This window comes from Bradyrhizobium sp. 521_C7_N1_3, from assembly GCF_052075975.1.
GTDB classification, from domain to species: domain Bacteria; phylum Pseudomonadota; class Alphaproteobacteria; order Rhizobiales; family Xanthobacteraceae; genus Bradyrhizobium; species Bradyrhizobium japonicum.
The window spans coordinates 1824135-2746880 of sequence record NZ_CP197232.1 but is presented as its reverse complement, the minus strand read 5'-3'; the positions used below and the strand labels follow the sequence as shown (position 1 = coordinate 2746880).

Sequence of the window (922746 nt, the reverse complement as noted above, 5' to 3'; positions counted from 1 at the left end):
GCGAGCACCGAGACGGTGGCGCCGCTGCACATCCTCGACGGCTTCGGCGCGTTCGGTCCGCCGCCGGCCACCGCAAAGCCGCTGCCCGCGGATTATCGCGACCGCGCTACGCCCGATCATCCGCCCGGCTTCTATGGTCCGGCAGAAGGACCGCTCGCCGTGAACACGCTCGCAGCTTCCGACCGCATCGCAGCGCTAAACACCACAGGCCTGCGCGCCCGGCACGCGACCTACACCAATGCCGAACCGCGCGACCTGCGCGGCTGGCTGCTGTCGACGGCACTCGCGCTGTTCCTGATCGACGCCATCATCGTCGCGGTGCTCGGCGGCGGGATCGCCGCGCTGCTGCGCCGGCGCGCCGCGACGGCCATGATCGTCGTCGGGCTGGCGCTTGCCGGCCTGGTGTCGCTTGCGCCGGCGCCGTCGCGCGCCGATAGCGCCTCCGACGAGTTCGCCATGAAGGCGGTGTCGCAAACCCGCCTCGCCTATGTCGTCACCGGCAATGCCGACGTCGATTCCATCGTCAAGGCCGGCATGTCCGGTCTGACGCAGTTCCTGGCGCAGCGCACCGCGCTGGAGGCCGGCGATCCCGTCGGCATCGATCCCGGCCGCGACGAGCTTGCCTTCTTCCCGCTGATCTACTGGCCGATCGTGCCGGGCGCGCCCAAGCCGCCGCAGGATGCCATCAACAAGATCGACGCCTACATGAAGCAGGGCGGCACCGTGCTGTTCGACACCCGCGACGCGATCGAAGCGCCGCCCGGCGAGAATGGCGCCGCGCAGACCCCGGGCATGCAGACGCTGCGCGAGATCCTGTCGTCGCTCGACGTGCCCGAGCTCGAGCCGGTGCCGCGCGAGCACGTGCTGACCAAGACTTTTTATCTGCTGCGCGACTTCCCGGGCCGTTTCAGCACCGGCCAGACCTGGGTCGAGGCCCTGCCGCGCGATGAGGATGACGACAGCGCGCAGCGGCCGGCCCGCGGCGGCGACGGCGTCTCGCCGATCATCATCACCTCGAACGATCTGGCCGGCGCCTGGGCGCAGCGGCTCGACGGTCAGTTCATGCTGCCGATGTCCGGCGGCGACGCCCGCCAGCGCGAGTTCGCCTACCGCGCCGGCGCCAACATCGTGATGTACACCCTGACCGGCAACTACAAGGCCGACCAGGTGCACGCACCGGCCCTGATCGAACGGTTGGGGCAATGATGCGGGTTTTGAAATTCGATACCCGTCAAACAGAAGCCGTCATGCCCGGCCTTGTGCCGGGCATCCACGTTGTTCGTGCCGCGTGGCGAGGCGTGGATGGCCGGGACAAGCCCGGCCACGACGATGCAGATAGGCTTGTGACATGAATTACGGCATTGCGTTCACGCCGCTTGTTCCCGCGATCGTCCTGTGGCTCGCGCTGGCCGCGATCGTGGTCGTTGCGCTCGTGCTGCTGGTGGCGCGCGCGCGCGGCGCAGCCGTGCGCGTCGCCGCGCTGGCGCTGTTCCTGCTGGCGCTCGCCAACCCCTCCTTCACCCGCGAGGACCGCGATCCGCTCACCTCGGTCGCTGCCGTCGTGGTCGACAAGAGCCCGAGCCAGAATTTCGGCAACCGCAATCGCGAGGCCGCGCAAGCGCAGGAAGCGCTGGTCGACAGCCTAAAGAAGATCAAGGGCCTCGAGGTCCGCGTCGTCGACGCCGGACAGGCCGATGGCGAGACCGACGGCACAAAACTGTTCGGGGCGCTGGCCACCGCGCTGTCGGACGTGCCGGTCGATCGCGTCGCCGGCGCGTTCCTGATCACCGACGGCCGGGTCCACGACATCCCGGCCAATACCGCCGGGCTCGGCTTCCAGGCGCCGGTGCACGCGCTGATCACCGGGCAGAAGGACGAGCGCGACCGCCGCATCGCGATCACGGCTGCCCCGCGCTTCGGCATCGTCGGACAGACCCAGACCATCACCTACCGCCTCGACGATCAGGGCGTCAGCGGCGAGCGCGCCAAGGTCACGATCCGCAGGGACGGCGAGGTCCTGGGCGAGCGCACGCTATCGAGCGGCCAGAGCGCAAGCGTCGACGTCGATATCAAGCATGCCGGGCCGAACATCGTCGAGATCGAGGCCTCGCCGCTCGAGAAAGAGCTGACGCCGGTGAACAACCGCGCCGTCGTCGCCATCGACGGCGTGCGCGACAAGCTGCGCGTGCTGCTGGTCTCGGGCGAGCCGCATTCCGGCGAGCGCACCTGGCGCAACCTGCTGAAGTCCGACGCCAGCGTCGACCTCGTGCACTTCACCATTCTGCGTCCGCCGGAGAAGCAGGACGGCACGCCGATCAACGAGCTGTCGCTGATCGCGTTTCCCACCCGCGAGCTGTTCCAGCAGAAGATCAACGAATTCCAGCTGATCATCTTCGACCGCTACGCCCGCCAGGGCGTGCTGCCGATCGCCTATTTCGACAACATCGCGCGCTATGTCCGCGCGGGCGGCGCGGTGCTGGTCTCGGCCGGCCCCGACTATGCCTCCAACACCAGTATCTGGCGTACGCCGCTGGATTCGGTGCTGCCGGCAGAACCCGTCGGCGTGACCGAAAAGCCGTTCTATGCGCATCTGTCGGAGATCGGCAAACGCCATCCGGTCACGCGCGGTCTCGAAGGCTCGGCCTCCGAACCGCCGCGCTGGAGCCGCTTCTTCCGCACCGTCGACACCCGCAATGCGGTCAACCCGCCGGTGATGACGGGCGTCGACGGCAAGCCGCTGTTGTTCCTGTCGCGCTTCGGCGAGGGCCGCGTCGCGCTCTTGCTCTCCGACCACATCTGGCTGTGGGCGCGCGGCTATGAAGGCGGCGGTCCGCATCTCGATCTCTTGCGGCGGATGTCGCACTGGCTGATGAAGCAGCCTGACCTCGATGAAGAGGCGCTGCGCCTCCAGGTGCAGGGCAAGGACCTCGTCGTGGTGCGCCAGACCATGTCGGACAGCGTCCAGCCGGTCAGCGTGACCTCGCCGTCCGGCGTATCGCAGGACCTGACGCTCGCGCCTGCCGATCCCGGCGAGTGGCGCGCCAGCCTGCCGGCCAGCGAACTCGGCCTGTGGCAGGCGACCGACGGCACGCTGAAGGCGCTGATCAATGTCGGCCCGACCAATCCGAAGGAGTTTTCGGAAGTCACCTCGACGACTGAAACCCTGAAGCCGCTGGCGCAGGCGACCGGCGGCAATGCCGTGCGCGTGGTCGACGGCACCAGCGTCGAGCTGCCGCGCATCGTGCCGGTGCGTTCGGCGAGCGTCTTCGCCGGCGATGGCTGGATGGGCGTGCGGATGCGCGACGCCAGCGTCGTGAAAGGCGTCGGCGTGCTGCCGATCTTCGCCGGCCTGATCGGCCTGCTGCTGCTGCTCGGTGCGTTCGCCGCCACCTGGGTCCGCGAAGGGCGCTAGTTGCCCGAACGACACATCGCGCGGCCGCCCGCGTGAGATCGTCTGACTTCCGTTGACATAAGCTGACCGTTCCTGCGATGTTACATTATAACATCGCAGGAAGCCGACGGGATCGGCGCCTCGCGATGTGGGGTGGCTTTTCCAGATGAAGTGGTTCCGGTCGAATATCAGGCACGGCTCCCGGCTCGCGTTGTTCGCGATGCTGGTGCAGTTCGCGCTGACGTTCGGCCACAGCCATTGGTTCGCCCAGGCCGCTCCCCTCGCCCAGTCCTTGCTCCAGCAGACCGACACCAGCGAGAGCATCGCTTCGATCGACCGCGCCGCGGTCCAGAAGCAATCGCCCGCCGGCCCCGACCGGGAGCAGCCGGGCGAGGATAATTGCGCGATCTGCGCCGTGGTCGCGATGGCGGGTACCATCGTATCCGCGACGCCGCCTGTGCTCCTGCTGCCGCAGGCGATCGAGCTGCTTCACCTCACCACCGATGCCGAATTCGTCCATCTGAAATCGGCCGGCGCGGCGTTCCAGCCCCGCGCTCCTCCCGCGTCCTGACTTCCAACAGCGCTTGATCACACCCGGCTCGCCGCTTTCAGGCGAACGCACGGGAGCAGTTGAAGTCGAATTCCGTCGCGCTGCGACGGCAGGCCGCCTCCGATCAGCACCAAATCTCGCGGACGGCGCCTGACTGGAATCAGGACCATGTCATTTGAATTGCGACGCGTGCAGCGTCTGGGCGGAGCCAGCCTGCTCCTGCTCGGCGCCGCCGCCACATCGGCGCTCGCCCAAGAGCCGGTACAAGCGCCGGTACAACAGCCTGCGCAGGATAAATCATCGACCGAGCTCCCCTCCGTCACCGTGACGGCGCCGAGCCCGATCGTGCGCAGGGTGGTGCCGACCCGCAGCCCAGTCCATGTCGCGCGCACCGGACGGTCGCGCAGCCAGCAACGCACGGCGGAAGCTGCGCCGGCGGCGCCCGCGACGGCCGCCGCACCCCAGCAGGGCGTGTTGCCGATCGTGACCAACCAGTTCGCCACCGTCACGGTGGTGCCGAACGAGGAGATCCGCCGCGAGGGCGGCGGCCAGCTCGGCGATCTGCTGTTCTCCAAGCCGGGCATCACCGGCTCGAGCTTTGCGCCCGGTGCCTCCAGCCGGCCGGTCATCCGGGGCCTCGACGTCAACCGCGTCGGCATCGTCGAGAACGGCACCAATTCGAACGGCGCATCCGACCTCGGCGAGGATCACTTCGTCCCGGTCGATACGCTCGCGACCAATCAGGTCGAGGTGGTGCGCGGGCCGGCTGCACTTCGCTACGGCTCGACCTCGATCGGCGGCATCGTCAGCGCCACCAATAACCGGATTCCGGATGCGCTGCCGAGCTGCGGCGCTCAGCCGTTCCAGACCTATGGCATGCCGGTGAAGGCGCCGCTCGCGAGCGCCGCGACGACGCCCTGCGTCACCGCCGAAACCCGTAGCGCGTTCAGCTCGGTCGACCGCGGTGTCGAGAGCGGCGTGCTGCTCGACACCGGCGCCGGCAATTTCGCGTTCCATGCCGACGTCTATGGCCGCAACACGACGGATTACGGCATCCCGAGCTACCCCTATTTGACCGACCAGACCCGGACCATCACAAACGGGCGCCAGCCCAATTCGGCGTCGCGCACGGACGGCGCCTCGATCGGCGGCTCGTACTTCTTCCAGGGCGGCTATATCGGCGCGTCGATCACGCAGAACGACTCGCTCTACCACATCCCCGGCATCGACGGCGCCGACCACAACACGCGGATCGACGGTCACCAGACCAAGATCAACGTCAAGGGCGAATACCATCCCGACTCCGCTGCGATCGACGCCATCCGCTTCTGGGCTGGCGCGACCGACTATCGGCACAACGAGATCGGCCTTGCCGATCCCGCCGATCCCAACACCGACGGTGTGCGGCAGACCTTCACCAACAAGGAGCAGGAGATCCGCACCGAGGTGCAGCTGATGCCGTTCAACGCACGCTTCGCCGAAGTGACGACGGCGCTGGGCTTCCAGGCCGGCCATCAGGAATTGACCGCGCCGAGCCCTGACAATCCCGGTACGCTGTTCAACGGCCTGTGGGACCCCAACAACAACACCCGCGTTGCCGCTTACGCCTTCAACGAGTTCAAGTTCACGGACGCGACGCGAGCCCAGATCGCCGGCCGCATCGAGCATGTCGAGCTGCACGGCACGACGCCGAACTTCCCGCCGGATTATCTACCCGACGGCACGCCGCAGGTGGGCATCGCACGCAATCCGTCCTTCACGCCGAAGAGCGGCAGCATCGGCCTGTTGCAGGACCTGCCGGGCGGCATGGTCGGCAGCATCACCGCACAATATGTCGAGCGCGCGCCGAAGCCGGCCGAACTGTTCTCGCGCGGTGCGCATGATGCGACCGCGACGTTCGACATCGGCAATCCGAACCTCACGATCGAGACCGCTGAGTCGGTCGAGGTTGGACTGCGCAAGGCGACGGGGCCGTTCCGGTTCGAGGCGACCGTCTACTACACGCATTTCGACAATTTCATTTTTCGCCGCCTCACCGGCGTGATGTGCGACGACAGTTTCGCGTCCTGCGGCACGCCGGGCGCCGAGTTGAATCAGGCCGTCTATTCGCAACGCAATGCCAATTTCCGCGGCGGCGAATTCCAGTCGCAGCTCGACGTCGGCGCGTTCCAGGGCGGCATCTGGGGCATCGAGAACCAGTTCGACGTGGTGCGCGCCACCTTCACCGACGGCACCAACGTGCCGCGCATTCCGCCCTTGCGGATGGGCGGCGGCGTGTTCTGGCGCGACGACAACTGGCTGATGCGCGTCAACCTGTTGCACGCTTTCGCGCAGAACAACGTCGCCGTGATCGCGGAGACGCCGACGCCGGGCTACAATTTGCTGAAGGCCGAGGTCAGCTACAAGACCAAGCTCGATCCGCGTCTGTTCGGTGCGCGCGAGATGACGGCCGGCGTCGTCGGCAACAATCTCCTCAACGAAAACATCCGCAACTCGGTGTCCTACACCAAGGACGAGGTTCTGATGCCCGGCATCGGCGTTAGGGCGTTCGCCAACTTCAAGTTCTAGCCTTGCGACAGCCGGGGCCCACGGGCCCCGGCACACGCGCGTTAAGTGAGCCGTAGCCCGGATGGAGCGGAGCGAAATCCGGGGTTTCTCACCTGACAGAAAGACCTTCCCGGATTGCGCTCCGCTCCATCCGGGCTACGGGCTGCGCGTCAGCTGCTTCTCGAAGCGCCATTGATCGACGGGGAACGGCCCGTTCGAGGTGTCCGTCATCATCACGAAGGTGCCGGCGTTGCGCCAACCGCTCTTCTCGTAGAACCGCGCAGCGCGCGCATTGCCGACGGCGCAGGCCAGCCACGCCAGCTCCACGCCGCGCGCGGCAAGGCGGGCTTCTGCGTCGGAGATCAGCGCCGCGGCCACGCCCGCGCCGTGCGCCTTCGGCGATACGAAGAGCTGATACAATTCGTCAGCCCTGACGGCGCAGAAGCCGAGCGGCGCGCCGGCCGGGCCGACGACGCGGATGCCGGGAAGCATGACCGCCAGCCGATCGCGAAAATTCGGGAGCGTGCGGAGGCGGACCAGTTCTGGCGGCGCAAGCGAGGCATGCGATCCATGCCAGGCATCGTGCCACAGCTCAGCGAGATGATCGACTTCACCGGCATCAACGGGCCGCACCTGCATCATGGATACTCCGCAAGAGCTATCGTAGCCAAGATGGAGCGCAGCACAATCCGCGAACGACCCTACCCCGCCCGCGCCTTGCTCCAGTCGGGCGTTACCTGCCCCGACACGCCCTCGAAAGCGCCGTCGACGAGCTCGAACACCAGCACGCGCGCGGCGTCGACCGGGCCCGGCATGGTGACGCGGCCCTTCGGCACCGGCTTGAAGCCGACGCGGCTGTAATAGGGCTCGTCGCCGACCAGCAGCACCAGGCGATGGCCTTTGTCCTTGGCGTCCTTCAGCGCGCGCTCCATCAGGAGACGGCCGATGCCGCGGTCGCGGAACGGCGGCTCGACGGTGAGCGGCCCGAGCAGCAGGGCCTGCGTCTCGCCGACCAGCACCGGCAATTGCCTGACCGAGCCGACCAGCAGCGTGCCGATGCGGGCGGTGAAGGACACGTTGAGCAGATGGTCGACGTGCTCGCGAATGCGGTAGGCGCTGAGCACGAAACGGCCGGGGCCGAAGGTGCGCTCGTGCAGCCGTTCGATCGCCTGGGCGTCGCCGGCGGCTTCCGGAAGGATGGTGAGCGAGAGATCGGTCATGTCGGCATGCGTCTTCGAGCGCAGTGGTTTCAGGTTCGCGTCAGGAAAACGCGTCAATGCGAGATGCGGGATAACATCTCAGACGGCCGCGGTCCATCGGCCTCGTGGGCGATAAAACCCTGTGCCGGGCTGCGGCTGAGGACGGCCGCGAACAGCAGCGTCCAGAGCGACAGCATCAGGATCGGGATGACGTAGTACTGCGTGAAGACCGGATGCGTGGCAAAGAACGCCAGATTCAGCGCGAGATTTCCGGCAACCAGCAACGCGAGTTTCCTGACGCCGCCATGGCCGGCGTAGCGCCACAACAGCGCGGTCCCGACGCAGGCGATCACGATCAACGGGAACTGGGTGTCGCGGAGATAGGCTAGCAGCACGGCCGGGTCGAGGCTCGGCGGGGCCGTATCCTGGCCGCCATAGGCCGAGACCAGCGGATGGCCTGAATTGACCAGGTTCGCCGCGAACACCGGCAACAGCCCGACCAGGAACGAAAGGCCGAGCGCAAGACCCGAGACGAACGTCTCGCGGCTACGCCAGATCAGGAACGACAATCCGAAGAACAGGAAATAGCCGGCCGACAGAACCACGTTCGCGATTCGAAAGCTCGCGGACAGGCCGAGCAGCACGCCGACGGCAGCGACCATCAGGAGGTGGCGCCGGCCTTCATCGACGAACAGTCTTGCGGTCAACAGACCCGCCAGCGCGCAGACGACCATGGTCGGCGCCATCGAATAGCTCGCCTTGGTCGGATTGATCATGAAGTAGATCGAGAGCGCGCCGAGCAATGCGGCTGATGTCAACGACAGCGGCTCCCGCGCACGCCACAGCCCGTACAGTGCAAAGCCGGCGATGATCAGATTCGCGACGACGTAGAGCGGCACGACCTGGAACCCTTCGGGGAACAGCCCCAGCACGAAGCCCGTTCCCGGCGGCGGCGTCATCACCCTTTTGCTACCGTCCGCAGTCTGCGTGTGACAGGGCGCCAGGGTCGGCTCGTTCCAGTTCGGATAACCGATACTGCGCAGCTTGGCCGCGAGATAGCCGTCGGTTTCTCGGGCGAGGCTGGTGTCGAGCCCTTGCCAGCCGAAGCGCTGGAACAGATGGGCCTGTCTGAGATAGCAGATGTCGTCATAGACGCCGCGGCTCTCGCTCCAATACGAGATCAGCCTGATGTTGCTGGCCAGAATTGCCAGAAACACAATTGAAAAAAGGACTTTGACAACTCTGATCGGCATTCGCCGGCGGCCCCGCACAGCTTGAAATGGCTTGCCGCCTGTACAGGAAAAGCATCGGCAAGTATAGCAAGGGTGGGCAGTCAGGAGGTGAGGCAGACGTGGCCGACATGGGCTTGGGTACGGGTATAAGTACGGGCTTGGCTTCGACCGACACGTGCTGGGACGGTGCCGCCGCACCGCAGCAAGGCACGTCGCGAGTCCTCATCATCATTCCCTGCTTCAACGAGGAGGCCTCGGTCGGCGGTTTGCTGAGCGAGATCGAGGCAACCGGATGCGGCTACCACACCCTGGTCGTCGACGACGGCTCGTCGGACGCGACGGCCGCGGTGGCAAGCTGCCGCTCGCCGGTCGCCCGCCTCGCGCAGAATCTCGGCATCGGCGGCGCCGTGCAGACCGGCATCAAATACGCGGCGCGTCAGGATTTTGATTTCTGCATCCAGATCGACGGCGACGGGCAGCATGATCCGCGCGCCATCGAGATGCTTCTGGACGCCCATCGCAAGGACCCGACCAACATCACCATCGGAAGCCGCTTCATCGACCATACCGGCTTCTGCTCTACGCGCATGCGGCGCGCCGGCATCAGGCTGATCGTGCTTGCGCTCAACGGTCTTTTCAGAGGCGGCGGCCGCATCACCGATCCGACCAGCGGCATGAGATTGCTCGACCGTTCCGCCATCGCCTTCTTCGCAAAAGCGTATCCGGCGGATTTTCCGGAGCCGATCTCGCTGGCCTGGGCCATGCGCGCAGGCCTCACCGTCAGCGAAGTTCCGGTCGAGATGCGGGCGCGGGAGACCGGCGTCAGCTCGATCGACGGATTGAAGTCGGCGAGCTACATGATCCGCGTCCTCGGTTACATCCTGCTCGCGCGCCTCGTGAGGGCGTCATGACGCCGCGCGTCCCCGTTCCGATTTGTGGTCTCATCATCTCGTCGAACATTCCGAGGAGGCAGCCGTGATAGCCCTTCCAAATCCGGAGACGGTCGTCGTCATCTCCGCCTTTGCGCTGATCTACATGCTGGTGCTGCTGCGCAAGACGCTGCAAGGCAGGTTCGATCTCTATGACTTCCTGATGCTATCCATGGTGGCGATCATCCCCGCGGGCTTCACGCTGTTTCCGACACTGGCCTATCTCGTCAGCCATCTGACCGGCGTCGTGTTTCCGTTCGTCGTGATGTTCGGCGCCCTGTTCCTGGTGGTGTTCGCGTTCATGCACAACATGACGGCGCGACTGCACAGGCTGGAGCGGCAGAACTGCGCGCTGATCCAGGAGCAGAGCCTGCTGGCGCTGGAGCTGCAGGCGAAGCAGAACGGGCAGTCGAGCGGTTGAGCGTTCAGCGCCACGTCGCGGTCAGCGGCTTACCGTCCAGCACTTCCGCGAGCCTTTGCCGCGTGCCGTGCGTGGTGCCCTCGGGCAGCGCATTGATCGCGAAGAATCCGCATTCGACGATCTCGTGGTTGGGCTCAGGGACGCGATCCTGCTTGAACTGCCTGACCACATAGACCGCGACGTGGTCGCGGCGGGAGACGTGGCTGTTGAGGAAGATGCCGTGCAACACCGCGTCGCCGGTGAGATCGATGTCCCCCTCCTCCTTGAGCTCGCGCCGCATCGCCTGCTCCATGGTCTCGCCGAGATCGACGCCGCCGCCGGGCAGATACCAGCCGGTGATGTAGCTGTGCCTGACCAGGAACACCCGGTTCTCGGAATCCAGCACCACGGCGCGGACGCCGAGCGTCATGCCGCGGACGAGCAGGAAATAGGCGTGGAAGATTCGCCGCAGCAGCGGTTCGAATGTCCGTCGGACGCTGTTCAGACGATCCCCCATCAGACTCCCAGGAAAACTCCCAAGAACACTCCCAAGAGGCCCCTGTCCGGGCCCCGCTTGCACAGTCCTCGCGACCTTGCCATTACAGCGGACGAATAGCGAGGCAATCGCGCGCCATGGCCCCCTTCACGCTCGCCCATCTGTCCGACCCGCATCTGCCGCCGTTGCCGAAGCCACGGCTGATCGAGCTCGCGGGCAAGCGCGCGCTCGGCTACGTCAACTGGACGCGCAACCGCCACAAGTACCAGCGCCGCGAGGTGCTCGATGCGCTCGTCGCCGACGTCCAGGCGCAGACGCCCGACCACATCGCGGTCACAGGCGATCTCGTCAATCTGGCGCTGGAGGCCGAGTTCGCGCCGGCGCGCGCCTGGCTCGACGGCGTCGGTCCCCCCGACCGCGTCACCACCATTCCCGGCAATCACGATGCCTATGTCCGCGCCACCTCTCACCGCTTCGGCGAGACCTTTGCACCCTATATTGCAGGCGACGACGGCAGCATCGGCTTTCCGGGCGTGCGCCGGCGCGGGCCGCTCGCGCTGATCAGCCTGTCCACGGCGGTGCCGACCTTGCCGCTGATGGCGACGGGCACGCTCGGCCGCGATCAGCTCGCGTCCCTCGAAGCGGTCCTCGACCGCCTCGCCGCCGAGGACGCCTTCCGCGTGCTGCTGGTGCATCATCCGCTGAAGTCGGGCACGCGCCAGAAACGGATGACAGATGCGGGTGCGCTGCTGGCACTGATCAAGCGCCACGGCGTCGAGCTGATCCTGCACGGGCACGACCACATTCATTCGACCATGTGGTTCGAGGGTCCGAACGGCAACATCCCCGCGGTCGGCGTGCCGTCGGCCTCCGCACTCGCCCACGGGCGCTACCCGGCGGCAGCGTATAATTTGTTCACGATCGAGAAAGACAATTCCGGCTGGCGCTGCGAGCAGACCGTGCGGGGCCTCGGATCCGGATTTCAGATCCGGCAGATCAAGCAGGCAAGGTTGGTCTAGTTCGCCGTCATTACGAGTGCAGCGAAGCTGCACTCGTAATGACGGCGGAGAGCGTCTCACCAGCTCCGCAGGGCCGCCAGCAAGGCGAGGCCGAACAAGGCGGCCGCGCCGAAAATGAATCCGAACACGAACGGCCAGACGCGCGAGCGGCGCGGCGGCTCGGCGGCCACAGGCTTCGGCTCTGATGGCACCACCATGGCGTGCTCGCGCTCGATCATGCGGCGGGCGACGTAGTCGGTCACGGCTTCGACGATCGCTGCGGTGTCGTGCGATTCGGCGAGCACGATGCGGCCGAAGCGGGTGTCCTGGACGAAGCGATACATCCGCTTGTCGCGCCCCATCATGATGTGTGCGACGACATCGATCCAGAGTCTGGGCGTATCGCCCTGGCTGATGCCGCGATCGAACAGGTCGATCTGGTCGGGCACCTGCGCGAACAGGGGGTCGAGCGCGTCGTTGAGGATCTCCAGCCGAGCCACCTCAGCATCGCGCAAATCGACGACCACACCGGTCCGGTCGGCGGCCTCGATCCGTGCACGCAGCAGCGCGTCGCGCAGCCGCACCGGGCGCGGCTGGCTGGGATGGGTCCCGCTGGTCTCAGGCTCTGACATTGTCGGCCTCGTCCTCGACTTTCCTCCGTTAACCTATCAGCAACCAAACCCTCCGCAAAGGGTCCACAATTCCAGATACTTACACCGCCCACAGCCGATTGACCTGTGCCAAAAACAGACGATCCCACCCGGCTTGCGCCGGATGGGACCCTCCGTCCTTGGACGTTTCTTGATCCGATCGTGATGCGATCACGCATCACGATCTAATTTTGTTTGAGCATGATCTTCTCGGAAAACCGGTTCCCACTTTTCCGGATCATGCTCTCAGGCAGCCGTCAGGCCGAGACCCGCGACGGCTCTTCCACGATCGAGAAGCGGACGCCGGCCTTGTGGCGGTTCTCTTCCGAGACCGAGCGCCAGGCATCCTCGGCTTCCTTGCGGGTCTTGAACGGACCTTGCACCTGGGCCGAGCCTTCCACGAGCTTGTGGAAGTTCATCGAACCGAACTCGCCGCCGATCACCCAGAAATTGCTGCCTTTGGTCATTGTCAGTCTCCTCTTGGATAGCGTGGTGCGTTAGCCGAACTGGTTCATCGTGTTGTGGGCGCCGCCCGCCTTCAGGGCAGCCTCGCCGGCGAAATATTCCTTGTGGTCGTCGCCGATGTCGGAGCCGGCCATGTTCTGATGCTTGGCGCAGGCGATGCCCTGGCGGATCTCGGCGCGCTGCACGTTCTTGACGTAGCCGAGCATGCCCTGGTCGCCGAAATATTCCTTCGCCAGGTTGTCGGTCGAGAGCGCCGCCGTGTGGTAGGTCGGCAACGTGATCAGGTGATGGAAGATGCCGGCACGCTTGGCTGAATCGGCCTGGAAGGTGCGGATGCGCTCGTCGGCTTCCTTCGCCAGCGGCGTATCGTCGTATTCCGGCTTCATCAGCTCGGCGCGGTTGTACTTGCTGACGTCCTGGCCGGCTTTGTTCATCGCGTCGTAAACCTGCCAACGGAAGTTGATGGTCCAGTTGAACGACGGCGAGTTGTTGTAGGCCAGCTTCGCGTTCGGAACCACCTTGCGGATCCGATCGACCATCTTGGCGATCTGCTCGATATGCGGCTTCTCGGTCTCGATCCAGAGCAGGTCCGCGCCGTTCTGCAGCGAGGTGATGCTGTCGAGCACGCAGCGGTCTTCGCCGGTACCCGGGCGGAACTGATAGAGATTGGACGGCAGCCGCTTCGGACGCATCATCTTGCCGTCGCGGTTGATGATGACATCACCGTTGCGGGCGTTCGCGGCCGTGACTTCCTCGCAATCCAGGAAGCTGTTGTACTGGTCGCCGAGGTCGCCGGGCTTGTGGCTGACGGCGATCTGCTGCGTGAGGCCGGCGCCGAGCGAGTCGGTGCGGGTCACGATGACGCCGTCTTCGACGCCGAGCTCGAGGAAGGCGTGGCGGCAGGCGCGGATCTTCGCGATGAACACCTCGTGCGGCACGGTGACCTTGCCGTCCTGGTGACCGCACTGCTTCTCGTCCGAGACCTGGTTCTCGATCTGCAGCGCGCAGGCGCCCGCTTCGATCATCTTCTTGGCGAGCAGATAGGTCGCCTCGGCGTTGCCGAAGCCGGCGTCGATGTCGGCGATAACAGGGACGACATGGGTCTGGAAGTTGTCGATCTTCTCGATCAGCTCCTTCTCCCTGGTCTTGTCGCCTTCCTTGCGCGCCTTGTCGAGGCTGCGGAAGATGTCGTTCAACTCGCGCGAGTCGGCCTGACGCAGGAAGGTATAGAGCTCCTCGATCAGGGCGGGCACCGAGGTCTTCTCGTGCATCGACTGGTCGGGCAGCGGGCCGAACTCGGAGCGCAGCGCCGCGATCATCCAGCCGGACAGGTACAGATAGGTGCGATCGGTCTTGCCGCCGAAGTGCTTCTTGACCGAGATCAGCTTCTGCTGGGCGATGAAGCCGTGCCAGCAGCCCAGCGACTGGGTGTACTTGGTCGGATCGTTGTCATAGGCCGCCATGTCGGCCCGCATCAAAGCCGCGGTGTAGCGGGCGATGTCCAGGCCGGTCTTGAAGCGGTTCTGCAGCCGCATGCGCGCGACGGCCTCGGCCGACACCCCGTTCCAGGTCGGCTGGGTCTTGAGGAGCGCCTGGGCCGCCTCAACCTCGCTCTGATACGAGGCCGGGCCCTGAAGGGTGCTGATGCCACGGGGCTGGTAATTCATCTGCTCGATCCTTTCGCTGATGACAACTCAATTTGTCATCGACATTTTTGACAGTGCATTGCGAAATGCGTGTCATGAGCTAAACGCCAGAAAGCGAAGTTCGTACAGAGGCCTTGTATTCGAATGGTGATGTCATGTAACATCAGAACATGTAATAGATGTTATTTTGTAAATCTTGTAAATAATATAGGTCAACAAGACTGTCGTTGATGCGCCTGTATTCCCTTGGGAGATCTGAAAATGCCCGCCGTCTCGGGGAAAAAGCTATTCGTCGGCCCACGCTTCCGGCGGATCCGGCAGCAATTGGGGCTGTCGCAGACCCAGATCGCCGAGGGGCTCGGGATCTCGCCGAGCTATGTCAACCTGATCGAGCGCAACCAGCGCCCGGTGACGGCGCAGATCCTGCTGCGGCTGGCCGAGACCTATGACCTCGACCTGCGCGACCTCGCGACCGCCGACGAGGACCGCTTCTTCGCCGAGCTGAACGAGATCTTCTCCGATCCGCTGTTCCGCCAGATCGACGTTCCCAAGCAGGAACTGCGCGACCTTGCCGAGCTCTGTCCCGGCGTCACCCATGCCCTGCAACGGCTCTATGCCGCCTATGCCGAGGCCCGCCAGGGCGAGACCTTGGCCGCGGCGCAGATGGCTGACCGCGACGTCGGCACGCGCTATGAGGCCAATCCCGTCGAGCGCGTGCGCGAGCTGATCGAGGCCAACCGCAACTATTTTCCGGAGCTGGAGCAGGCCGCGGAGACTCTTCGCGACGAACTGAACGTGCCGGCCGAAGGGCTCTATGCCGCGCTCGCCGCACGCCTGCGCGAAAAGCATTCGATCCAGACCCGCATCATGCCGGTCGACGTGATGCGCGAGACGCTCAGGCGTTTCGACCGCCATCGCCGCCAGCTCTTGATCTCCGAGCTGGTCGATCCGCCCGGCCGCGCGTTCCAGCTCGCCTTCCAGCTGGGCCTAGGCGAATGCGCGCAAGCCCTGGAGACCATCATCGGCCGCGCCGGCCCGCTCGACGACGCGCCACGCCGCCTGTTCCGCATCACGCTCGCCAACTATTTTGCGGCGGCCGTGATGATGCCCTACCCGGCCTTCCTCGCCGCGGCGGAGGCCTTGAACTACGACATCCACGTGCTGGCGCAGCGTTTCAATTCCGGCTTCGAGCAGGTCTGCCATCGCCTCACCACGCTGCAACGACCGAACGCGCGCGGCATTCCGTTCTTCCTGTTGCGCGTCGACAATGCCGGCAACGTGTCGAAACGCTTTTCCTCCGGCACGTTCCCGTTCTCGAAATTCGGCGGCACCTGTCCGTTGTGGAACGTGCACTCGACCTTCGACACGCCGGATCGCCTGTTGAAGCAGGTGATCGAGCTGTCCGACGGCACGCGCTATTTCTCGATCGCACAGATGGTGCGACGCCCCGTCGCGCCGCATCCGCTGCCGCAGCCGCGCTTCGCCATCGGCCTCGGCTGCGAGATCCGTCACGCCGCCCGCCTCGTCTACGCCTCCGGCCTGGATCTGGAGAAAACGGAGGGCACGCCGATCGGCGTCAACTGCCGCCTCTGCGAACGCGAAAACTGCGCCCAGCGCGCCGAGCCGCCGATCACGCGTACGCTGATTTTGGACGAGACGACAAGGCGGGTGTCGAGTTTCGCGTTCTCGAATGCACGGGAGTTGTGAGGGGCAAGCCGCGCTTTTGGTAGAAGGCACAAGCCACACTCACCGTTGTCATCGCCCGCGAAAGCGGGCGATCCAGTACTCCGCGGCGGCTGTGATTGAACCGAGACGCCGCGGCGTACTGGATGCCCCGGCTTCGCGGGGCATGACAGTGAAGAATGAGGCGTGACTGACCCGCCCAGCACCTCACGCCAGCGTATGCACGATCACAGGCCCAGCGGCGGCGCTCGCGTGCCCCGCGAGCAGCGGCCCAAGATCCTTCTCGATCCAGGCGATCGCGCGCCGGTTCGCCTCCTCCGCCTGCTCGAACTTGTCGAAGATGGAGATCGCGGTGACGGTGTCGTCGCCGGCATAGACGACGTAGTAGGCCCTGAAGCCGTCGACGTCGCTGATGATCGGAACGGCGCCGTCCTTGATGCGGCGCGCCAGCTCTTCGGCGCTCCCGCTTTTCGCCTTGGCCTGACGGATGGCGGCATACATGGCATCCTCCTCCGGCTATTGCTGTCGGGCATGTGCCCGGCTTCGATCCTACGCCGAAGCGCGCGACCAATCCACGCTTGGTTAACCCGGCACTAATCCGTCTCCGCGATCTGCAACCAACGGTTAAGCACGCCTCAACATCGGTGCCTTAGTCTCGCCCCACTCACTTTTCGCAAACGGCGACGGCCTATCCTGCCGGGTGAAGTGACATCAGGGGGTTCATCATGCGCGTAGCGCTGCTGCTGACCGCGACCGTTGTGGGCGCGCTCTTCGTCAATCCATCCCATGCCGGAACGCTCGACGCGTCGGCCGGGGCAGCGCAGGCGCTGCCGCCGGGCTTCCAGAGCTACCGCGGCTACATGTTCGACCTGACGGAGAATTCCGAGCGCAAGGACGTCGACAAGCTCACCGACAATCTGAAGCAGCAGATCGACGTCGTCGAAGCTTCCGGCCTGTCGCCGCGCGTGCTGCGCTTCTTCCACACCGTTCCGATCGTCGCGAGCGAGCTCGCCTGCCTCGACGAAGGCGCCGCGACCGCATGCTACGGCCGGGTCACGCCGGACATCCAGCGCACCGCACCCCGGACGCTGACGGTCTGGGACCCCGACAAGCAGCGCTGGACCAATCCGAATGCCGTCGACCTCGCGGTCGATTCGGGCCTCGGCGTGATCATGCTGCGGCCGGACATGATGCGCTACGAGAAGGAAGCCGTGCTGCTGCACGAACTGCTGCACGCCTATCACGCGCGGCTGCTGCCGGACGGCTACGCCAACAAGGGCGTGATCGGCTATTTCGCCCTTGCCAAGTCCAAGGACCTGTTGCCCAAGGAATCCTATGCGATGAAGAATCCCATGGAATTCTTTGCCGTGACCGCCAGCATCTTCCTGGCCGGCAAGAGCGAATTCCACGACCCGAAGTCGCGCGAGGCGCTCAAGGAGAAGATGCCGGACTATTACAAATATCTGGTCGGCGTGTTCGGCTTCGACCCCGATCCGGCACCGGCGAGCGGTCCGGTTGCCTCGCTGAAATAAGGCGTCTGCGCAAAGCCACCCCAGAAAGCCGCGCAAAAATGCGCGGCTTTTTTGGTTTGGGTACCGGAAGCTGCGGATGACGCACCGCCGGGAATTGCCAAGGCGGGGCCCGATCTGCATAGTCCCGCCCGCATCGATACCGTTTTAAGAGGATAGAACAACATGGCGGACGCCGACCTGGATGTCGTGATCCGGCAACTGGCCAGACAGCTGCATACGGGCCTTTTGACCCGCGCCAAGGAGCGCCGGGATCGCTTCAACGGCCTTGCGGCCAAGGCCAAGGGCAAGGAGACCGGCGACCGCTTCAAGATGATGGCCAAGGCCACGATGGAGCAGGCGACCGCCGCCGCCAAGCGCCTCCAGATGTCCGCCGACAACGTCGCCGACAGCTATGCCCGCTCGATGCGCCTCGCCGCCAGCACGCCGATCCCGGCGAAGGTGGAGAAGGCGAAGGAGAAGCCGGTGAAGAAGGCCAAGGCGAAGAAGGCGAAAGCCAAGAAAGCGAAGTAGCCGCTGCTCGTACGCTTCACCTCGCCCCGCTTGCGGGGAGAGGTCGGATTGCATCGCAGATGCAATCCGGGTGAGGGGGCACAGGTAGCGCGACGTTCGCGCATGCGGATAGAGCCCCTCACCCCAACCCTCTCCTCGTAAGAACGGGGAGAGGGAGAAAAGCTCCTCTCACCGCCTTGGCGCGGGGGCCTGGTTCGGCTCGGCGCTCGCGAGTTCGGCGAGCTTGGCGCGGGCCGCGTCGCGGGTGTGGCCGTCCTTGCCGGCCGGCAGCGCGAGAGCCGCTTCGAAATCGGCACGTGCGTCGTCGGCCTGGCCACGGGCGAGGAATGCAAGGCCACGGTCGAGGCGGGCCTGCGCATCCGACGGGTCGAGACGGACCGCCGTGTTGTAGCTCAGGATGGCGCGATCGAGATCGCCGGTGGCGGCGAGCGCGAGACCGCGCTGGTGATAGGGCGCCGCGTGCCTGGGATCATGCGCGATCGCCTCGTCGTAATCCTCGATGGCAAGCTCCAGGTCGCCATTCTGCCGGCGCGCCTGCGCCCGGTCGCGATACAGCGAGGCGCGGTTGGGATTGAGGTGGATGGCCTCGTCGAAATCCGCGATCGCCCGCCGCCAGTCGCCGTGGCGCAACGCGATCCGTCCGCGCCCTTCATAGGCGAACGCGATCAGCGATCCCCGCAGCGGCGAGAAGCCGATCACCGCCGAGCAGATGTCGGGCTCGTCCTCGTCCCCGCAATTGACGACCGTGTGCGTGGACAGGCCAATGAGCACGCCCAGGACGATCAACAATGGTACCGCAGCTTTGGTCATCTTCGACCGTGGCAGGCAGAGGACCGGCCACGCATCCCCTTTCGAAGGAACTGTCTCGCCATGGTGTTAACACCGGCCGGGACCATCCTCTGTGCGCCAGGTCACAAAAGCTGGTCACAAAGCCGGGCGCGATTCCGGCCGGTTCCGCATCAGCCCCAAGGGCCACGGGAAGGACCAGGTGAAGGGCCGCTTGAGGACGACTGCCCCCACGGGCTCCGCGGCGGATAGCTTTCGTTGGCACCGACCGATGGCGATGCCTGCGCGCCGAGCTCGACCGCGAGCTGCTGGAGCGCTGCGATGCGGTTCTGCGTCGAGGGATGGGTGGCGAACAGATTGTCCACGCCATGGCCCGACAGCGGATTGATGATGAACATGTGCGCGGTCGCGGGGTTCCTCTCGGCATCGTAGTTCGGGACCTGATGCGCGGCGCCCTCGATCTTCACCAGCGCCGACGCCAGCCACATCGGTTGACCCGCAATGCGCGCGCCGAGATTGTCCGCGGCATATTCGCGGGTGCGGCTGATCGCCATCTGCACCAGCATGGCGCCGATCGGGGCGAGGATCATCATCAGGATCGAGCCGACGATGCCGGGGCCGTTGTTGTCGCGATGGCCGCCGAAGAACATGCCGAACTGCGCCAGCATCGAGATCGCGCCGGCAATGGTCGCGGTAATCGTCATCAGCAGCGTGTCGTGATGCTTGATATGTGCGAGTTCGTGCGCGATCACGCCGGCAAGTTCCTCGCGGCTGAGCTGATGCACAAGGCCGGTGGTGACGGCGACCGCCGCATTCTGCGGGTTGCGCCCGGTCGCGAACGCGTTGGGCTGCGCCTCGTCCATTACGAACACACGCGGCATCGGCAGCGAGGCGCGGCCCGCAAGCTCGGCGACGAGCCCGACCAGCTCCGGCGCGCTGGCGCGGTCGACCTCACGGGCCCCGTACATGTTGAGCACCATGCGGTCGGAGTTCCAGTAGGTGAAGAGATTGGTCGCGGCGGCAATGACGAGCGCGATCATGGCGCCGGTGGCGCCGCCGATCAGATAGCCGACGCCCATGAACAGGGCGGTGAGGCCGGCGAGCAGCATTGCGGTACGCAGATAGTTCATGGCCGTCTCCCGAGGCGGCCGCAGGCGAGCCATCGGCCGGCGCTATTCAGGTGGGGACGACCCCGGCCCGGGTGCAAGGTTTCGAGGTGCGTCGCGGCGCCGCGGCTATGCCAAACATTGCCGTTCCGTCATGCCCGCACAAAGGCCCGAAAGGCGTGGATGGCCGGGACAAGCCCGGCCATGACGAAGGGATGGTTTGAGGCGCTCAATTCACTTAAGCTTTAGCAAGATTCCACACGCGCCCCTTCTCCCCCGCCGGAAACCTCATGCTCCAGACCCGATTTGCGATCGCGGCCGCCGCTCTGCTCGCCTTCGCCCTCCCCGCCTCCGCCCAGTTCGCGCCACCACCCGCCAAGCCCATCGCGCCCAAAGCCACAGCCCCGTCGCCGCGCGCGGCCTCGTGCCACAATGGCGCGAGCTTCGATCGGTTCCTGGCCGACGTGAAGAGCCAGGCGGTCGCCGCCGGCGTGTCGCAGCGGACGATATCGGAGGCCTCGCCCTATCTCGTCTACGACCAGGGCATCGTCAATCGCGACCGCGGCCAGCGCGTGTTCGGCCAGCTCTTCACCGAATTTGCCGGCCGCATGGCCGCGCCCTATCGCATGCAGAACGGCCAGCAGCACATCAAGCACCACGCGGCTGCGTTCGCGCGCGCCGAAAAGGAGTACGGCGTGCCGCCGGCGGTGATCGCCGCATTCTGGGGCCTCGAGAGCGATTTCGGCGTCAACATGGGCAATCTGCCGACGCTGAAATCACTGGTGTCGCTGGCCTATGACTGCCGGCGCTCGGAGATGTTCGTGAACGAGACCATCGCCGCGCTGAAGATCATCGACCGCGGCGATCTCACACCCGACGAGATGGTCGGCTCCTGGGCCGGCGAGCTCGGGCAGACGCAGTTCCTGCCCGTGCATTACGTCAACTACGCCGTCGACTATGACGGCGACGGGCGGCGCGATCTCTTGCGCAGCGAGGACGACGTGATCGGCTCGACCGCGAACTACATCGCCAACGGATTGAAGTGGCGGCGCGGCGAACCATGGCTCGAAGAGATCAAGGTGCCGCAGAACCTGCCCTGGGATCAGACCGACCTCACGGTGCAGCAGCCGCGCTCGAAATGGGCGCAGTTGGGGGTCACCTATCCCGACGGCCGCCCGCTACCGAACGACAATCTCGCGGCGTCCGTGCTGCTGCCGATGGGACGCAACGGACCCGCCTTCATGGCTTATGCGAATTTCGCGGCCTACACCGAGTGGAATAATTCGCTGATCTATTCGACCACCGCGGGTTATCTCGCCACCCGCATCGCCGGCGCGGCTCCGATGCGCAAGCCGGCCCAACCGGTCGCGCAACTGCCGTTCAATGAGCTCAAGCAATTGCAGCAGCTCCTGGTTCAGGCCGGCTTCAATGTCGGCAAGGTCGACGGCGTGCTGGGCCAGCAGAGCCGCGCCGCCGTGAAGGCGATGCAGATCAAATACGGCCTGCCCGCCGATTCCTGGCCGACCGCCGAGCTGCTCGCGCGGATGCGCGGCGGCACGGCCCAGGCGCAGCCGGCGGGGATGGTGCGGTAGGTATTCTTACTCGGGGTCATGCCCCATTCTCGGTCATGCCCCGCCTAGTACGCGATTGCGCACGGGGGGCGGGGCATCCAGTACTCCGCGGCGATAGTCGGTACGCGCAACTCCGGCCGCGGAGTACTGGATCGCCCGCCTTCGCGGGCGATGACACTGTAGTCGGGGGCGCTATAGAATTTTCGCACCGCACAAGCCGCTCTCGCGATTGTAATTTTCTGTGATGCTCCCATGTCAGTGGCTCAGGTTTCCCCTGAGATTTCCCATTCACAAGCGAGCATCACATGTCCTTTTACGACGCCGTCGTTCCTGCCTATCTGCAAATGCTGAACAGCCTCACCGGCCTGCTCACCAAAGCTGAGGCGCATTGCGCGGCCAAAAAGATCGACCCGAGCGTCCTGCTCGGCTCGCGCCTCTTCCCGGACATGCTGCCGCTGTCGAAGCAGATCCAGCTCGCCAGCGATTTCGCCGCCAAGGGCTGCGCCCGGCTGACCCACAGCGAGGTGCCTTCGATGCCCGACACGGAAAAGACGTTTGAGGAGCTGAAGCAGCGGCTCGCCAAGACGATCGACTACGTGAAATCGTACAAGCCGGAGCAGTTCGAAGGCGCCGACACCAAGGACGTGACCTTCCCGGCGGGCCCGGACCGGACCATGACGCTCAAGGGCCAGCAGTTCTTCAGCGGGGTCTCGCAGCCGAACTTCTATTTCCACGCCACCACCGCTCACGGCATCATGCGTCACAACGGCGTCGAGATCGGCAAGCGCGATTTCCTCGGCGCGAACTGAGGGATGGCGGGCCGTGGCAGCGCAAATCCGCTGTCGTGGCCGGGATTGCACATGAATCATGCTACGCGGGCCAGGCCGCGTAGCTCGCCTCCACTTTCCGTATGACTCCTCTCTTGCGCCTGATGTCGCGATGCACAAGTGTTCGTGATCTCTCACCGCCTGGAAGCATTCCCATGAGCCGCCCGACCAAATTGCTAGAGACCTACAAGCTCGGCCCGATCACGCTGGCCAACCGCCTCGTGATGGCGCCGCTGACGCGCAACCGCGCCGCGCCCGGCACGTTCGTGCCGAGCCCGCTTGCCGCCGATTATTACGGCCAGCGCGCCTCCGCAGGTCTCCTGGTCACCGAAGCGAGCCAGATCTCACAGCAGGGCCAGGGCTACCAGGACACGCCCGGCATCTATAGCAAGGACCAGGTCGCCGGCTGGCGCAAGGTCACCGACCGCGTGCATGAGCGCGGCGGCAAGATCTTCATCCAGCTCTGGCATGTCGGGCGCATCTCGCATGTCGATCTCCAGGCCAATGGCGCAGCCCCAGTGGCGCCGAGCGCGATCCGCGCCAAGGGCAAGACCTTCGTCAACGGCACTTTCGCCGACGTCTCCGAGCCCCGCGCGCTCGAGCTCTCCGAACTTCCCGGTATCATCGACGACTTCAAGCGCGCCACCAAGAATGCGCTCGAGGCCGGTTTCGACGGCGTCGAGATCCACGGCGCCAACGGCTATCTGCTCGACCAGTTCGCCAGGGACGGCGCCAACAAGCGCACCGATGCTTACGGCGGCTCCATCGAAAACCGCGCGCGGCTGATGCTGGAGGTCTCCAGTGCCGTTGCCGCCGAGGCCGGCGCCGACCGCACCGGCATCCGCATCTCGCCGGTGACGCCGGCCAACGATCTCTCCGATTCCAATCCGCAGGCCTTGTTCGATCACATCGTCGACGGCCTCAGCGCGCTCAAGCTGATCTATCTGCACGTGGTCGAAGGCGCCACCGGCGGCCCGCGCGACATCGCCCCGTTCGACTATGCGGGCCTGCGCAAGCGCTTCACCGGCGCCTACATCGCCAACAACGGCTACGACTTCGATCTCGCGACCAAGGTGCTGGACGCGAACGCCGCCGATCTCATCGCGTTCGGCAAGCCGTTCATCTCCAACCCCGACCTCGTCGAACGGCTGAAGTCGGGCGCGGCGCTGAACGACTGGGACAAGACCACGTTCTACGGCGGCGGCGCCAAGGGCTACACGGATTATCCGACGCTCGCGGCGGCGAAGTAGTTTTTCTCCTCACATGACGCAGTCATGCCCCGCGACCCGGCTACGCCAAGGCTTCGCCGGGGCTGCGGTCCAGGGCGCCGAAGCTTTAGCGTAGGCGGCAGGGGGGCATCCAGTACGCCGCGGCCTATCGATTCAATCACACCCGCCCCGGAGTACTGGATCGTCCGCCTTCGCGGACGATGACACTGAGAATGCGGGACCCGCGTGCCACAAGCTCGTCGTTGCAAGTGCAAAACAAAAAGGCCGGGATTGCTCCCGGCCTTTCGTCGTTATGAGGCGCCGCTTACTTCGCTTCCGCGCGCTTGGGCGGGGACGCCGGCCACGACTTGATCAGCGTGTCGTAGTCGACCGTCTCACCCTTCGGCTTCTCGTTGGCGAGCTTGCGCTGCGGCGCGATGGTGCCGTCCTTCTGGGCCTTGGCGTACCAGTATTCGGCGGTCTCCTTCTTGTGCAGCTTCGGACCGCAGGCGCCTTGCACGCCGGACTTCTCGAGGCGCTCCATGACGGAGTCCTGAGCGGCTGCGAGTGCATCCATCGCGGCTTGCGGCGTCTTCGCACCGGACGACGCATCGCCGATGTTCTGCCACCAGAGCTGCGCGAGCTTCGGATAGTCGGGCACGTTGTTGCCGGTCGGGGTCCACTGCACGCGCGCGGGCGAGCGGTAGAACTCGATCAGGCCGCCGAGCTTCGGTGCACGCTCGGTGAACGACTTGTCCCAGATGTCGGATTCACGGATGAAGGTGAGACCGACATGGCTCTTCTTCAGCGACACCGTCTTGGAGACAATGAACTGGAGATAGAGCCAGGCCGCCTTGCGGCGGTCTGCCGGGGTCGACTTCAACAGCGTGAGCGAGCCGGCGTCCTGGTAGCCGAGCTTCATGCCTTCCTTCCAGTACGAGCCGTGCGGCGACGGAGCCATACGCCATTTCGGCGTACCGTCCGCGTTCATCACGGCGATGCCGGGCTTCACCATGTCGGCGGTGAAGGCGGTGTACCAGAACATCTGCTGGGCGATGTTGCCCTGCGCCGGCACCGGACCGGACTCGGAGAAGGTCATGCCCTGGGCCTGCGGCGGGGCATACTTCTTCATCCACTCGAGGTACTTGGTGATCGAGTAAACCGCAGCCGGGCCGTTGGTGTCGCCACCACGCTCGACCGACGAGCCGACCGGACGGCAGCCTTCCATGCGGATGCCCCATTCGTCGACCGGCAGACCGTTCGGAATGCCCTTGTCGCCGTTGCCGGCCATCGACAGCCAGGCGTCGGTGAAACGCCAGCCGAGCGACGGGTCCTTCTTGCCATAGTCCATATGGCCGTAGACCTTGACGCCGTTGATCTCCTTGATGTCGTTGGTGAAGAACTCGGCGATGTCTTCGTAAGCCGACCAGTTCACGGGCACGCCGAGCTCGTAGCCATACTTGGCCTTGAACTTGGCCTTGTAGTCCGGGTTGGTGAACCAGTCATAGCGGAACCAATAGAGGTTCGCGAACTGCTGGTCGGGCAGCTGATAGAGCTTGCCGTCCGGCGCGGTGCCGAACGACTTGCCGATGAAGTCGTTGACGTCTAGCTGGGGATCGGTGACGTCCTTGCCCTCGCCGGTCATGTAATCCGACAGTGCGATGGTCTGGCCGTAGCGGAAGTGCGTGCCGATCAGATCGGAATCGTTGATCCAGCCGTCATAGACGTTCTTGCCGGACTGCATCTGGGTCTGCAGCTTCTCGACGACGTCACCTTCCTGGATGATGTCGTGCTTGAGCTTGATGCCGGTGAGCTCGGAGAACGCCTTCGCCAGCGTCTGCGACTCGTATTCGTGGGTCGCGATGGTCTCGGAGACGACGTTGATCTCCATGCCCTTGAAGGGCTCGGCGGCCTTGGCGAACCACTCCAGCTCCTTCTTCTGCTCGTCCTTCGACAGCGTCGAGGGCTGGAATTCCGCAATCCACTTCTGGATCGCGGCGTCGTCAGCGGCGCGGACCGGCGCCGAGACGGCGAACGACACCGCAACGATGGCGGCGGCGCTGGACATGGTCAGAAAGCTATTCTTGGTCAATGGACCTTTCCTTCTCCTAAACTGTCGCATGTTGTTCCTCCGTTGCAGCGACAAAATTTTATACAGGCCCGGGTTTGCCCCCGGATCTGGCCGTCCCTTCGCGAGCTTCAGACCGTGCGAAAAATGAGCACGGCCGTGGCCAGCGAAATCCCACTTGCGAGCCACAGGCTCGAAATCTCAAAACCTTCCTCGCCGACCGGCAGGGTGGCGAGTGTATCGGTGCCGGCGAAGGCGATCCACAGAAGGTGGATGACCGCCGCCGTGATCAGGGAGATGAACAGGCGATCGCCCCGCGTCGTCGGAATGCTGAGCACGCCGACGCGCTCGGCTTCGGGATAGACCGCGGCGAGGTACGTCATGACCGCGAGCGTGCAGGCGAGCGCCACGAAGAAGATCGCGGTCGGCAGCGTCCAGGCCATCCATGCAATAGATTCCATCGATGCCTCCCTAGACCCGACCGAGCGCGAAACCGCTCGCGATGTAATTGCGGACGAACCAGATCACGAGTGCGCCCGGGATGATGGTCAGCACGCCGGCCGCGGCCAGCAGGCCCCAGTCCATGCCCGCGGCCGACACCGTACGCGTCATGATCGCCGCGATCGGCTTTGCCTGCACCGAGGTCAGCGTCCGCGCGAGCAGGAGCTCGACCCAGGAGAACATGAAGCAGAAGAAGGCGGCAACGCCGATGCCGCTCGCGATCAGCGGCACCAGGATCCGAATGAAGAAGCGCGGAAACGAATAGCCGTCGAGGAAGGCGGTCTCGTCGATCTCGCGCGGCACGCCGGAGACGAAGCCTTCGAGGATCCACACCGCCAGCGGAACGTTGAAGATGCAATGCGCGAGCGCGACCGCCCAGGGCGTATCGAACAGGCCGATCGCCGAATAGAGGTTGAAGAACGGCAGCGCATAGACCGCCGCCGGGGCCATGCGGTTCGACAGCAGCCAGAAGAACAGATGCTTGTCGCCGAGGAAGCGGTAGCGCGAGAACGCGTAGGCCGCCGGCAGCGCCACCGAGATCGAGATGATCGTGTTGAGGACGACGTATTCCAGCGAATTGATGTAGCCGGAATACCAGCTCTCGTCGGTGAAGATGCGCCTGTAATGCTGCAGCGTCGGGGAATGCGGCCATAGCGTCATCGTCGAGACGATCTCGGCGTTGGTCTTGAAGCTCATGTTGACGAGCCAGTAGATCGGCAACAGCAGGAAGATCAGGAACAGCGCCATGATGACGCGACGGCCGGGAATCGAATGCATCAGGCCACTCCTTCCTTCGGCTTGAGCGCGGGCGCAGGCTGGAGCGCGCCAGCGAGCTTGGGCTCCGCCGCCGGCTCCTTCTCCGCCTGTGCCTTACGTTCGACGCCGGCATTGGTCATGACGGTGTAGAAGATCCAGCAGACGATCAGGATGATCAGATTGTAGACCAGCGACAGTGCTGCCGCCTTGCCGAGATCGAACTGGCCGAGCGCGATCTTGACGAGCTCGATCGACACGAAGGTGGTCGAGTTGCCGGGACCGCCGCCGGTGACGACGAACGGCTCGGTATAGATCATGAAACTGTCCATGAAGCGCAGCAGCACAGCGATCAGCAGCACGCGGTTCATCTTGGGCAGCTGGATCGCCTTGAACACGGCCCAGCGCGAGGCGCCGTCGATCTGCGCGGCCTGATAATAGGCCTCCGGGATCGACTTCAGGCCGGCATAGCAGAGTAGCGCAACGAGGCTGGTCCAGTGCCAGACGTCCATCACGATGACAGTGATCCAGGCGTCGACTGCGTTGGACACGTAGTTGTAGTCGAGGCCCATCGCATTGAGCGTATAGCCCATCAGACCGATGTCGGGCCGGCCAAAAATCTGCCAGATCGTGCCGACCACGTTCCACGGAATCAGCAGCGGCAGCGCGAGGATGACGAGGCAGGCCGCCACCGTCCAGCCCTGGCGTGGCATCGACAGCGCGACGACGATGCCGAGCGGCACCTCGATCGCGAGGATCACCATCGAGAAGAACAGATTGCGGCCGAGCGAGGCGAGGAAGCGGCCGCCGAGATCGGTCGAGGGATCGAGCAGTTCCTTGAACCAGCCGACGCCGTTCCAGAAGAACTGGTTGTTGCCGAAGGTGTCCTGCATCGAATAGTTCACGACCGTCATCAGCGGCAGCACCGCCGAGAAGGCCACGACCAGGAACACCGGCAGCACCAGGAACCAGGCTTTTTGGTTGACGGTCTTGTCCATCAGGCGGCTCCCTCCACCAGAAGGCTGTTGGCATAGACGTGGACATGCGCCGGATCGAATCTCAGCCCGGCGGTGCCGTCCGCGCTGGTGAATCCCGCCGGCGCGCGCGCCGCGATCTTGGCCTCGCCGATGCGGACGCGCGCGAAGCGGATGCGGCCGAGGTCGTCGATGCGGTCGATCTTCGCGGTGAGCAACCCGGGTGCGGGCGCGACGGCATCGACGAACTCCGGACGCACGCCGATCTCGATCTTGGCGCCGGCAGGCAGGTTGTTATAGCTGCGGTGGAGCGCGATGACATTCCCACCGATGCGCGCCTCGCGACCCTTCACCTCGGCCGGCAGGATGTTCATGCCGGGCGAGCCGATGAAATAGCCTACGAAGGTGTGCGCCGGCTTGTCGAACAGCTCGGCGGGCGTGCCGCTCTGCACCACGCGGCCGTCATGCATGACGACAACGGTGTCGGCGAAGGTCAGCGCCTCGGTCTGGTCGTGGGTGACGTAGATCATCGTGAGATCCAGCTCGCGATGCAGCGCCTTCAACTTGGAGCGGAGCTGCCATTTCAGCTCGGGATCAATCACGGTCAGCGGCTCGTCGAACAGCACCGCGGCGACGTCGGAGCGGACCAGGCCGCGGCCGAGCGAGATTTTTTGCTTGGCATCCGCCGTGAGGCGCGTCGCCTTGCGATTGAGATAGGGCTCAAGGTCGAGCAGGCGGCCGATCTCGGCAACGCGCTTGTCGATCTCGGCCTTCGGCACGCCGCGGTTCTTCAGCGGAAACGCCAGGTTCTGCCCCACCGTCATGGTGTCGTAGATCACCGGAAACTGGAACACCTGGGCGATGTTGCGCTTCTGGGTTGACAACGGTGTGATGTCCTGGCCGTCGAACAGGATTTTCCCCCGCGACGGCGTGATGATGCCGGAGATGACGTTGAGCAGCGTGGTCTTGCCGCAGCCGGACGGCCCGAGCAGCGCATAAGCACCGCCCTGCCGCCAGGTCATGGTCACCGGCTTCAGCGCAAAGCTTTCCTGCGGCGCATCATTGCCGCCGTAGGAGTGGGCGAGATCGACGAGGTCAATGCGGGCCATATCGCATCTCCCTCCTTACGAGCTCGGCGCGGCGACCAGGCGGTCGGCCGCGTCGAACACGAAAACGTCGTTGGGATCGAGCACGGCATCGATGGTCTGGCCGGGCTCGAACTCGTGCACGCCGTGCAGCACCGCCACCCAGTTCGATCCGTCGCGGGTCAAGTGCACGAAACTCTCCGAACCGGTGATCTCGGTCACCGTCACCGTGGCATGGAAGGCGTGGCGGTCGGCCTCGCCATTGGCGAGGGCCAGCTGATGGGCGCGGAAGCCGACGCGATAGGCGCCGTCGGCGAGCGATGAATAGAGACCGGAGGCCGGCGCGGCGATGCCGCCCGCATATTGCACAGAGCCGTTCTTCTTCTCGATGCCGACGAGGTTGAGCGGCGGATCGGAGAACACCTGGGCGACACGCAGCGTCTGCGGACGGCGGTAGACGTTCGGCGTCTCGCCGATCTGGAGCGCCTGCCCCTCCCACATGCAGACCGTGTTGCCGCCAAGCAGCAGCGCCTCGGTCGGCTCGGTCGTGGCATAGACGAAGATCGCGCCGGACGCCTCGAAGATGCGCGGCAGCTCGGTACGCAGCTCCTCGCGCAGCTTGTAGTCGAGATTGGCGAGCGGTTCGTCGAGCAGCACGAGGTCGGCGCCCTTCACCAGCGCGCGCGCCATCGCGGTGCGCTGCTGCTGGCCGCCGGAGAGCTGGAGCGGCGTGCGTTTCAGGAACGGCTCGAGCCGGAGCAGCTTTGCTGCTTCCGCCACGCGCTTCTCGATCTCCTCGCGCGGCTTGCCCTGCACGCGCAAGGGCGAGGCGATGTTCTCGTAGACCGAGAGCGAGGGGTAGTTGATGAACTGCTGATAGACCATCGCGACCGAACGCTGGCGCACGTCGACACCGGTGACGTCCTTGCCGTTGACCAGCACCTTGCCCGAGGTCGGCTTGTCGAGGCCGGCGAGCAGCCGCATGATCGAGGTCTTGCCTGACAGCGTCGGCCCGAGCAGCACGTTGAGCGTGCCGCTCTCGAGCGTCAGCGAGACGTCGCGGATGTGAGGTATCCCCTCGACGGTCCGGGTCACATGATCGAGCGTCACGGTCATGGGCGTCCTCCCGCTTCCAGCAGGGGACTTTGCGGCACAGTATGGGTTGCAATCCAGTCGTTCAATGCAGCGATCTCATCGGCAGATAGTCGCAGGCCAAGCTTGGAGCGGCGCCAGACGATATCTTCCGCCGTAACCGCCCATTCATTGGCCATGAGGTAGCGGACCTCGCGCTCGGTCAGTGTCGCGCCAAAGGCCTGGCCGAGATCGGCCGCCGACTTCGCATCGCCGAGCAGCTTGATGGCACGGGTGCCGTAAGCACGGGCGAGACGCCGGGCGTGCTCGAGGCTGAGGAAGGGATAGCCGCGCTGGAGCTCGGCGATCAGGCCGTCGACGTCGGACACGCCCATGTCGCCGCCGGGCAGCGGCCATTTGCCAGTCCAGCCTTCGCGCGCTTTCGCACTGCGAAGATAGGGCGCGAGCCGTTCCAGCGCCTCTTCGGCGAGCCGGCGGTAGGTCGTGATCTTGCCGCCATAGATCGAAAGCAGCGGCACGCCACCGGGTGTGTCGAGCTCGAACACGTAGTCGCGCGTCGCGGCCTTGGCTTCGCTGGCGCCGTCGTCATACAGCGGCCGCACGCCGGAATAGGTCCAGACCACGTCCGCTGAAGTCACCGGCTTGGCCAGATACTCGCTCGCGGCGGCGCAGAGGTACTCGATCTCTTCGGGCGTCGCCTTCACCTTGGCGGGATCGCCGTCGTAGTCGCGGTCGGTGGTGCCGATCAGCGTAAAGTCGTCCTGGTACGGGATCACGAAGATGATGCGGCCGTCCGCGTTCTGGAACATGTAGGCGCGGTCGTGGTCATAGAGTTTCTTGACCACGATGTGCGAGCCCTGCACCAGGCGCACCTTGGCTTTCGCGTTGACGCCGGCGCCGCGGCCGAGCACATCCTCGACCCAGGGGCCGCCGGCATTGACGAGCGCGCGGGCCTGGACCTGTGAACGCTCGCCGGTCAGCGTGTTGACCATGCCGACGGTCCAGATGCCGCCGGACTGCTTGATATCCGTCGCGCGGGTGCGGGTGCGGATCTCGGCGCCCTTGTCGGCGGCATCGCGCGCGTTGAGCACGACGAGACGGGCGTCGTCGACGAAGCAGTCGGAATATTCGAACGCGCGGCTGTAGCGGCTCGGGATCAGCGGACGGCCGACCTCGTCGCGCCTGAGATCTACCGAACGCGTCGCCGGCAACAGGTGCCGGCCGCCGATATGGTCATAGAGGAAGAGGCCGAGGCGCAGCAGCCAGGCCGGACGCAGGCCGGCGTGATGCGGCAAAACGAAACGCAGCGGACGGATGATATGGGGCGCGATGCCCCAGAGGATCTCGCGCTCGATCAGCGCCTCGCGGACCAGGCGAAACTCGTAATATTCGAGATAGCGCAGGCCGCCATGCACCAGCTTGGTCGACCAGGACGAGGTCCCGCTCGCCAAATCGTTCATTTCGCACAGGAAGACCGTGTTGCCACGGCCCACCGCGTCGCGCGCGATGCCGCAGCCGTTAACACCGCCTCCGATAATGGCGAGGTCGAAAATACGCTCCAACAGACGCATCCCCCGGCGACCGCTCGTTCCTTCGAGCGACTACTTTCGTTTTTGATTAGATCACACCGAAAAACGAAAGCAAGATGAAAGAGAGGCGAAAGGAAGTGAAAGAGGAACTTTTTTGGTGGGCAATCGGCTGTCGAAACGAGCAATCCAGACGGCAATTCGAGAAGCACTGTTGCTCTTGAATAGCCATCCGCAATCAATATAGTCATAATAGTCATATTGGTTATATTCGGCATGACAGACCGCAGCCCCGCTCCCGATTCGCCGCCGGCTGACACGTGGACGCTGGCCAATGCCAAGGCACGCCTGTCCGAGGTGGTCGATCGCGCCCAAACGGGTCCCCAGATCATCACCCGGCACGGCAGGCCCAATGCCGTGGTCGTTTCCGCGGATGAATGGGCGCGAAAGACGGCGCGCAAAGGCACGCTGGCCGAATTCCTGCTGGCTTCGCCGCTGCGCGGTGCCGACCTCGAACTTGAACGGGTGCAGGATGAACCGCGCGACGAGATGCCGTGAACCTGCTCCTCGACACCAACGCGCTGTCGGAGGTTCAGCGGCCGGCGCCTTCCCCGAGGGTCTTGGCATGGCTCGATACGGTCGATGAGGATCGCACGTTCATCAGCGTTGCCTCGATCGCCGAGCTTCGCCGCGGCATCGCCCTGCTTGATGATGGCCGTCGCCGCGCCGCACTGGCCGCTTGGCTCGCCCACGACCTGCCGGCTCGGTTCGCGCAGCGCATCCTGCCGATCGACCACGCGGTCGCCGAGCGCTGGGGCGATCTGATGGCGCAGAGCCGTCGCACTGGCGTTGCGTTGTCCGTGACGGACGGCTTCTTTGCAGCCACCGCGTTCGCCAATAATCTCACGCTCGTCACACGCAATGTGAAGGATTTCGCGGCCTTCGGCGTTCCGCTGCTCAACCCGTGGAGCGGCGCCTAAGCCGCTATCTCAGCCGCACCACCGGCGCGGCTTCCGGTGCCGCATCCTGAGCATCGGCGGTCGCATCATCGATATCCGCCCCCTTCGGCATCGCCGCCATCACCTCGATGCCCTTGCTGTGGCAGATGGTGGCGAGGCGCTCGGGCAGCTCCTGGTCGGTCACGAAGGTCTGGATCTGGGTGATATGGGCGATGCGCACCGGCGCGCTGCGGCGCAGCTTGGTGGAGTCGGCAACCAGCATGACGCTGCGGGCATTGGCGATGATGGCTTGCGCCACCTGCACCTCGCGATAGTCGAAGTCGAGCAGCGCGCCCTCCTCGTCGATCGCGGACGCCCCGATGATGGCGTAGTCGACCTTGAACTGGCCGATGAGCTGCGTCGCGGTCGAGCCGACCACGGCACCGTCGGCCCGCCGCACCGTGCCGCCGGCGACCACCACCTCGATGCGGGGATGGCGGTAGAGCAGCATCGCGACGTTGAGATTGTTGGTGATGACGAGGAGATCTTCGTGCGAGGTCAGCGCGCTCGCCACCTCCTCGGTCGTGGTGCCGATGTTGATGAAGAGCGAGCAGCCGTTCGGGATCAGCGAGGCGGCAGCAGCCCCGATCGCCTTCTTTTCGTCGGCGGCGACGAACCGCCTCGCCTCGTAGGCGAGGTTTTCGACGCCGGAGGCGATGATGGCGCCGCCGTGGATACGGGTCAGCGAGCGGCGCTCGCAGAGATCGTTGAGATCCTTGCGGATCGTCTGCGCCGAGACCTCGAACCGGCGCGCGAGCTCCTCGACCATGACGCGCCCCGAGGCGCGCGCGATGTTGAGGATTTCGGCTTGGCGATGGGTCAATCCGGTCACGGCGATGGCCTCAAATTAGGAAGGCGCATGGTGCGGCGGTTCGCACGTTCGGTCAATGCGCTCGGCGATCACGGTTAACGGACAAGGCCTCTCACCATGCCATCGCGGCGGCGAGACGCGCGAGCAGTTCCGGATCGTCGAACGCGCTGGAGGAGGCAACCGCGCCGGCGCCAACAAGGTCCGCATGGCCGAGGCTCGTCCGGATGCCGATGGTCGGAATGCCGGCGGCCGTCGCCGACTGCACGCCGGAGCGGGAATCCTCGAACGCGATCGAAGCCGTCGCGCGCCCACCGACGAAACGCAGCCCCTCCTGATAGGGCAGCGGGTGCGGCTTGCCGTGCGGCAGCTCGTCGCCGATCACGAGCGCCCTGAAGCGGTGCGTGATGCCGAGACCGGAGAGCAGCAGCTCGGCATTCAGACGCGGCGCGTTGGTCACGGCGACCATGGGAATGCCGGCGGCATCCGCGCGGTCGAGCAGCGCCATCAGACCCGGAAGCGGCTCGATCTGTCCGGCGACGAGTGTGCGGAAGACGACCTCCTTCTCTCCGAGGATCACGGCGCGCCGTTCCGCGGTTTCGTCGGGCAGAAAGCGCTCGCCGATCGACGCATTGGCGAAGCCTTGCAGCTCCCTGGAGAAGCGCGCGTGATCGAACACATGGCCGCGCGGCCCAAGCACCTGGTTGAACGCCTTGAGGTGCAGCGGGTCGGTGTTGGCCAGCGTGCCGTCGATGTCGAACAGCAGCGCCCTGCCCGTCGCTTGCCCCCGCGCCCGCCCTTTGGCCTCGATCATTTCCGTACTTTCCCGAATGCACGATGCATCAATGCGAAACACGTATCAATGCAGCCCCGATCGCGCAATGACGCATCGACATGACCGCCACGCGACACTCGACAAAGTCGCGCGCGGCTGCAACACTCGGCGCAAGATCAAAAAGGAGGAAACGATGACGATCAACCGACGCGATCTGGCTCTCTCGACTCTTGCTGTCTCAAGCCTTGCGGTCTCTGCGCTCGCTCTCACGCCGGCGCTGGCTGCTTCGGCGGACGAGGAAGCCGTGGCGAAGAAGGTCGAGGCCTTCCGCCTCGCCCAGATCGCGGCCGATCCCAAGGCGCTCGGCGCGCTCTGCGCCGACGAGGTGAGCTACAGCCATTCCAACGGCAAGGTCGAGGACAAGGCGACCTTCATCACCAACGCCACCGACGGCAAATCAAAATTCCTGTCGATCGAGTACAAGGACCCGACCATCAAGGTCGTCGGCCCGGCCGCGATCGTGCGCTTCCACTGGATGGGTGAACAGGAGATGGCGGCCGATGGGAAGAAAGTGTCGACCAATCTTCACATCCTGATGAACTGGCAGAAGCAGGGCGACGATTGGAAGCTGCTGTCGCGGGCTGCGACGAAGTTGTGATCGGTGCTCTTACCCTCTCCCCCTGCGGGAGAGGGTGGCATAGGCGGCCTTCGGCCACCGTTTCTGAGAACGCCGAAGCTTTGCTTCGGCGTTCTCTTAGCAACGGCCGCCGAAGGCGGCCTATGCACCTTCTCCCACATCCGCCTTCGCCAAGGCTTCGGCGGACATGATGGGAGAAGAAAGAAGGCCGCAGCATCAGGGGCTGCAAAATTCCGACCACGCTTTGCGCGTCAGAAATCGCGCCACCTCTCGCAATGCGAGCGCATTGCGACCTGACGCTCGACAAAATCAAGTGCGGCTGCAACAGTGGGCGCAAGATCAAGAACGGAGGACACGATGACACTGAATCGCGATCATGCCGCCATAACGGACCACGAGGCGGTGGCAAGAAACGTCGAGGCATTTCGTCTCGCCCAGATCGCGGCCGACCCGGAAGCGCTCAGCGCGCTATGCGCGGATGATCTGAGCTACAGCCACTCCAACGGCTTCCTCGAGGACAGGGCGGCCTTCGTCGCCAACGCCACCGACGGCAAGACGGAGTTCCTGTCGATTACGTACAAGGACCCGACCATCAAGATCGTCGGCCCCGTCGCGATCGTGCGCTTCCATTGGCTGGCCGAGATGATGACCGGCGGACAGAAAGTGGCAAACAGCCTTCATATCCTGATGAACTGGCTGAAGCAGGGCGACGATTGGAAGCTGTTGTCACGCTCCGCGACGAAGTTGTGATCGACGCTCTTACCCCTCCCCCCTGTGGGAGAGGGTGGCTCGCCGCGACAGCTGCGAGACGGATGAGGGGTTCCCCCGCGGGCGACCCTCTCACGATTGAATTCGCGGATAGAAACCCCTCATCCAGCGCTATAGCCGAAGCTTTGCTTCGGCGTTCTCTTAGCAACGGCCGCCGAAGGCGGCCTATGCACCTTCTCCCACATCCGCCTTCGCCAAGGCTTCGGCGGACATGAAGGGAGAAGGAAAAGGCAGCGGCATCAAGGGCTGCAAAAAATTCCGACCACGCTTTGCGCGTCAGAAATCACCAGCGGAAGGCGCCTACGCCGCTTCCTTCACGTCGCCGTTAACCAGCTTGCGCGCGGCGCGTTCTGCTTCGCGGGCGTTGCGGAAAAGCTGGCCTTCAAGGCGATTGAAGCGGTGCGACGAGGCGAAGAAACAATAGCCTCCCTGAGAACGAACGACGATACCTGCGGTTTGCGAGTCGACTTCGATAATGTAGCTGTCCGGCATGGTCCGTAGATTCCTCAGTGCGGGCAAATAACGGTAATCCTGCCCAAAGGTTCCTGAGCATTTGAGACCGTTTCCACCCCGAATCGACACGCAATTGAGTACGCCGGGACCTCATCCGTTTTATGACTTGTTCTTGGCGAAGCCGCGACGCGATGACTCAGTCGCGCCGCGTTTGGCGTGCCGCAAGTTTTCGTGAGCTGGGGCAGAGCGTCGCGCGCGATTACGTCGCGATCGGCGGATCGTTGCGCTGGATCGCTTGCGGACGGCCGTCATCATCGATCGAGACGTAGGTGAAATGCCCGTCGGTGACGAGGATCGGCTGGAGCTCCCTGCGCCGCAGCGCCCAGGCTTCGAGATGCACGGTCATCGAGGTGCGGCCCACGCGGACGAGATTGGCATAGACCGAAACGAGATCGCCGACATAGACCGCTTTGCGAAAATTCATCGCCTCGATCGCCACGGTGACCGTGCGCGACCTCGCGAGCTTCGATGCGAACACGCCGCCGCCGACATCCATCTGGCTGAGCAGCCAGCCGCCGAAGATGTCGCCGTTGGCGTTGGTGTCGGCAGGCATTGCCAGCGTGCGAATGCAGAGATCGCCGCTCGGCTCGGTGTCGGACGTTTCGGTCATGTCGGTCTCACTTGAAATTGTCCCAGCCCGGATCGGGCGCAAAGCGCCCGCCGAATCGCTCGGCCAGCGCGCGCAGGGTGGATACGACATTTTCCACGCCGCGCGTGCGCGCGTAGTTCAGCGGACCGCCGCGGAACGGTGCATATCCGGTGCCGAAGATCATGGCGCCGTCGACCATATCGGGATCATCAACAATCCCCTCGCGCAGCGCCGCGACGCAGACGTTGGACATCGGCAGCACCAGGCGGTCGATCATCTGGTCGGTGACGCGTGGGCCGGTCTCGGGCAACGGCGCCTTCTCCGCCTTGCCGTCCTTCCAGGTGTAGAATCCCTTGCCCGTCTTGCGGCCAAGCTCGCCCTTGGCGACCTTCTCGCGCAGCCAGGCCGGCGTCGGCGGGAGCAGATCGCCGAACTTGGTACGCAGCATGTCGCCGACGTCGAGGCAGATGTCGAGTCCGACCTGGTCGGCGAGCTCGATCGGCCCCATCGGCATGCCGAACTGCTCGGCCGCCGCGTCGATCAGGCGCTGGTCGATCTTCTCGTCCAACATCACCATCGCCTCCAGCATGTAGGGCGTCAGCGCACGGTTGACGAGGAAGCCGGGCGAGCTCTTCACGGCAAGCGGCAGACGGTCGATCGCGCCGACGAAGGCGAGCGCTTCCTTGAGCACCTGCGCGTCGTTGCCATCATGGCTGACGACCTCGACCAGTTGCAGCCGCGACACCGGGTTGAAGAAGTGCAGGCCGACGAGGCGCTCGGGCCGCGCCAGCGTGGTGCGCAAATCCTGGAGCGGAATGCTCGACGTGTTGGTCGCGAGGATCGCGCCCGGCTTCATCTTCGGCTCGAGGCCGGCATAGACCTTCTGCTTCAGCTCGAGCTTTTCCGGCACCGCTTCGATGATGAGATCGGCGTTGCGAACGCCCTCGCCGTCCATGTCGGGGATCAGACGATCCAGCGCATCGCGCACCTCGGTCGGCTTGCGGATGATCTTGCCGTAGAGATCGGCGGCGCGCTTCACCGCGCCGCCGATCGGCTCCGCCTTCATGTCCGCGAGCGAGACGCGCAGCCCCTGTCCCGCACACCAGGCCGCAATATCACCGCCCATGGCGCCGGCGCCGATGACGTGAACATGTTTGACCGCATTGCCGCCGCCGGCCGTCTTCTTCATCTGCTCCCGCAGGAAGAACACGCGGATCAAATTCTGCGCGGTCGGCGTCACCATCAGCCTGGCGAACGAGGCCTGCTCGGCCTTCAGCATCGCGGCCTTGCTGCCGCCATGGGTCTCCCAGAGATCGATCAGCGCGTAAGGGGCCGGATAGTGCTCGCGCGACGCGGCCTTCGCCGCCTCCGAGCGCATGCGCCTGGCCAGCAGCCCGCGCACGGGACCGAAATTGGCCGCGTGAGTCAGAAGGCCAGGACGCGCCCGCGTCAAGCGGCCGAACAGTGCATCCTTCACCGCGTTACGGACGTGCCGCTCCTGCGTCACGGTATCGACGAGGCCGAGCGATCTGGCGCGGCGCGCATCGATGGTGCGGCCGGTCAGCATCAGCGCCATCGACTGGGTCGGGTTCACCAGCGCGGTGAAGCGCGCGGTGCCACCGAGGCCGGGATGCAGGCCGAGCATCACCTCCGGGAAGCCGAAGCGCGCGCCGTCGATCGCGATCCGCGACTGGCAGGCCAGCGCGACCTCCAGCCCGCCGCCGAGACAGAAGCCGTGGATGACCGCGACCGTCGGCAGCTTCAGCGCCTCCAGATGATCAACCACCGCATGCGCCGCGCGGATGCGTGTCTCGACCATCTCGGGATCGCTGGCACCGCGGAATTCGTTGACGTCGGCGCCGGCAATGAAGCCGGACGGCTTTGCCGAGCGGATCACAAGGCCTGCAGGACGTTCGGTCTCGATCGCCGCGAGCACGGCATCGAACTCCTCCATCACGTCCGCGGACAGCGTATTGGCGCTAGCATCTGCGCGGTCGAACAGCAGCCAGGCGACGCCGTCGGCATCGCGCGTCAACTTGAAGTGCCTGTAGGGGCTATCAGTCGCGGGCCTGGGCCCAAGCTCCAGCACGCGGTCGCCGAGTGCGGTCATGATCCTGGAATCCATGGTCACACCGCCTCGATCAGCATGGCGCCGCCGAGCCCACCGCCGATGCATTCGGTCGCGACGCCGCGGCGCGTGCCGAGCCGCTTCATCGCGTTGACGAGATGCAGCACGATGCGGTTGCCGGAGGTGCCGACGGGATGGCCGAGCGAGATGGCGCCGCCATCGACGTTGAGCTTGTCACGGTCGATCTCGCCGGCCGCGCCGTCGAGGCCCAGGATCTCGCGACAGAATTTGTCGTCGTTCCAGGCGGCGAGACAGCCGAGCACCTGGGTCGCGAAGGCTTCGTTCAGCTCCCAGGTCTCGACGTCCTTGACGGTGAGGTCGTTGCGCTGGAGCAGCGGCGTCGCCGACATCACCGGACCCAGCCCCATGATGCTGGGATCAAGCGCGGCCCAGTGGCTGTCGACGATGACAGCCTTTGGCGTCAATTTGTGCTTTGCGACCGCCGCGTCGGAGGCGAGGATCACCCAGGACGCGCCGTCGGTAATCTGCGAGGAATTGCCGGCGGTGACCTGGCCCCAGGGGCGTTCGAACACCGGCCGGAGCTTTGCCAGCGTCTCGGCCGTCGAATCCGGCCGCACGCCGTCGTCATGATCGAAGAATTTTCCGTCGCGTGAGAACGCGGTCTCGACCTCGCCCTTGAGGAAGCCTTCGGCCTGCGCATGCGCGAGCCGGCGATGACTCTCGGCGGCATAAGCGTCGGACTGTGCCCGCGTGATGCCGAAGAGATGGCCGACGACCTCGGCGGTCTGGCCCATGTTCAGGTCGGTGATGGGATCGGTGAGGCCGCGCTCCAGGCCGATGATCGGCTTGAGATAGCGCGGCCGCAGCTTGAAGGCGGCAGCGAGCTTCGCGGCCACGCCCTTGGCGGTGGCAAGGCCGGCGAACCAGCGCACACCGGAGTTCGGCCAGACCAGCGGCGCGTGGCTCAGCGCCTCGGTGCCGCCGGCGAGGACCATGTCGGCATGGCCCTCGCGAATGTAGCGGTAGGCCGTGTCGATCGACTGCATGCCGGAGCCGCAATTGATCTGAACGGTGAAGGCGACCATGTCCTCGCCCATGCCGAGCCGGAGCGCGGCGACGCGGGCCGGGTTCATCTCGTCCGCGATCACGTTGACGCAGCCGAGGATGACCTGGTCGAAATCATCAGGTGAAAACGGCTGACGCGCCAGCAACGGCCGGCCGCATTGCACGGCGAGATCGACCGGCGTGAACGGTCCCGGCCCCGAACGCGCTTTGAGAAACGGCGTCCGGCTGCCGTCGACGATGAAAACCGGTCGTGCCATCAGCTCGCCGCCCTCTGTTCACCGAGTTCCTGGAAGAACTGATGCACATCTCCGGTTTTCTTGTAAATCGGCGACAGCGCTTCCGGCGCAAAATCGTCGACCTCGATCACTTTTGTGACGGCTTCGTGAGCGGCGGCAAGCTGCTCACCCTCGGCCTGCGTGATCACGCCCTTGGTGACGGCGTCCTTCCAGTCGCGGATGTGCGCGGCGCGCATGCGCTTGGCGATCGCATCGGTGCCCGCAACGAGCTTGAATGCGCGCTCCAGCCGGGCAAAGCCGCCGTCGTCGTCGACATGGGCGAGATCCGGCGTGAGACGCTCGCGCGCGGCCGACGGCTCCAGCACGAGACTTGCGCATTGGTGCACGACACGGTCGGAGGGGCCGAGCACCCGCGCGCCGAAGGGTTGCACGATGAGCTTGAGGATGACAGCGACAAAACGATTGGGCAGATTGGCGAGGATCTCGGCAAGCCGGTTCTCGATGGTCTTGAAGCCGGTCGCCATGCACCATTCGAGCGCAGCAAAATCCTCCTTCTGCCGGCCTTCGTCCTGCCAGCGCTTCAGCGCGGCCGAGAGCAGGTAGAGCTCGGAGAGGATATCGCCGAACCTCGCCGACAGCATCTCCTTGCGCTTGAGCGCGCCGCCGAGCGTGAGCAGTGCCATGTCGGCGCAGAGCGCAAAGGCCGCGGAGTAGCGCGCGAGCTGGCGGTAGAATGGCGTGGCATCGCCCGCATCCGGCGCAAGCGCGAAGGCGCCGAAGCTCCAGCTCCGGCCGAACGCACGCAACAGCGTCTGGAAACTATGGCTGACATGTTTCCAGAACGCCTTGTCGAACGCGGCGAGCCCGCGCTCACGGTCGGTGTCGGCCAACGCGTTCATCTCGTCGAGCAGATAAGGATGTGCGCGGATCGCCCCCTGCCCGAACACGATGAGGTTGCGGGTCAGGATGTTGGCGCCCTCGACCGTGATACCGACAGGCACGGCGCGGTGCAGATTGCCGAGATAGTTTTGCGGACCGTCGATCACGGCCTTGCCGCCATGGATGTCCATGGCGTCGTCGACTGCGGTGCGCATCCGCTCGGTCGCGTGCAGCTTCATGATGCCGGAGATGACGGCAGGGTGGACACCGGCGTTCAGCGCCGCGCAGGTCAGCCGGCGCGCCGCGTCGAGCTGGTAGGCGGTGGCGACGATGCGCGCGAGCGGCTCCTCGACGCCCTCGAATTTGGAGATGGAGATGCCGAACTGCTCGCGGATGCGGGCATAGGCGCCGGTGGTGCGGGCGGCATAGGCAGCGCCGGCCGCCGACAACGATGGAAGGGAAATGCCGCGACCGGCGGCAAGCGCCGTCATCAGCATCTTCCAGCCCTGCCCGAGTCTCTCCTTGCCGCCGATGACATAGTCGAGCGGGATGAAGACGTCGCGCCCCCAGTTCGGGCCGTTCTGGAACACCTGCATCGACGGCAGATGGCGATGGCCGATCTTGACGCCCGGCAGATTGGTCGGGATCAGCGCGACGGTGATGCCGAGCTCGTCCTGGCTGCCCACGAGATGATCAGGATCGTAGGCCTTGAAGGCGAGCCCGAGCAGCGTCGCGACCGGGCCGAGCGTGATGTAGCGCTTGTGCCAGTTGAGCCTGAGGCCAATGACCTCGCGGCCCTCGAAATCGCCCTTGCAGATGATGCCGGTGTCGACCATCGAGGCCGCGTCGGAGCCGGCTTCGGGGCTGGTCAGGCCGAAGCAGGGAATGTCGCGGCCGTCGGCAAGGCGCGGTAGCCAGCGCTCTTGCTGCTCTTTCGTGCCGAAGCGCATCAACAGCTCGCCCGGCCCGAGCGAGTTCGGCACCATCACGGTGACGGCCGCCGCAATCGAGCGGGTCGAGATCTTGCGCACCACTTCCGAATGGGCATAGGGCGAAAAGCCGAGGCCGCCAAACTCCTTCGGAATGATCATGCCGAAGAATTTTTCGCGCTTGACGAAATGCCAGACCTCCTGCGGCAGGTCGCGCCATTCCCAGAAGATCTTCCACTCGTCGAGCATGGCGCAGAGCGCGTCGACGGGGCCGCTGAGGAAGGCCTGTTCCTCGGGGGTTAGCGTCGCCTGAGGCACCTTCAGCAGCTTCGACCAGTCGGGGTTGCCGGTGAAGAGGTCAGCATCCCACCAGACGTCACCGGCCTCCAGCGCCTCGCGCTCGGTGTCGGACATCGCCGGCAGCACGCCGCGCGCCCAGGAGAAGATCGGCTTTGTGATTTTGTCGCGGCGGAAGCTCATGGCTGACCTCATGCATCGGCGCGGTTATCGGCATTTTAGCGGAAAGTGGCCGGGGTAAGTGAACACTTCACGAGCAAAAAGAAGCGAATTGACGCGGCCGGGCGGCCGCCCCGGGGGCCATAACGGCCGGGGCGTGGAGGCAGTTCCGGGGAGGAGCGTGGGTACTTCGATGCAGCAAAACCGAGGCACGCGAAGCGCGAGCCGGAATCCATATTTCCCGATGGTGGTTATGGATTGCGGACTCGCGCCTGACGGCGCGCCCCGGAATAACGGCGTGGAGAGGCCGGCCTAATCTGGCCGCACCATCTCGAACATGTTTTCCGGCTTGATCTCGAAGTAGTCGCCGCGACGGCCGGCGCGGACGATGGGGCGGGCGGCGGCGGTCTGGTAGACGCCGTCCTTGATCATGGCCTTATCGATATGGACGGCGACGACCTCGCCCAGCGTCAGCCAGGCGTCGGCCTCCTTGCCGTCGGCGCCCTTGAGGCGGACGATGTCGGAGACCTTGCACTCGAAGGCGACCGGGCTCTCAGCCACGCGCGGCACGTTGACGAGCTTGCCCGGCACGGCGGTCAGCCCTGCGAGCTTGAACTCGTCGACCTCGGGGCCGACATGCGCGGCGGTCGCGTTCATGTGCTTGGCGAGATCCATCGTGGTCAGATTCCAGACGAACTCGCCGGTCTGCTCCATGTTCGAGACCGTGTCCTTCCAGTTGGTGGAGGAGAACCCGATGATCGGCGGCACGTAGCAGAACGCGTTGAAGAAGCTGTAGGGCGCGAGGTTGACGTGACCCTTGGTGTCGCGGGAGGAGATCCAACCGATCGGCCGCGGCGCGATGATGGCGTTGAAGGGATCGTGCTTGAGGCCGTGGCCCTTGGAGGGCTCGTAGAAATAGAGGTCTTTGTCGGTCACGCGCTGCTTCTCCGTTTTCCGTCATTCCGGGGCGGTCCGCAGGACCGAACCCGGAATCTCGAGATTCCGGGTTCGATGCTTCGCATCGCCCCGGAATGACGGTCAACTCAAAACATTGGTCAGGGGCGCGGCGACAGACCCGCGATGACGAAATCGATCATCTGGTCGATGGTCGGACCCGGCTTGGTGGCGCACTGGGCGATCATCTGGGGGTGGAAGAAGCGGATCATCGCGGTGCAGGCGCACAGCGAGGCCAGTTGCAGGTCCGGCGCCTCAAACTCGCCGGAAACGACACCTTGCGCGATCATCTGGCCGATGACGCCGGCGATGCACTCCATATGGGCGACGCAGACGTCCCAGTCCTCCTCCATCGCGATCGCGACCATCTCGTGCAGCTTGTTATCGCCGACATAGCGCTCGGTGTTCATGCGGTGGATGGTGGTGAGCAGCTCACGGAAGCGTGGCAGCACCGGACCGGGCCGGGTCACGATCCGCTGCGCCTCCAGCTCGACCTCACCCATCAGGCCCCGCGCAACCGCCTGGTGGATCGCCTTCTTCGATTCGAAGAAGCGATAGACGTTGGCGGGGCTCATCCTGAGCTCCTTGGCGATGTCCCCGACCGTGGTCTTCTGGTAACCGATCTGGCGGAACAGCCGTTCGGCCACCTCGAGGATACGATCCCGGGTGTCGCCTTCGATATGTTCCGCAACCAGTGTCATGTGTCAGGACTCGTCCGTCAGCACTCTTCTCATTTATTCAGCCGCTTCAGCAAGCGGAATTGCGTGCTGGTCATCGCTCCCATGCTGCGGCGCGGCAGGCTGCTCGGGGGTGCCCGCCTCGTCCAGGCTCTTCCTGAACCACAGGGCGTAGAGGCCCGGCAGGTACAGCAGCGTCAGGAAGGTCGCGACGAACAGGCCTCCCATGATCGTGATCGCCATCGGGCCCCAGAAGGCCGAGCGCGACAGCGGGATCATGGCCAGGATGGCGGCGAGCGCCGTCAGCACCACCGGCCGGGCGCGGCGGACGGTTGCCTCCACGATCGCCTCGCGCCGGGTCAGGCCGTGGGAGACGTCGGTCTCGATCTGGTCGACCAGGATGACAGTGTTGCGCATGATCATGCCGGCGAGCGCGATCAGACCGAGCAGCGCCACGAAGCCGAACGGGGCATTGGCGACGTTGAGGCCGAACGAGGCACCGACGATGCCGAGCGGCGCGGTGAGGAACACCAGGATCAGGCGCGAGAAGCTCTGCAGCTGGAACATCAGCAGCGTCAGCATCACCATGACCATCAGCGGGAAGAGGATGAAGATCGAGGCGTTGCCCTTGGCGGATTCTTCGAACGCCCCGCCCGGCTCGATGCGGTAGGCCGGCTCGAGATTGTCCTTGATCGCCTTCAGCTTCGGCGTGATCTGGCTGGTGACGTCGGGCGCCTGCACGCCGTCGACGACGTCGGAGCGCACGGTGATCGCCATGTCGCGGTTACGCCGCCACATGATCGGCTCCTCGTGGGCATACTCGATCTTGGCGATCTGCTGGAGCGGCACGGCGACGCCGTTCTTCGAGGTGATGGTCAGATCGCCGACGCCGCCGAGATCGAGACGCTCGGACGGGATCGCACGAGCGACCACGGCCACCTTCTCGATGCCGTCGCGAATGGTCGTGACCTGCGCACCCGAGATCAGCATGGACAGCGCCTGCGAGACGTCCTGCGGCGTCAGGCCCATGGCGCGGGCACGATCCTGGTCTACGACGAGCTTGAGGTAGGGCGACTGCTCGTTCCAGTCGAGCTGGACGTCCTTGACACTCTTGTTCTGCCGCATGACGTCGCGGACCTGATAGGCGATCTCGCGCACCTTGTTGGCGTCGGGGCCGATCACGCGGAACTGGACGGGGAAGCCGACCGGCGGACCGAAATTGAAGCGGTCGACGCGCACGCGCGCCTCGGTCAGCATGCCCTCCGCAGCCGCGTTCTCGATCTTGGCCTTGATGCGCTCGCGCGCCTCGACGCCCTTGGCGACGATGACGATCTCGGCAAAGGCCTCGTTCGGAAGCTGCGGATTGAGGCCGAGCCAGAAGCGCGGCGAGCCCTGGCCGATATAAGACGTATAGGTCTCGATGTCCTTGTCGTCCTTGAGCAGCGTCTCGGCCTTCTTCACCGCCTTCTCGGTGACGTTGAAGGCGGTGCCCTCGGGCAGGCGGAGCTGGAGGAACAGCTCGGGCCGCTCCGACAGCGGGAAGAACTGCTGCTGGACATGGCCGAAGCCGACGATCGAGGCGATGAAGACGCCGACGGTCGCGGCCACCACGGTGATGCGGTGGTTGACGCACCATTGCACGATGGCGCGCAGGCCGCGGTACATGCGGGTCTCGTAGACCGCGTGCGGATCGTGATTGTGGTGCACCTTGATGTTGGGCAGCAACATGACGCCGATATAGGGCGTGAAGATCACCGCCACGAACCAGGAGGCGACCAGCGCGATCGCCACGATCCAGAAGATGCTGCCGGCATATTCGCCGACCGCGGAATTGGCAAAGCCGATGGGGAGGAAGCCAGCGGCCGTGACCAGCGTTCCCGTGAGCATCGGAAACGCAGTGGATTCCCAGGCAAAGGAGGCCGCGCGGAAACGGTCCCAGCCCTGTTCCATCTTCACCACCATCATCTCGACCGCGATGATGGCGTCATCCACCAGCAGGCCGAGCGCGATGATCAGCGCGCCGAGCGTGATGCGGTGCAGATCGAGCGACATCGTGTTCATGACCACGAAGACGATGCCGAGCACCAGCGGCACCGACAGCGCGACCACGATGCCGGTGCGCCAGCCGAGCGCCAGGAACGACACGAACAGCACGATGACGAGCGCTTCCATGAAGGAGTGCACGAACTCGCCGACGGCGTGCTCGACCACCTTGGGCTGGTCGGCGATGAGCTTGACGTCGATGCCCTGCGGCACCGCCTTCATGAACTCGGCGGTGGCCTTCTCGACCTCCTTGCCGAGATCGAGGATGTTGGCGCCCTTGGCGGTTACGACACCGATGCCGATCGCGGCCTTGCCTTCCTGGCGCACGACGAAGCTCGGCGGGTCGACATAGCCGTGGGTGACCGTGGCGATATCGCCCAAGCGGAACACGCGGCCGTTGCTTTCGACCGGCGTCTCGGCGACGGCCTTGGCGCCATCGAGCGCGCCGGTGACGCGCAGCGGCACACGCTGCGACGAGGTCTCGACCGTGCCGGCCGGGGTCACGTTGTTCTGCTTGGCGAGCGAATCGAACAGCGCCTGCGGCGTGATGCCGAGGGTGGCGAGCTTGGCGTGCGAGAATTCGACGAAGATGCGCTCGTCCTGGTTGCCGTAGACGTCGACCTTGGTCACGCCCGGCACCTTCAACAGGCGCTGGCGGAAGCCTTCCGAGACCTTCTTGAGCTGGGCATAGTCGGCGCCGTCGCCGGTCATCATGTAGAGGATGGAATCGACGTCGGAGAACTCGTCGTTGACGACGGGTCCCAGAATGCCCGAAGGCAACTGGCCCTGCACGTCGGCGAGCTTCTTGCGCAGCAGATAAAACAGATACGGCACGTCCTTCGGCGGCGTGGAATCGCGGAAGGTCACCTGGAGCGCGGTGAAGGCCGGCTTGGAATAGGTCTGCACCTTCTCGAAATAAGGCAGCTCCTGGATCTTCTTCTCGATGGGATCGGCGACCTGCGTCTGCATCTCCTGCGCGGTCGCGCCCGGCCAGATCACGGAGACGTTGACCACCTTCACCGTGAAGAACGGATCCTCGGCCCGCCCGAGCTTCTGATAGGAGAAGAAGCCGGCGACGCCGAGAATGATCATCAGGAACAGGACCAGCGTCGGATGGCTGACGGCCCAGGCCGAAAGGTTGAAGCGCTTCATCGCACTCTCCAAAGATGATCCAGTTGCAAAAAAACCACAGCCACTCTGTTCAAACCGTCGTCGCGAGGCAGCGAAGCAATCCAGGGGGCTGGGCAGATTCTGGATCGCTTCGCCGCTTCAGCCCCAGCATTTGCGCTTGGGCCGAAACTCACCTCACACGACGTGACTCTTATTCTTTGCGCATGATCTTCTCGGAAAACCGCTGCTCACTTTTCCGGATCATGCGCTAAACTCTAGAAGGACAGCGACGAGACGATCCGCACCCGCTGGCTCGGATCGAGCTTCTGCACGCCGAGGGCCACGATCTTTGCGCCCTCTTCGACACCGCTGGTGATGATGACGTCGTTGCTCTCGTAGGACTTCACCACGACCGGCTTGAGCGTGACGGCGCCATTGTCGTCGACGACGTAGAAGGAGGGCTTGCCGCCTTCGTTGAACAGCGCCGACAGCGGCAGCCGTGCGACGCGCTCGGTGGCGGCATCCGACAGCGTCAGCGTCGCGGTCATGCCGAGCGAAACCTTGTCGTCGGCCTCGGGCAGCGAGAACTTTGCAAGATATGTGCGCGTGGCCGGATCGGCCGCCGGCGCGATCTCGCGCAGCTTGGCCGCATACTTCTTGTCCGGCTCCGACCAAAGAGTGACGCTGGCGGCGCCCGACTTGGCACGTCCAACCAGCGTCTCAGGGATCGCGACGACCGCTTCCTTCTCGGCAAAGCGGGCGACGCGGATCGAAGCCTGGCCCGCGGCGACCACCTGGCCGGGCTCGATCAGCGTTGCGGTGACGACGCCACGGGCGTCGGCGTTGAGCGTCGCGTAGGAAAGGGAATTCTTGGTCAGCTCGACCGAGCGCTCGGCCCGGTTCAGGCGCGCGCGGGCCTCGTCGGCGGCGGCACGGCTCGAATCCATCTGGGCATCGGTGGTCCAGCCCTTCGCCTTCAGATCCTTGGCGCGCTGCTCGGCCGCGGCGGCCTGGGCCAGCACGCCGGTCGCGGCGGTCTGCTCGGCGACGGACTGCTCGGCCTGGAGCTTCAGATCGACCTCGTCGAGGGTCGCGAGCGGCTGCCCGACTTCGACGGTCTGGCCGACCTCGACCAGGCGCTTGGCAACCTTGCCGGCCACGCGGAAACCGAGATCGCTCTCGATCCGGGGCCTGACGGTGCCGACGAAGCTGCGCTCCGGCGTCTCGGCATCATAATGGGCGGTCGCGACCAGAACCGGCCGCGGCGGCTCAGCCTTTTCAGCGACGGTGTCATTGCACCCGGCCAGCGCGGCGGCCATCAGGGCCAGCGAGACACCCGCCAAGAGCTTGGAATAGCTGGACAAAACTGACCGAACGAACATCGGAGGACACTCCCGCGACTGCAATGAGAGGAATGTCAACTAATCACTGATAAAAGTCAATAATCGTCAGTCATCAGGAAAGCGTGATCGTTAAGGGGTGGTAAGGATTGGGATGCCGCCGCTGGGAGGTGCTATCGTAGGGTGGGCAAAGCGAAGCGTGCCCACCACGCATGCCGGCATTAGAAAAATGGTGAGCACGGCGCGAAACGCGCCTTTGCCGACCCTACGAGGCCTGTGCCCTGCAGGTTGTAGCTCGAGCAGTCCCGGATTTCGCTTCGCTCCATCCGGGCTGCGCAGCGGTGCGGGTGGCCTACCGCCCCTGCCCGGCGAACTCGTGCTTGCTCTCGTGGCCGCCGATGAAGACCAAAATGCCGGCGATCAAGGGCAGGACCGCCAGCACCAACAAGCCGGTCGAGGTCTGGCCGGTGGCTTCCTTGACCCAGCCGATCAAATACGGACCGCCGAAGCCGGCGAGGTTGCCGATCGAGTTGATCAGCGCGATGGCGCCGGCCGCGGCCGTGCCGGAGAGCCAGGCGGTCGGCAGGGTCCAGAACACGCCGAAGCAGCAGAACACGCCGATCGCCGCGACGGTGAGCACCACCATCGTCATGGTGGGATCGGTGAGATAGGAGGAGACGCCAAGCGCGACGGCGGTGAGCAGCAGCGGCGCGCCGACATGTATCACGCGCTCGCGCGTCGCATCGGAATGCCGCGCCCACAGGATCATGGCGATGGTGCCGAACAGATACGGGATCGCGGTGACGAAGCCGGTCTGGGCGTTGGTGAGGCCGAACGCCTTGACGATCTGCGGCAGCCAGAACTGCATGCCATAGAGCGCGCCGACGAAGCCGAAATAGACCAGGCTCAGCATGATCACCTTCGGCGACGATAGCGCCTCGCCGAGCGACAGATGCTTCACCGCCTGCTTGGCCGCGATTTCCGAATCGAGCCTGGACTTGAGCCAGGCCTTCTGATCGGCCGAGAGCCAGTCCGCCTTCTCCGGCTTGTCGGTGAGATAGAACCAGGTGACGATGCCTAGCAGCACCGAGGGGATGCCCTCGATGATGAACAGCCACTGCCAGCCCTTCAGCCCCATCGCGCCGTCGAGCCCGAGCAGCAGGCCCGAGATCGGCGCGCCGATCACGGTGGAGACCGGGACGGCGATGGCGAAGGCGGCGAGAAAGCGGGCGCGATACTCGGCCGGGTACCAGTAGGTGAGATAGAGGATGATGCCGGGAAAGAAGCCGGCCTCGGCGACGCCGAGCAGGAAGCGCAGCACGTAGAAGCTCGTCACGCCGCTGACCAGCGCCATCAGCGCCGAGATGATGCCCCAGGTCACCATGATGCGAGCGATCCAGCGGCTCGCGCCGAACTTTTCCAGCGCCAGATTGCTCGGCACCTCGAAGATGAAATAGCCGATGAAGAAGATGCCTGCGCCCCAGGAGAAGATCAGCGGCGTGAACTTCAGCTCCGCGTTCATGGTCAGCGCGGCGAAGCCGAGATTGACGCGGTCGAGATAGGAGAAGAAGTAGGCCAGCACCAGGAACGGAATCAGGCGCCAGGAGATGGCGCGGATCGTCGAGGTCTCGATTTCCGACTTGGCTGAGCCGGCGGAACCGGCATAGGTCGTGGTCTGGCTCATGGCTTTCCCCCCGGGGTTGTTGCTTTTATGGGCTGATGGCGGTTTTGAGCATCGCGGGCAAAGAGTCAATGGAGCGAGCAATGCACGGGGCGCAACCGGTCAACACCGTCGCGCTGCGACAGCGATCGCTGACCCGCGCCGCCCTCGCGCTGATCGTGATCGCCTGCGGGCTGTCCTTGCGCTGGTACGGCTTTCCGCTCGGGCTTCCCGCCTTCGTCGTGAAGTATGGCGGCTCGCTGCTGTGGGCGACGATGGTGCTTCTGCTGGTCGGGGTTTTGCTGCCAGGGATGTCGCGGAGGCGACTTGCAGCCATCGCTGCGGCGATCGCGATCGCCGTCGAGTTCTCCCGGCTGGTGCACGCGCCCTGGCTCGATGCGTTCCGGCTCACCACCGCGGGCGCGCTGCTGTTAGGACGGATCTTCTCGCTGTGGAATCTGGTGGCGTATGGGGTGGGGATTGCGTTCGGCGTTTGGATTGATGGTCTTGTAGGGTGGGCAAAGGCGCGTTAGCGCCGTGCCCACCATTCTCCTTCGCGGACCACGATGGTGGGCACGCTTCGCTTTGCCCACCCTACGAGACCGAGACCGTGGCGTGCAGCCTTCACTCCGCGAGCTGAAACCGCTCGAAGCGATCGAGCTCCTCCTCGATCACGCGCTTCAGCTCCTTGCGCCCCGCCGTCTTCTTCCCCTGCCCGACCCAGGTCCATTTCTGCATCAACAGCTTCTTGGCCTGCCGATCGGTCTTGAGGTCAAGCGCCGCGACGATCTCATCGCCCACCAGCACGGGCAACGCGAAATAGCCGAGCTTGCGCTTGGCCTTCGGCACATAGGCTTCGAACAGATGGTTGTAGCCGAAGAACAGATTGGTGCGCTTGCGCTGGATGATCAGGGGATCGAACGGCGAGAGGACGTGAACGAGATCGGGCGAGGCGCCCTCACCTGGCTCCAGCGCCGCAGGCGCAGCCCAATGCTCCTGCTTGCCCGCGCCCTCGATCGCAACGGGCACGAGCTCACCGCGGCGGACGCGTGAGGCGACCAGCTGAGCGATCGCCTTCTTGCTCGGCGCATCGAGGTGGCAGATCGAATCCAGACTGACCACGCCCTGCGACCGCAGCGCGCGGTCGAGCAGATAGGCCGTGATGTCTCTCGCCGACGCCGGCTTCGGCAGTTTGTCCCAGCCGAAGTGCCGCGTCATCAGCTCATAGGTCTTGAGCATGCCCTGGCGCGCGCTGACGGTCGCGACGCCGGTGTAGAAGGCGAGCTGCAAAGCCCGCTTCGAGGGTTTTCGGCTCTGCCAGAGATGCTCCTTCTCGGTGAGCACGTCGTCCTCGATGTCGCGGATCGTCAGCGGGCCGGCGCGCAGCAGCCGCATCACCTTGCGCGTATCGGCCGGCGTGACCGAAGCGTACCATTTGTGCCCCTCGCGCCGGTGCTCGCGCATCGCCGGCAGGAGGAAGCGAAAATCGTTCGCCGGCACGTAGGACAGCGCATGGGTCCAGTATTCGAACACGCTCCGGTCGACGCTCTGGGCCTGGCGCAAATCGGCACGCCGGTAGGACGGGATGCGGCTGAACAGGATGTGGTGGTGGCTGCGCTCGATGACGTTGATGGTGTCGATCTGCACATAACCGAGATGGGCGATCGCATCCGCCACCGCGCGCGCACCCTCCCCGAACGGCGCGCGCTCGTCCAGCCGCTGGGCATGCAGCCAGATCCGTCGGGCCTGTATCGTTGGGATCGGAAAGGGTTTGGGCGCGCGTGACATTGCAGGAGGCAATGTAGCCGGATTCGCGCCGGGAAAAAGAGAGGCTGAAGAGAAGAAAAAGCCGCGCTGCCATCTGCTGCCAGCGCGGCCCGGTCGCGCCAGATTGGCGCGAGGTTACTTCATCGCCATCGCCTTCTCGGCGCTCATGTAGTGCGTGCAGGCGCCGCGCATGTTGCCCTTGCTCATGTCGGAATTGGCCGAGGCCATCGACTTGCGCGCCGCGATCTTGCCCGGCGTGTCTTCACCGCCCAACCCGACAACGAGCTTGGCCATGTTCGCGCTGGTGCAAGACATCTTGGCGGCCGACGCGGGAGACAGGGCAAGTGCAGCGAACGCCGCCGCGAGCAACAGGGTCTTCATCAAGTTTCCTCCTCCGGAAAACGAAGCCGGCGTGATGCCGGCCTGCGCGGCATCTATTTTTCCGGCATAGCGCTTCACCGAGAAGGGAATTTCATCGTTCTAGCGTGCGGCTTTTGATCGCTCCCCGACGCTACCTGTGGCGATATCGGGCTCGCAGGACGCTTTTCCACGCCCCTCTGCCTGGCAGCGATAGACGCTGCCGGTGAGGCGGTCGACCAGCCACATGTTCTCGTCGTTCGGACCGTCGAGGCCGACGTAACGGCTGCTCAGCCCGGTGATCAGCGTAGACAGCAGGATCGCCACCGCGATCATCGCCGCACCGATATAAATGGGCATTGAGCTCAGAAAGACTGTCCGATCCGGCGGGCCGCCACGATAGAACTGGTAATCACTCGGCCTGGGCACTGGACTGAACTCGGCTCCCTTCCTCGGCGGTCATTGGACGCGGAGTCCTGCTAGGCGCCCAACTGGCCGAATTCTTGTTCGCACGCGGGCCATCGCGCGACGGCTTTGCGACGATCGGTGAGCAAGGGTTTCCGGAACAAATTGGCGGCCCGAACCGGGCCGCCTGTTGCTTGCCTGCCAGCTCAGCGGCGGCCGAACAACCCGCCCATCATACCGCCGAACAGACCGCCGGGGCCGCCTGGCGGACCGGCACCGCCACCGCCGTAATGGCGCCGGCCGCCACCGCCGGAGGACCGGCGACGCGCCGGCTCGTCGTCTGCCTGTTCGGAGGACGCCGCGCGGGTCGAGACAATCTCCGACAGCAGGGCCTTGTGCTGGAGCTTGTTGAGATAACCGGTCGCAGGATAGCCACGGGCAGCCTGCCACCGCCTCATCACGGAACGGGTCTCATCGTCGAACTTGCCCGACGCCTTGACGTCGAAGCCGAGCCCGGTGAGGCGGCGCTGCACGTCGCGGCGCTGGTTCTTGTCCAGACCGATCTGGTCTTCAGACACCTGGTTGGCTTCTTCCGTAAAGGTCGCGGGATCGATCCCGGCCGAGAGGTTGCGGGTGGTGATGGATGGACCATCCTGCAACGCCGCGATGCGGGCGAGCGCGATCGATTTGAACGTGCCGTTGGGATAGCTGGTGAGATAGGCGTTGAGCTCCTCGACCTTGTTGGAGTCCCTGATCGAGCGCCAGAATTCGAGCTCGACGTCGGAGCCTTGCTTGCTCGCGGCCGACACCGGTGCGTTCGACGGATCGGTCGCGGCCGCAGCCGGCACGCCGACCGGATTGAGATAGACGTTGCCCGTGAGGTTGGTGTGCCCCCAGGGCAATTGCCCCTTGCTGGTCTCGTCACTGACCTGGGCACGGACCTTGGTCATCGCCTGCTGGATCTCGATCCCGGGCTGGGCGATGTTGGCGACGAGCGCGCGGGTGAACGGGCTGTTGGTGCCGGCCTCGCCGTCGAGCGCGGTCTGGCCGGGGCCGGTGGCAAAGGCAATCAGCGTGCCCTCGCCCGACTTCATCTCGGCAAGACCGGTCTGGACGTTGACGGAGCGGGTGGCCTTGGCCGAGCGGATCTTCGCCGCGAACGGATTGTCGCGGCAGGCGTCCAGGAACACGAGCTTCACCTTCGCGTCCGACATGGTCTGATCGAGCGTGAGGTCGACATTGATCGCCGCGCCCAGCTTGACGTCCATCTCGGATTTCAGGTCGGCGTCGACCGGCAACAGGTAGTTGACGCCGTTCACGGCGATCCCGTGGCCGGCATAGAAGAACACCGCGACGTCGGCGCCTTCGCTCTTCTTGCCGAACTCCAGAAGCTTCGCGGTCATGGCATCGCGGGTGAGGTTGGCGCCCTCGACGACGTCGAAGCCGACATTGCGCAGCACCCTGGCCATCGCCTTGGAATCGATCGCGGGGTTGGGAAGCTGCGGGACGTTCTTGTAGGCGGCGTTGCCGACCACGAAGGCGACGCGCTTGTCCGCGAAGGCCGCGTTGCCGCTGACGAGAAATACTGCGATTGAAATTGCTGCGATCAAGAAGCGCATGATCATTCTCCCCTGATCCAAACTTCCTCGCTGCTCTCGGTTCGGCCTGAGCCGATCCGATGAGAGCAATCTGATCCAGTTCACAACGACGCACTGTGATCTGGATCACTCGGGGATTTCTGCTGCTCGAACCGAGCTGAGAGTCGCTGCGACGGTCGCTTTTCGGGCTGCTGACGCAGCGGGCAATACGGCTGGTGACGAACAATGGCCGAAAGATTGTACCTGCGCGGGTTGCGAGTCCAGCCGGTTCAGCAATCCGCTATCGATACCGAATGAGATAGCGCTTCTTCCCGGTGGCAGGGCACCGCCGCTGGCGCGACATGCCATGGATGCCGATCGGCGCCGGCGCCAGGATGCACGGGTCATTTCGGTCGTCTGGAATGTGACCCGCATCACATCGAGGCTGTTGAACCTTCCCTACGCTCGCAACATCAAATCGCCATCAGGCGTAACAGCGAGGATACGACAATGACCCGTTTTGATAAGTTTTTTGGACTGAAGGCGATGACCCTCACGGCCGCGCTGTCGATGACGGCGGGCCTGGCTTTCGCAGGCGATAACGTCTCCGCCAACCAGATCCTGGATGCGCTGAAGCCGAAGCCGGCGACCCGCGGCCTGTCCGTCGGTCCGCAGGCCGATCCGACCGCGCAGGCCAAGGAAGCGACGTTTCTGAACACGGTTCGCAACCGCTCGACCCGGTCGCTCTCGATGGGCGAGCGCGAGCAGATCGCCGAGCTCGCCGCGACCAAGCCGAAGATCGATCTGGAGATCCAGTTCGACTACAACTCGGCCGACATCGCCAAGACGTCGGTGCCGTCGGTGCAGGCGCTCGGCAAGGCGCTGTCCGATCCGTCGCTGAAGGGCTCGACCTTCGTGGTCGCCGGCCACACCGATGCGATCGGCGGCGAAGAGTACAATCAAGGGCTGTCTGAACGTCGCGCCGACACCATCAAGAAGTACCTGATACAGAATTATGGTCTCAACGGCACCGATCTCGTCACCGTCGGCTATGGCAAGTCCAAGCTGAAGGACACCGCCAACGGCGCCGACCCGATCAACCGCCGCGTCCAGGTCGTCAACATGGAAGCCAAGACGACGGCGTCCAAGTGAAACTCAAGTCATCGCCGCGTGAAACACGCCGCCTGCCACGATCGTGACAGGCGGCGATTTCATATCCAGCTCTGGAACAGCATCAACCGGTTGAACGTCTGCATGGACGTGCCGATGAAGGCCGCCGAGATCGGCAGCATCACCGCAAAGCCGATCGCCGCGACCCCGACATAGGCCCACAGCAGCCAGCGCGGCAGCCCCTGTCGTCGCAGCACATAGACCAGCGCAAGCGACGCCACGGTTGCGGCCGGCAGATAATAGTAGAGGAAGCCGAGCGTGCGCGGCAGCAGAGCCCAGGCGAGCCAGGAGCCGAAATAGAACGCCGCGATCAGCAACGCATCCCAACGGCGCGCGACGATGAAGTCGCGCAGTACGACGGCGAGCGCGAGCAGCGCCGGCCACGCGACCAGCGGATTGCCGAGGAAGACGATCGCGGAGACATTGTTCTCTGAGGTCTTGTCGAACAGGAACCACACCGGGCGCGCGAGCAGCGGCCAGGATGGCCACGCGCTCATATAGGTGTGGCCGGCGATCGCGGTCGTGGTGTTGTCGGCGAAAATCCGGCGCTGCGCCTCGATCAGATCCGGCAGCGACGCTCCGTAGAGCGGCACGAAAGCAGCAAGATATGTCAGCGCCGGCAGCACTGCGAAGCAGAGCGCGACATGCTGCACGCGAAGATCAGGCCAGAGATCGGGCCGATACCAGTCGCTCGGCTTCGCGTCGGCGAACAGCGTGTGCCAGCCCTGCAGCAGCCGGATCACCGCAACCATGACGATGCAGATGCCGAGCGGAAACAGGCCGCTCCATTTGCAAGCCGCGGCGAGCCCAAACAACGCGCCCGCGAGCGCGAACAGCGCATGCGGGCGCTCTCTTCGAAAGCCGTGCATGAAGGCGGCAATCGCGAGCAGGCCGAACCCGAGCGCGTAAATGTCGAGCATGGCGATGCGCGCCTGCACGTAAAGCATCTGGTTGAAGCCAGCGATCGCCGCGGCGGCGATCGCCGGTCCTTGCGCGGAGAACAGCGCGAGCCCGCACAGATAGATCGCGACGATCGCGAGCGCGCCGAACAAGGTCGACGGATAGCGCCAGCCCAGCGCATTGTCGCCGAAGGCTACGATCGATGCCGCGATCAGCTCCTTGGCCAGCGGCGGATGCATCGGGTTGAGCATCGGTTGCGATAGCGTGGGTGCCAGCATCTGCCGTGCCGCCGGCACGTAATGCACCTCGTCGAAGACGAACTTCTCCGGCGCCGTCAGGCCGATCAGCAGCGCGAGATGCGCGGCCAGGAAAATCGCGACAGCGATCACTGCGCTCTGCGACACCTTCGGAACCGCGGGCAATTCGAACGGCTGCTGTTGGGCTATTTTGCGTGGCAAATCTGCTTCACCGCGGAGAAAAACAAAGACGGCACTTTTCATTGAACGCATTCTGCCGCAACTGTCACTAAGCATAACGCACGTCCAGCGCCGCTTGTGATAATTTCGCCACATCGGAAGCGCGCGCGATCCGGTACGATCAGGGACATATCGATCGGTTGCGAAATGAATTTGCGTTTCTGGCTTTTCCCAACTCTGTTGTCGGCACTCGTCTGCGCGGCGCCTTGCGCGCAGGCGCAGACGCGCGTCGGCGAAGCCGTCGTGATCCAGAACGACGTGGTGCGCGTGGCGACGACCACGACGCCGATCAATGTCGGCGACAGCATGTTGCGCGACGAGACCGTGCGCACCGGTGCCGGCAGCGCCGCGCGCTTCGTCATGGCCGACAGCACCAACCTCTCGCTGGGCCCGAGCGCCACGCTGAAGCTCGACCGCACCGTCTTCAACGACGAGCACAGCTATCGCGACGTCGCGATCCGCATGACCACGGGCGCATTCCGATTCGTCACCGGACATTCGGAAAAGACCGCCTACAAGATCACGACACCGCTCGCGACCATCGGCGTGCGCGGCACCACGCTCGACATCCTCTCCCAGCGCGGCCGCTCCGTCGTCGTGCTCCAGGACGGCGCCGCCAGCGTCTGCACGACCAGCTCCCAGTGCGTGCAGCTCACCCAGCCCGGCGACACCGCAATCATCACCTCGGCCGGCGGCAAGGTCAGCATCACCAAGACCAACACGCCGCCCTGGACCTTTGCCGCCAACTGCGCCGCAAGCGCCGGGCTGTGCTCGGTCAACCAGTATGCGGACGCCTCGCCGACCATCACGCCTGCCGTCCACGACGACGGCATGCTGTGCGGGCGGTGATGATGGCGAAACTCGACGTCAGGCGTTTCGTTCTCGCCGCCGCGCTGACCGCAACCGCTGCGTTTGCGTTCTTCGCGTTCAATGCGCGACCGGCGGCAGCGCAGGCGGCTTGCGAGTCCGAATGCGGTGGGCCGACGCCCTCACCGTCACCGACCTATTCACCGTCGCCGTCGCCGACACCCACACCGACCCCCTCCCCTTCGCCAAGCCCCTATCCGTCGTCCTCGCCGAGCCCGTATCCACCGCCTCCACCTTCAGGCCCGACCGGCGCGGACTCCAGCGGCAATTCGATCGGCGGCCTCGCCAACCAGCGCTTCAACCAGATGATCACCAACCGGGTGCTCGGCACGGTGCTGCTCGGCGTCAACGAGCAGGTCAATTGCAGCGACTGCATCAGCGCATTCGGCTCCGCCGGCTCGTTCTCGGCCGGCATTCACGGCCGCAAGGAGCTGACCGACAACCTGTCGCTGCTCGCCGGCATCGCCTACACGCAATACAGCGAGGGCGGCTACAATATCACCAGCGCGCCGATCGGCGCCTTCGCTCTGCGCTATGATTTCACCGACTGGGGCTCGTCGCGCCCGTTCTTCGACGTCGGCACCATCCTGACGCCGTGGGAGAAGGCGCGCTACACCCGCAGCTACAACACCAGCCTCGGGCCGGTGAGTGTCACGGGCTCGACCAACGCGTCGAACTACGCCGTCTATGGCCGTGCCGGCTGGATGAGTCGCGTGTCCCCGCGCGACGAGGTCGCGGCCTCGATCGAAGTCTGGCAGCTCTGGCAGCGCGTCTCCGGCTATTCGGACAGCGCCGTGGCGTTCAATCCGTTCGACGCCTCCATTGCGACCGGCACCGACCGCACCAGCCTGGTCAAGATCGGCGGCCAGTGGACGCATCTCTTCGGCAACAACATCGAGACCAATATCAATGGCGGCTGGGTGCAGTCCTTCGCCAGTCACAGCGGCATCGTTGCCACCGTGACCGGCGACGGCCTAGTGGTGCCGACCATGGGCAACCAGGGCTGGTTCGAATATGGCGGCCGCCTCGGCTTCCGTGTGCAGAAGGGCTGGATCGTAGACCTGTTCGCCAACGGCACGCTGGGTCCGCAGCCGGTGGGGAACACCATCCATGGCGGCGTGGGGCTGAGGATTAATTACTAGCAGCGTGGTTCGCGCATGAGCAGCCTAAACCTCCGCTGTCATGCCCCGCGGAGGCGGGGCATCCAGTACGCTGCAGCTTCTCCGCATCACGTCACCGTCTCGGAGTACTGGATCGCCCGGTCGAGCCGAGCGATGACAGTGAGGATGTGGCGCGAGCACCTTACGCTGCCGACTTGCCCTCGAACGCGCGCCGCAAGACATCCGCATCAAGCTTCACCATCTTCATCATGGCCTGCATCGCGCGCGCAGCCGCGGCCTTGTCAGGGCTCGACAGGAATTCGAACATCACCTTCGGCACCACCTGCCAGGATACGCCCCAGCGATCGCTGATCCAGCCGCACTGCTGCTCCTTGCCGCCATGAGCAAGGAACGCGCTCCAGACGCTGTCGACCTGAGCCTGGTCGTCGCAATGGATCATCAGCGAGATTGCGTGGGTATATTCCACCTTCATGCCGCCATTGAGCGCGACCAGGGGCTGCCCGGCCACCGTGAACTCGACGACGAGCACGGAGCCTGTCTTGCCGGACGGACCGTCCGAAACGTTGCGCTGGACGTGCGTGATCTCCGAGTTCGGAACGAGCGACACGTAGAACTTCGCGGCTTCCTCGGCATCGCCGTTGAACCACATGCAGGGCACGAGCTTGGACATCGTGAATGCTCCTCTTCAGATGGTCGATGTTCGTTTGCTTCGATCAGGCGTTCGCCATGTCGGACTGCGCGGCGAAGGCTGCCATGTCCATCCAGTTCACGCCCCACATATGGCCATCCGGATCCTCGAAGCTGCGGCCGTACATGAAGCTGTACTCGTCCTTCGGGCTGGGATCGGCCACCCCGCCCGCGGCCTCGGCCTTGCCGACGACGTCATCGACCTCGTCGCGGCTGTCGGCCGACAGACAGAGCAGCACCTGGTTCGAGGTCTTGGCATCCGCGATCGGCTTCGGCGTGAACTGGCGGAATTTGTCGTGGGTCAGGAGCATCGCGAAGATGGTCTCGGAGAAGACCATGCAGCTCGCCGTCTCGTCGCTGAATTGCGGGTTCCTGACCGCGCCGACCGCCTCGTAAAAGGCCGTCGCGCGCTTGAGGTCGGTCACCGGCAGATTGACGAAGATCATTTTGGGCATCGGAGGCTCCTTGGGCGGGGTTCTGCCCAAGGACGGATGGCCCAGCGGCCATCCGACACGGCTTCCGGATATTTTTCGAAGGCTGTGCCTGCGTGGTTCTGTCGCACAGAACCAGCAGGCTTTCAGGCCCTTACTTCTTCTCGTTGGGATCCCGGTGCACGGGGTCGATCCACAGCACGGTCTCGGGCTTCTCGACCGGCTCGATGTCGAGGTTGATCGCGACCGCCTCGCCGTCGCTGCGCACCAGCACGCATTCCAGCACCTCGTCCGGGCTGGCGTTGATCTCCTGATGCGGCACGTAGGGCGGGACGAAAATGAAATCGCCGGGGCCGGCCTCCGCGGTGAATTGCAGGCTCTCGCCCCAGCGCATCCGCGCCTTGCCCTTCACCACGTAGATGACGCTTTCGAGATGGCCGTGGTGATGCGCACCGGTCTTGGCGTCCGGCTTGATGCTGACCGTGCCCGCCCACAATTTCTGCGCGCCGACACGTGCGAAATTGATCGCGGCCGCGCGGTCCATGCCGGCCGTCGACGGCACGTTGGTATCGAGCTGATTGCCGGGAATGACGCGCACGCCGTCATGTTTCCAGCGATCGTCATGATCGTGGTCATGGTGGGAATGCGTGTGGTCATGGCCGGTCATGGGACTTGCTTTCTGTTGGTTCCGTGCGCGGCAAGCTAACCAAAGCGGGCCTATCAGGCCATACCCAAAATCGGAACTCTCGTAGTCGGCAGGCGTTGTTTTCGCGAGCCAACTGGAAGGAGAGTTTCATGGGTAGCACGAGCGACAAGATCAAGGGCACCGCCAACGAGGCCATCGGCAAGGCCAAGCAGGGCATCGGTGAAGCCACCGGTTCCGATCGCCTGAAGGGCGAAGGCGTGGTCCAGGAAGTGAAGGGCAAGGGCCAACAGGCCATGGGCGACGCCAAGGACGCCGCGAAGGAAGCAATCGATCGCGCCGCAGCTGCGGCAAAGCGCGCGGCCGAGTGACGCGCGTCAATCTGAAAGCGAAAAGACCGGCCTCGCGGCCGGTCTTTTTGTTTGTCTTGTTCAGTCATCCCGGGGCGATGCGCAAGCATCGAACCCGGGATCTCGAGATTCCGGGTTCGGCTCTTCGAGCCGCCCCGGAATGACGGCTGCGCCGTCACTTCACCGCGAGCAATTCCACGTCGAACATCAATGTCGCGTTCGGCGGGATCACGCCGCCGGCGCCGCGGGCGCCGTAGCCGAGCTGCGGCGGGATGATCAGCGTGCGCTTGCCGCCGACCTTCATCGTGGCAACGCCCTCGTCCCAACCGGCGATGACACGGCCCTTGCCGATCGGAAACTCGAACGGCTCGTTGCGGTCGACCGACGAGTCGAATTTCTTGCCCTTCTGGCCGTTTTCGTAGAGCCAGCCGGTGTAGTGCATCACGCAGATCTGGCCGGGCTTTGGCGAAGCGCCGGTGCCGACGACGCTGTCGATGGTCTGCAAGCCTGAAGCTGTTGTCATGGGTTTTCCTGCGGTCTGGGCCGATGCCGTGGTGGAGACGAATGTCGACACGCTGCCGATCACGGTGATCGCGAGTGCCGACATGATGGCGAGGAGTGCGCGCTGGAAACGCTGCATAGGAGACCTTCCGTTTGAGGCGGAAGGTGTCTAGCGCAACGAAGCAATCGTTTCCAGCCCTCGGGCCCCGCTTAATAGCCCAGCGCGCAGCCGTCCTTGCGCGGATCGGAACCGCCGGTGAGCGTGCCCTTGTCCCAGTCGATCCAGATCGCCTGCGCGCCGCCGAGCGGGCCGACCACGCTGGTGGTCTTGTGGCCGAGCTTCTTCAGCCCTTCGACGATATCGGCAGGCACGCTGTCCTCGAGCTGGTACTGGCCCTCGTAGTGCAGACCGCGCGGCATGTCGATCGCCTCCTGCACGTCGCAGCCATAGTCGAGGATGTTGGTCACCACGTGAGTCTGGCCGACCGGCTGATATTGTCCGCCCATCACCGCGAACGGCATCACGGAGCGGCCGCCCTTGGTGAGCAGGCTCGGCATGATCGTGTGCAGCGGGCGCTTGCCCCCGGCGATGCAATTGGGATGGCCGGGCTGGATGCGGAAGCCGCCGGCGCGGTTCTGGAACAGCACGCCGGTCTTGTTCGAAACGATCGCCGAGCCGAAGGAATGCGCGATCGAATTGATGAACGAGCAGACGTTGCGATCCTTGTCCACGACCGTGATGTAGATGGTCGAGGGATTCATCGGCGGCGCGACGTTCGGCAGGTCGAGCATGCCGTCCATGCGGATCTTGCTGATGTATTCGTCGGCAAAGCCCTTCGCGAGCATTTCGGCGACGTCAATCTTCATATGCTCGGGATCGGCGACATGCATCTCGCGATTCATGTAGGCGATGCGCGCGGCCTCCGCCTCGAGATGGAAGCGCTCGATGCTGAGCGGCGCGTACTTGGTCAGGTCGAACCGCGACAGGATGTTGAGCATCAAGAGCGCGGTGACGCCCGGGCCGTTCGGCGGGCATTGCCAGACGTCGTAACCCTTGTAATTGGCGCCGATCGGCGTCGTCGTCTCGGTGGTGTGGGCGGCGAAATCGTCGAGCGTGTGCAGGCCGCCGATCCCCCTGAGGGTCTCGACCATGTCCTCCGCGATTGCGCCCTTGTAGAAGGCGTCGCGGCCGTCCTTGGCGATCGCGCGCAGCGTCTTGCCGAGCTCGGCCTGGCGGATGACGTCGCCGGCAACCGGCGGCTTGCCGCCCGGCAACAGGTAACGCACCGTGTTGGTGCCACCCTTCAGCTTCTCGAACTGGTTCTTCCAGTCGAAGGCGATGCGCGGGGCGACGACGTAGCCTTCTTCCGCGGCCTTGATCGCGGGCTGCAGCAGGCGGTCGAATCCGAACTTGCCGTGATCGCGCAGCACGGTCGCGAAGGCATCGATCACACCGGGGATCGAGACCGCATGCGCCGAGGTCAGCGGCACGGAATTGATCTTGCGCTCGAGATACCAGTCGGCGTTCGCCGCCTTCGGGGCCCGGCCCGAGCCGTTATAGGCGATGATCTTGCCCTCGCCGCGCGGCTGGATCAGCGCAAAGCAATCGCCGCCGATGCCGGTCGATTGCGGTTCGATCACGCCGAGCAGCGCCGAACCCGCCACCGCCGCGTCCACCGCCGTGCCGCCCTCGCGCAGCACCTCGATCGCGGCCAGGGAGGCCTGCGGATGCGAGGTCGCGACCATCGCGTTGGTGGCGTGGACAGTGGACCTGCCGGGGAAATGGAAGTTTCTCATCGAAGTTCTGCTCTCTCAGGGCTCTCTTGGGGGGCTCTCTCGGGCCGTCAGCGCGGAGGGCGCGCCGTCTCGGAAAAACCGGGCCTACATGACACATTCCGGCCCACCGGGGCAATGCTGGCATACCAGCGAAATAGCTGCCATCCGCTGGGCGTATAGACCTTTTGCCGTCCGGAGCCATGCGGGTTTTCTGGGCGGCGGCCGCCTGCTAAACGAGCCGCCATGATCCACAAGGTCGCCGCCTTTTACCAATTCGCCGCCCTGCCCGATTACCGCGCGCTGCGCGAGCCGTTGCGCGCGTTCTGCGCAAGCCTCGCGCTCAAGGGCAGCGTGCTGCTCGCCCAGGAAGGCATCAACGGCACGATTGCGGGTGCGCCCGAGGCGATCGACGCCTTCGTCCACGAGCTCGCGCACGGCACCCTGTTCGGCGGCCGGCTGAACAATCTCGAGCTGAAATTCTCGACCGCCGAGGCGATGCCATTCGCCCGGCTCAAGGTGCGGCTGAAGAAGGAGATCATCACGCTCGGCGACGAGGCCGCCGATCCGACACGGCAGGTCGGCACTTACGTCGAGGCCGCCGAATGGAACGCGCTGATCGCGGCACCCGACACGCTGGTGCTCGACACCCGCAACGCCTTCGAGGTCGCGATGGGCACGTTCGAGGGCGCGGTCGATCCTGGCATCAGGAGTTTCGGGCAGTTCAAGGATTTTACTGCAAAGCAACTCGATCCGGCAAAGCACCGCAGGATCGCGATGTTCTGCACCGGCGGCATCCGCTGCGAGAAAGCGAGCGCGCATCTGCTCGCGCGCGGCTTTGCCGAGGTCTATCACCTCAAGGGCGGTATCCTCAAATATCTCGAAGAGGTGCCGGAGGCGCAGAGCCGCTGGCGCGGCGAATGTTTTGTATTCGACGAGCGCGTCGCACTCGGTCATGGCTTGCGCGAACGGGGCCCACGCGAACAAGAATTGGGGCACGGCCGTGACGAGTGACATCAAGACGCTGGGCGAGCGCATCGACACGCTGGAGACGCGCATCGCCTATCAGGACGATACGATCGAGACGCTCAACCAGACGATCACCGCGCAGTGGAAGCAGATCGACGCGCTGACGCGGAAGATCGCGGAGCTCGGCGAGCGACTTCAGGAAGCCGAGACGAATGCGCCGGGCCCCGCCAACGAGCCCCCGCCGCATTATTGAGGATGATGGGCTACAGCCCTGACGCCTTCGGCAGCAGGCTCGCCACCTCGACCGACATCATCAGGCGGTCGCGCCCGCCCTGCTTCGCCGCATAGAGCGCCTGATCGGCAGCCTCGACGAGCGAGCCCACGCCGGCGGTGCGTTCCAGCGCGGGCCGGCAGGCCGCGCCGCCGAGCGAAGCGGTGACGCAGCCCGACGCGCGATTGGTGCTGTGGACGAGGCCCGCCTCGCGGATCGCGCGGCGGATCCGCTCGCCGATCCGCGCGCAGCCGGCGGCATCGGTGTTCGGCAGCAGCATGGCGAATTCCTCACCACCGTAGCGCGCAGCCAGATCTCCGGCGCGCTGCATCTCGGCCGCGATGACCTTCGCCACCACGCGCAGACAGGCATCGCCTGCGGGGTGGCCGTATTCGTCGTTGTAGGCCTTGAAGTGATCGACGTCGATCATCAGCAAAGCGAGGCTGGAGCGGTCGCGATAGGCGCGCGCCCATCCCTCCTTCAACCGTTCGTCGAAGCGGCGGCGGTTGGCGAGCCCGGTGAGGCTGTCCTCGATCGCGAGCGTCTCGAGCCTGGTCTCCAGCTTCTTCTGCTCGGTGATGTCGCGCGAGATCGCGACCACCCCGTCGACGTTGCCGTTTTCCTTGCGCGTCACCCGCATGGTCGATTCGAGCCAGACTTCCGAGTTTTGCCGGTGCGCGTTGCGATAGGTGACCCGCGCCTCGTCCTTTTCGCCACGCTTCATGGCATCGACGAGCGCCTGGACCTGCGGCCGATCATCCGCATGGATGCCGGCGAGCGCCGGCGTTCCGATCAGCTGATTGGACCGCCAGCCGACGACGCGAACCGACGAGGGCGAGACATAGCGCAGCCGCTCGTCGAGCCCGATGCGGGTCACCATGTCGCTGGAGCCTTCCGCGAGCAGGCGGAAATGCGCCTCTTTCTCGACCAGGGCCGCGGCCATGCGCTGGCCCCGCTGCAACTGCCGCACCAGCACCGCGCCGATGACCGCGATCAGCACGACCAGCGCGAGCACGTAGAGCATGCGGGAGATCGCCGCGGCGCGCCAGGGCGCCAGCAGCTCGGCCTTGTCGACCGTGGCAAGCAGGACGAGCGGATAACGGCCAGAGCGCTTGAAGAAGCTGACGCGCTCGGCGCCGTCCAGCGGCGACCTGAAATGGTATGCGCCGCCCGGCTGCTGCAGGCTCGCGTCGCGGAACAGCGGCATGTCGGCGACGTTGCGGCCGACGAACCTGTCGTTGCTGGGATTGCGCGCGATGATCATGCCGTCGCCGTGCACGAGTGCCACGGAGCTGTTGCGGCCGAGCTCGAACTGCTCGTAGAAATGCGCGAGATAGTTGGCGCTGATGGTCGCAAGCACGACGCCGCCAAAGCTGCCGTCCGGCTTGTTGAAGCGGCGCGACAGGGTGACGACCCATTCGCCATCGAGCTGGCTCCGCACCGGACGGCCGACATAAGGCTCCCGTTTCGGGGAGAGCTGGTGATGACGGAAGAAGGCGTCGTCGCTGAGCGTCGAGCCGATCGTGCCCGGCGAGGTCAGCCAATTGCCCTGGTCGTCGATGATGGCAAGGCTGTGCACGCGCTCCATCGCCTTCTTGCGCGCCTCCAGGAGGGTGCGCAGCTTGGCGATCGTGGCGGGTTCGGCGCCGTCCATCTCCAGCCGGCTGACGACGCCGACGACGCCGGAATCCAGCAGGTCGAGGCTGTCCTCCGCATGCTGCGTCAGCGAGCGCGCGACATTCGCCATCTCGGTCTCGGCGCCCTTGAGCACGGCATCGCGCGCGGCCCATTCACGCCAACCGCTGACGCCGAGGATGGTCGCGCAAGTGAGCACGACGAACGCCGCCGCGCGCAACGGCAGACGGCTCCATCCGGCTCTTTGTGAGGCGACGGTCATGCGGCAGAAAATCTCCGATCGCCGGAACTTCCACCGCTTCTGTTATTGAACCCTGAAACGCTTGCCGACATTCGCAGCGTTATGCGGGTTTTCCCGTACTCCTACGGACTGGAGCGTCGCTGGATCGCTAACAATGCGTTAGCGACGCTATCGGAAACCGGCGACGCCGGGCTCGCCGAACATCGGCCATAGCTGAAGATCGACTTAACCTTGTCCCACAGCGAGGGACTGTCGGCGTCCGCATCGGCCTTCGACGGTGTCGGCTGCGCAGCGCTGACCGGATCGGACGCAGGGAAACTGTCCTCCAGCCCGGCTTCAAGCTTGGTATGGCGATCAGCGGCCAGCGCCTTGCCAAGATCATCAGCGTGCTTGTCGTGCGGCGCGGGATTGAATGTCTCAGCCATGGAGTCCTCCTCGATTGGGAGGTCAACGCGGCGCATTTGCGCTGGTTCCGCTGTTCCGCTCCGGCTCCCGGCGGTGTATCAGGAACCTCAATCTTGATAGGACCGTCCGTGCCCCAGTCTGCGACAAAGCCCTTCATCGACGTGCTCTCCGGCCAGCGCCAGGCTACCCCGCCCATGTGGATGATGCGGCAGGCCGGGCGCTATCTGCCGGAATATCGCGAGGTGCGGGCCAAGGCCGGCGGCTTCCTCGATCTCTGCTTCAACCCGGAGCTCGCCGCCGAGGTGACGCTGCAACCGATCCGCAGGTTCGGCTTCGATGCGGCGATCATCTTTTCCGACATTCTGGTGATCCCCTACGCGCTCGGCCGTTCCGTGCGGTTCGAGGTTGGCGAGGGTCCGCGGCTGGAGCCGCTGGATGATCCCGCGAAGGTCGCGACACTCGCCGCGCACGCCGACTTCGGCAAGCTCAAGCCGGTGTTCGAAGCGCTCAGAATCGTACGCGGTGCGCTCGATCCCAGGACCGCGCTGATCGGCTTCTGCGGGGCGCCGTGGACGGTGGCGACCTACATGGTCGCCGGCCAGGGCACGCCCGACCAAGCGCCGGCGCGGATGATGGCCTACCGGCATCCGGAGGCGTTTGCGAAAATCATCGACGTACTCGTGGAGAACTCGATCGAATATCTGCTGTCGCAGCTCGCAGCCGGTGCCGATGCGTTGCAGATCTTCGACACCTGGGCCGGCGTGCTGCCGCCGGCGGAGTTCGCGCGCTGGTCGGTCGAGCCGACCCGGCGCATCGTCGAAGGCGTGCGCGCAAAAGTGCCCGACGCGAAGATCATCGGTTTTCCGCGCGGCGCCGGCGCGCAACTGCCCGGTTATGTCGAGGCAACCGGCGTGAATGCCGTCAGCATCGACTGGACCGCCGAGCCGGCCTTCATCCGCGAGCGCGTGCAGAGCCGTGTCGCGGTGCAGGGCAATCTCGATCCGCTAGTGCTGATCACGGGCGGCGCTGCGCTCGATCGCGCGGTGGACAACGTGCTGGCGAATTTTGCGCAAGGGCGCCTCATCTTCAATCTCGGCCACGGCATCCAGCCGGAAACGCCGATCGCCCATGTCGAGCAGATGTTGAAGCGCGTGCGCGGGTGATTTGTTGCGTCTCCGAGGGGAGCGGAAACCAAAACCGCGAAAACAACCCCATGCACAGTAGAACCTATCTCAAAATTGTCGAAACAGGATCAGCAGGCAAGCGAGCTGGACGAAGCCGAGGAAGTTTTGCGGATAGAACTCCCAGCGGACCAGCAGGCGCCGCCGCCACTGTATCCAGGCGAAGAAGCGTTCGACCAGCCAACGCCGAGTATAACGACGGAGCCTGCGGCCGTCCTGGGTGAGCGACCTCACTCGGTTTGAACGATGTGGCGCGATCATCTCGATGCCTTGTGAGCGCAGTTCATCGTCGAGCGAATCGCTGTCATAGGCGCGGTCGCCGATCAGGTTCTCTGGCTTGGCCTCGATCATGTAGAAGTCGAAGCAGAGCTGTACCAAGCGCACTTCGTGATGGTTCGCGGCATGCGTGCTCACTGAAAGCGGCAAACCGTGGCGATCCACAATCGCCATGATTTTTAAGCCTTTTCCGCGCCTCGTTGGGCCGATCTCTGCACCGCCGCCTTTGGCCATCGCAAAGGTCGCGTCGATGAAACACTCCTCTTCGTCGAGCAAGCCTTTCTCACGAAGTTCGTTGGCTATATCGGTCAGAACGCGCCGCAACACTTCATTGCGACACCAGTTCTGAAAGCGACGGTGTACGGTCTTATAGTTCGGATAGCACTGCGGCAGCATGTGCCACTGCGCGCCCGTGTTCAAAATCCAAAGAGCGGCTTCGAGAACCTGACGTGTCGCAATCGGCTTCCGGCCCGGCCGGCCGTCGGCAATGTGCTCTTCCGGAAAGTGTTTCCGGATGCGCTCCCATTGCTCGTCCGTCAGCCGAATCATCTTTCCTTTATAGCCGATCGACGCTGATCTTCAATTTTGAGATAGGTTCTAGGGAGACCACGCCCGGTCAATGACTTAGAGGGCACTGAAATCAGATGCGCGGTCATCGCACTGGATGGCGCCGACGTTTGACACGTCGGGCAACACAGGAGCAGGATGGCATCATCCCGCCGATTACGATTTCACAGGCCAGCTAGCGCGGCCGGCTGCGCTCGATGATCTCGGCGGCGCCCTTCGTCAGCAGATCCAGTCCCACCGCACGGCCGAGCTCGCGCGGGCGGTTCGCGGGGCCCGTATGCGAGGCTTCGATGATCGTGTTGCCGGAGAGGTCGAGCACGGACGCCATCAGCGACATCTGATCGCCTGCGATGGTCGAAAAACCCGCCACCGGCGAATTGCAATGGCCGTTGAGCACCCACAGCACCTCGCGCTCGGCATCGGCAGAAGCGTGCGCGGAGGGATCGTCGATCGATGCCAGGATCTGCCGCGTCTGCCAGTCCTGCGCGGCACATTCCACGGCGACGATGCCCTGCCCTGCCGCGGGCAGCATCTCCGCCGCAGAGAATTCATAGGCGATACGGTGAGAGAGGCCGACGCGGTCGAGGCCGGAACGCGCCATGATCAGCGCATCGGCGGGACCCACCGCGCCGCCATCCGGCAACTTCTGCTTCTCGCCATTGTCGAGTTTTCGCACGCGGGTGTCGGCGGCGCCGCGGAAATGGATCACTTCGACATCGGGAAACAGCCGCCGCGCATAGGCGGCGCGGCGCACGGCGTTAGTGCCGATCTTGAAACCCTTGCCGCGCGACTGCCGCAGCGCTTCCAGCGTCACGCCATCGCGCAGCACCAGTGCGTCACTCGGGGGATCGCGCGATAGCGTGGCACCGATGACGAGGCCGGGCGTATCCTCGTTGCCGGGCATGTCCTTCAGCGAATGCATCGCCGCCTGCAATTCGCCGGAGAGCACGGCAGCGCGGATCTGCGCCACGAACGCGCCGCCCTTGCCGCCATGCGGCAGCAGCTTGCTGGTCTGGTCGAGATCGCCCGTGGTGTCGAACTTGACGATCTCGACATCGAGATCGGGCATGGCGGCGGTCAGGCGGCGCGCAATCTCTTCCGTCTGGGCCAGCGCCATCGCGCTCTTGCGTGTGCCGATCTTCAGTCGCGTAGCCAAGTCGAATGTCCTTTCAGCGCAATGTTTATCGCGCGTCCTCCAATATCATGTCGGAGGCCTTTTCGGCGATCATGATGATCGGCGCGTTGGTATTCCCCGACACGAGGTCCGGCATGATCGAACCGTCGACGATGCGAAGGCCTTCGAGCCCCCTCACCTTCAGCCGCTGGTCCACCACCGCCAGCGCGTCATTGCCCATACGACAGGTCGTGGTCGGATGGTAGATGGTGCTGCCGCGCTCGCGGCAATAATCGAGCAGCTCGCCATCCGTGGATACCTTCGCCCCGGGATCGTACTCGCCGACCACGAACGGCTTCAGCGCCGGCGCATTCAATATCTTGCGCAGGATCTTCAGACCTTCGACGTTCGTGGTGCGATCGGTCTCGGTCGACATGTAGTTGATGCGTATCTCCGGAGGCACGGTCGGGTCCGCGCTTTTGATGCGCAGGGTGCCGCGGCTTTCGGGCCGGAGCTGGCACACCGACGCCGTGAAGCCGGAAAAATCATGCAGCTTCTCTCCCATCTTGTCGGTCGAGAACGGCAGGAAATGCACCTGGATATCGGGCGAAGCAAGCCGCGGATTGGTCTTGAAGAAGGCGCCGGCCGTGCCGGCCGCGATCGTCAGCCAACCCTTCCGGAACAGCGCATAGCGCGCACCGGCCAACGTGCGGCGGAACGGATTATTGACGGTGTCGTTGAGCGTGATCTTCTGCGAGCAACGCATCACGATGCGGACCTGCATGTGGTCCTGGAGATCGTGCCCGACGCCTTGCGCATCGAGAACCACGTCAATGCCGTGCTTGCGCAACAGATCGGCAGGGCCGACGCCGGAGAGCTGAAGAAGCTGCGGCGAGTTATAGGCACCGCTCGACAGCACGACCTCCTTGCGCGCACGGGCGCGGCGCACGGTTGCGCCGTGCCGGTATTCGACGCCGACCGCGCGGCGCCCCTCGAACAGCACGCGTTGTCCGAGCGCCTCGGTCTCGACCTTGAGATTGCTGCGTGCCTTCGCGGGACCGAGATAGGCCACTGCGGTCGAGGCGCGCCGGCCGTTGCGCGTGGTGGTCTGGAACAGGCCGACGCCTTCCTGCGTAGCACCGTTGAAATCCGCATTGTACGGCAGACCGGTCTCGACCGCGGCGTCGATGAAGGCTTTCGACAGCGGATCGGTCACGACCATGTTGGAGACCGGCAGCGGGCCGCCGCTGCCGTGATATTGATCGGCGCCGCGCGTCTGGTTCTCGGCCTTCTTGAAATAGGGCAGCACGTCGTCATAGCCCCAGCCGGCATTGCCGTGCTGGCGCCAGCGATCGTAATCCTCGTGCTGGCCGCGGACATAGAGCAGGCCGTTGATCGAGCTCGATCCGCCCAGCGTCTTGCCGCGCGGCTGGAACACCTGCCGCCCCTTCAGCTCGGGCTCCGGCTCGGTCTGGTACATCCAGTTGACGGTCTTCTCCTTGAACAGTTTTCCGTAGCCGAGCGGAACATGGATCCAGATGTTGGAATCCTTAGGTCCTGCCTCGAGCAGCAGCACGCTGTGCTTGCCGTTCGCCGACAGCCTGTTGGCGAGCACGCAGCCGGCGGAGCCGGCGCCGACGATGATGTAGTCGAACTCGGGATCTGATGGCGCGAGGGAGGAATTTGCGTTCATGCGCTACTGTTCTTCTTGTTGGCGTGGGCGTTTCCGCTGCGTGATTAGCACAATCATGCAGCGACGCGCAGCGCCTCGACCAGTGACTTGAACGCACGGGCATATTCCGCCCCTGCCCTTGCGATATCCGCGCGCCCGGCGCAGGCGACCGCCGCTTCCGTCACCGCGCCAAGCAGCAGCCGCGCCAGCGGCTCGACCGGTTGCTTTGCGATGAGGCCGGCCTCCATCGCCACCGACAGCGCGCGCGGCATCTTGCCGCCAAAATGCTGCGCGTCGATCTCGCGCCAGCGCTCCCAACCGAGCACGGCCGGGCCGTCGCGCAGGATGATCTGACCCGTCGGGCCCTTGGCGGTCGCCGCAAAGTAATGCTGGGTGCCGGCGACCATCGCGGCGAGCACGTCCTTCTCGGCGCGCGCGGTCCGGTCGATCTCGGCGACGAGATCACGCGAGACAGCATCGAACACCGCTTCGAACACCGTCTCCTTGGTCTTGAAGTGATGATAGACCGCGCCCTTGGCGACGCCCGCGGCCGCCGCGATGTCGTCCATGGTGGTCGCGGCAAAGCCCTGCGTCCCGAACAGGCGGCGCGCCGCCGTCAGGATCGCCACCGATGTCGCCGCACGTCGTTCCGCCTGCTTTGCCATGGCTTCCGTCTAGTCTAATTCGTCGCACCCGGCCAGTTGACTTTTCGACTATCGGTCGGTATTTACCGACTATCAGTCGGTTTTAATCGTGAGGTGGTCCATGCCGAGCCGTGATGTCGTCGAAGCCTTTGCCAAGCGGCTGGAGAACGGGGAGTTTGTCGAAGCGATCGAGCAGTACTACACGCCGGATGCCGCGACCTATGAGAACAACGCCGCCCCGACGGTCGGCCGCGACAAGCTCGTCGCCAAGGAGCGCGGCGTGCTGGCGGCATCCAGGGAGGTCAAGGCCGTCCGCATCGGGCCGAGCCTGATCGAGGGCGATCACGTCGCGACCCGCTGGAGCTTCAGCTTCACCAATGCCGAAGGCGTCGTCCGAACGCTGGACGAGATCGCCTGGCAGACCTGGCGGGGGGATCAGCTGATCGAGGAGCGGTTCTATTATGATCCGAAGCAACTCGGGCGGTGACCGCGCCAAACGCCGGTGTCATCGCCCGGCTCGCCGTCTTCGCTAAAGCTTCGCCGGCCGAGTCCCCTTGCGGGCCCGGCGAAGCCTTGGCAGAGCCGGGTCGCGGGGCATGACAGCGGAGTTAGTGGCGGACGCTCGGCTTCCGTTACAACCGTAACGCGGGGCGCCGCATTTGTATCGATTTGTTATCGATACTGCGTGAGGAACACGCAGAAGTGGTCGCCCCTACCGTGGCAGCCAGGGATAATTCATAGTTCGTCAAAGGTTTGCGGAGAATTCTCCCGATCGAGCCGGACAAACGGCCCATGCTGCTAGGCCCTGGAATGCGGACTCAAACGACCAGCTATTTCGCGCGGCTGTTCGCCGGCGATCTGTCGGCCTTTGGCGGTCCTGCAACCGACGAAGCCGTCGCCGGACATATCCGCGCCGATCAGATGTCACTGGTGCTCGGCTACTCCGTCGGCATCATGCTTGCCAATGCCTGCAACGCAGCCGTGCTCGCCATCGCGCTCTGGCATTCGCCGGACTGGAAGTTTGCACTGGCCTGGGCCGCGATCGTGGCCGGCGCTGCGATTGCATTCGGCCTGCAATCCCACGCCTCGCGCCGGATCACAAAACCGCAATTCGTTTCGCGCCGGGCGATGCATCGGCTGGTGCGCAACGCCTTCGTGCTCGGCATTGCCTGGGGCATCGTCCCGGTCGCCTTCTTCGCGAATGCCGCGACCGGCGGCCAGCTCGTCATCACCTGCCTTTGCTCGGGAATGCTGGCCGGCGGCGCGCTGGCCTTCGCCACGATCCCGATTGCGGCCATCGCCTTCACGAGCCCCATCTTCGTCGGCATCGCCATCTGCCTCGGCCGCGACGGCGATCCCGCCTATGTGCTGATGGCCATCCTGGTGGTGGTTTACGGCAGCGTGTTGCTGCGCGCGGTGTTCGTCAATTCATTCGCGTTCGCGCGGCGCGTGATCCGGCAGATCGAGGCCGAGCGCACGGTCCGGCAGGATCCGCTCACGCTGTTGCCCAACCGCTTCGCCTTCAACGAGACGCTCGAAGCCGCGCTGCGGCGGATGGCCCTGTCCGGCGAGGAGTTCGCGGTGCTCCTGCTCGACCTCGACCGTTTCAAGGAGGTCAACGACAAGTTCGGCCACCCCGCCGGCGACGAATTCCTGGTCCAGGTCGCAAGCCGGCTGCAACGCTGCACGCGCGCCGCCGAGCACGCCGCGCGAATTGGCGGCGACGAGTTCGCGCTGGTGATGGCCAATCTGGCGCGGCCGGAGGATGCGCTCGAGATCGCCGAACGCTTCGTCGCGGCCTTCGACGAACCGTTCCAGATCGAGGGCCGCCAGATCGTCGGCGCGACCAGCGTCGGCATCGTGCTGGCGCCGCGCGACGGCACCACGCAGCTCGACATCATGAAGAATGCCGACGCCGCGCTGTATCGCGCCAAGAAGGCAGGTCCCGGCACGGTCTGCTTCTTCGAGGAAGCCGATGACAGGGTGTCACGCGATCGCAAGGCGCTGCAAGCGGACCTCGAAGGCGCCGTCGCCAGGGACGAGCTGTTCCTGGTGTTCCAGCCGTTCCTCGATCTCGGCGAGAACCGCATCACCGGCTTCGAGGCGCTGCTGCGCTGGCAGCATCCCCGGCGCGGACTGGTGCCGCCGAGCGAATTCATCCCGATCGCCGAGGAGACCGGGCTGATCCACGAGATCGGCGAATGGGTGATCCGGCGTGCCTGCGCGACGCTTTCCGACTGGCCGGAGGACATCAGGGTCGCCGTGAACTTCTCTGCCGCGCAGTTTCACAGCACCGGCATCCTCCAGACCATCGTGCAGGCGCTCGCGGACGCGAAGGTCGCCCCGCACCGGCTCGAGATCGAGATCACGGAATCGATGCTGCTGTCGAAATACGGCTCCGCGGCGTCGATCCTGAACGCGTTGCTCGAGCTCGGCATCACGGTCGCGCTGGACGATTTCGGCACCGGCTTCTCCTCGCTGACCTATCTGCGCAAGCTGCCGTTCAGCCGTATCAAGATCGACCAGTCCTTCATCCGCGACATGCTGGTGCAGCCCGACTGCGCCGCAATCGTGAAGTCGGTGATCTCGCTGGCGCGCGACCTGCGCATCGGCGTGGTTGCCGAAGGCGTCGAAACCGTCGACCAGCTCGAATTTCTGCGCCAGTTCGGTTGCGACGAAGCACAGGGCTATCTGATCAGCCGGCCGGTGTCGGTCGATGGCGTTCTGGCACTGCTGAACACGAAGAAGCTGCGGGCGACCTACGCGGCGTAGGGCAATACTCGCAAATGTGAGGGGGTCCGCTTCCAGCGGTGAAGCAGACTCGCGCAGGGCAGAACTTCTTCAAGCCGCCCTTTGCAAATGATCGCCGCACGTCCTGCATCCAGGGCCAGTCTTCGCGGTCATAGGGTTGGTCTGCTTCACTGACCTAAAGCTGCCCGCTGTTCTGAGAGCGTTTTCCGAGTGTTTCGGCGCGCTACCACTCTCAAGACGGCTTGCCGTGTCGGCCCCATTAAGCAACACTTGCCGCATTTCAGAGTAGATATTTTCAAGGGGCATTATCATGCCTGAGATATTCGAAGTCGTATTGTGGTGTGCCGCGCTTGCGACATGGTTGATGCTTCTCTTCGCCCTCGTGAGCAAGACCCTGAAACAGCACTCGAAGAGCATCCGCCGCGCGATAGAGGAAGCTTTCAAGCCCGACTTGAAGTAATGTCGGCTACGATGCTCGATCGAAACTGAATTGGCCCGCCCCGGTGACGAAGATCAACATCGCGCCTCCCATGATCGAGACATTCTTCAAGAAGTGGTTGTATTGACCGATCTGCTGCGCACCCGCGGGATACTCCCAGTAGCGGTGCGCAATAGCCGTTGCCGCCAATACGAACATAAACGTCAGGATTGCGCAGTAGCGCGTACCGACGCCCAATATCAAACCAACGGATATCAATACTTCCAGCACGATGGTCGTCATCGTGAACAGCTCAGGTGCTGGAAGGTTCAGGGACCTGAAATAACCCACAGAGCCGCTGAAGTTGGATATTGCTCCATACGCACTTCCGACGAATACCCACGCGAGGAGAATGCGGCCGATCAAAATCAGCGCGTCAGCTCGCCCTGTGGCGAACGCATCGACTGCCAGCGAGACAGAATTGGATTTCATGGCAGAATCTCCACCCTTGCTGTCAAAGACCGGCTGAACACTTTTACTGCGAGAGCAATCCTATCATGATTGGTGGACCGCACGAAGCGCTCTTGCCGGCCCATTGACGCAGCAACGAAGCCCGCATGTCACCATCCGCTCCCGAGAGGAGAGCGGATGCGCATGCGCTCAGGCTGATCGCGTTTTTCCGAGTACGCCTTCCAGGCCCGGTCAGACCGCATCCGCCCGGAGCAGCGTGTCAACGGTGATGGTGCCGCGGGCGCGGGAGACGCAGGCGCAGATCTTCTGGTTGCTTTGCTTCTGGTGATCGCTGAAGAAGACGTCGCGATGGTCGATCTCGCCGTCGACCTCGACCACGTCGATGGCGCACAGGCCACATTCGCCGCGCTTGCAATCGTACATCACGTCATGCCCGCTGGCATTGAGCACATCAAGCATCGAGCGCTCGCGCGGGATTTCGAGCTCGACATCGGTCCCCTTCAGGCGCACGCGAAACGTCTCGGTCGGCAGCGTGCCGCTGGAGCCGAAGGTCTCGTAGCGGAGATCGGGAAGTGGATGGCCAGCGTCGATCCAGGCGTGGCGCGCGGCATCCAGCATCCGCATCGGGCCGCAGAACAGCGCCAGGGCACCTTGCGGCAACGATCCGAACAGCGCATCGAGGTCGAGCCGCCGGCCCTCGTCGCTCGCGTGAACGACCAGGCGCTCACCGAGCATTTTGGCGAGATCGTCGAGATAGGCGGCATCGGCGCGCGAGCGCACGGCATAATGCAGCGTGACATCAGCGCCGCGACGCGCCAGTGCCTGTGCGGCGCCAAGGATCGGCGTGATACCGATGCCGCCGGCGATCAGGCAATAGTTTTCGCGGGCCCAGTCGACCGCGAGCAGCGAAGCCGGCCGGGTGATGTCGAGCCGAGCGCCCGGCGCGAGCAGCCACATGTAGCGCGAGCCGCCGCGGGAATCCTCGGCGCGGCGCACCGCGATCCTGAAACCGCGCGAGGACGCCTCGCCGACCAGCGAATAGGATCGCGTCTCCGGCAGGCCGTCGATGGTCACGCTGATATTGATGTGGCTTCCGACCGGATAGGCTGTGCCGTCGAACTGATCCGGCAGGATCAGGAATTCGCGGATGCCCGGCGCAAGATCGCGTGTCGCCACGAGCGTTGCCGGAATCCAGGTTTCGATGAAGCGCATGGCAATTGCCCTAGTCGGTTGCGGTCTTGATCAGCGCGAGCGCCGGCAAGAGGTCGAGATGGGTGCGGTTGCGCAACGCAAGCCGCAAGTTTCGCACCGCGAGGCGCGCGTGCTCGCGCATCACGGCTTCGGCGCGGGCGCCTTCGCGGTTCTCGATGGCGTCGATCACGACGCGATGGTGCTCCTGCCCGATGATCAGAATCTGCTGCGCCTCGGGCAGCGCCGATTGCGCCATCACGAAGCCGCTTGGCGAGGCGAACGGCAGCGCCGAAGCGCGGTCGATCTGCCGGATCAGCGGCGGGCTGCGCGACAATTCGGTGAGCAGTGCGTGGAAGCGCGCGTTCAGCGTGACATAGGAGGAGAAGGCATCGACCGAGATCGGCACCTGGCGCAAGAGCTCGTCGATCGCAGCGAGACATTCCTTGAGCGGCTCGAGCTCGCGCGCGGAAACACCGCGCTCGGCGGCGAAGCGCGCGGCGAGCCCTTCGAGCGTGCCGCGCAGCTCAATGGAATCGGAGATGTCGCGTTCGGAAAACGCCTTCACCATGAAGCCACCGGAGGGAATCGCCTCCAGCAGGCCTTCCTCCTCCAGCCGCACCAGCGCCATGCGCACCGGGGTGCGCGAGGCGCCGGTCGTCTCCACCGCCTGGAGCTCGGAGATGCGCTCGCCGGGCCGCAAGCTCCCCGACAGGATCTGGTCGCGCAGCGCGAGCTGCGCCTTCACGGTCTGCGAGACGGAGCGGTCGACCTCTCGCTCGGGCGCTGCTTTCACCTGGCCTACTCCGCGGCCTGGAGCTGCTGCGGCGCGCTTTCCTTCGCCACCATCCTGTCGATCAGCTTGCGCGTCCACATCGCACCGGCATCGATGTTGAGGTTGTAGAAGATGCGGTCGGGGTTCTCGTCCATGGCGCGCTGCTGCGCCTCGAGGATCAGCTCGTCCTCGTGGAAGATGCCGGACACACCCTCGCGGATCTCGGTGGTGATGCGCTGCTCGCCGATCTGATAGTTGCGGACGAACGCCCAGAAATAGTGGCAGGTCTTCTCGGTCTCCGGCGTGATGGTGTTGAGCACGAAACCGTTGACGCCCTGCGAGCGGTCGCCTTCGGGCGCACCGGTGCCTGTCGGCGCCACGCCGACATCGATCGCGATCGTGCACGGGGCTTCGAAGCGGATGATCTGCCAGCGGTCGACGAGGCCGGGCTTGCCGAGCTGCTTGGCCCAGAACGGCGGCGCCTCGATGCCGCGCATCCAGCGCGTCACCGTCACCGTCTTCTCGCCATGGGTGACATCGAACGGCGCCTCGGCGACCGCATCGTTGCCGATCGAGGAGCCGTGCACGAAAGTCTCGTGGGTGAGGTCCATGAGATTGTCGAGCACGAGGCGGTAGTCGCAATTGACGTGGATGGTCTTGCCATCGCCGGCCCAGGCCGGATCGTGATTCCAGTGCATGTCGGGGACGAGCGCGGGATCGGCGAGCGCAGGGTCGCCCATCCAGAGCCAGACGTAGCGATGACGCTCGACCACGGGATAGGCGCGGACGCAGGCCGACGGATTGATGGTCTCCTGCGAGGGCATGAAGGTGCAGCGCCCCTGCGCATTGTATTTCAGACCGTGATAGCCGCAGACGACGGTGTCGCCCTCCAGCCGGCCCTTGGACAGCGGCACCAGGCGGTGCCAGCAGGCATCCTCCAGCGCGGCCACCGAGCCATCGGCCTTGCGGTACATCACGACGTGCTTGCCACAGATCGTCCGCGGCAACAGCGCCGGCTTGACGTCAGCGTCCCAGGCCGCGGCGTACCAGGCGTTCATCGGGAAGGGTTTTGTCACGGGTCGCTCTCCCAAGGCTTATGTATGCGTTATGTATACAATAGCGAAGGGATAGAATCGTTCAAGGGGCAAAAATGCCGTAATATATTACCTATATGAGATGATATGTATACAGACTAAAATCCGCGGTCATTCCCCGCGAAGGCGGGGAATCCAGTACGCCGCTGCAGTCATTGGTCCACGCAACTCGCGCCGCGGCGTACTGGATCACCCGCTTTCGCGGGTGATGACGGCGGAGAATGCGGAAAACACTCCTCGGAGCAGCGGCCGAAGAGTCGTACGGGGCTCGGTGCCCTACGCCCCGAACACCTTCTTCAACCCCGCCTGCGCCTCTTCCTGAATCCGCTTCAGGTGCTCGGTGCTGCGGAAGCTCTCCGCGTAGATCTTGTAGACGTCCTCGGTCCCTGACGGCCTTGCGGCGAACCAGCCGAAATCGGTTTCGACCTTGATGCCGCCGAACGGCTGGCCGTTGCCCGGCGCCTTGCTCAGGGTGGCACGGACAGGATCTCCGGCGAGATCCTTCAGGCCGAGCTGCTCGGGCGTGACGGACTTCAGGATATTCTTCTGCGGTGTGGTGGCAGCGACGTCGATGCGCGCATAGTGCGGCACGCCGAGCTCGGCGGTGAGGTCGTTGAAGAGCTGGCTGGGATCGCGGCCGGTCTTGGCCATGATCTCGGCGGCGAGCAGGCCGAGGATGATGCCGTCCTTGTCGGTGGTCCACACCCCGCCGTCGCGGCGCAGGAACGAGGCCCCTGCACTCTCCTCGCCGCCGAAGCCGAAGCTGCCCGTGACAAGGCCGTCGACGAACCATTTGAAGCCGACCGGCGTCTCGACCAGCCTGCGGCCGAGCTTCTTGGCGACACGATCGATGATCGAGCTCGACACCACGGTCTTGCCGATCGCGGCATCCTTGCCCCAGTTCGGACGGTGCGCGAACAGATAGGAGATCGCGGTTGCGAGGTAATGGTTCGGATTCATCAGGCCGCCGGTGCGCGTCACGATGCCGTGGCGATCGGCGTCGGTATCGTTGGCAAAGGCGACGTCGAAGCGGTCTCGCATCGCGATCAGGCTCGCCATCGCGTAGGGCGAGGAGCAATCCATGCGGATCTTGCCGTCCCAGTCGACGGTCATGAAGCGGAAGGTCGGATCGATCGCCTCGTTCACGACGGTGGCCTTCAGGCCGTAGCGCTCGATGATCGGATGCCAGTAATGCACGGCGGCGCCGCCGAGCGGATCGATCCCGATATTGATGCCGGCGGATTTGACGAGATCGAGATCGACGACATTGCCGAGATCGGCGACGTAGGGCGTGATGAAGTCGTAGGCGTGCACGTTCGCCGACTTTTTCGCCTTGGCGTAGTCCATCCGCGCGACGCCCTTGAGGCCGTCGGCGAGATAGGCGTTGGCGCGCTTCTCGATCACGGAGGTCGCGTCGGTGTCGGCCGGCCCGCCATGCGGCGGATTGTATTTGTAACCGCCGTCCTCGGGGGGATTGTGCGAGGGCGTGACGACGACGCCGTCGGCAAGGCCGCTAGTGCGGCCCTTGTTGTAGGTCAGGATCGCGTGCGAGATCACCGGCGTCGGCGTGTAGCCGCCGTCCTTGTCGATCATGACGTCGACGCCGTTGGCCGCGAACACCTCGACGGCGCTGACCAGCGCCGGCTCGGCCAGCGCATGGGTATCGATGCCGATGAAGAGCGGGCCGGTCAGGCCCTTTTCCCTTCTGTAGTCACAAATTGCCTGGGTGGTCGCGAGGATATGGCCTTCGTTGAAGCTGTTCTTGAACGACGTGCCGCGATGGCCGGAGGTTCCGAACGCCACCCGCTGCGCGGGATCGCCGACATCGGGCTTGCCGGCGAAATAGGCCGTGACCAGCCGCGGAACGTTGGTGAGCGCGTCCGGCGAGACCAGCTTGCCCGCCGCGGGATGAACATCAGCCACTGAAATATCCTCGTCCTGTCGTGCAGAGTTTGTGGAATACCATAGCATCGGCCGGCCCCCCGCCAAGGGCACAACACGCGCGGCGGGCTGGCCGTTCCTGAGATCATGCTATGGTCTTTGAGATCGGGGCTTTTTCGAGTCGGGGCATGACGTTGTTTCACAGGCTCTTGGTTGTACTGATGGCCTGGCTTGCGACGGCCGGCATCGTGCCCAATGCGATGGCCGCGGAGTTCTACACGGAAGACCTGCGCATCCCGATGACGGAGGCCGGGCCTCAGGGGCTGGAGGCCTTTCTGGTCCGGCCGGCCGGAACGAAGCGTTATCCGCTCGCGCTGCTCAGCCACGGCTCGCCGCGCAGTTTCGACGACCGCGCGACGATGTCGGCGCACAAATATTACGGGATCGCGCTCGAATATGCCCGGCGCGGCTTTGCCGCGCTGATCGTGATGCGGCGCGGCTACGGCACCTCGCCCGGCGGGCGCGTCGACAGCGTCCGCGGTTGCGCAAATGCCGCCTATCTGCCGGCGGCCGCGGTTGCGGTCGCGGATTTGCGCGCGGCGATCGATGCGATGGGGCGCAGGGCCGACGTCACGACATCGGGCATGATCGCGGCCGGCCATTCCGCCGGCGGGCTCGCCACCGTCGCGCTGACGGCGCAGGCGCCGTCCGGTCTCGTCGCCGCGATCAGCTTTGCCGGCGGCCGCGGCTCGCGCGATGACGACGACGTCTGCAACGAGGATGGGCTGGTGCAGGCCTTTGCCACGTTCGGCAAGACCTCGCGCGTGCCAATGCTGTGGGTCTATGCGGCCAATGATTCGTTCTTCGGTCCCGATCTCGCGCGTCGCCTCTATGACGGATTTCGCGGCAACGGCGGTCACGCGAAATTCATTGCGGCGCCGCCTTACGGCGATGACGGCCACTATCTCTATTCGGTGGTGGGCCGCCCGCAATGGACGCTCTATCTCGACGCCTTCCTGCGCGAGCGCGGGCTCGGCCATGACATCCTGAGCCTCCCCGATCCGCTGCCGCCGCCGGGCCAGCTCAACGAGGCCGCGCGCGCCGAATTCTCGCGCTATCTCGCCAGCACCATGCCGCACAAGGCTTTTGCGGTGTCGCCGAACGGCGGTTACGGCTGGCGTTCGGGCCGCACGACCGCCGACGACGCCCGGCGCGATTCGCTTAGCGCCTGCATGAAATGGTCGCCGACCTGCACGCTGTATGCGGTCGACGACCAGCTGGCCGGGGCGACTAGAGCCGCTCGCTGAGCGCGAGCTTGTAGCCGACGCCGGTGACGGTCGCGATCACCGGCGTGCCGCTGCCGACGAGCTTGCGGCGCAGCCGCGCCACCAGCGCATCGACCGTGCGGATATCGACCTCGGCCTGGCGGTTGCTGACGACCTCGATCAGATAGTCGCGGCTGAGCGGCCGGCCGTCGGCGCCGACCAGCGCCGCGAGCAAGTCGAACTCGGCGCGCGTCAACGCCACCGGCTTGCCGTCGCTGCCGAGCAGCTCGCGCCGGGTCAGGTCGATGATCCAGTCGCCGAAGGCGATCGAATTGTGGTTGCGCGCCGCCTTGCGGTCGATCGAGCGCCGCCGCAGCACGCTGCGCGCGCGCGCGAGCAGGTCGCGCAGATTGATCGGCTTGGTGACGTAATGGTCGCCGGCGATCTCGAGGCCGAGGATGCGATCGACGTCGGTGTCGCGGCGCGTCACGAAGATGATGCCGGCGTTGCTGGTCGCCTGGATCTCCTTGGCGAGCTCGAAGCCGTCGCCGTCAGGCAACTGCACGTCGAGGAAGACGAGATCGGTGCGCGAGCGCAGCGCCTGGCGGCATTCCGCGCAGGAGCCGGCGCCGACCACGTCGAAATTGTTCTCGTTGAAATAGCCGACCAGCATCGTCCGCGTCACGGGATCGTCTTCGACGACGATCAGCCGCTCGCGGCCGGCAGGCCTCAATTCCTGACGTCCGGAATCAACCACGTTGTTGGATGTCCTGTGTGCTTGTGGCGCGGCTTGAAAGTTCAAGTCGTCGCGCAGCGCACTGTCCTGTGAACGAACATTCACGACTTATTCGAGCCCCCGAAATTGCCTGCTGGAATACTAGGCGTGTTGTGCTGCCCGAACAATATTGGTCATGATCTTGGCGCATTAAGTATGAATTGCCCCACAATTCTCATCGCGCGCATCATCATGCCGGCGTGGCTCGTGCGAGCGCCGACCAGGGCTCTCGACACCACCGATCCCGTACATTCGGCACCGGACTCAACCGCTGATTAACGTAAAGAAGGGCTTCAGCTTCGAAACAGCCGGCCGCGCCTCTATGGTCTCCGCTTGCAGATGCGAAACCACGGAGCAGGCGTGATGCGGGGGCAGGCCCGGTTGGCCGCCGAACGAACCGAGCAAGGTGCAATGCCTTTCGGTCGTTCGCACACGCTCGACGTCCTGCGCGGCCTCGCCATCGTCGGCGTGATGGCGATCCACGTCTCACAATCTTTTCCTTCAAGGATCCACGCCGTCGACTTCGCCTTCATGTGCGGCTGGACCGGCGTCAACGTGTTCTACTTCGTCAGCGCCATGACGATGTGTCTGATGTGGACGCAGCGCACCGAAACTGACCCAACGCGCAAATTCTACATCCGGCGCTTCCTGCGCATCGCGCCGCTGTTCTGGCTCGCGATCCCGCTCTATCTGCTCATCAACGGCACGGGTCCCAGCTACAACGCGCCCAACGGCATCGGGCCGCTCCAGGTGATCCTGACCGCGACCTTCCTACACGGCTTCTGGCCGGACAGCGTCAACAGCGTCGTGCCGGGCGACTGGTCGATCGCCGCGGAGATGACGTTCTATCTCGTCTTCCCCTTCGTGATCACGGCGTTCGGATCGCGCCGCCATCTCTATCTAGCGCTCGCGATCGTGCTGCATCTCGTCAATGTCTGCCTGTTCAAGCCGTGGGCATTCGCACTGTTCTCGGCCTATTACGGGCCCGGCCACGAAGCCTTCGTCTGGAATGCGTTGCACATCAGCTTCCTGAACCAGTTGCCGGTCTTCCTCGTGGGCTGCGCGCTGTTCTTCTCGCTGCGCGACGGCTTTGCGAAGTCGGACGCCGCGATCTTCGCCGTCTTCATCGCGCTGTCCTTCATCGCCGACCGCGCGACCGGCTCGCATGAATTCAACTACCTGATGATCAACCTCGTGCTCGGCGCGCTGGTTGCAGGTTGCATCCGCCTCGCGATCCGCTGCCGGCCGATCGAGGCGCTCGGCCGCAACTCCTATTCGATGTACCTGTCGCACTTCGCGGTGATCTACGGCCTGCACCAGATCTGGCCGCTTGCGGACGGACTGGTGTCGCTGCTGATCGCCTATACCGTTACCGCCGCGCTCAGCTATCTCATCGCGCGCGCGACCTGGCATCTGGTCGAGCGGCGTGCGCAGGATTTTGCACATCGCCTGACGTCCGCGGGATCGGACCGCTCGCCGATCCGGCCGACCATCGCTGCCACTGCGGCCGGTCTGCACTGACGCGCGGCTTGTCTAGTTGACGCCTTCGAATCTAAAGTACGCCACGAGAGATATTCAGACACGCTGGGGCGGCGTGATCAGATCGACCGGCTTCACGCTGGAGTAGGCGCCATGGAAGTCATACTGCTCGGCACCGGCGGCCCACGCCCGGACACGCGCCGCATGGCGACGACCACGCTGATCAGGCTCGGCGAGGAGAATATCCTGTTCGACGCGGGCCGCGGCGTTATGGTGCAGCTCCACAAAGTGGGCGTGCCGCTCGGCGCCATCAACACGGTCTTTCTCACCCATCACCACTTCGACCACATCGGCGACCTCTACGATGTGATGTTGAATTCGTGGATGCATGGCCGCAAGGACGATCTGCGCATCTACGGTCCGCCCGATACCGAACGGCTCGTCAACACGCTGATCACACAGGTCTACGACAAGGACATCGCCTGGCGGGATCAGGGCGAGCCGACCTTTGGCGGCTGGAAGCCGGTCATCGCGACGGACATCATTCCCGGCCCCGTCCTCGACACCGGTCGCTGGAAGATCAGCGCCGAGCTTGTCTCACATGGCGACGGTCTCGACATGTCGCCGGCGTTTCTCGCGCGCTGGATGTGCCTCGGCTTCCGCTTCGAAGCCGAGGGCAAGGTCATAGCGATCTCCGGCGACACGGTCCCCTGCCCCGGTCTCGAGCGGCTGGCACAGGGAGCCGACCTGCTGGTCCAGTGCTGCTTTCTCGCGACGCCTGAGATCACCAACGACCACTTCCGCCGGCTCGCAAAATATACGCTCGCCTGCGGCGATACGGTCGGCAAGGTTGCCGCCAAGGCCGGCGTTAAGAAGCTCGCGCTGACCCATCACCGGCCGCGCACTGACGATTCCATGCTGAACGCACTTCTCGCGGACGTCCGCCGAGACTACGCAGGTCCCGTCGTGCTCGGCGAGGACCTCACGCGGATCGAGGTCTGAGAGCCACAGGCACGCGAAGGCCTGCCTCAGGAAGAGCCGACCTCGATCCGGTACGACAGTCCTTCGTTCGCGCCGGGCGCGATGTGCATCAGACCCGGCTTGTCGCTGAACTCGCCGTCGAAACCGACGGGACTGGCATAGCCGCGCCAGGGCTCGATGCACAAGAACGGCGCGCCTGTCGGTTTCGACCAGACGCCGAGCTCGCGAAAACCGCGCCATGACATTTTGAGCCAGGGCCCGGCGCCCTGCCCGGCCGCATAGCGGACCGCATGGCTGTTGACGGGATCGAGGATGACGGCGTCATTGGTAAACAGAGCTTCGGATAAGGGAAGCACGGTGCCTCTGACCGGGCTCGGATCCGTTGCCGCGAGCAGGAGTCCGCCCTCGACACGGCGAACCGGAGACGGCTCCTCGTTCGTGAACGTCAGCGTGTAGCTCTCTTTCGACATTCCAGGCTGAAGCGGCCAGTTGAAGGCGGGATGGCCGCCGAGCGACACCGGCAATGTCTCCTTGCCTGTGTTCACGACCGTGAGCGAGAGATCGAGACCGGCGGCGTCGATCACATAGGTGGCCGTCAGGCGAAATGCGAACGGATAGAGTGCGCGCGTTGTCTCGCTGTCTTCGAGCGCTAGCGTGCAACGGTTCTCGCCGCGCTCGACCCACGCGAACCGGCTGTCGCGCGCAAAACCGTGCTGGGTCATCCGGTAGGTCTTGCCCCGGTGCCGCATTTCGTCATTGGCGAGACGCCCGACGATCGGAAACAGCAGCGGCGCGTGGCGCGGCCAGGCCGGCCCCGCCTGCCAGACAAATTCGACACCGCTGCCGTCCTTCAACGAGCACAGCTCGGCGCCGTGTGCCTTGATGGCCGCGGTGAGTCCGCCACTGCGGATCGTATGCGTGTCGTCGGTCATGACAATCTCCATCGCGGCAACGAGGCCAAACGCGGCGACCTGATGCGACCTGATCATATCGCATCAGAAACAATTTCGCCCGCCCCAGGATGAGGCGGGCGAAGCCGAACTTCAAACGACTGGCTTAAGCCTGGGACGATCGCCCGATGCTCTCGTAGGTGAAGCCGGCGGCTTGCATCTCTTCGGGCGGGTAGATGTTGCGGAGATCGACCACGACGGGCTGGGTCATGGCCGCCTTCAGCCGGTGGAGATCGAGCGCGCGGAACTGCACCCATTCGGTGACGATGACGAGCGCATCGGCGCCTTGCGCGCAGGAATAGGCATCCTCGCAATAGGTGATGTGCGGCAGCTCGCCCTTGGCCTGCTCCATGCCGACGGGATCGAAGGCCTTGACCGTCGCGCCCATGTCGATCAGGCCGGTGACGAGCGGGATCGACGGCGCATCGCGCATGTCGTCGGTGTCGGGCTTGAAGGTGAGGCCGAGCACGGCGATGGTCTTGCCGCGCAAGCTGCCGCCGAGCGCCTGGCTCACTTTTCGCGCCATCGCGCGCTTGCGGTTCTCATTGACCGCCAGCACGGATTCGACGATGCGCAAGCTCACGTCATAGTCCTGCGCGATCTTGATCAGCGCCTTGGTGTCCTTCGGGAAGCAGGAGCCGCCGAAGCCGGGACCCGCGTGCAGGAACTTGGTGCCGATGCGGTTGTCGAGGCCGATGCCGCGCGCGACCTCCTGCACGTTGGCGCCGACCTTTTCCGAGAGGTCCGCGATCTCGTTGATGAAGGTGATCTTGGTCGCGAGGAACGCGTTCGCGGCGTATTTGATCATCTCGGCGGTCCGGCGCGCCGTGAACATCAGCGGCGCCTGGTTCAGCGACAGCGGGCGATAGATGTCGCCCATCACCTTGCGGCCGCGCTCGTCAGAGGTGCCGACGACGACGCGATCGGGGTACTTGAAGTCGCGGATCGCGGCGCCCTCGCGCAGGAATTCGGGGTTGGAGGCGACGACGACGTCGGCCGCGGGGTTGGTCTCGCGGATGATGCGCTCGACCTCGTCGCCGGTGCCGACCGGGACGGTGGACTTGGTCACGACGACGGTGAAGCCCGACAGCGACTGCGCGATCTCGCGCGCGGCGGCGTAGACATAGGACAGATCAGCGTGACCGTCGCCGCGGCGCGACGGCGTGCCGACCGCGATGAAGACGGCATCGGCATCCGCGACCGGCTTCGACAAATCGGTGGTGAAGTCGAGCCGCTTGGCCTTCACATTGGTCGCGACCAGCTCGTCGAGGCCGGGCTCGTAGATCGGAATCTCGCCGCGATGAAGCGCCGCGATCTTCTTCTCGTCCTTGTCGACGCAGGTGACGTCGTGACCGAAATCCGCAAAGCAGGCTCCGGACACCAGTCCCACATAGCCCGTTCCGATCATCGCGATTCGCATGAAAAACTCTTTCCGTTGAAGACGGATGCTCCACTGAACACCCTAGACCATTTCTGTATCCGGCCGCACGCCCAACATTAGGGCAGGTTGCTTCGCGAACCGAATAAACCTTAACCGCCGCGCGTGACAGGCGTTGCGGTCATCTCCTGAAATACGCGACATGCATTGGTTGCATTCTACGTATGCGACAGATACGCCTCGTAAGCGCGTCTCACGCCATCCTCGAGCGAGGTCGTGGCGCGCCAGCCGAGCTTGGCGAGACGACTGACGTCGAGCAATTTGCGCGGCGTGCCGTCGGGGCGCGAGGTGTCGAAACCGATCTCGCCGCCGTAGCCGACGATGGCGGCCACGACGCGCGCGAACTCGGCGATGGTGATGTCCTCGCCGGTGCCGATGTTGACCAGCTCCTCGCTCGAATAGGTCTTCATCAGGTGCACGCAGGCATCCGCCATGTCGTCGACATAGAGGAACTCGCGCCGCGGCGTGCCGGTGCCCCACACGATGACGCTCTTTGCTCCCGAAACCTTCGCCTCATGGAAGCGGCGGATCAGGGCGGCCACGACGTGGCTCAGCTCGGGGTGATAATTATCGCCGGGACCGTACAGATTGGTCGGCATCACGCTGATGAAGTCGCTGCCATACTGACTGCGATAGGCCTCCGCCATCTTGATGCCGGCGATCTTGGCGATCGCATAGGGCTCGTTGGTCGGCTCCAGCGGACCGGTGAGCATGGAATCCTCGCGCAAGGGCTGCGGCGCCAGCTTCGGATAGATGCAGGACGAGCCCAGAAACATCAGCTTCTCGGCGCCGTTCTGATGCGCGGCCTGGATCACGTTCGCCGCGATCGCGATGTTGTCGTAGATGAACTCGGCGCGCAGCGTGTCGTTGGCGACGATGCCGCCGACCTTGGCCGCGGCGAGGAAGATCACTTGCGGCCGCGTTTTCGCGAACCAGTCGAACACGGCGGCCTGGTTGCAGAGATCGACCTCGCGCCGGTCGACCGTGACGAGATGCACGTCCTCCCGCGCCAGCCGGCGCAGCAGCGCGGCGCCGACCATGCCGCGATGGCCGGCGACATAGACGCTCTTGCCCTTCAGCTCAAACGGTGCGTTTGCCACGGCCAGCATCCCGTTTTGCCTCGGCCAGATCGCTCGTCATCATCTCCTCGACGAGCTGGGCAAAGCTGCGCTTCGGCGTCCAGCCGAGCACCTCGCGCGCCTTGCTGGCGTCGCCGACGAGGAGATCGACCTCGGTCGGACGGAAATAGGTCGGATCGATCTTCACCACGATCTTGCCGCTCGTCTCATCGACGCCGGTCTCCTCGACGCCCTTGCCGCGCCATACGATGCGGCGGCCGACATGGGCAAAGGACAGCTCGACCATCTCGCGCACCGAGCGCATCTCGCCGGTGGCGAGCACGAAGTCGTCAGGCTTGTCGGCCTGCAGGATCCTGTGCATGCCCTCGACATAGTCGCGGGCATGGCCCCAGTCGCGCTTGGCTTCGAGATTGCCGAGATAGAGCGTCTGTTCCAGCCCGACCTCGATACGGGCGACGCCGCGGGTGATCTTGCGGGTCACAAAGGTCTCGCCGCGGATCGGGCTCTCATGGTTGAACAGGATGCCGTTCGACGCGAACATGCCGTAGGCTTCGCGGTAGTTCACCGTGATCCAGTAGCCGTAGAGTTTGGCAACGCCATAGGGCGAGCGCGGATAGAACGGCGTCGTCTCCTTCTGCGGGATCTCCTGCACGAGGCCATAGAGCTCGGAGGTCGAGGCCTGGTAGAACCGCGTCTCCTTCTCCATGCCGAGGATGCGGATCGCTTCCAGGAGGCGCAGCACGCCGATGGCGTCGGCGTTGGCGGTATATTCCGGGCTCTCGAAGCTGACGGCGACGTGGCTCTGGGCGGCGAGATTGTAGATCTCGGTCGGCCGGATCTGCTGCACCAGGCGGATCAGATTGGTCGAATCCGTCATGTCGCCATAGTGCATCAGGAACGGCACGTTGCCGACATGCGGGTCCTGGTAGAGGTGATCGACGCGCGCGGTGTTGAACGAGGACGAGCGCCGCTTGATGCCGTGCACGACATAGCCGAGCGACAGCAAATATTCGGCGAGATAGGCGCCGTCCTGACCGGTCACGCCGGTGATGAGAGCGATCCGCTCAGCCATGATCCGCTCAGCCATGGGCCCGCGCCTGGTTCGGGGTCAAAGAGGTTCAGAGGGACGGGATAACCACCGTTCGCGCCCGCTGACAAGGCCGCCGGGGGTCAAAAGCGCAAGAACCAGCTCAAGAACTGGCTTAAGAACGGCGTTCCCGGGCGACACGCAGGTGCCGCCCGCGGGATCAGACGCCGTGGTACTTCCGGTACCATTCGACGAAGCGGCCGAGGCCATCCGCGATCGACGTCGACGGCGAGAAGCCGACGTCGCGCTGGAGCGCGGAAATGTCGGCGCGCGTCTCCAGGACGTCGCCGGCCTGCATCGGCAACAGCTGGCGGATCGCCGGCTTGCCGATGATCTTCTCGAGCGTCTCGACGAACTCCATCAGGTTGACCGACCTGTTGTTGCCGATGTTGTAGACGCGATACGGCGCATAGCTCGACGAATTTTCCGGCCGCTCGGCATTCCATGCGGGATTCGGCGCCGCAGGCCGATCGAGGGTGCGGATCACCCCTTCGACGATGTCGTCGACATAGGTGAAGTCGCGCCACATGTCGCCTTTATTGAAAATCCTGATCGGCTCATTCGCGAAGATCGCGCGCGTGAACAGATAGGCGGCCATGTCGGGCCGGCCCCACGGGCCGTAGACGGTGAAGAAGCGAAGCCCGGTCACCGGCAGCTTGTGAACATGCGCAAACGTATGCGCCATCAGTTCGTTGGCTTTCTTGCTTGCGGCGTAAAGGCTGACCGGATGGTTCACCGAATGCTCGGTCGAATACGGCAAGGTGCGGTTGGCGCCATACACCGAACTCGACGAGGCGTAGACGAGATGCGCCAGACCATGGCGCCGGCCGGCTTCGAGCACGGTGACAAAGCCGTCACAATTGGCCCGGATGCTGGTGATGGGATCGTCGATCGACGCGCGCACGCCCGGCTGCGCCGCCAGATGCACGACGCGATCGGGCGAGACCTCGTCGAAGACGCGCGTCACGGCGGCGAAGTCTGCGAGATCGATCTTGTGGAATTTGAACCCTGGACGGTGTTCGAGCGTTGCGAGACGCGCACGCTTCAGCGCGGGATCGTAATACGGAGTGATTGCATCGATGCCGACGACTTGCTCGCCACGTGCCAACAGCCGTTCACAAACATGCATTCCGATAAAGCCGGCAGCGCCGGTAACGATCACTGGCCGCAAAGTTGTCATCTCGTTCATTCCGCGGAGCATTGCCAGACCAGGACATGAGAGGCAAGGTTTGGACAGTCACGACAATCATCAAATCAGTCGGCCCATGTAAGCGCATCGAAATGTGTAGGAAACATGATGGCGTCATGCACCATCGCATGCTATCCGCCTGCAAGGATGCTCGGACGATAGCGCCACATGTGCTAGACGTCATAGAACGTATATTCGGCGCCTGATGCTCAGTCTTCGGGCATTGTTCGCGCAAGAACCCGCAAAGAAAAAGATCGACTTTGAAACTCTCCATCAACGGCAGGTTCCTGTCACAATCGCTCACGGGCGTGCAGCGTTACGCCGCCGAGATCGTCAAGGCGATGGACCGCTTGCTCGCGAGCGGAGAGGCTCCACAGCAACTTCTGGATGCAGAGTGGCAAATCCTTGCGCCGCCGAATGCGCAGACGCTTCCAGGTCTTCGCCGCATCGCCATCAAGCAGATCGGATCATTGCAGGGGCACGCGTGGGACCAGATCGATCTGGCGCGCGCCGCAGCCGGCACCCGTCTCGTCAGCCTCGCTAATTCGGGCCCCGTACTCCACCGCGACCATCTCGTCGTGATTCACGACGCGCAGGTTTTCCGGCGGCCGGACTTCTTCAGCTGGCGCTACCTCGCCCTGCACCGGACACTCGGCCATCTGCTGGCGCGCACGGCAACGATCGCAACAGTTTCGGCGTTTTCACGCAACGAACTTGCCGAGGTGCTGTCGCTGGATCCGGCTTCGATCCCCGTCATTGCGAACAGCGCGGAACATTTCGCGACCGTCGCGCCCGACTTCTCGATCATCGACAAGCTGCGTCTTGCGCCCCATCAATTCTTCCTCTTCGTCGGCTCGATGACGAAGAACAAGAATGTCGATACGGCCATTCGCGCCGCCGAGCAGCTTGGCCGCGCCGACTTTCCGCTGGTGGTGGTCGGAGGCGATAACAGCAAAGTGTTCGGAGGCGCGGCCACGGAATCGAGGTCCGGCGTCATCATTGCCGGGCGCCTGAAGGACGAGGAGATTGCTGCACTGTTCTCCCAGGCCGCCGCATTCGTGTTTCCGAGCCTTTATGAGGGATTCGGCGTGCCTCCCCTGGAGGCGATGTTCTTCGCCTGTCCGGTGATCGCGAGTTCCGCCGACGCCGTGCGCGAGACCTGCAACGATGCTGCGGTCTATTTCGATCCGCTCAACGCGGACCAGCTGTCGGCACGGATGCGCGAAAGAATCGAACTCGGCAGGATCTCGCCGATGGAACAGGAGAAGCAGCGGCAGCGCCTTACGACATATTCCTGGGCCAAGTCTGCCGCAGCGATGCTCGAATTCCTCGCCAAACCGACACCCCAATCCACATCCGACCGTGCGAAACAATGACGCGGCCCGATTATTGCTGCTTAGCGAGGTTAGACGTGCGTCTGCAAGATCCGGCGTCTCCAGTATCTGGCGCCTTCAAGACAAGGAAGGAATGACCGTTGTCCAGCGGCCTGAAGATTCTGCATGTCGCCGAAACGGTCCGTGGCGGCATCGCGACCTACCTCAACGAGCTACATCCGCACCAGAGCGCGAGCTTCGGTCCCGGCAACGTCAACTATGTCGTTCCCTCCGACCATCGCAGCGACCTGGTGAACATCGAGGACGACGCGGTCACCACGTTTCCGCGCGACGGACGCAACGCGGTCGGCCTGTTTCGCATGCTGTTCGCGACCATGCGCGCGGTCCGGCAGCTTCGTCCTGACATCATCCACCTGCACTCGTCGTTCGCCGGGCTCGTGGTGCGCCCGGTGCTCTGGCTGACCTATCGGCGCTCGCGCATCGTCTATTGCCCGCACGGCTGGGCCTTCGGCCGCGAGACCGGCCGCCTCAGCCGCGAGGTGACGAAGTTCACCGAGCTGGTGCTGTCGAAATTCACCCATCGCATCGTCTGCATCTCGGAAAGCGAGCAGGCCGACGCCAAGCAGGTCGGAATCGCGGCGAATCGCCTGGTTCTTGTGCACAACGGGATTTCCAAGCAGCGTCCTGCGCTCGACAAGGGCGCGGCGCAATGGCGGTCGGAGAAGATCAAGGTCCTCTTCATCGGGCGCCTCGACCGTCAGAAGGGCTACGATCTCCTGATCGAGGCCGCGCGCGCACTCGGAGACAAGCTCGACGTGCGCCTGATCGGCGCCTCAGTCGTCAGCAAATTCCGCAGAAGCGATCTGCCGGCCAACGTCTCGTTTCTGGGCTGGATGAACCGCAACCAGATCGAGGCCGAGCTCGAACAGGCCGACATGGTCGCGATTCCCTCGCGCTGGGAGGCGTTTGGCCTGGTCGCCATCGAGGCGATGCGGGCGGCCAAGCCGATCATTGCCTTCCGCATCGGCGCCCTGCCGGAAATCGTTGAAGACAATGCGACGGGCGTGCTGTGCGACGAGGTCTCGGCCGAAAAACTGGTCGAAGGTTTTCAACGCGCAACCAGGCTCGACCTCGCTGCGGTCGGCCGTGCCGGATATGAGCGTTTCACCCGCCTCTACGACATCGAACAGACCCACCGCACGCTCAGTCAGGTTTATGCAGACGTCGTGCATGTGCGGATGAGCGAATCCGGGCAGCAAGCGAAGTTGCAGTCCGATTTGCCGAACAATCTGCGACCGTAGCAACAGGCCGATCAGGCCAGCCGGCGGACATCGCCCTGCGCGAACTCGCCATCATTCACGCGGTTATCGGAGAACGACCACGCAATGGCCGATGCGACGATCATCGCGCAGGTGAGAAAGCCGGCCGCGAACAGCAGTGATCCGGTGTGCAACATCGTCTTCGCCTTCCTTTTGTTTGGCCGACCACTAGCCGGATCAGGATTAGGAAGACCTTACGGACGCCAGCGTGACGCCAGCTTCCAAATCTAAGCGTTAACGGAGGTGGAATCCCGTTGCAGAAACATTGGTCCGATGCCCCCGGCGAGAACGTCCGCTCGGGCGCCATGCCCGCCGCAGGACGACAAAAACACAACGCAGGATCACTCAGGACGGGATCCAATACTTGAAGTTTATGGCGATGTCATCTCGCGACAATGCGGTCGCATTTGCAGTCTGTCGCCGCGCGCTGCTCATTAATTCGATCGCGATGCCAATCGTGACATCGATCTGACACGTGTATGTCTGGTTTACGAACTGCTTATTTAAGAGGATGTTCCGCACAAATTTTGGACAGAAATTTCGGCGTGTATCCACGTTCACAAGTGGCAATAAGGTCACAGCCACAAGTGCTTTACCATAAAGTCGAAGACGTAGCAGTGACTCCGCAGCACGGGATTTGTACGGTGATTCCGATTTTAGATGAGTGTGAGGGAATAGTGGTGGCTAAGACCGAACGTTTTGATTTTGATTTCGGTATTAGCCGAATCCTGGCTGTCGCTGCGATCAGCTTCTCCTTGTCGGGTTGCGGTAGCTTCATTCCATTAGACGCTCCTGATGCGGTCGCTACGCAAACAAATGCGGCGCTGATCACCGAGCCGAGCGCGCCGCTCGCCTATGCCCTGATGCCGGTCAATCCGGCGATCCTGCAGGCGACCAACGCGTTCACGGACTCCGCCGGAATGGTGTTCTCCCGCCTTCCCGGCGGCAACTACCGCGACGTCACCATCGGCATCGGCGACATCGTCACCGTGACCGTGTACGAAGCGCAGGCAGGCGGCCTGTTCATTCCACGCGAAGCAGGCGTGCGGCCGGGCAACTTCGTGGACATTCCGCGACAGCAGGTCGACCAGTCCGGCAACATCAACATCCCCTACGCCGGATCGATCAAGGTCGCAGGGCTGACGCCGCGCGCCGTTTCGAACATCATCCGCGAGCGCCTCAAGGACCGCGCCATCGACCCGCAGGCCGTCGTGAGCGTGGCCGAACAGCGCGGCAACCAGATCAGCGTGCTCGGCGAAGTCAACTCGCCGCTTCGCTTCCCGGTCGATCCGGGCGGGATTCGTCTGATGGGCGCGATCGCGCGCGCCGGCGGCCCGAAATATCCGTCCTACGAGAGCACGATCACGATCAAGCGCGAGGGCCGCACCTACAGCGAGACGATGTCCTCGGTCGTGCACAACCCCAACGAGGACGCGCTGCTCGCTCCGGGCGACGTCGTCTTCCTGACCCGCATTCCGCGCGTCTACATGGTGTTCGGTTCGACACCGTCGCCGGGATCGATCGGCGGCACCAACAACCGCCGCTTCTCGTTCGAGAACGACAACATGTCGCTGGCTGAAGCCATCGCGAAGGCAGGCGGTCTCGACGGCGCCCGTGCGGACTCCAAGTCGATCTACGTCTACCGTTTCGAGCCCAAGCCGCTGCTGGAGAAGATCGGCATCGCCGTATCCCAGTTCCCGACCAAGTCGGTCCCTGCCGTCTACAAGTTCGACATGAGCAAGCCGGACGGCTGGTTCCAGGCGGATACGTTCAGGATGCGCGATCACGACGTGATCTCGGTGGCGGAATCGCCGTCGATCGAATTTATCAAGCTCATGAACCCGCTGAACGCGGCAACCACCAACGCGGACAACATCAGCTCGGTGGTCGTGAACTCCAAATAGCCCAACTCAGCGCGCTCAATGACGAGCGCGCAGACAAGGCGGCCCCACCGCATTGGGGCCACAGAAGAGTATTAGCCTTGTCGGGTTGACGCGAGCAGGAGTGGACACGAGCGTGACCGAGCAAAACAGGAAACGCGCCCTGCGTCGTTTCCGGATGTTGATGTGCGGGCTCTGCGTCGCGGCCGGCCTCTCATATCCCGCAGACGCCCAGAATGCGCAGCCGCTCGATCAGCGCTTCCTGCTGGGCGTCGGCACGCACCAGGGCCTCGGCGGCGTCACCAGCGCCCGCGGCTATGTGCCCGCGACCGCCATCAAGCAGATGAAGGAGCTGGGGGTCACCTCGTTCCGCGACGACTTCCCCTGGTCGGATTTCGAGCTGCCCGGCAAGCGGCTCGGCTTCAATGCCCTGAACGGTCGTCTCGAGACCCAGATCAGATCCGGCGTCGGAATTCCGCTGCTCATTCTCGGGACCGGCCATCATCTCGTCCCGAATTCCGATCCGCCGACGACCGACGAAGCGCGCCAGAGATTCGTCACCTATGCCGCTGCAGCCGCGCAAGCGGTCGCATCGCGGCAGCCGATCTTCGAGTTGTGGAACGAGTACAATCTCAGAGCCCGCGCGGAGCCGCTGTTCACCGTCGAAAATTATGTGACGCTCGCCCGATTGGTGCAGCCCGCGGTCAAGCAGGCGGCGCCATCCGCGCCCTTCGTGGTCGGAGCGCTGGGCGACGATCCAGGCTGGAAATGGACCGACGCCCTGCTGAAGACCGACCTGCTTCGTATCGCGGACGGGATGTCCATTCACATCTACAACCATTGCCTGTCACCGGCCGGGCGGACCGCAGCCGAGGCGATCGAACGGCTGCAAAATCTTCATCAACGCGTCGCACAGGCGACCGGCAATCCCGACTATCCGATCTATCTGACCGAAACGGGCTGGCCGACACCAACCGCGAAATGCGGCGTGACCGAGCAGCTCGCCGCCGACAACATGGCGCAGATCATCCTGTGGGCCTCGACCGCCGGTCCCTGGCTCAAGGGGATATGGCTCTACGAGCTGAAGGACAGTGGGACGAAGCCTGGTGAACTGGAGGACAATTTCGGCATTTATCATTTCGACAATTCGCCGAAGCCTGCCGTGTGTTCCATTCGCGAAAGCTGGGCTTTCATCCGCACCAGCCTGAAGGCAACGCGAACCACGCCGGCGCCCGGCGTCGTGCAGATTCGCAGTGACAGTGGATCGGAAACGAAACTCGCGCTTTGGTCGGAGACTGCGTCGAAGCGCTTCGAAGTTCGATTAAAAAATGCGGACCCCAATGCCGAGATCAGATATGTATGTCAGCAAGCGCCGGCCCCTGCCGCCGGCGCCTGGACGGCGTTATCGACAACGCCGTTGCTTGTCAGCGTCAAGGGCACGGCCGTGCCGGATTTCGAGATCCGGCCATCGAACTGACGCTGCGGCGGGCTGCTAATCCGAGGCTATCCTTGAAAATACTGATCGTTAACACGCTCTATCCGCCCGAGATCATCGGGGGCGCCGAAGTGTCTGTGTCGCTGCTCGCGGAGGCGTTCGTCCAGCGCGGCCATCAGGTGTCGGTGGTCTGCCTTCAGAACAAGCAGGAACGTACGATCGACGAACTCAGGGGCGTGCGCGTATACCGCGTGCCGATGGACAACGATTACTGGCCGTTCGGCAACGACAGGAAGCCCTCCTCGGTCCAGCGCCTGAAGTGGCATCTCAAGGACACATGGAATCGCAAATCCGCGGCGCGGTTCGCCGAAATTCTCGACATCGAGAAGCCCGACGTCGTCCACACCAACAACCTCACGGGCTTCTCGGTTTCGCTGTGGTCGGAAGCCAGGCGGCGCAACATCAGGATCGTGCACACCCTGCGCGACTATTCCCTGCTCTGCAAACGCTCGACGCTGTTTCGGGGCGATGCGACATGCGCGCAGCGCTGCACCGTCTGCGCCGCCATGACGTCGCCTTATCTGATGGCCTCGCGTATGGTCGATGCGGTGGTCTCGAACAGCCAATTCGTGCTCGACCAGCACACCAGGCTGAAATATTTCCCCGGCACCGATGGCCGCGTCATCTTCAACATCGCCGATCCAAGCTCCGTGGTGCCGTCACCGGCTTCGAGCTCGAATGATCTGATATTCGGGTTCATCGGGCGGCTCGAGGCTGAAAAAGGTATCGAGGTAGTCCTCAAGGCGGCCGAGCAGCTTCCCGACGAGGGCTGGCAACTGAAAATTGCCGGAAAGGGGCTTGAGGATTACGTGCGGGGGCTAAAAAGCCGCAGCGGAAAGAAGATCGAATGGCTTGGCTTTGCCAAGGCAGCTGAATTCTATGCCAGCATCGACGTCTGCCTGGTGAGTTCGGTCTGGCCGGAGCCGCTGCCGCGCACACTGATCGAAAGCATCAACGCCGGCCGGGCGACGATTTGTTCGACGGCCGGCGGGATTCCCGAGATCGCGGGGTTTTCCAATATGGTTGGATCCTACGAGCCCAGCGATCATAAGCGACTGGGAGAATTGATGCTGAAGGCCGTCAACGAGAGGTCACACTGGAAAGTCTCACGGCCTCCGCAGCCAGGATTTGCCGAGAGGTTTTCGGCGGATTCAGTGACAGGACAATATTTGGACGTGTATTTGAACAACAATCAAACCAACCGGCAATAAGCCGAAACGGAGATTTCAGCAAAGCCATTTGGCAGGATAGCTGGACAGACCTTTTCGATGAAGATCCTTATCACGTCATCCCTCTATCCGACGCCGTTGGCACCGAAGGTGGTCGGGGGCGCGGAAACGTTCGTCCGCCGCCTCGCCGAGACCCTGGTCGGGCAGAACGACGGCGTGGAAGTGATACGAGCCGCGTCCGCATCGAACCAGCAGATGGAGACCTGCAACGGCATCGACGTGTATTCGGCGCCCGTACACAACATCTATTTCCCTTTCGCCAAACAGCATAGCTCACCGGTGCGCGGCATCTGGCACGCGATCGAGGACTGGCAGACAATGTCGGAGCTCGTTGCGGCGCGCATCAAGGCCTTCAAGCCCGACATCCTGCACTCGAACAATCTCTCCGGCCTGACGACCGCGGTGTGGCGGACCGCCGCCGAGCTCGGCATTCCGGTCCTGCACACGCTTCACGACTATTATCTCACCTGCCCGCGCTGCTCGCGCTTCTCGGACGGACATGCCTGCGAGTCGAGCTGCATGAGCTGTCAGATTCTGACCCTTCGCCGTCGCGGGGCGACGCGACATCTGGACGCCGTCGTCGGCGTCAGCCAGCGCATTCTCGACATCCATACCCAGCTCGGCCTGTTCACCCAGACACCGCGGAAGATCGTCATTCGAAACGCCTCGACCGCCGACGTCGGCAACGCAGACGCCGCGATGGTCGACGGCACCGTCACGTTCGGCTTCATCGGGCGCCTGACCGAAGAGAAGGGCATCTACAATCTCGTTCGCGCCATCGCGACGATTCCGCCTGACCGGTTTCGGCTCGTCATCGCAGGCCACACAACCGAGAGCCAGCAGAAGCAGCTCAAGGCGCTCGCTCCGAATGCACGGATCGAATTTCTCGGCTTCGTACAGCCGAAGCAGTTTTACGAACTGGTGAACGTCGTGGTCGTACCCTCGGTCTGGGAAGATCCCTGCCCGCTCGTCGTCGCCGACGCGCAGGCCGCCTGCAAACCCCTGCTCGGCACGCCGTTCGGCGGCATTCAGGAAGCGATCAAGCCCGGCGTGACCGGCTGGCTGACGTCGCCCGATCCCGCCTCGATCGCCAAGAGCATTTCGGCGATCATCGAAGCGCCGCAGCAGATCGTGGAGATGAGCGAGCGATTGAAGTCCGGCATCGACAAATGGGTTTTTGACGACGTCGTCGCCGGCTATCGCAACGTCTACGACGAGCTCACGCGCGGCCGCGGCACGCCTCGCACATAGCCTGGCTGACGCAGATGCCGCCAATGGCCCTCAACCATCCCGCCATGTTCTTTCTCACGCATTGCCAGACATGATCAGCCTGCTCGCATTCGGCAGCTATATCTACCAGAGTGCGTCCGCGATCATTCTGATCTTTGCCGTCAGCCATATCCTCTCGCCGGCCCAGTACACCTCGTTCTCGCTGGCTCTGGCGACGAGCCAGTTGTTCTGCGTCTTCGTGTTCGAATGGCTGCAGCTGGCCGGCGTTCGTTTCCTTGCCGCAGCTTCCGGAGAAGAAGCCGCGCGCCTGCGGTTCTCGCTGTTCAGCGCCGGGCTGCTGAGCGCGCTGGTGCTGCTGCTCGTCGGCGGCGTGGCGGGACTGCTGGGCACGCTCGAGACGAGCGTCGTCGCCCTCGCGCTGGCGATGGCCGTGCTGCAAGGCGCCACCGACCTCTATTTCATGATCGTCCGCGTGTCCGACCGGCTGGGGACCGCGTCCATCCTCCTGATTCTGCGTGCCAGCGTGCTTCTGGCCGGCGCCGTCGCGGGCGCGCTGCTCCACGGCACGGCTGCAGCGACGCTGTGCGGCATGGCCGCGAGCTACGGCGCGGTGCTTCTCCTGAGCCTGATCGTGCATCGCACTTCGCTACGGCGCGCGTCGCGACACGCCATGCTGACCGACTGGGGCAATTTCTGCCGCTACGGCATCATGGCTGCGGCCGCCTCCGTCATTCATCTCTCCGTACCAGTCACCTTGCGCCTGATCGTGATCGCCACGCTCGGCCGGGCGTCGACCGGAGCGGCCGGCTTCTCGATGGCGATCGACCTCCTGCAACGCCCGTTCTCGGTCCTGGTGGCCGCCATCCACACCGTCTGCTATCCCAATGTCGTGGTCCAGTTCGAGCGCGGCGTCGACGGCGAAGCGCGCAGGGCCACCGCCCGCATGCTCGAATTCATCCTCTGCGCGACGATCGTGATGCTGGGCGGGCTGATCGGCCTCCTGCCCGACGCGGCGCATCTGTTCGTGCCCGCCGATCTGCTGGTCGATTTCCTCAACGCGGCGCCGGTCGCGGCGATCTTCTACTTCCTCCACACCCACCTTCAAGCCACGCTCGCGATCGTGCCGCATCTGACCAAATCGGCGATGAGGCTGGTGGTCGTCGCGGCGTGCCAGCTGCTGCTGGTGTCGGCGGCGTCCTCGATCGGCGCGTTGCTTCACATATCGGTGGCGGGACAGATCGCGAGCGCGGCCTTGGCCACCGCGCTCATCATCCTCTTCGCCAGCGGTCCGCTGATCCGGTTCAGGGCGGCGCCAAAGGCGCTGCTGATCCTGGAAGCTACCGTCGCGGCTGCCGCGATCGCGATGCTCGCGGCAGCTCCGTCGGACTCCCTGACCTGGCTCGCGGGAAAGATCGTCTTTGCCGGCCTCGCCGTCGTTCTGGTGACGTGGCGAGGCGATCTGCTGGCCTCCGCACGCAGTTAAGATTTAGGCCTTCACCGCGTGAGCCAGCGCGTTGCCGCTGGTATCGCCGGTCAAACCGTAGATCCTCAGGGTCTCGTCGACCATCGGCCCGACACCGAAATATTGCTGGGCGCGCGCAAGAGCATTGCGCGACAGCGCGGCGCGCATCGCAGGGTCGGCCACCTTCTCGAGCGCACCGACGAGCGCGTCGACGTCCTCGAATGGCACGATGAAGCCGGTCTGGCCCTGGATGATCTGGTCAGTCGCGCCGCCCGCCGGAGTCCGGACCGGAACGAGGCCCGTCGCCATGGCCTCGGCAACGCCGAGCGGAAATCCCTCGAACCGGCTCGGCAGCGCAAACACGTCGGCGGCCCAGAGGATTTCGCGGACGTCGCCCATGAACCCGAGGAACTTGAAGGTGTCCTTGTCCTTCTCGCCGGCATAGGCGAACGACTTGATTTCCTTCTCGCGCTCGGCTCCGCCGCTGCCGACAAAGTAGCATTTGATGTCGATCGGCGAAGAACTGGCGCTGTCGCGGATCTTGCGCGCCGCCTTGATGAGGAGGTCGTGGCCCTTCACCCAGGCGAGACGGGCCGCCAGCAGGCACATGAACTCACCGTCGGCGACGCCGAATTTCGCGCGCGCATCGCGGCGCTCGGCTTCCGAGGGCGGGCGGAAGTGAACCGTGTCGACGCCACCATAGACCTTGGCGATCCGGTTCTTGCCGAACAGCACGTAGCGTCGCAGATGCCGGAGCGATTCCTCCGACATCAGGATGAGGGTGTGGGGAAAGAAGAGGTTGAAGAACAGGACCTGGACCGGCCTGAAGGTCGATTGCGGCGCATTCTGCACCTTCTCGATGTTCCCGAGCACCGAGGGATGATAGGTCGCAACGCAGCGCGCGCCGGTGAGCAGCGCCAGCAGCCTGCCCCACATCAGCATGCCCAGCCCGTGGACGTTGATCACGGTGATGTTGTTCTTCCGGATCAGCTTCAACAACTGCATGAAGATCGACAGCGAGGGCAACTTCCGAAGTCCCGGAATGACGTGCCATTCCTTGACGGCCGCCGCCAGCTTCTGACGCTTGTATTCGGACTTCTCGTCCGAGCGCACGGCACCGGAGACCAGGTGGATCTGCACGCCCCGGCCATGCAATCCCGTGGCCAGGGTCTCGCAATAGGATGCAATCCCGTCATTGCAATTCACGACCTCAACCAGAAACATGACATTCGGGGCGGGATCTTGCATGGGAATGGCCTTACTCCGTTCAATCGACGACATTTCGGTCAGTGCTTAGCGGCAAATTCCATGCCGTGCCAGCGGTTTGCCCGCAACAGCATTGCGCGCCTAACATATTGACGTTGCGGATCTGCGACACTCCGCCCCGGCACTGCAGACGACGTCCGAAGTCCGCTTCTCGGGTTCGCGCCTTCCGCCCGAAGTCGGCGTTCCCCCTCAAATTCTGCAAGCAACGCCCGGTTGAAACGTCCCCCGGCCCCTTGCCCGCCGAGTCCGCGACCGATTGTCCCGCCGTCAACGCACCGAACGCCGCACCTCGTGCACAAAGATTGGACCGCTCATCTGGTCGGTGTCGTTCGTTCGAGTGAACCTGCACCTCAACGAGGCGTTTCTTCATCGCTTAAAAACAGACTCGATATCCTTCTGCATGGACGTCGACACGAATGTCGCAGCGACCAGGAGAGAAAACAAAACTCCGGTAGCGAGTTCCGTAGATGTACTTTCTCGTTTCCCGACTGCACGCGGGAAAATTCGGAAGCGCGCTGCAAGCCTTCAACGCCCCAACAACTGTCACATTCGAAATTCGATCGATATTTTTTGCGGCCGTGACTCTCGGGCAACTCGATCCGCCCACGCCACAGGCTTAACGACGCTTAACACAATAGATTCGAAGCAAGAGATTCGAAGTAAGGCTGCTCGCGCGACAAGCAAATGCGTTTCGATTAGGCACCGGCACAACATCGATCGAACATCGTCGTTGCATCGCCATTCGAACGTCACGCTGCAAGCACATTGCCGTGGTCTTCATCGATCAATCTCAGTCCACGCAGATTCGTGCGCTGTGGGCGTCGCGCAGGAAGCGTCGGTGAGAAAATCTCCGGGTGCTTCCATTTTTACCGATCTCACCAACTCGAAAAACAGAGATTGGCCGATACGACAGACGCAGGCGGCACCGAACTCTCGCGTTTCAGAAAAGGCTCCGAAATACCGATGACCACCGCATCACCAGATCAGACGATCCTGTCGGCGAGCACCTTTGTCAGTTCCATCGGCGTCAATGTTCACGTTGGATATTCCTGGGGCGCCTACGACAACCTCGCCCTCGTCGAGGACAATCTCAAATATCTCGGGGTGACGAAACTGCGGGGCGGACTCGCCACGAGCCCGGAAGCGCAACCGATCGTCGAGGGACTTGCGAAGGACGGTTACAAGTTCGACCTCGTGGTTCCGTCGGGCGTTCCGGCCGGCGGCGCGGCCGCGCTCCAGTCTTATCTGGAATCCGTCAAGGAGTTCGCGGCCAGCCATCCCGGCAGCGTCATCGCGCTGGAAGGCCTCAACGAGGTCAACATCCAGGGCTTCAGCTATAATGGGAGCTCGAGCGTCTCGGCCGCAGCGCAGTTCCAGGCTGTCTATTACAACGCCATCAAGGCGGACGCCGCGCTCAAGGACATCCCCGTCTACAATTTGTCGATCGGCTACAATGACTCGGCCGACTACGCCAATCTCGGAAACATGTCGGGGTCGACCGACTACGCCAACTCTCACGCCTATGTCAGCACCGGCCTGACACCCGAAACTGCTCTCGAGCAATTGCTCGGTAACGCCACGTCGGTCACCGGCGGCAAACCGGTCGTGATCACCGAGACCGGCTATACGACCAAGAGCGATACCCCGTATGTCGGCGCCAGCGAGAACGTACAGGCGAAATCGATCCTGAACACGCTGGTCGATGCCTACAAGGACGGCGTCAGCACCACCTATCTCTATCAATTGCTCGACGCCTCGGCGAGCAACGACCCTACGGATCCCGAATCGCACTGGGGCCTGTTCAACGCCGACGGAACCCCGAAGCTCGCGGCGACTGCGGTCCACAATCTGACGACGATCCTGGCCGACGACGGCAAGGGCGGCCACACGCCGACGGCCTCGCTCAACTATACGCTCGACAACATGCCGGCGAGCGGGAACAGTATGGTTCTCGGCAAGAGCAACGGCGCCTATGAGCTCGTGGTCTGGGCGGAACCCAAGGTCTGGAACGACGCCACCGACACCGAGATCGCGAATCCGACGACATCGGTTACCGTCAACCTGGGCAGCGTCCACCACCTGATCAACGTCTATGACCCGCTGAAGGGCAGCTCGCCGATCGCGACCTACACCGATGTCAGCCAGATCGTGGTTCCGATCACGGACCATCCGCTCATCATCGAGATCGACGCTCCCGCAGGAGGCGGCTCTGCACCGCCCGCCGTGACCGACGTCAGCGGAACCGCCGCGGACATCGTGTCGCAGATGTCCGACCTGAACGCCTCGGATTCGCTCAAGACCATCACGCTCACCGACACCCACGTGCTCCCGGTCGCCTCCGATGCCACCATGGCGTACATGATCTCGCATTACGGGAAGGCGCTCGCGGCCATCCAGGGCGGCTACCAGTTCTCCATCACCAACTCGACCGACACCTGGAGCGTGACCAGGGTCTACGATTCCTCAGCAAAGCTTCTGTCGACCAGCACGTCCAACTTCACCGACGGCGTCATCACCAGCAAGGTGACGCTCAATACCGACGGCTCGTCGGAGAACATCGCCTATACCGGCGGCAAGATGGTGCGTGACGTCACCGTCTCGGCGATCGGCGACAAGGACACCAAGACCTACGATACGAGCGGCAATCTCATCGCGGACCTCGTCCAGAACAAGGACGGCTCGTCCTCAAACACGCTCTATTCGAACGGCGTCAAGACCAAGGTCTACGTCACCAATGCCGACCGCACCCACGACAACTACTATTACAACATCACCGGTCAGTCCTATACCACCGAGCACGACCAGCTCGACGCGGGCGGGAAGCTTCTATCAGTCGTCCGGATGCATGCCGACGGCTCCATGGCCTACAGCCAAGTCTACAACAGCGACGGCAGCAAGGTCACGACCCAGTACGACGCCACGGGCCACAAGACCTCCGTCGTCACCGTGACGTCGACGGCGACCAGCACCGATTTCTACACCACAGCCGGCCTGATCAAGCAGCAGGTCGTGCAGACGACCTCCGGCAACGTGACCACGACCAACTACAACGGCTCGCTGCTGGCGTCGGTCTACGTGGTCAACGCCGACGGGTCGAAGGAGTCGAAATTGTACGACGCCAAGGGCGTCATCGCGAGCGACCTGGTCGAGAATGCCGACGGCTCGTCGTCGAACACGGTCTATTCGGCAGGCGTCAAGACCAAGACCTACGTCACCAACGCCGACGGCAGCAGCGACAATTACTATTTCAACATCACCGGCCAGTCCTATACCGGTGAGCACGACCACCTCGATGCGAGCGGAAAGCTGGTGTCCGTCAGCCGCACGCATGCCGACGGCACCATGGCCTACAGCCAGGTCTTCAACAGCGACGGCAGCAAGGTTACGACCCAGTACGACTCGACCGGCCACAAGACCTCGGCCATCACCATAACGTCGACGGCCACCACGACCAATTTCTATACCACCGCGGGCGCGCTCAAGCAGCAGGTCGTGCAGACGACCTCCGGCAACACGACCACGACCAACTACAACGGCTCGCTGCTGGCGTCGGTCTATGTGGTCAACGCCGACGGCTCGAAGGACTCGAAACTCTACGACTCCAACGGCGTCATCGCGAGCGACCTCGCTCAGAACAAGGACGGCTCGTCCTCGAACACGCTGTACACGGCCGGCGTCAAGACCAAGGTTTATGGCACCAACGCCGACGGCAGCCACGACAACTACTACTACAACATCACCGGCCAGTCCTACACGACCGAGCACGACCACATCGATCCCAGCGGGAAGCTGCTGCTGGTCAGCCGCACCCATGCCGACGGCTCGATGGCCTACAGCCAGGTGCTGAACAGCGACGGCAGCAAGGTCACGACCCAGTACGATTCCACGGGCCACAAGATCTCGGTCATCACCGTCACGTCGTCGGGCACGACGACCGACATCTACGATGCATCGACCGGCGCATTGAAGCAGGAGATCTCCAAGACGAATTCCGGCGACACCACGACGACGAACTACAACGGCGCAAAGCTGGCGTCGGTCTACGTGGTCAACGCCGACGGGTCAAAGGACACCAAGCTGTACGATTCCAACGGGATCATCGCCAGCGACCTGATCCAGAACAAGGACGGTTCGTCCTCGAACACGGTCTACTCCGCCGGCGTCAAGACGAAGGTGTATGTCACCCATGCCGACGGCAGCCATGACAACACCTTCTACAACATCACGGGCCAGAGCTATACGACCGAGATCCAACACCTCACCGCCGCCGGCACGCTGACGGCCCTGACCCGCCTTCATGCCGACGACACGCTTGCCTACAAGCAGGTGATCAACAGCGACGGCAGCAAGGTCACCGACCTCTACGACAGCACCGGTCACAAGACGAGCGAGATCCACAACAACGCCGATGGATCGACCACGACGGACATGTACAACTCGTCGGGAGCCCTGACCCAGGACGTTCACAAGACGGCCGGCGGCGACGTGACCACGACGAATTACGTGAATGGTTTGAACTCGTCGATCTACGTCGTCAACGCCGACGGCACCAAGGAGACCAAGCTGTTCGACAGCAACGGCAGCCTCACCAGCGACTACGTGCTGAACAAGGACGGCTCCAACTCGACGACCGTGTATGCGTCTGGCGTCAAGTCCGCGATCTACGTCAACAACGCCGACGGCTCGCACGACAATACGAAGTACAACATCACCGGCCAGAGCTACGTCACGGAGCAGCAGCACATCGACGCGGCGGGCAAGATGACGGCGATCACCCGTTCGCACGCGGACGGCACGCTCGACTATACGCAGGTCGTCAAGTCGGACGGCAGCAAGGTCTCCGACGTCTACGACAGCACCGGGGTCAAGACGACCGAAACCATCAACAACGCCGATGGAACGTCCGACGTCTTCAAGTTCAAGGTCGCCGGCCTGCCGGGCGCCGTAGAGCACGACAGCTACAATACCAGCGGCTCGCTGCTCTCGATCGACGTCCTCAACACCGATGGGACCCACACGGTCACGGCGGTGACTGCGGGACTGACACTGGCGGGCGGGAGCGGCAACGACGTCTTCTCCGCGGCGCCGGGCACGACCACCGTCATGTTCGACGGCGGCAACGACCAGATCAAGAGCTTCCATGCCGGAACCGCGGCGAACCACGACACGATCGAAATCCTGAAATCACTGGTGGCCGACTACAGCCACCTGCAGATTTCGCAATCAGGGTCCGACACGCTGATCCAGCTCACCTCGGCCGATTCCATCCTGTTGAAGAATGTGAACTCGGCCAACCTGGATCACGGCAACTTCCTGTTCGTCTGATGCCGAAACCAGCTGGCAGGCCACCCCTGCCAGCTGATCAGGACGACGGGGGAAGCAAGGTCAGTGCGGCCGCGCGGGTGTGGCCGCACCGATGAAGATGATATCCTCGGCGAGCAGCGGCAGCTGCCGCAGCAGCATCGACTTCAGCTTTCCGGCGCGCATGAAGGTCGCCATTTTCACCTCGACCGGCGCATAGCCGGCATCGATTGCGACCTTGGCGATGGTGTAGGGCGTGAAGAAGAACCGGTGATCGCTGTTGATCGTCTCGACGTTCTTCAGGATTCCTTTGATGTTGCCGCCCCTGAAGGCGTTCGGAACGGTGATCACGATCTGGTCGACGACGTCGCCGTAATTCTCCCTGAAGCGCGACAGGAACGAGACCGGGTTCGGAATGTGCTCGACGACTTCGCCAAACACGGCGATGTCGAACTTCCGGCCGGATATTGCGTCAATCTTCTGGCCGGACGTCACGTCGCCCGCGACCATGTTGTCGAGCCCGGAAATCCGCGACGCCTCCCGCACCGCATCCGCATCGATGTCGACGCCGACGGTGTATTCGGAACACTCGGTGATCAGACCGTGCAGCCAGTCGCGGTTGTCGATCTTTCGTTTGATGAGCGGCAGATGGTCACAGCATCCGACATGCAGGACGCGCTTGCCCCGACAGATGTCCACGAGGACGTCGCATCTGTATCTGACGTCGCCGTCGCCCCGATATTGTACGACGATGGTGTCTTTGAACTTGGAGCCGTCGAGATAGGGATAGACTTGCGAAAAATCGGTAATGATCGACGACATGGGCTTGCTTCCTGTGTCTGAGACGTTTCCGGACACAACTATACATGGCAAGCAATCAGAATTGTGACCGGACTGCGCAAGCGGACGAAACGCGGATCGCGCATCGCCGGGAACCGGCGCCGTCGGTTCGCGGTCCGTCAGGCGCGCAGGCGACCTGGTGCTTCCGAGCGCACGATCCGCGCGGGTGCTCCCGCGGCGACGGAATGCGGCGGGACGTCACGCGTCACGACCGCGTTGGCGGCAACGTTTGCTCCCGCGCCAATCGAAGTCGGGCCAACGATCACCGCGCCGGTGTAGATGACGGCGCCGTCGCCGATGGTCGGGCAACCCGGTTCATCCCAGGCACGCCGGCCGAGCGTGACGTTGTGATAAAGCATCACGGAACGACCGATCCGCGCCCCCTCGCCGATCACGACGCCAGTCGGATGCGGCAAGATCAGCCCTGGACCGATCTCCGCGAGAACCGAGATGTAGCAGCCGCGCCGCATTAGCACCCGCACGAGCAGCCAGGTGATCTGATGTCCCCAGCGTGTCTGGAATCGCAGCATCTTGGCGATGCGCCAGGTCGTGATCACGGCAAAGCCCGGGCTCGTCAGCATGGCGACGAAAGCGGCACCCACACCGGACCTGCCGGTGTTTGCCATCAGGTCCTCGCGCCACGGAAATCCCGCTTGGGACTTGCCGCTCATTTCGTCAACTGATGACATCAAACGATCTCTACTAACCTGCCGAGGAAGCATTCGCCTGTATCGACGGAACCGATCCGCCGAGCAGCGACTGCATGCTGTTCCAGATACGACGCCTGAATATCACGTAGCTGCCAAGTACGATCAGCGCATAGACGCCCGTCGCCAACAGCCAATGTGACAGGCTTGCGACGTCTCCCTTCGTGGCGACGAGCGCACACAAGGCGCCGAGCGCGGTGGCGACGGTAGCCGGCATCAGGGCGCCCAACAAAGAAGCATAGGAGACCGCGCAGTTGCGGGCACCAATCATCAGCATCAGGACGCAAACGAGGATCGATACGATCAGGTACACGACCGCCACGGCCGTGAGCCCGAACGGCAACGCCACGACAAAGGCAAGGATCATGCTGGCACTGTTGGCGGTGCTCACCCAGAACTGGAGCCGGGCCTTGTTGTGAGCCAGCAGAATCGGCCCGGCATAGGCCGCAATCGACTGCGCCGCGCCTGCGGGCGCGAGGATGGCAATCAGCGGCAGGACCTCCTGCCAATGCGCCGAGAGGAACGTCGCAACGGGATATTTCAGCCCGAACGTCAGGTAGATCATTGCCGGGAATGTGATCATCGCGGTCATGCCGAGCACCGCGCAGATCGCCGCCCTGCGCCGTTCAAGTTCCCGCTCGCCGTTCATCCGGCTCAGGGTGGCCATCAGAACGCCGCCGCCCGGCCACGACAGGATCATCAGCGGAAGCGTCATGAACTGGAAGGCGAGACCGAACAGGCCGACCGCCGCCGCGCCCAGCTTGGCGCCGATCATGAGATTGCCGACGTTTCGCGCAGTGAAGTTGAGGACGTTCGAGGCCAGCACCCAGCCACCGAACGACAGCATCAGCGCGACGCCGCGCCATTTGAAGGACAGGTGGATGTGGCGCCTGGTGTTCACATAGAAGGCGACGGCGCGCACCGCCTGCATCAGGACATAGTATGCGATCAGCGCCCAGATCCCCCATCCGAGCAGGGCTCCGGCCACGCCCACCGTCGCGGAAGCCAGAGCCGCGCCGGCTTCGATCAAGGCGATGGTCTGATATTGCAGGGAGCGCTCCAGGACCGCGCGCGGCCCCATCGCGGAAATGGACAAGACGACCGAACCGGAGAGAGCAGCCAGCACGGACGGCAGCCCCTGCATGTCGACGGCAGCCCCCAGCGGTTTCGAGGCCGCGGCCAGCACCAGGGCACAACCAATCCCGATCGCGACCATCAGAGTCGTCGCCGCGCCGGCTTCCTCCCTGGTGAGCGACGTCCGCTGGATCATCGCGCTCGACAGACCAAGGTCGGTCAGCATGGAGATGAAGGCGATGAAGGGCAGCGAAAACGCCACGAGCCCGAATTCCGTGGGCGTTACGAAATAGGTGATCAGCAGCGTGATGAGGAACTGAACGGCCGACTTCACGACGTTCACGCTCGACATCGAGAGCAGATTCTTGATGATCATGACGTCTCTCGTACGTGATCCGGCTGAAACGATTGCGAAGGGATGCGCTCAGGCGACATAGCGAGCTTCACGGCGCACTCCGAACAACAGGCCCCGCAGCGCCGGATCGAGCAAGCGGCGGAGTCTCACTTCGATCAGCTCGTAACTGACCGTTCCCGCTATCAGTGCGGCAATCAGGCCGAGGCCCGCGAACCCGGCCCAGAGGAGCCAGAGATTGACGCCATGCGCGGCCAGCTTCACTCCGATGACCTGCAACGGAAATAGCGCAAAAGGATGGACCAAATAGAGGCTGTAGCTGATCTTTCCGAGGAACTGCAGGAATCTGCCGCTCAAAACGGCGGCAATGCCGGAGTCCGGAGCAAGGACCATTCCAAACAGCAGCGCGCCCGGCAGCAGCCCGACCAGCGGATGCGCATATTCGATCGACACGTACATCGCGATCCCGCAAAGGATGCCCGCCAGCAATCCGGGCCAGCCGACGACGCGGATCCGCAGATCGATCAGGCTGAACAACAGCCCGACCAGAAAGAACGCGGCGATCGGCCGAAAGGCGATGCCCGCGAGACCGAGCAGGATGAACGGCGCCGCCAGCAGCCAGTTCCTTCGCTGCACCAACATCACGAAGATCACCGCGAACAGAATGTAGAACGCCCATTCGTAGCTCAGTGTCCACGCATTCTGCTGGCCGATCGGCAATCCCAGCGCGTCCGGCAGGAACGCCAGATTGACGAAGAACAGCTTGAGATAGGTCGGCAGATCGATCCCCTTGAAGAACTTGTAGCCAACCAGGGGGCCTGCCGTGAACAGGATCAGGTGCAGGATCACGAACACGGGCAGGATTCGCAGGGCGCGATCGAGAAAGAACTTCCCGACGCTGCGGTGGCGCATCAGGCTCGCCGGAATCAGGAAGCCGCTGATCATGAAGAACAGCTCGACCCCGTGCCCGCCCATGTTGACCGTCGCTTCCAGCCACGGCCAGATCGGAGGCAGGAAACCCGCCAGAAGCGGCATGTCCTGAAGATGGACGATCAGCACGGTGAGCGCGGCGACGCCGCGCAGACCCTGGATCGCCTCCACGAAATTCTTGCTGTCTGCGCTCACCGCCGCGATCCGATATCAAGATGAAGGAAAGTTGCGGACCAGAGCCCGTGCTGCGCATCGCAGCTCATTGCATTCGGCAACATCGCGATCATGCCGGCCGCGAAACCAGATCGTCGACGTCAGGCGCGAGCGGCGTCGCGTCCGCGACGGTCTCGTCACGTCTCTCTCGGGCGAAGACTTCGCTGAAGGCGACGCCCAGCATGATCAGGCCGCTTGCCGGACCATAGGCCAGAACCGTGATGGTGAAGAGATTCATGGCCACCGCGAAAGACAGCTTGTAGATGTCCCTGGTCCTTGCGACCGCGAGGATGACCATGACCATGAACAACACGAAGATCGGCCCGAACATCAGGTAGGTGCCGAGGTAGAAATTATCCACCGGAACGTAATAGCTGAGCTTGTTCGAGAACAGCAACTGCGGATAGTTGAAGCAACCGAGGCCGCAGCCGACGAAGAAGCCGACCGGCATGAGATCGGCCATATAGACGAACGGCAACTGCCAGCTGTTGTTGACGCGGTCCTGCAGGCTGAACAGACCGCGCGACATGCTGACAAGCCCGTTGCCGGAGAACAGCGCGATCAGCACCGCAGGCACGAGGATCGACAGGAACGACAGCAGCGCCATGCGCCGGAGCATGGGAAACTTCTCACGCTCGGGAACGAGGCGAACGATGATCAGGCAAGCGATGTAGATCACCATCACGCCGAGCGACGTCTTGTTCGTGGTCAATTTGATGGCGTAGAGACCGATCGGGGCCCAGAACAGGCACCACAGCAGGCTCCGGCGCACCGAGCTGATCGTGAACGAAATGAACACGAAGAATGCGGCCATCGTGCTGTCGGCGGCCAGCCCCGCCAGGCGCGTCTCCGACGCCGACCACCACAGCCGCGTCGCCTGCCGCGTCGTGCCGAAAGTCTCGTAGGCATATCCCACCCAGGGCAACTGCATGCGTGACGACAATATGATCCCGACGATCGTCAGGTAGAAGATCGGGTGAAGCCACCGCAGCAGTCGATCGTAGTCGCCGAAATTGCGCCCGCAGAAGCAGAAGCCGACGAACACCGGCGCAATCATCTTGAACGACGACATCATGCCGCTGAAATAGCCCAGGAACACGTATCCGAGGTAAAGCGCAAAGCAGATGTAGAACAGCGTGAGGATCGCGACGAGGTTACGTCCCATCAGGATGTAGCGCTGTACGAAGGCAAAAATGCAGACCAGCGCGAAAATGTCGGGCAGGAACCACAGCGGGCTGATCTTGAGAACGGCCAGATAATAGCGCAGCGCGCCTGCGAGCGCGTCGCGGTAGAAATAAAGCAAGAGCGCGATTGCTTCGAGACTGAAGAATGCACTGCCCTCTTGCTGGTGATGCCGGGGCAAGGCCACCGGATCAACCATGCGCCAGTCCGACCTCGGTAGAGCCGAAGAGTTGCTGGACATGCCCGTTACTCCGCCGCGGCCACAGCGGGAACGGCGCGGCGATTGAAAAGCCGCAGCACGAACCGCGACCCCGGCATCTCGACCCAGAGGTAAGTGAGGTTGGAGAGCACGAGCACGGCGCCCACGAAGACGGCGAGCAGCAGTGAGGCTGCCAGTCCGGGAAGAATGTTGTCCACGATTTGCAGGCGCCCGGTGCCCACGCCACGCGCGAAGTACTGGATGAGGACAAGTATCAGCGCATGCGTCATGTAAATCGAATAGGAGCGCTTGCCCAGCCAGACCAGCGGACGAACGGACAGCAGCTTCGGCAGGAGCCGCTCCGGAAACGCCATCAGCGAGCCCAGCAGGGCGCCGAAAACGATCGGCGCCACGAAGCTGAGCCGTTCGTCGAAGCCGACGATCGAAACCAGCACGATGGCGACGACGGCCGCGCCGATCTGGCAGGCCGACTGAACGAAGGGGCTCACTGAACGACCTTTTCCCGAGACGAAACGAAGCGTGAGCACGCCGACGAAGAAGCCCAGGAAGCATCGGGTGAAGGCGTTGGTCTGGAAATCGAGCGTTTCATTCTTGAGCACGAAGATAATGAGAGCCGCGCCCGTCACGGCCAGCACGGCGCTGAAGGCATAGACGAGCTTGATGTAGCCAAGGCGCTGCGACAGGACGACGACGGCGCCAAACACGAGATAGGTGTAGAACTCCGCGCTGATGCTCCAGCTCGGGCCGTTCCAGCTCAGATAGTCGAGCACGCCCATAGCATGGAGCAAGAACACATTCGCGACAAACGAGTACACATTGTTAACCTGGAGATCCGCCGTCTCGTTGGTCGAGAAGTGCAGCAGATCCAGTTCGGTGAGCGTGAGCCGCATCAGCCGAAACGCCAGAAACGCGAACAGCATGACGATGTGCAGCGGATAGATGCGCGCGATACGGCGCAAGGTGAACGTTCGGAAGTCGAACTCGCTGAACTCCGACTGCACGTAGCTCATCGAGATCACGATGCCGCTCAACACGAAGAACAAGTCGACGAAGAGCCAGGAATTGTGAAAAAACGCGACGTCGATCCAGGCGCGATGAGGCAGCGCAGCGGCGAGCGGATCCGATCCGACGAAGTGATGGACGACCACGCAGAGGGCGGCGAGGCCACGCACGCTGTCCAGCGGAACGTAGTGCGCCTTTGTTTGATGAGCTAGCACTTGATGGAGGCTCTACGATTCGACCAAAGCGAAATGCTGCGGTGCAATATAATGCCTCCACCGGGTGGTTTATTCAACCGAAAAGAGCCGCGAAGTGCCGATCTCGATCAGGACAGTGCACGACAGATGCGACAGCAAGACGCCGGCCGACATCTTTGCTCCGACGACATGCTCATAAACTTCAATTCAGCTTTCGTGAGGCAACGGGCATTGCGTCTGGAACAGATCAGGGCTGCACGCGCGAGCCGCTGCGGTCTTGTTTGCGATGTTGCGAATGGCCATCAACGACCCAGCCTCGCATTAACTTGATCTCGCGCGAAGTTCTGGTAGCTCCATCGCGGCTGAGCTGAACGACAGAGGGGCCTTTGGGCGCGATATCGCGATTTTTCGCCACAGCCGTGTTTGTGCTGGCGCCACTTCCGCTCGGATCCCTCGACCTCGCGTGGATTTGCTTCTGGAATTTTCTGCTCGTCTGCAGCCTGCTGACCGCCGATCTTTCGGCCGTGAGCCGTCGCAATGCGATGCTGCTCATTCCATTGGCAGTGGCGATCGCAGCGGTGGGTGTCATCGTGACATTGCAAACGTGGAGCGATCCGTCCAGCGAATCGGCCGCGGTCTGGGAACTGCCGCGGCATTTTTTCGGCCTCGTACTGCCTGACCGTCTCTCGGTCACCGCGCGCGGAACGTGGCTGGCGTTCGGATCGGTGCTGCTGTTGTCGCTCGCCTTCACGCGCGCCGTCATTCTTGCAAGCGACGCGGGAGCCGCACGCTCGCTGCTACGGATACTGGCATGGGCGGGTTGCCTGTATGCATTGTACGGAATTCTGGCGGAACTGATCGCGCCGGACATGGTGCTGTTCAGGCAGAAAGAAGCCTATCTGGGCTTTGCCACGGGGACCTTCGTCAATCGAAACACGGCGGCGACGTTCTGGGGCAGTTGCGCCCTGCTGTTTCTGGTGCCGCTTCTGCGCACCATGCACCGCCAGGAAGGCGGGCCGCCGGAACAACCGGATTGGCGATCGCAGCTCGAGCAAATCCTCTCCGCGCCGGTGGCGCTCGGCGCGGGATTCGCGATCTGCACGATCGCGCTTGCCATGACCGGATCGCGGGCGGGTCTGCTGCTGTCGGTCGGCACGTTCGTGCTGGCCATCATCCTTTATCTCGTGCCGCTCGAGCTCGGCAGATCGCGGAAGTGGCTGGTCCTCGGCGGCTCAGCGGCAGCGGGGCTCGTGCTCCTGCAGCTCGTAGGCGGCCTCGTGGCGGGGCGAATCGTCGAACACGGGCTGATCGATCCGCAGCGGCTCGCGGCCTACCAGGCGTCATTGGGGATCATCGCCGATCATTGGCTGCTCGGCGTCGGGCTGGGCAATTTCGAAGCTGTTTTTCCCGCCATCAGACCCGCAACGCTCGGCAGTCTCGGCATATGGGACCGCGCTCACAGCACGCCGCTGGAAATTGCCGTTGAATTAGGCATTCCCGCCTTCGCCGTCATCGCGCTGGCTTGCCTCTGGTATCTTTACCATCTGTTTACCGGAAGCTTGCGCCGAAAGCGCGACCGCTACATACCCGTGATCGGCGCCAGCGTCGCTGTATTGGGAGTTGCACATAGCTGCATCGATTTCTCGTTGCAGATACCCGGTTACGGCGTGTTTTTCGTAGCCATCGTCGGGTGCGGCCTCGCGCAATCGCTACCATCACAGATGCGAAAAGAACGTGGCAAATCCGTGCAAGCCGAGCTAAAGTCAAATTAATTGAAGTTTAAAGTCAAATTGATTGAAGAAATGGGCAGGGCAATGAGCTGGAATTCTGGTAGGCGCTTCACCGTGATTGTCGGAGCGCTGGCACTTTTCGCCGGAATGCCGGCTGCATTCGGCGCAACGGGCGTGAGCTCGGGCTGCGTTGCCAACACCGGCGCTGTTTCAGCCGAGCGCGCCACCGACTTTCTGGCCAATCCGGGCGGGCTGCTCGACCAGTTCAAGGACGGACAAGGCGGCCTCGCCTCGGCTGTGCGCGACCTTCTGACTGCGCGTCCCGAGACGGTCGATGGCATTGCCTCGTTGGCGAAGGCCAGCAGCGCCGATCAAAGCCGCGCCATTGGCGCCGGCCTCGGCACCGCCGCTTCGGTCTGCGTCCTGTCGCAGCCCGGCGTTGCCCAGCTGATCCAGGAGGCCGTTCTCAAGACCGAGAATCCCGACCTGATCCAATCGTTCACCAGCATCACCGGCGATATCCCGACCGAAGCGACCAACGGTGCCGATCCGACGGGCGAGACCACAGCCGGCGGCGGACCTGGTTCGACCGCGGCGGAGGCACGCGGTGGCGCAGCAACCTCGACCCAACCCACGGTCGTGAATCAGAGCGGGCCCGGTCCGGCGTCACAGACGCTGTTTGCGGCGACATCGACCGCCGTTCTGACCTCGGTAAGCCCGTCGCGCTGACGGCTGGAACCGTTAACCACCCCTCCCAGGCCGGTCCCGTGACCGGCCTATTTAGCTACAATTGTAAATTTCCGCGGAACCAAAGTTCAAATCGTTTGTGAGATACCCGTAGCGTCAAAAAAGAAAACGCGAGACGGGGATGTCATGAGCTGGATTATCAAATCGCTGGTCGCGATCGGGATCGCGTCGACCGGCACCGCCGCCAAGGCCGAGATGTTGAACGACGGTTCGCTCAATCAGGCGAAGGGCGCGTTCATCCGCGAGTACGACAATGCGCTCGCGCCGCTGCAATTCGTCAAGTTCTGCATGAACAACGACGCCGAATGCGCGAGCGACGCCGCCGACCGGACGCTGCCTTCGGGCGACCGGGCGATGAGCATGCTGCGCGAGGTGAACAGCTCGGTGAACGCGTCGATCACACCGATGCAGAAATCGACCAATCCGATGGTGGCGCGCTGGAGCCTTTCGCCGTCTGCCGGCGATTGCAACGACTACGCGGTCACCAAGCGTCATCAGTTGATCGAGATGGGCTGGCCCAAGTCGGCACTGCGCCTCGCAGTGGTCCTGACCAATGGCGGCCAGGGCCATCTCGTGCTGGTCGCGCGGCTGGCCGACGGCGACTTCGTCCTGGACAACCTTTCCGCTTCGGTGCGCCCCTGGAACGCCGCGGATTACGAGTGGATCTCGATGCAGTCCGGCGGCAATCCGCGCTTCTGGGTCGCGATCGGCGAGCATGGCGAGCGCCTGCGGGCCACGCGTCTCGCGATGTTGCGGACCTCCGAATAGACCGCGCGAAGTTTCGCTCTACCGCCCTCAATCGCAGGTTGCGACAGGCGCGAGGCGATGGTCTGCCAGACCGTCCCTCGCGCCTTTGCCTTGGCATGGTGCTTTGCCTTGCATGGCGCTTGCCTAAAATTCGTGCTTATCGCATACGAGCGCGTGCAATCGTTCGCCGAATCCGCGCCTGATCGCAGCAAGAATTTCGTTCATGTGAAACGGAGATTGCGGAGCGGGCAAGGATGGCAATTTGGTCCGTACTGGTTTATATTTTGCGCCGCACAAGAATTTGACATAGTTTTGGGTCATCAAGGACCTAGGGCCTAAATCCATACGCCATCACTAGTTTGCAACGAGATATGAGCGCGATCCTAATCAAACTCGATAGCTTGTTGCGTGGCTCCCTGCCGGTCTTACGGATCGCGGCGGTGATCGCCGTTGCCGTGTCTGCGATGCTGTCCGCGCCGGCACAGGCTCAATGCGTCGATCGCGCCGAACGAGCGCCGTCGTCCGCCGTCAGCGCATTCGTCTCGGACCCCTCGGTTTTGTTGCGACAGTCGAAGAACGACAGGGACAAGCTTTCGGGCCGGCTCACCGGCTTGCTGGTGACCGACATAGCCGCGCTCGATCCGGTTCGGGACATGCTGCGCGAGGCGAGCCAGGCCGACCGTGTCGCGATCGGCGCCGGTCTTCACCGTGCCGAAGAGCGCTGCATCGCGACCAAGCCCGACGTCGCGCGCCGGATCAGCGAATTCGTTGCCAAGCTGCACGACGGCGCCGTCCTCAAAGGATATCTCACGGATCAGGACGCGGCGGCTGCGCCCGTTCCGGGAAGCCCGGCTCCCGCCACGGCGAGCAATGCACCGGCTGGGCCGGGTGCAAGCGCCGGTCTGTTGTCGGGTGAGTGGAAGACCGAACTCGCCGACCCGTTCAAACCCGTTCCCCTTCCCGAGTGACAACCTCAAGATTCCCAGCGATGTTTCAGCCACGAGATCAGTTTCCGCAACGCCCGAGATATGCCATCGAGGTCGGTGGCACGACGCTCAGCGCCGAGCGCGCTCTGGACATCGTACGCCGCCAATGGCCGCTGATCGTCGCCATCGTGGCAGGTACGCTCGCGATCGTTCTCGTCTACCTGATTGTGGCAACGCCGATGTACACGGCAAATGCGCGCATCCTGATGGACACGCGCCAAACCCAGGTGCTGGACAAGGACAGCGGAACCGCCAATGCACTGATCGACCCGGGCTTCGTCGACAGCCAGGTCGAGATTCTCCAGTCTGACGACCTGCTCCTGTCGATCGTCCGTCGCCTGAAGCTCACCGAGGATCCGGAGTTCAACGGCTCGGATCCCGGGTTGATTCCGCTGGTCATCGGCAAGGTCATCGCGATGTTCGGGTCGGACGGCCCTCCGAGCAAGGAGCGGGTCGAGCGCGGCGCGGTCGAACTCCTCCAGAAGAACCTGAAGGTCGAGCGCGTGCTGACGACCTATGTCCTCTCCATGAACTACCGTTCGATCGATCCGAACAAGGCTGCGCAGATCGCCAACGCGATTGCGGACGCCTACATCGTCGGCGCGCTGGAGGCGAAATATCAGTCGACCAAGCGCGCCGGCGAGTGGCTCCAGCAGCGCAGCGCCGAGTTGCGTGAACAGGCGACGGCGAGCGACCGCGCCGTGCAGACGTTCAAGGCGCAGAACAACATCGTGGGCACCAGCCGGGGTCTGATGAGCGAGCAACAGCTTGCGGACGTCAACTCTCAGCTGATTGCCGCTCATGCCGCGACCGCCGAGGCCAAGGCGCGCCTCGACCGAATCGAGGCGCTGCTCGACAAGGATCTCGTCCAGCCGACCGTGACGGACGCACTCAACAACACGGTGATCACACGCCTGCGCGCTCAATATCTCGACCTGGCGGCGCAATATGCCGACTGGTCAAGCCGTTACGGCAAGACCCACCAGGCGGCCGTGAATCTCGCCAACCGCATGGAAGAGCTGCGCAAGGCGATCGCGGACGAGGTCCGTCGTATCGCGGACGCATATCGCAGCGAGTACGAGATCGCCAAGAGTCGCGAGACGTCGCTCGAGGACAATCTCAAGAACCTCGTATCCCAGGCCGGCAGCACCAGCCAGGCGCAGGTCAAGCTGCGCGACCTCGAGAGCGCGGCGGATACTTATCGTAACCTCTACAACAACTTCCTCGAGAAGCTGCAGAACGCGACGCAGAACCAGAGCTTCCCGATCAGCGAGGCGCGCATCATCGGCACGGCGGTCAAACCCGACAAGAAGAGCTCGCCCAAGACGCTGCTGGCGCTGGCCGGCGGCCTGCTTGGCGGTCTCTGTTTCGGCTTCGGGGCGGCCTTCACGAAGGAACTGATGAGCGACGTGCTGCGCTCTCCGAGCGACGTCGAGGATCAGCTCGGGGTGAAATGCCTCGGCGTTCTTCCCGACATCCGCTCGGCGAGGGCTTCGGCGGATCATCCGGAAGGAAACATATCCAGCTACGTCGTCGAGCACCCGTTCTCGCGGTTCGCGGAGACGCTACGGAACATCAAGGTGTCGATCGACGTCGCCCGCCTCTCGCGCGAGGTCAAGGTCATTGGAATCCTGTCGTCCTTGCCGAAAGAGGGAAAAACGACGGTCGCCGCCAATTTCGGTCACCTGACCGCGTTGACCGGCCATCGCACGCTGCTGATCGACGGCGACCTCCATACCCGCTCGCTGACGAGGGCGCTGGCTCCGCATTCCAAGACCGGCCTGGTCGAAGCCCTTAAGGATCCGCGCTCGTTCGGCTATCATATCCAGCGCAGCAAGGAGAGCGGGCTCGACTTCCTGCCCTCCGTCGTCGCATCGCGCATGGTGAACTCGGCAGACGTCATCGCCTCCAAGGCGATGGCTGACCTGCTTGCGGTTGTGCGTGAGGAATACGAGTACATCGTCATCGATCTGGCGCCGGTGATGCCGGTCGCCGACGCCAAGGCGGTCAGCCATCTCGTCGATGCGATGGTTTACGTCATCGAGTGGGGCCGTACGACCCGCAACGCGCTCCAGGAGTCGATGGCGAGTTCCGAAGGCATTCAGAAGAAGCTTCTGGGCGCCGTGCTCAATCGTGCCAATCCGAAGATGCTCAAGAGGATCGAGGCGTATAAGGGCTCGCACTACAACAGCTACTATGTCGAGGGAGCCTAGCGCCACCGAGCCGGTGGCACAGGCAACGGGGATCGCCTATCGCTGGCTTCTGCGCGGCTCGACCATCGCGCTTGCCGCGGCCGCGCTGGTGTGGATCGCGGCTATCGCCCCGGATGTGACCAATCCCGCGGTTCCGCAGATTGCGGGACGTGTCGCGCGCGGCGAGCGATATGAAGTCGATCGTCTGAGACGAATCGTATCGGATAATTTGCCATCCGCCCGTCGCCTCTGCAGCGCCAAGACGCTGCGCGAGCTCCTGCTGCTGCAGCTCGCGATCGCCGACGAATCGACACGCGCAGGCGACCTGAGGCAGATCGACCTCGATGCGGACGCCGTCGCGTCGACGAGCCGTGCCCTGCTGGCGTGCGCGCCGACTGAAGGACTTGGCTGGTTCGGCAGCTACTGGGCCGAAATTCGCCAGGCCGGCTTTGGGCCGCGAACGGCGGAACTGCTGGGTCTTTCCTATCGCTTCGCGCCACACGAGGCTTGGCTCCAGCTCATCCGCGCGCCACTGGCGCTTCGCGCCTTCAATGCGGCCTCGCCCGAGCTCAGGGATTACGCCACCCAGGACTTTGCGGATATCTTCCAGGCCCGCCTGTTCCCAAGCGCAGCTACGTTCTATCAGGCGGCCGGCCCTGAGGCGCGCGTCGCGCTGCTCGAACGTACCTGCACCGCGCCCGAAGCCGATCGGGAATTGTTCTGGCATTTCGTCGCGGAGAAGGGCCTGCGAATTCGCCATCGCTGTTATCCAGCCGATGGCGATGGCTTTCGGATGAGCCGCTAGGCTATTTCAGCTCGGTTCGCGGCACGCCCTGCGAGGGATTTTCGGGCAGGTATTGCAGGAAGAATTTGGTCAGGCCGCGACGGCTGCGCAGGATCGGCGATTCGAAGTACTTCCAGGACACATGCGCGACAGCGTAGGAGATCACGAAACCGATGGCTGCGCCTGCGGTGATCTTCACGCTGTCGGGCACCGACATCCCGCCATAGAGCGTCAGCGCCTTGCCGAGCGGGTTCGGGATGAAGTTGTGGACGAGATAGAAGCCGTAGCTGATCTTCCCGAGATGCTCGAGCGGCTTCCACTCCAGCGCATGAACAAAGGCACTGTCCTGGTTGGCGCGTACCCACCAGACCAGCGCGACCAGGCAAAGCCCGATCGCAATGTCGATCGCGGGGGAAAGATACGAAGGGGCCTCGTAGATCACGCCGTTCGAGCACAGCGCGAACGCGACGATGAGGAGACAGGCAAATACGCCGTTGCCGTTCGGGGCCCATCCCTGCCTGCGAAGATGCAGGATCGTGATCGCGCCACCGAAGGCGATCAGGCTGAAATTCCAGGGCGACAAGGTGTGGATGGCGGTGTGATTGAAGCCCGATGAATACATCAGGAAATGGCCGATCAACCCGAGGGCGACGACGCTCATGCAGGTGACGAAATGGCGCTCCAGCGGAAGCAGGATGAACAGGAAGGGCGCGATCACGTAGAACTGCTGCTCGACCGAGAGCGTCCAGAGCACGCCGAACGGACCGGCGGTCCCGCCGATGACGCTGCCGATCCAGTAGTTGGACAGGTACACGACGTGATAGCGGAAGCCGAGATCGGGCCCCGCGTGCTGAAAATAGGACCGGGTCAGGAACAGGATGGCGAGAAGCGCATAATATGCGGGAAAGATGCGTGTCGCCCGCTTGACCCAGAAGGTGACGATTTCCGCCGCGGGCCGGGACGCGGCCGTCTCGGCCTTGCCTCGCTGCCTGTTGAGCTCGCCGATGATCAGGAAGCCGCTCAGGATGAAGAAGATCCAGACGCCGACGCTGCCCGAGTAGAACTGCAGTCCGCACTTGTGATTGAGATAGACCAGGACGACCGAGAGACCGCGCAGCCCGTTGAAGCCCAAGATGCTGCCCGACTTCTCGGTGTTGACGCGCTCAGATCCAGGTAAAGGCATTGCAGGTTCTTTTCTTCGCACGGAGACCGAAAGCTACAGTCCCCTGGTTCTCAACTCAGTCGATTCTTCAGCCGACAGGCGGCCGCCGGCAAATTCCGAAAGAAGGAAGAGCGCAACCTTGGGCCTGTCGATCTCGTACATCAGCCCGAACCTGTTCTCCGGCGGCTTCTTCTGCGGCTCGTCGAACAGCTCGTAGACCATCACGCTCTCGATCTCGACGTCCTTCTGGTTCTTCAGATATTGGAAGGTGTCCCGCAGCGACCGGAGGCATTGCTCCGTCAGGGGATCGCCGGGCCGATTTCCATAGGCCGGCTTGTAGATCTCGGCGCAATTGACCTCGTTGAACGTCACCGGGCGGTGATAGGACGCCAGCTTCTTGAAGAGGTCGAAGGGCGGATTGCGTCCATTCCAGTGCCGATGCGGGTTCTGCCCCGCCACCTCGTAATAGTGGTAGGAGATCACGTCGTATTTGACGCCGCGGGACTCCATGAAGTCGAGGAAGCCCAGCATCGTCGACGTCGTGTTGAGCACCTTGCGCAGATGACTTCCGGTCTCGCGGTTGATCTGGTCGATGGCATCGGACGCGCCGTGCAACACCTGGGCCCAGTCTTCCATCACCGGCATTTCGAAGTCTGCCGCGGTCATGCCGCGCCCGAACAGCTTCTTCCCGTCGGAATCGACCGCGAGCAGGTTGATCTCGTTCTCGAGCTCCCAGTCGGACACATCGTCCTTGAATTGCCGGACGAACGCGTAGGTGCGGTCGTAGCCCTGCCTGTAGAGCGCGTCCCGGTCTCCCTTGGGGTACCGCCCCTTGTCGGTGCGGTCACCGTAGCGGAAGGGGAAATTGATCAGCGGATGAAGCGTGATCGAATATTTTCTGGCGAGCGCAATCGTTTGCCGGAACATCGCGGCTTCGCCCGGCTCGGCATCTTGCGTCAGGTTGAGACCGGTTCTGTATTGCGTGAGCCCACGCTCCCTCATGAGCTGAAAGATCGGCGCGAGATCCCTGCGCTTTTGCGGCGGTCCGCCGACCCCCCACTCCAATGCGTTCGCATGAGAACAGGCGGCAGCGATCGCCCAGGTGACGAGCAACGGCAAGGCGACGAACTTGGCGAGGCGATGGCTCAATCTGCAAGGCTCGGCGTTTCGGGGGTGCAAATCGTCAAAGGGGCAGCAACGAATCACATGCTGCAAAATGCACGCCGTTTCCCCTCTGCACGGGCGGCGTGCGGGTCGGGCGCGGCAACGCGCGCCCGACGTCGGCCTGGCTCAGTAGGCTTCCTGATGGATCAGCGCCAGCGCGGTCTTCAGGATGATCCTGGTGTCGAGCCAGATGCTCCAATTGCTGACGTACCAGATGTCGTACTCGACCCGCTTTTCCATCAGATCGATGGTCGGCGTCTCGCCGCGGAAGCCGTTGACCTGGGCCCAACCGGTCAGGCCCGGCTTCATATGATGCCGGTACACGTAGTTGCTGATGATCGGGTCGTAGTAATTGTCGTGCGCGAGCGCATGCGGGCGCGGCCCGACCAGCGACATCTCGCCGCGCAGAACGTTCCAGAGCTGCGGCAGCTCGTCGATGCTGGTCCGCCGCAGCACGCGGCCGACACGGGTCACGCGCGCATCGCTCTTCGTCGCCTGCGTGACGACATGACCGTTCTCCGCCACCGTCATCGAGCGGAACTTCCAGATATCGAATTGCTTGCCGTTGAAGCCGCGCCGGGCCTGCTTGAAGATCACATTGCCCTTGGAATCGAGCTTGATCATGATCGCAGCCGTGATCAGCAGCGGCGCCAGCAACAGAAGCGCGAACGAGGCAAGGCCGATGTCGAGGCAGCGCTTCTGCGCCTGCTCGAACACGCTGAGCGGCGCACGCTGGATCTCGATCGCAACCGTGCCGCTGACGGGCTGGAACGGACGCGAGACCAGATCGGCGATCGGGAAATCCGGCAGAAGACGGATCGGCTGGGGAACAACGCGCAGGTGCTGGCTCAGCTTCTGGAGAAGCGGCATCTCGTCCCAGTCGATGACCAGGAGATATTCTTCCACATCCGCCGTGCGCGCCTGACGGGTGATGTCGCGAATCTCGCGATCCCAGCCCGCGCCCTCCTCCGACGAATCGAGCACGAAATGCCGTACGACATTGAAGCCGTGCTTGCGCAGATCCTTGAACCGGGTCGAGGTGAAATCGAGAGGCTTGAGGCTGAGCAGCACGACCTTGCGGTCCACCAGGCGACCCCTGGCGTAGCTCGAGGTCAGCGCCAGACGCCACAGCACGCGCAGACCGCCCAAGGCGACGCCGCCGGTGGCCGCGAACAGCAGCGTGGTTCCGCGCGACAGGTCCGCGGACGATTTGAGCAGGAACGCCTCGACGGCGAGAATGGTCAGCGAGATCAGCCAGACCGCCAGCGCCTTGCGCAGCTGCCAGACCGTGTTCATCAGACGATGGTGATCGTAGACGCCCTGGAAGTAAGCGATCGTCACGAACACCGCACCGACGACCAGACCTGCTCCGACGGATGAGTCCTGCTCGATCACGAGCACGCGATACAGGCCGCTTGCCGCGAAATAGCTGAGCAGAACGGCGACGAAGTCTCCGGCGATCAAAGCCACTTGCAGGGGTCTTTGGAGGGCACCGCGTCGGTTCGAGATAACCGAATAATAATTTTCCGAACCGTAAGTTGCTACAGCCATCCGAACCTCGCTGCCTCGTCACCACTCGCAATCAGAATTGCGAGCAAATCGATCTAATTTTGTCGACGTGCGCTGGAGTATATCTTAACTAAACAAAGCGACATTGCGGCACTGCACCGAAAAAATCAAATCGATTTTCATGCAATGCAGCGTCGCGCCAAAGCAATGCTCAAACTACTGTCACACGCGTGACAATTAAGCGGGCATCACGCCGCGTTTCGCACCAAATCGCGTCATTTCGCACAGCATTGTCGCGCGCATTTGAACGGCTGTTCAACCATGCCGCTTAAGCCGTTATTAGGCCGCGGCCATTAACACTCGTGACCAATTCGAGGAGTTGCGTCGTGAGTACGGTTGCCATTTTCAGTCTGCTGATCGGATCATTGCTGGGTGGCCGATTCCGGATCTTCATCCTGCCGCCCGCCATCGTTCTCGGCGCCACGATCCTCGGTGTGGGCTCCGCCTGGCAGGGACATGATTCAGCTCACATCGTTGTGACGATCCTCGTCTTCGCGTCGGTGCTCCAGCTTGGCTATTTCTGCGGCGCGGTTCTGGTCCGCGCGCGAGCGGCCGCCTATCGCGGCAAGGCCGCACCATCGTTCGACAGCGGCAACTCGGCGAGCTTCGCGCAAGCTTGGGGACGGGTGATTCGCAGCGCTGGTGAATGATCGGGCAGGCGCAGGCTTGCCGGCAGGGGTGGAAAAAAACCTGTTCGGGCGCCCAGATTCGCCGATAGCATATTGACATCCCGGGCGAAGCTCTCTGAAAGAGTTGCACCCCATGTCCATGATTGCGCCCCGAAATTCGCCCCGGCCGAAGCTACCGAACGGCGTGCGCATCTATGCGATCAGCGATATCCACGGCTGCGCGCATCTGCTCGAGCAGATGTTCGCCGTGATCGATGCGGACATGGCGAACAGCCGGCCGTATCGCGCGATCGAGGTCTTCCTCGGCGACTACATCGATCGCGGACCGGACTCGCGTCATACCCTCGATCTCCTGATCAACCGCAGCCGCCGCCGCAACACCGTCTTTCTCAAGGGCAATCACGAGGCCTACTTCACCTCGGTGCTGGAAGATCCCGCCCGCGCCGCCGAATGGTTTCAGTTCGGCGGGCTCCAGACCCTGATGTCGTACGGCGTGTCGGCCGCGCCCGGCCTTGGCAAGGACGAGTTGCCCGATCTGGTGCGCGAGCTCACATCCGTGATGCCGCCGGAGCACATCGCGTTCCTGCGCCAGTTGCGGCCAACTTTCACATGCGGCGACTTCTTCTTCGTCCATGCAGGGGTGCGTCCGGGAATTCCGCTCTCCGAGCAGCGCGAGCAGGACCTGTTGTGGATCAGGGACGAGTTCCTGCAAAGCAACAGGCGCTTCGGCAAATACGTCGTGCACGGCCATACGCCGGTGAAGCAGGCCGAGCTGCTCGAGAACCGGGCCAACATCGATACCGGGGCCTATGCCACTGGAAACCTGACGCTGCTGTCCATTCAGGGCAACAGCATGCTCGCGATCTAGCGGCCCCGCTCGCGCGCCGTACCAGGCGTCAGTTGGTGGGGCTCGCCGGAGGCCGGTAGTCCGGGAAACGGCTCAGCATCGCCGCCTTCAGGAACTTGAAATGGGCGATCGAGGCGCCGAGCTCCTTGAGCCGGCGCTGGCCGTTCAGGATTTCCTTGTCGAACAGGTCCTGGTGGTGATTGTCGAGCGCCTCGCGCTCGAGATATTCGTCGTCGCCGTTGCCGATCGTCACGGCGGCGCGCGCCAGCACGTCCTCGACCCGGCGGTTGAGACCCGATTGCTCACGCTCCGCCGCATGCAGGGCGTCATCGATCGCAATCATGATGGCTTCGATGCGGGTGCGATCGGTTTCGGCGTCGCGCTCGGGCGAGCGCGCACGGAACACCTGCTCACCGCCGAAACGGTCTTTCAGGAAGTTATGGGTGCGGGCCCGCAGGAAGAGCTGAAACATGCGTGCATTTTCCGGTTCGAGGCGCCAGACCAGAAAATGGGCCTGCGATGGTTAATAAAGGTTGAATCCTTCGCGCCGCTCGGTGCGGCTTTGCGCCATCCAGGCCCTCCAGGCCCCCTCGTGCTTCTCATAGAGCTCGAGCCTGCGCCGCTCGCCGGCATCGGGCGCGACCTGCGCCTGCTCGCTGTCGAGCCGCTCGAACTCGAACGTCTCCTCAGGCGTCAGGCCGATCAGGACGCGGCGACCTCCTCCATCGACGAAATACCGCCGTGGCGCGTTGTACGTCGGGCTCGTCATGGCGTCTCCCCGAAATCCCGTCATGATTCACTCCCCTCCGCCGCCATGCGAGCCGCAACGCGAGAACCGCACGCCGGTTGTAAATCCTCAGAATGCACGCCGCGCCCTCGCCAGTGAACTGTTCTGCCGGAACGCGGTGGGACTGTAGGGACGGTGGAACGGATGACGCTCCGCGCGCTCGCGAGGCCGCAGCGCGCGCGTCGCATAGCCTGCGCCAAAGCCAGCGAGGAGCGAGACCAGGATCGCGAGCAGCATCATTCGCAATTCGTTCCAGTGATATTGGCAGTCTCATCCTCGAGTTGTGTCGAGATCATGATGACCGCCGCTGATTTTCTCGTCATGCCAGGGATTTTTTGAGCAGCACCCTGCATGCGAAGTGATCGGGCTGGTGCGTCAGCCGAAGAACCAGAGGAACAATCGCACCAGCAGCAGCGTGATGAAATACACCCAGCCCGCCATCGCGATCAGCGCAACGCTGAAAAACGCGCCTTCAAACGCCCGTTCTCTGAGCTTGGTGAGAGGAAGTGCCGCTCGCGCCTTTTGAAGCATCTCGGTCTTCTTGATCTTGTTGATTTTGATTTGTTCGTGCGCGCGCACCATAGCCGAACGAATTCGACGATCTCGTGACGACTCAACCGAGAGAAGCGCAATACTGCTCGTCGGGATTGCTGCCGCATGCATCACGTTTGGATTTTTTCTCGTTCGAAGCTGTTGCGACCAACCGGCGCCGATTCAATTCAAGTTGATCGCTCGAATCTATGTCGTGATTTCAAAGCAAATCATGTCGCGATCCCAAAGCATTTGATTTCGAATCGCGCACAAGTGCTGACGCCGCAACGCCGTGCCATCCATTACCAAGGGAAGGTTGCCGGCCCGAGCTTGGAGGACATTGAGGGCGCAAGGAACAAGTTCCCTGTTCGCCTCCGTCGCCAGCATGGCGTCCAAGCAGCTCCTGCCTGTCTTCGGCAAGCCGATGATCCCGTGCCTGCGATCCATCCTGATGCTCGCAAGCATCAGAAACATCTTCATCGCCACCACGTCGAAGGACCGGTCGTTGTTTCGACGGCTGCGCGACGACGGCTCGGGGATCGGCACTTCTTCCATGCTCATCAGAACAGTCCGCGCGGATTGGCGGAGCTTCCGAGTCTTGCCGCAACGTCGAGACGCGGAGTCGGGCCTCGAATATCGGCTGGCGCCGGCGCCCGCGAGGATTAGAGCGCGGACTTGCGAAGACCGGGTGCCGGTTCTCCGACAACCGGACGTGGTTGCCAGTACATCCGCGATCCCACCATCACGGCGTGCAGATCGATCTTGGTTAGCGAAACTCCGTGGTTATACGGAGCGCAACGCACCGATTTCATCGCGGTAAGGTTGAGCAGTTAGCTTAATCCGCGTTGTTTGTTGCGAACCTTAGCGGATCGCATATCCATCTTCGCACCGGGCTCCCCCAGGCCCGGCCCCACCCAAGCAAAGCCGTCGAGCGAACGTGGGTCCGCTTGGCGGCTTTGTCTTTGTGTCGACGAGAGGATGATTTCGGTTATGGCGCGCAGGCCCTGGTCGTTCAAGGAAGACCGCCGGCTGATGGAATTGGCCAAGTCTTCGACTTCGCTGGAAGAGGCAGCAAAACTTCTCGGGCGCTCGCCCGATGCGATCAAGCGTATGGCCTTGCGCCTCGGCCTGTCGCTCAAATCCAAGGGCACCAAGAAGGGCTGACGTCGGCCGCGCGCGACACGTCATGGACGGGTGCGTCCGCCTCATCAATCGATCAATGGCAGCCGCCGATCGACATGGGCCGATCGCTTTCAGCGCTCTCGATCTCTCCGTGCCCGGATGTTAGACTATCCAGAGATGAAGATTGAACATCGTCCCTTTTCGGCGCAGAACGGTCGCCGGACCGGCTTCGGTCTCAGTTTGATAGATTGTTGGAGGAATGCACCATGTTGTCCCGCGCGCTCGCCGTAGCTCTGCTCCTGGCTCTGCCCTCAGTAGCGTCGGCGCAAGTCCCCGTGGGGTTCGGATTTCCAAACGGCGCGCCGTGGTGCGCCTTCGGTTTCGACTGCCGATTCCTGAATTACCGGGAATGCGCCGACTGGATTTTCGATCCCGCGCGCAACTGCCTCAAGAATCCGTACTTCGCAGCCCACTACCCGACCAACGTCGACAAGGGCTGGTCCTACAATCGGCGTTGAACGTCAGTCCCCGCGAACGGGCTTGGTCATGCGGTCAGGCATGTTGCTTTGTGCCTGAGCGGGGTGGCTTGGTTTTGTCGATGACGAGAATTTGGGCAGGTGCGATCGCCTGCCCGTTCCCCTGACGGCGGAACTCTCAGCCGCGCGCCGCATTGCTTTCGAAAGAAAGCGGGAGGCGGAGCCGTCATGGCAAGCTCTTTCCTTATCGTGATGTCGATCTGGCTCGGCATTAACATCCTGGTCTTGGCAGTCCGGCTTTGGGTCACCGGGCCGAAGAACTGGCAGATGAATGCCCGCCCTCGCCAACTCAGCGCCGTCCGCGTGACATCGCAACAGCACCGCCGCGTTTGACGTCAACTGAATGCATGCGGAATGGGCCGTAGCCACGGCTCCGCGGATCGCCCGTGAACCTTGGTTCATGCCCTCGAGGGTTTGTGAACCTTAACGATGTTCTCGGCTTTCGAAAGCGGCCAGCCGGTCGACCGGCTATGTTGGCGCAATGCGCCGCAATCATCTCATCGCAGCCGCGGTTATCTGTCTCGTGCTCATCGTCTATGCGACGCTGGCCAAGCTCGCGGGCCGGCCGGCACTCATTGGCCATGCGGAGGCCTACTGGGTCGTCGTGATTGAGCGCTTCAGCGCCTATGGTCTGCTGGGCTTCCTGCTGTCCTTCCTGCTACCGGGGCGAGTCAAGCTGGCTTGCGCGTTCGTGGTCGCCGTCGCAGTCGGGTTAGAGGTCTTGCAGGCGGTGACGCCGGATCGTGATCCACGATTCATCGACGTGCTGCAAAAGGCCGCCGGCGGCACCGTCGGCGTCCTTCTGGCCCAGACCATCCTGGCTTTCCTGCCGAGGCCGCCGTCCTGAGGCCGCCGCCGGCGCCGCGCGAACTTACGCCACTCCGCGCCGCACGCTCGGCTGATTGGGCGAAAGAACCCCGGACATCTGCCGATGGGCATCGCGCAGCGCCGTGATCGCGTCATCGAGGTCGAATTCGGCTTCGCGAACGGTCTCGAAGAACCGGGCCATCAAGGCGAGGTTCAGCTTGACGCGGGTGTTCCCGTCGCGGCTCTTGCGACGATCGAGCGACAGATGCATCGCCTGCATCCTGGCCTCGGCAGCGCTGCAGCCGCTGAGGGTCGCGAGTTCGTCATATGTCATCCAGATCTGAGGCATGTCCCTGTCCGCCTTTTGTTATGGGCCTCAACCTAGATTTCACCTCTAAAACTAGTGTTGCCGCAGTCCGGTCGCGCCGTGTTTTCGCGACAACAGCGTCAATGCAAAGCTAAAACCTCGCGCCCTACGACACGGGCCCCTTGGGCGGCGTGAACGGAGGACGCGGCCGGGAACGGCTGTCGAGGCCCTTGGGCAGCTTGTCGGCGTTGAGCTTTACGACCGCGCATTTGGCGTCGGCTGCCGGCGCATCTTCCTGGCTGTAGATCAGCGTCGCCTCGAACTTCACGTCGGGCGCCTCCTTGGCCGTTCCCGAACAGCTCGCCACCAGGCCGTTGCACACACCCGAGAGTTTGACCTCGACCTCATCAAGCCCAAACACACTCAGCGGACCGTCAGCATGCCGGTTCACGGTCAGGACGGCCGAGAAGTGCTGCTCATCGACCCGGTACGAACCACCATAAGTAAAGAAGCTGTCGCGGCCCGAGATCCGGCCCTCGGCCAGATCCACGATGCCGGTGCCCTGACCTCGTGAGGTCCTGAACCAGGCAGCGTATTTACCGTCTCTCAGCATGGGGAATTTTCCAAGGTGAAGATCGCCCTGTATTTGCGACCAACTCTGGGGCGCGACAATGACCTAACGGCCGGCCCTTCGGGCAAGGTTAACGCTCCGAAAACCCAATCCGTCGAATTGCCGCCGACGCGCGACGCCGGCGGCGAACGTCAGAACAACTCTATGCCGTCATCCGCGGTCTCGACCGCTTCGACGCGGCGCGTGGCGGCGATCGACGCAAGGCCAAGCGTTTGCAGGAACTCCCGGTGAACGTCCCGTTCGCGCTCCATCGTGTAGCGTGCGAAGAGATCGTCGAGCATCGCCTGATCCTGCGCCTCCGGCCGCGGCCGCTGCGCGCCCGCGCTCGCGGTCTCGAGGCGCGCGGCAACCGCAGGCAAGGCCGCGGAGCTCTCGCCCAGCGAGCTCATCAGACCTTGCGCCGAATTCATCAGGCCCTCGAATTCCGCGCCTTCATCGACGAGCCGGCTCATCAGCTTGCCGAGCCGTTCGTTGCCGACCTCGACCTCGCGCAGCGCCTGGAGGATCTGTGGCTCGAACTTGGCGAGCTGCGCGGGATCGCCCCGCACACGGAGCTCCTTCAGCTCGTTCGCGGAGCGCTCGATGCCGTCGAGCACGGGCCGCAAGCGCCCGGCGCCAGCCGAAACCTGGTCCGCGGTCGCCTTGAGTTCGTTGGCGATCACGACGAAAGCGCTGCCGCGGCTGCCCAGATGGCTTGCCTTCAGGCCGGCATTCATTCCGATCAGGGTGATGTCGACGGTCGCCTCGGCGAGCCCGGCGATGGCCTGGCGAAACTTTGCCAGCGTGTCCTCGACGATGGCGAGCGCCTCGTCGACCGAGCGGCCGGCGCTCTCGCAGGTGGCGATCAGGGTCGAGGCATGTGCCAGTGCCTGCTTGATGCGCGCGAGAAACGATGACGAGCCGCCATCCTCGCCGCCGAACAGCGTGCGGCCATGGCCGACGACACTGCCGGCATCGTGCAGGATGGCGCTGAGCGCGCGAACGATCTGGCCGATGTCGCCGCCGAATTCGCGCTGGGCGTCCCTGAGCAAGGCCGCCTGTAACTGGCAGATCGCGCGCGCGCCGTCCTCGCTCGCGCCCCGTTCGGGAACGAGGCCCGGCGCAGCTTCCGACGCCTGGCCGAGGCCATGACAGACATGTTCGAGGCGCTGGCGCGTGCTGTCGCCGGCCTGCAAGGAAATGATCGCGCCGCCGACCGCTTCGGCGATCTTTCTGGTGCTGGTGCTCGCGAGGTCGGCCAGCTGGCTGCTGTCGCGGCGCTGGCCGCGCAATCCGGAATAGGCTGCGCCGAGCTCGGCGCTCTCCGACACCAATTGATTCCGGTAACGGCTCTCGAATTCCCTCTGCCGACCTGACGCGGTCGCAACGGCGTCCGACAGGCGCTGCTGGTCCCGCGCGCAGCCCTCGATCGAACCTTGTACCGCCTTGCCGAGATTGTAGGCTTCCTGCGTGAAGGCGAGAAAGCCCTCGCGGTCGCCATCGAGCGAAGCCGCCTCGATCCGCGCGCTGCGCGCGATGATGGTGATCATCTGGATGTGCTTGAACAGCGGCTTGAGCAGCGAGGACGCCTCCGCCGTGCTGGTGCCGATGGTCGCAAGCAGGGCGCTCTCGGCCGGCAGCGCCTCTGCCAGCTCGCTGAGCCGCGCGGCGATCTCCTGTAGCGCGGTGGCGGCGCCCTCGATCTCGGCGCCGGAGAGTTCCTCCGAGAGCGTCGCAAGGCCCTGGTTCAGCTCCTTGAAGATGAGGTGACCGCGACCGAGCTCGTGACCGACGCGTGCGAAGACGTCCTCGATCCGCGACGAGACATCCTCGATCGCGGCGGTCGCTTCAGTGAGCGTGTTGGCCGGAATGGCGGACATCGCAATCAACCTGCCACCGCAACGTGTCCGGCCTGATACCAGAGCATGATCTCGCGCGGGATATGATGCAGCGAGACGACCTTCTCGACACCGCCATGCGCGATGGCTTCCTTGGGCATGCCGAACACCACGCAGCTCTCCTCGTCCTGCGCGCGCGTCGAGGCGCCGAGCTTGCGCATCTCCAGCATGCCGCGCGCGCCGTCGTCGCCCATGCCCGTCATGATCACGCCGAGCGCGTTGGCGCCGGCATGCTGGGCCGCGGAGCGAAACAGCACGTCGACCGAGGGGCGATGCCGCGACACCGGCGGGCCGTCCTTGATCGCGATCTGGTAGCGCAGGCCGATGCGTTGGAGCAGCATGTGGCGGGCGCCCGGCGCGATATAGGCGCAGCCCGGCAGCACCGGCTCGCCGTCCTCGGCTTCCTTGACGCGGACCTGGCAGACGCTGTCGAGACGCCTGGCGAAGGCCGCGGTGAACCCTGCCGGCATGTGCTGGACGATGACGATGGGAGGACAGTGCGACGGCAGCATCTCGAGGACGTCGTTGAGCGCTTCGGTGCCGCCGGTCGATGCGCCGATGCATACGATGCGCTCAGTGGTCGGCCGGACCTTGCCCTGCACCGGCGGCGGGATGATGGCGTCGGCGGTCAGCTTCCTCTCGATCGTACGGCGCTCCGCCCGCGGGCGCACCCGCGCGCGCGCTGCCGATTTCACTGCCTCGCGCAGCCGCGTCGAGCATTCGAGCAGCGCCTGCCGGGTGTCGATCTTCGGCTTCGGCACGATGTCGACCGCGCCCGCCTCGAACGCCTCGAACATCACGTTGGAACCTTCCTCGGTGAGCGAGGAGCAGATGATCACCGGGATCGGACACTGTGCCATGATCTTGCGCAGGAAGGTCATGCCGTCCATGCGCGGCATTTCCAGGTCGAGGATCATGACATCGGGGATTTCGTTCTGCAGGCGGCGCGCCGCCGCGAACGGATCGGAGGCCGCCCCCATCACCTCGATGTCAGGATCGTCGTTGAGGATCGTTTGCAGGATTTGGCGTACCGACGCCGAATCGTCCACGATCAGTACGCGAACTTTCTCCCTCGGCATCCTGGTTGCGCTCCGGCTAGACCTTGAAAATGGTTGGCTGAACTTGCTTCAGACCCGGCACTGCACTGTGAATCATCGATTCCGAATGACCGACCAGGAGATAGCCACCGGGCCGCAAATGGCTGCACAATTGCTCGATCACCTTGCGCTGGGTCTCACGCTCGAAATAGATCAGGACGTTGCGGCAGAAGATGATGTCGACGTCCCGGTCGACGGGATAGGACTTGTCCATGAGGTTCATCCTCATGAAATGCGTCATGCGCCGCAATTCCGGCACCACCCGCACCTCGCCGCGCGACTTGTCCCGCGACGACAAAAAATACCGTTTCACGAAGGGATCCGGCACCGGGGCGAGCACGTCGCGGGTGTAGATCGCGGCCTTGGCAAGGCGCAGCACCGCGGTCGAGATGTCGGTCCCGAGGATGCGGTACTGAAACCGCGAGCCGTTCCGCGTCATGTCGTCCAGCACCATGGCGGTCGTGTAGGCTTCCATGCCGGTGGAGCTCGCCGAGCTCCAGATCTTCAGGTTCGCGTTTTTCCGACCGTGCAACTTGAGCAGGGCCGGGATCGCGACGTCCCTCATGAAGGTGAAGTGCTGGGGCTCCCGGAAGAAGTCGGTCTTGTTGGTCGTCACCACATCGATGAGATGGGTCAGCTCGGTGTCGAAATGATCGGCCTCGAACAGGTTGTCGACATACTCGTTGAGGTCGGAGAAGTTCAGCGCGCGCACGCGCTTGTGCAGCCTCCCCTCCAGCATCAGCCGCTTGCCCTGCGGCAGCTTGATGCCGACCTGGCCCTCGATCAGTTCGGCGATGGTCCGGAAGTGGCGGTCGGACAGATGGACGACCGTATCCTGCACGGCGGGCGTCATGGCTGAATGCCCCGATCCGCGATGGCCGCCTGCACTGAATGTCGGGCCGAACGGGCCATCTTGAATCCCACGCGTTTACACGATCACTGACGGCCGATCGGCCCACCGGTGAAGGATGGGCCGACCTCTTGGCGGCTCTCAGCGCTGGAAATCGGCGTCCCGATCGTCCTCGCCGTCGTTCATGTCGAAGGCGAAGCCGCCGCCACCGGCAGCCTTCACCGCGCGCGCCGGCCTCGCCTGCGGCTTCTTGGCCGGACGCTCGACGGCCGCCATTGTCGCCGCCTTGGCGCGGAGCTGGGTAACCGCCCGGTCGATCGGCGCGGCGGCCTGGCTGCGTCCCTGCTCGATGCGGAAATAGGCAATCGTCGACTGAAGCTGCTCGGCCTGCGAGGCGAGCTCCTCCGAGGTCGAGGAGACCTGTTCGGACGCGCTGGCGTTCTGCTGACCGACCTTGTCGAGCTGCTGGATCGCCTGGTTGATCTGGGCCGAGCCGACGTCCTGCTCGCGGCAGGCGGCGGTGATTTCCTCGACGAGCTCCGCCGTCCTCTTGATGTCGGGGACGAGCTTGGAAAGCATATTGCCGGCTTCCTGCGCGACCTTGACGGTTTCAGTCGACAGCGTGCCGATCTCGGCCGCGGCCGCCTGGCTGCGTTCGGCAAGCTTGCGTACTTCGGAGGCGACCACCGCAAAGCCCTTGCCGTGCTCGCCGGCGCGCGCGGCCTCGACCGCGGCGTTGAGCGCGAGCAGATCGGTCTGGCGCGCGATCTCCTGCACGATCGTGATCTTCTCGGCGATGGTCTGCATCGCGTTGACGGCACGGCCGACCGCGGCACCGCTGGCCTCGGCGTCCTTGGCCGACTGCGCCGCGATCTTCTCGGTCTGGTTGGCGTTGTCGGCATTCTGCTTCACGTTCGAGGCCATCTCCTCCATCGAGGACGAGGCTTCCTCGGCGGATGAAGCCTGCTCGGTCGCGCCCTGCGAGAGCTGCTCGGCGCTGGCGGACAGTTCCTGGCTGCCGGCGGACACGTTCTGCGCCGCGGTCAGGGCTTCCGACACGATCTGGCGAAGCTTCTCCACCATGCGCTCGAGCGCGAGGCCGAGCGTATCCTTTTCCGACAGCGGTTTGGCCTCGACCATGAGATCGCCCTGTGCGATCTGGTTGGCGAGCGCCGCCGTCGCGTTGAGGTTGACCGTCATCGCGTTCAGCGACTTGATGAGATCTCCGATCTCATCATTGCTGGAGGACTCGATCTTGTGGCTGAGATCGCCAATCGCCACCGCATCCGCGAGGTCCACCGCCTGCGCCAGCGCACGGCTGATGTTCAGGGCAATCCAGGTCGCAGCGACCGCCGCGATCAGCAGCGAGGCGATGACCAGGCTCATCAGCAGCATCTCGGCGCGCGCACCGTCCTGCTTGGACTGCTCGGCCTGCTCAGCCATGTTCTTCTTGACGTTCTTGATGTAACCGTCGGCCGCTTCGATCGCGTCCGCAACGACCTTGCGGCCGTCATGCATGGAGCGATCCAGGGCTTTCGGCTTGTCGGTCTTCGCGAGCCTGACCGTCTCGTCCTGATAGGCGTTGAGCTTGGCGAAGGCGACGTTGAAATTCTCCATCAGCTTCTTGCCGCTTTCGCTGGCGGCCGCGTAGATCTCGTCCTTCGACTTGGTGATCGCATCGCGGTTCTTGATGAGGTCGGCCTGGAACTGCTCGTGCTCCGCATCGGACGCTGCGAGAATCGAGTTCTTCTCCGCGCGCACGAGGAACAGGACGCCTTCCTTCAGCTCCGCGGCCTTTTCCATCCGGCCCGCACGGCTGACCAGAAGCTCGGTGGTGCCGACCATGTCCGCCAGCTTCATATAGCCGACCGCGCCGGCGATCATGGACAGCAGGATGACGACGCCGAAGGCGCTGGCAAGCTTGGCTTTGACGGTGAATCTCATGTCAGTCTCGTTGGTTCGAATTGGGGTGCTTACGCTTGACCACGCTTCACGCTTGCAAATTCAGGCGGCGCGAGAGGTATCGCGCGGGATCTCGTCGTTCGCCATCAGCTTGGCGAGATCGAAGATGACGACGAATTTCTCGCCCTTGCGGCCGATGCCGGCGGCATAGTCGGACTGCCATTTGCCGCCGACCTCGGGGATGGGCTCGATCGCCTCCTCGTCGATATCGGTGACCTCGAACACGCAATCTGCAACGAAGCCGACGCCGACCAGGCGATCCTTCATCGGCACGTCGAGGATGATGATGCGGGTCGCTTCAGTCGCTTCCACGGCCGGCAGGCCGAGCTTGGTGCGGAGATCGACGATAGGATAGCCGCTGCCGCGCACGTCGATCATGCCGAGCAGGAAATTCGGCGCATGCGGCAGCCGTGAGATCGGCCGCATGTCGAGAATTTCCCGCACATTGCGGATCGAGATGCCGAACGTCTCGCCGGCGAGCCCGAGCGTCAGATATTGCGAGGTTGCGGCCATGGTACGGTCCAGAGTCAGATTGTTTTCAAGTTGCGGTCAGCGCTGAAACTCGGCGTCGCGGTCGTCTTCGCCGTCGTGCATGTCGAAGGCGAAGCCGCCGCCGTTGGCGACCTTCAGCGCGCGCGCCGGCTTGCGGGCGGGCACGGGCTTCTTGACGCCGCGGTCCGCTGCCGCCATGTGCGCGGCCTTGGCGCGGAGCTGGGTGACCGCACGGTCGATCGGCGCCGGCGCGGCGGCCTCGCCGCGGCCGGCATGCTCGATGCGGAAGAACGAGATCGTCGACTGAAGCTGCTCGGCCTGCGAGGCGAGCTCCTCCGAGGTCGAGGACACCTGTTCGGAGGCGCTGGCGTTCTGCTGGCCGACCTTGTCGAGCTGCTGGATCGCCTGGTTGATCTGGGCCGAGCCGACGTCCTGCTCGCGGCAGGCCGCCGTGATCTCCTGGACCAGCTCGGCGGTCTTCTTGATGTCGGGCACGAGCTTGGACAGCATGTCGCCGGCTTCCCGCGCGACCTTCACGGTTTCCGTCGACAGCGTGCCGATGTCGGCCGCGGCCGCCTGGCTGCGTTCGGCGAGCTTGCGGACTTCGGACGCGACCACCGCAAAGCCCTTGCCGTGCTCACCGGCGCGCGCGGCCTCGACCGCGGCGTTGAGGGCAAGCAGGTCGGTCTGGCGCGCGATCTCCTGCACGATCGTGATCTTCTCGGCGATGGTCTGCATCGCGTTGACGGCACGCCCAACGGCAACGCCGCTGGCTTCCGCGTCCTTGGCCGACTGCGCGGCGATCTTCTCGGTCTGGTTGGCGTTGTCGGCATTCTGCTTCACGTTCGAGGCCATCTCTTCCATCGAGGACGAGGCTTCCTCGGCCGATGAAGCCTGCTCGGTCGCACCCTGCGAGAGCTGCTCGGCGCTGGCGGAGAGCTCCTGGCTGCCGGCGGAGACGTTGTTTGCAGCGGTGAGAGCCTCCTCGACGACCTGCCGAAGCTTCTCGACCATCATGTTGAGCGATTTGACGAGATCGCCGATCTCGTCGTTGCTGGAGACGTCGATCGTCTGGCTGAGGTCACCACTCGCCACCGCGCCGGCAAGGTCGACGGCGCGGCTGAGGCCACGCGCAATGCTGAGGGAAATCCAGATCGCGGCGATCAGGCCGATCGCGAGCGATGCTAACACGGCCGAGATCAGCAGGAACTGAGCGCGGTTGCCGTCCTCGTGAGCCTGAGCCGCCTGAGCGGCCATGTTCTTCTTGACGTTGGTTACGTAGACGCTGGCGGCTTCCATCGCCTCGCCGACCGCCTTGCGAGCCTCAATCGACGAGAGCTCGACGGCCTTCGTCCTGTCGGTCCTGGCGGTCTTGAGGACGTCGTCCTGAATGGCATTCATCCGGACGTAGGCGGCACCGAAATTCTCGATCAGCTTCTTGCCCTCGGCAGAAGCCTGCCCATGGATCTCCTCTTTCAGCTTCAGCAGCGTCTCACGTTGCTTGGCGATCTCGGCGATGAAGCGATCGGCCTCGCTATCCGGCGCGAGAAGCAGGTTCTTCTCGGCCCGAACCTGGGACAGAATTCCCTTCTCGATTTCCGCCGCACGATCCATTCGGCCGGCGCGCGACACCAGACTGTCGGCGGTGTCGATCATCTCGCTCAGTTTCACATAAGCGAGGCCGCCCGCCGCCATCGACAGCAACAGGACCACACCGAATGCAATGGCAAGCTTTGCCTTGACGGTAAATCTCATTTCCAGCCCCTACCCCAGTCTCGCCCGAGACCCCATTTCAATTCAGGATGCGTTCCATGTTGGGAACGATGACAAACTCTTCTCGCCACTTGGCGATGAAACGGATGAATTCCGGCTTCCAGTGCATGCCGACGCGCGGCGTCTGCTGCACGTCGGTCTGCGATATCTCCGTGACCTCATAGACCTTGTCGGCGGTGACGCCGACCAGCACCGGCTCGCCGTCCAGCTCGATCTCGATGACGACGATACGGGTGTCGGCGGAGTCGTCGAGCTGCGGCATGCCGAAGCGAATGCGCAGGTCGGCGAGCGGAATGACGTTGCCGCGCACGTTGATGACGCTCGGAACGAAGGCCCGCGCGCCCGCCACCTTGGTCACCGGCACGGGATCGATGATCTCGCGCACGAGGCCGGCATCGAGCGCGAACTTCTCTTCGCCGAGGCCGATCATCACGACCTGCATCGCGTCGACCTGATGTTCGCCCGCCTCGTCCATCACGCCGCCTCGCTGATGTGCTGCTTCTCGACCTTTGACTGCGCCATCGCGACGAGCTGTGCGACATCGAGGATCAGCGCCGCGGTACCGTCGCCCAGAATGGTCGCGCCGGAGAAGATCGTGACGTCGGAGTGCAGTTTGGACAGCGACTTGATCACGGTCTGGTGGTTGCCGATGATCTGGTCGGCAACGAGGCCGACGCGGGTCTCGCCGGTCGAGATGATGATCGTCTTCTGGTGCCGGTCAGGTGCGCCCGATGCGGTCATGATCTCGCGCAAGCGCAGGAACGGCACGAGGTTGCCGCGCACGTTGAGGAAATTGCGGCCGCGGGAACGTTCGTCCTCGGCCGTCAGCTCGACGCATTCCTCCACCGCCGACAACGGAATGATGTAGCGGCCTTCGCCGACGCGGATCAAGAGACCCTCGATGATCGCAAGCGTCAGCGGCAGGCGCAGCGTCACCGTGGTGCCCTGGCCCGGCTTGGTCGACAAGTCGATCGTGCCGCGCATGTTCTCGATGGTGCGCTTGACCACGTCCATGCCGACGCCGCGGCCCGACAGCGCCGAGATGGTCTGCGCGGTCGAGAAGCCCGGGTGGAACAGGAACTGGTGGATTTCGTGATCGGTCAGCACGGTGCCGGAGGCGATCAGCCCCTGCTCTTCCGCTTTCGCGCGGATACGCGCGGTGTTGAGGCCGCCGCCATTGTCCTTCACGGTGACGAGCACCTGCGCACCGGAATGAACGGCGGCGAGCTCGATCCGGCCCTGCTCCGTCTTGCCGTTGGCGGAGCGGGTCGCGGTGTCTTCGATGCCATGGTCGATGGCGTTGCGGATCAGGTGAACCAGCGGATCGGCCAGGCACTCGATCATGGTCTTGTCGAGCTCGGTGTCCTCGCCCGTGGTGACGAATTCGACCGGCTTCGACAGGTCGCGCGACAAATCGTGCACCAGGCGGCGGAAGCGGCCGAACAGCGAGCCGATCGGTACCATGCGCGCGCCCATCGTGGTGTCGCGCAAGGAGGAGGCTAGGCGCTCGATTTCCTCGGCGATCATCTTGATCGAGAGATCCGAACCGGACGAGGCGAGCTGCGTCAGCCGCGCCTGGGCGATGACGAGCTCGCCGACCCGGTCCATCAGCTCGTCGAGACGCTCGGCCTGGACGCGGACGGTGGCGATGCCGCGATCGTCACGCTTGGCCTCGGGTTTCGGTTCGGACTTCGATTCAAGTTTGGCTTCCGGCTTCGGCTCTGCCTTGACGATGGGCTGCGCGGCGACGGGCGCAGCAGCGACCTCGGCCACCGGCGCGGCCATCTCGGCCACGGGAGCCGGCTCCTCATCGAGCAGCTGGAACAGCGGCAGCGGCGCGGGCGCTTCGGCCTGCTCAAGCGGCGAGAGCGTCAGCTTCATTTCGTCCTGGACGAACATGAAGACGTCGTCGATCGCGTCCTTGTCGCAGGCGGCGTGCAGCTTGACGTCCCACTTCAGATAGCAGTCTTCCGGCTCCATCTCGTCGAGGAACGGGATGCCGTCGGTCACGGGCACGACGAAGCAGGGGCCGAGCTTGCAAAGGTCTTCCAGCAGATCGAGCGGGTTCGAGCCGTTGCGCAGGATGTGGGATTCAAATTCCAGATACAGATGCCAGCCGGCCTGCTTGCCCTCGCCGGGGGCCAGCGGCGGCGCTTCGGCGATTTCGGCGACGGGAGCGGCTGGCTGGTCGGAAAACACGAAGCGCTTGAGGTCGTCGAGGATGGCCTCGCCGATGATGTCGTCGGTCGACTGCGGATCCTCGATCAGCGCGCGGATATAGTCCTTGGCCGCAAGCGCGACCGAGATCAGCTCCTGCGTCGGCTTGATCTCGCCCTTGCGGACGCGGTCGAACGCGGTCTCGAATTCGTGGGTGAAGGAGGCGACCTTGTCGAAGCCGAACATGGCACCCGAGCCCTTGATGGTATGCAGGGCGCGGAAGGCGGAATCGACCAGCTCCCGGTCGTCGGGACGCTGGCCGAGATCGAGCAGGGCCCCTTCCAGGACCTCGAACAGCTCGCTGGCTTCCTGGCGAAAGACCTCGGTCGGGTCCATCGCACTCATGCACGCACCAGCTTGCCGACGACGGCGAGCAATTGCTCGGGCTTGAACGGCTTGGTGATCCAGCCGGTGGCGCCAGCGCTCTTGGCTTCCTGCTTCACCGTGTCGTTGGATTCGGTGGTCAGGAACACGATGGGCATGCCGACCGCGCTCGGCAGCTTGCGCAGCGCCCGGATCAGCTCCAGCCCGTTCATGACGGGCATATTAAGGTCGGTGATGACGAGGTCGAGCTTGCCGGCCTGCGCCTTGGCGAGCCCTTGCGCGCCGTCGCCGGCCTCGATCACGTTGTGACCGGCCGGCTCGAGCACGACCTTGATCATCTGACGGATGCTGGGGGAATCGTCGACCGTGAGAATCGTGGCCATCAGGTGCCATCTTTCTTTTGCGGGAAGTGCTGATCGATCATCGCATCGCTGGCGAAGCCGGCGCGGCGAAGGGTGTTGCGCAGAGACTGGGAGAATGATGTGAGCACCACCGGGCGGCCCTGGGCCTCGCCCGTCCTGGCGGTCGACAGCAGAAGCTGGATCGAGGTGACGTCGGCCTTGTCGACGCTCGAACAATCGATCTCGAGCCGGTCCTGCCGGCCAAAAGCTTCGCGGATCAGATCATAGACACTGCGGATCGCAGCGATGCTGCAATCTGCAGGCAGCCGTAGGGACCACTTCGGCTCAGTGACATCAGACGGCATTCGTCCCCCAAGATTTCCTCGGGATTCGCTGCACGCATGACGCGAATCCCGCGCGACGACTATTCGCTTGGGGGAGTGTGCAAACCCCTAATGGGCATCACCGTACAACTACGGGTCACAAACCGAAGAACTTCGCGCATGCATGCAGACGTGCATGGTTCGCTCAATTCTCATGCGTTGTGCGCAGTCTTGAGTCAGTTCGCCGCAGCCCGGGCGTTTGCTCCGCGTTAAATCGCAAAGGCTATTCGTGGAGGTCACGCCTCGCATCCGAACGAGACCGGCCGCCGATGCTGACCCAAGCGCTTCTCGTTGATGACAGCCGCTCTGTCCTCAATTTCCTGAAACGTCATATCGAAGCCGAAGGCCTGGTCGAGGCCACGACGTTCCTCGATCCCGTCGAGGCGCTGGCTTGCGCACGCGAGCGCGTCTTCGACCTCGTGCTGGTCGACTACGAGATGCCGCATATGGACGGCATCAGCTTCATCCGCGCCTTCCGCGCCCTGCCCGGCTGCGCCGACATCCCGATCGCCATGATCACGTCGCGACAGACCGATGACGTCAAGATGGAAGCGCTGCAGGTTGGTGCAACCGATTTCTTACCGAAACAGCCACAGAGCGTCGAGATGACGGTGCGGCTGCGCAATTTGGTGCGCCTTGGTGCAGCCGTGCGCAAGCAGAACGACCGTGCCGCCGATCTGGCGAGCGCGGTCGCGGCCGCGACCCAGAAGCTAGGCGAGCGCGAGGAGGAGATCATCCTGCGGCTCGCGCTCGCGGTCGAATACCGCGACAACGACACCGGCGAGCACACGTTGCGGGTCGCCCGCTACAGCCGCATCATCGCCGAGCAGCTCGGCCTGCCGCCCCGGCTCTGCCGCGACATCTATCTGGCCGCGCCCCTGCACGACGTCGGCAAGGTCGCCATCCCCGACCATATCCTCCTCAAGCCCGGCAGGCTCACCGACGATGAGATGGCGGTGATCCGCACCCATGCGACGATCGGCGAAAAGATCCTGGCGGACTCCAGCTGCGAGCTGATCCAGCTCGGTGCGCAAATTGCCGCGGGCCATCACGAGCGCTGGGACGGCGCGGGCTATCCGAACGGCCTTCAGGCAGACGAGATTCCGGTCGCCGCGCGCGTCGTCGCGGTCGCCGACGTCTTCGACGCCCTGACGACGCGCCGGCCATATAAAGAGCCGATGCCGCTCGACGTGGCGCGCAACTATCTGATCGAGAACCGAGGCCGGCAGTTCGACCCGGCCTGCGTCGAGGCCTTCCTGTCGCGCTGGGACGAGGTCGTGGAAATCGCCGCCGGTCAGCAGGCGACGCCGTATCAGAAGACCGAAGCCCCTCTCGCTCCCATTATAGAGTGTGCGGCCGAGAGCCGTGCGGTCGAGGACCGGTTGCCTGAGCCCGTGCCGGCCGCCTGACATGATTCATCCGGCCAACCGCTTGCCGCGGCTTCGCTTTTCTCCGGTCGCCGGTTTGAACCAGTTGCTGCTAGAATGCACCAACAACCAAGAGTGATTCCGGGCACACTTACCTGGACGCGCCGGTGCTAAGCATCGAATCAGGACGGGGACCGGCGATTTATCGGTCGAATTGGATGAGAATTCCCATGAGAAGCCTGATCGGCGTTGGTGTCGGCGCTTTCTGTCTTGCGGCCCCCGCTTTGGCGGAGACCCCGGCCGCGATCGTCGAGGATGTGCAGGGCAAGGTCGACGGCATCGCGTTCATGGACTATGTGGCGCCCGGCAAGATCATCAAGCTCGGACCCAAGGCCAGCGTCACGCTCAGCTACCTCAAATCCTGCCAGCGCGAGACCATCAGCGAAGGCGTCGTCCTGGTCGGCGCCGAGCAGAGCACCGTGCAACTCGGCGAGGTCAAGCGCGAGAAGGTGCCCTGCGACACCAATGCGGCAAAATTGTCCGAGCGCGAGGCGAACCAGAGCGCCGCAACGACCTTCCGCACCATGCGATCGGACGCGAAGGGAGCGCCGCCGGCCAAGCTGCCGACGCTCTATGGCGTCGCCCCGCTGATACAGGCCAAGAGCGGCAGCACGCTGGTGATCGAACGCACCGACGGCAAGGAGCCCACGATCAGCGTGCCGCTCAAGAGCGAGATGATGGTCGGCGGCAAGTTCTACGACTTTGCCAAGGCCGGAAAGACACTGACCCCGGGCGGCAGCTATCTCGCCATCCTAGGCGCCAAGCGCTACGCCTTCCAGGTCGATGCCAGCGCCACGTCATCGCCGACGCCGATCGTCGGCCGGCTGCTGCGGCTCGAATAGGCGGTCTGCGACGGGGCGATGCGGCGGATCGGGGGACGGGACATCGTTGCGGCGATCCTGATTGCGCTCGTTGCGGGCGCAGTCTTCACGTCCCCGCCGCTTCAGACGCTGCAAGGTCTCTCGCTCGACATCCTCACGGCGTTGCGCGGCAAGATCGCCCCCGATCGCCGCGATCCCGCAACATCACCGGTCGTGGTCGTCGCGATCGATGGCGAGACCTACGACACCCCTCCCTTCAGGGGATCGCCGACGCAGACCTGGACACGCGAGATAGGCCGCGTGCTCACCGGCATCGCCGACGGCGGCGCCAAGGTGATCGGCTTCGACGTCATCTTTCCGAGCTCGATCGAGCAGTCGGAGATTTCCTTTGGTGAGACGCCGATCGGTGCCCGCATGAAGGGCTTTGACCGGGACTATCTCATCGCGCTGCGCAAGCTTTCCGACAGCGGCAAGCTGGTGCTCGGCGAGATCCTCAGCAATGACCATCCGGATGTGCCTTATCCCGCGCAGCGCCTTGCGGTGAGAAACAATGTCCGCGCCCTCAACGTTCACACCGATGCCGACGACGTGATCCGGCGGATGCCTCTGAGCTTTTCTGTCGGCGACAAACGGGTGCCTGCCATGGCCGTCGAGCTAGCTGCGCACGCACTCGGTGCAGCGCCGCAGACCACTCCGTCTGGCGCAACGATATTGTCTGGCTATGCGATCCCCGGTGCGGTGCCGAACACGCTGACGCTCAACTACCGTGGCATGGGCCGCGACGTCCCGACCTATTCTTTCGCCGACCTGCGGGCCTGCCTCGAAAAGGGCGACAGCGATTTCTTCCGTCGCGCTTTCGACGGCAAGGTCGTGCTGCTCGGCACCATTTTGAACTTCGAGGACCGCAAACTGACCTCAATGCGACTGTCCGGCGGATATGACGGAACGCCGGCCGCACGATGCGCCCTGCCCGCGCCGACCAGCACCGCACAGAAGGCGCGTAGCGACGTCGCAGGCGTGTTCGTGCATGCCACCGTCGTGCGAAACCTGATCGAGCATGACGCCGTGAGCGAACTCGGTTTTCCCCTGCGCACCATTCTCACGATCGTGTTTGCGGCCATCATCGCCTTCGCAGCCTGCATGCTCGCACCCGGCGGCGCGACGATCGCATGGTTGGGCCTCACGGCCGTTTACACAGGTGTCGCCGTCGCCGCGTTCACGCAGGCGCTGGCGCTGCCGCTCACGGAGCCCGCGCTCGCAAGCCTCGCCGCGCTCGCGATGATGATCGGCTATCGCTTCGTGGTGGCCGATCGCGACGAGCGCTTCCTGCGCAAGAGCTTTGCCTTCTATCTCGCGCCGGAAGTCATCAACACCATGGTGGCCTCCGGCAAGATGCCCGCGCTCGGCGGCGAGGCGCGCAACGTCACCATGTTCTTCTCCGACCTCAGCGGCTTCTCCTCCATTGCCGAGACGATGACGCCCGGCGAGCTGGTCACGCTGATGAACGAATATCTCTCGGCGATGACCGACATCATCGAGGGCCATGGCGGTTATGTCGACAAATATATCGGCGATTCCATCGTCGCCATGTTCGGTGCTCCGGCCGACGATCCCGCCCACGCGCGCAACGCGGTTCACGCCGCGCTGAAGTGCCACGAGAAGCTCGCGGAATTGAACGCCAGCAATCCCGCCTTCGCAGGCCACGGCCTATCGCACCGCATCGGGCTCAACAGCGGCGAAGCCGTGGTCGGCAATATCGGCTCGCGCCGCCGCTTCAACTACACCGTGATGAGCGACACCGTGAACGTCGCCTCGCGCCTCGAGGGCGCCAACAAATATTACGGCACCGCAATCATGGCCTCGGAAACGACGATGGCGCAGACCGGCGACACTTTCTCCTGGCGTGAGCTCGATGCGATCAGGGTGCTCGGCCGCGGCGAGGCAATCAAGGTGTTCGAGCCGCTGGCGGACAAGGGCGCGGAGAGCGCCGAGCAAACGAAGGTGGCCACAGCGTATGCGGAGGGGCTGGCGTGCTGGCGGGCAAGGGAGTTTGCCAAGGCCGCCGAGGCGTTCGACGGCGTCGCGAAGATCGACCCGGCGTCGGCGCTGTTCGCCAAGCGCGCGAAAGCCCTCACCGCAAATCCACCATCGCCAGAGTGGACGCCGGTCAATACGCTGGAAGGAAAGTAGCGGTTGTTTACTCTCCGTCAGAAGGCTCAAGGAATGACGTTCGCGGCACGCAACCTGCTGAAGAGATCGAAGAAACTGTCGTCCGTCGCCTGATATTCAAGGAAACCGAGCTTACGGCTCTTGCTCATATCGGTGACGACTTCGATAGGTCGGCCCAAGTCGGCATCGGTGTGCCACGCCGACGAAAGGACGGAGAGGTCACTTTCGGCGAGATCATACTTGAGCGCGATATCAGCCCATATACGACCTGAATCAGCAAGCTGACGCTCGAGCGGCGAAATTTCCGCTGGAAAGGGAGCAGGCTGCAGCCCGAACCAGCCGGCCAGTCGCGCCCACATCCAGTTCCATCGGAAGACATCGCCATTTACGACGTTGAATGCCTGGTTTCGCGCGGCCGTCGTCGTCGCGGCCCATTCCAGGTGCCGCGCCAGCAATCTGGCATCCGTCATATCCGTCAAGCCGGTCCATTGCATCGCCGATCCCGGAAAGAGAAATGGCCGCCCCGTTTCTCGACAGATCGTGGCGTAGACGGCAAGCGTCGTTCCCATGTTCATGGCGTTGCCTATCGCATAACCGATGATCGTGTGCGGGCGGTGAATGCTCCAGCTGAAACCACCGCGCCTGGCCGCATCGAACAGTTCGTCCTCCTGAGCGTAGTAGAAATTCCCGACATCGAGCCGCGGTTGCTCCTCGCGGAACGGCGTCGCGGGCAGCCTGCCTTTACCGTAGGACTCGAACGGTCCCAGGTAATGCTTTAGCCCGGTGACCAGCGCGACATGAGAAAGCGCATCTGCGCCGGAAAGTGCGCCCAACACGTTGCGCACCATCGCAGCATTAACGCGGATATTCTCCGCCTCGGTCGGCTGACGTAGCCATGTGGCGAGAAACACGTGAGTGGGACGAAGGCTCGCCAAGATGTCGCGAAGCGAGGCCGGATCCTGCAGATCGGCCGCGATGGGACGAACACCATCGAGGCCGCTTGGTGGGCGCCTTGCGAGCCCAAGCACCTGCCAGCCGCGATCGCTGAGATGGCGGGCGAGATTGCTGCCGACAATACCGCTGGCGCCGACCACAAGCGCTGTGTTCGTCATCGCCGCGCCCTCCTGTTCGGTTGAGGAGGTAGGAACTATCGCACAAGGCAACAGAGCATTTCGGCGTCAGTCACCACTTATTGAAAGGGAACCGGCCTGACGGAACTCGCCTCGTGCCGCGAGGAGAGCTCCCCTTTGGAGCGCGAACGTCAGCTGGGCGGTCGCAAACCGTCGCTAAAACGGCAGTCCCACGTAATTCTCCGCGAGCAGCCGCTGCGCCGTCTCGGACGAGAGCAGATACTCGAGCTCGGTCTGCTGAAGCCGGTCCTCGTATTCGGAACGGTCGGGAAAACGATGCAGCAGCATCGTCATCCACCACGAAAAGCGCTGCGCTTTCCATATCCGGGCAAGCGCCTTGGCGGAATAGCCCGCAAGGCCGGAATCATCACCGTGCTGATAATGCGCAAGCATGGCGTGGTAGAGATAGTAGATGTCGGACGCGGCGCTGTTGAGCCCGCGCGCGCCGGTCGGCGGCACGATGTGGGCGGCATCGCCGGCAAGGAACAGGCGGCCGTAGCTCATCGGCTCGGCGACGAAGCTGCGCAAGGGCGCGATGCTCTTCTCGATCGAGGGTCCGGTGATCAGGCGGCCGGCGACCTCGTCCGGCAGGCGACGCTTCAGCTCCGTCCAGAATGCATCGTCGCTCCAGTCCTCCACCTTGTCGGTCAACGGCACCTGGACGTAGTAGCGGCTCAGCACCTGTGAGCGTAGCGAGCAGAGCGCAAAGCCGCGTTCATGCTTCACATAGATCAGTTCGGGCGACACCGGTTTCGTGCGCGACAGCACCCCGAGCCAGCCGAACGGATAGACCTTCTCGTATTCGCGCAGCACGTCCTTCGGGATGGACCTGCGGCTGACGCCGTGAAAGCCGTCGGCGCCAACGACGTAATCGCAATCGATGCGGACGATCTCGTCGTTCGATCGATAGGTCACGTAGGGCCGGTCCGACGTCAGATCGTGTGGCGTCACGTCCTCGGCGTTGTGCACGACCTTGCCGCCGAGGCGATCGCGCGCCTCGTAGAGGTCGCGCGTCAGTTCGGTCTGGCCATAGACCAGCACCGAATTGCCGCCGGAATGCTTGTGCAGGTCGATGTGGGAGAGCACGCCGTCATGCGCGATCTCGAAACCGTTGTGGATCTCGCCCTCGCGGTCCATCCGCTCGCCGCACTGCGCCTCGCGCATCAACCCGGCGAAGCCGTGCTCGAGCACGCCGGCACGGATGCGGGCGAGCACGTGGTCGCGGCTGTATTTCTCCAGCACGACCGTTTCGATGCCCTTCAGGTGCAGAAGCTGGGACAACAGCAGCCCGGACGGCCCACCGCCGATGATGCAAACCTGAACTTTCATTTTTACGTCCTCCCGTCGCTGCGTTTTTTGCAGATGCGGCGCCGCAAACCGATGGAGGGTTTCGTCTTTGTCTTGTACTATTCGAACATGAAAACCGCAGCCTCAGCCCCGGCAATCCGGGTCTACAACCTCTTCGGCGAGTCGGGCGATCTGCCCGACGTCGTGCATTGCGAGACGATCGCGTCGCGCTCGGTGCTGCACGACTGGACGCTGGCCGTGCACCGCCATGCCCGGCTGCACCAGGTCCTGCTGATCGAGCGCGGCGGCGGCGAGGCGACGCTCGACGGACGCGTGGTGCCGCTCCGGCCAATGCAGGTCGTCAATGTGCCGGTCGGCCATGTCCACGGCTTCCGCTTCGAGCCCGATACCCAGGGCTGGGTGCTGACCATCGCTGCGGAAATTCTCGACGAGGCACTGCTTGCCTCCGAAGGACTGCGCGGCGCCCTGTCGCGATCGGCCGTGGTACGCGGCACGCCGCAGATCCGCACCACCATGAAGCAGATCTTCGCCGAGCACGCCGCGCGCGATTTCGGCCGCGCGCACGTGCTGCGTGCACTGTCGGCAGCCATGATCGGGCTGGTGGCCCGTGCGCTCACCAGCGAGAGCGGCGGCAACGGTACGGCGGAAAGCGGGCTGTTCCGCCGCTTCGAGGCGCTGCTGGAACAGCATCATCTGGAACGCTGGAGCGTTGCGGACTATGCAGGCGCGCTGTCGATCACGCCGACCCATCTCAACCGGCTGACGCGGGCGGCGACCGGCGACACCGCCTCGCACCTGATCCTCAACCGGCTGATCCGCGAGGCGCGTCGCAACCTCGTCTACACCAATTTGCCGGTCTCGACGATCGCCTACGCGCTCGGCTTCGAGGATCCCGCCTATTTCAGCCGTGTCTATGCCGCAGCCACGGGCCTGTCGCCGCGCGCCTTTCGCGACCGGCTCCATGGCGGCGAGGCTTGAGGCCATCCCACGTCGAAGAACCGGTCCCCGGGCGCGCACGACAATCCAGACATCGACGTGCTGCGCGCATTTGCGGCCGGCCGTATCCGTGATCGCGCCGGGCTGTCGAGATCCGAGCCGGCGCGCCACTTACCTTCGTATAGAGTATCCAACCCTTTGGATACGTGCCGTTTACCTCCGTACAATTGAGCGTGGCATGCGCACGCCTTAACGTGACTGCATTCGGGATCCTGACGCTGATAGCAGCAACCTCCCTTAACTGGCGCGGCACGGCCCCCCTCCGGCCGTCTGCGCCGCCTTTTTCCGCGGGCCATCGGCGACTTCGACGTTTTCCGGCCGGCACACAGGTCTGCCGGCCGTCATGCGGAACTGGGGATTAGTGCAGAATGTCTTCGCTTGAGAAGATTGCGGTCTTCATCGATGGCCCCAATCTCTATGCCAGCACCAAGGCGCTCGGTTTCGATATCGACTACAGGCGCCTGCTCGGCGAATTTCACGGCCGAGGTACGCTGCTGCGAGCCTTCTACTACACGACCGTGAGCGAGGATCAGGAATACTCGTCAATCCGCCCATTGATCGATTGGCTCGACTATAACGGGTACACCGTCGTCACCAAGCTCGCCAAGGAGTTCGTTGACGCCACGACCGGCCGCCGCAAGATGAGGGGCAGCATGGATGTGGAACTCGCCGTGAATGCCATGGAACTCGCCGATCACGTCAATCAGATCGTGCTGTTCTCGGGCGATGGGGATTTTCGTTCACTGGTGGAAGCCGTGCAACGCCGCGGCGTCCGCGTCACGGTCGTCTCCACGCTTGCGAGCCAGCCTCCCATGGTGGCCGACGAACTGCGCCGGCAGGCCGACGTCTTCATCGATTTGACGGAACTGAAGACAAGAGTGGGGCGCGCCCCCGCCGAGCGGCAAGGATCGCGCGAGATGCGCCAGCAACCACCGCAAGCCACCACGCGCGGATCGATCAATCGAGGCGACCAGGTGGAATGATCCCGCGGGACGACCGCCGGATCGTCAGACGTCGAGGAACACCGTCTCCTCCGCCCCCTGCAGATTGATCGTGAAGGAGTACACGACCTTGCCGGCGCGCTCACCGCGCGTGGCGATCAGCGTTGCGCGCCGCGTCGGCGGCTCGACCAGGTTGAGCACGGGGTCGGCGGCATTCGCGGCTTCTTCGTCGGAGAAATAGAGGCGCGTATTGAGGCCGATGTTGATGCCGCGCGCGACGATCCAGATATTGACGTGCGGCGCGCATTTACGGCCTGCCTTATCCGTGATCGCGCCCGGCTTGATGGTCTCGAAAGTGACGAGACCGCTGTCGAAATCCGAGCCGGCGCGGCCCCAGCCGCGAAACTCATCGTCCGGCGCGCCGGCGGAACGATCGGCCGGATGGTTGTAGCGGCCGGACGCATTGGCCTGCCAGATCTCCAGGAGCACATCGCGCAGCGGCGTGCCGCTGCCGTCGAACACCTTGCCCTCCAGCGTGATACGCTCGCCTTGCGTGCATGGCGTCACCAGCACGTTGGAAAAGTTCTTCTCGAAGATGTCGAAGCCGGCCATGGCCGGGATCAGGCCGATATGGACGTAGGGCCCGGCGGTCTGAGAGGCGGTTTCCTTGAGATAGTCGAGCGGCTGCGGCATTGGCTCAGTTCCCCGCGGTGCGATTTTCGAAATAGGTGGAACGCTGGCCGCGCAGCACGATGTCGAAGCGGTAGGCCAGCGAGTCGAACGGCGTCGAGGCGTTGAGGTCGAGCGGCGCCACCAGGCGGTCGAGCGCGTCCTTGTCCGGGATCGTCGTCAGGATCGGGCAGACCGGGATCAGGGGATCGCCCTCGAAATACATCTGGGTGATCAGCCGCTGCGCAAAGCCCGAGCCGAATACCGAGAAGTGGATGTGGGCGGGACGCCAGCTGTTGACGAAGTTGCGCCAGGGATAGGGGCCCGGCTTCACGGTGCGGAAATAATAATAGCCGGTGTCGTCGCTCAGCGCGCGGCCGCAGCCGCCGAAATTCGGATCGATCGGGGCCAGATAGGTGTCCTTCTTGTGCCGGTAGCGGCCGCCGGCATTGGCCTGCCAGAACTCGACCAGCGTGTTCGGCACGCCGCGGCCGGTCTCGTCCAGCACGCGGCCATGGACGATGATGCGCTCGCCGACGGGATCGCCATCATTGGCGTAGTTGCGGATCAAATCATTGTCGAGCGGGCCGAGATCGTTGTGGCCAAATACCGGACCCGTGATCTCCGAGACCGAGTTCTCGATCGACAGCAGCGGCTGGCGCGGCGAGCGCAGCACCGAGGATTTGTAGCCGGGCGCATGCGCCGGCGGATGGATCGAGCGGTCGCGCTGGAAGAAGCCGCCGTCGCGCGGGGTGAACGGCTCGGGTCGGTTGAGGCGGGGATCCTGCAAGGCTGGCGCCTGGACATTCATCGGCGTTGTCTCTCCCTGTGGCGCCCGGGTCCGGGGGCGCGGCTTATCGGGAGATCATGGGACGATCTATTCTCAAGATAAATAGATCGATTATAATGAATCATATGAAAGAAATCGATCATTTGGCGCTCGACGGCCACGCCCTCGAACTGTTCCTGGCCGTGCTGGAAGAAGGTTCGGTGACGGCGGCGGCCACGCGCCTCGGCCTCACGCAATCGGCGGTCAGTCACGGGCTGAACAAGCTGCGGCGGATCGCGGGCGATCCGCTGTTTGCCAAATCCGGCCGCGGCATCGTCGCCACCGCCCATGCCCAGGCCTTAGCTGCGAAAGCGCGCGCGTTGATCGACGAGATGCGTAGCTTTGCCGGCGGCGTCACCTTCGAGCCGGCGCGCGCGCAGCTTTCGCTGACGATCGCCGCCAACGACTTCCAGCGCGATCTGCTGTTGCCGCGGTTTTTCGATCATGTCGCGGGACAGGTCAGGAGCCTGAACCTGCGCGTGATCCCCTCGCAGTCACCGTCGCCCGCGATGCTGCGCGAAAACCGCTGCGATCTCATGGTCACGCCGCTGCCGCCATCCGGTGTCGACATCGTGCAGAAGCGGCTGCTCAGCGACCACTACGTCTGCTACTTCGATCCCAAGGCGCGCACCGCGCCGGCCGGCCGCAGCGCCTATCTCGCGGCACGCCACATCACAGTGGTCTACACCGACAACGAGCGGCTCGATTTCGACCGCCGGCTGGCAGCGAACGGCTTTCTTCGTGACATCGCCATCTCCGTGCCGAGCTTTTCCGGCGTACCGCCCTTCCTGCACGGCTCGCAGATGCTGGCGAGCATGCCGAGCCTGCTCGCCTCCGGTGTGATGCGCGGTTTCGCGCAAGCGCGGATTCCATTGGCGTCGCGCACGCGCACGCTGGCTGAGCTGCCGATGTTCATGGTCTGGCATCAGCGTTATCAGAAAGACCCGGCCCATCGCTGGATCCGCGGCCAGCTCGAAACCGTGGCCGCAACGGCGGCCGGAGACTGAGCCTCGGTCACGGTTTCAGGGAAGTCTGCCCTTCGCCAAACCCACTGGTTGCGCGAGGGCCGCCACGCTAGAATTCGGCCATGACAGTGACCGATATTGCGAGCCGGACCTACAATCATAGCTGGCGGCTGGACCCCATCATCCGCAGCCTGCTGGATACCGACTTCTACAAGTTATTGATGCTACAGATGATTCGGGAGGACTATCCGGATCAGCAGGTGACCTTCTCGGTCATCAATCGCTCGCGCCATGTGCGGCTGGCCGAGATCATCGACGAGGGCGAGCTGCGCGCCCAGCTCGACCACGCCCGCACCATCCGCTTCGCCAAGAAAGAGCTGATCTGGCTTGCCGGTAACACCTTCTACGGCAAGACCCACATGTTCTCGGCGGACTTCATCCGCTGGCTGGCCGAATTCCGGCTGCCCGAATACGAGCTGCGCAAGGTCGATGGCCAGTACGAACTGCATTTCCACGGGCCCTGGACCCACACCACGATGTGGGAAATTCCGGCGCTCGCCATCCTCAACGAGTTGCGGTCGCGCGCCGCGATGAAGGGCCGCGGCCGCTTCGAGCTCGACGTGCTCTATGCCCGCGCCAAGGCCAAGCTGTGGACCAAGGTCGAGCGGCTGCGCCAGCTCGAGAATTTGCGGCTCTCCGACTTCGGCACCCGCCGTCGCCACGGCTTCCTCTGGCAGCGCTGGTGCGTCGAGGCGGTGAAGGAAGGTCTCGGTCCGTCCTTCATCGGCACCTCCAACGTGCTGCTGGCGATGGACAATGATCTCGAAGCCATCGGCACCAATGCGCATGAGCTGCCGATGGTCGCGGCTGCGCTTGCCAAGGACGACGAGGAGTTGCGCTGGGCGCCCTATCGCATTCTCGACCAATGGCGCCAGACTTATGGCGGCAATCTCCTGATCGCGCTGCCCGACGCCTTCGGCACCAAATCCTTCCTGCGCGATGCACCGGAATGGGTCGCCGACTGGACCGGCTTCCGCCCCGACAGCGCGCCACCGATCCAGGCCGGCGAGGAGATCATCGCCTGGTGGGAAAAGAAGGGCCGCAACCCCAAGGACAAGCTGCTCGTCTTCTCCGATGCGATGGATGTCGGTTCGATCGAGGAGACCTATCACCACTTCTCCGGTCGCTCGCGGCTCTCTTTCGGCTGGGGCACCAACCTCACCAATGATTTCGTCGGCTGCCCGCCGGACGGCTCGTTCAATCTCGATCCCATCTCGCTGGTCTGCAAGGTGTCGTCGGTTGACGGCCACCCGGCCGTCAAGCTCTCGGACAATCCGGAGAAGGCGACCGGCATGCCCTCCGAGATCGAACGCTATTTGCGCGTGTTCGGCGACGCCGGCCGGGTGCGCAAGCCGGTGCTGGTCTAACGCCGGACCAAACTCTCTCGTTCAGGTAAACCGCGCAGGACGAATGCGAGGCATTGGTTCGCCACGATCGGATCGGTTCCGGTTCGGCGGCATTTACAACGATCTGCGGGCATCCGCTTCACGACGCTTTCACCCTGCAGTGCAGTCGCCTGCGTCTTTGGGGTCGAGTTAAGCAACTTTCCCCTCTACTTGACGTTGCAGGCGCGACGCTCCGGTGGGGTCGTCGATCGATTTGGGGAATGCAGGGTGTTTCGCAGAACAGCGACGTCGACGAAGGGGCGTAGTTTCCTTCACGTCATCAAACTTGTCTCGCCATTCGTGATGGTCGTCGTGCTCCAGGCAACGATCGCGGGATTCAGCCTCGAGGTGATGTCATCGGTCCGCGCCTATGTCGCGGGCGAAGCGATGTGGTCGCGGTCACAGAAGAACGCCGTCTATTTCCTCAATCTCTATCTGCATTCAGGCGAACCGAGCCAGTTCACCCACTACCAGGCGTCCCTCGCCGTTCCCATCGGCGATGAGTTCGCGCGGTGGGCACTCGAGCGCGATCCGGTCGACGTCGAGGCTGCCCGCGTCGGGTTTCTGCAAGGCGGCAACCATCCCGATGACGTTCCGGGATTGATCTGGCTGTTTCGCTATTTCAACCGCGTCAGCTTCCTCCAGGAAGCGATCCACGAGTGGGCGGCCACCGATCCCATGCTGCTGGAGCTCAGCGTGTTCGGCGAGGTGATCCGGTCCGAGCTGGCGCACGGACCCATTGAGGACCGCGACCGCCTGCGGCTGCTGTCGTCGCGGCTCTCGGAGCTCAACACGCAGTTCACGGTCCATGCAAAGCGGTTCTCGACCGTCCTCGGCGAAGGCTCCCGCGCCATCAAGGTAACGCTGACGTGCATCAACATCGTGGTGGCCGCGACGCTGATCCTGCTCCTGATCTGGCACACGCGGCGCTTGATGCTGCAACGACAGGCGTTCGAGGATGCGTTGCATGCCGAGAAGGAGCGCCTGGCATGGCAGGCATCTCACGACTGGTTGACCGGGCTGTCCAACCGCCGCGCCTTCGAGGCGCGCCTGCAAAGCGTGCTGGACACCACCGCGGCGGATTCGCTGGGCCTAATCCTGCTCGACCTCGACCAGTTCAAAAGTGTCAACGACACCTGCGGCCACCTCGCCGGCGACCGCCTGCTCTGCCAGGTCTCGCGCCTGCTGCAACAGGACCGGGGGCCGCATGATCTGGTGGCCCGACTCGGCGGCGACGAATTCGGCCTGATCCTGCCGCAATGCTCGCCCTCGACCACCGTCGATATCGCCGAACGCCTGCGCAGATCGCTCGAGCTGTTCACCTTCGCCTGGGACGATCGTTGCTTTGCGGTGACCGCCAGCATCGGCGTTGCCTGCATCGGCGACGGCCGAACGACGCTCGAGGACGCGATGCGACGCGCGGACGCAGCCTGCTATCGCGCCAAGGAGAAGGGACGCAACCGCGTCCAGGTCGACAGCGGACGGCCGGACGTCGTGGTGGTCGCGCCCCGGCCGCGCGAGGCCGTCGCTGCGCAAGGCTGATTGCCGCCCGGAGTTCGCCTCAGGCCCACCCGATGGCGCTTCGATCCACCCCGGCGCGCCGGACAATGCGGTGACACGGCGCAGTTGTGACGTCGTGGCCACATGGCCCTGAAAAAGCAGCCCTCTTCGCATTCGGACACATCATATTGCGCGCCGGTCCACGATGGCCGGGACCTCTCTCGCTAAGGATGGCATCGCCCCGATGCTGCGGCCGCGAATCCGACTGGAATCGCGCCCCGAGAGGAGTTTGGAAGTGCCCGGGAATGATTTGATGGCCCCGCGCAATATCGTTCGCGCAACGACGTCCCGGCGGCGCGCGCTTCTCTTGAGCACAGCGATCGGTGCCCTCGGCAGCTCGCTGCCATGGTTCATCATGCCGGCAGAAGCGGCATGTGTGATCAGCGGAGCCGGCTCGCAGATAGCACTCCAGTCCGGCGATTCAATTACCTGCACCGGGTTGAGCAATACGCTGGTCAGAACGGCGTCGGGGGTCAGCGGGGTCACCGTCAACGTCGGCGACGGCAGCCCGACATCCCTGAACGACCCCGTCTTTGCCGGCATTGTCTTTGACGCGGCTTCGAACAGCGCGATCAAGATTTTCGGCAATGCGTCGGTCGCGCCAGCCAACAGCGACGGCATCGACGTGTTAGGCGGCAGCAACAATACAATCACGGTGGATGCAGGTGCTGCAGTCGGATCGCCGACCGTCGGGACGACGGCGCTTGGCCTCATCGGTTCGAACAACAACATCGTCGTGATCGGGGGTACGGTTGGAAGCGGCGCGGCCGGAACCGCCGGCATCGGCATCTTCGGCGGTTCGGCAGGCAATCAGCTGAACATCCTGTCGAGCGGCCTTGTCCAAGGCAACGGCCCCGCAGCCATCGATTTCAACGGCGCGGCGGACGGCAACACCATCAACAATGCCGGCACCATATCGAACGCTTCGGGCACTGCAATCCTCGGCTCGAACAGTCAGGACATCATCATCAATTCGGGCACGATCACCAGCAGTGGCGTCAGCATCGCAGTCGATCTCAAGAATGGGAACGACGTCTTCGAGCTGCGCGCGGGATCGAACATCACAGGCTGGGTCATGGGCGCCAACGGACTGGACACGTTGCGCCTGGGCGGGACCGCCAACGCGGCGTTCGACCTCAGCACATTCGGCGCGGCCGGCCAGTTCAAGGACTTCGAAGTGCTGGAAAAGACCGGTAGTTCGACCTGGACGCTGACGGGCATCACGATGGACGCGGCCACCATGGCCATCCAGGCCGGCACCCTCATCGTCAACGGCACAATGGCCAACATCGCGACGGTCGTGACCGGCGGCACGCTCAGTGGCAGCGGCATGATCGGATCGCTCACAGTGGTGTCGGGCGGCACGGTCGCGCCCGGCAATCTCGGTCAACTCGTCGTCAACACCAATGCGGCCTTCCAGTCAGGGTCGACATACGCGATCTCGGTCAACGCGGCCGGACAATCAGACAAGATTGCCGCCATGAGCGCGACGCTGACCGGCGGCACCGTCGCCGTCACCACGCTTGCGGGCGCCTACAATCCGTCGACGCAATATACCATCCTGAGCACGACGACTGGCGTCACCGGCAGCTTCTCGGGCGTGACTGTCAGCGGATACAATCCGCAGCTCTTCGCTTCCTCCCTCAGCTATGACGGGTTCAGCGTCTTCCTGACGCTCAACTACAACAACGCCGCGTTCCTCTCCATCGCGCAGACGCAGAACCAGAAGGCCGTGGCCGGCGCCTTGAGTGCGTTCGGTCCCAACCTGCCTTTCCTCTCCTCCTTCGCAGGCCAGAGCGACGCCCAGCTCCGTTACAATCTGGACCAGCTTTCGGGTGAGGCCGCCACCGGCGCCCAGCAGGGCGCCTTCCAGTTCACAAGCCAGTTCCTCGGCTTGATGCTCGATCCGTTCGTGGGTGGACGCAGTGGCATGAGCACCGGCGACACGGCGCTCGGCTTCAGCGCGGAGCGCGCCGCGCTGCCGGCCGATATCGCCCTCGCCTACAACAGGGTGCTGGGGACGCCGGCCACGAAGGCGCCTGCCTTTGCAGAGCGCTGGACGGCCTGGGGCACGGCGTTCGGTGGTACCAACCGCACCAGCGGCGACCCCGTCGTGATCGGCAGTCACGACCTCGGCGCGCGAACCGGCGGCGTCGCAGCCGGCGCCGATTATCATTTCGGCCGCGATGCGCTGGTCGGCTTCGCGCTGTCGGGCGGCGGCACCAAATGGGACCTCGCGCAGGCGATCGGCGGCGGCAAGAGCGATGCAATCCAGGCCGGCGTCTACACCGCCGTGCGTGCGGGGCCGGCCTATTTCGCCGCCTCTCTCGCCGTGGCCAATCATTGGATGTCGACAGACCGGCTCGCACCGTTCGGCAACCAGCTCACCGCCAAATTCGACGCGCAAACCGTCGGAGGCCGCATCGAGGGCGGCTATCGCTTCGCCACGCCGATTGGCGGCCTCACGCCATACGTGGCGGCGCAGGCGCAGGCTTTTCGCACACCGACCTATACCGAGGCCGATCTGGCCGCCAGCGGCTTTGGCCTGACCTATCGGGGACGCACGGCCTCCGACACACGGAGCGAGCTCGGCGCGCGCTTCGATCGCGCGACGCTGGTCACGCCGAACTCGGTCCTCACGTTGCGCGGCCGCGCGGCCTGGGCCCATGATTGGGTGAGCGATCCGACGCTCGTCGCCGCATTCCAGGTGCTGCCCGGCGCGAGCTTCATCGTCAACGGCGCGACGCCGGCAAAGAACACCGCGCTCGCATCTGCCGGTGCCGAGCTGAAGTTCTCGAACGGCGTTGCCCTGTCGGCGAAGTTCGACGGCGAGTTCGCGGCGCGCAGCACCACTTATTCCGGCACCGCGAGCCTGCGATACGCGTGGTAGCCGCTTGATCTCCTCAAGGCGACCGCGCGCCGACCGGTACGATCCCAAGGCCGGCGAGATGCGTATCGACGAATTGCTCGACCTGCTGGCGCAGCATCTGGGGCGGCACCGCCACCATGCGCTCCTCGAGGCCGAGCGAGATGATTCCGTGCACCGCGGAAAACAGCGTGCGCGACAGCAGCGCGATCCTCACGTCGTCCGCATCCGGTAGCAGCCGCACCAGGGGTGGATGCATCAGCGCGAAAGCGTCCATCACCATCTGAAGGATGTCGTCGGGATAAGGACGGTCGTCCTCCATCCGATGCTCGAACAGCGAGCGCAGCAGGTTTGCGTGCTCGGCGAAGAATTCGAGATAGGTCGCGGCCAGCCCGTAGAGCTGACGAACGGGATCGTCCGCCGGGACCTCGCCGAGCCGCACCGTGAGCGCCTGAACCGTCTCCCGATTGACCGTCAGGATCACCCCGTCGAAGTCTCCGAACTCGTTATAGACGCTGCCGACCGAGCAATTGGCGGCCTCCGCAACGTCCCGAACCTTCAATGATCTCAGCCCCTTAGCTGAAATAATGCCGCGGGCGATCTCCAGGATCAGGAGCCTCCGCCGATTTTTTTTCTGGTCGCGCGGCGATTCTTCTTGAACATTGTTCATTTTCAAGCTACTCATGTGAACATTGTTCAAATTAACCCGGAGATCTGCAAAATGCAAACCCTCGCTGTTGATATCGCCTCCACCTTCGTCGACGACGCTGCGGCTCTCGTGGCCGGCCTTGGCCGGGCCGTCCTCAAGTTCGCGATGCGACCGATCGATCGCATCGCAAATGCCTGCGACATTGCCGGCGTGCTCACCGAGCGCCGCGCGACCTTCCGGATGTGGCGGGCGAGCCGCGCCCGTAGCCGTCACGCGGGCCGCCGGTTCAGCCTGCTCGGCCGCCTCTCGCCCTTTCGCCACCTCGCTCATCTCACCTGAGGCGGGCGCACCCGGGACGTTCTGGTCGGCTCGAATGCAAGACCCGGCTGCAAGGAAGGACTTACCATGTCCCGACATTCGCAGCCGATGCCGCGGCCTTTGGCGATGCGGTTCAACATTTCCTCATCGCTCCGCGCGGTATCCGGAAAAGCGCGGCCGGTCCGTCCGAACCACGGCTGTGACCAGATATTTGCGAACCTAACGAGATCATTTGGAGACCAACAGGATCGGAAGTGTCGAGGGGGCAGAGCAGGCCGGCGACCGTCGTCATCCAGCCATCGTTCGTTCCGTAAGCTTCCGGTCGTGACGCCTCACCGACAACGTAACCATCTCAGGCTGCCTTCCCAAAACAGGACTTGTCATGATCAGGGAATTGATGTCGTCACGCCGCTTCGCGCCGCTGTTCTGGGCGCAATTTTTCTCGGCGCTCAATGACAACGTGCTCAAGAACGCACTCGTCATCATCCTGCTTTACAGTGCCGCGACCGGTCACGGCGACGCGCTGGTGACGGTCGCAGGCGCCGTCTTCATCTTCCCCTATTTCATCCTGTCGGGGCTCGGCGGCCAGCTCGCCGACAAGTACGTCAAATCCGTCGTCGCGCGGCGGCTCAAATTCGTCGAGATCTTCGCCGCGGGCTTCGCGGCCGCCGGCTTCTTCCTGCACTCGGTGCCGCTGCTGTTTACGGCGCTCGCGCTGTTCGGCACCATCGCCGCCCTGTTCGGCCCGGTGAAATACGCCATGCTGCCGGACCAGCTCGAGCTCGGTGAGCTCGCAACCGGCAACGCGCTGGTCGAAGGCGCCACCTTCATGGCCATCCTGCTCGGCACCGTCGCCGGCGGCCAGTTCGTGGCCGGCTCCGCGCATATGGGCTGGGTTGCATCGGCCGTGGTCGTGCTGGCTCTGCTGTCCTGGGCCTTCGCCTCCCGCATTCCGCAGACCACGCCGTCGGCACCCGACCTGCCCGTCAACGCCAATCCCTGGACCTCGACGCTCGGCCTGTTGAAGACGCTCTACGCGGACAAGCGGCTGTGGGACGGCACCGTGATCGTCTCATGGTTCTGGCTGGTCGGCGCCATCGTGCTGTCGCTGCTGCCGGCGCTAGTCAAGGAGGTCGTCGGTGGCACCGAAGGCGTGGTGACGCTGTGTCTTGCGACTTTCGCGATCGGCATCGCCATCGGCTCGCTGTTCGCGGCCAGCCTGAGCCACGTCCGCCCGAACCTCGCGCTGGTGCCGATCGGCGCCATCATCATGGGGTTTGCCGGCCTCGATCTCGCCTGGGCCATCGGTGTGACCGCCAAGGGGCAGGACATCGCCGCGGTCGACTTCGCAACCTCGTTCGCCGGCCTGCGCATGCTGATCGACTTCGTCGCCTTCGCATTCGGCGGTGGCTTGTTCGTCGTTCCGTCCTTTGCTGCCGTCCAGGCCTGGTCGGCACCGACCGAGCGCGCCCGCATCATCGCCGCCGGCAACGTGCTGCAGGCCGCCTTCATGGTGGTCGGCTCGCTGTTCGTCGCGCTGTTGCAGGCGGGCGGATTGCACGTCGGCTGGATCTTCTTCGGCCTCGGCGTCGCCAGCTTCGGCGCGGTGTGGTTCGTGCTGACCAAGTGGGGCAAGGAAGGCGTGCGCGACTTCGGCGGGCTGCTGTTCCGCGCGCTGTTCCGCACCGAGATTCGCGGGCTCGAGAACCTGCCGCCTCCGGGCACGCGCATGCTGATCGCGCCCAACCATGTCAGCCTGATCGACGGCCCGCTGCTGCACGCCGTGCTGCCGATCGATGCGAGCTTCGCGGTCGATACCGGCATCTCCAAGGCCTGGTGGGCCAAGCCGTTCCTGCGTGTGGTCAAGCACTACACCATGGATCCGACCAAGCCGTTGGCCGCACGCGACCTGATCAAGCTCGTCGCCGCAGGCGAACCGGTCGTGATCTTCCCGGAAGGACGCATCACCGTCTCCGGCTCGCTGATGAAGGTCTATGACGGCACCGCGATGATCGCGGACAAGGCCGATGCGGTGGTCGTGCCTGTCCGTATCGAGGGCGCGCAGCGCTCGCATCTCAGCTACCTCAACGGCAGCCAGATCAAGCGCTCGTGGTTTCCGCGGGTGACGGTCACGATACTGCCGCCGGTCAAGCTTCCGGTCGATCCGGCGCTGAAGGGCAAGGCACGCCGCAATGCCGCCGGCGCCGCGCTCCAGGACGTGATGATCGACGCCATGGTGAAGAATGCCATGCTTGACCACACGCTGTTCGAAGCACTCGGACACGCCTATCGCGACCGCGACACCGGCAAGGTCATCATCGAGGACGCGCTCGGCACCAAGTTGACCTATCGCAAGCTGATCCTCGGCGCGCAGGTCTTGAGCCGCAAGCTCGAGACCGGCACGGTGGCCGGCGAAAATGTCGGCGTGCTGCTGCCGAATTCCGCGGGCGTCGCCGTCGTCTTCATGGCGCTGCAAAGCATCGGCCGGGTCCCGGCCATGCTCAACTTCTCGGCCGGCCCGGTCAACGTCCTCGCCGCCATGAAGGCCGCGCAGGTCAAGACCGTGCTGACCTCGAAGGCCTTTATCGAGAAGGGCAAGCTCGACAAGCTGATGGCCGCGATCTCTGCGGAAGCCCGCGTCGTCTATCTCGAGGATGTCCGCGATTCGATCGGTACGGCCGACAAGATCAAGGGGCTGCTCGCGGGCACTGCGCCGCGCGTCGCCCGCCAGGCCAACGATCCGGCCGTCGTGCTGTTCACCTCGGGCTCGGAAGGCACGCCCAAGGGCGTCGTGCTGTCCCACCGCAACATCCTTGCGAATGCCGCGCAGGCGCTGGCCCGGGTCGATGCCAACGCCAATGACAAGGTGTTCAACGTGCTGCCGGTGTTCCACTCCTTCGGGCTGACCGGCGGAATGATGATGCCGCTGCTCGCTGGCATTCCGATCTACATGTACCCCTCGCCGCTGCACTACCGGATCGTGCCCGAGCTGATCTACCAGACCGGCGCCACCATCCTGTTCGGTACCGACACCTTCCTCACCGGCTATGCCCGCTCGGCGCATGCCTACGATTTCCGCACGCTGCGCCTGGTGATCGCCGGCGCGGAGGCGGTCAAGGACCGCACGCGGCAGGTGTTCATGGAGCGCTACGGCATCCGCATCCTGGAAGGCTACGGCGTCACCGAGACCGCGCCGGTGCTGGCGATGAACACGCCGATGGCCAACCGTCCCGGCACCGTCGGCCGTCTGTCGCCGCTGATGGAAAGCCGCCTCGATCCGGTCCCCGGCATCGAGGAAGGCGGACGCCTGTCGGTGCGCGGGCCGAACGTGATGCTCGGTTACCTCAGGGCCGAAAATCCCGGCGTGCTCGAACCGCTCGCCGAGGGCTGGCACGACACCGGCGACATCGTGGCGATCGACCCGGCCGGCTTCATCACCATCAAGGGCCGCGCCAAGCGCTTCGCCAAGATCGCGGGAGAAATGGTCTCGCTGTCGGCGGTCGAGAGCATCGCGACGACGCTGTGGCCGCAGGCCGCCTCGGTCGCCGTGTCGATCCCCGACCAGCGCAAGGGCGAGCGCATCGTGCTGCTGACGACGGAGAAGACCGCCGAGCGCAGCGCGATGCAGGGCCAGGCCAAGGCGATCGGCGCGTCCGAGCTGACCGTGCCCGCGGCGATCATGGTGGTCGACAAGGTGCCGCTGCTCGGCACCGGCAAGACCGACTATGTCACGGCAACGACGATGGCCCGCGAGCAGGCCTCCTCGCCGGAGCGCGAGGTTGCGTGAGGTCCAGCCCACGTCCGTCGCACCGCCTAATGCGCGGTGCGACGGCGTGGTGCTGCTTCACGGCATTGGCGTCGGTGCCTGGACGCTGAAGAAGCTGGATCGAGCGTTGCAGCGTCACGGCTTCGCCACGCTCAATCTCGACTACCCCAGCCGCAAGAAGCCGCTCGAAGCGCTTGCGGAAGACATCCACGCGCCGGTCGCCGCGTTTGCAGAACAATGCGACGGCGCAATCCACTTCGTCGCCCATTCCATGGGCGGGCTGCTCACGAGGGTTTACATCGCCAGATATCGTCCGATGCGGCTCGGCCGTGTCGTGATGCTGGGCACACCCAACGGCGGCAGCGAAGTCGCCGATCTCCTGAAGGACCTCTCGCTCTATCGCGCTGTGTTCGGTCCTGCCGGCTCGCAGCTTTCGACAGCCCAGCCCCCTGTGCTCGCCGCCCTGCCGCCGCCAGATTATGCGATCGGCGTCATCGCGGGATGCCGCACCATCGCGCCAATCGCCTCGGCCTTTGTCCTGCCGCGGCCCAATGACGGACGGGTTTCAGTCGAAAGCGCGAAATTGGCCGACATGACCGACCACATCGTCGTCAAGGCATCGCACACCGGACTTCCACGAAATGCCGTCGCGATCGAGCAGACGATCGCGTTCCTGCACGACGGCCGCTTCAATCCGATCACTTGAGCAAGTGATAGCGAACCGGGTTGTCGTCGCACTGACCCGCGCCGCACTCCAGCACCGTGGACAAAAGATTGGCGGCAACCAACAATGCAAAGATCGCGAAGACCGCGTTCGATGCCGCACCGTTCAAAGGCGCGTCCCCGTCTCGCCTGCCGGTCAGATCCGTCAGGACGAAGACGAGCGCGACATAACACACGATCCCGATCGCCGCCATCAGCGCCCAGGTGTAGAAATGCAGCCCAAACAGCGCCGAGCCGTATCCGGGATCGCCGGGCGCAAGATGCAGCGACACCTGCCGCATCGAGATGAAGCCGGTGACGAGGCTGGAAACGAGAATCATCGCGTAGTGCGATGGACGCTCACCGAGGCGCAGGTTGAACAAAAAACCCATGCCGATCGCGATGAACCCCGCCCTTTGCAACAGGCAAAGCGGGCAAGGCAGCTCGCCGAGCGCAAGCTGATAGGCGAACGCGACCGTCAGGATCAACGAGATCCCGAGCAGCCCAAGCATGTTCAGGATCGCACCGACCGGCCGTTGCTCGCTCATCTCTGTGGTGCTCATCTCGACACCATCAGAACGAGAATTTCAGCGGATCGGTCGCGTGGTGGAAGAACCATGCGACGGTGACGACGATTGTTGCGCTCCAGAGCGCATAGCTCAGTCCCGCGCGCGAACGCCAGACACTCGCGCAGCCCGCGAGCGCCAGCAAAAATGGCAGAAACATATACACGAGCGCGGGCTCCCCAAGCGATTCGCGCTGTGCGCGAGCCGGGAAGACATACGTCAGCCCCGCACGCCCCTCAAGAGCCGGCCTCGCTGCGCCGCTCCTGCGCATAACGCACCAGCGCCACGAAGCGATAGATGCCGTGCACGAACTTGCCATAGGGCATGGTGATGAACAGCGCGAACACTGCGCCAAGATGCAGGGCCAGCAGCGGCCCCATGGCGGCGGTCTCGCGCAGGACCAGCAGCGCCATGCCGGTGAAGCCGGTCAGGAACAGCATGGCGATGAAGCCGACGTCCATGCCGTAGCGCTGCTCGTCGAGCAGTTCCGGTGCACGCCGCGTTTTCGCAACGAGCAGGCCGATCGGACCGACGATGAGACCGATGCCGCCGAGTGTCCCCAGCACCACGGGCAGATCCCACCATGGATACGGCGCCTCGCGGCCCCAGAGGTAGTGATAGAGCGTCGCCACCGACGTTGCGGCGAAGCACAGCAGAAAACCGTAGAACGTCAGGTGATGGAAAAGCTTGCGCCGGTCGGTCGGCTTGTCGTCCTCGTTGTAGCAGCCGACGCCGCCGCCGTGGAGATAGCGCAGCTCGCCGGCATCGCGGATCGCCTGGAAGATCGAGCCGCCGTCGGCGCGGCCGCCGATCGGTGTACCGATATCGCGCCAGAAGGCACGCACGCTCATGACCAGCGCGAGGATCGCGTAGAGGAAGGCGGCGCTGAACAATGCGGCCATCGCATTGTGCGGCATCAGCTTGTAGAAAGCGCCTGGGCCGGTGTGCACGCCGAACAATACGCTGCGGTCATTCAAAGCGGCGAAGCCGAGAATGAAAGCCGCCATGCTGAGCGCGGCAATGATGCTGATGACGAGCCCGTTGCGGGCGAAGGCACCGGACAGCGCCTGCGGCCAAGCATAGGCCGCGTAGGACTCGGCGCGCGCAACAGCAAGCGTCCTGGGAACGTTGACATTGAACTCGTGCGGCGGCGAGAACTGGCAATCGACGTAGCAGGCGCCGCAGGAATGGCAGAGGTTTGCGAGATAGTTGAGATCTCCGTCGGAGAAGGCGCGCCGCATCTCCATGGCGGGAAATACCGCGCAAAGACCCTCGCAGTAGCGGCAGGAATTGCAGACCGTCATCAGACGGTCGGCTTCGTCCAGAATTCTAGTTCCGTGCATGTTTCGCCGCTTCCCGTCCTGCGATCCGCCCGAACACGCTACCGATGGTCATGCCCATGCCGGCCGCATAGCCCTTGCCGAGCACGTTGCCGGCCATGATCTCGCCGGCCGCGAACATGTTGGCGGACGGCTTGCCGTCAGCCATCAGCATCCGCGCCTCCTTGGTCACGCGCGTGCCGAGATAGGTGAAGGTGATGCCGGGCCGCACCGGATAGGCGAGATAAGGCGGCGTCTCGATTTTGCGCGCCCAATGCGTCTTCGGCGGCGTGATGCCTTCAGTCACGCAGTCGTCCAGGATGGTGTGGTCGAACGTGCCGGGCCGCACGGCCGCGTTGAACTCGGTGATGGTCTTCTCCAGCGCAGCCGGATCGAGCTCGAGCTTGCCGGCCAGCTCGGCGACCGTCTGCCCGGCGATCGGCGGGAACAGCGTCGGCATGAAGCTGGTGACGACGGTCGAATCGAAGATGATGTAGGCGATCTGGTCGGGCTGCGCCGCGACCAGCCGGCCCCAGATCGCGTAGCGCTTCGGCCAGATGTCCTCGCCCTCGTCGTAGAATCGCTGGGCGTGCTTGTTGACGACGATGCCGAACACGACGGAGTCGTGGCGTGTGATGATGCCGCCGTCGAATTTCGGCGCACGGGCGTCGATCGCGACCGCATGGCACTGGGTGGGGTCGCCGACCTCCTGCACGCCCCTGTCGAGCAGCATCTTCAATATCGAACCGCGATTATAGGGCGTGCCGCGGATCAGGAAATTGTCCGCGGCCTCGCCCCAATATTGCTTCAGCCATTCGATGTTGGCCTCGAACCCGCCGGCAGCGGCGACCAGCGACGTCGCGCGGATCTCGGTCTCGCCCTTGATCGGTCGCTTGAGGCGCGCGGCGAGGAACATGCCGTCCTCGATCACGAGATCGGTGACCTCGGCGTCGTACTCGACATCGACGCCGAGCCGCTCGGCGGTGAGATAGAGCGCGTTCAACATCGCGCGGCCGCCGCCGAGAAAGAAGGAGTTGGTGCGGCCAAGGCTCAGCGTGCCGCCGAGCGAAGGCTGCCAGCGCACGCCCTGCTCCACGATCCAGTTCAGGATGTCCTTGGACTCCCGGATCATGTGCCGCGCGAGCACCTCGTCGGTCTGCCCGCCGGTGACGCGCAGCAGATCCTCCCAGAACTCCTCCTCGGTGTAGGGGCCGGTGAGGATTTCGGTGGCGGCGTCATGGGCGCAGCGCATGTTGCGGGTGTGGCGGGTGTTGCCGCCGCGATAGAATTTTGGCGCGCCCTCCAGCACGAGCACCGAGGCACCGCCGCGGCGCGCCGAGATCGCCGCGCACAGCGCCGCATTGCCGCCGCCAATCACCAAGACGTCGTATTTGCTGCTCATCCCGTCTGCCCGATGCGACGAAGTTAGAGACATTCTGCCGCCGAGGACCCCGATCGACCAAGGCAACCATTGCGTACTTTTGTATACAAAGATATACATCGGCACTGCAAGTGGCATCTCTGCATGGGCAGGATGCGCCGTGAGGGAACATGGCCAAGCGCGCGGCAAAGACAGGCGGATCGATCGCACGCGGCGGCGGCGTGGCACTGGGCGAAGCCGTGTTCCGCTCGCTGTGCGAGGCGCTTCAGGCCGGCAGTTACCGCGCCGGCGACCGGCTGCGCGAGGAAGAGGTCGCGCAGCGGCTCAAGGTCAGCCGCACGCCGGTCCGTGAGGCACTTGGCCGTCTCGCGGCCCGCGGTTTCGTCGAACCTGCCGCCGGGCGCGGGCTGATCGTGCGCGACCTCGACATTTCCGAGGTGCTCGAGCTCTACGCCATGCGCGAGATCATGGAAGGTGCTGCAGCGCGCCTGGCCGCCGAGCACGCCTCCACTCCCGAGGTCGACGCACTCCGAGACATTGAGCAGGCCTTTGTCGAGGCATCGGCGTCAGACGCTGCCGAGATGGCGCGGCTCAACCGCGCCTTCCACGAAGCCATCTGCCGCGCCGCGCGCAACCGCTATCTCGACAACGCCTCGCGCGAATTGCAGGACTGGATCGCGCTGCTGGGCCCGACCACCTTCACGGTGACGGGCCGTCCCTCGACCAGCCACGGCGAGCACCAGGCCATCATCGACGCCATCGCCGCGCGCGACGGCGACAAGGCCGAGCAGCTTGCGCGGGCGCATATCCGCGAGGCACTGCGCTGCCGGCTCAAGCTGCTGCAGAAGCAGTAGGACGTGTACTCGTCAACGTCAGCTTGCGGGTTAAGTGGAAGTCGCTCCGCTTGGTCGGCATCGACTGCTTATGACCCGAAGTGGACCTGGCTGTCCCAGCGCGTTTTCCGCAAGATCGAGAACGCGGTGATCAATCCAAATTCGTAACCTCGGCAGTCCCGGGTGGGTTCATCAGAATGGTATCGATGGTCGCTTCATATTTCGACCATTCCCTTCCCGAGTTCTCGATGCTGATCTTCGGGATATCCAGCTCTGCGTAAAGCCGGTCAGTGAGCCTGCGATAATTACGGTACAGCTCGATAAGCCCGTCAAGGCCAACCAGGCCGTGCCTGACGGCATAGGGCGATGCCAGTTTCCAGTCGACCTGATATGTCACCCATGCATCACCACGCTCGGCAGCAACCGTTCTGATCGCCCGGTCAACGTCATCTTGATTAAAGTAGATGAGCAAGGGACGTAATGGCTTGATGGCAGTCACCACCTCATGGAGGTAGCCACGAATCAGGGCTGTGTCGGCATCAAGCAGGAACAGTGACGTCAGATTGCCATGGAAGAGTTGTCCATCGACAACTGTGATGCGCTCTGACGTCGAGGCCGAATTGACGTATGCACGCCAGCGTGCGGCGGCTGATTTCGCCAGTTGCGTTGCCGGCATGTCCGCCCACGGCACCTCCCAATCGAAGCGGATCGGATGTGGACTGACGCCCTCGGTGATGCCGAGGGCGGCGATGCCGGATCTATTCAATCGATCGGCGATTCGCCGTACGTTCGTCGACTTGCCGGACCCCATGATCCCTTCGACGATCACAAGTCCAGAGCGGATGCTGCAAACGGGCCGGGTCATACCGATGCGATGATAGCCTGTCCCATGCGCCGCCACCAGCGAAGCTTCTTTTGCTCCTGGCCCTTAGCCGACCTTGGCACACTGCCCGCTGACCATCAGCATTTGCCCGGAGCCGACCTCCGCCGAAACACGAGCGACGGCGATACCGGTTCGCGCGAAACATGCTGCCATTGCGGAAACCCGGAGGGATCGATCAGCCTGGCGATTGCCGGAAATAAGGCCAAGCTCCGCACGCCGATCTCTCGCTTTGCCTCGAGGGCCATCACGCCAGCACGTCTGCCACGACCGCCTTCACGACATCCCGCACGTCCGTCGGCTTCAGCCGCACCTGCAGGCCGCGCTGGCCGCCATTGAGATAGACCAGCTCGTGCGCGAGCGCGCTCTGCTCGATCACGGTACGCACCGGTTTGCGCTGCCCGAACGGGCTGATGCCACCGACCTTGTAGCCGGTGACGCGCTCGGCCTCGGGCGGCTTCATCATCTGCGCCGACTTGCCGCTCGCGGCAGCGGCGAGCTTTTTCATGGAGACTTCCTGGTCGGACGGGACGACGACGCAGATCGGCTTGCCATCCACCAGCGCCATCAGCGTCTTCAGCACGCGCGCCGGATCTTCACCGAGGGCCGACGCCGCCTGGAGCCCGATGCTCTCGGCGTCAGGATCGTACTCGTAGGTGTGCACGGTGAAAGCAACGCCGGCGGCTGCAAGCGCGCGCGTGGCTGGGGTGACTTTGGACATGGGTCATGTTTAGCACCGTCATTGCTGGGAGCGAAGCGACGACGGTGTGGGCACGCATGCTCGCCACAGTCTCCGCCGTCGTCCCCGCGAAGGCGGGGACGACGGAAGAGTTCGGCGGCGCTATGCCGCCAAACTCGACAGGGAGGAGGCCCTATTCCGCCGCGTCCCGCATCTCCGCGCGCTCGGCCCTCACCGCGCAGAACTTGAATTCGGGGATCTTGCCGAAGGGATCAAGCGCCGGGTTGGTCAACAGGTTCGCCGCCGCCTCCGCGTAGCAGAACGGCATGAACACCATGTTCTCGGGCACGTCGCGATCGGAGCGGACCTTGACCTCGACCGCACCGCGGCGGGTCTCCAGCCGGATGAAATCGCCGGGCGCGAGCTTCTTCCGGTGCATGTCCTTCGGCGACATGAACGCGACCGCCTCCGGCTCGATCTGGTCGAGCACCTGCGCGCGGCGCGTCATCGAGCCGGTGTGCCAATGCTCGAGCACGCGGCCGGTCGAGAGCACCATCGGATATTCGGCGTCGGGCAGCTCATCCGGCGGGATGACCTTGGCCGGCACGATCTTGCCGCGGCCGCTCGCGGTCGGGAAGCCCGTGGTGAAGATGATCTCGTTGCCGGGCTTGTTCGGATCGTCGGCCGGATAGGTCACGGCACCTTCGCGCACCAGCCGCTCCCAGCTGATATTCTTGAGCGAGGGCATCAACTCCGCCATCTCGGTGTAGACGTCGCCGGGGCCGGAATAATTCCAGGGCAGGCCCATCCGCTTGCCGATCTCCTGGATGATCCAGAGATCCTGCCGCGCATCGCCCGGCGGCTTGATCACCTGGCGGGCGAGCTGCACGCGGCGATCGGTGTTGGTGAAGGAGCCGTCCTTCTCGGCAAAGGCCGAGGCCGGCAGGACGACGTCGGCGTGGAACGCGGTTTCGGTGACGAAGAGGTCCTGCACGACGAGATGATCGAGCATGGCCAGCGCCTGGCGCGCATGCTGGAGATCGGGATCGGACATCGCGGGATTCTCGCCCTCGATATACATGCCCGTGATCTCGCCGGCATGGATCGCGTTCATGATCTCGACCACGGTCAGGCCGCGAACGGGATCGAGATCCTGGTGCCACAGTTTTTCGAAATTGCCGCGCAGATCGTCGCGGCTGACCGGCTGATAGTCCGGCAGGAACATCGGGATCAGGCCGGCGTCGGAGGCGCCCTGCACGTTGTTCTGGCCGCGCAGCGGATGCAGACCTGTACCGGGGCGGCCGACCTGGCCGGTGATCAGCGCCAGCGCGATCAGGCAGCGCGCATTGTCGGTGCCGTGGACGTGCTGGCTGATGCCCATGCCCCAGAAGATGATCGACGATTTTGCCCGCGCATAGGTGCGCGCAACCTCGCGCAGCGTTTGCGCCGGGATGCCGCAGATCGCCTCCATCTTCTCCGGGGTGAATTCCTTGATCTTCTCCTTGAGGTCCTCAAAACCCTCGGTGTAGCCGGCGATATACTGGTCGTCGGTCAAGCCTTCGGTGATGATCGTGTTGATCATCGCGTTCAGCATGGCGACGTCGGAGCCCGGCTTGAATTGCAGATGCTTGGTCGCGTGGCGCGACAGCGACTGCCGACGCGGATCCATCACGAACAGCTTGGCGCCATTCTGCTTGACCGCATTCTTGATGAAGGTCGCGGCGACCGGATGGTTCACGGTCGGATTGGCGCCGATCACGATGATGACTTCGGCATCCATCGCAGCCGAGAACGGCGCCGACACCGCGCCCGAGCTCAGGCCTTCGAACAACGCCGCCACCGACGAGGCGTGGCAGAGCCGCGTGCAGTGGTCGACATTGTTCGAGCCGAAACCGGTGCGCACCAGCTTCTGGAACAGATAGGCCTCTTCGTTCGAGCCCTTGGCCGAGCCGAAGCCAGCCAGCGCCTTCACACCCTTCTCGTCGCGGATCTTGACGAGGCCCTTGGCCGCGATGTCGAGCGCTTCTTCCCAGCTCGCTTCGCGGAAATGCGTGAAGGGATTGGCCGGGTCGACCTGGTCGTTGGAATCCTTCTTCGCATTCGGCAGCCGCACCAGCGGCTTGGTCAGGCGGTGCGGATGGTGGATGTAGTCGAAGCCGAAGCGACCCTTGACGCAAAGACGGTTGTGATTGGCGGGGCCGTCGCGGCCTTCCGCGTAGATCACCTTCTCGTCCTTGACCTCGTAGGTCACCTGGCAGCCGACGCCGCAGAACGGGCAGAGCGAATCCACCTTCTTGTCGGCATAGACGACACGGGTCTGCTTCTCATCCAGCATGACGGCCGGCATCAGCGCGCCGGTCGGGCAGGCCTGCACGCACTCGCCGCAGGCGACGCAGGTGGACTCGCCCATGGGATCGTCGAAGTCGAACACGATCTTCGAACCATGGCTGCGATACGCCATGCCGATGACGTCGTTGACCTGGACCTCGCGGCAGGCGCGCACGCAGAGGCCGCACTGGATGCAGGCGTCGAGATTGACGCGCATCGCCGGATGGCTGGCATCGGTCGCCCAGCGCTCGGCGGCGGGGAAGCGGCTTTTGGTGACGCCTGTGGTCTCGGCCCAGTGCCAGAACTTCGAATCCGGATCGTGCGAGGTCTCGCGCGCCGGCTGGTCGGCGACGAGCAGCTCCATCACCATCTTCTGCGCGGACACCGCACGCGCGGATTCGGTCTTCACCTTCATGCCGACCGACGGTGTGCGCTTGCAGGACGCGGCGAGCACGCGCTCGCCCTCGATCTCGACCATGCAGGCGCGGCAATTGCCGTCGGGGCGGTAGTCCGGCGCCGGCGAATAGCACAGATGCGGAATCTCGCGGCCCTGGCGTTTTGCAACTTGCCAGATCGTCTCGCCGGGTTTGGCTTCGACCTGCTTGCCGTCGAGCTCGAACGTAATCTTGGTCATTCGGCCGCTTCCTTGAACTCGTCAGGGAAATATTTGATCACGGTGGACAACGGATTCGATGCCGCCTGTCCGAGCCCGCAGATCGATGCATCGCGCATCGCCTGGCTCAATTCTTCCAGAAGTGCGCGGTTCCAGACCGGCTTCTGCATCAGCTGCGCCGCCTTCTGGGTTCCGACACGGCACGGCGTGCACTGGCCACAGCTCTCGTCCTCGAAGAACTTCATCAGGTTCAGCGCGGCCGCGCGCACGCTGTCCTTTTGCGACAGGATCACGATCGCGGCCGAGCCGATGAAGCAGCCGTATTTCTCCAGCGTGCCGAAATCGAGCGGGATGTCGTCCATGGACGCCGGCAGGATGCCGCCCGATGCGCCGCCCGGCAGGTACGCATAGAACTGGTGCCCGTCGGCCATGCCGCCGCAATATTCGTCGATCAATTCGCGCACGGTGATGCCGGCGGGCGCCAGCTTCATGCCGGGGTTCTTGACGCGGCCCGAGACCGAGAAGCTGCGCAGGCCGTGACGCTCATGGCGGCCGTTGCCCTTCCACCAATCCGCGCCCTTCTCGACGATGTCGCGCACCCACCACAGCGTCTCGATGTTGTTGATCAGCGTCGGCAGGCCGAACAGGCCGACCTGGAACGGATAAGGCGGCTTGTGCCGGGGCAATCCGCGCTTGCCCTCGATGCTTTCGAGCAGCGAGGATTCCTCGCCGCAGATATAGGCGCCGGCGCCGCGGCGCATGTGCAGCGTCGGACCGCCCGGCGGAAGCTTTGCGATCTCGCGCTCGAGGATCTCGCGCGAAGCCGGATATTCGTCGCGCAGATAGATGTAGACGTCGGAGGCCTGCACGACATGCGCGCCGAGCAGCATGCCTTCGATGAAGCGATGCGGATCGCTTTCGAGATAGACGCGGTCCTTGAACGTGCCAGGCTCGCCCTCGTCGCCGTTGATCGCCATCAGCCGCGGGCCAGGTTCACCCAGCACCGCGCGCCATTTCCGGCCCGTGGGGAAGCCGGCGCCGCCGAGACCGCGCAGCGAGGCGTCATCGAGCGCCTTCAGCAGATCGTCCTTCGGCAATTCGCCCGAGCGCACGCGATTGAGCAGCTTGTAGCCGCCGCCGGCGATGTAAGCGTCGTAGTCAACGTACTTCGGCAGATGCGCGTGGGTATCGCCGGCCTTCGCGGCCGCCATCACATTGGCGACGGTCGCGTGATCGACGAAGTTGTGACCGACCTCAGCCGCCGGCGCGGTATCGCAACGGCCGACGCAGGGCGCGCGGACGACGCGGATGCCGGGACCCGATGTGCTCTGCAAATCGGCGAGCAGCTTCTCGCCGCCGAGCATCGCGCAGGTCAGTGAATCGCAGACGCGGATCGTCAGCGGCGCGACATCAGGCTCGCCTTCCTTCACCACGTCGAAATGCGCGTAGAAGGTCGCGGTCTCGAACACCTCGGCGAAGGCGAGCTTCATCTCGTCGGCAAGCGCGGCGAGATGCGCGGCCGAGATCTGGTGATATTTGTCCTGGATCAGGTGCAGATATTCGATCAGCAGATCGCGCCGCCGCGGCTTGTCGCCGAGCAGCTGCTCGATCTCGTGTGCGGCGGTGGGATCGACCTGCCGTCCCTTGGGCGTGGCCTTGGCTCGCTTGCGTCCCTCGCCCGGATGCTCGAATTCTCTGACCTTGTGAACGTCGTCGTTGCTGCTCATGGAAACGTCGCGTTCTCCTCAAAAGCGCGATGACCTCAGACGAGATCGCCGTCGCGATTCGCCTTTATTTCCAAGCCTGAACATCGGGAACCGCTTCGCTTGCGTCCCGCGGATCAAGCCTCATTCCAGGCAACTCTAGCGTCTGGTATACCAGACGCCAAGCAAATTTAGAACGCCTCTATAGTCATTTCGGAGGCGGGCAGCCGCCCTGCCACGCCCCCTTACGCAAACTGTTCGCGGAACCTCGCCTCAGGTCTTGCTCATGCACTCTTCGATGTAGAACCAGCGATCGTCGCCCGTGAGGCCCTTGGACTTCACGTCGGCGCGGCAGGCCTTGAGCTTCGGCTTGTTGGCCGCCCACTTGGCTTTCATGTCCTTCAGCTTCTGCATCGTGAGCTTGATCTTGCCCGGCTTGGCTTCGGTCGTTGCGGCAGGCGCCGCCGGCGGCGTCGTCTGCGCGGATGCGGCATGAAGGCCGGCGACAAGCAACACGGCCACAAGGCAAATTCGGGTGCGAAGCATTTCAATCCCCCTAAGTCCCACTCTTGATGATGTCTAAAAGGCGAACGCCGCGGGACGCCGATGATCAGCATCCCGCGGCAGTCTCGACGGCGATCAGAAGATCTTGACCGCGCTCTCCAGCGTCTTCCAGACACCCCAAAGCAGGGGAACGCCGACGAAGGCCCAGAACAGCGCCGCCTTGACGTCAAGCCCGCCAAATCCGATGCCGTAGGAGCCATGCGGCCCCGCGGCAGCGGCGCTGGCGCTCGCCGCTTGCAGCTTGGCGACGTCGGCGTCCTTCATGTGCCACTTCGAATCGACCGGCTTGATCAGGTAGTTGCAGATCAGGCCCGCGATCAGCATCGCGCACAGGATGTACATGGTCGTGTTGTAGAGCTGATCACGCGGCACGCCCGCCGCGAGCTGGAACTCGCGGATGTAGTTCACCACGACGGGACCGATGATGCCCGCGGTGGACCACGCCGTCAGCAGCCGGCCGTGGATGGCGCCGACGAACTGGGTGCCGAACATGTCGGCAAGGTAGGCCGGCACGGTGGCGAACCCGCCGCCATACATCGACAGGATGATGCCGAAGCCGAGCACGAACAGGAGCTTCGAGCCCATCGCCGCAAACGTCGGCGCCAGCGCGTAGAGCACGATGCCGAGGATGAAGAACGTATAATAGGTGTTCTTGCGTCCGATCTTGTCCGACAGCGATGCCCAGAAGAAACGGCCGCCGATGTTGAACAGCGACAGCAATCCGGCGAAGCCCGCGGCGATCGCCGCGATCTGCGCCTTCTGCCCGGCATCGAGTGCGTTGAAGCCCACGTCCGGCAGGCCGATCAGCTTGCCGGCGAAGATCTCCTGGAGCATCGGCGAGGCCATGCCGATCACGCCGATGCCGGCCGACACGTTCAGGCACAGCACCCACCAGATCAGCCAGAACTGCGGCGTCTTGTGCGCGTCGTTGAGATGGACGTTGCTCTTCGAGATCATCGCGTTGGCCTTGGACGGCGGGGTCCAGCCCTCGGGCTGCCAGCCGGGCGGCGGCAAGCGATAGCGGAACGCGCCGATCATCATGAACACGAAGTAGATGACGCCCATCGCGACGAAGGTCTCCCAGACGCCGACCGAGGTCGGGGTCTTGAAGTAGTTCATCAACAGGTTTGCCAGCGGCGCGCCGATCATGGCACCACCACCGAAGCCCATGATGGCCATGCCGGTCGCCATGCCGCGGCGGTCCGGGAACCACTTCACCAGCGTCGACACCGGCGAGATATAGCCAAGGCCGAGACCGACGCCGCCGATCACGCCCGAGCCCAGCCACAACAGCCAGAGCTGATGGGTGTAGACTCCGATCGCACCGAGGAAGAGACCGCCGCACCAGCATAGCGCCGAGACGAAGCCGGCCTTGCGCGGGCCGACGCGCTCCAGCCAGCCGCCCCAAACCGCGGCCGCGATACCGAGCAGCACAAAAAACAGCGTGTACATCCACCCCATGCTGGCGACCTTCCAGTCGCAGCTGGTCGTGAACAGCTCCTGAAACAGCGACATGTCTGGGCAGGCCTTCGGCGCGGTCACCCCGATCGCGCGCGACAGCGGCAGCCAGAACACCGAGAAGCCGTAGGCCATGCCGATGCAGAGATGGATGCACAGCGCAGCCGGCGGCACCAGCCAGCGATTGAAGCCGGCGGTCGCGATGGTTCGCTCGCGATCCAGAAAACCTGCGCCGGCACCCGAAAGTGTTCCAGCGCTCTCGATTGTTGCCATGTAGTCCTCCCCTGCAGTTGCCCTTCTGAGCAAGCCTGCCGCTGCAATCCTGGTCCTCAGCCCGTTACGGCGCAGCCAACGGTCCCTGCTGCTCCGCACAATTCTTCGACGCGCGCCAGGATCGTCACGCGCATCGGAGTCGTTAACCCCTCGAGCGGGGCTCTATGCCGATACACCGCGCAGGCTTCGTGAGTTTCGCCCCTTCATCCGCGCATCGCAGACAAGACTCAACCTCCGCGCCTGCACAGAGGTTGTCAATTGGGGCAGAAGCAACGATTGATGTCGATAGACAAAAGGTAGGTATCAGCAGAGTGACGTGCACTACGAACGCAGCGCACCATTGGCTTTCTCTATCGAACCATTGATCTTTTCTATCAAGAACACGATGCGCGCCTCGTTGCGCTCGGTGATCTCCACCGTGTCGCCCGTCTCGCGGATCAGGTTCGGAATGTCAATCACCGACAAGGGGTCGGTGCAGTGCACTTCGAGCTGATCGCCCGGCTGTAACGGCTTGAGCGCCTTGCGCGTCTTCAGGGCAGGTAGCGGGCATTTCAGCCCGGTGAGATCGAGCGTGGTTCTGGTCATGGGCGCAACATGGCGGGGTGAGGCGATGGCGTCAACGCGAGGGCTCAGAGCAAGTCCGCATAGGACAAGAAACCTACGCTCTGTCCCGGCTCGACACGCGTGATGTCGTCGCCGAGTTCGATGAGGCCATCGGTCTCGACCAGCGACGACAACAGGCCTGCGCCTTCGCGCGGAAACTTGACCGCTTCCAATGCGCCGTCCTCTCCGCGCCGCAACGAGCTGCGAACATATTCGCGGCGGCCGATCTTCTTCTTGTAGGTGAATGCAGCACGCACCGGGATCGGCAACAGCGGCTCCGGCAGACTGCCCGCAAGCGCCAGCACCGTCGGCCGCACCACGTGGACGAAGGTGACGAAACTCGCGACGGGATTGCCGGGCAAGCCGATCAGCGGGGTGCCGCCGATGATGCCCATCGCCACGGGACGGCCGGGCTTGATCGCCATCCGCCACAGCACCAGCGAGCCGATGCTCTCGACCGCCGCCTTGACGTGGTCCTCCTCGCCGGTCGAGACGCCCCCGGTGGTGAGGATCAGATCATGGCTGCCTGCAACCTGCTTCAATCCATCCGCGAGCGCATTGCGCTCGTCGCGCAAGATGCCGAGGTCGAAGACCTCGCAGCCGAGCCGGCGCAGCATCGCCATCAGCATGAAGCGGTTGGAATCGAACAGCTGTGAGGCCGCGCGCGGCTCGCCGGGCGAAGCCAGCTCGTCACCGGTCGAGAACACGGCGACGCGGATGCGCCTGACGACGTCGAGCCGTGTCAGGCCGAATGCTGCAGCAAGCGCGATATGCTGCGGCAGCAAGCGCTGGCCGGCCCGCAGCGCGACGTGCCCTTGCGGAATGTCCTCTCCCGCCGGGCGGACATTGGCGCCGGGCTTTAGCCCCGGCGGCAGCACAATTCTGCCGGCCTCATCGAGCCGGACGTCTTCCTGCATGAAGACGGTCTCGGCGTCAGGCGGCATCGGCGCGCCCGTGAAGATGCGCGCAGTGTGGCCGGCCTTGATCGGCGCCAGCGCAAGGCCGCCGGCCTGGATGCGGCCGTCGAGCGGGAAAGCCCGTTCCGCGCTTTCCGGAAGGTCGGCGTTGCGCACGGCGTAGCCGTCGACGGCGGAGTTCGTGAAGGGCGGCAGCGGCAGGGGCGCCGCGATATCGCGCGCGAGCACGCGCCCGTCGGCGTCAATGACTGCCACGGTCTCGATATCGGCGATCGCATCGACGCGCGTGGTGATCAGACCAACGGCCTCGTCGACCGACATCATCGGTCCGCCGAAGGCAAAGCAATCGTCCGACAGTTGCGCCATGGTGCCTCGTCAGCGTATCGCGGCGCTTTTTGCCACCGCTTCCTCGACCGGCATCGCCGCACGCAGCAGCAATGCCGCCGCAGCCTCGATATCATCGAGATGGACGGTCGGCAGGCGGGTTTCAATGGCGATGTCGGTCGCGATCCCGACAATCCCCGGATCATCGGGAAACAGCAGCGGCTTGTCGTTGGCGGCGCGATGCACCTCGATCTTGCGGTGCGGCTCGCGCTTGAAGCCCTCGACCACGACGAGATCGACGGCTGACAGCTTGCTCAGAAGCTCCGGCAGCCGCGGTTCCTCGGCGCCGCGCAACTCATGCATCAGGGCCCAGCGGTTCGACGACGCAACCAGCACCTCGGCCGCGCCGGCCTCGCGGTGGCGCCAAGAATCCTTGCCGGGCACGTCGACGTCGAACTGGTGATGGGCATGCTTGATGACGGAGACGCGCAGGCCTTGCGCATTGAAATGCGGGATCAGCCGCGTCAACAGCGTGGTCTTGCCCGCACCGCTCCAGCCCGCAAGGCCGATGACTTTCATCGCAACTCGATCTCCGCCAGCCGCATCATGCGGCCGGAACCGCCTTCTCCATCGTCGTGAGCATGCTTATATCGGCTTGACCCGAATGTCATGCTAACGTCGCGGCCATGATGAAGATCGACAAAGCCCCAGTCCCCCTGATCGTTCCGAACCCTGACGACCCGCGCCTGACGGAGCGCGTGACCGGCACCGACCAGACCGGCGCCCAGGTCGAGATCAAGGTGCCGATGGAACGGCCACTGACGCTCTACCTGAATTCGCAGGAGATCGTCACCATGATGACGATCGGCGACTACCCGGAATATCTGGCGCTGGGCTATCTGCTCAACCAGAACATGTTGAAATATAGTGACGAGGTCACCGAGGTCGAATACGACGACGACCTCCAGGTGGTGGTGGTGCGCACCTCACATCACACCAATTTCGAAGCCAAGCTGAAGAAGCGCACCCAGACCTCGGGCTGCGCGCAGGGCACCGCGTTCGGCGACCTGTTAGAGGCGGTCGAGAGCGTCGCGCTGCCGAAGGCGGAGCTGCGCACCTCCTGGCTCTACCAGATGACGCAAACCATCAACACCATGCCCTCGCTCTATCTGGAGGCCGGCGCGATCCATGGCTGCGTGCTGTGCAGGGAGGGCGAGCCGCTGTGCTACACCGAGGACGTCGGCCGTCACAACGCTGTCGACAAGATCGCGGGCTGGATGTACCGCCACGGCGTCGATGCCTCCGACAAGATTCTCTACACCACCGGACGGCTGACCTCGGAAATGGTGATCAAGACCGTGCGCATGGGCATTCCGATCCTGGTGTCGCGCTCCGGCTTCACCGCCTGGGGCGTCGATCTCGCCCGCCAGGTCGGACTGACGCTGGTCGGCCGCACGCGCGGTAAACGCTTCATCGCGCTCGCGGGCGAAGAGCGGATCGTCTACGACCAGAACCTTGCTTACGTCGAGGAGGAATCGGCGAAGCACAAGCGCAAGGGTGAAGGTGGTGACGACTGAATTTCCGGCAACGCAGGGCGTGCTGCTCGCAGGCGGCCTCGCGCGGCGCATGGGCGGCGGCGACAAGCCGATGCGGACCATCGGCGGCCGCACCATCCTTGAACGCGTGATCGCGCGATTGACGCCGCAATGTAGCGGACTGATCCTCAATGCGAACGGCGACCCCGCACGTTTCGCGGCGTTCGGCCTGCCCGTTGTCGCCGATGACGTCCCCGGCTTCCCCGGGCCGCTCGCCGGCATTCTCGCCGCGCTCGACTGGACGGCGACGAACCGGCCTGACATCGAATGGGTGCTGAGCGCCGCAGGCGACTGCCCGTTCTTGCCGCGCGATCTGGTCGCGCGCCTGCACGAGGCGCGGGAACGCGAGAACGCACAGCTCGCGGTCGCCGCATCAGGCGATCAGTCGCATCCGGTGATCGGTTTGTGGCGCGTCGCCTTGCGCGACGAGCTGCGTCACGCGCTGGTCGTCGAAGACCTCCGCAAGATCGACCGCTGGACCGCGCGCTATCCGCTCGCAACGGTGACATGGCCGGCCGAACCGCTCGATCCGTTCTTCAACGCCAACACGGTCGAGGACATCGCCGAAGCCGAACGGCTGGCCGCGCTGGATGCGGCCTCCTGACAAGAAGCGCCGGCGCAAGCGCGAGCCTGCCGCTCAAGCCGCCAGCGGCATCGACCAGGCGTCGTAACCGTAGACCCAGCTCGTATCGGTGCGCTCCTTCAGCCAGATGTTGGCGCGCGAGGTCTCCTGCACCCGCGTCGTGCGCACCTTGCGAGTCGCCTCGAAGCGGCGAAACGCATTCGCGACGCCGTCGCTGCCGACGCCGTCGAGGCAACGCGACAGCACGGCGGCGTCCTCGATTGCCATGGCTGCGCCCTGCGCCATGTAGGGCGTCATCGGATGGCAGGCATCGCCGAGCAGCGTCACCTTGCCGTCGGCCCAGCGTTCCAGCGCGTCGCGGTCCATGATCGCCCATTTGTGCACGTCGGGACAGGCGGCGAGCACCCGAGTGACTTGCGGGTGAAAGCCTTCGAATGATGCGCGCAGATCGCGCACGTCGCCCTTCGCCGACCAGGACTCGATGCGAAAGTCCGGCTCGGGCTGGCTGGTGACGAGATAGACCTCGCTGCGATCAGGCTTGACGTAATAGATCACGATGTGGCGGTCCTCGCCCCACCATTTGGTGCAGTCGTCGATCCCTGCGCCGCCGAGCAGCGCGGCGGGATAGGTGGTGCGATAGGCGATGCGGCCGGTGAATTTGGCCGGCGCGGTGTCGAACAGGAGATCGCGGACCGTCGAATGGACGCCGTCCGCGCCGACCACGGCATCGGCGATGGCACACGTGCCATCGGCAAAACTCAGCCGGACACCATCGCCGGTCTCGTCGAGGCCGACGAGCTTGTGATTGAGCCGCACAAATTCGTTCGGCACTACGCTCGCCAGCGCCGCATGGAGATCGCCGCGATGAGCGAGCAGATAGGGCGCGCCGAACTTCTCTTCCGCGCTCTCGCCAAAAATCATGTCGAACTTGATGTCGCCGCTCTTCCAGTCGCGGTTGTTCCAGGAGCGTGGATAGAACGAGTGCTCGCGCATCCGCGCCGCGAGCCCCAGCACGCGCAGCACCTTCATTGCGTTGCAGCCGATCTGGATGCCGGCGCCGATACGGGCGAACCGGGAGGCCTGCTCGTAGACCATCACATCGATACCGACGCGCCGAAGCGCCGCGGCCGTTGCAAGCCCGCCCATGCCGGCACCGACGATCGCAACCGAAAGCGGCCTCGCCATCGCGTCCCCCCTGCCGCGCGGCTTGAGCGCCGCGTCGTCGATCTATGCAGGCCGGAAGCCCGCCCGCTCCAGCGCGGTGCGCGCCTCATCCGAGCCGAGTGCGTCGAGAAAGGCCTGCACGGCCGGCCGCTGCTTGCGCGCCGTCACCAGCGCGAAATCATAATGCTCTTCCGCGAACGGAATGAAACCGAGGTCGACAACATGGGCGACCGGCGCAATGGTCATGCCCCAGTCGGCGCGGTGCTGCGCGACAGCCGCAGCCACGGCATTGTGCGAGCGCGGCTGGTTCCAGTAGCCTTCCGGGCGCGCACCGCCGAGCAGCCGATCGATCAGGATGCGCGTGCCGGCGCCCTGGTTGCGGTTGACCATGATGCAGGCGGGGTCCGCGAGCGCGGCGGCGACGGCTTCCTTCGCACCGAGCCCCTCAAAACGCTTGTCGCCCTTCCGGAACACGATGCCCTGCATCCGCCGCCAGCCCGGCACGAGCTCGAGCCCCTCAACGAGATAAGGCGTGTTGTAGGTCTCGCTCTTGTCGTCGAACAGATGGATCGGCGCGAGATCGCATTCGCCACGCTTCGCCGCCGCAAGTCCACCGAGACTGCCCACCGCGATCGAGCGCACGGTCAGCCCCGCATGCGCGAGCTGTGCGGTGACGAGATCGAGGCCGGTGCAATGGCTTCCGACGATGACGAGATCGGGCACCCGCACATGCGGCGTGAACAGCGTCACCTCGGCGTCGGTCCCTGCCGGCATCTGGTCGGCAAGCGCGTCGATGCGCAGAAAACCGTCGGCCTGCGCGAACGACGTGATCGCACCGGACCCCTTGCCGGAGGGATAGGCGATCAGGCCGTCCTTGCCGCCGACCAGCGAGACCATGACGAACTCGGTGCGACCGAGCTCGGAGGCGATGCGCACCGGCACGGTCGCGTTCACCTTGGCGTCGGAGCGCGCCGGCAGCCCGGCCATTTTGCGCAGCACCGGCACGATCATGTCGTGGAAGGTGAACATCGCCGAGGTCGGAAAGCCCGGCAGGATCACCACCGGCTTGCCGTCGCACGCCGCAAGGCACAGCGGCTTGCCGGGCTTGAGCGCAACGCCATGCGCGATGATGCCGGGCTGGCCGAGCCGGCCGATGATGCGATGGGACACGTCGCCCGCGCCCTTCGAGGTGCCGCCCGACAGCACCAGCATGTCGGCGTCCGCCAGCGCGCGGCGCATGGCGGCTTCGAGTTTTGCCTCATCGTCGGGAATGGCGCCGAGGAACACCGTCTCGCCGCCATTCTCGTCGATCGCGGCGGCGACGATGGCGCCGTTGGTGTCGTAGATCGCAGCCGGCGCGAGCGCCTCGCCGGGCTGAACCAATTCGTCGCCGGTGGAGATCACGGCAACACGCGGCTTGCGCGCGACAGTCACCTCGGCGATGCCGCAGGCCGCCAACATGCCGATCTCGCGCGAGCCGATGATCGTGCCGGCGCGCAGCAGCGCCTCGCCGCGCGCGATGTCGGAGCCTGCGTAGGACACGAACTGTCCCGGCGAGACGGCTCGCCGGACGTCGATCGCATCGGACCCGGCGGGCTGGGTATGCTCGACCATGACGACGGCGTCGGCGCCGCGTGGTAACGGCCCGCCGGTTGCGATCGGCGTTGCGGTTCCTGTCGCCACCTGCAGCTTCGGCGCGGTGCCGCAGTGAATGGTCTCGCCGTTCAGCGCAAGGCGAACGGGCGCGCCTTCGCCGGCCGCGGCGAGATCGGCCGAGCGCACGGCAAAGCCGTCAACATTGGAACGGTCGAACGGCGGGACATCGATCGGCGCCGTAATGTCTTCGGCCAGCGCCGCGCCGAGCGCATCGGCAAGCTTGCGCGCCTCGCTCGGGACCACGCGCGGGAACAACGCAGCGTCAAAGCGCGCCAGCGCGTCCTCGCGCGAGAGGATCTTGAGGAACTGCTCCTGTTCGAGCGCGCTGCGGTCTTGCGATTGCGGGATCATCGTCATGCCAAACCCATATCATTCCCGCATCAGATAGGCATCGACCGGCGTTCCTGCCGCAAATCCCTCGTGGCTGGCGGGAACGAGCAGCCATGCATCGGCCCGGGCAATGGCCTGGAGCGGCCAATCCCCCACCGCGAGCGGGAGCCACGCATGATGTTCCTCGGCCAGCAGGGCAATTTCGGCGATGCCGACACTGGATGCGATTTTGCGCGCAAGCGGCAAGGTCATGCATCGGCGTAACTGCCGCGCCGACAGCCGATCGACGAGCGGCAGCACGAGCGCGAGCCAGGCGGCAAGCGCATGATCGGGCGAGCCAGGCAAGGCGACGATTGGAACCGGTCCGAGCCGCCCGACCGCGGCGGTGCGTCCGGGCTGGAGCGCGAGGCCGTGGGCGAGCACGTCGCCATGCCGGGCCAGCGCGCTGACCGCGGCATCCCGGCGACCGGCGCCGCTGCCGCCGATCGTCACGACGAGATCGCAGGTGAGATCGCCGAGCGCTTCCGCGATCGATGCCGCATCTCGCGCGGCAGCTTCGCGCGTTTGCACCTGCAGCCCTGCTGCGCGCGCGATCTCGGCGATCATGTGTGCCGTCACGGCTGCACCCGGCACGTTGACGATGCGCAGCCGCGGCCGCCGTACGCTCAGCTTTTCAACCCCGGCGGCGCGCGCGAGCAGCAAGGCGGCAGAATGGATCAAATGCCCTTCTGCCACGGCAGGCGCCCGCCCGGCGATGTCGCTTCCGGCGCGCCTGACGCCCTGACCGGGCACGCCCTCCGCCAGCACCTGGGCGAGTGGACCCGACACCTCGACTGCATCGGCATCGAGTACACAATCACATCCCGGCGGCATCGCGTCGCCGGCATCGACCCAAACGGGCGCCGTCGTCAGAGGCAGCGGCGAATAGGCGGACGCGCCGACAATATCGTTGGCGCAGAGCGCCCAGCCATCCGCAGCGGCAATGTCGCGCGGCGGAGACGCCGCAAGCAGCGGCGTCCCTGCCGCGATGCAGCCGGCGGCCTCCGTCAGGGGCAACTCGATCGCCGCGATCGGATCAACGCCTCGCAGCAACGCGGCGAGCGCAGTGTCGAGCGGCGTCAGCGATGGCGGCAGGCGCTGGGTCATGCGCCATGATGGACCATGCATCGCCCGGTTTGGCAACCGCTGGCGATGCGAAGATCAGCCGCCGGACTTGGCCGCATTGGGGAAGAACAGCTGCTGTCCGTCGACCTTGTAGCCGGCGATCGCCGCCTGCCCCTCCGGCGAGATCAGCCAGTCGATGAAGGTCTGCCCCAGCTCCTTCTTCACGTTCGGAAACTTTTCCGGGTTCACCAGCATCGCGCCGTACTGATTGAGCAGCCGCTTGTCGCCTTCGACAACGATGTCGAGATCGCCGCGATCCTTGAAGGCGATCCAGCTGCCGCGATCGGACAGCACATAGGCATTCGCCGTGCGCGCCGCGTCGAGGGCTGCGTCCATCCCTTGCCTGACTTCGCGATACCATGCGCCCTTGGCAGCGGCGATATCGATGCCGGCGACGATCCAGAGCGCGAGCTCTGCGGCATGGGTGCCCGAGCGGTCGCCGCGCGTCACGAACGGCGCGCCCTTGGCCTCGATCGCCTTCAGCGCGGTGGCGATATCCTTGCCCTTCACGGCGGCGGGATCGCTCTTCGGCCCGATCAGCACATAGTCGTTGTACATCACGTCAAAACGCTTCACGCCAAAACCGTCGGCGACGAACTTCTCCTCCTGCGGTCGTGCGTGCATCAGCACGACGTCGACCTCGCCCCTGCGCGCGCCGTCGAGCACTTCATCGGCACGCCGCGCGATCACCGTCACCTCGATGCCGGTCTTCTCCCGGAAGATCGGCAGCAGATGATCGAGCAGGCCGGACTCCTGTGTCGCCGTGGTCGAGGCCAGCACGATCGCGCGGTCCTCCGCAAATGACGCCGCCACGCCCGCGGCGAGGCCGCAGAGAAGCGCGAGTGCAACGGACAGGCGGCGGACGACCATGATCGGGTTCCCATTGGCTATGACGCGATCATGATGATGATCGATTGCGCCACACTCGTGACGCGTTTGCTCGTTGCGCTCCCAACTCGGGACATTTCGGCAATGCGGCTCGCGCGGTGCGTCGATTGCAATTGCGAGCGCGACGGCCGCAAGGCCCGCGCCACGCGGGTGCATCAGGATCGTTCACCAAAGCAGAAATCGCGCGTGAGGATGTGTTGCAAAGCAGCGAGATGATCGGGCATGGTCCTGCCGGACGTAAATTGAAATGCAGAATTCCACCTGCGTCGAACGCCAAAAAGAAGCAAGAATTTGCATAGGAATGCAGGATGGAATTCCTGACGACCAGCGAAGCCGCCGACTACCTTCGGCTCGGCGAACGCAAGCTCTACGAACTCGTCACCACCGGCGCGATTCCCTGCACCAAGGTGACCGGGAAGTGGCTCTTCCCGCGGCACGAGCTCGACCTCTGGGTCCTGTCGGGACTGGCGCGTCCGGCCGGCATGCTGACTGCGGAGCCGCCGCCGGTCGTGGGCGGCAGCCAGGACGAGCTGTTGGACTGGAGCCTGCGTGAATCCGGGTCGGGCCTGGGATCGATGAGCGAGGGCAGCGCGCGCGGGCTCGAGCGCTTGCAACGCGACGAGGTGATGGCCGCGGCGGTGCACTTCCACAGCCTGGAGGCCGACGGTAATCTTGCCTCCGACGCCAGTGCAACGACGCTGCGTGACGCGCCTGACCTGCATGATGCGGTGCTGGTCGCATTCGTGCGCCGCGAGCAGGGTCTCGTGCTGCCGCCGGGCAATCCGAAACGGCTGCGCGGCCTCTCCGACGTGCTTGCGCTCGGTGTCAGGATGGCGATGCGACAACAGGGCACAGGCGCGCAGATGCTGCTCGACGTGCTGTTGAAGCGCACCGGCGCCTCGACGCGCGATCTGCGCCGGGTCGAGACGCCGGCCCTCACCGGGCCGGATCTCGCCGAGATCGTCCGCGCGGGACAGGCCGATTGCGGAATCGCGACGCGTGCGGCGGCGCGCTCGGCCGGGCTCGATTTCGTGCCGCTGGTCTGGGAGAATTTTGATCTCGCAATGCGGCAACGCAGCTATTTCCGCCCGCCGATGCAGGCCCTGATCCGGTTCCTCAACGAAAGGCGGCTGCGACAGCGCGCCGAGGAACTGACCGGCTACGATCCCTCGCCGGCGGGGCAGATCCGCTTCGCGGCCTGACGTTGACGCCCGCCCCCAAATAGTTGCAAAAGAAACCAATTCAGCCGGGCTATACCCGGGCAACACCGGCCAACGAGCCGGATCAGGGGAGGACAAACGTGAATCCAACGAGATTTGGACTGCCGGTCGCGGCCGGCTTTGCAGCGACGTGCTTGGCGGCGGCGCTGCTGCCGGGTACGGCGTCGGCGCAGGTTTCCGACAACATCGTCAAGATCGGCGTGCTCACCGACATGAACGGCCCCGCCTCCGCGCCGACCGGCCAGGGTTCGGTGACGGCGGCGCAGATGGCGATCGACGATTTCGGCGGCACCGTGCTCGGCAAGCCGATCAGCATCGTGATCGGCGACCACCAGCTCAAGGCCGATATCGGCGGCGCGATCGCGCGGCGCTGGTTCGATGTCGACCAGGTCGACCTGATCGTCGACGTGCCGGTCTCCGCGGTCGGGCTCGCGGTGCAGAACATCGCCAACGAGAAGAAGCGGCTGTTCATCACCCACTCGACCGGCACCGCGGACTTCCACGGCAAGTTCTGCTCGCCCTACGCGATCCAATGGGTGTTCGACACCCGCGCGCTCGCGGTCGGCACTGCGGATGCGGTGGTCAAGCGCGGCGGCGACAGCTGGTTCTTCATCACCGACGACTACGCCTTCGGCCATTCGTTGGAGCGCGACGCCTCCAGCGTCGTCACCGCCAATGGCGGCAAGGTGCTGGGCTCGGTGCGGCCACCCTTGGCAACGCCCGACCTCTCCTCCTTCGTGCTGCAGGCGCAAGCCTCCAAGGCCAAGATCATCGGCATTGCCGCAGGTCCCCCCAACAACATGAACGAGATCAAGACCGGCTCGGAGTTCGGCGTGTTCAAGGGCGGCCAGCAGATGGCGGCGCTGCTGGCGCTGATCACCGACATCCACGGCCTCGGCCTGCAGGCCGCCCAAGGGCTGTTGCTGACGACGTCGTTCTATTGGGACATGGACGACAAGACCCGCGAATGGTCGAAGCGCTATTTCGCCAAGATGAACAAGATGCCGTCGATGTGGCAGGCCGGCGTCTATTCGAGCGTGATGCACTATCTCAACGCCATCAAGGAGACCGGCACCGACGATCCGCTCAAGGTCGCGGCGAAGATGCGGGAAAAGCCGATCGAGGATTTCTTCGCCCGCAGCGGCAGACTGCGCGAGGACAATCTGATGGTGCACGATCTCTGGCTGGTGCAGGTAAAGACGCCGGAGGAGAGCAAATATCCGTGGGACTATTACAAGATCCTCACGACCATCTCGGGCGAGAAGGCGTTCGGCCCACCGGACCCGGCGTGTCCGCTGGTGAAGAAGTGACGGCGTAGCCGAGCCGCAGTGACGGTGCACCCTCTCCCCTTGCGGGAGAGGGTGGATTCGCAAGGCGAAGCCGGGTGAGGGGTTGTCTCCGCGAATACAGTTCGCACTGAGTTCGCGGAGAGAACCCCTCATCCGGCGCTTCGCGCCACCTTCTCCCACAAGGGGAGAAGGAAGGAAGCTCGTGCCTCGCGCCCTACTTCATCACCCCGATCTCGCGAAAATACTTCATCGCGCCCGGATGGATCAGCTCCGGCTTCGGCGCTGCCGCGACCGTGTTCGACGCTGTGGTCTCGCAGGCCTGCGCGAGCTGCTTGCAGAAGGTCGCCTCGACGCCGTGCAGCGTCTTCGCGAGGCGATAGGCGACGTCATCGGGCAGATCCTCGCGCGTGAGGACGAAGCTCCACGAGCCGAGCGAGGCGATCGGCTCGGCCTGCTTCGGATAGGAGCCGGCCGGCACGGTGAGCGGCTTCAGGAACGCATGCTTGGCGCGAATGCGCGTGATCTCTTCAGTGCTGGGCGCAATGAAGCGCGCGCCTGACGCACCCGATGCCACCGCGGCAAAACCGGGCCAGCCGATGCCGGCGCCCCACAACGCGGCGACGCGGCCGTCATCGACCATCGCGGGACCATCGCCGGCGCGGTCGAGATAGATCGCCTTGAAATCCTCGTCCTGCTTGAGGCCGAGACCATCGAGCACATAGCGCGCCAGGATCGGCAGGCCCGAGCCCTTGGCGCCGAACGCGACGGGCTGGCCGACCAGATCGCGAATGGTCTTGTACGGACTGTCCGCCCGCACCACGAACATGCCGGGGTTGGAATAGATCGCGGTGAGGATCTTCAACCGCACAGGCGCGCGGCCGATGCCGGCAAAGGCCTCATAGGCCGGCTCGCCCGCGACCAGCGCGAGATCGAGCTCGCCCTTCTCCAGCAGCGGAATGTTCTCGTTGCTGCCCTTGGTGTTGCGGGGCGCGATGGTGATTTGCGGATCGGCCGCGTTCATCACTTCCGCAAAGGCGTTGCCATAGAGCGGAAAGCCGCCGCCGGGCGTCGCGGTGCCCAGGCTGAGTGTCGTGGTCGGAATGGCCTTGCCTCCGGTTTGAGCCGCGGCGGGGCCTGCGAGTGGACTTGCGAGCAGCGCCGCGCCGAGAAGGATTGTGATTGCGAATCTCATGATGAGTCCCGGCCGCCCCGCGTCAACATCGACTTGCGGCGATGTAGGCAGCGGGCGGTTTTTGTGAAAGCATGCCGCCCAACGACAATAGAACAATGGGAGACGTCATGTTGCGAATTTTGCGTAACACTGTTTTTGGGCTGCTTTTTCTTTCAACTCTCCTCAACGCCTCCCCTCCCGCCTCCGCCGCCGGCTACCCCGACCGCCCCGTGCACTGGATGATCGGCTTCGCCGCCGGCGGCCCGGTCGACATCGTGGCGCGGATCATGGCGCAGGCGCTCTCGGATCGCCTCGGCCAGCAATTCATCGTCGAGAACCGCGCCGGCTCCGGCGGCAACATCGCGGCCGGCGCCGCGATCAACTCGCCCGCGGACGGCTACACGCTGCTGTTCGTCGCGCCCAACAACGCGATCTCGACCTCGCTCTACAAGAAGCTGCCGTTCGACTTTTTGCGCGACACCGTGCCGGTCGCCAGCATCATGCAGCTCACCAACATGCTGGTCGTCTCCAACGCGTTTCCCGCGAAGACGGTCCAGGAGTTCATCGACTACTGCAAGGCCAATCCCGGCAAGATCTCGTTTGCCTCGTCCGGCAACGGCACCTCGGTGCACATGTCGGCGGAGCTGTTCAAGGTGATGACCAAGTGCGACATGGTGCACGTGCCCTATCGCGGCTCCGCGATCGCCTTCCCCGACATCATCTCCAACAAGGTGCAGCTGATCTTCGACAACCTCCCCTCCGCGCTCGAGCAGTCGCGCGGCGGCAATGTCCGCGCACTCGGCGTGACCTCGCCGCAGCGCTGGCCGAGCGTGCCCGACGTGCCGGCGATCGCCGAGACCGTGCCGGGCTTCGAATCGGTCGGCTTCTACGGCATCTCCGCGCCGAAGGGCACGCCGCCCGAGGTGATCGAGATCCTCAACAAGGCCGTCGGCGAAGCCCTGAAGGACCCGAAGGTCATCGCGCGGCTGACCGAGAACGGCGGCATTCCCAAGCCGATGACATCAGCCGAGTTCGGCAAGCTGGTCGCCGACGAGACCGAGAAATGGAAGAAGGTGGTGGAGTTCGCCGGGGTTTCGGTGGACTAGGGGCGGCCCTTCGCGGCGTGCAGTAGCGCGCCGGCAAGGCATTCGGAGGGACCTGCAGGCCCCTCCGGAATCAAAATGTGCGAAAACAACCCCATGCACCGTAGAAAAGACGCGTGATCACAGTGGGTTACCGAAACGGGAAAACGGGCCTTCGCGAGCCGATTTGACTCGTCGGGCAAAACAGGAGCATAAGGGCATTGTCGCCAATTTCGGTTATTCGAAAATCATCTGCCATGCTGCGCCAGGGGTTTCCATCCACTGGTGCCAGCATTGCACCCCCGCCTCCATCCCTGTAAACGAACCGCGCACCGTTGCCGGCCGCACATCCGCGGCCGTCTCGCGGCGGGGCCTGTAGCTCAATGGTTAGAGCCGGCCGCTCATAACGGTCTGGTTGCAGGTTCGAGTCCTGCCGGGCCCACCAGCCTTCGCTCGCGTCGCGAGCTTCGGCTAGGCAAGCCAGAGCCACAAATGGCAAGCGAAGCGGGCGAAGGCTGCCGCGCCGGAGCCCGACGGGCGAAGGCGGGCTGCGAAATCAATGGTTTGGGCCTTGACCGATTTTTCCGGTGGACCGGCTGATTTTGTTGGAGCCAGACATGATCAAGATCGCGACACTCCCCGTTGCGACACGCGATGCCCGCGAGCGCATCCAGCGGCGGATGTGTGGCGCCGTTCCTGCCTCTCTCGTTCCTGCCTCTCTCATTCCGGGACTGAACATGCGCAAGCATCTCGCGATTTTGGTGATCTCGTGCTGGGCCACTTCGGCTTACGCACAAAAGGCCGACCTCATTGTCACGAACGCAAAGATCGTAACGCTGGATCCCGCATCGACGATCGCGCAGGCTCTCGCAGTCCGCGACGGCAAGATCGTTGCAGTTGGCGGCAACGATGCCATGCAGAGCCTGGTCGGGCCCGCGACGCGCCGCGTCGACGCGGGCGGACGCACCATCATTCCGGGATTGATCGATTCCCATATTCACGGCGTGCGCGCCGGGCTCACTTACGCGACCGAGGTCAACTGGATCGGCGCCAAGACCATCGGCGAGGCCATGGAGCGCCTGCGCCAGGCGGCAAAAGCGCGCCCGGCGTCCTGGATCATCGTGGCCGGCGGCTGGAGCGAATTGCAATTTGCGGAGAAACGGCGGCCGACGCTGGCCGAGGTGATGTCGGCCGTTCCCGACAATCCGGCTTACATCCAGCTGTTCTATTCGGCCGTGCTGATGACGCCGAAAGCGCAGCAGGCCCTCGGGATGTCGGCGGATCAGCCGCCGGCCGGTATCACGTCTGAGCGCGCCGCATCGGGCGAAACCACGGGCTGGTTCAACGGCTCCATCGTCAGTATCTCCGCGCTGTTCGATCGGCTGCCGAGACCGAATTTCGAAGAGAATGTCGCAGGCACCCGTCAGTTCTTCACGGAGCTCAATCGCCTTGGAATTACCGGGATCGTGGATCCCGGCGGCTTCAGCATTTATCCGAGCCACTACGCCGCCCTGCAAAAGCTCTGGCGCGAAAAATCATTGTCGGTGCGGGTCGCCTACAGCCTGTTCGCCCAGAATGTCGGCGCGGAATTCGAGGAGTACAAGACCCTCACGCCGTTCCTGCCGATGGGATTCGGCGACGACATGCTGCGATTCAACGGAATCGGCGAGCGGATCACCGGCGCCATGTACAACAACAACAACGCCCCCGACGCGGCCGCCAAGGACAAGTTCCTCGAGATCATTCGCTGGGCGGCCAAACAAGGATTGACGGTCACCATCCATTGGCAGGACGACAAATCCGTCCATCACCTCCTCGACCTCTATGAAGAGGTCAACAAGGAGACGCCGATCGCGCCGCTGCGCTGGTCCATCGCCCATCTCGACAACACCTCGCCCGAAACGCTGGCGCGGATGAAGGCCCTTGGTGTGGGCTGGACCATGCAGGACGCCATGTATCTCGGAGGCGACCGTATGGTGGCGCAGGCCGGCGAAGCTGCGCGCCAGATGCCGCCCATCGTCACGGCGTTGCGGACGGGCGTCCATGTCGGGGCCGGCACGGATGCGCATCGGGTCGCATCCTACAATCCGTTCGTGGCGCTGCAATGGATGCTCGACGGCAAGACCGTCGGCGGCCTATCGACGCGCGGCCCGGCCGAAACACCCAGCCGCGACGACGCGTTGCGGCTCTACACCGTGGGAAGCGCCTGGTTCTGCTTCGACGAGACGCGGCGCGGCACGCTCGAAAACGGCAAGCTCGCCGACTTCGCGATTCTCGATCGGGATTTCATGTCCGTGCCCGTCGAGCAGATTGGCGCCACGGCGTCTCTGCTGACGGTCGTGGGCGGCAAGACCGTCTACGCAGCGGATGTTTTCTCGAACGCGAAATAAGAGCTGGAGGGCCGCCGGCCGCTCATAACGGTCTGGTTGCAGGTTCGAGTCCTGCCGAACACACCAGTTTTTCAGGGGAGGCCCCACCCTTCCCGTTTCGCCCTTTCGTCAACCATCGAAACAACCAATCCTGCGTTCTTGCTCGATACCGAGTGCGTTCCAATGGCCCTCGCGGCGCCGCGCCGGCCTCGGGATGTTGATCAATCAAGTGAGGAATGATCGCGGCGACCTCGAACTTCTCGATATCGCGATCGACGGGCCGGAATCCGGCCATTCGTGCTTATCTTCAGATACTCACCGCGATCGGTACTGAAAGCTGTGGTGTTGAGCGACGCCAGGCATTGCCCCATAAGCCCTGTTGGGCCCGTACCAGGGAGCCGCGCCGCCGGGGAGCTCGAGGCCCATTCGGCCTGCCGGCGTCAACTCGCAGTCGTTCAATATGTCCCTGTTGGGATATTGCGCCTGAAACGAAGCTGGATTTTGAGTCGCCCATGTCGGGCACTGGGCACTTGCAGAGCTTATCGCGCCAATCGATATCATCGCTGCAATAATGGAAGTCCTGAATCCAATCATAATCGTACTCCGAACGGTTGTCGTTTTCGTGCGGAGCGTTCACGCTGGCTGGAATCGGCTGCTCTGTTGAAAGCGTTTCCTAAGAACTTTTTTGGATAGGGAATAAGTAGGTATGCGCTTGGGAAAAGACACGCCGTGGAAAATCACAGCTGCGCGAACGGGACATCGGCGCGCTCACCGTTGCGTGAGCCGCACCCAAATCCACGCAAGTCCGAAGTCGGGATTACGGTGACGGTGCACTCAATGAATCAAGCTGTTTTCCCGGGTTCGAAGGCTCATGAATCAAGTGCACTGTCATTGCGATCCTAGATCATGCGCCGAGGCTGTTGAGACGAGCCGCCGAAAACCTCTTCCTTTCGCGTCCGGTAGATGGTGACGACCTCCCGGCACGCTTTGACATTCAACCGGTGGAAATCGATCTTCAATTGATCCAGCTCGCCAGCGGTTATCCGGTAGTTGGGCGCGCCCAGGAACAGCAGCGCCATCGTGGTGGGCCAAGAGCAATCGAGAGACTTGGCCAGGATCAACACCGGCTCGCGATCCTTCTCGATCAATGCCCGTTCCGCGACATCGATTGGAAGTTGACAGAGCAACGACAGGGCGACGGTGGTCTCGTTGAATTTGAGAGAGTGCGCAAGCTCGAAGACCTTGTCTTCCGTCAATTCGCCTCTCTCGTGCAGTTTTGCCACCGTGCGCTTCGCCGTGAAGTAATCCTTCGACGCCGGGCCAAACCTGGCGTGAATGGCCCCGGTGACATCGACGACGACGCGATGGACCTGATGTTCGATATCCGGACGCTCCCTCTTCAGCTTTTGCCGCACCTCTTCGGAGGCCTTGGCGATCAACTGGTGGAAGAGATGTCGGGGAATATCCTTTCGAAGTCCCACCGACTCGGCGAGGATCGAATCCCCTTCCGACCGCCGCACCAGGTGCAGAAATCCGGATTTGGAGAGACTAGCCCCGGCATTTGATGCGACCGAGGTTGCGACCTCGGGAGATCCCCGCACCACCAGGACATCGGTGACCGCTTCCGGGACCGTTTGTCGCTTGGAGATTGCAAGCAAATGCTGCTGGCTCTTGTTCTTGGCACACGCAATCAATGTCTCGGTGTCGAGGCGCTCCGACTGACTGAGAACCGGCCATGCGACATCGATGCAGTCGTCGCTCGCCATCTGCCGGGTCAACGCATAGGGCGCGTTCGGGCTGCATGCGAGCTTTCCCGCGAGCTTCGCCCGCGCGCTCGCTTCAATCTCCTGCGCGAGACGACCGATGACCTCACCGAATGTCCAGATCTGCTCCTCGGAATAAGTGCCGGCGATCAGGATGTCTGCCGCATGCCAGAGGGCCCGCAGACAACTCTCGGGATTTCCTCTCGCTACTGCTTCGTCCAACTCGGCCAAGAATGACGTGATGGCAGCCATTGATGCGCTCGCAGTTTGAAAATAATCGAACGACAAAAGCGGATTTCAAAGGAATGGGCGATGACACCACTCCAGACCTGAACACGTGGTAAAATCACTCCCGCCGCCTTGGATCGGGCATAAGATCCGCCTAATCAGATCGATCGAATTTTAGGTATTGCCTGACTTGGAGGAAGGGGATGCCGCCAACTGCACCTGCGAGGTCGCGCGTTTTGACCGGCAGCAGCCTCTGTTCGCAAGCTGGTAGGGCTGGTGGTCGTCACCCTCACCACCGATCAATGGGTGACCCAACCAAGCTGGATGACACACAAGTTGGGTGGTTGATGCCTGTGCCTCGAGTCTACAACAACCATCACCGCAATGCGCCGGATGATGCGGTCTTCGTCGGCGGCGGCTGGCGCCCTACGGCAACCGGTTCGTTATGAAGGCGCACGGCGACCGCGACCAGGCTGCAAGCTGCCGCTCGATGGGCCGAGATGGCGCCAAACTCTGCGGCAAATTGCAATGATGATGGCCAAGCTACTCTGAGCTTCGCGCCGCGCGCCAATCCTTGCGAACGCCGGCGAGGTCGGATGCTCAGCATATCATGGGGTTATCCCCGCGGTCGCAAACTCCACCCGGTTGATCCGAGGGCACTGACGCAAATGCGTGGTAGGCCGGCACAGCGATCGATCGCTCGCCCTCGAAGCGAGAGCTCGCCCCCACGCCCTGTTCGGCGTGCCGATCGCCGGTGCGGTGCTCACGCGCCTGAAGCGGCGCGCTGAAGATTGCGGTGACGACCAGTCCGGTCAACAAGGCCTTGGACAGGACTGACGCGATGGGATTTTTGAATGGTGTCATGGTGGTGGTTCCTTTCGTTTGGGGGATCCCCCGCAAGGCAAGAGATCCGATCCACCACCCGTAGACGTGCGTTGCCACGCGCTTATTCCCAAGTCACAAAGTAGTTTCCGAGGCGCGTACAATTTTCTCGGACACGCGACAGAGCTCCACGCCAGATACGGTTTGCATCGAATGTGAATAAAAGTTTAGTTGGCCGAGAACCGAACGCGTCCACGCGGTGCGAGGCGAGCCTTGTCGAGGCTGCGACGGGAAACCATAACCGCAAAAGCGCATAGACCCGCAGCGCGTATCGGACCATATTTGTCAGGCATCACCTTGTTCGACAAGCAAGGGAGCCATCGAATGTACGCCAACATTCTCTTGGGCACGGACGGATCGGACGTCGCGCGAAAAGGCGTCGAGCATGGCATTGCCTTGGCGAAGGCGTTGAACGCCAGGCTGACGATCATCACGGTGACGGAAGCGCTGCCGGTCGACTATGGGAGCGGACACGCCTCGGGATGGATTCCGACGCAGGAGGAGATTGACGGCTATAACGCAGCCTGCAAAGGCCGTGCAGGCAAAGTGCTCGATGAAGCGCGCGCCATGTCGGAGCAGATCGGCATGCCCGCGGAACTCCTGCACGTTCCGAATGCGCATCCGGCGACTGCGATCATTGAAACAGCGGAGTCGAGAGGCTGCGACTTGATCGTCATGGCCTCTCATGGGCGTCGCGGCCTCAGGAAGCTGTTTTTGGGCAGCCAGACATCCGAGGTCCTGATGTACGGAAGCATTCCGGTGTTGGTCGTGCCGAAGCCGACATAGGGACTTACCCCACGCCGCATGGCTGCTTCGCTGAGCTACCGTACAAGAAACATTGGCCGCTCTCTGGCGATCCATCACAGAAAGGTCGTGAGCTCATAAGCCAGCACGGCTCCGCCAAGACAGCGCCGCCATGGGTTCACCCCGCGGAAAATCTCGTCGATGGCCCAGACGATGAGGCCGCCTTTGAACACGATGTCGAGGGCAATAGCGGCAGCGCCCGGCGGCTGCCAGACCCAGCGCAGGACACCGGCCACGATAACGACCCAGAGAACGAGGTTGGGGGCCTGAGCGATCGAGACGTCACCGGTTTCGCGATTCCGAAAGAACCATTGCAGGAACCTGGACATGATCACGCCTGCCTCTCCGATCGCGAAGATACTCGAATACTCCGGTCGCCGCGATTGCGGCCGTCCCGATGTCTGCGATCGAGGGCCGCATCAGGTCTTTCGCGATTTCGGGAGATGACGACGGCAGCGCCGGATGGCTTGCCGTCGACGGTCCGCCTATGCGTCCCGACGCATTGCGGCTTTCTCGGTGGAGCAGCCACGTCGAACAAGGGCGCCGTCGCCGGCGCCCTTCATCGCTTGCCGCTCAGTCCCGGCTGTGATGCAACACGTGCCGTTGCTGCTGCGGCGCGTAGGCCCGCATCGGGTTGATACCGCAGCTCTCGTTGGTGCCGCTCGCGGTGGCGAGGCACTGCTCATAGGTGGAAAACTCGCAATTGCCGGGGTAGCCCGATTGGCGGCCCTGCAGGCAGTAAGTGTCCTGCACCTCGGTAGCGGACGCCGCGGTAGAGGATGCCGCGACGGTCAGGGTGGAAACCGCCGCAAGGACGGCGATGGCGAGACGACGATGCATGAGGGAACTCCTGTGTAGCGCTCGCCGGATGCGAGAACTCTCGCAAGCTAACGTTTCAGATCTCGAATACTTCGCAGGCGGAGAGATTAAATCGCTGTTATGTGCCACGGGGGCGGCACGCCCGCACTCCGCACCATCGATAACGTAGGGCGCGTGACGAAAATCCCTGATGGTGGCGGGCTTGGCGCCGACCCGGCACGTACCGAATTTGGTCCGGCCGGCGGCGCGCGACCTTACAGCTCAGCTGGCCAGCCCGATCGCTCGGCTCGACGCAAAGACGACTTCACGATCAGGCGATGGAAGGGCGCGATTCCCGCGATATAGGCCCGCCCTCCCAAATGATTGAAGGTCACGACCGTTGTGGCGACAAGTCGACGGCACAAGGCAGACTCTTCAACCAAAACGGACAAACGGAAGTCGAGATGGCGATCGTCCTCGCCAAGAATAATCTCATGACGACGCCGATCGTAGACCCGAAAGAAATCGATCCTGTCGGTCGCAACGTCACCGCGCAATTCAGACGATGTCTTAAGACCAAACCCCGCAACCAAAGTGTCCCTTAGAGCCACCAGCCAGCCAACCCATCGCGGCTGCCCCATAAGCATATGGGTGGCGAGGCGCTCGGCGTCGCCCGTCGCATTGCTCGGCAGATCGATCGCGAATGCGTCAGCGAAGCCCGCCTTGGCGTAGAGCGGCTTGAGCACCGAACGTTGCGGCAAGTCCACTCGAGCAACGCGCGCCATAGATGTTCCGCCCGGACTGAATGGAAGCGAAAAGGTGGTGGAGACCAATAGCACCCGCGGGGCTCTCCAACAAGCGACGAGGCCAGCCGGCAGGTCGGCGACTTCCCGCTCAGCGGCAATTGAAACTGAAGCGCAGACGACGCTGCCGGCCACGCAGGTGCGGCGGATGGGTCGCTACGTACACTCACCCTCCATCCACCACGCACTCCGCGCCATCGATAACGTAGGCTGCGTGACGAAAATCCCTGATGGTGGCGAGCTTGTCGGCGGACCAGTTCAACAGCATGAAATATTTCGGCCGCCCGCTCGGCTCGTTCGGATCGAACACCAGGATCGCGGGACGTCCGTCGACCTGCCCCGTCACCAGGTGCCAGTCGCTGATCTTCGAATAATTGCCGAAATAGCGCGACACCTCGGCCTTGCCGTTCAGCCTGGTGCGGTTGACGAGCTCGAGCCTGACGTCATCGGCGATCATGGCGCGGATCGCGTCGAAGTCGCGGGCATTGAAATGGCCGACATAGGCGTTGAGCCGCGTACGATCGGCCTCCGACAGGCCCGGCTGCGGCGCGTCGTCCGGCTCCCCGGCGAACTCACGCAGCTGCGTGCGCCCACGATGCAGCGCGGCCTTCACCGCCGGCAGGCTGAAATCCATGATGTCGCAGACCTCGGCAAGCGAGCAGCCGAGCACGTCCATCAGGATCACGCTGGACCGCTGCGCCACCGGCAGCCGCATGAAGGTGCGCAGGCTGGTCGCAGCGATCTGGCGGCTTTCCACATCATCGAGCTGGTCGGCAATCATCTCCACCTCCTCAGCCGAATGCAGCGCCTCCTGCCGGTTGCGGCGACGCAGGAAATCCAGCGCGGTGTTGTGCGCGATGCGGAACAGCCAGCCCTCCGTATTGACGACGGGCGTGACCGATTGCAGCGCTCCCATCGCCTTGACCAGCGCATCCTGCAGCACGTCCTCACCGTCGATGACCGAGCCGACCATGCGCGCGCAGTAGCGATGCAGCTTCGGCCGCAACCGCGCCAGCAGCGCCTCGATATCGATGGTGGCCAGTGGCTCTGGCGCCATTGCTCCTCCGCCTCGCCTGGTCAGGACTCGTCCAGCATACGGTAGTTGCCGACGATCCTCACATCACGAACCAGCGGCGGCTCGGCGCAGCGGTCGCGGATGCCGTCCTGGAACGCCTGAAACGCCCTCAGTTTCGGGATCGGGCTCGAGCCGTCCTGGGCCGTGACCTCGACAAGATGGATGAAGGTGTCGTCCTCCAGCCGCAGCGTCAGATAGCGCACGCCGTCCGGCGCGGCCGCCTTCAATTCCGCAAATACGGCCGAAACCAGCTCGGCGTTCCTGTCGGCCAGCTCCGGCTTGGCCTTGTACCCGATCAACGTCCTTTTCATCGCGCGCTCCTTGCTTGTTCATGTCGCGACCTGGCTCGCTCATCGCGCGCCATCTTTCCATTTTGGCATCACCTTCCCGGACAAGCGGTGCCCCGCTCTTCCGGATCAAGCTCACGTCAATGGCCGCGTCATCCCCAAGGACGTTTGGCGGTCGGCGAAGGATGCGGCCCGGGAAAAATTATTTCCGGCCGCATCCTTTGCCCCTCCGGCCTCGTCTAGCCCGCAGAACGCGCCGCGACAGGGTGGCTCGACACATGGAGAGAGGGCGATGCAGACCCCGACGAATCGCGACGAGAAGAACTGGGTGCTTGGCGTCACCGCGCTGGCATCCTTCATGATGGCGCTGGACGCCATGATCATTACGACGGCATTCGCGACCATCCGCGCCGAATTCGGTAGCCCGGTCGAGACGCTGCAATGGACCGTCAACGCCTTCAACCTGACCTTTGCCGTGCTGCTCCTGACCGGCGCCGCGCTCGGCGACCGCTTCGGTCGCCGCCGCATGTTCGCGGCCGGGATCGCTCTGTTCGTCGTTGCGTCGGCGGCCTGTGCGCTTGCCGGCAATGCCACCGCGCTGATCGCCGCCCGCGTGCTGCAGGGCGCCGGCGCCGCGCTGGTGATGCCGCTGGCGATGGCGATCCTGAGCGCCACGTTCGGCCGCGAGGAGCGCGCCCGCGCGCTTGGCATTTTCAGCAGCATCACCGGCTGCGCGCTGATCATAGGCCCCGCCATCGGCGGCTTCATCACCGAACATTTCGGCTGGCGCTGGGTGTTCTGGATCAACCTGCCGATCGGCCTGATCGTGATCACCCTGGTGCTGGCACGCTTGCGCGAAAGCTTCGGACCGGCAGCCGCATTGGACATCCCGGGACTGGCGCTCGTCGCGCTGGCGGCGCTCGCACTGGTCTGGAGCCTGTTGCGCGGCAACGCCGTGGGGTGGGCGAGCGCCGAGGTCATGGGCACGCTGATGTCAGGCCTGGTGTTCACCGCCGGCTTCGTGCTCTGGGAATTGCGCGCGGCCGCGCCGATGGTGCCGATGCGGCTGTTTGCATCGCGCGCGCTGGCCTCCGGCATGTCCGCAAGCGTCCTGTTCTACGCCGCGATGTATGGCGTGGTGTTCCTGCTGCCGCAGTTCCTGCAGACCACGCTGGGCTTCGACGCCTTCGGCGCCGGACTTCGCCTGCTGCCCTGGACCGCGACGCTGTTCGTCACCGCCCCGATCGCAGGCGCCGTCGTCAACAGGTTCGGCGAGCGGCCGCTGGTGGTGACGGGATTGCTGATGCAGGCGATCGGCCTTGGCTGGATCGCGGAGATCGTGAGCCCCGCGATTGCCTACTCCGCTCTGGTCGCGCCGCTGGTGCTGGCCGGCGTCGGCGTCTCGATGGCGATGCCGGCGGCGCAGAACGCGATCCTGAGCTCGGTCGCGGTGGCCGAAATGGGCAAGGCGTCCGGCGTCTTCAACATGGGCCGCTTCCTCGGCGGCATGTTCGGCATCGCTGCGCTGGTGGCGAGCTTCTCGGCCAACGGCGGGGCCTACTCGGCCGCGCATTTCGAGAGCGGATTTGCGGCGGCGATGCGCCTCGCCGCAATGCTGTCGTTGGGCGGCGCGATTGCGGGGCTTTTCCTGCCGGCCCGGCGACGGACCGCCGGCGCAGCCGCGCCGCAAGATGCGTGACGCTGACACCGGCACAGGGCTGCGGTGACGGTGAGGCGATGACCTCCCTCATGCCAAGGCAAGGGCCGCCAAGCCGCCACTGGTGGATACCGCACCATTCACTGTTCGTTCCAACCGAACAGTGAAGCCAATTCTAGCGAGATTATCCGACCAAACTGCCCGCCTATTATCTCCCTCATCAAACAGGGAGATCCCACCATGACCACCCAGCACCCACGCACAGCCATCGTCACCGGCAGCTCGAAGGGCATCGGCGCGGCGGTCGCCGAGCGGCTGGCGCGGGACGGCCTCGCCGTCGTCGTCAACTATGCGACCGGCGCTGCGCCGGCCGAGGCGCTGGTGGCGAAGATCAAGGCCGCTGGCGGAGCGGCGATTGCCGTCAAGGCCGACATCAGCAAGCTGGCTGACGTCCGCGCGCTGTTCGACGCGGCCGAGACGGCGTTCGGCGGGGTCGACGTGCTCGTCAACAATGCCGGGATCATGAAGGTCGCCCCACTGGCCCAGACCACCGACGAGGTCTGGGACCAGACCATCGCGATCAACCTCACCGGCACCTTCTATGCGCTGCGTGAAGCGGCGAAGCGGCTGCGCGAGGGCGGCCGGATCGTCAATTTCTCGACCAGCGTGGTCGGGCTTTATCAGCCGACCTATGCGGCTTACGCGGCGACCAAGGCCGGCATCGAGGCGATCACCCACATCCTCTCGAAGGAGCTGGGCGTGAGGCGGATCACGGTCAACGCGATCGCGCCGGGACCCGTCAACACCGAATTGTTCCACAACGCCAACCAGCACGACATCTCGCCGATCATCGACCGCACGCCTCTGCATCGCCTCGGCGAACCCGACGACATCGCGCGCGCGATCTCGTTCCTGGTCGGGCCCGATGGTGGCTGGATCAACGGCCAGATCCTGCGCGCCAATGGCGGCATCATCTGAAGCCGCATCGTCTGGAGATCATGACCATGAGCGATGCGATCACGGGCGGGGCCCCACGGCGCAGCCCCGCGTCCCTGCTGTTGCCTGGCTTGCGAAATTTCTACGAGATCGCCAATCCCATTTCCTATGCGTTTCTGCGCGTTGCCTTCGGATTGATCCTGTTCACGCATGGCTGGCCGAAATTGCTCGGCGAGTCCCACGGCGCCATGGCCAATCCGTTCGCGAGCTCCATCAATTTCATTACCAATTCATTGCATTTTCCGGCCCCGGTGGCGTTCGGCTATTTCGTGATGCTGCTGGAAACCATCGGGGCCATCATGCTCGCCGCGGGGCTGTTCACCCGCCTCGTCGCGCCGATGGTCGCCGTGCAGATGGCGATGATCTGCCTGATCCATTACCCCAAATGGGCCTGGATCGATCGCGGCATGGAGTACCCGTTCCTGATGGGCCTCGTTGCCCTGCACATGTCGTTTCGGGGCGGCGGGCGATTTTCCGCGGACCGCTTGATAGGACGTGAGCTTTGAAGGCGCGCCGGGCGGCCCTGCCCGCTCCGGCCGCGCGAGGTCTTCACGCCACCGCCGTTCAATCCCCCCGCACACAACGCCACAGCAGATCGGCGATCTCAGCGCGGCGCTGCGCCCTCGCCTTTGACGAGGACATGTCGAAGGCGAATTGCGCCTCGAAGGTGTGACGGTTGGCGACCGCGAAGAAGCTCAGCGCGTTCAGCGTCATATGCAGCTCGACCGGATCGATGCCGGGCCGGATCGCGCCGCAGGCCGCGCCGCGCTCAAGTACCTTGGCAATCTGGCTGATGCTCGGCTGCGTCATCTCCTTCAGCCTGCGGCTGATGGCCATGTGTCGTCCGCGATGGATGTTCTCGATGCTGACGAGGCGAACGAATTGCGGATGGGCCTGGTGGAAGTCGAAGGTGAATTCGGCAAGCCGGCGGATCGCGGCCTCCGGCTCCAACGCCTCGAGATGAAGATCCTCCTCGGCGGCGCGCATCTCCGCATAGGCCATCTCCAGCACCGCGGTGAACAGTTCTTCCTTGGAGTTGAAGTAGTAGAAGATCAGCCGCTTGGTGATGTTGGCGCGGGCGGCGATGGCGTCGGTGTTGCCGCCGGACAAGCCGTTCTCGGCGAACTCCTCGAAGGCGATGTCGAGGATCTCCTGCCGCGTCCGCTCGCGGTCGCGCCGCTTGATCGGCACCGGCTTCGCCGCCCGGACGAGCTGCTTCTTCACACCTGGCATCTGGCCCTTCGGTCCTTCGCGGCGGCCGGTCGCGGCCTCGCCCTCCCTCCATAGCGCAATCGCGGGCACTTGACATCAATTATCCCATTGGGTAATTATCAATTAACCTATGGATTAATTATTAGGGAGGAGACACATGCGCCCTGATCGGCGACCGCCGCGCCAGCTCCCGACTACCGCGATTGCCTGTGCAGGGGAGCAGGCGTGATCGCGCTCGGCCTCGCCCATCTCACCGCGTTGGAGCTTGCGCCCACGGCGCTGGTTGCCGAGGCGGCGCGGGCCGGGTTTGCCGCCGTCGCGCTGCGCTTCATCCCGGCAACCAGCGACGGGCCGGCCTATCCGACGCAGATCGGCACCGAGGCCCACCGAGCGCTGAAGCGCGTGCTTGACGGCGAGGGTGTGCGGGTCAGCGACATCGAGCTGGTCCAGCTCGAGCCCGGCATCGACATCTCCTCGCTCGCAGGCTGTCTCGATGCCGGCGCCGATCTCGGCGCCACCGCGATCATCGCTTCGGGCGACGATCCGGATCGATCCCGGCTCACCGCGCGTTTCGCCGAGCTCTGCCAACTCGCCGCGTCGTTCGGCCTGCGCGTCGACCTCGAATTCATGCGCTGGCGCGCGATCGGCACCCTGGCGCAGGCCGCGGCGGTCATCCGCGACGCAGACCAGACCAACGGCTCCATCCTGGTCGACGCGTTGCACCTGGCGCGCTCCGGCGGCCGGGCCGCCGACCTGATCCCGCTTCCCGACCATTGGCTTCGCGCCGCGCAACTCTGTGATGCCGCCGCCGAAACGCCGGCAACGGACACGGCCATCATCGCCGAGGCGCGCGCGGGACGGCTACCGCCCGGCGACGGCGCTCTGCCGCTCGGCGCGCTGCTGGAGGCGCTGCCCGCCGACACCGCCCTCAGCGTCGAGATGCCGTTGCCGGCACTCGACGCGAGAGAGCGGATCGCCACGGCGTTCAACGCGACCAGGAACTTGCTCGAAGGCCACGCCCGCGGCGCCCGACGCCGCGACTGTCACGGCTGGGCCTAAACCAACGGATGCACGGGATGACAAAAATCAGGATTGGCGTGATCGGCGCGGGATTGATCGGGCGCAAGCATCTGCGCAAGCTGGCCGAGCATGGCGACTACGAGCTAGCCGGCATCGCCGACGTCAACGCCGAGCAGGTCGCAGCCGAGCAGCCCGGCGCACGCATCTTCGCGGATTACCGGAAGCTGCTCGACGAGGCGCGGCCCGAGGCCGTGATCATCGCATCGCCCAATCAGCTCCACGCCGAGAACGGCATCGCATGCGCGCGGGCCGGCATCCATATCCTGATCGAAAAGCCGGTCACCGATACGCTCGAGACCGCCGCCGGCCTGATCGCGGAGGTCCGCAAGGCCGGCATCCGCTCGCTGGTCGGGCATCACCGCCGCCATCATACGCAGGTGAAGGCGCTCAGGACGCTGCTTGGCCAGGGCCGTATCGGCGATGTCGTCGGCGTTTCGGCGATCTGGGCCACGCACAAGCCGGCCGACTATTTCAAGGCCGCGCCCTGGCGGTCGCAGGCCGGCGGCGGGCCGGTCCTGATCAATCTGATCCACGAGATCGACTTCCTGCGCTTTGCGGTCGGCGAGATCGTTGCCGTGGAGGCCATCGCTACGAACCGGCAGCGCGGCTTCGCGGTCGAGGATACTGCCGCCACGCTGCTCGAGTTCGAAAACGGTGCGCTCGGCACGTTCTTCCTCAGCGACTGCGCGGTGACGCCCTGGACGATGGAGCAAGGACTCGGCGAGGCGCCGGAGTTTCCGTTCAGCGGCCAGAGCAGCTACCGCCTGATGGGCCGCCGCGGCGCGATCGAATTCCCAAGTCTCGATCAATGGACGCAGGAAGGCGGCGCGCAGGACTGGAACAAGCCGATCCGGGCACAGGCCAATCATGCGGCGTCGATCGATCCTTACGTCGCGCAGCTCGATCATTTCCGCGACGTGGTCCGCGGCGTGACGCCATCGCTGCAACCGGTCGAGGACGGCGCGCGAAGCCTGCTGGTGACGCTCGCGATCGCAGAGGCCGCGACGGCGCGACGGCGCGTCGACCTGCGCGAGCGCTACGCGGCGCTCGGGCAAGGTGGGCAGGCAGCGACCTAGAGAACGGCTTTCACCACCGTCGGGCAGACGCGAACGGGCCAAGCCACACCAAGAGGGCGGCCCGGAGGGAGGAGCGAGGTGAACTACAAGTTCGATTTCGGACCTGTGATCGAAGGCCTGCCGGAGCTGCTCTGGGGCTGTGCCGGCACGCTCGGCCTGGCGCTGTCGGGCATGGTGCTGGCGCTGATCATCGGGATCGGCGGCGTGCTGCTGCGCGATTCCCGGCTCGCGCCGCTGCGCTGGCTCGTCATCGCGTTCGTCGAGGCGATCCGCAACACGCCATTCCTCGGCCAGATCTACTTCGTCTTCTTCGCGCTGCCGATGGTGGGCATCCGCCTCGATCCCACGCTGACCGCGATCATCGCGCTCGGCGTCAATGGCGGCGCCTATGCGATCGAGATCATCCGCGGCGGCGTGCAGTCGATCAACAAAGGCCAGGTCGAGGCCGGACTGGCGCTCGGCCTGAGTCGGACGCTGATCTTTCGCCTGATCGTGCTGAAGCCGGCGCTGCGCGCGATTTTCCCGTCGCTGACCAGCCAGTTCATCATGCTGGCGCTGACGACGAGCATCGCATCGGCGATCTCGGCCTATGAGCTGACCTCGGTCGGACAGGCGATCGAGACCAATACGTTCCGCAGCTTCGAGGTCTATGGCGTCGTCACGCTGCTCTATCTCGCGATGTCGTGGATGCTGATGCAGATGTTCGCGCGGATCAACGCGCGCTTCCTGCTCTATCCCGTGAAGTGAGGGCGGCGCATGGACCAGAACCAGTTCCTGTTCCTGCTCGGCGGCCTGAAATGGACGCTGGCGCTGTCGGGAATCGGCTTCGCGCTCGGCTCGGTCGCCGGCCTCGGCGTCGCGCTGGCACGCACGTCGGGCCAGCGCTGGCTCGAACGCGGCGCGGCCGCCTACATCGCACTGTTCCAGGGCACGCCGCTGCTGATGCAGCTGTTCGTCGTCTATTACGGCCTCGCGCTCGCCGGGCTGAAGCTCGATCCCTGGGTCTCCGTCTCGATCGGCTTCACCCTGCATGCCGGCGCCTTCCTCGGCGAGATCTGGCGCGGCTCGATCGAGGCCGTGCCGCGCGGCCAGGTCGAGGCCGCCAAGGCGCTCAGCCTCGGCTATCTCGATCGGATGAAGGATGTCGTGTTGCCGCAGGCGATCCGCATCTCGCTGCCGGCGACGATCGGGTTCCTGGTGCAGCTGATCAAGGGCACCTCGCTTGCCGCCATCATCGGCTTCACCGAGCTGATGCGCGCCGGGACCATCGTCTCCAACCAGAACTTCAAGCCGCTGCTCGTGCTCGGCCTGGTCTGCGCGCTCTATTTCGCGCTGTGCTGGCCGCTTTCGCTCTATGGCGCCTGGCTGGAGCGGCGGCTCGTCACCGCCGCACGATGAGGAATTCAACACCAAGGAGGAATTGATGACCAAGAGCATGACAACCCGGTTCAATCGCCGTCACATGCTGGCGCTCGGCGCCGGCGCGATCGCCTCGCCGTTCGTGCTGTCGCGCGCCGCCTACGCGGTGACGCCTTCGGAGATCAAGGCGCGCGGCAAGGTGCTGATTGGGATCCAGGGCGACAATCCGCCCTGGGGGTTTGTCAATTCCTCGGGCAAGCAGGAGGGCCTCGACGCGGACCTGTCCGAGCTGTTCGCAAAGGAGCTCGGCGTATCCGCCGAATTCACGCTGCTCGCCGTCGCCAATCGCATCCCGGCGCTGACGTCGGGGCGCGTCGACATCCTGTTTGCGACCATGGCGATGCTGCCGGAGCGCGCCAAGGCGGTGCAATTCTCAAAGCCCTATGGCGCCAACATCATCACCTTCATCGCGCCGAAGGAGATGGAGATCAAATCGCCGGTCGACATGGGCAAATACGTCATCGGCGTCGCGCGCGGCAGCGTACAGGACACCGACGTGACCAAGGCGGCGCCTCCCGGCACCACCATCCGCCGCTTCGACGGCGATGCGCCGACCATGCAGGCGCTGCTGTCCGGGCAGGTGCAGGCAGTGGGCGGCAACATCTTCTACGTTCCGCGCCTCAACGAATCCAAACCCGGCGCTTACGAGAACAAGCTCGAATTCACCAAGCTGTATAACGGCGCCTGCACGCGGCTCGGCGAGAAGGAGATCAACGCCTTCGTCAACGGCTTCATCGACAAGATCATCGCCAGCGGCGAATGGGCCAGGATCTATCCGAAGTGGATGAACAACCCGCTGCCGGCTTTCCCCGACAGCATTGCCGGCATCCCCTTCACCGTCAGCTAAGTGAGAATGCCATGTCGGTCGCAGCCACGGCGGACACGATGATCGCGATGCGCGGTGTCAACAAATGGTACGGCACATACCAGGTGCTGACCGACATCAACCTGGCGGTCCGTGCGAGCGAGAAGATCGTTCTGTGCGGGCCGTCCGGATCGGGCAAATCCACCCTGATCCGCTGCATCAACGCGCTGGAGAGCTACCAGAAGGGCGAGATCGTCGTCGACGGCATGCATCTGGGCAGCCAAGGCAGGGCCGTCGATGCAGTGCGCCGCGAGGTCGGCATGGTGTTCCAGCAATTCAACCTGTTTCCGCACATGACGGTGCTGGAGAACTGCACGCTGGCGCCGATCCGCTCTCGCGGCATTCCGCACCCGGCAGCCGAGGAGACCGCGCGGCGACTGCTCGACCGTGTGAAGATCCTCAACCAGGCGGACAAATACCCGGCACAATTGTCCGGCGGTCAGCAGCAGCGCGCGGCGATCGCGCGGGCGCTCTGCATGGAGCCCAAGGTGATGCTGTTCGACGAGCCGACCTCGGCGCTCGACCCGGAAATGGTCAAGGAGGTGCTCGACACCATGATCGGGCTTGCGACCGACGGCATGACCATGATCTGCGTCACCCATGAAATGGGCTTCGCCCGGCAGGTCGCCGACCGCGTGATCTTCATGGCGGAGGGACGGATCGTCGAGGAGGCGGAGCCGGAGATCTTCTTCAGGGCCCCGCAGCACGAGCGCACCAAAAAATTCCTCGGCGAAATTCTGCCGCATCATTGACGCCGCCACGACTTCCTCTCCGCGACCGCCCCGACCTGCCCCCGCGCCTTGATGAATGAAGGCACGGAACGCTCACGCCGCGCCAGCTTCGCACCAGCTTCGCACCAGAAACTGCCGCAACGGGACGCTAGGGTCGCGCTCGGTGGATCCCGCAGGCACGGCTGAACGCGAACTGACGGAACGAGAAGGCAAGTGCGATGGACGTCTCCTTCGCGTGACTGAGCATCAGTCAGCAATTTTGCGCTGTCTCCTGTTCCGTTTCTGGTCAGCTTATGAATCGTCAAGAGCGTCGGGCCGCGGCCAAGCAACAATCCAAGACGGTCGCACCTCGACTTTTGCCGCGGCATCTGGAGGCCGCGAAACAGGGCAAATCGCTGTTCGATCTCGGCCGGTATGCCGAAGCCCTGGAATGCTTCGACCTGTTCGCGAAGTTCAATCCTGACGTCGCGGCTCTGCATCAAACGCGCGGCCTTTGCCTGCAACGCCTGGGCCGGCTCGAGGAAGCGCAGGCCGCCTTCGAGAGGTCCATTGCGCTGAACCCCGGCGAGGCGGAGACGCACAAGAACCTCGGGACGCTTCATGCGAGATTTGGCCGGTTCGAGCGGGCCTTGGCGAGCATCGATCGCGCGCTCGAACTTCGTCCGAACTTTTCCGCAGCGCTCAACGAAAAGGCGCGGGCGTTGTGGAGCCTGCAATTGCGGGACGAGGCTCTCGCGGCCTTTCGCAAATCGCTGGCGGTCGACCCGGGCAATGCGGACACGATCTGGAATCTCGCGCTACTGCTGTTCGATCTCGGCCGGCACGCGGAAGCTCTCGAGGCCTTCAACGCCGCCGAGCCGCTGAAGCCGAATTCCGCTGCCCTGTATCAGAAGCGCGGCGCATGCCTCCGGGAGCTGAACCGGTTCGAGGAAGCGGAGGCCGACTACGCGAAGTCGATCGAGCTGGACTCCAGCCAGGAGGAAGCGCACAACAACCTCGGCTCACTTCACTGGAAGCATGGCCGCATCCTGCAGGCATTGGCGAGCTTCGATCGCGCGCTCGAACTTCGACCGGATTTTGCCGCGGCGCTTTCCAACAAGGCGCTGATGTTGCTGAATCTGCTGTCGCTGGATGAAGCCTTCGCGGCCTTTCACAAGTCCCTGGCGATCGATCCGAACCATGCGCCGGCGACCTTCAATCTGGCGACGCTTCAGCTTCTGACCGGAGACTTCGAGCGTGGGTGGCTCGGGCGCGAAGCGCGCTGGCGAATTCCCTCTTTCGGTTTGGTCGATCGCGGTCATCCCCAATCCCTTTGGCTCGGGGACCGGCCAATCGCGGGCAAGACCATCCTGCTATATTGCGACGAGGGCCTGGGCGACTCGATTCAGTTCGCGCGCTATGTGCCCATGGTGGCCGCGCTCGGGGCTCGGGTCATCCTGGGGGTCCAGCCTCCGATCCAGCGGCTCCTGACTGACGTGCCTGGCGTCGCGATGTGTATCGGCCAATCGTCTGCGACGTCGCTGTCATTCGACCTGCACTGTCCGCTTGGAAGCCTGCCGCTGGCGTTCGGGACCCGGCTCGATACGATCCCGTACGCGCAAGCCTACCTTCCCGCGCCTCCGGCGGCGTGCGTGAAGGCCTGGGAAGACCGGCTCGAAGCCCGGCTTGGCCCCCGCAAGCGCTTCCGCGTCGGTCTCGTCTGGTCGGGAAATCCGGACCACAACAACGATCGCAATCGATCGATGGCGCTGCGCACGCTTGCGCCTCTCCTGGATTGCGACGTCCAGTTCGTCAGCCTGCAAAAGGGCGCCCGCGAGCAGGACCGGGCCTTCCTCGGCGAACATCCCGACATCGTCGACCTGACGGATCAGATCACGGATTTCACCGACACGGCCGCATTGATTGGCTGCCTCGATCTGGTGATCTCGGTCGACACCAGCGTCGTTCACCTCGCCGGCGCGCTGGGCGCCCCGGTCTGGACGTTGTTGCCCTTCAACCCGGATTGGCGCTGGCTGCTCAACCGCGACGACAGCCCGTGGTATCAATCCATGAGGCTGTTCCGCCAACCGGAGATAGGCGACTGGGCCAGCGTCGTGGACCGCGTTCGCGTCGAGCTCGAGCGCCTGGTTTCCGCATGGCGGCCGGAAGCACGGTCACACCAGAGCAAAGCGTCGTCCCCCAGCACACAGGATGCGCTGCTCTCGAACCAGCTCGGCAATCAGCTCTGGCAACTCGGGCGCACGGACGAGGCTGTGCTGCATTTCCAGCGGGCGCTGGAGCTGAATCCGCAATATCTGGAGGCGGCGAACAACTGCGGCATGCTGCTGTTTGATCTCGGCCGGTACGCGGAAGCCCTGGAATGCTTCAACGTCGTCGAGAAACTGAATCCAAATTCCGCAGCTCTCTATCAAATGCGCGGCGTTTGCCTGCTGGAGGTTAAGCGGTTCGAGGAAGCGGAGGCCGACTTCGAGAAGTCCATTGCGCTGGACTCCAGCCTGGCGGAGACGCACAGCAACCTCGGCTTGCTTCATTCGAGATTGGGCCGAATGGAGCAGGCCTTTGCGAGCATCGATCGCGCGCTCGAACTTCGTCCGGAGTTTGCCGCAGCGCTCGCCAATAAGGCAGTGGTGTTGTTGAATCTGCAATTGCCGGATGAAGCTCTCGCGACCTTTCACAGATCCTTGGCGGTCGACCCGCACGATGCGCGGACGATCTGGAATCTTGCGCAGCTTCAGATGCTGACCGGAGACTTCGAGCGAGGCTGGCTCGGGCGCGAAGCGCGCTGGAGACTCTTTCCGGTCGATCGCGGTTTTTCCCAATCCCTCTGGCTTGGCGACCAACCGATCGAAGGCAAGACCATCTTGCTTTATTCCGACGAGGGATTGGGCGATACAATCCAGTTCGCGCGCTATGTGCCCATGGTGGCCGCGCTCGGGGCTCAAGTGATCCTGGAGGTCCAGCCTCCGGTCCAGCGGCTGCTGGCCGATGTGCCCGGCGTCGCAGAATGTATCGGCCGCCCGTCTGCGACGTCGCTGTCGTTCGACCTGCACTGTCCGCTTGGAAGCCTGCCGCTGGCGTTCGGGACGCGGCTCGATACGATCCCGTACGCGCAAGCCTACCTTCCTGCGCCTCCGGCCGCGCGCGTGAAGGCGTGGGAAGACCGGCTTGAAGACCAACCTGGCCCCCGCAATCGCCTCCGCGTCGGTCTTGCCTGGTCGGGGAACCCGGATCACACCAACGATCACAATCGATCGATGACACTGCGCACGCTTGCTCCCCTCCTGGAGTGCGACGTCCAGTTCGTCAGCCTGCAAAAAGGCGTTCGGGATCAGGACCGGGCCTTCCTCGGCGAACGCCCTGACATCGTCGACCTGACGGAACAGCTCACGGATTTCGGCGACACGGCGGCGCTGGTTTGCTGCCTCGATCTGGTGATCTCGGTCGACACCAGCGTCGCTCACCTCGCCGGCGCGATGGGCGCGCCGGTCTGGACGATGTTGCCTCTCAACCCGGACTGGCGCTGGCTGCTCAACCGCGACGACAGCCCGTGGTATCGCTCCATGAGACTGTTCCGGCAACCGAAGAGAGGCGACTGGGCCAGCGTCGTCGACCGCGTTCGCGTCGAGCTCGAGGGCCTGGTTTCCGCGCGGCGCAGCCGTGACGGTGCGAGCGACGAGCTTGCAACCGCACTTGCGGGCCCCCTCACGCCTCCACCCGATACAGCCTCCACCGCTCCGGCACGCCCTTGAGCTGGTGCATGCCGTGATCCCTGAAGCTGATCGTCGATTGTGCCTTCAGCAAATCCTTGACCGCGCTCGAGACCAAGACTTCGCCGGCCCGCGCTTTCGCGGCGACGCGGGTGCCGATGTGGAAGGCGAGACCGACCATTTCGCCACCGCTGATCGTGTACTCGCCCGCATGCAGGCCGACCCTGATCTCTAGCCCCAGCGTGCGCACCGCCTTCTGGATCGCGGTCGCGCAATTGATGCCGGCCGCCGGCGCCTTGAACGTCGCCAGCACGCCGTCGCCCGTCGTCACGACTTCCTTTCCGCGCGAGCTCTTCAGCTCCTTGCGGACGGCTGCGTAATAATGGCCCATCACCTTGGTCCAGCGCGCATCGCCGAGCTTCGCGGCCTTGGCGGTCGAGCCGACGATATCGACGATCAGGATGGTGGCGAGCGCCCGCTTGAGATCGGTGCCGCGCTCGGCAGGGCGGCGCCGGAGCGCGATAGCTCCGGCCAGCGGCTCATAGCGATGGCTGCGGCGCCGCGCGATCGCGGCCTTTGCGTAATCCTGGGCACGCTGCGCCGTGCCGCATCGAACTGTCTTCTCCTGCGGCGAGCGCGTCCAGTAGACCTTGCGCCCGGCACCGGTGCCTTGGACCTCCACGCCGCCCCACTTCAGGAAAACCGCCGAGCCGACGCGCCTGACACACCACGCCTTCGACGTGTATCCCGATACGTTCGACTGATGAACTCCGATGCGAAGGAATTTTGGCATGAACGCGCGGCCAGTCGACGGAACGTTTGGGCGGACCTGCGACCAACGTATTCGCACATTCCTGCATTGGCAACAGGGCTCCTCGTACCCTACGCTCCCCTGCGAGCCTCCTGCTTGCCGATCGAGCAGCGCCACGCCGCGAGACGTTCGGCTGGATGCTGCGCCATCCATTCGGCAAGCTGCGGCGCTCCCATCAGACAGGACTGCATCGTCACGTCAGCGAAATCCGAGGTCGTGACGATCTGCTCGCGGCAATCTGTCGGCGACGCGAGGCTGCAGAGCACGGCAATGATCTTGATCATGTCACAAGAGCTCCTTCGACGTGCTCGGGCTCTGCGTCGCCGCCCGAGTGGTCGACCGCGGCTCGACGGGCCGCTCGCCGTCAGGATCGCCCGGCGGAAACACGGCGTCATAGATGGCGCGTGCTTCGCGGATCAGCCGCTCGCGCTCGCGCTCGGCCCTTGTGATCAGTCGAACAACTTCGCCCATATCGGCTCCACGGGGTAGCAAGAGAGGGAAACTGACCAGACGCCCCTGGTTGGGCGACCGGCTCACCGCGCAACCCGCAATCACGGGTACGATTCGTATCGCGTGCCGGCCGAACGCGCCGATGACTTCGCCGCATCGACGCTTGATGCCTTTTCGGCGCGCCGCTGATAGTCATTGGCCAGCATCTCGAGACGGGCCGCGACCGCGATGTCCGTCATGGTCCGGGCCGCGCGCAGCAGGCTCTGCGCCGTCTCGAGATATTCCTTTCCTCGTCGTGACATCTGCATGGTCATAGGCGCCTCGCGCGGTTTTCTGAAAACATGTCGACAACGGACGGAAATCGACCGAACCAGTCGCGCTCACCCTGCCGGCGCGTCGCCAAACGTTCGACGCACTTTTTCGAGCAAAGGGGCTTTCGCCAAGAGTAGTAGCGGATCAGGCCAAACTTGCCGTCGCACGCGGCACAGCGAGCGGTTCGACTTCCAGAAACTTGGGAACAGTTTGGCATTGTCGTCTCCTCTTGTGGTCGCGTCCGATGTGTCGATCACCTTTTCTGTTGCATCGAGGCAGCCGCATCGACTGTCCTCGACCAAATCTTGCGGCACCAATCGCAACGCCGCCAGTGAAGCCAACCTAGGCGTCCTGCGCGAACATATCTTTCAACAACGCGTCCGATATTGCCCATAAGCACGACTTCCATCGCGCGCAGGGGACGCACCCCGACAACTGCGCGTTTGCGCGATCGCCCGATTCCGGAACTGGATCGACGTCACGGCGACGCAGGCATGCACCGTCAATCACGGCACATCGAGGCCATGACGGGCGGCGATGGCGACCGTCGTTCGGAGAAGTCGGGGTGTGCGGGACGATGGCCGATGAGGATCAGGACTTCTTCGCCATGCCGCGCAATCGGCGGCGCGCGGGTGATCGGCAATCTTGCGTCAGCGAGAATTCAACCGGACGGCTGCGGCGAGCAGGCCGCCTCAGCCGTGAAACGCAAACAGCTCGATCGGATCGCTGAAGCCGCGCACCTCGTATTTGCCGACATGCTCGAGCTCGAACTCCCGCTCGACCAGCTCGGCGAACGCGCGCGAGAGCAGCACCGGTCGTCCCAGCTGCTTGGTCAGGGCTTCGAGACGGGAGGCCATGTTGACGGCGGGACCGATGACGGTGAAGTCGAGCCGGCTGGACGATCCGATATTGCCGTACATGACGTCGCCGACGTGGACGCCGATGCCGTAGTTCAGCGGCGCGCGGCCGGTCCCGTTGTTCCGTTCGTTCAGCGCGGCCATCGCCTGCCGGGCTTCAGTCACGGCGCGAAGCAGGTTTGCGCAGGCGCTGGGCTCGCTGAGCGGGAAAATGGCGAGCAGGCCGTCGCCGATGAATTTCAGGATTTCGCCGCCGTGCCGCGCGATCGGCTCCGACATCGCGTCGAAATAGTCGTTGAGGAGATCGATGACGTCGTCGCGCGGCCAGTTGTCCGAGATCTTCGTGAAGTCACGGAGGTCGCAGATCATGATCGCGGCACGCACCGTCGTGCCGGTCCCGCGCCGCGTGGCGCCGGCCAGGATCAGCTCGCCGGCATGCGACCCGACATAGGTCTCCAGCAGCGTGCGCGCCAGGCGGTTCTTGATGCGGATCTCGCTGACCAGCGCCAGCACCGGCAGCAGGTTCTTGAGCGCAACGAGATGCGCGTCGTCGAAGCCGCCGGGGCGATCGGTCGCGAAGGTGACGAGATGGCGCTTGCCGAGTGTGTGATGGAGCGGCCAGGCGACGTAGTCGGTCAGACCTTTCGCGCGCATCTCGTCATAGACCGCGTGCCTGCGGCCGAGCGACGGATCGCCTTCGAGGTTCTCGCGGAGTTCGCTCGCACCGTCCAGCATTTCGCTGACAGGGCTGCCGATAAACTCGGATCGCTCGAGCACGTCGAAGTCGACCCGCGAAATCTTCGCCTCGCGCATGCCATCCAACCACATGAAGGCAGCGCCGAGCCATTGTGGATGCTGGATCCGGACGTGCATCGTCGACCGCTTGAGCGGAATGCCCGCCTGCTGGAGGCGGATGCACATCTCGGCAAAGATGTTGTCGATGAAGCGCTCGTCGCGCGTGCCGTTGGTCAGCCAGTCGACGACGCCGTCGGACAGCGTGGTGGGGCGATTTTGGTCTGGCGCGGTCATATCCTGCCCGTTCATATCGTGGCGTGCGCGGCGGTCCGCATGATCAGGGCAGATATCGTGCTCCGGCGCCGCGGCGTCAACCTAGCCAGGTGCATGGATTGTGCGCATCCGCCGGGCGGTTGCGATCTAGCCGACGATCTGAATCGAGCCCAGTACCGCCAGCCCCGAGACGAGTCCCAATCTGGACGCCTCGGTCAGCTCGACCTTCAGCGTGCTGCCGGCGGGGATGACGATATCCTCGTTATTGAGACGAATGCTGCATTCGCCGGAAACCGCGTAAACCAGATGGGTGCCGGCGGACAAAGGCCGCTCGCCGGGTTCCCTGAGTGTCAGCAACTCGATCTCCGCCGCACCGCGCCGGGCCATCAGGTTGACGACCTCGACGGGACCCGCCTCGAGCGCGGTCACGATCTCCATCTCGCCGGTGAAGCGCACCGTCGTAAAGGGTTCACGCTCGTCAAAATCCTGCGTGGGTGACTTCAGCACCAGCCCGTGCCCGCCGACGACCATTTGCAGGCGGTCGATGCCGGGCATGTAGGAGAAGGGACCGGGCGCCACGATCGGCGTGGAAGCAAAGCGCCAGAGCAGGCTGTCCCAATCCTTCGCCGGCGCGTCGGCGCGATGCGCGTCCGCGATATCGGTGAAGATGCCGCCGCCGTTCTTCCAGGGCGAGCGGGTGTAGTCTTCGGACTTCAGCAGCGTGGTTTTCATGTCTTCAATTTATCCGGGAAAGCATGTGGCCGAGATCGCCTGCGCATCATGCGCGGGTTGGGCCGGCTTTGCCAACCGGTTTCACCAGCGATGAACTGCCGTCACGCCTTGGCGTCGAGGTTCAGCCTGGTGCTCAACTCGTTGACGAGCGAATCCACGAACTGGTTCTGATAGGCCGAGATGCCGTTGAAATAGACCGGGCCGCCGGACTGCACCAGCAGGCCGCCGCCGGACACTTCGGCATCCTTGGCGCCGCTCTCGGATTTGGTATCGAGCTTGCCCATGGCGTCGTCGAGCTGCGCGGCGGTCTTGTCGTCCATCTCGCCATTGGCCTGGAGCGTGGCGAGCAGCGCCTGGTAGGCACTGCCGAGATCGGCTCCCGTCCCCGTCTCCGCCGTCGCCGAGAACGTGCCGTTGGTCTTGCCGCTGTAGCTTTTGTAGGTCAACGTCTCCGTGGTGGTGCCGTCGCTGTTGGTTCGATTGTCGAGCAGCAGCTCGAACGCGTTGCCATAGGCGCCCGTCGTCAGCATGTTCGGATCGTTCGGATTCTTGTTCTTGCTCGCGCCCGTCTTGTCGGAGCCTGCGGTCCAGTTCGGCGGGACGGTGTAGCTGACGTTGGTCACGGCTTCATTCCTGAGATCATTGCGCGGAAACATTCAGCAATTCTTGTGCCAGCGAAAGCGCAGTTGATTCCCATTGCGTTTCCTCGTCGAACCGACGCGGATTTCGCATGACACTGCAAAAATTGCCCGGCAGTTTGATCCCATCGCGGGATTGAGCGAGGCTTGCGCTCGTAGCCCGGATGGAGCGCAGCGCAATCCGGGACGATCTCACCACGAGGACAGAATCCCGGATTACGCTTCGCTCCATCCGGGCTACAAGTCAGGCGCGTGCCTCACTCCCCCTTGCCGCCCTTGAGCTTCGGCAAGGTCTCGACGATCTTCTGCTTGCCGTCGACGATCTCGGCGAGGAAGCTGGCGCGGTCGATGTCGCCGTTCTGGTCCCAGCTTGCCTCCATCAGCATACCAGGGGCCTTGTCGGGCGTCACGGTCAAGCCCTTCATCGCGGCACCAAAAGCCTTGCTGTCGAACTTGCCGATCTTTTCGGTGACGTATTTGACGAGATAGACCGCGGTGTATCCCTTGATGCCGTTGTGGTCGGGCCGGTACTTGTAGCGCGCGCCGAACTTCTTCGTGAAATCCTCGATCGCCGGCACCGGCGCATCGGCGGACAGGCCGACATGGCCGCGCACGCCATTTGCCGCGGGGCCGGCGAGCTCGACCACCTTCTGGCTGAGCAGCGTGGTCTCGCCGAACAGCGGCGTCGTCAGACCCTGCCGCTTCGCCTCGATCAGGAAGCGGGCGCTCTCCTCCTCGTTGGTGTAGACGAAGGCGGCATCCGCCTTGGCGCCCTTGAGCTTGATCACGTCGGAGCCGAAATCCACCTGGCCCTGCTCGGTGGAGATATCGGCCGCGATCTCGATGTTGCGCGCCTTCATCTCCTTCACAAAATTGTCGTGGCCGCCCTTGCCGAAATCGTTGTTGACCCACAGAACCGCGACCGTCTTCACCTTGAGCTTGTCGTGCAGATAGTTGGCGATCTTCGGCATCGAGAATTGCTGGCCGAAGGCGGTGCGGAACACCCAGGGGTTACCTTGCGTGGTGATGTCGGCCGCCTCGGCGCCGACGATCTGCGGGATCTCGGCGGCTTGCGTCAGCGCCATGTTGACCTTGACCGAGCCGGAATAGATCGGCCCGAGCACCACATACGGCTCCTTGTCCAGGACCTTCTGCACCTGCGCGCGCGAGATGCCGGGATTGCTCTGGGTGTCCAGATGCTCGGTCTGGATTTTTCGGCCGAGAATGCCGCCCGCATTGTTGATCTCATCGACCGCAAGCGCGACGCCGTCGCGCCAGTTCGTGCCCGACACCGCGCCGGGCCCGGACAGCTCGATGACATCGGGGATGTAGACCGTGCTCTGCGCGCTGGCTGCACCAGTCCACGACGATGCTGCGAATGCGATGCCGAGTGCCCCTGCAAGATGCCTCATGATGTCCTCCTCCCCTTCCTTGTTCTTATGATTGATCTGGCGTGCCGTCGAAGCCAAGCAGCCTTGCCGGCGTTCGCCAGAGCAGACGGTGCTGATCGCCGGGATCCGGAAACAGCTTTGTCAGCACCGCGAGCAGCGGCCCGTAATCGAGCCGTTCGGCCGCGCGCAGGAACGGATAGTCCGATCCCCAGACGCAGCGATCGAGCGTGAAGGCGTCGACCAGCGACGCGATGAACGGCCAGGTGTCCTCGTAAGGGTGCGGCTGCTGCGAGAATTTATAGTAGCCGGACAGCTTTACGTGCGCCTCGCGCTCGCGGCCGATCGCGAGCAGCGCCTGGAATGCTTTGCCCTTCAGCCCTTGGGCGACCGATGGCCGGCCGCAATGGTCGATCACGAGACGCACGCTCGACGTCTTGATCAGCGGCAGAAGGTCGAGCAATTGATCCTGCTCGACCTGGATCTGGAGGAACAGGCCGAGGCTCACCAGCTTCTCCAGCAGCGGCGCCGTATTGCGATAATAGCCGGCACCGTGGAACGGCACGTTGAAGGCCACGCCGATCACGCCGTCGGCCTTCAGGCGTTCCAGCTCCCCGATGTCGACGTCGTTCTCAACGACGGCGACGCCCCTGAAGCGGCCGCGGCCCTGCCTCAAGGTGTCGAGCAGGATGCGGCTGTCGCTGCCGTAGCCGGTGTTGGTGGCGACGACGAGCGCGTGCCTGACGTCGAACGCGTCGAACACGCGGATGAGCTGCGCCGCGGGTGCGATCTCCTGCCCGCTCGGCCGGTACGGCGTATCAGCCCCGTAGGGAAAGCGAACGGGATCGATGGCATGGATGTGGCAGTCGATCCTGGGGGAAACCGGCAAGGTCATGGCGCAAGGCTCCCCGGCGCTGGTATCAGAACGTCGCCTCGATGGCTTTGATCAGCTCGGGCGTCACGTCGGGCGTGATTCCGAACCAGGCCTTGAAGGCGAGCCGAGCCTGGTTGAGCAACAGGCCCAGCCCGTTCACGGTGGTGCAACCGCGCGCACGGGCTTCCGCCAGGAACGGCGTCTCCAGCGGCGTGTAAATGAGATCGGCGGTGAGCGTCTCGGGCCTCAGGCGCGACAGGTCGATCTCGAGCGCGCCCTTGCCGACCATGCCGCGGTCGGTGCAGTTGACGAGCAGCGCGACATCGCCCAGCGCCCCGCCGCGATCGTCCCACGGAACGGCGCTGACGGCGGAGCCGAAGTCCTTCGCAAGGGCCTGCGCCTTCTCGGCCGTGCGGTTGGCGATGCGGATCTCGCGCGCGCCGTTCTCCAGCAGTGCCACGACCACCGCGCGCGATGCGCCGCCGGCGCCCAGCAGCAGGATCGGCCCGGCATCGCCGCGCCAGTCCGCCCTGGCATCACGCAGGCTCTGCACAAAGCCGTTGCCGTCATTGTTGAAGCCGGTGAGCGTTCCGTCCTCTTCGACGACGATGGTGTTGACGGCGCCGATGCGCTTGGCGGTCTCGTTGACGCGGTCGAGAAGCGGCATCGCCGCCTGCTTGTGCGGCATGGTGACGTTGCAGCCGCGGAAACCGAGCGCGACGAGGCCGAGAAGCGCATCCTCCAGCCGCTCCGACCTCACCGCGAGCGGAACATAGGTGCCGCCGATGCCGTGCGCCTTCAGCCAATAATTATGAATGACGGGCGAGCGCGAATGCGCGACCGGAAGCCCGATCACGCCGGCCAATGCGAAGCCGTCTGCCTGCGACATGCTGCGATATCCATCCCCAACCTGGCTGCCGGCACGCACACGCGCGCGCATAGCGGCCGCTCCGCCGCGGTCGCGGCTTCAGCCGCGCGACCATCTTATTTGGTCAATTGTCCAAGACTATTAGACGGCATGGCCATCTCACGCAATCTGAATCTCGCCGATGGCGGGGACGGATGGACGCTGGCGCCGGCCAACCGAGCGGCCGATTCCCCGTGCCCCGCCGGCGGCAATTTAGGTCAGAAATCTACCCCTTTTGGGCACCTTGCGCGAAGCTTGGAGCGTCGCATAATCCAGACACTTAGCTAAAGGTAATTGGTTCGCGCTTCGGCCATGCAATTGCGTAACGCGCTCCTCTCAGTGGGAGAATTGCAATGCCCGTGTTGGACTTGCCGTACTGGTTGATCATTGCAGGCTCCGCGTTGGTACTGGGCGGACTCATTGGCCTAGGGGTCAGCCGCAACAAGCGGGTTGAGAGCGATCCCATTATGCTCCCGGGCGATTTGACGACATGGAAAGCCGAGGGATCAGAGACCTCGGACCTTGCGGCTGCCCGGGATTCGCACAGGTAGGAGCTGACGGCTTGCGCCGCGGCCAATTCTGCGGAGCAAACTCTGGAGGGAGACATGGCCCTGCACTTTATGCGCGTCGAGACGCCGGTGCATGAACTTGAAATCTGGATGGCGTGCAGCGGCGGATTTTCGTTTGTCATCAGCAACGAAAGCCGCACCGGTCCTGGCCTTCACGGAAAGCCGGGCCTGGTTGCCTCATGGCGCCCCGTCGAAGAAAACAAGTCAGCAATCAAGCTTGGCGGCTCCCCCTTCAGTACCTTCGCCGAAGCCGAGAAGGCCTGCGAAGCCCTCCTGGAGACGCTCGAGCAGATGAGCGCATCGCAAACGCCGACGGTTGCGGCCTCGCCGCAATAAAGAGAGGCCTCGGCTTCGTCGGGGCATCGAACTCCGCGGCGCCGGGTTGCGCCGGCGTCTCACATCCCGCTCAAGCCGCTATCGACCGCGAGCGTCTGTGCGGTGACGTAGACGCTTTCATCCGACAGGAAGAACAGCACGGCATAGGCGACCTCCCAGGCCGTGGCCTGGCGGCCGAAGGGGACGTGGCCCTTGCCGCGCGAGGGGCGGCCGGCGCCGGCTTCGCGGCCGTTCGGGGTGTCGACGAGGCCGGGATAGACGAGATTGGCACGGATGCCGCGGCGCGATCCGAGATGGGCGATGTTGCGCATCAGGCCGCCGAGCGCGGCTTTTGAAGAGTCATACACCGCCATCTGCGAACCGGCTTTCAGCGCGGCGATCGAGGAGATGAAGACGATGGCGCCGCCATCGTCGAATTTCGGCATCGCCGCGCGGCAACAGAGCATGGGACCGCGAACGTTGACGTCGTAGATCCTGTTCCACTCCTCGGGGCTGACCGCATCGAGCCCAGTCTTGCCGAAGGTGCCGATGTTCAACACCATGCCATCGAGGCCGCCCATCGCGCGATGCGCCTCTTCGATCATGCGCTGGACGTCAGCCTCCGACGTCACGTCGGCCGTGATGGCAAAGCCCTCACCGCCTTCATCGGTGATGTGCTTGACGGTCTGCCGTGCAGAGGTGTGGTTGAGATCGGCGACCGCAACTTTCGCGCCTTCGCGTGCGCAAAGGATGCTCATGGCGCGGCCGTTGCCGATCGGGTCGGTTTCGGCGTCGAACACGCGCTGGCCGCCGCCGACGATCAGGATGCGGCGCCCCTTCAGGCGTCCCCTGCCCGGGGCTTCGCCCAGCGATTCCGGGCTGGGGGGACGAACGTAGCGGTCCGGCTTGGTCTCGGAATTCTCAGCCATGCGCCCGCCTACCTCTTGCCGCCGTCATAGACCTTCATGCCGGCCGCGGGATCGAGATCGGTTTCGGTCGCCTCGGTGAGGCGCGCCATCATCATGTAGAAGCCGAGCGCGACGATGGCTTCGACGATCTCCTGATCGCTGAAATGCTTTCGCACGGCAGCAAAGGTTGCCTCGGGCACGCGGACGTTCTCGACGACCTCGCGGCCGAATTTGAGAAGCGCGCGCTCGGCCTCACTCAACGCAGCAGAGTCGTATTCGGTGCGCTCCACCGCATCGACCTGGCCTTGCGTGCAGCCGACGCCGAGCGCGATGGGCACGTGCTGACGCCATTCATAGGCGCCGCCTTCGAGCTGGGCCGCCTGCAGGATCAAAAGCTCGCGGTTGACGGCGCTGAGCTTCTGCTTGTGCAGGATCGAATTGCCGAGCCGCATTGCCGGGATCATGTTGGCCTCGGCATGGGCCATCATGCGAAAGATGTTGAGCTTGACCGGCATGCGGTCGAACGAGGCGCGGATGTCGCCGCTCGTGGTCTCCGGATCAATCAGGGGCAGCCTTGCCACGCGTCTCTCCCTTGGGCTTGCGTTTCTTGTTGTCGTTTGTCCCGCCATCCGCCGCGATCAGCGACAGGAAGAAGGCGAGATAGCGGTCGATCGCCTCGATTACCTCCGGCCGCGGCGAGGGTGCGGCGCCCATCACGTAATGTTCGAGGCGGATGTAGATGAGGCCGGCAGCGAACAGGCGCGCGGTCTCGCGCGGATCCGGCGTCGAGACGAGGCCCGCGAGCGCGAAGCCACGGAAGTAATCCGTCATCATGCTCTGCTCGCGCGCGTAAAAATGATCGGCGAATTTGGCGCGGATGCCGGGCACGCGGTTACGCTCGGCGGTGATGACCTTCTGGAACTGATGCTCGCGCGGGTCGGACCATTGCTCGACGAGATCAAGCGCGAACTGGCGGCAGAACGCAGCGGGCTGGCGCGCAAGCTGCTTGTAGCGCGGCTCTTCCAACCGGCTCGCCGAACTGGCGGGGCCGTGCTCGGCCACGATCGCTTCGAGGATCGCGGCCTTGCCGGAGAAGTGGTTGTAGAGGCTGCTCTCGCGGATGCCGACGCGCCGTGCAAGCTCGCGCATCGAGGCGCCGCCATAGCCGCTCTGGGCAAACAGATTGAGCGCTTCGGAGAGGATGCGCTCGCGGGTCGTGGGCGCAGCCGCTTCCGCCGCGCTGGAGGTGTGGACAGCCATGTGACTTGACTAACGAACGATCGTTCGCTAGTCAACCGTACGAACGATCGTTCGTTTCGCTAGTCTGGCGGCAACGGTCGCGGCCCGCAAGTCCGCTTCGGGCGCTGTTCTCGCGTTTCAACTCCGCTCCAATGAGAGGCGGAGAGCAATTTGGGGAGACGACCTCATGGCGCGCTTTGCCCGCCTTCGCCTTCGTGCGGCCTGCATCCTGTTGCCGCTGCTCGCAGCCGGCGCCGTTCAAGCCCAGAATGCAAAGTACGATCCCGGCGCCGACGACAAGACCATCAAGATCGGCACCACCGCGCCGCTGAGCGGCCCGGTCTCGGCCTTCGCGCAGATCGCGAAATCGGCGGAGGCCTATTTCCGCAAGGTGAACGACGAGGGCGGCGTCAACGGCCGACGCATCCAGATGATCATCGCGGACGACGCCTACAGCCCGCCGAAGACGGTGGAGCAGACCCGGCGACTGGTCGAAAGCGAGGAGGTGCTGTTGATCTTCGGCGGCGTCGGCACGCCGACCAACAGCGCCGTGCACAAATATCTCAACGACCGCAAGGTGCCGCAGCTCTTCCTGGGCTCGGGCGCCGCGAAGTGGGACGATCCCAAGAATTTTCCGTGGACTGTCGGCTGGCAGCCGACCTATCGCGACGAGGCGATCGCCTATGCCAAATACATCAAGGCGAACCACGCCAATGCGAAGATCGGCGTGCTCTACCAGAACGACGATCTCGGCAAGGACTATCTGAAGGCGCTGGAGGAAGGGCTCGGCAGCGGCGAAACCATCGTCGCGCGCGCGGCCTATGAGACCTCGGCGCCGACCGTCGACACCCAAATCCTGCAACTGAAGACCGCGGGCGCGGACGTCGTGCTGGTGGCGGCGACGCCGAAATTTGCAGCCCAGGCGATCCGCAAGATCGGCGAGATCGGCTGGAAGCCCGTGACCATCATCTCCAACGTCTCGGCCTCGATCAGCGGCGTGCTGGAGCCGGCCGGCAAGGACAATTCCACCGGCGTGATCTCCAGCCAGTACCTGAAGGACGCCACCGATCCGGCGTCGAAGGACGATGCCGGCTACAAGGAATGGCTGGCGTTCATGGACAAGTATCTGCCGGACGCCAACAAGAGCGATTGGCTCAATGTCTATGGCTACACCATCGCGCAGACGCTGGTGACGGTGCTGAAGGCCTCCGGCAACGACCTGACCCGCGCCAATGTGATGAAGCAGGCAACGACGCTCAAGGACGTCAAGCTGCCGATGCTGATCAACGGCACCGCGGTGAACAACTCGCCCGAACATTACACGCCGATGACGAGCCTTCAGCTCATCCGCTTCGACGGCACGCGCTGGGTGCCGTTCGGCGACCTCCTGAAGAACTAGAGCATGCGGCAGGTCAAAATCGGCAGCATGCGGGTCGATCTCGTCAGCGAGATCCCTTCGCTCGCGTTCGACAAGACCTGGCTGTTCGCCAACGTCACCGACGCGGTGATCGCGGAGAATCGGAGCTGGCTCGATCACCGCTATATCGAGCCGGAGACCGGCCGCTTCATTCTCAGCCACCACTCTTATCTCGTGCGCACGCCGCGATGGACCGCCATCGTCGATACATGCTGCGGCAACCACAAGAAGCGGCCGCGCGTGCCAGCGTGGCATGATCTCGACCAGCCCTACCTCGATAACATGCAGGCGCTCGGCGTTGCGCGCGAAGAGGTCGACTTCGTGATGTGCACGCATCTGCATGTCGACCACGTCGGCTGGAATACGCGCCTCGTGGACGGCCGCTGGGTGCCGACCTTCCCCAATGCGCGCTATTTGATGGGACGCGAGGAGTACCGCCATTTCGAGGCCGCGCACAACGCTGCGCCGAAAAACCCGGTAAACCATGGCTCGTTCGAGGACTCCGTACTGCCGGTGGTCGCGGCCGGCCTTGCCGAGTTCGTCGAGACCGATCATCGGCTGTTTGACGATCGTGATGCCGCCCTGCGCTTCGCGCCGGCGCCGGGCCATACCGCCGGCAACATGCAGATCCACCTCAATGGTGGTCACGATCATGCGGTGATGTCGGGCGATGTCATCCATCATCCGATCCAGTGCGCGGCGCCGTGGCTGTCGAATGCCGCCGATGTCGATCCGGCCGCGGCAGTGGCGACACGGATGGCGCTGCTCGAAGAGCTCGCGGACACGCCGAGCTACCTGCTCACTGGCCATTTTCCGGCGCCGACCGCCGGGCGCGTGATCCGGCATGGCGATGCCTACAGATTTCGTTTCGAGGATTAGGGGGAAACCATCATGAAGCTGCGCACCATCACCCTGTCATTGCTCGCATTGCTGTCGGCGGCGCTGCCGGTACGCGCCGAGGATCCTGCCGCCTACCCCACCCACAAGATCAAAATGCTTCTGCCCTATGCGGCCGGCGGCGGCGGCGATGTGATCGGCCGGCTGCTCGCCGACAAGATGGGCAAGACGCTGGGGCAGAGCGTCTATATCGAGAACCATACGGGTGCTGCCGGCACACTCGGCACGCAGATGGTCGCAACGTCTCCGAACGACGGCTACACCATCACCGTCGGCGGCATGACCACGCATGTGCTGGCGCCGGCGATCTATCCAAAGCTGCCCTACGATTCGATCAAGGATTTTACGACGATCGGACGCATCGGGACGTCCTCGATCATGCTGGTGGCGACCAAGGACTTCGCCGCCAATGACATCAAGGGCCTGATTGCGCTGGCCAAGAAGGGCGAACCGATCCAGTACGGTAGCTGGGGCGTCGGCTCGACCGGACAATTCTGCGCGGAGATCCTGATGCAGCAGACCGGCATCAAGAAGGATCACGTGCCGTTCAACGGCATCGCAAAACTCGCCGGCGACCTGCTCGGCGGCCACATCTCGCTCGCGACGCTCGACATGGCGACCGCGACGCCGCTGGTGAAGGACGGCTCGATCAAGGCGCTGGCCGCCTGCGGCGAGCGCTCGCCGAGCCTGCCTGACGTCGCGACCTACAAGGAGCAGGGCGTGCCGTTCGACCGCAACCTGTCCTGGGCGATGTATGCTCCGGCGGGTCTCGCGCCGCCGATCGCACAGAAATTGTCGGTGGCGTTGAAGGACGCGCTCGGCGATGCCGAGGTGAAGGAGAAGCTCTTGGGGCTCGGCATCACGCCGCAATTCGTGCCGGGCGACGAGCAGCGCGACATCAACGCGCGCGACATCGCGGCCTGGAAGCAGGTTGCCAAGGATGCGGGGATCGAAGTCAAGTGAGCAACACGACAACAGGAGCGCGGGCATGAGCCGCATCTTCGGCGCGGTGCGCCAGAACGGATATGTGGTGCGGGACATCCACGCCGCGATGAAGCACTGGATCGAAACCATGGGCGTCGGTCCCTGGTACTACATGGACCGCGTCAAGACCGACTGGTTCCGCCACCGCGGCCAAAACTCCGCGGTCGAGATGAGCATCGCGCTCGCCAATTCCGGCGATCTCCAGATCGAGCTGATCCAGCAGCGCAACGACGCGCCCTCGCTGTACAAGGAGTTTTTGGACGCCGGCCACGAAGGCCTGCAGCACATGTCCTACTGGAGCCACGACTACCAGGCGCTCTACGACAAGGCGATCGGGCTCGGCTACAAGGTCGGCCATGAGGGCCAGATCGGCGGCGACAGGGGGCGCTTTGCTTATTTCGACACGCAGGCCCACCCGGGCACGATTATCGAGATCTCCGACATCAGCGGCACCAAGGGGCCGTTCTTCGAGAAGGTCCGGCAGGCAGCCATGACCTGGGACGGGACGCGGGCGATCCGCGAGGTCGGCGGAGCGAAATCTTAGCATCCGATCGCCGGATTGCGACCGGAAGAGGCTGCTGGTGTAGTGAGACCACATCCATGGTAGCATGAAGCTCGTGTCCGAACCTTCAGCGAGGCAAGCATGTCCGACACTGACAAGGTTTTCGCCGGCTCGATTCCGAGAATCTACGACGAGTATCTCGTCCCGCTGATCTTTGCCCACTACGCCGCCGACATCGCGAAGCGTATCGCAGCTCTTTCCCCGTCGACGATACTGGAAACCGCGGCAGGTACCGGCGCCGTTACGCGGGCCGTGACCGCGGCGCTACCTCCCGGCATCCGTTACGTCGCAACCGATCTCAACGAGCCGATGCTCGCGATCGCGGCGCAGCGCCAGGGTGAGGACCCGCGCATGACATGGCGTCAGGCGGATGCCACCGCCCTGCCCTTTGGCGACGCCGAATTCGACGCGGTCTGCTGCCAGTTCGGCGTCATGTTCTTTCCCGACCGCATCAAAGGCTATGCCGAGGCAAAGCGGGTGTTGCGGCCGGAAGGCACGTTCGTATTCAACGTCTGGGACCGCATCGAGGAGAACGTGTTCGCCGATGACGCCACCGCCGCGCTCGGAAAAATGTTTCCCGATGATCCGCCCCGTTTCATGGTGCGGACGCCGCATGGCTATCATGACAAGGCCATCATCAGAGCCGACCTGGAACAAGCGGGCTTCCGCCACATCTCGATCGAAACGCTTGCGGCGGTGAGCCGCGCGCCCACGCCCGAATATGTGGCGTTCGCATACTGCCAGGGCACGCCGCTGCGGAGCGAGATCGAGGCACGGGATGCCAGCAAGCTTCAGGCTGCGACCGACCTCGTCGCCGAGGCGCTCCGGACGCGCCATGGGTCCGGAGCGGTCGAAGGCAAGATTCAGGCGATCGTGATCGAGGCGCGGCCGTAGGTGCGGTCCCTCAGCGCAGGTTTGCGCGAAGCTCGCGCACGCCGCGTCCGAGCCTTTCCCGCAAGAGCGTCCGGAGCGTCGCGCCGTCCTCATAGCCGACCTCGGCGGCGATCGCATCGACGTCGAGACCGCTGCCATGCAGCAGCGACTGCGCGCGTTCGACTCGCAGATCCTGAAAGTAGGAGAGCGGAGACTTACCGAGCACCGCCTCGCAGCGGCGCTGCAAAGTGCGTGCACTCGTCGCGAGCGCACTGGCGGCCTCCTGCAGCGAAAACCCTTGCTTGAGATGTTCGCGCGCCCAGCGCTCGAAACGCTGGATGAGCGGATCGGCCTGCGCGAGGTGATTGGGAATGATGAAGGGCGCCTGCAGGCTGCGCAGGTCGGCGAGCAGATAGCGCGACACGACGGCCGCGAGCTCGGGGCTCGCCTGGCGTATGAACCACAGCGCGAGATCGAGATGCCCCATCGCAGCGCCCGCCGTGACGACGCGGTCCGATGTCACCAGCATGCGTGTCTCATCGAGACGAACATTGGGGTAGCGTTGGCGAAACAAGGGTGACAGCCACCACGTGGTGGTCGCGCCCCGTCCATCGAGCAGCCCCGCCTCCGCCAGCACGAAGGTACCGATGCAGGACGCAGCGATGCGCGCGCCCTCGGCGTACCAGGACTGGAGCTGTTTCACCGCCTCTCTGACATCGCGCCGGTCGAGCGCCGGAATCAGCTGTTCCGGCCGGCTCGTATTCAACGCCGGCACGATGACCCAGTCCGGCTTCAGATCGGACGTTACCGATTTGACGGGGATCGCAAAGCCCTGCCCGGATCGGACCTTCTTCCGCACGCCGACAATTGAGACATCGAAATGGGGCGCTCCGCCCGTTTGAGCGGCTGCGAAATTGTTGGCGATCGTGAACGCGTCGAGCGTCACGGTCAGCCCGGTGTCCCAAAATCCCTCCAGGGCGAGCAATTGAATGCGCATGGCGGAAACGCTCTCAAAGTTGTCGTTTACGACAATACCGTTCGAACGGAAGCAAGCCTAGCTTGCGAGGCAACGGCAACCGGAACGAAGGCCTTCATCGCGATCGATAGATAAGAGCAATCATCTGAACCAACAACGCTATTCCAGATGCTCGCTCGAGAAATCGATGGCGTAAACGCCTCTAAAAATGGCGCCTCTGCCAACATTGCAGGAGGTCCTTGATCCGATGCCGTCCACTGACAAGCAGCAATCCAAAGGAGCCCACATGAAAGTCATCGCCATCGGTAACATCGGCAAGGCACCGACACCCGAGCAGCGGCAGCAGATCATGCCGAGGGAAGTGCCGGCCACGCTCAAGCTGTATCTCGACGGGAAGATCGAGCAGTTCTGGTTTCGCCAGGACAAGCCAGGCGTGGTCTTCCTGATGAACGTCGAATCCCTCGAACAGGCCAAGGCGACCGTCGAAGCACTGCCGCTCGTCACCGACGGCTTCGCCACCTACGAGCTGATGCAGGTGGGGCCGCTCGCGCCGCTGGGCATGCTCATCCAGGGCAAGTGACCGCGCGTCAGACCGACACGCGACGCTTCCACCAACCTTCCGAACCGGCCCGCATCGCCGCCGCTCCACGGCGGCGATGCAACGTGCGGCATCGCTGCCGGCGCAGCATGACTAAATGAAGCGCGTAAACCTCGTGACATGGAGGATTTCAAATGAAGCTTGCACGCGCTGCCGGTCTCCTGGCATTCGCCCTGTGCCTGACCTCCGCCGTCCCCGGACGCGCGCAGTCACCCACGCCACCGACACCGACCACCCGAATTCTCGCGATCGGCACGGTAGACCCCGGCGCCGATGTCGCCGCTGCGCGCGCCATCCTGCCGATGGAAGTGCGCGAGACGGTGAAGCTCTATCTCGATGGCAAGATCGACCAGTGGTACTCGCTGCAAAACCGTGTCGGCGTCGCGTTCATCCTGAACGTCACGGATATCGCGGCCGCTCATGACATGCTCGAAAAGCTGCCCCTGGGGCAGGCTCATCTCATGAGCTTCGAGCTGATCCCGCTTGGCCCGCTCAATCCGCTTCGGCAGTTGCAGGGCATGTCGACGGGTCCACAGTAGACAGCCGGAATGCCCGTCATCGGCGCCGCTGCGGTCGCCGACGACAGATATCTTCAGCTCAGGCGATGACGCGGCCCAGCGTGCCGCGTCCTACCAGAAACTCCGCTGCATCGGCTGCGCCGGCTGATAATACTGATACTGGCCGCGGCGGCGCGGATTGACGGGCTGCGGGTTCGGCTGCTGCTGGAAGAAGAAGCCGAAGCCGTTGCCGCCATTGCCCCAGCCGTTGCCGCCATTGCCCCAGCCGTCGTCGCTTGCCATTTCCATCGGCGGCGGCGCGGTCGGCTTGCGGGTGATGAAGCCGCCCTGCGGATGATTGCTCAGCACCGCGACGAACTCGGTGCGGTAGTTGGTCTCGGCGCTCAGCGGCTCGTCGGAGATGATGATCGACGAACGCGGCAATGCCGTCGGCCCGATGCGATTCCAGACGTCCTGCGGGATGGTGATGCGGTCGAGCGCGTCCTTGGCGTCGTCGCCGTTCTCGATCGTGACCACGCTCCAGCGCAGGCCGGTATCGGTCTTCGCCATCGCGGTGAAGATGTGCGTGCCGAGCGGCTGGTCGGGATTGCGGATCGTGACGGGCACCTCGATGCTGGTGTCGAACACTTCGCCGCCGCCATCCGGCGCCGGCTTGTGTGTGTTCCGCCGCACGTAGAGCTTCTGCGTCGCGCGGCTGATGTAAACGGACACCGGCTCGAGGGCGAGCTTGGCGTCGGTCGCGGCCGTCACGGCATCGGCCTTCCTGGTTGCCGCGACCTTTGCGGCCTCCTTGGTGGCGGCGACGGCGTCGCGCTTCGGCTGCGCGGCGGCCTTGGCGGCATCGAGCGCCGACGCAGCGTCGGCGGCCTTGGTCGCAACCTTCTGCTTCAGCTCCTCGGCCTGCGCCCGCGCCTGATCGGTCTTGGCGGCCGCGATCTTCTTGTCGGCGAAAGCGAGCTCGGCGTCGGCCTTGGACTTCTGCTGTTCCAGCTTGCGGAGCGATGCGGGAAGCGACGCGGCCTCCTTCGCGGCCGCAGCCGCAGCCTTCTTGGCCTCGGCGGCAGTCTGGATCGCCTCCTCGGCTTCAGCGGAGAGCTTGTCGGCCCGGTTCGGCACGGCCGCGATGGCCTCGCGCTTCGGCACGAACAGCGAGGGATGGGTGAAATCGATCGGGGCCGCGTCGTTCGGCGAGATGATCACGCGCATGCCGATGTTGGTCTTGTCGAACAGCCCCTCGGCAAAGCCGAAGGGCATCCGCACGCAGCCGTGCGAAGCGGCATAGCCCGGCAGCGGCCCGCCATGCAGCGCGATGCCGTTCCAGGTGATGCGCTGCATGTTGGGCATCCAGGCATCGTCATACATGGTCGAGCGGTGGTCCTTGTCCTTCTCGACGATGGCGAAGACGCCGGCCGGCGTCTCGCGCCCGGTGGTGCCGGTCGACACCGGTGCACGCAGGATCCAGCCGTCGGAATCGTAGAAAGTGACCTGCTGGCTCTTGATCGACACGATCGCCATGATCGGCTCGCCGGCCTCGCGCGGCGCGACCGCCTCGGCCGGCTGGCGGGCCTGCTTGGCCGCCTCGGCGCTTCCGCTCAGCGCCGTCAGGGCAACGGCCGTTGCAAGCGCAACAAGTCCGGGGGGCCGCCAACGCCGCATCGCCGTGGTGGATTGCGCCGTCGTCATCAGGTCTTTCATGCCATTCCCCGGTTCAGTACCAGTCCGCGCCTTACGTCGATCACGTCAGATTGCGATCTTTGGATTAAGAATTCGCAGCCACCTTGCGTTCCGTATCCGGCAATATTCAGACCTATCAGGCGGCAAATCTCTCATATACGAGGGCTCGCGCAGGCGGAAGGTGGCCTGGGGCCGGGGCTGGTCCGGGGCTGGTCACGAATCGCTGCGGCACAATGTCCGGCTAGTGGGTTCGGCGCCTGATCAGCCGTGTCATTGCAGCGCCGAACAGGCCGAACAGCGCAAGCACCATGAGCGGCAGAGCGCGGGCGGCAGCCTGCCCGACCGGTTCGTGCTCCACGATTAGCAGGACCGCGAACACGGTCAGGCTCAGGAGGATGCAGATGAGGGCGGCGGCAAGACCCAGCTTGCGCAGAACGAAGGCAAAGTCGGTGGCGGTCATGACCGATCCGGGGCGAAGATGAACAGACCTACGCTAGACCCGCCCGAGACAGCAGGATGTGACCGTCATCACAGAGATACGTGACGGTTCCCGAACGCCGGCCGGCTCAGGACGCGACCCCGACCGCCTTGCTGTCGACCGCGGCCTGGATTTCCGCATCGCTCAGGCCGGCCTCGCGCAACACCTCGCGCGAATGCTCGCCGAGGCGCGGCGCCATGCGATGGATGCCGGCCGGGCTTTCCGAGAATTTCGTCGCGGGCCGCGCCTGCCGGATCCGGCCTTCCGAGGGATGATCGATATCCGCAAACAGTGCGACGGCGGCGAGATGCGGCTGCTCGCCGATCTCGGTGAGCCGGGCGAAGGCGGTGTGCGGCACGTCCAGCCGCAGCAGCAATTCCTCCCACTCCGCAGTGGTGCGGGTCGGCCCAATCTCGCTCATGCGGTCATAGACCTTGTCGATGTTCTGGGAACGAAGCACGGGATCGCGCACCCCGAGCTCCTCGATCAGCTCGGGGCGGCCGACAGCCTCGAAGAAGGCGCACCAATTGTCTCCGGAGTAAGGCAGCATCGTCAGCCAGCCGTCCTTGGTCTGAACCGGGCGCCGGTTCTTCATCCGCTTGTATCCGGTCGGGCCGATCGGCGGATCGAACGCGTGCCCGCCCAGCATCTCGATGCTGTTGAAGCCGGCGATGGTTTCCAGCATCGGGACTTCGACCATCTGGCCCTGCCCGCCGCGCTCGCGCCGGAACAAGGCCGCGGACACCGCGCCGACCATCGCCATCGCGCAGATCTTGTCGCCGATCAGGCTCGGAACGAATTCCGGCTCCTCGTCCGATCCGATCGATGACGCAAGGCCTGAGGCCGCCTGGATGATCTCGTCGAAGGCGGGGCGCGCTGCCCACGGCCCGTCCTGGCCGAAGCCGGTCGCCGCGGCATAGATCAGACGCGGATTGAGCTTTGCACAGGCCTCGTAACCGAAGCCGAGCCGCGCCATCGCGGCGGGGCGCACATTGGTGACGAGCGCATCGACCGTCGGGATCAGTCGCGCCAGCGCCGCCTTGCCGTCCGGATGCTTCAGATCGAGCGCGAGGCTGCGCTTGTTGCGGTTGACGGCCATGAACTGGCCGCTCATGCCGCGGTTCCGGAACACGCCGGTGTAGCGCCAGGTATCGCCCGCGGGCGGCTCGACCTTGATGACATCGGCGCCCCAGTCGCCGAGCATCTGCGCGGCGTAGGGGCCGAACAGCACGCTCGTCAGATCGAGAACGCGGATACCGCTGAGGGGGCCGGTCGGTGTCATCGTCGTTTCACTGTCGTTGGAGGAAGCAACTGTGGGACAGGACAGGCGGGCCTGGCTGGTGCCAGCCCGCCCGTCACACTGCGTCGATCCTATTCGCCGATCACGTCGCCGAACAGCTCCCAGGACTTGCCGTTGAAGCGCGCCATCTGCAACTGCCGGATCGGCGTCACCTGCTCGGCCGAGGTGTTGAGCTTGATGCCCGGCAGCAGCATCGGCAGCTCGACGTCCTTGAACGACTGCGTCTGCTTCATCAGATTGGCGCGGGTGAGGTCGTTGCCGGCGCGCTGCAGCACCAGCTCCATGATCTGCGCCATGGTGTAGCCGGTGACGTTGAAGACGTCGGCCGGATCGGCGCCCGAATTGTACGTCTTCATCCACTCGCGCCAGGCCTTCATGCCGGAATCATTCTCCCAGCGCGGATCACCGGGATCCTTCTGGAAAGCACCGGTGACGATGCCGACGGAATTGTCGAGCCCGGCCGGCACCAGCACGGAGCCGACGGAGTTGGAAACGGCGGGAAGGATGATCTGCGGCTTCCAGCCGAGCTCGGCGATTTTCTTGATGGCCTGCGCCGCGAATTTCGGCGTGCACTCGTTGAAAACAACGTCTGCGCCGGCCGCCTTGAACTTGACGATCTGGGAGTCGACGGTCGGATCCGATGTCTCGTAGGTGGCCTCGGACACGATCTGGTTGACGTGCTCCCCTAACCCTTCCTTGAAGCCGGCGAGATAGTCGCGCCCGGGATCTTCGTTCGGCGTGATGACGGCGATTTTGGCGTTCGGCTTGTTCGCAAGAATCCACTTCGCATAGATGCGGCCTTCGGTCCGGTAGGTCGGCTGCGAACCGGTGGTCCAGGGAAAATGCTGCGGATCGTTCCAGCGGCTGGCGCCGCTCGACGGGAACAGCTGCGGGATCTTCTTGGCGTTGAGGTATTTCTGCGCGGCGATGTTGGGACCGGTGCCGAGCATCGAGAACATCGCCAGCACCTCGTCGCTCTCGGCGAGGCGGCGAACCTGCTCGACCGTCTTCGACGGCGAATAACCGTCGTCCATGCTGAGCAGCTCGACCTTGCGGCCGTTGATGCCGCCCTTGTCGTTGAGCATCTTGAAATAGGCAATCTCGGCGCGGCCAATCGCGGAATAGGCGGAGGCCGGTCCCGAGTAGGGCATGGTCTGCCCGAGCTTGATCGACGTGTCGGTCGCGCCGGTATCGTAGTTTCCGGCCGTCGCGGCCGAAGCGGCGCGAAGCGCCGCAAGCAGAGCAACGACTCCACGGACCAGTTGTCTTCCCGGCATGCTCGGCATCTCCTTCCCAGGCAAGACGCATCGACGCGCGAGCTCACAGGCTGCCGCCGGCGCCCTCCACTTTCTTCTTGGTTATCATCGGCCGCATCGATTGCGATGCCGGCGAGTGCGACGATACAAGGATTATGAAGCGGGAGATGTAGCGAAGAATTCAGATGCGTATGCGCAGCTTGCAGCCGTTCTATTTTACGCGCACGTCACACGACAATGTGAGCGTCAGACTTCAAGCCACGCGTCAAACTTCAAGCCATTCTTGGCGCACGGCGGCATTGGCCTTGAGCTCGTCCGGCGTGCCCTCGAACACGACGCGGCCGTGGCCCATGATGTAGACGCGCTTGGAGATGCGCATCGCGATGGACAATTTCTGCTCGACGAGCAGGATGGCGACACCGGCCTGCGCGATGCGCGCGATGAGATCGCCGACCTGCTGCACGATCAGCGGTGCCAGACCTTCGGTCGGCTCGTCGATCATGATCAAATCGGGATCGCCCATCAGCGTCCGGCAGGTGGTGAGCATCTGCTTCTCGCCGCCCGACAGCACGCCCGCGGCCGTATCGGCGCGCGCGGCGAGATTGGGGAACATGTCGAGCATGTCCTGAAGCCGCCATTTACCGGGGCGGCGCGTGTCCTTGACACCGAGCAGGAGGTTTTGGCGAACCGTCAGGCTCGGGAAGATATCGCGATGCTCAGGCACATAGCCGAGGCCGAGGCGCGCGATCTTGTAGCTCGGAAGGCCGGCGATGTCCTTGCCCTTGAAGCGGATCGTGCCCTGCGGCGCGACCTCGCCCATGATCGCCTTGACCGTGGTGGAGCGGCCGACACCGTTGCGGCCGAGCAGGCTCACGACCTCGCCCGCGGCGACATCGAGGTCGACCCCCTGGAGGATGTGGCTCTTGCCGTAATAGGCGTGGAGATCCCTGACCTCGAGCATCAGTGTGCTTCCTCGCCGAGATAGGCTTCCTTGACCTTCGGATCGCGCCGGATCTCTTCCGGCGTGCCCGATGCGATGATGTGGCCGTAGACCAGCACGGAGATGCGGTCGGCAAGGCCGAACACCACGCTCATGTCGTGCTCGACGATGACCAGGGTCTTGCCCTCGGTCAGCCGCCGGATCAGCGACACCGCGCGGTCGGTTTCGGCGTGGCTCATGCCGGCGGTCGGCTCGTCGAGCATGACGACCGTGGCCCCGCTCGCGATGGTGATGCCGATCTCGAGCTCACGCTGCTCGGCGTAGGTCAGAAGCCCCGCCGGAACATCGCGCCGGTGCGTGAGATGGATGTCGTCCAGGATCTGGGCCGTGCGCTCGCGCACTTCCGGCAGGCTGTCGACGTTCTTCCAGAAAGCGTAGCGGTGTCCCGTCGCCCACAGCACGGCACAGCGGACGTTCTCCCAAACCGACATGCGGGCGAACACGTTGGTGACCTGGAACGAGCGCGACAGGCCGCGCCGGTTGATCTCGAACGGCCGCAGGCCAGAGATCACATCGCCGTTCAGCTTCACCTCGCCCGAGGTCGGCTTGATGTGGCCGCTGATCAGATTGAACGTCGTGGATTTTCCGGCGCCGTTCGGACCGATGACGGCGTGACGCTCGCCTTTCGCGACGCTGAGGTTGAGGTCACGGATGATGCCGACATTGCCGAAGCGCTTTTCGACGGCGCGGACTTCGATGGCTGCTGCGCTCATGCCAGATACCCCCGGTCACGGGCGACCGTCGCAGCCCTGTCCCACGCGTCCGCGATCCTCCGCCAGGTCAGCCGCGCGACGAACGCGCCGCCGACCACGAGAACTGCCGCGGCAATCCACGTCACCGGGGATTTCGCGTTGAACGGAATGCCGAACAGGTTGATCGGCTCGCCGCCGGAATAGCGCGCGACCGTCTCGATGGTGAGGATGACGCCGCAGGCGAGCGCAAGGGTCGGCACAACAGCGACGAGATAGGACGGGATCACCGTCCACAGCGTTCCGGCGCGAACCAGCGGCCGGTGCATCATCAACAGGCCGGCGATGCCGCCCGGCGCGAACATCACGATGCCGATGAAGATGATGCCGAAATAGAGCTGCCACACGCTGGTGACGCTGGTCAGACCGAGCTGCAGATAGGTCACCAGGATCGCGCCGAGGATCGGCCCGAAGAAATAGGCCGTGCCGCCGATGAAGGTGGAGAACAGCACGAGGCCGGACTGGATCGCGCCGAGATAGGCGGAGTTCGCGATCTCGAAATTGATCGCAGCGAGCCCTCCGGCGACGCCGGCGAAGAACCCGGCGAAGCAGAAGGCGAGATAGCGGACGACGTGAGGATCGTAGCCGATGAACTGGACGCGCTCGGGATTGTCGCGGACCGCGTTGCTGATCCGCCCGAGCGGCGTCCGCGTCAGCGCGTACATCGCAATCGCCGACAGCACCAGCCAGAATGCGATGAGGTAGTAGACCTGAAGCTGCGGCCCGAACGACCAACCGAACATCTTGGGCAGCGCCGTGCGGTCGGTGGTGATGCCGGCTTCGCCGCCGAACACCGAACGCAGGATCAGCGAGGACGACGCCACCAATTCGCCGATGCCCAGCGAAATCATCGCGAACACGGTGCCGGCGCGCTTGGTCATGACCCAGCCGATGATGATCGCGAAGACGAGACCACCGATCCCGCCGAACAGCGGAATGAACGGCAGCGGGATCGGCCAGCCATGCGACACCACCGCATTCATCATGTGGCAGGCCGCGAAGCTGCCGAGGCCGTAATGCACGGCGTGACCGAACGACAGCAGGCCGGTCTGGCCGAGCAGGATGTTGTAGGAGAGCGCGAAGACGATCGCGATGCCGATCAGGCTGAAGGACGTCAACGAGCCGCCGGAGGAGAAGATCAGCGGCAGGACGATCAGCGCGGCGATGCCGATCAGCCAGACGCCGTAGAAGCGCAGGCCGTCGCCGGCGGGCTTCGATGTCGAAATCGGTTTGGCGGTCATGACTCGCGCGTCCCCATCAGGCCCATGGGGCGAACGATCAGAATGAGCACCAGCAGCATATAGGGAACGATCGGCGCGACCTGCGCGATCGTGACGTTCCAGATGTCGGTGAGGACCGACGGCCCCGTCGACGGATCGAGCGGTCCGAACGCACTCGCGAGCGAGCCGTTCAGCGCCACCGCAAAGGTCTGCACCAGTCCGATGACGAGCGAGGCGATGAAAGCGCCGGGCAAGGAGCCGAGGCCACCGAACACGATGACGACGAACAGGATGGGCCCGAGTGCTGCGGCCATGTCCGACTGCGTCACCAGGGCCGGACCGGCAATGACGCCGGCAATGCCGGCGAGCGCGCTGCCGACGCCGAACACCACCATGAACACGCGCCCGACATTGTGGCCGAGATGCCCGACCATGTGCGGATGCGTCAGCGCCGCCTGCACGATCAGGCCGACGCGGGTGCGCTTGAGCACGACCAGCAGCGCCACGAAGATCACGACCGACACGGCCAGCATGAAGATCTTGTAGGCGGGATAGTTGGTCGAGAAGATCGTGAAGGCCGGGAAGTCGAGCAGCGCCGGCACGCGATAGTCGACCGGGCTCTTGCCCCAGATCATCGACACGATCTCTTCGATCGCAAAAGCCAGACCGAACGTCAGCAGCAATTCCGCGACATGGCCGTGCTTGTGGGTGTTGCGCAGGCCGTAGCGCTCCACCGCCATGCCGATGGCGCCGACCAGCAGCGGCGCCAGCACCAGCGCCGGCCAGAAGCCGATCCACTTGGTGAGCTGGAAGCCGAAGAAGGCGCCGAGCATGTAGAAGCTGGCATGCGCGAAGTTGAGCACGCCCATCATGCTGAAGATGACGGTCAGCCCGCTCGACAGCAGGAAGAGCAGCATGCCGAACAGCACGCCGTTCAAGGTCGAAATGACAATGAGTTCAAGCACAGCGCACTCGTCTCTGTCCGGGGCCTGATGGCCCCGGTGAACATCGCCCAATCAAGAATAGTCCGGCCACCGCTTCCCGCGACCGATGCCGGCCGCGGGAAAACGACGGATGTCGTGATTACGGCCGCGCCATCTTGCAGGTCGTGGGGACCATGGCCTTCTCCGTGTCGACCTTGGAGACGAGGTGCCAGCCCCAGCCGGTGTTTTCCTCGTCGAACGGCTCATTCTCGGTCAGCTTGCCGAAGGACGAAATGTAGATCGGCTGAAGGAACTGGTGGTCGTCCTTGCGCATGATGCCGGTGCCGCCGTCCAGAACCTCGAACTTCAGGTCCTCGAGCGCCGCCGCCACCTTCACGGGATCGATCGAGTTGGCCTTCTCGGCAGCCGCCTTGAACATGCGCATCTCGTTGACCGCACGCGGGTACCAGAGCGACAGATTGACCTTGGCGCGGAACGCCTTCTCGTAATCCATCGCGGCCTTGTTGCCGGAATTGGCAAAGCCTTCGGTGATCTGGAAGACCTGATGATCGAGACCGGTCTGCTTGACGGCAGTGGGGCCGCCGGCGCCGCCAGCATAATAGGTGTACCAGTTGACCTTCAGGCCGGCGTCAGCGGCAGCCTTGAGCAGCAGCGCGAAGTCCTGGCCCCAATTGCCGGTGACGACGCTGTCGGCGCCGGACGCCTTGATCTTGGCGATATAGGGCGAGAAATCGGTGACCTTCAGCAGCGGATGCAGTTCGTCGCCGACGATCTGGATGTCGGGCCGCTTGGCGCCGAGCATCTTGCGCGCGTCGGAGCGGACGGACTGACCGAACGAATAGTCCTGGTTGATCAGGTACACCTTTTTGATCGAGGCGGTGTCCTTCATGTAGTTGGTGAGCGCCTCCATCTTGATGTCGGAGCTCGCATCCCAGCGGAAATGCCAGTAGCTGCACTTCTCGTTGGTCAGGCTGGGATCGACGGCGGCGTAGTTGAAGTACAGCACTTCCTTGCCGGGATTTCGCGTGTTGTTCTTGGTGACGAAATCCGACAGCGCCGCGCCGACGGACGAGCCGTTGCCTTGCGTGATGTAGTGGACCCCGGCGTCGATCGCCTTCTGGGCCTGCACCAGGCTCTCCTGCGGATTGGTCTTGTTGTCGAGCGGAACGATCTCGATCTTGTGGCCGAGAATGCCGCCCTTGGCGTTGAGTTCGTCGGCCAGATACTGGAATGTCTTCAGACCACCCTCGCCGACGCTGGCGCCACCGCCAGAGAGCGGATCGATGTAGCCGATCTTGAGGGTGTCCTCAGCCGACGCGGCATGACCGAGCATCGGGGCGATCACGGCAATGGCCAAAGTGAGCTTGCGCATTTTTTCGTTTCCTCGCTGGCTATCGACTTTAGTCGATGGGCTTTTTGCGCATGTTGCAGCGCAATTGCAGATCCCTAATGAGCAGAACGAACTTTGATTTTCAAGCTCGGCGAGACATGGCTCCGGCCATCGCTATGAAATGTGAAGGCGGCTCCCCGTCTCGCCGGCAGCTTTCCGCGACGAGGAATAGAACGCAAGGGGAAACTGGCCTCTGCGCGGCGCCCGACGACGCAGGTGTCGCAGCCGTCTACAGGCTGCGATAGTTCGCGATTCCCGACAGGTCGGGCGTGAATGCGAGCCCCGGTTCCTCGCCGAGGACGATCGTACCATCAGTGACATTGGCAACGGCACCGCAGAACCGGTCGCGCAGCGGATTGTCGTTGGCATCGACCTCGAGCCAGCCGTCGCCGCCGATGCCCGCCAGCAGATGCGCCGAGGCGAGCAGTCCGATGCCGCCGCCGAGATAATGCGGGCAGAATGTCTTGCCCGCCTTCAGAATGTCGCGCGCGACGCCGGCGCATGCGCTCAGCCCGCCCCATTTCGCGATGTCGGGCTGAACAACGCCGAGCACGTCTTCGGCCAGGACGTCCTTGAATCCCTCGACGCTCGAAATGTTCTCGCCCGCGGCAATCGGCATTTTCGCGGCTGCCCGCAGCCTGCGCCATTCCTCGCGCGGCCGGTCGGCGCGGATCGGCTCCTCCAGCCAGCGCAGGTCGAACGCGGCCAACCGCGGCAGCATCTCCAGCGCCTGATCGACCGACCAGCCCTGATTGGCGTCGACGGCGAGCATGCCCGCACCGACGATCGCGCGCAGCGCAGCCAGATTGGCGAGATCGGTCTCGGCACCGAAGCCGACCTTCAGCTTCAACGCGCGATGGCCACGCGCGAGCGCGGCTTCGGCCGTCTGCGCGGCGCCGCCCGGATTGATGCCGCTGGCATAGACCTTGATCCTGCGCGACTGCCCACCGAGAAGCCGCCACAGTGGCAAGCGCTGCCGACGCGCGGAGAGGTCCCACAGCGCGAGATCGATGCCCGAAATCGCCTGCGCGAACGGACCGGGCTCGCCGCATTGAAGCGCCAGCACTTCGGTCCCCTTCGACAGGACCTCGAAAGCCTGGACGGGACTGTCGAACCTGCGCCCGACAAGCCCCGGAGCCAGTACTTCATTGACAAGCCGGGCGCGGTGCTCGGCGCCCGGTGCAGGAAAGTTCGACCAGGCTTCGCCCCACCCCTCGACACCGTTCTCGTCGACTGCGCGAACGAAGACGGCCGGTCGGTTGAGCATCTTGCCGAACGACGTCACCACCGGCGTCGCCAGGGGATAGCGATAGCAGAACGCCTCGATCGAGCGGATGGTGAAGCTGTCAGTCGTCATATTGCAGGCCCTGCGACCGAGGTGAGACCACGCGGGACCGTTACCATCTCAGTAGGCGCGCGCGAAGTCACCTTCCTGCTTGATATCAGCGAACACCGGGAAGCGCGCTTTCCACGGCGTGCCCTTGGCCGTGGTCAGTTGATTGAGCCGTTCCAGCACCCCGAGGCCATCCTTGCGCAGGCTGGCCGACACCGCTGCGCGGTCCGGAAAGTTCTTCAGGACGGCATCCAGCCAGATGGTGCGGCCCGCCAGGAAACCGCTCGCGCCTGCGGCATAGGAGTAGTCGAGCACGCGCTCGAACTTTTCAGGCGCAGCGCCGCCCGACAGCAGCACCCAGGGGATGCTGCGTTCGCGACAGATATCGCCGATCGCATCGAACTCCTGCTGTGCGGCCTTTGCTTCCGCGCTGCCGTCACGCGCCGGCAGGCTGTTGGCTGCAAGCGGGCTCTCCAGCTTGAGAAGATCGACGCCGTATTCAGGCTTTGCGAATTCGCGCACGCTGTCGATGACGAGGCCCGGGAGCTTGCCGGGCGATTCGACGTAATCGGCGGTGTGATTGGCGCTGCCGAGGAACGGGTAGACCAGCAACTCGAGCACGTACGGGATATCGTGACGGGCGCAGTCCTCGCCGATTTCGCGCACAAAACGCTTCTGGTGCTCGTTCACCGCGGCATCGGCGTCGGGCCGGTACCAGGCCAGCACCTTGACGGCGTCGCCGCCCATGGCGCGGATCTTTTCCACGCTCCAATTGGTGATGGCGCGCGACTTGCGGCCGCCCGCGGTTTCCTCAACGCGGTGCTCTTCCAGCGTCATGATCAGGCCGCAGCGCGGCGGCAGCAGGTCGATCGCGGCAGGCACTGCGAAGTTCGGGTCGAACAGCATCGAGCTGCAATGCGGCGCGAGGTTCTCGACCAGGAGACGCTTGGCCGCCGTGACGTCGGAATATTCGACCTGGTCCCGCGTGATCCCCTTCGCCTTCGCAATGGCATCGAACAATGGCGGCCGCTGATCCAGCGCGATCATGCGAAAATGGCCATCCGCGTCAGCAAGCCGTGCCAGGCCGCGGTTCTTTCCAATCGTTCTCATGGCTTCGTCCTCATGAATACAAGACACTCGTTGATATCGGGGATTCCGTTACGGCCGCCGGCGTGGCGGCATTTCATGGCAGCCGTCGCCGCCGAGAACGCCATGGCGGCGCGCACGTCGAGACCGGCGCCGATCGCGAGCGCATAGGCGCCGTGGAAGACGTCGCCCGCGCCCGTGGTGTCGACGACGTCGACGGCGTAGGCGGCCTGCCGGTGCAGCTCGTCTCGGCGCTCCAGCGCAACAACGACCGCGCCAGCGCGCGCGTCGCCGGCTTTCGCCGCGCGCTGACCGAGAACGGGCTCGAATTGCCTTCGCAATGGCATGTCGAGGTGCCCTATACGCTGGACGACGCGCGCGAGGCGGCGCGCTATCTCCTGGGCCTCGAGGACCGCCCGACAGCCGTGGTGTGCGGCAACGACGTCATTGCCTACGGCGTGCTGCTCGAAGCCGAGCGCAGCGGCTTTTCGATGCCGCGTGACCTCTCGGTGGTCGGCTTCGACGACCTCGACTGGAGCCGGCATTTGCGGCCGAGCCTGACCACGATTCACGTTCCGACCGGAGAAACCTGGCAGCGCGCGGGAGAATATCTGGTGCGCAGCCTCGCCGGCGAGCAAACCATCATGCATCGCGAGATCGACTTCTCGCTGGTTGTCCGCGAGTCGACGGCTGCGCCTCCGAAATCCCTGAAGTGAGACACCCCCGATGAATCCGAACTTTTCCCTCGCCCCCGGCTTCCATGCCGTCGTGATCGGCGGCGCCGGCGACATTGGTGCCGCCATCAGCAATCAATTCTGCGATCTGGGTGCGACGGTGACTGCAACGGGCGCGAACGAGGCCGATCTTGCCCGCACCCTCCTCAAGCCGCGCGCGGGCCTCACGCTCGCGACGCTCGATGTCACCGATGACGCGGCCGTCAAATCCTTCGCCCGGAAACACAAGCGCGTCGACGCGCTGATCAACTGCGCCGGGATTCTCGCACGCGACAAGGAATTCGAGATCGAGACCTTCATGAAGGTGCTCGACGTCAACCTCACCGGCACGTTCCGGACCTGCATGGCCTTCCATCCCCTGCTCGCGGAGCAGACGGGATCGATCGTCAACATCGCCTCGATGAACGCGACGCTGGCGCTGCCACGGATTCCCGCCTATTGCGCCAGCAAGGGCGGTGTCGTGATGCTGACCAAGGCGCTGGCCTTGAAGTGGGCCGAAGAGGGCATCCGCGTCAACGCGGTCGCGCCCGGCTATATCGAAACCGCGATCAACGCCGCCGGCCGCAGCGACCTTGCGCATTATCAGCGCATCGCCGACCGCACCGCCTTCAAGCGCTGGGGACAGCCGGAGGACATTGCCGGCGCCGTTGCCTTCCTCTGCATGCCGGCGTCGCAATATGCGACCGGCACCGTCATTGCCGTGGATGGCGGCTTTCTGGCGGGGTAGCGCGCGGGTTCTATACGCCCAGCGCCTTGCGGTTGAACGTCCGCAGGAAGCGCAGCGACAACGTCCGTACGTTCGCGACGTTGAGCAGCCAGGCCGCAGCGGCGTAAGCAACGCCGCCCGCGGAGCTGACGACCATCAACGCCACGATACCGGTACCGCCGGCTTGCGTCCGCGCAATGAGGATAGCGCCCGCCATCGCCGCAGCCGAAGCCGCAACGCCGGCGAGGCGGTTGACGTCGAACGGCACGGGATGGGCGCGGTGCATCAGGGCGACGGCGACGACGAAGCCGAGCGCTTCGGTGGCGAGCGTGGCCAGCGCCGCGCCGTAAAGGCCGTAGCCGGCGACCAGCGCGAACATCAGTGCCACGCTCAGAACGAGTGTAAGGAACGACTGCGCCGCCAGCATGAACGGCCGCTCGGCGAGCTGGAAGCTGATCTGCACATAGAATTGGTTGGCGATGCCGAAGAAGCGCGCGAGTACCAGGGTCGGCAGCAGCGCCGATACGCCGGCGCGGAAATCGACGCCGACGAGCGTGCCAGCGACCTCGTCGGCCGCGAGCGCGAGCCAGACGGCGACGGGTGCGACGACGACGAGCAGCAACTCGAGGCTCTCGCTCAGCCGCTCCCGCGTCGTCTCGCTGTTTTTCTCCGACAGCGACCGGAACACCAGCGGCACGGTTGCCGCGGCGACGCTGGAGGCGATCATGACCATGAACTGGCGCGGCAGATCGGCGGCGACGCCGAAAATGCCGGCAGCGTCCTTGCCGAGCAGATAAGCGACGATGAGCCGGTCACAGGCCGAATAGACCGCAACGGACAATCCGGCCAGCGTCAGCGGCAGGCCGTAGCGCGCCAGCTGCATGAACTGGCTGCGCTGGAAGCGCGCGATCTTCGTGCGGTCGCCGACGAGATTGAGAATGATGCCGGTGAGCGAGCCCAGGCCGAACGCGGCGAGCAATCCCAAGCCACCCCAGCCGAGCCAGATGCCGAGCAGGCCAAAGCCGACGCTCGACACGCTACGGACGATCGAGATCGCCGCGAACCTGTAGGGGCGCAATTTGGCGCGTTCGAATTCCTGGCCGACATCGACGGCATTGGCCATGATCGCCACGAACATGCTGGCGAGCAGCAGCTCGACGCTGAGATCGCTGCGGAACAGAAAGACCAGCGGTGTGGTGGCGCAGAGCACCGCGGCCGTCAGCGCGAAGGCGACCATCGCCGTGCCGCGAAAGTCCACCTCCGCCGACATCGCCTGATAGCGGGACACCGACAGCTTGATCCAGGCGAAGAAGATCGCGCCCAATATGCCGGCAAGGCTGATGCCGACGACATAGACGCCGTACTCGGCCGGCGTCAGCAGCCGCGTGTAGGCTGTGACCGCGAAGAAGCCCACCGCTGCGGGTAGGATATAGGCGACGAGATAAATCGAGAAATGGCGGTTCAGCATGCGAGCACAGGACCGGCAACGGTGTTGCGATGGTGACGGCCGTTAATCAATGACCTTGGCGGGGCGAACGAACTGCGCCGCAGCATCTCTCAAGAGTGTCACATAAGTCTGCAGATCGGGCGGCGAATGAGGCTGGCAGGCCGCTTTCGCGCGTTAGCGTTAAATTTGCCCTTTCCCTGGGGCGGTTCGAGCGATCGCGACACGCAACCCTGATCCAGACTGGAACAGCGATGCAACGCCACGCGCTTTGCGCAGCGGACATCCGCAAGGGTTAACCCAACGACAGGAAACCCCGGCGTCGCAAGGCGCCGCTTGGTACGATGGTGCGTTGGTTCCAAAAGGAACGTCCCCCGTGACCAGGCTCGACAGACGCGAATTTCTCCTTGGCAGCGCCGCAGCACTCGCGGCGGGGGCATCGGCGTCCGCCGCGCCGGCATCAAAGCTCGCACAGCGCCGTCCGGGCTTTGGCGCTGCGGCGACGCTCTGGGACCTGCAAGCCGATCCCAGGCTCGGCGAAGCCATCAGCAGCTATTGCACCCAGGTGGTGCCGGTGCTCGAGCTGAAATGGCCGATGCTGCGGCCGAACGCGCACACGTTCAACTTCGAGCGCGCCGACGCGATCCTGGATTTCGCGCGGGAGAACGATCTGACGATGCGCGGCCACGCGCTCGCCTGGTATCACGACATTCCGGACTGGACCAAGCAGATCAAGGACACCAAGGGCGTCGAGCGCGCCTATGTCGACCACATCGGCACCGTCGTTTCCTATTACAAGGATAAGCTGACGTCGTGGGACGTCGTCAACGAGCCGATCCCGGACAATCCGAAGAAGATCACCGACCGGCGCGATACGTTCTGGACGCAGCATCTGGGCAACCGCTGGATTCCGCTGGCCTTCCGCACGGCGGCCGCAGCCGATCCCTTCGTCAAGCTCGCGATCAACGAATATGACATCGAGTCGGCGAAGGACTCGTTCATTGCCAAGCGCGCGGCGTACCGCAACCTCATCATGGACCTGCTCGACCAGGGCGTGCCGCTGCACGCCGTGGGCCTGCAATCGCATCTGCATGCCGAGCTCGAGATCGACACGCATGGGCTCGCCGAATTCGTCACCGAGCTGCGCTCCTGGGGCCTCGATGTGCTCGTCACCGAGCTCGACGTCGACGACCAGAAACTGACGGGCAACCCGGCAGAGCGCGACGCCATCGTCGCCAAGCGCGTCGACGACCTCCTGACCGCGATCTCGACCAGCGGACCGGTGCGCTCGATCCCGACCTGGGGCCTCTCGGATCGCTATAGCTGGATCAACGGCACCTTCGCCCGCGCGGACAAGCAGCCGAACCGCCCGTTGCCGCTCGACGGCGAGTTCAAGCCGAAGCCGTTCATGGACGTCATCAGCAAGTTCACGAGGGACGCCTGAGACGCGGCCTTAGCGCGTCTTCGCCGGGACTTCGAACTCGACCGCGTCACCCATATCTTCAGGAGACAGGCTCGGGCTGCGTCGGTCACGCGAGCTGAGGCGGAACACGTCGCGGATGTCGTCGACCGAGGTCGACGAATAGGACTGGATGCAGAGCGCGACCTGTTCGGGCGAGGCCGCGCGCATCATCGCTTCGATGGCCGGGCGGTCGAGGGGCGTGTCGTCCCAATGCGAGACCGCGATGCTGTCTTCGGTGACCCGATGCATGGCCAGATGCGCAGGCGAGTTCGCGACGAAGTGTCCGTACATCAGATACTCCGAGAACTTCTTCTTCCGGCACAACGCCAGAACCCAGTTCAACCCCGTCGCCGCCTTGATGGCAGCGGTCATCGCGCGCGCGGTGTCCCGGTCCCAGACCAGCGCGTTGCCGACATAGTCGTCGGCCGGGAACGAGCGCTCCTTGATACCGAGAAGCTGATCGACAGTGCGCAGCCACAACCCGTGCAACGGGTGGTCGGCGCCGATGTCCTTCGGGGTGACGAACAGCGGCGTCTTCTCAGCGCCGGCATATTGACCGACGTCGAATTCGCGAAAGAACAGATTGTCCGAGTCCAGGATGCAGACGCGCTGCTCCGGCGCGTTGAGGACGCCGGCGATCTTGAGGATCTGCTGGATGTGCCAACCATGCACCGGCGACGACAACAGCGACAGCCAGACCCGGCGCTTGCTGAGGAACTGAAGCGCCGGCGGCAGCGCCCAGAGCCATTTCGGCAGGTAACGCGAGGCCGGAACGATGACGCGCTTTTCGGATGCGAACCGCGCGAACAGCGGGACGTCCTCATCGTTAACGAGAACATAATGCCGCGTGTATCCCGACAGCCAGGTGTCGATGCTCTCGCTGAGCAACGAAAAGCGTTCGATATCCTTGGCGTAGCTGGCGGTCAGCAGGGCAACGGAATGCATGGAGCGCGCTCGAATGGCCATCAAGCCGCACTCATAGCCGCACCGCGAGATGCTGGAAACTCACAAACGGAATCAAGGTAAAACGAAACGAAGCATTAGCCATCCGACGGCAGCCCCTGCTCGATGCCGCGAAAACGCAGTGGCGCCAGCGCGGCGGCGCGTTGCCACCAGTCGGCGACGCGGTCGTCGAGTGCGGTCACGCCGCGACCCTGGCCCGGGAAGATCCGGATCTGCTGCACCGCCTCGGCCTCGAACCCCCTGCCCTTGCGCGTGATCTTGAGGGCGGCGCCCTCGCGGTCGCGCTGCGTCAGCGGCGCCAGGAGGCGGCCGCGCGGACGGAGCGACTGAAGCCAGAGCGGATGCGGGTGCGGGAAGCCGGCATGCACGATGATCACGTCGGCCCGCTCGCCGATCTCTTCGCATCCGTCGCCGTGCACGACCTCGACATTGCGATAGGGGCGAAGGTAGTTCGCGGCACGCGCCGCAAGCCGCCCGTCGCATTCCATTGCATGCACCCTGCCCCTGGGCCCCACGATCTTCGACAACACCGCCGAAAAATAGCCGAGACCGCAGCCGATCTGGACCACGCGGTCCTTCTCCCCGACGTCGAGCAGATCGATGAAGTGCGCCCACAGGCTCGGCAGCCCGGTGTCGAGCTTGCGGCGTGCATCGATCGCGACCAGCACATTGTCGTAGAGATGAACGGGATCTGCATCCGGCGTCAGCCGATAGCTGCGCGCCGCCTCGCTCTTGATGCGCCAGGGTCCCTTGGCCAGAAAATCCTCGCGCGGGATGGCGGCGAGCGCTTCGAGCAGGCGTGGCGAGGAGATCCGCTCTCGCTTGGCAATCAACTCGACGTAACGCGCGCGCGCGGCGGCAAGATCGCTCATCTCACCGCATCGGCCTGTTCACGGACGGGCACGTCTCCGCCGAGCTCGTTGAGGAGCTGCATCGCCTGCTTCAGGTCCGGGGTGTAGAAGCCCTCGCTGAACTTGCCGAGGATCGGCAAAAGCAGGAGGCTCGCGTGCTCGCGCTTGCCGGCTTCGAGCGACAGTCGCGCAAGGCTGACGGCGGTCCGAAGCTCCCATGACAGCGCGCCCTGCTTGCGCGCGGTCTCCAGCGATAAGGTGAACAGGTCCTCGGCCTCCTGCACCGATGCCGGATCACCGTCCGACATCGTGATCTCGCCCTGCAGGCGATAGACCTCGGCGAGATAGGAGTGATCGCCGGTCCGTCTGGCGGTCGCGAGCGCGCCGTCCAGCGCGCGCAAGGCGGCATCGCGCATCCCGACCTTGGCATAGGCTTCCGCGAGCAGGCAGCGGAACCAGCAGCCGGCGAGCCAGGAATCCATCGCCTCGTATTCGTCGAGGCCGAAGCGCATCTGGCTGAGACCTTCGTCGGCCTCGCCGAGCTGGGCGAGCGCCCAGCCGCGCAGGATCGCCGCCTGCTGCTTCCAGTGCAGGAAATTGTGCTCGGTGGCGATGATCATGGCGCGGTTGGCGTGGTCGCGCGTGCCCTCGACGTCGCGCAAATGCTGGCACAGATAGGCGCCGAACACGAGCGCGAAGGCGAGCGTGAAGGGATGGCGGATCTTCTCGGCATTCGCAATCGCCTGCTCGCTGTGCTGACGTGCCGCGTCGGGCCGGCCGAGGAACCAGAGGAGATAGCCGAGATAGGACAGCGAAACGACGCCGGGATCGGTGCCGTGCCGCTCCATCAGATCGGAGTGCAGATCGGGACTGTAGAGGTTGATGCAGCGGTGCAGATGGTGCTGGGAGGCGGCAAAGCGGCCGCGATAGAGCATCGTCATCGCGATCGAGCGGTGCGCCTCGATCAGATAGCCGGTCTGCTGCGCCGGCTGCGTGCGCTCGTTCAGCCGCTCGCGCTTGGCGAACTTCAACAGCTCGACGCTGAGATCGTGCGCGCGGCTGAGATCGGCACGGATGAAGTGGCAGACCCAGAGCCCGCGCGTGGCGGCGAAGGCCTTCTCGTCGTCGTCGAGCTGCTGACCGAGCTCGAGCGCGCGGATGTAGTTCTCCTCGACCTCCTGCACGGCGTAGCCCTTGGCGGCAATCAATGCGTTGCCGAGCGCGATGCGCAGCTCCAGCTCCATCTCGTCGGCGCCCTGCATGCGTGCATTGGCCTGCACGACGCTCAAGCCCCGGCGCAAATGCCCGATCGCCTCCAGATTGGCGCCGCTCTTGGCCGCCTGCTTGCCGGCCTTGAGCCAGAAGCTGGCGGCGCCCTCGCTCTGGCCGGATTCGGTGAGGTGATGGGCGAGCAGCTCCGGTTCGCGCTCGGTCTTCTCCGGATACATCTCGGCGAGCACCTGCGCGATCCGCGAATGCAGCTTGCGCCGCTCGCTGTGCAGCAGGCTGTCGTGCGCGGCGTTCTGGATCATCACGTGCTTGAAGGAGTAGAGCGCGCCGGGCGGATGGCCGCGGCGCACGATCAACCCGGCTTCCTCCAGATGATTGAGCGCGGCCTCGATCTGCTCCGCCGGAGTGTTGGCGACCGCGTGCAGGGTCTCGTAGGAGAACTCGCGGCCGATGGTGGCGCCGATCTGCGCGATGCGCTTGAACGGCCCCATCCGGTCCAGCCGCGCCATCAGCGAGTCGGTGAGGGTCGCCGGGATCGCGAGCTGCCGCCATGGGCCCGACAGCACGTAGCGCCCGTGCCGCTCGGTCAGGAGGTTGGATTCGAGAACGGTCTTGGTCAGCTCTTCCAGGAACAGCGGCACACCGTCGGTCTTGACGATGATCTCCTCGACCACCTCCTTGGGAAGCTCGCGGCCCGCGACGCGCTCGACCAGCGTCGTGCGCAGCTGCCGGCTCAGGCGGTTCAGCACCAGCGTCGTGATGTGCGAATGCGCGTTCCAGCTCGGCTGGAATTCGGAGCGCGCAGTGATGATGACAAGGACCGGCTGGTTCTGCACGCGGTCGACGAGGAGGTCGATCACCTCGCGGGAGGTCGGGTCGATCCAGTGCAGATCCTCAAGCGCGATCACCAGCGGCATGTCGCGCGCAAGGCCGAGGAAATGATTGACCAGCGCCGCGACGGTCGCATCCTTCTGCTGCTGCGGCGACAGGTCGAGCGGCGGATAGCGGTCTCCGGTCGGGATCGACAGCAGCGCGGCAAACAGCGGCGTGACCTGCTCGATGTCGCCATGGGCGGCCGCGATCGCGGTCTCCAGACCCGCCAGCGACGTCGCGGACGGATCCTCGCGGTCGAGGCCGAGCGAGAATTTGAGCTGCTCGGAGAACGGATAGAACGCCGTGGAGGTGTAATATGGCGAGCACTGGAACGAGACGTGTCCATGGCGGTCGCCCGCGATCCGGTCGAAGATCTCCTGGATGATGCGCGACTTGCCGATGCCGGGCTCGCCGAACTTGACCACGACCTGGCCGTCGCCGTCCTTGACCTGCTGCCAGCGTCCCATCAGCAGCGCGATCTCTTCCTCGCGGTTGACGAGCGGCGTCAACCGCCCGCCCATGGCAGCGGCGAAGCGGGTCTCCGCCCGCGAGGCGCGCACCACGTGCCAGGCCTGCGTCTTCTCCGAGATGCCTTTCAGCGCATGGACACCGAGATTGCGGTAGTCGAACTTGCCCTTCAGCAGCGACTGTGTCGAGGACGAGATCACGACGCCGTTGGGTGGCGCCAGACCTTGCAGGCGCGCGGCGAGATTGACGGTTTCTCCGACCGCGGAATCTCGCTCCTCGGTGCCCTGGCCAACGAGGTCGCCGACCACGACGAGACCGGTTGCGATCCCGATGCGGACCGCGGGGGCGTGGCTGAGCGCACCGCGCGGCTCGATCGCGCGCGCGGTCGACAGCACCCGCACGATCTCGAGCCCGGCCCGCACCGATCGCTCGGCATCGTCCTCATGCGCGGTCGGATAGCCGAAATAGACAAGGATACCGTCGCCGACGAAGCGCGCGGCAAACCCTTCGTAATGCTTCACCACACGGACACAGGTCTCGCGAAAGCTCGCGATCATGTCGCGCACGTCTTCCGGATCGAACTGCACCGACAGCGAGGTGGAATCCACCATGTCGCAGAACATGGTGGTGAGCTGACGCCGTTCGGCACCGACTTCCGTCCGGACCTGCGGGCGCGCCGCCGCATCGGGCTTCTCTGTGGTCTCAGCCTCGAATAGCGCCGACATCGCGCGCTGAAGCCGCTTGCGGTCGCCGAGCGGCAATCCGAGCTCGACCAGGTCGGATTCCGTCAGGTCCCCCATCACATCGAGATCGAGGCGGTGCTGCGCGAAGAGATCGGTGTAATGTCCAAGACCGACGCCTTCGAGCCAGCGCTTCAACCCGCCTTCCGTCCCCGTAACAGGCTCATTCTCCAGCATGGTGATTCTGCCCGACCTTCACTCCGTCGAAGGGCTTTAGGCCCCTCAACCACAGATTTTGGGGCCCGAACTTCACCTCAGACTGGACGCGTTCCTTAAGTCTTGGGAAGAATAGCTCAATCAGATCAAAAGGGAATGGCATTGTCCCACATTGCATCCGCAGCGGGAGAGGATTCGGACAGCGCAGGCGCCGAAACCAGGACCTTTGCCGATATCGGCGGCCTTCTCGACTTTTATGCGCGCAAGACGCCGGCGGCACCGGCTCTCCTCGCGCCCGGCCGGCCGGCCCTCACCTACGGCAAACTGGGTGAGTTGATCCAGCAACTGGTCCGCACCCTGCGGGGGCTTGGCATTGCCCCTGCCGACCGGATCGCCGTTGCGCTGCCGCGCGGCGCCGACAGCGCGCTGGCGCTGATCGCGGTCGCCTCGGCCGGCGCCTGCGTCCCCGTCAATCCCGATCTGACGGCCGACGAGCTGCAACGCTATTTCAGCGAATTGAAGCTGACCGCGCTCGTCACCCGGGCCGACATGAATTCACCAAGTCGTGACGTTGCCAAGGCGCTCGATATCGCGGTGATCGATTTCGTGCCGGGGCCGAACGACAATCTCGGCGGCTGCGCGTTCATCGGCCCGGCGGTCGGGCCGGCCAGCACGAGCGGCGCCTCGCGCGGCGACGATGACGCCTTCATCCTGTTGACGTCGGGCACGGCGGCGCGGCCGAAAATGGTGCCGCTGACGCAGCGCAATGTGTGCCTGTCCGCATACAATGCCGGCCGCGTGCTGTCGCTCGCTGCCCACGACCGCCTGCTCAATGCCCTGCCGCTGTTTCACGCCCATGGTCTGATCTCCGGCCTGCTGACGGCGCTGGCCGCGGGCTCCAGCGTGATCTGCACCAACGGTTTCGATGCATCGTCCTTCTTCGGCTGGATGCGGGAGCTGCACCCGACCTGGTACACGGCGGTGCCGACCATCCATCGCGCGCTGCTGACGGCGGCCGAGGCCGACCCGGACCGCGCCCGGTCGTCGTCGCTGCGCGTGATCCGTTCGGCCTCATCCTCGCTCGCGCCCGCGATCCTGAACGGGCTGGAGGCGATGTTCGGCGTTCCCGTGCTCGAGACCTACGGCATGACGGAAGCGGCCTCGCAGATCTCCGCCAATCCGTTCGAGCTGCGCAAGGTCGGATCGGTCGGCCGCGCTGCGGGCCCCGAGATCGCGATCATGGACGGGGCGGGCCGCACGCTTGCGAGCGGCGAGCATGGCGAGATCATGCTGCGCGGGCCGAACATGAGCCGCGGCTATTATAATGATGAGGCGGCGACACGGGCCGCCTTCCGCAACGGCTGGTTCTGCACCGGCGACCTCGGCTATCTCGACGCCGACGGCTATCTCTTCATCGTCGGCCGCATCAAGGACGTCATCAACCGCGGCGGGCAGAAGATCTCGCCCCTGGAGGTCGAAGAGGTCCTGCTGAGCCATCCGGCGGTGCTGGAGGCCGGCGTGTTCGCCGTCCCACACCAGAAGCTCGGCGAAAACGTCGCCGCCGTCGTGGTGCTGCGCCCGAATTCCGAAGCAACTCCGGACCAGCTTCGGCAGTTCGCGCGCAAACGTCTAGCGGCCTACAAGGTGCCGAGCCTGATCCGCGGCGTGGCCGCACTGCCGAAAGGCGCGAGCGGCAAGGTCAAGCGCAACGCGTTGGCCGAGTTGATCGCAACCGCGGAGCATGGCGTCGAAGCGCAATTGCCGCGCAACGCGCTGGAGACCCAGCTCGCGGGGATCTGGGCCGATCTGTTGGAGCTGCGGCAGGTCGGCATCGACCAGGATGTCTTTGCGCTCGGCGCGGACTCGCTCGCGGCGACGCAGATGCGCTCGCGTCTGCGCGAGCGCTTCAACGTCGACTTCTCCTTCGAGGACATCTTCGATTGCGCCACGGTCTCGGCGCTTGCGGCCCGGATCGAGACCGCCACGACCCATCGCGGGACGATCGTGCCCGCATGGCGCCAGGCGGCGGCGGCAGCCGACGCGCCGCTGTCGTTCCAGCAGCAGCGGATGTATGTGCTCTCGCGGCTCGATCCGACCCGCTACAATTACAACGTCGTCGAAGTCGCCGTTCTCAAGGGCCTGGTCGACGTCGTCGCACTTTCCGCGAGCCTCGCCTCGATCTGCGCGCGCCACGAGGCGCTGCGCTCGGTCTTCATCGAACGCCAGGGCGAGCCGGCGCAGCGGGTGCTGCAATCACCTCGGCGATTCGAGCGGATCAAGCTCAAGCCCTGCGCCGCGGACAAGCGGGCCGCAATCATCCGGCGCGAGGCGCTCGAGCTCGCGCAATATCCGTTCGACCTGGCGCGCGAGCCGCCGCTGAAGGTCACCCTGCTGTCGTTCGACAAATCCAGCCACGCGCTGGTGGTCAACGTCCATCACCTCGTCACCGACGGCTGGTCGCAACGGCTGTTCTGGGAGGAGCTTGCCGCCCATTATTCCGCCGCGCGCAAGACGAGTGCGGTGACGTTGCCCTCGCCCGCCTTCCAGTATCGCGACTTTGCGCTATGGCAGCAAAGCTGGGCTCAGACGCCGGCGGCGAAGGAGCAGCTCGATTACTGGCGGACCCAGCTCGACGGCGTCACCACGCTGCCGCTGCGGACCGACCGGCCACGGCCGGAGATCTGGAGCGGTCACGGCGCCCGTCACTATATCGAATTCTCCAAGGCACTGTCGGCCGATCTGCGCGCGCTCAGCCAGGACCAGGGCGTCACGCCTTTCATGACGCTGCTCGCGGCTTTCCAGTGCCTGTTGTTCCGCCACACCGGACACGAGGATGTCGCGACGGGATCGCTGATCGCGAACCGCAACCAGATCGAGAGCGAGCGACTGATCGGGCTGTTCGCCAACACCCTGATCCTGCGCAACGATTTCGGCGGCGATCCGGGTTTTGGCGAGATGTTGCGGCGGGTGCGGCAGGTCACGTTGGATGCCTACCGCAACCAGGACCTCCCGATCGAGGAAATGCTGCGCGCGCTGCAGATCGCGCGCCGGAGCGACGGCAATCCGCTGTTCCGGATCATGTTCATCCTCCAGAACGCGTCGATCGAGGCGGCACGTTTCCCCGGCCTGTCGGCGCGGCGGCTTGAGGTCGACCCGAAAGTCGCGCGTTTCGACATCACGCTCGAACTGGTCGAGGCCGACGGCCGCTTCACCGGCTTCTTCGAATACGCCACCGATCTGTTCGACGCGGCGACCATCGAAGCCATGGCCGCTCAGTTCAAGACGCTGCTCAAGGCCGTGATCGCCAATCCGGAGCAGCGCATCTCGCGCCTGCCGCTCCTGACGGAGGCCGAACGCCGGCAGTTGCTGGCGAAAGACCAGGGCGTGGTGGCCAACTTCACCACGCGCGGCAATCTGTGCGAACGCCTCGAGCGCCAGGCGAAGAAGACCCCGAACGCAATCGCGGTAACGGACGGACGCACCTCCCTGACCTATCGGGAGCTCGCCCGCCGCAGCCAGGCGGCGGCGCGCTGGCTCGCGCGCGAAGGTGTCGGCGCCGAGAGCGTTGTCGCCTTGCTTGCGGATCGCGGGCCCGACCTGCTCGCCGCGATGATCGCCGCGCAGCGCGTGGGCGCAGCCTTCCTCAATCTCGATCCCGACCAGCCGCCGGCGCGGCTTGCGACCATCCTCGGATCGAGCTGCGCCCGCATGCTGCTGACCGGGCGCGCTCAGTCGGCCATGGTCGAGGCGCTGCTCGAACCGCTGGTCGAGCGCATCCATGTCGCCGAGCTCGAGGACGCGATCGCACCCGGATCGACCAGGCCGGCCCGCGCCGCGCGGCGCGGCGCCGCGAGCCTCGCCTATCTCATCTATACATCCGGCTCCTCCGGCGCGCCGAAGGGCGTCATGATCGAGCAGCGCGGGCTGTCGAACCATCTGGCGTCGCTCATTTCCGAGCTCGGCCTTACGGCCGGGGACGTGATCGCCCAGACTGCGCCGCAGAGCTTTGTCATTTCGGTCTGGCAGTTCCTTGCCGGTCCCATGGTCGGCGCGCGCGTCCATGTCTGCGCCAACGCAATCGTGCAGGACCCGATCCTGCTCGCGCGGGAGATCGAGCGTGAAGGCATCAGCGTGCTCGAGATCGTCCCGTCGCTGCTGCGGGTGATCCTCGACCGCATGGACGACGCGCAGGTCCAGCGCGCCTTTGCGGGATTGCGGCTCCTGATCTCGACCGGCGAGCCGCTGCCCGTCGATCTCTGCCGCGCCTGGTTCGCCCGCTGCTCGAGGGTGCCGCTGATCAACGCCTATGGCGCGTCGGAATGTTCCGACGACGTCTCGCTACATCGCCTGACCAAAGCGCCGGCGGCGGCGACGAGCAACGTCCCGGTCGGCGCGCCGCTGCCCAACACCCAGCTCCATGTGCTCGATCAAAACCTCCAGCCGCTGCCGGTCGGCGTGACCGGCGAGCTCTGCATCGGCGGCGCCGGCGTCGGCCGCGGCTACATCAACGATCCCGCGCAGAGCCGTCAGCGTTTCCTGCCCGATCCGTTCTCGCGCCAGGAAGGCGCGCGGCTGTACCGGACCGGCGACCTCGCACGCCGCCGCGCCGACGGCACCATCGAATGCCTCGGCCGCGCCGACCATCAGGTCAAGGTCCGGGGCTACCGTATCGAGCTCAAGGAGATCGAGAACGCGCTTGCCGACCATCCTGCGGTGCGCGCCGGCATCGTCGAGCCGCGCCGCGAGGCGAGCGGCGATGTCAGGCTGATCGCCCATATCGTCGCAAGGGCCGGCAGCCAGAGCAGCGCCAGCGAGCTGCGCGATTTCCTGAAGAGCCGGCTGCCGGGCCATGCCATCCCGTCCGCATTCCTGTTCCTGGACCAGATGCCGCTCAATGCCCATGGCAAGATCGACCGGTCGGCGCTGCGGGCGCCCGCGCAGCAGGACGTCTCCGGACCGGACGCCGCCGTGCCGGCGCGGCACTTCACCGAAAAAGTGCTCTCGGACATCTGGGTCGACCTGCTGAAGGTCGAGAGCCTCGGCGTGACCGATAATTTCTTCGATCTCGGCGGCCATTCGCTGCTGGCGGGCCAGGCGATGGCGCGCGTCGCCCGTGCGCTCGGCGTGTCGCTGCCGATCAAGACCATCTTCGAGGCTCCCACGATCGAAGAACTCGCCCGGCGGGTTGACGAGGCCGTGGCAGCAAAGCCGCGCAAGCCGGCAACAGGCATGCTGCGGCCTGCTGAAAGCGGGCTCCCAATGCTCTCGATCGCACAGGACCAGATGATGCGGATCGAGCAGAACCTGCCGGGCCTGCCGCTGTTCAACCTGCCCTTTGCCTTCCGCCTCCAGGGCCCGCTCGATCCGACCACCCTCGCGCAGGCGTTCGGCGACATCGTGCGCCGCCACGAATCGCTGCGGACCGGATTCGGCCGCAGCGGCGAAGAGCCCGTCAGCCGCATCGCCACACCCGGCGAGCTCGGACCGGCCCTCACCATCGAGGTCATCGGCGACGGACGTCCCCACGACAACAAGCGGCGCAAAGCCCTCGAACTCAGGAAGATCGATCTCCTGATCGAGCAGGAGACCTACGCCCCGTTCGACACCGCGCGGCCGCCGCTATTGCGGGCGCGGCTGTTGCGGCTCCATGCCGACGATCATGTGCTGCTGCTGACGCTGCATCATGCCATTGCCGACGGCTGGTCGATCGGCGTGCTGTTCGAGGAGCTGTCCAACCGCTATGCGGCGCTGGCCGGGCGTCCGTCCGTGCCGCTGCCGAAACTGCCGCTCGCGTTTTCGGACGTCGCCCGCTGGCAGCGCTGGTGGTGCGGCACCGACGCCGCCCGCCGCCAGGCCGCCGACTGGACGGAGAATCTGCGCGGCGCAGTCCCCGTCTTCGACGGTGAAGCAAGCCCCGGCGCGTCCACCGGGCACCACCCCGTCAGCCTCGAGCGAGAGCTGATCGGCCGGCTCACGGCGTTCGCCGGCCGGCATAACAGCACGCTGTTCATGTGCCTTCTCACCGGCCTGAAAGCCCTGTTGCTGGCGCAGAGCGGCCGCAACGACATTTCGGTCGCCACCGCCATGGCCAATCGCACCCAGCCGGATACCGACCGGGTCGTCGGTCCGTTCGAGAACACGGTGATCGTCCGTACCCGAATCACGCCGGAGCTGTCGTTCGCGCAAGCCTTGGCCCGGGTGCGCCAGAGCGTGCTCGACGCGCATGCGCGCCAGGAGCTGCCGTTCAACATCCTGGCCGACCATCTGGAGCAGGAGGGGATCGATCCGGCCTCGCTGCTCCAGGTCTATTTCACCCTGCAGAATCCGCTGCGCCAGCCGCTCGATCTGGCCGACGTCACGATCGAATCGATCGGCAACGTCGCGCGCGAAGGCCAGCCGGTGCTGCCGATCGACCAGACCTGGCTGTCGCTGATGCTCAAGGAGCGCCCCACCGGAATCACCGGCTCATGCAATTACAAGGGCGAGCTGCTCGATGGCCGCAGGGTCGGTGAGTGGATGGAGAATCTCGTCGCGCTGCTGGATGCGGCCGTCGCCCACCCGAACACGCCGCTCGGCCGATTACTCGCTCGCAGGGCGGCATGACCGGCTGTACGGGACGGGAGAACACAGGTTCACTCGCCAAAGCTGTGAATGACCAAGTTGCAGCTTGATTATTTGGCGCCAGCGCGCAAGATTATTCTCTCGATTTGATTTGGACGATTATTTTCAACCGGGGGAGTTTGTTATGGGTTTCATCAAATTTACCAAGGGCACCTCGTTGAGCGACAAGGACCGCAAGGCCCTGCAAAAGCTGCTGGGCGCGGAGAAGAAGAAGCTCCAGTCCGCGCTCAAGGATGTCGACGCCAGCCTTTCGATGCTGGGCGGAGCGAAGAAAGCCAAGAAGAAGAAGAAGTAAGGACCGTCGGCCGGGACGCCGCACGAATCCTCAGGCTTCACTTTCGGGATATTGGGCCGCTCGCTCGTCGAGTTGGGGTCTCGCACAAGCTTGCGCCTGTAAACCGGCCTGCAAATCGACAAGAAATTGCCCGGGTGGACCGTTAGAAACGGTCCGCTCAGTTGATTCTTGCTCAGTTGATTCTTCCGTCAGGGCCGGAGACTTGGCCTCCGCCTGACGCCATGGGCCCTATTAATGGCAGACGACAGAATTGAACTGTTTGTCGGACTGATCGAGACCATTGACGCTCCGGGCGCAGTCGATGCGTGCCGACGCCTGCTCTCGGTCGACGAACGGATCCGCGCCGATCGCTTCATGTTCGAGCGGCATCGGCGGCAATATATCTTCGCGCACGCGATGCTGCGCCTCGCGCTGTCGCAGGCCGCACCGAACGTCGCACCCACCGATTGGTCCTTCGGGGCCGGCCGCTACGGGCGGCCGTTTGTCGCGGCGCCCGCGACCTCGACCGCGCTGCATTTCAGCCTGTCCCATGCCGATGGCTGCGTTGCCTGCGTCGTGTCCGGGCATGAGACCGTCGGCGTCGACGTCGAAACCGTGTCGCGGCGGGTCGCGCCACTGTCCACCGCGCTTCGCTTCTTTGCGCCGGAGGAGGTCGAAACGTTGCGCGGACTGCCGGAGCCCGCCGCGATCGAGCGCTTTTTCGACTATTGGACGCTCAAGGAGGCCTATCTGAAGGCAAGGGGGTTTGGGCTCAATCTGCCGCTCGACGCTTTCGCGATGCAGGTGTCCCGCGAAGCCATCGAGATCAGCTTCAAGCCCGATATCGCCGACGATCCGCATGCATGGCGCTTCTCGCTGTGCTCGCCGTCGCCCTCGCATCGCCTCGCGATCGCCGACGGCTCCCGTGCGCACGGCGGCCTTCCCATCACCCGCAATTCCTGGCCGTTCCAGGAAGCGGCTGAATGACGCCCCCGCGGCTGCGCGTCTTTCCCGCGATCTCGCGCAACCGCGATCCCAAGAAATATGTCGGCGAGCTGATGCGGGTGGCACAGTTCGCCGACCGCAACGGCTTCGAAGGCATCCTGCTGTTCGAAGGCAACGACGTGTTCGTCGAGCCCTGGGCGATGGCCCAGCACATCATGGGTGAGACCACGCGAAGCTCGCCGCTGATCGCGGTCAATCCGGTCTACATGCACCCGTTCACCGCGGCAAAATTCGTCTCGTCCTTTGCGCAGCTCCACGGCCGCAAGGTCTATCTCAACATGATCACGGGGACCGCGGTCAGCGATTTGCAGGGGCTGGGTGACGAGCAGTCGCATGCCGACCGCTATGTCCGGCTCGGTGAATTCGTGGCGCTGATGCGCCAATTGCTGGAAAGCCCCCGCCCGGTGAATTTCGAGGGCCGGTTCTACCGCGCGAGCAATCTGCAACTTCGCCCGCGCCTGCCGGCGGAGCTGATGCCGGAATTCCTGGTCGCGGGCCAGTCGGAGGCAGCGCAGCGCGTGGCGAAGGAGACCGGCTGCATCAAGATGCAGATGCTGCCGCCCGATCTCGATCGCGGTCTCGATGCGCCCGGAATGAACTTTGGCATCTTCGCCCGCGAGGGCCGTGAGGAAGCACGACAGGCCGCGAAGGCGCGCTTTCGCGACAATTCCGATGATCGCGAGCTGCTCGCGCTCACCGTGGAGAACAGCGATTCCGTGTGGAAGCGGCGGCTCTATGACGGCCAGAACGGAGAGCTCGCGGACAACGGCTACTGGCTGCTGCCGTTCCTAACCTTCCAGGCCGACTGCCCCTATCTGGTCGGCAGCTATACCGAGATCGGCGCAAAGCTTAAGGATTTTGCGGCGAAGGGCCTGACCACGATCATGCTCGACATGGTCGCCGACGAGGCCGAGATGCAGCACGTCCGCAAAGCGCTCGCGGCGAGCGGGATGTTTTAGGACGGCACGCCGAGCGGACTGAGCCGTGCCAGCGGCTCGCTGCCTTCCGGCCGTCGCAGAAGCTGCATGACATGCCGCTTCAGGCGCACGAACTCGGGTTCGGTCACGAGATCATGGCTGCGTGGCCGCGCGAAAGGCAGCACGACATCCTCGATCACCCGGCCGGGTCTTGCGCTCATTACGACGATGCGATCGGCGAGGAACAATGCCTCGTCGATGTCGTGGGTGACGAAGACCGTGGTGGTCGGGATCTTGCTCCAGATGTCGAGCAAGACCTCCTGCATCATGCCGCGCGTCTGCGCGTCGAGCGCGCTGAAGGGCTCGTCCATCAGCAGCACCCGCGGCTGGTTGATCAGGACCCTCGCAATTTCCACGCGCTGCTGCATACCGCCCGACAATTGCGCCGGATAAAACGCCTCGAAGCCGGAAAGGCCGACCAGCTTCAGGATCGCGTCGGCGGCGCGGTCGCGCTCCCTCCTCGCGAGTCCCCGCATCTTCGGGCCGAAGGCGACATTGTCACGCACCCGCTTCCAGGGAAACAGCGTGTGCTGCTGAAACACCATGCCCCGGTCCGGGCTCGGACTCTGGACCTGCTGGCCGTCGACCGTGAGACGGCCGGCCGTGATCGGCAAATGCCCGGCCAGCGCGCCGAGCAGCGTGGATTTGCCGCAGCCGGAGGGACCGAGGATGCAGACGAGCTCGCCCGGCGCAATCGCGACATCGAGACCGCTGACCGCTTCGAATGCGTCACCGCCCGATCCGAGCGAGATCGAGACATCGGCGAAGTCGATCCGACCGACGCTCTTCGTGCCGATATCCGCGACCCGGATGTTCATCGCGCCACCTTCGGGCTACGCCAGGGCATCAGAAGCCGCCCGGCCGTCGTCAGCAGCCAGCTCGAGCCCATGCCGAGCAGGCCGATGATCAGCATGCCGACGATGATGTCGGCGTAGTTCTGGAGCGTGTAGGCTTCCCAGGTGTAATAGCCGATGCCGAACTGGCCCGAGATCATCTCCGCGGTGACGAGGCAGAACCACGAGGTGCCCATGCCGATCGCAAGCCCGGTGACGATGCTGGGCGCGGCGTCCGGCAGCACGACTTCCCTCAGGATCGCCAACTCCCCCGCGCCGAGGCTGCGGGCGGAGGCAACCAGCCGGCGGTCGACATTCGCGACACCGTGGACGGTGTTCAGCACGATCGGAAACAAGGCACCGATGAAGGTGATGTAGATCATCGAGAGTTCGGACGACGGAAAGATCAGGATCGACAGCGGTATCCACGCCACCGCTGGAATCGGCCGCAGCAATTCCAGCGGCGGCAGCAAAAGGTCGCTCGCGGCGCGTGACCGGCCGATGGCAAAACCAAGGATCACGCCGATCACCACCGCCGCCCCGTAGCCGGCGAACACGCGCCAGAGGCTGCTGGTGACGTGTGCCGTCAGTTTCGGCGAACGAAACAGGGCGAGCGCGGATTGAACGACCTCGATCGGTGGCGGCACGTTGCGGAAGGTCACGATCCCCAGATTGAGATGCGTTGTCGAAGCGACCTGCCACAGGGTGATGCAGGCCAGGATCGAAAGGGCGCGGACCATCCAGCGGATGCCCGCAGGCCGCGCGTTGATAGCGGTGGCCATCGCCTCACCGGCTCGCGACGAGGGACTCGCGCGCGGCCGCGAAGTCGAGCACCGCGCCACCGTTCTTCTTCGACCAGCCCTCGGCCGCCTGCTTGAGCAGGAACGCGCTCAACTCGCCGTTGGACGACCGCACGAACCAGGCCTGGTTTGCGAACAGCTTGATGCCGCTCTCGCGATCCTGCGCATATACGACGCGGATGGTCTTGCCGTCTTTCTCGAGGCCGGCGAGCGCCTTCAGCGCGTTCTCGGGTGAGGCATAGTGGCGTACATGAGCCTCGTCCTTGACCCAGATCTGCGCGACGCGGCTGAAGTCGCTGATCTCGGCGCCCGTTGCGGCGTCCTTGGCGCGAAGCGGGAGCTGCGCATAGTTCTTCAGTTCGGAGTCGTAATCGCGCCCCGCCTGCGCTGCCGCGATACGGATGAACCTGTCGGTGACGAACTGGTTGATATCGAGATCGCTGTCTGCGCGCTTGAGCAGCTTCAGCGTCTTGATCGAGGTTGCGACCGCCTGGCGGTACTCCGGCTTCCAGGTCACATCGCGGGTCTGGAGACCGAGCGGCCCGTGAAAGAGGTAGTCGACCTCCGCCTCGATGCCGGTCACCTTCGCGATCAGCTCGCTGTACTTCTCCGGCTCTTCCGCGGTCCGGCGGTCCGCTTCCAGCGCTGCGCGCAGATAGGCGACGACGATCTCGGGATATTTCTCGGCATAATCGGCATCGACCAGCCCGCCGTGGAATGTCGGGGCATTGGTCTGCGCGCCGTCAAAGATCTTGCGCGCGAAGCCGCGCCACGGGAACAGTTCGGCGAACGGAACGAAGTCGGCATGTGCCTCGATCTTGCCGGCCTGCAAGGCCGGCCCCGCAACCTCCGGCGCCTGCGTGATGATGCTGACGTCGGTCTCGGGATTCCAGCCCTTGGCCTCGATCGCGCGGAGCAGCATGCCGTGCGAGGTCGAGGCGAAGGGAACCGAGATGGTCTTGCCTTTGAGCTCGTCGAGCGACTGCACCGGCGAGCTCGACGGCACCACGATGCCGTTGCCACTGCCCTTCGTGCTGCCGGACAGCACGCTAATGAAGAGGCTGCGGCGGCCAGCCTTCTGGAACGCCACGCCGTTCAGCGAGCCCGGAAAGTCAGCCATCGCGCCGAAATCGAGCTTGCCCGCGACCATCTCGTTGGTGAGCGGCGCCCCGCTCGTAAAATTCTTCCACTGGATGTCGTAGGTGACATCCTTGTACTTGCCGTCATGGGGCAAAAACTTCTCGAGCAGCTTGAGCTCGCGAATGAGCAGTCCGCCGGTCGCGCAATTGATCGTCGTGTCCTGCGTCCCGACTGCCACACGGATCGTCTCCGCCTGGGCCGGCGCGAACATCGCAACGGTGATGGCTACAATGGCCACACTGAGTCTCAAAGAGCCGAATTCGATCATCGAACTGTCCTCGGGAAGCCGGGCGCGCGCCGGCAACAACGTTGGCCGGCACTATCGAAGGCGCGGCGCAACGCTTGAAGCAATTACTTGCATCGCTGTCGCAGGACGTTCGCGTCATGATTCCGTCGCGCAACGACGCAAAGGATTTTCTCAAGCCGAAGCCATGGAGAGAGGAATCGTTTCGCCGCCGGTCGCCGCACACATCAAGCTTTGCTAAGTGATTTGGAACGATCGCAAAGAGATGGACATCGCACCATCGCCGCACTTACCTATTCGCAAGCCCCTGAAGAGCTGACGGATTGCGATGACCATACTCAAGGAAGCTGCCGCGACCGAGCCTGCCGCTTTCGCCGACCGGCCTCATGCAGGCGTTCCGTTCGACTGGACCGACCACAAGAAGACGCGGCGGATCCGCAGCACACGTGCAAGGCCCGCGAGCTCGGCGCTGTTCATGAGCGAGACGATCGACGGGCTGAATGCCGGCGCGCATTTCCTCGACCGCTTGTCCGCGTCGGAGCAGGCGCGCGTGCACGCGGCCGGCCGCATCATCTCGGTGCCGCAGGGCGAAATGGTATTCAGCCAGGGCGATGGCCACGACGGCATCTTCATCATCCGCCGCGGACAGGTGCGGGTCTATTACACCGCGCCGTCCGGGCGCGAAATCACGCTCGCCTATTGGACACCCGGACATTTCATCGGTGGTCCGGAGATTTCCGGCGGCGGCATTCACATGTGGTCGGGCATCGCCATCGAGGCCTGCGAGATCGCGGCGCTGTCCGGACCGGCGCTCGAGAAGCTCTTGACCGGCATGCCGAGCTTCGCGCTTGCGCTGATCGACGGCCTCATCGCCAAGGGCAAATGCTACTCCTCGATGGCACAGATCCTCGGCACGCGCTCGGTGATCGAGCGGCTGGCGCAGTTCCTGCTCACGCTGTCGGAGTTGCACGGCGCGGCCGACGGCGACACCATCGTCATCAACCGCAAGATCACCCATGACCAGATCGCCGCCATGGTCGGCTCGACCCGGCAATGGGTGACGATGATGCTGAAGCGTTTCCAGAACCGCCGCATCATCGCCATCGACGGCAGCAGCATCCGGATCAGGAGGATCGACCTGCTGGAGCAGATCTTGTTCAGGGATTGAGGTTCGCCTCTGTCCGCAGGGAGGCGTTGTCGCTCATGGCTTTAGCACTATGGGCGTTGAAGCTTCCACGGCGTCATGGCCGGGCTTGTCCCGGCCATCCACGTCTTACCCCGCGCGCAAAGATCGTGGATGCCCGGGACAAGCCCGGGCATGACGGCCTACGCGGGGAGAGGTGAAGATCACCGCGCCTCTTCAAACCCGGCCAGCACCGACGTCAAATTCGCGCCCAGAATTTCCGAGAGATAGCCGCCTTCCTGCACGAACACGGTCGGCAGGCCCATCTTCGCGATGGCCTGGCCGATGCGGCGGAAGCCCGGCGTGGTGACGGCGAGGCCCTTCAGCGGATCGTGCTCGGAGGCGTCGAGGCCGAGTGCGATGACGAGGGCGCCGGGGGCAAAGGATTCGATCGCCCTGCGCGCGACATCCATCGCCTGGATATAGCCGTCGTCGCCGGTGCCGATGGCCAGGGGGATGTTGAGGTTGGCGCCGAGGCCGGGTCCTTCGCCGCGCTCATGCGCGTAGCCCCACACATAAGGATAGTACGCGATGGGGTCGGCGTGGATCGACACCGTGTAGACGTCAGGGCGTACGTAGAAGATTCCTTGCGTGCCGTTGCCGTGATGGACGTCGACGTCGAGGATCACGACGCGCTCATACTTCAATCGCAGATGCGCGGCTGCGATCGCGCTGTTGTTGAGGAAACAGAAACCACCGGCCATGTCGCGGTAGGCGTGATGACCGGGCGGGCGGCAGAGCGCATAGGTCGCATCCTCGCCGTCCATCACCATCTGCGCGGCCGTGACCGCAACGTCGGTGGCGGCGCAGGCCGCGGCCCATGTGCCGGGACCGATCGGCGCCGCGGTATCGGCGGTGTGCCAGCCGAGTCGACCTACGATGTGAGTGGGATAGGTCGCGGCATGGCGCACGGGATGGATGTTGCCGATCATCTCCGGGCCGGAATCGCCAAGCGCGGTCCAGGCGTCCCAGGCTTCGCTGAGGAACGACAGATATTCCGGGCTGTGAATCCGCGCACGCGGCCCCTGCCCGAATGTCGTCGGTTCGACCAGTTGATGCTTGCCGTCCTTCAACCCCTTGAGCAGGCGATCGGCGCGCTCGGGCTGCTCCGTGGTGCGTTTGACGACACCGCGAACCAGGAAGAATTGCGGATCGTGGCTGCGATGCAGTTCGGTATGGACGGCTTTCACTCAAACACTCCGTGGTCGCGTTGACGGTGCCCACAGATGTCTAAATGCCTGCGGCGGACAGATGCAAGCAAGAAGAATGCCGCCGCTTCGGTGCTGCCCTGCGCCGGAGGCAGACCGCCCGTGATGCCCTAGCAGCGCCCGCGCTGGAGGCAGTGCTCGCGGCCCTGCTGGTCGGTGCGGAAGGACTCGATGAAGCCGCCCTGACGCTGGGTGACGAAGACGGTCTTGCCGTCGCTGCCGCCGAAGGCGAGATTGGTCGGCTCCTTGCCCTTCAGCGCGATCTCCCGCTCGACCGCACCATTGGGCTTCATCAGCGCGATGGTGCCCTTGAGGATGCGCGCGACATAGAGACGGCCGGCGACGTCGGTGCGCAGGCCGTCGACGGTGTCGGGCTGAAAGGCTTTGACGAGTTTTGCGCCGGTGAGTTCGTTGCCGCGGACGGTGTAGGACCAGATTTCGCCGCTGCTGGATTCCCCGACATAGAGCGTCTTGCCGTCAGGACTGAGGTCGATGCCGTTGGTGGTGCCCATCGCGCGCGGCGCCGACATCACCTGCCCCCGCACCGTGCCGTCCGCAGATTTGGCGATGCGCCAGATGTGGCCTTCCCTGCCTTTCCAGTTCGGATCGCTCGCATAGATCGTGCCGTCGCGCGCGACCGTGATGTCGTTGGGCTGGTTCATCTCGTCGGAATGAAACCAGACGACGGGCTCGCTCGCGCCCTTCCGGATCGCGAAGATGTTGTGCTTCTTGTAGTCGGCGATGAACATCGTGCCGTCGCGCGCGAAGCGGATGGCATTGCCGACGCTGCCCTCGGGCAATGCCGTGAACTGCTCCGAAGCGGCGCTGCCCACCGGCAGCTTGCCGATGGTGCCGGGCTTGCGAAAGTTGACCACGAAGAGATTGCCGTCGAGATCGGCCGCGGGTCCTTCGATGCCGAAGGTGTATTCGCCCGACGGCGTCACCTGCACGCTTTCGAACAGCTTTGTTTCCGCGTGGCCCGGCGATGCCGCGATGACGAGAAGAACGCTACTCCACAGGCACCAGAAATTCCTGCCGGATGTAATAGCCATCGTCGTCGCTGCACTCGCCATTCAGATAGGGGTCGGCAGGCCGGAAGAATCGGCTGAAGCCGGGTTTGTCTACAGCGCTCCTTTGTGTCACGACAACGACCTTGGCGGCCGGTATTTCGCCGCATTCCTTGTTGGTCTTGCCAAAGAACTTGCGCTGCGGCGGGCCGGACTTGATCCGCATCCGCGTGCCCGGAACCATTTTCGCAACCAGCAGGTCCGCGGTATCGAGCAGGCGCGCGTAGCCAAGTTCGGTCCTGGGCAGGCTTTCACCGCCCGGCGGCATCAGCTTCTCGGCGCCGATGCCGCGCAGCCGCGTGCGCAGCTTGCCGGAGCCTGGATCGCCCGGATAGATCCAGCCGTCCTGCGACAGCATGAAGCGTAGCACTGTCGCGTCCTTTTCCGCTTCCGATTGTCCTGCCTTCAGGCCGAAATCCGAATGGCAGCCGACGCAATGCTTCTCGACGAGGCCCTTGCGCAGCGTGGTGAGCCGGACACCGTTCTGCGCGTCCCTGGCGACGAAGGCCGCGAGCTGGTCGATCATCGCCTGGCTGCGCGCGTCACAAGGCAGTGGCACCGGCGCGTCACCCCCGGCGCGATCGATGCGGATCACGGTCTTGTTCTTGTCCTCGACCAGCCAGATTGCGCCGTCCTCCGCGACCGTCATGCCGACAGGCGCTCCTTGCGGCCGCGCGCCGTTGACGCGGTGCCAGCCTGCGATCAGCTCGTCGAATGGCGCGGCGGCGACGTTGCCGGCGTCGGTCTGAAAGCTGTGGGTCGGATCGGCCGCGCAACTGACGTGGTAGCGCACCGGCGCCGGGGCGGGCTTCGGGAAGCCATGGTCGTCGACGTCATAGACGAGGACGCGGCTGCCGGTCGGACGATAGCCATGCAGACCGACCAGCAGCTTGCCTTCCAGCTCCGGGAATTTCGCGCCGTGATAATACAGCATCGCGAGCGGCGCACCGTGCGGCGGCATCAGCGAGAACGGTGCCTTGTAGAGCGCATTGGCCGTGCAGAGCGACTTGTAGACCCCGGATTGCAGCACGAGCTTGAATTCGGGGCTCGGCGTCGACAAGTCGTAACAATAGGGCCAGCCATAATGCCTGCCCTGCTCGATCGCGTTGATCTCCTCGTTCGGCTCGAAGATGTCGGGCAGGTCGCGGCCGTTCTCGCCTTGCAGGAAGGCGTAGCCGGCATCGGGAAAATTCGGATGCAGCGCCAGCGCCATCGAATTGCGCAGGCCGCGGGCATAGACGGTGTGCGGCGGGTCCGGATCGCCCGGCCTCAGCGCCGGGAAGGCGCCGCCTGCGGGCGGTGTGAACAGCCAGATCGAAGCCATCGCGGATGCGCCCTCGGCCGCCGCGCATGGCCTTGTGATCGGCGCCGACGTGATGCAGTCGTCGCTGTGCGAGCCGACATTGACGAACAGCCGCCCGTTCCTGTCAAAGACGAACTGCTTGAGCGGATGCGCGCTCTCGTCGAGCCTGGTGCCGTCAGGCAATGTGATCCGGCGGCCGGGCATGTGCCGGATGATGGTCTCGACCGTGCTGCGGGGGTTGTCGGCGAGCGGATCGAACCGGAAGATCGTCTCCGCGGTCGAGGCGTACAACTTCTTGTCCGGGCCAATCACCAGGCCGAACGGATATTCGATTGCGGTCAGCAGCTCCTTGAACCGCTGCCCCTGCGGCGCATGCGGATCGAGCAGCAGCAGCCGTCCATCGGTGTGGCCCCAGCCGCCCATGTCGGCGACCACGAACAGGTCACGGCCCGGCACCTGGATGATCGCGCGCGGAAATTTCAGGCGATCCTCTTCGCTGGCGACGAGACCGGCGCAGAATCCCGCCTTCATGTCGATCTGGATTCTGGGAAAGGCGACATCGCCGCTGCCGCAGGTTTCCGCGCCGATCGCATAGCCGCTCTTCCTCACCGGCTCGGAGGAGGCTCCCGGGGCAAGACCGAACAGCACTCCGGCGACGATCGCCGCAAACAGGCTTCGGCGTTCATGCCAGAATGTGAGCTGGTTCACGGCGGTCCCCCGGACTTTCGGTCCAAAGTTGTTCCATGCCACGGGAACGCCGTCCAGTTGATCATCACCCCCCTGTGATCAAACCCGCTCGGGCCTTGGCAGCGACCAATCTCCGTAAATTCCCTTACCGGGCTCGCCCCGAATGTTTCGCGAAGGCCTCGGGTGGTATCGATTTGCCATCCCAATCGCTCCCGACAGGAGACGGATATGGTCCAGGTCTATTTTCACTGCTCCAACACCGAAGGCACGCTGATCGATCGCAGCGGCACCGCGGTGGCCAGCCTGACCGAGGCGCGTGACCGTGCGGCCCAGATCATGCACTCGATGATCTACACCCCGGGTGCCGAAGACTGGCGCGACTGGGTGATCCATGTCAGCGGCTCCGACGGCGAGGAGATCTTCGACCTTCCCTTCACCGCCATGCTCGGCAAGCCGCATTGAGGTGATGCCGTGCTGTTCGCTTCATTAACCCTGCTCTGCCAGCCCCTCAACTTCGTTGCCACCAAGTGGCAGAAGCTGGTGCGGATCGCAGGCAACCCCTACCGCCCCGAGCTTCACTACATGCGCGGGCCTGGCCCGAAATGGCACGCCAAATATCAGGCCAGCCGGCTGGACCGCAGGCTCTGAGCGCGGTTTCGTAAAGTTTCCACCGATCTTCGTCGTCATGGCCGGGCTTGTCCCGGCCATCCACGTCTTAGGACGCGGATGCCGAGACGTGGATGCCCGGGTCAAGCCCGGGCATGACGAGTGAGCGAAAGCGTGCCCCACCTTACCTCCCCGTAAACTTCGCCTTGCGCTTCTCGACGAAGGCGGTGCGGCCCTCGATGGCGTCGGCGCTCTTGCGGATCGTGGCCTGAACCTCGATCTCGCGGCGGAACTGCGCCTCGTAATCCGCATGCTCGCTCTCCTCGACAAGCGCGCGCGTTGCGACCAAAGCCCGCGTCGGCCCGTCCGCCAGACGGCGCGCCAGGGCCAGCGCCTCGTCCATCAGCTTCGCATCGTCGACGACCTGACGCACCAGGCCGATCTCCTGCGCGCGTTCGGCCGTCAGGGGCTCGTTCAGCAACATCAGCTCGAGGGAGCGCTGCCGGCCGACCAGCCGCGGCAGCAGCCAGGTCGAACCGAGATCGGGCACCAGGGCGATGCGGCTGAACACCTGGATGAAGCTCGCCGACCGCGCTGCAACAATCATGTCGCCGGCCATCGCAAGGCTGAAGCCGCCGCCGGCCGCGACGCCGTTGACGGCGACCACGACAGGCACGCGGCATTCGCGCAACGCCTTGAACGCCGGCCAGTAGAAGCGCATCACGCCGGCCGCGATGTCCTCGCCCAGCGCTTCCGACGCCTTCAAATTCTGTCCTGAGCAAAATCCGCGCCCCGCGCCGGTGAGGACCAGCGCGCGGACGTCCGCATCCCCGGTCATCTCGGCGACGGCGGCGGCGAGCGCGCCAAGCAGGTCCGGCGTCATCGCGTTCAGGCTTGCCGGCTCGTCGAGCGTCAAGATCCCAACCGCGCCATCCCGCGCCTGTTTCACACCTGCCATGTCGCGTCTCCCTTTGGATTTTCTCGTTGGCGGCAATGTGCCATCCTTCGCGCGCCCCGCCAATGCTGCAGCTTCCGCGTCAGCGCAACGAAGCCAGAACAACCGAATCCAGAGATCAAGACGACATCATGCCTCATCAGTTCAGCCTCGCCCAAGCCGTCCGCAAACCCGCCGTCACATCCAAGGGCGGCATCGTCGCCTCGCAATCGCGGCGCGCGGCCGAAGTGGGCGCGCAAGTGCTGGCTGCAGGGGGCGACTGCGTGGACGCGATCGTCGCGACCACCTTCGCGCTGAACGTGCTGGAGCCCTGGAACAGCGGCATCGGCGGCGGCGGCGCGATGGTGTTGTACCGTGCCAAGGAAAATCGCACCGAGGTGATCGACTACGGCATGTGCGCGCCGCAGAGCCTGCGCACCACCGACTATCCGCTCAGCGGCGAAGGTGCGGCCTCCGATCTGTTTCCGTGGCCGCGGGTGAAGGACGATCGCAACATCCACGGCCCCGGCTCGGTCGCCGTGCCCGGCGTCGTCGCCGGCATGGAGGAGGCGCATCGCCGCTACGCCAAGATGCCGTGGAAGGATCTGGTCGCGCCGGCCGCCGCGCTCGCCGGAGAAGGCCTGCTGGTCGATTGGTGGACCACGCTGACAATCGCGGCATCGGCAGCCGATCTCAGGCGCTATCCCGCGAGCGCCGCCACCTTCCTGAAGGATGGCCTGCCGCCGAGCGCGCCGTGGGGCATCAAGTCCGAGACGCGGCTGCCGTTGGCCACGTTGAAGGCAACGTTGTCACACCTCGCCGCCGCCGGTCCGCGCGATTTCTACCAGGGCGACCTCGCCAAAAGCATCGCATCCGATATCAAGGCCGACGGCGGCTCGCTGTCGGTGGAGGATCTCGCCGCATTTCGCGCCCATCTGCGCGAGCCGCTGGCGATCCCCTATCGCGACGGCAAGGTGTATGCGACGCCGGAGCTCACGGCCGGACCGACCATGGCGCATGCGCTGCGCCTGTTGCAGCAGAGTCTGAAGCCGGGAAGCGCACCCGACGCGACCACCTACAGCGAATATGCGCTCGCCTTGCAAGCGGCCTTCCGCGAGCGGCTCAAGGACATGGGCGATGCCGACGGCAAGCGCTCGCTCGGCGCCGAATATCTGGCGCCCGCCTGCACCACGCATTTCTCCGTGGTCGACCGCCACGGCAATATCGCGGCGGTCACGCAGACGCTGCTCTCGTCCATCGGCTCGAAATACGTGACGCCGCACACCGGCATCGCCATGAACAACGGCATCATGTGGTTCGATCCGACGCCGGGCACCACCAACTCGCTCGCACCAGGCAAGCGCTGCCTCTGCAACTACACGCCCGTCATAGCCGAAACGAAGGACGGCAAGCGTCTCGCGGTCGGCGCCTCCGGCGGCCGCCGCATCCTGCCGTCGGTGATGCAGCTCGTGTCCTTTGCGATGGATTTCGGCATGGACCTCGACACGGCCATCCACCAGCCGCGCATCGACGCCAGCGAAGGCGCGGTCGTGATCGGCGATATCAGACTGCCGGCGGACGTACGCAAGACACTTGCTGCACGCTTCGACTATGAAGAGACGCAGGTGCAGGCCGTGCCGCAGAAGTTCGCCTGCCCCAGCGTGGTGATGCGCGAGGGCGATACGAATTCCGGCGCGGTCGAGATCTTCCAGCCCTGGGCCGACGCTGTCGCCGAATCCTGAGCGTCACGACTCCTCCGCATTTGCGCGCGACACCGCGATCGATGTTCGTTCGTCGAACGGACAGATGCGTGCCTAACAGGAGAGATTTCGGATGAAGAAACTTGCGCTCGCCGCGACACTGATCATCGCGGCCGGCTTCACCATGCCAAACGCCGCATTCGCCAGGGGCGGCCACGGACATGGTCATGGTCACGGCTATCATTGCGGATACCACGGACATCGCCATGCCACTCCGCCCGGATGGCACCACGGGCGCAAGGTCGGCTGGCGCGGCAGGGGCTGCCCGCCCGGCCTGTGGAAACAGGGTCGCTGCTGACGCCCTATCCGCAAGTCATGCAAGGCGTCGCTCCTGACGGGGGCGGCGCCTTCTTCTTCAAACGCCCAGCCGGTCCCGCACCCGTCCCGCGATCACAGCAGTCGTAACCCCCAACGGCCAGAACGCGTGCATCGGGATCGGCTTGATGCCCGTAACGGGCATGTCGATCTCGGCCTTGGCACCGCCGATCAGCCGGCGCGCGAGCTGCGCGCCCATCGCGGTCGAGAGCGCGACGCCGCGGCCGTTGCAGCCGAGCGAGATCAGGATGTTTTCCGCCGGCTCGTGCACATGCGGATAATGATCCTTGGTGATGGCGAGCCGACTGTTCCAGCCATGCGTCCAGGCGGCGCCCTTGAGCTGCGGCCATAGCCGCTCGGCATAACGCATGAGATAGGCGACATCGTTGGGCGACTTGATCCAGCGCATCGGGCCGCGGCCGCCCATCAAGAGGCGATTGTGCTGATCGATGCGGTAATAGACCGTGATATGTCCGCTCTCGTAGAGCACCGGCCGTGTCGGCATGATCGAGCGGGCGACCGCGTCGGAGAGCGGCGCCGTGGCGGCAATCGAGGAGAACACCGGCACGATGGTGCGGCGGAGCGCCGGCCAGAGATCGTCGGTGAAGCCGTTGGTGGCGAGCAGGACCTTGTCGGCATGCACCACCGCGCGCGGCGTCTCGATGCGCCAGCGCGCGCCGTCGCGACGGAGCGACAGCGCAGGCGTTTCGCCATGGACCTTCGCGCCCGCGGAGATCGCGGCGCGCGCAAGGCCGCGGGCGTAGCTGAGCGGATGCAGATCGCCGCCGCGCGTGTCCAGCATCGCACCGATGTAGCGGTCCGTGCCGGTCATCTCGCGCAACTGCTCGCGATTCAAATATTGCACCGGCATGCCGCGGCGGATGCATTGCTGCGCCGTCTTCTCGATCGCGGCGGCGCTGGCCTCATTGTAGGCCGCGCGCAGCGTGCCATTCTGCCGCGCTTCGCAAGGGATCTGGTAGCGGCGGATCAGGTCGTGCGTGAAATTGGTCGTGCCGTAGGAGAATTCGATCATGCGGCGGCCGAGCTCTGCGCCGAAATCGGCCTCGATCTGATCGGGGTCATGCTTCAGGCCGGGATTGGTGTGGCCGCCATTGTTACCCGACGCGCCCCAGCCGGGTTCCTGCGCCTCCAGCACCAGTGCCTCGACGCCTTGCTCTGCCAGATGCAAAGCCGTGGACAGGCCGGTGTAGCCGCCACCGACGATCGCAACGGAGACGGTCTTGTCGACATCGAGCGGTGGCGTCGCAACCGGCGCGACGGCGGTGTCGGCATAGAGCGAGGGCGGCAGAGGCAGGCGCGTAGTCATGATGAGGACCGATCAGAGCGGATGCAGCACGCGGCGCAAAAAGTCCTGCGTGCGCGGGTGCTGGGGTTGATTGAGGACGGACTTCGCCGCCCCCTGCTCGACGATGACGCCGCCGTCGATGAACAGCACGCGGTCGGCGACGTCGCGGGCAAAGCCCATCTCGTGGGTGACGACGACCATGGTCATGCCGTCATCGGCGAGCTTGCGCATCACGCCGAGCACGTCACCGACCAGCTCGGGGTCGAGCGCCGAGGTCGGTTCGTCGAACAGGATCGCCTTTGGCTGCATCGCGAGTGCGCGCGCGATGGCGACGCGCTGCTGCTGGCCGCCGGAGAGCTGCGGCGGATGCGCATCCGCCTTTTCGGCGAGGCCCACCTGACCGAGCAGCGCGCGGCCGCGCTCGAGCACCTGCGCACGCGGCTCCTTCTTTACGAACAACGGGCCTTCGACGACGTTCTCCAGCACGGTGCGATGAGGGAACAGGTTGAAGCGCTGGAATACCATCGAGACCTGGGTGCGGACCTTCACGATGGAGGGCGCATCGCGGTCGACCTTCAGTCCCTCGACGTTGATCTCGCCGCGGTCGTAGCTTTCCAGCCCGTTGATACAGCGCAGGATCGTCGACTTGCCGGAGCCCGAGGGGCCAATGATGCAGACCACCTCGCCCTTCTGGACGGAGGCCGTGATGCCCTTGAGCACCTCGTTCTGGCCAAAGCTCTTGTGGACGTCGGTGAGCTCGATCATTTCTTGCCCGCCCGCTTCTCGAAGTGACGGACCAGCAGGATCAACGGGATGCTCATGGTGAGGTACATCAGCGCCACAAGCGTGAACACGTTGGTGTTCTTGAAGGTCGAGGACGCGATCAGCTTGCCCTGAAGGGCAAGCTCGGCGACCGTGATGGTGGAGGCTTGCGACGAATCCTTCAGCATCATGATCATGACGTTGCCGTAGGGCGGCAGCACGATGCGCACTGCCGGCGGCAGCACCACGCGGCGCATGGTCAGCCACCAGCCCATGCCGATCGACTGCGCCGCCTCGATCTGGCCTTTGTCGATCGCCTCGATGCCCGCGCGGAAATTCTCGGCCTGGTAGGCCGAATAAGCGATGCCGAGCCCGAGGATCGCGGCCTGCAAGGCCGACAGCGTGACGCCGAGATCGGGCATCACGAAATAAAGATAGAACAACAGCACGATGATCGGGATGCCGCGGATCACGTTGATCAGGCTGGCGCTGAGCATCGACAGCACCTTGATGCCCGAGACCCGCATCATCGCCCAGATCAGACCCAGCACCGTCGAGAGCAGCAGCGAGCCGATGGTGACGACGATCGTCAGCGCGACACCGCTCATCAGGATCGGGAAGAACTCGACGGCGTCGTGCCAGAAGCCTTTCATCGGACAGCCTTACCAGCCTCTGTCGATCAACCCTGCGCCTTCTGACCCCACTTTTCGAGAATCTTGTCGATGGTGCCGTTGGCTTTCAGCTTCGCCAGCGAAGCGTTGATCTTGCCGAGCAGCGCGGCCTCGCCCTTGCGGACGCCGATGCCGACCGAGCCGACGGTGACGGGTTTGTAGCCGTCGACCAGACGCACCTCGGGGAAACCGCCCTGCTTCAGATTGTAGGCGAGGATCGGATAGTCGGCGTAGCCGGCCTTGAGGCGACCGGTGTTCACGTCGCGCAGGATGTCCGGGATGGTGTCGTAGGCCTTGACGTCGGCGAACAGGCCGGACTTCTTCAGCGCATCGACGAAGGCGGTGCCGACCTGGGCGCCGACCGTCTCGCCCTTCAGATCATCCTGCGTGGTATAGGCCTTGGTGTCGCTCTTCGGGACCACCAGGCCTTCGCCGTAGGTGTAGATCGGATCGGAGAAGTCGACGACCTCCTTGCGCGGCGCGGTGATGAACATCGCCGCCGCAATGATGTCGATCTTGCCCGATGTCAGCGACGGGATCAGCGCGGAGAACGCCATCGGCTCGATCTGCACGCTGAGGCCGGCGTCCTTGCCGACCTCGGTGACGATGTCGACCATGATGCCCTGGATGGTGTTGGTCTTGGTGTCGAGGAAGGTGAAGGGAATGCCTGTCGGCGTCGAGCCGACCTTCAGCACCTGCTGCGCCGAAGCCGGCATCACCGCTGCAATCGCGAGCGCCGCGACCGCGGCCAGACCAAAACGCTTCATCGCATCCCCCTTTGGGCTTGGCCGATGTCGGCGCTCGCGCATGTCGTGATCAGACGTTGCGGGCCAAGCCGTTTCGGCCTATTTTCACCAATATGAAAATTTGGTCACACTTTCGCGGGCGATGCAAGCGGTTTTCATGCACATGAAGGAAGCGGTTTGACGTGAGCGGTGGCAAAAGAATGCGCAAACCGGCCGCCGCAAGGCCGGCGAGGACGGTGAAGGCCAGGAAGGTGCCGGTCAAGGCCAACCCGGCCGAGCCCGCGATGGATGTCGCGGTCGGCCGCCGCATCCGGGATCTCAGGCGTATCAGGCAATTCTCGCTGGAGACGGTGGCCGCGCGCACGGACCTGTCGATCGGCTTTCTGAGCCAGATCGAGCGCGGCCTGTCGTCGCCGTCACTGCGCGTGCTGGCCACACTCGCAGACGTGCTCGGCGTCGGCATCGCCGCGCTGTTCGGCGCAAGCCCGAGCGCCGACGGCGTCTCCGATCAGGTGGTGACGCGCCGGCCCCAGCGGCCCGAACTGAAACTCTGGCGCACCGGGGTGTCGAAGCAGTTGCTGAGTCCGGCGAGCAGCGACAACCGGCTCAATCTGTTCCTGGTGCATCTCGAGCCCGGCGGCTCCACCGGCGACGAACTCTACACCCACGACGGCGAAGAGGCTGGTCTGGTGCTCGAAGGCGAGATGATGCTGACGGTGGACAGCGAGACGTGGTCGCTGAAGACCGGCGACAGCTTTCGGTTCGCGAGCCGAAGGCCGCACCGGTTTTCCAATCCGGCCAATGATGCGAAGGCCGTGGTGCTGTGGGTGAATTGCGTGACGGGGGCGGGGTAGTTTTTTTGTGCCGTGAGCACGGCCTCAGTCCCGTCATCCTGAGGTGCTCGCGCAGCGAGCCTCGAAGGATGCACGGCCGCGATGCAGCCGGGCCGTCGCCCTTCGAGGGCCGCTGAAGAAGCGGCCACCTCAGGGTGACGGTGATGGATGGGATACGCGGAGCTTCAACATCGTCATTGCGAGCGAAGCGAAGCAATCCAGAGTCTTGCCGCGGAGACATTCTGGATTGCTTCGTCGCTGCGCTCCTCGCAATGACGAGCAGATAGAGCCTTAGCCGAACCGATACTTGTACCGGTCCACCGTCAGCGCACTCACATCGACCTCCGGCTTCCTGCCCGACAGCATGTCCGCCAGCACGCGGCCGGAGCCGCAGGACATGGTCCAGCCGAGCGTGCCATGGCCGGTGTTGAGGTGGAGGTTGCCGTACTGCGTCGGGCCAATCACCGGCGGGCCGTCCGGCGTCATCGGACGCAGGCCGCTCCAGAACGTCGCCTTGGAGAGATCGCCGCCGCGCGGGAACAGATCGGTCAGCGAATGATCGAGCGTGGCGCGGCGGGCGTCGTAGAGCTGGCTCGAATAGCCGGAGATCTCGGCGGTGCCGCCGACGCGGATGCGATTGCCGAGGCGGGTGATCGCGACCTTGTAGCTCTCGTCCATCACGGTCGATTCCGGCGCGCCGGAGGCGTCCTTGATCGGCACCGTGATCGAGTAGCCCTTCACCGGATAGACCGGCAATGAGATGCCGAGCGGTGCAACGAGCCGCGACGACCAGCTTCCGAGCGCGAGAACGTAGGCATCGGCCTGCAACGTGCCCGCACTGGTCACGACACCACTGACACGCGCGCCGTCCGTGACGATGCGATCGATGCCGGTGTTGAACATGAAGCGTACGCCGAGCGCTTCGGCATGCTTGGCCAGCGCCTGCGTGAACATGTGGCAGTCGCCGGTCTCGTCCTGCGGCAAGCGAAGCCCGCCGGCAAACTTCTCCTTCACGGCGGCGAGCGCCGGCTCGACCGCGATGCAGCCCTCCCGGCTCAACACCTCGAAAGGAACGCCATACTGCTTGAGCACGGCGATGTCCTCACCGGTGCCATCGAGCTGCGCCTGGTGGCGGAACAACTGCAAAGTGCCCTGCGAACGCTCGTCATATTGAATGCCGATGTCGCGGCGCAGATCGCGCAGGCAATCGCGGCTGTATTCCGCGATCGGGATCATCCGGCTCTTGTTGACCGCGTAACGCGCGCTGGTGCAGTTGCGCAGCATCTTGGAGAGCCAGACCCACATGACAGGATCGAGCTTCGGCCGGATCACCAGCGGGCCGTGCTTCATCAGCAGCCATTTGATCGCCTTCACCGGCACGCCGGGGCCGGCCCAGGGCGAGGAATAGCCGGGCGACACCTCGCCCGCGTTGGCGAAAGAAGTCTCCAGCGCCGGCTCGGGCTGACGGTCGACGACCGTCACCTCATGACCGGCACGCGCAAGGTAGTAGGCAGAGGTGACACCGATGACACCGCTGCCGAGGATCAGAACTTTCACGCTTCGTCAAACTCCCGCGGCATCACGCTCGCCGCTGCAAGAACAAACTCCGCAACGGCGAGAGCAATTATCAGGCCACCCGCTTGATAGCGTCGCCCAGGATCGACACCATGTCGTCGATATGGCTCTTCTCGACGATGAGCGGGGGCGACAGCGCAAAGGAGTCGCCGCTCATGCGGAAGTACAGACCGCGATTGAAGCAATCGACCATCACGTCGTAACCGCGCGCCCCGACCGCACCGTCACGCGACGACAGCTCGACAGCGCCCATCAGGCCGCAATTGCGGATATCGACGACGTTCGGCAGGCCCTTCAGCGAATGCAGCGCATCGCGCCAGTATTCGGCGATCGACGCACCGCGCGTGAGCAGGCCCTCGTCCTTGTAGATGTCGAGCGTCGCGATGCCGGCGGCACAGGCGGTCGGATGCGCCGAATAGGTGTAGCCGTGGAACAGCTCCATCTGGTTCTCCGGGCCGACCATAAGGCCGTCGTGAACCTTGCGGCTCGCGAACACCGCGCCGCAGGGAATGGTGCCGTTGGTGATGCCCTTGGCCGTCGTCATCAGGTCCGGCGTGACGCCGAAGAAGTCGGCGGCGAACGGCGTGCCGAGGCGGCCGAAGCCGGTGATGACCTCGTCGAAGATGAGGAGAATGCCGTGCTTGTCGCAGATCTCGCGCAGGCGCTTGAGATAGCCCTTCGGCGGCGGCAGCACCGCGGTCGAGCCCGGCACCGGCTCGACGATCACGGCCGCGATCGTCTCGGCGCCGTGCAGGCCGACCAGACGCTCGAGATCGTCGGCGAGTTCGGCGCCATGCTCAGGCTGGTCCTTGGCGAAGGCGTTGCGGGTGAGATCGTGGGTGTGGCGGATGTGGTCGACGCCCGGCAGGTGGGTCGCGAAGGCGCGGCGATTGGCGACCATGCCGCCGACCGACATGCCGCCGAAGCCGACGCCGTGATAGCCGCGCTCGCGGCCGATCAAACGGGTGCGGCTCGCCTGGCCGTTGGCGCGGTGATAGGCGAGCGCGATCTTCAGCGCCGTGTCGACTGACTCGGAGCCGGAATTGGTGAAGAAGACGCGGTCGAGACCCTTCGGCGCGATCTCGGCGAGACGCTCAGCGAAGTCGAATGCCAGCGGATGGCCCATCTGGAACGACGGCGCGAAGTCCAGCGTCATCAGCTGCCGCTCGACCGCGGCGGCGATCTGCTTGCGGCCGTGGCCGGCATTGACGCACCAGAGACCGGCGGAGCCGTCGATCACCTTGCGGCCGTCGACGGTGGTGTAGTGCATGCCCTCGGCCGAGGAGAACAGGCGCGGCGCCTTCTTGAACTGACGGTTGGCCGTGAACGGCATCCAGAACGAGTCGGTCTTGATAGTGTTCGGAATCTGATGAAGGGTCACGGGCCACGCTCCTTTGCTGACCGGATAGCAGAGGCACGGCTTCGGAAGCGCAACAAGTCCTTTTCTGGTCACCTGCAAGCCATTGATTTTACTGGGGCTGCCGGTCCATATTTGCGCGATCCGCAACACCTGCAACAGGGACCAGGGGCATGAGCGTCGACATCGGTGGACGGCTGCGATTCATTCGGGCACACCACAAGCTGTCGCAGCGCGAGCTCGCCAAGCGCGCCGGGGTCACCAATTCGACGATCTCGCTGATCGAATCCAACCAGATGAACCCGTCGGTCGGCGCGCTCAAGCGCATCCTCGACGGCATCCCGATGGGGCTTGCAGAGTTCTTCGCGCTGGAGCCGGAGTCGCGGCGCAAGATCTTCTACCGCGCCGAGGAGCTGACCGAGGTCGGCAAGAAGCCGATCTCGTATCGCCAGATCGGCGACAATCTGTTCGGCCGCAGCTTGCAGATTTTGAAAGAGCGATACGAGCCCGGCAGTGACACCGGACGCGTTCACCTCGTCCACGACGGCGAGGAAGGCGGCATCGTGATCTCCGGCAAGCTCGAAGTCACCGTCGAGGACGAGCGCCGCATCCTCAATCCCGGCGATGCCTATTACTTCGAGAGCCGTCGCCCGCATCGCTTCCGCTGCGTCGGCGGCAAGCCGTGCGAAGTGATCTCGGCCTGCACGCCGCCGACGTTTTGAAGCGCATCGGCTTTATCCGGGATCCTACGGAGTGCCCCGGTGTCTTACGGAGCTTGAGCCATCTCAATTTCTGCGCGCCAAACCCCTATATGTTGCGAAACGTAGCCGAGAGACATTCCGGCACCGCTCCACAACCGGGCTCGCAGATGAAGATCACGCTCGCCAATGCAGAGGCTGCGCTCGATGAAGTGCAGCGCGACACCGACAAGCTCCATTCGCAGGAGCTGCGCAAGGCTATTGCCGACTACATCGAGACACAGCGAGAAGCGCTGAAGGCGCTCCGCAAGAAACTGCACTAGCAGGAGGCGGCGGAACGAGAAGATCTCGTCCCGCCTTTTTGCCTCAACGCTGCGTCAACAACTCCTCGATCCTGATCGGAAAGCGACGGACGCGCACGCCGGTCGCATGCCACACCGCGTTGGCGACCGCGCCGGCGCTGCCGGTGATGCCGATCTCCCCGACGCCCTTGATGCCGAGCGCATTCACATGCGGATCGTGCTCGTCGACCGTGATCACGTCGAGCGGCGGCACGTCGGCATTCACGGGGATGTGGTACTCGCCGAGATTGGCATTCATGATCCGGCCGCTGCGGCGGTCGGTGATGGCTTCCTCATGCAGCGCGAAGGACATGCCCCAGATCATGCCGCCGAACAGCTGGCTCTTCACCAGATGCGGATTGACGATGCGCCCAGCCGCGAAGGCACCGACCATGCGGGTGACGCGGACCTGGCCGAGCTCGGGATCGACCTTCACCTCCGCAAACACCGCCCCGTGGGCATGCATCGCATATTCCTCCATCGCGGCCGGGTTCGGCGCGCCGATGCCGCGCGCCTCGACCTCGGCGACGCCGGCACGCGCGAGGATCTCGACGTAGCTCTCGCCGCGGCTCTCGTCGTCACGCCGGATCAATCGGCCATCGCGCGCGATCACGCCGGCATTGCCGGCGCCGAACAGCGGCGAGCGCTCGTCGCTGGTGGCGAGATCGGCGAGCTTTGCGACCACGGCCGCACCGGCACTGTGGATCGCAGCACCCGCGGTCGCGGTGTGCGCCGAACCACCGGCGATGCCGGCATCGGGTAGGTCGGATGAACCAGCCTTGAACTCGACGCGGTCGATGTCGAGCCCAAGTTCGTCGGCCGCGATCTGGGCGAGTGCCGTCCAGGCACCCTGCCCCATGTCATGCGCGCCGATTTCCATCGCGCCGCTACCGTCGCGGCGGAGCACTGCGCGCGCTTCGGCCTGGAACATCAGCGCCGGGAAGGTCGCCGTGCCCATACCCCAGCCGACCAAGAGCCCGGCATCATCACGCATCTGCCGCGGCTGGAGCAAACGCTTCGACCAGCCGAAGCGCGCCGCGCCCTGCTCGTAGCAGGCCCGCAGCGCCTTCGACGAGAACGGTTTCCCCGTGATCGGCTCGACCTCGGCGTAGTTGTTCAGGCGGAAAGCCAGCGGATCGATGCCGCAGGCCCAGGCCATTTCGTCGATCGCGCTTTCGAGCGCGATCGAGCCGGTAGCCTCGCCGGGCGCGCGCATGAACAGCGGCGTGCCGGTGTTAACGCGCACGGCGTCGTGCGAGGTGCGGATCGCCGGGCTGGCATAGAGCGTATGCGAGGCATCCGCGGCGGGCTCGTAGAAATCGTCAAACGTGCTCGACACGGTTCTGGCGTGATGATCGAGCGCAGTCAGACGCCCCTGGCCGTCCGTGCCGATGCGCAACCGCTGGCGCGTCGGTGCACGATGACCGACCGGGCCGTACATCTGCTCACGGCGCAGCACCAGCTTGACCGGCTTGCCGACCAGCTTTGCGGCCATGATGCCGAGGACCGGCGGACCAGCCATCAGCCCCTTCGAGCCAAAGCCACCGCCGAGGAACGGGCTGCGGATGTGGATCTTGTCATGCGCGATGCCGAACAACTCTGCCACGCGCGCAAGCGACAGCATGAGACCCTGGGTCGGCATGTCGATCTGCAGACTGTCGCCATTCCATGTGGCTACAATCGCATGCGGCTCCATCGCGTTGTGATATTGCGGCGGCGTTTCGTAAATCGCGTCGATCTGCTTCTCGGCCGCGGCAAGGCCCGCTTCGACATCGCCGAGGTGATTTTCGGTGGGATTGCCGACGCCGACCACCGGCGGCACGTAACTCTCGCCGGCATCGAGGCCGACCAGCGCGGGCAGCGTCTCGTAGCGCGGCGCCAGCAGCACCGCGCCTTCCGTCGCGGCCTCCAGCGTCTCGGCGATCACGACGGCGATGGGCTGGTTGGCGTAGCGGACCTCGTCGCTTTGCAGGACCTCCATCCGGAACACGAACGGATTGGTCTTGATCTCCGGATCGATCGCGAGCTGCGGCTTGTGGTCCGGTGTCATGACGTCTACGACGCCGGGATGGCGTTTGGCGGCAACGACATCGAGCGAGGTGACGCGGCCACGCGCGATGCTGGCGACGGCCATCACAGCAAACAGCATGCCGGGCGGATGATTATCGGCAGCGTAGGTCGCCTGCCCCTTGACCTTGAGGACGCCGTCGCGCCGGGTCAGGGGCTGACCGATGTTCGAGCCGTGGCGCAGATGGGCGGGAGAGCTGGATAGATTGAGCTCAGGCATGGATGGCTCCGGACGTCGAGGCAAAGGGAGAGGCCGGCAGCGCGGGAATGCGCGCGGGCGTACCGGCGGCGGCAAGGGTCAGCGCGCGCACGACGATGCGGCGTGCGAGCTCGATCTTGAAGACGTTGTCGCCGGACGGTTTTGCGTCGGCGAGCGCGCGCCAGGCCGCTTCCTGGAAGGCATCTGCCGTGGGCGTAACGCCCTTGAGCACGTCTTCCGCGGCACGAGCGCGCCAGGGCTTTGCGGCGACGCCGCCGAGCGCCAGCCGCGCCTCCGCAACCTTGCCGTTCTCGATCCGCAACGCAGCCGCGGCCGAGACCACGGCGAACGCGTAAGACGTTCGCTCGCGAACCTTGAGGTAGCGCGCATGCGCGGCGAAGCCGCGCGCCGCGGGCGGCAGTCGCACCGCGACGATGAGGTCGCCGGGTTCGAGCGCCGATTCATGCTCGGGCGTATGGCCCGGCAGGCGATGCAGCGCGTCGAGCGCGATCTCGCGGCAGCCGTTCCTGCCCTCGATCTCGACGACGGCGTCAAGCGCGACCAGAGGCACGCAGAAGTCCGACGGATGCGTGGCGATGCAGCTCTCGCTCCAGCCGAGCACGGCATGGGTGCGGTTCTCGCCCTCACGGGCGTCGCAACCGGAGCCAGCCTCGCGCTTGTTGCAGCGGCTGGCGGTGTCGTAGAAATACGCGCAGCGCGTCCGTTGCAGCAGATTGCCGCCGACGGTCGCGGCATTGCGCAGTTGCGCGGACGCACCGGACAGCAGCGCCTCGGCGACGGCCGGGTAGGACTTCGCGAAGTTTGCGTCATGCGCGAGATCGGCGTTGCTCATCAGCGAGCCGATGCGCAACGATCCGTCAGCGAGAGTTTCGATCTGATCGAGCCCGTCGAGATGCGTGACGTCGACCAGACGATCCGGACGGCTGACGCCGCCCTTCATCAGATCGAGCAGATTGGTGCCGGCGGCGAGATAGGCCGCGCCCGGCTGCGCGGCCGCCGCAACGGCCTCGGCCACCGTGGCCGGCCTGATATAATCGAACGGTTTCATGCGGAGCGCCTCTGATTGGATTCGTCCATGCCGGCCTGGGCTTCCAGCACGGCATCGACGATGCCGGCATAGGCGCCGCAGCGGCAGAGATTGCCGCTCATGCATTCGCGGATGCGCTCGGGATCGTTGCCGGCCTGAGCCTCTTGCATCATGCCGATCGCGCTCATGATCTGGCCGGGCGTGCAGAAGCCGCACTGGAATCCGTCATGGGCGATGAAGGCCGCCTGCACGGGATGAAGCTGGTCGCCGCGCGCCACGCCTTCGATGGTGAGGATGTCGGCGCCGTCATGGCTGATGGCGAGCGCGAGGCAGGAGTTGATGCGCTTGCCGTCGACGAGAATGGTGCAGGCGCCGCACTGGCCGCGGTCGCATCCCTTCTTGGTTCCGGTCAGATGGAGGCGCTCACGCAGGAGATCGAGCAGCGTGACGCGCGGATCGTCGAGGACGAAGTCGCGCCGCGCACCGTTCACGGTGAGGCTGATGGAGTGGTTCATACAAGGCTCCGATCAGATATGGACATGAGTCATCGGCCAGCGCGCCACCTCCGTGGCCGCCGTCGACATACGTTGGCCGGGCGGAACCCCGCCAACATGTCAAGGAAGATACGGAGGCACCCTCCGCTTAACAAGGGCCGCCGAAAAATATTTGGAATTCGTCAAAAGCCCATGCGCAGACAACGCGATGCAGGCCCGCGAGGGTTCAATCTAACCAATTCGTGATCTACATTACCGCCATGGACGACCAGACCGACCAGATTCGGAAGCCCCGCGCCGACGCCGTGCGCAATCGCGAGCGCGTGCTCGAGGCGGCGAAGGTCGTCTTCAATGCAGGCGGTCCTGAGGCAAGCCTGGAAGCCGTCGCCAAACGCGCCGGCGTCGGCATCGGCACGCTCTATCGGCATTTCCCGACTCGCGAGGATTTGTTCGAGGCGGTGTACCGGCGTGAGGTCGAGCAGCTCAGCGAGCTCGCCGAGCAGCTGAAAACCGCGAAGGACCCGGTCGATGCGCTACGGCGCTGGCTGCGGTCCAATGTCGAATTCGTGGCCACAAAAAAGGGCATGTCTGCCGCGCTGGCACTGACGTTCCAGAGTTCCTCAGAGCTGGCGGCGTTCTCGATGGACCGGCTGACCAAGGCGATCGGCTCGCTACTCGATCGCGCGGTCGCGGCCGGCCAGATGCGCGGCGATGTCAGCCCGGAGGACCTGCTGCGCACGCTCGTCGGGATGTGCTACATGCACGACCAGCCCGGCTGGCAGTCCTCGGTGCTGCGCATGCTCGACGTGTTCGTGGACGGGCTGCGGGTGCAGCCGGCCGGCAAGGCGAAGGCGCGTGCCGCCAAGCCTACGAAGCCGGCGGTGAAACGGAAGCGATAGCACGCCGTATTTCCCATGGGGCGTGCTAGTGTTGGCATCGCCGGGATTTCAACGCGGAGCCTGTCATGCGCATCGCCGCCTTGCTCGTCGCTATCTGCGTTATCTTCAGCTCCGTCTCGGCACGTGCCGACGACGTCGCGGCGGCGCAAGGCGTCATCCGCGCCCAGGAACAGGCTTTCGCGCGCGACGATGCGGTGGCGGCCTATTCCTACGCCGCGCCGGCGATTAAAGAAATCTTCCCCGCCCCCGATATCTTCATGTCCATGGTGCAGAACGGCTACGCGCCGGTCTACCGGCACAAGAGTTTTGAGTTTGGCGAGAGCAGGAGCCAAGGCAACTGGATCTCCCAGCACGTCCACATCATCGATGCCAATGGCGAAGCCTGGGAGGCGCTGTACACGCTCGAGCAGCAGAGCGACGGCAGCTACAAGATCACCGGTTGCTCGCTGCTCAAGCCGGGACGAGAAGTTTAGGTCGCAAAACCCGGTCCCGTCTTGACTGTATTCATTCGCGACCGGATCAGCAGCGTCAGCACGATGCCGACATTGAGGGCATTCCACGCCACCCCGTTCGCGAACGCCGCAGCGTAGGAGCCCGTCGCGTCGAAGATGACGCCCGACACCCAGCCGCCGAAGGACATGCCGAACACCGAGGCAAAGATCACGATGCCGACGCGGGTTGCGGCCTCGCTCGCCGGCATCGCCTCGCGCACGATGATGGCGTAGCTCGGCACGATGCCGCCCTGGAACAGGCCGAACATCGCGGAGATCAGATAAAGCGAGGTCAGGCTGTCGAAGAACAGATAGAAGACCAGCGCAAAGCCCTGCGCCAGCGATCCGACCAGCAGGGTGCGGATGCCGCCGATCTTGTCGGCAAGGTAGCCCGAGCCGATGCGGCTGACGATGCCGCAGGCCATCATCAGCGACAGCATTTCGGCGCCGCGCGCCACGCCATAACCGAGATCGCCGCAATAGGCGACGATGTGCACCTGCGGCATCGCCATGGCGACGCAGCAGGAGATGCTGGCGATCGAGAGCAGCACGGTCAGCGTATTGGTCGAAAGCTTGAGATCGACCCGCGGCGGCCGCGCATTGGCGTGATTGTGGACCTTGTCGTCACCCATCTGCGCGCGCAGGACCAGCACCAGGATCGTCATCAAGACCACGCAAACGAGGGCGATGCCGATATGCGTGTAGCGCCAGCCGATCGTCTGCATGCCCGAGCTGATGAGCGGCGGCCACATCGTACCCGCGACGTAATTGCCGCTCGCGACGATGGTCACGGCAAGTCCGCGATAGCGTTCGAACCAGTGCGAGGCCTCCGCCATCAGCGGCGCGAAGGTCGCCGAGGTGCCGAGCCCGATCAGGAAATAGGCCGCGACGAACTGCCAGAGCTGGGTCGAGAGCCCCGCCAGCACATTGGCAACGCCGATGAAAGCGATGCTGATCGCCATCGCCGGCACGATGCCGAACTTGTCGGTGATCTTGCCGGCGATCACGCCGCCGAGGCCGAAGCCGAACATCATCAGTGTGAAGGCCAACGACACCGCAGCACGCGTGGCGGCGAACTCGGTCTGCACGACGGGAATCACCACGACGACCGCCCACATGCCGACGCCACCGATCGAGCCGATCAGCAGCGCAAGCAACAGCCGCACCCAAGCCTGACGTGAATCAGGGGTGAATGAGGCCGGTTTCTGTCCTGGAAGATTCGGCGCGTGCACGGGCCGGACCATGTTCGCTGACCGCCTTTCGGTCAACCATCGTGCCGCGATATTGGGCATGCGCAGTGCACTGCGGTAAGAAGATGCTTGGCGAAGCCGCGCTTTGCCATTAGTTTGCAATCTGCGTGTGCAACATTGCCGCGTGAGGAGCCTGTTGGCGGAATGCTGTTGCGATTGACGCGATCGATGCGGATCAGGGTGGGGCGCCTCATTGCCCTCGCCTATCTGTTCTGCGTGCTCGCTCCGGCGGCGGCGCTTGCCTGGGGTAGCGGTCCGGCGCCGTGCCTCGACGACGCACTGCTCGCCGATCTCGCGCCGGCGCATCACCACATGCAGGCCAGTCATACGCATGGCGACGTGCCGCATGACCACGCAGGCACGCACGCGCATCATCAGGCTGCCGCACAGGACGCGCCCGCCCAACATCACCATGACGGCAAGGCTGGCCCGTGCTGCGCAATGATGTGCGTGAGCGCCCTGCCGGCCGACCTGCCCAGTGTCGCCAAGCCGCTTCAGCCGATCTCCGCCTGCGCGCCCGAGATCGTGGCCAGCCTGCACAGCGCGGCGCCGCCTCAGCACTACCGCCCTCCCATCGCCTGATCTGACGCGACGACGTCGGGCCGCACGCGCATCCGCGCGCGCGAACCTGTGGTCTTTACGACAGATCAGGGATGACTCATGCTTACCCTTTCCGGGGCGAAGTTCGCCGCCGCATCCGCGGCGCGTGGACGACACTATCGATTCAATTGGCCGCTGCTGGCCGCAACCGCATTGATCTTGTCCGGCTGCATGCCGGCAGCTGTGCCCGTGGCCGGCGCCGATCCCGCCGATCCGGCGGCGAAGGTCGCGCGCGTCGGCTATCGCTCGACGATTGCGCCCTACACCAGCCAGCGGCCTGCAGCGCCGGCACCGTGGCGCGAGCGCAACGACGCCGTCGCGCCGCAGCCGAAGCAAGACCGGTAGGAGCGCGCCATGGCACATCATTTTGCGCGGGGCCTGCTCGTACTCACAGCGCTCGGGCTCTCCGGCTGCATGGCATTCTCGCCGGACGGAGGCATGACGACGGTCTCGGACCTCACCAGCCAGACCATCAACAAGGACGTCGCCTTCGTGCGAACGGCCGAAGGCGCGGAGGCCGTCAACGCGGCCGTCCGCCGCTTGCTGGCACGCACGCTGACCACCGAGACGGCCGTGCAGATCGCGCTGCTCAACAACAAGGGACTGCAAGCGACCTATAACGAGCTGGCGCTGGCCGAGACCGAACTCGTCGAGCAGAGCCTGCCGCCCAATCCCGTGTTCTCGATCTCGCGCATCGCAGGGAATGGCGCGAGCGAGATAGAGCGTCAGGTGGTCGGCGACATCCTCGCGCTGGCCACGCTGCCGTTCCGCTCCGACATCGCCCGCGACCGTTTCCGTCAGGCGCAATTGCGCGCGGCGTTGGCGACGCTGCGGCTGGCCGCCGATGTCCGGCGCGCCTATTTCCGTGCGGTCGCCGGAAACGACATGGTGGCGCTGCTCACCGATGCGAAGGCGACGGCGGAATCGACGGCGCAGCTTGCGGTCAAACTCGGCGAGACCGGCTCGATCAACAAGCTCGATCAGGCCCGCGAGCAGGTGTTTTATGCCGAGACCACCGCCGACCTCGCTTCCGCGCGCCAGGCCGCGACGAGCGCCCGCGAAAGGCTCGCGCGCCTGATGGGGCTGTGGGACGGCGGCCTCGACTTCCGTCTGCCCGATCAACTGCCGCCGCTGCCGCGCCGGCCGCAGGCACTGCCCTCGATCGAGGCCGATGCGGTGGCCCATCGCATCGATCTTCAGATCGCGCGGCTGGAGCTGACGGCGCTGGCAAAGTCACTCAACCTCACCGAGGCGACGCGTTTCGTCACGCTGCTCGACCTCGCCGGCATCTCCCGCCGCACCCAGGACCCGGAGGGCCCGCCGTTCCGCGAACGCGGCTTCGACGTGCAGTTCCAGATCCCGATCTTCGACGGCGGCGAGGTGCGGATGCGGCAGGCGGCGGAGACCTACAATCTCGCCTTCAACCGCCTGACCGAGCGCGCTGTGAACGTCCGCTCCGAGGCGCGCGATGCCTATCGCGTCTATCGCTCCAGCTACGACATCGCCAGCCACTATCAGCGCGAGATCCTGCCGCTGCGCAAGATCATCACCGAGGAGATGCAGCTGCGCTTCTCCAGCATGCAGGTCGATATCTTCGCGCTGCTCACTGAAGCGCGGCAGCGCCTCGCATCGCTGCGCGGCGCGATCGATGCCAGGCAAAAATTCTTCCTCGCCCAGTCCGACCTCCAGACCGCCGTCAACGGCGGCGGCGTACCTGCGTCGGGCGGCGACACTTCAACCACCATCGCCGCGGCAGCACCTGCCGATGGCGGCCACTGAGATGGAGGCCAACATGTTTTCCCGTCGAGGATTTTTGGGCACCGCCGCGCTCGCCAGCGCGTCGGCCATCAGCAGCCGTGTGCAGGCCGCGTCCATTCCGGAAGCGCCTCACATGGACAAGGTGGTGATGCAGCCGCCGCTGCATCCGATCAGCGGCCCGGACTATCGCCCCGTGGTCACGCTGAACGGCTGGTCACTGCCGTTCCGCATGAACGGCGACTGGAAGGAATTCCACCTCGTTGCCGAACCCGTGGTGCGGGAATTCGCCGAAGGCATGAAGGTGAATCTGTGGGGCTATAACGGCCAGTCGCCGGGTCCGACCATCGAGGCGGTCGAGGGCGACAAGGTCCGCATCTTCGTCACCAACAGACTGCCCGAATACACCACCGTGCACTGGCACGGCATGATCATTCCCAGCGGCATGGACGGTGTCGGCGGACTGACGCAGCCGCACATCCAGCCGGGAAAAACATTCGTCTACGAATTCGAGATGAAGAAGAGCGGGACCTTCATGTACCACCCGCATTCCGACGAGATGGTGCAAATGGCGATGGGCATGATGGGCATGGTCGTCGTGCATCCGCGCGATCAAAGCTTCCGGCCCGTCGACCGCGACTTCGTCTTCGTGATGAGCACCTATCGCGTTGATCCCGGCACCTACCTGCCGCAGGTCAACGAGATGACCGACTTCAACATGTGGACCTGGAATTCGCGGGTGTTTCCCGGCATCGATCCCTTGCCGGTCAGGCTCGGCGACAAGGTGCGCGTGCGCATCGGCAATCTCAGCATGACCAACCATCCGATTCATCTGCACGGCCACAGCTTTGCGGTGACCTGCACCGATGGCGGCTGGATTCCGGAGAGCGCGCAATATCCGGAGACGACCACCGACGTGCCAGTCGGCGCGGTGCGCGTGTTCGACGTACTCGCCGACAATCCCGGCGACTGGGCGTTCCACTGCCACAAGTCGCACCACACCATGAACGCGATGGGCCACGAGGTGCGCAATCTGATCGGCGTGTCGCGCAAGGACCTCGCCAGGGCGGTCGGCAAGCTCGCACCTGACAGCATGGCGATGGGCTCGACCGGCATGGCGATGGGCAACATGGAGATGCCCGCGCCCGACAACACGCTGCCGATGATGACCGGCACCGGTCAGTTCGGGCCGATCGAGATGGGCGGCATGTTCACGGTGATGAAGATCCGCGAGGACCTCGCGCGCGACGATTATCGCGATCCCGGCCCCTACCAATTCCCGAAAGGCACCGTCGCCTACGAGGTCACGCCGCCGGCCGCGGAGCCGGCGCGGCAGCAAGGCGCGCCGATGAAGAACATGAAGATGTGAGCGTTTCGATGAACCACCACCAACTGGAGAACAAGATGAAGAAGACGATCAAACTCGGACTTGTGCTGGCTGCACTTTTGATCGCACCGGCCTTTGCCCACGACCAGCACGGGCACGGGACCTTTTCGGCCGGCGAGCCCGGCGATCCCAGGAAGCCCGCGCGCACGATCGAGATCCTGCTGAACGAGATGGACTACGCGCCCGCCAGGATCGAGGTCAAACGCGGCGAGCAGATTCGTTTCGTGCTGCGCAACGTCGGCAAGGAGGACCATGAATTCCTGCTCGCCACCACGAAGGAGAATCTCGCCCATGCCGTGGAGATGAAGAAGCATCCGCATATGGAGCACGACGATCCCAACGGCGTCAGGCTCGCGCCGAACAAGACGGCCGAGATCCTCTGGAAGTTCAGCAAGGCCGGCACGTTCGAATTCTCCTGCCTGATTCCCGACCACCGCGACTACGGCATGGTCGGCCACGTCACCGTCAAGTAACAAGGAAGACTCCCATGAACCGCACCATCCGTATCGCCGCAGCGCTGGCGCTGACCGTCAGTCTTGCCGCCGAAGCCTTCGCGGCCCAGGGCGCCGCGATCAGCGGCGAGGTCAAGAAGATCGACGAAGGCGCCGGCAAAATCACGCTCAAGCACGGACCGGCGAAAAGCCTCGGCATGGATGAGCCCATGACCATGGTCTATCGCGTCAAGGACCCCGCTTTGCTCAAGCAGGTGAAGGTCGGCGACAAGGTGACCTTCGAGGCCGAGGAGGCGGCTTCGGGGTATACGGTAACGACGATGCAGAAGGCGAAGTAGGGCTGCCCCCTCAACTGTCATTCCGGGGCGCGCCTCTTGGCGCGAGCCCGGAATCCATTTCCCCGCAACACCCGCAGCACGATGGATTCCGGACTCGCCCTTTGGGCGCCCCGGAATGACGGCCTGGGAGGCCCGAAACACCCCGGCCTGACCTCACGCCGCACCCTCCGTTAACCCTTTGCTAACCATACACCCGGCAAGAATTGCCGGGTAAAGTCGAGTGTCGTCAGCCGCGTAGAACGGGAGGTCCCCCGTGGACGCCAGTGCGGTGCCTCACTTTCGAAACGGCGGCCCTTCGGCCGCCGCGCAGACATTTGGGGCGCGCGGGCGGCAGTCGCGCGGGGGAGCAGCTACCATGGTCGACGTCACCGCGGGACAGGGCGTAGGCAGCACGAAAGCCAGCTTCCCGACCCTTACCGAGATCGGCAACATCCTCAAGCGCGGCGATATCGCGCTGGCGCTCGGCGTCCTCACCATCCTGGTGGTGCTGATCCTCCCCCTGCCCGCGATCGTGCTGGACCTGTTCCTGGCGATCTCGATCACGCTCTCGATCCTGATCCTGATGACGTCGCTGTTCATCCAGGCGCCGCTGGAATTCTCCGCCTTCCCGACCGTCCTCCTGATCTCGACCATGCTGCGGCTGTCGCTGAACATGGCCTCGACCCGACTGATCCTGTCGCACGGGCACGAGGGCACGGATGCCGCCGGTCACGTCATCGAAGCCTTCGGCAGCTTCGTGATGGGCGGCAATTTCGTCATCGGTATCATCGTCTTCGCCATCCTGATCATCGTCAATTTCGTCGTCATCACCAAGGGTTCGGGCCGTATCGCCGAAGTCGCCGCACGCTTCCACCTGGACGCGATGCCCGGCAAGCAGATGGCGATCGACGCCGATCTCTCCGCCGGCCTGATCGACGAAAAGGTCGCCAAGCACCGGCGCAAGGAGCTGGAGGACGAGAGCGGCTTCTTCGGCGCCATGGATGGCGCCTCGAAATTCGTCCGCGGCGACGCCATCGCGGGCCTTTTAATCGTCTTCATCAATATCGTTGGCGGCATGATCATCGGTGTCGCGCAGCAGGGCCTCTCCTTCGCCGACGCCGGGCGCAGCTACACGCTGCTGACCGTCGGCGACGGCCTCGTCACCCAGGTGCCGGCGCTGATCGTCTCGACCGCGGCCGGCCTGCTCGTCTCCAAGGCCGGCGTGTCCGGCGCCGCCGACAAGGCGCTGATGAAGCAGTTCTCCGGCTACCCGCAGGCGCTCGCGATGTCCGCGGCGGTCATGCTGGTGCTGGCGGCCCTGCCGGGCATTCCGACCATTCCCTTCCTGGCGCTCGGCGCCGGCGCCGGCGCGCTCGCCTGGCACGCCCGCAACCGCAACCGCGTGACGGCCAAGGCCGAGGAAGCCGCCAGGACCGCCCCCGCGCCGGGAACGCCAGGTGCGCCGGGCGCCGCTGCGGCCGAAGAGCCGATCTCGGCCGCGCTCAAGATCGACGACCTCAAGATCGAGCTCGGTTACGCGCTGCTGCCGCTGGTCAACGGCCCTGATGGCACCGACCGCCTCACCGAGCAGATCAAGGCGCTGCGCCGTTCGCTCGCCATCGAGATGGGCTTCGTGATGCCCGCCGTGCGCATCCTCGACAACGTCCAGCTCGAAGCCAACACCTACATCATCAAGATCAAGGAGGTCGACGCCGGCACCGGCAAGATCTGGCCGAACCAGTTCATGGTCATGGACCCCGGCGGCAGCCAGGTGCAGGTGCCCGGCATTCACACCACCGAGCCGACCTTCGGCCTGCCCGCGACCTGGGTCGATGCCAGCCTCAAGGAAGAAGCCTCGCTCAAGGGCTACACCGTCGTCGACGCCGCGACCGTGCTCTCGACCCACCTCACCGAGCTGCTCAAGGCCAACATGTCGGACCTGCTCTCCTATGGCGAGGTGCAGAAGCTGCTCAAGGAGCTGCCGAAGGAGCAGAGCGAGCTGGTCAAGGACATCGTGCCGGGCCAGGTCACGGTCTCCGGCATCCAGCGCGTACTGCAGCTGCTGCTCGCCGAGCGCATCTCGATCCGCGATCTCTCGACCATCCTGGAAGGCATCGCTGACTCGCTCGCCTTCTCGCGCAATCCCGCGACCATGGTCGAGCATGTCCGCGCCCGCCTCGCGCGGCAGATCTGCGCCCAGAACACCTCCTATAGCGGTTATCTGCCGCTGATCGCGCTGTCGGCGCGCTGGGAACAGGCCTTCGCCGAATCCATCATCGGCCAGGGCGAGGAACGCAGCCTCGCGATGCAGCCCTCGAAGCTGTCGGAATTCATGACCGGCGTGCGCGAGGCCTTCGAGCGCGCCGCGCGCGAAGGCGAGGCGCCGGTGCTGGTCACGTCTGCGGCAATTCGTCCCTTCGTACGCTCCCTCGTCGAGCGGTTCCGGGCCCAGACGACGGTGCTGTCGCAGGCTGAAATCCACCCCAGGGCGAGGTTGAAAACGGTCGGAAGCATCTGATTTGCCTTAAGAAGCCGTATGTTTTTCAGCCACAGGCAAATGGTTTTTGAGTTCCTGGCGCCTTGTCGACCAAATGCAAATTAGGCGCCTCGCAAGCACATTACACCTTTGAAATAATTATATAATCGCACGATTGAGGGGTCGCCTTTGATCGCGATCTTTCACGTCCTGTCACGCTCTTGTGATGGCCCCTTGGGAACGAATCCCCCCAATACTAGGTTGTTGGGGACCGGAAGCATGAACCTCCCCCAACAGGGTAGCGACTACTTCGGGTAGATGGCGGCAGGAGCCTTCCATGAACCACTCGATTTACAGCGCTGATCGCTCGACCCACTTGAAAATCGTGGTCGTAGCCCTCGTCGCCGGCATCGCGGTGGCAGGCTTCGGCATCACGGCGGCACGCACGGGTTCGGACGAAGGCCTGACCCAGACCGCCCGCGTCATCAAGGCCGGCAAGCCGGTTGTTATCACCAGCTCGAACGCGTCCCTCGTTCGATAAGGAGATTTGACGAGTTTTATGAATTCACGCGGCTCTTTACCAGCCCCCCAAAGTCGCCACGTGGATATGTAGACGACCCCAACCCCAAGTCGACTACGGAAAGCGCCCGCCCCCCACGGGCGCTTTCTCATTTGTGGGGTGCTGTTGCCGCCCCAGCACTGCTGTCATTCCCCGCGAAGGCGGGGAATCCAGTACGCCGCGGTTTCTCGGCTCAAGCAAGGGTCTCTGGAATACTGGATCGCCCGCCCCCGTGCGCAATTGCGCACAAGGCGGGCGATGACAGTGAGGTTGAGGCACGCGCGCAGCCCAGCAACTACCGCGCCCCATAAGTCGGCGGCGGCGCCTGGACCGTCGGCGCTGCGGCAGCGAAGAGCTCGTCCTTGCGGCCGGTGAGCGGCGGGTAGATGCGCTTGCAGTTGATGGTCTGCTTGGTCGCTTTTGCAGCCGCGCCAGTGGTGCGAACCTCGCGATCCCACCCTTCCGTATAGAGCGCGCCCCAGCCGCCGAGGTCGAGCACGGTCACATACCAGTCGATGCGCAGCGGCAACATCGGCAGGCCGGCCAGATCGGCCACGACATTGTGACCGGCGAAGCGGCCCATGGGACGGGCGAACTGGCAGGACATCACCGTCGGGTGCAGTCCATCGACCACGCTCGAGGCGACATCGCCGGCGGCGAACACGCCCGGCACATCGGCAACCCGCATGAAAGGATCGACCAGCAGGCGGCCGAGGCGATCGCGTGCGCCCGCGAAGCTCTCGGCCAGCCGGCTCGCGCGCATCCCGGCGCACCAGATCACCGTCTGCGCCGGGATGAACTCGCCCGAGCTCAGGTGCATCCCGGCGGCCTCGACGGACACGACGCGCACGCCAAGCCGCGTCTCGACGTCGAGCGAGGCCAAAGCCGTCTCGATGACGGGACGCGCATGCGCGCCGATGGTGGCGCCGACCGCAGGGTTGGGATCGACCAGGACGATGCGGCGGCTGCCGGTGATGCCGGCGCGCGCCAGCCTGTCGGGCATCTCGGCCGCGACCTCGATACCGGTGAATCCGGCGCCGACCACCACGACCGTCGAGCGCCCCGGCGATGGCGCGCGGTGTCCGAGCGAGACGAGATGATTTTCGAGGATGAGCGCAGCGGCATAGGTATCGACGTCGAAAGCATGCTCGGCAAGGCCGGGGATGGCGGGACGCATCACTTCGCTGCCGAGCGCCAGCACTAGGCGGTCGTAGCTCAGCGTCTCCTCGCCACTGTTCGTGACGAGAGAAATCTCGCGCCGTGCCGCGTCAATGGCTTCGACCTCGCCGATGCCATGAGTGACGCCGATCGGATCGAGCAGCTGCGGCAACGGCAGTGCGACCTCGCTGAGGTCGGCCTCGTAGTTGCGCACCCGGATGTTGTGATAGGGATTGCGATCGACGACTCGGATCTCGACGTCACGGCCGGCCGCGCCGATCTCGTCGCGCTTGCGCGCGGCGCCGATGGCCGCCCACAGACCCGCAAACCCGGCGCCGAGCACGACGATACGCGCCATGTCCGTTTACTGCCTTGTCCAAGAATTCCGGCGGCCTGCCCGCGCAGGCAGATATAGCTCATTCGACCGGATCGACCAACTGCGGCGGCGCCGCTCCGCCGCATAAAATCGCGGCTCAGGCTTCGCGCAGCTCCGATGGCGTCGCACCGAAACGCTTGCGGAAGGCGCGGTTGAAATAGGACAGGTCGGAGAAGCCCGAGGAATGCGCGATGTCGCTGATCTTGCGCGTTCTCGCGCGGGGATCGCCGAGCAGCTTCCGCGCCAGCACCAGGCGCTGCTCCAGCACGAATTCGGTGAAGGTCGTGCCGGCCTGCTCGAACAAGCGTTGCGCCTGGCGCGGGCTGAGCCCCGAGCGCGTCGCGATCTCGGACAGACAGAGATCGTTGCGGCCAAGCGCCGCCATCACGTCGGCGCGCATGAGATCGAGACGGGCCGCCGCATGTCCGCGACCGCGCGCAAGGCTTGCATGCTCCGCATCGGTGCCGAGCAGCAGGCCGACGAGATCGATCACGTGCTGCGCGGTCAGGCGCTGGCCGACGGCGTCGAGATGCGGCGCGTGGTTGGCGGCGAGTGCGTGGTAGCGGAAGATCGTCTCGGCCACCGCGCCGTCGGAGAGAACTTGCGACAGCTTGTCCTCGGCACGCGGATTGATGTCGAGCAGCGCGCGGCGCGGCATACGGATGCTGGTGAAGCGATCTTCCTGGGTGTGGCCGACGGTGCCGGTGACGCCCATGTCGACCAGCACCATCTGCGCCGGCGCAAGCTCGACGGTGTGGCCGTTCTGCCCGACGCGGACGAGACCCGCATGCGCGGCGATCAGGACGAGATCGTCGCTGCCGTCGGCAAGATGGCTTTGCGTGCGTGAATATTGCGCGGAGGCACCTTCGGGAATGGCCAATGCGATATTGTCGACCACGCTGACCTGGAGCCGGCAATCGATGCTGTCGCCATGGCTCGGCCCGACATCGAGGCCGCAGGGACCGAAGGCCCGCTCGCGCCAATGTTCGAAGGCCGGACCATGCGGAAGACCCGCATATTGGTGGACGAAGATGCCCGGCGTCTTAGCTGCATCCATCTGACTTCTAGCCCCTTCTCCGGCGCCATGATGTGCGGCGCCGACTGCAAATTCCGGGCATTTGACGCCGCGGATTGCGGGGAGGTTCAACGCGGGGGCGGATTCGGCGGGACTTGTCGGGTTGCGACGGCTGGACGGACCTTGGCGACGGTCGAGCGCCGTGTAGCCCGGATTGCGCTGCGCTCCATCCGGGCTACGGCGCCACGACACCTACTTCTTCGCGGGCGCCTGCGGTTGAGACGGCGGCACGGTCTCGATCAGCTTGCCGGAAAACACCGGAGCCGAGGTCGGCTGGCCGTTGGGCGAGCCGCCGGCCTGCTCGACGGTGACGGCGTAGGTCGCACCGTTGACGACCTCGGGATCGAAGGAGCCGAGCACCGGGCGCGCGGTGAAATCGCCCGCGCCGATCACGCCGAGCGAGCGCGGACGTGGCAGCTTGTCGGAGATCAGCCAGAGCTCGAAGCTCTTGCCGGCCTCCGGCGTCGCGCCGACCTTGCGCACGGTGAAATTCCGCGTCGCGCCGTCGACCGTGAGGATGAAGGCGGGACCGCCGCCCTGGCCCTGCAACAGCGCGACATATTGCGCAGCAGCCGCGAGCGGCGCCGGCGTCTTCACTTCCACAATCTGGATGCGCGGCGCCGGACGCAAGCCGCCCGGCAGCGCATCGGGCCGGAAGATCTGAAGCGACAGCGTCACCAGCAGCGCGGCAGCAAGCGCGCCCACGGCGGAGGCGATCGTGCGCCAACGCTTCACGCGGCTCTCGAGCCGGATGACGTTGCTGTTGTCGGCGACCGGCGCCGGCGGCGCGCGCACGACGTCAGGATCGGGCGCATGCACCTGCGGCATGAATATCGGCGCGATGTCGGGAAGCGCATCGGGTGCCGGCCGCGCCGTCCCGGGCTGCTCCGCTTCGGAAGGCTGCAGCTCCGGTTGCGGCGCGACGTCCGGTGCCGGCTCGGGCGGTGCAGCTTCGATCGAGGAGGACTCCGGCACAGGTGGCGGCGGCACAGGTGGCGGCAGCGGCGAAGCTTCCGGTTCAGGCGTCTCCTGCGCAAAGTCCGTCCGCGCAAGCTCGGACCGGATGTTCTCCCACACGATCGGACGCGGCTCGACCGAACCGACCATCTGGTTGAGGACGCCGAGCCGGTAAGCCCAGGCCTGCACGACATCGGCGAACGCCTCGTCCACGGCCATCATGGTCTCGACCTGCGCGCGCTCGTCGGCGTCGAGCGTGCCGAGCGCATATTCCGCGGCGAGCGCGATATGGTCCTCCGTGTAGGCCATCACTTGCAGTCCAGAACCACTCTCACAATGCAAGCCCTCATAGTCCGAGGCACTCGCGGATATCCAACATACTGCGCCGGAGCCACGTCTTCACCGTGTTGACGGGCGCGGCGAATTTTTCCGCCAATTGCTCGCGGCTCCAGCCGTTGTAATAGGCGAGAAGCACGAGCCGCTGACGATCCGGCTCGAGCCGGCCGATGCATTCCAGGAGCCGCTTCAACTCCTCGGTCATCTCCCTCCGCGCCAGCGGATCGGGGCTGTCGGCAGCGACTTCCATCGCCTGCGGCTCTTCCTCGATGGAGACTTCCGTCTTCTTGCGCACGATGTCGATGGCGCGGTTGCGCGCGATCGATGCCATCCATGTGATCGGCGACGACAAGGCCGGATTGAACTGGCCCGCGCCGTTCCAGATCTTGACGTAGGTCTCCTGAATGACCTCCTCTGCGAGATCCTGTCGACGCAAGATACGGAGCACGACGCCATAGAGTTTCGCGCGCGTGGCGACGTAGAGGCGCTCGAACGCGGCCTGATCGCCCCTGGCGACCTCTCCAATCAGCCCGGCCAGCTCTGCTGGCGTCAGCATTCGGCCCCCCACGCACGGCCTGTCGCGTTCCGCGCGGGCCCTGGCACTCCGCTACCATAGCGCGCGGCAAAGCCCATCACCAAGGGGCGGCGCGCCACGCTGTGGATAGCAAACGCAAAACCCGGACCTTGCGGGCCCGGGTTCGACGAATTCTCGGCTGTTGGACCGCTGGCTGCGTCGTCAGGCGACGGCGCCGATGCGGGCGCGCATCAGGCCGATGCTGTCGAGATCGGCCTGCTCGCGGGCGTTTTCCTCGGCGCGCTCGCGGGCCTGGTCACGCTCGTCGAGGAGCTCGACCTTCTTCAGTTCCTCGAAGGCTTCGGCCAGCGCGGCCTTGGCTTCGTCGAGCTGGCCCTTCAGCTCGTCGGCCGAGCGGGTCAGGTTCTCGCGGCGCTGAATCGCGGCCTTGGCATAGGTCGGATAAGCGAAGTGCGAGGGATCGTTGATCCCGGCACGCTCCTGCTCGGTCGTGATCTCGCGTTCAAGATCGGTCGACATCCGCTGGAAGTCGGCGATCATGGTCTCGATCTGGGTGACCCGGCGGCGCTTCTCGTCGACCTGAAATTTCTTCAGGCGGATGAGGGTATCACGTGACTTCATCGACTCATACTCCCCAGAAGTCCCCTGGCTGCACGTGGGACGTCACCGGTCTCCCCACAGGCCCGATTGGGGCCAAGACCGGCTCTGCTACTCTGTGAGAGCGGATGATGACCTGACAAAGTTAGCGTTCCGTTTCCAAATCACCGAGGATTTGCGCCAACTGGCGGTAGCCGTCCGCCAGTGATGCATTTTCGTCCTTGCGCTGGCGCAGGAACGCCTCCAGCGGCTCGTGCAGCCGGATCGCCTCGTCGACCTCGGGGCTGGAGCCGGCCCGGTAGGCCCCAAGCCGGATCAATTCCTCCATGTCGGCATAGGTCGCCATCACCTGGCGGGCCCGCTGGATGGTCGGCCAGAACTGCGGATCGGCCGATTTCGGCATGGTGCGGGAGACGGATTTGAGGATGTTGATGGCGGGGTAACGGCCGCGCTCGGCGATCGAGCGCTGCATCACGATATGGCCGTCGAGGATGCCGCGGACGGCATCCGCGATCGGCTCGTTATGGTCGTCGCCGTCGACCAGCACCGTGAAGATCGCGGTGATCGCGCCCTCGCCCAGGCCCGGCCCCGCGCGCTCCAGGAGCTTCGGCAGCTCGGTGAACACGGTCGGCGTATAGCCCTTGGCGGTCGGCGGCTCGCCGGCGGACAGGCCGATCTCGCGCTGGGCCATGGCAAAGCGCGTCACCGAGTCCATCAGGCAGAGCACGTCCTTGTCCTCGTCGCGGAAATATTCGGCCACCGCGAGCGTCAGATAGGCGGCCTGGCGCCGCATCAGCGCCGGCTCGTCCGAGGTTGCGACCACCACGACCGAGCGCGCCAGGCCCTCCTCGCCGAGGTCGTCCTGCAAAAATTCCTGGACCTCGCGGCCGCGTTCGCCGATCAGCCCGATGACGCTGACCGCGGCATCGACGTTGCGCGCGAGCATCGACAGCAGCACCGATTTGCCGACGCCGGACCCTGCGAAAATGCCCATGCGCTGGCCGCGGCAGCAGGTGAGGAACGTGTTCATCGCGCGCACGCCGAGATCGAGCGGGGCGCCGACGCGCTTGCGCGAATGCGCCGGCGGCGGCGAATTGCGGTATGGCATCGGCGCCGGGCCCTGCGGCAACGGCCCCTTGCCGTCGATCGGTTCGCCCAGCGCGTTGACGACGCGGCCCAGCCAGGCCGATGACGGACGCACTTGATTGGCGGCATTGGCGATGACGGCCTTGCAGCCGCGGCGCACCCCGTCCAGGCCGGCGAACGGCATCACGACAGCGTTGTTGCCGGAGAAGCCGATCACCTCGCAGGGAATGGAACGGTTCGCGCCGGTCTCGATCACGAGCCGCGCCCCGACCGACATCGCGTGAATGGGTCCGGCCACCTCGACCATCAGGCCGCGAACGCCGACCACGCGGCCATAGATGTTGACGCCGTCGATGTCGCCGATCTGTTCGGCAAGGGCCTTCATCAGCGGCGCGCCTTCAATAGGAGGACCTTCATAAGGTGATCGCCTTCGATCCCGGGCATCGTGGCGAAAGACTTAAGTTTCGCCATATTTCTGAACGGCGCTTAACTTCGTGTTTACCCGCATCGTTAATCATTGCGTCACTGTCTTTGTGACTGAGCGTGGCTCCCCTTCAGAAGAAGGCTGAGTCGCGGGAGTCGGTTAGGCCCGTCTCTTAAAGTGGAACTTGAACGGTACGGGGTGACGAAAGCTGCTTCGCGCGCAAGACCTTAGGGCGATTCGACAAAAATTGCACCGGGGGGACTTGCGTTCCAGAATCAGAGTTTGTTAACCATCTGTTGTCAGGATCCGAATCAGTTGTTCAAAGGCGTTTTGTTGAGTGCCGCGAATGCGGCCGACCTGACGCCCGGGAGCGGCGACTATGGGGAACTGGCATGCGCGTTTTGCTGATTGAAGATGACAGCGCCGTCGCGCAGTCGATCGAGCTGATGTTGAAGTCTGAGAGCTTCAACGTCTACACGACCGATTTGGGGGAAGAAGGCGTCGATCTCGGTAAGTTATACGATTACGACATTATTCTTCTCGACCTCAACCTGCCCGACATGTCCGGTTACGACGTGCTCAAGCAGCTTCGGGTCTCCAAGATCAAGACACCGATTCTGATCCTCTCCGGCCTCGCCGGCATCGAGGACAAGGTCAAGGGTCTCGGCGTCGGCGCCGACGACTACATGACCAAGCCCTTCCACAAGGACGAGCTGGTGGCCCGCATCCACGCGATCGTGCGCCGCTCCAAGGGTCACGCCCAGTCGGTCATCCAGACCGGCGACCTCGTCGTCAACCTCGACACCAAGACGGTGGAAGTCGGCGGCCAGCGTGTGCATCTGACCGGCAAGGAATACCAGATGCTGGAGCTCCTCTCGCTCCGCAAGGGTACGACCCTCACCAAGGAAATGTTCCTCAACCACCTCTATGGCGGCATGGACGAGCCCGAGCTGAAGATCATCGACGTCTTCATCTGCAAGCTCCGCAAGAAGCTCGCCAACGCTTCCGAGGGCCGCAACTTCATCGAGACCGTGTGGGGCCGCGGCTACGTGCTGCGCGAGCCGCACGAGCACGAAGAGCGCATTCCCGCCTGATCCTGGGCTTTACGTCGCGAGCCCCCCGGGGCTCGCTCCTCCCAGCCTGGACCCCGCCGCAAATGGCGGGGTTTTGTTTTTTGGGGACGCCAAGGCGGCCTCATCGTCCTTGCGCCATTGAACCGCTATCCTCCCGTCGCCGACGAATGGTCGCTGCACGATGGGGGAACGATGATCCTGCAATCACTCGCCGGCCTGCCCGCCTTCCTGGTTTATTTCTGCACTGGCCTGATCGCGATCGTGGCGTATCTGTTCGTCTACACCCGCATCACCCCGCACAATGAATTCCAGCTCATCCGCGACAACGAGCCGGCTGCCGCGATCGCGCTCGGTCTCAGCCTGCTCGGCTTCGTGGCGCCGCTGGTCAGCGCGATCGCGCATTCGGCAAATGTGCTGGACTGCCTGATCTGGGCGATCATCGCGCTGATCGTGCAGATCATCGTGCTCTTCCTGGTGAAGGTCCCGGTGCCGAACCTGTCGGCGCGGATTGCCGCAGGCGAGCTTGCGCCGGCGATCTGGCTCGGGCTGTCCTCCCTCGCGGCGGGCCTGTTGAACGCCGCCTGCATGATCTACTGACATGGCCAAACCCTCCAAAAAGGAGTTCGGCAAGCGCCGGCCGGCGCCCGTGGCGCCGCCATCGGGGCCGCCGGTGAAGCGCTCCGGCCATGTCGCGCTGCTGGTGATGGGCACGATTGCGGTCGGCACCACCGCCTACACGCTGATGCCGCGGCAGCACTGCGAGCCCACGCCAGGAGCCGTGCCGGGCCAGACGACCACGACGTGCAGCAGTAGCAGCAGTAGCAGCAGTTCATCGGGCGGCAGCGGCGGCAGCAATTCGCGCTGGTCGTCGCGATCGAGCTTCTTCAGCAGCGACTCCTCGAGCCATTCCTCATCGGGAACCTCTTCGGACTCAGGCTCCAGCAGCGTGAGCCGTGGCGGTTTCGGCTCGTTCGGCCATGGCTTCTCGGGGGGTGGTTGATCCATGCGACGCATCGTCTGCCCCGAACGCGACGACTGGCGGCAGACCGCCGAACAATGCGGCTTCGCCTTCCACACCATCGATGGCGAACGCTATTGGGACGAGAGCGCCTATTACGCCTTCACGCTCGACGAGATCGAGCGCGGCATCGAGACGCCGACAGCCGAGATCGACGCGATGTGCCTGGAGCTTGCCGGCCGCGTGATCGGTGACGACCGCCATCTGCGACGCCTCAAGATTCCGGAGGCATTCTGGAGCTTGATCGCCGAGAGCTGGGAGCGTGACGACCGCAGCCTCTATGGCCGGCTCGATCTGAAGTTCGACGGACAGTCGCCTGCAAAGCTGCTCGAATACAACGCGGACACGCCGACCTCGATCTTCGAGGCCGCGGTGTTTCAATGGACCTGGCTCGAACAGGCGATCGAACGCCGCATCATTCCGGCGCGCGCGGACCAGTTCAACTCCATCCACGAGCGGCTGATCGCGGCGTGGAAGGAGATTGCCGCAGGCCGCCATGTCCATCTCACCGGCACCACAGGCAACGAGGAAGACGCCGGCACGCTCGCTTATCTCGAGGACACCGCGCGCCAGGCGGGGCTCTCGACCAGGCTGCTCGACATCGAGGAGATCGGCTGGCGCCACGAGCCTGGCGGCTTCGTCGATCTCGACGACGGCGACATCGCGCTCGCCTTCAAGCTCTATCCCTGGGAATGGATGTTCCACGATGCCTTCGGCGCCAAGCTGATGAGCGCGCCCACGCGCTGGATCGAGCCGCCGTGGAAGGCGGTGCTCTCCAACAAGGGCATTTTGCCGCTGCTCTGGGAGATGTTTCCGAACCATCCCAATCTGCTGCCGGCCTTCTTCGAGGACGACACACGGGCAGCCGAGCTCGGCAGCTCCTACGTCCGCAAGCCGCTGCTGTCGCGCGAAGGCGCCAATGTCACGCTGGTGTCCGGCGGCACGCCGCTCGACGAGCAGGCAGGCCCTTACGGCGCAGAAGGCTTCGTGCGGCAGGCGCTGTCGCCGCTGCCGAATTTCTCGGGCTTCTATGTGGTGGTGGGAAGCTGGCTGGTGAACCACGAGCCGTGCGGCCTGTCGATCCGCGAGGACGAGAGCCCGATCACCGGCAACCGCTCGCGGTTTCTGCCGCATGCGATTTTGTAGAGGCTCGTCATTCCGGGGCGCTCGCGAAGCGAGCGAGCCCGGAATCCATAGCCACAGGCGGATGAAATGGCCCGCGTCTAACCGCCTGTCCTTTCGATGGCCTGTGGTTATGGATTCCGGGCTCGGCGCTGACGCGCCGCCTCGGAATGACAGAAACGGAGATCACCTCGCCGCGGCGACCTTCAGCGGCTGCGGCATCAATCCGCCCAGCGGACGGCCGGAGCGCGCGGGGTTGAGCTGATAGAGACCGCGGCGCTCGGTGATCGGGCGGAATGCGTCGGTGATTCCGACGACGGATTCGGCGGCGCCAAGCAGCAGCGTGCCGTCGGCTTCCAGTCCCTTCGCCATGCGCTCGAAAATCACGGCCTTGGTGTCCTGGTCGAAATAGATCAGCACGTTGCGGCAGAAGATCACGTCGAACGTGCCGAGATGGGAGAAGTCCTGCAACAGATTGAGCTGACGGAACTGCACCATCGCGCGAATGTCGGCATTGAGCTGCCAGAGCTCGCCGGCTTGCGTGAAGTATTTCATCAGGTGCTGGATCGGCAGACCGCGCTGCACCTCGAACTGGCTGTAGATGCCGGCCCTGGATTTCTCCAGCACCTCCTGCGACAGATCGGTGGCGACGATCTCGATGCGCCAGCCGGCGAAGGCCGCGCCCATCTCCTTCACGCACATCGCGATCGAATAGGGCTCCTGCCCGGTCGACGAGGCCGCCGACCAGATGCGGAGCGACCTGCGCGCCGCGCGCGCCTGGAGCAGGCCCGGCAGGATGGTTTCGCGCAAATGATCGAACGGGATCTTGTCGCGGTAGAAGAAGGTTTCGTTGGTGGTCATCGCCTCGACCACGTCGGTCGCAAGCCGGCCATCGCCGTTCCTGATCTTCAGCACGAGATCGGGAATACCTGGCAAGCTCGCCTTGCGGGCAAGCGGCAGCAGCCGGCTCTCGACGAGATACTGCTTGTCGGCGGAGAGATCGAGGCCGGAACGCTCTTTCAGGAACTTGCGCAGATACTCGTAGTCGACCGGCGTCACGAGCGGTCTCCCGCGAACAGGCGGTTGACCTTGGCGCCGATCTGATTGAGCGGCAGGATCGCCGCGCAGATGCCGGCATTGGCCGCCGCGCCCGGCATGCCCCAGACCACGCTGGAGGCTTCGTCTTGCGCGATCACGTTGCCGCCGGCGGCAACGATGTCCTTGCCGCCGCGCATGCCGTCCGAGCCCATGCCCGTCAGGATCACCGAGAGGATGTTGCCGTGCCATATGTCAATGGCGGAGGTGAACAGCGGATCGACCGCGGGCTTGCAGAAATTGACGGCGGGACCGTCGTCGAGCGCGATCGCCGCGTCCGCGCCGCTGCGCACGACACGCATGTGCTTGCCGCCGGGCGCGAGGTAGATCCGTCCCGGCTTCACTGGCTCGCCGTCGACCGCCTCGGCCGCCGGCTTGCGGCTCGCGCGCGCCAGGTGCTCGGCGAGAATGGTGGTGAAGGTCGGCGGCATGTGCTGGGTGATGAGCACCGGGAAGCGGTCGATCACTGGGCCGAGCTCGGTGACGAGCGCCATCAGTGCCTGCGGACCGCCGGTCGAGGAGCCGATCAGCAGCACCTTCGGTGCGTGGGCCGAGAACGGGCGCGTGGACAGCGCCCCCGACGACGGCGCATGCAGGGCCGGTGCGGGCGCGGCAGGCCGCACGACGGCCGGTGCGCGTGCAGCCGGTGCCGGGGTCGCGGGCGCCAGCGGCGGGCTCGCGACCGCGGGCCTGCGGCGCAGCCGCGCGCCGAGGTGACGGATCTTCTGGATCAGGTCGTGATGAAAGATGTCCGCGGCCGACGCTTCGCGCGTCGACTCCGGCTTCGGAATGTAGTCGGCCGCGCCGAGCGACAGCGCCTTGAAGCTGATCTCAGCGTTACGGCGGGTCAGCGTCGAGGCCATGATGATGACGAGATCGCGCTTCTTCGCCAGCAGTTGCGGCAGCGCCGAGATGCCGTCGAGCTCGGGCATTTCGATGTCGAGCACGGCAACGTCGGGATTGATGCGTTCGAGCTGGTTGACCGCCTCGAGCCCGGTGCGCAGCGAGGCCGCGACCTCCATGTCATGCTCGGCACCGATCCAGCGCGAGATCAGACCGCGGATGACGACGGAGTCGTCGACGACCATCACCCGCAGCGGCCCGGCGTCGCGCGACGGACCCGTGGTCGAATTACCTGCGAACGCAACACTCATTACTCACCAACTCAGACTGAAACGGTTCAGTTGAAACAATCGCCGAAGGATCCGTTCAGCCTCCGGATGTTCGCTCAGATAAGTCCGACTTCCTGGAATTTCGCCGTCACGATGTCCTTGTCGAAGGGCTTCATGATGTATTCGTTGGCGCCGGCGTGCAACGCACGGGCGATGTGCGCGACGTCGTTCTCGGTGGTGCAGAACACCACCTTGGGCTGGTCGCCGCCGGGCATCCGCCGGAGATGGCCAAGGAATTCGTAGCCGTCCATGACCGGCATGTTCCAGTCGAGCAGCACCGCATCGGGCAACCCGCGCTTGCAGGCCTCCAGTGCCTTTTCACCGTCCTCGGCTTCGAGAATCTGGAAGTCGAGGCCCTCCAGGATCCGGCGCGCAACCTTGCGGATGACGCTGGAATCATCAACGACGAGACAAGTGCGCATGTGAACCTCTGCTTCCTACCCCCCCTTGTGGGGGTACTTCCAATTGCGAGTCCGTCGGCGGCGATGCCGCTGTATCAGGCCGCCATCATCTCGGGCGCGAGTTCGAGGACGCGATCGACGTCGAGGACGACCATGAGCTGGCCGTCGAGGCGGTGGACGCCGCCGGCGAGCTTGGCCATGCGGGGATCGAGGTTGACCGGGTTCTCTTCCTTGCCGTCCTCGGCAAGCCGCAGCACCTCGCCGATCTGGTCGATCAGGAGGCCGTAGGATTCACCGCGCAGGTCGACGCCGACCGCCATCGGGGTCTTGCCGTCCTCGGGCTTGGGCAAGCCGAGCCGGGCGCGCATGTCGACCACGGTGACGATGCGGCCGCGCAGGTTCAGCACGCCCGCGATCTCGCGCGAGGACAAGGGAACGCGGGTGACGCGCTCGGGCATGAACACGTCCTGGACCCGGGAGATCGGCAGGCCGAACAGCTGGCCGCCGATCATCGCGGTGACGTATTCGACCATGGCGCCTTCGCTGGTCTGCATCTTGTTGCTCATCTGCGTATCTCCTGATCCATCCCGCTCTTAGGCCGCTGCCCGGCTCAGCTCGGAGGCGCCGGCGGCGCCTGCGGTCTGTTCCTTCAGCGCCGCGATCAGACCGGGACGGTCGAACTTGGCGACATAGTCGTGGAAGCCGGCCTGACGGCCGCGCTCGATCGCCGCCGGCGACACCAGCGCGGACAGGCCGATGATCGGCATCGCGCCCAGATTGGTGTCGGAGCGGATCACTTCGGCGAACTCGAACCCGTTCATGTCGGGCATCTCGATGTCGGTCAGGACCACGTCGAAGCTCTGCGCACGCAGCGCAGCCAGGCCCTCCTGCGCGGTCGGCGCGGTGCGGACGCGGTAGCCGGCCGCCTTCAGCACCGGGGCCAGCATGTTGCGGAAGAACGCCGAGTCGTCGACCAAGAGCACCGACTGCGAATGCATCGACGGCTTCATCTCCTTGCGGGTGAACCAGTCGGCGAACGCCATCGGCAGGAAGTGGCCGACGTCGATCACTTCGGTGGCCTGGCCCTTGATCACGGCCGAGCCGAGGATGCCGGAGGCGGAGCCGCCGACCTCGATGTTGAGCCGTTCCTCGACGATGTCGATGATCTCGTCGACGACGAGGCCCATGGAGCGGCCGTCATCGGCGAACACCAGGATCGGCTGGGCGCCCTGGCTCGCGATGGTGACGCTCTCCATGGCGACGAGCGGCATCAGCTGCTCGCGGTACTGCACCATGTAGCGGCCGTTGCTGAACTCGATCTTGTCGGCCGGAAGCTCTTCCAGGCGGGTGACGAGCCCGAGCGGGACCGCCTTGGGCTGGCTGGAGCCGGCGCGGAACACCAGCAGCGAGGTGGTCTGCTCGCCACTTCCGATGTGATGCGCGCCGTTCTCGTCGCCCATGTCATGGGCCGAGGAGCCGGCGGCGCCGAGCGCCTTGGCAATGCCGTTGGGGTCGATGATCATGATGACCGCGCCATCGCCCAGAATGGTGTTGCCGGAGAACATGTCGATGTGACGCAGCTTCGTCGACATCGGCTTGACCACGATTTCTTCGGTGTGGAAGACGCCGTCGACCACGATGCCGAACGTCTGGCTGCCGACTTGCGTAACCACGATGAAGCCGTTCTCGGGATCGCTGGCCGCGCCGTCGTCGATCTTCAAGAGCTTCTTGAGGTGGATCAGCGGCAAGAGCTTGTTGCGCAGCCTGAGGACCGCGGTGTCCTTGATGCGCTCGATGCGGTGCTCGCTGTTGGCGCGGGCACGGACGAGCTCGACCACCGAGAGCTGCGGGATCGCAAAGCGGTCGCCGGCGGCCTCGACGATCAGCGCCGAGACGATCGCCAAGGTCAGCGGGATCTTGATGGTGACGGAGGAGCCTTCGCCGGCGACGCTCTTGATGTCGATGGTGCCGCCGATCTGGTCGATATTGGTGCGCACCACGTCCATGCCGACGCCGCGGCCGGAGACCGAGGTGATCGCGGCTGCCGTGGAGAAGCCGGGCGCGAAGATGAACTTGTGGATCTGGGCTTCGCTCATCTTCTCGAGCTCGGCCTCGGTGACGAGACCGGAGGAGATCGCCTTGGCCTTGATCCTCTCGGTGTTGAGGCCTCTTCCGTTGTCGGCGATGCAGATGATGATGTGGCCGCCCTCGTGATAGGCGGACAGGCGGATGGTGCCCTGCTCGCCCTTGCCGGACGCGAGCCGCTCGGCGGGGGTCTCCAGGCCATGGTCGGCGGAGTTGCGCACCATGTGGGTGAGCGGGTCCTTGATCAGGTCGAGCACCTGGCGGTCGAGCTCGGTGTCGGCGCCGTGCATCTCCAGCTCGATCTGCTTGCCGAGTTCGCTCGAGAGATCGCGGACAATACGGGGCAGCTTCTGCCAGGCATTGCCGATCGGCTGCATGCGCGTCTTCATGACGCCTTCCTGCAGCTCGGCGGTGACGTTGGACAGGCGCTGCAGCGGCACCTTGAACTCGGTGTCCTCGTTGCGGCGGGAGATCTCCAGCAGCTGGTTGCGGGTCAAGACCAGCTCGGAGACCATGGTCATCAGATGCTCCAGCGTATCCACGTTGACGCGGATCGACTGGTTGGCGATGCGGTCGCCCTCGGCGGCGCCCTCGTCGGCCATCGACTTCTTCGGCGCGGCCTTCTCCTTGGCGGGCTTCGCAGCTTCCTTGGCAGCTTCCTTGGCGGCGGGCGCCGGAGCTTCAGCGGCCGGCTCGGCCTTGACGACGGGGGCCGGCGCTTCGATCGCGGTCTCGCGGAAGGCACGCTCGAGCTCGTCGAGCGAGACTTCGCCCGGACGCAGCGGACGCTCCAGGGTCTGGTCGATCAGCGAGCCCGTGGTCATCTCTTTGGCAGGCGCGGCTTTGGCTTCGGCGGGGGCTTCCGGCACCAGCGGCGGCGCCTCAGCGACAGAAGCGGTAGCACCGGCCGCCATTGCGGCCATGCCCTGCTCGACCATCGCTTCCAGCTTGTCGATGAGATCGCGGTCGGTGCCCTCGGGCTCGGCTTCGGTTGCCTCGAGGCCAGCGAGGATCTCCTTGATGCGGTCGATCGAGGACAGGATCACCGTCACGGCCTGCCCCGTCACCGGCATGCCGTCGCGGAATTTGCCCATCAGCGTCTCGCCGGCATGCGCCAGCGCTTCAAGCCGCGGCAGTCCGAGGAAGCCGCACGTGCCCTTGATGGTGTGGACCAGGCGGAAGATGTTATCCAGGATCTTGGCGTTGTTCGGCTCCTGCTCGAACTTCACCAGCTGATTGTCGACGGTGTCCAGGCTCTCGCTGGTCTCCGTCAAAAACTCCCGCAACAGATCATCCATGAAAACAGGCCTTCATACAGGGAGGGCGCGCACAACTTGTGATGCGCCATTTCGGAATGGGGCCAGCTTCACCGCAAAGCGTTTAATAATGGTTGAGTATGTGCAAAAGAACGGAACCAACAAAGAGATAAGGCGCTCCGGACAAGCCGAAGCGCCTCGTAAAGGATAGATTAACGTTTGAGGGCGGGGACGCGCCTACGACGCGGTAACGGTGATGGCTTCGCCCTCGTGCGCGAGCCTCACGGTGAGCCCGCAAGCCTCTGCCAACAGCCGCGTATAATAAGGCTGGATCGCGTGCGCATCCGCGGCCGGGCCGCGCTCCCCGCTCAGGAGCTCGGAGATGTTCTGCGGCAGGCGCGCATTATGACCGGTCGCAGTGACGCGAAAGCTCATGCTCTCGCCCTCGCCGATCGGGTCGATCGTCAGCATGCCGCCGCGCGGGATCGTGTGCTGGGAAACAACCAGCATATTGAGCAGCAGCTTGACGCGATTCTTCGGCAGCAGGAGCCGCGGCAGATTCCAGGTGATCGAGCACTTGCCGTCCTCGATATGGCCGCGCGCCATGGTCTGGGCATCGCCGAGGTCGATCTGCGCCCCGGACGAGCCGGCCGCGCCGAAGGCCAGGCGACAGAACTGGAGGCGGGCGGAGGCGGTTTTCGCGCTCTTACGGATCAAATCGAGCGCGAACTCGCGATCCTCCGGCTTGGGATCGTCGTCGAGCACTTCGAGCCCATTGACGATGGCGCCGACAGGGCTGATGAGATCGTGGCAAACCCGCGAGCACAGGAGCGCGGCGAGTTCGAGCGCATCTGGAGCGGTAGCGGTACCGGGTGACGAAGCGTCAGACATAAAGGGTTCCTGGAATTGCACGGCGCGGACGCGGCGAATCACGCATGCTTGACGATGCCGCAGGTTCTAACATTCGCAAGCCCGTGGCAGCTAGCTTGCGATCGGTTCGAAGCGGCCATAAAGCCGCGGCGAATCAGTCGAGTAGGGATGGAATTGCCGATGAATGAGGCATGCAGGTGAAGCGAATCATCGACGGCCCGGCCGCCTCCCACCTGATGGAGCCGCTCACCGCGCTGGTGGTGAAGGCGGGCGAAGCGATCCTCGCGGTCAACCGGGCAGCGATGCGGGTCGACGGCAAGCACGACGGCTCGCCGGTCACCGAGGCCGATCTCGCCGCCGACCGCATCATCGCTGACGGCCTGGCGCAGCTCGCGGCCGACGTGCCGACGCTGTCGGAAGAGCGGACCCACCTCGCCTCGCCGCCATTCCGCGACAGCTTCTTCCTGATCGACCCGCTCGACGGCACCAAGGAGTTCGTCGCCGGCCGCGACGAGTTCACGGTCAACCTCGCCCTCGTGACCGAAGGCGTGCCGTTGCTGGGCATCGTAGCCGCGCCCGCGCTCGGCCTGCTCTGGCGCGGCATCGTCGGCCGCGGCGCCGAGCGCGTCAGGTTCGACGGCGTGAACATCGGTGCTGCCGAACCGGTCCGCACCCGCACGCTGCCGACGCAGGGCGAGCCCTGGATCGCGGCGGTGAGCCGTTCCCATGGCGACCTCAGGAGTGAAGCGTTCATCGACGGCCGGCCCAATGCGGTCAGGAAGACGGTCGGCTCGGCGGTGAAGTTCGGCCGGATCGCGGAGGGCAGCGCCGACATCTATCCCCGCTTCGGACCCACTTGCGAATGGGATGTCGGGGCGGGCTGCGCGGTCGTGACGGCGGCCGGCGGCAAGGTCACCGACGGCAAGGGTGGCGAGCTCCGATTCGGCCAGCGCGGCGACACCGGCTTCATCATCCCGGAGTTCATCGCCTGGGGTGATCCGCGGGCGGCAGGCTGCTACTGACTGAGCAGTTATTGACTAAGCTGATCCTGGAGCGCCGGCCAGCGCTTGCGCACCTCATAGAGGAAGCGCTCCGGGTCGGCGGCGAAGGCATCGCGGTTGGCCTCCCGGCTGAACAGATAGAGCCGCTGCGCCGAAATCACGTAGAAGCGGGGATTGGCGGCGACGGCCACGCCGCGGGCAATGTCGGCCGGATCGTAGCCGCCAAACTGCGGTCCGTAGATCTCGGGATGGGCCAGGAACGACGCCCGGTTGCCCTCGTTGCGGAAACGCCAGACCGCGCCCCACAGGTTCGCCTCGAACTCGGCCGTCCCCTGCACGGCCGCGCCATCGACGAAATAGGCGACGGGGTCGAAACCCTCGATCGCGACGCCGCTGAAGCGGTTGACGACGATCCGCTCGGTGGTGGCAGCCTCGGCCGGCAAACCTGCGCCGGCGATCCAAACGCCAGCCAGCAGGCAGGCCAGAAAGCGGATCAAGGCGATTCCGGGGCGCAAAGGGCTATCTTCCTGCCGTTGTGCCGTCATAGTTGCTGCGGATAACATCCGAGTCGAGGGGACATCCGGCGCAACCTAGAGCCGTGCCTGTTGGCGTCAGGTTAAGGAAGCGGCGGGATTCGATACCAGGGGTTCTTTTATGACTTTCGCATCACGCCTTGCTGCGGTCGCGCTTGCCGCGCTGGTCGGCTGGATCGTCCCGGCCTCCGCCCAGCAGGCGCCGCCGCCCAATTTGCCGCCGCCGCAGCGGAACCCGTCGCCCTCCACCTATGGGCCGGACGAGCTCGTGACCGCCGGCCACCGTTTCTTCGGCAACGTCTCGCGCGGGCTCGCCTCGATCATCGAGAAGGCCGTCAGCCAATGGGGCCTGCCCAACGGCTATATCCTGGGTGAGGAAGGGTCCGGCGCCTTCGTTGCCGGCCTGCGCTACGGCGAAGGCACGCTCTACACCAAGAACGCCGGCGACCTGCGCGTCTATTGGCAGGGCCCCTCGCTCGGCTTCGACTGGGGTGGCGACGGCGCGCGCACCATGACGCTGGTCTATAACCTGCCCGCCACCAACGCGATCTACCAGCGCTTCGCCGGCATCGACGGCTCAGCCTATATCATCGGCGGCTTCGGCATGACGGCGCTCACCGCCAACAACATCGTGCTGGTGCCGATCCGCTCGGGCCTCGGCCTGCGGCTGGGAGCCAACATCGGCTACCTCAAGTTCACGCCGCGCGCGACCTGGAACCCCTTCTAGGGCTCCCTCCTCCGGTCCAATTCCGGATTCACGTTAACAACAGGGCGGGGCTGGCTTTTTGCCGGCCCGCCATGCATTGTCTTTGGTAAATTTTTCCTTGCTTTCGGAGTTCTGGCCCCATGGTCGAACCGATCATGTACCTGGCGATCGGCTTCCTGCTCTCGATGCTGTGCGGGCTTGCCATCGTGCCGCTGGTGCATAACCGCGCGGTCCGCCTGACCACGCGCCGGCTCGAGGCCGCCACGCCCCTGTCGATGGCCGAGATCCAGGCCGACAAGGACCAGCTCCGCGCCGAATTCGCCATGTCGGCGCGGCGGCTTGAGATGAGCGTCGACCAGCTCAAGAACAAGACCACGAGCCAGCTCGCCGAGCTCGGCAAGAAGACCGACGCCATCAACCGCATGAAGATCGAGCTCGGCGAGAAGAACGCCACGATCTTCGCGCTGGAGGCGCGCGAGAAGGCGGTGAAGGAGCAGCTCCGCGCCACCGAAGAGGAATTCAACGCCAAGACCGACGCCCTGCGCACCGCCGAGAACGCGCTGACCGACAAGCAGGGCGAGCTCGCAAAAATCAATTCCGAGCTGTCCGACCGCTCGATGATGGCGGAGAGCCGTCAGGTCGAATTGGTCGTGGTGCGTGCGCAGATCGAGGAACTGAAGAATCGCGTCGGCGACGCCGAGAAGGAATTTGCCGCCACGCAGGCGCGGCTGACGCAGGAACGGACCGAATCCGAGACCGCCTCACGCGAGCTCGGCGATGCGCGCGGCCGTGTCGAGAATCTGAGCCAGCGCGTCACCGAGCTCGATCGCCAGCTGATCGTGCAGGTCAAGGAGGCCGAGATGCTGTCGAGCCGCGTCGCCGATCTCGAAGGCCGCCTCGCCACGCAGGGCAAGCTGCTCGCCGAGCGCGACTACGAGAACAACCAACTACGTCAGGCCAACGAGGGCAATGATCGCATCATCAAGGAGCTGCGCGTCGAGATCGCGGGCTTAAGCGGCGGCAAGTCGTCGGCGGCGTTCGAATCGCTCCGCGCTGAAAAGACCACACTGGAGGAGCAGCTGCGCACCGCGCGCGACGAGCGCGCCAAGCTCCAGCGCGACATCAACGCGATCCAGCAGCAGGCGGAGAGTTCCTGGGCGACCGAGCGCATGGAGAATGCGCTGCTGCGCGAACGCATCAACGACATCGCCGCCGAGGTCGCGAAGCTCGCGATGCAGCTCGAAGGCCCGAACTCGCCGATCGAGGCCCTGCTGGCGGCCGAGGCCGGCCAGCCCCCGAAACCGGCGCCGCGCCCGGCCAACGACGCCGCCGGCAATGGCGCGGCCGCAATCACCCTGCCCGAGGGCGGCGGAACGCTCGCCGAGCGCATCCGCGCGCTCCAGGCCCACGCCTCCCGCGCCCGCCAGCAGGGCGCATAAGCGGCCCAAACCACGGTTTCGCCTGCGATTGCGTGATTGACGAAAGGTTTTCCGGCCTCGAGGCGCCTGGAAACTTGACACCTTTGGCCCGCACTTCTAAATCGCGGGCTCTGATGTGCCGGCCGGCCGAAAGTCCGGCCGTCGGCATGATGGTCCCGGGCGCATAGCTCAGCGGGAGAGCGTTCCCTTCACACGGGAGAGGTCCAAGGTTCGATCCCTTGTGCGCCCACCATTTCAAACCTGAATTCAATGATTTAGTCGCTGGCTTCCCCTGTAATGTGCCCCAAAAAAGCGGGGGCACAATAGGGGCACATCGGCTCCTACCTTGGTCAGTCGTTTCCGAGAAGCCAACCATCCAAGAGCAGACGGCAGGCGCGTTATTGCCGAGCATGTTTTCGTAAAGAGCATGCGATGCTGCTCTAGACTTGCGAGCAACAGCGACGACGCGCGTGAAGGCTTTGGTCTAGTCCGCAGCGCATGAAAGCGCCGCTCGCGATCATCGCGGATTCGATGGCAATTCCCGCCGAACATGGACTGCGGAGGTCTAGGTGGTTACAATTATGGGTTGACTCGTCTGGGGGCAGACGGGCGTACGAACAAGGGGGTAGGCCGTCTGTCGACCATCACCGCGACTGATCTCACGTCCGCGCGTGACAGGGAATCCGGAAGCACTCGACGTTCACCTCATGTTGGTGGAGCGCGACGTCCTCATCGAGGGTCATTCGGTCAAGATCCACTGTCATTGCCTCACAGTGGATGGAAACGGCCGCGTCCAGCCGCACCGGCTGGCGGAGTTCATGCGGAACGCCGTAGTCGACTATGCGATACCGCGCTCGAAGCTCGCTGCAGCGAAAGCGCGCGACGCCAAGTACAATAGCACCGAGGCGGTCGCCGAACTCGTCGAGCGCGCCAAGCGGTCGTTCACCGATTTGGCGAAGACCGGAGAGGGCGGCGAGATGCTGCTGTTCTTATTGGCCGAGCGCTTCCTCAAGCTGCCTCAGATTCTGTGCAAGATGGATCTCAAGACAGACACGCGCCTACACTACCATGGAGCCGATGGGGTGTACGCTGGCGTGATGCCGGAAGGCATCCCGAAGCTCTACTGGGGTGAATCCAAAATCTACAAGGACGCGGGAGCCGCGATCCGCGACTGCCTCGCCTCACTCGCTCCCTTCCTCATTGAACCAGAACACGAGGAAACCGACGGGGAACGCGATCTGGTGCTCCTGAGCGACAAGGCCGACCTCAGTGATGCGACGCTCACCGACGCGCTGAAGAAGTATTTTGACAAGTCGTCGGTGATGTCCAAGCGGGTCCAATACTGCGGCGTGGCCCTGGTGGGCTTCGACGCGCCGTTCTATCCGAAAGATGACGTAAAGGCGATCGCGGAGGAGATCGTTGAGGCCTCACGCGCGGAACTGACCGTTTGGAGCAAAAGGATCGGCGAGCGGCTCAAGTCGGAGAAGCTCGACCAGATGGAAATCGAGCTGTTTTGCATCCCGCTGCCGTCGGCCGACGGCTTCCGCGCCGCATTTCTCAGAGCGATGGGGATTAAGACGGAATGAGCCTAGTCGGTCTCCAGTCGTGGCTTCTTCAGGAAGGAATTCGCGACGATCTCGATGCGATCATTCGACTCACCGTGCGCACCGAACTTGACAACCTAGTGCCCGAACCCGCCGCCCCCTCTGCCGTGGCGATCGATTGGCCAAGGCTGCTGCTCGCCGGCAGCATATTGGCGCGGTCCGATCAACGGATCGACCAGGAGGCCGCGCTCCGGATCGCAACTGCGGCGATCTCTCTGACGGACGATCAAGCACTCAAGGACGCGGGCGCTGTCCTGTTGGGCAAGCTCTCCAATTACCGGGCCATCACGCTAGCCAACGATCGCCACCTACTGACGGCCGGTCTCGACCGGACGGCTAGGTGTGGCGCTGCGCCTTGAATCCCAGCGTCGCGAGATGGACCGTTCCATCCTGGTGGAATCGAGCGGCGCTTGGCTGCAGGTGAACGATTTTCAGCAACGCTTCTGGCCAATGCGGGCGGAGGAAGTTGGCTCTCGGCGTCCGCCCCCACTGCCTCCGGGAAGACGTTTCTCGTCCTTCAGTGGTTGATCGACCAACTAAGCGCGGGTGACACCCGGGTCGCAGTCTACCTCGCCCCTACCCGCGTGTTAGTTTCGGAGATCGAGACCACTCTCCAAGGTCTTCTCGGCAAGACCAAGCGCATCGAGGTGTCGTCCCTTCCCCTCCGTGACAAGTACGAAGCGGCGCGCGCTGGAGGCGCGCAAGTAATTCTAGTCTCCACGCAGGAGCGGCTGCACCTTCTCGCCAACGTGCTCGGCGACGCGTTCTCAATTGACCTGCTTATCGTGGACGAGGCGCACAAAATCGAGGACAGCCAACGCGGCGTGATCTTGCAGGACGCCGTAGAGCGGGCTAGCCGTGCGAACTCGAAGCTGAAGGTCGTATTCATCAGCCCCGCGACACAGAACCCGGAGGCATTGCTAACGGACGCGCCCGACGGTGTGCAGACTGTCGCCGTCGACAGCGACGCTCCCACCGTTCTCCAGAACCTGATCGTCGCGAACCAAACCCCACGCAAGCCGAAGCTCTGGAACCTGACCGTCCGACAGCAGGGTTCGACACTTCCAGTCGGAACGCTCCAGCTCGCAAGCACGCCAGCGGGACTTAGGAAGCGCCTCGCCTTCATCGCCGCAGCGGCGGGCCAGAGAGGCGGAACGCTCGTCTACACGAACGGCGCCGGAGAGTCGGAGGATGTCGCCGATCTGGTTAGCCAGCTCCTGCCTCAGCCTGGCTCAATCGATCCGGAGCTTGCACAGCTCGCCGACCTCGCCCGGAAGGGCGTACGCCCCAACTTCCGCCTTGCACCGCTCGTTGAACGCGGGGTCGCGTTCCACTTCGGCAATATGCCATCGACGCGGCATCGTGGCGCTTCGAGAGACTGGCCGCCGAAATGGACCCGAGCCGCATGAATGTGGTGAGCAGATAGGCGCCCGAGTCCTTGAGGTTGGCCGAGATGATCCGCGGGAACATCGAGTACCACCGGTAGGACCTACAGCCTTCCGGTGCAGATCCGCAACACGATGGAGCTGGTCGAGCAAGTCGCGCGATTCAAGGCGCCGAAGTATCTGTCCGCCTACATGGATGTCCTGCACATAATCTCCGCCAGATCAACCGTGAGGACCTGATTGATCACGGCTTGGACATCGGCACACAACTTGAGTTTGGTATTTCGTCGAGGACCCTCCTCTCACTCATGGAACTCGGTCTCTCCCGCATGAGCGCGGTTGCCTTGTACGAGAAGACCGATCTCAGTAAGGAGGAATGCGTGGCGTGGGTCACCGAACGCGAAGGTCAGCTCGAAGCCATGGATTTCCCGGTCATCATCGTCCGCGAGCTACGCGAGCGGCTTCTGCCGCTCGACGACGTGGACAGCAATTCTACCGCTTGATTGGAATGGAGGTTTCACATGCCCGCGAAGCCGATCGACCTCGGCCCACTGCACTTCGCCAAAAGAGGTGACGCCGTTGCTTATTTGAATGACATGCTTCACCGGTACGACGTGGGCGATCGGGTTGGCGCCAATGACACAGTGATTCTACGAGCGGCACTGGAGCACCATCCCGATGCCGAGGCCAAGAAGGGATGCGGAATTACCCACTTTAACGTCCGAACTGCTGACTTCGGTACGAAATGCTTCTGGTTGAACCGTACTGACGGAACGACCGAAAAGTTTTCTCATAGGGCCTGTATCTACGGTACCTAGCTAAGCAATTCTAAGTTATTGATCTTTCTTGGTGTGGTGATCGTCCTCGTCCCGTTTTGTTCACGGTCGTTTCACCCAATTCGTTGCGATTTCATTGCTGCCTTTCGCAACGAGAACGGCGCTCGCTGAAACATCGAGCGTGCGTGTGGCAACGCAACGAGTAGGTTGCCGGCCGCTATTTCGCAGAGGGTCGACTTCCCGCGAGATCTCCAGGAGCGCCAGCAAGTACACTGATAGGGCGTTGCCGCTGCTCGACGGCATGAAGGCGCCCGAGAAAATTGTCGAAACGCGCCGCGGGAGATACTCAAGCCAATTTCGCCTAAACCGGAGACACCGGCGCCAGATCCAGACGAAGACGATATTGAGGATGATCTCGACGAAATCGATGAGGCGTCGCGGCAGGATCCGAAGTTGCCGCACTTTATTCACAATTCACACGGGGATGCAGATCCGCGGCCGCTCAAGGCATGGCTAATCAAACGGCTGATGCCAGCGGTGGGGCATGGCTTGCTGTCGGGTCAGTGGGGCGCCGGCAAAACATGGTGCACCATCTTGGTGCACGGTGAGCGAAGCAGATCGGGTTGGCGGGACGTTGGCCCATGCGCCGTTCTTCGTGGCGAGCTCCTTAATCCAGTCGGCGTCGTAGCCACGTCAGAAAGCTGCATCGATCCGCGCTTCAGACAAGATAGTCGCTTTCTGGCAAGCCGATTCTCGTGAGCCTCGTCGGGCGTCAGCGCCAGCCGGACCGGCAGGCCGTTGGCATCCACGAGTGCATGAATCTCACTGCGAGGAGGTGGAGGCGGCCGGCTTCGTACTGGACGCGGAAAGCACAATGCTCGCGAACAAGGACGATCCGCACTCGATGAAGGTGTTCGATCCCTCGATCAAGGGCGAGACCGATCGCTTCGCCTATCAGTTCGTGAAGCCATGACAGGTCCGGGATGTAGGATGGACGGAACTTCCTCTAATCGAGCGGCACATCAAGTTGGATTGTTGTGCCCTTTGGCTCGTTTGATGAGACCGCGATGCGTCCATTGAGTTGGGCAAGCAGGCTCTTGATCACCTTGAAGCCCAGGCTCGCTCGCGGCTGGTCCATATCGAAATCCGCCGGCAGTCCCACGCCCTGATCCGCTACCACGACATGCAAATCGGCTCCGCGCCCCGCGCCCGCCACCTGGATTTCGCCGGACTTGTCGGAGTAGGCGTGCTTCGCCGCGTTCGTGACAAGCTCATTGATCAGGAGGCCAAGCGGAATTGCCTTGTCCGCCGGAATCATCAGGTGGTCGAACTTACAGTCAATCTTGTAGGCGAGCGTTTCTTGCAGCTTCCTGCAAAGCTCGCCCGCGAAGTCCGCAATATCGACAAACCCGATCCTGGTGCTGCGCCACAGGTGGTCGTGAACCTGGGCGATCGTCGTGATGCGGGAAGCGGCGTCCTTGAGCGCGTTTTGAACTTCCTCGGACTGTGCGCTGCGGGACTGGACGCGGAGCAGGCCTACCACCGACGCCAGGCTGTTCTTGACACGGTGGCTCATCTCTCGAGTCAACATGGCTTGGTGCTCGAGGGCTTTTTGGAGCTCGGCGTCGGCATGCTGCCGCTCAATGGCGATGCCGAGCAGGCCCGCAAAGCCGGCAAGGAAATCAGCATCCGCGAGATCGAACTGACCCGAGTCAGCGCTGTCGACTTCCAGAACACCAAACGGTAGATGACCTTCGCCGCCCCGCGCGATGAGAACGTTGATGGCGCGCTTGATGCCGTGCTCCGACAGTAGTTTCGGCGTTCGAAAGCGGGTTTCTTCCTGCAGGTGGTTGGAAATGACGATTTGGCCGGTATGGAACGCGTAGCCGGCGGGAGACTCCAGATCGACGCCCAGGGATATCTGGCCGATCGTCTCCGGCGCCCATCCGACGCCTGCGCTCACCAGCAACCGTTTTTCCTCCGGCATGTACTCCAGGACCTTGGCAAAAGGTGTTTCGAGACCCTGGGCACAGAGCTGCGTCGCTCGTTGGAGTATCTGGCCGATGTCGCGGGTCTGCAGCGCGGTTCGGCCGAACTCGCCCAGCAAGGACTGTTGCCTCAACCGGTACGGAAGTTCCTGTCTGGTTGCCCCGGTCGATGCGACGGGAGACGTCACGGATTCTGTCCCCGTGAGGGTTGGCATGAACTCGTCCCTTCGAACCCTGGCTGGCCCGCCTTCGGCTTGTAGCATGATAAGTTACGCGCCTAACCTCTTTCCTAGCGTCTAGTGCTTGGCGCGGCCTTGCTGGAAAATACCCTAGTAGGATCTCAATTATGGAACTTACTGTTCCACCACGTCTTACCCTGCCGCGCGACTGCGACGAGGCAGCCAGGGGGAGATTGGCTTTGACCGATGCGGTTAAGATTCTGGTCGTCGAGGACGACCAGCTTATTCGGGCTATGGTCGAAGAAGCTCTTTCAGACGGCGGCTTTGCGTCCACCCTGACGGCGTCTGGCGAGGAAGCCATTACTCTTTTGCAGGCAGGACGACGAATCCAAATTCCGGGCGGTCGTGACCGACATCAACCTGCTGGGAAAGCTCGATGGATGGAAGGTCGGTCGCTCTGCCCGGGAGATCGATCCGACGATGCCCATCATCTACATGACCGGCACTCACGGGGAGGAATGGGCGTCCGAGGGCGTCCCAAACAGCCTACTGCTTGCAAAGCCCTTTGCCCCTGCTCAGATCGTAACCGCGATATCGCAGCTTCTTAACGCGGCCCCGCCGATCCCGCCCGCAGACTAGCGAGCCGGTCTCATGGGCGAGAAAGCTGAAGAACCAATCAAGCCTCGCTGGGCTAGTTCGACTAGGCTATCGAGGCCGAGCGGGCCGCATTGGAGGGCGCTCGTAAGCAACGCCCGTTGGGAGAAGCAGAAGCACAAGCTGAACTTCGCCGCGCGCCGGGCCCCAAAAAACATAGTTCACGCCGCCGCCGTTGCGCATCGCCATCAATGGCGCGGCGCAGGCCAACGTGCACCAGATCGAGTCCAAGGCGGCCTGAGCGAACGCGTATAACGGCCCGGCGTTTCAGGCACTACCCCCACTCGTCATCGAATGGGGGACGCCCGGCGGAAGGCCGCAGCGCCGCTTTTCTACGGCGCGCGCACAAACCACCTGAAGGGACGGCTCGAAATCCGTCTACCCGGCAGGTGCACGCTGCCGCTGAGCGGCATTAGAAGCCATCCCTTCCATTCGGCAGGAGGTGCGCGATCTCCGTCGCAAGTTGAGCTTGCGTGTAAGGTTTCGCGAGACGTGCGACGTCTACCACTTCGCTTCCTTCCAGTTCAGCGAACCCCGTCGCAAGCAAGATCGGAAGTCGAGGATATTGGCGGCGCACTTCTCGGGCCAATTCGATTCCTGTCATTCCTGGCATCGCGTGGTCGGTTATTAAAAGATCAGCAGCTAAGCCACTTTCAAGAAGCCGCAACGCCTCAATGGCGGAATGCGCTTCAATCACCTGATGTCCCAGGTCTTCCAGCAGATCGACAGTACTGCCGGCGATCAGAAGATCGTCGTCTACAAAAAGAATCTTCGCTGGCGCCGAGGCTTGGGTAACGATGTTCGGCGCGCGTCCGGAAGGCGGCGACGTTTCACTGGCAACGGGAAGCCAAAGTCTGGCGGTTGTCCCGCTTGAGGGGGTGCTTTCGAGCCGCAGGGCACCTCCGGATTGTTGCGCCAGGCCGAACACCATGGACAAACCCAAACCCGTGCCCTTGCCGACTCCCTTCGTTGAGAAGAAAGGTTCTACGGCCCGGGCCAGCGTTTGTGCGTCCATTCCTTCTCCAGTATCTCGCACCGAGAGCACCACGTATCGGCCTGGTTGGACACCAAGCTGATCGTCGATGTCGACAATTTGCTCGGACAGCCCGATCGTGAGGACGCCGCCAGTAATCATAGCGTCCCGGGCATTCACGGCGAGATTGAGCAGAGCCATTTCGAGCTGGTTCGGGTCGACGTCGACGACCGGCATATTGTCTTCGGCGTGAAGCTCGATCCGAACCATCGGACCCACCGAACGATCTATGAGGCCTATCATGTCTTCCACAAGACTTCGGACGTCTGTAGCTTGCGCCTTCAGTTCCTGCTTGCGCGCAAAAGCGAGTAGCCTTTGTGTTAGAGTGGCGCCACGGCGGGCGCCCTCCATGGCGCCATCCAGGAGCCTGTGAAGTCGAGCATCTTCACCTAGTTTTTTCGAAAGCAGGTCGAGGTTGCCGATGACAGCCATAAGCAGGTTATTGAAATCGTGCGCGACCCCGCCGACAAGTTGGCCCAACGCCTCGATTTTCTGTGCCTGCAGCAACGCTGCCTGGGCCCGCTCGCGACCCGCAATTTCTTCCCGGAGTTGACTGTTCGCCCGCTCAAGGTCAGCCGTTCTCTCCGCAACCAAACGCTCCAGTTCGGCAGAGGCGCCGCGCTGCGCCTCAAGGTACGCACGAGTTTGATACTGTCGTCTTCGAGCGCGCTCTGCGGAAAGTACCGTGGCCTGAAGCGTGATGGCCTAAAGGGGCGCTCGAGAAAGCCCACGTTACGCAGGCGAATGACCAACTCCCGCCTGAACGCGGCAAACTTGCCACCTTCATTGCGGTTGGTCAGTACGACAAAGGGTTGATCGGACCACGGTGGCTGACGGCCCACCCAGTCCTCCAGAACGCGGGCATTATTGCCGTAGAGCGCCTCCTCCGCCACAACCACGACTTCGATGACCCACTCGAGATTCTCTATCACTTCCTGAAGCGTGTTGCAGACCACGGGACGTAAGCCTGCCCTTTCGATCAACTTGGCAACAGTTGCCGCGTCCCGTCCAATGGGCATCAGGACCAAAACCACGCCTTTTGGCGTTTCAGGCCGGACCATCGGTGTCCCGAGGCATCAAAGGTGCCTCCTCCCCCTTGTACACCGGCGTACCGCCGAAAATGCCACTGAAACCCTTTAGCGGGGGTCCGACGGTGATGCCTTGGTGGCTCAGTTTGAATTCTCGGATCGTATGTTCGTGATTGCCGCTTCGCTTTTTCACGACGGACAGTGCGCGCCGCACGCTGCCATCAAACTCGAAATAACGCAGCATCAGCACGCCATCGGCGAGATAACTAATGTCCAGCGGCGTATCCATCGGTCCGACGAGGCCATGCTGAGCCAGCACGAGGATGGTCAGGGCGCCGCGATGACTGAGATAGCTCAGCAGCTCGTGCATCTGAAGAATCAAAAAGCGCTCATCCGGCATCGCATTGAGATAGCCATTGAGGCTGTCGATTATCACTACCCGCGCGTCAGCACGTTCTACGCTGCTCCGCACCGCGTCGGCAAACTCGCCTGGCGCCATTTCAGCAGGGTCGATTTGCTGAAAATCGATCAAGCCTTTATCGAGCCCGTCTTGAAGTGGAAGTCCCAACGTCTTCGCTCGCGCACTCACAGTGCCGCGTCCTTCGTCGAAGGCAAAAATCACGGAGCGTTCGTTTCGGGCTGCGGCTGCGATCGCATAGGTAAGCGCCAGCGATGATTTTCCAACGCCCGCTGCACCGATGAGGAGCACATTCGTTCCGCGCTCAAGGCCACCGCCCAGAAGAGTGTCCAGTTCCGGATTGCCGCTCAAGACGACGTCGCTGTCGAATTCCTTATGATGTTCTGCTGCGACAAGTCGGGGGTAAACCATGAGACCACCATGCCGGATGGTGAAGTCGTGAAATCCCCCCTTGAATTCGATACCACGCATCTTCACGACACGAAGGCGTCGCCGCTGCGCGCCGTAATCGATTGCCAACTGTTCAAGAAGCACAACGCCATGGGCGATCGAATGCAATTGCAGATCGTTCTGCTGTGATGAAAGGTCATCAAGCAAAACCACAGTGGACTTGCGACCTGAAAAGAAGTGTTTCAACGCGAGGATCTGACGGCGGTATCTAAGGGGGCTTTGTGCCAGCAGGCGAAGCTCCGACAGGCTATCGAGTACAATTCGCGCCGGCGCCAGTGCCTCGACCCGGTCAAAGATCATCTGCGTGGTTTCGCTAAGCTCCATCTCGGCCGGATGCAGCACCGTGAGTTCCTGGCTCGGATCCAGCGTGGTCTCAGGCGGGATCAATTCAAAGATTGTAATGCCGTTGAGCGACCACCCATGACGCTTTGCGACCAGACGCAATTCTTGCTCAGTCTCCGATAGCGTGATGTAGAGGGTCGGTTCGCCGACGCGAACTCCTTCCAGCAAAAATTCCAGAGCGAGGGTTGTCTTGCCTGAACCGGGTTGGCCTTCAAACAGATACATTCTCTCGGGATCAAAGCCGCCTCCGAGAATGTCATCTAGACCAAAATTTCCGGTGGAAATCCTCGGGAGCTCACAGCCGTCGAGCAACCGCTTTTCCTCATCCATATCAACCCCCGTTTCGCCGCAGGCGGAGCCGCCTTTGATTTATGGAAACTTCTGCTCCCGGGCAGGGTTCCCCGGCCAAGCCGGAGCCTCGACGGCGATACTCACCACTTGCGATCCTGTGGTCTTAAGCATTGCTCGGCCGGCCACGGCGACAGGGGCACAATGCCACGGTGTACGGAACAATCCCGCATCCAAATACGTTGAACCTGTTTGGGAGCGCTCCACGCGTTGAAAACACTGCAAACAAAGCTCGACGGGGTCGCCGACGCGCGGCCGCTTCAACTGCTCATCGACTCCATCGTGGACTACGCCATCTACATGATCGATGTAGATGGCACCGTGCGCAGTTGGAACTCCGGTGCCGAGCGATTGAAGGGCTACTCAGCGGACGAGATCATCGGCAAGTCCTTCTCATTGTTTTATCCGCCCGAGGATCGCGCGAAAGAGCTTCCCCAAACAGCGTTGAAAATTGCGGCAGAGACCGGCCGGTTCAGTTCCGAAGGGTGGCGCGTCCGCAAAGACGGGACCCGCTTTTGGGCGTTAGTCGTCGTGGATGCGATCCGCGACGAGCAAGGTCAGGTGATCGGCTTTGCAAAGGTCACGCGCGACATCACAGAACGTCAGCAGGCCCACAACGATCTGCTGGAGAGCGAGCGACGATACCGTCGATTGATCGAGGCTGTTGTCGATTATGCGATTTTTCAGCTGGATCCTGCCGGCAATATAACCACCTGGAATCCGGGTGCACAGCGCATCAAAGGCTACGATCCGGATGAAATTATCGGTCAGCACTTCAGTCGCTTCTACACGCCTGAAGATATTCAAACTGGCGTACCGAAACGGGCGCTCGCCGAAGCGGCCAAATTGGGACGCTTCGAGGCTGAAGGTTGGCGAGTGCGAAAGGACAGCAGTCGCTTTTGGGCGTCAGTTGTCATCGATCGCATCACCGACGAGGCCGGCGAATTGGTTGGGTTTGCAAAAGTAACGCGTGACGTAACCGAGCGAAAGCAGGCCCAGGACGAACTCCAGCGCACTCAGCAGCAGTTAGCCGCCTCTCAGAAGCTCGAAGCGGTAGGCCAGCTCAGCGGCGGGATCGCGCACGACTTCAATAATCTCCTGATGATCGTGCTTGGCAACCTTGAGACCGCGGAGCGGAACAGCCGCGGCCTGACTAACAGCACGAATCTTCAGCGGGCACTCGCCAATGCCAAGCGGGGCGCGCAGCGTGCCGCAGCACTGACTAGCCGCCTGCTCGCATTCTCCCGTCGGCAAGCGCTGGATCCGCAGCCTATCAATCTGAATATTTTTCTGAATGGATTGCAGGAGTTTCTGCAACGTACCCTCGGTGAACGCATCGAAGTTCAAACCGTCGGAAGTGCGGGTCTCTGGTCGATCGAGGCTGATACCAACCACCTCGAGTCTGCCATTATCAATCTCGGTATCAACGCACGCGACGCGATGCCGGATGGCGGCAAACTCACGGTCGAGGCTATGAACGTATTAGCTGACGAGGACTATTGCCGAGTGAATCCTGAGCTCTCCCCGGGCCATTATGTCATCGTTTGCGTAACAGACACTGGGACCGGGATGACCGCGGACGTCCTCAATCATGCTTTCGAGCCTTTTTTTACCACGAAAGAGCTCGGGCAAGGGACAGGCCTCGGACTTAGCCAAGTCTATGGTTTCGTAAAGCAGTCGGGTGGGCACGTGAAGATCTACAGCGAAGTCGGCCAAGGTACCAGCATCAGAATGTATTTCCCCCGCTACCATGGAGATGCTCGACCCGCCGAGGGTAATGCAGACGAGTTTCGCCCGGAAGGTGAGAAACTGGAGACGATACTCGTCGTCGAAGATGATACGGACCTGCGTGCATATGTTTCTGAGCTTCTGCGAGATTTAAATTATCGCGTGGTTGTGGCATCCAGCGCCCAGGCTGCCTTGACCATCCTTCTGCAGGAAGAGCCGAAGGTTGATCTTGTGCTGACGGATGTCGTCATGCCGGGAATCAATGGACGGGAGATGGGCCGGCGCGCACAGCAGATCCGCCCAGGCATCAAGATCCTGTACATGACAGGTTACTCGCGAAATGCCGTGGTCCACCAAGGGCGCCTTGATGAGGGCGTCGAGCTATTAGAGAAGCCGATCTCTCAGGCAAAACTCGCTTTTCGTGTGCGCGAAATGTTAGACCGGCTTGACCAATACTGAATTGAATTCGCGCCAGCGCAGGCCGTGATCCGGTACACAGGTCAATTCTATTCGCTCTTCTTGTTGGCCAAAGTGCTCCGCGTCGAGAATCTGACGGCGAACTACATGCTTATCGGCGCCACTATCATCACCGTGCCTCTGTATGTCGTGTTCGTCAGTCTTTCGGACAAGATCGGCCGCCGCAAGGCGTATGTCGCTGTGGCCCGAGTATGCGTGGCCGCACCCCAACTTTTTCGGCGCCCGCGGTCGACCTCAGTCGAAATGCGGAGGCGTACAAAATCGCGCCAATGACGGAGAGAGTGTCAGTCAATCCCAAATGAAAGATAAAGCATTTTTAAGTTTCTTGGGCGCCAAAACCCGCCATTCGAGCTACGGCCGAACACAACTGTCTGCGGCATGCTCGAGCATTTCTCTAAGACAGAGGCCGTTAGAATGACCTATGAAAAGAACGAGGGCCGATGGCCCTCGCAGTCTGGGAGAACAGACAAAAGCAGTATCCGGCAGCCGTCATGACATGGTCGGCATGACGAATTCGGCACCGGCCCGTATTCCGGTTGGCCAGCGGCTTGTCACTGTCTTCATTCGCGTGTTGAAGCGGACGCCTTCCGGTCCATGCATGTGATGATCGCCGAAGATCGACGCTTTCCATCCACCGAAGGAGTGGAAGGCCATCGGCACCGGAATCGGAACGTTGATGCCGACCATGCCGACCTTGATCTGGTGAGCAAATTCACGAGCAGCATCGCCGTCACGTGTGAAGATCGATGTCCCGTTGCCGAACTCGTGCTCATTGATCAGCCGCGCGGCCGTCGCATAATCCGGTGCTCGCACGACCGAGAGCACTGGCCCGAAGATCTCCTCCTTGTAGATCTTCATGCTCGGCTTGACGTGATCGAACAAAGTCCCGCCCAGGAAGAAGCCGTCTTCGTAGCCCTGCATTTTGAATTTGCGTCCGTCGACGAGCAACTTCGCGCCGTCCGCAACGCCCGCATCGATGTAGCTTGGGACCTTGTCCAGATGCTGCTTCGTGACGATAGGACCCATCTCGGCCTCGGGATCGGTACCCGGCCCGACCTTCAGGCCTCGAACCTTCGGCTCCAAGGCTGAGATCAGCTTGTCCGCGGTCCCCTCGCCGACCGGTACGGCAACAGAAATCGCCATGCAGCGTTCGCCGGCGGAGCCGTAAGCGGCACCCATCAGTGCATCAACCGCCTGATCCATGTCGGCATCGGGCATCACGATCATGTGGTTCTTGGCGCCGCCGAGAGCCTGACAGCGTTTTCCGGTATTCGCGGCGGTCGAATAGATGTACTGCGCAATGGGCGTGGACCCTACGAAGCTGACCGCCGAGACGTTCGGATGATGCAGTAGCGCGTCGACGGCTTCCTTATCACCCTGCACCACGTTGAAGACGCCATCCGGCAGGCCGGCTTCCTTCAGCCATTCCGCCATGATTAGCGAAGCGGATGGATCACGTTCCGACGGCTTCAGGATGAAGGTGTTTCCGCAGGGGGCTCCGCTTGAACTGTTCGAGCAGCCTCGTACGGGCTTTGTGGCCGGCTTCCTCGGGTCTCCGTCGATCAACCTCGTCCCGGCGACCCTCAAGACAAGCGGCGGCTGCGCCGCAGTTGTGTTTCAGTCCGGCGGTGCGCTGACGCTTCCGAATGCAAGAGCCAAATTGCGGACAGGTGCGGATGGCCAAGAAGTTCTGGTGGGCATTCGACCCCAGCACTTCAGCCGGGCTGGCGGCGGACCTCCGCGCGACGGGGTGGTCTCCTATTCGGCCGTCGTCGACCTCATTCAGCCGACGGGGACCCGTACATTCACCACCATCAAGATCGGCGGCGTCGATGCGGTCGCGGAGTTGCAGGCTCATGACGTCAGCAGCCATGGCGAGCGGATCAACCTCGCCATCGACCTCAATCGCGTGGTGCTGATCGATCCGGCCAGCGGCCTGGTCATCTCGTAACGAGCGCCGGCAATCTGGAGAACGGGAGGAAAAAATGGCGTCGAGACTGTTTGCCACCGGAATTGGAGCTCCGGAGGGGCCGGTGTGCCTGCCCGATGGATCGATGTATGTGACCGAAATGTCCGCGTCGACCCTTTGCATCACACGGCTTGACTCTCGCGGCAATCGCAGGGTGATCCGGACGACTGGCGGGCGTCCGAACGGGTTGACGACTGATGGCCACGGCCGGATCTGGATCGCGGAAGCAGGCCTCCGGGCGCTGATCTGCATCGACGACGGCGGAAACGAGATCCGGCGCATGCAGGGCGAAGGTACGGACCGCTTTCTATTTCCGAACGATCTTTGCTTCGGCCCGAACGGACTGCTCTACCTGACCGACTCCGGCATGGCGGCCGAAGATTTCATCAACGGCCAGGCCTTCGTCGACGGCTATATGGACCTTGATTGGGACGGCCGTGTGTATGAGATCGATCCGGCGGCCATGAAGGTGCTACGCGTGCTCGATCGGAAGATCCGCTTCACCAACGGCATTGCTTTCGGCTCCGACAATCACCTCTATGCCAACGCGTCCTTCACCGGCGAGATCTACCGATATGACGTGCTCGGCGAAGCCTCGCCTAGACGCGAGGTCTTCGGCAACGTCCTGCAACCGAATGCCAATCCCGATTTCAAAGGTCCGGACGGGATGGCCTTCGGCACGGATGGCCGCCTCTATTGCACGGTCTACAACCAGAAGAACGTCAGGGTGCTGGACCGACGGGGTGAAGTCGTCGACCGGCTGATCCTGGATGGGCCGCAGCCGACGAATTGTGCCTTCACGCTCGAGGGCAAGAAGCTACGCGTGACTGAAGTCGGCAAGGGGCAAGTCGAAGAGATCGATATGCCCTGCGAGGGCCTGCCGCTGCATCTGCCGAAGTTCGCCTGACGAGGTGCCTCGCGGTTTTGTCCCGCAAGGCGTCCCGCAGATGCGTCAAAGGAAGCCGATCGATAGCCAGGGCACGGCCGCGACGATCAGCGTGCCGATCAAAAGCGCGATCATGTAGCCCACGATCGGCTTCATGCCCTCGTCCGGGTTGATGCGGCTGATGGCGCAAGCCGCGTAGTAGCCGACGCCGAACGGTGGCGCGAACAGGCCGATGCCCATCGCGAGAACGACCACCATCGCGTAGTGGACATCGTGCACCCCGACCTGCCGCGCGATCGGGAACAGGAGCGGGCCGAACAAGACGATGGCCGGGATCCCTTCCAGAACGCTGCCCAGGATCACGAAGGTCACGATCGTCACGGCAAGGAAGACAGGTACTCCGCCGGGAAGGCTGGTCATGAACTTTGCAAGAGAGGCAGAAAATCCCGACTGGGTCAGCGCCCAGGCCATGCCCGTCGCCGCGCCGATGATGAGCAGGATCGCCCCCGACAGCGAAGCCGTCTCGACCAGCATCGGATAGATGCGGCGCCAGTCGAACTGCCGATAGATGAAGAGTCCCGCACAGGCCGAGTACAGGATCCCGATGGTCGAGACCTCCGTTGCCGTCGCAACGCCTTCGACGACGGCGGTCCGGATCACGAATGGCAGCGCGATGGCCGGTATCGCGATCACAAAGGCGCGGCCAATCTGCCGCCCCGTCGCCCGTTTGACGTGAGACAGGTCCTCGCGGCGGTATCGCCACCACACCACGGCCGCGAGCATGATCGCGAGCACCACGCCCGGAAGCAACCCGCCGGTGAACAGCGCCGAGATCGACACACCGGTCACCGAGCCGATCGTGATCAGAACGAGTGACGGGGGAATCGTCTCGGTCTGCGCCCCCGTCGCGGCCAGGAGCGCAACGAGATCGCCGGGCTTGGCCCCACGCTGCCGCATCTCGGGAAACAGCACTGGAGCCACCGCAGCCATGTCCGCCGCCTTGGAGCCGGAGATGCCTGAGACCAGATACATCGCCCCGACCAGCACGTAGTGCAGTCCGCCACGCACGTGGCCCAAAAGGCTTGCCAGGAAGCTGACCATGGCGCGCGCCATGCCCGTCATCTCGATCAGAAGGCCGAGAAAGACGAAGAGAGGCACGGCAAGCAGGATCAAGTGGCTCATGCCCTCGTCCATTCGTCCGATCATCACGACGTCGGGCGTGCTGGTTGTCAGGGCGAGATAGCCGACCGTGGCGAGGCCAAATGCAAACGCGATCGGCACGGCCGCAAAGACCATCGCGCCGACCACGAAAACGAAGAAGATCAGAAGATTCAGATTGCCAAGTGCCTTCAAGACCGGCGCCAGCAGAATGAACGTTCCGATGATGCCTGCGACGATCGCCAGGGAGGCCAGCAAGCTGCGCAGGCTCGCGATGCGGATGAGCCGGAGGACGGCTGCGATCAGCATCAGCCCGATGCCGATCGGCAGCGCTGCCGCACGCCAGGTGTTGACGATCTCGAGCGCCGGAGTGGTGACGAAGGCCTCGTCGGCGGCGAATTCATAGGCCGGCCAAACGACGAGCACGAGAAATGCCAGCGACGCCGCGGCCGCTATGACATCCAGGAACGCGCGGAGCTCCGCACTGAGCACGCCGACGATGGCGGTCATCCGCATGTGCTCGCCGCGCTGGAACGCAATCACAGACCCGAGCATGGCGAGCCAGAGGAAGAGAATGCCGGCAAGCTCGTCGGACCAGACGATCGGCGAGCGGAATACGTATCTGCCCACGATGCCCGCGGACAGCACCACGATCTCCGCCAGCACGAGCAAGGCCGCCGGGACTGCGACAGCGTGGCCAAGCACCATGTTCGCTGTCACCACCCATCGGCGCGAATTCGCTTGAGATCTGCCGGCCGCGAGCCCGGTATCCACATGCGGCGTATGGCTCACGCTGGTCATGATAGCTGGCCCGCGGCTTTTTCAAGGTGAGACCATGCCTCCTCGCCAAACTTGCCCTTCCAGTCGGCGTAAAAGCTGGTCTTAGACAGCGCCTGGCGGAAAGCGGCACGATCGACGTCGATGAACTTGAGACCTTTGGTCGACAGATCGGCGCGCAGGGACTGGCTGAGCTTTGCGATGTCTGCCCGCTGATCGACCGCGGAGCGATCGAGCTCGCGCGTCACGATCTCCTGCACATCCTTGGGCAGGCGCTCGAAGGCGCGCTTGTTGCCCAGAATCCAGTAGCCATCCCAGACGTGCCCGGTGAGGCTACACGTGCTCTGCACTTCGTAAAGACGCGCGGTCGCGATGATCGGCAACGGATTCTCCTGGCCGTCGACGACCTTGGTCTGCAACGCGGAATAGACCTCGTTGAAGTTGATCGGCGTCGGCCCGGCGCCGAGCGCCTTGAAGAGCGAGGTGAGCAGCGGCGCGGGCGGAACGCGGATCTGGAAATTCTTCAGATCATCCGGCGTCCGGACCTCGCGGCCCGACGAGGTCACCTGACGAAAGCCGTTGTCCCAGGCCTTCGAAACCGCCATGATTGGCGTCTTGGCGATTTGCGCCCGGATGTAAGTGCCGAGGTCGCCGTCCATCGCCTTCCATACGCTGTCGTAGTCGGCGAATGCGAAGCCGGTGTTCACAATGCCTGCGCTAGGTACGAGGGTGGCAAGAATCGAGGACGATTGGTTGAAGAACTCGACGCCGCCGCTGCGAACTTGGGTCAAAAGCTCGGTGTCGGAGCCGAGCTGGTTGGCCGGAAATAGCCTGATCTCCAGCCGACCGCTCGTCGCTTCGCGGATACGGTCGATCGCCTCTTGCGCCCGGATATTCACCGGATGCGTTGGGTCCTGTCCGGTCGCGAACTTGTAGACGAACTCGGCGGCAGACGCCGGGCGGGTGAGAATCCCGCAGAGAGGAACGGTGGTGGCGGCCATCAACAGCGAACGGCGACTGATGCTTCCGGGCTTCGATGCAGTCATGTTTTCCTCCTGGTCCTTCATTGACGTTGCTGCCCGTTGCATCAGCGCAGGCTGACGTGCAGCTTTCCGGGTTCTTCGCTTGCCGGCTCTCGACCACCGGCATTTGGGCAGGAGCAATCACTCGCCGCCGCAACATGCGACGGGCGTAGCTCCTCACCTGGGCTTGGCTAAGTTGGCGCTTAGCGCCGGTACACTAAAGCCACCGCTTGATCTGCCGTGCGACCTCTGCGGTGGAAATCCCGTAGCGGTCGTGCAGGGTCGGAAGTGCGCCGGCGTCAAGAAACTCGTCCGGCAATGCGATCTGGCGGAAGGGCGGATGGACGCCGGAACGCATCAGAAGCGCGGCAGCCGCCTCGCCGAGACCGCCAATCGTTGTGTGGTTTTCGGCAACGACGACCAGGCGGCCCGACTTGCCGGCTTCACGCAAGATCGTCTCGGTATCGAGCGGCTTGATGGTTGGAACATGCAGCACCGCAATATCGATGCTGTCGTCTTTCAAGGTCTGTACGGCTTCGAGCGCGCGCATGGTCATGATGCCGGATGAGATGACCAGGGCGTCCTTCCCGTCGCGGATCAGCTTGGCCTTGCCGAGCTCGAATTTGTAGTCGTACTCGTCCAGAACGACCGGCACCTGGCCGCGCAGCAGGCGGGTGTAGACTGGCCCCTGATGCGCCGCGATGGCAGGCACCAACTGCTCGATCTCGTGGGCATCGCAGGGATCGATGACCGTCATATTTGGCATGGCACGAAATAGCGCGAGATCCTCTGCGGCCTGGTGACTCGGGCCGTAGCCCGAGGTCAGGCCGGGCAAAGCACAAACGATCTTCACGTTGCGGTCTTCCTCCGCAATCGTCTGGTGAATGAAATCGTAAGCCCGCCGAGACGCGAACACCGCGTAAGTGGTCGCGAAAGGCATGAAGCCTTCGGCAGCGAGGCCGGAGGCGGCGCCGAACAGAAGCTGCTCGGCCATGCCCATCTGGTAATAGCGGTCCGGGAACTCCTTTGCGAAGATGTACATGTCGGTGTATTTGCCGAGATCGGCCGTCATGCCGACCACCTCAGGGCGGTGGCGCGCGAGTTCGACGAGCGCGTGTCCGAACGGCCCCGGTCTGGTCTTCTGCCCCTCGGCTGCGATCGATGCGATCATCGCTGAGGTGGTCAGGCGCGGCTTGCCCGGCTGCGGTGCTGATCTGACGGTCTTCATGCCTGCCTCCCGGCTTCCAGCGCGGCAAGCGCGAGCTGCCATTCGTGCGGCTCGACGCGGATGAAATGGCTCTTCTCGCGCTGCTCGAGGAAGGGAACACCCTTCCCCATCAGCGTGTCGGCGACGATGATCCGCGGCTTGAGTTCGGGATGGGACTTGGCCGCGTCGAAGGCGGCGACCACGGCATTGAGATCGTTGCCGTTGACGCGCTGCACGAACCAGCCGAAGGCCTGAAGCTTCTCGACCAGCGGCTCGAACGCCATGACCTGCGTGGAAGGACCGTCCGCCTGCTGATTGTTGACGTCGACGATGCCGATCAGATTGTCGAGCTTGTAGTGGCCTGCCGACTGGATCGCCTCCCAGACCGAGCCTTCGTCAAGCTCGCCATCGGAAAATAAGGTGTATACCCGCGCTCCGGATTTCTTGCGTTTGAGTCCCAGGCCCATGCCGACGGCGATGCTGAGTCCGAGCCCGAGCGAGCCGCCCGACATTTCCATTCCCGGTGTGTAGGAGGCCATGCCCGACATCGGCAGGCGGCTCTCGTCGCTGCCATAGGTTTCGAGTTCTTCCTCGGGGACGATCCCCGCCTCGATCAAGGCCGCGTAGAGCGCGATGGCATAATGCCCGTTGGAGAGCAGAAAGCGGTCTCGCTCCTCCCAGGACGGATCTTCGGGTCTGTAGCGCATCGCATGGAAATAGGCGACGGCGAGAACGTCAGAGATGTCGAGCGCCTGTGCGATATAGCCTTGGCCCTGAACTTCGCCCATGCGCAGGGCATTGCGGCGAATATTGTGGGCGCGGTCCGTCAGCTTGGGCGTGTTCGTAAGCGCGTTGGTCGAGGTTTCCATCGATCTGACCCTTGTCTCGCTGGCTCAGTGGATGAGCATGCCGCCGTTCACGTCGATCACGGCGCCGGTTACGTAGGCGGAGAGATCCGAGGCCAGGAAGGTGTAGATACCGGCGACGTCTTCGGCCGTACCGAGACGATTGAGCGGAATGCCTTCCAGGATCTTCGCCCTCATCTCGTCGGTCAGCTTGCCCGCGGTGATATCGGTGCCGATCAGGCCGGGCGTGACGCAATTGACGCGAATGCCGTCCGGGCCGAACTCTCGGGCCATCGCCTTGGCGAGACCAAGTACGCCGGCCTTCGCGGCCGAATAGTGCGGGCCGCCAAAAATTCCACCACCGCGCTGGGCCGAGACCGACGACATGCATGCAATCGATCCGGCTTTCCGTCCGCGCATATGCGGGATCACCGCCTGGGAGAGAAACAGGATGCCCTTGAGATTGACGTCCTGAATGCGATCCCAATCGGCTGCCGAGATCTCCAGGAACTTCACCGGCTGGGTGATGCCGGCATTGTTGATCAAAACATCGGTGCCGCCAAAGGATTCGATCACGCGGGCGACCGCCTGTTCGCAGGACGATTTGTCGGCGACGTCGCACCCTAGTCCGATATGGGAATTTCCGAGCGATGCCGCAGCATCCGTCGCAGCGCCGGCGTCAATATCCAGAATGGCGACCCGAGCGCCCTCGGCGGCGAACCGCCGGGCGGTGGCAAGCCCGATCCCGCGCGGCGAGGCCGCGCCCGAAATGATGGCCGTCTTACCGCTGAGCAGCATCAGTTCCTCCCGCAAATTGTTCTTCCTTGGCGCTTAGGAATGACCCGCCGACCGCCAACGGACAAACGCGCAGTTGTCACGGATCGATGAATCTGGTTCACTTATGGGATGCTGTCGAATATCCCCATATCGGCAATTCGTGCCTTTGAAGCGGCTGCCCGCACCGGATCGTTTCGCGATGCGGCGAATGAGCTTCACCTGACACCGAGTGCCGTTAGTCATGCCATCCGCAAGCTGGAGGGCACCCTTCGGACCGCTTTGTTCGAGCGCAGCGCACGATCCGTGCGACTTACGCCGGCCGGCGAGAACCTGATGCGTCACACGGGAGCGGCATTCGATCAGCTCCGCCGTGGCCTAGAGGAAGTTGCCGCGCGCGGACCACAATTGGTGCGCGTCCATTCCGCGCCCAGCTTTGCTGCGCAATGGCTGGCACCACGGCTTGCACAGTTTCTCGCTGCTTACCCGAAGCTCGAGGTTCGGCTGGCTGCAAGCACGGACTATGCGCGCTTCAGCAACGATGATTTCGATATCGACATCGTCTACGGTCCGCCACGCGCGGAGGGCGTCGAAATTGTCCCTCTGCCGGAGGAGACGGTCACGCCGCTCTGCTCGCCCTCGCTCGCAAAATCGATCAGGAAGCCTGCCGATCTCCTCGATCAGACGCTCATCCGCTCCGACGTGAAGCGGGTGCAGTGGCATCAATGGTTCACCGCGAATGGGTTAGAAGCACCTGCGCTTCACGGCATGAGATTCGACCGAAGCTTTCTTGCGATCGCGACGGCTGCAGAGGGATTGGGCGTGGCCTTGGAATCAACGCTTCTGGCCGAACGCGAACTGGCGTGCGGGCGCTTGGTCGCTCCATTGGCCGGACGCGCCAACGATATCCGCTACGTCGGTCACCGCTTGATCTACCCGCGCGCAAGCCGACAAAGATCGTCGGTACGAGCTTTTGCGGATTGGGTGGTGGCCCAACTCGGCGGCGGAGATGTTCGCTCCTCGCAGTGAGACCTCATCGAGATATTCCTGAAGCTGATGCGGAAATCCACCGCGTTTTGAGGATCTGCCCTTCATAGGAACCCCTCCGACCGCGTGCACGTTGCCGTATCGCTTCAGGACCCCCTGCCTTGGAGCGCCCCAACAGCGGCCTCCGCGTTGCCCCCGCGGGGGTCGTTTTATCGCGAGGCACAATGGACGAGGGTTGGAGAGTAGTGTTCGCGATTAGCGCCACTGCCGTGGTCGCCGGGGGCGCCTTCTTTGCCATCCGGTTTATCATCGGTCTGCACCTTTAAGGTCGCCCCTTACCCGTATTTTTCCCTAGGTCCAAAGTCTCACATCCACACACCAGTGGAGAAAGTGTCATCGGTGCACTACGGCTTGCGCTCCCGCATCGGTTGCAGTTGGATAGAGGAGCGAATTTACAAGAGACGTTTTTGAGGGGGAACAATATGAGGGCAGCAACGCTCGTTGCCGGGCTTTTTTTGGCAATCGGAATAATTGGACCGGCCGATGCTCGCGGAGGAGGTCACGGGGGCCGTGTCAGCTATGGCGGCGGACACCACACCTCAAGCCACGGCGGCAGCTTTTCAGGCGGCTCGGGATCGTTGCACCGCGGCGGGACCTATGTGAATTCAAACACCGGGAACCGTTACGGCACCCACCAATAAGAGGAAGCGCGCAATGGCGAAGTCGACCCGGAATAGCGGCAAGCAGTCGACGTCAGGCGAAGTGAGCCAACTCAAACAACTTGTGAAGGGCAACACACCGACGCGAGTGATCGGCCTGAAGTTGGGCCGAACCGAAAACGCGATCTACAACAAAGCATCTGAGGAAGGAATCTCACTGGCTCCGACGAACCAAAGCCCCTACGGCACGAAGAAGTAGGTACGGAGATCATGCTGAGACATTGGCCTGCGGCGCTTTGCATGGCCCTCGTGGATTCGGCTTATGGTCAGGCGCCTGCTCCGGCCGCGCCCAAAGCCGCTCCTGAGCCGTCGGCCTATTGTCGATCTTCTGCGCAAATACTCTTTCAGGGTGGAGCTTCGGACGGCGACATCGCCGCCGTCGCGAAGATCTGCCGCCGTGGCGATGTCATCGCCATCAGCACCAGCGCACAAGGTTCAGTATTCTAGGTCGGTCGCCTATGTGACTTTACGAAGTCAGTAGTCGTGATGGGTCCACAGACGCTTTGCGTCCTAGGAGCCGAACGAAGCGTGAGGTGACCAATCCGTGATCGTGATCATGCCCTGCGCGGCGAAATCCAGCTACTGGTTGCTCGCTCGACTGTCACGTCACCGCGACATGTGACATCTACCGCAAAAGCTTCTTTAGCGCAGCGTCGCTCGCTAATCTTGAACTTAAGCGTCGAGCCGCTCCCTGTTGGTTCTCGCCAAGCGTATCTTTGATGATTTCCGTCGCTCGGGTCATCACCTCTTTTCGGACGGATGGGACGGCGCGGATCATCGCCGCAATTTCAGCCTCTGACATACTCTTATTGGGATCCAACTGACGGAGTTCGGCGAACCTTGATTCAACCGCTTTGATTTTTGAGTCATCGAACCACAGAGCAACGCTCTTCTGAGAGTCCGCAATTTTTTGTCGCTTTGTCAGCATCCATATCCTGCGTTCCGACGGGCGAATACATTTGGCCAACTAGCCAACCAAGTTTTGCCTGAAACGTGTCTGTCAATTGCAAGATCTTCGCCGCAACGCAGGTTGCTAGGTGGAGATCGGCCTTCACAGCGATGGAAAGTTTGAGAAACGCTATGCAGTCTACCTGAGATCTGTGCCCTCGGAATCCAGAAAGAAATAGCCAGGCTCGTTGTAATTCAAAAGCCGGCCCATAAACTCCGAGATCTTATTTCTCGCCCGAAGTCCAACGATAGGGAGATCGGATTTCACAGCAGGAGCCTGGAATTGACCGACCTGTCGTTCTACGACCAATTCGAGACTGCGCACCGGTGCAATGGCAATGTACGGTGCCTTGCATCCGCCCGCTGGCCCGCGAGGTACTAGGTCGCAACTTTGCGTTAGCACGATGAAGAATAAGTTCTTCGGATGGTGGAAAAAATGAGGATGAACTGCCTCCAGTAGAGCATCCAGCTCTAGCGTCCTTCGCAGAACGTCCCCTTGCATCAACTCCGTGCTCGAGAACGCCGTTGTCTCATATGCAAAGTGCATGGGCCAAGCATGAGCGCGGATCAGGATGCAGTTTTGGATGCGAACGTATCCGAAGGTGAGACTCGCCCCTCCAGTTCATCATTCAGCCGGCGGATCGCTTGTCGCGTCGACACATTGGCCGGCTCGATTGAGACGGTAATTTTTGTGAAGGCCCCAGACTTGCTAATCTGCGTTCGGTAACTACTGCGGCACTCGGTTCGGCATGAAACGATGTTGCATCTCTGCCCTTGGTGTTAACGACTGCGTCGACAGCACGCCATTCCTGTCTGGTCACCGATGTCGATGAAATTCTGATGTTTTTCGAACTCATTGCATTGCCCCGTAAATGTTTGTCAAAAGATTGCACGCCATCTCAAAACTGCTTTGCATTCGGTAACGTACAGAGTCTTTCGCACTTTCAGGATTGACGGCTTCCTCTAGAATGAAGGAGCTTTGAATGAACGATGGGAATGCCATGGGTCAGGTGATCCAAATTGATGAGGCCCGGATTCGAGATCACCTGGGCGAGATGGTCCGCGGGACGGTGGAAGAGACACTGAACGCCATGCTGGAGGCCGAAGCGGACCAGCTGTGCGGTGCTGGGCGTTATGAGCGCAGCCCGGCCCGGCAGGACACGCGGGCGGGCAGCTACGAGCGAACGCTGCAGACCAAGGCGGGCGACGTCAATCTGAAGGTTCCGAAGCTACGGCGGCAAACCTTCGAGACGGCGATTATCGAGCGCTACCGGAGGCGGGAGAGCTCGGTCGAGGAGGCGCTGATCGAGATGTATCTGGCCGGGATTTCGGTTCGGCGGGTCGAAGACATTACGGAGGCGCTGTGGGGCCCCCGGGTCAGCCCGAGCACAGTGTCGAACCTGAACAAGAAGATCTATACCAAGATCGAGGCGTGGCGGAATCGCAGGATCGAAGGCGAGCATCCGTATCTCTACCTCGACGGCATCGTGATGAAGCGCAGCTGGGCTGGTGAGGTTCGCAACGTCTCGCTGCTGGTGGCCTCGGCGGTCAATGCCGAGGGGTTCCGGGAGATCCTCGGCATCTGTGAGGGCGCCAAGGAGGACAAATCCGGCTGGTCCTCGTTTCTGCGGCATCTCGTCGATCGCGGTCTCAGGGGCGTGCAGTTGGTGGTTTCCGATGCGTGCCGAGGTCTTGTCGAAAGCGTTGCGGATTATCTGCCGGAGGCCCGCTATCAACGCTGCATGGTGCATTTTTATCGCAATGTCTTCAGCCACGTGCCGTCGACCCGGGTCCACGAGGTGAGCCACATGCTCAAGGCCATTCATGCCCAGGAGAGCCGCGCCGCGGCCGACGAGAAAGCCAGGACCGTCATCGCGGATCTGCGGGCAAGCCGTATGGCCAAAGCTGCTGATCTCGTCGAGCAGGCGGTTCACGAGACGCTCGCCTACTATGCCTTTCCTGACATCCATTGGCGGAAGATTCGAACGAACAATCCGCTCGAGCGCATCATGAAGGAGATCCGGCGACGAACCCGTGTCGTCGGCGCCTTCCCCGACGGTCAATCCTGTCTCAATTTGGCGGCGGCCCGGCTGCGGCACATTGCCGGAACGGCGTGGTCGACCAAATGCTACATGAACATGCGACCGCTCTATCAGCCACAACTCTCTGAAACCGGAGCCGTCGCCTGATCAAAAGTGCGAAAGATTCTGGACAGTACCGCCAAATCCCGAGACGAAGAAGAAAGATGTGGTTTGGTTCGCGCTCGAGGAGAGCCGGCCGCTGTTCTGCTTCGGCGGCATCTGGACCGAGTTCAGAGGCGACCGCGGCACCAAGTCGAAGCCGATCCCCGGCCCCACCTTGTCTACGGCTTCCTGACGACGTCACCCAATGCGGTCGTCGAGCCGATCCATCCGAAAGCAATGCCCGTGATCCTGACCACCGAGGAGGAGCGCGACATCTGGATGCACACTCCCTGGGATGAGGCAAAGGCGCTGCAGCGCCCGCTGCCCAACGACGCCCTGAGGATCGTCATGCGCGGCGCAGACAAGGAAGACAAGATCGCTGCGTAGGCTGCATTTGCACGGGCACCAGTTGAATGTACTTTTTGCCGGAGCGCTCGCGGGAATGCGACTGAGACGCTGACGTCCCGTCTAGGTCGCATGTGTGTCTGCTCGGGTACGCGGCCCAGAGCGTCCGCGATCTGAATGCGGCTCTTCTCTCCCCGAATCCTGAAACGCCTTCAAGATGGAGTTCATGTCGTATTGGCGGACGACCTGGATGCAATTCATCAGGTCGAGTTCAAGCTCGCCGTAATTCAGCAGGGTGCGGCCGATTATCGCCATCTCTTTCGGGAAGATATTGTGAATGGGAAACATGTGGTCTGCCTGAGTTAGCTCTTTCAATTACCCACATCTCATACCTAGCTAATTACCCTGAAGCTGGAAGGCCAGAGGGGGCGAAAGCGCTTCTGAGAGCAGAACAGGATAAGCACATCCGTGCATACCTGCGGCAGTGCCTGCATTAGCCTTTGAGGTGCTCAAATGATCTGTGACGCAAAGTGGCACGGATCGGTTCGTCGATATATCGCTTAACAAGAAAGCTAAAAGCGATTGCAACTAGAGTCATGCTTGGTACCGCTAGCGCTGCATGGATCTGCGCAACCCAACCTGCCGAAGTTCCGCCGAACAATAGCATGAGTGGAACGTAGTGGGTCATATAAAGCGGATATGAAAGATCTCCGATAAACTCGCTAAAACGGTTGATCGACGGACTCCCGATTGCATTAGCGCCCAGCCAAACAAGGAGCGGATATACGATTGTGACGATCAGGAAATCGTAGGGCTTCCAAAGGAAGGGCCAAAAAAAGGTCGCAAGCATGATAAGCGGAAGGTAATATGCTGCCCCTGGCAACAGCGGTTGCCTGCCAATACGGCAAGCAACAACGCCCGCGATAAATGAAAAACCTACCCGTACAAAGCCAATCCAGAAGGTTCTGCGGTCGAAACCGCCGTTTAGGCTTCCGAAATCGTAGCACGTGTATGCCGTTGCAACCGCGGCGAAGGCGAGCATCGCTAGCAACCATCGAAGCGATAGTTGGCGCAGACAAAGAGCAAACGTTAGGCTCGCCACATACTCGCAAAGCAATGACCAGGCGGGAGCGACAAAAGGAAAAATAGGAAAGCTGGGATCGTGGACAAATAAGTGCGGCAACAGAAGTACGCTGCAGGTGAGGAGAATAAAAAACTCCGTGACACTAAAATTGAATAACGCAGCAGCCATAGGCGCATAGAATCGTCCGATTACAACCACAACGAAGCCCAACAAGGAGCCAATTACGACGAGCGGATGCAGTCGTATCAGACGCCTTTTAATAAGTTCTGTGGGTGACAATTCTACGCGAGAAGGGTCGTAGGCAAATGCCATTACATACCCTGACAAGCAAAAGAAAAAATCTACAGCGAGATAACCGTGAGGAATCCGGTTCTGAGGACCGAACTGAAAGGGTTCATAAAAATGTAAAACGGCGACACAGATGGCAGCAATTCCCCGCATGCCGTCAAGAATGCTCAGTCGCGCGACCTCTTTGGCAGCCAGCGACCCGGGGTCTTCGGGAAAGGCGTTGGGGGGCGGTAAATTCGGGGTGGCGCAGCTGGATTTGAGCATCGCGTTCGACATGTAGGATTCTGCAATTCTATTAACGCATCTGTCGCATTTCTTTACATATACATGCATATACATGCATATACATGCATATACCGTGTGCCGCTACACGGTCTGAGCACCGTCAACTGCTAGCCCGGCCTATTCGTCAGAGGGCGGCTTTTGGGCCCGATTGATGCGGCCGCACATCTTGTCTGGCGAGGCGCACAGGATTGCCTTCGGCTTTTCACCGCCTGACGACCCGTACTTTGCAACGCGCTTGAGGGATGGGGTGGGTGAACGGGGGGCGGACGCCCCGCCGGTCAAGGACCGAGCGGCAGCAGCGCGCCTGGCAAACGGCGGATCAGGTCGGCTCGGGACATGCCGCGGCAAACGCAAGGCGAATGCGGCTCGTGGTCTCGACCACACGGGCAGCGATTTTCAAGAGACGAAGACGCAGCGTCGCGAACTCGGCAGCGGCCAATTCCCGGACTTTGGGAATCGCCTCGCGCACGGTCAGCATCAGCCAATAAGCGGCCGTATGGAGCGCGAGACGGACCTGGTTGGCGAGCGCCGAACGGCAGCTGGTGCGGTCGGAGGCGAGCTGCGTCATATGCAGCTTGATCAGATTCTCGGCTTGGCCGCGCGCGCATTGTAAGCGGCAAAGAGATCTTTCAATTACCCACATTTGACGTCGGATTTGAGCGGGGGGCCGCGGCCGAAATCTTGAATCAGTAGAATCTGTTGTGATTCGTTGTTGAGCACCTGATTCGGAAGTGCGGGGTGCTCGATGGGCTTGGTGAAGGAACGCGCGGTGGCGCGTGCTCAGCGATTGACGACCGGTATCGAGACGTGGGTTGATCGGGAAGTTGCGGGATGCGAGTTTAAGGATGAGCGGCTTGGTCGCCGGTTCTGCAAATTGCTCGCACAAATCGGGAGCGACATGGGTCAAAGCATCCCGTTGGTTTGTCAGGATTGGGCCAACACGAAGGCCGCCTATCGATTCTTCTCCAACGAGCGGGTCGACGAGGCGGATACCATCTCGATAGGCACCGCTTTCTGCAATACGGTCAGGACGTCATTGTATTTCCTTGGTCAGGTGCACGCCTCGCTCAGACAATGGTGCTGGCTTTACGTCGAGAGGGCGCAAAGGCTTCGATCGAAAACTTTGCCGTCTTTGTCGAAAAAACATCTGCGGCCGACCTTAAGGACCTCCTGGTCGCAATCAAGGAACAAGGCCTACCTGAAACGGACGAGCTGGCGCGCGAGGCACGCCAACTTCAATCTGACCGCTTCGATCGATATCTAATTCCCTACCATCAGCGCCTGGCATTTAGCCGGCGCTTTCTTGTACGAGAGGGCTTTGCCGAGCTGATCGATGACCTGCTTGCTGCGGATGCCGTAACGGTGGGCTAGCCTCAGAGTTTGTGAACGAGTGCTGCACCGGAGCTTGACCCAACTATCCGATCCACCCCCGCGAAAACTGAGGCGCACGTCTGCTGGGCGGATGATCTTCGCCCGAGTCGGGGCGACGCAACGGCGATCAGTTGTTAATCCACGGCATCACGAGGCAGATTTGATTAGAATCATATTGGTAGCGGCTCCGCTTGTGATCACCGCGCCTGCGAATGCCGTTTACTTCACTTACTTCCGATGGGAGTCGTTACCTGCGCAGATCCGCGCTGCCTACATGGCCGGTTTCTACGACGCGCTGATTAGCGTTGCCTCTGACGAGCAAGATGCCAAGGCAGGCACGCATTATCAATTGCATTTCGAAGAGCAAAATGACAAACGTCCAGCTCGCAGACAATGTTCGCGCATTTGCTTCGACCCGTCCTAACCTTCAGACCGCAGGAGTTGGGGGAGCTCTAATCAATTATCTGATTGAGTTCTGTGGAAAGCCCCAATAGATATGAAGGTGGACCGATTGATCGCGGCGTCGATTAGAAAGATTGACCTGGATCGCCTTATCGAGGGCTATCTTGAGCACGACGATGAAGCATAAAGGCGTCTCTGAAGTCGCGCTCGGGGCACTAGTGGCTACTGCCTTCTGGTTGATAGTAGGCCTACTGGTGGGCGAGCTTCGTTCGATCCGGCACTACTCCCGCCAGCAGGCAGAGCATCTGAAGGCGATGCGGGCGTACTACGAGCCGCATGGGGGTTAGTTAGTGCAATGCATCGCCCCCGCCGCATAGAATTCGTAGTCATTGCGCGCGGCTGCAGCTACTTCAGGGACAGATAAGGGATCATGTACGAATGACGGTTCGCCTTTTTCGTCACGCTCGTTCGCCTTTTTGGGGACTGCACCGGCAGAAAGCGCACCGACGTTCGCCTTCTGGTCATCCAAAGGCTCACCATTGTTCGCCTTCTGGTCAGAAGAAGGCGAACCCACATTCGCCTCTTCGAGAAGAAGGCGATAGGCATTGACGTAGGTCCCGCCTTCCTTGACCTCGAACTTGAGGTAGCCGAACTCGGCTAACCGTCCGAGGCTCAACTGCACGCCGCGGACGCCCTTCTTCCCAAGATCTTTAGCGATGGTGGCCTGCTTGCGGCGGGCTAGATCGGTCTCGTGATCGATCGCATCGGCGATATACCAAAGCACCCGGAAGTCTTGATCGGTAAGGCGTAGATCGCCATTTGCGCGCGTTAACAGATGGAGCTTTCGCCGGGTCCGGTCCTTGTCGAGAATTGCACTCACGGCCGCACCATCTTCCGCGCCAGGGCAGCGGCGAAGGCAGCTTGCATGGCGGTTCCGGATTGCGGCTCGGGAGACTGGGTGCTAAATTCCAGGCTACTGGACTTTTGATTGCGATCTGGGGCTGCCTTAGCCGAGGCGGCCCTTCGCATTTTTGGCCCACCATCCGGCGGCTTTTGATTGCCAGTGCGCGAAAAAGCGCTTGCGGATCAATCTTGCCCGAACGGGCGGTTTGCCAATCTAAGCCATTGATACCGGCTGATGTGCTTGTTCTGCTGGGATCACCAATTATTTCAATAACTTAGTCCGCATTTGTTCGTCGACATCGTGTTGCGCCTGTTGCGCAAAATTACCCGATAATTCCAGCGATTGCCAACAACTCCCGGCTGCTCGGCGCGACATGGCCCGCGACAGAAAGGGCTGTGAACAGGTCGTAGCACGCTCCCCCATTTCTCGCCGATTGTGTGCACAATTGGCGCGCGCCGAATCGGGCCGACGGGGAGGTCGAGCGCTACCGTCTTGCCGAATGGCTTCAAAAAAAGAGAGTTGACAATAATCCGCAATTAAAGGGCCGATTGACAGAAGAGTTTTAAGCGCAACAAGCGCGACCCGTTGATGAGGCCTCGATCCGCGATCTCCATCAGGGCGAGCGGCCATGCTATCGGTCGCAATGATAGGCCGTATACATGAACGCACCCGACCGATATCCAAATTGCTGCTGAAATCCCTTGCATCCGCGCGGCCGTCTATACATGAATCTCTCGATGAAGCCGTTCTGCATCGGCTTTCCCGGCGCGATGAAGTGCCAGTCGATGACCGTGTCCTTGCTCCAGGCCAGCATGGCGTTGCAGGTGAACTCGGTGCCATGGTCGGACGCGATCATTCCTGGCTTGCCGCGTCGCTCAACGATTTCCTTCAGTTCGCGGGCCACCCGCCGCCCCGGATTGACGTCTCCGGAATGGCGCCCAGGTATTCCTTAGTGACGTCGTCGACGATGTTGAGAATGCGGAAGCGCCGGCCGTTGGCGAACTGGTCGTGGACGTGCAGTCTCAGGGCGGTGTCGCTCATGCTCGCTCCATCGGGCGGCGGCGTTGCGTCGGATCGGGCCGACGGCAGCGCGCGCACGCCGCCGCCTCCTGCGCGTTCAGGCCGGCGCGCGCTGGCCTCCCCTCACAGCGTCGCTGCGGTAGCGGCTGGTCGAGGTCCGGTAGTACTGCACGCGGATGGCCGCCATGGCCTCGATCAATGGTCCCCACGGCGCGGGAAAGCGTTCTTCCGCCATCACCCGGTGCAGCATGCGCGTATGGCCGGCCAGCTCGTCGTTGAGGAACTCCACCACAGGCATAGCTGGATAGCGCTGCAGCAGCAAGAACACCGCGTTGTCGGCCTCGCCGGCCGACCTGTCCTTGTCGCATCCATGCAGATCGTTCTGCAGACGCCCTATCGCGGAGATGAGCCGCAGGACCTGGCGAAACGCCGGACGCGCGCGCAAGGTCGCCATATCCAGCCCCCACAGCAAGGACAGGCAACAGAACACGTTCGCGTAGGCGATCGAATCGATGCCGTTGTGCAGGTACTCAGCGTAGGACCAGCGTTCCGCCGCTACCGCCTGCGCGTGTCCGGCGCGCAGCGCCGCGGAGTAGCACCGGGTATCGTCGAGAAGCTGAGCATAATCGCGACGATCGTAGGCGAGCGTGGCCAGCGAAGCGCGCAGCACAGCGCAACCCTCGAATCCGGGGAGCGCGCACGGCACGCCCTGCCCCAGCGCTTGCTCCACCGCGGCGAGCTGTTCCGGCGAGATCAGGCCAAGGTCGTTGCAATCGTCGAGCCAGAACAGCAGCGCCAGTTCGCGATAGAACGTCACTATCAGCGTTTCGTCCTGCGGATCGCGACCGGTGCGGGCGCTGGTGCCGCGCAGGCTCGGGTGGATGCGCTGCAGGATGTACTGGCCGCCCCTGACCGCTTCCACGGCATGCTCGTCGGCGAATCCGGTCAGGGAACGTCCCCACTCCAGCACCTGCTGCACCGCGCGTTCAGTCTGGATCATGGCGCCGCTCCTGCCCCCTCGGCCAGGACGCGCCGCCCCCAACGAAGCGCCAGCCACAACCCGGCGAGTTCGGCCACGCGCACGACCCGAGTGGGGCAATACAGTTCCTTGCCGATCCACAGCGGCGTCTGCGGCAATCCATGCGCCGCATGGCGGGCGAGCATCCACTCCAGCGCACGCGCCACCACCTGCGCGATGCGCCGGCGCCCTGTCGCCTCTTCGCTCCCATCCATCACGTGCAACGCAAACAGCGCATAGGCGGTTTCCTCGAACGTGGACCCGCGACCCGCGCCCCAGCCACCGTCGTCGCGCTGCGCCTGCAGCAGCGCCGCCAGCGCGCGCTCATCTCGCCACTGGGGCTTGCCTTGCGCCAGCGCAGCGACCGCATGCGCGGTGGGATACAGCCACGAAACGTGCCATTTTTCGTTGTCCCATAGACCGTGCGGGTTGCGATTGGCCTCGACGTACGCGCTGGCGCCCGCGGCGGGCTTTCCCAACAGTCGCAACGCATGCAGGGCATGAATGTTGGTCGACACCGAGGCATTGCGTTCGCCGGGGAAGGTGACGAACAGCTCGCCGATTTCGAAATGGCGCAACGCATCGACCGCCGGGTCACGGCCTGCAAGGTGCAGGACGCACAACGCAACGGCGGTGTCGTCCGCATCAGCCGCGAAGTGCAAGGCCGGGCCCAGACCGTGCACGCCCAGACGGGCGTCGAGCTGCGCGACGATCACGCGAACCGCCTCCGCGAGCGCGGGATGCGCGAAAAGCCCGGCCAGATGCAGGGTGTACAGCGACCAGCATGGCTCGAACACATTGATCGGCCAGACGTTGGGAAAGACACCTTCGATGCCGCTGCGCGTCGCCCGCGATGCCATCTGCAGATACGCATCGGCGCGCCCGACCTGCGGCGTGCTCCCCCGTGTCACGGCCTGGGCACGCCACGCGGCGGTGGCCGCCGGACTGATGCCGATGCTGCCGTCGTCATCCGGGCATGCGGTGGTCGGCGACGTCCCCCAGGCTTCCCAGGAGTGTAGCAACGGATGGCCGCTCGGCAACATCGCCACCGCCCCCAGCTTGACCAGGCACGCTTGCCGCAATGGCAACAGCGCAGGATGGCGCGGAAACGCTACGCCACCCAGCAAGGATGCGGCCTCACCGCAAAACTGCGGCAGGATCAGCTCCGCGCCGATCGGCGCGTCTTCTGGCACCGCATGTGCGTAGGGATCGGGCTGGCGCTGGAGGAACCTCGTTGCAGTCTGGACTGCGTCCGCAGCTCCGGGAAGAGGATCGGCACGCTGCAATGCCAGTAACGCCGCCCACGTGGGCGCATGGCGGAACAGCGGGAAGTCCGCGCTTCCCCATCCGCCGTCGGCCTGTTGCTGCGCGATGAGCCACGCGTATGCGTCCTGCCGACCGGTGACGTTGCCGTGGAAGCGCAGCGCCTGCGCCGTGTCGTAGACGGACGGACCGACGCTGCCGCCATCGCTCATTTCGCTCAGCAGGCGGCGCAATTCGGAAAGGATATGTTCGGACAGCGCGTTCACGCGGGATGTTCCGTTTGCAGAAACGTGCGCCGCGGCGGGCAACCGCTGCGATCGGCGCCGCGGACTCGGACACAGTGCAGGATGCACTCTGCCGCCGGCCGATCGCAGCGGCACAGGGGCGACTCGATGCGGACGGGCGCGCTCATGCGCGTGGCGCGTGTTTGAACAGATACGCGTTGGCCCGCTGTATGAGTTGCGCCAACCGTTCCGCACGCGGCCCCAGCGGCGCGATGGCCTCGCCGGCATCGCGCAACAGATCCAGCGCGAACTGGCGTGCTTCCTGCAGTCCCATGATCGACGCGCAGGTCGGCTTCTGCGCCGCCGCGTCCTTGCCGGGGGTCTTGCCCAGCGCCGCGGTATCCGCTGTCACGTCGAGAATGTCGTCGATCACCTGTAACGCCAGGCCGAAACAGGCGCTGTAGTGATCCAGCGCACAGTAAAGTGCAGCGTGCGCGGCATTCACGCCGACAGCGCATAGCGCGCCCATGCGAACGGACGCGCGCACTAGCGCTCCGCTCTTCATCCGGTGCATCGCCACGATCCTGTCCAGCTCGACGTGCTTTCCAACCAGCGACAGATCTATGGCCTGCCCGCCTGCGGCCCCCTCGGCGGACACCGCCTGCGCCAGTTCGCGCACGAGCGCGATAGGGCTGTCGCCCGGCGCATTCAGGCTCGCCAGGGTCAGGAAGGCGTGCGCCTGCAGCGCATCGCCGACCAGGATCGCGGTGGCTTCGCCGAACTTGACGTGCACGGTCGGAAGGCCGCGGCGAAGCACGTCGTCGTCCATCGCGGGCAGATCGTCGTGGACCAACGTACAGGCGTGCATCATCTCGATGGCGGCACCGACGTCATCGAGCATGTGCGCCGGCGTGTCGGCCAGTGCGCCGGCAGCCAAACAGAGCAAGGCGCGGGTGCGCTTGCCGCCATGCAAGGTGGCGTAGCGCATCGCCGCCATCAGCTCGGTCTCACCGTCGTCTTCGGCGCAGAGAAGACGCGCCAGCGCCTCTTCGACCCGCTTTGCGCCGTCCTGCATCCAGATCTCGGGCAGCAGCCTGCCGGATGCGCCGCGCGCCTGCGCGCCCAATATGCCGTTCGCGGAAACGCCAGCTCGGTCGTCGTGTGGCGTGGAACCAGTCTGCATGTTGTTCATGTCCTTGTACCTGCCAGGAGACGGCCACGGCGAGCGGCGAGCCGCCGCGGTGTTGCCGGCCTCGCACCGAGCGCGCGCGCCGAGTGCAGCAATGCCGCGCGTCGCCGGCGCCGCTGCCTCACCACACGGGGCATGCGATGCCAGCTCATGAGAATCCGATGCGGATAGTCATGGACGGATGTGCGGTCGGGTAATATCGCCGGCCTTTTTCGACGCCGCTCAGCAACCGCGGCCGCACCCCGGCCTCGTGCATGGTCAGCGCCAAGGCGATACAGAACTGCACCAGTTCCAGCCATACCAGGTGGTAGCCCATGCAGAAGTGTGGGCCGGTACCGAACTGCAGCATGTCCACCGGCCGGATCGGCTCGGTGCGTTGAAGCCACCGCGCCAGCCGAAACTGATCAGGCGCCTCGTGCAGCAGCGCCGAGGTCGAGAAATGCAGCAGCGGGATGCACAGATCGGTGCCCGTAGGAATGCGCTGTTGGCCGATTCGCAATTCACGCAGTGCGCGACGCACTAGGAGCGGCGTCGCCGGATGCACGCGCAGCGTCTCGCGGAACAGCGCCTCAGCGACCGGACACTGCGCCAGGTCCGCGTGCCGAGTCGGCACCGCGCCTACGCGTTGCGCCTCCTCGACCAGGGCGTCCCACAGCCCAGGCTGCCGCGCTAGCTCGATCACCATCCAGGCCATCGTCGAGGCGGTGGTGTCGTGACCACCAAGCAGCAGCAAGCGAATATTGGCGACCAGGACGTCATCGGAAAGCGCATCGTCGCTGCGATCGAAGGCGCTCACCATGTCGTTGATCAACCCGGTGCGCGAGGCATGTTCGCGCGCGGCGCGGACGAACTCGCGCAACCGCGCATCGATCCAGTCGCGGGCCGCGCGGCCCCGCCGCAAGGGCAGTCCAGGCAGGTCGACCGGGGGCGCGACGATCAACTGCAGCAGTTGCCGGTACTTGCGATGCCATCCCGGCAGGTCCTGCGCGGGGATTCCCATGAGACTGAAGATGAGCTTGAGCATTAGATCGCCGGTTTCGCGCAGGATGGTGACGTCGCCCCGTTCCCGCCACCTCTGCACGCGCGCCCGGATGACGGGCGCGAACAGCTCGCCGATGCCGGCCAGGGTCAGCCCCTTGGGCAGAAGCGCCGCCTGGATCGCATCGCGCGCCTGCCGGTGCGCGATGCCGTCCTGGGCGACCAACGTTCCGCCAAACAATTCGGGCGCGATGTCTTCGATCAGCCCCGAGGACACGTCCTTGTGCCGGAGCAGTGCGAGAGCATCCGGATCCAGACTGGTCATCAGGTGTCCGGCAGGGCCGAAATCTAGCCAGAAGTGGCTGCCCAGCGTCCGTTCCGCACGCCGCAGCAGGCGCGGCAGGTCGCAGACGACGGCGGGAAGATGCCCGACCAAGGGAAAAGCGCCGGGCACGACCGGGATGTCGTGCCGCAGCCGATGCCGACGGTTCAGCGGGTTGAGCAGCATGTCCATCAGCAGCGCGGCGCCGCGTCCGCTTCTGCGGTCTCGCCGGCAGGCCGCGCGGCGCGGCTGTTGCCACCGTCGGCGTATGTCGGCACATGCGCCAGCATGCCGCCGTCGATGCACACGACCTGGCCAGTGATGAACGCAGCATCGTCGGAGAGCAGGAACGCCACCAGCGCGGCCACGTCCTCGGGGCGGCCGACGCGCGGCAGGAGCTGGTGACGGCGCAGATGGGTTTGCATGCACGCGTCCAGCTTGGCGAGGAGTCGCTCGGTCATGATGAGACCCGGCGCAACCGCATTGCAGCGGATCTGCGCATGACCGTACTGGGTGGCAAGTGAGGACGACAGCATGTTCATCGCCGCCTTCGACGCGGCGTAGGATGTCAGTGCGGTGTCACCACTGAGCCCCTGGCACGACGACATGTTGACGATCGCGCCACCGCCGCGGGCGATCATCCGGGGGATGGCCTGCCGGCAGCAGAGCAGCGTGCCACGCAGATTGGTCGCCATGGTCTGATCCCAGACCGCTAGCTCCAGCTCGAGGATCGCGCGGTCGCGCGGGGTCAGATGCATCGCGCTCGCGTTGTTCACCAGCAGGTCGACCCCGCCGAAGTGCCGCTCCGCCGTCTCGAACAGCGCTGCCACCGCCTGCGCATCGGCGATGTCGATCGCCAGGGCGAGCGCGTGGCCCGCTTCGGCCGCGATCTGCGCGGTGCAGGCGATAGCCGCCGAGCCATCAATGTCGGCCACCACCACTCTGCCGCCCTCGCGCGCGATGGCGAGGGCGCATGCCTTGCCGATGCCGGCGCCGGCGCCGGTCACCACGGCCACTTTGCCTTCAAACCGTCCCATCGTGTCATCCTAGATTGTGCTGGTCTTTCGCGGCATGCCGCTCGGCCTCCGCTGGAGAAGGCGCAGGGTCGGCGCTGGCGCGCTCGCCATCGCCAGCGTCGCTTTCGATGACCCGAATGGCGGCGACCGGGCACTGGCTGGCCGCGAGCCGCACGGCGGCGTGCAGCGCATGCGGGACCGTCGCCACGCACACTTCGGCCACGCCGTCCGGTTCGCGCTGGCGAAAGGTGCCCGGCAGCGTCAGCACGCACTGCCCGCTGGTTCCGCACAGATCCTGGTCGACCATGACGCGCATCTCAGCTCCCCTGCGCATGCAGCCGCACCGGCAGCGTGCGGAACGTCCGAAGGAATGCCGAGGGCTCCCGGGTCGGCTGCCCGGCAAATGCCAGCGTGGGGAAGCGGGCCTGGATCCGCGGCAGGCTCTCGGCCAACTGCACCCGGGCCAGTTGCGCACCGAGGCAGAAGTGAATGCCGTGGCCGAAGCTCAGCATGATCTTCCCGTCGGTCGACATGCCTGGACTGGTGCCGTAGAACCGCGCGGGATCGAAGCGATCGGGATCGGCGAAGGCCTCCGGGTCGCGATTGCCGGACGCGATCAGCACGCGCACGTCCGCGTTCTTCGGAATCACCACGCCGCCCAGTTCGATGTCGCGCTGGGCGATACGCGGGATGGAGCTGAACATGGCGGGCGCGTCGCAGCGCAGGACTTCTTCGACGAATGCCCTCACCCGCGCGGCGTCTGCCTGCAGCCAGTGCCGCTGTTCGGGATACGCCAGCATCGCCAGGACGGCATGGTCGATGCTCGCAGCAGTGGTGACGAAGCCGCCCAGCAGCATGCCCCACAGCATGCTGATCAACTCCGCATCCGACAGTGTGTCGGCATCGTCGTCATGTGCGCCGACCAGCATCGACACGATGTCGCGGCGGGGATCGGTGCGCTTGCGCTGTATGAGGTCGCCGAAGTAGGCCTGCACCCTGGCGCTGGCCGCGTCCGCCGCGGCGAGCTGGGAATCGCTGGCGTGCGGGCCCAGGCCTTCCAGAATGGTGCCGATGCCGGCAGCGAGCTCGAACATGTCGTCTTGGGGCATGCCGAACAGTTCGGCGAAAACCAGCATGGGCAAGGCCAGCGCGAATTCCCGATGCAGGTCCACCGCCTCCCCGCGCTCCAGCGCGGGCGTTATGCCGTCCAGGCGCGCTGCGACGATGCGCGCGATGCTCGGCCGCAGGTTGTCGATCTGGCCCATGGTGAAATCGCGCGAGATCAGCCGGCGCAGACGCGTATGCGTCGGTGGGTCCTTCATCGCTAGCGTGGACGCCAACAGATTGAGCGACGGGCTGGTCGCCGCACGCGAGAAATAGCGCGCCAGTTCGCCGGGCGCCGGACCCCGAAACGCATCGCCCGTGGCCTTGAACGCCCAGTAGATGTCGGCGTGGCGGCTCAACAAAAAGAGGCCCGACGCCGCGCGATGCACCGGATCGTGCTCGCGCAACCATCGCATGAACGGATACGGGTCGTGGATGCACGCTGGCGACGCCAGTTCGGCGAAGGCGTCCCGGCATGCTGCCGTGGTTTCTTGCACGTCCATCCTGGTTACCTGTTGGCGGGCTGATCTGACCGGCGCGCGACAGGCGCGCGGCAGATTCCGGAGAAGATCGAGATCGCCCGTGGCGTCCGCGACATCACCAGAGCACCGGGAACTGCTCGAACCCGCCCGTGATGATCTCCTTGCGCAACTTCAGTTGTTCCGGCGCCACGGCCAGGCGCAGCGCGGGAAGGCGCTGGAAGATCGAACCGAACACCACCTTGAGCTCCAGCCTGGCCAGCGCCACGCCGATGCACGCGTGCGGCCCGTAGGAAAAAGCCAGGTGCGGCTTTTCCTGGCGTTCGATATCGAAGATTTCCGGATCGTCGAAATGGTGCGGATCGAACGACGTTGCCGGGAGGCCGACCAGCACCTTGCTCTCCGCGGGAATATGCTCGCCCGCGATGGTCACGTCGGTCCTCGGATAGCGCATGATGCCATCCCAGCCCGCGCCCGGCGGGTACATGCGCAGGATTTCCTCTACCGCCTTGTCGACCAGGGACGGATCGCCGACCAGGCGTTCGCGCTGTTGCGGATGGCGGAACATGGCTAGCAGGCCGAATTCGATCTGCGCGACGGTGCTCTCGTGCCCCGCCACCAGCATGCCCGCCGCCAGGCCAACCGCCTCTTCCTCGCTCGCCTTGCCCTGGTCGACCGCAGCGAGCAGATCCGTCAGCAGGTTGTCGTCCGGATCCTGGCGCTTGTCGCGCATCTTGCCGCGAATGTAGGCGCGCAGTTCTTCCCAGGCCAGGCGGGACGCGCTGCGCGGGCCGCTTTCATGCTGGTGCGTCATCACCTCATCGGACAGCCCGGCGAAAAAGGCGTGATCCTCGTAGAGCACGCCCATCAGCGCGCTGATGACCATGGCCGGAAGCGGAAAGGAGAGGTGGCGCCGCAGGTCGGCGGGCTGGGGCTGGGCCGCCAGCGTCTCGAACAAGTGCGCGGCGATCGCTTCGACCTGCTGCACGAGCAGCTTCACCCTGCGGTCACTGAAGGCCGGCGCCACGATCGCGCGTAGCCGGGCATGCTCGCGCCCCTCGTGCGAGACCAGCCACCCCGGCGAACCGAGAATCACCGAATCCGGGGTGAATGCCGCCGGCGGCATTCCCGCGGGCCGGAACGCCGCGTCGGACAGCACCGCCTTGGCCTCGTCATAGCCTGTCACCCACCAGCCTTCGTGCCCGGAGGGGAAGCGCACGCGGTGGATCGGACCGTTGGCGCGTAGCGCCAACATCTCGGGCGAGGGCTCGATGTGATCGACGCGCCACATCGGCAGCGTCGGCAAGGGTTGTTGTTCGGACATGGTGGCACTTCACTCTCTAAGCGATGGAAGGGCGGAAGGTGACCGGCAGGCGCTGCGGGCAGCGAATGACGTAAGACGGCATGTAGACGACGTCCTCCGCGGCGATGGTCAGCGCCAGATGCTCCAGCCGCACGAACAGCGCGGGGAAGGCGCAGCCCAATTCCAGACGCGCCAGCGCTGCGCCCAGGCAGAAATGCGGCCCCTGGCCGAACGACAGGTGCGGGTTGTGCCGCCGGGTGACATCGAACCTGTCGGCATCGCCATAGATCGACCGTACGGATTGGTGAAGGAGGTTCGACCGTGCCCCCGATGTGTCCGCCATTATAGCCTCCGGACCGGTCCCACACCGTGAACAGAGCAAATCGCGTGCCGAAGTGAATTCGCAGGCTCAGCAGGCACTACATAGCTGCGCGTAGTGTCAGGTTTCTGGCATTCAGTCTCAATGCCGACAACGGGCGCAGTAAGTGCCCGACAAAGGCCTGCTCTCGCGCTGAATGTGCGGGGCAGCCCTTGCGCGAAATTTCAAGCGGATTGGCTGCAGCAGGTGTGGTTCGCCGGAAACCACTCCGATGACGCCGGCGTCATCGAACGCGATCGCGTCAGCCTGTCCGGAGGGCAAGACCTCGCCGCCTTCGTGGCTCTGGCTACCGAAGATGCGGAAGCTCGGGGACGGGGCGCGGTCGCAGCGTCACGATGCCGGGAGTGGACTGAGCGCGAGCTAGATAAGGCGATTCAAGCTATGCTTGAGGGGGTGCCGGCAGCGAAGTTGAAGGACAAGATAGGCACTCTGGAAGCACGCAAGCATGAGCATCTGCTCGAGGCCGTGCAGCAGCGCCTTGATGCAAACCCAGAGGCGATGCGCCAGCTCGCGAGACAGTCGAGCATCCGTTCGGCACGTGAAGGCTCGCATGGGAGCGACGCACTTCCTGAACAAACGCTTCCAAAAGTAGCTACGGAGATGCCTCTCGGTTCTGGCCTTTAGCGTAGGGCGCATTAGATTAGCGACCAGCGCCGGGGTGCATTCTGTGGCGCCGCCCGCAGCGGCGCAATCGCTGGAGTCGCGCCCCTCAGGTCCTGCAGGGGCACCCTGGCAATGTGGAAAACTCCGACGCTTTCACCGTTCGAAGATAAGGTGCCTTGTCAATCAAGACTTTGGCTTTTCAGGATGAAGCTGCTTGTAAGAGTCACAGCTGGACCAATATCAATGCGTCGGCTTAGCGTGCTTCAAACGAAAGCTGATGTCGTGGAAATTCATATTCTGCGCACAGTCGGTCTGGATCAAGCGCGTGATTCGATAGCGGACGGCATGGATTGTCGCCGCAGCAATTGTTTCTTGGCGACGTCAGTTGAGCAAACCGCAGGCGGCCATTGTGAAACAGAATTGCAATTTGTGCCGGCCGTCATGGATAGCGGGGTGCCGACACCCCCGCTTTCGATGTCGGCACACTCGCAAGCCGGCACGCAGCCGGCTATCCGCTGCAGATTTGCCCCCGCCGCGACCGAACGCAAGCGCCGGCCGACGCATCCGCGCCTTCACAGAAGGCGTCAATCACCGCGGCCTGAAGGCCCAACTCACTGCATCCTTTGCGTCGTGATTGTCGACAAATGCTGCCCGTTGGGATTCCTGTAACGATTGGCGAGGCTTTGTAACAATGAAGCCATCTGGTCAGGATCTGATCGAACAGTAAATTCTCCATAGTTAGGGTCGAAAAGCGTGGTCGTTCCATTCGAGGCCGACGTCGCCACTGTGTGGGCGCCGCCTTCAGCGAAATACAAGCTGAGTAAATGGTTCGATCCGTCTTCGTTGATTTCGTTCACCATGGACTTGACGTTCGAAGACTTGCCGAATGCGAATCTCTTCTCTTCTCCAGCCGGTTCCAAGCCTGCTTCCTCCAAAATGGTATTTTGTGCCTGAAGGTCGGCCTGAGAAGATCCTGCTCCCCTGCTTCGCAACTGATCCTTAAGACGTTGATATTGCTGCTGCCGTTCAGCCGCTGAGGCGTGCGTTTGCGATCCGGGTGTGAGCGCACTCATTCGGGTTGATGGGCTGTTGCTAAGATTGCGGAACCACTCCGCAGTCAGCCCGACGCAGATGCCGTCCACATTCGCATCACGCAGGTCGGCCGTTCTGTATTCGAACAAGGAGGTGGCCGGACTCTCTGGAGAGGATGTACTGGGTTCGGAGGCGCTAGAGGTTTGAACGTTTGCATCCAAGGTATCTGGCTTGCTGCAGCAGGCCCCCATCTTGTCAGGCAACTCCCCCGATCGTGAGCTCCACTGGGGCGCGAGATCTGCAAGTGTTTCTGTAAAGCTGCCGCTATCCACCGACTGGCTCGGTTCGTCAGTTTGGCTAGTGCGTGTAGATGAGCCACCGATTCGATCATACATGACGATTCACCTCTCTGTGCTACGCTAGTCTCTTCGCATCAATTCGGGCTGCTCAGGCCCTGCGGCGAGGATACCCGGACAAGCTGATGGCGAGCTGACGGACAGCAGTTGTACAGCTAAGAAAGCGTTCCTTTGTCGGACTTCTGACAACGTCGGATACGCCTCGGCGTAGTGCTGTGTCAGATCCTCAGATTCCGGAACGCCACCGACAGGCTATCGCTGCGATGCTCGCGCGGCATCGAGCGCCCACGAACCCGAAATCGAGAGCAATGACAGGATGCTCGCGGATTGTCTCGAGCGGTTCGGTGTTGCTGCGTAAGCGGTGTGTCTCCCACACCTTGTTTGGCGTGAGCTGATCGGCAACATGCGAGCCGTCATATACAGTAAGGTTCGCATATATGGTTGACCATATAGTTGACGCTGCAGAGCCACGGGGCCGGGTGGATATCCAGGTCGGAGCGGGGCGTCGGCGGCGGTGGAGCGCCGTGGTCAAGGGGCGGATCGTGGCGGAGTCATATGCGCCGGGCACAGTTGTGTCCGAGGTGGCGCGCCGGCACGACCTCTCACCGCAACACCTGTTTGCTTGGCGCAAGGCCGCGCGTGCCGGTCTGCTGAGCTTGCCGGCGGAGGATGCACCGCTCTTCGTTCCGGTGGTGTCGGAGCTTCGCCCCGCTGGGATGTGCGTGGAAGCGGCAACGCGGAACGGGATAACGATCAGCATCGAGATTGGCGATGCGGTAGTTCGCGCAGCGGCGGGGGTCGATCCGGCCTGGCTGCGCGATGTGCTGCGGGCCGTGAGGGCGACGACATGATCGCGGCTTCGGCGGGCGTGAAGATCATTGTCGCGACGCGGCCGGTCGACTTTCGTAATTATGCGGAGCCCACGATTATGCGGAGTGTGCGGCCGTTCAATCCGAGACCCGCTTCGTTATCAACAGTTTAGTTCCTGCTGCCCTCTTTCTCACTCAGCATAATCTGAGGCCTTTCTTCCTGCCTTGATGGCAACGAAAGGGAGACAAGGAATGGCCAAGTCGAGTGAGGATCACTGCCACGGGCTGCGCTGCATGGACGCAGGCGATCTCGACCCGCTGGTGACGGAGTTCACACGACACCTGACGGTGTTGGGGCATAAGAGCTTGACGGTGAGCGGCTATGACGCTGCAGCCCGTCACCTCGCGCAATGGCTGACGCTGGCCAAGATCGCAGTCGCTGATATCGATGATGGCGTCGCCGATCGGTTCGCTCGGCATCGCTGTCGATGCCCCGGCATCCGTCGCGAGAGGAGCGTGTCCGCGAAGTACGTGAGGCGGGTACGCCGGTTCATCGAGTTTCTCGGCGAGCGCGGAATCGTCCAGCGCAAGCCGAAGCCCGCATTACCGACGCCCCACCGCCGGGTGGTCGAGTTCCAGGACTGCGTCACAGAGCTGACAATAGATCGGCACGGTCGCATGGTCATGCGGCTGCTCCCGGCGCTTGGCATCAGGCCGCGAAGTTGGAATGCTCAGCTCATTCGCGACGTGATCATTGCAGAGACGAAGCGGGTCTCGCTGGCCTATGTGAAGACGATGACGATGGCGCTGAGAGGATATTTGCGGTTCCTCAGCGCACGGGGGTTGTGCCGAGCTGGACTCGATCAGGCTGTGCCAATCATTCCGCAGTGGCGACTGTCGTCGCTGCCGCGATACATCCGCTCGTCGGATGTCGAGACGTTGATTGCAACGTGCGATCAGACCACGGCGACTGGCGTGCGTGATCGGGCGATCCTGCTGCTGTTGGCACGACTGGGCTTGCGGGCCGGCGACATTCTCTCTCTTCGTCTCACCGATGTTGATTGGCAACAGGCGACACTGTCGGTTCGTGGCAAGGGGCGGCGGGAGACGAGATTACCATTGCCGCAAGACGCCGGGGATACCTTGCTCGCTTATCTGGATCAGGCCCGGCCGCACGTCGCCGATGTTCGAATCTTCTTCATGTCGAATGCACCAATCCGGCCGCTGACAGGTTCGAGCGCAGTCTCTGATGTTGTGCGTAGTGCAATACGAAAGGCCGGTATCCCCGTTCCGTCGAATGGGGCCAACCTGCTTCGGCATTCGGCCGCGACGGCCATGCTCCGGGGCGGCGCGACGCTCGACACGGTTGGCGCCGTACTGCGCCACCGCTCACCGGACATGACCGCACACTACGCCAAAGTCGACGTGACGATGCTGCTGCAGATCGCGCAGCCCTGGCCGGGAGATGCGTGATGCTGAGTCGATATCTTGCCAAATATGTGGACCAGCAGCAGTCGCTGGGGTTCAAGTTCCGTGTCCAGCAAATCCTGCTGAGGGGCTACGTCAGCTTCGCCGAGGAGTGCGGCGACCGGCACATCAGAAGTGCCCGGGTCCTGGCATGGGCCGCACGTGCGCCGTCACCGGAGCAGCGCCGCAACCGGTTGCTTACCGTGCGGCGGTTCGCGCTGGCGATGCACGCCGAGAATCCGCGCCATCAGGTTCCGGCGGCGGATGCACTCGGCCACGCTGTCGTCAAGAGGCGACCGCCGTATATCTATAGTGCGGACGAGATCGCACGATTGCTTCGTGCTGCGGCGGCACTCCGGCCAGCGGGCTCGATCAGACCGACCATGTATGCAACGCTCTTCGGCCTGCTCACCGCTACTGGCATGCGGATCGCAGAAGCATTGGCGCTGCAGATCGACGATGTAACTGCCGATGGGCTCGTCGTCCGACAGACCAAGTTCCAGAAGAGCCGGCTGTTGCCACTTCACGCAACAGCTCGGCTGGCGCTCGACAGATATCTGGTCACCCGGCGGTCGCTAGACTACTTCTTCCTGCCCCCCGCTTTGGTCCCAGCGATTTCTCGATAGAGCCAAAGCAAGCCATGGGGCACGACACGGCGGCAATAGGCTTCCGCCGGCTTCCCTCCGCTTCGACGCCTATCAAGGCGGAGAGGGCGTCGCGCATCTTGACGATTGAGATGTCGGGCCGGCCTTGCGCAATAGGCGGCATGCGCGGTATCGGCGAGCAACCCGATCGGCATGGCTCGCGGCGATGGTAACTTGTCAAGCTTTGCCGCCTCGACCTGAGCACGTTCGAACCACTGCTTCGCCGACGCCCAGTCGCCGAGCGTCGCAGCGTTTATGCCTGCCTCGCGGGCGATATGGCTTCGGTTGCGTCTTGTCCGCCGGCTTCCGCAGCGGCAGTCAGCAGCGGGAGCGCCGCTACATGATCGCGTCTGCGCCAGTGGATCTTGGCACGCGCGCGCGAAAGCGAATGTCGAAGCCGAATTTGTCTTCAGCTTGCATCAGACAGGCAAGTGCTTGCTCGGCGTCGTCGCCATTCTCGTTGATGCAAATCGCCTGCGCAATTGCACAGCGTGTCGCGAGCATAGGCGGCGCTGGATCGGTATATAGATACGTTCGTCTGGGGCGGGCTGAAACGTACCACATAGGAGGCTACGCCTATGGCCTCTACGGCACACCCGATTGGAAGCAGAACAGGGAAAGCAGCGATCCCAGCCCAAAGGGCCGCCTGCATATCTGGCGGGCTTATGACTATCCGCACATCTTCGCGATGTATTTGGCCATGCCCGCATACATTTCTTCGCAGCTTCGGGCGAGTGACGGGCAGGTCGGTTAGGGGCGCACCAAGGCGACCTTGCCGGCCGGCAACAAAGCAGGACAGCGACTTGTTGTGTCCTCGCGAGCTCGCCCCCTTCAGAAGTGTCGTCGCTAGGAGCTGGACGTGCGACGCCGTCCCAGATCGGAAAACTCTGCTGAAACACACCACGCGCGTCTAGAGGTTAGCATGCAAGTGACTTAAGCGCTCCAGCCCCTGCTCAATGAGAGATATTGGAAGATAGCTGAAACACAGGCGCATGTGACGGCCACTTCCTGGGCCATAGTTGCGACCATTTACAAGGTGCACGCCGTGCAAGCGGCTTGCAGCTTCAATAAACCTCTCCGGATCCGTACCCGGGGTAAGCCGCACCCAGAACGAGAAGCCCCCGCTTGGCACGCTATATCCCAGGTCGCAAATCCGGCTACGCTGCAATAAGCTATGTACGCTGTCTCGCTTCGCTCGGTAGTGCTCGCGCAAGCGTGTTATGTGCGAGTCAAGAGCGCTCGATTGCAACAACCCCAAAACGATGTTACTTAGGACCGGACTTACGCCGCCGTCGCGTTTGAGGTGCGCAAGCCTGTTGATGATGTCCGACTCCGCAAGCACCCAACCTAACCGTAGCCCCGGTCCGGCAACTTTTGAGATGCTATGGACATTGATCACGTTATTGCCTGGCGCCACCCAATGCGCTGGACCGTTGTAGGGTAACTCAGCATAGACAAGGTCCTGCACCAAGAGAGCGCCACTGCGGGCTAGCAGTGCCGCCAATTTGGCCACATAGTCGCGCGACATCTGGCGACCGGTTGGATTATGAAATGCTGGCATCGTGTAGAAAAGCTTCACCCGGGCATTGGTCTGCAGTATTGCCTCGACTTCGTTTAGATCGACTCCCTCTGCGGCTAGACCTAGCTGGACCACGGTTGCACCCGCGATCGAAAACGTACGCAGTGCACCCAAGTAGGAGGGGTCCTCCATCAGGACCACGTCACCGGGGTCAATCCAGCCATCGGCAAGCAGTTGTAAGGCCTGTGAAGCTCCACCCGTAAGCATAACTTGGTCATGCCGCACACCGTACCTCAGTGCGAGCTTTGTACGGAGTTCGGGCAAACCCGCCGCATCCGTATACTGCGGCAGATCGGCGAGAGCCACACCTGTACCTCCGTCAAACGCGACTGGCCACGGCAGTTCTGCAAACATGACCGGGTCAGCCAGGGCGTAGCCGAAATTGATACCATGCTTCGCACTTGAGGAGTTGAACGGCGCGAAACCTTGAGCGATAGCGCTGCGTTTTGAGATGCGGGAATTCATGGCTTCGTCATTCGGATCGTCATGATTGCGAAATCTGTTCTTTGCCAAAGCGCTTATTGTACTCCGCGGCAAAGTTCGCAGGTATCGGCGTGCTGAAACAGGGAAAGTCGACCGACGTCTTTGGCTGGGCTGCTACGGCCGAAGTCTCGAGGGACGGCCGCCACGCACCGCCAAAGTAATGCTGGCCGTAGCCCATCGCTAGCTCAGGTACTACGGGATAGAGGAGGCTCAGGAACAGCGAGATCTGCGCAGCATTCCATGTCCAATCGTCTGCATGTGCAAAGCCAGCTAGCTCGAAGCACCTGTCGATGATATCAAGCGCATCCCAGAAACGCAGTGCGGTGACCGCATCGGCGTAATCTTCAGCGAAGCGGCGGAAATTCGGGGAGAGTTCGGTGCTCTCTACTGTACGTGCGCTTTCTGCACACCGCCGTAACGCATCTTCCCAGACCCGAATGCGTGACGCTGCCGAGACGAGTCCGTCGAGACTAAAATCGTTTGCGTCGGTTCCAAAGGGCTTGGCCACTCGCGCCAGCGCATAACGGAGTACGTTTGGTCCCACGTCACCCGCCACTTCATCGCCCCAAAGAGCATGATCACGACTGGTGGAAAACTTTTCGCCTTTCAGCTTGTAGAAATCCTGGACTGAGTGATTTTTGGGAATTGGGTAGCCGCGCGCGAGCAGAGCGCCGGCCACACCTAGCGTGTAATAGAAACGATTATCCTGCCCCATGAAGAAAAGAATCTCGGTGTTCTGGTCGTGCAACGCCGCGTTTGCGTCCAGACCGGCGCGGGCGCATTGCTCGCGAATTCCGGTGTCGAAGCACCAGAGGCCCTCAAACCATGTAAGCAGCGTTTGGCCGATCAGAGAGTCAGGCTGTTTTACTTCCACGCCGTGCCTGAAATGGCGGGTCATCGGCAAGCCGCGCACCTCCCGGAGTAGCCAAGCGCGCGCCTTGGCCCGTATCGGCTCGGGCCATACGCTTTCTCCAATGGCTTCGTGCAGTGAGTGAGCGAGACGTGGCATGTCGAACACGGCCTGCGTGATGGGTCTTAGCACAAGATTGCAGCCGCAGGTGACGTGCCGGGCGTCACGGATTGTGTCGTGCTGAAGAGCCAGCCCGCAGTTCTCACACAGGTTGCTGTCGCAAGGCGATGAGCAAGCCGGGCAACGGCCAGTTGCGAGCGAGTCCGCAGCGAACTCATCGCAATGTTCGCAATACAGTTGGACGCCCTGCCGTACGTCGACGTAGCCGGCCGCCTGCAGCTCGCGGAATATCGCTAGAGCATTTCCCTTGTGAATCGCGCTGGACGTGCGCACGAACACATCGGGCGTAATTTGCACCGCGCGCAAACACTCTAAGATCTTGTGAACGTATCCTTCTGCGACCTCGCTAAAGGATCGGCCGAGCTTTCGTGCCGTTTCGAGCGTATATGTGCCGTGCTCGTCTGAGCCCGTGATGTAGTAGGCCCGATGGCCGGCCATGCGTTGAAAGCGGACGAAAATATCAGCGGGCAAATACACGCCGCCGATGTGACCCAGATGTAGCTTGCCGTTAGGGCAAGGCGGCGCGGGACAGATAAAATAAGTGCGCACGTCAATCCCACCAGATCGAGATAAACTTGAGAGCGCTATCTTGGCTGATATTGCGGATAGTATGCCTCTGATGTGGCGCCATGTAACACAAGCTCGTTTCGCTAACATTACGGACCTGACCGTCGACTTCGAATTCTCCACGACCAGAGATCAGCAGCCACAGTTCGTGCTCCTGATGATCGTGCGGGTCGACCGCATCGCCTGGAGCGAGCTCCGCGACTGATGCGCCAAATGCTGGGCTGAGACCCTCCGGGAGATGCTCCAAGAGGCGCCAGACCAGAGCGCCGTATTCGGTTCGCATCAGAGAATGATCGGGCCGCGTCGTGTACATGTTGGTCTTCCTCAGACGTGGCTATCAGTTGCGATAGAATATGCCATTGGGACGCTTTAGGTTCTCAAGATCTGCCACAGCTTCTTCTGGTGGGTTGTACGCACGCTTCATGCGGTTGTATTCGGTGCGTGTTGGCCCCTCAGTGGATGCGCGCTGGAACACCAAGTGAATCGCACGACGCGACCGATCGCTCTTGTTTGGCAAGGAGTAATGGGGCGCATAATCGTCAAAAATGAAAACATCCCCAGCTTGCAATCGCACCGGCTCCCATGCGAAGGCCTCGGCGATCTCCGGGTGAATCACGCCACCCGCATCCATCGGAAACATTCCTTCCTTATGGCGAGCTGGCGTGAAGAAGAGCCCACCGTTGCCCGGGCCGGAGTCGTCCACGGCGATGGATGCAATTGCGTGCACCATGCGTTCGGGTATCTTGTGCGGGACATGATAGATGTCCTGATGAGGGCGGTACCCGCCGCTGTCCGGATACTTGAAGATCAGAAGTTCCTTCAACATCCGTGTCTTCTCATTCAAGAGTGTCTCGACCGCTATACGAATGCGGCCATCGGCCAGGAGCGCGTCCCGTAGAGGGGCATGGTAGTCTAAGAAGTTCTCGGCCTTGGAAATAATTTTTCTGCTGTCACTCGTCTTCTCGAACCACAACATCCACTTGTCGGAGCTTACATCCCAACGTGCAACTTCCTCAACGTAACGAGAAATCTTGTCGCGCTTGGCTGGATCGAAGAACTTCTCCAATCGAAGGTATCCATCCTTATTCCATTTCGATTGTTGCGCCTCGGTCAGCATGTGTGAGCTCCTTCCTAAAATGAGACGGATCAGATGTGCTTTGGCCGAGGCGGGTTGCTAGCACCGCATTAAGAGCGGTCGCGCTCAATAGGCTAAGCAACATCACGTCAGGGCCGAATCCACGGACCAACTGCCCTCCGACCATAGGAAAGCCGAAGAGCCCGAGAAAGTATGCGAGGGTAAATATCTGCGATGTAGTGGGCACGGAGACGCCGTGCTCACCGGCGAGATTGACGGCTATCGTATTCAAGGTTGAATAACTTAACCCATAGCCGGCGGCAAAGAGGACAGAGGCCGCAATATAGAGTGATGTGCTGCCATCGTTGAAAAGGAACAGCACCAGAGACGCAGCGGTCAGTAGGATGAGCGTGAGTGCCAGTCGGCGTAACGGCAGGCTGCCCATGAGGTGAGCGACAGAGAAGCGTAGTATCACGCTCGTAGCAGTGAAAAAGAGAAAGAACAGATCGGAATTCAGGTGACGTGAGGCGGAATACGCGCTCTGATATGTGGACAGCCCCGCGAACACGCAGCCTGAAATCGCAATCATGGCGATGGGGAGTGCTGTGCACTTCTGAAGGAGTGTCGTAGTCGCGGCCAGAGTAATTGCGATATCTGGCATAGCCAGTGCCGATAGCCTCGACGTCGCGTGTCTTGTAAGGTCTACGCAGGCGGCGGCGATCACGCACGCAATCGCAAGCACCGCATAAATCGTGGCCAGCGAACCAGTGTATTTTGCGAGCAAGTGACCAAGTGGAGCTGCCAGGCCGAGCCCAGCCATTTGTGATCCGGATAAGACCGTCAAATACTGAATACGTGCTGAGGGCCGTAGATGGCGGATGATCTGCAGCGGTGCCAAAATGAAGAACACTGACCAGGCAGCGCCCACCAGCAAGCCTCCACCGTACGCAGCTCGCGTATCGAGGGCAGCGCCGGCAAAGGCAAGCATGGCTAACGCCATAAACAAGGATGCGACAGTCAACGTGGGCAATAGGCCTATCCGCTTTGCCAGCCACCCTGCCAAGCAACAGGAAACGAGAGTGGTAGCCATGCCGCTGGAAATGATAAGACCAGCGGCTTGACCATCCGTTTCGAGCGCATGCATGTAGTCCGGCAATAGAAAGCTAGTGCCGTAAGCTGCTGCAATGACAATGGAGGCAATCAAAAATGGTACAAAGGCGCGGTAGTCGAGCGTGCCTGAAAGCTGATCGGCGGGGTTGGCCGTTCCATCCGCAATCCGGCCCCGCAGCGGTGAGGTCGAGCCGCCGTTCATGTGCCACCCGATACCTGTCGGGTCGATCGCATCGCCACCACACCGGCGTCTCGTTCAGACGCGTCCGAAGTTGCGTAAACCTGAATCATCTGCCTACCGGATGTATTCAAATAGAACGGTCGGCCGAGGAGGCTATTGATAATTTGGCTGTTACGGTACGCGACCAAAGATAGATTGGCGCTCTGCAATCCGTGCTGCACGCGGCTTTGATTTTGTAGATATATTGGTCCTGGCACGGGCCGACCGAAGCGGACTGCATAGTCCGGGCCAAGTACTGGCAGGCCATCTTCCATACATGCTCCCTCGAGCAGGGCCTCCAAGAAGGGCGGCGTACGCGGCTGGAAACCAGTAGCAAGCACTATACGATCGACTAGAATGCAGCTATTTCGCTGCGTTGCGATCTCATCTAGATCTACTCGCCAACCCATTTTGTGGGAGGTGATGCCTTTCACGACTACGCTGGGCAACACACGAAAACGGTCGGACAGCGTGCCATCCACGCTGCGTTCGTACAGCATTTCATATAAGCGGTTGCACAAGTCGACGGAAATGCCATCGCTCGTAAGCATCTCGCCCTCGACTATATCGCGGCGTTGCTGAAGCGGTAGAGCGTGAAAGCGACGGCTATACGCGGGCGTATAAGCTTCATTCACGAAGCTGTTGTCGTCGATGGCAAAAAAGTTCGAACGCGACGTTGACCACGTGATCTGGGTGGATACAGAACGAGTAAGAATGTCCTCGGTAATCTCAGCGCCACTCTGACCGCCTCCCACAACGAGCACATGCTCGGCTGCTTGCGGTAGCGGCCGCTCGAGATAGTCAGCTGCATGGTAGAGAGTGCCACATAGCAAAGATCTGGCACAGGCGGGGATTTTGGGCTCTACGCCAACACCAACAACAACAGCGCGCGCTAAGTATGTGGTTGTATTCGTGCTGATGCGGTAGCCGTCCCTAAAGGGAATAACATCATTGACGACCTCGGAAAAGCGCAGCGTCTTGAGTCGCCCTGCGACCCACCGGTAGTACTCAATAAACTCCTGCCGCGATGTTGAAGCATTGCGCTTGTTGACAAAGCTGTAGAGCCGACCATGCAGCGCCAAATAGTTGAGGAATGAATATGGACTAGTAGGATCGACCAGGGTCACGCAATCCTTAAGCGGCGACACCTGTAGGCGGCTGTTCGGCAGCGCAAGGCCCGGATGCCAGACAAGTGCGTCTCGCTTCTCCAGGAAAAGTGCGCGGAGCGGAGTAGGTTCAATAAGCGCTGCAAGACTGAGGTTAAATGGGCCGATCCCAATTCCGATGACATCCAGCATTTCCACAGAAGCCTCCTTGAACTCGTGTAAGTTCTTGTCGTTGGCGCTCGCGTAAATTCTGTCCGGGTCTGGGTACGTCGATTGATTACTGAAGCACGTTTGTGTGACTTGGGATGGGGCAGCGGCTTGGCCTGTAGCCGCGGCAGTGGTCCGTCTGCTCAATAGCAACCGCCGTGCCACCCACAAAATCTCGACTGCGCCTTGTTGGACGAGAAGAACATGCCCACCTACGGCATTTCGTGCGGAATCGCCCCGGCAGCTCTTGTCGGATTTACGACATTGCGGCGGCAATCGGACATACACATGCGGAATTCGGAGCGCGCGGATCCATGGCTGAAAACCAACACCGTGAGTGCTCGTCTACGCCGACGTCGTCTTGATGAACCTTCAGTATGCACCTGCGTTGCTCCAAAAAGGCGAGACGCCGGCGGCCGCCCCGCAAGAGATGCTTCGCATTTTTGAGACCATTACCTCCGAGCATGATGTCGGGTTGTTCCGCCGTTTCGAAATTATGCGCTACCGGCATGTCAAGCGCGGTATCCCGATTCGGACGTGACAGTTGTCGAGGATCGAGTGTTGGGCCCATATGCCTTCTCGATCTGGTCCAGCGACTGAGCGATCAGGAAACTCTTGATGCCGTAGCCGGCCATGAACGCCAGCGCGGACTGGAAGAAATCGAGCCGCCGAGCGCCGGGAATTCGTCAAGCATCAGGAGAAAGCGGCGTCGGCCGGCCTTGGCCTGCAGATCTTCCGTCAAGCGGCGGCCGAGCTGATTGAGAATCAGACGGATGAGTGGCTTGGTGCGGTTGATGTCCGAGGGCGGCACGACAAGGTAAAGCGTGGTTGGCCGATCCCCGCCGACGATGTCGATAATCCGCCAGTCGCGGCGCCGTGTCACCTCCGTCACGACGGGGTCTCGGTGGAGGCCCAGGAACGACATCGCGATACTCAGGACGCCCAGCGTTCGTTACCGCATTTGTTCAGCAGCTGGCGGGCAGCGGAAGCGACGACGGGATGGACGCCGCCTTCGCTGAGATGCGCCGTTCGCATCATCGCGGCGAACGTCGTCTCGATCGGCCGCTTCGGATCGGACAGGAAGGCTGCGACGCCGGCGTGGGTTTTGTTTCCTCGGGATAGAGGACGTGGAGGATGGCACCAACCAGGAGGGCGTGGCTGGTCTTCTCCCAGTAGTTCGGCTCCTCCAGGCTACCCTCCTGGTCGACCAGGATGTCGGCGATGTTCTGGACGTCGCGCACCTCCCACTCGCCGCGGCGGACCTCGAGCAACGGGTTATAGGCCGACGATTTTGCATTGGTCGGATCGAAGAGAAGGACGCGACCGCGCTGGCTACGGAAGCCAGCGGTGAGCTGTCAGTTCTCGTCCTTGACGAACGATCGCCGAGCCCGGCCAGGTCGGGAGCGAAGGGATAACGAGGCCGACACCCTTGCCCGATCTCGTGGGAACGAAGAACAGGACATACTCCCGCCCATCATGGCGAAGATATCTAACGATGCACGCGATTGCGGATCCCCAGCGCGAGCTTTTCTACGTCAAATTTCTGCGATGAAGTAGGGCAGCATGATGGGCAGCGCTTCCGCGCGCCGGTAACGCCCTATGTTCGATCGGGATATCTCCTCCAGGTCGTGACGAGCTCTTCGTCGGGCGGCATCGGCGACGCCGGTGATGATATCGGCGAGCAGATCCGGATCTTGCGGAGCGAAGTGCGTGCCCCCTTCCGCGACAAGCAACGCGAGCCAGCCCCATTGCATCTTTAAGCAAGCCACGCAGGACAAGGTGCGCCCGGAAGGCGACGGCCTCGCGGACCCCGACGGCTTTACCTGCCTCTGCGCCAGTTTCTTCATCTGGGCGAGCGGCTTCACGCGGGATGGCGATGTCATCGGCGTGCACATGTTAACCTTTGCGAATGACGGCGCCTCGCGCATGTCGGCGCGCGAACTTCAAAGGCAGACAGACATGGACCTTCGCAAGTTCGACGGCTTCCTTGCCCGGATGGGCATGCCCTCGCCGATCCGTGCGCAGACCTGGGCGACGCCGCCCGAGGAGATGTTCGGCCTGACCCCCGCGGAGATCGCCACCATGACGCGGGAGACCGCCTTCGCTCGCATGCGGGAAGCGAATTGTCGATCCGGCGCGGCCCGTTGGCGCGCTGGGAGCCGCTCTCCCCTTCCAACGATGCCTCACGATCGCCATGCGATCAGCCAACGCTGATGACGATGATGCGCCTCGGCGCGGCGCGCTATCTTGGGAAACTCGACAGTTAGATCGGTTCCCTCGGCACATGACTGGTCGCCGTCGATGCGGCAGCAGCGGACTGAAGGACGGCTTACGCCCTACTGTCCGAGGGGTTTGGACGCTCACAATCAATATCGCGAGTAAGCTAGGTCACATTGTCCGCGTACGGAAAGAACACTACCGATCCGGCGACACTCTGTGAGTTGGGTCTTCATCGATATTTCTGCTCGGTCTCTCTTGGATAGCGCCGGATAACATTTTGGCGTTCCTGACTACGTCTGCGAAAAATCTTCGTAGATATCGAGTTCTTCATTGATTTTGCCCCGAGCTTGCGGCCGGCCTCGTCGAGGTAGAGCTGATTGATCAGGCCGCCGTTGTGGATCAGAAACTCACGCGAAGCCTTCATTTCAACGTCGGTCGCGACAAGATCGGGCTTGAGCTGGATCGAAAGCACTTCCGCCGTCTTCGCCAGATACTCGGATGGATTACCGAACATCAGATCCTGGCACCGCAGGGCGATATAGGCTTCTTCTCCAAATAGCGGTACAGCGCCAAGGCGTCTTCTTCGACGACGCCAATGTGGCCGCGGAGAAGCACTTGCTCGAAAACCATTTCCACAACCAGCTCAGGGCCAGGCTACTTGGCTGCGAGGCGATCACCCAGCTCGTGCGCAGACCGCCATTGCCCCGCGCGAATACCTCAACAGCAAGGGCGAGCTTTCCCGCAAGATGCAGGATGACGCACCGTCGCGTGGAATCTCACGACTGGTGTCTATTACAAAGCGGGCGAGAAGCCGTGGTCTCTTGCCGACATCCGGGATGGCGTCTGCTACACAGGCCTCGTCTTCAAGCGTACAAACAACCCGGTCGAAGCGAAGGAGGCGTGCTGTGGCGCGCAGATGTTCCCTCATACCGGCGAAGGCATCGAACGCCGCGGCTGCGAAGACCGCCCCCGTCAATGGCCCGAACCTCGGCCGGCGTTCTCCGGACGCTGCCGTTCTATCGACGTTTTGCGGCGAGGAACGGGCAGCTCTTAGGGGACCTCTTATCGCTTCGGTGTCAGTGACCGTGCATTCGAACAGATTCCTATTCATCGGGCAGCGGACGCAAGAGCAAACGCTCAGCGAAATACAACGCTTTCGCCGCGGTCAACTACCACTGCTAGCAATTGATCGAACTAGGGATTTGTTCAATATTCGATGAAGCGGATGCTGCGGTAACCTTTTCGAAGTCGCGTGAGTTCAACGGGAGCCACTCGCTACCCATAGATGATGACGGATCCAGCTAGCGGTCGCCGCTCGCGCTGGTCTGCCTGGTCGAGCGGATAGTGTGGCCTAGGGGCTACGCAAGATGGGACCATGACTGCAATGATCTTGTCGGACAATGTCATTCCTCGCGCCGATGTCATTAAACGCGCAGTGCGCATCGGCGCAGAAATCCGAAATGTCAAACTGTCAGGCGATTTACCGGAGCAGACGATTGCCTCGATCAATGGGCTGCTTTTGGAGCACAAGGTCATCTTCTTTCGCGGCCAGCTCCACCTCGATGATGCGGAGCAGGAGAGCTTTGCCATTCGTTTCGGAGAGTTGACACCTCATCCAACGCTCGGTGCGATCAAGGGAACAGCGTCGATCATCGAGCTTGATTCCACCCGTGCAGGTAGCCGGGCGGATCTCTGGCACACTGATGGAACCTTCGTCGATGCCTACCCTAAGATCGCCGTGCTGCGAGGCATTGTGATGCCACCTTTCGGTGGCGATACGGTCTGGTCAAACACCGCCTCGGCCTACCTCGACCTAGCGCCGCCGCTCCAAGGGCTTGCAGACAGGCTATGGGCCGTTCACAGTAATGCCTTTGACTACGCAATACTTGCCCGCGTCAGCGAGCTCGACAAGAAGCACTTGGACGAAGTCTTCACTAAAACAATCTATCGGACTGAGCATCCCGTTGTGCGCGTGCACCCGGAGACTGGCGAACGCACGCTCGTGCTCGGCGCTCTGGTGCAAAACTTCGTTGGCCTGCCGAAATACGATGGCCAGAAGCTGTTCGATTTGTTTCAGTCTCATATCACTGCGCTCGAAAACACTGTGCGTTGGAGTTGGAGGGATGGTGATGTAGCGATCTGGGACAATCGCGCTACACAACATTATGCAGTGAATGACTACGGCGACCAACATCGCCTCGTTCATCGCGCAACCGTCGCCGGTGAGGTGCCAGTCAGCATCGATGGTCGGAGTAGCGTAACGCGCATAACGGGCGACCACCAAGCTGTCTAGATAAGCGACAACATTGACTACGACACGCACAATGGAAACTCTGCGGTTGTGCGCTCAATCGCTCTCTGCAATATTCGGCAGCTAGGTTCCCGTCGCAGTCAAAATATGAACCCGATGCGGCGCCTCTCAACTTGAAAAGCAACAACTGTTCTTCACAGGCCGCAAGAGGTTCAGCAGCTGCTCGTAGCGGTACAATAATCATTAGAGCGGCCGGGGAGTGTTCTCGTCGGCAGATGCTGAGTCTCGATCGGCCACATGGCCGGGGGCCTTTCCAGGAATGCTCCGCTCGTACGTTTTTGAGCAATCCCATACGATCTGTCCTTTCTTGGGGTAATGGCCGCGACATTATAGCTGGTTAGCACCGCGCTTTATCGTGCCTTACAACGCTAAGGAAGTTGGGATGCAATATGGATCTGCCTGCACCAGCATGCGTGAGGGATCTACCGTCTCGCCATCCGCAACAGTTTACTCTTACACCGATCGGTTCCTCCTCATGAACGCGGCTGGCGCACTTTCCCGCGCATCCTCAAAGCCGCAGCCCAAGGTCTCAGCGCCCAGTGACCACCCATCGTCTCGGAAGAGTTCTGGCGCAGACGCGCCTGCTTCCCTCGGCTCGGTCGGAGGAACGTCTAGCTGGTTATTGCCCGTTACGACCGTATCTGAGAGAGGCGGCTCAATTTATCGAAGATGAGGTCATCCACCTCTACAAGCACCACAGTGGCCGCCTCGCGTCTTATGGCGGTCCGCAAATGGCGTGCAGTGTTAAGCGTGAATTGCGGTTCCTCGATCAATAAGACTGACTTGTTGACCACAACGTCGGACCCGGTAGTGCTCTTGTCGGGAGGTGCCTCCTCGCTCGCCTCGCCGGCGGTGGGCCGCCACGTCCGATAACCATGATAGCGCCGAAAATCATGGTAATAGCCGGGGTCGTAGCGATAGCCATATCCCCTGAACGCGCTCACATGTTTCTGTGGTGCTTTGTGGATATGCGGCTTCGCCGGCTGCGAAGCAGGACCCTGGTGGGCGCAACCGGCCGCAAGCGCGCAGAAGAGGACAACGAGTATCGCCTGAACCTGCCGGAAAGCGGGGCCGAGCCGATGCAGCCCGTTGGAAGCGCAGGCCGGTAAGGAAAGCATGACCATCGATCGGCACCTGCGTCGCAAGGATCTGGGAAACGTTGACAGTGGCGCCGAGCCATCCGCGGTATCTGTCGACGGCAGGTCCGCTCGTGAGCTTGTAGGTGAAGCGAGCCTGCGCGCCGGTATCGTTGACCGCACAAGCGATATTGCTGGCGCCGTTTCCGGTCTCGACGTGCCACGTGCACCCTGCAATGCGATAGCCGGGCTCTGCAGGGAACGTCTCGGCATAGTCTGCAGTATGCTCTGCAAAGACGACGGGGTGGTCGTCCTTGGTTTTATCCACCGTATAGGAGCGCTCGATCTGCTTCGGTTCGTCAAGCTGTGATACCGGCACGTTCACGATAAGGCGGCGGTCTTCGGGCAGTATCGTGTGGATCGCTCCGGCAAGAATTTCGGGGATCTTCACCCCAGCGTTGGCTTGGGTCTGCACATGCGTGGAGTTCAGCTTGCTCCAGTTCTCAAAGAAGATCGTCGTGTCAACCCATTTCGTCCAGCAGACAGAGGGTTGTGGTAGGGCTGCGATCATGCTGTAGAGCGGGCTTGCGGTGATCACGGTCGCTGGAATGATGAAGTTGACACCGGAAACCTGCGCCTCGTTCCACTTGACGATGCCGCCACGCCGAACTCGTTGAATGCAGGTCCGCCGCTGTTGCCGACATTCATGATTGTGTCGGTCTGCCGTCGGCCGTTCGGGCTCGTCTGGCTGCTGATCAGACCGCTCGAAATGCTCAGATCCAGATCGAGAGGATAACCTAGCAAATAGATCGGGGCCTGCTGGTTGTCGTTGATCACAGGCATCGGGCAACGAGAGGCGCCACGGCTATTGCCGGCGGACTGCGACAGCTCCAGAAGAGCCAGGTCCCTGGCATCGTCGCGATGAACCGCAGTGACCTTGATGGGATTCGCATTGCGCGACCCGAGGCGGGCATTGACGTCGAAGCTCTTGTAGTTCTCCTCGCGTCCGATCACATGGCTGTTGGTCAGCACGAGGCTGTCGCCGATGAGCAGCCCGGAGCCGCCGCCGACTTCCTGCTTGTCGTTGTACATCACGCCAACGTACTGGACGTGAACCGTCCTGACATTGTAGCGCGCAGCAATCTGCACCGCCGCGCGATCGGCCAGCGCGGGCGCGCCCATGGATAGTAAGAGACCGAGTGTCGGGAGGGATAGAATTTCCTGACGGCGGCGATATCGAGTGGGCTGAGTTGTCCTTTCCGTTCCATGCTGGATTACAATAGTTCATTATTGAATCGAGATCGTATTGGGTGACCTTATAATCGCCGACCGAGCCGGAAGCTTTTTCGTTACGGCACGCCTCCGGCGCATCGTCGCGGTTCTGTTCATGCGTAAAACCGAGGGCATGTCCGAATTCGTGGACAGCGACAACGCGAATGCAGAACTCGCGCCGATCTCGGAGCCTTTGCTCCAATGATTGAAGCTGAAATTGAGAGTCATGCCTGACGGCTTGCGGTCGAGATACTCCACCCTCCTGTATACTGGCACCAAAACCAACCTTTGGACCCCCAGTATGGGTTGCTGGCAGTGCGTGGACGCGGGCAGACCGGGATCAGACGCACAGCCGACAAGCTTCAGGCGGAATTGGTTGAGGCGGAGATCCCCCAAGCGCTTCCGTCAATGCTGGCCAGATCCTGGCTCAGGGATCAGCGGCGCGCCGCCAACGGAAATTGGCCCTTCTGGCTTAGAGGGCTGGACCGCTCTTTTCGCCAGCTTCGAAGCTGATTGGGCTGCAGGCGGAGAAGAGACTGGCGGCGCAGACGCAGCAGCGAGTGAACTCTGCAAGGATTCGATCTTCGCGGTCAACGCTTCGATTTGGTCCGTCATCCGCTTCAAATCGGCTTGCTGCGCACCGATATTGCGATTGAGTTCTGCGATTACATCGCTCGCCCGTTGTTGCTCGGATCGAACCTCCAGCAGAGCTTCCCTAACCTCAGGTGACAAGCCATGCATCGGCGCGGGCCCAAGCACTTGCGACCTCGCCAAAATTGTCTCCATGTTAGTCCAAACACAGGCTGCCGCGGCACACAAACCAAAGAAGACCAAGAGGACGAGAATCCAAGACGAGCGCCGGGAGGATTTGTGCAAAATGCGCGGTAACTCCGAGGCGTTCGCCTCAGCAACCACATCCATCATTCTCAGCTGCCATTCCCAAATTTTGACGCCTCTCGTTCACGCAATAATGGGCATCAGTCAAGAGCTGCGGGCGAGGTACGATACTGAGCGCAAGCTCGCCGGAAGTCCCGCTATCGCTGTCGGCAATCGCCTTTCGCGTTTTTAGATCGGACTTTCGACCGAGCAGCTTACCGACCGATCATGGCTCGGGTCCGGCTGCTTAGGCCGACAGGCTAGCGGATGCAGGGCCGTGAAGCTGAAGCGGCGTCGAGATCCAGCATGAACTCGCCCATATGCGCCGCAATCCTTTGCTAAACGGGGGATAAGAGCAGGCAACGTCACCTCAGATTGTACCAGGCTCGACATCCGAATTACGATTTTGGCGAACACCTTTGGGGCATCCATTCGCGTTCGTATGGACGCGGCGACACTAGATCGAACACTCGTCCTCGAAACCTGTCTCTTTGAGAGGCGCAAACTCCGTTTTGCCAAGCTTTGGGCTGTCCATGATCAGGCCGGTTCGACGCTTGACAGCCCGACAGCCTTGCAGGAACGAGCGAGGAATAGAATCAAAGGGCCTCCCCAGCTCGACAAGGACGGTCTACATTTGCGTCCCAATCTGCCGGATCCGCATCAGCATTTGTTTTGAGGTTCTTGTTTTAAAGTGGAGCGCGGGGTCCGGCAGGTGCCGCTAAGATTTGCGGCTTTGGTGCTACCGCGTTTGGTTGGAGAAAGTGAGTTTTCAGGTCTCGATACTTAGGATTCTCGCCGGCCAACCGGAGGGCCGGGCGAGCCTTGCCGTCCTCAAGGATTACCTGGCGGTGTTCTACACCAGCGGTCCGGAGTGGACGGATCGTACGAAGCGATTGGCGGCGCAGACGCCGGATCTCAATATTTTCGGACAAGGGCTGGTTACGCGGGAACCCGGACAATGGATCATAACGGACAAAGGGCGGGCCTTTCTTGCTCTTCTGGAACAGAAGAGCGTACCTGACTCTCAGGAGCGAACGCTCGAAGGCATGGTTGAGAAACCCCTTGCAAGTAGGCTTCCCGCGCTTGCGCCGGGCCGACAAGACCACAGTGCCAGTCGCCGGCACCTCCGCCGGAAGCCGCTGAGGGCGCGCGATGGGCGTTCCAGCTAGCCCCTCCCTAAGCTCACGCCCGGCGACGATGTTGCTCCATATCGTGCCGGAGCAACATTGCATACCCCGCGCACCGGCTTGATGCCCTTCGCAAACCATACTTAGATCGCTGTTGTTTGAGATGGAGACATTGTAGTGGCAACCGGTATTGTGAAGTGGTTCAGCGCGACAAAGGGTTATGGATTTATCAAGCCCGATGATGGCGAAGCCGACGTATTCGTGCACATCAGGTCAGTCGAGAAGGCCGGATACACCTCCCTTGCTGAGGGGGCCCGGATCAGCTTCGAGCGCAAGACCGGCAGCTCCGGCAAAGTGTCCGCAGACAATCTGCGTATAGGATAGCCTTCTTTCGCGACGAGGGGAGACATGGTTCTCTAAGGACCAAGCCACCACGATTCGAGACGGATGGTAATCGACGCAAGCAATTGAGATATCGTCACTAAATCAACGTAGAAATATTTCTGTGCTAGCATTTGTGCTAAATCAGCGACTTAGACCTGCCTGAATGTGATAGATGTCACACTTTGAGGCAGCATTCTTGACGAGGCCCCAGCCGGGACGGATGGTCTGCTATCGCCTCGCTACCGAGCTCATCTGCCGGAGCTATACCCTCTCCCATACCCTCAAAGGCAAATCCTAGCCCCGGAGAGCCTGCACTGCTTGCCATAGCTCGGTAACGGCCGGATCTTCTAAACCCACATCGTGCAGGCCTTCAAAATTCCTCCTCACATAATCCAGTGCACTGCCACTAGTGCCTCGGGCCTTGAGGATCATCTCTGCCTTCTTGGCAGTGCTTATCGTCGAACCGAGCGGGTTTACTCCCTCATAGATGTATACCTTGGCGTCTACCGAGCGCCCGTCGGCCAACAGCACCTGCAGATCTGTCGGATCACACGCTTCTCTTTTTCGCAGAGCACGTAAGAGGACCGGTATTTTGTCATTGTCCGGAAACTCAAAAGCGGCTCCCTCACAGCTGGCCCCATCAAACGGCTCCAGATTCAGCGTGATGCCAGGGTTCTCTTTGGTCCCCCAGTTAACCACTGACTTCTTATTGAAGGTTCGACGATAGCCACGAAGCGTTGCGCGCTGAGACCCCACGCAGCCGAACTCGGACTGCCATCCATCAAAGGTGAGAGACCCGAAGCCAAAGACCCAGACCACGATCACGCCTCCATCTGGGCCAAGGTTTGCTCGAACAGCATACTCACCAGTCTAGTCCCGATAGGGCGTGCAAAGGTCGGAGGCTAGCTGATCAGACACGCCTGTAACCCGCTTCTGGATAAACTCCGGAGTGAAATCCTGAAACCTATCGCTATTCGCTCGCAGCTTAATGATCGCCTCAGGGTCAATCTTCAGAAGTTCCTCCACATAGCCCAACACCTTCACATAAGAAGGGGCGTTCACGTGCCTTGGCCCAACCAGGTTTGCAAACAGGGTGGCAATTCCCTCCTCAATGTTAAGGGCGGCGCCACCCCCGTTCGGGGTAAGGAGGTGCACTATTTCCTGAGACAGTTCGAAACGCGCTTGCTCTTCATTCGACTGACAAGTGTCGCTCAGATGAATCACCACGCATCTGCTTTCCTGCGAGTACTGCGGAAACCAAACACCAGGGCGAGGGCCTCCCACCTCAATTCCAAGGATCGTCCAGCTCCGATCACGCGTGCCGAATTGCCTCTCTGCCTGATTCAACCAATCCCCCAGTAAAGTTGTGAGGGTGTATGTCCAGCGCTTAGACTCCTCCTGCCAAGTCCTAACGAATCCAACCGTCGGCGACGTAAGCATCTATTCAGCCTCCCTTTTAGGGAACCCTACGCTAAAGCTCCGCAGCGGCCAACAGAGATACCCCTCAATCTGCGCACGCACTTGGGACGAAAGGCCGGACTTTACCCACTCGCTCAAACCGAAGCCCCACTCGTAACTCCCGATGCCTTCCTCTTCGCTTTCGCCCTTAGGATGGGAACAGGCGACACGATGGTTATCGTTTTCGATGCCCTAGTCATTGCGACATAGAGATCATTTATTTCCAATCTTTCAGGCGCAACGATGACAGAGCTGGCCCCGCAAATTCGGACAGTAGCTTGAGTGGGTTTTCTGCCTGACAGCGGCGAGGATTCTTGCTGCGAATCAGGAGCGAAGATGACGAAGAAGAGCCGCCGGACGCATTCTCCGGCATTCAAGGCGAAGGTTGCTTTGGCTGCGGTCAAAGGAGACAAGACACTGGCGGAGCTGGCGCAACTGTTTGATGTTCATCCGAACCAGATCACGATCTGGAAAAACCAGCTCCTGGAAGGCGCCGCCGGCGTGTTTGGGCATGACAAGACATCGGCCGAGACGCCGGTCGATTTGAAGGCGTTACATGCCAAGATCGGCGAGCTGGCGTTGGAAAACGATTTTTTGTCCGGCGCGCTCACCAAGGCGGGCCTGCTGAGCGCAAAGCGATGATCGACCGCGGTCATGATCTTTCTATCGTGCGCCAGGCGAAGGTCCTGAAGCTGGCTCGCAGCACGGTCTACTATGAACCTCGGCCAGTTTCGGCCGAGGACCTTGCCTTGATGCGTCGGCTCGATGAGCTGCATCTCGATTATCCCTTCGCGGGAGCGCGTATGCTGCGATCGTTGCTGCGGCGGGAGGGGGTATACGCCGGTCGCCGCCACATCGCGACGCTGATGAAGCGCATGGGGATCGAGGCGGTCTATCGTCGCCCGAACACGAGCAAGCCGGCTCCGGGTCACAAGATCTACCCGTACCTGTTGCGCGGATTGAAGATCGAGCGGCCCGACCATGCGTGGGCAATGGACATCACCTACATTCCGATGCGGCGTGGCTTCGTCTATCTCGCGGCGGTCGTCGATGTGTTCAGCCGACGGGTCCTGGCCCATCGCGTCTCGATCACAATGGAGGCGGCCTTCTGCGTCGAAGCGGTCCAGGAGGCGTTGGCGAAGCACGGCAGGCCCGCGATTTTCAACACGGACCAGGGCAGCCAGTTCACCAGCCTCGAGTTCACCGATGTGCTGCTGGACGCGAAGATCGCCATCAGCATGGACGGCAAGGGCGCCTGGCGCGACAACGTGTTTGTCGAGCGGCTCTGGCGCACGGTCAAATACGAAGAAGTTTATCTCCGCGCCTACGACAGCGTGTCCGAGGCGCGAGCGTCAATTGCCAAGTATCTGGCCTTCTACAATCAGGGACGCCCTCACTCGAGCCTTGACGGGCGCACGCCCGACGAGGCTTACTTCGGCACGCAAGCTATGGTGATGGCCGCATGACCGTCGCCGACGATTTTGTCGTCGCTCTGGTCGGGCTACGCCCTCCCGACGCAACGACAAAATCGTAAAGCCCCGCGTTCAGCATAACCCGGCAGGAATCCACTTAAATCCAGCGGGGCGCTGTCCAAACAACCGGGGCCAGCTCTGACGCTATAGATCTTGCAATTGCTTCAAAGGCAAGATCACCATCTAAATACTCCCGACGTTCAGCTGAGAAGTTCGAAGTATCCCACCCTCGCGAATGCCGATTATTGATCGCCTCGTTCATGCAACGTGAGCCCCATCTGGAAAGCGAAGAAACAGATCAAGCTTATCTATGTCGTGCACACTGGCGACATGATGAAGGAACGTGACATTGGCTGCATGCGAAGCTGAGATGAGGTCCGACAAGAGTTTTGCGTTCTCCAGGCTCGTCCCGGCCAGAGCCTCTCGATCCGCAGCGACGTCCTCATGACCCGTGTTCGTAAAGTAGGTGTGCATCTTTCCTAAGACGCCCACAATAACGTCTGAGATCTGAAGCCCTAGCTCGGCTTTGGAATCCGCAAATCGGAAGTTCGCAACCGGTTTCCCCTGGCTGGTCAGAGGTGTTTCCAGCAGGCGGTCGTGGATGACCTTCTCCATGTCGAAGATGTGGGTCGAATTCTTGAAGATCGCGATACGTCCCTGGTAAAAGGTACTGAACTCATCGATGAGCAGGTTCGGGTAATAACCTTCAATGAACTCCAGACTCTCCAGCGCCCGTCCGGCCTGCAGTACACCTTTCAACATCATTGCATTGAAATGCCGGAGGACATCACTGTTACGTTCGAGAATCTCAATGAGCCTGTCGAGGAAGGGTCTCCGCCCCTCGGGTGATAACCCCGGATAGCCGAAATCGTGAAATAGCTGGATGGTTGCGGCCAGTTCGCAGCGCAGCACTGCGACGAGGTCGCTTTTCAGCAAGACGTGGTATTGCAAGAGCATCGGATTGCCAAGTTCAGGCACGATCGAATCGATGATATCTGCAACTGACCAGTAGAATGGATCCAGCTCGTGATAGTGGATCATCAACCCGTTATCGATAAGCCATCGAAGGAACGTGGTCAGCTTTCGGGAGCGAAGAACGTCAAGAAAGTTACCCTTGGCGACATGCTCCAGTTTGATTTCCGGAGCCGTCTTCTGGATACGCATCGCTTCTCGAAGCGATTGAATCTCAATCGGTCGCGGTGCTCCTTCATGCACAATGCCGCCGAGGACGAATACCTTCAGCTCAGCAACGTTCAAACGTCCATCGTCAATATACAACTTGCGGATATTGTTGGTCTCATCGTGATAAAACGTATAGACGCCGTCGGCCTTGGTCAAACCATGTAGCTGGATTTCAGCATCCCGAAGTTCGTCAATATCCATCCATTCCCACTCTTAGGCCGCAGCTCGCGAGGATGCGCGACGAACGGGCTTATGACGGATAACGACGTCCACACGATAATTAAGCCGATCTAGGCATCGAACAATCCTGTCGATCGAGAACTTCCCTACGCGGCCGGTCACTAGGGCAGATACATCAGGCTGTTTAAGGCCTAGCAGTTCGGCAGCCTTTGTCTGAGTCAACTTGCGACGTTTGATGATCGCACGAAGCTCACGAATAAGTTTGGCTTTGAGGAGTTCTTCCTCAGGATTGGCAAAGCCAAGGTCAGCGAAAATATTATCGCTGCCTGCGGTTGCTTTAATTGCCTTACTCATTTCTTGCCTCCTTTTCCGTAGTTCTCTTGGTAATGAGCCTCGGCTGCCTTCAACCGGGCCTGAATTACCAAGATGTCGTGCTTCGGAGTCTCAATCCCCTTCTTCGACTTCTTTTGGAAGGCATGAAGGACATAGATAACGCCAGCGAAGCGTACGGTGTAGACGGCACGGAACGTATCGCCATCTTCATCGTCGATGACCTCCAGTACACTCCGGCCACCAAAGCCCTTTAAGGCCTTGGCACGAGGATGCTCGTCGCCGTTTTGTGCATCATTGATCGCAAACCCCATGACGCGGCGAACCTCGTCCGGGAAAGCTCGTAGATCGTCCTTTGACGATCCGATCCAAACTACGGGCTTCTGTGTGGTCATTCGCCCTTCTCTTATAGCACTACTGCTATAATTTTGCAAGGGTTTCCTGACGGGCCTATAAATGGCGAATTTCCGCCACTGCCCGTCGACGACCTCTCCGATCCTGTCCATCAACGTCGCTAGGCGTACTTTTGATGGCCTCGATCTTGGGTTGAAGCTATGGTGATCGCCACTGGGGAGGGGGCAATATCCTCATAAATCGAACCGGAACGAATGGTCTAGCTGTGGCGACTGATTGATCGGGGCGCTTTGGGCGCGTCAAAGTGATCAGCGAGGACCGGTCCTCTTTGCTGAAGCCAGCCAGCCAGCAAGCAATATTTTGAGGCTGGAGCTCCTGAGATCAGATGCCACCCAAGCTGCCTGCATTGGCAACACGCTCCCGGAAGGCGCCGCGCGTCAGTCAGGATCTACTCCGGCGCTTTACATGGTAGATCAGATCAATCGACGTATGTCTTGCGATCTTCGGTCCTACCACGCGAATGCGCTTGGCATTACTGGTCCGCAAATGATGATCTTGATGGCTCTGACGGAGCTGGAAGAAGATGGTGTTCCCGTCAATGCTGTCGCGAAGCTGATGAGAGTCGAGTCGGGTTTCATCACCAAGCAATCGAGGGAGCTTGAGGTAAGCAGTTCGTGCGCCGGAAATCCGACATGAATGATGCCAGGTACGTCCTTTTGTCGCTCACGGGCATCGCTCGCAAGATCCTTACGAGCAGCAGAAAGAGGTTGAGCAGTTCGTCTTTGATTATGTCAGCATTCAGGAGTTCGCCAAACTGGCCGCCTGTTTGAATGGACTCAGGTCTCGGTTGGAGAAGGCTCGGCTGCACGCCGCGCTGAACTCTGAGACAGATTGAGACAGTACTGGGAAGAGCGCGGGCCTTCTGCTATCTTCCGAGAGATCTGAGCCAGAAGATCCGTTTCGAATAGTGTCGCCCCGCCCCAGGAGCGGATATCGCCGTCCAGATGCAAGGATGGCACCGGGCGCAGTCGAACGAACGGACCAATCAGCCGATTCAGCGGCTGGGGTCGAGCGAACCGCGACACGAGTCTGAACGGTCCGTCCATCATCCAACGCTGCTTGGCTGACCTGACGACGTTCGCCTCAGCGCAATTGCCTTCCCTGTCGCTCGAAGGCGTACATCGGATTGATACCGCAATAAGCGTAGGTGCCGGATGCGGTAGCCATGCACTGACTGTAGGTCGAGAACTGGCAGTTGCCCGGATATCCCCAGGCTCGGCCCTGCAGGCAATAAACGTCTTGGCGAGCCGGTGGGGTGTACGAATGAACCCGTGAAGCAGCGGTCAAATCTGATCCAAAGCTGACGAGGATAGGAAGTGCTAGGATTCCGGTAGCGAGAAGGTAAGGCATGAGATCTCTTGCCTCCTTAATTCGCTGAAGGATAGAGCATCCGTATTAGAGGTTTGATCTTAGTCAATTGCCGGTGTCGGGTCCAGTTGGACCATCGTCAGCGAGACAATCACCCGTGGCAGAGCCTCGACGGGGGCTCTTGAGCAGACGTTGGATATCAGGGTGGGCTTAAGAGGGCCGGAGCCGATTATCCGCACCCGTCCTTGGTCTTGGACACACTCGCTCGCGATCCGAAGCCGCCTTTCAAAGATACTCCGCAGTGAAACGCATCTTTTAAGCGCGACTTGTCGCCTTCGCGCAGCAGAACACTCGTATGGCACTCAATCCATGATCGCTTCGTTCGCTCCGACGCGCGTTGCGGGGCCCCCCTCGACCGGATGACAACACATTGCGTCACCTCAACTGCTGCGCGCGCACTGCGTCACAATGACACGACTTCTCCTCTTCATGGCCGCTTGTTACAATGACATCCATAGATTGCGCCGGATCAATTCGCGAGGCTCCCCTTCGTATATTCTGGTTCAGGAGTGTCGGACCATGTTCGTGAGCATCACCACAGACCATAGATCCCTAATCAATTCGCTCAGTGAGCTCGGCATATCGAGCGGCTCGAATCCGATCGTCAGCTTGAGTGAATTCACTTACAAGAAAGGTAAAACCATCTACATCGAGAGTGAGCCAGCCGAGTACGTCTACCAGGTCAGGAAAGGCGCGGTACGGACCTGCAAATTACTCTCCGATGGGCGGCGCCAGATTGGCGCATTTCATTTGCCGGGTGATATTTTTGGACTCGAGAACGGCGGAGTCCACCGATTTAGGGCGGAAGCGATCATCCAAACCGCTGTTCGCCTGATCAGGCGGCAACACCTTGAGACGGTCGCCGAGAATGACGCGGTTGTCTGGCGCACCTTGCTCAGCTTGACGACGAATAACTTGCAACACGCCGAAGACCATATGCTGCTGCTCGGACGTAAAACTGCTCTGGAGCGCGTTGCCGCGTTCTTGCACGAGATGGATGAACGACTCACGGCTGCTGACGTGATCTCGCTCCCAATGTCTCGGCGCGACATCGCCGATTACCTTGGTTTGACCGTCGAAACCGTTTCGCGTGCAGTGTCGCAATTGCACACTGATGGTGTCCTCGATTTCATCGGCAATACCCAACGCGAGATCGTGATTCTGGACCGGCAGCGGCTCGCGAGCCTTGACCTGCAAAGCTAACATGCGGACGGCGTGAAAAGCTTCGGTCGCGGTTAGGATCGCCCGCAGCAACTACCGCACTTTCAGGAAAATTGATCTCACCTCCGAGGCGCAACCAATCAGCTATCGAGTGCTATTCCCCGAACGCTGCGATGTACCTTCGGGCGGTGCCGGTAAACACCGCCGGATCATACAGGCCCTTGAGCCAACGCCGGTGACGACGGCAAACCATTGCAATAGACTCGACCGCCGTTTCGATCTCGAATGGAATGCATTCGGGTTTCACGCGCGCCGCAACGTCTCAAAGGCGAAATCACCCAGAAGGTCGGCACGCCTGTTCATTTGTACAGCATAAACGCCGGTACGTTTTCGTGCCCGAAGCTCATTCGAAACAACACGACGAACGTCTAAGCATGCGCTTTTGGCCGGACGGGCCGTGCCCAATTAATCCTCCATCAAGGCCACTTCCGGGAAAATACGGGGGCTTGCCTTCGATTTACAATTTGCAACTTGCCCGATCGCTCCGGCTTCGCTTGAATGTCCTCATGCGGGGCTGGACTGTGATCGTGCTTCTGGGCCTTACAGCCATAGGAGCTTATTCCGTCGGCCGTCAGGACGGGCGACCCTCTACTTCTGCGCCTGCAATGGTAGCGCAGCTAACCAGCCCCCCAGCAAGTCCGCTCGCGCTAACGGCGGTGCCGGGCAGCCCTTCGCAGCCGCAAGCTTCCAAGACTGCTCCGCCCGGCCCGCGTGGCGCCACCGCAATACCCAAGACACCGCAAGATCCCGCCCCACAGCAAACCGACACAAAACGCAAGATCGAAGTTGCGCTGACCGCCGCGGCCATCGCCGCGATCCTGATTAAGGCCAGCCGGGATCACAATATCACGCAACTGGCAGACCCTGCGCCTGCCCGGATGACACGATGCGCAATGGCCGGGCATGCGGCAGCAGAAGCGCCTATTCGCGGCCGGGCGGCGCGGCACCGCTGTGCTACTGGGTGATGTTACGACAGCAATGATAGACGAGTATCGAAAAAAGATAACTCGATAGTTGTTGTGGGGCGGGGCTGGTTCAGTTCAGCGATTTCTTCACTGGGGGGTTGCGCTCCTCGCCTTAGCCGTTGCGGCGACGACACTAGCAGGATGCATCACAACATCCATACAAAAGGTATGCAGGCCGGGACCTTCCCTCCGAACCGGTCAATCGGATAGCCGCTTACGTCGCGGGCCCCCGTTCTAGTTTCTAGCATTCAGTCGACTATCTCAGAGGAAGGAAGAAAGCCGGCGTCGTTGCTGAAGATGGGTTGGTGTTGTTTCCACCAATGCGGACGTACACCATGCAGAAATTCGTCTGGCTTGCGACCAACAACATTGATGGCGTGCTAGTCCTGAACGTCGGTGACACTGCGGTCCAGCAGCAGTATGCTGGACCGATCTTGAGTGGCCCGTATTCAGGTCCCTCCACCACGAACGGGACTATCAACACATTCGGGCACGTGTCGTCGTCAGCGTCGCTGAATGGAACATCGTCGGGTACGATTACCCGCAACATCTACTCCCGGTCTGTCTTGTGGGATGGATATTTGGGGCTAGTCTAGAAACGAAACTTCGAACCTGAGCCTTCGGAGAAATTCTTTGAGCCTATTCAAGAGTGCCGATTAGGGCCGTTGAAATAGCATGAGCGAGAACTTGGCGGTTTTCTGGGTTGCTCACCATTGTCGCGTGGTTGCCTGGAACAGGTACCGCATGAATGGCCCCCGCATCGACGACCAGGTCCCAGCCAAGCTTTGGCAGGTTTGCATCGCGACCAGATTGCTTGTCAGGCGGTACCCAACGACTAAGAGGCTCACTGGCATAAAACTGGTATATTTCAATTGGGAGCGACGGAATGCGATACGATTGTAGCGCCCGTTGAAATGCCGCGGCCCTTTGATACATCGAGACGTCACTGTGAAGATCGTGATCTGGAGCTAACGCTCCTGTTTGCTGCGCCTTTTCGAGCAACTCAGAGATGGAACATTGTTCCGTGTCGCGTTCTAAAACCTCGCGATATTCATCGCGCAAGGTTCCACAACGATCCAAAACAAACTCTCGCGCCAAATTCTTCAGTGATGCGTTCGAAGAAGCCCCAGGTAGACTGACATCGATGAAGGCCATGAACGACACAACTTCATCACTACTCAGTAATCGCTCGGCAATTGCATAAGCCAGGATTGCACCTGATGAGTATCCAGCAAAGCGGTATGGGCCACGTGGCTGGATCTGTTTAATCGCAACAATCACCTCCGCGGCCATCGCCTCAAAAGTCGGTGGACGAACGTCATCGAAAGGTGGCCATGGCAGAGCGTAGACTGAGCAGTCTGCATCCATTTCCACCGCCAAACCGAGGACATACGAACAATCTCCAAAGCCTGACGGGACAAAGAAGAGCGGTGGTTGCGATCCGTTCGGTCGAACGGAAATCACCGCCGAGTTACTGGGCTGCACTTGCAAACAAATCTGCGATGCGAGTTCCTTCAGAACAGGTGCGCGGAAGAGGTCGGTGGCGCTAAAACTCAACCCAAGATTTGATGCTCGACCGAGCATCTGCACGGCCAAGAGCGAGTAGCCGCCCAGTTCGAAGAAGTGGTCGTTGCGCCCGATGCGCTCGACACCAAGGAGCTCGGCCCAGATCTGCGCCAGCGCCGTCTCGACCTCACCTTGCGGTAACTGGTAGGCCGCCAGCGCATAGGCCTGATCGGACGGCGCCGGCAGTGCGTTCCGATCGAGCTTGCCGTTCACCGTCAGCGGAAGCGCGGCCAGCCGCACGAACGCACTCGGCACCATGTAGTCCGGCAGTCGCGCACTTAAGTGCGCGCGCAAGGCGCCCGCAAGCGCGCCTCCACCGCCCTCATCCGAGCCGGCCTCGGGCGCGCAGACCACATAGGCGATCAGATGCTTGTGGCCGCCGCCGTTCTGGCGCGCCAGCACCACCGCCTCGCGCACCCAGGCGTGCTCGCAAAGCCGCGCGACGATCTCACCCGGCTCGATGCGGTAGCCGCGAATCTTCACCTGATCGTCGTTGCGGCCCAGGAACTCAAGATTGCCGTCCGGCAGATAACGGGCAAGGTCGCCGGTCCGGTACAGCCGATCGCCCTCGACAAAGGGACTGGCGATGAACCGCTCGGCGGTCAGCTCAGGGCGGTTGAGGTAGCCCCGCGCCACCCCCGCCCCGCCAATGTAAAGCTCGCCCACCGCACCGAACGGCACGGGCGCGCCATGGCCATCCAGCAGGTACACCCGCGTGTTGGCAATTGGGCGCCCGATCGGGACCACCGACCCATTGAAATCAGCCGGGCAAGTCCAGATCGTCGCGCAGACTGTTGCCTCGGTCGGGCCATAAGCATTGACCATTGATGCTGGGGCCAGACTTCGGATGAGTTCAGGCTTAGGGTCTGTACCTAAATAGCGCCACGTGATTCTCTTGCCTACGTGTTGATTCGGGGGCGAGAGAATGCGCGCTGGTTTGTTTTGGCTGAACGACAGGCAATGGGCGCGTATCGAACCGCATCTGCCGAGGGGACTGACGGGGCCGGATCGGGACGACGACCGACGCATCGTCAGCGGCATCATTCACATGCTGCAATCGGGTGCACGATGGCGTGATTGTCCACGTGAATACGGCCCTTACACGACGATCTACAATCGCTTCAATCGCTGGGCCAAGCGAGGACGATGGTGCGCAATCTTCGAAGCGCTGGCCAAGCCTGGCGAAGACGGCGTCGTACTGTCGCTCGACTCGACCTCGATTAAAGCTCACCGGTGTGCCTCCGGCGGAAAAGGGGGGAGCACAATCAAGCAATCGGCCGCTCGCGCGGAGGCCGCACGACAAAAATCCATGCGCTGAGCGATCCGCTCTGCCGGCCGGTCGTCCTGCATCTGACTCCAGGCCAGGATGCCGATATCGCTGCGGCTCCCGATGTCCTGGCGCTCGCGCCACCCATGAGCGTGCTCCTCGCCGACAAAGGGTATGATGGCGACAAGCTTCGCGGCGCAATCATTCGTCGTGGCGCCAAGCCCGTAATCCCCAATAAATCTAACCGTGTCGTCATCCATCGCTTCAACAAACGCGCCTACAAAGGACGAAATGTCATCGAACGCTGCTTTTGCAGGCTCAAGGACTTCCGGCGCATCGCCACGCGATATGACAAGCTCGCCCGTAATTTTTTGGCCGCTGTTCATCTCGCCGCTCTCGTCGCATATTGGCTCAATTGAGTCTGGACCCTAGGCAGCTCTCCGGCAAGAATGAGAACTTGCGCAGCCAAACGTTCCGGATCCTTGCTCGTCTGAAGCAACGCTGGGGGTAGTGTCGCGTGGGTGATGGCTTCGCTTCGGAGATAATCCGATAGCTTGTTCCTCGCTTGACGGATCTCTTCCGCAGGCAAGTGCAAAGCCGCTCCGGAGCCAAACGCCATAAGAAGCTCCCAAGCGCTTGCATCAAAAGCGATGGAGGCGAACTGCACGACTCGGCTGTTGGAAGAAGCGCCAAAGAGGCCGACCTGAGCCGACAGCAGATTGACCAACCCCCGATGCTGGACCATGACCCCCTTTGGGGTTCCGGTTGAGCCTGAGGTGTAGATCACATAAGCGAGATGGCCGGATGTGAGGCCAAGCGTGTGCCGGTCTGGGTTCGAAGCCGGCCGTTCGGCCCAGGCGGGCGTGGCCGTCTCCAGATCAATGACCGTCACCTCGGTCAGCACTTCGGGGCCGAGTGCTGCGCGACCGACGACGTCGCATAGCAGCAGCCGCGGCGCGGCATCGTTGACAACCTGACGCAGCCGCTCGCTGGGATAGGCTGGGTCCAGCGGCAGATAGGCACCGCCCGCCTTCAGGATCGCCAAGATGCCAACCATCATCATCAGGCTGCGTTCGAGGCAGATTGCCACCGGCTGGTCCGGCTTGACCCCAAGCTCGATCAGAAGATGCGCCAGCCGGTTGGCCCGCGCGTTGAGCTCGCCATAGCTCAGCCGCTCGTTTTCGCAGACCAGCGCCACCGCCTCCGGCGCCTTTTGCACCTGCGCCTCGAACAGCTCATGGACGCACTGCTCTGTTGGATAGGCCTCTTCCGTCCGGTTCAGATCCTCCAGCAGATAGGTGCGCTCCTCAGCCGGCAAGATGTCGAGCTCGCGTACCGGCGTATCCGGGGCATGCTCCAGCGCCTCTGCCAGCTGCTCGAGCGACCGCTGCATGTAGCCGCAGATCCGATCCGCCGAGATTGGCTCCGCCACCTGCACAGTGAGGCCCAGCGCCTCGCCAAAATCCTCAACCGACAGGGTCAGCGGATAGTTAGTGCGTTCCTCCCCGCCCAGCCATTCCATACCCGACAAGACATCATCCGTCCCGGAGCCGGGCACAGCCGGCGCCTTGTTGTGACGATAGTTCAACAGCGTGCTGAACAGCGGCGCCGACGCCGCAATAGCGCTGCAGCGCTGCGCCAGCGCCAGCGAGGCATGCTCATGTGTCAGCAGCTCGGCCAGCCGGGCGTGCGTGGTCCGCACGCTCGCCTCGACGGCGGTCCCATCAAGATCAAGCCGCAGCGGCAGGGTGTTGATGAACAGTCCCATGGCGCGGTCGGCGCCGGCGCTGCCCTGCAGGCGGCCCAGCAGCACCGTGCCGAACACCACCTGCTCGCGGCCGCTGCTGCGCGCCACCACCTGCCCCCACGCCAGATGGCACAGGCTCGCCAGACTCACGCCCAGCCGCCGCGCCTGTTCCGCCAGCCGCGCATGGAGCGCTGGCGGCAGCATCCGATACGCCTCACGAACCCCGCCGCCGTCGCCGCGCACCTCGCTCAAGTTGAAGGGCGTGGTCGGCTCGTCGATGCCGGCCAGCAGCTCCCGGAAGAACGCTTCATCCGCCTTGGCATCACCGCGTAGATGCGCCTGCGCCACCAGATTGCGGAATGGCTGCGGCGCCGTCAGCTCATGCTCGCGCCCCTCCAGCTTGGCCCGGACTTCAGCATGCATCACGTCCCGGGTTGCGTGATCCCCGATCAGATGATGCTGCAGCTCCAGCAACAGCCAGCGCGCGCTGCCGGGCTCGCGCGCAATCACAAACCGCAGCAGTGGCGCCCGGCCGAGCTCGATGCGGTGCCGGCGCGGATCAAACCGGTTCCTGAGCTGCTCAGCGCCAGCGCCATCAGCGCCATCCAGCTGGACCTCGATCACCTCCAGTCGCGCCTTCCGCCACACCACCTGGACCGGCCGCGACAACCCCTCCCAGACAAACGAGGTACGCAGGATGTCATGCCGATCTACCACCCGCTGGATCGCGGCAAGATAGCGCGCGAGCAGCCCACGCTCGGCAAACGCCATCTGCGACATCAGGAGGTATGGATCGCCCTTTGCCGCTAGCAAATGATGGAACAGGATGCCGTCCTGCAGCGGCGACAGACCGTAAATGTCCTGGATGTTGCAAACCCCGCCGGGTACCGTGGCGATGATCCGGTCGATCTCGTCCTGCGCGAGCTCGATCAGCGGCAACATCTCCGGCGTTATCGCCACGCTCCGCTCGGTGATCAGGTTGGCCGGGACTGCCACCTCGTGATGGCGGCCCAGGCGTGCGGCCAGATCCGCGAGCACTGGCTTGACGAACAAGGTGCGCACCTCGATGCGCAGTGACCGCCGCCGCAGATGCTCCATCATCTGCACCGCCAAGAGCGAGTGCCCTCCCAGTTCGAAGAAGTTGTCGTGCCGTCCGACCCGCTCCAGCCCCAGCAGCTCGGCCCAGATCTGCGCCAGCACCGTCTCCATCTCGCCCTGAGGCGGCGCGTAGGTCCGCCGCGCATATGCCTCGTCGCCCGGGGCCGGTAGCGCTTTTCGATCGAGCTTGCCGTTCAGCGTCAGCGGAAGCGCCGCCAGCCGCACGAACGCACTCGGGACCATGTAGTCCGGCAGCCCCGCACTCACATGCGCCCGCAAACCGCCGGCAAGATCAGATTCCTCAGCTCCGGCGGCAACGACATACGCAACGAGCCGCTGCTCGCCGCCACCATCCTCGCGCGCCACCACCACCGCCTCGCGCACGGAGGCATGCTCGCAAAGCCGCGCCGCAATCTCGCCCGGTTCGATGCGGAAGCCGCGAATCTTTACCTGGTCGTCGTTGCGCCCTAAAAACTCCAGATTGCCGTCCGGCAGGTAGCGCGCCAGGTCGCCGGTCCGGTACAGCCGGTCGCCCTCGACAAAGGGACTGGGGATGAACCGCTCCGCGGTCAGCTCAGGGCGGTTCAGGTAGCCCCGCGCCACCCCCGCCCCGCCAATGCAGAGCTCGCCCACCGCACCGAACGGCACAGGCGCGCCATGACCATCCAGCAAGTAGACCCGCGTGTTGGCAATAGGGCGGCCAATCGGGACGATGGCCTCATCAAACTCAGCCGGGCAGCTCCAGGATGTCACGTCGATCGCGGCTTCAGTCGGACCGTAAAGATTGTGCAGGGCCGTCCAGGGCAATACGCGCCGAACCCTATACACACTGGCGGCAGGGAGCGCCTCGCCGCTGCATAAAACCTGCCGCAGCGATGTGCAGCGGTCAACACTCTTCGCATCCAAAAAGCTGACCAGCATGGATGGCACGAAGTGAACCGTCGTGATGCGCTGGCTGACGATCAAGTCGACCAACGTATCGGGATCTCTGTGCGCACCGGGCGGCGCCAGTACCAGCGTTGCCCCTTCAAGCAAAGTCCAAAAGAACTCCCAGGCCGAGACATCGAAGCTAAATGGCGTCTTCTGCAACACGACGTCTGTTGGTTTCAGACCATAGGCGTCCTGCATCCAGATCAGGCGATTAACGATAGCCCGATGCTCATTCTGTGCCCCTTTTGGCCTGCCGGTGGATCCCGAGGTGTAGATCACATAGGCGAGATTGCGGGAGGTCAGGCTGAGCGCGCGCCGATCAGGATCCGCTTCCGGCAGGCTGGCCCAGGCCGGCGCCGCAGCATCGAGCTCCACCACGCTCACCTTGGCCGGCACATCCGCGCCGAAGGCGGCACGGCCGGCCACATCGGCCAGCAGCAGCGGCGGCGCCGCATCGTCGAGCACCTGATGCAGCCGCGCCGACGGATAGGCCGGATCCAGCGGCATATACGACCCGCCGGCCTTGAGGATCGCCAAAAGCCCCACCACCATCATCGGACTGCGCTCGACGCAGATCGCAACCGGCTGGTCCGGCCTGACCCCGAGGGCGATCAAGTGATGCGCCAGGCGATTGGCCCGCGCATTGAGCTCGGCGTAGCTCAGCCGCTCATCTTCGCAGACCACCGCCACCGCATCCGGCGCCTTGTGCACCTGCACTTCAAACAGCTCGTGGATGCACCGCTCCGCAGGATACGGCGCCGCCGTCCGGTTCAGCTCCTCCAGCAGATACGTGCGCTCGGCAGTCGAGAGCAGCTCAATCCGGTGGACCTCTTGCTGCGCATCGGCTGCCATCGCCCGCAGCAGCGCCAGCAGATAACCACGCTGCCGCTCGATCGTCGCCTGATCAAACAGCGCCGTGGCATAACCCAGCGTTCCGGCGATCTCCTCGCCATGCTCGCCAAGGCTCAGCTCCAGATCGAACTTGGCCTGATCAATCTCCTCCCCGGCAGCTTCGACACTCAGCCCCGGCAGGTCCAATGGCCCAACCGCATTGTTCTCCCAGGCCAGCATCACCTGGAACAACGGTGTGTGATCAAGAGCCCGGGGCGGCTGCACGATCTCCACCACCTGCTCGAACGGCAGGTCCTGATGCTCCTGCGCAGCCAGCACCGTGCGCCGCGTCCGCTCCAGAAGCTCCGACACGCGCGGCTTGCCCGACAGGTCCAGCCGAAGCGCCAGAGTGTTGACGAAGAAGCCGATCAGCTCTTCGATCTCGCGGTGCCCCCGATTGGCGCTCGGCACGCCAATCACAAGATCGTCCTGCCCGGACAGACGCGACAGCACCGCCGCCCAGGCCGCCAGCACCGTCATGAACAACGTCGAGCCATGCTGCAGGCTCAGCCGCTTCAGCTCCCGCGTCAAATCCGCATCGACGGTGATCGGGACCGCGGCCGCGGCAAACGACTGCTGGGCAGGCCGCGCATGGTCCGTCGGCAAGACAAGACGGGCTGTGCCCGCCAGCGCGCTGCGCCAATACTGCGCCTGCTGCTGCAACCGTTCCCCCGACAGCCATTGGCGTTGCCAGGCGGCGTAATCCGGATATTGGATCGCAAGCGGCGGCAGAGGATCGTCCTGCCCGGCCTGGAATGCCCGGTAGAGCTGGCTAAGTTCACGCAGCAGCACGCCCATCGACCAACCGTCCGAGACGATGTGATGCTGGGTCAGCAGGAAGACGTGTTCCTCGTCGGCGGTGCGGATCAGCCGACCGCGGATCAGCGGACCGCGCGCAAGATCGAATGGCGTGCGCCCCTCTTCATGGCACAGATCCAAAAATGCCGCTTCCGCATCCGATCTCTCCCGCAGATCATGCTCAACTATTGGCAGACCCGCGTCCGGCGGCAAAACCTCAACCCGGGGCTTGCCCTGGGTCGCGACAAACACACTGCGCAGCGCCTCATGACGTGCAAACAGACGGTTAAGGCTGCGCTGCCAGGCGCTGCGGTCGAGCATCCCGCGCAATCGCAAGGCCAGCGGAATGTGATAGTTGGTGCTGCCTTCGTTCAGCTGAGCCAAAAACCATAGCCGCTGCTGCGCAAACGACAGCACAAGCGGCTCATGCCGCGACACGGCTGCAATCGACGGCAGCTCTTGCGGACCCGAGCAGCTCAACAGCTCGACGATGCTTGCCGCCAGGTCACTCAACACTGGCCTTGCGAACAGCGTCGACAGTGGCAGTTCGACCCCGACAGCCTGTGACAGCCGGCTCGACATCTGCACGGCCAAGAGCGAGTGGCCGCCCAGTTCGAAGAAGTGGTCGTTGCGCCCGATGCGCTCGACACCAAGGAGCTCGGCCCAGATCTGCGCCAGCGCCGTCTCGACCGCACCTTGCGGCGACTGGTAGGCCGCCAGCGCATAGGCCTGATCGGCCGGCGCCGGCAGCGCGTTCCGATCGAGCTTGCCGTTCACCGTCAGCGGAAGCGCGGCCAGCCGCACGAACGCACTCGGGACCATGTAGTCCGGCAGTCGCGCACTTAAGTGCGCGCGCAAGGCGCCCGCAAGCCCGCCTCCACCGCCCTCATCCGAGCCGGCTTCGGGCGCGCAGACCACATAGGCGATCAGATGCTTGTCACCGGCGTCGTTCTCGCGCGCCAGCACCACCGCCTCGCGCACCCAGGCGTGCTCGCAGAGCCGCGCGACGATCTCACCCGGCTCGATGCGGTAGCCGCGAATCTTCACCTGATCGTCGTTACGGCCCAGGAACTCAAGATTGCCGTCCGGCAGATAACGGGCAAGGTCGCCGGTCCGGTACAGCCGATCGCCCTCGACAAAGGGACTGGCGATGAACCGCTCCGCGGTCAGCTCAGGGCGGTTCAGGTAGCCCCGTGCCACCCCCGCCCCGCCAATGTAAAGCTCGCCGACCGCACCGAACGGCACGGGCGCGCCATGGCCATCCAGCAGGTACACCCGCGTGTTGACGATTGGACGCCCGACGTGAGGCATCTGGGGCCAACATGACGGATCAGCTGCAAGGTGGTGCTCGGAAATGACGCTGATTTCCGTGGACCCATATTGATTGATCAATCTCGCGTTCGGATGTGCTTCGAAGAACGTCCTAAGCAGTGGAGTGGCCTGCAATCGCTCGCCGGCTGTATAAAGCTCTCTTAAAGAGGGCAGCTGCACGCGCTGCGCGCTCCAGACTTCCGCAAAATGATTCAATGCCACGAACGGGAGGAAAAGCCGCTCTATCGCCTCCCGCTCTATAAATTCCAGCAGGTCGGAGAAGTGCCTCCGGGTCTCTTCCCGCACGAGCACAAGCACTCCGCCGTCCTTCCAACAGATGAACAATTCCTGACAGGACACATCGAAGTTCAGGGTCGCGAATTGAAGTGTGCGCAGTTTTGACGTGCCAATCCCCGCAAGCGAATTCACAAGCGCGCCATGGGACATTTCCACGCCCTTGGGGATTCCGGTTGAGCCGGAGGTATAGATGACATAGGCGAGATGGCGCGATGAAAGGCCAAGCGCGCCCGGGTCCGGGTTCGAAGGCGGCCGCTCGCCCCAAGTGGGGGTCGCCGTCTCCAGATCGACCACCGTCACATCGGCCACGGCTTCGGCGCCCAATGCGGTTCGACCGGCGACATCGCAAAGCAGCAGTTTCGGTTCTGCATCGCCAACAATCTGCCGCAGCCGCGCCGACGGATAAGCCGGATCTAGCGGCAGATACGCGCCGCCCGCTTTCAGGATCGCCAAGAGACCAACTACCATCGCCAGGCTGCGTTCGAGGCAGATCGCCACCGGCTGGTCCGGCTTGACCCCGAGCTCGATCAAATGATGCGCCAGCCGGTTGGCCCGCGCATTGAGCTCGCCATAGCTCAGTCTCTCCTTCTCATAGACCACCGCCACCGCTTCCGGTGCCTTTTGCACCTGCGCCTCGAACAGCTCATGGATACATAGCTCAAACGGATAAGGCGCCGCCGTCCGATTCAAATCCTCAAGTAGATACGTGCGTTCGTCGGCGGCCAGAATGTCTATTCGGCCGACAGGCTGCCCAGCATCGGCCATCACGCCGCGTAACAAAGTTTGCAAATGCTGCGTCATGCGGTCGATCTGCTTCGGTGCTAATCGAGCGGCATCAAAATGCCAGCGGAAGCTCCCATCCAGAGCGCAAACCTCAAAGGTCAGCAAATCGCCGCACAAGGCATGCCCAGCTTTGTGGTTCGTCGTCAGAGCATCAGCGGCGTGACAGCTCTCTGTCGTGATTGCAATGCCAATCGGCCAAGGCTGGCGCGCCCGTAGCGCCACCACTCCTCGCAATGTCGGGCAGCGCGCTATAAGATCTCGGGCAAAGCTAGCGTGCGCCCTCAGCTGAGCGACTTCGGCCGCTACGGTTTTGCGTACTTCTTCAAAATCATGAGCAAGCTCAATGCGAACATCCATCGGCACGACGGAGGCCATCACGAGTTTGGAGCCGGTTTGCAATCGGTCCCATGCAGGCTTCCATCCCAGTTGAAACTCTTGTTGCCCCGTGATCCGAGCGAGATAGATCAGCCAAGCTGCTACCAAATATTCCGAGCGATCTTGTGGGGAAATAGCCAAACCGCTTGGGCTAAACCATGAACTCGACTGCCATCGGGACGGCGCCGCAGCCACGGACGATGACACGAAAGGCGGATGCAATCTGCTAAACTGCTCGAGCCGCCGTCGCCAAAACTCCTCCCCACGCGCCCGCAGTTCATCCGCGGCAGATATGCTCTGCACCTGATCATCGCTCAAGATCGGACGGCGTCTTCCTTGATTCACGCAAATCGCTCACATCGGTTCGGATCTGTTTTCGGGCTTTGGCTGGCCTGCATTGATGTGACGAAACCCTTCGCCAAAGCGGATCACTCAATCTTCCGCCAACGTTCCGCACCACCAAATATGGTGGCGGCGGTATCGCAGCTGCTACTCAAGCGCGTCAGCGTTTCTGGTAAGCGTTCTCATCGAACGACTTCTCCTCTATGGCGCCCTTTAGACGATTACGCATGTATCGTGCCAAAGGTGAAATCGAGTGCAATCAATGCGATAGCCACAGCGGTGCTGTGTCAGCTGTCCAACAGCGTCGCCAGACATCGTACAACTAAGCGCGCTATCAATCGCACAAGACCCCGCCCGCCGGGTATTCCGGACAAGAAAAAAAGGGACCTGGAATGCCAAAGTAAATTTGTCAGCTCAACCTAACCGCATCGCGTGGGCATTTCGTAAAAAGTCCGCGCGTGCGGTACGAGCCAGTGCTGGATCGCTCGAGTAAATGTTTCTCGCAATTAGCGGCAGTTCATATTGGATTGGCGTTTCTTCGCATCGCTCAATATGTGGAGCCTGCCGGGTCGTCCAGCTTGTGGCGCTCGGTTCCGGTGAGGGGCGGGTTGAAGATGCTAACGAGGATCATGTCCTTGTCCGGTCCCCCGCGCAGGAGATGCTTGTCATGCTTGTCAAGCACATACATGTCGCCTCGGCGAATAGGAAAGACATTGCCGTCCATGTCCTCGACCTCGCCCTCTCCACCGATGCAGAAGCAGGCTTCGAGATGATTCCGGTATTGCAGAAGAGAAACGGTGTTAGCGCGCACGATGGTGTGGCAGATGCTAAAACCCATGCCGTCCTTATCCGTCAGAAGGCGGTGGCTCGTACTATTGCCCCAATCGACGAAGTGATCGGTTGCTTCAATGTCGTGCAGACTACGCACAATCATGGTGTTGCCCGATTCTGATTGATCCAAAAGCTGGAGGCCGTTGTTCTGCTCCGGAACGGCGCCTTCCCTGTCGCGCGGCCGACTGCGGTCTCCGTCGAAACAACCGACCGTCGGCCGCGGAGAACCTGGGCAGTAGTCCTACGGGATCGGCTACACGCAAAAGGCCTGCCATTTGCCCGACGGCGACTAGTAAAAATATCGGTACGAGGGTATTTCGCAGCCGATCGGCGCGTACCAACTTGATGTACCACGTCTCGGGCGGTACCGCCGCTTGCCTGTGTATTCACCAGAATGCTGCTGGAGATACTGCCGCCGACATAAACTGTCTCCACTCGCAGATTTGGCAAGTCGTTTCCTTCCTTGCTGTGCCTCTCGCCGCGAATACGGTTCCGCAGCGTTTCAGCCAGCAGAGCAAATCTCATGCCGTGGTCGCAGACCGATGAACGATGAAGTTGTGGCTGTCTCAGCTGGCTAGTGAGAACGATTTGGCTAGGCGTGTAGCCAATCTAACAAACTGCCGAGATATGGCCGAGTACAAACAAGTCCTGAGCGAGAACCGGTCGAACAGTGGTGCTTTTTAATCCGCTGGTGAAGAGGTCCCGGATTGAAGTCAGTGATGCTGCTCGAAAGTGTTTGGCGATCGGACTCGACAAAGCCCGCCGCGATCAGAACCCGCAAATTAGGTACAGCCCGCGGTACAGAGCGGTTTTTGAGGATGCGCAGCTGGGAGGGTCAGCCGTGGGGTCCCACCGCGCCTCGGATCAGGCCGCCCGGAACGCGCGCGTCGTTCGCGGCTCCGCGACTAGTTTGCCGGCATGTCCGCCCCTTCCGGAGGCTAAACGCGAGCGGGAAGGTCTCGGCTGAAAGGAACTCCAGCGCGGTCTGCTCTTCGGTGAGGCGTTTTTCGATGAACTGACGTTCGACATCCGACAGGTTCGACTTCAGCAGGCGACGATAGCGGTGGATGTTTGTGCGGTGAGCACGAATGCGGGCCAAATATTCATCGAGCATCCTGGACGCTCCTGAGGTCGTCGCAATCTCTACGAAGAGATATTCAGGCGAGCATGTCGTCGATCAACGCGCCACCCGCCATCGCATCTCGGAAGCCGTTCGGCGGGCAGATAAGGACAATGGCAGTTCGTGACAACACTCCTTCCGCTAGCGTAGCATTTCCATCGCCACGACCCGCAGCGTTCTTGGCTCACCATACGCCGTCTTTCTGCTCGGCTAGTCGCTCAAACAGAGCTGGGCGCTTGGAAGGCGCAAGGAATAGTCGGTCACGCTCCCGGCGCCGGACGCTTGTCGCTAACAAGCTCGCCCGTCAGTATTCTCTTCCGAGGAGCTGAACATCGTTTGCCGATGTGCTATACGCATCTTCGTTGAGAACAGCTTTGTTTGAGAGTTTCGATGTCTCTTTCGATTGGACTGATTGTCGACGGCTATGTGAAACTAAACAACCGCAGCGCGCTGGAGAACCTTCTGGCGCATCGGCGGGAGTTGCTGCAGCAGTTGAACTGCGTTACCGGCATTGATCCGAAGCCAGCGATCGCTCAGGTCAGTCAAGACATCACAGTGATCGAAAGGGCACTTGCGGCGCTCACACAGGAGTAAACAGCAACGGCGCACCGGCTCGCGTGAGTTGACGGCGCTCCGGCGCCGAACACTGACTTCGCCCCCGTTTCCGGACGAAGGTTATTGGAGCGTCGCCTCACCGGCATCGTGGCGCGCAAGGGTGCGCGCCAAGGCTTGGATGCGGCGTCTGCTGTGCGAGCTGCTCTCTCGTTTCAAGGATCGGCCGGGCACCGAGCAGCGCGCCAACCGATTCACATCAGATAACGCCGCGTCTTGGGTGACGTTAGGCCACCATCGATTTGCGACCACGATACACTCTGCGAGCTGGATCTTCAGCACTGTGACTTGGAAATTCACCTCAATGACAAGCCATGTCCTAGATCTATCGCCACATCGTTGGTGCTCTGGAAAGAGCTTCCTGACCGATCTGTTTAAGCAGATCGGGGCGCGTCTCACCTCTGGTGGCGGCCTCCAGGATTCTGGAGGCAACGTAGGCGCGGACGCCGGCGTCATACGGTGGGACGCTCACGCAAACCTCATCCAGGATCGTGCGCAGAAGCGTGATCGTGCCAACGTCCAGCATTGAGAGATCTCCCTCATACCATCGGGGAAGATAATGGGCATTTGCTGGACCGCAACTCAAGTACATCGGAGCGCATGAGCCTCCGCGACTGCCGGTCGGCCGATTTCCAGCGCGGTGCAATGTCCAGCACCTCTGCGATCGCTGATCCATTGCGGCAGCTCGCTTGATCGGCCTGCGTTTGTCTTCTCGTCGGCCGTCTGGGCCTAGCAGACAAGCTTGCTAGAGCTCAGAGGCCAATGTGAGCTCCCTGCGATCATGCTCTGCGATGATGTACAGCATGCTCGGCCATCTATTGCGCGCCGGACTGACTGGGCGGCTGCCGCAGGCCAATGCTCGCACGGTGCTAGCTCGTTGCCGAGCCTCATCAGGTTCAATTGCGGCCAGAGGATTTGCCGTTTATCGCGCCTGCTGCGCTTCGGCATACCTGCCCCGATGGAGTTGGTAGAAATAGCTTGCCACTGCTCCGATGTCGTTTCACAAGACGGCACCTATCGGCTCCAAACCCGAGCGCCTGGCATCCTACACTGTAGAGGGACATCGCGACCAATTCTTGCGGTGAAGCATATCTTTGCGTCAAAAACCAGCGCCCGCCCGACGTCTGGCGACGAAATCGGGCCAGGATCCGGCGCCCGCGCTTCACTGCCCCCTTGACTCGCCCCTGGCCGCTCTTAGGGAGCTTCGGCTTTTTGCAGCTTGACGAGGTCGTCTGCGCCATCGTGAAGTAATTTCATGGTCATGGGCGCGTGGTTGTTGATCCATAATCGCACGTATTGGCAGCACACGATTTTGAGCGTCCTTTGGCGATGCCCGCTTGCAGGCGGATGATCTCGGCAGCGTGGAGCGGCCCCGCCTCGCTCCACCCCGTCAGCGGCAGAGCCAATCTCCAACCGACATCATGAGCTCGAGCGTGGGGGAGTTGTTCAGCACGCAAAGGGCAGTTCCGGATCGTCTTCGAGAGTTCTTCCAGGATGTTGAGGATTTCAGGGCCAGCCCATCCGGTTCGACTGCTCCTGAGCGCAATCACTTGCGGATCTCGCTACGATGGCGACCAGGACAGGACTACATTGTCGATCAACCGCGTGGAGCCGACGTACGCTGCGACACAGAGCACCGCCGGATAGCGCAGAGGGCTGTCAGCAATCCTTAGAGTCCCAGGGTCGACAAGCTCAAGGTACTGTAGTCGATCGACCCTTTCCAAATGCCTTCTTGCAAGCGCAATCAGCGTTGCGGCGTCGCGTTCCCCTGAGGCAAACTCATGCGCTGCGGCGAACAAGCCACGGCTGATCGCCAAGCTCCGATCACGTTCTTCCGGGCAGAGATAACGGTTGCGACTGCTCATTGCCAGCCCATCTGGCTCCCGCACGGTTGGCACAGTGACAATCTCGATCGGAAGATTCAGATCAACCGTCATGCGGCGTATTACCGCGCATTGCTGAAAATCCTTCTGTCCAAAGTACGCGACGTCCGGCTGCACCATGTTGAATAGCTTGCAGACGACGGTCGCTACACCACGAAAATGTCCAGGCCTGAAAGCTCCGCAGAGCGGCTTTGCGAGTTCGCCCGGCTCGACAAAGCTCTCAAATTGAGCCGGATAGATCTCCTCTGCACTTGGCGCGAAGATGATGGAGACCCCGGCACTGCCGCATAACGCTTCATCGCGCGCGAAGTCGCGGGGGTACCTGCTGAGATCCTCATTTGGGCCGAACTGAGTGGGGTTGACGAAGATGCTAACGACAGTGACGTCGCAGTGTTCCCGGCTGGCCGAGATCAAGGCCAGGTGGCCGTCGTGCAAGTATCCCATCGTCGGAACGAATCCGATGCGCTTTTCGGCATTGCGAACGTCTGCAAGGGCGCGACGCAGCTCAGCCACCTTCGTAATTACTTTCATTTCTTACCTTGAGGTTGAACTGGAGGGCACCCAGTTGGCGACGGCATGCCGAAGCTGATCAGGAAGCCGATAGCACTCCTCTGAGCCCGGGAACGCCCCTTTGCGGATATCGGCAGCCCAGCGCGACAGCGCCTCCTGGAACAACTGGAATCCATTTGTATAGGCACGAACGAATTTGGGGCGATGGCCTTCGGTTAGCCCCAAGACATCATGAAACACGAGCACTTGGCCCGAGCAATCGGCTCCTGCTCCGATCCCGATGGTGGGTATCGTGAGAGATTCGGTCGCTCGCGCCGCGAGCTCGGCAGGAATGCCCTCCAGGACAAGCGCGAAGCAACCGGCTTCCTGCAGACGGTGCGCGTCATCGAGCAACCGCAAGGCGGTATCTGTTGTCCTTCCCTGCACTTTGAATCCACCCATGACGTTGACGCTCTGCGGGGTCAGACCGAGATGTCCCATCACAGGAATGTCGCAATCGACCAAGGCGCGTACCATCTCGATGCGTTTGGCACCACCCTCGAGTTTCACAGCATCGGCGCCACGCTGTAAAAAACCTCCTGCATTGCGAATCGTATCCTCAGAACCGACATGAAAGCTGAGAAAGGGCATGTCGGCCACAAGCAAGGCATGAGGCCTCGTGCGCGCAACAGCCTCCAGGTGATGATTCATCATGGCCACGCTGACGGGCAGCGTGTTGTCGAATCCCAGGCAGACGTTTCCAACGCTATCGCCGACCAGGATGATATCGACAATGGGATCCGCGATGCGCGCCGCAACCGCATCGTAGGCGGTGGTCATCACGACACGCCGTCCTTTATCCTTCCACTGCTGCAGTGCCGGAATCGTGACACGCTCTAGAGGCTGCTCTGAACTGTGGCTCATATTGAATCCGCTCCGCACACACCGTCGGCGCTTCCTAGAGAACGCGGGAGAAACCTGTCAATGGCATGGAGGATGGAGATCCCAGTTGTCTAGAACTGGGGAACAGCGCAAAAACAGTCCAATGGTCGCGCAACCATGAGACAAGACCTTCCTCATCCATTTCACCACCCGATGGCTCGTCTTCACGTGCAGTTTCAGCGGCTATGCCAGCCGCGCCCTCAATCGAGGAGCGGCGCTCGCGACGAGCCACCATCTGCACGCGTTTCTGGGCTGATTGCAGTCTCTCCAAACGGTGACGGCGACCGGACCGAGCGCAGATGCGCGCAGTGGGGACTTCGTCTTTAGGGCACATCTCCGTGTCTGCCCGCTAGGGGGACTCGTGAGACTCCTGCTTCGGCGCCTGCGCACCGAGCAAAGCAAACGGATGGCAGGCCAGGAACGTCCAAAGGTGACAGGCCGCCGTAAGCGCAGCGAGAGTCGCGGTCGAGTAGATGTCGTCGCGAACGCGCTCAGACCGCGCCAGCCTGCTGGCCCTGTAGGCCGTGAAGTCGATTATTTTTGCCGATGTTTCTGTCACTTGATTTCCACGTGCTCTAGAGGGCCACTCGAATTCTCTGACCAGGGCCGTACCGGCACAACTCAGTCCATTCCTAAGCCGCTCGAAGCCAACGAAGCCATTTCTGATCGGCCTCCCGCCGCGCCTTGAAGCGGTTGACGCATCTCTTCGAGCAAAGAGCCGTTCGCCAGCAGTAATGGCGGATCAGCCCAAACTTTCCGCCGCATATCGCGCAGCAAGTGGCTGAATGGTCGAGGGAATTACGGAAGCCAATGTGCATTCTCGCCTCCTGTCAGACATTTACCTAGGAAGCCCCGCTGCCCTCTGACCACAGCACCACGCGCGCACCGAAGGTGCGGCCCGCCCGGCGGTCCGTCTTCCTGGTTGTTGCAGCCATCAAGAGCCTTGACTCTGATGTGCGGCTGCCTCGCGAAGCAGTACTTTCCGCAGATAGCCTCGCCGAGAATTTGGTCAAGATAATTGATTTCTCTATCGTGATTTACGCAATTCGCTCGACATTTCGGTCAAATGCTGCGCCTTGCATGACTAGCCCGCAGAATTACTGCGGCAGTTGGATCGGGAGCGCTTAAGTTGGGGGCTGCATCCTCGTTGCACTATCAAAAGCAGCAATACGGGCACTTTCCCTTCCAAGATCCTGTCACTGCAGACGATCGCACAGTCTCGTGCATCTCACATCAGCAAGTCAGCAGCGTCGCGGATGGCAGTATAGATTTCATCAAGATCGGCCGCCGTAACGCAGTAAGGCGGCATCACGTAGATCGTGTTACCGAGTGGGCGTAACAGCAGATCCCGCGCTTGGAAGAAAGCCAAAAGCCTCGGACCGATGTCCGCCAGATAGCCAGCATCGCGCGTGTTGAGTTCAACCGCTGTGACTGTTCCTGTGCGCCGCACGTTTGCGAACCGTGAATCGAGGCGGAACGGCGCGAGTGCCTGTTCTTGCATCCTCGCCAAGGATGCCAGCCGCCAGCGATACTCCTGATCCTGCCATAGGTCCAGATTAGCCTTGGCGGCGGCACAGGCCACTGGATTGGCCGTATATGAGCTCGAATGAAAAAACGTACGCGTGCGATCTTCAGAATAATGCGCATCGAAAATATCGGCACGACACAGTGTGACGGCGAGCGGCAGCGCCCCAGCCGTGAGGCCTTTCGAATAGCAAGCAATATCGGGCGTGACATCGGCCTGCTCACACGCAAACAAGGTACCCGTCCGGCCCCAGCCTGTCATGACCTCGTCCGCAATGAACAGGACGTCAAAGGCTTCGCAAATCCGCTTCATCTCTCTTAGCACCGAGGGCGAATACATCAGCATTCCACCGGCACCCAATATCAGGGGCTCCACGATAAAGGCTGCGGGATGTTCGTTTCGACACGCGTTTTCAAGCGCATCGAGAGCTCTTTGCTCACAATCTCTTGCCGGGAACGGAATCGAGGTCACCTCGAACATCAGCGCCCCGTAGGCCGCATTGAAGATGCCTCGGCTACCTACCGACATCGCCCCGATCGTGTCGCCATGGTACGAGTGCTGCATCACCACAATTTTGGTTCGCTCTCTTCCGGTATTGCGCCAGTAGCCGAGCGCCATTTTCAGCGCGACTTCGACGCTGGTGGACCCGCTATCGGAGAAGAACACATGTTCGAGCGCTGGGGAGGTGACCTTCAATAGTTCCGTCGCAACCTGCTCAGCCGGGTCGTGAGTGTATCCGGCGAAGATGACCTGGTTGAGCTTGCCTGCCTGCTCTCGGATCGCGTTCACGATGCATGGATGGCAATGGCCGTGGGTCACGACCCACCAGGAGGAGATTGCATCGATAAGGCGTCGGCCATCTTCGGTGTAGAGATAGGCCCCTTCTCCCCGGACCACCTTCGTCATATCCCGCTGTAGAGCATGCTGCGTGAACGGATGCCAGATCGGCGACCTCTTAGCTGTCTTCATAGGTTCAGGAAATCGCTGCTAACAAAGGAGTCTTTGAAAGCGGCCTGCAGCCTATCGTTTGTGAGGGGAACAAGCCACGGGAGCCGTCCCAACCAACGCACTCTCCCGATCTCGCAAACCGCGCTTTCAGTTTCGGCGTTTCTTTCGCCAATGAACGCAATCCCAAGGATTCGAATCTGACGCTTCCGCAGAGCCTCTATGGAGAGCAGGGAGTGATTGATTGTGCCCAGTCCCGTCCTTGCGCAAAGCACGACGGGAAGCTGCCAGCGCTCGAAGATGTCGATGTAAAGCGTGCGCGCTGTCAGCGGCACCATGAGTCCGCCGGCGCCTTCGATCACGAGTCGCCGCTCGCCGCTGTCCGGCAGTCCAAGCGTCTCTGTATCTATGCGAACGCCGTCGATCTCCGCTGAGTGATGGGGCGACGCGGGCGTCCGAAGTCGATAGAGCTCCGGGACAATCCGATCGGACGAGAGGCCACCGAGGCGGCGGATGCACTCGGAGTCGATCTCTTGTTCGAGTCCAGCCTGGACCGGCTTCCAGTAATTCGCGCCGAGAAGCCCGGCGAGCCCTGCGGAGAATACCGTTTTGCCGACCCCGGTGTCCGTACCAGTCACGACGATCCGTTTATTCATCGAAACGAGCCCCTCGTCACCTCAACCAGCGCATCGAGCATCGCGCGCACGTCCGCTTCGCCAACATTGAGTGTCAACGAAATTCGCAAGCGGGCGGTGCCTGCAGGGACGGTTGGCGGCCGAATTCCGCGGATATCGAAGCCGCGCGCCTGCAGAGCAGAGGCAAGTCGCATTGCATGAGCATTGTCACCTACGATGTAGGGCACGATCTGAGAGGTCGATGGTGTGCGCAAACCAAGCGAGGTGATCTGCCGATGCGCGAACGCAACGAGTTTGGCCAGCCGTTGCTGCCGCTCCGGCTCTTTCTGCAGGGTGAGGAGTGCCTCTCGAACGGCAACGGCCATCAATGGTGATGGGGCGGTGGCAAAAATAAACGGACGGCAGCGGTTGACCATGAAATCGCGCAAGATGCCGGAGGCCGTAACAAGTGCACCCGCCGCACCGAGCGCTTTGCCGCAGGTATGAACGACGATGAGATTTTCGCGCTTGTCATAAGGGGCCGTGAGCCCTCGTCCTTGATGCCCGTAAGCGCCTGTGGCATGTGCCTCGTCCACGATCAGAAACGCGTCTTGGCGATCGGCGATTGCCACTAGCTCTTCGAGTGGAGCGAAGTCGCCATCCATACTGTAGAGACTTTCGGCCACAATCCACACGCGGCCCGCTCCACCTTTGTTTCGCCAGGCGCGAATTGCGTCTTCGACTGACTGGGGATCATTGTGCGCGTGAATTCGACACTCTGCGCGACCGGCCCGCGCCCCCTCGTGAATACTGGCGTGCACGAGCGAATCGAGAACGAGCAGATCGCCGCGCTGCGGGAGCGTTGTCAGGAGGGCAAAATTTGCGATGTAGCCGCCTCCAAAGAAAAGCGCTGCCTCCGCGCCAAAGAACTGAGCCGCTTCTGTTTCGAGCCGTTCATGCTCCTCGCAATTGCCGCGCAGAAGCCGCGACCCGCCGGCTCCAACCGGAGTGCCCGCCTCGAGCGCGGCGACCATCGCCTTTTTGATGCGCGAGGCGTTCCCGAGCGCCAGATAGTCGTTCGATGCGAAATCGATCCCCACGCGCGGCTTGAGGCAGCGCAGCCGTTTATCTTCGTTCAAGGCATTCAACGCTGCGACGTAGGGACTAAGTCTTGCTGTCTGGATCGACCGCATTCATCACTCCGAGGATCGCATCAAATCACGCAAAAGATGCGTTGGCCGTTTAAGAAGGAAGGATGGCCCGTTAGGTTCAACTTGCCAGGATGCGATTATCTCGGTCCACACGCACAACGTGTGGCTTGAACTTCTTTGCTTCGGCCTCATCGAATGAGGCATATGCAACGATAATGATCTTGTCTCCGGGCATCACCAGTCGGGCAGCCGCACCGTTCAGGCTCATCGTACCAGACATCGGCGGCGCCTCGATCACGTAGGTGGCAAAGCGCGTCCCTGTTTCTACATTGTAGATTTCGACGCGCTCGTTGATCACCATTCCTGCTGCCTCCAGGAGCGTACGATCTATCGAGATCGAGCCTTCATAGTGCAGATCAGCTTCGGTCACTGAGGCGCGATGGATTTTGCCCTTCATCAAAGTTATCTGCATTTCTCACCTAGGCTGGTGTAGGGGCAACATATTGGGCGCGCTGCTTCCGTCAGGCGAGCCCGGACGTGATGCCGAGCCGGGCCAGCAGATCCGCGTCGCGATCAACTTTCGGGTTATTGGTGGTCAAGAGCACGTCGCCGACGAAGATTGAATTTGCGCCGGCCAAGAAGCAAAGCGCCTGCAATTCATCGGTCATGTATTGCCGCCCGGCGGACGAGCGAACCACACTCCTCGGCATCATGACCCGCGCGGTCGCCAGCAGCCGGACCAGCGCGATCGGATCGGGAGGCTCCGCGGTGTCTTCCACCGGTACGCCCTCAATCTTGTTCCACAGGTTGATCGGCACGCTTTCGGGATAGTTGGGAAGATTGGCGAGCAACACGAGCATACCTAGGCGGTCCTCGACGCGCTCGCCCATGCCGATAATCCCGCCGCAGCAGATCTTGATGCCGGCATCGCGCACATGCGCCAGCGTATCGATGCGGTCCTGGAGGCTGCGGGTGGTGATGATCTTGCTGTAAAACTCGGGCGATGTGTCGACGTTGTGATTGTAGAAGTCAAGGCCGGCCTCGGCGAGGCGCGCGGCATGCTTCGGTGTCAGCGTGCCGAGCGTGACACACGTTTCCATGCCGAGACCTTTGACCGCGTTGACCATGTCGCAGACGGAATCAAGATCGCGATCTTTTGGCGTGCGCCAGGCCGCGGCCATGCAGAAGCGCGTAGCGCCGGCATCCTTCGCGCGCTGTGCGGTCGCAACCACATCGGCGCAACGCATCAGACGGGTCGCTTTCAGGCCGGTCGCGTAATGCGCGCTTTGCGAGCAGTAGCCGCAGTCCTCCGGACAGCCGCCGGTCTTGATGCTGAGCAGGCTCGCAGTTTCGACGTGGTTTGGATCGAAGTTCTTGCGATGAGCGCGCTGCGCCTGAAGCATCAGGTCGGCAAAAGGAAGGTCGTAGAGCGCCTTAGCCTCTTCGACGTTCCAATGATTACGAACCTGCGCCCCGTTGCTAGCTTTCTTTCGTTGGACTTGCACAGCAGCATCCATAACCCAATCTCGCTCAGTTGTAGATAATCGCGTGAATTATCTATAGTCATCGCCCTCGAAGAGATGCTAATCGAGCTGCCTCGCAAATGCACCGATTATTGCGGTAGATAATCTATGATCACTGCTGACAACATGACGATGGTCGCGCGCATCGCGGACTCAATCGCTGAGCGCATTATCAGCGGCGCCTTAGCGCCAGGCGCACCACTCCGTCAGGATCACGTTGCACGAGAATTCAATTCCAGCCACGTCCCCGTGCGCGAGGCCTTTCGGCACCTGCAGGCACAACATCTTGTTGTCGCTGTGCCGCGTCGCGGTGTTCGGGTTGCCCCGCTCGATACCCGTTCAGTGAAGGAGATCGCCGAAATGCGCGCCGCGCTCGAGGTGGTGGCATTGCGCCATTCGGGGCCAAGACTGACAACAGCTCATTTGGCTCAAATCGAGCTCGCCCTAATCGAAGGAGACAATGCAAAGACGATCGAGGAGTTTGAGATGGCCAACCGCGCCTTTCACCAAGCCTTGGTCGCGCCGTGCGGAATGCCGCGTCTGCTCGCGAGCCTCGATGGATTGCAGCTTGCCAATTCTCGATTGGTGTTCGCGATGGCGCGATCGGTGGGCTGGCGACCGCGCTCCAATCAAGATCACCGCCTGATTCTGCAAGCCCTGCGAACGCGCAACGTCGATCACGCCTGTAACCTGCTCACGCGGCACATTCAAACCATTGAGCGACTTGCCCTTCCGGCGTCCTGAGCAAATCTGGCAAGCTCCATTGCAGATCGCCGACGGTTGCAAGCGACGATCATGCGGCAAGCGACTAGCCTCATTGCAACCGAATCTATTCCCAGATAGTTATGGCACCCGCTAGCGACATCTCCACGGACGGCCATGATTCGTCACATCGTTTTCTTCAGCGCCAAGGACGAGGCGCATATCCACCAGATCATCGAAGGTCTTTCGCTTCTCAGCACGATACCGCATGCGCGCCGGCTTGAGGTTGCCCGTAACCGCAAGACCGATCAGCTCGGCAACGATATCGACATCGTGGTCTATGGTGAGTTCGACAGCGAGACAGAGCTCGCAGCGTACAAAGCGCACGATCTCTACCAGGAATCGATTAAACGGGTCCGACCGCTCCGCGAGCTGCGGTTCGCGGCCGACTACGATGTATCAACAGATACCCCTTTCGCCTCCACGGCAGGATGATCCTGGTGCTGTCGCAGCAAAAAGTCCGCCGCCGGCGTAACTTGGCAATGGGCCTCATGTTTCGGCCCAGCACAGATAAGAGTCATTCTCATCGGTGGGGCAACAGATGGAACGGCACTTTCACGACGTCAGCCGCCTGTGACCGATAACCCGATGTACGTTCGCGAGTTGCAGTGGGTTGAACCTGTCACAGCGATGCGACGTCTTGGGCATCGATCGCATCTCACGTTTCTCGATAGCGCAGCAAGGCACGAGCTGCTTGGGCGCTACTCATATCTAACGTGCGACCCCTTCAGCACCTACAGGGTCGCGAACGGCCAAGCCAGTTGGAACGGACTGACTCTCGAGGCCGATCCATGGAAGGTCCTTCGCACGCTACTCGCGAAGTACCCGCAAGAGCATCGTCCCGATCTCCCGCCATTCCAGGGAGGAGCGGCAGGCTACCTTGCCTACGACATGAACAGGACATTGGAGCGATTGTCTGCCCCGCCAATTGCCGGTCTGGGTTTGCCCCAATCCATCCTGCATTTCTATGACGTGGTCATCAGCTTCGACCACCGGGATAACAAATGCTGGATCGTCTCGACCGGATGGCCGGAGCAGGATCGCGTGCGACGGAGCGAACGAGCGCTTCGTCGAGCCGACGAGTTTGCAGCATTGCTTGCCGGTCCAAACGCGCCACAGAAGGGTTGTCCCAGCAAAGCGGGCGCGTGGCGCTCGAACTTCAGCCGCGACGGCTACATTGCGGCGGTACAACGCGTGATCGACTTGATTCTCGCGGGTGACGTGTTCCAGACAAATATTGCGCAGCGTTTCAGCACCCGCCTGTCGACCTCGTTTGATCCGCTCGCCTTCTATTGCCAGCTACGATCATTGAATCCGGCGCCTTTTGCGGCCCTGCTGCGATGGGGAAAGCTGACCATCGCATCAAGTTCGCCGGAACGATTCCTGAAACTTGAGGGGCGACAAGTCGAGACACGCCCCATCAAGGGCACGATAGCGCGTTCGCCTGATCCCAAGGAAGACCACCGCCGTGCGGCTGCTCTCCTCGCTTCCGAAAAGGATCAGGCCGAGAACACGATGATTGTCGACCTTTTGCGTAACGATCTGTCACGCGTTTGCACTGCGCATTCGGTCGGGGTTCCGGCCCTATGCAATCTCGAGTCCTATGCCTCGGTGCACCATCTCGTGTCGATCGTTACGGGGAAACTTGCCGGAGACGAAGACGCCGTTAGCCTGCTCCGCGCTTGCTTTCCCGGCGGCTCCATTACGGGAGCGCCAAAGCCGCGGTCGATGGAAATTATTACAGAAATCGAGCGCATAGCGCGAGAGGTCTATTGTGGGGCGATCGGCTTCATCGGCTTCAACGGGCACATGGACACCAGTATTGCGATCCGCACTGTCACGATCGACGGCGACCTGGCTGTGTTTCATGCGGGCAGCGGTATAACGGCCCTGTCGAAGCCCGAGGCCGAATACGAGGAAACGCTCACCAAGGCAGAGCGAATCTTTGATGCATTTGGTACTGAACCAGCTGGTGCATTTTGATTGTCATCGTCGATAATTACGATTCCTTCGTGTTCAATATTGCCCGCTATTTCCACAAGCTCAGTGAAGCAACGGAAGTGATCCGAAACGACGCTATCAGCATCAGCGAGCTCGTTGGTCTCAACCCGCGCGCGGTGGTCATATCGCCCGGCCCCTGCACCCCAACTGAGGCAGGAATATCGACAGCAGTGGTTCGCGAACTTTCAGGACGCGTACCAATTCTCGGCATCTGCCTTGGACATCAGTGTATTGCAAGCGTTTTCGGAGGACGGGTGGCGCGTGCGCGTCGGCCCATGCACGGTCGGCGCTCATACGTTGCGCATGACGGCCGAGGGTTATTCAAGGGACTGCCAACCCCGCTTGACGTCGGACGCTACCATTCTCTTATCGTCGCGCTTGATCAGTCATGTGCGCAGAACCTCGTAGTGACAGCGCGTTCGGAGGAAGGCGAGATCATGGCCCTCACGCACGGCTATTATCCCACCTATGGGGTCCAGTTCCATCCCGAGTCGATACTTACCTCACAGGGGCACGTCCTGCTTAAGAACTTCTTGCGACTCGCACAGGATTTCCGAAACCGCGCGGAGCAATGAGAGGCTCGGCCTGCCAATCAAGATGGTGGACCGTCGGTTTTCGACGTGGTTGGAAGGCGAAGCCTCATATGGCAGGCATTTTGTGGTAATCCGCGCTGTTCCGTGCTTGGCTCTGCAGTCAGCGGCCCGCCTCCGACGGAAACCAGCCCCTGCGGTTTCGAGGGCCGGACGTCTCTCTTGGCCGGCTTGGATGTGGTGCGCGCGGGGGGCAAAGAAGCAGCAGGAGCAGGAGAAGCAACAGGCGCCGGATTCTGCAGCCCCTCGATTCTTTGGGTCAGGGTTGCGATCTGATCCGAGATCCGCCTTAGCTCGGCTTGCTGCGCATCGACGTTGCGATTGAGCTCGGCAATTTCATCGGCTGTCTTCTGCTGCCCTGATTGGATCCATAAAAGGACGTCCCTATGCTCAGGTGACAAGCAAAGCGCGCGAGGCACGACTTCGTGCGCCGGCGGCGCCTCGCAAACGTTTCGATATTCGTCAAAAAATAGGCTCCTCCGGCGCCCGGTTCGCCGCGCTTGTTAGAATCTCTTGTATTTTCTCGGCAACATTTGTTCTTTCTGGAAAGGGAATCAAGTCCTTCACTCATTCACTAAACACATTACTTTGGTCCGCTATTTGACTACGCGTTCTTGTCATTTCGCGATAAACCTTCCTTCTCTTTTTGTATCTTTCAACAATATTGCTCTGCTCCGCCGTCTTTAGCCCTCACTGAAGTACGCGCGGTAGTCTCGATGCGCGGCGAATTCGCATGGTCCTGAGCGCAGAAGGGACAGATCTCAGTCTCTTCGCCCTCGATGCGATGCATACCATCGCCCACCCAGCGTTCGTCTGCCTCGCCGATCGCAGCGAAATGTCGTTGCACTTGTGCAACGGCGAGAGCTTCCAGGTCCGGAAGATTTCGGCCCAAGAGAGTGTTGATTTCGACGACATCGAAATGTCGGCAGGCCCATCTCGTGAAAGTCGTGGTGACGTCGCAAAGCATCAGACGATTGCGCGGCAGAGAGCGCGCGCTGCCTCCGCAACCGCATCGGCAATATTTGGTGATTTCCTTGAGGGCACAGAAGTCGTCGACGCTCAGCCTGCCTCGCGCTGGTGCCGGAATGGCGCCCTCGCGAGCGCGGAGCTCACGATTAATGTTCCTCATGTCCCAAGCTGGCCTACATCCAGTCCTTCCGACGCACTACAAATCACAAAATTTACTTGCTGACCCAACCAGTCGCCTTGACCGGCAAAATGTAACAACGACTGGTGTTGCGCTGCTCTCCGTTCAGGAGCCGTGATGGCGGCCATCGGCTCGACACTCTTGCGATCGCAAGGCATCATCAGACCGGCGGAGTAATCGCGAAGCGGTTTGGCTCGGCCTCCGTCCCCGATCACGCTCGTAAAACCCTCAACATACGCCGAAAACCTCGACGCGACGTCCCCCATTTTACCCGACCCATCTCAGCCTCTCCGCACGCCGAATAGATGAGTCTTCTCAAAAATAGGAATCTTCTCGGTAAAAGCCGCGACACTCTGATTAAGTAAGACTACGCAGTAGTGAGCAGGCAGTGGAAGCCGCGCAATGTCGAGGGGCGGCGCTCGGCCGAATGCCTCAGGCGCGCCGTGAACTTTGTCATCGACCGGGTCTTTGCCATTGGCAACTAGGCCCAAGAGCAGCTTGGCCTCCTTGCGAGCAAGCTCTGGTGTCCAAGGGCACCGTGAGGACCGATGGTGACGAAGCGGTGGCAACCGAACGCTGGGTACTTGAGAACGTATGTCGCTTTGTCGCGTTGACGTTTACGGCGGGAAACGGCACGCCTTGATCATCCGTATGGAGCGATCCCGGATACGGTTGATGACGAAGTCTAAAGCCATGTCTAAAGCCTGGACGTATACGCGTCGTACGATGCTGTTGGGCAGTAGCTTCTTGGGTAGCGCGTTTTTCGGGGGCGTTACGCTGCCTACACCCAATCGGCCGCAGCGCAAGGTTGCCATGGTGTTGAAGGCGGTCGACTCTCCCTTCGTCGTTGGGTGCACACAAGACGGCATTACCTCCTTGCGTTATCGTAACGATGCGTATGACACGGATTATGTTCTGCCTGGAGCCGTGCTGGGGACGGCTCACGCTAGAGTTCGGCGTGCCGGATCCGAGTGGCATACGCTTCGAACCGGCGTTGATGCAACGAAGCCGATGCATAGCGCGGCCCTTGAACTAGCAGCCCGCGATGCCGGCGTCCTTCTCACGACCCGCCTCGCAGTCGACGAGGCTGGATTGACGTGGGAGATCATGCTGCGGAACGACGGCATGGCGAGCGTGGAGGTTGGCGACCTCTATTTTCCCATGCCGATGAACACCGAATTTCCGGCAGGGCAACCGGCATCGGTGGCTGTTTTGAAGCACAGCTTCGTCTCGGGGCATGGATCGCACATCTTCTGGATTCGCGGCAACAGCACCGGCCCCTTCCTCATGCTCTTACCGGAAGCGGACACGTCACTGGAATATTGGGATGTCCACAAGGATTCGGCCGAAGCCAGTGGGACGTGGTGCGCCTACATCTTGGGCGGAGCGGCCGCCGGCGAGGCAGTGGCGGCGGGGACTCGCTGGCGACAGCCGACGCATTCCCTGTCCCTGTCGCCGGCCGAGCAACGGCGTTACCGTCTCCGCTTCCAATGGGTTGCCAATTACGAGGCGGCGCGCAGGGCTATCGCGGACGCCGGTCTGGTGGACGTGGAAGTGATGCCGGGCATGACGGTTCCCAATGACCTGCATGTCGACATCGCGCTCGCGTCCTCCATTCCGGTGGAGCGAATCGAAGCGGAATTTACCGGCGACACGGTGGTGCAACGGTTGCCGGATCGGGCTGGCAGGCGCCTGTGGCGGGTTCGCTTTTCGCGATTGGGCGAGAACCGGCTGACCCTGCACCAGCCGGGTGCGCGCCAGACATTTCTTGAATTCTCCGCTACCGAGCCCGTCGAGACGATGATGAAGAAGCGCGCAACCTTCATCGTGAAGCGGCAGCATCGTGACCCGTCCAAATGGTACGACGGTTTGTTTGGCGAGTGGAATATGGAGACGCAGGTCCTGCTTGGCCCGGACAATTACGACCGGATCAAGGGTTGGCGCATCTACGAGGTGACGTGTGATGATCCCGGGCTGAGCAAGCCCGCTTACCTCGCGACCAAGAATGCCGAGCATCCTGATGTGGCGGAAGTGGCGGCGCTGGATCGGTATATAGACACGTTCGTCTGGGGCGGGCTGCAACGTACCACACAGGAGGCATACGCCTACGGCCTCTACGGCATACCCGATTGGAAGCAGAACAGGGAAAGCAGCGATCCCGGCCCGAAGGGTCGCCTGCATATCTGGCGGCCTTATGACTATCCGCACATCTTCGCGATGTATTTGGCCATGCACCGCATCGCGCGTGACCATCCCGCGATACCCACCCGCCAGAGCGCACGAGATTATTTGGTACGCGCCTACGGTACGGCGCTGGCCATGTTCACGGTGCCGATGCGCGTGGTGATGTGGTCTGCCTACCGCACCGGCTTCTACAACGAATGTGTGATCCCCGAACTGGTTTCGGCGCTCACGACGGCGGGCTTGACGCGCGAGGCGGCGACGTTGGAGGCGCACTGGGCGCGTAAGGTGCGCGCCTTCGTCGATCCGAAGGCGGACCTGTTCAAGTCTGAATATCCGTTCGATTCCACAGCCTTCGAATCAACGCAGGCACTGGCGCGCTCGGCCCTTGACGACCCTGTCGCCATGGGGGTTTCGAAGGCGGCGGCGCGTGCCTTCTCGGAGCGTCAGATCGCTGCAAATCTGTTCTGCCGTGGCTGGCTGGAACCTGCTTATTACTATCTGGGCAGCGATTATCGCCACACTGCGGGCGACGCCTATACGCTGACTTACATGGCGCAGATGGGTGGCTGGGCGCTGCTTGATCATGCGCTGAACGATGCAGACGACCCGCATCCGCTCCTTCGTCTCGGCTATGCCTCACAACTCAGCGCGTGGGCTTTGCTGAACAGCGGCCCTGCGTCGGCGGGTCATGGCTATTGGTATCCGGGCGAGGAGAATGACGGCGCGGCCGGTGGCGGCTTCGAGCCGGCGCCGAGCGGCACCACATGGCTCGGTCAGCCGCATCACCGTGGAACGTGGTATTACTCGTGCGAGATCGACCTGGGATTTTGTGGGGCGGTCCGCGCTGCTGCGACGATCGTTGCCGACGATCCCATCTTTGGGCAGGTTTGTCACGGTGGCATCATGGAGACGTTCGCTCACACCCTGCGTATCTGGCCACGTGATGGCGTGCGGCGACGGCTCAACGTGCGGCTCCAGTCTCTTCGATTGGACTTGGTGCTGCTCGACGCGCGATTCCGGGCGGATCGACCGATCATTCTGAATTTGGGGGCGGGGTGGATCAGCCTTACGCCTGAGCCCTTTGCCCCATCTGGATCGGGAGTGTCGTTCGAATTGCGGTACGATGACGGGAGAAAGCGCAAGGAAGTCATCGACATCACGGACAGCCAGCTCGTCGTCCGCTTGCCTGCGGCGCGCTTACCGCGGGTTCAGGTTCGCTAGACTCTAGTGTTGCCGATTATGGGGTGCGATCGGCACTTATGGCCTGCTGTTCCACGCGGCTTCCGAGCCGATGACGATCATCCCGGCAAATCCCGAGCATCTCGGCGCACGTATCCGCATCACCGCCGTGCTGCATACCTCGGGTTCAGCGCCCGTGGACGCTTTTCTCGCCGGAGGAGGCGCCGGATCTCCACGACCTGACCGGCGCTGCGTTAGCCCAACTATACGCGCTCTACGAGACGACGGCCGCGCAAGGCGATCTCCGCGTCAGCAAACAGGTCCGCGCGGTTCACTGGAATCACAGAACTTAAACTGAAAGTCGCTGACGAAGGATACCTCGCCAATATCGGTCCCGGTCGGCTTACGCGTTCGCGTGCCGCTTCTGGCGTTCTTAAACGATCGAAATTTACTGCTGCGCCCGCTTGGGGAATACGATCTACGTCGTGCCCCCGTCTTGCGTCACAGCGGCAGACCTCGACGAAATCTACACCGCAATAAATGATACAGCCGATGAGCTGGTATAGAGGGGCCGCAATCTATCCCCGAAAACACGCCAGTGCCGATACTCTGTGGAGTGACGCAGAACGTGTAATCGCCGGAGAGACCTGTGAGAGCCTCGATCCCAACCCGCAGGAGCAAGGATATCGTCTGAAGACTAGAGCGGCGTCAAATGAAGAGTGCTCTCGATGAGAGCGCTCGGGAGCACAGATCGATCTCAAATATCTTCGAAGCGACGAGCCCGTTCCGCACTGTCTTTCCACCTGTTGAGGCAGCAAGGCTTCCGGTAGCCAAAGTGAGACCGGCGCATCGTGCGCTTCGGCCCATGACACCGCGCTAGCCAAGTATTGGTGGGGCAGTGGCCGCGCGGCTGTCGGTATTGAGACAAATGTCAGCAGCTTGACGATACACGCCGCGACGAAGTGCCCGCAAAGCCTGCGAATTCACTTCGGCACGCGACTTGCTCTCTTTGCGGCATCATCACCAATCGCAGCGCGATGGTCTTCGGGACGGACTCGGCGCGTGTCGCTGTTAGCGTCTGCTCCGCCCCGACGGTTTGCTGCGGCGATAGCTTATGGACGCTCGGTTATGGACCGAGAAACTGCAGGGGACGTGTTGAATGCGACCTGGAGTTCTTCTTTTGGGAGCCACGACAATTGCGCTCGTCGCAAATGGTGCGGCGAATGCGGCAGACCTTGAGCCGGAAGTGAAACTGCCCGCGGCGGTGTGGAACTGGTCCGGAGGCTATATTGGTGGACACGTCGGCGGCGGGTACGGCCGAACCTCCTTCAGCAATCCCTACGGTCCGTCAATCTATGGCGGCATAGTCGATACGCCGACGTTCCTCGCAGGTGGCCAGATCGGCTACAATTGGCAGAAGAACGGCTGGGTGTTTGGCGTCGAACTCGATGTCAGCGGTGCTGTCTCAGACGGCACAAATACCTGCCTCGCGTCGTCCGGCTTTGTCGTGAGTGCAAACTGCAAGGCAGGTCCGAACATCTTTGCCACAGCGACCGGTCGTGTCGGTTACACGTTTGGCGCGTCGGGTGGCACGCTGGCCTATCTCAAGGGAGGTGCAGCTTGGCAAAACAATCAGGGCGACGTCATCAATAACCATGAAGGCGGACTCGTGCCACAGGAGAAAACCCATTTCGACTACGGTCGCATCGGTGGCATCATCGGGCTGGGCGTCGAGCAGGCGCTTACGCCCGCATGGTCGGTCGCAGCTGAGTATGACTATCTGAATTTCGGTGGCCCGAGTGTCGCGACACCTCCGACGGTGCAGGGTCCGCCGTTCGCAATTGTTCCGGCGAACACAACGAGCCCGTCCAGCAACTATCACATCGGAAAGATTGGATTGAATTACCATTTTGGCGCCGACCCGTGGACGGCGCAATGGTCCTATGTGCCGCAGTACGCGAAGGCTCCAGTCGGCGCGCCGCCGATTGCTTATTCAGATGGTTGGTCGTTCGAAGGCGGATCGCGGCTCTGGCTCAGCCGCGGACGATTCCAATGGGACCACAGTGTAGCGCCCTACTTGCCTCTAGACCCCAGCGTCCTTGTATCGAGGCTCACCTATCATGGCCTTGACGGACTTTCGGGAGAGCTATTTGGCCGTGTCGACAGCCCATCGGGAGTGTTCCTGAAGGGCAACATTGGCCTCGGGCGCTTCGATAAAGGAAACATAAACAATGAAGATTGGCTCGCCGATCGGGAACTCTCCTATATCAACAACGCATCACGGCAACGAAACGGACGGTTCACCTATTTTACCGCAGACTTAGGTTACGATTTCCTGCGCGGCGCCAACTACAAGGTCGGCGGATTTATCGGCTGGACCTACTACGAACAGAGTTCCGACTCCATCGGTTGAACGCAGATTGCCCACCCCCGCTACACTTGTCCGGCGAACCCAGACACTATCATCGGCAGCCAGAATACTCAGGGGAATGCACCTCGTGTCGGCCTAAGCGCCGAAACCATGCTCTCTGAGCGCTGGCGCTTAAACACCGATGTCGCCTACCTGTCCTGGACCGATTTCAAAGGGCGTGACCACCATCTCTTGCGCGACGAGACCACCTTCGATGAACAGCGGGGCAACGGTGGCGGCGGCGTCCAGGTTGAAGGCGTGCTGTCCTACTTCTTCACCAAGAACTTCAGCGTCGGCGTCGGCGGGCGCTACTGGTCCATGTGGACCAAAAAGCGGGGCGACTCTTTGTGCAGCAGCAGCGGCTGCGTCGGTGATCCGGCCATATTCGCGAAGTACAGCATGGAGCGCTGGGGTACGTTCTTTCAGGCCTCCTATAAGTTTGATTGAAAAGATCACACCTCAAACCAAGCGCCGGGCGTCTTCAACGCTACGAGTAACGCACATTTTCTCTGCATGAACTCCAACATTAGCGGCACAGACCCCCGCAGTAGCCCTGCCGGCACCGGCCAGAAGAATGATCTCCAGAACTGTCGAAGAGCCCAAGCTAAATGATCTCAAAGTATCTCCGACGTTCAAAGTCGGTGACCCGATGTTGAACGGCTTGCCACTCCCAATGGCGCGAGCAAGAAAACGCTCCAACAAACCTTTCTCCAAAGACATCACTGGCCGCTGCAGACTCTGCAAACCGAGATGTTGCCTCTGATAGGCTTTGAGGCAGTCTCGCGGACGGACGACACATTTCCACGCTTGCATCACCGACGATCGAAGCCGGTAGTGCCGGACCTGTCTCGACGCCCAATATTCCCGAACCAATCGCACATGCTAGCGCGAGATATGGGTTCGCGTCTGCGCCAGGCAGCCTATACTCCAGGCGATGGGCAGATGGCTCTCCCGGAATGGCGCGAACCGCGCAGGAGCGGTTGTCGACTCCCCAGCTTGGACAGATTGGTGCCCAGGAGCCAGGTACCAATCTCTTGTAGCTGTTGAAGTTTGGCGCAGCGAGCACACAGAACTCATTCATGTATTCTAGTTGTCCGGCGATAAATTGCCTCATAAGATCGGAGACGTTGCCGAACGCATCACCGTCGTAAAACGCATTTTGACTATCCGAGGACATGGAGATGTGAATATGGCCGGACTGGCCAGGCCATTTCTCGGAAACCTTGGCCATGAATGTAGCCATCATGCCTCGCGTTTGCGCCCAGGCTTTTATCATCGACTTGAATATGGTTGCTCGATCGGCGGCTTCCAGCGCATCACAATGACGAAGTGACGCTTCGACCACGCCAGGTCCCGTTTCAAAGTGTAGTCCGCTGAGAGGTATTCTAGCCTTCTCACAAAGCGCCAAGATCTCACCGAACAGCTCATGTTGCGCGATAGAGCGCGCAATCGAGTAGCCGAACGGGCCGCGAGTTAAAGGAGCCCATTCACCGAACGGCTTTTCTTCAATCGTGTCTGCGTTCTCCTTAAATAGTATAAACTCAAACTCAAACCCGGCAGTGCAGTCGTATCCGTGGTCAGCAGCCCTTCGTAGGACCTTACGCAGAACGCCGCGCGGGCAGATGTTCTCATGCGCGCCCGTGAACTCCGCGAGGTAGAGATATTGAGAGCCGAGATGAGACACCGAACGGCCGGTGCCTGATAGAATACGCAGGTCAGCATCTCCGAACGCTGATAGCGGCTTTTGCGTGAAACTCGCCGGAATGACCCGGTCCGTACAATCCCACGCCAGCACCGCTTCAGAGAACTTGATAACTTTATCTCCATCCGAGAGATCTTCACCTAAGACGTGTTTGCCTCGCAGAACGCCATCGAAGTCGCTGACGCCGACCATCGCCGCGCGGGCTGGATTCGCTCCGGTGAACCTGGGATCAGTTGGCATTAGTCGCGATCCTGCATCACTAAATCGAACACCTGGTCCATCCGCATTGCTCGCAACTTGCGATAGTCATTCTCAAGCGTAGTCAAGTCGCTATTCACGAGATAAACGATGCCCGGTGTCGACGCCAAGTCGATCGTGGGAACAAGCTCTTGACCAATCGGAACGAATGCAATGGCGTCTGCGAAGCTCGGCAGCTTGCGGATTGCTTCGAGTCCCGGGTAACCGGCGACGACACCGCCCATATCTGAGATCAACGAGACGCAAAGTGCGTGAGCCTGCCGCTTGTAGGGCCCGCGCAGCCTCATATATTCACCAAAGCCCTTGGGATCTGCGTAGCACCAGGCCGTCAGGGTCATATGGTTGTGCCCCAACGCCATCGTTCGTGCTTTTGCCGACATGGTCCCTTGAAGCCTCGCTCCGAAGTCAACCAGAACTGGTCCCCGATGATCGACGATGATCTCAGCATGAGCCGGTCCCTCGGCGATCTGAAGCGCCTGCAACGCTCGTTCCAGGTAGTCGGACAGCTCCTGAACGATTGGTTCGCTGCCGTCCAACAATCTCTCGAGTGAACAGACCGATGATGCTCGCTCGATAGGAACGGTGTCATACGTCCAGGCCTCCGTAACGAAGGCATTCCCGTGGATCGAGATGGCGTTTACGGTGTATTGTTGACCGTTTATTTTTTCCTGCCCGAGGGCAAAACGATTCAACGCTCCGACACGGTTGGTCTTCCCGACAATCGCGCTTAGTGCCCGCTGAATGTCAGCATCTGTCGTGCAAAAGAATACATCCTCGGTTCCCGTACTGTTCAGAGGTTTGATCACGATCTCGTCGAAGTTCGCTTCGCGCTTCCAGCTTGCGATTTCTACAGCATTGTCAGACACGACTTGTCTGATCGATCGCACACCGGCATAGGTCAGCGCGCAAGACAATCGCGCTTTGTCACGCCGAGCAGCCGATAGAGCGGTGCCGTTTGAAGGTAAGCCCAGCCGCTCCGACAACGAATCGGCGAGTTCGACTCCAGACTCGCAGCCGGCGATAACGAACTCAAATTCTCTGCCATGGAGGGCCTGAAGATGATATTCAACGATGTCGTCATACCCCATGCGCTCGCTGGGGCGAATGACTTCATCATACAGGTTAGCATCAAAGTGCGCTTGGAATATGGGTGGAATCTGTGCGGCCGACATCACATGCACGGTTCCAATGCCATAGCGCTTGAACTGTTCCGGTAGATATCGGCCGGTAGAGTACGCGTCTACGATTACACAATTCCGTTCTTTCATGCGGATCTCCGATACTGCAAGTAGATGTTGCTGACGGCGACAGCCGTAATGAGAATGTTTCCAAGGAACGTATGTGACGAAGGCACGATGCGAGAATCGAAGTACTGGAACAGGAAGGTGATGATAGGGGCGGTGGACAGGACCATGTTGACGGTGAAGGGCTCGACGTAACGAATGCCCTGCTGGATCAAGAGCAAAGGAACGATCATCGTCGAAACGCCAACTGCTGCGATCGCAAACCAATGCTGCGAGATCTCAGGCACGATGGATGAATAGTCCACCAGTCCCAGCAGCAAGATAATCGTTCCATAGAACCGATGCGCCAGCACTTGCCGGCCGGAAAACCCACGGTCGAAAAGCAGTTTGACAAGTACATTTGTGAGGGCGAGCGATAGGCCGGCCACGATGGCCAAGACTATTCCAAAGGACGATCGAGCCCCCCACTCCACGCCTGCGTTGCCGCTGGCCGAGATCCAAATCATGTAACTCGCGATCATCGCGATCGAAGCGCTGACGACGATGTCGGATGCTGGCGGAACTCCCTGGCGCCTGATCACGGCGTTTAGCCACACAGTTGCGGTGGGCCCCAACGCCACCATGAACGCGACGACGATCGCAGGTTCAACGTATTTCAAGCCGATAAATAGGCCGATCCAGCTGATTGCTGTCACGACGTTGAGTACGGCGAAGACCAAAAGGGACCGATTCCCCACTCCTGCCTTGCTTGTGTCGTGGCGCGCCAAGAGATTGAACGTCAGACAAACCACGGTAAATGACAGCAGGAGCGCGACGAACGCATCTGCTCGCTGAAAATACGCTGCGGCATAAACCTCGCCTGCCGCACTCACGAGGACATAGAGGGCCACAAAGAGCACTCCCAGCGCGAACCTATTCGTCAATCGTCTACCCTTCCCGTGCCCGCGCGACGGGGCGCGGCCCTCGCAGGGACCGGGCCGCGCGCATCGATTTTGAGGCATTCAACTTTCGGCCTGTACTGACCACGTTTGGTTTGAAATCTCACGATCTGCCCTAGTGATTCTTCGTTCCGCGGTACACAACACAGGCCTCTCCGAATGCTTTGAAGAGTTGCTTGCCGAGGAGATCGGTTGAGACGTGCCATTCGGGGTGCCATTGCACCCCGATTTGCAGCGTCGGCGCGCCAATCACCGAAGCCGCCTCAACAAGACCGTCAGGCGCCCACGCCTCCCGCCTCAGCGCCGGGGCAAGCGCCTCGATGCCTTGATTGTGCAGCGAGTTGACTTGGGCTTCGATCGTCCGGGCGATTGGGAAGAGCGCGCCGTCGGAAGATATCCTGACGCTGTGCGCGGCATCGTACTGACGGTCCCTGGGACGGTCTGGCTTCTCGGCATGCATAGCACCGCTTTCGAGGCTCCACTCCGCAAGCGATGGGCGGAGTGTGCCGCCGAAATAGACGTTGAGCTCCTGAAGCCCACGGCAGATGCCCAAAATAGGCATTCCGAGCGCGATGGCGCTCTGTATGGCTACGGCAGAAAGCCGGTCCCTAGGACGGTCAAGGATCCCAGCCTCAACGTCCCGATCAGGATCAACTAAGGATGCAGGCGCTGACAGGACGGCGGGGTCGACGTTCGATTCATCACCTGTCAAGACCACACCGTCCAGCCGGCGCATGATGGCCGTGGCGAACGCCTCCCCAGCATCTTCCGCGTCGACGGTCGGCAATACGACGCAAGCAACTCCCCCATGACGATGGAGTGCCTGCACGTACTTACGGCGTAACCAGTCGCGATGCACACCGTCGACCAGAAGGCGGTTCGAAGTGACGCCGACAACGGCTCGCGCGCGCTCGGGCTGTTGCAGACTCACGCCACCTGGCCCCGCGTCCGGACGGCGGCAACGGACTGCTCATACAGCCGTCGATTTCGCTCTTTCAGCTGAGTTATGACGCTAGGCTGACCTTGAGGCCCCTTGACAAAGAGCCCGCCCCAAGTCGCGGCGACCTTCGCGTAGTTCGGATCCTGCATTCGGATTTTCTGAGCCTTGCGCAACAGCCAAAACGGGATACCGGGCGAAAGGTGGTGCTCAAGGTGGTACTCATCTAGATTCTGCCCAAGAATGGCTCGCTCGAGGAAGCTTCCCTTCCGATTTCTGGTGAGATAGACGTTCTGCGTCTCGTTTTCGCACATTGGCGAGTGCTCGGCGAGTTCGATGAACCAGCCGAGGACCTGAAATGTGGTGAGATAGGGCACGATCCAGAACAGGACGACAATATGGAGCAGCCCAAGAACATATGACCCGGCCAAGATGCTGATCCAGAAGAGATAGAAGCCATACCTGTCAATCAGTATGCCTGAGCGGCTCTGATCCTCGGTATCTTCGACCGAAAACCGGTTGGTCCAGAGATACTTCAGATAGGCCACTGTCGCGCCGCCGAAGATCGGCTTCCAGATGATGTTGAAAGCGTATCTCTCTGGACGCTGCACGTCATAAACGCCGCTGGCCAGGAAAAACTTCAGGTCGGGATCCTTGTCGGGGTCGCCGAGATAGGGATGATGCAAGTAGACATGTGAGATCCGATAGGCCCAGTGTCGCTGGAACAAGGGATAGGAGGCGAACAGAATGCCAAGAACATAATTCCAGGTGGTGTTCTTCGCGAGCGTGCGGTGAGCTGCATCGTGAGCGATGGTTGTCAATCCGCGCTGATAGGCACCAATCAGGAGAACGGCCAGCGGGTAGAGCCACCACGAAACAGACACGGTCGCAAGCGTGCACGCTGCGATAACAGCGTAATCTTTCGCAATGTAGGCGGCCCCTGTGATGTTGTCGGGCCTTAGCTCCGAAAGTTGCTTATTGATCTCCCGGCTGAATTGAACGGCCTCATAGCGTGATGACCTCAGTTTCCAAGCGTCTGCCTGATTCATGAGAACCTCTTCCTAATTGCCTTGCAGGTTGTCAGATTGCGGAAAGCGCCTTGTCCAGATCGCGCAAGATGTCATTGACATCTTCGATGCCGACACAAAGCCGGATTGAGCCGCCAAATATGCCGGCGGCTTCGCGCTTTTCCCGCGGGACGGTGGTGTGAGTCGTCGAGACAGGATGAGTCACGAGCGTGCGGGCGTCTCCCACATTGGAAACGTGATACATCAAGTCAATGTTCTGGATGAACTTTCGCCCGGCCAGTTCGTCTTCCACCTCGAACATGACCATCGCCCCGTGTCCATATGCGGTGTTGAGTGTCTGTTCGACGATTTCCCGATCGGCGCCTTCGAAGAGACCCGGGTAAAACACCCGACGCACTTTTGGATGCTCCTTTAGAACTCCAGCCACGATCCTGGCATTGGCGCAGTGCTGCTTCATGCGAAGCGGCAGCGTTTCAAGCCCTTGGATCAGTTGAAAGCTCGCAAACGGGGAGATGGCTGCACCGGTATCGCGTAACCAGGTCATGCGAGCCTTGAGGAGAAACTCGCTCTTTCCTAGGTCATCGACATCGCGCACGGCGTTGTGCCAGACAATTCCGCCATGCGCTTCGTCGGGACCATTGAACAAGGGGAAGCGAGAAGCTCCGCGATAGCTAAATTTACCGCTGTCAACGATTAGTCCGCCGAGGGTCGTGCCGTGGCCGGAGATATATTTTGTTGCAGAGTACGTTGTAACTGCAGCGCCCAGGTCTGACGGCCGGCATATCAGCGGCGTAGTCGTGTTGTCTACGACCAGAGGCACGCCGTACCTCCGGCCGATCTCCGCAAGCTGTTTAACGGGAAGCGGAATCAGACAGGGATTCGATATTACCTCTCCGAACAGGCAGATGGTGCGATCATCGATCGCTCGCTCGAACGTCTCGGGCCTTCGAGGATCTGCTGTCCTCACGCTGATTCCCAAACGCTTTAGGGTGTTGTGGAGCAGGTTCCAGGTATTGCCATATAGATATGGAGAGGCAACGACATTGTCCCCTACTTCGCCACTTGAAAGATTGACGATAGCAAGGAACGTCGCCGCTTGACCTGACGCAACGGCGAGCGAGTCGCTGCCCATATCGACAGCGGCGTAGCGCTTCTCGAGCGCGCGGGTCGTGGGATTGATAATCCTCGTGTAGGTGAACCCATCGGCCTTGACGTTGTAGACGTCCGCGATGTGGTTGAGATCGCCATCGAGTTCATAAGCTGTATTCTGGTAGATCGGCACTGCGACGGCTTTCGTCACCGGGTCGCGCCGATAACCCGCATGCAGAACAGCAGTCTCGGCGGAAAACGGCAGCTGCCGGTCTCCAACTGCCTGAGCCGGCATCTTTACGCGCGCGGCATATGCCTCTTGGTCCGGCGCCGGCCTTGCTGACCGGGCCTGACCGGACCGGAAATATGAACGAAAAGCGCATCCCAACCGCTCAATCCAGCTGGATTGGATTTCCCCAATGCAACCGACGCGAAAGCTTCGCGTCGCAAGGTGCAGCTTCGAGTAGACGTAAAGATTGTGGGCCGCCAAGTGGCGATACAGCCCATCGAATCCTTCCTGGTCTACTATGCCGGGCGGCGCACTGAACGCAACGCAGACCGGCGACTGCAACTCGGGGGACAGCAGCGGAGACACTGTCCCTTCGAGTTCCTTGATGAGGTCGTCTCTGACCTTCTCGTACCGGAAGCGTCTGGCATCAATGCTCTCCTCATGCAGAATCTTCAAAGCCATTGTCGTTGCCTGAACGATGTGGGTGGGAGGGGTCGACCGCCACTCACCCGTGCGCTCGAGCGAGCGCCATTGATCTCTCACATCGAGCACAAACGATCTCGGTTCTTGAGCCGCATTCTCCAGCAGCTCGCGCGACGCAATTACAAACGCTACTCCCGGCGGCCCTTCTATGCATTTGTTGCTCGATGTGACCAGTACGTCTGGTCCACGCTGGCTCAGATCGATATTGAGAGCGCCGAAGGAACTCATTCCATCAACGATGGTTTTTACGCCACAACGCCTCGCCTCTTCCACGATCTCTTGCAGAGGGTTGACGATTCCGGTTGTCGTCTCACAATGCACGAAACACAGGTGCGTAACGCCAGGATTTCGGCTCAGATACTCGCCGATTTCTTGCGGATCCAAAGGATCGGTTGCGCGCTTGACGAGCTTCAGCGCTTCGACCCCCCACAGCCGCAAAATTTGTAGAACACGCTCGCCATAGATGCCGTTTACGCAGACGAGCGGCCTGTCGGCTCGGGACACAAATGAAGAGAGGGCAGCCTCCATTGCAAAGGAGCCCCCTCCTTGAATGGGCACCACCGAATAGTCCTTAGCGTTTCCCAGCAAGTTGAGCATCAGCCGCCTCATGCAGGCGGTCACCTCCTTGAACTCGTCATCGCGAGATGCAAGATCAAGCTGCATCTGGCTCTTCACCGCCAACGATAGCGACAATGGACCAGGCGTCAGCAAAGAGCGCTGTCTTGTCAAACCATTCCTCCTACATTGTGTTCGTCGATGACCTGCCGTACGCGCGCCATCGCCCCGGAGGCGCGCGTATGCCTTCCTCATCGATAGCTTCGAATGAAGCGCCTTAAAACGCGGTCTCGTTTCGCGTCGACCGCTCCAAAAGGCCGCCGGATGACAACCTTCAATTTCTCATTGCGGATGGAGAGCAATCCTTCACAAAGCTCCCCGTTGATGCGTTTCAGACCTCCCAGATAGCCTTTTTGCGCTGAACGCTCGGGCGCAAGTGGGCGCCGACGCTCGCTCTCATCCAACTGTCACGCATGTGCAGGCTTGGGCGTGGTCGCCTCTGGCGCTATGAGGCGCCGGTCGGCCGGCGGTCTACCTGTAAGACTGCCCAGTCAGGCAAGCTTTGCCGCCAGAAAGGCGATGCAGCCTAGATCGTCGCGCCCGGACGATAGGCAGGCACACTCGATAGTCTTCGTTCGCAGCGGGTGTCCAATGCGTTTGCTTGGGACTTGATACATTTTCACTCCGTCGCTCGTGGAGGGATTGGGACGCACATGGCTGTCTGGGCGAGCTCGAAGATCGTACAACTTGACGTTACGGGCGTTTCAACCCTCTCCGGAATTTTTCTCGCGGGACTTTTCCTCACGTACTCCCGTTTGGCAACGACAAGTCGACGCAAGCAGCGGAGTACGAGGGATTCACAGCGAGGTTCAATAGTTTGAACGTTAGATCTGGATCGAGCGTGAGTATTCCGCGTGCGAGCGCGATTCTGCGGAGAAATGACGGGATCGTTCCGTTTACGTGCAATCCGGCCAAAAGAGCCATATGGAGGTACGAAGCTTCTCGGCAGCCCGGGCGAGATCCTACTGGATGCTGTGCATGACGGTTTAAACCTTCCGCCATAGCTGTTGTGTCACGTCATTGCGCTCGCAATGGAGCGGCGTTGGCAGCCCGCGGCGAGCCACACTTGATGGCGATCCAGCGATCTTGGATGCTTGCGCGAGCAGGAATCAGTTCGACACCTTTTGGCGAGCGGCCTTGTGACACAACATGTCGCCTCGATTTGCCGGGAGTACGTCGAGCCAAGTCCAATGAAGTTGCGCGCTTTATCTTGGAAGCGATTCCTGGGCTTTCAGCATCTCAGTTACTTAACGCCGCTTCGCCGCGGGACGTCTCACCGAGCGATATGGCGGCGGTGAGCGTGCGGTTTTACGGCGGTTCCAAGGCGTGGGCGGCGAGCAAAAGTTGCCGGCATCCCAGCGCTCGTTGCGCGCAACTACCTCGCCGATGAGGCACTCTGGTTGGACGACGGTCGCACTTCGTACTTGTCCTGCTCTCTCCTCTGCAGGCCGGCTCGTTGATGCGAGCTCGCGTCCGACGTGGTCTACGGGCGCGGTCGAGCACGCCAGCGGTTGACCAGAGCGGATCATCAAGTGATCATCTCTGTCGCTTGCCAAGGATGAGCTTCGCTTCCTTTTCGGCTGCGCCTATGGCGCCTTCATGGCGATCAACCAGGAAAGGCGGAACGGAGCATGACCCGAACACGCGGCGGGGCTTCGTAGCTCAGGATGGCGCATGTTCGTGACAGCATTGCCTCGCGATGCGAAGGTACAGGCCTACGCCGAAGGTATTCGCCGACGAGCGGCGGCCAAAAAGGGAAGAAAGCTTGCCAGACGTTACCATCGCCAGCGTCCTTAGGAGATGCTGAGGATCTGCTCAAGCCGCGGGACCTCCCCTCGCAACGTCTCGATAGCCACGTCTCGGTTCTCCGAAATGTTCAAAGCAGTGTGGACCGGCTCTCCAGCGTAAGATGAGCCGGGCAATCCTCCCGCATTGGTACTTCGCATATCCCACCAGGTGCGGAATATACGGCGATAGGGTTCAGTTACCTCCCGCCCCCTGTCTAGAACTCCGGATTTCTGGGCATGCAGCAGTTCCTGCTCATATCCGAGTTCCAGCAAAAGCTCGGCACCGACCAGATCGGTCACGGTTTGCATCTCCTCGACGCACAATTGAGATTGCCGTGATTTGACTGAGCTTCCGTGGATGGCGTTTCGTTCCACGTTTTTTCGATCCCCAAAGCTGCTGGCTTGAAGATAATCTGCTCGTCCTATGCTAGCCGATGCGACGCCATCTGGATCACAGCCGAGCCCTGTCAGTACACGTTGGATTTCCTCGTCCGGACGCGCCACGAGCAGTTCGTATTGCACCAAATGGGCCTGCGGGCGAGTACGTTGCTCGGCGAGCCTAGGAAGACCCAAAACCAAATCGGGGAGTGAAGATATTATGCCATCGGGCAGACGAAGCATGAGATCAGTGAGACTGGAAACGCTGACCGGCTGCGAGCTGTCTGCCCGCCATGGAATCCCAGGTCGATTTCAATGAAGCGGCGATGGCGTAGGGATTGCGCATCAGAAGGATGTGTGGCGCTTCTGGATAGACGGATTCAACAAAGTCAAGGACCGTCCATAGCGTGGTGTCTTATCTATGATGATGCGCTTACCCGCTTCTGCCAGATACTGATCGTATGCTGCTTCTGCAAAAGCGCGGCTAACGATCGCGCGGTCTATCCGTCCTAAGAATTCGGAGGTTGCGGCCTCAATCAGTGCGCTGCCCCCCGGATGGCGCCGATCCACCTTGCCAAACGCCTCGAGCGCCAACATTAACCAGGGTTCAGGCGGAGCCACAATGTCTGGATGGAGCTTCAGCAAATGAGCCAGGAGTGTGGTCCCAGATCGTGGAAGACCGAGAGAAAGCACACTCAGGTGAACGACCAAAACGTCCGCTTATCGTCAGGCGCTCGTGCTGGGCACGCGCCCCCCTGTCGGCGCTAGCTCGATTGGGCGAAGCAAAGCGAGCCGCCCGATCGCATGAGGACCAACAGCTTGCGTACAAAGCGACGAAACGACAGAATTTTGGCTGCTACTCATGACCTAAGACCCATTCACTTTGATCGGGCGGGATCACAGAAGGGTAACTGCAATCGCGCCTCCGATTGCTCGACCAATAGAACGAAATTAAGCAACTGCTCAATTGCAGCAAGATTGACTCGGATGTAGGAAGGTTGGAAAGAACTATACGGACGTTTGCCGAAGACCGCGCGAGCACATGGCAGGTTGCTACGTATGTAAATGCGACTGCACCTCGCTGATTCTCGGCATACTCCAAGACATTTCGGGATATGAGCGGAGTGCTGCAAAGAATCAGGTCATATCGCGGGGGTCACACTTGAGTGAGCGCCGCGGCTAGCCGGTCAACACATTGGATTATAGCTCCGGCCAACTTTCTTTCGACAAGCGCAATCGTCCAAGCCGCACGAAGTATTTGGGTTAGCGGATCCGCAACGTCGCTCTTCCCCTGACAGGGGCTAAGGAGGCTGAATGACGGACCTGATCCAACATGCCACGGGATAACGCGATCAGCAAGCGCGCTTGGCCGCGTCTCTACTCACGAAGACGAGATTTTTCCGCCGTTCATGTGGAACATCCTTGGTAGGGCTACGAGCAAGACAATGTCTTCAATGCCGATTATGAATCACGACCGGACATAACCTTTTAGACCAACACTTTCTAACAAAGTCCATCAATGAGGATGCTGGAGCCCCACCGCCACATTGAAACGCCATCCAAAAAACCCCTCAGCGCGAATCGGCAAACCCAATTTGCTAGAGAACCTTCTATGGGCACTGAGGGCGGCCTGCGAGCCGCCCTACCGTGCAAGTACCAGCGCGGCCCAAGCTACCGCTGATGTCCGAGTCCGATTCCAAGATTTAAGGCCTTCTGGCGGAGCGCACCGACACTGCGTTTGGTCATCTTTGCTATTTTTATCACCGGGGTCCTGGCCTTCGAGTGGACTTTGAGCTCCTTGATATCTGCCTTCGTCCATTCGCGCCGCTTAACGCTTTTCTTAGTTGCTTTCTTCACGATGAATGCTCCTTTTTAGCGGAGCGGCTTGTAACATAGTTTTCTCGGCGCGACGACGGTAAAAAAATAGACAATATTATAGGACATCGCGCCAAGTGTAAGCTTTGGCATGTCTTCCGAAGCGAGGTGTCTGCACTGTTGCAGCTGCGCAATTGTAAACTTCATACGCACGTCGCGTTCTGATAGCGTTCCAATCGACGCCTTTATATCCGGAGCTAAACAACCGACACGCTCTCGAATAAGCGAGAGCCAAATCGCGATAGAGATCAACAGGTCCAAATAAGGAGGTGCGCCCAGAGAACGGAAAGATGTTGTGTCTCCGCGATATTGCTTAGAGAGGTGGCTGACGAGAATGATTAAAGGCACACTCACCTTTGATCACGCGCTCTTTGTCAAGTTCGCTTTTGGTCGTATTCAACTCGCGCAAAGAGCGCCGCCGCTTGATGGATCATGCCCAATTTTCGGGATAAGAAATTTGCTGAAAATCCAGCACGACTGGCGTCCACCGCCGATCAGGACACCACAGGCGTAGACCGCTTAAAGACGAGCAGAGACCTTCGTCGGCTGCCTTCGCCAACCAATACATGGGGTTCTTGGTCCCCTTCTCGTATTTGACCCGGATGCCTTCCGGGAAATCAGTTTAGCCGACCGTCTCGATGACACTGATGTGCACGAAGAGGCCAAATCCTTCGTCCCTCAGGTCAATATCTTTGGTCGCGTTCAACGACTCCACAACACTGATTACAACGACACTGTTTCTAGATTGAACTTCGCAATCCAGTCGAACTGCATCACCACCAGCAAGGGTTCAAGCGGCTTTCCTCCACGTCGACATCGGTTTACGTCGGCTCAATCGCATGCCGTGGGACGCTTTCTGCCCGTGTTCGCTTCCAGCCGAGAAACCAAAGGGAGCGGCAGCTCAGCTTTCGGCTCTTGCGCGATCTCTCGCTCAACCTGCGCCTGCATAGTACCCCGATCTAAGTTTTCGAGCGCCTCAAGTACTCTCTTCCCTCTTCGGTGATAATCCAGCACCCGGCCTTCCGCTCGATCAGCTTTTGGCCGAAAACATCGAGTGGGGTCGCGCGGCTCGCAATCCGCTTCATACGGTCCGTCCACTCCGGGCCGCTGCTAAAATAGATAGCCAAATGCTGCTTAACGACTTCGATACTCGCCAGACCGTGCGGCTGCAGGCGAGTATCTTCAGTATCGACAACTGAAAACTCGCGCACGCCATCGACTTAAGGAAAAGCCCATATTACATATTTTGAGGTAAGCTCCAGAGCTGCGAGCCGCTTTTCAAAAGAGAGCTTCCTCCTAAAGCCGATTGCACGACACCCGCCTGCCGTCGCCGCGGTAAGCAACGCTTTTCGACTGCATCTTGCCAGGACTCTTCCGAAGAACGGTTCAGCATTAGATAGCTGCGTTGACTAGGAGCGTGAGGTGGTCTCGACTGCCGACTTCGACCGACTTGAGATCAAACGACGTCGGTAGTAGCCACGCCGTTGTACATCCTGACGAATGACGTCGCTCACGAAACGAACCGCCCGCTTCTTTCGTTTCCAATTCCCGCCCAATCCCGCGGGGATCGCAAAGCCTCTCGGCACGACCAAAAGATCGTTTCTTTGGTTCAAATAGATATCGAACATGTGGTGGCTCTTTTTCGCACAAGCGTAGATCGGCTGTTCACCGATCTGGTGACATCGAAGCAACAGTTTCCTTTAAGTCACTGGACGATCAAATGACATTCAAAAGCTCCCGTCCTGATAAGGGAAGACGGTCACGCGCACAATGGTGCCGCAAGATGTGAGCGTGTGCACGTCCCGACTTACGGCGCCCGGAGAGGCACCCGTCAATGTCGACCTCAAACGCGGCGGAGAGTCTATCTAGGTGGCTCAACTACGGCAATGCCAGCCTACGCTACGATTTTTCTCCCAACTAGCTGATGCAGCATAAGCTTCGCCAGGTATGAGGCTCCCAAAGCAGCGGCTTAGCAGATCGTTGCCCGGAAAGCAGACGATCGTCGGTACTAGCTGAAGTAATCCTCCGGCCCGCCTTCGCGAACCGTGTCGAGAGTAACGCAATGGAACCCACCGCCGAAGATCCGTCTATGGCGGCGCCGAACCGGGACAACCTGAAAGCTGAACTGTTCAAGGATCCGAGCCAGCTCGGGGCAGGCGTCGTTGACTAAGACGACGTCAGGAGCGACCGAGAGGACGTTGACATCAATGTAAAGACTGGACAACAGCAGATCGTCGTCGTTGTAAGCCGGAAAACTATTTTTGGTTGGCTCGGGCGCTACTATCATGTCCCAGTTGCGCATTGCTTCTGGCAAATAGTCCGCCACCTCGCGAGACCGCACGAGCAGCGGCCCCGGCGCAAGCGCTATGACCATACTATCAATATGGCTATCGCAGAGCTTGTAGGCACGGTGGATCCGAAATCGTCCTTGCAAATGGCGCTCAAGCCAATCACATGGCATCGCGTGATTCTTGGTAGCGATATTTACGACGAGGTCGCGTCCAACACGCAAACACTGCGCACCGTCCCACATCATCTCGAGGCCAACGTCATAGGGATGTGTTCCGGGATGGTGGATCGGTTCCGTTGGACCACCGGTCGTTGACAGGGCGTAGGAGCGGTCAAATGAACGGTTAGTCATCAACGGGCGCGGCATCACTGACCATCGCGCGCCTCGGTCGAAATAGGACGCGAAGATTGGCTTGAGAAATTGCGTCTCGAAGTATCGTGAGCGGAGCATAGGAGGGGTCTCGATCAATTCGTCTCCAACCACTAACGCTATGTCGCGGACATTGAGCGGCGGCACGACTGCGGCCAACCAAGCAAGGGTGCGAACCTCCACGGTGGACGCATCGAGTGTCATCGGTCGATGCACGGTCACGTTAAGCTTCCGCAACGTGTTCACAATTCCTTCGACGTCCTCATTCAGTTCGTCCAGGTAGCGGTCCTTGATCCGATGGCGGACCCGCGTGCCAGCTTGTGTGCCCGCTGCCGCAGAGGACAGACGCGGAGCAGCGCGATCGTCTGTTCTCTACCCACTGGGATGATCCCGCCTTGGCCGGCTGGTCAGATGCGCTCTACACCATTGCCGGATACGTGCTCTACACCACGAATTCAACCTATCTGACCTGGCAGGTTCGCCGGCGGATGACGTATTTGCCGTCCCTTCGGGATTCCATATACGGCTGCCGGCGTGGTTCAAATTGTATAATTGGAACGTTTGCCACAGTAAGGCTACCGCACGGAATGGCAGCGGGCGGAAGTAAGGCTGATGCGGAGCACCGCTGCCAAGGTTCGAAGTGGACGCCGGTCACTGTAAAAGGGCAAAGTCTCATCCGATTGAAACGCGGAGCCGGACACAATGTCGTAGGCATGCTCCACGAACACGTCGTCGCGCCGGATGCCATAGCCGAAGAATACCATGACTGGCGAGGACGCCGGTGAATGTCACGGGCGTGAACTGAGAGCATTGGCCGGAGTTGAAGACCTTAAACTTCCTTGGAAACCCGGAAAGTGCGACGCCCTTGCAACTCAGGAGAGCTCGTCCTCGCGGAATGCTCGAAGATGATGTGGACGGATTGGCTCATGCAGGCGGTGTTCGAAGCTCCAGTACATCGGCGAAGATTGTCCAATCGCGGACCCGCCTTTGCCGGCAGAAATCGGTCTCCGCCTGCTGAGCAGCAGCACTCAGCGAGGCGGCATCGACCTTGAATGCTGCCTGGCACGCACGATGCTCGCCGCCGGCATCGTCGCAAACGATCTTCATAAACCGGACGCTAAATGAAGGCATGCCCCCTCTCTTTGTGTGGTTTGCTTATCCACTATTCTGCCATTCGCGCGGGGAGTATTTGATTTGCCTCAAGGAGCATCCCAAGAGGTCTGTCTGATCCTCCGAAGATAGGCCAAGAAAGTCCGCCGTGAACTTTACGAGTTGTCCGCGATAGTCTTGTGAACGACTGCCGCAAGTGCAGGCTTATCGCGGGCTGATTTCTGCCATGCGCCGGCGGCTATGCGCGCAAGCGATCGCTGGGCACCAAGAACCCCGAACTTGCATCGGCGGTCCACCTGAAGACGCGATTGCAGAAGCCGCTCATCACGCTTGTCCTAGCCCACGTTTCGATAAGCCCGGTCCAGGACTTCAGCGCCGGAGCTTAAGGTCTATCAGCGCCCGGCAAGGCCACCGAGTGAAAGGCGAAGCATCAATTGACCGTCGGCGTGCACGGAGCAATGGCGAAAAGTTGTCCTAGCCATGGGCGTGGGTTGCACCTCAATTCAACGCGTTGGTCTGTTGCAGAGAACGCGAGGCGCTGGCTGAAGCGCGAGTTCGGAACATGTCGACGAGCGTCTGCGGCTGGTAGCGGTCACGAGCCTCCGATCCCGGACGCGCACAACTTTTTGACAAGCATCAATGCTGCAGCGGCTGCCTCTGATAGAAGTGGTCTTCTAGTAAGGTCAGACGCACGGCGGACCGAAATGCTTGACGCCCATGATGCTTTCTTGCCCGGGTACCCGCTGCCGTTCCTAGGACTGCTACCAGACGCAGCCGCAGCCGCGCGGCGGCCAATGACCGGCCACATGATAAATTGCGCCGACTTGCGACGGCATCTACTTTATCGGCCTGCGGGACGGCCCTGCTATGGGCTCAGAGCGATGCCGCCCATCTAACGGTGTTAAGAAAATGCGCGCGTGAGGGAGGCCCCCCACACACAACCAACACGATGACGCCGGAGGATAAGGAGATGTGTCTCACCAACAAGGGACGTGATATGACAGACGGCCGGACCATTTACCCTGCTCCGGGCCGGATTACTGGAGCTGGAGTCCAGTCTAACTTGTGCAGCACAGCTACAAATATCAACGGCCGAGGCCTTGAGCTGATCCAAATCAATTCGACCAAAGCTCAGATGTCGTTTCGTGGCGCAGATCTAAATATTTCAGTTCGCGAGCGGATCATGTTTCGTCACAACAGCGCATGGCCGATAGCCCTCCGCCGCGGCTGACGCGATCGAGAACGCGGGCCATCCGAACGTTATCGGCTTGGGCCCGTCCGCGCAGAACCCAAGCGATGTGCGCGGTGTTAACAAGGTTATCTGAATTTGTCACCCCGCAGCTATGAACACCGCCCAGCATCTAATGATCTGACATGGGAGCAGCTTGGAAAGGCGCCGCCCTTCGATCAGGATCTGGAGATTGCCGTGATCGAGGGTAATTCAATTCACCGGGTGGTCTTTCCTTGCCGCCGGATCTTCGGCGGATGGATCAACGCGAATACCGGAGAGCAAATCGCTGTGCGGCCAACGCATTGGCGTATCTGGCCCGGATAGCCGTTATTCCAAATGGATTGGCGTGAGTTGGGGTACGGAGTGCCTTTGACGTCCTCTCTTCGGAAACTATCTAGCGTGGATTGATTGAGGGAGCCTGACGGCATCTCCGAGCGGACCGAATCCGCGCCGGTGCCTTGCGGTGTCCGTCAAGCATTAGTTTTCTCATTGCTGTCGCGGCCGTTGCCAACGTGCCCATGAGCGACAAATCACAGCCTAGACGGCCGCGTACCATGGCATGATTGAGCTGCGGCACTTCTGCTTGAATGGGTCGCAGATTTTCGGCGAATGTCGTCGCCTTGATCGAGCAGCCGGCAATTCTCCCGCGGCCGACGAAACTAGCGTAACGCGTCACCATCTTTTCTCCGAGACCGTACCTTCCCCGGTCCACGAAGTGGACCGGGCATTTTGTCAGCGGCAAGGATAGCCTCGATAATGTGGAAAGCGTAAATCACCATAACCCAATTAGCTTTGTCGAGAACAGACCGGAGCTCGGGATCAACGGATTTGCGGATCGGATGCAGCGCGCAGTTCGCGCGCGGCAGCGACCATGTTGGCGAGCGCAGGCCGAACCTCCTCCCATTTGCGCGTTTTTAGGCCGCAGTCCGGATTGACCCAGAGCTGAGAATCCTGCAAGCGCGTCCGAGCTAGCACGATCAGCTCCTTCATTTCGTCCGTCTCGGGAACGCGCGGAGAGTGAATGTCGTACACGCCCGGTCCGATTTGATTTGGATATTCGTACCTCCTGAACGCATCCAGCAGCTCCATTTTCGATCGCGACGTCTCGATTGAAATGACATCCGCATCCATTGCAGCGATCGCACCGATGATGTCGTTAAACTCTGAGTAGCACATATGTGTATGGATTTGCGTTTGATCGGTAACGCCCGATGAGCAGATGCGGAAGCAATCTCCGGCCCAATCGAGATATGCCTTCCAGTCCGACCGGCGCAATGGCAATCCTTCGCGAAGTGCAGCTTCGTCGATCTGTATCATCGCCGCACCGGCATTCTCGAGATCGCGGACTTCATCGCGCATCGCGAGCGCAAGCTGACGGCAGACCTCGCTTCTAGGAATATCATCGCGAACAAACGACCAGTTCAGGATCGTCACCGGTCCGGTCAACATCGCCTTCATCGGCTTACTAGTTAGTGATTGCGCGTAGCGCCACCATTCCACGGTGATCGGCTTCGGCCGCACTACATCGCCAAACAGGATCGGGGGCCTAACGCAGCGCGAACCATAGGACTGAACCCATCCATTCCTTGTAAATGCGAAGCCGGCGAGTTGCTCGCTGAAGTACTGCACCATGTCATTACGCTCGAATTCGCCATGAACGAGGACGTCAAGACCGATGTCCTCCTGCCAACGTACGGCGCGGGCTATCTCCTCTTTGAGGAACCTGTCGTATTGCTCCTCGCTCATCGCACCTCGCGCATGCGCCGCGCGAGCATTTCGCACCGCTGTGGTCTGCGGAAACGATCCTATCGTCGTGGTGGGAAAAGCCGGTAGTCCAAAGCGTTCCCTTTGGATCTCGGAACGACGGGCAAACGGGGTGGCGCGCTGGCGCATCGTCTGATCGATCGCCCTCATTCGGACAGCGACGTTGGCATTATGGATCTTCGGCGAGGTCCGGCGGGCAGTCGCAGCGCATTCCGACTCGGCAAGAGCTAGCCCAACATTCTGGTCGCCTGCGAGTACCCGCGCCAGGATCGCAAGCTCACGCATCTTCTGAACCGAGAAAGCAAGCCAGCTCTTGACGTCGGACGCGAGCCCGGTCTCGAGTTCAACATCGACCGGCACGTGAAGCAGCGAGCAGGATGGAGCGAGCTGTACACGGTGCCTGCCAAGCTTCGCAATCGAGGGCTTCAGCCGCTGACGGAGCGACGGCAAGTTCGACCGCCACACATTCCGGCCGTCGATGACACCGAGCGACATGACGAGATCACTTCGGCCGTCAGCAACGATCTGATCCAATAGTTCTGGCGCTCGAACCAAATCGACGTGCAGACCGGAAATTGGCAGGCTCAGGGCAGTATCCAGATTGTCGCCTAGGGCGCCGAAATAGCTCGCAAGCATGATCTTGATAGCGGGTCCCTCCTTTGCGAACCGGTTATAGGCGTGCAGCAACGAATTTCGCGCCGCCTCATCCAGATCAAGGACCAGGCAGGGCTCGTCAAACTGAACCCAACTTGCCCCTCGTTTGGCTAATTCATGCAGAAGGTCGATATAGACGGGTATCAGATCATCGAGGAGAGAGAGGGGCTGGAACGCACTATCGGTACTCTTGCCGAGCTTTAAAAATGTGACCGGCCCGATCAGGACAGGGCGGGTCTGAAAGCCAAGAGCCCTCGCTTCCTCATACTCTTCGACGGGTTTGCGAGAGCACAGTCTGAACGCCTGTCCCCGGTAAAACTCAGGAACCATGTAGTGGTAGTTGGTATCGAACCACTTGGTCATTTCCTGCGCGGGCACGCCAGATCCCCGCGGGCTCTGGGCGCAACTCGCATCCTGCTCGCCGCATTGCGATCCGCGGGCCATGGCGAAGTACGTTTGGAGCGAAACGGATTCTCCGTTCGCGGCGTAGATCTCCGGGATTGCGCCAACCATGACGCTTGTATCGAGCACCTGATCATACAGCGAGAAGTCGTTTGACGGAATGATCGTGACGCCGAGCGATTTTTGACGAGCCCAGTTCGCTGCGCGTAGGCCGAATGCGTCTTCGTGCAACTGCTGTTCACTAATCTTTCCAGCCCAGTAGCTTTCTAGAGCGAGCTTGAGCTCACGCCTTGGGCCGATGCGTGGCGTTCCGAGCGTAGCAACTGGAAGAGAGAGAGGAGACATAGCGTTAACCCCTGTTGGGGACAAAGGCCATGGCGGACGCAGGCAGGAGAAGTCGCGCGTGCGACGGCTGCTTGGCGCACCACCGAGACACCCCGCCCGTGGACCAATATATTGTCGGGGCCGGTCTCCTGGCTTGCTGGTCATCGCTGCTGTCCGGCCTTCCCGAAGCCGTGCAGGCTTCAGCGACATCGTCGGACAGCGGCTCGCCGCTCACAGTTGCGGGGGCAGAGCCGGCATTTGCACCGGCTTCCCTCTTAGCTCCGGATCAATGGGAACCGGAGAACCTCGACGACTTGGATTATCGGCAGGAGAACTCTTCCGTCAACCTCTCAGATTATGTGCAAGCTAATCTGCGACATCCGCTAGCCGAATGACCGTGCATCTCTGTGACTTCACCATCTAGAAACATTCTCTCATCAGAGATGTCATAATCAGACATATCCTTCTCAGATGCCGGATAAGCATCGGAGCTGCCTTGAGGCGGAGCCGCACGCTAAATTGATGAAAGGGACAGAAGCAGCCTGCCGGCGGGAGTACCGACGTTATATCAGAGCGCTTTCAATGCGGCTTTGCGATTTCCAGAGGTTCGCCCAGCACCTCAGCTAGCCAGCTCTTCGCTCAACTAAAGGATCTGCGGCGAATAGGCCAAGGCACGTGGCGAAATTTAGCAACTGGCGAGGGGTTGATTTGCGTGCCACCCAGACTTCAGAGCTGGGATCAAGCCGGCTTGGTGCTTGGCAATCACGCAGCTCGAACGCGGGCGGCACGATAGCGAACCACACAGCTCAATGGCGGCAAACCCACTTCCGTCCACAGGCATCCGGCATCGAGGCGTTCAACTCTTCTGCTAAATATCCGGTGCGGGACATGGATGCACAAGCTGCGGCGGATACGCCAAACAGAAACATCGAAAACATGCAAAGGTCGGAAAGTCGACAAGAGTGACACAAACTCCGTGAAATTTTCCGCCTATTGCCTGGCACGAAGAATGCAGACCCTCGGAATGCCCAGTCTCCTCCTCTGGGCAGGTCCAGCTCAGCCAATTGACGCAGTCGCTGCCGGGGAAGTTAGCTGCGCATGACATAGAGGGGAGCGCCTGCTCGCGCGGGACAGCTAGCGGGTGCATCCCCGTAAACTTCTTGCGATGGCATAGCAGGTTCGAGGTTGCCTGCTTCACAAGATATTTGGATGAAACGCGATAGGCCGAGGGTTATGAAGAGAATGCCTGGAAGACCCGCGCTATGGCTTAGCGTGGTCGGATTTTTAATCTGCCTCGCCTGGCCGGCTGCCATGAGCAATAATATTCGGGCCAGCGACAGTCCCCTTGTCGAACGACTGAAGTCAACTTGGCGAGCGCAAGATGGTGAGACGATAGAACAAATTATCTCCAATGTCTCGAAGGTGGCACAGTTCGTGCCTCAAATGTGGGGCGTTGTTGAACTTGGCCAAAACGACTTTATTTTCGTTTCGTGGACCAGACACCGGGACAACAAATCGGACGAACAGTACGTTATCGCCTGGAAGATCGCCCTCGACGGCACGCTTGAACTTGCGTCGACTTATGCGAAGCCGATGGAATTGGGCTGGCGCGCCCTGGCGCTCTCCCTAATCGCCAGTGAAGTCGCAGATGGCGAAAGGGACGCAAATCTTCGCTTTCTGCATGATCCGGCCAACTTCAACTTTGTGACTACCCCGCAAGGCCGGCTCGGCGATCTTCTGCGGCAGGGCCGCTGCACTATCATTGAACCAGTTGGAGTGGACTACTTACCGAAGCGGAATGATAAACCGGCCGAGAAGGGTGGCGTGTGGCGCGTTCTGCTCTTGGTGAATTGTAGTATCCAAGGACCACGTTATTTTACACACAACGGGGTCATCACTTTCGAGAAGAGAGAAGGACAGGATTGGGAGCCACAATCCTCCTTTGCCAAACGCATCGCGAAATTTCCCCCTGGCTCCTGGTTCCAACGCACCGAGCCAAAAGAAGAGGAAGACTTAGGAGAGCCAAGGCCTGAGTAAACCGCCGCAGAGCAACATCTTGCCGCAGTGGCGGAGCGCCTCGAACCTATTGCAAGACATACGCGCTCTACACTTGCTTTGTTTTAGCATCCGCAACGGTCCGGGTGCCTTTCTCGCAGCAGTCCGTCCCGTCGCAAGAAGGTCGGGCCGCGCGATTCCGTTTGTTCCGCCTAGTGTCAGCGGCGCGCACGAGCTTGCGAGATGTGGTTTTCCCGCCTTCACTCCACCCGGTGTGAGGACATCAGTTTGCGTAGCAACGTCGAAGGCACCAGGAAATGAGTGCTGAGACGAAGCCGGCGAGGAAGTTACCGGAAACCGTTCACCGGTAGCAACCCAGCATACCGCTGGGCGCTTGCGCATTTCGGAGCGTGCAGACCGGGAAGCTCAGAGCCGTACGCAAGAACGTCGAGGACCAGACTGGCTCGGCCCTAGCTTATCTGGCACCCATTCGTCTGCACGTCATAGATCCGGATTTCGAAGCATGGAAAACACTTCTATAACTGTGCTCCACCTGCCCTGGTCGACATCAACGATCATCCTGCCGGGCGGAAAAGGCATCGGATTTGCGCGGTTTGCTCGCGCAAGGAGCTAAGTTATGCGCGGGCGTCTACGCTGAACTCCATTGCGTCTTCTTCTAAATCGGTCAGAGCGAGCCAGACAAGATTTTTCACATCTTTTCGTGTGAAATGCGAAATTTCATCGCAGAACCGTCGGCAGCGGCAAGATTGCCGCTGGGAGCCGTGGCCGACCAGAACAAGGTTGCTCCTCAACGCCTGACTCCACCGCGAGCGCCGGCGCTTCATAGTCGGTCTCCTTTTTTGCAAAACACAACATTCCGGGGTTCGGGTTTGTTCAGCATCGCCCGTTCGGCCCGCCCGCGAGGATTTCCCCCTCAGGTGGAGGGTACAGCGCGGTCCTAGTGAGAGAGCCGATGCTCGAAGAATACCGCCGCCCGCCCCGAAGAAATCACTTGATCCTTACGCAGCGTCAGGCCGTAGGTTCGCGTTCCGGCGAAGCGCTCATAGAGCGCTCGGAAATGCCGGCGGAATAACGCACATAATGCTGTCAAGCAGTCGAATGTATCGGCACCGTATCGTGCGTGAAACGTGGATCAGGAGCGAAAGGTTATTGTCGGTGAACCGCGGAATTATGTTCGCATTGCTCGCTCTCGTCACATCTCCGGTCTGCGCCGCGACGCTCAGCGGTGCTCCGCGCATCCTCGACGGCAATACGATCGAGATCGAGAAAACCAACGTTCGGCTCTCAGGCATCGAAGCTCCTGAGACGGACCAGATTTGTCTCGACACCAACGGTCGCAAATGGGCCTGCGGCGTAGCTGCTCGCGACGAGCTTATCAAGCATTCAAATGGGCGAACCTGGGATTGTCACACCCAGAGAGTCGATGAGTACAGACGAGCCCTCGGTAACTGCTTCATCGAAGGCGAGAATGTGAATGTCTGGATGGTACGCTCGGGCTGGGCACTATCGGCTGCTGCATCTCACGCTGTCTATGAGTTGTCGGCAAGCACAGCCCATGCCGGACTGTGGTCGGGAGCGTTCATCGCTCCGTGGGACTGGCCTCGCCGCAATAAGGGCACGATGATCATCGGCGCGTGGTCGGTTCCGATCGACGCGCAGGAAGTACTGCTCGGATCAGTCCTGCTGTCGGAACCACCGTCCCCCGAGTGCCTGATAAAAGGCACTGTCGAGCGCAGCGGCGAGCGGATTTATCACCTGCCAGGGCAAGCCAGCTACGAACTAATCGATATGACGAAGAAGCGCAGCGAACGCTGGCTTTGTAGCGAAGCGGAAGCCGAAGCCACCGGGTGGCGTAAGGCCGTGCGATGAGGCGACACATGCATGCAGCCAATTCTCCAAATATGAACCATTTAACCAGCACTGCGCGTTCGCGCCGTTCGCTGTTGTTGTTTGCTGCTTCGACAGTTTTCCTACGATTCGGCAATAAAATTGCCGATGCAAGGGAAGCAAAAGGCACGCCCAAGCCAGATAACCTGCTGTCGCCAGATGCTGCCCTGAAGCGGCTGCTGATGGGAAACGATCGTTATGTCCAGGGTACATCGCGAGCCGACGATTTCAGGCGCGAGCGTTCGGCTTTGGTCGAAGGCCAAAATCCATATGCGGCGGTTTTGAGCTGCGCCGACTCTCGCGTGGCGCCCGAACTTGTGTTCGACAGCGGGCTCGGTGATCTGTTTGTCTGCCGCGTCGCCGGCAACTTCGCTAATGATGATACGCTCGCCAGTATGGAATATGCGGTCGCAGTACTGAACACGCGGCTAATCCTCGTACTAGGCCACGATCATTGCGGCGCGATAGACGCTACGATCAAGTCGCTCCATCAAGATAAGCCGCCGCCAGGGCACATTTCATCCCTGGTGACCGCACTTGCTCCCGCGGTGAACGCATCTCTAGGGCAAGCCGGCGATATATCCGCCCACGCAACCCGAAAAAATGTGATCGACAATGTGAACAAACTCAGATCGACGGGCCCGATTCTGACGGCTGCAGTTGAGCAGAACCGGCTGAAAGTCGTCGGAGGCCTGTATCGGATCGGCACCGGTAAGGTCGATATTGTCAGCTGACGCTAGCACATTCACACCCGAGGCGAATCATCTGCCGTGTGATACGGCCCTTCCGTTCCGCTGTTTGGTCCACCGTCTGCGACAAATGCCCCGGATACCATCCGCTCCATAATAATGATCACTTCGGGAAGTCCTTCGGTATGCGTGGCGTCTTGATTCTCCTCATGTTCTACCTACTCATGTTAGCAACACGCGGCGAGCATCAAGAAACGCACCTAACGCGTCCGACAGCGTTCATGCCTCCATATTGAGTTGCAAACCCAATAGCGTGGTTCCGGTAGCAGATAGCGATGAAGCGCATTGCCTGGCTGTGAACTCCAGAGCCGGCGACGATCCTGAGATCTTCTAGCTCCGATCGAGCACGCCATGAATGGTGTTGCTTTATCACCAAGCTCAGCCAGGGCTGCAGATCACATAGAACAACCAGCAGGACTGCCATCATTCGTTATGATAGTCTCGTTCGCCGCCAAGGACCCGGCCCGCAATGATAAGGCCGTTGAAAGCATGGTTGTTTTCACCACGATCTCGCATGCGCTGCCTGATATTGCACACAGTCGCGCGACCCGCCCGCTTTGGACAATTTACTATCCGTCCTCCATAACGAGTTCGACACGAGACGAAACTGGCAGCTCGCAAATTGCATAGCGTGTACGCGAAACCCATCAGGTTGTTAGTCGCTGCGGACACAGTAAGTTGTGCCAGATTTGTCCGCCCAGGCGAATACCAGAACAATGATTCAAATGTTGCGCACCGCGTCTGCCAGCCAGAAATCATCTAACAACCGATAGATTTGGCAAGCAAGCTCTTCAACCACGGCGTCGCTCAGTAGGAAACAGAAGACTAGCTTCAGAACGTGGATCCCTCATCAGTCGTAACGCTCGTGGCGCAGGCATGCTGCGCGAATTTGGCAAGCTCGGCCAAAATCTCAGCATTGGAAAACCGCCGAAGAGGGAGGCGCCGGCGGCTGCAAAAGAGGTCGACAGGTCAGAATTCTGCCCGAATTTCTTGCGTCCTGTAGGACAGAAGGTAGACGGCTCGTGTGCTGCAACGAGCCTCCTAAGCTCCCCGGGGCCTCTTCGAAGCGCGCCTTGTCTTTGCTTGCATGAGCCGGGTACTCTTGCAGTGCCTCGAACAGATTTGATCGCGTAATTCAGCGTCTTGAGCTCCGTGCGTTTGCTGAACACCAGCTGTCTGGAGGTCCGCTTCTAACCAGGCGCTCCCCGCAGTCGCACGAACAGCTATTGGGCTGTTGGTAGCATCGGGAGATCGGAGCGGGTCTTAATTTTGGCACTAACGTTGAATCTGGCCGGTCGGCGATCGAGGTCCGCTTCTGTCGGTTTGCTTGCGGCTTGTTGAGTCAATGACATTGGCGGAAAGTATACACGAAGACACGAGCATGTGTGGCACGGCGCGGCGGAATGATCTCGCGAGATTCGGACAAGGCCGGCAGACATGCTTAATGGCACGCCGATTGCTGAGACGATGGAAAACTAAGTCGCAGGCTTGAGCGCCCTCCCGAGCATAGCTCAGGAACTCCAAACTTGGCTCGACCCGGCTTGTCCGACGTATGAGCACACGTCCATGGAGAAGACATGACATCGCATGCCCCCCCGACCAGCCGCCGGAGATCCAGCCCGGCAACCACGGGCCGATGTCGCGCCGCCGTCTACCGGCTGTTTTGCCGGCCAGCCTCCATGCAACGGCAACAGCTACATCTCAGTCTGGCTTCCCGGCCCTTAAATTGGGAAGCTACCGTGCGCAATCTCATGCAAGCGATATCAACTGCGACAGCTCTGAGAATGTCCTCCAGCCGGTATCGTATCACCCAGCTTCGCCCCGTGCGCAGTCAATGGCTGACGCACGACCATGGTCGGCACAAGACGCGGAGGACGATCTATGAACGCTTCACCCGAAAAGCAATGTCCTGTATCCCACACCGCGGCTGCGACCTGGGATAATCTGTCGCCGCTACTTGTCGAGATCCGTGCGCGTCGCAACGAGTTTGGCCCCGCGCAGGAAATTCCAAAAGAGATCATCGACGGCTTCAGGCGCATCGGTATCTATCGGGCTATGGTCGCGAAGCGATTCGGCGGCGAGGAGCGAACACCAGCCGAATTTTGCCGCCAGATCGAGCGCATCTCCGAGGCCGACGGATCCGCCGGTTGGGTCGCCAGCTTCGGGGATGGAGCTCGCTACCTCGCTGCTCTTCCGGACGACACGCTTCGAAAAGTGTACGCCAATGGACCTGACGTCGTATTGGCGGGTGCGCTCTTCCCGCTCCAGCCCGCCAGGCGATGCGCCGGCGGATTTGTCGTGAACGGCGTGTGGCCATTCGCTAGCGGCTCGCCCGGGGCGGATTTGATAGGAGTTGGTATAAAACTGGAAGACGATCCGGCCGGAGACCTCCCGCGTGTAGCGGTGATTCCGGCAGAGAAGGTGACAATCCGGCCCAATTGGGACGTCATCGGACTACGAGGCACCGGAAGCCACGACGTTGTCGTCAGCGACGTCATTGTGCCAGAGCAATGGACCTTGATCCGCGGCGGTCCGGCAACACTTGATGGGCCGATCTATCGTTATCCGTCCGTCGCTTTCGCTGCGCAGGCGCATGCGGTCGTCGGCATCGGGATTGCGCGAGCCGCAATAGACGAGGTGATCGCCATGGCCGGAAGCCGCGCCTCGATCACTGGAGCGCCCGTGATGGCTGAGCGCGGCTATGTCCAACTTGAAATCGCCAAAGCCGAATCTATGCTACGTTCCGCTCGTTCCTTCTTTTACGAGGCCACGGAAGAGCTGTGGAAGCAAGCGCTCACGGGCGGGGTAAATCTGAGCACCACGATGCAAGTGCGGCTCGCCGCGACGAACGCCGCGCGGCAGGGCGCTGAGGTCTGCAGGATCTCGAGCGGTCTTGCTGGAACTGAGGCGCTCTATACCAGCAGCAACCTAGCACGCGCCATGTGCGACAGCTTCGTGGTTGCCCAGCACGCAGCTTTAAACGAGGGAACGCTTCAGAGTGCTGGCCTCGCCCTGCTCGGAACTGCAATACAGCCCGGCTTTCCATGAAGTAAAGGGATCAGGCGCGGGCAAACCACAGGCCACGCGAATGGATTGCCGAGCGGGATCGACCTGAATTTCTGCGCAACGGCAACCCACGAACTTTCCAAATCACCGAGCGACGGGGCTCGACTCTCACGGGCTGTGCCGCCTGGGCGCACCGTGCAGCACTGCACGGCGCAATATCCTGGCACTCAACCTTGCGCTTATCGATGCGGCACGCCGACACTGGCAAGGGCAGTACGACATTGATGTGAAGCGTACCGTGCACCTCCATCGGAATGATGGATCAATCTGGCTCTTGGCCGCGGCTGGCGGATCGGCATCGACGGCGCGGAAGAGACGCTGCGGCCGCATGAGATCGCGCATCGCCTAACCGGCCATCTTCCGGCTGAAGAGACCCATGTCAGCCCTCCAATACAGCCAGCCCTCTGCCGTTGGGATGGAGTGACATTAGCAAGCTAGACCGGTTTGGGGCGCGCCGATGAGGCCGCGCGATGGTTTGGCGTGATCGGCAGTAGATCCTGGCGACTGCCGGTAGAGCGGAACCGACGAAGCGACGTCATGAATGTGCGAACGCCTTGCTGCTACATCGGCTGTTCGATCGCCACGGCACCACGGCCTTAGCTCCTCAGGATCGGATGGACCCGCTGACTACCATGGCGCTGGCCGCTCCCTATGGACCGGCTGGCGTTCACGCCGGCTCGAAACCGCACACCAATCGGGCTAACGATAGCCGCCCGCCTTGACGATCACCGTTGTGCAGCTACGGCCATCACAGAGTACGCTGATCAGGCGCTGCATGAATGAGACGCTAGATCTGAGTAGCTGCTAGACACGCGTATTCCTGAGCAATACATCACCTTCCACTGCGCGCGGATAGTGAGCCGCCACTTCAAATGATGGCAATGAGCTAAGAATGGCTTGCAGGCTCAACTGCCCTTCGTAGAGCTCGCGATCACTATATTCGGTGTAGATGAAGCGCGTGTTGCTCAAGGTCCGCATGCCGCCGGCGATAACGTCGGCTTCGGCTCCCTGAACGTCCATCCAGATGAAATCGACTCCGTCCAATTTGGCTTCGCTGCACCAGTCGTCCAGCCGCCGTGTTTCAACCGAGACAGGCCGATCAAACCGGACCCAATCATACTCGGTAAGATGGTTCTTTGGGCGGCGTATTGAGCCGGACAGGTCCCAATCTTTCGCATCCCCATCTGCATTACTCGGATGGAAGTCGATCGTCCCGTTTCGGTCGCTGATGGCGATTTCTAGCAGCTTCACCTTATTGAGGGATGGACCAAGCTTCTTCTTGAAGCGCGCGATCGCTCGGGGGTCGGGCTCAAAGCAGTAAAGCTCGGGTTGCGGGCACAGCTCGAGGAACTTTTGCGTATCAGTCCCATCATTGCAGCCAATATCCAGGATGACGGGATTCGGCTTCTGCAGAAGTGAGACGATGTGCTGATGTACTTCTACGGATGACACAGATGCTCTTCCATGGTGCGCGGAGATCGGATGAATTTCGACTTGGAAGCCGATCACACGCCGGAAGCAGCTGCACAACGTATATCAAGGTATATTGCTCTTATATCCGCCAATCCCTTCGATCCTCGACAGCTGTTTGGATGCCATCGACATCAAGTAGAGGGAATCTATCGAGCACCTCGCGATGCAATCTCGACCCTATCGCCGGAAAATGCGGCCTCAGTGAGTTAGATCGCCGTCCTGGCTTTTCGCCGGCCGAAAGAACGCTTTCGTTCAAGCGCCACCTGCCGGATATGATCTATGGCACGTGCCGAGCAGAGTGGCCCCTTATGCATAGCAACAGCCCCTCATCTCGATGACAATTGCGCAAAAATGTGCGCTGTCGGCTGATGGCCGCCATCTCAGATAGTAGCTCCCGTCAATCTCTTCCGCGGAATCGCCGGCGAGGAACGCGGCCGGTGAAAGCACCGCGGTGCGCGATGTCCGGCGCAATCAAGCTTTCGCGGCGCGCGCAAATTTCTTCAAGTGCTGCCGGCACGATGACCAGGGTGAAGTCAGTAGGGTTTGAGCACCGCCGCTGGACACCGTTTGTGGACCGCACGCTTTGCCCGCCACAGCTGCTAGATGGTGCCGTCAGGCAATCATGTGCAATGCCAGCACCGCCGCCAACACGCGAGGCCTTTCGACCTGTTCAACGACCACCGGAGCAACGTTGAAGTCTTCCCGGGATCAATGCAGTATTCGAAGAAACGCAATGTCATTTTCACGACAGCCGGGCGGGCTGGTGCACCTCTGCGCGTTTGCTTCTGGACAACACAATCGCAGCCGCTGAATGCTTCAGCAGTACTGGAAGGGCAGATCGCTTAGCGCATTTCTGGCCTGACTCTTGCTACGGGCTGCTTGTCACATTGTGCCTAACTTCAACTTGTTCACACGCTCAGGAGACCTCTATGAAATTCCGTCCGCTTCACGACCGCGTCGTGGTCAAGCGCATCGACGCAGAAGAGAAGACCGCCGGCGGCATCATCATCCCCGACACTGCCAAGGAAAAGCCATCGCAGGGCGAAGTCGTTGCAGTTGGCCCGGGAGGCCGCGATGATAGCGGCAAGCTAATTCCGATCGACATCGAAGTCGGTGATCGCGTGCTGTTTGGCAAGTGGTCCGGCACCGAGGTCAAGATCGATGGGCAAGACCTGTTGATTATGAAGGAGAGCGACGTGATGGGTGTTCTCACCGATGTCTTCTCCAAGAAGAAAGCCGCCTAATTCACAGCTCGCAGCTCACCCCTCCTGAGGAGAGCCCATCGGGCGCGCCAAAGGATGAATTAATAGGGACTGAAGGAATTTTGTATGTCAGCCAAAGAAGTGAAGTTCGGAGTAGACGCGCGGGACCGTATGCTGCGCGGTGTCGACATTCTCGCCAACGCCGTGCAGGTCACGCTCGGTCCAAAAGGCCGCAACGTCGTGCTCGACAAGTCGTTCGGCGCACCTCGAATTACCAAGGACGGCGTTGCAGTCGCCAAGGAGATCGAGCTCGACGACAAGTTCGAGAACATGGGTGCCCAGATGGTGCGTGAGGTCGCTTCGAAGGCTGCGGATGCTGCTGGCGACGGTACCACCACCGCGACCGTCCTGGCCGCTGCGATTGTGCGAGAAGGCGCCAAGTCGGTTGCCGCCGGCATGAACCCGATGGACCTCAAGCGCGGTATCGACCTTGCGGTCGAGGCTGTGGTTGCGGACCTTCAGAAGAACTCCAAGAAGGTCACCTCGAATGAGGAGATCGCCCAGGTCGGCGCAATTTCGGCTAACGGCGACCAGGAGATCGGCAAATTCCTCGCCGACGCGGTGAAGAAGGTCGGCAACGAGGGTGTCATCACCGTCGAGGAAGCCAAATCGCTCGAGACCGAGCTCGACGTCGTCGAGGGCATGCAGTTCGACCGCGGCTACATCTCGCCCTACTTCGTCACCAACGCCGACAAGATGCGCGTTGAGATGGACGACGCCTACATCCTCATCAACGAGAAGAAGCTCTCCTCGCTGAACGAGCTGCTGCCGCTGCTCGAGGCCGTGGTGCAGACCGGCAAGCCGCTGGTCATCGTCGCCGAGGACGTCGAAGGCGAAGCGCTCGCGACCCTGGTCGTGAACCGTCTCCGTGGCGGCTTGAAGGTCGCGGCCGTCAAGGCTCCGGGCTTCGGCGATCGCCGCAAGGCCATGCTGCAGGACATCGCGATCCTGACCGGCGGCCAGGCGATCTCGGAAGATCTCGGCATCAAGCTCGAGAACGTCACGCTCAACATGCTCGGTCGCGCCAAGAAGGTGATGATCGACAAGGAGAACACCACGATCGTCAACGGCGCCGGCAAGAAGGCCGACATCGAGGCGCGCGTGGCCCAGATCAAGGCGCAGATCGAGGAGACCACCTCGGACTACGACCGTGAGAAGCTCCAGGAGCGTCTCGCCAAGCTCGCAGGCGGCGTCGCGGTGATCCGCGTCGGCGGCGCGACCGAGGTCGAGGTGAAGGAGCGCAAGGATCGCGTCGATGACGCGATGCATGCGACCCGCGCGGCAGTCGAGGAAGGCATCGTCCCGGGTGGCGGCGTCGCCCTGCTCCGTGCCTCCGAGCAGCTCAAGGGTCTGCGCACCGAGAACGACGACCAGAAGACCGGCGTCGAGATTGTGCGTAAGGCGCTGTCCTGGCCGGCCCGCCAGATCGCAATCAACGCCGGCGAGGACGGTTCGATCGTAGTCGGCAAGGTCCTCGACAACGAGCAGTACTCTTTTGGTTTCGACGCCCAGACAGGCGAGTACAGCAACCTCGTTTCCAAGGGTATCATTGACCCGGCCAAGGTCGTGCGCATCGCGGTCCAGAACGCCTCTTCGGTGGCCGGGCTGCTGATCACGACGGAAGCGATGGTTGCCGAGCTGCCGAAGAAGGCTACGGCTGGTCCAGCAATGCCTGCGGCCCCCGGCATGGGCGGTATGGACTTCTGATCGGCCTCCTTAAATTCTCGATGGCATGCAAAACCCTGGCGATAATGTCAGGGTTTTTTGCAGCGAGCGGTCTGTAGCCTGCCAGTCGACGAAGAATACAGCCCATGGGCCTATCGGCCTATCCATGTGCGCGGCGGCAGGCCCCGGCTCAACTTGCTTGTGACCGTTCCTTGGCGGCGACAGGACCGCGTCCGGCACGACGCGCTGAGGGGATGGAATGTGTCTATGCTAACGATATTTTACGTTGGTCGTCCACTAGGCAGATGGCTGGGTGCTAGGCAGCAGGGCATGAACCCGCGCAGGCGCTCTCGCCGGATGCATGCCGTCGGGTTCGTCAGCTTTTGGACAGCTATTCGGTGTACAATGACTCTTGAAGTTAGCGGCGCGTGGTAGGGACAGCGCTCGCCCCGAGTATGCGTGGGGATTTCGGCGCCGAGTCACGCTCCTGCTAACTTCAACCAGTCGCGCATGCGCGGCAGAGACAGCGTCTGATCCATCCACCCGACCAGCGCCCCCGCTGCTTCCCGCGTAATCGGATCCACGCTACCGGGCGCCGGTCATCCGAATTAGCTAAATACCCCCCATGCGAGCGCTCCGCGCAGGAACTCCTCGTCCAAACTTCGCGATGTCACTCGCACTATTCGGCACTTTAATCCGTGAAAGAGTGCTCCAGCTCGGCGCACAATTCCATTGAGAAGCTTGGAACAACACAGCGCTGCAATATCACTGAGTCAGATCGCGGATGAGGTCCTCACCGAAGCCGTCAATCAAGTCCAGCGACGAGAGAAGGCGGATTGTCGCGGAGCTCGTGGCGAGCGATGACTGGCTTTGAGGCGCCGGTGCGACGGCAAGCCGATGCCCCCGGCAGCAGCTATTTGGTTGGTGAGCTCACTATAAAAGCGGCTGGCGGTGATTCCGAAGCAGATCGGCTCCAGCTAGTGCCGACTCTGTGGATGCTTGGTTGCCGACCGGCCCCCTGAGCGCGATTGGGCGTCGGGTAACGCAACCCTACGAGGAGGTTAGCCTAACGGGCCGCCGGTCCGGCCTGAGAGGAAGCGCAGGCGATTGCTCTGACACGCGATGGCGCGGGGCTCACAAACCTCAGTGACCGGCGAACCTATGTCGCTAAACATTCCCCTCTCTGCACTACTTCCAGAGAACTTCCATCGAGAGCATCGATTGAACATCCACAGAAACCGCGGCGGGTGAAACAAGGCGGGCGATGCGGCTGCCTCGTGTCTACCGATGAGGTTCCGCGCGCGGGAATAGGGCAAGGTCCGTTGCATTGGGATGCCCATACCTGATCCTTTGTGTGACGACCGCCGAAATATCACGTTTGTTCAGGGTGCTATAGCGCTCGGCAAGACTCTTAAACAACCCTCCGACCCGATCTGACGGAACAGTAAATTCGCCATAGTTAGGATCAGAGAGGATCGTCGTTCCATTCGACGTTGCCGTTGCAATCGTGTGGGTGCCGGCGCCAGGTTGGACGAATTTCAAGCTGACCAAATGGACGGATGGATCCTGCGCAAGCTCGTTTACGATCTTGTCGATGCACGAAGATGTACCAAACCTATATCGCGTCTCTTCAGCAGATGGTTCTAGGCCGGCGTCACGCAAGATTGTGCTTTTTGCCTGGAAATTGTGAGACCCTTCCGCCTTATCCTCTTTCAATTGAGTCTTAAGCTTTTCAGACTGTTCCTGCCGTCTTGCCGCCGAGCGGTGATTTTCCGTGCCCGGGAGCAGAACCCCCATTCGGGAGGAAGCGCTGCTTGGGAGATCAAGGAGCCACTCCGCGGCCAATCCAACACAGATTCCACTGACATTGGCTTGGGGCAATTCCGCCGTCCTGTAATCGAACAGAGGACGGACAGGGCTAGTGGCAACGGATAACTCGGAGCTGGAGGACAGAGAGGATGTGCTGAGGCCCGAGGTGTTTGAACTATCATCGATTGCATCTGAGGTATGCGGCTTGCTGAAGCAGAGCCCCATTCTATCGAACAATTCGCCGGGCGCCAGGCTCTCCAGCCGCGCGATTTCGGTGAGTGTTTGGGCACATTCGCTACCGTCTGCGGGCCAACTCGATTCCTCAGCTTGCTCAGTATGTGCGTATTCGCCATCGACTCGATTATACATGCTGGTTCACCGGCTTCTTCCGCGTGCGTCTCCTCAGAGGGCGCGCTGCTCACATCTTGCCTGCGACCGATATCGCGGCAAACTGACGAGGAGCTGGCCACCACACAAGCTTAGGGAAGCTATCGCCGTCATGGCAAATTGGCTGTGCGACAGTCCCAGCTTCCGGGCGCTGCTGCAGGTGTGAGGCGGTGGCCGACCAGCTAGTGACTCTTGCACAGTGAAAGAGGTCGCGCTCGTGTAATTTCAGCTTCAGTCAGGATGATGGCTGCGTCAGACGATGCCTTCACCAAACCAGGCTCGGTCGTGGGCTTGAGATCGATCTCACCCTCATCGTGCCGCGCCGCCCGGCGCCCAAAACTTCGCCTCCAAAGAGCGCGCAATTCGCGTCCCCAGTTCGCCCCGTGATCGGCTATCAGCGAGCGAGATGCTGTTGTTCGCTCTGAGGCTGCTCCTGTTTGACAGCGGCATTTCATCTCAGCCCGCCTTGCACGCCGCAACGGCCGAGCGAGCCTGACATACACCCGCTTGTGACATCTCATCGGGACGCCGAACCGGTGCTTGTGCACCCGCTCGGCCTCACCTTGTGCTCGGATATTGTAAACTCAGTCCGTCATGCTGTCGCGCTCATCCGCGCGAACAACGTTGCCGCATCTGAGGGACTCAATCCAACGACGCCTACGAAGCTCGGAGACGGCATCGGAATGTCTCGATAAATGGGTCTCCACAAATGAAGGCAATATCGGCTGTTATTCACATAACGCGAATGTGGCGGATGCAGTTGCATGACGCACTCTTCTTCATCCCAGAACATGTCTTTGACAAAGCACATCTCCTCCCAGTTTGGACAACGCCGCGGTGTCGAAACAGCGACATGCTCCCACCCAGGACGGACAAATGCACTTATCTTTAGTTCACACCCGCAAGGCCCCTGCACAAAGAAGAGACCGCAAGGGCCTGATCCCGGAGCAGTCGCGAACCGGCCATGCTGCACCCGGCCCGCCTCCAGCTTGTCTACCACCTGCGCTCGCACGCCCGCTCCTTTGCCTCTCGGATAGCCCTGAACTCTACGTAGAGGACGTTGTCGCGCAACAAGTCAACCTCCGCGATTCTCGGCCCAGCTTTCCTGAACCACTCTACAACGCACCATCCGCAAAAGCGGTAGATGTCTATCATCACTCACGCTCCTCTAGTTATGCCTCTGGTGCTCGAATTGCGCTCGGTGCCGCCGGTTGCCTGAGGACGGGCGGCGGCACGATCTGTACGTTGAGTTAGGCGACCCGCCGATCGAATCTTCCCGCTACTTATGTAAGTCCGCCATTGAGCCTCTCCGCGGCGAAGCAGTCTTGATCGGTGCCAGGCATTCACTGCTCATCGCCGGCAGAGCGCACATCACGCTTGAGCATGCGAAGTCGGCGGCTCTTGAGGCCTCATCTCGTCTTCAATGAATTGTCCCTCATCATGCCATGCTCTCCTATTGGCGGCGGAATCCAGACTTCATGATGCTCGCAGTTGCCGCACCAGATAGCTCCGGGCGACATTGCTGCTTCTGCGGGAGTGTACTTGATCCCTTGCGGCCTTCTCGCAAAGGCTGAACAGTCCTAATGCGTCAATTATGTGAAAACCATTCAGTTTTATGGCGTCCAAATCGGCTCGTACATAGCCGCAGACGTCTGGAATGCACTTCTTAGCTGGCACATCCAGCGGACCGCTGCGACCTCGATCGTCAGCTAACGGTCAGGAACAATGATTAACCGATCTCATTGGCTGCCACTGCAAATATCGCTCGATTTATAGGCCTCACTAAGATGCGGCCCTTAACGCGTTGGCTACGTGACCTTGCCCCCACATGTGGAACGGCCCGCGAGGCAAGAGCTTTTTCAGTCGATTTCACACATTGGAACGGTGCGGTCATATGTCCGGCCTTTGCGCGCGGCACAATATGGCCGCTGGCCTCGATGAGATCCGCGGAACGAGGAGCTAAATCAAGTTTACGCGCTTGAGCGCATTGGGGGCAGTAGCTTCACTCGTTTCGGGATTTCGTCCCATGGGTTCATCGCCTGTTGTTGCACCTCGCCCTCTGCCGGCCTGCGCCGGTCAGATCGTTTTGGCGGTCACTGCGTCACCGCGGCAATCGCCAATGGGTCGGGACGCCGATAAATTCCGCCCTTGTTCAGGAGCGCCCAGATGATCCGCGCCGTCTTATTGGCCTGCGCGACGGCGGCAACCTTGAAGGGGCGTCTGGCGAGAAGCGCCTTCAGCCACGGCCGCGCCCGAACGTCGTTTCGGACAAGCCGCAAGACGGCCGTTGCCCCGACAACGAGGATAGAGCGGAGTTCTGGATTTCCCATCTTCGATATTCGTCCCAACCGCTCTTTGCCTCCGCTTGAATGAGGCCGCGGCGTCAATCCCAGCCAGGCGGCAAAGTGGCGAGCCGACTTGAACCCGCCGGGATCCGGCACAAGCGCTTTGATGGTCGCCGCCGTAATGGCGCCGACGCCAGGGATCGTGGTCAACCGACGCATGTCCTCGTCGTGCTTGGCCTCCGCGACGATTGCGCGCTCGAGCCTCTCGATCTGGTCGGCTGAAGCTTCAATCTCGTCGGCAATAGCCATCAGCGCGAAGCGCGCTGCTGCGGGCAGGCGTGCATCTGTCTCATCCCGTATGATTGCGACCAGCGCCTCAACCTTTGCCAGGCCGGCGGTGGCGATGATCCCCAATTCTGCCAGATGCGCGCGCAACGCGTTGACCGATTGCGTTCGCTGCCGCACTAGAAGAGCGCGGGGTCTTCAGCACCATCGCGGCAGCCTGTTGCTCAGCCGTCTTAATCGGCACGAAGCGCATGGTCTTTCGGGTCACCGCTTCGCTGATGGCCTCAGCGTCCGCCGCATCCGTCTTGCCACGCTTGACGAAGGGTTTGACATAAGCCGGCGGAATGAGCCGGACCTCATGACCGAGAGCTGCGATCTCGCGCGCCCAATAGTGGGCGCTACCGCATGCTTCCATCCCCACCAGGCATGCTGGCAGCTTCTCAAAGAAACGCAGAACTTCGCTGCGCCGTAGCTTCCGGTTGAACACGGGTGAGCCCTCGGCATCCGCCCCGTGAACCTGGAAAACGTGCTTGGCCAGATCCAGCCCGATGGTGATAACCTGTTTCACGGAACGGTCCCTCCTTTGTGGCGTTCGAACAACGACCACGTTCTAGCACTTTGATGCTGTTGGAGCGGGCCGTTCCACCACATCAAGTTTTATCCGGTCCTGAGTTCGCCCCGGCTGTTGGATTTGCTCGGTTGGGCGGTGGCAGCGGCGGGAGCTGGCGCGGAGCCATCGGCATAGCGCAGCGCCAGATCCCGTCGCGGGTTGCAGGTGAAGGCAAACTCCGATGGTGTTTTCCATCCGAGTTGCGAGTGAGGTCGCGTATCGTTGTAGTCGGCCCGCCAATGTCCGAGTTCGACGCGGGCCTGGGCCAGCGACGTGAACAGCGTCTCGTTCAACAATTCGTCTCGGAGACAGCCATTGAAGCTTTCGATGAAGGCATTCTGCGTCGGCTTGCGGGGCGCGATGTAATGCCAGTCGACACGGCTCTGGTCGGCCCATGTCAGGATGGCGTTGCTGGTCAATTCGATGCCGTTGTCGCTGACCACCATTTTGGGCTTGCCGCGCTCAATCATCAGCCGGTCCAGCTCCCGCGCCACCCGGGAGCCCGACAGTGAGGTGTCGGCCACCAACGCCAGGCATTCGCGCGTGCACTCGTCGACCACGGTCAGGATGCGGAAGCGGCGGCCATCGGTGAGCTGGTCCGAGACGAAGTCGAGCGACCAGCGGTCATTCGGCGCTATCGGCACCACCATCGGCGCCCTGGTCCCGAGCGCCCGCTTGCGGCCACCACGGCGACGGACCGCGAGCCTCTCTTCCCGGTAGAGCCGGAACAGTTTCTTGTGGTTGACCAGATAGCCCTCCCGCCTGAGCAGAACATGCAGGCGCCGATAGCCGAAGCGACGGCGCACCTCGGCAATCGCTCTCATGCGTTGGCGTAGGGCCGCGTCGTCCGCCCGGGTCGTCCGATATCTGATGGTCATGCGGCAACAGCCGATGGCTTTACACGCCCGCCGTTCGCTCATCCCGTGGGCGTCCACGATCGGCCAAAAGCCGCTTCAGCCGCGTGTTCTCATCCTCCAGCGTCCTCAGCCGCTTGGCCTCCGAGACCTCCATCCCGCCAAACTTGGCTTTCCATTTGTAGATGCTGGCATCGCTGACGCCGTGCTTCCGGCACAGATCGGCAACCGACACGCCAGCTTCGTGCTCCTTCAAAATCCCGATGATCTGCTCTTCCGTAAAGCGGCTGCGCTTCATGCTCTGGTCCTCATATCGGCCAGAGCGAACTTCAATCTGGATTAAGTCCACGGGGCAAGGTCATACGGCATGACGCTCGCGAGGCGCTCACCTTTTGCTGTCGAGTAGGCCGAGGGAGTTTCACCCTCGGCCGCTCACAGATCCGGACGTGATACTCTCGCATCATCCGGCTCCTGTTATCCAACCGTAGCCCGTCCAAGCTTTTGCCAATGGACAAAGAGCTTTGGATTTTGCTTCGCCATCTCGTTGAGTTTCCGCAACGACCGTCCCCGATGGCCCTTCAGTTGCTTGTACTTGCACCGAAGCCACGCGCCGAGGCGCTCATCGAAGTACTCATAGAGCCTACGCAGTTCCGTCGGGTAGAATCGCCCGTAGTATTGATCCCAGCCCCGAAGGACGGGGCTGAGACTACGCGCGATGTCTTCAAGCGGAAGCGGCGAGTGCTGAGGCAAGCGCCATCCTCGAATGCGAGCCCTCATCTCCTTGAGAGAGTTCGGACTCACGCCCGGAAGGAAGCAGGTGAAGATCCTGCCCCACCGGTTCTTCGCCATACGGGGGCGGAAGCTAAAGCCCAGGAAGTCAAAATGGATCTGCGGGTAGGACCGCCGTCGATTGCTGTCAGCGCAGTAGACCACTTTAGTCTTCTCCGGATGCAGCAATAAATGGCAGTCAGCAAACCGTCGTTCCAGCGCCGATTTGAGTTCCTCCGCTTCCTGCCGCGTGCGGCAATGGCAGATGATGTCGTCGGCGTAGCGTTCGAACGGAATGTGGGGATAAGACCCCTTCATCCAAACATCGAACACGTAGTGCAGGAACAAGTTTGCCAGGATTGGACTGACCACACCCCCTTGAGACCTGCCTGTCGTCCTCGCCCGAACCGATCCATCGGGCATCTCGACCGGAGCCTTAAGCCACCGCTCAATGTAGAGCCGGATCCAGTCAGCTTTCGTGTGTCGATAGACCGCGCGCATCAAGAGTTCATGATCGATCGTGTCGAAAAAGCTCTTGATGTCGAGATCTACGACCCAGTCGTGCTGCCAGCACCGCTTACGCGCCTGCTCTATGGCCTGATGGGCCGATTTTCCGGGCCTGTAGCCGTAGGAGTCCGGATCAAATTCTCCATCCAACACCGGCTCCAGACACCGTTTGACCACCATCTGGGCGATACGGTCCGCGACCGTCGGTATGCCAAGAGGACGAATCCCACCGCCGGCCTTAGGAATCTCGACCCGCCGCACTGGTGGCGGGAAGTAACTTCCTGACACCAACCGATTCCACAGCCGGTAGCGGTGGTTCTCAAGATCGCCGGCAAAGTCTTCGAGACTCTGGCCATCGACGCCCGCCGCCTTTCCCTTCTTCACAAGCTTATAGGCTTCCCACACCATCCGCTTGGTGATGGGCAACGGTTTGCCGGAGTTCACCGTGCTCCTCCCGGTCTTCCCGGTTGGCGCAGTGACGCCGGCAGGATAACGCAACCCCTTTGCTCCACGGCCATTACAGCCGCTTCCTCACTATTACGGGTTGCTCCGCCCCTGACGCATTGCGTCAGGTTCCGACGTTCCGTGTTGAAGCCTGTGACGAGATCATGCCGCCTATGCACCGGCTGCCGCGTGGGCCGTAAACAGGCTCCGCCCACACTCCTCCGAGCGCTACTACCCCACGCCCGTCTTGACAGCATCTTGAACCCATTTCGATACGTCATCGGCGGTTCGCTTGCACTCATCTTCTTGTCACTTACCTGACGGTTTCATTCACCGCCTTTTTCCTCATCGCTCACCACCGCGCCTTTTGAACGCGGCAGCATGAGGTGGTTTGAAGCCTGCCCCTGAAGGCCGGCTCCGGGAGGCCAAACTCCCATCTTCAACACAGCATCACCGGCGTCGCCGCCGGTGTTCGTTGCACACGGTAATGCGGGTTTTGTTTCCGACAGGAATGTCGCGACTCCGACGTCGCGCAGCGGCTCCGTTTGACCAACCCATCAAATGAAAGGCGCTGCCGACAGTTCTACCTTCTGGCATGTAGCTTGCTGCGTGGGCCGAACGCGACCTTGCCGTTCCGAAGATACACGAGCAATCAATCGGCCGAGTGGTCGCGACGCAACGAACATCGTTCTCCTACCGCCCTATGAAGAGAGGACTGCTAGCTTATGAGTGATAGGAGGCATGCAAAGCTTGGCATATTTCTGTTGGCCGGCGCTCAGCGCAATGAGACGTACATTCGCGCGTAACAAAGCCCCCAATGATCAAGCATTTCGGCGCCGATCGTCCCTCCTTGCAACCGCAGAGAAGGTGGAACTGGGAGCTCCTCGTCGCACTTCTCATAAATGCGGTGCTTTGGGCTGGAATCTACTTGGTCATCACAGCCTTCTTCTGACAGCCTCCCGTGCATGGCGACCGCGCGAGGCTTCTAGGGCCTATCGCATGCTGCAGCCGCCACGGCTGCGAATAACCTGATGCCGGCGCGCAATTCGCGCTGCGACCTGGATTTAGAGTGCGCTGCTCCGGCGACCGCAACAGGAATTCCGACGCATAACCCAGATGTCTGAAATGAAAGACACTGATATGCCGTTGCGGCCGCGGCTAAGTGCCAAAAATGACCAGTAGCAGCTCGACGTACCGCGCAGGTGGCATCCGGGCTTCCTCGTTAGGCGCAACGGATTGACTGCAAGTGAGAACTGGTACTCCGCATTACCGTTATGTGAAAGCTAGCTTTCGAGAAGCTGACGAAGCAAAGAGACCTGAAGGAACGTTGGGCAAGCGGCCGGCTCCGCCCTCACGTCCTATGGCATAGGACGGCCCGGCCGCCTCGCTCCTCGCTCCCGCAACGCTCGGAGCAGGCGGGATTGACTTGCTTGTTGAGCGATATCAGCCTCGCCCTTGGGTTGGGTATAGTTCAAAAGGCTGAAGCCTTGATTGGCCGTAGCAGCGCTTACAGCTCTTGCTCAGGCCACGTATCGTCCTCATTTTTGCGCATCCGCCACACGAGGGCGCGCTGCGCTAACTTGTCGTATTCGAAGGCAATCTTAAGCAACCTGTCTTTTGCTTTCCCGTCAACGAGCGCTGCCGCCTTCTTTCGCGTTGCTTGCGCGCGGCCTCGCCAGTGATCGGGTTGGTAGAGTTTGCTTTTCGGATTCATGCCGAGAGCATGCAATTCGTAGATCAAACAATTGCGACACCTACGCTCCGTATCATCACGTAGGAGCGACGCTCGTGGCTCGGCTGCCGAAGCGGTCGATCCCTAGTCCACAGCCCCCGACAGCTTTAGACCATCGGTCTTATGAAGAGACTTTGAATCGCATGCATCGTTAGATTGTACGAGTTGGGACAAGTGGGGATCACCACTGAGAGCCAGGGGATTCCTGACATCACGACATTTGCGAATGCTTCAAATATGTACGCTAGCCCAGGACGACGAAATAGAGAGCCTAACACCATCCGGTGCAGGCCTACCCCCGATTCATCGAATGTCATTCCCGGCGGATGACGGGCTCCGTACAATGAGAACCGCAAAGTAGAATAACGAGCTTGCCGACAGCCAGCTAAGCAGATCCGCAGCTTTCCGGTTGGCAGATGATGCGCTCCGCACACAGCAAGAACAAAACGTCACCCCACCCGAATTGAAGGAATGTTATGATTCAGAAACAACGAACTAAGTTGGCTTCGGACCTCGGACTTCGCTACGGCGCCATCGCTCTTGGCCTGGCAATGACAACGGTCATGCTCGCGCCAGCCAACGCGCTTGATCAAGCGCCGACCGCAGAGGAGAAAGAGGCCTGTATGGAAGACGTGTTACGCCTTTGTAGTAGTCACATACCAGATCGCTTTGCTATCACTGTCTGCCTCAGATCCAAGCAAGATCGCCTCAGTCAGCAATGCCGATACGTGATCTCCGGGCGGGACATCGGCAATCAGAGCAGCAGATCGAAGTGAAGGTGCTACGACTTGTCCGCCCGGCTCCTTACCAGAAGTCGTCCCAGCTCACGTGCAGCACATCGCACGAAGGTTAACCGGCGGCCCCCGCCACGGCGGCGCCGGAAGCCAAAAGCCTTGTGACCCTCCTAATATCGCCGGCAAGCAGGCTCGAGACGACGCTATTGTTCTGGTATCAAGCGACTGCAGTCCTCTGACCAGCCGCCGGCGTCCTATCTAGGGCACCATCGAATGGAGAGGGCTTGACCCTCACGTAGCGTCAGGTTGTAGCGTCGCCACAGATGCTCACGTTTCATCTGTCGGCCGCCTGTTGGACAAGTGCGGCATAGCGAGTGCGAATAGACAGGCAGCTGCAACAAGGCACTCGGCTGCAAAGACGTCTGGCTGAACGGTCGCAGCTCAGATTGGACAAGGGACGTGCACAGTTCGATGGAACCGCTCAAGTCGATCATCGCGAAAGTTGCCACGGGCGCCATACTGACGCGCGAGGAGGCTGCGTCAGCGTTCGACAGCATGATGTCGGGTGACGCAACTCCCTCGCAGATCGGTGGCTTGTTGATTGGGATGAGAGTCCGCGGCGAAACAGTCGAAGAAGTCACCGGCGCCGCGTCCGCAATGCGGAATTTAATGCCCAAGGTGGAAATGCAATGCGACCCCATCGATATCACTGGTGCGAGCGACGGGGCGATGCGTCCGCTCAACGTATCGACGTGCGCTTCCTTCATCGTCGCCGGGGCCGGCGTTCCTGTCGCCAAGTATGTTAACCGCGCTGCGACTTTGCGTTCAAGCACCGCAGACGTGTTGGCGAGTCTAGGCGTAAAGGTCGATCTCAAGCCTGATGCGATCGCACGTTGTGTGCACGAAGCCGGCATTGGCTTCATGTTTGCGTCAGCCGGCTATCCTGCGATGCAGCGCATCAGCCAGATCCGAAGCGTGCTTGGAACCCACACAATGTTCAATCTAATCGAGGCTTTGTCTAATCCGGCCGGCGTCAAGCGGCAGATCCTTGGAGTTTTCGCTCGCAAATGGGTGCAGCCATTGGCGTACGTCTTGAAGAACCTGGGTGCCGATTCGGTATGGGTTGTTCATGGCTCGGACGGGCTCGATGAAATATCCCTCGCCGGGACAAGCTTTGTTGCTGCGGTCGAGGCCGGTACAGTCCGCACGTTCGAAGTGACGCCGGAAGAAGCCGGGCTCCCCCGCTACCGCGCCGATGCGCTGGAGAGCTGTGATTGCGAGTCTCATGCCATTGCGTTAGAGAAAGTGCTCGACGGCCTCCCAGGCCCTTTTCGTGATGCCGCACTTTTGAACGCGGCGGCGGCACTGGTGGTGGCCGGTCGTGCCTCGAACCTACAGCAAGGCGTGGCACTTGGCCAAGAATCACTTGATCACGGCGCTGCAGCCGCCCGGCTGACTCGCTTGATTGCGGTTTCAAACGCCTAAAGCTGAGCTGGCTGAGGCTCGACTAATGCGATCAAGAGTGCAGCTTACGTGCGCAAGAATATTGCAGCTGCAAATGCGCGCCACTTCTGCGGAATTTGAGTGAGCGCCGCTGACGAAACAACTCGCGCTGAGCAGGTGTCCGACAGCCACCCCTTTGCCGACTAGAGGCTGTTCTCGGCCCGGTTGCTGAGGTGAGGACCCGCGGCGCAACGTGCGTTACGCGCCAAAGGAGACAATGGATGATGCCCTGGCAGAGGATGGAAACACTGGGAACGATCGCAACAATAGAACACATCATCCGGAAGTTTCGGGAATTGATCGATACAGATAGCTCCATCCCGCCAGAGCTGCGGCGTGCGCTGCACGATACCCTGGATGAGCATCTTTTCGAGGCAAAACGACGTGTTCTGCTGAGAGCGCATTAGGTGCGCCGTTGCCGCCTACATGCCGAGAGACTGGCAGGCCAGCGTGGCGCTTTACGCAAACGCCAAAAACACTTGCCAAGCTTGGCTTCGATATCTCGCCTTCTCAGACTGACCGCCGATGGTGATTCCCGCATACGCCCCCTGAGCAACTCCAAATTTCGCCGGAAGCGAGCGGCGACGTGCGTTGGGTACGCCGCCGACGCGTTCGCTGGATCTCTCCTCAATGGCCCTCATTAACTGGGGCTCGCCCCCCTCACGGCGGCGCTACATGTTCGCGATAGCCCCTTGGGGGACTGCTTGGGCCAGCATTACCTTGGTCACGTTTTCATAGGCCGCAAAAAAGGGGCTTGAATCTGACGTAACGTTAAATCGTACGCTCTCGGGCGTGGCACCTATCGTGTGAGGGACTGCGAATGCCTCAGCTGGTCATATCCGCTGACCGATGGCCGGTCATGCTCCTCATTGTCTATAGTCCCTCGCTCGGGAGGGCTGTGCAGCGAGTTCCGATCGCGGCGCCAGAGCTCGCACGTAGCTCTAAATGGTTCGGCATTTCTGATCCTGACAATATGGCCGCCGGCGGCCACTTCGCCACGGGAGCCGATAAGGTCAGAATTGATCGACGTGGAAGTCTATCGGAAGCGCTTAGGTGGCGCCCGCTTCCTGAAGCTGCTCGTCTCGCGCAGCAACGCACAAAACTCAGTTCGCCGAACCCGCCACCTTCAAGCTCCTTTCCGCACCTGGCAAGGCGTTTCGACCGTGCAAGGTTTGGCAGATGGTGAGCCCGCGCGGGTTTCGACGAGTGGCCCGCGCGGGCGACTCCGCGTGACCAGCGCGGCATCGGAAGAAATTGTTTGGCAGGCTGGAGCAGCAAGTTGAAAGACCGCGATGGCCTTAAGAAGGTCCTGTTAGTTCATCATGTTGAAGGCCAGTGCCGTTGCATCATCGGTTTCAAAGATGGAGATATGAGAGCGGCCTATATGTGCGGCGAGCCTGTATATCAAAAACGCGGCAAGAAGACCTCTTCGTGGTGTGCCGATCATTACCGGAAGATGCACACCGCAGCTGAGCAGAGCGGAGTGATCGATCGATCGGCAGATTTCCCTCGAGCGATATCCATCGTTCGCACCCCATGACAGCCATTAAAAGAAGGCTTCCGCCAAGACCGTGTGAGCACAGCCTGTACAAGCGCCAGCCGAAGCATATGACCGGGGCCTCGTCAGGATTTGGGGGGCCGTTGCGGGTGGCGCAAACAGAATGCGCGGACCTGACACGCATGAATAGCAAGCTGAATTTTTCCACCCCGGCCGAGGGAAGCGCTACCTATACCTTTGACAAGACCGCGATTCATTTCGAACGGAAGCCGTCCAGCTATGTCATCCTCAATCGATACATTGAGCGGATCGCTCGCGCCTTGGAGAGCCAGTTTGGTGCCCTGAGAGGAGCCCGACTCGAGATCCCCAGCCTCGCCGGCGACAATGGACACTGCGAGGCCGATGGATCTATTCCGCTTCACCGCGGCAAAACAACTCTCGATTATTTCAAGCGAGAATATCTTTCCAGCAAGAATAGAGCGAGTGCTTACGGAACATCCAAATGTAGCCGAATGCTGGTCGGTCGAGCCGTTGCTCGATGGGAAGACGCACCCGCCGCTTATGTGACCAAGCGGCGGCGACTGCCGGATCGAGGCGCAAGCGCTGATCGCCCATGTTTGGTCAGAGCCCGTTTATCGGGCTCTGCGAGATCATTTCATACGCGGCCGAGCCATAAATTGAGATCGGCAGATTCGAGGCGGGCCGTTCTCTCCCGCTGCATCGCAGGTGACATCGAGATGGCGCAAATTCTCCCCTCTCCCAGAGCCTTGCCACGGCATGGCAACGACTTCGTGGTTGCCATGACGATCCCATCCTGATCACGACCAGATGTCCGGAGGTCGAGAATGCCGCGAATCCTGATTATGAATGCCGGTACGCCTCAGATGTCGGGCGCCCACCTAACAAAAGCTCAACTTTCGCTGGCCGCCAACTCGGCATTTCGTTCAGCGTGGTTTGCTCAGGAGGGCGACCTGATAGTCTCTCCGGTAGTGATCCCGGCCGATCTGTTATCCTTCATTGGCGGAACGCTCAATTTCCATTCATCGGCTCTTCGCCTGCTTGTACCTGCGAGCCGCCAATCGACAATCCTCGATGATTGTACGTTACTGTCCAAAACTGTTGTCGAGCGGCTCAAAAGACATATTCGCCAGAAATCAGACTGGCAATTGTATCCCTGCTACTCTACTGAAGGCGTCGCACGCTTGGCGGCCATTCTAGGCATACCGAAGACCGGTGACGACTTCGCTTTGCAGCGCGGGCCTGATCTGTTGAATCGCAAGAGCCACTTCCGTCAATTGGCAACAAGCGTTGCACTTCCGCTCCCCCATGGATCAGTCGCGACAGACCCAAATGGACTGTTCAAAGCCGTCACCTCCCTCAAATCCGAGACCGGCACGGTCATTGTAAAGTTGGATAATGGAGCTGGTGGAGTTGGAAACGTCATCCTGACCAGCAATAAGAGCGATCCGCTACCTGGAGCCAGAGATACTCGGTGGGTTTCGTGGCCGTCGTTTGATCCCGAAGCATTGTGGTCTGAGATGACAACAGCCTCGTGTAAGACGCTGGTCGTGGAATCGTACCACTTGGCCCGATCTTTATTCTATCTCGAGTATACAATCCAGGATGATGCATCAATCGCTTTTGTCAATAGTGGAAGCATACGTCTGCGTAAAAGCGCAGACCGATCCGAAAGAGCTCTGATCCGGACGGGACTTGAGCTTCCAAGCGACTTGGAGGAAGAGCAATTGTTAGCTGCCCAGGCCCATGCCTACCGTTTTGTGGCACTCGCGCGAGACCTGGGGTATCGCGGAATGATCAACATCGACGCCATTTTCGCACAAGACGGGCGGTTGCTGTTCAATGAAGCGAACGGCCGCTGGGGTGGCGGCTCGGTGTTACACAACATTGCCGTCCGGCTGCTAGGCGTCGACTATTTCGGCTGTAACGTTATTTTATCTGTGAGAAATGTGCGATCAGCATCCTTCCGGGCGGCGCATGATCGTCTCGTCAAGGATGGACTTATATTCGACCACACACGTAAGGAGGGCGTGATCCCGCTTGCTGCCGATGAAAAGGCTGGCACTGTGGAGTGCGTTGTGATTGCGCCGAACAGGCCCGCGGCCCACGATCAGCAACACCGACTATTGAAGTCGTAGCAAACATCGTCAGCCGCTCAATTCATCGCTTCGAAGCCTGGGATACACCATCGCGCACCGGGAACGCGCGCCTCCCTTCCTTCACGTGGCGACGAAGGTGCCCCAATCACCGAGCAAGCTTTGGTCGGACGATGAATGGTGGCCCTATGAGAGTGCTCTTGTTCGTCCCGGACGAGACCAGCGGTGCGCCGAAGCTTGTACAGCGACGAGCGTCATGGCGTAAGGCTGCCAGCGCAGTTGCCGACCCCAAAAGCTAATCGCATTGCACGTCCTGCTTGGCCGATTTGCGACGCCTACGTTGAAACTCGACAATACGATGGGCGATTGCACTCGCTGGCTTGGGTTTATGCGAGTTTCACTATGAAATAAGCGGCCCCAAAAGACCGCACTTTGCCGGCACGTAAATTGCTGCATAGGAGCAGGAGTTGCCGCAAAGAACGCGGCCGCAGCAGCTATCTTCGGAGCCCCAATGAGGCTGATCCGATTGATCTTGTTCGACTTGGCTTTGATTCTGCTTGCATCTGGAGTTGCAAAAGCCATGAATGTGGCCGCTGGCGCAAGTTCCGCATTTGTCAGGCAGACTGCTCTGCGCGAGGTGGCACCGAGCTCCAAGCATGGTGGTCCCTACTACAGCCAAACGCCGCTCGTTCCCGGGCAGCCGCCGGACAACCCCGGTCGGGACCAGCTGGCTGACAATTCCGCGGGGATGCAACCCAGCTTTGGATGTGTGGTCCGTGAGTCCCGACGCCCGACTAGCTATATCTTCGATAGCACTGAGAGGCTCAATCTCCCGCCCCGTGTGATGCCGTCGATCTGCAATCCTATCGCCTCGCCTCTCAGCCTCCTACCTGCGGGCAGCGGAATGGTCATCATGGCCTTTGCGACCACTCTCCTCGTGATTGTGGTGATTGTGGTGGAAATATTCGGCCCATTGTAACGGCGTGAGGCCCCAACCGCTCCCCTTTCGGCGCCCGCGATACAGCTCGGCATGAGCGGATCCGTGGAGGAGGAACGATGGCAAATACCATGCTCGAGCCAGTAGCAAGGTGATCGTCGCGTCGAGGTGATCACTGGGATCGTCGCCGACGATGGACGGGCGAGGAAAAGGCCCGGATCGGGGCGCAGAGCTTGGAGTAACAATGACACGACCAAAGCGATCACTTCATCGCCACAGCCAAGCCCTAGATCCACAGGCTTGTGCTGGCCTGCCTGCTGGATCATCTCGCCAAGCGCGTCCACGAACTCACGCCCGGAATTGGTAACCTCAGAACGTCGCTCATGCCCCATGAGCGAGGTCGGCCATCCGCTCAAGACGCCCAACTAGGGGCCGTCACCGGACGCGTACGATCAATGTAAGCCATCGCTTGCGACCAGACTCGTGTCGGACCTCACGAAGGACCCGCAAGATGGGAAAGCCATCAATTCCCCGGAGAGCTCGCTCAGCCCACGATTTGCAGAGACCCATACCAGGCGCGGCACGCTAGGGCCGAGCGTTAGAACCCTCGATGATCCGGCGGTTCACGCCGCTGCGTTTTGAACAGAAGTATACGAGGGATCGGCGCTCCCCGCTTGATACCGGCTTTACCTCATGCCGGACCTTACAGGTTGTGACAAGCACAGCGCCAAATGGCGGCCGGAATACGTGTTGTTCGTACCCGGTTGGATATACCACGAATTCACCGCCGTCGAAGTCTCTCGCTAGCTGCACAATCACCGAGTACTCGAAATCCGGATCACTCGCCGCATCCAAATGAATGCCGATAAAGGACCCCGGCGGCATACGATGCATCTGGCATCGGCGAACCACGTAATCTGCGGATGCTCCGAAGATCTTTCTTAGCGCGAAGCTGCGATCTCTACTTTCGAGCAGCTCCATGATCTGACCCGAAGCAGTACCACTCACGTTGCTAGGCGCGTGGCCGGGCGGGTCTACCCTCACGCGCTGGACAAAGACGCTGTGCAAGTCGCCCGCATCTCCCTCCCGCACTTCTTCTTCCGGAATCTCAGCCTGCAGCTGATCGATCCTGGCTATGTCGTCTTGAGTGAATAACATTTGCGGGGCGATTACGACGGACCCCTTTACTAGCAGCTCAATCCGGTACTTTGTCAGGACTTCTTCTGAAAGAAGACAGGATTTATCTTTCATTGCGCGCGCCATTCGAGCTCACTCCTTTGATCTTCGAAGCATGACTCCGGGTCCTGCTGCATTGACAGGAATGCTTGCTCCCAATGCGCGCCATCGAACTCAGATATTCTTAAGTGCTCGATGGTCTTTCTATCCAGACATCGGATATTTACGCTGTACCCGGAGGGATTCGACCTCGGCCTATAGAATGGCTTTACGCCACAAAGCCGGCAAAACGTGTGCCGCGCAATATTCTTGTTGAACTGGTATGTCGTGAGGAACTCTTCGCCGCACTCGATGCGCAGCTTATCGCCAGGTACGAGCAAGTGGACAAATCCAGACATTTGACAAATTGAGCAATTGCATCGAACTGCAGAGAGCTCTCGAGGTGCATTGACGTAGAATTTGATAGCGCCGCAATGACAACGGCCATGATGTTGCATCTCGGAGTGATCATCTCCCGTACGCGCCGCCGTTCCGAGCAGATCGCGACACCACTGGACGCTGAGCCGATAGGCTCGGCCGAATTCATTCAAAAAGCGATCATTAAGGCCAGGCTGCACAAGTTCACCAATCAGCCGGCCTGTCATTTCTCCGTGGTACTTCTCCGCGGGATCTTCTCCGCCGACATGGCCGCGAAAATACTCAAGATCGTCCGGCCGCGCCTTGAAGGTTTTGACCAGAGTGGTCCACAGCGACTGGATCATGTCTGCAGCATGGAGCTCAAAGGCGACCATGTAGGCGCAACGAACCAGGGGGTCTTTCGATGACAATCCGGCATAGAGAGAATGCAGGTACTGCTTCGTCCTGTCGCTATAGTTGGGCCTTATCGCTCTGCCGAGTAGTCGTGCAGCATCCTTTCTCAAGAGGTTGGAGTGAAAGTTTTCTGTCAAAAGAATATCGGGCAACGCCGCCTTGCCGCCCCGGAGAATCCCGCCATGGCCACCGGTCTCATCCCAGCAGATAAAATTCGCGACCACGCTGGTCAGTTCAATGTCCCTCCCAATGTCCCGATTTTGATGCATTGCATCGAATATGAGGTCCCTTTGCGACCCTGCCTGCAGGTACGGGAACGCCTGTGACATCGCTAGGTATTCAGGCAGCAGGCTGGCGACCTGGTCTCCGGACATCTGGGAGGCGAACGGATGCGGGCCGAACAAGGCTCGCACTCGCTCAGTCAAGTACTCGCAGGATAACTTCGGAGGCTGATCCGGTGCAAATCGAGACGCTTGAGATATCATTTGACTCCCTGCAGATGAGAAGCGAAACGGTCCTTGACGAAGCTACCTTCATGTCCGGGCCGACTATTGACCGCGCTGAGTTCATTGGCTTCAAAGGGCCTAATGTTGCGTTCACCTTTCACGCAAACTTTCGTCGTTCTCCTGGCCACGGCAGATTGCGGTCTTCTCTGTCCTGGTCATGCGCATCGAAGGGACTTCGTTCATTGAGGGAGCGGCGAGGATCCGGTTGGCTTCCAGTCCAGCAGCAATCCGATGCCGCAATGGCAGCCACGGCGAGCATGCGCGCGGAGAATCGTCTTGGATACTTCGCCGCGCATGCCATTCTGATGCTAATGCCGCATGCGCGAATGACACGCCTAGTCGCGCGGTGCAGCTTTGGCTGCCTGAGCAAATGAATGAAGCCCTCGCGGTTGCTGCTGCCGCCATTTCATCGAACCGCTGTCAACTTGGTACAGCATTGTAAAATCCAATTCGTGCCTACCGACCTCACAGGGCCTCAGGTCGTTCGTGGCATGCCGCTCGCCTGTTCTTCGCATTCGCGGTTACCCCCTCTTAATTTTTACTGGCTAACAGCAACCATCATGCCAACTCTTGAATTTGCTCCGTCAGATTCCGAAGAAGCTGGTATAACACTTGTGACCTATCCTCATAGCAGGTGCATAGCACTTGAGAGGCTGCGCACCGCCGTCAGGAACGAAACAGCGGCTGTTCACATACACACGGCTGCTGAATTGGCGGATTGCTTCAAAGGCGCCGCATAGGTTGGCTTTGCTCCTTAAAGCCAGCGACAGGGCTTTGGACGTGCAGACGGCAGCGCTAGCATGGTGACCCGGGTTGCTGACGTATTCCGTCTTTGCTCGCGACCGGTACGGAGGAAGCAATGGTCTTCCACGGTCGAACACGACAAAACGGAAGATCTGAAATATGCGCAGGCCTGTTTGGCCGTGCCCCGGCAATCCTGGGCGGCTCCGGACTCGATCGTAGCGATAACGTGCTCTACGGAACATGCGGCCTCAGCCGATGGCGAGATCGACGGATGGCATAGCAAACTCTTATGGTAGCTTACCGCGTTGCACAACGACATGTTGCGCTCTCATCGACTCGGGTGCGAGCGTTGATACATTTCTTGGAGCGCGTTGCTAACATTGCCCGGACAGTCCAGATCGGGCGTCACGAGCAAGTGTCGCCAGATCGGTTTCGAGCTTCGGTTGATTCAAGAAGATTGCGTCTATTAGCGCCTGCGCCGGCTGCTCGGCGGACTCAACCAGCGCCGCCCTCTCGGCCCGCGCAGGGGGAGCGAACACACGTTTGACGACAGTCGGCGAGCCCTTGAGCCCACATTTGGAGATGTCTTCGACACCTGCATCTTGCGCGCTCCATTTCACGATTTTGGCTCGCGCGGCACGCAAGGCATCCGCCATCGCGCCTCGCCGAATCTGATTCGTCGCCTCAAGCATGGTGATGAGGCAGGGCAACCTAGTGTGCAGAACCTGCACACCGCCTTCCGAGCGCCGCTCCGCTTCAATTGTTTCATTGGCGACGTCCACGGATCTGACCTTCGCAACGTAAGTTAGCTGCCCTACGCCCAGTCGCTTCGCGATGCCAGGACCAACCTGCGCTGTATCGCCGTCGATGGTCTGCTTTCCCGTGAAGATGAGGTTTGCCGGACCATATTCCTTGCCAATTTTCCGGATCGCTGTTGCAAGCGCATACGTAGTGGCCAGCGTATCCGAGCCCGCAAAGCAGCGATCAGTAAGTAGGACGGCGCGATCAGCACCATAAGTCAGCGCCTTTCGCAACGACTCCTCTGCCGATGGCGGCCCCATGGTAAGCACGGTAATTTCGCCACCGAACCGATCGCGCAGCCCCAGCGCGGCCTCGAGCGCGAATAGGTCATACGGGTTGATGATGGTCGGCACTCCCTGACGCATGATTGTATTGGTCACGGGGTGCACGCGGATCTGCGCCGAGTCCGGAACTTGCTTGATGCAGACAATATTATGCAAGGTGTTGCTCCTAAAGTTACGTCAGTTGGGAAGAGAACAGCAAGTCTTGTACCATCCCCGCCGCTTGGGACCGCTCGCTGTCACAAGGCTTAACACCGGGTAGTGCGCCCTCTCTACCCCGCGCTTCCTGAAAGGGATGCCGGCACAAAGCAGGCTCGGACAGCGCTGTTTCGCAGCACCACGCTGGCAAGTGGCGGCGGGACTGCTTGCGGATTGACTGCCGCTAATCCCCTGCAGGCCCGGACCGGTCGAGGGTCATTAAGCATTGCGTTCGCCAATCCGGCTTGATTGAGATAAGGATGATAGCTCTTTGCATTTCGAGCAACCGGCGGTTCGCGATTGTGCGACTCGCAAGTGAGGCTCTCCGCCCCATCTGTCGCTGAATAGTTGAGCCCTTCTCGGGGTCGTGGCAAGCCGACGCCCCCGGCGGTCCATTCCCCTCAGATTGCTAGATTAACTACGCGGACCGTCTTCACTTATCGATTTGGCGGAATCAGTCCAGGCCGATGCGGGGCGCTCAGAACCGCTTTATCTCGATTCCGTATTTCCTCAGCGCGTAGCCGACTTGGCGCGGGGTTAGCCCGAGTAGGCGCGCTGCCTTGGCCTGCACCCAGCCAGACTTTTCCATAGCCGCAACGACCCGCTCGCGATCAGCCATTCTCGCACCACTAACGAGAACTGTGCCGGAAGGTGCCAATGAGCCCGGTTCGCAGACAGCCTGCGGCGGAGGGGCCGTTTCAGCCAGCGGGATGATGGACTTTGCAGGCACCGGTTGCATCGGTGCCGCCGGGTCTGTCTTGCCATACGATGTGCTTTTCCAAAGCGTCGTGGAAAGGCATTGGCCTTGGCTGCATGCAAAGTCACTTCTTACAATCGATGTTCCGGCACTGAGTGTCGCGGTCCGCTCGATGCAGTTCTCGAGTTCGCGGACATTTCCCGGAAATTTACAGCTCATCAGTACATCGATCGCACTCGCCTCCAGAGTAAGAGAGCGGCCGTTCTCGCTGTTAAACTTTCTGAGGAACTCTCTTGCGAGCAGCGGAATATCACTGCGTCTTTCGCGAAGCGGCGGCAACAACAAGGGAACTACGCTAATACGATAGTAGAGGTCCGCGCGGAATTCGCTCCTTGCCACAGCCTCTTCAAGGTTCCTGTTGGTCGCAGCTATCACCCGAACATCGACTTTAATCGTGTGATTGCTGCCGACGCGCTCGAACTCCTGCTCTTGCAGAACTCGCAGCAACTTCGCCTGGAACGGAGGTGAGATCTCTCCGATCTCGTCAAGAAATAGCGTCCCTTTGTCAGCAAGCTCGAAGCGCCCCTTGCGGGCGCTGACAGCACCGGTAAAGGCACCTTTCTCATGGCCAAACAATTCCGATTCCAGGACCGTCTCGGGGAGCGCCGCGCAATTCAGCTTAACGAACGGCCGCTTAGCACGAACGGACGACTCGTGAATGGCCTTGGCTACCAGCTCCTTCCCGGTACCGGATTCGCCACGCAGCAGAACCGTGCTGTTTGATCTGGCTACAACGACAATCTTCTCAAGCAGTGCGCTCAGCGCCGGGCTGTCGCCAATGATCCCGTGTGCCTGAAGCTGCTTGCGCTCGCGAGCGGGCGGCCCACGATCAACTGTCTGTTTCTCTAGCCGGTCCTTGTCCACCAACGATTGTTCGCGATCGCCGGCGAACAAGCGATGTAACTTGATCGTTTGTCCTATCACGTTCGCGACCATGGCGAGCAGCCGCGCATCGTACTCGAGAAGACTTGAACTGCCTTCCGGGATACGGTCGATCGTCAGCGTACCAACGACCGTCGAATCAACGCGAATCGGGACCCCGATGAACGCTACCGGTATACTATCAGAGGCGCCGAGAACCTCCCGGTCGGCAGCGCTGAAGGCCGTCTCGGCGGCTACATTCTCGACCATAAGAGACCTGCCTGTCGCTACGATCTCGTGGATTGCTTTCTGCGGCACGCACGTCCGGTAACGTTCGTCAGTGCCTTCGCTCCAGCCGGCGCCAACTGTAAGTTCTGGAACGCCGTCATCGTTGAACAGCGAGACGAGGCCGTGTCGCATCTGCACAAACGATTGCAGAAGACCGAGAACGTTGGCCAAGGTGACTTCGAGCCGGCCGGGAGCATTTAGTATTTTCGATATTTCGTAGATGCCGGCCAGCGCGCTCTCATGCGACGGCTCCCCCGGGGGGGCACGCTCCGGTTCCGGCTGCGAGGCAGGTCTTTCGCTCGAGGAGGGGATATGCAGCATAAGCCTGTCTCCGTTTCCTTGATCATCCTCCCTGGACCCATGTCCGGATTGGCGAGGTTCGTTTTGCATGTCACTCTCGATCTAGCGCCAAGTGTTGACGAGATGACATCGAACCGTGACACTTTTTCATGGCACGACAGTAAACTTGCCGTGTGCCTTCGATTCATTTTCTGTTGATTGTATGCGCGTGGTCAGCGGAGAACGTGAGTCCGTTGGGAAGCTCAAGTCAGCTTCGCCGCCGGGCCGGCCGCTTCACAGATGCTGGCCACCGTTGATCGGCACCTCGGCACCCGTAACATAGCTCGCCGCATCCGAGCATAGGAAGAAGATGACCTTGGCCACTTCGTCCGGAGTACCCACTCTGCGCAGCGGGATACTTGCCACGACGCGCGCTTCCGCGTCGGGCGACAGCATGTCGGTCCTGATTTCGCCGGGCGCGATCGCATTGACGCGAATGCCATGCGGCGCATAGTCGTGGGCCAATTCGCGTGTGAGGCTCGCAAGCGCAGCTTTCGAGGTCGCATAGGCGCTACCGGCGAATGGGTGCACCCGCGAGCCCGCGATTGAAGTCACATTCACGATCGATCCTGACGCGGCTCTTAGCTCATCAAACAAACCCTGCGCCAGCAGGATCGGAGCCACCAGATTAAGATGAAAGACCCTCATCCAGGTATCGGTTGAGGTGGTCAACGATGTCATCCGATCGCCTGTGGGCGTTTTCGGCGACACACCCGCATTATTCACCAGCGCGTGCAAGGGCGCACCAGCCAAGCGTTTCTTAACCTCGGTGATTGCGCGCGGCAGCATTCGATGATCGCCGAGGTCGACCTGGAAATGATCGTCATTCCCAGCCTCCCAGGGGCATCGCTCGCCGTCGAACGGTTGGCGTGCGCAAGAAATGATGCGCCAGCCTGCCTCCGAGAATAGCTTGGCAGTGGCATGGCCAATTCCGCGCGATGCGCCGGTGAGTAACATCACCTTCGGTTCTCCACGATCAACGCGCGCATTAACAGCGTCAACGAGGCGATCCAAATGTGCTTCGGGCAGCGGACCTCGGATCAGATTGTCATTTGGCAGATCGAGACCCACGGCCGCCTCCTCTACTTTTGCGCCCGCGCACGCGTAGCAGGATTTGCGCCACTGCGATGTACGTAAATGCGCTTCCGTTTTGCGTCCTAATGTCGCGCACGCGGAATGTTTGGCGCATTCAAGACAGCGGAGGTGAGCTTTCTGACAGCGATGGTGACTCTGCTACGTAAGTTCGCGAGCACTCGCCCGCTTCATGAAAGGGCTACCCAGCCCGCGTTCGCTTTCACGATCGCACAACCGTACGAGCCTGCGGCTGGCCGGCGCCTCTCGTCGAAGTCGAAAAATGCCCGGGGATAACGGCCACGGCCATTAGCCGCCCCAACATAAAACTGATGTACCAAGCTTGCACGTTAGATTCGTCGGCGGCCACTTTTGATCTATCGCGCCATGCTCTGAGCGGCACTGGATTTCGCGGCGCTAGTTCCAAGCATGAGCTGGCGAGCTGAAATGTTCATCCGTGATTGAGCGTTGTTTAGCTTCCGTCTGCGGCCCGCCCGAAGCGAAGACGAAGGCGTGCTCCTTCTGTAAAACGCAGCGGCACTTTAGGGCCGTTGTTGTCGAAGCCGCGCCTTAGCCGAACGCATTCGGCCGCGGCTTCGTTCTCTTCGCCCCTGGAACGTTGCGGCAATGACAGCCCGCGGGCCAGAAAATCGTCGCCCGGAGAAGAACTTCCACGGCTATCGGACGTAAAGAGCGGCGGTGAGATCGATCACGCGGGTTTGCGACTTTCACGAAGCCATAAGCGCTTGCGAGTTGTCTTCAATCAGGATCAACCGGCCCGGATCGTTCAAATCGAATTCTATAACGCGTGGGGCGAAAAGACGCGCATAGCGCGTAAAAGCGCTCGTTGGCGGAAAACGGATCACCGTGTCGCAGCGGGCAAGGAGATACATCTCGGTGAGGGCAGAAAAGCCGCCTTCAGCTCCGAGGGCGGGATGGTGCAATGGGCCCGCTTGAGGCGCCTGGAACTGCTTTGGAATCGCGAAGACATCGGGAAATTTAACCGAAACCTGCTCGAGGACGAGCGCACTGTCCGTGCACAGGAACGCCCTCACAGGTTTTGCGTGGGATAAACTCCTGGCCTCATCAATGGCATTGTAGATCTGCCGCAAGGCGCGCTCCGTGTCCGCCCAGTAAGGGGCATGCCCCATAATATCTTCGCCATTGCCATGCCGGACATGAATGCCGATTACGCTGTACGGCTCAAAGTGCTCGCGGTAGATAGCATCAATCCGGGCCTGAATTTCAGGCCGCGGCTTAATACTCCGGAAGATTTCGCGTTCCGCTTCCTGATCGCAGCGCCACATCAGGCAGGCATCACACACAACCGTGTTAGCGTCACTATCTCTCTGACTTTGGAACAGTTGATCGAGTTGATCGCGTTCCCTGAAAATCTGCTCGTCCGGTCGATAGATGCAATCGAAAGATGGCTTGTTCCACCATGTTGGAAAGAATGGTCCTGGAAACGAACGCGTATTGATGTCGTCATCGCAAATTACTCGCACTCCGCCAATGTCTTCAACCGGTTCGAAGAAGACTGGAAAGGCATTGGTGAATGGTTCATCAAGATAACAAGATCCCCGCCAATCAATGGCTAGCGTCCGTCCTGTCTGCTTTGCAAATCGCCAGGCTGCCGCGAGTGACCACAGACAGTCGCCAAACCCCGTACGTCGCCGGGACACTACGAACCGATCATTGCTCGAACCGCTAACCATCTGCCTTGCCTTTTCGCGCGCTCCTGGTTGGACAAGAGACGTCAGTACAGACGTCTCGCGTATCTTCTCGCCCGGCGTCACGGCCTGAAATCGCGGTGCCGGCGAGCTGCATCGGTAGAACTTCATAGCAGGGCTATCCGTGACGGGCCGCGTTCTCTCAATACGATCGTCCTTTCTTCAACGGTGTTGCATCGACCTGCCCGAAGCCCGATGCCCGATGCCCCGCTCTGCATCGGATGGCCTGGTCCCCTCACATGCACGCATGGGCGTGGCCATGCGCATGAGTCATGGCTATGTTCCGCTTTGTACATTATCGTGACGGCAAGCCGCGTGCAGCGGATGCAGGCGAACGCCCCGAAGCTCCCATACGAGCCGCAATTCCTTCACAAGATCTTCACGCTTGGCCTGGTCCAGCAGGGCTGTGTCGAAAAGCGACCCGAGCGACGCCTCGCCCTCGATTCGCATCAAGATCTCGAAAAGCTCAGGTGAGATACGCATACTAGAGTGGGCGGAATGTCCCATGCGGATCTCGCAGACCGTTTCCTGCCGATCTGGCGCTATGTGGGAGCGAACACGATGAAGGGATGCGTACGGCGGCAATGACGCAGCCAGCGCACTCCAATCCTGCAGTGATGCTGGCCGCTTCCTGACGAGGAACGGCCCAACAACAAGTCCGTCCAGATCAGTCGTCAAAAACGTGGTGATCGCATCTGACACGGACTGCACGATCGGCTCGGCATTGTTGTTAAATGAGGTATTTAGAAGAATCGGAAGGCTCGTTCGCTTCTTGAACGCATTAATGACGTCCCAGTAGGCGGGGTTTGTCTTGCGCGATACGGTCTGCAGCCGAGCCGTCCCATCAACGTGCGTGATCGCACCGAGCACGTTACCCTTGGCTTCACGCACGCGAACTACGAAGTTCATGAAGGGGAGCTGCCGCGTGCCGTCGGGGAGCTCAAAGAACTCGCTCGCATCCTCCTCTAATGCAGATGGCGCAAAGGGGCGATAGCTCTCGCGCTTCTTGACCACCGCGTTGATGCGATCCTTGTTTTCCGCAGGCCGCGGGTCCGCTAGAATGCTGCGGTTACCAAGCGCACGTGGGCCGAACTCAGAGCGCCCCTGAACCCAGCCGATTACAGCGCCATTTGCCATCCAGTCCGCCGCACTGGATGCTATGTCATCACTTCGTTGAATGTCGAGGTGGCCTGACCATGCGTTGAGCTCAAGCTCTGTGGCTTGCTCGTTCCCAAGATCGGGCCCCCAATAAACGTCCGGCAGTCGCTCGCGCGGCGCTGGCCTGCCTAGCTCGCTTGATACCATTAATGCAGCGCCGAGTGCGCAACCGGCGTCGTGCGCCGCGGGTTGAACAAAGATGTCGTCAAATAGCCCGGAATAAAGCAGCTTACCGTTCAGCGTGCAATTATGGGCCACCCCGCCAGCTAGGCACAGGCGTGTCATGCCCGTCGCTTTACGATGGTGCCGCAGGGTGTGAAACACGATCCGCTCCAGCGCTTCCTGCAGCGACGCGCTGACATCTCGATGCTGTTGGGTGAATGGCATTCCCTTTCGCCGAACCTGGATGTTGCGCAAAAGGGCTGGTCCGATTCGATCCAGGTGAACGCGATAGCCACCGCTGTCCAACAACTCGTAGAACTGCGCGAAGAGCTCGCGATAGCGATCGGGATCACCATACGGTGCAAGCCCCATCACTTTGTATTCGTCGAACATCCCGCAGCCGAGATATCGGATCGTCTCGAGATAGAACAGCCCAAGAGAGTTGTGTTCCGGGAAACTTACAAGCTGCGCAATTACGGTCCCGGACCCTACCGCCATTAAGCCTGAGAGAAAATCGCCCCCGCCGTCGATCGCAAACACCAGACTTTGCTCGAACCCGGACATGGCAAACGCGCTCACGGCATGTACTTCGTGGTGATTCACGAAGGAAACCCGGACGGATCGATCTCGGCCCCGAATTCCCGTGCCAACAGCTGCCGCAGCAACAGTTTGGGGTCCAACGGAACGGGCTGAGAAACAGAAAGGCGCTCGAGCATGGCTTTGCAGTAAGCTTCAGTCGCGTAGAACGCGATACGGTCGATGTCGCCGAGCTCGACTCCTGCGGTAGAAAGGCAGTATCGGATCGAATTGCTGGGGAACTTGTTGGAGTGCTTGACGCGGTTGAGGCGCTCCTCTTCGACAGCAGCAATTACGCGGCCGTCCTGCACAAGTACCGCAGCGCCATCGTGAAGAAATGTATTCGGCAGCTCCGGAGAGCTTTCATAGATTCTGTCAAGGCCGCCACTCAGTCCTATGCTCAACATCCCGTTCTCCATGGAAGGCCATGCCGTCCCACCGATCTAATCTGTACAGTCACGCGCAGCCGGTGCGCGTGCCAGGCAGCACAACACGACTTTGCAAGGTCCGATCGGCCGAACAGGCGGCCGTAGAGCTGGCTCGATCGCGGCTTCTCAAGGCCGTTTCACAAGCTGCTCTGACAGACCAGGTCACTCGCGAGCTACCGCGGAACGCATCATGACACTGCATCGCTTTGACTTCTCCGTTTCGCTGAACTCACGTCAACGCAGCAGGCGGCGCCGAAATAACGCGATCGACGCGAAAAAGGGCAAGACCGCGTAAACGCAGAGCGCGCCTACGTGTAGGGCGGCATTGTCGGCGCCGCGCTCAAGCATCACTGGGCGAATAAGGTCGACCGAATGTGCCAGCGGCAACAAGCCGGCAAAGTGCTGAAATGAGTCGGGCATTTGGCTCGTCGGAAAGACCGCGCCACACAAGAACACCATGGGCGTAAGGACGAGCGACTGGTAAAACACGAAGTAATCGTAAGTTGGCGCAAGAGATATGACGACCATTGCCAGGCTGGCGAAGACAAGGCCCGTAAGGGCGATTGTCGGTATCGCACAAAGAACCGACGTCCAGGATGCATAACCCAGGGTGGCAGCGACAATCCCGATTGCTGTCCCGGCTAGAACGGACTTACTGGCCGCCCACACCAACTCACCTAGAACGATATCGCCAAGCGTGAGCTGTGTGAACAAAATTCCCTCCCAGGTGCGCTTGACATCCATCCGAGCAAAGGCTGCGTACAGAGTTTCAAAGGTCGCGGATGTCATAGCGCTAATCGCGACCATACCCGCCGCCAAAAACGCAATGTACGAAGTCCCCTCAACCCGTCCCACAATGAGTCCGAGCCCAAAGCCAAGGCCAAACAGATTGGTTATGGGATCTGCGAGGTTGCCGAGAAGCGATGCAAGCGCGACTTTCCTCCATGCCAAGTAATTTCGACGCCATACCGCGGTCCAATTGTACGCATTAGCCGGCATGACCGACGCATAACCATCATCCATCGCTCATTTCTCCATCTCGCGCCCGGTCAACCGCAAAAACACGTCTTCGAGATTCGGGGGGCGCTGCAGAACGCGAAGGTCCGTTCGCCCGCGCAGGTGCACGCTGATTTCGTCCGGACATCGCGCGTAACAAAAAAGCGTCTCTCCACTCACTTCGATATGCCGCGCATACGGCCTGATCAGCTCCCGGAGTTGATCTAGATCACCGCCATAGATCTCGATCACGTTGCAGCCGATATGCTCGTCGATCAAGGCGTCTGGCTTGCCTTCGGCGATTTTGCATCCACTCTCAAGCACGCATAGCCGATCGCAAAGGCGTTCGGCCTCTTCCATGAAGTGAGTGGTCAAGAGGATCGTCTTGCCGCGCGCAAGAAGAGCCCGCAGGCGTTCCCAGATCAGGTGGCGAGCATGCGGATCGAGCCCCGTCGTCGGCTCGTCCATCACGAGTAGATGTGGATCATTGATCAGAGCGCGCGCCAGCGTCAGCCGCCGCTTCATACCACCGGACAAAAGGGAGACGCGCACGTCCGCCTTGCTTTCAAGCCGCGCAAACTCAAGCAACGAGGGCACAACCGCTTCGATCGTGCGAGCGCTCATGCCGAAATAGCGGCCAAACACAAGCAGGTTCTCCCGCACGGTGAACTCGGGCTCAAGGTTATCGAACTGCGGCACCACGCCTACGCGCACGCGCGCCGCACGAGCGCGGGAAGGCACAGGCTCATCGAGGACCGTAATCTTGCCTCGATCGGGGGAAATCATGCCGAGGAGCATGCGTGCAATCGTACTTTTGCCAGCTCCATTTGGCCCAAGCAGCCCGAAGCACTCTCCGCGCGCAACCGAGAACGACAGGTCATTGACGATAACCTTGTCCCCGAATGACTTTCTCACGCCGACAAGGTCGATCGCCATATTGGACATGTTCATCTTAGGCTGACAGAAGTCGTTCCGTAGGCGATGACTTCTTGATGACCGTTTTGCTCCAGAGCATGCCCTCGCACCACACATGCTCGACGCGCCCCCATTGGCATGCCGCCGCAGCATCGGGAAAGAATCCCCGTCCATGGAGGTTGGCGCTCGTGGTGCAGAGCAGCGGAATGCCGGTGAGTTGCTCAAATTCGATGAGAAGCGCAGCAATTTTGTGAGGAGAGTTGCGGGAAATTGTCTGCAGCCGCGCCGAGCCGTCGAGATGTACCACTGCCGGGATCTTGTCGCGCCAATTCGCCCGGGTTTGGTGATCGAATAGCATGTAAGGATCTGGCGTACCCGGGCTGAAGATCTCCGGCGCACGATCTTCCAGACAGATCGGCACCACCGGCCGGAAGTGTTCGCGCCGTTTGATGTCGTTGAGATGATCCTTCATCTCCGGGGACGTTGGGGCCGCAAGAATGCTTCTACCGCCCAACGCCCGCGGCCCGAGCCCGGCACACCCGGAAAGAAAGATGACGGGCTTGTTGTCAGCAAGAATCGAGGCAAGTTCAGGCAGACTGCACGGCGCCGCCTCCCAGTCCGGCGGAACCTCGCTCTCCTGCAGGGCGGGGCCACTGTAAACTGACCATTCCAACGGCTCGAAGCCATCTTGCGCTGCCATAGCGCCGCACGCCGCGCCGATTGCCGAGCCACTGTCATTTGGAAACGGCGGCACCCAGACATCATCGAATAATCCGGTCGCGCGAAGCGCGCTGTTCCATTTGATGTTGAGACCGCAACCTCCGGCGATGCATAGATTTCGCGCTCCCGGAAGCGACGAGTGCCGTAGCAGAACCATCGCGATCTCCTTAACGAGAAGACGTTCCAGAAACACATGAAACGACGCGAGGACGTCCTCCGCGCGCTTGGCCTTCAGGCGCAATGCGCTTGACTCGAAGAAGTCGTGAATAACTGCGAGAGACGCTTCCGCATTGTTGATGTTTTCGCGGTAGCGACGAGCCTGCTCCGTGTCAGCCGCTGAGCGCGTTTCATAAAGCTCCTGGAACACTTCCACGATGCTTTCGTCCACGGAACCAAGCTCGATGTAGGCCATCAGCTTGCCAGCAATGCCCAAATCCCAACTGGAGCGGTTCGGCTGCCGGTATGGGCCGAAGTGAAGGCCCGCGGCGGCATAGGCATGGCCAATCATCGGAAACAGCGATCCGATGAGCCGCGCGCCCTGGGGCTCGACATAGTAAAGGCGTGGAAAGATACAGCCGTCCCATACCAGACACAACGCGGGTTTCCCCGCGCTGGCGAAAGGACTGGTGCTATATGCTGAGGCGACATGGCCCGTGACATGCGGGTAGCTCTTATATGGAAACTCCTCGCCTCCGAGGAGGAGGCCATAGCCGTCGACGGAATCAAGGAGGCCCTCAGCATGACGCTCGACATATGGCGCGCCTTTTAGCGCGACCGGCACCGCTCCGCTTAGGAGCTGGAACTGCGATTCATTCTCCCCGTCCCAGCCATCAATCACGAACTGATCGATGTCGCGCGGATTCAGGCCATGCTCCGCCAAGGCGAAGACGACTGCATCGAGATTGTCGACGGACTGATAGCGAGGACCATTGCCGCGCTTCTCTTGCTCGACGCAAAAAAGACGCCGACCGTCCTCGACGACAGCAATTGCTCCGTCATGTGTCAACTTTATTCCGCAGATGCGCATACGTCCTCCTGGCCTAATGACCGGCGTTTGATTGTGCCGACGCGCCGCCCGGCTTCAGAAACCGGACGATCAAGCAGTCTTCGCTCGCCGACCCGGTGCAGCAGTGCCGGCGCTCGATCTCTGATAGGCTCTCATTGAAGAGAGCGATCACCGTCTCAGCACCGGCAGCATGCCCCCAGCGTTGACATATTTCATCACGCGCAGACCCGAAAATGAGAGTCTCATCTGGCGCAAGCATACTCACCAGGTTGCGGATAGCCGCATGCATCTCGACGACGTCCCTGAGGTAGTAAAGAACCTCAGCCACGACAATCAAATCGAATTGCTCAGTGGTCGAGAACCGCTGAATGTCGCAGGTCACCCAACTAATATGTGACCATTTCCCGGTCCGCAGTCGCGTTCGCTCGATTGCCTGCGGCATGACATCCACGACCGTAAGTCGCTCGCATAGCGGCGCCAGCATCTCCGTGAATGCACCGGCTGCACATCCTACTTCGAGCGCAGACGCCGCATCTCCGTCGCGGCGCGACATCCGGAGCATTTGCGCGTATCGCTGCTGCTCGAACGCACTAGTGTCGAGGCGCCACGGGTCGTCGACAGCCAACTCTCGCTCTAATAACTGATGGTTTTCGTCCTGAGTCATCAGCCGACCACTTATTTGTAGACAGTCGAACGATCGCGACCGGAAACACTCTCCGTCGCCGCCAGGCTCGATGGAGGCTGCGATAACGCCGCCTTACGAATAGGAGCAGGCGCCCCCCTACACCAGCAGGACTTCGTCCGGCATTCGGGTGCAGGATGACAGGCTGTTTCCCCTCTTCCGTCGGCATATCGGTGACTTTCCGAGATAGCCAATCGCTATTGCTCAATGTACAAAGCGCATAGGCCTTCAAAGGCAGTAAGAGACAGATATTGATCGGCGTGTGGAGCGAGAAGCCGATAAACCGCAGCTCGCGGGCACGAAGCGCTGCCACACAGCACCGGACCGTAGTCATTGCAGCAATCGTCAATCCCGTCCACCAGGGTATAGAGCCATCGATCAGGAGCTGTGCGAGCGCAGCAAGTGATGAAATGGCGAGGAGCAATGGGCCGAGATTTTGCCCGATAACGTCTAGCGTCAAATAACCATCGAGCTCTGGCAGCAGGCGCCAAGCAAGAAACGTATCTCGAAAGGTACTTCGCGCCCAGCGGAGTTGCTGTCGTAGATATGGCCGAAGACTGTGCGGGACGACTGTGGCTGCTATGGCGTCCGGAACGTATTCGGTTCGAAACCCCGCCTTGAGCATGAGTATCGTTAGGTGGCGGTCCTCGCCGAAATCGCTCGGCTTCCCACGAAAGAATTGGGCTTCATATTGATCAAGAAGCAAGGCGAGCGCGGAACGCCGATACATGGCACATGGGCCGCAGCAACACATGACGGCACCGAAGCGCGCCTGTGCCGCGCGCTCTTCGTTGCACGCGAGCCAATATTCCATGTCGATCAGCCTGGTCAGCCAGGTCTGGTTGCGATTGCTCGCGATCAGCTGACCCATGGCCGCACCGATTCCCGGGTCATGCATCTTCAATACAAGCTTCGTGACGACGTCGGCAGCAAGTATCGTATCGGAATCGACGTTGAGAACCAGATCACCGGATGAGCTGCGTATCGCTGCGATCTGCGCCTTGCGCTTTCCCACATTGTTCGCCAACAAGATAAAACTGAATCTCGGATCGCTCGCATATATCCGGTGTACAGGCGCGACAACGTCGCGGTTTGCCGATCCGTCATCGACCACATATACCTGCATCTTTCCGGCGTAGTCTTGACTGGCAATCGACTCCAGACATTCGGCGAGTGTGTTCGGATTCTCGTTGAAGCACGGCACGATCACGTCCACAGCAGGAACGACCACCTCGGCTTGTCCAAGGTTGTCCAGCGATGAGTTGATCGCCGGCTGAGCATAAAGCGCTTGCACGCTCTTATAGATCGTCGATAGGAGCGCATAAGATGAAACGGCGGCAGCACTGGTCGTCGCGAGCAGGTCCATGGGGTGTCGTTTTTTCAGTGGAGTTGAGGGAGTGGACGGATTACAAACCCGCGCCGTTGTAGTGCTGGAATGAGATATGCCAGCGCCGTCCTGGTCTGATCGCGCAGCGTAGAGCCACTGGGCAATCCCTCCTCATCGGGAGGATATCCGTCGTGCAGGAGCACAATTGCACCCGGGCGTACGTTCGCCAGTACGGAATTCACAATTGCATCAACCCCGGGGCGGGACCAATCTCTAGGGTCGACCGACCAGTGCAGAGCCGTGAGACCAGCGCTCGCCGCCACTGCGAGCACATCTCGCGTCCATATGCCGTAAGGCGCTCGCATATGCCTGGGCGAGGCCAGCGGGCACGCCAGACGGATGGCTTCGCTCGCCGTCAGCACCTCGTCGTGTAGCTCCGTAGGTCCGCATCTGGATAGATCAGGATGGGTCATCGTATGGTTCGCAACCTCATGCCCTTCCGCAATCATTCGTCGGATGAGTTCAGGATGCTCCGTCGCGTACGTCCCGATGACGAAGAATGTCGCGGGGACCCGATGTTGCGCCAGGACATCGAGCACCTCTGGCGTACAAAATGGATTTGGCCCATCGTCAAAGGTCAAATGGACAGCTCGACTTCCGCCCGCGTCAGCGTAGTCGCAGCGGACAGTAGATAGGGTGGAACGCTCTGTCACAACTCAGGCCCGTTACGATCGATGACAGTCCCGGCCGGCCATTCGCTTATCGAGCGTCCGACCGGAAACACCACGACGATCACGTCTTCGATGCGCGTCGGCGATAAATTTGGATAGACATCCGGCAAGGTGGAGCGGACGCGAATGCCACGCATCAGGGTGGCGAGCCCCTGCCTTTCGACCAGTCGGGTCAAATGTTTTTCGAGGGCCGAGCGAACCGCGCCAAATCCGAATGGAACGCCGAGCTCCTGGAGTGCGGGATACATCACGCGCATTGCGTGGCCTATCCCGTGCCCCTCGAGATCGGGGCGCACCGCATACAACCCCAGTTCGGCCACAGGGAGATCGACTTCACCAACTTTGATGAAGCGGCGCAGTAGCCCGATGTGAGCCGCTACCCCGCGCGCGTCGTAACCAATTACGCGGAGCTCGGGTCTTGCTCCAGCCCAACTTCGGCTCCGCTCAAACGGCTGCGCATTGAACGCACCCGTCGGTCCGTAACTCTTGCGGAAGAACTCCGCGAGCTCGGCATGATCGGCGAGCTGCAGTTCACTTTCCCAACGAAGGCTCCACTGCACTTGAGCGCGCCCAGAAGATCCTTCCGCAGTCGGGGAGACGGCAATGTTCATGGCGAGCTTCCTTGCGCCGGTGGAATGAAGAGCGGGGATGGTCACGTCAATTCGCTATTCGCCGAACCGCCGATGAATGCTGAGATGCGCCGCCATGCTCTGTCGGAGCTCGGCACTGCTCGCCTACTCCGCGCCGCTGGCCTTTGCGCGACGGAGCGATCGCTTGATTGCACCCTCGTGCGGTTGATGCCGCGCTCACGATAACTCGGAAGCTGCCGACGAGGCGGTTGGGCTAGCCAGAACCTGTCTGCACCAGCGAGCTTTTGTGCCTGCAGTCGCATCGCCCTCCGGCGCTTTGACGTCTGAGGGCCGGCCATCGGCGCGCAAGCCTCATCGATGGCGCATCGGAGCGGCATCAGATCACACTGGCTTTTATACATCTTCGACACGCCCCACATGCACTGGACAGGCGAGCCATTTGGAACGGCGCCTGGAATTCTTGGCATCCGCAACCTGCGTCTGCCTCTATTCTTCGACACTAGAATGAGGCTGAACGCGCCCTCAATTGTACGCGGGTAAACCTGAAATATGGAAACGGATGATATCCGCATACCAACGTTTATCGGGACGCGCTTGGCGTTCGAACGGCCACGCTTAAGGAGAAACAACAACGCGCGCCCATGGTGCGCTCCCACGTCTGGGAGCTCTTCTCTTAGCTCACGTGAACGACCGGAAACCATCGTGGCGCGTCTAATTGCTTTTTCCAAACTTCAGTTTGCTATCCAACCTCCCCCAGTTTGGTAAAATCGATTGTTTCGATAGAACACATCCACACGATGGATAGACTCATCACATGCGGTTCAAGGGACTTGATCTAAATCTTCTCGTTGCGCTCGACGCCGTGATGACGGCGCGCAACCTCACAGCGGCGGCTCGCAAAATCAATCTGAGCCAGCCTGCTATGAGCGCTGCGATCGCACGGCTGCGCACCTATTTCCGCGATGAACTCTTTACTATGAGAGGTCGCGAACTCGTCCCGACACCTGGCGCGGAAGCGCTTGCAGGTCCGGTTCGCGAGGCCCTGCTGCACATCCAACTCTCAATCATATCGCGGGACGCGCTCGACCCTGCTCAATCGAGCCGACGCTTCAGGGTCATTCTCTCAGATTTCATGACGATCGTTTTTTTCCGCAGAATTGTGGACCGCATGGCGCAAGAAGCCCCCGCGGTGCGCTTCGAACTGCTGCCATTTTCTGATGAACCGGATGAGCTGCTGCGGCGGGGCGAGGTCGACTTTCTCATTCTGCCGGAACTTTTCATGTCGAGCGCGCACCCTAAGGCGACGCTGTTCGACGAGAGCCTCGTATGCGTCGGATGCCGCGCGAACAAGCAGCTATCCCGGCAGCTTACGTTCGAACAATACATCTCGATGGGGCACGTTACTGCCAAGTTCGGACGCGCACTGAGACCGAACCTCGAAGAATGGTTTTTGCTTGAGCACGGCCTGAGGAGACGAATTGAGGTCGTCGTGCAGGGCTTTAGCCTGATTCCGCCCCTGTTGCTAGACACGAGCCGTATCGGCACGATGCCCTTACGACTGGCCAGGCACTTCGAAAAGCGGATGCCGTTGCGGATCATCCAACCGCCCCTCCCCCTGCCCACATTCACAGAGGCCCTGCAGTGGCCCTCATTCCACAATACCGACCCCGCGAGCATCTGGATGCGTCGGATATTGCTCGAGGAAGCATCCAACATGGCATCTGGGGACCAGGAGCCTCCAACTCGCAGGCGCTGTTAGGCTTACCTTAAGCTGCGCTCTGAACATCCCCGGCACACTGTAGAACCTTCGACGTGCCCCGTTTTCTTTCGTCTCTCCAGGGTATGGAGGTGAGAAGGAGCCACAGACGCGCAATGCGACGATCGGTCGCGAAGCCTTTTCCAGTTGTGCGCGTGGTGACCTCGAAGGTGCGGTTTGATGCGCTCACGACGCATTCAGGCTACGTCCGGCAACCATCGCAGAAGAATATGCCTGCCGTGCAAATGTTTGGCTCTATCACTAAAATGTCTTGAACCGCACATTGCGTCAGGTTGTAGGTTGCTCTCGTGACAAGCGCTGCACGACCCAGCTGTCGACACCGCGCTTTGGCACGCTGACGAACACTGGGCTGATCTGCCATCAGCGGACTGAACGACCCTGCTGCGTGGCCGGCCGGAACCGGCAAGACCAATTAGCTTGGAGCTCCCGACGCTTTCCCGCCGCTGCCGATCGGCTTTCCGCCTGCTCTCCATTGTTGCGGTCATCTCGCAAGCTTCCTTTCCCGGGCGCAGGAATGAGCCGATGTCCATTGGGGCGGGCCAAGACGATTGCTCCAGGCGCTGGCGCCACCGCACGCTATTGCGCAGCAACGACGTTTGTGCCGGATAGGAAGAGATGCGTTTCAAAGGTCTGGATCTAAATCTTCTGGTCGCGCTGGATGCTCTAATAACTGAGCGCAACCTCTCGTCAGCCGCACGCAAGATCAATCTTAGTCAGCCGGCAATGAGCGCAGCCGTTGCCCGGCTGCGCAAGCATTTCCGTGATGAACTGTTTGGAATGAGGGGGCGCGAACTTGTCTTGAGCTCACGCGCGGAAGGGCTCGCGGCTCCTGTGCGCGAGGCTCTGATGCACATTGAACTCTCGATTATGGCCCGACATCCGTTCGACCCAGCTCGATTGAACCGCCGATTCAGGATCGTCCTTTCTGACTTCGTAACAGTTGTGCTCTTCCGAAATGTCGTAGCACGCGTCACGCGAGAAGCCCCCGCCGTCAGCTTCGAATTGGCTGCGCCGACCGATGAACACGAGCTGCTCCTCCGCCGCGGTGAAGTCGATTTTGTTATCCGGCCAGATTTTTTCATGTCCAGCACGCACCCCAGAGCGGCCCTATTCGAGGAGCGACTCGTCTGCGTAGGCTGCTGCACCAATAGGGAATTACAACCCCGGCTTACATTCGATCGATATATGTCGATGGGTCACGTTGCAGTTAAGCACGGAGGTGCGCCCCGGACGCCAGTTGAGCATTCCTTTTTGACTGATCTCGGACCCACGCGGCGCATCGACATCCTCGTGCAGAGCTTCAGCATGATCCCGCCTCTCATAGTTGGGACGAACCGCATAGGCACGATGCCATTAGGGCTCGTGAGGCATTTCCAAAGAACGATGCCCCTTCGGATCGTTGAGCTTCCGCATCCATTCCCCGCCTTCACCGAGGCGGTCCAATGGCCCTCACTTCACAACAGCGACCCGGGAAGTCTGTGGATGAGGGACATTTTGTTTCAGGAGGCCACCCGCATGGCAACTACACAAGAGCTCCGTGTGACCAGCAGCCCGGAAGACGCGGAGCCCCCGGGACATTTCGTGCGATCCGTCTCACCGTTGCCGTAAGCACATTCGCGAAGTCTACGAACCTCACATTCCAACACTTGTCTCAACACACAATTCCTGCTCGCCTGGCTTGCTCTTATTGCCGGGGGAAAGGATCCTTGCGGCAGGCAAGAGGCGCTTTCGCTCTTCGCACCTCCGCCTCGGGGGCGAGAAACGGCAGACTGCCGACTTGATGCTTTTAGGGACGGGAACGGAACGGGGCCGGCGAGCGACGGAGCAATGCCTTCGCACTGAAGCTAGGCGTTTACGTTGCAACGGCCGCGGCAGGGCGCAGCTCTCTCAAGAAGGTAGGCCAGGCACGGAGCTCTTGCCGTCAACTCCCTGGGTCGGTAGTTGCTCCCGATGAACGGAGATGATCAGCTTATTCGGATTCCTACCACCGTTCATTGTGAGCATAGAGATCGTCGGACTTGCCGTGCCGTCGAAGCTAGCATCGCGAACGCGTGTGGCCTGAACGCATCACACAGCAGCACATCACATCCTCATCGCTTTGCGCCGCAGGTATGACTTCTTTTGGCCCTACCGCAGCCAAACGTCTTGACGACGTGCGCTGCGCTTGACTCAATTTCAAACAAGGAGCTGAACGTTGAAGCTTTGCAGCGGGGTGTTCGATCCAGAAGAGCTATCTGCCCTCGGACGGCTTTATGACGGCGCCGTCGACGCGCTACCTCCGTCGATGCGGAGTCCAGAAAACTGCGCAGCAATCGCCAAACTTATCCTGGAGCGTACGGCGGCTGGCGAGGCTGAACTGGCACGCCTGGCGAACTTGTTGATCACCCTTTCTCCTGAGGGTTGATCAGCCGCCATTCTAAGGATAGTCACCACTCGCGCGCATGAATTAAAGGCGATTCAACTGGAGCTTAGAAATCCGCTTGAATCATACGTGACGTCAGGTTGTAGGCTTTGAAATTGAACAACATGAACAGAGCTACACCAAGACGGCGTCGATGGCGCATTGGCGAACTTGCAGAGGCGACCGGAGTAACGGTGCGCACGCTGCACCATTATGAGCACACTGGACTGCTAGCAGCGACAGAGCGCACTGAGGGCGGTCACCGGATGTATGACCGCGAAAGCGGGCAACGGGTTCATCAGATTCGCGCGCTGCGTGAGCTTGGCTTCTCGCTCGTGGAGATCCGTAAAGCTATGGAGGGGACGACCTCACTCACGGACTTGCTGCGCAAACATCTAGAGCGCATAGAAGTCCAAGTCGCGCGCACAACTCTGTTGCGCGACCGTTTGCGCAACATGACCATCGACAGCGAGGCGCAGGTAAGTGTGGATGAGCTGCCTGCCACCCTGAACGCCATGTCGCGCGCCGAGACGCGGAGTCAGACGTCCCGGTGCACCTGCAATTTAGCTGCGGAGCGAGAGGACCGCTGGCGGCGAATCCGTGATGATCTTCGCGACTGCATGGATGGGGGCGAGCACCCTTGCGGAGAGCGCGCAAAGGCTGTCGCGGTTGCAGCACGCTTGCTGATCAGCGAAATCGCCGGCGACGATTCACGTGTTTCGATGATCCTGAAGGTACTTGCACGATTAAGCGCGCCCCGCAGTCTGGCTGGTTGGGATCCCTGTCTAATGCAATATCTCGATCTTGCCCTTGGCGGATTGGAGGATCAGCCTTACTGACGCATTCATGGCGGGTTCCACACGCCGGTTAGGGCAAGCTAAGAAACGCTAGGTGAACCGGCCGCTCTCCGACGCGGCTTGGAGTTTTACGGAATCAAACGGAAGGATTGTCACCGCCGGTCGATCCGCGTCCCTGACGCCTCCATCGCTCTTCCCAAAAGGGCTTGATCCGCACGTAACGTCAAGTTGTAGATCTTACCGTAGTTGGCGGCTCGCCCGGCCAACGCAGGTTTGCCCAGCAAGCAACGCCTGTCTACAGGCGTGGTTGACTACAACCAGTTGCGGTTCACTTCAGGTGAGCATTGGAAGCTCTACAATGGTAAATAAGCGGCATGCCTCTCTTGCGCCTGCGGCGCTTCTCTTCTGCGCTCTCGTCGCTCCGTCTGCGCGCGGCTCTGAAATAAAGATCGCCGTGGCTGGCCCAATGACCGGAAGCAGCGCTGCATTCGGCGCGCAAATGCGCGATGGTGCGGCTGCGGCGGTCGAGGTCCTGAACGCCTCAGGCCAGCTTCCCGATAATGCCAAAACTATATTGAGCGTCGCTGACGACGCCTGCGACCCTAGGCAAGCTGTCGCAGTCGCGAATAAGCTCACGACAGAGCGGATCCTGTTGGTGGTTGGCCATTTTTGTTCCTCTTCGTCGATCCCGGCCTCCGACATCTACGCGAAGCTGGCATCGTCCAGGTGTTACCAGGCTCGTCAACTCCTCAACTAACAGAGCACGGCCTTGAGACTGTCTTTCGGATCTGCGGCCCGACGACCAACAGGGAGCCGTTGCCGCCGAGTACATTCACACGAATTATCGCCTCGAGAAAATCGCGGTGCTGGACGACAAGAGGACTGCTGGCAGGGGGATTGTCGACGTGGTTGAAGCCCGGCTTCATCGATTGGGACGGCAGGTGAGCCGGCAAAGCTATGTTGCCGGTGAAAGGGGCTTCAGAGCCTTGCTCTCAAGAATGGAGAAGGACCGGCTGCGCGTCGCCTATATCGGCGGCTACCACACCGAAGTCGGATTGTTGGTACGCCAGGCAGCAGAAGCAAAAGCAGACCTCACGGTCATGGCGAACGATCCGCTGATGACCTCCGAATTCTGGGCCATTACCGGCAGCGCTGGGAATGGCACATTGTTTACCTTCATGCCCAACCCCGCTGGGAACGCCAATGCTGCCAGTGCGGTCGCCGGACTCAAAGCTTCCGGGCTGCCCGGTGAAGGCTACACACTATACGCTTGTGCCGCTGTGCAAGCCTGGGCAGAGGCGGTGAACCGGAGCGGCTCCTTCAATGCTGACCGGGTCGCCAGCGCGCTTCGTTCCCGACCGATCGACCGGTTCGACAAAAGGAGGGACAACTCGGCTTCTGGATTTTTGGTTTATCGCTGGCGCGACGGTCATGTCGAGCGTGTCAAGAAGTACTGATTTTCATGCAACGCAGCATTCCCCACGCGAAGTATCTCGAATGATGAGACGCCCTCAGAACGTTGTCGCAGCAATGCTCGCTAGCGCTTTTATATTCGCTGCTTTTGCAGCGTTTTTCGCGCTCGCTGCGGCGCTCGCAGAGCTACCGAGCGCCGCCCTGCCGAAGGTGCTACGCCCGATGATAGACAAATAGCAGCCCCCTTGTCTGATCCCGTCTGCAGCACTGGCCTCGGAGGCGGCCATTTACCGTTCTGCTAGGTTTGAAGGCATGCCCCTTATGCAGCCAGTGATCGAAGGTTGAGGACTAGGAAAGCGAAGCTAACGATTCTTTATGGACAAGCACGGATTTTGTTGGAGGCGTTCGCCTTCTGTCAGATTCGTGCCCGACCAGCATCTACGCATTCTCTAGCCTGGATTATATCGCGCAATCTCAGATCCACGAATGGAAGAGACAGCGGGACGGCACGAAGCAATCAGGCCCACTACCTAGACTATAGCCGAGTATACGGGTAGCGAGAGCTGGTGGATAGCCGGCGCCGGGATGCATGCCTCTCTTGGCCGCGGGGGCACCAAGGTTTTGGCGTCCAAGTCAACGCTACTCGTTCCGCTACTTCGTGCGCTCTCAAGCATGGCGGGTCATCAGCGGCTCAGCCGCCTGCCCGGGCATTCCCTATGCTTCCTAGCCCGGATAGCAGGAGAACCAATCAACCGGCTCCGATGAAGGCGGTGAGATTGCTCGCCTGCGCTATCAACGAACTGGATGCATCCCATCAACACTTTCTATTTTACTAATTGAAGCCAAACACCGCATAAGTCGATCGCCGGCTTACGGAAGGCAGTGTTCACGAATGTCGCGTGATAATGGATCACTTGGTCGCAGAGCAAATCACGTGCTTCTTGGCTGCTTCGAGCAATGTTTGACGGCAAGACACGTGGGGGCACGAATGCAGTGCGGTGACCAGTCGCAGTTGGCGCGCAATCTACACGACGTTGCCTGCCCCTTTGGGCATGATACTTGATTGCTCTAAGAAGACAGCTATCACGCACACTCGGCGATGGTAAATGCCTCCGCAGCGTAGAACTCGGGCAGGTGAGTTGGCCTTCGCAGGGGTGCGGGCTGGACCTTTCGCTCTGACCAGGCGGGTCGCCTCAACAGTCCGGCGCTGTTGCCGCGGCTCCAAGCAGAGCAGTACAATCAGCTGTGTGGCCCCGAACAGAGTCACCGCTGTTGCCGAACGCACTGGGCGGCTCGAGAATCCATTCAAATCCCGCGCCATCGGCAACGCTTTTCGTTTTTCCCTAGACGCTCATTGCACTTTTGCAATCCTTTCGCGGCACATATGTGCCCCCTCTTCCAGGGGACCGGAAGCGCCTCCTGTGCAGCAGTCATTTGTCCAGCGAAGCGTCCGCCGTTTGGCGAACGGGAAACGATACCTCTACTCCGCCTGTCTTGCATTTCACCACTTTGGAGAAATACCGTGGAACTTGACCCTTCCAATTCACGCATACAAAACCTCGAGGATCGCGTCGACCTGCAACTCGACATCGTGGCTGGGCTCATGCGCGAAGAAGGCAACGAGCTGGAAGCGATCCGATTACTTAATGCCCTCATAGGCCAAATGATCACCGCGGAACTGGAGCTCGGCCAGCTTGGCGATACAAGAACCGGCCACGGACGAATGCGATTGTCGCAAGACCGTGGCGTTTACCACCCCGAGGACCTTCAGATTCTGGGACGCCTTTTTGATCAGACTGTGGCGGCATTACCGGCCGCGCTGCGGACTTCCGCCAATCGATTGACGATCGCCAAGCTCATTCTTTCACGTGCGGCAGCGGACTGAGATTTCATTTGCGCTTTTTGGAGATTGATGGCGTTGAGCGGACGTTTATGGCTGGGCTGACAGTTACACTTAGGCCGCACACACCAGGGATCGACATTTGCTGTTTATGGGCTCACCGTCCGTAAGCGCGCCGCTTCCGCTGGCCTTTCATATGGCAACAGTTCGCCACCACTTTCGAAATCAGGCTTGCTCTATCTCACGCCGCCGGCGACGCATTCGATCTAGCTGGGCCTTGCTGTCCCTCGACGCCTTTCACGAGCTGCAAGTATCCAAAGCTCGGAAGCGCGCCGCCGATCCCACGCTGCGCCGGCTTTCCTACGCAACTCCGTATTGAACCCACACCGACGGCGCCCGGCCCTTCTTTGCCAAACGACTAAGAATCCGCCGTGGGGAAAGTGCAATTGCCCTTGCATCTCGTTCCCTCTCTTAGGCGCCTGACCGGTAACAAACACCACGGCCGGAGCAGAAAGCCACGCGCAGGTGAATATCACACGGCAATAGGCGTCGAGACTTGTCGCAAAGCAGACAAGTCTCATCCGGAACAGGCTACATCACCCCAAATCCGACGTCACAAGCGCCATTGCGGTTTGAACGCTTCTTGAGAGTGGGAAAAGAGTAGGCGGCCTTTTTCATCATGCTGGGCTTTAACCGCAACCCGTGGGGGCCGATCTTCCGAATGAAGGAAAAGCCACAATTTGGTGACCGACCAAGAGGCCCACGACGGCAATGAAGGGCACGACAACTCGTACTCGCTTCACTCTTTTCAGAATTTCTTCGAATTGCGCGGGCATTACGGCGTTCGGTCATCGCAACTTCAACAAGCATCTATATCCTCTCCTGAAGTCCCGGGAGTAGCGTGGAAGAGGTTGAGGAGCAGATGTCTTTCGTGCTGAGACACGCAACACAATCCGGTTGCTTTTGAGAAGGTACTTCCTTGTATCAGGATGTCGAGGAGCGTTAGAGATGGATCAGATCTTTTCCGAGCAGGTGCAGGTGCCAGATGCCGTTGTGAGCGTCGCATTTGACAAGGCTTGGAGCTTTGTCGAGAAGGATCCGCTGCTGGCACATAATCTGAAGGCCGTCCTTCATAGCCGATTGCGCACTTACCTCGAGTGCTCGATAAGAAACGGCGAACGGAATGCTTTGAATCTGGCCAACGAGGCGATACGCAACTTGCGGGCTGAACTGGCACCGTCGACCGGGCAATGACTCGCTTGTGCCTATTGCGGCGAGAGCATCCGGCGCCGTTAAGGCATTTAGGGCGCCTCATACGGTGGAAAATTCGGGCCAGTGCGTGGTCGAGCAGACTTTTCTCTAATCATGTGCGGCCCCGCTGAAACGAGAGCGCTCGAGAAAGCTGTTGCCTCTACAGCTCCTCTGGCGGCCGAGACCAGGAAGCTGAACACCAGGCCCAGACGGCGGCGAGACGGGGCGGCCGCGCTGGTATTCGCTCGCGCCAGGAAACCGACCACGGTGACCTTGAGCTCGGCACGATCTTGCGCAACTTCAAGCAAGAGCACTGTCTAGCACGCAGTGGGCTTCCCGACCCATCAATCAAGGTCGAAGTTGACGGACCATCGAGCTAGACTTGTGGTCGTTCCAGAGCCAAAGCGATCGAGCCTGCAATCGATCGGCATCGCGTTGCTCGCGATTGCAAGCGATAGCACGTCCGTGTTGCCGGAAGAATGACCTTAAGCGCCTGAGGCGTGCCATCGATCCAGTACTGTAAGTGCGGCTGGGCGTTGCCGCAGCTTAGCGACGGAAGGAGCCGAACACCTTTTGGCTTTGCTCCGCGTCGCAGGTGATCATGAACGATCATTTTCAAAGAGGATGATCCGCGCGAGGCGACCACTGCCGAGCCACAGCGTCTCGGTAGAAGCAAAGCAGCGGAAACCGCGAGCTCCGCAATCTGACGCCGCGGGCGATTGGGCACGTTTCTTTCCAAGACATGTTGTGCGCCAGTTACAGCAATTCGCGTTCATGTTGTTAAACGGCACGGTGCCTGGGGCACCTAAAGGAAACAACACGCGAATGAAAAAGATTCTTATTCTGACTGCATGCATCGGCGCACTCTGTGCGGCCGCCCCCTCATTCGGCACGGATCTGGCCGGGCAGCCCGTCAAGGTCAAGGCGGCACCGCTGCCGGTCGCGGCCCCGATTATCGATTGGTCCGGCTACTATATGGGCGCAAACGGTGGCTGGGGAACGAGCCACAATTGCTGGGATTTCAATGGCATCACTTCCGAGGGCTGCCATAATTCGACTGGCGGTACCGTTGGCGGCCAGATCGGCTATCGTTGGCAAATCTTCAACATGGTGTACGGCCTCGAAGGCCAGGGCAACTGGGCCGACTTCCGCGGCTCCAATGTCAGCACCGCCTTCCCGACAGACACCGTTGGCACCACGACAGATGCATTCGGCCTACTCACGGGCCATATCGGATACGCGTTCAATGCTGTGCTCCTTTATGGCAAGGGCGGTGCTGCGGTGACCAGCAACACCTATTACGTCAACTCGGTGGCAACGGGCACCGAGCTTGGCAAAAACAATGATGTGCGTTGGGGTGGCGTGCTGGGCGCCGGTGCCGAAGTCAGCCTCACGCCGAACTGGTCAGCGGGCGTCGAGTATAACCACTTGTTCATGCAGCGCAGCAACATAAGCTTCCCAGCGGCCCTTGGCGCGGATCGCGCGCACCAGGACGTCGATCTCATCACGGCACGGCTCAACTACAAGTTTGGCTGGCCGTTCGCCAGATAAAGATCTCCACGCGTTTGGATGAATCGGGACCCCGGCCCGCGGTCGGGGTTCTTTCCTCAGCTGTTCCTCTCCCTAGACCCCTGTCCGACGTCCCGAGCAAGCGGTGCGGGCTCATCTGAGCAAAGAATCACCCGCTGGTGGAGAGAGCCATGCTCCGACCAGTGAGCATTAGATCGGCCGATTCCACATCTTACCGACCTTACGAAGCCCCAGAACCTCACCCAGCGCGAGATGCAGACTTGCCCAAAGGAGGGTTATATCTGCGAGTTCACCGAAAGCACCGTGCTCAACTTGCCAGAAGCTGGAAGCCAAAGATGTGACAGTTGGCGGTCGTTCCTCAATTGAATTCAAAGAACATCGAGGCGAATAGCTATCGCGACTGCTTGAATCCGGCTGGTCGCACCCAGCTTTCCCATCGTATTCTTGACATGAAAATTGACTGCATTCTCGCTGATTTCCAGGATCATCCCAATTTCCCATAACGATTTTCCTTCTCTGACGCCATTGGCCGCATTCGTTGCTCTGCCGGCGACTGCGCCAGGATGATCGCATCGTCAAACAACCGAATAGCGTCATCATCCTTGCTCCGAGGCGATCGACAAAGTGCTCGCTGATGGCGAGCTGGCGAACTCGGAGATCATCGCCTGTCGTCCGTGCGGATCGACTCCATGCGAACACAAGGATGCTCCATCTTACTCATGCCGGCAGTGATAGAAGGGCCGAGGGCCCCGGGACTGTGCTGGCGACAAGAACCGAGCGCACGCACGGCTAGATGCTTGGGTCGGTTTAGCTTGCATGGCGAGAAAACGCAGTCGCGTCCGAACGGTGCTTCGCTTTGTCTCTCGGGCGAGCACGAGGAGATCTTGGGCTCTGAACTACACGTAAGGTAGAGCACGCACCTTTCAGTGCGAGACTCGATCTGCGTCTTGTCAGTACCAATTCCCTGCTTTGAGATGAAGACAACAGAAGTGTCATCTTTTTTCCCAATCTTGCGAATCATCCATCGCTAACCTGTCGCTGATTCTCGGCGTGTGACAGCGTCGGTGACGCGATCGATGAGCTGAACGGAAGATCCGATGCAGACGCCATACTCCCCGCATCGTTGTCCGGCATTTCATCGGGCCCGTCCGGCAGGCCCGGTACAAACGAACCGAACGGACAGAAATGGGCCACGTCAAAAACGCAACAAGCGATAGGCGCAGTCGCGAAACCTGTTTGATGCGGAAGACACTTTGCATGCGCATTCCAGAAGGAGAGGCCCCCGGATCGGACTAGCAAGTGCCATACCAACTGTTGATTTCGCCAAAATCAATCGTCGCAAAAGGACTTCGAATGCGGACGGTTGGTTGCGAGGTAGGTGCCTCGAAGCATTCATGACATGGGGAGGGAAGGCGACAGTACCATTGCGAGCTGCGGCACGGGGTAAGCTACAGCAACAAATGCAGCTCACCTCGGCAGCTCACCTCGGCCGCCCCCTCGAGTGCCGTCCTCTCAGGGCCTCAAACGCCCCCTATTGGGGCCCAGTCAACTACCAACCTCGGCAATTGATGGGAGGGTCCACACATGGCACTCGCTAAGGAACTTGAACTGACTACACCTCCGGCCGCACGATTCCGGCGAACCGCTTAGATCCGCCCCGAGCGGAAATACAATTAGGCCGCACCAGATGCACGAATCATGATGGGCTTGCTAATAAAACGGGCGAAGATCGTCGCCAAGATATGTGAAGCATGACTTCCCTGCTCTTCGCGATCATCTCCCTGCTATATGCGAGCGTTGGCCAGGCTGGCGGGACTGCATTCCTCTCGCTAATGGCTTTTTTTGGTATGTCATCGACAGAGACGCGCCCCACGGCGCTTGGTCTCAACATTGTCGTCGCGGCTTATTCTACTTGGCTGTTCAACCGCAACAAGGTCGTTGACTGGACAATCCTGCGCCCTCTTCTCTTTTCGTCAATGCCAGCGTCGCTTGCCGGTGGCTTGATTGTGCTCGAGGAGCACATGTACAAAACACTAACCGGACTCGTTCTTCTTCTGGCGAGCGCAGTGATGATCATGCAGCGGGGACGAGCTGTCGATCGCGTCGGCGAAATTCCGCTCCGGGAAAGCGTGAGCATTGGCGCGGTCCTTGGCCTCGTTTCTGGCCTGACTGGGGTGGGCGGCGGTGTGTTCCTCGCCCCGACGCTCATCGCACTGAATTGGGCATCACCGAGGCAGACCGTCGCGCTATCACCCCCTTTTATCCTGGCCAATTCCACAGTCGGCTTCGTCGGAGCTCTTTTCACCGGGCAATTTCCCTCTCCGGATTTGGCTCTATACGCTATCTTCACGCTGGCGGGGGCGGTCGCTGGAGCAGTAATCGGCCTGAAATGGTTGAGCCAGACAGCCATCAGATTCATACTGGCGGCCGTTCTGCTCGTTGCCGGCATTCAATTGGTTCGCGCTTAAAGTGGAAACGCGCATCTTTCATGCGGGCGATCCCAGCGCGGTCAGATCGAAGTACAAGGTTTCTGCGAGCCGCGGCTCAAGCCTGGTCCGAGCGCCTTGCCCAACACTGAAAGCCGCCAACACGATCGCGAAAAGCCGTAGGGTCGAGCGAGGGTGAGGCGGATCCGAGCGCGCTCCGCATCGTCCTGAGGCGGACGGTCAGTACTAGATCGCATCCGATTCGCGCTTCCAATCGACCTGCAGGATCAACGTCGGGCAGGCCGGGCGAGCAAACGAGGCGTACGCCGATCTCGGCTATGGCCTGGCGCCACGCTTCAATCAAGCGTGCCGGACGAAGAGCACCTGATCGATGGCGATCCGGCAAGCTCTCACTACCCTGAGGACCGCGCCAGGGTGCGCATTCGACTTGGTTAGGAGCGATAGGGCGATGAACTCTCAATATAGTATTTCTGCAAGGCCGCGCAATCTCCTTTCTCGCGCGCGTGTGGGCTGCGTCCTCATGGAGAATATTACGAAGATGATGTCCACGCTCGATTGGTTTTCGAAACAGACACTTTATCGATCCAGTGTGAATGGACTGGAACGCCAGGATGCGAATCCCATTTTCTGTAATCATGAGGCACAACCTTACACCCCGGCTCCTGCATACATGGCCTCCAGCTCGCAGCGTAGGAATGTTTTGTGACGGGATGATCGACGCCTCACCAGGCGACTTATGTGGAACCGAATCTGGAGGTCCATCGCATTGATGCGACGCCAATGAAGACTCGCTGCATAGATATGCGATCTGGCCGATCAACAGCTGCAACGGCGTTATCAGAAACAAAACGCCTCAACCGATGAAGCAGAATAGAAAGTACAGCAAATCGTTCCGAGCTCGCGTTTGCCATCAGCACGACGTCCAACTCGTTGTGAGTTAGTGACATGTATTTGGATCTGAACGAGACGCCGGCGAACCAAGGCGTCCCGACGCACTTTGCCGGGGGCGTGAAGTGCGCCGGGGCCACCCCAACATCATCAGTACATCCGTGATGATGCTTGCGGCAATGAGACAAGCAGCGTGGCGGAATTGAGGCTCATTGATTTTATGCTGGAAACCAAAAAAGTTTTTCGTGAGCTGCTACAAAAGACTTGAATCGCACGCAGCGTCACGTGCTGCAATCGCACATCGCACATCGCACATCGCGCTCTGCTCTAGCAAGTCACTTATCTCCGTGACGCTCCGGCCTTGAACGGGAGGCATCCGTCGATTGCGGAGCAACCACGTCGGCCTTTCCTCGGAAGTCCAGCAACAAGCTCAGCTGCCCTGCTGAGGTTTTAAGATCCCTGTTTCCGTCGCAAAAAGGCAGCACGCCAGGGGGAATGCGGAAACGACGCTGCCCGATGAGCGATTGATACTGCGCACGGCTAGTCGCGGTACACCGCGCTAATTCGAGCGTCCTCGTAGAAATTCATATGCCACCATAAACGTCCGAATAATTGCGGACGAGCGGCGCTCACTTCCAGGCATGAACCCCAACGCTGCGTTTGGCCGTGACGTCGAGAGCAGGCCAGATCTCAGGAACCGTTAGACGCGTTTGACATAACGCAAAGACATAACAGTGGGCATCGGTCAGCTTTATGCCGCTCGACCATGAGAAAGTTAGGCTTTGCAGACGTATCTCCTGAACAAGTATTGCGACGCTCGCCTGCCTTGGTACACCATATACCCGACCGTGCCGGATTTCTCCGCGACCGTCGGTGCTAAGACTTGTGAGACATGGTTGAGGCGGCTGCCGCCCGACGATCCCGTGTCGCTATACATCCACGTTCCGTTCTGTCGTGCTATCTGTTGGTATTGCGGCTTCCCTACAAGCCTCACTCGCAGCGAGCGACCGATCCGCAAGTACTTGGCGACGCTGCATGCCGAGATACGTTTGGTCGCAGAGCAAGCGCCTCGCGCGCTGCCGGTAAGCGACGTGCATTTCGGCGGCGGGACGCCGACTACTATTGCACCGGCCGATTTTCTCGCCTTGATGGCACTCCTGCGACGCTGCTTCGCGTTCAGCAAATCAGCTACCATCGCCATAGAAATCGACCCACGTGCGTTCACAGCCGAGATGGTTGAAACATTACAAGTGGCCGGCGTCAATCGCGCGAGCATCGGCGTGCAAAGCTTCGACGGGGTGGTTCAGAGGTCGGTCAACCGCGTCCAGAGCGAGGTGCAGACGGCGTCTGTCGTCGAAAGCCTTCGCCAGCATGGGATAAGCCGCATCAATTTCGACCTCCTCTTCGGACTGCCGCATCAGACGGTGCGATCTTGCGTGGACTCTACACGGACGGCTCTGGCCATGCGGCCAGACCGGCTTGCAGTTTTCGGCTATGCTCACGTCCCCTCCTATATGAAACGTCAGCGCCAGATCGATGAGACGGCGCTGCCGGATAATCTCGCCCGCGCCGAGCAAGCCGCGGCTATCGCAGATACGCTGGTCTCGGCTGGCTACCGCCAGATCGGGCTCGACCATTTCGCCCTGCCCAACGACGAGCTCGCGCTGGCGCAGAAAGCCGGTCAGCTTCGCCGCAACTCCCTGGGCTATTCGGCTGATACCTGCAAAACCGTGATCGGCTTAGGTCCGTCAGCCATCGGCCGTCTGCGTGAGGGTTACGTTCAGAACGAGAGCGCAACCGCTTCCTATCACCAACACATTCAGGCTGGTCGTCCGGCAACCTCAAAAGGCTACTGCCTCTCCCCCGAAGATCGCCTCCGCGCCGCAATTATCGAGCGTCTGATGTGCGATTTGCAGGCCGACGTACCAGCGATCTGTGCTGCTCACGGATTTGATCCAATTCCTCTTCTCAATTCGGCCGACCGGCTGGGAATGCTCGCCGAAGACGGGATAGTGGACATTGAAGAGGGATTCATTCGGGTCAAGCAGGAACACCGGTTTCTCGTTCGTGCTGTTGCTGCCGCATTCGACACCTATCTCGACCGTATCCCTATTAACTAAGCCGCGCATGTGAGCAGATCTCAAACATTTAAGCTCTTCGCGACGGAATGATCTGAAGAGGCACCTCCGGCAGACAGGCCAGATTTCGAGGATGCAGCGGCGGTGTCATGACAACGATCTTTCAGATATGGCCTCAAACCGGGAGGGCTGACTAAAGGGAAGCTGATTTGAAGGAGAAGCGCAGCGGATTCCGCCGTTCAGGGCCACGGCTCGATCATGCCGAAAGGGCTCTGCCCCACCTCCCCTTGACTGCTCTTGATGATGGTGACGGCCTCAGCGACGTGCCGCTGGAGACGCCGGCGCCCGCACCAGCTTCGGGAAATTTACGGCTGGAGGCAGCTTTGCGAAGCTACGGTCCACCTCCTCGAGCACAGTTGGACACTCGACGACGCCTGCAGCGTCCCAGACTCAAGGCTCGGCTGTCTTCGGTCCGGCGATCACTGGCGCGCCTCCGACGGAAACAGGTCCCTGTGGTTTGGACCGCCCGAAGCGTTTCCTGGCGGCGCTCGAAACAGCCCGGGCTGGCGACAAAGGAGGCTCGGAAGCAGCAGAAGGGACAGGTGTTGAACTCTGCAGCGCATCGATCCGCGAAGTCAGTATGGTGATCTGATCCAGGACCCCTTTGAGGACATCCCGCTGGGCATCGATCCGGCGGTTGAGTTCTGCGATCTCATCACCATTTTTCTGCTGTGCCCACTTTATCTCGGACAAGGATGCCCTGTCCTCCGGTGGCAGGCTCATCGTTGAAGCGACTTCGCTGCTTTCCGGCGTCTCGACAGGCTCTTCAAGGTTAGCCCAAAGCCAGGCGCTAGCAGCACACGAGCCGACGAGGATAAGCGGGAGCACCAAAACCGGGAGAATCCGTCTTGACGGCCCGTGCAAGAGCGGCCGCAAGTCTGAAGCGGCCGCTTGATCAATCAAGTCCATTGTCCCTCGCTCAAGATCTCGTTCCAGCAGGCTTATTTTGTCGACGCGATAGCTCGCGATGCTCCCGCGTTCCAGGAGCTGCCAGCGTCGACAATAATCAATCTTGGTGAGCTTCCCGATCGGCTGCGCCTACTCCTATGAAACGCTCCTTCTTGAGCAACGCGACAATTTGCGCGCGTTCTCAATGATAGCGCCACCAGCGAGCAATGGTTCTCGTCGTAGTCGGCGATGGCGCAGCATTCTCTCATCATTCAGAAGAACCTTGCAGATTTTTTACCGTGCCCCGGCACGAATGCAAACCGTCCACTGATTCCTGCAAGTGTTCGATGGAGCCCCGCCTCACGCATTGCCCAGACCAGCAACCTCGTCTGGGACGCGCCACGTAAGCGCCACGGCTGATCGGCCGAGCCGCAATGGCGCGATTGGACCGGCAAACATTGCACCTGATCAACTACCAGTTCCGGCAGGTTGTTCGAGATGACGGGCACGTGGCAAGCGTAACCAACGAACGCCGCGCACATCAAGGTTTTGGATGCAAGACAGGTTTTGCCGCGCCGACGGCAGAAAGCAACTGCTCGCCGATATCCGCCAAAGCTGCTCGATGGCTGATTCCTCCGGTCCCCTGCGCTATCACGTTGGATGTTGTGGTGTGGTTGCCGCGCGCGCAAATCCAAAAGCTCTTCGGCCTTCAAGCCCGCCGATCGTCTCGTGTTTCGCTGACAACGATACCAATGAAACGCTTCGTGAAGCCAAGCCTCTTGCACGGCTAGCCTTGCTTTCGGGTGGCTGCCGTTTGGTCCAGAAAGCCGCCTTCGATGCAGATGCGCACCACCGCCAGACTCGCCTGACGCACAGTGAGCAAGGTGGACATTCGCAACGCTTTGGCGGCCAGGACAGAACGCTCCGCGCGCTCGTGAGCATTTGCCGAGCCAGCGCTCTCCGCTGGCTCTGGGCGCACCGGCGTCACGCACAACCAAAGTTTCGGACCAGATCATCCTCGCGCCGCGAGCTGAGAGATTCAGGAAGCCTGAGTGGCTCTGTTCGGATAGATCGAGTTCTGGCTCGTCCCCCTCCCCCACGGACGCGAAACGACAGCCGCGATGCCGCTTGCTCGTCATTGCGAGGAGCGCTGGCGACGAAGCGATCCAGACTGCCACTGCGGGGGGGTCTGGATTGCTTGGCTGCGCTTGCAATGACGATGTGGAAGCAGGCGCGTGCCACACGCCGCCGCGAGCTCACTTCGGGCCAATCAGGCCGCATATTCATGGCCGGCAGACATGGACCCGAACTACGCCATGCGTGATTGCCTTCTTGCGACGACCTCGCCCCGGACATACTCGGCTACGGCAGCACTTTCTTTCAATTTAAGACCAAGGGGCAAGCAATCTGGGCTTGCTATCGCACTTTCGCTAGCGGCTTGTCTGGTCGGCAATCCCGTACTGGCACAAACCGCGAGCGGACTTGATCCTAGTAACCACCCTGTGGATCAGGCCAGCAAAAGAGGAAAGACTTCCGACCGGGCCGCAAAGCTCCCGATCGACCTGATCTGTCAGGCAATCCGCCCTCCTGCCCCGGCGCGAGCAGCAGGTCCCGGAGTGCCTTTGGAGAAGCGCGGCAATGCGGACAGGGCTGCTCAGACGAGACCGCAAAAAACGATCGATCCCTTCCAAAGGTACGACAATCTGCGTGAAAAAGGGTTGTGGTTCCCCATCCCTGGTCCTGCAGATACGATTGATCAGGACAAGGGGGGCGTTAGATCTGCGCTGGCGGACGTCGGCATCGGCTATATCGGGTGGACACATAACTCCTTTGCAAGCAACCAGCTACCGCATGCAGCCAGAAGCACTATCGCAAACCAGCTCTATATGGGCCAGAATCCGACTTTCGCGTCGGCGAACTTCATGATCGTCACCTACGATCTGAGCCGGTTTGGCATTGCCGACGGACAGATTGTCGTAGGGGCCGAGCAGCAATACTGGACGTGGGATCGCCCAGGGCCAGATCGGGTGGGACTCAATACGCTCGCCTACTACCAGACTTTCTTCAACAGGACACTAGAACTCAAACTTGGCTACCTCAGAAACCAGAATGAATTCACCGGCACATTGTTCGGAGGAATCACAGGATCGAACATGTCTGCCTTGTTCCAGGCTGGGATGAGCACCAATGCCGCGCCCACGCCAGCGGCCAACTTGAAGTACAATTTTGACGCTCGCTTGTACAACAAGGTCTCCGTCCAGCGCTCAATCAGTCCAGATGGTGCCTATGCCCATATAACCGAGAATCCCACCGGCTTGAAATGGAGCACGGCCAATGCAGGCATCCTTCTTGTCGAAGAAGCCGGCTACAAGAGCAAGGCTGCTCCCGGCGTACCCGACACGTGGCTGCGGGCGGGCGTTGGTTTGAACAGGAGCCGCTACACGAATTTGGCGGATCCCAAGCAACAAAGGGAGAGCGGAAATAATTTTCACTACATCGCTGCGGACAGGCAGCTCTGGCAGAGTGACGCCCTTGGGTCGCCGTCTCGCGGCATCTACGGCGGCTTCTCCGTCATGGGAGCTCCACCTGAGCGCAACAGGATCAGCCGGTATTACGAGCTTCGTCTTTATGCAAAGGGACCTTTTGATAGCCGGCCCAGTGATCTGATTGCTCTCGTGGCGACCAACACGGCCTGGAGTAAGCTTGCAGTGGATGCTGCTCTGGCAAAAGGCCAGCTTGCGCACCGCGATAGCACAGCAGTCACGGGAACATACATCGCGCATCTCGCTCCGGGGATATATGCAAGCGTCGGACTGTCATACATTCATTACCCGACAATCATCACACACACGCCCCAAACGGAACACGCGCTCAATCTGTTGATATCTACGTTGATATTCTTCTGATCATCGCAAGCGCCGTTCTGCTCCGACGTTATCGTGACGCATGGGACCGAACCCTACCACGGCAAGTCGGCTAAGCGTGACAGAAACGAGAGCGCGACCTTCGACCGAGCAACGAGCACCACTTTATCGGCATGGGGAAGGACCTGGACGATCGTAAGCTCGGGGGAAACCAGCGAGCGGAAGGCATGGAGCAAGGGCGAATCGCGGGCATCGATTGCGATTCTGATCTTATGACCTTATTCGCGCCCGTGAATTCCGCAACCTTCACCAAAGAACCCAATTGCATGAGACGAGGCGGTCTCGCGGGCGCCGGCATCACCGCGTTGATGAGCCGCGAGGCCGTTTGCTACGACAATGCCCCGATGGAGAGCTTCCTCCATACACTGGTTCGTCATCGCAACCATAACCGCGCCGACGCCCAGCGCATTATCTTTGCTTTCATCGAGGGCTTCTACGAGCCGAACCCGGCTCCATTCCGCAATCGATATATCGCCCGATCGAGATGGAGCTAAAAGCCGCTTAAACCCCTCCACTCTTTCGGGGAAGATCAGACTGCTCTAAATTTAGAGCCGAGTCATCTGGATCGACGGATACTGGCGACGGTATGGATTGATCATCGAGCAATCGCCAAAGCTCCCCTGGAGAGAATTGCTCTAGATCGAAACTAAGCCCTTCTGGACCGGCGGAGAACGACGGGGCAGGGTGTTGGCGCAAGTCATCCTGCAAGTCCTTTTCTAGTCGCTGAAGCTCCTCTGAGGGGACGGAGACGGGGGACGGCATGGATTGATTATCAAGCAATCGCCGAAGCTCCCCTGGAGAGAATTGCTTTAGATCGAAACTAAACTCTTCTGGATCGGCGGAGAACGACGCGGCAGGGTGTCGGTGCAACTCGCCCTGTAAGTCCTTTTCCAGTCGCTGAAGCTTGTCCGAAGGGACGGAGGCTGGTGACGGAATGGGTTGATGATCAAGATGATCCAGCACTTGCAAAAGCTCCCACTGATGAAGCTGCTCGGGATTGATCGCGACGTGCCCTTGGACGAAAGCCGACGGGGCGGGTTGATCCTCCTGCCCGTCCCGAAGCTCCTCTCGCCGACTGCTAGCTTCGTACGAGGCCCTGTGCTGTGCAGCGGCGTCGCCGATGAGCGTCGGTTCCATCAGTGCCGCGCTTTCGGGATGGATGGGGGCCACGTTCGGGGGGCGGGCGCGACCGCTCCGTTGGCGTACGATGACTTCGCCCGTCGACCGAAAGGTGCGGAGATGGTCTAATGCTACAAGGAGGATTTTGGGATTTCCCTTTCCGACGAACTCGTATACGTCACCGCCATTGCTCAGCGACTTATTGTCCTGCCGAGCAACAATGCTCGGTCTGCGTTTTGCGAAGAGCCAACGGCTAAAGCTAAGAAGAGCGCCTGCATGTTGCTTCGCCCCACCGGCGACCATCCCGCCTTTGATGAGAGCCTCCTCAAGCCTCAAGATTTCGGGAGCATCCTCGGATAAACAGGCCGCTTGTCCAACTGATGCCCCCGTACCACAATCCCAGTTGATTGAGCCGGCTGCATCGCGGAGGCTGCTGACATTGCTCCACCACCGCCTGAATTGGCGAACTCGCTCAGCTGCTGCTCAATGGCAACGCCTTGCGGACTTTTTAGGGCCCTTGGCCTCTTCGCTGCTCTCAACTCAGCTGTGTTACGCTCATCGTTGATGAGGACCTCGCTTGGCAAGAGGTTGCTCCTGGCAAGTGCACTCATCGGCTCGGCCGGGGACTGCTGGTGTAGCTAGACACATTGGTAGAGGGCCTACCGCGTGGCCCACCGTCAGGGATCGCGTTATCGGCTTCGCGCACCTCGTTTAATTGCTGCTCAAAGTCGTCTTGCCCGGATCGGTCGGGTTGATGCTCTTGCGAGACCTGTACCGCGGCCCGGCAGTTACGTCAAAATTGTGCGGTTCCACATTAGCCTCTCGTCATGCAATCAATTGAGCTAGTCCTACTATGAACAAACTTTCGAGAATCTGACGAGCCGTCGCCCGCGGCTCTCAATCGTCGCGCAACTTCATGCCGAAATCCTCGACTTGCGCGCCACCGGTCTGTCGCCGCGCGGGATCGCGCCGCAGATCGCCATGAGCGTGAGGACTATCGAACGCTGGCTTGCTGCGGGCGGTGAGCCTGAGCGCCGGCGGCCGCCCGCACACTCTGTCCTCATTGATCCTTTTCGAGATTATTTGGGAAAAGCGCTGGGAGGAAGCTGACCTTAGCGATTTTTATCGCACCAAGCTCGCTTTCATCGGCTTCCCAGGTCCAGTGGGCACTTGCACTCTGCTCCCGAGCGGACCAGGTGTTTGCAACGCAGCGCGAGGGGCCTTTGCATAGCGCAATAACTGAACTGGGCATGAGGCCTTAAGCTATGCAGGTTGCGAAATACCGCGCCCGCCGAGGAATTTGGGCGGCCATCAGGAAAAGCGTTTGTCAGCAAACTTTCGTTTGGTGGCCAAGTTCTTGGCGCTTGGCCATCGCCTGCGCTCGGCGCCGGTGCTCCCTCGATCAGGAATGCGTTCGATCTGTGGTAGCTGCGGTTTTCAAGACAAGAATTGGCGGACTATGTGAAAGGATCAGGGATGCAGAAAGCATGTCCGGGCACGCACCAAATTGGTAGAATCGCTTGGCAGATTCTACAAAGAGGAGGCTGGACGGTTCAGGCCGTGCCCCTGCAACGGATCCATCGCCTGCCAACAGCCTCGCTATAGAACGCCTTACGCGAGCTGCCCCGCCGAAAGCTCGATTGCAGGCCCTGCTGCCTCTTCAGCCACGTTCAGGATAAATGCGTACGCGCTGGCGGCCTTCGCTCTCCACCAATTCACCCCTGTAAGGCACTCCGCGGATCTCGAAATAGGTTGGTTGGCCCGCCCGCGGCAAGATGCCTTGGCCTTCCAGGGCGCGGACGAGGTAGGGCGGAAGGAATCGATCTCGGTGCTCCCATCCCCGCGGATCAGATACCCAAGATCAACGGGCCCCTCACCGGATTGCACGGCTGGCACGATCGGCCGGGGACGATAGAGCGACTGAGACGGGCCTGGTTCATCCGGCTGGCTCACGCGGGGATGATGGATCAGGCGAACATCCCTGCGGCCTCCTGGTCCACCGTAGCCGAAAATAGCGCTCCCCATTGATCACAAACTGACTTGGCCCGAACTGGTTTGGCAGCAGATGCATATTTCCCAATACATCGATCAACACGACTGAAGCCGCCTGGGAGCCGTGGCGCCAGCCGGCGCCAACGATCGCTCCTATATCCCGCAGCTCCGGAGCCGCCCCCGGCGGTCCTGCGAACGACGAGGCGGCTGCAAATTCAGATGCTGGCGCAGAGCGCGCATCGTCACGCAAGTCGTGGGGTGTGGGGTGGATCCAGATCAACGAAGGAGTCGAGACCGCCGTAGATGTTTGACGATCGAGGCCTCACGCACGACGGCGATGCGGAGTCTTGCATCTGTTGCCCGAGCCAGGCCCAGGCTCCCTGGCTGGGGGTGGCCGGTGTAGCAGGAAGCTCGAGCGGCGGATGAGCTTGCGCGCCCCAGTGCGGCGCTGGCTCTGGTGAGGCGGGTCCTTGGATCTGCTCGCCAAGCCAGTTCCAGGCTCCGGCGCTCGGCGTCGCCGGGGTTGCGGGAAGCTGCTGCGACGAACCGGCCTGCCAATGGCTGGGCGGCGCTGGCATCGATATGTTGGGCCCGTGGATCTGCTCGCCAAGCCAATCCCAGGCGCCCGCGCTCGGGCTAGCTGGCGTTGCGGGAGGACCCTGCAGTGCATGCGGCTGTCGAGCAGCTTCCCAAGAAGGCTGGCCCGGATCCTCAGGAGGCCTCAATCCAAGCGCCCTGTTCGCCTCCAGGATTTGCTCGTATCCGCCAAGTTTGACCAGATCAGCATTGATCTTCTTGTCGTTGGTTTCGCGCCTGTACTCCTCGAGATCCCGGACAAACGCGGGGGTGGAAAGTCGGCCGGCCATCGGTGGCCTATCATGGGTCCGCAGCCACTCACTCAGCTTAGACATGCGGCGAGCTTGCCTGTCGATCGTCTTCGGCTCGATCCTGTGTGTTGCCTTTTCCGCCGCCGCCCACATGTGGATGAGGGTTGCGTCCGCGCCGTGAGGAGCCAGTCGGCGGAGATCAGGCGCCAGGGCGTTTCCGGCACCGACCTCACGGAGCTTCTTCAAGGCCGCCTTGATGCGCGTGCCGCGGCGGCCTGCGTACCTGTCGACCTCCTCATCGAGCTCAGCTTCCAGCTGGTGGTTTTCCACCTCCGGATTGTCCTGCTGCGCGTTTTCCAATTCCCGGCTATTCGATCCGCAATTGAGGGCCTGCCGTGCTCGCTCAGGAGCACGCTCAAATGGCGCAAATCGGTTGCCGCATTCTTGATCGTGCCGTCGGTGAGGTTACCCGCCGCCTTGTTTCGGAAATCTTTAATGAGCTCCTCATCGGCCGCAGGGACCCCGCGCGTCCGGCCCGGCTGCCTCGCATAATCAATTCGTAAATTCGTCGAAAAGACGTCAGATTGCCCAGCGTCGCGCGACGAATTTTCACTGCTGCTCCGGCCAAGCGCCTTGCCGATTCCCGACTTGAAGCGTGACCATAATCTGCGGCTTTTTCCGCTTTTGGCCGACGCGGCAGACTCTGCGTCCGGAAAGCTTTAGCGCGCGCTGCTGAACAGATCATCTCGCAAACTAGACTGCGGCACTTGCGTCGCAGCGGTAAGCTGAAAGCTGGGAATGTCTACGCTCCGGCGCGTGTCGCCTAGCGCACTCTCCCTAAAAGTGGAGTGCGGCGGCGCCCGCATCGAACCGCCGAAATCGTCCCGCCGGACTGCTCGACCACCTCCTGCGGGAGGCCGATCAGGTGAAGTTGACTTGCTTTGATCAGACGGATCGAGATGCAAATCCTCCATACGCTTCTCAAAGTCGCCTTGCTCGCTTGAGTCGCCCCGTCGCTGACCCGCCCGCCCCGGCAGCGCGGCGTACTCCCGCATCCAGGCTCCTGAATCGAAGAATGGGTCAACCGGATCCATCCTGCTCTCCTCATGTTTGTAGAGACCCTGCAGCAATCCGTACGGCCTGGATTACGGCGAGATTGCAGCTCTTCAGATTCTCGATTGTTGTAGCCGCAACCTTTCAAGAAGCTGACGAGATCAGGATATTGCTGCGCGCGAGACCGGCGTCGCATCGGCACCCGCCTGACGACGGACGGAGTTGCTCCAATTTTATCGCACCTCTTCGCCGGTTTCGTGTTCGAGCTGACGAAATTGGTCGACCGATCTAACAATGGATCGCCGGTCGATCGTGCGCCGAATTCAAGCATCACGGCGGGACTTACATAGCCGCTACCGTCTCCAATGGATCATACGTGACGTGCATCTTGTCGTCCTTATCAATTTTGGTAGTGAGCTTGTCCTATTGCAGGCGTTCATTGATGACGCACAACGTCTTTTCCTTGACGCAGACCGGAGGCGTTCTCGCGCGTTGGCACTTTTGCTTTGACTGCGGTTCTGAGGGACCAAATTGTCCACCGGGTCCGGAGCTGTTGCTCGAATGCCGTATGTGAGATCCACGTCGTACGAGAAACGGCGAATTGCGCCGTAAGCCTTCGAAAGGGACGTTCCGCTCGGAGACGAGATTCTCGCCCAGTGGCGACGAGCGCGTTCAGGCATCAAAACGACCCCAAACATTCTTTTTCGAGAAGATGTGCAGGGCGTCCTGAGTTCGCAGCAGTAACGGTGCCTGGCAAGCCAAGTTGGCAATGAAGATCCGGCAGACTTCGATTCGCTCACTTCAATCGGGCTCAGTCTTTGACTGAGGGACCGCAAGGCTTCTCTTGCAGTCTCGGGACCGCCCCGCTCGAGCGCGCACGACCTCACCTGCACGACGGCTTGGCCATCGTAAGCTGCCAACGCGGTGCATGCTTGAACTCCACAACTTGCTTGCCAAGATGGAGCTCGCGGAACGCCCCCGAAGTCAAATAAACCTGCCGAACAGTCTGCGGCCTCGTCAACCGAGTTGGTTGGCTGAGGCAGCGCCTCCGTAACCGATGATTTCGCCGCGGCGCGCCTTGGTCTCCTCAACAACTTTTCGACCGACTGAGCTCTCGTTCCGAAGCAACTTTCGACGGGGCGCAGATAGGCGCCCTCGCCTCGCGCACGGGAATTTTCGTCGCTCACCGACCGAACGAATATAGCCGCGAAGCATCAGCCCACTTCGCTCTCCGGAGATCTGCGCAAGGCGCTGAACAGGCAAATCAGCCGTTCCCGAGCGATGACGACGTGCTGACGTGACGGTCCGTAGAGCTTGCCGACACTGATCCGCCAAAACGGACAAGATGATCTGCGAGCTGAAGCGGGCGCATGTGGGTGGACGGCGAACAGATGAGATCGTCGCGCCGGCCCCCCTTTCCGTCGGTTTGGCTCCGGCGGCGGTTGGGTTGCTGTACAAGACTCTCCATCACAATCAGGCTCGCTCCCCTCATTCATCCGAGGATCGCCGTGGAACCCCTTCACCGTGAACATTGCTCTTTGTTCGAACCTGATGGTTCGTGGGCAGCCAATCTGTGACACCCGCGAAGAACACTCTCAGCGACCATCTCGCAGCTTCGCCATCTTTCAGTTGATGGGAATGAGGCTCGCGGCCTGATGGGTTAGCACCGATGCCGAAGGATCTATATTCGGCATAATAGCTCGTGCTCAACTTGTTGGTCTCGCCGGGAGCCCATTCGCGCCAGCCTTCCGCAATCACTCGTGCATCTATCTTTGTCGACAGGAAGACCACTGTGGCGTAGGAGCGCCAGGGGCGGCCAAGCGCGATATAGCGCGCAGCAGGGTCGGCACTTAGCCTGCAATGATCAAAAACATAGCCACTGTCCTCATCCGGCGTTGCCTTGCTCTGAGCGGTATAGATGACCGCTTGATTGGCGATGCCGTGCAATTCACATTGCCGGAACCAGACCTTGGCGTTGCCAAATATGAAATCGACATGCCCTTCGATGTAGCAGTTCGAGAAGTATTGTCGTGACATTCTACCGTTTGGTCCCTTGCCGGCAAACAGCGTGTCCTGGGCGCCGAGCAGGCGGACGCGCGTAATGACGTCCCTATCTCCGGTAACGGACAGCGCTACCGCCTGCGAAGGTGGATTGGCCGGATTGAGGGCATAGTCGTTCTGAATGGTCAGATTCTCGAGCCGGAAGTCATCGCTAGGGGCATCCAGCGTCGCCGAACGGGCCGTTCCTCCTACATTGACCGCGCCGTCGCCATACACAATGACCGTATCCTCCGGCTTGTTGCCAGTCCCTGCGAGATGAACACCGGATTTCGTGATTTTAACCTTCTCGCGATAGATGCCTGGCGCGATCCGGACGTTTCCGCCTTCCGCCGGCAATGCGTCGATGGCTTGCTGCACGGAGTGATAGTCTGCATTTCCGGCATGCGACACCAACAGTGGATGCGCGTACGCCACGGGGATGAAGAAACATCCCGCCAGAATTGCAGCGGAGGAAATGACAATTCGCATGTGATCTTACACTTCGTTTCTCAGCGGGATAGCCGTCGCGCATCGACACGAGATTTTCATCGCCAAATCAGAACCCACCTTGGCATTTCCGGCCCTGCAAAACCGTCGGCCAATAGCAACCAACTCGGGACATGAGCCCGACCTTCGTCAACACCAGTAATCTTGGCCCCAGATGCGGAACTCACCACCTGAGTTCGGCGCCGCGTGTAGTGCTTACCGATTGCCGTCGCGGAATGCCCTGGAACATACCTCCGATCCGCGCAGCGGCGGCTGTGTAGCTCGTCCGGGCAGCGGGGGCCATACGTCAGAGTGATTTGCGCTGACGTTCGCATGTTCAAGTTGCCAAGTCGCGGAATTGGCAAATCGAACATCTTCGAGTGTCACGTCCAGGGCATGCCGCCCGTCTACGCCGCGCATCAGCAGCACACCGGCGTCGCCATGCACATGACGGAGAACGATTTGCCGATAGACCGGAATCCTCGTGCCTTGAGCGCGCGGATCATATTTTGCATCGAAAGCCAGCGGCCACCGGTTGCCCCTCAGGCACACGTACTCATAAGTCACGTTCTCGACCAGACCGCCTCGACCAACATCGCTCTTGATGCGCAGGCCCGACGTCGTACCATCCAGTGTCAGATTACGCACCAATATGTCTCTGGCCCCGGAATTCACCTCGCTGCCGATCGACATGCCATGCCCCCAGCCGAAATAATTATCAATGACCGAGATATGGCTGCTTGAGCCATTGTCGCCGGCCTTGATTGCGACGTTGTCGTCACCCGTACGGATCCAGCTGTGGGTGATGGTCACATCCTGACTGGCGCCAAGATCGATGCCATCGGTGTTGCGGGCATCCGCCGGCGAATCGATCGTGAGGCCCCAAAACGTGGCACTTTCAACCCGGTTCATCGCGACATGAAAATTGGCAGCGTTGCGCAAGGTGACACCAGAGAACGTGATATCCTGCGCATGATCGACCTGGATCAAGCGTGGGGCGTTCTGATTGCCGCCCTGGGCTTGGGCGCGGCGGGCTAGCTGCCACCAGGTTTCCGCGCCGCCGCCGATCAGCGCGCCGCCCTGACCATCGATGATGCCCTCTCCGTAGATACCGCCGCCGCGCGTTTTAGAAAAGCTGATGAATGGCCGGCAACCGTCGCCCTTTTCCGCAATGCGACCACATTGTCCGAGGCCCTTGTCGTAAGCGGCAGGTTCGGGGATGGCGATCAGTGTCGCACCGCGTCCGACCCATAAGGTCACGCCCGATTTCATCTCGAGTGGACCTGAGTGAAACTCGCCGCGCCCGAGATAAACTGCAGCGCCATCGGGGCAATGTTCAATGGCCTCCTGTAGGCTAACTGTATCGTTCTTGCCGGAAGGCACAGGGCGATCGCAGACCGTATCAGGTGCAACAGGTTCGGCGATAGTCCGGCGGTCTTGCGCTTTTGCGGCGGGGCCGACAACCATGGAGGCGAGGATGGACAATAGGGCCCAGTTACGAAAACGCTTTGTCATTGACCTGCTCGTGCTTTTGTCACGCGCATCATTGTCGCGTGCCTTTTCTGGTATTGAGCGCTGGCTTGATCGAGTCGCCGCGCGCGCCACTGGCGCGCACAAGATGACATTTATCCGACGCAGCAGACGCCTGGACTTGAGATCGCGCTGTAGCACCTTGCCTGCTGCGCGAAAAAGATGAAGCGTTTTGCGTTAGTACGAAAATCCAACAACTTCGTAACGTCAGCCTGCTCACACTGATTGAGCTCCCAACCGGTCCCCGATTTCATTTGTGCAACTCCAATTGCGCGTGAGTCCACGCAGCCTCTCGTCCAGGATCGGTGGGCAGTGAGTATTCGGGAAAGCTTTCGAGAAGCTGACGAGGCCACGGCCGGCACCGGATCGCATTCGCACCGGATAGCCTCTTCCTGGTGTCTCACGAATATAGATGACTGCCGTTACCCGCCCTGTTCCGGAATGATCGCTTGCGGGACATAGTCAGCCAGTTCCGTCATCATCCATGCGATGCCGGAGGCATGGTCGGCTTCCGCGGTCAGCATCGCTCGGCACGTCGCCTGCCCCACGGCCATAGCGGACCATCATGGTCATTGAACGCGCCCGCTCGCGCCCCCTCCATGGACGCCTAATCGGAAATTTCAACGACTTAAAGGCGGACAAGACGACCGAACTGGCTGGAAGTGGTGAGCTCTTGACACTCGATTCAGGACATCTACGTGAGCAGCCCCGAAACAGGAGCTCTAGCCAAAGACGCGGCGATACGTCCCCTATCTGGTGCTGCTCTGCGCGCATCCCTGGCGGACGCACCGCGATCAGCCAAAAAGCCGAGCCTATCGGCAAGGCCGCACCTAATTGTCCAGTTCGCCCGCCGGGTTCGCAACACCATGCGTCTCGAGATCTTCGCCAGGTCCGTCCCAAAACCTGTCGCCGTTAACGTGCGCGGCGGCGGCTTTCAGCGGTCCCATCGAGGCGAAAACGCCACGGCAGCATCCGGGTTAACAGGATTATCGAGGCTTCGCGATTTAGGCGGCCGTGCGTTGCGTATTGAATTGTTTGCCGCAGAGTTGCGCTGGCGTTCATCGATCGAGACCGCTCGACACTCAAGCCTCCGCTCCAGATCCGCCAATCCTGCCTTACATTCTTCGACAACCGATTGGGCGCGAAGCAGCTTGACCTTGAGCTCGTCTTGTTGCCTGAGTATGTTCTCAAGATCCCAATCGTTCTGCATTAGCTCATTGACCATCTGCAAGCCCCGATGCAAGGCCGACACCTAGCTTCAAGAGCGCAGGCTCTGCATGTCGCAGATGCCCCACCCCGAACCATGGGCTAATCCGATGCCAAACGATCGTCCTGAGGACGCCTTTACGCTGGCGTTCTTGCTGAGAACCACCATTCGTTGCGAGCCCCCAAGACAATCGGCTTCTGCCCGGCAAACCGGAGCGCGATCCCAAGATGGCAGAGTTCGCGAGGCAGGCGCCCGGTTTGGAAAGCGCATCAGGGGACCTCTGCCCTCGATCAAGCGGGCAAATTTCATCTGAACACCTCAAAAGGATGCTGAACGAGCATCATAGTCACACATGGTTTCGTCCCATCTTCAAGCAACTGGCATGCCAATGCCGCTTGAGCGTTTTTATGAAGAAACGATGTCGGTTTTCCCGCAGCACGTAGTTGCGGGCGGTGCTGTTGTCGCGCTTGAAACACGACGTCCTGAGCGAGACAGCCAAAGCCGCAACCACGAGCGTCCGCGCGCATTTTCTAATGAAACTCTGGCAGGACTGGATCGAGTTCTTCCTGCTCGAGCGTCTTGGCTCCATCTTTCGTCAGGTACGCTGCCAGAGCTGCGATACCGGAGTCCGGTGGACATCGAGCGGGTGCGGATTTTTTGAACGGCACTTGTCCCAAACGCTCGGCAACTTCGACACTCATGAGGTGGGCACGGATCGGTCGGTCGACGGCGCGCTCGATGGTGTGGAAGATCCAGGTGCCGTCCGGATCGATGTCCGACCAATGAAAGATCGGCGTCTGTTCGGATACCAATCCTGCGATCGTCCGCAGCGCCTGCTGGGTGGCAAGCGAGGGGTACCCTCCGACATACATGGTCGTTCCTAATCGGCCGGGGTCCGCCTCGGCGATGTGCCGGTTGAAGCTTGCGAAATTTTCGATCGTTAGAACGTAGGCCGGCGGCTCCCGGAAGCGGACGCGATCTGCTTCCTTGGGAGTGATTCCGAGATACAGCGGAGAGATTCCGGAGAGGTCGGCTCCATCGAGGTCGATCTTGCCCGCGATCAGCAGCGGTGGCGCGAAGCGCTCAAGGCCGATTGCCCGGAGCGCCTCGCGTGGCCGCGCGCCGGGCGGAAACTCCAGGATGCCGCTCAGGAGCCGCACGACCGCGCCTTCGATCCGTTCGAGCGTTTTGCTGTGCCCCACCGTTCGTCTCGAGAAGGTCTTGTAGTCGACGCCAAGATGCTTGTCGGCCAGGATGGCCTGGGCGAGAACGAACGCGTCGCGCAGTGTCTCGACATCGGACGAAGCGAACCCGTGCCACGTTTTCCCCCGCCCCCATACCTCGGCGACTTGGGAAGAGCTGTTCTTCAGAGAGTCGTGCATCGCCGCCCCGGCGACAAGCCGCACGGCGGCATCCTCCGCGATGCGCGACGCGGGGGTACGGCGGAGATATCGGTATAAGATCTCCGCCGAGGCTAACCGCACGTGCGCCACTTGGTCTCGGTTGGCGCCGCGCCCCCAGCGAATGGAGACCGCGGCGGCACTTTCGGCTTCCCTGATCTGTTTCAGGAAGGCGTCCGCCGCGACTACTGATGGGAAAGCGGGGTAGTCCGGGTGGGCGATCGGGCTTGCGGCCCCGGACTCGAAGCGGTTGAGCAGGTCGTTCAGCAGGCCGATCGCATCCGTGAAACGCCGAGCCATGGCTACTCGGCGGCCAGACGGGTGGCGAGCTCATCTTCGGACATCAGGTCCGGATCGATGGCCATCAGCTCGCGCTTGGCCTTCTCTTTCAGTTCCACCACAGTGGCCCTGGACTGCTCGCCGATCCGGTCCACCTCCACGATGGTGTCCATGTGCTCGAGCACGGCGACGCGCTTCTCGAACGGCGCCGCGATCACGAACTGCAGGCCGAGGTTTTTGTAAAAGCTCATCATCTGCCGCTGGTTCTTGCCGTCCATCTTGGAGAAGGCCTCATCGAACATGGCGAGCGCGAAACCGGCGGGCTTGCCGGCACGACGCTCCGCGCTGCCGTAGACGGCGGCCAGCGAAGCGCCGATGGCAACGTAGATAGGCACCTGTTGTTCGGCGCCAGACCCGGTGCCGCGCCGCTGCTCCCAGCGGGTCGAGCGGCCGGTGGCAACATCCTCCATGTGGATCTCGAAGGTGTAGAAGTTGCGGTAGTCCTCGAACTGGGTGAAATCCTTGTCGGGGTCCTCGAGCAGCGCCTCGAGTGCGACGATCGTATCCTTGTGCGGGAAGTCATCGGGCACGTCGCCCCGGAACAGCATATCGAGCGCCTCCGGAGAGGTTTTGGCGATCTCGATGATCTTCAGGATGGGCTGGAATTCCACCATCTGGGTGCGATGGAATGAATATCGCTCGTTATGGAACGGATGTGCGTAGAGGCTACGGTTCAACGATTGCAGCTCCCGCTCCATCTTTCCGATCCGGGCCGTGAGCGCGTTGATGAACTCGCCGCGCAGCAGGGTAGAGGCCTTTTCCGCCGCATCCCGCGCCTGCCTTTCGTACTGGCGCAGCTCATTGGATTCGATATCCGAGATCAGCTGCTCCATCCATGGCTTCACCTCCCGCAGCGGCTCGCTTTCCGCACCGACCTGCGAACTCATCCCGAACTGGTCGAAGTAATCGTAAAGAAGCTCGCGGACCCGTCGCTCGATCCGGGCGCGCTCGTTGTCGGACACATTCGCATCCTTCAAGGCCTTCTCGGCGATGGCCCGGTGTTTCTCAGCGAAGCCCTTTTGGGCTGCGGCATCGAGGCGGTCGCGGTAGACGGCCCTGCCTTTCGCGGTGGAGTAGAGTGGGAAGAACTTGCGGTATATCGACCGGGCGACCCTGAGGTTGAGTTCGGAGCCGGGCACGTTCTCGCCCTCTCCGAGCCTCCTCTCCGCCGACCTGACCTCGCCGTCATGCTCGCCGAACGCCTTCTGCTGTGTCTTTCTCTCCTCCAGCCTCTTCTCCTTCAGCTTTTGCTGCGCCCTCTTTTTGTCGCGAAGCCCGCCGTCCCCCGCGCCGTCGAGGGCATCGAGCCTGGCCTGAGCTTCAGCGACCTCAGTCTGCGCGGCCGCGAAGGCGGCCGCGCAAGCCCCCAGATCATTACGTCCCTCGCAGATGTTCTTCAGAGCGGCAAAAGCCTGCTCCGCGGCATGGGCCTCCTTCCCCTTGTCGATCAGGATCCGACCCAGCTCCTCGGCCTGATCCTGCAGGGATCGCAGGGCGTTCGCCTGGGCTGCCTTTCCGATCTTATACTGCGAGGATTCGATCCAGCGATGGCTCCGGACGAGTCCGTCGTCGTAGAGGCCGTCCTTCATTATCGCCCGGCCGGGCCTGTTGAACTGGTCGAGCGTGTCGGCGAGACGGACGTTGCCGTAGCGGCGCATGATGAAGGCCATCGCGTCCGGATCCTGGCTCCGGAAGATCGAGGGGAAAGTGCCGCGCTCCGGCTTGGCCCTGAACTGCTCGAGCTTGTTTAGGCTCACGAGCGATGCATGGCGAAACTCGCGGCGACCTTCCTTGAAGATTGACGTGGCGGCGCTGATATCCGCTCTGTCCACGAACACGGCTTCCCGGTCGCGACCGAGGAGCGCCTCGGCGGCTCCTACCCACTCGGGTTCGGCGACTTCGATGATGTCGCAGAGTACGCGCGGGACCATTCCACCCTGCCGCAGCCTGCGGCAGAGGAGTTCAGTGTCGTCGCCGAGATAGGCGCGCGCCCCTCCGGCGGCGTGCTGTCGGATCCGTTCGAGCACCTCGTCGCGCCTGCCGCGGAGGCCGGAAAGCTCCGCGATGATCCTTTGACGCGCTTCGTCGATCTTCGGCAGCCATTTGGCGCCGCTTGCCGCGAAGGACTTCTCGGCCGCGGTGACCTCGTCGGAGACGCCCCCGATGTCGGCCCCGGCGGTGGCGGTCAGAAGACGCTCAAGCGCAGGAACGAAGTCCTCGAAACCGTCCGCGCACATCGCGCGTAGCGGCTCCAGGCGACGGATGTTCTCCATGCGAGCCTTGAAGTCCGCCGAGGCGCGGTGCGCCGCCTGCCCGGCCACATCGGCGGTCTGCTGCAGGGACTTTCTGCCGGTCTTGGCATCGTGCTCGGCGATCGCGGCCGTGAGGCGTTCGATCTCCTTATCGATGGCCTTGACGTCGTCGTCGATGAATTCGAGTTCTTTTGCTGCGGCGTCCCGGCGCGCCATCTCGGTACGCCGCTTGGTCTTGAAGTCCAGGTTTGTCGCGCGCGCCGCGAGCCAAGTCGCGCGTTTTGCGACCCATTCCTCCCTGAACTTGGTCTCGAGCGCCTCTTCAAGCGCGGCGAGGACGCCCCGAAGCGCCCTTAGGGCTTCGAGCCTGAGGCGCATTTTCCGGATGGTCTCGCTGATGTTGCGGTATGTCTGGATCGACTCGCGCAGCTCCTTGATGCCGATCGGACTGTCCTCGAGGATGTAGTTCCGCACGAACTGCGTCGCCGTCTGGTTGTGATCGAGCGTCATCGCGTTGACGATTGATTTCTGCAGGGCGCTGGCGTTCTGTTCGCCAAAGGACGAATGCGGCAGAAGATGGCGCATGTACTCGCGGACATAGTCGCTCGCCCGGTCGCGATGATTGACGAAGTTGCCTTCGCCGACCGCTGCGACGATCCGGGCGCGCACGTCCTCCCACTGCGCCGGGAATTGCGACTTTCCTCGCTGCTCGATGAAGTCCTTGGAGCTCAGAACGGTCCCGACGGCTACGAAGAGTGCCAGCACGGTCTCCCTGCTGTCGGACTTGCGCGCCTCGAGCGCCATGCCGATCGTGACCGGTGACCGGGCGCCTTCCGTGTCTTCGAAACCGAGCGCGATGTAGGTGCGCGCCTCGTCGCGCCGGCGCTGATCTTCGCCGAGCGTCCCAAGGCAGTAATCGACGACGCTGCGCTTCGAGCCGCTGCGCGATTTTCCGCTATCGCCGGCGACCGCGTTCAGGCGCAAGAACCGCCGGCTCCCGCCGGTGAGAACGACCTGTGCCATGTCGAGGATTGTGGATTTGCCGGACCGGTTCTCGCCCAGGACCCCGACGTGTCCCCTCACGTCGATGTCGGCGACGTCGAATAGGTGCCAGTTCACCATCGTCAGGTGGCGTAGCTCCATCATGCCTCGTCTCCTGCGGGCTGCGGAAACCGCGCCTCCTCGCTACGGACGTAGCGCTCGAGCCGTTGGAGGGCATCGCCGCCACTGATCAGCTTAATCATCGGACGGATCCTGATCTCGCAGTCCTGCTGCTCGTCGTCAAAATCACCGATCTCGACCAAACTGCGTTGGGCGACCTCGCGCAGGATGTCCCGGAACCGGGCGGCCGAGATCGCGCCACCGCCGCCGTGTTGCGCCATCTCGCGGTAGCGATCGAACAGGTCGTTCAAAGTGGCCACTACGACGGCCCGGTCCTCGACTGCTCCGACGTTCACCTCCTGCTGCCAGTATGCCGCCAGCACCAGCATGACGATGGTTTCGTCGAGCTTCATCCGGGGCAGCGGCACGTCCTCGTCCATGGCGACGATGCCGGCCCACTGCGCCTCCGGATCGCGGTGGACGCGGTATCCGCAACTATCGAAGAAGCCGTCGACCACGTCGCGGAAGCGGCCGTCCATGATCGTGTTGTAGACTGTCCCGGTCCGGGGGTCTCCCGCGAACACGAACTGCCGCCGTAGCAGGAAGTGCTGCGCTTTGCGGAGGTCGGCTGCCTTTTCCGCGCCGAAGGAGCGCTCGACGTTTTCGAACTCACTGAGCATGAGCCGCCCTCGCCTTCCGGAGTGCGCCCGATCGCTTGACCAGGAAGTTGGCGCAACGGAGCCATTCGCTGTCGTGTGGGGGCGTGTCGGGGCACGGTTCGAGTTCGAACCCGGCCGCGACCTGCGCCGGAACCTCGCCTGTCAGCGCATATCGGCGGGCGCAATCGAAGGCGAGAAAGTCGTCCACGGTATCGATTTCCATGAAGCGGGCTTCCCTGGTCGCGAATGGCGGCACCTGGCCCTCGAGGAATCGTCTGACATCCTCGGGGCGGGGCGCGATGCGAGCGATGTACTCGAGGCGGAGCTTCTTGCGCAGTTCATACAACGGATCCGACGGCGGCTCGGCGAGCTCCCTTGCTTCGACGGGACGGCGCGGCTGCCTGGCCGGCGCCTGATGGTGCTCCGACCAGGGCGACCGCAGCGGCTCGATGCTCCATTCGATTGTCGCCTTGTGGTGCCTGCCGTCGCGCAGTAAGGCATCCAGGCGCCGCACCAGGTCGCCGGCCCGGCCGACGAGTCCCTGCCCGCCCCGCTCGGCGTACTTAATGGTGTTGCGGACCCGGGCTTCGAGCTGCCTGCGGAAGGCCTCGATCCTGTCGAACATCTCCCCGATCTGATCGAAGATGCTTTCGATAGCCAGCAGGTCGTCGGCCGCGGCCATTCGACCGTCCTCGATGTCGGCTGCCATGCTGGAAGCTATGTACTCCTCGGCGAGGACCTGCATGGTTTCCGGGCTGTAGGAGATCCTCCGCGCGAGATCGACGATGGCGTCGCGGAAGCGGTATGGATGGTTGACGGTGAGGATGGACTCGAAATCCTTCAGCAGGAGCTGTTCGATGAACTCCTCGAAAAAGGCTTCGAGCCGGGTAGCGACTGTTTTCGACTCCATGACGGTCCGTCGGACGCGCTTCAGGTCGGCCAGAATGGCCCGCAGACTCTTAGTGAACTGGTCGGCCTGATTGCGCGCCTCGCGGACGGCGAGCGCGGCTTCGCGCTGCTTGCGGTCGGTGATCTCAGGCCTCAGTTTTTCGACGGCCTCCAGGTTGAGGCGGATTTGCACGATCAAGCCGCCGAATCGCTGCGAGAGATCCTTGTTGAGGCTCGCGAGCCGTTGCAGCACGAGCAGCGGTCCCATAGCCATGTCCACAGTGACGCGAAGCCCGTATTCCTCCTCTTCAAGCCATCCCCAGACGAGCAGCCGGGCGTATAGTTGTCGGGCAAGACCGAGCGCCTTGTCGCCCTTCTCGGAAGCGAGCGCGACGTCGGCCTTCCGGATCCGGCGGCGTCTCGCGGAGATCATTTCCGGCAGGCTGCCGAAATCATCGCCCTCGTTCCAGAGGACGGGGTTGGCGCGCATGACGTCGTAGATGGCGTGGACCACCTGCTGCGGCGTCGGGAACGACGGCGCGCCTGAAAAGAAGCGTTCGTGCAGATCCAGCAGACACGCTGCGTACAGGTGCTTGTGATCGCGCGAAAAAGCTAAAAAGGCGTCGTCATGCAAATGGCGGAACAAGGTCAATGACGCGGCTCCTGGGCCCGACCTCATCCTGAGTTGGCGGCACTAAATGCACGGCCTGCCGGGCAAAATGTTAGTGAGAGTGGGTCTTGAAAACACAACCGGAAGATCAGTTCTTAGTATGTTCTAATATAGCTTTCCAGCTCAATCGCTGTCGAGACTCCAAAGGTCCGATCGGAGCTAGTGTCCGGTCTCAGATCGGGAACAATCCGGCCTCAAGTCATTGAATTTGTTGTTGTTACTATTGCGGCAAAATGGATACAAGGAGTTGCTTGGCACGATAGTGATACGAACGTTCGACATGTCGAGGAGGCTCTCTCGCCCACCGGCAGATTCGAGCCCAGCTCTACATCGATCATCAGCTTTAGCTTTTTAGTAATTTCAATATGCCTAGTATACGCGAAAGCGTATGATCTGTAGATATTCGCGGTCGCGTATATTGACAAATTATACGCGTTTGCGTATCATGCCTTTATGGATACGATTGCCCGCACCCCCCAGCAAATCGGCGCCGGGATCAGGCGCTACCGGCGGCAGAAGAAGCTCACCCAGGGGGACCTCGGTGAGAAGATGCATGCGCGTCAAGCGACGGTCTCGAAGCTGGAGGCCGGTGAACCTGCAACGCAGCTGCGCATCTTGATGGATGCGCTGGCCGCGCTCGACCTCGAGCTGGTCATCCGGCCGCGCACCAAATTGACGGCTGAAGCGATTGAGGATCTGTTCTGATGGCGCGTCGCCCTGCCCGTGCGCCGCTCAACGTCTACCTCAACGCACGGCTGGTCGGGCGGCTGCGGCGCGAGAGCAGTGGCGCAATCGATTTCCAGTATGACAAGCAGTGGCTCGCGTGGGAAAATGCCATCCCCGTTTCCGTGTCGCTGCCATTGCGGGAGGATCGTTATATCGGCGATCCCGTCGTCGCTGTTTTTGACAATCTTCTGCCCGATAATGACGACATCCGCCGACGCGTCGCCGAACGCGCGCATGCTGATGGCGCCGATGCTTACAGCCTGCTCTCCGCCATCGGCCGCGATTGCATCGGGGCGCTGCAATTCCTTCCCGACAGTGCCGCACCCGGGGGCGCCGGCGCCATTGATGGCCGCGCCGCTAGCGATCAGGAGATCGCCGCCATTCTCGGCAACCTTGCCAGCAATCCGCTCGGCATCGGCCCCGACCAGGACTTCCGCATTTCTCTCGCGGGCGCGCAGGAAAAGACAGCGCTGCTTTACTGGAAAGACAAGTGGCACGTGCCTCATGGCACGACCGCAACTACGCACATTATCAAGCCGCAGATCGGGAAGTTGCCGAACGGAATCGACCTGACCGGCAGCGTTGAAAACGAGCATCTGTGCCTTGAGCTGGTTGCGGCACTCGGCTTGCCTGTCGCCAAATCAAGCATCATCGATTTCGCCGGGCGCCGCGTGCTCGCAGTTGAGCGGTTCGATCGCATCTGGACGCGCGACGGCCGCCTGTTGCGGCTGCCGCAGGAAGACTGCTGCCAGGCGCTGTCCGTTCCACCCGCGCGAAAGTATGAATCCGATGGCGGACCCGGCATCCGCAAAATCTCGGATTTCCTCAAGGGCAGCGATACGCCTGAGGACGACCAGGCCATTTTCTTCAAGGCGCAGATCGTGTTCTGGCTGCTTGCCGCCACCGATGGCCACGCGAAGAATTTTAGCATTCATTTGGCGCCGGGCGGTCGTTTTCATCTTGCACCGCTTTACGACATCATTTCGACCCAACCGAGCTTGGACGCTGGACAGATCAGCCAAAACCAAATGAAGCTGGCCATGGCGATCGGCAGCAACCGGCATTACATCGTCCACACGGTTCTCGGCCGACATTTCGTGCAGACTGCGAAAAGCTGCGGTCTACCCGACAAAACAGTCAAGGTTGTCATCCAGCAGCTCGGCGATACAGCCGCAAAGGCCATAGATCAGGTGCTGAATGCGCTTCCAAAAGGATTTCCGGAGAAGATGGCCATATCGATTGCTGATGGCGCAAAGCGCCGTGTGAATTCGCTGGCTGTGCTCAAGAGTAGTGAATGATCGCCGGTTTGCGCAAGCGTACGATGACCTCCGTGAACGGTGGCAGGAAGACCGGATCTACCAAACCAAACCTGGAAGCTGCCTACCAGAGGAGCAGCAGCGCGATCAGCAACAGGGAGCGTTGCCCGAAAGCAGCCAACCAGCGGCTCAAGAAACGGGCCCGGTTCAAGAACGGCGATTGCCGCTCTCCTTCGACGGCGAGCGGCCCGCGCCGTCCGTATGCAAGCTCCAACAGCGACTGCGTTTCCAAACTAGGTGTTTAGTCCCGGCATTTGCTGGAGCGGATTAAGTTTGAATCGTTCTGGCTGGGAAGTCCAGCATTTGCAGATGTATTCGTAGGGCGTGAGGCCCTTCAGGGTCTTCAGCCGGCGAGCGAAGTTGTAGGCGCGGACGAAGTCGGCGAGGTGGCTGCGCAACTCGTCATGCGTGTCGTAGTGGAAGCGCTTGACTGTGGCCTCCTTGATGGTGCGGTTCATCCGCTCGACCTGGCCGTTGGTCCAGGGATGCTTAGGCTTGGTCAGGCAACGATCGATATCATTGCGGGCGCAGGCCACCTCGAAGGCATGAGCCCAAAATGGTTGCTTTCGTTCGATCATGGCTTTGATATCGGCCACAGTCCAACTCCCACCGCTTGGGTCGGTGAGTGGGTGCCGTTGTCCGTCAGAACGGTGTGGATCTTGTAAGGGACTGCCTTGATCAAGTTCCGCAAGAAGTCGGCTGTGTCACTCGTGGCTTTTCGTGCAACTCGGTGAAGGCGCACTTCGAGGTTCGATCGATTGCGACGAAGAGATAAAGCCCTCCCATCGCGGTGCGAACCTCGGCGATGTCGATGTGGAAGTATCCGAGATAGCTTTTGAACTTGCGCCTTACGCCCTTGCCATCCTCCACGTCGGAAGCCGTGAGATGCCATGGCGCTGAAGACAGCGATAAAGCGATGAGCGTGTCAGATGCGGGATTGTCGCCTGGAGAGCATAAAGGCAGTCATAGTCATCCAGCGGCAGCAGCGCATGCTTGCAAAAGGCGACGATGATGGCCTCCTTCTCAAGCGACAAACTGGTGGATTTTGGCTCTCTCGGGCCGGTCGGAAGATCGGCCACCGAACCGCGCTTCTTCCATTTTGCGACGGTCTTCGGATTGATCCATAACGCTTGGACAGCGCCCCCAGGCTCTCTTGACTATTTTGTATTGTTCGACGGATTGCCTCCGTCGTTGTGGCGCAGCCGTGAAGAACCTGCTCCGTTTGGATACTGTCAACGAAAACCTCGTCCCGCGTAGCGGGCCGATTGTCAGTTCGGCAACAAAGTGTCACCAAGTGGACGATACGCAGGGTCAGAAAAACGAAAAATCAGCAATCTTCAATTCGGCACGCCTCTTGCCCTGTTAACGGCGTCGGCACCAATCGCTTGTGAGCCCGAGATGGATGATTTGGCGACTTTGAGCAAAGGCACGGAGACTGGCTGTGTCGCGAACTGACGTAGAGCGATTCGTCAACGATCTGGGGAACGACGGTGGTCTGCTTGAACGCGTAAAACCAATTGCTACCGGCCTTGCATCGATTGTCGCGATCGGAAAGAGCCTCGGCTACAGCTTCACACCTGATGAAGCTAAAAGTTGCATTCGAGCTCGACAGAAGTTGACGACTAAACCGCTCGCCGGTGGCACTTTTAATTCGAGTGATACGATCTCGACCGGCGCTGTTCAGGCCCTTGCAGAGGTGGCCACGAGCGGCGCGCAAGCCGCGGAAGCGGCCTCTGACCACGCCACAGCAGTTGAGCCCGTTGCAGTTGTTGTGGTTGTTATTGTAGCGGTCGTGGCCGAGGTCTGACATGCCTTCGCTCTGACCGCATCGGGTGGTTGCTCGAGGAGGCGATGAAGTGCGATGAAGTGCGATGAAAACATGAAGTAAGCTTCGTCAATGACACACGCTGCCGCCGAGCACTACCGACAGATTTTTGACCGGCGTACCCCGGAGCAACTGCGCACGCTATCGCATCTCAAACGCTTCATGGAGCGGTTAGTCGGTGACGAGGAGTTCCGCAGGGCGCTTGCGGAGGCAATCGCCACCCCTCGAGCGGTAACAGAGCGGTACGGCATCAATGTGGATCCAATGGAGGTGCTGCCGCTCTGGCGCGGTGGCTACCAACAATACCGCTTCAAGCCGGAGTCTGCGCCGTGGCCGCTGGCTGTGATGTGGGATGAGTATCTCCGCGAGATGATGCGTCATCGCGACCTCTTGCGCGACGAAGGCGAGATGTCGACGATCAATCCTCGCTTTCATGCTTGGCGCGAGCGGCAAATCCGGCGCTGCAATGACCAATTGGGCGTGTCGGCGGCGTCGCTCACGCACCCCATAATCGCTTTCGAGCTAAGCGAAGGCTGCAGCGTCGGTTGTTGGTTCTGTGGCCTCTCGGCCGATCGCTTTACAGGCTATTACGACATAGCAAAGAGCATGCAGCGCTTTGGCGGGGCGTGGTTGGTGTCGCGAGCGAAATGTTTGGTTCTGCAGTCCGCACGGGCTTCTGCTACTGGGCCACAGATCCTATGGACAACCCACACTACGATCGCTTTCTGTTCGACTACTATCAGATTACGGGCGCGTTACCGCAAACAACAACCGCAGCCCCACTCAAGGATCCGGCACTCACCAGGCACGTGCTCGGGCTCTTCAATCTATATCGCACGACGACGAATCGTTTCTCCGTGCTGAGCAGGGCCCATCTTAATCAGATTCACACGGCCTTTTCGCCTGAGGAGTTGCTAGGAGTCGAACTCATCCTGCAGGGCAAGGAGGCGCAGACAGCAAAGGCCATGGTCGGGCGCGCGCGCGAGCGGAAGGAGAAGCGCAGGGGCGCTAACAAGGACGGTGCAATCGCCTTTCTGGAACGCAATCACACGACGATCGCCTGCGTTTCCGGCTTCCTCGTAAATATGCGGCAGGGGCGTTTACGACTGGTGACGCCGGTGCCGGGTAGCGATCGCTGGCCTCTCGGGTACCCGCATTCTGGGTGAACGCTTCTTCAGCACGCCTGACGGTTTCCGGGGCGGGCTGCAGAGCATGATCGAACAGTATATGCTCGAGAGCCCAGCCCATGACCTGCCGATCCGCTTCCGCAGGGACCTGCAATATAAGGCAGGGAACCGGTGCTTTCATCTTCGCTCACGCAACATGGAACACCGCGTGCTCGACGACATCGCCCCGATTTCCGTTGGCCCTTTGATCGCGGACGGCAACTGCACAATGTCGGAGCTGGTTATTCGGGTCGCAGCTGACGGAACAACCCTCCTTGGGGTCGCCGACTTGCTCGATCAGTTGTACATGACCGGGCTGATCGAAGAAGACCTCGACGACTGCTTCATCTGGCAGACCGGTGACTGGACGACGAGGCGCATCGAAGGAGTCAAACACGCGTCCTCCCATACGGGTGCAGATTGTGCCGATTCGCATTGAGGCACTACTTAGCCTCAAGCGACAGCAGCATCCCACCATCCAGCAGTGCTGAGCGCGATGACATGCCGCTCCGCATCCACGGTCCCTGGCTTCGTGGCGTGCACAACCGGCGTGACAAAAGAAGACCAGCGGGGTTCCGCGCTTGCGGCTTCGAGCCAAGCCCTCATTTCGGGCATCAGCGGTGCACGACTGGGACGCACGCGGTTAAGTCGAGAATGGCTTGCCCCGCCCAGTGGTCAATCAAATGGTTCTGCCAGACGACGGTGCCGCTGGTTCCGGAGAGGTCGTGGCTTTTCGTGGCGCGCCACTGCAACTTGCACTGGCGGTGATCCCTGCTAGCGGACGACGACGCGCCTGAAACTTTGATAGGTCCATGTGAATGACACGTCAGTCCGTTCATCAATGATGAAAAACAGCGAGTCTCACTCGAGGGTGGCGCCGCTAAATACCAGAGCGGAGCCGCGTGCAGGCAATTATTCCCCGTTCGGCTCCAGCACTCTCTGCTTGCTCATGCCGTCCAGTCGCCGGGCAACGAACGTGACGCGGAAATCGTGGCTCGAAGCGGGCTGCCCACTAGCCGAATTAGCGACTTCATGTTCACGGCTCCGGTCAGGAGTCGCGCAGAATTCACTTTGCCGTCCGGCGCATGAGACTATGGCATGGCGAACGCACCTGTGCGCACATCATGAATAACGTGGAATGATTATGAGTATCGCTGTGCCAATCGTCCTAGTCAACATGCCTGTGTCGGCAGTCGAAAGGCCGTCACTGGCGCTTGGTCTGCTGAAATCAGCGCTGACCCAGGCTGGACTGCAATCCACCATAGCATATGCCAACATCTGGTTTCTAGAATACATAGGCATCGCCGACTATGGACCTCTTGAGAATTGCCCGCCAGAGGAGGCACTGGTTGATTGGCTGTTCGCGGGCATTGCTTTTCCCGGCTTCGAACCCGAACAAAACGCCTTCCTCGACCTCTATTTCGAGCGCAACCCGATACACGCAGGCAAAGGTATGGCCGAGCGTCGCGCGAATTTCCTTAGGCTGCGCTCGCTCATCGGCGGGTTTATCGACTGGACGGCTGACAAGATATTGGCGAAGCGGCCGGCTATGGTCGGGTGCAGCTCGACCTTCACCCAGCATGTCCCCTCGCTCGCGTTGCTGCGCCGGCTGAGCGAGCGCTCACTTGATCTTGTCACCCTCATGGGTGGAGCGAACTGCGAGTCGGTAATGGGGCGCAGCACTCACGCGCGTTTCCCATGGGTCGACTATGTCGTGTCGGGCGAGGCCGACGCACTGATCGGCCCGCTGTGTTGGGACATCCTAAATCGCGGCAGAGACATCCCGCCTGCTGACCTGCCATTTGGCGTTTTCGGCCCGACGCATCGCGAGGCCGGCTATCCCGCGGCGTCGACGCGCGACTTAGTGCCCCGCGCCGTGATCGAGAACATGCGTGACCTGCCGCTGCCGGATTTCTCGGACTATTTTGCGGAGGTTGAGGCGTCGCTCTACGCCGACCGCATCCATGCTGGGCTGCCGATGGAGTTCTCTCGCGGCTGCTGGTGGGGCGAGCGCAGTCATTGCCTGTTTTGCGGGCTGAACGGCGGATCGATGACCTACCGCCAGAAGCCCGCGGGGCAGGCCGCAGCGGAGATGATTGAGATGTCGGCGCGCTACGGCTCGTCGCGCATCGAAGCTGTAGACAATATTATGGCCATTGACTACCTTGAAAAGGCGCTCCCTCACCTCACCGCGCTACCCGAGAAGCTCGCGATCTTCTTTGAGGTCAAAGCCAACCTGAAGCGCCACGAAGTGGAAAAGCTGGCTGCCGCCGGCGTCCGCTGGATTCAACCGGGTATTGAGAGCCTGGATACTCGTGTTTTGAAGCTGATGCGCAAAGGAACGACCTCAGCGCACAATGTTCAGCTGTTGAAGTGGTGCCGTCAGTACGGCGTGCGGGTCAGTTGGAGTTTATTGTGGGGCTTTCCCGGCGAGTGTGATGCATGGTATGCGGAAATGGCCTCTTGGTTGCCGTTGCTGCATCATCTGCAGCCGGGACCTGCGGTACGCTTGCGATACCAGCGCTACAGCCCCTATCATTACACAGCTGAGAAACATGGACTGAAGCTGCTCCCGGCCGCCCCCTATCGCTACGTGTATCCGCTGTCGGAGCGCGATCTCTCGGAACAGGTATACTACTTCGAAGACAGCGAAGACCACGATGTCGGCGGCCATTTCACACCGCGCGACGAAAACCGCCCGGGGCTAAATGCCGTCGCCAAGGGCATCGATGCCTGGCTGAAAGCCTGGAGGGGGCCGACTTTCTCTATGCTGTCGATGCAGGACAACGGCGACGAAATCATAGTCGAGGACACGCGAGCCATAGCAATCGAGCGCGAACACCGCGTCAGAGGCCTCGAGCGAGAAATTCTTCTGGCCGCGGACGAAGGCTCGCCTGAAACTCGCCTGTGCGATCGGCCGGGCGCGGCGAATGTAATGCAGGGCGAGATTGATGAGGCGATAGCTAACATGATCGCCCGCAAACTGATCGTACGGCTTGACGCGCGGCTGGTTGGGCTCGCGTTATGGCATCCATATACGCCAATCCTTCCCCTGACTGCGTTCCCTGGTGGCTATCTCGACCGACGCTCCACGCCAGTGGCCCTCCCGCGCGAATAAGGAAAACTGCGGTGTGCACTTCGCAGGGCCACACCCCTCGCCTGTCTCCTTTGCTTGGCGCTCGCGCCAGCCTTGTCATTTTTTTCGCCCGCGTCGTTGAGCACAATCAACGGCGTCGAGCCCAAAGCTCCAACATATATGGTTTGAGATATTTGGCCGAAGCGGCGGCGATAATCGCGCCAACCCTAGTGGAGCCGATGAAGTTTATGCGGCGTTCGTTCCGCATTAGATAGCTTAAATATGCGCTACGAACTGCATCGCTCGATTTTCGTAGACTACTTCATCGGGCGAAAAGGAGAAACCGCATCGAACTTCAACTGTTTGACACAGGTTGCAGCTGCCAAAGCGTCGTGTAGTTTATCGGTTCGATCATCGGCTGTAATCGATCCAACTGCTTCGCCGCGTCCAGATCGACACATAGACTTACATTCGTGAGCGACGATGTCGTCACGACTGCACCATCATAAAATGCAGGCAACCCGCGCATCGTTTCGATGCCGGGGCGAATCCCCTTATCGTCCTCGATCATCATTTGCCGCATTTCCAAATTTATCCGGCGGACATCGAAGAATAGAGCCCCTCACGATTCACTGCATCTCCCTTAAGCTGTAAAACGATATGATGAACCGGTCCACGATTGCTATGCCGACGCGTAGGGTCAGGGCCTCGCTCGGCCGCGAAGCTTCTCGTCGGGCTGGTCAACGCTGGATTTGGAGTGCCTGTCAGGTTCCATGGCTCGATTGTTCTGATCCTCACCAGTTGTCCGTGAACAAGCCTCCAAGCACTTGATTGAGAGTCTGTTTTCCGGTTGCGGCGGCATTTGAGATTGCAGGGGATTGGGGCTTCACAGCAAAAACCTGCAATTTCGATTTTGGATTTCCCTGCCGCTGCGAACCGTGATTCTGTGCTGCATCGGAGGGACCGATGCGACCAAAGAAGCACAGGACGACAGGCTCGAACGATCTGTTCCGGTCCCGGCTGGACCAGATCATCAACATGCGACACGAGCTGGTTCTGCTCGCCGGCAGGGTCGATTGGGACTGGATCGACGGCGAGATCGCGCCGCTCTACAGCGACAACGGCAGGCCGGGTATCGCGACCCGCTTCATGATCGGATTGCTGCTGCTCAAGCACATCTACGGCCTGTCCGATGAGGGGGTGTGCGAGCGCTGGGTCCACGATCCGTACTTCCAGTTCTTCACCGGCGAAGAGTTTTTCCAGCACGTTTTCCCGCATGAGCGCTCAGACCTGAGCCACTGGCGCAAGCGGCTCGGCGACAAGCTGGAGCGGTTGTTGGCCGAGAGCCTTCGCGTGGCGCACGCGAGCGGTGCGTTGCGCAGCCAGGACCTCAAGCGGGTCACGGTCGACACGACCGTCCAACCGAAGGCCATCAGCTTCCCGACCGACGCCAAGCTGCTGCATGCAGCGATCCGCGGGTTGAACCGCCTGGCGAGGAAGCACGGGGTCAGGCTCCGGCAATCCTATGTTCGCGTGGCCAAAAGCGCGGCGATGATGGCGGGCCGCTACGCTCATGCCAAACAATTCAACCGGCATCAGCGACAGCTGCGCACCCTGCGCAGCCGGCTGGGCCGGATCATCCGCGACATTCGCCGCAAGACCGAGGGCCAGGCCGCACTGGAGGAGGCATTCGCCCTGCCGCTGAGCCGAGCCACCCAGATCGGCTCGCAGCAGCAGCGCCAGCGCGGCTGGAAGTTGTATTCCTTCCATGCTCCGGAGGTCGAGTGCATCGGCAAGGGCAAGGCCGCCGCGCCCTATGAGTTCGGCGTGAAGGCCTCCATCGTCACCAACAACCAAAGAGCTCCGGGCGGCTTGTTCGTGCTCCACGCCTGCTCGCTGCCGGACAACCCCTACGACGGTCACACCCTTCGCAACGTCATCGAGCGCACCGAGAGCCTCACCGGCTGCCCGATCGAACGGGCCTATGTCGACAAGGGATATCGCGGCCACGACACACAAAATCCCCGCCGCGTCTTCATCTCGGGCCAGAAGCGCGGCGTCTTCGGCGTCATCAAGCGCGAGCTACGCCGCCGTTCCGCCATCGGGCCCATCATCGGACACATGAAGAACGAAGGTCACCTTGGCCGCTGCTATCTCAAAGGCCGCGCCGGAGATGCCGCTAACGTTCTCCTCTCGGCCGTTGGCCACAACCTCCGCCGTGTCCTGGCTTGGCTCAGAGACCTTTTGTCCCTCTTCCTGCTCTCACTCTGGCCAACGCTCAACTGTCCAGTTCAGCCCAATTCGGCTTATTAACGATCGACTCACCACGCTCATTGGAGAACGTAGAGGTTTCTCAACCTCCGAGCTAAGCTCGGATCCTCCGCGCGAGCTACGGAGGGTTCAGTTCGAGAAGCTGATTGACGCGCTCGAAAACAACAGCCCGGCGAAATCGACACTCACCTTTGCAATTTACCGGCCGAGCCAAGAGCCGCTTCGAAGGCATTGCGTTGGTCAAGTGTCCAGAGATCTCAGAATGGGGCGCTAGCTTCCGAGAAGCTGACGAGCCTCGGCCCAATGCTTGGTTCGATGTTGAGAACGCCGTCGAGTTTTAACCGGCAGGGGTGCTAGCGGCAGCAACAGCTGAACGGTGAATGTCCCGTATGATCTTCCCCCAAAAAATTAGACGGGTTTAGGCGACGTTTAGCTCCATCTCGATCGGGGCGATATATCCCACGGCGGAATGGAGCCTTGTTCGGTTATAGAAGCCCTCGATGAAGGCGAAGATATCACGCTGGGCGTCGGCGCGGGTCTTGTAGTTGCGATGATGAACGAGTTCGGTCTTCAAGGTATGGAAGAAGCTATTGCGCCTCCAATAAGCTGACGGCCGCTGCCCTCCCGGCCGCAGAGAATAGCACAAGGCTGTTTCTAACCCGCGCAGCGTGCAACGGCTCTGGACAGTTTTTTAAAATGTCGCGCTCGTTCGGTCTCCTGGCGCAGCCGGGCGATCTCCGAAGCCTGGTCCGCCGACATCGGCGTCACCTGCGTGGTGGGGCGCCACCTCGCCGATGCCGGCTCCTGCCGGAGCTTGTCGACCCAGCGCCGCAGCACCGAGTCGCGCAGACCGAGCTCCTTGGCCACCGACGTGACCGTGCGACGGCTGGACACCACCAACTCGACGGCCTGGCGCTTGTACTCCTCGGTAAATGACCGACGTTGACGTTCCATTCGACACCTCCGGGCTCAATGAGCCTACTACAGGTGTCCACTCATTCGGAGGAGGTTCAGCGCCTGTCCCAAAACTCCCAAAGAGTCATAGATGACTGTGCTTTTGCTTACTAATGCTGAGAGACAAGCGAAATCGGAGGGCGCTCGTTCGAGTCGCCACGGCGTTGGACCTAAATGATGATAGCTCTTCGCGCAATCATGGCCCTTAATTGGGTTTCAGCAGCTCAATCGGTAGGGCGTTCCAGTTAGGTGGTATCTGCCCAAGAATATTGCGAACGAAGAAGTCCAGAAGCTTGAGCTCGCTATAATTGCCGGGCGCTCCGTGATCTGCACTGGGTACCACAAGCATGTCGAAGTATTTTCCTGCCTTGATGAGCCGATCAGCCATCTGGAAGGTAGAGGACGGATCGACATTGCGGTCCATTTCGCCGACAACGAGCATCAACTTACCCTGTAGTCTGTGGGCGTTGTCGATGGCGGAGGACAGCGAATATTCGATACCAACCGGCCAACCCATCCACTGTTCATTCCACCATATCTTGTCCATCCGGTTGTCGTAACAGCCGCTGTTAGCCACCGCCACCTTGTAAAAATCAGAATGGAAGAGCAGCGCGCTCACCGCGTTCTGCCCGCCGGCGGACCCGCCAAAAATGCCGACGTTCGAAATATCGTACCATGAATACTTCGCGCTCGCCGCCTTATGCCATAGAATCCGATCGGGAAAGCCGGCGTCCTTTAAATTCTTCCAGGCAATGTCGTGGAACGCGCGCGAGCGATTGTTCGTACCCATTCCATCGATCTGAACGACGATAAACCCCATTTGGGTGAGCGGCTCAACCAAGGCCGAGAACGACTTCGGAACGAAAGAACCCGTAGGGCCGGCATAGATGTTTTCCACCACCGGGTATCTCTTGTTTCGATCGAAGTTGAGGGGCTTGTGAATAACCCCCCATATATCGGTCTCGCCGTCCCGGCCCTTGGCATGGAAGCTGAGGGGCGGCTGCCAGCCGGAGGCGATGAGTTCCGAGATATCGGCGCTCTCAACCTGCATCAGCTCGGCATTATCACTGGCGCGATACAGCGCCAAGCGCGGCGGGACATCGATGCGTGACCACAGGTCGACATAGTAGCGGCCGTTAGGCGAAAACTCAATGTGATGGTTGGCCGGTTCAGGAGTGAGCGCGGTCAGTCCGTTCCCATCGAAGTCGACACGGTAAGCATGGACAAAATAGGGATCTTCCCCTTTGTCCCTCCCGCTCGCACCAAACCAAATCTGGCGCTTGACCGGATCGACGTAGTAGACCGCGCGAACCACCCAATCTCCTCTAGTGATCTGGTTTTTGAGCTCGCCGGTTCGGCCATCGAAGAGGTACAGATGCTCGTATCCATCGCGCTCGGACGCCCAGATGATCTCCTTTCCGTCCTCAACGTCGTAGCGGAAGAACTTTCCAGTGTTCTGCTGGTCCATCACCAGAGGCTGGTAATCGATGAAGGTAATGCTGCGCTCATCAATCAGAGAGCGCACCTTACCCGCAGCAGCTTCCACCTCGACAAGTCGATAGAGTTGGTGCCCGCGCTGATTATACTCGAAGGTGAACCCGCGACCATCCTTCCACCACTTGATCGGCGAAAGGTGGTAGGGATTTGGAAAGGAAGCATTGTCGATTTCAATCTTGCTCTGCATGATGATGTCAAACAGCACCGGCTGGAGCAGCGGCAAGGCATCACCCGGCTTCGGATACGTCATCGTCGAATATCTAGGTTGAAGCTCGTCCGTCGGGGACGATTCGATGTAGTGGATCTGACGTTTGTGGCCTGGACGGATGCGGTAAGCCGCGAGGTGACGCGAATCTGGAGACCATCTTAGCGTCGAGAAAGCATAGTAGTTGCCTTCCGATCCGTCCCAGGTCAAAGGGATGTCCTGCAAGCCGTCCTCGCTGCGCAGGAAGATATTGTATTTTGTAGTATAGGCCAACCATTTGCCGTCAGGGGATATGCTTGTGTTCTCCGGATCGTTCTCCGCGGGCGGAGTGGGGTCATAGCCCATCTGTTGATGGACGTCCGGGTGCATGGCATTGGCTGTGCAGCCATAGCTTACGAGGTCGCATGTCCACCGGGTGTTGTCGATGTTGAAGGTGATCATGCGAGCATCGTCGGCCAGCTCGAAACGGTCGAACGGCAGATTGTCGGCCTTATAGTTCTCGAGGCTTGCCCTGGCCAGCGCCGCCGCGAGGCGGGTATGATCAAAAGCCGGCTGCTTTCCGCCAGTGGCAGCATCGACCTGCATGAACTGGTGCTTGCCTTGAGTCGTCCGTCGGTAGACGAACGCTTCGCCCTCTGCGAGCCAGAACGGAACGTCGGGCATATTGACAGTGAGCTGGTTATATTGAGCGCCGATCGTTAGCGCTCGCTCGTAATCGGACGGCACCAGCAGCGGCTTTGCAATGTTGTCGGCCGGAGCCTGCGCGGCTGCCAATCCCTGCTGACCCAGCAGCGCAAGCATGAAAGCGCCGAGCTTGTACATGATCGTTCACTCGTCCTCGTTGTGTGGGGATAACGGAGGCTGGGGTTGACCTCACGAAATTGGCGCAGCTGCGTTCAGTGTCTCCTCCAAAGCCCAGCACTGACCCTTGCGCACAAAGCGTCCTAAACGTTGCACGCAAGTCTTGGGCCAGAATCAGGCTCCGATCTCCCAGACACCTGAGTGGGCGACTGGGCGGCACGGTCTAAAGCTGTGATCACCGCTCTGGCCCCCGGCCAGGGATGCAGGGGTATGGACGACGTCGCCATAGATAGATGGGCCTAGGGGTCACTGAAGATGTCCGGCATAGCCGCCACCGCCGTGCACGCCAATATAATTCCCGGTCCAGCTCCACAGTGTCGGATGAAACCTTCACCGCTGGATCGAGATCCGCCGAATTCGCGCCACCGCAAGCGGCAAGCGTAACTGCTGCCGCGCCCCGTATAAGAACTCCAGGTCGCATATCACCTCACGAACAACACATGTGCGCGCCATCCGCAACGACGTTCGATGTCGTGGCGTCGCTTCTACGCCCCTGGTGGTGAGCAGACTCCATGCCAGCGAAGCGATGCGCATTCCCGACGGCTTCCGATAGCTATGTCGCTTACGCGACAAGGCTAGCGATTGTTGAGGCAAGCCGTATGTCTGACCTCGAACACACCAGAACGTCCTGCCGTAGCGGCCGATCAGCTTTGCGGGCTGCATCTCGGTCTTCGTCGGCCATGATGCAAGAAGGCCAAGGAAGAACGTGTGGGCGACGCATGGATGGCATCGTCAACTTAATCGACCGCCGAGACGAAGGAGGCGATTTTCAAAGGTCCGAGATTCGGCGATAGCGCTTGTCGCGGAGATTTCGCGCCAAGTCGCAAAGGCTCGTTCGCGCGAAGCACGACGGAGGTCGGCGGCGACAGCTCCGAGATAGGGGATGCGGAAACGTTCGCGACCTGATCGTGAACTGACTAAAACCGTTGAGCCTGATGGGGCGCTTTGAAACGCTTCATGATCCGCTCGCGTCGCCGCGTCTGCCGATGAGAATTCTCGGCGCGATTGTTGAGAGTTTTGTGCGGGCGATGTCCGACGTGAAAGCCCATGCTCGCCCTCGCAGCGCCGTACGAACGGAGCTTGTCCGTGATCATCACGCGCAGCGGCGTGCCGGCGGATTCAAGCGCTTCTTCATGAGCCGCAGCGCAGCGCGCGAGTCTCTTCGGGGCTGGATCAAGACGTCGAGAACGAAGCCATTCTGGTCGACAGCGCGCCAGAGCCAATGTTGTTCGCCCGCGATCGAAATAACGACCTCGTCCAGATGCCATTTGTAACCGCGAGCGGAAGCGCGCTGGCGGATGCGATCGGAGAATGCCTTTGCCATGGTCGGTGTTGTAAATCTCCGGCGTGCCGTACGTCGCCGCGCCTCGTCCAGAGCCGCCACGCAGAACGAGACGTCCATCGTATTCGACAGCCGCCACGCCAGAACCGCACGGCTCGCTCAGTCGATGATGGCGACGAGATAGAGAAAGCCGCGGCCGATGGGCAGATACGTGATGTCGGCCGCCCACACCTGGTTCGGCCGGTCGATCGTTCATGTTGCGCAGCAGATCGGGACAGAGATCTTGTGGCCCGGCGCCGGCTTTGTCGTGTTCGGCTTCGGTCCCAGCGCGGCGATGCCCATCTTGCGCATCAACTGTTGCACGCGCTTGCGATTGACCGCAAGCCCCTCAGCCTCAGCATCGCGGTCATTCGCCGCGAGCCCAGGAATGGCCAGGCGGTGATCAGCTCGTCGATCCGCTGCATCAGGGCAAGGTCGTTGAATTGGCCGGCTGTAGCGGCCGGTAGACGCTAGAACGGGCGATGCCGAGCAACATGCATTGCCGACGGATCGACAGCGCCTGGTCGACGCGCTCGAGCATTCCTCGACGGTCCGGCGTGCTCATCTTCCGGACCTCCGCGCTAAAAACTCGCGCTCGACCGTCAGTTTGTCCGATCTTGGCGTGCAGCTTCTCGATCTCGCGTTCGCGCGTTTCCTTCGCTCTCGCGCCCGACACCCACGTCAAAAGCCGGGCCGCCTGGTCCAGCAGCTGCTTCTTCCAAGCATAGATCTGGTTCGGTGAACCTCATAGCGCTGGGCCAGATCGGCAGCCGTCGCCTGCTCCCGCACCGCTTCCAGTGCGATCTTTGCCTTCAACACCGCGTCGATCTTCCGTCGCGTCTTCTTCGTCATCATGCCCTCCGTCGATCAAACGGAGCGGCCCTTTTCCAACCTGGCCTCTCGTCCCAAAACCGGGGTCCATTTCAGGGCACCATTCGCCGGGTCACGCGCAACGTCAAACGCCGGCGGGATGCCGGTATGACCTTGCGATGGGTCGCGGCCGGCATGATCGAGGCCAACAAGGGTTTCCGATGATTGAAGGCGCATAAGAAATCGTCGGTTCTGCGTGCGGCCCTTCAAGCTCACCACGATCGCATGACGATCAAGCCCGTTGCCCACGTCACGAGCGCGGCGCTCAACAGCGATCGGGACATCTCCCGCTACCTTCGCTCACGAAAGGTCGCGCTGCGGGCATTGATCGTTCTCACCCAACTCGGCGAGGTGCGGAATGGCCCGTTTCAAGAACAGTGCCGAAAGTTCGGTGGTGATGCGAAAATCCAAAATTGCGTATTTCGCTCGCTATTTCTTTGAGCTTGTGAAAAACGGGCGCACTGCAAGGTAGGAGCAGCGGCACAGCTTTCGTCCGTTAGAATTGCTGGTCGTCCCACGACATGTTTCTCTCCTCGGGGGATTGCGAACGAAGATCGAGGGCGACTAGGCGAAGAGTCCACTTCTCGACGTCGCCCCCGCAACAAACCACCCAGCCCCCGACGGGCTGCCCACGCAGCGTGAGCATTGTGCGAATCGATTTTCGTCCGGTGCGATCAGCTCCACATGTTTGCTAGGGAGCTGTCGCATTGCCTGGCCGAAAATGTTCCTGAACTGAGTTGTTGCCTCACGTAATTTTCTCTCCACCGCTGGTAGCGCCAGATCCGTCACCTTTGATTGTTCTCGCAGCGGCTCCAAGGCGATCTTTGCCTTCAGCGCTGCTTCGATTTTCCGTCTCGTTCTTCTTCATGGTCTCCGTTTATCAAAACAAAACGGCATCCGCACCATCTGAGCCGCCGGTCCAGAATCCGAGGCCACTTCACCTCACCGACCGTGGGTACTCACCTCGATGTCAGGGTCCAATTATTGAAGTTGAAGTTCATCCCACCTGGAGAGGAGGTGATCTCAACGCCGTATTGGACGTTGCCGACGTTTATCTCCCCAAAGTACCCTTTAGACTTGATCCACTGCAGGACACTCTTGATATCCACCGTCCCACTGTTGGTCTTCGAAGTGCGCAGGAATGAGATGACCTTATGGTGATTTTCTCCTTGAAACACGTTCCAAGTCGCTCCGCCTACATCGACATTTGTGTAGATCGGTATCGCCGCCCCGGAAGAAGCGTACTTGTAAGAAATGGGCTTGACGTTGCCGCCACCATCGGGATTGCCGGTGTAATTCGTCCAGAGCATTATCTCATACTGATTTGAGCTATCCCAGATATCGTAGGCGACGTCCCAGGCGCCGCTAGTCGGAACTTCCTGATTGAAGTTCGAGATCAGAGTGTTGATCGAACTGAGCGGTTTGCCGACATTGAAACCCTCGTGGGGATAGCTCTTGATGCCACCAGTATCAGGCTGGTTCGACCACACCCCCCACTGGTTGACAGCACTCACCGAGATAGTCTGGGGTCCTGCGCCCCTGCCCCATACGTCGTTGTTCCAACTGTAGCCATCGATTGAAAAGCTCCCGTATTGAGCGCTCGAACTCCATATCGGAGCTTTTGCCGATATTGGCACAAGCGCAACACTGGCCGCACTCAGGGCCGCAAACACCTTTAGCTTTGACACGCTCGCCATTCTCAATCTCCAACCTGACCTTTGCCCGCTCGCCCCTCGCAAGAGTTGGGCCATTATGCGCAGAGCCAGACGTGCTATTTTTCTCGCGCTCCGGGTTGCGTTCCCGACAGGCTGGCGGATTTCAGACAGGGTCCCGCCGCAGGATTGGTTGGAATTGAAAGCGGCGTAGTCTCTGAGGTGATCAACCTCGAATCATCCGCCGTTTGGAGCGCCGGATCGGAGACCATGCCATGACCAGCAATGTCACAAAGATGCATTTCCCCGCCGTGTGAAAGAGAGACGGCTCCGCAGCTTTTCGAAATTGGTTCGATCCGGTTGAAACGGCGGTGCGGAAACCAACGCGGGAACTCATTAGAGGAATTGCTCCGCAGCGAGCTCGATGCGGCCCTTGCGCGGCCGCGCTACGGACGCGGCATGAAGGCCGGCCATGAGGGAACGCCCCGTTACGGGCATCGACACGGCAGCCAGCCGCGGTCGCTGACCGGTAGCTTCGGGTCGATTAAAATCGCGGTCCCGCGTGCGCGGCTTGACACCCGCGATGGGGGACGACCGAATGGAAGAGCCAATTGCTGCGGGCTTGCAAGGATCGCCTCAGCCCTGCCGAAGTAGACATCGACAGGAGTGAGGTTGTCGATGCTCTCATGATAGCGGACGTGATTGCAGTGTTCGACGAACCGGGACGAAGCGCATGGTATTGCGCGCGACAGCTTCGCTGATCGCCTCTGCGTCGGCAGCATCAGTCTTCCCGCGCTTGAGTAGAGTCGAGGAGAGGCGCGGTGATGCGCTTGTTGCGCGTTCCGTTTCCTCTCCCCGCTCATCAAACCGGACGTGCGGTTTTCCCGCATCCGGCTTTCCGACAGGTTTCGTCACAAGGCGCACGTCGGCGACACTTTGCGCACGCGGTTCAGCACAAGTACGCCAGGGTTCCCATAGATCTGATCAGAGAACCGTCTGACGCCACGTCCTGGCGTCTTATGTCGTCTGCGCAGAAAGGCGAGCACGCGGTCAAAGACGTGTCGATCAACGGCCTGATGAGCCGTAGCAAGCGAGCCATAGCTGAAGTAAGCGGACCAGCCGCGCAGAAGGCGGTTCAGTCGTGCTTGTACTTCGGGCCAAGCGCCCTTGTTGCCCGGCGTCAGCAGTTCGCTGACCTTCCTCTTGATCCGCAGCACGCTTTTCTTCGACGGAGCCGCGCCAAGATACCACCGCCCCCCATTGCGGAAGTGGCGGGGTCCGAGCGTGTACCCAAGGAAGTCAAAGCTTTCCAATCGGGCATTCTTCACCGAGGTTTTAGTCTCGTTGAGTGTCAGCCCAAGCTTGGTCATCACCGCTTTCGTCCACGTCAATGCGTCTTCCGCGTGGCCGCGGCTGAGAATGACGAAGTCGTCGGCATAGGAGATAATCTGGCCATGGAATGCTTCACACCGACCGCTGAGACGCCAATGCTTCAGGAACCGGTTCATGTAGATGACGGAGAGCAGCGGACTGATGACACCCCCCTGTGGCGTGCCACACTTGTTGCTCTTACCGCCGCTCATGCGCCGTTTCCCGTTGCTATCCCGCTCCTCGACCGGTACTCGCAGCCATAACTTAATCAGCCGCAGCACATTCCGGTCGACGATGCGTCGGGCCACCGATTTGAGGAGGTCCGAGTGCGGTATCGTGTCGAAGTATTTCGACAAATCGGCGTCAACAACATCTGTGTAGCCCCGGCACATAAGCCGGTGCACTTCCTTGACGGCATCGACCGCGTTGCGGCGCGGGCGATATCCATAAGCTCCGTCCTCAAAATCCGCCTCGAAGATCGGTTCCAGCACGATCTTTGCAGCAGCTTGGACGACCCGGTCCCGGATTGTTGGGATACCGAGCGGACGTTCGCCGCCGCCGGGCTTCGGGATCATCACCCGCCGCACCGGATCGGGCCGATAGGTCTTCGTGACGAGTTCATCGCGCAGGCCAGCCAACCATGCTTCGAGTCCCGACGCGTCGATCTGTTCGAAAGTTATTCCGTCCACTCCCGGCGCACCCGCGTTGGCGCGGGCCAGCTTGTAGGCATGGCTCAGAATGTCCTCGCGGCAGATCTTGTCGTACAGCACGTAGAAGCGGAAGGCAGGCTCCGCCTTCGCCTTACAATAAAGCTTTCTTTCTCTGAAGGCTCCTGATCTTATCGGGCGTTTCAAGGCTCATCGCCAATCTACCCTTTCCCTCGCCATCTTCAAAAGCGCACCTGAAGTCAGGGTCCTTTCCTCCGCCGGAATTACCCGGTTTCATCGGTACCTTTGACCCTGTCCGACTCCCGTCCGGTCCATCGACTACTCAATGCTGAAGGCGCGACCTTCGACCAAGACGGGTCTCCCCCGATTACCCGTACTACCTTTCCAACGTGCCGTGCCCATTACCCCGGTGAACCAGACAGGTGCGTGCGTCGATTGCTTCCCTGTCCGCACGGCCTTCCCCGCCATACGATCGGGTCGGCATTCACATCGTAACTTTCGAGGCGTGCTCAGGCTTCACTCACGTTACGGCCCGCTGGATTGCTCGGCCGCCTAAAGCGACCTTTGTCACGAGGCTTCGATCCGTCCGATTGCTCGTCCAAACCGCTCGTCAGCTACCAGATCAATCGACAACTCTCTGGGTGGATCCTTCCTCCACTGGTAATACGCGCCGTCGGGGCGCACCGAATGGCTTCACATATTGAGGTAGCAGCAGTTTGACGTCATGACCCAAAGCCGCGATCTCGCGCGCCCAAAACCGACATGGCTGAAGTGGAACAGTTCTGCGCGTTCGTCGAACTCGAGCTTTCCCAGCACAGCCGTGACCGCCTGCCCGCTATTGCGCGCCTCGGTCGTGGTGGTGACGTCCCCCGACGTGACCCGCATGCGCCGCTATCCGTGCCTCAGAAGCCGATTGCGATCGTCCCGAATGTTCGTAGACCTATACTTAGCATGTAGGTCTCATTCAAGACGGGGGGCACGCCGCCTACCGTATAATTGTAGGATTTCAGATAGTTCAATCCCAGCACCAAGCAATCGTCGACATAGCCGGCACCGACCACATACTGGTTGATCTCGTTGGCCTCGAGGTCCCAGCGCGCCGAGCCCGTGACCACCCAGTTGGTCGCGACCTTCAGCGAGCCGGTGGTGAGGATGCCTTCGCGGCGGGTCAGATAGCCGAGCTCCGGCTGTGCCGCGTAGTTGCCGTACATCACGCTGATCGACCAGCGATCGAAGTTGGCGCGGCCTTCGGCCTCGAAACGCTGGACGTTCCAGGTCTGCTCGTCCATGCGGGAGCGGACGCTGAAGGTGTAGGTGCGGTTGGGCGAGTAGTCGATACTCGCCACGTAGTCGGAGCGGGGCTTGTCGAGACCGGAATCGAGGCCCGTGTTGATGGAGTCCCGGACCGCGTAGGAGTTCATGCCGAACAGCTGGTAGGACTGGCCGAACAGCACCTTGGCCGCGCCGCCCTTGTCGAACTGCGTGGTGGCCTGCACGCCGACATTGGCGCGGCCGCCGCCCTCGACGCGGTCGTAACCGGAGAACTTGTCGACGCTGAACAGGTTCGACGTTTCGAATACAAAACTCTGCGCATCCTCGTTGGGAAACTTGCCGGCATAAGTCTCGTTCGGGCGGATGATGATCTGCGCGATCGGCTCGACGGTGGTCGAGCCCCAGGGCTGAACGTTGATGAAGGGATAGCGGTATTCGAGGCCGACCGTCGGCATCAGGCGGAATGCCTGGGTGTCGCCGACCGGTAGGTAGTTCGACACGCCCGGCTGGTTCGAGACCGAGGAGTTGATTGCATCGGCGCGCAGGCCGGCGAACGGCGTCCAGATCTGGCCGAGCGGGTCGGTGAAGGATTTGCGCCACTGCGCTTCCGCCGACAGGCGGGTATAGGTGCCGGGGAAGCCGCGCAGCAGGCACTGCGATGGCGTGCGCGCGAGCGGATCGGCCGACGCCGTCGTGCACAGGCTGTTGGTGTTGGCGAGCGTGGTGATCGGATCGAACACGGCGCTGTCACGCGACAGGTTGACGGAGTTGGTCTTGTAGCTGAACTCGCCGCCGAACACCGGATAGTTGAGCACGTTCGAGTAGTCGATCACGGGGTAGACGATCGGGACCTTGTCCTGGTTGCCCGAGAAGCTCCGCCAGTACATCGTGCGTGCGTCGAAGAAGCTGCGATTGCCGGCGCCGGTCAGATAGAGCTGCGAGACCGCGTCGGTCGGCAGGTTCAGGAACGAACCGAGCGGGTCACGGTACTGCGACAGGCGGTAGTCCGAGAAGAAATAGTAGTCGGACATCACGACGCCGTCCCAACCCCAGACCCATTTGTCGTTCAGCGCGAACTGACCCTTGGTCTCGACGGCGCCGCGCCACTGGCGGTCGCCGGGCTGCCCGGCGAAGGCGCCGCGATCGAGCTGGTCGATGCCGTAAGCACGGATCTGGTAGGCGCCGCCCATCAGGCGCTGGCGGAACTCCGCCTGGAACAGCACGCCCTGCCTGGAGGTGATGCGCGGGTTGAAGGTCACGTCCATATCGGGCGCGATCGCCCAGTAGAACGGGACCTCCACGCCGTAGCCGTAGCCCGTGTTCGAGGTGAAGCCCGGCATCAGGAAGCCGGACTTGCGCTTCACGGTCGGGTCGGGCGTCGAGAAGTAGGGCATGTAAGCGAGCGGCACGCCGAAGAACTCGAGCTGCGCCGTCTCGAAGTACAGCATCTTCTCCTGCTGGTCGTGGATGATGCGGGCACCCTTGACCTGCCAGAGCGGTGGCTTCTTCGGATCGTCCTTGCACGGAGCGCAGGCCGTGTAGACGCCGTTCTCGAACACGGTGTAGTTGCCGCTGGAACGGTCGGCGCGCGTTGCGGCCATCCGTGTCCGGTCGGCGGTATCGACCCGGAGCGAACCGACGAATCCGTCGCGATAGTCGTCGGACAGATCGATCGTCTCGGCATAGGTGATCTTGCCCTCGGCATCCGTCATGCGGATGTTGCCTTCGGCATGGAGCCGCTTGGTCTTCTGGTCGTAGGCGACCTTGTTAGCCTCGACGCTGGTGCCGTTGTAGAACAGCTGGACGTTACCGACCGCCGAGATCCGCGAATTATTGTAGTCGTAGACGACCTCGGTCGCCTGAACCAGCATCTGGTTGTCGTTGGCGGCCTTCGGCGGCTTCGGACGCGGCGGCTGCGTATTGTAGGAGACGTTCTGCGCCGATGCCTTTACGACGGGGCCGAAACCAGTCGCGATGACAACGGCTATGGCAAGCAAGCAGTCGCAGACTAGCGACGTGAAGAGCCACGGATCGTGCCCTGGCGCAACCGCAGTCAGTTTGTGACGATGCGCAGCCACAGCCACTAACCTTTCCGTCGGGTCAGCAAGGCCAACAATCTGATGAAGCGGCCAACGCAGACTGGCGGCCAGACCGAAGTCTCCAGTTGCATGAACTCACACTTACTTGACGTCCTGATACAACTAGCCACAACAGCGAGCAGGAAAATGGTGAACACGTTACCTTAAATTCTCGGCATCGAGCCGTAGCACTGGCTCCAGCCCTCTTGCGGTTGCGCAGAAACCCTCGGCAATCGACGCGAACCGCTACGCTGAAATCTCTTCAAGTCGGCCTCGCTTCGGCCCAGGGAATTCGTGCTGAAGGCGTCGCGCTGGAAGGTTTGCGGAAGCATGTGATGGCTGATCTGACGGGTTATCAGGTTCATCCGAACCGAACTATGCCTGGAAGCACAGCTACTGGAGCAAGCTGCGAGAGCCCAGGAGCAGCAGCAGCGCTATGGGCGGAGCGCGAAATGCCGATCGCGGAGAAACTCCGCGTCTCCGATAGGCGATCTTGGGCGGCAGCTTTTTCAGCAAAGGGATCAGGAACACGAGCAGTCCGCGCTCATTGGCCAAAGCTTTGACGAACTGTCGGTCCGCCGACCATGCCACTTGGTTCGCGTGGGTCGTTCCGATATCTGTCAGCTGCGACCTACTCCGAAGGATGCTGATCTGTTGTTGTTGCGGCGAATATGCCAGCTGCTTGCTAATCGGCCGTTTCACGCCCCCCGGCGCATGACGGCCATTATGCGGGCCGGGAGCCATGCGGTGAAGCGCGAGCGGGTGAAACCGTTGATGTGCAGAATGGGAAGGCTCAGGCCGAAGCCGCGAATAACGCAACCGTCGGGGCCAGAGGCCAATGTTGTGTTCTGCTCCGCCGTTTGCGGATTGGTGCCAGAGGATCAGACACAGCTTCACTGCTGGCCCAAAGTCGGCCGGGCCGGCCTGCCGCGGGCTAGAAGCGCAATGGTTGTGGCTTCCCAAAGACGAACTCCAGATCGCATCATGCACTCCGCTGCCCCTTCCTGTCCAATAACGAGCGCCTGCGCAAACGAAGCAAGCTGCGTGCCGCTCGAAGATGGAGATCCTCAAGCGGGTTTGTTCATGGTACATGCGTCCGGTTGTGGACATTGGTCCGAACCAGACAATCGAGTCCTTGGCAGTGATATCGGTAGTTGGTGGAACGCACGATTGCACTAGGGTCCAGACTCAATTGAGCCAATATGCGACGAGAGCGGCGAGATGAACAGCGGCCAAAAAATTACGGGCGAGCTTGTCATATCGCGTGGCGATGCGCCGGAAGTCCTTGAGCCTGCCAAAGCAGCGTTCGATGACATTTCGTCCTTTGTAGGCGCGTTTGTTGAAGCGATGGATGACGACACGGTTAGATTTATTGGGGATTACGGGCTTGGCGCCACGACGAATGATTTCGCCGCGAAGCTTGTCGCCATCATACCCTTTGTCGGCGAGGAGCACGCTCATGGGTGGCGCGAGCGCCAGGACATCGGGAGCCGCAGCGATATCGGCATCCTGGCCTGGAGTCAGATGCAGGACGACCGGCCGGCAGAGCGGATCGCTCAGCGCATGGATTTTTGTCGTGCGGCCTCCGCGCGAGCGGCCGATTGCTTGATTGTGCTCCCCCCTTTTCCGCCGGAGGCACACCGGTGAGCTTTAATCGAGGTCGAGTCGAGCGACAGTACGACGCCGTCTTCGCCAGGCTTGGCCAGCGCTTCGAAGATTGCGCACCATCGTCCTCGCTTGGCCCAGCGATTGAAGCGATTGTAGATCGTCGTGTAAGGGCCGTATTCACGTGGACAATCACGCCATCGTGCACCCGATTGCAGCATGTGAATGATGCCGCTGACGATGCGTCGGTCGTCGTCCCGATCCGGCCCCGTCAGTCCCCTCGGCAGATGCGGTTCGATACGCGCCCATTGCCTGTCGTTCAGCCAAAACAAACCAGCGCGCATTCTCTCGCCCCCGAATCAACACGTAGGCAAGAGAATCACGTGGCGCTATTTAGGTACAGACCCTAGTGCGCGCAAGCGCTCGTCAGCCCAGATGGCAATTGATGAGGGCGCGCCGCCTGTGTTCGATGGGACGGACCAGATGGTCGATCGCCGACGCCTAAGCTATGAAGAGCTGCCTGCCAGTTGTGCGCTAATGGCCCGCAACCCGACGCGTCCACACGATTATCAAGCGACGGCAGGCACTGCACTTTTCAATTCGGCTCGCTCCACGGCCAGCGGGCGGTGCTCGACGACATGGAATGGCTGGGCGACGAGCATATCGGGCGAATTACGCCCTCCTGTTACAGGAGTTGAAGAGGGACATTCCGGATCTGGCGGCCCGGACTCGTTCGTGGAGTTCGTGACAACCCATGTGCTGCGCTACACTATCCTTCCGCTTTCATTATTATTCCCGAGCAGGCAACCGCCCATAATGCCATTTGTTGCATTAGCAGCCCAGTTGTTCGCAAACAAATCATCGACATCCTTGCTCGGGAGCCCCCCACCGGGATTCGCCGCTTGTTGAACAAAGGCTTGCGCCAGCGAGTGCCGAAACGCAGAGATGCTTTCCGCATCCATGGGCGAGATCTCGCAGACCAAAGCTTTACTGTCGGCATCCATTAAGACCTGTGGACCAAAAGCAGTACCGCTCGGGTTTGACGCCATAATCAACGTGAAGCTAATTTTGACCCCGGCCGAGGTCGTAAAACTATGAGATGCCAAAGAAACTAGCCTCTGCATCAGCATCGAACCGACAGGCGCCTCCGCACGGAGAGCCGGACCATTCTGCCGGAACGATCTTGCAGGAGCGAACGACGCCACTCGAGGCCCTTTGTCTGCTCTCCTCTTTAGAACGTCTTCGTCGGGATAATTTGACGGCTCGTCACTGCTCAGCGTCATCGATCGATAGCGCAGACGCGAGGGCGCTGGAAGAATCACAGGAGCCAATACAGCGTTGCACGGTGCACCCGCATTAGCCCCATTGAAGCTGAACAGATCCGCACCCCGCTCAAAGAGCTCCCCTCGTATGGGCTGGTTGTCACTGAAAAGATGGAGGGCTTGGCATTCCGACTGAAAATTATCAACAAGTAGGATGGAAGAAACAATCAGCATCCCGGCACAATCACTCCGATAGCCGGAGCGTTTTGCCATGGCTCCGCGGTTGCTCACCACCAGCAAAAGCAAGGCCGCAAGCACGCTCACGAAGTACAAAAACACCAGCCTAGTCCCCGGAATCAGAGCTGAGTGATACGGCGGCCTTTGAAACGGCGTTGACGGACCTTTTTCTTGGTCCAGACGAAGGGCTCGGCTCTGTCGTTGTATGCGTTGACGTAGGCATCGATGTGTTCCTGAAGCTGCTTGAGGCTCGTGAAGGAGGTGCCGCTGAGCGACTGCCCCTGCAAGATGGAAAACCATACTTCGACCTGATTGAGCCATGACGCACTTGTCGGCGTGAAATGAAATTGCACGTTGGGGTGGGCCTTGAGCCAGTCCTCGTTCTTTTTATGGGTGTTGAGGTTGTCGAGGATGACGTGAAGCTTGCGGTTCGGAAAAGTCGCGGTGACGCTGTTCATGAAATCGAGAAACTCGACGCGGCGCCGGCGTTTTGAATGGGTCGCGATGATCTTTCCGGTGGCGACTTCGAGCGCCGCAAACAATGTTGTGGTGCCATGCCGCTTGTAATCGTGGCTTTGGCCGGTTAAGGCGCGGCCATTGGGCAACTTCAGATAACCCTGCGCTCGCTCCAAAGCCTGGATCGAGGGCTTCTCGTCCACGCACAGCACAATGGCCTTCGCCGGCGGCGCGACATAGAGGCCGACAACATCGGCGGCTTTGGCCGTAAAGTTCGGGTCGTTGCTCTCGCACCAGGACTTGCGAGCCACCAGGTCAATCTTGTGGCTGCGCAGGAACCGCCAGACATATTGGACATCGACATCGCCCAGCGCCTCGGCCAGCAGGGGGCCGGTCCAGCGCGCAAACCCTTGCGGTGGCGGCTTATCCAGCAGCTTCAGAATCCGCTTGTCGGTCGTCTTCGTATAGATCGGCTGCTTGCCAGGCCGCGGCTTGTCTTGCAGCCCTTCAAGGCCATGGTCGGCATAGCGATGCCGCCAAAGGCTGACAATCCGCGGCTGGACCCCAACTTCCTTGGCGATCGACCGGGTGCTGCGCCCATCCGCCGCCAACAGAACTATCCGCGCCCGCTTCAAATCGCGCTGCAACGTCACCGGTGAGCGACAGCACGCCTCAAGCACCTTGCGATCTTTCCTCGAAAGGTGGACTTCTCTTGCTTCGGGTATCATCCCGACCTTGAATCACGACTCACGTTCCAAGAAAAGTGGGTACTAGTGAACTCAATCGATACGGCCCTCATCAGAAGTTCCTTCACCCCGATGTTATGGGGCATCACGTGCTAACCGATGTCCGCCCTGCACTGAGCCCTGATGCCACATTCATGCCAAAGGCCCCTGTTGTTTGCGGACGCTTGTCACTTGCGTTCGCCAAACGACGTCCGGGTATAAACCCCTTGCTGAGCAGATCGACAATCTCGATGTCCTAAGAACAAATGGCCGTCGGCATCACGTCTGATAAGTCCGACCGCTGAGGGCGGAGACGCCAAGCCAACGCGACCTTATTGCTTGAAGCCTAGTTTCATGTTGCCTCAGAGTAAGCTGACGACCACGGCGCTCGTGGCGACACGCGAGAAGGCAACCTTCAGCACCCCCCCCTGGAAAAGCGATCCGAGATGTTCGTCCGCGAACCAAGCAAGGGACGTGTCGATGAAAATCGCAGCTGCTCTGCGTCTTCTACGAATGTTTGTAGCGTCGGAAGTCAGACATTGTTTCAGAGCTGACAATCGACTCTGTTAAAGTTCTGACAACACGCTGCGCAAGAAGGGGTGGCATCCCGGTCCATAGTCCAAATATTGTCATCAGAACTTTAGCGATGATCAGAGCTACAGCTGTGATGCAACGGGCAGCGTGACCGTTTCCGTATATGGTAAGAACGACCGGAGCGCAGGGGACTGCGCTCCCATTTTCATGGGGCATCTTTTTCCAAGGCACCACGTCAGGAGTGTATTGTCGCTCTGTCAGTGGCGAGAACACTTCCGCTGGTTCTGGCGACAGCGACGTTCGGCGCCGGTGCGCTCGTATCCATAACCGACGCTACATTGAACGCGCGCCGAACCAGACGGCTGCAGACCGCAGCATTTCTCACCTGAGCGTAGGCACGGATCGCACAGCTGTCCCTGTGCTGCGGTCTATGGTGGCAAAGAAAGAAGGAGCAGACTGCAATCAATCCTACGACGAATACGGGACGCGACATTTCCCCTCCTCATTTAAGGACAGCGGCAGTCCATCTACCATCTGTGAAATCAATCGTCCGCTCGACCGCGAGCCCCCCGGCTCCCTTGTGCGGAGAGCTCGCTCTATTTTTCGACATCGGGTATTCGACAATACCTGACACTACCGGAGCGCCGTCGCTTCCGTCGCGCGGCACAAGGGTTCGATCCTGCACGCCGACTTTCCTATACGGTGCTATTGCAAAGTGGCGGCCGTGTCTCAGAGGTTCTGGCGCTCACAGCTGCTGCTGTTGAACTGAAAAGCGGAAGCGTAGCGCTTCTGACCCTCAAGCGTCGAAAGAGTGACGTGGTACGACAAATTTCCCTACCGCTGAAACCCGGCCGAGGCGCGAATGGAGTTTCCGGAGTTGGCTGAGGTGTGGGCCACGATCTTTCCTGCCGTAGAGAAGGCGGCGGAGGAAGCGGAGCGAAAGTTGCGCGATTTCGTCGCTCAAGTCGGGTAGTAGAAATTTGCGGCGCTCACGCGCCGCCGAATTTTCAGACCGGGATGCCGAGCTTCTTCGCCTTGTCGCCCAGATTGTCCTGAATTCCCGCGCCCGGGACATGCATCACGCCAATCGGCAGCTCGTTGAGCATCGATTTCCGTTGTCAGGGTTGCAACGGCGTCAGTCGATGCCTCCGCGTCAGCCCTTCCAGCGATCTCTCCAGGTCGTCCCGACGCATCAGGACGGCGGCGTCCGTATCATTTACGGTTCGGTCGAGCTCTTGAGTTCGTGTTCGTAGCGCTCTGGACACAGCCGGGTCGGTGGCAATCAGCGGGAACACCTGACCCTGCGACCGGGCGATATCCTGACAGGCCATATTGAAGGCCCCTTCGGCTGAAGCGCGGCGATTCTTCGCGGCCTCCATTCCCGCGGCAGCTTCCTCGCAGCGAGCGCTCGCCGACTGGAACGCGCCAGCAGCAGCGGATTTCGCCTCCCACGCCTTGGCGAGGGTTTCGTGGGCCGTTCGACGACCTTCGTTAATCCGGGTCCGGTGACTCGCGGTCGCCCCACCGTCAAGAAGTTCAGCTCAGGCGAACGCTTCTCTACCAGTCGACGTTGTTTGGGTTGGGCCGCGCTCTGCGTCGATTTGCGACCGTGAATGCTCAAACGAGATGGCCGCGACCGCGCCGTCCGGCTCCGTTGCAGCGTCATTTCGAGCTCACCAGCCCGCTCACGCAGTGCACCGTACTTTTGCGCAACCGCTGAAAGTCTGTCGGCGCAGCCCACCGGGGCGGCGTCAATATGCCGTTTGGTTGTAGTTCCCGTTTCCCTTAAGCTTGCGCATAGTCGAGGAAATGCTGGAGGCGCGTGGCACTGTTGACCTATGAAGCCGTGCGCCAGTGGGGACCGAAATTCGGCAAGGCGTTCTCCGATCGGTCCGCGAGCGCGCTCCCGCTCGCGGTGACAAATGGCATCTGGACGAGATCGTTATCTCGATCGCGGGCGAACAACATTAGCTCTGGCGCGCTGTCGACCAGAATGGCTTCGTTCTCGACGTCTTGATCCAGCGCGGAAGAGACTCGCGCGCTGCGCAGCGGCTCAGGAAGAAGCTCTTGAAATCCGCCGGCACGCCGCCGCGCGTGATGATCACGGACAAGCTTCGTTCGTACGGCGCTGCGAGGGCAAAGACGGGCCTTTGGGTCGAACATCGCCAGCACAAAGTTCTCAACAATCGGGCCGAGAATTCTCATCAGCCGACGCGACGACGCGAGCGGATCATGATGCGTTTCAACTCCTCCAGGCCAACCGATTTCTGTCAGTTCACGATCAGGTCTCGAACCTTTTCCACATCCCCTATCCCGGAGCCCTGACTGCCGACTTCCGTCGTGCTTGGCACGAGCGAGCCTTTGCGACTTGGCGCGAGATCTCCATGACAAGCGCTATCGCCGAATCTCGAACCTTTGAGAAGCGCCTCCTTCAGCTCAGCGGTCGGTTAAGTTGACGATGCCGTCGCTCGACATTCAGTATGGCACAGGGATTGCAGTGATGAAAAAGCGCTCCGGAAGCTGAGCACGGCGAGCCGGTGCCGGGCGATGGATCTATTCTGAGTCGTTACGGAACATGACCATCAGCGGGCAGAACCCAGGTGCAGCCGGTCGATATCAGGAATCTGGTGATCGGCCACGTCTTCTTTATGTCGTGCCACGTAACTCTGACAGGTAGACAGAAAATTTGGAACCCACATTATGCCGGCGGAGTCGGATATCAAATGTGCGAATGCAAACATTCGAACAAGCACCGTCTGGACAATTGTGCTCGGCTTTGCCGCCGATCCATTGATGCGGTGGAGTTGGCCTGACGCAAGCCAATATCTTCGGAGCATGCCTCGGTTCGTTAACGCCTCTGGTGGACCAGCATTCGAGCACGGCACAGCATACGTCACGGAAGGGATCCGCGCCGCAGCCCTGTGGCTGCCGCCTGGCGTGCAGCAAGACGAGTCCGCGTTAGACGAAATAATGGCGCTGTCCCTGAACCCGGCGATCACCGAAGATATGGCGCTCCTGCGGCAGGAAATGGCCGAACATCATCCGTCCGAGCCGCATTGGTACCTGCCTCTCATCGCGGCCGATCCGAACTGGGTCGGACAAGGACTTGGCACATTGTTGATGAAATACGCTCTTCAACGATGCGATGAGCAGGGCATTAGCGCCTATCTGGAAAGCTCGAATCCCGATCACATCCCCTTTTATCAAAGCCACGGCTTCGAGGTCATTGGCAAAATACAACATGGTTCTTCGCCGCCGCTCACGCCAATGTTGCGAGCAGCCAAATAAAGCGAAATTCAAAGCCTGTGTTCGCATTGGCTCACGAGGGCCACCTTTCAGCACTGCTTACGTATTGTCTGCGGCGGCGCTGATTATTTCGCCAGCAAGTATTGGGGCGACTCGGGCTCGCGGCGATGCTCCATGATGTCGGGAAGCTACCATTCCGCTGACGCTGTTCGACAAGCCGGGCCGTCTAAATGAGGAAGACAGCAGACTGATCGAGACACATCTGGTCGACGGCTTCGGAAGACTCTGGATGGCGTTAAGTTAACGAATTGGAGCCGCCGAGGGGGTGGTGAGGACCAGCACGCCGACCGCCCGGACCCCTCTTTATCGCCGCCATCGCTTCCCACCGGAAGTAATCAGCTATGCCGCTTGGTTGTATTCCGGCTTCCTCTCAAGCTTGCGCATGGTCGAGGACGTGCTGAAGTGCTGGCGGCGCGTGGCATTGGCGTGACCTATGAAATCGTGCGCCAGTAGGACGAAAACTTCGGCAATGCGTTCTCCGATGGATCCGCTCGCGCGCTCCCGCTCGTTCAAACGACTGAGAGCATGCACTTGACCGACCGCGACAATCGCGATGATCAAAGCCGGTTGTTGACGCGTCGATTTCGCTCGCCCGAGGACGAGTACGAAGCAAAGGCGGCGCGCGGTCACGACAGAATTCCGGCGGAGCATTCCGCAGCCCGGTAGAAGGCCCGGGCATCCCGTCTTACAAGGAATCGGCAATGAGGCTGCGCGCCGACCATTTCATGCTGCCGCGCACCGTGCGATCTTCACGGCGGTAGATGCGTGCTGCCTCAACGGGCAGCGCCTCAGCCTCCTCGCTCGAGCGCCAATCGGCAATCGTCAGCTCAAAGATGATGTCGATTGCAGGATCCATCTTGAGGCAGCGCCACAGAGCAACGAAGAATATCCCCGCGGGACTGTTGGGAAGTCTTATTGTTCTAGGCCGCGCTCTGCGAGCAGCCGGTGCATGACCTCGCCTTTGATCTCGCCTGCGATTTGGTTTCGGACTTGGGCTCCGAGCACCCGCTCGGCATCGACGTCGCCCACCAGACCATGTTCGGCCAGTCGCTGATCCAGACGGCTTTGGAACTCTTCGCCCATGGCTTCGACGAGCCGGTCTTGCATCGCTGCATGTTCGTCTGGAGCGATGCGCCTCAGCACCGTCTCCCAGGGGTGCCAGCGGCTTGCCATGAAGTCGGTGAACTGGCTTGCTTCCCGCTCCCGGACCAGGTCGAGCGCCTCCGTCGCATCATCCTCGCTTACGTGAGAGACCGCCAGGAAGCGCATGTCAGGGGCGACGTGACTGAGCTCCAGCGGCTCGCGCAGCCGATGTTGATAGGCCAGGTAGACTTCGATGTCGTCTACGTTCGGGTTGCCGCTGGCGAGCGAGTTGATCCTGTCGCGCGCGATCTCGTCCAACGCCTCCAAGCGGAAGGCGACACGGCCGCGCTGGATCAGATCGCCAAGCCGATCGTCATATACCCCGTCCTCGACGTCAGCGTTGAGGCGCGCGGTCTGCATACCATTCCAGTGCAAGGTGACACGATCCTCGCAGCTCGCGTTGGCCTCGGACGCCTGCGCAAAGAACTGCTCGCGCAATGTCGGATTGGCGGCCGCCTGCTGCAGATCATCAGCCACTGCCTGCCGAAACTCGTCATTGCCGTAGTTCACGGTCTCTCGTAGCCTCTCCAGGAACTGCGCGTAGTCCTGGGCGCCTGGCTCATCCGCAAAGTGCTGCCATTTGGCCAGCGTCGCCGGGTCGTCTGCGAGCCATTGCGCGGCAGCCTCATATAGAGATTGCTGCGCAAGCTGCGGTGGCGCTTCAGCCGTCGCCAGATTAGCGAGGACGTCGTCCGGCAGCGGGTTATCCCCGAACTCGAGGTTCTCCAAATGCGGGTAGCTGAGACTAAGATTCGGTACACGCCCCTCAAGAAGATCCTCAGGCAGGCTGGTCAGCCGGTTACCGCTGAGATTGAGCGATTGGAGGGTGCTCGGAAGGGGGGCGGGGAGGTCGGCCAATTGATTGCTGCTGACATCGAGTTCAATGAGCCCCGATGGGAGGTAGTCGGGGAGGTCGGTCAGCTGATTGCCACTAACCGCGAGCGAGGTGAGCCTGCTCGGGAGAGCGTCCGGCAGGCTAGTTAGTCGGTTGTCGCTTGCGTTCAGGATCTCGAGCCCAGCCGGAAGGTTGGCCGGCAGACTGGTCAAGCTGTTATCGGCCACCTCCAGCCGAGAGAGGGTCGCCGGAAGAGCGTCCGGCAAACTAATCAACCGGTTATGGCTAATGAGAAGATGCTGAAGACCGGGTGGGAAGCTAGCGGGCAGGCTGCTTAGCTCGTTGTGCCTGGCGCGCAGTTCCAGCAATCTTGGCGGCAGGGCGGCGGGCAAAGCGGTCAGGGAGAGGGAGGACAAATCCAGCGAGTGCGAGCCAGTGTTGTCCGCCCCCCTAATTCGTGCGCGTCCCTGTCGCCGATTCTCGGCTTCGCCCTGCCCCTCTTCGGCCGCCCAGTTGTCCAGCAACTGCGCGCGCGCGGAGGCCGGGGTCCGATATCCTGTCATGGCTTCGAGCAAATCCGCCACGGCTCGGCTGAAGCCGCTGAGGTAACTTTCCTGCTCCCCCTCTTCAGAAGCGGCCGAGGAAGAACCTGCACTCCACTGAGCCTGTCCTGTGTTCATCAATATCTCCATCGCCAAAACAAGAATACCCCCGCTCCTCAAGGTCGCGAAGCAGGCCGGGTGTCATGATCATTGTTCACACGAGCCCAAACGCGCAAATGGATCGATACTGCTGCGAGGCTTCCTGCCATTTCGTTGACCAGATAAGTCCCGGAGGGCCGTCAACGTGGCAGCGTTCTGCCCTTAGCAGGCCTACCTGTCGATAAGCTGACGAATGTCGCTGCAGAACCCCGGGTCGCCGGTTGCCAGCGGTGACCGAAGCAAGCCCGGTTTGAGGTTGAACCGGTCAAGCTTCGCAAAGACCAGCTTGGCCCCCATTGCCTTGGCATGGGCACCGCCAGCGCTTACGCGTTCGGAGCGTCTGCCACTCTTCGTTGCCACGTACTCGGTCGAAGGGTAAGCGGCAAGCTGCGGCCGTCAGGCGGCGTGGTTCCATGGCATAAGCGCGTCGATTTCGCCGCTCGGCCAGCCGTTGGCGATACGCTGAGGCGTTAGGCTGAGCCAGGCGCACGGATCGACGTTATTCATCTTTGCTGTCTGCAGCAGTGTTGCGATGGTTCGCCCAGGTTCGTCCGCCGCCGTCGCTACCGGCAAAGAGGCTATTCTTTCTCGTAATTGTTTGTGGTCAGATGGCGCGTTCAACGATGTTGGAGTCGAGCTCGATGCGAACCATCAGTCTGGAAGCGTTCGAAGATGGCACGGCGCGAGACGGCATAGCGGATTGCCTCAGCCAGTTTTGATTTTCCGGAAATCCGCCGCAATGTCTGCTGCCAGAGATCGAAGAGATCTGCGACGACCGCTGTGGAGGCTTGCTGGCGCGCGGCAACGCCTACGTCGGGGCTTTGACCGCGTATGGTCTTCTCGACCTGCCAGAGCTTCGCCATCCGCTCGACCGTCGCCGTTGCAACTTTCAAGCTTCCTGCAACATGCAGCTCATAGAACTTGCGCCGGCTGTGTGACCAGCAGCCAGCCAAGGTGACGCCATCTCTCTTGCGTGAACAACGGACGTATCCATTTCTTGATCTCTGGAAGCGACGCCGCCCACAACGCAAGCGTCTCCTCGATCGACGCTGCTGGCGTCCACGACCTCCGAATCATGGTGTCCATAGATTCAGACATCTCCTAAAAAGGCAACTGTAATGCTAGGATTACCCCTAGGACCTGCAGCGCTCGCGTCCGTCAAACAAGGCGGCCTCAATGGAGGGATACCTTCCATCAGCTGGATGGCTGGATCATCCGAAGGCTCTGGTCGCGCCGCGGAAGCGGTGGCGGAACGCAGCCTGGAAGGAATATCCGACCGCTCGCAAAGCGCATGGGGTCCTGCTGAACGCGCTGCGAGGCGCCTTCGATGGCGCGCAGCCGCGGCCAGCTTGCAACATAGATATCGTTCATCGCCGTCCGCCAGCGGAAGATGTAGTGACTGACGAAGAAACGCGTCATCACACCGACACGACCGCAACAAGAGCAATGCCGGCAAAAGTCGACAACTCGCTGTAGAACTGCTGGACCATCACTTGCGCCGATTTCGAAAGCGCGGCCTGGACAAGGTCATAGAATGGCCCATACCAGCTGTTGATGGCGACGCTGACCTGGACCTGAAAGTAGGAGGTGAACAGTATTAGCGCGGAGCCAAGAATCGACCACGTCGCCCAGGGGTGCGGCGCAACCAACATCCAGCCAGCCGCAAATATCGCGGCGCACGCGGCGAAATAGAGGTCGAACCAGAGAGCCGGCGCCGACGAGAACGTCGCCAACCCGACCTGCCTTTTGCGGCGCTTCGAACAGATTGCTCGCGAAGCCATACCAGACCAGCATCGTCAGTGCGGTCCAAACGATCGCCGAGAGAAAGAACAGCTTGGGTCGGGGGAAAAACGAGAGGTCCGAGCATCTGTGGCCTCTTGGATTACAGGAGACCGTCGGGCATCGTCAACTTAATCGACCGCCGAGCCGAAGGAGGCGCTTCTCAGTTCGAGATTCGGCTTGTCGCGGAGATTTCGCGCCAAGTCGCAAAGGCTCGCTCGCGCGAAGCACGACGGAAGTCGGCGGTGACGGCTCCGGGATAGGGGATGTGGAAAAGGTTCGCGACCTGATTGATCGTGAACTGACAGAAACCGTTGAGCCTGATCGGACGATTTGAAACCCTTCATGATCGGCTTGCGTCGCCGCGTCGGCTGATGAGAAATCTCGGCCCGATTGTTAAGAGCTTTGTGCTGGCGATGTTCGACGTGAAAGCCCATCTTCGCCCTCACAGGGCCGTACGAACGGAGCTTGTCCGTGATCATCACGCGCGGCGGCGTGCCGGCGTATTTCAACAGCTTCTTCATGAGCCGCTGCGCAGCGCGTTCGGCGCTGGATCAAGACGTCGAGAACGAAGCCATTTTCTGGTCGACAGCGCGCCAAAGCCAAGTTGTTTGCCCGCGATCGAGAAGGCGCTGCTGCAAAACTACGGGGTGACCACCTGAGGGCCGTGTCCGAGATCGGCCCAGAAGGCCAGCGCCAGCCCGATTTAGCCGGACGGTGGGTATGGGTCCTGGCCATATGTCCACTCGTGTCTGAACCTGTGGTCATGGCCCTGAACTAGAACCTGAGCGTCGCGTCCTACCTTTCCCTCCTTGTGGGCAGCGTCGACCGCGACGCGGATCGCCTCTTCCTCAGTGGCGTAGGGGCCGGAGTACTCGCAATTGAGCGCAACCATCCACTGGCCTTTATGGCGCGTGACGAAGTACTGAACGCTTGCCATAAGCTTGCTCCGGCATCGCCCCTGGGATCGATAAACGGGGTCGTACTCTGCAAATCTGCCGCGGTCGCCTCAACTACCGGATTTGGTGGGCTCCAAGGAGCAGCGCCTTGTAGGCTGGCCTGTTTGCTGTACCCGCGGAGACCAACTGCCGCGCCTTAGTTTCCCTTATTCACGAGAACCGGAACGTAGCAGCTTCAATCGTCGTAGATGTGGCCTAGCTGCTAGCAAGTCTCTCTTTCTCGTTGGAGTCGAAGGCTGGATTGATGGTTGAGTGCTGCGACCGTTTGCGTTTGATCGACAAATGAACCCTCCAAATAGAATGTCGTCAGGGTCCAAACTCCCGGGAGACCAGCCGCACTCGATCGCATTTGTAAGAAAGCGCTCGTGCGGGTCCGACCTTGCCTCTTTTAGATCGTACGAGGCAATAAATTTGGCATCATGGTTGCTCCACTCCGCGGCGCACACGCGGACTTGGAGGCACGCGGACATGACTCGGCGCCGTCGGGAGTGAGAACCCGACGCTGTCCCTACCGCGCCCGCGCGGCCAGTGAAGTTGCCGGCGGTGACTCGGCGCTCACGCCTCCGGAAGCGCTTATCCCTACCACGCGCTGCAAACTTCGGTGGCCAGCCTTCGCCCTTGGATAAGCGAGACCGACCACCGCGGCACCCCGAGAGGCTCAATTCCCAAGGGTGCTACCAAGCAGTATCGCTGAGAAGGACTGGAAGCACCTACCAGGATTGGTTGGTGCCGATCTAATGTGGCCTGGGGCAAATGCGCCATGGCGACTGAATTTGATACGATTTTTGATGTGATTGAGCGTTCGGTGCAGCACGCCGCCGCGGTATCGGTATCCGCGAAACTTGTCGCAGGTCTCGAGTTTCATGCCGCCGACGCGATCAGCGAGGAAAGAAGGTTGGCTCTCGAGGAGTATGCAGACGTGCTCACTCCAAGCCGACCACGCTTGCGGACGTGATCGCCCTGAGCCGCCACGTAGCCAGACTACCGGCTTGGCCGACGGTCGATGGCGATGCCGTGCGTCGCCAACATCTGCGCCTGGCGATAAAGCGGCAAATGCCAATGATACTTGGCATCGATCACATGCGCTGACCAGCCGCTCCGTGGGCAGTGTTCGGGCCCGGCATGCTGGAGGACGACGCCATGACAAGCGCGGCAGGCCAGTTTGGGCCGGCGAGTGACGATTACGCGATACTGCGCCGGTACGACGTCGAGCCTCTGGCTCTCATCGCTCCCAATTTCAAAAAGGACGCCTGCGCAGTACGGGCGGCAGGTTGCAGTGGGCATCAGGGTCTCGACGATGCGCGGCAAATACTCCGGCAGCTGACCGCGGTTGGCTCTGCGCTCGGCAGTTCGCTTCTCGCAGGTTCTTGGATTGGCGTGATCCTCGGCTGCTTCGAGAGCCGCGACGGCCTCTTCGATGCCCTCCAAAACAGGCTGTAGTTGATCAGCGTCCAGCTTTCCGACGATCGACCGAACTGCGCATCTTTCGCAAGCTTGCGCCACGGCTCATGCTGCAAACGATGCCGTGGTCGGCCATCAGGCGCTGGAACTGCTCGCTGGTGGACTGGGACACTCGGCGGCGAACTGCCGGTCAAGGAGGTTCGCCGGTACGGTCTCGAGCTGTCGATCGCCGTCATCCTTCGGCAAGCGCCGACGTCGCGGCCGCGCCCGCAAGCCTTGCAGGCGCATCAGCCGCTCAATCCGGTGCAGGCCGCAATCCGCCCCGTCGGCGAGCAGGTCACGCCACACCCGGCGTGCGCCATAGGTGCGGTCGCTGGCGACGAAGCTGGCCTTGACCTTGCCGCCGAGCTCCTCGTCGCTGCGGGATCTGGCGCTGGGAGAGCGGTTCAGCCAGGCATGGAAGCCCGACCGCGACACTCCCAGCGCATCGCATAGCCATGCCACCGGCCAGATCGTCCGGTGCTTCGCGACGAAGGCGAACTTCATGTCGCTTCTTCGCGAAGTAGGCTGCGGCCTTCCTAGGAAACAGCCGGATTGGCGTCCCCCGGAAGAGCCTGTAACACGAAGCCCAGTGATTTGGCTCGGCGCTGAAGGTTGGCGAGCACACGGCTGCGATATTGTCGCTCATATTGGTCTGCACCCGGATCTCTGTAGTGCATGCCGTGCCGCAGGGTGTTGTAGAATAGAACTGCGATCTTGCGGGCGGTCGCCGTCACCGCCTTTGATTTGCCTGCACGTGAGGATAGCCGGCGATAGAATGCGCCGAGCGCCGTATCGCTCCGTCCGACAGTAGTGGCCGCCAATCGCAACAGTGCGGCTGCCCGACTGGACGATCTTCGTGTGCGTGAAGACAGCACCTTGCCGCCGGAGATTTTGTTGCCCGATGCAAGGCAGAGCCAGGAGGTGAAGTGCTTGGCGCTCGGCCATGCCCTCAGATCCGTGCCGCACTCGCCGATGAGCTTCAGCGAGAGGGACGGACCTAACCCATGGATCTCAGTCAAATCGACGCCGAGCATTCCGTACAGCGCGGCCCTGACATCGAAGGTAGGTGTGTTGACCTGCTTGGTCTTAACGCGTGGCTTTGATAACTTTGCGCCCGCTTTTGCCCCTTTGTTGCTCAATACGGCGATCAAGGCTTCGAGCTTGCGGTCGCAGTCCGCATTTTCGCCTGGTAAACGTCGTATAGTTCCAGCGATTGACGGAGGGCGAAGACATGTTCTTCCCGGTCGTTGCCAACCAGTGCCGCGCGGATTGTCTCGGTCGAAGAATGACAACGCACGTCCCGATAGGTTGCCAACACGTCGGGATTGCGCTCGCCTGCAACAACGGCTCGGATAATCCGCATGCCGGTCCAGGTGGCGCGGAGGTGGATGGTCACTACCAAAGCTTGAGGGGGCGTCGAAAGCCTGGCTCTTGGCTTTTGGTGCGGTCTTTTCAATCGAGCTTATAGGACGCCTGAAAGAACGTACCCCAGCGTTCCATGCTGTACTTCGCAAGCATGGTCGGTTCAACGCAGCCGCTGCTGCTGCACAATGAGTCGCTTCGGCTGTTGGTCCACATCGCCCAGTAGCGGCCACCCACGCCGACGCTGAAGTTCCTGGTGACGAAGTAGGACAAGACGCCTTCAACCTGGACGCCTCGGCCCCCATTGCTCTGTTGTTCATCAAACATGGTCGTCGGGCGCAAGAGATGATGGTCACGCCCCTTGAAATCGGTCCAGGGCAGGTAAGCGACGTCAGCGTTCAAACGCCAACGCTCGGTGAGCATGGTTTCGGCGCTTAGGCCGACACGAGCTGCATTCCACTGAGTATTCTGGCTGCCAACGACCTGGTCGTCGTCCGGCGCCAAGCATGGAGGTGGGGCAGCTATCTGTACACACCCCCTCGAATCGGAGCTCTGTTCGTAATACGTCCAGCCGATAAAGCCGCCGACATTGTAGTTGGCGGCGCGGAGGAAATCATAGCCTACGTCGGCCGTGTAGTAGGTGTACCTCCCGTTGGCCTGGCCTGATATCGTGTTGACATAGGAGAGGTTCGGGGGGAGGCCCCAATCTTCGTCGTTCATGTGTCCTTTGTCGAAGCGCCCAAGGCCAATGTTGCCCTTCAGGAACACCCCCCACGGGCTGTCGAGACGGCCAAATAGCTCCCCGGAAAGTCCGTCAAGTCCGTGATAGGTGAGCCTCGATATTAGCATGCTGGGGTCTTCAAGGCCGCCGGAGGCCACTGCGCTGCGGTCCCATTGGAATCGACCCCGGCTGAGCCAGAGTCGCGATCCGCCTTCGAACGACCAACCGGCCGTGTAAGCAATCGGCGCCGCGCCGGCGGGCGCTTTTGCGTAGAGCGGCGCATCGGGCCAACGCACCACCCACGGGTCGGCGCCAAAATGGTAGTTCAACCCGATCTTTCCGATGTGATAGCTGCTGGAGAGGCTGGTTATGTTCGCCGGAAGAATGGCGAACGGCGGATTCTGCACCGTCGGAGGCGTTGCGACACTCGGCCCGCCGAAATGGAGATAGTCATACTCGACGTTGACCGACCATGCAGACGTAAGTGCTTGCTCGACGCCTAGCCCGATGACGCCACCGAGGCGACCATAGTCGAAATGGGTTTTCTCCTGTGGCGCGCCGCCTTCAAAGTTGTTGACGACGTCGCCTCGATTGTTTTGCCAAGCCACTCCTCCCTTAAGATAGGCCAACGTGCGGCCCAGCGCGCCAAACGCGTAACCGACGCGCCCAGTCCCGGTGGCAAAGACGTTGGGACCTGCCTTGCAGTTTGCACTCACGACAAAGCCGGAGGCGGCGAGGCAAGTATTCGTGCCGTCGGAGACAGCACCGCTGGCATCGAGTTCGACGCCGAACACCCAGCCATTCTTCTGCCAATTGTAGCCGATCTGGCCACCCGCGAGAAGCACTGGGGTATCGACGACATCGCCATAGATTGACGGACCGTAGGATTGCTGAAGGAGGTTCGGCCGTAGCCGCCGCCGAGGTGCCCGCCAATATAGCCTCCCGACCAGTTCCACACCGCGGGCGGCAGTTTCACTTCTGGCTCAAGGTCTGCCGCGTTCGCTGCACCGTTTGCGACGAGCGCAATTGTCGTGGCTCCTAAAAGAAGAACTCCGGATCGCATCCAACACTTCCCTGTATTGTCTCGGCCCACGACCGAGCGCCCTTAAGTTATCGCCGCAGCAAACCGTCGGGGCGGACCAGACGCTAACAGCGACGCGCGCCGAGTCCGCCCCCGAGGATCATCGCAAGCGATTGGTGGTGATGCCGCAAAGAGAGCAAGTCGCGTGCCGAAGTGAATTCGCAGGCTATGCAGGCACTTCGTCGCGGCGTGTGGCGCCAAGTTGCTCACATTGGTCTCGATACCGACAAGGGCCACGTTACCCGAGAGTGGCCCGCTCGCGCGCTGAATGTGTACGCGCGGTGGCGCGTGCAGACCCGGCCCGTGTGATGTCAACAGGAAGCCCTCTGCGCTTCCCCGACTACGGCGCTGTGTCGCCGTTGATTTTAATTTCACCGAGTCCTACTGATGGGACTAGGGTCTGTACCTAAATAGCGCCACGTGATTCTCTTGCCTACGTGTTGATTCGGGGGCGAGAGAATGCGCGCTGGTTTGTTTTGGCTGAACGACAGGCAATGGGCGCGTATCGAACCGCATCTGCCGAGGGGACTGACGGGGCCGGATCGGGACGACGACCGACGCATCGTCAGCGGCATCATTCACATGCTGCAATCGGGTGCACGATGGCGTGATTGTCCACGTGAATACGGCCCTTACACGACGATCTACAATCGCTTCAATCGCTGGGCCAAGCGAGGACGATGGTGCGCAATCTTCGAAGCGCTGGCCAAGCCTGGCGAAGACGGCGTCGTACTGTCGCTCGACTCGACCTCGATTAAAGCTCACCGGTGTGCCTCCGGCGGAAAAGGGGGGAGCACAATCAAGCAATCGGCCGCTCGCGCGGAGGCCGCACGACAAAAATCCATGCGCTGAGCGATCCGCTCTGCCGGCCGGTCGTCCTGCATCTGACTCCAGGCCAGGATGCCGATATCGCTGCGGCTCCCGATGTCCTGGCGCTCGCGCCACCCATGAGCGTGCTCCTCGCCGACAAAGGGTATGATGGCGACAAGCTTCGCGGCGAAATCATTCGTCGTGGCGCCAAGCCCGTAATCCCCAATAAATCTAACCGTGTCGTCATCCATCGCTTCAACAAACGCGCCTACAAAGGACGAAATGTCATCGAACGCTGCTTTTGCAGGCTCAAGGACTTCCGGCGCATCGCCACGCGATATGACAAGCTCGCCCGTAATTTTTTGGCCGCTGTTCATCTCGCCGCTCTCGTCGCATATTGGCTCAATTGAGTCTGGACCCTAGGGTCTGTACCTAAATAGCGCCACGTGATTCTCTTGCCTACGTGTTGATTCGGGGGCGAGAGAATGCGCGCTGGTTTGTTTTGGCTGAACGACAGGCAATGGGCGCGTATCGAACCGCATCTGCCGAGGGGACTGACGGGGCCGGATCGGGACGACGACCGACGCATCGTCAGCGGCATCATTCACATGCTGCAATCGGGTGCACGATGGCGTGATTGTCCACGTGAATACGGCCCTTACACGACGATCTACAATCGCTTCAATCGCTGGGCCAAGCGAGGACGATGGTGCGCAATCTTCGAAGCGCTGGCCAAGCCTGGCGAAGACGGCGTCGTACTGTCGCTCGACTCGACCTCGATTAAAGCTCACCGGTGTGCCTCCGGCGGAAAAGGGGGGAGCACAATCAAGCAATCGGCCGCTCGCGCGGAGGCCGCACGACAAAAATCCATGCGCTGAGCGATCCGCTCTGCCGGCCGGTCGTCCTGCATCTGACTCCAGGCCAGGATGCCGATATCGCTGCGGCTCCCGATGTCCTGGCGCTCGCGCCACCCATGAGCGTGCTCCTCGCCGACAAAGGGTATGATGGCGACAAGCTTCGCGGCGCAATCATTCGTCGTGGCGCCAAGCCCGTAATCCCCAATAAATCTAACCGTGTCGTCATCCATCGCTTCAACAAACGCGCCTACAAAGGACGAAATGTCATCGAACGCTGCTTTGGCAGGCTCAAGGACTTCCGGCGCATCGCCACGCGATATGACAAGCTCGCCCGTAATTTTTTGGCCGCTGTTCATCTCGCCGCTCTCGTCGCATATTGGCTCAATTGAGTCTGGACCCTAGCACTACTTTGGCAGATTGTTGATTTTGCCGCGTTTTATAGGATTCCCGAATCAATTTTTCAATGATTCATGGGTGGTCGGCTCTTGGAGGGCTGACCATGCCGGGATGGGAAGACGAACTCGAACGCTGGCTGATGCCGTTCTTGGACCGGCTGGGTCATAAGACCCGGCAGCGGATGTGTCCTCTGTATGTTGCGGGATTGATCGGTCCTGGCGATCGCAAGAGCGTTCAGCCGATGGCGGAACGCTTTGTCACGAGCAACTACGACCAGTTGCACCATTTCATTGCCGACGGTGTCTGGGACGCGACGCCGCTGGAGACAGAGCTGCTCAACCAGGCGGACCGACTCGTCGGCGGCAGGGATGCGGTGCTGGTTATTGATGACACCTCACTGCCGAAGAAGGGTGAGCGATCGGTCGGTGTTGCGGCGCAATACGCATCGGCTCTCGGTAAAACTGCAAATTGCCAAACGCTGGTGTCTTTAACGCTTGCGCGCGGCGAAGTGCCAGTGATGGTCGCGTTACGTCTCTTTCTGCCTGACAGCTGGACAAGCGACATGCCCCGTTTGAAGCGCGCTCGCGTGCCAATCGAACACCGAACGCCACGGTCCAAGCCGGAGATCGCTTTGGCCGAGATTGACCGCGCGATGGCAGCCAACATGCGCTTTGGATGTGTGCTGGCGGATGCAGGATACGGCCTCAGCGCACCGTTTCGACAAGGGCTAACAGAGCGCGGGCTGGCCTGGGCGGTCGGTATCCCTCGGCACCAGAAAGTGTATCCCGTCGATGTGAAGCTCATTTGGCCGATCACCAAAGTCCGTGGCAAACCACGAAAGCACCACGTGCCCGATATCTTATCGATTGCGGCAGAACAAATGCTGGCCAGCGCCAAATGGAAAACCGTGAGTTGGCGTAGCGGGACGAAAGGTCGGCTCAAAGCCCGATTTGCTGCCCTCCGTGTCCGCACCGCCGACGGCCCTCCGCAGCGGATATGGGATAAAGGTCAGCAGCATCTCCCAGGCGACGAAGTCTGGCTCATTGGCGAGCAACGTGCCTCCGGGGAGAGCAAATACTATCTCGCCAATCTTCCGGCGACGACGGATCTGCGCACGCTGGCCGCCACCATCAAGGCACGGTGGATTTGTGAGCAGGCGCATCAACAGTTGAAGGAGGAGCTTGGACTTGATCACTTCGAAGGGCGATCATGGCAAGGTCTTCATCGCCACGCCCTTATGACAATGATTGCCTACGCCTTCCTGCAACATCGTCGCCTCGCATACGCGGGGCGGAAAAAAAAGAATCAACGGGCCTCCGCCTCAACCAACCATGCCCGCCGTACGCCATGCCATCGTCGATCTCATCCTTCGGCCGCCGCCTCAGCAAACACATTCTGCCAAAGTAGTGCTAGTCCTCTGGAACGCAAGTTCGTCACATTAGTTGATAGCTCGAATCTCTACAGAGGAGAGTGCTCGTGGCGAATGCGGGTGTGCGAGGCCGGCCGATCGCGCCGCTGGTGCTTAGTCCGCAAGAGCGGGCGTACTTGGAGAGGCTCGTCGTCATCGCGTTGCCGAATCGCTATCTGAGCGCTGCCGCGCGATCCTGCGGTGTGCAGATAGTCTGCCAAGCAAGTCGGTGGCTGCCAAACTTGGCATCCATGAACACACCGTTGGCAAGTGGCGCCGCCGATTCTTGAAGGATTGCTGTGATGGCCTGCTTGACGAAGCCCGTCCTGGGCGCCCTCGAACCATCGACGACGATCAGGTTGCTGTGGTAATCGAGCGGACATTGCGTACGACGCCGCGCGACGGACGCACTGGTCGATCCGCTCGATGGCTGCGGAAACTGGCTTTTCTCACACCACGATCGGCCGAAAGTGGACGGCGTTCGGCCTGCAGCCGCACCGCAGCCAGACATTTAAACTGTCGAGCGATCCGCTATTCGTCGATAAGGTGCGCGATATTGTCTGGCTTTACCCGAACCGAGCCATTGTCCTCAGGTCTTCATCGCCACGCCCTGATGACAATGATTGCCTACGCCTTCCTGCAACATCATCGCCTCGCATACGCGGGGCAAAAAAAAGAGAATCAACGGGCCTCCGCCTCAACCAACCATGCCCGCCGTACGTTTCGCCATCGTCGATCTCATCCTTCGGCCGCCGTCTCAGCAGTGCCCATATTGCCGAAAGCAAATCCTTGAAAAACAGTGGCGCAAACGCATTCTGTTCGCGGTAGGGACACCCATCACTGGGCGCCCCCCGCGCAGATCCCGGCGAGCCCAATTAAGGCACCGGGCTCCTACCTCGGGTGTTTGACGGCGAAGCGCAGCTTCGGCCATGGATGAAGGATGCGAGCCTTGGGGAGCCAGTCATCGGTGATCTGCGTTATGCGATCCCAGGTCAGACAGGTCCGCTGACTGCGCCGCCGAAGCGTCCGCCTCCAGAGATCGGTCAGATAGAACCGAAACGCATTGAGCGCTCGGCCATTCGTCGGGACAGCAAAGTGTCAATCGGCCTGTAAATTTGGCTCTGACTCACTTTTGATGCAGTTTGGGGGATGCGTGGCGCTTTGATTGGAGGAGAATCAACGCCATGCAGCAAGCACTCCACCGCTCCAGTCTGGTGCCGCGTGGGTTTGTTGTAGAGAGTGCGTACTACGAAGGTGATAAGGCCGTGATTGAGATCCGGGCGTCCGGAAGCGTCGGTCTGTGTCCCTTGTGCGGAACAGTTTCTCGGCGTGTCCATAGCCGGTATCGGCGACGCGTGACTGACCTCCCGCTTTCGGGGCGGATCGTACAGCTCCTGGTGGTCGCCCGCCGCTTCCGCTGCGACGCCGTCCTGTGCGGGCGCCAAATCTTTACTGAGCGCTTCGACGAATGGTTGCTGGCTCCATCAGCGCGACGCACGGCGAGGCCGGACTCCATTGTCCATCACCTCGGTCTGGCTCTTGGCGGACGACCGGCGGCAGGCTTCGCAAAACGGCTGATGCTGCCGGTGAGCAAGGATACGCTCCTTCGCGTGGTTCGACGCCGTAGCCGTCCGCCGGCTGACCCGCTCAGGATTATCGGCATTGATGATTGGGCCTGGCGGCGCAATCACCGATACGCCAGCATCATCTGCAACCTGGAAAGGCGCCGGGTGGTCACCCTGCTGCCGGACCGTGAGCCCTCGACCGCCCAGGCCTGGCTCGCCGCCCATCCCACGATCGCGATCGTCGCCCGCGACCGCGGCGGAGGATATGGCGAAGCCGCAGCAAAGGCCCTGCCGCACGCGGTACAGGTCGCAGATCGTTGGCATTTGATGGAGAACGCCAGCCGGGCCTACCTCGATGCCGTCCGAAAATCGATGCGCCAGATCCGCAGCGCAATCGGAGCAACTACGATCAATCCCGAGCTGCTAACAGCTGTGGAGCGTCTCCAATATGAGGGCTATCTCCGGCGCGAGGAGGCTAACGCGACCATCTTGAGCCTGTCGAAAGGTGGGACGCCGATCAAGCAGATAGTGCGCCAGACGGGCCACAGCAGGGGGCTGGTGCGACAGGTGATCCGCGGCGAACGCCATGATGTCTTCCGGACCCGGGAGAGCTCTCTCGATCAGCACCTGCCATGGCTCGACGACCAATGGGCAGCCGGTTGCCGAAACGGCGCTGAACTTTGGCGCCGCTTACGGGCGCGCGGTTTCCGAGGCTCCCTTCGTGTTGTCGGCGAGTGGACGACTCGTAGACGGCGGGCCGAAAAGACTGATGTCGAAACCCTTCATCGGATTCCATCGGCCAGAACGATCGCTCGTCTCATGACCGTCGGACGGGCTACGCTATCGAAGGCAGAGACGGTGACCGTCGCTGCGGTAGAAGCTGGCGTGCCACCCCTGGTCGAGGCACGCGAGATCATCGCCAAATTCCACCTGATGATCCGACGCAAGACCGAGGCGGGCCTCGTCCCATGGATCGAGCGCGCTCGCGCCAGTCTTGTTGCATCGTTCGCCCGCGGCGTAACGAACGATGAAGCGGCGGTTCGGGCGGCGATCACCTCGCCCTGGTCCAACGGACAGACTGAGGGGCAGATCACGCGCCTCAAGCTCGTCAGACGCCAAATGTACGGCCGTGGCAAAATCGATCTGCTTCAAGCCAGACTAATCGGCGCAGAATAAACCCAGCTGCACCAAAACTGCGTCAGAGCCAATTTTGCAGACGATGACGTAATTGCGGTCGGCGCCCGCGGCTCAAAAAGGTCCGCTATCTTCAAGCCTTCCCGCAATCTCACGAATCGGAGGGGGCCATGAAGTAATATGTTGGGCTGGATGTCTCGCAAAAAGAAACGTCGGTATGTGTGGTCGACGAAGTGGGTCAGATCTTGTTCGAAGGAAAGGCAAAGTCCGCCCCCGGGGCGCTCGCGGCATTGCTTCGCAAGCGGGCGCCACAAGCGGAGCGCATCGGATTTGAGACCGGGGCGATGGCGAGCTGGCTATGGCATGAACTTCGTAGGGTCGATCTCCTAGTGGTTTGCATCGACGCGCGGCATGCCCACGCGGCTTTGTCCGTACGCATGAACAAGAGCGATCAGAATGATGCTCGAGGTCTGGCCGAACTGGTGCGGGTTGGTTGGTATCGAGAAGTCAAGGTCAAGAGCGAGGAAAGTCAGAAGATCCGCGCGATACTCGTCGCGAGATCCCGGCTCGTGTCCATGCGCCGAGACATCGAGAACCAGGTCCGGAGCTTGATCAAAGAATACGGCTTGCTGTTCCCGCGCGCAATCGGCCAGCAGTTCCGCAACCTGGTCAGCGAGCTATTGGGCGATAATCATCCACTCCTTAGCGTGATCTCGCCGCTCCTGTTGATCCATGAGCATATCTGTCAGCAGCAGAACAAGTTCGACGACGAAGTTCGCCAGTTGGCGAAGGCGGACGAGACGACGCGCCGCCTAATGACCGTTCCCGGTGTCGGCGTGGTGACCGCCTTGACTTTCCGCCATACGATCGATGACCCATTGTCGGCGTTGACAGTCGGCGCCTACCTCGGCCTTACACCTCGGCGCAACCAATCTGGCGAAACTGACATCAACGGCAAGATATCTCGATGGGGCGACCGGCTTCTCCGAACCTACTTGTTTGAGGCCGCCACCGTACTTCTCTATCGGACAAAGAAGTGGTCTTCCCTCAAGGCCTGGGGCATGAAGCTCGCCAAGCGGATCGGTATGAGGAAGGCAAAGGTCGCTGTCGCCCGAAAGATCGCAGTCATCCTTCACTGCATCATGGCACATCCTTCGACTGGGGGCAGCCGCAGCCAGTCTGATATTTGCTCGCAAGTTCCTGGTCCGGTCTGCCGGACTGGCGATGTCCCGCTGGGACGGTGTTGAGGCGACCTCGTTCATTCGGCTGGTGGCGGCTCGACCGTACTCCGCTGCAAACGTTGAGGCGTCCGACCCGGACATCATCATGAGGCGCTGCGCGACCTCGGAAAGGACCGTGACCCCAGTGAAGACATAACCAGCCCGGGCGATCCAATGCCTGGCCGGCAAAGTACGCATCAGCCGCGCTCGCGCCGTCTCCGCAACCCTGACCAGCTCCGACAGCGCGAGCGCTACCGTCGTGCCGTCGGAAAGTTTAAAAGGTGATTGACAACAATCCGCAATTAAAGGGCCGAATGACAGTCTTCGCGCCGCTGAATGCCTGGATGTTCAAGGCCATGAGCGGCCATAATGTTCAGATTCTGTCCGTTTCGATCTTCATCATCGGTAACCTGATCTGCGCGATCGCTCCGAACTTCCTCACCCTTGCTGCAGGCCGCGTCATTTCGGCCTACGGCGCGGCGATGTTCACCCCGTCGGCTACCGCGCTGGCCGTGGAACTCCTGCCGCCAGCCCGCAAAGGGTTCGCGTTGTCTCTCATCTTTGGCGGCATGACTGTTTCACAGGTTGCCGGCGTTCCTGCCACAAGCTGGATCGCGGATGCTATCGGCTGGCGCTTCTCATTCGGTTTCGTCGTCATTGCCGGGCTTCTCGCATTGATAATCTTCGCTCCGATGATGTCCGGAATAGCTACCAAGGCGCCGGAGCGCGGAAACAGCCCGATCTCAAAAGGCCTCTCCAAGGCCACCTACGGTATCCTTTCCGTGACGTTATTCGTCGTCGTTTCCGAGTTCATCGTTTACTCCTATGTGAGCGTATTCATCATCGGTTCTCTGCTTGCCGGGGTGCCGCTGCTCTCAGCCGCACTCTTTGCCTACGGCTTCGGAGCCGTGACGGGAAACGTTGCGTGCGGCGTTCTGACTGACCGTTTTGGCCCGTATAAAGTTCTCATTGCGGTTGTAGGCGCGCAACTCATCCTGCTCGTAGGTTTGGTTGCGTTCAGACAGCATGGTGCCTCACCGTGCTCATCGCCTTCTTTTGGGGTAACGTGAGCTACATGTATCTCGTCCCGATCCAGCACCGTCTTCTCGGTCTGGCCGGAGATAGGTCGAAGCTGGTACTGGCGATGAACAGCTCGACCACCTTCGCGGGGATCGCCATTAGCGCTTTTCTCGGCGGCATCCTTGTCGAGACTAGCGGCGTCCCGTCTCTGGCTGCGGCATCGATCCTGATTGGTCTCATCGGCATCGGGCTGGCTGTTGCCTTCATGCGTGACGCAGCACCTGCAGAAACCGCGACTGCAGCATGTCCGAGATGATATCGCTCAACGATCGAGTTATTGCAGTCCCACAATTAAGAACGAAGCCTCAAACGGCATTTCCGCAGCGTGCTATGCATTTGGATCGAAGCCGCACGCGTTCCGCCTCGTACGAAACAACTAAGGGGCCGCCCTGGCGCCTTCAAGGCGATGCTGGCTCGCTTGAACCAATTGGAGGCGGAGATGGACGCCTTGAAGGGACAACGGGTCTCGACCCGGCACATATGGCGGCGGGCGGCGCGTCCGTGTCGCTCGGCTACGAGGGTGGCGTACGGTGGCGCGCGGGTTCATCCGAGGATGAGGAGCCCCATTTCCAGCCACGAGAGGCCGAGCCGGAGGCGTCCAAGGGCGGGCTCGGCAGGGCCACGCGACAAGCTGGTGGAGCAACTGGCCGCGCAGCGGTGACTTTGGCGCTTACTCCAATCTGTCTATCGAAGTGGATGGTTTGACCAATCCCAATACAATTCACGCACGTAACGTTCATCCTCGAAAGTCTTTGTGCGAGGTACGCCTCTAGCAGGCAGTTGAAAAACGTGCTCGCCGCCGACCAGCGACCGTGATTCATTGGCTCCGACGAGATTCGGAGATGATGCGTGCGCGGCGGCGACAATCGAACGGGCGAGCTGTTCAGCTACGTCGATCTGGAGGCTCGGGTGCGGCGTGACCATCCGCTGCGAGCGATCCGGACGATCGTGAACGAGGCGCTGTCGACGCTGGAGCGCGAGTTTGCCGCGCTCTATTCGCCGATTGGGCGGCCGTCGATCCCGCCGGAGAAGCTGCTGCGGGTGTGCTGTTGCCTCAGCGCAGCCGGCCAGTATGGTCCATAACGGACGAACCCGGTTGTGCGAGCACCTTCATGAGCTACATGCATCACGCCTGGACAGGGGAGCACCAGCCCGGCGGCGTGCACTTCCCGGCGCGTTGGTCACGAGCGTACAGTTCGGGGCGCAGGAATATCTTGCCACGCCCACACTGCGATCCGCTCGCAACTCTTGTAACTCTGACGGCAGTGATCGGTGGACGGCCTCGAGAGATCAACGCTGTCATGCGGTTTGCGAGACAGCCTCATGGCTGGAAGAGACCGTCGAAAAGCCAAACGCCCGGCGCGCCCCGACAAGGCATCGCCGGACAGGTGCGAGAACACGCTTTGCAGAGAGCGGTTTCCGGAGGCGAGTCGGATCAGCCAACCCGAAGATCCTCAGCTGACATCTTGCCCGAACGCCCGGCCTTGAGCTGATAACTTACCCGAGCCCCCTCTTCGAGAGTGGTGTAACCGGCCCTTTCGACGGCACCGATGTGCACGAAGACATCGGGACCTCCGTCCTCAGGCCTGATGAACCCATAACCTTTGGTCGAGTTGAACCACTTCACAATACCCATTGCCACGGCGGCATCTCCATAGTGAACCGTTGTGATCTAGCGAAGAGTCTGCCGGCCATCAAGATGGTCGGCAAGACGCCAGCGTCGCTGCGCTGGTCACATGCTCGTTTTTTATCGCATGGTCTATCTGCGGCCGCATTGTGCAAACGACAGAAAGCGCCGTGACGTCGACCACACTTCGATTCAAGGCTTCAGGATCCGGATGACGTTTTGACCTTCGCTTCACTCGTCGCGCGCTAGCGGCTTACAGAAGAGTTGCAGAGCCTCGAACACGCCGCGCTCATCCGGAGCCGAGCTAAAGCGAATGGGATTGATCGTCGTTGAACGACAGGGCGGCCGTGAACTCCTTCGCGCAGCCTGGGATCAGGATAATCAATCCGCGCCATGCCTGCATTGAGCTACGTGACATGCTTTCTCAAGCACGAAGACAGTCCCAGAGCTGCGCTTTAGCTGTTCGCGTTTAGATATTAGCCGCACGCCGGCCATGTCGGACGAACAGGGGTCTGCGAGACAATCCTCAAGGAAGCGCATCTGGCAACTTACCGCCCGCTCGTCATGTTGTGGTTGAACGCCAGGAAACCCGCTCGCCAGCGGTGGAGGCTGTTCAAACCGGTAACTTGCGCATCTGACGACCTTCATCGCGTCTGCCGGCGGCTCATCAGCTCTCTCGCCTTGGGTTCGATGAATTCAGCTGAGCACCGTGAATACGTTGAGATAACCAATGGTCTCAGCCCGCTGACCGAATTTTACTCAGAACAAAGCCGCCTCGATGCATAGGTGTATTCAAGGGCCAGTTGACGCGCATATTCCCTGAGGTTGGCGGCGGCGCTGTGCCCCCCGTCGATGTTCTCGTAATAGAAGTAAGGCTGGCCCAGCGCGGCGAGCTTCGCGGCAGCTTTGCGGCCGTGCGCTGGATGCACGCGGTCGTCTTTGGTGGAGGTAAGAATTAGGGGAGCGGGATAAGTCTTGCCCGCCATCAGCTTCTGGTAGGGCGAGTAGCCTTCGATCCACGCACGCTGCTCGGCAATGGCAGGGTCACCGTACTCGCCGATCCAGGAGGCGCCTGCGCCCAGTTTGGTGTATCGAAGCATGTCAAACAGCGGCACCTTGATGATGGCCGCGTTGAAGAGTTCGGGACGTTGGGTGATTGCGGCGCCAACGAGCAGGCCGCCCTGGCTGCCGCCAATGATTCCGAGCCGGCTCGGACTTGTGATCTTCCGGCGGATCAGGTCCTCGGCAACGGCAATGAAATCATCCCATGTCGTCTGCTTCGTTGCCGTCTGGGCCGCTTGATGCCATTGTGGGCCAAACTCGCCGCCCCCACGCAGGTTCGCCACGACATAGGCATTGCCCTGTTCGAGCCAGAGCCGTCCCACCGGTCCCAGATAAGAGGGCAGAAGCGAAGCCTGGAAACCGCCATAGCCATAAAGAAGTGTCGGGATCGTCCCGTCAAATCTTGCGTTCTTCGGCCGCACCAGAAAATAGGGAATTGACGTGCCATCACGCGAAGTGGCTTCGAGCTGCTCCACGATATGATTGGACGCATCGAAGGCAGCCGGTGTCGTCTTCAACTCCTCAAGGCTTTTGCTTTCGACATCAAAATACCAGACTGAGGTTGGTCTGAGATAGCTCGAGACCGCGAACATGGCTCGGTCCGTTTCATCGGAGGTGGCTAACAGGCTGACATTTGCATGTTCCGGCAGCGGGATGGGCGCCGCGGACCAAGCTCCGTGATCGTACTTATAAGCGAACGCTCTGCTCTGAACGTTCTCAAGGATCGTCAGGATCAACAAATTCTTTGTGGCGCCTAACCCGCTCAGGGCCTGGCGGGGCCCAGGTTGGAAGACGAGCGAGGCTTTGGCACGCATCGGATCCTGTTTCCATTCGGCCAGATCATACGAAATCAGCGATCCGGCGGCGAAGCTGATATCGCCTGGCGGCCTCCAATCTTCATCAAGCCTTACAAGCAGGTGACCACCCACTAGACCGATCATCGCGGCCTTCTTCGGCAGATTGAGCTTGACGGGCCCATTGGGGCGGAAGACCACATACTCGGACTCGAAAGAGCTGATTGCGCGGATCGCGCCGGTCTCATGAATGTTGCCCTCGCTGTCACGAAGCACGAAGGGGGACATCGAAACGTCGGTGGGCTCGCCACGAAAGATCTCGCGAGCCTCACTGAGCGCCTGAGCGCGTTTGAGCTCCTTCACCACAAAGGGGTAGCCGGCTTGCGTCAAAGTCCCCTCGCCCCAGTCACGTGCAACAAGGAGTGTGTCACGATCGACCCAGCTGACGTGCTGCTTGCCCTCTGGGAGATAAAAGCCATCCGCAACGAAGGTCTTGGCGTCGCAGTCGAATTCTCGTATGGACGCGGCATCCTTGCCGCCATCGGAAAAACTAATCAGGCAGAGGCGCTCTTCAGGCGGAAGGCAGCTGCTACCTTGAAAGATCCAATTCCTGTTCTCGGCGACCGCCAAGGCGTCCACGTCGAGAATGGTTTCCCACTGTGGGTCTTGGCTACGATAGCTCTTAAGCGTGGTGCGCCGCCAGATGCCGCGCAGGTGGTTCTCGTCTCGCCAGAAATTCTCCAAAGCTCGCCGTTCCAACGAAACGTATGCGATCCTATCCTTGGCCTGCAGGATGGAGAGCGCCTGTTCGTAGAAGTGCCGATAGCGAAGATCTGACTGGAGCACCCCGAGCGTCTTCTCGTTCTCGGCGCGGGCCCAAGCCACTGCGTCTGGCCCTTCGATCTCCTCGAGCCAAAGGAATGGGTCATCAGTCACCGTTCCGTTCGCTCCTGTGAAAGCCCCGTGGAAGTGAAGCGGGATTCGAAAGCAGCGTAGCGGACAAGAGTGATGTTTTCATGGACTTGCTCCGGCTGAGGTCCAGCGGCCACGCTCGCGGGCCCTGGCGCGTCAAGCAGACGCGGCGGAAAGCACGGAAGCGCATGACACAGCGCCGCTTGCGCTATGTCGCGGACCATCCACTGCAAGCTGCGTGCCGGCTAAAGAGCCACAAGCCTCAAGGATCTTCGTCGGATCATGAAAGTGCATCCCGAGATTAGAGACCATCTGTTCGAGTACGTGCAAGCGCTGACATTTCAGTGCGTCCAGACAGGATTGTGCGGGGTACGGCACCATCGTGAACAGCGCCTCGCGAGCTGGATTTGCCTTGCTGGTGATGACTCCCGCGTGCTGCCAGTCACCCACGATTACCTGTCCTCGGTGCTGGGACTGCGCCGCGCGGGGGTGACCGAAACATTGATCCGCTTCGAGGAGCAAGCCCTGATTCGCAAGATGCGAGGCGTCTTGCAGATCGATGAACACAAATTACTCGAAAATAAAGCGTACCGTTGCTACAAGTTCGTCTCAGCTGCCTATGCTCCCTCCTTATCAGTCCGCGCTCTCGGTGAAGAACAGACGAGCTAGCAACTCGCCACTGGCGTTCTGCGTCCTTCGGGTGCTTGTGACCGCGAACTTGAGACAATTCGCCCCGAGAAGGTCACCCCGTCACCAATCAATCGCTCCCCTTGCGCCGTGTAGCGGGCGGTGGGTGACCGGTCGTCGGCGATACCTGGCTGGTCAGCTGGCGGTTGTCGCGACGCTGACGCGTCGTCGTTCAGCCGCGCGATGCGTCCGGCCATTAGCGGGCGGCCGGACGATGAAACGCAATTCAAGGTTGAGCATCAACGCAAGATCCTGCTGCCTTGGCCCAACGAGTTCGGTTGCCGACCAGCCGAGGCCTGTCGTATCTTGTATATTGATCATGACATTTTCCACGGCGCAGCCCGCCAGCCGACTTCGTCAATTGGGTGCCCGGCGCATGGATAGTGTCCCTTCCGAAGATTCCTGGCAGCCAAGACAAGGCCCGGCGAGTCATCTCACGCTCAGAATTCTGATTGTCGCCTACGCCAGCGCGACCCGCAGCGATACGTTCCATTGATGTCACCGACCAATTCTCGCAATTGATCACAACGTTGACACTGCGCTCCGACCGGCAGTCACGTTTTCAAGAGCGTTATGCGTCGATTATCTCACCTCGCCTAGTGGTCCGCGGCGCCCGCAGTGACGATCGGCGACCGAATAAAAGCACGCCCCTATTCATAGTAACAGCGCCTGTATGGCTATACAGCTGCGGTCGCGTAATTCGCTTCGCATTGCGCTGGAGCAACCCACAGTCGCCCCTTACATTTCGCTAGATCTGCATCAGCGGCAGCGGAATGGCGGCCGTTACTCAATAAGACGCAACCGCCGCGCCTTGACGACGCACTGGGTACGGCTGGTCGTTTCCAGCTTTCGCATTGCATTTTTGACATGAAAGTTGACGGTGTTCTCGCTTACTTTCAAGATGACTCCGATGGCCCAGGATGACTTCCCTTCCTCGACCCATCGCAAGCACTGTCTTTCCCGTGACGACAGACCAACCCCTTGCACATCCGCCATGAGTTTCTCCTGGAGCAGAGAGGACGTGGAACGAGATCAGCAAATGCCATACCAGTCCGTGGCACCTCAAACTCTCGCGGCAGGACAAGATCTTGGGAGATTGCCGGTTCACTTCTCCGGAGACTGCCACCCAACTGCAGCCCTATCGACGGATTGCGACATATGTCGAAAACGCAACAGCAGCAACTACGACAACCATAGCAGTCCATATTTGCTCAACATCTGTGTGAGCTGGATATCACCTTTTGGCCAGGCGCCCTCCCGCAAGGGGTGAATGCTCTGTGAAGGGCCCTAGCACCCGGCTTGCGAGCCGAGATCCTTCATTTGCACCAAAGCTTTCCTTTCCAACGTGTCGGCTCGGATCCACCTATCACAACAGCCCCGGGTTAGGCGCCCATCCTATGGCGATCATGCAAGCTTTTACGTGCGAATCAACTACCAACGCTGGTCATTGATCGGCATCACAACAAAAAGTATGAGCAGTGCAGCTTGCGCCAATCGAAGGCCGGCCTCAGGACTTCTGTATGAAGTATCAACCACAATCCGCTCGGCCCAACGCAGGTCATCAATGCACTCCGCCGCCGCCTGTCGAAATGCTTCGTGCCCAGGTCTGCTCGAATGGCGAGCTCTCGTTTCTGATGGAGGCGCATGACGGCCTGTCCGCGACAATCGCCCAGCGCTCAGGATTCAAGGGGCTCTGGGCGTCCGGTCTGTCCATTGCGTGTTCTCTAGGTTACCGCGACGCGAACGAAGCATCGTGGAGCCAGCTTGTCGACGCCGTTGAGCGGATCGTGGATTCAAGCCAACTTCCTGTCCTGGTTGACGGCGACGGCGGCTTCGGGAACTTCGACAATGCCCGCCTACTGGCTCGTAAGCTCCGTGAGCGTGCCGCTGCGGGTGTTGCACTGGAAGACAGCTGCTTTCCGAAGATGAACTCCTTTGTCGGCAATCGTCATCCCCTCGCGGAGGTCAATGAGTTCTGTGGCCGCTTGCAGGCAGTAAAGGACACGCTAGCGACGGATCTCGTCCTTGTGGCTCGAATCGAAGCGCTCATCGCCGGCCATGGTATGCACGAAGCACTTTCACGCGCTCACGCGTACAGGGAAGCCGGAGCGGATGCGATCCTCATTCATTCGCGAAGCAGCTCCGCAGACGAAATTCTTTCATTCGCACGCGCCTGGCAGAACAGCCTGCCCGTCGTCATCGTTCAACCATTCCATGCGAGCCGCGGTCAGCGCGATGCGGCAACTCTGCGACCGCCTCTTCGCTGAGGAGAACGCGACAACGATCGAGCCGAATATCGCAGACCTCGAAGAGGTGTTTGACATGCTCCAATACGATGAGCTCGCCAGGGCTGAGAAGCGGTACCTTCAGCCCAATAAGCGATAGCAATGATTTTGTTTGGCCCCATTCACTCTGCTTTGGCCAACAGGGGCTGGACCTTAAGTTGGAATCTCACAGAGGTGATACGCACATCACCTGACGCTCTGCAGCGAAACCGATACGCCTGTTAGTTGGGGCGAACAAACAATGAGTAATACCCCAAGAAAGGCCGTCATTCTCGCAGCTGGTGTCGGCTCGCGCCTGAGACCGCTGACAGATCTGCGTCCAAAGCCTTTGGTCGAAGTCAACGGCACGCCTATCCTCTTCAATGCTCTGCGTAATCTGGACATAGCCGGGGTGAAAGACGTCACTATCGTGGTCGGCTATCGAAAGGACGCCATTCAATACGCGTGCGGTCAGCGCTTTGGCACGCTGGAGATCAATTATCTCGAGACGCCCGCATTCGAGCGTACCGGAAGCGCCTATTCGCTGTGGCTCGCGCGAGACTCACTTCTGTCGGGCGACTGCTATTTGCTCGAAGGGGACGTCTTTTTCGAGGAGGATGTTCTACGCTGCTTGATGGGCGAGGCTCCTGATGCCGCCGCCGTAGCTCCCTTTACCGAAATCATGCAAGGATCCGCCGTTTTTCTGTCGGATAGCGGACTGATTTCCGCGTTCCGGATGAAGCAAACCTCGGCAAGCCGCCCCGCCGACCGTCCGCCCCTCTTTAAAACACTCAATGTGATGCGGTTCGCGGCTTCGACTCTCAGAACCATGATTGTTCGAGCGCTCAACGAGATCATCGGCTCCGGCGCGACGCGGGCCTACACTGAAGAACTGCTCGCCTATCTGATTGAACAGCGCGGACTGCAGCTTGCGGCAGCCCGATGCGATGGTCTTAAGTGGTACGAGATCGACACACCCGTCGATCTGCAGATCGCCGAAACCATCTTCGCGAGCCGGCCGGTATTGCGGCAGCGACCGAGTTTAGACAATAAGTGAGAAATTGCCCGCTTGGACACCGGAGCCGAAGCCAATCGACCTGCAGATCTGATGTCCATGTCGATCAACCAACGGCAAGTATTGCCTGGTCACCACTTTGGCGCTCCGCCGCTGGTGCTCCTTGCTATCCTGGCGGACTCCCTCTCCTTCGATCCGATCAAAGGGCAATAGGTACGAGGCCAGCCCAAGCTCGAGAAAGCGATGGGCCTGGGCAACCAGAACGAGATTTGTTGATTGCGATTGATGAGGAAATGACCTGCTTGCAATCGAAAGGAGAAATCTACGCTCTAGAGGACAGGGGCGGACTAGCGTTGCCGCAGCAAGGCACCTCGTCAAGTGGACATAGAAAACAGCAGGAGCAAAGAGATGATTGAATACCTGGTTGATCGTGCAAATGCAATCACGGCTTGCTCCTATGTCTTCGCAGTCGTCGGCGTCTTCCTAGCCCTGAATGGTAGACCGGAGCTCGGCGCTGCCGCGATGCTTTGGACATGGTTTTTGGATCATTGGGACGGGCACATTGCTCGCAAGACCCGTCGTATGCGTCTGCCGGGAATGGCTGAGTTCGGACAAAGCTTCGATGGCTTTGCCGATTTTGTACATGGGGTCTGGTTTCCCGCCGTCATTATCATCCTTGTGGGTGACGGCTCGGGAATCTCGTTTGGTGCCAGCCTCGTGCTCGTCGTGTCGGGTGCGATCAGGCTGAGCTATTTCGAAAATGTCGGCCTAACGGCTGACGCGAAGTTCATCGGAATTCCAGTTTCGTATGGTACGCCCTTATTGGCTGTGATGTTGCTGATTCGGCCACTCATCTGGGCGGAATTGTTCCCGACAGTTCTGGCTCTCGCTTTCACAGCACTTGCTACTCTCTACGTCTCCACCTTTGTGCGGGTTCCAGCGATACAGGGCCGCGCAATTCCAATTGCAACGATCGGAGCGATCGCGCTTTCGGTGGCCCTGGTAGCGATCAGCTTGTCTAGTCCCAGCTAAGCGGGCCGTCCCGTGCCGGCGCAGCTGGCCCCACGACCAATCTGGTGCGGCGGAAAGTAAGGGCACTACGAGGAGGCAATTGTCTGGTTGCTGATCCTTCGGTTGATTCGGAACAACGTGATGGCGACATAAGCCGGACGGGACGACGCGCTCCAGCCCACGGATAGCACACTCAGCCGGTTTACACGTCCAATGTCTGAACATAGGTCGCGAGAATTCACCGGCTCACGATGCATTACCGGCCATTGGCAAGATTGCGAATGGAGTGTTCGACGTCATGGAGCCCGCGCACTGCAAATCACAAGCCATTGTCCCGGGGCGGGCTGTTTTGGTTCCCGCGATCGGTCGTGTGCGCCTGGAAAGCGCCGCACCGCCGGCCGAGCTGTTATCGCCTTCCTCTGGCTATAGTGAGATTGGTCCGATATCCTTCCTCGCATCACCGAGAAAGTCCTCACGGCGGTCGACAAATTGCTGCGTCCAGATTTCCGCGGTTATCGCATTCCAAAGCCAACGAACTTCGACAGGTTGGTAGGGCCGCTTTCCGCGTCTCAGCAGGCGCTCCACATCTGCCAGGTTGACGATCCTAACTCGGGCTCGCCTGCCCGGGGCGAACAGCCGCGAATACAAATCGTCGATCACATCGGCCATGTCGGCGTCATACTGAAACTGTTGAATATACTTCTTTCTGTGCGTGACGACGCGCGGAAGAACGAGCTCCGCAGCCTTGCGGAGAATCGCCTTCACTTGAGTTGGACCAACCTTTTGGCGATCGGGGATTCGGAGCGCTAGATCTATCAGGTGCTTACTGGCGTAAGGCATGCAAGATTTAAGGCCAAACTCCGCCGCGAGCACCTCCTGCGCCCCCATCCTATTGTCCCATGAAGCCAATGCTGAGCCCAACATCCGGAAAAGCGGCGCGTCTTCATCAACAAAGGTCATTTCTTCTGTTGCCAGGCGACTTTGGTTCTGACCGGCTTTGCACGGCGCTGGCAAAGGGTGGCTGCCTTTCGTTGCACGGAAGATCGCACGGGCCAGCCAAGAAGCCGGAAGCGTGCCCGAGCACTCCGCAGAGCGCAGCTCGCGCAGAAGCCTTTTGGCGCCGGGCACATGACGTCCAAGCCATAGTCGGCGATGCGCGGGCATTCCTGCAAACAGTGTGTCGCACATATTTCCTGAAAACAGCGTGTCGACCTTCCCGACCGCCCCGCGCGCCAACGCATAGAGCTGCGGGAACTCATCATAGCCACCTGGGTCTTCCAAGCACCAGACTGTCGTCGGCAGCAGCTCGATCAGATCTTTCGGTCTGACGATGATCTCGTGGTGACAGGTTCCGAGAACCGACGACGTCTGCCGCGCACCAGCAATATCCGGATCGGACTCGCCGTGTCCGACCGTAAAGGTGCACAACCGCGTTCCAGGTAGGCGCTTGCGCAGCAGAGCCGCGATGAGCGCCGAATCGACGCCGCCACTCAGCGACACACCAATTCTGCCAGTTGCATCATGGGCATACGCATTGACAGATCTTTCGACCGCTTCGAGGACAGCTTTGGGCGAGACGGGCTGGCTCGGCGCCTCGTATTCGCAAGGCCGGGGCTTTGTGCGGACAATTTTCGGCGCCTCTAGGCCGACGATGACGGCGCTGCCGGGCAAGACTGGCCGAATGTCGTTGAAAAAGGTTCGACCAGGGGGGGCCCAACCGTTGTAAAGGAACGTATTGATCGCCGGCAGGTCAGGTTCGGAGCTGATCTGCGATACTGCAAGAAGCGCCTTATAGTGCGTCGCAAAGGCGGTCCAGTCCTTTCCCTGTGCAAAGACGAGCGGCATCACCCCGAACGGGTCACGGGCCAGGACCAAACTGCAAAGCGAGGCATCCCAGACGGCAATCGCGTAATGTCCATCCAAGTCATCAAAAAACTGGATGCCCTGTCTTCGATAGCCCTCCGCGACGTCATGCACGGAGAGTGACACCCCTTCCGCATTAAGCAGATGCCCCGTAGAGGCAATCAGCGTATTGCCCGAACGCGCCAGGCCACCATCAGAGCCAGCGCGGATAGCGAAGTGCGCCGGACCATATTCCCAAATGTGAACCTCTGATCCGCCTTGCGGGAGCAGCCGTCCCATTCGTCTCATCAGCGATCCGTCAATGCGACCCACAAATCCACACATGCTGCTCATCAAAGATCTCGCTCGGCCGATGTTGAAAGACAGCTACAAGGCGAGCCAATGTTATCGGGATCGATCGGGCTTGATGTGCTCATGGCAGCTCACGTTCACGAGGATCCACGCTACTCGGCACCAGATCGTGGTCACCGTGACAGAACCTTTGATCGGATCCCCGATCCGAGCCGACCACGCCGATCAAAGAACCCAGGCTCATGATCGCAGCGCGGTGAAGCCCCTCATTTCCAGATATCTGACGCTTGCGGGAGCAAAAGAGTCGCGGAGGATGTCCAGCTGGTATGGCGCCGATTCAAAGCCGAGGCGGACGCGTTGCGCGTCTGGCGGACGCAGACACACCAGACGAGGTTCGCAGCGATAAGCCAACTACCAATGCTGGTGATTGATCTAGATATCAGATGCATGCATGGATTGGACTTTACCGGATCGGGTCGTAGCGCCAATGCGGTTCGACATGCGTCCTCGACAGGTTTGGATGTCGTCATCGGCTCTGGTGCCTGCTTTTTTCGACCGGACCGGAAACCATCCAAGATCTGTCCGAATAGCAACTTCGGTCATAAATTTGTATGATGGAATCGTCCACTGCGCGCCAAAGGCGGGGAGCCTGCGGATGCCGCGGCGTGATGATCCGGCAAATAACAGGGTGGCCATGTCCATAGCCACCTGAGGGGACGTTGATTTTGACTATTTGCCCTGCACCAGCGCCATCAAACTCGCTCCAAGCTCTGCTTCCTCGGGAATTGTCACGGAGAGCAGGACGGAAGTGTCGTGTCCGGAATGATGTCGATGATTTTGGCGTCCCGGATCGCGTGGGGATGCACCACGACGTCGCGGCCGCTGACCAAAATGATACTGAAGTATGGCTCGACCTCGATATGGCGGACGATGTCAGTCTGAAAATCCAGCATGACTTGATGGGTCAGGCCGGCCGCGACTGTAAATGGGATGCCTCGCCAGGAGCCGGCGACATTTCGATGCATGTGGCCAAAGAACATGTGGCGGATGCGCGAGCTGAACGGGGCGATGACATCCCAAAGTTCTTCCTCGCCCTGCAGCGCGATCTGATCGAGCCGCTTCAGCCCTACTTTGACTGGCGCATGATGCATGAACATTAAAACTGGCTTATGGCTCTCCGTAAGCTGTGTCCTGAGCCATTCGAGGCGCACAGCATCAAACGCACCGCCATGCGTTCCGACGGCCCAGGTATCAAGCAGAAGACCAACATGATCTTGCAGATCGAATCTGCTGTGGGCGTAACCGTCAGCGGCCAAATGCTCTGGAAAGATCGCGCCGAATACGCTGCGATGATCATGGTTACCCACGGTGATATGCAGCGGAGGCAAGCAGAACTCCGCCACGACATCTCGGAACAGTTCATAGGACGCTCGATCCGCCCGATCGGTGACGTCGCCGCTGATGACCAGCGCTGCCGCATCGGAATGGTAGACTTCGATCTCGGAAAGACAAGCTCGTAGACGGGCCTGCGGGTCAATCCCTCGCAGCAGGCTTCCACTCGGGACCAGATGTGGATCGGTCAACTGGATGATTTTCATTGTCTCGCGCTGTTTGCTGGGTTGAAAGGCCCGAAATCCATGACCAGGGCAGCATAGGGCTCCCAGGCAAGCTTCCGGCGCTTGGCGTAGAAAGCGCCATTGTTGTGCAGGATGATGAAGGGTACTTCTTCTGCAAAGATCTTGAGGGCAGCTCGGGCGAGCTGCTTGCGCTCTTGGCCATCGCTTGATTGCGCGTAAGCGGCGCCGATCGACTGATACTGCGGCGAATCCCATATCTTGAGGGCGTGCTGGCCGCCGCCTGGGCCGTACTGACGCCAGACCATGGAGGTCGGGTCGGGCCAGGATGGCAGAAAGGATTCATCCCAGATCGCGCTCAATGGTTTTGTGTAGACCTGGCTGAAATTCTCCATCTGATGGAGCACGACGTTGACGCCGACAGCCTTCCACATCTGCACCAAGATTTGCGCCGTCAGCACCTGGTTTGGATACCAATTGTTGAGCAGACGGTAGGCAATTGGATGGCCATTGTAGCCGGCTTCGCGCAGTAACGCGCGTGACCTGTCGGGATCGTAGGCAGGTGCAGGAAAGGTAGGATCATAGACGTCCCCGAATATCGGATATTGCGCCCCATGTGGAACATCGATTCGTCCTCGCCAGAGCTGCGCCATGATGAGTTCGCGGTCGATCGCAAGGCTCAGCGCCTGGCGAATACGCCGGTCCGATAGCCATGGAGCGGTCGTATCGATCGCGAGCACGCGCAGATTGGATATGGCACCCCCGACAACATCGAACCGGGAGGTCTCAATGGACTCGAACTGATCCGGCAGTAGATCCGATATCAGATCATAGTCGCCCGCCAAAAGGCCATTGACCCGCGAAGCAACCTCAGGAACGATCCGGAACTCGATGCTGGCGAATGGCGGAAGGCCGCCCCAATACTCATCGTGAGACTTGAGGATCAGACTGACATCCTTCCGGTTGGACATCACACGATACGCACCAGCACCGATCGGCGCCTTGAACCAGTTTTCCCAGCTGCCGGCGTTGCGAAAGGCTGCTTCGCTGACGATTTGGGCACTCCAAGCGGCGAGCTTCTTATCGATCGCGGGATCGGGAATCGTTGTCGTGACAAGGACTGTGCTCGGTCCCGTCGCCTGCACCGAGGCGATATTCTGCTGGTATTGCGAGGCGATCGTATTGCCGGTCCGGGTAGGACCGAGCCTTCGCTCTTTGCCAAGCGAAAACACGATATCGCCGGTAGTTACGGTCGAGCCATCGTGAAACTTGACGCCGGGGCGGAGCGTGAATTCGACGCTAGTGCTGTCGATACGTCGCCAACTTTCCGCGATGGCTGGTTTGACGGCCATGTTGTGGCTAAAGTCGATGCGTAGCAGGCCATCGAACGCATTGGAGAGCATCCGTAGCGCCGGCGTGTTGTTGAGCATCACCGGGTCCGCGTAGTCCGGCTGCGTCGGCACAGCGACGACGATCCTGGGTCGCCCTGATTGGGCGAAAGCCAATTCAGGCACCGCAGCTCCAAGCGTAACAGCCTTCAGCAGGGACCTTCTACTCAGGCCGGGCATGGGACGTCCTTTCTTGATAGAGCAAAGAGCGCAAACAGCTATCAGAGCGTGCCGTCGAGGCGATCGCGCAGCCAGTCGCCAATGAGCGAGACCGATAGCGCCATCAGCGATATGACGACTGATGGAATCATCAAAATCCAAGGAGCGCGGGCGAGATAGTCGCGGCCGTAGCCCACCATGGCGCCCAGCGATGTCGATGGCGGCTGCACGCCGAGGCCAAGAAAGCTCAAGCCGCTTTCGACCAGGATAATCTCTGGAAACGAGATGGTCGTTGATACGATCAGCGTCGCGGCCACGTTGGGAAGGATGTGGCGCCAGTAGACGTGAAGGGGACGGGCACCGAGCTGGCGGACGGCGCCGGCGTAACCTTGAGCATTGGCGCTAATCGCAAGGCCCCTGGCGATCCGCGCATAACGTTCCCATCCATGCAGCGCAAGCAGACAGATAAAGACCGCAAGCGAGTTTCCGATGAAGGCAAGCACCGCGAGCGCCAGGATCAGAAATGGCATTGTGGCCTGGAAATCGACCAGGGCCAGGATGGCTTGTTCGATCCAACCACGAAAATGAGCGGCAACAAATCCGAGCGTGGTGCCGAGCACCGCTCCGACACCAGTCGCACCAAGCCCGATGAAAGCGCTCATCTGGATGGACAAGACCAAGCGGGACAACATGTCCCGTCCAAGCTCGTCCGTGCCGAACGGATGAGCAAGCGAGCCGCCCCATCCGATCGGCGGCGACAAACGAGCTTTCAGATCGATCGCTGCCGAGTCATAGGGGATAACCAATTGCGCCAGCAAGGCGGTCGTCCCCAGAAGGAGAAGATATGCGAACGCGAGGCGGATAACGAGCGGTGTGCTTGGCGCTCGCGCGGCATTCAGCTTCGACGATAACGGTTCGGCTATGATCCTCTGCAGCATCATGCATGCCCTCCCCGCCGGATTCGCGGGTCGAGCAGGCCGTAAAGGAGGTCGACGGCAAGGTTGCAGGTCACCATGGCTACGGCGATGAGGAAGAGCACGCATTGGACAATGGGCAGATCACGACTAGCGACCGAAGACACCAGCAGCCTGCCGACTCCTGGCCATGAAAACACGCTTTCGACCAAAACCGCGCCGGCGATCAGCTGTCCGACCATGAGGCCTAAGAGCGTGACCGTCGGGATTGCCGCGTTGGGCAAAGCATGCCGGCACACGATCGAGTGGGCCGGCACGCCTTTGGCCCTTGCGGTGCGGATATAGGGCTGCTCCAGTACGTCCAGCATGGCGCTACGGGTGTAACGCGCAAGGACCGCTGCGCTGCCGGCTCCCAGCGTGAGGACCGGGAGGATGGCGTGCTGCCAACTGCGTGCACCGCCGGACGGCAGCCAAGAGAGCCAAACCGAGAAGACCAACACAAGCAGTAAACCAAGGACAAAGGAGGGGATCGTGAAGCCTGCCACCGCCACAAGCATGATGCCGCGATCGAGAACGCTGTTGCGGCGGAGCGCAGCTAAGATGCCCGCCGGAATACCGATGAACACATTCATGAAGAGCGCGGGCACTGTAAGCATAAGCGTGACAGGAACACGCTCCGCGACGACGGCAAGCGCGTCACGACCTTCGCGCATCGAATTACCGAAGCTGCCAGTAATGACATGCGCCACATAGTCCAGGAATTGTACCCAGATTGGCTGATCGAGTCCCCAAGCTTTTTGGAACGCTTCACGGGCTTGTGCCGATGCATCATTGGAGAGGATCTCTAGCGCCGGATCCCCCGACAGGCGCAGCACAATGAATGCAAAACCGACCACAACAACAATCGTGATCATTGTGCGCGCGAGCCGCGTCAGAGCAAACCAAGCCATCAATGCGCCCTCGCCAGTTGAAGCAGCTCTGGTTCGCTAACCAGGTGGCAGGCGACCTTGCGGCCAGCAACTCCGCTGTTGAGGAGCATGGGCCGCAGATGGCGGCAGGTTGGCCGAGCAAGGGGGCAGCGCGGATGGAAATCGCATCCGCCAGGGCGCTCAGTCGGGCACGGCGGATCACCCGCGAGGGTGATCCGTCGTGTCCTCGGCTTACGCGCGTCCGGCACGGCCGAGACCAAGGCACGTGTATAGGGGTGAAGCGGCGCCTGCAGGATGTCATCGGTTGCCCCCTCCTCGACGATCCGACCGAGATACATGACCGCGAGACGCTTACTGATCTGCCGCACGGCGCGAAGATCGTGGCTGATGAACACCATCGCGACCCCGAACTGATGCTGGACCTCGGCAAACAGGTTGATCACCTGAGCCTGGATCGAGACATCGAGCGCCGATATCGGCTCGTCACATACGAGCAGGTCCGGCGACGTTGCCAGGGCACGTGCGAGCACCACACGTTGTCGTTGGCCGCCCGACAATTCATGCGGCAAGCGGGTCCCATGCTCCTCGGAGAGACCCACGCGCGCCAGAAGTGTTGCCACTTGGGCCATCCGCTTCGCCGCCTTGTCAACACCATGAATGACGAGCGGCTCAGCGACCTGTTCAGCAACGGCAAGCCGCCCGTCCAGTGCTCCCAACGGATCCTGGTAGACGAGTTGCATCCTTGCGCGCAGCCGCCGCCAGGCTGCAGTTTTGCTGGGCGGCATGACGTCATTGTCAAATTTAACGAGGCCCGCATCTGGCTTTTCAAGGCCGAGCACCAGGCGTCCGAGCGTCGACTTCCCGGAACCGGATTCTCCGACCAGACCGAGCGTCTCGCCCTTGGCTAGCGAAATCGAAACCCCATCGACGGCCAACACCCGATGCCGCGGCGCGAACGGACTGCCCGATGAGGGATAGGTCTTTGCAAGACCTTGGGCCAGGAGAAGTGCATCGTTCACGCCACGATCTCCAAAGGCTTGGCGTCATCCGCCCGCACGCACGCGACCAGCCAGCCGTCGCGGTCGGTGCGGAGATCGGGTTCCAGGTGGTCGCAGATGCCGGCACGATGTCGGCATCGCGGGGCAAAGGGACAGCCTTGGTGCGGAAAGCGTCCGTTGGTGACAGCTGCCGAAATGCCGTTTAATTGCTGCAAAGGCCCATCAAAACTTGGAAGCGCCTCGAGCAAGCTGCGCGTATAAGGGTGACGTGGTGCAGCAAACAAGTGGTCGACGGGCCCGGCCTCAACAACCCGGCCGGCATACATCACATAGGCGCGGCTGCAGACCTCGGCGATCACGCCGAGATCGTGCGAAATCAAGACCAAAGCCATTTCGGTTTCACGCTGGACATCGCGCAAGAGATCGAGAATTTGCGCCTGGACGGTTACATCCAGCGCTGTGGTCGGCTCATCAGCGATCAGTAAGTCAGGCCTGCCGGCCAATGCCATGGCGATCATGACCCGCTGGTTCTGTCCGCCCGATAGTTCGTGGGGGTAGGATTTGAGCCGTCGCGCGGCAGAGGGAATACGGACGAGATCGAACAGGCGCTTGGCTTCGGCCCGCGCGGCCGCGCGGCCCATGCCGCGATGCAGCTGCAGGACCTCGATCACCTGGCGACCGACCGTCAGAACCGGATTGAGTGCGCTTTGGGCATCCTGGACGATCATCGCGATCCGCTTGCCGCGAATGCGCGACAGGCTTTTGCTCGACGCCCCGAGGAGCTCTTGGCCGTTCAGCCGGGCGCTCCCCGAGATCACTGTACTGGCCGGCAGTAAAGCGAGAGTGCCGAGCCAGGTCACTGACTTTCCCGATCCACTCTCTCCAATGATGCCGACGGCTTCGCCCCTGCGGATCTGAAGATCGATCGCTCGCACGGCTCTGGTTGCTCCAAAGCTGACCGACAGCTGTTCGATGCTCAGGAGCTCGCGCACACCTTGCCCCTCGTTCTGGTGCGCTAGCACGCGAGCACCACGAAAATCCCGGAGCGACCCAGTTCCGCTTCGCTGAGTCGTGTATCGCCCATCACCTGCGCAGACGGGAAGGAAACAGCAAAAGGTGCAGCCATGGGGCCACACTGCTTCAGACTTTCGGGCACGAACGATGCCATTGCAGGTTCCTTTCACATCGGCAAGATCGCTGCAAAACCGGACGGTGCTAACAAAAACAGTTACCGTTGCACAGCGATGGAGCGAGAGAACTCCAAGACCCTTCCTGCTACAGGCGCATGACACTCATCGTCTAATGAGACGCAAGCATCTAAAAATGCGATGGCAAAAAACCCTTTCCCGAAAAGCCAACCAAAAGAGTGATCTGCCGCTCAGAGAAAGGTGGTCGTATGGCGCGTACGCACACCGCTCTCGTAATCAGGGTCGAGGCTGGCAACCGCAGAGTTTTGGCAGGTGAGATCCTGTTGCCAAAGCGAACGACGCTCCTCCCATCGCTCTCCACCGCCGCTCCAAGATCGAGGCCGATCCGCGGGGCCAACGCTAGCGCATGCGCCGACCTACAGGGATGGAAGCAAAACCGGGACATCAGCGAACCGCGAACTCAAATAGCAAGGATGGTCGACGTCGCTCGTTCTGCCCCTATAAGGCGATTGATCTCGGCTATCAGTCCTTCGCATTTGTGCAGGCCCATCGGTCATGGGGCTCGCGCAAGTCATTAAATCTGGAAAGCCGATTTGGGGAGCCGCAAGGACTGGCGCGTATGACGAACACGGCTCATAGAAGTGGAATGCTACGGGTCCAGCCTTCTCGAGGTTCTCTTGCTCGGTCAGTGCAAGCAAGTCGAGGAGCGGACCGCCCCCATGGTGTCCATCAACGGCGCTGTCACGAATCGAGCTTAGGAAGCGCTATGGGACAAGTTTTACACGGCTGCACCACCACGACGGAGGCAGTCCGTCGAGCAATACAAAATAGTCAAGAGAGCCTGAGAGCCCTCGCCAAGCGCTAGGGGATCAACCAGAAGACTGTCGCGAAATCGAAGCAGCGCGGGACTGTCACCGATCTAACGACGGGCCCCAAGGAAGCCAAGTCGACTGTCCTTTCCATTGAGGAGGAGGCGATTATCGTTTCATCAACGCCTACAACTACGCGCGGAGGCTAAAGACCCTGAAGGGCCTCACGCCTTACGAATACATCTGCAAATCCTGGAATTCCCAGCCAGAATGATTCAAACTCAATCCGCTCCAGAAAATGCCAGGACTCAACACCTAGACCTGTGTCTGGCGAGAGGCGAGCGCCTGTCCCCGCTGTCTATGCCCAAGGATGAACCGTCACGTGGTGTCGGCTCTCACGGCCGGTGAGCAACCCCCGAAAAAGCTCCGTTTGGCCGGGAGCCGATCGGATTCTGCTCACCAACACAGACCTTCATATGCCGTGCGCTTTGGATTTACCGAGCATCTCTGCCCTCCCCGAAAGGCGACGCTCCACAGAACATCACCAGTTGCGCTGCGCCCGGAGCAGCAAGGTCAGTGTGCCCTGATCCTTCAGCTCGTATAGAGCGATCGGCTTGGCGATGGTTGATTGCAGCGGCAGTGTTACCACACTGCCGGTCGCGTACTTCTGATCGAGCATCGTGTAAGCTAGGTCGGCCGAGAAGGTTAAATTCTTGATCGGCGTCCAGCGTGTGATGAGGCCAAGGGCTCCGTAGTTGAAATCCGGGTTACAGCCCGCAAGGCCGCTGGATAGCGAGAGGCCTGCAACAAAGGCTCCGCAGATATAGGCTTTGGCCGTATGGTTGTATCGAACAGCTGCCCAGCCGCCATAGATCCCGGTATTCCAATATGCATTCCAATTGTGGGTGTAACCAGCTCGGAAGCCGTAAGTCGTGGTCAACTCATGTTTAGTGCCGGCCACAAAGACAGAATCAGACAGACCGGCAAGACCCAGGCTTTGATAGGCGCCGGCCATAGCTGTGCCGCCGTACATCGCGTAGGTGGTCGCCATATTCTCGTTGAAGTCGTAGCGGCTCGCACCCTTAGTATACACGCCAGACATGTTGATTGTGTCACCTGGCCCGGTCGGGATGTTCTTGATCGAGAGGGCCAACTGAGCGGCCCACCCCCATTTGTCAGCGGGATGGCCGGTCGTTTCGTCGGCACCGTTGTAAGCAGCATGGTTGTCATGTGCCGCAACGGACGCCTGGAACAGTCCCCAGGCCTGATCCACGCGCAGCATGGCAATGAAGTCTGGGGCGGCCGCACCGCCGATGTCGTTGCCACCATACGCACCCGTCGCGAGCCCAGCTGAGGTCGCAGCGGTCACGTTCCAGACGCTAGTTGTGGCATGAGCGACTTGATCCTGAGCCGAGAAAGACGCGGTAATGCCTTGGCCGAAATCTGCTGTATAAGTGAACTGGTTGACGCCTGTGACCCATCCGGTGCCGCCTGGCAGATCATCGTAATTGTTCGCGGGATAGTTCGTCCAAGGCACCGAGAACTGCGAGATCGCCTTTCCCACGGTGAACCCGGCGAACTGAATGAAGGCTGAGTAGACGCCGAGGGTACCGGCGGCGATGCCACCTGGGCTGGCGTTGTTTGGCCCCTGAACACCGCCGATCGACGCGTAAACGGTCGCACCCGTTCCGGCGCCGCTGTAGGTTCCATCCGTCCAGGTTAGCCCTGTCTCGAAGAAAGTGCGAAGCGTGCCATATTCGGTCGCCGTTCGTGTATCGATATTCAGATCTCCGCGGGAGCGCGACGTATAGGCATTACTGAGGCGCGTTCGGGCGCCCGCCACTCCATTGTAAGCCGGATCGAAATCACTGTTGCTATTCACGACCAAGTCAGTGCGCAGGTAACCGCCGAGTTTGACGCAGGTGTCCGTGCCTGGAATGTAATAGAAGCCAGCGCCATATAACGAGCAGACCTTCACGTACGCGACCGTTTTGTCCCTCAGCGGCAGGTCCGCCGCTTGTGTGCCGCTCCACTCCGCCAATCCTGCGGCAAAGCTGAGAATACCTAACGCAGTCCTGTAGTTAGAATGAGAATACTTACGCCCGAACGTCATTGCCTCTCTCCTTGCCAGCCTTTGTGGCCCGCCCAAGTAGCGTCGGGGAACAACCGTTCGGTGACACGCATCGAATAATGCGATCGAACCCTCCAATTCGATGATGCTTATAGGTAGCTTATAATCAGTGGTTTGATGGCCATCCAAATGGCTGCCTTTGCGGATGGTCGCCGAAAGAACGTCTCAAGGACTGACTGTGCGAACCGCGTGCGCGCCTGGTATGGCAGCGGCGCCGAGAAACAGTCCGATCTGCTCCAACCGCCCAGCGAAATCAGGATTCGAAGCTCCGGGCTCTGCTGCTTCAATTCGGCGAGCTCGGCGAATTGCCACTGATGGAATTAAGGCGCAGTTCTGTCGCAGCAGTCGATATGATCGCCGTATCGACGCTCAGCCGACAGGGCTGATCGTATCGGCGGCGCGATCCAAAGCGGGGACGGGCCCTTCTTGAGGACGGACGTTCTAGGAAGGACCTGAGTCCGGGGTCTCATTCGGCTTATGCACCTAGCTGGCGCCAGCCGAAGCCGGAAAATCGATGATCCTGTCCGCGTTTAAGGTGTCCTTCCAGGGGGGCGCGCAGTGCAACGAAGGCAGCACCCACGGCGGACGATTTCCACAACGCAACACCAGTATTTCGCCGCATTCGAGGAAGGATCTCTTTAGTCAATCAATAGAGACCGGCGAAACGGCTAGAGGAGAGGAGACCGGGACAAAGCGAAGTTTTTCGCATCAATCGCCACGTCCGCCGTTGCGACACCAACATCCTGCGGACCAAAAATCGGCCATGCGCCGCTTTTGACCGTCAGCACGCTATGGCTACGCATTACCGCGACTCTCCCATTGCTAGAACTGATAGGAGAACCCGGTTCGCAATTCAGGTACCCTACACCAGCTGTGCTTGGCACGACCTAACCGCATTAGCCTATGCGGCCGCCACGAAGATGATCCTTGATGTCATTCCATCATGCGCAGTATAAGTCGCCTGGTGAGCCCCGTTCGCGTGACTCCGCCCCACGGATTGTTCTCGTTGGCCGAGATCGGGCCGGTAACTGGGTCGCCTGCGAACGACGGGGCGCGTTTGGCGGCTTCTTTATCAGCCGCACCCAAGCTCTGAGATATGCTCTCTTCGAGAACGGCGGCCATCCGGAGTGCATCATCGAGGTAACGCGTGCAATTGAACTCGATTTTCGGACGCCACAGCCCGAACAGTAGGACGCTCCGCGGCGTCATGCGCTCCGCTACGGGCGAACTCGTATAGTATTATCAGAAGAGCTTTCAGGACGGCCCCGATGCTTTGCTCTCGAACCCTTCCGCACATCACCACGGTGTTGAGCTAAAGCGCAGATCGGCTTCGCCGGCTCAACTCCCGACCCGGAGATCCCGCTTTTCTCTTAGTGTCACCTACCATTTCGGGCAATTGATCGAAATGACAGAAGCACATCATTTGTCGAGCGATGAACGTTGATCTATCGCCGCGCGGCAGTCTGCACGGGCGCCTGGCCGGCGTGGTCTCGCCTTCTGCATCAGCACCTATTCGCACCGAACGCAAACAACCCAATCGCTGATCTTTCGGCGATCAACTGCCACGGCTTTTGACCTTCTTCCATAGCCTGTAGCCGCCGACGCGAACAGCTTCACGACATGAGCCTCATGGTACGGCAGGCCGACGGGCAGCATTGATCACTTAGCTGTCAGCTCATGTTTTACGATCCGACTTACTATTGATGCCGAGAGCTCTTCAACTTTGATTCAATTGAACCGACGTACACGCGTGATTTGACTAGCGCTCAGGATTCGTGTGCTTGTCTTTGCTCCTGTACCGGAGCAACTCACGATAACCGCCCCGCATGAGGCGCAGCCCGATCTTACAGGCGAATGAACCGGCTGCGCAGATTGTGTGTTTTCCCGCCTCGGTCGGGAATGCGAGCCTTACCAAAACGCCCTTCCGCGATGTTGCGATAGCTGTTGCCTTCAAGCCACCCATCCACTGCTCGCACAGCGAGAATGTGCCGGTGTCGCGTTCCGATTGATCGAGCAAGAGAACACGATCCAACGGAACGCTGTTCGAGTGCCAACCAGAAACGATGTGCAGCTTGTAGACGGATGGCGAAGTTGCGGTCGAGCGGCAAGTCGAACACGATCATTGTTCCACTCGGCGGGAGTTCTGTTAGCCAAAGCCGATGCTTCGCTCCACCGAGTGGCACGACAGCATGCCATCCGGCCGGTGCTTCACGCGACTCGCTGCCTGTCAGGTCGGCGAAATCAAGGTCACACGGCTTAGACACCATCGAGCCGACCGCCGTGCGGACGATCAGCACGCTCGACGGCGCCTCAGGCGACCAGAAAACAGCCTGTTTTTCGAAAGTCTTTTCCGGATCAGCCGGAAAACGTCAGTCCCCAGTTACGCCGGAAGTGGTCCGTCGTGCTGGACCGTTTGCTCCTGTGCAGAGTCCTGAAGTCTTTTTGATACTCGTGGTCGCGGCGTAGCCACTCCCACGCTATGTCGGCCGCTTCTGCCTGCTTGACTTCGTATTATGCGCTCTCTGATCTTCAGTCGGCACCTGACATAGTACTATTTCCCCGCATGTTCCGAATGCACGTGCAAAAGAAACTGCGCGGTCGTGACGATTTATGGCTGCACAGCCACAACCGTTCAAGATTGATGCGTTTTGGCGATGGAACAATCAACTTTAGCGATTTGAAAAGGACCCACCTCGGCTTCGGAACTGTCACTCTTCCTTCTCGGCAATTCGGTGCGGGCGATCTCGATTACTTCGGCGTGCCCTACCAACAGGCTGGTGGTGCGCGAATACGAGGAAATGAGGCATTGGCCGTGCCTCGCGCACCAGGCGATCCCCAACTGTCCGCGAACCGACACTGGGCATTCTTGCTTTCGTTTCCGCCCAACCGAGCTCCGGACTGGTATGGCTCCCCTAAGCCTCAGTCCGAGGTTAATCGGTTATGCCGAAGCGTAAACTGGGACGGAATGCTAGTCGACCAGGCGCCAGCGACGCCTGCGACGATTCTTGATCACTGCTTCCAGCTCGTGATGGGCGCCCTTGTGCCTCGATAACCGCCCGATCGACGGATGATGGCTTTAACACGCCCGCTCACGGATGACACCGAAGCACACATCTGGTCACCAGCGAAGGGCGGCCTGGATTGGATTTGATGCTGCGTATCCGAATGTGTAACCAGCAAGACCATCGTGGCAGGCGCCGCGGCAAAGCATTGGTCCAGGACGCGCAAGTGACACTATTGCGCACACATGCAGCGGCGGAACATGCCCCCTCCGTCTCAGCCAAGTTCCTGCGGATTTGACGCAACGATCTAGGGTCCAGTCAACTACCAAACCTCGCAATTGATTCACATGACAGATGGATGTCATCTTCACTGCACGAACGTCGGCCGATCAAGCGAGGAATTTGGCATGCAAGATCAATCCCAATCAGTTCTCGCCAATCGTCCAGATCATTCCGCTGATTCTTCAGTTGCAGAAATGTTGCGGGCCGAGGTCTGCTCCAGCAGCCAACTCTCGTTCCTTATGGAAGCACATGACGGCCTCTCCGCCGCGATCGCCGAGCGCGCGGGCTTCAAAGGGCTCTGGGCATCTGGTCTGTCGATCGCGTGCTCGCTCGGTTACCGTGACGCGAACGAAGCGTCCTGGAGCCAACTCGCCGACGTAGTCGAGCGGATCGTGGACTCGAGCCGACTGCCTGTCCTCGTCGACGGTGATGGAGGCTTCGGTAACTTCAACAATGCTCGTCTGCTGGCACGCAAACTCCATCAACGGGGTGCAGCCGGTGTCGCGCTGGAGGACAGCTGCTTTCCCAAGATGAATTCGTTTGTTGGCGATCGACATCCGCTCGCCGAAGTCAACGAATTCTCCGGCCGTCTGCGCGCGGTGAAGGATGCATTGGCCGAAGACTTCGTTCTTGTGGCCCGCATCGAGGCACTGATTGGTGGTAAAGGGATGGACCAGGCCATTATGCGCGCTCACGCTTACGCGGACGCCGGAGCCGACGCGATCCTCATTCACTCGCGAAGGAATGCCGCAGATGAGATCGTTGCGTTCGCACGCGCTTGGCAGAACAAGTTGCCTCTCGTGATCGTTCCCACGAAATATTATCGAACACCAGCCTCTGTGTATCGCGAAGCTCGCATCTCCACAGTGATCTGGGCCAATCACTCGATGCGAGCGGCAATGGCAGCAATGGGGCAAGTCTGTCGTCGTATTATGACCGAGGAAAACACTGCGAGCATTGAGCCTGGTATCGCGACCCTTGATGAGGTCTTTGAATTGCTAAGATATGACGAATTGGCACGAGCGGAAGCTCGATATCTGCCTGGGCAGCGATGCGGGGCTTTTCATTCAGACGGCGGCATCGATTTTGTAGGGGGCTGACATGAAAGGTTCGCCTCGCAGCGCCAATCGTGACATGCCGGGTTAAAGGAGAGCGCACATGCTGGCGGAGCGAACAGCCCTGTTCAAACACTCGGACAGAGCTGCGGCATGGACCGCGGCCAAAGCGGCTATCTTGAGCGCCGAGCAGATCATCGATCTGACCGCTGAAGAGATCCGGAGTGATCTACCGCCGATGGTGCGCGAGGGCACCATCATCGCGATCAATCGCAGTATCAACCGCGACACTGAGACAGGCGCCCCGACGGAGCTCCGAGAGGCGATCGCTCGCAGAATTTCCTCCGAGACTGGTCAACCCTGGTCAATGGATGAAGTCGCAGTTACGAACGGCTCCAGCCACGCTCTCTTCAGCGCAGCTATGGTGCTTCTGAATCCGAAAGATGAGGTGCTCATCCCCGTTCCGCATTGGACTTCTTTCCCCGCGCAGGTTCTCTTGGCAGGCGGAGTTCCGATTTTCATCGAGACCAGGGACAACAATTACGTGCCGAAGCCTTCAGATCTCGCTGCGGCAGTTACGTCAAGGACTAAAGCGATCGTTGTCAACACCCCGAACAATCCGACAGGCACGATTTACGACCGCGAAACTCTTACTGAAATTGCGCAGCTTGCGGCTGAGCGGGATCTCTGGATTGTGTTCGATGAATGCTATGGGGCTTTCGCCCATGCTCCACACACCCATCATCCGATTGTGTCGGTCGCTCCTGCGGCGCGTCGTCGCACGCTAATCGTTAATTCGTTCTCCAAATCCCTCGCCCTGAGCGGCTGGCAGATTGGTTATCTCGCCGGCCCCAAATGCGTTATAAGCGCCGCGCTGGCGCTACAACGCGATACGGCCTGCAACCCAGATGTTCTTTCCCAACATGCACTGCTCCATCATTTGGATTCGGGTGATGACGTCTTCCAACAAAAACTTCAACGTCAGGTCAGCGAGGCGCGAACGCTTGGGCTCTCGGTTCTTTCGACCCTGAAGTCGATCCCGCAACCTGCAGCTCAAGGCGGATTCCACTTCTATCTAGATATCAAAGGGTGGCGGCAAAGCACCAAGGGACCAGGCCCCGAATTCAACGCCGATGACGTCGTTGACGTATTGCTGATGGACGCTGGTGTCGCGGCAGCTTCGGGCACGATCTTTGGCGATTCAGACGGGGTCCGGCTCTCCTATGGAATTGACCTTGGCTCGCTCGACAAGGGCTTGCGGCGTTTGTCCGCAACTCTAAACACGTGGCATTGAAGTCCTGGTGGGTTCGGCATGCTTAGCGTTGCGGAAGGTTAGCACTATGGCTGAAGTTCCTTGCCGCGCTATCGTGCTTGCAGCCGGCCTCGGCTCGCGCCTGCGGCCGCTGACGGATCTGCGGCCAAAACCACTGGTCGAGGTTAACGGCATGCCGATCCTGCACAACGCCCTGCGGAATCTGGAGGCCATCGGCGTCGGTGAGGTGACGGTTGTCGTGGGCTACCGCAAGGACGCCATCCAGTATGCCTGCGGCAGCCGCTTCGGCGGGGTTGAGATCAACTATGTCGAATCGACGGTTTTCGATCGCACCGGGAGCGCTTATTCCCTGTGGTTGGCGCGTGAGGTACTGCTTTCGGGAGACTGCCTCCTCCTCGAGGGAGACGTTTTCTTCGAGCAAGATGCATTGCGCCGCCTGAGCGGTCCAGCGAGCGATGTGGCAGCAGTAGCTCCCTTCGAAAAATCGATGGAAGGGTCTGCAGCTCTTTTGTCTGATGACGGCTTCATCACAGCTTTCCGCATGAAGCAAACGGCGGCCAACATCATCACAGCCGGCCCGCAGCTTTTCAAAACTATGAACCTGCTACGATTTTCAGGCTCGACCCTCAAGGCAACGATCGTTCCAGCACTGGACGATGTTATCGGGTCCGGAGCCAGGCAGGCCTACACCGAGGAGCTTCTTGGCTATTTGGTGGAGAGGCGTGGCCTGCAGCTTGCAGCCGCGCGATGCGATGGTCTCAGGTGGTGCGAAATCGATACCGCCGAAGATCTGCATCTCGCAGAGCGCATTTTCTCACGAGCGCATGCCGCTCGCCAATCGTATGACCAACGGGATCAGTGAGGTGCCAATGCTAAGATACCTTTTGGATCCCGCAAATGCCATCACTGCGTGGGGCTTGTTTTTCTTCCGCTAGTCTATTCCTCGCTCTATCCGGAGAGCTTGAGCTATCAGTGGCAGTGGCTCTTTGGGCTGTCCTGGCAGATCACATCGACGGAATCGTGGCCAACCGGACGCCGAACCGTGACCCGGACGCTGCAAAAATGGGCAAGAGCCTGGACGGGTTCGGGGACATTATCTATGGAGCCGTCTTGCCCACGGCAATTGTGATTCAGCTCAGCCACGCCTCCATTCTTTCCCTTGCGACGGCCACTGCTCTGCTCGTGGCGGGGGCCATCAGGCTTAGCTATTTTGCAAATTTCGGCCGATCATCCGACGGGCGCTTCTTGGGTGTGCCTTTGTCGTACGACGTGCCGCTACTGGCTCTCTTGTTCCTTTTACAACCGTTCATTGGAGCCGAACTATTTGAGTGGTTCGTCAACGTCTGTTTCCTGCTGCTTGCCGCCGCCCACGTGGCGTCTATTCGCGTGCCGTCACCCAGCCCGGCAATGTATGCGGCAATCAGCATCTTCGTCGTGGTGTCTTCGGCCGCCTTAGTCATGGGCAGATTGTCGAGCCACGTGTAGGCGGGCATGATCCGAGCAGCTGGTAGGGTTCCTGGCCGGACGACCTGCTATATTCGGGTCCGTAGCCGCTTGCCTGAACGTTGTACCTCTCTGAGCTCCGAAACAGCTCGGCATCACGTACTTGGTCGTGAGATACTTATTGTCGGGGCGTTCATCGTACCTGCATCGAGGTGGCTGGCATGACCATCCGGCCTGAACTCTTGCAGCGACCCGATCTGCGTCAACGAGAGCACGAGCGAGGCTGGATCTTTCGGGAAATCGGCGTCGAGCCGTTCATTCAATGCACCGGTGTGCGCACATTATTTGGAGCAAGCAATCCGAGTGAAGAAGTCACGCGGCTGCAGAGGCTTTCGTCGATATGGTTGAATTGGCTGAGGCTGCAGGTCGACGGCTCGCTGAACTCACGGGCGCCGAATGGGGTGTGATTACCGCCGGCACTGCGGCGACACTGGCGCTAGCCACAGCGGCGTGCATCGCCGGAAACAATCCTGAATTGATGTTGCGATTGCCGGAAACATCGGTGCTACCCAACAAGGAATTGATCCCCTCTGACCAACGGTTCTCCTATGAACAGGCAATCCGTATCGCAGGCGGCGAGATTGTGAGTGTTGCCACTGTAGAACGGCTTGCAGAGGCATTGGACGGAAGCGCCGCGATGATCTGCCTGCTCGGCCGCATGGATTCAGCGTCCGTTTTGCCATTGAGCGCAGCCGTCCCTCTCGCGCGATTTCCTCACGTTCAGCCAATGAAAGGTAGCGCCCGGAGAGAGGCTTGCCCGAAGATCTAAACATCGCTGGTGGCATGCCGCCTGCCTTTCGGAACAATCTGCTTCCGACAGGTTGCGATAGTCCGGCCTCAAGCGCAGCATCTTCGCTGCTCTGCCCTGTGGCAATCGCCTTCCAAAATCTATTCTGTTCATCGCGTCCCGTCGCAGACGGCCGGCCTGGCGATGGCGATGGCGCCCGTCCTGACCGCGGCGAACGTCGACTTACAACTTTCATCGCAACCTCCAACTTCTTGGTGTTGCGACGACCGCTTGAATCCGCCCAATACGTCTCGATCAAATATACCGAGCGCCTGGCTGAAGCAGGCGTGGAGCCCTCCGTCGGCAGCGTTGGAGATTCCTATGACAATGCTCTCGCCGAAACCATCAACGGCCTCTACAAGGCCGAGGTGATCCATCGGCGTGGGCCATGGCGCAGCTTCGAGGCTGTCGAGTTCACCACCCTGGAATGGTCGATTGGTTCAACAACCGAAGGCTCCTGGAGCCCATCGGCAACATACCGCCGGCCGAAGCCGAGCAACGCTGCTACGCCATGCTGGAACAACCCGACATGGCGGCATAACTTAAACCAAACGGCCTCCGGCAAACCCGGAGCGGTTCAGTTGATCATCAGCCGACCGGCATTCCACTTCCAGGCTTCGACATGGCAGCTCGAACGTGGCTCTATGATCCCCTGGATTTCTTCTTCCAACCTGGGCGAAATTCAGGTTTATCACCCTGATGCACTGCGCTTTCTCTTTGTTCTTGCGAGGTCGTCTTCGGAGAGCATTTTCGTGCCGATGATTCCCGCGCTCGTCAATTGCGCGATTTCGGCATCCGACAGTCCCAAAAGTCCCGATAGTATCTCTCTGTTATGTTCCCCGAGCGTCGGCGCCGCTGCTCGGATCGGATACGGTCTTTCTCCTTCGCGAATTGGCATCGAGGGCTGCGGGTGCAACCCAACGAAGGCGCGTTCCACTTCCTGCATAAACGCGCGCGAGCGGAGATGTCGATCTTTGAGTAGGTCAATCGGCAGGCGGGCAACGCCGGCAGCTACATTTGCTGCTTGCAACTCAGCCATAGCCTGATCTGCATCGCGGGTCGACGTCCATGCTTCGATGCTAGCCTCAATCACATCTTCGATGTCGCGTCGCGCTTCCGCGGACATCAGTGAAGCGTCTATGGCCCAGTCAGGTCGACCAATGACTACGGCAAGGTTCCGCCACATATCTGCGCTGGTCACAGCGATCATGATCCAGTTATCTTCACCCGCACATCGGAAGCAGCCATGTGGTACGAATTGCGGATGTCGATTGCCATACTTTCGAGGTGGCTTACGACTAGTCGATTGGACAATGATCCATGGCGCCGCGAACGGCATCATGCACTCGATCTGCGCAAGATCAATGAACTGGCCTTCTCCATTTGTACGGGCGTGAACCAGTGCAACCAGAACAGCAGCGCAGCCATTCAATCCCCCGACGGCATCGCCAAAGGCGATGTGGCTCATCACTGGGGGGCCGTCTGACTTTCCCACCACCCTCGGCAAGCCAGAGCCCTGTTCGAGCGTAGAGCCGTAAGCCCGGCAATTGCGATGAGCGCTGTTGGCCCCGAAGCCAGACATTGACATCATGACGAGCCGAGGGTTGAGCGTTCTAAGCACGTCATAGCCAAGCCCGAGCTTGGGCAATACGTCGACCGAATAGTTATCGACAACGATATCGGCTCCCGCCAAGAGCCGCTTGGCGAGAGCGCATCCTTCGCTCCGCGTCAGGTCGAGTGTGATACCGCGCTTGTTGCGATTCATCACACAGAACACCGGCGCCTTTTCGTACATGTGCGCGTCGACATAAACAGATCTTCGGTCAACGCCGCGCCACCAGTCCGGATACTGGATGGCTTCGATCTTGATCACGTCCGCTCCGAGGTCAGCCAGAATACGTGTACACAGTGGCCCCGCCCACCCCATCGAGAAGTCGATGACACGAATCCCCTGCAAAGGCAGCGTGTCGGACCCGCTGGGACCGACCAGCGCCGAGGCCATGCGGCTCAACCGCTTGCAGGAGGAAGGTGTATCCTGCTGTTCGCCACAAGCCGGCACCCTTCCCCCTCGGCGGGGCGGCGTCAACGTCAAGCGTTGCATCGATCCGGGCGCAAGAGCCTCCTCTCGGCCAAACAGGATCGGCACGATTGCGCCCCGCTTTCTCTTCTCCGGGTCCTCAAGCAGATCCGCTATTTCCGGTACCGGAACGATGGGAATTTTCCGCTTCAGTCCCTCCGCAAACCAGTCCTGCGCTGTCCTCGTTCTTAGGAGTGGAACAAATTGTCGTTCAAGCCGCTCCACGTGGCGCAGACGATCAGCGCTGTGTGCCAGCCCCAAATCGTCACCCAATTCGGAGAGGCCGAGCATGTCGCAAAACGCTCGCCATTGCGCTGGCGTACCTGTCGTAACCCCCAGTAAACCGTTCTTGGTTTCGTAAATTCCGGCCGGAAAGGTGGGCCAAAAGCGATTGTTGCCAATCCGGCGCATCATGTCGCCGGTCAAAACCTGCTCGAACATGACATAGTCGCAAAGCGCGACGCTTGATTCGAGGATACTGAGCGACCACGACCGCCCTGATCCGCGCTGCATTCGCGCAAACGCCGAAGAAGCCGCGGCGATGAAGCCCCAGAGACCGGCCAGAATGCCCGTCTGGAAATCCGGCGCGTGCGATGGCGGGCCTTCGGCCGGGCCGACTAGCTTAACAAGACCTGCCAGCGCTCGGACAGTCGAATCGGTTGCTGCGTAGCCGGCATAAGGCCCTTTGCCGCCGAACCAGCTCGCGCTGAGGTAGATCAAACCTGGGCAGCGCTGCCGGATGCCAACCACGTCAATTGGGGGGCAACCGGCAGGATCGACATCTCGGCCATCCACCAGAATGTCGCAGTCTTCGATCAACGCGGTCAACCGTTCTGTCGCGTCCAACTCATTTGCATCAATGATGATGCTTGACTTATTGAAATTCAGAAATGCGAACCACGCGCTATGACCGCCGGGCGTAAATGGCGCACTATTGCGAAGGGGGTCTCCTGCTGGGGGCTCAAGTTTCTGCACATCTGCGCCGAAATCCGCCAACAACCGTCCACAATAGCTGGTTGCGGCTGAGCTCCCAATCTCGAGGACACGAAAATCCGACAACACGCCCATGGCGGCTCCCATGCTACCCGAGACGCCGAAACTGCAGAGATCGCGGTCCCGGAATTTATCTCTTTGACCTACAATGGCGCGTCTCGAGGGCCCCTATACAGGGGCTTTTGTGCTGGTACCCATGGTCTCGCGGAGACGATCGCAGCGACACCGCGCCGTAGCTAGGAGTATTCCCACAACGTTCGGTTCGCATGATCGTGCTCAAGAGAACGGAGGCAAGTTCCAGCTGTCTAGAAGAAACACCGACTTAACGCTCGGAGACCACATGCTCGAGAACGTCGCGTGGTCCTCGCCAAAGCAAACTAGTCTGCACGACCTGGATGTGCAGCTACCAAGTCGAATAGGCAGGGCCTGAGATGTGCGCAGTCCTTTGGGAGACGCTGCCTCCTCTGGCCCGCTTATCTACATCGTCTGAGAACTGGCGGCCTCTCATCCTAAGAGATTTCACGTCACTTTTCTCAGAGTGCGGGGATCCTTCCGAGAGGCTTTCCGCTCACCTTGATTCTCGTAGGGACTCCCACGAGGCTGAGGTCTCCTATGTTCACAGCGCGACGCAGCCGCCTGTGCGGCAATCGCTTTCAACCAAACGAATTACGAGTCATGACGGCATTGCCGATGGCATGCTATCTATCTGGCATACCTGGACCTGATGGTGCGACATTGCGCGGTTCATCGCAATCGCCCTTGGCGCAAGTTGATGACTACGCGTGGACAGGCTGACGTGATAGATTGGAACATCAACAGCTTCAGGTGGTCAGATGCAAGCCGCAGTCGATGCGCACGCATTCTCCCGTCATGCTGCTTGATTCTGGGCTAGCGAGGAAACAGACGAGATGTGCTACATCTTCTGCTGTAGGCACAAGCTTGAGGGGTGAGCTCGCCCCGACGGCATCGCGCACCTCTCGGGCAGCCTTCTCGCCACGCGTTTTTGTGAACCACGGCGTGTCAATATAGTCGGGACAAATTGTGTTGACGCGAATAGAAGGTGCTAGCGCCCGTGCCAGTGGCAGTGTCATTGCATTCAGCGCGCCCTTGCTTGCCGAGTATGCGATCGATGAGCTGGGACCGCTGATAGCTGCGACCGAGGAGACGTTCACAATTGCGGCCGAGCGCTTGCTAACCTTAGCGCCAGCTTCGAGCAGCGGGCGCGCCGCACGGATCATTTGGAACGCACCGACCGTATTGACGGCATAGATGCGTTGAAACTCATCCGCCGAGAGTCCAGCGAGATCGTGATGCGGCACATGTTTCGTCGTAGCGGCATTGTTGACTAGAACGTCGAGCCGCCCCCACCTGGCCGCGGCCGCGACAATCTTACGACAATCGTCATCGCGCGAGACATCGCCCTGCACAACCAACACCTCGGCTGCGCCCGCCTTCCGGCAGGCCTCGGCGGTGGCATCGGCTTCCTTCTGGCTCTTAGAATAATTCACCACGATGCGGGCCCCGCCTCTGGCCCAGAAGGCGGCGGTCGCCGCTCCAAGTCCTGACGCAGAACCTGTTATGATCGCGCACAATGGATTCTTCGACATCAATCCTCCTTTTTCCGCGTTCAATCCGGATCTTACAGTCTAGACGCTTGGCGCCACAAAAAGCCGTCAACCTACACAGCTCTATCGCCAATACCAGACATTCCGGCCTGCATCCGCTGCCGAGTTTGGCTGGAGCAGCTTCTTCTCGGATCGATTCCCATCCCGGATGTGCATGGGACTGGAAAGATGAGAACCCGTTCGTCCTCCGGAAGAAGAGCTTGTGAGTACGCAGATGGCATCGCCAAGAGTTCAGTTCTGAGATGCATCTCTTCCTGTGCTACGGATGGACCTCGATCGATATTCGTCCATTACGATCTCGACCAAGGCAGGCCACCGACGGCAACATGGCTCATCATAGTTATCCAAACGGTTGATGTGTGTTGACTTGTTGAAGCCAACCGGAGCTTTTGGTCATCAAGGAGCGCCGTCGCGACCCCCTGCCCCAAGCGCGAGCGCCATGTTGCCGCTCCCGGGAAACAATGCGCAGCAGGTCGGTCACTTCTGATCTGCTGGAGTTGAAGATCGGCTTCTACCACCTGTGAGCGCGAGCTTTTCGCGAACCTGATCCGAGCTCATTACTCGTACACCGATACGTTCGAGTATTTCGACCGCGCGCTGTACGAGTTCGGCGTTGGTCGCGAGCCGCCCACGGGAGAGGTAAAGGTTGTCCTCTAACCCTACCCGTACATTTGCGCCAAAGAACGGCGCCAATGCTGCGTACGGGAACTGCATTCGTCCAATCGAAAAGGCAGAGTAAATAGCGCGCGGCGGCAGGCGGTTTACCATCGCCATCAATGTGATCGGATCGCTTGGCGCTCCATAAGGAATTCCCATGCACAGCTGGATCATTGGCGGATCGTCAATCAAGCCATCTTTGATCAACTCCGCGACTAACACGAGATCTCCAGTGTCAAACACCTCGAGCTCAGGGCGCACTCCAATCTTCTGTAGGTGTGCCGCCATCTTACGTACTGTCGCGGGCGTATTAACTACGATCAACTCGTCGCGAGTGCCGTAGTTTAAGGTGCCGCAATCCAAGGTGCAGATCTCGGGGCGCAACTCTTCGATGTGCACCAAACGCTCGAGCGCGCCCGCCATGTCCGTACCGGCCGTTGGCGGCAGCGGAGACTCCGGCCCACCCAGCACGAGACCGCATCCCATCCCCGTAGTCAGGTTGATCACCGGGTTCACATTCGACATTCGAATGCGCCGCACCACTTCTCGATACAGCAGCGGATCACGCGAACCTTGCCCAGTCTCGGGATCGCGCACGTGGATATGCACCACAGCCGCCCCGGCCCGAGCCGCAGCGATTGCAGAGTCAGCGATCTGCTCCGGGGTTATGGGCACATTCGTGGTGTCCGGTTTTCCTCCGCCGCCCGTGAGAGCGCAGGTGATAAACACCTCGGAATTCATGCATCTTCTCCCTTTCAAAGGCTGACCTGTCACGGCCAGGTACCAATGTCTGGACCGCTAGCCGCAGCTCGTGACTTCAGGACTCAGGTCGCAGTCATCGGAGGTCCGAAACCTTGGGCCCCGCCCATCATCCAGCAAGCCTCATGCCACTCACGGAATACGGCGCGTGCGCGTCATAGGCCGTTACGCCTTGATAGCGCGGCACGCATCATCGTTGTCTGTGCGCGGAGCACGATTGGCCGGCTGAATCGCCCTCGGCTGAGGCTCTCGCCCTGAGTAGCGCGCAGCGAGACAAGAGGACGCTAAGATGCATATTTGGCGAAAACCACCAATCAGCCAGTTCAAAATCTTCGAGGCTGTTCCCGCCCGTCGATGGCAGGCTCAAATGCTACAATGTAGGAGGCGAATTGTATGTACGCCCCCACTCGGGCATTACGCTTTTTCTCGCTCGTCTCGGTCTCACCCTGAACTATTTGAGAGCCGCACATAATCCTAGCTGACGAGCTTTGCTCGGAAGCCAGGCGCCTGAGACATGCTCGAAAAACAAAGCAGCCTAGCTCGCGACGCGGGGGGTGATACTCCCGGCAGCTCTTCCATGAAGCGCGCGTGAATCAGCATACGTGCGGCCCCCTTTGTCTGAAGGACGACAATTGCGAACGCCAAGCTAGACTCTCCAAACCGTGTGCGAGAGCGACAGTGCGGCCGCTAGCATCTCGTTTGTTGCAACTTCGACGTCCAGATCCCGCTGTTGGTCTCATTCAGCAACTGGCAATCGCAAGAAATCGATCGATACTCTGGGTCTCATCCACGGCGCTGCTGACCTTGCCCCACGGGCTTAATCCAGTTTGAAGTTCGCTCTGGTCCACGACAAGGACCAGAGCATGAAGCGCAGCCGCTTTTCGGACGAGCAGATCATCGGGATTTTGAAGGAGCATGAGGCCGGCGTGTCGGTCGCCGATCTGTGCCGCAAGCATGGCGTCAGCGACGCCAGCATCTACAAATGGAAGGCCAAGTTCGGTGGCATGGAGGTGTCGGAGGCCAAGCGGCTAAAGACGCTGGAGGACGAGAACACGCGACTGAAACGGCTGCTGGCCCACTCCATGCTGGACAATGCGGCGTTGAAGGACCTCTTGGGAAAGAAGTGGTGACGCCCGCGGCCAAGCGGAAGGCTGTCGCGCATCTCGTGGCTGCCCACGGGATGAGTGAACGGCGGGCGTGTAAAGCCATCGGCTGCTGCCGCATGACCATGAGATACCGGACGACCCGGGCGGACGAAGCCGGCGTTCGCCAGCGCATGAAGGCGATCGCCCAGGAGCGCCGCCGCTTCGGCTATCGGCGCCTCCATGTTCTGCTCAAGCGGGAAGGCTATCTGATCAACCACAAGAAGCTGTTCCGGCTCTACCGGGAAGAGAGGCTTGCGGTGCGCCGCCGCGGCGGCCGCAAGCGGGCGATCGGGACCCGGGCGCCGATGATGGTGCCGATGGCGCCGAACGACCGCTGGTCGCTCGACTTCGTGTCGGATCAGCTCACCGATGGCCGCCGCTTCCGTATCCTCACCGTGGTCGATGATTGCACCCGCGAGTGCCTGGCGCTGGTAGCCGACACCTCGCTCTCCGGCACCCGTGTGGCGCGGGAGCTGGACCGGCTGCTGATGGAACGCGGCAAGCCGAAGATGGTGGTCAGCGACAACGGCAGCGAGTTCACCAGCAACGCCATCCTGACATGGGCCGATCAGAGCCGTGTTGCATGGCACTACATCGCGCCGGGCAAGCCCATGCAGAATGCCTTTATCGAGAGCTTCATGTATAGACGGCCCCGCGGATGCAAGGGATTTCAGCAGCACTTTAGATACCGGTCGGGTGCGTTCATGTATCCGGCCTGTTGGTGCGACCGATGCCATGGTCGCTGGCCCTGATGGAGATCGCGGATCGAGGCCTCATCAACGGGTCGCGGGCTTGCTCGATCCCCAGCTCCGCCGGTGTCCATCATGCTGTCATTTGCCCTCACACCATAAGGTGGCCAACATACGCGGAAAGTCAGGCCGCGAGCTTAGGCCGATAGAATTCCCCGGTCGTCATCATCGCCCAGACGATCCGGGCCAACTTGTTGGCAACGGCGATGGCGACGACCATCGGCCGACGCCGTTCAAGCAGGGCTTCGATCCAGCCGCCTCCAACCCGGGAGCGAGCCTTTGGGTACCGAACGACGTTACGTGCTCCGATGACAAGCAAGTGCCTGAGATAGGAATCGCCCTGTTTCGTAATCCGGCCGAGCCGATCCTTCCCGCCGGTGGAATTCTGCTTAGGCGTCAGGCCAAGCCAGGCCGCGAACTCCCGCCCGGAGCGGAACATTGTTGCGTCCGGTACGGTCGCGGCGAGAGCCGTGGCCGTTATGGGACCGATCCCGGGAATTGAGGACAGCAACTTCGCCATCGGATTTACTCGCTGGATCTGAGTGAGCTCGCGCTCAATGGCCTCGACCTGCCGGTCCAATTCCTTCAGTTGGTTCACAAGGATGGCTAGTGCGATGCGGGCGTGGGCCGGTAGTGTCAGTTCCTCGTCATCCAACAAGTCCACCAGACCATCCACCCGTTGCCGGCCTTGCCCGACAATGATTCCGAACTCAGCAAAGTGAGCCCGAATCGCGCAGGCTGTCATGGTTCGTTGGCGGACCAACAAGCCTCTTGCACGATGAAGCATCAAGAAGCCCTGGTTCTCAACGCTCTTGATTGGAACGAACCGCATATTGGGACGGGTGACCGCTTCGCAGATCGCGGCCGCGTCAGCGGCGTCATTCTTGGCTCCTCTTCGTAGGTAGGGTTTAACATAGGCTGGCGGGATCAATCTCACATCGTGTCCAAACTGCCGAATCTCCCGCGCCCAGTGGTGAGCAGTCGCACAGGCCTCAATGCCGACTAGGCAAGGTGCGAGCGAGGAGAAGAACGACACGATCTCGCCTCGCCGGAGGCGTTGGCGACCGGCCACTTGGCCTTGGCCATCAACTGCATGGATGTGAAATACGTGCTTCGAAATATCCAACCCAATTGTCGCGATTTCCATGGTGAATTGCTCCTGTTACCGGGTTCGTCCATCCATCGCCAGTATATCGCCGGCGCGGAGGGAGCGGGGCCGTCTTCCCCATCAATGGCCGGCTGCGGGATGAATTGTTGAACGAGACGCTGTTCACGTCGCTGGCCCATGCCCGCGTCGCGCTCCGATGCTGGCGGACCGATTACAACGACGCACGACCACACTCGCGGCTCGGATGGAAGACGCCGTCCGAGTTCGCCTTCACCTGCGATCCGCGCCGGGATCTGGCGCTGCGCTATGCCGAGGGCTCCGCGCCAGCTCCCGTCGCTACCACCGCCCAACCGGGCAAATCCAACAGCCGGGGCGAACTCAGGACTGGATAAAACTTGATGTGGTGGAACGGCCCGCTCCAACAGCATCAAAGTGCTAGAACGTGGTCGTTGTTCGAACGCCACAAAGGAGGGACCGTTCCGTGAAACAGGTTATCACCATCGGGCTGGATCTGGCCAAGCACGTTTTCCAGGTTCACGGGGCGGATGCCGAGGGCTCACCCGTGTTCAACCGGAAGCTACGGCGCAGCGAAGTTCTGCGTTTCTTTGAGAAGCTGCCAGCATGCCTGGTGGGGATGGAAGCATGCGGTAGCGCCCACTATTGGGCGCGCGAGATCGCAGCTCTCGGTCATGAGGTCCGGCTCATTCCGCCGGCTTATGTCAAACCCTTCGTCAAGCGTGGCAAGACGGATGCGGCGGACGCTGAGGCCATCAGCGAAGCGGTGACCCGAAAGACCATGCGCTTCGTGCCGATTAAGACGGCTGAGCAACAGGCTGCCGCGATGGTGCTGAAGACCCGCGCTCTTCTAGTGCGGCAGCGAACGCAGTCGGTCAACGCGTTGCGCGCGCATCTCGCAGAATTGGGGATCATCGCCACCGCCGGCCTGGCAAAGGTTGAGGCGCTGGTCGCAATCATACGGGATGAGACAGATGCACGCCTGCCCGCAGCAGCGCGCTTCGCGCTGATGGCTATTGCCGACGAGATTGAAGCTTCAGCCGACCAGATCGAGAGGCTCGAGCGCGCAATCGTCGCGGAGGCCAAGCACGACGAGGACATGCGTCGGTTGACCACGATCCCTGGCGTCGGCGCCATTACGGCGGCGACCATCAAAGCGCTTGTGCCGGATCCCGGCGGGTTCAAGTCGGCTCGCCACTTTGCCGCCTGGCTGGGATTGACGCCGCGGCCTCATTCAAGCGGAGGCAAAGAGCGGTTGGGACGAATATCGAAGATGGGAAATCCAGAACTCCGCTCTCTCCTCGTTGTCAGGGCAACGGCCGTCTTGCGGCTTGTCCGAAACGACGTTCGGGCGCGGCCGTGGCTGAAGGCGCTTCTCGCCAGACGCCCCTTCAAGGTTGCCGCCGTCGCGCAGGCCAATAAGACGGCGCGGATCATCTGGGCGCTCCTGAACAAGGGCGGAATTTATCGGCGTCCCGACCCATTGGCGATTGCCGCGGTGACGCAGTGACCGCCAAAACGATCTGACCGGCGCAGGCCGGCAGAGGGCGAGGTGCAACAACAGGCGATGAACCCTGGGACGAAACCCCGAAACGAGTGAAGCTATTGCCCCCAATGCGCTCAAGCGCGTAAACTTGATTTAGCTCCTCGTTCCGCGGATCTCATCGAGGCCAGCGGCCTTATTGTGCCGCGCGCAAAGGCCGGACATATGACCGCACCGTTCCAATGTGTGAAATCGACTGAAAAAGCTCTTGCCTCGCGGGCCGTTCCACATATGGGGGCAAGGTCACAATACCAGCAAGACCTTCCCCGAACTCCATCTGCTCGCTGGGCTACAACCGAATAGCTCGAAGCCAACACTCGACGTTGCAGTCACATGTTGGCACCGCACCATCGGCGCGCCTGCCGGCATAAATTTTGCTGGTGGTGAGCTGAAACCGTACTTCCAGTGAAATCTCGGATCGATATTCCTGTTTCTCGAACCCAGGTGACTTCAATTGATGTCAAAGACGCAACTCCAGTCCGGACCTCCACGAGAAGACGAGACAGAGCCTGTTTCGAGAGGGTGGGTAAGGAACGCCGAGGTGAAAATAGCGGCTAATGGGACACGGATGAGCGGTTGCGGTGCTTGTTAGCGACGCGCGCCCCGAAACAGTTCTGCGGGACCAGCAAGTAAACGCTCCGTCATCTGACTATCTCATCAAGAGGACGATGGCATTAAGATTGGGCAGCATGTTCGAAGGACTACAACAGCAGTGAACGACGCCAGAATAGCTGCCGCTCCCGCATCACCTGCTTCCGAAAAGCGGCTCCTGGCGCTGTAAACAGCCGGTCGCGAGACGCTCTGAAAGTCGAGTGAGAGACATCATGTTGATGAACGAGTTAAAGGACCAGATACCGGATTTTGCCAAAGACGTTAGGACTAACCTAGCGGCTATGTTGGCCGACGAGACACTTACGCCAAAGTGCAAGTGCAGTCTATTGCTAGCCGTCGCGATTGCGACTCGCAATCACAAGATCATTTCCGCGATGGAATGCGAGGCTAGATCTGTAATGACGCCAGATGCCATCGCTGCTGTTAAATCCGCGGCTTTCTTGATCGCGATGAACAACGTCTACAATCCCTTTGTTCAACTCGCGTCAAACCTGGAATACAGGAAGATGCCTGCGCGGCTCCGGCAAGACCTCATCGAGAGTTCGAACGTTGACAGGGGCGATCTCGAGCTATGGTCACTGGCCATCTCGGCTATCAATGGCTGCGGCGCCCTCATGGACGAGCACGAAACAGCTCTGCAGCAGGAGTGGTTCAGTCCAACGGAGATCCAGACTGCCGTACGTTTTGCTGCTATTATGCAGTCAGTAGCCATCGCTATCGAGACAAGCGGTGACGTGAATTAATCTGAGTGGATCTACTTGAGCATGAACGGCATGTGCAGGCTGAGGCAAGAAGGCGATCGCTAGAATTCGGAGCTCCGACCCAGGACTGCCTGTGGCGCTCGAGAGAAAATGCCACGTGGGCGTCGTCCGATGGATTGCCCAACGTACTGCGTGATCAGGCCCGCTGCGCTTTCGGCGAGGTAGATCTTGTGACCAAACTCGACCAGCATGCGAACCTTACCGCGCTTGATCAGGTCGCCATGAGGTTCCAAGATGCAATAGTTCTCGTCGGTAACGAGCTGCTCACCAAGCATCACACGGCGACGTGCCTGATCAATGACACGACTTGCCAGCTGGCAGAAGTCTTCGACCTGCGCGCGGTTCTTTGATGGCTACGTCGGCGCAGACGTCTTGAGCACGGATCGCGCGGGTTCGTCGAGCCCAGTGCGTGCGTTTCCAACGCTCGCCAATGTCGATGAGCAGCCGGTATATGCGAGCCTGCTGGTCGTGACGCTGCCTCCTCGTGATACGCTGGACCTGGACATACGCCACCGCGCTGAGCGTGTACGGACACAAAACCCCTTGATTCTTCGCAATAGCAGGGCTTTGGCGAGACGGCGGACCAGGCGTGTGACGACGCGGACCTCATCACCTAGCAACGTATTGGCGGTTGGACGATGAATGCCGGTCTGCACCACCTCGTGTGGACCCGCAACTTATCGCAGTCCTTCAATGCTAGCTCGATCGCTGGCAGCCCCCCCCAAATTGTTGGCCGCTCTCAGCGCCTGTGGGGTCAGATGGATCAAGCCACGCTGAAGGGTATCATGCTTCGGCGCCGGCACCCAGTAGAAGGCAGGGAACTGGACGAAGCGTCAGGATCAAATGCTTAAGCTCTGATCTAAAGCATCTGGCGGCGCGCTCAATACAACGTAAAGCTCTACGAGATCCTGACTCAGAGCGCGAGCTTTCTAGATCAAGTACTCCATAATCTCTAGTTGCGCTCGTGCCAGACGGTGTTCGGGATTATGCCCTTTCATGCAAGGTGGGGAGCACTTTTGGACACCGAACGTCGACTGGCCGGACCGGCTCTACTCGATCTAGTAGTACCGACTTGGCCTCCAAACAGAGATACTCATCTGCTCGATACTTCTAGTTTGAAGCGCCCTTTGCCGGCGGCACGGGCGTCACTGGTAGGAGAGAGTGGGAAGAATGAAAACATCCGACCAATCCGATCAACTGGCGCGTGCGAATGTCCACGTTAGGAGCTTGAGCCCACCGTCATGCCAACCAATGGACACCAGGCCACAGCTTGTAACCCACCACGCCCCTCGCTTCGAGCAATCGGACGAAATACGCCGCTGCAACATGCTTGACGCCGGCAATCCGCATCGTCGTCCCAAAACGCTGCGTGCTATCGCCACTCAAGCGCTCGGGCGTGAAGCGGAGATTTCCTGCTCCACTAAGCCGCTGCTCGAAAGTAACCGTAGTCGCATCCCACAAATCAAACAGTGTCTGCTCATGTGGAGCTAGTTGCGATCAGACATTCTGTGGCCGGATGCATGATTTCCTGGGACTCTACAGCAGAAGCGGCTGTCACCGATTACACCTGCGAGGCCGGATCAAGATGAGAGATTTGTCCGATGATTATCCCTTGCCTCCCATTGGGCCCCTCCAAGGGAAGCATGGAAACGCTCACGTAACGCGCAGGAGTTTGCTAGCGGGTGCGTCTCTTTTTATCACCATGGGGGGGGCAAGCGCGCGGGTGATGACGAAGGCCTTGCCTTGGGAGCCCAATAAGGCCGATCCGGTGACGCCAGTCGTATCCGGGGGATATTTGTTCTTCACCGCAAAGGAGGCTGCCATTGTCGATGCGTTCGTGGATCGTCTAATTCCGACTGACGAACTCGGCGCCGGCGCTAAGGACGCCGGCGTCACGACGTTTATCGATCGTCAGCTGACCGGGCCGTATGGCGGTCATGATTCACTGTACATGCAAGGACCATTTTCGGAAACGCCACTGCCGAGCCAGGGACTGCAATCGCCGATGACACCTCGCCAGCAGTATCGGTTAGGGCTCGCCGCTCTCGATCGCTATTGCAGCGAGACCTATGGAGGGCGCGGCTTTGCCGAGCTCAGCTGTGAGAGGCAGGACAGTTTAATTCACGCGATGGAACAGGGCGAGGTTCAGTTCCAGAATTTCGATAGTCAGATGCTGTTCTCAGCCATTCACACTAACGCCATTGAAGGTTATTTCGCCGATCCGATCTATGGCGGCAACCGCGAGATGATAGGCTGGGACCTCGTTGGCTTCCCCGGTGCTCGCTACGATTATCGAGACGTGATGGAGAAACCGAACAAGCGCTACGAGCTACCGCCGGTCGGGTTGCAGGGCCGTCCTGCCTGGGGGAGCCGCTGATGGCCCGCCGTCTTCCCCGAAAGGACGTCGTTATCATCGGTCTGGGCTGGACTGGATCGATCCTCGCTTACGAGCTGTCCCGTGCCGGTCGCGAAGTGGTTGCAATCGAACGAGGCCCATGGCGCAATACCGCTACGGAGTTCAATATCGGCACGGTGCCGGATGAATTGCGGTATGCCGTGCGGCATGAATTCTTCCTGCGCCCCAGGCAGGAAACGCAAACTATGCGCAACAATCCTGCGCAGACCGCGTTGCCAATTCGCAAATGGGGCAGTTTCCTGCCCGGTAACGGGGTCGGTGGTAGCGGCATGCATTGGGGTGGCCAGACCTGGCGCTTCCTACCAGACGATTTCCGCCTCCGTCGCCACTTGACTGAGCGCTATGGCAACAAGAGCCTGCCTTACGGGAATGATATCCAGGACTGGCCAGTTTCTTACGACGAGCTTGAGCCCTATTATGACAAGTTCGAGCGCATGACAGGCATTTCGGGCAAAGCCGGCAATCTCAAAGGCAAAATAAACGCTGTCGGCAATCCCTTCGAAGGCCCGCGCTCGCGCGAATACCCAACGCCACCGATGAAGCAAGGCTATGCGCAGGAGTTGTTCACCCGTGCTGCAGTCGAACTTGGCCTACACCCATTTCCATTACCGTCGGCATGTATTTCGGTGGCCTACACCAATACTTACGGCTGCACTTTGGCCCCGTGCACCTATTGCGGCTTCTGTGAGCGGTTCGGCTGCGGGACATATTCGAAGGCCTCGCCGCAGACCTGCGTTCTCCCGGCGCTAGTCCGCGAGCCCACCTTTGAAGCCCGCACGGATTGCGAGGTGACTAAGATCAACCTTTGTGTAGGCGGCAAAATGGCGACCGGAGTGACCTATGTTGAGGCCGATGGTCAAGAGTGGGAACAGCCCGCGGATCTCGTGCTGGTCTGCGCCTACAGCCTCTTTAACGTTCGCCTCTTACTATTATCAGGCATCGGCAAACCGTATGATCAGGCGAGAGACGAAGGCGTGGTCGGCCGCAACTATACGTATCAGACCGCCACCGGTTCGACAGGTTTTTTCGACAGAGCCATATTCAATCCGTTCGGAGCCGCAGGCGGCCTCGGCCAAGCGTTGGACGACTACAACTGCGATAATTTTGACCATGACGCACACGGCTTTGTAGGAGGCGCCTCCATTACGTGCGCCTGCAGCAACGGACGGCCGATCCTCTACCACCCGGTGCCACGCGGCACGCCGAGTTGGGGTAGCGCCTGGAAGAAGGCGGTTCACGACAACTATCTGAAGGTGGCTAATGTCGACGCGCAGGGCAGTGTCATGAGCTATCGCAACAATTACCTCGATCTTGATCCGACTTATAAAGACCGGATTGGCCGTCCATTGCTGCGCATGACCTTCGATTACCAAGACAATGAGCGAAAGATGGCGAATTGGATGGCCGCCCGCTGTGACGAGATCGCAAAAGCCATGGGGGCCAAAGCCACACAGGTCAACCGCCTTAACGGCGCTTGGTCGGTGGTGCCTTACCGATCCACTCACAACACAGGAGGCGCCGTGTTTGGTAGCCATCCGAGCACCAGCGCGCTTAACCGGTACCTGCAGTCCTGGGACGTCCACAATGTCTTCGTGATGGGCGCCTCGGCGTTTCCTCAAAACCCAGGCTACAATCCGACGGGCACCGTTGGCGCCCTAACCTATTGGGCGCTGGACGCCATCTTCGAGTATATGAAGTCGCCGCGCCCCTTGGTGCAGGCATGAAGCGGATTGTAAAGAGAGTGGCGGTCCGACTCCGCCAGGCCGTAGGATTTCTACTGCTATTTGTGAATGTGGTGGCTGCTGAATCTGACCATTATGTAGACCTTATGCGCGGCAAGGCGCTGGTGATCTCACGCGATTCTGTCGCCCGTCACACCTCCCCCGGTGGGACGCCATTTGGCGAGTGGCTCCCACTGCAAACGCCCTTTGGACAGATCATTGCCCCGAACATTACGCCGGACGATACGGCCGGCATTGATAGCTGGTCATCTGATGATTTTGTCCGCGCTATGAATGAGGGGAGACGGCCGAGCGGCGATGATCTGAATCCGGCTTTTCCCTATGCCTATTACAACAAGGTGACCCGCGTCGATCTCGACGCCATCAATGCCTACTTGCCGACACTCGCTCCCATCACCAATCGGGCCAATCGCAATACGTTGCCGTCTCCTCTCAACATGCGTCCTTTGCATGCCGGTTTGGGCAAATTGTCAATCGACGAGATCGTGCGATATCTGAGTACGGGACAAACGGCTGCAAGCGTCGCTTCAGGCCCAATGAAAGACGTAATCGAGAACTCCACATCGACAATGCCGGAGGCCGACCTTAAAGCTATCGCGGTCCACCTAGAGGAGCGCGGTGCGACCGCCCCCCCTGCATCCGAGCCGCTAGCCGCTTCAGATCCGCTAATGCAGGCGGGCGAAGCCATCTTCATAGACACCTGCTCGGCCTGCCACACTCGAAACGGGGGCGGCATCGAGCCGATCTTTCCGAACCTTGTTGGCAATGGCGTAGTTACTCAGGACGATCCGACCTCGGTGATCCACGTCGTCATCGCCGGCGGACGAGCAGCGGCCAGCGACAAGCAGCCCACTCCACCTGCAATGCCCTCTCTCGGCTTCCGCCTGACCGATGGTGAGATTGCTGCGGTCGTTACCTATATCCGGAATTCCTGGGGCAACTCCGCTCCGGCGGTGGCGGCAGACACCGTGAAGGCCGTTCGTTGTCGCGAGAGCGGGGCGTCCATTGAAAGAGCTGGCCGGCTGCCTTCCTGTTGGAAGTGATCGGGTTGGATCACATTCCTTAGCTTTACATGGTTGAGGCCTCTTGGAGGTGAAAAGATGCGGCTCGTAAGGTGCACCCCAGAATGACAATCGACGTTCAACATAGCTTGCCAATCGCGCGGCCGACGTAAGTCATTTGGCCGGGCGATGACCGGAGTTGGACCGCAGTTGCGGGTGCGCCGCATAAAGCGGTAATAGGTAGCTTTCCGGCGATTCAGGGTCCAAAACGTCGACAATCATCCTGGCATAGACGGTTAAGCGCGCCTCGCGCCATCGATCCCGTTCAATGTGAACTCGTGCGTTCAAACGCTGCCGGACATTCAGGCCAGATCCAGCATAACACCGCTGCTCCCTGCCTGCAGTATGCGTTGAGCTTAGGTGTGAATGCCGATGCCGGCATCCTCGAGCTCGCCTACTAAGGTTTGCTACTGGACCCGGCAACGCTTCCGGCAGAGAGCGGGCGCCGGCCCGGACTTGGGCTACACGCAGCTCGCATTGTTCCCATCCGTCAACTTTCCTTCAGAAGCGAAGCCATCAACGACCATTACGCCTGCATCAATCCCTTTGAACCTTTCGAACTGCGCAATATCAGGAGCCTCTCCACTTTGTTGTGCGTGAAGGAGACATCCATCAAACACCGAAGTGCAGTCGACTCGGATGCGATGCGGGATCTCAGGTGCAGTCCCTGCGGCATCGCGCAAAATGGAATGGCTTGCAATGGATCATTCGTTTGAGATAGCTCAACGAAATCGCACATCATGTCTAGTCAAATCAGTGAAGGCGAACGACCACGCTCGACGTATGTGGCAACACTCAACATTCGATGGACCTTTGCGGCAAGGTCGCATTCGTCGTCGGTGGTTACGGAGCGGTTGGCACAACAATCTCCGAAACACTCGCTGCTGCTGGAGCAATCAGCGTCATTGCGGGGCGAAACGGCGGCCAGGCACGCGCGCTAGCTCACCAATTAAGCGACAGGGGCTATCTTGCGGAGGGCCTTGAGCTCGACGCAACCAACACTGAAGCAATCAGAGAACTCTCAAGCTCACTGGTACATCATCATGGTTCGATTGACATTCTAGCAAATTGCCTCGGTTTCAATAAGGAGCAGAGGCTACTCGAGGTCACAGAGGAGGCCTTAGGAGTCTTTGATGAGGTCTACTCAAGAACGTTGCGAGCCGGGATGTTCCTGTCTCAAGTAGTGGCCAAGCATCAAATTGCTGGTAGGGGCGGCAGTCAAATCCACCTCCTCTCGGTTGGATCATCACTTGAATTCCGGGATCGGGGCTACAGCTCCTTTTGCGCGGCAAAAGGCGAACTGGCTGTTCTGCTAAAGCAGCATGCGACGGAGCTGGGACCGCACGGGATTACTGTCAACGGCGTGGCTGCTGGCAGGGTTCGGACGCAAAAAAACGACAGGGCGCTCGAAGATGCATCGACGTTTAGGCAAGCTACCGCGAATGTTCCTTTCGGCCGTCTGGCAACGCCAGCCGATGTCGCCGGCGCGGTACATTTCTTCGCATCGGAGCTCTCGCGTTTTGTGACGGGGCAAATACTATACGTCGATGGTGGTCTCAGCGCATGCAGGTAAGGGCAGCCCGAGAAGATGTCCATCCTAAAAGGGAGCTAGCCGCGGGATCTGGTCGCGGATATCTGCTGTACAGCTGGGATCACCCGCGCTGACCTAGGACGAGTTCAAGTAGCTCCAAGGGGAGAACGGCAGGAAGTAGAAGCTGGTCGACGATTTGTCTCGGCAAAGAGAGGCTGCAGGACGTGATCCGCCGGATGGTAGAAGCCTGACCGGAGGCGCTGTAGATCGACGAATCTGTGGCGAGTGGCAGATGTCGACCCGCACGGCCTCGCATCTCGATTTCGATCAATCGCCCAATAATGACAAGTCCCAGGCGACAGATTGAATTGAATTCCTAACACTCGGTCATGCAGGCACAAATCAGGGCGTCAAAGTCAGCTCGCTTCCGCGATCAACGAGGCTCTTCAACTCCTCGCCTGTTTGCCAAACGAGGCAATCATCGTCCACGATGTCCTCTCCGATCAACTGTAATATCGATCCGCCGGGTTCGTGATGAGAATATCCGTAGACCACCCCTTTTTCCAATAGCTGGCGCGCGACTAGTGCACATAGGAAGTCCGGAGCCCACATAGCCAAGGACACTCCGCGTGCTAGTCCCGCCATTACCTTCGACATCCCCAGTCCTCTGAAGTCGTTGCGAATCCAACGGTCGCCAAGATAAGCTACCTTACCGGTTATCTTCTTCGCGCTCGGCGCTGTGCAGCGACAACGATCCTGAGGATGTGCATGCAGAGCCGGGTCCGCGAAAAACGCCTTCAAAGACTGGAGGTGCTCGGCCAAGTTGCTGCCGGAAAGATCGTACAGTCGGGCGGCCTCCAAAAGAGCAACGTTGCTATTTCTATCGACGCCCACAATCCAAAATCCCTCGCCCAATTCAATTGGCGAACGGTCCGGTCGAAAATTCGGATATGTCCGTCCCTTTGTTGGAGTAGCCTGCGTAATCGAGATATATTCATCAAAATCGAAGCCTAGCGAGATCTTTACTCCGTTTTTAGCGGCGGCCGCGTCATATTTTTGCAAAAAACGTGAGACGTTCAACGGATCAATTACGGTTTTCATTCCTTGTTCCTTGCCACTTATCCCCTCGGCTTTGAACAAACATACGAGGAATTACTCTAGGTAAGACAATGGCTCATCTATCGTCGACTGCCTGATCTGGCGGGGAACACCGAGGCAACAGTTGGACAGGCCTCGTCAAGCCCGCGAGTACAAGCTCTTGGACGAGTCGCACTGATCGAACGACACGAGATGCTGGGCCATTTAAGCGCCGTCCAACAATCATCGACGAAAGACAGGCAGATCTGCTCATGCGATTCGCTACTTCCTAAGGAGGCCGCGTCGACCGCGCGACCTTTATTTGACGTATGGTGCGCAAAGTTCACAACTGGGCGACGTTGCAACCCCGTGGTCTATGTGACGGCTCTGGACAAGCTCTGTACGACGGTCACACTCTTGGCCCATCATCTCGCGTTGAGAGGCAAATCGAGGCGCTCTTACCTGGCGCCGACGTCCCTAGCCGCTTTGTCGAATACTTAGTAGGTTGCAGCCAAGTGATCCGCAAACCAAGGAGCTCGGCGGATCATCCTAAAAGCCGTACTCGACCCTACAACGGTGAAGCTATTTAAGTGAAGCCGCCAACGACCTCTCTAATATATCAAGTCCTTGTTCTAGTAGCTCTTGATCAATCGTTAGTGCGGGCATGACTTTTAGGACCTGATCATCCGGCCCGCATCGTTCGATCATCAATCCCTCGTCAAATGCCGTACGTGCCGTCGCCTGGGCAATTTCGGCGCTGTGACAGTCAAATCCCCAAACCATGCCCCGCCCTCGGACGGAAAACCCTCCTCCATACTCCGATGCGATAGCGTCAAGTCGGCTGCGCATTAAATTCCCCATACGCTTAACGCCGTCCGAAAACGTCTGGCTCCGCCAATAAGTGTTTATAGCTGCGGTTGCCGATACCAGAGCAAGATTGTTAGCTCGAAACGTACCCGTGTGTTCTCCCGGCTCCCATACGTCCAAGCCTTCTTTGATCAGCACCATCGACAATGGAAGGCCATAGCCGCTCAGCGATTTAGACATCACGATGATGTCTGGCGATAGTTCTGCGAACTGGAAGCTAAAGAACTCGCCCGTACGGCCACAGCCCATCTGTATATCGTCCACGACAAAGAGTGCACCTGCATCTCTCGCGATAGCCTGAATTGACCGCAGCCATTCTTTGCTGGCTACGTTTATTCCCCCCTCTCCCTGGACGGTCTCAACGAGAATGGCGGCGGGAGAATCGACACCACTACTTTTGTCCAGCAGAACGTTCCGTAGATAATCAGCCGTATCGAAATCTGGCCCGAGATAGCCATCAAAGGGTACGAAAGTCGCGCCAGAGAGAGATACGCCGCTGCCCGCACGATAAAACTGATTAGCGGTCGCGGCCATGGCTCCTAAACTCATACCGTGATAGCCACGGGTAAATGAAATGACGTTCTTACGTCGCGTGACCTTCCGGGCGAGCTTTAGAGCCGCTTCGATCGCGTTAGCGCCAGTTGGCCCAGTGAATTGAGCGCGATATCGAAGATTCCGCTCCTGAAGTACTATAGAGCTAAAGGTCTTCAAGAATTCGAGTTTTGCTGTCGTGCTCATATCGATCGCGTGAACGACAGCGTCCGAATTCAGATACTCGATAATGGCCGCTTTGATCGCATGATTGTTGTGGCCATAGTTTAACGCGCCAGCTCCGGCAAAGAAATCAATGATTTTTCGGCCCCTGTCCGTCAACATTATGGAGCCGCGCGCTCGGTTGAATGTAGCCGGAAATATACGCGAGTACGAGCGGACGTTCGATTCTAGCGTTTCGAGTACCTGGAGCTCTCGCGTTTCGCCGATTATCCCATGCATGGTCGTCTTCTCCGGAATATGATGACCCTCAGGAAGCAACAAGCCGCTACAGAAATAGCGACAGCAAACCCGCTCGCCCCTTCTGAACGCATCTCTCAGAAGGGTCTCACCTTACTTATATTAGCCTCGCGGAGAACGAACCTACCAATGCTTGTAGTCGATCGAGGTCATATAAGTCGGCCGCCACTGGGTTCGAGAAGAGTCGTGTACGCAAGCCGATAGACCAGTTTGCCGCCCATAGGAACCCAAAGCATTGATTGTCTACGCATCGTTCGGCATACGCAGCGGCGGCAAGCATAGCGCGCGGCTAGAATACCTCGCACGGGGCGATTACGGCGGCACGTCGCAAATCGCGAAGATCCTGCGGCACCTATCCAATCGTCAGGATCCGCGCGCAACTTTATGGACTTATATTGATTATCCGAATTGCACGAGCGGCTGCATGCTAACCTGCTCACCAGAAAGCTCGCTTCGCGGTTCGCGGTCGACAATAGGGAAGGAGACGATTGCAGCCGCAAGCTCGATCAGGTGTGTATCGGCGAGGTTTTCCGCCGCGCTCGACTTGTCCTGACCCAAGTGGTCGATATCCCGCAGTCGCCCGCACCATATTCAGCGAGATCCGCGCCCCTGGCGTGCCGCGGTTGAGCACGTCAATCAAGCTGCTAAACAGACGAGCTTTAGGGTGGCGATGCTCGAAGAATCGGGTCGGCCCCACACGACCGACTGCCGGAATGACGATCCGCGCGCTTGAAGCGAAAGCTCCTTCTTTTCTCTTAGAGTGGCATTGGCGCAGCTAGGAAACATAGGCGGGTTCCCGCATCGAGCATGGATTAGCTGCATGCAAACTGCTCCGGCTATTGACGTCTCTTCTTGCATCCGAACCACATATCACCTCATCGGGTAGGGCTTTCCCGTAACCTCGGCTGTTATTTCCAGAATGCAGTCACATAGCCGTTCTACATCGCAGAACTCCTGCTCCGCTGTAATGCACACTCGAATTGCCGCCCTCCCTTGGGCGACGGTCTGCACGTCCACTAGGGTATAGAAGCCGCAATCCAGGAGCCGTCTTGCAATGGCCGTCGCATTGACTTCAGATCCGATGACGATGGTTCGGATCGGAAGTGAATTGCCTTGTTCAGCGGTGGCGACACCACGGTCAAAGAGCTGAGTGAGTTGCGACAACCGCCGTTGGCGCTGGCCCAGCTCAGGCGAGCGGTGAATTTTGCATGACGCGAGCGCCGCACCTATCGCAGCCGCGCTTGGCGCCGCCGAAAATGAATACGGAATGGAGGACTTTCGAATCAGCGCCTCGTGATCTGCGAGTCCAACCATCAGCACTCCGCCCGAGGAACCAAACCCCTTGGCGAGTGAGCCTGCTATGACAGTTCGGTCACCGAGCGCTTGGGAAAACTGAGAACGGGCAAATCCTTCACCTTGGCGTCCGAAGAGCGATATGCCGTGAGCGTCGTCGATATACAGAAAGAGCCCATAACGTTCCTGGAGTTGGCGCAACTCCTTTATCGGAGCATAGCCTCCCCTGAAATAGACGCCATCGCACACGTAAGCGACCACCGAATGTTCACGGCACAAGCGCTCGAGAGCGTTGATGTCGTTATGCGCTATCGTTTCTAAGGCAGTTTCATTAGCCACTACCGGCTTGTGATGAGCGAGCGAGATGTGTGCAGACTGGTCGAAGGCGACGACCGGCCTCCTGCCGCCAGTGAATTGCCCTGAGGCCAGGATAGGCATCGCGCCCAAATTGGCCAGCATGCCACTCGAAAACGCGATTACGCGTGAGCCAAAAAGGTCAGAAAGACTCTCTTCTAGTTCGTCAAGGCGGGTCCGGGTGTAGGACTGGTGCAACGATCGATGCGCCTCGATCGCCTCGATCGCTCCGGCGACGATCACCGGATGATCGTGCAGGCCCAGATAGGAGCATCGGGCGAAATCAATCAGCCGCGCATGGCCGTAACGCCGGCCATTGAGGCAAGCAATAGTACGTCCGCTGCTGGCGTGTCCCTGGACAGGCACGAGACCAGCGATCTGAGCTGCATGGAGATGGCTCACGCCCAACCTGTAGCCGTTATTTTGAGCGATCTGCTGTTGCATTTTCATTCTCCACGAAAGGTGCTCAACATACCTGCGTACCTCTCCTTTATCTCGCTTGCTTGTCGGATGAGGCTTTTCAGCGTCAGCGCGCAGACGGAAGGTTCGGCAGTATCCTGCTTGCGGTTAGGTCGAGCTCCAGTCCAAATCAGCTAGATCCTTGCTCGTCCTTGCGCAGCTACCAAGTCCAGCAGGCAAAGTGTTTACAGTCTCGATGGTGCATTTCTGCCAGACGATTCGAAGGATGCCTTGTAGGACAAGTTCCACACGGCTGTGGTCACCAGACGGAGGCAGTCCGCCAATACAAAAAATTGATAGAGCCTCAGATCGCTCGCCGCGCTCAACGGAGCTGTCGCGAAGTGGAACGAGCACAAATGTCCCGAACGTCGATCAGGAGCTGACGAAGCTGAGCAGTCCTTTCCATATAAGAAACCCGAACGTCATCGGGTTTTGCATCATTCCAGTTGATGACGCTGGCGACTGGACAGAGCTTCAGTTCGAAGAAACCTTCTCTGTTGTTGCGGGATCTCGTTCGGCACGCATCGCTGTCCCAATTATATCCTCCGCCACCAATTCAGCGATTTGAGCATCGGAGAGACCCAAAAGACCAGATAGAATCTCTCCATTGTGTTGTCCCAGAGTTGGCGCCGCTGCGCGGATTGGATAGGGCTCGGAACTCTCGCGAATGGGCATTGATGGCTGCGGATGCAGCCCTATGAAAGCGCGCTCGACGTCCTGGAAAAACGAGCGAGACCGGAGGTGGCGATCATTGAGGAGGTCAATCGGGAGGCGGGCTACGCCGGCCGCCACCCCCACGCCTTGCAACTCGGACATCGCCTGATCCGCGTCCCGAGTGAGCGCCCATGCTTCGATGTCTCCGTCAATGGCTTCTTCGATTCGGCGGCGAGCTTCCACAGATTTGAGCGACGGATCCGCGGCCCAGTCTGGCCGGCCAATGGTTTGGGCAAGCCTCTGCCACATTTCGGCATTGGTCGCGGCCACCATAATCCAATTGTCCTCCCCCGCACATCGAAAGCAGCCGTGCGGCACGAAGTGTGGATGCCGGTTGCCATATCGTGTTGGCGGCGCACCGCCGGTCGAATAAACCGTAATCCATGGCGCCGCGAACGGCATCATGCATTCGATCTGGGCGAGATCGATGAACTGTCCCTGTCCAGTTTTGCGGGCGTGTATCAGGGCTACCAGCACTGCAGCACAGCCATTTAACCCACCGACGGCGTCTCCAAACGCAACGTGGCTCATCACTGGTATGTCTGTGGGATTTCCAATCACACTTGGCAAGCCCGAGCCCTGCTCCAGAGTCGAGCCATAGGCCCGGCAATCACGATTGACACTGTTCGTGCCAAAGGCTGACATTGATATCATGACGAGTCGAGGGTTAAGCGTTCTGAGAACGTCGTAGCTAAGCCCGAGCTTCGGCAGCACGTCTACCGAGTAGTTGTCCACGACAGCATCAGCGTCCGTCAAAAGCTGTTTTGCGAGATCGAGGCCTTGGGTGCGCGTGAGGTCGAGTGTGATGCCGCGCTTGTTGCGGTTCATGATACAAAATCTTCCGGATTTTTCGTACATCTGCGCATCGATATACGCATAGCTTCGATCAACGCCGCGCCACCAGTCCGGATACTGGATTGCCTCAATCTTGATTACGTCTGCTCCGAGATCCGCCAGCGTGCGCGTACACAATGGACCTGCCCAGCCCATTGAGAAGTCGATGACCCGAATTCCCTGCAAAGGCTGCCGGGCGGCATCAATGCGGATGGGTGTCACCGACGCAGCGGTGGCCTGATCTCCTCGCGTATTCTCGCTGCACTGCCGCTCGCCGACAGCAGGAACTTTTCCGCCAGGACGCGGCGGCGTCAATGTCAACCCCTGCACCGATCCGACCGTCAGGCCCTCTTCTTCGCCTAGCAGAACAGGCACAATCGCGCCGCGCATTTTCTTTTCCGTGTCCTGGAGTAGATCCGATATTTCGGGCACTGGCACGATCGGAATCCTTCCTTTTCGCCCCTCTTCGAACCACTCCTGTGCGGTCCGCGCTTTCAACCTCGGCATAAATACTTGTTCGATCTGTTCAAGGTGCTTCAGACGATCTTCGCCCATAATCAAGGCCGACTCGTCACGCAATTCTGATAGGCCGAGCATGTCGCAGAATGCCCGCCATTGTGCCGGTGTTATCAACGTGACGCCGAGCCAACCCTTTTTTGTTTCGTAAATGCCAACTGGAGAACCTGGCCAAAAGCGGTTAGTGCCAATCCGGCGCATCACGTCGCCGCGCGCAAACGCCTCTGACATGAGATACTCACTGAGAGCGAGGCTCGATTCAAAAATATTGAGCGACCACGACCTCCCTCCTCCGTCCTGCGTTTTCGCAATCACTGAGGAAGCCGCAGCAATGAAGCCCCACAGGCCAGCGAGGATGCCTGTTTGGAAATCCGGCGCGTGCATCGGTGGGCCCTCGACCGGTCCAACCAATCTGATAAGGCCAGCGAGCGCCCGGACGGTTGAATCGGTTGCGGCCATTCCTGCATAGGGCCCCTCTCGGCCGAACCAGCTCCCTTGGAGGCAAATCAACCCGGGACGGACCTTGCGGACCGCGGCCAGATCAATGAACGGGCAATCTGCGGTATCGACGTCGCGACCATCGATCAGAATGTCGCAATTCTCGATCAATGCAGTCAGTCGTATGCTCGCCTGTGAAGTGGTGGGATCGATGATGACGCTCGATTTGTTGAAGTTCAGAAATGCGAACCACGCGCTCTGGCCGCTGGGAGTTAGTGGCGGGCTCCGTCGAAGTGGATCCCCTTGCGGCGGCTCGACCTTCCGAACATCGGCACCGAAATCGGCGAACAATCGCGCACAGTAGCTGGTTGCGGCCGAGCTACCGATTTCGACCACCTGCAGATGCGACAACACTTCCATCGAGGGCTCCATTGTGATGCTCATGAAACATGATCTATCTCGCGATGCGAGACACGCGACGCTGGCTGCAAGTGATGCGACCTGGGCACTGGAACCGAACGCTCCTACGCGGCCTCTCTGCCAATCGATGATCGGTGGATGCCGAACACCGGTTCCTCTGTGCCGTCGGCATTAACGTCCGCAACTTTGTTGCTGTAACACCTTTCCGGACCGGCGCTGGCCATCATCTCCTTGCGGCAAGCAGCCAGCATGCAATCCTCCAGCTTCTTCACTCCAAATTGGCCGTCGGCCATGCCGCAGCCGAGGGCAACTCCAGCGCTCCTTTCTCTGTGCTCGCAAAGGCCAACCCGGTCGCAAACCTTGATGTCATCCCGCGTAGCGGTCGCTCCGTAATCAGAGCTTAGATTGAGAACCAATTCTTCGGGGAGAGCTCATTTCCATTTCCGCGCGCCGCCCGCACCCACTCGTGATGGTGCATTCTGGAATAGAACATTCAACTACGGATCTTGGTAGTTCCGCGCTGTGTTGCATTCGTTAGAAGTGTCAAGTGCGCTCGAAGCGCTTGCCTATCGCGAGCGCGAACGGCGTAGCGGGTTCGTCAATCAATCAACACGGTCAGGCCGAAGTTATACTTATCCATTACACCACAAAGAAGTTGACTCCGTCACGATCAGCAGCCTGCATCTGGAGATCGTACTTGCCAAATATCCCATGGCCGAAAGGCGCCAAGATCGCCGTCAATCTCACTTTCGACTTCGATGCAGAAACCTTGTGGCTCGGGCGCGACCCGACCAATCTCGATCGTCCCGGCACGCTCTCGCAGGGCACCTACGGCGCCAAGGTTGGCGTACCCAAATCCTCGAGCTGCTTACCGACGAAGGGGTGCCGGCCACTTTCTTTGTACCCGGCTGGGTCGTCGACAACAGAACCCATATCGTCGAGAAGATCGTAAAAGCCGATCATGAAATCGGCCACCACGGCTATTTACACAAGCCGATCGATCCGAACCATCTGGAGATGGAAACTCGAGGAGCTTGAAACGAGCATCGAGTCAATCAAGCGCGTAATCGGCCTGGCTCCGGTAGGCTACCGTGCCCCATCAGGAGAAATGAGCGCGAAGCTAATCCGCCTTCTGACTGAACGAGGATTCATCTATGATAGTACCATGCTGGACGACATCGAATCCAACCGCCACATCCTAGAGGATGGAAGCCCTGCCGTCGTTGTTGCCGTGGCACTGGAGCATGGATGACGCTCAGTATCTTTTGACCAGCATCAAGTCCCACCGGCCGTTGGCTACTAACGATCACGTGCTCTCGATCTGGAAGGCGGAGTTCGACGAGGCCTATCTGTCCGGCGGCTACTTCAATCTCATCATGCACCCGCAAGTGACCGGCCGCCCGTCTCGCGTCCGCATGTTGCGCGAATTCATCGCCTACATCAGAAAGCACGACAAGGTTTGGTTCGCACGAAGCCGTGATGTGGCGACTGCTTGGCTTACGGTTGCTAACACATCGAGCGTCGGACCGGTCGTCTCGCCCTTCCTGCGACAAAGCGAGAACGGGACTATCTCGCAGCGGTAAGCAGCGCAAAAGAAAGAATCGTCGCGCCTTCGCCACTTGTTGTTACTGTCCCAGTTTGCTCTTCCAAAGAATCTCGATGTTCACCTGACGTTCGTGCTTTCGCCGCATGCCCTCGCGCGAACACGTTTCTGTGCCTATAACCTAGGCAATCTGCTTGAATCCGGTTTGTGCTTGGCGATCGCGCATACACTACGCAACCGGATCTTGATCGAGCTGAGCTTACCTTGCATGTGCTTATTGGTCGCCTTGCGCCCGAGGACGAATACCCCACCCGTGTGATCGCGTGCGGAGACGGCTACCGTCTAGTAAAGTCGAAGTCTCGACGTTTCTTCGCCGCGTGGAGCGTGGTCGAACAGTCTGGTCGTAGCGCCAGTTCGAGCGAATGCATTCGTTCGTGCAGACCTGCAGGTCCTACTTCATGCTGTCGTGCGCCGTGTGTGTCCACTGGCAACTCACTACCGAACGTGACCGCAGCCACCCAACTGCGTTTTCGTCAAACCCTTAAGATACGCGACAAGCCGAGGAGCATCGCGCCACCTGACAGAGAAGCGGTCGCTTGCTCCAAAAGTGGCGTTATGCAGCCCGATTCTCCTAAATCCCTTCATGTCAGACATGCGATTGCCGGTTATCCTGTTGCCTGTGCTGTGGACGCCATCGTCATCCGGCAAAGGTCTGTGATGTCATGAATGGGCGGGTGGCCGCCGCAACAATCGGAAGGCCGTGCATTCGAACAGGATTGCCGCGATCTCTGGATGCGCGACTGGGAGTCGAGTGATGCGGGCAGCGACATCTATTTCGATTGCGGCAACATTGGTGGGCGGACGGCCGCTTCATCATACCAGAAGGTACCACCTTCGATGCGCCCTACCACGACCCTCGCTCGTTCAGCGGGATCGTCGAATCCGAACAGATCTTCGCCGAAATACGTCGAGCCGTATGTCAGGACGGCGATCTTGGCTTTGGGCGGAAGTTGACGGATTAAGAGTGGCAATAGGAGTAAGCTGCACATGGCCATGGGTACTTCCACCGACGCTGATATAGCTCGCTGATGTCGAATGGAGAAGCCACACGTCAATGCGACGCATCAAGCCCTGTTTGGCCTCGGAGATTCCAGATTGGTAGAAGATCGCTTCAAGGCTGAAGAAATTGGGGGATCAGACTTGATTCGACTCATGTTGAGCGACGCCCAATGAGAGCGGATCTCACCGCAGTTGTCCGCAAAGCCGGTGATTCCGGGAGCAGCGGACGTGACAGTCGGCTTTTAATCGAAGCAGCTCTTTGGATTGTGCGCACGAACTCGCCGTGGCGGACTCTGTCGGAAGGTTCGGCAACTGGTTCACCGAGTATACGCGCTTTTGGCGCTGGGCGCAGAAAGGAGTCTAGGAGCGCGTTTTTCAAGGTTCCCTATGACGATCCTGATTTTGAATCGACACGACAGTACCCTTGTCCGGGGCTCACCAGCATGGCACCGGCGCAAGAGGGGGACTCAAATCAGGCAATAGATAGCTCGCGTGGAGGTGACCAGCAAAATCCCTTGGCAATCTCGTTCGCTTCGTCCGCTTGCCCGGCCAGCGTCACGGCAGCATCGGCGTCGAGATACTCTTGCTCAGGCTTTCCAAGAACGTTCGAGACAGAGGACAGTGATAGTGTTTATGCACGCCCGCCAGTTCGAAGAATATGCTTTCGACGGCCCGTATAGGACGGTCGCTTCATGTGAGGTGCGGAGCCGAAGCATCCACACCGGCGCCGATAAGCGGAACCGCGGGAGGATAATCGCCCCAGACTCCGTCTATACCGCGAATTGCGGTCTGTTAGATCTCGGCAACGATATCGGACTGCTTGGCGCTCGGGCGAATAACTTCTGCGACCCGCTTGTGCATTGCTGTCACAATCTTGCCCGCGTCTCGCATATACTCGATCTCACGTGGCGACTTAACAATCCTCTGCCATTTCACGAGGCGCGTCGCGTCCTTGAACTTCGGCCCCGTTGCTTCAAGCGCCTCGAATCCGACAAGCGTCAAGTAGTAGCTGCCTTTTCGATGCCGATTGTTGCTGACCCCCGTCCCTGTCCGGCGATGATCTCTGCCAGAACTGTCATGGGATGATACTGTTCAGATTGGACATAATGATCCGCAAAGGACCTTCAACTTTCAACCATGTACACTGTTCTTCGAGCACCGTTCGCGTCCATCCCTCGGCCGAACCAGATCGGAGAGCCATCCATCTGTACGATCACGCACTAATGCTTGGTGAACGACCATCCGTCATAACCGGTGAGCCAAGCCATATTCTTGGATCGGTAGCGATTAGCAGTTGCCTGCTTTCTGCATCGTCTTCCGGGTTCCATTGAGTCGCGTTTCGTATTCCGAAAGCGCAAATCGCAGTTCTGGGGTCGCCACCTGGTTCTTTCCGATTTTCAGATGCGTAGTCAGTATGACGAGTTGACTATGGATCTTGCAATGAACGTTCCAGACGCGAGTAATTCCGCTCGTTTTGACTTCCTACGAACAGAATGCAGCATCTTGGCTATCCTAACGGATCCCGATATCGTGGCTTGTTCGCAGCACCACGATTGCCAAATAACCGCGGTGACCGTCACGTGAGTCTAGAATTCGGAACTTACGCTGGCAATCTTCAGCGTCGGCCCGACGCAATGACGACTGGTTATCCTATATGGACCAGAACCCAGCCGCTTGCCTGCGTAGCCAGAATGCAACGAAGAAGCTGCTGGACTGCCTGGACAGGCCCGTCAGGTTCCCTTAACCAGTCCCGCGGTTCTCGCCCGCGTGTCGGGCGCGCGGGAGGCGGCAAGTAAATGCAAAGCACAACTTCAAGCCGTACGCCCGAGTGTCGGATGCCGCTATTTCAGCGACTGTATCCATGAGGCCAACCACCAACTAGTACCTCGACACAGAGGTTTTGACGGGTTGGATTTGAGCTTGCAAGATGGGCAGGTCCTCTGGAGGAATGAGCACCTCGATGCTGCGCGGCACGCCCGCTTGGCGGCGGATGAAGCCTGCGCGTTCGAGGGTCAGGGACATTTGGTGAACCGAAGGCGGGGTCACCCCGAAGTGGCGTTGCATCTCCCATTCGGCGGGCGGGCGGCAATGCACGCGCGTATAGGCGTCGATGAAGGCCAGATACTGGCCTTGCTTGGGCGTAAAGGTTTTGCGGATCGACTCACGTCGGCCATCCGATTCAGCTGTTCATCCGTGCCTCGATTAAGGAGGCACGGAGAATGTACGCTATCGGGTCGAACTCAGCCAAACTGAGCGCGAGGAACTGACGGCGCTTCTGGACGGCAGCAAGCATGCGGCGCGTAAGCTCAAGCGCGCGCAGATTCTTCTGGCGGCCGATGCCGGCGCCACCGACGAGGCGATTGCCAGAAGCGTCGGCGTGGGCGGATCCACCGTGTACCGGACCAAAACGCCGCTTCGTGCTCGGCAACTTGGAAGCCGCGCTCAGCGAAGAGCAGCCGCGTCCGGGGGCGAGCCGCAGACCGTCCGGCAAAGAGGAAGCCCTGCTGGTCGCAACCGCCTGCTCGAGCCCGCCCGCAGGGCGCGCGCATTGGACGCTGGAGCTGTTGGCGGGTGAACTGGTCCGGCTCACCGAGCACGCCAGCCTCTCTCGGGAAACCGTGTGTCGGCGCCTGGCTGAAAACGACTTGAAGCCCTGGCGCAAGAACATGTGGTGCATTCCGCAGGTCGACGCGGATTACGTCGCCCGGATGGAGGACGTGCTCGATCTCTGTGCCGAGGCGCCCGATCCAAAGCGGCCGGTGGTCTGCTTCGACGAGAGTCTGACCCAACTCATCAGCGAGGTGCGCCTGCCGGGATCGACGTGTCATTGGACACTGTCGAGCGTGGGCGTTGTGGATGCCCAGGGTAAGATGGAGGCGAAGGTCGCAAGCGAATCCGACGCCTTGGTTGAGTTTTTGCGACGCTCGGCTTTGCAGTGAAGCGGATCGGGCTGGAGGCTGGGCCGCTGTCGCAATGGCTGCATGCGGGGCTGAGAAAAGCAGGATTTGCCTGTGGCAAGGCGCTCCGCCATCGGCTGAACGCTCTTGCGATCGCCAGGACCGATCAATCCTGCAACGTACAGAGGACACATCCGCTGCCGAGTCTTATAACCCAACCGGTCCAAGAACGGCATCAGCCAGCGTTCGAGCTCGTCTTTCCATCCCGCCATGGTCAGCCCTCCAAGAGCCGACCACCCATGAATCATTGAAAAGTTGATTCGGGAATCCTATAAGGCAGGGCAAAATTAGTATTTTGCAAAGTAGTGCTAGCCTCTTTCGATCTAGCAGGCTGTTGAAAAAGGATGCTCGCCGCCGGCCGGCGACCGTGATTCACTAGCTCCGAGGGGATTCGGGAGATGGTGCGTGCGCGGCGGCGACAATCGAACGGGCGAGCTGTTCAGCTACGTTGACCTGGAGGCTCGCGTGCGGCGGGATCATCCGCTGCGAGCGATCCGGACGATCGTAAACGAGGCGCCGGCGGCGCTGGAGCGCGAGTTTGCCGCGGTCTAATCGCCGATTGGGCGGCCGTCGATCCCGCCGGAGAAGCTGCTGCGGGCGATGCTGTTGCAGGCGTTTTATTCGATCCGCTTGGAGCGGCTTCTGATGGAGCGGCTGGAATACGATCTGCTGTTCCGGTGGTTCGTCGGAATCGGCGTCGACGACGCAGCCTGGGACCATTCGGTGTTCTCGAAGAACCGCGACCGGCTGCTGGAGGGCGATATCGCGGCCAAGTTCCTTGCGGCGGTGCTGGAGCGGCCCAAGGTGAAGAGGCTTCTGTCGAGCGATCACTTCTCGGTCGATGGGACGCTGATCGAGGCCTGGGCCTCAATGAAGAGCGTCAAACCCAAGGACGGCTCGGGCGAGCCGCGGCGCAAGGCGGCGGGCGCAATGCTGAGGCGGATTTCCACGGCCAGAAACGCTCGAACGACACCCATGCTTCGACGACTGATCCCGATGCCAGGCTCTACCGCAAAGGTAAAGGCAAGGAGACGAAGCTGTGCTTCATCGGGCATGGGCTGCGCCTGCCTGACGCAGGCCGACGGGCATGCCGAGCGGGTGGCCGCGCTGCACATGATCGAGCCTCGTGCCGACCGGCCGACAGCAATCACGCTTGGCGCCGACAAAGCCTACGACGCAGAGGACTTCGTCAACGAGCTGCGCTCGATGAACGTGACGCCGCATGTTGCGCAGAACACCAGCGGCCGCAGCTCTTCGATCGACGGGAGAACGACCCGGCACAGCGGCTATGCCGTCAGCCAGCGCATCCACAAGCGCATCGAGGAGGCGTTCGGCTGGATCAAGAGGGTCGCCGGTCAAGAGAAGACCAGCTTCCGTGGCCGTGATCGCGTCGCATGGGCCTTCACCTTCGCTGCCAGCGCCTACAATCTGGTGCGGCTGCCCAAGTTGATCGCGGAGACCGGCTGATGGGCAAGGTGCCCGGCTTCGCCAAGGCCTTTGTCGGACGTCGGCGCATCGTCGAGATGGACGTCTGGGACAGCGACTTCCTCGATCTTGTCGAAGAGGCGCATCTCACCTTCCAGGGAAAGTCCGACGGCGAAATCGCCTTTGGGGCTCTTAAGGGCTTCTTGGACGTGCGCTACGGCACCCGCCACGGTTCGCCCTGCGCGGAGTTCTCATGGGAAGGGCACGATGAGAATGATCCGTCCTGCGGTCGCGGATGGGCTATGATCAGGCTCGTCGGCCACTTCTACATCCACAACGGCGACGATTCCGCCTTCGTTTGCGAACGCGGCTGAGCTTTTCAACAGCCCGCTAGACGGAGAGAGCTAGAGCAAGAGTGTGTCGGCCCTCCTCCGGAGACCTTTTCGAATTTGCGCGAGCTGTCGCCCGGAACGAACAGCATTGGACAATCAGGCCAGCCTCTTGTGCATCAACGCGGCTCGGCGGCATGTTGCCACGATCTGGTCGAGCTGATTGAGCGCCTGGTGTTCGAATTCCACGACACCTGCCTTCAGGCGCGATTTCGATTCCCGCTTCGAAAGAACGCTCGTGGTAGCCCGCAGCGTATCCCCGTGAAAGACTGGCTTGGGGAAAGTGACATCGGTCATACCGAGATTGGCAACCGTGGTCCCGAGCGTCGTATCATAGACGGTCATCCCAATCATGATTCCAAGCGTATAGAGGCTGTTGAAAAGCCGCTGCCCGAATTCTGTCGAGGCTGCGAAATGAGCGTCGATGTGTAGCGGCTGCGGGTTCAACGTCAAAAGGCTGAACAATGTATTGTCCATCTCGGTGACGGTCCGGCTGAGGGCGTGCCTGAACTCCTGCCCGACCTTGAATTCTTCGTAATACAGTCCGCCCATAGGCGCTCCTTGGGTTTCGCCGTCATGCCGCCATTGAGGAAGAACGAGGGCAGGTGGACGGGTTTAGCTGTTTGATCTCCTTGCCGAAGCAGGTTCCGCGACGTCGCACCCGCACACGCCGAGATTGGCTCCGCTTCGCACCCTGCGATTGCTCACGGCCCTCGTCGAGATCAGCGCCTTGTGCCGGGCGGCGCGCTCGGCAAAGCGACTGCTCCAGAAATTGGATGGCGGAGGGCAAAAGCCGTGCAACGTCTTGTAGTTGCATATGGGCAACGATAGCTGCCTCTGAGCAAGAAAGCGCGCTCAGACGCGACGCTCGGGCCTGTCTCAAGATTAGCCAGGGCATTGCAGCTGCATCTCTCTGCGCCTTCCATCGGCCACCATGAATCCGAGCCTGATGATTGGTCATGCGCTCGCCCGCAGTGGTGCAATGGCAATTCTGGAGCGGTACGTCCGACCCGGTCAAGGCAGCCGCTACCGTTCATTCGAACAATATAACCTTACCCTGCTTCGCGCGCTAGCAAGTGCGGCAGCGACTCTAGTCAGATATTCAGCGCCAGCGCTTGTCCTCAGTATCGTAGGCGCCGGCAAGCGGGTCGCTCACGGCCATCAGCTCACGTTTGAGCACTTTATTGCTGGTGTTCGTTCTAGGAAGCAGCGGAGTAAAGGCGATGTACCGCGGCACTTTGAACACGGCAAGATTAGCACGAGCATGTTCGAAAATGCGCTTCACGAGCATATCGTCTGGTGTGAGACCCTCTCTCAGTTCCACGTAGATCTTGACCTCCTCTCCCCGCATAGCATCTCGAACGGGTACGGCGGCCACATCTGCAATCTCAGCAATCTCGCGGATGATGGCCTCCACCTCGCGTGCAGCGATGTTCTCGCCTGAGCGGTGGATCATGTCCTTCGTGCGCCCTACTAGCCAATGAAAGCCTAAGTCGTCGCGCCGCAGCAGATCCCCCGTCTTGAACCATTCGCCTTCGAACGAGGCGACATTCGGCCTATTCCAATAGCCTTGGAGGATTCCACGACCACTCACCCATAGTTCGCCGATTTCGCCGACTGGGGTGGGCGTGCCATCGTCATTCATTAGTCGCAGCTTCCGAAACGGGGCACGAATCCCCACCGATCCGGATTCCTCCATCTCATCAAGGCCGCTCGGCATTTGTGTGCCAAACCCGATTTCTGTCATCCCATAAGCATCATGGGTACGCACTCGAAACCGCTTCCGGATGTTGCGTTGCGTATCAGGACCGCAGCCCCACGTCAGGCTATGCCTCAGGGATGTCGCCCCGTCTTCGTCGGCAAGTTCGGCCTGGCGCGCTACCAGCTGCGGAAACACGCACCACTCGATGCGGTGCTGCTTGACCCAACCGATGAAGCGCGTTGAGCTGATTGACGGAGCCAAGTAGAGCGTGCCGCCCTGCCTATACGACTTCACAAGATCTCCTTGCGGGTCGGCATAGAAGAAATGTTGCGCGGACAGATACCTCTGGAACGGCTGCCCGTCCCCGCAAGCCGCCTGGTACGACCTCACGCCCCAGTAGTCGTGCGTCAACAAGCAGCCCTTCGGAAAGCCTGTTGTCCCCGAGGTATATTGAATGTTCAACAGGTCGTCCGGTCGGATATCCTCCTCCACCAGAGAATCGTCGAGCCCTTTGAGCAATTCATCGAGGGCCGTGGCTGCCCCGTCGGAAGACTCTCCAACGATAATTACTCGATCCTTGCCAAGGTCTTTCGGCCAAGGGTCCATTGCCGAGAACACTGTCCTTGCGGACTCGTCAACGACAGCGAACTTGGCCTGAGTATCGCTGAGAACGTATTCGATTTCTCTCGCCGTGTAGCGCATGTTGATGGGGACCATCACCGCGCCGAGCTTGGCGATCGCGAACCACAACATCGGGAAAGCAATGCGATTGGGTAGCATCACCCCGATTCGATCGCGCTTGCGTACGCCGAATGTGCGCAGCGCAACCGCATATTTGTTAGACAATTGGTCCATCTCGGAGTAGGTAGCGCGCTCACCGCGCTCGAAGACATCGATGGCGGTCGTTGAGCCGTGCGTCCTCGCTCGCATTGAAACCAGTTGTCCGATCGTGATCGTCTCATATGCAGATTCCAGTGCCTCGATTTTTCTCAATGCACTTGCCACCCGCTCTTTCAGCTGACTTTGTGTCGATTTCGTAGGGATCATCATTGGAAACCTTGGGGTTCAGAGGACAAGACAGACCTGGCAATGATCCTTCCGGATTTGACAGCTTACTGAAGTTGCCGATCACCAGAGCGAGCGGCCGGCATCGCCGATTTCCCACAACTCGGCCGCCTGTCCAGCGTGAGTGAGACGGGGTCGCGACCGTTGATCAGGCGCGGCCGTCGTCGAACTTGGCAAGCGCAACTGCTTGCTCACATCGATGTCGAATGGTGCTAACGTAGGACCATGCGTGCGCATACGTTGTGACTCGATGCTGCCCGTGTGATCGAGACATTCTGCCAGTCCTTTTGGCAGCGGCGTTCGTCGTGTGGTGGAAGGAAGCGTGAGACGTACAACATATTAATTATGCTTTCCATTGCTGCACCTTGTCCTATCGTGATGAGCTGCGTCTTGGTCTACGCGGCGTAGTACATTAAGAAGGATCGAGACACTACCTTCTCCAGTGGGGTTGCCGTGTATCAGTATCAGCATTGAAGGCCCGCAGAGCAATTACAGCGGTAGAGGGGTCTGGGACTTTATCGGGCACCCATCCTTCACCAACGGCTAAGAACAGAAAGGCCCCTCAATCACGACCGAGGAAATCGAGAAGGTTCCTGCGACGATCACCATCACTTTCTCCTGCGTAACACGTCGTGTGTGGAGCGACGATGGATCTCCGCAGCGCATCAGCGACAAAGGGCCAGCAGCACTTTCCAGATACGAAGCATGGCTGAATCGGTGAACACAGAATGTCGGAAGAAAAGAACGTCATCTCGCCAACCTGCTGGTCAAGACGTAGTCGGCACCGCATTAAAGCCGCCATTGAGATCGGAGTCTCGAACGCAATCAGCTGCCGATCAGGGGGGGGGGAATTTGCTGCGGGGCAACCGGGATGGAAGCGCGCATTGCATTGTCAGAAATGCTCCTAAATACTGCGCTGTTGCCTCGCGCAGATTGCGCCCCAATGGCAAGTGAGCACAGGGGCAACGATGAGGCGATTGAGCACGGCGACGCGCAAGGCACTGAAGTCTGCCTTGGCGCGGCGGATACCGAGCCGCGTCAAAAGGGGCGCATTCTCAACGAGTTCGTCGCGATACCTGGCTTCCATCGGCCGGACAGCGGGTCGCCGCAATCGTCCGCGGAACTACCAAGATGCGGAGAGAAACGCGCTGATATTGCTTTGGGAGGCCGCAGACCGGGTCTGCGGCAAGCGTCTCAAGCCCCTGCTTCCGACCTTGATTTAATCGATGGGGCGGCACGGCCATATCGACCTGGCGCGGGGACGCTTCGATACATTCGTGAGCAAAGCGGCCGGTGCCGTCGCTTTGTAGCAAGTGCTCTGCGACGCAGCATCCCTGTTCGTACTTCAGCAGATTGGGGAGATCCGGCGCCCGATTTCGACGAAGCCGATCTTGTTGCCCACGCCCTTCTGCGTCGGCAGTTTCGTCCATACGCTTGTTCTCCCCGATATCGCGACCGGCTGGACGGAATGCGCGCCACCTCTGGTGCGTGAACAGAAGCTATCGCGCACGGTTCGTGCGCAGCTACCGTTTGCGCTCCGGGGTTGGATGCCGACAACGACTCTGTGTTCATGAATGAGGCCTTGAAGGTGTATTGCGAACAGGCCTTTGTCGAGCAGAAGAACGGCGCGGTGGTCCGACGATGGCTACCGTCGACGAGGGCTCGAAGCAGCTGCTTTGCTGGCTCAGCTTTACGGTTCGGTTCGCTTGTTCGTGAACTTTTTCCAGCCGTCGTTCAAGTTGATACGAAAGGAGCGCGACATCTCGCAATGCCCACTGATTGTGCGGGCCGGCCTCATAGATGAGAACGAAGTCTATCCGGAACATCGCTACATGCGCCAATGCGGCTCCCCATCCAGATTGCGCGCTAGACTTAGTCTAAGATTTCGCGGCTCGGCGGAGCTGGATGTTTGCGTTGGCAGGCTCCGGACGGGGCAACCGTGCATGTAGTCGCGTCAACTCCAGCAGGCGTTCGCGGACGTGGCCATTCACCGGTCCGCGGCGTTTGCTCACGGCGTCCACGTGAATCAGCATCTGCTCGCCCGTGGCGGCCCGCGCCTCATCACCTTCCCGCGTAAGCACGTGGAAAAGATGAAGGCATTTGTCGTCGGCGGCGAGGATCTGCGTGAGCACTTGAATGCGGTCCCCAGCGTACAATTCCCGGAGGTACGATAAATGCGTCTCGACCGTTTCGTAAGTACCATGACTTGAGCGGTATTCGCCGTCGACGCCGATCGAACGGAGCAGCGAGTCGGTGGCGTTGCCGAAGAGCTCGAGATAGCGACTCTCGTTGACCCGGCCGTAGTGGCCGATCCAGTCAGACGTTATGTCTCGCGTTGGCATCCGCAGTGGGCCGGAACCGTTGCTAATGTTGGGAGCGCGAGTTTGGAGCCCTTGTTCCCAGCGCGCAAGCGTCTCGCCGGGCCCGTAGTTTTGCGAACGCAACGCCTGCAGCAGGGCCACGAGCAGATCGTCGCGTTTCTGGTCGGCGGGGACGTCCAGGGGATCGGCCTTCACCAGCGCGTCTGCCTGCTCAGCGGCCTTGTCTAGAAACGCGCCGTTAATGTCGGGTTTGTCGGTCAGCCTCGACCACGGCCACTTGAACGCCCATTGCTCAATGGTCTGGCGCATGCCCTCCCCGCCATCCGCCGCGCGATACGAGCCGATAGCCGCGCGGCGCAGCGCCCAGGAGTAGCGCACCGCGTCATCGATTTCCTGCAGCGTGGCCGCATCGTCGTGCACCAGCCACAGCGACTCGCGATTCAATGCCTCCCCCAACCGGTTCGCGAGGAACCCGTCTACCTCTTTGCGGACCACGAGCGGGTGCATCCCAATCGCCCGGTAAATCGCCGCCGCCCGCTCAAGCGCCTCGGGCGCTGTGCGCTCTCCGGCGCACAGTTCGACCAGCGGCAGCAGGTACACAGGTTGGAAGGGGTGCGCAACCAGAAAGCTCTCGGGGTGGTCCATCTCCGCCTGCAGCAACGACGGGCGAATCCCCGAGGTCGAGGAACAGATCAGGGTACCAGGCGCTGCCGCGCGGCTGGCGGCCGCGAGCAGCTGCTGCTTGAGCTCCAGGCGCTCCGGTGCGGATTCCTGCACGAGGTCTACGCCGCGCACGGCGTCCGCGACCGACTCGACTACCGTTAGTGCCCCCTCGGCCGGCAGCGGGATCAGCGTTAGCCGCCGATATGCTTGCCGTGCGTTGGCCAGCGTTCCCCGCACGCGCTCGACCGCACCACGCGACGGGCCATACAGCCGCACGTCGATTCCGTTGAGAATGAAGCGTGCCGCCCACCCGCCGCCGATGACACCGCCCCCGAGGAGCCCGACTGCGCGCGGCAGCCTCTCAGGCATTACCGTTGAACTCTCAGACATAAGCCTCCTCAGACATAAGCCTCAGCGTTGATCTATTTGACATGAACTTTGAGCTTGAGCCTCTCGCGCCTCTTGTCTGAGGCAGCACCCCACCCGATCCTCTCGAGATTCTCTATCGCCCGCTGCACGAATTCGGCGTTCGTTGCCAGCAGCCCGCGGGAGAGGTACAGGTTGTTCTCCAACCCGACCCGCGCGTTCGCGCCGACCATTGGCGCCAACGCCGCTACGGAAGGTGCATCAGCTGGACCGAGAAGGTGGAATAGCGGCGCGGGGCGGGAGCTGGTGCACCAGCGCCGTTAGCGTCATGAGCGGGTCTCATCGGGAACTCCTGGCGACATGCCGCTGCGAACGCCTTGGCTGCGGCCGTCCTGATCCAGCAATCGGCGTGCCACTCGCGGAATTCCCTGCGCGGCTTGCCTGACCAGAGAAAACACCTAATTAGCAGCCTGCTCTTGAAATGACGCTGCCGGTCGTCCTATTTCCGACATCGCCGTAGTCAACTGGACGAGGCTGGCACGACAAAGTAACAGCCGCGACGCGTGCGCCTTGGCGACGACCGACGCGAAATCGAGCGTGCGGGAATGGGAATCTAGCATTTCACGGCCAGGCTCTGGGATCGTACGTGGCAAAATGGAAATCGATGATCTCAGGCCATTCCGATAGCGTCGTCGGCTGTGTGCCTGTTTCGGCCCCACGCGGGCAAAGTCAGCACCGCCGCACCGGCGAAAGTCGAGGCTGAGATCTTGGGCGAGCAGTGCGGGCTGTTCGGTTTCGATGAAGATGCGCTGCAGAAAATTGACTTGGCAACTCTCGACGTTCGCACGACGCAGGACGTGTGCGTAGAAGCCGGGCTGCACAATCTCGCGGTATTTTTCGGCGATGCGTGGCAGGCTCTCGGCTGTCAGTTCGTATTCACCATAAAGGCCGCGGACGCAGCGAGAACCAGGTTGCCGAACAGTTCGGCACCGCAAGACGTCTGTGTGTGCGAGGCATTCTTACAGCTTCAGGATGGGACTGCTGACCGTGCTGCCGCAACGCGGCGGCGTCGTTTTTCGTCCGACTAAATCGCAGGCCCGCCGATCTGTGCGAGACCGGCCTCGCACTCGAAACTGCGACGTTCCGCCTGGCTGGCGGCGCAACCGAGACGGGTTGATTGAGCGAACGCGGCGTGGCCCATCATGAGCCGCGGCCGATCTTCGTCAGGGCGCACAACGAGCGCCTGATTCGCTTTGGCAAATCCACATCGTCCGGCATGCAGCCTGCCGGGCCGCGTCCATCACGCCAAGCCTCGACCTGCCCCCATCATCGCGACGGACGCTGCCCAGGTGCTCGCAGATCGGCTGCACGCAGCCTACCCCGCGCAGGACCCCCGGTGACGGTCCCAGTCGCTCGCCCCCGGCTGGGCGGTGATGTTCACGAAGATCCGCAGCGGTTCGCTCGTGGTCGAACCGATCACCGAATGCGGTTCGCGCCCCAAGGGGCAGATTTTGCGTTCCAATGCGTGAAGTGTAGAACCCGCGAGGCAGAGGACCTGCGCACCGCCATCAATCAGATCAATACGATGTTGATCAGCACAATCTCGCGCTCGTAGTCGTTGCCATATGGCGTTGAGCCGCCGTTTAGGCCAGTGTTGGAGCCCTGCATGATGACCCGGCTAGGTGTGGAATCTCAACAGGTCGTCCTTCGGGAGGCCGAGGCGGCTGATGGGTGGTTTGGCCTGCAGGCTGCCGTGCGGGCGATGCCAGTTGTAGTGATGAAGCCAGATTGGCAGGTTTTTGGCGCGCTGGTCTGAGGTGTCATAGGCGCGAGCGTAGGTCCATTCGCGCAGCACTGTCTGGATGAAGCGTTCGGCCTTGCCGTTTGTTTGCGGTCTGTAGGGGCTGGTGAAGATGTGCTTGAGGCCGAGCTTCCTGCACGCTCTGGCGAAGGCCTTGGCGCGGTAGCAGGAGCCGTTGTCGGTCATGATGCCGGTGACCTTCATGCCGAGGCTGCGGTAGTAAGTGACGGCCTCCTTGAGGAAGGCGATGGCGCTCTCCTTTTTCTGATCCCGCCGGATCTGGGAGAAGGCCAAGCGCGATGCATCGTCGATGGCCACGTGGACGAACTCGTGGCCGGCGCCGCGGCTTTCGCCCTTCTGGCGATCGTGTGTGATGCGGTGGCCTGGTCTTACGAACCTGCCGAGCTTCTTGATGTCGATATGGATGAGCTCGCCGGGGTGCTCGCGCTCGTACCGGCGCACCGGCTCGGCGGGCTCCAGATCGCGTATCCGGCTTAATCCCAAGCGGCGAAGGATACGGCTGACGGTGGCCGGTGACACCTCGACCTCGGCAGCAATCTGCTTGCCGGTGTGGCGCTGCCGGCGCAACGTCTCGACGGCGGCGCACGTGGCCGGCGGGGTTTGGCTCGGCGATGAACGAGGTCGCGACGAGCGGTCGCGCAAACCATCCACGCCTTCTGCGCGGAACCGCTTGACCCATTTGGCCACGGTTTTCGGTGTCGTGTTGAACTGATTTGCCGCATCAGCCTGGCTCAGCCCGCCCTCGACCACGCCTCGCACCATCGCCTCTCGACCTTTGGGCGTCAAAGGCGCATTCTTGTGGACGTTCATCTGGTCTCTCCTTGGAACACTGAAGCTTCGCAACCTCAGCTTCCTCGGTTCAGACCAGATGGACAACCTCCTGAGAGACCAAAGCTAGGCCACCGATGAGGTTCTGGAGGAGCGGCTGTTTGCGGCGCCGGGACCAAAAACGGGTCGCCGGTCCGGCGTTGAGCCCGACTGGGCGGCGGTACATCGCGACCTCAAGCGCGAGCATGTGACGCTGTGGATCCTGTGGGGGGAATCTATCGCAGCCGAGCCCGACGGCTTCCGTTATAGCCGGTTCTGTGAGCTCTACCGTCCCAGAGAAGGCCGCTTGTCGGTAACGATGCGCCAGGTCCATGCGGCCGGGGACAAGCTGTTCGTGAACTATGCGGGCGACGGTATTTCGGTGGTCGTCGATTGGGTCACCGGGAAGCGGCGCAACGCTCAAATCTTCGTCGCCGTCCTCGGTGCATCGAGTTTCAAATACACGCAGGCGACTTGGACCCAGGGGCTCGCCGACTGGATCGCCGGTCACGTCGGCGCCTTCGAGGCATCGGCGGGGTGCCGGCGCGCTGCTGGTACCCGATAACACCAAGATCGCGGTCATCAAGGCGTGCTTCTACGTTCCCCAGATCAACCGCATTTACGCTGAGATGGCGGTGCATTACGGCACGGCCATTTTGCCGGCGCGGCCGCGCCGCCCGCGCGACAAGGCGATTGCTTCATATTGGACCACATCCCGACAGTTGCGCGGTGATAGGTGTCGTTTTCGGTTTGCGGGAGCAGCGGCCGCGCAGACTTTAAGGATAGTGGTATCTGATGCGATGTCCCAGAGGCAACGGTTCAGACTGAACGGTTCAGACTGTCAGCGTAGCATTTTTGAGGAGCCCCTGAGGGCCCACTCCTGCACAGTGGTCTTGGCGATCCCAAACCTCGCTGAGACCTCGCGCGTCGTGAGCATGCCACGGTGGCGCAGTCCATCGTATCGACTCGTCAGTTTGTAGACACCGCGAATTAAGGCGATCCTCTTCAGATTGAAGGGCTTGCCTTCCCAGGTGCGCCACTCGTTCTTGGTTCACTATCTCGGCGATCTCGCGGTCGCAATGCTGATCGAGCAGCCGATGGACGGCCGAGATAAGCTCGGGTTTGAACTTACGCAGCTGGGGATTGGCAGCGGTCGTTCGAGCTCCAATGTATGGGTAGCCCCGCCGGATAGACGCACATGAGCAATGATCTTCTGCGCCTTGATCAAGGTATGTCTTCGATTAGCAAGAGCGCGATGCGCTTGCGCTCACGGAAGTCGACGCGCGGATCATTCCAGATTTGCGGCAGCTGCTCGGCAAGACCGAGAATACGGTGACGGATTTCAGCGGTGAGCGTCGCAGCCTGCTGCTTGCTGCGACGTTCATATTCCTCGACAGCTTCGACATGACGATGCAACTTGTCGTTCCACTCGGCCGCAAGCCCATCGGCGACGAGACGATTCTCGGGGTCCACCTTCATGTAGCGCCGGCGGACAAGCTCGGCTTCGTAGCGCAGTCGTTCGACGTGCTGGCGACGCCCGGTCTTGATCTCGCGGACCCGCGCCTCAAGCTCGCGTTGGATCTCCAGAGTGACGGCCAGCGCCATCGGCGTCATCATCTCGATCATCAACGCGGCGACCGCCGGATCGACGATCTTGCAAGGCACCATTTGGCAGGTCTTTCCGGCACGGCGCACTGCGCTCGCTTGGCACACATAGCTCGGGATCATATCGCCGTGCTCGCGACTGTAATGCACACCCATGCGGTCGCCGCACAAGCCACATAGTACGCGTCCCTGGAGCAACGCCAGTCCCCTCGCGCGCTGGCCCAGAGAATTGTTCACCACCAAATGCGCTGGCATTATCCGCAACGCGCCGCTGATTAGCTACGAACCGTTCCCCGTCGATGTAGTCCTGATGCATGCCCGGCATGACGAACTGCCACTCCGCTCGGGGAATCTTCACGACGCTGGTTCCGCGTTACGCGCCAATCGCGATACCTCCAGGCCGATGACGATGCCAGCTTACCGAGCGCCACCTCGCTCACGAGCTGTTGGAAGCCGTCGCAGCCGGCTAGACCCTATGTTCGCCCCCTGAGGCGACGTGCAGCCCCCCACGGCAAGCTCCTATCGAGGGTTGCGCCCGATGGGCCGGCGCCGAACCTCAAGCATGGGGAGCGGGCCTGATGAATGATAGCATTTTCGTGGGACTGGATGTCCATAAGGCGACGATTTCGGTTGCGGTCGCCGAAGGAATGCGTGGTGGTGAAGTCCGCCAGCTGGGGATCGTCCCTAATCGCGGCGATCAGGTCGCGAAGTTGGCAGAGAAGCTGACCAAGGGCGACCGGCGAGTGAGCTTTTGCGACGAAGCTGGCCCCTGTGGCTATGGCCTGCATCGGCAACTGACGGAATTGGGTCATGACTGCATCTTGGTGGCGCCTTCGCTGATCCCGATGAAGGCTGGGGATCGGGTCAAGACGGACCGCCGCGACGCGGCGATGCTGGCCAAATTGCACCGGGCCGGCGAGCCACGGCGGTGTGGGTCCCCGATCCGGCGCATGAGGCCATACGCGACCTGGTGAGAGCGCGCGCAGCAGCTGCTGAAAAAGTCGTTTTGCGAGTTGGTTGGAGCGTGATTCCGTGCATGTGTCTGATTCCTTTGGGCTGGGGAACGCGATGCGCAGGGCCGATCAGCGGTCGGAAGGCATATTCGGTTACGTGCGGTTGGAGCAGCGTGTTCCAGCGGATCACCCACTGCGTGCGATCCGCGACCTGGTTGACGCGGCGCTGAAGGATCTGTCGCGCGACTTTGGCAGGCTGTACGCCCGCCATGGCCGGCCATCCATTCCGCCGGAGCGGCTGTCGCGGGCGCCGCTGCTGCAGGCGTTCTATACAGCGCGCTCGGAACGGCAGCTGATGGAGCAGCTCGACTACAATCTGTTGTTCCGCTGGTTCGTCGGTTTGTCGATTGACGATTCGGTGTGGGATGCGACCGTGTTTTGCTAGAACCGGGATCGGCTGCTCGACGGCGACATCGCGGCCAAGTTCTTTGTTACCGTGCTGAACCTGCCGCAGGTGCATGGGCTCTTGTCCAGTGAGCACTTCTCGGTCGATGGCACGCTTATCGAGGCATGTGCCCAGCATGAAGAGCTTCGTGCCAAAGGATGGCGATGATTCACCATCTGGCAAGCGATCGGGCCGCAGTCGGTGGCGCAATGCCGAGCGCGACTTCCATAGCGAGAAGCGCAAGAACGTCACCCATTCCTCGACTACCGACCCTAACGCCCGCTTGTTCCGAAAGGGCGCGGGCAAGGAGGCCAAGCTCTGCCACATGGGGCATCTGATGATGGAGAACCGCAACGAGCTGATCGTCGATGCGCGCCTCACCGAGGCCAACGGTACGGCGGAGCGAACGACCGCCCTCGACATGATCGAGGACAGTGCCAAGCCGGGCAGCACCGCGGGCGCCGACAAGAACTATGACACCGCCGACTTTGTTGCCGGTTGCCGCGAGCGCGGCTGCACGCCGCATGTCTCGCAGAACGACACCAACCGCCGCTCGGCGATCGACGCGCGCACGACCCGACATCCCGGCTATCGCATCAGCATGACCAAGCGCAAGCGGATCGAAGAACCATTCGGGTGGATCAAGACGGTCGGCGGTCTGCGCAAGACCCGGCACCGTGACCGCGGCCTGGTCGAGTGGTTTTTCGTGCTTACCGCCGCCGACCTACAATCTCGTTCGCATTCCGAAGATGCTGGCGGCAACGGGACGAATCTGTCTGGAGCGCCAAACATGAGACAAAAAAACAGCGAAAACTGCGTGTGCGGCGCCGTTTACCGCGCATCGATTGGCTTATCGTCACCACACACATCAGGAAAATCGCCCTTCAGCACACATTTTTCAGCCGCCTGCTCTCATGTTTGCCGTCAAGACTCTGAACGAGCATAATTTCCTGGCTGCGCCCAGACGCTGGATTTCAGCAGCGCCCAAAGCGGGAGGCGGGGCAGAGACGACGGTTGAGCAAGCTCTCATGCGCGGGTTGGCTACCGCATGACCGTGGTTTCGTCTTGGTGCTGCCTCGGCCTAGAAGACGAGCGTCGGCGTAGCCGGCTCATAACAGGCCGCGAGGATTCCCCGCCTCGCCCCGCCTCCTGCCCAGGGCACCGATGGTCGAGCAGAGTCCTTTCAGGTGTCCCCGACTTGTACTTGACGAGCGATCGCCCACAGGAAACCGACCATCTCGCGCGCAATGGCGGTGGTGATGATCACCTTGGGTTTACCGGCGGCCGATAGGCGGCGATAGCGTGCGCAGAGCCTGAGCTGGGCCTTCCAGGCGATATCGTGGATGGTCTGAGGCAGGCGCTCATTACGATCATGGAGCTTGCGATTGACGCGGGCTTGTAGAAGTTTCGACTTAATCTGACGGCAAGGTTTGAACTGGCAGGGATTGGAGCTGCTGGCGAGCAGGAGCGCTCACCCAAAGGGCGCTCCCGCGCAGCCCGCAGCGTCTCACAAGAGACGTTACCATGACCCAGGAACAGAAGGTCATTCGCGCGAAAGTCGGAATGCTGGAATTGGCCAAGCAGCTCGGCAATGTCAGCCAGGCTTGCCGGATGATGGGCTATAGCCGCGACAGCTTCTACCGGTTCAAGGAACTGTACGACAACGGCGGTGAGCTGGCGCTGATTGAGATCAGCCGCAAGAAACCGGTCCTGAAGAACCGTGTCGCGCCGGAGGTCGAGGCGGCCGTCGTTGAGCTGGCGATCGACCAGCCGGCCTGGGGCCAGGTGCGAGTCAGCAATGAGCTCAGGAGCCGCGGCCTGTCGATCTGCCCGTTCGGCGTGCGGGCGGTGTGGCTGCGTCACGATCTCGCCAACGTCAAGAAGCGGCTGACGGCGCTGGAGGCCAAGATGGCCCAGGACGGCCTGGTGCTGACTGAGGCCCAACTCGTTGCGTTGGAAAAGGCCAAGTCCGAGAAGGAGGCGCACGGCGAGTTCGAGAGCGAGTGCCCCGGCTATTGCGGTGCGCAGGACAGCTTCTATGTCGGCAACATGAAGGGGGTGGGGCGGATCTATCAGCAGACCTTCATTGACACCTATAGCAAGGTGGCGTTCGCCAAGCTGTATGATCGCAAGACGCCGATCACGGCGGCCGAACTGTTGAATGATCGCGTGGTGCCGTTCTTCGATGCGCGGGGCATCCCACTGAACCGGATCCTGACCGACCGCGGCACCGAGTATTGCGGCAATCCGGAGCATCACGAATAGGAGCTCTACCTCGCCGTCGAAGACATCGATCCCACCCGCACCAAGACGAGGAGCCGACAGACCAACGGCATTGTTGAGCGCTTCCACCGCACCGTGCTTGAGGAGTTCTATCGCGTCGTGTTCCGCAAGAAGATTTATCCGAGCATCACTGCGTTGCAGAGCGATCTCGATGAGTGGATCGCTGCCTACAATGAGGTGCGCCCGCATCAGGGGCGCTGGTGCTACGGCAAGACGCCGATGCAAACTTGCTTGAGCAAGTGCTCTGTCGAGAGAGAAATTGTTGCCGGCTGCGTGAGGTCGGACATGAAATCTTTGTCGGACACCTGCCGCGACAAAGCACCCACTGTTAGCTCAAGTCGCTTCTTTTACACATACTCACGTACAATATCGCGTAGCGCGTCGGCCTCCCACTGTCCCCGGCCCAGGATCGCCTGCTGGCGCCACGGGCCTGGATCGCCGGCCGCTTCCGCCTCGCATCCAACCCGTCTTGCGCGGCTCGTTGCCCAACAGTCCGTCGAGAAACTGCCTCGCCGCGGCAGCCACCCGCTCCTGCGTAAACAGCGGACGGATGCGTTGCTTGGCATCTCGCAACGACGAAGCCCACAGCGTCAGCGTATCTTCAACCGACTCGCCAATCATCAGATCCCGACTCATGGTCGCCATAGATTTAGAACCTTCAAGATAATGCAACTGTAATGCTAGGCCAAGCCATGCTGCAAAATCGCGCGCCTTATGGGATAGCATCACCACGCTTAAATGATCGGCCGACGCCCGGCGCACGCATCAGGCGGCGACAGTGTGCATCTTGGTTGACGACGTCGATTACTTTCGTGACTGACGCGACCGCCGGTCGAGATAGCATAGTCCTGAGCCAAGTCCTGAATGAGTTGAACCACTCGAGGCGACAGGTTATCCGACAACCACCGAGTGAAGCTGAGGGAACGCCAATCGGAGGGCTGCCGCTCCCTGGCGGACCGGCATCCCGCGAGGGAGTAGAAGGCCCCGGATTTGATTTATGACCGCTGTTTTCTATGTCACCAGTCGGCTGCGAGCTCTGTGGAGAGCTTGCAAATCGAGTTGTTCGGCCGATTTTAGTGGGCCGAGTCGCATGGTCGGGCGCTGAACGGCCTAGGGCGATGGCTTCAGCGTCGCGAAGTCATTCCCGCGCTGGCCGCTGATGCGAGCGGATCTGGCTGGCGCGCGCCAGCACGATCGCAAAGCTCGCTTCGATCTCGCAACGAGCTGCGCGGTTTGTGTAAGGGCTGGGAATAGTCTCGGCAAGGCCGGTTCGACCAACCTGGCTCGCAAAGTTAACGCCGTCCTCGTTGAAGCGCCGGATTTGCAAGAAATTTTTCGCGCCGCTACTCCTTGTCCAGTCCTGTTTGACCGAGCAAATCGATAAATTTGGTCGACAGCTCCTGCCAGTGGCACAAGCCGACCAAAGTTCGGCGAGTGATGGCCGTTCCCGGTATCGGTCCCCTGGTTGCCCTGTCGTTCCGTCGTTACCATCGACGAGCCTACTCGCTTAAGACGTTCCGATGACGTTGGCGCCTATCTCAGCCTAACACCAAGACGTTATCAATCCGGTGAGATCGATCGCACTGGCCGCCTCTCCAAGCGCGGCAACCACCAGGTATCGAACTTATTTGTTTGAGGCCGCGAACGTCCTGCTGACCGTTGTCAGGCGAGGTTCTGCGCTCAAGCGCTGGCGCAGCAAGCTGGCCAAACGCATCGGCGCAAAAAAGCTAAGGTTGCTGTCGCTCGCAAAAATGGCTGTTCATGCTCCAGAGCCTCCCAAGCCAAAATATCATAGCCTCGTTGACCTCGGAGAAACCGCTAACAGGGATGTCTGCGAGCGACGCAAAGACCGCATTCTTAAAAGACCACTACACGGCATGCCTCGGCAGTCAGTCACTGAAGGTCTTCAGCTCTTCTGATTGGTGGACGTGGCCGCGACGTCTGTCCTCACTTCTATAGTGGCATGCAAAATGTTGTGCTCGAGTCAACTACCAACGCTCGTAATTGATCTAGATGACGGAAGCATGTCACCTGTCGCTGATGAAAGTCGGCCGGTCAAACGCACAAGGAATCAGCATGCAAGACCAATCACAATCTTCCTCGGCCGTTCGCCGAGGTCTTCGAAGTGTTGAATACGACGAACTTGCCCGTGCAGAAATGCGCATCTTCACCCTACTGACCTAAGGCAGCCGCGATGCCGATCCTGCCGCCGGTCATGGTCTGCTCGCCCGTGTTGGCGACCGTGAATTCTCCGAAAAGCCCAAGCAGGGGTCCAGCTGGATCAACGGCGGGTACTTTTTCTTCTGTCCGTCTCTCATGAACTACCTTTCCAATGGAGCCGACCTCGCGCTGGAGAAAGAGCCCCTCACCGACCTTGTCCGGGCCGGTGGCTTGCGCGTATGGCGTCACACCGGCTGCTGGGCATGCATGGATACGCAGCGTGACAAGGATCAGCTCGAAGAGCTCTTGGAATCCGGTCGAGCCCCTTGGGTTCACGCCAGCAGCGCCCAGCCTCTCGTTCGGAGCGCTTCGTGACAATCAGCCTCATCGTCAAAGAAGATATCGAGCATATCCATGCGGCCCTGCCGCGAGGACGCTTCGCAGGGGCAACCGTCCTGGTCACGGGCTGCGCAGGCTTCCTTGGATATTACTTCCTCCAGTACTTCACGCGAAAAGCGTCCGAACTCGGCCTGAAGCGGCTCATCGCGTTCGATACCTTCCTGCTGCATCGGCCGCGCTGGCTGACCGATCTGAGTGCGGAGTTTCCGGACGTGCTCGAGACGCGTACGTTCAACATCGCCAAGGATGACCTGCGAACGGTTGATGGCGCTGACGAAGCGGACTACGTAATCCATATGGCCTCGATCGCTTCGCCGACGTTCTATCGGCAGTATCCGGTCGAGACCATCGACGCTAACATCTGGGGACTGAGGCGGCTACTCGAATCCTATCGGGGTTCGGATCGGCTCAAGGGCCTGTTGTTCTTTTCGAGCAGCGAAATCTATGGCGATCCAGCGGAGACGGCGATTCCGACTGACGAGGAATACCGGGGCAATGTCGCGTGCCTGGGCCCGCGGGCCTGCTACGACGAATCGAAGCGTTTTGGCGAGACGATATGCTACGTCTTCTCCAAGACGTATGGCATGCCCATCACTGTCGCCCGCCCCTTCAATAATTATGGGCCCGGCATGCGCATCGAGGATCGTCGGCTGCCGGCCGATTTCGCGCGATGCGTGATCAATCGACGCGACATTGTCATTCTTTCCGACGGTAGCCCGACCCGCACTTTTTGCTACATCTCCGACGCGATCATGGGCTATCTCCTCTGCCTCCTGCATGGGAAGTACAATTACTTCAACATCGGGATCGACCGGCCGGAGATCTCCGTCCACAACCTTGCCGAGATCTATCAGCAGGCTTCGCTGGAGCTTTTCGGACGCCGCGGCGCGGTCGTCTTCGAGAGGAGTTCCGACGCAGAGTATCTTGTCGACAATCCAAACCGGCGCCGCCCCGTGATCAAGAAGGCGCGGGACATTCTCGGGTACGCTCCCAACATCCTCGTAAATGAGGGCGTGCGCCGCTACCTGTCCTTTCTACGCGACGAGTTGGGGGGGTGATGCGCATCACAGTTGTCGGGTCCGGTTATGTCGGCCTCGTCTCGGGCGTGTGCCTCGCGGCGAAGGGGCATGACGTGACGTGCGTCGATCTGCGGAACGACGTCGTCGCGCAGCTTAACGTAGGCGTCCCGCATATCTATGAGCGTGGCCTCCCTGAACTGCTTAAGTCAGTGCTTGCATCGGCCCGCTTTAGGGCCACCACCGACCTTCACGCCTCGATTGAGGCGTCGGAAATCTCCTTGATCGCCGTCGGCACGCCGTCCGATAACGGCGCGATCGACCTCAGCGCCGTCCGGCAGTGCGTTCGCCAGATTGGCGCTTATCTTGCGACTACTCCTCATCACCTGTCAGTCGTCGTGAAGAGCACCGTCATTCCGGGGACAACGGATACGCTATTGCGGGAAGAGCTCGAGCACTCGTCCGGGAAGCAACTCGGAGCATTCGGCTTGGGTATGAACCCGGAGTTTCTTCGCCAAGGAGACGCGATCGAGGATTTCATGGAGCCAGATCGCATCGTGCTCGGTCACGAGGACCAGAGGACGCTGGTGCGGCTCGAGGAACTCTATGCTCCGTGGAATTGCGACAAAGTGCGGGTGAATACCCGCACGGCCGAAATGATCAAATACGCCAACAACGCAATTCTGGCCACCCAGATCTCCGTGGTGAACGAGGTAGCAAATCTCTGCGCTGCGGTGGGAGGCGTCGACGCCCTCGACGTCATGTGCGGCGTCCATCTCGACAAACGCTGGTCGCCGATCACCCCCTTGGGCCGCATCGCCCCACAGATCCTGACCTATCTCATTCCGGGCTGCGGGTTCGGCGGGTCATGCTTTCCAAAGGACGTACAGGCGCTGCGCACCCAGGGCGAGAGCCTGGGCCTCCCGATGAACATGCTGAATGCCGTTCTCGACGTGAACGCCGCGCAGCCGAGCCAGATTGTCTCTACCCTCCAGCGAAAGCTCGGAGCTTTGTCCGGCCGACGAACTCTCGTTCTCGGCCTCTCCTTCAAACCGAATACCGACGACGTCCGCGAATCCGCGTCGATCAAGATCGTTCGCGATCTTCTGCGGGCCGAAGCGGATGTCAGGTGTTACGACCCGCTCGCGACGGAGAAATTCAAACTCGCCATCGGAATCGCCGCGGACCGCATTCAGTTCTCGTCTGACTGGCGGCGCGAGGTTGAGTGGGCCGAGATCGTCATCATCGCGACTCGGACGCAGGAATACGGCGAACTCACCTCATTGCGAGTCGCGGGCAAGACGGTGTTTGACGCGCGTCGACTGATCAACGCAGCCGCTGTGCCCTCGGCGGACTACCTCTCCATTGGGCGCCGCCTGAGCTGAGTCGCGCCACGATCTGCGAACCTACCCCCATATCGGGAGCTTTCCTCGAACCTCGTGGCGACAATCGCGACTTTTTTGCCCGCGTCTTCTGCGCCGAAGAGTTTAGCACCCGCGGCTTGGCGACGGGCTTCCGACAGATCGACACTTCAGTGTCTACGCATGCAGGCACGCTAGAGAGCTGCACTATCACATTGCGCCGGCCGGCGAGACCAAGCTGGTGAAGTGCATTCGTGGTCGCGCGTTGGACGTCATCGTCGATCTCCGCGAAGGCTCGCCAACGTTCCTGCAATGGTTCGGGGCCGAGTTGAGCGCCGACAACCGCTTGATGATGTACGTGCCTTTCAGGTGCGCTCACGGATTCCTGCCCCTGAAGGACCCGACGGAGATGCTCAAATTCGAGCCCTTATAGCGGGGCGCATGAGAGGAGGCTGCGCTGGAACGGTAGGGTCGAGGACTGGCGCGCCGGCAGGCCTCCCGACCGTGCCACGTTTCCAGTCCCCTCCACGTCGGACCAGAAACGCCAGGACGGCTCAGCCTTCGGCTTGACATATAGTCTCCGCTTCAGGTCCTGCAATCGACGGACGCCTTTATCATCTCGTCCTTGCCTTCCTTACGTCGGAGACTTTGCAAATGGCAGGGCCCCTTGGCTCCACGGACATTACTCCGCTTCGTCGCTACTACGGACCCAGCCGCTGCCCTCTCGCCTTTAATCCACCCTGCGTCTTCATCTCCGGCCAGAAACGCGGCGTCTTCGGCGCGATCAAGCGTGCCAACCAATCCAGAGCCATCCCTAACTCTTGCGGCGGCATGCCGGCAATGCTGACCGGATCGTTTTTGAAACGGGCTCGCTATCCAATTGGCTTGGGCGCCAACTCAGGGCACCGGCCTTTCCGGTTATTTGGCTTGATGCGCGTCATGCCAACGCAGGGTTATCGATGCGCATCAACAAGTCGGACCAAAACGATGCCAAGGGGGTGGCCGAAATGACGCGCATGTGACGGTACCGGGGAAGCTGCCGTGAAGGGAGCGGAGAGCTGGAAAACCCGTTCGATGCTGGCAGCTCGAACTAAGCTAATGAATATGCGGTGTAACCTCGACAACGAGCTGCGCGGAGTCTCGGCAAGGCCGGTTCGACCAACCTGGCTCGCAAAGTTAACGCCGTCCTCGTTGAAGCGCCGGATTTGCAAGAAATTTTTCGCGCCGCTACTCCTTGTCCAGTCCTGTTTGACCGAGCAAATCGATAAATTTGGTCGACAGCTCCTGCCAGTGGCACAAGCCGACCAAAGTTCGGCGAGTGATGGCCGTTCCCGGTATCGGTCCCCTGGTTGCCCTGTCGTTCCGTCGTTACCATCGACGAGCCTACTCGCTTAAGACGTTCCGATGACGTTGGCGCCTATCTCAGCCTAACACCAAGACGTTATCAATCCGGTGAGATCGATCGCACTGGCCGCCTCTCCAAGCGCGGCAACCACCAGGTATCGAACTTATTTGTTTGAGGCCGCGAACGTCCTGCTGACCGTTGTCAGGCGAGGTTCTGCGCTCAAGCGCTGGCGCAGCAAGCTGGCCAAACGCATCGGCGCAAAAAAGCTAAGGTTGCTGTCGCTCGCAAAAATGGCTGTTCATGCTCCATGCCATCTGGACCGATGGCACCGAGTTCCAGGCAGAGATGCGCCCGGCATGAACCAGTCTTAAACCAACAAAGATCCGCCTTCGGCGGAATAAGCGTCCTGCCGGGCGAAGGTGTTGGCAATCTCGAAGTCGTCCCTGGAGACGACCGCGGAAGAACCATGAACCCGGCAGTGCATCATTTTTGTCTATCGGGAATGAAACGGGCCCGCGATTAAAGAACGGACAATTAATGAGTTTACGCAGGGAATAGTCGACGCTGCTCATCGTCGATCCCTCGCAGTCAATCCTTCGCCATCATGTGTCGCACTACGCTCGGCAGGCCCACATTAAGGGGTCGCCGGGGTCGCCATTCCGTAAACGCATCCCGCGCCGCCGTCGATCCGATGAGAACCGGGACCTCGTCCGGATGCGCCGGCCTTTCTCCGAAGCCCAGTAAATGCTCGCAATCGCCAATCGTGTGCGCAACCGCGCACGCAAATTGGGCGACACTGACGGGGGAGCCAGAACTTAAATTTAGCACGCCCTGAAACTCCCGGTCCCTAGCAGTAAGAGCGAGCACGCACAATCCTTCGACGACATCATCAAGATGCAGATAATCCTTGATCTGGAGACCCGCCGATAGTGGGACGCGCCGGCCCTGAGACAAATTAAGAACAAGGCTCGGCAGGAGCCGCTCCCTTTTTTCTCCGGGCCCATAGATGTTGAAGATGCGGGCGACCACCAGCGACAAAGTGTTCGATCGCGCCGAGCGGAGAAGTGCCTCGGTAGCCCGAGCCTTGCTGACGCCATAGATGACGCTATCCTGATTATCCCGCCGTTCGAGCGGATCGGTCTCAATCCTCGGAGCGTCGCCAGTCAGCGGCGCATATTCGAAACATGATCCGGCCTGCACGAAAGAACTGCTACCGGTCTTCTGCGCGTGTCGGAATAAGGCCAGAACCGCATCTACATTGACGCGCTGAGCCAGCAGGCGTTCGCGACTCCGCCCCTCAGACGACGAGTCCGTCGACCGCGTCACGCCATAGGCAGCCAAGTTGAAGACGATATCGAAACGGCGCTCTCCCCAGAAGCTAGCGATCTGCGCCTCGAAATCAGGTTCTGCCAGATCGGCCAGGAGAAGATCGCGCGATGAGGCAGTCGGTTCCATCCTCCGTTGGAGCAACATGACGTGCGCTCTTTGCGCAAGAAGACGTGAAACCAGCCGCCGCCCGATGAAACCTGACGCGCCCGTTACAAGCACCGATTTGCCTGCGAAGCGTTCAAGATTGGACAAAATGCCGGGTGAACTCATGGTCGCATCAATGGTCTTACGCTGCAAACCTCAATCGATAAGCCGCGATATCGGCCGCGCAAAGCTCGGCTGCTGAGCGTTGTGGCCAGGAACAGGCGCCATACCAGCGCGCTGTATGCATCAGCGTGTCGCATGAGCGCCAGGCTGGCCGCCATGGCAGGATTTGGCGCGCCACACCGCGGGTCAATCGTCAGTGCGTCGCTGTCGGCGCTGGTGCGGCTCATAAATGATCTCCCGCTTCTTCAAGCGGCGCCAAAGGTCTCGACCACTTCCGTCACAGTCCGCGTGTCTGCATGCTCAGGTTGACGATGCTTCGCATTGCCAGGAGCAAGCCAAGATTTCGGGTCGTGCTGGATGTCGAGCAGAGTAAGAGGGCCCTGAGTTGATGAGCATTGCCGGCCGTCGCGCGTGCGCCATTTTTGAATTTCTGCCATCAAAGATCAAACATTGTGTGATTGTCATGGCCTAGCCGCGGCGCGTACGTATCTATAGTGAGATGAAAACAGTTTGCGCGCAACGCTCAACTACTAACGCTAGTAGTTGATCTAGATGACAGCAACATGCCACGTATTGGTTGATGAACGTTGGCCGGTCAAACGCGCTTGCAAGGAGTCGCCATAAGATCAAACAATCACAATCTGTTCGCCAACGCCCTAATCGATGCGCATGCTGCGAGCTCGTGATGCCGGCATTCCCACAGTGATCTGGGCCAATCACTCCATGCAAGCTGCGATGAAGGTAATCCGGCAAGCCGGCATTCTCAATCAGACCTCCAGGGGATTATCATGACTATCCAATGCACAGCAGCATCCGCGCCCGTCGATTCGGCCCTGCAGGCAGAGGACATCCGGCGTCAAATCCATCAGCTAGTCGAGCGCCACTATGCGCTGACTCACGCCCGGAAGCCATTTTCTGCTGGCTATTCGTCGGTGCCTGTCTCCGGTCGCGTCTTCGACGCCACTGATGTCAAGCATGCGGTGGATGCTGCGCTCGAATTCTGGCTCACGGCGGGCCACTTCAACGACGAGTTTCAGGCCAAGCTCGCACAGCGCGTCGGGGCACGCTATGCGCTCACGGTCAACTCCGGTTCGTCGGCAAATCTGGTTGCCTTTTCAGCTCTCACCTCACCCCTGCTCCGGGAGCGCCTATTGCAGCCCGGCAGCGAGGTCATCACAGCAGCGGCCGGATTTCCGACGACCGTCAATCCTTCCATCCTATGGGGGATGACGCCCGTCTTCATCGATATCGATATTCCCACTTACAACGTTACGCCCGAGCTCGTCGAGGCGGCGATCACTCCGCAAACGCGCGCTATCATGGCGGCCCATACACTTGGGAATCCATTCGATGCCGCGCGGATCGCCGAGATTGCCAGGCGGCATAACCTCTTTCTCATCGAAGACTGCTGCGACGCGCTTGGTGCAACGCTCAACGGGCAGCATGTGGGGACGTTCGGCGACGTCGGCACCCTGAGCTTCTATCCCGCGCACCACATCACGATGGGCGAAGGCGGAGCGACTTTTACCAGCCATCCTGGATTGCGGCGGGCGATGGAGACTTTTCGCGACTGGGGCCGCGACTGTTATTGCGATCCCGGCAAGGACAACACCTGCAACCGCCGCTTCGGCTGGCAGCTCGGGGATCTTCCCCGCGGCTATGACCACAAATACTCCTACGGTCACCTCGGCTTCAATCTGAAGTTGACCGATATGCAGGCCGCCGTCGGCCTTGCTCAGCTCGGTCATCTTGAAGACTTCATTGCCGCGCGGCGGCGCAATTTCGACTCGCTGAGGCAGGGTCTGCGCGGGCTTGAGGACCTTTTCATCCTACCTGAGGCCACCGCAAACAGTGAGCCGTCGTGGTTCGGTTTCTTGCTTACGGTACGTAAATCAGCGCCGTTCAGCCGGGACGAAATCGTACGACATCTCAACGATCGGAAAATCGGCACACGCTTGCTCTTTGGTGGCAACCTCACCCGGCAGCCCTACATGCACAATCGGCACTACCGAGTGCATGGTAAATTGACCAACAGCGATCGCGTAGTGAACCAGACATTCTGGATCGGTGTCTACCCCGGGCTTGGGGCTGCGGAACTCGATTATGTAACAGGCACAATTGGTGATTTCTGCCGTGCCCGGCTCGCCATTAATCGCGCGAATAGACCATGAGTGGATCGAATACATTGCCGAGTTCCCGGGCACAAATCGGCGGAACTCGCGTCTTCACGCTTCTGTTACACGCTCTTTGCCCCTGACTGTACGCCGGACGGGATACGCCCTTCTCGCTGTGATCGGCGCCACGCTCGCGGCATCGCACCGCAAGGTGATCTCCCGCAATGGAGACGGTGGCATGCAGTTGAACATCCAGGAGCCGCAAACCCCAAGCACTTGACCGGGATGAAGCGCTGGTCGTGATGAACAATGCAAGCTATGGCATCATCAGGCAGTCCAGGATTCTTACCTTGGCAGCCGCTACAGCGCCTTCCCTGCCGGCTAAAGCCTGATTTCGTCCGTCCGGAAGTTAAGGGCGTCCTCGACAATGGCGAGAGGTTCGCCACGCAAGATCCGATAAGTTCGGAGCAGATATTCCCCAACGATACCGAGCAGAAAGGCGTTCAGGCCTATCCCGAAGGACAGCAGCACGTATACGCTGGCGAATCCGCGCGGGTAGTCCGGCTGAACGATCTTCCCGATGACGAAATACAGCCCGCCGATGATACTGATCATGAGCGCAGCAGCTCCCACAAAGGTAGCAAGGCGCAACGGAATGACCGAGTGATTGATAAGCGCGGCAAGCCCTAACTCGGTAATTCGCACGAGGTTGAATTTGCTTTGTCCGACCGCGCGAGGATCGCGCTTGTAGGGAACGCCGATCTGCTCGAACCCGAGTCCGGCGATCATACCGCGAAGGTAAGGACTCGACACGTTCATTCTCGTCAGTGCGTCAAGGACCGCGCGATCGATCAATCGGAAATCGCCTGCGTCCCTGGGAATGGGGTGCTCGCTCAATTTGTCGATTGTCCAGTAGCCAAGTCGGCGAAATAGGTTGATCGCGGCGCCTTCCGCTCGCACCCTGCGAATGCCGTATACAACCCGGTAGCCCGATCGCCACAAGTCAAAGAACTCGGCAAGAAGCTCGGGCGGATCCTGGAGGTCGGCATCGATCTGCATCACGGCGTCGCCCCGCGCATGCATATAGTTGGCGAGAATCGATCGTTGATACCCGACGTTCTTGCTGAAGCGAATGGCCCTTACTCGGGAATCCTTGTTCGCCAGCTCCGAGAGCTTCGTCCAAGTCAGATCATTTGAATGGTTATCGCTAAACACGAATTCAAGTGTGCAGCGCCCCGCCATAGTTTCGCCCAGATGGCAAAGTCGCTCGTATAGTGCATCGAGGTTGTCGGCCTCATTGAGGACAGGGATGGCAATCGTGATCAACGGGAGAGGCCATTGTCGATCACTGCGAGTCTTGGACGGAGCTTCCTGAGTCATCAATCGACATAGGCTCTTAGATATTCAACGATCGCCGGGCATCGCATCCCTGAACTCGATGTTTCGGACGAGCGGCGACCGCCAGAAGACAATGTCCGCGCGCCATCGGCCGGGCGCCCACCTGCAACTTGCCGATGTTCTTGACGCCATAAGGCCGATTAGCGCCACAGGCGACAAAGGAAATCTGACAAGGTCCATACATGCTATCGCCGCAATCTCGTTGGGCGCCGGTGAAATGCGACGGACGAATCGCGGTCGGCGAGCGGATTTCCACCACCTTCCGCAATGTGTCAGTATATCGGGGATCAACCGATCCTGGGCCCAGTCGCCACCGCCGATCACATTGCCGGCACGGGCTGTGGCCGGCGCCACCGTGCGGCCCACATGGCTGGGGCTGAAAAAAGAGCCACGGAAGGCCGAGGATACAAGTTCGGCACAGGCCTTGCTGTTGCTACAGGGATCACGTCCGCCGAGCCGATCGTGGTCACGATGGGCCCTATCGGAGGTGATGTTGAGCACGGCGCGGACCAAGTTCACCTGCCGAACGGCCTGCAACAAGTAGACCGTTCCCATGAAATTGGTGCGATAGGTCTTACATGGATTGGCATAGGAATAGCGGACCAACAGTTGTGCGGCTATGTGGATAACGATATCAGGCACAGCGCTACGAAGCGTGCTGACCAAATGATTGTAGTTGGTCACGTCGCCCAGAATCGACTCCTTGGCAGCCCCGACGCGGGCAATTTCAAATAGGCTGGACGTTGCGGGCGGCGGGGGCAACGCGTAGCCGGTAACCCGGGGGTCGATATGTTGCAGCCAAAGAGCGGGCCACGAGCCCTTGAACTTCGTGTGCCCGGTGAGAAAGACGCGCGTGCCCGCCCAGAAGATGCTCATTTCTCCCACACCTTCCATGGAGCCTTGCCCTCAACCCAGAGCGCTTCAAGGAATGTCTTGTCGCGCAGAGTATCCATGGGCTGCCAAAAGCCGTGGTGCTGGTAGGCCGAAAGCTGTTGCTGCTCAGCCAAGGCTGCGAGCGGCTCGCGCTCCCAAGCAGTGGAGTCATCCACCAGCAGGTCAATTACTTTCGGCGAGAGCACGAAGAAGCCACCATTGATCATCCCCCCATCACCCCGGGGTTTTTCCTTGAATGTCGCGACACGGTGATCAGCGCGAATTTCGAGGGCGCCGAAACGGCCAGGCGGATAGGTAGCAGTTAGAGTGGCGAGCGTACCCTGGCGACGGTGGAAGGCGATCAATGCGGTTATGTCGATGTCTCCCACACCATCGCCATAGGTGAAACAGAAGGTGTCATCATCGGTCAGGTAATTAGCAACTCGCTTGAGCCGCCCACCGGTCATGGTCTTCTCGCCCGTATCGACCAGCGTCACCTTCCAAGGTTCGGCATGGTGCTGGTGAACCTCCATGCGGTTATTCGTCATGTCGACGGTGACATCCGACATGTGCAGGAAGTAGTTGGCGATGTATTCTTTGATCAGATAGCCCTTGTAGCCGCAGCAGATGACGAAATCGTTGATGCCATAGTGCGAGTAGATTTTGAGGATGTGCCACAGAATCGGCTTGCCGCCGATCTCGATCATGGGCTTGGGCCGAAGATGGGTTTCCTCGGAGATTCGGGTTCCAAGGCCACCCGCGAGGATCACTGCTTTCACCATTGGCTCCATTTATGGGTATCTGGCCGTTGTCGTCTGGCTTCGCGGCATGATTGCTTCGCCAGCGCGCCGGGGCGTAGGGGCTTCAACAAGAACTGCCTGTAAGTATTCGGAAATTCCCCGTCGTTGACGGGGGTTTCGAATGTAGTGGCGGCGACGTAGTCCGCCTGCCCGGCTCCAAAGGAGGCCATGACACTGGCTTGTTCAAGATGACGCGGACCCTCCGGCTCGATCAGTATCCACGCTTTGGCTAGATCGGCGCAGTCCTCAAGTTCGAGCGCTTTCACCGCGACTGCGTTAGTGCCGGGATATCCCCCGATCAGCCATGGTAGACCGACCCAATCCCCCGTACCGCGGGGAAATGTCCCGATCAACCATGGTAGACCGAGCGCTCGCGTCTCGAGCACATACAGCAGGCCCGGCGAGCGGCCAGAGAGATCGACCACCGGGGTACCGACTTCAAGGCCGGCCGCACGAGCCTGGGCTCTGGCCGTGGACAGATAATCCTGGAAGGATTGCGAGAGCACCAATTTTCCACCACCCGGCATGGGCATGACAGCGGTATAAGCGCGCAGATCTTTCGGCTGACGGAACGGCTTGAGGAGGCCACCATTTACGACTGATGCAGTGAGCAACTGTGCCAACACCGTCAGGGGCAATAGGGTAGCGACGCTGCGTCGCTGTTGCGCAAGAGGGCTCAGGAAGGCCACGACCGCGAGCATCCAGAACAAGGCGTTCATCGAACCGAGGGTCCAGTAATTGAGATTGGAGCCCAGTGCGGACAGGTGCGGCAGGACCAAGAAGGTTAGCGCCAGAGCGATGCTGGTGGGAGTCTGGGTGCGCAGAACCAATCTCTCACGATAGAACACCGCGCCAACGCATGTGAAGGCTGACACCAGGAACAGGGTCGAGGGCTTGATGCTGATCGGATCGTTCCCCAGCAGCGCAATCGCCATTGTTAAGATCAACACTGCTGCGAGAGCCAGCGATGGGAGCAACTTGTGCGTAGCCCCCATGAGAATGCTGAGCAGAACGGTTATCGCCAGCAACACAGCGATAGCGAGTTGCAAGCAGCTGGTGGCGAGCCCGTTGATCCGAAACATGCGAGACATCTCGTGCCCGGCACCCAGCAGGATTTCCATCTCGGCACTGTTGACCATACGGGTCACCAGCCCGGTGATGCCGCCGTCGATCAAGTAGGCGGTAACGATCAGTAGAGCGAGAGCGACCAGCGCCGCGCCAAGCATGGGCAGCAGCGACTTTCGGCGCAAAACGACCACATAGAGCATAACGACGAAGGCAACGGCCGCAGCGGTGGTCGGCTTGGCCATGAAGCAGCACCAGCCGCCAACGCCGACCAGGATCCATCCCAAGACTCGGCCGATGCGCCCTGGCCGTTCGGCTAGCAGCAAGCCGATCACCACCATCAAGAGCGATTGAAAGGTCAGTGTGTAGTAGCTGGGGGTAAGCAACCAGCTTCGAAAGTTGACTAATGCCAAGCTGCCGATCCCTGCCGATAGCACTGCCGCATGCGGCCGGCTAACTATCCAGAGGCGCCGGATCACAAGGAAGCTGAGAATCCAGCCCAGCGCCATGGTGAGCGTGACGTTCTCCATGCGAAGCACTGCAATGTCGCCACCCGCCCACTGATATGGCCAGTGATAGACGAAGCCGAAAAGGGACGGCGGAATATTGATGGCGTAGGCGAATGGGTTCGCGATGGAGTTGAGGTGGAGACCTTCGTCGCTGAGATCGAGACCGTAAGTGCTGTAGTTTAGCAGCCAAGTGAAAAGGATTGCTGTGGTCGTGGCGGACAGAGCCAGCAAAGTCCGATCCAGCAAGACTGACAACATCGTTCCGTTGGCAAGGTAGTTATCCCTTGGCATAGGCCCCTTTCTGCTGGCCGCGTAGAGGAAGCCCATTCCAATGGACCGTCTCGATCAGAGCATAACCAGCGGTACCGCATTCATCATTATATCAGTTCTCAAAAGCTTCTAGCTGACCTTAGCCGCGCAATCTCCTCCAAGAATTGGTAGTGATCTTTCCCCGAAAAAATGGACAGAGCTGCTTTTAGCTCCATCTCGATCGGGCTGATAAAGCCGATGGCGGAGTAACACGAGTTCGATTGTAGAAGCCCTCAATATAGGCAAAGATATCCCATGTGGCTTCTGCCCGTGTTGCAGAGTGCCTGTGGTGGCGGAGCTCCGTCTTGAGGGTGTGAACGAGGCTCTCCATCGGAGCATCGCCATAGCAGTCGCCCTTGCGGTTCATTGACGCCCTGAAGCCGGCGGATTGCGTCAGCTTGCGGTAATCCGCCGAGGCATATTGGGCGGATTCAAGCGGTCGTCGCAACGCCGACTATGTTTACTTGTAAAAGAAGCGACTTGAGCTAACAGTGGGTGCTTTGTCGCGGCAGGTGTCCGACAAAGATTTCATGTCCGACCTCACGCAGCCGGCAACAATTTCTCTCTCGACAGAGCACTTGCTCAAGCAAGTTTGCATCGGCGTCTTGCCGTAGCACCAGCGCCCCTGATGCGGGCGCACCTCATTGTAGGCAGCGATCCACTCATCGAGATCGCTCTGCAACGCAGTGATGCTCGGATAAATCTTCTTGCGGAACACGACGCGATAGAACTCCTCAAGCACGGTGCGGTGGAAGCGCTCAACAATGCCGTTGGTCTGTCGGCTCCTCGTCTTGGTGCGGGTGGGATCGATGTCTTCGACGGCGAGGTAGAGCTCCTATTCGTGATGCTCCGGATTGCCGCAATACTCGGTGCCGCGGTCGGTCAGGATCCGGTTCAGTGGGATGCCCCGCGCATCGAAGAACGGCACCACGCGATCATTCAACAGTTCGGCCGCCGTGATCGGCGTCTTGCGATCATACAGCTTGGCGAACGCCACCTTGCTATAGGTGTCAATGAAGGTCTGCTGATAGATCCGCCCCACCCCCTTCATGTTGCCGACATAGAAGCTGTCCTGCGCACCGCAATAGCCGGGGCACTCGCTCTCGAACTCGCCGTGCGCCTCCTTCTCGGACTTGGCCTTTTCCAACGCAACGAGTTGGGCCTCAGTCAGCACCAGGCCGTCCTGGGCCATCTTGGCCTCCAGCGCCGTCAGCCGCTTCTTGACGTTGGCGAGATCGTGACGCAGCCACACCGCCCGCACGCCGAACGGGCAGATCGACAGGCCGCGGCTCCTGAGCTCATTGCTGACTCGCACCTGGCCCCAGGCCGGCTGGTCGATCGCCAGCTCAACGACGGCCGCCTCGACCTCCGGCGCGACACGGTTCTTCAGGACCGGTTTCTTGCGGCTGATCTCAATCAGCGCCAGCTCACCGCCGTTGTCGTACAGTTCCTTGAACCGGTAGAAGCTGTCGCGGCTATAGCCCATCATCCGGCAAGCCTGGCTGACATTGCCGAGCTGCTTGGCCAATTCCAGCATTCCGACTTTCGCGCGAATGACCTTCTGTTCCTGGGTCATGGTAACGTCTCTTGTGAGACGCTGCGGGCTGCGCGGGAGCGCCCTTTGGGTGAGCGCTCCTGCTCGCCAGCAGCTCCAATCCCTGCCAGTTCAAACCTTGCCGTCAGATTAAGTCGAAACTTCTACAGTTTACTCATGGCAGCAACTCGTCAAGCGCTTCTGCCGGCGTTTTCCAGCCCAGAGTCTTTCTCGGTCGAGAATTGAGGGCCGCTGCCACGGCGGCTATTTCGTCAGCGCTGTGGGGGCTCAGGTGTGTGCCTTTCGGGATGTACTGACGTAACGGCCCATTGGTGTTCTCGTTGGTGCCACGCTGCCATGGGCTTTGCGGGTCGCAGAAGTAGACCTGGACACCGCGTCGATCTTGAGACGATCTTGCTGAGCCATTTCGGCTCCCTGATCCCAAGTCAACCGAACGGCGCAGTTCTTGGGGCAAGGTGATGATGGTGCGCGCAATCGCGTCCCGCACGGCATCGGCCCCGTGTCCGGCGAGCGCAGGGCCGTTCTTCGTGCGCGGAGCTTCGCCATGTCCCGCGAGCCGGGGAAGATGCAATAGCATTGTGAAACGCGTCGTGCGTTCGACCAGCGTGCCGATCGCCGAGCTGCCAAGACCGCGGATGCGATCTCCCTCCCAATGTCCCGGTACCGCTCAATCGGCTAATTCGGCGGGGCGTTGGCTGATCATGATCTCCGGCGAGACAAAGCCTTTCCCTCACCTGCGCACGCGCGTTCTGGGCAGCGCCGGCTCATAAGCCGCGTCGCCTGTGAGCATAGCCCACACGATCCGTGCATTCTTGTTGGCAAGAGCCACGGCCACGACATTGGGATGGCGCCGTTGCCGCATCTTGCCGAGCCAGAGGCTTCGCGCAGCTGATCGGTTGATTTCGGTGGTACGAAGCGCATGGACGGACGGCCGACCGCTTCGCAGATGGCTTCCGCATCGTTCTGGTCGTTCTTGTTCGACTTGACGTATGGCGTCACGAACTGAGGGCTGATCAGTCGGACCTGATGGCCAAGCTCCGTGAGCACGCGAGCCCAATAGTGTGCCCCGTTGGAAGCTTCCATGCCGACCAGGCAGGCCGGTAAATTGGCGAAAAAGCCGGCAACCCCATCGCGACGCAACCTCTTTCGCACGACGACTTTCCCGCGGTTGGCCGAGTGCTCCATCACCACGACGACGCGGTTGACGCCGGCGACGAGATCCATCGGCCGCCCATTGCCTTTCACCATCTTGGCGGGATCATCCAGTAGGCGGGATCGCCGTTCTGGGCCACCTGCCTGTATGGCGCCGAGGATCGAACAGATCCATGTGACCGCCACGGATCATGCCGAAGGAATCGGCGCTCGAGAAATAGGCGGTCGACGGCAGCTCGCTCACCGTCTGCTTGTCGGCGTTGATGAGATCAGGATCGTCCTCGCCCTCATAGGGGAACGGGCCCATGCCGAGCATGCCGTTCTCGCTCTGGAGGCTGACGTCTATGCCGTCGGGGATGTAGTTCGAGACGAGCGTCGGGATGCCGATGTCGAGGTTAACGGAGTAGCCGTCACGCAGTTCTTTCGCTGCGCGTGCAGCCATCTGTTCGCGGGTCCGGCCATCAGATTTCAACTCCCGTGCCGGCCGCCGGGATGAACCTTCTTCATAAAAGATTGACCTTATGAGAGGAGCCGACGGGCCGGAAACGGCGACAGTTGGTATATGGTCCTGGTTGGACGAAATCTTCGGTGTTCTAATCAATGGTGACAGGCTTCGCCAAGCCAGCTTCCTAGTGCTGAGCGGTCCACCAGTCTCGTAGGCAAGCAGGGAGAAACGCCGAGAGCGTCAGCTCCACTTGGCCGATTGCAACACGCGAACCCCGCCCCCCATTCGGGCAAATTGCGAGTGCGACGGCCGCTGGTTAAGAGTCTCAGCACGCTACGGCCGGAACCTTCAACTGTTGCGGATCCCACGCAACCGCTGCGAGCGCCGGCGCAGCAGCTCAACAGTGGTCAGCATGGTGATTGAGAACAGGATCAGCACTGTGGCGGCGGCAATAATGGTCGGATTGATCTCCTCGCGGATTCCAGAAAACATGACTCTGGGCAGGGTACGCTGTCCGGCGCTGGCGACGAAAAGAGCGACGACCACTTCATCGAAGGAAGTAATGAAAGCGAAGAGCGCACCGGAGGTCAGTCCGGGTAGAATGAGCGGCAGGATGATGTTGAAGAAGACCGTGATTGGTGGGGCGCCGAGACCGGCGGCTGCGCGGGTGAGCGAGCGGTCGAAACCCATCAGGGTCGCGGTCACGGCGATGACGACAAAGGGCGTAGCCAGCGTGGTATGCGCTAGGATCAGCCCGGTATAGCTGTTGAGCAGCCTCATATCGGCATAGAAGAAATACACCGCCACCGAGGTTATGACGACCGGGACGACCATGGGCGAGATCAACAGGCTCATCACCGCCGTGCGCCAGGGGAAGTTCGGACGACTGAGCCCGAGCGCGGCTAGCGTGCCTAGTGTGGTCGACAGCAGCGTGACCGACATCGCAACGAACATGGAGTTGTACAGAGCGCCCTGCCAACGAACTGTTAGGAAGAATTCCTCATACCAGCGCAGTGACAGCCCCGGCATTGGATAGCTGAAGAAGGGCACAGAATTGAAGGACAGCGGGATGATCACAAGGATTGGCGCGATCAGAAACAGCAGCACCGCCCCGCAGATCAGCCGGTGCAGATAGTGCCAGCTCTTCTCTAGCGGAGAGGCATAGGCGAAAGCGGTCATCCTTCTCACCCCATCTTGAGCCGGTCGACGCCGACCAGCTTGTTGTAGACATAGTAGAGCAATAGAGTCGCGGTGAGCAGTATGACGCCAAGAGCCGAGGCCATGCCCCAGTTGAGGTCCTCATTGGTGTAGTGGGCGACGAAATAGCTGATCATCTGGTCGGCCGCGCCCCCCACAAGCGCGGGAGTGAGGTAGTAGCCAAGGCAGAGAATGAAGCTTAGCAGGCAGCCAGCGGCGATCCCCGGCAGGGTTTGGGGGAAGTAAACCTTCCAGAAGGCGTAGAATGGGCCTGCGCCGAGCGAGCGAGCAGCGCGGACATGGTTGGGCGAAATTGTCTTCATTACACTGTAGATTGGCAGCAGCGTGAAAGGCAGCTGGATATGAGTCATGGCGATTACTGTGCCGACCCGATTGAAGATGAGCTCCGCGGGCTGCGATATAATATGCAGCGCCATCAGGACATCGTTCACAACCCCATGTTGCTGCAGGAGCACCACCCAGGCCGTGGTACGTACCAACACTGAGGTCCAGAACGGCAGCACGACCACGATCATCAGCAGATTGCTGGTTTTCGGCGGCAGTGTCGCCAGGAGATAAGCCACCGGGAAACCTAGCAGCAGAGTCAGGACGGTTACGCCGATGCTAATGCCAAGCGTGCGCAGGAAGACGTCGCGGAAGATCGCATTCTCCGGCTGCGTGGCGACGATTTGGCTGTCGGGGCCATACTGGTAATCGACCGAACGCAGTAAGTAATAGGCGGTATAGGCAGAGCGACCGCGCTTGAGCAAGCTCCAGACGTCACGTTGCCCCCACAGGGGGCTGATCTCGATCAGCGCCGCTTTGTAGGGGCCGGTCGAAAGTGTGCTCGCCTTTCGGGCGCTCGACGCGACCTGGCCACCGGCGCCGGGCAGCTCATAATTGATCCGTGTGCCGATAGCGCCCGCGGTCTTCTGGGCCCAGGCATGCGTCAAATCGTCGGCGAGAGCGGCATAGACACTCTCGTCGGGCAGATCCTTGCCGTCCCAGCTGCTTAGCGCTGCCGTGGTTCGCGGCATGAGCGTCAATAGCGTATTGTCATGGACCGCTTTGAACATCATCCGACCGATCGGCAAGACGAACGCGATCAGGATGAACAGCAGAAGCGGCAGGACGAAGGTAAACGCTTTCAGCTTGCTCCGACGTTCGACCCGCTGCAGCTTAATCCGTAGCGGCATGCCGTCTGGACTGCCGGCGATTTGGGCTGCCATCGTCGCCATCAACTTCTCTCACTCTTCGGTCATTGATCGTCGGTTGGGACGAGGAGAACGGAACGTCCTCCTCGCCATTCCCCATTCTTTACTTCGCTAGCCAAGCGGTGAAGCGCTGGCGCAATTCATCGCCATGCTCATTCCAAAATAGGAAGTCGGTGTTCAGCATGAGGGCTTCATGGCCGGGTGCATTGGCAAGGTTGGGTATCATTGCCGGATCAACGAGGGCCATGGCATCCTTGTTGGCGGGCCCATAGGGCATGTAGCGCGTCAGGTCGGCCTGCGGCTGGGGTGAGCCGCCAAAAGCGAGGAACTTGTAGGCGTCGTCCAGATGTGGACTGCCCTTGGGAATCACCCAATAGCCCCAACCCGCTGGCGCGGCGTCCCACATCATTTCGAAATGCTTACCCTCGTCCTTGATGGCACTGTAGATGCGGCCGTTGAAAGCTGCGGTCATGACGACCTGGCCATCGGCCAGAAGCTGCGGTGCCTGAGCGCCGGCAGTCCACCAAACGACGTCCTTCTTTATCGTATCGAGCTTCCTGAAAGCGCGGTCGACGCCTTCCGAGGTACGGAGGACTTTGTACACGTCCTTGATGGGCACGCCGTCGGCGATCAGCGCCCATTCGAGATTGCCTGAGGGATTTTTCCACAGTCCGCGCTTGCCGGGGAATCTCTGCAGATCGAACAGGTCAGCGATGGTCTTCGGGCCATTCGGCAGCTTGTCCCTGTCATACGCGATGACCGTGGAGGAGGCTGACGACGGCACCCCGCAGTCAAATTTGCCGGCCTCACCGAACTTTGCCCTGTCGAGACCCAGCTTCTTCCAGTCGATCGTCTCGAGGAGGCCCTGAGTACACAGGGCCCAGGCGGCTGACCCGCCACCGTTGACCACGTCCCAGCTGACGGTCTTGGACTCGACCATCGCGCGGATCTTGGCGGTCTCGCCGTTCCACTCGTCTTCGGTAATCTTGATCCCGGTCGCCTTTGTGAAGGGCTCGAAATAGGCCTTGCGCTCGGCGGCCTGGGAGGCCCCTCCCCAGGAGACGATCGTCAGCTGATCGGCCGCAAAGGCAAATTCCGCTGGCGCAAGCGCACCGGCTGTCAGCCCCATTATGGCCAAGGCACGGACGACCATCAATTTCTTCCTCATCGTTTGCTTCCCTCCCGATATGCCGCCCCTACGATAGGAGCGGCGCTGTCAAACTTCTGCTTCGGCCTGCCGGCGATGTCGTGGGTCATCCTCACGATCGGTCGAGCGCCAGACAATCTTCAGTTTTCCAGCCGATGGTGATCGGTGTGCCCGGCTCGAGCTGCACCACGCCTTCCGAATTCGGCAGCTTGATCACAAAGCCATCATGGCCGCACACCGAGACCCGAGCACGCACGTGGTCGCCTAGATAAACCACCTCAGCAACCCGCGCGGTAAAGACATTGGGCAGCGAGCCCGGCGTGGGGTTCAGCTTCACCCGCTCCGGCCGCAACGACAGTTCGGTGGGCCGACCAACCGCTTCGACATTGACTGCAAGCGCCTGCACGTCGCCCACACCTAGAACTTCTACCTTGCAAGTCGCGCCATCCATCGCGACGATCTTGCCGTGCAGCCGGTTGTTCTCGCCGATGAACTGGGCAACGAAGGCGTTCCGCGGCCGCTCGTACAGCTCAGCTGGCGCTGCGATCTGCTGGATGGCACCGTCATTGAACACCGCTATGCGGTCCGACATGGTCAGCGCTTCGCTTTGGTCATGCGTCACGTAAACGAGCGTGACGCCCAGATCCTCGTGGATATGCTTGATCTCTAGTTGCATTTGCTCGCGCAGCTGCTTATCCAACGCACCGAGCGGCTCATCCATCAGCACGAGCTTGGGATCGAAAACAAGGGCGCGAGCAAGTGCGACGCGCTGCTGCTGGCCTCCGGAAAGTTGACCGGGCCGGCGCTTGCCATGGGCGCCGAGCCGGACCATGTCTAGCGCCCGCTTGATCCTGGCCTCGCTCTCCGCTCTGCCGAGCTTGCGGACCTTAAGCGGGAAGGCAAGATTCTCCTCCACGGTCATATGCGGGAAGAGCGCGTAGTTCTGGAACACCATGCCGATGTCGCGCTTGTGCGGAGGCATGTGGTCGATCGAACGCCCTTCCAGAAGAATACAGCCTTGGGTAGCCACCTCGAAACCAGCAAGCATCATGAGGGTCGTCGTCTTGCCGGAGCCGGAGGGGCCCAGCATGGTCAAGAACTCACCCCGAGCGATCTCCAAATTGAGATCCTTAACGACCAGCGTTTCGCCGTCGTAGGTCTTCTGGATGTCCGAAAACTTCACAAAGGCATCGTTCGCGTCCGGCATCGCCCCTGTCCCCGGGCTTGGCGCATGTCCCACTAACGCGCCGCCGCCTACTAAACCACGATGTTCATTCTTGATGGATTGCATGCTATTGAGCGCGCCGTCGAGTCCGCTGCGACGCGCCTGCATCAGGCGGCCGCGATTAGCAAAATGACGCACTCGTTTTCCCTCCCGAAAGATTTATCGTTCACGAAAAGATTAAACGGCTGCGAAGGCCGAATTCGACTGATGTGGAGGCTCGGTAAGCCGAAATCCTGCATGAGTGCCGCGGAGCGCGATGATTAATGTCGCTTCAGTCACGCGATCTTGGCCTTAGGAAGATGGAAATGGCGACTCGTAGCCAGTCTCAAATGGAGGGTTGTACGATTGCAGGTGAAGCGCTCGTATCTTTCCGCTGCAATGGCCAGAATATGATAAGGGCGCGTTCAAGGCACGGTTCAACATCGCTCGTCTAAAGCGAGGTCTCGTTTCGAGCTGCGCGTTCATTGGATCATCGCAAATCATATCGACGCGCGAAACTCAATTCGGTTGCTGCGGTAGGCGGCGGGACGCGCAGCACAAATGTTGAAGCTGTCACAGAAACGCTACCATCCCGCTTTGCACGGAGTACCAAATAGGCTGGGTTTCGCGATTCCAAGAAACACGCAATCTAGCGGGCGAATCTCAAAACTATCAGCGAGGACGTAAAAAAACGCCGCGAAGAAAGTGTTCCCGACAATCATGCGTTGTTTATGGAGATCATGTTGTCTTCCATGTCAGCCAACGCGATGGATGTGATCCGCATGCGTCTTGCCGTCCGGGCGTTTCATCGCGACCAGTCAGAGTCCTCGCGGACGATCTTCGCAGCGTTCTCTGGATTGATGATAATCTGCGGCACTATGGCTGCTGGCAGGCACTTGAGTTGATTTCACATTTAGACCGGGATAGCCGTTGGCCAGCGTGCTAGGCGGCAGCGATTTCAGCCCGGTTTGGAAACGCGATGAACTTTTGGGCGCTCGCAATGTTTGGGCCAGCTTTCAGAATCGTCACGAACCTGTTGTTCTGGTAAATCTAGCGGCAATGTAATGATCACTATCCAGCAAAGCGCTATCCTCGTGCATGTGGACGAGCCAACGCAGCCCACAATGTTAGGCTTTGTTGCACGGTGGCGCGGACGTAAGCCAATGACGGACAAAAGCCGATACACCTCCCTTTAAACGATACTGGTCTTTCCATACGGAGCGAAGAAACGCACCTCGACTTACAAATTATGGTTCGAGTCGTTCTTCTCAACGGGTCGTGCCGCGCCAGACGTGGTCAAAGCTCGGCGATATCATTTTTGAGACGATAGACCCAGGTGCCGCGGTCGAGCGAACCGCATTTGCCGGAGCCGCGGTTGCTGGTGAGCAGGATCGCGTGGTCCTCGTACGGCCGGCTGATAGGAACGTTGACAGAGCAAATACCAGAGCCGCTTTCTCAAGCTTGCCTTCGCTGTGTCCGTCGAGCTGCGCAATGACCGCCATTTCTTGACTCCCATGATGGATGCGCAGCAGGCATCGACGATTGACGCGCGTACGTTCTCGTCGAGCACGCCACGGCGCTGAGTAAGCGAGTCCTCGATCTCGACAGCGCAATCGGCCTGTACAGGCCGGACGACTTCGCTGGCGGTCTGCGGCCCACCAACGCGCTCTCGGTCTTTTTTCGTCCGGGCCCGATATGGCGCGAAAGGACGGGGCGGGAAGCCCAAGGCTTGGCGAAGCGTTGCTAGCATTACGTAGTTGCGCGCCGGCGGTGAGCTTCTATTGGAAAGTAGCCACCCGTTTAGCATCTCGATCGTGCAATGACTGCTTGTGTTTGATTCGAACCGTCTGTCAGAGGCGTCCAAATGAAATCTAAAATCGGCCGATCGTATGCATTAACCGAGTCATCGGCCGAAGAGGTGACCGCAGCTTACAAGTAAGACAAAAAATCAGTGCTGCCTTTAGCTAGGCAAATATTCCATACTCCAGCTTTCGCTTATCACGCCCGCGGCAAGAAACGAGTTGATTTCAGCTTCCGTGTATTGCAACCACCGCAAAACCTGCCGCGTCGAGGCGCCGTATTTTTCCGCAGGGGGCAGCGAATAGACCTGGCCGACCGTCGTGCGGATGGCGTATGCATTAACCTGCGTTACGACATGACCGCTCGGGTGGTCGCGCAATGTTGAGAAAGAATAGCTCGCCTGTTCGGAACCCCGAGTACCATCTGCAGGCCCCGAATTTCGCGCCCGAATTGACGAAATATTCTCACAGATTGCGGCGCCGATATCGGCTGCACTAAATCTCAGTAGCCATTCCTCCGCCGAAGCCTTTCTGATAGCCTTGGCAAGGAAAGAGACCCGGTCCTCACTCGAGACAGATGCAAGGCCTTGAAGCCCCTCGACATCCGCAAAGCGAACAAGATCGCGCTCCGAGGCGCTGAGCATGAGCCAGCCGGAGGTCGTCTCATACAATTGGCTCAGCGCATCATAGCCCTTGGCATAGAGACCAGACGGCTCATCGAACGGTTCACGCCCTTCGTAGTCGTAGCAAAACGGCATCTGCAAAAGGCCGGAGAGCGCCGCCAGTGATGTCCGGGCCCGCCCTGCGTGGCCGGTCCTAGCTTTCTGGTACAGCGCGGCAGCCACGCCAAGGGCCGCACCAAAGCCGCCCATTACATCAATCGTACCGACGTGCGCGTATTCTTCGGGTGTCTCCGCTGAGCCACCGGACCTCAGCATGAGGCCACTCGTCGCCTGGACATTGTTTTCATAGCCGAGATAATCGCTGCGCGGGCCGCGACGGACGCCGCCGAAGCAATCGAGTTGGCAGAAGATCGCGTCCGGATTGAGCGTTTTCAGGCTCTCCGAATCGAGCCCTAGGTCCTTGACCTGCCGGTCAGGCGCATTCCAGACGACGACATCAACGGACTTCACCAGCCTCTCGAATACCTCCCGTCCACGGGATGAGCGGATATCCACCAGCACCGATCGCTTGCCGCGCATATGCGTCATGCCGTAGATCACCGTGATCAAGGGGCCGTTAAGCGGGCTCGCCGGGTCGATCTTGATCACGTTCGCCCCGAACCGGGCGAGATAGAATGTCGAGTGCGGACCAGCGATGACATTGCTCATGTCAAGAATTCGCACGCCGTCGAGCCATCCCACCAACCTCTCGGCCGATCGTGCAGTCGGCCTGGCAGGGATCTCTGAGAGTGCTGCGACGGCCTCGTCGACGGCAACCCACTTCCTTGGCGCTGGGTTCAGCATTGTCTCCCTGCTTTCTTCGAGCCAGACCACAGGTCCAGGTTGCTTCATGCGCCCGTATACGGGATCGTCGACCTCGATCATCAGGCCCGCGCATTCTGCGTGCTCGTCGCTGATCCATTCTTGCAACCAACGTTGCGGCGCGGCAGGGATCCGAGCTTCCCCGAAGATTCGCTCCCATTCCTCTGCGGTTCGGGTCATGAACGCGGCCTTCATCCGCCCGGCAATCTTGTCAACCCAATCTTTCGGCAAGGCGGCGAGCGAGACGTCGAATCGCCATTCGCGGATTGGAAGATAAACATTGACCTCCTCCGCAAGTCCCTCGGCTACCAGTTCGTCGTATAGTCCCAGCACCTGCAAGCATCGCCGGGGATGCTCCTTTTGGCTGGAGCAGAGGAGATAGAACATCCGCCCGTCCTTGCACTTGTAATTGCGGCCAAACGGATTGATCAGTTCCTGTACTGACTCGTAAGAAAGATCCATGGCTAGGCCAGCCTCGCGTCGCCGGTCAATCTCACGTTCAATTGGCGACTTGTAGCGGAGCGGACAGTCGTCGATGCTGATCGAGTTGTATGCGAGCCCCTCCGAGACCGCGCATGCAAGAGGCACCTCGATCTGGTCGCCGATCCCGCTGCGCTCGCGCGCCTGAATCGCCAGCACCGCGGCGGATACCGCGAGCATCGTGCCGTAGGCGGAAGCCAGAGGCAGCGGTGAAAACGACGGATTGACACCCATCAGCACGCGGTTCAGCCCCATGTCGGTAAACAGGCCCGAGGATGCCGCGATCACCGATTCGAAGGCGCGCCACTCGCGACGGAGTTGATCGGTGGATGCAAAGCCCGGGATGGACACAGTGATCAGGTCCGGCCGGGCCTTGCGCAGCGCCGCAAAGTCGATCCCGAGGCGGCTTAGCACGCCCGGGCGGAAATTTTCCACGACGACGTCCGCCTCCGCGATAAGGGCGTGCGCCTGCGATACGCCCTCCTCAGTTTTCAGATCGATCGCGACAATCAGTTTGTTTCGATTGAGCGTCGCATTGGCCGGGCTATCCCAGAGGGGACCGAATGGAGGGTCGATATGCACGACCGTAGCCCCAAGATCCGCGAGGATCATTGCCACCGCCGGGCCGGCGATGTACTGGCCGAAATCAACGACCTTTACCCCGAAAAAAGGAAGGGCTGAACTACGCATGGTAATACCTTCATCAGTTATGCGGGGGCGGTTTTGTAGCCGTCATGCAAGTCGGTCGGCCGCGTTAACTGTCGTTCCATCCCCGAAGGTGAACAAGCTTCGTAGCTTCGGCCACACGGCGCCAACATGGAGGTCTGCGTTAGGTCGGCTGGCGCTTCGCAGCAGCTCGCGCAGCCTCGCCGTGCTTGTCCTCCAACATGCTGACCGACGCCAGCTTCGGCTCGTGATATCGACGGGTGATCGATTTCTGACGACCAAATACGCCCGGTGACGACGTTAGTGCCGGCGTTACCAGCCTAACGCGTCTATGACAGCGTGTTAACAGCTTGCACAGCGGCGGCTATGTAGCCAGCTTCATAAGAAAATCCGACATGGCCATCAACGGTGCCGCCTGTGGTGGTGGGATTATCTCCCTCGAGGGCGGGCGCGTGCTCGGCCATGAGTAATCCATTGAACCCGACTTCCTTGAGCGCCTTCATGGCTTGGATCATGTTGACGTCTCCTTCGCCGAGGAGGACTTCGGTATATCGCGGTACTTTGCCCTTAACCGACCGAAAGCTTGCCATGTGAATCTTTCCCATACGTCCGAAGCGGTGGATTTCTGCAATTGGATCGACCCCGGCCATTTCGGTGAACACGCCGATACATAGGTCCATTCCATTAGCTTCACTGGGTATTTCCTTGAAAAAACGGAGGTAATCGGCCGGCGTAGTGAAGGGGCGCGCAACGCCTCGCATGACCGGAACGGGAGGATCGCTAGGATGCAATGCCATCCGCACTCCGGCTTTTTCCGCCGCCTCGATAACTGGCTTCGCAAAATATGTCAGGCGGTCCCATATTTCCTTTTCACTTACGATGCCGATTTCAGGAAAAGGTTGTTCATTCCTGACCCTCTCGAAATCGAAGGCATGCTCTGACATGCCTCCTCGCCCCAAACTCTCGTAATAACCGACCCGGTGGTCCCAGAAGATGTCCGCGAAGAACGTCCACCACGCCACTGGAACTCCGGCTTCCCCCATTGATCGTATCGTGCGGCACGTATTTTCGATCTCAAGGTCACGACCGGGCTTCCCAAGCAGAGACAGTGATCTTGAAGGTAGGCTCATCCCCTCCAATTTCACACCTGCATCCTCGCATATCTCTTTCACATGCAGGAGCTGCTCGGTCGTTAGATAGCCCTTGTCAACTTTTGCTGCTTCACCCGTGGCTGTAGCAATCCCCCAGAGCACACCGACCCCGAGCTGACTTAGCCATCGCAAATCCTTCGCCGGCAGCTCGAGACCGTATCGTGGTTCGGCCCGCTTAGGCTGCCAGTAATCAGTGTTGTTCAGGGGGCGGTCGCTCATGATTCTTCTCCATATAATCTGTGTCGAGTCGTTTATTCTTGCTGTTAGCGTAAATCCGTTAGCGATCAGGGATTTGGAACAGCGTCAGTTTTTGACGGTCGCGCTCGCGGTTTGAGAGCCACTGGCACCATTCAGTTCGATCACTAGCTGCTGACCGCCGTCCGTCCAGGTGTGCACCTCGTGCGCGGTGGGATCCTCGGGGTCGGCGAGTTCGAACCGGTAGTCGCCGAGCAGCAGGTGCCGGAACTCCTTGTGATTCTTTATTGCCGCGGCGTAGCCGCGCAGCTGGGCATCGGTCGCTTCCCAGAGACGGCCGCTGTACCCGAACGGGCCGCAGCTGTGCGAGAGGTAGTCGTAGTCGGTGAAGTCATGCCGCGGCTGGCAAAGGTTGGTGTTCGCGTAGTTGCCGGGCAGCACCTGATTGAGCCGTGTTTGCAGCCGGCGCACGGTGTCGGTATCAGTTGAGTGATCGTTCATCCAAAAGGTGTGGCCGCGCCGGGCGGTGCCGAGGTCGATCCGATGGCCGCCGGCTGCGCACTGCTCGATCACCAGGTCGGGGAGCGTTTCGATTAGATGGTCCAAGACGGTGTAGAGGCCTTGGATGTGGTTGATCTGGGCCCAGCCCGGTTCTGGGGTCGCGTTCCAGCGGTACAGCGAGGGGTGATTGAAGTCCCAACGGATCCAGCGCACCCCCCAATCGGCATACGCCGCATTGATCCGGTCCACCCAATACTGCTGCACCTGGGGAAGGCCAAAGTCGAGCATCCGGTAGTCGTTGGCGTGAACGTGAAAGGCCGGCCACGTCCGCTTGCTCATCCAGTTCCGGTACGTCTGCGGCCGCACGAGCGACTCCACGGGTACGAACCAGTCAGGATGCTGTCGGTATAGGGAGCTTTCTACATGTGCGTATTCGGGCTCGAACCAGGTGCCGTATCGCATGCCTTGTGCGCGCACGTACTCGGAAAACGGGGCGACGCCATCGGGAAAGCGTTGCGGGTCGGGCTCATGCCAGTTACCGATGCCCTTCGGGAAGCCGCCCGCGAACCAGCCGGCATCGATCACGAAGTACTCCAGCCCAGCAGCGCCGGCCGCTTTGACAGCGGGGCGTAACAGCGCGTCGGTGAAGTCGGTCCGGAATGCGAACCAGTGGTTGAACGAGGTCATCGGCGCGACCTCCTCGCCATCAAGTCGAGGTGTCACATGGCGGCGGATGTGCCGCCGCAGGGCATTGCCGCCGTCGGTCGGATCACCGCTGTACGGGGCGAGCAGGACAGTGGGCAGCGGCAGTGTCTGTCCGGGACGTAGGTCCAGTCCGATGCCCCACAGGCCCGCCTCCAGCCGCAGCGGGTACCCGCGGCCTGTACCCGGTTCTGGGTCGTTGCGCGCGTCGACGTACCAAGCCCCGGACCACTCGACGGCGATCGCGATACCAGTACCGTTCCCGGCCAGCAGCGCGAATGGGAGGTTCTCGGACGAACTGCGGCCGTCAAGGCCGCAGTGCGTGGAGACTTCCGAGTTTCCCGGGTAGCCCACCGGCTTGAGCAATTGGCGACTGACGGGCTCGAAGTCAATCGGCGGGAAGGCGGTGGCCATCATGCCTCCGCGCCATGTCCGCATCTTCGGCGCGCCCCAGCTGGAGTCGGCGAGTAGGAATAGCTGCAGCGTCGCGCAACCGGTGACGCCAGCGACGGTGCGCGAGCCAGCGTTGCGGATTGTGCCGGATACTTCGACTGCCCGCGAGTCGCTAAAGGTCCGGGCGCGCAGCTCGGCCCGCAGTCCGCTAGGGTGCGCAAACTCGGCGGAGAACCCATCGCCGTTCTCGGCCAGGCCGGTCTCTCTCCACTCCAAATCGCTGACGTTGGACAGCAGCAGCGCGAAGGGGGCGCGACCGGTAGAGTTGTCGGTGATAGTGGTCAGGCTAAGGTGGTCGACAAGGCGACGGGCGAACGTCATGGAAAGCTCCGGGGGGGGCGCGTGGCGGATGACGGGATGAGGCTTCCGATATCGATCGCCGCTGCCTTTTTTTGAATTATGGACGAAATCCCATTAGTGATGGAAGAGGATCGAGCGTCCGCCATCGATAACGATGTTCTGCGCCGTCAAAAATCGCGCCTCGTCTGACGCGAGAAAAACCGCTGTCCAAGCGACCTCGTCTGGGCGTCCGATGCGCTTGATCGGGTGGAGTGCATTCGTTTCTGCGCGGAGCCTCTCCGGATCGGGCGCGCTTGCAAAGATATTCTCTACAATCTCGGTCCCGATATATCCCGGAGAAATTGCATTTACGCGGATGCCGCGATCGGCATATTCAATAGCGAGCGCGCGGGTAAGGCCGAGCACACCGTGCTTGGCGACGGGATACGGAAAGCACTTCGGGATAATTTGAGAAGCATGCACCGACGCGATATTGATGATATCGCCCTGCCCATGGTTCAGCAGATGAGGCAACACGGCACGGCTGCAGTGCCAGACGCCATCCAGGTCAATCGCAAAGCAATGCCGCCAATCTTCTCCGCTCGTCTCCAGCGGATCTCTGAAGACGGCGACTCCGGCATTATTAACAAGCACATTTGGCGATCCCAAGCGATCCGCCACCTCCACTACCATTGTGTCCACTGCTTTGGAATTCGCGACATCGACTTCGATGAAGCAAACCTCTGCGCCTTGCCTAGAGAGCTGCTCCGTTGCTTCGCGGCCACAGCGAGCATTGATGTCAACCAAAGCGACACGGGCGCCTTCAGCCACGAAGCTTCGCGCAATAGCAAGGCCGATCCCCTGTGCGGCCCCGGTTACTATCGCTGTCTTGTTCGTCAATCGCATCACCGCGAACCTCCGAGCGCATCATCCGCGATCTCATCAGCGCCGACGTTCGGCACATAGCCCACCGGGATATCCCGCTTCTTCGCCCCGTTTAATTCGATATTGTCGCGTCCGATGCCACCAGGGAGCCCAGCGGCGACCTTATCGTCACATCTCGGTGCAGCGAAACAAAAGAAGCCATTGCTGCGCCCCGCGATGGCCTGTTGGTGGTCAAACGCCGGGAAGGCGGATTCAGCGATTAGGATATTACGCAAATCTCCCCCACCCAATCCAAAGGTAATTCTCGCTTTGCACACATTAGCGATCTCCGAAGGCGAAGTTCGCCGATTTAAGCCTAGCAGTTTCGAAATTATGCGCCTAACGGCGTAATGCGCAGCTTTTGAATGTACGCGGCCAAAGCACTAATAGCTAACGTGAGCTCGCATGCTTGCATCGCACAATTAGACGTGTCCATCAGGCTTGCGGGTCCCCAGGAGCCTCCAAAGGTTATTGAGGCCACGACGAATTTTGTATCCGGCCCTTGGTCACTGCAGCGAGTCTGGCGAACGGCAATCGTCGCGGGCTCCTGCGCCTTATGGCAATATAAGTAAAAAACCGTCTGTTTCCGACGACCTACAAAATAAAGGAGATCACGCGGTTGAAAGAGGCGATGGCGTTCGTAGCTCGTGAACTCGGGATTTCTCGCAAGATCCTCCACGAGTGGATCAAGGCGTGGAAGGCCGATAGGCCAGACGGGTTGAACCGCCAGTGCGGACCCAAGGCTGCGTCCCGCAAGATGAAGCAGCTAGCGACGTACAACGATAGCGTTCCGCACTTGCCAAAGCGCGCATCTCCCATTTCGAGCGCTGGAAGGCCCGTCAGCTGATGGACCTCGATCTTTTTTGGCAAGCCTTGCGCGAGCGGCTGGCAACGCAAAGCGACACCGTACCCGCCATTGAGGTCATCAAAACGATGACATCGGAGGCAACAGATTCTTATGCCGACGTGCAGCGTTTGTGCCGCCTCGCGGGCTTGCCGCGTGCAACTTACTATAGGCGCCTTACCGGACAGGACCGAAAGGCGGCCGACTGCGAGCTGAGCGACCAGCACGGCTTCGGCCGCGTGTCCCGCCAGTATAGGCCCGTTCTTCATACGCGGCGCTTCGCTGTCCCCTGCAAGGCGCGGAAGATGCAGCAGCATCGTGAAGCGCGTCGTGCGTTCGACCAAGTGCCGATTGCCCGCCGCCAAGGCCCAAAATGAGGTCTCCCTCCCTATGTCACGGCACTGCTCGATCGGCCGCTTCGGCAGGGCGTTGACTGATCATGATCTCCGGCGAGACGAAGCTCTTGCCTCGTTCACCTATGCGCCGTTGGGCATCTGCATCACGCATCCTGTTCGCAAGCAGGCCGTCAGCTCGCGGCGCAACACTCCCCGGCCCTGAACCAAGAGGGACTGATAGATGGCTTTGTGGCTGATGCGCATCGTCTGTCGTCCGGGAAGTCGATCGGCAGGCGACGGGCAATCTGCTCAGGCTCCGGGCCTTGGCCCATCGCCGATCCTTTCGCGGGCCATGCGGGCGGCCCTTCCACGACGCCGGGACGAGGAACGGAAGCGCCGCTTGGAGCCACGACGGCGCCGGCAAGTCTCTCCTCCACATAAGTGCGCAAGGTTGTGTTAGCGGACGTATCGGCATGCCTCCGACGATCTATGACAAATTCCTCAACGCCCTTGCGACACTGGGTTCGAGTCCTTCCATCGGTGATAAACGCGACCCTGCCCACGAAAATGCTCGGTGAGTCTACTCGTAGGCCGATTCATGCTTCAGGATGTACTCAACGTCGACCTCTAGCAACTGTTCAGCAAGTGCGGCGATCGATTGCTTGGTGCCAGCGAACGCCCACAAGCGGTCGGATTCTCTGATAATGCGAGGTCCATGCTCGGCGTCCAGTGCCGGACTGTGAAATTCCATCTCCCCGAATCCGAAGCCATCCCAGGCCTGAAACGCCTGGTCGGTTCTAGGGGATCGATGGGGATGATCGCAGTATGCGGAAGCGCGATCTACGGGAAACTCGCGTGCGATCATGCACCAGCGTCCGTCCGCGAGCTGTCGGAAAACGGCAGACCGTCCGGTGAGCGCGATAGTCGATAGTCCAAATTTCGCCCGGGCCGCTCCGCCATAGCGCCACATGATGTGATCCGGCTTCTCAACCCAGCCACCAGGTAGCCCGTAGGAAAGTGGCTTTGCCAGCGGAGTGGTCGCCTTCTTGATCGGAACGACCAATACCGTTCGGGGCGGCATCTGAAGCAAGTGCCACAAGTCAATGACACCTCGGCGAGTGCGCTCGGCAATCTCAAGCATATGCGAGGACTCGATTCCAAGGTACTCGATTCCGGCCAGCAGTCGATGCTCTCGGGACAGAGGCGGTTCGGCGACACGGATCGAGCGCTCCACGTGGAAGGCGACTGACGAACCGCCCCCGTGCACCGGCAGCTCTCCTTCCATTCGGAGGGTGATTGAGCGCGAATCTCCCCCGACGAATTCGTACTTTCCAGGGTCGGTGGGTGGGGGCACCCTATAGTTCGCGAAGGTCTCCCAGTCGGGCTTCCCGTCCCAGTGATAAGTCAGTTCCGGCGAGAACCATAGGCGATCTCCTCCGAGACCTCCGGTGAGCTGGTCCGGTTTATTGACGAGGTTGACATCATCGAGCTGTGGGTGTGACCAGAGCAGATTCGGCCCGTCCGCCGAGAACGCCATCGCAATAACGCGGCCTGCAGCTAACGTCACAGCAATTCTGCCGTCTGCCTCCAGCTCATGGACTCGGACGGCCGCTGCTCGCAGGTTGCCGACGACGTCCGCGTAGGTTGCATCGCTCATTGTGACCTCCTTCGGTGCGGGATAATCGTGGCTTGGAACGATGTTCGGAGCAATTGCAAGTTCGAGACCCTTGGCCGGCAGGGCGGGAAACTCCGTACAGACGACTCGACCGACTAGACTGAAGAACCGAGTTGGACCTTTTCTCTCTCCTCCTGAATAGTCAGCGGGGTGCATCTCCTTTCGTCTTGCGTTCCAACTCCATGGGTTCGAAGCCGTATCGGTCGTTAACACCCCTGAAATCTGGATGGTGAAACTGAGGGTAAGAACCGTCGCGCTCGAAACGGGGCGAGAATAGCTACGGCCGGAACCTTCAACTGTTGCGGATCCCACGCAACCGCTGCGAGCGCCGGCGCAGCAGCTCAACAGTGGTCAGCATGGTGATTGAGAACAGGATCAGCACTGTGGCGGCGGCAATAATGGTCGGATTGATCTCCTCGCGGATTCCAGAAAACATGACTCTGGGCAGGGTACGCTGTCCGGCGCTGGCGACGAAAAGAGCGACGACCACTTCATCGAAGGAAGTAATGAAAGCGAAGAGCGCACCGGAGGTCAGTCCGGGTAGAATGAGCGGCAGGATGATGTTGAAGAAGACCGTGATTGGTGGGGCGCCGAGACCGGCGGCTGCGCGGGTGAGCGAGTGGTCGAAACCCATCAGGGTCGCGGTCACGGCGATGACGACAAAGGGCGTAGCCAGCGTGGTATGCGCTAGGATCAGCCCGGTATAGCTGTTGAGCAGCCTCATATCGGCATAGAAGAAATACACCGCCACCGAGGTTATGACGACCGGGACGACCATGGGCGAGATCAACAGGCTCATCACCGCCGTGCGCCAGGGGAAGTTCGGACGACTGAGCCCGAGCGCGGCTAGCGTGCCTAGTGTGGTCGACAGCAGCGTGACCGACATCGCAACGAACATGGAGTTGTACAGAGCGCCCTGCCAACGAACTGTTAGGAAGAATTCCTCATACCAGCGCAGTGACAGCCCCGGCATTGGATAGCTGAAGAAGGGCACAGAATTGAAGGACAGCGGGATGATCACAAGGATTGGCGCGATCAGAAACAGCAGCACCGCCCCGCAGATCAGCCGGTGCAGATAGTGCCAGCTCTTCTCTAGCGGAGAGGCATAGGCGAAAGCGGTCATCCTTCTCACCCCATCTTGAGCCGGTCGACGCCGACCAGCTTGTTGTAGACATAGTAGAGCAATAGAGTCGCGGTGAGCAGTATGACGCCAAGAGCCGAGGCCATGCCCCAGTTGAGGTCCTCATTGGTGTAGTGGGCGACGAAATAGCTGATCATCTGGTCGGCCGCGCCCCCCACAAGCGCGGGAGTGAGGTAGTAGCCAAGGCAGAGAATGAAGCTTAGCAGGCAGCCAGCGGCGATCCCCGGCAGGGTTTGGGGGAAGTAAACCTTCCAGAAGGCGTAGAATGGGCCTGCGCCGAGCGAGCGAGCAGCGCGGACATGGTTGGGCGAAATTGTCTTCATTACACTGTAGATTGGCAGCAGCGTGAAAGGCAGCTGGATATGAGTCATGGCGATTACTGTGCCGACCCGATTGAAGATGAGCTCCGCGGGCTGCGATATAATATGCAGCGCCATCAGGACATCGTTCACAACCCCATGTTGCTGCAGGAGCACCACCCAGGCCGTGGTACGTACCAACACTGAGGTCCAGAACGGCAGCACGACCACGATCATCAGCAGATTGCTGGTTTTCGGCGGCAGTGTCGCCAGGAGATAAGCCACCGGGAAACCTAGCAGCAGAGTCAGGACGGTTACGCCGATGCTAATGCCAAGCGTGCGCAGGAAGACGTCGCGGAAGATCGCATTCTCCGGCTGCGTGGCGACGATTTGGCTGTCGGGGCCATACTGGTAATCGACCGAACGCAGTAAGTAATAGGCGGTATAGGCAGAGCGACCGCGCTTGAGCAAGCTCCAGACGTCACGTTGCCCCCACAGGGGGCTGATCTCGATCAGCGCCGCTTTGTAGGGGCCGGTCGAAAGTGTGCTCGCCTTTCGGGCGCTCGACGCGACCTGGCCACCGGCGCCGGGCAGCTCATAATTGATCCGTGTGCCGATAGCGCCCGCGGTCTTCTGGGCCCAGGCATGCGTCAAATCGTCGGCGAGAGCGGCATAGACACTCTCGTCGGGCAGATCCTTGCCGTCCCAGCTGCTTAGCGCTGCCGTGGTTCGCGGCATGAGCGTCAATAGCGTATTGTCATGGACCGCTTTGAACATCATCCGACCGATCGGCAAGACGAACGCGATCAGGATGAACAGCAGAAGCGGCAGGACGAAGGTAAACGCTTTCAGCTTGCTCCGACGTTCGACCCGCTGCAGCTTAATCCGTAGCGGCATGCCGTCTGGACTGCCGGCGATTTGGGCTGCCATCGTCGCCATCAACTTCTCTCACTCTTCGGTCATTGATCGTCGGTTGGGACGAGGAGAACGGAACGTCCTCCTCGCCATTCCCCATTCTTTACTTCGCTAGCCAAGCGGTGAAGCGCTGGCCCAACTCATCAAGCCTGTCGGCCCAGAAGCGGGCGTTGTACTCCACAGGATTATTGGCTGCCGTGGGCATGTCAGACAGGACCGCCAGATCTAGAAGCGCCATCGCGTCGTGATTGCCGGGAACGAACCGAATCAACCGCGCCATATCGGCCTGCACCTGCGGTGAAGAGGCGAAGGTGATGAACTTGTAGGCGTCGTCCAATCGCGGATCACCCTTGGGAATGACCCAGTAGGACACACTCAGAAACGCAGCGTCCCACAAGATACCAACATGCTTTCCGGCCTTATTGATAGCATCGGCAGTTATTGAGGGCTGCCAATCCGCGGTCATGACAACTTGGCCGTCGGCCACTAGCTGCCTTGACTGGGCGCCGGACGCCCACCAGACGACGTCCTTCTTGATGGTGTCGAGCTTTTTGAAGGCGCGATCCACGCCTTCAGGCGTACCAAGGACCTTATAGACGTCTTTGGCGGGCACACCGTCGGCAACCAGTGCCCACTCGAGATTCGTTTTGGGACTTTTCCACAGGCCGCGCTTACCGGGGAATTTTCGCAGGTCGAATAGATCGGCGATCGTCTTAGGGCCGTTGGGCAGCTTGCCCTTGTCATAGATGACGCCCTGGGCATTGTGGTTTAACGGCACGCCGCAATCAGTTTGTTCGCCAGCCTCACCAAATTTGGCCCTATCGACGCCTAGCCTCTTCCATTCGATTGTCTCAAGGAGGCCCTCGGCGCACATGGCCCCGGCCGAGTTGCCAGCGTTTACCACATCCCAGCTCACGGTCTTGGACTCGACCATCGCGCGGATCTTGGCGCTCTCGCCGTTCCACTCGTCTTCAGTGATCTTGATCCCGGTCGCCTTTGTGAAGGGCTCGAAATAGGCCTTGCGGTAGCCCTCCTGACTCGCCCCACCAAAGGCAGTGACCGTCAAATGATCGCCCGCAAAAGCGAGGTTTCCTGGCGCAAGCAAGCCCACTGCTAAGACAACGGCCAAGACCTCGGTAACCATCTTCCTCATCATCTGCGTCTCCTTTATGCAATGCCTATGGGGTCGGGTCGAAAACTGGACCACCGAAGTTCACGGCGTAGCCGCCGCCTATCGTCACGTCGCATCGAGCGCCAGACAATCTTCAGTTTTCCAGCCGATGGTGATCGGTGTGCCCGGCTCGAGCTGCACCACGCCTTCCGAATTCGGCAGCTTGATCACAAAGCCATCATGGCCGCACACCGAGACCCGAGCACGCACGTGGTCGCCTAGATAAACCACCTCAGCAACCCGCGCGGTAAAGACATTGGGCAGCGAGCCCGGCGTGGGGTTCAGCTTCACCCGCTCCGGCCGCAACGACAGTTCGGTGGGCCGACCAACCGCTTCGACATTGACTGCAAGCGCCTGCACGTCGCCCACACCTAGAACTTCTACCTTGCAAGTCGCGCCATCCATCGCGACGATCTTGCCGTGCAGCCGGTTGTTCTCGCCGATGAACTGGGCAACGAAGGCGTTCCGCGGCCGCTCGTACAGCTCAGCTGGCGCTGCGATCTGCTGGATGGCACCGTCATTGAACACCGCTATGCGGTCCGACATGGTCAGCGCTTCGCTTTGGTCATGCGTCACGTAAACGAGCGTGACGCCCAGATCCTCGTGGATATGCTTGATCTCTAGTTGCATTTGCTCGCGCAGCTGCTTATCCAACGCACCGAGCGGCTCATCCATCAGCACGAGCTTGGGATCGAAAACAAGGGCGCGAGCAAGTGCGACGCGCTGCTGCTGGCCTCCGGAAAGTTGACCGGGCCGGCGCTTGCCATGGGCGCCGAGCCGGACCATGTCTAGCGCCCGCTTGATCCTGGCCTCGCTCTCCGCTCTGCCGAGCTTGCGGACCTTAAGCGGGAAGGCAAGATTCTCCTCCACGGTCATATGCGGGAAGAGCGCGTAGTTCTGGAACACCATGCCGATGTCGCGCTTGTGCGGAGGCATGTGGTCGATCGAACGCCCTTCCAGAAGAATACAGCCTTGGGTAGCCACCTCGAAACCAGCAAGCATCATGAGGGTCGTCGTCTTGCCGGAGCCGGAGGGGCCCAGCATGGTCAAGAACTCACCCCGAGCGATCTCCAAATTGAGATCCTTAACGACCAGCGTTTCGCCGTCGTAGGTCTTCTGGATGTCCGAAAACTTCACAAAGGCATCGTTCGCGTCCGGCATCGCCCCTGTCCCCGGGCTTGGCGCATGTCCCACTAACGCGCCGCCGCCTACTAAACCACGATGTTCATTCTTGATGGATTGCATGCTATTGAGCGCGCCGTCGAGTCCGCCGCGACGGGCCTCTAGGACGCGTGTGCGATTAACCATGGCGCTCCCCCCCACACGCGTTGGTCTCTGCGGACTTTCAGCCAACAGAAGATTGTCTTTCACAGAAATATTATCGAACTATCAGAGACGAAATTCATTGATATCGCCGCTCACGGGGCCGAAATCCTGCGCCGGGGCCGCACAGTGCGAAGATTCATGTTCATCTATAAAGCAGGAGATGCGGTGACCTTTACTCGATGAAGGCGGCCTATGGCTAATGTCATCTGGCGGGCGCGATCGCTGAGATGAAGCCCCTCTATCTTTTTCGCGATATTCGCGAAGATCTTCATGTCGCCTGAAGAACGGTTCGGTAGGTGTATCACGGACTACAAAGGCGCAGAAATGAACTGCAGTAACATGAATGCTGCGCAGTCGGTGAGCATTAGCAGCTCTTAATTGCAAGCTTGGCGAGGACGTGACAGAGATGCTGGAGTTCGTGCCGTGCTAGTGGAAGGTGATCCAGCATGTGCGCTAGAAGCTCGTCTGCCGGGCCTGCAAAGCGATCACCCAACGAGGGCTCCCTCGCATCCGACTGCGCGCGGTCGTGCAGGGCCCAAGCCGCTGACCTATGTCCTGTTCGCCAAGTACGTCTGCACCTGCCACTTTATCGTCAGAGCGACGTCTACCAGTGGGAAAGCATCGATCTCGTGTATCCGCTTGCGGCTGGGTAGGTGACTGCGCGGCAATCCTGATGCCGCTGGTCGATGCGATCTGGAGCCACGTCTTCGCGGCCGAGCGCATCCACCGGTCAAGCCGACGTCAGCGACAATCTCTCACCACTCCGAGACCTTATTCTTCAGCGCGACGCGGAATTCGGCTTCGGTCTTGGCCTTGACCTCGTCGAGCGAGACGCCGTCGGCGAGCTCGATCAGGGCCATGCCGCCGTCGCCGTGCTTGTCGATGGTGAAGACGGCGAGATCGGTGACGACCATGTCGACCACGCGCTCGCCGGTCAGCGGCAGGTTGCACTTCTTCAGCAGCTTCGAGCCGTCCTTGGCCGAATGCTCCATCACGACGACGACGCGCTTGACGCCGGCGACGAGGTCCATCGCGCCGCCCATGCCCTTGACCATCTTGCCGGGGATCATCCAGTTGGCGAGGTCGCCGTTCTGGGCCACCTGCATGGCGCCGAGGATCGACAGGTCCATGTGGCCGCCGCGGATCATGCCGAAGGAATCCGCGCTCGAGAAATACGAGGTCGACGGCAGCTCGCTCACGGTCTGCTTGCCGGCATTGATGAGGTCGGCATCCACCTCGTCCTCATAGGGGAACGGGCCCATGCCGAGCATGCCGTTCTCGCTCTGGAGGCTGACATCGACGCCATCGGGGATGAAGTTCGAGACCAGCGTCGGGATGCCGATGCCGAGATTGACGTAGTAGCCGTCGCGCAGTTCCTTGGCGGCGCGCGCAGCCATCTGTTCACGGGTCCAGGCCATGTGAGTCTCCTGACGCTTAAGCGGCGGTGCGCGGGCGGGTGTTGCGGAATTCGATGCGCTTCTTGGCCGTGCCGACCTCGACGATGCGCTTCACGAAGATGCCGGGCGTGTGGATGTGGTCGGGATTGAGTTCACCGGCCGGAACCAGATGCTCGACCTCGGCGACCGTGATCTTGGCGGCGGTCGCCATCATCGGATTAAAGTTGCGCGCGGTCTTGCGGTAGATGAGGTTGCCGGCGGTGTCGCCCTTCCAGGCGTGGACGATGGCGAGGTCGGCGAACAGGCCGCGCTCCATCAGGTACTTCTCGCCGTCGAACTCCTTCACTTCCTTGCCTTCGGCGATCAGCGTGCCGACGCCGGTCTTGGTGTAGAAGGCCGGGATACCGGCGCCGCCGGCCCGGATGCGCTCGGCCAGCGTGCCCTGCGGATTGAATTCGAGTTCCAGCTCGCCGGCCAGGAATTGCTGGGCGAACAGCTTGTTCTCGCCGACATAGGACGAGATCATCTTCTTGATCTGGCGGGTTTCGAGCAGGCGGCTGAGGCCGATGCCGTCGACGCCGGCATTATTGGAGACGACCGTCAGGCCCTTGACGCCGGACTCGCGGATCGCGTCCGACAGCTCCTCGGCGATGCCGCAGAGGCCGAAGCCGCCCGACATGATCATCATATTGTCTTTCAGAACGCCTTCGAGAGCCGACTTGGCGTCGGGATACACTTTGCGCATCGTCCTTACCTGTCAAGAGATGTCGATCTTAGCGGATGACCATTCGTCAGCGTGCCGCCGGCGTCCGAAAGTCGGTTGAAGAAGCACATCGCCAATGTTCTTCATATGGCGCTTGCACTGAGACTGATGGTCATACGGACGCCATTTTGTTCATAAATCCAACGGCTGCAGTGCAATCGACAGCTGCCCTCAGCTCGCAATGGAGGGGAGCTCTCAAGCTTATGCCTCAGCTTTGCGGCTTGAGCATTGCTTGAATACAGCAAGCCGTGACCGTGGCTGCTGTCAGGCCATGTAGGCGCTCTCTAATGCGTCCGCGCGGCAATTACTGTTGCCGCGTACGCAAGAAATGTATCGGGGTTAGAGACTGGCAATTAGCTAATCTTTCCTGTTACGGAGCAGAAAATCTGCGCCGGATAGTCAAACGCGAAGCCTTGATGCATCGCGTCGTGGCGCCCAATGCGAATAGCCCCGAGATGTCATTTTAAGTTCTTGAAAGAAATTGGGTCGGACGGAGAATTGTGGTCGCTATTCTCTTGAACACGTTTTCGGGCGAACAAATAATGTGCAGGCAGTATGTTTGCGGGCTGGTCAACGTATAGAGCAACTATAAGTTATTGGCTTACCGAGGAGCCTTGGAAAGCGTTAGGCGCAGACCGTGTTTGCCGCGCCAACTGGTTGCAATTTTGCTGCCACGCGTGCGCCGGCCAAGGGCTTGCCGTCCCGAACCCGTTCCACCTTGTAATCGACTGGGTGATATTCGTCGGCCGCCTTTAGGAAATACGCGTGCACCGAATGCGCCGACCAATCCTCGCGAATTGTCTGCTCGGCGGCTAAAACCGCCTGAGCGACTAGCTGTCCACCGATAGGTCTAGGCTGCGGCCGCGGAACTGATCAATCTCTATGCATTCGGGCTCGAGGGTGTCAACTATATCACTGAGTGACGCAGTAGCCTTTCCAATCCTTTCCATCTCATACGGCTCGTTGCCACGCAGTCGACTCCTGTTAACCTGCCCAGGCTTCCTGCAGAAGTAACGCTAGATGAGGGGTCATACCGTTTTCTTCCCAATCCCAGCGTCGGTGCTTATGCCGAGCTCCGCAGCCTGGCCCTTCAGCTGACTACGCATCAGCGCGGTGTCCATCCAGCTGGCGCGACCGCGTTGACAGTCAGGCCGCGTACCTGACGAGGCGCGTTCTAATTAGAACAATGGCTAGAGGGAGGGCCGTATGAACATTTACGTCCGCGCCTAGTGCGCTTAGCGCATCTGGATGCTTGCGCCGGCGCGCTCCGGACGCGGCAAACCGGCATGTATTCGCGCCAGCTTCAGCAGGCCGTCGCGCACGCGACCCTTCACAGGTGCGCTGCGTCTGCTGGCGGGGTCCACGTGAATCAGCATCTGCTCCCCGGTCGCGGCTGGCATCTTCTCACCCTCGCGAGAGATCACATGAAGGAGATGCAGGCGCTTGTCGTCGGCGCCGAGAATCTGCGTGAGGACCTGGACCCGATCGCCGGCGTGAAGTTCACCGAGATGCGACAGATGAGTCTCGACAGTGAAGTAGGTGCCGCTATTTGAGCGGTATTCGCTGTCGATGCCGATATGAGATGTAACGGTCCCGGTCGCTTCGCTGCAGAGCAGCAGGTAAGTGCTCTCGGCGGCATGCCCGTTGCCGTCTACCCAGCTGGGCGGGATCTCACGCTGCGTGCGCAAGGGACCCGAATCTTCGCTCGGGTGTGGAGCGCGAGCGCGGAGCCCCTGTTCCCAGTGCGCCAGCGTTTTTCCGGGTCCGTAGTTTTGCGAACGCAGCGCCTGCAGCAGAGAAACGAGCAGATCGTCGCGTTTCTGGTCAGCAGGGACGTCCAACGGATCGGCCTTCACCAGCGCGTCTGCCTGCTCCGCCGCCTTGTCCAGAAACGCGCGGTTAATGTCGGGCTTTTCAGTCAGCCTCGACCACGGCCACTTGAACGCCCATTGCTCAATGGTCTGGCGCATGCCCTCTCCACCATCGGCCGCGCGGTAGGATCCAATAGCGGCGCGGCGCAGCGCCCAAGAGTAGCGGATCGCATCATCAATTTCCTGTAGTGTTGCCGCATCATCATTCAGCAGCCACAGCGACTCACGATTCAATGCCTCCCCCAGTCGGTTCGCAAGGAAGCCGTCTACCTCCTTGCGTACGACGAGCGGATGCATCCCAATCGCCCGGTAGATCGCTGCCGCCCGCTCGAGCGCCTCGGGTGCTGTGCGCTCTCCGGCACACAGTTCGACCAGCGGCAGCAGGTACACAGGTTGAAACGGGTGCGCGACCAAGAAGCTCCTAGGATTGTCCATCTCCGTCTGCAGCATTGAAGGGCGAAAGCCGGATGTCGAGGAGCAGATCAGGAGTCCAGGCTCCGCAGCTCGGCTGGCGCTAGCGAGCAGCTTCTGCTTGAGCTCCAGGCGCTCCGGTGCTGATTCCTGCACGAGGTCTACCTCACGCACCGCCTCCGCGACCGAATCCACTACTATGAGCGTCCCTTCGACTGGCAGCGGCACAAGGGTCAACTGCTGAAACGCGCGCCGTGCTTTGGCCACCATTTTGTTGACGTACTCGACAGCATTGGGCGCGGGATCGTACAGGCGGACGTTTACTCCGTTGAGTAAGAATCGTGCGGCCCATCCGCCGCCAATGACGCCGCCACCGAGCAGCCCAATTGCGCGCGGGAGCGTCTGGGGAAGGCTGGACTTATCAAGCATGAGCATTGCCTCTTAGGCGCAGGATTTGAGCTTGAGCTTTTTGCGCATCTCGTCCGGGCTGATCACCCGCACACCGATACGATCAAGAACCTCTGTCGCACGTTGCACGAGCTCGGCGTTGCTCGCCAGCCGCCCGCGAGAGAGATACAGGTTGTCCTCCAAGCCAACCCTAACGTTCGCACCAGCTAAGGGAGCCATCGCCGCATACGGAAGCTGCATTGGGCCAACCGCGAAGGCTGAATAGATGGCGTGTGGCGGAAGCTGATGCACCAACGCCATCAAACTCAACAAATCGTCCGGCACCCCGTACCCAACTCCCATACACAGCTGCAGCATGGGCGGACCGTCGATGAGACCTTCCTTGATAAGTTCATTGGCGATCATCAGATGACCAAACTCAAACACCTCGAGCTCGGGCTTCACCCCGAGCTCCTGCAGACGTTTGGCCATCCTGCGCAGGGTGCCGATCGTGTTAATCATGACACCTTCGGTAGCCGCCTTGCCGCTCTTCGAGCCGCAATCGAGCGTGCAGATCTCGGGCCGCAGCTCGTCGACGTGGACGAGCCGATCGAGCGCGCCAAGCATGTCGGTCTCCAGCGAAGGCGGTAGTGGCTTGTCCGAGCTGCCCAGCACCAGATAGCAGCCTTCGCCCGTGGTCAGGTTGATTACTGGATTGACATTGGAGTTACGAATACGGCTCACCACTTCCCGATACAGCGCCGGATCCAGCACGCCCGCGCGAGTCTTCAGATCACGTACGTGCAGGTGCACTGCCGCCGCGCCCGCGCGTGCCGCCTCGATTGCCGATTCGGCGATCTCCTGCGGGGTGACCGGCACATTCTTCTGCCTCGGCGCGCCGCCTCCTCCTGTCACTGCGCAGGTAATGAACACCTCGGAAATCATCTTTATCTTTCCCTCTCGCTGAAGATCAGACCGGTGATAAGTGTCGGCTCGAAGAACTTACTACCATGGTGTCGAATCTGCATTTGAGCGATACCGCGCATCGTAGAGCAGTAATCCTGCGCCTAAGCGCCGAGACGTGAGGGTTATAGGTCTCGTCCGCTTCGCCGTGGCCCGAGCAAGCCACGAGAGAAAAGAGGTCGAGGAGTTCGCCACACGTATGGGGCAGTCGATGACCAAGGTGCGCTGAGCTGGTCGTGCCTCAGAACTGAGATGAAAGTCATGGTCTTGCAGTGGCCGAAAGGGGCGGATGCTTGCGGCCCTGTCCGCTTGCATCCCAGCCGCGTAGTGTCGCCATGTTGGACTTGACTAAGTCTCGTCGATAAAGACCGACGTGAAGCGTCAATCTTGCCTTGATGGGCCCTCCAGCCCGCGCGCCGCCCGTTCCTGTCAGCATCCGCAAGGTGAGCCCCCGAGGCGCTCGCTTACGCAGGCAATCGGCATTGGCACCAGACAGAACCGGCTTCTTGTGACCACGTGCTTGCCGAGCAAAAGGCCTCCATTCTCGCGCCCTAGATTAAGCAGGACGGGCCGATCTGAAGCGCCTGTGCGGAACGAACCGTACCCTCTGCGTTAGCTCGCGCCAGAGCCCGTCCACGAAGGTCTTCCGAATAGGGTCGCGTCATCCGGGTTGGTCTCGTTTTCCCGCATAGATTTGAATCAGAAATCGGTCCCTAGCGGAATCGCGATTCCGGAAACACTTGCGCTGGTTCACACATTCCGGAAAATTGGTGTCAAGCTAAAAAAGGCCCCGGCGATGCCGGGGCCTTGTCTAGCAAAACGAGCCGCTTCTTCGCTTTTGGTCGAAGAGAGATACTCACCAGTTGCGCTGAACTTGCAGCATCAAGACAAGGCGGTTCTGATCCTTGAGCTCGTAGACCGCGGCAGGCTTTGCTACACCTGATTGTAGAGGCAGAGTCACTGTGCTGCCGCTTGCATACTTTTGGTCGAGCGTCACGTAAGTGAGGTCGGCCGAGAAGGTCAGGTTCTTGACTGGGGTCCAGCGCCCGTTCACACCCACAGCAGCAAAGTTGAAATCGGGGTTACAGCCTGCAAGACCACTTGAGAGGGCGAGGCTCGCGACGAATGCACCGCAGATGTAGCCCTTAGCTGTGCTGTTATAGCGCACTGCACCCCACCCACCGTACACGCTGCTGCTCCAGTATGGGTCCCAGTTGTGGGTATAGCCGCCGTTAAACCCGAAGGTCTTGGTCAATTGCTGACCAGCACCAGCAACGAACACGGAGTCAGCCGCGCCAGCAAGTCCGAGGCTTTGGTAAGCACCCGGCAAGCCCGTACTGCCGTACATGGCGAAACTGGTGTTCATGTAGTTGTGGAAATTGTAGCGGGTTGCACCGTCGGCATAGACGCCGGACATATTGATCGTGTCACCCGGACCAGTCGGAATGTTCTTGATTGATAAGGCCAATTGACCAGCCCAGCCCCACTTGTCGGCCGGATGGCCACTCGTTTCATCGGCACCATAATAGGCCGCATGATTGTCATGCGCCGCAACGGAAGCCTGAAAAAGGCCCCACGCCTGGTCAACACGAAGCATCGCGACAAGATCTGGAGCTCGCGAACCGCCGATGTCGTTCGCGCCGTACACACCCGCCGCGAGACCCGCGGCCGTGGCACCGCTAACGTTCCAAATGTTGCTGGTGTCATGAGTGACTTGGTCCTGCGCCGAGAACGACGCGGTAATGCCTTGACCGAAATCGGCGGTATAAGTGAGCTGGTTTACGCGATCCCAGCCGCCGCCCGGCAATTCGTACGCGTTTCCTGCTGGATACTCGGCCCATGGGGCGGAGAACTGCGACTGCGCGCGCCCCAACGTGAAACCAGCAAACTGGATGAAGGCGTCGTAGACGCCAAGGGCACCGCCGGCGACTGAGCCGCTACCGCTTCCGGCGGGATTGCTCCCATTATACGCAGTTGCACCGCCCGCGAGGCCCGTACCCGCACCTCCATAGCCGCCCGACGTCCAAGTGAACACTCCTTGGAAATACGTGCGGACCACGCCGTACTCCGTCGCGGTGCGCGTATCAATATTGAGGGCTTCACGGGATCTAGCGGTGTAATAGTTGCTGAGGCGGTTGTTTGCTCCACCGACGCCACTTTCGGCGGCCACACCGATAGAATTGGTGCCTAAGCCCAACTGGGCACGCAAATAACCACCGAGCCTGACGCAAGTGTCAGCACCGGGAACGTAATAGAATCCGGCGCCATACAGCGAACATACCTTCACATATTCGACGGCCTTCGCCTTGACGGGAAGATCGGCTGCCTGCGCCCCTGCGGTTGCGAGCATCGCCGCGGAACCGAGGAAAAGAGCCTTCGTCAGTTTCATAGTTGAACCTCCAAGTTGGAAACGTGGTTTCCGCCCTTCAAAGATCCGCCGATCGAGGTTCGCCCTTTGGGCAGGCCTTGGCGGAACGACTTCGAGGCGCCCCCTCGCTGTCGCAACGACCATTATGCCCGCCTAACAATTGTTTCAACTAATTATTATTACTAATTGATTGTTTGGCTTCAAGCTGCGACACTTCTGCAACAGAGCCCGATTTCGGTCGAAATCAGCTTGCAAACGGACGAAAATAGACAAAAAAGAACCCCCAGGGGGCATCCCGGAGGTTCTCCTTGGAGATTTAACATGATCGTCGGTCTGATCTCGCAACGATCCGGACATACCGATAGCACTACTTACTTATAGTCGTCAATTGGTATTTACAATATAGTTGATATGCTGCCGGAACGCTTTGTGACGGAGCGTCAGAGAGGATACGTCTGGCGAAGATCGGAATCGTCGGGCGGGCAAAGCCGCGATCGCAAGGGAAGGGCCAACAATGGCCGATAAGGAACTACTCAACAGAGCCGTTAGGGACTTCATCTGGAACATCGTCGAGATCCATTCTCAGCTCGAGGAAATTCATAAGGCCTGGGCCCAGATGTTAGGCATAAGCGAACAGCAATGGCTGATCCTGATGGCCATTGCCGAGCTCGATGAAGGTCGCGGCGTAGCAGGAATAGCTGTTGCAAATAAACTGCGAATCCATCCGGCCAACGTTACGAACCAGACCAAGAGACTCGAGACAATAGAACTCCTGAACCGCCAGCCATCGGCTGATGACGCGAGATACGTTCAGATGTCTTTGACCGAGAAAGCGCGGGTCGAGATCAGCAATCTCTCAATGAAACGAGAGGCGCTTAATTCGACGATGTTTGAAGGGCTCGATGAAGCGAGCCTTGACTATCTCAATAAGCGCCTAACCGCGATCGCCAAGAATAGCCGATGGGCATCTCAAAAATTGAGTATTGGCGTGTTGTAAAGAGAGATCAAACGTTGGCCTCACGGAAATGCGGCGGGCAACGGCCCGGTCAGATGATCTTGTCCGAACCGCGTTCATTGTGCACCCTTCGTGGACCCGAGCTGATGCTCTAGCCAATTGAAGATGCACTCGTCGGAAGTCACAAAGTTTTCGATGTATCCCTCGGAACTCTGGATCACCCGCGGCATGGCCACATCAAGATCAATGTGCGCGGCGATGCAATCCGCTTGAAGTTTGATTGCCTCCGCAACGCTAACGACGGCACGGCCGCCGGCGACCACTAGCACAGGGCATCTTAATCGACGCACAGATTGCGCCCGACGGGCCGACAGCAAGGCTTCATCGACTACGTCGGCAGCCTTCGTCATCCAAGCAATTGAGGCTAGCCTGCGCGTCCAATTCCAGACACCGCCGTCGCAAACCGCCGCAGCCACGCGATGATCGAACTCTGCGAATTCGCTGGCCAGAACAGCCGACGATCCTTCGCCATAGACGCCGATCCGAGCGGCATCAACGTCAGGCCGAACTGACAAATGATCAAAGCAGTCCGACAACAAACCTTGCGAGTGGCCGCGGGAGTGTTTTGAAACGGCCTCATGGGAGAGGACGAGGACCGACATGCCCCGATTGATCACCACGGGCAACAGCCGTCCGAGCAAGACAGTTTCTGATTCGTCTTCCATGCTGATGCAAATGACCGCCGGGGCGGCCACGTCGCGCTTACCGGCAGGCAAGTAATAGGCTGTAAGCTCCTCGCCATCGCTGCCCGCAACGATTACCTGCTCGATTTTCTGCGGCTGGGATAATTCGAGCTTGCAAATGACGGTCTTGATTTTTGCTGAAATGTCTTCACATTGCGGATCATCTTGGTCTGGTAGTCGTCTGGCGACTTCAAAGGCGGTTAACGCACCAAGCCAAGCCTCTGTCGCTGCACCGTAGGCGTTGGTGCTAATATCCAACTCGCCAAGACGGCATTGATCATCTGCGAGCTGTCTCCATTTCATGCTCCAGCTCTGCCGATCTATGGCTCGCTGCCTACCCTCCTCCGGGTAATTGTCCAGGAACGCCGCCGCGCATTGCCTTGTGGACGAAAGATTGCCCCTTACATCTGCCAAAACAGCGCGCTCCATGCAACGTCGTCCCCTCGGTGCTGATCCTCACCTCCCTCGGGGCGGGTCAGCTGATTCAGTCCCTCGTTTGGAGATAACGTTAGCCGCACTCAGTTCATCGGCAGGAAGTCAGCTCTGCTTTGGCTGATCTCCATTTTGCGAAAATATTACAGGACGACGAAAGTCGAAGTTCCCCAATGTAGGCCCTGCGACTCCGAAATCCTGCGCAAAGAGGCGGGAATTCGCATTTTTTGTTGCGCTTCCACAGCCAATACAGGCGATTGTGCGGATGACTGGATCGGACCGTGTTGCTGCGACCGCTCCGAAAGAGTTGTAGGACTGCGTCGACGATGCGACCGCTGCGATTTGCAAGCAGAAGGCACGAGCGTGCCCGTACTTGGTGGGCCCTGACTGCATGCATCACGTACATTCCGTGCGACGATCGCAGCCAAGATGGCCGCGCGTCAGGAGCAGATTGCCCGTTTTTCGTGCACGTTTCTCCATGGCCGACGTATCTATCTGTGCGGCGGAATGCAGCCTTGGCCGGGCGCCGATCTCCTCACGGTTCACGCACTAGTACCCACTTTTCTTGGAACGTGAGTCGTGATTCAAGGTCGGGATGATACCCGAAGCAAGAGAAGTCCACCTTTCGAGGAAAGATCGCAAGGTGCTTGAGGCGTGCTGTCGCTCACCGGTGACGTTGCAGCGCGATTTGAAGCGGGCGCGGATAGTTCTGTTGGCGGCGGATGGGCGCAGCACCCGGTCGATCGCCAAGGAAGTTGGGGTCCAGCCGCGGATTGTCAGCCTTTGGCGGCATCGCTATGCCGACCATGGCCTTGAAGGGCTGCAAGACAAGCCGCGGCCTGGCAAGCAGCCGATCTATACGAAGACGACCGACAAGCGGATTCTGAAGCTGCTGGATAAGCCGCCACCGCAAGGGTTTGCGCGCTGGACCGGCCCCCTGCTGGCCGAGGCGCTGGGCGATGTCGATGTCCAATATGTCTGGCGGTTCCTGCGCAGCCACAAGATTGACCTGGTGGCTCGCAAGTCCTGGTGCGAGAGCAACGACCCGAACTTTACGGCCAAAGCCGCCGATGTTGTCGGCCTCTATGTCGCGCCGCCGGCGAAGGCCATTGTGCTGTGCGTGGACGAGAAGCCCTCGATCCAGGCTTTGGAGCGAGCGCAGGGTTATCTGAAGTTGCCCAATGGCCGCGCCTTAACCGGCCAAAGCCACGATTACAAGCGGCATGGCACCACAACATTGTTTGCGGCGCTCGAAGTCGCCACCGGAAAGATCATCGCGACCCATTCAAAACGCCGGCGCCGCGTCGAGTTTCTCGATTTCATGAACAGCGTCACCGCGACTTTTCCGAACCGCAAGCTTCACGTCATCCTCGACAACCTCAACACCCATAAAAAGAACGAGGACTGGCTCAAGGCCCACCCCAACGTGCAATTTCATTTCACGCCGACAAGTGCGTCATGGCTCAATCAGGTCGAAGTATGGTTTTCCATCTTGCAGGGGCAGTCGCTCAGCGGCACCTCCTTCACGAGCCTCAAGCAGCTTCAGGAACACATCGATGCCTACGTCAACGCATACAACGACAGAGCCGAGCCCTTCGTCTGGACCAAGAAAAAGGTCCGTCAACGCCGTTTCAAAGGCCGCCGTATCACTCAGCTCTGATTCCGGGTACTAGCTTCGAGTTGTGTGATGCGTCACCCAACTATCTCAGCTTCGGAGAGGGCACGAAGTCGTGTGAGAACGTGTCTTTGCGGCAAAGTTCTTGGAAAAAGCGCCGGATCGAAACCCCTGAGGGCAAGCGACCGCACGAGTTCAGCCGGCAAGGGTGTCAGATACCTGCTTGCTGACCACGACCTTGGCTGCGCTGTCGTCGCTCAAGTCTAGCTCTTGTACAGCTTTGCAATTTCGTCGGTTTTGCGGGCGAGAAGCACCGAGTCGATTCCGACTGCCAAGAACGTGAAGCCAGCAGCGATCAACTCGCGATTCTCTGGCTCATCGAGCGACATAAACCCGGCGGCCTTGCCAGCGGCGCGGATGCGTTCGCCGGCATGCAGAATGGCCTTCCAGATCTCCGGCCGCCTGTGCTGGCCCGGATAGCCCCAGTCGAATGACAGATCGCCTGGTCCGATGAACACGCCGTCAACACCCTCCACGCCCGCGATAGCGTCGATTTCGGCGAGTCCTGCTCGGGTTTCGACCTGTACAAGCACGCAGAGTTCGTCCGCGGCGCGGACTGCATAATCCGGCACGCGTCCGTAGCGGGTCGCGCGAGACGTTCCGCCCATCCCCCTGATTCCGTGCGGCGGATAGCGCGTCGCGCGAACCGCGGCGCGGGCTTCGTCAGCCGATTGCACCAACGGGAAGAGGAGCGTGCGGGCGCCCAGGTCGAGCAATCGCTTGACGAGAACAGGCTCGTTTGTTGGAACGCGGACGGCAGGCTCGGCCGTTCCCCCTACGGCAGCGCGCATGTGGTGCACGACATCCGGTGGCTCATTGGCGGTGTGCTCCATGTCGATGAGGAGCCAATCGAACCCTGCTCCAGCTGCGATCTCTGTCGCGCTCGGACTCATAAGGTTCAGCCAGAAGCCGATCTGGACTTGGCGATCCCGCAGGGCGGCCTTGAAGTCATTTTTCGGAAGGTCGTTTCTCATGTTCTGTCCTGGGTGAAGCGCTTCAAGGTGCCGAGCCTCCTGAGCGAGGCTTGCGCCGATGGTTGTGCAGCGCCAGTAAATCGCGCCGTAGGTCGCAAGGCACTCTCTAGTGAGTGAATCCGCAGCCCAATTGTAACGGATGCGGCAATTTACATGCTGTTGACCGCTCGCGGATCAGGCGCGTCAAATTACTATGATTTCTCGCGGCAGCTTTGAAAATGTTTCGACCCCTGTCTCCGTTACACGGAAGGTCTCGCTAATCACGTAGCCAAGATCTTCATCTACCCAATTGCCAAGCATGAGATGGAACGTCATGTTTGGTTTCAGTATGGTCGGGTCACCGACCTTCAGGCTTGCCGTTGGTTCGGTCCATTCGATTCCAATCGCATAGCCACAACGTGACTCCTTTCGGAACCCGTGCTTTTCAAGGGTGCTATTGAAAGCGACAGCGACATCGCCACAAGACGCGCCAGGCTTGACGGCGGCAAGCGCCGCGTCCAGGCCGGCAACCTCCGCCTCATGCAATGCACGCACGCGATCGGACGGTTTTCCGATCGACACCGTGCGCATGAGAGCGGATACGTAGCCGTGGCGCACTCCGCCGAATTCGAGATTGACCTGAGAACCCGGTCGGAACGAATCATCGCTCCAGGGGATATGACACGTAGACGTGCGCGGAGAGGCACACAGAAAAAAACTTGCCAGCTCGGTACCGGACTTGCCGTCCGCGCCGCGCACCAGGGTTGAGATGATTTCCGCGGCAGCGTCGGCCTCTTTGACTCCGGGACGGATGACTTCCCTGGCCCGCAACATTCCCGCGTCGGCAATCACCGCGGCCTCGCGCATGAGAGCGATCTCCAGGTCGGATTTTACCCCGCGGATCCAGCTGACCACGTTTGTAAACTCCACGAGCTTGGCATCTGGAGCTCTGGTCTTGAACTTTTCTGCCGTGCGGGCTGCGAGATATCCTAGCTCGAGACCAATGCCACGAGTTGCGAGCCGCTTCTCATGAAGGAATTCGACTATCACGTCGAAGCCATCGCGCTCGGGATTGGCAATCAGATCTTCCGGATAGCCGAATATCCGACCGCGATCGACGAACATCTGGTGGATTGCCGCCGGAGCATCCATCCGACGCGTAAAGAACGTCGGCTCCTCCTCCGAAAGCTCAACAATGAGCCCCTGAGGAATATACGCTGACTTTGACGTGTAGCCCGTCAAATAGGTTATATTTGCCGATGTCGTAACAACGAGGGCTTCGACATCGCGCTTCTTCATTGCTTCTTTGACAGCGGTCAGCCTGCGCAAGTACTCGCTACGGGGGAAGACCTGAGGCCCTTTTGGTATCGCCATCTCGTTAGCACCGTTTCAATGAGACCAGAACTTTGAGAACACCGGAGAGCAGCTTCGGAAATCACGCGGTCTTTTGTGCGCTCCTGGCCACGCGAAGGGCCCTTCAGGGATACGCGCGCAGCAAGATCCGAGCGTTCCAAATTGGTGGAGTAGGCGCATTCCCTGCTCGCGTCCGTTGATATGTGGCACTCTAGCGGCACCAAGATGCAGCCAAGCAGCGAAGAATCATTCTTTTGGGCAGATTTCCCGCGAATGCATTTCAATAAACCGGAAAAATCCCCATCGAGGCTGGCGGCCTGAAATATTCGAAAGTTCTCATGCGAAGCGTGCCTTGTTGGAAGGCCTGAGCTTGCTTTTCGCCTCGAGCACGGCCTCGACGATTCCGGCATTCAGTTGAACATCTCTTCAGCCGGTCTGGGTGCTTGGCACCCGAAACGGCCGAGTTGCAGGTACCGCGAACGCGCCTTGCCGGCGGCGCTACTCGAAAGGCTCATTCGACGCGATCTCGATCCCAAAGCCCGTCACGCCGAGATAATCATGTGCGGTTCCTGATAAATTGCGGATTGAGGTGACGCCAAGGTCGCGCAGGATTTGCGCGCCGACACCGACCTCCCGCCACTGGCGGCGCCGATCGGCCTCGCGCGAATGCGTCTCCGCCTCGTCGATCCGATTTACCGGCACGCCCGCGGCGCCGTCGCGCAGGTAGACCAGCACGCCGCGGCCTTCCGACTTGAAACGATCGAGCGCGCGCTTGACCTTGCCGGCCGAACCGGCCGACTGCACGTCCTCGATGATGCTCTGTTTGTGAAAACGCGTCAGGACATCGCGGCCTTTGCCGATGGCGCCGTAAACGAAGGCAACGTGGTAAACAGGATCGAAGGGCGAACGATAGGCGTGGCCCTGCAGCGGACCGATCGGGCTCGCCACGGGGAAACTGTTGACGCGCTCAATTAACTTCTCGCGCGCTTGGCGCCAGGCGATCAGCGCCTCGATGGTGATCTGTTTCAGGTTATGTGCTGCGGCAAAGCATCCAACCTGAGGTCCCTTCATGACCGTGCCGTCATCATTGGTGAGCTCGGAGATAACGCCGACGGGTGGCAGCCCGGCTAGTCGGCAAAGATCGATCGCGGCCTCGGTATGGCCTGAGCGCATCAGGACACCGCCGTCATTGGCAATCAACGGAAAGATATGACCTGGCCTTGCAAAGTCGCCGGCCCCGACATTGGGATTGGCGAGCGCGCGACAGGTCGCGGTACGCTCATCGGCCGAGATGCCGGTGGTCAGTCCTGCCTTGTAGTCGATCGACACAGTGAAGGCAGTGGCATGAGCTGAATCGTTGTGGGCTACCATTGGATCGAGCCGCAGCCGCCGCGCGTCTGCCAAAGTCACCGGCGCGCAGACAATTCCGGAGGTGTGGCGCACGATGAAAGCCATCTTCTCTGGCGTGCAGAGCGAAGCGGCTACGATGAGGTCGCCCTCACCTTCGCGATCGTCATCGTCGGTAACGACTACGATCTCGCCGCGAGCAAAGGCTTCCAGTGCTTTAGGGACGGTGTGGAGCATCTCTCACTGCGGCGGCTGCTAGCGCGCCATAATTCTGATACGGCTGAAGAAGGGCAGCTTTAACTCTCAAAGCACCGTCCGTTCAACATCAGATTAAGCATCTGCAACGCCGATCTCCTGCGTTTTTAGACAAGAACGAGCGGAATTTCTCTTGAGTGCAGAACGAAGAGCGGCGGAGGTCCGACCGAGAGGGCTTATTAGCCACCTGTGAAGGTCTGGCTGCGGAGGCGGGCAGAACGGTCACTTTGGTGGCTATTTGCGTCTTGAGCAGCGGCTTCGACACTTGATCCCGCAGCCGGAGCCTTTCGCGCCTATTAGCCAGACCGGCTGTAGCCGTACCGCGGACCAGCACTCACTCTGATGACGCTTCCTTCGCAAAGCGATTTCTTGGTTCCGGTAACCCAAGGTGGCTTCGCAACGTCTTTCGAGCGTAGTCCTTACGAAATAGGCCGCGCCGCTGCAGCTCAGGTACCACCAAGTTTACGAACTCGGCAAGATCGCCCGGAAAGAATGCAGGTACAAGCATGAAGCCATCACAAGCACGGCCGACCAGCCATTCTTCCATGGTGTCTGCGATGGCTTTGGGGGTCCCCGTCATCATGAGGTAACCGCGCGACAGCGCGAAGAGGTTATGGACCTCTCTTAATGTAAGACGCTCTCGCTTCGCCTTCGCATAAATGACCTGCGCATAGCTCTGCACGCCAGTCGGCGCCACGGGAAGGTCCGGAACGGGTTCATCGAGGGAATACTGCGACATGTCGTGACCGAGTCTTTCCGACATCGTTGCCAATGCAGAGCCCGGTATTACCAAGCTTGCGAGATGTGCAAGCTTCTTACGCACCTCTTCCTCTGTTCTCCCCACCACGGTCAAAAGTCCTGGCATGACAGCGCAATGGTCCGGCGGGCGACTGTTGGCAACGACCTGCTCTTTTAGTCCTTGATAGAAGCGCTGCGCCTCGCTCATTTCTTGCTGGACGGTGAATACAACTTCGGCATATTTCGCCGCAAATCTCTGTCCCGCCCCCGAAGATCCAGCCTGGACCACAACCGGCTGTCCTTGCGGCGAGCGCGACGCGCACAGCGGCCCCCGCACCTTGAAGTATTTGCCATTGTGGTTCAGCACGTGAACCTTGGACAGATCGAGATATTGGCCGGTCTCCTTGTTTGCGACCAAACCACCAGCTTCCCAGCTGTCCCAAAGGCCCTGCACGACCTGAAGATATTCGTCGGCAATCTCGTAACGAAGGCCATGATCCGGCAGCTCTCGCCCGAAATTCGCCGCCGCTTCCGGAGAGGCGGTCGTAACAACGTTCCAACCGGCGCGCCCCCCGCTGATTTGATCGACGGAAGCGATCGCGCGAGCGAGATTATAGGGCTCAGTGAAGGTAGATGAGATCGTTGCTACCAGTCCAATCTGCGACGTCTGTACGCTGAGAGCCGCAAGGAGAGTAGCCGGCTCTAGCTTTAGAGCGAAAGATGGCAGGTCGGCCATGGCGCAGACGGGCGCGTCGGCAAAGAACGCAAAATCGAATTTCCCGCGCTCCGCGATTTTGGTGATAGCCAATAGTGCGGAGAAGTCTTCGGCACTCGTGAGCGCCTCCGGAATTCTCCATCCCGCTATATGGTTTCCCGTGGCGGCTACAAAGACGCTCAGATGCATTTGCCTGATTCCGGTGGTTTCCTGTTGGTAGGCGTGCATGTTAAATAGATCTCGATCTGAGTTAGCCTTTTGGAGGGCCGGTCTCAGAGAGCTTCGGAGAACCACGCTGATGCCAAGCTGGGTAGCAGCGGCCTGATTGCTGGCCCTATCGAGCCTCTCGACTTTGTTCGCTTGTCAAAGTCGACCCACCGCGCCGGCATTCTCGACCAATCGGCTATGTTTGCGCCCGGTAACTATACTCTGCTACAGGGCGGCTTCTCGGGGAATTGTCCCATCGTATCGCAGATAAACGACCAAAATTGCATGCCTTAGGTGGATTGCCTCAAATGAGGCGCTGCTGGAGGTCTTATTCCTGCGCATCCATGCTGGGTAGACGAGACCGCCGCGGCCTTAGATTTGAAACGATCGAGCGCGCGCTTGACCTTGCCAGCCGAACCGGCCGACTGCACGTCCTCGATGATGCTCTATCTGTGAACGCGCGTCGCGCGAGGACAATGTCCAACGATGGCGGGTGATAGAAGCTAGCGTCACAGGCGCACAGACCGACAGAGAAGCATGAGGTCGGCCTCCCGTCCCCAGTCTTCGTCGTAGGGGACGAAGACCAGGTTGCGGGGTAGTTCGGGGACGTTATGGACGGTCTCTCATGAGGCAGCTGAGCTGGAGCCGGCTAAACTCGCGTGCTCCGCGTTTTGAGGCACGCAGGTCTACATTGTGGGCGCGTACCTAGACGCGCGGCAACCCTAGATTTTCTCGAAGTGTCGCCCCCTCATAGCGACGCCGGAACAGACCGCGATCCTGAAGACGCGGCACTATGTGCTCCGCGACCTCGGCAAGGTTGTCGGGAAGGTAAGCTGGCAGGATATTAAAGCCGTCGCAGGCGTCCGCCTCGAACCAATCGACCAGCGTCGAGACAATCTCGTCGGGCGTGCCGCTAAGGTTCACCTGCTGCCCCATTCCGAACTCCTGGCACAGCCGACGAACAGTCCAGCCATTTTCGCGCGCACGTCTCACCGTGTTCGTCGCGGTCGAGAACTTCCCTTCGGTGTTTCCAACCTCGGGCACGCGATCGTCCAAGTTGATATCATTTCCCAACAAGTCGCCAAACATTCGCTTGATGGAGGCGAGACTCTGCAGGGGATCGATCAAGGTTTTGAGATACTCAAGCCTATCGCGAGCCTCGGATGAGCTTCGGCCAACGATAATCTGCACACCCGGCAATGATTTGATGTCGTCAGCCTGTCGGCCGAACTTTTCGGCGTGCGCGCGCAAGACCTGGCGCCCGCGGATAGCTTCGGCCATATGCTGAGGAACGGAGTAGACGACATCCGCGAACGCGCCGGCCAAATTGAGCCCGTGCTCTGAAGCGCCAGCTTGGAAGATCACCGGCCGACCCTGCGGCGTACGCGACGCGCCTAGCGGACCGCGCACGTTGAAGAATGTGCCACGATAGTTGAGCACGTGCATCTTCGACTCATCGTAGAAGAGCCCACGTTTCTTGTCGCGCAGGAATGCATCCGCGTCCCAGCTGTTCCATAGCCCGAGGACAACCTGGAGGAATTCGGTGGCGCGCTCATAGCGCTCATCCTTGTCGAAGTGATATTCTCGACTGAAGTTATTTGCCTCTTGCTGGGACCAGGAGGTAACCGCATTCCATCCAGCGCGCCCTCCGCTGATGTGATCGATGGAGGCGAACTTCCGAGCGATATGGTAAGGCTCGTTATAGCTTGTGGAAGCAGTCGCCACGAGGCCGATGTGTTTCGTGCACATTGCAAGGGCCGCCAGCAACGTGATGGGCTCTAGCTCCACGTTGTTGGAGCTGCGCGCGGCAGCCCCTTTTGGATCATCGTATGAGCGGACCGCAAGCGTATCGGCAAGAAACACCGTATCGAACATCGCCTCCTCGGCGATTCGAGCTGCGGTAGCGAAGTGCTGAACCTTCTCGGATGCTGCGGGATCCACATCGGGATGCAACCAAGCTGAAATGTTGTAGCCGAGGCCTCGAATCGAGGCGCCCAGGCGCATTTGCCTTTTGTCTGCCATTTGTCTCTCCAGCCTATGTAAGTTGCATTTATAGTGACCCCTATGAGGTAGAGGCCATTCCTGTCATGCGGTCTCGGTCGTGGACGGTCGTCCAATTCCTGCAATGCCGAACCAAATTGCGCTCAAGAACCATCTAGGCCTGCCTGAGTACGGAAGAGGCATGGCTTCTCGGTACGGGCCGCACCAGACCAAAGTAGCCTCTCTAGCAGGCTAGAGCGCCGAGTCGGCATCCTCGAATTTCCGGATGAAAGCCTCCAGAAACTCGCGGACGGCGCTAATTTGCTCTGGACTGAATCCAGAAAGGCATTCCGCTTCGTATCTATCGCCTCGCACCTGAATCGCGTTCCGTTTGTCGCGCCCAGCCTCTGTCAGAGAGACTCTCTCTTTGAGATCTTGAGTGAGGAGGCCGCGTTCGATTAACTCCGCAACCGCATCTGCGCAGTCGTCTGGCACAGCAAAGATCTGCTGAGCCAGGTCGCCGATGGCCTGGCCGGGATTGGCGTAAAGCGCCCACAAAACCCGGCTCTGCAGATAGTTGACGCCTTCTGCGCGCCGGTGTTTCTCAAAGCGACCAACCTGGAGCCGGGTTGCGTCAAGGAGTAGTTTCGACAATGCCGCCATCGCTCTAGATTCTGGGCGAGCTGGTGTGACAGGCGCATCAGGCGCGGATTGCAATTGTGGATGAATCTGTGGGACAGCATATTTGCTTTGAACGAACAAAAGCGGCTTGCCCGAATAGCGCACGAACCGCTGCACTCGTCCGATAATGATCAAGTGATCGCCGCCCTCATAGGTCGCTTCTTGCTCGCATTCGAACAAGGCGACAATTCCCGGCAGTACGGGACAGCCATTGCTGCCTTTGAACCATTGAAGCCCCGCAAATTTGTCGTCTGTCGAACTTGAAAATTGCTGCGAGACTCCGATCTGGTCTTCCGCGAGGACATTGATCGTGAAGTGACGCGCCCGCTCAAACATCGAAAAGCTGCGCGAGGAGCGAGCGATGGACCAAAGCACAAGCGGAGGGTTGAGCGACAAAGACGAAAACGAGCCGATTGTTGTCCCCGCGAGCCGTCCGTCGATCTGCGTGGCGACCACGGTGACGCCCGTTCCGAATTGTCCCAGACTCGTTCGAAACGACCGCGGATCTAGCTCTGCGCGCCCATCGTCCAAGACAGAGGGACCTACCAGGGCGTCCTCTACTGCATCTTTTGGGGATGATGCATCCAATGGCGCGGTCGACGCGGCAATGCCATCCGTTGATTGTGTCACTGAGTTCGCCATGCCAGCCAATGCTCGTTGATGTGGATTGTAATGGTTATTCTGCCATCGATAAGGTGGACCGAGCGCGCCCGCGCGGGTGGGACGACGAATGGCAGCGGTAGTGAACTCGTCGCCGTCTTAATCATTGAACGGCGGGCCGGGTCGCCTGAACGATGAAGTGATGTCCGCCTAGTCATGACATTCGTTCTTAAGGGACGCAAAACTCATTGACCGTTCAGCGGCGTTTTTGCCGACGGGCGTCGCTTCGGCCGGGATCGCTCAAGTACGAGCCCAATATTCGAAAAACACTATAGGTTGCTGGAGAGCGGATTCGCAGCGAACCGCGCGCAAACATCGAAGATAAGCAGCAAAAAGCACACAGATCGCGCAGAATCGCGCCGCCGTATTGCGGGTCGCGAAGGTCGAGGTATTTGCGTACTGTTCCGTGTACACGTGGTGATCTTGTGAGTCTTGCAGCCTCATCGGATCGCGCAATATGTCGGCTCGCTTACTTGCGAGGCCCGACGAGCACCTACATCGTAACGACGTCTGGCACGAATGCCCCGGAGGGCTGCGGTCGGAGGCGCACGCACAGAAGGCGCGAGCGCCGCGGCCGAGCCAAAATGGAGCCTCTTGCCGCCGCAAGCGCCATAGCCAGAACAACGTGGGTTACAACGAGATGCTCTGCTGCGGACGACACTCGCGTTCGTCGTCAACGTCCATTATCGGCAAACGTTTGACCCCACCCGAGCCGGGGATGCTATCTGACACCGACGGACGCCATGGTCATTCGGCAGAGATCAGTAATGTCGTAGACCGGTAGATCCACGATTTGGCGGATTGCCGTTGCCACCATCGGAAAGCCCGCGCACTCGAACAGGATAGCCACGATCTCTGGATGCTTGGCTCGAAGCCGCGCGATGCAGCCCGTGACATCCTGCTCCATTCCGACCACGTCGATTGGTGGCGCCGGCTGCTTCATCTCGTCATGCCAGAACTTGCCGCCTTCGATGCCGCCTACCACGATTCGCGCCCGCTCTCTCGGATCATAAACTCCGAGGAGGTCTTCACCACAGTGAGATGAATCATAGGTGAGGACGGCGATTTTGGCGGCCGCTGGGAACTGCCGGAGCAACGCTGGTAACAGGAGCAGGCTTGACATAACCACAGGTACGTTCACTGAAGCGGCCACGGCTGCCTGATGCCGGATAGAGAAGCCACAAGTCGAGGTAATCGCGACAGCGCCTCGGTGCACAAGTCGCCGGGCCGCAGCGATGAAGGCCGGTTCAAGTGCAGGATCACCGCGCACAACATTTTCAACCCAAGCCCCGGCAACGGTTTCCGCGAGGACGGGAAAATGGAACGTAGCAGTCGGATTGAGCAGCGACCCAGGCCATGCCTCCGGCGGAGGCGCGTCCGGCAAATCGCCGCGTTCGAGGTTGAGGATTCCCAGATAGGGGGGGCTTTGCGATCTCATTGAGGGAGCGTAGCCGCAACCTGAAGCCGAATTCTCATAATAAGGGCTGCCTTGGTGCCGAAACTCTGCAGTGAAGTGTGGCTCGCGCAAGGGTTGGTTCATCTGCGATCTCAAACACGGATCAGGCGGAAGCGAGTTGAATCATGACCGAATAGGTCGGGTTTGCTCGCCCACCTTTTGAACCGGTGGCCGGGTCCGATGACTGGCGAGGGTATCCTTGCCCAAGCAGACAAATGATGTCGAGATCTTTACGCGCAGGAAAGCGCCCCTCGACGCCGTGGCCTCCTTCGGGCAATCTCATGGAAGAGCGATGCATTCGGGCAGCCTTGCGGCAACGCGCGGCCCCAGGCCCTTGAGAGGCGATCAATGCAGTCCACCCTCAGCTTGCAACCCTCGCAGCGCGTTTCGCCGCGCATGAGCGCAAGCTCCAGCCCGGCGGCACCGGCGTCAGCCGGAGTGATCCCCAGCAGGCTCATAGCGGCCGCCAGCGGATTCAAAGACGTATGGGTCGCGAGACGATCTGCGGGGACCAAGATCGCGTACGCGGCCGCTGCAATCATCCCAAGCACGACTACGCTGAATGCGATTCATACGAATTTTCCAAGTTGTTGGAAACGTATGTTGCAACTACTCAGGAAAACGCGACTTGATTTGCGTCAACAAGCATGAAGCTTCGGGGCACATTGGTGCAATTAAGCGCATCGAATTACATTGGCGGGCGAGCATGATGCTTTGCGTGGGCCTATTTTGATTGAAGTGCTCCTGCTCGATTGACGGCGCAGCCGACGCTGGAAAGATGTGTCAGAGTGGAGAAATGATAGAGGCATCTTCCGTCAGAATGCTCGCCGCGCGAGAAGATGGTACGCCGTTCCACGAGGAAAGCTGCGCGCCTGGACCCAATACTGCAGCCGTTCTCCGGCATTCAGAAAACATTTTACGGGCGAGAGATACCAGGCCTCGCGACATGAAGGCGATCAACGCGACGTCGACTCGCTTTAGTGGCGCTGCAGGTCAGTGGAGTAGGCAAGAGCGTTAGAGAGACTCGAATCCGGCCAAGGGCTGTGCCCTCCGAACTAGCTGTGAGCTCCGCTGCTTTGGCAGTTCCACGGCCGCAATGGCAACCGGCGGAGCCTACGAGGGCTCCGTCGGCCGCTGATGTTATGGCACTTATGCCGTCCGCCACTTCAACCATCGCTCTTGGATGTAATCAGAATTCGACTTGCCATCGGCGCGTTTGGCAGCCAGCCAATTGGAGTCTTCGATGATGGTCTTCGCAGCATTCTCCGGATTGACGCTAAGCAGGGGAATGAGGTCGGCCGGTAGATGTTCAAGCTGATGGCTATTCGGCGCTGAGTAGCCGGTGCCCTGAGTAACGCCGGCAGCAATCTGAGCGCGATTCATGAATGCGATAAATTTTTGCGCATTCCCGGTGTTTGGTGAGCCCTTGAGGATCACACCGACGGTGCTCCCCGCCAGATCAGCACCGTCCCAGATGAATTTGATCGGAGCGCCCTGCTTCATTGCGCTGAGCACGCGGCCGTCATACACGCTGGTCATCGCGTATTCTCGGTTGATCAGCAGTTGAGTCGGTTCACCACCAGCATTCCACCACTTTGTGATGTGGGGCTTGATCTCGTTTAGCTTTTCGAATGCGCGATCGAGTTTGTCATCGGTCAGCGGCCAAATGTTGTTTGGTGCGACCCCGGCTGCGACAAGCGCAAATGTCAACGTACGCCAGGGGTTGATGACGCTCAGTCCCCGCGGCCCAGGAAATTTCTTGACGTCCCAAAAATCAAACCAGTTTTTCGGGCCACCTTGCGGGAAAGCGCGCTCGTCGTAGGCGAGAACCGTCGCGGTGGAGTAAAGCAGGGCGCCAGCCTCGAGACGAGCGCTCGGAGGGACGCCTTTGAGCGACTCTTGATCCCAAAGTTTGTAGTCGATCGGCACGAACATTCCGGTTGCATGCATCCCGAGATAGCTCACGATCGAAACCTGGGCGATGTCCCAATCGACCCGGCCGGCCCGGGACATCGCCATGACCTGCGGGTCAGCGATATCAGCGACCACGTCGACGACCTTTATTCCGGTCGCCTTGGTGAATGGATCATGGACGTATCGTCGAAAGCCCTCAGTGTAGGAGCCGCCAAATGTCTGAACGACGACTTCCCCACTGCCGGCGAGCTTTTCCTCTGCCCAGGCGAGCGTGGACTTCGTGACAAGCGGCATGGCTAGCGAACTTGCCGTTGCTTGTAGGATCAATCGCCGGGTCATGCTGGCGCTTGAAGCGCCGTTGGTGTTCTGCTTGGTCATTAGGTCCCTCCTTGCAAGGCCAAACGAGCGTTGCGAGCGCAATCATCGGGTCGCCAGCTGTGCAGCCTGGCGACCGTCAGCCTGCGATCCCCACAAAGGAACCTTAGCGGTTTGCTGCATGGATTCTCATCCAACACCGATGTAGAAACGAAGAAAGAATAGAGCTAGCGGCCCAGCCACGCAGGATTCCTGCGCACATACCGCACTTGAAAACAAGTGAGGACCTTGCGGCGACCTTCGGTAAACGCTCGTGTCACGCAAGTCATGTGGGCTGCTTCAGGGCAGGCCACCGGGTTAACCCAAGGGTGAGCTGCTGGTTTGAGGCGGCGCCCCGATCAACGGCAACGCCAGCGTCGATCGATAATATTCGCCGGTCTTTCGCTCGCTTGGCGCAATGGAAGTCCTCGACGAGCGCCATTTATGTCGGAGCAATCCAGCCAGCTGGCTGACAAAGCATGCGCGCGCTTCGCCAATCGCACTTGGCTTGAGTTGCGCGCGTGCTGAGGCTCTAACTCGAAGGCCCATGCCGAGCTTACTGCCGCCAATCCGTGCTGCGGCCTTCGATTTGGCGGACCGCAGCCCGCCATTCCTTGATTCCGAATTCGGGCAAGGCACGCTTCGGCTTGTTGCGCTTGGCATAGTCTTTCACCACCTCGGGATCGATCGGCGTCGGCGGCTCGTCCAAGGTGCGGGCGATCACTTCGATCTCGCAGGCACGTACCAGGGCGTACATGCGCTGGAGTGCGGCCTGAGGCGTTGCGCCGATGGTGAGCAGGCCATGGTTGCGCAATATGAGGCATTCGCCCTTTTGGCAGGTTACGCCTAGCGCATCGCCCTCGTTATATGAGCCGAGCGAGCCATACTCGTGATAGGTGACCTCGTCGTAGACTTCGAGCGCGTCTTGACTGATTGGCCTGAGGCCATGCTTCAGGACAGAAATGCCGGCGCCCGCGCGTACGTGAGTGTGCATCACGCAATTGACATCGGTCTTGGCCCTGTAGATGCCAGCGTGAATGATAAAGCCCGCGTCGTTGAAGGCCCCGTTTTTGGCATATACTTTGCCGTCGGTGTCCATCTTCACCAAGCTGGATGCGGTGACCTCGCCGAACAAATCGCCGTAATTGTTGATCAGGAAGCAGTTCGGTTCACCGGGAATACGTGCCGATAGATGGGAGTTGATCGTATCGGTCCAGCCGTAAAGGTCGCAGATCCGGTATAGCGCAGCAAGGTCGCAGCGGATTTGCCATTCGGCGTCAGTCATATTGGTGCGATCTTGGTGAACAACGGCAACCATCACGCGCGCTCCTCGTGGAATTAGCATTCAGCTTTTTCAAATGTAATCGGGCTCGAATGCGCACAATGTGCAAAGGAGCGGTCTGGTACGCCAAAATCCTGCGCCCCGAGGACGCTTTTGACCAAATTCAGCGGGTACCGCGCGAGAGGCGGTCAGCTCCTCGCACCGATTCGTTCAAATTACCTAGTTCTCGATTGCCGGAAAGACCAAGATCAGGGTCGCAGCTCGACAGGCATCCCTGGAGTAAGCGGAAGAACAGGTCGCCTGTGTATTCAAAAAGGGTGGCGCGCACATCTTCGCTTTGGAGAGATTATATCGGCCGGCTTCCTTTGACCTGACGCGCAGTGCAACTCTGCGGAAAGAAGCGGGTTGCCGCTTTCGGGGAGGGCGAAACCGCCGGGCAGGAATTGGTATCGCCGAACTCCAGCGAACAGTGCGCCCTTTTCGTTGAAATCCGGCAATCATGTTCGAATTCCTCAGCTTTCAGTAGCGAAATCGCCTTTAGCATCTTCGGCCAGAACACATCTCAAGAGCGCTATCGGAATGAAATTGGATTTGCAGATGGGAGCGGCTGAAGTGAAGAAGTCCGAGGCAAGCATCAAGGTCGACGCTGAGCCCCTACTTGCGCCCCGAATTCAAGACGCAGGTCGGTGAAGGGCTGCACAGCGGTGACCTGGTGTCCAAGCAGACCGTTGTCGATGGCTTGGAGCTGAGATCCGGCCTGGTAAACCGCTAAAGGTGGGAATTCCTCGCATGTGCGACGCAAGAAGTGCGGCTTTATCGAAAGCCTATCCGTCGGGATTGTGATTTATCAACTTCAGTGAATGGAAGGACCAGTTTGAAAAATGAGTGACTCCCATAGAGGGGCGGTTCGGACATCGTCGCCAAAACGCAATCTGCAGTTTTACGGCGCACCGGTGGGTATCTTGATGGTTCAGCGCGCCTCGACAGACGACCCTTTTGATCGCTTTTACCCTCCTGGAAGCGTGAACAACGCGAGCACGTGGAGTGTCCCCGTTCGTTATAAGCCGATGCTGGGCCTTACCTTCCCGATGCTTCAAGTCCCCAACAACGCCGCGACAGAGTCTATCGCTGTGAAGGCTGCGGTTGAGCTTGCACGCGAGGGCGCGAGCTTTATCACCGCAAACTGTGGATTCATGGTCCGGTACCAGGAAGCGGTGCGAGCGGCGGTGGACATTCCTGTTTGCCTGTCCCCGCTTGTTCTAGCACCTTTCTTGGAGCGGATGCTTCCGCCGACTAAATCAGTCGGGATTATTACGGCCAAGGCGCCCTTTACTCCGGATCTGCTGGAAGCGGCCGGCATTTTACCTGATTGCAGGCGCGTCTCGATCGTCGGGCTCGAAAAATCACCGTCATTTGCATCTGTTATTCTGAACGCGACAGCTAACATGGACGTCGATGCCGTCGAGGCCGAAACAGTTCAAGCTGCTCTGGATTTGCAAGCTAAGCGACCAGATATAGGTGTGTTTTTGCTCGAGTGTTCTGAGCTTCCGCCCTACGCTGCGGCGGTCCAGAGAGCGACCGGCGTGCCCGTCTTTGATTACACCTCCATGGTCGAATTCTTCGTCAGGGGAGTAGTCCCTCGTCGTTTCTATGGGATCACTTAAAAAGTCAGACCGTGCGCGTTGGCAGCATGAGAGGTGATGCTCGCATCGCCCTAGAACCTGATTCCAAACTCTATTCTAAGCGGACGCTTGCGCGAATGTTCGCAAGATGAGTGTGGGCGATGCCGATCCGGCGTCGCGCTCTTGATTGTTCAATCATCGGAGGGCGGGTGAGCACGACCAGACAAAGCGAGGGCCGCAGCACCCGTTTTGAGCAAGCGGACGCTTGAAGACGATGGGCATCTCGCTTTGATGCACCTCTAAGTGACCAGGCGAACCCCGTGAGCTATCCCGCCGTCCAGCCGGTGGAGGCCATTGTGATGCGGCAAAGGTCAGTGATGTCGTAGACGGGTAGCTTCGCCGTACGGCGAACGTAGGCCGCAACGGTCGGGAATGCTGCGCATTCGAACAGGATTGTCGATATTTTTGGATGGGCGCTCCGCAGCCGTTGGATGCAGACCATGACATCGGTTTCAATTGCGGCGACATCCGTAGGCGGAGGAGGATTCTTCAATTCGTCATGCCAGAACTTACCGCCCTCGATGCCGCCAATCACGACCCTCGCGCGTTCATTCGGATCTTCCAGTCCGAGCAGATCTTCGCCGCAATGTGTCGAGTCGTAAGTTAGAACGGCAATCTTCGCCGAGCGCGGTAACTGCCGGAGCAGTGACGGTAGCAGGAGCAAGCTCGACATGACTACGGGCACCGTCACAGACGCAGCCACTGCGGACTGATGCCGGATAGAGAAGCCACACGTTGAGCTTATCGCGACAGCGCCGCGCTCGGCTAAGCGCTGAGCTGCTGCAACGAATGCCGGCTCCAACGCTGGATCTCCGCGAACGACGTTCTCCACCCAGGCTCCGGCAACGGTTTCCCAGATTACCGGGAAATCAAAGGTTCTCGGATGCAATACCGCGCCAGGCGCGGGCGTTGGTGGTGTTGCGCCGGGCACTAGGCCGCGCTCGAGGTGAAGAATGCCCAGTGAGGGTAGAGTTTGCGAGGTCATCCTCAGGATCCTAATGCAGATCGAAGCACGTTACGCGCAGTTTTTCTCTTGCGTTCACCGAATATCGCAGGAAAAGGATCGTGCGATGGAATCGCGGCGACCTTCCACTGCAGGCTCTGTTGTATTTCTAGGTGGCATCCCGGAAGTTCTGGCAAGCGTCAAAGTCAGCCCCATCGTCGGATCGGTTGGGTGAGGATCGGATCGTCTATTGAGCACGTCATCGTAAAAGCGGCTGATGCCGCGCATCATGCAGCTCTTGATCATATGTTCGGGAAAGGAGGTCCAGCCGCTGACCGCGGTATGAATATTATCCTCGTATTTGACTTCTGTCATGACGAACTCTTTGCTTTGCCCTGCGTCAACCCGACGCTCGACCTGGCCAACATGATCCTCCATCTGCTGACGGAAGTGTTTGACTTCGGCGGTGCCGCACACATTCCCGTGTCCCGGTACAATGTATCGGACGTCCAGCGCTTCAATCACTCCAACGGCCCAATCCAACCGTAGGTATCGGTATCCAGGAACGATGGTAACCCGCTTCGCACATGGGATCGCCAACAAAGGCAATCTCCTGGTGCGGAATAACGGCGATAATTGAACTGGGAGCGTGTCCACAGAGCGGATGAGTTCAAAGTTAATCCGCCCACGTCCAGGAACATGAGGTCCGTGAAGGTCAAGGTCGGGACCCTGGGGACATATCCTGGAAACGGTATTTCATTCCCGAAGGGTCCAAGATCTCCAAAGTCGCGCGAAAGCCTTGATTGACCTCGATTGCGACATGTACCGCCTGGTGTACCTATGAGAGACAATCTCCCCCGTGTCGCGCGCCATGGAAAACTGCCCCCTCAGCGTCACGAGGAATTGCCCCCCTCCTCGGATAGCTGAGGAGAGAGTGAATGAAGCAGGAACGAATCACTGAAGGCTCGCCGTGGAGTGATCCACGGGGGCAGGTGATGAAGACGCCGGATGACGTGGCGGAGATGTTGCGCCTGAGGGCGTGCGGGTGGGGTGTGAAGCGAATTGCGCGGCAGCTGGGCTGCAGCCATCACACGGTGAAGGACTACGTGGCGGCGGGCGGGGTGAAGCCGTTCAAGTCGCCTGAGCGGCCGAAGCGTCTCGACGGCCTTGAGGGTTGGCTGCGCGAGAGGCTCATTCGGCATCGCGGCAATGCCGACGTGGTGCGCCAGGACCTGTTGGCCGAGAAGGGCGTGACCGTCAGCCGGCGGACCCTGCAACGCGCCGTGCAGCCCTATCGCCAGGCGCTGAAGGCGGAGGCGTTAGCGACGACGCGGTTCGAGACGCCGCCAGGCCGGCAGCTGCAGATCGACTTCGGCGAGCGTCTGGTCGAGATCGGAGGGGCGAGAGTCAAGGCATTCGTGTTCGTGGCAACGCTTGGGCATTCGCGGCGGCTGCATGTGCGTGCGTTCCGGGCCGAGAGGCAGGAGCATTGGTTCGCCGGGCTCGAGAGCACATTCACGACCTTCAGCGGTGTGCCGGAGGAAGTGCTGATGGACAATCCTCGGGCGCTTGTCGTGCGCCATGACGCGGTGAGCCGGTCGGTTCAGTTTAACGACAAGCTGATCGCCTTCGCAAAACATTGGGGCTTCCGTCCTCGCGCTTGCGCGCCATATCGGGCGCGCACGAAGGGCAAGACGGAGAACGGCGTCGGCTACGTGAAGAAGAACGCGATGGCCGGCCATTCCTTCCCAAGCTGGGAAGCATTCGAGGCGCATCTCGACAGGTGGGAGCGCGAGGTTGCGAACGTTCGTATCCACGGCACGACCGGGGAGGCGCCGATAGCTCGCTTTGCGCGTGACGAGGCACACCGGTTGAAGCCACTTAGCGGGCAACCGTCGTTCGGATCATTGCGTGAACTGACCCGCGTCGTCGGCAATGATTGCGCTGTAGAGATCGACACGAACAGCTACTCGGTGCCGTGGCGCCTGATTGGCGAGCGCGTGGCGGTAACGATTGCGGCTGGCGAGGTGCGGATCCGCCATGGATTGCACCAGGTTGCGATCCACAAGCAATCGAAGGGTCGCCGGCTGCGGATCATCGACACCGCCCACCTCGATGGTGTTGCCGGTCACAACGGCGCGGTCCGCCGGGCTGAGATCGCGGCGGCGGTGCTGGCGCCGTCCTCACCGCCGTCGTTGTTGCGCCCTCTTGCCGAATACGAAGCCGTGGTTGGAGGAAGCTTCTGATGGCGCGGGCAAAGAAGATAATGGAAGCGACGACCGATCCGCTCGATGCCATGCTGGCGCGACTGCAGCTCTCCGGGATCCGCGATCAGCTCGACAGCCTGCTCGACGAGGCGGCGCGCGCGAACCTGTCGGCGCGTGAGACACTGATCCTGCTGTGCGAGCGCGAGATTGCGCGCAAGGATCATCGCCGCATCGAGATGGCACTAAAACTTGCACACTTCCCGACCGTGAAGGAGCTCGCGGGCTTCGACTTCGAGGCGCAGCCGTCGATCGATCCGAAGCAGATCCGCGACCTGGCCGCGTCACGTTGGATCGCCAACGGCGAGAATGTGCTGCTGCTCGGTCCGCCGGGCGTCGGTAAGACGCACCTGTCGATCGCGCTCGGGCGAGAGGCGATCCTGGCCGGTTACACGGTGCAGTTCACAACCGCGACGACGCTGGTCGCGGGTCTTGCCAAGGCGCACGGCGACAGACGCCTGGACGAGAAGCTACTCGCCCTGTCGAAGCCAAAGCTGCTGATCGTCGACGAGCTCGGTTATCTGCCGCTCGAACCTGATGCGGCGCACCTGTTCTTCCAGCTGGTCAGCCGGCGCTACGAAACCGGCGCCATGCTGATTACCTCGAACCGCAGCGTTGCCGAATGGGGCACCGTGTTCGCCGATCCCGTGGTCGCCACCGCGATCCTCGACCGGCTCCTCCACTACAGCCACGTGCTGACGATCCGCGGCGACAGTTATCGGCTCCGCGCCAAGCGCAAGAGCGGTCTCATCAAGCCGCCGACCGCCGGTGACGGCCCTCCGGTCGGCTCCGCCTCCCTCCGGCCCGTCACCGGCGGAAACAACTTCAACCGAGATCATAGTGCCGATGGTGGGGGCAGTTCTTCATGACGCAAAGGGGGCAGTTCCGGATGGCGTTTGACATCCCCCGGATGATGCGCTCCGCCGCGAGGGGCGCGCCTTCGAGGCCGTCGTCGCCCGTCCGCGGGGTGTTCAACGGATATGGGACTGAACCGATACTTTGCGGCGCTGCCCCTGGCCTCCGCCTATGGTGCCGTGATCGCCGCATCGGCCACGGCGCTGGCCCTCCAGGCGAGGGAACGCAGCGGTGTTGGCGACCACATCAAAGTACTGCTCATCTGAGCAGTCACGGAGGCGCTCGCGTACACGCGGCGGCTCAAACCGCAGTTGCCGATGGATTCAGACCTTCAGGATACCTTCTATCGAAACGGTGGCTACAGGTGCAAGGACGGGCGGATGTTCCGTAGCCTACCCGGCCACAAGCTTCATACAAGGCGCTGCCTGCAGGGTCTCGGGATTGCGACGGCCTCGTTGCCGAAAGGTTGGTCAAGAAGGCGATTCCTACCTTCCCACGCGCGAATGGAAATCGGATCACCTTCTAAGCGTCTGGCCATTGCCTCGCCACTGCAGACAAGATCATCGCGCGGATGAAGGCCGCGTTCCTGACCCGCCCTTCGGCGGAGTGGGAACACATCTTCCGGGAACACCGCATTGCGGACACCCCACAGAATTTCCTAGGAGAGTGGCTGCATCATGAACACGCCTTGTCTGCGGGTCTGTTGGTGACCGAGCCAGAATTTGGACCGATGACCCGGCCTGGACCTGTGTGCTGGATGCAGGATAGCGGCGAAGCAATGTTAAATCCGATGCCCCTCCGATGGGTGGCGGCCGGCGAGGCCGTCGCTGCACTCTCGGCGCCCCCTGCGCAGCGATCAGCGCCCCGGATAGGCCAAGAACTGTCGGGATAGCTCGACGGCTTACGGGTTCTCGACATGGCCAACATCATTGCCGATCGGCACACCGCATTCTACCTGGCCCGCTTCGCCGCGGAGGTGATCAAGATCGACCCGGTGCGGTCCCATTATCATGCCGGCTTCAACGTCTTCATAGCGATGTTCAACATGCCGGAAAGCAGTCGGCGCAGGTTGACATCACCGCGCCAAGAGGCCGTGAGGTCTTCGAGAGGCTCTCAAACCGGTCGACGTCATCGTCTGGAACGCAACCGACCGAGACGTCAATCGCAGGGGGCTGGATAGGAAGAGCCTGGAGACGCTCAATCCAAACGTGATCTTCTGTCAGGTCGATTGCTTTGGCGGCCCACCCGTGGTTCGCGCCGCGACGACCTAGGCTACGACGACATCGCCCGGGCAGTGAGCGGAATCATGCTCAGGTTTGGCGGTTCATCGGAAACTCCCGAAGGGCACGCGCACTTGGGGACGATCGACGCCTTGGGTGCATATAGCTTGGCTCTGGGCGTTGCGGCCGCGTTGTACCAGAAGTCGAAAATCGGCCGGGTGTGGCGACCCAGGAGGTCGCTGACGGCACTCTCGGGCCTGCTGCAGATCCCTATTGCTACGACTTTCCAGGGCGGCAGCCATTTGACGAACCCGTCGGTCCTGATGCCAAGGGCTTCAGCGCACTGGCGCGCCCCTACGTGGCGAGCTGTCGCCGACAGCATCATGTTGAACGACCTCGTAAGCGACTTGCCTCGGCTCGCGAGAGTCGATGGTTTGCAAGGGATCGCCGGCGCAGGACAAGTCGGTGTTCCTTGCCGCGGCGATCGGACAGGTCACTGCACAAGAATGGCTGTCGAGATTGAATGCGCCAGATACTGGCGTGGCAATCTGCGGGAGCATCAATGCGATACGTTCTGAAAATTGTCGCCCGGCGGATGCCGCGCCGGGAACCGACCGAGGCAGCTTCTCCATTTCGAGATACCCTGACCACCCGAGCAGCCATTCGGTCCACAGCTCGCCCCCTATGCCGTTCGACCGGCGGTCGAGAAAGTCTATGCGCTTGCCCCCGCCCAGAAATACGGCGCCGTCTACTCGAATTATCCTACTGTGTTTGGAATACACCGACGCCGACATCGACGCGCTGCTCGCCGCCGGCGATGTCAGAGAGAGTTGAAGTCGCGAGTACTCGCCGAGCTGAACTCTCCTGGTGATGCCGGTCCGCCTTGCCGATGACCCGCGTCTGCGAACCGGTCTTTGTGTCGGGGTACGCAGCTGGCGCCCGGCCAGTCGCATTCAAGTGTGAAGAGGTCCCGCGCGGCCGAAGCCGGTCATGAGCGTGAGCGTCACGTCGCCAAGGCGCCATTCGGAACTGCGATTTCAATAGCCACGTTGCAGGTCTATAACATTTTTCAAGGCCTGCCCGCTTAGCAAGCGCTCAATGTTGTCGGCCAATATGGGGAATACTCGATCGGTATAGTTTGGCTGTGTCCCCGACACATGCGGCGTCACGATTACGTTTGGCAGGTCCCATAACGGGCTGTTGTGCGGCAAAGGCTCCTGCTCGAACACGTCAAGCATCGCACCAGCGATCGCATTTGTCTGCAAGGCCTTTATGAGCTCTGCCTCGACAACTGCGTTTCCCCGCCCGATATTGATGAGAAATGCGTCGGACCGCATGCGTGCGATCTCAGGTGCGCCTATAAGGCCGGTCGTATCCGGCGTTGCCGGCAGTGCGAGGACCACAAAATCACAGAGCGGCAGTAGATTGTGTAGCGCATCCAAGGAGAACAGCCTGTCGACGACGTCGATCGGAACTGACGTATCGCGCTTCAAGCCGAATACAGTCATGCCGGCGCCCTTGGCACGACGAGCAATAGTCGTACCGATAGAACCCAGCCCTACGACACCGAGCGTCTTCTCTGCTAGAGGAGCCACAGGGCGTGGGATCCACTTGCGCTCCGATTGCTCACGCAGAAATCGCATAAAGTCCCAATGGAGCATTGTGACACCGCCCATCACAAAATCAGCGATGCCCTCACCATGCAGGCCCCTCACATTGGTCACAACGATGCGGCCGATCAGTTGATCGCGGATGGGGAGCATTGACTCGACTCCCGCCGCAGCGGACTGGATCCAGCGTAGATTCTTCGCTTGACATAACAGCTCAGGCGAAATGCGAGATGCCAACAGTGCATCCGCCTGGCCAATATTTTCTTCGAGGCTACGGCGGTTCGCCGCCTCAATCGCACGGACGTGGGGGAAGCGCTTCGCTATGAGTTGGGCATATACGTCGGCATCCGGGTCGTTGAGGAGAATGGTAAGAGAGGGGCTGTCGCCGGGCATCTCGGTCTGGATCCTTTGTTGCGGTTAAACTCAGAATGGTCGGATGTTGGCGATTCGTTGGGCTGCAAAATGATTTGGGCTACGACAGCACAGGTCGGGCATTGCCGGTCTCAGCGGTAGCCCGGGTCGTTTTTGTCGAAAATCGCAGCAAACGTCGCAAATGGCTCATTCGGCAAGCATTCTCTCACGCGCGGCGCTACGCTAGAGCTCTCGATTGCTGATATGTCGAGGCGTCTCCGCGGCCGCAGAGAAACGACTATCCGTTGAGGCACATGCAAGTCTGGCTACCCGCAAACAATTCCGCGTCGATGTCGGCGAGGGAGAACTCCACGACGAAACCCGCTACGGACGGATCGGCGGCCTTGCGGAGAGCTTCCTGCGACGTAGAAGCCTGCCAGATCCGCTCATGCGAGTCGTCGGCATGCGATTCACCCGTGTTCGAGAGTCCACCTCTCAAGCCATGGCAGCATCTTTGGCGAGCTCATCCATGACTTGCTTCGTCGCTCGATAGGCCAACTCGACGATCTCGTCGATCTCCGCTTCGGAGACGACGAGAGGCGGAGCAAACCCTAGAATGTCGCCGTGTGGCATCGCTCGTGCAATGAGCCCCCGATCACGAGCAGCCTTGGAGATGCGGGCGCCCACCTTGAGCTGCGCATCGAATCGCCGCTTTGACTGCCGATCCGCCACGAATTCGATCGCGCCAAGCAGCCCCACACCCCGCACCTCACCGACGATTTCGAGCTGCGCAAATCGCTCCTTGAGCCGCTTCTGAAAGTGTGCGCCTACGACTCTCGCCCTGTCGCTAAGTCTTTCATTTTCGACGATATCGAGGACCGCGTTGGCGGCGGCTGCCGCGATTGGATGGCCAGAATAGGTGTAGCCGTGTGAGAATGCCCCGATGCGATCCGCGGCTTCCTCCATCACTGCATAAACTCTCTCGCCAACAATGGCTCCCGAGAGTGGCACGTACCCAGACGTCAACCCTTTGGCGACCGTCACCAGGTCTGGCTCCATTCCGTACAGAGTGCTGCCAAAGTCAGCGCCGGTTCGCCCAAAGCCACAAATGACCTCATCCGCGATCAGAAGGATGTCGTAACGCCTCAGCACAGCCTGAACTTCGCGCCAATAGCCCGCCGGCGGCGGTGTTATACCGCCCGTACCAAGCACCGGCTCGCCAATGAAGGCGCCGATCGTCTCCGGCCCCTCCCGTACGATCAGCTGTTCGAGCTCGACCGCACGCCTCCGAGAAAAGTCCTCTTCCGTCTCGCCCGGCTCGGCGCCCCAATAATGGTGCGGGGTCCCCGTGTGCAGGATGCCCGGGAAGGGAAGATCCATATGATCATGGTAGAACGACATCCCGGTCATCGAACCGGAGATCACTGAGCAGCCGTGATAACCGCGCTCGCGCGAGATGATCTTCTTCTTCTTGGGATGACCCCGCAGATTATTGTAGTACCAGACGAGCTTGGCCTGGGTCTCGTTAGCGTCCGACCCTGACAAGCCGAAGAATACTTTACTTGGTTTTCCCGGAGCCATTCGCACGAGACGATTTGCGAGTTTGGCCAACTCGTCGGTCGTGTGCGCCGCATACGTATGATAGTATGCGAGTTTGTAAGCTTGCCGCGCAATGGCCTCCGCCACCTCGGTCCGGCCGTATCCAATGTTTACGCAGTAGAGACCAGCAAAGGCGTCAATGTAAGTATGGCCCTGCGCGTCTTCGATGCGGATACCCTTCCCTCCTGTAACGATTGTCGGGTCACCCGCTTGTCCGCTCGCAAACTCCTTGAGCTGAGTGAATGGGTGCAGAACACTCGAACGATCCAGCTCGGCGATGGCCTTAAGGTCAGACATTCCGCATTCTCCTAGCCCGTCAAATCGCCGAAGCAGACGTACTTCAGCTCCATATATTCTGCCAATCCGTGCCGCGATCCTTCGCGACCAAGCCCAGACTGCTTCCATCCGCCAAAGGGAATCGGCGGGCCAGTGAACGATGCGGTATTGATTCCAATCATTCCGCACTCGAGTTGCTCCGAAAGCCTGAGCGCTCGGCGCAGGTTGTCGGTGTAGACGTATCCAGCCAGCCCCATCTCGTTCGCGTTGGCGCGTGCGACGACCTCGTCTTCAGAGTCGAAGGGCAGCACGGCCGCCACGGGCCCAAACGTCTCCTCATGTGCGATGAGCATCTCTTCGGTTACATCGCTCAGCAGCGTCGGAGCAACAAAGTTTTCGCCCAGTTCGTCGCCTAGCTTTGGGGAGAAAACCCGCGCCCCCTTTGCCGCCGCGTCACTGATTTGGGCCCTGCATTTGTTAGCTACCGCCGCCTTCGTCATCGGCCCAATATCCGTTGTAGCGTCCAGGCCATGACCAACCCTGAGCTTGGAAATTGCCGCAGCAAAGGAGTCGATGAAGTCGCTATAGATGCGTCTTTGTACGTAGATGCGGTTAGCTGCCAAGCAGTCCTGGCCGGACGTCGCGAACTTGGCGGCCATCACGCCTCTGACGGTTTTGCGAAGATCGACATCATCAAAGACGAGAAAGGGCGCATGCCCTCCGAGCTCGAGCGACACTTTCTTCACGGTCGCAGCGGATCCTTCCAGCAATAGGCGACCGACTTGAGTAGAACCCGTGAAGGAAAGGGCACGTATCCTCGTGTCTTCCAACAAGGACGCCGAAAGTTCGATGGGATCACCAACCAGCACCTGAAACACGCCAGGCGGGACACCTGCTTCTTCGGCGAGTCGGGCCACAGCAAGAGCAGATAGAGGGGTCTCGGGGGCAGGTTTCACGATGATAGGGCAGCCGGCGGCAAGGGCTGCTCCGGCCTTTCGTGTAATCATGGCAACCGGAAAGTTCCAAGGCGTGATCGCAGCGGAGACGCCGATTGGCTGCATACGCACCTGAAGCAAACTTCCAGGCTTATGACTGGGGATGGTCTCTCCGTAGGCTCGCTCGCCCTCCGCCGCGAACCAGTCGAGGAACCCGGCACCGTACGTAATCTCGTGGCGAGACTCAGAAAGCGGCTTGCCCTGCTCGCTCGTGACCAGGACGGCGAGGTCATCCGAATGCTCGAGCATCAACCTGGCCCATGACCTAAGTATCGCCCCACGGGTCGCCGGCAAAAGCGCTCGCCAGGAGCCGAACGCAGTCTCAGCTGATGTGACCGCGAGGTTTACGTCTCGGGCGCTGCAGCGGCTAACCTCCGCAATATCCTCCTCGGTAGCTGGATCGACGACAGTGTCCGTCGAGGCCTTCGTTACCCATCGGCCGTCAATGAGTGCGGCGCCAGCAAGGAAGTCGCGGCGCCTCACGCTTTGCAAATGTCTTTTTGCGATACCGATCATGTGCGGACCGGTCTGTCGAACTGTGCCAGCTTCCACTTGAGAGTCCTGCGCGTCATCTGTTGAAATTGTCCATGCAATCAGGCTACCTTCGATGCACGGTAGTTTGCGTCGCATTTCTGGTCGAGTGGGATGATTTCCTGCATCACGCACTGAATTCGCGGCGATATTCACCAAGGGGGAGCCGTTCATGCAATACGATAGAATAGATGCCCGCATCCTGGAGATCGTGCAAAAGAATAACCGACTAACATCAGAGACGATCGGCGAACTTGCCGGACTTTCGGCCACGGCGTGTCAACGACGACTGAAGAGACTTCGGTGTGAGGGCATCATCGAGTCGGACGTGTCCATCGTCTCACCGAAAGCTGTAGGACGGCCAATTCAAATGCTGGTGTTGGTGACGTTGGAGCGCGAACGTTCCGACATCATCGACAAATTTAAGAAGGCAATCAAATCGTCAGTTGATGTCGTGAATGGATTTTATGTCACCGGCGAAGCTGACTTTGTCCTGTACATCACGGCGCGTACCATGGAGGATTATGAGCAGTTCACTCGCCGCTTTTTCTACGAGAACGCGGACATCAAGGGCTTTAAGACAATGGTGATAATGGACCGGGTGAAGGCAGGCTTTGCCATTCCGATCGATGTTTCGTCCGAGGACTAGTGCGGATGTCCATATGTTCTGGTGTGCTCGTCGCCCACTCGTGGTTACCCACCCTAACCGTCTCCCGTGTCCCTTCCCTAGCTGGCCCTATAGTGTCCGAAGCGGCACCGCCTAGGATAAACTCATACGAAAGTCGCGGCGGGCTGCTTGGAACGCTCGCCTGTCGCGTCCAGTATCGTGTGAGGCGAAACGGCCAGATCAGGTGCAGAAGATAAACCGGCGATGCGCCTCAGCCTATAAATCCATCCAAGCAGAGGGAGTGGGTAACGTACACCGCCTACACGTTTGTGGGCTCGTGGTTTACTGGTCTGGACGAGGGCAGCGATAGCCATGAGGTCGGAAAGACCGAAGCTAATCGGCTGGCCTGCCGCAAGGAACGTCAAGCGGCTCAAGCCTCATCCAGTGCGTCACCCCTTGGTTTGTGACAGAGAACGCGCAGATGAGCCGATGTATGGCTACTCAAAGCGCGATCTCTGGCGAGCAATCTGACCAGACGAACCCATGTATGGTCTTCCTCGAACTGACAATATCGAAGACTGCTCGAGCCGTCCTCCCGACAAGTTATCATCCGCAGAGCAGCGGCAAGCAAAAGCGGTGGGGCAAGCTGTACGGGTCGATCCGGCTGCCTACCCCACTCCTTCGACAGACGAGACCGCCGCCGCGAATCCGCAAAGTGCGCACAAGCGATGACGGCAACTCACTCTGTAAGGATCGTTGCGTCGTTTTCAATCCACGATGCGACACAGACATCGCCGATGTGGGGCATAGTGTCGGCAGAGATGTTCAGCACCTTCGACGTCAGCTGCAGTCCTGAATCGCTGCGGAATTGATAGATCGTGGCGTCACCGACGAACGTCTTTTCCACTATGCGCCCTTGAATCCCACCCGAGTGTCCGGCGACGAGGCGCAAATGCTCGGGCCGCACACAAAGCGTCGCATCCCTGTCTCCGCCCGTCCATGGCGCGGCGGGCAACATCTCGCCTGCAGGACCGTGAACGGTGCCGGATTTGAGTTTGGCAGGGATAAGATTTACTTCACCGACGAAACTTGCCACGAACAAGTCAGCGGGCTTGCGATAGATGTCCTGCGGACAAGAGACCTGCCGAATCCGCCCTTCGTGCATGACCGCGACCCGATCGGACATGGCGAGTGCCTCGTCCTGATCGTGTGTGACGTAGACCATCGTTTTGCCAACTTCCCTATGCAGGGTCTTGATCTCGTTTCTGAGATGCTCGCGCAACTTCCGGTCGAGAGCGCCCAAGGGCTCGTCAAGGAGAAGAACGGGTGGGTTGAACACGAGTGCGCGTGCGATCGCTACTCTCTGCTGCTGACCGCCGGACATCTGGTGCGGGTAGCGAGAGGCCAACGCACCCAAGTGGACCTGATCGAGAACTCGGCGGACGCGGCTTTCGATCTCCGCCTTCCCCATACGACGCATACGCAGGGGGTAGGCAACGTTCTCGGCGACCGTCATATGCGGGAACAGAGCATAATTCTGAAAGATCACACCGAGTTCGCGCCGGTGCGGTGGCAAACGAGTAATGTCCTTGTCGTCCAGTTGCACCCGACCGCTATCCGGCATCTCGAATCCAGCGATCATCATCAGAGTTGTGGTCTTTCCTGATCCGCTCGCGCCGAGCAAGGAGATGAACTCTCCAGGTGAAATGGACAGACTGACATCGTCAACGGCCGTTACGCCGCCGTAGCGCTTTTGCAGGCTGTGTAGCGAAATGCCTCCGGTCTTCACTTCGGTACCGCTAACCTTGGATGTCATCAACATTTCAGCTCCCAGGAGTACTTTGAGTACGTTCGCATCTCTTCGTTTGCCCGCGTCGTCAGGTTTTCTTCCTGGGGCCCAGCACGGCGCTGATGATAATAACAGTCGCGGCAAACACCATCTGCAGCGTGGCCACGGCCGCGATGGTTGGATTTATATCTTGTCTGATCCCCTCCCACATACGCATCGGCAACGTCGTGATCCGCCCGATGCCAAGGAACAGCACGTAAACGACATCGTCAAATGAAGTGAGGAAGGTGAAGAACACCGCGACAATCAATGCTGGCATAACAAGCGGCACAATGATCGTCCGGAAGGTGACCAGGGGACCCGCACCTAGGCTGCGTGCCGCGCGCTCGTATGTCGGGTTCAGATCGCGCAAATTAGCAACAACGATCACGACGACATAGGGAATTGCATGGACCGCGTGGCCGAGTGCCAACCCGAGCTCCGTGCCTTGGAGCCCAACTCGCACCAGCACGAAATAGGTCGCGACCGCTACCACAATGGTCGGTAAAATGATCGGCGAGAGAACGAGAGCAACGACGGCGCCTCGACCACGAATGCCGCCGCGCGACAGACCGAATGCCAGCATGCTGCCGAGCAGCGTCGCCATCGCGGCGGCCATTAAAGCAACCCGGATGCTAACCAAAGTCGCGCGCACCCACAGTGGATCGGAGAAATAGGTCTGGTAGTTGCGCAGCGAGTAGTGCAGTACCGGAAAGACGAAGTAAGACGACGCGCTGAACGACAGGTAGGCGACAATCAGGACTGGCAGCAAGAGCAGTGCTGCGAGAAAACTCGCAAAAATGGAAACACCTCGACCTCCCATTGAGGGTAGCCAACGGTCAAGCGCATTCGCTGCAGAACCTATCCGGATCAGCCACTGCGCACCGAGTCGGCGTTGAACACCGGCTTTCGAACTGAGCTTGTCATTGGAGAGTCCCAAGAGTTGCTCGATGGGAAAGAACCGCGCGCCAACCCACAAAATGAGCAAGACGGTCGTCAAGAGGACCATGGAAAGAGCTGAGGCGAAATTCCAGTTAAGCAGATCCACGACCTGGGAGCTGATTTCCATCGTAATCATGACATCCGATAGGCCGCCGAGTAGTGCGGGCGTCACGTAGAAGCCAAGACAATAGATGAATGCTAGCAACACTCCAGCGATGACGCCCGGCAGGCTGAGCGGTAGAAATATTGTTAGGAAGGCGGCGACCGGACTTGCACCGTTGGCTCTTGCGGCACGCAGTAGCTTTTGATCTATGCCAGACATGACCGTGAGCATCGGCAAGATCATGAGCGGCATGATGACGTGAACCATGCCGACGATCACACCGAAACGGTTGTAGAGCATCGGAACGGGTTGCGAGACCCATCCGAGCTGGAGCAGCATCTGATTGACGACACCGTTGCGTCCCAGAAGGACGACCCACGAAAAGGTCCGCGCTAGAACGCTTGTGAAATATGGGAGCACGACCGCGACGAGGAGAAAGGTGCGCAGCACCACTCCGCCTGTTGCGAGCGAGTATGCAATCGGGTAACTCAGCACGAAGCTAAGCGCCGTCACCATTACGCTGATTTCCAAGGTGTTGCGCAAGACGACGATGTAGGCGGGGTTGTCCCCGATGCGCAGGAAATGCGCCAGCGTCCAGTTTGGCATCCCGAACGAAAGGAGCAGAAGCTCCGATAGTGGCACCACAAAGAGCACCGCCAGGAACAGGGCCCCTGGTAGAAGGAGCCAGGCCCAGGGTGTGACCCGGCCCGACGGTGCTGGCGAGGTCGCTGGTGGATTGTTCATTGCGATGGATGTCATCGGGCCCGCCATGTCAGCCAACGCTCCTGGACGTGATCTGCATTGGTTTTGCCGTCTGGGCGCGCCGCGGCCGCAGATGACTGAAGAAGTGAGCGCCGGCTCGGGCGAAAAAATGAATGGCGATTAGGCTGAACAGCCATTGCCCCCTTGCTCCTCCGTTTCGTGTCGCTAAGCACGGTCGTAATATGCGCAGGCGCATAAGGACGGCGAAGATTGCCTTCTAGTCGGTGAAATTATGCGGGATGATGCGTTGCCGCGCATTTCGACGTGGCTTGAAGCAGCAGTCCCGAGAGATCGCCTCGGGAGCCTGTTCCAACGTCGTCCGGCACGGCGACCTAAGTTAGGGGGCGGAGCCTCAGCCTCAGAGCCGTCTAATCAACTTAGCGTTGTGTCTCAGGCCGAGATTGTACCCGCGCGCTGCGGCAGCCACAGTCACTCCGGCGCGTCTGTCTCGAACAAATATCCGTACTCTGTGCACGACGATCTGTTGAAGCTGACGGGGTCGGCAAATTGTCAGGAAAGATGACGCCGCAACCGGCTGTTCTGGATCGGTGCTGATGCTTAGGAGCGAGGCGTCATCCAAGACGGAAGTGGGTCAAGCGGCGTCCGATAGACTTCGGCATTCTGGTGGCTGGTCACTCGCACCGCACAGCCTTTGGACTTTCGACTCCGGATGTACGAAAGAGAGCTCGGTCGCAAGCTGCTGCGCTCGGTCGGCCGCCAGCTCAATATTTTCAAGGATCAGCCCGCCCTGATTCTTGTACTCATCGCCAATCATGAGGTCAAAAGAGTAATACGGCATTTTGAAAGTAAGACCGCAACGCCGGGAAATTGCTGATCAGGCGCAAGGTCGTGCTCAGTTGAGACCAAGGCCACCTTCAAGCTGCTAGGTCGGCTTTTTCTGCATGGCTTAGCTCACCACGTTTTTTCCTCATACTGGGGCCCACGAGCTGCCTACGCCGATGCGGAAGCTGCATCGCACTTGCGTCTTAAGTCTCAATGCGACCAACCTCTGTGCCGTGTGGTGGGCTGCGTGAGCCTCGAGATGCGCCCCCTGGGATGCCTTCCCTTGAGCAACAAGCGGAGTTGCTCTGAATGCTCGCTCCTCATTGTGGGCTCAAGACCGAACGCCGCGCTTGAGGTTTGGCGTCAAATGGCAGAAGCGCGTCGTGATTGCACCCGGCCCAGCGGAGTGGACGTTTCGCACATCGCAGCGCGCGAGGAGCAGCATCGCGGTCGGCGGCCGATCATTTGGGCGAGCAACAGCAGGCGTCGACTGTTTTGGCCTTCTCGGCAATGACCTAGATCAGTCCCGTGACTCAGGTAAGTATTAAGAAATGATCGACACGCTGAAACGGGCGATAACGCACGCCGGGGTTAGGCGCGAACTCACTTGTTCCAACAGGTGAGGGGTCATCGAATGCTTCTTGACGCAGCCCACAAAGACACCGCCCAACGTTGATTAGTGCTGATCTTATAGTGCCCGCCAAGCGAGAAAGCGCTCCTGGATGTAATCGGAATTAGTCTTGCCGACCGAGTGCATCGCCGCGAGCCAAGCGGAGTCCTCGATGACGGCTTTCGAAGCGTTCTCCGGATTTATGCTAAGCTGCGGAATCAGGTGAGGGGGTAGATACTTAAGCTGATGTGTATTCGGCGCTGAGTAGCCGGTGCCCTGAGTAACGCCGGCGGCAATCTGAGCGCGGTTCATAAAGGCGATCAGCTTTTGGGCATTCATTGTGTTCCGTGAGCCCCTCAGAATAACAGCAACTGTGCTGCCCGCCAGGTGGGCTCCGTCCCAGACCATTTTGAGCGGCGCGCCCTGATTGATTGCGCTGAGTACACGGCCGTCCAACACGCTGGTCATCGCGTATTCTCCGTTGACCAACAGTTGAGGGGGTTCGCCGCCCGCCAACCACCACTTCGCTATATGCGGTTTGATCTGGTTGAGCTTCTCGAATGCGCGGTCCAGCTTGTCATCGGTCAGCGGCCAGATCTCATTCCGCGCAACACCGGCGGCCAGGAGTGCAAACACTACCGCGCGCCAAGGGTTAATAACACTCAGCCCCCGTGGTCCCGGAAACTTCTTGACGTCCCAAAAATCCGCCCAGCTGTTCGGACCACCTTTCGGGAACGCGCGCTCATCATAAGCTAGCAGCGTCGCCGTCGAGTAAAGTATAACTCCACTTTCGAGACGAGCGCTCGGGGGCACGCCTTCCAGCGGCTCTTGGTCCCAGAGGCTATAATCAATCGGCACGAACATGCCAGCAGCATGCATATTTTGATAGCTCACTACCGACACCCCCGCGATGTCCCAATCAATTTTGCCAGCACGGGACATCGCCATTATCTGCGGGTCGGCATTATCAGAAACAACGTCGACGACATTTATTCCCGTAGACTTCGTAAAGGGGTCATGGACGTATCGCCGAAAGCCTTCGGTGTACGAGCCGCCGAACGTCTGAACGACGACTTCGCCGCTGCCGGCGAGCTTTTCCTTCGTCCACGCGGAGCTTGGCTTCGCGACGAAAGGCACGGCTAGTGAACACGCGGTCGCTTGCAATATTGATCGCCGGTTAGTGCCACGCTGTGAATGGTCAGCGGATTTCTGTTTGCTCATATATCCCCCAACTGAAGCGGAGCGGCATTGTTCGCAAACCGGGTCACCGCATTGTCGCCGTTAACGCACCTCTTAGCGTCAACCAGGCTGCGCTTCCTCACAAAGGAACTATATTTTGCGACGCGCCGGATTCGCGGCTAAAACACGCCACAAGAGCGAATAAAACGTGTGAAACCGTTCCATATGCGCAGGATATCTGCAGACGTAGCGTCCCGGCAAGTCGTTCGTAATCTGGCGCGACTCCAGGAAGCTCTGGGATAACGAGGCGACGTGGGATTAAACTGATCGCTGTTGTTCTAGTCATCCTAGATTCGCATAGTTCACCGCGGCAACACAAATTGCACCGTGACGAGAATGCCGCAGGTCCCGAGCGGCGCCATTTGGTTGCGCATCCAACGCGGAAGCCTCGACCAAGTAGCGATCGCTACAAAATACAAAACCCCAAGCTGCTCACGCGCTGGCAACGGGAATGATCCAACCAGCCTGCGGCCTAGCCGGATGCGTACGACACAGCAGGCTCAACCGGTCTTCCAAGGGAGTGCCTGAGCAAGGCTGAGCGCCGTAGAAGATATCGTCAAAGGGCGGTCCAAGCGCAAACACTGACATTGGTGCACAAATGTCGACCATACGATCCGATAATTGGCGCTATCCCTGCTATTTTGCCGAGAAACGACATGCGAACTCGCTAAAGTTCCAGCTAATCAAAAATGTTATCGGCCCTGATATTGCAGGCTGGACATAAATGCGGCTTGATCAAGCCTATCATCGAAGTAGGTGAATCATGCAGAAGATCGATGCGCACCATCACTACTGGCGAGTCGACCGCGGCGACTATTACTGGATGGGGCCGCGTTGCGCGCCGCTTGTGCGCGATGCGTTACCGGCCGATCTCAAGCCGCATCTCGAAGCCGCCGGCATTGCTCGCACAGTCCTGGTGCAGGCTGCGGTAACGGTCGCCGAAACCCAATTTATGCTCGACCTTGCCGACGAGCATTCCAGCGTCGCGGCGGTCGTCGGCTGGGTCGATCTCGATGCCGACGATGTGGAAGCGACGCTGCGTAGGCTGGCAGCGCGGCCGAAATTCCGCGGCATCCGCCCCGTGCTGCAGGACATCGACGACACATTCGATATCCTAAAGGCAACGCAGCTCGCGGCTTTGAAGCTTCTACCGAAACTCAACTTGCGTTTTGACGCACTGATCCAGCCGCGCCATCTGCCAGTCGTTGCGGCGCTGGCCGACCACATTCCGGACCTGCTGATCGTCATCGACCACGGCGCAAAACCATTCATCGCCAAGGGCATAATGGAACCATGGTCGAGCGACATGGAAGCACTTGCAAAGCGGCCATCTGTTGCGTGCAAGTTCTCAGGCTTGGCCACTGAGGCGGGACCCAACTGGTCGGTTGCGTCGCTGAGGCCCTATGCCGACCATCTTCTCGCCTGCTTCGGCCCGGAGCGTCTGATGTTCGGCAGCGACTGGCCGGTCTGTGAGCTTGCGGCCACCTATGAGAATTGGCTGGCCGCAGCGAAGGAGCTTTTGTCGGGCCTCTCCCCTTCCGAGCTCGATGCAGTCTTCGGCGGCAATGCTGCTCGATTCTACAGCATCGATTAGAGTGACTCGGAGATTGTTACGGTCTTTGGCCGGAATGGCGCAAAGAAACCTCTAGCAGGCTGTTGAAGAAGTAGCCATGGGCGGGCAATAAGAGGAATGTCGTCGCTGCCTTCGAGGCATATCTCATTCCAAGCGAGCCATCGGCGCGCTTTCTGCCATGTCGTGATCGGGCGTTTCCACGACACGCCGTTTGCCTCGTACGCTCATAGCTGCACCGCCAGCAGCTTGGGCAGGCGAATCAGATTGTGGCCGCAAGCGCCAGCGTAAAGACAGCGTCCACGCGCCCGCAGCTTTACCTTGATTAGCCGGCGGAACTCTTGATCAGCGCGAAGACCTCCTCAATCCGCTCGCGGCAGCGTTGGCTGACATCGTAGGCGGCATGGCGGGTGGCGCGAGCGTCGACCGCGTCTTGCACGGGCCTGCCCTGCTGAGGTGTCCGTCGATCGCGACATGCGGCGTCACCGATCGTTCTCTCAACTCGTGGGCGAACTGGGTAACGTCATAAGCCTTGCCCGCGCCGAGCGTGATGCGCCACCTCCTGCGATGGCGAGTATTAATCAACGCGAGTGCCGTCTCTCGTTCGGCAGTGCCGGTGGCCTGGCTCACGATGCCGCCGACCGCGAGGCCATGGAGATTCTCCATCAGAGCATGCCTCATGTGGCAGAGTTTGGCCGGCTGCCCGTCGCCCTTCTTGTACAACCGAGCCTCCGGGTCGGTCGTACTTTGATGCGTCTCGTTTGAACACTTCTCTTTGTGGAAGCTGCGCTTAGCGTTGCGTCCCGGACCTTCACTGTCGTTGTCGCCTCGATCCTTCCTGCGGAAGCTCTTGATCGAAGACCACGCCTCGATCAGCCTGCCGTCCACCGGGAAGTGAACACTCGACAACAGCCGCTTCACTTTCGACTGCGCCAGGACCGCGATCCAGATCGCCTGTCCGATCCCCGCATCCCCGCCTCCCGATTCAATCATCGAGAGAATTACGTCCCATTCCATCCCGCTAGAGAGTTCTGCAACAGGCTGCTAGAGCGGCTCAGCGACTTTATCAAAAAGCTCGACAGCTAAAGTCGAGGTGGGCACCGGAAGTGCGACTCGGCGAACTGGATCGGTTGGTCCTCGACCATCACGCTGGCGGCGACGGTCACGAGGACAATCCCGCCTGTCGTCTCGAGATTGGCAGCGTCACTAGTCGACAGCACCGCCGATTAACGTGAGCTAACCGTTAATGCCGAAGCGCTTGAGCGAGGCGGTGATCGAGCCCGTTTCCGCCACGGCGGTCTCGATGCCGGCGAAACGTTTGGCGTCGAACCAGGTTGTCGCGCGTGACACCAGATGCCGTCGGACTCGCGGCCAGTCTCCACACGAAATCACGGTCGATGCCCTGATAACGGCCAGCGCCTGGGCGATGCGCCGACTCGGTCGATGATGAAAGCAAGACAATGTGTCATTCCGATTAACTGTCCTTTAGCCCCGTCGATATGCACGTGCGCGCTCGATACGACAAGACATGCGCTTGCGCGCGCCGCGACCCTGCTCGGCTTTCAGCTCGCTTTCAAAATGGCGCAATGGCACTGCGCAGCGTGCGCCGGTTGACGCCCTAGCGCTCGGCTAGCATAACCTCAGGCGATGGGGGCACATTCTCGACGAAATCGCTGGACGCCCCCCCTGCAGGATCTAGCCGCGATCGACGGCTGATGCCATGAGAAAAGAGTGGTGTCGCAAGCGCCCCCTTTTTGCATGTTGCGATCACGACGCTTTCGATATCAATTCTGGTGCCACCTGGCAGCAGGTCGATGCCTGGCGGTACCGTGCGTCGCTGCGCCGCTCCTCTTTCGATTAGTTGAATTTCGCGAATAGGTCCGGATGTCGACAGTGCCAATCGGTGATCTGCTGGAATGCATGACCCGCGCGAAGTAGCATCGCTTCCGAAAGATGCGGCCCGACAAGCTGGAAACCGATCGGTACGCCGTTGCGGTCGATTCCGCCTTGAAGCGTCAGTGTTGGGTTGTGGCTCATGGTAAATGGGGCTGTGTAGCCGAGCAGCACCTTTATGTCGGTGCGGGCCAACTCGTCCAACTCCGATACTGGAGGTGTTATCCTGGCAAACACGGGAACAATGAGCAGATCGACGTCCTCGAATACCCCCGCTAGCTGGCCGCTATAGGTCATCCGGTCCTGCGCGGCCTTACCATACGCCAGCCCGCTCATGCTGCGAGCCACTTCGAGCGACATTCTTAGCTTGGGGCCGTACTCCGCCGCGCGGCTCGGGTAGGTCGCATCGTGCGCGATTGCCATCTCGACCATGCACAGGTTCATAAGGGATTCCACTAAGGTCTCGCTCTTAGGCATTTCAACCGGCAGAATGCGAGCCCCGAGATCGCGGAAGGCGGCGACGGCTGCTACCATGACCTGCGCGACATCTGGATCTAGCGTATCAAACACGAAACGCTCGTCCAGCCCGACACGCAATCCGTTGATGCTGCCGCCGAGCTCGGCGAGAAAGTTCGGCACTGGTGCACGTAGGGTAGCTGGGTCGTGGGGATCCGCTCCGGATATCGCCGTCATGATTGCCGCCGCGTCGGCCACTGTGCGCGTCATTGGCCCGATATGATCGAGCGAATCAGCTAGTGCGAAGGTGCCGTGCCGGCTCACCCTGCCCCAGGTCGGCTGGAGTCCCGTCAGGCCGCATGCCGCGGAAGGCAACCTTATGGAACCGCCCGCATCCGATCCCACGGAGGCGAAACATAGACCGGCGGCGCTCGCCACACCGCATCCGCTCGAGGACGCCCCCGTCCAGATCGATGTGTTCCAGGGATTAACTGGCGTCGGCATGTCCTGATGATGGCCGCCGAATGCACCTTCTGTCATGCTAAGCTTGCCTAGGATCACTGCACCGGCACGCTCAAGTCGATCGACAACGGTGGAATTGTAGGACGGCGTAAAGGAGCGATGAAGGACCATTCCGCCCGATGTCGGCGCGAAGGTAGTGAAGAAGGAGTCCTTGACCGCCACCGGAACACCGTGAAGTGGCCCACGCCACATTCCGCGCGTCAGTTCGCCTTCCAGCAGGCACGCCCTCGCCAGAGCATGATCGGCTGTAACCGTAATGTAGCTTTTTAAGCCTACGTCTAGAGCGGCAATGCGATCGAGCATTGCGCGGGTGACCGCGGTTGACGAAATCTCGCCGTACCTGATCTTGCACGAAAGGTCCGTTAGGCTGAGGTAGTGCATACCAAAAAAATCGCTCATTGAGGAAATCCCATGTTCTGTCGGCGGCTGAGCGGCCATGCACAACTTTCAAAGAAAACGCGGGAACTATATTTTTGCTGTGACGCCACCTTACGTTGCCGCCGCCTAATGGTGCCGGAGAAGGTGAAGACCGTCTGCTCGCCGCCTTAAATTGACCGCGCACGAAGATGACGGAACTGCCGGCGCGGGTGACTTCGCCTGTACCCACGATCAGTTCGCCTTCGCGGGCGACATCGATGAACTCGCAGGCCAAATTAGTCGTCACGCCGGGCCCTGCAGTACGGGGCACGCGATGACGAACAGACAAACGCTGCAAATGTCATCAAACAGCCCCCCACGGACGATTCCAACATCACGAAGGTGCTTTTTTCTCGGCCCAGAAAGTGCAGCGCGCACTGCCGTCCGGCTCCTCGCGAAACCAAAGGGGCCCGGTATGAGTCTCGAAACCATCATCGTAGTAGTTTATCCACTGGTACTTGGGGTTCACGGTCGCCACTTTTCCAGTATCCAAGCATTTGGAGTTTTCGACGGAATTGCGCCCTAAGAGTCGCAGCAAACCCTTGTCGGAACTTGGACTCGCGCCGACTACCGCCACTGATTTCGGCTGGAAAAGAGCTGACAGCTGGCTGCGGGGGCCGCCTGCAGTTCGTTCACGCCGGCGCAATCTCCACTTTCGTCAGACCAAAGACTAACGTGTGTTCAACGCCCAAAAACAGCGAAGTCCGGGGCGCAATCGAAGAAATGCTTCAAAATAGTAGGCGGTGATTGAGATAGCCGAAAAAATTGTGCCCCCCGTAACGCCGATGCGCGTAGCAGCGAACGTCGAAGAATATGGCGATGTCTAAGGGGCAGCATTAACCAGCATTACAAGGGCACGTTTAGCTAACCGGCGTTTGACCTGCTGCCGAGCCTCGCCTCAGAATTTGACGGTTCACATCTGCACTTCTGCGCCGGATTTCCGACTGTTCTTTTTTGCATTCGGAACGACATGCGGATGGTCGGGCTCTCGCCGCGTGAACCGCGCGAGAACGCGCTCGAACACCGGTTCATGTTGAGGTGACGACGAACGCCTGTGAGCGTAAACTTCGGCGAGCTTGTGGATCGCGTATGGTCCATTGCGCGTAGCTAAAAATTGCCAATAGCCGGCTCGCGGACCTGGAGCTGAAGCTTCGAGCGCACCCTAAACTCTGTCGGCGAATTGTACGAGTGGCGTCGAGAGATCCGTTAGCCCGCTCGCGCTTATGATGGTCGTAGCGTCCACGTTCGAGGTCAACATACAAACAACCGACCGCTGGGATAGGTGATGCCGCGGCCTGGCTCCGACCCGCGTCCCGCCATAGATGCCCGAAAATATGAAGCGAGCAAGATGTCGCAACGGACGCTTGCGCGCCAGAGTCTTCAAACCCTGCCGCTTTCGCAGTTTGCGATAACACTGGCAAGTCCAGATTAGCTTAGCCGCATCGCTGCGAGTTAACCGCTCGTCACGCGGTTCGCCCTTCTCCGGTCGCGAGATCTTGAGAATTCTCTGATAACCTTCGGCAGCATGCTGGGTAATCGCCGCACGGAGATCCTCAAGGTCGCGGCGCCCGCCCGTTTTGCGGCGCTCCTTGGTGAAGGAGCGACCCGCTTCCCCATTGACTTCGCCAAGTATTTTGGCGGCCCACTATTCGTTCAAATGCGCTTCTTGAACTTGCGGATGCCGGGAATCGCATCCTCGTTTTCGCCATCGACCTTAAAGCGATCAACGCTTCATCGACAGGACGGCCGCAATCGGAATATCATCGGCGTGCCGTACTCGCCGCTTCGGCTGTCTGGCGCTGGTAGTGGACCCTCGCTCTTCGGGCACCCCGTTAGCGCGGAGATTGGAGTCGGCAGCGAGTTCACCAGCACTGCCATCCTGACTGCATTCCCATTAGCGGGGGCCGATCGTCGCAAGTCGCGAGCTGCTCGGCGACAAGTAGCAACTCTTGATCAATTTGGCGTTTGTTCCATGAGTGCCAACGATCGGCTTTGTCCCAAACCTCACCAACCTCGTTATACTTCTTGCGTGTGTGAGCCAAATAATCAGGCCCAGTGCGCATAATTCCGAGTTATATGCTCTCCCGCGGCACCTTGTGAGGGTGCTTACCATTAATGAATCTGAGCCAATCCCAAGCCTGCTTGTACTGCGATAGAAACTGGCTGCGTTTGCGGATTGGAGTGGTCGTGATGCTGATCAGCTCAGCGGTTGCGGAGTACTTGCGGTATTGTGCGATTGAACGGCAACTGTCCCCGCACAGCCTGCAGGCCTGCGCTGTGGATCTGAACGATTTCCATCGATTCTTGGGTGTCGATCGTTCGGTTGAATCGATAATTGGGGCGGATCTTGGAGCTTATCTTCGATCTGTTGGCGCGGAGGAAGCTTTCGATCTCAACTGCGCGTGGACCCTTCGCTTGCCTACGCACATTCTTTCGTCGAACGGCCGCCTTGGAACCTGCTGCGGATCCCTTCCGTGGGTGGCGACTAGAGCTTCCGCAACAAAAGCGGTTGCCGCATTGACTAAAGCGTTCTGAGGCTCGAAATGTGTTGTCGGGCCTGGCAAGCGCCGGAAGAGCGTCACGGTCCGTTTCGATCGCGGTGCGCCTGATGATCGCGACCGGAATAAGGGTAGGTGAGCTCTGCAAGATACTTATTGCCGATGTGACTGCCGAGGGGACGCGCGTCAGGATTCGCGGTAAGGGAGCAAGGGATCGAGAGGTGTCCATTTCGATCATTTCGATCGTGGTCGAGTAGCTCGGCCATTTGGCTTTGCCCTCACAGATCCGGGCGGGCGGCTTTCCCGTACCGGTAACCCGCGTCATATCCGCGCCTGCGCCCCTGTGCGAGTGATGCGTGGAGTTGGCAGGCGGAAGCGTGCCGTCAGGGTTTCGAACTCGGGCCGGCCCATGCGCCGACTTTTCTGGCTGCGCCATCTCAGACAACGCAGCCAGGTTCGACGCACTTCGAAGCCGTTGAGCGCTAGATAATTGTGCGGCCTGCCATAGTAGCCATAGTGCCCGCGCAGCACGGCGGCGAACCGCTCGTGCTGCTTGGCCAGTGGCGCGTGCATGGCATCCGTCGGTGAAGCTTTCAATTACCCACATTTCCAGCCGCGCGATTTCGGCGCCAAGTTCGATATCTGTGAGTCTTGAGTGGCCGCGCCAGATGACAACATTTCCAGGCGGCGGATCGCCCGCCCTGGCCAGGTAGCCACCCAATCGTGCAAGCTTGGTGAGATAAAATGCAAGGGTTCCAGGGCGACATCGTCGATGGCTGGCGCCGCTGATGAGTCGATCGAGCAATGCGATCTTGGTATTCGTCAATGCGAGCTTCGGCGGCGCGTCCGGGGCGATGCGATTGAGCATGGTGAGCCAGAGGACGCGCCAGCTGAGGAATGCAGAAGACCGCCATTAGATTGGCAGGTCGCTCCGCGGTCCGGAGTTTTGAGTCTTCCGCCTTGCAGCCCGATTTCAGGATCTTGTGGAATACCTCGATCTTTCACCGTATGGCGTACCAGTTGATCTTCTCGATTGCTTCGGAGCGACTGCGGACGGCTAGGTCCGTGATGAGCTTCCACTCAATTGGTTTACGGCCATTTGGCGTACCGCGCTCGTGGCGTGGATTATCGTCAGGTCGGGGGCCGGATAGCGTTTCTGCTTCCCGATGGGAGGTAAGACCACGATCCGCTTGAACTTGATTTCCAGCGCGGCCTTCGTCGCCTCTCCCTTGTCGTTGCGCACGTCGATGTAATGCAAGCCTTTGACGCTGGTCTCTTCCATCTCGGTTGCGATCGTATGACCGCCATCGCCTGCCAGCCGATCGACGCAGGCGCGGACAAGGAAGTGGGCGCCAAGCTCTTGCGTCAGGCAATATAATTCGTAGATGTCGCTTTCGCGGTCGCCGATATGAATGCAACGCGCCGGCTGTCCGAGCCGCTCGATCGACTGCCTGAGATTGTCGAGCCAGCGAACGCTTTCCTTCTTCTCAATCGGAACGCGGGTCGGGTTGATCTTCTTCTTGAGCTGCGCCGTGCCTTTGAACTTCTTCCGTGTCCAGAACTTCACCGCGGCCAATCCCAGCGGTAGACCTTCGACAGTCACGGCGAGACTGGAATGCATCAGCATTCCGCAGACCGTGTGATGGCGTCAACGGCCGTCCTTGTCCCGGCCGCTGTTGACACTCTTGGTCAGGCCATTAGCGCTCGTGCTCGCGCGCTGGTAGGAGAATTCCGTAGTGTCCTGAATAAGGAGGATCGGGCCTCTACAATCATCGTAACGCGCGCGGGTGGCGGCGAAGTGACCACTGAGGATGTCGGCTTCCTCCACGCGATCGTTGGCGAAGAAGCGGTAGGCCGCTTTCGTGTTCGCCCAGTCCTGGCACGCGAGCGGTATGCTCCCGCCCATGCCGTCACCAATTTGCTTCAACAGCTCGCGAGACCGAGACGGGCATCCTTGAACGCTGTCTTGTCGATCTCGCGCTCCGTCCAATGTTCGACGGCACTTTCATCACCATCATCCGGGCCGGCCGACCAACGACACGTCGTTCCGCTTGAACACATCAAGGCACCTCGCCGTCGCGATTCAGGTGCCCGACAACGAATCACAAGCGATTCATCCGATTAAAGATTTTTCGATTAGGACTATCGAAATCGAATCAAGCATTTGTGGGTGATTAAAAGCTTCGCCGAAGGGGTACTGCCGCCATCGGCTCGACGCACGGCAAGGCTGGACTCCATCGTCCATCACCTCGGTCTAGCGCTTGGCGGTAGACCGGCAGCAGGCTTTGCAAAGCGGCTGATGCTGCCGGTGAACAAAGATACGCTTCTTCGCATAGTTCGGCGCTGTAGCCGTTCCCCCGCTGACCCGCTCAGGGTTATCGGCATTGATGACTGGGCCTGGCGGCGCAATCACCGATACGCCAGCATCATCTGCAACCTGGAAAGGCGCCGGGTGGTCACCCTGCTGCCGGATCGTGAATCAGCGACCGCCCACCTGGCTCTCTGCACATCCCACGATCGCGATTGTCGCCCGTGATCGTGGTGGAGGATATGGCGAAGCCACGGCAAAAGCGCTGCCGCACGCGGTACAGGTCGCCGATCGTTGGCATCTGATAGAGAACGCCAATCGGGCCTTTCTCGATGCCGTGCGCAAATCGATGCGCCAGATACGCACCGTCATCGGTGCGACCACGATCGATCCGAAGCTGCTCACGGCCGCCGAGCGCCTCCAGAGGGCTATGTGCGCCGCGAGGAGACCAACGCGGCTATCCTGGCTCTGTCGAAGAACGGCATACCTATCAAGCAGATCGTGCGTCAGACCGGCCATGGCAGGAAGCTGGTGCGACAGGTGATCCGCGGCGAACGTCACGACGTCTTCCGAACCCGGCAAAGTTCATTGGATTTGCACTTGCCATGGCTCGGCGATCAATGGGCGTCCAGCTGCCGCAAATGGAGCTGAGCTTTTGCGCCGCTTAACAGCGCGTGGTTTTCGAGGCTCGCTCCGCGTCATCAGCGAGTGGGCGACCCGCAGGCGAAGAGCCGAAAAGACCGACGCGGAAACCCTTCAGCGGATCCCGTCGGCCAGGACGATCGCGCGTCTCATGACAATCGGGCGGACTTGCTTACGAAAGCGGAGACTGTCACGGTCGCGGCGATCGAATCTGGCGTAACAACGCTGGTCGAGGCGCGCGAGACCATCGCTGAATTCCACTCGATGGTCCGGCGCGAGGTTGAGGCGGGACTTACCCATGGATCGAGCGAGCCCGCGCCAGTCTCGCAGCTTCTTTCGCCAATGGCGTCGCTAAGGATGAGGCGGCAGTGCGGGCGGCGATCACTTCGCCCTGGTCCAACGGGCAGACTGAAGGTCAGATTACGCGCCTCAAGCTCGTTAGACGTCAAATGTACGGTCGCGGGAAAATCGATCTGCTTCAAGCCGACTAATCGGCGCAGAATAATCGGAGCTGGACCAAAATTGCGTCAGAGCCCGATTTGGACCCTGACTTCGACCTTGGCTTTGTCGCGCGGCCGATACGGCCGTGCCGGCACGATGGCGGTGCGGTAATGGTGGGCGAGATCGGCATAGGTCCGGTTGACCATCGGCTCGTGAAAGCAGGCCCGGGTGATGCCGGCCTTCAGATTATCGCTTACTGTCTGCCGGGCCGTGCCGCCGAAAAATAAAAAGGCCCGGACGTGCGAGGCGATCCAGTCCGGCAGGCTCTGTGTGAGGCTGGCCTCGGCGTAGGTGTAGTTCGATGCGCCGAGCACGGCGACGAGATCTGCACGCAACGCACCCGCCGCTGAGCCCGTCAACCACCTCCATGGTGTGGCCGGAATAGTCGACGGACAGCTTCTCGCCGGCGACATGAAGCTGGCGCTGGGTTGGCTTGAACGGCCGGCCCATTCCCTGTAGCGTTCGCAGAACCACGAATAGCTGAAGCTGTGGGAGTTTGCGTCGCAACACTCCTCCCACAACAGCATCAGCGTGACGTTCGGGCGCAGCAGCTCGCGATGCACAAGCGCCCAATCCGGATGCGGGCGCTCTTCGCTGGGCCGATCGGAAGGCGGTGGAAACAGGCGGTTCTCGAGCCGGACGTGGTCATCCAGCTCCGGCGCCAAAGGCCAGGCTGGCGCGGCGGGCTCGGATCACGTACTTGCTGACCGTGCCCTAGGCAGATCGAGGCTGCAGGCAACGGCACGTTGCGACATGCCGAGGCTATAGTGCAGGCGTAGAACTTCGCGAATGTGGACAGTCTCTCTGTCGGCATCTCGATCCTCTGCGGTTTGGGCAAAAGACCAAGCTACCCGGTTGCAGACTGTCAGCGGTGTGCGCTTCCCCGTTGTCCCCGATCACGATCGGTTGGAAATGGTGATCACGATGCTCTGGAATGGGTGATCACGATGGCCTGGAACACGCATTATGCGGATGATTCGATATTCTCCGAGTACAGCTAGGGACTCCGATCTGGCACGGTTGGCGCACCAGGTCGTAGCCCAGTCACAGCGCTACATCGCCCGAGAGCTACAACGTAGTGGTCGATCTTGATCCGGTAACGTTTTTCGACCGAGTCAAAGGTGCCATCTTGATGTCGCGCGTCGCCACACGGGTGATCGACACCTGGTGGAAGACGGGATCTCTCAGCGTGGTCCGCTCTGCCTTCCTCGGTAATATCGAGCTCGATGATCTCGACAAGGAGTTGGCGCGATGTGGCCATCGGTTATCTCGCTATGCGGGCGTCTATGTTCGCAATCATCGCTCCCGCGAGCGGTCCGTGGCCTCGATCACTAGCTTACTGACCGACAAGCTCCGGCTTAAGGTTGATGAGCCGAGAGTGCGGCGGCATGACCGGACGGGCGCAACTTCCAGGAGCATAGGGAAGGGAGCCAATGAAGCGCTGCGCCGAAAGCGCTCGCTAAGTTCAAAGAGCCGAGTTAGGGACATTACATGCCCTCGCGAGGCATCAATCTGGAGAAGATTATCAAATATCTCTCACCTTGCTTCATCGGACGGGGGCCTTTGGCTTCCGTCAGACTCCTCGCGTTAACTCGCCGACCTGGAATCCTGGGCTCGCCGGAGAGTGCGACCAGTGTCAGAACGGGTACAAGCGATTCATGAAGCTTCGCCCCGTCGGCATCGCGAAGTTCGCCGCATCGGCTGCAGCCGGTTCGCTGACGGGCTCTGGCGAATGTCCGGGCACGCGGTGGTCGAACACGCCCTGCGCAGCCACGGTCTCCCTCGAATATTGGTTCCTGGCCAGCTTAACTCAGTCGGACTGCGGTGGTAGGGAACCCTATGCCAGATGGTGCGGGAGGGGAAGCGTCGCGAGACGCCCCCCAATCCCGATCAATCCTGCTTGTAAACGAGTTTCAATCTAACGAGGTTGAGACGAGGGCTTCACAGACAGGTCCGTGCGATACACCATCGATCAGAATTTCGGCGGTGATGAGCCTTCGTCGTGGATCGACCTGAGATGGTGCAGACGCCTGAAGGATTATGTCGCCCTGCTCCCACGGCTGAAGTCTGATGCTTTCCGCCTCTCCACGCGAGGCCCAACCAAATGGCGGCAGGAGGCGAGCGCTGTAGACAGCCGTGCGCTCCAAGTTGTTGCGAATCCTGACCGTGTACGTGACCTCGCTGTTCGGGCGGGCCTCCGAAAGATACGGCAGCATTCGTACCCAGAATAGATCGACGAAATGGTTTGCGGGTTCACCTACTATTTCGCGGAAAGCTGCCTCCTTACGTTCGATATAGTCGGTGTACTCGGCGATCCTCAACTGATCCATGGCAATCAGCTCTCCATGGCCGGGGCATACGAGATCAGGCTTCGTCGCCCGTATCACAGTCGCGCAGCGGCGATGCATCTCCAACTGAAAGCTGTTGCGCATCACGCTAGCCTGAATGGCAATCTCGCGGTCAATCCCTCCCGCCGCAGGATTGAAGAGAAACAGATTGTCCCCCCCAAAGACGATCCGCTTGCCATCGATGTTGCCGCAGACAATCGCGTGGTATTCGGTTTGACCTGGGGCGTAATGCACCTCAAAGTTGAATCCCCTCCAGTGAAAGGCCTCACCATCACGCAGAATCCGTTGCACTTCGATCGGTTTGTGGAAGCAGCAGGGCGTACTTGCCCACGCAGCGGGATTGGCAATGACTTCGGCAACACAATCGAGAGCCCAGCATTGCGTGCCAAAATGCCGTTGGAGGAACGGTATTCCGCAGACATGGTCGTCATGAATGTGCGTGGGAACGACGAGTTCGATCTCCCGCACTCCATAGTCATCGCGCAGCTGATCGATGTGATGTTGGACGAAACGCAGGGCCTGTATGCCATCGTGATCGGCGGCGCAATGAAGATGTCCCAAAGAGGCCATCCCATAGTCAATCAGCATCGCGTGGCCGCTTCCGCTCAGCACGATGTAGAAATTTGAGCAGGTATATGGTCCGGCCCACAGCAGATGGTCCGTAATCCGCTGCAGCCTGCTCTCACGGATAGTCTGCGCATCCTTAAAACCGCTGTTGCGACCCGACGTAAAAAGCCTGCCTAAATTAGCGAGCGTCTCGAGCCTCGACTCAAGCCTTTCAATATCCGCCTTCAGATCGCTGATCGGCGCCCCATGCGACGGATATGCAGTCGTGACGTCCTCCTTCTTCAAGGCAACGATCGATTGCATTGTAAATTCAATGCCAAGAAGATCGCCGTAGTTATACTCCATTGCATGAAGCTGATAGAGCTTTCCGCCGCTTGTCATCAGATCGCCGGTAAAAGCAACGTTCCTACCGTCCACTTTTGCGATCAGGCTGACCATGCCGTATGTATGCCCCTTTGCCGGCAGGACGTGGAATTGGTACTCCTTCCAGACGAAAGTGCCGTAGTCTTCGAGAACAGTGTCAACCGCAAGATTGTCCCCTAGCGCGAAAAACGTGCTGCTGTCGTTGCAGTTGTCATAGATGCGCCGGGCTTGCCAATGAGCCTCAGCATTGTCGAACAGGTGGCGCTCGTATTCTGGCACGGCAATTTTTGCCCCGGCCTTCTGAACAATAGGCGTTCCCCAGCACTGATCCCTATGGTGATGGGTATGTAGAACCCATGCGACACGTTCAACACCAATATCAGAAAGATGCCGCATAATTGCGCCAGATCCTGTATCAATCAGCAGACACTCCGTGCCACTTTTCAGAACGTAAACGTTACAAGTATCCCGAAATTCCCAAAAATTTTCGGAGTGCTGGATGAGGGACATTGCATTTCCTTTCCTTTGGGCCCCTACGAGGCGGTCCTCTGGACCAATTTTCACCGGATGCTTGCGCACCGTCTCGCGCGAAGCACCGCCCGTTGTTTTGTTCGCAATCGAGAAGGATAGAGAAACTTGGCTCAATCATCCACCACTGGGTCGCCTAACCCTCGAGCATGAACGCGACCGGGACCTCAACCGCGATCGCCGCCCGCCGGAGATAAAGATGACCTTCAGGTGTTCGCGATAGTCGGCGTCCGAGAAGAAGCAGCAAGGTGGCGTACACAGCAACAGCCAAGCCGATCCAAGCGCAGTTTTTTCGGTCGTAAACTCATGCTTTATTTTTCCCCAAACGCAGAATCTCCTAGAGCGCCCGCCCGTTTCCTGAATCCCAGGGCCCGTCGGGCAGAGGTCCCGAGCACTCGTCCAGCGCCTCTCGATCGGTGTGGTGCTTATCATTGCAGGCTGTTCGAGCGGTCTGCCCCGGCTGCCGTGCAGTTTATAAATGTAGAGCGAGCCGATGCTGAAAGGCCGCGTAAATCGGCTCGTGATTGGAGGAATCCTGCAAAGATGCAAGCCTTCCAGGCCGCGGAGACGGCTTTGTCGAAGCAGTGAGGAATGATGGTACCGATTGCTGTGGTCGCGCAAAGCAGAACCGAAACCGAAACCGCCATCGCTCGAAGATATCAGCAAAAAGGGGACACCACTCAGCGCCCCCTGTACCTTTTCATGCGGTCTTTGGGATGGACGCCGCGGGTCTCGCGCGAAGCGAAGCGCAGCGGAACGTAGCGTGACCCGCGGGCGACGGCCCGAATTGGCGTAGCCTTCCGGAACTGAGCCGATTCGTCGGGAGCGACCAATCGCCCCCTGTGCCCCCCAACACCTGGGGTGACGCATGCCCCGTTGGATTGGCCGTGATCGATGCCCCGTGGGGAGTTCGCGCCAGACCAGTGCTGTTTTCTCCGAGCACCAGTACAGGGATCGGCAAAGGTCGCGGTGGCTCGCTTTGGCGAGATCCCGGCTCGTGGCCATTCGTCAAGAACCAGGTCCGCAGTCTCATCAAAGAACGAAGCAGGATCGCGCGCTATGCACTAAAAGCTTTCTCACATAACGGTTGCCGCGTTTGCTGACGCCAAGCAACGTCTGTTTTCCGCCGGTCGAGTATTGCCTGGGCACTAAGTCCCAGCCGGGCAGCAAGGTCGCGGGCCTTGCGAAACTGCAGCCTATCGCCGATCGCGGCAAGTACAGCGGTCGCACCCAATGCGCCAATACCAGGGATTGTCATCAGCCGGCGTGTGACGTCCTCTCGATCGGCGACCGCTTCGATCTCCTGCGTCACTTCGCGGATCCGTTCTTCGAGGCGGCGGAGATCAGCGAAGAGATCGCCCACCAGGCGACGCATCACTGGTGACAAATCGCCTCCTTCGTCATTCAAAGCGCGCGGCAACTCGAGTTTGAATATTCCGGCACCCTGACGCAAAGGTACGCCGTACTCGAAGCAGAAAGCCCCCATCTGATTGATCAGGCGTGTCCTCGAGCCGACCATCTGCTCACGGATTCGATGCAGCGATTGAAGATCGACTTGGTCCTCCTCCTTCACGGCGACGAAGCGCATTGTCGGTCGCGTCGCGGCCTCAGCGATCGCCTCGGCGTCGATGATATCGTTTTGTTTGACTTCACGTAGGGCTTTACGAATTGCGCGGGGATCAGTCGCACCTTGTGACCTAGTGCCTTTATCTTCCGGGCGAGCCACTGTGAACCGGCGCAGGATTCCGTGCCAACTATGCTTGGTTGTGCGCGAGCAAAGAACTGAAGAAGGGTCTCCCGTCGAAAGCGAATTTTCTGAACAGGCGTGCCGTCGCAGCTCAGGCCAACGACGTGGAACAGGTTCTTGCCGATGTCGATTCCATAGACAGCCGCAGGTCGCGGCAAACTGTGATGGGCCATGATACTCTCCTCTTTTGATGTGACCTTCCTATGATGAGGAGGAGGACGGGGCGGACCCTCCCATTCATGGTGACGCCCGCGGCGCGACGCCAGCATCTCCAAATGGAAGGCGAAGTCCGGCGTATGGAGGTATCGGAGCCCAAGCGGCTGAAGGCGCTGGAGAATGAAAACACGCGGGGCGGTGGCCATGGCGAAGCTTCGAAGCCGTCGAGTTCGCGCTCCTGGAATGGATGGACTGGTTCAACAACCGGAGGCTCCTGGAGCCCACCGGCAACATTCCGCCGACCGAAGCCGAGGAAGGCTACTACGCAAGGCTGGAACAACCAGCCATGGCGGCATAACTTAAACCAAATGGCCTCCGGCAAACCCGGGGCGGCTCAGCCGTAGCTGTTACGACCTCCCCGACAAGCAGTATTCAGGCCTTCAGCGGCTGCACTCTCTTATCAAGGATACCATCATTGAGAGAGCGCTGAATGTTGAATGCTGATACGTTCTAGGGTCTGTTTGGATTCATCTTGAATTTATCACGGCGGCGGAGAGATTGATCATTGCTTCGAAGCTGAGGTCAGTTTTGTCGGCTCGCATGGCGATCCGCTTGAATTCCTTGAGCTTGCAGAAGAAGTTTTCGATCAGGTGTCGCCATTTGTATATTTCCGCGTCGAGGGCGTGAGGTTTTGCGCGCCGCGGGTGCTGAGCGATGACGATCTTGGCGCCGCGTGCGTCGAGGTCGGCGATGATGGCGTTGCTGTCGAACGCCTTGTCTGCAATCAGCGCATCGAAGGTCAGTCCTTCGATCAGCGGCGGGACGCCGACCGTATCAAAGCGCTGTCCTGGCAGCAGCACAAAACGCACGAGATTGCCGAGCGCGTCGGTAAGTGCCAGGATTTTGGTGGTCATTCCGCCTTTCGAGCGGCCGATGGCCTGGTTTTGCGTCCCCCTTTTGCGCCCTGTCCGTGGCGGTGAACCTTGACGATGGTGGCATCGACCATGACGTACTCCATGTCGGGCTCGTCCGAGACCGCATCGAACAAACGCTTCCAGACGCCCGCCTTCGCCCAGTCGCGAAAGCGCGTGTACACGGTTATCCAGTTGCCGAAAGCACGCGGCAGATCGCGCCACGGACTGCCCGTGCGGGCAATCCACAGCACGGCTTCGACAAAAAGCCGGTTGTTATTGCCGCTCCGGCCGGGATCGCCCGGTTTGCCAAGACAAAGCGGCTCCATCTTCGCCCATCGGGCGTCAGTCAAAACGAATCGGTCCATCCCAAGCTTGAATTACAACCAAGCCAGCATGAGAATCCTGAATCCAAACAGACCCTAGCACCCTCCCAAATATTCCTACCAGAGGAGGTAGTGTTTAGATCCATTGTTAGTGCTGTAATCATCACCTTAGTAGGTCGCCGTATGGGCTAGGCTCAGCTCATCACGAAAGGTGCAGCAATGACAAACGCATTTACTCCGTTGCAAGTATCACGCTTCCTTCAAGTATCTTATGACGCCGCAGCCCAGAAAGGCATCGAGCTTTCGGTAGGACTCGATTTCATAATAAGCGTGTCCCTAGCACACGGGTCACTCCAACAAAGGAACCGACATATCCAACCCTCCGGCCAAATCGCTCGCCAGTTAAATCAAGCGAGGGATATTGGATCATGGGGCGTTGAAAAGGATAACGACGTCGCGCTCTTGGGGACTGCTCGACTGCTTGATCTTTCGCACAGCAAATTTGCTTAACGTCTTGTTCAACCGGGGCCTTGCGCGACCGGCCGGGGGTTCATCTGTTTGGCCGAAGCACACCGCCTCGCTCATCTCTCGACCGATGTATGACCGCCATCGCGGCGGTAGCAAAACGGTACGGCGTTGCCCTCATTTCGCGAACTTTTCGACGACGCCATAGATATCCTGCCTCCGAAGCCTGCTACTCTTAAACGGTCCCGACTGAATGCGTAAACAATTTCTGTTCTCGGCGCTATTGTTTGTGTTTTCGTTGGCGGCATCGGTGCTTGCGGCGGAAGGAATTTTGCGCGTCAAGAACAGCTCGATGAAGAACTACGATATCGAGATGTGGCGATACGCACGGGAGCTGAAGGCACCAAGCCCGCAAACCGAGCTTGGTCACGATCACATCAAGAATGCCTCTGCGATTCTGCAGTCGGTTGAGATCCGGATAAACGAATGGAAGTTGCGCGGGGGCCCCGTCTTGCCCCGAAATCAGGTGAGCCGCCGTATCTTGTTTCTCGGTGGCTCGATCACGCTGGGCTGGGGGGTGCCTGAAAACAAAACGATTACCTCCCTCGTCGATGCCGCGCTGCACGAGAAGGGCGAAAGTGTCGACGTGCTGAACGGCGGCGTCGGCAACTACAACACTGAAAGATATGTGCAGCGCTTTTTCTACGAACTAGAAGGGTTGGAACCGACGGACATCGTCGTGCAGTACTTCCTTCGCGATGCTGAGAAGCTCGACCCAACTTCGGGCAATTGGTTCATAAGACATAGCGAGCTGGCGGTAACAATTTGGATCGCCGTCAACAGACTTCTGAACAAGTCTGGAGAACGCTCCCTCGTTGAACACTATCAAGATCTCTACCGCGATGATCAGCCAGGCTTCATCGAAATGAAGAGGCAACTTCGTCAACTGGCCGAGTATGCTGACAAAACGAATATTCGCCTATACATGGCCATGACGCCGGACGTTCACAATCTAAAAGACTACCCGTTTGGATTCATTCACGACAAGATGCGGTCAATTGCGAAATCGAACGGATACAAATTCGTCGATTTGTTGCCCGCGCTTGGAAAGCTTTCTCCAGAACAAATCTGGGCTATGCCGGGAGACCCGCATCCCAACGCGGGAGGTCACAAATTAATGGCAGAAGGCATTCTTCCCGTTCTCGATCAATAGCCGGAAGCGGCGAAACGCAATGCTTTTTTCCGATCCGGTCTTTTTCCTCTTCTTCGCTCTCTATTTCAGCGCTCACCTCCTGACGCCGCCGCAGTGTCGACTTTACCTTTTGATCTTTGGAAGCACCGTATTCTACGCTTGGTGGAAACCCGAGTACGCTTGGCTTCCTTATCTGCTAAGTACCATTGCGTGGGGCGGTGCGCTCTGGATCGAGCAAGCCAAAGCTCCTGGCGTTCAAGAATGGCGACTCGTCGTGGTCCTGGCCGTCCTGTTCACGCCGCTGGTGGTCTTTAAATATGCGCACTTCCTGATTTACGACGTCGCCGGGGCATTCGTGGCGGCACGACCACGCTTTTCCAGTGACGAACTTCGCTTTGCGCTTCCGCTTGGCATCTCCTTTGTCACGTTCACGCTCACGGCCTATGTGGTCAACGTGTATCGCGGACAATTCCCGACCGAGAGGCGGCTCGCTGCAATTCTCGGCTACGTGTTGTTCTTTCCTCACCTGATCGCCGGCCCTATCCTGCGACCGCACGAACTTCTTCCTCAACTGTCGAAAGCAACAAAAGCGCTCGATGCCCGCTTTACTCTTGGCGCTTCTTTATTCGTCCTTGGGCTTTCCAAGAAACTGATCTTTGCGGATGCGATTGCGCCATATGTCGATCTTGCTTACGCGCCCGGCGCTCACAGCGCGTATGATTATCTGCTCGCGATCTATGGTTTTGCGATGCAGATTTATTGCGATTTCAGTGGATATAGCGATATGGCCGTTGGTCTCGCGTATCTCTTGCGCATTCGTCTACCCCGCAATTTCCAGTCCCCCTATACGTCAAAATCGATCATCGAGTTCTGGCGCCGGTGGCACATCACATTGTCGCACTGGTTGCGCGACTATCTTTATATAGCTCTCGGGGGCAACCAACAGGGTGTTGCTCGTCAACTCGCCAATCTGATGATCACCATGCTCATCGGCGGGCTCTGGCACGGCGCCAACTGGACGTTCATTATCTGGGGCGGCCTGCATGGTATCGGCATCAGTCTCAATCATTTGTTCAATCGCGTTTGGCCGAACGCCAAGTTGCCAGCCTGGCTAGGGATCATCATCACCTTTCACTTCGTCACGATCGCGTGGATCTATTTTCGGGCTCCGAATCTCACGTCGGCACATGAAGTTCTCGCTGGACCGTTCACCAGTTCATCAACCGGCTTCTGGGCGTTTCTTTCGGAGCACGCCTACCCGCTCGTACTTCTCCTGGTATTTCTTGCGGCACATCGAGTTGATGACCACTCCAGAGTTCGACTGGCTGTCAGAAGAACCCAGAAACCTGTCGTCTGGGCAATTCTGTTGACGGTCTCGGGCCTCGCGATCGCGGTGAGCCAAGGCAGTTCAGCCAAGTTTATCTATTTCGACTTCTGAACTCGAGAACTGGATTTCCGTTGATCTGAGGTGATCTGAGGCCGGCAAACTGGACCATTTTTGGCTAGAACCTATCTCAAAATTGAAGATCAGCGTCGATCGGCTATAAAGGAAAGATGATTCGGCTGACGGACGAGCAATGGGAGCGCATCCGGAAACACTTTCCGGAAGAGCACATTGCCGACGGCCGGCCGGGCCGGAAGCCGATTGCGACACGTCAGGTTCTCGAAGCCGCTCTTTGGATTTTGAACACGGGCGCGCAGTGGCACATGCTGCCGCAGTGCTATCCGAACTATAAGACCGTACACCGTCGCTTTCAGAACTGGTGTCGCAATGAAGTGTTGCGGCGCGTTCTGACCGATATAGCCAACGAACTTCGTGAGAAAGGCTTGCTCGACGAAGAGGAGTGTTTCATCGACGCGACCTTTGCGATGGCCAAAGGCGGCGGTGCAGAGATCGGCCCAACGAGGCGCGGAAAAGGCTTAAAAATCATGGCGATTGTGGATCGCCACGGTTTGCCGCTTTCAGTGAGCACGCATGCCGCGAACCATCACGAAGTGCGCTTGGTACAGCTCTGCTTCGACTTCTACATGATCGAGGCCAAGCCAGAGAACCTGATCGGCGACCGCGCCTATGACAGCGATTCGCTCGACGATGAACTGCGCTCACAAGGCATCGAGATGATCGCGCCACATCGTTCAAACCGAGTGAGGTCGCTCACCCAGGACGGCCGCAGGCTCCGTCGTTATACTCGGCGTTGGCTGGTCGAACGCTTCTTCGCCTGGATACAGTGGCGGCGGCGCCTGCTGGTCCGCTGGGAGTTCTATCCGCAAAACTTCCTCGGCTTCGTCCAGCTCGCTTGCCTGCTGATCCTGTTTCGACAATTTTGAGATAGGTTCTAGAGTTCTCGCTGCGTAAATCCCCTCGGCTGGGAGGAGCGACGGACCATGAAGGCCTCGAAATTTTCAGACGCCCAGAAGGCGTTCATCCTGAAACAGGGCAACGACGGGGTTGCGGTGGCGGAGATCTGCCGCAAGGCCGGGATCAGCCAGGCAACCTACTTCAATTGGAAGAAGAAGTATGACGGGCTGCTGCCGACCGAGATGCGTCGGCTGAAGCAGCTCGAGGAGGAGAACGGCAAGCTGAAGAAGCTGGTGGCGGACCTGTCGCTCGACAAGGAGATGCTGCAGGACGTGATCCGCCGAAAGCTATGAAGCCTGGTCGGAAGCGCATGCTGGTCGACGCGGTCCGCAGCGAATGGCAGGTCTCGATCCGCAGGGCCTGCGACGCTCTCGAATTGGACCGCTCGACCTACCACTACAAGTCCCGTCGCTCCGGACAGGCTGCCCTCGAACAGAAGATCAAGGAGATCTGCCATGTTCGCATCCGCTACGGTTATCGTCGTGTTCACGTCCTGCTGCGTCGTGAAGGCTGGCGCCATGGCCAGAACAAGACGCGGCGGATCTATCGTAAGCGTAGCTCTGAGGCCCATTTGATTGGCGCTTGACGTCTATTTTGAGCGCGTCGTGCGCCGGCGCGGCTTCCAACTGTCGGACAAGGCATTAACAGCGGCCTCAAGCGCCTTCCGGTCGATGACGTTGGGATCTAACTGCTCCGGGCCCCAGAGGCGCATATGTTCGTGCTCCGGGTGGGTGGGGTCACCGATGGCATTGAGGTATTCGGCATAGCCTAGCGCACCGCCGACGTCTTCCGGAGGACAACGGCCGGCGGCCTCGAGCAAGAACGGAAGTCCCTCCGTTGTCGTGTTGTCGAACCACTTTTCAAGCTTGATCACGTGATCCCAGCTGTCGCCAAAGTCGTAGAGATAATGGATTGTCTTCGCGCCGGTCTCCTGAACGATATTAGAGAGCCGCGTCTTGCGGGCATCGATGGGCTGAGGGCCAAAATCTCCATCGGGATCAGGGATACCCCAACGTCCTTCGCCGGCCAGGAACTCGAAGAGATGGCTGTTCGTCCAGCCAAACGCCGTCTGAAGCGTCAGATGCAGCCGATCAAGGCGCAGCGTGAGCGGCACGACAAGGCATCGCATCACTTCCGGTTTCACATCCTTGAGGGTCACCTTGATCCGGACCGCGGTCTTGTTCAGGCTCATGCCGCCAGCCTCGGGTCGTGTGCATGCATCGTGTAGATCGACGCCCAAGGGAGCAGTTCGTCCAGTCGCGCCGCAGGCCAACCATTGACGAGCTTGGCGAGAACATCAGCGAGCCAGTGCTCGGCACTGACGCCATTGAGCTTACAGGTCTCGATTAACGAAGCCAGAACTGCCCAATTCTCGGCGCCCTCGTCGCAACCGGCAAAAAGAGAGTTCTTGGCGTTGAGCTTAATCGGCCGCATCGCACGCTCGACAGCATTCGTGTCCATCTCGATGCGCCCATCATCAAGGTAGAGCGTCAGGCCGTCCCAATGACGCAGCGCGTAACGCAAGGCCTTCGCCGTGTCGCTCTTCTGTGCAAGGTGATCAAGCTTGGCCTCAAACCACTGCTTCAAGGCTGTAGCCAAAGGTCGCGCATGCACCTGCCTGCCAGCACGGCGCTCGGCATCCGATCGGCCGCGGAGCGCTTTTTCGACCGCGTAAAGCTGGGCGATGCGCTCAAGAGCCTCGCGGGCAACCGGAGCTGGCGCGGGAGCCGCCTCGCGCTCGATCTTCACAAACTGGCGCCTCAGATGCGCCCAGCAGAAGGCGAGCGTTCCGGACAAGGCGTCCGCACGCGTCTCTCGGGTCATGGTCTTGTAGGCCTGATAGCCGTCGCAGTGGATGATGCCGCGATAGCCCTCAAGCAACCGCAAGCCATGAACGGCCCCACGGCCCGGTGCATAGGCGTAAACCACGCCAGGTGGGTCAGGTCCGGCCCACGGCCTGTCATCGCGTGACAGCGCCCAGAAGTAGCCGGTTTTAGTCCTGCCACGTCCCGGATCCAACACCGGTGCGGGGGTCTCATCGACACAGAGCTTCGAAGAGGCGAGCAGAAGCTGGCGCAGACGATGCCACAAGGGCTTCAATTCCTGAGCGGCATAGCCGACCCAGAAGGCGAGCGTGGAACGGTCGATGGCGATACCGTGCGTCGCCAGCATCTGCGCCTGACGGTAAAGCGGCAAATGCCAATGATACTTGGCGTCGATCAAGGCAGCGAGTTCGTGTCGCGTGATCTGGATCTGTGGGCCTAGCAGCGCGGTGTCACGCTGGACTTCTCGCGGCCCGGCAAACCGACCGACAACGCGTTCATCGAGGCCTTCAACGGCCGCTTCCGGGCCGAATGCCTCAACGCTCACTGGTTCCTGTCCCTTGCGGACGCCCAGCAAAAAGTGGAGACTTGGCGCAGATACTACAACGAAGAACGGCCCCATGGCGCGATCGGCAACAGACCGCCGATTTTGCTGCAAAACCACGTCGGTGGTCCAGCCCGCCAACGTGACCAAGACGCAAAACTCTAGTCCTGGATGGTCCAAACTTCGGCCTCGCAGCAAAAACCCCGAGAGTCTAACTGCTACCGGATGAAAGTTCAGTGGCAGGTCAGTAGGCCTTTGTTTGTCGTTGGAACAACTGAAACAGGTAAGTCGCCCGGGGAGAAGACAAAAACTTCTCAAAGGCTTTATGCGTTTGCTTCCTCAAGATAGCGGCGAAATGGACCTTGATCGTGGATAAGATAATTCGTGTCCATAGAGGGTAGACGGTAACGATTGGAGTTGCACGTGATATATCGGCCCACCTTTGGGGGACCACCGTCAGCTTCATCAGCACCTGCAATGCCCATCACATCGGCCGTGCGCGCTGGTTTGCCGTCAATACTACATTGGCCGTTGATTATCCACAGCCGACCAAAGCGATAACGTCTCCTGACCTCCCGTTCCGCTTGGGTACTGAAGCTTGTCCCAGTGTACGCGAAGTCCCGCGGACTTAACCCGAGCCTCCGTTCGATGGTTTCGTTATTTTGGTCCAACTCCTCGACAATCTTGGCTCCGGTCGGATCTTGTACACTCAAATCCGATAGGTTTGGATGATTCACAGTATGAGCCCCGATGCGCCACCCTGCCTCAAGCAGATCGCCAACTTCGTCCCATGTCATGAATCGACGCTCCTCTATCTTCCGGACTGGCCCCCTAACCTGGGCCTCAATTCCAGCGGTATTGACGAACAACGTTGGCCGAAAGCCATATCGCTGCATGATGTCGTTGACTTCATATCGCATCGTGATCGTCGGATGGTCAAAGTCGATCATCAATGGTCGACGAGGCAAGCTGCCTGTTCCCTTGAGCCACTTTTCAAGCTCATCGTAGCCTATCGTCTCACAGCCGAGCTCTCGTGCAATCCTGTAGAGCGCGTCGAACTCGACCGCTGAAAGTGATCGAAATCCATTTTCTGTTGAGCGCGGCACACTGTCGATACCGTGGCTCATGAGAATTGGAATTCTCTGCGAACTAGAGCCTTCTGCAGAAAGGGTGCATTCAAAAGCATCGGACGCAAGAAAGCCGGATGTCATTAGCGCACCAGCGAATGTAGTCCGTAGAAAGCACCGTCGGTTCACGGTCATCTGACTGCCTCACGATGTCGCAAATTTAAAGCGCCCCCGACGATGGCGGGAAACACCGCTGACGGAGATGCCGGTGAAGATTGTCACAGTTTGAAGAAGTCTTACCGCGACCGGTGTGGATTCACTTCGCGGGAGCATATATTGCCAATATGTCGGCTGTAATTTTGCGAGATATCCACTCATTTCCGTCCTCGCCATAATGCCCGCGGTCCACGTAAATTGGTCTGGCAACATCGGAAAAGGTAGTACGTAAGTCGCGAATCACGTTTCGCCCCAAGCTCTCATATTCCCTCTTGACCAACTTTCTGCTCATCAGAGAGTAAAGATCGTTATATCCTGGAAGCCGCTTCTCGTATTTTAAAAGCTGATCCTCTTCATATTTTGTCCTTTGTGTTTTCTGGGACAACTCGGGCTCAAGGTAAAATAGCGCCTTAAAGGATAAGCTCGTTGAAATAGCCTCCATAAACCGAACATTCCCTAGATAGACATCCAGAGCTCCGTCGGACAGCACGTCCAATTGTTTCAAGCACCCTACTGGCTGTCTTTTGCCAGCGAACAATCTTATCAGCGCCAAATTTTCTAGCTTTATACTCATACGCGCTTTTGCCTCTTTTTCAGAAGATATTCTTTCGAGGTTTGAGCTGCCAATCGGAACGCCCGGTTTTCCTTCCCGACATGCGGACCAAGCGTCAACCAGTCCGCCGTAAAAGACCGCCAAATCGGGAACATTCCGCGTTCTTAATTCGAGAACGAAGCGAATCAAACTTTGAGTAGTTACATCCCCAATGACTGCAAAATTTGTAACTTTAGCGTTGATTCCATTTTCGACCAACTTTTTGGCGACAAGAGAGGGAATGGTGAATTCGTCCCTAGATCCCGCCCCCCACAAAGTGGATCCACCAAAAAAGAATATTTTTAGCGTGGCCCTCCCATCCTCGTTGATTGCCTCGGAATTCCACGTTCTTCTAATGCCTTCGTTTACATTAATAAATTTGCCAGCATAGTCTGACCCTCGTGATTGCGTATATGAAGCCCACGGCAACGGCCAGGGCGCAGCCTCATTGAGTTCTTCAAAGTACCGTTCCGCTAAGTTGGCATTTGCATATACGCCAGAATTGGCTTTAGATTTAGCGGTCCTTTGCATTTCATTTCTGTCCTCTCGCTCGTAGTAAGAGGTCAGCAATACTTCCAGAATCGTCATTAGAAGAAGAACAACACCAAGAGTTACCCATGTTCCCTTTAGCAGGGCGACTAAGCGAATAACCCTGTTCCTCGCTGCGGTTCTTCTCAGTAGCGCATCATTTGCTGCCATACGTGCATTCCGAAGGTTGCGTTTTTGGTTTTTATATCCATGTAGAAAAGCTTTCTCGAAATGCGCGCTGCGTGCGAGATGGATAAAAATCACGATGCCTGCGAGGCGCACACAGTTTTGGACGCCTCACTTTCTAATCGGGTTCATAGGAACTACGATAGTCCTTCACCAGCGCTCTGCTCTGTTCTTCCTTGCGTAAGAGCGAATTGCCGACGGCCAGCAGCTCAATCTCCGTTCCCATGAAGCAGCGGAACGCATCCTCTGGAGTGCAGACGATCGGTTCACCTCGCACGTTGAACGAGGTATTCACGAGAACGGGACACCCGGTTAGCTCCTTGAATTTCGATATCAATCTATGAAACCGCGGATTAGTCGTGTGATGCACAGTCTGCACGCGCGCGGAGTAGTCCACGTGTGTGACGGCTGGAATTTCCGAACGCGCGACGTTCAGTTTATCGATGCCGAAGAGCTGCTTTTCCTTTTCTGACATCGGCAATTGCTTCCTGCTCGTCACGTCCGCCACAAGGAGCATGTATGGGCTGTCGGACTCCAGCTGAAACCACTCCGATACGTCCTCTCGCAGAACACTCGGCGCGAATGGACGGAAAGACTCGCGATATTTCACCTTGAGATTTAGCTGCTTCTGGACAGTTGGTGAGCGGGGGTCAGCGATGATGGAGCGACCGCCGAGCGCTCGCGGGCCAAACTCCATCCGACCCTGCATCCAACCAACCGCCTTACCGTCAACGAGAGCATGTGCGACATTGTCAATCAGTGCTTCGTCGGCTTCGATCGTGAATACCGCGCCGGCCCTTCCTAGGCTCTCTTCGATTTCGCACTGGCTGAACTCTGGCCCGAGATACGCGCCGTTCATGCTGTCGCCCGAATGGATGCTCCTGGGCTTTTCAAGCATGAGATGGTAGGCAGCGAGTGCTGCGCCCACTGCGCCGCCGGCGTCGCCGGCAGCCGGCTGAATCCAGATGTTATCGAAGAGCTCTTCGCGCAGGAGCTTTCCGTTTGCAACACAATTCAGTGCTACTCCTCCTGCGAGGCAGAGATTTCTCTGCCCCGTTGTGGTCCGGATTTCCCTTGCAAGCTTTAGGACAACCTCCTCGGTAATCGCCTGAATGGAGGCCGCCAGATCCATCTCCCTCTGCGTCAATCTAGCTTCCGGTCGTCTGGCCGGGCCACCAAACAGCTTATCGAACCGACCATTGGTCATCCTTAGTCCGGCACAATAATCAAAGAAGCTCATGTCCAGATGGAATGACCCGTCCTCTTTGATGTTGATCAGGTGCTCTTTTATCAGATGCACGTACTTGGGCTCGCCATAGGGCGCCAGTCCCATTACCTTGTACTCACCGGAGTTCACCTTGAACCCGGTGTAGTAGGTGAACGCTGAGTACAGCAGACCAATTGAATGCGGAAAGTGGATCTCCCTGTAGACCGATAGTTCCCTTCCCTTACCGATTGCAAGTGAGGTTGTCGCCCACTCCCCTACTCCATCCATCGTCAACACTGCGGCTTCGTGAAACGGCGAAGGGAAGAACGCCGACGCGGCGTGACTGAGATGGTGCTCTGAAAAGCGAAGTCGATTTGACCAATCAGTATCACACCCAAGATGTTCGTTCAGCGCTTCCGAAATCAGCCTTCTTTGAAACAGCTTGTCCTTTAACCAAACCGGCATCGACGTTGCGAAGCTCTTAAATCCCTTTGGCGCGAAAGCTAGATAGGTTTCAAAGATCCGCTCGAATTTGCTAAAGGGTTTGTCGTAGAAGACGACATAGTCGACGTCGGCTGGACATAGCCCTCGGGCGCTGAGACAGTAACGAGCTGCATAGGCAGGAAAGCCTGGATCGTGTTTTTTCCGCGTAAAGCGTTCTTCTTGCGCGGCAGCTACCAGTTCGCCGTCTGAAACGAGACAAGCGGCAGAGTCATGGTAGTAAGCTGAGATGCCCAGGATATTCATCGGTCAAAACAGCGCGTAAACAAACGGCGAAATGACAGAGCCTTGTGCCAGAACGAGCAGAGCGGCTATGACAACCATGAGAGCAACTAGAGGTGCGAGCCACATCTTTTTGCGAACTCGCATGAAAGCCCAGAGTTCCGTGATGAAGAGATACATCTGCGCCTCAGAACTGGTTTGTGAAAGACTGACCTGTCGGACATGGCGGGCTGCGAATGATCCAGTAGCTCGCGACCTGTCGTCGCTTCAAATGAAGCTCGTCGCGCCCGAGCAAGCGAGCGACGAAGGCAATCGGTGCTAGAAGCCCGAAATAAATGATACCCAGAACCAGCGGGCTCACTATCCGTCCTAGCAACTCGCCGAAGTAGAACCAGAGTAGGTTGAGCGGCGCGAGAATTCGCGGAACGGCCAATGCTATGCCGCCGAATGCGACACTGATCGCAAAGAGCGACACGTAAGCCGCAGCGGGGCGTCCCATGATGGCCGCGTATGCGCCCGACGCCAGAAATACGGCGCAGAATGTGACGCCGAAGCGTCGATTGGACGGCAATTTGGCCGGAACTCTCATGCTATGCCCCCTGCTACAGGTTCGGCGATGACGTCTCCGCAGCGCAGCGCGCTTGCGGATAGCCCTGCATGCGTCGTGCCAAAGGATAAAATCGCGTCAGAACAATACGATCACCCTGGCCGCACGCTCTGTCTCATGTCCAACATGTCGAAGATCCGACAATGAGTGCAGACGTAAAGTAAGCGGCAAAGAGACCCCGTCTGGCGGAGTGGGGAGCGATCGGCTATCGGCTGCGGAGTCTGTGAGCCGATGTGAGCTTCTATGTCTGTACCTAGTTCTGAAACTAGAACCGTCCATATGATCGAAGCGGTCGCCGAGCGTCTTGAGGGGCTCCGCGACAACTTCGCCGACGCTGGTCGGATGAGTTCAAGGCACAAGTGGTGGCAGAGGCGCTGGAGCCCGGCGCGAGTGTATCGGGGATCGCCCATCGGATCGGCATTCACCCGTCGCAGCTCTTCGCCTGGCGTCGCGATGCTCGGGCCGAACGAACTTACCCCTCGCAATCTTCGCGTCGCAAAGCCGCGATGGCGTGCATGTCACTGATCGAGATTGCCATTGGCGAGGTGGTCGTGCGCGCGAAGGAGACGTTCCGACGGAAGCGCTTCTGGCCCAGATCGCGGTCGCCAAATATGCCGACGGCCTGCCGTTCCACCGGCAGCAGGCTATCTACGCCCCGCGACAAGGCCGAGCTCGACCGTCAGCTGATGGCGCAATGGATGGGCAAGCTCGGCTTCGAGCTCGAGATCGTGGCCGACTACGTCTTCAGCGAGGTCAAGAAGGCCGAACGGGTCTTTGCCGACGAAACCACCTTGCCGACGCTCGCTCCGGGCTCCGGATCGACAAAGACGGCCTACTTATGGGCCTATGCCAGGGATGACCGAACGTTTGGCTGTAACGGTCCCCCGATCGTGGCTTATCGTTTTGAAGACAGCCACTCCGGCGAATGCGCGGTCCAGCATCTCAATGGTTATCGTGGCATCCTCCAAGTGGATGGCTATGCCGCCTATAACTAGCTCGCGCGAGATCCCGGCAATGATGGCATCACATTGGCTGGCTGTTGGTCACACAGCAGGCGCAAGTTCTACGAGCTGCGTGTTGCAGGGAGCTCGGAAGTGGCAACGGCGACGGTCGAGCGGATGGCAAGGCTCTGGCAGGTCGATAAATCCGTGCGCGGTCAAAGCCCCGACACCCGCGTTGCCGCGCGCCAGCAAGCCTCCGCGGCGATCGTCGCAGATCTCTTCGATTTCTGGCAGCAGACCTTGCGGCGGGTCTCCGACAAATCAAAACTGGCTGAGGCGATCCGTTATGCCGTCTCGCGCCGTACCATCTTCGAACGCTTCCTGACCCATGGCCGCATCGAGCTCGACTCCAATATCGTCGAAGGTGCCATCAGGCCACAAACAATCACGAGAAAGAATAGCCTCTTCGCTGGCAGCGACGGCGGCGGACGAACCTGGGCGACCATCGCAACGCTGCTGCAGACGGCGAAAATGAGCAACGTCGATCCGTTGGCTTGGCTTGCTCTCGCGCTTCAGCGTATCGCCAACGGCTGGCCGAGCAGCGAAATCGACGCGCTTATGCCATGGAACCACGCCGCCTGACCGCCTCAGCTTGCCGCTTACGGAACACCTTCACACCAGAGGGGTTCATGCCGAACGGACCGCCCGGATCACCCGCTGCAAATGCGCCTCGTCGACATCCACGCCGGCGCGCACGACCACCTCGCCAATGGCAATCTCGATCAGTGACATGCACGCCATCGCGGCTTCGCGACGCGAAGATTGCGAGGGGTAAGTTCGTTCGGCCCGAGCATCGCGACGCCAGGCGAAGAGCTGCGACGGGTGAATGCCGATCCGATGGGCGATCCCCGATACACTCGCGCCGGGCTCCAGCGCCTCTGCCACCACTTGTGCCTTGAACTCATCCGACCAGCGTCGGCGAAGTTGTCGCGGAGCCCCTCAAGACGCTCGGCGACCGCTTCGATCATATGGACGGTTCTAGTTTCAGAACTAGGTACAGACATAGAAGCTCACATCGGCTCACAGACTCCGCAGCCGACAGCCGATCGCTCCCCACTCCGCCAGACGGGGTCTCTTTGCCGCTTACACCTGACGAACGGGAATGCCGAAGTGGCCGCCGCACGCGTCGCGACGTATTTTGCTCGAACCGACCGGACGCCCCTTTCCGATTGCAGCTTCTACCACTACCGAGATCTCGTGTGAGCAAGTAACGCTGCACACAGCGGTTCCCCTTATTGCGCGGATAGGGACCAATTGTCTTGCACAGAGGCGGTTTTCTGAGCAAGCGCTAAAATCCTGCGCTTTGATTCCTGCTGCCGGAAGCTGAGCCGGTCGCCCGAATGCGGCAAGCACTGCGCTGCAGACACCACTCGTGCTCGAGACGGAAGAACTCGCGATTGCGCTACGCGGCGACCTCGCTGCGATCCTGCGGTTTGCGGAAGGCAAGAGGAACCCCGGCTTCCTTTCGGAGGCCGGGACTCTATTTGCTATCTCAAGCATCGGTGGTTGCGGGGAGGCGCAATACCCGATGCTTGCGAGATATCGTCCCAAACGCAAAAGGCTACCCTTCCGGGTCGCCTGGCAACTGGGGTTTGATTGAGCAGGAAATACCGAGGCTGGTTGCATGACCGTAAACTGACCAGCCATTGGCCTCTTATTCTCGGTTCGTGTCGCTAAGCACGGTCGTAATATGCGCAGGCGCATAAGGACGGCGAAGATTGCCTTATAGGCGGTGAAATTATGCGGGATGATGCGTTGCCGCGCATTTCGACGTGGCTTGAAGCAGCAGTCCCGGGAGATCGCCTCGGGAGCCTGTTCCAACGTCGTCCGGCACGGCGACCTAAGTTAGGGGGCGGAGCCTAAGCCTCAGAGCCGTCTAATCAACTTAGCGTTGTGACTCAGGCCGAGATTGTACCCGCGCGCTGCGGCAGCCACAGTCACTCCGGCGCGTCTGTCTTGAACAAATATCCGTACTCTGTGCACGACGATCTGTTGAAGCTGACGGGGTCGGCAAATTGTCAGGAAAGATGACGCCGCAACCGGCTGTTCTGGATCGGTGCTGATGCTTAGGAGCGAGGCGTCATCCAAGATGGAATTGGGTCAAGTGGCGTCCGATAAACTTCGGCATTCTCGTTGCTGGTCACCCGCACCGCACAGCCTTTGAACTTCAACTCCGGATGTACGATAGAAAGCTCGGTCGCCAGCTGCTGCGCCCGATCGGCCGCCAGCTCAATATTTTCAAGGATCAGCCCGCCCTGATTCTTGTACTCCTCGCCAATGACGAGGTCAAAAGAGTAATACGGCATTTCGAAAGTCTCCGACGGCTGGAGCAGTCCTTCGAGCGTATCTCACTGTTGGAGGGCGCCCTCGACCAGAGTTGTTTCGGAGCCGCGCCCAATATGTCGAGATCCCTCTGGTTGTTGAGCGCCGACTATCCCGGTCTGCTACCGCAGTCTATCGAGTCGCTCAGCCGAATTTCTTTAACATCCGAGCCTGCATCGAAGTAAACCTGCTTGAAGGTCCGCGACGGAAAGCTTTTGATGCGACCAATGGCTAGCCAAAACCTCCAATCATCATGAGGCAGGCGAAACCGCAACGCCGGAAAACTGCTGATAAGGCGAAAGATCGTGTTCAGTGAGAGCCAGGGCATGTTCAGGTTGCTAGGCGGTCTTTTGCCGCATGGCTAGCTTTTTCCATCATACCGGGGGCCAGGAGCTGCGTTCGTCGATTCGGAAGCTACATCGCACTCGCGTCTTAAGCTCAATGTGACCAAGCTCTGTGCCTTGTGGTGGGCTGCGTGCGCCTCGAGATGCGCCTCTTGGGGGTGCCTTGCCGCGTGAGCAACAAGTGGAGTTGCTCCGTATGCTCGCTCCTCATTGAGGGCTCGAGACCGAACGCAGCGCTTGAGGTTACTAAAACCACAAGCGCGTCCTCGCGCGTAAAGGCTGGTAACTGCTGATCGCTCCAGAGCTTGATCAGGACGCTCACACAATTGATTGCCATAGCGAGCCGCGATGGTAAGATCGCGCATGTTTTCATCGCATTTGGCGACTGATGAGCTATTTTGCTGCAGGATCGCTCCATTGTGCGCCGGAAGAAGACGGGAGGCCAGCTATGCAACAATATGACCGAATAGATGCCCGTATCCTTGAGGTCATACAAAAGAATAACCGACTAACGTCGGAGGCGCTAGGCGAGGTGGTGGGACTTTCCGCGACCGGCTGTCAACGACGACTGAAGAGGCTTCGTTCGGAAGGAATCATCGAGGCTGATGTCTCGATCGTTTCGCCACGGGCTGTAGGAAGGCCAATCCAAATGCTAGTGCTTGTGATCATGGAGCGCGAGCGTTCAGATATAGTCGACAGGTTCAAAAAGGCCATCAAGTCGTCGGCGGAGGTCGTCAATGGATTTTACGTGACTGGCGAGGCCGACTTTGTCCTATACGTCACAGCACAAAGCATGGAGGACTACGAGGAGTTCACCCGAGTCTTCTTCTATGAAAATCCGGACATCAAGGGATTCAAGACAATGGTTATCATGGACCGGGTAAAAGCGGGCTTTGCGATTCCCATTGAGGCGCCATCCGAAGCTTAAGTCGCCGCCCGCCTATGTCGGCGATCGCGACGCAAGTCTCGCAATGGGTCTCGATCCGTAGGATCGACGGCGCGCCCCCCTCGCACTTGCTGGCCGGATCTAGGGAGCGCCATCTTCCATTAATTGAAGGGGCGGTCTTTGGAGTTGCCGATGCCCTAAGCCGCCGCAGCAGCATCAGTCAAAGGACGACGAAGCGGGCCTCGACGCTCTTGCGCGGCTTTGCATTGGGGTACGCACGACGATTATCAAATGCGGCATGAATGACCTGGGGATAGTTGTCCTCACAGTCATAACCTTTGAACAGAATGAACTCGTCTGAGGTCATTTCCGGGAAGTAGTACCAGCGCTGGCGATCGCTGAAATATGCATGCCATGCCTTATGCATGATGCCGAATTTGCTGTAGTTGATTTGAAGGAGATCATCGTCGAGCATGGAGCTGCCATCGCAAACTGCTAGCGGGAAGGCCTGTGGGGCGCCGACAGAATATGCCACGCCTGGATGATCATCAAACGAGAGTACGAGCGAATGGTGTTGCCCTGAATCTGGTCCTCACGTGCGGCCATCATAGGGCCAGCGATTCGCGAGTAATCAACGTCTGCCCATCCAGCCGCCATGTTCTTTACGAGTGGGCGGAGCCCCTCTTGCGGTGGCAGGGCCTGGCCGGACGTACGAATAATGATGGCGTCCCGTTGGGCACCACCCATGATGGCCGAAATAGTCCATAATGAAGGAAACCATTTCTTCCAGATATACTTATCGCGCAGAGAGTCGGGATCGAACTCGTTCGCCCAGGAGGTCTTGCGCTGAACTAGAGTAAAGCCCTCCCGATGGTGATACCAAGCCTGCCTTGGATTTCGAGCCAGCCGGGCGGTGCCATCGGGAGTGAGCGATGGCTGCCAAGCATTGTACGGTTCTCGACGAAAAGCTGTACCTGAAGGGCCCTACGAGTGTGTCAATGATAGATGAAGGCACGGGCGAACAGGTTCGGCCAGAGCAGCCCGAGGCCGGCTGCCGTCAATGCGAGCATTCTACCTGACACGGGGTCTAGATTGCGCATTATCGTTTTCGGTCGCAATTTGGAAAAAAGAGTGGCAGTCGCTGATCTTCAACCCTGACGATACAGCCCTGACGATACAGCCCTGACAAAACAGTCCCGACACTACTACGCCCATCCGGCGCACCAATCCTGCCGTTGCCGCTAAATCGCGCATTGTTTCGGCGAAATCGCTGGACAGTTCGCCGTCTTGCGGCAAAAGGCAGGATTACAGTGTAAGATCACTGCGGCTGAGGAGTCGACGCTTTGGACCGGCTGAAGAGTTTCAGGTGCGCCACAACGTTGCTTGCCAACGTTAGCGTGCGCAGGCGCTCTGACCCATTTCCGCGACAGAGCTTTCACTAATGCAAGGACCTCTGCCTCTTCTTCTCGCGTTTGTGACCATTTTGATGGCACGTGGTCAGCACCACGATGGCATCGTGCCGCTCCCGACCGCGTCCATACCACCGGTCAACGTGCCCTAGACTTAACGAGCTGTCGGCGTAGCGGCCGCGACAATCAATCGGCACGTCGATAGGGGTGTTTAGCCAGGTGAATACGACGCCACGGAGAGAGTATTGGTTTAGCTAATCCGCGAAAGGAGGATCGTTGATGTCGTCGTGGACAAAGTGGCGCTCCTGGCTGGGCATTTCTCCTGACAGGTCGGCCTCGAGTAAAGAGACCCCGCGCAACACTTACCTTGGAAGCTGGTGGTTGATGCCTGCCGATCCGCCCGGGGTATGTGTCTCCGAGCTCTTATTCAACAGACCCTCGGAAGAGACGACAGATAGTCGCTCTGAAGACATAGGCTGAGAACGCGCTCGCGCGACGGCTGCCCACGGCGATCGGCCGAGAAGTAAGAGATTGCCGGAGTCGATCGTGAGCAAGTTCCCCCGATCTCGATCGGGGGACGTTCGAAGGTGCGAGCCTTCTGACGGCGGCAAGTTCGCGTAGATGCTGTTGGGTATAGTAGATCTCCCTGGGGAAGCCCACAGCGGCCATCCCACAGGGCGTCGGCGCGCTTACGAGTCGCTCATGGGAACGGGTCTTTTTGCTCGATGGCTCGTAATTTTCTAATCATGTAGCATCTTGTGGATTTCGCATCTCGTGTACGCGATCTCAGCAACGATTGCCCAGGTGTCCGCTTTCGTTTTGGGCACGTCTGTGGGCAGCGGATGATGTGACAATCGGCACAATCGCTCAACAGGTCGTCGAGCTCCGCCTCGACCGGGTGCCCAAATCCAAACGTGAGCCCTCAGCCCCTCGTTCGTTTCGACCTGTATGTGCTCTGCGGGTCTGGAGTCGCCGTTGAACCGCGTCACGCGGCCAGTAGATCTCGTATAGCCAAATTAAGTGTGATGAAGACGCCCATGCCGCGATGAGGCGCTTGCCTTTCCATAACGCTTGAATGCCATGCACTGGGTGGATCACGTACGCTGCGTACACTATTCATAAGAGGGCCGCTCCGAGGGAGCGGCCCTGCGAGTCAAGGAGGAAACGTCCCATCAATCTGGGCGTTCGCACGTCTATATCGGAGACTGGCACACACATCCGGGGCTAGATCGGAGGACCTCAGTGGCACCGATCGGCGCTCTGTTCGGCGCGTAATCAAGTCACGCCATGCCCGCGCTCGCCGCCCCTTGATGGTGGGTTCTGTTCGGAAATCCCGAGCGCCGGACTCCTTCGGTTTCGGTTGCGATGCTCAAACCGACGTGGGTTTGGCGGCAGCAGCTCTCAATCGAGGCAGCGAAGCTGGAGCTTTTCTCAGCATAGCCCGTCGCGCCGGACCGGACTGGCTTATGTTGGACTCGACTCTTGGCCGAATCTAATTGCCAGCCTTTCCACTGTCAAAGGCCATGCGGAATTGCCCCTTTGCGTCATGAAGAACTGCCCTCATCCTTGGGTTCAAATGTCGGTTGAAGGTTGGCTCCGCCGCGCTGACGGGACGGAGGAGGCGGAGCCCACCGGAGGGCCGTCAGCGGCGGCCGGCTTGATGCGACCGCTCTTCGCTTGGCGGAGCCGGTAGCTGTCGCCGCGGATGGTCAGCACGTGGCTGTGGTGCAGGAGCCGGTCGAGGATCGCGGTGGCGACCACCGGATCGGAAGACACGGCTCATAGCCGTATGGCGCGCAAAAATATGAGGTCGCGCGCTGCAATCCTGCAGGCTAACCGGAAATGATACCGACGCGAAGTATAGTTGAATCCAAATAGAGGTCAGCCGGCTCGTCGGCATCGCCGGCTTTGCTGCGAGTAGCAGCATGATATCGTTCGTGCTGACCAACTGTGGCACGCGCGAAACATTCGCGATCCCTTCCAGGACGAGGAGCATCTCAAGGCAATATCGGCGCTGCGCTCCGTGCTTAGGACCGTTAAAACGTGAGGTTCTTTGGTAGTGTCAGCGATGCGGTCGCGCAGGACGACCAGCGGAGCACTGGCGCACTCAGCATCAAGAAATGTTTCGAGGATCGAGTGATCGAAAGTGACAGAGCGGGGAGCGTCGATCCCCTCGTCGATCTCACCGCTCCGACCGTCCAGCCCACATTTTCTTAAGACACGGTGCAGCGGTTCGTCCACGAGGCGGTATCTCTGACCAAGGCGCCTCGGGATGCGCTTTTTCAGCGCGCGACTGCACCACAACGCAAAAAACCTGCGCTGTAATGCTGTAGTCTGATTGTTGTTGAGCGCTCAGCGCACCTCAGCGAAGAAGCGAATAACATCGAGTGTGTGATTGTCGAGCTCCGTAGGTTCGCCGGTCGCGAGAAGGCGGGGATAGTCAGTATTCTGCACGCGAAATTGCAGGGTTCGCCTAAGGCGTTTGTTGCTTATAATGTTTCACGGCTGGACGAGTGCCTCTATCATTAAATCGATCCGCATGGCCGGGCTTGACTGGCCGGATGCTTGCCTAGAAGCGGTTCGCCAGCCGCTTCCTTCCGACGAACGGCTGCTCTGTCAAGGGAGGCACGGCAGCGCCTGACATGACCGACGTACAAAAGCTCGAGACGCTTGGCGGCGATGGCATCACAGCGCCGCTTCGCCATGCTACTTTTCGCCGCGTCTGGCTCGCGGGTCTTCTCTCAAATATGGGCGCTCTTATTCGCAGCGTTGGCGCCGCCTGGGCGATGACGCAGATGACGTCGTCGGCCGACATGGTCGCATTGGTTCAGACTGCGCTTACGCTTCCGGTTATGTTTATGGCAATGCCTGCGGGCGCGATCGCCGACATGCACGATCGCCGAATCGTATCCCTTATTTCTCTGGGAATCGCATTCGCCGGTGCCGCTGCGCTGACCACACTTGCTTGGCTCGACATGGTTACGCCGATGCTGTTGCTGGCCTTATGCTTTGTGGTCGGGAGCGGCGTGGCCCTCATGGATCCAACGTGGCAATCGTCGATAAGTGAGCAGGTGCCACCCGACGCGCTGCCTGCTGCCGTTGCACTGAACGGTATGAGTTACAATATCGCGCGCAGCGTCGGACCTGCACTAGGCGGCATCGTCGTTGCGACCGCCGGCGCTGTAGCGTCATTTGCACTGAACGCGCTGCTATATCTTCCGCTCATGGGGGCACTATTTGCATGGAACCGCGTGGCGCAGCCTTCGCGGCTGCCTCGCGAGAAGTTCAACCGCGCCATTATTTCTGGGGTGCGATACATCGCCAATTCCCCCGCCATCAAGATCGTTCTGGTCCGCTCCATGGTGATCGGGCTAATCGGCAGCTCGATAATCGCGTTGATGCCTATTGTTGCGCGAGATCTCCTGCATGGCGCCGCGCAGACCTATGGTCTTCTGCTGAGCGCTTTCGGCGTCGGCGCGGTAATTGGTGCAATCTACATTCCGGAAATGCGCAAGCGGCTAACCGGTGAAGCGGCCGTCCGGGCCTGCTCGCTCTCGATGGGCGGCGCCCTCGTCGCGGCGGCGCTGAGCCAGGACTCGATCTTGACCTCGGTCGCACTGGTCCTGGCGGGGGCCGTGTGGACGATGGCTTGGGTTCTTTTCAACGTCGGTGTGCAGCTATCGGCGCCACGCTGGGTTGCCGGTCGCTCCCTGGCAGCCTATCAGGCGGCCGGATCAGGAGGGGTTGCCATTGGTAGCTGGGGCTGGGGCAGCCTGGCTGATGTCGCCGGTGTGGAAGCGGCGCTTCTGGTGTCCGCCGTCTTAATGCTGCTCTCGCCTTTGCTAGGGCTTTGGCTACCCATGCCGCGCGTTGGTGCGCGGGGTGAAGAGCCGGAACTGCTCGAGGATCCCGACGTGAAATTGCCGCTGACCGGGAGGAGCGGCCCTCTGGTAGTCGAGATCGAATATCGAGTCGCGCAGGAGAATGCGAGGGCGTTTCACAATGCCATGCAGGCCGTCCAGCTGTTCCGACAGCGTAATGGCGCATACGGATGGTCGATCGCGCGCGACATTGCCGATCCGGACTCCTGGACGGAGCGCTTTCACTGCCCCACCTGGTTCGACTACCTGCGCCAGCGTAACCGCGCGACGAGAGCGGAGCGCGCGCTGGAGCGTGAGGCAGCAGCTTTTCACGTCGGTCCCGATCCTGTGCGGGTTCGTCGTATGCTGGAGCGACCGTTCGGATCCGTGCGCTGGAAGGAAGAGATCCCGGATCGCTCGGACAACGATGTCTTGCTGCATGAGAGCAGTCCCGGCAGGAGCCGGTAGCGGCAGCCTTACTGAAAAGCCACCAAATGCGAGACTATCGTTCGACAGGTGTAGTCATTGTCAGAGCGCGCGAAGGCGCGGCCAGCGCCCCACGATCTCTTCTGAGCAATTCGCCTTGGTTTCCCCAACACGCGCTTTGTCGCAGTTCTTACGCGTCCTCAGACCAAGAGCGACAACTTCGTGCGTGGAACCCACGAGATGCTAGGAGCCGAGTAACGTGGGACGTTCAACTGTCAGCGTGGAATGGCGGGGTTGTCCAGCGGTTCTCCGGGTGCGGCAGACTTAGAATGAAATCGGGTGCTGCATTCCTTCTTCTTGTTATCTTCATTGTACCTGCGACCGCTCAGAAGGCGCTCAGAGTCCTACTTTTCAAAGCAGCTCGCAAAATCAGGTTGAGTTCACAAACATGCGAGCGGTAGCATGATGGCAAAATAGCAGGTACCGCTTTGAGAAATGGGTGCCCGTGCATCTCCAGACGGGCTTGATCAAGGGCGGCCGCCCTCCGGGAGGATTCGACTTGTGCTCAGCTAGACACTCGACACTGCTGCCACGAGGTTTCGAACTTCCAGATCGAGTGCGCGAGAGCGGGGTCAATAGGCGACGGAATGGTCACGGAGATCACGGTCAACTCGGAACTCGTTCGAAGCTACTGTGGATCAAAGCTACGCTGAAAGGACCCCCATGAAGACTATTCGCCTGGGCTGTGGAGCCGGCTTTTCGGGGGACCGAATCGAGCCGGCCATCGAGCTCGCAGAGCATGGCAAGCTGGACTATTTGATCTTCGAGTGCCTCGCAGAGCGAACAATAGCGCTGGCTCAGCAGGCACGTCTGAAGGATGCGTCGGCGGGTTACGATCCGCTGCTGCAGGCACGCTTCAAAGCGGTGTTGCCCGCTGCGGTCAGGCAGGGCACAAAGATCATAACCAACATGGGAGCCGCCAATCCTGCAAGCGCAGCGCGTAAAGTTGTGGCGCTTGCGAAGGACTTAGGTCTAGCCGAGCTCAAGATCGCTGCCGTTGAGGGAGATGATGTCCTTAAACGCATCATAGGCAGGCAGTTTCCGTTGGTCGATGGTCAAGGCCATCTTTCTGATATCGCCGATCGCGTCGTATCGGCCAATGCATATGTTGGGGCGGCGCCGATCGTAGAGGCGCTGGCGAAGGGCGCGAACGTCGTGATCACCGGCCGGACCAGCGATACGTCTCTTTTTGTGGGTCCGTTGCTGCACGAATTCGGCTGGAGCATGGATGATTGGGATCGCCTTGGACAGGCCACTTTGATAGGACACCTACTCGAGTGCGCCGGACAAGTGACCGGGGGCTATTTTGCCGATCCTGGATATAAGGACGTACGCAACCTTGCACGCATAGGTTTTCCTCTTGCGGAAGTCAGCAAGGACGGCTCCGCGATCATCACGAAGGTCGAGGGCAGTGGTGGCGAGATCAGTCTGAGGACGTGCAAGGAGCAGTTGCTTTATGAAGTGCACGATCCCTCGCGCTATTTCCAACCTGATGTTGTCGCAGACTTCAGCAAGGTGAAGTTGGAGGAAGTTGGCCGTGATCGCGTTGCCGTCACCGGTGGTAAGGGGCATCCGAAAACAGATACCCTGAAAGTGACAGTGGGGTACCGGGACGGCTTCATTGGTGAGGGCCAGATCTCCTATGCTGGACCGGGCGCAAGGGCGCGCGCAGAGCTCGCGCTGGAGATCGTCGAAGAGCGCTTGAAGATTGTCGGGGTGCACGTCGACGAGCTTCGATTGGAGATGATTGGTGTCAATGCCGTTCATCGAGGCGCTTTCCGTGGCGAGCCTCTTATCGAGCCGCCTGACGTGCGCATCAGAGTGGCGGGACGGACGCAGTCCATTGAAGAGGCGATCCTTATCGGAAACGAAGTGGACTCGCTGTGGCTTAATGGACCAGCCGGAGGTGGCGGTGCGACCAAATCCGCAAATGAGGTTATTGCAGCCGCGTCGATCCTTGTGCCGCGTAACCTGGTGCAGCCAAGCATCACTTATGAGGTTGTGTAAAATGAAGTTGCGGGAACTCGCCCATGCCAGAGCAGGCGACAAGGGCAACATATCCAACATCTCGGTTATCGCTTTTGAAGCGGGTGACTACGCCTTTCTTCTCGAACACGTCACCGCGGAAAGGGTGAAACTCCATTTTTCCGACATCGTAGCCGGCAAAGCTGAGCGCTATGAATTGCCCGCGCTCGGAGCAGTGAATTTCGTGCTGCACGATGCACTCGGCGGGGGAGTTACACGTTCACTGTCTCTCGACGCGCACGGAAAGTCGCTATCATCATCCTTGCTGGAACTCGAACTGCCAGAGCACCATCGTCCCCCGAATCGATAGGGTTTCGATGCAGGTGACCGGACAGCCAGCGCCCCCTCTTTCGGACCTTCGTCGTTCTGCATATGTACGACGTTGCGCGGGGTACCGCGGGTTCTCATCATGAGGGGCTTGGCCCGCAGTATTTCTGCACAACATATGTGTACTCGCAGTACATCTTCATACAATGGGCCATTCTCAGGGGAAACGAATGCAAAACACGGGATAAGGCTTTAATTGCAGATCTGCGTTTGGGACTTCACAGCGGCGGTGCCGCACCAGAGAGGGGCAATCGAATTGAACCGAGAATTGCATTTCGCGAAGATTGAATTCGCCGCTCGCCTGGATGCGGTGAAACGGGAAATGGGCAAGAGGGGTATCGATGTCTTGCTCATCTCTGAACCGCCTAACATGAACTATCTGACGGGCTACGATGCGTATTCCTACTACGTCCCGCAGTTCGTCATCGTGTCTTTGAAGAGAGAGCAGCCCATTTGGATCGGCCGTTTCATGGACCGCGTTTCTGCGGTTATGACGACTTACCTCGATGAGGATAATATTCGGGCTTATGAGGACAAGTACGTCCATTCCGCGAGCTTCTCCGCGTACGACGTTATCGCTGAGACAGTCAAGGAAGTTGGCGGTGAGAAAGGGCGTATCGGCGCGGAAATGGGCGGATACTACTATTCCGCGCGCGCACACGCCGATTTTGCGCGTGCGCTCCCCTCCGCGCAATTCATCGATGCGGATCTGCTCGTCAACTGGATCCGCGCTGTAAAGAGCCCGGCCGAAATCGCGCTCATGCGTCAAGCGGGAAAGATCGCCGACGCCATGATGGCCAAGGCGATTGACGCGGTTGCGCCAGGCGTTCGCGAATGCGACATCGCGGCTGCTGTCTATTATCAGATGGCGGCTGGTACGCCTGAATTCGGCGGATCCTACGGCTGCGCCCCGCCGATGCTTTGCGTGGCCGAGCGGGCCATTGCGCCGCATGCTGCGTGGACGGACAAGCCACTTCCGGAGTCAACAACGCTCAATCTTGAGCTGTTCGGAAACCGGTTGCGCTATCAGGTTAACCTCAGCCGCTCGATCTCGGTCGGCAAACCGAAGCCCGGGTTCCAGAACCTATCCGAAATCGCTGTCGAAGCGATGAACGCTGCCCTCGATTATGTTGAGCCTGGCCGGAAATGCTCAGACGTGGCCGAGGTATTCCGCCGATCGCTAGCTCGGCATGGTCTCGAAAAGGAAGCGAGACTCGGCTATTCGATCGGTTTGGGCTATCCGCCAGGCGCAGTGGAGCGCACCGCCAGTCTGCGGAAGGGCGATGACACAATTCTCCGCCCTGGCATGTGCTTTCATATGATGCCAGGACTTTGGCTGGATGACGTTGGCATCGCAATTACTCAGTCGTTTACGGTGACCGACAAGGGCCACGAGCCGTTGTCATCGACGCCGCGCAAGCTGTTCGTCAAATAGGCTGAAGCTCGGCAGAATGCCGGCCGTAGATTGTGCTACGGCCGGTTTCAGTTGGGTGACCGCCCACTGTTCGGGCGACGACGTCAAGACGTCCTGAAGAGCTATTGTGTCCGCCATGTTAGCCAACCTTGCTCAAGGTGGTCTGCGTTGATCTTCCCGTCTGCGCGCTTGGCCACGAGCCAGATCCAGTCATCAATGATGGCCTTCGAAGCGTTTTCCGGATTCACGGCGAGAAGCTGAGTCAAGTCGACCGGGAGGTGTTTCAGCTGGCTTACATTTGGGCCAGGAAAGTCCGTGGCTCGTGAAGGACGAAGATCAGGGCGGAGCCCGGGGAAATTCTACGTGTGTAGCCGTCGCCCTTGAAGCCCGCGAGATGACCGAACGGCTCGGCGGCCGGGTGCTTAGACATACGCGATGCCTAAAGCATCGACGCGATGCAGGACCTCGTCGGCGGCATCGCCCCAGAGCTGATCTTGGCGCGCCCTCACCGGAATCGAGCACGACCGGCCTCCCCTCGATGATGCGGGCTTGTGGGCGAGAACCACGCCGCCCCGTCTCAGTCATCATTTACAGCCAAGGCAGCGATACGTGCGATTCAACCGTAGAGTCAAAGATAACCCCCTCAGGAAAATGCTGAGCCTCACCTATCCGAAGCGCCGGGAGAACAGGGCCAAAAGCTTTCCATAATGCATCATAACCGACGGAATGTCAGAAGACGCCTCTGACCTCACGTGGGCAAGTCCCAATCAGAGCAAGCTGGAGCTCTAGGCCCGACGAGTGCTGCTATGCGGCATAGCGATTGAATCTCTTCTCCAGCAGTTTAATTCCTGCCGCAGAAGTCAGGCTTGCAGCCAGATATCCGAGCGCAACGATCGTGATCGGCTCGAGGTAGCGATAATTGTAGTCCGCCTCAGCCATAGCAGAACCCATGAATTCAAGAACTGTGATGGCCGAAAGAAGCGCGCTTTCCTTGAACATGGCGATCAGATAATTGCCGAGCGGAGCAATCATCGGAGGAATTGCTTGCGGGAGTATGACGTGTATCCACGCTTGTGCACGCGTGAGGTTGCATGCCTTTGCTGCTTCCCACTGGCCAACGGATACGTTGTCGACGCCGGCCCGGTAAACCTCGGAAATATAAGCCGCATTGTGCATGGCAAGGCCGATGATCCCCGCTGTCAACGGTGAGAGCAGGACTCCAAGATCAGGCAGCACGTAGAACAAAAAGTACAGCTGAACCAGCAGTGGTGTGCGTCTGATGCCTTCCGAAAGAAGCTGCACGCTGTTTCCCACCGACTTGACGGAAGACGTCCTGGCCAAGGTAAAGATCAACCCTAGCGCGAGAGCGGCGGCATAGGAGACGAGCGTGACGAGAATCGTCACTCTAAACCCGTGGACGAGGTTGGGTGCGATTTCAGCGACGAATTTCCAGCTCCAATTCATCTCTGCCTCATGCCCCCACTTTGATAATTCCGCGACCGAACGAGCGTTCTAGCCAACGGACCACGGCCATAATCAGCGAGGCGATGGCCAGATAGCTGATCAAGATCAGTATGAAGGGAAATGCGGTTTCTCCCGTGTGCGCTCGCACGGTCTGTGCTTGAAACGTAAGCTCAGGGACCGAAATTAACGAGGCAGCGGCCGTGCCTTTCATAATTTCTATCGCGATGTTGCCGAAGCTCGGCAACATAATCACAAAGGCTTGCGGCAAGATGATCCAGCGCATCGTTTGCCAACGTGTCAAATTCACCGCAATCGAGGCTTCTCGTTGATCTCGCCCGACGGCTAAAATGGCGGACCGGACGACTTCGGCCGCATAGGCACCGCCATTGAAGCCAAGGGCCAGGGTGCCAGCGACGATAGGGCTAAGTTTCAGACCAAGAAGAGGGAGAACATAGTAAGCGACGAACAATTGTACAAAAACGGATGTGCCGCGAAATACCTCAACGTAGATGCGAGAACAGGCGCGTACCAAGAACCGCTTGGATAGCAACGCGATACCGGAAGCAAACGAGACAAACAGTGCGAGCGCGCAGCTCAAGAGTGTGATCGAAATAGTCGATCCCGCTCCCTTCAGGATGAACCACCAGTACTCTGTCATCGCCTTGCCCCCATCATCTTTGCGATGCTCATACCCTCTGCCCGGCAGCGATGACCTTCTTCAAGAAGCTCTTGGTCCGATCGTGATGAGGGTTGTGAAAAATGGTCGCGGGAGGGGCATCCTCAATAATGTTGCCTTGCTCAAAGAAAAGCACGCGGTCGGCGAAGTCCTTAGCAAAGCTCATCTCGTGCGTGACTAGCAGCATTGTCATGTCAGTCTCGTTGCGAAGTGCCGAAATAACGGCGAGCACCTCCTCCACGAGCTCTGGGTCGAGGGCCGAGGTGATTTCGTCAAGAAGCAGAATCTTTGGTTGCAACGCTAATGCCCTGGCGATCGCCACGCGCTGTTTCTGTCCGCCGGACAGCCGCGCTGGATACTCATCAGCTTTGCTAGACAGCCCGACTTTCTCCAGCAGTTGCAAAGCGCGTTCCGACGCTTCTCTTTTCGAGAGTTGACGGGTCAGGACGGGCGCTAGCGCAATATTTTCCAGTGCGGTTTTGTGAGGGAAAAGATTGAAGTGTTGGAAAACCATGCCAATGTTGGCACGGATCTTCCGGACGTACCCCTCGGAGGCAGGGACTACTTTCCCACTTCGCTCCTCATAGATCATGGACTGCCCATCGATCAGGACATCGCCGCCGGTGATGCCCTCAAGCGTCATCAATATTCGAAGAATGGTCGTCTTACCGGAGCCGGACGGACCAATCAGTGCCAGGTGCTGACCGGGCGCGACGCGGAACGATAGCTGCTCGAGAACCTTGAGGGATCCAAAGCGTTTGTCGACGTTCCGAAATTCAATCATTGGCTTTAGCAAATGGCTTTCCCGACATGGCTTGCGGTGCAGACTTATCTGTGTGTTGGGCTTTGGCGTGGGTGGCATAAGGGACCCACGCCAATGCCGGGCCCCCTCATCTTCCGCAGATCGCTGCCGTTGACGGAGCGTTCTTGATGAGGGGCACTCTTGGCCCCATACCATAGCTGACCAGGATCTTGTCGAATTCCCCGCTCTCCCTCAGCTTCTTCAAGCCGCTATTATAAGCATCCCTTAGTGCGGTATCGTCCTTCCTGAAGGCGGCAGCCGCGCAGAAGACCTCGACATCTTTTAAGGGAACAACGATCTGGAGCGACGGATTGGCTGAGAGTTGTTTCATCTTCTCCAGCGAGTAATCGGCGAGCGCGATTGCGTCAATTCGCCCGTCAGCAAGCATCTTGATCGCGCTGGCTTGGTCAGGAAATACGACTGCATTCTCCCGCTTAACACCCCGAGCAAGTGCATCCTTCTCCTGCAACCCGCCGGCAATGACTCCGATTTTCACGCCAAGTTCGCCGGCTTTGGCGTAGCTGTCGAACTCTCCGGCCATCTCCGGCCGCACAAGAAGGCCGGTCGAACCGCAAGTCACGGGCTCGGAGAAAATGACCTGTTCGCAGCGCTCCGGACGGATAGCAAGCCCACCGGAAGAGACCATCTTGACGCGGCTGGCCTGCAGTGCCGGAATCATCGCTCCGTATTTCATCACTTCGCCCTTGAATTGGGTGAAGCCGGCCTCTTTGAGTATCGCGATATCGACGTCTGGGCCAGACCCGGTAAGTGTGCCGTCGGGCTTGAGCTCGGTAAATGGCGGCTCATTCGCTATAGCAATTGAGACCGGCTCGTTTGTGTTGAGCTGCTGCGCATAAGCGCTACTGAAGCTCGCGACCAGGAGGGCAGCTGCAATGGGAGCGTTGCGCAAGGATGTGAAACTTAGTGGGTGAGAAGAAGCGCGAATGTTGAACATGATGCCTGTTACTCCTTTTGGAAGTGCCGTTGGCGAGAATATCGCATCAATTGTCGAGTCCGAATCTGCTAGTCTGGTCTACGAAAGCGCCGAAGTCCCGCCGCCGAATTGCGTCATCCTAGGCGGCGCTGACAGAGGTCTCGCCCGGCCGGAAATCGGCGCATTCAAATGTGCCGAGTTCCTCCAGCAATCGTGGCCAGGTCGAAAGGCCTTCCGCAACAGAAGCGATGCGGAAGAACTCATTCGGGGCATGCACATCTTCGTCAGGCAGATTAAAGCCAAACATCAGCGTCTGCAGCCCCAGCATTTCCTGGAAAATAACAGTGATCGGCACGGTCGCACCAAGGCGAACCAACACCGGCACCTGTCCCGTCGCCTCTTGCAGCACTTTGCTGGCAGCCATCACCAAAGGATGCGACTCCGGCAAGCTGAAGGCTGGTGCGCCCGTATCGTTGTCATGGACGGTAAGCGCGACATCGGGAGGACAGATCGCGGTCAAATGCGCCTTGATTGCATTAAGCGCTCGATGGGTATCTTGGCCTGGCACGGTTCTCAACGAAAGCTTCGCATGCGCGCTGTCCGGGATGATCGTCTTGCTGCCGACGCCTGTGTAGCCGCTCCATACACCATTTACATCCAAGGCGGGGCGCAGCGTTAGTTGCTCACGGACCGAGAAGCCCGGCTCTCCACAGGCTGCAGCACCCACCTCCTCCACGAACTCGACGCCATCGAAGGGAAATCTTGCTGTCTGATCTCGAGCCTCGCGCGTGAGGCCTGGCACGCTGTCCATCAACGCCGGAATGGCAATCGCCCCGGAGTCATCATGGAGAGAGGCGATAATCCTGGCGATTTCATGGGCCGCGTTTCGCACAGCGCCCCCGTATCGACCGGAGTGGAGGTCCTTGTCTGCCGTCCGAATTGAGAATTCGAGTTCAAGCAAACCGCGACAACCGACGTTGATCGTCGGGATTGTAGCGCTCGCGCGGCCGCCATCAGCTGAAATCATCGCGTCGGCTTGGAGGAGCGGTCGAAAGCGGCGCACAATTTCACGAAGGCTTTGGCTGCCACTCTCCTCCTCGCCCTCCAAAAAGACCTTGACGTTCACGGGGCAGCCGCCGCGCAGCCGCAGGAAAGCGGCGATTGTCTCAAGCGCGATCACCGTGGAGCCCTTAACGTCGGACGCGCCACGGGCGTATAGCTTGCCATCTCGGATGGTTGGCTCGAAAGCTGGCGCGTGCCAGGCCTCGAGCGGATCCGGCGGCATGACGTCATAATGTCCGTAGATCAGGATGGTGGGTTTGCCGGGTGCGCCATTCCATGCACCATAAACAGCAGGATGTCCGCCTCCATCCAACAGTTGAACGTTCGCGAGCCCCATGCGCTTAAGCCAATCGAGAAGAAATCGCTGGGCATCGCTCATCCCCGCGGCGAATGCAGGATCGGTACTTACACTGGGCATCCGTAGAAAGGTACAGAGGCCGTCCAATATGTCGTTCTGCCGCGCTAAGAGATCCTGGACTATATTGTCTACGTGCATGGGCATCTCCAACCTGTAACTTCTGGCATTGGCTTCCTGGAACAGCACTGTTCAAAGGTGTGCTCTCAGCTCGACGGCAACACTCTAGCTCCATCCGTATGTCCGAAGCCAAGCTCGGTCCGCGATACGGATCGTCTCGACGAAAAGGCCACGGCCATGCTTGGTGCCGCAGTCAATAGCCCAGATCCAGGTCGATCGCACGGGTTGGCACTGCGCCCTTAGAGAACTCGACCAGGCTCTGGATGCCCCACTGCAGGTGACGGTCCAAAACGTCATCCGCATTCGATGCCTGATCGATTGAACTGATGACGTTCGGGAGCTTGTGAACCTCGAGCCGAGGCATGTATCCGATCGGGAAAGCGCGGCCAAATTCATACCGCCACCACACATCGGCCGCGTATCCACGCAACCGACCGGATGTGAGTGCCTCATAAAGTGGCTTTTCCTGGATCAGGTTGCCGCGCGCAATATTAATCAGGAATGCGGACGGCTTCATCACATTCAATTCTGCTTTTCCAAAGGACTGGAATGTGTCCGGCGTGTTTGGCGTCGCAAGGACGACATAATCGGACTTGGCAAGGACGTCGCGCAGCTCGTCCATGCCGTACATCATATCGACGCCGGCGGCGGGACGGTCCTTGTTGCGACGCACGCCCAGCACGTGCATTCCAAAGCCTTTGGCGCATTTGGCGATGTGTCCGCCAATGTTACCGATGCCGACGACTGCGAGCGTTCGACCGTAGAGCATCGCCGAGCGATATTCATCCGCATAAACGGGGAACAAGCGGCGTCCCTCTTGAGCAGCGTGATGCTTAAACAAGGCCTGCTTTGCGAGGGCCAAGACAAACATGATGGCCTGCTCAGCGACCGCAATTGCATTGGCGCCGCGGGTGTTAGCGACCGTAACCCGGCGTTCCTTCAGGAGCCTTATATCGAGATCGTCACAACCAGCATGCAGCCAGCAAAGCAGCTTGAGCTTGTCCGCGATCTCGAGGAGTCCTTTCGGAATCGCCCAACCGATCATTGCGTCCGCATCTACGGCGTGTCCCTTTAGTTCCGCAAAAGTGCTTTCAAAGCGCGAGAAGTACTCCCCTTGAGGCGCAACGACCTCCGCTTCGGCAGGCAGGGCTGCCTTGAGCCGCGAAATTTCGGCGTCAGTGGCATACCACAAGCAAAGAATTTTCATTCTTCCCATCCTGCCCTGGCCGTGGAGGACCCGGCCGTCAAACCGGCGCGAAGACGCTAATCGCGACTGATCGTGGGTTTCAGGCCAAGTTTCGCCAAATATAGCCGTTTTTCTGCTTGCGTCCGCGGATACGCGCAGAAAACAGTCCGATTGGCCCACGACCTTGCCGTGGCGAGGCATGTGGGGTTAAGAAAAAGTAGCCCTACGGGAATAGCCCGCGAGTTTCCTTTGCTCCGCGAACGCGCTCGACACCTATGCCCATGGCTGCGGTGCGATTGAACAGGTTTTCGCCTTTGCTCCGCGCGAGGACCCGTTCGAAGGCGCGATCTAGAACTTGATACTCTCGGCGCATGACTTCCTCCTCCTCCCAGAACAATCGTTGGAGGTCCTGCACCCACTCGAAGTAGCTGACCACCGCGCCTCCCAAATTGCGAAGAATATCGGGAATAACGAAGATCTCTTCCTGGCGTCGTTCCAAGCTTCGGTCGGCTTCTGGCGTGGTCGGGCCGTTCGCGCCTTCGGCAAGGATGCGGCAGCTCAGGTTACCGGCAATTCGACGGTCGATGACGCGCTCCACCGCAGCTGGGACAAGCACGTCGCATGGTATTGAAAGGATCTCTGCTGGGTAGGCCGAGCTCATTGGAATAACTCTCAAGGCTATCGTGCAAACCAGCGTGCCGGATGAGCTGTGGTAGATCGAGACCGCCGGGCGGATAGAGCGCTCCCGTGTGATCGCTGATCGCGACGACTTCGACTCCCATGTTGTGCAGCTCGAGCGCGGCGATGGAACCGACATTGCCAAAGCCCTGTACAACTGCTGTCGCGCCATTGAAACGTATGTTTAGCTCGCCTGCGGTGCGCCGAACCAAATGCGCCACACCTCGACCTGTCGCTTCACGACGCCCCAATGTGCCGCCGGCACTGACAGGTTTCCTGTTACAATCTCTGTAACCGTCTAGCCCTGATTGTGAACCAGGCCACGATCTGTTCGTTCGTGCCCATGTCGGGCGCCATGACATCGGTATGCGGCCCTACAAATGGAATCATCTCTTGCAGGTTCGAGCTCGCGCTTGGACGAGGTCGATGGATCAACGCTAATTCCGCCCTTCGCCACCATAGCGTAGCCCCACCAGGGCACATTTCCAGCTCATCCAGATCGCGAGGGCAGCGACCTCACCGAGGTCGACACTCGGCGCGAACTTGGCTCCGCCTTTCGTCGGGCCAAGCGTGAGATGATGCGGTACCCGGTAGCCTTCGAAGACCGCGGTTGTCCCATCGTCACAGTGAATGGGACAGGATACGGCGACCGATCACTTGGGTAACGACAGGCGTAATCTTGCGTCATCGGGTTTCTCCCAAATAATCCGCGATGACCTCGAATTGCTTTGAGGCCATGTCAAACACCGGGCCATGGTATGCAGTCATGCGAGATCCTGAAGGTTGAGTTGAATTATAGGTGGTGATGCTCGGCGAAGGGTTCGCTGCCGATCAATGATTAGAGAGTCGATAACGCGATTTAAGAGGACAGACACAGCGAGATCGACAGCGCTTACGAGCAATCTGACGAGCGAAGCGAGACCCTCACGTGAGACCAGAATAGAACGGGAAGCGCTCCGCCGATTCGGCATCAAACGCGCATTGTTTGCGAAATCCCCTGTGAATTGCCGCAAATGAGCGACTTGCGATCTGTTCGGTCAAATGGGGATCGCAGAATTGGAGGCTCTAAGGAAAAATGACATCTCTGAGTCAATGTCGCTGTGACTACGGAACCGGGGACACGGAGACAATCTTGCATAGCCTTTGTGCGCCGTGGTCTATCGCCATCGGTTCAAAAGCAAGTAGTGAGTAAACGATAGACACCAAGCCGACGCGCAGACGCGGCCGAGTGGACCAGGTCTATCTGCTACTGCTTCCTAAGATGGCCTCCCCCGATATCAGAATGCGCGGCAGGCCGAGACGCTAGTAGCCCATTGTCGGGACGAACCCGATGCGTTTGTCGGTCCTGCGCGACGCTGCGAGGGCGTGCCGAAGCTCAGTATTCGTTGTTATTGTCTGCATGTTCAGGGCTTATCAGAATGGGATGGAGGGGCCCGGTTTGCGATCAGCGGCCGCATCCCGCTGTCGCGGAGATCGACGGAATCCACGTCGATGCGAACTCCGTCGATCTCGGCGGATTGATGAGGCGAGGCAGCGGTCCGCAGACGGTAGCGCTCCGGCACGACCCGATCGGATGAGACGTTACCAAGTCGCGCAACGACTTCGGTGTCACTTGCTCCTTCGAGCCCGGCCTGAATTGGCTTCTAATAGCTGGCCCGAGGAGACCAGCGAACCCCACGGGAAACACCGTCTTCCGATTCCGGTGTCCATACCGGACCACGATTCGCAGGCTCATCGAAGCCACCCCCTCGTCTCGTCGCTGAGCGCATCGAGCATGGAACAGACATCAGTCTCGTTGACGTTCAGCGTTAATGAGATGCGGAGGCGAGCTGTGCCTGGGGGCACCGTTGGTGGCCGGATGCCCCGGATATCAAAGCCGCGCACCTGCAGTGCAGAGGCTAGCTGCATCGTATGTGCGTTGTCGCCGACGATATATGGCACGATCTGTGACTTGGAGGGACATAGCAGGCCGCGCGTCTGCATTTCGCGGTGTGTGAATGCAACCAGTGTTTGCAGGCATTGCTGGCGCTCTGGCTCTTGCTGCAGGATCAACAGTGCCTCTCGGACCCCAACAGCAATCAGAGGGGGCAGGGCGGTCGCGAAGATGAATGGACGGCAGCGATTGATCATGAAGTCGCGTATTGCCATCGAGGTAGTCACCAGCGCCCCGGCAGCCCCCAAAGCCTTTCCGCAGCTATGAACGACTATCAAATTGTCGCGCCCCTCGTACGGCGCGGCGAGCCCCCGCCCCCGCTCGCCGTACACGCCCGTGGCGTGCGCCTCATCTACCATCAGGAACGCATCGCAACGGTCCGCAATCGTGATCAGCTCTTGGAGCGGCGCGAAATCGCCATCCATGCTGTAGAGGCTTTCGACCGCGATCCAGACGCGGCCGGCGCCACCCGCTGCCCGCCAGTCACGGATTGTGCTCTCGACCGACTGCAGGTCGTTGTGGACGCTTGTCCGGAATTCGGCGCGACCGGCTCGCGCGCCTTCATGGATGCTCGCGTGGACGAGAGCATCGACAACAAGCAGGTCGCCCCGTTGAGGCAACGTTGTTAGAACCGCGAAATTCGCAATATAGCCCCCGTTAAAGAGAAGCGCCGCCTTTGCACCAAAGAACTGAGCCGCTTCTGCTTCAAGAGCTTCGTGTTCCTCGCAATTGCCCCGGAGGAGGCGCGACCCGCCCGCGCCGATCGGTGTGCCCGCATCAATGGCCGCCAAAACGGCCATTTTCATACGGGGCGCACTCGCCAGGGCCAGATAATCGCTGGAAGAGAAATCAGTACCGGCGCGAGGCTTGAGGCCGCGCGGCGGGTCTTTCAGGGCTTGCAAGGACGCGAGATAGTTAGCGGTGTGGGATGCATGAACAGGGGTCATTCGTCACTCCAGAGTGGAGCAATAGCGCGCCGGCACCGGTTGCGTCCGAAACCAGAGCTATCAGCGTGTCGCATGGCGGTTGAAACCGTCTAGCCAGTCAGGATGCGATTGTCGCGGTCAACCAAGACAACGCGCGGTGTGAAGACCCTGGCCTCCGCTTCATCAAGGGAGGCATATGCAACGATGATGATTTTGTCTCCGGGCATTGCAAGGCGCGCGGCCGCACCATGCAAGTCTATGATGCCAGACCCGCGGGGCGCCTCGATCACATAGGTTGTAAAACGCGCGCCGGTATCGATGTTGAAGATCTCGACGCGCTCATGAGCCAACAAGCCGGCTGCCTCCAGCAGCGCACCATCGATCGAGATCGAGCTTTCGTAGTGCAGATCGGCTTGGGTCACCGAAGCGCGGTGAATCTTGCCTATCATTAACGTGAGCTGCATTCTTACCTACTGAGAAGTTGCAAGCAGCGCCGTCGCTCCTCGCTCGGTAAAACTTGTGGTCGTGGCTGAGGCGTCGGCGTGGAGGCGTTGGGACCGGCTAAGTCAGATATTGTAACTGAGCGATTCGGCTCCCTAGTGGTCCGCTGTATTGAGGGCGGCCGCCTCATACCGGTCGCACTTTTTCGCTTCCCGCAGGAGACACAGACAGTTGCCCTCGTTCATGCTGCGGCTGCAAATGCACCCCTTTGCGCAGTCTAGTAGGCGCCGAGGAGGAAAATCGATAACTTCTGCTTCTGGAGTGCATAGATCTAGCAAAGTTTGTTTGACGCAGAATTCAGTCGTCTTGGTCGGCCTCGTTCAAGCAGATGAGAGCTCAAGCGGCCGCGGGTTCTTCCGTAAAGGAAGCTCCAGATGACGCCCAGAGGCCATCGGGAGGCCGCCCGCATAGAACACGGGGAAGCATCGAATTGAACTCAGTCCCGGCTATCGAGACGATTGTCCGATTCAGGACTTGACCGCCAGTGCGTGAATGTACGCATCCGCGGTGATGGTCGGGTACAACTGAGCCGGGCACTAGCGTTGAACGCTCGGATCCTACCCGCGATGCCCGCAGATCGGCTCCGAGCACTGCCTCGTCATCGCCCACGAGTGCAATCCCGGATGGGTGAGGCCCAAGATATCGCCAGCTCCCGAACAGCTCCAGACCAGTGGGTGATCGACAAACCGCCGAGCTTCAGCTGCGCGATCCTGATTGCACCACGCGAGCACCGACGGCCGGGTCTGGCAAAGTGCCGGGCGCCACTGAGTGCTAAGTGCGCTGTCGTCCGAGTCGCAGGAGGAAGCCGCTATCGAACGCCCCAGCTCCATTTCCCATCTCGGAAATGACAGTACAATACGCGCTCCTTGTTCTCGAGGGCTCCATGTTCAAAAAGGCCCCAATGGCTAATCGATAGCATCTCGGTTCTCCGGTTTGAAAAATGATGATTCGGCCGCGCGAGGATCTTTTAATCAGGACGAGCTGCGTTTGCGGCTGCCGGCGATTTTCGTGGCGATGAGCGGCACGCCGGTAGGTGCCGCATCGGGACGAGGAGAAGCAATCCGCGCCCCTCCTGGTTGCTAGATCGATGTGGCTGCGCATCTCGAATAATCGCCCAGGTGGGAACCAGCGCGATGGCGTTCGAGACGGCGGTATGGCTTCAAAAGTGCTGGCGCATGCCACGGCGCTTCTCAATGATCTCGTCGCAGTCGTCATCCGACAAGAGCGTATGGTGCGTATAATCAATCGGCTTGCCCCTCTTGACGGCCGACGGGAGCCCTCTAGGCAATAAGCTACCCCGGATCGCCGAACAAAGCCCGCCGATTATTGGTCTCGCTTGCGTATATCCGGCAAATTGAGGTGTTTGGTGCAGGACTTCATCGTCGAGGTCGAGGACATCAGCGCGCAAGAATGAAGAGGCCTCCTTAGGAGCAGTCGTAGCGCGGTATTGCCTCGATACAGGCATACTGCCGAATCTGCGCTTCGGCTGAAATCGCCGCGCATGCCGCAGAAAGCCGGCGCGCCTGAAAAGAGCGCATCTCAGTCACCTAGCGCGAAATCTCCGCGATAAGGGCGGTCACGTTGGCGAAATTCAGCATTAACAGGCGATAACATCTGAACGAAAGATACGTCGGTCGGCAGAGCGAAAAGTTTTCGGAGCCGGTAACCAGATGAACGCCGCGATAGTCCGCGATCTACGAAACTGTGCCGCGCGCGCTCTACCGAACGGCGCAGCGCATCGAGAGGTGCCGCACCGGCTTCATGGCAACTGTTATAGACGTGCTAGAGCTCCTTCGAGGGGCGAGCTCGCACGTCATTCCCAGCACACATGGGCCGGAGGCGGCACGCGCGGTTCCATGTCGCGACCTGATCAGATGACGCGGCCAGCAGCGATGACGTTGTCATTTCAAAGTAACTCAAAAGGATGAAGCTAACATAATGACAGTCAGCAAAGGACTGCAGGCGTTCCCGCGCACAGAATATTTGCGCAGACTTGCCGCTTTGAAACCGGAAATGCGGCGACGAGAGATCGACGTATTTTTCGTAACCAGCCCGTGCAACATCACCTATCTTACGGGGCATACCGCCGCGTCGGCGTATGTTCCACAAGGGCTCGTATTTCGCTCGATGAAGAGAAGCCAAAGTTCTTCCTCCGTCGGATGGATGCACCGGCAGCAGTTCGGCAGACGTTTCCGAACCCGAATAACGTCATCGGGTATCCCGAGGATCTCGTGGGCATCCGGATACCGATGGCTACGACAAAGTGATCGAATATCTCTGTGAACGGGGCCTTGCAACCCGCGGCATAGGCCTCGAAACAGGGTCCCTGACGCTCAAGCAGTTTGGGCGAGGCCAGGATAAATTCTCGACCAAGCTACCCAAAGCAAAGAATAGTGGAGTGTTCCAAGGCGATAGACTGGATCAGGATGGTCAAATCCGATCTGGAGATATCCCTCATGCGAGAAGGCCGCGATCGCTGATGCCGCAATGTTGCGTGCGGCTGAAGTGATACGACCCGGTGTGCGGGAAGCCGATGCGGCGGCCGAGATCGTGGCGACCCCGATAAGGGGCGCGAACGGCAAGCCCGGAACAGCAATTTCGCCCATCTGCTTCTGCGCCTCGCCCTATACCGGGACAGCCCATGTGCGGTGGGGCGAGGGCGTCTTTCATGATGGATCGCAGATCAATCTTGAATGGGGTGGCGTCCGCTATGGCTACAATGCTGCCATCATGCGCACCTTCACCATTGGAACGGCTCCGGACCGGTTAGTCGCATATATGAAGCAGAGGTCGCGGGGCCCGAGGCTGCGCTTAGCACAATCCGCCCCGGAGCCACCTGCGGCGATGTCGCCAACGCATTCAATCGCACGATGGCGAAAATGGGTTTCCAGAAAGAGTCGCGCTGCGGATACCCGATTGGGATTGATTGGACCGAGCCGACCGCAAGCCTCAAAGAGGGAGACAGGACAGAGCTGAGAGCGAACATGACCTTCCACTTGGTGCTGGGCAACTGGGTTGACTTGGATTTTGGCTATGTCGTAAGCGAGACATTCCGGGTTACCGGACGGGTGTGGAAGTACTCACCAACACGCCACGAAAGCTTTTCGAACTGTGAGCGAACCGCGCTTTCGCGGGTCGGTGTGCCGCAACCGGCATACAAACCGCTTGACGCTCTGGTAACTGGACGGAAAGCCAAATTGATCGAGCAGGTCTTGGTAGATCGCCTGCGCATTCCGCATAGGCGGACGTGTTCTTCGATCCACGCCCGATGCGCTTCGCGAGCCGAACGGGCCTGGCTGCTGGTGACCGTCGCTTCCGATGTCCCAAAAGCCGGTCGGGGTGGAGGAATTTGGCCGTCCACGCTCACCGGGCCTGTGGTCACTTCCTCGGGGGAATTCGCCTCCGCACCAGCCCGCAGCGCCCGGTAACGCCGGATCGTCTTGCGATCGCCCCCCGCCATCTGTGAACCTCGCGCTGGCTGGCGGTTGGGATCGAGTGCGTAAATCGGTGCTTTGCAGGTGTGGCTCCAAGACGTTCAACTCCCCGGTCCCATGCTGGCTAAAGGGACCGAAAACAGATGTCCTTCCTGACCTGCTACCGCTGTTTTGACGGGATCATCAGGTGGGGAGTTTCAAGTGACCGTACCCGCCGGTTGACCGACCCACGGCGGCAGAGCGGATGCGCCGATCCGCAATGCTGGCACTTGGGGAGCCCCGACATTGACATCAGAGCTGTTCAGTACGTGTCGAGGGGAAATCCGCCGACAAACAGTCTCAGGGATTTAGAAGATCAAGTACGTATCTGACCGTTAGCTCCGTGGTCGGAACGACAAGTTCGTCGGAAGCTCCGAATGTCGGCGTATGCAATAATGATTCATTGCCAGTCGCGCGAGTTCCGAACCAGAAGTAGATCGATGGCACAGATGCCGCGTAGAAACCAAAGTCGTCGCTGCCCGCTGCTCGCTTTTTTGCGGTGAGCGCTTCGCGGCCGAGTGTGTCATGAACGACTTGCCGAAAGCGCTGCACCATGTCGCTATCGTTGACGACCGGAGGCTCGCCTGTACGGATGATGCACTCGGCTTGGCCGCGATGCATCCTCGCGACGCCTTCGGCCACCTCGCGCACGCGTTGGGACAGTAGTGCTCTGCGTTCTGGGCTACGGGTTCTGATTGTTCCTTCCATGATAACCGAAGGACAGATGATATTGGTCGCCTCTCCACCGTGGATAGTGCCGATCGTAACGACTGCGGCGTCATCAATCGGCATTTCGCGCGAAATCACCTTCTGCACCTCATTCACGAAGGCAGCGGCTATGGCGATCGCGTCGACCCCATTGTGTGGTGAGGCGCCATGGGCCATCTTACCGGTGATGGTAAGCATGAACTGGTCGGCGGACTTGGTGATGGGTCCTTCGCAAGCGTCCAGCATGCCGGCGGGAATATCTGGACTGACGTGGAAGCCGACTGCCCCATCGAAGCCGTCCAGCAGCTTCTCCTCTTTTACCGTTCGCCCACCGAGTGGCTCCGCCTCCTCTGCTGGCTGAAAGAACACCCGTACTTTGCCTGCAAAATTCTCCCGCATGCGGTGGAATGCGAGCGCGGTGCCGAGCGCGATAGACGCGTGCACATCGTGACCGCAAGCATGCATGATGCCGTCGACCTGAGAGCGATAAGGCAGATCATCACGGGCCTCCTGGATGGGGAGTGCGTCAATATCGCCGCGGACGGCAATCGATCGCTTCGGGCCCGAGGCGGTGCCTTCGATATCGATATAGAGACCGGTGTTGTGGAATGGCTTCGCACCTGTAATGCCGAAGCGCTGCAGCATGCGACGGATTCGCTCTTGCGTCTTCCATTCCGCGTTAGAGAGCTCAGGCTCGCGGTGCATGGCGTGGCGGAGCTCGATCACCGCTTCGCGCTCGGCGCCCGAGAGAAGACTGTTGGTGGATGCGCTCATTCTGGTTGAACCTTCATTTCGCCATTTTGCGGGCAGTTCTGGAGGGAGCTTATCTTCTCGCGAAGAACGAGAATCGACGTTTGCGCCTCCGCGCTTGCACGGATCCAGCTTGTCGGGGCCATTCTGCGCACAATATCTCCAGCAAAGTCAATTTCCCCTTGCACGCCGCTTTCGCGTTGTCATTTTTAACACATTCTCAGGAAGAACGCTGGCCGACAACGTATGTACCCGCCGTCGCCAAAGGGAAGCACAATTTGCGGAGTATATCACCGATCCCGGATGCGTAATTTGCCAGCTACAGCGGACGAGCTCGGTAGGTGACTATTACACAGGACTGATCCTATCGACGGACGCAAGAGCATGGAGCCTTGGCGCTGCGACGCCTCCCGCGCGGACGTCAGCACCGTCGCGGCTGCAGTTTGTTGGCGACGGGCTGGTCTGACGAGAACGTATTGGCCAAGCTCCGTGAGTTAGTATTGCCGGCAGTTGAGAAGGGCTGGTGTAACGAGGTATGGATCATTGACGACAGCTCGTCCCCAAAACAAAGCACTCAGTCGGCGTAAACTACCGAAATGACAGTCAGCTTAATGGCCGGCCGATTGCCAGCTCGCGGTCTCGTTATCGATCGTCAATAATGCCGCCCGCCTTCCGGTCACCCGTTAGCTGTACCCTCCCGAAACTTTACTAAAAATCGTGCCCGCGGGAAAAAGGAGTTCTGTGCGTCAAATTCAGCAAAACTGATCATGGGGTCCGGCCAAGCCATCCCCTCGGAGCCGCCGTCGCTCGCTCGCCCAAGCGCAGCGCTGGCGAGCCACGGCGGCGGAAAGGGGGGGCGTCCATCCCTTTGGTGGATCTGAGCATCGCCAGGTCGCTTGACGCTGCGTCTCCTTCTTGTGCTCCTTCAACATCCATGTTCAGATAGCGATGGTCCTCAAGCTAGGCCTCGTGGCGCCCGACGGTCAGCGCCCGCACCAGCCTCTTAGGCAGCTTCGGCGTTGGGGGCGATTCGCACCACGTAGGTGCCCCCGGATCTGCTCGTTGAGGCGCTCCAGCATGTTGGTCGACTTCGTGTCCTTGCGGGGCACCAGCGGCAGACGGAAGTTGGTCAAGGTCTCCTCGAGGTTGTCGTTCGAGACCACGCCCCCGATCGCGTTGTTTCGCTGGCCTGCGAGAGCACTCTGCGGCCTTGCGCCTGTTGGATGCGGCTTACGGCAAATTTTCGCGGGTGCGTGGCATGACCTAGTTGAGCGCGCTTTCAGGTGATCGGCATCTTGCCGAACGGTCCGATCGGGCGGCCCGGCACCAGCCGCTCGCCACATGACAAGCCGATGAGCAATACCGGTCGACCCACCGAGCCCGAAAAAAGAAAGAGCTTCTCGGTCTAACAAGCCGAGCCTAACGCAGGGAGGGCTCGGCTGACCGGTTATCCTTCGCGCGTGTGCCCATCCGCGCCGTTTGCACTACACTGATTCCCGAGAAGCTGTCGGCAGAGTGGCTTGCTGACGGTACCGCCCGAGGTGAAGCAGAGCCGACCGAAGTATTGGTTGTCGACGCTGCCGGAGAGCAGCCAGCTTCAGCAACTGGTGATCTTGCCAAGCTACCGCTGACGTATCAAGCGCAACCACCACAAGCTCTAGCAGGAGGCCGGCATGGTGACCTTGACACGCGCTACACTGCGCCGACCGTGGACGCTGACCGGCACCTCGCCATCAATGGCAGCGCGGCGAACCACGCGGCTGTGGTCACCATAATCGTTGACCGCACGATGCATCGTCGCGCGGTTGTCCCAGATAGCAACGTCGCCCTGCTTCCAATTCCATCGCACAGTGTTTTCGGGGGCTGTGATATGAGACTCGAACAGATCAAACAATCTCTGGCCATCGTATTTCGGAACGTCAACAAACCGTGTCACGTACGTTCCAAGGACAAGCGTGCGCTCTCCGGTTTCGGGATGGACACGCACGACGGGATGCTCGGTCTCGCACTTTGTTCGACTAGTGAATTCGTCATAACGCTGCTGATCTGCTTCGCTGGGTCGTGCGGTTACCGCGAAGTCGTAGGCGCTACTGTGGACGGCCCAGAGGTCGTCGGCAAGCCGTTGCACCGGTGACGGCAGATCGAGATAAGCGGCAGCCGTGTTTGACCACAACGTGTCACCCCCGACCGGCGGGATCACAACACCTCGCAACACACATATCTTCGGATACGCATCCACGCAAGATCCATCAATGTGCCAATTGTCAGCCCGCACTCCGCGCCTGGAATCAATGTCAAAGATCGAGACCGTTCCTTCGGCAGCACCTAGCGGGGGCGGCACAAGATTCCCCCAGCGGAGAGCAAACCGCTCCTGCTCGGCGTCATCAAGATGATTCTGGTCGCGAAAAAAAAGCACCTTGTGTTCCAGGAGAAGACCGTTGATCGCAATGATTGTTTGGTCGGGCAAATCGCCCGACAGTTTGATGTTCCTGATTTCGGCGCCGATGCGCGCCGCGCGTTTGATGACATCACTAGGCGGGAAGGCCTTATCGATCAAAGCCGTCTTGCTCATGGTATTCTCCAATTTGCGGTTTCTGCACCAGACGAAGCCCTTCAGCCACCCCACTCGTAAATGCTAAATTAAAGAGCTATCCAAAACCTGCGATTCTCGACCGCTGGTATGATGGCGAGCGAACTCGACCATGAACGCACGGTCCACTATCACCGATTCGGTGAGCGTCTTGCCAAGGTAGGTGGACGAAGCGCTTAGGTGCGGGTGAACAACATCTGACATTGCTGGCTGCAGGCTCGCGTTGCGAGAAATCCCCAGCAAAGGCCATGCCATTCTGGAGACCGCGCCTCGGATCGCTCGCTTACCCACGGGAATGGGTTATGCTATTAACGATAGAGTAGCCTCGACTCTAACGCGCGATCCTTTCTTGTCGTGACGCGACAAATTAGTTCGACACGCAATCAAAGCGGCGATTCGCAGGGAGCAACACCCCGTGTCTGACGCACGCTCCCCAGCGCGCTCCAGAAGCGGGTCAACCGTAGTGAGTAATGCGGGGGCCGGCGTGCTTCTTTCTAGTCCTCGGATGTTCGCGCAAGTGCTTTCTCAACGCCAACAGCTATTCCAGAGTCAGCAACTGCAACGTAGGTGCAGGCCCACTCGATGCGCCACCGCAGTCGCAAGATCGCCACTGCGCACGAAAGAGCGACCATACGTGACGGTAAATTGTGCCCCAGTGGGAGCTAAAACACTCCACGACGCGCAATCGTTCGTTGGATGAATGGTATGCCCCCTGGTGCGCGCGGTAACCCGTGACAAAAAACAGGCATCGCAAAATAACTTCCGTTGGATGCTTCAGAGTGACATATGCCTCTGCGAGCCCTCCGAACCAAGCAAATTGGTTGTTGACAAGCGACTAAGTTGGCGATCGACCTACCCTGTCCTCACTAGGCCTTTAGCTTTTCACCGATTTAGATCGACGAAAGCCGCGAGACGTCTCTGATTCGAACGGCCCAAAAATCGACTCTTGCCATTCCATCGCTGCTTTGACACCTTCCGACCTAAGGATCTCATGAAACCGTCGGAATTCCGATTCCGAATTGTTCATGAGCAAACAAGCTTGCGCCCCTTGCCGCAGAGCAGAATCGAAACCTGCGGCAAGAAGCGTGCTGTTAAGTGCCCTCTTATTCCACTTCAATGTAGGCATTGCGACGCGCGACATACGCTTTGCTATTTTCATGACTTCGTCCTCGAGCTGATCCTTGGGGAAGATACGGCTCACTAGTCCCAGTCGATAGGCCTCTTGGGCGTCAAAGGTATCTCCTGTATAAATCAGCTCGCGACAACGCTGTCCTATTATCCAGGGCAGGCCCAATGTCAGCACACCAATAGCAAATCGCGTCTCCGTGACGGCGAACTGCGCGTCGTCGGAGCAATAGCGAATGTCAAACATTGTGGCGAACTCTAGAGCCCCTCCCAAGCAGTAGCCGTTTATCATCGCGATAACTGGCTTCGAGCAGTTAAATGGGCAATAGTTAAACTTAAAATCCAGATCTTCGCGTTCCCTCCAATCATCCAAGGTTCGTTCCGCGAAGCCTTTTTGATTATCGTCGTTTAAGTCAAACCCAGCCGCGAACGCGCGTCCCTCGGCACCCGTAACCACGACAACGCGCACATTTGGATCGCGATCTGCAACCCCAAGTGCATCTTCGAACTCGGCGCAGAGCTCGAGAGAGAGCGCATTCATCTTGTGAGGGCGATTCAGAGTAACCCGGGCAACGCGGTCATCTACCTGGTAGAGAATGGTGCTGTACGTCATCTATGATCCTATGATTGCTGCCTGTGGCGACGATGGTCTTGGCACGATGAGAACAGTTTATGGACCACCCAGATCCCCTCTTCTTCGCGCATGCGGTTATCCGACACAGGTACCGCGAATTAACCGCCACCAGTCGCACAAAGTGGACGTCAGCTTTGCCGATCGCCCAACGATGGCTTTGCCCATTAGTTCGAGTCGCCTCTCAATTCAACATAGCTTATGTGTCCAGGGGAGCAGCCCCAAGAACTGGCGCGCAGGAGTTCTCGCTTAGTTGGCATAGCTGCGATTCACAGTTCGATGACTCAAAGGTGCAGTACCCGAGGCACGTTGATCTTGCGCAACACTACCGGGCCCTTTCGTAGCCCATTCCGTTCCGGGAATGGGCTAATGGTCTACGGAAAGATAAATATTGGTCACACGCGTCCAAATTCACCTCCTCCTTCACTTTGCAGTTCGCAATAGCAACCGCCGTGCCAGCGGCATTGAAGCGCAATAACCGGCCGCTTCGCCTCATCAAATTGCTCAAGGTCGCAAACAGCGAGCCGTGTTGGGGATCGAACAATTGGTATTCCGCCGTCACATCCCGCACACGCGACTGTTGCACGCAGAAGACCATACTTGCGACGACTCGCGGGGAGTTGGGGTAGAGAAATTCACTAGGATCAGGCTCGAAGCTGCCTCGACTGACGCCCCATTATTGAACTCACAAGCATTGGAGCAAGGAACACGAAATTCGCCGTTATTTGAGGCCTATTAAGACAGGGAGTAATGGTCACCCGGGGTTTCGAACGGTGGTCCGAGCCGACGGAAGACCACAGCTTGTCAAATTGTTTGGAAAGCTGATAGCGCATCCCCCGCCACAAGCGCCGAATACATGTTTCGCGGGATGTCGCCGTGATCATGAACGAGCTGCCGCACGCGTGAGTGCTCAACGTCGCTCGCGCACTGAGCCCTCCTGGACGACAGATGCTATCAACGTACCATCGTATTTGAAGATCAGTCCGCGGGTGAACCCGCGCCCAGCTTGTGCACTCGGCGACTCGAGTGCGTAAAGCAGCCATTCGTCGGCGCGAAACGGGCGGTGAAACCACATTGCGTGATCGAGGCTGGCCGATATCATGCGCCCACCGAACAGCGTACCGCCATGCCGCGCCATCACCACATCGAGTAGGGGCAAGTCCGACGCATATGCCAGGGCGCTCCTATGTAGCGCCGGATCATCTGGCAGCTTTGCGGCCGTTCTGATCCAAATATGAACGCGACCGTCGCCGATCTTCTGACCGATATAGCGGCCGATCTCCACGGGGCGCAATTCGATCCCACGATCGAAATCATAATACCGGCGTATGATTTCAGGTATCTCGGGAAATATCGGGTGCTTACTCAACTCGCCATCCGACAGTTTTTCCGGCGGGGGTACCCCGGCCATCTCAACCTGGTGGTCGATCGCGCCCTCCTCTTCCGCATGGAACGATGCCAGAATGCAGAAGACCGCATTACGATGCTGGAGAGCAGTGACGCGCCGAGTTGAGTAGCTGTTGCCGTCGCGCAACCGTTCGACCTGATAGATGATCGGCACTTTTGGGTCGCCGGGCCGGATGAAATAGCCGTGCAACGAATGAGGCAGACGGTCTTCCGTGGTGCGCGATGCGGCGATCATTGCTTGCCCGATTATTTGGCCCCCGAACACCCGCCGTGACCTGGTGGCCGGGTTGATGCCGCGAAATAGATTCATCTTGATTCGTTCGACATCGAGGATCGCAAGCAAGTCGGTCAGGCTTTTTGACATTGATGGACTTTTCGTGTGTTCGAGCTCCATTCCCACTCCTTTTGAGCCGTTCCAGAACGGCGCTTTGGGGCGTTCGGGCCTTTGCTTCGCCGAGCTCCCGTTAACGAAGCAGCAGTGAGCAGTTGTGCGCCCCTAGACCGTGATGGGTTCTCTCATTGAACTTCTCGGCTAAATGCAGGATGAGTTGGAAGGATTCCTTTCACATCCCCTGCCATCCGGCCTACTCCAGACACTTGCATATGACGATCCGCAGCAGAGCGGCAGCAACTCATGCTGCGCGTATCGTATGCCACCGCGACGCAGGAAGCTGTTGCAGCATTCGGGCCAATGCCCGGTCTTGCACGTTTTCTTGAACTAATGGGACCGCCCGGCCCGGTGCACAGGTCGAGTTCCTGGTTATGCAGAGTTTCCCGAAGCGAGCGAGCCGAGATGGCTCCCATGGCACCGCAGTTATTAACTGGCTACAGCAATCGATATACTATCTTGTGTGTGCGATGCTAAGACTGCGTGCGAGGCACGGTGCACTCGTCAATAGGTCGTGACCAGTTCTCCAGTGCGCGTCTATAGCTGCGAAAGAGAAATTGCGGAAGAGGGTGGTGGTCGACCCTGACCCGAGGCAAGCTTGACGAGCAACATGTGCAGAGCTGTAGGTTGTCGATATGAACCTTTCGCAGCCTCTGTCGTGCACATGGTTGGCAAAGGGTAGCTCTGTCCGCTCCGATGCAAGGGCTCCCAATCTAGCTGCGCTCGCTGTCGCATAGACTAACCAGACGGGCTGAAGCACTCCGGATACTCAGCCGCCAACCTCTTTCGAAATAAGCGTCTGGGGCCCGATGCTCTCGGCAAGGCCGCTAGCCCCGTACCGCCGAGCATCAGTCACACCATTGCGAGCCAAGAACAGCTGGCTCAGCTGACTTGACCAGCTGTCTTGCAGGTACCGATCGGCAGGATCCGAAGATGCTCAACCTAGCACCGTCTGCCCATGCTTGGCGACGGTAACATCGCGCCCGCGAATATGACCTTCAAACGAAATTGAGTCCCCATCTTTCCAGAGATCGATGGTGATGACCTCGCCGGGGAACACCGGGGCCGAAAAGCGGACGCGATGACGTCGGAAGGCTGATGGATCGTAGTCGGCATAGGTTTGCAACACGGCCCTGCAGGTTAGTCCGTAGGTACACATGCCGTGGAGGATGGGTCTGGAAAAACCGGCCCGGCGCGCGAATTCGGGGTCACTGTGCAATGGATTTCGGTCACCCGATAGACGGTAGATCAAAGCCTGGTCAGGCCGGGTTGGTATATCAACCGATCTGTCGGGCGGTCGGCGGGGCACTTGGTGCGGCTGGGAGATTCCCCGCGAGGGTCCGCCGAAACCGCCGTCGCCCCTCGCAAATGTCGAAGAACGGATCGTTACGATCTTGCTGCCGTCGCTATTCTTGACGATGATTTCGTTCTGAATGATCGCGCCTTTCTTATCGCCCTTGTCATACACACCATTGATCCGAGCATCCGCGGTAACACTGGCCGCGACAGGCACCGGCTTGTGAAATGTGATGTCGCGCTCGCCGTCAACGACCATGAGGTGGTTGAGGTCGATCATTCCGGGTCGCGCTCCCCATACACAAACAGAAGCAAAAGTCGGAACCACCTTCAGAGGCTTGGGTGTCGCGAATTCCTCGTTGACGAACTGCAGTTCCCTTTCGTTCAGAGGATCCGCGCCCATCCCGATGCCAAGTGCATAGAGCATCACCTCGCGATTACTCCAGGAATAGGGAATCGCTTCCGTTCGGAGTCTAAGTACCGCAGGATAGTCGATAGGCATCAATTCGTTCTCTAATGTCTTTCCGGGAACCGATATCAGTCACGGCATCGCGAGCCCCCATTCTTCACACTTGCACGAATTCAGCCCCGGCCAGAGTTGCTGCTTGTGAATAGCAATAGTCGTGCCAGAACTGAAGTGAAGCGGCTGATGTCGGAGTTGGTAAACGTCTTTGGGCATTTCTAGTTCTGTTGCATGGCTCATTATCGGCTGCTCCTAGCACACGGTTCGCAAGGACGTGACACCTACAAGTTTGCGCGTTCCGCGCCTGAGGAACCTTGGCACGGAATAGCCGTGGTTCAGCATCTGGAGCCGAATTCTGGCGGAGAGTTTGAGCCGTTGTCAGATCCAGAGTTCATCATGCTCCGCGAATCAGCCTCAGCGGCCTCAAAACCGGCACATGATCAGACCACCGAACGCTCACGCCGTCTCTTGAATACCAACATGCCCCCCCAGAGGCGCGGAGGCCGGGATGCCTCATATAGGCTATCCGCCGGTCAGAAAGGTATCGGCCAATAAGCTCCTGCTGAAGAGCCGGGCTGCAGCCGTCGTTATGCAATGCTGCGGTTTCACGTGATCAGCATAGCACTCTCGTAGCGCCGACTGACCAGTTGGAAGAACCGATGCGCCGCGTCGGGCTCCAGCGGCGGTTAGCCGAGTTGCTCGACGATCAGCAGCTTTGGCTTCGCCGGCGCGAGCAGCTTCTCGCCCAGGCGCTGCTCGCCCATGCGCCTTGGCGAGGCCAGCGATCAGCGTCGTCGCGGCGGTGAACTGCACCGTGTAACCGGCCCAGGATCCTCTCTCGGCCGATCGCGATCGACAAGCGCGTCTTTCCGATCTGCATTTACGATCATCCGCTGCGCTGCGCCCAAAGATATGATGCCCCCCTAGCTCTAAAGGGCGCGCCGCTCGTTTCGCTAGCGGTTTGCTCCGGTGCGGCTCTTGTGCTGCTTGCTGAAATGTAGTGCGCCGGCGAATGCACGACAGTGCGACGCAGTTCGGTCAATGCTGCCCCCATGCAGCAGGATCCCGCGCGATATCGGATTCGCTTCGCAAGCCGTCGTCGTAGCACAGCCGCCCCGCTCCATTCCCTTCTCTGAATCAGACCGCACGCTAGCGGCGCCCCGGTCGTCGTGATTGCGCTGGCGGCATGATGTTAGACCGTCAAGGAGCGATTTGATCCTTGCTCTGCATCGGGCCAGCCGATACGAGATGCACGATCCGATACCCGCTCTCGCGCAGATACCGCAAGAGCGCCGGCATCATGGCGGCGGTCCGGGCTTGCGCATCGTGCAGCAGAATGATTCCTCTTCGTGAGCTCTCAAGCTGGTCGGTCAAATTCTTTAATGCTTCGCCGTGAGTTATGTTCTCCCAATCGCTCGCCCAGAGATCAGCGCCGAACGCGACGATCCCGCGCGAGTGCACGAAGTCGAGCGTTGCAGGCGTCGAATCAAAATAGGGAAAGCGAAAGAAAGGCGCCGACCGGCGGTCTAATCCAGACGCCATTGAGCGCCATTTCATCGGCAGCAATGCCAAGCTCGATATCTTCCTTCGCCTGTTCGAATGAAATCTTTGAGATAATAGGATGTGAAAAGCTATGATGCGCAATGGTATGGCCGAGGGCGGCGATGCGGCGGACGAGCTCGGGAAATTTTGCGGAGGACCTGCCGACCAGGAAGAATGTGGCCCGCGCGCATTCCCCCGCGAGCGCAGCAAGCAGTTTTTGCGTGCTCCGCGGCCGCGGCCCGTCATCGAAGGTGAGAACGACCTCATGGTTCACTAGAGCGTTAACCCATCTGACTGAATCGTTTGGGATTCACAAATCGGCGGTTTGATGATTCAAGCTGGTCGCCGGATTGGAGGCCGGCGGGCATGGCAAAACCGCTGTCGATGGACCTTCGCGAACGTGTACTTGCCTGTATTGGAGGCGGCGTTTCAGGCCGGCAGGCTGGCGAGAGATTTGGGGCAGTGCGGCAAGCGTAAGCCGCTGGCGAACGCGTGAGCGGGAGCAAGGTGATGCCCAGCCGAGAGCCCAGGGCGGCGATCGTAAGTCTCACCGGATTGATGCCCATCAGGCGACGATAATGACTCTGCTTGAGGCTGCGCCCGACCTCACCATCGAGGAATTGCGCGATAGCTTGAGCAAACAAGGCCTGTCCTTTGGCTATGGCACGATCCGCCGCTTCTTCGAGCGCCACACGCGGCATCATCGCGCCCTGGGTGCTCGATGGTCCCATTAACCGCGATGCCTTCGAGACCTATGTCGAAAAGGTGCTGATCCCTGAGCTTCCAGATCGCGCCATCGTCGTCATGGACAACCTCTCCAGCCACAAGGGACCGCGCATACGCGAGCTGATCGAGGCGGCCGGCGCTACGCTCCTGTATCTTCCGCCCTACAGTCCCGACCTCAACCCGATCGAGAATCGCCAAGCTCAAAGCAAACTTGCAAAAGGCCGCTGAACGCACCGTCGACGGCCTTTGGGATGCTGTCGGGCGCATCATCGACACTTACACGCCCACAGAATCCACAAAACGGTCTGCGAAAAGCTATTCAATCCCACCCGCGAATAGGCCTTCGCATCGACAACGAGCACGCGCGACGTGCCGCGCGTGTGTGGCCGCGGGCAGTCGGCCGTGCTTGTCACGGTGACGCCAGCAAGCACAGTCGTCGCAGCGTCGGCGAGGCGCGAGCCCAATCTGCGCGGGCGCATCTTTGTCATATTCGTTAGGCAACCTTGATTGGTATATGATGCGCCGCTGATTAGAGCCGCCCAACCGCGCCGCGCAAGATGCCGAGCCGGTTGATACCATCAAAGCACCATTGTTGCGTTGGCTAGAGCTGGCAGCTTCCATTTCGCAGCGAAATCTCTAACCACCTCAACCAGCCCACCTGGAGAGACTACGCTGCGATCGAGGTGGCACCTGATCTTCGTAACGGAGAGGAGCTGCCACCGATGATGTCGGCGCGACAAAGTCGTCGTATGGAATCTTCAACTGCAATACGTCGTACCACAATGTCGGGTTCGTGACGAATGTCCAACCGTCCACGCTGTGGTTCATGTGCAGGACGAGCGCACTCGCAGAACTCCAACTGCCGCGTTCCCTTATATCCGGGTTTCGGGAACGGGCCTGTCAGTTGTCGCCATCCTCGATGCCGACCTTCTTCATGGCAGCGGCGAGGAACTTGCCGATCTCCGCCTCGCCCTTGGCCGAGATGGTGCCGACCTGGGCGATCTCGTCGTTCGAAGTGACCTTCTTGGAGTTATTCTGTAGGTCCGCAACAACGGCGTCCATGCGGGGGCGATGCCACTCTTGAGGTCCATCGGGTTCACGCTGGCGGGCGACCGATTCGGCGCATTCCTTCACGATGCCTTGGCCAGCACGGCAGCCTTGGGAGCGATCGGTTCCGTTTTTGGGCTGCGCCAGGTAATCTCTGATGAGGCGGTTCGGCGCGCGCCGCTTCAATGAGCATGGTCGCACGGCCTTCGTCAGCTTTTGGAAAGCTAGCCTGAGTACAGAGCCGTTCGGGTTATCGGGGCGTGGTAGGGACAGCGCCTACCAGAATGGGACAGCGCCGAGTCACGTTCCTGCTAACCTCAATCTGCAGCGCGGGGGCCGCAGGGATAGCGCCCGATCTATCCCCACCCGATCGGCGCCGAGCCGAGCCCACGCTGCTTCCGGTCGCTGAGACACGACCACTGCTGTCAGGAGTGTCATGCGTTTCCCGGTGACAGAACCCCGGTCAGTTTGTGCCGATGGAGACCGACCGTGTTGAAGTTAGCGGATGCTCTTTCAAGTGATCGCCTCCATCGCCTCCCGTATTACCCCGCCAACATTCTTAACTCTCGTGAGCGGCAGCGTGCCAGCCCTTTTTCACGCAGCTTTGCCATGCCGGGCCCCAATTTTTTCACAATGCTGCGGACCAGCATAGAATTACCAAACGATCTGACCAATTCAGGTAGGTGATTAGCGGTCGTTCTGGGCCTACAAGTTGGCAGCACCCTAGAGGGGGCAAAGTGTCAGGCTTGATACCGAAGCGGGCAAGTCCGGCACGAAAGTCAGCGGGGCGTGGCAGGAACAGCGCTTTCTAGGAATTGAGCGCCGTTAGCTTTTTCGTCCTTGGCACGCTAGGGACAGCGTCGTCTTCGAAGGCTTGCGCACCAGTCCAGCTAGGTGCCCTGCGGTACCTCTCAAACAATACCACTTGATGGCGCCGTGGGGCTTGACCCTCACGGGAGCAAAGGTGGCCAGCTTTGGCTGACCACAGAGGCTTGCGGCATCTGCCAGGAACAGCGCTTTCAGGGTTCAATCCCGATCGCGAGCCCCCCGCTAGTTTCGCAAGCATAGCGGCGAGCAGGAGCAGCATCGGATATGGCGCCAGTCGCATCCGCGCTGCTCTCCGCGTTCTGCAACAACTGCTGACACCCTCGTCGCTCTTGGCACCGCTGGGCAACATCGAAGTTTCTCAGCTGAGTGACGCTGGGTAAGCCGGGCCCGCGGCGTTCCCAAGGCAATCAATTACTGCCTCACGGATCGCGTCGACCAGCGGCATCAGGGTTGCGGCGGAGCCTCCCCCCCAATCTGCCACCGTCGAGACGTTATAGCGCGACAATCTGGATGGGAAGCGCGCGACAATCAGGCGCAAGCCCGACAGACGAGCTTTTCGAATGCAGCCGTTGGCAACGCATTCCTGACCGCACTAGCGCCTGTCGAACTAGATGCTTTATCGCGTTCCCGCCGGGTCCAGCAGCAGATGAACAATGCGTTACGCTCCAGCGCAGAACGTGAGCTCGAGCGCAAGCGGTACACGACGGCGCTTGCTGAACGGCAGTTCAACCGAGCTGATCCAGATAATCTGGCTGGTCGCCTCGGAACTAGAGCGTCGATGGGAAGCGGCCTTAAACGACTTGCGCGCCGCCGAAGAAGCGCTTGCCCGACAGACGCCGTCCACAGCCATCACGCGAGTAGCCATAAGCAAGGAGCTCAGCGACAAGGTCATCAACCTCACCGGCCGCCTCGCGCAGATATGGGGTGACGAGACTGTTTCGGACGCGCATCGCAAGGCTTTGTTGCGATGCCTCATTGAAAAGGTCGTGCTCGACCGTGGTGAGCACGACCTGGCCCTGGCCAGGATCGTCTGGCGCGGAGGCGCCGTGACGGAGCTCGAGGTGAAGATGAGCGTCAACTCCGTCACCGGATTGACACGAGGCGCGGAGATGCGGGAGCGCTCGCTGGCGCTCGCCCGCGACGGCGTCCCAGACGATGAGATCGCCGCAATCCTTACCCAAGAAGGCCACCGCTCTCCCCGTTGCGCCGATAAAGTGCTGCCCATCACCGTCGGGCGGCTCCGTCGTGCTGCGGCCATCAAGGTAGCTAGCTAACGCAGCCGATGGGAGCATGACGGCTCACTCCTCAGCCCGCCCGAACTGGCCCAAAGGCTCGAGATTCCGGTGAACTGGCTCTACGTACAGATCCGAACTAAGCTTTTGCTGATTGATCGCCAGCCATCTCTTCCCGAATACACCATCCGTTCTTGATGCTATCGGAGAGTTTCGAAACCACGTCAATGATCTAAGAATCTGTCAACCTAACAAGGAGGGGCATCAACATGGGTGATCGAGCAGGTAGCCAAGCTGGGCTGGGGTGACCGTCACCACGCCATCAGCCGACGACGGCCAGAGAAAGCGGCCGGGCTCAAGCCGCTTGGCATAGAGCGACATGCCCAGCCCATCATGCCAAAGGATCTTGATCAGCTTGCCGCTCTTGCCACGGAACACATAGAGGTCGCCGCCGTGCGGGTCGCGCCTAAAGGCCTCCTGCACCAGCAAGGCCAGCGAGTTCATGCCGCGGCGCATATCGGTGTGGCCACCCGCACGCCCGAGGCAATGGGGATCACCGCGGCCGTCCATCTGCCAGCGCCGCCACGGCGGCCTTCAGCGTCGCCGCGTCGGCCACACCCGTGATCCGCATCCGAGCTCCGGTCGCAAACTCGATCTCGATCGCCCCGCCGCTGCTGGCCGGCGCGACGGGACAAGGAATCGGTCCCGATTCCGGGACCACCATCGCCGACACGAAGTCAGGTTGTTGGGTGGCATCCCTCGGCTCGGCCCGAAACGAGCGTCGCCATCGCAGCAGCAATGAGCGCGAAACGCCATATCGCCGCGCTGTTGCCGCGACCTGGCGCGGCGCCTGTAAGCTCTCCAGGACGATCTTGAGCTTCTCATCCTCGGACCAGCGCCGCCGCCGGCCTGTATCCACTACTTCGAGCCGTTCGACTTGGGCACTGCGCCTATCACTGTCCATAAGGACAGTTCTCAACAACCGCCTCATTCGGCAAGGCGGCCTTCACCGGCTTTCAATTACCCATAACTTTGACCACTCGAGCTGATCCGCTGATCGGCGAAATCTTGAATCGAAAGAATCATTTGTGATTCCTTGCTGAGCACCTGATTCGCGAGGGGGTGCTCTATGGGGCTGACATTAAGGGATCGATCGACAAAAGGCTGTTTGCGGTCTTTGGACAGGGAATGTTGGATTGATCGAGAGAGTAGTGGATGCGAGTTTAGGGACGCGCGGCTCGGCGACAGATTCCGCAAACTGCTCACGCAGATTGGAAGCGCCATGGGACAAAGCATTCCGCTCGTCTGCCAGGATTGGGCGAATACCAAGGCAGCCTACCGCTTCTTCTCTAACGACCGGGTCAGCGAAGCGGACATTCTGGCCGGACATTTCCGATCGACACGTGATCGTGCCGCCGCCACTGAAGATCTCGTTCTTGTGCTGCACGATACCACCGAGTTCAGCTATCAACGCGAGAAGTCAGAAGCGATCGGCATCACCAAGAGCATAAACAGTGGACGGGATAAGGCAGGTCGCCTCAGATCGCACACCGTTTACCTGATCTCAAGAACGGCCTGGCCGGGATCGCCGTTGCTGTCTCTGACTTCGATGCGATGGAGCCCTTTGACGGCGACCTCGTCCATTTCGTCGGCGATGGTGTGATCCCCGTCTCCAGCCAAGCGGTCGACGCAGGTCCTGATCAAAATGAGTTCCGATCTTATCGCAAGATTCGCGTTCTGCCGCCGATCGGAAAGTAGAAGCGCTATCCCGCTCTCTGACCCTGACAGTGATCCATGCCGAAGGGCGCGGGAGGCCGAAAGACAGAAAAAAGATCGATTGGAAACTGATCACCGACCTGCCTGTTGGTTCCCTCACCGACGCCATCGACAAGATGGATGGTATAGTTTGAGATGGAAGATCGAGGTGTTCCACAAGATCCTCAATCGGGCTGCAAAGCTGAGGAGTCGAATCTTAGGACCGCCCAGCGTCTGACCAACCTGATCTCGCTCTTTTGTATCCTGAGTTGGCGGGTCTTCTGGATGACGATGCTCAACCACTCCGCCCCAGACGCGCCACCAACCCTCGCGTTGACTGCGACTGAAATCGGCGTGCTCGATCGCCTCGTCAACGACAAACCAAGAGCAAGACGGAAAACGCTCTCGTACTATCTGATCAAGATCGCCCAGCTCGGCGGTAATCTCGCCCGCGCCAGCGATCCGCCGCCCGGCAATACGGTCATGTGGCGCGGGCTGTCACGCCTCACCGACATCGCGCTGGGCGCGATGGTCGGAGGAGAATTTGTGGGTAATTGAAAGCTTCACCGGATGGATACACCTAGAGACGAATGGGCCTCCGACCAGAGAGAGTGGTCAGCGCTCGGCGCGTCTCACTGCTCCGGCAACCCACAGCAAGGCGCAATCGAGATCGACTATTCGGGCGAGGCGTGATGCGGATCCGCAAACGCCGCGCCCCTAAAGCTGCAGTCGCGACATTGGCAAGCTATGGCAGCGATGATCCCGATGCCGTCACCCCGATGGATCGCGACCCGAAACAACGCCTGATTGCGTGAAGATCTGAGCAACCGTCGAGCTTCACGCATCCGAAGTTGTTCCCGTCCAAGCTACAGGATTGATCAACCGATAAGAGCCGACACGGCGTTTGCGCATCCCCAAGAGAGACTAAATCCGGACCCACCATGTCCGTAATTATGGACGATGCATGTACCCGTCCCTAACACCTCTCGTTCAAGCCTGATGCCAGACGGCCGTACTGGTCGCACCCCGACCACGAGTTGTCGGGGCCGTCCGCTTGCACTATCCCGAACCCAAGGAACGTAGCGGCCGGCGCGGGCTACTACGTCTGACCACTTGATACTTTCGACGAGGTCATTCAGGCCAGCCTCCGCACTACCGCCAATCATGACCTCTCCCCCCCTGGGTATCACGTAGGCCATGCCGTCTGGATGGTCGTCGTCTCCAATATATTCGGTTGGCGATCCGTCATTGGATGCAACCACAAAGTATTGCCCTTTGTAGGGTTCAAAAGCTTCGTCGTTGACGAGGCTGGCGGCTCCCAATCCGGTGCAATTTACGACAATATCGTGTTGACAGCTGAGATCAGCCAAGCGCTCGACGTGCTGTCGCCTGAACTGCACGTTCCTCTTCTCGGCCTGCTCGACCAGCCAGTTCAGATAAGACGACATTTTCGCCGCCGGCGCCTTCAATCGGTACCCCCATTTCACAGGGGCATTCGAAAGTGAGCTCATGGAGCCATGGAGCGCGCCTTCCGGCTCATTAAACCTCCGCAGCTCGTCATCTGTTAAAAATGCGAACTCGGGTGGAATATGCGACCAAGCGGGCACATGCCTCCGCTGGGCTCTAAAGAGCTCAACGCCACGAATGATTTCGACGCCGGATTCTGGATAAAGACGGGATATATCAATCAATCGTTGCAGCGTCACCGAAGACCACTCAAGTACTTCCGCGGTTTCCGGGACGAGATACACGTGCCACACAGCCGTGGCTTTGACCGAATCAGTATCGGCTCCGAACTTGTCAGCGATGATCTGCACTTCATACCGGCTGGCTAGTACGATTGCAGTGGTAAGACCTACGACACCAGCTCCCACGACGCAGATCGACTTTGTCATCGGGAACCCCTCGTATTTAAGAGCACACGCTGAAACGCCTTGAACAATTTTTCTGCGGCCGCGGCACGATCTTTGCGCAACTCCGTTGCTGTCTGCGTCACAACATGATCCGGAGGCGTCAATGGAGATCCTCCCAGCGATAGAGCCAGAATCTGCACTCTACATGCAACTTCCATATAATGCTGCAAATAGACCGCTTCCTCGATGTTTGGGGCCACGACGAGGAGCCCATGGTTGCGCAGCAGGCCGACTCCTCCCGTCTCAAACAGTCCCATGAGCGCAGGGTCAATCTCTGCCTCACGGAACAGTCCCTGATACTCGACACAGATCGTTTCAGGAATGAGTTCGACGGCTGTCTGCGAGACTGGAAGAAGCCCTGCGGAGGTTGTGCCGACAGCTAACGCATTTTCGGAATGTGTGTGTAACGCGCTACCTGGTCGCGCCCGCACCTTATGAATCAGCCGATGAAGCTTATATCCGTCGGCATTCACACCCAGCTTTTCTGGATTCAGCTTGTCAATTTCATCGAGAGGAACCGTGATCCAGTCCGATGGCCTCATTTCAACGGCAAGAACACCATCGGGATTCATGGAAACAAAGGTGCGTCCTCGACCGTCGACCCATGCGGTTGAAATGTGATTAAATATTGCGTCGACGTAATTCAGCTTTCCAAGTATTCGCCATGCATCTGTCATCTTGGCGTTGACAAGGTGCATGTCACTGCCCTCGCTCAGCGACGCAAAGTCTTATTCCAAGATCTTCATATGCATTATATGGAGGATCAAAGCTTCTGAATGTTATTTCCGCCGCTTCGATCTCGGACGATAGCCACGAGGATCCGCGCGCAACCCGATCATCCAGGCCACAGACGTCTGCTTCTTGTCGGAATGCCTCCTCAGAGTATGGCTTTGCTTTTGAAAGCGTCCATTCCCAGACATTGCCGACGATATCATGAAGACCACTCGAATTAAACGGAAAGAGCCCTACAGCGCAGGGCCGAAGGGCTCTCGCCTCCTCGCTGTTTTCTGCCGCCCGCAAATGAGCGTTCTCGTAAGGAGCCCCCTCCGTCCAGGGATAGGGATTGTCTCCACTCAGTTGCCGGGCCACGCTCTCCCACTCGGCTTCTGTCGGCAGACGGACCTGTTGACCTTTGTCCAGTTTTCCCTCCTTGCGAAGCCGGGCGTCGATCCAGCTCGCATAGGCCAGCGCCTCCCACCAATTCACCCCGACCACAGGTTGATTGGGCCTGTTGTGTGAAGGCGCGGACCAGTACATCGGGGAAGATCGCTTTATCATTCGCTCGCATTGATCCGGGAAGTCTTCAGCAATCAGGCGCTGCCCAAGCACTTCACTTGTGAGGTGCGTCGGTGCGACGTCCCGAGCCCGGTTCAGGACGGCATTGCGGACGTCATCATCACCGCTTGCCCACGCCCATCCTTCGGCAGTCTGCCAGTGCTCCCGCTGCTTGTAGCCTCCATCATCCAGGAACTTCTTGTATTCGGAGTTAGTCACCAAGAACGCCGATAACGCAAAACGGCTTAGCATTCCCTTGATCGGTGGTGAGGCAGGAACGCTCGAATATTTCGTTATTCTGGTGATATGATTGGTTGATCGCCCAATCTGCCTGGGTCCGGTCTCTAGCCAGAATAGCCTCGAACTGAACTCGGCCTCGAGTCTCGGGTCGCCTAACGTGCCCAGAAGATCGCCGATCCGCATCCTCTTCGAGAATGGCAGCGAACGCCTGCTCAGCCACTTGAGCAGCTCGGATTGGGTCGCCAGGATTCTCTGTTTGAGGTCCCGCATCAAGTTCTGGCCATGCGTGACGGATACCACTTCGCTGAGCATTTCGGCTCTAGCCAGAGCAGCTTCGATCGTGCGGCTTCCAGGCCCCCCTCTCAATTCACCAACGAAAGCGTTTATTTCGTTCTTTCCTTCTTCGCTTGCCGCCCGCAGTCCGGCCCAATACCGTATCGGCGCATGCCACTTCTCGAGTAATGCGTAACCACGTCGCTGGGTGACCGGTCGCTTCGCCAACGCATAACCGGCCAGCACCTCGCGAAACACGTTGTGGGCGAACTCGTATTCATTTCGCCGCATCGGCTGCAAGATGCCATGTCCGCGCCGGATATGAGCCGCAATACTCGTGATGAGGTTTTCCCGGGTTTCGAAGGGCGTCGCTTCCGAGAGCCGGCACGTGTTCTTTGAGACCCGCCGAAGATCTTCGTCAGTCAGTATCTTTGTCCCGCCCTGTACGAGCCGTTCTTGCGCCGTGAAGGCGGCTTCCGCAAGCGCGTCCAGAATCCAGCTGCCATGATCGGTAACGAGAAGCTTCTGATCCCCGAACAGGTGCTTTTTCATGAAGAGTCGGTCAACGGCTCTAAGGCACAATTGACTCACAGACGACGGGGTATCCCGGCTCTCGTCCGAATAGATCGTTTGCAGGATGTTAAGCATCAACGGCGTCAAGCAAACAGCACCGAGCTCGGAGTTCGTCGAAATTGCATTGGCTACATCGAGCTTGCGCTTCTCCAGATCTGCTGTGCCAAGCCCTTCTTCTGCGCGAAGTCGAATCGCAACGTCGTGCCAGCGAACCACTGCTTCCCTTGCCTGTTCTGGCGAGAAATTAGAGATTTCAAACAGGGCCGCTGGCCTTATCTTGGTTCGATCGTCCTCGTGCCAGTCGGTCACGCGGCTGGTCACAATTGTGCTGAGGGCACCTGTACGGAAGCTTTCGTTGTTCGGGATGTTGACGCTTCGTATCAAGGAGGCAGCCTCAATCCGTGTTGGGATTTGGTCGCCGGTTCCGTGCGTCATTGGAAGCTCGTCCAGGCCGTCGAAGACCAACGTGGCGGTCTTGAGGGATTTTCCCAATTCGAGGAGCGCCCCTTCGTCCAGCACGAGACCAACAGCTCGCAGTGCACATTCTACGATCGCCCGCTGATTGGTCCTGTCCTTCAGCTTCAAAGACGCGAGTGGCACGTAGAACGCGAAGCGGTCCAGCTTGCCTGCAAGAAATTCTTGAGCAAATCTGGTGGTCAGGAACCGAGCAAGGGTCGATTTGCCATATCCCGGATGGCCAATCACGACCGCACATTGCTCTGTGGTTGTCCAAAGAGCATTTATATCCCGCTCGACATTTCGTTCATCGGCAGTTCGGAACGTCGGCGGCACCCATAGCTCGCGGAGATTGCTACGCCGGGCAGCAGCTCGACCAGACCGATCGAAGATGAATTCGGCAGGGTCTCCGTACTCCAGGCTATCCAGCTTGGCGGTCGCTGCAGCCAAATACTTTGCCTCGCCGTCGGCGAGTGATCTTCGAACGGAAGACGATGACGGCGCTACTCTGATCACTTTCTCTTCAGGAGTTCGCTCCCTTGGGGCATCCATCTGTTCCTCGCAATATCCTCTACGAATCTCGCATACGCGGAAATTGGTCCAGCGCCGCCAGACTCCCGGTCGCGGAGCGTCTCCAATAACCGCCTTCCCGAGACACAAAATACAGGACCGGTTCCGGGATCTCGCTCGGCTCCCGATCGTCCAGCAGCGGCACATTGAATGTGTTCTGGTTGGGCAAGATCGGCCTTTGCGTATCCACCAAGGGCCGGCCCTCAGCCTCGATCCGCCAAAGATAGATCGGCGCCTTTGTCAGGTTCTGTATTTCGAGATCCCATTGCCGACCCCGCACCAGATCTGTGACATCCTCTTTCACGAGCTGCGACGTAAGCCAGAAATAGACCGCCGTCTGTTCATCAATCGATTTCTGTTCTTGTTCCTTCCGATTTTTCCCAAACTGCCAGATAAGCGACGCCAACGCGGTCATCACGCCAAGAAACGTCGCGCTACCGGATACAACCTGGCCCCAGGAGCCGAATTTTTGATAATCAATTGCGCCGAGCCGAATGCCCCAGTAATTGAGCGTAACGAGCATCAAACAGAAGAAGAGCAGCAGCAGAACAGCTACCCAAAGTAACGCGAACACGATCTGGTCAGTCGTGCTGCGCCGCAGTTCAGGGCTGCGCATTTTCGGTCACCTGACCCTATAGGCGTCCTTGCCAAACTTGATCATGTTGATGATCGATGCGACCGCCCGGTTGGCCATCGCATCCCGCGCATCGCTTGTAAGCGAGGCAATATGGCCGGTTATCATCAGCCGCGCCGGTATGAGCAACTTGGCAGCAGCGGCGATCTCGGCCTGCTCGTAGAACCCATCGAAGGCTGCATAGCCGAGCTTTCCTGACGAAAGGGCGTCCAACAAAGCTGTTGGGTCAACGATCTCGGCGCGCGCGCTGTTGATCAGAATGAGCCCGGGTCTGAACCTGTCAAACTGTCCTCGCCCGATCAAACCGCGCGTTTCGGTATTGCCTGGTGTCATGACAATCAGGACGTCGACACTCTCCGAAAGCTCGTCAAGCGGCCGGTAAGTCAACCCGAGGCGCGCCTCCTCGGCTGGCTTCCGCGTTCTTGAGAAGTAAGAGACGGGACAATTAATGCCCCACCTCAGAATTTCAGCAATACGGGTGCCAATGCCGCCGAGGCCCACGATTCCGACATGCAGATTCGCCAAGTCTCTTTGTTTGTCTTCCTTCCCGGAATTTCCCTCAGAGTATGCCAGCGCGTATTGATGGATGCGGCGGGTCGAGTTCAAAAGCAGGCCGATTGTGAATTCGGCAACGGCATTGCTGAGAGTACCGGGCGTGTTGGTGACTGTGATCCCACACCTGTCAGCCGCATCGGCATCGATAAATGATTGATACCCCATTCCAAGAAAGGCGATTATCTTGAGTTTCTTTGCGCCTTGAAGTGCCTTTGCTGTTGCAAACTCGTCTCCGCCCAAGAGGTATCCCGCCTTGTCGGCCAGGGCCGCCGCGAGTTCATCCTCAGATAACAGATGAGTCGGATTCTCGACCACAAACCCCGCTTCAACCAGCGGCTTTAGCAATTCCTTGCGGACGCTCGTGCCAGTTACCAAGATCTTGTCTGACATGGTCACTTCCTTTTTTGTTAAACGCCCAGCTGCGCCTCGCGCAGCAGCTCGTCATAGTAGCGCACCCGCGCGCTGACGCCGTCCGACGCGCCGGCCAGGTACTGACGTGCGTCATAACCTAGCTTTTCAAGCGCGGTCGCCGCTTCAGCGATGAGGCGGGTATGCGCCTCATCTTCTCCAATGTTCGCGTGAAGGAAGCTTTTGTAGTCTGCTGATGGCAATGCGGCATCGAAACAAGCCTCCACGGCTCGGTATTCGGCGAGAAGCATTTGCTCATTTCCGACACCAAGAGCTCCAAGCGCTCGCATTGGGTCAGCCTCAGTTTGCTGCAAAGCCTCGATGAAAGATGCTACCGCCTCGGTTACTTTGACCGGTTGATCTGATAGCCCAATGGACCTGCACAACTTCCAAATGAGCCAGGGGTGAGAACGATCTGCAATCCCGCCACGGACTGAGCTGTGCTCGCCATCGACGACCGGCATCAGGAGTGAGCGAACGTGAACATTCGCAATCCTGGCAATCACTCGGAGCAGGATCTGCGAAAACGGGTTGGTGACGACAGCCTCCTGGCTCGCCCAAAGCGCTAGAGCATCTGGGTGATTCTTTGCGTACTCGAAAAAGGGATGTACCTCTATTCTAGCGCGCCGCTCAATCGCTTCCGCTTCGGCAATGAATGGGGCAATCGGCCAATGGACAATTGGCTGGAAATATTTGTCCACTGGAAACGCGGTCCTTGGCAACGCATCGCTATTCATAGCTTCCCTCAGCATTCCCGGTACCCCCCTCCGTGCGAGCTCATAATAGTATCAAAGTACGTATTCACCGCGATTTCATCGTCTTTCGCAGCACTCCAATCTGCTCAAGACTCAGAAGCACGCCCGTCATGACAGGTTGTGAGATTGCGGGCGCACGGCGCTCTTCATTTAGGATGCACTAACGCAATGGCGAGCGGCTGCGGGGCCCTTACAACAAATGCCACCTATTCGTCCAATACCGCCTTCCTGGTACCGGCCTTGCCCATCCCGCCGAGCCAGACCCGGAAATGTTCGCAGATGGCTGCTTGCAAGACATTGCGCATTTTCGGCGGATCGAAGCCCTACCTGCAGTTCGCTGCTCGACGGAGCTCTTTTAATTGGAACAACGACGAGAAATTGCGAAACTAACGGCCGAACGGCGCAGGAATTCAGCGATTTTTTAAGTCTTTGCGCAGCATCGAGGCCGACACCATCATCTGGAAAACGTCGCGAGCTCACGAGACCGCGGTCCCTAGGGGCGCCCCCTGGGATGTCGTGAGCCGAACCAGCTCCTGATAAGGAGCGGGCAGCGCTGGAGACCAGGCTCCAGGGCGAATCCGCCGGGTTCGCCTCGGCGCTCCGCGTCGCACTGAATGATCGACAGCTGGCGCGTACGAATGGCGGTTAGACACCTGGTCCAGGTTTGACCAAGGAGAAGGTTTCGATCGGGCTTCTGGCAACAGCTGCGTAACGGCGCCCCCCAAGAAGGCGCAGCGCAAGCATCCGATCAACAGCTAAAGAGTGGAAGATCGGCAACCTGTGCGAGGACGTAAAGACAGGGAATGACCTGGCTCTCTGCTTATCGATCTTTGAGAACGCATTGATGAATTGCAGCGGGATCTCGCGGCCGGCACGCGCGAGCGTCAAGAGATTAGATCAGACTACGGGTATCTCAAACGGCCCTGGATCTATGGGCCGATCCGGGCCGTAGGGAGAGAAGCCTACGTTCTACCAAACGGCTGGGCAAGCGGGAGAGGCTCATCCTTGGACCACACCATGCCCGGTCTCTGCTCGCGGTAGCGAAGGCCAGGGTTTAAAAAGGGGCACGCGAGCCGGGGTGGTGGCCGAGGACAGTAAAGTGGGCGCGTCTGCACGGGGCCCTCGGCACCTTCCCTGCTTTCAAATGAAGATAGTTGCAGATGCGCAGCGATGTGCCGCTGTATGGGCCACCATCGGCCAGATCTGTCGAGCCTGCGTCTCGGCCGTTCCTCGCCTCGCCACCGAGTTGCGCGAGCTCCTCAACCGGCACATCCGCGCCAACCGCTATGGCCGCGCCTAGAGCGTTTCACGGTTTAATAGAAGAGTATCCGGCGTTTTCGAAGTAGTTGCTGCATTCGTCGGGCTGGATGGTTGTGACGAGTCCGCCGATATGGCGACAAATGTCGTCAAGGGTGCGCTTCTGGGCGGAGTGCATGCAGTGCTTGATCTTGGCGAAGGTCTGTTCGATTGGATTGAGGTCGGGGGAGTATGGCGGCAGGTACCAGAGCCTGGCGCCGGCGGCTTTGATCGATATCGCCCGGCTGAAGCTGCGGGACGAGAACCTGCTGAACATAGGCGCGGAAGCATTCTCCGTTGATTGGACCGTCGAATAGGCAAGGTGCAGTGAGGCGGTCGCAGCGCAAGGCGCCAAGGAACGTCAACGTCTGCCAATGACCGTGCGGCGCGAAACTCCGCACCCGCTCGCCTTTTTGGCCCCCATCCGCGCAGTGGGGCCATGTTGGTCTTGATCCAGGTCTCGTCGATAAAGACCAGGCGCCGAGGATCGAGCTTGGCCTGCCATGAACGGCAACGCTGGCGTCTACGCGCGATGTCGGAGCGGGCTTGCTCGAGAGCGAGCAGCGTTTTTTTGAACCGCAGCCCTTCGCGGCGTAGAAACAGCCAAACGGCATTGTGGGAGACCTTAACCCCGCGCGCGGCGAGTTCGTCCTTGAGGGCGTGAAGCGTCAAATGCGGCGTCTGGCTGATTTCCTTGATGAAGGCGCGATGCGGCTCGAGGATAGGCTTGCGATGGCCACCCATCTTGCCGGGCGCCACCGAGCCGGTCGCTCGATAACGTTGCGACCACTTCACCACTGACGACACCGCAACCCCAAACCGCACTGCCACCGCGCGGCAGCTCTCACCCTTCGCTACAGCCGCCACCGCACGCTTACGCAGATCGTTGGAAATGGGTCGGACCATCGGATGCTGGCCTCCAGCCCAGCCAGCATCTTGAATCATATTCGCCCCAGTTCCGGAATCCCTTCCGATTCAATAAATCTGTGAACCGCTCTAGGCCTTCCGAAAACCAAGAGCAGGGTAGTGCTCAAGGCCAAGGCGGCCCGGCGCAGCCCTCGCTGCCCCGACGTGCTTTGCGGGGCAACAGCCATGAAATCAACTATCGACCTTGATAGTTTTCGAAGCGCAACCCGCCATATAGTCGCGCTCAGGCGCCGTAGCCTCATGAGAAGACAGTCGGGTGACGAAGAAGCATTCGCAATAGTTACTCTGCTGGCCAGCACTCTTGAGCAAATCTGAAACATGGACCGCTATTCGACTTCGCTGAACCTGACGTCCACCTCGAGAGGCCTTTAAGACACGGGAACGCGACGCAGCGCGGATATTCGCTCCGCTCAAGGGATGCTGTCGCAGCAAGCATGCGGGCAAGGCGACTGGCCGAGGATCAACAAGAGAGTGTAGAACGAGAGCACTGCCAAGCAGCTCCTGCATAGGTTCGCGCCCGTCAGTTCGATCGGCTTGCGTTTTCTCGAATCGCAGCCTCGTCAGAGGCTACGCTGCTATAACACTCTGTACGTAAGGAGAACTCATGCCGGACATCGTCGTAACGGATGTAATTGCCTCTTCCATGGTACAGGCGATCCGAGCGGCGTAATGAGGACTTCGGTGGTGTCATCACCGCCGTGGGCAACAGCCGGCCCATGGCCGTGGTATTACAGGATTCCCAAACCAAGCGCGCTCTCGGCGGTGCGATAGGACTTTCATCGGCAGGACTGCTGTTCCTGGACTCGTTCTTTCTGCCATGGCAATTGCGCGAAAGGGGTTTGGGAAACGCGATCTTGAAGGCATTTGAAGAAGAGGGCCGACAGCGCGGCTGTCGATCGGCCTTCCTTTACGCCGTCAATTTTCCGGATTTCTACACGCGGAACGGATGGAAGGCCTCCGGCCGAACGCCTTGCGACCCGCCCGGAGCATTCCGCGTTTTTATGATCAAGAGCCTGGAAGCGCGCTCGTAGCCTTCTGCCGGAGATCAGATGGATAAACCAGATGATTGCCCAAAAGAGTACCCCAAATCGTAAATTCGGATGGCTATGGTTCGCTGTTGTGACTCACAGCTGCGCGGATGTGGTCGCAAGAAGAGCGAAACAGACGGATGGCGTCTCGGAACCGAACTCCAAAATGAACTGTATGATGCAGGCCTGAAATCGGCATCAAGCCGAACAAGAAATGCACTTGCAAAGCTAGGAATGCGGCCTACTGAGCAGGGCTCGTCCCGACGCCGTACTCTCACTGGAACGCATCCCCAGCGTGGCACCGGTCAATTTGAGCCGTGCCCTAACGATCAAAGGCCGATATCATGTTGTCTCGGGAAGGGCCGGTATTGGGAGCAAATTTCTCCAGCTCGGCCAGACGCCAACCAAGGCCACATGTCGAGACTCTTGCAGTAGTGAGGTGGCGTGCCCTGCACTGCGCGACGCAGTTTCAGCCGGGCTTGGCCGGCTCGGATGGGCGTCGCCGGCGCGCTGCACTCGCTCGAGTCGTAATCAGCATTGAGCACCGTTAGATCTCATTGTTCTGGCAGATCGTCCAACCAGCAGGCAGCCTCGACGTGAGGCCGGGAAAAGATCTGTCCGATCTTCTCGGGAACTTTATTTTGGTGGTATCGCATGTACACGCGGCCATCGTCTGCCAAATCCAGTATTTCGATCTTTCCCGTGTAATGAGACATGATGTATTTGAACGTCTTCTCGATACCACTAAGGCGCTGGTTGACGCCGCGCGCAATCTCTATTCCCCGTCGGAGCGCAACCTGAAAATGGGATGCGCCCTTCACCGGCCTCGCTTGAAAGAGGTAGTAAGGGCGCACTCCGGTATCGTGGCATTTGGCGAACGTTTCTGCGAGGATTTTAGGGTCATCGTTGACCTTCGCGAGAAGTACGGCCTGGTTGAGGAACTGCACGCCTTGCGCTCGCAACGAGCGAACTTTGTGCTCCGCATCGGACGAGATTTCACCCACGTGATCGAAATGGGTGACGATTATCGGAGTTTTGCCTGCCTTGTGAATCCGCTCGAACAGTGTCGGCAGAGCGGAATCTTCAAACCGCCTTGGTTGATAGGCCAGCATTTTTGTGCCAAATCTGATCGAACTCAAATGATTGATAGGCAGCAGGTGGTCAAGGATCCTGTTCAGCTTGGCCGTACTAAGCACGAACGGGTCGCCTCCCGATAGTAGCACGTTGGTCATCTCAGGATGGCGAGTAATATACTGCGCGACCTGATCGAAGTCCGGTGCGATTTCATCGGAAGCCTTGCCCACGATACGCTTGCGAAAACAATAACGGCAATATGAACCGCAGCGTTCCGTCACCAGCAACAGGCCGGTCTGCGGGTACTTGTGCTGCAGTCCCGGAACGACCGTGTTGTCGTGTTCGCCGCTCGTATCCAAGGTGCCTGGGCTCTCGAACTCGTCCAGTGAGGGCTCTACAATGCGCTTCAGCTGATCGTAGTACCTGCCTTTGGCAATCTGCTCGCGATAGAACTTTGTGACATGATAAGGCGTGATGTTGTTGATCTGCAGTTCGCTCTCGCTAACTTCGCGCGTTTCTTCGATGAACTTCAGTACGCGTGCTTTGCAATCCAGCGGATCAGCTATGGTTTCCATTGCAACACCTCGTCCGTCCTGATCAGCGCATTTGATCGGTACGATCTGCTCGTCTACAGTACAGCACCAATAGTAGATCGATACCTACCTGGTGTGGTGAGGGCTACCAAATGCGAGAGTTGAGAGAGGCACTCTCGTACTCGCCGGATAGCGGGGTGCCGGGGATCAGGGCGCAGCGGCGTGCCTAAATCGTTGCCATTAGTCGACCGCGCGAGCATGCCGAAGGTACGCGACAAGCGCGCGCAAGCTTTGCCGCGCGTACAAACCCGATCGCCGCCTGCTGAAGCAAGGTGAACACCAACCCTGATTTCGAAGCGCTTTTTGAAACGCGCTCATCGATGATCAGAGCTCTGTTCTTGCGGGCCTCATATTCATGAGGTTCTTCACTGTGCTAGGCCCCTTTTGGACAGCGCCTCGCAGCCACAGGCTCGACCGCTCCATCTTTTCACTATCCAGCACAGATCCAGAGAACGCGGGCAGCCAGAACGCCTCGCCCCCGGGCGAGATCAAATCGGAAAGGTGGGTGACGTCGTCTCAGAATCGCCGCGCGACTTCATCGGAATCAGCACTGGGTTCCAGATACTGCTTGACCAACATCTGCGCGACGCGGTCCGCGACGACCAGAATGTCAGAGGACGGATGCCGCCGTTGCCTTGGGAATCTACATGCGCCTTACCGCTGGCGCGAAGTAGCTTCCCGACACAAAGCGATTCCGGGGATTGTAGAGGTTGTTTCCAAGATCCCGCGCAAATTCTCCAAGCTCTGACCATCGACGCCCGCCGCCTTTCCATTCAATGCCACCAGCTGGTAGGCCTCCCAGACCATACGCTTGATGATGGGCAACGGTTTGTCCGGCGTGATAACGCTCCTCCTGACAAAGCCTTGGCGTCCGATGTCGGACAGGGTAACGCATCCCCTTCGCTCCATGGCTATTGCAGCCACTTCAACGCTACTACAAGCTGCACCGCCCCTGTCTCGGAGTATTGGTATTCTCCCTCGTGGTGAGCGCCACTTGCGGATTTCACTTAACACCCCGAGCCAAATTCCCTCGTTCCCCATTGAAGCCTGTGATGAGGTCATGCCGCCTATACACCCCGTTATGACAGCGTCTGGACCCATTTCGATGCCTCATCGGCGGTTCGCTTGCGCTCATCTTCTCATCGCTCACCTGATGGCGTAGTCCGCCGCCTTTTTCCCCAACGCTCACCACTACGTCTCTTAAACGCAGCAGCGTGGGGTGGTTTGAAGTCCGCCCCTGCAGGCCGGCTCCGGGAGGGCAACTCCCGTCTTCAACACAATTGCGGCGGCAGATACGCACCAGCTATGAGGCACACGGAAATACGGGTCGCCGACCCAGCGCTTGCACAGCCCCTCATGACAGCCAGTAAATGTGCTTGAGCAGCAACGGCCGGATCATGAAGCAGGTCGCGATCCCGGGGTGACCATTCTCGCTGTAGAGCAGCGCGGCGCGATCTCGCAGTCGATCCAGTCCCAATCGACCTTGCCGGCGAGCTGAACCAGCTCGTGCTTCATATTGATGATCTGGTCCAGCCTGGCCCGGAACAGATCCCCCGATCACGTCGTACTGTGCTTCTTCGGTCGCATCGCCAACTCCGATGCGACGACGGAAGCACAACGGGCGACTCGACGGAATCTTGAGTGTTCTGTGAGGTTCGCGGGGCAAAGACCAGCGGCGCGCTGTGCCGCGGGTGGCGACCTCATAGAGGCCGGGATTGAACGAAGCCGCGATTTGTAAGCCGTATGGCTATAGTGCAGCCAGTGCGGCTGCAGGGAAGGCGCGCCTGTGGTCGTCGTGCGGTGGTGATCCTCTAGCCAAAAATGCTCCAGTGTGCAGGCCGCAGCTAAGCGCCGCTGGACCGAAGCTTCAGGGGCAGGTCATCGGGCGAATAGCGCGCAATCACCGCCCCCCAGCGAACATCGTGTGCGGCGCGACCATTGGCGCCAAAAAGGCCTCCGATGGGCATACCGGAGGCCTTTCTTTGGAGGTTTACCGTAGAACTACTTTTCTCTCCTTCCGTTCACCGAACAATCTCACCAATTGCGCTGAGCACGGAGCAGCAGACTAACCGTGTTTTGGTCCTTCAGCTCGTATGTAGCTGCGGGCTTTGCCACAAGTGGAACAGCCGCCGTCGTCGTAATTGTCCCGTCAAACTTTTGGTCGAGGTGAGTCCAGACCACGTCTGCCGAGAACGTAAGGTTCTTCACCGGCGTCCAGCGGGTTATAAGACCGAGCTGTGCGACATTGAAATCCGGATTGCACGTGGTGATACCAGCAGTCGGTGCGCCCAAGCCCAGGATCGCAGCGCAAACGAGAGCCGAACCACCGCTACCGTACTTCAGCTGAGCGTACGCGCCGTAGATCGCACTGTTCCAGTACGGATTCCAGTTGTGGGTATAAGCGCCCCGGAAGCCCCAAGTCTGGACCGTGGAAATGCCAGCTCCGGGCCCAAACACACCGTCAGCAGCGGCTGCAAGCCCAATGCTCTGGTAGGCACCCGGAACGCTGGTACCGCCAAACATAGCAAAGTTTTGCGGAGCCAAGCTCTGGAAGTTGTAGCGGGTAGCACCATCGGTGTAGACCGCTTGCATGTTGATGGTGTCACCGGGGCCGGTCGGAAGATTCTTGATCGACAATGCCAGCTGAGCAGCCCAACCCCATTTGTCGCCCGGATGACCGGTCGGCTCTGTCGCGCCGTAGTACGCAGCATGATTGTTATGCGCTGCGACCGACGCCTGAAAAAGGCCCCAAGCCTGATCGACGCGGAACATGCCCTGTATATCAGGAGCCCTCGTTCCGCCAAAGTCATTGGCGCCAAAGTTGCCAGAACCGAAGCCTGCCACTGACGTAAGGCCGGCACCGACATTATATAGGTTACTCTGGTAGTAAGCGGTCGGATCAACAGCCGAGATCGATGCGGTGATGCCCTCGCCGAAGTCTGCGGTGTAGGTAAGCTGGTTTACTCCAGTCACTGTGCCGCCGCCGCCGACCAGACCGTCGAAGTTGTTGCCAGGGTAATTAGTCCAAGGCGCGTCGAACTGCGAGACGGCCTTACCTATGGTGAACCCAGCGAATTGGATGAAGGCGTAGTACACGCCAAGCGTGCCGCCAGCAACCGCGCCCGCATTGGCGTTGCTCGGCGCACCAACGCCCGTGCTGCCAAGCTGTGAGTACACCGTAGCACCGGCAGTAGTACCACTTCCCGAGTATGCGTCGGTTGTCCAACTGAACGTCGCGTCAAAGAACGTGCGGACCACGCCGTACTCGGTCGCGGTGCGCGTATCGATGTTGAAGTCTTCGCGCGCCTTAGTGAAGTAGTAGTTCGTCAGGCGGTTCTGAGCACCCTGAACACCACTGTAGTTACCGTTAAATACGCTCGCACTGAGAGACGTTTCTGCACGCAGGTAACCACCCAACTTGATGCAGGTATCAGTGCCCGGGATGTAGTAGAACCCGGCGCCGTACAGGGAGCAAATCTTCACAAACTCGACGGCTTTTGCCTTTACTGGTAGGTCGGCCGCCTAAGCCGTCCCCATGCCGATCAATCCGGCGGTTGAGCCGAAAAGAACGCTCCTCACGTTAATCATGTATTAGACCTCCAAGTTGCCTCAACTCAAAAGAAGTCGGCTCGACGTTTTCCGACGACTACCAACTGCTTTCGCCCCCAATTCATCCTTGACTTGCGGGGCCACCTCGAACGCCACCGATCGATTGACCAGCTGACTAGCGTCGCGATACGGATGATTCCGCTCTCGCCAAACAATGCCTGATCGAGCTCGTGAACGGCGCACTAACTTTGTACGAAACAAACAAACACGCGGGTTGGCTTCACAGCTGTGATCAATTGGAGGCACAACCGTCCGATCCGTACATAGAGTCGCAACGAGTGACTCGAAAACTCGCTGTGCGCGACAGCATTGCAGAGCGCCAGTGCGGTGATGAGTGGGCCTGGATCTGAGCGACCTATTGCGGAGCTCTTCGCACCACTCGCGGCGCCAGCATGGTGATCGCGATCACTACCAGCTGACGCTATCTGCACGTGGATCGGGTTTTTTGACCACAGAGCACGGTGCGATGGGTACCTACCAAGTGGCGGGATCTTACCGATATCGAGGTCGGGTCGGCCCCGCGGCGTGATCGGCAATCGACAGCCCAGTTTGCTGCAGACACGCTGGCGCAACCACGAAGCCGCGACCGCGCTTTGCCTTGATGTCACTACGGCGCCTCTTGCCTTCGAGACGGCGCTGCTTGGAGGCGAAGGTCGACCGCTTCGCGTGGCGCGGCCTCGGCCGCGCCACGGCCTTTTTGAGGATTTCCACGAGGCAGCCGACGGCGTCTTGGCGGTTGCGCTCCTGGGTGCGGAAGCGCTGGGCGTGGATCACGATGACGCCGCCCTTGGTCATGCGCTGGCCGGCGATGCGGGCGAGCCGGATCGCGGCATCCTCGGGCAAGGTTAGCTTGCGCGTGTCGAAGCGCAGCTGGGCCGAGGTCGAGACCTTGTTGACGTTCTGCCCGCCCGGGCCGGAGGCGCGGACAAAGCCGATCTCGAGTCGTCCTCGTCGATGACGAGTTCGCGGGATATCCGCAGCATGATGGCACCGTTCGTGATGTCCGGACATATCGCGGACGTCCACGTTCGGCAAATGGCGGTCATGGGAAATGCAAATGGCCGGGGCGGGCCCGGCCATTTCAGGAAGCAAGAAGCGGTCAGTTCGACTGCTAGTTCGAATTGCTAATTCGACTTGGGCGACGTGGCCGCCGGTTGCGCGGCGGCCTGCGGGGCGCGGCCGACGACGACCGTCAGCAGGCCCTGGCCCCAGAGCCGCTCGGCGGCGACCTTGGCATCATCCAGCGTCACCGCATCGACGAGGGCATTGCGCTTCTCGATATAGTCGATCGGCAGCTTGTCCTGCTGGTACTGCAGCAGCGCCTGGGCGAGCTTGGAGGAGGTGTCGAGCGCCAGCATCTGCGAGCCCTTGAGGTAGGACTTGGCCTCGTCGAGCTCCTTCTGCGTCGGGCCCTCCTCGGCGATGCGGCGTACCTCCTTCTCGATGGCGTCGATGGTGTCGCCGGCACGGTCGGCGCGGGTGCCGGTATTGCCGATAACGACCGCCGAATGCTCCATCCAGAGCAGCGATTCGAACACCGAATAGGCGAGGCCACGCTTCTCGCGCACCTCGCGATAGAGCCGCGACGACAGTCCGCCGCCGCCGAGGATGTGGTTGACGACATCGGCCGCCATGAAGTTGGGATCGCTGCGCTTCACGCCGGGGCCACCGAAGGTGATGACGGTCTGCGGCACGTCCAGTGGAACGAAGGCGCGCTGTGGCGGCTTGGCCGCCTCGATGTCGGGAACCGGCGTGAGTTTGGCTTTTGCGGGCAGGCTGCCAAAAGTGTGGTCGAGCAGCTTGCCGAGGGTCTCGGGATCGACGTCGCCGACCACCGCGATCTTCAGCCCATCCTTGGCGAGCACGCGGCCGACATAATCCTTCAGATCGGCGACCGTGAGGGTCGGCACGCTGTCCAGCGTGCCATTGGTCTGCCGGCCATAGGGATGGTCGCCGAACGCGACCTCCAGGAATTTGCGGCTCGCCAGCGACGACGGATTGGTGGTCTCGCGGCGCAGGCCCGAGATCACCTGTGAGCGGATGCGCTCGACGTCGGCGGTGTCGAAATGCGGCGAGGTCAGCGCGCTCCTGAGCAGGTCGAAGGCCTCGTCCTTGTTGTCGCGCAGCATCCGCAGGCTGCCGCGGAACGTATCGCGGGTGGCGCTGAAGGAGAGCTCGATGGCGCGGCGGTCGAGCCGCTCATGGAAAGTCTTGGAGTCGAGATCGCCGGAGCCTTCGTCGAGGAGGTCACCGACCAGATTGGCGACGCCGGACTTGTCCCTGGGGTCCTGCGCCGAGCCGCCGGCAAAGGAATATTCCATGGCGATCAGCGGCACCGTCGCATCCTGTACGAACCAGGCTTCGATGCCGCCCGGCGAAGTGAGGTGCTGGATTTTTGCGGCCGCCTGTGACGGCGAGACCGTAGCCAGCGCGAGCGCCGCGCCGGTGGCAAGCGAGAATGCAACGCGTCGAAGGAAGGGATAGGTCACGAACGCTTCTCCTCGCGCTTGGCGGCACTGGTGTCCTTGATCAGATAGCCCGTCACCGAACGTTTCTTCTCGAGCCATTTCTGCGCGACGGCGCGCACCTGTTCGGCGGTGACCGCGCGGATGCGGTCCGGCCAACTCCTGATGTCCTCGATCGACAGGCCTGTGGTCAGGGCGCCGCCATACCAGCTCGCCAGCACGGCCTGATCGTCCTGGGCGTAGATCGCTTCCGCAATGAGCTGGGTCTTCACCCGCTCCAGGTCCTCGGCGCGGATCGGGTTCTGCGCGATGTCTGCGATGACGCCGTCGATCACCTGCTCGACCTCGGCAAAGCTGACGCCGGGCTTCGGCGCGGCCGAGATCGAGAACTGGGTCGGGTCGAGCGAGATGCTCGAATAGCTGGCGCTGGCGGAGACCGCGAGCGGCTTGTCGACCACGAGGGCGCGGTAGAGATAGGAATTGCTGCCGCTGCCCATCAGCTGCGCCAGCACGTCGAGGGCTGCGCTCTCGCCGGCTGCGGCCGTCGTTGCGGAAGGTGCCAGATAGTAGCGGCGCAGGCTCGGCTGCTCCACGAGCGGGTCGGCCAGCGTGACGGTGCGCGGGGCGGCGGGCTCGGGCTCCTGCGGGCGCACGCGGCGCGCCGGTATCGCGGGCTGGGCCGGAATGGCGCCGAAATTGCGCTCGACCAGCGGACGGATGTCGGCGGCTTCCACGTCGCCGGCGATCACCAGGATCGCGTTGTTCGGCGCGTAGAAGCGGCGGTAGAAGGCCAGCGCGTCCTCGCGATCGAGCTTCTCGATCTCTTGCCGCCAACCGATGATCGGCCGTCCATAGGGGTGATTGAGATAGAGCGCTCTCTCGATCTGTTCGTTCAACCGCGCTCCGGGGCTGTTGGCGACCCGCATGTTGTACTCTTCGAGCACGACGTCGCGTTCCGGCAGCACGTCCTCATTCTTGAGGATCAGGCCGGTCATGCGATCGGCCTCGAACTCCATCATGGTCGGCAACTGCTCCTTCGGCACGCGCTGGTAGTAGTTGGTGCCGTCGACCGAGGTCGAGGCGTTATCGTTGCCGCCGACCCGAAACACGTTTTGGGAGAATTCGCCGAGCGGGTGCTTCTCCGTGCCCTTAAACATCAGGTGTTCGAGAAAATGGGCGAGCCCGGATTTGCCCGGCTCCTCATCTGCGGAGCCCACTTTGTACCAGATCATCTGCGTCACCACCGGTGTCCGATGGTCAGGGATTACGACCACCTGCAGGCCGTTGCCAAGCGTAAAGCTGGTGAGGGGCATGGACTTCGCAAGAGTCTCGGCTGAGGCGCCATCTATTAAGAAGGCGCGCATCAGCACCAGTGCTAGAACGCAAACGACCGTTCGAGGTGAGGACGTCGGCAGCATTGACAGCAGTCGCTGTCGAATTTTCGAAAGGAAAGACCGATCGTGCGGCCGATTGGATGCGGCATCATTATCAATATCGTTCGTCAGCTGCGGGATCGGGACGGCTTTTTGCAAGCTACATTGCATTTCGGTCTGGATGAGGAATGAGGTCATCATCGAAGTCATCTAGAGGATGCTCCATGCTTTTGGCTATCAATCGACAGATCGCGCTTGCTCCAGGGGATACCATCGGCCGGCGCGTCGGCGGCTAACCCAAAAGCATCAGTCGTGCCAAAGAAGAAACTGTTTAAATTACAGCGTGGTCACCCGAAGCACTCTGTCCGTATCTTTACACATCGTCGTACATCAGACACGGTGTGGCTATCTAGGGACCCCTCTTTTGCGGACCCGCTTGGCGTTACTGGTGCCGACCACTATGTGTAGCAGGAGACTCTAGAATGGCATGATCGAGTGCATGGGTGGCCGCGATCAGCGCCAGTCCGAGAGCTTGTGCAAGGTCCCCGTGCAGTGCCACAAGCGCGCGAGTTTTCATGCGCTAGACTAAACATGCGATGGCAATTCCTCGTGACGTCGAGGGGACAGTTTTGCACCGCGCGCGACATCAAGCATTCACGTGTCGAAAATCGTCGCGATGTTTCTTTTTCTGATAAAAGCGGCGGCATTTGTGAATGCGTATAGCGCGACGATCTGGGTCGGAAGAGCGCGGCGATCAGGATGGCGAGTCAGTGTCGCGGCGCGATGATGATCGCCGCGATGATTGTCGCGCGCAAGAGTTTTGTTTGCTTTGATTGTCGCGGAGCGTCAATCAAGCGAGCGTTTTTTGTGTCGCGTGCTCCGGTGGCCGCCCTGGACCACGCTTTCGCTCGAGGGCAGTCCGCCTGCGATAGCTCTCGACGTTCATCTCGACGATGGTGGCGTGGTGAACAAGGCGATCGATCGCCGCGAGGGTCATAGCTGGGTCCGGAAAGACCTTGTTCCATTCTCCAAAGGGCTGATTGGCGGTGATCAGCAAAGAGCGTCGCTCGTAGCGTGCGCTGATGAGCTCGAACAGCACACTGGTCTCGGCCTGGTCCTTGGTGACATAGGCAAGATCGTCCAAGATGACGAGATCGAAGCGATCGAGGCGGTTGATGGCGCCCTCGAGGTTGAGCTCGCGGCGAGCCACCTGGAGCTTCTGCACGAGATCGGTGGTGCGGGTGAACAGGACGCGCCATCCGTTCTCGATGAGGGCCAAGCCGATTGCTGCCGCCAAGTGGCTCTTGCCTCCACCGGGCGGACCAAACAGCAGCAGATTGGCGCCCTTGCCGAGCCAGCCGTCGCCGGCGGCGAGTGCGGTCATTTGCGCCTTGGAGATCATCGGCACGGCCTCGAAGTCGAAGCTGTCAAAGGTCTTTCCGGTAGGCAGCCGCGCCTCGACGAGATGGCGCTCGATGCGGCGGCGGCCGCGCTCAGCGATCTCGTGCTCGGCAATGGTGGCGAGGAAGCGCGCCGCCGGCCAGCCTTCTATATCGGATTGCTCGGCAAATTGCGGCCACAGCGCCTTGATGGCGGGCAGCCGCAGCTCGTTGAGCAACAGATTGAGGCGCGCGGTGTCGACTACGTTGGTTGTGCTCATGCGGCGCCTCCGATCTCGGCGGTACCGATGAGGCATTCATAGGTGGCGAGCGGTGCGAGGCGTACCACGACGTTCGGCACCTGGGCGGGATCCGGGGCGAAGTGAGTACGTAGCCGGTTGAGGTCGGGCAGCCGGCCGTCGTTCAGGTCAGCCGTGAGCTGATTGGCGAGTTCGGCCTCGCAACCGCGCTCATGGGCGAGTGCGAGGAGATCGACCATGATCCGGCAGGCCTTCTTGTCCGGTAAGCGTTTGCGCAAGACGTCGAAGGCTCGGCGGTAAGCTTCCCGGGGGAACAGCTGGTCGCGGTAGACCAGGTTGAGGAGCGCCATCGGCTTGCGCCGCAAGGAATGGATCACGTGCCGATAATCGACGACCTGATCGTGCTTGCCATTGGGATGCGGCCGCCCGCGCGGCAAGGTGAGGAGATGCGTGCCGCCGACAAACACGTCGAGGTGATCGTCATACAGGCGCACCCGCAGCCGATGGCCGATCAAGCGCGACGGCACCGTGTAGAACACCTTGCGCAAGGTGAAGCCGCCGGACGACGTCACGTGGACGATCACCTCTTCATAGTCCGACGTGCGGCGGTCCGGCAGATCCTGAAGTGCGCTACGTTCACTGTCGATCCGCTTGGCGTTGCGGGCATTGCGGCGGCTGGCGATCTCATCGATGAAGCCACGATAGGCAGCTAGATCGTCGAAGTCGGCGGTGCCACGCAGCAACAGCGCGTCGCCGATCGCTCGCTTGAGATGACCATGCGAACTCTCGATCGCCCCGTTCTCGTGGGCGATGCCACGATTGTTGCGGGAAGGCCGCATGCCGTAATGGGCACAGAGGTCTTCGTATCGCCGCGTCAGATCGTCTTTGGCGTCGCGGTCGAGATTGCAAAAGGCGGCCGACAGGCTGTCGGTGCGATGCTCCCGTGGCGCCCCACCGAGTGACCACAAGGCATTCTGCAGGCCTTCGGCCAGAGCGACGAAGCTCTCACCGCCGAGCACGACATGGGCGTGCTCAAACCCGGAATAGGCCAGCCGGAAGTAATAGAGACGATGGTCGAGCGGTACGCCCGCGATCGTGACACCCAATTCGCCCATGTCGGTGAAGTCGGACAGGCCGCGCTGACCGGGTTCGTGGGTCTGGCGGAAGATGACCTCCTGCTCCTCGCCGTGGATCGCCCGCCAGGCCCGGATCCGGCGCTCCAGCGTGCGACGGATGCCGGCGCCGAGCTCGGGATGGCGTCGGAGCAACTCCTCGAAGATCGTGACCGGCCGCACACCGGGGGCGGCCTTCAGCATCGGCGCGATATCTGTCTCAAATACGCGGGCCAAGGGATCTGGCCGGCGACGGCCGCGGGGAGCCTTCTTCTGCGACGGAAGGCGTCGATCCTTCTCGATCCGGTAAGCGGTCGAGGTGCTGAACGAAGCCTTGGCGGCGGCCACGGGTGGGCTATCGGTCTGACGGTACTTCATGTAGAGCCTCATTTGGTGATCGGTAATGTGTCGGCCTGGCACGCGAGTGATTCCTCTTGGCGGAAGAACCACTTGCATAACCAGCCGGCCGCGATCACCAGTCGGCGCGGTCCGCTGTGGATCGCGCCGACGCCGGGCTCGTAACTCCGGTCGGGCTACGCCCTCCCTGCGTCACGAGCCCGGCGTAGCCCTCTCATCATGGTCGACGCTCCACTTCCATCCTGTTCGCCGCGCGGCAAATGCGGTCGGTCAGGCGCCCATGCTCTCGCGTAATTCTGGATTTAATCCCGCTGAGACAATCGATTGGCGCCGGCGCTTCGAGATTCTTGGTGTGCGATCGTTCTTAGTCCGCCTGCCGAAGAGGATGCAGCTGTCCCCACCAGATGTTCGACATGGATTTGAAAACTCACTCGAATGAGCAAAGCGCGTAAGGCTTTCCTCCGGACGCGGCGGTTCTCTGCCATAGGCAAAACCCGCCGACATTCGACTTCTAGCGCCCCCTTACCTGTTCTGACCACGTTGGGCGGAAGTCGTTAGGGTCCTCTGCGCCTTCGGCAGAAACCAGATGCGAACTTGACTGAAGAACTCCTAGTGCCAGTGGGGCATGCTCATGCGCGACCAACTCGGGCAGGCGAGCATGTCCTGATGTGCAGGCTTGCCTCGACGGCGGTGCGGTCAAGATCGAGCCCAAGCGGCATAATGTTGATGAACAGGCCCATCGTGCGGCGGCACCGGCGCCGCCATGCATGCGGCCGAACAGCACCGTGCGAACACCACCTGCTCACGGCCGCTGCTGCGCGCGACCACCTACCCCACACCAGGTGGCAGAGGCTAGCCAGGGTCACATCAAGCCGCCGCGCCTGGCCGCGCACCCGCGCATCCTGCGGCAGCGTCCGCCGTCCCTCCGTGATCCCGCTGCCGTCGCCGTCGGACCTCGCTTAAGCCGAACGGCCGGCCCGGCTCAACCATATCTGCGAGCCACGTCCGGAAGAACTCCTCATGCGCCTTTGCATTAACGCTCACGCGCGCCTCCGTCACCACATTGCAAAAGGGATGTGGGATTATCAGGCTATGCTCATGTCCCTCCAGCACGGCCAAATAGCTCTAGGGCTACGGAGATGCGGCCAGCGGTGTTTTAGGCTCCCCTTCCGCCGAGAGCGGACCGAACTCGATGGCCTGCCGCTCGAACAAACTGCGATAGATGCCACCGGGTTGCACGATGAGTGCCGGATGCGCGCCCTGCTCGACGATCTCGCCGCGATCGAACACCAGGATGCGGTCGAGGCCGCGCACCGTCGACAGGCGGTGCGCGATTACGATCGAGGTGCGGTCCTTCATCAGCCGTTCCATCGCCTCTTGGATCAGCGCTTCCGATTCCGAATCCAGGCTCGACGTCGCCTCGTCCAGGATCAACACTGGCGCATCGGCAAGGAACGCGCGCGCCAGCGCAACGCGCTGCCGCTCGCCGCCCGACAGATTTACGCCGCGCTCACCCACCAGTGTGCCGTAGCCCTTCGGCGATCGTATGATGAAGTCATGCGCATTGGCGAGCCTCGCCGCCTGTTTGATCGCCGCCATGCTGGCGCCGGGTCGGCCATAGGCGATGTTTTCAGCCAGCGAGCGGTGAAACAGGATCGGTTCCTGCTCCACGATCGCGATCTGGCTGCGCAGCGATCGTTGCGTGGCCAGCGCGATGTCCTGCCCGTCGATCAGGATCCGGCCGCCGGAGATGTCGTAGAGCCGCTGAAGCAGCTTGACGAACGTGGTCTTGCCGGAGCCGGAGCGGCCCACCAGACCGATCCGCTCGCCGGCGCGGATGTTGATCGACAATCCGTCGTAGAGCGGCACGCGATCGCTGTCATAACGGAAGGTGACGTCCTCGAACGTGATCATCCCACCGTGAATGTCGATCGGCTTGGCGTCGGGGGCATCGACAATTCCGATCGGCTCGCCATAGATGGCAACCAGTTCCTCCATGTCGTTCACCGAGCGCTGCAGATTGTTGATGTGCATCCCTACTTCGCGCAAATAGGCGTGGATGATGTAATAGCTTGTCAACACATAGGTGACGTCGCCCGGAGAGGCGCGCCCCGCTATCCACAGCAGGATGGCGCCGCCGATCACCGAAGCACGAAAGCACAAGAGCATCACGAGCTGCACCGTACTCGTGCCGTTGGACCGCAGCCAGGTGCGCTGCACCCTCGCCCGCCAGCGTCTGACGACATTGTCAAGCCGCGCATCCTCACGCGCCTCAGCACCGAAAGATTTCGCCACAGTATTGCAAGTGAGCGCGTCCGCTAGCGTGCCGCTGACTTTGCTGTCCCAGGCGTTGGAGACCCGCGCCGCCGGCGCGATGTAGCCGATCGTCAATGCCGTCGTGATGGCAACATAGATCACTGCGCCGAGGCCGATCACGGCGCCGAGCTCGGGCCAATGCAGGCCGAGCAGGATCGTCGAGCCCACGAGCACCGCGAGCGACGGCAACAACGCCATCAGGATCGTATGGTTAAGCAGGTCAAGCGCCCACATGCCGCGGGTGACCTTGCGCACGGTCGAGCCGGCGAACGAGTTAGCGTGCCAGTCGGTTGAGAAGCGCTGCACGCGCATGAAGGCCCCACGGGCCACATCCGACATGGTCTTCAGCGTGAACGGCACGATCGCCTGCAAGCCCGTAAACCGCAACATAATCGAGAGCAGACCAAGGGCGAGGATACCAGCGAACGCAATCAGTGCCGCATGTCGCGCCGCTTGGTCGGAGGGGCCCGACGTCAATGCATCCACTAGACGGCCGGAATAGACCGGCATGAACAGGTCGGCGACCGTCGCCCCTAAGAAGCCAACGAGGATGATCGCGGCACGGACTGGCTGCTTCAGCCAGTGCTCCAACGCAAACGGGAGAACCAAGCCGATTGCGGCGGGTCGTTTGTCATCTTGACTGGTCATGGCGCTAGGGGTTTGTGGCGCACGCGGTGTAAAAAACGGTCGATCCAGACCCGATGTGCCCAATGCTTGGCGCGCCGTACGAGGGATGCGATAAATGCCCGGAGTCTGGGGGTTGCGGCCGAAATCTTCTACCCATTTCACCCACTCTTCGCGTAAGCGCTTAGCCGAAGCGCCTCACGCTTTGCGAGCTCCTCGTAGCTGAGAGCATCGATCTGAGACATCAGCCAGGCTTGCGCGATCCGAGCTTGTGTGAGCCAGGTAGGCGGGATCGGCGTCACTCATCTTTGCCCACCTGCAGAAGCGTGGGGATGTCCGGCTGGCTCCGGCCATGGCTGTACGCAAAGGTGCATTTTGATGAAGGAAGTGTTCAGCATAACTTCACCTGGAAGATCACCTCCGCGTCGATCCGGATGGAGGTCATAGCAATCCGAACCTCCAACGTGCCACAAACGATCCACCGCCCTGCTCGCTGATCGTTAATTGCCGATGGCCCGCCGGATAAATGGACGAATTAACCAGTGAGCAGCTCAGATCGTCGCCCTTTTTCATCTTCTCTCCTCGGCCGCTTGCGCTTTGCTACTTTGCGAGACTCCGGGTTGCGGAGTCGCACAAACAGACCCATAGCAAGCCTTCTGACCCTTGTAGTTGGCGAGCGTTTAGACCGATTCCGACATAACCTCCTGTTTCAGGTTGTCCGGGATAGGTGCGGGGCCGTCCAGCGACTTCAGCGTCACCTCGATCAACTCGCTCGCGCGATCCTTGTTGCCGCTCTCGTAATAGTACTGAGCGACCGCCGGATAGGACAGGAACTTAGGGGCGTCGCCGCGTTGCGGAGCATTTATTGCCAGAATGTGTCCGGATAACTCATTGCCCATCGCAAAGCGCTCGGCCTGCGGCAAATGAGAGTTGTCATTCGCCGGATCAAAGAGTTGGCGCATCGCCCCGGCCATCCACAGCGCGGATTTTTTGTTGATCGCGTCACGAACCAATTGGCGCATCACCGGCAGGCCGGCCTGCAAGTCGCGCATTTTGTGAAGCAACAGATCCGCCTGGAGCACGCGGAAGTTCACGTCATCCGGCAGAACAGCGACGGCTTCTTCGACCACCGAAAGCGCCTTCGCCCAATCCTGCGCCTTCATCGCCGGCGTCAATTTGACGAAGATCGGCATTGTGCGTTCGCCCTTGGCGATCCGCTCAGCATCGGCGGCTTTCGCTTCATCGCTGATGCGCCAGCTGCCAGTCAGAATCTTCGGCAAAACCTCTTCGAGTTGCGTCGGGGAACCGATAAAGGCGATGTGGCCATCACGGTCGACGACGAACGAAGTGGGAATCCCGATAGAAAAGCTGGAATCCATCCAAAGCTCGTCCATTTCGCGTGTGTAGTCGAGCCCGACCCGATAGTTGAGATTCGGCAACTTTTCGGTCAACCATGCGTCCAACTTGCTTCGGGCCTTTTCCGCTGTTTGAGCGCGCTCACCAGCTGCTATTCCGAGGACCTCAACTCCGCTATCTCTGTATTTCTCTTGCAGCTGTACCAGATCGGACAGCGCCGCCACACACGGTGCGCACCAAGTTGCCCAAAATTCGACGATGTACACTTTCCCGGGCTGGAAGCTCGTGAGGGGTTGACCACGCAGCCAGTTCTCCACCTTGATCGGGGGAGCTGGGGATTCTAAGCCCAGCGTCATGTTACGCTCCAAAGTTATTGTCAGGGACTGCGCGACGTTTTGTGCTCGCTGATCTCCGATCGCGACCGCGACCGAGAAGTGGGGTGCCGTGGTGTAGACGGGCTGCCGAACGAGAGCCGTAGCGAATGTCGGTGTCGCAGCGCTAAGCACGCCGACACACAAAGTTACAAGGAACAAGCTCGTCCTCTCACGAGCAGGCCACGTCGATTCAAGGAAGGAGAGCATCGCTCGACTCGCATCTGGGTGGGCTCAGCACTTTCAGTACTGCTGCACCCTTAGTAGCAACGTCCGTGCCAGCATCGTCTGCGCGCATTAAGCGCCTAATTGCGCATGAACAGCTCAACGGCAGTTCACGGCGACCAGTGTTTTGAACCCGACGGGCTTTGTGCCGGTGTCGGAATTTGGACAAGAATTGCGCACTTCGCGCCGCCAGATAACTGATTTGATGTTGTGAGCCGCCGAACGGAAACTTGGTAATCCCTGTCCCCTAGCAAACAGGATTAGAGGCGAGCGACGATTTAGATTCGACTCGAACGAGCCGAAGCCCGTTGACCGGGACACGTGTTCTGGGCGATGACGATGGAACCATTCGCCTGAACCTGCGGACGGTGCCGCGGATCAGGGAGGCTCTGAAACTGTGAGTGCTCGCCATCGCTCCAAGCGGTTCCTGCACCAAAAACTGGTACTTCGATTAGTTTGCTGTCCAGCCGCGTGTACCAGGCGTCCATGATGCCCCCTTCAATTCGAAAACCGTTTCCCTCGTATCGAAACAGACGCCGCCGATCGCCTCGATGGAGCTAAGGCTTATACAGGCGTTCACCTCCAGGTTGCTGACCGGGAGGCCGGCTGGCACCACCCGCTGGCGGCACGCAGCACTTCCTTGCCGGCTTGAAAATCTTTGGCAAGCTGCGGGCCTTCAAGACCCATCGTGTCACAGCCGGATGACAGGTATCGAAATAAGTAGACGGAAAACCCTGCACTATGCGATGTGGCCGACATCGACACAGGCTATGGCAATGCGATCAATGTCATCCATGCCATTGGCGAGTATGAAAGGACCGGCGCCAGCTCCGTTGTCATCGAGGACAAGACATTTCCCAAGGTTACGAGCCTTGCTGCGGAACGTCCAGATGATGAGTTATGGCAATTTCGGATCCGGGCCTCAAGCACAGCCTTGAGGGACACCTTCCGCCGTATCATCGCTGATGGCGGCGTCCAGAACGTCCACAAGGATATTGTAACGATAGAGGAACTCTTCAGACTGCAGAGAATGGACGAGATTGAGGCAGCTGAAACGCGATTCCTGCGCTGATGCAGTGCTGCAGGCCGACTCTAATCTCGCCTGAACGGCTGTCGCTGCAATCTCGACGGGTTGGGGCGGCACGTTCGTCGGGCTACGACTCCATTTCGTTGAATGGAAGACTATCGTGCCCTGTCAGTCAGCATCTTTTGCGTTTGGCTCGAGGCTGTTAGCGCAAATGGGCAGCGGAATCGAACGGCTGTCGAGCCAGCGGAACGACGGCGCTCGGGTCAGCGCCGGCAAAACCCGCGCAGTTTTGTGATGTTTTTATGTCGGTTATAGCCAGTGGTTTGATGACCATCGAAATGGCTGCCTTCGCGCATGAAAGCTCGTGCGCTTGTGGCATACAATGTGCGCCGGATCCGCGTCGAGCGCGGTATTCCGCAAGAGCAATTGGCCTACGATGCAGGTATTGATCGCTCCTATATGAGCGGACTTGAGCGCCAACAGGCAAACCCCACAATTGATCTTCTCGATCGCCTTGCCAGGACGCTCGGCGTTGCTGTCTCCGAGCTGTTTGTTCGGCCATCCAAGGGGGCGCTGCCACCTGCTACCTTACGTAAAGGTCGCAAGCCGAAGCCGGCACGCCGCAAAAGGACCTAGCCCCCCTGACAACACCGAGCCATTGACGCCGATCTTGTGCGGTGGCCAAGCATCAATGCGCTCGGAGGCGGATTTTGTGCGCGGCCGCCCCCTGATTCGCGGCAATCCCGCGATGGACATCGAATAATGTGATGAATGTTCAATCTGGCGCCGGAGCGGACAATGGCGGCTCAAGACGACGAAGTTCCTTTAAATGCCATCCGCGCCTTTGTGACCGTCGCACGCGAAGGCAGCGTCACGCGCGCCGCCAGCAGCTTGGGAACGACGCAGAGCTCGGTCAGCCGCTATTTATCCGTCCTGCGGGACTATCTCGGTGCGGACCTCATCGCGCGGCGCGGCCGGCGCAGTGATTTGACTGAGTTCGGAAGACTATTTGCTAACGCAGTCTCTGAGCCGCTCGAGACAGTGGGCTTCACCGCCAAGAGAATGCGGCGGCGGACGGCCGCCGGCACCAACCGGATCGTCGTCCGCACATCGCTATCGACTTTTGCTTCCTCGCTTCTGATTCCAAATCTGCAAGCGTTCTCTGCTGAAGCTGGCGGCGTTATCGTGGACGTCATCAGCTCGCTATCGCTGCCTTCATCTTCGGACGACTTCGACATATTGATTACACGTGACCTTTCCGTCATCGAACCCGCCGACAGTTGGGAGATCTACAATGAGGAGCTGGTATGCGTCGGGCCGCCAAACCTGGTCGCGGGCAGAGAGCTCTCGATCGTTCGCTCAATCCCGATACTGAACATCACATCACGACCCGACATCCTGCCAACATGGCTGAGGGCCATGAACCTGTCCTCAAACGACATACGAGCGGGCGCGCGGTACGATCATAATTATCTCGCTCTGCCGGCAGTCATGACAGGAAAATGCCTTCTTGTCGCACCGGAAATCATCGTCAGTGATTTAGTGCGAGGGGGCGCCTTGCAAATCATCCCCGGCTCACGCGCTCCAAGTGGCATGCAATATCGCGCCTTTGCGGTGGATCGCAGCGAGCACCCCGAAATCGCTCGTTCTTTTTGCCGGTGGGTCGCTCGTCTTTGCAAGAGGGCGACGCTAGCGCAGGCTACCTGAAATGCCTCTCGAGGTCTCTTCAATGACTCTGCGGGAGATCGATGTACCGCCCCCATTCACGTCCAGGGCACTCAACTTCAGAGACAATCCGAACAAGACCGCCGGTGTCTTCGTCCGACGAAGATTACGTTTCTTTTGCAGCAGTCCCGAAAACAAAGGACGGCGCGAGAGATCGGAACGCAAAGACCTCATCTTATCGCCGATCGAGCGACGCGAGCAAATGAATTGGTTGCACGGAATCGAGGCCATGCCATTTAACGCCCGAGAGCTCATGAACTGTCATCCTTGCCTTTGTGGAGCAATGCGCGGCAGCGAAGGCGCATGAGACGCCGCCCCAGCTTAACAAGCCGAATGGTTCGGCTGCGCAAGTCGTCTGTTTTCCAGCCCCGCTCGCCAATACGATGGCTTCCAAACAGACCTTGCGCGATTTGGCGATAGCTATTTCCTTGCTGCCATCCATCCAGTGCGCGCAGCGCGAGGATAAGCCGACGCCGCTTCAAAGCTGGCAAAGCAAGAGGAGGCGTTCCGAGCGGCCGATGCTCAAGGGCGAGCCAAAATCGACGTGCGGCCTGCAAGCGAAGCTCGAAATTCGCGTCGAGCGGCAGGTCGAGCACGACAGCAGACCCGCTCGCCGGAAGGCTCTTCAGCCAAAGGCGATGCTTCGCGCCTCCGAGCGGCACGATGGCATGCCAGCCATCCGGCGCGCGACCAACCTCGCTGCCAGGCAGATTGGTGAAATCGAGCTGGTAGCTTTTGGGCGCCACGCAATTGGCCGCCCGCATAGGCAGTACGGTCGACAGCACTTCGGGTGCCCAGAAGACTGCTTGCTTGTCGAATGTCTTTTGCGGATCAGCTGGAAAACGAAAGCCCCCACTTCCGTCGCAAGTGGCTCGTTGTTGCGCTGGATCGTTGGCGGCGAGACAACCGCCTATAATCCTCTTGGTAATCGGGATCCCGGCGCAGCCACTCCCAGGCCACGTCGGCAGCTTCTGCCTTCTTCAGGTCGCTGTATGCTTCCTCAGATCTCCAGTCAGTACCCGGCATCGCACCATTTTCCCGCGGGATTTCACACGCGGCGCAATGCAGCTGAAGATTGTGGCTCTTTCCGGTTACGTGCGTTCCGCGTGAGAGCCCCGCGCGCACTTAATCGATGGAATAATCATCTTTTGCGATTGCTAGGAATTCCGCGGATCCTGACATCCGCCGCGTTCATTGCTTTGGCCAACCGCCCCGCAGCAGATCACGATAGCCGCGGCCCGCTAGCCACTTGGCCCGCGTCAGATGACTTTCGAACGTGCGTCGCGCACGATCGGGTTCAACTGTCGGGTCAAGCCCAAGCACAACGCGTGCGATTTCGCGCCAATCTGCCTTGTCAGCGTCGGCATCGAGAAGTCGCATGTAGGTGACGGCGTGCTCCTTGTCATATGACGTGACCTCGTGCGCGCTGGGCGCCAATTCTGCGATTTTCGGGTCGGCCGGCACTGACTGAACTCCTACCGAACTGAAAATTCTATCGAAATCCGAGCAACGATAACTAACTTGGGGGCGCTGTGGTACCGCCCGAATCGTCGCAGCGCCAAACTCATTTTCGCACCAAGACCGCGATCGCATATCCGCTCACAATGACCTGGTGGCTCCATCCTGCGCATTTCCTCTTTCATCGCGGTACATACCGGAACTGACCGCAGATTTCCCATGTGGCTAGGCTGTTCTTGCTCTTCCCTGCCTAAGAAGAGGGTTGCCCGTGGTGACCGGCCCGCGCGCACTGGTGAAAGGCCGCCGTGGCCGGACCCCAGCCCCTAGAGAGAATTCTTTTCTCTTTTCGAGCTCCACTTGAACGGTTGTCCTATCTGGTCGCGGTGCCCGGAAAAGCCGCAGTACCTCTGAGCGGCCATTACTGCTCTCCGGCGAGTAGCGGGCTATCGCACCGCGAGAACACTTGCGATGATCGACGACATTCGCAGACGACAATCATTACGGCGTCTACATCTCACCGTGACCTTCTTCCTTGAAGCAATTGGACGAGGACAGCCAACGGCGTAGGTGTGAGCTTATCGTAATACTCTGGCTATAACCAGTGGTTTCATAATCGTCGGAATGGCTGCCTTTGCGCATGAACGCTCGTGCGCTTGTGGCCTGGAATGTGCGCCGTATCCGCGTAGAGCGCGGCATTCCGCAAGAGCAATTGGCCTATGATGCCGGGATCGACCGCTCGTATATGGGGCGCATTGAGCAGAAGAAAGAGAACCCGACCATTGATCTCCTGGATCGTATCGCCGCGACCCTGGGTATTCACTTGTCCGAATTGTTCGCTGAGCCGGCGAAGGGTGCGGTGCCACCCAAGCCAATGTCCAGAGGACGCAAGCCGGCACGCCCGTGTCGGAACAGGACGTAATTATGGAGAGAGCCATGTTTGCAGCTAACCACGGGAGCGAAACGCGCCGGAGCGGCGCCCGTGCTCCCTTCGAATCTGTGGCGGCCGAATCCGATCTCCTGCTCCATCGGATGTTGCGCCAGCACGATTCGGCTTAACGAACGCCCAGAGCGGCCCCGTTAAAAAAGACGAGCACCTTCGGTGATCCTCACAGGCCAGAAGAACGAACAGGCCGTCTGCCTCATCGGAGGCGCAGGCGCGCGCCTACTATTCCTGCCGCCTACAGCCCGATCTCAAGCCGATCGAGATGAATTCGCCAAGCCAAAGAACTGTTGCGGCGAGCCCCCGAACCGTCGACGCCTCTCGGATCTCATGGGACGCACACTGAACATGTTCACCCCTGAAGAATGTGCCAACTACGTCAGTCATCGTGGATAGAAACCGCTTTGATCGCGACCGGCTCCAGCGAACCGCCCAGCATGCCCAAGGTATGCGACAAGCGCGTCCACGCCTTTCTGTCCGAACAAACACGCGACCCCGCCTCCTCACAAGCGAGCGTGAGCGCCATCCCCAATTGCGAAGGACACTCTTGAAAGGCCTTCATCGATGATCAGGACCCTGACGTGCCTGGGCCCACATTCATGATTTATTTCCGCAGTGAGCATGCCCGCTTTTTAGGCTGGATAGCGCTTCGCCGAGCTCGATCCGCTCCAGCTTTTCAATGCCCGGCCCCGATAGCCAAGAGCCGGCTCGCATTCTACCCGGCTCTCACCCGAGAATGACACCGCCTGCTCGCGCTTCTCAGCAATTCTTATGGACAAGAAAAGATGCAGGTTGCCGGCGCCGGTTAGCCGGTCCTGGAGGGATAAGCTCGAAGGCCCGGCTCCGCTCGCCATCGCAGAGCCGCAACTTAGCCTTGAACCGCCAGCGTCTTACGAAAACCCGACGTGCCGACACTGCTAGGCAGCCTCAGCGGCCCGTGATTTCAGCCTCCTCATGTGCGGTACGCCGGCGTCAATCGCACGCTGGTCCATGGCCAAATGAGGACTGCCAATTTTGTTCATGGGGTACGCCTCAGTCGCGCGATTGTCCCAGATTGCGACGTCGCCTGATTTCCAGTTCCAGCACAGGGTGTTCTGCGGCGCGGTGAGATAGGATTGCAGCAGTCCGAACAGTTTTTGGCTGGGATAGCGCTGCAGGCCGACAAAGTTCTGCACAGAACGGCCAAGCGAGAGCATCCGTTCGCCAGTCTCGGGATGAACACGAACGATCGGATGTGTCGTTTCGTAGATCGTTCCGGTGGATACGTCGTCCAATGCCCTCTTGTCGGCTTCGGTGGCCCCCTCCGTCGCAGTGTGATCGAATGCGGCGCAGCGCACAGCCCAAAGGTTATCGGCGAGCATCCGCAGGGGATCGGGAAGATCAAGATAAGCGGCCGCCGTGTTCGACCAAGCGATGTCCCCGCTAAAACGCGGGACCGCTGCCTCCCGCAGCACTGAAATTGTTTGGCAGCGGGCACTGACGACGTCGTCATCGGTCATCTGGTCGACTTGACTGCAGGCGCGATCAGGGAGCGTCTTCCGGTTTGTTAGGTCTCCCCTTGCGTCCAGCATTGTGGGATTCGGTATCAGCGAGCCGAGCCGGAGCACCAAACGCTGTTGCTGGGCATCATCGAGATGTCTCTGATCACGGAAGAGGATGACCTTACGCTCTAGCAGCAGCCGGTTAATGGCTATGATGACCTCGTCAGACAAATCGTCCGACAGCGTAATGTTCTTGATTTCGACACCAAGCCGGTCCGCATGTTCGACGATGTCTGCACGCGGGATGACGTTATCAATGATCATTGTGCCACTCATGACGGTGCCTCTCTCTGTGAATGTCTAAACAAAGCTCCGCGATTTGTGGTGACGCGTGGCAACGAACGCGACAAGGCCGTCTTGATGACACGCATCCGAATTGTCTGACCGGTGACCACACCGCACAATTCGCCGACTGATTCATACAGACCACCATCATCTTAGGATCTGACTCCCTCTGCGGTGCGGGCACAGCCAGTGCGGTTCGAATCAACTCGCGTATAACGCGAACAGATCGATCTGCAGCCTGATCAACAGTACAAATTATAGAGCTCGTCTATGTCCAGTCCATGAAACGAAACCAGCTTTCTTTTCGATCTCGAGTAACGTTCGCCTCGTCTGTGAACTCGTTCTTGGAAAATCCTCGAACAACGATTGCATCGTCACCGCATGCGACTGGCGTGGCCTCATCCGCACGACAAGAAACGAACTCGTTAGCGGCCTGCGCTCGCGAAGCGGATGTGACAGGATGCCTCGCTTCAGCTGACTCTATCTTAAGCTGTACATTGTATCTACAGCTACCTGCACGATCTGCAATCACTTCCTCGCGACTTGGAGTTGTCCGATGCGGATCGTCTTTCGTCGGCTGGTTTATTGTGTTGTTCTTCTTGCCGAGCAGGAAAGCCGCGCAAAATTCGAAGGTTGAAACTCCCATTGCAGCTAAACAACGGACTCAATCCCTCGATTTGCGAAATCTGCGCTCGTCGCCGAATGCAGGTCTCAGGGCTGTGACCTACGTTCTTGGCTCTGTCCGGAGGCGTGATTTTCCTTACGGAGCCCGGCTTGTTTTAGCGCAGTTGACCGCACAAAATAGAGACAGAGCGCGGCCCCCGCAGGAATACCGTGCGCCCCCGAGACAATGCAGCGACTTCGCGCTCTCACATTGCTAGCCGCAAATTCTGGCAGGCTATTTTCGCCTCCTATTGGCAGCACGAGGCTGAAGGCAGCGTCCGATCTAAGATCATGAGCCAGGATCCATCTTCCTGAGATCGCCCTGTTCCTTGCCTAATAACCTTAAGGCGCGTGAACATGATCACACACGCACCAAAAGTGCGGGATTTCAGAGAAGACGGTGAAAGAATGCACCAGCTGCGCAACAACGCGCCCACGCGACCGAGCCATCATGTAAGATGCGCATCGCCGCAACAAAGATCCTTTTCAAAAACCTGAGATAGCGGGCGGCCCGCAACAAATTGACGAGAGATCCCCTATCGGGTACCGCGTTGAAAATTGAGAACGTAACCTACCTCCATCCGTAACCTTGCGCACTTTTTCTTCACTCATTCGCCGCTTAGAGCGCAATAAAGCCGTTCCCGCAGCTCGCTTTGCGACTCACGCCGGTCGAGCTCGCCGATCTGCAACCTGCTTATCCAGCCACTGGCGACATGTGATCTCGGCTCGTCTCGTTCGTGGCGGCGCCATCAGCACACCAGCAGTGCCAGATGTCGGATATGTCTCGGCAACTGCGCGACTGAACGTTCGAGACTGTTCTTGACGTGCCGGTCGTAGGCTGCCGAGTCGTCGATCCAGCTCTCCTGCGAAACGAGATTGCGGCCGACGAAGTCGGCTGGCCTCAGCGCACGATAGAGTCGATACGCCCGATGCCGGGGACCACATCGCCCCGTGCTGCGATTCGGAATCCCACCGGGCCCTTCGAGCACAGCCGTTCCGCCGCCAACTTCGAGGACTGCCCCACCCAGACTAGTCGTCGGCCCTGTTTCGGGGACCGACAGGAGCTGCCCCGCAGGCTGAACCGAGCCCGTCACAGAGATGTCCGCCTCGACAGCCTAGGAAGCGTTCGAAGCTTCAGCCGAATGCGCCCCACTCGACGCTTTGGCTGGAGGCTTCGGAGCGAGGCTCGCGCTGACTGTGAAGGGTTGACCTAAAGCAGGCGGGATTTGCGAGCCTGATGCTGATGCTATCTTTCGCGCCTTACCCCTAACTTTGTGTCCGGCATGCGGCACGAAGCCGTGTCTACTTGAGCAATTGGGCTCAGGGACTGAACGGTTAGATCTGTGAGTCCAAGAATTGGCAGCAGGCAGGCGATCGGATCAACGTCCTTGAACACCGGCCTTTTTCGCTCTTAGGCACCGGCTAATTGCGCCATGTCTGCTTCGTAAGCCTATCGAACCACATCTCTGCGACATAGCGAGCGTTCGGTACAACCCGAAATTTCGTATACTGATGGTAGTTGTCTTGGAGCCAAGTCCAGAACGTGCCGAAGCTGTAGTGATGCAGGCCATCGGGCGGCCAGGCTCCTTTGCCTGCTCCACCCACTTATCAACGAAGTGCGAAATGGCCGCTTCCGCATCTCCTTCTTCACTGTTATCTTCCTAAGGTCTGGTAGGTTTCTCACTCCACGCCCGCGCCCTGTCCACTTCCTTCAGCGTCGGCATGCTTTCCGGTCGATCGCGATGTGACAACTCCTCACCCCGGCCCACCGGCCCTAAAAGGCGATCCCACACCATCAGGCGCCGAGCAGTTGCCCAAATTCGTGGACACATCACAAACAATCATGCAGGATCTTCTCGCCCGTCCAATCGAGAGAATACCGTTAAGCTCGCACAGTCCGTTGATGAGCGCCAGTGCGCCTCGGATAGCCGACGAGCTTCGGGCGCGACGCGCCAGCTTTCCATGATGAAGTCAGCGGAGGCTACCTCGCTGGTGACCGAAATCGAGGACGCCCTCGCCTCCCCACTGCCCAGCAAGGGACAAGAACTCGTCGAGCGCGCAGACCTGCTCGTCGAGGAAGAATTCAAGGCGATGGCGGCCGAGGAGCGCAGGCGTGCGGTGCTCGAAGGTCTTGCCGGCCTGGGATACGAGGTATTCGAGGGTATGGCGACCGCCTGGGTCCAGAACGGCCAGATCGTCATTCGTAAGGCGGCCAATCCTGGCTACGGAGTCGAGCTCTTGGGCGGACCCAGATCGGATCTCCTTCAGGTGCGTGCCGTAGGTATCGGCAGCTCGGCCGAAGCTCGCGATGCAAGTCGTGACCACGACATGGAAACGATCTGGTGCGGCGAGTTCGATCGCCTAAAGGCGTTGGTCGCAGAAGCAGGCGGGAATGTTACTATGGAATTCGCAAGGCCGGTCGGTCGCTTCCCTTTGAAGATCGTCTCAGATCCGGGTGCAAGCCAAGAAGCAGAGATTGTTGAAAGATCACGTCGAGCACGACCAATCAGCCCCCCTCATTAGCAATTTGCAGGTACCCAGCCATTAACGGGGAAGGTGATCACGCGGATGCTGGCGAAGATCACAAAAGCTCGTAGCATCTCTTGGGCGCAGCCGAGAGCTTTTGCGGGGGTCGTTCGCTTCACATCGAACAGCGCCGCTCGGGCGACTTCATCATCTAAAGTCCTATAGGCCGCGGGCGGCGCCCCTCAGGAGGATACTTCCAAAGATGGGCGGCGATCACTCATAAGCAAAATAGTAGGACACGGCGCGCCATTTTCCCGAATTTGTGAGGAGGCCGCATTTTTTCCACACCCTTCCCTGGCAGCACGCCGAAATCCGGCGAACATTGCGACGCCGCTGCAGCTAGCTCGGCGAAAGTTCGGCGTACCTGCGAATAATCTTCTCGGCCTCAGAGGGAAGAAAGTGGCCGATGGGCCGCCGTACAGCTGTGTCACCGCATTAGGGATGTCTGGATTGCGGCCAATATAACCCATCGGCAGTGGGGTTGGTCTGCATTTTTGGCACGTGGAGCCATCCGGTATGCGGCGACCACTCCTGTCCAGGTGAGATTGGATGATATGCTGTGCGGCGGTCTTCCTAACCCTATGGAGTTGCGCCAATCTTCGAAAGACGGCTGCGTCGTTCCAGTTGATTGAATCAATCAACACACGTAAGCTCTCAAGCTGCAAATAGTCATCGCCAATAGTTTTCAATGCTCATAGCCGAGGTGGGGCCTTCAATCGGCGATCCCCTGCCCAATTTCCCGTCGAGACCTTTTCATGACTTCACCAGAAGCCCTAGACGTACTGATTCTAATCGCCCTGACGGAAGAAGCAGAGACGTTTCACGATTTGCCGTTTCATAACCTGAAAGAGGCGCCTCGACTGGGCATTTTTCCGTATCACTCCTTTGAATACGAAGACGCGAACGGCACCTCCCGGCGTGGCGCGTTGGTGAGCGTGGGCGAAATCGGCCTGCGAATCCGGGATGCGGCGCTTCGCTTTTCGGAGAAATTCTCACCCAAGCTGGTGTTGAACGTCGGCATTTCGGGCCGAATAAAGGACGCTCGGGTTGGTGACGTCGTCGTCCCCACTCACATCAATGTCATTGATTACCGAGCGGCTGCGCAGGACGACGAAAAGAATGGGTATGAAATACTTCCCGGCGGCAAACCGGCTCCCGTGAGCATCAGTGCCGGATACGTCGTAAATTCTGTCCCATTCAAGAAGAAGAACAAGCTTCCCAGCATTGACAATTTCGCCAAACGAATGGGTTACACCCTCACCCCAAATGAGCGACGGAAGCTGAAAGAATGGGAGGGCGTCAAGGACCTCGCCAAGACGCCGACCGTGGTGAGCGGGCCTTTTGCAGTCAGCAATCTGCTGATCAAATCAGCGCGCTTCAAAGAACACGTATTGAAGAACGCGGATCGCAACTATGTTGCCGCCGATATGGAAAGCGGGCTTATTGCGGATGGGCTACTTACATTGACACCGGCGCCGCCATTTTATGCAGTCAGAGCTATCAGTGACCCGGCCACAACACAGAAGCCGGAATACGATGCGATCGGCAACGGGCTTATCCGCCGCTGGGCGATGTCGAATGCACTGGATACGGTCAAATTACTCATCGCTGAGCCTAGTCTCTTTGGAGACGAGCGAAAGCTGAGCGGAGTTAGTGGCGTCCCGGAAGACTACAGTCCAGAGTATCCAGGACAACGAATACTAGGCGCCCCCTCCACTTCAGATTTCGACGATCGTTTTTCGAATATGCGCATTACCGTCTCGAAAAGAGATCATGGTGAGACCGTTCTTCCAATTCGGTTTTCGAAGCTCTTGAGCGAAATATTGGAAAAGCCCAGAGCCGGGTCGTTCCTGGTCCAGGGGCGCGGCGGCGGCGGAAAGACGGCACTCCTGCGAGCCCTCCAGCTTTCAGTTAATGATGCGCACGAAGCACCCAAAACAGTGTTCCTCGACGCCCGCAAAATAATCAAGGAAGCCGGATCGGCCGATGCCGTTTCGGTTCTTCGAAGACGTGTCGATCGGGATGCTCCCGGCCTGATCGACACGAAGGACAACGTTATCGTTTTTCTGGATGGGTTGATCGGAACGGACAGCGAGCGCCCGATCATCGAGGCGCTTTCCCAGCTGCTCGCGCGCAACGAGCCAACGCTGGTGCTCGCGTTCGGAATTGATCATTATGAACTCCAAGCGGACTCAAATGATTACCCTCCGACGCCTTACCTTCACAACAGAAAGCACGACCGTACGGTCGACTTGAAAGCGATCTCAGTAAACGATGACGCTTTAGCAACGGCGGTTATTGGCGGTATCGTCCGAACGAGCGGAACGAGCACGAGCGAGTCACCCGAGGCGATCATTGCTGCGCTTCGAACGCTCGGGTTTCTTTATCTCAATCATTTCGTGGTATCCATATATCTACACAATGCCGGGAAGATGGCGTTCGAAGGCAAGAACAGCTCGGCCTTTGTGATCCAATCGATGCAAAACCTCTACGGCGACCTCTACGGCCGCTTCACGAGCCGGCAGTTCAATCTGCTTTGCGTAGCAGCTCTGCGGTCTTACTGCCGGATCCTGGTGAAAAGTGCCGGATCTCCAGAGCTTGCGACCGCGCATGACCGATACGAGAGCGACTTCGCGCTTTTTCCACGCATTGTCCAAACCGCACTGATCGCCAAGGCTGTCGTCTATATCCTCGGTGAATTCAACAATCCCAAGAGTAGCAGCGCGATCTTCAAGTCTACGGGTATTAACGAGGAGCTTTTTCTATCATTGGTGTTTGGCAACGACGTCAACAGCGCTGTCAAGGATCTCATGGCCGACCAGCGCGTCGAGGACGCAGTGCTCTCCGCAGCGCACAAGATCTCGGACACCCTTGAGCCCGCTTCACTTTCCTATGCTTTGTATCTTTTCGGACGTGCGCGCTCCGAACGGGGCAGGCTTCGGGCCGAAAAGGCTTTCGACACAGCCGCTCAAGTGTTGCTGGATCCAGGCACAATATCGCCGAGCGAACAGACCAAATTCTGGCGGCTCGCAAGACGCTCGCTCTATATCAGCCGCTCGCTAAATGGCGACAAGAAAGCAACCGACTCTTACATCGCCGCCGTCATCAGCGATCCCTATGAAGATCGCTTGAACCGGAGCTTTCATCTCGAATACTACCGTGATCACAATGCCACAGGCGTCACAGTGGCGCTCGACCATGAAGACAGAGGAGGTAATTGGCGTCGTACTCGCCAGTTGCTTGGACGACGGATAGAGGCCGCGATAAGCAGCGGAACGACGGGCGAATACGATCGAATCTGCATTCTGACGTATTTTTCGCTGGTTCGGTATCGTCATGAACTCGCGAAATTATCAACAGAACAACGCGAACAAGAGGCGGGTCTCATAAAGAGGCTCATGGCCAGCAACGTGACGTTGGGCCCAGAGCTTTCAGCCTTTCTAATCATGGTTGAACACGCACTTTCGCGCGAACTCTACTCAAGCCTTGATGCGGTGGTTGAGCTATTTGCCACGAAAGCAATACCGCGGATCGGGTGGGTTGATCGCCAGATGACGGCCGAAAAGCAGGTCGTGGAAAGTGTCGCTTCGCATGCCTATGGTGCGATGCTTCTCGTCGACCTTCTGAGCGAACGACTGACGCCGAAACTCGATCCAAAAGAAACAACCCAGATCATCCGAATCCTTCTGTATCACGATATCGCAGAGGCCTACATCGGCGACTACCGCCCTACCGACGGCGAGACGAAGTCAAAGGAGATACCAACGATGCATCGCATCGCCGCGCTAGCTACCTATCAGCATTTACCTGGCCTAGCCGCCTCGTTCAGTCACTTTCAAAGGTTTGAGACAGGGGCCGATCGGTGCGCGAGCTTGGCTCGCGATTTTGACAAGTTGGACGCCGTTTTCCAGGCGCTAGTCTATGCCAACCATTTTCCAACGCTCGATAATCGACGACAGTTCGTCACTGGCAATAAGGAGCGGATCTCAGATCCAGTCCTTCGCGAGATCGCGGATGAGATCTGGCGCCGCATTGAAAAAATGCCATTGAAGTCCACAACCGCCGCCTCCTGATGAACCTTGCATGATCGAACGCCATCGCGGTGCCCTTCGAACCCAAGAAGAGCGAGTCGCCCGTGAAGAAGGAAGACAGGATGGCAAAGATGGAACGAAAGCGGGTCACTCCCTAAACGATCGACCGGTACAATCGATTAACCGGCGTGCGCAACGCGCATCGCCCACTGAAATGGCACCCGGAGAGCGTGAGCATAGCGACGGCAAAGCCGGCACGCGGGTCCGAGTGCAGCGACGCGACCGGTTAAAAGGGGCACCCGGGAACGCGGCAGTGATAGCGTTCGCCGCAGGCGAGCCGCTTTTCCGAGTGCCCCCGGCAAGGCGCACATCAGCCCTTGCGCGATGGGATCGTTACCGAAGGCCGAGGCCCCTACTTTCTTCAGGGGACTCGGTGGGCGCAGCCCATAGAGCCCGGTCCGCATAGCGGACGCGTCATCGGGCTACAGGTCCGCGGCTTCCAAATCGCGGCTTCCCACACGGTTTGCCTGGGTACGAGGTATCGGCGGCGCAAACAATTTGGGGTTGAGGCCCCTTATATGTCTTGCGATGAGCCAAGCAAGAGGCAAAATGCCCCTGCCCATCCCGAGGGGGAGCAATGATGTCCGCGCATCCTAAACCGCCCGTTTTACGGCAACCGGCCACTCCGACCTTTTACGCGGTGGTCGCATTGGTCGCGGCCCTGTTGGCATTCTTCGTGGGGAGCTATCTATTCACTCATCTGGACGCGCTGGTGGCGAACGCCTTCGGAGACCAGGCGTACTACCTGCTGCTGCTCTTCTTGGCGCTCGTCTGTGCCGTCGTCCTGTTCGGCGTGTTGCGTTCGATAGGATCGGCCCAAGGGCAACTGTTCGGCGCAGCGTTCGAATTTGGCGGACCGGCGGCGCTATTTGTGTTTGTCATTCTTGCGGGCGGTTTTCTATTCAAGGGAAAGCAGACCGATTTCCCATTGACGATCAAGCTGCGCACGGATGACCAACAGACTATGGAGGGCAAGTTTGGCAAGGATGCGATCGCAAACTCGTCGTTGTTGATTGACCTTGGCCCGCTCACTCAACCCGTCAAGCTCAACGGCGATGCGGTCGGAGAGATTCAGATCATCCCATTCCGCTTTCGAAAGACGCCTATCGGCGTCAGTCTCGACTCGAAATTCTTCATACTCAAGGAGCCGAAATCCGCTTACCCGATACCGGATGATGCCGTTCTGACCCTCATCGTGGTGCCAAAGCCGAAAAAGACAATACAGGCCCGCGTGCAAAGTTCTCAGCTCTTCCGAATAACATCGGGAGGCACGTCTGATGGCCACAGTCCCTTCTGCCAGCCGCGAACGGTCCGGGGATGCGTGCTTCCGCAACACGGGGGAAAGCTTGTTCCGGGCTCCGGCAATGTGGTTGATCTCCAGCGGAATAGCGACCGCGGGAAGTTTCAGTTGGCCATCAATACGCCGGATCAGATATGCATGGATTTCATGTCAAGCACGGGCGCATGTGAGACGGAGATCTATGTCCAGGGATACGTTTCCGCGGTCGAGGAATTTGAAGACAAGAGCTAACCGCCCGCCATGTCCTTCGTCGTCGTTTCCGGCCTCACATCTTGATTGCGAGGCCGAAGGGTTTAGACGCGCGATCGGGCGCTGCGCCTGAACTACCCCGCTCCGTTGCTCCTTCGAGCTTGAGGTACGTTGATGTCGGAAGCATCCGAAGGCGAATGGCTGGTCCCGTTTCGCGGCAGGAACTACTCAGGTGCCTTTTCCCAAAACTTCTTGTGGAGGCGCCAGAACGTATACGTGATGGACAACCATCGCGCGGCGCTGTGGTGCTGGCTGCAACATATCGATCCGAAACAGCGGTATTCTCTCTTTCACGTGGATCAGCATTACGACACGCTTGCTAGCCGGATGACGACCTGGCTGGATAATCTGCCGCCCGCTTGGGACCTTGGTATCGATGAGTATCTGGCGCGCACGGTCAAACACCAGGATATTCCGCAGCCGCTCCCTCTGTTTGGCTGGGACAATTATCTATCGATCTTCTTGGCCGTGTTCGGAAACGCGATGGACGCCGCCTACTTCGCGACCCATGGTGAGGGAACGACGCCAAACTGCACCCATATGAACTGCGATCTCTGGGATGTGCCTTCCAACCTCGATTATTGGTTGAATGAGTCTCATGCCCCTTGGATTTTCAACCTCGATCTGGATTACTTCTTTTGGCATGGAATCGACGCCGAACGACCTCAGTGCATGATGACTGAAGCATACATCTCGAATTTGATGAGGATAGTCAGCGCTCATTTGAGTAGCGGCAAAATCAGCGTGCTAACAATCGCGCTCTCACCCGAATATTGTGGTGGCTGGGAACACAGCGAAGCGGTTCTGGATATTGTCTTGAAGCCTCTGGGAATCGAATTCGCCCTTCCCCGTTGACTATCGCTTCGTCAGCGAAGCAAGCTTGGATGACTCAAATTCCCAGAAGCTCGGATCATCGCTCTTGGCATAGTCGTCGTACCGGCGATCGCCGATCAAGATTGGCCACATCCACCAATTCGGACTCATGCATGATGCGACCAGATAGGTTTCATCGGGCCTGTCCTCGCGCGCCTTGGCCAACGGCAGATAGACGTCAGCTACAATGGAGGGATTGGTAAGCTGGATGTCGTTCTGCTCCAGCACGAGAATCGATTTGGCCCCCTCGTTCGCTTTCCACGCGGCAAGCTTCGGAAATTTCTTGTCGATCGCAGCCTTCATCCGGTCCCTGCGCAGCTTCTCGATATCATCCACCGTATGCCTGATCTGGAAATGCTTGCCAGGAACGATTGGCGGCTCGAACCGGCAAAGGGCTACATCAAATGGCACATTTGGCGGCCGCGAAGGGCCGACGCCGTTTCCTTTGTAGTCCGGATAAGGACGCTTGGGGATTGTCGGCGCGGTCGTCTTTACCCAGTCGATGATTGACTGCTGAATCGCCGATAGTTGAGCTGGCTTGCGCCCATTAAGCGAATTGATCGGCAGGTAAAGTTCGAACAGAGCATCCGTTCCGAGCGCATCTTTGAGCACGGTGGTGATCGGTGCGAAGAGCTTCTCGGTCTGCGCCTCCATGCGTATGTGGCCATCGAACGGCTCGATGCCGGTATGCTCGAGCGCATAAAGCTGGCTGCCCAGATCAAAGACCACCTCGACCGGGTGCTGGTGATTTTCCTGCTCGGGCCATCGGAGGTTTGCACGTACCTGCTGTTCGCGCGCTTCGAGACGGCGCACAACTGCATCACAGACCTTACCCTCATTGAAGCTGAGATGCTTTCTCTTGAGCGGCCTCTCGAGCCGCTCGCGAAGCATCTTCGAAAGCTCCGCCGCTTCAAGCACCGTTAGACTGCCCAGTTGATTTATCAGTTCCGGCAGATCAGCCATGACTCGCTCGTTCTTTGAAAAGTTGTTCGAAAGCCTTGGCGATAGCTTCGCGGCCCGGCCCCCAATCTTCCTCGAAAAGTATTCGGCTGTCTTCCGGGAGGGTAAAGGCCGGGCGAGCGATACGCACGAGCAAGTAGCAAATCGCGTACACGCTCAGAGCTGTAAAGAACGTGCGCATCAAGACTTCGTGCACGTACACTGGCCCATTGCTCTCCCAGAGAGCGCCGTCGCTTGAATCCGGACGCGAATGCGTGAAATTGCATAACTGACGAAACGTGCTGCTGAGAATCTCTCCGTCAGCGAACAGCCAGTTGTACTGTTCCTGAGTTAGCATCCCATGCAGTCGCTTTCTGATGCGCGAGAAACCCAGTTCTGAGCCGCTGGTTTTCCATGTGACATAATCGGCGTCGGTTGGCTTTAGGTTGCCATACGAACCGATCATGACCAATTCGAGCGCCACACGAAGTTCTGCCATGGCAGCTCGGTAGTAGCCGTGCAGCAGGAGAAAGTTGACGCACTGAAACGCATCGGCGGCGTCCAGCATGCAGTTGTAGAGCTCATCGGGATGATCGGGGTCACCTATGGCAACAATCCAGTCGCTCCACAGGCTGTAGAGTAACTTCAACCGGATGCCATTGTGGTCTGACGTGCGAATGGCCACGTCGTCGGTAAGATGAGTAATGCCGGCCCATGTTTGTTCGTCAATCAAGTCGGTCGGCGTAATATCGTCTCCATCACTGATGGCAAAATCATCGGGTTCAAGTTGATGCCTGATCGCGCGGAAGTCTGTAAGCGGCAGCTTTCTCGTCATAGGCGTTCCGTGACATTGCCGGCGCGGGTCAATGGGTGGCGCCGCCCGTAGTTCCGGCGCGCTCCCGAAACAGATCGTCGAACATCTTATCCGCGCCCCACGCCTGGGCAGACGTGTAGGCGAGACTGCGTGTTTGCTGCGGTGTAAGAGGAGCTTCGCCCGGCTTGTAGCCGAGATCATGCTCCGCCTCGGACCACGCGTGCTCAAACAAGGTTTTCACCTGCAATTCAAAAAACCGCGGGATCATTTCTTTGGACCATCCGGCGCTGATGACGTCGGACGGTATTGCGAGGATGTAGTGCCGTCCGAAATATCCAAACTCCCAGTGGGACTCAGGCACATGGTCCCGATACTCTATGGGTCTGAACCATTGCTGGATCAGCGGATCAAGCCGAGCAACATCCGATTGGTAATATGTGATGATGCGCGCGCCGACTTGGTCCTGAATCTCAGCTAGTGGCTCCTGATATTTTGGCTTCCCGTCGACCAGCTTGGCCGCCTTGGCGACAAATCTGTCGATATCCTTCGGACGTGCCGAGATCCGGTCAATCCGCGGTTGCCCTTCCAGGCAGCGAGACAGATAGGCGCGTAGCTCATCGGCGAGTGGAGCCAGAACTTTCTCGCGGCGCTCCTTGTACTGTTCCCTTAGGTCGTCAGGCTTTTGGCTTGAGCTTGTCATTGATTACCGTGCCCTGTGTCGTAAACCGAACTCTGTGCGCGCTGCCGTCAATGGCCTCTTGCCTGAAGACGTGGTCGAATTCGGCGGACGGTGCGGTTAGGGTTGCGCCATTATCGAGCTCCATTGATCGATATGCCATGATGCTCGCGAAATCGGAGGCGGAGAACAGGAAGCGTTCCTCCGCCAGATGCGGATTCCTGAGTTGTTGCGAAACGGACTCGCGCGCTGGGGCCGATAGATTAAAGCGATTAGCAAATTCGTTGATGCTTATCGATATTCGCGGAAGCGTCCTTGCGAGCGTCGCAGCCGCAACGATTTCCTGTTTCACCGCGATATCGGCTGTTTTGATCGCGTCTCGTAGAGTGGTCGCGAGGCGGGAGGTGCCCTGTTTCGGGGTTACGCGAAAATCGGAGGCGAGGAAGTCGGCAATCCAATAGTCGGCGCTTTCGCCGGCAGGGTTGGTTTGCTTATCGATCGCTTTGCCATCCCAAAAGCCGGCGCGCAAAGATGCATCCCGATAAAGGACGGCTTTGTAGGATGTCTTGTTCTTCATGAACACGCGTTCAAGGAACGCAACGTCGAGACTTCGAGGATTCTCCTCGACGAGGATCGCGCTATCAGTCGGAAATCGGGAGAGTACGATCTTGTGCTCACGTCCTTCCTTGCCGACGATCAAAAACAGCAGACCGATTCCGGCCCGCCGGTCGGTATGAACTTGCAAGCGCTCGGCGATGGCGCGTCCGCTCGGCAGCGTTGGACTATCGAGATGAGCGCAAATGGGATCGCGGCAGGGATTTTGCTGCACCCCGCCAGTGGATTTGAAGATGATGTCGATGTCGCATTCCTGGTCGGCACGGGTGTAAATCCCGTCGAGCAGATCGAACATGCTGCCCGTTAATGGGACCGACGCACCGTTGATCTGTCGAATTTCCGAACTTTTCCCTGGGTGAACCAAATAGGTATGAATATGCTGAACGGGCACTGCTTTCCCCCTCGCCCCGCTTTGCGCTTTTTTCGAACACTAGCCCGTTAAAGTTGCATGAACAAGCCCGGCGGATCGAGAGATGCCGGTGGGCGCTCCGAAGCAGCGCTCGGACTGCTCTCAGACCTTCCACCTGTCGGACCAACGATCGAGGCCATCGGCATTTTCAGGCCCTTCGGTCCAGCCCGATCACGCTTGTTCTCTTCCTGGTGCATGCCGAGTGCCAGATAGATCAGACCGGCGCGGGCAAGACGATAGAGTTGGATGGTCTTGGCGTTTAGTTCGCTCGGGGCAACTGAGTAGGCCAGCCGGTCAGTCCAGGGATCGGGCGTTGCGCTCGGTTTTTTGCGTATCAGGATTTCGTGCACCCGCAGATAGCTATGTTCGAGGTGATTGCGGATCGTGTAGAGCTCCTTTGCGTCGGGCTCCATGGCGTCCTGCAACACGGGATCGAATAGATCCTTGGCGAGCCAGTAAAGGGCGCGGAACGGCAAGTTCTTGGATTGCAGGAATTCCGGCCGGACGGGTCGGGCTGGATCGCATCTCTCGTACCAGATCGTCTTGAAGTAAACGCGCCGGGCCGGAATGCCGAGTTTGGCGTAGTCGTTCAGGAAGAATGCTATCTTGTCGAGCACCGAATAGGCGATGCGAAAGGCAGCCTTTACCTTTTCAACCGCAAGCGAATAGCTGGGATAGTCGAGCGTGTTGTAAAGCACAACATCGCGGTCGGAAAAGTGTACCGTGTCGGAATGAAGGCCCTCGAAGAGCAGCCACCGACCCGAGACGTACTCTTGCTTCATTTGATCGAAGAAGGCGATGAGCGATGGAGGTTCTCCCAGATTGCTTGTGAAGCTTGGAAGAGAAAGCAGATCGATCGCGGCAATGCTGTGAGGGCCGAGATCATTAAGGGGATTCAGGAATAACCCTTGATGTAGTGCCCGACGGCGGTATCGACGTTCGCTCGCCGATCGTCCAATCCGTTCACGGTCCCACTTGACGCTTTTTGCGTGGTCGAGATGGATGGCGGCCTCGATCCGCTCCTTAACACTGGCAAAGAATTTGGTGGCGCCGACACCTTCAGGACCTGCATATCTGGTCTTCGGTGAAAGAGCGCCAGACAGATCTTCGTAGGCCCGAAGAAAAAACAGGCCGCGATGCTCGTCGTCATACAGACTTGAAGCATATCGTGTGAGGCCAGAACCGCGATTTCCTCGAGCCATTCCGAATTTGGGATCAATCGAGAGCGCACGCGTCCATACGGCTACAGCTTCCACGTAAGGGCCGAGCGTATTGAGCTGGTTACCCAGATTGGTGAGTATCTGGCAGCGACGCAACGCCGACAGCTCTTCAAATCCTGGCGCGTTCGCGGCGCTTCTGAGATGGAATATCTCATTCTGTAGTTCCGGCTGCTCCCATTGCCATGCCGCATCCGGGTCGCGATGCTTCAGCCGTTTGCGGTTGGCCCAAGCGTTGGCACGGAAGTAGTCGAGCAAGACCCGCTGCTGCTTCGTGAGCTTGCTGTGATTCAGAAGATCGCACCATTCGAGCGCAAGCACGGTTGTATCATCGCGACCGAGATCGCCGGCAAGGTCGATCAGCATCCCAATTCGTTTAAGCGCAGCGCTGCCAGTCTCCGTTGCCTGTGGGGCCCCCAGAGCGATGAGCTTTTCTAGTATTTGAGTTGGGTCGATGCTCATAAAGGCGAGAGTAGCGAGATTTGCGGGATCTTTGTTCGGGATTGTGCAGGAAATCCACCGCCCAAACGGCCCTCGAACTCACGGAATATCGCCGCTCCGGCACCCTCACCCAATGCTATGCGGCTTGTTAAGAAAGAACTCGCGATTGCCGAGCGCGGCCTCGGCATACTGACCGATCGCGACCTGGATCGCCTCGATATGCATCCGGCACCATCCCTCATGGCAGGAAAGCTTGCGCGCGTGGTTGAGCGCCACCAGAAATTCCGGCGGGTCCTGCATGTCGGAGAAGTAGACCGCGCGGCTTGTGGTCATGCCAGAGCCACCTCCCGCGGCACGAGGCGGCGCTTCGCGACAGAAACGCGCGACGGCGTTGGCGGCCGGCGGGGAATGAACAGGTGGTGCACGAGAATGGGCTCGTTGTCGCCAAGCATGCTTCGCTCCTTGACCAGCCCGCTCATCACCGTGCGCATCTTCGAAATCTCGGATGCCACGAAGGAGCAGTCCTCATCCCGGTTGATTTGCTCATGCATGATGGCTTCGGCCTCCTTCATGCTGACGCGCAAAGCCCTGATGACCCGCCGGATTTCATTGATGCGATTGTCCATAGCTTGTCTCCCTGCTGGACAGGCAGCACAAGAACAAATCAGGAACACAAAGTCAATGCCGCGAGAGGCGAAGTCTATGCCGATTTCAGGAGGGAGCGGTCTTGAAGCTGTGCGCGTCGCCAGAGATGAACGAACCGCACGCCGATCTTGTCCAGCCTGTCCCGTTCCTCGAACGGAACACCCTCGAGCCTCGGCTGCCGTATCTCGATGAGCGCTTCAATGATTTCGTGCATGAGGCGGTGGTGCGTCGGACAGAGCCAGCACGACTCCTGTATCGCCTCTGGTTCACCGGCGTCGAACTGAAGCGCGAGCGGATAGATGTGATGCGCCTCGGTGATGCTCTCATACTGACCGCATACCGAGCATGGACAGCGGGGGCCTGGATCAAAAGCAAGTCGTGCCGCGGCAATCCACAGGCGCCGGCGCGCAACGCTACTCTTGTACGCCTGCCTGGCCTCCGCCCACGCTTCGGCGGCGAGCATGGCGCGCTGACTCGGCGTCAGCGCTTGCGTCATCCGCTCGCGGTAGTCATCGAAGCTTTCGCCATCGCGGACCGGCAGGATATCGCGCGCGTGACGCTTCATGAGTTCGAACCACGGGTCCATCCCGACTCGCCTTGTCTGGCTGAATCAATGGGAACAGGAAGGATAACCCGCCGGGAGGCAGGGCCAAATGGTGGCCGCCAACTTGTCCACCACGTCCAACGCAATGAAGAAGCGAATATGCTCGTCGGGGCCGCAGTCGCTAGAGAAATCGCCGGGCCGTCCTGCGAAGCGCTTGAACTTGCCGGGGGCACAACGCCCCCGGCAAGCCTAGTTCGAATTACAGGCCATTACCGCAACCACCGGCGCCGTAACCGCCGCTGCCCGTGCCGCAGCCGTCCCACCCGCTATTCCCGGCCGGGTTCACGCCGGCCTGCGCAGGGCCCGCTTCCTGGTGTTGCTGACCTTGCGTGGATCACGCTGCGAGGCATTCCTACGGGAGCTTGTGGCGGCGTTCCCGTCTACGACGCCGATGCTGCCGTCCACCAGCTCTACGAGGGTGAGGCCGCGCCCGCGATCGAGGCCGCCTTTCCCGGCACCACCGCGAACGGCAAGGTCGATCGTCCACTTGCCAGAAAGTGCACTGCCACTCTGGCCGACCGCGTTGCCCTCGTGGAACGAAGAGTTGGTTGTTGTAGTATTTCAGCTATTTAGCTGTTGCATCTCTGCAATGCTCGCATCAATCGCCTAATGCGCCCCACGCCTGGATTGGCGACGCTCGCGCTTTCCCAAGCATCAGCTGATCTACTTGGTCAACCTGCCTGCTGCATTCGACCAGCTGAACGCTTCCTAAACAATCTCTGCAAGGTTGTAAGGTTCTAGTTTCGCACCATCTTCACCATCGTCAACAGTTTTTGATGACGCCCCCTGTCGCAGGGCGGACAGACAGCCACGGTGGCACGCACAATGCACATTTCTGCTCGCCGTTTCCGGGCAGGCCAGCGATTCCTGACTGCGTCTTCGATTGGCCTGCCAAAACCTGCCTTGCCGCGCGAGTTCAAGTGAAGATTGATCGGACTGTGATCTCCTCTTCGGCTTTAGCAGAAGTCTGGTTATGGGTCCTTCTGCGACATTTGCGTACGGCCGAATTTCCGCTTTGCGCTAACGCGAGCCTTGGACGCCCCGCCCCTTTTGCAAGATCACCTCCGCTGCCCGCCTCATCCTTCTGCACGATGAAATGCGCTGCAATACTCCGCTCGCAAGAACGGGATTGAATATAAACCTCGTTCACGATACTACGCCCACTCAATCATTAAGGACGAGATTACCGCGTTGATTTGCGAGAACAAAGTTTCAAAGCTCGCGATCAAATCCCGACGGTATAGGCCCCCCAAATTTTCGGTCTTGAATTCACAGGGAAATTCATGATGCTTGGAGGAGTGGCTATTTCGGCAAGTATCGGAGTCAATCGATTGACTGACGCGCGCTTAGCCACAAGGGCCACCGCTTCGCACCATCTTGATTCCGACACTGTCGATGATCATGAAAACCATGGTTCGGTCTGTACGGTGATGGCTCGCGCCGCTCACCCGACCACTCCGTCCTTGGGCATTCCGTAGGCTTGCATTCAGCGCTCAGTCGTGAGCGACTGGCTGGCTTACCCCCAGTGGGTGACCGCCAGCCGCATCGTGCTGACGTCCGCCGATCGGCGGCCATCTCGGCGTGCGAACACCAGCTCGACCGGGAGCCTAGACCGTAGGCTGAGGGCTGGATGCCCAGCGCGACATCGACGCGCTGAAGCAACGGGTGGGCGGCGCTATTGTTTTCCGGGTCGTTCGACGCCTCTTCTCGTAATCGCGCCGTTGCGACCTCCGGAAGAACGTGCAAAATTGTGGGCGTTCGGCACGTTGCAGCGTCTTGTCGGCACGACGCAGCAGACGTCTGATATTGCGATTGTTTTTTCTTAGCCGCCTGAAGCGCGCCCATCCAAGCAAGATGGAGGTTGCATTGACCGAAGACCAAGACATTGAGAGAGAAGTCCTGATAGCCGTTTTCCCTAGGGAATGCCAGTTACTTGGCGCCACTAACCTGCAACACCTCATCGAGGCGGCCGGCGACGAACGATCCGTTGACGTCAAGGGCGGCAGGGACCTGAGCCTCAAGCCGGTGATCGAGGCTATGAAGGTTGGCTTGGATGCCGTCCGCCAAATCAAGGCGGACTATCGAAAGAAATTCCCAGACAAGCCTTCAACTGAAATCATCATCGAGCTTAAGGGTAAGAAATACACATTTCGGACATCGGACCCCAAAATGGTCACGATGATAACCGAGGTCGTTCCTAAGCTCGTCGATGAAACGGTCAAGCAGATCGACAAAAAGCGCACAAAGTAGATAGCCGGGGATGACCTCGCTGAACGTGAGGATCATAGGCAACTTTATCCTCGGCATTGTTGCCGCCGGATCGGGGAATTCGGCAACCTGGCTGTTCGTAATCCTGGCGTTGTCAAGCTGGTCCTCCGCCTTAGGCCTTTCGCTGCTCATTGCCTGGATGATCGCTCTTTCCGATTATCTCGCGAGAAAGGCGATTCACACTGAGGCGTATAGCCGGCAGGCGGACGACGCTTATTCTGCCGTTCAAGAGTGCTTGACGGGCTACGACATCGTCGAAATTAGCCCCGAGCACTCGGTGAACAAAATCGAACCTTTTGAGAAGGAGGCTGGCTTTGCCGCCTCCCGCGTACTCTCATTAGTGCCCAAGCCCGGCTACGAACCATACTTGACTCTCAAGGCCTTCCTACAGCCGCCGAGGGGCCCTTGCGGCACAGTGGTCCTGCTGCCGCATTCGGACGAATTCGGTATCATGGAGCGCTTCTCAATGCTTCACGAACTCAACCATTCGTCAGCAGCGGGACACATCTGGGAATTGAACGGCACCTCTCCATTGCGAAGATTGTGGATGATCTATGTAGCAATCGGTTTGGCTTGCGCGAATTGGTATTTGGCGGTGCCGCTGCTGGTCCTGTTCCTGATCAACGGCTTCATTCTTGAGAATGAGGTTCTCATGGAAGCCGACGCTGATTGGAACGCATGGAAGAATTATTATCGCATTTTCGGCCACAACGAAACCATCACGGCAACCCAACTCGTCGAATGCTTCTTCAATCTCAAGGCGAGGCTCGACGAGCATCCAAAGCTTTTCAAGGGGCGGGCCGAACTCGCCGCCAGCTTCCGTGGGGCCCTGGAGAAGAGTTCGCCTTCGCGGCTGAAGCGCATCCTACATGTTCCGAGCTTGTCGCTGGCTATAATTGGCATAGAGGCGGTCCTCATTGGCGTCGTTGCGATCGCAATCGGCCTCTGGCTGGCAGTCCCCGAGAAGCCTCCGATTGGACTGTTCGTCTTCGCTTTGGTCTCCATGTGGGTCAACATCATTGGAGATTTTCTTACGCGCAAGCGGCTCAGCGCCTCATCCCACCGGCTTGCTGTCTTGGTAGACGGCTTGCTCGTCCAGGCTGCGGTGAAGCGGCTCAAGGAGATCGAGATGGCAAGGAGCGACGATTAAACTGGGTCTGCCGCAACATTACCTTGGGCCTCAGTGCGGCGAAGCCAATGTAATCCCATCCAGGATAGGCGCGGTAAACGATGCTGCACCCAGAAGGCGTTATCCTGCGCCCATGAATGGCCATCCCAACCGGACGAAAGCACGAAACCACGCGCGCGCCGCCTACGCCCCGACGCGCAAGCTCATGACGCAAGTTCTCACCGACTACACCGCCCTCGCCGCCGAACTGCACAAGCGCGACTCCAGGGCACTCGCGGCGGAAGGATGTCCGGAGAGCGGCGCGCCGCCGCTCTCCGCGAGCATGAAGGTATTGTGGCGCAACTCCCGCACCGATTGTGGTACGCCTCTCAGTGAAGGACAACGCAACTTTACGTTGGCTCAACAAACGGCGAACTTCGAAAAAACGCCTTCGCGCTGGACCAGCAAACTATGTGCTCGGGAGGCGAAAGCGCCGATCGTTTCTAACGATTTTGGAAGATCAAGTTGCCCCTCTCTTCCAAAACGCAAGCTAGCAAATAAATCCCGACAGCATATTCGCCCTAACTTTTTGATCTTGAATTCGTGGGAAACTTCATGCCGTCCGGAAGAATGGCGAGCTCGGCAATTATCGGAGTCAATCCTCTGGATGGCCGCGCGTGCTTAAGCGGCTTGCACGACGTAGCCTCCCCTACCGTCAATGATCCCCAAGACGCTGGTTCAGCTCCAACATGAGCGCGCGCACCGGTTTGGCGAAGCAATGTTGCTGTCCGAGACGATGGCAATCGTGGCCGAACATCTGGAAATGTCCTTCAATCAAAGCGGGCGCTCGGCTCCTGTGACCGTCCGAATTGCTCAAAGGCAACGAAGGCGGCATCCACATCGTCGATTTCACGACTCTTGGCCAGGACTTCGTCAACGAACGTCGAAAGTGACTCTTCCGTCGCAATGGCCCTCGCGGCGCGCTCGTGGCGGATCAGTCCGACCAACGCAGCCGCGGGAGCGAAAGCGTACATGAACGTGGGAAGTTGCTGTACCGCATCGAAATAGCCTATGGCTGCGGCCGCCATCTGCACAAGGAACAACAGTATAATTGTGAAAGAGAGCGTGAGACTTGGCACCGTCTTGTATAAGTCGAACCGCGGATCGTTCGTTTCCAGAGTTTCAGCTACCCTCCGTGCCTGCAGTGCGCGGGCTTCGTAGAACGGCTTGAGACCGTCGTCAAACATTGCGTTTTTGGAGAAGAGATACGCAATGAGCTTGGCGGCACGGATCGTCTCTTCTGGTCCAAAGTGCTTCTCATGCAGACGCCACGCGTTCCAATCCGCATCGAGCTCGATGCCAAGCTCCTCGTTTGCATTCAAAAGATGATAACCAAAAGCGACCGCAAGCGCTGCCCATGCGAGCCAATTCTGGCAGGCGACCAATATGGGGATATAAAGAAGCAACAAGCGATAGGAGGCTTTGTTTGAAAGGAATTCCCGGACATGCCCTGGGACGGTTGCATGGCAGAGTTCGTGGATCAGGTAAAAGCGCTCTGCCACTCCAAGCTTGCTGCCCCCTGCAAGCAGGATAACAGATCGGTACGCTCTCGTTTCTGGTTGCAAGAACGACTTGAAAGTAAGCAGCGGTTCGTATCCGGGCTTCGGTGATAGCAGCAAAACCCGCGCCTTGCCTGTTGACCCAAGAAGCTGAGCGAGCGTCGCATTGCCTACTGGAAAGTCAGCAGGGGCCTCAGCGATCCAATATCCCTCAAGGCACGAAGCAAGAGCGGCGCGGGCATCTGTCGCGTTTCTCTTGTAGGCTTCGGCAAAATTCGCTCTCTTGGTGTGGTAAGCTGCGAAAGCGATTCCGGATGCAACCGCCAACGTGGCCAAGAGGTTGTCGCTCCACTTGGTCAGGGCGAGAACTGTGTAAAGCAGGACACCCGCATTGAACAATTCAAAATCGGCGAGTGCCGCGGCGAACTTTGCGAACAACATGCAACACTATCTTGTAGCGGGCCGACCACGCTTCTGCTTCGTAACCGCCTCGACCATGGCAGGCAGTTGCCTTGTCAGCTCCTCGCGGAGCGCCTTGTCGCGCGTCTAGACAATAATCTTGCTGTTCTTCTCATCGAAGGTGAACTTGGTCTGCTCTTCTCTTGGGAAGGTATCCCGCCAAGCCATTTGAATCTCGCGTATGACGCCCAGGCTGGCTTTTACGATCGTGTAAGCGGATTTGATGGAAACGTCTCGCCCGCTCGCGACATCGATTTCCTTGCCACTCGGCTGCTCGACGATCTGCTTGATGCGGTCTTCGCCCAGGATCGCGTATTCCTGATTCAAGACGGCCTTCAGAATTTCCGCCTCGTCGTCACGATCGGACATGTTCGACCCCGTACTGCCTGACCTAAACGGCTTCTATCTTGGTCGAATAGTCGCGCGCCCGCAACCGCAGGTTCGACGTCCTGAAAAGTATATTTGTTTGGCTTGCAGGCAGGTCGGCGCTCGCTTCCGAGCCAGATCGGCAAATAGTCGTGATCGCAACTTGTGTTGCCATGCCAGCAGCCGACGCTCCGGCAGGATCGAAAGGCTCTGCAATGAGCCCGGCGGCCCATCATGCTCGAGTGCTTACGACTCACTCAGTCGGTCTTCGCAATACACCGAAACTGCGAAGAGCGGCTGAGGCCAGGATAAGGTAGACTGTTTATGTGGCTTCAATCAGCACGGTGCCGTGGGGGGATGAACTCGGTAAGATACCGCTTTCGTTTTTCGGCCTCCCGGAGACTGGAAATCCTGATCGGAAACTCAAGCAGGCGCAGGCTATCGACTTCCCAAAACAGGATCCGATTCCCCTTGTTATCGAGGGGATACTTTAGAGTACTCTCCGGGCGGTACATCATTCCGTCTTTGTGCGATCCTTTTTTCGCGACTGATGAATCAAGATATCAAGCCGCCCCGGTGACGCTGGCTCGGACGCGTAGATCAAGACATCGCATGCGGCACCGGAGAGTATGGATCGAGGCTGTTGAATAGCTCCCAACTTCTACTGCCGAACGCAACCTTGCCTGCTCGTTCCAGAGTTCTTGTGCTCGAAAGCAAATGTTCTTCCCGAACTGAGGCTAGAAGAGCAACCGGCATGGATACGTCCTCGACTGGTTTTTCCTGGAAAAGCGACCATGCTCTTCTGGTTTGACATCGCGGTGCACAATCACACAATAACGCCACCCTCCACTGGCCTCACCCGGGAAAGAACGAAATCATCACCCGCCTTTCCCGGAAACGATGCAATCCGGAAGACCTCGAAGCGGACCGGTCGATTTTCCCAGCGCCGCACCACACTATTGGTGGTGGGATTGATCTGGGTAAGCGGAATGCTGATCAAGGTAACCCAGACAAACCCCTGTCCGACCGAAATATCGCCGCCCCGGCCGGGCACGCCAGCGTCGATAGTGGCGACGACCTCGTTGCTCGCGGTGTCGATCCGCGAAACTGTTCCGTCACCCTGATTGAGCACCCATCGCTTTCCGTGCAGGCCATGAAGCGCGGCGCCGGACCGACGGGAATTTCGGCGATAACGTTCAATGCGGCTGAATCGACCCGCGAAACCAGATTGCGCTCGGTCGAGGAGATCCAGACTTCTCCTGCGCCCACCACCGGCACAAACGAACCGTCAGCAAGCTTAACCGATCCAGCGATCTTGTTGAGCGCCGGATCAACTCGCAGCAGCTTCCCATGACGGTCGGCAACCATCCAGACTGCGCCTTCACCCGCTGCAATCCCTCCCTCGCTATCACCGACCGTCGTCGGAATGTGAAGCTCGAGCGTGCTGGATTGCTCGCTGACGCGATCGAGCCGCTTGTCTGTGCAACTCGGCGACCACACCGCGCCGAACCCGACGGCGAGGCCGGAGCACGGACGTCGCCCGACCGGAACAATCTTCGCCACATCGTTGGTGGAGGGATCGATGCGAGCCAGGCTATCTGCTCCGGCGTTTGATATCCAAACCGCATTGGCGCCGATCCCGACCCAGTCCGGACTGCCGGGAATGCTGGTCTTCGCTGCAATCGGCAGGCTGGCGATCGGACGCTGCACGGCTGCAAGGTTCGACATGGCAGAGCACCTTTCATGATGGGGTTTCGGAGCAAGCTCGCTCCCGGTTCGGTCAGGCGAGCGCCATAAAGTAGCCTCTTAAGCCTCGTGCCTATCTGATCAGAACCGATGGGGCCCTAAGATGCGAGGTCGCCCGTCTCCCGATAGAATTCGCGCCTCACCGTCAGTGCCGCCCTGCCAGCCGCCGGAGCGTCGACCTGCGTCGCGTTGACCTCATCACCTTCGCGGAGCGCCGCGTTCATACCGTCGAGTTTGAGCGTCATCCCGGCGCCCTGCCAAGTCGTCAGCCAGGCGGGCTGCGGCGTCGCGATCTCGATGGCTGTGACCTGATCGAAATCCGGCGGCCTCGTGATCACGTGCGCCAGAAATGGTTCGGACAGACTGCCGAACATGATGTAGCGGTGCTCGGCGAGCGGCGGATCCGACGCAATCAGCCGGCGGCTGTACAGTATGCGCGCGACCTTTGCCTCGACGTCATCCGCGGTGATGGCACTCCCCCGCGCTCGAAATGTCCGCGGAAGATGGTTCCAACCATGGTCGGTGGCGCCGGATCAGATCTCAGGAGATCCGACAGCACGAACGGCTTTGGCCCCCATGTATAGATCCTGGTCTGCGTGGTGTTCGGTCGTCGACGTATTTTCTTTGAGGATCAAAGCCGGGCGCCGACAAGGTGGTCTCGAGGATGATTTGCTGGTCGTGCGGAGCATGGAACATCGGCAAATGCGACATCAGCACGCGGGCCTCGCCCACCATCAGCATACCATGAACGGAAGGGTGTTCGGCATCTGGCTTGTGATGGTGATGGGCCGGCATCGTCATGGCAGAGCTCCGATGATGAAATCGTCATGAACGTCATGACGCGGATGGCCGGCCATCGCCTCGCAAGCCAGGTGCAGCTCCTGGACGTGCGCTGCGGTCAGTGGCAGCACGTGCTCTTGCGGCTGAAAGGTCGTCCCGATGTCGTAAAGCTGGCGCGGCACGTTCTTCATCTCAATATGAGTACCGAGCACGGCGGAGATTTCGTACTGGTCGGCGAAATGCGCGAGTCGCGCGGCGCTCGCGCGATAGGCATGCCAGTCGGCGATCGTCAGCAGGCCCGCATACAGCGTGTCGCCGGTCAGAAGCCATTTGTTGCGCGGATCATACACGGCGATGTGCGCGGCTTCGTGACCGGGAATCGGGAAGACCGTCAGGCGCCGGTTGCCCAGCTCGAGCGTTGCCTCGCCGGCCGGCCAGTTGGGCAATCCGAAGAAGCTCTTCACGCCATCCAGCGCCGTGCTCACGACGGTGGTGCGCGGACGGCCGCTGAACTGATCGTCCCATGCCGCATGGTCGAGATGGCTGTGAGTATGCGCGACAATCAGGTCGACGTCTCCGCCGCCGCCGAGTTTGGCGCGGCGCTGTGCGATGACGGCATCGACCGTCTGGCGGACAGGAAGCGTTTTGCCGTGGTTGAAGGGATTGTCCGGGCTAGGCAACCCGCCGGTGTCGAACATCACGGCCTTGCTGTCGCCGAACAGCAGGTAGATGAAGTTGCCCTCGTAACTGAAGCACTTGCTGACGCGCAAAACGAAGGTATCGGCATCGTATTCGTGCACCTGGATGAGCAGATCGGCGGAATGCGCGCAGTTGGCAGCCCCATGGATCCAAGTCACGTCCTCGAGCGGTAACGTCATGTCCTGGTCCTTGTGCTTGTCTTTCGTCGCCGGCCACCCTTGCGCTTCGGCGCCGCGCGCTTTGCGTCCTTGCGGCCCTTTGCCGGTTTGGTGGTCGCGTTTCACCAAACAACAAATACAGAAAATTACCTTCATAGCTGAAGCACTTGCTCACGCGCAGTATGAAGGTAGCTTCATTGAATTCATGGATCTGGACGGTAGATCGCGATTTCCGGCACAGTTAACCGCACCGTGATCCATTGCACGTCCTCAAGCGGTATTCGCATGTCAGCTCCGAACTTGCTGTCAAACGCGTCTTGTACCTCGACCCGCCGATCTCGTCCGCACCCTTACCGGTCCGTCCACGGCAGCCACCAACGTCGGGAATATTGACGCACCTGGAAACAACTCTGCGTCATCGCGTGCGGGGCAGAAAAAAACGCCCGCGGCAAGCGCGGTCAGAAGCTGGGGTCCCGGCGCGCCGCCAAAGTTCGTTGCACCAAGCCAACCCTCGTTCTTCAGAATGCCGAAAAGTCGGTCCGGGTTGTCCTGAAAACTCACAAAGTTGAGGCCAACAGCCAATGGACGCCCTGGCATTGGCATTTCGGCGAATTCATATCCTTGTCGATAGATGCGCTGCGGCTGAAAGTGGTGATTCGCGCGCTGGACGTGGCTCTTCGTGATCACTTCGTCGACCCCATCGGGCGGTTCGCGAAAGGCTTCATTTCCGTCTCCAGTGACTTCGTTACTGCCCGGAGCGGGGCAACCGTCGACCGTTTGTGCCTGACCGGCAACATGGGCGGCCCGAAGCGGACAACCGGTAATTCGCGTGCGCCCCACGAGTGTCTCCTGCTCCTGAAGACCGAGTTGCTCCCATTGGCGCAGATCGACAGCAAGTCGCATGAAAGCCATGTAAGTCCCATCGACCGTCCACCTGTCAATCGGAGGCAGGCCTTGACGTTTGACTGCGATGACCGATTTTCGCGCGGAACCAGATTCGAGATTTGACAAACCGTCGTGAAATCCCAGCCAACTGCGCTGATCTTCGCGGTTGAATCCGGTAAACGATGCACTCAGCGCCAGTGCACTTCTGCCGGTCGCAGGGTCACGCGCGCTTTCAATGAGCTTCCAGGTTTCGACAATGGCTCGGCTGACGCTCAGCGGCGTATCACCGGTAAACTGCACACAAATTTCTTCAGACGCCGGGTTCAGCGCAAGGCCTTTGGCATAGTCCAGACCCGAACCGTCAAGGACCTTTCCGCCCCCTCCCGCCGGATCAACGGAGTTGAAGATATTCGGAGTATCGAGTCTCCGCGGCAGCTGCTTGGCAGCCCCGCCAATCTTGAACGCCTTGATTCCGAAACCGATGAGCCATTCAAAGCCGGACCGAGGAACGCGAACCCCAGGTAGATCCGCGAGCCTTTCGTCTTTCAGACCGTCCCAAAGAGCCACCAGACGTGTCAGAAGCGCTGCGACGCCTAACGCGGTCGCTTCGCGGTCCGCTTTGAAAAACGCGATCGCAAAGCACCGGGGTGGCGTCGTTCCCTTGTCCCAATAGATTCCATCCTGGAGCTTAGCCAACGCGTCCTCCCCGCGTTCCACGTCGGGCTGGTGTCCTGTTGTCGAACGCCGTTTTGAAGTCCGCAATTCGCTGACATCGGTCATCAGTTTCCAGACCGCAGGTAATCGTGCCTTCAGCCACGCTCGGAATATCGTTGAAGGCACCCGGCGGAATGGGCTCTTCGGTGCCGACGACGACCAGGGGACCGACTTCAATCCGCTTTGCGAGCTGGAAACCTGTCACCTTGGGTGCACCCGGATTTCTCGTAATGGTCACCTCATCGAGGAACGCTGGATCGTTATCATCCGGGCCAAACTCGAGGCGTTGCGGAGTTCCGTTCGCGCTGCCGCGACTTAGCCGATTCCAGCTGTCTGGCAGTGGATTGCCATTCAAAAAAAGATCGTCGGTCGAAACCGCACGGATATACATTCCCAGGGGATCGGCGAAGGCCAATTTGCGCGCGCGAGGATTTCCTTCCGTTCCGCTTAGAAATGCCTGATTGTATGCGCCATTTGCTGCAGCCGGATCTGCATTACGACAAAAAAGATACCGGGCGCCGGCATTGTCGAATATCTCCTCAATGCGAGCCCGACGCCTCCTCCCCCCCTCGGAAACCGCATAAGGAAACGAGCCGAAATGAACGACGTATATCAGATCATCGAGGCCATTGATCGGGTGAACCATGAACAACAGGTGCATTGGATTCAAGCTGCTCTGCGGCGGCTGACTGGGTCCGGCACCAATCATGACCTGTCGGAAGCGCGCCTCTCTGACAGGCCGTCCGAGCTGCATCCATGACTGGGTCGTTACATTGAACAATTCCTGCATGCTCGGGCGTGAGCCGGTTATCTCCTCAATGGAACCGAGGAAGTGCTCGGGATCGTGAACGGCCATTGTTTGCCACCACTCCATCAACTCTGTCGTGGCGATGAATCGCTTGGGGCGCAGCCGACCGGTCTGGTCGGGACGCATCACCAGCCCGTATTCGAGATATTCGTTGTGCAATTCGGCTCGGCCTGCCCAACCCCAATCACACAGTTGCGCGGCGGTTTCCTCGTCGAAACAGTTCATCGGCTCGAGCGGATGTGCCGGCCATTTCACGCCATTGGAGACCGCTCCATCGGGTATCAACTTGGGATCTGCGACCAGGATTGGACTTGGCGGGTGTCGCTGCAGTTCATCGACGATCCGCTCATTCCAGGCTTGCAATGCCACTTCGGAAACGTTGGGATCGGCAAGTCCCGGTGCTCGAAATACAGGCATGACTCGTCTCCTCTGGTTATCGGCGCGCCCTGAAGGCTGTTGACGTGGGCAAGTATCGATGCGAGGCGGCGTCAAATTTGTTTCTTATCGCTGGCCCCGAAACGGGTACATCCATGCACCTCGGGACGACTCCGTCCCAAAACGTCCCTAAGTTTGACAGCGTCCTCACATCGATTGTGTGTGTGTGCCGACGCCCTCGACTAAGTCGGTCAGGTCAGTGGCGCTTAGCAACGCGATCGTCACTACAAAGCGTGCAATGCTAGATATCTGCCAGTGCGCTATTTTTCGACGGCCGTTGACGCAGGCGTCAGGCCCACAACGACCTTTTTGCTTCCCGTAGGTAATCGAGACCCCATAGGGGCACGACGTGAAGCCCGGATCGGAATAGTTCACCGGCATGAGCGTGAGCACTTGAATCACGTTGCCAGTGGGGGGCGCCGCGACCAGCTCCAGTTCGTGGATGGTCGGCGTCACTTGGGGCGAAACCTTCTTCACTGTGAGCTGATAGCCGGGCGTGGCGGCGAGAAATTGCCCGGTTACCAACAAAGATTTGCAAGCAGCACCGTCGCCCGCGACGTAAGTCGCTGAGAAAGAGTTCTGCACCAGCCCGACGGTCTGCGCAAAGGTCGGGGCGCACATCATCAGGATGAGCGCAATGGCGATTGCCAACCGCTTCATATCAATCCCTTCTGATGTCCCAAGCGACAAAGCCGCTTCGACGATCTCAATCCGTGCTTGTCAATATTTCAGCACTCTACCGGGATCGGCTTTGCACGCAAGAGGCGAGCTGAGGCCGTTCGACGCAGCCCTCTAGATTGCGAGGTTAAGGCCGCCGTGATACTACTACTGGATGCATTTATTCCGGCCGTTCTGACCGGTCATAGTCGCTGACTTTTTCAATGGATTTCACCAATGGCCATTGCAGATCTGGTCGGGTCCTGGATCTATCGAAGTTTCCGCAACGATCCAACGCCCATTGACGGCGATCCGCAAAAGGCGCTCGGCCTTTTTTTCGCCGAGGCCGAGTTTCGCTTCGAGGCGAATTCACACCGCCTTCAAGGGCGTGATCGATTGGGGCAGCGGCGGGCTGGATCTCTCCGGCGAGATCAGACCGGGCAATGCCGACACCCCCGTCGCCTTTGCGATCGTCGGTCTGGGTCGGCCGGGCAGCCAAACCGACGGCTGGGAATACGACTACAACGGCTGCCTCGCCTACAAGTGGCCCGCCGGCAACAACCAGGTCCCCGCGCTGGTCGGCTCCCTGATCCGCGCCAAACCTCACCGGCCGGCTACACCGCGTCATTCATCGCCGTGCGCACGCCGTAAACACGGAGGGACACGCCAATGAAATTGGGTATTCCGGTTTATCAGGATGTCAACCTTCTGGACGTCGCCGGCCCACTGGAGATGTTCTACTGGGCGAGTCAAATCAAACCGGACTTTGAGACAGTTCTTATTTCGGAGGACGGCCAGGCTGTGACCTCGATCAACGGCGTCCGTTTCGAGGTTCAGGCCGGTTTTGCCGGAGCGCCCGCGCTCGATATTGTATGGGTGCCAGGCGGAAAGCCCGAGGCACTCGAGGCGATCATGCGCGCCCCCGACTCCGCTTACCTTAAATACCTGCGTCAAATCGCGGCTAAGGCGACATGGGTCTGCTCGGTGTGTGAGGGCGCGCTCCTGCTGGCAAAAGCAGGTCTGCTTGACGGCCATGCGGCGACGACCCATTGGGCCTTCGTCGATTGCCTGAAGAAATTTCCTGCGATCGAGGTCGATACCACCCACAAGCGCTTTCTGGTTTCCGGCAACCGGCTGACCGGCGGCGGCATCTCATCAGGGCTGGACGAGTCCCTGGAGCTCATTCGACTGCTCTTCGGCGCCGATGTCGCGAAATCTGTTCAACGGACCACGCAGTACTTTCCGGCACCACCCGTGCATGCGCAATTGCCAGCAACAGCACCACTCTGCGATATGGTTTTTTGGGGCAGCCTCGGGTGCTGTTCACAGGTGTACCGGCGACAACATGCGCCAAGGCTGCTGTCGGAAAAAGGCACCGTATTTTTTCGAGGACCGCTTCGAGTAATGTGGGTGCCCTTTGAATGCATTTCGCACTGGCGAGCCGCTTGCGCGGCCCGACCAGCAAAAGTGATGGGCATTGGATGATGGGCAGACAACAATCGCGAGCGGTCACCAGCTATACAACGCTGGCCGGATCTGCTATCTTACGTTGCAAGTGAGGAGCGAACGAAAAATAAGAAAAGCGTATGCCGTGAAGATCGATATTGCTGCGCGCACGACATTTGAGAATGGGCGCAGGCAGGGATTTATGTGCTGACGTTTGCGCCGCGCGCCGAGCCTTTCATGATGCCTTGCGGGTTGTGTTTCGCAAAGGATTGATCCGCAGCCTCGACAGAAACATGACGTACTTTCCCGATCTCGCAGCGCGAGAACGGATGAAGCGTTCCTTTTCTGGAACCATGACAGCAGGAGGACGAGCATGCTGGCAGCCGCTCTGGACAGACGGAATTTCGTTGCGGGAGGACTTACGACTCTCGCGACGCTCCTCATGGAATCCGGTGTCGGTCTTCGTGCGCAGACGCCTCCCGTGCGGCGGGAGGTCCATGGTCCGGCAGCGGCCCCCATGCTCCAGTTGTACAAGCGGGCTGTTAAGCAGATGCAAGATCGACCTGTCTGGGATCCGACCAGCTGGTGGTTTCAGGCGAACATTCATTGGACGCCACGGCAGGATGACACACGAGGCTGTTTTGAAACCAATTGCTTCAATGCGCTGTTTCAACCACCGACTGGCGCTACCCCCGAGGTACTCGCACGTATCCAGGCATCGCACATGCTGGTGGCAGGGGAAGTGCCATTGGGTCCATCCGTTGGTGTTGGGCGTGATCGCATTTGGCTGAAGTGTCCACACCATATGTACGATTTTCTACCATGGCATCGCGTCTACCTTTACTTTTTCGAACGCATCGTCGAGAGCGTGGTAGGTGAGCCCTTCGCGCTGCCCTACTGGAATTATCTGGATCCGAAATATCGAGATTTTCCGCCACCTTTCAGACCTGCAAAGGAGACTGACGGCAGTGATAATCCACTCTACTATCCCGATCGCAGCCCGCTCTGCCGCGATCCAAACGACCCGAACGTCCCGGCAACCGAAAAGCCACTGATCCGCGACACTGATTTGAACTGGCAGACGGCTGCCGAGCAACGCTTCTTCGAGCGAGGAGAGGTCCTCGGCCTGGACCGCGGATTCTCGTTCCAGCTGGAGAGTGCACCCCACGACCAAGTCCACGGCCGTATCGGGGTGCTGAAGGGAGGTATTCCGCTTGGAATGGCTACGCCAGCGCTCGCAGCCCGCGATCCAATTTTTTACTTGCACCACTCCAATCTCGACCGGTTATGGGAATGGTGGAGAACCCAGCCGCCACTGGACGGCGATCCGCCCCGCACGCCTGACTATATCTGGACGCAGGAACCGTATTTGTTTGCTTCGCCGGACATCCAAAAGGTTGGACTTGCCGCAGAAGAGGCTCTCGGAATGGTCGGGACGGCTTACAGCTACGATCAACTAGCCCCCCTTCCGACTGCCGTGGCCGGATCACCCCTTGCTGTTTCCTCACCTCGTCCGCCAAGCCGCATCAGCCGAAGCGGAGGCGCCCTTTCGATTGCTCCCAGTGCATCAGCGACGACGCAACTGTCTCCCGAACCGGGCGCGGGAGCGCCTGTAGTCTCACCGTCAAGTCGCTGGATATTGCGTTTGTCGGAAGTCAGCTCGCCCGCTGCCCCCTCAGGCGTATTCGATATCTACTTGGACGCGCCAGCCGCCGGAGCGGTTGCCGGTCAGCCAGCTGGAAGTTTCGCGCTGTTTGGGACGGCGGATCACGCAATCGCCGGACACGCCGGCCAAATGGCTACCGAGAAGGTGATCGAGGTCACGAGCCGTATGCGCGAACTGATCGCGCAAGGAGTCGACCCCGCCAATGTGCGAATTACCGTCGTCTCCACTTCCACCAATGCCGCCGCTGTCAAGATTGGAAGAATTGAGCTGTTCAGTCGCTGATCACACCAACTGCGACCTTTTAAAATCAGTGTTTTCCTATGGCGCCGCCCAACGACAACAGAGACACAATTGTGCCCGGCCCCGGTGTCCCTCGGACAAGCAAGAAGGCGTCCGCACGGTGTGCCCTTCTGGCTATCGCGTTGCTACAGCTGTTCGTCGCCTCAGGCACAGCGTGGGCCTCGTCGCCAACCCTGGACGGGCTCCAGGCACCGCGCTTGACACCCCGAAGTCTGGTGCTGGTTCAGGGCCAGAATCTCGAGAAGGCCCGGATCATTTGGGATGCCAATTCACCGAATCCCAAGTCTTGCCTGGAGCCGTTCAAGGCGCTGTCATGTTCTCAATACCCGCGGGCGTGTCCTCCGGCTCATACGCTGTCGCCATCGAGAACGATGAGGGACGTTCGTCTCCACTAACCATGACCATTAGCGGCGCTGCACCTGCTGCGCTTCCCAGAATCGACGATATCAGTCTTCTTGATACCAAATTCGACGCTGCGGGAAGGGTTCGGTGCATTCTCTACGTTCAGGGCGCAAATATAGATGTGGGCGCCGCGGTACTCGTGGATGGCATCGACCGTACTTCGGACGCGCACAAAGCGCTCTTCAACAATATGTTTGGGGCAGATCTTGCTGTGCTAGGGTTTCCCATCAGGCATTATCTGTCGCGCGTCGTACCCCTTGATAACCTCCCTGCGGGGTCGGAAATCCGGGTGCAGGTACGCAATGAACTCGGAGAGTTGAGCGCGGAGCGAACATTCAAGCTGCCATCGGATGCAATGTCCCTGGACAGCGATGGAGATGGCATTCCCGACCTCGTTGAGATTAGCGGGTATCTCGCGAATGAACCCGGCAGCTCATTGGTGGACATCAAGGCACTGGGCGCTGATCCATTTCGCAAGGATATCTTCGTCGAAGTCGATATCATGGACGGCTTGCTATATCGCCCGATCGCGCGCCAGGAAGCTGCGCCAGGTACATTCGATGTAGCACGGGAGATGTTCGGGAACGCCCCCATTTTGAATCCGTTCGGCCCGAATGGCATCAATCTCTTTGTGGATTCTTCAGGCTCTGTCCCATCATGGGAGTTGCTTGAATTCCGGGCGACAAATGACCTCGCAACTCACACCGGAAGCTTTGGTGTACTAAAACACGACCATTTCAATCCCTCGCACCGCGGTCTCTTTCATTACGCGATCTGGGCAAGGGCTCATCCTCTGGGATGGAGCGGCGAGAGCAATATCGATTTTGATGGCACCAAGGTCGGTAACGACTTCATGGTCACACTTGGAGACGCTCCGCTTGAATATCAAACATTGAAGTCACAGGCGGCGACATTTGCACACGAACTCGGTCACAATCTCGGCCAGCGGCATGGCGGCACAAACCACTCCCGTTTCAAGCCGAACTATTGGAGCGTTATGTCCTACGCATGGCAGCTTCGAATGAGTCAGTCGGACGCGTTCCGGCAACTTCATCCGACCTGCACCCGGATCTACTATGCAGCAGATGGGGCTGACGAAGTTAATGGCGCTGTGCCCAAGGTGACTGGCCTTGTGATTGACTATTCGGAGGGAATGGGACCGGAACTTGTCCCGAATGCCGGGAGCTTGAATGAGAAGGTTGGCGTGTGCGGTTCGCCTATCGACTGGAACAAGAATGGCGTTATCGATTCTCAGAACGTCAGCGCTGTTGTCGACGAGGACGAGCCCACCGCCGTGAAAGTGACGGACTACCCAAATTGGGCTAATCTCCGGTATGACGGTCCCCGTTTAGGTGGAAGGGCGGCGCAATGATTGCCTTGCATCTTGCTTTGGCCGCGCTGACTGCGATCTCCAGTCCGGCCGGCGCGCTGCATGGCGAAGCTATCCGACAGCACCAGCTGGTCCAGGCTGATCCGTCCGAACCGTTGCGCAATAGGCTGCAGCAGCAGACGCCAGGTGAAAGTCGCCTGCATACAATCGTGCCGCCTGATGCTGTGCCGACCGAAGTGCCACTTAACCTGCCTGCCAACTCTCCGACATCGTCCCGCGACGCGGACAGGATCAACCGTGTTCAGCGCTTGATAGAGGAAATGGAGCGCCGGAAAGGTACCGAAACGGGCACCGTTCGGGTGCATCCTTCGACAGGTGATGCAGTGCGACTGGAATTCGATGTAAAGAAAATGAATCGTAACTTTACTGCGGGTGTTGAGGTTCCGATGGGAAGCACGATCGCAATGCCCCCGGATCCTGCTATTGAAGCCGTCATCGCCCCCGCTGACGTTGAATACCGGGTAAATTCAGACCATGCGTCCGAAGAACAGGTAGTGGCGGTAAAGCGAAACAGTGAAGTGCTCGCCACAGCTTTCCGGTCCGGCGAACAACCGGTCTCCCTCGATATCAAAACGGCTAACCTGACCGCCCGTCAAATAGCCGGCCCGGCAGGAGAGCTCGCTGTAGCTGTGACAGTTGGCGCCGAGACGCGGGAATTGGCTCCGGGAACGTCGAGCCAGTTCGGCAACATCGAGGTCTCGATACAAACAAGCTCCAATCGCTCCAATACGAAGCAATACAACGAGGGGCCGGCTTACGCACTGCGGTTGCAGGTGCGGTCGATAAAATAACTTTCAGGCTCGGGACCGCCGACTACCATTCTCCTGAGCCGGAGTGGCTTCTCAGCTCGCTCTAGGCGCACATATGCGCGGAGCGCGAAGAATGCCTACGTCTTCCCGTTGGTTGCCGCAGGAGAATCGCCGGGAATTCCTCGCCGAGCCGGTCTTTCTGATGAGCCATGCGTAAGCTGACATTTTTCTTGCCTGCCTCACAAGCACCGATAGAATAGCTCTGGTTGTGGATACAACGAGATGCACGGAGCAATGATGCTGTCGCGATGCAGTGTTTCAGCCCCCTGTATTGCTATTGTCCTCGTGGCGCTAATTGCGAGTGCCGGACTGGCTTGCGCGCAGGTACCTATCACGGACCCGTGTGCCCCCTACCCGCGCAATCCGCAGCAGCGTGAGGCTTGGATCAAGGAGCTCATCAGAAGCTTTGGCTTTGCCGATTTTCATGAACCTGCTGTCGTCCGACCGACGAACGAAAGCGCCCCCTACGAGCTCGTTGTGCAATACTCGAAGGAGAAGAAACTCGCAGGGTGCGAAGTTGAACTTCGCTCCTATAATGGCGACTTTGTTGGCTCCACCATTCGCGCAAAACCGGGTGATACGCTCTTCATCCGCTTGACGAACAAACTGCCAGGAGATGTGACGCACCATCACCCGCAGGATCCACATCCGGCTGACCACGACGGCGATTTCAGCTTCAATATCACCAATCTTCACACACACGGGCTGCACACCTCGCCGTCCGGCGACAGCGATAACGTTTTCCTGGAGATACGGCCGGAGAAGTATCCGGGTGACCCCAAGGCTACGCAGCTGTATCGGATCCACATCCCCGACAAGCATCCGACAGGCACCTTCTGGTATCACGCTCACTTTCATGGCAGCACTGGCGTGCAGGTTTCCAGTGGGATGGCAGGAGCTCTCATTATCGAAGGTGGTCAGGATGCAAATGGCGGCCTGGATGCTGTACCCGAAATCAAGGCCGCCGAACAAAAAGTCTTCGTTCTTCAGCAGATAAGGTTTGGACCTGACGGAAAGCTTGAGGACTTCGACAAAGCAATTCCGGACCGGCAGTGGTCGCGTAACATAACTGTAAATGGCGTGTTCGTTCCGACAATCCGGATTCATCCGGGCGAGGTGCAGCGATGGCGCTTTGTTCATGCGGGCGTCGAGGACAATATTGCCCTGGCACTCGACGGTCATCAGCTCCATGAAATCGCAGCAGATGGACTGGCCTTGGGTCGCCGGGTGGACTGGCCAGCGGCCGAGCCTTCTCAAGAGGGCGTCCGCGAGTTGCTGCTCGGTCCCGGTTACCGCAGTGACGTTCTGGTCAAGGCCGCCCCTCTCGCCCCTGGCGAGACCTCGAAGGAGTACTTCCTGCGAGACGGCATGTTGCCCGCCGCGCTGTCGTTGCAAGCCGCAACGGCGGCAATCCGGGTCGCGCAGTCAAGAGCTGCCTTCAACGCAGGGGATCTCATTGCCGACATCGGAAACAAACCACAACGCATAATTGCACGAGTGCTCGTTGAGGGGACCGCCAGAGACATGGCATTGCCGAGTGGCGAAGAGCTGCGTGACCGTGTCCCGAGCGACCTCGCTCCGATCAGGGAAGAGGAATTGACTGACGCGGAGCAGTCGGTGCGCTTCGATGGCATGAGCCGCCGCTCCTGTAGCCCAGACGGCAATTGCCCGATATGCCAGACCGAAACTCCCGACTGTAAGCTGCATTTTACGTCGAATGAACGAGTCTTTATGCCCGAGCATGCGCCGCGCATGCTCAAGCTAGGTCAAGCATCCAGGTGGACCGTATCAGGTGATGGGATCTTCCCTCATCCCTTTCATATTCACGTCAATCCGTTCGAAGTAGAGCGCGAGGAGCCTGCGCAGGATGGCAAGATGCAGCGAGTGAAACTGTGGAAGGATACGATCATTCTGCCGGCCGGTGGCCAACCAAAACCGATAGTCATCAGGTCTCGATATATGGACTACGAAGGAGAGTTTGTCATGCATTGTCACATCCTCGGGCACGAGGATATGGGAATGATGGAACGCGTCAAAATTGCAAAATAAGGACCCTGTCTCATGGCCAGCTATAATGTCACGATCAAGAATTTCGCTTTTTCCCCGCCGCAAATTGAAATCAAGCGAGGCGACAAAGTCATATGGACAAGTGAGGATACTGTTGCACATACCGTAACGGCTGATGGTGGCGAGTTCGACAGCGGCGACATGGTCAAGGGTGACCCGGCGTTCGAGCATACGTTTGGAACGACCGGAGAAATCCCGTACCACTGTGACCATCACGGCGGAATGAGGGGAAAGGTTACCGTAAAGGCGTAGAAGGGAGGCCTCCTCACCTTTGGAACGGCGTCCTGCACAAGTCGGACAGATTTGTCTCTGGTTCGCCTGCGCGCCAAACCGGACCTCAGACGAGGACGGCCCCGTCCGTTAGAGACGAGACTATCGGTAAAGCGCCGAGTGCGGCGGCTGGCTTGGTTATTGATCTGCGAGTTGGATCGTCCGAAGAACCACTGAATCATCCTCGGTCTCAAGCGTAACCGTGTCTGTGGGCCCGACGATCCAGAATTCGCCTAACCCGCGTTCCCGCCGATTGCCGTTGATGATTGTCGTGAGCTTTCCTGCCCTCAACTCATAGATCAGAAAGCCGCCTGTGGCTTTGAGCGGGAGCGAAGACCCTGCCGCTGCCGCTGGCGGTGCCGCCGTAGTTGAGCCGGCCACGCGTGTGCCAGGGCGCAGACTTATTTCCTGATAGTGAACTACCGGCACATCCAGGCCAGCACCACCCGCTTGTGGCACTGCAGCTGGCCGGTTCCTCCCGACGACGCGTTGAGCGATCAGCGGGCCGGAGTAGCGGTCGCGAGCGAAAATGCCTGCCGTATTTGCGGCAGTTTGTGCCCAAACGGGCTCGCGAGACAACGAGAGTATGGCGATGACGATGAGGACGCGAAGTGGGACGCTGCTCATCGATTTTCTCCGGTTATCTAGCCGTTTCGAGCATGTAGAGTACGCCGGCAGTTGTCGCAACGAACACGCGGCCATCGGCCAGAACGGGCTCAGTGAAAATGCGGTCACTACTGTTACCGGGGTCAAGATCGATGTCCGCGAGGATTTGCGGTCGTGGAACGAGCCTGAAACCGTTCGGCACGCAGTCGGCCTGTAAGACCTCCGGATTATCGCATATCGACCCGGCTGGTGGCCAGACCGACGGATCTGCGAGCACAACGAGGTGCCCTTGGGCAGTGCCCAGGAACATGATGCCCCGCGTGACCGTCGGCGGCCCAAGCTGGTAGGCCGTATTTTTCCTCGTGCCCGGAATGTCTGCCACCCACCGCACTGGACCAGAAGGCCCTACGCAGACGTCGAGCGCATGCAACCGGGTGAACCCGGGCGTTACCTGCCCGGCTTCCACGGTATAGCCACCGGTGGTCGTGATAAACGTGTCGCGCCAGGCAGCGCCCGGAATCAGATAGCGCGTATCTCCGTGGGTTCCGCTTGTAAACGGGATGCCCGTTGGAGGAAATTGCCAGCGTACCACCGGATTTCCACCCGCACCGGCACCCGCACGCGCAGCATAGCTCCAGCCATCCTTCTGCGTCGAAGCAACCGTAGCTCCGCAACGTGAGTCCAGGAGGGTAGGACCTGACGCCCAATCGGGATCATCGTCCATGTTGAATGGCACCGGCTTGAGCTTCCAGTCGAGTGCGCCAGTTGCGGCATTCAGTCTTAGCAGACTTAACGAGTGATCGACACTTGGCTGCGGTTGACTTCCGCCGTTCCAGAGCCGCGCATTACCGGTTGTCGCGTAGATTGCATTGCCCAACAGTCCCCCCGCCAGTGAGGACCAGATCCCGCCGCCACGCGTGCTCGTAGCCTTGAAATCGAAGGAAGCAACGATGTTGCCGGAATTGATGTCGACTGACGCGACACGCCCGTTCTGGATCGGGCTATCTGCATGGTTTGCGATCCCCACATACACACGATTTCCGATTACGAGTGGCGAGGAGTAACCGATATTCTCGTGCAGTTCTCGCCCGTCGCCTGGTGTGAGCCCATTGAGAGCCGCGATCTCTGGAGACTTCCAGATCTCCGCACCGCTCGCGGGATCGAGAGCAAAAAGCCGACCGCTGCCCAACCTGCGTCCGACAGATTGGTCAGGCCCCCCGAAAATAACTGCATCTCTCTCCCTGACCGTGCCGACTGACGCGCTCGCCGGCAGTCCTTCGGAAGAAGGGTTATGTGCGGAGACCGTCTCATATTGCGAGCGCAGCGCAGGATCGCCGGCCTTTGGATATTGCCAAAGCGGATTGCCGCTCGCCGCATCAATAGCGTAGAGCCTCCCATTGCTGTTTCCGATGAAAACACGCCCCTGGTGGACGATGGCAGATGCGCGGAAACCGCGTGGATCATCCGGTGGCCGGAACGTCCACTTTACCTTAAGCGTCTTGACCTGTTGCGGGTCCGCCAGTGGAGAGTCGAACGGCTGCTGCGCGTCCCGCAGTCCACTGTGCCGGAAAGCAGGCCACTCCCGCGAACAGACTTTCGGATCACGGTCTCCACAGCCGGCGTTGGCGACGTAAACGAGATCCGCCACACAACGTCCCATCGACTGCACCACTGATATCTTCTCGCCTTCCTTTATCGCGCGCGTCAGAGCGACCTGGGCACCACCTCCATCCCCGATTTCTTCGGCCTCTGCGTAAATGCTGATCCTTGATCCGGGGACGAACTCCACTACCTCGATGATCGTGTCACCCGGTAGCGGCTGACGAATCTTTGCGGCCGGCAGCTGGCTGCAGGGCTTCGCCGGGGTCTTCGGTCCCGGTGCACTGGCAGTACACAGTGCCTGGGTTGCCCAGTAATTGCCGGTCCCCTTCCCGCGAGGGTTCAGTCCAATCTGCTGCGCACCGCCAGGAGTGGGCTGTCCCCCGACCTGGTTGGGATTCGGTATCATGTTGTCAGTGAACACCTTGATATCGGCGCCATCGAGCAGCGGACTCGATGCCGGCCCGCGCACCACAGCAACGGGGGCACCTTCATACACCGTGTCAACTACCGGCCCCGGTAATGAGGACGGCTGCGACTGCACAATCTCGGCGCGCGACACCAGACTGACATCGCGGCAAATTCCGGACTGCGCGGTGATGCGTTGCCCCTTCCGAAACGCGGGGTTCACGAACGTATAGGCGAAATCCGCGTTACCACCTATCTCCGCTTTCGGACCGAAACCACCGCCCGCCAGCGGATCCTCGGCAAATACTTTCCACCATGCCCCAGGGATTACGTCGGCAATGCCGACAGCACGTCCGCAATCGTAACAAGGCGCCGGATTCAACCGCGGCTGCGGCAGGCCTGCTGGATAGTCATCTTTGTAGGACGTAACCGTCACCGCATTCGAAGGCTTGCTTTTCACTCCACCCACAACCTGGACAGCAGTGATGACTTGCCCGATTTCAAATGGCGTCGCTACCTTGATCGGCTGATTGGCGATCTCGGACGCAGTGGCCGAACCAATGGGATTTGGTTGGCCAGCAAGGTAGATCTCGATCTGCGCATCCGGAACGTAACCGTTCACGACTACTGTCTGGGCGCATTCGTAGATCGGTCTTGTGAGCAGGATCTGCGAGACCACCTCCGGATTGTTCTGAAATCTTCCGCCACCCGGTTGCAGATGCGGGTCTCGCTCGGGCGCCGGCTGTGCGCTCACGACAGGGCAGCCGACCATCATGGCGCTCACGATGATGGAAATGGCCAAACGAACCTGCATGCGCCCCTCCCTTTCCCAAAAAAAAGCGCTCTCAGTGCCGCGCTGGCGAAAGCACAATCAGTCGCGCGACAAAGGGGCGTTCCCCGCCAGTATTGTCGACTGCAATCCGCTGGCCGCTATCGAGTGTGATGACGGCGCCGGGACGCACCTGTTGGGACTTGCCGTCAACAATCAGAGCCGCGTCACCGGCCTGCACGTCCAGCATTGCACGACCGGGCGCGGCAAGTTCTTCGGAGGCTTTACGTGCACCGACCAGCAGGTCGATCACCTCGACAGACCGGCCTCCTGCGTCACCTTTGAAAATTGATCGGCTGAGCAGCCCGGGGACGAGTTGTCGATACTCGCCGGGCACGTCGACCTGAGCAAAGGCACTTTTTACTGGCGCAGCTATCGAGATGGATATGAGGACTGCGCCACAACAACGGGAACGGATCGCCAGAAGCATGTCATCCACCCCAATAAGAACACCAAATCTTGGCCACCAGACTGCAGGCCAAACCTTCAGACCTGTCGCATTCGGACGTGCCGTATCAATGTTGGCTTTGAGTCAGAGCTACACTTCTCGAGAAAATGGCCTATCACGTCCCTCGGCACCATTTGGAGAAATTCTTTCGGAGCCAATGGATTCGCGACTGCATCTCGAAATCCTTTCGTTAATCCGCATTTGCCGAAGCTTTGAAACTGGAAAAATGCCCTGGCCCGCGACTAATATCCTCCCCGAGCAGCTACGATCCCGGCGGCGCAAACTGTAGTTGGTGACTGTTTGTCGCACCGACGATCGGTGCATAAAGCTTAAAGTAGCATCATTATTCACTCACGCTTTAACAGATTTCAACCCAAAAGATCGACAGAACCGCTTACTATTTTTGCGAGTTCGGGCCTGCAGGGCGGCGGCGGCCGCGGTGGCCACACCCTGCGCCGCCGTGGCCACGCCTTGCGGCATGACGCCACCAACGCGATACCCGGGAGCGACCGGCGCGGATCTCTTTGATTTCCACAACCGCGAAAAGCTGGAGCGCCGCTGTGCGTTGAACCGCGGTGCAAACAACCTCGCCCATGTGTACGCAGAATTCGGAGCAGGCGAACTACCCGGACCACATCGGCCAGAGCCGGGCAAATCGGGGCGTTACCCGGCAGAAGCAAGTTGACCGAAAGAACAAAAGGCGGAAACAATAGCACCCGCCAACGTTGAACGGCCGGTAACAACACTTTCTACAGACACCCCATTGTCGAGGGACAAGAAGTTGCTCAGCGTTGCGAGGCACTTCTTGACATAAAAGCCTGCTTGGAGTGAATGTCCGCCTCGCGATCAGAACATCACCAGCCATTTGCCTGTCAGTAGCTTGGAAGAAGCTCAAAAAAGCAGCCGCCGCGCGTCGAACAAAGTGGCCAAAGGAGTTTCTGTAAGGGCCACCGCCACACGTGAACGGCCCTGCTATTCGGGAGCGCCCACGTGCAGGATTTTGTTGTGGACCAACCACGCACAGATGCGGTCTGCTGTTGTGGCATCGCGGCTACGCGCGAGCGAAGTTCGCAAGGCTCCCCAAGTACCACTGCTTCTAACCGCCGCGACAATCCCCGCTACGGTCGCATCGCCGAGAAAGGTTACGGGCTCCCGCTCCGACCCGGCAAGCACAGCAAGCCGCAGCTCGACATAGTCCCCGCATAAGCAAGGGTGTTCGATCAGCCGCGACGTATCCAGCTTGATGGGGGCCGTACCCGAGAACGACAGCGAGTTGGGCTTTCGCAACTTACCCCTCGAATTGGCTTCTTCGGAACGCGCCTGCCAGAAACTCATGTCCGCAAATCTACTACGCGCGTAAATCTCTGCTGACGCGCGGCGATGGGCGCGCGCCGATCGCTTGAGCAGATCTTGGTAATAAGCCAAGGCGATCGACTGCGCGTCAGGGCGACGCAGCAAAGTATTGACGATGACCGCAGCGCTCCGCGCCGACTGGATGGCCTTCTGCACTCCCATTGACGCCAGTGGGTCGAGGCTTTGCGCGGCCTCGCCGACTTTGATGAAATCGAGCCCGCAAGACTCGTCATCATACCACGCGCTGGCGTCGCAGGCTGAGACCACCGAACAATTCGCCCGATTTGCAAGCAAAGAAAATAATCCTGTCTTCGCAAGGCCCCGAATATAGGCTTCGCGAAGGTCGGGACCATGCTCGGCAAGGGCATGACGATCGACGAAAAGGATCGCGTGGAAGCCTAGTCCGTCGACCGGCGCCGCCCATGTCCAACAACTGGCGCCGGCCGCGATATGCGGACGGGTCGGTAGGCCCTCGCCTCGCCAGTAGCTGTAGAGCGCAAAGGTCCGCGGTCCGGACGCGCGACGCGCTCTGGGAAGAAGGCTTCTCCGTCCCGTCGCGTCGATCAAGAAAGCGGCGTGGTAGCGCTCGCCACCGACGATCCGAACATTCCAGCCGCCTCCCACTGGCCGATCGACTCGCTCGACCTTTTGGCCCAGGTGAACCTCGACTCCAGCATCGCGGCACAGGTTCCAGAGGGTTGCGTCAAAACGTGCGCGGTCGATCGTCGCTGATCCAGGCGGTGCTTCCCGGACGATGGCCTCAGCTTGCTCCCAATGCTCGTCGTATTCATCAAATGACCGGCAACCGGCACGATCCAATGCCTCACCAAGTCCGAGATCCATGAGCTGCCGGTGAACGCCCAGGCTGATAGCTTCGCCAACATGCGGCCGCGGGCGATCATTCGCCTCGGTCAGTCTTACCCGAAATCCCAAGCGGCGCAGCATTAAAGCGGCGACGCTGCCCGCAGGTCCTCCACCGACGACAAGAATTTCGGTCGCACCGCTCATCGAGCAATCTGGTCGACGAAATCGGGGCGAGCCCGCGCGAGGCGGCCATAAGCGCCAATCACATAATGCAGCCAGCCGCGGATGAAGTCGCATGCCGGGCGGCCGCGGCTGAGCGTCTCGTGATGGCAGCCGCCTGAGCAGAGATAGCGCGCCCAGCATGACCGGCATCCCGGCTGTGCATGGATATGCCGCGCTTGAAGCCATGCCGTCTGCTTTACTCGGTCTACGCCGTCGGCAAGGTTGCCCATTGCGCCTTCGGGCGCGTCGATAAACCGATGGCAAGCGGCAAGCTCGCCGTCAGCCGAAACCCCGAGATAGCCCGCGCCTGCGCCGCAAGGATAAGGACGATGCGTTCCGCGATGGATTTCGCGCAGGCCATTCAGCATATTAAGGAAGGGGTAGCGCTCCCCATCGATCGTCCTAGCCTCGAATGCGCGTCCACACGCTAGCATCTGTTCGAGCATCTCGATCAGATGATTGTGCTGCATTTCGTTCCCGGCGTCGGGTGCCGAAAGCATCGGCGAGAAACCGACGCTGTGGAAACCGAGGTCGATAAATTCGTCGAGCATTGGCGAAAGATCGAGATTGCGCGGCGTCACCGTCACACGTGCCGACACCTGGCAGAGATGTGCGCGCTGAAGTAGCGGCGCGATCCGCTCGAGAATCCTAACATAACTGCCGCGCCCGCCCTTGAACGGCCGCTGGCGGTCATGCTCTGCGCCAATTCCGTCAAGGCTGACTGTGACCGCGAAGCCATGCGTATCGAACAGTTCGATGTCGCGCTCGGTTATCAGCGTTCCGTTGGTGGTAATCGAGAAGGAGAGCTTAATCCCGCGCTCAGAGGCACGTCGCGCGGCATAGATGGTGGCGCCGTGAACAATATCGCGGCCCATGAGGGGTTCGCCGCCGAGAAAGGCCAAGTTGGCCCGCTCGCCTGGCTCGGTCTCGCGCAACATCAATTCGATCGCAGCCCGTGCCGTTTCCAGATTCATGCCTTTCGGCGCGCTGCCGAACGCCCCTCCCTGGGCATAGCAATAGCTGCAGCCGAGATTGCAACTTTGGGCAACAGCGAGAGAAAGGGAGCGCACGCGCCGGTCCTCGGGCAGGCTCGAACAACGATCTGACACAGGCAGGACGTCAAGCTCGGCGAGCAGTTTCTCTACGGCCCCCCCGCCATCGTCGGATTCCAGGGCGCGCGTCAGCGCTTCGGCCAGCTCCTGGTCGATGTCGAAGAGCTGGCTGCCATCGGGAAGGAAGAGCTGCGTGGCATCTCTCCATTTCAGGAGATGCACGTCACGTGATCGTGGACGTGCCGCATCGATAGTGGCGGACGCGATCCCCATAGCTAACTCTTGTCCTCGCGATCGAGCCGGTCCTGCTCTTCCGACCCCCCGACCACGAACTTGAGGAAGCCCTGCCAGTTCTGAAACAACTGATCATAGCTCCAGACCGCGCCATCGCTGCGATCATCGAGAACGTAGCCTCCGCCTGCCGGTCGATCGATCGCCATCCAGTTGTTGCCTGTGCTGGTGCCATCGGCTCCGTCCACGACATTGACGTAGTCCGGGCGGCTTGCGGCCCAGTAATAGCAGGCACATTCGCGATAGTCGTTCTGCCAGGGCGAACAGAGCCCTTGGGTCAATTCGCCCGGCTCAACAAGCTGCCGCGATATAGGGGCCATCGGCTTGCCGTCGACAGGGCTCGTCTCGAAGATTGGACGGACGGTGAGCTCCACCTTGATGAGTTTGGCGACGTCCGCCTCCTTTTCTGGCATCAGAACTTCTTCGGGAGATTTTTTGGCCGTGAAATAGCCAAAGATCGTGCGGCCGCGTGCCTCATGGATGCGCGCCAGGCTGTTCGCCCATTCCATGAAGGAAACTCCATTCTTGTTGTTCAGGTTACCAAGATCGCCTTCATAGCCGGGCATCGGAACGCCCTTCGTCGGCATCACCAGTGACAGTCGACCCGTGCCGGTCGCAGGATCTTCGATCGCGAGCAGGCGGTGATGCTTCAGGCCCGCGTGCGGGGGCTCCGCATCAACGACGAGGTTGTGGCACTCGATCAACGTCAGGCCTTCGAACATGCGACGCCAAATGACCCGAAAATCAAATTCAAGGCCAGGGAAGCAGTTTGAGATCGCCGTGACCGGCTTCGTGTTCCACGGGTTGCCGCGGCCGCGATAGCTTAGCTGGGCGGCGAGATTGCTCGGCGAGATCTTCATGCGGATGCCTCGGCTGGATCGGAAAACAGGCTGCCCATGGCGGCCGTCACGACGGCGTCGATCTGGCGGCGTGTCAGCACCAAATGCCGGCCGTCAGCGCCGCGCATCATAGCAGGCATCTTGCGTCGGCCAATATCGCTGAGGTCGCCGACTTCCTCGGGCCGGCGGAGCGCGTCGCCGAACCAGGCGCCGGTGCCGCTACGCAGCGCAGTGAGGACATTTTGATGCAGCGCGAGAATCGCACGATTGTCGACGATCGCTGGCGCCATGATCGGTTCGAAATAGCGGCCGAAATCATTCGAATCCTGTCGCGCCATCGTGCTGGTCTGATTTGTGCGGCCCTGGATGGTGTTGGCGTTCAACGCTGCGGTGTTGAACAGCCGGACGGTCTCGACTGCGCGCCGCAATATCTCCTCGGCTTCGGCGAGCGTTGCCGGGTCGTCATGCGTCACGCCGAAGGCGGCCTGTTCCAATTCGTCGGCAACAGTACGAATGGGAATCGTGTCGGGCGCGAAGGTCGGCGGTCCGGCACCGATACGCGCGAAGGCGGACAGCTTCTTGCCGCCGACCTGAAGAGAAACCGAGATCACGCCGTCGCATTCGTCGTCGAAATAGCCCGCGCTCCCGTCGGCGACCGACGTGAAAATCGCGGCGGGATTGGTCAGCAGGTAACTTGCCGTCCCACTCTCCTTATAGCCGAGCCAGCCCCCCTTCGCCGGATCGTAGAGGATGCGCTCAGGCGGCACATTCGAATCAGTATGCACCGGCTCCGGCCCCTTCGGATCATAGGGCTTACCGGACGGACTCGCACCGTAGACACGACCTGCCGCAGGCGTGAAGCGAAAGCGAATCTCGGGGAACTCTTCGTTCGGGCGGACATATTGCACCCAACCAAGCGGCAGCGTCTTATTGTCGCGGAAATTGGCGCAGGTGGCCAGAACGGGATGGCGGGCGTGGTCATCGACTTTGACGATAGCCTCGATCCGATCATTGGGATCGAAGGTGCGGCGCTCGATCTTCCGGCACCCGAGGTGAACGATCCAGCTCAAATTTGCCGGCGTGAGGCCGTACGCGGCAAGCAGCTCAACGGTCAACGGCTCGAGCACATCGTCGGCGGTTCGCGCGAACACCTCGAGGAAGGGCGCAACCGGTCGCACGTCGTCGCCGTCGCGAAACTTGATCCGCTCAGGCACATAAGCGCGTTTGATCTCGCCCGTCTCGACGTGCAGCTCGAATGTCTCGTCCGGAACGATCCTGCGATACCCAAGGGCCGCTTCCGCATCGACTTCCAGCCGATAGGCCGCCAGCGGCGTCGACGAGGCGCCAAGCCGCGCGACCGCCAGCGGCGGCAGAATACGAAGTTCGTGGATCGTCATGCGCGTCCTCCCACGCCGTATGCCAGACCCGGTGCGGAACTCCGTTGCATCGCGGTTTCAAAAACATTGATCGCCTGAGCGTCGAGCGCAGCAAGCGATTCCAGGAAGGAATCGGCGCCCTTCCCGGCACTTCCGCGTAGCCGCGCGATCAGGGCTTCCGAGGCCTGCAACAGATCGACATGCTGGCGCCACGCATCCCGCTCGAGCACCGGCAGCGCCATCGAGTAAGGAAGCTCGAAGCTGGGCGCGGCGCGCTCCGGCTTGGCCGGATCGCCTGCAGGTAGCGTGACCAATATGTTTGCTAGCGCCCTGAGATTATACATCTCGCCGAACGCGCGATTGAGCACCGACCCCCGTGTCAGTCCGTCGGACGGACCATAGTCTCCCGAGATGCGGAAACTGTGGGCGACGTAGGCAAGCAGCATGCGGTAGCGCAGATTGAGAAGGCGCGCCCAGGCTCGCGAGGTGTCGTTGTCGATATAATTCGTGCCTGGCACCGCACCGGGATCGCCGACAGCGCGAGGATTGGGGATGACTTGCCGGCAGGGACTCCACGTCGATCCCGCCTCCTCCATCGCGAGGAACAACTCCATGAACCGCTCGAAATGCGATGGCGACGGGTCCTTGACGTCATCGGTGGCAGCTTCACCCTGTTCGGCGATGGCATCGAGGGCTTGCAACGCAGTGGATCGGGAATGGGCAGTCATGATGAGGACATCAGGGGTCTCGGCTCGTTTCTCGACTGCGCCCCGCGCGCCTTTCGCGTAGCCGCGGCCCCATTCGGCGAAGCTCGCCTGGAAGCTCAGGGTGTCTGCATGGAACAGCGCGTCGGGTATTTGCTTCTTGTCCCCAAGCAGCGACTTCAAGATCGCGTAGATGACGCCAACCCGCTTGAAGTCGCTCGCGCCGCCCGGGAATGCCAGCTTCTCGATGTCCGCCTTGCGTCCAACCCAGCGATCCGGCCATTTCTGCGGACTCTCGATGCAGACATAGCGGGCGAGCAGTTTGAGGCTCAATGGCTCGAGCGCGAACGGGAAAGGATAGAACGGCAAGTCCCAGGGGAAGTCGTCGCGCTCGAGATTGAGCGGGCCGCCGAGCAGCTTCAGCAGGTTCTGGACCGTGATGAGGTGCCCCATTTCCTCGCGCGCAACGCCCAGGATGATGCTCTGCCAGCGCGCTACCTCGTCCCGATGCACCTCTGGCACCTGAGGCCCGCCAAGCGAGTAAGCCGCAAAAAGATACTGGATGAGAAGGCCGTGCTCGATCTCGGCGGCGACGTGCAGCAGAAAAATCGCATAATCGTGCGCCGAGAACCCGTCGGGGACGTCAGGTCGGCTGGTGGTTTGCGCGCCGGGAGCGAGCGCCTTCGCGAAGCTCATTGCCTGAAGTGATTTTGCCTCGTGCGTCTGCTCGAGGATCCGCTGCAGCTGGAACGTGACACGGCTTCGCATTCCAAATTCTCCCACATCAAACTCTATAAACTGACTGAGAATACCTGCCTGCCCCCTCGCAGATGAAAGGCTCGGGGTGATGGCTTACCGCTCTGCGGGGCCAATCTTCGTCGAGCGGTGGCCAATCAACGAGTAGCGGCAAATAATACCTCCTTCACTGAATGCTGCAGTGCGGCTATCGACCAACATTTCGGGTTCGATACCGGACAAGGCACACCTGGCCGGCGCAATGCGAAGCAGGGTTCGCCGCTCTTGAGAAAGGTCCGCGATAAAAAGCGCCTTTAAAAAACAGCGCTCGATACAATCCGGCTATGCTATTAGAGGTTGCACCAGATATTCAAGCGAATTCTGAGACAAACTCCACCGCGCTGCGCAACCGTTAAAGCGAAAGCCTCTTAATCCGTATCATCGTGCGGATTGAAAAAACCGGTCCACTCTGACTGCTTATCTTCTCTTCTGTAGGCCCCTGAGGGCGTGACAATCCGCTTGAACACCAGACCGCGACGGCCACAATATCGCTCGATCTCCTCGATCCTGGACCTCATGTTCGGAATGCCGTCAACTCCCCTTCGCGTAAAGCAGACCTGGCGCAGTGATTGCAGAGTTTCCAGTTCCGAAATGACGTCCTGCCACCGGGTGACGCGACTATCGATGTAGGCGTCCGGCCGATCGCACTCGCGACCTTCCCCAACCTCGACCTCGAATATCAGATCAACAAAGTCAATGCGCCTGCGCGACAGGAATTCGAGTTTCTCAGCGAGTTGAGCGCGGCGCAGATCCTGCTCGCCGAACGCGCCGGGCAGGAGCCTCCAGAGCTGGTTTCTCGGACTGCTGTAAAAAAACTCCGCCTTGTTGGCCTCGTGGCCCGGATTGAATGTCCCGAGAATAATCGTTTCGACAGCCGGGTTCAGCCCATGGTCTGCAAACTTGTGCCGAACACAAACCCTTTTCTCCTGTTCTTCTCCCTGCACCATGAACTGGCGATCCTCCTGATTGTAGTTGAATGCGACCGGCTGCCTGTGCCCAGAGCCTTGCGCCAGATTGCGGTTCGGGTTGCCATGACAGCTTGCGCCGCCGCGCGACCGTCACTCCATCCCGAAAATCTCGGCGAAGGTCATGATCGGCACGCCCTCCTTTCGCCGCAGCAGCCTTGGGTCGAATCCGTTGTCGATCAGTGGCAGGCCCGTTCGTTGGGTCATCATCCACAACAGAGTCGACTCTACGTCGGCGCCATCCTGCAGAGACGAAAGCCAGGCGCGACCGCGAGAGGAGAGCGGCCAGCGGGGTAATGGGGTGTCCTCCGTCGAGACGTCATCGCTGTTGTCGAAGAATGGGTGGTCCACCGCCAGAAGAGCGTGTTTGATCGCCAGCTCCCGCACGGCTCGACGGTCGTCGATCCTTGACAGGGCGAGCGCCACACGGGCGTCGGAGGTGTTGGTGCTGCGAAGAGCCTCCAGGGTTGCGGCATCGCAGTTGACGGCCAATTGCGCGCCGAGCGCCAGCAGCAGCGGCGCGGCGAGCTGCGGATCAATGTGGTCCGCCGCCGCCTTGATCGCCGCCCACGGCACGAGGCTGTGTTCGAAGGGATGCCGGCTGATCCGATGCACGACCGCCCATCCCGCCGCGTAGCGCACAGGATACACGAAGCACCTTCCAAGACGGACAGCTACGCGCCAGATTTGCGCGTTGTTGCCTGTGGCGCCGCTCCTTCGTCCCGGACTCAAACAGGGACGCTCCTTGCTCAATGCTCCGCGCTTTACCAACGCTTTGTCGCAGTAAGGCCGCAGGCTACTTTTCCAATGACATTCGTCCCCAGCTTGCGCGCGAGGATTTTCAGCCTCGCAGAAAGCCTGGAGCGCGATAAGCAGCTGCTCGCCGCGCGGCGGCTGACACTGGAACACTTGGAGCGCATGCAACGGGAGACCGAGAGGACTGGCCTGGCCATCGAGCGCCTGCCCGTCCTGAATGGGGCGCGGCTCAGGGGGGCCGACGAAATGGTCGATCAGCGCATCCGAGACGATGCGGTCGCTCGTCACATAGGGGCCCTCTCGACGACTTAGTTAGTAACGTGGTATCGGACCAAGCGCGTTCGGTCCGGCGGGGATAGTGGATTCCATTCCATTGGCCAGGCTTCTTGTTGATGATCCCCGATTGTTCAAACACCATCTAATTAATTGAATTTATTGTCAAATTTTTCCTGCGCAGTGCAAAATACCGACACTGATACCGTCAAAATCCTACGCTTTTGATTTCGCAGAATTTTTCCGGCGAAAATTTTTTCGAGGTTTCAGCATCTATCGGCAGGGAGTGCCCCACATGGACATTTTATTCGTCCAACGCACTTCCGATAGGCCGAAAAAAACTACCGTCAAGAACGACGATAGCAAGCAATATTTCGGAATGCAGACCGCACTGTCACCGGCCATGCTTGCCGACCAAATGTCCCCCGTGAAAAGCACCGTCACATCCGCTTGGCGATCCCTCGGCTGAGCGGGACCGACGTCGTCCAAAGATAGGGTTCATCGGTTGGGATCGGGCCGAAAAAAGACAGACATGTCACGTCGAAGTTTGGCGGCGAGCTCGTGATCTGGGAAGCGGTCGATGGCCGTGGTCCAAATCGCCAAAGCCTCAATCTTCTCCCCCCTGTTCCAGTAAGTGCCGCCGAGATTGAACATCGCCAGATCGTAGTCGGGATCCAGCGCGAGGGCCTTCTCATAGGCGTCGATGGCCTGCGCGGACTGGCCAAGAACGCCATAGGCCACGCCGAGCTGAAACCAGCTCACGGCGTCAGGCTGGATGCCCTCGGCCTGTTCGCGCAGGATCGGCAGGCTCTCTTTAAACCGCCCGAGAAAGTTGAGGGCGGTCCCGAGACAGTAGCCGTAGTGACCGCCCGCCAGATCGTAGGCCTTCCGAAAACAGAACTCAGCCTCAATCCAGTTCGCTTCATCTTGCGCCCAGTGCCCAAGGCGATCCCATAAGAAGGCGACTTCATCCTTGTCGTCGACGTGCTCGATTTGGCAGTCGAACTCGGCACGGAATTCCGCGTAGGTCCGGCCAACATCCTGTCCCTCTCCGCGAGGCAGATGCGCAGCGACGACGTCGGGATGTGGTAGGCAGCGTAGAAGCTGTGCGGGTGCATCAGCAGGTAATTCAGGTTTGAGCGGCTGACCTCAATACTGAGAGAGCCATCCGCGTTGAGCGGGCGCTCGGTCCCTTTGAGCTGCACGTGGACCCTAACGTTGGTCGCCTGCTCCTGGTTGACAACTTCGATCTCGCAGTCCGTACCATAGTCCTTGCGGTCGGCGCGCTGGAGGATGAAGCGACCGCTCGCCGTGAGGCGCCCCTGGAAGGCCATTTCCGCCTTCTCCTCCCTGACATGATTGGCGTCACGCTTCGGCAGGTCGTCGAGGTGTTCTAGATCGTCAGCCATCCCTACCCCTGCGCGTAGTCAGTGGCGCCCGCTTTGGCGGACAACTCCAGCCAGTTCTCGTTGAAGTCGGGCAGGTTGGCTTGCTCGAGCGCGGCGGCGGCCACCAGGCGATCCCGACATGCACGGTCGCCCCCAAGAAATTTAGGAATCGGGTTAGGTCCGGCGGGTAAGCCAGGTCGGTGTCGCTTTCAAAGATGCGGTGCCGTTCGCCATCCACGAAAGTGTTGATCGCGCTCTCCAACACCGCGTAGCCCAGAAACGCCTCGGCCGACGCGCCAGGTTTCATCAGAACGACGTTAAGCTTGGGTTTTCTGGCTGAGCGCCGGGTTGACGTGACCAACCGCGATGTTCCGGATGTACTTGGCGAAATCGAAGTTGCGCCGATGCGGCGTGATGATCTCCGAAATGGCCGGATGGTCCTTGTAGAGCGCACGGCAGATCAGCTCGAGATCGGTGACGTTCGCGCAGGACACCAGAAGCTGTTTCATCAGAATGAGCCTGACGCCGTCATCGGTGGGGCCGGTTTCAAGGGCAGCGTCGGCGGAGACGAGATCGCCGTGGGCCAGGCGGGCAGAAATCGCAATATGAACAAAATCCATCAACTGATCCGCTTAAGCGCTAACGATCCGGAGCCTGTCCGTTCCGTACAAAATGATCGAAGACGTCACTCTCCTTTTCTTCCTCTTGGAAGCGCGGGCCATCCGCCTCAAACTGGAGCACCGTGATTTCCTGATCATATCGCTCAGAACGAAAACACATCTCGAGTACTGGCTCCGGAAACCAGACTCCAGCCTGTTGCGTGACACCGGTCCGTGCCGCGTCGGAATAGTCGCATCGTGCCGCAAAGGCCTGCGCGGGGAGTTCGAACACGGTCTCCCTCGTGCGGATATAGCGCCCCGATTTAAGCGCTGCAGTGCTCGGCTTTGCCCAATGAGCAAAACCCTCATTCGACACCACCATGATCGCCCGCGTCTCCGTGAATTCGAGCCAGCGCAAGATTGCGGCGGTTAGTGAAACACCATAGCGCGTTGCGAGCCGGCCGAGCGTCTCGAAATCGGCGCGAGCCTTAGCTGGCAGTTGGCGACGGAAGTCATGCAACGGCATCAGCAACGCTGCAGCGAACTCATCGGCTTCCTGCTCGATGCCGGACCCGCTGCGACGAACCACCGCATTCTCGTCGCAATAGATGCCGCCGTCGAAACGCCCGTCCTCTTCGATCAACTGGCGGTGCAGGACGTAGTGGGCGAACTCGTGCCCCACGGTGAACGAGCGGCGTCCGTCAGACTGGCCGACATGGTACATGATGGCCCATTGGCGCGGCCTCGCCTCGCCATAGACCAATGCGCCGACGCAGCCCGAAATATTGCGCTCCACCACCTCGTGGATCGGGCTGTCAGGCGCGACCTTGCGCGAGTACTCCAGCGCGAGGCCGATCACGTCGACCGGAGCGCGATCAAACCGATCAGCTCCAAGGACCAGGTCGAGCATCTGCGTGATGCGCGCCGCCTCCTTCAGCGGCCGTGGACGGCTCGGCTCGCTCATTTGTGGGTCTTTGTGTCCAGGATTCGGGCCATCTCGCGAATCTGCCTGCGCGTCTCCTCCGGCAGGCCGCTATACTGCCGGAAGAAGGCGGTATCCTCCGCTTCGCTGAGCGTCTGCGTGTCGGCCCCGAACAGGTAGTCGACGGTCACCCCCAGCGCGCTGGCGATCGCAGACAGCTTCTCGGCGGACGGCCGGGGCGGATTCTTGTTTTCGAGCTCCCAGATATAGCTCTTCGATGACCCGGTCTCCTGCGCGAGCTGATCGAGCGTCAAGCCCTTCTTCGTTCGTAAGTCCTTGATTCGCTCACCAAATTTCATAGCCGGTCCTTCCACTCGATCCGCCCGACCCCGCGTTCGGAGTAGCTATATTCTAAGTCCCTTGACAGACGCATTCAAGCTCCCCATCTTGTTCGGAGTAGACGTACAAATGTTGATATCATCCCGAACATCGCGCGGGCGGTGGCGAGATGCACAGACGCAGCCCAGCCCGCTGTGGAGATCGATTTTGAGCATCCAACTTGCGCCGACCGGCCTCAATCCCTTCGACGACCCTCTCGACCGTATCCTCGCCGAGATTGCGCTCAGCGTTCAGCTGCCGCCCTCGCTGCATGACAAGGCGAAGTCGCGTTACGAGGCGGTGCGGCGCCACCTCGAGGCCACGACCGCCTTCTTCGACCAGATCGAGCACTTCTACCCGCAGGGCTCCATGGCGATCGACGCCACGATCTCGACGCGCGGCACCGACGACGAGTACGATCTCGACATCGTCTCGCAGCTCGGCGGCCGCTTCCGCAGCATGGCCCCTCTTGAAATCCTGACCGAGCTCGAAGCAGCACTCGCCGACTATCCCGTGCAGCGGGTGTTGCGGCAGACGCGCTGCGTCACCCTGTTCTACGCCGACAAGATGCATCTCGACGTCACGCCGTCGCTGCGCGTCTACGCCAGGCTCGATCGCGAAAGCCTGATCACCCACGCCAAGGGTCCGCGCCGTTCCGACGACGATCGCCTCGTCGACATGAACGCCTATGGCTTCGCGCAGTGGTATGCGAGCAGGACGCCGCTCGAACTGCGCATGGCGAAGGAGTTCCACCGGCGCTGGCTTGACCATGCCGGCCTTGCCGCTCGCGCCGACGCCGATGTGGACGATGTTCCTGATCAGTGCGACTTCATCGTCAAGAACACCGCGACGCTCGCTCTTCAGCTCCTCAAGCGCTTCCGCAACATCCGCTATGCCAGCTATAGCGGCCGCATTCCGCCGTCGGTGATGCTCTCCTACTACGCCGGGCTCGCCGCGCAGCCGAACATGTCGCTCAGCGCCATGCTCGTTCGCCTCGCGAGCTGGATCATCCGCGACATCGAGCAGGCTTCGCTCTACGGCCGGCTCTTGCATGTCGCGAATCCGATCTGCGAGGCCGATGTCTTCACCGACCGCTGGCCGGAATCCATTGCTCAGCAGGACGAATTCGCCGAACACCTGCAGGAGCTCGTCCGTTCGCTCGAGGCGATGCGCAAGGGCGAGATGTTCCCCAACACGATGATGGATACGTTGCGCGACGACTTCGGCGACCGCGTCGTGACCCGTGCCGCGGACCAGATCGCAACCGAGGTTGGTGGCGGGATCCAGCAATCCCGTCAACTCTACACGCGGCGAGGCGGCGTGCTGTTGCCCTCCGCCGCCGCGGTCGCGGCGCCGATCGTCAATCCGGCCGTTTCGGCGGCGCGGCCCCACACCTTCTTCGGGCGCAAAATCTGATGGCGGCGGCGATCCTCTCCATCGACGAGCAGGTCGCCGCGATGAACGCGACGTGGCCGCAGTTCGCGGCACGCCGGATTGACCGCCGCGCGCAGTCTGCGCGGTGGGTGGGGAGCGTGAGGCCCCAATATGCGAGCTACTCGCTGGAGATCCGGTACGAGCTCGGATCGTTCCCCGAGGTTCGGGTGCTCTCACCAGAGCTGGTTCGGTTGCCCGGTAATTCTGAGGGGCAACTGCCCCACGTCTATCCGCCGGCTGAGGATCCGACGCTTTGCCTGTTCGATCCTCGTGAGGGGGAATGGTCACCAGCGATGACGATCGCCAGCACGACCGTCCCTTGGGCACTCGACTGGCTCGCCTGCTACGAACTTTGGCTGATGACCGGGCGCTGGACCGGCGGCGGGCGGCACGCAGGATCGGCATCCGCCGAACCAATGGGGACCATGCAATGAACTATATTCCGCCGCGCCGTTCCGACGGCACGATCCAACATGCTCGCCTGAAGCAGCCATGGCCCCAAGGCCGCCCTTTCCGCATCCTCTCGATCGACGGCGGCGGAATTCGTGGCGTCTTTCCTGCATCGGTGCTGGCCGAACTCGAAAGCCGCTTCCTTGGCGGCGGCTCTATCGCCAATCACTTCGACATGATCGCTGGCACCTCGACGGGCGGCATCATCGCGCTCGCCCTTGCCCACGGGATGACGGCCCGAGAGGCCTTGAACATCTATCTCGAGCGCGGCGAGCGCATCTTTCCGCCGGCGGCTGGGCTCGGCAAGGTGTCGAGGGTGCTGCGCTGGCTGTTCAAGCCGAAGCACGACCAGGGCACCCTCAAGGAAGAGCTGCTGAGGATCTTTGGCGACAAGGTGCTCGACGATGCCGTCACCCGGTTGGTGATCCCGAGCTTCGAAGGGCGGCACGGCGAGCCGTTCCTCTACAAGACGCCGCACCACCCGGACTACCAGAAGGACCGCCACAAGAAGTTCGCGCATGTGGCGCTCCACACGACGGCGGCCCCGTCCTATTACCCCGGTGTCGAGGACGACGGCTACATCATGATCGATGGCGGGATCTGGGCCAACAATCCGGTCATGAATGCCCTGGTCGACGCCCTCGCCTGCTTCGACATTGCGCGAGAGGACGTGCGTATCCTGAGCCTGGGAACTGGTGAGTCCAGCTTCACTGTCGATGAGCGGGCGCGCAACGGCGGCATCAAGGATTGGGCGTTCATGCGCTCCTTCAATGCGGCCGCCCGCGCGCAATCCCGCAATGCCCTCGGCCAAGCCTACCTGCTGGTCGGCAAGAACAACGTCACTCGGATCGATGTGCCGGAAAGCGACACACCGATCGCGATGGATGACGTGCAGCGCTCTGTCCGGGAGCTGCCGATGGTGGCACGCAGTCTCGTCGAAGGTGCCGGGCATCACATCGAGCGGGTGTTTCTCGATGGCGCAGTCGAGCAATTCATCCGTTGCCCGATGACGTAGGCGTCTGATCGGGTACTCGTCCTTACCGGGCCGTCAGCAGACGACAGGCGAGCTCGCGCTCGCCCCAGCGGGTCGAGAAAGTGTCGGAGACCTCGAACCAGCTGCCGTCATTGCCGATGCCATGGTTGGCGCCCATGCAGGAACACTGGCATTCGTGCCCCAGCGCTTCCTGACACGCCCGCGCGCAGATCTCCTGCTCGCGATAGGGCTGGATGATGTAGACCTTGCCGTAACGCTGTAGCGCCCGATCGACGAAGTCGTTGAACCAGGACTTCGGTAACTCCCAATAGGCGTCCGTCCCGCCGATCCATTCAACTGCTGTTCGCCGGCCGTTCTGCAGCCATTGTCGATTTTCGTCAGCAAACGGCAGTCGCACTCGAAGCTTCTCACCACGCCCGGTCCGGCGCAGCACGACCGGCGTTGATTTCTGCTTCCAGACATAGTTGAGGGTGAGCCGCTCCATGGACACCTTCTGCTGATCGCCGATCGTGGACCATGTAGTGGCCGTGCTCAGATCAGAAACGACGAACGGCTTGAGAGATTATCGCCTTCGCCCGCTCATCGACAAGGAGCTGTGCCGAAAGGCCCCTATCGTGTCGGTGAACAGCGCCCACAGCGCTGTGGCGTCCCGCCGCGCGCCGCTGAGCTCCGGAATCGCAAATCCCGGTGCTTGTTGACCCCGACAAAGATCGCCCTCGTCGCCATATCGCCTCCCAACGGATACGAATTGGGGGATGCTCGATGGAATCGGTGACCTCCACTCTCATCGCTCCAACCTCACGCGCCTCGCTCCTGGAATGCGCCTTCTCCTCCCTCGAGGATGTCGCAGACCGCCTTCCTGATTTCCGCGTTCTCCAACCCGCCCGACCTGTATGAGATCGGCGGCAGGGAGCCGTGCGGATGCGGCCCGGCATCGGCAATGATGATCTGGTCCGCGTCGGTGTTGATCACGAGGTTCGCGTTGTGCGTGACCATGATTACCTGGCGGTGGGCCTTCGCCTCGATGAAGAGGTGGACCAGCTCATCGAAAACCGACTTGGGATCTAGGTTTTCCTCGGGCTGGTCGATCACGAGCGGCCGGTTGTCGCTGTCATCCAGCGCTAGATAGAGGAGCAGGAGCACGATGCCGCGGGTGCCTGGCGACAGTTTGCGGATGTCGACACCATCGTAATCAATCCCATAGCGGATCGAGATGTGATCGGTGCTGAACAGCCATTGTGCGAAGCGCTTCGACCACGCGCGGAATTCTGCCTGGTCAGTGCGCGCGACCGGAGAATGATCCAACAGGTCCTGTTGATAAAGCCGTCGGAACTCAGCCATCGCCGCGATGACGGCGGCCGAATCCCCGACCTCCCACGCGCCCTTCAACACCTCGTTCGCCTTCTGCAGCAGTGTGCCCTTGCCTCGGAATGCGCCGACTTTCCTTAGGTCGATCAGACCGTCTTCCGCCTCGGAGGCCCATTGCTCCACGTTGGCGACACGCGTGACGGAGAAGGAGAGCTTCTTGAGCGTGCCGGACGCCGCGGCGAGCCGCGCCATAAGCGGCGCGTAAAGGTCCTCCAACACAGACTGCTCCGCTACAAGCGCGTCGAAGGCCCTGCCATAAGCCTCCTCGCGCTGCGTCTGCAGCTCACGCGCCCGATCTCTGGCGCCCTGCGCGTCTTTCAGCTTGTCGGTAAGCGTTTGCAGCGCTGCAGTCTCGGTCGCGATGCTGCCAGAGAGCGCTGTGTATCGCCGCTGCGTCTCCTTGTCGGCGCTGACCAGCTTTTCCAGCCGCGCCATCTCCGCTTCAAGGACGGCCTGTGACAGCGTGCTGAGATCGACGTCGTCTCGAAAGTACGGCGTATTCGGATCGCTCGGCGCCGGCGTCGTTCCCTTGAGCTTGGCGATCTCACCATCGACCCATTTCACATAGCCGGCGAGATCGTTGTCGACGGGCCCCTTGTAGTCCAGCAGGAACGACGCCCACTGCTCTGCCGACATGCCACTGTGGGTATGGCGCGCCTGGGCCTGTCTCAGCGCTTCAGGGGCCTGATTGCGTCGCAGGTCCTTCACCTCATCCTGCATTGCCAGGAAGGTCTGCCGCTGGCCGGCGAACTGGCGCAGCTTCGCTCGAATCTGGTTTGCGGTTCCGGCCAATTCGGTGTGACGCTGGGCTCGCTTCTCGCTACCGGCCGAAACGAGCTTCGCACGATCCGCCGTGTAGGCGTCGACGAGCTTCTTCTTTTGCGCAACCTGCCCCTCATAGGTCGCAATCAGCTTTTCCTTCTCCAGCTCGGTGCCGATGCGCTCGGAAATCTGCGCCACGACCTCGGCCTCGCGTTCGCGCGCGAGGCGATGACGCGACGCGCGGTGGTCGAGAAGCTCGGCGAAGTCCAAGGTGCCGTCCCGAGCGTCGTCTGGATGGGCCTCAAAGATCACACGTTCGATTTCCCGCAGGAGACCGTCAGTCAGCCCGCTCGACGAGCACAGCTCCTCCACGAACTGCTGCGACAGATACCGCACGCGCTCATAGCTGAAAGGCCCGTTCGCATCCGAGCCATCGAGCGCGCGGATGCTCGGCTCTCCGGACGCCCAACTCACCTTGACCTTCCCATCGCCGACAAGGGGCCGGGCGCGGATGAGAAAAGAGGGGTTGGCCCATTCCTCGGCGTTCCACGCCTCGTCCGAGATCGAGTCGCATCCCGCCGCGATCATATCGGCCCGCGCGGTCTTGCCGAAGCCGCGGGCGCCGATGATGGCAACCAGCCCGGGATTGAGCGGAAGGACCGGCGTCGTCATCCAGGTGCATCAAGGATCTCGATTCCCGAGATCACTTGCGATGGCGTTGCCGATGCCGGCGGTTCGGCACCCACATGCGCGCGGCCGCCGGGGTCGATGCACGCCTGGCGCAGGGCATCGAACTCCAACCCACCCTTGATCCAGGAGAACCGGTCCCCGAATGGCGAGGCGACATCGTCGAGTTTGTGGGCGTCACTCCCATGCAGACAGGGTTTCAACCCACCGTATCGGGTTCGCATTTCATCAGGGGCAAGATCCCTTTGGCCGAGCCAGAACTCGCGTTGCGCCGGGCTGCTGGCAAAGATCACATGCGCGAAGCCTTCGATTTCGTGTCGGATCGTCTGGTCCGCAGCCTCCCGCACGCCCGACGTTCCGTCGGTCGCGCCGCCCGCGACCGCAATCAGGATGTTCTTCTTCGCCCATCCGCTCTCCGAAAACACCTCACGCAACTTCTGGAAATTGACCTTGAACTGGTTGGCCCCATAGGCCAGCGCCGCGTTGTCGTCGGTGATGTTCGGGTCGGCCTTCTTGCCAAGCCGGATGAGGTCCGCGCGCGTGCAGTCGAAGCGGTCCTGCATGACGTTGAACTGCAGGCGCGACAGCAGTCGCTGCAATTCCTCGACGTGCTTTGGATCCTCCGGGCTGACAAACAGGTGAAGATTGACGAACCCGCCCCTGGCCGTGGCCACGTCGAGCCGGAGTTCGACATTCGGGAAGATCAGCTTGGTGGCAGGCAGCCGGCCAGCGGCCTTGTGCCTCAGCACCTCCTCATAGGTATCCGTGACGTAATAGTCGGTGACGGCAATCGCCTCGATAACCGGCGTGGCCCGCTCCAGTGCGGTGAGATAGTCAGTCCAGGCCGTCGGGCCGCTGAACTGGTTGTTCATCACCGTGCCCGGTGCATGAATATGCGGCTCCCACCTCCGCCATTCCGATCCCCGACTAAGCATTCGCCTCCCCCTTCTATGCGCCCGCGCGGTTGGCACGCGCGGCGATATCGGCGCAGCGCGCCATCAGCGCCTCGAAGGGTTCGGCATCGTCCAAGAGCAACCCGTCCTCGACCATACGGCCGTAATCTTCTTGCAGTGCCTTGGAGGCATCGCCGCCGGGCACGAGCTGCAAACCGCCATTCACGGCGGCCGCGTAATCGATCGGACTACGGTCAGCCGCCTTCTCGGCGAACTTGTGGCGCGCGACAGCGTTCGCCAGTTCGCGATCCGCGAAAGCCGCTTCCGCAAGCCCGGCCTCATCGAGCCGCACGACGTCGTGCCAGTGTCGCGCGAAGCGATCGCCGCGGAGCCGCTCCTGCCGGCAGAAGACGTGGATCGCCGTCGCCTTTTCCCACAAGGTTCGCTCGGCGTGCATCACGCGGGGCCGTGCCGTCGGGAACACCACGCCTTCGACCAGGCCCGATGCGTCGCAGGCGATATCCCGCAGACTTGCCGGCTCGCCCGTCGATCGCGCGCCGAACTCCAGCATCACGCTTGGCGCCACGTAGCCGGAGCCTGCCGCAGTCGCCTCATAGTCGATGAACAGCTTCTCGCCCTCGACGCGGATCGTGGCAACCAACGCCTGCGCGGCCAGCGCGTCCGCGATGACCGGCTGTGCGGCCCCCGCCACCCACTCCGGCAAGCGCTTGCGCACCTCGCTCGACCAGCGCTTCTCTTCGCTGCGTGTTTTCGGCAACGCCTCGCCGTTACCGTCCACCAGATCGGGCGCGATCGCCCGGATGTCGTAGGTCAGGTCGACGTCTTCGGAAAACCGCCGGATGACCCCATAGGCCTTCGACAGTGACGTGCCGCCCTTGAATACCAGATGCTCGCCGAGCGCCGATCCGTAGAGCGTGGCGAGCGCCCACACTACCCATACATCCTTCTCAAGCAGGTGCGCTGGTCGTCCCGACTGATCGGCCGCGACGCTTAGCGCCTCGCGGCGGTCGGCGACCGGAAGGAGGAGAAAGGCGTCAGCCATGCGCCGCCTTTCCCACGCTGCGCGCGAGCCAGGTCGGAAGTTGCGGCGCTGCCGCGACCAGTTCGCTGAAAGTGGACGGCGGGAGCTTCCGCTTCAATGTTTTCAGGGCGGCTTCCGCCTTCTCCGGCCCAAGCCAAGCCAGCGCTCTCACCGCCTCGCCCGCCGGCTTGTGAGCAAGGGCGAGTTGCCACCGCGGAGCGTGACGAAGTTCGACGACCTGCTTGCCGAGATTCATCGTTCGGCTGCGGCCGGAGGTCAGATAGACCGATCGGACCGGCACCTGTGTCGTGAGGCCGAGGGTGTTGGCGGCCGCAGCGCCGCTCGGAACGATGACCTCGCCGCGCTGGTTGGCGAGCGCCTCGACCGCCTGTTGGACGGAGGGAGCCCTCGTGCCGAACCGGCTCGTGACGGGACGAAGATAGACGCCGCGACCGGCCCGGATCAGTTGGCCCCGCTCGGTCAGACGCGACAAGGCCTGATCCACCGCGGCTCGATTACCGAGGTGGAGCAAGCTCTTAGCCGCCACAGGCGTGCCTTCCGGCAACCCTTCGGCATGCGCGAGAATCTGTTCGGTTAACCGTTGCATGACCGTTCTCCTGTCAGAAATATACGCGGTTTTCTGACAGTTTTCAAGCCGGCGGACCTGCCCGGGAGCCGTCCATTCCGGCTAGATCAACGGCGCGCCCCTATCGAGCAGACCGTCCAGGAAGTCCTCCCGCGAGCTGATCGGCCCCGCGAGCGTCGCAAGGATCAGCGCCTCGACGACCTGGCGGGCCAAGGACCGCGCCATCACCCGCTCTTTCGTCGAGATGGCGGTCATGGCGCGCCCGTGCAGGAAGGCGCTCCGCACGTTGAAGAGTTGCTCATACTGGTCGGCGAAGCGTCGATCGCCCAGAAGGCCGGCCACCCGTCCCCGCATTCTATTCTTGGCGCGCCTCCCTTTGTGGCGATCAGGCGCGATGCGAAAGTTCTTCTGATAGTCCGCGCGCAAGCCAAGCGCCGCCTCGATCGTCGTGATGTGCGCAAGGAATTCATCAACGCCCTCGGCCAGGAACGCGCGGACGAGGAAGTGAGGGATCGGCGTCTCGAACAAAACCGATTGCTTCGCCTGCTCGACGGTCGCCCATCGGCTCTGGTCCCACGCCGTCAGCTCGGTCTTTGCAACCTCCTCCAGGTGCAGCTCGACCGGGCGCTCTTCTTCGTATGTCCCGCCGTGGCCATCGTCGTAGGCTCGGTCCTCCCAGCTCAGCGTGTCGGGGGACGGCGGCGAATTGGGACGAACGAAGATGTCGCTGTCGATCGTGTAGATCCATGGCACACGAAAGCCGCGCCAATCGACTTCCTGCAGATTGCTTCATCTTCGGGCGCAGATCGTTGCACTGACTGGAACGATACGCCAGCTTGAGCAGGCCGGCTTCGACACCTCAGAAACGCGTCACCTTGTCGCCAAGCGTCGGGCGGAGCTGAAAGGCATGTCGCGTCGGTAAGGCTTGGTCTGAGCAAGCGATTTCCGTCCAGAGCCGGCGCCACCTAGAGCATTACGGCTCCTCACTTGACCGCTGCCATCACTTGGCTTTCTCTTGTTTCGGGAGGTGCAATGACGGACCTAGAACAAAGCTTGCCGGGCTATGAGCGATTGGAATTGCCGCCCGATCCCGAACTTGCCAATACGCAGGATTGGGACGCTCGCCAATGGCAAGCCGATTTTGAATCCAGCCTCGAAGCACTGACCTTGTTTTTAAGGATCCGTGATCCCTTTGCGGTTCTCGCCCGTACCGCATCGCGGTTTATACTCACTAACCCGCGCGTCGAACGTCCGGAAATGCCTAAGCAAGTCGAAGTTGAGATCACGCAGATATTGATGCTGCTCAACCCCCAACGACCATCGACCAATCCGGTCTCGCCCAACAATCTGGGAAGATACTGGCGCTTCGTCCGGCGGCATCTGCGCGGATTTATGAACAAGCAATCCAATACGGGCAATGAGACCGATATCGAAAGGTACGTGAGCCGCCGTGCTCGTCTTTTCACTCTGTACTATCGAAACATATTTTCACGAGAAGACTGTGAGCACGCGCTGAACGGGATATTGAAGCAAATCGACATCTCCTCTGAGACTGCACTCGGCTACAGGCTCTCCGATTTGTTTCGCGCCGCCATTCGCTTGATGGACTTGGTCCAGGAACGGTTCGAGATCTTCACAGAGCGTATGCACGATCTTCTCAATACGAAGCGACGATCCGAGCTGATCGAATGTATCGATTTCTTCTGTTCCTCGTATCCGCTTGCAAACCGCGTATGGGGCAATTGCACAAACCGGTGGGGCGATCTGGAGGATCTCCGGATGGCTGCATTTCAGGTGTCGGAGTTCGCGCACCCCTGGATCTATACACTTTCTCGAGAAGATCTCGACGCCGCCTTTCCCGCACCAATCGTCGACGTGCTTTACAGCTTGGCAATCAGGCCGGGTAGCCTCTCAGAATTCAATCCCGAGCACATATATCTGAACAATCCCATCTGGCGGCGTCCCTACGTCCTGCTTGATGATGGGAGCCTCTTTGCGCCGCTGCCTCACCTCATAGTCTCTTTCCCCTTCGTAATCCTTGAATCCCTGATGGAGGGTCACCGCGCGCTCGAAGTTGCTTATGAAAGTGCGCGTGCAAACTATCTTGAAGAGGCGATCGCAGATCTTGTCACGACTGCCATGCCAAGCGCATCCGTTTATCGCGGCGTTGCCTGGGATGATTCGGAAACCGGCCAGGTTTGGGAGAACGATGTTGTCGCGGTGGTCGGCAATTTCATCTTTGTCTTTGAAGCCAAGTCAGGCCGAATCAAAGATGCGGCTCGGCGCGGCGGCTCGCTGAGCCTACGAAAGAATTTCAATGAACTCTTCGTGCAACCCGGCGTGCAATCGGGCCGCCTGCAGAATTACCTTGATACGCGCCAGAAGAGCGCGCGTTTGCGGCTCAAGACTACGGGACAACAAATCAACCTCAATTTAGACAAGCCGAAGGTGGTGTTCACTTTCAGCATTTGCATTGAGCACTTCGCCTCACTCACCAGCGCTCGTCACTATTTGAAAGAGCTTGGCTTGGTCACCGAGCAGACGCCCTGGGCGCCCGTCCTGTCGCTCGGCGACTTGCAGATGATCGTTCGGTTTCTGGACAGCGAGGTGTCGCTCATCCATTACCTTACGCGTCGGGCTACGCTTGAGCAGGTTCTCGACTTTGAGGGCGATGAGCAGGACATACTCTCGGCCTACCTGACAAACGGACTATGGGTGGACCGAGACGCACTGGATGGCAAGCGCATCGTCTTTTTTGCCTCAGACTCGCTGGTGCGCAGATCCAAAAAGTCGCGGGCGGACAGGACTGTGGTCGAAGTTCATGGCATCTCACTGCCGCCGTTGTGGGAGGCGATCGTCCGCGAACTCTATCGCGATGATATGCAGCGTCACCGGTTCGATATCATCAACGTCATTCTCAATCAAATGCCGCCGCAGCTCGCGGAGCTCGAACGCAGAATACGACGGTTTAGGCGCGGAGTTTCTTCGTCCGAGGACGACATCTCCTACGTTACGTTCCGGATTGGCAGCAAAGTATTCGCATTGGCCATCCATCTGCTAAAAATACTGCCCGATCGGCAAGAGTGGCACGAGATGGGACGCAATATGGCCGCCGATTTCATGCCGGATGAAGGCAGCGTCGAATGCGCGTTATTCCTATTCGTGCGCCGCTCACGGCACTCCACCTTCGACGGGGCAAGCTTCTACCGATATATCCGGCAACCGCGATCTGATTCAACGCAATACCCTCAGCCACGTGGCCACATCTAAATGGGTTCACTTGTATTTCTTTTCCGTTTCGCGCTGAATTGCACCTGAGAGCAACTTAGCGTTTTCAATCACGTCCGTGAAATATGGCTCGTCCACGACCAATTCCTCTCCGACCGCCCCTCGTCCTTTCCTTCCGGCTTTTTCGACATAGATCTTGTTGATCGCACCCCGGCTGTGGACGATCACATCGCGCGACGCCTTCATTTCGATAAAGCTTTCAAGGATCTCGCTCTTGATGTCGATCGAAAGAACTTTCGCGAATTTCTCCAAGTAGTCCTTTGGTTTCGCGAATAGCAGTTCCTGGCAACGCGATTCGATCACGGCTTCGAGAAGGACATCGCGATCCTCCAATTCAAGAAAGAGATTAAGAGGAATGTTCTTGTCGCCGATCAGGACAAGCTTCTCCGGCGTATCGAGGATCGCAATTCTAAGGCAATCTTGTATGAACGCTTCGACTCGAGACACTATCGCGACGATATTTGTTTCGAATATCCCCCGGTCGCACTGCGCTTTAAACACGTCACCGACATCCCTATCGCGCCGTCTGCTCACGACATCCTGGTTTCGTTTGGGTACCGAGTATTCCTTCTTGGCACTCGACTTGCTGCCGCGCAGCTCCTCCGCCTTTTTGTCCAATTCAGGCCGAAGCAGATGCGTAAATATCCAAGCATCATTGAGGTAGCGAAAGAGTTGAATGTGCTTGTCGTAGATCTTTTTGGAAACCGGATGCTTGCGTGTCACTTTAGTCGTCATCGCTTTTGTCTGGATAGCTGAAAGGAAGGGGCCAAAAAAACAGGCCAGCATAGCATGCTCCCGCAACAGTTGTAGCCCCCCTTTGGGCGTGAGAAGGCTCGCGCTACTGCGCTATTTGATGAGGACCTTTTCAAGATCGGCGACAAGCCGGCCCCGCTTTTCCTTCGAGAGCTTGTCGAGGTTCTGCTGGCGCCATTTGATGGCCGGCAGATTGGCAGTATCAGGCACGCCGAGGAGATCCCAATCCGGTTGACCACGTTCGAAGGACACTAGGAATTTTCGGTGATCCTCGGGCATCTTGCCGACGATCTCATCAACGAGTTTCTTGCGCGCGTCTTTCAGCTCGTCCTTCGACACGGGCTTGTCGGTCATCCCTTCGAAGCCGTGAAGGAATTCGTCGCTGATATCTTTTTGCGGCGAGCCAAGTACCTCGAACATCGGCCTGTCGTGACTCAAGAGGTAGACGATGAAGGCCTTGCGGAGTTCATCGGTAATTCCCTCATTGGCCAGCAGGTCGCGAATATCGAACAGGTCACGCGGATGCTGGCGATCCAAAGTGGCGACGATTTTTCCACCATAGAGGTCGGCGAAGGAAACAGTGCGGGCCTCTGCAAACCCAAACTCGCCTTCGACGGCGGGACGCACGGAGGTCAGAACGGGCTCGAAGACGCAACCGCGCAGCACCGGCGTGACTTCAATCTTGATCTGGACGTGCTGGCTACGAACGACAAGTTTGACGATGCCCCCCTCTTTCTGGGTTTCGTGGACCTGTACACTTGGGATTTTCTCTTTGATCTTGCCAACTATGCGCTTCATCGCCGCGTCAATGTCGGCAAGGGATTCAGCTCGTGGTGCTATGGGAACATAAGTGAGATCTATATCCACGGAGAGTCGGGGCATGTCGCGAACGAACAGATTGATCGCGGTGCCGCCTTTCAGGGCGAAGCACTCTTCCTCGGTGACAAACGGAAGAGCGCGCAGCAGTAGCGCGACCTGCTTTTTATAAACGTCAGCGAACGCCATCGAGGTCTCCGGGAACGGTTATCTGATAGGTAGGATCGAGGACGCCACCTCTAACGAGCATGCGTTTGCCTTGGCCCAGATCGACGGTTTCTTTGCTGAGGCGTTTGAGCCAGGCATGCTTGTGGCGATCTGCAAAGTAAAAGAAGAGGCGTTTGACCTTCACGCTCACACAATCCTGCAAGAGCTTTTGCAGGCGATCCGGCCGAAGATTGGCGAGGCCGCCAAGGAGAGCATCGACTTGCCCGAAACTTTCATTGTTGGGCAATTCGTCGAGCAGCTCAAAGACAGCGCGCTCAGGCGTCGATAAGGTCAAAGGCCAATCCCATTGTCCCCAGTTCAGTTGGGCTACGTCACCTCCTCGAAAGGCCGTGACGTCGAGCATCTTCCCGGTTTGGACGTTCCAACGCACACTGCTTATGCCTTTTGCGACGGGTTCGTTTTTGAAGAGCCGCCGGTCGTTGTGGTAGACGAACTTGACGGACAGCGGCAGCTTCTGAACCCAGTGCGGCGGTGCCTTTGGTCCGTAGAGATGAACGCGCGTCGTCGATTGCGGGAGGTAGTGTGCATAGCCTTGCAGCTCGAGCGCCGTCCGCCCGCCAACCACAAGCGGTGAATGGTTGAGGATGGTTTGTAGGGATATGACAACCTGCTGCCAGCTTAGGGCGCCACGCGGACGCCGGAAAACACCGCGGTTGGGCTGTTCGAGCCACCCTGACTTTACGTACAGGTTTTGAAGCTGGGTGGAGTAGCCGTGGCGTTTGAGCCAAGCTGAATCCACCAGCAGCCCTTCTGGGAGGAGCTTGTCGAGCTGGTTTAGAAGGCGTCCCTTTGATCTAGTCATGCTTGATAATATAGCATATATTCAAACCGATGGCTAGTTTGAAATTCCTCATATAAATCAATTATGACTTGATAATCTCTAAGAACAGCAAACCAGCCAGAATTCGGCGTAAATTTATGAAATCCTTTCAGTACCTTAGGTCAGCCGCGGCGGAGCCGTCTTAGACCGCCGGATGCCGGCTCAGCAGGCCTTCTGAAAGCTGTGGACAGCCGGAACACCCCATTCACGCGAAAGAACATATCACGCACGCTTCGGGAGCAATTTTGCCAGGCCTTTCCGTCCCCAATCCGCATCGCGACGACCGATCGGCCTTCCCTCGCGCCCGTCAACTCAAAGGCGATTATATAAGTAGTATTTTATCAGTGGTTGTATGCGCCCAGCAAAGCTAGCCTGAACCAATGGAGCAAGCAGAGTTCATCCGCATCGTAACGGAAGCGCCAGGCATGTTTGCTTGGATGCTCGGCGCGGGCTCGTCCCAAAGTGCAGGCCTACCTACAGCCTGGGATATCATTTGGGATCTAAAGCGGCGCTACTATTGTTCTGAAGAGCACCAGGAAGTTTCGTCGAACGATCTGCAAAACGCTGCGGTCCGCGAGAAGATCGAATCCTATCTGATGTCGCGCGGCTTTCCCGCGTCGAGCGATCCCACGGCCTATAGCCGAAGTTTCGAACTGATCTTCGGCGCCGACCTCGAACGGCAAAGCCGTTATCTGCAAGCTAAGCTCTCCGAGAAAGCATCATCCCTCACTCTCGGTCACAGAGTCTTTGGCGGCCTGTTCAGCACGGGAGCAATCAAGGTCGTGTTTACGACCAACTTCGACACGGTTGTCGAACGCGCCGTTGCGGAAGTGACCGGCAAGAGCCTCGCTGCATTTCATCTCGAAGGAAGCTACGCCGCAAAGCAAGCACTGAACAACGATGCCTTCCCCATCTACTGCAAGCTTCACGGCGACTTTCGCTTCACGAGCATCAAGAATCTTACGGAGGATCTGAAAACACAAAATGCCGAGATGGGCGACTGCCTTGTAACGGCCTGCAATCGGTTCGGCATGATCGTGGCAGGCTACAGCGGTCGTGACGAGAGCGTGATGCAGCTCCTTCACCGCGTTCTTGACGGCCCCAATCCATTCCCCCATGGCCTTTACTGGACAACCCTGAAGGGGCGGCAGCCGCTCCCGGCCGTGACCGCGCTATTAGAAGCGGCTCACGCCAAGGGGGTGCGCGCCGAGCTCATCGAAATCGAAACCTTCGATTCCCTGATGTCACGGATCTGGAAGCAATTCCCGGAGAGGCCAAAAGAACTCATCGAGAAGATCGACCGGACCGGCTCTCAAGCCGTTTCTATTCCGCGCAAGGGAGCTGGCACCGGCGAGCCAATTCTCCGCCTGAATGCACTTCCGTTGATAGAGCTACCCGACAGTTGCCTTGAACTCAGTTTTGCGGCGCCCAAGGACTGGGATGATATTCACGCCGCGGAAAAGCAGGCACGTAATAAGATCATTGCGACAAAAGGCTCGTCGATTTTGGCATGGGGCGGCGAACAGGCCCTGCGGCAAGCGTTTGGCACAGATCTCACCTCGCTGTCGCCGTGTTCCATCAAGGACCGCTTCAGGATTACGCGAACAATCTCCAGCTTAAGGGCTTCATAGAGCGTGCGATAGGCCTTTCCCTTATCCGAGGGAAGCCGCTGCTGATGCGGGATTGGCGCGGCGGATCGGTCCTTATTCTCGATCGGCTACATCTTAATCCGGACCTGACACGGGGCATCTCTCAATGTGTCGGGGGCAGTCTGCATGGCCGGATTGATGGCATGGTCTCCGCGATAACCCCGGATCACCCCAAATCCGAAGAAGTGTGGTGGGCCGAGGCGGTCCGGCTCGATGTGGACGAAATTGACGGCCGGTTCTGGCTTGTCCTGAAACCCGATGTCTGGATTTGGCCTAAGCACGCACGACAGCAAGCCACGAGTTTTCTGGATGAGCGGCTGGGAAACCGGTTCAACAACCGGGGCGACGCATTGCTCTCGGCATGGATCAATGTCCTGCTTCCCAGCTCGGGGCGAGCGGCCGATCACGTTTTGAAGCCTTTCGAAGGACCGGAGGGTCCCGGCTCGCCGAAGATCGTCGTCAATGCGCGCACGGCTTTTAGCCGGAGGATGATTGCATGACTGCATCGCCTTCGGAAATGGATGGATATGCGACGATCCCCGAACCGGACCTCGTTTTTGCCGGTAACGGCTTGGACAAGCATCCCCTCCGTGGCCTTCTTCAGCATGGTCCTTATAGCCTGCCGCTCGGTATCCCAACGCGGGTACGCGTCGCCTTACTGGCTCCGAAGGGGTTGCTGCCAAAGCTGGACGGCATTCTCCGCGAACTGAAGGGTTCGGCTCGGCCGCGCGAAGCGCTCAACTACTATCCGGAATATCCGGGCTTCGAACAGCTGTTCCGTACCCCGCTGATTTCCGAGACAGCACGCCGGTTCGAAATGCCGGAGGATCTCAACCAGCTCGCGCTTCAGGGCAATCGCAATGAACTCGCGCGTCAGATTTTCGATGCGATCGGCAAGCTCACCCTGCAGCGGGCCGAGTTTGACGTACTGCTCATGTATCTGCCGAATTCCTGGGAAGCTTGCTTTGAATCGCCGGGCTTCGACCTGCATGATTTTCTCAAGGCATTCTGCGCACCAACCCGGATTCCGATCCAGATTGTCCTAGCGGGCGCCCTCCTGCGCAAATGCCGCGCGAATGTGATGTGGGGCCTGAGCGTGGCACTTTATGCCAAGGCTGGCGGAATTCCCTGGAAGCTCGCCGGCCTAAACCCCGACGAGGCCTATATCGGCATCAGCTATGCGATGAAGAAAGGCAGCGACGGGACTGACTATACGACCTGCTGTAGCCAGGTGTTCGACCCGGACGGCACTGGCTTTCAGTTCGTTGCCTACGATACCAAGAGCTTCACGCAGGACCGGCGCGGCAATCCGTATCTCGATTACAATGAAATGATGGCCGTGATGTCCCGCAGCCTTGAAATCTATCAGAGCGGCCACTCGGGCCGTCCTCCTAAAAAAGTGACGGTACATAAGAATACCCCCTTCAGGGAGGAGGAGATCCTGGGGACCCTCGATGCGTTCAGCGACCGGACGAATGTCGAGCTTGTCCAGATTGTAAAATCATCGAACTGGATGGCACTCGCCTATGGCGATAACAAACGCGCCTCCGGCTACCCCCTTCTCCGCGGGACACACCTACCACTAACCCCCGATGCCGCATTTTTCTGGTCACAAGGCAGCGTGAACGGCGTCCACATGACGGCATCCAAGCCCGTCTACAAGGAAGGCAATCTCAAACCAATCCCATCCCCGCTTCTGCTCAAACGGTTTACCGGTGCGGGAGGATGGCACGATACCTGCGCGGGCATTCTCGGGCTTACGAAAATGGATTGGAATAACAATACGCTCTATAAAAAACTGCCGGTGACGCTCGAATATTCTCAGCGCTTCGCGCGAATTATCCAGCAAAATCCAAATATGGTCGATGACGTCTTCGATTTCCGAAATTTTATGTAGATTTCCGGATCAATTTATTTGCCGCGTGCGCGATCGATCGCCGCGTCGATTTCACGCTCACAGGCGTCGGCGGCTTCCAATATCCATTCCCGTAACCGCTCGGTTTCCATGATAAATGCCTTGTAGTGTCGAAGTGCGCTGTGCGGATTCTTTTCCATGCGCAGCTTGTCCGCGCGCTGCGCCCAACGTTGGATTGGGTCGCGCTTGGCTTTTAGCGGATAGTTTTTGCCGAGCCACTCGACGAACTCAAGTCGGTTTCCGGAAAAACCGCGCTTCTGCGCAAACGCCATCGCCTCTTGCGAGAAGGCAAGAGGCCAAGTCTGACAATCAACAACAGCCTGATCCCGTGTCGTCCGCTGATTTTCATAGACCCCGTCGGCTACGATCTTAATGCAAGTGTCCTGTTCCTGAATGATCTCGTCGAGATGATCGGCAAGGGTGGCGACCGTGGTGACGCTATTATGCGCGCATGCGGCAGATAATGTGCCACAGCCTCTTCCAAAATCCTCGATCTCGCCGGGAAAGCTAGGATGCCCTTTGAAATACTTCTTCGAACGATCTGGGAGACGCTGACCGGATGACCACCCAAAATACAATGGCCGGTACCCGTTGAGGAACCCGCACACGACATCGAAGTAGAAGACAGCAAGGCTTGGCAGTATTGCCTCGTGCTGCAAACCGGCGTGATAGACCTCGTTTCGCACGCCATGCATGATGAGCACGGTCTGCGCGATCTCCTCGGTCATCTCACCCGTCAATCGGGCAAACGCGACTTTCTCCGGAAAGGTCCGACCTAGGGCCTTGTCGAGGGCCTCTTGGTGCTCGTAGGTCTCCCCCCGAAAAGAGAATGACTTCAGCTCAGAAGCCTTGTCCTTGGCGATCTGATGCAAGACGAGTTCAAGGGCGTTGTCGGTCAACATCACGCCGAAGCGCGCATTGTTAACGTCGCCCTTCGATAGGTGCTCGAGGGCCAAATCCAATTGCTCTAAGACGTTCGCAAGAAACAATAGCATCGTCGCAGCATGCACGATCAGAGCCAGCTAGAAAAGGCGACTGGCGTGGAGTTGGAGGAGAGAGAACAGGTTGTACAAAATGGGAAAGCTCGTCACTGAGCCGCATTTCCGAGAGATTACGAAGGACTTTTGCGGCTCGCGGTGTTCCGATTGTCGTGCACAACCGGGCACGCCGCGATGCAAGGAGCTACACCATCTCAGCTTACGATGATCGAGCGCATCGAGCGTGCGCTGGTGCTGCTCGCTTATTTCATCGAGCAGGATGGCGACTTCTGGGTCCCGATGTACGAAAAATTTGAGGCCGAGCATCAGGAATTGAAGGACAGGGAAGATACGAAGGCACGCGCTCGGCGTCGGCTGTTGGCCTACAGCGAAGTAGGCGCCTTGAAGGCAATCCGCTGAAGATATTTGAGCTTCAATTCAAGCGACGGGCCTTTCCCGTACTTCGGCTTATAGGTCTTGTGGCCCATGAGACTGTCGATGAGGCTATCGGGGGCTTCAGCCGCGATCAGCCGGCCCTTGAAGCTATGTCGCAGCGAATAGACGGTGTGTTCCTTCGTGGGCCGCAGCCCATTCTCCTGAAGATACTTGTTCAACGCCGCGGATAGATTGGAAGACTTATCACGATAGCGCGAGAAGCCCTGCGGCCGCTTTTTCATGGCGGCGAGCGCAGCGCCGACCAACGGTATCTCTCGCTGTGAATCGGCCGTCTTGAGGCGGCGCCCCTCCGGCAAGATCTTCACGTGAGGTATTGGCCCCTTCAGAATGATCGCATCTTCCTGAAGGTTCACGACCTCTGAAGGTCGCAGACCCGTGTCGGCCACCACGTACAAGACCAGTCGAGCATCCTCGTTCAAGCCATCCAGGGCGCCCTTTGCAAGCAGTCGCTTCTGGATGAAATCTGTTTCATAGGGGACCCGTGGCCGTTCGACCCCGCCCTTCAGCCGAAGTCCCTTGAAGATGTCAGGCAGGTTGAGCCGCCGCCGAATGCTGACTTCCTTCAGCATCGGTTGAGTTGACCAATATCCTTGTTGGCTGTCTTGGGCTCGGCCTCTTCGGCAATGATGCGGCCACGCCACCATTCGCAGTAATTGATGCCGTCCTCTTCGTTGATTTCATTGATGGGCTTGTCTTTAGCAATCTTCACGAACCGCTCAACGGCGCGCGAGCGCCCATTGCGCCAAATGCGGAGCTGATCGGGCGAAAGATCCCTCACCTCGTCCTTTGTCATGGCTTCTTATTCGGTAAACAGAGCGGACAGCATAAAGGCCGGCCTCTTCGCGGCCCCGAACAATGCTGCACGGGCGGCACTATCATCAGCTACCCCTTTTGCGACGAGGGCCTCGAGGCGCTGCAAGCGAGCTTCCGGCGGCTGACGTAGCAGTTCGTCGTATTCGACGTATTCGAACCCCAGCGAGCGCGTACGCTGCCGCGCGGACTCATAGCTTGAGAGCTGTTCTGTCCGCTGCCCGTTCGCGAGTCCCTTCCAGAATATCTCGAGTTGCTCGTTGAGCTGCTGCGCAACTCGCACAGCGCGCCGCCCTGCGCGATCATCAGCGATCTTGATGCGCGTCGAATGCTTGATGACACGGCGACGATCAAGCTTCGCGAACTCAATCGGTACGCGACGAACGAACTGCCAGGTGCCGTGACGGCGGGTGAGAAAGTCGGGCATTCTCAAGAACGTGTTGGACGAAATGTTGGACGTTTTGTTGGACGTTTCTTGAGAATACACGTATCAAACACAGCCCGAAAAGTCTATGTATTTCGATAATTTACGGAATTTCTAGGAAAGTTTGGGAGGGAGTGGAGCGGGTGAAGGGAATCGAACCCTCGTATTCAGCTTGGAAGGCTGATGCTGCCTCGAACTCAAGCAATATCGGGCCCGGTCACAGCTGAATCCTGAGGTGGTCCATATGACGATCGGGTGGCCTTCTGCAGCGCGATAAGGGCATTGTCTTAACAAGCGACAACGCGAAGATTGTTTGTCGCGCCTCTAAGTCCAAACGGCACTCCAGAGACAATCAAAGCCAAGTCGCCCAATCGAATATAGCCTTCGTGGTGCGCGGCCGCCGAGGCGATCCGCGTCATCTCCTCATAACCAGAAGGACCGCTAGACACGGCACTGCGCCCCCCCCCACAACAAGCACATGCGCCGAGCCACTTTCTCGTCCGGGGGTAAGGGCAAGGATCGGCACCGGCGGCCGGCTGCGCGAGATCCGAGCAGCCGTCGTCCCGCCTGCCGTGAACCCGATGATGACCTTGGCGCCAATTTTA

The 922746-nt window shown here is 60.7% G+C and carries 730 protein-coding genes, 2 tRNA genes, 86 pseudogenes and 1 riboswitch (2 of these 819 running past the window's edge); of the genes and pseudogenes, 312 read left to right on the top strand and 506 right to left on the bottom strand.

Going from position 1 to position 922746, the window contains the following annotated elements; genetic code table 11:
* The 4 genes from AB7008_RS12415 to AB7008_RS12400 all read left to right on the top strand — a co-directional run.
* On the top strand, positions 1-1206 hold the final stretch of the coding sequence (locus tag AB7008_RS12415) for a DUF4159 domain-containing protein (RefSeq protein ID WP_441258883.1). Its footprint begins 1608 nt before the window's first position; the window shows 1206 of its 2814 coding nt (coding positions 1609-2814); its start codon lies off the left edge, out of view; its stop codon occupies positions 1204-1206.
* A 142-nt stretch (positions 1207-1348) separates the two neighbouring features.
* Positions 1349-3412 (top strand): hypothetical protein, encoded by a 2064-nt coding sequence (locus AB7008_RS12410; RefSeq protein WP_441258882.1) that lies wholly within the window; start codon positions 1349-1351, stop codon positions 3410-3412.
* 145 nt (positions 3413-3557) lie between these two features.
* Positions 3558-3962 (top strand): DUF2946 family protein, encoded by a 405-nt coding sequence (locus AB7008_RS12405; protein ID WP_304492975.1) that lies wholly within the window; start codon positions 3558-3560, stop codon positions 3960-3962.
* 147 nt (positions 3963-4109) lie between these two features.
* The gene (locus tag AB7008_RS12400) at positions 4110-6509 is read left to right on the top strand and encodes a TonB-dependent receptor (RefSeq protein WP_304492974.1); all 2400 of its coding nucleotides are present in this window, start codon (positions 4110-4112) and stop codon (positions 6507-6509) included.
* Positions 6510-6644: 135 nt separating this feature from the next.
* Here AB7008_RS12400 and AB7008_RS12395 read toward each other — a convergent pair whose 3' ends face one another.
* The 3 genes from AB7008_RS12395 to AB7008_RS12385 all read right to left on the bottom strand — a co-directional run bounded on the left by AB7008_RS12395 (position 6645) and on the right by AB7008_RS12385 (position 8940).
* Positions 6645-7127 (bottom strand): GNAT family N-acetyltransferase, encoded by a 483-nt coding sequence (locus tag AB7008_RS12395; protein WP_304494140.1) that lies wholly within the window; start codon positions 7125-7127, stop codon positions 6645-6647.
* Between the two features lie 62 nt (positions 7128-7189).
* Positions 7190-7708: a GNAT family N-acetyltransferase gene (locus tag AB7008_RS12390; protein WP_304492973.1), complete on the bottom strand. Its 519-nt coding sequence runs from the start codon at positions 7706-7708 to the stop codon at positions 7190-7192.
* A 53-nt stretch (positions 7709-7761) separates the two neighbouring features.
* On the bottom strand, positions 7762-8940 hold the full coding sequence (locus tag AB7008_RS12385; protein WP_264621968.1) for a hypothetical protein: 1179 nt from the start codon (positions 8938-8940) through the stop codon (positions 7762-7764).
* A 137-nt stretch (positions 8941-9077) separates the two neighbouring features.
* Here AB7008_RS12385 and AB7008_RS12380 point away from each other — a divergent pair, with 137 nt between their 5' ends.
* The gene (locus AB7008_RS12380) at positions 9078-9830 is read left to right on the top strand and encodes a glycosyltransferase family 2 protein (RefSeq protein WP_441258881.1); all 753 of its coding nucleotides are present in this window, start codon (positions 9078-9080) and stop codon (positions 9828-9830) included.
* A gap of 64 nt (positions 9831-9894) precedes the next feature.
* The gene (locus tag AB7008_RS12375; RefSeq protein WP_441258880.1) at positions 9895-10269 is read left to right on the top strand and encodes a DUF2304 domain-containing protein; all 375 of its coding nucleotides are present in this window, start codon (positions 9895-9897) and stop codon (positions 10267-10269) included.
* A 4-nt stretch (positions 10270-10273) separates the two neighbouring features.
* On the opposite strand, the gene AB7008_RS12370 is transcribed toward AB7008_RS12375, so the two are convergent.
* The gene (locus AB7008_RS12370) at positions 10274-10765 is read right to left on the bottom strand and encodes an NUDIX domain-containing protein (RefSeq protein WP_028158270.1); all 492 of its coding nucleotides are present in this window, start codon (positions 10763-10765) and stop codon (positions 10274-10276) included.
* A 116-nt stretch (positions 10766-10881) separates the two neighbouring features.
* Here AB7008_RS12370 and AB7008_RS12365 point away from each other — a divergent pair, with 116 nt between their 5' ends.
* Entirely contained in the window at positions 10882-11763 is an 882-nt protein-coding gene (locus AB7008_RS12365; protein ID WP_441258879.1) for a metallophosphoesterase family protein, read from the top strand.
* Positions 11764-11819: 56 nt separating this feature from the next.
* On the opposite strand, the gene AB7008_RS12360 is transcribed toward AB7008_RS12365, so the two are convergent.
* The 3 genes from AB7008_RS12360 to AB7008_RS12350 all read right to left on the bottom strand — a co-directional run bounded on the left by AB7008_RS12360 (position 11820) and on the right by AB7008_RS12350 (position 14524).
* Positions 11820-12374, bottom strand: a complete 555-nt coding sequence (locus AB7008_RS12360) for a hypothetical protein (protein WP_264621967.1) — start codon at positions 12372-12374, stop codon at positions 11820-11822.
* Between the two features lie 275 nt (positions 12375-12649).
* Positions 12650-12859, bottom strand: a complete 210-nt coding sequence (locus tag AB7008_RS12355) for a DUF4170 domain-containing protein (protein WP_008137787.1) — start codon at positions 12857-12859, stop codon at positions 12650-12652.
* A gap of 30 nt (positions 12860-12889) precedes the next feature.
* Positions 12890-14524: an isocitrate lyase gene (locus AB7008_RS12350; RefSeq protein ID WP_441258878.1), complete on the bottom strand. Its 1635-nt coding sequence runs from the start codon at positions 14522-14524 to the stop codon at positions 12890-12892.
* A 240-nt stretch (positions 14525-14764) separates the two neighbouring features.
* On the opposite strand from AB7008_RS12350, the gene AB7008_RS12345 reads away from it, so the two are divergent.
* The gene (locus tag AB7008_RS12345) at positions 14765-16210 is read left to right on the top strand and encodes a helix-turn-helix domain-containing protein (protein WP_028158274.1); all 1446 of its coding nucleotides are present in this window, start codon (positions 14765-14767) and stop codon (positions 16208-16210) included.
* A gap of 183 nt (positions 16211-16393) precedes the next feature.
* Here AB7008_RS12345 and AB7008_RS12340 read toward each other — a convergent pair whose 3' ends face one another.
* Positions 16394-16687 (bottom strand): antibiotic biosynthesis monooxygenase, encoded by a 294-nt coding sequence (locus tag AB7008_RS12340; RefSeq protein ID WP_014497428.1) that lies wholly within the window; start codon positions 16685-16687, stop codon positions 16394-16396.
* 224 nt (positions 16688-16911) lie between these two features.
* Here AB7008_RS12340 and AB7008_RS12335 point away from each other — a divergent pair, with 224 nt between their 5' ends.
* Positions 16912-17718 (top strand): hypothetical protein, encoded by an 807-nt coding sequence (locus AB7008_RS12335; RefSeq protein ID WP_441258877.1) that lies wholly within the window; start codon positions 16912-16914, stop codon positions 17716-17718.
* Between the two features lie 162 nt (positions 17719-17880).
* Positions 17881-18228 carry a hypothetical protein gene (locus tag AB7008_RS12330; protein ID WP_028158276.1) on the top strand — a complete coding sequence of 116 codons (348 nt, stop codon included), beginning with the start codon at positions 17881-17883 and terminating at the stop codon, positions 18226-18228.
* 168 nt (positions 18229-18396) lie between these two features.
* On the opposite strand, the gene AB7008_RS12325 is transcribed toward AB7008_RS12330, so the two are convergent.
* Positions 18397-19038, bottom strand: coding sequence for a tetratricopeptide repeat protein (locus tag AB7008_RS12325; protein WP_248881654.1), 642 nt, complete (start codon positions 19036-19038; stop codon positions 18397-18399).
* 149 nt (positions 19039-19187) lie between these two features.
* Positions 19188-20144 carry a zinc metalloprotease HtpX gene (gene htpX / locus AB7008_RS12320; protein ID WP_441258876.1) on the bottom strand — a complete coding sequence of 319 codons (957 nt, stop codon included), beginning with the start codon at positions 20142-20144 and terminating at the stop codon, positions 19188-19190.
* 266 nt (positions 20145-20410) lie between these two features.
* Between htpX and AB7008_RS12315 the strand changes: the two genes are divergently transcribed.
* The 3 genes from AB7008_RS12315 (at position 20411) to AB7008_RS12305 (ending at position 23768) form a co-directional block, all read left to right on the top strand.
* Positions 20411-21712 carry a lytic murein transglycosylase gene (locus AB7008_RS12315; protein ID WP_248881652.1) on the top strand — a complete coding sequence of 434 codons (1302 nt, stop codon included), beginning with the start codon at positions 20411-20413 and terminating at the stop codon, positions 21710-21712.
* A 284-nt stretch (positions 21713-21996) separates the two neighbouring features.
* Positions 21997-22500: a DUF1993 domain-containing protein gene (locus AB7008_RS12310; RefSeq protein WP_441258875.1), complete on the top strand. Its 504-nt coding sequence runs from the start codon at positions 21997-21999 to the stop codon at positions 22498-22500.
* Positions 22501-22673: 173 nt separating this feature from the next.
* Entirely contained in the window at positions 22674-23768 is a 1095-nt protein-coding gene (locus tag AB7008_RS12305; RefSeq protein ID WP_441258874.1) for an alkene reductase, read from the top strand.
* 283 nt (positions 23769-24051) lie between these two features.
* On the opposite strand, the gene AB7008_RS12300 is transcribed toward AB7008_RS12305, so the two are convergent.
* The 7 genes from AB7008_RS12300 to glpD all read right to left on the bottom strand — a co-directional run bounded on the left by AB7008_RS12300 (position 24052) and on the right by glpD (position 31770).
* Positions 24052-25794, bottom strand: a complete 1743-nt coding sequence (locus AB7008_RS12300; RefSeq protein WP_038937251.1) for an ABC transporter substrate-binding protein — start codon at positions 25792-25794, stop codon at positions 24052-24054.
* A 131-nt stretch (positions 25795-25925) separates the two neighbouring features.
* Entirely contained in the window at positions 25926-26255 is a 330-nt protein-coding gene (locus AB7008_RS12295) for a DUF2160 domain-containing protein (protein ID WP_014497439.1), read from the bottom strand.
* Positions 26256-26265: 10 nt separating this feature from the next.
* Positions 26266-27072, bottom strand: a complete 807-nt coding sequence (locus AB7008_RS12290) for a carbohydrate ABC transporter permease (protein ID WP_441258873.1) — start codon at positions 27070-27072, stop codon at positions 26266-26268.
* Complete coding sequence (locus AB7008_RS12285) at positions 27072-28046, bottom strand: carbohydrate ABC transporter permease (protein WP_028160307.1); 975 nt, start codon at positions 28044-28046, stop codon at positions 27072-27074. Before AB7008_RS12285 ends, AB7008_RS12290 begins: the two co-directional genes overlap by 1 nt.
* Positions 28046-29131, bottom strand: coding sequence for an ABC transporter ATP-binding protein (locus AB7008_RS12280; RefSeq protein WP_441258872.1), 1086 nt, complete (start codon positions 29129-29131; stop codon positions 28046-28048). The genes AB7008_RS12285 and AB7008_RS12280 overlap by 1 nt, the downstream gene beginning before the upstream one ends.
* 15 nt (positions 29132-29146) lie before the next feature.
* On the bottom strand, positions 29147-30223 hold the full coding sequence (locus AB7008_RS12275; protein ID WP_028160309.1) for an ABC transporter ATP-binding protein: 1077 nt from the start codon (positions 30221-30223) through the stop codon (positions 29147-29149).
* On the bottom strand, positions 30220-31770 hold the full coding sequence (glpD, locus tag AB7008_RS12270; protein WP_028160310.1) for a glycerol-3-phosphate dehydrogenase: 1551 nt from the start codon (positions 31768-31770) through the stop codon (positions 30220-30222). The genes AB7008_RS12275 and glpD overlap by 4 nt, the downstream gene beginning before the upstream one ends.
* Positions 31771-32001: 231 nt before the next feature.
* On the opposite strand from glpD, the gene AB7008_RS12265 reads away from it, so the two are divergent.
* Together AB7008_RS12265 and AB7008_RS12260 are read left to right on the top strand one after the other, a co-directional pair.
* Positions 32002-32283, top strand: a complete 282-nt coding sequence (locus AB7008_RS12265; protein ID WP_304492964.1) for a type II toxin-antitoxin system Phd/YefM family antitoxin — start codon at positions 32002-32004, stop codon at positions 32281-32283.
* Positions 32280-32705, top strand: a complete 426-nt coding sequence (locus AB7008_RS12260) for a type II toxin-antitoxin system VapC family toxin (protein WP_304492963.1) — start codon at positions 32280-32282, stop codon at positions 32703-32705. Before AB7008_RS12265 ends, AB7008_RS12260 begins: the two co-directional genes overlap by 4 nt.
* 4 nt (positions 32706-32709) lie before the next feature.
* On the opposite strand, the gene AB7008_RS12255 is transcribed toward AB7008_RS12260, so the two are convergent.
* Together AB7008_RS12255 and AB7008_RS12250 are read right to left on the bottom strand one after the other, a co-directional pair.
* Entirely contained in the window at positions 32710-33555 is an 846-nt protein-coding gene (locus AB7008_RS12255; protein WP_014497447.1) for a DeoR/GlpR family DNA-binding transcription regulator, read from the bottom strand.
* Between the two features lie 91 nt (positions 33556-33646).
* Positions 33647-34345: an HAD family hydrolase gene (locus tag AB7008_RS12250; protein WP_441258871.1), complete on the bottom strand. Its 699-nt coding sequence runs from the start codon at positions 34343-34345 to the stop codon at positions 33647-33649.
* Positions 34346-34499: 154 nt separating this feature from the next.
* Between AB7008_RS12250 and AB7008_RS12245 the strand changes: the two genes are divergently transcribed.
* Positions 34500-34964, top strand: coding sequence for a nuclear transport factor 2 family protein (locus AB7008_RS12245; protein WP_014497449.1), 465 nt, complete (start codon positions 34500-34502; stop codon positions 34962-34964).
* 336 nt (positions 34965-35300) lie between these two features.
* Positions 35301-35693 carry a nuclear transport factor 2 family protein gene (locus AB7008_RS12240; protein WP_248881644.1) on the top strand — a complete coding sequence of 131 codons (393 nt, stop codon included), beginning with the start codon at positions 35301-35303 and terminating at the stop codon, positions 35691-35693.
* Between the two features lie 318 nt (positions 35694-36011).
* Here the strand turns inward: AB7008_RS12240 and AB7008_RS12235 are convergent, their stop codons facing one another.
* The 10 genes from AB7008_RS12235 to AB7008_RS12190 form a co-directional block, all read right to left on the bottom strand.
* On the bottom strand, positions 36012-36203 hold the full coding sequence (locus AB7008_RS12235) for a hypothetical protein (protein WP_028134810.1): 192 nt from the start codon (positions 36201-36203) through the stop codon (positions 36012-36014).
* 220 nt (positions 36204-36423) lie between these two features.
* On the bottom strand, positions 36424-36834 hold the full coding sequence (locus AB7008_RS12230) for an acyl-CoA thioesterase (protein ID WP_028160315.1): 411 nt from the start codon (positions 36832-36834) through the stop codon (positions 36424-36426).
* 7 nt (positions 36835-36841) lie between these two features.
* On the bottom strand, positions 36842-38938 hold the full coding sequence (locus AB7008_RS12225; protein WP_441258870.1) for a 3-hydroxyacyl-CoA dehydrogenase NAD-binding domain-containing protein: 2097 nt from the start codon (positions 38936-38938) through the stop codon (positions 36842-36844).
* 2 nt (positions 38939-38940) lie between these two features.
* Entirely contained in the window at positions 38941-40224 is a 1284-nt protein-coding gene (locus AB7008_RS12220; RefSeq protein WP_028160317.1) for an acetyl-CoA C-acetyltransferase, read from the bottom strand.
* Positions 40224-42491 (bottom strand): acyl-CoA dehydrogenase, encoded by a 2268-nt coding sequence (locus tag AB7008_RS12215; RefSeq protein WP_441258869.1) that lies wholly within the window; start codon positions 42489-42491, stop codon positions 40224-40226. The genes AB7008_RS12220 and AB7008_RS12215 overlap by 1 nt, the downstream gene beginning before the upstream one ends.
* A 288-nt stretch (positions 42492-42779) precedes the next feature.
* Positions 42780-43403 (bottom strand): flavin reductase family protein, encoded by a 624-nt coding sequence (locus AB7008_RS12210; RefSeq protein ID WP_028160319.1) that lies wholly within the window; start codon positions 43401-43403, stop codon positions 42780-42782.
* A gap of 119 nt (positions 43404-43522) precedes the next feature.
* Positions 43523-44122 carry a TetR/AcrR family transcriptional regulator gene (locus tag AB7008_RS12205; protein ID WP_304492958.1) on the bottom strand — a complete coding sequence of 200 codons (600 nt, stop codon included), beginning with the start codon at positions 44120-44122 and terminating at the stop codon, positions 43523-43525.
* 33 nt (positions 44123-44155) lie between these two features.
* The gene (locus tag AB7008_RS12200) at positions 44156-47293 is read right to left on the bottom strand and encodes an efflux RND transporter permease subunit (protein WP_248881639.1); all 3138 of its coding nucleotides are present in this window, start codon (positions 47291-47293) and stop codon (positions 44156-44158) included.
* Positions 47294-47526: 233 nt separating this feature from the next.
* Positions 47527-48633 carry an efflux RND transporter periplasmic adaptor subunit gene (locus tag AB7008_RS12195; protein ID WP_028170414.1) on the bottom strand — a complete coding sequence of 369 codons (1107 nt, stop codon included), beginning with the start codon at positions 48631-48633 and terminating at the stop codon, positions 47527-47529.
* Positions 48634-48943: 310 nt separating this feature from the next.
* Positions 48944-50275 carry an MFS transporter gene (locus AB7008_RS12190; RefSeq protein ID WP_304492957.1) on the bottom strand — a complete coding sequence of 444 codons (1332 nt, stop codon included), beginning with the start codon at positions 50273-50275 and terminating at the stop codon, positions 48944-48946.
* An 80-nt stretch (positions 50276-50355) separates the two neighbouring features.
* On the opposite strand from AB7008_RS12190, the gene AB7008_RS12185 reads away from it, so the two are divergent.
* Positions 50356-50784 carry a DUF2809 domain-containing protein gene (locus AB7008_RS12185; RefSeq protein WP_304492956.1) on the top strand — a complete coding sequence of 143 codons (429 nt, stop codon included), beginning with the start codon at positions 50356-50358 and terminating at the stop codon, positions 50782-50784.
* Between the two features lie 91 nt (positions 50785-50875).
* Here AB7008_RS12185 and AB7008_RS12180 read toward each other — a convergent pair whose 3' ends face one another.
* From AB7008_RS12180 to AB7008_RS12165, 4 genes are all read right to left on the bottom strand, one after another.
* On the bottom strand, positions 50876-52039 hold the full coding sequence (locus AB7008_RS12180; RefSeq protein WP_441258868.1) for a winged helix-turn-helix domain-containing protein: 1164 nt from the start codon (positions 52037-52039) through the stop codon (positions 50876-50878).
* Between the two features lie 114 nt (positions 52040-52153).
* Complete coding sequence (locus tag AB7008_RS12175) at positions 52154-52399, bottom strand: hypothetical protein (protein WP_028160325.1); 246 nt, start codon at positions 52397-52399, stop codon at positions 52154-52156.
* A 99-nt stretch (positions 52400-52498) separates the two neighbouring features.
* The gene (locus AB7008_RS12170; protein ID WP_028160326.1) at positions 52499-52735 is read right to left on the bottom strand and encodes a hypothetical protein; all 237 of its coding nucleotides are present in this window, start codon (positions 52733-52735) and stop codon (positions 52499-52501) included.
* 251 nt (positions 52736-52986) lie between these two features.
* Complete coding sequence (locus tag AB7008_RS12165) at positions 52987-54399, bottom strand: caspase family protein (protein ID WP_028160327.1); 1413 nt, start codon at positions 54397-54399, stop codon at positions 52987-52989.
* 468 nt (positions 54400-54867) lie between these two features.
* On the opposite strand from AB7008_RS12165, the gene AB7008_RS12160 reads away from it, so the two are divergent.
* Positions 54868-55509, top strand: coding sequence for an OmpA family protein (locus AB7008_RS12160; protein WP_304492954.1), 642 nt, complete (start codon positions 54868-54870; stop codon positions 55507-55509).
* Between the two features lie 59 nt (positions 55510-55568).
* On the opposite strand, the gene AB7008_RS12155 is transcribed toward AB7008_RS12160, so the two are convergent.
* Positions 55569-56999, bottom strand: coding sequence for a phospholipid carrier-dependent glycosyltransferase (locus AB7008_RS12155; protein ID WP_304492953.1), 1431 nt, complete (start codon positions 56997-56999; stop codon positions 55569-55571).
* Between the two features lie 51 nt (positions 57000-57050).
* Between AB7008_RS12155 and AB7008_RS12150 the strand changes: the two genes are divergently transcribed.
* Both AB7008_RS12150 and AB7008_RS12145 read left to right on the top strand, forming a co-directional pair.
* The gene (locus AB7008_RS12150; RefSeq protein WP_304492952.1) at positions 57051-57752 is read left to right on the top strand and encodes a FecR family protein; all 702 of its coding nucleotides are present in this window, start codon (positions 57051-57053) and stop codon (positions 57750-57752) included.
* A gap of 2 nt (positions 57753-57754) precedes the next feature.
* The gene (locus tag AB7008_RS12145; RefSeq protein ID WP_028160331.1) at positions 57755-58912 is read left to right on the top strand and encodes a hypothetical protein; all 1158 of its coding nucleotides are present in this window, start codon (positions 57755-57757) and stop codon (positions 58910-58912) included.
* A gap of 160 nt (positions 58913-59072) precedes the next feature.
* On the opposite strand, the gene AB7008_RS12140 is transcribed toward AB7008_RS12145, so the two are convergent.
* The 3 genes from AB7008_RS12140 to AB7008_RS12130 all read right to left on the bottom strand — a co-directional run bounded on the left by AB7008_RS12140 (position 59073) and on the right by AB7008_RS12130 (position 60676).
* A complete protein-coding gene (locus AB7008_RS12140) occupies positions 59073-59561 on the bottom strand; it encodes a VOC family protein (RefSeq protein WP_441258867.1) in 489 nt (162 codons plus the stop codon).
* A 43-nt stretch (positions 59562-59604) separates the two neighbouring features.
* Positions 59605-60033, bottom strand: coding sequence for a VOC family protein (locus AB7008_RS12135; protein ID WP_441258866.1), 429 nt, complete (start codon positions 60031-60033; stop codon positions 59605-59607).
* 130 nt (positions 60034-60163) lie between these two features.
* Entirely contained in the window at positions 60164-60676 is a 513-nt protein-coding gene (locus tag AB7008_RS12130) for a cupin domain-containing protein (protein ID WP_014497473.1), read from the bottom strand.
* 128 nt (positions 60677-60804) lie between these two features.
* Between AB7008_RS12130 and AB7008_RS12125 the strand changes: the two genes are divergently transcribed.
* A complete protein-coding gene (locus AB7008_RS12125) occupies positions 60805-61023 on the top strand; it encodes a CsbD family protein (protein WP_028148583.1) in 219 nt (72 codons plus the stop codon).
* 154 nt (positions 61024-61177) lie between these two features.
* Here AB7008_RS12125 and AB7008_RS12120 read toward each other — a convergent pair whose 3' ends face one another.
* Together AB7008_RS12120 and ggt are read right to left on the bottom strand one after the other, a co-directional pair.
* Positions 61178-61642 (bottom strand): FKBP-type peptidyl-prolyl cis-trans isomerase, encoded by a 465-nt coding sequence (locus AB7008_RS12120; protein WP_028148582.1) that lies wholly within the window; start codon positions 61640-61642, stop codon positions 61178-61180.
* 71 nt (positions 61643-61713) lie between these two features.
* On the bottom strand, positions 61714-63300 hold the full coding sequence (gene ggt / locus AB7008_RS12115; RefSeq protein WP_039146361.1) for a gamma-glutamyltransferase: 1587 nt from the start codon (positions 63298-63300) through the stop codon (positions 61714-61716).
* A gap of 222 nt (positions 63301-63522) precedes the next feature.
* On the opposite strand from ggt, the gene trhO reads away from it, so the two are divergent.
* Positions 63523-64290: an oxygen-dependent tRNA uridine(34) hydroxylase TrhO gene (trhO, locus tag AB7008_RS12110; RefSeq protein ID WP_441258865.1), complete on the top strand. Its 768-nt coding sequence runs from the start codon at positions 63523-63525 to the stop codon at positions 64288-64290.
* Entirely contained in the window at positions 64280-64498 is a 219-nt protein-coding gene (locus tag AB7008_RS12105) for a SlyX family protein (RefSeq protein WP_063985210.1), read from the top strand. The genes trhO and AB7008_RS12105 overlap by 11 nt, the downstream gene beginning before the upstream one ends.
* A gap of 10 nt (positions 64499-64508) precedes the next feature.
* Here AB7008_RS12105 and AB7008_RS12100 read toward each other — a convergent pair whose 3' ends face one another.
* Positions 64509-66413: a sensor domain-containing diguanylate cyclase gene (locus tag AB7008_RS12100; protein ID WP_441258864.1), complete on the bottom strand. Its 1905-nt coding sequence runs from the start codon at positions 66411-66413 to the stop codon at positions 64509-64511.
* 191 nt (positions 66414-66604) lie between these two features.
* Positions 66605-66817: pseudogene (locus AB7008_RS12095) on the bottom strand (hypothetical protein); the annotation flags it as partial.
* A 108-nt stretch (positions 66818-66925) separates the two neighbouring features.
* Here AB7008_RS12095 and hemE point away from each other — a divergent pair.
* Positions 66926-67960: a uroporphyrinogen decarboxylase gene (gene hemE, locus AB7008_RS12090; RefSeq protein ID WP_441258863.1), complete on the top strand. Its 1035-nt coding sequence runs from the start codon at positions 66926-66928 to the stop codon at positions 67958-67960.
* 69 nt (positions 67961-68029) lie between these two features.
* Here the strand turns inward: hemE and AB7008_RS12085 are convergent, their stop codons facing one another.
* The 4 genes from AB7008_RS12085 to AB7008_RS12070 all read right to left on the bottom strand — a co-directional run bounded on the left by AB7008_RS12085 (position 68030) and on the right by AB7008_RS12070 (position 72272).
* Positions 68030-68803 carry an IS5 family transposase gene (locus AB7008_RS12085; protein ID WP_014498128.1) on the bottom strand — a complete coding sequence of 258 codons (774 nt, stop codon included), beginning with the start codon at positions 68801-68803 and terminating at the stop codon, positions 68030-68032.
* A 193-nt stretch (positions 68804-68996) separates the two neighbouring features.
* On the bottom strand, positions 68997-69977 hold the full coding sequence (hemC, locus tag AB7008_RS12080; protein ID WP_441258862.1) for a hydroxymethylbilane synthase: 981 nt from the start codon (positions 69975-69977) through the stop codon (positions 68997-68999).
* Between the two features lie 25 nt (positions 69978-70002).
* Positions 70003-71628: a GMC family oxidoreductase gene (locus AB7008_RS12075; RefSeq protein WP_441258861.1), complete on the bottom strand. Its 1626-nt coding sequence runs from the start codon at positions 71626-71628 to the stop codon at positions 70003-70005.
* 53 nt (positions 71629-71681) lie between these two features.
* Positions 71682-72272, bottom strand: a complete 591-nt coding sequence (locus AB7008_RS12070; RefSeq protein ID WP_441258860.1) for a TetR/AcrR family transcriptional regulator — start codon at positions 72270-72272, stop codon at positions 71682-71684.
* Between the two features lie 100 nt (positions 72273-72372).
* Here AB7008_RS12070 and AB7008_RS12065 point away from each other — a divergent pair, with 100 nt between their 5' ends.
* Positions 72373-72738 carry a nuclear transport factor 2 family protein gene (locus tag AB7008_RS12065; RefSeq protein WP_441258859.1) on the top strand — a complete coding sequence of 122 codons (366 nt, stop codon included), beginning with the start codon at positions 72373-72375 and terminating at the stop codon, positions 72736-72738.
* Positions 72739-73061: 323 nt separating this feature from the next.
* The gene (locus AB7008_RS12060; RefSeq protein WP_441258858.1) at positions 73062-75023 is read left to right on the top strand and encodes a putative bifunctional diguanylate cyclase/phosphodiesterase; all 1962 of its coding nucleotides are present in this window, start codon (positions 73062-73064) and stop codon (positions 75021-75023) included.
* 445 nt (positions 75024-75468) lie between these two features.
* On the opposite strand, the gene AB7008_RS12055 is transcribed toward AB7008_RS12060, so the two are convergent.
* The 5 genes from AB7008_RS12055 to pgm form a co-directional block, all read right to left on the bottom strand.
* Positions 75469-75912 carry a DoxX family protein gene (locus AB7008_RS12055; protein WP_441258857.1) on the bottom strand — a complete coding sequence of 148 codons (444 nt, stop codon included), beginning with the start codon at positions 75910-75912 and terminating at the stop codon, positions 75469-75471.
* A 210-nt stretch (positions 75913-76122) separates the two neighbouring features.
* The gene (locus AB7008_RS12050) at positions 76123-77103 is read right to left on the bottom strand and encodes a PDR/VanB family oxidoreductase (protein WP_441258856.1); all 981 of its coding nucleotides are present in this window, start codon (positions 77101-77103) and stop codon (positions 76123-76125) included.
* 10 nt (positions 77104-77113) lie between these two features.
* Complete coding sequence (locus tag AB7008_RS12045) at positions 77114-77875, bottom strand: GntR family transcriptional regulator (RefSeq protein WP_028160342.1); 762 nt, start codon at positions 77873-77875, stop codon at positions 77114-77116.
* A 5-nt stretch (positions 77876-77880) separates the two neighbouring features.
* A complete protein-coding gene (locus AB7008_RS12040; RefSeq protein ID WP_028160343.1) occupies positions 77881-78930 on the bottom strand; it encodes an aromatic ring-hydroxylating dioxygenase subunit alpha in 1050 nt (349 codons plus the stop codon).
* A gap of 294 nt (positions 78931-79224) precedes the next feature.
* Complete coding sequence (gene pgm, locus AB7008_RS12035; protein ID WP_441258855.1) at positions 79225-80871, bottom strand: phosphoglucomutase (alpha-D-glucose-1,6-bisphosphate-dependent); 1647 nt, start codon at positions 80869-80871, stop codon at positions 79225-79227.
* A gap of 146 nt (positions 80872-81017) precedes the next feature.
* Here pgm and AB7008_RS12030 point away from each other — a divergent pair, with 146 nt between their 5' ends.
* The gene (locus tag AB7008_RS12030; protein WP_304492938.1) at positions 81018-82136 is read left to right on the top strand and encodes an alpha/beta hydrolase family protein; all 1119 of its coding nucleotides are present in this window, start codon (positions 81018-81020) and stop codon (positions 82134-82136) included.
* Here the strand turns inward: AB7008_RS12030 and AB7008_RS12025 are convergent.
* Positions 82120-82935, bottom strand: coding sequence for a response regulator transcription factor (locus tag AB7008_RS12025; RefSeq protein WP_038936894.1), 816 nt, complete (start codon positions 82933-82935; stop codon positions 82120-82122). The genes AB7008_RS12030 and AB7008_RS12025 overlap by 17 nt on opposite strands.
* A 345-nt stretch (positions 82936-83280) precedes the next feature.
* Here AB7008_RS12025 and AB7008_RS12020 point away from each other — a divergent pair, with 345 nt between their 5' ends.
* Together AB7008_RS12020 and AB7008_RS12015 are read left to right on the top strand one after the other, a co-directional pair.
* Complete coding sequence (locus AB7008_RS12020; protein ID WP_441258854.1) at positions 83281-84390, top strand: acyltransferase family protein; 1110 nt, start codon at positions 83281-83283, stop codon at positions 84388-84390.
* A gap of 111 nt (positions 84391-84501) precedes the next feature.
* A complete protein-coding gene (locus AB7008_RS12015) occupies positions 84502-85350 on the top strand; it encodes an MBL fold metallo-hydrolase (protein WP_441258853.1) in 849 nt (282 codons plus the stop codon).
* Between the two features lie 26 nt (positions 85351-85376).
* On the opposite strand, the gene AB7008_RS12010 is transcribed toward AB7008_RS12015, so the two are convergent.
* The 5 genes from AB7008_RS12010 to AB7008_RS11990 all read right to left on the bottom strand — a co-directional run bounded on the left by AB7008_RS12010 (position 85377) and on the right by AB7008_RS11990 (position 91063).
* Positions 85377-86261, bottom strand: a complete 885-nt coding sequence (locus tag AB7008_RS12010; RefSeq protein WP_441258852.1) for an aldose 1-epimerase family protein — start codon at positions 86259-86261, stop codon at positions 85377-85379.
* 124 nt (positions 86262-86385) lie between these two features.
* Positions 86386-87699 (bottom strand): UDP-glucose dehydrogenase family protein, encoded by a 1314-nt coding sequence (locus AB7008_RS12005; protein ID WP_041960701.1) that lies wholly within the window; start codon positions 87697-87699, stop codon positions 86386-86388.
* Between the two features lie 176 nt (positions 87700-87875).
* On the bottom strand, positions 87876-88826 hold the full coding sequence (gene fcl, locus AB7008_RS12000; protein ID WP_441258851.1) for a GDP-L-fucose synthase: 951 nt from the start codon (positions 88824-88826) through the stop codon (positions 87876-87878).
* Entirely contained in the window at positions 88798-89868 is a 1071-nt protein-coding gene (gmd, locus tag AB7008_RS11995; protein ID WP_441261202.1) for a GDP-mannose 4,6-dehydratase, read from the bottom strand. Before gmd ends, fcl begins: the two co-directional genes overlap by 29 nt.
* 175 nt (positions 89869-90043) lie before the next feature.
* Positions 90044-91063 (bottom strand): NAD-dependent epimerase, encoded by a 1020-nt coding sequence (locus AB7008_RS11990; protein WP_304492932.1) that lies wholly within the window; start codon positions 91061-91063, stop codon positions 90044-90046.
* 269 nt (positions 91064-91332) lie between these two features.
* On the opposite strand from AB7008_RS11990, the gene AB7008_RS11985 reads away from it, so the two are divergent.
* Both AB7008_RS11985 and AB7008_RS11980 read left to right on the top strand, forming a co-directional pair.
* Positions 91333-92448, top strand: a complete 1116-nt coding sequence (locus AB7008_RS11985) for a glycosyltransferase family 4 protein (RefSeq protein WP_248881609.1) — start codon at positions 91333-91335, stop codon at positions 92446-92448.
* Between the two features lie 98 nt (positions 92449-92546).
* Positions 92547-93707 (top strand): glycosyltransferase, encoded by a 1161-nt coding sequence (locus AB7008_RS11980; protein WP_028159080.1) that lies wholly within the window; start codon positions 92547-92549, stop codon positions 93705-93707.
* A gap of 11 nt (positions 93708-93718) precedes the next feature.
* Here AB7008_RS11980 and AB7008_RS11975 read toward each other — a convergent pair whose 3' ends face one another.
* Positions 93719-93862, bottom strand: a complete 144-nt coding sequence (locus tag AB7008_RS11975) for a hypothetical protein (protein ID WP_014497502.1) — start codon at positions 93860-93862, stop codon at positions 93719-93721.
* Between the two features lie 543 nt (positions 93863-94405).
* Here AB7008_RS11975 and AB7008_RS11970 point away from each other — a divergent pair.
* The 5 genes from AB7008_RS11970 (at position 94406) to AB7008_RS11950 (ending at position 101042) form a co-directional block, all read left to right on the top strand.
* Positions 94406-95629: a polysaccharide biosynthesis/export family protein gene (locus tag AB7008_RS11970; protein ID WP_304492930.1), complete on the top strand. Its 1224-nt coding sequence runs from the start codon at positions 94406-94408 to the stop codon at positions 95627-95629.
* 160 nt (positions 95630-95789) lie between these two features.
* Positions 95790-97082: a hypothetical protein gene (locus tag AB7008_RS11965; RefSeq protein ID WP_304494138.1), complete on the top strand. Its 1293-nt coding sequence runs from the start codon at positions 95790-95792 to the stop codon at positions 97080-97082.
* Complete coding sequence (locus AB7008_RS11960) at positions 96965-98311, top strand: glycosyltransferase family 4 protein (RefSeq protein WP_304492929.1); 1347 nt, start codon at positions 96965-96967, stop codon at positions 98309-98311. Before AB7008_RS11965 ends, AB7008_RS11960 begins: the two co-directional genes overlap by 118 nt.
* A gap of 57 nt (positions 98312-98368) precedes the next feature.
* Positions 98369-99580 carry a glycosyltransferase family 4 protein gene (locus tag AB7008_RS11955; protein ID WP_028159076.1) on the top strand — a complete coding sequence of 404 codons (1212 nt, stop codon included), beginning with the start codon at positions 98369-98371 and terminating at the stop codon, positions 99578-99580.
* A gap of 70 nt (positions 99581-99650) precedes the next feature.
* Positions 99651-101042 (top strand): hypothetical protein, encoded by a 1392-nt coding sequence (locus tag AB7008_RS11950; RefSeq protein ID WP_028159075.1) that lies wholly within the window; start codon positions 99651-99653, stop codon positions 101040-101042.
* Between the two features lie 3 nt (positions 101043-101045).
* Here AB7008_RS11950 and AB7008_RS11945 read toward each other — a convergent pair whose 3' ends face one another.
* Positions 101046-102269: a glycosyltransferase family 4 protein gene (locus AB7008_RS11945; RefSeq protein WP_441258850.1), complete on the bottom strand. Its 1224-nt coding sequence runs from the start codon at positions 102267-102269 to the stop codon at positions 101046-101048.
* A gap of 981 nt (positions 102270-103250) precedes the next feature.
* Between AB7008_RS11945 and AB7008_RS11940 the strand changes: the two genes are divergently transcribed.
* A complete protein-coding gene (locus tag AB7008_RS11940) occupies positions 103251-107612 on the top strand; it encodes an RHS repeat protein (protein WP_441258849.1) in 4362 nt (1453 codons plus the stop codon).
* 60 nt (positions 107613-107672) lie between these two features.
* On the opposite strand, the gene AB7008_RS11935 is transcribed toward AB7008_RS11940, so the two are convergent.
* The 6 genes from AB7008_RS11935 to AB7008_RS11910 form a co-directional block, all read right to left on the bottom strand.
* Positions 107673-108410, bottom strand: a complete 738-nt coding sequence (locus tag AB7008_RS11935; RefSeq protein ID WP_038937187.1) for a class I SAM-dependent methyltransferase — start codon at positions 108408-108410, stop codon at positions 107673-107675.
* 137 nt (positions 108411-108547) lie between these two features.
* Positions 108548-109117: a serine O-acetyltransferase gene (locus AB7008_RS11930; RefSeq protein ID WP_441258848.1), complete on the bottom strand. Its 570-nt coding sequence runs from the start codon at positions 109115-109117 to the stop codon at positions 108548-108550.
* A 13-nt stretch (positions 109118-109130) separates the two neighbouring features.
* The gene (locus AB7008_RS11925; protein WP_304492925.1) at positions 109131-110585 is read right to left on the bottom strand and encodes a lipopolysaccharide biosynthesis protein; all 1455 of its coding nucleotides are present in this window, start codon (positions 110583-110585) and stop codon (positions 109131-109133) included.
* A 48-nt stretch (positions 110586-110633) separates the two neighbouring features.
* Entirely contained in the window at positions 110634-111686 is a 1053-nt protein-coding gene (locus AB7008_RS11920; protein WP_304492924.1) for an acyltransferase family protein, read from the bottom strand.
* An 88-nt stretch (positions 111687-111774) separates the two neighbouring features.
* On the bottom strand, positions 111775-113085 hold the full coding sequence (locus AB7008_RS11915; RefSeq protein ID WP_304492923.1) for a hypothetical protein: 1311 nt from the start codon (positions 113083-113085) through the stop codon (positions 111775-111777).
* A 47-nt stretch (positions 113086-113132) separates the two neighbouring features.
* A complete protein-coding gene (locus AB7008_RS11910; RefSeq protein WP_304492922.1) occupies positions 113133-114323 on the bottom strand; it encodes an acyltransferase family protein in 1191 nt (396 codons plus the stop codon).
* Between the two features lie 365 nt (positions 114324-114688).
* Here AB7008_RS11910 and AB7008_RS11905 point away from each other — a divergent pair, with 365 nt between their 5' ends.
* From AB7008_RS11905 to AB7008_RS11880, 6 genes are all read left to right on the top strand, one after another.
* Positions 114689-116074 carry an O-antigen ligase family protein gene (locus tag AB7008_RS11905; protein WP_028159066.1) on the top strand — a complete coding sequence of 462 codons (1386 nt, stop codon included), beginning with the start codon at positions 114689-114691 and terminating at the stop codon, positions 116072-116074.
* A gap of 42 nt (positions 116075-116116) precedes the next feature.
* The gene (locus AB7008_RS11900) at positions 116117-116761 is read left to right on the top strand and encodes a hypothetical protein (protein ID WP_028159065.1); all 645 of its coding nucleotides are present in this window, start codon (positions 116117-116119) and stop codon (positions 116759-116761) included.
* 144 nt (positions 116762-116905) lie between these two features.
* Positions 116906-117547 (top strand): transglutaminase-like cysteine peptidase, encoded by a 642-nt coding sequence (locus AB7008_RS11895; RefSeq protein ID WP_014497518.1) that lies wholly within the window; start codon positions 116906-116908, stop codon positions 117545-117547.
* A 350-nt stretch (positions 117548-117897) separates the two neighbouring features.
* A complete protein-coding gene (locus AB7008_RS11890; protein ID WP_441258847.1) occupies positions 117898-118494 on the top strand; it encodes a hypothetical protein in 597 nt (198 codons plus the stop codon).
* A 20-nt stretch (positions 118495-118514) separates the two neighbouring features.
* A complete protein-coding gene (locus AB7008_RS11885; protein WP_028159062.1) occupies positions 118515-120725 on the top strand; it encodes a GNVR domain-containing protein in 2211 nt (736 codons plus the stop codon).
* Positions 120709-121509, top strand: a complete 801-nt coding sequence (locus AB7008_RS11880; protein WP_441258846.1) for a hypothetical protein — start codon at positions 120709-120711, stop codon at positions 121507-121509. The genes AB7008_RS11885 and AB7008_RS11880 overlap by 17 nt, the downstream gene beginning before the upstream one ends.
* 1 nt (position 121510) lies before the next feature.
* Here the strand turns inward: AB7008_RS11880 and AB7008_RS11875 are convergent, their stop codons facing one another.
* The 3 genes from AB7008_RS11875 to AB7008_RS11865 form a co-directional block, all read right to left on the bottom strand.
* Positions 121511-122671: an acyltransferase family protein gene (locus AB7008_RS11875; protein WP_441258845.1), complete on the bottom strand. Its 1161-nt coding sequence runs from the start codon at positions 122669-122671 to the stop codon at positions 121511-121513.
* A 33-nt stretch (positions 122672-122704) separates the two neighbouring features.
* The gene (locus tag AB7008_RS11870) at positions 122705-123799 is read right to left on the bottom strand and encodes a hypothetical protein (RefSeq protein ID WP_248881599.1); all 1095 of its coding nucleotides are present in this window, start codon (positions 123797-123799) and stop codon (positions 122705-122707) included.
* A 141-nt stretch (positions 123800-123940) separates the two neighbouring features.
* The gene (locus tag AB7008_RS11865; protein ID WP_028159058.1) at positions 123941-125365 is read right to left on the bottom strand and encodes an undecaprenyl-phosphate glucose phosphotransferase; all 1425 of its coding nucleotides are present in this window, start codon (positions 125363-125365) and stop codon (positions 123941-123943) included.
* 344 nt (positions 125366-125709) lie between these two features.
* On the opposite strand from AB7008_RS11865, the gene AB7008_RS11860 reads away from it, so the two are divergent.
* Together AB7008_RS11860 and AB7008_RS11855 are read left to right on the top strand one after the other, a co-directional pair.
* Entirely contained in the window at positions 125710-126033 is a 324-nt protein-coding gene (locus AB7008_RS11860; RefSeq protein ID WP_248881597.1) for a hypothetical protein, read from the top strand.
* Between the two features lie 112 nt (positions 126034-126145).
* The gene (locus AB7008_RS11855; protein ID WP_028154250.1) at positions 126146-126880 is read left to right on the top strand and encodes a metallophosphoesterase family protein; all 735 of its coding nucleotides are present in this window, start codon (positions 126146-126148) and stop codon (positions 126878-126880) included.
* 28 nt (positions 126881-126908) lie between these two features.
* Here AB7008_RS11855 and AB7008_RS11850 read toward each other — a convergent pair whose 3' ends face one another.
* From AB7008_RS11850 to AB7008_RS11830, 5 genes are all read right to left on the bottom strand, one after another.
* On the bottom strand, positions 126909-127331 hold the full coding sequence (locus tag AB7008_RS11850; protein WP_028159056.1) for a hypothetical protein: 423 nt from the start codon (positions 127329-127331) through the stop codon (positions 126909-126911).
* A 51-nt stretch (positions 127332-127382) separates the two neighbouring features.
* A complete protein-coding gene (locus AB7008_RS11845; protein ID WP_039146277.1) occupies positions 127383-127628 on the bottom strand; it encodes a hypothetical protein in 246 nt (81 codons plus the stop codon).
* Positions 127629-127715: 87 nt separating this feature from the next.
* Complete coding sequence (locus AB7008_RS11840; protein ID WP_162136531.1) at positions 127716-127886, bottom strand: hypothetical protein; 171 nt, start codon at positions 127884-127886, stop codon at positions 127716-127718.
* Between the two features lie 135 nt (positions 127887-128021).
* Positions 128022-128312: a hypothetical protein gene (locus AB7008_RS11835; protein WP_304492918.1), complete on the bottom strand. Its 291-nt coding sequence runs from the start codon at positions 128310-128312 to the stop codon at positions 128022-128024.
* 72 nt (positions 128313-128384) lie between these two features.
* Positions 128385-128738, bottom strand: a complete 354-nt coding sequence (locus tag AB7008_RS11830) for a hypothetical protein (protein WP_304492917.1) — start codon at positions 128736-128738, stop codon at positions 128385-128387.
* A gap of 429 nt (positions 128739-129167) precedes the next feature.
* On the opposite strand from AB7008_RS11830, the gene AB7008_RS11825 reads away from it, so the two are divergent.
* From AB7008_RS11825 to AB7008_RS11810, 4 genes are all read left to right on the top strand, one after another.
* A complete protein-coding gene (locus AB7008_RS11825) occupies positions 129168-129341 on the top strand; it encodes a hypothetical protein (protein WP_014497529.1) in 174 nt (57 codons plus the stop codon).
* A 224-nt stretch (positions 129342-129565) separates the two neighbouring features.
* Positions 129566-129817 carry a hypothetical protein gene (locus AB7008_RS11820; protein ID WP_014497530.1) on the top strand — a complete coding sequence of 84 codons (252 nt, stop codon included), beginning with the start codon at positions 129566-129568 and terminating at the stop codon, positions 129815-129817.
* Between the two features lie 186 nt (positions 129818-130003).
* Positions 130004-130168: a hypothetical protein gene (locus AB7008_RS11815; RefSeq protein WP_304492916.1), complete on the top strand. Its 165-nt coding sequence runs from the start codon at positions 130004-130006 to the stop codon at positions 130166-130168.
* 148 nt (positions 130169-130316) lie between these two features.
* Positions 130317-130682: a VanZ family protein gene (locus AB7008_RS11810; RefSeq protein WP_441258844.1), complete on the top strand. Its 366-nt coding sequence runs from the start codon at positions 130317-130319 to the stop codon at positions 130680-130682.
* A gap of 24 nt (positions 130683-130706) precedes the next feature.
* On the opposite strand, the gene AB7008_RS11805 is transcribed toward AB7008_RS11810, so the two are convergent.
* The 12 genes from AB7008_RS11805 to AB7008_RS11750 form a co-directional block, all read right to left on the bottom strand.
* Positions 130707-130991 carry a hypothetical protein gene (locus tag AB7008_RS11805; RefSeq protein WP_304492914.1) on the bottom strand — a complete coding sequence of 95 codons (285 nt, stop codon included), beginning with the start codon at positions 130989-130991 and terminating at the stop codon, positions 130707-130709.
* A 124-nt stretch (positions 130992-131115) separates the two neighbouring features.
* Positions 131116-131562 carry a hypothetical protein gene (locus AB7008_RS11800; RefSeq protein ID WP_028159051.1) on the bottom strand — a complete coding sequence of 149 codons (447 nt, stop codon included), beginning with the start codon at positions 131560-131562 and terminating at the stop codon, positions 131116-131118.
* Positions 131563-131711: 149 nt separating this feature from the next.
* The gene (locus AB7008_RS11795; RefSeq protein ID WP_304492913.1) at positions 131712-133439 is read right to left on the bottom strand and encodes a chemotaxis protein; all 1728 of its coding nucleotides are present in this window, start codon (positions 133437-133439) and stop codon (positions 131712-131714) included.
* A gap of 5 nt (positions 133440-133444) precedes the next feature.
* Positions 133445-134536 carry a protein-glutamate methylesterase/protein-glutamine glutaminase gene (locus AB7008_RS11790; RefSeq protein ID WP_304492912.1) on the bottom strand — a complete coding sequence of 364 codons (1092 nt, stop codon included), beginning with the start codon at positions 134534-134536 and terminating at the stop codon, positions 133445-133447.
* Between the two features lie 16 nt (positions 134537-134552).
* Complete coding sequence (locus AB7008_RS11785; RefSeq protein WP_304492911.1) at positions 134553-135407, bottom strand: CheR family methyltransferase; 855 nt, start codon at positions 135405-135407, stop codon at positions 134553-134555.
* A 138-nt stretch (positions 135408-135545) separates the two neighbouring features.
* On the bottom strand, positions 135546-137348 hold the full coding sequence (locus AB7008_RS11780) for a methyl-accepting chemotaxis protein (protein ID WP_264621937.1): 1803 nt from the start codon (positions 137346-137348) through the stop codon (positions 135546-135548).
* A gap of 60 nt (positions 137349-137408) precedes the next feature.
* Positions 137409-137879: a chemotaxis protein CheW gene (locus AB7008_RS11775; protein ID WP_248881588.1), complete on the bottom strand. Its 471-nt coding sequence runs from the start codon at positions 137877-137879 to the stop codon at positions 137409-137411.
* Between the two features lie 36 nt (positions 137880-137915).
* Entirely contained in the window at positions 137916-139613 is a 1698-nt protein-coding gene (locus AB7008_RS11770; protein WP_304492910.1) for a methyl-accepting chemotaxis protein, read from the bottom strand.
* A 37-nt stretch (positions 139614-139650) separates the two neighbouring features.
* The gene (locus AB7008_RS11765) at positions 139651-140106 is read right to left on the bottom strand and encodes a chemotaxis protein CheW (RefSeq protein ID WP_304492909.1); all 456 of its coding nucleotides are present in this window, start codon (positions 140104-140106) and stop codon (positions 139651-139653) included.
* Entirely contained in the window at positions 140106-142193 is a 2088-nt protein-coding gene (locus tag AB7008_RS11760; protein ID WP_441258843.1) for a chemotaxis protein CheA, read from the bottom strand. The genes AB7008_RS11765 and AB7008_RS11760 overlap by 1 nt, the downstream gene beginning before the upstream one ends.
* Positions 142190-142555, bottom strand: a complete 366-nt coding sequence (locus AB7008_RS11755) for a response regulator (protein WP_008142319.1) — start codon at positions 142553-142555, stop codon at positions 142190-142192. Before AB7008_RS11755 ends, AB7008_RS11760 begins: the two co-directional genes overlap by 4 nt.
* On the bottom strand, positions 142555-142878 hold the full coding sequence (locus tag AB7008_RS11750; RefSeq protein ID WP_014497542.1) for an STAS domain-containing protein: 324 nt from the start codon (positions 142876-142878) through the stop codon (positions 142555-142557). The genes AB7008_RS11755 and AB7008_RS11750 overlap by 1 nt, the downstream gene beginning before the upstream one ends.
* A 287-nt stretch (positions 142879-143165) precedes the next feature.
* On the opposite strand from AB7008_RS11750, the gene AB7008_RS11745 reads away from it, so the two are divergent.
* The 3 genes from AB7008_RS11745 to AB7008_RS11735 all read left to right on the top strand — a co-directional run bounded on the left by AB7008_RS11745 (position 143166) and on the right by AB7008_RS11735 (position 147334).
* A complete protein-coding gene (locus tag AB7008_RS11745; RefSeq protein ID WP_304492907.1) occupies positions 143166-144305 on the top strand; it encodes a response regulator in 1140 nt (379 codons plus the stop codon).
* A 188-nt stretch (positions 144306-144493) separates the two neighbouring features.
* The gene (locus AB7008_RS11740) at positions 144494-145165 is read left to right on the top strand and encodes a hypothetical protein (protein WP_304492906.1); all 672 of its coding nucleotides are present in this window, start codon (positions 144494-144496) and stop codon (positions 145163-145165) included.
* Positions 145166-145183: 18 nt separating this feature from the next.
* Positions 145184-147334, top strand: a complete 2151-nt coding sequence (locus AB7008_RS11735) for an adenylate/guanylate cyclase domain-containing protein (RefSeq protein ID WP_304492905.1) — start codon at positions 145184-145186, stop codon at positions 147332-147334.
* A 26-nt stretch (positions 147335-147360) separates the two neighbouring features.
* Here AB7008_RS11735 and AB7008_RS11730 read toward each other — a convergent pair whose 3' ends face one another.
* Together AB7008_RS11730 and pobA are read right to left on the bottom strand one after the other, a co-directional pair.
* Positions 147361-148425, bottom strand: a complete 1065-nt coding sequence (locus AB7008_RS11730) for an SDR family oxidoreductase (protein ID WP_441258842.1) — start codon at positions 148423-148425, stop codon at positions 147361-147363.
* A gap of 174 nt (positions 148426-148599) precedes the next feature.
* Positions 148600-149772 carry a 4-hydroxybenzoate 3-monooxygenase gene (gene pobA / locus AB7008_RS11725; protein WP_441258841.1) on the bottom strand — a complete coding sequence of 391 codons (1173 nt, stop codon included), beginning with the start codon at positions 149770-149772 and terminating at the stop codon, positions 148600-148602.
* A gap of 51 nt (positions 149773-149823) precedes the next feature.
* Between pobA and AB7008_RS11720 the strand changes: the two genes are divergently transcribed.
* Entirely contained in the window at positions 149824-150729 is a 906-nt protein-coding gene (locus AB7008_RS11720) for a helix-turn-helix domain-containing protein (RefSeq protein ID WP_041955129.1), read from the top strand.
* Positions 150730-151115: 386 nt separating this feature from the next.
* Complete coding sequence (locus AB7008_RS11715; protein WP_041955086.1) at positions 151116-151730, top strand: LabA-like NYN domain-containing protein; 615 nt, start codon at positions 151116-151118, stop codon at positions 151728-151730.
* Between the two features lie 24 nt (positions 151731-151754).
* Here AB7008_RS11715 and pcaG read toward each other — a convergent pair whose 3' ends face one another.
* Positions 151755-152381 carry a protocatechuate 3,4-dioxygenase subunit alpha gene (pcaG, locus tag AB7008_RS11710; RefSeq protein WP_041955085.1) on the bottom strand — a complete coding sequence of 209 codons (627 nt, stop codon included), beginning with the start codon at positions 152379-152381 and terminating at the stop codon, positions 151755-151757.
* 4 nt (positions 152382-152385) lie between these two features.
* Complete coding sequence (gene pcaH, locus AB7008_RS11705; RefSeq protein WP_441258840.1) at positions 152386-153168, bottom strand: protocatechuate 3,4-dioxygenase subunit beta; 783 nt, start codon at positions 153166-153168, stop codon at positions 152386-152388.
* Positions 153169-153263: 95 nt separating this feature from the next.
* Between pcaH and AB7008_RS11700 the strand changes: the two genes are divergently transcribed.
* The 4 genes from AB7008_RS11700 (at position 153264) to AB7008_RS11685 (ending at position 160046) form a co-directional block, all read left to right on the top strand.
* A complete protein-coding gene (locus AB7008_RS11700; protein WP_212098297.1) occupies positions 153264-154193 on the top strand; it encodes a LysR family transcriptional regulator in 930 nt (309 codons plus the stop codon).
* A gap of 80 nt (positions 154194-154273) precedes the next feature.
* Complete coding sequence (gene pncB, locus AB7008_RS11695; RefSeq protein WP_304492900.1) at positions 154274-155578, top strand: nicotinate phosphoribosyltransferase; 1305 nt, start codon at positions 154274-154276, stop codon at positions 155576-155578.
* Positions 155579-155824: 246 nt separating this feature from the next.
* Positions 155825-157138 carry a GGDEF domain-containing protein gene (locus tag AB7008_RS11690; protein WP_304492899.1) on the top strand — a complete coding sequence of 438 codons (1314 nt, stop codon included), beginning with the start codon at positions 155825-155827 and terminating at the stop codon, positions 157136-157138.
* 271 nt (positions 157139-157409) lie between these two features.
* Positions 157410-160046, top strand: coding sequence for an autotransporter outer membrane beta-barrel domain-containing protein (locus AB7008_RS11685; protein WP_441258839.1), 2637 nt, complete (start codon positions 157410-157412; stop codon positions 160044-160046).
* A 13-nt stretch (positions 160047-160059) separates the two neighbouring features.
* Here the strand turns inward: AB7008_RS11685 and AB7008_RS11680 are convergent, their stop codons facing one another.
* Entirely contained in the window at positions 160060-160692 is a 633-nt protein-coding gene (locus tag AB7008_RS11680) for a TetR/AcrR family transcriptional regulator (protein ID WP_162131489.1), read from the bottom strand.
* Between the two features lie 51 nt (positions 160693-160743).
* Between AB7008_RS11680 and AB7008_RS11675 the strand changes: the two genes are divergently transcribed.
* From AB7008_RS11675 to AB7008_RS11665, 3 genes are all read left to right on the top strand, one after another.
* Positions 160744-161010, top strand: a complete 267-nt coding sequence (locus AB7008_RS11675; protein ID WP_028170063.1) for a hypothetical protein — start codon at positions 160744-160746, stop codon at positions 161008-161010.
* Between the two features lie 361 nt (positions 161011-161371).
* A complete protein-coding gene (locus AB7008_RS11670) occupies positions 161372-164776 on the top strand; it encodes an acyl-[ACP]--phospholipid O-acyltransferase (protein WP_304492897.1) in 3405 nt (1134 codons plus the stop codon).
* Positions 164769-165461: an esterase/lipase family protein gene (locus AB7008_RS11665; RefSeq protein ID WP_304492896.1), complete on the top strand. Its 693-nt coding sequence runs from the start codon at positions 164769-164771 to the stop codon at positions 165459-165461. The genes AB7008_RS11670 and AB7008_RS11665 overlap by 8 nt, the downstream gene beginning before the upstream one ends.
* Here AB7008_RS11665 and AB7008_RS11660 read toward each other — a convergent pair.
* The 4 genes from AB7008_RS11660 to tcuA all read right to left on the bottom strand — a co-directional run bounded on the left by AB7008_RS11660 (position 165454) and on the right by tcuA (position 168744).
* Positions 165454-166020 carry a disulfide bond formation protein B gene (locus AB7008_RS11660; protein WP_439711296.1) on the bottom strand — a complete coding sequence of 189 codons (567 nt, stop codon included), beginning with the start codon at positions 166018-166020 and terminating at the stop codon, positions 165454-165456. The genes AB7008_RS11665 and AB7008_RS11660 overlap by 8 nt on opposite strands.
* 10 nt (positions 166021-166030) lie before the next feature.
* Positions 166031-166183: a DUF5993 family protein gene (locus AB7008_RS11655; RefSeq protein ID WP_304494137.1), complete on the bottom strand. Its 153-nt coding sequence runs from the start codon at positions 166181-166183 to the stop codon at positions 166031-166033.
* 76 nt (positions 166184-166259) lie between these two features.
* Entirely contained in the window at positions 166260-167366 is a 1107-nt protein-coding gene (gene tcuB / locus AB7008_RS11650; protein ID WP_304492894.1) for a tricarballylate utilization 4Fe-4S protein TcuB, read from the bottom strand.
* Complete coding sequence (tcuA, locus tag AB7008_RS11645) at positions 167353-168744, bottom strand: FAD-dependent tricarballylate dehydrogenase TcuA (RefSeq protein WP_264621930.1); 1392 nt, start codon at positions 168742-168744, stop codon at positions 167353-167355. Before tcuA ends, tcuB begins: the two co-directional genes overlap by 14 nt.
* A gap of 149 nt (positions 168745-168893) precedes the next feature.
* On the opposite strand from tcuA, the gene AB7008_RS11640 reads away from it, so the two are divergent.
* Complete coding sequence (locus tag AB7008_RS11640) at positions 168894-169577, top strand: GntR family transcriptional regulator (protein ID WP_264621929.1); 684 nt, start codon at positions 168894-168896, stop codon at positions 169575-169577.
* A gap of 130 nt (positions 169578-169707) precedes the next feature.
* Here AB7008_RS11640 and AB7008_RS11635 read toward each other — a convergent pair whose 3' ends face one another.
* From AB7008_RS11635 to mobB, 9 genes are all read right to left on the bottom strand, one after another.
* The gene (locus AB7008_RS11635) at positions 169708-170457 is read right to left on the bottom strand and encodes a hypothetical protein (RefSeq protein WP_441258838.1); all 750 of its coding nucleotides are present in this window, start codon (positions 170455-170457) and stop codon (positions 169708-169710) included.
* A gap of 226 nt (positions 170458-170683) precedes the next feature.
* Entirely contained in the window at positions 170684-171157 is a 474-nt protein-coding gene (gene ybaK, locus AB7008_RS11630) for a Cys-tRNA(Pro) deacylase (protein WP_264621927.1), read from the bottom strand.
* 151 nt (positions 171158-171308) lie between these two features.
* Entirely contained in the window at positions 171309-174077 is a 2769-nt protein-coding gene (gene fdhF, locus AB7008_RS11625; protein WP_441258837.1) for a formate dehydrogenase subunit alpha, read from the bottom strand.
* Positions 174074-175783 carry an NADH-ubiquinone oxidoreductase-F iron-sulfur binding region domain-containing protein gene (locus tag AB7008_RS11620; RefSeq protein ID WP_441258836.1) on the bottom strand — a complete coding sequence of 570 codons (1710 nt, stop codon included), beginning with the start codon at positions 175781-175783 and terminating at the stop codon, positions 174074-174076. Before AB7008_RS11620 ends, fdhF begins: the two co-directional genes overlap by 4 nt.
* A gap of 249 nt (positions 175784-176032) precedes the next feature.
* A complete protein-coding gene (locus tag AB7008_RS11615) occupies positions 176033-176305 on the bottom strand; it encodes a hypothetical protein (protein ID WP_041955071.1) in 273 nt (90 codons plus the stop codon).
* 93 nt (positions 176306-176398) lie between these two features.
* Positions 176399-178054, bottom strand: coding sequence for an OFA family MFS transporter (locus tag AB7008_RS11610; protein WP_028159016.1), 1656 nt, complete (start codon positions 178052-178054; stop codon positions 176399-176401).
* A gap of 321 nt (positions 178055-178375) precedes the next feature.
* Positions 178376-178639, bottom strand: a complete 264-nt coding sequence (locus tag AB7008_RS11605; RefSeq protein WP_441258835.1) for a sulfurtransferase TusA family protein — start codon at positions 178637-178639, stop codon at positions 178376-178378.
* A 44-nt stretch (positions 178640-178683) separates the two neighbouring features.
* The gene (locus tag AB7008_RS11600) at positions 178684-179940 is read right to left on the bottom strand and encodes a molybdopterin molybdotransferase MoeA (protein ID WP_441258834.1); all 1257 of its coding nucleotides are present in this window, start codon (positions 179938-179940) and stop codon (positions 178684-178686) included.
* Between the two features lie 9 nt (positions 179941-179949).
* On the bottom strand, positions 179950-180477 hold the full coding sequence (gene mobB / locus AB7008_RS11595; protein ID WP_014497571.1) for a molybdopterin-guanine dinucleotide biosynthesis protein B: 528 nt from the start codon (positions 180475-180477) through the stop codon (positions 179950-179952).
* A 107-nt stretch (positions 180478-180584) separates the two neighbouring features.
* Here mobB and fdhD point away from each other — a divergent pair, with 107 nt between their 5' ends.
* A complete protein-coding gene (fdhD, locus tag AB7008_RS11590) occupies positions 180585-181475 on the top strand; it encodes a formate dehydrogenase accessory sulfurtransferase FdhD (protein WP_441258833.1) in 891 nt (296 codons plus the stop codon).
* A complete protein-coding gene (gene mobA, locus AB7008_RS11585; RefSeq protein WP_441258832.1) occupies positions 181456-182097 on the top strand; it encodes a molybdenum cofactor guanylyltransferase MobA in 642 nt (213 codons plus the stop codon). Before fdhD ends, mobA begins: the two co-directional genes overlap by 20 nt.
* A gap of 33 nt (positions 182098-182130) precedes the next feature.
* Here mobA and AB7008_RS11580 read toward each other — a convergent pair whose 3' ends face one another.
* Genes AB7008_RS11580 through AB7008_RS11565 form a run of 4 tightly spaced genes read right to left on the bottom strand, consistent with a single transcriptional unit; the run spans position 182131 to position 187260 of the window.
* Positions 182131-183261 carry an FAD-dependent monooxygenase gene (locus tag AB7008_RS11580; RefSeq protein WP_441258831.1) on the bottom strand — a complete coding sequence of 377 codons (1131 nt, stop codon included), beginning with the start codon at positions 183259-183261 and terminating at the stop codon, positions 182131-182133.
* Positions 183262-183303: 42 nt separating this feature from the next.
* Entirely contained in the window at positions 183304-185253 is a 1950-nt protein-coding gene (locus AB7008_RS11575) for a molybdopterin biosynthesis protein (RefSeq protein ID WP_441258830.1), read from the bottom strand.
* 12 nt (positions 185254-185265) lie between these two features.
* Positions 185266-186372 (bottom strand): molybdopterin-binding protein, encoded by a 1107-nt coding sequence (locus AB7008_RS11570; RefSeq protein ID WP_441258829.1) that lies wholly within the window; start codon positions 186370-186372, stop codon positions 185266-185268.
* Positions 186373-186426: 54 nt separating this feature from the next.
* Positions 186427-187260 carry a substrate-binding domain-containing protein gene (locus AB7008_RS11565; RefSeq protein WP_014497577.1) on the bottom strand — a complete coding sequence of 278 codons (834 nt, stop codon included), beginning with the start codon at positions 187258-187260 and terminating at the stop codon, positions 186427-186429.
* A gap of 326 nt (positions 187261-187586) precedes the next feature.
* On the opposite strand from AB7008_RS11565, the gene AB7008_RS11560 reads away from it, so the two are divergent.
* Positions 187587-188480: a helix-turn-helix transcriptional regulator gene (locus tag AB7008_RS11560; RefSeq protein ID WP_028159008.1), complete on the top strand. Its 894-nt coding sequence runs from the start codon at positions 187587-187589 to the stop codon at positions 188478-188480.
* Positions 188481-188578: 98 nt separating this feature from the next.
* The gene (locus tag AB7008_RS11555; RefSeq protein ID WP_304492882.1) at positions 188579-189808 is read left to right on the top strand and encodes an ABC transporter substrate-binding protein; all 1230 of its coding nucleotides are present in this window, start codon (positions 188579-188581) and stop codon (positions 189806-189808) included.
* A 193-nt stretch (positions 189809-190001) separates the two neighbouring features.
* Here AB7008_RS11555 and AB7008_RS11550 read toward each other — a convergent pair whose 3' ends face one another.
* The gene (locus AB7008_RS11550) at positions 190002-190979 is read right to left on the bottom strand and encodes a TAXI family TRAP transporter solute-binding subunit (RefSeq protein ID WP_304492881.1); all 978 of its coding nucleotides are present in this window, start codon (positions 190977-190979) and stop codon (positions 190002-190004) included.
* A 107-nt stretch (positions 190980-191086) separates the two neighbouring features.
* Here AB7008_RS11550 and AB7008_RS11545 point away from each other — a divergent pair, with 107 nt between their 5' ends.
* The 3 genes from AB7008_RS11545 to AB7008_RS11535 all read left to right on the top strand — a co-directional run bounded on the left by AB7008_RS11545 (position 191087) and on the right by AB7008_RS11535 (position 194430).
* Positions 191087-192064 carry a Bug family tripartite tricarboxylate transporter substrate binding protein gene (locus tag AB7008_RS11545; RefSeq protein WP_041955060.1) on the top strand — a complete coding sequence of 326 codons (978 nt, stop codon included), beginning with the start codon at positions 191087-191089 and terminating at the stop codon, positions 192062-192064.
* 345 nt (positions 192065-192409) lie between these two features.
* Positions 192410-192485: transfer RNA gene (locus tag AB7008_RS11540), tRNA-Ile, on the top strand.
* A 172-nt stretch (positions 192486-192657) separates the two neighbouring features.
* Positions 192658-194430 carry an amidohydrolase gene (locus tag AB7008_RS11535; RefSeq protein ID WP_304492880.1) on the top strand — a complete coding sequence of 591 codons (1773 nt, stop codon included), beginning with the start codon at positions 192658-192660 and terminating at the stop codon, positions 194428-194430.
* A gap of 878 nt (positions 194431-195308) precedes the next feature.
* Here the strand turns inward: AB7008_RS11535 and AB7008_RS11530 are convergent.
* Together AB7008_RS11530 and AB7008_RS11525 are read right to left on the bottom strand one after the other, a co-directional pair.
* Positions 195309-196424: a DUF2336 domain-containing protein gene (locus tag AB7008_RS11530; RefSeq protein ID WP_304492879.1), complete on the bottom strand. Its 1116-nt coding sequence runs from the start codon at positions 196422-196424 to the stop codon at positions 195309-195311.
* A gap of 576 nt (positions 196425-197000) precedes the next feature.
* Positions 197001-197264, bottom strand: coding sequence for a hypothetical protein (locus AB7008_RS11525; protein ID WP_304492878.1), 264 nt, complete (start codon positions 197262-197264; stop codon positions 197001-197003).
* A gap of 342 nt (positions 197265-197606) precedes the next feature.
* On the opposite strand from AB7008_RS11525, the gene AB7008_RS11520 reads away from it, so the two are divergent.
* Positions 197607-198068 carry a universal stress protein gene (locus AB7008_RS11520; RefSeq protein ID WP_304494136.1) on the top strand — a complete coding sequence of 154 codons (462 nt, stop codon included), beginning with the start codon at positions 197607-197609 and terminating at the stop codon, positions 198066-198068.
* Between the two features lie 74 nt (positions 198069-198142).
* Here the strand turns inward: AB7008_RS11520 and AB7008_RS11515 are convergent, their stop codons facing one another.
* The 5 genes from AB7008_RS11515 to AB7008_RS11495 all read right to left on the bottom strand — a co-directional run bounded on the left by AB7008_RS11515 (position 198143) and on the right by AB7008_RS11495 (position 201073).
* Positions 198143-198415: a hypothetical protein gene (locus AB7008_RS11515; protein ID WP_304492877.1), complete on the bottom strand. Its 273-nt coding sequence runs from the start codon at positions 198413-198415 to the stop codon at positions 198143-198145.
* A gap of 244 nt (positions 198416-198659) precedes the next feature.
* Positions 198660-198926, bottom strand: coding sequence for a DUF3551 domain-containing protein (locus tag AB7008_RS11510; protein ID WP_028158996.1), 267 nt, complete (start codon positions 198924-198926; stop codon positions 198660-198662).
* A gap of 233 nt (positions 198927-199159) precedes the next feature.
* Positions 199160-199669 carry a DUF2867 domain-containing protein gene (locus AB7008_RS11505; protein WP_028158995.1) on the bottom strand — a complete coding sequence of 170 codons (510 nt, stop codon included), beginning with the start codon at positions 199667-199669 and terminating at the stop codon, positions 199160-199162.
* A gap of 184 nt (positions 199670-199853) precedes the next feature.
* The gene (locus AB7008_RS11500) at positions 199854-200744 is read right to left on the bottom strand and encodes a sigma-70 family RNA polymerase sigma factor (RefSeq protein WP_212454558.1); all 891 of its coding nucleotides are present in this window, start codon (positions 200742-200744) and stop codon (positions 199854-199856) included.
* Positions 200745-200764: 20 nt separating this feature from the next.
* The gene (locus tag AB7008_RS11495) at positions 200765-201073 is read right to left on the bottom strand and encodes a hypothetical protein (protein WP_441258828.1); all 309 of its coding nucleotides are present in this window, start codon (positions 201071-201073) and stop codon (positions 200765-200767) included.
* A gap of 268 nt (positions 201074-201341) precedes the next feature.
* Between AB7008_RS11495 and AB7008_RS11490 the strand changes: the two genes are divergently transcribed.
* The 3 genes from AB7008_RS11490 to AB7008_RS11480 all read left to right on the top strand — a co-directional run bounded on the left by AB7008_RS11490 (position 201342) and on the right by AB7008_RS11480 (position 204208).
* Positions 201342-202748, top strand: coding sequence for a DHA2 family efflux MFS transporter permease subunit (locus AB7008_RS11490; protein ID WP_304492875.1), 1407 nt, complete (start codon positions 201342-201344; stop codon positions 202746-202748).
* A 198-nt stretch (positions 202749-202946) separates the two neighbouring features.
* Complete coding sequence (locus tag AB7008_RS11485) at positions 202947-203684, top strand: SDR family oxidoreductase (protein ID WP_304492874.1); 738 nt, start codon at positions 202947-202949, stop codon at positions 203682-203684.
* Between the two features lie 26 nt (positions 203685-203710).
* Entirely contained in the window at positions 203711-204208 is a 498-nt protein-coding gene (locus AB7008_RS11480; protein ID WP_041955123.1) for a DoxX family protein, read from the top strand.
* Between the two features lie 58 nt (positions 204209-204266).
* On the opposite strand, the gene AB7008_RS11475 is transcribed toward AB7008_RS11480, so the two are convergent.
* The gene (locus AB7008_RS11475) at positions 204267-205004 is read right to left on the bottom strand and encodes a TetR/AcrR family transcriptional regulator (RefSeq protein ID WP_244463993.1); all 738 of its coding nucleotides are present in this window, start codon (positions 205002-205004) and stop codon (positions 204267-204269) included.
* 135 nt (positions 205005-205139) lie between these two features.
* Here AB7008_RS11475 and AB7008_RS11470 point away from each other — a divergent pair, with 135 nt between their 5' ends.
* From AB7008_RS11470 to AB7008_RS11440, 7 genes are all read left to right on the top strand, one after another.
* Positions 205140-205973, top strand: coding sequence for a sugar phosphate isomerase/epimerase family protein (locus tag AB7008_RS11470; RefSeq protein WP_304492871.1), 834 nt, complete (start codon positions 205140-205142; stop codon positions 205971-205973).
* A gap of 17 nt (positions 205974-205990) precedes the next feature.
* Complete coding sequence (locus AB7008_RS11465) at positions 205991-207070, top strand: Gfo/Idh/MocA family protein (protein ID WP_441258827.1); 1080 nt, start codon at positions 205991-205993, stop codon at positions 207068-207070.
* A 78-nt stretch (positions 207071-207148) separates the two neighbouring features.
* Positions 207149-207817, top strand: coding sequence for an amino acid ABC transporter permease (locus AB7008_RS11460; RefSeq protein ID WP_304492869.1), 669 nt, complete (start codon positions 207149-207151; stop codon positions 207815-207817).
* A 9-nt stretch (positions 207818-207826) separates the two neighbouring features.
* Entirely contained in the window at positions 207827-208468 is a 642-nt protein-coding gene (locus AB7008_RS11455; RefSeq protein ID WP_304492868.1) for an amino acid ABC transporter permease, read from the top strand.
* 25 nt (positions 208469-208493) lie between these two features.
* The gene (locus AB7008_RS11450) at positions 208494-209336 is read left to right on the top strand and encodes a transporter substrate-binding domain-containing protein (RefSeq protein ID WP_304492867.1); all 843 of its coding nucleotides are present in this window, start codon (positions 208494-208496) and stop codon (positions 209334-209336) included.
* An 11-nt stretch (positions 209337-209347) separates the two neighbouring features.
* Complete coding sequence (locus AB7008_RS11445; protein ID WP_304492866.1) at positions 209348-210106, top strand: amino acid ABC transporter ATP-binding protein; 759 nt, start codon at positions 209348-209350, stop codon at positions 210104-210106.
* Positions 210107-210378: 272 nt separating this feature from the next.
* Positions 210379-213834, top strand: coding sequence for a tetratricopeptide repeat protein (locus tag AB7008_RS11440; RefSeq protein WP_441258826.1), 3456 nt, complete (start codon positions 210379-210381; stop codon positions 213832-213834).
* Here AB7008_RS11440 and AB7008_RS11435 read toward each other — a convergent pair.
* From AB7008_RS11435 to AB7008_RS11385, 11 genes are all read right to left on the bottom strand, one after another.
* Positions 213788-214585, bottom strand: coding sequence for an adenylate/guanylate cyclase domain-containing protein (locus tag AB7008_RS11435; protein ID WP_014497602.1), 798 nt, complete (start codon positions 214583-214585; stop codon positions 213788-213790). The genes AB7008_RS11440 and AB7008_RS11435 overlap by 47 nt on opposite strands.
* A gap of 89 nt (positions 214586-214674) precedes the next feature.
* Positions 214675-214887 carry a hypothetical protein gene (locus AB7008_RS11430; protein ID WP_028158981.1) on the bottom strand — a complete coding sequence of 71 codons (213 nt, stop codon included), beginning with the start codon at positions 214885-214887 and terminating at the stop codon, positions 214675-214677.
* 1 nt (position 214888) lies between these two features.
* The gene (locus AB7008_RS11425) at positions 214889-215074 is read right to left on the bottom strand and encodes a hypothetical protein (protein ID WP_041955056.1); all 186 of its coding nucleotides are present in this window, start codon (positions 215072-215074) and stop codon (positions 214889-214891) included.
* 80 nt (positions 215075-215154) lie between these two features.
* On the bottom strand, positions 215155-215367 hold the full coding sequence (locus AB7008_RS11420) for a hypothetical protein (RefSeq protein ID WP_441258825.1): 213 nt from the start codon (positions 215365-215367) through the stop codon (positions 215155-215157).
* A 66-nt stretch (positions 215368-215433) separates the two neighbouring features.
* Entirely contained in the window at positions 215434-215706 is a 273-nt protein-coding gene (locus AB7008_RS11415) for a hypothetical protein (RefSeq protein ID WP_248881542.1), read from the bottom strand.
* 351 nt (positions 215707-216057) lie between these two features.
* A complete protein-coding gene (locus AB7008_RS11410) occupies positions 216058-217251 on the bottom strand; it encodes an adenylate/guanylate cyclase domain-containing protein (RefSeq protein ID WP_248881541.1) in 1194 nt (397 codons plus the stop codon).
* 126 nt (positions 217252-217377) lie between these two features.
* The gene (locus AB7008_RS11405) at positions 217378-217962 is read right to left on the bottom strand and encodes a HutD/Ves family protein (RefSeq protein ID WP_441258824.1); all 585 of its coding nucleotides are present in this window, start codon (positions 217960-217962) and stop codon (positions 217378-217380) included.
* A gap of 101 nt (positions 217963-218063) precedes the next feature.
* A complete protein-coding gene (locus tag AB7008_RS11400) occupies positions 218064-218618 on the bottom strand; it encodes a hypothetical protein (RefSeq protein WP_441258823.1) in 555 nt (184 codons plus the stop codon).
* A 239-nt stretch (positions 218619-218857) separates the two neighbouring features.
* A complete protein-coding gene (locus tag AB7008_RS11395) occupies positions 218858-220012 on the bottom strand; it encodes an ABC transporter substrate-binding protein (RefSeq protein WP_441258822.1) in 1155 nt (384 codons plus the stop codon).
* 25 nt (positions 220013-220037) lie between these two features.
* Positions 220038-220883: an amidohydrolase family protein gene (locus AB7008_RS11390; RefSeq protein WP_028158975.1), complete on the bottom strand. Its 846-nt coding sequence runs from the start codon at positions 220881-220883 to the stop codon at positions 220038-220040.
* A gap of 25 nt (positions 220884-220908) precedes the next feature.
* The gene (locus AB7008_RS11385; RefSeq protein ID WP_441258821.1) at positions 220909-221751 is read right to left on the bottom strand and encodes a shikimate dehydrogenase; all 843 of its coding nucleotides are present in this window, start codon (positions 221749-221751) and stop codon (positions 220909-220911) included.
* 623 nt (positions 221752-222374) lie between these two features.
* Between AB7008_RS11385 and AB7008_RS11380 the strand changes: the two genes are divergently transcribed.
* The gene (locus tag AB7008_RS11380; RefSeq protein ID WP_028158973.1) at positions 222375-222674 is read left to right on the top strand and encodes a hypothetical protein; all 300 of its coding nucleotides are present in this window, start codon (positions 222375-222377) and stop codon (positions 222672-222674) included.
* A 59-nt stretch (positions 222675-222733) separates the two neighbouring features.
* On the opposite strand, the gene AB7008_RS11375 is transcribed toward AB7008_RS11380, so the two are convergent.
* The 3 genes from AB7008_RS11375 to AB7008_RS11365 are packed head-to-tail and all read right to left on the bottom strand — an operon-like array spanning position 222734 to position 224821.
* Positions 222734-223582: an SDR family NAD(P)-dependent oxidoreductase gene (locus AB7008_RS11375; protein WP_441258820.1), complete on the bottom strand. Its 849-nt coding sequence runs from the start codon at positions 223580-223582 to the stop codon at positions 222734-222736.
* A gap of 8 nt (positions 223583-223590) precedes the next feature.
* Positions 223591-224142 (bottom strand): carboxymuconolactone decarboxylase family protein, encoded by a 552-nt coding sequence (locus AB7008_RS11370; RefSeq protein WP_441258819.1) that lies wholly within the window; start codon positions 224140-224142, stop codon positions 223591-223593.
* A complete protein-coding gene (locus AB7008_RS11365) occupies positions 224120-224821 on the bottom strand; it encodes a TetR/AcrR family transcriptional regulator (RefSeq protein ID WP_028158970.1) in 702 nt (233 codons plus the stop codon). Before AB7008_RS11365 ends, AB7008_RS11370 begins: the two co-directional genes overlap by 23 nt.
* A gap of 166 nt (positions 224822-224987) precedes the next feature.
* Between AB7008_RS11365 and AB7008_RS11360 the strand changes: the two genes are divergently transcribed.
* From AB7008_RS11360 to AB7008_RS11340, 5 genes are all read left to right on the top strand, one after another.
* Entirely contained in the window at positions 224988-226199 is a 1212-nt protein-coding gene (locus AB7008_RS11360) for an ABC transporter substrate-binding protein (RefSeq protein ID WP_304492859.1), read from the top strand.
* A gap of 3 nt (positions 226200-226202) precedes the next feature.
* Complete coding sequence (locus AB7008_RS11355; RefSeq protein WP_304492858.1) at positions 226203-227096, top strand: MBL fold metallo-hydrolase; 894 nt, start codon at positions 226203-226205, stop codon at positions 227094-227096.
* Between the two features lie 12 nt (positions 227097-227108).
* Entirely contained in the window at positions 227109-228077 is a 969-nt protein-coding gene (locus AB7008_RS11350) for a Bug family tripartite tricarboxylate transporter substrate binding protein (RefSeq protein ID WP_441258818.1), read from the top strand.
* A 25-nt stretch (positions 228078-228102) separates the two neighbouring features.
* Positions 228103-228642 carry a VOC family protein gene (locus AB7008_RS11345; RefSeq protein ID WP_041955053.1) on the top strand — a complete coding sequence of 180 codons (540 nt, stop codon included), beginning with the start codon at positions 228103-228105 and terminating at the stop codon, positions 228640-228642.
* 99 nt (positions 228643-228741) lie between these two features.
* Positions 228742-229554 (top strand): class I SAM-dependent methyltransferase, encoded by an 813-nt coding sequence (locus tag AB7008_RS11340; RefSeq protein ID WP_304492856.1) that lies wholly within the window; start codon positions 228742-228744, stop codon positions 229552-229554.
* A 10-nt stretch (positions 229555-229564) separates the two neighbouring features.
* Here the strand turns inward: AB7008_RS11340 and AB7008_RS11335 are convergent, their stop codons facing one another.
* A complete protein-coding gene (locus AB7008_RS11335; RefSeq protein ID WP_304492855.1) occupies positions 229565-230530 on the bottom strand; it encodes a GlxA family transcriptional regulator in 966 nt (321 codons plus the stop codon).
* Positions 230531-230795: 265 nt separating this feature from the next.
* On the opposite strand from AB7008_RS11335, the gene AB7008_RS11330 reads away from it, so the two are divergent.
* Together AB7008_RS11330 and AB7008_RS11325 are read left to right on the top strand one after the other, a co-directional pair.
* Positions 230796-231089: a hypothetical protein gene (locus AB7008_RS11330; RefSeq protein ID WP_028158963.1), complete on the top strand. Its 294-nt coding sequence runs from the start codon at positions 230796-230798 to the stop codon at positions 231087-231089.
* A 152-nt stretch (positions 231090-231241) separates the two neighbouring features.
* Complete coding sequence (locus AB7008_RS11325; protein WP_304492854.1) at positions 231242-231646, top strand: hypothetical protein; 405 nt, start codon at positions 231242-231244, stop codon at positions 231644-231646.
* Positions 231647-231736: 90 nt separating this feature from the next.
* Here AB7008_RS11325 and AB7008_RS11320 read toward each other — a convergent pair whose 3' ends face one another.
* The 12 genes from AB7008_RS11320 to AB7008_RS11265 form a co-directional block, all read right to left on the bottom strand.
* A complete protein-coding gene (locus AB7008_RS11320) occupies positions 231737-233320 on the bottom strand; it encodes a L,D-transpeptidase (protein WP_441258817.1) in 1584 nt (527 codons plus the stop codon).
* 220 nt (positions 233321-233540) lie between these two features.
* On the bottom strand, positions 233541-233759 hold the full coding sequence (locus AB7008_RS11315) for a hypothetical protein (protein ID WP_441258816.1): 219 nt from the start codon (positions 233757-233759) through the stop codon (positions 233541-233543).
* A 106-nt stretch (positions 233760-233865) separates the two neighbouring features.
* Positions 233866-235059, bottom strand: coding sequence for a CaiB/BaiF CoA transferase family protein (locus AB7008_RS11310; protein ID WP_248881527.1), 1194 nt, complete (start codon positions 235057-235059; stop codon positions 233866-233868).
* A gap of 89 nt (positions 235060-235148) precedes the next feature.
* Positions 235149-236363, bottom strand: coding sequence for an ABC transporter substrate-binding protein (locus tag AB7008_RS11305; protein ID WP_441258815.1), 1215 nt, complete (start codon positions 236361-236363; stop codon positions 235149-235151).
* Positions 236364-236598: 235 nt separating this feature from the next.
* Positions 236599-237294 carry an ABC transporter ATP-binding protein gene (locus AB7008_RS11300; RefSeq protein ID WP_014497636.1) on the bottom strand — a complete coding sequence of 232 codons (696 nt, stop codon included), beginning with the start codon at positions 237292-237294 and terminating at the stop codon, positions 236599-236601.
* Complete coding sequence (locus AB7008_RS11295) at positions 237294-238046, bottom strand: ABC transporter ATP-binding protein (RefSeq protein ID WP_028149572.1); 753 nt, start codon at positions 238044-238046, stop codon at positions 237294-237296. The genes AB7008_RS11300 and AB7008_RS11295 overlap by 1 nt, the downstream gene beginning before the upstream one ends.
* Complete coding sequence (locus AB7008_RS11290; RefSeq protein ID WP_441258814.1) at positions 238043-239323, bottom strand: branched-chain amino acid ABC transporter permease; 1281 nt, start codon at positions 239321-239323, stop codon at positions 238043-238045. Before AB7008_RS11290 ends, AB7008_RS11295 begins: the two co-directional genes overlap by 4 nt.
* Complete coding sequence (locus AB7008_RS11285; protein WP_038936438.1) at positions 239320-240267, bottom strand: branched-chain amino acid ABC transporter permease; 948 nt, start codon at positions 240265-240267, stop codon at positions 239320-239322. Before AB7008_RS11285 ends, AB7008_RS11290 begins: the two co-directional genes overlap by 4 nt.
* A gap of 118 nt (positions 240268-240385) precedes the next feature.
* Positions 240386-241618 (bottom strand): branched-chain amino acid ABC transporter substrate-binding protein, encoded by a 1233-nt coding sequence (locus AB7008_RS11280; protein ID WP_028158955.1) that lies wholly within the window; start codon positions 241616-241618, stop codon positions 240386-240388.
* A 247-nt stretch (positions 241619-241865) separates the two neighbouring features.
* Positions 241866-242993, bottom strand: coding sequence for a mandelate racemase/muconate lactonizing enzyme family protein (locus AB7008_RS11275; RefSeq protein ID WP_441258813.1), 1128 nt, complete (start codon positions 242991-242993; stop codon positions 241866-241868).
* A 48-nt stretch (positions 242994-243041) separates the two neighbouring features.
* Positions 243042-244079, bottom strand: a complete 1038-nt coding sequence (locus AB7008_RS11270; protein ID WP_441258812.1) for a tagatose 1,6-diphosphate aldolase — start codon at positions 244077-244079, stop codon at positions 243042-243044.
* Complete coding sequence (locus AB7008_RS11265; protein ID WP_441258811.1) at positions 244076-244402, bottom strand: PfkB family carbohydrate kinase; 327 nt, start codon at positions 244400-244402, stop codon at positions 244076-244078. Before AB7008_RS11265 ends, AB7008_RS11270 begins: the two co-directional genes overlap by 4 nt.
* Between AB7008_RS11265 and AB7008_RS11260 the strand changes: the two genes are divergently transcribed.
* Both AB7008_RS11260 and AB7008_RS11255 read left to right on the top strand, forming a co-directional pair.
* Positions 244292-244771, top strand: a complete 480-nt coding sequence (locus tag AB7008_RS11260) for a substrate-binding domain-containing protein (protein WP_441258810.1) — start codon at positions 244292-244294, stop codon at positions 244769-244771. The genes AB7008_RS11265 and AB7008_RS11260 overlap by 111 nt on opposite strands.
* Positions 244772-244781: 10 nt before the next feature.
* Positions 244782-245516 carry an SDR family NAD(P)-dependent oxidoreductase gene (locus AB7008_RS11255; RefSeq protein ID WP_041955042.1) on the top strand — a complete coding sequence of 245 codons (735 nt, stop codon included), beginning with the start codon at positions 244782-244784 and terminating at the stop codon, positions 245514-245516.
* A gap of 10 nt (positions 245517-245526) precedes the next feature.
* Here the strand turns inward: AB7008_RS11255 and AB7008_RS11250 are convergent, their stop codons facing one another.
* Positions 245527-246963 (bottom strand): lipopolysaccharide biosynthesis protein, encoded by a 1437-nt coding sequence (locus AB7008_RS11250; protein ID WP_441258809.1) that lies wholly within the window; start codon positions 246961-246963, stop codon positions 245527-245529.
* A gap of 352 nt (positions 246964-247315) precedes the next feature.
* Between AB7008_RS11250 and AB7008_RS11245 the strand changes: the two genes are divergently transcribed.
* Positions 247316-248383, top strand: a complete 1068-nt coding sequence (locus tag AB7008_RS11245; protein ID WP_441258808.1) for an endo-1,4-beta-xylanase — start codon at positions 247316-247318, stop codon at positions 248381-248383.
* Between the two features lie 9 nt (positions 248384-248392).
* On the opposite strand, the gene AB7008_RS11240 is transcribed toward AB7008_RS11245, so the two are convergent.
* From AB7008_RS11240 to AB7008_RS11230, 3 genes are all read right to left on the bottom strand, one after another.
* A complete protein-coding gene (locus AB7008_RS11240; protein WP_441258807.1) occupies positions 248393-249346 on the bottom strand; it encodes a DUF6492 family protein in 954 nt (317 codons plus the stop codon).
* A gap of 95 nt (positions 249347-249441) precedes the next feature.
* The gene (locus AB7008_RS11235) at positions 249442-250236 is read right to left on the bottom strand and encodes a protein-L-isoaspartate O-methyltransferase family protein (RefSeq protein WP_441258806.1); all 795 of its coding nucleotides are present in this window, start codon (positions 250234-250236) and stop codon (positions 249442-249444) included.
* Positions 250233-253703: an ATP-binding protein gene (locus AB7008_RS11230; RefSeq protein WP_014497646.1), complete on the bottom strand. Its 3471-nt coding sequence runs from the start codon at positions 253701-253703 to the stop codon at positions 250233-250235. Before AB7008_RS11230 ends, AB7008_RS11235 begins: the two co-directional genes overlap by 4 nt.
* A 135-nt stretch (positions 253704-253838) precedes the next feature.
* On the opposite strand from AB7008_RS11230, the gene AB7008_RS11225 reads away from it, so the two are divergent.
* The 4 genes from AB7008_RS11225 (at position 253839) to AB7008_RS11210 (ending at position 262541) form a co-directional block, all read left to right on the top strand.
* Positions 253839-260285, top strand: coding sequence for an amino acid adenylation domain-containing protein (locus AB7008_RS11225; RefSeq protein ID WP_441258805.1), 6447 nt, complete (start codon positions 253839-253841; stop codon positions 260283-260285).
* Positions 260286-260427: 142 nt separating this feature from the next.
* Complete coding sequence (locus AB7008_RS11220; RefSeq protein WP_014497648.1) at positions 260428-260598, top strand: hypothetical protein; 171 nt, start codon at positions 260428-260430, stop codon at positions 260596-260598.
* A 234-nt stretch (positions 260599-260832) separates the two neighbouring features.
* The gene (locus tag AB7008_RS11215) at positions 260833-261564 is read left to right on the top strand and encodes a 4'-phosphopantetheinyl transferase family protein (protein ID WP_014497649.1); all 732 of its coding nucleotides are present in this window, start codon (positions 260833-260835) and stop codon (positions 261562-261564) included.
* Positions 261561-262541 (top strand): LLM class flavin-dependent oxidoreductase, encoded by a 981-nt coding sequence (locus AB7008_RS11210; protein ID WP_028158938.1) that lies wholly within the window; start codon positions 261561-261563, stop codon positions 262539-262541. Before AB7008_RS11215 ends, AB7008_RS11210 begins: the two co-directional genes overlap by 4 nt.
* Here the strand turns inward: AB7008_RS11210 and AB7008_RS11205 are convergent.
* Genes AB7008_RS11205 through AB7008_RS11195 form a run of 3 tightly spaced genes read right to left on the bottom strand, consistent with a single transcriptional unit; the run spans position 262538 to position 265543 of the window.
* The gene (locus tag AB7008_RS11205) at positions 262538-263377 is read right to left on the bottom strand and encodes an ABC transporter ATP-binding protein (RefSeq protein WP_041955035.1); all 840 of its coding nucleotides are present in this window, start codon (positions 263375-263377) and stop codon (positions 262538-262540) included. The genes AB7008_RS11210 and AB7008_RS11205 overlap by 4 nt on opposite strands.
* Positions 263374-264174, bottom strand: coding sequence for an ABC transporter permease (locus AB7008_RS11200; protein ID WP_304492839.1), 801 nt, complete (start codon positions 264172-264174; stop codon positions 263374-263376). The genes AB7008_RS11205 and AB7008_RS11200 overlap by 4 nt, the downstream gene beginning before the upstream one ends.
* A 4-nt stretch (positions 264175-264178) precedes the next feature.
* Entirely contained in the window at positions 264179-265543 is a 1365-nt protein-coding gene (locus AB7008_RS11195) for an ABC transporter substrate-binding protein (protein WP_304494135.1), read from the bottom strand.
* A gap of 19 nt (positions 265544-265562) precedes the next feature.
* Here AB7008_RS11195 and AB7008_RS11190 point away from each other — a divergent pair, with 19 nt between their 5' ends.
* Together AB7008_RS11190 and AB7008_RS11185 are read left to right on the top strand one after the other, a co-directional pair.
* Positions 265563-265817, top strand: coding sequence for a hypothetical protein (locus tag AB7008_RS11190; protein WP_304492838.1), 255 nt, complete (start codon positions 265563-265565; stop codon positions 265815-265817).
* An 87-nt stretch (positions 265818-265904) separates the two neighbouring features.
* Positions 265905-266744, top strand: coding sequence for a Crp/Fnr family transcriptional regulator (locus tag AB7008_RS11185; RefSeq protein ID WP_439711293.1), 840 nt, complete (start codon positions 265905-265907; stop codon positions 266742-266744).
* A gap of 179 nt (positions 266745-266923) precedes the next feature.
* Here the strand turns inward: AB7008_RS11185 and AB7008_RS11180 are convergent, their stop codons facing one another.
* From AB7008_RS11180 to AB7008_RS11170, 3 genes are all read right to left on the bottom strand, one after another.
* Complete coding sequence (locus AB7008_RS11180; RefSeq protein WP_304492837.1) at positions 266924-267949, bottom strand: histone deacetylase family protein; 1026 nt, start codon at positions 267947-267949, stop codon at positions 266924-266926.
* Positions 267950-268077: 128 nt separating this feature from the next.
* On the bottom strand, positions 268078-269019 hold the full coding sequence (locus AB7008_RS11175) for an SMP-30/gluconolactonase/LRE family protein (protein WP_304492836.1): 942 nt from the start codon (positions 269017-269019) through the stop codon (positions 268078-268080).
* Positions 268976-271045 (bottom strand): PQQ-dependent sugar dehydrogenase, encoded by a 2070-nt coding sequence (locus tag AB7008_RS11170; protein ID WP_304492835.1) that lies wholly within the window; start codon positions 271043-271045, stop codon positions 268976-268978. Before AB7008_RS11170 ends, AB7008_RS11175 begins: the two co-directional genes overlap by 44 nt.
* A 207-nt stretch (positions 271046-271252) precedes the next feature.
* Between AB7008_RS11170 and AB7008_RS11165 the strand changes: the two genes are divergently transcribed.
* Positions 271253-271486 carry a DUF6894 family protein gene (locus AB7008_RS11165; protein ID WP_014497658.1) on the top strand — a complete coding sequence of 78 codons (234 nt, stop codon included), beginning with the start codon at positions 271253-271255 and terminating at the stop codon, positions 271484-271486.
* 9 nt (positions 271487-271495) lie between these two features.
* Complete coding sequence (locus AB7008_RS11160; RefSeq protein ID WP_014497659.1) at positions 271496-271672, top strand: hypothetical protein; 177 nt, start codon at positions 271496-271498, stop codon at positions 271670-271672.
* 142 nt (positions 271673-271814) lie between these two features.
* On the opposite strand, the gene AB7008_RS11155 is transcribed toward AB7008_RS11160, so the two are convergent.
* A complete protein-coding gene (locus AB7008_RS11155; protein ID WP_304492834.1) occupies positions 271815-272588 on the bottom strand; it encodes an enoyl-CoA hydratase-related protein in 774 nt (257 codons plus the stop codon).
* 128 nt (positions 272589-272716) lie between these two features.
* Between AB7008_RS11155 and AB7008_RS11150 the strand changes: the two genes are divergently transcribed.
* A complete protein-coding gene (locus AB7008_RS11150; RefSeq protein ID WP_441258804.1) occupies positions 272717-274306 on the top strand; it encodes a gamma-glutamyltransferase family protein in 1590 nt (529 codons plus the stop codon).
* 91 nt (positions 274307-274397) lie between these two features.
* The gene (locus AB7008_RS11145) at positions 274398-274622 is read left to right on the top strand and encodes a hypothetical protein (RefSeq protein WP_441258803.1); all 225 of its coding nucleotides are present in this window, start codon (positions 274398-274400) and stop codon (positions 274620-274622) included.
* Positions 274623-274679: 57 nt separating this feature from the next.
* Here the strand turns inward: AB7008_RS11145 and AB7008_RS11140 are convergent, their stop codons facing one another.
* From AB7008_RS11140 to AB7008_RS11125, 4 genes are read right to left on the bottom strand one after another with little or no spacing between them, the layout of a single operon-like run.
* Positions 274680-275966 (bottom strand): NAD(P)/FAD-dependent oxidoreductase, encoded by a 1287-nt coding sequence (locus AB7008_RS11140; RefSeq protein WP_441258802.1) that lies wholly within the window; start codon positions 275964-275966, stop codon positions 274680-274682.
* A 12-nt stretch (positions 275967-275978) separates the two neighbouring features.
* A complete protein-coding gene (locus AB7008_RS11135) occupies positions 275979-276710 on the bottom strand; it encodes an amino acid ABC transporter ATP-binding protein (RefSeq protein WP_248881504.1) in 732 nt (243 codons plus the stop codon).
* A complete protein-coding gene (locus AB7008_RS11130) occupies positions 276707-277360 on the bottom strand; it encodes an amino acid ABC transporter permease (RefSeq protein ID WP_304492831.1) in 654 nt (217 codons plus the stop codon). The genes AB7008_RS11135 and AB7008_RS11130 overlap by 4 nt, the downstream gene beginning before the upstream one ends.
* 26 nt (positions 277361-277386) lie before the next feature.
* Positions 277387-278145, bottom strand: a complete 759-nt coding sequence (locus tag AB7008_RS11125) for an ABC transporter substrate-binding protein (protein WP_028158926.1) — start codon at positions 278143-278145, stop codon at positions 277387-277389.
* Between the two features lie 179 nt (positions 278146-278324).
* Here AB7008_RS11125 and AB7008_RS11120 point away from each other — a divergent pair, with 179 nt between their 5' ends.
* The gene (locus AB7008_RS11120) at positions 278325-278978 is read left to right on the top strand and encodes a helix-turn-helix domain-containing protein (protein WP_441258801.1); all 654 of its coding nucleotides are present in this window, start codon (positions 278325-278327) and stop codon (positions 278976-278978) included.
* Between the two features lie 270 nt (positions 278979-279248).
* Here the strand turns inward: AB7008_RS11120 and AB7008_RS11115 are convergent, their stop codons facing one another.
* A complete protein-coding gene (locus AB7008_RS11115; RefSeq protein WP_264621889.1) occupies positions 279249-280514 on the bottom strand; it encodes a D-amino acid dehydrogenase in 1266 nt (421 codons plus the stop codon).
* 70 nt (positions 280515-280584) lie between these two features.
* Positions 280585-281913 (bottom strand): aspartate aminotransferase family protein, encoded by a 1329-nt coding sequence (locus tag AB7008_RS11110; protein ID WP_049826414.1) that lies wholly within the window; start codon positions 281911-281913, stop codon positions 280585-280587.
* Between the two features lie 149 nt (positions 281914-282062).
* Between AB7008_RS11110 and AB7008_RS11105 the strand changes: the two genes are divergently transcribed.
* Together AB7008_RS11105 and AB7008_RS11100 are read left to right on the top strand one after the other, a co-directional pair.
* Complete coding sequence (locus tag AB7008_RS11105) at positions 282063-282611, top strand: cupin domain-containing protein (RefSeq protein WP_014497670.1); 549 nt, start codon at positions 282063-282065, stop codon at positions 282609-282611.
* A 146-nt stretch (positions 282612-282757) separates the two neighbouring features.
* Positions 282758-282910, top strand: a complete 153-nt coding sequence (locus AB7008_RS11100; RefSeq protein ID WP_166082130.1) for a hypothetical protein — start codon at positions 282758-282760, stop codon at positions 282908-282910.
* 43 nt (positions 282911-282953) lie between these two features.
* On the opposite strand, the gene AB7008_RS11095 is transcribed toward AB7008_RS11100, so the two are convergent.
* From AB7008_RS11095 to AB7008_RS11085, 3 genes are read right to left on the bottom strand one after another with little or no spacing between them, the layout of a single operon-like run.
* Positions 282954-285215: a xanthine dehydrogenase family protein molybdopterin-binding subunit gene (locus AB7008_RS11095; protein WP_304492829.1), complete on the bottom strand. Its 2262-nt coding sequence runs from the start codon at positions 285213-285215 to the stop codon at positions 282954-282956.
* Positions 285208-286263, bottom strand: a complete 1056-nt coding sequence (locus AB7008_RS11090) for an FAD binding domain-containing protein (protein WP_441258800.1) — start codon at positions 286261-286263, stop codon at positions 285208-285210. The genes AB7008_RS11095 and AB7008_RS11090 overlap by 8 nt, the downstream gene beginning before the upstream one ends.
* On the bottom strand, positions 286260-286757 hold the full coding sequence (locus AB7008_RS11085; protein WP_008140891.1) for a (2Fe-2S)-binding protein: 498 nt from the start codon (positions 286755-286757) through the stop codon (positions 286260-286262). The genes AB7008_RS11090 and AB7008_RS11085 overlap by 4 nt, the downstream gene beginning before the upstream one ends.
* Before the next feature lie 239 nt (positions 286758-286996).
* Here AB7008_RS11085 and AB7008_RS11080 point away from each other — a divergent pair, with 239 nt between their 5' ends.
* Together AB7008_RS11080 and AB7008_RS11075 are read left to right on the top strand one after the other, a co-directional pair.
* A complete protein-coding gene (locus AB7008_RS11080) occupies positions 286997-287635 on the top strand; it encodes a TetR/AcrR family transcriptional regulator (protein WP_304494133.1) in 639 nt (212 codons plus the stop codon).
* 65 nt (positions 287636-287700) lie between these two features.
* Positions 287701-288108, top strand: coding sequence for a DUF4864 domain-containing protein (locus AB7008_RS11075; RefSeq protein WP_041955024.1), 408 nt, complete (start codon positions 287701-287703; stop codon positions 288106-288108).
* Here the strand turns inward: AB7008_RS11075 and AB7008_RS11070 are convergent.
* On the bottom strand, positions 288105-289370 hold the full coding sequence (locus AB7008_RS11070) for an MFS transporter (RefSeq protein WP_304492827.1): 1266 nt from the start codon (positions 289368-289370) through the stop codon (positions 288105-288107). The genes AB7008_RS11075 and AB7008_RS11070 overlap by 4 nt on opposite strands.
* 150 nt (positions 289371-289520) lie before the next feature.
* Between AB7008_RS11070 and AB7008_RS11065 the strand changes: the two genes are divergently transcribed.
* The 8 genes from AB7008_RS11065 (at position 289521) to AB7008_RS11030 (ending at position 296904) form a co-directional block, all read left to right on the top strand.
* Positions 289521-289958, top strand: coding sequence for a hypothetical protein (locus AB7008_RS11065; RefSeq protein ID WP_041955022.1), 438 nt, complete (start codon positions 289521-289523; stop codon positions 289956-289958).
* A 78-nt stretch (positions 289959-290036) separates the two neighbouring features.
* Positions 290037-290321 carry a hypothetical protein gene (locus AB7008_RS11060; RefSeq protein WP_441258799.1) on the top strand — a complete coding sequence of 95 codons (285 nt, stop codon included), beginning with the start codon at positions 290037-290039 and terminating at the stop codon, positions 290319-290321.
* Between the two features lie 9 nt (positions 290322-290330).
* Positions 290331-291755, top strand: coding sequence for a TolC family protein (locus AB7008_RS11055; protein ID WP_304492825.1), 1425 nt, complete (start codon positions 290331-290333; stop codon positions 291753-291755).
* Positions 291756-291768: 13 nt separating this feature from the next.
* A complete protein-coding gene (locus AB7008_RS11050) occupies positions 291769-293100 on the top strand; it encodes a copper oxidase (RefSeq protein ID WP_304492824.1) in 1332 nt (443 codons plus the stop codon).
* Positions 293101-293135: 35 nt separating this feature from the next.
* Complete coding sequence (locus AB7008_RS11045; RefSeq protein ID WP_304492823.1) at positions 293136-293591, top strand: cupredoxin domain-containing protein; 456 nt, start codon at positions 293136-293138, stop codon at positions 293589-293591.
* Between the two features lie 14 nt (positions 293592-293605).
* Positions 293606-293908, top strand: a complete 303-nt coding sequence (locus AB7008_RS11040; RefSeq protein WP_041955019.1) for a copper-binding protein — start codon at positions 293606-293608, stop codon at positions 293906-293908.
* Between the two features lie 355 nt (positions 293909-294263).
* The gene (gene flhA, locus AB7008_RS11035) at positions 294264-296405 is read left to right on the top strand and encodes a flagellar biosynthesis protein FlhA (protein ID WP_041955018.1); all 2142 of its coding nucleotides are present in this window, start codon (positions 294264-294266) and stop codon (positions 296403-296405) included.
* 295 nt (positions 296406-296700) lie between these two features.
* A complete protein-coding gene (locus AB7008_RS11030; RefSeq protein ID WP_014497685.1) occupies positions 296701-296904 on the top strand; it encodes a hypothetical protein in 204 nt (67 codons plus the stop codon).
* Between the two features lie 313 nt (positions 296905-297217).
* Here AB7008_RS11030 and AB7008_RS11025 read toward each other — a convergent pair whose 3' ends face one another.
* The 6 genes from AB7008_RS11025 to fliI all read right to left on the bottom strand — a co-directional run bounded on the left by AB7008_RS11025 (position 297218) and on the right by fliI (position 303427).
* Entirely contained in the window at positions 297218-298438 is a 1221-nt protein-coding gene (locus AB7008_RS11025; RefSeq protein WP_248881492.1) for an NAD(P)/FAD-dependent oxidoreductase, read from the bottom strand.
* Positions 298439-298553: 115 nt separating this feature from the next.
* Positions 298554-299513 (bottom strand): helix-turn-helix transcriptional regulator, encoded by a 960-nt coding sequence (locus AB7008_RS11020; protein ID WP_304492821.1) that lies wholly within the window; start codon positions 299511-299513, stop codon positions 298554-298556.
* Positions 299514-299723: 210 nt separating this feature from the next.
* A complete protein-coding gene (locus AB7008_RS11015; RefSeq protein WP_304492820.1) occupies positions 299724-300797 on the bottom strand; it encodes an anti-sigma factor in 1074 nt (357 codons plus the stop codon).
* 37 nt (positions 300798-300834) lie between these two features.
* Positions 300835-301380, bottom strand: a complete 546-nt coding sequence (locus tag AB7008_RS11010) for a sigma-70 family RNA polymerase sigma factor (RefSeq protein WP_441258798.1) — start codon at positions 301378-301380, stop codon at positions 300835-300837.
* A gap of 180 nt (positions 301381-301560) precedes the next feature.
* On the bottom strand, positions 301561-301980 hold the full coding sequence (gene fliJ, locus AB7008_RS11005; RefSeq protein ID WP_008138882.1) for a flagellar export protein FliJ: 420 nt from the start codon (positions 301978-301980) through the stop codon (positions 301561-301563).
* Between the two features lie 121 nt (positions 301981-302101).
* Positions 302102-303427, bottom strand: coding sequence for a flagellar protein export ATPase FliI (gene fliI / locus AB7008_RS11000; protein ID WP_038936482.1), 1326 nt, complete (start codon positions 303425-303427; stop codon positions 302102-302104).
* Between the two features lie 431 nt (positions 303428-303858).
* Between fliI and ctrA the strand changes: the two genes are divergently transcribed.
* The 4 genes from ctrA (at position 303859) to AB7008_RS10980 (ending at position 306703) form a co-directional block, all read left to right on the top strand.
* Complete coding sequence (gene ctrA / locus AB7008_RS10995; RefSeq protein WP_008138878.1) at positions 303859-304560, top strand: response regulator transcription factor CtrA; 702 nt, start codon at positions 303859-303861, stop codon at positions 304558-304560.
* A 171-nt stretch (positions 304561-304731) separates the two neighbouring features.
* A complete protein-coding gene (locus tag AB7008_RS10990) occupies positions 304732-305136 on the top strand; it encodes a DUF350 domain-containing protein (RefSeq protein ID WP_212486699.1) in 405 nt (134 codons plus the stop codon).
* Between the two features lies 1 nt (position 305137).
* Complete coding sequence (locus AB7008_RS10985; RefSeq protein ID WP_304492819.1) at positions 305138-305539, top strand: hypothetical protein; 402 nt, start codon at positions 305138-305140, stop codon at positions 305537-305539.
* Positions 305540-305542: 3 nt separating this feature from the next.
* A complete protein-coding gene (locus AB7008_RS10980) occupies positions 305543-306703 on the top strand; it encodes a glutathionylspermidine synthase family protein (protein ID WP_304492818.1) in 1161 nt (386 codons plus the stop codon).
* A 162-nt stretch (positions 306704-306865) separates the two neighbouring features.
* Here the strand turns inward: AB7008_RS10980 and AB7008_RS10975 are convergent, their stop codons facing one another.
* From AB7008_RS10975 to chpT, 6 genes are all read right to left on the bottom strand, one after another.
* Positions 306866-307738 (bottom strand): CheR family methyltransferase, encoded by an 873-nt coding sequence (locus tag AB7008_RS10975; RefSeq protein WP_028158902.1) that lies wholly within the window; start codon positions 307736-307738, stop codon positions 306866-306868.
* The gene (locus AB7008_RS10970; RefSeq protein ID WP_041955012.1) at positions 307735-308928 is read right to left on the bottom strand and encodes a protein-glutamate methylesterase/protein-glutamine glutaminase; all 1194 of its coding nucleotides are present in this window, start codon (positions 308926-308928) and stop codon (positions 307735-307737) included. The genes AB7008_RS10975 and AB7008_RS10970 overlap by 4 nt, the downstream gene beginning before the upstream one ends.
* A gap of 74 nt (positions 308929-309002) precedes the next feature.
* Positions 309003-309368: a response regulator gene (locus tag AB7008_RS10965; RefSeq protein ID WP_007600538.1), complete on the bottom strand. Its 366-nt coding sequence runs from the start codon at positions 309366-309368 to the stop codon at positions 309003-309005.
* A 74-nt stretch (positions 309369-309442) separates the two neighbouring features.
* Complete coding sequence (locus AB7008_RS10960) at positions 309443-309913, bottom strand: chemotaxis protein CheW (RefSeq protein ID WP_028158900.1); 471 nt, start codon at positions 309911-309913, stop codon at positions 309443-309445.
* A gap of 27 nt (positions 309914-309940) precedes the next feature.
* On the bottom strand, positions 309941-312730 hold the full coding sequence (locus AB7008_RS10955; protein WP_441258797.1) for a hybrid sensor histidine kinase/response regulator: 2790 nt from the start codon (positions 312728-312730) through the stop codon (positions 309941-309943).
* Between the two features lie 195 nt (positions 312731-312925).
* Entirely contained in the window at positions 312926-313579 is a 654-nt protein-coding gene (gene chpT / locus AB7008_RS10950) for a histidine phosphotransferase ChpT (protein WP_028160240.1), read from the bottom strand.
* Between the two features lie 170 nt (positions 313580-313749).
* Here chpT and AB7008_RS10945 point away from each other — a divergent pair, with 170 nt between their 5' ends.
* Positions 313750-314580, top strand: coding sequence for a 3'(2'),5'-bisphosphate nucleotidase CysQ family protein (locus AB7008_RS10945; RefSeq protein ID WP_248881486.1), 831 nt, complete (start codon positions 313750-313752; stop codon positions 314578-314580).
* Positions 314581-314588: 8 nt separating this feature from the next.
* Here the strand turns inward: AB7008_RS10945 and AB7008_RS10940 are convergent, their stop codons facing one another.
* Positions 314589-315074 (bottom strand): YHS domain-containing (seleno)protein, encoded by a 486-nt coding sequence (locus AB7008_RS10940; protein ID WP_304492817.1) that lies wholly within the window; start codon positions 315072-315074, stop codon positions 314589-314591.
* Positions 315075-315213: 139 nt separating this feature from the next.
* Between AB7008_RS10940 and AB7008_RS10935 the strand changes: the two genes are divergently transcribed.
* The 8 genes from AB7008_RS10935 (at position 315214) to AB7008_RS10900 (ending at position 321023) form a co-directional block, all read left to right on the top strand.
* A complete protein-coding gene (locus AB7008_RS10935) occupies positions 315214-315819 on the top strand; it encodes a DUF1134 domain-containing protein (RefSeq protein ID WP_028160243.1) in 606 nt (201 codons plus the stop codon).
* 119 nt (positions 315820-315938) lie between these two features.
* Entirely contained in the window at positions 315939-317237 is a 1299-nt protein-coding gene (locus tag AB7008_RS10930) for a hypothetical protein (protein ID WP_441258796.1), read from the top strand.
* 157 nt (positions 317238-317394) lie between these two features.
* Positions 317395-317469: transfer RNA gene (locus AB7008_RS10925), tRNA-Val, on the top strand.
* 454 nt (positions 317470-317923) lie between these two features.
* On the top strand, positions 317924-318802 hold the full coding sequence (locus AB7008_RS10920) for a HamA C-terminal domain-containing protein (RefSeq protein ID WP_244429201.1): 879 nt from the start codon (positions 317924-317926) through the stop codon (positions 318800-318802).
* Positions 318799-319179 (top strand): hypothetical protein, encoded by a 381-nt coding sequence (locus AB7008_RS10915; protein ID WP_011084976.1) that lies wholly within the window; start codon positions 318799-318801, stop codon positions 319177-319179. Before AB7008_RS10920 ends, AB7008_RS10915 begins: the two co-directional genes overlap by 4 nt.
* A 51-nt stretch (positions 319180-319230) precedes the next feature.
* Positions 319231-320229 (top strand): DEAD/DEAH box helicase, encoded by a 999-nt coding sequence (locus tag AB7008_RS10910; protein WP_014497703.1) that lies wholly within the window; start codon positions 319231-319233, stop codon positions 320227-320229.
* A 227-nt stretch (positions 320230-320456) separates the two neighbouring features.
* Positions 320457-320708 (top strand): hypothetical protein, encoded by a 252-nt coding sequence (locus tag AB7008_RS10905; RefSeq protein ID WP_232208686.1) that lies wholly within the window; start codon positions 320457-320459, stop codon positions 320706-320708.
* An 18-nt stretch (positions 320709-320726) separates the two neighbouring features.
* Positions 320727-321023: a DCL family protein gene (locus AB7008_RS10900; protein ID WP_011084973.1), complete on the top strand. Its 297-nt coding sequence runs from the start codon at positions 320727-320729 to the stop codon at positions 321021-321023.
* A 582-nt stretch (positions 321024-321605) separates the two neighbouring features.
* Here AB7008_RS10900 and AB7008_RS10895 read toward each other — a convergent pair.
* Positions 321606-321808: pseudogene (locus tag AB7008_RS10895) on the bottom strand (transposase); the annotation flags it as partial.
* Between the two features lie 179 nt (positions 321809-321987).
* On the bottom strand, positions 321988-323184 hold the full coding sequence (locus AB7008_RS10890) for a sensor histidine kinase (RefSeq protein WP_014497705.1): 1197 nt from the start codon (positions 323182-323184) through the stop codon (positions 321988-321990).
* Positions 323185-323553: 369 nt separating this feature from the next.
* On the opposite strand from AB7008_RS10890, the gene AB7008_RS10885 reads away from it, so the two are divergent.
* On the top strand, positions 323554-323787 hold the full coding sequence (locus tag AB7008_RS10885) for a hypothetical protein (protein ID WP_014497706.1): 234 nt from the start codon (positions 323554-323556) through the stop codon (positions 323785-323787).
* A gap of 427 nt (positions 323788-324214) precedes the next feature.
* Here the strand turns inward: AB7008_RS10885 and AB7008_RS10880 are convergent.
* Both AB7008_RS10880 and AB7008_RS10875 read right to left on the bottom strand, forming a co-directional pair.
* A pseudogene (locus AB7008_RS10880) lies at positions 324215-325896 on the bottom strand (ATP-binding protein).
* A complete protein-coding gene (locus tag AB7008_RS10875) occupies positions 325883-327403 on the bottom strand; it encodes an ATPase domain-containing protein (protein WP_018646982.1) in 1521 nt (506 codons plus the stop codon). Before AB7008_RS10875 ends, AB7008_RS10880 begins: the two are co-directional and overlap by 14 nt.
* 210 nt (positions 327404-327613) lie before the next feature.
* Between AB7008_RS10875 and AB7008_RS10870 the strand changes: the two genes are divergently transcribed.
* Positions 327614-329608 carry a hybrid sensor histidine kinase/response regulator gene (locus AB7008_RS10870; RefSeq protein WP_038937192.1) on the top strand — a complete coding sequence of 665 codons (1995 nt, stop codon included), beginning with the start codon at positions 327614-327616 and terminating at the stop codon, positions 329606-329608.
* Positions 329609-330115: 507 nt separating this feature from the next.
* On the opposite strand, the pseudogene mmsA reads toward AB7008_RS10870, so the two are convergent.
* A pseudogene (gene mmsA / locus AB7008_RS10865) lies at positions 330116-331117 on the bottom strand (CoA-acylating methylmalonate-semialdehyde dehydrogenase); the annotation flags it as partial.
* Between mmsA and AB7008_RS10860 the strand changes: the two are divergent.
* The gene (locus tag AB7008_RS10860) at positions 331059-331577 is read left to right on the top strand and encodes a hypothetical protein (protein WP_011084963.1); all 519 of its coding nucleotides are present in this window, start codon (positions 331059-331061) and stop codon (positions 331575-331577) included. The pseudogene mmsA and the gene AB7008_RS10860 overlap by 59 nt on opposite strands.
* A gap of 34 nt (positions 331578-331611) precedes the next feature.
* The gene (locus AB7008_RS10855) at positions 331612-332502 is read left to right on the top strand and encodes an SMP-30/gluconolactonase/LRE family protein (protein WP_011084962.1); all 891 of its coding nucleotides are present in this window, start codon (positions 331612-331614) and stop codon (positions 332500-332502) included.
* Positions 332503-332547: 45 nt separating this feature from the next.
* Here the strand turns inward: AB7008_RS10855 and AB7008_RS10850 are convergent, their stop codons facing one another.
* From AB7008_RS10850 to AB7008_RS10830, 5 genes are all read right to left on the bottom strand, one after another.
* The gene (locus AB7008_RS10850) at positions 332548-334440 is read right to left on the bottom strand and encodes a TRAP transporter large permease (protein WP_011084961.1); all 1893 of its coding nucleotides are present in this window, start codon (positions 334438-334440) and stop codon (positions 332548-332550) included.
* Positions 334437-335462 carry a TRAP transporter substrate-binding protein gene (locus AB7008_RS10845; RefSeq protein ID WP_014497714.1) on the bottom strand — a complete coding sequence of 342 codons (1026 nt, stop codon included), beginning with the start codon at positions 335460-335462 and terminating at the stop codon, positions 334437-334439. Before AB7008_RS10845 ends, AB7008_RS10850 begins: the two co-directional genes overlap by 4 nt.
* A gap of 193 nt (positions 335463-335655) precedes the next feature.
* Positions 335656-336666: a transketolase family protein gene (locus AB7008_RS10840; protein ID WP_014497715.1), complete on the bottom strand. Its 1011-nt coding sequence runs from the start codon at positions 336664-336666 to the stop codon at positions 335656-335658.
* Complete coding sequence (locus tag AB7008_RS10835; protein ID WP_011084958.1) at positions 336663-337514, bottom strand: transketolase; 852 nt, start codon at positions 337512-337514, stop codon at positions 336663-336665. Before AB7008_RS10835 ends, AB7008_RS10840 begins: the two co-directional genes overlap by 4 nt.
* Positions 337515-337538: 24 nt before the next feature.
* Positions 337539-338288 carry an SDR family NAD(P)-dependent oxidoreductase gene (locus tag AB7008_RS10830; RefSeq protein ID WP_011084957.1) on the bottom strand — a complete coding sequence of 250 codons (750 nt, stop codon included), beginning with the start codon at positions 338286-338288 and terminating at the stop codon, positions 337539-337541.
* Between the two features lie 108 nt (positions 338289-338396).
* Between AB7008_RS10830 and AB7008_RS10825 the strand changes: the two genes are divergently transcribed.
* The 3 genes from AB7008_RS10825 (at position 338397) to AB7008_RS10815 (ending at position 340417) form a co-directional block, all read left to right on the top strand.
* Positions 338397-339293 carry a LysR substrate-binding domain-containing protein gene (locus tag AB7008_RS10825; protein ID WP_011084956.1) on the top strand — a complete coding sequence of 299 codons (897 nt, stop codon included), beginning with the start codon at positions 338397-338399 and terminating at the stop codon, positions 339291-339293.
* 672 nt (positions 339294-339965) lie between these two features.
* Positions 339966-340169, top strand: a complete 204-nt coding sequence (locus tag AB7008_RS10820; RefSeq protein WP_014497717.1) for a hypothetical protein — start codon at positions 339966-339968, stop codon at positions 340167-340169.
* Between the two features lie 41 nt (positions 340170-340210).
* Positions 340211-340417 (top strand): hypothetical protein, encoded by a 207-nt coding sequence (locus AB7008_RS10815; RefSeq protein WP_131233156.1) that lies wholly within the window; start codon positions 340211-340213, stop codon positions 340415-340417.
* A gap of 178 nt (positions 340418-340595) precedes the next feature.
* On the opposite strand, the gene AB7008_RS10810 is transcribed toward AB7008_RS10815, so the two are convergent.
* Positions 340596-340898: a hypothetical protein gene (locus tag AB7008_RS10810; protein ID WP_014497718.1), complete on the bottom strand. Its 303-nt coding sequence runs from the start codon at positions 340896-340898 to the stop codon at positions 340596-340598.
* Positions 340899-341919: 1021 nt separating this feature from the next.
* On the opposite strand from AB7008_RS10810, the gene AB7008_RS10805 reads away from it, so the two are divergent.
* Together AB7008_RS10805 and AB7008_RS10800 are read left to right on the top strand one after the other, a co-directional pair.
* On the top strand, positions 341920-343107 hold the full coding sequence (locus AB7008_RS10805) for an IS256 family transposase (RefSeq protein WP_171463837.1): 1188 nt from the start codon (positions 341920-341922) through the stop codon (positions 343105-343107).
* Between the two features lie 31 nt (positions 343108-343138).
* Positions 343139-343488: pseudogene (locus AB7008_RS10800) on the top strand (SOS response-associated peptidase family protein); the annotation flags it as partial.
* Positions 343489-343569: 81 nt separating this feature from the next.
* Here AB7008_RS10800 and AB7008_RS10795 read toward each other — a convergent pair.
* The 3 genes and pseudogenes from AB7008_RS10795 to AB7008_RS10785 form a co-directional block, all read right to left on the bottom strand.
* Positions 343570-343794: a hypothetical protein gene (locus AB7008_RS10795; protein ID WP_018647460.1), complete on the bottom strand. Its 225-nt coding sequence runs from the start codon at positions 343792-343794 to the stop codon at positions 343570-343572.
* A gap of 145 nt (positions 343795-343939) precedes the next feature.
* Positions 343940-345094 (bottom strand): acyltransferase family protein, encoded by a 1155-nt coding sequence (locus AB7008_RS10790; RefSeq protein WP_223153693.1) that lies wholly within the window; start codon positions 345092-345094, stop codon positions 343940-343942.
* A gap of 287 nt (positions 345095-345381) precedes the next feature.
* A pseudogene (locus AB7008_RS10785) lies at positions 345382-345716 on the bottom strand (transposase); the annotation flags it as partial.
* Between the two features lie 132 nt (positions 345717-345848).
* Here AB7008_RS10785 and AB7008_RS10780 point away from each other — a divergent pair.
* Positions 345849-346070: pseudogene (locus AB7008_RS10780) on the top strand (IS4/Tn5 family transposase DNA-binding protein); the annotation flags it as partial.
* A 107-nt stretch (positions 346071-346177) separates the two neighbouring features.
* On the top strand, positions 346178-346474 hold the full coding sequence (locus AB7008_RS10775) for a hypothetical protein (protein WP_014497723.1): 297 nt from the start codon (positions 346178-346180) through the stop codon (positions 346472-346474).
* A gap of 745 nt (positions 346475-347219) precedes the next feature.
* Here the strand turns inward: AB7008_RS10775 and AB7008_RS10770 are convergent.
* From AB7008_RS10770 to AB7008_RS10720, 11 genes and pseudogenes are all read right to left on the bottom strand, one after another.
* Entirely contained in the window at positions 347220-347756 is a 537-nt protein-coding gene (locus AB7008_RS10770; RefSeq protein WP_014497725.1) for a helix-turn-helix domain-containing protein, read from the bottom strand.
* Positions 347757-348507: 751 nt separating this feature from the next.
* Positions 348508-348794: pseudogene (locus AB7008_RS10765) on the bottom strand (DDE-type integrase/transposase/recombinase); the annotation flags it as partial.
* A gap of 103 nt (positions 348795-348897) precedes the next feature.
* Entirely contained in the window at positions 348898-349800 is a 903-nt protein-coding gene (locus tag AB7008_RS10760) for a terpene synthase family protein (RefSeq protein WP_028144011.1), read from the bottom strand.
* Positions 349797-351347, bottom strand: a complete 1551-nt coding sequence (locus tag AB7008_RS10755; protein WP_026312707.1) for a hypothetical protein — start codon at positions 351345-351347, stop codon at positions 349797-349799. The genes AB7008_RS10760 and AB7008_RS10755 overlap by 4 nt, the downstream gene beginning before the upstream one ends.
* A gap of 142 nt (positions 351348-351489) precedes the next feature.
* Positions 351490-352488, bottom strand: a complete 999-nt coding sequence (locus tag AB7008_RS10750) for a polyprenyl synthetase family protein (RefSeq protein ID WP_028144010.1) — start codon at positions 352486-352488, stop codon at positions 351490-351492.
* A gap of 154 nt (positions 352489-352642) precedes the next feature.
* Positions 352643-353986 (bottom strand): cytochrome P450, encoded by a 1344-nt coding sequence (locus AB7008_RS10745; protein WP_011084941.1) that lies wholly within the window; start codon positions 353984-353986, stop codon positions 352643-352645.
* Positions 353986-354831, bottom strand: a complete 846-nt coding sequence (locus AB7008_RS10740) for an SDR family oxidoreductase (RefSeq protein WP_011084940.1) — start codon at positions 354829-354831, stop codon at positions 353986-353988. Before AB7008_RS10740 ends, AB7008_RS10745 begins: the two co-directional genes overlap by 1 nt.
* A gap of 4 nt (positions 354832-354835) precedes the next feature.
* Complete coding sequence (locus tag AB7008_RS10735) at positions 354836-355126, bottom strand: ferredoxin (protein WP_014497729.1); 291 nt, start codon at positions 355124-355126, stop codon at positions 354836-354838.
* Position 355127: 1 nt separating this feature from the next.
* Positions 355128-356417 carry a cytochrome P450 gene (locus tag AB7008_RS10730; RefSeq protein WP_441258795.1) on the bottom strand — a complete coding sequence of 430 codons (1290 nt, stop codon included), beginning with the start codon at positions 356415-356417 and terminating at the stop codon, positions 355128-355130.
* 94 nt (positions 356418-356511) lie between these two features.
* Positions 356512-357717: a cytochrome P450 gene (locus tag AB7008_RS10725; protein WP_011084938.1), complete on the bottom strand. Its 1206-nt coding sequence runs from the start codon at positions 357715-357717 to the stop codon at positions 356512-356514.
* 16 nt (positions 357718-357733) lie between these two features.
* The gene (locus AB7008_RS10720) at positions 357734-358039 is read right to left on the bottom strand and encodes a cytochrome P450 (protein ID WP_011084937.1); all 306 of its coding nucleotides are present in this window, start codon (positions 358037-358039) and stop codon (positions 357734-357736) included.
* Positions 358040-358261: 222 nt separating this feature from the next.
* On the opposite strand from AB7008_RS10720, the gene AB7008_RS10715 reads away from it, so the two are divergent.
* Complete coding sequence (locus AB7008_RS10715) at positions 358262-358699, top strand: hypothetical protein (RefSeq protein ID WP_014497731.1); 438 nt, start codon at positions 358262-358264, stop codon at positions 358697-358699.
* 590 nt (positions 358700-359289) lie between these two features.
* Here AB7008_RS10715 and AB7008_RS10710 read toward each other — a convergent pair.
* A complete protein-coding gene (locus tag AB7008_RS10710; protein WP_011084934.1) occupies positions 359290-360105 on the bottom strand; it encodes a YopT-type cysteine protease domain-containing protein in 816 nt (271 codons plus the stop codon).
* A gap of 440 nt (positions 360106-360545) precedes the next feature.
* Between AB7008_RS10710 and tnpA (AB7008_RS10705) the strand changes: the two genes are divergently transcribed.
* The 3 genes from tnpA (AB7008_RS10705) to AB7008_RS10695 all read left to right on the top strand — a co-directional run bounded on the left by tnpA (AB7008_RS10705) (position 360546) and on the right by AB7008_RS10695 (position 362968).
* Positions 360546-360917 (top strand): IS66-like element accessory protein TnpA, encoded by a 372-nt coding sequence (gene tnpA / locus AB7008_RS10705; RefSeq protein ID WP_157158178.1) that lies wholly within the window; start codon positions 360546-360548, stop codon positions 360915-360917.
* Between the two features lie 210 nt (positions 360918-361127).
* Positions 361128-362348 carry a tyrosine-type recombinase/integrase gene (locus tag AB7008_RS10700; RefSeq protein ID WP_441258794.1) on the top strand — a complete coding sequence of 407 codons (1221 nt, stop codon included), beginning with the start codon at positions 361128-361130 and terminating at the stop codon, positions 362346-362348.
* The gene (locus AB7008_RS10695; RefSeq protein WP_014497735.1) at positions 362348-362968 is read left to right on the top strand and encodes a tyrosine-type recombinase/integrase; all 621 of its coding nucleotides are present in this window, start codon (positions 362348-362350) and stop codon (positions 362966-362968) included. Before AB7008_RS10700 ends, AB7008_RS10695 begins: the two co-directional genes overlap by 1 nt.
* A 354-nt stretch (positions 362969-363322) precedes the next feature.
* On the opposite strand, the gene AB7008_RS10690 is transcribed toward AB7008_RS10695, so the two are convergent.
* The 7 genes from AB7008_RS10690 to AB7008_RS10660 all read right to left on the bottom strand — a co-directional run bounded on the left by AB7008_RS10690 (position 363323) and on the right by AB7008_RS10660 (position 370348).
* Complete coding sequence (locus AB7008_RS10690; protein WP_155256178.1) at positions 363323-363490, bottom strand: hypothetical protein; 168 nt, start codon at positions 363488-363490, stop codon at positions 363323-363325.
* 406 nt (positions 363491-363896) lie between these two features.
* Positions 363897-365030 carry an aminotransferase-like domain-containing protein gene (locus AB7008_RS10685; protein ID WP_011084930.1) on the bottom strand — a complete coding sequence of 378 codons (1134 nt, stop codon included), beginning with the start codon at positions 365028-365030 and terminating at the stop codon, positions 363897-363899.
* 19 nt (positions 365031-365049) lie between these two features.
* Positions 365050-366627: a class I tRNA ligase family protein gene (locus AB7008_RS10680; protein WP_014497736.1), complete on the bottom strand. Its 1578-nt coding sequence runs from the start codon at positions 366625-366627 to the stop codon at positions 365050-365052.
* A 1-nt stretch (position 366628) separates the two neighbouring features.
* On the bottom strand, positions 366629-366958 hold the full coding sequence (locus AB7008_RS10675; RefSeq protein WP_011084928.1) for a cupin domain-containing protein: 330 nt from the start codon (positions 366956-366958) through the stop codon (positions 366629-366631).
* Between the two features lie 24 nt (positions 366959-366982).
* A complete protein-coding gene (locus tag AB7008_RS10670) occupies positions 366983-367762 on the bottom strand; it encodes a phytanoyl-CoA dioxygenase family protein (RefSeq protein ID WP_038937241.1) in 780 nt (259 codons plus the stop codon).
* Positions 367728-369032, bottom strand: a complete 1305-nt coding sequence (locus tag AB7008_RS10665; RefSeq protein ID WP_011084926.1) for an MFS transporter — start codon at positions 369030-369032, stop codon at positions 367728-367730. The genes AB7008_RS10670 and AB7008_RS10665 overlap by 35 nt, the downstream gene beginning before the upstream one ends.
* A complete protein-coding gene (locus AB7008_RS10660; RefSeq protein WP_202801489.1) occupies positions 369029-370348 on the bottom strand; it encodes a lysine N(6)-hydroxylase/L-ornithine N(5)-oxygenase family protein in 1320 nt (439 codons plus the stop codon). Before AB7008_RS10660 ends, AB7008_RS10665 begins: the two co-directional genes overlap by 4 nt.
* Before the next feature lie 352 nt (positions 370349-370700).
* On the opposite strand from AB7008_RS10660, the gene AB7008_RS10655 reads away from it, so the two are divergent.
* Entirely contained in the window at positions 370701-370904 is a 204-nt protein-coding gene (locus AB7008_RS10655; protein ID WP_014497739.1) for a hypothetical protein, read from the top strand.
* On the opposite strand, the pseudogene AB7008_RS10650 reads toward AB7008_RS10655, so the two are convergent.
* Both AB7008_RS10650 and AB7008_RS10645 read right to left on the bottom strand, forming a co-directional pair.
* Positions 370892-371851, bottom strand: a pseudogene (locus tag AB7008_RS10650) (type IV secretory system conjugative DNA transfer family protein); the annotation flags it as partial. The gene AB7008_RS10655 and the pseudogene AB7008_RS10650 sit on opposite strands and share 13 nt — an antisense overlap.
* A 47-nt stretch (positions 371852-371898) precedes the next feature.
* Positions 371899-372117, bottom strand: coding sequence for a hypothetical protein (locus AB7008_RS10645; RefSeq protein ID WP_162130951.1), 219 nt, complete (start codon positions 372115-372117; stop codon positions 371899-371901).
* A 25-nt stretch (positions 372118-372142) separates the two neighbouring features.
* Between AB7008_RS10645 and AB7008_RS10640 the strand changes: the two genes are divergently transcribed.
* A complete protein-coding gene (locus AB7008_RS10640; RefSeq protein ID WP_223153694.1) occupies positions 372143-372577 on the top strand; it encodes a hypothetical protein in 435 nt (144 codons plus the stop codon).
* Positions 372578-372812: 235 nt separating this feature from the next.
* Here the strand turns inward: AB7008_RS10640 and AB7008_RS10635 are convergent, their stop codons facing one another.
* Complete coding sequence (locus AB7008_RS10635) at positions 372813-373097, bottom strand: hypothetical protein (RefSeq protein ID WP_011084921.1); 285 nt, start codon at positions 373095-373097, stop codon at positions 372813-372815.
* 861 nt (positions 373098-373958) lie between these two features.
* Here AB7008_RS10635 and AB7008_RS10630 point away from each other — a divergent pair.
* Entirely contained in the window at positions 373959-374876 is a 918-nt protein-coding gene (locus AB7008_RS10630) for a TauD/TfdA dioxygenase family protein (protein ID WP_011084919.1), read from the top strand.
* Between the two features lie 909 nt (positions 374877-375785).
* Here AB7008_RS10630 and AB7008_RS10625 read toward each other — a convergent pair.
* The 4 genes and pseudogenes from AB7008_RS10625 to AB7008_RS10610 all read right to left on the bottom strand — a co-directional run bounded on the left by AB7008_RS10625 (position 375786) and on the right by AB7008_RS10610 (position 378166).
* Positions 375786-376568 (bottom strand): hypothetical protein, encoded by a 783-nt coding sequence (locus tag AB7008_RS10625; protein ID WP_011084918.1) that lies wholly within the window; start codon positions 376566-376568, stop codon positions 375786-375788.
* Positions 376565-377152: a S1 family peptidase gene (locus AB7008_RS10620; RefSeq protein ID WP_011084917.1), complete on the bottom strand. Its 588-nt coding sequence runs from the start codon at positions 377150-377152 to the stop codon at positions 376565-376567. The genes AB7008_RS10625 and AB7008_RS10620 overlap by 4 nt, the downstream gene beginning before the upstream one ends.
* A gap of 145 nt (positions 377153-377297) precedes the next feature.
* Positions 377298-377444 (bottom strand): annotated as a pseudogene (locus tag AB7008_RS10615) (M12 family metallopeptidase); the annotation flags it as partial.
* 203 nt (positions 377445-377647) lie between these two features.
* Positions 377648-378166: a hypothetical protein gene (locus tag AB7008_RS10610; protein WP_011084916.1), complete on the bottom strand. Its 519-nt coding sequence runs from the start codon at positions 378164-378166 to the stop codon at positions 377648-377650.
* Between the two features lie 1256 nt (positions 378167-379422).
* Between AB7008_RS10610 and AB7008_RS10605 the strand changes: the two genes are divergently transcribed.
* Entirely contained in the window at positions 379423-379629 is a 207-nt protein-coding gene (locus tag AB7008_RS10605; protein WP_011084914.1) for a cold-shock protein, read from the top strand.
* A gap of 294 nt (positions 379630-379923) precedes the next feature.
* On the opposite strand, the gene AB7008_RS10600 is transcribed toward AB7008_RS10605, so the two are convergent.
* Both AB7008_RS10600 and AB7008_RS10595 read right to left on the bottom strand, forming a co-directional pair.
* A complete protein-coding gene (locus AB7008_RS10600; protein ID WP_011084913.1) occupies positions 379924-380454 on the bottom strand; it encodes a gamma-glutamylcyclotransferase in 531 nt (176 codons plus the stop codon).
* A gap of 45 nt (positions 380455-380499) precedes the next feature.
* Positions 380500-380856 (bottom strand): hypothetical protein, encoded by a 357-nt coding sequence (locus AB7008_RS10595; RefSeq protein ID WP_223153695.1) that lies wholly within the window; start codon positions 380854-380856, stop codon positions 380500-380502.
* Positions 380857-381423: 567 nt separating this feature from the next.
* Here AB7008_RS10595 and AB7008_RS10590 point away from each other — a divergent pair.
* A protein-coding gene (locus AB7008_RS10590; protein ID WP_109866565.1) for an IS3-like element ISRj2 family transposase occupies positions 381424-382553 on the top strand; the annotation gives its coding sequence in 2 pieces (ribosomal slippage) (positions 381424-381676 and positions 381676-382553; 1131 coding nt in all).
* Positions 382554-382817: 264 nt separating this feature from the next.
* Here the strand turns inward: AB7008_RS10590 and AB7008_RS10585 are convergent.
* The 3 genes from AB7008_RS10585 to AB7008_RS10575 are packed head-to-tail and all read right to left on the bottom strand — an operon-like array spanning position 382818 to position 384646.
* Positions 382818-383942, bottom strand: coding sequence for a DUF3800 domain-containing protein (locus AB7008_RS10585; protein WP_011084910.1), 1125 nt, complete (start codon positions 383940-383942; stop codon positions 382818-382820).
* A 12-nt stretch (positions 383943-383954) separates the two neighbouring features.
* Positions 383955-384275, bottom strand: coding sequence for a helix-turn-helix domain-containing protein (locus tag AB7008_RS10580; protein ID WP_011084909.1), 321 nt, complete (start codon positions 384273-384275; stop codon positions 383955-383957).
* The gene (locus tag AB7008_RS10575; RefSeq protein WP_014497752.1) at positions 384272-384646 is read right to left on the bottom strand and encodes a type II toxin-antitoxin system RelE/ParE family toxin; all 375 of its coding nucleotides are present in this window, start codon (positions 384644-384646) and stop codon (positions 384272-384274) included. Before AB7008_RS10575 ends, AB7008_RS10580 begins: the two co-directional genes overlap by 4 nt.
* A gap of 235 nt (positions 384647-384881) precedes the next feature.
* Here AB7008_RS10575 and AB7008_RS10570 point away from each other — a divergent pair, with 235 nt between their 5' ends.
* Positions 384882-385301 carry a hypothetical protein gene (locus AB7008_RS10570; protein ID WP_441258793.1) on the top strand — a complete coding sequence of 140 codons (420 nt, stop codon included), beginning with the start codon at positions 384882-384884 and terminating at the stop codon, positions 385299-385301.
* Positions 385302-385748: 447 nt separating this feature from the next.
* On the opposite strand, the gene AB7008_RS10565 is transcribed toward AB7008_RS10570, so the two are convergent.
* Positions 385749-386015, bottom strand: coding sequence for a DUF3551 domain-containing protein (locus AB7008_RS10565; protein ID WP_018648598.1), 267 nt, complete (start codon positions 386013-386015; stop codon positions 385749-385751).
* 537 nt (positions 386016-386552) lie between these two features.
* On the opposite strand from AB7008_RS10565, the gene AB7008_RS10560 reads away from it, so the two are divergent.
* Entirely contained in the window at positions 386553-387236 is a 684-nt protein-coding gene (locus AB7008_RS10560) for a helix-turn-helix domain-containing protein (protein ID WP_026312933.1), read from the top strand.
* Positions 387237-388858: 1622 nt separating this feature from the next.
* On the opposite strand, the gene AB7008_RS10555 is transcribed toward AB7008_RS10560, so the two are convergent.
* A complete protein-coding gene (locus AB7008_RS10555; protein WP_441261201.1) occupies positions 388859-390814 on the bottom strand; it encodes a thioesterase domain-containing protein in 1956 nt (651 codons plus the stop codon).
* On the opposite strand from AB7008_RS10555, the gene AB7008_RS10550 reads away from it, so the two are divergent.
* Positions 390711-391471 (top strand): IS5-like element ISBj2 family transposase gene (locus AB7008_RS10550; RefSeq protein WP_110115815.1). Its coding sequence is split into 2 segments (ribosomal slippage): positions 390711-391050 and positions 391050-391471, totalling 762 coding nucleotides; the frame shifts between segments, so codons are not numbered across the junction. The two genes, AB7008_RS10555 and AB7008_RS10550, sit on opposite strands and share 104 nt — an antisense overlap.
* Here the strand turns inward: AB7008_RS10550 and AB7008_RS10545 are convergent.
* The 3 genes from AB7008_RS10545 to AB7008_RS10535 form a co-directional block, all read right to left on the bottom strand.
* Positions 391435-399600, bottom strand: a complete 8166-nt coding sequence (locus AB7008_RS10545) for an amino acid adenylation domain-containing protein (protein ID WP_370180467.1) — start codon at positions 399598-399600, stop codon at positions 391435-391437. The two genes, AB7008_RS10550 and AB7008_RS10545, sit on opposite strands and share 37 nt — an antisense overlap.
* Positions 399601-400171: 571 nt before the next feature.
* Entirely contained in the window at positions 400172-400558 is a 387-nt protein-coding gene (locus tag AB7008_RS10540) for an ectoine synthase (protein ID WP_011084901.1), read from the bottom strand.
* Positions 400559-401290: 732 nt separating this feature from the next.
* Positions 401291-401569: a hypothetical protein gene (locus tag AB7008_RS10535; RefSeq protein ID WP_011084900.1), complete on the bottom strand. Its 279-nt coding sequence runs from the start codon at positions 401567-401569 to the stop codon at positions 401291-401293.
* A 396-nt stretch (positions 401570-401965) separates the two neighbouring features.
* Here AB7008_RS10535 and AB7008_RS10530 point away from each other — a divergent pair, with 396 nt between their 5' ends.
* Positions 401966-402169 carry a hypothetical protein gene (locus tag AB7008_RS10530; RefSeq protein WP_014497760.1) on the top strand — a complete coding sequence of 68 codons (204 nt, stop codon included), beginning with the start codon at positions 401966-401968 and terminating at the stop codon, positions 402167-402169.
* A gap of 343 nt (positions 402170-402512) precedes the next feature.
* Here AB7008_RS10530 and AB7008_RS10525 read toward each other — a convergent pair whose 3' ends face one another.
* The 8 genes from AB7008_RS10525 to bioB form a co-directional block, all read right to left on the bottom strand.
* Positions 402513-402713 carry a hypothetical protein gene (locus AB7008_RS10525; RefSeq protein WP_014497761.1) on the bottom strand — a complete coding sequence of 67 codons (201 nt, stop codon included), beginning with the start codon at positions 402711-402713 and terminating at the stop codon, positions 402513-402515.
* Positions 402714-403749: 1036 nt separating this feature from the next.
* On the bottom strand, positions 403750-404601 hold the full coding sequence (panC, locus tag AB7008_RS10520; RefSeq protein WP_011084897.1) for a pantoate--beta-alanine ligase: 852 nt from the start codon (positions 404599-404601) through the stop codon (positions 403750-403752).
* A 3-nt stretch (positions 404602-404604) separates the two neighbouring features.
* Entirely contained in the window at positions 404605-405483 is an 879-nt protein-coding gene (panB, locus tag AB7008_RS10515) for a 3-methyl-2-oxobutanoate hydroxymethyltransferase (protein WP_028153345.1), read from the bottom strand.
* 1246 nt (positions 405484-406729) lie between these two features.
* Positions 406730-407995: an adenosylmethionine--8-amino-7-oxononanoate transaminase gene (locus AB7008_RS10510; RefSeq protein ID WP_011084894.1), complete on the bottom strand. Its 1266-nt coding sequence runs from the start codon at positions 407993-407995 to the stop codon at positions 406730-406732.
* Positions 407992-408627: a dethiobiotin synthase gene (gene bioD, locus AB7008_RS10505; RefSeq protein ID WP_011084893.1), complete on the bottom strand. Its 636-nt coding sequence runs from the start codon at positions 408625-408627 to the stop codon at positions 407992-407994. Before bioD ends, AB7008_RS10510 begins: the two co-directional genes overlap by 4 nt.
* On the bottom strand, positions 408624-409778 hold the full coding sequence (locus tag AB7008_RS10500; protein WP_011084892.1) for an 8-amino-7-oxononanoate synthase: 1155 nt from the start codon (positions 409776-409778) through the stop codon (positions 408624-408626). Before AB7008_RS10500 ends, bioD begins: the two co-directional genes overlap by 4 nt.
* A gap of 76 nt (positions 409779-409854) precedes the next feature.
* Positions 409855-410208, bottom strand: a complete 354-nt coding sequence (gene panD, locus AB7008_RS10495) for an aspartate 1-decarboxylase (protein WP_011084891.1) — start codon at positions 410206-410208, stop codon at positions 409855-409857.
* 49 nt (positions 410209-410257) lie between these two features.
* A complete protein-coding gene (gene bioB / locus AB7008_RS10490) occupies positions 410258-411253 on the bottom strand; it encodes a biotin synthase BioB (RefSeq protein WP_441258792.1) in 996 nt (331 codons plus the stop codon).
* A gap of 114 nt (positions 411254-411367) precedes the next feature.
* On the opposite strand from bioB, the gene AB7008_RS10485 reads away from it, so the two are divergent.
* The 4 genes from AB7008_RS10485 to AB7008_RS10470 all read left to right on the top strand — a co-directional run bounded on the left by AB7008_RS10485 (position 411368) and on the right by AB7008_RS10470 (position 414597).
* Entirely contained in the window at positions 411368-412003 is a 636-nt protein-coding gene (locus AB7008_RS10485; protein ID WP_011084889.1) for a GntR family transcriptional regulator, read from the top strand.
* A 135-nt stretch (positions 412004-412138) separates the two neighbouring features.
* Entirely contained in the window at positions 412139-412456 is a 318-nt protein-coding gene (locus tag AB7008_RS10480) for a Dabb family protein (protein WP_011084888.1), read from the top strand.
* Positions 412457-412609: 153 nt separating this feature from the next.
* Positions 412610-414004, top strand: a complete 1395-nt coding sequence (gene pabB / locus AB7008_RS10475; RefSeq protein WP_028144144.1) for an aminodeoxychorismate synthase component I — start codon at positions 412610-412612, stop codon at positions 414002-414004.
* A complete protein-coding gene (locus AB7008_RS10470; RefSeq protein ID WP_014497769.1) occupies positions 414001-414597 on the top strand; it encodes an anthranilate synthase component II in 597 nt (198 codons plus the stop codon). Before pabB ends, AB7008_RS10470 begins: the two co-directional genes overlap by 4 nt.
* A gap of 670 nt (positions 414598-415267) precedes the next feature.
* Here AB7008_RS10470 and AB7008_RS10465 read toward each other — a convergent pair.
* Together AB7008_RS10465 and AB7008_RS10460 are read right to left on the bottom strand one after the other, a co-directional pair.
* Positions 415268-415741: a hypothetical protein gene (locus AB7008_RS10465; protein ID WP_011084884.1), complete on the bottom strand. Its 474-nt coding sequence runs from the start codon at positions 415739-415741 to the stop codon at positions 415268-415270.
* 53 nt (positions 415742-415794) lie between these two features.
* A pseudogene (locus AB7008_RS10460) lies at positions 415795-416025 on the bottom strand (transposase); the annotation flags it as partial.
* A gap of 409 nt (positions 416026-416434) precedes the next feature.
* Here AB7008_RS10460 and AB7008_RS10455 point away from each other — a divergent pair.
* From AB7008_RS10455 to AB7008_RS10440, 4 genes and pseudogenes are all read left to right on the top strand, one after another.
* On the top strand, positions 416435-419164 hold the full coding sequence (locus AB7008_RS10455) for a DUF5695 domain-containing protein (protein WP_014497771.1): 2730 nt from the start codon (positions 416435-416437) through the stop codon (positions 419162-419164).
* A 37-nt stretch (positions 419165-419201) separates the two neighbouring features.
* Positions 419202-419345, top strand: a pseudogene (locus AB7008_RS10450) (IS91 family transposase); the annotation flags it as partial.
* 936 nt (positions 419346-420281) lie between these two features.
* Positions 420282-421535, top strand: coding sequence for an outer membrane protein (locus AB7008_RS10445; protein WP_011084880.1), 1254 nt, complete (start codon positions 420282-420284; stop codon positions 421533-421535).
* 108 nt (positions 421536-421643) lie between these two features.
* The gene (locus tag AB7008_RS10440) at positions 421644-421979 is read left to right on the top strand and encodes a hypothetical protein (protein ID WP_014497773.1); all 336 of its coding nucleotides are present in this window, start codon (positions 421644-421646) and stop codon (positions 421977-421979) included.
* 157 nt (positions 421980-422136) lie between these two features.
* On the opposite strand, the gene AB7008_RS10435 is transcribed toward AB7008_RS10440, so the two are convergent.
* The 12 genes from AB7008_RS10435 to metE form a co-directional block, all read right to left on the bottom strand.
* Entirely contained in the window at positions 422137-423474 is a 1338-nt protein-coding gene (locus AB7008_RS10435; RefSeq protein WP_011084879.1) for a glutamine synthetase, read from the bottom strand.
* Positions 423474-424760, bottom strand: a complete 1287-nt coding sequence (locus tag AB7008_RS10430; protein ID WP_011084878.1) for an ATP-grasp domain-containing protein — start codon at positions 424758-424760, stop codon at positions 423474-423476. Before AB7008_RS10430 ends, AB7008_RS10435 begins: the two co-directional genes overlap by 1 nt.
* Positions 424757-425626 (bottom strand): EamA family transporter, encoded by an 870-nt coding sequence (locus tag AB7008_RS10425; RefSeq protein ID WP_223153700.1) that lies wholly within the window; start codon positions 425624-425626, stop codon positions 424757-424759. The genes AB7008_RS10430 and AB7008_RS10425 overlap by 4 nt, the downstream gene beginning before the upstream one ends.
* Before the next feature lie 163 nt (positions 425627-425789).
* Positions 425790-426605: a gamma-glutamyl-gamma-aminobutyrate hydrolase family protein gene (locus tag AB7008_RS10420; protein ID WP_011084876.1), complete on the bottom strand. Its 816-nt coding sequence runs from the start codon at positions 426603-426605 to the stop codon at positions 425790-425792.
* Positions 426602-427660: a dhydrorhizobitoxine desaturase gene (rtxC, locus tag AB7008_RS10415; protein ID WP_011084875.1), complete on the bottom strand. Its 1059-nt coding sequence runs from the start codon at positions 427658-427660 to the stop codon at positions 426602-426604. Before rtxC ends, AB7008_RS10420 begins: the two co-directional genes overlap by 4 nt.
* Positions 427661-427691: 31 nt before the next feature.
* Positions 427692-430103, bottom strand: a complete 2412-nt coding sequence (locus tag AB7008_RS10410; protein WP_014497776.1) for a 2-aminoethylphosphonate--pyruvate transaminase — start codon at positions 430101-430103, stop codon at positions 427692-427694.
* 1745 nt (positions 430104-431848) lie between these two features.
* Positions 431849-432364 carry a NoeE-like protein gene (locus AB7008_RS10405; protein ID WP_244442032.1) on the bottom strand — a complete coding sequence of 172 codons (516 nt, stop codon included), beginning with the start codon at positions 432362-432364 and terminating at the stop codon, positions 431849-431851.
* Between the two features lie 201 nt (positions 432365-432565).
* The gene (locus tag AB7008_RS10400) at positions 432566-432913 is read right to left on the bottom strand and encodes a sulfotransferase (RefSeq protein WP_011084869.1); all 348 of its coding nucleotides are present in this window, start codon (positions 432911-432913) and stop codon (positions 432566-432568) included.
* A 978-nt stretch (positions 432914-433891) separates the two neighbouring features.
* Entirely contained in the window at positions 433892-434077 is a 186-nt protein-coding gene (locus AB7008_RS10395; protein WP_014497780.1) for a hypothetical protein, read from the bottom strand.
* A 2026-nt stretch (positions 434078-436103) separates the two neighbouring features.
* On the bottom strand, positions 436104-436976 hold the full coding sequence (locus tag AB7008_RS10390) for a glycine amidinotransferase (protein WP_197535737.1): 873 nt from the start codon (positions 436974-436976) through the stop codon (positions 436104-436106).
* A 702-nt stretch (positions 436977-437678) separates the two neighbouring features.
* Positions 437679-437885: a hypothetical protein gene (locus AB7008_RS10385; RefSeq protein WP_026312600.1), complete on the bottom strand. Its 207-nt coding sequence runs from the start codon at positions 437883-437885 to the stop codon at positions 437679-437681.
* Between the two features lie 2029 nt (positions 437886-439914).
* Positions 439915-442260, bottom strand: coding sequence for a 5-methyltetrahydropteroyltriglutamate--homocysteine S-methyltransferase (gene metE, locus AB7008_RS10380; protein ID WP_011084864.1), 2346 nt, complete (start codon positions 442258-442260; stop codon positions 439915-439917).
* 101 nt (positions 442261-442361) lie between these two features.
* Positions 442362-442563: riboswitch (cobalamin riboswitch) on the bottom strand.
* 351 nt (positions 442564-442914) lie between these two features.
* Here metE and AB7008_RS10375 point away from each other — a divergent pair.
* The 5 genes from AB7008_RS10375 (at position 442915) to AB7008_RS10355 (ending at position 449939) form a co-directional block, all read left to right on the top strand.
* Positions 442915-443205 (top strand): hypothetical protein, encoded by a 291-nt coding sequence (locus AB7008_RS10375; RefSeq protein WP_131234261.1) that lies wholly within the window; start codon positions 442915-442917, stop codon positions 443203-443205.
* Positions 443206-443550: 345 nt separating this feature from the next.
* Positions 443551-444276, top strand: a complete 726-nt coding sequence (locus AB7008_RS10370) for a hypothetical protein (RefSeq protein ID WP_014497786.1) — start codon at positions 443551-443553, stop codon at positions 444274-444276.
* A 1134-nt stretch (positions 444277-445410) separates the two neighbouring features.
* Positions 445411-446124, top strand: a complete 714-nt coding sequence (locus AB7008_RS10365) for a thermonuclease family protein (protein ID WP_014497787.1) — start codon at positions 445411-445413, stop codon at positions 446122-446124.
* An 8-nt stretch (positions 446125-446132) separates the two neighbouring features.
* Entirely contained in the window at positions 446133-446876 is a 744-nt protein-coding gene (locus tag AB7008_RS10360) for a carbonic anhydrase (protein ID WP_441258791.1), read from the top strand.
* A 1896-nt stretch (positions 446877-448772) separates the two neighbouring features.
* A complete protein-coding gene (locus tag AB7008_RS10355) occupies positions 448773-449939 on the top strand; it encodes a flavin-dependent monooxygenase (protein ID WP_014497789.1) in 1167 nt (388 codons plus the stop codon).
* An 822-nt stretch (positions 449940-450761) separates the two neighbouring features.
* On the opposite strand, the gene AB7008_RS10350 is transcribed toward AB7008_RS10355, so the two are convergent.
* Positions 450762-451409, bottom strand: a complete 648-nt coding sequence (locus tag AB7008_RS10350; RefSeq protein WP_011084858.1) for an FkbM family methyltransferase — start codon at positions 451407-451409, stop codon at positions 450762-450764.
* A 950-nt stretch (positions 451410-452359) separates the two neighbouring features.
* Between AB7008_RS10350 and AB7008_RS10345 the strand changes: the two genes are divergently transcribed.
* Both AB7008_RS10345 and groL read left to right on the top strand, forming a co-directional pair.
* Positions 452360-452674, top strand: coding sequence for a co-chaperone GroES (locus tag AB7008_RS10345; protein WP_014497790.1), 315 nt, complete (start codon positions 452360-452362; stop codon positions 452672-452674).
* 84 nt (positions 452675-452758) lie between these two features.
* A complete protein-coding gene (gene groL / locus AB7008_RS10340; protein ID WP_014497791.1) occupies positions 452759-454399 on the top strand; it encodes a chaperonin GroEL in 1641 nt (546 codons plus the stop codon).
* Positions 454400-455638: 1239 nt separating this feature from the next.
* On the opposite strand, the gene AB7008_RS10335 is transcribed toward groL, so the two are convergent.
* The 7 genes and pseudogenes from AB7008_RS10335 to AB7008_RS10305 all read right to left on the bottom strand — a co-directional run bounded on the left by AB7008_RS10335 (position 455639) and on the right by AB7008_RS10305 (position 464047).
* Positions 455639-456535 (bottom strand): YopT-type cysteine protease domain-containing protein, encoded by an 897-nt coding sequence (locus AB7008_RS10335; RefSeq protein WP_011084854.1) that lies wholly within the window; start codon positions 456533-456535, stop codon positions 455639-455641.
* Between the two features lie 610 nt (positions 456536-457145).
* Entirely contained in the window at positions 457146-457469 is a 324-nt protein-coding gene (locus tag AB7008_RS10330) for a DUF7694 domain-containing protein (protein WP_418224650.1), read from the bottom strand.
* A 77-nt stretch (positions 457470-457546) separates the two neighbouring features.
* Positions 457547-457708, bottom strand: coding sequence for a hypothetical protein (locus tag AB7008_RS10325; protein ID WP_014497793.1), 162 nt, complete (start codon positions 457706-457708; stop codon positions 457547-457549).
* Positions 457709-458646: 938 nt separating this feature from the next.
* Positions 458647-459691: pseudogene (locus tag AB7008_RS10320) on the bottom strand (IS110 family transposase).
* A gap of 89 nt (positions 459692-459780) precedes the next feature.
* Positions 459781-460885 (bottom strand): annotated as a pseudogene (locus tag AB7008_RS10315) (IS3 family transposase).
* Between the two features lie 176 nt (positions 460886-461061).
* Positions 461062-462306: a group II intron reverse transcriptase/maturase gene (ltrA, locus tag AB7008_RS10310; RefSeq protein WP_014497798.1), complete on the bottom strand. Its 1245-nt coding sequence runs from the start codon at positions 462304-462306 to the stop codon at positions 461062-461064.
* Positions 462307-463813: 1507 nt separating this feature from the next.
* The gene (locus AB7008_RS10305) at positions 463814-464047 is read right to left on the bottom strand and encodes a hypothetical protein (protein WP_014497799.1); all 234 of its coding nucleotides are present in this window, start codon (positions 464045-464047) and stop codon (positions 463814-463816) included.
* 1196 nt (positions 464048-465243) lie between these two features.
* On the opposite strand from AB7008_RS10305, the gene trpD reads away from it, so the two are divergent.
* The 6 genes from trpD to AB7008_RS10275 all read left to right on the top strand — a co-directional run bounded on the left by trpD (position 465244) and on the right by AB7008_RS10275 (position 470866).
* Complete coding sequence (gene trpD / locus AB7008_RS10300; protein ID WP_014497800.1) at positions 465244-466257, top strand: anthranilate phosphoribosyltransferase; 1014 nt, start codon at positions 465244-465246, stop codon at positions 466255-466257.
* A gap of 239 nt (positions 466258-466496) precedes the next feature.
* Positions 466497-466682, top strand: a complete 186-nt coding sequence (locus AB7008_RS10295) for a hypothetical protein (RefSeq protein ID WP_014497801.1) — start codon at positions 466497-466499, stop codon at positions 466680-466682.
* An 872-nt stretch (positions 466683-467554) separates the two neighbouring features.
* Positions 467555-467815, top strand: coding sequence for a hypothetical protein (locus AB7008_RS10290; protein WP_133415003.1), 261 nt, complete (start codon positions 467555-467557; stop codon positions 467813-467815).
* Positions 467816-467955: 140 nt separating this feature from the next.
* Positions 467956-468591, top strand: a complete 636-nt coding sequence (locus AB7008_RS10285) for a hypothetical protein (protein WP_223153701.1) — start codon at positions 467956-467958, stop codon at positions 468589-468591.
* 27 nt (positions 468592-468618) lie between these two features.
* The gene (locus tag AB7008_RS10280) at positions 468619-469929 is read left to right on the top strand and encodes a peptide ligase PGM1-related protein (protein ID WP_028143989.1); all 1311 of its coding nucleotides are present in this window, start codon (positions 468619-468621) and stop codon (positions 469927-469929) included.
* Positions 469930-470398: 469 nt separating this feature from the next.
* Positions 470399-470866, top strand: coding sequence for a hypothetical protein (locus AB7008_RS10275; RefSeq protein WP_018647484.1), 468 nt, complete (start codon positions 470399-470401; stop codon positions 470864-470866).
* Positions 470867-471409: 543 nt separating this feature from the next.
* Here the strand turns inward: AB7008_RS10275 and AB7008_RS10270 are convergent.
* From AB7008_RS10270 to AB7008_RS10205, 14 genes and pseudogenes are all read right to left on the bottom strand, one after another.
* On the bottom strand, positions 471410-472087 hold the full coding sequence (locus tag AB7008_RS10270; RefSeq protein WP_014497804.1) for a 2OG-Fe(II) oxygenase: 678 nt from the start codon (positions 472085-472087) through the stop codon (positions 471410-471412).
* Positions 472072-473223, bottom strand: coding sequence for a GFA family protein (locus AB7008_RS10265; RefSeq protein WP_014497805.1), 1152 nt, complete (start codon positions 473221-473223; stop codon positions 472072-472074). The genes AB7008_RS10270 and AB7008_RS10265 overlap by 16 nt, the downstream gene beginning before the upstream one ends.
* A gap of 1211 nt (positions 473224-474434) precedes the next feature.
* Complete coding sequence (locus tag AB7008_RS10260) at positions 474435-475301, bottom strand: electron transfer flavoprotein subunit beta/FixA family protein (protein WP_011084835.1); 867 nt, start codon at positions 475299-475301, stop codon at positions 474435-474437.
* Between the two features lie 517 nt (positions 475302-475818).
* Positions 475819-477567 (bottom strand): nif-specific transcriptional activator NifA, encoded by a 1749-nt coding sequence (nifA, locus tag AB7008_RS10255; RefSeq protein WP_014497807.1) that lies wholly within the window; start codon positions 477565-477567, stop codon positions 475819-475821.
* A gap of 252 nt (positions 477568-477819) precedes the next feature.
* On the bottom strand, positions 477820-478656 hold the full coding sequence (locus AB7008_RS10250; protein ID WP_011084833.1) for an SDR family NAD(P)-dependent oxidoreductase: 837 nt from the start codon (positions 478654-478656) through the stop codon (positions 477820-477822).
* A gap of 728 nt (positions 478657-479384) precedes the next feature.
* Complete coding sequence (locus tag AB7008_RS10245; protein WP_011084832.1) at positions 479385-480497, bottom strand: nodulation protein NodZ; 1113 nt, start codon at positions 480495-480497, stop codon at positions 479385-479387.
* 165 nt (positions 480498-480662) lie between these two features.
* Positions 480663-482689, bottom strand: a pseudogene (locus AB7008_RS10240) (carbamoyltransferase family protein).
* Between the two features lie 255 nt (positions 482690-482944).
* Complete coding sequence (locus AB7008_RS10235) at positions 482945-483733, bottom strand: ABC transporter permease (protein ID WP_011084828.1); 789 nt, start codon at positions 483731-483733, stop codon at positions 482945-482947.
* 3 nt (positions 483734-483736) lie between these two features.
* Positions 483737-484657, bottom strand: a complete 921-nt coding sequence (nodI, locus tag AB7008_RS10230) for a nodulation factor ABC transporter ATP-binding protein NodI (protein WP_011084827.1) — start codon at positions 484655-484657, stop codon at positions 483737-483739.
* Position 484658: 1 nt separating this feature from the next.
* Positions 484659-486368, bottom strand: a complete 1710-nt coding sequence (gene nodU / locus AB7008_RS10225) for a nodulation protein NodU (protein WP_014497812.1) — start codon at positions 486366-486368, stop codon at positions 484659-484661.
* 13 nt (positions 486369-486381) lie between these two features.
* Entirely contained in the window at positions 486382-487011 is a 630-nt protein-coding gene (gene nodS, locus AB7008_RS10220; protein ID WP_014497813.1) for a nodulation methyltransferase NodS, read from the bottom strand.
* Complete coding sequence (gene nodC / locus AB7008_RS10215) at positions 486938-488395, bottom strand: chitooligosaccharide synthase NodC (protein WP_011084824.1); 1458 nt, start codon at positions 488393-488395, stop codon at positions 486938-486940. Before nodC ends, nodS begins: the two co-directional genes overlap by 74 nt.
* Positions 488396-488409: 14 nt before the next feature.
* Entirely contained in the window at positions 488410-489069 is a 660-nt protein-coding gene (nodB, locus tag AB7008_RS10210) for a chitooligosaccharide deacetylase NodB (RefSeq protein ID WP_011084823.1), read from the bottom strand.
* Positions 489066-489698, bottom strand: coding sequence for a NodA family N-acyltransferase (locus tag AB7008_RS10205; RefSeq protein ID WP_011084822.1), 633 nt, complete (start codon positions 489696-489698; stop codon positions 489066-489068). The genes nodB and AB7008_RS10205 overlap by 4 nt, the downstream gene beginning before the upstream one ends.
* Positions 489699-490491: 793 nt before the next feature.
* Here AB7008_RS10205 and nodD1 point away from each other — a divergent pair.
* The 9 genes from nodD1 to AB7008_RS10160 all read left to right on the top strand — a co-directional run bounded on the left by nodD1 (position 490492) and on the right by AB7008_RS10160 (position 500707).
* Complete coding sequence (gene nodD1, locus AB7008_RS10200) at positions 490492-491436, top strand: transcriptional regulator NodD1 (protein ID WP_018646994.1); 945 nt, start codon at positions 490492-490494, stop codon at positions 491434-491436.
* A gap of 633 nt (positions 491437-492069) precedes the next feature.
* Positions 492070-493062: a transcriptional regulator NodD2 gene (gene nodD2, locus AB7008_RS10195; protein ID WP_011084818.1), complete on the top strand. Its 993-nt coding sequence runs from the start codon at positions 492070-492072 to the stop codon at positions 493060-493062.
* 586 nt (positions 493063-493648) lie between these two features.
* Positions 493649-493858, top strand: coding sequence for a hypothetical protein (locus AB7008_RS10190; RefSeq protein WP_014497819.1), 210 nt, complete (start codon positions 493649-493651; stop codon positions 493856-493858).
* Between the two features lie 122 nt (positions 493859-493980).
* Positions 493981-494694 (top strand): MerR family transcriptional regulator, encoded by a 714-nt coding sequence (locus AB7008_RS10185; RefSeq protein WP_026312621.1) that lies wholly within the window; start codon positions 493981-493983, stop codon positions 494692-494694.
* Positions 494695-495118: 424 nt separating this feature from the next.
* Positions 495119-495409, top strand: coding sequence for an ABC transporter substrate-binding protein (locus tag AB7008_RS10180; protein ID WP_028154217.1), 291 nt, complete (start codon positions 495119-495121; stop codon positions 495407-495409).
* A 31-nt stretch (positions 495410-495440) separates the two neighbouring features.
* On the top strand, positions 495441-496109 hold the full coding sequence (locus AB7008_RS10175; RefSeq protein WP_080670247.1) for a branched-chain amino acid ABC transporter substrate-binding protein: 669 nt from the start codon (positions 495441-495443) through the stop codon (positions 496107-496109).
* A gap of 1478 nt (positions 496110-497587) precedes the next feature.
* Entirely contained in the window at positions 497588-497950 is a 363-nt protein-coding gene (locus AB7008_RS10170; protein ID WP_014497821.1) for a hypothetical protein, read from the top strand.
* 963 nt (positions 497951-498913) lie between these two features.
* Positions 498914-499159, top strand: a complete 246-nt coding sequence (locus AB7008_RS10165; protein ID WP_011084811.1) for a hypothetical protein — start codon at positions 498914-498916, stop codon at positions 499157-499159.
* Positions 499160-499981: 822 nt separating this feature from the next.
* Positions 499982-500707, top strand: coding sequence for an outer membrane protein (locus AB7008_RS10160; protein ID WP_014497822.1), 726 nt, complete (start codon positions 499982-499984; stop codon positions 500705-500707).
* A gap of 347 nt (positions 500708-501054) precedes the next feature.
* On the opposite strand, the pseudogene AB7008_RS10155 reads toward AB7008_RS10160, so the two are convergent.
* Positions 501055-501192 (bottom strand): annotated as a pseudogene (locus AB7008_RS10155) (LuxR C-terminal-related transcriptional regulator); the annotation flags it as partial.
* Positions 501193-502437: 1245 nt separating this feature from the next.
* Between AB7008_RS10155 and AB7008_RS10150 the strand changes: the two are divergent.
* Positions 502438-503154 carry a sulfite exporter TauE/SafE family protein gene (locus tag AB7008_RS10150; protein WP_011084806.1) on the top strand — a complete coding sequence of 239 codons (717 nt, stop codon included), beginning with the start codon at positions 502438-502440 and terminating at the stop codon, positions 503152-503154.
* Between the two features lie 1649 nt (positions 503155-504803).
* Positions 504804-506141, top strand: a complete 1338-nt coding sequence (hemN, locus tag AB7008_RS10145) for an oxygen-independent coproporphyrinogen III oxidase (protein WP_035715344.1) — start codon at positions 504804-504806, stop codon at positions 506139-506141.
* A gap of 408 nt (positions 506142-506549) precedes the next feature.
* On the opposite strand, the gene AB7008_RS10140 is transcribed toward hemN, so the two are convergent.
* The gene (locus tag AB7008_RS10140; RefSeq protein WP_011084803.1) at positions 506550-507068 is read right to left on the bottom strand and encodes a hypothetical protein; all 519 of its coding nucleotides are present in this window, start codon (positions 507066-507068) and stop codon (positions 506550-506552) included.
* 413 nt (positions 507069-507481) lie between these two features.
* Here AB7008_RS10140 and AB7008_RS10135 point away from each other — a divergent pair, with 413 nt between their 5' ends.
* The 3 genes from AB7008_RS10135 to AB7008_RS10125 all read left to right on the top strand — a co-directional run bounded on the left by AB7008_RS10135 (position 507482) and on the right by AB7008_RS10125 (position 510465).
* Positions 507482-507838: a hypothetical protein gene (locus tag AB7008_RS10135; RefSeq protein WP_162131007.1), complete on the top strand. Its 357-nt coding sequence runs from the start codon at positions 507482-507484 to the stop codon at positions 507836-507838.
* A gap of 507 nt (positions 507839-508345) precedes the next feature.
* A complete protein-coding gene (locus AB7008_RS10130; RefSeq protein WP_223153702.1) occupies positions 508346-509953 on the top strand; it encodes a carbohydrate porin in 1608 nt (535 codons plus the stop codon).
* 131 nt (positions 509954-510084) lie between these two features.
* Positions 510085-510465 (top strand): transposase, encoded by a 381-nt coding sequence (locus tag AB7008_RS10125; RefSeq protein WP_011084799.1) that lies wholly within the window; start codon positions 510085-510087, stop codon positions 510463-510465.
* A gap of 7 nt (positions 510466-510472) precedes the next feature.
* On the opposite strand, the gene AB7008_RS10120 is transcribed toward AB7008_RS10125, so the two are convergent.
* The 10 genes from AB7008_RS10120 to AB7008_RS10075 all read right to left on the bottom strand — a co-directional run bounded on the left by AB7008_RS10120 (position 510473) and on the right by AB7008_RS10075 (position 527516).
* Entirely contained in the window at positions 510473-511426 is a 954-nt protein-coding gene (locus tag AB7008_RS10120; RefSeq protein WP_223153703.1) for a hypothetical protein, read from the bottom strand.
* Positions 511427-513324: 1898 nt separating this feature from the next.
* Positions 513325-514269, bottom strand: a complete 945-nt coding sequence (locus AB7008_RS10115; protein WP_018647405.1) for a hypothetical protein — start codon at positions 514267-514269, stop codon at positions 513325-513327.
* A gap of 2181 nt (positions 514270-516450) precedes the next feature.
* Positions 516451-517491, bottom strand: a complete 1041-nt coding sequence (locus tag AB7008_RS10110; protein ID WP_441258790.1) for a pectinesterase family protein — start codon at positions 517489-517491, stop codon at positions 516451-516453.
* 213 nt (positions 517492-517704) lie between these two features.
* On the bottom strand, positions 517705-519003 hold the full coding sequence (locus AB7008_RS10105) for a glycoside hydrolase family 28 protein (RefSeq protein ID WP_038936684.1): 1299 nt from the start codon (positions 519001-519003) through the stop codon (positions 517705-517707).
* Positions 519004-519440: 437 nt separating this feature from the next.
* Positions 519441-519572: a hypothetical protein gene (locus tag AB7008_RS10100; protein ID WP_283842231.1), complete on the bottom strand. Its 132-nt coding sequence runs from the start codon at positions 519570-519572 to the stop codon at positions 519441-519443.
* Positions 519573-519952: 380 nt separating this feature from the next.
* The gene (locus tag AB7008_RS10095) at positions 519953-520243 is read right to left on the bottom strand and encodes a hypothetical protein (protein WP_244433078.1); all 291 of its coding nucleotides are present in this window, start codon (positions 520241-520243) and stop codon (positions 519953-519955) included.
* 512 nt (positions 520244-520755) lie between these two features.
* A complete protein-coding gene (locus tag AB7008_RS10090) occupies positions 520756-521925 on the bottom strand; it encodes a Wadjet anti-phage system protein JetD domain-containing protein (protein ID WP_038936685.1) in 1170 nt (389 codons plus the stop codon).
* A gap of 2 nt (positions 521926-521927) precedes the next feature.
* Positions 521928-525362 (bottom strand): SbcC/MukB-like Walker B domain-containing protein, encoded by a 3435-nt coding sequence (locus AB7008_RS10085; protein ID WP_018647407.1) that lies wholly within the window; start codon positions 525360-525362, stop codon positions 521928-521930.
* Positions 525359-525997, bottom strand: coding sequence for a DUF4194 domain-containing protein (locus AB7008_RS10080; RefSeq protein WP_011084789.1), 639 nt, complete (start codon positions 525995-525997; stop codon positions 525359-525361). The genes AB7008_RS10085 and AB7008_RS10080 overlap by 4 nt, the downstream gene beginning before the upstream one ends.
* Complete coding sequence (locus AB7008_RS10075) at positions 525987-527516, bottom strand: Wadjet anti-phage system protein JetA family protein (protein WP_014497837.1); 1530 nt, start codon at positions 527514-527516, stop codon at positions 525987-525989. Before AB7008_RS10075 ends, AB7008_RS10080 begins: the two co-directional genes overlap by 11 nt.
* A gap of 471 nt (positions 527517-527987) precedes the next feature.
* Between AB7008_RS10075 and AB7008_RS10070 the strand changes: the two genes are divergently transcribed.
* Both AB7008_RS10070 and AB7008_RS10065 read left to right on the top strand, forming a co-directional pair.
* Entirely contained in the window at positions 527988-528239 is a 252-nt protein-coding gene (locus tag AB7008_RS10070; protein WP_011084786.1) for a helix-turn-helix domain-containing protein, read from the top strand.
* Complete coding sequence (locus tag AB7008_RS10065) at positions 528239-529558, top strand: type II toxin-antitoxin system HipA family toxin (protein WP_011084785.1); 1320 nt, start codon at positions 528239-528241, stop codon at positions 529556-529558. Before AB7008_RS10070 ends, AB7008_RS10065 begins: the two co-directional genes overlap by 1 nt.
* Before the next feature lie 251 nt (positions 529559-529809).
* Here the strand turns inward: AB7008_RS10065 and AB7008_RS10060 are convergent.
* Positions 529810-530804, bottom strand: a pseudogene (locus tag AB7008_RS10060) (IS481 family transposase).
* Between the two features lie 213 nt (positions 530805-531017).
* On the opposite strand from AB7008_RS10060, the gene AB7008_RS10055 reads away from it, so the two are divergent.
* The 4 genes from AB7008_RS10055 (at position 531018) to AB7008_RS10040 (ending at position 535685) form a co-directional block, all read left to right on the top strand.
* Positions 531018-531383, top strand: coding sequence for a Nif11-like leader peptide family natural product precursor (locus tag AB7008_RS10055; protein ID WP_011084781.1), 366 nt, complete (start codon positions 531018-531020; stop codon positions 531381-531383).
* Between the two features lie 716 nt (positions 531384-532099).
* On the top strand, positions 532100-532567 hold the full coding sequence (locus AB7008_RS10050) for a hypothetical protein (protein WP_028143999.1): 468 nt from the start codon (positions 532100-532102) through the stop codon (positions 532565-532567).
* Positions 532568-532613: 46 nt separating this feature from the next.
* Positions 532614-533006 carry a hypothetical protein gene (locus tag AB7008_RS10045; RefSeq protein WP_011084778.1) on the top strand — a complete coding sequence of 131 codons (393 nt, stop codon included), beginning with the start codon at positions 532614-532616 and terminating at the stop codon, positions 533004-533006.
* A gap of 699 nt (positions 533007-533705) precedes the next feature.
* Entirely contained in the window at positions 533706-535685 is a 1980-nt protein-coding gene (locus AB7008_RS10040) for a RiPP maturation radical SAM C-methyltransferase (RefSeq protein WP_011084777.1), read from the top strand.
* Positions 535686-535774: 89 nt separating this feature from the next.
* Here the strand turns inward: AB7008_RS10040 and AB7008_RS10035 are convergent.
* Both AB7008_RS10035 and AB7008_RS10030 read right to left on the bottom strand, forming a co-directional pair.
* Positions 535775-535899, bottom strand: a pseudogene (locus AB7008_RS10035) (aldehyde dehydrogenase family protein); the annotation flags it as partial.
* Between the two features lie 99 nt (positions 535900-535998).
* Complete coding sequence (locus AB7008_RS10030) at positions 535999-536217, bottom strand: hypothetical protein (protein ID WP_223153707.1); 219 nt, start codon at positions 536215-536217, stop codon at positions 535999-536001.
* Positions 536218-536609: 392 nt separating this feature from the next.
* On the opposite strand from AB7008_RS10030, the gene AB7008_RS10025 reads away from it, so the two are divergent.
* Positions 536610-537956 carry an IS5 family transposase gene (locus AB7008_RS10025; RefSeq protein WP_071916452.1) on the top strand — a complete coding sequence of 449 codons (1347 nt, stop codon included), beginning with the start codon at positions 536610-536612 and terminating at the stop codon, positions 537954-537956.
* Positions 537957-538332: 376 nt separating this feature from the next.
* Here AB7008_RS10025 and AB7008_RS10020 read toward each other — a convergent pair whose 3' ends face one another.
* The 5 genes and pseudogenes from AB7008_RS10020 to AB7008_RS10000 form a co-directional block, all read right to left on the bottom strand.
* Entirely contained in the window at positions 538333-538560 is a 228-nt protein-coding gene (locus AB7008_RS10020; protein WP_370091571.1) for an IS3 family transposase, read from the bottom strand.
* Between the two features lie 8 nt (positions 538561-538568).
* Positions 538569-538868 carry a transposase gene (locus AB7008_RS10015; protein ID WP_011084772.1) on the bottom strand — a complete coding sequence of 100 codons (300 nt, stop codon included), beginning with the start codon at positions 538866-538868 and terminating at the stop codon, positions 538569-538571.
* 205 nt (positions 538869-539073) lie between these two features.
* Positions 539074-541392 (bottom strand): S9 family peptidase, encoded by a 2319-nt coding sequence (locus AB7008_RS10010; RefSeq protein ID WP_014497844.1) that lies wholly within the window; start codon positions 541390-541392, stop codon positions 539074-539076.
* 776 nt (positions 541393-542168) lie between these two features.
* Positions 542169-542749, bottom strand: a pseudogene (locus AB7008_RS10005) (IS6 family transposase); the annotation flags it as partial.
* 427 nt (positions 542750-543176) lie between these two features.
* The gene (locus tag AB7008_RS10000) at positions 543177-543317 is read right to left on the bottom strand and encodes a hypothetical protein (RefSeq protein ID WP_154694111.1); all 141 of its coding nucleotides are present in this window, start codon (positions 543315-543317) and stop codon (positions 543177-543179) included.
* A gap of 362 nt (positions 543318-543679) precedes the next feature.
* Between AB7008_RS10000 and AB7008_RS09995 the strand changes: the two are divergent.
* Positions 543680-543886: pseudogene (locus AB7008_RS09995) on the top strand (IS256 family transposase); the annotation flags it as partial.
* Between the two features lie 695 nt (positions 543887-544581).
* Here the strand turns inward: AB7008_RS09995 and AB7008_RS09990 are convergent.
* Positions 544582-545319, bottom strand: a complete 738-nt coding sequence (locus tag AB7008_RS09990; protein WP_014497847.1) for a glycoside hydrolase family 12 protein — start codon at positions 545317-545319, stop codon at positions 544582-544584.
* Positions 545320-545612: 293 nt separating this feature from the next.
* Between AB7008_RS09990 and AB7008_RS09985 the strand changes: the two are divergent.
* Positions 545613-545942 (top strand): annotated as a pseudogene (locus AB7008_RS09985) (IS256 family transposase); the annotation flags it as partial.
* 243 nt (positions 545943-546185) lie between these two features.
* On the opposite strand, the gene ltrA (AB7008_RS09980) reads toward AB7008_RS09985, so the two are convergent.
* The 6 genes from ltrA (AB7008_RS09980) to AB7008_RS09955 form a co-directional block, all read right to left on the bottom strand.
* Positions 546186-547499: a group II intron reverse transcriptase/maturase gene (gene ltrA, locus AB7008_RS09980; RefSeq protein WP_074076608.1), complete on the bottom strand. Its 1314-nt coding sequence runs from the start codon at positions 547497-547499 to the stop codon at positions 546186-546188.
* Between the two features lie 507 nt (positions 547500-548006).
* Positions 548007-548198, bottom strand: a complete 192-nt coding sequence (locus tag AB7008_RS09975; protein ID WP_014497849.1) for a hypothetical protein — start codon at positions 548196-548198, stop codon at positions 548007-548009.
* Positions 548199-548215: 17 nt separating this feature from the next.
* Entirely contained in the window at positions 548216-550582 is a 2367-nt protein-coding gene (locus AB7008_RS09970) for an LPS-assembly protein LptD (protein ID WP_223153708.1), read from the bottom strand.
* 1269 nt (positions 550583-551851) lie between these two features.
* Positions 551852-552612 (bottom strand): IS5 family transposase gene (locus AB7008_RS09965; protein WP_224517492.1). Its coding sequence is split into 2 segments (ribosomal slippage): positions 551852-552273 and positions 552273-552612, totalling 762 coding nucleotides; the frame shifts between segments, so codons are not numbered across the junction.
* Positions 552613-553032: 420 nt separating this feature from the next.
* Positions 553033-553869, bottom strand: coding sequence for a hypothetical protein (locus tag AB7008_RS09960; RefSeq protein WP_028144470.1), 837 nt, complete (start codon positions 553867-553869; stop codon positions 553033-553035).
* A gap of 17 nt (positions 553870-553886) precedes the next feature.
* A complete protein-coding gene (locus AB7008_RS09955; protein WP_011084514.1) occupies positions 553887-554951 on the bottom strand; it encodes an IS630-like element ISRj1 family transposase in 1065 nt (354 codons plus the stop codon).
* A gap of 2157 nt (positions 554952-557108) precedes the next feature.
* Between AB7008_RS09955 and AB7008_RS09950 the strand changes: the two are divergent.
* The 3 genes and pseudogenes from AB7008_RS09950 to AB7008_RS09940 form a co-directional block, all read left to right on the top strand.
* Positions 557109-557933 (top strand): annotated as a pseudogene (locus AB7008_RS09950) (IS6 family transposase).
* 249 nt (positions 557934-558182) lie between these two features.
* Positions 558183-558770, top strand: a complete 588-nt coding sequence (locus AB7008_RS09945) for a GNAT family N-acetyltransferase (RefSeq protein ID WP_063701405.1) — start codon at positions 558183-558185, stop codon at positions 558768-558770.
* 286 nt (positions 558771-559056) lie between these two features.
* A pseudogene (locus tag AB7008_RS09940) lies at positions 559057-559303 on the top strand (IS6 family transposase); the annotation flags it as partial.
* A 170-nt stretch (positions 559304-559473) separates the two neighbouring features.
* Here the strand turns inward: AB7008_RS09940 and AB7008_RS09935 are convergent.
* From AB7008_RS09935 to AB7008_RS09910, 6 genes and pseudogenes are all read right to left on the bottom strand, one after another.
* Positions 559474-559644, bottom strand: a complete 171-nt coding sequence (locus AB7008_RS09935) for a hypothetical protein (RefSeq protein WP_014497858.1) — start codon at positions 559642-559644, stop codon at positions 559474-559476.
* Positions 559645-559700: 56 nt separating this feature from the next.
* Positions 559701-561446, bottom strand: coding sequence for a T3SS effector NEL-type E3 ubiquitin ligase NopM (nopM, locus tag AB7008_RS09930; RefSeq protein ID WP_014497859.1), 1746 nt, complete (start codon positions 561444-561446; stop codon positions 559701-559703).
* A gap of 417 nt (positions 561447-561863) precedes the next feature.
* Positions 561864-562435, bottom strand: a pseudogene (locus AB7008_RS09925) (IS66 family transposase); the annotation flags it as partial.
* 226 nt (positions 562436-562661) lie between these two features.
* Positions 562662-563119: pseudogene (locus tag AB7008_RS09920) on the bottom strand (SbmA/BacA-like family transporter).
* A 258-nt stretch (positions 563120-563377) separates the two neighbouring features.
* A pseudogene (locus AB7008_RS09915) lies at positions 563378-563926 on the bottom strand (IS6 family transposase); the annotation flags it as partial.
* Positions 563927-563952: 26 nt separating this feature from the next.
* A complete protein-coding gene (locus AB7008_RS09910) occupies positions 563953-564186 on the bottom strand; it encodes a DUF2188 domain-containing protein (protein WP_018648284.1) in 234 nt (77 codons plus the stop codon).
* 779 nt (positions 564187-564965) lie between these two features.
* Between AB7008_RS09910 and AB7008_RS09905 the strand changes: the two genes are divergently transcribed.
* Positions 564966-565160, top strand: coding sequence for a hypothetical protein (locus AB7008_RS09905; protein ID WP_232208676.1), 195 nt, complete (start codon positions 564966-564968; stop codon positions 565158-565160).
* 41 nt (positions 565161-565201) lie between these two features.
* On the opposite strand, the pseudogene AB7008_RS09900 reads toward AB7008_RS09905, so the two are convergent.
* The 4 genes and pseudogenes from AB7008_RS09900 to AB7008_RS09885 all read right to left on the bottom strand — a co-directional run.
* A pseudogene (locus AB7008_RS09900) lies at positions 565202-565701 on the bottom strand (IS66 family transposase zinc-finger binding domain-containing protein); the annotation flags it as partial.
* Between the two features lie 67 nt (positions 565702-565768).
* Positions 565769-566155: pseudogene (locus tag AB7008_RS09895) on the bottom strand (IS3 family transposase); the annotation flags it as partial.
* Positions 566156-566184: 29 nt separating this feature from the next.
* Positions 566185-567017 (bottom strand): annotated as a pseudogene (locus AB7008_RS09890) (transposase); the annotation flags it as partial.
* 83 nt (positions 567018-567100) lie between these two features.
* The gene (locus tag AB7008_RS09885; RefSeq protein WP_441258789.1) at positions 567101-568576 is read right to left on the bottom strand and encodes an outer membrane beta-barrel protein; all 1476 of its coding nucleotides are present in this window, start codon (positions 568574-568576) and stop codon (positions 567101-567103) included.
* A gap of 695 nt (positions 568577-569271) precedes the next feature.
* Between AB7008_RS09885 and AB7008_RS09880 the strand changes: the two genes are divergently transcribed.
* The 10 genes and pseudogenes from AB7008_RS09880 to AB7008_RS09835 all read left to right on the top strand — a co-directional run.
* Positions 569272-570032, top strand: a protein-coding gene (locus tag AB7008_RS09880; protein ID WP_110115998.1) for an IS5 family transposase whose coding sequence is annotated in 2 segments (ribosomal slippage) — positions 569272-569611 and positions 569611-570032 — 762 coding nt in all. Because the reading frame shifts where the segments join, the coding sequence is not laid out codon by codon here.
* Between the two features lie 75 nt (positions 570033-570107).
* A protein-coding gene (locus AB7008_RS09875) for an IS5 family transposase (RefSeq protein ID WP_236842183.1) occupies positions 570108-570868 on the top strand; the annotation gives its coding sequence in 2 pieces (ribosomal slippage) (positions 570108-570447 and positions 570447-570868; 762 coding nt in all).
* A gap of 74 nt (positions 570869-570942) precedes the next feature.
* Positions 570943-572262 (top strand): annotated as a pseudogene (locus AB7008_RS09870) (IS701-like element ISBj6 family transposase); the annotation flags it as partial.
* Positions 572263-572351: 89 nt separating this feature from the next.
* Positions 572352-572874 (top strand): annotated as a pseudogene (locus AB7008_RS09865) (helix-turn-helix domain-containing protein); the annotation flags it as partial.
* A gap of 1 nt (position 572875) precedes the next feature.
* Positions 572876-573076 (top strand): annotated as a pseudogene (locus tag AB7008_RS09860) (IS701 family transposase); the annotation flags it as partial.
* A gap of 391 nt (positions 573077-573467) precedes the next feature.
* Positions 573468-575024 carry an ISL3 family transposase gene (locus AB7008_RS09855; RefSeq protein WP_441258788.1) on the top strand — a complete coding sequence of 519 codons (1557 nt, stop codon included), beginning with the start codon at positions 573468-573470 and terminating at the stop codon, positions 575022-575024.
* A gap of 146 nt (positions 575025-575170) precedes the next feature.
* A pseudogene (locus tag AB7008_RS09850) lies at positions 575171-576165 on the top strand (IS110 family transposase).
* Between the two features lie 318 nt (positions 576166-576483).
* Positions 576484-577272 (top strand): MFS transporter, encoded by a 789-nt coding sequence (locus AB7008_RS09845; protein ID WP_441258787.1) that lies wholly within the window; start codon positions 576484-576486, stop codon positions 577270-577272.
* On the top strand, positions 577242-577538 hold the full coding sequence (locus tag AB7008_RS09840) for a hypothetical protein (protein WP_249165080.1): 297 nt from the start codon (positions 577242-577244) through the stop codon (positions 577536-577538). Before AB7008_RS09845 ends, AB7008_RS09840 begins: the two co-directional genes overlap by 31 nt.
* A 593-nt stretch (positions 577539-578131) precedes the next feature.
* Positions 578132-578323 (top strand): annotated as a pseudogene (locus AB7008_RS09835) (IS5/IS1182 family transposase); the annotation flags it as partial.
* 394 nt (positions 578324-578717) lie between these two features.
* Here AB7008_RS09835 and AB7008_RS09830 read toward each other — a convergent pair.
* On the bottom strand, positions 578718-578924 hold the full coding sequence (locus AB7008_RS09830) for a cold-shock protein (protein WP_018645234.1): 207 nt from the start codon (positions 578922-578924) through the stop codon (positions 578718-578720).
* A gap of 740 nt (positions 578925-579664) precedes the next feature.
* The gene (locus AB7008_RS09825; RefSeq protein WP_202949173.1) at positions 579665-581701 is read right to left on the bottom strand and encodes a prolyl oligopeptidase family serine peptidase; all 2037 of its coding nucleotides are present in this window, start codon (positions 581699-581701) and stop codon (positions 579665-579667) included.
* A gap of 258 nt (positions 581702-581959) precedes the next feature.
* Between AB7008_RS09825 and AB7008_RS09820 the strand changes: the two genes are divergently transcribed.
* The gene (locus AB7008_RS09820) at positions 581960-582346 is read left to right on the top strand and encodes a Crp/Fnr family transcriptional regulator (protein ID WP_240537804.1); all 387 of its coding nucleotides are present in this window, start codon (positions 581960-581962) and stop codon (positions 582344-582346) included.
* 801 nt (positions 582347-583147) lie between these two features.
* Here AB7008_RS09820 and AB7008_RS09815 read toward each other — a convergent pair.
* Positions 583148-583360 carry a helix-turn-helix domain-containing protein gene (locus AB7008_RS09815; RefSeq protein ID WP_028153753.1) on the bottom strand — a complete coding sequence of 71 codons (213 nt, stop codon included), beginning with the start codon at positions 583358-583360 and terminating at the stop codon, positions 583148-583150.
* 593 nt (positions 583361-583953) lie between these two features.
* Between AB7008_RS09815 and AB7008_RS09810 the strand changes: the two are divergent.
* From AB7008_RS09810 to AB7008_RS09800, 3 genes and pseudogenes are all read left to right on the top strand, one after another.
* Positions 583954-584749, top strand: a pseudogene (locus AB7008_RS09810) (isocitrate lyase/phosphoenolpyruvate mutase family protein).
* A 141-nt stretch (positions 584750-584890) separates the two neighbouring features.
* Positions 584891-585685 carry a phosphocholine cytidylyltransferase family protein gene (locus AB7008_RS09805; RefSeq protein ID WP_441258786.1) on the top strand — a complete coding sequence of 265 codons (795 nt, stop codon included), beginning with the start codon at positions 584891-584893 and terminating at the stop codon, positions 585683-585685.
* Between the two features lie 366 nt (positions 585686-586051).
* The gene (locus tag AB7008_RS09800; RefSeq protein ID WP_375790951.1) at positions 586052-586675 is read left to right on the top strand and encodes a CDP-alcohol phosphatidyltransferase family protein; all 624 of its coding nucleotides are present in this window, start codon (positions 586052-586054) and stop codon (positions 586673-586675) included.
* A 402-nt stretch (positions 586676-587077) separates the two neighbouring features.
* On the opposite strand, the gene AB7008_RS09795 is transcribed toward AB7008_RS09800, so the two are convergent.
* The 8 genes from AB7008_RS09795 to AB7008_RS09760 form a co-directional block, all read right to left on the bottom strand.
* Positions 587078-588796 (bottom strand): asparagine synthetase B family protein, encoded by a 1719-nt coding sequence (locus tag AB7008_RS09795; protein WP_441258785.1) that lies wholly within the window; start codon positions 588794-588796, stop codon positions 587078-587080.
* A gap of 800 nt (positions 588797-589596) precedes the next feature.
* Positions 589597-590406 carry a phosphodiesterase gene (locus AB7008_RS09790; protein WP_041959868.1) on the bottom strand — a complete coding sequence of 270 codons (810 nt, stop codon included), beginning with the start codon at positions 590404-590406 and terminating at the stop codon, positions 589597-589599.
* Positions 590403-591950, bottom strand: coding sequence for an ABC transporter substrate-binding protein (locus tag AB7008_RS09785; protein ID WP_041959870.1), 1548 nt, complete (start codon positions 591948-591950; stop codon positions 590403-590405). Before AB7008_RS09785 ends, AB7008_RS09790 begins: the two co-directional genes overlap by 4 nt.
* Positions 591951-591991: 41 nt before the next feature.
* A complete protein-coding gene (locus AB7008_RS09780; RefSeq protein WP_370115726.1) occupies positions 591992-592870 on the bottom strand; it encodes an ABC transporter permease in 879 nt (292 codons plus the stop codon).
* Positions 592867-593793 carry an ABC transporter permease gene (locus tag AB7008_RS09775; RefSeq protein ID WP_370115728.1) on the bottom strand — a complete coding sequence of 309 codons (927 nt, stop codon included), beginning with the start codon at positions 593791-593793 and terminating at the stop codon, positions 592867-592869. Before AB7008_RS09775 ends, AB7008_RS09780 begins: the two co-directional genes overlap by 4 nt.
* Positions 593793-594791: an ABC transporter ATP-binding protein gene (locus AB7008_RS09770; RefSeq protein ID WP_370115729.1), complete on the bottom strand. Its 999-nt coding sequence runs from the start codon at positions 594789-594791 to the stop codon at positions 593793-593795. The genes AB7008_RS09775 and AB7008_RS09770 overlap by 1 nt, the downstream gene beginning before the upstream one ends.
* Positions 594788-595762 (bottom strand): ABC transporter ATP-binding protein, encoded by a 975-nt coding sequence (locus AB7008_RS09765; RefSeq protein WP_441258784.1) that lies wholly within the window; start codon positions 595760-595762, stop codon positions 594788-594790. The genes AB7008_RS09770 and AB7008_RS09765 overlap by 4 nt, the downstream gene beginning before the upstream one ends.
* Positions 595763-595785: 23 nt before the next feature.
* Positions 595786-595938, bottom strand: coding sequence for a hypothetical protein (locus tag AB7008_RS09760; RefSeq protein WP_370115733.1), 153 nt, complete (start codon positions 595936-595938; stop codon positions 595786-595788).
* 746 nt (positions 595939-596684) lie between these two features.
* On the opposite strand from AB7008_RS09760, the pseudogene AB7008_RS09755 reads away from it, so the two are divergent.
* A pseudogene (locus tag AB7008_RS09755) lies at positions 596685-596906 on the top strand (IS481 family transposase); the annotation flags it as partial.
* Positions 596903-597001: pseudogene (locus AB7008_RS09750) on the top strand (IS3 family transposase); the annotation flags it as partial. The pseudogenes AB7008_RS09755 and AB7008_RS09750, both read left to right, overlap by 4 nt.
* Before the next feature lie 267 nt (positions 597002-597268).
* Here AB7008_RS09750 and AB7008_RS09745 read toward each other — a convergent pair.
* The 4 genes and pseudogenes from AB7008_RS09745 to AB7008_RS09730 form a co-directional block, all read right to left on the bottom strand.
* On the bottom strand, positions 597269-598840 hold the full coding sequence (locus tag AB7008_RS09745; RefSeq protein WP_370115734.1) for a porin: 1572 nt from the start codon (positions 598838-598840) through the stop codon (positions 597269-597271).
* A 107-nt stretch (positions 598841-598947) separates the two neighbouring features.
* A pseudogene (locus AB7008_RS09740) lies at positions 598948-599154 on the bottom strand (hypothetical protein); the annotation flags it as partial.
* Between the two features lie 1548 nt (positions 599155-600702).
* Complete coding sequence (locus tag AB7008_RS09735; protein WP_441258783.1) at positions 600703-601155, bottom strand: DUF2285 domain-containing protein; 453 nt, start codon at positions 601153-601155, stop codon at positions 600703-600705.
* 58 nt (positions 601156-601213) lie between these two features.
* A pseudogene (locus tag AB7008_RS09730) lies at positions 601214-601351 on the bottom strand (transcriptional regulator domain-containing protein); the annotation flags it as partial.
* Between the two features lie 985 nt (positions 601352-602336).
* Between AB7008_RS09730 and aepX the strand changes: the two are divergent.
* From aepX to AB7008_RS09705, 5 genes are all read left to right on the top strand, one after another.
* Positions 602337-603242, top strand: coding sequence for a phosphoenolpyruvate mutase (aepX, locus tag AB7008_RS09725; RefSeq protein ID WP_370123673.1), 906 nt, complete (start codon positions 602337-602339; stop codon positions 603240-603242).
* A gap of 58 nt (positions 603243-603300) precedes the next feature.
* A complete protein-coding gene (locus AB7008_RS09720; protein ID WP_370115740.1) occupies positions 603301-604491 on the top strand; it encodes a pyridoxal phosphate-dependent aminotransferase in 1191 nt (396 codons plus the stop codon).
* Between the two features lie 46 nt (positions 604492-604537).
* Positions 604538-605332 carry a phosphocholine cytidylyltransferase family protein gene (locus AB7008_RS09715; protein ID WP_441258782.1) on the top strand — a complete coding sequence of 265 codons (795 nt, stop codon included), beginning with the start codon at positions 604538-604540 and terminating at the stop codon, positions 605330-605332.
* A gap of 110 nt (positions 605333-605442) precedes the next feature.
* Positions 605443-605955, top strand: coding sequence for a hypothetical protein (locus AB7008_RS09710; protein ID WP_370115743.1), 513 nt, complete (start codon positions 605443-605445; stop codon positions 605953-605955).
* A gap of 179 nt (positions 605956-606134) precedes the next feature.
* Positions 606135-606380, top strand: a complete 246-nt coding sequence (locus AB7008_RS09705) for a hypothetical protein (RefSeq protein WP_441258781.1) — start codon at positions 606135-606137, stop codon at positions 606378-606380.
* A 228-nt stretch (positions 606381-606608) separates the two neighbouring features.
* Here AB7008_RS09705 and AB7008_RS09700 read toward each other — a convergent pair.
* A pseudogene (locus AB7008_RS09700) lies at positions 606609-606956 on the bottom strand (IS30 family transposase); the annotation flags it as partial.
* A 43-nt stretch (positions 606957-606999) separates the two neighbouring features.
* Here AB7008_RS09700 and AB7008_RS09695 point away from each other — a divergent pair.
* A pseudogene (locus AB7008_RS09695) lies at positions 607000-607301 on the top strand (integrase core domain-containing protein); the annotation flags it as partial.
* A 150-nt stretch (positions 607302-607451) separates the two neighbouring features.
* Here AB7008_RS09695 and AB7008_RS09690 read toward each other — a convergent pair.
* The 3 genes from AB7008_RS09690 to AB7008_RS09680 all read right to left on the bottom strand — a co-directional run bounded on the left by AB7008_RS09690 (position 607452) and on the right by AB7008_RS09680 (position 612853).
* Positions 607452-609905, bottom strand: a complete 2454-nt coding sequence (locus tag AB7008_RS09690; RefSeq protein WP_441258780.1) for a CoA transferase — start codon at positions 609903-609905, stop codon at positions 607452-607454.
* A gap of 746 nt (positions 609906-610651) precedes the next feature.
* Positions 610652-611437 carry an SDR family NAD(P)-dependent oxidoreductase gene (locus AB7008_RS09685; protein WP_370115749.1) on the bottom strand — a complete coding sequence of 262 codons (786 nt, stop codon included), beginning with the start codon at positions 611435-611437 and terminating at the stop codon, positions 610652-610654.
* A 495-nt stretch (positions 611438-611932) separates the two neighbouring features.
* On the bottom strand, positions 611933-612853 hold the full coding sequence (locus AB7008_RS09680) for a 3-keto-5-aminohexanoate cleavage protein (RefSeq protein WP_049803137.1): 921 nt from the start codon (positions 612851-612853) through the stop codon (positions 611933-611935).
* Positions 612854-613734: 881 nt separating this feature from the next.
* Here AB7008_RS09680 and AB7008_RS09675 point away from each other — a divergent pair.
* Positions 613735-614654 (top strand): annotated as a pseudogene (locus AB7008_RS09675) (IS3 family transposase); the annotation flags it as partial.
* Between the two features lie 235 nt (positions 614655-614889).
* Here the strand turns inward: AB7008_RS09675 and AB7008_RS09670 are convergent.
* A complete protein-coding gene (locus AB7008_RS09670; protein WP_038937504.1) occupies positions 614890-615912 on the bottom strand; it encodes an IS110 family transposase in 1023 nt (340 codons plus the stop codon).
* A gap of 83 nt (positions 615913-615995) precedes the next feature.
* Between AB7008_RS09670 and AB7008_RS09665 the strand changes: the two are divergent.
* From AB7008_RS09665 to AB7008_RS09630, 8 genes and pseudogenes are all read left to right on the top strand, one after another.
* Positions 615996-616265, top strand: a pseudogene (locus AB7008_RS09665) (integrase core domain-containing protein); the annotation flags it as partial.
* An 89-nt stretch (positions 616266-616354) separates the two neighbouring features.
* Positions 616355-617398 carry an IS110 family transposase gene (locus tag AB7008_RS09660; RefSeq protein ID WP_370115753.1) on the top strand — a complete coding sequence of 348 codons (1044 nt, stop codon included), beginning with the start codon at positions 616355-616357 and terminating at the stop codon, positions 617396-617398.
* A gap of 857 nt (positions 617399-618255) precedes the next feature.
* On the top strand, positions 618256-618786 hold the full coding sequence (locus tag AB7008_RS09655; RefSeq protein WP_370115755.1) for a carboxymuconolactone decarboxylase family protein: 531 nt from the start codon (positions 618256-618258) through the stop codon (positions 618784-618786).
* Between the two features lie 188 nt (positions 618787-618974).
* On the top strand, positions 618975-619154 hold the full coding sequence (locus AB7008_RS09650; protein WP_441258779.1) for a hypothetical protein: 180 nt from the start codon (positions 618975-618977) through the stop codon (positions 619152-619154).
* Between the two features lie 1376 nt (positions 619155-620530).
* Positions 620531-621181, top strand: coding sequence for a gluconate 2-dehydrogenase subunit 3 family protein (locus AB7008_RS09645; protein ID WP_370115759.1), 651 nt, complete (start codon positions 620531-620533; stop codon positions 621179-621181).
* Positions 621181-622944 carry a GMC family oxidoreductase gene (locus AB7008_RS09640; protein WP_441258778.1) on the top strand — a complete coding sequence of 588 codons (1764 nt, stop codon included), beginning with the start codon at positions 621181-621183 and terminating at the stop codon, positions 622942-622944. Before AB7008_RS09645 ends, AB7008_RS09640 begins: the two co-directional genes overlap by 1 nt.
* Complete coding sequence (locus AB7008_RS09635; protein WP_441258777.1) at positions 622941-624005, top strand: c-type cytochrome; 1065 nt, start codon at positions 622941-622943, stop codon at positions 624003-624005. Before AB7008_RS09640 ends, AB7008_RS09635 begins: the two co-directional genes overlap by 4 nt.
* 823 nt (positions 624006-624828) lie before the next feature.
* Complete coding sequence (locus AB7008_RS09630; RefSeq protein ID WP_441258776.1) at positions 624829-625596, top strand: SDR family NAD(P)-dependent oxidoreductase; 768 nt, start codon at positions 624829-624831, stop codon at positions 625594-625596.
* A 360-nt stretch (positions 625597-625956) separates the two neighbouring features.
* On the opposite strand, the gene AB7008_RS09625 is transcribed toward AB7008_RS09630, so the two are convergent.
* From AB7008_RS09625 to AB7008_RS09600, 6 genes are all read right to left on the bottom strand, one after another.
* A complete protein-coding gene (locus tag AB7008_RS09625) occupies positions 625957-626655 on the bottom strand; it encodes a hypothetical protein (RefSeq protein WP_441258775.1) in 699 nt (232 codons plus the stop codon).
* Positions 626656-627213: 558 nt separating this feature from the next.
* A complete protein-coding gene (gene ectB / locus AB7008_RS09620) occupies positions 627214-628491 on the bottom strand; it encodes a diaminobutyrate--2-oxoglutarate transaminase (protein ID WP_441258774.1) in 1278 nt (425 codons plus the stop codon).
* Between the two features lie 417 nt (positions 628492-628908).
* Positions 628909-629067 carry a hypothetical protein gene (locus AB7008_RS09615; RefSeq protein WP_441258773.1) on the bottom strand — a complete coding sequence of 53 codons (159 nt, stop codon included), beginning with the start codon at positions 629065-629067 and terminating at the stop codon, positions 628909-628911.
* Positions 629068-629379: 312 nt separating this feature from the next.
* On the bottom strand, positions 629380-630600 hold the full coding sequence (locus AB7008_RS09610; RefSeq protein ID WP_441258772.1) for an aminotransferase class I/II-fold pyridoxal phosphate-dependent enzyme: 1221 nt from the start codon (positions 630598-630600) through the stop codon (positions 629380-629382).
* Between the two features lie 489 nt (positions 630601-631089).
* Positions 631090-633537, bottom strand: a complete 2448-nt coding sequence (locus tag AB7008_RS09605) for a CoA transferase (RefSeq protein ID WP_441258771.1) — start codon at positions 633535-633537, stop codon at positions 631090-631092.
* Positions 633538-633641: 104 nt separating this feature from the next.
* Positions 633642-633830 (bottom strand): hypothetical protein, encoded by a 189-nt coding sequence (locus AB7008_RS09600; RefSeq protein ID WP_441258770.1) that lies wholly within the window; start codon positions 633828-633830, stop codon positions 633642-633644.
* 418 nt (positions 633831-634248) lie between these two features.
* Between AB7008_RS09600 and AB7008_RS09595 the strand changes: the two genes are divergently transcribed.
* The 3 genes from AB7008_RS09595 to AB7008_RS09585 are packed head-to-tail and all read left to right on the top strand — an operon-like array spanning position 634249 to position 635120.
* A complete protein-coding gene (locus AB7008_RS09595; RefSeq protein ID WP_441261200.1) occupies positions 634249-634575 on the top strand; it encodes a polysaccharide deacetylase family protein in 327 nt (108 codons plus the stop codon).
* Complete coding sequence (locus AB7008_RS09590; RefSeq protein WP_441261299.1) at positions 634499-634789, top strand: hypothetical protein; 291 nt, start codon at positions 634499-634501, stop codon at positions 634787-634789. The genes AB7008_RS09595 and AB7008_RS09590 overlap by 77 nt, the downstream gene beginning before the upstream one ends.
* On the top strand, positions 634782-635120 hold the full coding sequence (locus tag AB7008_RS09585; protein ID WP_441258769.1) for a hypothetical protein: 339 nt from the start codon (positions 634782-634784) through the stop codon (positions 635118-635120). Before AB7008_RS09590 ends, AB7008_RS09585 begins: the two co-directional genes overlap by 8 nt.
* A 790-nt stretch (positions 635121-635910) precedes the next feature.
* On the opposite strand, the gene AB7008_RS09580 is transcribed toward AB7008_RS09585, so the two are convergent.
* From AB7008_RS09580 to AB7008_RS09570, 3 genes are all read right to left on the bottom strand, one after another.
* Entirely contained in the window at positions 635911-636135 is a 225-nt protein-coding gene (locus AB7008_RS09580; RefSeq protein WP_441258768.1) for a hypothetical protein, read from the bottom strand.
* 796 nt (positions 636136-636931) lie between these two features.
* Positions 636932-637141: a hypothetical protein gene (locus tag AB7008_RS09575; RefSeq protein WP_441258767.1), complete on the bottom strand. Its 210-nt coding sequence runs from the start codon at positions 637139-637141 to the stop codon at positions 636932-636934.
* An 876-nt stretch (positions 637142-638017) separates the two neighbouring features.
* Positions 638018-638233 carry a LexA family protein gene (locus AB7008_RS09570; protein ID WP_441258766.1) on the bottom strand — a complete coding sequence of 72 codons (216 nt, stop codon included), beginning with the start codon at positions 638231-638233 and terminating at the stop codon, positions 638018-638020.
* Positions 638234-638402: 169 nt separating this feature from the next.
* Between AB7008_RS09570 and AB7008_RS09565 the strand changes: the two are divergent.
* A pseudogene (locus AB7008_RS09565) lies at positions 638403-638952 on the top strand (IS630 family transposase); the annotation flags it as partial.
* Positions 638904-639146, top strand: a pseudogene (locus tag AB7008_RS09560) (hypothetical protein); the annotation flags it as partial. The pseudogenes AB7008_RS09565 and AB7008_RS09560, both read left to right, overlap by 49 nt.
* A gap of 3 nt (positions 639147-639149) precedes the next feature.
* On the opposite strand, the pseudogene AB7008_RS09555 reads toward AB7008_RS09560, so the two are convergent.
* Positions 639150-639344: pseudogene (locus tag AB7008_RS09555) on the bottom strand (transposase); the annotation flags it as partial.
* A 157-nt stretch (positions 639345-639501) separates the two neighbouring features.
* On the opposite strand from AB7008_RS09555, the pseudogene AB7008_RS09550 reads away from it, so the two are divergent.
* Positions 639502-640563, top strand: a pseudogene (locus AB7008_RS09550) (IS5 family transposase).
* A complete protein-coding gene (locus AB7008_RS09545; protein WP_441258765.1) occupies positions 640563-640895 on the top strand; it encodes a hypothetical protein in 333 nt (110 codons plus the stop codon). The pseudogene AB7008_RS09550 and the gene AB7008_RS09545 overlap by 1 nt, the downstream one beginning before the upstream one ends.
* A gap of 114 nt (positions 640896-641009) precedes the next feature.
* Here the strand turns inward: AB7008_RS09545 and AB7008_RS09540 are convergent, their stop codons facing one another.
* Positions 641010-641462 carry a MaoC family dehydratase gene (locus tag AB7008_RS09540; RefSeq protein ID WP_441258764.1) on the bottom strand — a complete coding sequence of 151 codons (453 nt, stop codon included), beginning with the start codon at positions 641460-641462 and terminating at the stop codon, positions 641010-641012.
* A 550-nt stretch (positions 641463-642012) separates the two neighbouring features.
* Entirely contained in the window at positions 642013-643662 is a 1650-nt protein-coding gene (locus tag AB7008_RS09535) for a class I adenylate-forming enzyme family protein (protein ID WP_441258763.1), read from the bottom strand.
* 983 nt (positions 643663-644645) lie between these two features.
* Here AB7008_RS09535 and AB7008_RS09530 point away from each other — a divergent pair.
* Positions 644646-645437 (top strand): annotated as a pseudogene (locus AB7008_RS09530) (ISNCY family transposase); the annotation flags it as partial.
* Between the two features lie 117 nt (positions 645438-645554).
* Here the strand turns inward: AB7008_RS09530 and AB7008_RS09525 are convergent.
* Positions 645555-647030: a 3-hydroxyacyl-CoA dehydrogenase NAD-binding domain-containing protein gene (locus AB7008_RS09525; RefSeq protein WP_441258762.1), complete on the bottom strand. Its 1476-nt coding sequence runs from the start codon at positions 647028-647030 to the stop codon at positions 645555-645557.
* A 53-nt stretch (positions 647031-647083) separates the two neighbouring features.
* The gene (locus AB7008_RS09520; protein WP_441258761.1) at positions 647084-647260 is read right to left on the bottom strand and encodes a 3-keto-5-aminohexanoate cleavage protein; all 177 of its coding nucleotides are present in this window, start codon (positions 647258-647260) and stop codon (positions 647084-647086) included.
* Between the two features lie 534 nt (positions 647261-647794).
* On the opposite strand from AB7008_RS09520, the gene AB7008_RS09515 reads away from it, so the two are divergent.
* Entirely contained in the window at positions 647795-648115 is a 321-nt protein-coding gene (locus tag AB7008_RS09515) for a hypothetical protein (protein ID WP_441258760.1), read from the top strand.
* 590 nt (positions 648116-648705) lie between these two features.
* On the opposite strand, the gene AB7008_RS09510 is transcribed toward AB7008_RS09515, so the two are convergent.
* A complete protein-coding gene (locus AB7008_RS09510; RefSeq protein WP_441258759.1) occupies positions 648706-649659 on the bottom strand; it encodes an IS481 family transposase in 954 nt (317 codons plus the stop codon).
* Between the two features lie 205 nt (positions 649660-649864).
* Between AB7008_RS09510 and AB7008_RS09505 the strand changes: the two genes are divergently transcribed.
* A complete protein-coding gene (locus AB7008_RS09505; RefSeq protein ID WP_441258758.1) occupies positions 649865-650221 on the top strand; it encodes a hypothetical protein in 357 nt (118 codons plus the stop codon).
* Positions 650222-650880: 659 nt separating this feature from the next.
* On the opposite strand, the gene AB7008_RS09500 is transcribed toward AB7008_RS09505, so the two are convergent.
* Complete coding sequence (locus AB7008_RS09500) at positions 650881-651417, bottom strand: hypothetical protein (RefSeq protein WP_441258757.1); 537 nt, start codon at positions 651415-651417, stop codon at positions 650881-650883.
* A 422-nt stretch (positions 651418-651839) separates the two neighbouring features.
* On the opposite strand from AB7008_RS09500, the pseudogene AB7008_RS09495 reads away from it, so the two are divergent.
* A pseudogene (locus tag AB7008_RS09495) lies at positions 651840-652264 on the top strand (IS110 family transposase); the annotation flags it as partial.
* 65 nt (positions 652265-652329) lie between these two features.
* Positions 652330-653453: pseudogene (locus AB7008_RS09490) on the top strand (IS5 family transposase).
* A 389-nt stretch (positions 653454-653842) separates the two neighbouring features.
* Here AB7008_RS09490 and AB7008_RS09485 read toward each other — a convergent pair.
* Positions 653843-654055, bottom strand: a pseudogene (locus AB7008_RS09485) (IS110 family transposase); the annotation flags it as partial.
* 128 nt (positions 654056-654183) lie between these two features.
* Between AB7008_RS09485 and AB7008_RS09480 the strand changes: the two are divergent.
* Positions 654184-655176 (top strand): annotated as a pseudogene (locus AB7008_RS09480) (IS481 family transposase); the annotation flags it as partial.
* Positions 655177-655292: 116 nt separating this feature from the next.
* Here AB7008_RS09480 and AB7008_RS09475 read toward each other — a convergent pair.
* A pseudogene (locus AB7008_RS09475) lies at positions 655293-655563 on the bottom strand (IS701 family transposase); the annotation flags it as partial.
* An 844-nt stretch (positions 655564-656407) separates the two neighbouring features.
* On the opposite strand from AB7008_RS09475, the gene AB7008_RS09470 reads away from it, so the two are divergent.
* Entirely contained in the window at positions 656408-656578 is a 171-nt protein-coding gene (locus AB7008_RS09470) for a transposase (RefSeq protein WP_441258753.1), read from the top strand.
* A gap of 536 nt (positions 656579-657114) precedes the next feature.
* On the opposite strand, the gene AB7008_RS09465 is transcribed toward AB7008_RS09470, so the two are convergent.
* A complete protein-coding gene (locus AB7008_RS09465; RefSeq protein WP_441258756.1) occupies positions 657115-657438 on the bottom strand; it encodes a hypothetical protein in 324 nt (107 codons plus the stop codon).
* A 35-nt stretch (positions 657439-657473) separates the two neighbouring features.
* Here AB7008_RS09465 and AB7008_RS09460 point away from each other — a divergent pair, with 35 nt between their 5' ends.
* The 4 genes and pseudogenes from AB7008_RS09460 to AB7008_RS09445 all read left to right on the top strand — a co-directional run bounded on the left by AB7008_RS09460 (position 657474) and on the right by AB7008_RS09445 (position 661398).
* Entirely contained in the window at positions 657474-658559 is a 1086-nt protein-coding gene (locus tag AB7008_RS09460; protein ID WP_441258755.1) for an NAD-dependent epimerase/dehydratase family protein, read from the top strand.
* Positions 658559-659902 carry a UDP-glucose dehydrogenase family protein gene (locus AB7008_RS09455; RefSeq protein WP_441258754.1) on the top strand — a complete coding sequence of 448 codons (1344 nt, stop codon included), beginning with the start codon at positions 658559-658561 and terminating at the stop codon, positions 659900-659902. Before AB7008_RS09460 ends, AB7008_RS09455 begins: the two co-directional genes overlap by 1 nt.
* 175 nt (positions 659903-660077) lie before the next feature.
* Positions 660078-660311, top strand: a pseudogene (locus AB7008_RS09450) (dTDP-4-dehydrorhamnose 3,5-epimerase family protein); the annotation flags it as partial.
* A 916-nt stretch (positions 660312-661227) separates the two neighbouring features.
* Positions 661228-661398: a transposase gene (locus AB7008_RS09445; RefSeq protein ID WP_441258753.1), complete on the top strand. Its 171-nt coding sequence runs from the start codon at positions 661228-661230 to the stop codon at positions 661396-661398.
* Between the two features lie 413 nt (positions 661399-661811).
* Here the strand turns inward: AB7008_RS09445 and AB7008_RS09440 are convergent, their stop codons facing one another.
* Positions 661812-662849 (bottom strand): NAD-dependent epimerase/dehydratase family protein, encoded by a 1038-nt coding sequence (locus tag AB7008_RS09440; RefSeq protein ID WP_441258752.1) that lies wholly within the window; start codon positions 662847-662849, stop codon positions 661812-661814.
* A gap of 758 nt (positions 662850-663607) precedes the next feature.
* Between AB7008_RS09440 and rfbH the strand changes: the two genes are divergently transcribed.
* Both rfbH and AB7008_RS09430 read left to right on the top strand, forming a co-directional pair.
* On the top strand, positions 663608-664990 hold the full coding sequence (gene rfbH, locus AB7008_RS09435) for a lipopolysaccharide biosynthesis protein RfbH (protein ID WP_441258751.1): 1383 nt from the start codon (positions 663608-663610) through the stop codon (positions 664988-664990).
* On the top strand, positions 664941-665213 hold the full coding sequence (locus tag AB7008_RS09430) for a thiamine pyrophosphate-dependent enzyme (RefSeq protein WP_441258750.1): 273 nt from the start codon (positions 664941-664943) through the stop codon (positions 665211-665213). Before rfbH ends, AB7008_RS09430 begins: the two co-directional genes overlap by 50 nt.
* A 101-nt stretch (positions 665214-665314) precedes the next feature.
* On the opposite strand, the gene AB7008_RS09425 is transcribed toward AB7008_RS09430, so the two are convergent.
* The 30 genes and pseudogenes from AB7008_RS09425 to AB7008_RS09280 form a co-directional block, all read right to left on the bottom strand.
* Entirely contained in the window at positions 665315-666259 is a 945-nt protein-coding gene (locus AB7008_RS09425) for a glycosyltransferase family 2 protein (RefSeq protein WP_441258749.1), read from the bottom strand.
* A 78-nt stretch (positions 666260-666337) separates the two neighbouring features.
* Positions 666338-667207, bottom strand: coding sequence for a GDP-mannose 4,6-dehydratase (locus AB7008_RS09420; RefSeq protein WP_441258748.1), 870 nt, complete (start codon positions 667205-667207; stop codon positions 666338-666340).
* Positions 667204-667983, bottom strand: coding sequence for a glucose-1-phosphate cytidylyltransferase (rfbF, locus tag AB7008_RS09415; protein WP_441258747.1), 780 nt, complete (start codon positions 667981-667983; stop codon positions 667204-667206). The genes AB7008_RS09420 and rfbF overlap by 4 nt, the downstream gene beginning before the upstream one ends.
* Entirely contained in the window at positions 667980-669905 is a 1926-nt protein-coding gene (locus AB7008_RS09410) for a hypothetical protein (RefSeq protein WP_441258746.1), read from the bottom strand. Before AB7008_RS09410 ends, rfbF begins: the two co-directional genes overlap by 4 nt.
* Positions 669906-670053: 148 nt before the next feature.
* Positions 670054-670218, bottom strand: a complete 165-nt coding sequence (locus AB7008_RS09405) for an IS3 family transposase (protein ID WP_441261199.1) — start codon at positions 670216-670218, stop codon at positions 670054-670056.
* 129 nt (positions 670219-670347) lie between these two features.
* A pseudogene (locus tag AB7008_RS09400) lies at positions 670348-671463 on the bottom strand (IS481 family transposase).
* Positions 671464-671596: 133 nt separating this feature from the next.
* Positions 671597-672019: an IS30 family transposase gene (locus AB7008_RS09395; RefSeq protein ID WP_441258745.1), complete on the bottom strand. Its 423-nt coding sequence runs from the start codon at positions 672017-672019 to the stop codon at positions 671597-671599.
* A 311-nt stretch (positions 672020-672330) separates the two neighbouring features.
* Positions 672331-672606 (bottom strand): annotated as a pseudogene (locus AB7008_RS09390) (IS110 family transposase); the annotation flags it as partial.
* Positions 672586-673036, bottom strand: a pseudogene (locus tag AB7008_RS09385) (CoA-transferase); the annotation flags it as partial. The pseudogenes AB7008_RS09385 and AB7008_RS09390, both read right to left, overlap by 21 nt.
* Before the next feature lie 351 nt (positions 673037-673387).
* Positions 673388-674218 (bottom strand): ABC transporter permease, encoded by an 831-nt coding sequence (locus AB7008_RS09380; protein WP_441258744.1) that lies wholly within the window; start codon positions 674216-674218, stop codon positions 673388-673390.
* Positions 674219-674223: 5 nt separating this feature from the next.
* Positions 674224-675474: an ABC transporter permease gene (locus tag AB7008_RS09375; RefSeq protein WP_441258736.1), complete on the bottom strand. Its 1251-nt coding sequence runs from the start codon at positions 675472-675474 to the stop codon at positions 674224-674226.
* A 79-nt stretch (positions 675475-675553) separates the two neighbouring features.
* Positions 675554-676618, bottom strand: a complete 1065-nt coding sequence (locus AB7008_RS09370) for an ABC transporter substrate-binding protein (RefSeq protein ID WP_441258743.1) — start codon at positions 676616-676618, stop codon at positions 675554-675556.
* A 91-nt stretch (positions 676619-676709) separates the two neighbouring features.
* Positions 676710-677804, bottom strand: coding sequence for an ABC transporter ATP-binding protein (locus tag AB7008_RS09365; RefSeq protein ID WP_441261198.1), 1095 nt, complete (start codon positions 677802-677804; stop codon positions 676710-676712).
* 1957 nt (positions 677805-679761) lie between these two features.
* The gene (locus tag AB7008_RS09360) at positions 679762-682254 is read right to left on the bottom strand and encodes a CoA transferase (protein WP_441258742.1); all 2493 of its coding nucleotides are present in this window, start codon (positions 682252-682254) and stop codon (positions 679762-679764) included.
* A 305-nt stretch (positions 682255-682559) separates the two neighbouring features.
* Positions 682560-683600 carry a mannonate dehydratase gene (locus tag AB7008_RS09355; protein WP_441258741.1) on the bottom strand — a complete coding sequence of 347 codons (1041 nt, stop codon included), beginning with the start codon at positions 683598-683600 and terminating at the stop codon, positions 682560-682562.
* 84 nt (positions 683601-683684) lie between these two features.
* On the bottom strand, positions 683685-685553 hold the full coding sequence (locus tag AB7008_RS09350; RefSeq protein ID WP_441258740.1) for a glycoside hydrolase family 36 protein: 1869 nt from the start codon (positions 685551-685553) through the stop codon (positions 683685-683687).
* A 93-nt stretch (positions 685554-685646) separates the two neighbouring features.
* The gene (locus AB7008_RS09345; RefSeq protein ID WP_441261197.1) at positions 685647-686417 is read right to left on the bottom strand and encodes an SDR family oxidoreductase; all 771 of its coding nucleotides are present in this window, start codon (positions 686415-686417) and stop codon (positions 685647-685649) included.
* On the bottom strand, positions 686417-686671 hold the full coding sequence (locus AB7008_RS09340; protein ID WP_441258739.1) for a hypothetical protein: 255 nt from the start codon (positions 686669-686671) through the stop codon (positions 686417-686419). The genes AB7008_RS09345 and AB7008_RS09340 overlap by 1 nt, the downstream gene beginning before the upstream one ends.
* Before the next feature lie 832 nt (positions 686672-687503).
* A pseudogene (locus tag AB7008_RS09335) lies at positions 687504-688099 on the bottom strand (transposase); the annotation flags it as partial.
* A 95-nt stretch (positions 688100-688194) separates the two neighbouring features.
* Complete coding sequence (locus AB7008_RS09330) at positions 688195-689271, bottom strand: DUF6786 family protein (RefSeq protein ID WP_441258738.1); 1077 nt, start codon at positions 689269-689271, stop codon at positions 688195-688197.
* Positions 689272-689581: 310 nt separating this feature from the next.
* Entirely contained in the window at positions 689582-690412 is an 831-nt protein-coding gene (locus AB7008_RS09325; RefSeq protein WP_441258737.1) for an ABC transporter permease, read from the bottom strand.
* Between the two features lie 5 nt (positions 690413-690417).
* On the bottom strand, positions 690418-691668 hold the full coding sequence (locus AB7008_RS09320; protein WP_441258736.1) for an ABC transporter permease: 1251 nt from the start codon (positions 691666-691668) through the stop codon (positions 690418-690420).
* A 79-nt stretch (positions 691669-691747) separates the two neighbouring features.
* Positions 691748-692800, bottom strand: coding sequence for an ABC transporter substrate-binding protein (locus AB7008_RS09315; protein WP_441258735.1), 1053 nt, complete (start codon positions 692798-692800; stop codon positions 691748-691750).
* A gap of 81 nt (positions 692801-692881) precedes the next feature.
* Complete coding sequence (locus tag AB7008_RS09310; RefSeq protein ID WP_441258734.1) at positions 692882-693976, bottom strand: ABC transporter ATP-binding protein; 1095 nt, start codon at positions 693974-693976, stop codon at positions 692882-692884.
* 920 nt (positions 693977-694896) lie between these two features.
* Positions 694897-695559 (bottom strand): 3-oxoacid CoA-transferase subunit B, encoded by a 663-nt coding sequence (locus AB7008_RS09305; RefSeq protein ID WP_441258733.1) that lies wholly within the window; start codon positions 695557-695559, stop codon positions 694897-694899.
* Between the two features lie 16 nt (positions 695560-695575).
* A complete protein-coding gene (locus AB7008_RS09300) occupies positions 695576-696283 on the bottom strand; it encodes a CoA transferase subunit A (RefSeq protein WP_441258732.1) in 708 nt (235 codons plus the stop codon).
* Between the two features lie 642 nt (positions 696284-696925).
* A complete protein-coding gene (locus AB7008_RS09295) occupies positions 696926-697147 on the bottom strand; it encodes an acyl-CoA thioesterase domain-containing protein (protein ID WP_441261196.1) in 222 nt (73 codons plus the stop codon).
* A 389-nt stretch (positions 697148-697536) separates the two neighbouring features.
* Positions 697537-699012, bottom strand: a complete 1476-nt coding sequence (locus AB7008_RS09290; RefSeq protein WP_441258731.1) for a 3-hydroxyacyl-CoA dehydrogenase NAD-binding domain-containing protein — start codon at positions 699010-699012, stop codon at positions 697537-697539.
* 12 nt (positions 699013-699024) lie between these two features.
* Entirely contained in the window at positions 699025-699915 is an 891-nt protein-coding gene (locus AB7008_RS09285) for a 3-keto-5-aminohexanoate cleavage protein (protein WP_441258730.1), read from the bottom strand.
* Between the two features lie 874 nt (positions 699916-700789).
* Entirely contained in the window at positions 700790-702322 is a 1533-nt protein-coding gene (locus AB7008_RS09280; protein WP_441258729.1) for a porin, read from the bottom strand.
* A 493-nt stretch (positions 702323-702815) separates the two neighbouring features.
* Here AB7008_RS09280 and AB7008_RS09275 point away from each other — a divergent pair, with 493 nt between their 5' ends.
* Positions 702816-703298, top strand: a complete 483-nt coding sequence (locus AB7008_RS09275; RefSeq protein WP_038937160.1) for a MarR family winged helix-turn-helix transcriptional regulator — start codon at positions 702816-702818, stop codon at positions 703296-703298.
* Between the two features lie 74 nt (positions 703299-703372).
* Here the strand turns inward: AB7008_RS09275 and AB7008_RS09270 are convergent, their stop codons facing one another.
* Complete coding sequence (locus tag AB7008_RS09270) at positions 703373-704302, bottom strand: alpha/beta hydrolase family protein (RefSeq protein ID WP_441258728.1); 930 nt, start codon at positions 704300-704302, stop codon at positions 703373-703375.
* A gap of 724 nt (positions 704303-705026) precedes the next feature.
* Here AB7008_RS09270 and AB7008_RS09265 point away from each other — a divergent pair.
* Positions 705027-706091: an IS630-like element ISRj1 family transposase gene (locus AB7008_RS09265; RefSeq protein WP_011084514.1), complete on the top strand. Its 1065-nt coding sequence runs from the start codon at positions 705027-705029 to the stop codon at positions 706089-706091.
* A 218-nt stretch (positions 706092-706309) separates the two neighbouring features.
* On the opposite strand, the gene AB7008_RS09260 is transcribed toward AB7008_RS09265, so the two are convergent.
* The 9 genes from AB7008_RS09260 to AB7008_RS09220 form a co-directional block, all read right to left on the bottom strand.
* Positions 706310-707080, bottom strand: coding sequence for an HpcH/HpaI aldolase family protein (locus tag AB7008_RS09260; protein ID WP_441258727.1), 771 nt, complete (start codon positions 707078-707080; stop codon positions 706310-706312).
* Positions 707081-707263: 183 nt separating this feature from the next.
* Positions 707264-708433 (bottom strand): M24 family metallopeptidase, encoded by a 1170-nt coding sequence (locus AB7008_RS09255; RefSeq protein WP_441258726.1) that lies wholly within the window; start codon positions 708431-708433, stop codon positions 707264-707266.
* 477 nt (positions 708434-708910) lie between these two features.
* Complete coding sequence (gene ribB / locus AB7008_RS09250) at positions 708911-709996, bottom strand: 3,4-dihydroxy-2-butanone-4-phosphate synthase (protein ID WP_441258725.1); 1086 nt, start codon at positions 709994-709996, stop codon at positions 708911-708913.
* 352 nt (positions 709997-710348) lie between these two features.
* Positions 710349-711695, bottom strand: a complete 1347-nt coding sequence (locus tag AB7008_RS09245) for an LLM class flavin-dependent oxidoreductase (protein ID WP_441258724.1) — start codon at positions 711693-711695, stop codon at positions 710349-710351.
* A 684-nt stretch (positions 711696-712379) separates the two neighbouring features.
* On the bottom strand, positions 712380-713696 hold the full coding sequence (locus tag AB7008_RS09240) for an LLM class flavin-dependent oxidoreductase (protein WP_441258723.1): 1317 nt from the start codon (positions 713694-713696) through the stop codon (positions 712380-712382).
* Between the two features lie 210 nt (positions 713697-713906).
* Entirely contained in the window at positions 713907-714977 is a 1071-nt protein-coding gene (locus tag AB7008_RS09235) for a flavin reductase (RefSeq protein WP_441258722.1), read from the bottom strand.
* Positions 714978-715716: 739 nt separating this feature from the next.
* Positions 715717-716535 carry a hypothetical protein gene (locus AB7008_RS09230; protein WP_441258721.1) on the bottom strand — a complete coding sequence of 273 codons (819 nt, stop codon included), beginning with the start codon at positions 716533-716535 and terminating at the stop codon, positions 715717-715719.
* A gap of 1065 nt (positions 716536-717600) precedes the next feature.
* Positions 717601-718743: an ABC transporter substrate-binding protein gene (locus AB7008_RS09225; protein ID WP_441258720.1), complete on the bottom strand. Its 1143-nt coding sequence runs from the start codon at positions 718741-718743 to the stop codon at positions 717601-717603.
* A gap of 532 nt (positions 718744-719275) precedes the next feature.
* Positions 719276-720037: a class II aldolase/adducin family protein gene (locus AB7008_RS09220; protein ID WP_441258719.1), complete on the bottom strand. Its 762-nt coding sequence runs from the start codon at positions 720035-720037 to the stop codon at positions 719276-719278.
* Between the two features lie 929 nt (positions 720038-720966).
* Between AB7008_RS09220 and AB7008_RS09215 the strand changes: the two genes are divergently transcribed.
* Positions 720967-721665, top strand: a complete 699-nt coding sequence (locus AB7008_RS09215) for an aspartate/glutamate racemase family protein (protein ID WP_441258718.1) — start codon at positions 720967-720969, stop codon at positions 721663-721665.
* A gap of 283 nt (positions 721666-721948) precedes the next feature.
* Here AB7008_RS09215 and AB7008_RS09210 read toward each other — a convergent pair whose 3' ends face one another.
* Positions 721949-722668 carry a hypothetical protein gene (locus AB7008_RS09210; RefSeq protein ID WP_441258717.1) on the bottom strand — a complete coding sequence of 240 codons (720 nt, stop codon included), beginning with the start codon at positions 722666-722668 and terminating at the stop codon, positions 721949-721951.
* A 54-nt stretch (positions 722669-722722) separates the two neighbouring features.
* Positions 722723-723151 carry a hypothetical protein gene (locus AB7008_RS09205; RefSeq protein WP_441258716.1) on the bottom strand — a complete coding sequence of 143 codons (429 nt, stop codon included), beginning with the start codon at positions 723149-723151 and terminating at the stop codon, positions 722723-722725.
* A gap of 413 nt (positions 723152-723564) precedes the next feature.
* Between AB7008_RS09205 and istA (AB7008_RS09200) the strand changes: the two genes are divergently transcribed.
* From istA (AB7008_RS09200) to AB7008_RS09175, 6 genes and pseudogenes are all read left to right on the top strand, one after another.
* Complete coding sequence (gene istA / locus AB7008_RS09200) at positions 723565-724872, top strand: IS21 family transposase (protein ID WP_441258715.1); 1308 nt, start codon at positions 723565-723567, stop codon at positions 724870-724872.
* On the top strand, positions 724872-725759 hold the full coding sequence (istB, locus tag AB7008_RS09195) for an IS21-like element helper ATPase IstB (protein ID WP_441258714.1): 888 nt from the start codon (positions 724872-724874) through the stop codon (positions 725757-725759). The genes istA (AB7008_RS09200) and istB (AB7008_RS09195) overlap by 1 nt, the downstream gene beginning before the upstream one ends.
* A 111-nt stretch (positions 725760-725870) precedes the next feature.
* Positions 725871-726011 (top strand): hypothetical protein, encoded by a 141-nt coding sequence (locus AB7008_RS09190; protein ID WP_441258713.1) that lies wholly within the window; start codon positions 725871-725873, stop codon positions 726009-726011.
* 638 nt (positions 726012-726649) lie between these two features.
* Positions 726650-726925, top strand: a pseudogene (locus AB7008_RS09185) (hypothetical protein); the annotation flags it as partial.
* Positions 726876-727016 (top strand): hypothetical protein, encoded by a 141-nt coding sequence (locus tag AB7008_RS09180; protein ID WP_441261195.1) that lies wholly within the window; start codon positions 726876-726878, stop codon positions 727014-727016. The pseudogene AB7008_RS09185 and the gene AB7008_RS09180, both read left to right, overlap by 50 nt.
* Positions 726974-727543, top strand: coding sequence for a CoA transferase (locus tag AB7008_RS09175; RefSeq protein WP_441258712.1), 570 nt, complete (start codon positions 726974-726976; stop codon positions 727541-727543). The genes AB7008_RS09180 and AB7008_RS09175 overlap by 43 nt, the downstream gene beginning before the upstream one ends.
* Before the next feature lie 459 nt (positions 727544-728002).
* Here AB7008_RS09175 and AB7008_RS09170 read toward each other — a convergent pair whose 3' ends face one another.
* From AB7008_RS09170 to AB7008_RS09160, 3 genes are all read right to left on the bottom strand, one after another.
* A complete protein-coding gene (locus AB7008_RS09170) occupies positions 728003-728968 on the bottom strand; it encodes a D-2-hydroxyacid dehydrogenase (protein ID WP_441258711.1) in 966 nt (321 codons plus the stop codon).
* A gap of 453 nt (positions 728969-729421) precedes the next feature.
* Positions 729422-730822: an aminotransferase gene (locus tag AB7008_RS09165; RefSeq protein WP_441258710.1), complete on the bottom strand. Its 1401-nt coding sequence runs from the start codon at positions 730820-730822 to the stop codon at positions 729422-729424.
* Positions 730823-730833: 11 nt separating this feature from the next.
* Complete coding sequence (locus AB7008_RS09160; protein ID WP_441258709.1) at positions 730834-732312, bottom strand: NAD-dependent succinate-semialdehyde dehydrogenase; 1479 nt, start codon at positions 732310-732312, stop codon at positions 730834-730836.
* Positions 732313-732499: 187 nt separating this feature from the next.
* Between AB7008_RS09160 and AB7008_RS09155 the strand changes: the two genes are divergently transcribed.
* Complete coding sequence (locus AB7008_RS09155; RefSeq protein ID WP_441258708.1) at positions 732500-732976, top strand: Lrp/AsnC family transcriptional regulator; 477 nt, start codon at positions 732500-732502, stop codon at positions 732974-732976.
* A 697-nt stretch (positions 732977-733673) separates the two neighbouring features.
* On the opposite strand, the gene AB7008_RS09150 is transcribed toward AB7008_RS09155, so the two are convergent.
* The 3 genes from AB7008_RS09150 to AB7008_RS09140 all read right to left on the bottom strand — a co-directional run bounded on the left by AB7008_RS09150 (position 733674) and on the right by AB7008_RS09140 (position 739183).
* On the bottom strand, positions 733674-734756 hold the full coding sequence (locus AB7008_RS09150; protein ID WP_441258707.1) for an ABC transporter ATP-binding protein: 1083 nt from the start codon (positions 734754-734756) through the stop codon (positions 733674-733676).
* 55 nt (positions 734757-734811) lie between these two features.
* On the bottom strand, positions 734812-736566 hold the full coding sequence (locus tag AB7008_RS09145; protein ID WP_441258706.1) for an ABC transporter permease subunit: 1755 nt from the start codon (positions 736564-736566) through the stop codon (positions 734812-734814).
* A 1474-nt stretch (positions 736567-738040) separates the two neighbouring features.
* On the bottom strand, positions 738041-739183 hold the full coding sequence (locus AB7008_RS09140) for an ABC transporter substrate-binding protein (protein ID WP_441258705.1): 1143 nt from the start codon (positions 739181-739183) through the stop codon (positions 738041-738043).
* Positions 739184-739964: 781 nt separating this feature from the next.
* On the opposite strand from AB7008_RS09140, the gene AB7008_RS09135 reads away from it, so the two are divergent.
* The gene (locus tag AB7008_RS09135) at positions 739965-740795 is read left to right on the top strand and encodes an amidohydrolase family protein (protein WP_441258704.1); all 831 of its coding nucleotides are present in this window, start codon (positions 739965-739967) and stop codon (positions 740793-740795) included.
* A gap of 203 nt (positions 740796-740998) precedes the next feature.
* Here the strand turns inward: AB7008_RS09135 and AB7008_RS09130 are convergent.
* From AB7008_RS09130 to AB7008_RS09120, 3 genes and pseudogenes are all read right to left on the bottom strand, one after another.
* A pseudogene (locus tag AB7008_RS09130) lies at positions 740999-741701 on the bottom strand (transposase); the annotation flags it as partial.
* 927 nt (positions 741702-742628) lie between these two features.
* On the bottom strand, positions 742629-744041 hold the full coding sequence (locus tag AB7008_RS09125; RefSeq protein ID WP_441258703.1) for an amidase: 1413 nt from the start codon (positions 744039-744041) through the stop codon (positions 742629-742631).
* 190 nt (positions 744042-744231) lie between these two features.
* Positions 744232-744306, bottom strand: a pseudogene (locus AB7008_RS09120) (PaaI family thioesterase); the annotation flags it as partial.
* A 1868-nt stretch (positions 744307-746174) separates the two neighbouring features.
* On the opposite strand from AB7008_RS09120, the gene AB7008_RS09115 reads away from it, so the two are divergent.
* Positions 746175-746594 carry a site-specific integrase gene (locus tag AB7008_RS09115; protein WP_441258702.1) on the top strand — a complete coding sequence of 140 codons (420 nt, stop codon included), beginning with the start codon at positions 746175-746177 and terminating at the stop codon, positions 746592-746594.
* A gap of 284 nt (positions 746595-746878) precedes the next feature.
* On the opposite strand, the gene AB7008_RS09110 is transcribed toward AB7008_RS09115, so the two are convergent.
* From AB7008_RS09110 to AB7008_RS09100, 3 genes are all read right to left on the bottom strand, one after another.
* Positions 746879-747130: a hypothetical protein gene (locus AB7008_RS09110; protein ID WP_441258701.1), complete on the bottom strand. Its 252-nt coding sequence runs from the start codon at positions 747128-747130 to the stop codon at positions 746879-746881.
* A 484-nt stretch (positions 747131-747614) separates the two neighbouring features.
* A complete protein-coding gene (locus AB7008_RS09105) occupies positions 747615-748178 on the bottom strand; it encodes a hypothetical protein (protein WP_441258700.1) in 564 nt (187 codons plus the stop codon).
* 27 nt (positions 748179-748205) lie between these two features.
* Positions 748206-748484, bottom strand: coding sequence for an IS4/Tn5 family transposase DNA-binding protein (locus AB7008_RS09100; RefSeq protein WP_441258699.1), 279 nt, complete (start codon positions 748482-748484; stop codon positions 748206-748208).
* Between the two features lie 255 nt (positions 748485-748739).
* Here AB7008_RS09100 and AB7008_RS09095 point away from each other — a divergent pair.
* Positions 748740-749998: pseudogene (locus AB7008_RS09095) on the top strand (ISL3 family transposase); the annotation flags it as partial.
* 36 nt (positions 749999-750034) lie between these two features.
* Here the strand turns inward: AB7008_RS09095 and AB7008_RS09090 are convergent.
* The 3 genes and pseudogenes from AB7008_RS09090 to AB7008_RS09080 form a co-directional block, all read right to left on the bottom strand.
* On the bottom strand, positions 750035-750673 hold the full coding sequence (locus AB7008_RS09090) for a hypothetical protein (protein ID WP_441258698.1): 639 nt from the start codon (positions 750671-750673) through the stop codon (positions 750035-750037).
* Positions 750674-751921: 1248 nt separating this feature from the next.
* Entirely contained in the window at positions 751922-753796 is a 1875-nt protein-coding gene (locus tag AB7008_RS09085; RefSeq protein WP_441258697.1) for an MBL fold metallo-hydrolase, read from the bottom strand.
* A 1059-nt stretch (positions 753797-754855) separates the two neighbouring features.
* Positions 754856-755734: pseudogene (locus AB7008_RS09080) on the bottom strand (IS110 family transposase); the annotation flags it as partial.
* A gap of 179 nt (positions 755735-755913) precedes the next feature.
* On the opposite strand from AB7008_RS09080, the pseudogene AB7008_RS09075 reads away from it, so the two are divergent.
* A pseudogene (locus AB7008_RS09075) lies at positions 755914-756075 on the top strand (IS3 family transposase); the annotation flags it as partial.
* Positions 756076-756244: 169 nt separating this feature from the next.
* Here AB7008_RS09075 and AB7008_RS09070 read toward each other — a convergent pair.
* Positions 756245-756957 (bottom strand): annotated as a pseudogene (locus tag AB7008_RS09070) (IS5 family transposase).
* 715 nt (positions 756958-757672) lie between these two features.
* Between AB7008_RS09070 and AB7008_RS09065 the strand changes: the two are divergent.
* From AB7008_RS09065 to AB7008_RS09050, 4 genes and pseudogenes are all read left to right on the top strand, one after another.
* On the top strand, positions 757673-758632 hold the full coding sequence (locus AB7008_RS09065; protein WP_441258696.1) for an SGNH/GDSL hydrolase family protein: 960 nt from the start codon (positions 757673-757675) through the stop codon (positions 758630-758632).
* A 19-nt stretch (positions 758633-758651) separates the two neighbouring features.
* A complete protein-coding gene (locus AB7008_RS09060) occupies positions 758652-760049 on the top strand; it encodes an MBOAT family O-acyltransferase (RefSeq protein WP_441258695.1) in 1398 nt (465 codons plus the stop codon).
* Between the two features lie 116 nt (positions 760050-760165).
* Positions 760166-760939: an IS5 family transposase gene (locus AB7008_RS09055; RefSeq protein WP_014498128.1), complete on the top strand. Its 774-nt coding sequence runs from the start codon at positions 760166-760168 to the stop codon at positions 760937-760939.
* Positions 760940-760996: 57 nt separating this feature from the next.
* A pseudogene (locus AB7008_RS09050) lies at positions 760997-761523 on the top strand (transposase); the annotation flags it as partial.
* Positions 761524-761559: 36 nt separating this feature from the next.
* Here the strand turns inward: AB7008_RS09050 and AB7008_RS09045 are convergent.
* Positions 761560-762162, bottom strand: a complete 603-nt coding sequence (locus tag AB7008_RS09045) for a plasmid pRiA4b ORF-3 family protein (protein WP_441258694.1) — start codon at positions 762160-762162, stop codon at positions 761560-761562.
* Positions 762159-763199: pseudogene (gene tnpC / locus AB7008_RS09040) on the bottom strand (IS66 family transposase); the annotation flags it as partial. The pseudogene tnpC (AB7008_RS09040) and the gene AB7008_RS09045, both read right to left, overlap by 4 nt.
* Between tnpC (AB7008_RS09040) and AB7008_RS09035 the strand changes: the two are divergent.
* Positions 763179-763502: pseudogene (locus AB7008_RS09035) on the top strand (integrase core domain-containing protein); the annotation flags it as partial. The pseudogenes tnpC (AB7008_RS09040) and AB7008_RS09035 sit on opposite strands and share 21 nt — an antisense overlap.
* Positions 763503-763660: 158 nt before the next feature.
* Here AB7008_RS09035 and AB7008_RS09030 read toward each other — a convergent pair.
* The 5 genes from AB7008_RS09030 to AB7008_RS09010 all read right to left on the bottom strand — a co-directional run bounded on the left by AB7008_RS09030 (position 763661) and on the right by AB7008_RS09010 (position 768445).
* Positions 763661-764464, bottom strand: coding sequence for a polysaccharide deacetylase family protein (locus tag AB7008_RS09030; protein WP_441258693.1), 804 nt, complete (start codon positions 764462-764464; stop codon positions 763661-763663).
* A gap of 256 nt (positions 764465-764720) precedes the next feature.
* On the bottom strand, positions 764721-766004 hold the full coding sequence (locus AB7008_RS09025; protein ID WP_441258692.1) for a hypothetical protein: 1284 nt from the start codon (positions 766002-766004) through the stop codon (positions 764721-764723).
* Positions 766005-766044: 40 nt separating this feature from the next.
* Positions 766045-767880, bottom strand: coding sequence for a carbamoyltransferase family protein (locus tag AB7008_RS09020; RefSeq protein ID WP_441258691.1), 1836 nt, complete (start codon positions 767878-767880; stop codon positions 766045-766047).
* A gap of 3 nt (positions 767881-767883) precedes the next feature.
* A complete protein-coding gene (locus tag AB7008_RS09015) occupies positions 767884-768036 on the bottom strand; it encodes a DUF5989 family protein (RefSeq protein WP_441258690.1) in 153 nt (50 codons plus the stop codon).
* 7 nt (positions 768037-768043) lie between these two features.
* The gene (locus AB7008_RS09010; RefSeq protein WP_441258689.1) at positions 768044-768445 is read right to left on the bottom strand and encodes an SxtJ family membrane protein; all 402 of its coding nucleotides are present in this window, start codon (positions 768443-768445) and stop codon (positions 768044-768046) included.
* Between the two features lie 377 nt (positions 768446-768822).
* On the opposite strand from AB7008_RS09010, the pseudogene AB7008_RS09005 reads away from it, so the two are divergent.
* Both AB7008_RS09005 and tnpC (AB7008_RS09000) read left to right on the top strand, forming a co-directional pair.
* Positions 768823-768888: pseudogene (locus AB7008_RS09005) on the top strand (transposase); the annotation flags it as partial.
* 134 nt (positions 768889-769022) lie between these two features.
* Positions 769023-770046: pseudogene (gene tnpC / locus AB7008_RS09000) on the top strand (IS66 family transposase); the annotation flags it as partial.
* A 45-nt stretch (positions 770047-770091) separates the two neighbouring features.
* Here the strand turns inward: tnpC (AB7008_RS09000) and AB7008_RS08995 are convergent.
* Entirely contained in the window at positions 770092-770349 is a 258-nt protein-coding gene (locus tag AB7008_RS08995) for a transposase (protein WP_441258688.1), read from the bottom strand.
* A gap of 1181 nt (positions 770350-771530) precedes the next feature.
* On the bottom strand, positions 771531-771770 hold the full coding sequence (locus AB7008_RS08990; protein ID WP_441258687.1) for a hypothetical protein: 240 nt from the start codon (positions 771768-771770) through the stop codon (positions 771531-771533).
* Positions 771771-772578: 808 nt separating this feature from the next.
* Between AB7008_RS08990 and AB7008_RS08985 the strand changes: the two genes are divergently transcribed.
* On the top strand, positions 772579-773058 hold the full coding sequence (locus tag AB7008_RS08985) for an Lrp/AsnC family transcriptional regulator (RefSeq protein ID WP_441258686.1): 480 nt from the start codon (positions 772579-772581) through the stop codon (positions 773056-773058).
* A 178-nt stretch (positions 773059-773236) separates the two neighbouring features.
* Here AB7008_RS08985 and AB7008_RS08980 read toward each other — a convergent pair whose 3' ends face one another.
* On the bottom strand, positions 773237-773551 hold the full coding sequence (locus tag AB7008_RS08980; protein WP_441258685.1) for a CmcJ/NvfI family oxidoreductase: 315 nt from the start codon (positions 773549-773551) through the stop codon (positions 773237-773239).
* A 2418-nt stretch (positions 773552-775969) separates the two neighbouring features.
* Positions 775970-776204: pseudogene (locus tag AB7008_RS08975) on the bottom strand (ATP-binding protein); the annotation flags it as partial.
* 863 nt (positions 776205-777067) lie between these two features.
* On the opposite strand from AB7008_RS08975, the gene AB7008_RS08970 reads away from it, so the two are divergent.
* The 4 genes from AB7008_RS08970 to AB7008_RS08955 all read left to right on the top strand — a co-directional run bounded on the left by AB7008_RS08970 (position 777068) and on the right by AB7008_RS08955 (position 782558).
* Positions 777068-778753, top strand: a complete 1686-nt coding sequence (locus AB7008_RS08970) for an MFS transporter (RefSeq protein WP_441258684.1) — start codon at positions 777068-777070, stop codon at positions 778751-778753.
* A gap of 681 nt (positions 778754-779434) precedes the next feature.
* The gene (locus AB7008_RS08965; RefSeq protein ID WP_441258683.1) at positions 779435-780778 is read left to right on the top strand and encodes an acyclic terpene utilization AtuA family protein; all 1344 of its coding nucleotides are present in this window, start codon (positions 779435-779437) and stop codon (positions 780776-780778) included.
* A 1-nt stretch (position 780779) separates the two neighbouring features.
* On the top strand, positions 780780-781106 hold the full coding sequence (locus tag AB7008_RS08960; protein WP_441258682.1) for an AtuA-related protein: 327 nt from the start codon (positions 780780-780782) through the stop codon (positions 781104-781106).
* Between the two features lie 213 nt (positions 781107-781319).
* A complete protein-coding gene (locus AB7008_RS08955; protein WP_441258681.1) occupies positions 781320-782558 on the top strand; it encodes a M24 family metallopeptidase in 1239 nt (412 codons plus the stop codon).
* A gap of 783 nt (positions 782559-783341) precedes the next feature.
* Here the strand turns inward: AB7008_RS08955 and ehuD are convergent.
* From ehuD to panD (AB7008_RS08900), 11 genes and pseudogenes are all read right to left on the bottom strand, one after another.
* Positions 783342-784001: an ectoine/hydroxyectoine ABC transporter permease subunit EhuD gene (gene ehuD / locus AB7008_RS08950; protein WP_441258680.1), complete on the bottom strand. Its 660-nt coding sequence runs from the start codon at positions 783999-784001 to the stop codon at positions 783342-783344.
* 7 nt (positions 784002-784008) lie between these two features.
* Entirely contained in the window at positions 784009-784659 is a 651-nt protein-coding gene (gene ehuC, locus AB7008_RS08945) for an ectoine/hydroxyectoine ABC transporter permease subunit EhuC (RefSeq protein WP_441258679.1), read from the bottom strand.
* A 28-nt stretch (positions 784660-784687) separates the two neighbouring features.
* Positions 784688-785473, bottom strand: coding sequence for an ectoine/hydroxyectoine ABC transporter ATP-binding protein EhuA (gene ehuA / locus AB7008_RS08940; RefSeq protein WP_441258678.1), 786 nt, complete (start codon positions 785471-785473; stop codon positions 784688-784690).
* 94 nt (positions 785474-785567) lie between these two features.
* Positions 785568-786434, bottom strand: coding sequence for an ectoine/hydroxyectoine ABC transporter substrate-binding protein EhuB (ehuB, locus tag AB7008_RS08935; RefSeq protein WP_441258677.1), 867 nt, complete (start codon positions 786432-786434; stop codon positions 785568-785570).
* Between the two features lie 118 nt (positions 786435-786552).
* Positions 786553-787971 carry a M20/M25/M40 family metallo-hydrolase gene (locus tag AB7008_RS08930; RefSeq protein ID WP_441258676.1) on the bottom strand — a complete coding sequence of 473 codons (1419 nt, stop codon included), beginning with the start codon at positions 787969-787971 and terminating at the stop codon, positions 786553-786555.
* A 172-nt stretch (positions 787972-788143) separates the two neighbouring features.
* The gene (locus AB7008_RS08925) at positions 788144-789157 is read right to left on the bottom strand and encodes an NAD(P)-dependent oxidoreductase (RefSeq protein WP_441258675.1); all 1014 of its coding nucleotides are present in this window, start codon (positions 789155-789157) and stop codon (positions 788144-788146) included.
* Between the two features lie 202 nt (positions 789158-789359).
* Positions 789360-790582 (bottom strand): annotated as a pseudogene (locus AB7008_RS08920) (Glu/Leu/Phe/Val family dehydrogenase).
* Positions 790583-791119: 537 nt separating this feature from the next.
* Positions 791120-791215 (bottom strand): annotated as a pseudogene (locus tag AB7008_RS08915) (pantoate--beta-alanine ligase); the annotation flags it as partial.
* A 2-nt stretch (positions 791216-791217) separates the two neighbouring features.
* The gene (locus AB7008_RS08910) at positions 791218-791451 is read right to left on the bottom strand and encodes an AAA family ATPase (protein ID WP_441261194.1); all 234 of its coding nucleotides are present in this window, start codon (positions 791449-791451) and stop codon (positions 791218-791220) included.
* Between the two features lie 94 nt (positions 791452-791545).
* Positions 791546-792694 (bottom strand): 8-amino-7-oxononanoate synthase, encoded by a 1149-nt coding sequence (locus AB7008_RS08905; protein WP_441258674.1) that lies wholly within the window; start codon positions 792692-792694, stop codon positions 791546-791548.
* Between the two features lie 89 nt (positions 792695-792783).
* Positions 792784-793137, bottom strand: coding sequence for an aspartate 1-decarboxylase (gene panD, locus AB7008_RS08900; protein WP_441258673.1), 354 nt, complete (start codon positions 793135-793137; stop codon positions 792784-792786).
* Between the two features lie 1975 nt (positions 793138-795112).
* On the opposite strand from panD (AB7008_RS08900), the gene AB7008_RS08895 reads away from it, so the two are divergent.
* The 3 genes and pseudogenes from AB7008_RS08895 to AB7008_RS08885 form a co-directional block, all read left to right on the top strand.
* Entirely contained in the window at positions 795113-795457 is a 345-nt protein-coding gene (locus tag AB7008_RS08895) for an aminopeptidase P family N-terminal domain-containing protein (RefSeq protein WP_441258672.1), read from the top strand.
* A gap of 204 nt (positions 795458-795661) precedes the next feature.
* A pseudogene (locus AB7008_RS08890) lies at positions 795662-795877 on the top strand (M24 family metallopeptidase); the annotation flags it as partial.
* Positions 795868-796176: pseudogene (locus AB7008_RS08885) on the top strand (M24 family metallopeptidase); the annotation flags it as partial. The pseudogenes AB7008_RS08890 and AB7008_RS08885, both read left to right, overlap by 10 nt.
* A 123-nt stretch (positions 796177-796299) precedes the next feature.
* Here the strand turns inward: AB7008_RS08885 and AB7008_RS08880 are convergent.
* The 9 genes and pseudogenes from AB7008_RS08880 to AB7008_RS08840 all read right to left on the bottom strand — a co-directional run.
* Positions 796300-796713 (bottom strand): annotated as a pseudogene (locus tag AB7008_RS08880) (IS21 family transposase); the annotation flags it as partial.
* A gap of 234 nt (positions 796714-796947) precedes the next feature.
* Positions 796948-798129 carry a M20 metallopeptidase family protein gene (locus AB7008_RS08875; RefSeq protein WP_441258671.1) on the bottom strand — a complete coding sequence of 394 codons (1182 nt, stop codon included), beginning with the start codon at positions 798127-798129 and terminating at the stop codon, positions 796948-796950.
* 869 nt (positions 798130-798998) lie between these two features.
* Positions 798999-799256: pseudogene (locus AB7008_RS08870) on the bottom strand (transposase); the annotation flags it as partial.
* Positions 799257-799762: 506 nt separating this feature from the next.
* Complete coding sequence (locus AB7008_RS08865; protein ID WP_038937398.1) at positions 799763-800677, bottom strand: TauD/TfdA dioxygenase family protein; 915 nt, start codon at positions 800675-800677, stop codon at positions 799763-799765.
* Between the two features lie 892 nt (positions 800678-801569).
* Entirely contained in the window at positions 801570-802433 is an 864-nt protein-coding gene (locus AB7008_RS08860; RefSeq protein WP_441258670.1) for an enoyl-CoA hydratase/isomerase family protein, read from the bottom strand.
* Positions 802434-803361: 928 nt separating this feature from the next.
* Complete coding sequence (locus tag AB7008_RS08855) at positions 803362-804222, bottom strand: acyl-CoA thioesterase (RefSeq protein ID WP_038937395.1); 861 nt, start codon at positions 804220-804222, stop codon at positions 803362-803364.
* Positions 804223-805183: 961 nt separating this feature from the next.
* Entirely contained in the window at positions 805184-806044 is an 861-nt protein-coding gene (locus AB7008_RS08850) for a MaoC/PaaZ C-terminal domain-containing protein (protein ID WP_038937394.1), read from the bottom strand.
* A 1161-nt stretch (positions 806045-807205) separates the two neighbouring features.
* The gene (locus AB7008_RS08845; RefSeq protein ID WP_441258669.1) at positions 807206-807577 is read right to left on the bottom strand and encodes a hypothetical protein; all 372 of its coding nucleotides are present in this window, start codon (positions 807575-807577) and stop codon (positions 807206-807208) included.
* Positions 807492-807821, bottom strand: coding sequence for a polysaccharide deacetylase family protein (locus AB7008_RS08840; protein WP_441258668.1), 330 nt, complete (start codon positions 807819-807821; stop codon positions 807492-807494). Before AB7008_RS08840 ends, AB7008_RS08845 begins: the two co-directional genes overlap by 86 nt.
* A gap of 92 nt (positions 807822-807913) precedes the next feature.
* On the opposite strand from AB7008_RS08840, the pseudogene AB7008_RS08835 reads away from it, so the two are divergent.
* Positions 807914-808565: pseudogene (locus tag AB7008_RS08835) on the top strand (transposase); the annotation flags it as partial.
* A gap of 623 nt (positions 808566-809188) precedes the next feature.
* On the opposite strand, the pseudogene groEL reads toward AB7008_RS08835, so the two are convergent.
* Positions 809189-809410, bottom strand: a pseudogene (gene groEL, locus AB7008_RS08830) (chaperonin GroEL); the annotation flags it as partial.
* 1448 nt (positions 809411-810858) lie between these two features.
* Between groEL and AB7008_RS08825 the strand changes: the two are divergent.
* Positions 810859-811422, top strand: a complete 564-nt coding sequence (locus AB7008_RS08825; RefSeq protein ID WP_441258667.1) for a hypothetical protein — start codon at positions 810859-810861, stop codon at positions 811420-811422.
* A 222-nt stretch (positions 811423-811644) separates the two neighbouring features.
* Here AB7008_RS08825 and tnpB read toward each other — a convergent pair whose 3' ends face one another.
* Together tnpB and tnpA (AB7008_RS08815) are read right to left on the bottom strand one after the other, a co-directional pair.
* Positions 811645-811950 carry an IS66 family insertion sequence element accessory protein TnpB gene (gene tnpB, locus AB7008_RS08820; protein WP_014497881.1) on the bottom strand — a complete coding sequence of 102 codons (306 nt, stop codon included), beginning with the start codon at positions 811948-811950 and terminating at the stop codon, positions 811645-811647.
* The gene (tnpA, locus tag AB7008_RS08815) at positions 811934-812344 is read right to left on the bottom strand and encodes an IS66-like element accessory protein TnpA (protein ID WP_441258666.1); all 411 of its coding nucleotides are present in this window, start codon (positions 812342-812344) and stop codon (positions 811934-811936) included. Before tnpA (AB7008_RS08815) ends, tnpB begins: the two co-directional genes overlap by 17 nt.
* Positions 812345-812509: 165 nt before the next feature.
* Between tnpA (AB7008_RS08815) and AB7008_RS08810 the strand changes: the two genes are divergently transcribed.
* From AB7008_RS08810 to AB7008_RS08800, 3 genes are all read left to right on the top strand, one after another.
* Positions 812510-813043, top strand: a complete 534-nt coding sequence (locus AB7008_RS08810; protein WP_441258665.1) for an IS4/Tn5 family transposase DNA-binding protein — start codon at positions 812510-812512, stop codon at positions 813041-813043.
* A 377-nt stretch (positions 813044-813420) separates the two neighbouring features.
* Entirely contained in the window at positions 813421-813693 is a 273-nt protein-coding gene (locus tag AB7008_RS08805) for a hypothetical protein (RefSeq protein WP_441258664.1), read from the top strand.
* A gap of 134 nt (positions 813694-813827) precedes the next feature.
* A complete protein-coding gene (locus AB7008_RS08800) occupies positions 813828-813950 on the top strand; it encodes a hypothetical protein (RefSeq protein WP_259227855.1) in 123 nt (40 codons plus the stop codon).
* Between the two features lie 63 nt (positions 813951-814013).
* Here the strand turns inward: AB7008_RS08800 and AB7008_RS08795 are convergent, their stop codons facing one another.
* From AB7008_RS08795 to AB7008_RS08765, 7 genes and pseudogenes are all read right to left on the bottom strand, one after another.
* Complete coding sequence (locus AB7008_RS08795) at positions 814014-815030, bottom strand: FAD-dependent oxidoreductase (protein WP_375790956.1); 1017 nt, start codon at positions 815028-815030, stop codon at positions 814014-814016.
* Positions 815027-815746, bottom strand: a complete 720-nt coding sequence (locus AB7008_RS08790) for a class II aldolase/adducin family protein (RefSeq protein WP_375790957.1) — start codon at positions 815744-815746, stop codon at positions 815027-815029. The genes AB7008_RS08795 and AB7008_RS08790 overlap by 4 nt, the downstream gene beginning before the upstream one ends.
* 1 nt (position 815747) lies before the next feature.
* Positions 815748-818417 (bottom strand): SUMF1/EgtB/PvdO family nonheme iron enzyme, encoded by a 2670-nt coding sequence (locus tag AB7008_RS08785; RefSeq protein WP_441258663.1) that lies wholly within the window; start codon positions 818415-818417, stop codon positions 815748-815750.
* Positions 818418-818436: 19 nt separating this feature from the next.
* Positions 818437-819051, bottom strand: coding sequence for a hypothetical protein (locus tag AB7008_RS08780; protein ID WP_038937229.1), 615 nt, complete (start codon positions 819049-819051; stop codon positions 818437-818439).
* Positions 819052-819057: 6 nt separating this feature from the next.
* Entirely contained in the window at positions 819058-820014 is a 957-nt protein-coding gene (locus AB7008_RS08775) for a 2-hydroxyacid dehydrogenase (RefSeq protein ID WP_038937228.1), read from the bottom strand.
* 17 nt (positions 820015-820031) lie between these two features.
* Positions 820032-820769: an iron-containing redox enzyme family protein gene (locus tag AB7008_RS08770; protein ID WP_038937226.1), complete on the bottom strand. Its 738-nt coding sequence runs from the start codon at positions 820767-820769 to the stop codon at positions 820032-820034.
* 1324 nt (positions 820770-822093) lie between these two features.
* A pseudogene (locus AB7008_RS08765) lies at positions 822094-822989 on the bottom strand (IS630 family transposase).
* Between the two features lie 737 nt (positions 822990-823726).
* Here AB7008_RS08765 and AB7008_RS08760 point away from each other — a divergent pair.
* Positions 823727-824041, top strand: a complete 315-nt coding sequence (locus AB7008_RS08760; RefSeq protein ID WP_080588789.1) for an N-acetyltransferase — start codon at positions 823727-823729, stop codon at positions 824039-824041.
* A 551-nt stretch (positions 824042-824592) separates the two neighbouring features.
* Here AB7008_RS08760 and AB7008_RS08755 read toward each other — a convergent pair.
* The 10 genes and pseudogenes from AB7008_RS08755 to AB7008_RS08710 all read right to left on the bottom strand — a co-directional run bounded on the left by AB7008_RS08755 (position 824593) and on the right by AB7008_RS08710 (position 840912).
* On the bottom strand, positions 824593-825687 hold the full coding sequence (locus AB7008_RS08755; protein ID WP_049803171.1) for a KamA family radical SAM protein: 1095 nt from the start codon (positions 825685-825687) through the stop codon (positions 824593-824595).
* A gap of 1332 nt (positions 825688-827019) precedes the next feature.
* Positions 827020-827253 (bottom strand): annotated as a pseudogene (locus tag AB7008_RS08750) (IS5/IS1182 family transposase); the annotation flags it as partial.
* 486 nt (positions 827254-827739) lie between these two features.
* A pseudogene (locus tag AB7008_RS08745) lies at positions 827740-829293 on the bottom strand (porin).
* A gap of 597 nt (positions 829294-829890) precedes the next feature.
* Positions 829891-830297: pseudogene (gene arfB / locus AB7008_RS08740) on the bottom strand (alternative ribosome rescue aminoacyl-tRNA hydrolase ArfB); the annotation flags it as partial.
* 141 nt (positions 830298-830438) lie between these two features.
* The gene (locus tag AB7008_RS08735; RefSeq protein ID WP_014497898.1) at positions 830439-831803 is read right to left on the bottom strand and encodes a M16 family metallopeptidase; all 1365 of its coding nucleotides are present in this window, start codon (positions 831801-831803) and stop codon (positions 830439-830441) included.
* Positions 831800-833143: a M16 family metallopeptidase gene (locus AB7008_RS08730; RefSeq protein WP_225895103.1), complete on the bottom strand. Its 1344-nt coding sequence runs from the start codon at positions 833141-833143 to the stop codon at positions 831800-831802. The genes AB7008_RS08735 and AB7008_RS08730 overlap by 4 nt, the downstream gene beginning before the upstream one ends.
* 859 nt (positions 833144-834002) lie before the next feature.
* Positions 834003-834812, bottom strand: coding sequence for an IS21-like element ISBj11 family helper ATPase IstB (istB, locus tag AB7008_RS08725; protein WP_014497900.1), 810 nt, complete (start codon positions 834810-834812; stop codon positions 834003-834005).
* Complete coding sequence (gene istA / locus AB7008_RS08720; RefSeq protein ID WP_028170462.1) at positions 834809-836323, bottom strand: IS21-like element ISBj11 family transposase; 1515 nt, start codon at positions 836321-836323, stop codon at positions 834809-834811. The genes istB (AB7008_RS08725) and istA (AB7008_RS08720) overlap by 4 nt, the downstream gene beginning before the upstream one ends.
* 1068 nt (positions 836324-837391) lie before the next feature.
* Positions 837392-839224: an ABC transporter ATP-binding protein gene (locus AB7008_RS08715; protein WP_028170463.1), complete on the bottom strand. Its 1833-nt coding sequence runs from the start codon at positions 839222-839224 to the stop codon at positions 837392-837394.
* Positions 839225-839880: 656 nt separating this feature from the next.
* The gene (locus AB7008_RS08710; protein WP_038936655.1) at positions 839881-840912 is read right to left on the bottom strand and encodes a TlpA disulfide reductase family protein; all 1032 of its coding nucleotides are present in this window, start codon (positions 840910-840912) and stop codon (positions 839881-839883) included.
* A 988-nt stretch (positions 840913-841900) separates the two neighbouring features.
* Here AB7008_RS08710 and AB7008_RS08705 point away from each other — a divergent pair.
* The 3 genes from AB7008_RS08705 (at position 841901) to AB7008_RS08695 (ending at position 843886) form a co-directional block, all read left to right on the top strand.
* Complete coding sequence (locus AB7008_RS08705; RefSeq protein WP_014497904.1) at positions 841901-842224, top strand: hypothetical protein; 324 nt, start codon at positions 841901-841903, stop codon at positions 842222-842224.
* A gap of 309 nt (positions 842225-842533) precedes the next feature.
* Complete coding sequence (locus AB7008_RS08700) at positions 842534-842815, top strand: helix-turn-helix domain-containing protein (RefSeq protein WP_080588731.1); 282 nt, start codon at positions 842534-842536, stop codon at positions 842813-842815.
* A gap of 162 nt (positions 842816-842977) precedes the next feature.
* Entirely contained in the window at positions 842978-843886 is a 909-nt protein-coding gene (locus AB7008_RS08695) for a LysR family transcriptional regulator (protein WP_028143510.1), read from the top strand.
* 269 nt (positions 843887-844155) lie between these two features.
* On the opposite strand, the gene AB7008_RS08690 is transcribed toward AB7008_RS08695, so the two are convergent.
* The 3 genes from AB7008_RS08690 to AB7008_RS08680 all read right to left on the bottom strand — a co-directional run bounded on the left by AB7008_RS08690 (position 844156) and on the right by AB7008_RS08680 (position 845368).
* A complete protein-coding gene (locus AB7008_RS08690; protein WP_049803096.1) occupies positions 844156-844689 on the bottom strand; it encodes a DUF2285 domain-containing protein in 534 nt (177 codons plus the stop codon).
* A gap of 46 nt (positions 844690-844735) precedes the next feature.
* Positions 844736-844930, bottom strand: a complete 195-nt coding sequence (locus tag AB7008_RS08685) for a transcriptional regulator domain-containing protein (RefSeq protein WP_071916574.1) — start codon at positions 844928-844930, stop codon at positions 844736-844738.
* 165 nt (positions 844931-845095) lie between these two features.
* The gene (locus AB7008_RS08680; RefSeq protein ID WP_035711371.1) at positions 845096-845368 is read right to left on the bottom strand and encodes a DNA -binding domain-containing protein; all 273 of its coding nucleotides are present in this window, start codon (positions 845366-845368) and stop codon (positions 845096-845098) included.
* A 631-nt stretch (positions 845369-845999) separates the two neighbouring features.
* On the opposite strand from AB7008_RS08680, the gene AB7008_RS08675 reads away from it, so the two are divergent.
* Entirely contained in the window at positions 846000-846281 is a 282-nt protein-coding gene (locus tag AB7008_RS08675; RefSeq protein ID WP_035711373.1) for a helix-turn-helix domain-containing protein, read from the top strand.
* A gap of 938 nt (positions 846282-847219) precedes the next feature.
* Here the strand turns inward: AB7008_RS08675 and AB7008_RS08670 are convergent.
* Complete coding sequence (locus AB7008_RS08670) at positions 847220-848107, bottom strand: TauD/TfdA dioxygenase family protein (protein ID WP_244433073.1); 888 nt, start codon at positions 848105-848107, stop codon at positions 847220-847222.
* Between the two features lie 2646 nt (positions 848108-850753).
* Between AB7008_RS08670 and AB7008_RS08665 the strand changes: the two genes are divergently transcribed.
* The 4 genes from AB7008_RS08665 to AB7008_RS08650 all read left to right on the top strand — a co-directional run bounded on the left by AB7008_RS08665 (position 850754) and on the right by AB7008_RS08650 (position 857812).
* Positions 850754-851314 carry a hypothetical protein gene (locus tag AB7008_RS08665; RefSeq protein WP_223153733.1) on the top strand — a complete coding sequence of 187 codons (561 nt, stop codon included), beginning with the start codon at positions 850754-850756 and terminating at the stop codon, positions 851312-851314.
* Positions 851315-852072: 758 nt separating this feature from the next.
* Positions 852073-855390 (top strand): HD domain-containing protein, encoded by a 3318-nt coding sequence (locus AB7008_RS08660; RefSeq protein ID WP_038936649.1) that lies wholly within the window; start codon positions 852073-852075, stop codon positions 855388-855390.
* 595 nt (positions 855391-855985) lie between these two features.
* Entirely contained in the window at positions 855986-856939 is a 954-nt protein-coding gene (locus tag AB7008_RS08655; RefSeq protein WP_038936648.1) for a hypothetical protein, read from the top strand.
* Positions 856940-857071: 132 nt separating this feature from the next.
* Complete coding sequence (locus AB7008_RS08650) at positions 857072-857812, top strand: UPF0489 family protein (protein WP_038936646.1); 741 nt, start codon at positions 857072-857074, stop codon at positions 857810-857812.
* An 894-nt stretch (positions 857813-858706) separates the two neighbouring features.
* On the opposite strand, the pseudogene AB7008_RS08645 reads toward AB7008_RS08650, so the two are convergent.
* The 8 genes and pseudogenes from AB7008_RS08645 to AB7008_RS08610 form a co-directional block, all read right to left on the bottom strand.
* Positions 858707-858793 (bottom strand): annotated as a pseudogene (locus tag AB7008_RS08645) (50S ribosomal protein L7/L12); the annotation flags it as partial.
* Complete coding sequence (locus tag AB7008_RS08640; RefSeq protein ID WP_038936644.1) at positions 858786-859604, bottom strand: hypothetical protein; 819 nt, start codon at positions 859602-859604, stop codon at positions 858786-858788. The pseudogene AB7008_RS08645 and the gene AB7008_RS08640, both read right to left, overlap by 8 nt.
* A 28-nt stretch (positions 859605-859632) precedes the next feature.
* Positions 859633-860283, bottom strand: a complete 651-nt coding sequence (locus tag AB7008_RS08635; protein WP_038936643.1) for a GTP pyrophosphokinase — start codon at positions 860281-860283, stop codon at positions 859633-859635.
* Complete coding sequence (locus tag AB7008_RS08630) at positions 860258-861265, bottom strand: hypothetical protein (RefSeq protein ID WP_155795447.1); 1008 nt, start codon at positions 861263-861265, stop codon at positions 860258-860260. Before AB7008_RS08630 ends, AB7008_RS08635 begins: the two co-directional genes overlap by 26 nt.
* Positions 861266-861312: 47 nt before the next feature.
* Positions 861313-862866 carry an LA2681 family HEPN domain-containing protein gene (locus AB7008_RS08625; RefSeq protein WP_081369385.1) on the bottom strand — a complete coding sequence of 518 codons (1554 nt, stop codon included), beginning with the start codon at positions 862864-862866 and terminating at the stop codon, positions 861313-861315.
* 201 nt (positions 862867-863067) lie between these two features.
* Positions 863068-863274, bottom strand: coding sequence for a hypothetical protein (locus AB7008_RS08620; RefSeq protein ID WP_038936640.1), 207 nt, complete (start codon positions 863272-863274; stop codon positions 863068-863070).
* Positions 863271-863567 (bottom strand): hypothetical protein, encoded by a 297-nt coding sequence (locus AB7008_RS08615; RefSeq protein WP_038936639.1) that lies wholly within the window; start codon positions 863565-863567, stop codon positions 863271-863273. Before AB7008_RS08615 ends, AB7008_RS08620 begins: the two co-directional genes overlap by 4 nt.
* A 74-nt stretch (positions 863568-863641) precedes the next feature.
* A complete protein-coding gene (locus tag AB7008_RS08610) occupies positions 863642-864172 on the bottom strand; it encodes an HNH endonuclease (RefSeq protein WP_038936638.1) in 531 nt (176 codons plus the stop codon).
* A gap of 387 nt (positions 864173-864559) precedes the next feature.
* On the opposite strand from AB7008_RS08610, the pseudogene AB7008_RS08605 reads away from it, so the two are divergent.
* The 4 genes and pseudogenes from AB7008_RS08605 to AB7008_RS08590 form a co-directional block, all read left to right on the top strand.
* Positions 864560-864736 (top strand): annotated as a pseudogene (locus AB7008_RS08605) (dephospho-CoA kinase); the annotation flags it as partial.
* Positions 864737-866056: 1320 nt separating this feature from the next.
* On the top strand, positions 866057-866440 hold the full coding sequence (locus tag AB7008_RS08600; RefSeq protein WP_155795449.1) for a hypothetical protein: 384 nt from the start codon (positions 866057-866059) through the stop codon (positions 866438-866440).
* Between the two features lie 10 nt (positions 866441-866450).
* Positions 866451-867608: a hypothetical protein gene (locus tag AB7008_RS08595; protein ID WP_038936635.1), complete on the top strand. Its 1158-nt coding sequence runs from the start codon at positions 866451-866453 to the stop codon at positions 867606-867608.
* A 112-nt stretch (positions 867609-867720) separates the two neighbouring features.
* Entirely contained in the window at positions 867721-868251 is a 531-nt protein-coding gene (locus AB7008_RS08590; protein ID WP_155795450.1) for a hypothetical protein, read from the top strand.
* Positions 868252-868396: 145 nt separating this feature from the next.
* Here AB7008_RS08590 and AB7008_RS08585 read toward each other — a convergent pair whose 3' ends face one another.
* From AB7008_RS08585 to AB7008_RS08545, 9 genes are all read right to left on the bottom strand, one after another.
* Complete coding sequence (locus AB7008_RS08585; RefSeq protein WP_038936634.1) at positions 868397-869566, bottom strand: hypothetical protein; 1170 nt, start codon at positions 869564-869566, stop codon at positions 868397-868399.
* Between the two features lie 105 nt (positions 869567-869671).
* Positions 869672-869953 carry a hypothetical protein gene (locus tag AB7008_RS08580; RefSeq protein ID WP_038936633.1) on the bottom strand — a complete coding sequence of 94 codons (282 nt, stop codon included), beginning with the start codon at positions 869951-869953 and terminating at the stop codon, positions 869672-869674.
* Between the two features lie 993 nt (positions 869954-870946).
* Complete coding sequence (locus AB7008_RS08575; RefSeq protein WP_441258662.1) at positions 870947-871660, bottom strand: hypothetical protein; 714 nt, start codon at positions 871658-871660, stop codon at positions 870947-870949.
* A 134-nt stretch (positions 871661-871794) separates the two neighbouring features.
* Positions 871795-872070, bottom strand: coding sequence for a hypothetical protein (locus AB7008_RS08570; protein ID WP_038936629.1), 276 nt, complete (start codon positions 872068-872070; stop codon positions 871795-871797).
* A 166-nt stretch (positions 872071-872236) separates the two neighbouring features.
* The gene (locus tag AB7008_RS08565) at positions 872237-872497 is read right to left on the bottom strand and encodes a hypothetical protein (RefSeq protein WP_155795451.1); all 261 of its coding nucleotides are present in this window, start codon (positions 872495-872497) and stop codon (positions 872237-872239) included.
* Positions 872494-873489 carry an MBL fold metallo-hydrolase gene (locus AB7008_RS08560; RefSeq protein ID WP_080588726.1) on the bottom strand — a complete coding sequence of 332 codons (996 nt, stop codon included), beginning with the start codon at positions 873487-873489 and terminating at the stop codon, positions 872494-872496. Before AB7008_RS08560 ends, AB7008_RS08565 begins: the two co-directional genes overlap by 4 nt.
* A 150-nt stretch (positions 873490-873639) precedes the next feature.
* On the bottom strand, positions 873640-874998 hold the full coding sequence (locus AB7008_RS08555) for a Dyp-type peroxidase (RefSeq protein WP_080588725.1): 1359 nt from the start codon (positions 874996-874998) through the stop codon (positions 873640-873642).
* Entirely contained in the window at positions 874907-876157 is a 1251-nt protein-coding gene (locus AB7008_RS08550) for a hypothetical protein (protein WP_155795452.1), read from the bottom strand. The genes AB7008_RS08555 and AB7008_RS08550 overlap by 92 nt, the downstream gene beginning before the upstream one ends.
* A gap of 165 nt (positions 876158-876322) precedes the next feature.
* The gene (locus tag AB7008_RS08545; protein ID WP_038936625.1) at positions 876323-876835 is read right to left on the bottom strand and encodes a hypothetical protein; all 513 of its coding nucleotides are present in this window, start codon (positions 876833-876835) and stop codon (positions 876323-876325) included.
* Between the two features lie 298 nt (positions 876836-877133).
* Between AB7008_RS08545 and AB7008_RS08540 the strand changes: the two genes are divergently transcribed.
* The 7 genes from AB7008_RS08540 (at position 877134) to AB7008_RS08510 (ending at position 885164) form a co-directional block, all read left to right on the top strand.
* A complete protein-coding gene (locus AB7008_RS08540) occupies positions 877134-877505 on the top strand; it encodes a hypothetical protein (protein ID WP_441258661.1) in 372 nt (123 codons plus the stop codon).
* Positions 877502-878317 carry a DJ-1/PfpI family protein gene (locus AB7008_RS08535; protein WP_080588724.1) on the top strand — a complete coding sequence of 272 codons (816 nt, stop codon included), beginning with the start codon at positions 877502-877504 and terminating at the stop codon, positions 878315-878317. The genes AB7008_RS08540 and AB7008_RS08535 overlap by 4 nt, the downstream gene beginning before the upstream one ends.
* 334 nt (positions 878318-878651) lie before the next feature.
* On the top strand, positions 878652-880226 hold the full coding sequence (locus AB7008_RS08530; RefSeq protein WP_071916578.1) for a tyrosinase family protein: 1575 nt from the start codon (positions 878652-878654) through the stop codon (positions 880224-880226).
* 331 nt (positions 880227-880557) lie between these two features.
* The gene (locus tag AB7008_RS08525) at positions 880558-882018 is read left to right on the top strand and encodes a hypothetical protein (RefSeq protein WP_441258660.1); all 1461 of its coding nucleotides are present in this window, start codon (positions 880558-880560) and stop codon (positions 882016-882018) included.
* Positions 882015-882827: a hypothetical protein gene (locus tag AB7008_RS08520; protein ID WP_038936620.1), complete on the top strand. Its 813-nt coding sequence runs from the start codon at positions 882015-882017 to the stop codon at positions 882825-882827. The genes AB7008_RS08525 and AB7008_RS08520 overlap by 4 nt, the downstream gene beginning before the upstream one ends.
* A 240-nt stretch (positions 882828-883067) precedes the next feature.
* Positions 883068-884894: a multicopper oxidase family protein gene (locus AB7008_RS08515; RefSeq protein ID WP_080588723.1), complete on the top strand. Its 1827-nt coding sequence runs from the start codon at positions 883068-883070 to the stop codon at positions 884892-884894.
* A gap of 12 nt (positions 884895-884906) precedes the next feature.
* A complete protein-coding gene (locus AB7008_RS08510; protein ID WP_038936618.1) occupies positions 884907-885164 on the top strand; it encodes a plastocyanin/azurin family copper-binding protein in 258 nt (85 codons plus the stop codon).
* A 156-nt stretch (positions 885165-885320) separates the two neighbouring features.
* On the opposite strand, the gene AB7008_RS08505 is transcribed toward AB7008_RS08510, so the two are convergent.
* From AB7008_RS08505 to AB7008_RS08435, 15 genes are all read right to left on the bottom strand, one after another.
* The gene (locus tag AB7008_RS08505) at positions 885321-885809 is read right to left on the bottom strand and encodes a hypothetical protein (RefSeq protein WP_038936617.1); all 489 of its coding nucleotides are present in this window, start codon (positions 885807-885809) and stop codon (positions 885321-885323) included.
* A 13-nt stretch (positions 885810-885822) separates the two neighbouring features.
* Entirely contained in the window at positions 885823-888609 is a 2787-nt protein-coding gene (locus tag AB7008_RS08500; RefSeq protein ID WP_155795454.1) for an outer membrane protein assembly factor BamB family protein, read from the bottom strand.
* A gap of 31 nt (positions 888610-888640) precedes the next feature.
* A complete protein-coding gene (locus tag AB7008_RS08495; protein ID WP_441258659.1) occupies positions 888641-889054 on the bottom strand; it encodes a hypothetical protein in 414 nt (137 codons plus the stop codon).
* 990 nt (positions 889055-890044) lie between these two features.
* Positions 890045-891433, bottom strand: a complete 1389-nt coding sequence (qhpG, locus tag AB7008_RS08490; RefSeq protein ID WP_038936613.1) for a flavin-dependent monooxygenase QhpG — start codon at positions 891431-891433, stop codon at positions 890045-890047.
* Entirely contained in the window at positions 891430-892776 is a 1347-nt protein-coding gene (locus AB7008_RS08485; RefSeq protein ID WP_049803089.1) for a radical SAM/SPASM domain-containing protein, read from the bottom strand. Before AB7008_RS08485 ends, qhpG begins: the two co-directional genes overlap by 4 nt.
* A gap of 2 nt (positions 892777-892778) precedes the next feature.
* Complete coding sequence (locus AB7008_RS08480; protein ID WP_049803088.1) at positions 892779-893654, bottom strand: hypothetical protein; 876 nt, start codon at positions 893652-893654, stop codon at positions 892779-892781.
* Positions 893651-895030, bottom strand: coding sequence for a hypothetical protein (locus tag AB7008_RS08475; protein ID WP_038936610.1), 1380 nt, complete (start codon positions 895028-895030; stop codon positions 893651-893653). The genes AB7008_RS08480 and AB7008_RS08475 overlap by 4 nt, the downstream gene beginning before the upstream one ends.
* Positions 895027-896481 carry a ferritin-like domain-containing protein gene (locus AB7008_RS08470; protein WP_049803087.1) on the bottom strand — a complete coding sequence of 485 codons (1455 nt, stop codon included), beginning with the start codon at positions 896479-896481 and terminating at the stop codon, positions 895027-895029. The genes AB7008_RS08475 and AB7008_RS08470 overlap by 4 nt, the downstream gene beginning before the upstream one ends.
* Positions 896482-896876: 395 nt before the next feature.
* Positions 896877-897455 carry a hypothetical protein gene (locus AB7008_RS08465; RefSeq protein WP_038936608.1) on the bottom strand — a complete coding sequence of 193 codons (579 nt, stop codon included), beginning with the start codon at positions 897453-897455 and terminating at the stop codon, positions 896877-896879.
* A gap of 111 nt (positions 897456-897566) precedes the next feature.
* On the bottom strand, positions 897567-898517 hold the full coding sequence (locus AB7008_RS08460) for a hypothetical protein (RefSeq protein ID WP_155795455.1): 951 nt from the start codon (positions 898515-898517) through the stop codon (positions 897567-897569).
* Positions 898518-899000: 483 nt separating this feature from the next.
* Entirely contained in the window at positions 899001-899264 is a 264-nt protein-coding gene (locus tag AB7008_RS08455) for a tetratricopeptide repeat protein (RefSeq protein ID WP_038936604.1), read from the bottom strand.
* The gene (locus AB7008_RS08450; RefSeq protein ID WP_038936603.1) at positions 899261-899911 is read right to left on the bottom strand and encodes a DUF4365 domain-containing protein; all 651 of its coding nucleotides are present in this window, start codon (positions 899909-899911) and stop codon (positions 899261-899263) included. Before AB7008_RS08450 ends, AB7008_RS08455 begins: the two co-directional genes overlap by 4 nt.
* 296 nt (positions 899912-900207) lie before the next feature.
* The gene (locus AB7008_RS08445; protein WP_202949171.1) at positions 900208-900513 is read right to left on the bottom strand and encodes a hypothetical protein; all 306 of its coding nucleotides are present in this window, start codon (positions 900511-900513) and stop codon (positions 900208-900210) included.
* 16 nt (positions 900514-900529) lie between these two features.
* Positions 900530-901453: an ImmA/IrrE family metallo-endopeptidase gene (locus tag AB7008_RS08440; RefSeq protein ID WP_038936602.1), complete on the bottom strand. Its 924-nt coding sequence runs from the start codon at positions 901451-901453 to the stop codon at positions 900530-900532.
* The gene (locus AB7008_RS08435; RefSeq protein WP_038936601.1) at positions 901450-901770 is read right to left on the bottom strand and encodes a helix-turn-helix domain-containing protein; all 321 of its coding nucleotides are present in this window, start codon (positions 901768-901770) and stop codon (positions 901450-901452) included. Before AB7008_RS08435 ends, AB7008_RS08440 begins: the two co-directional genes overlap by 4 nt.
* A 187-nt stretch (positions 901771-901957) precedes the next feature.
* On the opposite strand from AB7008_RS08435, the gene AB7008_RS08430 reads away from it, so the two are divergent.
* Both AB7008_RS08430 and AB7008_RS08425 read left to right on the top strand, forming a co-directional pair.
* The gene (locus AB7008_RS08430) at positions 901958-903205 is read left to right on the top strand and encodes a nucleotidyltransferase domain-containing protein (RefSeq protein ID WP_038936599.1); all 1248 of its coding nucleotides are present in this window, start codon (positions 901958-901960) and stop codon (positions 903203-903205) included.
* Between the two features lie 448 nt (positions 903206-903653).
* On the top strand, positions 903654-904688 hold the full coding sequence (locus tag AB7008_RS08425) for a CBASS cGAMP-activated phospholipase (protein WP_038936597.1): 1035 nt from the start codon (positions 903654-903656) through the stop codon (positions 904686-904688).
* Between the two features lie 22 nt (positions 904689-904710).
* Here AB7008_RS08425 and AB7008_RS08420 read toward each other — a convergent pair whose 3' ends face one another.
* The 5 genes and pseudogenes from AB7008_RS08420 to AB7008_RS08400 form a co-directional block, all read right to left on the bottom strand.
* The gene (locus AB7008_RS08420) at positions 904711-905151 is read right to left on the bottom strand and encodes a hypothetical protein (protein ID WP_038936596.1); all 441 of its coding nucleotides are present in this window, start codon (positions 905149-905151) and stop codon (positions 904711-904713) included.
* 314 nt (positions 905152-905465) lie between these two features.
* Positions 905466-908419, bottom strand: a pseudogene (locus tag AB7008_RS08415) (TrlF family AAA-like ATPase).
* Between the two features lie 13 nt (positions 908420-908432).
* A complete protein-coding gene (locus AB7008_RS08410; protein WP_038936595.1) occupies positions 908433-909440 on the bottom strand; it encodes a nucleotidyl transferase AbiEii/AbiGii toxin family protein in 1008 nt (335 codons plus the stop codon).
* Entirely contained in the window at positions 909433-910026 is a 594-nt protein-coding gene (locus tag AB7008_RS08405) for an AbiEi antitoxin N-terminal domain-containing protein (RefSeq protein WP_038936594.1), read from the bottom strand. Before AB7008_RS08405 ends, AB7008_RS08410 begins: the two co-directional genes overlap by 8 nt.
* 81 nt (positions 910027-910107) lie before the next feature.
* A complete protein-coding gene (locus tag AB7008_RS08400; RefSeq protein WP_441258658.1) occupies positions 910108-910758 on the bottom strand; it encodes a hypothetical protein in 651 nt (216 codons plus the stop codon).
* Between the two features lie 279 nt (positions 910759-911037).
* Here AB7008_RS08400 and AB7008_RS08395 point away from each other — a divergent pair, with 279 nt between their 5' ends.
* Positions 911038-913275, top strand: a complete 2238-nt coding sequence (locus tag AB7008_RS08395; RefSeq protein WP_441258657.1) for a hypothetical protein — start codon at positions 911038-911040, stop codon at positions 913273-913275.
* A 6-nt stretch (positions 913276-913281) separates the two neighbouring features.
* Here AB7008_RS08395 and AB7008_RS08390 read toward each other — a convergent pair whose 3' ends face one another.
* Genes AB7008_RS08390 through AB7008_RS08380 form a run of 3 tightly spaced genes read right to left on the bottom strand, consistent with a single transcriptional unit; the run spans position 913282 to position 915892 of the window.
* Complete coding sequence (locus AB7008_RS08390; protein ID WP_038936591.1) at positions 913282-914079, bottom strand: hypothetical protein; 798 nt, start codon at positions 914077-914079, stop codon at positions 913282-913284.
* A 60-nt stretch (positions 914080-914139) separates the two neighbouring features.
* Positions 914140-915051: a nucleotidyl transferase AbiEii/AbiGii toxin family protein gene (locus tag AB7008_RS08385; protein ID WP_038936590.1), complete on the bottom strand. Its 912-nt coding sequence runs from the start codon at positions 915049-915051 to the stop codon at positions 914140-914142.
* A complete protein-coding gene (locus tag AB7008_RS08380; RefSeq protein ID WP_038936588.1) occupies positions 915038-915892 on the bottom strand; it encodes a type IV toxin-antitoxin system AbiEi family antitoxin domain-containing protein in 855 nt (284 codons plus the stop codon). Before AB7008_RS08380 ends, AB7008_RS08385 begins: the two co-directional genes overlap by 14 nt.
* A 398-nt stretch (positions 915893-916290) precedes the next feature.
* Here AB7008_RS08380 and AB7008_RS08375 point away from each other — a divergent pair, with 398 nt between their 5' ends.
* The 3 genes from AB7008_RS08375 (at position 916291) to AB7008_RS08365 (ending at position 919456) form a co-directional block, all read left to right on the top strand.
* Positions 916291-917541 (top strand): SIR2 family protein, encoded by a 1251-nt coding sequence (locus AB7008_RS08375; RefSeq protein WP_049803085.1) that lies wholly within the window; start codon positions 916291-916293, stop codon positions 917539-917541.
* A gap of 161 nt (positions 917542-917702) precedes the next feature.
* Positions 917703-918059, top strand: coding sequence for a hypothetical protein (locus tag AB7008_RS08370; RefSeq protein WP_049803084.1), 357 nt, complete (start codon positions 917703-917705; stop codon positions 918057-918059).
* Positions 918056-919456, top strand: coding sequence for an argonaute/piwi family protein (locus tag AB7008_RS08365; RefSeq protein WP_038936587.1), 1401 nt, complete (start codon positions 918056-918058; stop codon positions 919454-919456). The genes AB7008_RS08370 and AB7008_RS08365 overlap by 4 nt, the downstream gene beginning before the upstream one ends.
* 14 nt (positions 919457-919470) lie before the next feature.
* Here AB7008_RS08365 and AB7008_RS08360 read toward each other — a convergent pair whose 3' ends face one another.
* Positions 919471-920484, bottom strand: coding sequence for a hypothetical protein (locus AB7008_RS08360; protein ID WP_155795456.1), 1014 nt, complete (start codon positions 920482-920484; stop codon positions 919471-919473).
* A 192-nt stretch (positions 920485-920676) separates the two neighbouring features.
* Here AB7008_RS08360 and AB7008_RS08355 point away from each other — a divergent pair, with 192 nt between their 5' ends.
* Positions 920677-920871: a hypothetical protein gene (locus AB7008_RS08355; RefSeq protein ID WP_080588721.1), complete on the top strand. Its 195-nt coding sequence runs from the start codon at positions 920677-920679 to the stop codon at positions 920869-920871.
* Here the strand turns inward: AB7008_RS08355 and AB7008_RS08350 are convergent.
* The 5 genes from AB7008_RS08350 to AB7008_RS08330 form a co-directional block, all read right to left on the bottom strand.
* Positions 920835-921476 (bottom strand): tyrosine-type recombinase/integrase, encoded by a 642-nt coding sequence (locus AB7008_RS08350; RefSeq protein ID WP_202949169.1) that lies wholly within the window; start codon positions 921474-921476, stop codon positions 920835-920837. The two genes, AB7008_RS08355 and AB7008_RS08350, sit on opposite strands and share 37 nt — an antisense overlap.
* On the bottom strand, positions 921470-921700 hold the full coding sequence (locus tag AB7008_RS08345; RefSeq protein ID WP_202949168.1) for a hypothetical protein: 231 nt from the start codon (positions 921698-921700) through the stop codon (positions 921470-921472). Before AB7008_RS08345 ends, AB7008_RS08350 begins: the two co-directional genes overlap by 7 nt.
* 6 nt (positions 921701-921706) lie before the next feature.
* Entirely contained in the window at positions 921707-922144 is a 438-nt protein-coding gene (locus AB7008_RS08340) for a hypothetical protein (RefSeq protein ID WP_202949167.1), read from the bottom strand.
* A gap of 284 nt (positions 922145-922428) precedes the next feature.
* Positions 922429-922560 (bottom strand): hypothetical protein, encoded by a 132-nt coding sequence (locus AB7008_RS08335; protein ID WP_244429220.1) that lies wholly within the window; start codon positions 922558-922560, stop codon positions 922429-922431.
* Positions 922557-922746, bottom strand: partial view of a pyruvate kinase alpha/beta domain-containing protein gene (locus AB7008_RS08330; protein ID WP_071916583.1) — the 3' portion only. 89 nt of this gene lie beyond the right edge of the window; 190 of the gene's 279 nt are visible here — the last part of the coding sequence; the start codon falls outside the window, past its right edge — the gene reads right to left on this strand; its stop codon occupies positions 922557-922559. Before AB7008_RS08330 ends, AB7008_RS08335 begins: the two co-directional genes overlap by 4 nt.

Excerpts from the sequence above, each read along its gene's own strand:
- AB7008_RS12410 (WP_441258882.1), top strand. The coding sequence starts at position 1,349 with ATGAATTACGGCATTGCGTTCACGCCGCTTGTTCCCGCGATCGTCCTG.
- AB7008_RS12405 (WP_304492975.1), top strand. The coding sequence starts at position 3,558 with ATGAAGTGGTTCCGGTCGAATATCAGGCACGGCTCCCGGCTCGCGTTG.
- AB7008_RS12400 (WP_304492974.1), top strand. The coding sequence starts at position 4,110 with ATGTCATTTGAATTGCGACGCGTGCAGCGTCTGGGCGGAGCCAGCCTG.
- AB7008_RS12395 (WP_304494140.1), bottom strand. The coding sequence starts at position 7,127 with ATGCAGGTGCGGCCCGTTGATGCCGGTGAAGTCGATCATCTCGCTGAG.
- AB7008_RS12390 (WP_304492973.1), bottom strand. The coding sequence starts at position 7,708 with ATGACCGATCTCTCGCTCACCATCCTTCCGGAAGCCGCCGGCGACGCC.
- AB7008_RS12385 (WP_264621968.1), bottom strand. The coding sequence starts at position 8,940 with ATGCCGATCAGAGTTGTCAAAGTCCTTTTTTCAATTGTGTTTCTGGCA.
- AB7008_RS12370 (WP_028158270.1), bottom strand. The coding sequence starts at position 10,765 with ATGGGGGATCGTCTGAACAGCGTCCGACGGACATTCGAACCGCTGCTG.
- AB7008_RS12365 (WP_441258879.1), top strand. The coding sequence starts at position 10,882 with ATGGCCCCCTTCACGCTCGCCCATCTGTCCGACCCGCATCTGCCGCCG.
- AB7008_RS12360 (WP_264621967.1), bottom strand. The coding sequence starts at position 12,374 with ATGTCAGAGCCTGAGACCAGCGGGACCCATCCCAGCCAGCCGCGCCCG.
- AB7008_RS12355 (WP_008137787.1), bottom strand. The coding sequence starts at position 12,859 with ATGACCAAAGGCAGCAATTTCTGGGTGATCGGCGGCGAGTTCGGTTCG.
- AB7008_RS12350 (WP_441258878.1), bottom strand. The coding sequence starts at position 14,524 with ATGAATTACCAGCCCCGTGGCATCAGCACCCTTCAGGGCCCGGCCTCG.
- AB7008_RS12345 (WP_028158274.1), top strand. The coding sequence starts at position 14,765 with ATGCCCGCCGTCTCGGGGAAAAAGCTATTCGTCGGCCCACGCTTCCGG.
- AB7008_RS12340 (WP_014497428.1), bottom strand. The coding sequence starts at position 16,687 with ATGTATGCCGCCATCCGTCAGGCCAAGGCGAAAAGCGGGAGCGCCGAA.
- AB7008_RS12335 (WP_441258877.1), top strand. The coding sequence starts at position 16,912 with ATGCGCGTAGCGCTGCTGCTGACCGCGACCGTTGTGGGCGCGCTCTTC.
- AB7008_RS12330 (WP_028158276.1), top strand. The coding sequence starts at position 17,881 with ATGGCGGACGCCGACCTGGATGTCGTGATCCGGCAACTGGCCAGACAG.
- AB7008_RS12325 (WP_248881654.1), bottom strand. The coding sequence starts at position 19,038 with ATGACCAAAGCTGCGGTACCATTGTTGATCGTCCTGGGCGTGCTCATT.
- htpX (WP_441258876.1), bottom strand. The coding sequence starts at position 20,144 with ATGAACTATCTGCGTACCGCAATGCTGCTCGCCGGCCTCACCGCCCTG.
- AB7008_RS12315 (WP_248881652.1), top strand. The coding sequence starts at position 20,411 with ATGCTCCAGACCCGATTTGCGATCGCGGCCGCCGCTCTGCTCGCCTTC.
- AB7008_RS12310 (WP_441258875.1), top strand. The coding sequence starts at position 21,997 with ATGTCCTTTTACGACGCCGTCGTTCCTGCCTATCTGCAAATGCTGAAC.
- AB7008_RS12305 (WP_441258874.1), top strand. The coding sequence starts at position 22,674 with ATGAGCCGCCCGACCAAATTGCTAGAGACCTACAAGCTCGGCCCGATC.
- AB7008_RS12300 (WP_038937251.1), bottom strand. The coding sequence starts at position 25,794 with ATGTCCAGCGCCGCCGCCATCGTTGCGGTGTCGTTCGCCGTCTCGGCG.
- AB7008_RS12295 (WP_014497439.1), bottom strand. The coding sequence starts at position 26,255 with ATGGAATCTATTGCATGGATGGCCTGGACGCTGCCGACCGCGATCTTC.
- AB7008_RS12290 (WP_441258873.1), bottom strand. The coding sequence starts at position 27,072 with ATGCATTCGATTCCCGGCCGTCGCGTCATCATGGCGCTGTTCCTGATC.
- AB7008_RS12285 (WP_028160307.1), bottom strand. The coding sequence starts at position 28,046 with ATGGACAAGACCGTCAACCAAAAAGCCTGGTTCCTGGTGCTGCCGGTG.
- AB7008_RS12280 (WP_441258872.1), bottom strand. The coding sequence starts at position 29,131 with ATGGCCCGCATTGACCTCGTCGATCTCGCCCACTCCTACGGCGGCAAT.
- AB7008_RS12275 (WP_028160309.1), bottom strand. The coding sequence starts at position 30,223 with ATGACCGTGACGCTCGATCATGTGACCCGGACCGTCGAGGGGATACCT.
- glpD (WP_028160310.1), bottom strand. The coding sequence starts at position 31,770 with ATGCGTCTGTTGGAGCGTATTTTCGACCTCGCCATTATCGGAGGCGGT.
- AB7008_RS12265 (WP_304492964.1), top strand. The coding sequence starts at position 32,002 with ATGACAGACCGCAGCCCCGCTCCCGATTCGCCGCCGGCTGACACGTGG.
- AB7008_RS12250 (WP_441258871.1), bottom strand. The coding sequence starts at position 34,345 with ATGATCGAGGCCAAAGGGCGGGCGCGGGGGCAAGCGACGGGCAGGGCG.
- AB7008_RS12245 (WP_014497449.1), top strand. The coding sequence starts at position 34,500 with ATGACGATCAACCGACGCGATCTGGCTCTCTCGACTCTTGCTGTCTCA.
- AB7008_RS12240 (WP_248881644.1), top strand. The coding sequence starts at position 35,301 with ATGACACTGAATCGCGATCATGCCGCCATAACGGACCACGAGGCGGTG.
- AB7008_RS12235 (WP_028134810.1), bottom strand. The coding sequence starts at position 36,203 with ATGCCGGACAGCTACATTATCGAAGTCGACTCGCAAACCGCAGGTATC.
- AB7008_RS12230 (WP_028160315.1), bottom strand. The coding sequence starts at position 36,834 with ATGACCGAAACGTCCGACACCGAGCCGAGCGGCGATCTCTGCATTCGC.
- AB7008_RS12225 (WP_441258870.1), bottom strand. The coding sequence starts at position 38,938 with ATGGATTCCAGGATCATGACCGCACTCGGCGACCGCGTGCTGGAGCTT.
- AB7008_RS12220 (WP_028160317.1), bottom strand. The coding sequence starts at position 40,224 with ATGGCACGACCGGTTTTCATCGTCGACGGCAGCCGGACGCCGTTTCTC.
- AB7008_RS12215 (WP_441258869.1), bottom strand. The coding sequence starts at position 42,491 with ATGAGCTTCCGCCGCGACAAAATCACAAAGCCGATCTTCTCCTGGGCG.
- AB7008_RS12205 (WP_304492958.1), bottom strand. The coding sequence starts at position 44,122 with ATGACACTGGTTGCGGAACATATCGAAGGCGACACCCGGGATCGTATC.
- AB7008_RS12200 (WP_248881639.1), bottom strand. The coding sequence starts at position 47,293 with ATGAAGCGCTTCAACCTTTCGGCCTGGGCCGTCAGCCATCCGACGCTG.
- AB7008_RS12195 (WP_028170414.1), bottom strand. The coding sequence starts at position 48,633 with ATGTTCGTTCGGTCAGTTTTGTCCAGCTATTCCAAGCTCTTGGCGGGT.
- AB7008_RS12190 (WP_304492957.1), bottom strand. The coding sequence starts at position 50,275 with ATGAGCCAGACCACGACCTATGCCGGTTCCGCCGGCTCAGCCAAGTCG.
- AB7008_RS12185 (WP_304492956.1), top strand. The coding sequence starts at position 50,356 with ATGCACGGGGCGCAACCGGTCAACACCGTCGCGCTGCGACAGCGATCG.
- AB7008_RS12180 (WP_441258868.1), bottom strand. The coding sequence starts at position 52,039 with ATGTCACGCGCGCCCAAACCCTTTCCGATCCCAACGATACAGGCCCGA.
- AB7008_RS12175 (WP_028160325.1), bottom strand. The coding sequence starts at position 52,399 with ATGAAGACCCTGTTGCTCGCGGCGGCGTTCGCTGCACTTGCCCTGTCT.
- AB7008_RS12170 (WP_028160326.1), bottom strand. The coding sequence starts at position 52,735 with ATGCCCATTTATATCGGTGCGGCGATGATCGCGGTGGCGATCCTGCTG.
- AB7008_RS12165 (WP_028160327.1), bottom strand. The coding sequence starts at position 54,399 with ATGCGCTTCTTGATCGCAGCAATTTCAATCGCAGTATTTCTCGTCAGC.
- AB7008_RS12160 (WP_304492954.1), top strand. The coding sequence starts at position 54,868 with ATGACCCGTTTTGATAAGTTTTTTGGACTGAAGGCGATGACCCTCACG.
- AB7008_RS12155 (WP_304492953.1), bottom strand. The coding sequence starts at position 56,999 with ATGTGGCGAAATTATCACAAGCGGCGCTGGACGTGCGTTATGCTTAGT.
- AB7008_RS12150 (WP_304492952.1), top strand. The coding sequence starts at position 57,051 with ATGAATTTGCGTTTCTGGCTTTTCCCAACTCTGTTGTCGGCACTCGTC.
- AB7008_RS12145 (WP_028160331.1), top strand. The coding sequence starts at position 57,755 with ATGGCGAAACTCGACGTCAGGCGTTTCGTTCTCGCCGCCGCGCTGACC.
- AB7008_RS12140 (WP_441258867.1), bottom strand. The coding sequence starts at position 59,561 with ATGTCCAAGCTCGTGCCCTGCATGTGGTTCAACGGCGATGCCGAGGAA.
- AB7008_RS12135 (WP_441258866.1), bottom strand. The coding sequence starts at position 60,033 with ATGCCCAAAATGATCTTCGTCAATCTGCCGGTGACCGACCTCAAGCGC.
- AB7008_RS12130 (WP_014497473.1), bottom strand. The coding sequence starts at position 60,676 with ATGACCGGCCATGACCACACGCATTCCCACCATGACCACGATCATGAC.
- AB7008_RS12125 (WP_028148583.1), top strand. The coding sequence starts at position 60,805 with ATGGGTAGCACGAGCGACAAGATCAAGGGCACCGCCAACGAGGCCATC.
- AB7008_RS12120 (WP_028148582.1), bottom strand. The coding sequence starts at position 61,642 with ATGCAGCGTTTCCAGCGCGCACTCCTCGCCATCATGTCGGCACTCGCG.
- ggt (WP_039146361.1), bottom strand. The coding sequence starts at position 63,300 with ATGAGAAACTTCCATTTCCCCGGCAGGTCCACTGTCCACGCCACCAAC.
- trhO (WP_441258865.1), top strand. The coding sequence starts at position 63,523 with ATGATCCACAAGGTCGCCGCCTTTTACCAATTCGCCGCCCTGCCCGAT.
- AB7008_RS12100 (WP_441258864.1), bottom strand. The coding sequence starts at position 66,413 with ATGACCGTCGCCTCACAAAGAGCCGGATGGAGCCGTCTGCCGTTGCGC.
- AB7008_RS12085 (WP_014498128.1), bottom strand. The coding sequence starts at position 68,803 with ATGATTCGGCTGACGGACGAGCAATGGGAGCGCATCCGGAAACACTTT.
- AB7008_RS12075 (WP_441258861.1), bottom strand. The coding sequence starts at position 71,628 with ATGAACGCAAATTCCTCCCTCGCGCCATCAGATCCCGAGTTCGACTAC.
- AB7008_RS12070 (WP_441258860.1), bottom strand. The coding sequence starts at position 72,272 with ATGGCAAAGCAGGCGGAACGACGTGCGGCGACATCGGTGGCGATCCTG.
- AB7008_RS12065 (WP_441258859.1), top strand. The coding sequence starts at position 72,373 with ATGCCGAGCCGTGATGTCGTCGAAGCCTTTGCCAAGCGGCTGGAGAAC.
- AB7008_RS12060 (WP_441258858.1), top strand. The coding sequence starts at position 73,062 with ATGCGGACTCAAACGACCAGCTATTTCGCGCGGCTGTTCGCCGGCGAT.
- AB7008_RS12055 (WP_441258857.1), bottom strand. The coding sequence starts at position 75,912 with ATGAAATCCAATTCTGTCTCGCTGGCAGTCGATGCGTTCGCCACAGGG.
- AB7008_RS12050 (WP_441258856.1), bottom strand. The coding sequence starts at position 77,103 with ATGCGCTTCATCGAAACCTGGATTCCGGCAACGCTCGTGGCGACACGC.
- AB7008_RS12030 (WP_304492938.1), top strand. The coding sequence starts at position 81,018 with ATGACGTTGTTTCACAGGCTCTTGGTTGTACTGATGGCCTGGCTTGCG.
- AB7008_RS12020 (WP_441258854.1), top strand. The coding sequence starts at position 83,281 with ATGCCTTTCGGTCGTTCGCACACGCTCGACGTCCTGCGCGGCCTCGCC.
- AB7008_RS12015 (WP_441258853.1), top strand. The coding sequence starts at position 84,502 with ATGGAAGTCATACTGCTCGGCACCGGCGGCCCACGCCCGGACACGCGC.
- AB7008_RS12010 (WP_441258852.1), bottom strand. The coding sequence starts at position 86,261 with ATGACCGACGACACGCATACGATCCGCAGTGGCGGACTCACCGCGGCC.
- AB7008_RS12005 (WP_041960701.1), bottom strand. The coding sequence starts at position 87,699 with ATGCGAATCGCGATGATCGGAACGGGCTATGTGGGACTGGTGTCCGGA.
- fcl (WP_441258851.1), bottom strand. The coding sequence starts at position 88,826 with ATGCTGGCCGTGGCAAACGCACCGTTTGAGCTGAAGGGCAAGAGCGTC.
- gmd (WP_441261202.1), bottom strand. The coding sequence starts at position 89,868 with ATGGCTGAGCGGATCGCTCTCATCACCGGCGTGACCGGTCAGGACGGC.
- AB7008_RS11990 (WP_304492932.1), bottom strand. The coding sequence starts at position 91,063 with ATGACAACTTTGCGGCCAGTGATCGTTACCGGCGCTGCCGGCTTTATC.
- AB7008_RS11975 (WP_014497502.1), bottom strand. The coding sequence starts at position 93,862 with ATGTTGCACACCGGATCACTGCTGTTCGCGGCCGGCTTTCTCACCTGC.
- AB7008_RS11965 (WP_304494138.1), top strand. The coding sequence starts at position 95,790 with ATGTGCGGGCTCTGCGTCGCGGCCGGCCTCTCATATCCCGCAGACGCC.
- AB7008_RS11960 (WP_304492929.1), top strand. The coding sequence starts at position 96,965 with ATGTCAGCAAGCGCCGGCCCCTGCCGCCGGCGCCTGGACGGCGTTATC.
- AB7008_RS11955 (WP_028159076.1), top strand. The coding sequence starts at position 98,369 with ATGAAGATCCTTATCACGTCATCCCTCTATCCGACGCCGTTGGCACCG.
- AB7008_RS11950 (WP_028159075.1), top strand. The coding sequence starts at position 99,651 with ATGATCAGCCTGCTCGCATTCGGCAGCTATATCTACCAGAGTGCGTCC.
- AB7008_RS11945 (WP_441258850.1), bottom strand. The coding sequence starts at position 102,269 with ATGCAAGATCCCGCCCCGAATGTCATGTTTCTGGTTGAGGTCGTGAAT.
- AB7008_RS11940 (WP_441258849.1), top strand. The coding sequence starts at position 103,251 with ATGACCACCGCATCACCAGATCAGACGATCCTGTCGGCGAGCACCTTT.
- AB7008_RS11935 (WP_038937187.1), bottom strand. The coding sequence starts at position 108,410 with ATGTCGTCGATCATTACCGATTTTTCGCAAGTCTATCCCTATCTCGAC.
- AB7008_RS11930 (WP_441258848.1), bottom strand. The coding sequence starts at position 109,117 with ATGTCATCAGTTGACGAAATGAGCGGCAAGTCCCAAGCGGGATTTCCG.
- AB7008_RS11925 (WP_304492925.1), bottom strand. The coding sequence starts at position 110,585 with ATGATCATCAAGAATCTGCTCTCGATGTCGAGCGTGAACGTCGTGAAG.
- AB7008_RS11915 (WP_304492923.1), bottom strand. The coding sequence starts at position 113,085 with ATGGTTGATCCGGTGGCCTTGCCCCGGCATCACCAGCAAGAGGGCAGT.
- AB7008_RS11900 (WP_028159065.1), top strand. The coding sequence starts at position 116,117 with ATGAGCTGGAATTCTGGTAGGCGCTTCACCGTGATTGTCGGAGCGCTG.
- AB7008_RS11895 (WP_014497518.1), top strand. The coding sequence starts at position 116,906 with ATGAGCTGGATTATCAAATCGCTGGTCGCGATCGGGATCGCGTCGACC.
- AB7008_RS11890 (WP_441258847.1), top strand. The coding sequence starts at position 117,898 with ATGAGCGCGATCCTAATCAAACTCGATAGCTTGTTGCGTGGCTCCCTG.
- AB7008_RS11885 (WP_028159062.1), top strand. The coding sequence starts at position 118,515 with ATGTTTCAGCCACGAGATCAGTTTCCGCAACGCCCGAGATATGCCATC.
- AB7008_RS11880 (WP_441258846.1), top strand. The coding sequence starts at position 120,709 with ATGTCGAGGGAGCCTAGCGCCACCGAGCCGGTGGCACAGGCAACGGGG.
- AB7008_RS11875 (WP_441258845.1), bottom strand. The coding sequence starts at position 122,671 with ATGCCTTTACCTGGATCTGAGCGCGTCAACACCGAGAAGTCGGGCAGC.
- AB7008_RS11865 (WP_028159058.1), bottom strand. The coding sequence starts at position 125,365 with ATGGCTGTAGCAACTTACGGTTCGGAAAATTATTATTCGGTTATCTCG.
- AB7008_RS11855 (WP_028154250.1), top strand. The coding sequence starts at position 126,146 with ATGTCCATGATTGCGCCCCGAAATTCGCCCCGGCCGAAGCTACCGAAC.
- AB7008_RS11850 (WP_028159056.1), bottom strand. The coding sequence starts at position 127,331 with ATGTTTCAGCTCTTCCTGCGGGCCCGCACCCATAACTTCCTGAAAGAC.
- AB7008_RS11845 (WP_039146277.1), bottom strand. The coding sequence starts at position 127,628 with ATGACGAGCCCGACGTACAACGCGCCACGGCGGTATTTCGTCGATGGA.
- AB7008_RS11840 (WP_162136531.1), bottom strand. The coding sequence starts at position 127,886 with ATGATGCTGCTCGCGATCCTGGTCTCGCTCCTCGCTGGCTTTGGCGCA.
- AB7008_RS11830 (WP_304492917.1), bottom strand. The coding sequence starts at position 128,738 with ATGAGCATGGAAGAAGTGCCGATCCCCGAGCCGTCGTCGCGCAGCCGT.
- AB7008_RS11825 (WP_014497529.1), top strand. The coding sequence starts at position 129,168 with ATGGCGCGCAGGCCCTGGTCGTTCAAGGAAGACCGCCGGCTGATGGAA.
- AB7008_RS11820 (WP_014497530.1), top strand. The coding sequence starts at position 129,566 with ATGTTGTCCCGCGCGCTCGCCGTAGCTCTGCTCCTGGCTCTGCCCTCA.
- AB7008_RS11815 (WP_304492916.1), top strand. The coding sequence starts at position 130,004 with ATGGCAAGCTCTTTCCTTATCGTGATGTCGATCTGGCTCGGCATTAAC.
- AB7008_RS11810 (WP_441258844.1), top strand. The coding sequence starts at position 130,317 with ATGCGCCGCAATCATCTCATCGCAGCCGCGGTTATCTGTCTCGTGCTC.
- AB7008_RS11805 (WP_304492914.1), bottom strand. The coding sequence starts at position 130,991 with ATGCCTCAGATCTGGATGACATATGACGAACTCGCGACCCTCAGCGGC.
- AB7008_RS11800 (WP_028159051.1), bottom strand. The coding sequence starts at position 131,562 with ATGCTGAGAGACGGTAAATACGCTGCCTGGTTCAGGACCTCACGAGGT.
- AB7008_RS11795 (WP_304492913.1), bottom strand. The coding sequence starts at position 133,439 with ATGTCCGCCATTCCGGCCAACACGCTCACTGAAGCGACCGCCGCGATC.
- AB7008_RS11790 (WP_304492912.1), bottom strand. The coding sequence starts at position 134,536 with ATGCCGAGGGAGAAAGTTCGCGTACTGATCGTGGACGATTCGGCGTCG.
- AB7008_RS11785 (WP_304492911.1), bottom strand. The coding sequence starts at position 135,407 with ATGACGCCCGCCGTGCAGGATACGGTCGTCCATCTGTCCGACCGCCAC.
- AB7008_RS11780 (WP_264621937.1), bottom strand. The coding sequence starts at position 137,348 with ATGAGATTCACCGTCAAAGCCAAGCTTGCCAGCGCCTTCGGCGTCGTC.
- AB7008_RS11775 (WP_248881588.1), bottom strand. The coding sequence starts at position 137,879 with ATGGCCGCAACCTCGCAATATCTGACGCTCGGGCTCGCCGGCGAGACG.
- AB7008_RS11770 (WP_304492910.1), bottom strand. The coding sequence starts at position 139,613 with ATGAGATTTACCGTCAAGGCAAAGCTTGCCATTGCATTCGGTGTGGTC.
- AB7008_RS11765 (WP_304492909.1), bottom strand. The coding sequence starts at position 140,106 with ATGGACGAGGCGGGCGAACATCAGGTCGACGCGATGCAGGTCGTGATG.
- AB7008_RS11760 (WP_441258843.1), bottom strand. The coding sequence starts at position 142,193 with ATGAGTGCGATGGACCCGACCGAGGTCTTTCGCCAGGAAGCCAGCGAG.
- AB7008_RS11755 (WP_008142319.1), bottom strand. The coding sequence starts at position 142,555 with ATGGCCACGATTCTCACGGTCGACGATTCCCCCAGCATCCGTCAGATG.
- AB7008_RS11750 (WP_014497542.1), bottom strand. The coding sequence starts at position 142,878 with ATGCCGTCTGATGTCACTGAGCCGAAGTGGTCCCTACGGCTGCCTGCA.
- AB7008_RS11745 (WP_304492907.1), top strand. The coding sequence starts at position 143,166 with ATGCTGACCCAAGCGCTTCTCGTTGATGACAGCCGCTCTGTCCTCAAT.
- AB7008_RS11740 (WP_304492906.1), top strand. The coding sequence starts at position 144,494 with ATGAGAAGCCTGATCGGCGTTGGTGTCGGCGCTTTCTGTCTTGCGGCC.
- AB7008_RS11735 (WP_304492905.1), top strand. The coding sequence starts at position 145,184 with ATGCGGCGGATCGGGGGACGGGACATCGTTGCGGCGATCCTGATTGCG.
- AB7008_RS11730 (WP_441258842.1), bottom strand. The coding sequence starts at position 148,425 with ATGACGAACACAGCGCTTGTGGTCGGCGCCAGCGGTATTGTCGGCAGC.
- pobA (WP_441258841.1), bottom strand. The coding sequence starts at position 149,772 with ATGAAAGTTCAGGTTTGCATCATCGGCGGTGGGCCGTCCGGGCTGCTG.
- AB7008_RS11720 (WP_041955129.1), top strand. The coding sequence starts at position 149,824 with ATGGAGGGTTTCGTCTTTGTCTTGTACTATTCGAACATGAAAACCGCA.
- AB7008_RS11715 (WP_041955086.1), top strand. The coding sequence starts at position 151,116 with ATGTCTTCGCTTGAGAAGATTGCGGTCTTCATCGATGGCCCCAATCTC.
- pcaG (WP_041955085.1), bottom strand. The coding sequence starts at position 152,381 with ATGCCGCAGCCGCTCGACTATCTCAAGGAAACCGCCTCTCAGACCGCC.
- pcaH (WP_441258840.1), bottom strand. The coding sequence starts at position 153,168 with ATGAATGTCCAGGCGCCAGCCTTGCAGGATCCCCGCCTCAACCGACCC.
- AB7008_RS11700 (WP_212098297.1), top strand. The coding sequence starts at position 153,264 with ATGAATCATATGAAAGAAATCGATCATTTGGCGCTCGACGGCCACGCC.
- pncB (WP_304492900.1), top strand. The coding sequence starts at position 154,274 with ATGACAGTGACCGATATTGCGAGCCGGACCTACAATCATAGCTGGCGG.
- AB7008_RS11685 (WP_441258839.1), top strand. The coding sequence starts at position 157,410 with ATGGCCCCGCGCAATATCGTTCGCGCAACGACGTCCCGGCGGCGCGCG.
- AB7008_RS11680 (WP_162131489.1), bottom strand. The coding sequence starts at position 160,692 with ATGAACAATGTTCAAGAAGAATCGCCGCGCGACCAGAAAAAAAATCGG.
- AB7008_RS11675 (WP_028170063.1), top strand. The coding sequence starts at position 160,744 with ATGCAAACCCTCGCTGTTGATATCGCCTCCACCTTCGTCGACGACGCT.
- AB7008_RS11670 (WP_304492897.1), top strand. The coding sequence starts at position 161,372 with ATGATCAGGGAATTGATGTCGTCACGCCGCTTCGCGCCGCTGTTCTGG.
- AB7008_RS11660 (WP_439711296.1), bottom strand. The coding sequence starts at position 166,020 with ATGAGCACCACAGAGATGAGCGAGCAACGGCCGGTCGGTGCGATCCTG.
- AB7008_RS11655 (WP_304494137.1), bottom strand. The coding sequence starts at position 166,183 with ATGTTTCTGCCATTTTTGCTGGCGCTCGCGGGCTGCGCGAGTGTCTGG.
- tcuB (WP_304492894.1), bottom strand. The coding sequence starts at position 167,366 with ATGCACGGAACTAGAATTCTGGACGAAGCCGACCGTCTGATGACGGTC.
- tcuA (WP_264621930.1), bottom strand. The coding sequence starts at position 168,744 with ATGAGCAGCAAATACGACGTCTTGGTGATTGGCGGCGGCAATGCGGCG.
- AB7008_RS11640 (WP_264621929.1), top strand. The coding sequence starts at position 168,894 with ATGGCCAAGCGCGCGGCAAAGACAGGCGGATCGATCGCACGCGGCGGC.
- ybaK (WP_264621927.1), bottom strand. The coding sequence starts at position 171,157 with ATGTCCAAAGTCACCCCAGCCACGCGCGCGCTTGCAGCCGCCGGCGTT.
- fdhF (WP_441258837.1), bottom strand. The coding sequence starts at position 174,077 with ATGACCAAGATTACGTTCGAGCTCGACGGCAAGCAGGTCGAAGCCAAA.
- AB7008_RS11620 (WP_441258836.1), bottom strand. The coding sequence starts at position 175,783 with ATGAGCAGCAACGACGACGTTCACAAGGTCAGAGAATTCGAGCATCCG.
- AB7008_RS11615 (WP_041955071.1), bottom strand. The coding sequence starts at position 176,305 with ATGCTTCGCACCCGAATTTGCCTTGTGGCCGTGTTGCTTGTCGCCGGC.
- AB7008_RS11610 (WP_028159016.1), bottom strand. The coding sequence starts at position 178,054 with ATGGCAACAATCGAGAGCGCTGGAACACTTTCGGGTGCCGGCGCAGGT.
- AB7008_RS11605 (WP_441258835.1), bottom strand. The coding sequence starts at position 178,639 with ATGACCAGAACCACGCTCGATCTCACCGGGCTGAAATGCCCGCTACCT.
- AB7008_RS11600 (WP_441258834.1), bottom strand. The coding sequence starts at position 179,940 with ATGGCGCAACTGTCGGACGATTGCTTTGCCTTCGGCGGACCGATGATG.
- mobB (WP_014497571.1), bottom strand. The coding sequence starts at position 180,477 with ATGAAAGTCATCGGCCTTGCGGGCTGGAGCGGTGCGGGCAAGACCACG.
- fdhD (WP_441258833.1), top strand. The coding sequence starts at position 180,585 with ATGATGAAGATCGACAAAGCCCCAGTCCCCCTGATCGTTCCGAACCCT.
- AB7008_RS11580 (WP_441258831.1), bottom strand. The coding sequence starts at position 183,261 with ATGGCGAGGCCGCTTTCGGTTGCGATCGTCGGTGCCGGCATGGGCGGG.
- AB7008_RS11575 (WP_441258830.1), bottom strand. The coding sequence starts at position 185,253 with ATGACGATGATCCCGCAATCGCAAGACCGCAGCGCGCTCGAACAGGAG.
- AB7008_RS11570 (WP_441258829.1), bottom strand. The coding sequence starts at position 186,372 with ATGACCCAGCGCCTGCCGCCATCGCTGACGCCGCTCGACACTGCGCTC.
- AB7008_RS11565 (WP_014497577.1), bottom strand. The coding sequence starts at position 187,260 with ATGGTCGTCCGCCGCCTGTCCGTTGCACTCGCGCTTCTCTGCGGCCTC.
- AB7008_RS11560 (WP_028159008.1), top strand. The coding sequence starts at position 187,587 with ATGGAATTCCTGACGACCAGCGAAGCCGCCGACTACCTTCGGCTCGGC.
- AB7008_RS11550 (WP_304492881.1), bottom strand. The coding sequence starts at position 190,979 with ATGAGATTCGCAATCACAATCCTTCTCGGCGCGGCGCTGCTCGCAAGT.
- AB7008_RS11545 (WP_041955060.1), top strand. The coding sequence starts at position 191,087 with ATGTTGCGAATTTTGCGTAACACTGTTTTTGGGCTGCTTTTTCTTTCA.
- AB7008_RS11535 (WP_304492880.1), top strand. The coding sequence starts at position 192,658 with ATGATCAAGATCGCGACACTCCCCGTTGCGACACGCGATGCCCGCGAG.
- AB7008_RS11530 (WP_304492879.1), bottom strand. The coding sequence starts at position 196,424 with ATGGCTGCCATCACGTCATTCTTGGCCGAGTTGGACGAAGCAGTAGCG.
- AB7008_RS11525 (WP_304492878.1), bottom strand. The coding sequence starts at position 197,264 with ATGACACCATTCAAAAATCCCATCGCGTCAGTCCTGTCCAAGGCCTTG.
- AB7008_RS11520 (WP_304494136.1), top strand. The coding sequence starts at position 197,607 with ATGTACGCCAACATTCTCTTGGGCACGGACGGATCGGACGTCGCGCGA.
- AB7008_RS11515 (WP_304492877.1), bottom strand. The coding sequence starts at position 198,415 with ATGTCCAGGTTCCTGCAATGGTTCTTTCGGAATCGCGAAACCGGTGAC.
- AB7008_RS11510 (WP_028158996.1), bottom strand. The coding sequence starts at position 198,926 with ATGCATCGTCGTCTCGCCATCGCCGTCCTTGCGGCGGTTTCCACCCTG.
- AB7008_RS11505 (WP_028158995.1), bottom strand. The coding sequence starts at position 199,669 with ATGGCGCGCGTTGCTCGAGTGGACTTGCCGCAACGTTCGGTGCTCAAG.
- AB7008_RS11500 (WP_212454558.1), bottom strand. The coding sequence starts at position 200,744 with ATGGCGCCAGAGCCACTGGCCACCATCGATATCGAGGCGCTGCTGGCG.
- AB7008_RS11495 (WP_441258828.1), bottom strand. The coding sequence starts at position 201,073 with ATGAAAAGGACGTTGATCGGGTACAAGGCCAAGCCGGAGCTGGCCGAC.
- AB7008_RS11490 (WP_304492875.1), top strand. The coding sequence starts at position 201,342 with ATGCAGACCCCGACGAATCGCGACGAGAAGAACTGGGTGCTTGGCGTC.
- AB7008_RS11485 (WP_304492874.1), top strand. The coding sequence starts at position 202,947 with ATGACCACCCAGCACCCACGCACAGCCATCGTCACCGGCAGCTCGAAG.
- AB7008_RS11480 (WP_041955123.1), top strand. The coding sequence starts at position 203,711 with ATGAGCGATGCGATCACGGGCGGGGCCCCACGGCGCAGCCCCGCGTCC.
- AB7008_RS11465 (WP_441258827.1), top strand. The coding sequence starts at position 205,991 with ATGACAAAAATCAGGATTGGCGTGATCGGCGCGGGATTGATCGGGCGC.
- AB7008_RS11455 (WP_304492868.1), top strand. The coding sequence starts at position 207,827 with ATGGACCAGAACCAGTTCCTGTTCCTGCTCGGCGGCCTGAAATGGACG.
- AB7008_RS11450 (WP_304492867.1), top strand. The coding sequence starts at position 208,494 with ATGACCAAGAGCATGACAACCCGGTTCAATCGCCGTCACATGCTGGCG.
- AB7008_RS11445 (WP_304492866.1), top strand. The coding sequence starts at position 209,348 with ATGTCGGTCGCAGCCACGGCGGACACGATGATCGCGATGCGCGGTGTC.
- AB7008_RS11440 (WP_441258826.1), top strand. The coding sequence starts at position 210,379 with ATGAATCGTCAAGAGCGTCGGGCCGCGGCCAAGCAACAATCCAAGACG.
- AB7008_RS11435 (WP_014497602.1), bottom strand. The coding sequence starts at position 214,585 with ATGCCAAAATTCCTTCGCATCGGAGTTCATCAGTCGAACGTATCGGGA.
- AB7008_RS11430 (WP_028158981.1), bottom strand. The coding sequence starts at position 214,887 with ATGATCAAGATCATTGCCGTGCTCTGCAGCCTCGCGTCGCCGACAGAT.
- AB7008_RS11425 (WP_041955056.1), bottom strand. The coding sequence starts at position 215,074 with ATGGGCGAAGTTGTTCGACTGATCACAAGGGCCGAGCGCGAGCGCGAG.
- AB7008_RS11420 (WP_441258825.1), bottom strand. The coding sequence starts at position 215,367 with ATGACCATGCAGATGTCACGACGAGGAAAGGAATATCTCGAGACGGCG.
- AB7008_RS11410 (WP_248881541.1), bottom strand. The coding sequence starts at position 217,251 with ATGACCGCGCCAGACCAAAATCGCCCCACCACGCTGTCCGACGGCGTC.
- AB7008_RS11405 (WP_441258824.1), bottom strand. The coding sequence starts at position 217,962 with ATGAAAACCACGCTGCTGAAGTCCGAAGACTACACCCGCTCGCCCTGG.
- AB7008_RS11400 (WP_441258823.1), bottom strand. The coding sequence starts at position 218,618 with ATGTTTCCGCGCAATGATCTCAGGAATGAAGCCGTGACCAACGTCAGC.
- AB7008_RS11395 (WP_441258822.1), bottom strand. The coding sequence starts at position 220,012 with ATGAGGCATCTTGCAGGGGCACTCGGCATCGCATTCGCAGCATCGTCG.
- AB7008_RS11390 (WP_028158975.1), bottom strand. The coding sequence starts at position 220,883 with ATGACCTTGCCGGTTTCCCCCAGGATCGACTGCCACATCCATGCCATC.
- AB7008_RS11385 (WP_441258821.1), bottom strand. The coding sequence starts at position 221,751 with ATGTCGCAGGCAGACGGCTTCGCATTGGCCGGCGTGATCGGGCTTCCG.
- AB7008_RS11380 (WP_028158973.1), top strand. The coding sequence starts at position 222,375 with ATGGCCCTGCACTTTATGCGCGTCGAGACGCCGGTGCATGAACTTGAA.
- AB7008_RS11375 (WP_441258820.1), bottom strand. The coding sequence starts at position 223,582 with ATGGCTGAGAATTCCGAGACCAAGCCGGACCGCTACGTTCGTCCCCCC.
- AB7008_RS11365 (WP_028158970.1), bottom strand. The coding sequence starts at position 224,821 with ATGGCTGTCCACACCTCCAGCGCGGCGGAAGCGGCTGCGCCCACGACC.
- AB7008_RS11360 (WP_304492859.1), top strand. The coding sequence starts at position 224,988 with ATGGCGCGCTTTGCCCGCCTTCGCCTTCGTGCGGCCTGCATCCTGTTG.
- AB7008_RS11355 (WP_304492858.1), top strand. The coding sequence starts at position 226,203 with ATGCGGCAGGTCAAAATCGGCAGCATGCGGGTCGATCTCGTCAGCGAG.
- AB7008_RS11350 (WP_441258818.1), top strand. The coding sequence starts at position 227,109 with ATGAAGCTGCGCACCATCACCCTGTCATTGCTCGCATTGCTGTCGGCG.
- AB7008_RS11345 (WP_041955053.1), top strand. The coding sequence starts at position 228,103 with ATGAGCCGCATCTTCGGCGCGGTGCGCCAGAACGGATATGTGGTGCGG.
- AB7008_RS11340 (WP_304492856.1), top strand. The coding sequence starts at position 228,742 with ATGTCCGACACTGACAAGGTTTTCGCCGGCTCGATTCCGAGAATCTAC.
- AB7008_RS11335 (WP_304492855.1), bottom strand. The coding sequence starts at position 230,530 with ATGCGCATTCAATTGCTCGCCCTGGAGGGATTTTGGGACACCGGGCTG.
- AB7008_RS11330 (WP_028158963.1), top strand. The coding sequence starts at position 230,796 with ATGAAAGTCATCGCCATCGGTAACATCGGCAAGGCACCGACACCCGAG.
- AB7008_RS11325 (WP_304492854.1), top strand. The coding sequence starts at position 231,242 with ATGAAGCTTGCACGCGCTGCCGGTCTCCTGGCATTCGCCCTGTGCCTG.
- AB7008_RS11320 (WP_441258817.1), bottom strand. The coding sequence starts at position 233,320 with ATGAAAGACCTGATGACGACGGCGCAATCCACCACGGCGATGCGGCGT.
- AB7008_RS11315 (WP_441258816.1), bottom strand. The coding sequence starts at position 233,759 with ATGACCGCCACCGACTTTGCCTTCGTTCTGCGCAAGCTGGGTCTTGCC.
- AB7008_RS11310 (WP_248881527.1), bottom strand. The coding sequence starts at position 235,059 with ATGACACCGACCGGCCCCCTCAGCGGTATCCGCGTTCTCGATCTGACG.
- AB7008_RS11305 (WP_441258815.1), bottom strand. The coding sequence starts at position 236,363 with ATGCCGAGCATGCCGGGAAGACAACTGGTCCGTGGAGTCGTTGCTCTG.
- AB7008_RS11300 (WP_014497636.1), bottom strand. The coding sequence starts at position 237,294 with ATGCTCGAGGTCAGGGATCTCCACGCCTATTACGGCAAGAGCCACATC.
- AB7008_RS11295 (WP_028149572.1), bottom strand. The coding sequence starts at position 238,046 with ATGAGCGCAGCAGCCATCGAAGTCCGCGCCGTCGAAAAGCGCTTCGGC.
- AB7008_RS11290 (WP_441258814.1), bottom strand. The coding sequence starts at position 239,323 with ATGACCGCCAAACCGATTTCGACATCGAAGCCCGCCGGCGACGGCCTG.
- AB7008_RS11280 (WP_028158955.1), bottom strand. The coding sequence starts at position 241,618 with ATGCGCAAGCTCACTTTGGCCATTGCCGTGATCGCCCCGATGCTCGGT.
- AB7008_RS11275 (WP_441258813.1), bottom strand. The coding sequence starts at position 242,993 with ATGACGACTGACAGCTTCACCATCCGCTCGATCGAGGCGTTCTGCTAT.
- AB7008_RS11270 (WP_441258812.1), bottom strand. The coding sequence starts at position 244,079 with ATGAGAACGATTGGAAAGAACCGCGGCCTGGCACGGCTTGCTGACGCG.
- AB7008_RS11265 (WP_441258811.1), bottom strand. The coding sequence starts at position 244,402 with ATGCCATTGCGAAGGCAATTCGAGCCCGTTCTCGGTCAGCGCGCGGCG.
- AB7008_RS11255 (WP_041955042.1), top strand. The coding sequence starts at position 244,782 with ATGAATCCGAACTTTTCCCTCGCCCCCGGCTTCCATGCCGTCGTGATC.
- AB7008_RS11250 (WP_441258809.1), bottom strand. The coding sequence starts at position 246,963 with ATGCTGAACCGCCATTTCTCGATTTATCTCGTCGCCTATATCCTACCC.
- AB7008_RS11240 (WP_441258807.1), bottom strand. The coding sequence starts at position 249,346 with ATGCATTCCGTTGCCCTGCTGACCGCCAGCTACGCCAAGGATATCGAA.
- AB7008_RS11235 (WP_441258806.1), bottom strand. The coding sequence starts at position 250,236 with ATGAGCGATCTTGCCGCCGCGCGCGCGCGTTACGTCGAGTTGATTGCC.
- AB7008_RS11230 (WP_014497646.1), bottom strand. The coding sequence starts at position 253,703 with ATGCTGGAGAATGAGCCTGTTACGGGGACGGAAGGCGGGTTGAAGCGC.
- AB7008_RS11225 (WP_441258805.1), top strand. The coding sequence starts at position 253,839 with ATGGCATTGTCCCACATTGCATCCGCAGCGGGAGAGGATTCGGACAGC.
- AB7008_RS11220 (WP_014497648.1), top strand. The coding sequence starts at position 260,428 with ATGGGTTTCATCAAATTTACCAAGGGCACCTCGTTGAGCGACAAGGAC.
- AB7008_RS11215 (WP_014497649.1), top strand. The coding sequence starts at position 260,833 with ATGGCAGACGACAGAATTGAACTGTTTGTCGGACTGATCGAGACCATT.
- AB7008_RS11210 (WP_028158938.1), top strand. The coding sequence starts at position 261,561 with ATGACGCCCCCGCGGCTGCGCGTCTTTCCCGCGATCTCGCGCAACCGC.
- AB7008_RS11205 (WP_041955035.1), bottom strand. The coding sequence starts at position 263,377 with ATGAACATCCGGGTCGCGGATATCGGCACGAAGAGCGTCGGTCGGATC.
- AB7008_RS11200 (WP_304492839.1), bottom strand. The coding sequence starts at position 264,174 with ATGGCCACCGCTATCAACGCGCGGCCTGCGGGCATCCGCTGGATGGTC.
- AB7008_RS11195 (WP_304494135.1), bottom strand. The coding sequence starts at position 265,543 with ATGTTCGCGCCGGCCCAGGCGGAGACGATCCGTGTGGCAGTCGGGACG.
- AB7008_RS11190 (WP_304492838.1), top strand. The coding sequence starts at position 265,563 with ATGGCCACACTGAGTCTCAAAGAGCCGAATTCGATCATCGAACTGTCC.
- AB7008_RS11185 (WP_439711293.1), top strand. The coding sequence starts at position 265,905 with ATGACCATACTCAAGGAAGCTGCCGCGACCGAGCCTGCCGCTTTCGCC.
- AB7008_RS11175 (WP_304492836.1), bottom strand. The coding sequence starts at position 269,019 with ATGGCTATTACATCCGGCAGGAATTTCTGGTGCCTGTGGAGTAGCGTT.
- AB7008_RS11165 (WP_014497658.1), top strand. The coding sequence starts at position 271,253 with ATGGTCCAGGTCTATTTTCACTGCTCCAACACCGAAGGCACGCTGATC.
- AB7008_RS11155 (WP_304492834.1), bottom strand. The coding sequence starts at position 272,588 with ATGGCAGGTGTGAAACAGGCGCGGGATGGCGCGGTTGGGATCTTGACG.
- AB7008_RS11150 (WP_441258804.1), top strand. The coding sequence starts at position 272,717 with ATGCCTCATCAGTTCAGCCTCGCCCAAGCCGTCCGCAAACCCGCCGTC.
- AB7008_RS11145 (WP_441258803.1), top strand. The coding sequence starts at position 274,398 with ATGAAGAAACTTGCGCTCGCCGCGACACTGATCATCGCGGCCGGCTTC.
- AB7008_RS11140 (WP_441258802.1), bottom strand. The coding sequence starts at position 275,966 with ATGACTACGCGCCTGCCTCTGCCGCCCTCGCTCTATGCCGACACCGCC.
- AB7008_RS11135 (WP_248881504.1), bottom strand. The coding sequence starts at position 276,710 with ATGATCGAGCTCACCGACGTCCACAAGAGCTTTGGCCAGAACGAGGTG.
- AB7008_RS11130 (WP_304492831.1), bottom strand. The coding sequence starts at position 277,360 with ATGAAAGGCTTCTGGCACGACGCCGTCGAGTTCTTCCCGATCCTGATG.
- AB7008_RS11125 (WP_028158926.1), bottom strand. The coding sequence starts at position 278,145 with ATGAAGCGTTTTGGTCTGGCCGCGGTCGCGGCGCTCGCGATTGCAGCG.
- AB7008_RS11120 (WP_441258801.1), top strand. The coding sequence starts at position 278,325 with ATGCGCAAACCGGCCGCCGCAAGGCCGGCGAGGACGGTGAAGGCCAGG.
- AB7008_RS11105 (WP_014497670.1), top strand. The coding sequence starts at position 282,063 with ATGAGCGTCGACATCGGTGGACGGCTGCGATTCATTCGGGCACACCAC.
- AB7008_RS11100 (WP_166082130.1), top strand. The coding sequence starts at position 282,758 with ATGAAGATCACGCTCGCCAATGCAGAGGCTGCGCTCGATGAAGTGCAG.
- AB7008_RS11095 (WP_304492829.1), bottom strand. The coding sequence starts at position 285,215 with ATGCCTGAGCTCAATCTATCCAGCTCTCCCGCCCATCTGCGCCACGGC.
- AB7008_RS11090 (WP_441258800.1), bottom strand. The coding sequence starts at position 286,263 with ATGAAACCGTTCGATTATATCAGGCCGGCCACGGTGGCCGAGGCCGTT.
- AB7008_RS11085 (WP_008140891.1), bottom strand. The coding sequence starts at position 286,757 with ATGAACCACTCCATCAGCCTCACCGTGAACGGTGCGCGGCGCGACTTC.
- AB7008_RS11080 (WP_304494133.1), top strand. The coding sequence starts at position 286,997 with ATGGACGACCAGACCGACCAGATTCGGAAGCCCCGCGCCGACGCCGTG.
- AB7008_RS11075 (WP_041955024.1), top strand. The coding sequence starts at position 287,701 with ATGCGCATCGCCGCCTTGCTCGTCGCTATCTGCGTTATCTTCAGCTCC.
- AB7008_RS11070 (WP_304492827.1), bottom strand. The coding sequence starts at position 289,370 with ATGGTCCGGCCCGTGCACGCGCCGAATCTTCCAGGACAGAAACCGGCC.
- AB7008_RS11065 (WP_041955022.1), top strand. The coding sequence starts at position 289,521 with ATGCTGTTGCGATTGACGCGATCGATGCGGATCAGGGTGGGGCGCCTC.
- AB7008_RS11060 (WP_441258799.1), top strand. The coding sequence starts at position 290,037 with ATGCTTACCCTTTCCGGGGCGAAGTTCGCCGCCGCATCCGCGGCGCGT.
- AB7008_RS11055 (WP_304492825.1), top strand. The coding sequence starts at position 290,331 with ATGGCACATCATTTTGCGCGGGGCCTGCTCGTACTCACAGCGCTCGGG.
- AB7008_RS11050 (WP_304492824.1), top strand. The coding sequence starts at position 291,769 with ATGTTTTCCCGTCGAGGATTTTTGGGCACCGCCGCGCTCGCCAGCGCG.
- AB7008_RS11045 (WP_304492823.1), top strand. The coding sequence starts at position 293,136 with ATGAAGAAGACGATCAAACTCGGACTTGTGCTGGCTGCACTTTTGATC.
- AB7008_RS11040 (WP_041955019.1), top strand. The coding sequence starts at position 293,606 with ATGAACCGCACCATCCGTATCGCCGCAGCGCTGGCGCTGACCGTCAGT.
- flhA (WP_041955018.1), top strand. The coding sequence starts at position 294,264 with ATGGTCGACGTCACCGCGGGACAGGGCGTAGGCAGCACGAAAGCCAGC.
- AB7008_RS11030 (WP_014497685.1), top strand. The coding sequence starts at position 296,701 with ATGAACCACTCGATTTACAGCGCTGATCGCTCGACCCACTTGAAAATC.
- AB7008_RS11025 (WP_248881492.1), bottom strand. The coding sequence starts at position 298,438 with ATGGCGCGTATCGTCGTGCTCGGCGCCGGGTTTGCGGGTCTGTGGGCG.
- AB7008_RS11020 (WP_304492821.1), bottom strand. The coding sequence starts at position 299,513 with ATGGATGCAGCTAAGACGCCGGGCATCTTCGTCCACCAATATGCGGGT.
- AB7008_RS11015 (WP_304492820.1), bottom strand. The coding sequence starts at position 300,797 with ATGGCCTACACGGAGGACCATATCGCGCTCGCCGCGGAATATGCGCTC.
- AB7008_RS11010 (WP_441258798.1), bottom strand. The coding sequence starts at position 301,380 with ATGCTGACGCCAGCAGAGCTGGCCGGGCTGATTGGAGAGGTCGCCAGG.
- fliJ (WP_008138882.1), bottom strand. The coding sequence starts at position 301,980 with ATGAAGTCACGTGATACCCTCATCCGCCTGAAGAAATTTCAGGTCGAC.
- fliI (WP_038936482.1), bottom strand. The coding sequence starts at position 303,427 with ATGAAGGCCCTTGCCGAACAGATCGGCGACATCGACGGCGTCAACATC.
- ctrA (WP_008138878.1), top strand. The coding sequence starts at position 303,859 with ATGCGCGTTTTGCTGATTGAAGATGACAGCGCCGTCGCGCAGTCGATC.
- AB7008_RS10990 (WP_212486699.1), top strand. The coding sequence starts at position 304,732 with ATGATCCTGCAATCACTCGCCGGCCTGCCCGCCTTCCTGGTTTATTTC.
- AB7008_RS10985 (WP_304492819.1), top strand. The coding sequence starts at position 305,138 with ATGGCCAAACCCTCCAAAAAGGAGTTCGGCAAGCGCCGGCCGGCGCCC.
- AB7008_RS10980 (WP_304492818.1), top strand. The coding sequence starts at position 305,543 with ATGCGACGCATCGTCTGCCCCGAACGCGACGACTGGCGGCAGACCGCC.
- AB7008_RS10970 (WP_041955012.1), bottom strand. The coding sequence starts at position 308,928 with ATGAGTGTTGCGTTCGCAGGTAATTCGACCACGGGTCCGTCGCGCGAC.
- AB7008_RS10965 (WP_007600538.1), bottom strand. The coding sequence starts at position 309,368 with ATGCGCACTTGTCTCGTCGTTGATGATTCCAGCGTCATCCGCAAGGTT.
- AB7008_RS10960 (WP_028158900.1), bottom strand. The coding sequence starts at position 309,913 with ATGAGCAACAAGATGCAGACCAGCGAAGGCGCCATGGTCGAATACGTC.
- AB7008_RS10955 (WP_441258797.1), bottom strand. The coding sequence starts at position 312,730 with ATGGATGATCTGTTGCGGGAGTTTTTGACGGAGACCAGCGAGAGCCTG.
- chpT (WP_028160240.1), bottom strand. The coding sequence starts at position 313,579 with ATGTCTGACGCTTCGTCACCCGGTACCGCTACCGCTCCAGATGCGCTC.
- AB7008_RS10945 (WP_248881486.1), top strand. The coding sequence starts at position 313,750 with ATGCAGGTGAAGCGAATCATCGACGGCCCGGCCGCCTCCCACCTGATG.
- AB7008_RS10935 (WP_028160243.1), top strand. The coding sequence starts at position 315,214 with ATGACTTTCGCATCACGCCTTGCTGCGGTCGCGCTTGCCGCGCTGGTC.
- AB7008_RS10930 (WP_441258796.1), top strand. The coding sequence starts at position 315,939 with ATGGTCGAACCGATCATGTACCTGGCGATCGGCTTCCTGCTCTCGATG.
- AB7008_RS10920 (WP_244429201.1), top strand. The coding sequence starts at position 317,924 with ATGTTGGTGGAGCGCGACGTCCTCATCGAGGGTCATTCGGTCAAGATC.
- AB7008_RS10915 (WP_011084976.1), top strand. The coding sequence starts at position 318,799 with ATGAGCCTAGTCGGTCTCCAGTCGTGGCTTCTTCAGGAAGGAATTCGC.
- AB7008_RS10900 (WP_011084973.1), top strand. The coding sequence starts at position 320,727 with ATGCCCGCGAAGCCGATCGACCTCGGCCCACTGCACTTCGCCAAAAGA.
- AB7008_RS10890 (WP_014497705.1), bottom strand. The coding sequence starts at position 323,184 with ATGCCAACCCTCACGGGGACAGAATCCGTGACGTCTCCCGTCGCATCG.
- AB7008_RS10875 (WP_018646982.1), bottom strand. The coding sequence starts at position 327,403 with ATGGATGAGGAAAAGCGGTTGCTCGACGGCTGTGAGCTCCCGAGGATT.
- AB7008_RS10860 (WP_011084963.1), top strand. The coding sequence starts at position 331,059 with ATGATTAGCGAAGCGGATGGATCACGTTCCGACGGCTTCAGGATGAAG.
- AB7008_RS10855 (WP_011084962.1), top strand. The coding sequence starts at position 331,612 with ATGGCGTCGAGACTGTTTGCCACCGGAATTGGAGCTCCGGAGGGGCCG.
- AB7008_RS10850 (WP_011084961.1), bottom strand. The coding sequence starts at position 334,440 with ATGACCAGCGTGAGCCATACGCCGCATGTGGATACCGGGCTCGCGGCC.
- AB7008_RS10845 (WP_014497714.1), bottom strand. The coding sequence starts at position 335,462 with ATGACTGCATCGAAGCCCGGAAGCATCAGTCGCCGTTCGCTGTTGATG.
- AB7008_RS10840 (WP_014497715.1), bottom strand. The coding sequence starts at position 336,666 with ATGAAGACCGTCAGATCAGCACCGCAGCCGGGCAAGCCGCGCCTGACC.
- AB7008_RS10835 (WP_011084958.1), bottom strand. The coding sequence starts at position 337,514 with ATGGAAACCTCGACCAACGCGCTTACGAACACGCCCAAGCTGACGGAC.
- AB7008_RS10830 (WP_011084957.1), bottom strand. The coding sequence starts at position 338,288 with ATGCTGCTCAGCGGTAAGACGGCCATCATTTCGGGCGCGGCCTCGCCG.
- AB7008_RS10825 (WP_011084956.1), top strand. The coding sequence starts at position 338,397 with ATGCTGTCGAATATCCCCATATCGGCAATTCGTGCCTTTGAAGCGGCT.
- AB7008_RS10820 (WP_014497717.1), top strand. The coding sequence starts at position 339,966 with ATGGCGAAGTCGACCCGGAATAGCGGCAAGCAGTCGACGTCAGGCGAA.
- AB7008_RS10815 (WP_131233156.1), top strand. The coding sequence starts at position 340,211 with ATGGCCCTCGTGGATTCGGCTTATGGTCAGGCGCCTGCTCCGGCCGCG.
- AB7008_RS10810 (WP_014497718.1), bottom strand. The coding sequence starts at position 340,898 with ATGCTGACAAAGCGACAAAAAATTGCGGACTCTCAGAAGAGCGTTGCT.
- AB7008_RS10805 (WP_171463837.1), top strand. The coding sequence starts at position 341,920 with ATGGGTCAGGTGATCCAAATTGATGAGGCCCGGATTCGAGATCACCTG.
- AB7008_RS10795 (WP_018647460.1), bottom strand. The coding sequence starts at position 343,794 with ATGTTTCCCATTCACAATATCTTCCCGAAAGAGATGGCGATAATCGGC.
- AB7008_RS10790 (WP_223153693.1), bottom strand. The coding sequence starts at position 345,094 with ATGTCGAACGCGATGCTCAAATCCAGCTGCGCCACCCCGAATTTACCG.
- AB7008_RS10775 (WP_014497723.1), top strand. The coding sequence starts at position 346,178 with ATGGTGCTGGCTTTACGTCGAGAGGGCGCAAAGGCTTCGATCGAAAAC.
- AB7008_RS10760 (WP_028144011.1), bottom strand. The coding sequence starts at position 349,800 with ATGATCCAGACTGAACGCGCGGTGCAGCAGGTGCTGGAGTGGGGACGT.
- AB7008_RS10750 (WP_028144010.1), bottom strand. The coding sequence starts at position 352,488 with ATGCAGACTGGTTCCACGCCACACGACGACCGAGCTGGCGTTTCCGCG.
- AB7008_RS10745 (WP_011084941.1), bottom strand. The coding sequence starts at position 353,986 with ATGGACATGCTGCTCAACCCGCTGAACCGTCGGCATCGGCTGCGGCAC.
- AB7008_RS10740 (WP_011084940.1), bottom strand. The coding sequence starts at position 354,831 with ATGGGACGGTTTGAAGGCAAAGTGGCCGTGGTGACCGGCGCCGGCGCC.
- AB7008_RS10735 (WP_014497729.1), bottom strand. The coding sequence starts at position 355,126 with ATGCGCGTCATGGTCGACCAGGATCTGTGCGGAACCAGCGGGCAGTGC.
- AB7008_RS10730 (WP_441258795.1), bottom strand. The coding sequence starts at position 356,417 with ATGGACGTGCAAGAAACCACGGCAGCATGCCGGGACGCCTTCGCCGAA.
- AB7008_RS10725 (WP_011084938.1), bottom strand. The coding sequence starts at position 357,717 with ATGTCCGAACAACAACCCTTGCCGACGCTGCCGATGTGGCGCGTCGAT.
- AB7008_RS10720 (WP_011084937.1), bottom strand. The coding sequence starts at position 358,039 with ATGGCGGACACATCGGGGGCACGGTCGAACCTCCTTCACCAATCCGTA.
- AB7008_RS10710 (WP_011084934.1), bottom strand. The coding sequence starts at position 360,105 with ATGTATGATCGAATCGGTGGCTCATCTACACGCACTAGCCAAACTGAC.
- AB7008_RS10700 (WP_441258794.1), top strand. The coding sequence starts at position 361,128 with ATGGCCAAGTCGAGTGAGGATCACTGCCACGGGCTGCGCTGCATGGAC.
- AB7008_RS10695 (WP_014497735.1), top strand. The coding sequence starts at position 362,348 with ATGCTGAGTCGATATCTTGCCAAATATGTGGACCAGCAGCAGTCGCTG.
- AB7008_RS10690 (WP_155256178.1), bottom strand. The coding sequence starts at position 363,490 with ATGCTCGCGACACGCTGTGCAATTGCGCAGGCGATTTGCATCAACGAG.
- AB7008_RS10685 (WP_011084930.1), bottom strand. The coding sequence starts at position 365,030 with ATGAATTCCCGCATCTCAAAACGCAGCGCTATCGCTCAAGGTTTCGCG.
- AB7008_RS10675 (WP_011084928.1), bottom strand. The coding sequence starts at position 366,958 with ATGTACACGACGCGGCCCGATCATTCTCTGATGCGAACCGAATACGGC.
- AB7008_RS10670 (WP_038937241.1), bottom strand. The coding sequence starts at position 367,762 with ATGCTGACCGAGGCGCAACAATCGAAATGGAATAAGGATGGATACCTT.
- AB7008_RS10665 (WP_011084926.1), bottom strand. The coding sequence starts at position 369,032 with ATGAACGGCGGCTCGACCTCACCGCTGCGGGGCCGGATTGCGGATGGA.
- AB7008_RS10660 (WP_202801489.1), bottom strand. The coding sequence starts at position 370,348 with ATGCTGGATGTCATCGGAATTGGGATCGGCCCATTTAACCTCAGTCTT.
- AB7008_RS10645 (WP_162130951.1), bottom strand. The coding sequence starts at position 372,117 with ATGCAATGGGGCTGGCTCGCGTTGCTTGTCGCGGAAGGGGGCACGCAC.
- AB7008_RS10635 (WP_011084921.1), bottom strand. The coding sequence starts at position 373,097 with ATGTTCGGTAATCCATCCGAGTATCTGGCGAAGACGGCGGAAGTGCTT.
- AB7008_RS10630 (WP_011084919.1), top strand. The coding sequence starts at position 373,959 with ATGACTGCAATGATCTTGTCGGACAATGTCATTCCTCGCGCCGATGTC.
- AB7008_RS10620 (WP_011084917.1), bottom strand. The coding sequence starts at position 377,152 with ATGGGCGCGCCCGCGCTGGCCGATCGCGCGGCGGTGCAGATTGCTGCG.
- AB7008_RS10610 (WP_011084916.1), bottom strand. The coding sequence starts at position 378,166 with ATGATGGATGTGGTTGCTGAGGCGAACGCCTCGGAGTTACCGCGCATT.
- AB7008_RS10585 (WP_011084910.1), bottom strand. The coding sequence starts at position 383,942 with ATGGATATTGACGAACTTCGGGATGCTGAAATCCAGCTACATGGTTTG.
- AB7008_RS10580 (WP_011084909.1), bottom strand. The coding sequence starts at position 384,275 with ATGAGTAAGGCAATTAAAGCAACCGCAGGCAGCGATAATATTTTCGCT.
- AB7008_RS10575 (WP_014497752.1), bottom strand. The coding sequence starts at position 384,646 with ATGACCACACAGAAGCCCGTAGTTTGGATCGGATCGTCAAAGGACGAT.
- AB7008_RS10565 (WP_018648598.1), bottom strand. The coding sequence starts at position 386,015 with ATGCCTTACCTTCTCGCTACCGGAATCCTAGCACTTCCTATCCTCGTC.
- AB7008_RS10560 (WP_026312933.1), top strand. The coding sequence starts at position 386,553 with ATGTTCGTGAGCATCACCACAGACCATAGATCCCTAATCAATTCGCTC.
- AB7008_RS10555 (WP_441261201.1), bottom strand. The coding sequence starts at position 390,814 with ATGCGTCGGTCGTCGTCCCGATCCGGCCCCGTCAGTCCCCTCGGCAGA.
- AB7008_RS10540 (WP_011084901.1), bottom strand. The coding sequence starts at position 400,558 with ATGATTGTGCGTAGTCTGCACGACATTGAAGCAACCGATCACTTCGTC.
- AB7008_RS10535 (WP_011084900.1), bottom strand. The coding sequence starts at position 401,569 with ATGCTCGATGAATATTTGGCCCGCATTCGTGCTCACCGCACAAACATC.
- AB7008_RS10530 (WP_014497760.1), top strand. The coding sequence starts at position 401,966 with ATGTCTCTTTCGATTGGACTGATTGTCGACGGCTATGTGAAACTAAAC.
- AB7008_RS10525 (WP_014497761.1), bottom strand. The coding sequence starts at position 402,713 with ATGCTGGACGTTGGCACGATCACGCTTCTGCGCACGATCCTGGATGAG.
- panC (WP_011084897.1), bottom strand. The coding sequence starts at position 404,601 with ATGAAAGTAATTACGAAGGTGGCTGAGCTGCGTCGCGCCCTTGCAGAC.
- panB (WP_028153345.1), bottom strand. The coding sequence starts at position 405,483 with ATGAGCCACAGTTCAGAGCAGCCTCTAGAGCGTGTCACGATTCCGGCA.
- AB7008_RS10510 (WP_011084894.1), bottom strand. The coding sequence starts at position 407,995 with ATGAAGACAGCTAAGAGGTCGCCGATCTGGCATCCGTTCACGCAGCAT.
- bioD (WP_011084893.1), bottom strand. The coding sequence starts at position 408,627 with ATGAATAAACGGATCGTCGTGACTGGTACGGACACCGGGGTCGGCAAA.
- AB7008_RS10500 (WP_011084892.1), bottom strand. The coding sequence starts at position 409,778 with ATGCGGTCGATCCAGACAGCAAGACTTAGTCCCTACGTCGCAGCGTTG.
- panD (WP_011084891.1), bottom strand. The coding sequence starts at position 410,208 with ATGCAGATAACTTTGATGAAGGGCAAAATCCATCGCGCCTCAGTGACC.
- bioB (WP_441258792.1), bottom strand. The coding sequence starts at position 411,253 with ATGGATGCTGCTGTGCAAGTCCAACGAAAGAAAGCTAGCAACGGGGCG.
- AB7008_RS10485 (WP_011084889.1), top strand. The coding sequence starts at position 411,368 with ATGATCACTGCTGACAACATGACGATGGTCGCGCGCATCGCGGACTCA.
- AB7008_RS10480 (WP_011084888.1), top strand. The coding sequence starts at position 412,139 with ATGATTCGTCACATCGTTTTCTTCAGCGCCAAGGACGAGGCGCATATC.
- pabB (WP_028144144.1), top strand. The coding sequence starts at position 412,610 with ATGTACGTTCGCGAGTTGCAGTGGGTTGAACCTGTCACAGCGATGCGA.
- AB7008_RS10465 (WP_011084884.1), bottom strand. The coding sequence starts at position 415,741 with ATGAGGAACATTAATCGTGAGCTCCGCGCTCGCGAGGGCGCCATTCCG.
- AB7008_RS10455 (WP_014497771.1), top strand. The coding sequence starts at position 416,435 with ATGACGAAGTCTAAAGCCATGTCTAAAGCCTGGACGTATACGCGTCGT.
- AB7008_RS10445 (WP_011084880.1), top strand. The coding sequence starts at position 420,282 with ATGCGACCTGGAGTTCTTCTTTTGGGAGCCACGACAATTGCGCTCGTC.
- AB7008_RS10440 (WP_014497773.1), top strand. The coding sequence starts at position 421,644 with ATGCTCTCTGAGCGCTGGCGCTTAAACACCGATGTCGCCTACCTGTCC.
- AB7008_RS10435 (WP_011084879.1), bottom strand. The coding sequence starts at position 423,474 with ATGCCAACTGATCCCAGGTTCACCGGAGCGAATCCAGCCCGCGCGGCG.
- AB7008_RS10430 (WP_011084878.1), bottom strand. The coding sequence starts at position 424,760 with ATGAAAGAACGGAATTGTGTAATCGTAGACGCGTACTCTACCGGCCGA.
- rtxC (WP_011084875.1), bottom strand. The coding sequence starts at position 427,660 with ATGAATCAGGCAGACGCTTGGAAACTGAGGTCATCACGCTATGAGGCC.
- AB7008_RS10410 (WP_014497776.1), bottom strand. The coding sequence starts at position 430,103 with ATGCAGCTTGATCTTGCATCTCGCGATGACGAGTTCAAGGAGGTGACC.
- AB7008_RS10385 (WP_026312600.1), bottom strand. The coding sequence starts at position 437,885 with ATGCCTTCATTTAGCGTCCGGTTTATGAAGATCGTTTGCGACGATGCC.
- metE (WP_011084864.1), bottom strand. The coding sequence starts at position 442,260 with ATGTCTCCTCTCTCTCTTCCAGTTGCTACGCTCGGAACGCCACGCATC.
- AB7008_RS10370 (WP_014497786.1), top strand. The coding sequence starts at position 443,551 with ATGAGCAATAATATTCGGGCCAGCGACAGTCCCCTTGTCGAACGACTG.
- AB7008_RS10360 (WP_441258791.1), top strand. The coding sequence starts at position 446,133 with ATGCATGCAGCCAATTCTCCAAATATGAACCATTTAACCAGCACTGCG.
- AB7008_RS10355 (WP_014497789.1), top strand. The coding sequence starts at position 448,773 with ATGAACGCTTCACCCGAAAAGCAATGTCCTGTATCCCACACCGCGGCT.
- AB7008_RS10345 (WP_014497790.1), top strand. The coding sequence starts at position 452,360 with ATGAAATTCCGTCCGCTTCACGACCGCGTCGTGGTCAAGCGCATCGAC.
- groL (WP_014497791.1), top strand. The coding sequence starts at position 452,759 with ATGTCAGCCAAAGAAGTGAAGTTCGGAGTAGACGCGCGGGACCGTATG.
- AB7008_RS10335 (WP_011084854.1), bottom strand. The coding sequence starts at position 456,535 with ATGTATAATCGAGTCGATGGCGAATACGCACATACTGAGCAAGCTGAG.
- AB7008_RS10325 (WP_014497793.1), bottom strand. The coding sequence starts at position 457,708 with ATGATAGACATCTACCGCTTTTGCGGATGGTGCGTTGTAGAGTGGTTC.
- trpD (WP_014497800.1), top strand. The coding sequence starts at position 465,244 with ATGGAACCGCTCAAGTCGATCATCGCGAAAGTTGCCACGGGCGCCATA.
- AB7008_RS10295 (WP_014497801.1), top strand. The coding sequence starts at position 466,497 with ATGATGCCCTGGCAGAGGATGGAAACACTGGGAACGATCGCAACAATA.
- AB7008_RS10285 (WP_223153701.1), top strand. The coding sequence starts at position 467,956 with ATGAATAGCAAGCTGAATTTTTCCACCCCGGCCGAGGGAAGCGCTACC.
- AB7008_RS10280 (WP_028143989.1), top strand. The coding sequence starts at position 468,619 with ATGCCGCGAATCCTGATTATGAATGCCGGTACGCCTCAGATGTCGGGC.
- AB7008_RS10275 (WP_018647484.1), top strand. The coding sequence starts at position 470,399 with ATGAGGCTGATCCGATTGATCTTGTTCGACTTGGCTTTGATTCTGCTT.
- AB7008_RS10270 (WP_014497804.1), bottom strand. The coding sequence starts at position 472,087 with ATGGCGCGCGCAATGAAAGATAAATCCTGTCTTCTTTCAGAAGAAGTC.
- nifA (WP_014497807.1), bottom strand. The coding sequence starts at position 477,567 with ATGCTGCATATCCCCTCCTCGAGCGAAAGACCTGCCTCGCAGCCGGAA.
- AB7008_RS10245 (WP_011084832.1), bottom strand. The coding sequence starts at position 480,497 with ATGAAGTTCTACCGATGCAGCTCGCCGGCACCGCGATTTCAGGCCGTG.
- AB7008_RS10235 (WP_011084828.1), bottom strand. The coding sequence starts at position 483,733 with ATGGATGATGGTTATGCGTCGGTCATGCCGGCTAATGCGTACAATTGG.
- nodI (WP_011084827.1), bottom strand. The coding sequence starts at position 484,657 with ATGAACATGTCCAATATGGCGATCGACCTTGTCGGCGTGAGAAAGTCA.
- nodU (WP_014497812.1), bottom strand. The coding sequence starts at position 486,368 with ATGCGCATCTGCGGAATAAAGTTGACACATGACGGAGCAATTGCTGTC.
- nodS (WP_014497813.1), bottom strand. The coding sequence starts at position 487,011 with ATGACTCAGGACGAAAACCATCAGTTATTAGAGCGAGAGTTGGCTGTC.
- nodC (WP_011084824.1), bottom strand. The coding sequence starts at position 488,395 with ATGGACCTGCTCGCGACGACCAGTGCTGCCGCCGTTTCATCTTATGCG.
- AB7008_RS10205 (WP_011084822.1), bottom strand. The coding sequence starts at position 489,698 with ATGAACATTGCCGTCTCCCCGACTGCGGAAGGATCTTCTGGGCGCGCT.
- nodD1 (WP_018646994.1), top strand. The coding sequence starts at position 490,492 with ATGCGGTTCAAGGGACTTGATCTAAATCTTCTCGTTGCGCTCGACGCC.
- nodD2 (WP_011084818.1), top strand. The coding sequence starts at position 492,070 with ATGCGTTTCAAAGGTCTGGATCTAAATCTTCTGGTCGCGCTGGATGCT.
- AB7008_RS10185 (WP_026312621.1), top strand. The coding sequence starts at position 493,981 with ATGAACAGAGCTACACCAAGACGGCGTCGATGGCGCATTGGCGAACTT.
- AB7008_RS10180 (WP_028154217.1), top strand. The coding sequence starts at position 495,119 with ATGACCGGAAGCAGCGCTGCATTCGGCGCGCAAATGCGCGATGGTGCG.
- AB7008_RS10165 (WP_011084811.1), top strand. The coding sequence starts at position 498,914 with ATGGATCAGATCTTTTCCGAGCAGGTGCAGGTGCCAGATGCCGTTGTG.
- AB7008_RS10160 (WP_014497822.1), top strand. The coding sequence starts at position 499,982 with ATGAAAAAGATTCTTATTCTGACTGCATGCATCGGCGCACTCTGTGCG.
- AB7008_RS10150 (WP_011084806.1), top strand. The coding sequence starts at position 502,438 with ATGACTTCCCTGCTCTTCGCGATCATCTCCCTGCTATATGCGAGCGTT.
- AB7008_RS10140 (WP_011084803.1), bottom strand. The coding sequence starts at position 507,068 with ATGGACTTGATTGATCAAGCGGCCGCTTCAGACTTGCGGCCGCTCTTG.
- AB7008_RS10135 (WP_162131007.1), top strand. The coding sequence starts at position 507,482 with ATGGCGCGATTGGACCGGCAAACATTGCACCTGATCAACTACCAGTTC.
- AB7008_RS10130 (WP_223153702.1), top strand. The coding sequence starts at position 508,346 with ATGGACCCGAACTACGCCATGCGTGATTGCCTTCTTGCGACGACCTCG.
- AB7008_RS10125 (WP_011084799.1), top strand. The coding sequence starts at position 510,085 with ATGGGGAAGGACCTGGACGATCGTAAGCTCGGGGGAAACCAGCGAGCG.
- AB7008_RS10110 (WP_441258790.1), bottom strand. The coding sequence starts at position 517,491 with ATGCGAATTGTCATTTCCTCCGCTGCAATTCTGGCGGGATGTTTCTTC.
- AB7008_RS10105 (WP_038936684.1), bottom strand. The coding sequence starts at position 519,003 with ATGACAAAGCGTTTTCGTAACTGGGCCCTATTGTCCATCCTCGCCTCC.
- AB7008_RS10100 (WP_283842231.1), bottom strand. The coding sequence starts at position 519,572 with ATGGCCGTGGGGCAGGCGACGTGCCGAGCGATGCTGACCGCGGAAGCC.
- AB7008_RS10095 (WP_244433078.1), bottom strand. The coding sequence starts at position 520,243 with ATGGTCAATGAGCTAATGCAGAACGATTGGGATCTTGAGAACATACTC.
- AB7008_RS10090 (WP_038936685.1), bottom strand. The coding sequence starts at position 521,925 with ATGGCTCGGCGTTTCACGGATGCGATCGGCCTGCTGAACGACCTGCTC.
- AB7008_RS10085 (WP_018647407.1), bottom strand. The coding sequence starts at position 525,362 with ATGATGGAGCTACGCCACCTGACGATGGTGAACTGGCACCTATTCGAC.
- AB7008_RS10080 (WP_011084789.1), bottom strand. The coding sequence starts at position 525,997 with ATGCTCAGTGAGTTCGAAAACGTCGAGCGCTCCTTCGGCGCGGAAAAG.
- AB7008_RS10070 (WP_011084786.1), top strand. The coding sequence starts at position 527,988 with ATGGATACGATTGCCCGCACCCCCCAGCAAATCGGCGCCGGGATCAGG.
- AB7008_RS10065 (WP_011084785.1), top strand. The coding sequence starts at position 528,239 with ATGGCGCGTCGCCCTGCCCGTGCGCCGCTCAACGTCTACCTCAACGCA.
- AB7008_RS10050 (WP_028143999.1), top strand. The coding sequence starts at position 532,100 with ATGGACAACCCACACTACGATCGCTTTCTGTTCGACTACTATCAGATT.
- AB7008_RS10045 (WP_011084778.1), top strand. The coding sequence starts at position 532,614 with ATGATCGAACAGTATATGCTCGAGAGCCCAGCCCATGACCTGCCGATC.
- AB7008_RS10040 (WP_011084777.1), top strand. The coding sequence starts at position 533,706 with ATGATTATGAGTATCGCTGTGCCAATCGTCCTAGTCAACATGCCTGTG.
- AB7008_RS10030 (WP_223153707.1), bottom strand. The coding sequence starts at position 536,217 with ATGATGATCGAGGACGATAAGGGGATTCGCCCCGGCATCGAAACGATG.
- AB7008_RS10025 (WP_071916452.1), top strand. The coding sequence starts at position 536,610 with ATGCGACCAAAGAAGCACAGGACGACAGGCTCGAACGATCTGTTCCGG.
- AB7008_RS10015 (WP_011084772.1), bottom strand. The coding sequence starts at position 538,868 with ATGGAACGTCAACGTCGGTCATTTACCGAGGAGTACAAGCGCCAGGCC.
- AB7008_RS10010 (WP_014497844.1), bottom strand. The coding sequence starts at position 541,392 with ATGTACAAGCTCGGCGCTTTCATGCTTGCGCTGCTGGGTCAGCAGGGA.
- AB7008_RS10000 (WP_154694111.1), bottom strand. The coding sequence starts at position 543,317 with ATGAGCACGCCGGACCGTCGAGGAATGCTCGAGCGCGTCGACCAGGCG.
- AB7008_RS09990 (WP_014497847.1), bottom strand. The coding sequence starts at position 545,319 with ATGGCGAGCGTGTCAAAGCTAAAGGTGTTTGCGGCCCTGAGTGCGGCC.
- AB7008_RS09975 (WP_014497849.1), bottom strand. The coding sequence starts at position 548,198 with ATGCGGGTCACGTCGGGGGACGTCACCACCACGACCGAGGCGCGCAAT.
- AB7008_RS09955 (WP_011084514.1), bottom strand. The coding sequence starts at position 554,951 with ATGATACCCGAAGCAAGAGAAGTCCACCTTTCGAGGAAAGATCGCAAG.
- AB7008_RS09945 (WP_063701405.1), top strand. The coding sequence starts at position 558,183 with ATGCCGGCGGAGTCGGATATCAAATGTGCGAATGCAAACATTCGAACA.
- AB7008_RS09935 (WP_014497858.1), bottom strand. The coding sequence starts at position 559,644 with ATGGATCCTGCAATCGACATCATCTTTGAGCTGACGATTGCCGATTGG.
- nopM (WP_014497859.1), bottom strand. The coding sequence starts at position 561,446 with ATGAACACAGGACAGGCTCAGTGGAGTGCAGGTTCTTCCTCGGCCGCT.
- AB7008_RS09910 (WP_018648284.1), bottom strand. The coding sequence starts at position 564,186 with ATGGCAAGCGTTCAGTACTTCGTCACGCGCCATAAAGGCCAGTGGATG.
- AB7008_RS09905 (WP_232208676.1), top strand. The coding sequence starts at position 564,966 with ATGGCGACTGAATTTGATACGATTTTTGATGTGATTGAGCGTTCGGTG.
- AB7008_RS09855 (WP_441258788.1), top strand. The coding sequence starts at position 573,468 with ATGCAGCAAGCACTCCACCGCTCCAGTCTGGTGCCGCGTGGGTTTGTT.
- AB7008_RS09820 (WP_240537804.1), top strand. The coding sequence starts at position 581,960 with ATGAAAGTGCATCCCGAGATTAGAGACCATCTGTTCGAGTACGTGCAA.
- AB7008_RS09815 (WP_028153753.1), bottom strand. The coding sequence starts at position 583,360 with ATGGCGGATGTGCAAGGGGTTGGTCTGTCGTCACGGGAAAGACAGTGC.
- AB7008_RS09805 (WP_441258786.1), top strand. The coding sequence starts at position 584,891 with ATGAGTAATACCCCAAGAAAGGCCGTCATTCTCGCAGCTGGTGTCGGC.
- AB7008_RS09800 (WP_375790951.1), top strand. The coding sequence starts at position 586,052 with ATGATTGAATACCTGGTTGATCGTGCAAATGCAATCACGGCTTGCTCC.
- AB7008_RS09795 (WP_441258785.1), bottom strand. The coding sequence starts at position 588,796 with ATGGGACGGCTGCTCCCGCAAGGCGGATCAGAGGTTCACATTTGGGAA.
- AB7008_RS09790 (WP_041959868.1), bottom strand. The coding sequence starts at position 590,406 with ATGAAAATCATCCAGTTGACCGATCCACATCTGGTCCCGAGTGGAAGC.
- AB7008_RS09785 (WP_041959870.1), bottom strand. The coding sequence starts at position 591,950 with ATGCCCGGCCTGAGTAGAAGGTCCCTGCTGAAGGCTGTTACGCTTGGA.
- AB7008_RS09780 (WP_370115726.1), bottom strand. The coding sequence starts at position 592,870 with ATGATGCTGCAGAGGATCATAGCCGAACCGTTATCGTCGAAGCTGAAT.
- AB7008_RS09775 (WP_370115728.1), bottom strand. The coding sequence starts at position 593,793 with ATGGCTTGGTTTGCTCTGACGCGGCTCGCGCGCACAATGATCACGATT.
- AB7008_RS09760 (WP_370115733.1), bottom strand. The coding sequence starts at position 595,938 with ATGGCATCGTTCGTGCCCGAAAGTCTGAAGCAGTGTGGCCCCATGGCT.
- AB7008_RS09745 (WP_370115734.1), bottom strand. The coding sequence starts at position 598,840 with ATGACGTTCGGGCGTAAGTATTCTCATTCTAACTACAGGACTGCGTTA.
- aepX (WP_370123673.1), top strand. The coding sequence starts at position 602,337 with ATGTTGCGGGCCGAGGTCTGCTCCAGCAGCCAACTCTCGTTCCTTATG.
- AB7008_RS09720 (WP_370115740.1), top strand. The coding sequence starts at position 603,301 with ATGCTGGCGGAGCGAACAGCCCTGTTCAAACACTCGGACAGAGCTGCG.
- AB7008_RS09715 (WP_441258782.1), top strand. The coding sequence starts at position 604,538 with ATGGCTGAAGTTCCTTGCCGCGCTATCGTGCTTGCAGCCGGCCTCGGC.
- AB7008_RS09705 (WP_441258781.1), top strand. The coding sequence starts at position 606,135 with ATGACCATCCGGCCTGAACTCTTGCAGCGACCCGATCTGCGTCAACGA.
- AB7008_RS09690 (WP_441258780.1), bottom strand. The coding sequence starts at position 609,905 with ATGGGCGTGTTGTCGGATTTTCGTGTCCTCGAGATTGGGAGCTCAGCC.
- AB7008_RS09685 (WP_370115749.1), bottom strand. The coding sequence starts at position 611,437 with ATGTCGAAGAATCCATTGTGCGCGATCATAACAGGTTCTGCGTCAGGA.
- AB7008_RS09680 (WP_049803137.1), bottom strand. The coding sequence starts at position 612,853 with ATGAATTCCGAGGTGTTTATCACCTGCGCTCTCACGGGCGGCGGAGGA.
- AB7008_RS09670 (WP_038937504.1), bottom strand. The coding sequence starts at position 615,912 with ATGGAAATCGCGACAATTGGGTTGGATATTTCGAAGCACGTATTTCAC.
- AB7008_RS09655 (WP_370115755.1), top strand. The coding sequence starts at position 618,256 with ATGTTGATGAACGAGTTAAAGGACCAGATACCGGATTTTGCCAAAGAC.
- AB7008_RS09645 (WP_370115759.1), top strand. The coding sequence starts at position 620,531 with ATGACGAAGGCCTTGCCTTGGGAGCCCAATAAGGCCGATCCGGTGACG.
- AB7008_RS09640 (WP_441258778.1), top strand. The coding sequence starts at position 621,181 with ATGGCCCGCCGTCTTCCCCGAAAGGACGTCGTTATCATCGGTCTGGGC.
- AB7008_RS09635 (WP_441258777.1), top strand. The coding sequence starts at position 622,941 with ATGAAGCGGATTGTAAAGAGAGTGGCGGTCCGACTCCGCCAGGCCGTA.
- AB7008_RS09630 (WP_441258776.1), top strand. The coding sequence starts at position 624,829 with ATGGACCTTTGCGGCAAGGTCGCATTCGTCGTCGGTGGTTACGGAGCG.
- AB7008_RS09625 (WP_441258775.1), bottom strand. The coding sequence starts at position 626,655 with ATGAAAACCGTAATTGATCCGTTGAACGTCTCACGTTTTTTGCAAAAA.
- ectB (WP_441258774.1), bottom strand. The coding sequence starts at position 628,491 with ATGCATGGGATAATCGGCGAAACGCGAGAGCTCCAGGTACTCGAAACG.
- AB7008_RS09610 (WP_441258772.1), bottom strand. The coding sequence starts at position 630,600 with ATGCAACAGCAGATCGCTCAAAATAACGGCTACAGGTTGGGCGTGAGC.
- AB7008_RS09605 (WP_441258771.1), bottom strand. The coding sequence starts at position 633,537 with ATGGAAGTGTTGTCGCATCTGCAGGTGGTCGAAATCGGTAGCTCGGCC.
- AB7008_RS09600 (WP_441258770.1), bottom strand. The coding sequence starts at position 633,830 with ATGGCCGACGGCCAATTTGGAGTGAAGAAGCTGGAGGATTGCATGCTG.
- AB7008_RS09595 (WP_441261200.1), top strand. The coding sequence starts at position 634,249 with ATGGCCGAAAGGCGCCAAGATCGCCGTCAATCTCACTTTCGACTTCGA.
- AB7008_RS09590 (WP_441261299.1), top strand. The coding sequence starts at position 634,499 with ATGAAATCGGCCACCACGGCTATTTACACAAGCCGATCGATCCGAACC.
- AB7008_RS09585 (WP_441258769.1), top strand. The coding sequence starts at position 634,782 with ATGGATGACGCTCAGTATCTTTTGACCAGCATCAAGTCCCACCGGCCG.
- AB7008_RS09580 (WP_441258768.1), bottom strand. The coding sequence starts at position 636,135 with ATGGCCATGTGCAGCTTACTCCTATTGCCACTCTTAATCCGTCAACTT.
- AB7008_RS09545 (WP_441258765.1), top strand. The coding sequence starts at position 640,563 with ATGGGCAAGGTGCCCGGCTTCGCCAAGGCCTTTGTCGGACGTCGGCGC.
- AB7008_RS09540 (WP_441258764.1), bottom strand. The coding sequence starts at position 641,462 with ATGGGCGGACTGTATTACGAAGAATTCAAGGTCGGGCAGGAGTTCAGG.
- AB7008_RS09535 (WP_441258763.1), bottom strand. The coding sequence starts at position 643,662 with ATGATGATCCCTACGAAATCGACACAAAGTCAGCTGAAAGAGCGGGTG.
- AB7008_RS09525 (WP_441258762.1), bottom strand. The coding sequence starts at position 647,030 with ATGCCTGAGAGGCTGCCGCGCGCAGTCGGGCTCCTCGGGGGCGGTGTC.
- AB7008_RS09520 (WP_441258761.1), bottom strand. The coding sequence starts at position 647,260 with ATGGTCGGCGCGAACGCGCGGGTCGGGTTGGAGAACAACCTGTACCTC.
- AB7008_RS09510 (WP_441258759.1), bottom strand. The coding sequence starts at position 649,659 with ATGAACGTCCACAAGAATGCGCCTTTGACGCCCAAAGGTCGAGAGGCG.
- AB7008_RS09500 (WP_441258757.1), bottom strand. The coding sequence starts at position 651,417 with ATGGGTGTGCATTACAGTCGCGAGCACGGCGATATGATCCCGAGCTAT.
- AB7008_RS09455 (WP_441258754.1), top strand. The coding sequence starts at position 658,559 with ATGCGCATCACAGTTGTCGGGTCCGGTTATGTCGGCCTCGTCTCGGGC.
- rfbH (WP_441258751.1), top strand. The coding sequence starts at position 663,608 with ATGACTATCCAATGCACAGCAGCATCCGCGCCCGTCGATTCGGCCCTG.
- AB7008_RS09420 (WP_441258748.1), bottom strand. The coding sequence starts at position 667,207 with ATGAGCATCTTCTGGGCGGGCACGCGCGTCTTTCTCACCGGGCACACG.
- AB7008_RS09410 (WP_441258746.1), bottom strand. The coding sequence starts at position 669,905 with ATGGGCTTCCTCTACGCGGCCAGCAGAAAGGGGCCTATGCCAAGGGAT.
- AB7008_RS09405 (WP_441261199.1), bottom strand. The coding sequence starts at position 670,218 with ATGGAGAGCCTCGTTCACACCCTCAAGACGGAGCTCCGCCACCACAGG.
- AB7008_RS09395 (WP_441258745.1), bottom strand. The coding sequence starts at position 672,019 with ATGCTATTGCATCTTCCCCGGCTCGCGGGACATGGCGAAGCTCCGCGC.
- AB7008_RS09380 (WP_441258744.1), bottom strand. The coding sequence starts at position 674,218 with ATGACCGCTTTCGCCTATGCCTCTCCGCTAGAGAAGAGCTGGCACTAT.
- AB7008_RS09375 (WP_441258736.1), bottom strand. The coding sequence starts at position 675,474 with ATGGCGACGATGGCAGCCCAAATCGCCGGCAGTCCAGACGGCATGCCG.
- AB7008_RS09370 (WP_441258743.1), bottom strand. The coding sequence starts at position 676,618 with ATGAGGAAGAAATTGATGGTCGTCCGTGCCTTGGCCATAATGGGGCTG.
- AB7008_RS09365 (WP_441261198.1), bottom strand. The coding sequence starts at position 677,804 with ATGCCGGACGCGAACGATGCCTTTGTGAAGTTTTCGGACATCCAGAAG.
- AB7008_RS09360 (WP_441258742.1), bottom strand. The coding sequence starts at position 682,254 with ATGCGTAGTTCAGCCCTTCCTTTTTTCGGGGTAAAGGTCGTTGATTTC.
- AB7008_RS09355 (WP_441258741.1), bottom strand. The coding sequence starts at position 683,600 with ATGAGCGACCGCCCCCTGAACAACACTGATTACTGGCAGCCTAAGCGG.
- AB7008_RS09350 (WP_441258740.1), bottom strand. The coding sequence starts at position 685,553 with ATGACGTTCGCCCGTCGCCTTGTCGACCACCTTAGCCTGACCACTATC.
- AB7008_RS09345 (WP_441261197.1), bottom strand. The coding sequence starts at position 686,417 with ATGCGATTGACGAACAAGACAGCGATAGTAACCGGGGCCGCACAGGGG.
- AB7008_RS09330 (WP_441258738.1), bottom strand. The coding sequence starts at position 689,271 with ATGAGCGATGCAACCTACGCGGACGTCGTCGGCAACCTGCGAGCAGCG.
- AB7008_RS09325 (WP_441258737.1), bottom strand. The coding sequence starts at position 690,412 with ATGACCGCTTTCGCCTATGCCTCTCCGCTAGAGAAGAGCTGGCACTAT.
- AB7008_RS09320 (WP_441258736.1), bottom strand. The coding sequence starts at position 691,668 with ATGGCGACGATGGCAGCCCAAATCGCCGGCAGTCCAGACGGCATGCCG.
- AB7008_RS09315 (WP_441258735.1), bottom strand. The coding sequence starts at position 692,800 with ATGATGAGGAAGATGGTTACCGAGGTCTTGGCCGTTGTCTTAGCAGTG.
- AB7008_RS09310 (WP_441258734.1), bottom strand. The coding sequence starts at position 693,976 with ATGCCGGACGCGAACGATGCCTTTGTGAAGTTTTCGGACATCCAGAAG.
- AB7008_RS09305 (WP_441258733.1), bottom strand. The coding sequence starts at position 695,559 with ATGGCCTGGACCCGTGAACAGATGGCTGCGCGCGCCGCCAAGGAACTG.
- AB7008_RS09300 (WP_441258732.1), bottom strand. The coding sequence starts at position 696,283 with ATGCGCAAAGTGTATCCCGACGCCAAGTCGGCTCTCGAAGGCGTTCTG.
- AB7008_RS09290 (WP_441258731.1), bottom strand. The coding sequence starts at position 699,012 with ATGCTTGATAAGTCCAGCCTTCCCCAGACGCTCCCGCGCGCAATTGGG.
- AB7008_RS09285 (WP_441258730.1), bottom strand. The coding sequence starts at position 699,915 with ATGATTTCCGAGGTGTTCATTACCTGCGCAGTGACAGGAGGAGGCGGC.
- AB7008_RS09280 (WP_441258729.1), bottom strand. The coding sequence starts at position 702,322 with ATGAAACTGACGAAGGCTCTTTTCCTCGGTTCCGCGGCGATGCTCGCA.
- AB7008_RS09275 (WP_038937160.1), top strand. The coding sequence starts at position 702,816 with ATGGCCGATAAGGAACTACTCAACAGAGCCGTTAGGGACTTCATCTGG.
- AB7008_RS09270 (WP_441258728.1), bottom strand. The coding sequence starts at position 704,302 with ATGAAATGGAGACAGCTCGCAGATGATCAATGCCGTCTTGGCGAGTTG.
- AB7008_RS09265 (WP_011084514.1), top strand. The coding sequence starts at position 705,027 with ATGATACCCGAAGCAAGAGAAGTCCACCTTTCGAGGAAAGATCGCAAG.
- AB7008_RS09260 (WP_441258727.1), bottom strand. The coding sequence starts at position 707,080 with ATGAGAAACGACCTTCCGAAAAATGACTTCAAGGCCGCCCTGCGGGAT.
- AB7008_RS09255 (WP_441258726.1), bottom strand. The coding sequence starts at position 708,433 with ATGGCGATACCAAAAGGGCCTCAGGTCTTCCCCCGTAGCGAGTACTTG.
- ribB (WP_441258725.1), bottom strand. The coding sequence starts at position 709,996 with ATGCTCCACACCGTCCCTAAAGCACTGGAAGCCTTTGCTCGCGGCGAG.
- AB7008_RS09245 (WP_441258724.1), bottom strand. The coding sequence starts at position 711,695 with ATGCACGCCTACCAACAGGAAACCACCGGAATCAGGCAAATGCATCTG.
- AB7008_RS09240 (WP_441258723.1), bottom strand. The coding sequence starts at position 713,696 with ATGGCAGACAAAAGGCAAATGCGCCTGGGCGCCTCGATTCGAGGCCTC.
- AB7008_RS09235 (WP_441258722.1), bottom strand. The coding sequence starts at position 714,977 with ATGGCGAACTCAGTGACACAATCAACGGATGGCATTGCCGCGTCGACC.
- AB7008_RS09230 (WP_441258721.1), bottom strand. The coding sequence starts at position 716,535 with ATGAACCAACCCTTGCGCGAGCCACACTTCACTGCAGAGTTTCGGCAC.
- AB7008_RS09225 (WP_441258720.1), bottom strand. The coding sequence starts at position 718,743 with ATGACCAAGCAGAACACCAACGGCGCTTCAAGCGCCAGCATGACCCGG.
- AB7008_RS09220 (WP_441258719.1), bottom strand. The coding sequence starts at position 720,037 with ATGGTTGCCGTTGTTCACCAAGATCGCACCAATATGACTGACGCCGAA.
- AB7008_RS09215 (WP_441258718.1), top strand. The coding sequence starts at position 720,967 with ATGGTTCAGCGCGCCTCGACAGACGACCCTTTTGATCGCTTTTACCCT.
- AB7008_RS09210 (WP_441258717.1), bottom strand. The coding sequence starts at position 722,668 with ATGACCTCGCAAACTCTACCCTCACTGGGCATTCTTCACCTCGAGCGC.
- istA (WP_441258715.1), top strand. The coding sequence starts at position 723,565 with ATGAAGCAGGAACGAATCACTGAAGGCTCGCCGTGGAGTGATCCACGG.
- istB (WP_441258714.1), top strand. The coding sequence starts at position 724,872 with ATGGCGCGGGCAAAGAAGATAATGGAAGCGACGACCGATCCGCTCGAT.
- AB7008_RS09190 (WP_441258713.1), top strand. The coding sequence starts at position 725,871 with ATGGGACTGAACCGATACTTTGCGGCGCTGCCCCTGGCCTCCGCCTAT.
- AB7008_RS09170 (WP_441258711.1), bottom strand. The coding sequence starts at position 728,968 with ATGCCCGGCGACAGCCCCTCTCTTACCATTCTCCTCAACGACCCGGAT.
- AB7008_RS09165 (WP_441258710.1), bottom strand. The coding sequence starts at position 730,822 with ATGTCTGACCTTAAGGCCATCGCCGAGCTGGATCGTTCGAGTGTTCTG.
- AB7008_RS09160 (WP_441258709.1), bottom strand. The coding sequence starts at position 732,312 with ATGATCGGTATCGCAAAAAGACATTTGCAAAGCGTGAGGCGCCGCGAC.
- AB7008_RS09155 (WP_441258708.1), top strand. The coding sequence starts at position 732,500 with ATGCAATACGATAGAATAGATGCCCGCATCCTGGAGATCGTGCAAAAG.
- AB7008_RS09150 (WP_441258707.1), bottom strand. The coding sequence starts at position 734,756 with ATGTTGATGACATCCAAGGTTAGCGGTACCGAAGTGAAGACCGGAGGC.
- AB7008_RS09145 (WP_441258706.1), bottom strand. The coding sequence starts at position 736,566 with ATGACATCCATCGCAATGAACAATCCACCAGCGACCTCGCCAGCACCG.
- AB7008_RS09140 (WP_441258705.1), bottom strand. The coding sequence starts at position 739,183 with ATGAGCAAACAGAAATCCGCTGACCATTCACAGCGTGGCACTAACCGG.
- AB7008_RS09135 (WP_441258704.1), top strand. The coding sequence starts at position 739,965 with ATGCAGAAGATCGATGCGCACCATCACTACTGGCGAGTCGACCGCGGC.
- AB7008_RS09125 (WP_441258703.1), bottom strand. The coding sequence starts at position 744,041 with ATGAGCGATTTTTTTGGTATGCACTACCTCAGCCTAACGGACCTTTCG.
- AB7008_RS09115 (WP_441258702.1), top strand. The coding sequence starts at position 746,175 with ATGAATCTGAGCCAATCCCAAGCCTGCTTGTACTGCGATAGAAACTGG.
- AB7008_RS09110 (WP_441258701.1), bottom strand. The coding sequence starts at position 747,130 with ATGCACGCGCCACTGGCCAAGCAGCACGAGCGGTTCGCCGCCGTGCTG.
- AB7008_RS09105 (WP_441258700.1), bottom strand. The coding sequence starts at position 748,178 with ATGCATTCCAGTCTCGCCGTGACTGTCGAAGGTCTACCGCTGGGATTG.
- AB7008_RS09085 (WP_441258697.1), bottom strand. The coding sequence starts at position 753,796 with ATGTCCCTCATCCAGCACTCCGAAAATTTTTGGGAATTTCGGGATACT.
- AB7008_RS09065 (WP_441258696.1), top strand. The coding sequence starts at position 757,673 with ATGCGTAAACAATTTCTGTTCTCGGCGCTATTGTTTGTGTTTTCGTTG.
- AB7008_RS09060 (WP_441258695.1), top strand. The coding sequence starts at position 758,652 with ATGCTTTTTTCCGATCCGGTCTTTTTCCTCTTCTTCGCTCTCTATTTC.
- AB7008_RS09055 (WP_014498128.1), top strand. The coding sequence starts at position 760,166 with ATGATTCGGCTGACGGACGAGCAATGGGAGCGCATCCGGAAACACTTT.
- AB7008_RS09045 (WP_441258694.1), bottom strand. The coding sequence starts at position 762,162 with ATGAGCCTGAACAAGACCGCGGTCCGGATCAAGGTGACCCTCAAGGAT.
- AB7008_RS09030 (WP_441258693.1), bottom strand. The coding sequence starts at position 764,464 with ATGAGCCACGGTATCGACAGTGTGCCGCGCTCAACAGAAAATGGATTT.
- AB7008_RS09020 (WP_441258691.1), bottom strand. The coding sequence starts at position 767,880 with ATGAATATCCTGGGCATCTCAGCTTACTACCATGACTCTGCCGCTTGT.
- AB7008_RS09015 (WP_441258690.1), bottom strand. The coding sequence starts at position 768,036 with ATGTATCTCTTCATCACGGAACTCTGGGCTTTCATGCGAGTTCGCAAA.
- AB7008_RS09010 (WP_441258689.1), bottom strand. The coding sequence starts at position 768,445 with ATGAGAGTTCCGGCCAAATTGCCGTCCAATCGACGCTTCGGCGTCACA.
- AB7008_RS08990 (WP_441258687.1), bottom strand. The coding sequence starts at position 771,770 with ATGCCGTATTACTCTTTTGACCTCGTCATTGGCGAGGAGTACAAGAAT.
- AB7008_RS08985 (WP_441258686.1), top strand. The coding sequence starts at position 772,579 with ATGCAACAATATGACCGAATAGATGCCCGTATCCTTGAGGTCATACAA.
- AB7008_RS08970 (WP_441258684.1), top strand. The coding sequence starts at position 777,068 with ATGACCGACGTACAAAAGCTCGAGACGCTTGGCGGCGATGGCATCACA.
- AB7008_RS08965 (WP_441258683.1), top strand. The coding sequence starts at position 779,435 with ATGAAGACTATTCGCCTGGGCTGTGGAGCCGGCTTTTCGGGGGACCGA.
- AB7008_RS08960 (WP_441258682.1), top strand. The coding sequence starts at position 780,780 with ATGAAGTTGCGGGAACTCGCCCATGCCAGAGCAGGCGACAAGGGCAAC.
- ehuD (WP_441258680.1), bottom strand. The coding sequence starts at position 784,001 with ATGAATTGGAGCTGGAAATTCGTCGCTGAAATCGCACCCAACCTCGTC.
- ehuC (WP_441258679.1), bottom strand. The coding sequence starts at position 784,659 with ATGACAGAGTACTGGTGGTTCATCCTGAAGGGAGCGGGATCGACTATT.
- ehuB (WP_441258677.1), bottom strand. The coding sequence starts at position 786,434 with ATGTTCAACATTCGCGCTTCTTCTCACCCACTAAGTTTCACATCCTTG.
- AB7008_RS08930 (WP_441258676.1), bottom strand. The coding sequence starts at position 787,971 with ATGCACGTAGACAATATAGTCCAGGATCTCTTAGCGCGGCAGAACGAC.
- AB7008_RS08925 (WP_441258675.1), bottom strand. The coding sequence starts at position 789,157 with ATGAAAATTCTTTGCTTGTGGTATGCCACTGACGCCGAAATTTCGCGG.
- AB7008_RS08905 (WP_441258674.1), bottom strand. The coding sequence starts at position 792,694 with ATGACCCCTGTTCATGCATCCCACACCGCTAACTATCTCGCGTCCTTG.
- panD (WP_441258673.1), bottom strand. The coding sequence starts at position 793,137 with ATGCAGCTCACGTTAATGATAGGCAAGATTCACCGCGCTTCGGTGACC.
- AB7008_RS08895 (WP_441258672.1), top strand. The coding sequence starts at position 795,113 with ATGACAGTCAGCAAAGGACTGCAGGCGTTCCCGCGCACAGAATATTTG.
- AB7008_RS08875 (WP_441258671.1), bottom strand. The coding sequence starts at position 798,129 with ATGAGCGCATCCACCAACAGTCTTCTCTCGGGCGCCGAGCGCGAAGCG.
- AB7008_RS08865 (WP_038937398.1), bottom strand. The coding sequence starts at position 800,677 with ATGAGCAAGACGGCTTTGATCGATAAGGCCTTCCCGCCTAGTGATGTC.
- AB7008_RS08860 (WP_441258670.1), bottom strand. The coding sequence starts at position 802,433 with ATGACGTACAGCACCATTCTCTACCAGGTAGATGACCGCGTTGCCCGG.
- AB7008_RS08855 (WP_038937395.1), bottom strand. The coding sequence starts at position 804,222 with ATGTCAAAAAGCCTGACCGACTTGCTTGCGATCCTCGATGTCGAACGA.
- AB7008_RS08850 (WP_038937394.1), bottom strand. The coding sequence starts at position 806,044 with ATGCCTATCGACTATCCTGCGGTACTTAGACTCCGAACGGAAGCGATT.
- tnpB (WP_014497881.1), bottom strand. The coding sequence starts at position 811,950 with ATGGACGGCCGCGGTGATCCCCATTGCCTCGGGCGTGCGGGTGGCCAC.
- tnpA (WP_441258666.1), bottom strand. The coding sequence starts at position 812,344 with ATGGACAGTGATAGGCGCAGTGCCCAAGTCGAACGGCTCGAAGTAGTG.
- AB7008_RS08810 (WP_441258665.1), top strand. The coding sequence starts at position 812,510 with ATGGGGCTGACATTAAGGGATCGATCGACAAAAGGCTGTTTGCGGTCT.
- AB7008_RS08805 (WP_441258664.1), top strand. The coding sequence starts at position 813,421 with ATGACGATGCTCAACCACTCCGCCCCAGACGCGCCACCAACCCTCGCG.
- AB7008_RS08800 (WP_259227855.1), top strand. The coding sequence starts at position 813,828 with ATGCGGATCCGCAAACGCCGCGCCCCTAAAGCTGCAGTCGCGACATTG.
- AB7008_RS08795 (WP_375790956.1), bottom strand. The coding sequence starts at position 815,030 with ATGACAAAGTCGATCTGCGTCGTGGGAGCTGGTGTCGTAGGTCTTACC.
- AB7008_RS08790 (WP_375790957.1), bottom strand. The coding sequence starts at position 815,746 with ATGCACCTTGTCAACGCCAAGATGACAGATGCATGGCGAATACTTGGA.
- AB7008_RS08785 (WP_441258663.1), bottom strand. The coding sequence starts at position 818,417 with ATGGATGCCCCAAGGGAGCGAACTCCTGAAGAGAAAGTGATCAGAGTA.
- AB7008_RS08780 (WP_038937229.1), bottom strand. The coding sequence starts at position 819,051 with ATGCGCAGCCCTGAACTGCGGCGCAGCACGACTGACCAGATCGTGTTC.
- AB7008_RS08775 (WP_038937228.1), bottom strand. The coding sequence starts at position 820,014 with ATGTCAGACAAGATCTTGGTAACTGGCACGAGCGTCCGCAAGGAATTG.
- AB7008_RS08770 (WP_038937226.1), bottom strand. The coding sequence starts at position 820,769 with ATGAATAGCGATGCGTTGCCAAGGACCGCGTTTCCAGTGGACAAATAT.
- AB7008_RS08760 (WP_080588789.1), top strand. The coding sequence starts at position 823,727 with ATGGCCGTGGTATTACAGGATTCCCAAACCAAGCGCGCTCTCGGCGGT.
- AB7008_RS08755 (WP_049803171.1), bottom strand. The coding sequence starts at position 825,687 with ATGGAAACCATAGCTGATCCGCTGGATTGCAAAGCACGCGTACTGAAG.
- AB7008_RS08730 (WP_225895103.1), bottom strand. The coding sequence starts at position 833,143 with ATGCGCGCCTTCTTAATAGATGGCGCCTCAGCCGAGACTCTTGCGAAG.
- istB (WP_014497900.1), bottom strand. The coding sequence starts at position 834,812 with ATGAGCACAACCAACGTAGTCGACACCGCGCGCCTCAATCTGTTGCTC.
- AB7008_RS08715 (WP_028170463.1), bottom strand. The coding sequence starts at position 839,224 with ATGACCAGTCAAGATGACAAACGACCCGCCGCAATCGGCTTGGTTCTC.
- AB7008_RS08710 (WP_038936655.1), bottom strand. The coding sequence starts at position 840,912 with ATGACGCTGGGCTTAGAATCCCCAGCTCCCCCGATCAAGGTGGAGAAC.
- AB7008_RS08700 (WP_080588731.1), top strand. The coding sequence starts at position 842,534 with ATGAAAGCTCGTGCGCTTGTGGCATACAATGTGCGCCGGATCCGCGTC.
- AB7008_RS08695 (WP_028143510.1), top strand. The coding sequence starts at position 842,978 with ATGGCGGCTCAAGACGACGAAGTTCCTTTAAATGCCATCCGCGCCTTT.
- AB7008_RS08685 (WP_071916574.1), bottom strand. The coding sequence starts at position 844,930 with ATGCCGGGTACTGACTGGAGATCTGAGGAAGCATACAGCGACCTGAAG.
- AB7008_RS08675 (WP_035711373.1), top strand. The coding sequence starts at position 846,000 with ATGAACGCTCGTGCGCTTGTGGCCTGGAATGTGCGCCGTATCCGCGTA.
- AB7008_RS08670 (WP_244433073.1), bottom strand. The coding sequence starts at position 848,107 with ATGATCATTGATAACGTCATCCCGCGTGCAGACATCGTCGAACATGCG.
- AB7008_RS08665 (WP_223153733.1), top strand. The coding sequence starts at position 850,754 with ATGATGAAGTCAGCGGAGGCTACCTCGCTGGTGACCGAAATCGAGGAC.
- AB7008_RS08660 (WP_038936649.1), top strand. The coding sequence starts at position 852,073 with ATGACTTCACCAGAAGCCCTAGACGTACTGATTCTAATCGCCCTGACG.
- AB7008_RS08655 (WP_038936648.1), top strand. The coding sequence starts at position 855,986 with ATGATGTCCGCGCATCCTAAACCGCCCGTTTTACGGCAACCGGCCACT.
- AB7008_RS08650 (WP_038936646.1), top strand. The coding sequence starts at position 857,072 with ATGTCGGAAGCATCCGAAGGCGAATGGCTGGTCCCGTTTCGCGGCAGG.
- AB7008_RS08640 (WP_038936644.1), bottom strand. The coding sequence starts at position 859,604 with ATGACGAGAAAGCTGCCGCTTACAGACTTCCGCGCGATCAGGCATCAA.
- AB7008_RS08635 (WP_038936643.1), bottom strand. The coding sequence starts at position 860,283 with ATGACAAGCTCAAGCCAAAAGCCTGACGACCTAAGGGAACAGTACAAG.
- AB7008_RS08625 (WP_081369385.1), bottom strand. The coding sequence starts at position 862,866 with ATGCTGATCGACCTTGCCGGCGATCTCGGTCGCGATGATACAACCGTG.
- AB7008_RS08620 (WP_038936640.1), bottom strand. The coding sequence starts at position 863,274 with ATGACCACAAGCCGCGCGGTCTACTTCTCCGACATGCAGGACCCGCCG.
- AB7008_RS08615 (WP_038936639.1), bottom strand. The coding sequence starts at position 863,567 with ATGGACAATCGCATCAATGAAATCCGGCGGGTCATCAGGGCTTTGCGC.
- AB7008_RS08610 (WP_038936638.1), bottom strand. The coding sequence starts at position 864,172 with ATGGACCCGTGGTTCGAACTCATGAAGCGTCACGCGCGCGATATCCTG.
- AB7008_RS08595 (WP_038936635.1), top strand. The coding sequence starts at position 866,451 with ATGACCTCGCTGAACGTGAGGATCATAGGCAACTTTATCCTCGGCATT.
- AB7008_RS08590 (WP_155795450.1), top strand. The coding sequence starts at position 867,721 with ATGAATGGCCATCCCAACCGGACGAAAGCACGAAACCACGCGCGCGCC.
- AB7008_RS08585 (WP_038936634.1), bottom strand. The coding sequence starts at position 869,566 with ATGTTGTTCGCAAAGTTCGCCGCGGCACTCGCCGATTTTGAATTGTTC.
- AB7008_RS08580 (WP_038936633.1), bottom strand. The coding sequence starts at position 869,953 with ATGTCCGATCGTGACGACGAGGCGGAAATTCTGAAGGCCGTCTTGAAT.
- AB7008_RS08570 (WP_038936629.1), bottom strand. The coding sequence starts at position 872,070 with ATGTTCGGCAGTCTGTCCGAACCATTTCTGGCGCACGTGATCACGAGG.
- AB7008_RS08565 (WP_155795451.1), bottom strand. The coding sequence starts at position 872,497 with ATGACGATGCCGGCCCATCACCATCACAAGCCAGATGCCGAACACCCT.
- AB7008_RS08560 (WP_080588726.1), bottom strand. The coding sequence starts at position 873,489 with ATGAAGGTAATTTTCTGTATTTGTTGTTTGGTGAAACGCGACCACCAA.
- AB7008_RS08555 (WP_080588725.1), bottom strand. The coding sequence starts at position 874,998 with ATGACCGATGTCAGCGAATTGCGGACTTCAAAACGGCGTTCGACAACA.
- AB7008_RS08550 (WP_155795452.1), bottom strand. The coding sequence starts at position 876,157 with ATGCCTGTATTTCGAGCACCGGGACTTGCCGATCCCAACGTTTCCGAA.
- AB7008_RS08545 (WP_038936625.1), bottom strand. The coding sequence starts at position 876,835 with ATGAAGCGGTTGGCAATCGCCATTGCGCTCATCCTGATGATGTGCGCC.
- AB7008_RS08535 (WP_080588724.1), top strand. The coding sequence starts at position 877,502 with ATGAAATTGGGTATTCCGGTTTATCAGGATGTCAACCTTCTGGACGTC.
- AB7008_RS08530 (WP_071916578.1), top strand. The coding sequence starts at position 878,652 with ATGCTGGCAGCCGCTCTGGACAGACGGAATTTCGTTGCGGGAGGACTT.
- AB7008_RS08525 (WP_441258660.1), top strand. The coding sequence starts at position 880,558 with ATGTTCTCAATACCCGCGGGCGTGTCCTCCGGCTCATACGCTGTCGCC.
- AB7008_RS08520 (WP_038936620.1), top strand. The coding sequence starts at position 882,015 with ATGATTGCCTTGCATCTTGCTTTGGCCGCGCTGACTGCGATCTCCAGT.
- AB7008_RS08515 (WP_080588723.1), top strand. The coding sequence starts at position 883,068 with ATGCACGGAGCAATGATGCTGTCGCGATGCAGTGTTTCAGCCCCCTGT.
- AB7008_RS08510 (WP_038936618.1), top strand. The coding sequence starts at position 884,907 with ATGGCCAGCTATAATGTCACGATCAAGAATTTCGCTTTTTCCCCGCCG.
- AB7008_RS08505 (WP_038936617.1), bottom strand. The coding sequence starts at position 885,809 with ATGAGCAGCGTCCCACTTCGCGTCCTCATCGTCATCGCCATACTCTCG.
- AB7008_RS08500 (WP_155795454.1), bottom strand. The coding sequence starts at position 888,609 with ATGCAGGTTCGTTTGGCCATTTCCATCATCGTGAGCGCCATGATGGTC.
- AB7008_RS08495 (WP_441258659.1), bottom strand. The coding sequence starts at position 889,054 with ATGCTTCTGGCGATCCGTTCCCGTTGTTGTGGCGCAGTCCTCATATCC.
- qhpG (WP_038936613.1), bottom strand. The coding sequence starts at position 891,433 with ATGAGCGGTGCGACCGAAATTCTTGTCGTCGGTGGAGGACCTGCGGGC.
- AB7008_RS08485 (WP_049803089.1), bottom strand. The coding sequence starts at position 892,776 with ATGGGGATCGCGTCCGCCACTATCGATGCGGCACGTCCACGATCACGT.
- AB7008_RS08480 (WP_049803088.1), bottom strand. The coding sequence starts at position 893,654 with ATGAAGATCTCGCCGAGCAATCTCGCCGCCCAGCTAAGCTATCGCGGC.
- AB7008_RS08475 (WP_038936610.1), bottom strand. The coding sequence starts at position 895,030 with ATGACGATCCACGAACTTCGTATTCTGCCGCCGCTGGCGGTCGCGCGG.
- AB7008_RS08470 (WP_049803087.1), bottom strand. The coding sequence starts at position 896,481 with ATGCGAAGCCGTGTCACGTTCCAGCTGCAGCGGATCCTCGAGCAGACG.
- AB7008_RS08465 (WP_038936608.1), bottom strand. The coding sequence starts at position 897,455 with ATGGTGCAGGGAGAAGAACAGGAGAAAAGGGTTTGTGTTCGGCACAAG.
- AB7008_RS08450 (WP_038936603.1), bottom strand. The coding sequence starts at position 899,911 with ATGGCTGACGATCTAGAACACCTCGACGACCTGCCGAAGCGTGACGCC.
- AB7008_RS08440 (WP_038936602.1), bottom strand. The coding sequence starts at position 901,453 with ATGAGCGAGCCGAGCCGTCCACGGCCGCTGAAGGAGGCGGCGCGCATC.
- AB7008_RS08435 (WP_038936601.1), bottom strand. The coding sequence starts at position 901,770 with ATGAAATTTGGTGAGCGAATCAAGGACTTACGAACGAAGAAGGGCTTG.
- AB7008_RS08425 (WP_038936597.1), top strand. The coding sequence starts at position 903,654 with ATGAACTATATTCCGCCGCGCCGTTCCGACGGCACGATCCAACATGCT.
- AB7008_RS08420 (WP_038936596.1), bottom strand. The coding sequence starts at position 905,151 with ATGGAGCGGCTCACCCTCAACTATGTCTGGAAGCAGAAATCAACGCCG.
- AB7008_RS08410 (WP_038936595.1), bottom strand. The coding sequence starts at position 909,440 with ATGGCTGACGCCTTTCTCCTCCTTCCGGTCGCCGACCGCCGCGAGGCG.
- AB7008_RS08405 (WP_038936594.1), bottom strand. The coding sequence starts at position 910,026 with ATGCAACGGTTAACCGAACAGATTCTCGCGCATGCCGAAGGGTTGCCG.
- AB7008_RS08395 (WP_441258657.1), top strand. The coding sequence starts at position 911,038 with ATGACGGACCTAGAACAAAGCTTGCCGGGCTATGAGCGATTGGAATTG.
- AB7008_RS08390 (WP_038936591.1), bottom strand. The coding sequence starts at position 914,079 with ATGCTGGCCTGTTTTTTTGGCCCCTTCCTTTCAGCTATCCAGACAAAA.
- AB7008_RS08385 (WP_038936590.1), bottom strand. The coding sequence starts at position 915,051 with ATGGCGTTCGCTGACGTTTATAAAAAGCAGGTCGCGCTACTGCTGCGC.
- AB7008_RS08380 (WP_038936588.1), bottom strand. The coding sequence starts at position 915,892 with ATGACTAGATCAAAGGGACGCCTTCTAAACCAGCTCGACAAGCTCCTC.
- AB7008_RS08375 (WP_049803085.1), top strand. The coding sequence starts at position 916,291 with ATGGAGCAAGCAGAGTTCATCCGCATCGTAACGGAAGCGCCAGGCATG.
- AB7008_RS08370 (WP_049803084.1), top strand. The coding sequence starts at position 917,703 with ATGGTCTCCGCGATAACCCCGGATCACCCCAAATCCGAAGAAGTGTGG.
- AB7008_RS08365 (WP_038936587.1), top strand. The coding sequence starts at position 918,056 with ATGACTGCATCGCCTTCGGAAATGGATGGATATGCGACGATCCCCGAA.
- AB7008_RS08355 (WP_080588721.1), top strand. The coding sequence starts at position 920,677 with ATGATCGAGCGCATCGAGCGTGCGCTGGTGCTGCTCGCTTATTTCATC.
- AB7008_RS08350 (WP_202949169.1), bottom strand. The coding sequence starts at position 921,476 with ATGCTGAAGGAAGTCAGCATTCGGCGGCGGCTCAACCTGCCTGACATC.
- AB7008_RS08345 (WP_202949168.1), bottom strand. The coding sequence starts at position 921,700 with ATGACAAAGGACGAGGTGAGGGATCTTTCGCCCGATCAGCTCCGCATT.
- AB7008_RS08340 (WP_202949167.1), bottom strand. The coding sequence starts at position 922,144 with ATGCCCGACTTTCTCACCCGCCGTCACGGCACCTGGCAGTTCGTTCGT.
- AB7008_RS08335 (WP_244429220.1), bottom strand. The coding sequence starts at position 922,560 with ATGACGCGGATCGCCTCGGCGGCCGCGCACCACGAAGGCTATATTCGA.